We start from the raw sequence: 847672 nt of genomic DNA, 5'->3' as shown, positions 1-847672 counted from the left end.
GTGTTGGGGGGCATGGTGTGGCGCTCTTCCCACGGGACATTGTCTGGGTTGCGGAAGCCCACGCGCGCGGTGGCATTCTGGACCTCGCCCCAACCATAGTTCAGGAAGTTGAACGAGGGGCGAAAACCCACGCAACCACTATGTTGTTGCACGGCCAGCACAGGGCGCAGATGCGGCACGCTGTATTCCACCGCAAGGTCCAGTGATTTCAGGCGCACCCGGCTGCCGTCATTAGTCTTTATCCGGAACTGCGTGTGGGCGCGGTTCTTTTGCCATTCGGAATCGCCCATCATGGCATAGGCAAAGAAGCTCTCGATCTGGTCCGAACCATTCCAGGCGTCGCGCCACAGATCGTTATTGGGGACGATCAGCACCTCTCCGTTCTGAACGATATGGGTATAGGCAACCTCTTGGCCGCCAGACAGGCGCGGATCGACGATCACCGACATATCCACCTTACCCGCAGCGCCGCCCGATTGCGCGGGCAGAACGCCAGCCAGACGGTTGTCGGCAAAGACCACGGGCCGGGTCGAGGACAGCTGGGTCCCCATCTGCATCACCACATCATAGGTCAGGCCGCCAGGTTCGACAATTTTGCCCGCGCCATCACGCTGCCCCAGCTTGAACGGGCCGGTATAGGTCCAGCCCTCGGCGGCGCGATAGACGCCATCGCCATGCGGTTGGCCATCCACGAATTCCCCTTCATAGCGGTTGCCCAAAGCATCCAGATGCGTGCCCTGCCCCTGCAACGCACCCACGTTCCACGTACCCGCGTAAAACGAGCCGTCACGATAGCTGAGCCGCCCCTGACCATGGAAACGACCGTCTTTCAGGTTGCCCTCATATGAATGGTGCGTGGTCCGCGGGTCATAGCTGGCCGCACCGGGCACACGCCACGAAACGCGGCCCGAACCATGGGCGAACCCCTCGGGCGTGACGCCGGGCCAATTGCCGGCGGCGGGCTCCCACGTGAACTCCAGCCCCATTTCGGGGTGCGGATCCAAAACGCTGACCATGCGGCGGGTGACCTCGCGGCTGATCGGGTCATAGATCACGTGCAATTTCTGCTGGATCGCGGGATCAGAGCTTTGCTGAGCCAACCCGACCGAACCGGACACAGCCACCATTCCTGCCAGGATTGCCCCGGTTACCCATCTCTTAACCCTGTAGGTCATGCCATCATCCCTTTCGCGACTTGTTACCCGAAAGCTACAAGGCGAAAAGCGCTCGCGACAAGAGCTAACTCACTTGGATTGGGTCAGTTCGAACAAATGCGGCAATGCCAAAGGCCGGACGGATACGGTGCCTTGTGGAAACACCCGCACCTCGGCCAGTCCGCCCGAGCTGTGGGGCGGCATCTGATCGAACAGGAAGTTCCCCAAAGAGTGCAGCACCACGGTATCGCCCCCACCCAGAACCTGCGCACCGTTGCTGACCGCATGAGGATGCGCGCCAATGATGGCCGCCACCCCGCGCTGGCGCAGCGCCTCGGCGATCCATTCTTCGCGCGGCCCCGGCGCGGTCACAAACTCGCGCCCCCAGTGCAGCATGGCCAGAACCGGCGTTTGCGCATCCGGCAGAACCGCACTGTCCAGCAATTCAGGCGTCAGCCGATCCACCGAGGGCAGCGCCCGTCCATCCAGATCGGTCAGCCCGACCATGGCCACCCCCATCATCCGCAACACCTCGCCCTGACCGAAATGGGCGATCCCCATTTGGTCCAGCGCACGGCGGGTCTCGGTCAGTCCGGTTTCGCCGATATCGCGGGCATGGTTGTTTGCCAGTGACACCGCGACCACGTTCAGCCTTTGCGCCCAGTCCTGCACGATCCCCGCCGGCATCGCCAACACCATGTGATCCAGCCCCGTCGGCATGTCCGGCAGCAGCACCCCTTCCAGGTTCAGCACAAGGGGCAGGCCCTTGGTCGCACCCAGCGCGGCCTTGGTCACGCGTTCGGCAATCAACTCGTCACTTAGCAACGAGGGCAGCACCCGCCCCAGGAACAGGTCCCCACCGATAACAAAGCGCTGCGCCCCGAACAGCGGTGGGGCATCTACCCCTTCGGGCACATAGGCTGCTGTGACATAGCTGGTCGTTTCAGCGATGAACCGATCGTAAAGCTCTTGCATATTGGCATTGGCCACCACCACCGGGGCCGCGCCTTGCTCGGCCATCAGGGTCATGGCGATATACATGGCACCAACCGAATCCACGTGATCGGGCTGCACGAAGCGCGCGGCGGCCTCGGTATCCCCGGCCGATAGCACATTCAGAACCTGCTGGTCGCGCAGACGGGCCTGATGCAGCGGCATGTAATGCGAGAAATCCGTGACCTGCAAAACCACCGTCCCCGGCTGCATCAGGGGACGCAGCCGCGCGATCATTTCGTCCCATTCATCGCGGCCCGAATTGATCGAGACCGCAACCGGCACAATCGGCACCCCAGGCATCAGGCGCGCCATGAAAGGCAGGGCCGCACGAATGCCATGGTCTTTTTGGAACAGGCAACTGTCCTGGACGATCCCCCCCAACAGGTTCTCAACAGCCTGCGCATCCGTCGGGACCTTGCCAAAGATCGTGTCGAACCCGCGTATCGTGACCGCGAACGGGGTCTTCGATTGATAGAAGTGGTCCGGAAAAAGCACGACGGCGCGCGTCACCTGATCCCCCGAAGTCATGCGGATCGCCCCAGCCAGAAGTTCGGGCATTTCCAGATGATGCGGCAGGATCGCCCCGCGAATGCCGGGCACTGGCGCTATGCCCTTGGCCCGTTCCAAACCGGCCTGAAACACGTCGGCCCTTGTGTAGAAGGGGGTAAAATCCTGCGCCGGACAATCGGCCCGCGCCATCCCCGCGCACAGCACCCATAGTATAATGTATAGAAGGCCCCTCACTTTGCCCCCTGCGCCAACAGGAAGTTCGAGGTCTGCGAGATGTGATAGAACGGTTCTTGCGCCTTGTTACTCAGCCGCACGACCTCGTGATAGACATAGTCGGCCAGACCCAACAGGCGCACGCCATCACCAGTTTTGTCCGCCCCGCCGCGCAGGCCCTGCAGCATCGCATAGGTAAAAATCCCGTGCCCCAGATCGGCCCGTTCGCCCGCCGTGTTGTTCGCCGCCGTCGCCGAGAACACAACGACCCGCGCATCTGCGGCCTCTTTTTCCAGCTTGGCGTTAAAGGCATTAGCCGCGTGACAGGTATCCAGCACCAGAATGCGGCGGCCTTGGGCAAAGGATATCTCTTCCTGAATGACGCTCCAATCCACGAGCGAGGACGTGCGCCAGCGATCACCACGTTTCTGGGCGTTCGTGGGCAACAGGAAATACTGTTCCTCAAGGTTCATGCCATGGCCAGCGACGAAAATCACGGTGGTATCCTCGGGGCCGGGTTGTGTCAGGAAATCGACCAGCTCGCCCGTAATGGCGCGTGCCTCGGGTTCCAGAACGTCCAAGGGATCCATATGCAGGGACAGCGCGGCCTGGCGCGGGGCGTCCTGCTCAAGCACCTCGTTGTTCACCATCACCAGCGTTTCCATGCCCGTATACAAAGGTGCCGTTCGTTCTCGCAGCACGTTCAGAAACTCCAGCGCATCGGCAACCGGATAGCGCAAATCACACGGCTTGCCACCACAGGCATCGGGCAGCTTGGGATAGTTGTTGATCCCCACCACGGCGACATACAGCTTACCCTTTTTCTCGATCTTCGTCTTGCGTTTAAACAGGGCCACGGCGCTGCGTTCGGTGACATAGCCAAATTCATTCTGGCCGCTGACGGTGATCTGGTTTTCGCCGTCTTCCAGCGGGACGTTATACAGCAGCTTGCCCGCGCTACCTCCTGCGCGCACCGGATGCACCCGGCGGTCGTTGACCAGCACCGAGTAACCCCAGCTTTCAACCTCTTCCAGCGATGTGCCGGACACCTCGATCACTGCGAAACCATCGGGCGCCTGCATCTCGCCTGCGACACGGATGTTGAATTCGGGAGGTTTGCGGGTCAGCAGCTCGTCCAGCTCGTTGTCCCGCCCCCGCAGATCCAGCGCCGCTTGGCTGGCCGAGCCGATCAGGATCGCCCGCCGAACAATCTCGGGGCTGTGCAAATGCTGGCGCAATTGCCGTGCGCGGACATATCGCCCTTCGCGGTCCTGCCCCTGATTGATGTGCCAACCAACCAGCCGATCACCATTGGGGGATGAATGAAAATAGCCCTGCGGCGTCCAGATAATCCAATCGGTCCCCGCAAAGAACATCGAGGCTATCAGCTCGCGCGTTTCAAGGTTCCACAGCTTTAGCGTCTGATCGCGGCCGCCGCTAAGAACCCGATTGGCGCGCGGGGCCACAGCCAGCGCCAGAATATCGCTGGTGTGGCCGATGAATTCGCCCGTGCTGGTTCCCGACAGATCATGCACCAGCAAAATCCCGTTGCCCCCGCCCAGAATGATCTGATCCTGCCCCGACACGAAACTGTAGGCGCTGTGGTAATAGCCGTCCTCGGGGCCTTTTACGATCGCAGTATCGCCCAGTTGCATGCGCGAGCCTTCGAAGCCGCTGCCCGGCTCGCTGCCCAGCGTCACCGTCAAATCCAGATGCTGTGTCAAGGCGCGGTTCAGACGCGCAGCCCCGCGCGGCCCCGGTTTTTCAAAGCTGCGCTCTTGTGTTGGCAGCTCCATTTCCTGCGACAGGGAGCCCAGAACATCCGGGCAGATTGTCAGCTCGGGGCACGGGTCGTCACTGCCCCACCCGATCCGGTCCGCCTGCGCGCTGATCCCGACCGAGGCCACCGGCGCGCCGACCCCGCCCATCTGCGCAACACCCGAGCCCGTTAGCGTGCGCCAGACATGTAATGTGTGCAAGCGTCCACCGGCGGTGAGAGTCATGTCTGTCCCTGGCATCAAGGCCGAGGCATGGATGCCGACCTCTTGCGCGTCATACTGGGCAATTTGCTGCCCCAAGGACAGTGACCAGACCTCGGTTCCATACTTGCCCGCGCAGCGATAGCCACAGCTAAGTGTCAGAACATCCCCCGCCAGCGTCATCGCGTCCACACGGAAAGGGCGCTGGGGCAGCTCTTGCAGAACCGATCCGGTCGCGGCATCGCGCAGCGTCACCTGACCCTGATCATTGGCCAGCGCAAATTGCGACCCATCGGGGCTGACGGCTACGGCGACCAGCGGGTAGTCCCACAAAGCCTCGTCATCCGGCGCGGTCACGGGCTGGCCACTCTCCAGGTCCCAAATTCTGAGCCCATAGTCATAGGTGGCCGCGATCAGGCGCGTTCCACCCGCGGCATAGTTTACCTCGGATACCCGCCAGGACTGCGTGTCCAGAACAGGCAAGGCCGTGGGAGCATCGGAAAAAGGCGCCGACCAGCGCCAGATTTGCCCACCCTGCCCCGAGGCCGCCAGCTCGTCGCGCACCGGGTCATAGGCCAACGCTTCGACCATATAGTGGTGCCCCTTCAGAACCCTCACCATCGTGCCGCTGCGTAGGTCGAAAATGCGGATGTCACCAAAGGGGCCTTCGGTGTCCAAATGACCCGAGAAATAGCCTCCGACGGCAACTTTTGTCCCGTCCGGAGACAACGCCACCGCATTCACCAACCCTTCGTTGCCCGGACCGATCTGACCACGCAGGATGGAGGTGGTTTCACCGCTTTGCCAATCCCAGACCCGCACCGTCTTGTCATCTGCCGCGCTGACGATCACCGCACCATCTGCGCTGACATCCACATCGCGGATGGTGGCACGGTGCCCGCCGGTATCCAGATCCAGAAAAAACGAAGGAACCTGCGCCAGACCCGCCACTGCCGATCCGGCCGCACATGCCGCTGCCAATGCTATCGTTCTGAAAAATTTCATGAACGCAGTCGAACCTCGTACACCCCGCACGCGCAGGGCAAATTATCTTGGTTCAAGTCGTACCTCACAATCGGTGACGAACGAAACACATTCTGGGGACATCCGGCTTTGCAGTGGGCGCAGGAGCGATATACTGAAGCCTGACTTTGTTCCTGAAAGGCCGCCCATGACTGACCGTCTGTCCCTTGTCCTGTCCGCCATTGACGCCGCAAACGCCGCTGACCCCACGGTCGAGGACGGCCGTCCCGCCGCTCAGCTCTACGGTGAACGCATGACATCCGAGTTGGAGCGCCTTTTCCCTGATGCCTCAGAGGTCCTGCAAATCGCTTCGCGTGGGCAGCATGTGGAACGCTGGCTGCTGCCCCGCAAGGACTATCCCGAGGGGCGCGCGGGCTATCTGGATTGGCGCAAGGAACAGGGCCGCCGCCACGGTGAACGCCTTGCCGGAATGATGGCAGAGGTGGGGTATCCAGCCCAGGATCAGGCCCGCGTCGGCGTGCTGCTGCGCAAAGAACATATCAAGCGCGACGCCGAGGTCCAGGCGCTTGAGGACGTGATCTGCTTCACGTTTCTCAAGTGGTATTTCCAGCCCTTCGCAGGTACGCAAACCCCTGAAGCGCTGGAAAAAATCGTGGCCCGAACGGCGCGAAAGATGTCCGCCGAGGGCCGCGCGCGGGTGCTGGAAGAGTTCGACCTGCCAGCCCCCTTTGATGCGGCCTTTGGTGCCTGATTATTCCAGGCAGCCCAGAATACTGGCCGAGAGTTTGCGCATGGTCTGACCGTAATGTTCGGGCCCCAGATCCAGCCCGACACCCAGCGGATCGATCTGGGCAACTTTCACACCGGATTCCGACACGGCGCGGATCAGGCCCGGATTGAACTGAGGTTCAGCGAACACGCATGTGACCCCGGTTTCGCTGACGGCATCGCGCACCTCGGCCACCCGCGCGGCGCTGGGGTCAACCGCATCCCCTACTGAAATGGCACCAGTGGCGGCCAGGCCAAAGCGGTTTTCGAAATAGTGATAGGCATCGTGAAACACCACGAAGCGCAGGTCATGGGCCGCATCCAGATCCTGGGCAAGCTGGGCGCTCAGCGCCTCGATTGCTTCAATGCCTGCGGCCGCGTTCTTGGCATAAGCACCCGCGTTTTCAGGATCGAGGCGCGACAGCTCGTCCGCAATGGCCTGCGTCCAAACGATGGCGTTCACCGGATCCAGCCAGGCATGGGGGTCGACCCCGTCATGGGCGTGATCATCGTGGCCATGTTTGTCGTGGTCATCGTGGTCATCATGGTCGTCGTGGCCATGTTTGTCGTGGTCGTCATGATCATCATGACCGTGCGCCTCGTCGTGATCATGTCCCTCGAACGTTGCTGTCTCGCGGAACTCCAGCTTCAGCGTGGCCTCCAGCTCTAGCAACTCGACCGAGACCGCCTGCGCGGCCAGCGATTCCATCGGCTGCTCCATCCAGGGGGTCAGGGCCTCGCCAATCCAGAACACAGCGTCAGCGTCGCTTAGCGCACGCGCCTGAGAGGGGCGCAGCGCATAGCCGTGCGGCGAAGCACCCGGATCGATCAGCATGGTGGGCGCGCCCACGCCCTGCATCACTTGTGCGACCAGCGAATGCACCGGAGCGATATCAGTCACGACCTTGGGGGCCTCGGCCCAGGCGGGGGCGGCCAGCGACGCGGTGGCGGCGACCCAAACGAACGAACGCATGTCTTACCTCGTGTAATTGTATAACATAACGAGGGTTGATACTTGTTACATTATCTCATATCAAGCACAAAATGCCCTTACCGAAAGGCACCCCATGGATCCTGTCGGATTTGCCAAACATGACCACCACAGTTGCATTCAGGATAGCCTGAGCGCGGTCGAGAAAATGTGCACCGAAAACGGTTTGCAGTTCACGCCTGTGCGGCGCCGGGTGTTGGAAATCCTGCTACACGAACACCGTGCCCTGGGCGCCTACGAAATTCTGGACAAGCTGCGCGCCGAGGGCCTGGGCTCGCAGCCGCCCGTGGCCTACCGGGCACTGGATTTCCTTGTATCCAACGGGTTTGCCCACAAGATCGAGCACCTGAACGCCTTTACCGCCTGCACTCATCCGGGCCAGGATCACACACCGATGTTCCTGATCTGCCGGGCATGCAACTCGGTTGCCGAGGCAGCAGCGCATGTCTCTGCTGACACTTTGGGGAAAACCGCCCGCGCCGAAGGTTTTGCCATCGAGAAAGCCGTGATCGAGGCCGAGGGCCTGTGCCCCAACTGCCAACAGAAAGCCCCGGCATGAGCCTGATCGACGTGCAAAACATTACCGTCCGCGCCAATGGGCAGCCGATTCTGTCTAACGTGGATTTCCGCGTGGAAGCAGGCGAAATCGTTACTGTGGTCGGGCCCAATGGCTCGGGCAAATCCACGTTGCTAAAGGCAATCGTCGGGGCCCTGAAACCTCAGACAGGTCAAATCACGCGCGCGCCGGGGCTGCGGATCGGCTATGTCCCTCAGAAGCTGCACATAGATCCTACCTTGCCGCTGACCGTGGGCCGGTTCCTGAACCTGCCGCACCGTGTGCCCCTGCGGACCGCCCGATCGGCCCTGGCCGAGGCCGGCGCCGAAAACCTGATGGACCGGCAGATGTCCAACCTGTCCGGAGGCCAGTTTCAGCGCGTCCTTCTGGCCCGCGCCCTGCTGAACGAGCCGCACCTGCTGATTTTGGACGAGGCCACCCAAGGTCTGGACCAGCCCGGCTCGGCCGCGTTTTACCAGCAGATCGAGCAGGTCCGACGGGATATGGGCTGCGGCGTTCTGATGGTCAGCCACGAACTGCATGTGGTGATGGCGGCCTCGGACCGGGTGTTGTGCCTGAACGGGCATGTTTGCTGCGAAGGCAAGCCGGAACATGTTGCCTCGGCCCCCGAATACCGGGCGCTTTTTGGCACCGGAACCCATGGCGCGCTGGCGTTGTACCGGCATGAGCATAACCACACCCATGATGACGGGTGCGATCACGACCATTCCCATGATCACTCGCACGAGGCCGCACAATGATCCACCTTCTGGACGATTTTCTGGTCCGGGCCGCCCTGGCTGGTTTGGGTGTCGCTCTGGCCGCCGCACCGCTTGGTTGCTTCGTCGTCTGGCGCCGGATGGCCTATTTCGGAGACGCCACGGCCCATGCGGCCATCCTGGGCGTTGCGCTTTCACTGGCGTTTTCCACTTCGATCTTCGCGGGCGCGCTGATCGCGGCGCTGCTTATGGCCACAACGGTTTCAGCCCTCAGCGGCCGGGGCTTTGCCATGGACACGCTGCTGGGCGTTCTGGCCCACAGTGCGCTGGCGGTGGGTCTTGTCGCAGTTTCGTTGCTTGATGGCATGCGGATCGACCTGATGTCCTATCTGTTCGGAGACATTCTGGCGGTCAGCCAAACGGATCTGGCCATTATTTGGGGCGGTACTGCCCTTGTTCTGGCGCTGTTGTGGTGGCGCTGGTCGGCGCTGCTGCTGGCCTCGCTGAACCAGGATCTGGCCTATGCGGCGGGCGTAAATCCCCGGCGCGAACAGATGATCCTGACACTGGCACTGGCCTTGGTCGTGGCCGTTGCGATCAAGGTCGTCGGCGTGTTGCTGATCGCCGCGCTGCTGATCATCCCGGCCGCCACCGCCCGCCCCTTTGCCGCCACGCCCGAACGTATGGCCGGTATTGCTGCGCTGCTGGCGGGACTGTCTGCCTTGGGTGGTTTGCAGTTATCCTTTGCCTTTGACACGCCGACCGGCCCCACGATCGTAAGCCTAGCCGCCGCATTGTTCACACTGTCAGCGCTGGGAAATGCCGCCGCTCGGCGCATGGGCTAGGCTTGCCCCCTGTGCGCAGCGCTCTATCTTGGGCGCTGAGCAGACGGAAAGATGATGATGACCCTCACCTCCCGCGCAGCCGTGATCGTGGCTCATGGCAGCCCTTCGGATCCGGCCCCACAAGAGCGTGACCTGCAGGCCTTGGCCGTCAAGGTGAACGCCGCCTTGCCCGGCTGGGAGATCATGGGCGCCACGCTGGCCGCCGAAGGGGCGTTCGATGCTGCCGTGAAATCGCTGAATGCCCCGCTGATCTACCCCTATTTCATGGCGCAAGGCTATTTCACCGGCCGCGTCCTGGCCCCGAAATCCAAGGATCTGGGTCTGCGCCAGTTGCGCCCCTTTGGGGTCGAGCCAGGCCTGGCCGATTGCGCGATAAAGGAACTGCAGACCGTGCTGAAAGACCGCGGCTGGCAGGCCAAAGACACGGGTCTTCTGGTGGCGGCTCACGGCAGCGCGGTGTCGCGCACCAGCGCCAACAGCACTTATGCTATGGCAGCAACGCTGCACTCACGAATGGGGTTTCAGCGCACCCGCGTGGGATTGATCGAAGAGCCGCCCCATGTCGAAACCATGGCCGCAGGGATGGGTCAGGCGATCTGCCTGCCCTTTTTTGCCCTGAACGCAGGACATATGCTTGAAGACATGCCCCAGGCTCTTGGCGCAGCCGAATTCACTGGCGCGCAGCTGCCGGCGATGATCGACTGGGCCAGCACCCCGAACCTGATCGCCGACAGCCTGATGCGAGCCTCAGAGCAGTGATTTGAGCTTGAATCCGATATCTGCGGCCTGTTCAGGCGTGGGGCTAATCCCCGCCGCCAGCAGCTTGCGTCCCATCATATGATCGGCGGCAGCGTTGACGCTGTCGATGGCCCGCAACTGCCCATCCCGGAAATGCAAAAGCGAGAACTTCTTGGCCTTTTCGTCTCCGCGCAGGACGGTTTGGTCACAGCCATCCTGCAAGCCAACCATCTGAAGTTTCAGATCATATTGGTCCGACCAGAACCACGGAACCGTGTTATAAGGCTTGGGATTTCCTGCAATCGCTGCGGCAACAATCCGGCCTTGGTCAGCGGCGTTTTGCACCGATTCCAACCGCATCAGCTTGCCAGAAAAGGGGTTTGCATAGGCCGCCACATCGCCCGCCGCAAAGACATGCGGGTCGGACGTGCGTCCGTTTTCATCCACGACAATACCGTTGTCACAGGTGATGCCCGCAGCTTCGGCCAGTTCGGAGTTCGGTATGACGCCGATACCGACCACAACCAGTTGCGCAGGATAGCTGCTGCCATCTTTGCAGGTCACGGCGTTGACCGCGTCCTCGCCTTCGAACCCGGACACGAAAGCATTGCAGACCACGTTCACCCCGTGGTCCTGATGCACGCCGGTAAAATAGTCTGACAGCTCTTCAGTCACGACACGGCTCATCACGCGCGGCGCGGCTTCAAGCACGGTGACCTCTTTGCCCAGTTTGCGGGCGACGGCGGCGAATTCCAACCCGATAAAGCCCGCACCAATCACGGCCACGCTGTCCACATCGGCCAGTCGCGCCTCGATCCCGTCCACGTCAGCCAGGGTCTTCAGGTAAAAGATCCCCTCTAGGTCCGCGCCGGGCACAGGAATTTCACGCACACGGGCACCTGTGGCGATGACCAGATCATCATATGCCAGCGATGTCCCATCCGACAAAGTCACCTGACGCGCCGCAACATCCAGACCCGTCACCGCGACATTCACACGCAGATCAATGTTTTGATCGGCATAGTATTCGTCGGTCCGAAATCTCAGGCGATCCTTGTCCGTTTCGCCCAGCAAATAGGCCTTGGACAGCGGCGGGCGTTGGTAAGGGGCATAGGGCTCTTCGCCGATGATGGTAATCGCGCCGTCAAAGCCTTCTTTGCGCAGGGATTCGGCGGTCTGATAGCCAGCCTGACCCGCACCGATGACAACCACACCGGACATCAGCTTTGCACCTCGGGCAGACGGATCACGATGCCGTCCATTTCGGGCGTTACCTGAATCTGGCAGCTCAGGCGGCTGTTCTCCTCGCGCGGGGATTCGGTGCAATCCAGCATGTCGTCTTCGGTTTCAGACATGGGCGACAGCTTGTCCATCCACGGCTCATCGACATAGCAGTGGCAGGTCGCACAGCCGCACGAGCCACCGCATTCGCCTTCGATTCCGTCCACACCGTTCAGCGTGGCGCCTTGCATCAGGGACCAACCGGCGGGCAGCTCGACTTCGCGCTGGGTACCGTCAAATTCAACATAAGTTACCTTGGGCATCTTGGTGTTCCTTCTTTCAGATATGCGAACGGCGGCGCCGAGGGGACAGCGCCGCCGCATCAAGGCAGTTTTGGTTACGCGACCGACAGCTGAAGCTGCATCGGGCTGCGGAAGTTCGAGGACGGCACCCAGGGCAGTTGCTCTTGCATCCGCTCGAAGTTGGGATAGCGCCCCAGGAATTCTTCAAAGGCAACCTTACAAGCCAGACGCGCAATCGCGGTGCCCAGGCAGGCATGCACACCGCCGCCAAAGCCCAGGTGGCCGCGCGGTTTGCGGGTGATGTCATAGACATCCGCGTTTTCACCCCAGCGGCGATCGTCGCGGTTGCCCGAGCCATAGCACAGCATCACGAAATCACCGGCTTTCATGGTCTGGCCGTGAATGTCCACGTCCTTTTGCAGGCAGCGGCGGAAGCGTTGCGCCGAGGTGTTGAAGCGAAGCGATTCTTCCATCGCGTCCGGTATCAGCGACAGATCCGACGCCACAGCCCGGCGTGCATCTGCGTGATCGGCCAGGTTCAGACCCATCATCGCCATAAAGCCCGACAGGCTTTCGATACCAGCCATGATCAGCGTGGTCACGGTCAGCTGAACCTCTTTGTCCTTTAGCTTTTCACCGTCGATTTCAGAGGTGATGAAATTGGACAGCAGGTCCTCGCCCGGGTTTTTCTTGCGCTCTTGCACCAGGTTTTCGGCATAGTTGGCCATCCACTCGTAGGCGGCCAGATGCTCGGGGCCCTTTTTGCGGGTCTTGGGGTCGGTCTGCACCATCAAAACGGCGTTGTCGCGCACCTCGTCCTGACCTTCGGCCGGCATGGCGAACAGGTGGAACAGCAGATCGACCGTCACCTTCGACGAATAGTCGTTGACGAAATCAAAGGTTTTCTCACCGGCCAGCGCGTCCAGATGCTTACGGCACACAGCTTGCGTCGGTTCGACCAGATACTCCAAAGCGCGTTTCATCACGGCCTTCTGGATCAGGGCGCGCAGACGGTCGTGGCGCGGCGGATCGGTGGTCCCCAGCGTGTTCCCGGCGCGGTTGGGCAGTTCGTCGACCAGGTTGCCCTTGGCCGAGGAATAGGTCTGCCAGTCGTTCAGCGCGGTCACGATATCCTCGTGGCGGGAATAGACCCACATGCCGGCCTCTTCGGACCAGAAACAGGGATGTTCATCCCTTAGGATTTTGTAAAATGGATGCGGATCGGCGTCCATCGCGGGGGAATAGGGATCGAAGCGAAACACCTTCTTGGGTCCTCCCATGACGTGGTTGGTGTTAAATCTGATGCCTCGTTGTCCCATGACCCCGCCGGTTCCAGCAATGGACGCCATCCCGAATCTTTGGTACTTTTCGTTCATTTCAGCAGTTGCAGGGCCAAAATGGGAAAACCGGACGAAGTCTCGATCTATGGGCTATATGGCGAGGAAACCCCCGAGGATGACCTTAGGTTCGTCCATATCGAGGCGATTTCCACGCGTTCCACCCTGTATGACTGGCAAATCAAACCGCACGCCCACCATGGCATGTTCCAGATTCTGTTCCTTGCGGGCGGTGGGGCAAAGGTGATGATCGATCAGGGATTGTACAATATCGTCGCCCCGGCGGTCATATGCATCCCCGGCGGCACCGTGCATGGTTTTGAGTTTTTCCCGCAGACCGAAGGCTGGGTGCTGACCATGGGCGACAGCTTGCTTAGCGCGGGACAGGATTCCAGGGTGCGCGAACTGATCCATCCCCTGCTGATTGCACCCGTCGTGCTGCCGCTTTCGGACAGCCCCAAAACAGTGACGCTTATCAGCTCGATGCTGGACAAGATCGAGGGCGAGTTCAACCTGCCCCAGCCCGGACGCGGAGCAATGTTCGACTGGATGATCCAGATTATCCTGTTGGAAATCGGGCGTCGCCAACAGCCCGAAACCTCGGGCACGGGACAGAAAAAGCGGCACCGCAAGTTCCAACAATTCCGCACCCTGCTGGAGCAGAACTATAAATCCCACTGGACGATCGAGGATTATGCAACCCAGTTGGGGATGACGACGTCACGGCTGAACCGGCTGTGCCGCACCATGACCGGTAAAACGATCGGCACGGTGATCCAGGACCGCCTGATCCTAGAGGCGCAACGGCTGCTGACCTACACAAACGCCACGGCCACCATGGTTGCCTTTGAAACTGGGTTCCGGGATCCGGCCTATTTCTCGCGGTTTTTCAAGCGGCGCACCGGGCTGTCCCCGGTCGAATTCCGCAAAACACAAGAACAGCGCAGTTGGGCAAGTCCGTCAGGCGCGCAGAGCTAGCAACAACAAGGACAGCAAACCGAACAGGAATGTCACCGACACCAAAAGCGACAGCACCAGTTGTTCATAGGTCAGGGCGTCGCGCTCTTTCTGCTCGGTCTTCCAAATAGGCGAGAAACGCTGCATCAAATCCACCGGCAGCAGTGACATGTACAGCACCGCCACCGCCGTCACTACGGCGAAGAAATCGTACATGTCGTCACCGCCCGTCCGGAACAGGAACAGCAACGCCAGCGCGCCAAACGCCAGTGTCCACTGGACAAAGATGTTCTGGCCATAACTTTCAAACGCCTGAGATTGCTTGACCGTCATCGCTTTTTCACGGTCTTGTGCCGGACCGAACAGACGGTCTCCGTCTCGTGACATTCGGTCGATCAAAAAGGCTGCCAGAATGCCGAACAAGCCCAGCAGAACGGCTACCAGCTCGACCTGCAAAGGCGTGCCCAACCCGGGTGAATACAACACAACCGCAGAGGCAACGCAGATGCCTCCGATCGCAAACCGAAACGCCGTCGAGTGTTCGTAGGTCGCGGTCAGCACATAGTTCGCGGCCAGCACCAGAATACACCCAAAAAAGGCGAGCGACCCGATACTGGGAATAAAATCAAAGGCATACAGCGCCAGAAGCGTCAGGAAAGGGACGAAATAGTAAAGCAGGTTCAGATTGGCCTTGCTGGCCAGCGTGTTCCCAATAGTCGAAAAACTGCCACCAATTGCCACCAATGCGCCCGCCGCCAGCAGGACAGGCCAAAGCGGTTGAAGCAGGGCCGCGTCCGGCAGCATCACCGTACCCGTCGACACCAGCCCGATCAGTAACACCGACTGAATCGCGATGGTGAAAATGCGCAACAGCATTGAAGACATTGCTCCGCCCGCGATACGTGCAGCTTGTTCATTGATATTTGCGTCTGTCTGCAACCGTCGAGCAATCCTTTGGCCATTTTCCGTCCCCAACACAAAGGACAACCCCATGGCGATGGGTGACAGGACCGCCATAACCAGACCCGGCCAGTTTACGGTGTCCCCCATTTCGGTGTGCGCGCCCTCAGAGACCGCACCGGAATAGGCCAGAATCAAAAGACCGATTGCCCCGATAACGAAAAAAACAACGGTCGTCGGCCGGCCCTGCCGCGCTACAAAGGCGCCTTGCCTGTCTTTGCGCAACTTCCACGACGCGACAAGGAACACCGTGCTCCATAGCTCGTACAGAACTGCCCCGGTCAGCACGAGCCCCGACTGAATGGCCAGAAACAGAAACCCATACCCCAGGTTGTTCAACACCGCGTTGGCAAAGCCCAGCTTCAAAGCCTGTGATGTCGTAGCCAGGCGAAGCAAACGCGTCCATTTCATGGTCGCTCCACCACGCCCCAATCGCCCAAACAGAAATAGGCTGGACGCCACCAGCACCAAGGCACTGACCACGCTGATCGTTAGCAAGAATACCGGGGTTGGCACCTGCGCGGGGGGCAGCATCGCGATGACCAGAGGGAACAGAGCGTAGGAAAAAACCGAAATCAGAATAAGGATGTAAGGCAACATGCAAGGACAGTCTCTTGGTGGGGCCGGTATGCGGCACACATACTGCAGAACCCTATCCGAGAATTCCCCCGGCAGGGAGTGGTATTGTGCTAACCGATCAATGAGCGACGCAGTCTGGTTAGGCGGGGTCAGGACGGATGGCCCTGCCCTTTGGGATGATCGCGCACGAAACCCTGATTCCGCAGCCCGAAAATGGCCCGAAACGGAAAACGCCAGCGCATCTGTTGGCGCGCTGGCGTTGTGGGATGACAGGCGCCATCCGTTTTGCGGGCAGCCCTAGGGATGGGCCGCGTTGATTTGATCACTGATGTAGTTCGACAGCGCATATACCGTTTCGGACGGGTTATACCCAATCGAGGTCGGCAGCAGGCTGGCATCGGCCACATACAGGTTCTTCACATCATGGGTTTCCCCCGACGGGCTGACCACGGTCGAGGCCGGATCAGCGCCCATCCGGCAGGTTCCCTGCGGATGGAACGAGACATATGGGTATTGCGATTTCTCGTTCTTCAGGCTGTCGATCACCGCGTCCACATCCTCGATCCGGGTGATTTCCTTGGACAGTGCCGTGGGGATCAGAACCTTGTCGGCCCCGGCAGCGAACAAGGTCCGCGCGTTGGTTTTCAACCCGCCCTTCATTGCCTCGAAGTCGTGATCATCCACCGTGTAGTTAATGGATTTTACCCCGTCTTTCCACGTCACCTCGCCGACATTCTTGTCGTGGATCAGGGTGATCAAGCGGATCGAGTTCGGGTATTTCTCCATGAAGGTCACATATGGTTTGCCTGTGCCCGGGTTCTGGCTGGAGGCTGCAAATACCGGCTGCTCCAAAGCGTTCAGAAGGATGTAGCCCCCTTTGTCCGGCAAGGTGTGCTCGTCCATATACAGCGAATGCGTTGCGCCGTGGAAATCGTCGACCTCTTGGCTGAACAGTGCCGTCAACGAGATTGACGGGTGACAGGCAAAGTTCTGCCCCACCTGACCCGAGGAATTGGCCAGCCCGCTTTTCATCAGCAGGATCGGCGTTTGGATCGGGCCTGCGGCCAGCACGACAATGGGTGCGTCCACCCTCAAATCAGCCTTCTTCTGGCCAGTATTTGGGTCCACAACCTGCGCCGTCACACCTGTGGCGACCCCGTCCTTGGCCAGCACCTGTTCCACCCGCGTGTCCGCCCAGATCGAGGCGCCATGCGCCACCGCCCAAGGCAGATAGGTAACCAGCATGGATTGCTTCCGCTCGGCCTTGCAGCCCGCAAAGCAGAACCCGGTCAGGGCGCAGTCTTTCACATTTCGTTTGGCCACGCCGCGCGCCAGGCCCAGCTTGTCCAGACCTTCGCCGATCAACTCGGCGCCTGCGCTGGTCTCGTGCTCGGCATTGGGGCGGATCCAGATGTTGTCTTCGATCTTTTCGAAATAGGGCGTCAGCACCTCGGTCGTCAGGTTCGTCAGCCCGTATTCCTTGGCCCAGAGCTTTAGATAATAGTCCGGCGTGCGGAAACACAGCGCGGCGTTTACCACGGTCGATCCACCGACGCAGGCGCCTTGCAGGATGGTGATATCCCCTTGCGAGTTCGCCTGCCCACCGTGATCGGCATACATGGTGCCCAGGGACACGGCGCTCATCTCGGTCATCTGTTCAGCCGAGACATAGCGCCCCGCCTCCAGCACAATGACTTTCTTGCCGGTTTTGGCCAGTTCATAGGCGGCAATCGCGCCGCCAGCGCCCGATCCGACGACAACGGCGTCGGCGGTCAGATTGATGTTTTCTTGGGTGACGTCTGCCGCCTGGGTTACTTCCAACCCGTGGGCCGCGACATGTGCAGTATCAGCCATGATCTGTTCTCCTTAGGTTTGCGGCAGGGGCGCGTTGCCCGCGTATTCCAGGCCCCAGGCGTCAAAGACGGGACCGTCATATCTGACGCCTGACCAAGCGGGCGGGATCGCCCAATAAGCAGTGACAACCAGGAATTTCAGCGCGTTGAACAGCGCGCGCGGCGGCACTTGGTCGGAACTGGCCAGCGCGTCGCAAAATGCGGTCGCATCGGCATCGGACAGGTCAACAAAGGCCGCGCCAAAGGCCTCTTTCGGGGCCTCGTTGAAATAGGCCACGCCGCCCTTCAGCCCTTGCAATACATGCGGCGGCAGGGTGGCCAGAAACGCGCCATCGACGGTTTGCAACACGGGTAATGTCTGCGGCGCGACAAGCTTGGTCCCCTCGGTTGGCAGCAGAACCTCCATCAGGCGATGGAAGACGGCGTATTCGCTTTCGCTCATATGCGCGATGCCCTCGGGCACCGAAGCCCGCGCGACATTGGGCGCGATTCCGGTGACACCGGCGGCCAAAAGCCCCGCCGCCACCGATCCCGCGCGCAGAAAATCACGCCGCGACAGTTTGGAGACATGCGTCACCGCCTCCAGAATTTCAGTATCCATGTTTGACATGGTGTCCTCCCTTATTTGGCTGTGAGCCCCAGCTATTTGTCCGGGGTCTCATCGGCTGCGCCACGGCCGGGCTCCTCCTGCCCGGCGATGACAAATTTTGTTGCGGGCCGGCAATGACACAAACCGGCCCGCCTGCCCGATTAGAACGGCAGCGCATGCGCCTCGCGTTGAGTCGAAATCCAACGCTGAGTCGTAAAGGCTTCGATCGCTCCTTTCGGACCCCACTTGCTGCCTCCGCCCGAGGCCCCGATACCCGAGAAGGGGCAATGCGGTTCGTCATGCACGGTGGAATCGTTCACATGCACCATCCCGGCATTCACGCGTTCGGCCAGAACCTCGCCGCGCAGCACGTCCCCCGTGATGATCGAAGCCGACAGCCCATAAGCCGTATCGTTCGCCATCGCCAACGCCTCTTCTACTGTGCTGAAGGGGGTGACGGTGGTGACAGGACCAAAGATCTCTTCGTGCCAAACACGCATGCCCGGGGTCACGCCCGTCAGGATCGTCGCCTGGTAATACGGCCCTTCGACAGCCCCGCCACAATGCGCAACAGCCCCGGCGGCCCGAGCTTCGTTGATCAGAGTTTCAATACGCTTCAGCTGTCGCGAATTGATGATCGGACCGACCACACAGGTCTGCTCTTCTGGTTTTGTGGGCACAAAATTGCGGGTCTTGGCGACCAGTTTTTCAAGGAACGTATCGTACAGGCTTTCTGCGACCAGAATACGATCCGCCGACATGCAGATCTGGCCCTGATGCAGGAATGACCCGAAAAAGGCCAGATCAACCGCCCGATCCACATCTGCATCCTCCAGAATGATGATCGGGTTCTTGCCACCCAACTCCAACACAACCGGCTTGAATACCTCGGCGCAGGCGGTGTTCAGCAGCTTACCCACCGCAGTAGATCCGGTAAAGCTGACCACCTTGATACGCGGATCGTTGACAAAACTGTCGCCCACCATGGCGGCCCCATCGCGCGAAGTGGTGATGACGTTGAACACGCCATCCGGCAGGCCTGCGTCTTTCAACAGCTCGGCCAACATCAGTCCTCCAACGACCGGCGAATCCTCGGATGGTTTCAGAACCGCGGTGTTGCCCAGGGCCAGGGCATAAACGAACCCTCGCAGCGACAGGTACAGCGGGAAATTCCAGGGCGAGATCACCCCGACGACGCCTACGGGGCTGCGCACAGTGCGATTGATCTTGCCCGGCACCTGGCTGGGATAGACCTCGCCCACTTCTCGTGTCGCCAGACCTGCAGCTTCGCGCAGCGCCAACGGGATCAACGAGCATTCAAACATGGATTTTCCAAAGCCCGAGCCGGTTTCTGCCATCAGCGCCTGGGCAAAATCCTGCTGCCGCTCGGCAAACAAGTCGGCCGCTTTGTATAGAACCCCGGCCCGCGCGGCGGGGGGCAGCGCCGCCCATCCCGGTTGGGCCGCGTCGGCTGCAGCGATTGCAGCATCAACATCGGCCTGCGCCGCGTCAGATACGCGTGCAAAACGTTCTCCGGTCGCGGGCTCTTTGTCGTCAAAGACCGCACGGGACGCACCTTTGGTCCATTCGCCCCCAATGAACAGCTTATGGCTTTCCGCTCCAGCTGCCGCGTGTTTTCTTAGCCAGTCCAGCATTGTGTTTCCTCCCAAAAACAGAATACCGAAGCCTGTCATGCAAGCAGGGCCGGTTCCCATGTACGGGACTGTCAATTACTGGAATGAAACTCCCATTCGCGCAAAGACAGCTGGGTTTGCCGGCGCCGCCGGTATTCTGCGGGGGTTTCCCCGACCGAGCTGCGAAAGACCCGGCTGAAATGGCTGGCATCCGAAAACCCCAGTTGCGAGGCCATGGCCTCGATCCCGTTTTGATGTTGCCGCAGTTCGCGTTTGGCGCGGGCGATCCGCAACTGGTTGGCAAATCGCAGCGGCGACGTTCCGAAGTGTTTCTTGAACTTGCGATGCAGCGTGGATTCGCTCATGCACGCGATTTTGGCCAGGTCTTCATTGGTCAGGTGACGGTCCAGGTTTTCACGGATTATCCGCGCCGCTGCCATCAGGCCAGTATCCGCGGCACCGGCGCGCTCAAAGCTCACCAGATCCCGAGTCCGCGCCTGCAACAAAGACAGGATCGTGTCATCGATCCGTGTTTCAATGCGCATATCTGAAAAAATCGCCCGGTCCCCGCGAAACAGTTGCATCAAAGCATCCAAACGCAAATCGTCCGCATCCGCACCAGACAGCACCGCGAATTTGCCCCAGTCAATCGTCGCCGAGATGTCCTCGTCACGCGATGACAGGTTTTCGTTCAGACGGGCGATGATGCTGTCCATCCTGCCAGCCTCGATCTCGAAGCAGTCGCATTCGATCGGCTGATCCGGCGTCGCGGCGCCCAGGTCGATATCGATCTCCATTCCGGGGGGGACATACATCACATGGCCCGGGTCGAAACCGAAGGCTTTGCTACCGCCGACGCTCATGACCTTGTGGCCTTGTGTCAATCGGCAAACAATGGGGTTCGAGAACCGAAACTGAACCCGCGCAGGGGTATTGGTCAGATAACTCGCCGCCTCGGAATGAGCACTATAATGCGCAGTCCGATACTCTACCAGCTTTTCAACGTTCGCCCTGCCAGGGCTGTGCTCAAAGCTCCTCTCATGCGCTGTCATGATACCCTCCCCGATATCTACATCGCTGACCAACAGGCCCGAAGTGTGCATTTTATTGCAAACTCACAAAAAAGTCCATCTGCACGACAGCAAAGGCGCGGCCGGGGATATCTGGCAGCATTCACCGCACTCGATGAGCGATGAATTACCAAAATCAAATAGTGTTTTCCGCTTTCAAATTTCCCACAAGCCATGCAGGCTGATAGAGAATTCAGAACCATAAAGGTACTTTTGGGATGCACCAATGTCGACTGGCGTACACAGCTGGTGTTTCGTGCATCCACTAGGCCCCAAATACCTGACGCAAGCCATTGCAGCGCGCTCGGGGTAAACGAAAGGAAGTCGAATGACCGAAAAGGACTACGAAGATATCCCCGGAACCTTCGTGTTCGACGCCGACAGATCGCGCGAAGGGTATCACCTGAACCAGTTCTGCATCTCGTTGCGGCTGCAAAAGAACCGCGACGCATTCAACGCTGATGAAGAATCCTATCTGGATGGATTTCCCATGTCGGCCGAGCAACGCGACGCTGTGCTGAAACGCGACTGGAACCGCCTGCTCGAGCTGGGCGGAAACATTTACTACACCTCAAAGCTGGCTGCCAATGACGGCATCAATTTCCAGAATCTGGCCGGCCTGATGACCGGAATGGGCGTGGACGCTTATCGCGACATGATGTTGAACGGTGGCCGATCCATCGAAGGCAACCGCTCGAAATCCGAATGGGAGAACAAAGACTGATGGCACGTATTACTGCAGGTGTGGGCTGTTCCCACGTTCCGGCCATCGGGGTCGCCATGGACACCGGGATCACCGATCAACCTTATTGGCAGCCCGTGTTCGAAGGTTTCAAGAAGTCCCGCGAGTGGATGAAGGAACAGAACCCCGACGTGATTTTCCTGGTCTACAACGACCACTGCACCGCGTTTGATGCCTCGTGCATTCCGACCTTTGCCCTGGGTTGTGCGGCTGAATTTCAGCCCGCCGACGAAGGCTGGGGCCCGCGCCCCGTGCCCGTGGTGAAAAACCACCAGAAACTGGCCAGCCACATCGCGCAATCGCTGGTTCTGGACGAGTTTGACATCACCATCATGAACGAGATGGAGGTCGACCACGGCCTGACCGTCCCCCTGTCGGTGATGTATGGTGAAAAATCCCCGGACGAGGAATGGCCCGCGCTGGTGATCCCGCTGTGCGTGAACGTGGTGCAATACCCCGCGCCCACCGGCAACCGTTGTTATAACCTGGGTAAGGCCGTGCGCCGCGCCGTCGAAAGCTTTGACGAAGACCTGAACGTGATGATCTTTGGCACCGGCGGCATGAGCCACCAGCTGCAATACAAACGCGCCGGTCTGATCAACGCCGATTGGGACCAGCGGTTCCTGGACATGGTGCGCGATGATCCGGTCGGCGCCAGCCAGATCCCTCATCTGGAATATCTGCGCGAATCCGGCAGCGAAGGTGTGGAAATGGTGATGTGGCACGTCATGCGCGGCGCGCTGGACGAAGAGGTCACCGAGGTGCACCGGCACTATCACGTGCCGGCCTCGAACACGGCTGTGGGTCACATCATCCTTGAAAACAAGGCGTGACGGCGGGGGGCTTTGCGCCCCCTACCCCACGATGTGATATCCCCCATCGATATAGTGGACGCCGCCAGTGACATTCTGCGCGGCGTCGCTGCTTAGAAACGCCGCATAGGCGCCCACATCCTCGATCGAGGCCAGATGATGGGTGGGTGCGCGTTCGGCGGCTTGCTCCAACAACGCATCGAAATGCGCGATTCCACTGGCCGCACGTGTCTTCAGCGGCCCCGGCGACAGCGCATGGACCGAGATGTTCTTGGGGCCCAGTTCTGCTGCCATGTATTTCGTGACCGATTCCAACGCAGCCTTGACCGGTCCCATGATGTTGTAATTCTCGACCACCTTTTCGGCCCCGAAATAGCTGACCGTCATACAGGTCCCGCCCGCGGGCATCAGCGGCTCGGCCTTGCGGGTCAGGTGAATGAAACTGCCCACCGAGATATCCATCGCCACCTGAAACCCCGCGCGTGAACAATCGGTGACGCGGCCGTGCAGGTCCTCCATCGGGCAATAGGCGATCGAGTGGAGCAGGATATCCAACGCGCCCCAGTCTGCGGTGATCTGGTCGAACAGGGCGTCGATCTGCCCGTGGTCACTGACATCCAGCGGTGCAATGATCTGCGCGCCCAGCTCCTCGGCCAGTGGACGGACAAAAGGTTCGGCCTTGGCATTCAGATAGGTGATCGCCAGCTCAGCGCCTTGCTCTTTCAATGCTTGCGCACAGCCATAGGCAATAGAGTGGCGGTTGGCGATGCCCACGATCAGGGCCTTCTTGCCCTTCAGTGAAAACATGAGGGATCTCCTATTCAACAGGTTCGCGCGCCATGGTCCTAGCAAAGGGATATGACGATTCTGACAACCTTGCTGCACTGCAACAAGTTAAATCATCCCCTGAACGCCCCATGACCGGGATTGGCGAGGCGTTGCCCATGTGCTAGGCCCCGCAGAATGGCCGATTACCTGATCCGATACCGCAACTTGTCTGGGTCCGACCCGATGTCCCCGTTGTCCGAACGGATCAGCGCCACCTCGGAACAGCAGGCAATTGCCCAGCTCAAGGCCCGCCTTCCTCAGCAGGAAATCCGCGTTGAAACCGTCCGATCGGACACGCCAGCCCCCAAGAAACGCAAGACATGGGCCCAATGGGTGTTGCTGGCGCTGTTCCTTGTGATCGGCGGTGTGAACGTGGCATCGCGGTGGCTGAATTAGCGCCAATTCCCCCTTGGCGTGCCATGCAGAGCCGGGTAATCAGGTCGTCCCAAACACTCAATAGAGGCCCCGATGACCGACCAAGAGCGCCGCATTCCAAACCTGATCGCCCAGGAAATTCAGGCTCGGCCCGAACAAGCCGCCGCCGCGATCAAACTGCTGGACGAAGGTGCCACCGTGCCCTTTGTGGCGCGGTACCGGAAAGAGGTCACCGGCGGGCTTGACGACAGCCAGCTGCGCACGCTGGCCGACCGTCTGGGATACCTGCGCGAGCTGAACGAGCGGCGCGGCGTGATCCTGGCCTCGATCACAGAGCAGGGCAAACTGACGGACGATCTGGCCAAGGCCGTCGCTGGCGCCGAAACGAAATCGGCACTGGAAGACATCTATCTGCCCTACAAACCCAAGCGCCGTACCCGCGCCATGATCGCCCGTGAAAACGGGCTGGAACCGCTGGCGCAAGCCATTCTGGCGGATCGTTCAGCGGACCCTCAGGTGCTGGCACAGGGTTACGTGACCGAGGCCGTGCCCGACACAACAGCGGCCTTGAACGGTGCCCGCGACATCATTGGCGAAGACCTGTCGGAAAATGCTGACCTGCTGGGCCGTCTGCGTGATTTCCTGATGCGCGAGGCAATCCTGACCTCGAAAGTCATTGAGGGCCAAGAGGCCGCAGGCGCCAAGTATTCGGACTATTTTGACCAGTCCGAGAAATGGGCCGACATCCCCTCGCACAGGGCGCTGGCGATTTTCCGGGGCCGCAATGAGGGCATCCTGCAAGCCGATATCGCGGTCGATCCGGACGCCGCTCCGGGCCAGAACCGCGCCGAAATGATGGTCGCCGCTGCGCTGCAAACAGCCTCGGATGCGCCCGGAGATCTGTGGCTGCGCAAGGTGGCTGGCTTCGTGTGGCGGGTTAAGCTGCATATCTCGTTGTCCATCGACCTGCTGACGGAACTTCGCCGCCGCGCAGAAGAGGACGCCATCAACGTTTTTGCCCGGAATCTGAAGGACTTGCTGTTGGCCGCCCCTGCCGGGGCCAAGTCCACGCTAGGCCTGGATCCGGGCATCCGAACGGGTGTGAAATGCGCCGTCGTGGATGCGACCGGCAAGGTGCTGGACACCGCCACGATCTATCCGTTCCAGCCCAAAAACGACGTGCGTGGCGCGCAGGCCACGCTGGCCGAGCTGATCGCCCGCCACAAGATCGAGCTGATCGCCATCGGCAACGGCACCGCCAGCCGTGAGACTGAAAAACTGGTGGCTGACCTGCTGTCGCTGATCCGCGCCCCCCAAAAACCCACCAAGGTTGTTGTGAACGAGGCCGGGGCCTCGGTCTATTCCGCGTCAGAACTGGCCGCACAGGAATTCCCCGATTTGGACGTCAGCCTGCGCGGCGCGGTGTCCATCGCCCGCCGATTGCAGGACCCGCTGGCCGAATTGGTGAAGATCGAACCCAAATCCATCGGCGTCGGCCAATACCAGCACGATGTGGATCAGCGCCGCCTTGGCAAATCACTGGATGGCGTGGTCGAGGACGCCGTGAACGCCGTGGGCGTCGATCTGAACACCGCCTCGGCCCCGCTTCTGGCGCGCGTCGCCGGGATCGGGCCGGGCCTGTCGGACGCTATCGTCGCGCATCGCGATATCAACGGCGCCTTCGCTTCGCGCAAGGACCTGCTGAAGGTCGCACGCCTGGGGCCGAAAGCCTTTGAACAATGCGCGGGTTTCCTGCGGATCACGGACGGGGACGAGCCACTGGATGCATCCTCGGTCCACCCCGAGGCCTATGACGTGGCCCGCAAGATTGTCCAGTCCTGCGGCCGTGATCTGCGCACTCTGATGGCGGACCCGGCGCCGCTGAAACGGCTGGAGCCCCGCGACTTCGTCAATGATAAATTCGGCCTGCCCACCGTGCGCGATATCCTGTCAGAGCTGGAAAAACCCGGTCGCGACCCTCGCCCCGAATTCAAAACCGCCACCTTCACCGACGGCGTGAACGAGATCACCGACCTGAAACCGGGCATGATGCTGGAAGGCACCGTGACCAATGTCGCCGCCTTTGGCGCCTTCGTGGATATCGGCGTGCACCAGGACGGACTGGTTCATATCAGCCAGATCGCCGATCGCTTCGTCAAAGACCCGCATGACATCGTCAAAGCCGGCGATGTGGTCAAAGTCCGTGTAATGGAGGTCGACGTCCCCCGCAAACGGATCGGTCTGTCGATGAAAAAGAACCCCGAACGAGGCGGCGAACGCGCCCGCCCCACAACACAAAAACCGGGATCAAAGCCCCGCAAACCTGCCCCCAAACAACGCCAGTCAGATGTCGGAGGCCTTGGCGCAGCCCTTTTGGATGCCATGAAGAAAACCTAAAAAGGGCGGGGCCAAACCCCACCCTTCTTTGCTCATGAAATACTCCGGGGGAGCGCCGCAGGCGCGGGGGCAGCGCCCCTCTCGCCCGGATCAGGCCTCGGCCAAACCGGGGCGCGCTTTCAGCAAACCTTGGGTGATCAAACCGGCCAGAACGGCTTTGATCGTGTCACCGGGAACGTAGGGCAACGCCAGAGCGGTGGCTTCGATCAGGGTCTTGTCCAGCTTGATAGACAGACCGATGATGCCCAGAATATTCAGCACGAACATACCCCCGATCAGGGCCGCAGCGGCGGGGAAAACAAATCCGCCACGATCACGCCAGGCCTGCGCCAAGGCCCCGGTTACGAAGGCCGCGACCGGAAAACCGATCAGATAGCCAACGCTGGGCCCCGCGAACACGCCGATGCCACCACGGCCACCGGCCAGCAGGGGCAGGCCCAGTGCGACCAGCGCCAGGAACAGCAGCACAGCCAGGCCGCCACGCTTGGCGCCCAGAACGGTGCCGCAAAGCATGATGCCCAGCGATTGCGCGGTGATCGGCACGCCGCTGACAAGGTTCAGTTTCGGTAGCAGCCCCAGCGCCGCGATCAGCGCGGCGAATAGGGCGATAAGGGTAAGGTTGCGTTCCATTTCAGGGGTCCTTTTCAATGTCCGGTCTTGGCGGGCCAGCGGTCTCGCCTATCAACTCAATCCGCCGCGCGCTTTCAGCGCTTCGGCGGTTTGTTCTGCGTCATCTATTGCCAGCAGAGCCATGGGCAGCACCAGCCTCCATCCGGGTCGTTTTACGGTTCTGGCGCGCCATGCCTCCAGAAGGTGGCCGCCCTTTTGCACCAGCACGGGCGTGAAGCGGATCACCAACGCGATGGCCAGCGCGAAGCGGCGGCGCGCCTGATAGGGCACGCGCAGCCAAGCCAGCGAGGTTTGCACCACGTCCAGCATATCCTCGAGCCGGGTGGTCAGCGTGACCAGGTTAGCCGCCGCGATCGCCGCCAGCAGGCGCAGCACGATCACCACGCCCTGAGGGATGGCATCCGTTATCCAGTGCCAAACCATGATGATCGCGATGAAATAAAGCATGGGCCGCAGCATCCGCAGACCCTGCCGGGCAAAGTCTGTGCCCCCGACCAGATAGGCAGCTGCAACCAGCGCAGTGACGGCCAGACTGGCGGCGATGCCGTCCAGAAAGAAAATCCCGAAGGTAAACAAGCACAAGCCCAGCAGTTTCGCCCCTGCGCGCCAACCGTGGTAGGGTGTGCGAATATCAGAGATCAACGCGATCATCGGTCCCTCCCCAGGCGCGCATCTGCGCCTCGTAGGCGGGCAGAACCTGATCGGGTGCGCCGTCCATGTGTACCGCCCCGCGCTCTAACCAGATCACCCGGTCATAGTTGGCCAGTGCGCTCAGGTCATGGCTGATGTGGATCAGGCTTTGCGGCAGCCCGTCCAGGTAACGGCCCAGACGCACGGTGGTGGCCAGATCAAGGCCGGCAAAGGGTTCGTCCAGGATGATCAGCCGCGGCTCCATCGCCAGTACGGCCATCAGGCAGACCAGATGTCGCTGCCCCCCAGAAAGCGCGTGCACCGGCCGGTCAAACCAGGCCTCGCGGTCAAAGCGCGCCAACATTTGCTTGGCAGCCTCGCGCGCGGAGGTCTTGTCCATGCCCTGAGCGGTCAGACCAAAGGTCAGCTCTTCTCCGACCGTTGGGAAAATGATCTGGTGATCGGGGTTTTGAAACAGGATGCCGACCTGTGCGATCGCCCCCTTGCGGTCCTTGGCCACGTCCACGCCTGCCACGCTGACCGATCCCTGGTCCGGCGCCGCAAGCCCCGCAACCAGCCGCGCCAGCTGTGATTTCCCCGAGCCATTGCGCCCGACCACGGCCACACGCTTTTCGCTGATCTCCAGCGAAAGCCCGTCAAAAACCTGCGTAGTTTCACGCGCATAGACGACCCCGGACAAGCGCACGGACACCTGCCCCATCGGGGCATCTGTTTTCACGTCAAAGTGCTGCAACGGTCTGGTGGCTCCCTCGTTGACCGGTCGGATACTGCGAATCCTCGGCAGGATACAAGAGTGACGCATAGATATTCGCATCCTAAACACCGTAGTTTCACGGCATGAAACGGTCTTGCGTTGAAGGGCTTTTACCGGATTACTCGTCAAACGGCACGATTAGCTCTGGCCCGCTGGCCCGGTTCGAGTTCACGGCCCGCCCCACCCGATGGACGTTCAGCGTGCCTTCGTCGGCCGGGCGCATCAACAGCGCGGCACCGTGCCCCTCTTCGCCCAGCCACTTGGCCCAACTGTCATGTTCCAACACCACCGGCATCCGGTGGTGGATATGTGCGATATCCGCGCTGGCGCTGGTGGTGACCACGGCGCAGGTTGCCATTTGGTCGCCCCCCCAGTCCTGCCAGATCCCCGCAAGGGCCAATGGCGCCCCGTCACTACGCGAGAAATACCACGGCAGGCGGTTCCCCTCGTCATCCTTGCTCCATTCGTAGAACCCGGTGGCAGGCAGGATACAGCGGCGCTGACGGCAGGCCTCGCGGAATGCGGGCTTCTCGGCGATGGTTTCAGACCGAGCGTTGATCAACAGTGGCCCATCAGTGGGCGTCTTGTACCATGTTGGCAAAAATCCCCAGCGCATCGCGCCCAGACGCCGCAGCTCTGCATCCGAGGTAACCACATGCACCTGCGTCGTCGGGCAGATGTTATAGTTGGGCACTTCGGGCAGAGCATTGCCAGGCATGGCGCTGAACAGCTGCGCCATGGCATCGTTAGGCAAGGTATTTGCAAGGCGTCCGCACATGGCTGGCACGTTTTCAGCTTAGGCCTTGGGGGTCAAGCCGCGGTTTGCACGGTCAGGACGACCGCGCCTTTGCGATGGCGTCCTTCGACGTGGGCATGCGCCTGCACCGCTTGTTCCAGCGGATAGCAGCGGTCGATCACGGGGCGCAGTTTACCCGCATCGATCATTGCCACAAGCGTGTCCAGATCAGCGCGGGTGTCCCCGCTGATACCGATTTTCAGCTGTTTGCTGAGCATGGCCAAAGCGATTTCCTTCAGGCCAAAGTTCAGCGGGATGAACACGCCCTTTTCCGCCAGTCCCGGCCGCCCCTGGGCAAAACTCACGGCACCGACCGTGTCAAGGATCACGTCAAAACCATCGGTTGCCTGAACCGGGGATTCGACGCGATAGTCCCGCACCTGCGCAGCGCCCAACTGCTGCATAAGCTCCAGATTGCCCGCGCTGGCCACGGCCGTGACCTCGGCCCCCATGGCGCGCGCGATCTGCACCGCATAGGCCCCCACGCCGCCCGACCCGCCAATCACCAGCACCTTCTGCCCCGGCTGCACCTGACCGTAGTCGCGAAGGAACACCAGCGCGGCCAAAGCGCCAAAAGGCAAGGCGGCGGCCTCGGCAAAGCCCAGGGTTTGGGGCAGATGAGTCACGGCACCCATTTGCTCGATCATCAGATACTCAGCATGGGCGCCGCGCGGAGCAAACCCGAACACCCGGTCGCCCGGTTTGAACAGACTGACGTCCGAGCCGACCTCTTCAACCACCCCGGCGAAGTCACTGCCCAGAACCGGGTTACGCGGTCCGCACAGGCCGAACATCAACCGCCCGGGGATTTGCATCACCCCGGGAAAGGCAGCGGCGCGCAGGCGCCAATCGGCCGTCGTGACCGAACTGGCATGGACACGCACCAGCATCTGGCCACCCCCCGGAACGGGTTTGGGCACGGACGAGAGTGACAGAACATTTGGGGGGCCATAACGGCGATAGGTGACAGCTTTCATGATGGAACCTCGTTTGAGAAGTGAGCTTGTCCCCGTTTTGAAGCATACCTTTTCGCAAGTGAATTGACTGAATTCGTAGTTTTGATATGCATTTTCGCATGGAATGGAAAAGCCTCACCTTTGATTGGAACCGTGCACGCGCCTTTTTGGTGGTGGTGGAAGAGGGCTCGCTTTCAGCCGCCGCCCGCGCTTTGGGCCAGGCGCAGCCCACGCTGGGCCGGCAGGTCACCGCGCTGGAGCAAGAGCTGGGCGTGACCCTGTTCCAACGCGTTGGCCGGGGGTTGGTACCCACCCAGGCAGGTCTGGATCTGGCTGAACATGTCCGCGCCATGGGTGAAGCTGCAATGAAGTTCTCTTTGGCGGCATCGGGTCAGGTCGAAAGCGTCGAAGGCACCGTGACCATCACCGCCAGCGAAATGCTCTCGGCCAGTTTGCTGCCCCCCATGATCGGCCAGATACGCACCCAGCATCCGGGTATCCGGCTTGAAGTCGTTGCCGCAAACACCCAAGCCGACCTACTGCGCCGCGAGGCCGATATCGCCATTCGCAACACGGACCCCGGCCATCCCGACCTGATCGCGCGCAAAATCTGCGACGACGCGGGGCATCTGTACGGAACGCGCGCCTATCTGGACGGGCTGAGCGATCTGTCCCAGGCCGAGATTATCGGGTTCGACTGGACGGATCTGCTGCGCCAGCGCCTGAGCCAGATGGGTCATATCTTCGCGCCTGAACAATTCACCGTCACCTCGGCCAACCACCTGGTGCAGCTGGCAATGGTGCAGGCGGGCGTCGGGCTGGGCGTGTTTCCCACCCATGTTGGCCAAACGCACGGGCTGATCAAGGCAGTGCCGGACGCGCCGCCGATGCTTTATCCGGTCTGGCTGGTGGCCCACAAAGAACTGCGGACCTCGCGCCGTGTCCGACTGGTGTTCGATCTGTTGGCGTCGGGCATAAGCGCACGACTGAAACCCTAGCGATAGGCCTTGCGAGCCAGCTCGATCCGGGCCTCCATCATCGACATCTCTTTCATGATGTCATGCCGGCGCGTGCGGTCCCCGGTTTCGCGAAGCTCTTCCCGCAGTTTGGCCAGCTCGCGCGAAAGGGACACGAACTCGGGCACACCGCCTGCCTCTTTCACCAACCGGTTCAGCAAGGCATTCTGGGGGTCATCGCAATCTGGCAGCGGTTTGCCCGCGCCTTCGAGGTTGTCAAAGGACCCGTCGGCCTGCGCCTCGGCGATTTTCTGGTTGATCAGGTCGATCAGGGGGTGATCCACATGTGCCTCCGTCGTTGCGGGCACAATAACGGATCACAAGGGGCGGGCAAATCCCCTTCTGGCTTGACCCCGGCGGACCTGCGCGGCATGTCAGGCTCATGCTGATCTACAAGATATTCCGCGCCGACGAATGGGCCGAATTGCAGACCAAGGGCCAGTCCTTGGGTGCGCCGGTCGATCTGGCCGATGGCTTCGTACATTTTTCAACCGCCCAGCAGGCCGCCGAAACCGCCGCCAAGCATTTCGCAGACGAGGACGGATTGGAGCTGCTGGCCGTCGAGACTGACACCCTGGGCGAGGCCCTGAAATGGGAACCCTCGCGCGGCGGTGCGCTGTTTCCCCATCTTTACCGCGCGCTGAAACTGTCGGATATCGCATGGCATCTGCCCCTGCCGCTGGTGGATGGGGCGCATCAATTCCCGGAAGGTATGGAATGACTCCGCTGGAAAAACTGGGCCTGTTCGCCCTGCACAAGGTTGACCCCGAAACCGCGCATGGCCTGTCGATCAAAGCGCTGCAACTGGGGGCCGCGCCCCTTGCTGGGCTGGTGACCTCGGAACGGCTGCGCACCACGGTTGCGGGGCTGAACATGGCCAACCCAGTGGGCCTGGCCGCAGGGTTTGATAAGAACGCGCAGGTCTTGTCGCCGTTGTCGCGCGCGGGTTTCGGGTTCATCGAGGTTGGCGCCGCCACCCCCCGCCCACAGCCCGGAAACCCCAAGCCGCGCTTGTTCCGCCTGTCCGAAGATCAGGCCGCGATCAACCGGTTCGGCTTCAACAACGAGGGGATGGAAGCGATCGGCGCACGTCTGTCCCAACGCCCCCGCGATATGGTGCTGGGCCTTAATCTGGGCGCCAACAAAGACAGCGAGGACCGCGCCGCCGATTTCGCCCGCGTGCTGACCCATTGCGGGCCATACCTGGATTTCGCGACGGTGAACGTGTCCTCTCCCAACACCGAAAAGCTGCGTGATTTGCAGGGTAAAGAAGCGCTGTCGGCGCTGCTGGCCGGCGTGATCGACGCCCGCGCCGAACTGGACCGAAAAATCCCCGTCTTCCTGAAAATCGCCCCCGATCTGAGCCCCGAAGAGTTGGAGGACGTGGCCGAGGTCGCGCTGACATCCGGCATCGATGCGGTGATCGCCACCAACACCACCCTGTCGCGCGAAGGCCTGCAAAGCCAGCATCGCGATCAGGCGGGCGGTCTGTCCGGCGCGCCTCTGTTTGAAAAATCCACCCGCGTTCTGGCCCGTTTGTCCGTGCTGACCGAGGGCAAGCTGCCCCTGATCGGCGTCGGCGGCATCTCGAACGCGCAACAAGCCTATGCGAAAATCCGGGCCGGGGCCTCGGCCGTGCAGCTCTATACCGCGCTGGTCTATCACGGGCTGTCGCTGGGCGCCGAGATCGCCAAAGGGCTGGACAAACTGCTGGAGCAAGACGGATTTGACAACGTGGACCAGGCCGTGGGCACCGCGAGAGAGGACTGGCTATGATCACCATTTGGCACAACCCCCGCTGTTCGAAATCGCGTCAGACCCTGGCTTTGTTGGAAGGGCGCGAGGTTGAGGTGCGCAAATATCTTGAGGACGCGCCTTCGGTCACGGAACTGCGCGCGGCTCAAGCCGCATTGGGCCTAAGCGCCATCGAAATGATGCGCACCAAAGAGGCGCTATTCAAGGAACTGGGCCTGACCAAGGACCTGCCCGAAGACGCCCTGCTGGAGGCCATGGCCGCCAACCCCAAGCTGATCGAGCGCCCTGTCGTGTTCGCCAACGGCAAGGCGCGCCTTGGACGTCCGCCCGAACAAGTGCTGGACATCCTTTAAGTCGCGGCCTCGGCCTCTAGCGCGGGGTAGCGCCACGCAAGCGTCACCCCCCTTGCCGCAAAGCTGATCAGCAGCGCAGCCCACAGACCGTGGTTTCCAAAGATCGGCAGCAGCACCGCCAGCGCGGCCAGATAAATCACGAAACTGACTGCCATCATGTTGCGCATATCCCGTCCGCGCGTGGCGCCGATAAAGATGCCATCCAGCATCCAGCTGGCCGCTCCGATAAAGGGCGCTGCGATCATGTAGATCAGGAAAACGCGCGCCTCGGCCCGAACGGGCTGAGATGTGCTCATCAGGTCGATGATCCAGCCGCCCGCGATCGCGAAGCCCAGCGTCAGCCCGATTGCAACGACATAGCCCCACAAGCCGGACAGAAACGCAGCGCGCCGCAGTGCCGCGCGTTTGCGTGCGCCCAGCGCCTGACCCACAAGGGTCTCGGCGCCAAAGGCAAACCCGTCCAGCGCATAGGCGGTGATATAAAGGAACTGCAGCAGCACCTGATTGGCGGCAAGGGTGACGTCCCCAAAATCGGCGCCCAACAGCAGGAACGAGATAAAGATCGCCTGCAGCATCAGCGATCGCAGCATGATATCTACGTTCACCGTCATCATATGAGTAAGCTTGGCCCGATCAAAGACACGCGCCCAGTCGCGCCACATGGGGGTGGCAAAAGCTGGTCGGCACAGCCACAGGCCCAGCGCAAGACCGCTCCATTCTGCGCAGAAGGTGGCAAATGAAACGCCCTGCACGCCCCAATCAAGCCCCAGCACGAACCACAGGTCCAGAAGGATGTTCAGCCCGTTCATCCACAGCTGGATGACCAGCACGGCGCGGGTCCTCTCTTGCGCGATCAGCCAGCCGGTGACGCCATAAAGGGCAATAGCGGCCGGGGCGCTGTAGATGCGAATGCTCAGATAATCGCGGGCAAGGGATTCAACCTCGGGGCTGGCAGGCGAAACCAGAAAGGCCCCGTGAAAGATTAACGTTTGAAGCAGGATGATGGCCAGACCTGCCGTGGCCGCGATCATCAACGCGCGAGTTAATAGCGCCGAGACCTCGCCCCGGTCCCCGGCCCCGTGCGCCTGGGCCGCCAGCCCCGTGGTACCCATGCGCAAAAAGCCGAAGATCCAGTATGTGCCGGTCAGGATCACCGCACCAACGCCTACCGCCCCGATCGGAGCGGCCAGCCCCATTTGCCCGACAACGCCCGTGTCCACGGCCCCCAGAATGGGCACCGTGGCGTTGGACAGAACAATGGGCAAGGCGATCTTTAACACACGTCGGTGCGTGATCGCGTTCGGATCAGCCATCCGATTGCGGCATCAGGAAATGCCCGGTAGCCTGGGCAAAGTTGCGATGGCGGTTGTCTTGCCAGGCCTCGACATGCACGCTTGCGTATCGCCGCCCCGAGCGGTTGATCTGCGCGCGCGCATAGGCATCACGCGGCAGGCCCGAACGCAGATAATCCACCGTGAAATCAATTGTCTTGGGTAGACGCGGCAGCTGGCCGGCGACCAGTTGTTCCACGTCCAGCGCCCCGCTTTCGATATCATCCCACAGATAGGCCCAGCTAAGCCCGATGATCGCCGTCACCTCTAGAAACGCAGCGGTCACCCCGCCGTGGATAGCGGGCAGCATGGGATTGCCGATCAGCTTGTCCTCGAACGGAAGCACGGCGGTCAGTTCATCCCCGCGGCGGTCAAACTCGATGCCAAGGAACTGGATATAAGGCACACCATGCACCAGAGCGTTCAAAGCTGCGTCGCGGCGCTGCTTGACGACCTGCATGGGTTCGGGTCTGGGGCGCTTGTTCATCAGCGGCCTCCTTCGACGGTAAAGGCACCGCTGGCCGTGGCGACAGGCAGGTCTTCGTCGTCGTCAAGTGCTTCGGCGCGGACAAAGGCCACGGTTTTGGTGATGCGATAGCAATGCGCGCGGGTGCGGATCGCCTGCCCCGGCGTGGCCGCGCGCATATAGTCGATACGCAAGTCGATCGTGGCCGTGCCGCCAGGCGCCTTGGGATGGCTCATCACCGCCGCCCCGCAAGTGGTATCCAGCAGGGCAAAAACCGCGCCTCCGTGGATCACCCCGGTTTTGGGATCACCGATAAAGCGTTCATCATAGGGCATGCGCATCTCGGCCCGACCCTCGCCGATGATGGTGAACTCCATCCCCAGCGCCTTGGCATGAGGAATCGCCGAGATGAACTGCTGGGCGATAATGTCATTATCAGGTGCCAAAAGGGGCCTCCGTGCGCGGTTCGTTTGCAGTTGCAGTATTTTTCAGGCCAGAATCAGCCGAGCGCAAGAATTAGTTCTTGCAATTGAGAATAATTCTCATATGCATTCTGGTATGACACAGCTCGACACCAACGCTTCGGCCCCGCATACTTCGTTCAAACCCGGTTTTCTGGGCCCATTCCGGGCACGCCGGTTACCTTACGTCATACTTTTGCTGGTGCTGGCATTGGTCCCCGGAGAACTGGGCGGCCTGACCCGCGAGCTGATGCTGGACGCCTATTTCCAGGTTTCGGTTTTCGTCGGAATGACGCTGCTGGTGTTCTATGGCTCTGAGCGGTTGTTCAAATACAACATCGGCAGCGCGCTGCAGAATGCCAAGATGGCGCAGGTTCCGCTGGCGGCTCTGCTGGGCACCACCCCCGGCTGCGGGGGCGCGGTCGTTGTGGTCGCTGCCTACAGCTCGGGACATGTCGGATTCGGAGCGGTCGTGGCCACGCTGACCGCCACCATGGGCGACGCGGCCTTTTTGCTGATCGCCACGCGGCCCGATGCAGCGCTTGTTGTGCTGCCGCTTTCCTTTGTTGTGGGTGTATTGTCGGGCTGGATCGTGGACAAACTGAACATTGTGCCGCCTGCTACCGACCCGACCAAGGTAATTTCGCCCGTCCGGATCGGCGCCTTGCGGAAACGGGACCTGCTGTTCCTTGTTATCGCGTTGCCGGGCTTTGTTCTGGGCGTGCTGCAGCTGCTGCAATCTCCCCTTTATGACCAGGTTCCTTTTACGCTGCTTGGCGCCATAGGTCTGGCCGGTACCTTCCTGGGCTTGTTGATCTGGTCTCTGTCACCGCTGCAAGCGATGACCAATGCAGCGGACACCCCGACGACGCGGATGGCCGAGGAGACCAGCTTTATCTCGGTTTGGGTGATCGGAGCCTACCTGGCCTATGATTATCTGGTTCTGTTCACCGGGCTTGACCTGAAAGACGCCTTTCAGACAGTGGCCCCGTTGCTGCCACTGATCGGCATCCTGGTCGGATTTATCCCCGGCTGCGGGCCTCAGGTTCTGGTGACGACGCTGTATATCAACGGCGCCCTGCCCTTTGCAGCGCTGATCGGCAATGCGATCTCGAACGATGGGGACGCCCTGTTCCCCGCGATTGCCGTAAACCCGCGCAGCGCCGTTCTTGCCACGCTGGTCTCGGCCGTCCCAGCGCTGATCGTGGCCTATGGATTCTACATTCTTGCCCCCGGCTTCATGACCCCGTGACGCCACGTTCTGACCTTACGTTATGGGGGTGGTCAACGGCGTGCTGCTGATGCAGTATGTTCGCAACCTAACCAATATGACGGCCTGGAATGTCTGACACACGCCTGACTTTCAAAGAAATGTGCGCAAAGTTCGATGTGACCCCGCGCACATTACGCTACTACGAATATATCGAGCTGCTTGAACCCGAACGGGACGGGCGCTCTCGCTATTATGGCCCACGTGAAGTGGCTCGGATGACCCTGATTTTGAACGGCAGGCGCTGGGGTTTCGCGCTCGAAGGCATTCGTAAGTGGCTTTTGATCTACGACAACGAAGGCACGCAGGCGCAGATGGAAGCTTGGGTCAGAGATGCAACGGCCCAGTTGGAAGTCCTGCAAGAACAGCGCCGCCAGCTGGACATTGCGATCGAGGAATTGACCGAATCACGCGACCAGACAGCCGCTTCCCTGAAAGCCTAGACCCGCGTTTCCAACAGCAAAATCAGATTCGAACCCCGCCCCTGTGGCGGGGTTTTTCGGTTCTGACAGGTCGAAATTTCCGTTGACGTTACGAAAGGAAATTACCGCCAGGGTAGGGTTACGTTGCTTGATCTTACGTCAAGCGCGAAGTGACGTAGCGTACCGATTACGTCAACGTCAATTTGTATTGTAACGATGTGGTCGAGACTTCATTTCTTGACCATCCGTTAAATCTTCGGAGGGCAAGGATAATGTCTACGACGAATGAAACCATGACGATCCGGGAAATGTGCGACGCGTTCGGGGTCACTGCACGCACGCTGCGTTTCTACGAAGCAAAGGAACTGTTGTTCCCGATCCGGGAGGGCCAAAAACGCCTGTTCACCCATCGGGACCGCGGTCGGTTGAAACTGATCCTGCGCGGCAAGCGCTTCGGCTTCAGCCTGGAGGAAATCCGCCAGCTTCTGGATCTTTACAACATGGGGGATGCCCAGCTGACGCAGTTGGAGCGCACCCTCGAAGTGGCGCAGGACCGTCTGCGTGACATGGAAAAGCAACGTGATGAGCTTAACGTGGCCATCGAAGAGCTGAAAGAACAGATGGGCTGGGGCGAGCAGATGGTCACCTCGCTCAAGCAAGAGAAGAAGGCAGCCGAGTAGCCCCAACGGGCCCCGGCGACAAATGGGAGAGAGACCATGCCGAGCTATACCGCACCTGTGAAAGACATGCAGTTCGTGCTGCATGATCTGCTGAAAGTCAGCCAATCAGACGTTCCGGGCTATGGCGATCTGGAATCGGATTTCACCAGCGCTGTTCTGGAAGAAGCCGGCAAGATCACCTCGGAAGTTCTGGCGCCGCTGAACACTGTCGGGGACAAGGAAGGCTGTGTTCTGGAAAACGGCGTGGTCCGCGTGCCAACAGGCTTCCAAGAGGCATTCGATCAGGTGCGCGAAGGCGGCTGGACCGGCCTGGACCTGCCCGAGCAATATGGCGGTCAGGGCATGCCCTATGTCATGGGCATCGCCGTGGGCGAGATGTTCAGCTCGGCGAACCAGGCGTTCTCGATGTACCAAGGCCTGACCCACGGCGCGGCCTCGGCCATTCTGGCGCACGGAACCGACGCGCAGAAAGACACCTATCTGCCCAAGATGGTGTCCTGCGAATGGACCGGCACCATGAACCTGACCGAACCGCATTGCGGTACCGATCTGGGCCTGATGCGCACCAAGGCCGTTCCCCAGGACGACGGCAGCTACAAAATCTCGGGTCAGAAGATCTTTATCTCGGCTGGCGAGCACGAGATGTCGGACAACATCATTCACCTGGTGCTTGCCAAGATCCCCGGCGGCCCCGAAGGCATCAAGGGCGTGTCGCTGTTCATCGTGCCCAAGTTCATCGTCAACGAGGACGGCACCCCCGGCGCACGTAACGGCGTCAGCTGTGGCGCGATCGAAGAGAAAATGGGCATCCACGGCAACTCGACCTGTGTGATGAACTATGACGAGGCGACCGGATACCTGCTGGGCGACGAACACAAAGGCATGCGCGCCATGTTCACAATGATGAACGAAGCGCGCATCGGCGTTGGCATGCAGGGCCTGACCCAGGCCGAGGCCGCCTATCAGAATGCTGTCATCTATGCCAAGGACCGCCTGCAAGGCCGCGACGTCACCGGCGTGAAAAACCCGGACGGCCCGGCCGATCCGCTGATCGTGCACCCTGATATTCGCCGCAACCTGATGGACCAAAAGAGCTTTATCGAGGGCGCGCGCGCCTTCATCCTGTGGAGCTCGGTCATGATCGACAAGGCCCACCGCAACGGCGACAAGGATGCCGACGGGCTGGTCAGCCTGCTGACCCCCGTCATCAAGGGTTTCCTGACCGACGAAGGCTATGACATGACCGTTCAGGCCCAGCAGGTGTATGGCGGCCATGGCTATATCGAAGAATGGGGCATGTCCCAGTTCACCCGCGACGCCCGGATTGCCATGATCTATGAAGGCGCCAACGGTGTGCAGGCGCTGGACCTGGTAGGCCGCAAACTGGCTCAGGATGGTGGCAAGCACGTCATGGCCTTCTTCGAGTTGGTGAAAACCTTCCTCAAGGAAAACGAGGGCAACGAGGCGCTGAAAGCCGATTTCCTGGACCCGCTCAAGGCCGCGTCGAAGGACCTGCAGGCGGCGGGCACGTACTTCATGCAGAACGGCATGAAAAACCCCAACAATGCGCTGTCCGGCTCGTATGATTTTATGCACCTGTTCGGCCACGTTTGCCTGGGCCTGATGTGGGCGCAAATGGCCAAGGCTTCGCTGGAAGCGTTGGAGAACGGCACCGAGGATCCGGATTTCTATGAAACCAAGCTGACCACCGGCCGGTTCTACATGGCGCGTCGCCTGCCCATCACGGCGACTCACCTGGCCCGCATCAACAGCGGTGCCGACACGGTGATGTCGCTGGACGCTGAACAGTTCTAAGCGAAACGGGGTGGGCCTGTGGCCCACCCTGCCCCTGCGCACAGCACGGGGAAGAATGGACGTAACGTGCCAAGGTCTGACGCCGGGTCACGGGGCAAACACCGCCTTTTCTTTGTGGTGGAAACTCCCCACACTCGATCTCAGGCGTAAGCGCGACGGCGGGAGGAACGTACATGTCGATCAAACTCTATTGTTTTGGTGAAAGCGGGAATTCATACAAGGCTGCCCTGGCGCTTGAGCTGTCCGGCCTGGAATGGGAACCCGTCTGGGTGGACTTTTTCAGTGGCGCGGCCCGCAGCCCCGAATACCGCGCGTTAAACGTGATGGGCGAGGCGCCAGTGCTGGTGGATGGCGACGTGACGCTGACCCAATCGGGCGTCATACAGATGTATATCACCGAGAAAACCGGAAAATTCGGCGGCAACACCCCCGAAGAGGCCCGCGAGGTGATGCGCTGGATGTTCTGGGACAACCACAAAATGTCCAGCCAGGCCGGGATGACCCGGTTTCTGATGAACTTCCTGCCCGAAAAGCACCGAAATGACGATGTGATCGGGTTCAACGTTGGCCGTCTGCAGGCCGCGCTGAAGGTGCTGGACCAAGCGCTGGACGGCAAGGACTGGCTGGTCGGAGACAGCGTGACGAATGCAGACCTCAGCTGCTGCGGATATTTGTACTACCCCGAGCCCTTTGGCTTTGATCGCGCGGCCTATGCAAACATTGACCGCTGGCTGGGCAACATCAGCGCCCTGCCGGGATGGCAACATCCCTATGATCTGATGCCGCGCTCGGGCGGATAAATCTAAACAATTTCGGCCGGTCGCAAGGCGGCTGGCTGGTGAACTGAACTCTAGTCATAAAGTGGAAGGCGAAAAATGACCGAAGCCTATATCTATGACGCCGTGCGCACGCCGCGTGGCAAGGGCCGCCCGGACGGGTCGCTGCACGAGGTAACCGCAGTGCGGTTGTCCTCGAACGTGTTGAACGCGCTGAAAGACCGCAACGGGTTGGAAGGCCATGCAGTCGAGGACGTGATCTGGGGCAACGTCACCCAGGTAATGGAGCAAGGCGCCTGCCTGGCGCGTACCGCCGTTTTGGGCTCGGATCTGGACGAATCCATCCCCGGCCTGTCGATCAACCGCTTCTGCGCAAGCGGCATGGAGGCTGTGAACCTGGCCGCCAACCAGGTGAAGGGCGGCGCGGGTGATGCCTATATCGCCGGTGGTGTCGAAATGATGAGCCGCGTGCCCATGGGCAGCGACGGAGCCGCCGTGGCCGCCGATCCTTCGGTCGCGATGGAGAAATACTTTGTCCCGCAGGGCATTTCCGCGGACATCATCGCCACCGAATATGGCTTTACCCGTGATCAGGCAGACGCTCTGGCCGTGGAATCGCAAAAGCGGGCCAAGGCCGCATGGGACGACAACCGTTTCGCCAAATCCGTGATCCCGGTGACCGACCAGAACGGCCTGACCATCCTGGACTATGACGAATTCATCCGTCCCGGCACCGATATGCAGGGTCTGGGCGCGCTGAAACCTTCGTTCAAGGACATGGGCGAGGTGATGCCCGGCTTTGATAAGGTCGCGATGCTGAAATACCCCCATCTGGAGCGGATCAACCACATTCACCACGCGGGCAACAGCTCGGGTATCGTGGATGGCTCGGCTGGTGTTCTGATCGGCAATGCCGATTTCGGCAAGAAATACGGCCTGAAGCCGCGCGCGCGCATCCGTCAGACCTGCAAAATCGGCACCGAGCCGACGATCATGCTGACCGGCCCCGTGCCCGCCACGCAGAAGATCCTGAAAGATGCCGGGATGCAGTTCAGTGACATTGATCTGTGCGAGGTCAACGAGGCCTTTGCCTCGGTCGTGCTGCGCTTCCAACAGGCGTTTGACGCGGACATGGACAAGGTGAATGTCAACGGCGGCTCGATCGCGATGGGTCACCCGCTGGGCGCCACCGGAGCCATCATCATCGGCACCCTGCTGGACGAGCTGGAGCGTCAGGACAAAGAGGTCGGCCTGGCCACCTTGTGCATCGCATCCGGCATGGGCGCGGCCACCATCATCGAACGCGTGTAATTCGGGGCAGGAGTGACAGACATGACTGATTTCATCATGACCAAAGACGCCGAGGGCGTCGCCACCATCACCTGGGATTGCCCCGGTAAGTCCATGAACGTCATGAGCGCCGAGGCTCTGCTTCTGCTCAGCGATCTGATCGACGACGCGCTGGCCGACGAGGCCGTCAAAGGCGTGGTCATCACCAGCGGCAAGAAGGATTTCGCCGGCGGGATGGACCTTAACGTGCTGGCCAAGATGAAGGCCGATGCGGGCGACGATCCCGCGCGCGGCCTGTTCGAAGGCACCATGAAAATGCACGGCCTGCTGCGCAAGATCGAACTGGCCGGGATGGACTTCAAAACCAAGAAAGGCGGCAAACCGATTGCGGCCGCCCTGCCCGGCACCGCCGTTGGCATCGGGCTGGAGCTGCCCCTGTCCACGCACCGTATCTTTGCCGCTGACAACCCCAAGGCCAAGATCGGCCTGCCGGAAATCATGGTCGGCATTTTCCCGGGCGCAGGCGGCACCACCCGCCTGGTCCGCAAGATGGGCGCGATGGGCGCCAGCCCGTTCCTGCTGCAAGGCAAGCTGGTTGACCCGAAAAAAGCAAAGGGCGCGGGCATCATTGACGAGGTCGTCGAGGATCCGATTGCGGCTGCCCGCGAATGGGTGCTGAACGCCAAGGACGCCGATCTGGTCAAACCCTGGGACGCGAAGGGCTATAAAATGCCCGGCGGTGCGCCGTATCACCCCGCTGGCTTCCCGACTTTCGTGGGCGCCTCGGCCATGGTGAACGCCAACACCAATGGTGCTTTCCCTGCTGCCAAAGCCCTGCTCAGTGCGGTCTACGAAGGTGCCCTGGTGCCCTTCGACACCGCCCTGAAAATCGAAGCCCGCTGGTTCACCAACATCCTGATGAACCCGTCCTCGGCGGCCATGATCCGGTCGCTGTTCCTGAACAAGGAAGCACTGGAAAAAGGCGCCGTGCGTCCCAAGGACGTGCCCGATCAATCGGTCAAGAAAATCGGCGTTCTGGGCGCGGGCATGATGGGTGCCGGTATTGCTCTGGTCAGCGCGCAAGCTGGCATGGAAGTGGTCCTAATCGACCGCGACCAAGAGGCGGCGGATCGCGGCAAGGCCTACTCGGAAACCTATATGGACAAGGGCATCAAACGCGGCAAAGCCACCCCTGAGAAGAAAGAGGCCCTGCTGGCCCGCATCACCGCCACTCCCGATCTGGACGCGCTGAAAGGCTGTGACCTGATCATCGAGGCGGTGTTCGAAGACCCCGGCGTGAAGGCTGATATGACCAAGAAGGTCGAGGCGATCATTCCCGAGGATTGCATCTTTGCCTCGAACACCTCGACCCTGCCGATCACCGGCTTGGCCAAGGCGTCCGTGCGCCCCGAGCAGTTCATCGGCATCCACTTCTTCAGCCCGGTCGAACGCATGCTGTTGGTCGAGATTATTAAAGGCAAGGAAACCGGCGACCGCGCGGTGGCCAAGGCGCTGGATTACGTCCGCCAGATCCGCAAAACCCCGATCGTGGTCAATGACGCGCGGTTCTTCTACTGCAACCGCTGCATCATCCCCTACATGAACGAAGCAATGCGCATCGTGACCGAGGGCACCCCGGCGGCAATGGTCGATCACGCGGCGCAGCAGTTGGGCTTCCCCGTGGGGCCGATCCAGCTGACGGACGAAACCTCGGTCGATCTGGGCGCCAAGATTGCCCGCGCGACCAAGGCCGCGATGGGCGACGCCTATCCTGAAAGTCCCTCGGACGATCTGATCTTCTGGATGGAAGAGCTGGGCCGTCTGGGCCGCAAATCCAAGGCGGGCTTCTTTGACTATGACGAGAAGGGCAAGCGCCAGGGCTATTGGCAGGGCATCACCGAGAAATATCCGGCCGCCGAAGAGCTTCCGGACATTCAGGACGTCAAGGACCGCCTGATGTTCGCGCAGGTGCTGGAAGCGGTGCGCGCACTGGAAGAAGGTGTTGTTGAAGACATCCGCGAAGGTGACGTGGGCGCGATCCTGGCCTGGGGCTTTGCGCCCTGGACCGGTGGGCCCTACAGCTGGCTGGACATGCTGGGCGCCGAATACGCCGCCCAACGCTGTGACGAGCTGGAAGCGGCCTATGGTGAGCGGTTCAAATGCCCCGATCTGCTGCGGGACATGGCGGCAAAGGGCCAAAGCTTCTATGGCCGGTTCGACCCCGAGGCAAAATCCGCAGCCTAAGCCGGACAGACAAGGAAAGGCGCGCCCCCGGAAACGGGGGCGCGTTTGCTATTAAGCGGACTGCGCTGACGCGCAGGCCGGATCAGCCCTGCGGGCCGCTGGCGCTGCGTTCAGAGCGCGGAGTTTAGTCGTAGCTGTAGCCGAAACGCGCGATGTCATCCGCGCAGATATCATGAACCAACGCGGCGTCCGCGTCCGTGTAATACCTGTGATAGCCCACACGGTTTGACCGGTTCACGTGGCCCAGCTCGAGCTTGAACCCAAGGTGATCCCACAAGGGCTGGGCGTCCTTTTCAAAATGCTCCAGCCGGATGTAGCAATTGCACTGCTCGCGCCCCCTGAGATCGGTCATATAAAAAGCATAGGGTGCCGACTTGAGCGATATCTGCGTATGCGGATGATTGATGAACCCACTGAAATCATGAGATTTTGCCAAGCGAACGGCGGGATGGTCGAAGTTCTGGTCGCGCAGCCAGTGGTAATAGCTAACCACCCGATCCCAGGGGTTTCGCACCAGGGTGAAGGTGAAATACTCGGTAATTTGCGCGGGCGTTGCCAATCCGTCGATATCGGCAAGGGTTGAGTGTTTCCACAGCCGCCCCGCCGCCTGGCTGTCTGACACCCGCGAGCGGCGACGCTTTGCCTTGGGGGTGTCCCCCAGCATAAGATCATCCTTCATGGCGCGCGCCTCCAGCGCCAATGCCATGGAGGTGCCCCCCGTCTTGGGAATGTGGATGAAGATATATTGGCGGCCATGCGACAGGATCATGCGCGGACGCTAACCGATTGACCGCCCGCCGAAAAGTCCACGGCGTGCGGAAATATCGCCGATCTACGCATTCTTACGAATTGTGCCCTACGCCAATCGCCCGCATAATTCGCCACGATTTGAAGACCCCAGAGGAGGACACCATGGGCTGGATGCAGGACGAAACCGGGCTTGAGAAGAACGCGGCGAACTATGTTCCCTTGACGCCCCTGTCATGGCTGAACCGGGCCAAGGACGTGTTTCCCGACCTGCTGGCCGTGGTCTATGGCACCCATCGCAAGACCTACACACAGTATCACGAGCGGGTGACGCGGCTGGCCTCGGGGCTGGTCAAGCTGGGGGTGCAGCCCGGCGATGTGGTGGCCACCGTCATTCCCAACCTGCCCGCCCAGGCCGAAGCCCATTTCGGCGTGCCAGCCTGCGGGGCCGTTCTGAACACGATCAACACCCGTCTGGAAACCGACACGATTGCATATATCCTGGATCACGGTGGCGCCAAGGTGGTGCTGGTGGACCCGCAGTTCCTGCCCGTCGTCGCTCAGGCCATCGAGACCATGGAGGGGCCCGCGCCCATCGTGATCGAGGTCGCCGACGATCAGGCCGGCGTGCACGCGCATGGCCACTATATGGAGTATGAAGAGCTACTGGCCTCGGGCGATCCTGAATTCCAGTGGATCATGCCCCAAGACGAATGGGAAAGCATCGCGCTGAACTATACCTCGGGCACCACCGGACGGCCCAAGGGCGTGGTTTACCACCACCGAGGCGCCTATCTGAACGCGATGGGGCAGGCGATCAGCTGGCGGCTGCAACTTCATCCGAAATACCTGACCATCGTGCCGCTTTTCCACTGCAACGGCTGGTGCCACACGTGGTTGATGCCTGCCTATGGCGGCACCGTGATCTGCTGCCGCGACATCACGGCCAAGGCGGTTTTCGATGCCATCGCAGACGAGGGCGCGACTCATTTCGGCGGCGCGCCCATCGTGTTGAATACGTTGGTGAACGCACCCGAAAGCGACCGGCGCGACTTTGATCACGTGGTCGAGGTTTTCACCGCAGGCGCCCCCCCTGCCCCCGCGACGCTGGCCAAGATTGAGCCTATGGGCTTTAACGTGACGCAGGTTTACGGGCTGACCGAAGTCTACGGCCCCGCCACCGAATGCACCTGGAAAGAGATGTGGGAACCGCTGGAGGGCGCAGATCGCGCCGCGATCAAGGCCCGGCAGGGTGTGGCCATGCCGATCTACGAACACATCACCGTCGTCGACGAAAAAATGCAACAAATCCCTATGGATAGCACCACTCAGGGCGAGATTGTGATGCGCGGAAACGGGGTGATGAAGGGCTATTTGAAGAACCCCGAAGCCACGGCCGAGGCCTTCAAGGGTGGCTATTTCCACACCGGGGACATCGCGATCCAGCACCCCGATACCTATGTGCAGATCGCTGATCGGGCCAAGGACATCATCATCTCGGGCGGGGAAAACATCAGCTCGGTCGAGGTCGAGGGCGTGCTGATGGGCCATCCCGATGTGCTGCTGTGCGCGGTCGTTGCCAAGCCGGACGAAAAATGGGGCGAGGTGCCCTGCGCCTTTGTTGAACTCAAGGACGGCCACAGCGCAGACGAGGCCGGGATGATCGCCTTTGCGCGCGAGCATCTGGCCGGGTTCAAAACCCCGAAGAAGGTGGTTTTCCAGGAACTGCCCAAAACCTCGACCGGGAAAATCCAGAAGTTCGAGCTGCGCACCATCGCAAAATCCCTTTAGGCGCCAAATCGCTGAAACGGATGTGAACGGGGGCGGATGGACGCCCCCGCCCTGCCCGTGTTATTCAACAGGTAACGAAAGAGGCAGGGCAGCCCGGAATGACGGCACTTGAGAAATACCAGCGGATCGAAGCCACTGGTCTATGGCGCCCCGACGCGGACACACAGCGACGCGAGGTGATCGTCTCGATCGGCGATGCCACGCTGGTCATCACCGATTCACAGGAACGCCCGCTGACCCACTGGTCTCTGGCCGCGATCGAACGCGCCAACCCCGGCGAGACCCCCGCGATCTATCACCCCGATGGCGATCCTGATGAAGTTTTGGAACTGCCTGACACGGAATCCGAGATGATCAGCGCCATCGAAAAACTGCGTCAGGCCGTCGGGCGCGGACGGGCCAAACCCGGGCGTTTGCGCCTGATGATCCTGGGGTTTGTGGTGCTGACCATGGGGCTGTTGGGCACTTTGTGGCTGCCCGGCGCGATGCTGCGCCACACCGTTCGCGTCGTCCCCGAGGTCAAGCGCCAGGATCTGGGCGCCCGGCTGCTGACCCACGCCGAACGCCTGACCGGCCAGACCTGCGCAGCGCCGGGCACGGCAGCGGTTCTGGACCATCTGGCCACGCGGGTGCAGCTTGCTGGCCATGGCGCCCGCCAGATCGTGGTGATGCGCGCGGGCCTGTCTGAAACAGTGATGCTGCCCGGTCAGATCCTGCTGATAAGCCGTCGCCTGATCGAGGAATACGAGGATCCCGCCGTCGTCGCGGGCTTTGTGCTGGCCGAGCTGACGCGCAGCGCCCAGGTTGACCCGCTGGCGCAGCTGCTGGACCAAAGCGGCTTTACCGACACGCTGCGCCTGCTGACCACCGGAACGCTACCGCAGGACACATTGGCCGGATATGCCGAAACCGTTCTGGCAAATCCTCGCAGCCCTGTGCCCGATCAGGCCTTGCTGCAGGCCTTTGGGCAGGCGCAAATCCCCGCCGCGCCCTATGCCTATGCCCTGGACGTGTCCGGCGAGGCGACCTTGCCCCTGATCGAGGCCGACCCTCTGCGTGGTCAGACGGCCCCGGTGATCCTGCAGGATGCCGAGTGGGTCCGTCTTCAGGAAATCTGTGACGCCGAATGAGTTAACGCAGGAACGCGTCGCGGAACCCGGCACCTCGGGCTGTTGCAAGGGCCGCATTCAGTTGCTGGGCCGAACCGAAAGGCCCTGCCATCACGATCTGATACTGCTTGCCGCCCTTGGAATAGCGGCCGATCCGCACCGGCAGGCCCGAGCCCTGCAACCGCGCCGCAGTCCGCTGCGCGTTGGCAGGCACACCGAATGTGCCAACCTGCACGTATTTCTTGCCACTGGTCACAACCGGTTTGGTCGCCGGCGCCGATTTGCTGGACACCACCGCCCGAGGCTTGACCGTTTTCGTTGTCGTGCCCTTGGTCGCAACAACCGGCTTTTTCATATAAGCGAAGGCCTTGGTGCGCTGTTGCGTGGCAAGATCGGTATAGGGATAGGTCACGTTCGGGTTAAAGCGGGTTACATCCCGGCCGGTGCGTTTTTCAACCAGCTTACGCGGAACGGTGTTGGTCCAGACCAGCTCCATCTGTGCTTGCCCGGTCGCGCCGCGAGGACCGCGCTGTGGGTTCAGCCGATCATCCTCCCACACGGGCCTGTAGCCAGCGGGCACTTTCACGTCACGCGAGGTTGCGGGCACAGCCTCGAAAACCTGACGCGGCAGAATCCGGGGCCTCGGAGTAATGGAAACCATGTCAGCCCCATTGCTGTAACCCACGGGTGATACATCTTGCGGGCCGCAACGCAGACCAGGGCCGGTCATATATTTTCCGCTGGCCCCGAAATTGGGGCACGAGGCCATCTTGGGCGCTTCGATCTGTGCCGGGGCAACGCGCTTGGGCGCAGGGGCCTTCACGATCACCGGCTTGGGTGCGGCGGGTGCGGGTTTGGTGGCGCGAACCACGCGGCTGGGCACCGGTTTTGGGGTCTGCGCAGGTTTGGGCGCGGCCTTGGGGGCGGGCTTGGGCGCTTGAACCACTTTGGTTTTTGGCTTGGGCGCGGCCACTGGTTTGGGCTCGGGCGCCGGGGCCGCCTTGGCAAAGGTCGGCTGGGCCCCGCAAATCGGCTGACGCGAGCGGGTCACGCGCGGCACCCAGGTCACGTTTCCATCAACGCCGGCGCGGATGTAGACACACCCACGGCTGTCCACATATTGCTTACCCTTATACGAGGCCGGTGGGAATTCGGCTGGCATTCCCGTGCCCCCAAGACCCTGCGCGGCAACGCCGCCAGCCCCAAGGATCAGTGCAAAAACAGCGGAAGACAGAACTTTTGAAAACGGCATGAGGACCCCATGGAAAGGCTTTTGCCAAAACTTGCACGATTTGGGTGTTTGAGTAAAGCTCTGCAGCTTATTTTGTGCCAAACATCCGGTCACCCGCATCACCTAGTCCCGGCATGATATATCCTTTGTCATTCAGACAACGATCCAAAGCGGCCGTAACGATAGGCACATCGGGGTGCGCTTCCTTCATCCGGGCAACGCCTTCGGGGGCGGCCAACAGGCACATGAAACGGATGTTCTTGGCGCCTGCCTGCTTCAGCAAGTCAATCGCGGCTGCGGACGAATTGCCCGTTGCCAGCATCGGATCCACGGCGATGACAAGACGATCCTCAAGGCTCTCGGGCACCTTGAAGTAATACTGCACCGGCTCCAGCGTTTTCTCGTCACGATATAGACCCACAAAGCCAACACGCGCGGCCGGGATAAGCTCCAGCACACCGTCCAACAGGCCGTTCCCCGCCCGCAAGATCGAGATCAGCGCCATCTTTTTCCCCGCCAGAACCGGGGCCTCCATCGTCTCCATCGGGGTTTCGACGGTTTTGGTGGTCATTTCCATCTCGCGGGTGATTTCATAGGCCAAAAGCTGGCTGATCTCGTGCAGAAGGCGACGGAAACTGGCGCTCGAGGTCGCTTTGTCGCGCATGATCGAAAGCTTATGCTGCACCAGCGGGTGGTCAACAACGGTAAGGTGGTCAGTCATGCTGTCTCCAATCGTTTTTTCAGTTTCTCGCGGGTGAGTTCGTCGCAGAACGCCGCCGCCAGAGATGTTTGCGTAAGCGCGGCAAAGTCTTCTTCGCCCCAGCCAAAAGCGCGCTCCAGCTCTTCGAATTCCCGCGTCATCGTTGTGTGGAAAAACGGCGGATCATCGGTGGATACTGTCACCTTTACTCCTGCATCGCGCAGGCGTGCAATGGGGTGATGGGCAAAATCACGATAGAGCCCCAGCGCCACGTTTGAACCGGGACAAACCTCAAGCACGGTGCCCGTTTCGGCCAGGTGATCGACCAAAGCCGGATCCTCAATCGCACGGACACCGTGGCCGATGCGGTCGACCCCCAGCTCCAGCGCCTGCCGGATCGCGCTCGGCCCGCCCCATTCGCCCGCATGTGTGGTCAGCCGCAATTCGGCCTCGCGGGCGCAGTCAAAGGCCCATGCGAAGTCACCCTGCGTGCCCATGGTTTCATCTCCGCCCATGCCGAAACCCACAATCCAGTCGCCCGCCGTTTCGGCCGCGCAGATTGCAGTCTCTTTGGCCTTGTCCGGCCCGAAATGACGCACGCAGGTCACGATGCCGCGCAGAATAATTCCCATGTCAGTTTCGGCCTCGTCCGCGGCCTCTTGGATAGCATGAAGATACTCGCGCCAAGCGCCCAAGTCGCGGCCACCGCAGAAATCAGGGCTGATAAAGGTCTCGGCGTAGATCACCCCATGATCTGCGCATTGTTCCAGCACGGCGCGGGTCAGACGTTGGTAATCCTGAGGTGTTTTCAGCACCTCGGTGGCGGCCTCGTAGACCTGTAGAAAACGCGCGAAATCGCCAAAGGCATAGTGGCCGCGTCCGTCAAAAACACCGTCCAGATTGACCGATTTTTCCTGCGCCAACCCGCGAATGAACCCCGGGGGAGCGGCGCCCTCGATATGCTGGTGAAGCTCAATTTTTGGGGTGGATTTCCAGCTCATATGAACGATTTTCCCGGGCCAAGAGAAGCAACACCCAAATGCGTCGCCACCGAGGCTGCTATATCAGAAAACATCACGTTGCCAACAGGTTGGGCGCCCAGTCCATAGCCCAAAACAGGCACCCGTTCACGGGTGTGATCGGTTCCGCTCCAGGTGGGGTCATTGCCGTGATCTGCGGTGATCAACAGCAAATCACCCGGGCGCAAACCAGGTAGGATCTTGCCTACTTCGGTGTCAAACCATTCAAGCGCACGCGCATAGCCTGACACGTCGCGGCGGTGGCCATACAGGCTGTCGAATTCGACAAAATTGGCGAAGGTCAGGCTGCCGTCTGCGGCCTCGTCCACCAGATCTGACAGATGCATCATCAACTGCGCGTCCGTGCCCTTTCGCACCTCGTCGATCCCCTGCATCGAGAAGATGTCCCCGATTTTCCCAACCGCGTAAACAGGCCGCCCGGCAGACTGCACCCAATCGCACAACGTCGGGCTGGGCGGGGCGATTGCGAAATCCTTGCGATTTGTCGTGCGGGTGAATCCCTCTGCCTCAGAGCCCACAAACGGCCGCGCGATGACCCGGCCGACTTTGCGCTCGTGCACCATGGGCGCCAGCTGTTTGCACAGGTTCAACAAGCGTTCCAGGCCGAAATGCTGTTCGTGGGCGGCGATCTGCAACACACTGTCAGCCGAGGTATACAGGATTGGCCAACCGGTCCGCAGATGCTCGGCGCCATGGGTGGCGATGATCTGCGTGCCCGAGGCATGGCAGTTTCCCAACACGCCCCCAGCGCCGCAGATTTGCTGAACTTTGTCGGTGATATCTGCCGGAATGGCCGGAGAGGAATCGGGGAAATAATGCCAGTCCCAAGGCACCGGCACGCCCGCCAGTTCCCAATGGCCCGAGGGGGTATCCTTGCCCCGGCTCAGCTCGGTCGCGGCGCCCCACAAGCCAGCGGGATCATGCGTCAGACCCGGCGTGTCATCACCCGAGGCCAACCGCACCGCCGCCCCCAATCCCATCGCGTCTAATTGAGGCAGGCAAAGGGGGCCGCTGCGCCCCTTCTCGGCCCGTCCGGCTGCGCATTCTTGTGCAATATGCGCCACGGTGTTCGCCCCGGTATCCGGCAAGGATCCGTTGAAAAACTGATCTGCATCCGGGGCGCCGCCGATGCCAACGCTATCCATCACAACCAGAAACGCACGCGGCATCAGGTGATCCTCTCGTGGATGAGCAGAGGCTGAACCGGCGCTACCTCGTTGATCGTAATGGCTTTTTGAACGCGACTCACTGCAACTTCCGCCTGAGATCGATCCGCTGCATGGATAACCGCCACGGGGTCACCGGCCTGAACGCGCGTGCCCAAAGGCGCCACGTTCTCTAATCCGACGGTTGGGTCTATCTGGTCGGTCTCGACTTGGCGCCCTCCGCCCAGATGCACCACAGCCATGCCCAGCGTGACACCATCCCATCCGGCCACATAACCCGAAACCGGGGCGGGAACGGCCATGGTGACGGGCGCGGCGGGCAGATATCGCTGCCATGACTCGACGAAATCCACAGGCCCGCCCTGGGCTGCGATCATCCGGCCAAAAACCTCGGCTGCAGTGCCGTCTGCAATGGTACGCTTCAGCGCGTCAGACGCTGATTGTGCATCTTCATAAATCTCGGCTTGCGCCAAAAGCTCTGCCCCCAGCGCAAGCGTCACCTGCAACAGCCGATCTTGCGCGTCTGCAGACAGAACCCGCATGACGCTGGCCAGTTCCAGTGCGTTACCCAAGTTGGAGGCCAGGGGCTGAGACATATCAGTGATCAGCGCGCTGGTCCGGCACCCGGCCCCATTGGCCGTAGTCACAAGGCTCTGCGCCAACTCTCTTGCATCGTCAGCTGTTTTCATGAACGCACCCGAGCCAACTTTGACGTCCAGCACCAACCCCTCCAGTCCGGCGGCCAGCTTTTTGGACAGGATCGAGGCGGTGATCAGGTCGATGCTTTCGACCGTTCCGGTGACGTCGCGCACCGCATAAAGCCGCTTGTCTGCAGGTGCGATATCCGCGCTGGCACTGACGATGGCACAGCCTATTTGGTGAACGATCTGACGCAGCTCATCAGTTTGAACTTGCGTTCTGAAGCCCGGGATTGCTTCCAGCTTGTCCAGTGTGCCGCCGCTATGACCCAGCCCCCGCCCCGAGATCATCGGCACGGCCGCCCCGCATGCTGCCAGCGCCGGGGCAAGGATCAGCGAAACACAATCGCCCACGCCTCCGGTTGAATGCTTGTCCAGCACGGGGCGATCCAGATCCCATTTCAGAACGTCGCCCGAATCTCGCATGGCTTGGGTCAGCGTTACCCGCCCGGACCCCGGCAACCCGCGCGTGCAGACGGCCATGGCAAACGCCCCGGCCTGCGCATCACTAACCGAGCCATCGGCAAGCCCCATCGCAAAGGCGCGCAGTTCGGCATCGTCGGGGGTCAGCCCGTCACGCAACCGCATCAAGGTCTCACGGGCGTCCATGAGCGTTCAGGTCCGGTCCATGTGCGATCGATCGAAGGCGCCGGGCAGCAGATCAGCGATGGTGACCGTGGTTTCAGGCCCATCAACAGTGGCCATGCGCACGGTGACATCGCCGCGACCGAATTCAGCCAGCTTTTGTCGGCACCCACCGCAAGGCGTCACCGGCTGAGGGCTGTCGGCGATCACACAAACCTCGACCAATTCAGTCTCGCCTGCGGCGATCATGGCCGCGATGGCGCCCGCTTCGGCGCAAGTGCCTTCGGGGTAAGCGACGTTTTCCACGTTACACCCCGAATAGACAGCGCCACTGACCGAGCGGACGGCCGCACCGACCTTGAATTTCGAATAAGGGGCATAGGCGTTTTCCCGCACAGCGCGGGCAGCATCCAACAAGGACATGGCAGGACTCCTTTGTAATGCGCAAAACTTTGCGTCTGGTTCCAAAGATTTGCAAGACCGGCTGCGGCATAGGGTCTAAGATGACCTAACGTCTCTTTTCTTTCTTCGGCCTTTTGTTTAAGGCTAAACTAGTTTCAATCGGGAGGAACCGATGTCCGACAATTCGAAAGAGGCGCTGCGCGACGCGGCGCTGTTTTATCATGAGTATCCCAAACCAGGGAAGCTTGAGATCCGCGCCACCAAGCCTTTGGCGAATGGACGCGATCTAAGCCGCGCCTACTCGCCCGGCGTCGCCGAGGCCTGCCTTGAGATCAAGGAAGACCCCGCAAACGCCAGCAAATACACGGCGCGCGGCAATCTGGTGGCTGTCGTGTCAAACGGATCGGCCGTTCTGGGCCTTGGCAATATCGGGGCGCTGGCCAGCAAACCGGTGATGGAGGGCAAAGCTGTCCTATTCAAGAAGTTCGCCAATATCGATTGTTTTGACATTGAACTAAATGAAACCGACCCCGAGCGGCTGGCCGATCTGGTCTGCGCGATGGAGCCAACGTTTGGTGCAATCAACCTTGAGGACATCAAGGCTCCTGATTGTTTTATTGTCGAAAAACTCTGCCGCGAGCGGATGAACATCCCCGTTTTCCACGACGACCAGCACGGCACCGCCATTGTCGTCGGCGCGGCTGCGAAAAATGCCCTGCACGTTGCGGGCAAGAAATTCGAGGACATCAAGATCGTCAGCACCGGCGGCGGCGCTGCGGGAATCGCCTGCCTGAACATGCTGCTGAAGCTGGGCGTTAAACGTGAAAACGTCTGGCTGTGCGACATCCACGGGCTGGTCTATGAAGGCCGGACCGAGGATATGAACCCTCAGAAAGCGGCCTTTGCCCAAGCCTCGGACAAGCGGACACTGGACGATGTCATCGAAGGCGCGGACATGTTCCTGGGCCTGTCGGGGCCCGGAGTTCTGACGCAGGACATGGTCGCCAAGATGACCAAACAGCCGGTGATCTTTGCGCTGGCCAATCCGACCCCGGAAATCCTGCCCGAACTGGCACGTGAAGTTGCCCCCGATGCGATCATTGCGACCGGCCGCAGCGACTATCCCAACCAGGTTAACAACGTCTTGTGCTTTCCGTTCATTTTCCGCGGGGCATTGGATGTGGGCGCGACCGAGATCAACGACCAGATGCAGCTGGCCTGCATCGACGGCATCGCCGAACTGGCCCGCGCCACCACCAGCGCCGAAGCGGCCGCGGCCTATCAGGGTGAACGCCTTAACTTTGGCGTGGATTACCTGATCCCCAAGCCCTTCGATCCGCGTTTGTCCAGCGTCGTGTCGTCCTCGGTTGCGAAGGCCGCGATGGAAACTGGCGTCGCCGCACGCCCACTTGCGGATCTGGAAGCCTACAAGGCCAAGCTGAACCAGTCGGTATTCAAATCTGCCCTGCTCATGCGCCCTGTGTTTGAGGCCGCCCGCACCGCCAGCCGCCGCATCGTTTTCGCCGAGGGCGAGGATGAACGCGTGCTGCGAACAGCTCAGGCCATGCTGGAGGAAACCACCGAACAGCCCATCCTGATCGGTCGCCCCGAGGTGATCGAGGCCCGCTGTGAACGCGCTGGCCTGACGGTTCGCCCCGATCGCGATTTCCACGTTGTGAACCCCGAACATGACAAGCGGTACTATGACTACTGGTCGACCTATCACGAGGTCATGGCGCGCCGCGGCGTCACGCCCGATCTGGCCAAGGCGATCATGCGCACCAATACCACGGCCATCGCCGCCATCATGGTGCACCGGAACGAGGCTGACAGCCTGATTTGCGGCACCTTCGGTCAGTATCGCTGGCACCTGAACTATGTCACGCAGCTGCTGTCGGACGAAACACGCCAGCCGCATGGCGCCTTGTCTTTGATGATCATGGAGGATCGTCCTCTGTTCATCGCTGACACCCATGTGAACGAGAAGCCCACCGCCGAAGAGATCGCCCGCAGCGTGATCGGTGCGGCTCGTCACGTGCGCCGCTTCGGCCTAGAGCCCAAGATCGCACTGTGCTCGCAATCGCAATTCGGCAACTTGAACACCGGCACCGGCCTGCGTCAGCGCGCGGCCCTGGAAATTCTGGATAGCCGTCCGCGCGATTTCGCCTACGAAGGCGAGATGAATGTGGACACCGCTCTGGACCCGGAAATCCGCGAGCGCGCCCTGCCCAACAGCCGCATCGAGGGCGCTGCAAATGTGCTGATCTTTGCCAATGCTGACACGGCCAGCGCCGTGCGCAACACGCTGAAGGTTCAGGGCAACGGACTGGAGGTCGGCCCCATCCTGATGGGCATGGGCAACCGGGCGCATATCGTCTCGCCCTCGATCACCGCGCGCGGGCTGCTGAACATGGCTGCCATTGCGGGCACTCCGGTGACGCAATACAGCTGATCCAACCACCGGATTAGCAGCCAAGGCGGGTCCTGCGGGGCCCGCCTTTTTGTATTCGGGGGGCATACGGCCCTAAACGGCCCAATGCGGTAAAGTTTGCAAATTACACATCAACTTCGCCGAAAACGTTATATATTCAACGTTTTTGCAAAGTGTTTTTGTGAAAATTGGCTAAAATCTGCAAACTTGTGCGAAATTCTGTCGCTGTCTTGCCAAAATTGTTGCGGGAATCTCTGGCTCTTCGTACCAAAGTTGCAACCCGTAGGAGGAGGCATACAATGGCATACCAAGACGTGTACAACGCCTGGAAATCGGATCCGGAAAGTTTCTGGATGGAGGCCGCCCAGGCCATCGACTGGGACAGCGCCCCAACCAAGGCTTTGTTCGATGACAACGCACCCCTGTACGAATGGTTCAAGGACGCCAAAGTTAACACCTGCTGGAACGCCGTCGACCGTCACGTCGAAAATGGCCGGGGCGAGCAAACCGCGATCATCTACGATTCGCCCATCACCCACACCAAGCGCGAAATCAGCTATGTCGAGCTGCGCAACCGTGTTGCCAACCTGGCCGGCGCGCTGCGGGCCAAGGGCATCGAGAAGGGCGACCGCGTCATCATCTACATGCCGATGGTCCCCGAAGCGCTTGAGGCCATGCTGGCCTGCGCGCGCCTTGGCGCCGTGCACTCGGTCGTGTTCGGTGGCTTTGCCGCGAACGAACTGGCCGTGCGGATTGACGACGCCAAACCCAAGGCCATCATCGCTGCATCCTGCGGGTTGGAGCCGGGCCGCGTGGTCCACTACAAGCCTCTGCTGGACGGCGCCATCGATCTGGCCGAGCACAAGCCCGACTTTACCGTCATCTTCCAGCGCGAACAGGAAGTGGCCGAGCTAATCCCCGGTCGTGACTTCAACTGGCACGGCTTCCAATACGGTGTCGAGCCGGCCGAATGTGTCCCGGTCGAAGGCGACCACCCCGCCTATATCCTGTACACCTCGGGCACTACGGGTCAGCCCAAGGGCGTCATCCGCCACACCGCAGGCCAGCTGGTCGCGCTGAACTGGACGATGAAGAACCTCTATAACGTCGATCCGGGCGATGTGTTCTGGGCGGCCTCGGACGTGGGTTGGGTCGTTGGCCATAGCTACATCTGCTATGGCCCGCTGATCCACGGCAACACAACTATCGTCTTCGAGGGCAAACCCATTGGTACCCCCGACGCGGGGACCTTCTGGCGGGTGATTTCCGAACACAAGGTCAAATCGTTCTTCACCGCCCCCACGGCCTTCCGCGCGGTGAAACGCGAGGACCCGACCGGCGAATACGTCAAAAAATATGATCTGTCCTGCCTGAAACAAGTGTACCTGGCCGGCGAGCGTGCTGACCCCGACACCATCGTCTGGGCACAGGAACAGCTGAACGTGCCCGTTGTGGATCACTGGTGGCAGACCGAAACCGGTTGGGCCATCGCCGCGAACCCCCTTGGGATCGAGGAACTGCCGACCAAGCTGGGCTCTCCTACCGTGCCAATGCCGGGTTATGAAGTTGAAATCCTGGATGATGCGGGACACCCCGTACCCGCGGGCACCCTGGGCGCGATCGCGATCAAGCTACCGCTGCCTCCGGGTACGCTGCCGACGCTGTGGAACGCTGAAGAGCGCTTTAAAAAGTCCTATCTGAACACCTTCCCCGGCTATTACGAAACCGGCGATGCGGGCATGATCGATGAAGACGGCTATGTCTACATCATGGCGCGCACCGATGACGTGATCAACGTGGCGGGCCACCGTCTGTCTACCGGCGGCATGGAGGAAGTGCTGGCCTCTCATCCCGATGTGGCCGAATGCGCTGTGATTGGTGTGACCGACCAGCTGAAAGGCCAGATGCCGGTTGGCTTCTTGTGCCTGAACGCTGGCGCGGATCGCGACAACGCCGAGGTGGTCAAGGAAGTCGTCAAACTGGTCCGCGAGAAAATCGGACCCGTGGCGGCCTTTAAACTGGCGGTCGTGGTGGATCGTTTGCCCAAGACCCGCTCGGGCAAGATTTTGCGCGGCACCATGGTTTCGATCGCGGATGGTAAAGAGTTCAAGATGCCCGCCACCATCGATGATCCGGTCATCCTGGACGAGATCAAAGAGGCGCTGCAAACCATCGGCTACGCCAAGTAAGCACAAGACAATTCAAACCCCCGACTGGCCCCGCCTTAGTGCGGGGCTTTTCTTTTGCGGCAGATCGGTGGGGGATTGCATGCGGGCAGAGGTGGGGGATTGCATGCGGGCAGAAAAGAGAACAAAAATAGAACATCTGTAATTCTCGATTCGCGAACGGATCTTTCAGGGGATCGCCCGACAATGCTGCTGTTTGACGATTTCGCGCTGGAGCCCGCGCCCGTTTGCGCCGGCACACCTGCGCTGCCGCCCGAACCCGCCGAGCCGCCACGCGCTGCGGGTGGGCTGGTCCGCATTGTTCGGCCACTCGCGACTAATACACGCGGCGTGTTGGTCGCTCTCAGCGGCGAGGCTGAGGCCTGCGCAATGATCCTGCGCACTGCGTCGATGCGACCGGGGCAAGGGTATCGGGCTGAACTGCCCGTGACGCGCGATTGGCAGACTGTGAACCTGCTACTTTCCGATTTCACACCAATTGGCGGCGTGTTGCGCCGATCACCGCGGCCCGAGACTCTGCACAGCTATGCGATCCTACCGGAAGACGGGCCGGTCAACCTGACGCGCGTGCGCTTCTATTAAACGAATTGCTCTCGAATCAGGCGTTCTTCCAGCCCGTGACCGGGGTCGAACAGGATGCGGTGCGCGATATCAGGTTCCGAGCGGATCTCGACACTGATCACGTTCTCGACCGAATTGCTGTCAGCATCCGCCATTACCGGGCGCTTGTCCGGGTCGACCACGTCAAAGCGCACATTCGCGGTTTTCGGCAGCAACGCCCCGCGCCAGCGCCGCGGCCGGAACGGTGCGATCGCGGTCAGCGCCAGCACGTCTGAACCTATCGGCAGGATCGGCCCATGCGCCGAATAGTTATAGGCCGTCGATCCAGCAGGTGTCGCCAGCAGCGCACCATCGCAGACCAGCTCTTCCATCCGCAACCGGCCATCTACGGTGATCTTTAGGCGTGCCGCTTGGGGGCCAGCCCGCAGCACCGAGACCTCGTTGATCGCCAGCGCCTGATGCACCGAGCCATCCTCGCAAGTTGCTTTCATCGACAAGGGGTTGATGACCGCCTCTTCTGCGTCCGACAGACGATCCAGCAAATCGCTTTCGGCGTATTCATTCATCAAGAAGCCCACGGTGCCGCGGTTCATCCCATAGACCGGCACGTCCAGATGCTGGGTCCGGTGCAGGGTCTGCAGCATAAAGCCATCCCCGCCAAGGGCGACGATCACGTTGGCCTCTTCCTCGGGGACCGAGCCATAGCGGCTGACCAGCGCCGCACGAGCGGTTTGCGCGGTATGCGCGTCACTGGCTGTAAATGCGATGCGTAGCGTCATGCCTGCCCTGCCCTGTTTCCTAAGCGGCTCATTCCGTTCCTAATCGAACCACAAGATTGCCTTAGGTGCCAGCCCTGCCGTCATCAACTGCCGCATGGTCGCATTCGGGTCTTTCTTCTGTGTCATGTTTCCTTTAGGTACGCGCCATCCAACTGCCATGACGGAGCATATGAATGTCCGATTCCGGTTTCTTCACCGAAGCGCTTGCCTCGCGCGATCCCGAACTTTTCAAGTCGATCACCGATGAGCTGGGTCGCCAGCGCCACGAGATCGAGCTGATTGCGTCCGAAAACATCGTTTCGGCCGCCGTGATGGAGGCCCAGGGCTCTGTCATGACCAACAAATACGCCGAAGGTTATCCCGGCCGTCGTTACTATGGCGGTTGCCAGTACGTGGACGTGGCCGAGCAACTGGCCATCGATCGCGCCAAAGAGCTGTTCGGTTGTGAGTTCGCCAACGTACAGCCCAACTCGGGCTCTCAGGCCAACCAAGGTGCTTTCACCGCGCTGATCAAGCCCGGCGACACCATTTTGGGAATGAACCTGGCCTCGGGCGGTCACCTGACCCACGGCGCCGCCCCCAACCAGTCGGGCAAATGGTTCAACGCCATCCAGTACGGCGTGCGCAAGCAGGACAACCTGATCGACTATGACCAGGTTCAGGAACTGGCGACCGAGCATCAGCCCAAGCTGATCATCGCCGGCGGCTCGGCCATTCCGCGTCAGATCGATTTTGCCAAGTTCCGCGAGATCGCCGACAGCGTTGGCGCCTATCTGATGGTCGACATGGCCCACTTTGCCGGTCTGGTCGCGGCGGGCGAGCATCCCTCGCCCTTCCCCTATGCCGACGTGGCCACCACAACCACGCACAAAACCCTGCGCGGCCCGCGTGGCGGCATGATCCTGACCAACAACCCGGACATCGCGAAAAAGGTCAACTCGGCCATTTTCCCCGGTATTCAGGGCGGCCCGCTGATGCACGTGATCGCGGCCAAGGCCGTGGCCTTCGGCGAGGCGCTGCGACCCGAGTTCAAGACCTACCAGAAACAGGTACGTGCAAACGCCGTTGCCCTGGCAGATCAGCTGATGAAGGGCGGCCTGGACATCGTGACCGGTGGCACCGACACCCACGTGATGCTGGTTGACCTGCGCCCCAAAGGCGTCAAAGGCAACGCGACCGAAAAGGCGCTGGAGCGCGCGCACATCACCTGCAACAAGAACGGCATCCCGTTCGATCCGGAAAAACCGATGGTCACCAGCGGCATCCGTCTGGGTACCCCCGCCGGCACCACCCGCGGATTCGGCGAGGCCGAGTTCCGCCAGATCGCCGACTGGATCGTCGAGGTCGTCGACGGCCTGGCCGCCAATGGTGAAGAAGCCAACGCCGAAGTCGAAGCCAAGGTGCAGGCCGAAGTTGAGGCCCTGTGCCAGAAGTTCCCGCTCTACCCGAACCTGTAATCGGGACAGATGCGTGATTAGGCGCCGCCGCTGGACAGCCCAGCGGCGGCGCTTTTATATGGGGCATTCCAAAATTCATTTTGATTGTCGATTATGCCCGAACACGCCCCACAAACCCTTGGAATTGAACGCAGCTTAGGCGACTGGATGCGCGCGCGCCTGCCCCATTGGGCGGCCGAGTTCGTCATGTTCGTGCTGAAACAGGGCTGGGCCTGCCTGTTCGGCATTTGCCTTTTGGGCGCGATCCTGCTGACCCGCGCGATCTGGCAACCGGACTGGGCGTTTCACCGCTATGACTTTCTGGTCGTCGTGGCGATCAGCCTGCAAGCACTGTTCCTTGCGCTCAAGCTTGAAAGCTGGGCCGAGGCCCGCGTCATCCTGCTGTTCCATCTGACCGGCACCGCGATGGAGCTGTTCAAGGTTCAGGCCGGCAGTTGGGCCTATCCCGAACCGGGGGTGTTGAAACTGATGGGGGTGCCGCTGTTTTCGGGCTTCATGTATGCATCTGTCGGCAGCTACATGGCCCGCGTGATCCGCCTGTTCGACATGCAATTCGCGCCCTACCCGCCATTCTGGACGACCTTGGTATTGGCGACGGCGATCTATGTGAACTTCTTTGCCCATCACTTCCTGCCCGACATCCGACTGGCACTGTTTGCAGCCACGCTGATCCTCTACCTGCGCACCCGTATCTGGTTCCGGATCGGAGAGAACTGGTATTGGATGCCCCTGCCACTGGCCGCATTTCTGTCCGGCTTTTTCCTGTGGCTAGCCGAGAATATCGGGACGATGACTGGCACGTGGCTATATGCAGGACAGAACCCGTTTGATCAGGTGAGCTTTGCCAAGATGGGATCGTGGTATCTTCTGCTGTACGTCAGCTTTGTCACGGTGACAGTGGTGTTTCGCGGGGCTCTGCACCGGGCGCCATGGGCTACAGATAGCCGCGCCATATCAGCCAGGCCATAAAGGCCGCGAAGACCACCAAAAGACCGAAACTGACACTGCCCAGAGTGGACAAGATCAACCCCCTACGCCGGTCGGCCACGTCGATCCGGGTAAGATAGTCGACCAGCGTCGCGAACTGCACTTGCAGCTTGGGCCCGTCCACCTGGTGGCGCAGCTTGGGATGCTGGGTCAACTGGCGCGCCTGGGTAAAGCCCTGCGCGGCCTTTTTCACACTTGCGGGCGCCCGCCGCAGCGACTTGGCAAGGCGCTTGTCGAAGGGCCCGCTTTTGTGGCCCATCTTCTGCGCCATCAGCTTGGACAGCTGGGCCTCCATCCGGATAAGAGACTTCTGCTCGATCACTCTGCACCTACCTTGCGGGCACCCTAGCCCAGCCCATCCGCGGCGACAATCATGCTGGTCAACAAGGGGGCAAGCGGCTATCACTCGGCCATGCTGAACCAGATCGTCCACGGTGAAAAAACCGACCAGCCCGACCTGTTGATCGTCCATGGCCTGTATGGCTCGGGGCGCAATTGGGGTGTCATTTCCAAGCGGCTGTCAGACGGACGCCGGGTGATTGCAGTGGACCAGAGAAACCACGGCTTCAGCCCACAGAGCGATCAGCACGGATACCCGGACATGGCCGAAGATCTGGCCCAGGTGATCCGGGAAAACGGCGCGCCGATGGACGTGATCGGCCATTCGATGGGTGGCAAGGCGGCCATGGTTCTGGCCATCAAATACCCAGAACTGGTGAACTCTTTGGTGGTGGCAGATATCGCGCCGGTGTCCTATGGACACTCGCAGGGGCACTATATCACCGCGATGAAATCAGTGGATCTGGACAAGGTGCAGAAACGCTCGGACGCCGAGGCGCAGCTGCGCGATATGGTGGACGATCCCACCCTGCCCGTGTTCTTCTCCCAGTCGCTGGACGTGGCGGGCAAAAAGTGGCGCCTGAACCTGGATGCGCTGGCCGCCGAGATGCCGAAAATCCTGTCCTTCCCACAAGTGGACGGGCAATTTGACGGTCCGGTGCTGTTCTTATCGGGGGCCAATTCGGACTATGTCCTGCCCGAGCATCGTCCGCAGATCAAAGCCCTGTTCCCGAACGCAAATTTCGCCAAAATCCCCGGCGCCGGGCATTGGCTGCACGCCGAAAAGCCCCGCGAATTCGAAGCCGCCGTGCGGGTTTGGCTGGACCGGAAATAAAAGGCGACGACAGCCCTGATGGGGACCCCTCCCTCGTGCTGTCGTCGCCGGTTTCGCCGAAGCGAAACAACCGGGGCTAATTGTTCTCGATGATCCCCTTTGCCACCAACCACGTGACGGGCACGGCAGACACGAAACCAGCAGCTGCCGCGATCAGGATCGGTTGCAGCGTGACAAAGCCCAAGGTTAACGAAACGATCACCAAGGTGCCCGCAAGGGTGGTGCCAATTAGCGAATACAGAATGGATGCAAGTCTCAGCATGACGTCCTCGTAAATTACGACGCGTGTCCTGAATGATGCATAAAAGATTCGGAATATATTCTCTTTGATCTAGGTCATCCCGGCGGCGATCGGGCACGAAAAAAGGCGCGGCAGGAGGTCTGCCGCGCCTTTCGTTCGAATGCGCAGATCAGCTCAGATCGAAACGATCCGCGTTCATCACCTTGGTCCATGCGGCGACAAAATCACCGACGAACTTGGCCTGATTGTCGGCCTGCGCGTACAGCTCGGACAGGGCGCGCAATTGCGAGTTCGAGCCAAAGACAAGGTCCACGCGGGTGCCGGTCCACTTGGCTGCACCGGTGGCACGGTCGCGGCCTTCGAACTCTTCGCCGTGGTCATCCGTGGCGCTCCACTCGGTGGACATGTCCAGGATATTGGTGAAAAAATCCTGGGTCAGTTGTCCGGGCCGATCCGTCAGAACACCATGGGTCGAGCCATTGGCATTGCCCCCAACCACCCGCAGTCCGCCGACAAGAACGGTCATCTCGGGCGCGGTCAGCCCCAGAAGTTGAGCCTTGTCGACCAGCAGTTCCTCGGACGGAACACTGTACGAGGTCTTCAGGTAGTTGCGGAAGCCATCCGCGACGGGTTCCAGCACATCAAAGCTGTCGGCGTCGGTCTGCTCGGCCGAGGCATCAGCGCGCCCACCCGCAAAGGGGACTTCGATGTCGTGACCGGCCGCTTTGGCGGCATCCTCGATCCCGACATTGCCACCCAGAACGATCAGATCAGCGATGGATACGCCGGTGCCGTTGGCGGACTGGATGCCCTCGTAAACGGCCAGGACGCGGGCCAGCTGTTCGGGGTTGTTACCCTCCCAATCCTTCTGCGGGGCCAAACGGATACGCGCGCCATTGGCACCACCGCGGCGGTCCGACCCGCGGAAGGTCGAGGCCGAAGCCCAGGCGGTTTGCACCATCTCGCCAGTCGTCAGGCCGCTGTCCCGAATGGCCGCTTTCAGCGATGCCACTTCCGCGTCCGAGGGCACATAGTCCGCCGCCGGAATCGGGTCCTGCCAGATCAGATCCTCGTCCGGAACCTCGGCGCCCAGATAGCAGGCTTTGGGGCCCATATCGCGGTGGGTCAGCTTGAACCACGCACGGGCAAAGGCGTCGGCAAATTCCTCGGGGTTCTCGTGGAACCGCTTGGAAATCGGGCCATAGATCGGATCGAATTTCATCGCCATGTCGGCGGTGGTCATCAACAAGCGGTGGGTCCGTTCGCCGGTTTCGGGGTCGGGGGCCATGTCCTCGGGTTTGGGGTTGATCGGCGTCCACTGGTTGGCACCTGCCGGGCTTTTGGTCAGCTCCCAGTCATAGCCGAACAGCACGTCGAAATAGCCATTGTCCCAGGTGGTCGGGTTCGGCGTCCACGCGCCTTCGATCCCGCTGGTGATGGCGTCGCGCCCCTTGCCGCTGCCGTAGGTGCTGAGCCAGCCAAAGCCCATCGCCTCAAGTGGGGCGGCTTCGGGGTCGGGACCAACCAGATCGGCGTCACCGGCGCCATGCGCCTTGCCAAAGGTGTGACCACCCGCCGTCAGGGCCACGGTTTCCTCGTCGTTCATCGCCATGCGGGCAAAGGTTTCGCGGATGTCCTTGCCGCTGGCGATCGGATCAGGATTTCCGTCCGGGCCTTCGGGGTTCACATAGATCAGGCCCATCTGCACAGCGGCCAGCGGGTTTTCCAGGTCACGTTCACCAGTATAGCGGCTGTTGGTACCACCGCTGGGCGCCAGCCATTCATCCTCGGCGCCCCAATAGATGTCTTCTTCGGGGGCCCAGATGTCTGCGCGTCCCCCGCCAAAGCCAAAGGTGGTGCCGCCCATGTGCTCGATCGCACAGTTGCCAGCCAGCACGAACAGATCCGCCCAGGAAATCTGATTGCCGTATTTCTGCTTGATCGGCCACAGCAGACGGCGTGCCTTGTCCAGGTTGCCATTGTCCGGCCAGCTGTTCAGCGGAGCGAAACGCTGGTTCCCGGTCGAGGCCCCGCCCCGGCCATCCCCGGTGCGATAGGTACCGGCCGCGTGCCAGGCCATACGGATAAACAGACCGCCGTAGTGGCCATAGTCCGCCGGCCACCAGTCCTGGCTGTCGGTCATCAGCGCGTATAGGTCCTCCTTGAGCGCCTTCAAATCCAGCTCGGAGAACGCCTTGGCATAGTCGAACGCGCCGCCCATGGGATCGGACTTGGCCGAATGTTGGTGAAGGATGCTTAGATTCAGCTGATTGGGCCACCAGTCCTTGTTCGAGCGGGTCGAGAACCGCGTGTTCCCGCCATGCATAACCGGGCATTTGCCGCCGTCGATTGGGTTATTTCCGTCCATGATACGATTCCTTGAGTCTGTCTGGGTCAGTCAGGTTCAGTGCAAAGGGGCGGAAAAGACGACTATGCGTTCAGGCAAACGCAAACGCTTGCCCGGTCCGAAATTCAGCCGTGGGGCCGGATTTCCTCCTCCTTGCCTGAATACCCTAGCAAGGGATTTCCATCGGAAGAAATTATATTTAGTGATTCATTCGATAATTCAGGATTATCAAATTCACGCAAACAGCCATCCACGCAGCAGTTTCGTGACACGCGGCATCACCAGATAGGTCATCAACAATACCTGGATCACCGCGATCAGCAGTGTTCGGCCCGCATGAGGCCAGCCTTGCGTCAGGGGAATCACTATCAGTTGCAGCGGAAAGACGATGATGAACACCACGACGATCAGCGTGATGGCCATTTTCCACTGCGGCGCATGTTTGGCGGCTGGCACCTCGGGCAGGTCGAACCACGCTTCAAGCCCGGTGACGCGGCGGGTTTCTGCGTCGCCTTCGACGATCCCGGCCAGTTGGTCCACCCAATGCGCGCGGGTATCGGATTTCTCCCAGGCCTCGCAATGGGCCCAGCTGTCAAAACGATAGATCAGCACATAGCGCCCGTCCGTCTTGCCCGAGGGCCGCAGGATGTTGACGCCCATGTGACCGGGGAAATCGCTGGCGGCCTCGATAATGCCATGCAGCCAGGTTTCGTATTCTGCCTCGTGTCCCGCGCTTACCCGACGCGAGATGGAAACGGTAACCGGGCCTTCCTGGCCCGGTTCCACGGCAAGCTCGGTCATTGCGTGTCATCCTTCAGGGGAAACTTGGGCTTGCCCGCAACCCCCCAGTGGTGCCCCGGAACCTCGCGCAGGACCACGCGGATGGTTTCGATGGGGGCGCCAGTGACCTCGACCGCGGCTTCGGTCAGCTTGGCGATCAACTCTTCCTTGACCTTGTTGGGGCGACCTTCGATCAGGGTGACATCAATGAACGGCATGGGCTTACTCCACCACGTTAAAGGCCATCGACCCCATGTTCTGCACCTCAAGCGTTACCGACTGGCCAGCTGCCATCGGAATGGCCGCCGTGGCGCCGCCCGCCAGCACGATATCACCGGCATTCAGGACCTCGCCAGCCGAGGCAACCATCCGCGCCGCCGACACCAACGAGCGCACCGGATCACCCAAAATCGCGGCGGTCGAACCGATCTCGCCCGGGGTGCCGTTGATCGAAAGCACCATACCGAGGTTCGAAATATCCATGTCCGGCGCATGCCAGTTGCCAATCAGAAACCCCGAGGACGAGGAGTTGTCGGCGATCACGTCGCCCACGTCGAATTTGAACGCTTTATAGCGGCTGTCGATGATCTCCAGCGCGGGGGCGATAGCCTCGACCGCGGCCATGGCTTCCAGCGCCGAGACATCGCCCGACAGGGGCTTTTTCATCAGGAAAGCGATTTCAGGTTCAACGCGCGGATGCACGTATTTGGCCATGCTGACCTCGCCGCCCTCTTCTTCGCGCATCCCGTCAGTCAGACGACCCCACAAGACATCGTCCACGCCGACCTGCACCTGTTTGGCGCGGCTGGTCAGGCCCATCTTGATGCCAACACGCTTTTCACCGCGTGCATAGCGGCGCTGCATCGAAAGCGCCTGCACGGCATAGGCTTCGTCCACGCTCAGCGGTTTGTCATCCGAGAATTGCGGTATTTCGGTCGCGGTACGCGCGGCCTCGTCAACGATCTCGGCGATCTTGGTAATATCCGTCATTCTGCGGCCTCCTTGGTTTTGATCATGTCCAGTGCAACGTCAACGATCATGTCTTCCTGACCGCCGACCATGCCGCGTTTGCCCAGCTCAACCAGGATTTCGCGGGTGTCCAGACCGTACAGCTCGGCCGCCTTTTCTGCGTGACGCAGGAAGGACGAATAGACCCCGGCATAGCCCAGCGTCATGGTTTCGCGGTCCACACGGACCGGACGGTCCTGCAGCGGACGTACCAGTTCTTCGGCGGCGTCCTGCAATTTGAACAGGTCGCAGTTGTGCTCCCAGCCATAAAGGTCGGCAACGGCCACAAAGGCCTCGATCGGGCAGTTGCCCGCGCCTGCGCCCATCCCGGCCAGCGAAGCATCGACGCGGAACGCGCCATGTTCGACAGCCACGACCGAATTGGCGACCGATAGCGAGAGGTTCTCGTGCATATGCGCGCCGCGCTGGGTTTCGGGTTTCAGAGCCTTGTTATAGGCATCAAAACGCGCCTCGACGTCCTTCATGGTCAGCCGTCCACCACTGTCAGTGCAATACACGCAATCGGCGCCATAGCTTTCCATCATCGCGGCCTGCTCGGCCAGCTTTTCAGGCGTGTTCATGTGGGACATCATCAGAAAGCCCGAGACATCCATCCCCAGATCCTTGGCCGCCGCGATATGCTGAGCGGACACGTCAGCTTCGGTGCAGTGGGTGGCCACGCGGACGGACTGAACGCCCAGATCGTGGACGCGTTTCAGGTCCTCGATCGTGCCGATGCCAGGCAGAAGCAACGTGGTCAGCTTGGCGTTTTTACACACCTTGGCGGCCTCGGCGATCCAGGCCTCGTCGGTGCATTTGCCGAAACCATAGTTGAACGTGGACCCGGTGATGCCGTCGCCGTGGGCGACCTCGATCGCGTCCACACCGGCCTCGTCCAGAGCTTGCGCGATGGCACGCACATGGCCCAGATCGTATTGGTGGCGCACCGCGTGCATCCCGTCGCGCAAGGTGACGTCTTGGATATAAAGCTTGGTCATTTTATGCGGCCTCCTTCACCCAGTCGCGCTTGATGGCCAGACGTTCGGCGGTTTTCATCGCGGCCGAGGTCATGATGTCCAGGTTGCCAGCATAGGCGGGCAGATAATGCGCAGCGCCTTCCACCTCGAGGAAGATCGAGACCTTCAGCCCGGTAAAATCACCGCCCATTTCGGGGATGTGCAGCGGATCGTTCGAGCCGATATGTTCGAACTGCACCTCTTGTTTCAGGCGGTACCCCGGCACGTAGGATTGCACGTCTTCCACCATCTGCTGCACCGATTTGCGGATCTCATCCGTGTCGGCCTCGTCGCACAGGCAATAGACCGTGTCGCGCATGATCATCGGCGGCTCGGCCGGGTTCAGAATGATGATCGCCTTGCCGCGACCCGCGCCACCCACGGCCTGAATGGCATGGGCCGTGGTCTCGGTGAACTCGTCAATATTGGCGCGGGTGCCGGGACCCGCGGAACGCGAGCTGATCGAGGCGACGATCTCGCCATAGCGGACGGGCGAGACACGGTTGACGGCAGCAACCATCGGGATCGTCGCCTGACCGCCGCATGTGACCATGTTCACGTTGTTTTCGGACAGGTTGGCATCGATGTTGACCGCCGGCACGGTAAAGGGGCCAATGGCGGCGGGCGTCAGGTCGATCACTTGCTTGCCGTCTTTCTGCAGGATCTCGTTGTGGTGCTTATGCGCCCCGGCCGAGGTCGCATCGAACACAACGCGGATGTCGGCATATTCAGGCAGCCTGGTCAGCCCCTCGATGCCTTCGTGGGTGGTGGCGACGCCCAGACGCCTAGCGCGGGCCAACCCGTCCGAGTCTGGGTCGATCCCGACCATCGCGCCCATTTCCAGGACGTCGGACATCCGCATGATCTTGATCATCAGATCGGTGCCGATATTGCCCGAGCCGATGATGGCGCATTTAATCTTGCTCATCAGGTTATTCCTTCGCAAAGGCGGCGCGGACAGAGCCCAGGCCGTTGATACGTGCTTCGAAAACGTCACCGGGTTCGGCGGCGACCATCGGCCCCAACGCGCCCGACAGAACCACATCGCCCGGACCAAGCGGGCGGCCAGCAGCGGCCATCGTGCGGGCCAGCCACAGGGTCGCGTTTAGTGGGCTGCCCATGCAGGCCGCCCCCGCGCCAACGCTGACAGGCTGGTTATTGCGGAACATCACCATGCCGCACATACGCTGGTCAAAATCGCCCACGCGTTTGGGCGACTGGCCCAGAACGTACAGGCCAGACGATGCATTATCGGCGATGGTATCGGTGATGCGGATATCCCAATCGGCCACACGGCTGCCGACAACCTCCAGCGCGGGCACGACGTAGCCGATCGAGGCCAGCAGATCGACCATGGTGATAAACTGACCCGTCAGCGGCGCGGCGATCACATAGGCGATCTCGGCCTCGACTTTGGGCTGGTGCAAGCGGTTTTGCGCGATTTCCTCGCCGTCCATCACCTCCATGTCCGCGAACAGCAGGCCATAATCCGGCTGGTCTACGCCCAGTTGTTTTTGCACCGCTTTCGAGGTCAGCCCGATCTTGCGACCTGACAGGATGCGTTCCTCGCCACCCAGCCAGCGCTTGGTGTTAATCTCTTGCACGGCATAGGCGGCATCCACGTCGCCGTCGTCCAGCAGGTCACGAATGGGGGCACCGGGGACACCGGTTTCCCAGGCCTGCCACAGACGGTCGGCGGCCTCTTGGATTTTGGATTGGTCAGTCATTAGAGATCCTTAGAGCTTCACACAGACGTTGCTGAGTTCGGAATAAAATTCAAGGCCATGCACCCCGCCCTCGCGGCCGATGCCCGACTGTTTCGAGCCCCCAAACGCCGTGCGCAAATCGCGCAGGAACCACGAATTCACCCAAGCCAGACCAACGTCGATCTTGGGCGCCACACGGTGGGCGCGGGTCAGGTTTTCGGTCCAGATGGCGGTGGCCAGGCCATAATCGGTGTCATTGGCCAGCGCGATCACCTCGTCTTCGGTGTCGAAAGGTTGGATATGACAGACGGGGCCAAAGATTTCCTCGCGCACGACGCGGGCGGTTTCGGGCAGGCCTGTGAAGATCGTGGGCTCGACCCAGGCGCCATCCTGCATGTCCGCGGGCATGTCCGGCACGCCGCCGCCGGTGACGACAGTCGCGCCTTCCTCGACCGCCAGCTTATAGTAGGACAGCACCTTTTGCTGGTGTTCCTTGCTGATCAGCGGGCCAAGGTTGGTGTCCTTATCCTCGGACGCGCCCAGTTTCAGACCCTCGGCGCCTTCTTTCAAGCGGGCGACGAATTCGTCAAAGATCGGGCGTTCAACGTAAACCCGCTCGGTGCCCAGACAAACCTGCCCGCAGTTGGCAAAAACCGAGCGCATGGTGCCTTCGATCGCCTTGTCCATGTCGCAATCGGCAAAGACGATCCCGGCGTTCTTGCCTCCGCATTCCATGGACACCTGACGCAGCCCCTTGGCGGCAGATTGCATGATGATCTCGCCCGTGCGGGTTTCGCCGGTAAAGGTGATCGCGTCCACGCCGGGATGCGCGGTCAGATAGGCACCCGCACTGTCGGGACCGAACCCATGCACCACGTTGAACACACCCTTGGGCATGCCAACGGTGTTCATCACCTCACCCAGCAGGGTGGTTGTCAGCGGCGTTTCCTCGGACGGTTTCACGATAACGGTATTACCCGAGGCCAGCGCCGGCCCCACCTTCCACGTCATCAGCAGCAGCGGCAGGTTCCACGGGGAAATCACCCCGATCACCCCTTTGGGGCGGCGCACACCATAGTTCAGCGCACCATTGCCATCGGGCGTATCCAGCATGAAGCTTTCGGTGGGGACATTCTTCACAAGGTCAGCGAAGACCTTGAAATTCGCGGCCCCGCGCGGAATGTCGATATGGCTGGCCAGCGATTTGGGCTTGCCGGTGTCCAGGATTTCGGCCTCAAGGAATTCATCGAAACGGCGGTTGATCTCGTCCGCGACAGCATGCAGCAGATCGCTGCGTTCGGTCTGGCCCATATAGCCCCAGGGGCCGGTTAGCGCGGCGCGGGCGGCACTGACAGCGGCGTCGATTTCGGCAGCTTTGCCCTCGTGCACGATGCCGATTTTCTGACCAGTCACGGGCGAGATATTGTCAAAGGTCCGGCCCGACGTCCCCGTGGTGAACTCACCATTAATGAAGTGCAGCGCATCGCGCGCCGCAATTTGCAGCCCGTCTTTCATGTGTCTTTTCCTCAGTCCTGTGCCAATCCGATGGCTTGCAGCCCGGCAAGGGCACAGATTTCATCCTGTTCGGCCGAGGCACCGGACACGCCGATGCCCCCGACGATTTCGCCGTTGCTTTGGATGGGCAGCCCACCCTGAAACAACGCAACGCCCGGCTGGGCCGCGATCCCGGTCAGAACCGGGGCGTCACCCGCCAATGCGTCATACAAGGCCCCAGTAGGGGCCCCGAAACCCGCGGCCGTATAGGCCTTGTCGCGGGCGATTTTTCCCGAAGGCAGGAACGCTCCGTCGCCGCGCAGAAAGGCGATCTGATTGCCGCCCGCATCCACCACGCAGGCGTTGATGGCAACGCCCAGCTCGGCGGCCCTGGCCACGGCGGCACCCACGGCAGCATGAGCCGCCGCGGATGTCAGAGCCTGTGCGGAACGAAGCGCCTGCATCTTAGGTCACCACCGACAGGAACGCGTCGTTCAGCTGGCGCTCGTAATAGAAGATGCCACGGCCGACGTTGTTATGGTCCCAAACACGGGTGGGGTGATCCTTGTAAGCGGTATAGCCGCCCGCGAAGACCTCGTTCCGGTTGCCCGAGGGGTCGAAGAAGTAAATCGTCTGACCTCGGGTGATCCCATGACGGGTCGGACCGACATCGCGGCTGATGTCATAGCGGGTCAAAATGTCTGCTGCGTGACCGATATCGGCCCAATCGTTCAGGAAGAACGCAAGGTGGTGCAGCTTGCCCGGCTCTTCGTGCTTCACAAAAGCGATGTCATGCGCCTTGTTCGACACCGTCATCCAGATGGCCAGGGTACCGTCGGGCATATCCACACGTTCAGGAACGTGGAAATCGAGGCATTCCTTGAACAGCTTTTCGACTTCATCAATGTTCGGACCATAAAGCAGGCAGTGGTCCATACGCTGGGCACGCATCCCGGTGGGCGAGGTGTTCCAGATATAGGGGTTTGTCGGCTGCGGCGCATCCGGCGAATCCGACAGATCCATATCGGCGTAGATCTGGATCTCGTGACCCGAGGGGATGGTGAAGGCGATACGCGGGCCAACGCCGGGCTGTTCACCTTGGGCAACGTCGCGCACTTCCAGACCGTAGTCTTCTAGGCGCTTGCGGAATTCTTCAACCTTGGCCCAGCCGTCGGCCTTGAAGGCGAAAAAGTCGATGCCGGCCTTGTCCGCTTCGCGCAGAACAACCGAATGGCGATGGAATTCGTCATAGCCACGCAGGTACACACGACCATCATCACCGGTACCCACCAGTTCCAGACCGATATATTCGACGTAGTGCTTGACTGACTCTTCCATGTCCAGGACACGCAGCTGAGCGATACCTGGGCGCAACAGACCTTCTTGAGACATTGGTATTCCTCCTACCCTTGAATTCTCATGTGTCTTGCCCTGAGCGGTCCTTTACGGGGCCGCGAAAGGCAGGTTCGATTTCCAGATCTGTTTGCGGATACACACGACATGCCAACGCAAATCCCTGGGTTTCCTCTTCTTCGGTGACGTGGTCGCGGCTCATCTTTTCGGTCGCGTATTGCCCTTCTGTCACCTTGATACGGCACGCGCCGCACCCTCCTTGACGACATCCCACGCGCACTGGGCGCTGCCTGGGATTCAAAAATTCCCGCTCGATGGCGGTCAGCAGTTTTTCAGAGGTGCCACAGCTGACACTGCGCGCATCCCCCTTGATGCGAATGCTGACCGTGGCCAGCCCGGAACCATCAGCCATATGCGTCTCCTCCTTCGCAATCCGGCGTTGTTCAAGACCTTGCAGCAACGCAATATCGTTTGTCAAATATAAAAACGATATTTTAGTCCCTACGAACTAAATAACGATATTTTTTGATTTTGACGTTGTTTTTCATTTGATGATAGGTTTATGTGAACGACAGGAGACGCAGGGGGGAAACTTGGCTTTTCTTAAAGATATCAACGAATTCGGGGACGAATCGCAAAGCCGCACCACCATTGAACTGGTGTATGGCGCGCTGCGGCAGGCCATTCTGTCCGGCGAGATCGAGCCCGAATCGCGACTGCGTGTCGAGGTATTGCGCAAGACCTTTGGGGTTGGCGCGTCGACCGTACGCGAGGCCCTGTCCCGCCTGCTGGTCGAAAACCTGGTGACCACCGAAGGGCAGCGTGGTTTCCGTGCGGCCATCGTTTCGGTTCAGGATTTCAAGAACATCGTCGAGATGCGCGCCCTGCTGGAAGCCCAGGCCGTGCGCGAATCGATTGCCAATGGTGACGACGAATGGGAAAGCGGCTTTGTCGCGGCCCACCACCGCCTGGCCAAGATCGAAGTCGAAATGGCCGGCCGAGAGGAACAGGCCGTAGCAGAATGGGAGGCCCGCAACCGCGACTTCCACAATGCGATGATCGGAGCATGTACCAACTCGTGGCTGCTGAACTTCCGCGAGATTCTGTACAGCCACTCGATCCGCTATCTGCATATCGCATTGACTGACCGGACCATTCCACGCGACGTGCGCTCTGAACATCAGGCGATTTTCGACGCGGTGATCGCGCGCGATGCCGATCTGGCCGAGAAACTGACACTCGAGCATATTCGCCGCTCGGTGCCGGTGATCGAAAAGCGCCTTTCGGCACGTCTGGACGTTGCAGAGTAAGGGGGGACCATGGCTCAACGTTTGATCCCTGGCGACGCCGCCCCGGCCCTGACATTCGAAACAGTGGGGCATGGCAGTTATGATCTGTTCAAAGACGCGCCGGGCCTTGGGACCTATCTGTTCTTTCACCGCGGCCGTCACTGCAAATGGACCCGGTTTGCCCTGAAGGAACTGGACGACCGCATCGGAGATTTCGCCATCCGCGACATCCGCGTCGTCGCCATCAGCGCCGACAGCGCCGAGGATACAGCTCTGCTGCAAGAAGAGATGCAGCTGATCCGACTGCCCCTTGGGCACTCGGTTGATGCACAGAAAATTGCTGCGGATTGGGGCTTGTACCTGACCCGCAACAGCACCGAACCCGGCGCTCCTGCCCTGCATTTCGAACCTGCACAGGCGTGGGTGGTATCGGACGATACCTTGGGCGCGATCTCGGTTCAGAGCATTCCGAATATGTGGCCCGACATCACGCAGACTCTGCGCGGTATAGAAAACACAGCACGAAAGTTCCCCGAGCGGGGAAAGGGATAGCGCCCGAAAGAGCGACGAAAGGGAGGACCTTTGCAACTGACCGACACCGCGACCTGATCTAACGGGCGGCTAAATTATCAGAAGGATTGTGCAACGCAGCCACGTCGCGACCAGCGGCGGGGAACAGAGGAGATTTGCGCTGCGCCCAGCCTGACCGCCGCCAACGACATTTGACGGGCTGATCTGACCCATCAGGTCAGCGCCGGACTTTCAGACCAGCCACCGTGCTGTGACCCTGCGGGATGCCCCGCCAGGGACCGGGAAAGACGTGCCAACAGCACAGGGCTGAATCACTGCAGGGTATGACAACGAGGAGGAACACCATGTCGAAACCCATTCTGTCCCGCCGGGGATTTATCAAGGCCACCGGGGCCACCAGCCTGCTGGCTGCCAGCGGACTGGCCAGCCCGGCCATTGCCAAAACCAAGAAACTGAAGATCGGCTTTGTAACGCCGCAAACCGGCCCGCTGGCGATTTTTGCCGAGCCGGACCAGTTCACGCTGAACCAGTTCGCCAGGAAAATCGGCGACGGGCTGATGATCAACGGCAGCAAGCATGAAGTCGAGTTCGTTGTGAAGGACAGCCAGTCCAACTCGAACCGGGCCTCCTCGGTCGCGCAGGAACTTATCCTGGGCGAAGAAGTCGACATCATCTGCGCCACCTCGACTCCCGACACCACCAACCCGGTGGCCGACCAAGCCGAGCTGAACGGCGTGCCTTGTGTCACCAATGACACCCCGTGGCAGCCGCACTTCTTTGGCCGTCAGGGCAACCCCGCTGAAGGGTTCGAATACACCTATCACTTCTTCTGGGGCCTCGAGGACATCATCGGCAGCTTCGTCAATATGTGGGACAAGGTCGATACCAACAAGGTGGTCGGCGCCCTGTGGCCAAACGATCCTGATGGCAATGGCTGGGCGCATCCCGAACTGGGCTTTCCGCCGGTAATGGCCAAACGCGGCTACGAGCTGGTTGATCCGGGTCGCTACCAGAACATGAGCGACGATTTCAGCGCGCAGATTTCGGCCTTCAAAGAGGCTGGTGTGGAAATCGTGACCGGCGTGGTCATCCCCCCGGATTTCACCACCTTCTGGACCCAGGCTGCTCAGCAAGGGTTCCACCCCAAGGTCGTGAACGCCGCCAAGGCGACCGAGTTCCCGCAGGCCGTGGGCTCGCTGGGCGATCGCGCCGATGGGCTGAGCGTCGAGGTCTGGTGGTCGCCGCATCACCCGTTCAACTCGGGCTTTACCGGTCAAACCTCGGCTGAACTGGCAGCCGCATACGAAGCGGAAACCGGCAACCCGTGGACCATGCCGCTGGGCTTCAAGCATTCGCTGTTCGAGGTGATCATCGACAGCCTGCAACGCAGCGAGGATCCCACCGATCCTGACAGCATTGCCAAGGCGATCGGCCAGACCAACTACAACTCGGTCGTGGGCAACATCAACTTCGCGAACGGCCCCGTCCCCAACATCGCCAAAACGCCTCTGGTTGGCGGCCAATGGCGCATGGATGGCGGCAAGCCGGTACTGGACATCGTGGAAAACGGGGCCCACTCCGATATCCCGCTGACCGGTGAAATGAAGGCAATCGGCTAAGGCCGACGGGTCGGGGGTGGCCTCTCAGCGCCCCCGACCCACCTAATTTGGAGGCGCCCATGGCACCCATCCTGTCTCTTTCCAATGTGAACAAAAGCTTCGGCGCCCTGAAAGTGTCCGACGACGTGAGTTTCGAGATGCCCGAAGGCCAGGCCCTTGGCATCATCGGCCCCAACGGCGCGGGCAAGTCGACCCTGTTCAACCTGATCGGTGGCACGCTGGGCGTCAGCTCGGGCACCGTGATGTTTGACGGTCAGGACGTCACCCGCATCTCGGCTTCTGAACGCTGCCGTATGGGCATTGCACGGTCGTTTCAGATCCCGCATCCGTTCGTCGGGATGAGCGTCTATGAAAACCTGCTGGTCGCCTCGTCCTTTGGCAATTCAGGCCACCACGATGCCGCCAAAGAATGCCGCGAGATCCTGCGCCGCACCGGGTTGCTGCCCAAGGCCAACAGCCCCGCTGGCAGCCTGACTCTGCTGGAGCGAAAAAGGCTGGAGCTGGCCCGCGCGCTGGCCTCGGGGCCGCGCCTGCTGTTGCTGGATGAAATCGCCGGTGGCCTGACAGAGGCCGAATGTCACGAGTTGGTCGCCACCATCAAGGACATCCGCGACAGCGGCGTGTCCATCATCTGGATCGAACACATCGTCCACGCGCTGACCGCTGTGGTGGAGCGTCTGATCGTCATCGATTTTGGCAAAATCGTCGCCGAAGGCGAACCGAACGCCGTGATGGCCGATCCGCTGGTTCAGGAAATTTACATGGGGATATCTGTCGATGAAACCGCTGCTTGAAACCAAGGGCCTGACGGCCTTTTACGGCGATTTCCAGGCTTTGTTCGGGATCGACGTCACCGTGGGTCAGGGCGAATGCGTGGCCCTGATCGGCTCGAACGGAGCGGGGAAATCTACCTTTTTGCGGGCGATTACGGGGATGATCAGCTCCAAGGGGCAGGACGTGCAATTCGACGGCACCCAGATCGCCGGGATGCCCGCCAACCACATTCACAAGATGGGCATGGCCATGGTCCCCGAAGGGCGGCGCCTGTTCCCATCCCTGTCGGTCGAGGAAAACCTGCTGATCGGCGCCGCTGGCAAACGCCCCGGCCCGTGGACGCTGGACGCGATCTATGAGCTGTTCCCCGATCTGGTGGCCAAGAGGCATAATCCCGGCACGGCCCTTTCCGGCGGGCAACAACAGATGGTCGCCATTGGCCGCGCGCTGATGTCGAACCCGCAACTGCTGCTGTGCGACGAGATTAGCCTGGGCCTGGCGCCCAAGGTCATCAAGGACATCTACAAAGCTGTTCCCAAAATCCGCCAGGGCGGCACCGCCATTCTGGTCGTCGAACAGGACGTGGGCCAGGCCATGGCCGTGGCCGACCGGGTCTATTGCTTCATGGAGGGCCGCGTGTCCCTGACCGGCACCCCCGACAGCCTGACCCGTGCACAAATCGCTGCCGCCTATTTTGGAACCAACGAAGACGAGGAGGCCGCCTGATGGTCTGGATCAATGCAATCTTGCAGGGCGTCCTGCTGGGCGGGCTTTATGCGCTGTTCGCAGCGGGGCTGAGCCTGATGTTCGGCGTTATGCGCTTTATCAACATCGCGCATGGCGATTTCATCGTGACAGCAGCTTATATGATGGTCGCGCTGGTGGCAGGGTTGGCTTTGCATCCGGTGGTGGCCATCGTTCTGGTGCTGCTTGCTTTGATGACGGCGGGCTATCTGAACCAGCGCATCTTGCTGAACCGCGTGCTGGGCAAGGACATCCTGCCGCCCATTCTGGTGACATTCGGCATGTCCATCATCATCCAGAACGCCTTGCTCGAGATTTTCTCGGCCGACAGCCAACGTCTGGGTGCCGGCTGGCTGGAAACCGGCAGCATCAAGCTGTCTGATACCATTGCCATCGGCTGGCTTCCCCTGCTGATGTTCGGCGCCGCTGTTGCGGTGATCGGAGGGCTGCAGCTGGTGTTCTATAAATCTCCGTTGGGCCGGATGCTGCGCGCTACCTCGGATGATCCGGAAATCGTGCCGCTGATGGGGGGCAACAATGCCCATATTTTCGCGATTGCCACGGCTCTGGCCAGCCTTGTGGTTGGCGTCGCAGGGATTTTTCTGGCGGTGAAGACGAACTTTGATCCGTCAGCGGGGCCGGCGCGTTTGCTGTTCGCGTTCGAGGCCGTGATCATCGGCGGGCTGGGCAGCCTGTGGGGCACCCTGATCGGTGGCATTGTGCTGGGTGTCGCCCAAACCGTCGGCGCTCAGATCGACGCAGGGTACCAGATTCTTGCCGGACACCTGGTGTTCCTTGCCCTTCTGGTCGTGCGCCCGCGTGGCCTGTTCCCCAAAGCGTGAGGTTGGACAATGACGACGATTGATATGCAAAAGACCCGAACGTTGAACTTATCCGTCGCCCTGCGCCTGATGCTTCTGGGAGGTGTGGTGGTGCTGGCCTTTGCCCCGTGGTGGGCCGGACGCGCTGACCTGCGTCTGCTGATGGAGGTGTTCAGCTTCCTTGCGCTGGCTCAGATGTGGAACCTGCTGGCGGGCTATACCGGGCTGATTTCGGTTGGCCAGCAAGCCTTTGTTGGGCTGGGCGGATACCTGTTCTTCGCCTTGGCGATGTTCGCGGGCCTGCCGGTGCTGCTGGCCATTCCGCTGGCTGCCGTGGCCACGGCTGTGGTGGCGGTGCCGACGGGCTGGATCGCCTTCCGCCTGCAGGGGCCGTATTTCGCAATCGGAACCTGGGTCATCGCCGAGGTGTTCCGGCTGATCTCGGCCCAGGTCGGGGCGCTTGGTGGCGGCTCGGGCATATCCCTGCCCGTGGCCATCGCCAAATCCCTGGCCGACAGCCGAGCGGGGCGCGAGATGGTGATGTATTACATCGCTTTTACCATCGGCGTCGTCGCCGTGCTGTTGGTCTGGGGCCTGCTGCGATCCAAATGGGGACTGGCGCTGACGGCAATCCGCGACAGCGAACCCGCAGCCGAGGCCATGGGCGTCGCCACGCGGCGCGTCAAGTTCGGCATCTACGTGCTGGCGGCCTTCTATACCTCGATCACCGGCGCTTTCATCTTCCTGCAAAAACTGCGGATCACACCCGACGCGGCCTTCAGCCTGAACGAATGGACGGCTTTCGTGATCTTTATCGTGGTGATCGGCGGGATCGGCTCTATCGAGGGGCCGGTGATCGGTGTGGTGATCTTCTTCCTGCTGCGCGAAATCGCGGCGGATTGGGGCACCTGGTACCTGATCATGATGGGCGGCATCGCCATCGCTGTGATGCTGGTCGACAAACGCGGCGTCTGGGGCGCGATTCAGGCGCGGATGAACCTGTCGATCTTTCCGGTAAGCAAAAAGCTGGATATCTGACGTCTATTTTGCCGGAAATGCGGCCCTGACCATAAAACATGGTCAGGGCCTTTTTGTATTCGCCAATTTGTTTACGCCATCCCCGGCAACCACAGGACGATAGCTGGGAATGCGACGAGGAGTGCTATTGTGATGGCGTCTGCGATGAAGAAGGGGGTGACGCCTTTGAAGACGTCCTGCACGCTCAGGTCGTCGCGCACGCCGGCGACGACAAAGCAGTTCAGCCCGATGGGCGGCGTGATCAGGCAGAACTCGGCCATTTTCACCACCAGGATGCCGAACCAGATTGCGCACATCGGCCCGGACATGCCAAAGCTGCTGTCGGCGGCGCTGACGAACTCGCCCCCGTTCAGGGCCATGACCGCCGGGTAGACCACCGGCAGGGTCAGCAGCAGCATCCCGATCGCATCCATGAACATGCCCAGCACCGCATAGGCCAGCAGGATGCACACAAGGATCAGCATCGGCGACATGGTGAGCGAGGTGATCCAGTCCGCGAAGGCCCCCGGCAGGTCGGCAAAGCCAAGGAAGCGCACGTAAATCAGCACGCCCCAGATGATGGTAAAGATCATCACGCTCAGCTTGGCGGTCTCCAAAAGGGCGTCCTTCAGCTGCGGCCAGCGCATGCCCTGATACAGCGCCATCACGAAGACGACAAAGGCGCCGATCGCCCCGCCCTCGGTCGGGGTGCCCCAGGCGTCGCCGCCGAAGGGGTTGTAAACAAAGAAGATAATCGTCACCACGACAAAGACGATAGGCAGCGCGGGCGGCAAGGACACGAAGCGCTCTTTCCAGGTAAAGCCGCGCACGGGCGGGCCGAACCCCTTGATCGTGACGGCCATGCCGATGATCAGCAGCCCATAGATCAGCGCCGAGAACGCCCCGGGAATAAAGCCCGCCAGCAGCAGCTTGCCCACGTCCTGCTCCACGATGATCGCATAGATCACCAGGATGGCCGAGGGCGGAATAAGGCTGGCCAGCGTGCCCCCCGCGGCCACGACGCCTGCGGCAAAGCGCTTGTCATAGCCGATTTTCAGCATTTCGGGGATGGCGATACGGGCAAAGACAGCCGAGGTCGCGACCGAGGCACCCGAAACGGCGGCAAACCCCGCCGTGGCGAACACGGTCGACACCGCCAGCCCCCCCGGCACCCAGGCCAGCCAGCGCTTGGCGGCCTCGAACAGGGCCTTGGTCAGCCCCGCGTAATAGGCCAGGTATCCGATCAGGATAAAGGTGGGAATAAGGCTCAGCGCCTGGCTCGAGATCTTCGAATGCGGCACCTGCCCCGCGGTCTTGACAGCAATGCCCAAAGCCTTGCCGAACCGGCTGGGATCATAGCCAAACTTGGCCCAGAATATCCAAACCAGCCCAACCATCCCCGCAATGCCAGCCGCAAACGCAACACGCATCCCAAGAACAACCAGCAAAAGCAAACCACCAGAGACAACAAGACCTATTTCAATCGGTTCCATCAGCGGCGCTCCTTGAGGTCATCGACAGGATCAGCGTCGCTTAGCAGGCTTGCCTCTTCGGCGGCCTGTGCGGCAGCGGACAGGACCAGCGGCACGGCAACGGGCTCGACCAGGCCCAGCACAAAAGCGCGCCCATACCCCCAAAGCTGCAGAACCAGGCGAAGGCACAGAACGCTGAAAGCAACGGGCGCCAATAATTTCGCGGGCCACAAGGGCAGCGAGATGTCCATGGAACTGTCACGGCTCCACATCGGCGAGGCGAAATCGAAGCTACGGTCGAAATGCGCCCAACTGCCCCAGACCAACAACACCATCAACACAAGGATCAGGCTGGTGGTCAGCATCTCGGCGGCATAAAGCGGGCGCCCTTTCAACGCACCCACCAGCATGTCCATGCGAATGTGTCCCCCGTCCCGCTGGGTGTAGGCGATGCCCATGAAGGCAATCAGCGGCATGGCTTGCTCGATCCAGTCAACGTATCCGGGCAGCGGCTGGTTGATCAGGTTACGGCCGCCCACGGAAAACACCGCAAGCAACATCAGGGAAAAGACAGCAAGGCCGCTTAGCAACGCCAGAACGCCTTCGAGCCGGTATAGCCCCCTGTCGATCTGGCTGAGGCGGCTGTCGTCTGTCAGCACGAGGGATGATCCCGCCATGACGACTCTCCGTTAAATTATGGGGAAAAGAAGGACCCGCGCCAATAAGCTGGCGCGGGTCGAAGGGCTTACTTGGCCGCAGCAATCATGCCGGTGACAAGGTCATACAGATCTTGCGCGGGCAGACCGCGGGCGCTGTTCTGCTCGATCCAGGCCTGGGCGGCGGGGGCGGCTGCAGCAGCTTCGAATGCGGCCAGTTCAGCATCCGAGAAGGTCACGCGCTTGATCCCTCGTTCGTCCAGGGCGGGGCCCCAGGCGCTCATGGTCTTGTTGTTGTAGTTGTCCACGTAATGGCTCAGCGCCTCGGGGATCGAGCTTAGCAGAGCCTCGCGGTGATCGGCGGGCAGATCCTCCAACGCTTCGGTGTTCACGACAACCGGACAGTTCACGGTGCCGGGGTTCAGGTTGGTGGTCCACCATGTGCCATTTTCGATAGTGCCGAAGGACATATGCGCGTGGGGTGCAAAGCTGACGGCCTTGATCACACCGCTATCCATCGCTTGACGCACCTCGGATGCGGACATCGAGGTGGGCACGGCGCCGATGGTTTTCATCGCGGCGCCAATGCCGCCGGTGGCACGGACGGTCAGACCTACAAAATCTTCCAGCGTCGCCGGCGCGTCTCCCATGCCCACGATATTGTACTGCGGCAGCGGCGAGGGCATCAGCAGCGTGGCGTTCCAGCGTTCCAGGTCCTTAACGGTGGCAGGGTGCTGATAGACGGCCATCGACAGCTCGATCTCTTGCTCCAGACTGGCGACACCCAGGAAGGGCAGTTCCAGAACGGTGATCGAGGGGTTCTTGTCGCGGTGATAACCCGCGCAGAACTGAGCCATTTCGAACGCGCCGATGGAAATACCGTCCAAGTTTTCCTTGTTCTTGGACAGGCCGCCATAGCTGATGTTCATGGTGAACTCGCCATTGGTCTTTGCGCTGACCAGCTCGGCCAGTTTTTCCACATGTTCGGTAAAGGCGCGGCGTTTGCCCCACAGGGACACGCTCCATTCGGTTGCCATGGCCTCGGTGGCGAAAGCGACGGAAACGGCAGCGATGGCCGCGCGGGAAATATATTTGCGCATTATGGTTCCTCCCAGAAGCACGCGTGTTGTGACTGGGCCAAGTATCCGTCAGCGCAAAGCAGGGGACTATGAAGGAAAATGCGGGGATGTGCGGGGCCGTCCTGCGGATTTCCGCAGGCCTACAGCAAGGCGTCCTTGTCCAGCCCCAGTTTGACGATCTTTTCGTTCAGGGTGCGCCGCCCGATGCCCAACGCCTCGGCGGCCGCATCCATCTTTCCCTCGTGGACTTTGATGGCCTTGCCGATCAGCTCGCGTTCAAAGGCCGCGACGGCCTCGCGCAGGGTATCGGGGACATCGTCCAGCGTCTGATCCGTGCGGATCGCCTGTGCCATTGATCCGGCCCCTCGCCGCGCGGCCAGCACCCGCCGCTCGCAGACACTGCGCAGCTCACGCACGTTTCCGGGCCAGTCATGGGCCATCAGCGCGGCCAGGTCATCCTGTGTGATCTGAGGCACACTTGTTTCGTAGATGCGCGCGTAAATTTCCAGGAAATGCGCGGATAGCAGAGTCAGGTCATCGCGCCGCTGCCGCAACGAAGGCAGGCCCAGAACCATCGTGTTGATCCGAAACAACAGGTCCTGACGCAAGCGCTTGTCCTGCACCGCCTTGTCCACATCCTCGTTCGTGGCCGAGATGATGCGCAGGCTGACCGGCACCGAGGTCTGCCCACCAACGGGCAGGATTTGCTGATCCTCGATCACCCGCAGCAGCTTGGCCTGTACCGCCAGCGGACACGAGCAGACCTCGTCCAGAAACAGCGTCCCCCCTGAGGCTGCGCGCAGCCGCCCGTCGGTTTGCCCCGCGATACCGAACATCTCGGGCTCGAACGTGTCAGGGGACAGGGCCGCGCAGTTAAGCGCAAGGAAAGGCGCGTCAGGGTTGGGGCCCAAATCGTGCAGGGCCCGGGCGACCAGCTCTTTGCCAGTGCCGGTCTCTCCCTCGATCAACACGGGCGCACCGGCGTCGGCCAGATCCATGACTTCGGCCCGCAACTGCACCACCTGAGGCGTGCGCCCTAGCAGCACACGATCCAGGCCAGACAGGCGGAAAAGCCGCTCTTTCAGGCGCGAGTTGCTTTGCCGCATCCGGTGCTGCTGTGCTGCATGGGTCAGAATGGTCAGCAGGCGGCGCGGCTCGTATGGTTTTTCAAGAAAGCTGTAGGCGCCGTCCTGTATTGCCTTAACGGCCATCGGAATGTCCCCGTGCGCCGAGATAAGTACCAGCGGCGGGGCGGTGTTTTTGTCCAGTGCTTCAAGCAGCTCCAGCCCGTTCATTCCCGGCATCCGCACGTCCGACAAGATCACGTCAGGCTGGGTCTGGGCCAGACGCTCCAGCCCCGTTGCCGCGCGCGACACCGCGTTCACCTGCCAGCCTGCGGCGATCAGCAACTCCTCCAGCGACTGCCGCATGGATTTGTCGTCATCGATCACAAGGATACTGTGAGTCTGGATATTCATGCCGTGTTTTCATCCGTTGTCAGGGTTGGCAAGACGACGCGAAACACCGCCCCGCCCGTGTCCGAATTCCGCGCTGTCATTGTTCCGTGGTGATCCTTCACGATACTGGCCGAGATCGCCAGCCCCAGCCCCATACCCTGGCCGCTGGCGCGGGTGGTCACGAAGGGTTCCTGCAGATCGGCCAGCGCGGCCTTACCCAGACCGTGTCCGTTATCCTCGATCTCGAACCATGCCTCGGTGGGTGAGCCGCCAAGCCGGATCTGGACGCGCGGGGGGCTGCTGTCATCGCTGGCGTCGATGGCGTTGCGCAAAAGGTTGGTCATCACCTGCTCGATCCGCAATCGGCTGCCCCGCACCAATACGGGCGTGTCCGGGGCCTTGGTCTGCACCTGCGTCCCCGAGGCGGCAAGGTTCGGCTCCAGCAGCGCCAGAGAGGTCTGCAAAGCGTCGTGCAAATTCACCTCGGAAAAGGGTTCGGCGTCCGAGGTGGCGAAGAATTTCAACTGCCGGGTGATGCCCTCCATCCGTTCAACCAGATCGCCGATCTTGCGGACCAGAGGCGCGGGTCCGGTTCCACCGATCTCGGTGGCGACAAGGTGGTTTCGCATCGCCGCAATGGGCTGGCCCAATTCATGCGTCACCGAGGCCGCAAGCTGTCCCAGCGCAGCCAGACGGCTGGCGCGTTCCAGCTCGTCCTGGGTGCGTTTGAGTCGGCGTTCCGCTGTCCGCCGGTCCTCGATCTCGATGGCCAGCTGCGCGTTGGCTTTGCGCAGGGCGGCCTCTTCGCGTTCGGACCGGGCCAGGGCTGCCCCCACCCGACGGGCGCGGCGAACCTGGTAAAGGATCAGCGCCGTTGCGGCTGCGAAAACCACCACCGCTGTAACCAACCAAGCCCGCGCCAGCGCCTGCGCATCCGAGGCGAAATAGTGCAACCCCCACCCGTGCGGTGGCACCTCGGCCGTCAGGTGGATACGGGTTTCGCCGCCGATCCGGGCGCGCTGATCAGGCAGGGTTTCCCATTCTAACGGCGCCAATGGCTGGGCGGGAAATTGGCGGGCCTGCTCGATACGAGAGCGCTGCTGCTGCGTCAGAGGCGCCAGCACACGATAGCGCCACGCCGGATCCGAGGTCAGCAGCACCACACCGTCCTCGTTGGCAAGCAGCACATGCTCGCCCGAGTTCTGCCAGCTTTGCTCGAGCAGTGGGAACCCGATCTTGATGGCGATGACACCCACCACGATACCCTGCCCATCGCGCACCCCGTCCGCTATGAAATAGCCCGACAGGCCCGTCGTGGCCCCGATCGCATAGAACCTGCCTTGCTGACCTGCCAGGGCCTGCTGAAAATAGGGGCGGAACGCATAGTTCTGACCAACAAAGCTGTTTTCCAGGCGATAGTTCGAAGCCGCAATCGTCTTGCCATCGGCCCCGATCAGATAGATCGACTCGATCCCGGCCTTCAGCGCGAAATCCTCCAGCTTGGCACTTACCGGAATTACCGCGCCCCCCTGCACGGCTTCGATCACCGCCGCGTCGCGAGCCAGAACGTGGGTCAGATGAGCAAACCGTTCCAGCTCGGTCACGACAGAACCTTGGTAAACCGCAAGGCGCCCCTGGGCTTTCAACGTTTCCTCGGACTGGAAATACCCGTGCGAGACCCGGAAAACTCCGACCGCGACGACGAGCGTCGCAAGAACCGACAAGAGAACCGAAAGTTGGCGCATACCCGTCGATAGGCCGGAACCCGGCGCCAAGGCAAGCCATTCATCCCTTGCGCAACGCCGCGTAGGCGGGCAGTCCGCCCTGCCGCTGCGTTATGTCCTGCCGCAACGCTTGTCGCTGCGGACATCTGCCTGCTACGCTGCCCCTGAGGGATAAAAGGGAGGGACCAGCCATGATAAGCCAAAGCCTGAATGATAGTCTAACGCGGGTCGGCCCCGGCTCGGATGCAGGCGAGGTGCTGCGCCGCTATTGGCAACCTGCCGCATTGGCCGAAGAACTGAACGTAAAACGCCCCGTGGTGCCGGTTCACCTGATGGGTGAAAAACTGGTGCTGTTCCGCGACGAACAAGGCCAGTTGGGCCTGATCCAGCGTCATTGCCCGCACCGCGGCGCGGACATGTGCTTTGGCCGTCTTGAAGACAACGGGCTGCGCTGCCCTTTCCATGGCTGGCACTTTGATCGCACCGGACAATGCGTGGAACAGCCGGCCGAGCCCGAAGGCTCTCGCATGCATGAAAACATCAAGGCGCGGTCCTACCCGGTGGTGGAACGCGCAGGCATCATCTGGGCCTATATGGGTCCGGGCGAGGCGCCTGACTTCCCCGATTTCGACTGTTTTCGCGCCCCCGACACCCATGTCTTTGCCTTCAAGGGCCTGTGGGAATGCAATTGGCTGCAGGCGATGGAGGTAGGGATCGACCCTGCCCATGCCTCGTTTCTGCACCGGTTTTTGCAGGATGAAGACCCCGCCGACAGCTATGGCAAGCAGTTCCGCGATAAGGCCGCCAACACCGAGATTCCTATGACGAAGTTGCTGCGCGACTATCCCCGCCCGGACATCAGCGCGGACGTCACCGACTATGGCCTGAAGATCACCGCCCTGCGCCATCTTGAGGACGGGCGTGTGCATGTACGCATCACCAACCAGATCTTCCCCGAGGCGATCTGCATCCCCATGTCCCGCCAGATGACGATCACGCAATGGCACGTGCCGGTGGATGACGAAAATTGCTATTGGTACTCGATCTTCACCAGCTTTGACGCGCCGGTGGACAAGGACCTGATGCGCGCCCAGCGCCTGAAGGAACACCGCCTGCCGGATTATGCCCCGCTTAAGGGGCGCCACAACAACTATGGCTACGACCCCGAGGAGCAGGCAAGCGAGACCTATACCGGCATGGGGCTGGACATCAACGTCCACGACCAATGGGCCGTCGAAAGCATGGGCCGCATTCAGGACCGCACACAAGAGCATCTGGGCAAATCCGACATCGCCATTGTCCAGTACCGCAGAATGCTGCGTGCCGCGATTTCGGCCCTGCAAGAGGGGCGCGAGGATGCGCTGCCGATGCAGGCTGTCGATCCGTCACAGGTGCACGGCCCCATCTCGGTTGATGCGATCGCGGGCGACGGGGACGTGGATGCGGCCTATCGCACAGAGGACGGCGCGCGCCGATCTAACTGTCCGTGGGATGCTTCTGTGGATGCCTCGGTTTGATCAGCGCACGAAAAAGGACGCCGTCATGAGCCAAGCGATTGCCCAAAGCCTAAGCGCAGGACGTCTGGCTCGACTTCAGCTGCTAAGCGCCGATCAGCTGAACCGCGCGGCTGAATTGATCGCTCGGGTCGAGGCCGACGGGCTGGAAACCGTTCGCGTGGTCTTTGCCGATCCGCACGGAATATTGCGGGGCAAAACCGTAGTTTCCTCGGCGCTGGGGGCGGTGTTTCGTGACGGGCTGAACGTGCCGGGTACGCTGCTGCTGAAAGACAGCTCGAACAGCACGGTATTCCCTGTATGGGAAGGCCAAGAGGCCGCTGGCGTCGCATCGCTGGGCGGGGCAGCAGACATGCTGTTGGTTCCCGACCCTGATACTTTCCGGGTGCTGCCCTGGGCGCCGCACTCGGCCTGGCTGTTCTGCGATCCATATGCCCGAGACGGCGCGCCCCTGCCCTTTGCGCCCCGTCCGGTGCTGCGCCGCGCGCTGTCTGATCTGTCCGCCATGGGTATGGGGCTTACCGTCGGGTTGGAGGTCGAATTTCATGTCTTCGAGATGACCGATCCTGCGCTGGAACACAAAGATGCCGGCATGCCCGGCCGCCCCCCGAAAACCCGACTGCTGGATCAGGGATACCAGTTCCTGTCCGAGACCAGCTATGACCGGATGGAGCCGGTGATGGACATGCTGCGCCGCAATGCGCAGGCGCTGGGTCTGTCCGTCCGCACGACCGAGGTCGAGATGGGGCCCAGCCAGTTCGAATTCACCTTTGATCCCGCTGACGCCCTGACCCACGCCGACAACATGATGCGCTTTCGCGCGATGGTGAAAGAGACCTGCGCCCGCGAGGGGCTGCACGCCACGTTCATGTCGCGCCCCAAGGTGGATAACACCGCCGCCAGCGGCTGGCATCTGCACCAGTCTCTGACGGACGCCCAAGGCACCAACCTGTTTACCCCCATGACCGAGGGGCAACTGACCCCGCAAGCCTCGGGGTGGATCGCGGGGCTATTGGAACATGCGCCAGCTTGCTGCCTGCTAACGACGCCTACGGTGAATGGGTACAAGCGTTATCAACCCTTCCAGCTGGCGCCTGACCGGATTGAATGGGGCACCGATAACAGGGGCGCGATGATCCGTGCCCTACTGTCCCCCGGCGATCCGGCCAGCCGCATCGAAAACCGCGTGGCCGAACCCGCCGCAAACCCCTATTTCTGTCTGGCCGCGCAGGTTGTGGCGGGTCTGGACGGGCTGAACGCCGGGCGTCATCCCCCCGCCCCGGTCGAAACGCCTTATGACAGCGATGGCCGCGCCCTGCCTTCAAGCCTGATTGACGCGATCGAGGCCTTTGAAAGCTCGACATTGTTCAGCAACGCGCTGGGGGAAGACTTCACCAGTTACCTGTCCCAGCTCAAGCGCGCCGAATGGCAACGTTACCTGAGCACCGTCAGCGAATGGGAACAGCGCGAGTATTTCGGAATTTTGTGAACAGGCGAAAGCCGCGTGAAGTCGTCACAAAAGGAAACCGCCCGGACATCACATGATGCCGGGCGGTATTCTATGCGTGGGCGCCCCGCTTATTGCCCAGCGGGGCGCCCGCGCTTTTACAGAAACTAGCGGGTCACCTGCGGTGCCTCAGGCAATAGTGCACCTACTTCACCGAAAGCTGGCCCGATGCTCGCCAATCCAATGGCGCCAATGACACCCAGGGTTGCAACGACAAGCACTCCATTCAAAAGGAAGCGTTGAACCGACTTCACCATGCGGTTTCGCTCCAGTTCTTCTGCATAGACCGAATACATCGACTTTCCTCTCTTGTTTCTAGCCTTTGCCTAGAAGCGGAATAAGGTAATAATTGGGCAGAACCGTGAGCAGAAAAGGTGCGTACTTACGCGTTGCAATTTTGCCATCAGGTTGCATTCTCCCGTCGGCAAGTCGTTTGGGACTGCTGTGTTCCCGGCTTCCAGACGGGCATCGGCGACGCGCTGGCCTAGTATATCGGTGGTGCCACGACCCAGATGACGACCGCAGGCGTGTCGCCCTCGTTTTTCCAAGCGTATTCTGCCTGGCTGAACTGAAAGCTGTCGCCGGCAGCCAATTTGACCTCGGTTTCCCCGATGATCAGGGTCAATTCACCGCTTAGCAGCACGCCACCATCTTCGGACGCGCGCGCCTTTTGCATGCCATCACTGGCAGAGCCCGCTGCAAAGACCGAACGGATCATTTCGAATGACCCGCTGAGGGTCGGAGACAGCAGCTCTTCGGTCAAACCGCTTTCCTCGGACCCGATTGCGGGACGGTCTGCTGCACGCAGGACCAGCCCCTGTTCTTCTTGGGCGCGGCTTGATGACCGGAAGAAAAAGCTAAGGGTCACTTCAAGCTGTTCTGCAATCAGGCCAAGGTCCCGCACGGATGGTGTTGTCTGGCCACGCTCAATCTGGCTAAGCCACCCGACCGAGCGCCCCACATCTGCTGCCAGCTGCGCCAAGGTCATGCCCCGCGCCTTGCGTAGCGATCGGATGTCCACACCAACATGATGGCTCATTGCGCGTCCCTTTTTGCCGTTGGCAATTTGGCGAAGCTGACTGAAAGGTGCAAGGTATGAAGACGCAAAATTGAACTTGTTAGATGTTTTTATCTTCATTATGAAATTTTTTATTGTTTTTTCATTTTTTGCGTGACTATCTGGAAATGGTTAAAGTCTACCCTACCCACCTTCAACACCGGATACCTCAATGACTGCACTTCCCGCAAAAGCCCGCGTAGTTATCATTGGCGGCGGCATTTCTGGCTGCTCGGTTGCGTATCACCTGGCCAAGCTTGGCTGGACCGACATTGTCCTGCTTGAACGCAAGCAGCTGACCTCGGGCACGACGTGGCACGCGGCCGGGCTGGTCGGTCAACTTCGCGCAAGCCAGAACATGACCCGCCTGGCCAAATACTCGGCTGATCTCTATGCCCAGCTCGAGGCCGAAACGGGCCTTGCGACGGGTTTTCGGCAATGCGGATCGATCACTGTGGCCCTGACCGAAGAGCGCCGCGAGGAATTGTTCAGGCAAGCCGCCATGGCCCGCGCCTTTGACGTGGATGTTAACGAGCTTTCCCCTGCCGAAGTGCTGGATCACTACCCCCACCTGAATATCGAAGATGTCGTGGCCGGGGTGCATCTGCCCAAGGATGGGCAAGCCGATCCGGGCAATATCGCCTTGGCGCTGGCAAAAGGAGCCCGGCAACTGGGCGCCAGGATCATCGAGCAGGTCAAGGTAACCGAGGTGACCACGGCAGATGGGCGTGTGACCGGCGTCACTTGGGACGCGAACGGTGAAAAGGGCCACATCAGCGCGGAACACGTTGTGAACTGCGGCGGCATGTGGGCCCGCGATTTCGCCGCGCAAAACGATGTGACGTTGCCGCTTCATGCCTGCGAGCATTTCTACATCGTCACTGAAAACATTCCTCAACTGGCGCAGCTTCCTGTTCTGCGCGTGCCCGACGAATGCGCTTATTACAAAGAGGACGCGGGCAAGATCCTGCTGGGTGCGTTTGAGCCCAAAGCCAAACCCTGGGGCATGAACGGCATCAGCGAAGATTTCTGCTTCGACCAACTTCCCGAAGACTTCGACCATTTCGAACCGATTTTGGAAAAGGCCGTGTCCCGGATGCCAATGTTGGCAGAATCCGGCATTCAAACCTTCTTTAACGGGCCCGAAAGCTTTACGCCTGATGACCGTTACTATCTTGGTGAAGCGCCAGGTTTGCGTGGGTATTGGGTGGCTGCCGGCTATAACTCGATTGGCATCGTGTCGTCAGGCGGCGCGGGGATGGCGCTGGCGCAATGGATGAATGATGGCGAACCTCCTTTCGATTTGTGGGACGTGGATATTCGCCGCGCTCAGCCATTCCAGAAAAACCGCCAATACCTGAAAGAGCGCGTAAGCGAGACGCTGGGCCTTTTGTACGCGGACCACTTCCCTTTCCGGCAAATGGCAACCGCGCGCGGTGTGCGCCGCTCGCCCCTTCATGAGCACTTAAAATCCCAAGGCGCCGTATTCGGAGAAACAGCCGGCTGGGAACGCGCCAACTGGTTCGCCAACGAGGGGCAAGAGCGGGAATATCGCTACAGCTGGAAGCGCCAGAACTGGTTTGAAAACCAGCGTGCCGAACATATGGCCATGCGCGAAGGCGTCGGCCTTCTTGATATGACCAGTTTCGGGAAAATCCGTGTGGAAGGGCGCGACGCGACTGCCTTTTTACAGCGGGTCTGCGCGAATGATGTGGATGTTTCCGTGGGGCGCATCGTCTATACGCAAATGCTTAACGCGCGCGGGGGGATCGAGAGCGACCTGACCGTCACGCGCCTGTCCGAAACCGTCTTTTTCCTTGTGGTACCCGGCGCTACGCTACAGCGCGATCTGGTGTGGCTGCGCAATCATCTTGGCGATCAATGGGTGACGATCACGGATGTCACCTCGGCCGAGGCCGTTCTGCCCATCATGGGCCCGCACGCGCGCGATCTGCTGAGCCTGGTTTCGCCCAACGATTTTTCCAACGAAACCCACCCATTCGGAACCGCGCGCGAGATCGAGATCGGCATGGGGCTTGCCCGGGCGCACCGGGTAACCTACGTCGGTGAACTTGGCTGGGAGCTATACGTCCCCACGGACCAAGCCGCCCATGTCTTTGAGACGATTTTACACGCAGGCAAGGACGTTGGCCTTAAACTTTGCGGTTTGCACGCCATGGACAGTTGCCGGGTCGAGAAAGCCTATCGCCACTTTGGTCATGACATCACAGACGAAGACCATGTCGTCGAAGCGGGCCTTGGGTTCGCGGTAAAGACAGGCAAAGGCGATTTCATTGGTCGGGACGCGGTGCTGCGAAAACGCGAAGTCGGCCTGTCGCGGCGCATGATACAATTCCGTCTCAATGACCCTGATCCGCTGCTTTTCCACAACGAGCCAATTCTGCGCGATGGTAAGATCGTGGGCTATCTGACCTCGGGCAACTATGGCCATGCGCTGGGCGGTGCGATCGGTCTTGGATATGTTCCCTGCCGCCCCGATGAGAGCGCCGCCGAATTGCTGTCCTCGCAGTACCGCATTGATGTTGCAGGGCAGATCGTCGAGGCCGAGGCCAGCCTATCGCCGCTGTATGATCCGAAATCCTCTCGGGTGCGGGAATAACGCCGAAGTCGGCACCACCCGCCCGGAATGGCGACAGAAATCTAAGCCAGCAATGCAGGAAAACTAAGACAAGTGCCTGTGGCGGAAGCGGTGGGATTCGAACCCACGAACGAGTTTCCCCGTTGCTGGTTTTCAAGACCAGTGCCTTCAACCACTCGGCCACGCTTCCGTTGGTGGCGCGAATGTTTGCGCGCCGACTCTTTGCACAGGTAATTGGAAGCCTGCGCAAGCTCAAGCCCAATTCCAAGCAAATCGCCAAGCGCACCCTGGTCAGGGCATCAGGCGTGAAAATCCGCCGAGCCGCGCTGCCGGACTTTCATTGGCGCGCCCATGCCGCTACACTGCGCTAAAGGCAAGGTGCCGACCATGCAGCATCAGCTCACGGACGGCTTTGAGCGCTGGGACAACGGTGGGCGAACCACGAGAGCAGGCAATAGGCAGGTGGATATGATATCAGGGGTGAAACGCTCGGGAATGCGGGTGACGCTGATGGTGGGGGCAATGGCTGCATTGACCGCTTGCCAGGACGGTAACTTTCAGTTTTTGAACAAGAAACCTGACGCCGATGGTGACGCTGGGGCCACTCGCTCGGTCAAGTTGATCGAGCGTGACGTCGAAGCACCGGACGTGTTCCAGGTGACCGAGGCCGGCCTTTGGGACGGACGCCCCTCGCTTGGTGGGGTCTGGGTCGCGCACCCAGACGTGATCGAGCCTGAACGCGTGATCATCCGCAACACCACTAATGACAAATTCGTCATCGGCGCGCTGTTCCGTCGTGAACGGGAAAATCCCGGGCCGCGTTTGCAGGTTTCATCGGATGCGGCGGCAGCCCTTGGGGTTCTGGCCGGCAAACCCGTTCAGTTGAACGTCACGGCCCTGCGACGCGAGCAGGTCGAGCAAACGCCGCCCCCTGCGCCTGAACCCGAGGCCACGGCCGAGACCAAGCCCGATCCCGAAGCCAAGCCCGATGGCATGATCGAAGAAAAACCGCTGGATCCGATCAAGTCGGCCGAAAAAGCCATTGAAAAGGCCGAGGCGAAAGCAACACCCGCCACGCCCCCCAAGCGCAGCAATGCCGGCCTTGAAAAACCCTATGTCCAGATTGGCATTTTCAGCGTCGAGTCCAACGCGAAATCGGCGGCCAAGACGATGAAAGCGGCGGGTCTGAAGGCTGAAATCAAGAAGCAGACCTCGAAGGGCAAGACCTTCTGGCGGGTCATCGTGGGCCCGGCCAAAACCGCGGCCGAGCGGACCTCGAACCTGAAAAAGATCAAGGCCAAGGGCTTTGGCGACGCCTACGCCGTCAAAGGCTGATCAGGCGCTGACAACAAGGAGCACGGAATGAAACGCGTTCTGCACAAACTGTTGGGCCTGACCTTGGCAATGGCCGTTCTGGCCAGCCCTGCCAGCGCCTTTGACACCCGCGCAAGCTCGGCTTTTGTGATAGACCAGACGACGGGTACGGTGCTGCTGAACAAGAACGCCGATGTGCCGCTGCCGCCGGCATCGATGTCCAAGCTGATGACGCTTTACATGGCGTTCGAGGCGATCCGCGATGGCCGTCTGACCCTGAACGAGCGTCTGCCCGTGTCCACTCATGCCATGAGCTACAAGGGCTCGACCATGTTCCTGGACACCACTGACCGTGTCCGGGTCGAAGATTTGCTGCGCGGTATCATCGTGCTGTCCGGCAATGACGCCTGCGCCGTGATCGCCGAGGCGCTGAGCCCCGACGGGACCGAAGCCGGCTTTGCCCGGATGATGACCCAGCGCGCGATCCAGATGGGGATGAACAATTCGACCTTCACAAACTCGAACGGCTGGCCGCAGGCCGGGCACCGCATGTCGATGCGCGATCTGGCCATTCTGGCCAATCACCTGATCACGGATTTCCCCGAATTCTATCCACTGTTTGCCGAGCGCGAGTTCGCCTTTGACGGCCGCGCCCCGCAGAACAAAACCAACCGCAACCCGCTGCTGGGGCTGGGTATCGGTGCGGACGGGCTGAAAACCGGCCACACCAGCGAGGCCGGGTATGGGCTGGTCGGCTCGGCCAAGCAAGGGAACCGGCGGGTGATCTTTGTGCTTTCGGGGCTGCAAAGCGCGGCCGCGCGCGCCGAAGAATCCGAGGCGATCGTCAACTGGTCCTTTCGCCAGTTCGTCCAGCGCCCTGTCGCCAAGGCCGGAACGGTGATTGCGCAAGCCGATATCTGGATGGGCGCCGAGCCGCGCGTTGGACTTGTACCTGCGCAGGACGTCACCGCATTGCTGCCCGCGCTGAACGCCAAACAGGTCGAGGCCGAAGTGGTCTATCAGGGTCCGATCTCGGCCCCGGTAAAGCAGGGGCAGGAAATCGCGACGCTGGTGCTGAAACCGGCTGGCATGGCCTCGGTCCAGGTGCCGTTGGTCGCTGAACGGGACGTGCCCAAGGGCGGCTTCATCTCGCGCGTGGCCACGGTGGCACAAATCCTGCTTGGCCGCCTGAATGACGGCCCCGAGGGCGCCACTTGACCGGACTATTCATCAGTTTCGAAGGCATCGACGGGTCCGGCAAATCCACGCAGGCCCGTCTTTTGGCACAGGCTCTGCAGGAGATGGGCAGTGACGTGGTGCTGACCCGTGAACCCGGCGGCAGCCCCGGCGCCGAGGAAATCCGCGCGCTGGTCCTGCAAGGCGACCCCGACCGCTGGTCCGCCGAAACCGAGCTTCTGTTGTTCACCGCCGCTCGCCGCGATCATCTGGAGCGTACCATCCGCCCGGCGCTGGAAGCTGGCAAGGTGGTGATCTGCGACCGTTTTGCTGACAGCACACGTATGTACCAGGGTCTCAGCAGGGGCGATCTGCGCCAGGCCGTGGACACGTTGCATGATCTGATGATCGGACAAGAGCCAGACATCACCGTTCTGATCGACATGGACCCCGCCGTGGGTTTGTCGCGCGCCTTGTCCCGCCAAGGCACCGAGGAACGCTTTGAATCCTTCGGTGAGGCGCTGCAGCAGAAAATGCGCGCTGGCTTTCTATCGCTGGCCGATGAATTCAGTGACCGTTTCGTGGTGATCGACGGGGATGATGCGCCCGAAAACGTCGCTGCGCGCGTTCTGTCCACCATCACGCCGCACCTGCCATGAGTGACACCCCCCAAGCCGACCGGATCGAGGGCGCGCCTCATCCCCGCGAGACGCTTCGCGTCATCGGGCAGGCCACCGCCGAGGCCGATTTTCTGCAGGCCTTCAACTCGGGGCGGCTGCACCATGGTTGGCTGATCACCGGCCCGCGTGGGGTCGGCAAGGCCTCGCTGGCGTGGCGGATCGCGCGCTTTTTGCTGGCGACCCCAATGGACGATGGCAACGACATGTTCGGCGGTCCCCCCGAGGCGCACAGCCTTGAGATCTCGCCCGAGCATCCCGTTGCCCGCCGCGTTCTGGCCATGTCTGAACCGGGGCTCTTCCTGCTGCGCCGGGGCGGGGCTGGCTCGACCGAGGCGGACCGTGAAAAGAACCTGAACGACGGAAAATTCGCCGCCGAAATCCGCGTGGACGAAGTGCGCAAGCTGGCCAACTTTTTCCACATGTCTGCCAGTGACGGCGGCCGCCGCGTGGTGATCGTGGACGCCGCTGATGAAATGAACGTGCAGGCAGCCAACGCCTTGCTGAAAATGCTGGAAGAGCCGCCCGCGAACACCACCTTGCTGTTGGTCTGCCACCAGCCGACGCGCATCCTGCCGACAATCCGCTCGCGCTGTCGCGAGCTGCGCCTGTCGCCATTGTCGCCGGAAAACATGGCCTTGGCGCTTGAGCAGGCGCAGATCAACTTGCACGACAATCCCGCCGGGCTGGCGGAACTGGCCGCAGGCTCGGTCGGAGAGGCAATCCGCCTTGTCAATCTGGGCGGGATGCAGATGTATCAGGAACTGGTCGGGCTGTATTCTACACTGCCGCAAATGGACCGCGCCCGCGCCTTGAAACTGGCCGAGGCCGCCGCCGCACGCGGGGCCGACGCGAAACTGAACCTGTTGTTATCCCTGAACGATCTTCTGTTGACCCGACTGGCTCGTGCAGGCACCCTGGGCCACCCCCCACAAACCGAGGCCGTCCCCGGCGAGGCTGCCCTGCTGACCCGCCTGGCCCCCGATCCGCACAAGGCGCGGGCATGGGCGCAGACCGCTCAGCAGATCAGTGCCCGGATGCAGCATGGCCGGGCGGTCAACCTTGACCCCACCGCGTTGATCCTAGATACGGTTTTCAAGATACAGCAAACCGCCGCGGGCTGATCCCCGCACCAGGGGCCTTATGACCGACACGATCCAAATCACCGACAGCCACTGCCATCTGGATTTTCCCGATTTCGATGACGAACGCGCCGATGTGATCGCCCGCGCTCTCGAGGCTGGCGTAACCCGTATGGTCACCATCTGCACCCGTCTGAAGAACGAACCTCAGGTCCGCGCAATCGCCGAGGCGCATGCCCCCGTGTTCTATGCCGCAGGCACCCACCCGATGAGCGCCGCTGACGAACCCTTGGCGACGGTCGAAGAACTGGTGGCACTGGCCCAGCACCCCAAATTCGTCGGCATCGGCGAAACCGGGCTGGATTACCACTATACCGCCGACAGCGCCGAGGTGCAGAAGCAATCCCTGCCCATCCATATCGAGGCCGCCCGGAAGACCGGTTTACCGCTGATCATCCACTCGCGCGATGCCGATCAGGACATGGCGGACATCTTGTCCGCCGAACACGCCAATGGCGCGTTTTCCTGCGTGATGCACTGCTATACGTCTGGCCCCGAGCTGGCGAAAACCGCGCTGGAGCTGGGTTTCTATCTGTCCATGTCCGGCATCGCCACCTTCCCCAAAAGCCAAGAGGTCCGCGATATTTTCGCCGCCGCGCCTGTGGATCGCATCCTGGTGGAAACCGACAGCCCCTATCTGGCGCCCAAACCCTTCCGTGGCAAGCGCAACGAGCCGGGCTATACCATTTACACGGCCAAGGTCGGCGCCGAGGTGTTTGGCATGGATTACGCTGATTTCGCAGCCCAGACACAGGCCAATTTCGACCGCCTGTTCTGGAAAGCCGCCCAATACGAGGCCGCCGCCTGATGACCGAGCTGCGCTTTACCATATTGGGCTGCGGCTCGTCCGGCGGGGTGCCGCGCCTGGGCGGACATTGGGGCGATTGCGACCCGAACAACCCGCGCAACATGCGCAAGCGCTGTTCGCTGCTGATCGAAAGGATCGCGGACGAAGGCACCACCACCGTTCTGATCGACACCTCACCGGACATGCGCCAGCAACTTCTGGACGCTGGTGTTGGCCATCTGGACAGCGTGGTCTGGACCCACTCGCATGCGGACCACGTGCATGGGCTGGATGATCTGCGGATGATCGTCTTCAACATGCGCAAGCGCCTGCCCGTCTGGGCCGACGGAGACACGCAAAACAACCTGTACTCGCGGTTCGGATATGCTTTTATCCAGCCCGAAGACAGCCCCTATCCGCCGATCCTGGACATGCACACGATCAACGGAGACGTCACGATCAGCGGCGCCGGCGGCGACATCACCCTGACCCCGTTCAAGGTGAACCACGGCTCGATCGACTCGCTGGGGTTTCGCATCCACGATCTGGCCTATTTGCCCGATGTCGCCCAGATCTATGACGAGGCATGGGACGTTCTGCAGGGGCTGGATTGCTGGATATTGGACACGCTGCGGCGTGCACCGCACCCCACCCATGCGCATCTGGAACAGTCGCTGGAATGGATCACGCGCGCGGCCCCGCGCCGCGCCGTGCTGACCAACCTGCATATCGATCTGGACTACCAGACGCTCAAGGACGAAACACCGGACCACATCACCCCGGCCTATGACGGGATGACGATCTCGTACCAGGTCTGACCCCGCTTGCGGAAAGACCATTTGCGCAAGGTTACCTGCTATGCACGAGCTGTTGAACGTCGTCCTGCCGGTCTTTCTGGTCATTGGCTTTGGCTATGCGGCCGTCTGGCGTCGGCTGATCACGCAAGATCAAATCGACGGGCTGATGATCTTTGCGCAGAACTTTGCGATCCCCTGCCTGCTGTTCCTGGCCATCTCGCGGCTGGATCTGGGTCAGAGCTTTGACCTAAGGCTGTTGGCCTCGTTCTATTCCGGGGCTGCTATCTGTTTCGTGCTGGCCATGTGCGGCGCGCGCTTCTTATTTGGCCGCCCGTGGGAGGACAGCGTCGCCATCGGCTTTGTCGGGCTGTTTTCGAACTCGCTTCTGCTGGGCCTGCCGATCACCGAGCGTGCCTATGGCCCCGAGGGGCTGGGCGGAAACTATGCGATCATCGCGGTGCACGCGCCATTTTGCTACATGCTGGGCATCACCGTAATGGAGCTGGTGCGTGCGCGCAGCCGCTCGCCTTTGCGGCTGGTGCGTCAGGTGGCCCGGGCAATGTTCCGCAATGCGCTGGTGTTGGGGCTGGTACTGGGCTTCGCGGTGAACCTGACCGAAACCGCCCTGCCCGCTCCGCTGACCGCCGCGTTAGAACTGATGGGCCGCGCGGCCCTGCCCACAGCCTTGTTCGGCCTTGGCGGCGTGCTGTTCCGTTATCGCCCCGAGGGCGATCTTAAGGTCATCGCCTTTGTTCTGACCATCGGGCTTGTGGTGCATCCGCTTCTGGTCCTTGGGATGGCCAAAGGACTGGCGCTGCCAATTGCCAGCGAACGCTCGGCCGTGCTGACGGCAGCCATGGCACCGGGCGTTAACACCTATCTTTTCGCCAACATGTACGGCGTGGGCAAAAGGGTCGCAGCCTCTTCGATTTTGCTTGGAACGATCTTATGTATTTTCACAGCATGGGTTTGGCTGCAGATCCTGCCGTAACGGCCTGCAACTTTTGCAGTGGTACTGCGGACAGGATCGGTTAGGCTGAGTTCGATACAGATGGGGGCCAGTATGACCAACAAATCCCCGACTTCAGACGCGTTCACCACCAAGGGCCTGACCAAGGTCTATGGCGAGGGGCCCGCAGCCGTGCATGCCTTGCGCGGTGTGGATTTGACCATTCCCTCGGGCGAGTTTGTGGTGCTTCTTGGCCCCTCGGGCAGTGGCAAATCCACGCTATTGAATATCCTGGGCGGGCTGGACCGTCCTACCGATGGCAGCGCCCATTTTCAGGACACCGAACTGACCGCCCTCACCGATTCCGAGTTGACACGGTACCGGCGAGACCACGTTGGCTTTGTCTTTCAGTTCTACAACCTGATGCCCAGCCTGAACGCACGTGAAAATGTTGAACTGGTCACGGAAATCTCGACCGATCCGATGGATGCGGGGCAGGCGTTGGCGCTGGTCGGGTTGGACGAACGTGCGCATCACTTCCCTTCGGAAATGTCAGGCGGAGAGCAGCAGCGCGTTGCGATTGCCCGTGCCGTGGCCAAACAGCCCACCGTGTTGTTCTGTGACGAACCCACTGGCGCACTGGACAGCGCCACGGGCCGGGCAGTGCTGAAGGTTCTGACAGATGTGAACGAAAAGCTGGGCACCACGGTTATCATCGTCACCCATGCCGCAAGCACCGCCGCTCTGGCCGACCGGGTGATCCATTTCGCCGATGGCGGCATCCGCGAGGTCATCACCAACGACACCAAGCTGACTGCGGAAGAGATCGAATGGTAAGCCCGCTGGACAGAAAGCTGCTGCGCGATCTGTCCCGGATCAAGGGGCAAGCGGCCGCTATCGGTCTGGTGATCGCCGTCGGCGTGCTGATGCTGGTGATGATGAAGGGGCTGGTGAACACGCTGGATGAAACCCGGCTGGCCTATTACGACCGGTACCGGCTGGCCGAAGTGTTCGCCCCCGTCACCCGCGCGCCCGAACGGATGCTGGACCGGTTGGCGGCCATTCCCGGCGTTGCTGCGGTCGAAGGGCGGGTCAGCGGCAGTGCGCTTATAGATATTGGCGCGCGCGAGCTGCCGGTGCGCGCCCAGGCCCTGACTTTGCCGGACATCGGGCGGCCCCGTCTGAACGACATCTACCTGACCGCCGGCCGGTTGCCTGCGCTTGGCCGCTCGGACGAGATCGTGCTGCTGGAAGGCTTTGCCAAGGCCCGCGATCTGGCGTTGAACGACCAGTTGACGGCCACGATGAATGGTACGCGGCGCACGTTCCGCATTACCGGCTTCGCACAATCACCCGAGTTTTTGTACTCGACCGCACCGGGCGAGATGGTCCCCGACGACGCCCGGTTTGCCGTGTTCTGGATGCGGTTTTCGGCGCTGGCGGCGGCCTATGACATGCAAGGTGCGTTCAATCAGGCGATCATGTCCCTGTCACGCGGCACCAATTCCAAATCGGTGATACTGGCCGCGGACGAGATCCTTGCGCCTTACGGGGCAGTCGGGGCTTTTGGGCTTGAGGATCTGATCTCGAACCGGTTTGTCAGCGAAGAGATACGGGGGCTTGGCAGCACCTCGAACGTGGTGCCGCCGATTTTCCTTGGGGTTGCGGCCTTCCTTTTGTACATCGTGATCAACCGTATGGTGCAGGCCGAACGCGAGCAAATCGGCCTGCTGAAGGCCTTCGGCTATTCCTCGTTCGAGGTCAGTCTGCATTACCTGAAACTGGTGCTGGTGATTGCCGTTCTGGGCGCCATCGTAGGCAGCATTGGCGGGATCATCTCGGGCAGTGCTTTGGCCAAGTTTTACCAAGTCTATTACAAGTTCCCGTTTCTGGTGTTCACCGTTGACCCGCGCAGTTTCGTGACCGGGTTTGCCGTGTCGATCCTGACCGCCTCGGCCGGGAGCCTGTTTGTCCTGCGCGGCGTGTTCCGCCTGACCCCTGCGGTAGCCATGCGTCCGCCCGCACCGCCTGACTATTCCCGCAGTATCGATCTGGCCGCTCGGTTCAAACGCTGGCTGGACCAGCCCAGCCGCATGGTTCTGCGCCGCCTGACCCGGTATCCGGGCCGGATGCTGGGCGCGGTGATCGGTATCGCGACGGGGCTGGCGCTGTCGGTTTCCTCTTTGACCTTGATGGAGGGGTTCAACATCACGCTGGACCTAAGCTTCAACGTCATGAATCGCGGCGACATGGCCGTGACATTCACCATGAAACAGACGGACAAAGCCATGCTGGAGCTGGGGCGCCTGCAAGGTGTCGAACATGTGGAACCCTCGCGCGCGGTGCCCGCGGTGTTTCGCAATGGTACTTACAGCTATCGCGGTGCGATCGAGGGACGGCCGGAATTTCCCGTGCTGAACCGGGTGATCGACGCGGATGAACAGCCCATCGCCATGCGTGCCGAAGGCGTCATCCTGTCCAAAGCCCTTGCCGAGGTTCTGCACCTTCAGGGCGGCGATATCCTGACCGCCGAGATCCGCGAGGGCCACCGCCCGGTGTTGCATCTGCCCGTGGTCGGCGTGGCAGAAACTCTGATGGGTGCGCCGGCCTTCATGCAGCTGGACGCCCTGACCCGCGTGCTGAATGAACCGGGCCAGGTCACCGGCGCCACGCTGACGATTGACGAAGCCCAGCTGGAGACGCTGACAGATACGCTTAAAGAGATGCCGATGATCGCAGGCATCTCGCTCAAGTCCGACATCCGCGATGCGCTGACCCAGATCATGAACCAAGGCCCGGGCGCGGTGCGTTTCATCATGCTGGCCATCGCGGCGATTATCACCTTCGGGATCGTCTATAACTCGGCCCGCATTGCCTTTGCCGAACGGGCGCGCGATCTGGCCAGCCTGCGGGTGATGGGATTTTCCAAGGCCGAGGCCTCGTTCGTGTTGCTGGGCGAGTTGGCCGTGGTCACCCTGGCCGCGCTGCCGCTTGGGATCGCGCTGGGTTATGGTTTGACCTATCTCACGGTAAAGGGCTTCTCGACTGATATATACCAGATCCCAGTCAGCTTCAGCGCGAACAGCTATGGCATGGCGATCAGCGCGGTGCTGGTCTCGGCCGCGGTATCGGGGTGGCTGGTGAAACGGGAACTGGACAAGATCGACATGGTCGCAGTGTTGAAAACAAGGGACTGAGACGAAGATGGCACAGAAAAAACGCTCTCGGATGGTGATAACGTTGGTGACGGCGGCCGTGATTGTGGGTGCGCTGGTCTATGCGTTCTGGCCGCGCCCGACGCTGGTGGATATGGCCGAGGTGACAACCGCCCCCCTGCAGGTCACTATCAACGAAGAGGGCCGCACGCAGGTGCACGAGGCCTATATCGTTTCAACCCCTATCGCCGGGCGACTGGTGCGCCTGACCGTCCACGCCGGGGATATGGTAGCGGCGGACAGCGTGGTGGCACGGATGCTGCCGGCCCCTCCGGCCGCTTTGGATGCACGCACCCGCGAGCAGGCCAGCGCCGGTGTCAAAGCCGCCGAGGCCGCCCTGCGCGTGGCCGAAGCTGACGTAAACAAGGCCCAGGCCGATCGCGATCTGGCCGAGGCGAACCTTGAACGCACCAAGCGCCTTTTTGACAGCGGTATTGTCAGCAAGGCCGCCCTGGACACGGTGGAACGCACCGCCCGCGCGGCCAATGCCAACCTGGACACGGCCCGCGCGGCGATTTCGATGCGAATTGCCGAACTGAACAACGCGCGCGCGGCGCTGATCTCGTTCGATGCGGATGCGGATTCAGGCGATAACGTGGTGTCGGTCGTGGCGCCGGTCTCGGGCTCGGTCCTGCGGATCATGCAACGGTCTGAAATCACGGTTCCCGCCGGCACCCCCATTCTGGAGATCGGCAATATCGAAACCGATCTTGAGGTCGTGGCCGAGCTTCTGTCCACCGACGCCGTGCAGATCGCGCCGGGCGATCCGGTGATCATCGACAACTGGGGCGGGCCCGAGGTGCTGCATGGCACCGTTTCGCGGATCGAGCCATGGGGCTATACCAAGGTTTCGGCCCTGGGCGTCGAAGAGCAACGGGTCAAGGTCACCATCGCCTTCACCAGCCCTTATTCGGACCGCACCGCCCTGGGCCACGGGTTCCGCGTGGAAACGCGGATCGTGACCTGGACGGATGATGCAGCGCTGACGGTGCCCTCGGGTGCGCTGTTCCGCAATGGCACCGAAGGCTGGGCGTTGTTCGTGGTTCATGATGGCGCGGCCGTGCTGACCCCGGTGACCGTCGCGGCCAACAACGGTCTGACCGCAGCGATTTCCGAAGGCGTGGCACAGGGCGATCCGATCGTTCTTTACCCCCCTGCAGGACTGGAAGACGGCCAAACCGTCGCCAAGCGCAGCGCCTATCAGTGAACCCGCGCGGCAGAAACCTGCCGTGGGTCTGAAAATTTCGGGAAATCTAAGTGTACTCTGGCCCGTGTCCGCTTATCCTGTGCTTGAACACTCTTTGCCCGCCGAGGCCCCGTTTTGCTAACCCGCCCGCTTATTCTTATTGGCACAGCTGCCTGGCTGTTCGCCTTTCCGGCCGCCGCGCTGGAGACGCTGACGATCAGCCTAAGCGGTGCGCAAGACAAAACGCTTGAGCGTACGTTGCGCGCGGCTTCGTTGCTGCGGTTAGCGCAGGACGAAGGGGTCGAAGATCCGCAAGACCTGTTTTCGACAGCGCAGGCCGATTATCAGCGCCTGCTCGAAACGCTCTATGCCGAGGGGTATTATTCCGGGGTGATCTCGATCCGGTTGGACGGGCAAGAGGCCGCGGCGATCCCGCCCTTGCAGGTGCCGCGAAAGATCAATGTTATTACCGTCAGCGTCGATCCCGGCCAGCGCTTCAAATTTGGTACCGCCGAGGTGACCCCTCTGCCCGCCGATGCGACCTTGCCAGAAGGGTTCCGTCCCGGCGAAGCTGCCCGCTCGACCCTGGTTCTGGAGGCGGTCGAAACCGCCGTGGATGCCTGGCGGCTGGTCGGGTATGCCAAGGCGCAGCCAAAGCACCAGCACTTGCTGGCTGATCACAGGGCCCGGCGTCTGGACGCCAGGGTCACGATCGCTCCGGGGCCGAAGGTCACCTTCGGGCAGTTACAGATCAAGGGCGAAAGCAAGGTCAGCACCCGGCGGATCGCCCGCATTGCAGGGCTACCCGAGGGGGAAACTTTCAGCCCCAGGGATCTGGAAAAAGCGGCCAACCGGCTGCGGCGCACGGGCGCCTTCCGATCGGTCAGCCTGACCGAAGCTGACCGTCTGGGCCCCGGCGACACCATGGACATTACGGCTCAGGTGGTGGACGAAAAGCCGCGCCGCTATGGGTTGGGGGCAGAAGTATCCAACTACGAGGGCATCACACTGTCCGGCTATTGGCTGCATCGCAACATTCTGGGCGGGGCCGAAAGGCTAACCGTGGACGGCGAAATCTCGGGGATCTTTGGCACCACCGGCGGGTTGGATTACGCGCTGGGAACGCGGTTCGAACGGCCCGCCAGTTTTGGCGCGGACACCAAGCTTTATGCCTATCTGGAGCTGGAAAGCCTGGAGGAAAAGACCTATCGCGCCGATCAGGGCACCCTTGCCATAGGGGCCGCGCGCGGCTTTACCGATCACTTGGAAGGTGAGCTTGAGCTGGCTTTTAGCTATGCGGACACGCGCGATGCTTTTGGCGACCGGACGTTCACCCTGTTCAGCACGCCGTTCACACTGCGCTGGGATCATCGCGACGACCTGCTGGACCCGACAAGCGGGCATTACCTCAGCACCAAACTGACTCCGTTCATGGGTCTGGACGGCGAGGCATCGGGCCTGCAATCAACGCTGGACGCGCGGCTTTATCGTGGGCTGGGCGATCGGCTGGTGGCGGCCGGACGTTTGCAGCTTGGCTCGGTCATGGGGTCGGCCCTGTCCGAAACCGCCCCGGATTTCCTGTTCTATTCGGGCGGGGGCGGCACCGTCCGCGGCCATCCTTATCAGTCACTGAACGTTGATCTGGGCGGTGGAGACGCCATCGGCGGACGCAGTTTCCTTGGTCTGTCGGCCGAGCTGCGCACCAAGGTGACCCCCCTGATCAGCGTCGTGGGCTTTGCCGATGCGGGTTATGTCGGCACCGAAAGCCTGTATGACGGCAGCGGCGCGTGGCATTCGGGGGCGGGGCTGGGGCTGCGCTATGACACCACGGTCGGACCCATCCGGCTGGATATCGCCGCGCCGATCTCGGGCAGCACAGGCGATGGCGTGCAATTCTATATCGGGATCGGGCAGGCTTTTTGATGAAACGTCTGTTCCTTGCCATATGTTTGCTTCTGCCGCTGAGCCTGCACGCACAGACAACCTCGGAAGATCGCGGTTTTCTTGAAGGTATGCTTGAGGACGCCCTGTCCGGCGCTGGCCGTGATGTGCAGATTGAAGGGTTCCAAGGCGCGCTCAGTTCCTCGGCGACAATCGAAAAACTGACGATCGCGGATGACGATGGGATCTGGCTGACCCTGACAGGGGTAACACTGAACTGGAACCGCGCGGCGCTGCTGTCGGGGGCCCTGGATGTGACCGAGCTTTCGGCCAAGCAGTTGCGGATGCCGCGCAAACCCGCCCCCGCGCCCAGCCTGCCCAGCGCGCAGGCCACCCCATTACAGCTGCCGGACCTGCCGGTATCAGTGCGGGTGGCAAAATTTTCTGTGCCCCAAGTGGTTCTGGGGCCGGAAATTCTGGGACAAGCGGCTGACCTGAATATCGCGGGATCTGCCCGCTTGGCGGATGGGTCAGGTTCGGTCCAGCTGTCCGTCCTGCGCCAGGGGGACAGCACGGGCCAGATCACATTCGTCGCCAGCTATGCCCGCGACACGCAGAACCTTGCCCTGGACCTGTCCCTGATCGAGCCGCAGGACGGCCTTATTGCCTCGGCCCTGGGCATTCCTGACGCGCCGCCACTGATGGCGCAGATCAAGGGGGTCGGCCCGCTTCAGGACTTCCGGGCCGACATCACGCTCAGCTCAGAGCAACAGACCCGCGTGAGCGGCAAGGTGACCCTAAGCACTGACCCCGAACAGCCCGAACAGACCCGGTTCGCGGCCCAGCTTACAGGCGATATATCGGCGCTATTGCCCGCGGATTACGGCGCATTCTTTGGCCCCCGGCCGCAATTGGCGTTTGCAGGCACGCGTAACCAAACGGGTACGATCTTGATCAACCAGTTTGATCTGCGTGCACGGGCGATGACCGCCTCAGGAACCGCCCAGATCAGCGCCGACGGCCAGCCCATGCAGATCAATCTAAGCGCCCGGATCGAGGCCGAGGACGGAACACCCGTCCTGCTGCCACTGACCGGCCCGCGCAGCCTGATCCGCTCGGCGCGCCTACGCGCAAACTATGACGCTGAAGCGGGCGACGACTGGTCTCTCAGCGCCAATCTGAGCGAGTTGCAACGCGATGGGCTGAATCTGGATCAGGCCGAAATGGTGGCAACGGGCACCTTTGCCCAGCAGACCCTGCAGGGCGCGTTTCGAACCACTCTGACGGGGCTGAGCCTGTCTGATCCGGCGCAGGCACGCGCAGTGGGCCAGACGGTGACCGCGCGAACCAATATCCAGTGGTCTAAGGGGACCCCTTTCCGCTTGTCCGATCTGGCGCTTCAGACCCAGCATTTCGATGCGTCCGGCGATGTCAGCATCATGCCGGTCGCCCAACAAACCGAACTGGACATTCAGCTGGATCTGCAAACCCAGGTGAACGATCTGGCGCCGTTCTCGGGCCTTGCCCAGCGCGCCCTTGCCGGCGCGGGCCGGCTGGGGGTCAAAGGAGCACTGCGGCCTGTCTCGGGTGCGGTGGATCTTGAGGTTTCGGGTGAGACCACCGAGCTGGATCTGGCATTTCCACGTTTGGACCCGTTCTTGCGGGGCCGCACGCTTCTGACATCCCGGATCATCCGCAACGAAAGCGGGTCCGAGCTTTGGGTCAAGCTGTCCAATCCCGCGCTTCAGCTGGACGGTCAGGGCATTATTGGCGACGGGAAGGGCCGCGCAGACCTGACGCTGAACATCGCTGATCTGTCCCTTGGCCTGCCCGAGCTGCCGGGTCCGGCCCAGCTGCAGCTGAAGGCCACGCAGACCGGCTCTGACTGGGCTGTTGATGCGGCGGTTGATGGACCTGGCGGCGCGAACCTTAGGGCGGCCGGCCAGATCGCCGAAGACGTCAGCACTGCGGACGTGACAGCAACCGGAACGGCCCCCCTGGCGCTGGTTAACGGCTTTATCCGGCCGATGACCCTGTCGGGGATGGTGCGCTATGATCTGACACTTTCGGGTCGGCCAAGCCTTGAGGCCGTAAGCGGACAAGTAACGGCGCAAAAGGCGCGACTGGCCTTGCCGGATCAACGCCTGGCGCTGGAAGATATTGACGCTTCGGTCAACCTGAGCGGTGGCGCCGCGCAGCTGGCGATCGACGCACAGGCGGTTTCCGGCGGCAGGCTTGGCATCAGTGGCCCCGTGCAACTGACACCGCCATATAACGCCGCGCTGGGGATGCAGCTGACACAGATCATTCTGACCGATCCCACGCTCTATCAGACCTCGGTCAGCGGGCCGCTGCAGATCACCGGAGGGCTGACGGGCGGTGCGCGTATCTCGGGGCAACTGCAGCTTGGCCCGACCGAGTTGCGGGTGCCCAACCCTTCGGGGGCGGAACAGGCGGACCTTCCGGGTCTTCGCCACGTGAACATCCCAGCGGCGGTGCAGCGCACGCGCGGCTATGCTGGCCTGCTGCAATCGGACAGCGCACAAAGCAGCGCCACCGGGGCCTTTGCCCTGGACCTTAGCGTGCTTGCCCCCGACCGGATTTTCGTGCGCGGGCGCGGGCTGGATGCCGAGCTGGGCGGCGCATTGGCGCTGAAGGGCAATACCGCGAATGTAATCCCCGAAGGGCGCTTTGACCTGCTGCGCGGCCGTCTGGACATCCTTGGCAAACGGTTCTTGCTGACCGAAGGGCTGGTCCAGCTGCAGGGCGCTTTTGACCCATTCATCCGTTTCGCCGCCGAAACCGACGCCGATGGCACAACAGCCACGATCGTGATCGAAGGTCAGGCCAGCGCCCCCAATCTAAGCTTTGAATCCTCGCCCAGCCTGCCGCAGGACGAGGTGCTGGCCCTGCTGCTGTTCGGTAAAGACCTCAGCACGATCTCTCCGCTGCAGGCGGTGCGTCTGGCAGCGGCCGTTCGGACGTTGGCCGGCAAGGGCGGCGATGGCATCAGCGGCAAACTGCGGCGTGGGCTGGCTCTGGATGATCTGGACGTCACCACCACGGAAACCGGCGCGACCCAGGCACGCGCGGGTAAGTATATCAGCGAGAACATCTACTCTGAGGTCACCGCTGACACCGAGGGCAACTCTCAGATCAACCTGAACCTGAACATCAACCGCTCGGTCACCGCGCGCGGGCGGCTGACCTCGGACGGCGAGACCGGGATCGGGGTGTTCATCGAAAAAGACTATTAAGGGAAAGGGTGGCGAGCCGTGGAGGACTCGAACCCCCGACCTGAGAATTAGAAGTTCCCTGCTCTAATCCAGCTGAGCTAACGGCCCGCAATCCCACGGGCGCACCTTGATGCGCCAGCGGGGAAACAGCAATCAGTGGGTCCAGGGACCGCGCCGATTTGTGGCAAAGTTCTCGCCATAACCACCGGCCCTGATGTTGGGCTTGCGGGTCTTGGGCTCGGTCACGGTGGCCTCGATGCCATGTTCCTTGGCATAGTCCAACGCGGCTTCTTTGCTGGAGAATTTCATCTTCACCTGCGATTGCGTATCCGAGCTGGAGGTCCAGCCCATCAGCGGGTCCACTTCACGCGCCGAGGAAGGGGCAAATTCCAGCACCCAGTCCTTGGTTTTCGCCGTCCCCGAGGACATCGCGGTTTTAGCCGGTTGGTAGATACGCGCACGCATGTCATGACTCCTCTTTGCAAGGCAGTATATCGGCGAAAATGAAGAAGACGGCAAGAGCAGACCGTCCGAATCCCTCGCAATTTGCCCGGGAAAGAAGGACGTTGGCCGCCATTTGGCCCGCAGGGAGCGAGGGGTGGGTGAACGCGGACCCGATGGCGGCCAAGTCTGCTGCTTGCTCCTTTGATTGATAACTTTCATTTGTATGTATTCGCAAGCATACACCCTCATGAAATTTCAAAATTGTCACAGTTTTTGTTCATATATTTCAAACTGGATAGCATTTTTGACCAATTTTTTCTTTTTATGGCTATTCCGCATAGCAAACAGAACCGATTGCCTTGTTCCGCGATGCAGTTTGGTGGCCTGTGCAGCCCGAACAGGCCTTGAAGTAGAACAAAAACAGATCAAATCTGGGACACCTGCCGGAGATTCTCATGCCCTACGCACATTCCGATTCTGCCCCACCGATGATGCACGCCCCTGCCCCCGAGGTGAAATCGCGCCCCAAGCTGGAAGGCGGCAAAAAGTTCGTGATGAACTCGGAATTTGAACCAGCCGGAGATCAGCCCACCGCGATCAAGGAACTGGCCACCGGCGTTCTGGACGGAGAACAGGATCAGGTTCTGCTGGGCGCGACGGGCACCGGCAAGACCTTTACCATGGCCAAGGTGATCGAACAGACCCAGCGCCCGGCCATCATTCTGGCCCCGAACAAGACCCTGGCCGCGCAGCTGTATGGCGAGTTCAAGGGCTTCTTCCCCGACAATGCGGTCGAATATTTCGTCAGCTACTATGACTACTACCAGCCCGAAGCCTATGTGGCCCGCTCGGACACCTATATCGAGAAGGAAAGCCAGATCAACGAGCAGATCGACCGTATGCGCCACTCGGCCACGCGGGCGCTGCTGGAGCGGGACGATGTGATCATCGTTGCGTCGGTCAGCTGCATCTATGGTATCGGCTCGGTCGAAACCTACGGGGCGATGACGCAGGATCTGAAGGCGGGCGAGGAATACGACCAGCGCGCCGTCATCGCCGATCTGGTCGCGCAACAATACCGCCGTAATGACCAGGGCTTTCAGCGCGGCAGCTTCCGCGTGCGGGGCGATGTCCTAGAGATCTGGCCCGCCCACCTTGAAGACCGCGCCTGGCGCCTGTCGTTTTTTGGTGAAGAGCTGGAGGCGATCACCGAATTCGATCCTCTGACCGGGCAGAAAACCGACGATTTCGAACATATCCGGGTCTACGCAAACTCGCATTACGTGACGCCGAAGCCGACGATGCAGCAGGCCATACTGGGCATCAAGAAAGAGCTGCGCCAGCGTCTGGACCAACTGGTGAACGAAGGCAAACTGCTTGAGGCGCAGAGGCTGGAACAGCGCTGCAACTTTGACCTTGAAATGCTGGAGGCCACCGGCGTCTGCAACGGGATCGAGAACTATTCACGCTATCTGACAGGTCGCGCGCCCGGTGAACCGCCGCCCACCCTGTTCGAATTTATCCCCGACCATGCCATTGTTTTCGCAGATGAATCTCATGTCAGCGTTCCGCAGATCGGCGCCATGTACAAAGGTGACTATCGGCGCAAATTCACGCTGGCCGAACATGGGTTCCGTCTGCCGTCTTGCATGGACAACCGCCCGCTGAAGTTCGAGGAATGGGACGCGATGCGCCCGCAATCGGTGTTCGTCAGCGCCACCCCTGCCGCGTGGGAGCTGGAGCAAACGGGGGGCGTATTCACAGAACAGGTGATCCGCCCGACGGGCCTGTTGGACCCGATGGTGGAAATCCGCCCGGTCGAGACACAGGTCGATGACGTGATGGATGAAATCCGCCGCGTCACGGCTGATGGTTTCCGCACACTGGTGACCACTCTGACCAAGCGCATGGCCGAGGATCTGACCGAATACCTGCACGAACAGGGGATCAAGGTCCGCTATATGCACTCGGACATCGACACGATCGAGCGCATTGAAATCCTGCGTGACCTGCGGCTGGGGGCCTTCGATGTGCTGATCGGCATCAACCTGCTGCGCGAGGGTCTGGACATCCCCGAATGCGGGTTGGTTGCCATTCTGGACGCGGACAAAGAGGGGTTCTTGCGCTCGGAAACCTCGCTTATTCAGACCATTGGCCGCGCCGCCCGAAACGCCGAAGGCCGCGTGATCATGTATGCCGACCGCATTACCGGCTCGATGGAGCGGGCGATGGGCGAAACCGACCGACGCCGCGCCAAACAGATCGCCTATAACGAAGAACACGGGATCACACCCGAGACAGTGAAAAAGAACGTCGAGGATATTCTGGCCGGGCTTTATCAGGGCGATACGGATCAGTCCCGCGTCACCGCCAAGATCGACAAACCGATGCACGGTGCCAATCTGGAGGCCCATCTGGACGGGCTGCGTGGCGAAATGCGCAAGGCCGCCGAGAACCTGGAATTCGAAGAGGCTGCCCGCCTGCGCGACGAGATCAAGCGGCTTGAGGCCGTGGATCTGGCCATCGCGGACGACCCGCTGGCCCGCCAAACCGCGGTCGAGGCCGCCGTCGAGGCATCGGGTGCCAATTCCGGACGATCCACCGCGGGTCGGCCCGGCCAACGGGGCGGGGTGAAACGGCGACGGGGACGAGGATAGACGCGTTGAAAATCCCAACTGGCTTCGGCATACTGCGCCTCAGGCAAACATCCCCCGCGTACAACGGAAAATCCGGGCCGGGGCTCATCGGGGCGGTATCCATGACACGTATTTTAGCCGGGCTTGCCATAGCCTGCAGCTTTCTGAGCACCCCCGCGTATGCAGGTCCGATCGAGCGCGCTTGTATCGAGGCCGGACGCCAGGCGGCTTCGGGGAGGCTGTGCAACTGCATCCAACAGGTCGCTAACCAGACCCTGACACGCTCGGACCAACGCTTGGCGGCCAAGTTTTTTAACGAACCGCACAAAGCGCAAGAGATCCGTCAGTCAGATAACTCGAACCACGAGGCTTTCTGGCTGCGTTACAAGGACTTCGGCATCTCGGCTGCCGCCATGTGCGACTAGCGCAAGGTCACTGGATGTATTGCCTCGCTGCGCGGCTTGGGTCATGATCCCGGCAAGGAGAATGGTCGATGCGCAAATTTCTTGTGATCCTGGATGACAGCCGCGAATGCCTGAACGCGATGCGGTTTGCCGCCATGCGTGCGGCGAAATCGGGCGGCGGCGTACAGATTCTGTCGGTGATCCCCCCAGAAGAGTTCAACCACTGGATCGGTGTTTCGGACATCATGCGCGAGGAGGCCCGCGAGCGCATCACTGTGCATTACGAGGTCTTCGCCAAGTGGATGCGCGACCGCCAGAATATCGACCCCGAACTGGTGATCCGTGAAGGCGAAGCCGTCACCGAAATCCTGGCTCAGATCAAGGCAGACCCCGAGATTGGCGTTTTGGTTCTGGGCGCAGGCACGGATCGCAAGGGCCCCGGCCCCTTGGTCAGTCAATTGTCACGCAGCGCTGGCGCCCTGCCCGTTCCCATCACCGTCGTCCCCGGTGACCTGTCCAAGGACCGGCTGGAAGCCATCACCTAAGCCAAGGAGACCCCATGCTGTCATCCCTTATTGCCTTTGTGTCCGCCCTGGTTCTTTTCGTCACTTCGGTTTCCGCACAAACCCTGGATGACCCGTTCAATCCGGACTGGCTGAGCGATGACGAAGCGCGTTTCCTGCAAACCGGACTGACGCTTGAGGGGCTGTATGTCGGCCTGATCGACGGTGACTTTGGCCGCGGCAGCCAGGCGGCGCTGGACAAGTTCATGTCCGGCCGGACCTCGGGGCAGCTGCGTTATCGTGACCTGGCGCCGTTGGTGCGGCGCACACAGCAACTTATCCAAACCGATTTCTGGCAAGGCGTGAACGATTTCCCCAAGCGCGCCACCTTTTTGGCGCCCATGGCGATCCTTGAACGGGACACCAGTTCGGAGCTGTTCACGCTGCAATCGCCTGACAACAGCCTGAAGATCCGCCTGATCGACAATGACAAAGACAAGACGGTCGAGATGCATGAATGGCTGATCGAGAACCACAAGGGCACAAAGCAAGAGCTGTACCAGAAATACAATGACCAGCGGCTGGTGACCTCGGGCGTTCTGAAAAGCGGCAAAACAGTTTATTTACGCTCGGAATATTCCAAATCACAGGCGATCGTCACCGTTCTGGTGCAATATGAACCCTGGCAGAAAGAGCGTGGCGCGCTTGTTGCGGCCTCGATCAATTTTGCGGGCTGGGGCATTGGCCTGGGCCTGTCGGATTACAGCCCGTTGGCGCGCCTGCTGGAGCAGCCCGATGCCGCCCGCCCCACCGAGCCTGTCAAACCCGCAACAGGCGGCGGCAGCGGCATCGCGCGTTCCGAACCGGGCACCGGAGGAGGCATCTCGCGCAGTCAGCCGGGCACAGGCGGCAGCGCCCCACGCGTCGGATCCGATACCGGCGGCGGCATCGGCCGCTCGGCCGCACCGATCGCGGCCAACAGCCTCAGCTTTTCAATTCCTCCGTTGCCGCAGACAGACCAGTAAGCCTCTTTAGAACCATTCCAAACCTTGACTCTGCCCCTCCCCGGGCGCATATCCAAAGGGAGCCACATAAGGTACGTAGCAGATGTTCATTCAAACCGAGTCGACCCCGAACCCCGCAACGCTGAAATTCCTGCCCGGCCAGTCCGTGCTAGAGGCCGGAACGGCTGATTTCCCTTCGGCCGATGCCGCAGACAAATCCCCCCTGGCACAGCGCATTTTCGCGGTCGAGGGCGTTTCGGGCGTGTTCTTCGGGACTGACTTCGTGACCGTGACCAAATCGGAAACGGTTGAATGGGACCACATCAAACCCGCGATCTTGGGCGCCATCATGGAGCATTTCCAGTCCGGTCAGCCGGTCATGGCAGGCGAAGGAACCGCTGCTGGCGGCCACGCTGAGCACGACGGCCCAGACGGTGAAATCGTTGGCCAAATCAAAGAGTTGCTGGACACGCGCGTGCGTCCGGCCGTGGCTCAGGATGGTGGCGACATCACCTTTCACGGCTTTGAGCGCGGCGTTGTCTACCTGCATATGCAAGGCGCCTGCGCGGGCTGCCCGTCCTCGACCCTGACGCTGAAAATGGGCATCGAGAACCTGCTGCGCCACTACATCCCCGAAGTGACCGAGGTACGCCCCGTTGCCGTCTGACCCGGTTCTTCTGGCGTTTGACACATCGGCCGCGCATTGCGCGGCCGCTTTGCTGTGCGGCCCCGCCGTTCTGGCCGCAACAGCCGAGGAAATGGGCCGCGGTCAAGCCGAACGCCTGATCCCACTGCTTGAAGAATTACTGGCCGAAACCGGCCATTCCTGGGCTGATCTGGATGCGATTGGCGTCGGCATCGGGCCTGGCAACTTCACTGGCATCCGCATCTCGGTTTCAGCCGCTCGAGGTCTGGCGCTGGGGCTGGATATCCCGGCCATCGGCGTCAGTACGTTTGACGCCATCCACGCCGAACACCCCGACCTGATCCCGGCTGTCCCCGGCCCGCGCGGCAAAGCATATGTCGCTCGCCCCGACCCCGCCTTGATCGATCTGGACGCGCTGGAGCAGTTGCCCCATGCGATGCCCCCTGCCCCGGCGGACTTGGCGCGGGCAATCGGGCAGGTGGCACTGGGCCGCTTTGGCACCGAACAACCTGCCCCCGCGCCGCTTTATGTCAAACCTGCGGATGCCGCTCCGGCCCGCGATGCGCCCCCGGTGATCCTGGATGACGCCTGAGGATCTGGCTGCGCTGCACGGCCGTGCGTTCAGCCGTCAGCGGCCCTGGAACGCGCCTGAGTTTGCCTCGCTTTTGGACGCGCCAAGTGTGTTTCTGGTCCATGACGACCACGCCTTTGCCTTGGGTCGCGTGATCGTGGACGAGGCCGAGCTGCTGACCCTGGTCACCGATCCGAACCATCAGCGGCAAGGTCTGGGCCGCAAACTTCTGACTGCATTTCACCATTGCGCGCAAACCCGCGGCGCCCGGCGCGCCTTTCTGGAGGTTGCCGCTGACAATGCCCCTGCGATCGCTTTGTACCAAGGGGCGGGCTATGCGCAGGACGGCCGCCGCCCCGGCTATTATCACATGACCGACGGAGCGCATGTCGACGCGCTGATCATGTCCCGCGCATTGCCGTTGGGTTAACCCGCGCCAGCCCCTGCCCAAGCCCGTCACGGCCAAGATTCCGGTTGACCGTTTGGTCAAGACGGGGCCACATTTCCCTCAGTACAAATGTCTGCACAAGAAAGGGTCCGGCATCCGCGACCCTGGCAAAACACTGTGGGAGAGTATTGATGACCATGATGACCAAATTTCTGGGCGCCACTGCAGCCTTGGGTCTAAGCGCTGGTGCGGCGCTCGCCGACCCGGCTTTGATCTTCGATCTGGGCGGCAAATTCGACAAGTCCTTCAACGAGGCTGCTTTTAACGGCGCCACCCGCTGGGCCGAGGAAACCGGCGGTACCTTCCGCGATATCGAACTGCAAACCGAAGCACAGCGCGAACAAGCTCTGCGCCGCTTTGCCGAGGCAGGCGCCAACCCCATCATCACCATGGGTTTTGCAATGGCCGATCCGCTGTCCGCCGTGGCGCCGGACTATCCTGACACCAAGTTCGTCGCCGTTGACGTGACCTGGCTGGATGTGCCGAACATCCGCCAGATCGGCTTTGCTGAACACGAAGGTTCGTACCTTGTGGGGATGCTGGCGGCGATGGCCTCGAAATCCGATACCGTGGGCTTTATCGGGGGAATGGATATCCCGCTGATCCGTCACTTTGCCTGCGGCTATGCCCAAGGTGCGCTGGCCGTAAAGCCTGATGCCAAGATTGTCGCCAACATGACCGGCACCACCCCTGCCGCGTGGAATGACCCGGTAAAGGGCTCTGAACTGACCAAGGCGCAGATCAGCCAAGGCGCTGACGTGATCTATGCTGCGGCGGGTGGCACCGGCGTGGGTGTCCTGCAAACCGCTGCCGACGAGGGTGTCCTGTCCATCGGTGTGGACAGCAACCAGAACCACTTGCATCCGGGCAAGGTGCTGACCTCGATGCTGAAACGCGTGGACGTGGCCGTCTATGACGCGATGAAGGCTGGCGTGGACCTGGAAACCGGCGTCTTCAACATGGGCCTTGCCGAAGAGGGCGTGGGCTATGCACTGGATGACAACAACGCGGCACTGATCAGCGACGACATGAAGGCCGCAGTAGATGGCGCCCGCCAGAAAATCATTGATGGCGAGATCGTCGTGACCAGCTACTATGCCAATGACAGCTGCCCGGTTCTGGACTTCTAAGTCACCAGACCGTTGAACCACTGGGCCGCGCCGAATGACCTGCGCGGCCCTCTTTATGATGGACGACCCGATGACTGATTTTGTTGAAAACTTTTTCGCAGCATGGGGCGAGCCCGATGCAGATACCCGCGCCGATGCCCTGCGCAACGCCCTGGCGGCGTCGTTTTCCTATCAGGATCCGCGCATGCCTGAACCAACCTCGGACCCCGAAGAGCTGATCGGATATGTGGCGATGTACACCCAAGCCATGCCCGGTGCGACGGCCCAAGCGGTGCATCAATCCCGCACGGGCGCCTGTACCCGAGCCAGCGTTGAGTTCGCCATGCCCGACGGAAATAAGCAGCTTGGTCAATACTTTATCGAGCATGACGCCGCAGGAAAACTGACGCGACTGATCGGCTTTGCCGGCATGGGAACGTCCGCATGACGGTACCGGCGATCGAGCTGCGCGGCATTTCCAAGGCTTTCGGGCCTGTGCAGGCGAACAAGGACATCTCGATCCGGGTGATGCCGGGCACGATCCACGGCATCATCGGCGAGAACGGCGCCGGCAAATCCACGCTGATGTCGATCCTCTATGGTTTCTACAAGGCCGATAAGGGCGAGATTTTCATTCAGGGCCAAAAGGCCCAGATCCCCGACAGCCAGGCCGCGATTGCCGCGGGCATCGGCATGGTGTTCCAACATTTCAAACTGGTCGAGAATTTCTCGGTACTGGAAAACGTCATTCTGGGCGCTGAAGAGGGCCGCCTGCTGCGTCCCTCGCTGGCCAAGGCGCGCAAAGAGCTGCAGAGGCTGGCCAAGGAATACGAGCTGGAAGTCGATCCCGACGCACTGATCCAGGATATTGGCGTGGGGATGCAGCAGCGCGTCGAGATTCTGAAGGCGCTGTACCGGCAGGCCGATATCCTGATCCTGGACGAACCTACCGGCGTGCTGACCCCGGCCGAGGCGGACCAGTTGTACCGCATCCTTGACCGCTTGCGCGCCGAGGGAAAAACCATCCTGCTGATCACACATAAACTGCGCGAGATTATGGGCATCACCGACACGGTCAGCGTGATGCGGCAGGGCGAGATGACGGCGACGGTAAAGACCTCGGACACCAGCCCCGAAGAACTGGCCGAGCTGATGGTCGGCCGCAAGGTACTGCTGCGCGTGGACAAACTGCCGGCAAAGCCCGGTCAGGTGGTGCTGGACGTGCAGGGGCTGAACGTGACCGACAGCAAGGGCGTGCAGCGGCTCAAGGATGTCTCGCTCGACATCCGCGCGGGCGAAATCCTTGGTATCGCGGGCGTCGCGGGCAACGGCCAGTCCGAATTGCTGGAGGTTCTGGGCGGCATGCGCCCCGGCACTGGCCACATCACTTTGAACGGAAAAGAAATTCCCCTGAAGGGCCCCGGATCGGATGGGCAGGCACGGCGCGCAGCGGGTATCGCTCATGTCCCTGAAGACCGTCAGCACGAAGGCTTGATCATGGATTTTCATGCCTGGGAAAACGTGGCCTTAGGCTATCACAATGATCCGGCCTACAATCGCGGTCTGCTGATGGATAACGCGGCGCTGCGCGCTGATACCGCCGCCAAGATGGACAAGTTCGACGTGCGCCCGCAAGATCCCTGGCTGGCGGCCAAGAACTTCAGCGGTGGCAACCAGCAAAAGATCGTGGTCGCCCGCGAGATCGAGCGCGCCCCGTCCCTGTTGCTGGTCGGCCAGCCCACCCGCGGCGTGGATATCGGCGCGATCGAGTTCATTCACAAGCAGATCATTGCCCTGCGCGATCAGGGGGCAGCGATCCTGTTGGTCTCGGTCGAGCTGGACGAGATCCTCAGCCTGTCTGACCGCATCGTGGTGATGTTTGACGGCCGGATCATGGGCGAACGCATGCCCGATCAAACCGACGCGGGCGAGCTGGGCCTGCTGATGGCTGGCATGAACGGAAAGGCCGCCTGATGGAGAAGATGCCAAAATGGGCCGATGTGGCCCTGATCCCGCTGATCTCGTTGCTGCTGGCGGCGGCGCTTTCGGCGCTGATAATCCTGGCCATTGGCGAAGACCCCGTGGCCGCCGTGAAGATCATGGTGCAGGGGGCCGTGGGGTCGACCTATGGGTGGGGCTACACGCTGTATTACGCGACGAACTTCATCTTCACCGGGCTGGCGGTGATGGTCGCCTTTCACGCCGGGCTGTTCAACATCGGCGGCGAGGGGCAGGCCATGCTGGGTGGGCTGGGCGTGGCGATTGTCTGCCTCTATGTGCCGTGGCCGCATTGGACGGTGGCTATTCTGGCCGCTTCGCTTGGAGCGGCGGTTTTCGGGGCATTCTGGGCATCAATCCCGGCCTATCTGCAGGCAAAACGCGGCAGCCATATCGTGATCACTACGATCATGTTCAACTTTATCGCCGCAGCCGTGCTGAACTATGCGTTGGTTAACGTGATGCGCCCCCAGGGCGCGATGGACCCGGCCAGCGCCCGCTTTCCCGAGGCAGTGCATCTGCCCACCCTGCACGAGCTGCTGCTGCCGCTGGGCATTAAATTTTCCAAGGCGGGTCCGGCGAATGTCAGCCTGTTGATCGCGCTGGCCGCTTGTGCGCTGGTCTGGGTTCTGATCTGGCGCACACCGCTGGGCAACCAGATCCGCACCTTCGGCAAGTCCGAGCGTGGGGCCCGCTATGCCGGGATCTCGGCCACGAAAATCACCGTTGTGGCGATGCTGATCTCGGGGGCGCTGGCGGGGCTGATGTCCGTCAACGCCACGATGGGCGAAAGCGAGCGGTTGATCCTGAACGCAACCGAGGGCGCGGGCTTTATCGGTATTGCTGTGGCGCTGATGGGGCGGAACCATCCGTTCGGGGTGCTGTTGGCGGCGATCCTGTTTGGGTTCCTGTATCAGGGCGGAGCCGAGCTGGCGCTGTGGACCTCGATCCCGCGCGAGATGATCGTGGTGATTCAGGCGCTGGTCATCCTGTTCACCGGCGCGCTGGACAACATGGTGCGGATGCCGCTGGAGCGGCTGTTCCTGACCCTGCAGCGCAAAGAGGGGTAAGCGCATGGATTATCTGACGATACTACAGGTGCTGGACTCGGGCATCCGCCTTGCCACACCCCTGCTGCTGGCCTGTCTGGCCGGCCTGTTCAGCGAACGCGCTGGCATTTTCGACATCGGCCTTGAAGGCAAGATGCTAGCGGCGGCCTTCTTCTCGGCCGCGGTGGCCTATGTCACCGGCAATGTCTGGCTGGGACTGCTGGCAGGGATCGGAGCTTCGATGGTGCTGGCAATGCTGCACGCGCTGGCCTCGATTACCTTTCGGGGGGACCAACTGATTTCTGGCGTTGCGATCAATTTCCTTGCTGCGGGCATGACCGTGGTGATCGCCCAGGACTGGTTCAAGCAGGGGGGGCGCACGCCATCCCTGATGGGGGATGGCCGGTTCGAGCCGATCACCCTGCCCCTTGCCGACACTTTGCAAAGCGTGCCCATCCTTGGCCCGCTTTATTCCGAGCTGATCTCGGGGCACACGTTCCTTGTTTACCTTGCGCTGGCCTGCGTGCCGCTGAGTTGGTGGGTGCTGTATCGCACGCGCTTTGGTCTGCGGCTGAGGGCCGTGGGGGAAAACCCCGCCGCCGTGGACACCGCTGGCGTTTCCGTCATCGGGATGCGTTTTGCCGCCGTTGCGATATGCGGGCTGCTTTGTGGTATCGCGGGGGCCTATCTGGCCACTGCGCTGCAGGCGGGCTTTGTGCAGAACATGACGGCAGGCCGGGGGTATATCGCTCTGGCGGCGTTGATCTTTGCCAAGTGGAGACCGTGGTACGCCCTGATGGCCACCACGCTGTTCGGTCTGCTGCAAGCCGTCGCCCTGCGCTATCAGAACATCGAGCTGGGGCCGATCACCATCCCCGTGCAGGTCATGGACGTGATGCCCTATGTACTGACCGTGGTGATTCTGGCTGGTTTTGTTGGCAAGGCAATTCCACCACGCGCGGGCGGACAGCCCTATATCAAGGAACGTTAGAGCGCCCTTGTTATGGGCTAAAGCGATACGGATATGGGCGGCGCGATTTTTCGCTTTACGATGAGGAATTTGCCCGGCCTGAACGCTTGCCAAGTCACTGGCCCGCGCTATAGGTAAAGCCATGCAAATCTATCTGCCCATTGCCGAGATATCGGTGAATGCTTTTCTGCTGCTTGGACTGGGCGGAATTGTTGGTGTGCTGTCCGGCATCTTTGGCGTGGGCGGCGGTTTCCTGATCACACCCCTGCTGTTCTTTGTCGGAATTCCCCCTGCAGTGGCGGTCGCGACCTCGGCTAATCAGATCGTTGCATCGTCCGTATCTGGCCTGCTTGCGCATCTGAAACGCAAGAATGTGGACATGCGCATGGGTTGGGTGCTGCTGGGCGGAGGCCTGGCCGGATCCGCCGTCGGCGTGGCGGTGTTCAACTATCTCAAGGCCCAAGGTCAGGTCGATCTATTGGTGCGCCTTTGCTATGTGGTCTTTTTGGGCATCATCGGCAGCCTGATGCTGGTTGAAAGCCTTCGCGCCATCCAGCGCGCCCGCAAGGCCGGTGGCGTAGTCATCAAGAAACGCAACCGGAACTGGGTGCATACGGCGCCTCTGAAGATGCGGTTCCGCACCTCGGGTCTTTATATCTCGGTCATACCGCCTGTTCTGGTGGGGTTCAGTGTCGGGATGCTGGCCGCCGTAATGGGCGTTGGCGGCGGGTTCATCATGGTGCCCGCCATGATCTATATCCTTGGAATGCCAACCAAAGTGGTCGTTGGAACCTCGTTGTTCCAGATCATTTTCGTGGCGGCCTTTACCACGTTGCTGCACGCGATCACGAACCACACAGTTGACCTGCCTCTGGCCCTGTTCCTGCTGGTTGGTGGCGTCATCGGCGCCCAGATCGGCACCCGTATCGGCGTGCGCCTGAAAGCCGAGCAGCTGCGCGTCCTGCTGGCCCTGCTCGTTATCTCGGTTTGTGCCAAGATCGCGCTGGAGCTGCTGCTGGAACCCTCTGAGCTCTACTCGATCGCGGCGAGGACGGGCTCATGATGTTGCGCATTCTGGCCGTTTTGTTGCTGCTGCCGACCCTGCTGTGGGCCTCGGAAGAAGAGGTTGTTCTGGGCCTCAGCCAGGACCGCGTTGCCATTACCGCGCGCTTTGACGGCTCGGACATCCTGATCTTTGGCGCGGTCAAACGTGAAACCGCGATCCCCGAAACACCGCTCGATGTAGTCATAGCCATCGCCGGCCCCGCCAGCACCGTCACCGTCCGCAAAAAAGAGCGGAAATTTGGTATCTGGGTGAATGCCGCGTCGGTCAACGTCGGTTGGGTTCCCAGCTTCTATGCGGTTGCCACCAGCGCGCCCTTCGAAAACGTCTTGAACGCCGAGGAAGACCAACGCCACAACATCTCGGTCGAGCGGTCCATCCACGCAATCGTGACCCCAGGCATGAGCGAAAATGCGGGTGAATTCACCAAGGCCCTGTTGCGGGTTCAGCGCGACAAAGGGGTGTACCAAAACCTTGAGGGCGCGGTTCAGGTGGATCAGCAGACGCTGTTCCGTGCGTCCATTGCCCTGCCTTCAAACCTGACCGAGGGCGACTATTCCACCCGGATTTTCCTGGCGCGCGAGGGCCAGGTAATCTCGTCCTTCGAGACCACGATCGAGGTGCAAAAGGTCGGACTGGAACGGTTCCTGTTCAACCTCGCCCAGGAACAGGCCCTGCTTTATGGGTTGCTGTCCCTTGCGCTGGCTGTGATCGCGGGCTGGGGCGCCTCGGCGGTGTTCCAACTGATCCGGCAGGGTTAACCTCGCCCGATATAAGGCATTTTCGTTGCCATGAGGGTCATGAACTGCACGTTCGCTTCGGGGCCCAGCTGAGCCATCTGAAGCACCGCGTGCGCCACGTCCTGCACATCCATCGAGGGCGGAGGATTGTCGGGGTTTTGCGCGATAATCCCCTCCAGCAACTCGGTGCGGGCGTTGCCGATATCGATCTGCCCGCAGGCGATGTCAAATGGGCGACCATCCAGGCTCAACGTCTTTGTCAGCCCCGTGATCGCGTGTTTCGTGGTCGTATAGGTGACCGACCCCTCGCGCGGGGTATGGGCACTGATCGACCCGTTGTTGATGATCCGGCCGCCCATCGGTTTCTGGCGCCGCATCACGCGGAACGCCGCACGCGCGCACAAAAACATCCCATCCAGATTGACCGAACGTACGCGTTGCCAGTCCTCCAGGGTGATCTCATCAATCGGGGCAGCCTGCCCGAACATACCTGCGTTGTTGAACAGAACATCCATCCGTCCGGCCCGGGTCGCAAAGCTGTCGAAAGCGTCATCGACCTGAGCGGGATCAGTCACGTCAGCCGGCAAGATTACCGCGTTCGGGTTGCCCGCAGCCACGGCGCTCAGTGAATCAGCGCGGCGCGCCAACAGGCCCACTCGCCATCCCTCGGATAAGAAAGTCCGGGCGCATGCAGCGCCTATCCCGGCACTGGCGCCTGTGATCAGAATGGATTTCTGGCTCATTCGTTTTGCTCCTGTGCATGCAAGACCAACGGTGCCACGGGGGCTGCGCGCAGATCGTCCACCACCAACGGCCCCGAGGGTTTGGCCAGCCGGTTGCGCACCACCCAGTAAAGCCGCTCTTGCGCGCGGGTGATTGCGACATAGGCCAGACGTTTCCACAGTGGCTGCCCAGCCTCGATCCGACCCATCCGCGCGGCCACGAACAGATCCGGGGCAAAGACCTGGACGTTCTCCCACTGGCTGCCCTGGGCCTTGTGAATCGTCACCGCTGCGCCGTGCAAAAAGGCCGCGCCCATGCGAGCAGCGAAGGGAATAAAGGGTTCTTCCTCGTCGGGTTTTTCGATCTTGATGATCGAAGCCACGTTGACCTGAGGATCTTCGGCGCCCATCACGTGCATCCGCGAAAACCCCGGCTTACGACCGGGGCCCAGATAGATGACCTGAGCCCCCTTGATCAGCCCGCGAGCTTCAAGATCCACGCGCTTCTTGCGGTGCTTCAGGGGCAGCTCGATCCCGTCACAAATCAGCGGCTCTCCGGCAAGCAGTTCGTCCTCGGGGGCGCCATAGACGGTGCGAAAAGCGTTGATCAGGCGGATGCGCGTGGCGTTGCGCCAGACCAGAACCGGGCTGCGCGCCATCAGGTCAACCTCGACCCGTTGGGCCAAAACCACCCGGTCATCCTTGCGCGAGGCCTCTTCTACCATGCGTTCGAAATCCTCGAACCCGACGTCAGGATCAGACAGAGCATGGGCCAGATCAAGGATAGGATTGTCGGCTTCCTGTCGGTGAATACGGTGCAATTCCTGTTTCGCAACCGAGGGCAGCGTGTCGAAAACCATTTGCCCCGATTGGCCGACAGGCGCCAACTGGGCGGGATCTCCGAACAGAACCAAAGTCGGAAAAATCTCTTTAAGGTCTTGGAATTGCTTGTCATCCAGCATCGATGCTTCGTCGATAAACCCGATGTCTAACGGATCATCCCGCCGTTTCCACCCCGTGATGAAATCGCTTCCGCGCAGACCAGCGGCGGCCAACGCTCCGGGGATGGATTTGTTTTGCTGAAAGAACGCAAGGGCGCGATCCAGCGCCTCGTCGGTCAGGCCCTCGATCTCGGGACGTTCACCATTGCCGGACAGCCATTCGGCGATCTTTTCGTACTCGGGATCGTAGACGGGAGTGTAAAGAATGCGGTGAATCGTGGTCGCAGGCACGCCGCGATTGCGCAGCACGCTGGCGGCCTTGTTCGTGGGGGCCAGAATGGCAAGGGTCCGGCGATCCTTGCGCCGCTTACCCTCGTAGTCACCCGAGACGATGTCCACGCCTGCCGTTTCCAGCGCCTTGGTCAGCTCGGACAGCAGCAGCGTCTTGCCCGATCCGGCCTTGCCCAGCACTGCAATGACCCGGGATTTTCCCTCGGTTGGAGGGGTCAGAATTCCCTCGTCCAGATCCACACCAAAGCCGCGCAGGGCTTCGGCGATATGGTCAAAGGCCTCGGCCTGATCAAGCGAAAATTGAAGAGCTGGCACCGTCATGGCGCGACCCTACAGCCTGTCAGCGACAGGTGCCAGCACCCAATCGTTCGCTTAGCCGGTCATCGCGAATTGCGGGGTAAAGCCTGGACCGAATGCCTGTTTGAACCAGCTTTCAGACTGCGCCGGAGACACCCCTGACTGTTGCGCCACGCGATCCTTGGCGTCTTTTGTGAATTCCCACAACCCAACGCTGATCGCATCGCGCCCGGCACCGGACGTGCCCAGAACCGTCGGCGATGCTCCGATCCGGCGATAAATCCGCACCATGCGGGCGTCAAACACCCCCACGAAGTGACGCAAACCGAACTTTTCAAGGATCTCTCCTCCGCCCAGCATCAGCGCTGCGGCCACCGTGGGCGCCGCCCCGCGCGACAGGCAAAACCGCGTACATTCCCAAATCAGGGGGCTTTCGATCCGCACGCCTTCGGTCAGGTCCAGGAAATGTTCGTTCACCATGCATCGCCCCGTCGTGGGCAAGAACCGCATCGAGCCACCATGCGTGCCATCAGGATTTTGCCAAATGACATACAGCGGGTTCAGGTCGTCATAGGCATCCCTTTCTTCGCCCTGTTCGTTTACGCTGACCTCCCAGCCCAGACGGGTCTTGAATTGGTCCGCGCGGTCGCGAAACATGGTGTCGCGCAGTAAGGGATGTGTGTTCAGGTCTTCCGCATAAAGGTAACGCAGCATTGTCCAGCCTCCGAGCATCGTGAATACAGGGAACGCTAGGGAATGTTGGTTAACGCGCGCCCGTTCGACGGGACGGTGGAGTTAATGAAACCTTACTCAGACCACGATCAGACCTCGGCTTATGGCCCGCGCAACCGCGTGAGTGGTGTTGAGCGCGCCCAGTTTGAACCGCGCGCTTTCGATATAGACCCGCAGCGTATGCTCGGAAATCGACAGGGCATCCGCCACCTGCGCACGGCTTTGACCCAAGGCCAGCAGCGTCAGCGCGTCAACCTCGCGCGGGGACAGGGATTGCGCGGGGGCTGGCGTCCGTCCGGGTTCGAACTCCAATGCCTTCTGATTGCAATGATAAGCGATCAGGATCAGCCCACTGCGGTGCAACTCGGTAAAACGAGCCCACAGCACATCGTCACAGGTGTGGTTAACGGTGAACAGCGCAAACTGTCCGTTTGGCCCGCGGATCGGAACCGAGAAACCCTGGTTCCCCACCCCATGCGCAATCGCATCCGCGCGTAGAGCCTTGGCGGCGCGGCTGCTCCAATCCAGTTCGTTCCAGTCGACGGGATGAAAGCGCTGGAAACACCCCTGAATCACGGGGTCGATCCGGAGATAGTCTTTTTCCTGGTACCGCGCGGCCCAGTCCAAATCATAGGTGCCACAGCCGTATTGCTCGCCGGCGGAGTTCACCCAGTGATAGACGATATGGTCCACCCTGAAATGATCCCGTAACTTTTCCAGGACGGATTGCAGATCCTCAAGATTGGAGGCGCGCTCCAACGCTTCCAGTATCTGCTCTACTCGTGGCTTCATCGCCGTGTATTGCAAGAGTGCCCCCCATGTCGGCGGATGCCATCTCGACCGCAGCCACCAGCCGGGCCTGCGCGAGATGCTCGGCAAGCAAGGCATGACCGTTCGACTGAGCGAAATTTTTCAGGTCCGAGAGAACATCCAGGATCCAGTCGTTCTTCATGCTTCACACTCTTGGGGTTTAGTTAATGAAAGGTTAACACAATCATAGCACGAGCATATTCCAAGCCGAAATTCACGTATTTCAACTCCCCAAAAATAGCGAGGTCAGGAAAAAGGCAAAACCGCCGAAGGTTTCCCTCCGGCGGCTTGCAAATTCAGGATTTGAAAGGCTTAGGCTTTGCCTGCCTCCAGAACGTCCTCGACGGTGCGCAGGCCGGTTTTCGGGGCCTGAACCAGCACGGCCATGTTGCCCGGCTTGTGCTCGTTGTTCATCATCTTCATGTGCGCGGCAGGGATCTCATCCCATGCAAACACTTCGGACATACAGGGGTCCAGGCGACGCTCGCACATCAGGCGGTTGGCCGATGCGGCCTGCTTCAGGTTCGCAAAGTGCGAGCCCTGCAGACGTTTCTGGTGCATCCACATGTAGCGCACGTCAAAGGTGGTGTTAAAGCCCGAGGTGCCGGCACAGATCACCACGATACCGCCCTTTTTCACGACCAGTGTCGACACAGGGAAGGTCGCCTCGCCGGGGTGTTCGAACACCATGTCGACGCTGACACCTTTACCGGTGATGTCCCAGATGGCCTTGCCGAATTTGCGGGCTTCTTTCAGCCATGCGTTGTATTCGGGGCTGTTCACCGTGGGCAGTTGGCCCCAGCAGTTAAAGTCCTTCCGGTTGATCACACCCTTGGCGCCCTGATCCATCACGAACTGGCGTTTGCTCTCGTCCGAAATCACACCGATCGCGTTGGCACCGGCGGTGTTCGCCAGCTGGATCGCGTAGGAACCCAGACCGCCCGACGCGCCCCAAACCAGAACGTTCTGGCCCGGCTTCAGCTCGTGCGGATGGTGACCGAACAACATGCGGTATGCGGTGGCCAGGGTCAGGGTATAGCAGGCAGCCTCTTCCCAAGTCAGGTGCTTGGGACGCGGCATCAGCTGCTGCGCCTGAACGCGGGTGAACTGAGCGAACGAACCGTCGCCAGTCTCATAGCCCCAGATACGCTGGCTCGGCGAGAACATCGGATCGCCACCGTTACATTCTTCGTCGTCACCGTCGTCCTGGTTACAGTGGATCACGACCTCGTCGCCCACTTTCCAGTTCTTGACCTTTTCACCCACGGCCCAAACGATGCCCGAGGCATCGGAACCGGCGATGTGATAGTCCTGACCGTGCACGTCGAACGGCGAAATCGGAACGCCTTTGCCGGCCCAGACACCGTTATAGTTCACGCCTGCGGCCATCACCAGAACCAGCACTTCGTGGCTGTCGATCTGCCAGGTGTCCACGACCTCTTTCTGGAACGAGGTATCCGGGTCGCCGTGACGTTCGCGGCGGATTGCCCACGCGTACATTTTCTTGGGCACGTAACCCAGCGGCGGCATCTCGCCAACTTCATACAGATCTTTTTCCGGTGCGTCGTAGGGTGCAATTCCGGTTTCGGTGTCCAGAGCCATGTCAGCCTCCATCTAGAATCTCTTGCCGCGATGCAGAATCGCCGCTTCCTGAGGATGGAATATCGGTCACGACGAAACAATGCAACGTCATTTCTTCCATTTTTGTAATTTTATGACCCTGCAGATGCAGAAAGTTCCGCGCCATTTTGCTGCACATGCAAAAAACATGTAGATGGGACATAGGATTAGCCCACCCTCAACACGCGTCCCGCATCCTATATAGAATCAAGTGTCTGCGACTTATGTCTACCCATGCGTTCAGCCTGACGGGTGCTCGAATTCCGGTCAAATCACGCGCGCGCCTGCCAATTTCACTGAATTTTGCCGCCCTGCAGCGATATTCCGGCGCAACATTCCCTGAATGCCGCGACGCGGCGAATTGACAGAGGCATAAAATTCCAAGTATCAACACGCCAACGCAAGAATATTGCCCAAACTGATTCACGAGGCCGCCATGACCGAGACCCAGAAAGACCGCCCCTGGCTGTTCCGCACCTATGCGGGCCATTCGACCGCCAAAGCCTCGAACGCGCTGTACCGGACCAACCTGTCCAAAGGTCAAACCGGCCTGTCCGTCGCTTTCGATCTGCCCACGCAAACCGGCTATGACAGCGATCACGTGCTGGCCCGCGGCGAGGTTGGCAAGGTTGGTGTGCCCGTCAGCCATCTGGGTGACATGCGCGCGCTGTTCGACCAGATCCCGCTGGAGCAGATGAACACCTCGATGACGATCAACGCGACGGCGCCTTGGCTTTTGTCGCTGTACATCGCCGTCGCCGAGGAACAGGGCGCGGACGTCTCTAAACTGCAGGGCACCGTCCAAAACGATCTGATCAAGGAATACCTGTCGCGCGGCACCTATATCTGTCCGCCCAAACCGTCGCTGAAGATGATCGCGGACGTTGCCGAGTATTGCTATGAAAACGTGCCGAAATGGAACCCGATGAACGTGTGTTCCTATCACCTGCAAGAGGCTGGCGCCACGCCCGAGCAAGAACTGGCCTTTGCGCTGGCAACCGGCATCGCCGTTCTGGACGCATTGAAGCCGCGCGTTCCGGCCGAAGATTTCCCTGCCCTGTGCGGCCGGATTTCCTTCTTTGTGAACGCAGGCATCCGTTTCGTCACCGAGATGTGCAAGATGCGCGCCTTCGTGGACCTGTGGGACGAGATTCTGGAAACCCGCTATGGTGTCGAAAACCCGAAATACCGCCGCTTCCGCTATGGTGTGCAGGTCAACTCGTTGGGTCTGACCGAGCAGCAGCCGGAAAACAACGTCTACCGGATCCTGATTGAAATGCTGGCCGTGACCCTGTCGAAAAAGGCCCGCGCCCGCGCCGTGCAACTGCCCGCGTGGAACGAAGCCCTGGGCCTGCCGCGCCCTTGGGATCAGCAGTGGTCGCTGCGGATGCAGCAGATCATGGCCTATGAAACCGACCTTCTGGAATACGAAGACCTGTTCGATGGCAACCCCGCCGTGGATCGCAAGGTCGAAGCCCTGAAGGAAGGCGCACGTCACGAACTGGCCAACCTGGATTCGATGGGTGGGGCCGTTGCCTCGATCGAATACATGAAGTCGCGTCTGGTGGAATCGAATGCGGATCGCCTGAACCGGATCGAAAAGAACGAGACCATCGTGGTTGGCGTGAACAAGTGGACCGAGGCCGAAGCTTCCCCCCTGACCGCCGGGGACGGTGGCATCATGGTCGTGGACCCCGCCGTTGAGGCCGAACAGATCAACCGTCTGAATGAATGGCGTTCCGAGCGTGATCAGGCCGCGGTGGATTCTGCGCTGGCCGCGCTGCGCGAAGCCTCGACAAAGGGCGAAAACGTCATGCCCGCCTCGATCGCGTGCGCCAAGGCCGGTGTCACCACCGGTGAATGGGCCGCCCAGATGCGTGCGGTTCATGGCGAATACCGTGGCCCGACCGGAGTGTCGAAATCGGTGTCCAACAAGACCGAAGGTTTGGACGACATCCGTAACGCTGTCGATGCAGTTTCCGACCGTTTGGGCCGCCGCATGAAGTTCCTGGTGGGTAAACCGGGGCTGGACGGCCACTCGAACGGGGCCGAGCAGATCGCCTTCCGCGCGCGGGATTGCGGCATGGATATCACCTATGACGGCATCCGCCTGACCCCCGAGGAACTGGTGAAAACCGCCCGCGAACAAGATGCGCATGTCGTTGGCCTGTCGATCCTGTCGGGCAGCCACATCCCGCTGGTCGAGGACATGATGAACCAAATGCGCGAGGCCGGCCTGGGCCATATCCCCGTGATCGTTGGCGGCATCATCCCCGACGATGACGCGCAACGTTTGCTGGGAATGGGCGTGGCCAAGGTCTATACGCCCAAGGATTTCGAGCTGAACACCATCATGATGGACATCGTGACCCTGGTGGATCCGCAGAAGGTTGCCGCCGAGTAATCTTGAAATTCAACTGATCGTAAGCCGCCCGTGGTTGCCATGCCGCGGGCGGTTTTGCATTCTGAGCAGGAATATCAAAGGACATGCCCATGACATTGGAAATCCGCCCCCTTCTGGCTTCGGACCAGGCAGACTGGCGCCGCCTTTGGACCGCTTATCTGGAATTCTACGAAAGCTCGGTCAGTGAAGAGGTCTATGCCTCAACTTTTGCCCGGCAAATCTCGGAGGATCATCCCGACCAAGGCGCCTTTCTGGCCGTGCTGGACGGGCGCGCTGTGGGGTTGGTTCACTATATCCTGCATGCCCACAACTGGCGGATCGAGGATGTGGTCTATCTGCAGGACCTCTATGCCGATCCCGAGGTACGCGGCCAAGGCATCGGGCGCGCATTGATTCAGCGGGTCTATGACTTCGCCGATGAAAACGGCACGCCCTCGGTCTATTGGATGACGCAGGAATTCAATTCCACGGCCCGGCAACTGTATGATCGCATTGCCCATGTGACCCCGTTCATCAAGTATCAACGCTAAAGGACACCCTATGACCATCCATATCGGCGCCAAACCCGGCGAGATCGCCGAAACCGTCCTGATGCCCGGCGACCCCTATCGCGCAAAATGGGCGGCCCAGACCTTTTTGGACGCCCCCAAGCTGGTAAACGAGGTGCGTGGGATGCTGGGCTATACCGGCACCTGGCGCGGCAATCCGGTGACGATCCATGGTTCGGGGATGGGGATGCCTTCGCTGTCGATCTATGCGAACGAGCTGATCCGCGATTACGGCGCAAAGACGCTGATCCGCATCGGTTCCTGCGGAGGGATGCAGAACTCGGTGAATGTGCGGGACGTGATCCTGGCGATGACGGCCTCGTCTATCTCGACCCCGTCGATCGGGATTTTCAAAGAGCTGAACTTTGCCCCCTGCGCCGACTATGGCCTGCTGCGCGCCGCAGCGGATGCGGCTGCGGCCAAAGGGACACCGACCCATGTGGGCGGGATTTATTCTGCGGACGTTTTCTATGACGAGCGCCCGGATCTGAACGAACAAATGACCCGTCACGGTATTCTGGGCGTCGAGATGGAGGCCGCCGAACTGTATAATCTGGCCGCCCGCCATGGGGTACGCGCGCTGGCAGTTCTGACCGTTTCCGATCACCTTCTAACAGGCGCGGCATTGCCCAGCGAGGAACGCGAAAGCTCGTTCGGGGACATGGTGGAAATCGCTCTTGAGGCGGCCTTTGTCTAACGCCCGTGGCTGCGGTCATAGCCGTTGGGCGGCGGGCTTTGCCATCCGTCCAAGGCTCCGTCTGCAGGGGCGAAAACCTCGATCAGCAACGGATAACAGGCGGCCGTATCCGAGCTGTGCTCGGACGAGCAATCCCCACCCGGACAAGCCGACAGCGCGCCCAGCAGATTGATTTCGGCAAAGAATTCAAGGTAATCCCCCGGGCGCACCGGGCTGGCCTTCATGAAATACTGTCCCGTGTCACGGGTAAAGCCTGTGCACATGAACACGTTCAGCACGTCATGCACATGGGGTTCGGCCTGCGTTAGGGACATGCCGGTGGCATCGGCCAGCGCGCGGGTCAGGTTTGAGTGGCAGCAATGATGATATTGCCCGCCAGCCAGCAAATTATGCGTGTAAGGATCGCAGCGCGTACCGATCACGTCATGCACCGAGCCGCCAAATTCGTCGATCCCGTACCAGCCAAGCGTATCCTCGATAACCGTCGCCATTGGGCGCAGCGTGGGAAACGAGGACCACATCCGCTCTCCGACCGTCAGATGGGTGCCATGGAGGGCGCGGCTTTTGCCCGAGTAGAACCGCTCGGTCAGGTCATCTGCATTCCAAAGGTTCAAATCGCCAACCTGTGGCCCCTCGATACTGGATATCCGAAAGAAATGTCCTGCGGGGACGCGGAAATGTGCGGCCTCACGCGGCGCGGCGATCACCTCATCGATCTTCTGTGCTGTAGCGCGAGCGGCTTGATACAGCCCCAGCGGGACCTTCGGCAGGGTGTCATTCGGATAGCAGATCACCGGGGCAATCGCACGCCGCCGGGCGGCATCAATGGGTTCGCTCATTCTGCGCCTCTTGGGTTCATCCCATAGGGTTGGCCGCCCGCGCGGGCGAAGTCAAACCCTTGCCGCACATCCAGACACAAAAACGCCCCCTCGCGTGTCACGAGGGGGCTGCATCGCAGGCCCAATAGGGCATCAGCCATCAGGCCGCAGCGGCGTATTCGTAGTATTCCACCGGTTCGTCCTCGGCCTTAACCGGGATGTATTCAGCGGGGGTATAGTATTCGTAGGCCTGTTCCAAAGCGGCCAGAGCGGCCTCTTGTGCGGGGGTGGTTTGCGCGTTGGACATTGTCATACCTTTCGGTTTGTAAACGTCCTCCCATAGCGGGGAACATAGGTGTTTTTGGCCAGGTTACACCCCATGTTTCGGAAATGCTGCTATGCAGCATTTGCAGATTTCCCCAGCGGAAACGCAAAAGGGCCGGCGAAAAGCCGACCCTTGAGAGCAATTTTTTGCGCAGATCACACGGTGCGGTTGACCATCATGTGCTTGATCGAGGCAATCGCCTTGGCCGGGTTCAGACCTTTGGGGCAGGTCTTGGCGCAGTTCATGATGGTGTGGCAGCGATACAGTTTGAAGGGATCCTCCAGGTCGTCCAAACGCTCGCCGGTGGCTTCGTCACGGCTGTCAATGATCCAGCGATAGGCGTGCAGCAGAGCGGCCGGGCCCAGATATCGATCGGAGTTCCACCAGTAGCTGGGGCACGAGGTCGAGCAGGATGCGCACATCACGCATTCATACAGGCCGTCCAGTTTCTTGCGGTCCTCAATGGACTGCTTCCACTCTTTCGCGGGGCGGTTGGTCTTGGTTTCCAGCCACGGCATGATCGAGGCATGCTGCGCGTAGAAGTGGGTCAGATCGGGGATCAGGTCCTTGACCACCGGCATGTGCGGCAGCGGATAGATTTTCACATCGCCCTTGATCTCGTCCATGCCATAGATACAGGCCAGTGTGTTGATCCCGTCGATGTTCATCGCGCAGGACCCGCAGATCCCTTCACGGCACGAGCGGCGGAAGGTCAGGGTGGGGTCGATCTCGTTCTTGATCTTGATCAGCGCGTCCAGGATCATCGGGCCGCACTTGTCCATGTCGACGAAATAGGTGTCGACGCGGGGGTTTTCGTTTTCGTCCGGGCTCCAGCGGTAGATCTGGAACTTGCGCAGGTTGGTTGCGCCTTCGGGCTTCGGCCAGGTCTTGCCGGTTTTGATCTTCGAATTCTTAGGAAGCGTGAATTGAGCCATGTCTTAACCTCTCGCTCGGCATTGGGGGCTGCTAATGCAGCGTGCCCAGCCAGTTAGTGTCCTTCTCGTATCCAAGTTTAATCAGGGCGTCCCCGAACCGGTCGCAATAGGCACGCGCCACGCGATCCGACATTTTCCCCGGCCATTGCCGCGCCGCACCCGAGCTGACATGCCCCGCCACAGCCGCATTGCGCTGTGCGGCCATGCCGCCAAAAAGGCTGTTGTCCCAGAAAGCCTTTGCACCCGCCTCAATCTGATCCGGGGCCAGACCGAAACGGGTCAGGGCGTCGCGGAACAAGGTGCAGTTGGTGTCGGCGATCAGGTCCTCGTAACGCCACTCGATACTGTTGGGATTGTCATAGTCCCAGGCCAGCATCTGTTGCAGCGTTTCGGCGTGTTTATGCTCCATCTCGAACAGGATGCGTTCGTCGGGGTCGGCGATGCTCAGCAGTTTTTGCTGATAGGTCTGTCCGCCGAATTCCGCGCGCGGTTCGTGCAGCCAGTCCTCTTTCCGGGCAGGGGCTGTTTCATGGTAGCGCGCGCCGGACAGCAGTACGTCGCGCGGGTCCCGAATGATATGCAGGAACAGGACGTCGTCCCGCTCCATCAGCGTTGCCGGAAAGGCCGAATCCCAATTGGTGCCCAGAACGCGCCCCTCGGTCGGAAGGCGCTTGACCGCGCGTTTCCACATCGAGAATTTGGGCAGGTCCAGCGCCGCAGCCAAAGCCTTAAAGACCTGCTGCATCCAGATGGTGCCGGTTTTGTGGTGGGTTCCGACGCACAGGATACGCGGAGCCACGGGAACAATTCCCTGCCCTGCCTGATCCATGCTGTGCGTCATCTGGTTCATACCTTGGATACCCTGGGTGAATGGGACGGCCATAATGGCCATCCCGTTTTGGCTTAGAACGTCCGCGCTTTGGGCGCGATTTTCTTCAGGTTGATACCGCCTTGGTCTTCGGTGGTCAGCGGATCTTTAATGACCGGACGATAGCTCAGATCAACCTTGGTGCCTGCCTCGTCGATGCGGCTGACGGTGTGGACGCGCCAGTTATCATCGTCACGCTCGGCAAAGTCTTCGTGCGCGTGGGCGCCGCGGCTTTCCTTGCGAGCTTCGGCGCTGACGATCGTCGACAGGGCCGAGGGCATCAGGTTGGTCAGTTCCAGCGTTTCCATCAGGTCCGAGTTCCAGACCAGCGACTGATCGGTGACTTTCAGATCACCCATCTTGCCGGCGATTTCGGTCATCGATTCAACGCCTTCCGCCATTGTTTTGGCGGTCCGGAATACGGCGGCGTCGCGCTGCATGGTTTTCTGCATTTCCAAACGCAGCTCGGCGGTCGGGACGGCGCCGTTGGCGTAGCGCAGGCCATCGAAACGGGCAAAGACCTTCTCGATCTTGTCCTTCGACGCGGTCGGGATCGCGGCATCGCGGTCCACAACCTGACCCGCACGGATGGCCGAGGCACGACCGAACACAACCAGGTCAATCAGCGAGTTCGAGCCCAGGCGGTTCGCACCGTGCACCGAGGCACAGCCAGCCTCGCCCACGGCCATCAGGCCAGGCACGACACCGGTCGGGTTTTCCTCGGTCGGGTTCAGCACTTCGCCCCAATAGTTGGTGGGGATACCGCCCATGTTATAGTGCACGGTCGGCAGAACCGGGATCGGTTCCTTGGTCACGTCAACACCGGCAAAGATCTTAGCACTTTCCGAAATACCGGGCAGGCGTTCGGCCAAGGCATCGGCGGGCAGGTGCGACAGGTTCAGGTGGATGTGATCCCCTTCTTCGCCCACACCACGGCCTTCGCGGATTTCCATGGTCATCGAACGCGAAACATAGTCACGCGGTGCCAGATCCTTGTACTGGGGCGCATAGCGCTCCATGAAACGTTCGCCTTCCGAGTTGGTCAGATAACCACCCTCGCCGCGCGCACCTTCGGTGATCAGACAGCCCGAGCCGTAAATGCCGGTGGGGTGGAATTGCACGAACTCCAGATCCTGCATAGGCAGGCCCGCGCGCATCACCATGCCGCCACCGTCGCCGGTGCAAGTATGGGCCGAGGTGGCCGAGAAATAGGCACGGCCATAGCCACCGGTGGCCAGAACGACCATCTTGGCGTTGAAGACATGCATGGTGCCGTCGTCCAGCTTCCAGCAGACAACACCCTGACATTCGCCGTCATCGCTCATCAGCAGATCGATGGCGAAATATTCGATGTAGAATTCAGCGTTGTTCTTCAACGACTGACCATACAGCGTGTGCAGGATCGCGTGGCCGGTCCGGTCGGCGGCGGCACAGGTCCGCTGCACGGCGGGGCCTTCGCCAAATTCAGTGGTGTGACCACCGAACGGACGCTGGTAGATCTTGCCTTCTTCGGTCCGGCTGAAAGGCACACCATAGTGCTCCAGCTCGTAAACCGCTTTGGGGGCTTCGCGCGCCAGGTATTCCATCGCGTCGGTGTCACCCAGCCAGTCCGAGCCCTTGACGGTGTCATACATGTGCCACTGCCAGTTATCGGGGCCCATGTTGGACAGCGAGGCCGCGATGCCACCCTGCGCCGCAACAGTGTGCGAGCGGGTCGGGAACACTTTGGTCACACAAGCGGTGCGCAGGCCTTGTTCGGCCATACCCAGGGTCGCGCGCAGGCCAGCACCGCCAGCACCGATCACGACCACGTCATATTCATGGGTTTCGTATTCGTAAGTTGCCATTTCTTCTGCTTCCTTACAGCGCGATCTTGGCCAGGGCGAACAGGCCCACGGCGATCAGGACATAGGACAGGCCGGTCACGAACATGACGGCCATTTTACGGGTGGATCCTTGCGTGTAGTCCTCGATCATCATCTGAGCACCCTTGGCAAAGTGGCGCATGCCTACGAACAGGGTCAGGCCGGTCAGAACAACAGGGATCGGACGCGAGAAGGTCGCCAGGACCTCTTCGTGGCTGCCACCCAGGGCGCGGCCAAAGACGAACACGAACAGGGGCACCAGGAACGCCAGGCCAACGGCGCTGACGGTCATGTACCAGTGATGCTCGGTTCCGGTGTGCGAGGCGCCTTTGCCCTCGGCGCGTTTGCGTGCGGTCAGGTAACGCATTCTGGCCTCCTTACACGATCACAATGGTCAGGACGGTCAGAACGACCGAACCGATGATGCAGGCCCAGCCCAGCTTTTCAGCGGTGGGGATGTCCAGGCCCTTGCCGGCGTCAAAATACAGGTGACGCAGCCCGGCCAGGTAGTGGTACCACACACCCAAAGCCGAAAGGGCAAAGACGATATCGCCAAACCACGAGGTCAGCACAGCGTTGGCAGTTGCGTAATATTCCGCGCTGGTCGCGGCCGCCAGCAACCACCACACAACCAGAAGCGCGGAAACGATCAGGGCGTTCCCGGTAATGCGCGTCAGGATAGAGGTGATCGAAGTCAGCTGCGGGCGATAGACTTGAAGATGCGGCGAAAGCGGGCGCTCGACCTGTTTCACATCGGCCATATCAGATCCTTTCAGGGTTCCCTTGCTTGTTGGGTTTATGAGACTTTTTTTGCCTTTTGTCACCTGCTAGGACGCGGTGCGGCGCGGCAAAATTCACAGAAATGTCAGAAAAATTCGTGTATGTGATCACACAAATCCAGTGCGTGATCACAAATCGCAAATAGAGTATTTTTGTCGGGAATTTTGGCGATTCCACAGCTATACCGCTAACATTTTCGCCTGTGGATGGATCAGGGCCACGCACTATCGCAGCCCCGATCGATGTACATTAGGTCGGCATCAGCGCCCAGTAATCCAGGTCCAGCAGAACCTCGGGCTTGTACTTGCCGTCCTCGCCCTTCAGGTCGAACGGTTCTCCGCCGGTGGTGGCGACAAGACGCAAGCGGATCGCGCCAACGCCCGGCGCATCTGTGTCGGCCTTGTCCAGAACCTCGGACCAGGCTTTGACGGTCAGGCCACTGAAACAGGGGTTCGCATGAGCCCCACCGTTCAGACCCACAATCATCTGGGCATTGGCCAGACCGTTGAACGACAACGCCCGCGCCATCGAAATCACATGCCCACCATAGATCAGCCGCTGCCCATCGGGGCGGAAGGTCGCGTCGAAATGCACCTTGGCCGTGTTCTGCCACAGCCGGGTGGCAATCATATGCTCGGCTTCTTCGATGGTCACGCCATCCACGTGGTCGATCTTCTCGCCCACTTCGTAATCGCCCCAGCGATGCGGCTCGCCGGCCTGCACGAAATCGTAGTTCGAAAAATCCAGACCCTCGGGGATCACCAGATCCTCGGCCGGGATGACCTTGTTCAGCTCGGGGATGACGGTTTCGGGTGCGGGCGCGTCCAGATCGCGTTTGCGCACCATCACCCAACGAACATATTCCAGCACGACCTCGCCCAGCTGGTTGATGCCGCGGGTGCGGACATAGACCACGCCGGATTTGCCGTTCGAGTTCTGTTTGAGCCCGATCACCTCGGACACCGAGCGCAGCGTGTCCCCGGCGAACACCGGCTTCAGCCAGCGCCCTTCGGCATAGCCCAGGTTGGCGACCGCGTTCAGCGAGACATCAGGAACGGTCTTACCGAACACCACATGAAAGGCAGCCAGATCATCCAGCGGGCTTTCGGGCAGGCCGCTGTCACGGGCAAATTCGTCCGAGGAATACAGCGCATGACGGGCCGGATACAGCGCGTGGTACAGAGCGCGCTCGCCCTCGCCCACGGTGCGCGGCACGGCGTGGCTGATCACATCACCGATTTTGTAGTCTTCGAAAAAGCGGCCCGGGTTGGTTTTCGCCATTAGTGTTCTCCAAGCTTCGTATCTGGGGTGTAGGTGCCATCCACCTCTTTCACGACGGCCTGACCGCAGCGCATGACACCATTGGCGGCGTCGAAGGCATAGGTCGGCTCTCCGTGCAATTCCCAGCCCTTGTTCAGGGCGGCGGTGACTTTGTGGCAGAAGGCCGAGGTGTCATCCTCGGTCAGAAAGCGGTATAGTTTCATGATCTTATCCGTATGGTGTGTAGCCGAGACCCTTGTGCACAAGGATCAGACCGGCAAAAATCGCGATGGTGCCGATCACGGCGCGAACCTCGTTTTTCATCGGGGCGGGGTCGGGTTTGACCCATGCGGTCTGGCGGTTGATCAGGATGACCTCGACCACGGCCCAGGCCAGGATGCCGCCGAACAGGATGAAACTGGGCACATCCCCGTTCACCAACAGGTGCGCAACGGCCCACAGCTTGACCCCGGTCAGTTGCGGGTGCCGTATGTATTGCGCAAGCTTGGTCTTCATACCGGACACCGCGAACATATAAACCGCCAGCAGCATCAACAGGTTGTTGATCCCCACCAGCGCGGGCGAGCGGCCATAGAAAACCGCCCCTTCCGCCCCGCGATAGCCGATCAGCATCAGCACGACCGAGCCAAGCAATATCAGCGCCACCGGCCCCTTGCCCTTGTCCCCAAGGGAGGCGCGCATGTCGGGCGCAACACGTTTGAAAAGATGCGCGCCCGACCAAAGCAGCACGCCCAGAATGAGCCAGATCATAAGAATCTCCGTGATTATCCTGGGCGACTATACTGGGTTAACCAGCCAGTTCAGCAATAGCTGCCGCCTTGGCCAAGGTTTTTTTCGCGGTTTCGACATGCAGGTTCTCCACGATCTTGCCATCCACCACGGCAACACCCTGCCCGCTGGCCTCGGTTTCTTCGAAGGCGGCGATTTGGCGTTTGGCCAGATCAATCTCGGCCTCAGAGGGGGCGAACGCCTCATTCGTGACGTCCACCTGAGCGGGGTGGATCAGGGTCTTGCCGTCAAAGCCCATGTCACGGCCCTGATCACACTCGACCTTCAGCCCGTCGTTATCCTTGAACTGGTTGTACACGCCGTCCACAGCGATCACGCCATGGGCGCGAGCGGCCAGCAGCATCATCTGCAAAGAGGCCAGCATAGGCAGGCGATCAGCGCGGAAACGGCTGTTCAGCTCTTTTGCCAGATCGTTGGTGCCCGCAACAAAACCGGTCAGCTGCGGGTGGGCGGCGATCTCTAGCGCGTTCAGCACACCCAGCGGGGTCTCGATCATCGCCCAGATCGGCTTGCCGTTGCCCAGCAGATCAGCCAGAGCCTGCACATCCGCTGCCGAGTTCACCTTGGGCAGCAGGAAGGCGTCGGCATCAGCATCGCGCAGCGCCTCGACATCGCCTGCGCCCCATTCGGTGTCCAGCGCGTTGATGCGGATGATCTTGGCGCGGTTGCCATACCCGCCTTCGGTCAGGGCGGCCTTCAGCGTGTCACGCGCGCCGACCTTTGCATCGGGGGACACGGCGTCCTCCAGATCAAAAATGATCGCGTCAACCGGCAGGGTCCGAGCCTTGTCCAAGGCGCGATCCTTGGAGCCAGGAATGTAAAGAACCGAGCGATAGGGGCGGGCCGTCATGTCCATGAGTCTTGTCCTCGTAATAATCTTGCGCGGAAAAGGCCAAATTTCTGCGAAAGTTTCAAGAAGAATCACGCCGCAATGCAGAATTTCTGCCATCGCAGGCCCCGAAACGGGCCATTCTCAGGTCAATGCATCCCAAATCAGCTTGATCCCGGTCACGCCCAACAGCACGTAGGTCAGTCCGAAAAACAATCTCTCGGGCACGATGTGGTGCGCTTTGACCCCCAACCACGCACCGAGGATGGCAAAAGGTGCCAGCACCAAATCCGCCCACAAGGTCTGTGCGGTGAAGATGCCCAGAAAGCTGTAGGGGATGAACTTGGCGATGTTGATCGCCCAGAAGATCAGCACGGTCGAGGCCTGGAACTGCGTTTTACCCAACCCCCGAGACAACAGGTAAACGGCTGCGGGCGGTCCTCCGGCGTGCGAGACAAAGCTGGTGAACCCCGCCGTCGCGCCGGCCAATGCACCGGCCCACGCGGGCATGGCGCGCCGGGGCATCCGGATCAACCCCAGCTTCATCCCCAGTTGCCAGGCCACGAATGCCAAAGAAATGCCCCCGATCAGCAGGCGGAACACGTCCGCATCCGCGATCTGGTACAGCCAGGCCCCCAATGCGACCCCCGGCAAAGCGCCCATGATCAACAATTTAGAGTCCGGCCAGCTCCATTTCTTCCAATAGGGTCGCAAGGTGGTCACGTCGATCAGCATCAGCAAAGGCAACATGATCCCCAAAGCCTGAGCAGGCTCGAGCACCAGGGCCAGAATCGATGCGGATGCAAAGGCCGCCCCCGAGCCGAAACCGCCCTTGGAAATGCCTGCAAATGTCACTGCAAGCGCAGCAATGAAAAAAATTCCCCAGTCCGCAAACATGGCCCCGACTCGCTTAAATCCCCGTTTGGGCACAGCTTTAGCGTTAACAATCGTCACATCCCAGTCACAAATACAAATCTGCCGCAGCGCAGCAGACTTGAATCGAACGCCCGAACAGACTACGCCAAGCGCGATTTTCATTCGGACCGGAGATAAATTCCATGGCCAGACCCAAGATTGCCCTTATCGGCGCAGGCAACATCGGTGGCACCCTTGCACACCTTGCAGCTCTGAAAGAACTCGGTGACGTCGTGCTGTTCGACATCGCAGAAGGCCTGCCCGAAGGCAAAGCCCTCGACATCGCGGAGTCGGGCCCCTCGGAAGGCTTCGACGCAGCAATGTCGGGCACTCAGTCCTACGCGGACATCGCCGGCGCAGACGTCTGCATCGTGACCGCTGGTGTGGCACGTAAGCCAGGCATGTCGCGCGACGATCTGCTGGGCATCAACCTGAAGGTCATGAAGTCGGTTGGCGAAGGCATCGCAGCCCACGCCCCTGACGCGTTCGTCATCTGCATCACCAACCCGCTGGACGCGATGGTTTGGGCCCTGCAGAAATTCTCGGGTCTGCCCGCAAACAAGGTTTGCGGCATGGCTGGCGTTCTGGACTCGGCTCGTTTCCGTCACTTCCTGGCAGAAGAGTTCAACGTGTCCATGCGCGACGTCACCGCTTTCGTTCTGGGCGGCCACGGCGACACCATGGTGCCTTCGGTTCGTTACTCGACCGTTGCCGGCATCCCCCTGCCCGATCTGATCGAAATGGGCTGGACCACTCAGGAAAAACTGGACGCCATGGTTCAGCGCACCCGTGACGGTGGCGCCGAGATCGTTGGCCTGCTGAAAACCGGCTCGGCTTACTACGCGCCCGCCACCTCGGCGATCGAAATGGCCGAAGCTTACCTGAAAGACCAGAAACGCGTTCTGCCCTGCGCTGCTTATTGCGACGGCGAGATCGGCGTGAAGGACATGTACGTTGGTGTTCCCACCGTGATCGGCGCCGGCGGCATCGAGAAAGTCGTGGACATCAAGCTGAACAAAGAAGAACAAGTGATGTTCGACAAGTCGGTTGACGCGGTCAAAGGCCTGGTCACCGCTTGTAAAGAGATCGATCCCTCGCTGGCATAAGCCTTCCGGGATCAAGATTTCGAAAGGGCGCCTTCGGGCGCCCTTTTTTGTCCGCCTGTTTCCTGGATCGATTGATTTCACCCCATTGTTACAAGGCCGACGAATTTCCGTCGTTTGCCCGCCTTAGCCACGCGGACAAAGAACGACGGAAAGACGCTCATGTCCCCTATACGCACCGGGCTTTGCTCGACCCCATTGGCCTGTATGTTTTTTCTGGCGGGGTTCGTCCTGCTGGTGTCTGGCCGCAATGTCGAGCGGCTGGGAGATCACTTCCAGATCGCGCTGCCGCTGGCCGGGTTGGCCTGCGCCTCGATGGAGGGGCGCTCGATGCAGTACCTGGGCCGGTACGTGCTGCTTGAGACCATCGTGAAAGGATCGAAGTTCGGCCTAGGCGATGCCAAGATCAACCAGCGCCCCAATGGCGGCAACAAGGGGTTTCCTTCCGGGCATACTGCTGCTGCCTCGTTCGGTGCAACGGCATTGATCACAACCTGCCTTAAGTCCAGCCACGCGGCCCAGATGATCGCCGTCGTGGCAGCCGGGTTTGTCGGCACCTCGCGGGTAGACGCAGGCAAGCACACACCCTGGCAGGTTCTGGCCGGAGCGTTGGTCGGATGGGCCACTCAGATTCTGGCTTTGACCGCGTTTGATCGGATGTTTCGCCGCGCGATGCGTTGGTGCGGTCGCCAGATCCGAACAGGTCGTCGCCACCTGCACCTGCAACTTGGCAAGCTGTCGGTCATCCGCGCCATGATTTCAATTCTAAGCGTGTTAATCGTGCTTAGCGCTCTGCCCGCCAGCGCGGATGGCTGGAGCGTTTCGGTCTACACCGGGCCTCAATCAGCGCCGCACAGCAAGGTCTCGGGCAATGATCCGGCAGGTGTGGGCACGTTTGACTTCACCGCTGGCTGGCGCGGCAAGCCCCTTGCCATGCCTCCGCACTATGGCGTCAGGGCTACCTTTTGGCGAAGCCCGACCCTTGGCATTACTGCAGACTTCAACCACACCAAGGTCTACGCGGACAGTGACACGCTGGGGCCGGGAGGGACCTCGGGTGGGTTCCAGGTGCTGGAGTTTTCGGACGGCTTGAACAATCTGACCTTTGGCGTGGTGCGTCGTTGGCCGGGTCACTGGAACCAACTGACCCCCTATGCCGGGGCCAGCCTTGGCGTTGCCATCCCTCATGTCGAGGTTCAGACCACACCCACTGCGCCGCGCACTTATGAATACCAGCTTGCGGGGCCCTCGGTGGCGTGGATGTTCGGTGTCAGTTCCAGTTTGAACGCGCGTTGGGACATGTTTGCCGAATACAAAGGCACCTTCAGTCAGATCCATGCGGATCTGATCGGAGGCGGCACCTTGCGCACGGACATCATCACCAATGCGTTGAATTTTGGTCTGACCCGAAATTTCTGATCTCTTCGGCGCTTGCATCCAAGCTTTGGACTTGTCTTGATGCTGCAAAGCAGCAAAGGCATCCTTTATGCGGCCCAACGAATCGCTTTTGCCAGCGCTGCAGTAGCTTTGTGATCACAGTTTTTCAGAGTGTGATCACAAACCGCAGAAAATCAGCAAAATTCGGCTTTTCCTGAAGAAATAGCTTAGGCCTGCTGGCGAATTGGGGCTATAGATTCCTTCAATCGTAGCAAGACGGGACAGTTTTCATGAACATCCATGAATATCAGGCGAAAGCACTTCTTCGCGAATACGGCGCCCCGGTTTCTGAAGGACGTGCCGTCCTGAAGGCCGAAGATGCCAAAACCGCCGCAGGCGAGCTGGACGGCCCCCTGTGGGTTGTAAAGGCTCAGATCCACGCAGGTGGTCGCGGCAAGGGTTCCTTCAAGGAAGCCGAAGCTGGCGAAAAAGGCGGTGTGCGCCTGGCCAAGTCGGTGGAAGAAGCCGCTGAAGAAGCCAAAAAGATGCTGGGCAAGACCCTGGTCACTCACCAGACCGGCCCCGCCGGCAAAGCAGTGAACCGCATCTACATCGAAGCCGGTTCGGACATCGAGCGTGAACTTTATCTGGCCTTCCTGGTCGATCGTCAATCCTCGCGCGTGTCGATCGTTTCCTCGACCGAGGGCGGCATGGACATCGAAGAGGTCGCAGCGTCGACCCCCGAGAAAATCCTGTCCTTCGACATCGATCCGGCCACCGGCTACATGCCCTATCACGGCCGCCGCGTTGCCTTCTCGCTGGGTCTGACCGGCGGTCAGGTCAAACAGTGCGTAGCGCTGCTGGGGAACCTCTATCGTGCCTTCATCGAGAAGGACATGGAGATGCTGGAGATCAACCCGCTGATCGTGATGCCCGATGGCAACCTGAAGCTGCTGGACGCCAAGCTGGGCTTTGACGGCAACGCTGTCTACCGCCACCCCGACGTCGCCAACCTGCGCGACGAAACCGAAGAAGACCCCAAAGAGCTGGCAGCGTCGAAATACGACCTGAACTACATCGCTCTGGACGGTGAAATCGGCTGCATGGTGAACGGTGCCGGTCTGGCGATGGCCACCATGGACATCATCAAGCTGTACGGCGCCGAGCCCGCAAACTTCCTGGACGTTGGTGGCGGCGCCACCAAGGAAAAGGTGACCGAAGCGTTCAAGATCATCACCTCGGACCCGAACGTCAAAGGCATCCTGGTGAACATCTTTGGTGGCATCATGCGCTGTGACGTCATCGCCGAGGGCGTTGTCGCCGCGGTGAAAGAGGTCGGTCTGCAGGTTCCGCTGGTTGTGCGCCTTGAAGGCACCAACGTGGAAGCAGGCAAAGAGATCATCAACACCTCGGGCCTGAACGTCATCGCCGCCGACAACCTGTCGGATGGTGCAGAAAAGATCGTGAAAGCGGTGAAAGGTTAAGAAAATGGCAGTCCTTATCGACGAAAACACCAAGGTAATCTGTCAGGGTTTCACCGGCTCGCAGGGTACTTTCCACTCGGAACAGGCAATCGCCTACGGCACTAAAATGGTTGGCGGCGTGACCCCCGGCAAGGGCGGCAGCGACCACCTGGGCCTGCCCGTGTTCAACTCGGTCCACGAAGCCAAGCACGTGACCGAAGCCAACGCGACCGTGATCTACGTGCCCCCGCCCTTCGCGGCTGACTCGATCCTCGAAGCCATCGACGCCGAGATGGAGCTGATCGTCTGCATCACCGAAGGTATCCCGGTTCTGGACATGATGAAGGTCAAGCGCGCGCTGATGGACAGCTCGTCGCGACTGATCGGCCCGAACTGCCCCGGTGTCATCACCCCTGACGCCTGCAAAATCGGCATCATGCCCGGCCACATCCACCAGCGTGGTTCGGTTGGCGTTGTGTCGCGTTCGGGCACCCTGACCTACGAAGCTGTGAAGCAGACTTCGGACATCGGTCTGGGCCAGTCGACCGCCGTCGGCATCGGTGGTGACCCCATCAAGGGCACCGAGCACATCGACGTGCTGGATATGTTCCTGGACGACGATGAAACCACCTCGATCATCATGATCGGTGAAATCGGTGGCTCGGCCGAAGAAGAAGCTGCCGAATTCCTGGCTGAGCAGCGCAAAAAAGGCCGCTGGAAGCCCACCGCTGGTTTCATCGCTGGCCGCACGGCGCCTCCGGGCCGCCGCATGGGCCACGCTGGCGCCATCGTTGCCGGTGGTAAAGGCGACGCGGAATCCAAGATCGAGGCCATGAAATCGGCCGGTATCGTGGTTGCCGACAGCCCTGCCACCCTGGGCGAAGCCGTTCAGGAAGCGATCGCCAAAGGCTAATCGCTTGTTAAATATGGCTGCTTAGGTTGCCTCTGGGCATGGCGTACAAAGGTGCGCCATGCCTCTTAACAAATAACTGTACCAGCCCTCAGAAGGTGCAAATATGACCGATCAATCACCCAACGATATCTTCCATGCCTCCAGCTTTATGCAGGGGCATAACGCGGAATATCTGGAGCAACTGCATGCCCGCTGGGCGAATGACCCAAGTGCGGTAGACGCCGCCTGGGCCGAGTTCTTCAGCCAGATGGGTGATACTGAGATGGAGGCCAAGGCCGAGGCCGCCGGTCCCTCCTGGGCCCGCACTGACTGGCCGCCGGTCCCCAATGACGATCTGACCGCCGCGCTGGACGGTCAATGGCCCGCCGCCCCTGCCGAAGCCAAGAGCGCCGGCAAGAAAATCGCCGCCAAGGCCGCCGAAAAAGGCGTCGAGGTCAGCGACGAGGCCGTCAAACGCGCCGTTCTGGATTCGGTCCGCGCGCTGATGATCATCCGCGCCTACCGTATTCGTGGCCACCTGGTTGCCGACATCGACCCGCTGGGCATGCGCGACCAGACCCCGCACCCCGAGCTGGACCCCAAATCCTACGGCTTCACCGAGGCCGACATGGATCGCCCGATCTTCATTGACAATGTGCTGGGGCTGCAGATCGCCTCGATGCGCCAGATCCTGGACATCGTCAAACGCACCTACGCAGGCACCTTTGCCCTGCAGTACATGCACATTTCCGACCCCGAACAGGCCGGTTGGCTGAAAGAGCGGATCGAGGGTTTCGACAAGGAAATCAAGTTCACCCGCGAAGGCCGTAAGGCCATCCTGAACAAACTGGTCGAAGCTGAGGGCTTCGAAAAGTTCCTGCACGTCAAGTACATGGGCACCAAGCGTTTCGGTCTGGATGGCGGCGAAAGCCTGATCCCCGCAATGGAGCAGATCATCAAGCGTGGCGGTAACCTGGGCGCTCAGGAAATCGTCATTGGTATGCCTCACCGCGGCCGCCTGTCGGTTCTGGCCAACGTGATGAGCAAACCCTATCGCGCGATCTTCAACGAATTCCAGGGCGGCTCGTTCAAGCCCGAGGACGTTGATGGTTCGGGCGACGTGAAATATCATCTGGGTGCCTCGTCGGACCGCGAGTTCGACGGCAACAAGGTCCACCTGTCGCTGACCGCCAACCCCTCGCACCTCGAGGCGGTGAACCCGGTCGTGCTGGGCAAATGTCGTGCCAAGACCGATCAGGTCAACGACCCCGAGCACCATTCGGTGATCCCCGTTCTGCTGCACGGTGATGCGGCTTTTGCCGGTCAGGGTGTTGTTGCTGAATGTTTCGCCCTGTCGGGTCTGCGCGGTCACAAGACCGGCGGCACCATTCATATCGTGGTGAACAACCAGATCGGTTTCACCACCGCGCCGCACTTCTCGCGTTCGTCGCCCTATCCCACCGACAACGCCTTGGTGGTTGAAGCGCCGATCTTCCACGTGAACGGAGATGACCCCGAAGCCGTGGTCCACGCCGCCAAGGTCGCCACCGAATTCCGCATGAAGTTCCACAAGGACGTGGTTATCGACATGTTCTGCTATCGCCGCTTCGGTCACAACGAAGGCGACGAGCCCATGTTCACCAACCCGATCATGTACAAGAACATCAAGAAGCACAAAACCACGCTTCAGCTGTACACCGAGCTTCTGGTCAAGGACGGTCTGATCCCCGAGGGCGAGATCGAGGACATGAAGGCTGCCTTCCAGTCCCACCTGAACGAAGAGTTCGAGGCCGGCAAAGACTATAAACCGAACAAGGCCGACTGGCTGGACGGACGCTGGTCGCATCTGGACCGTGACGCCGAGGATAACTATCAACGTGGCCAGACCGCGATTTCCGAGGACACGCTGAAAGAGGTCGGCAGCGCGCTGGCCCGTGTACCGGATGGTTTCCCGCTGCACCGGACGGTCGCCCGCCTGCTGGACGCCAAGGCCAAGATGGTCGAAACCGGCAAAGGTTATGACTGGGCAACCGCCGAGGCGCTGGCCTTTGGCTCGTTGTTGACCGAGGGATACCCCGTTCGTCTGTCCGGTCAGGACTGTACGCGCGGTACGTTCTCGCAACGCCATTCGGGCCTGATTAACCAGGAAACCGAAGAGCGTTACTATCCGCTGAACAACATCCGCGAAGGCCAGTCGCGTTACGAAGTGATCGACTCGGCCCTGTCGGAATACGCGGTGCTGGGCTTTGAATACGGCTATTCGCTGGCCGAACCCAATGCGCTGGTCATGTGGGAAGCCCAGTTTGGCGATTTCGCCAACGGCGCCCAGATCATGTTCGACCAGTTCATCAGCTCGGGCGAAAGCAAGTGGCTGCGTATGTCGGGCCTGACGGTCCTGCTGCCTCATGGTTTCGAGGGCCAGGGCCCCGAGCACAGCTCGGCCCGTCTGGAACGTTTCCTGACCATGTGTGGCGGTGACAACTGGATCGTTGCGAACTGCACCACTCCGGCCAACTACTTCCACATCCTGCGCCGTCAGCTGCACCGGACTTTCCGTAAGCCGCTGATCCTGATGACGCCGAAATCGCTGCTGCGTCACAAGCTGTGCGTCTCGAACGCCGAGGAATTCCTGCCCGGCTCGTCCTTCCACCGCGTGCTGTGGGATGACGCCGAAAAGGGCCATTCCGACACCAAGCTGGTTGCCGATGACAAGATCAAACGCGTCGTGATGTGTTCGGGCAAGGTCTACTATGACCTGCTGGAAGAGCGTGACGCCCGTGGCATCGACGACATCTACCTGATGCGGATCGAACAGTACTATCCGTTCCCGGCCATGACGCTGACCAAGGAACTGGCGCGCTTCAAGAACGCCGAGATGTACTGGTGCCAGGAAGAACCTAAGAACCAGGGTGCCTGGCCCTTTATCGAGCCGAACATCGAGTGGGTCCTGACCCGCATCGACGCCAAACACAGCCGCCCGGTTTACACCGGTCGCGCGGCTGCGGCCTCGCCTGCAACCGGCCTTGCAAGCCAGCACAAAGCACAACAACAGGCGCTTGTTGACGAAGCGCTGACCATCGAAGGAAAGTAATCCATGACGACCGAAGTTCGCGTCCCCACCCTTGGCGAATCCGTAACCGAAGCCACGGTCGCCACCTGGTTCAAAAAACCCGGCGAAGCCGTCGCAGCCGATGAAATGCTGTGCGAGCTGGAAACCGACAAAGTCACCGTCGAAGTGCCCGCCCCCTCGGCTGGTGTTCTGGCCGATATCATCGCGGCCGAAGGCGACACTGTTGGCGTCGATGCTTTGTTGGCCACGATCAACGAAAGCGGCGAGGCCGCAGCGCCTGCAGCCCCCGCAGCTGCCGCCGAAGCACCTGCCGCGGCCCCCGCAGGCGATGACAGCGTTGACGTGATGGTCCCTGCCCTTGGCGAATCCGTAACCGAGGCGACCGTTTCCACCTGGTTCAAGGCCGTCGGCGACACCGTCGCCCAAGACGAAATGCTGTGCGAGCTGGAAACCGACAAGGTTTCGGTCGAAGTGCCCGCCCCTGCCGCTGGTGTTCTGGCTGAAATCGTCGCCGCCGAAGGCGCGACCGTCGATGCCACCGCCAAACTGGCCGTGATCTCGTCCTCGGGTGCTGCCGTTGCTGCGGCTCCGGCGGCTGCTCCTGCTGCGGCACCCGCTGCCTCGGGCGCCAAGGACATCAAGGACGGCCCCGCCGCCGAAAAAGCCATGGCCGAGGCCGGCATCAGCCGCGATCAGGTCACCGGCACCGGCAAAGATGGCCGCGCCACCAAAGCTGACGTTGCCGCTGCCGTGGCCTCGGCCGCAGCGCCCGCACCTGCCGCAGCCCCCGCTGCAGCGCCGCGCGGTCCGGTTTCGGCCGACGACGCCGCCCGCGAAGAACGCGTGAAAATGACCCGTCTGCGCCAGACCATCGCGCGCCGCCTGAAGGATGCTCAGAACACCGCCGCGATCCTGACCACCTATAACGAGGTGGACATGACCGAGACCATGGCCCTGCGCAAAGAATACAAGGACCTGTTCGAGAAGAAACACGGCGTCCGTCTGGGCTTCATGTCCTTCTTCACCAAGGCCTGCAGCCACGCGCTGAAAGAGGTCCCCGAGGTCAACGCCGAGATTGACGGCACCGACATCGTGTACAAGAACTTTGTCCACATGGGCATCGCTGCGGGCACCCCGCAGGGTCTGGTGGTTCCGGTCATCCGCGACGCTGACAAGATGTCCTTTGCCGAGATCGAAGCTGCCATCGCTGAAAAAGGCAAGCGCGCCCGTGACGGCAAACTGTCCATGGCAGAAATGCAGGGCGGCACCTTCACCATCTCGAACGGTGGTGTCTATGGCTCGCTGATGTCCTCGCCGATCCTGAACCCCCCGCAGTCGGGTATTCTGGGCATGCACAAGATCCAGGACCGTCCCATGGTCATCAACGGCGAGATTAAGATCCGCCCGATGATGTACCTGGCCCTGTCCTATGATCACCGCATCGTCGACGGCAAAGGCGCCGTGACCTTCCTGGTGCGCGTCAAAGAAGCGCTGGAAGATCCCCGCCGCCTGCTGATGGACCTGTAACAATTCAGGGGGTGGGCCTCATTGGCCCACCCTTTTTCGCTTGGTCTTCCTCGTTACACAATCCCTGCGATTTTTGAGTGGGATCAAAGCAGCAGCAAAGCATCGGGGTCATTGTGATCCCATCACAATAAAGGAGGCGCACAATGGCTACCCATATTCTCTGGCAAGCTGACGTCGCAGATTTCGATGCTTGGTTGACCGTATTTCATCAAGACAAAAAGACCCGGCAGGCTTCGGGGATCGTCGACATGAATGTCTGGCGCGACCCGGATCGCGAAAACCACGCGGTTGCACTGTTCGCGGTCTCGGACTTGGACAAAGCGCGCGCGTTTCTTGAATCAGAAGAGCTGGCCATGCACCGCGAACGCGACGGTGTGGCCAATATCGTGCTGAAAATGCTGACACCGGCCTGATGGCTATCCCAACGGGCGCCGCACTGGCGCCCTGAACCTCAACCCGCGCAGATGTGCTGACAATACGAACCGGAGCAGATGACTGAACCCGCCCCCAGCCAGACCAAGACGGCGCTTGTGTCCTGCATGCGCAACGAGGGTCTGTTTCTGTTGGAGTGGGTCGCCTATCATCAGGGGCTGGGCTTTGACGCCATCATCATTGTGACCAACGACTGCACCGATGGCTCGGACATTCTGGCCACTCGTCTGGCCGAGTTGGGGCACATCGTGCATATCGACCATTCGGTTCTGCCACCCAACGCGCCTCAGGACGCGGGGATGGATCTGGCCCTGGAATGGCTGCGCGGCCATGAATTCACCTGGGTCCTGCATATCGACAGCGACGAGTTTCTGCTGATCGAACACAAGGACGGCCAAATCCAGGACTTGCTGGCTGAACTGCCCAAGGCCGATGTTGTCCCCATCGCGTGGCGTACATTTGGCGACAGCGGCGTCAGCGACTGGATGCCCGGCCAAAGCGTGCTGAAGGCTTTTACCCATGCCGAGCCCATGGCCACACCCGGCGTGACCAAGTTCAAATGCCTGTTCCGTGTGGCCAGCTTTGCCCATGCGACCGATCACAACCCGCTGCAGCCGCTGGTCGACGATCCGAAAGTCTGTTCGGCTGACGGAGAGCTACTGTCGAACAAGGGGCTTTATCGCAGCAAATCCTCGCGCTGGCGTCCACACGACGTGTCTTGCCGTGCCAGCCGCGCCCGCCTGAACCACTATGCCACCCGCTCGCAAGACCTGTTCCTGATGAAAAATGATCGCGGCGACGGGCAGGGAAAACTGGGCGATACCAAGTATCACCTGGGCTCGAAATGGCACCGCACGGCCAATCGCAACGATGTTCAGGACACTGCGATCCTGCGTCACTGGCCCGACACACAGCGCCGCCTGACCAGCTTGCGTGCCGCGCCCAGCATCGCTGCCGCTGAAACCGCCTGCCACAGCTGGTTCCTGGCCCGCCGCGCCGCAGTACTGACGCCTAAACGCCGGGCCGAATGGACCTTTTCCCGCAAGGAGGCCTCGTGATGCGCGCCCTTGCCCCACCGAACCAAGGCCAACGGGCAAACCGCCCGGCAGGCCGCCCCCCTCATTTAAACACCAAGATCTGACGGAGAACCCCCATGGCACAATATGACGTCATCATCATCGGCGCTGGCCCCGGCGGCTATGTCGCAGCAATTCGCTGCGCGCAACTGGGCCTGAAAACCGCTTGCGTCGAAGGCCGCGAAACCCTCGGCGGCACCTGCCTGAACGTGGGCTGCATCCCCTCGAAGGCCCTGCTGCACGCGTCCCACCAGCTGCACGAGGCCGAGCACAACTTTGCCACCATGGGCCTGAAGGGCAAATCCCCGTCGGTCGATTGGAAACAGATGCTGTCCTACAAAGACGACGTCATCAAGGGCAACACCCAAGGCATCGAGTTCCTGTTCAAGAAGAACAAAGTCGACTGGCTGAAGGGCTGGGGCTCGATCCCCGAGGCCGGCAAGGTCAAGGTCGGTGACGAGGTCCACGAGGCCAAGAACATCATCATCGCCTCGGGCTCCGAAGCGTCGCCCGTTCCCGGCGCGGACGTGACTGTTGACGAAAAGGTCGTCGTGACCTCGACCGGCGCGCTGGAGCTGAACAAGATCCCCAAGAAAATGGTCGTGATCGGCGCAGGCGTCATCGGGCTGGAACTGGGCTCGGTCTACAAACGTCTGGGCTCCGAGGTGACCGTGGTTGAATTCCTCGACAACATCACCCCCGGCATGGACGGCGAGATCCAGAAGAACTTCTTGAAGATGCTGAAAAAGCAGGGTCTGGACTTTGTGCTGGGCGCCGCCGTGCAGAAGGTGGACGCCACCAAGACCAAGGCCAAGGTCACTTACAAACTGCGCAAGGATGACAGCGAACACGTGCTGGACGCCGACGTGGTTCTGTGCGCCACCGGCCGTCGCCCCTTCACCGACGGTCTGGGGCTCGAGGCTCTGGGCGTGGAAATGTCGCCCCGCGGCCAGATCAAGACCAACGCCCAGTGGCAGACCAACGTGCCCGGCATCTATGCCATCGGTGACGCCATCGACGGCCCGATGCTGGCCCACAAGGCCGAAGACGAAGGCATGGCCGCCGCCGAATGCATTGCCGGCAAACATGGCCACGTGAACTATGACGTGATCCCCGGCGTGATCTACACCGCCCCCGAGGTCGCCACCGTCGGCAAGACCGAAGAGCAGCTGAAAGAAGAAGGCGTTGCCTACAAGGTCGGCAAATTCCCCTTCATGGGCAACGCCCGCGCCAAGGCTGTTTTCCAGGGCGAAGGTTTCGTGAAAATGCTGGTCGACAAGGCCACGGATCGCATCCTGGGCTGCCACATCATCGGCCCGGGTGCCGGTGATTTGATCCACGAGATCTGCGTCGGCATGGAATTTGGCGCCTCGGCCGAGGACATCGCCCTGACCTGCCACGCGCACCCGACATTCAGCGAGGCCGTGCGCGAAGCCGCCCTGGCCTGCGGCGACGGCGCGATCCACGCCTAATCACATCCCAGGGCCATCCGACATCCGGGTGGCCCTTTTTTTGTTCAGGTGCGGCATGCCCCGCCCGTTTTCTGTGTTGTTCGTCGTTTTGGCTGGGCTTTTTCTGGGCCTCGGCGGCCACGCCCTGCTGGATCACGCCATTGCTAAAAGCAAGCCCAGCAAGTCGCAGACCTCTTTGAACAGATCTGCATCAAGGGCGAACCTGCCCGCGATTTCCAAAGCCGCATTCCAGCCCGCCTGGTCCGGTCTGACAGTTTCGGCCCTGATGCGCGGATCTGGATCGCCCCCGTCACCAAGGTTTTCCTGAATATCAAAGACAACCGCTGCCGCATGAACCTCTACGGCGATGCCGCATTCACAACAGACGATATGGGGCACGCACTCTTGTCACGCGTGACCGAGCTGGTCAGCCGGCACTTTCCCCAACGCGGAGCCGTCATCCCTTGGGTCTTCGACTGAGGTGAATATTTAACACTTCAATCCCTTGTACCACCCAGCGACGGCACCAACCTGACCCCATCCACACCGCTCTAGAAAACACACCGAAGCCCGAAAGGGCGACAGGCGCGCGCGAGGGCTCGGGCGGGTCCGGGTGGGACGCCCGAGCGCGCGCCTTCCCTGCCTAGAACCCAATAAACCGCGCGGTTTCCTCGACCGACCGCCGGCGTGACCGCACCCCATTGGCCGCAAACTCCTCATCTGGCCACCCAAGCGCCACACAGGTCAAAATAACTTCATCCTCGGGAATACCAGCCACCTCGCGCACCACCGGCGACTGCATGATCCCCTGCCCGTTGATCACCGCACCCAAACCCCGATTCCACGCGGCCAGAACCAACCCATAGGTCACGGCCCCCAGATCAAAGTGCGCAATCGTCCCCTGATCCTCGATCATCTTGTCAAAGGTCACGACAATGGACACCGGCGCATCAAACTGCCGGAACCCGCGCATCACCCAATCCTGCCGCATCACCTTATCATCGCGCGCGATCCCCATCGCGGCAAACAACTGCTTGGCAATCTCCACCTGCCGTTCACGATGCACACCCACATAGGCGCCATGATCGGGAATCTCGCGCTGCACCGGCACCCCGGCCAGCATCCGCTCCGAGTTGCCTTGCCGCACACGTTCCAATGGCTCTCCGGTCAACACATGAAAATGCCAAGGCTGCGTGTTCATAGACGAGGGCGCCCTGTTCGCCAGCGCGATAATCTCCTCCAGCAACGCACGCGGCACCGGATCGGGCTTATACCCCCGTATGCTACGCCGCCCCTCGATAGCTGCGTCCAGTTCCATGACAATCTCCCTCTCCCATGTCTGCAGGAAAGGGTCAGGCAAAGCCCGGCATCGGTCAATCTAACCAAGCGAACTGCAACGCAACGTCACGGATTACGTCTGGTCGGCCGTGGCCCCGCTCATTTCCCGGAAACGCTCGTACATCATGACATACTCCGGTGGGATATCCCGGAACGAAAGCACCCCCACGACCAGCGCCCCATCCACCACTGGTAAATGCCGAAACGCATCCCCCAGCCGCGCCGCCAAAGTGTCCGAGACCGCATCATCAATCCCAACCGTCACCGGATCCCGCGTCATCACGTCCGATACCAACGTCTCGTCCGAATGCAGCCCCTGCGCCACGGCGCGAAACACAATGTCACGCTCCGACAAAATCCCCACCAAGGCACCGTCTTCCAGAACCACCAAGGCCCCGGCCCCGTGCTCGGCCATCTGGCGTGCAGCCTCCCTCAGCACCGCACCAGGGGCAATCGAGTGCAGCTTGCGTCCATCCAGAATTTTTCGAATTGTCGTGCTCATGGGGTCCTCGCGATACTTGGTGCAGGCACCATTTCAAAGAACAAGCGCCCTGTCCCTGACATGGATCAGAAACGCCCGAGCCCGCAAGGGCGAGAGAGGCGCGCGAGGGCTAGGGCGGGTCCGGGTGGGACGCCCGAGCGCGCCTCTTCTACTCACCTCACGCGGCCTTGGGATCAAACCCTGCCTCACGCATCAACGCATCCGAGGCCGCCTCGACCTCACTTTCCAGCCGCGCCATGTATTCGTTTCGGCCCAGCCCCTGCTCGATCACGGGCAGAAACTCGACAACGGCCAGGCCCGGCTTGCGATAAATCCCCGAACGCGGCCAGAACACGCCGACATTCGTCGCAACAGGCACGCAGTCCTGCTTAAGCTGCCCATACAGAACCGCCGTGCCCACCTTATAAGGCGCATCCACCCCAGGGGCGACGCGGGTTCCTTGCGGATAAATCACCAGTTGCCCCGCCTGAGCCGAGCCACGCTCGACGTCCTCAACCATTTTCTGAATCGCTTGGCCGCGCTTGCCGCGGTTCACTGGCACACACCCGATGCGATAGGCATATTGCCCAATGATCGGCGTGAACAACAGCTCGCGTTTCATGATGAACTTGGCCGTGGGCAAAGCATTGAAAATCATCAGGATATCAAAAAATGACTGGTGCTTGGCCGCAACCATCACCTCGCCCGCAGGAGGCGTCCCGCGCACTTCGTTGCGAAGCCCCACCATGACCCGCGCCAGCAGCATCACGACCCGGCAATAGGCGCGGCACACCCTCCGCGTGCCATCGCGGCTGACCAGGGCAACGGGGAAAAACAGCACCCCCATGATCCCCATAACCGCATAGACCAGGAACATGAACACGAACGAGCGCAGCCAGCGCCATGCATAAGCCATCAGGGCAACTCCTTTAGTGTCTTCTGCGCAGCAGCCCGCGTGGCCAGAAAGGCGACGCCCGCCGCAACCAGCGGGATCAAAAACGGCATCAACCAATGCGCCCCTTCAAAGCCCAACCCGGTCAAAAAGCCGACCTCTTCGGTGGCCGAGGGCAGCAGGAACATTGCCAGGACACCCAAAACCGTACCAACAGCCGCGCCGGTAAACCCGCGCAGGGTAAAACGCCGCACAAAGGCCCGCGCAATATAGCTGTCCGTGGCTCCAACCTGACGCAGCACCGCAATCACCCGCGCGTTGGCCGACAGCGCCGCATTGGCCGCCAGCGTAATCATTGCCGCCAAAGCCGCACCAATCAGCAGGATCGACGCCCAACCCAGAACACGCAGCCTGCTGGCGGCTTGTATCAACGGTTTACGCCAGCGCGTGTGGTCGTCCAGCACGGCGCCCGGCACCTCGGCGGACAGGCGCAGGCGCAGGCCGGCGGCGTCATAGCCGTCGCTATTTTCTGTAATTTCAATCAGTTGTGGAATTGGCAGGTCGTCCAGCGGCAAATCCGGCCCGAACCAAGGTTCCAGCAAGGTGCCCTGTTCCTCGGCGGTCAGTGCGCGGGCCGTCGCAACGCCGGGCGTGGTTTCCAGCACACGTAGGGCCGCCTGTGTTTGCGTATCGATCTGGTCGACCGGCGCCGATATCCGCAAAGTCGAGCTGCGCACCAGTTCTCCTCCCCAGCGGTCCGCAAGACGTCCGGTGGCCAGCGACAGGGCCAGTGCAAAGACGCACAGGAATGACATTGCGGCGGCGCTGAAAAGCGTGAGGTTCGCCGTGAACCCGGAGGGCGGCACGCTGCGATCTGCCTGGGCATCGCCCACGACAAAGGACATTATCCGGCCAAGCGGGCTCATAGATCCGCCCCCGCCAGTTGCAGCCGCCGGTTCGAGATTCGCAGCACCCGCGCTTGCACATGATGTTTGGCCGCGCGGATCAGGTTCATATCGTGGGTCGCCACCATGATGGTCTTGCCCATGCGGTTCAGCTCGACCAGAAGCTGCAGCAGACGCTGGGACATTTCCCAGTCAATATTGCCGGTGGGCTCGTCCGCCAGGATCACGTCCGGGGACATGATCACCGCCCGCGCCAACGCCGCGCGCTGCCGTTCACCACCCGAAAGCTCGGGCGGCAGGGCCTGGGAGCGCGATTGCAGACCAACCCATTTCATCAGCTCTCGCAGATTGTTAAGCTCTTGCAGTGTGTCGTGCCCGGCGACGGTCAGCGGCAGGGCGATGTTTTCTTCGACGCTGAGGTGATCAAGGAACTGGCAATCCTGATGGACCACACCCACCCGCCGGCGCACCAGCGCAGTGTCATCACGGCTCATGCTGCGGACATCCGTTTCAAACAAGCGCACATGGCCGGCGGTCGGCACCAGCGCGCCATAGCACAGCTTTAGAAAGGTGGTTTTGCCCGCGCCCGATGGTCCGGTCAGGAAGTGAAAAGATCCCGGCGTCAGCTTGAGCGAGATCTCACTCAGCAGTTCGCCACCACCATAACTATAGGCCACATTGTCCAGCTCGATCACGGATCGCATCCCTTGTTCATGCCTTCTTCTGCAACAGGAAGGACACAGTTGCAATGCGGCAGGCACATGATTGCTTTGCACTTTTCCGCCAAAGGCGTACACCCTATAGTGACTTTGAAGGGTCACGGCGCAAAGTGGCCAGTAATGTGAACAGGTTCCGAGGAAGCAGTATGCGGCTAGTCTGCCCAAATTGCGGTGCACAATATGAAGTTCCGGACGGGGTAATCCCCGAACAGGGCCGTGACGTGCAATGTTCGAATTGCGGGAACACCTGGTTCCAGGCGCATCCCGACCAAGACGCAGACCTGGCCGAAGAGCTGGGCCAAGAGATGCCGGTCGACACACCCGAGACCGAACCGGAACCTGCGCCCGAGCTTGAACCCGAGCCAGAGCCGGAACCCGAGCCCGAATTTGAAGACGAGCCTGAAACAGAGGACTCTTCGGACAAGGCGCCCCAGCCCGTCCGCCGCGAGCTGGACCCAGCCATCGCGGACCTGCTGCGAGAAGAGGCCGAGTTCGAGGCCCGCCAGCGCGCTGCCGAGGCCGAAGCGGACATGCAAACGCAGCCCGAGCTGGGGCTGGATGCCCAAGAACCCGCCCCTGCCCGGGACGAGCCAACCCGTCGCGCCGAAGAGGCCCGCGAACGGATGGAAAGCCGCAAGGGGCCACAGGCCGATGAAGACCCCGATCCGGAGGACGCGCTCGAAGAAGCCGACGATGATCTGGACGCGCATGTCAGCTCGCGGCGTGAATTGCTGCCCGATATCGAAGAAATCAACTCGTCCCTCGACGCAGAAGTGCGCAAACCCGCGCGATCGGATGACCACGCGCCCTCGGGCACCGAAGGCATCCCCACCCGCCGCAAATCCAGCGGTTTCAGCGGTGGTTTCCTGCTGGGGGTTCTGGTGATCGCTCTATTGTGGTCGGTGCACGCGTTCTCGGCTCAGATCGCGGCGCAAGTTCCGCCGTTGGCTGGCCCGCTGGAAAGCTATACCCGCACCGTCGACAAGGGACGCGACTGGCTGGACGGCCAGGTCAAATCCTTGCTGGTCAAGCTGGACGCACTGGCCGCAGCCAGCGAAGAATAGGCCTAAATCGCCTTGAACACCTTGGTCAGGCGGGCGGCCTCGTCCTCCAGCCCATAAGGCGCGTTCACGATGAACATCCCCGAGCCGATCATCCGGTGCCCGTCGCGTGCGGGGGGGAATTTCACCTCGTGGCGCAGGGTTTTGGGCAGGTTCTGCGCCTCAAGCTCGGCCAACATCTGGCCATGCAGCCCCGAGGTCAGCAGCGGATACCACAGCGCAATCACGCCCACGTTCCATTTGCGGTGCAGCTTGGCAATGACCTTGGGGATGGCGTCGTAGTCGTCCTTCACCTCATAGCTGGGATCGATCAGCAAAACGCCACGGCGCGGCTGCGGAGGCGTTTGCGCCTGCGCCATTGCGAATCCATCCTGCTTGAACACCCGCGCCTGCGTGGCCGACATCGCATATTCCAGCGCGGCGTTTTCCTGGGGGTGCAGTTCGGCCAGGGTGATCCTGTCCTGCGGGCGCAGGCATTCTGCCGCCAGCAGAGGCGAGCCGGGATAGGCGCGTTCTCCATGCACCGCCCGCACCCGCGCCAACGCAGCCAGATAGGGGTGATCATCCGGCAGCAAGCCACGGGCCCGGATCAGGTCAATGCCCGCTGCGGCCTCGCCGGTCTTCACGGCCTCGGGCGCGTCCAGCTGATATAGACCCCGGCCCGCGTGGGTTTCCAGATAGCTTAGCGGTTTGTCCTTGCGCGTCAGATACTCAAGCATGGCGCACAGCAAGGCGTGTTTCTGAACGTCCGCCAAATTTCCCGCGTGATAGATGTGCTGATAGGATAACATGGCCGGCCTTTGCTGTTTCAAGTCGCTGATAAAGCAGGCACGACGGGGGATGCAATCTCTGGCCTGGCGATTGCACGTGCGCGGGCGGCGAAATCGCGCTGATTTGCCCCCTTCGGGCTTGGATCGGGCCTTTTCCATTCGCCCCCCCGCGCCTATAAGGGCATTTGGCCCCACTGGCAGAGTCGGGGCCTTTTGGGGAATTTGAGAGCGCGGGATATCACGCACTATGGGTTTGTTTGAAAAAATGCCTGGCCTGTTTTCGTCGGACATGGCGATCGACCTGGGAACAGCAAACACGCTGGTTTACGTCAAGGGTAAGGGCATTATCCTCAGTGAACCGTCCGTGGTTGCCTATCACGTCAAGGATGGCGTGAAAAAGGTTCTGGCCGTGGGTGAGGACGCCAAGCTTATGCTGGGCCGGACACCCGGCTCGATCGAGGCGATCCGTCCGATGCGTGATGGTGTTATCGCCGACTTCGACACCGCCGAAGAGATGATCAAGCATTTCATCCGCAAGGTTCACAAACGCTCGACCTTTTCGAAGCCTAAGATCATTGTCTGCGTCCCTCATGGCGCAACCCCGGTGGAAAAACGTGCAATCCGTCAGTCGGTTCTGTCGGCGGGTGCCCGCCGTGCTGGCCTGATTGCTGAACCCATTGCGGCCGCCATTGGCGCGGGCATGCCAATCACCGATCCAACCGGCAACATGGTCGTGGACATCGGCGGCGGCACCACCGAGGTGGCCGTTCTGTCGCTGGGCGATATCGTCTATGCGCGCTCGGTCCGCGTGGGTGGTGACCGGATGGACGAAGCCATCATTAACTACCTGCGACGCCAGCAAAACCTGCTGGTCGGCGAATCCACGGCTGAACGGATCAAGACCAGCATCGGCACCGCCCGAATGCCCGACGATGGCCGCGGGGCCTCGATGCAGATCCGCGGGCGCGACCTGCTGAACGGTGTGCCCAAGGAAACCGAGATCAGTCAGGCTCAGGTAGCCGAGGCATTGGCCGAACCCGTGCAACAGATTTGCGAGGCCGTGATGACCGCGCTGGAGGCAACCCCGCCCGATTTGGCCGCAGACATCGTGGATCGCGGTGTCATGCTGACCGGCGGCGGCGCGCTGCTGGGCGAGCTGGACCTGGCCCTGCGCGAGCAAACCGGCCTGGCCGTTTCCATCGCCGATGAAAGCCTGAACTGCGTGGCCCTGGGCACCGGCAAGGCGCTGGAATATGAAAAACAGCTGCGCCACGCGATTGACTACGACAGCTAACATGCCCAACTTTCCCTGAAAGGGGGACGCTTGGCCAAGGACAAGACACAAGACGAGGATTTCATTGCCCCTCTGAAGCGATTGCTGACGGGGGTGGTGATCCTGTGCCTGATCGGCGTTTTTCTGGTGTGGCGGATCGACAGCCCCCGGGTCGAGCGGTTCCGCGCGCAGGTGATTGATGCCGTGGTGCCCAGTTTCGATTGGGCGATGGCCCCGGTCACAGGCGCGGTGAACCTGCTTCGGGATCTTCAGTCATATCAGCGCATCGTCGAGCAAAACCGAGAACTGCGCCGCGAATTGCAGAAGATGAAAGCCTGGAAAGAGGCCGCCAGCCAGCTTGAACAGGAAAACGCCCGACTTTTGGATCTGAACAAGGTCCGTCTGGACCCGCGCCTGACCGTGGTGACAGGCGTGGTGCTGGCTGACAGCGGCTCTCCGTTCCGGCAATCGGTGCTGCTGAACGTGGGCCAGCGCGACGGGATTATTGACGGTTGGGCCACGATGGACGGCATTGGCCTGGTTGGGCGCATTTCGGGCGTGGGACAGAACACCAGCCGGGTGATCCTGCTGACCGACGCGTCATCACGCATCCCGGCACAGATTCAACGCTCGGGCCAGACGGCCATTGTCAGCGGTGACAACACCTTGGCGCCCCTGTTGTCCTTTGTCGAAAACCCTGATGCAGTGCGGCCGGGTGATCGGGTTGTGTCCTCGGGGGATGGGGGCGTGTTTCCCGCAGGCCTGCTGATCGGCCATGTCGCCCAGGACCCCGGAGGCCGCCTTCGCGTGCGCCTAGTGGCAGATTACGAGCGTCTGGAATTTCTCCGCGTGCTGCGCAATCCGGGCACCGAGGTGATCACCGATCCCGGCGCCCTTCTGGCCCCAGCCCCCGACGAGGCTGCCTATGACTGAGGCCACAAGCACACGTCTGTGGGTCATGCGCGCCGGGTATCTGGCGCTGTGCATGGCGGTGATGTTCTTCCAACTTTTGCCTCTGGGAACCGTGCCGCGCAGCTTTGCCGGACCGGACCTGTTGCTGGCCTTTACGCTGGCCTGGGCCGCGCGCCGCCCCGAATATGTTCCCCTGCTCAGCATTGCCGCGATTGCGTTGCTTGCTGATTTCCTGTTCCAGCGCCCGCCCGGTCTGTGGGCCACACTTCTGGTGCTGGCCTCGGGCGCGGTCAAGCGCCGTGCTGCCGGTCTGAGGGGGCAGACCTTTGCGGTGGAATGGCTGAATATCTCGGTCGTTATGATCTGCGTGTTACTGCTGTACCGGCTGGTGCTGTCCACGCTGATGATCCCTCAGGCGCCATTGTTGCTGGCTACGATCCAGATCCTCATGAGCATTGCGACCTATCCTTTGATCGTGCTGATCACGACCCTTGCCTTTGGCGTACAGCCCGCTCAACCCGGGGATGGCGACACATTGGGAGGCCGCGCATGAGACGCCCCAGCCGCGAGAACACCGAAAGCGCGCGCCGCGTATCGCGCCGGGCCTTGGTGGTCGGCGGCCTGCAGCTGGGCTTTGTCGGGCTTTTGGGGGCGCGAATGCGGTACCTGCAGGTCGATCAGGCCGACCAGTTCCGCCTGCTGGCCGAGGAAAACCGCATCAATGACCGCCTGATCCCACCTGCCCGCGGCGAGGTATTCGACCGACACGGCCTGGTCATCGCCCGCAATGAACCAAGTTACCGCCTGACAATCGTGCGCGAGGACGCCGGCGACATCGACGCCGTCATCCGCCGCCTGGCCACCCTGGTCGAGCTGAATGCAGATGATCTGAACCGCGCCATGGCCGAGATGGAGCGCTCGCCGCCCTTCCTGCCCGTCACCATCGCTGACCGCGTCAGCTGGGAGGACATCGCCCGTGTCTCGGTCAACGCACCTGCCCTGCCCGGCATCACTCCCGAGGTCGGCCTGTCGCGTCATTATCCTCTGGGCCCCGATTTCGCCAATGTGCTGGGCTATGTGGGCCCCGTGTCCGATTACGACCTGTCCAAGATCGAGGACCCCGATCAACTGCTGCGCATTCCGCGTTTCCAGATCGGCAAGGTCGGTCTTGAGGCCAAGATGGAGGAAAACCTGCGCGGCAAGGCAGGCACCAAACGGGTCGAGGTGAACGCTGTTGGACGTGTCATGCGCGAGCTGGATCGCGTCGAAGGTCAACCCGGCGCCAACCTGCAATTGACCGTGGATCACCGGCTGCAAAACTATGTGCAGGCGCGACTGGGCAATGAAAGCGCCGCGGCCGTAGTCATCGACACCCAGACGGGCGACCTGCTGGCCATCGCCTCGGCGCCCAGCTTTGATCCCAACCTGTTCGTGCGCGGAATTTCTGTAAGCGATTACAAGGCACTGACCGAAAACAAATTCCGCCCTCTGGCCTCGAAATCCGTGCAGGGCCTTTATCCGCCCGGATCAACCTTCAAGATGGTGACAGCTCTGGCCGCACTGGAAGAGGGCGTGATCTCGCCCGAAGAAACGGTCTGGTGCCCCGGCCATGTTGAGGTCGCCAACCGCCGTTTCCACTGTTGGAAACGGGCCGGCCACGGCCATATGGATCTGAAGTCCTCGTTGCGCGAAAGCTGCGATGTCTATTACTACGACGTGGCGCTGAAGGTCGGGATCGAGAAAATCAGCGCCATGGCCGAACGCCTGGGGTTAAGCCAGCGATACGACATTCCTATGTCCGCCGTCGCCCGTGGTCGCGCGCCCACCAAAGACTGGAAGCTGTCCAACTATGGGCAGGACTGGGTGGTTGGGGACACGGTGAACGCCTCGATCGGGCAAGGGTATGTGCTGGCCTCGCCGCTGCAACTGGCGGTGATGAGCGCCCGGATTGCCACGGGCCGCATGGTCACGCCGCGCCTTCTGAAATCAGTCGACGGAGTCGAACAACCCTCGGGCAGCGGCGAGTCCCTGGGTCTGAACGAAAATCATCTGCGCCAGATCCGTCGCGCGATGTTCGAGGTGTCGAACGTGCGCCGGGGCACCGCATATGGCAGCCGTATCCTGCCCGATGATATGCGCATGGCCGGCAAGACCGGCACCAGCCAGGTCCGCAACATCACCGCCGCTGAACGCGCCCGGGGCGTCACCAAAAACGAGGACCTGCCGTGGGAGCGTCGCGACCATGCGCTGTTCGTCAACTTCGCCCCCTACGACAACCCGCGTTATGCCGTGGCCGTCGTGGTGGAACATGGGGGCGGCGGATCAAAAGCCGCTGCACCGATCGCACGCGACATCACCTTGCAGGCGCTGTATGGCGAGGACCCGCCGCTGGATGCCTATCCTGCCAAGGACCGCGACCGCATCAAAGCTCTGCAGGACCGGCTGAAACGCGAGCGGCCTGACTTCGGTTCGACCGGGCGGGTGCGCACATGAGCTATCTTGAGTATACCGTCAAATCCATTCCATCCGGCCCGCGCAAGCTGCTGTTCCTGAACTGGCCGCTGACGCTGCTGCTGATCACGGTCGCCAGTGTCGGGTTCCTGATGCTGTATTCGGTGGCCGGCGGGTCTTTCTCGCCCTGGGTCGAACCCCAGCTGAAGCGCTTTGCCCTGGGCCTTGGGGTCATGCTGTTCGTAGCCATGATCCCGATCTGGTTCTGGCGCAACATGGCCGGGGTGGGATACCTGCTTTCGCTGGCCCTGCTACTGTTCGTCGAGTTTTTCGGCACGGTCGGCATGGGCGCCCAGCGTTGGATCGATCTGGGTTTCATGCGCCTGCAGCCATCCGAGCTGACAAAGATCACACTGGTGATGCTGCTGGCGGCCTATTACGACTGGCTGCCCACCAAGAAAACCTCGCATCCATTGTGGGTATTCATCCCTGTGCTGTTCATCCTGATCCCCACTGCGCTGGTACTGAAGCAGCCCGACCTTGGAACCTCGATCCTGCTGGTGACCGCTGGCGGAGCGATGATGTTTTTTGCAGGCGTACACTGGGGTTATTTCGCTGCGGTTTTCGCGGCAGGGATCGGGCTGGTGACCGCTGTGTTCCAGTCGCGCGGCACCGGCTGGCAGCTGCTGAAGGACTACCAGTATCGCCGGATCGACACATTTCTGGACCCCGCCAGCGATCCTTTGGGGGCGGGCTATCACATCACCCAGTCCAAGATCGCATTGGGATCAGGCAGCTGGACGGGCCGAGGCTTCATGCAAGGCACCCAGTCGCGCCTGAACTTCCTGCCCGAGAAGCACACGGATTTCATTTTCACCACCCTGGCCGAGGAATTTGGCTTTGTCGGCGGCATTTCCCTGTTGATGCTTTATACGCTGATTATCGTCTTCTGCGTGGCCGCGGCGATGGCAAACAAGGATCGGTTTGCCTCGTTGATGACGCTGGGGATCGCGATGACGTTCTTTTTGTTCTTCGCGGTGAACATGTCCATGGTGATGGGGTTGGCCCCCGTGGTGGGCGTGCCACTGCCGATGGTCAGCTATGGCGGCTCGGCCATGCTGGTGCTGCTGGCCGCCTTTGGCCTGGTGCAAAGCGCCCATGTCCATCGACCGAGGTAGCCGATGATCAACGTTCTTTTCGCAGGCCACCCGTCGCGCTGGCCGATCTATCAGAAACCGCTGCAAGATGCCTTTGCCAAGGCTGGTCTGGACGCCGGTCTGAGGACGGAATTTGACCCCGCGCTGGTGGATTACATCGTCTATGCGCCGAACTCGCCCCTTCAGGATTTCACGCCCTATACCCGCTGCAAGGCGGTGCTGAACCTGTGGGCCGGGGTCGAGGCGATCGTGGGCAACCAGACCCTGACCCAGCCCCTGGCGCGGATGGTGGATTTCGGGCTGAAACAAGGGATGACCGAATGGGTGGTTGGCCATGTGCTGCGCTATCACTTGGATATCGACTATTTCCTGGCGCGTCAGTCCGGCGAATGGGAGCCAAAGGTGCCCCCCCTGTCGCGCGATCGCAAGGTTACCGTTCTGGGACTGGGGGAATTGGGCGCCGCAACGGCCGTGGCCTTGGCTGCGCTTGGCTTTGACGTCATTGGTTGGAGCCGGTCTGCCAAGGACGTTCCAGGGGTCCGATGCCTGCACGGCGATGATCTGGACACCGCGCTGACAGGCGCCGAGATCGTGGTTCTGCTGCTGCCCAAGACCCCCGCAACCGAGGATATTCTGAATGCGGACAGGCTGGCCCTTCTGGCACCCGGCGCAGCAGTCCTTAATCCCGGACGAGGGGCCCTGATTGACGATGACGCTCTGCTGTCCGCGTTGAACAGCGGGCGGGTTGGCCATGCCACACTGGATGTGTTCCGGGTAGAACCTCTGCCTGATGATCATCCCTATTGGGCGCATCCCAACGTGACCGTAACCCCGCATATTGCCTCGGAAACGCGGCCCGAAACCGCGTCCGAGGTGATCGCCGAAAACATCCGCCGCAGCGAGGCAGGCGAGGGTCTGCTGTATCTGGTGGATCGTAATCTGGGCTATTGATCAGCCCAATGTTCAGCGCAGGATTGGGGGCTTTTCCGGATCCGAGCCCGGGGCTGCGCGACCGACCTCTTGGGCTTCTTCGGGTTGCGGCAGGTCGAACTTCAGCCCCCATTTGGCCAGTGTCGCCGCCATCGCATCCGCGGAACGGGCGAAACTGACATCCAGCGCGCCCGCCTCAATCCCGGAAAACACCAGTGCCTCGGACACGGCCTTGGCCAGCGCGCTTTCGGCGCCGGGAACCACGTCGATGAACGTCAGAAGGTGCGAGCGTACGCCATTGTCATACGTCACACCGACCAGATAGGCGCTGTGCGCCAGCCCTGCGGCAGTGGCCAGTTTGGTGTCCAGACCTGTCAGCAACGCTTCGGGCAGACCAGCAGGGGTCGAGATTTCCTCGATCTTGGCCTCGGCCTCGGACGGGGCATTACCCAACGTCTGATCAAGCCACGCAATTGCCTCGGGCGGGATCAGGATCGAGGATGGCGCGACCTCGAGGTTCAGGCCCAGCCCCATGCCCTGCTGCGCCAAAAGGCTGGCCACGATCCGCCCCGACAGCGCTGCAAAGGGGGCCACGTCACCCACGAACTCGGCCAGACGTTCCTCGCGATCGAACACCAGCACGAACGAATTTCCCTCGACCTCGAATACCTGAGGCGAAACGTTTTCATCCACCGGCTCTTCGATCAGCAGCAAAAACAGCTCGCAATCGGCCAGACGTTCGTAAAACCGCAGGCGGGCGGCATCGTCGCCTTCATCCGCCATCATCTGGGCGTGGGCGATATCCAGCGGGGTGTCATGCGGGGTTTGGGTCATCAAGGATCTCTCGGACTTGGGCGCGCAGTACGGGCAACAGATCGGCCTCGAACCACGGATTTTTTCGCAGCCAAGCGGTATTGCGCCAGGACGGGTGAGGCAAGGGGAAAACTCCGGGCGCATGGTCGCGCCATCCCTGAACGCGGGCGGTCACAGACATACGGCCGGGCAAGTGATAGGCTTGCGCATAGCCGCCCACCAGCACGGTCAGGCGTATGTTTTTCAGCGCCTCCAGAACCTCGGAGCGCCAAGTCTGCGCGCATATCGGTGGCGGCGGCAAATCCGAACCGCGCGCGTCATAGCCGGGAAAGCAAAACGCCATGGGCACAAAGGCAAACAGGTCGCGGTCATAAAACGTGTCGCGATCCACCCCCAACCAGTCACGCAGCCGATCCCCCGAAGCATCGTTGAACGGCTTTCCTGTTTCATGCACACGCATCCCCGGCGCCTGCCCGGCCACCAAAATTCGCGCGCGGGGATGAAACCAGGCCACGGGACGGGGTGAATGGCGGCTGGCCGTGGCGCTGAACCGCCCGGCACAACGTCTGCACCCAAGGATATCCTGCTCAATCGTGACCATACACACGTGGTAAGAGCGCTTGCACCAGCACGCAAGGCGCGCATGGGTATTTCTTTGCATACCCTTGTTTGCTGGGTTTTTTATCGGTTTTCATTGCCCCAGGGCGTTCGATGACCTACTTGTCGGGAAACAAAAATAACACGATGGGGAGACGCATGTATCGCGTTTGGAATTTTGTCACCAACTACTCTTTGTTGCTGATCTTTGGTGCGCTGATCGCACTTGTTTGGGCCAATACGAACCCCGAAAGCTATCACCATTTCGTCGAGTTCAAGATTTGGGACCATGCCCCGATCGGTCATTATCATGACGGGCACCGGACGTTGACGCTGCATTATCTGGTCAATGACGTGCTGATGGCGTTCTTCTTTGCCATTGCCGCGAAAGAAGTCTGGGAGGCCGTGATCCTCGAGAACGGCTCGTTGCGCGGAAAAAAGGCGGCGACCCCGCTGATCGCGACTGCAGGCGGCATGTTTGGCCCCATCGCCGTGTACCTGGGCCTGGCGCTTATCATGGGCTCGGACACCTATGAGGCCGTCAAGAACGGCTGGGCGATCCCGACCGCGACGGATATCGCGTTCTCGTATCTTGTGGGTCGCATGGTGTTCGGCGCGGGCCACCCTGCAGTGCGTTTTCTGCTGCTGTTGGCCATTGCCGATGACGCTGCGGGCCTGATCATCCTTGCGATCTTTTACCCCTCCGGCGACCTGGCGCCCGAATGGCTGCTGGCCTCGCTTGGGGCAGCTGTTGCCGTGTTCGTTCTGGCCAACTGGCTGCCGCGCTATCTGGATTGGGGCAATCAGGCACGGCCAAATTCCACCTGGGTGCGCGCAAACCTCAGCTTCTGGCCCTACCTGATCGCGGGCTGCATCAGCTGGTACGGCTTCATGCGCGCAGGTATTCACCCCGCACTGGGGCTTCTGCCGATCGTACCGACCATCCCCCACGCTGACCGCGCCTTCGGGATGTTCAGCGAGGCCGAGCAATACCTGCACGACTTGCTTAACGATATCGAGCACGCTCTTAAACACCCGGTCGAGGTGGTGCTGTTCTTCTTTGGCTTGCTCAACGCTGGGGTCGAGTTTTCGGCCATCGGCGATCCGACCTGGCTGGTGCTGGCCGGCCTTCTGATCGGCAAACCCGTAGGCGTGCTTCTTATGGGGGTGCTTGGGGCGCATGTGCTCAGGCTGGGGCTTCCGCAGGGAATGAAGACCTCGGACCTGTTCGTAATCGGCTGCGTCTCGGCTATCGGGTTCACCGTATCGCTGTTCGTGGCCACCGTTGCCTTCCCTGCGGGCGAAGTGCAGGACGCGGCCAAGATGGGTGCATTGCTCAGTTTCGGCGCGGCCGTGGTGTCGGTAATCGCGGGCAAGGTTTTCCGCGTCGAGAAACGATCACTTTAACCCCTCGATCCGTTCAAAAATCGGCGAAACCGGTTCCATATGGGGCCGGTTTCGGCTTTTATGAGCCTTATTTTGGCCCAGAAAACATGCGATAAACCGCATTGAAATCCGTTGCAGCGCCAGAGCTTGGTTAAACAGGTCGTAAGAAAACGCCGCTATCTCGGATGGCAGGAGCAGCAAGAGACACCACCATGTTGGAGTTCGACAACGTCAGTAAGTCCTTTTGGACCGGCACACAGCGCAAGGTGATCCTTGACCGCGTGTCCTTTCGTGTTGAACTGGGCAAATCCATCGGCATCCTGGCCCCCAACGGCACCGGCAAGACCACGCTTATCAACATGATGGCTGGCCTGGAAAAACCCGACGAGGGCGTTATCCGGCGTGAATGCAACATCAGCTTTCCCTTGGGGTTCATGGGCGGCGTGGTCGGTAAGCATTCGGCGGTGGAAAACAGCCGCTATATCGCGCGCCTGTACGGGCTGGACCCCGATTATGTCGAGGCATTCTGCCGCTGGCTTTGCGGTCTGGGCGAATATTTCGATCAACCTCTGGGCACCTATAGCTCGGGGATGAAATCCCGGTTCTCGTTCGCGCTGATGCTGGCGCTGGATTTTGACATATATCTGATCGACGAGGGCATGCCCTCGTCCACGGATGTTGAATTCAACAGGAAAGCAGGCGATTTGTTGCGTGAACGTCTGCGCACCACGACGGTGATCATCGTTTCCCACCAGCCCCGTACGCTGGAAAAATTTGCGAGTTCAGCGGCCGTTCTGATGAATGGCAAGCTGCATATGTTTGACACCTTGGAAGAGGCGAAAAGGCTGTATGACTACGAAACCCAAGGCTAAGAAGTTCCGAATCCGGCGGGGGCAACCTCTTGCGATGGGGCAACCTGTCGATGGCGAAGCTGTGCCAACGCCCCCCGAACCGCCCGAACCCGAGCGTCATCTGTCCTCGGTGCAGCAGCCCGCGCAACCCGCGCCCGCCGCGGAACAGCCCAAGGCATCTGCTGACATCGCCTCGCCCCGCCAGACAGCGGCCGAAAGCAGCATCGACACTATCCGCCGCGAGGGTCTGACCGGCCGCCAATTGCGCATGGCCCGGCGCGTGGCACAGAAACACGGGTTGTCGCCGACATCGGATTTCGACGCGGTGCGCCTGCTGCGCGCCAAGGGCATTGACCCGTTCCAGCGCGCCAACATGCTGGAGCTGGTGGTCCCGCAGGACCAGACACCGGCCCCGACCGAGCAGCCTGTCCAACTACCGCAAACGGTGCCAGTCGAAAAACCGCAGCTGCCCTCGACCGAGCTTAGCCCGGCCGAGCGTCGCGTGCAGGAAATCTCCTCTATTCAGCGCGATATCGCCAAGCGCCGCCGCCGCAAATCCTTTGCACTGCTATCCCGGTTGGCCTTCTTCGTTTTCCTGCCAACCTTACTGGCCGGCTGGTACTTTTTTACCGTCGCAACGCCGATGTATGCCACCAAGTCCGAGTTTCTGATCCTCGAAGCTGATGCCGTTGGCGGCTCGGCCCTGGGCGGGCTTCTCAGCGGGACGCAATTTGCCACCAACCAGGACGCGATTGCGGTGCAGTCCTATCTGGAATCCCGCGACGCCATGTTACGGCTGGAGCAGGACATCGGCTTTAAGGCGCATTTCAGCCAGGACTGGATCGACCCGATTCAACGGCTTGAAGATGGCGCCTCGGACGAAGCTGCCTACAGCATCTACAAGAACAACGTGAAAATTGGCTATGACCCGACCGAAGGCGTCATTCGGATGGAGGTTGCAGCCGCCGATCCGCAGGTCAGCGCACAATTTTCGCAGCAACTGATTTCCTATGCTGAAGAACGCGTTGACGATCTGTCCCGCCGAAAACGCGAGGACCAGATGAAAGAGGCCCGCACCAGCCTGGAAGAAGCCAAGCGCGAACGCCGCGAGGCCCAGGTGCGCCTTGTGCAATTGCAAGAAGGCACGCTGCTGGACCCCGAGGGCGAGATCGCCAGTATCCGCGCTCTGATGAACAACGTCGAGCTGCAACTGCAGGAAAAAGAGCTACAACTGCAGACCATGCTGAACAACTCACGCCCGTCTAAGCCACGGGTGGACGCCTTGCGCACCGAAATCCGCCTGTTGCAAGCCGAGCTGGAAAAGCAAAGCAACCGCCTGACTCATGCCACCAACGGCGACACCTCGCTGGCGGCCAAGGCTGCACAGATCCAGATCGCTCAGGCGGATCTGGCCACTGCAGACTTGTTTCTGCAATCGGCCCTGCAGAACGAAAAGCAAACCGCACAAGAGGCCAACAGGCAGGTCCGCTATCTGACCACCAGCGTTCGCCCGGTGCCACCCGATGATCCTACCTATCCGCGCGCGTTCGAGAACACGCTGCTGGCCTTTCTGATCTTTTCGGGGGTTTACCTTTTGATCTCGCTTACCGCTTCGATCCTGCGCGAACAGGTCTCGACCTAACGCGCCCGGAACCAATTGCCTGCGAAATCAGCACGTCCTTGCTGCGTGCTGATTTTTGCATCGCATGAATGTTGTATTCCCCTTCTATGCTGGGCATACCAGTCATGGCCTCAACCAATTTTCAGATTTCAAAAAGTGAGATCACAGTGACCAAACCAATTTACGACGTCACCCCGAACACCTGGGAATTCCTCAAATCTCCGATGATCAAACCCACGGGGTTTCGCGAGTATGACGCTCGTTGGAAATTCCCGGACGAGATCAACCTGCCAGGCATGACCGCCCTGGGCCTGGGCATCGGCACGCAGATGCGCAAGCACGGGCTGGAGCCTGTGATCGCCGTCGGCAACGATTATCGCGACTACTCGCTGGCCATCAAAAACGCGCTGGTGATCGGCCTGATGCAGGCTGGCGTTCAGGTCAAGGACATTGGCCCCTGCATCACCCCTATGGCTTATTTCAGCCAGTTCCACCTGGACGCGCCCGCCGTGGCCATGGTCACCGCCAGTCACAACCCCAACGGCTGGACCGGCGTGAAGATGGGCTTCCAGCGCCCCCTGACCCACGGCCCCGACGAAATGGCCGAGCTGAAGGACATCGTGCTGAACGGCAAAGGCGAACCGGCCCCCGGCGGCAGCTACGAATTCGTCGATGGCGTTCAAGAAGCCTACATGGATGACCTGGTGGGTGACTTCAAAATGTCGCGTAAACTCAAGGTCGTCTGCGCCAGCGGCAACGGTACCGCCGCCGCCTTTGGCCCCGCCCTGTTCGAACGTCTGGGCGTCGAGATGGTGGATAGCCACAACCGGCTGGATTACACCTTCCCCAACTACAACCCGAACCCCGAAGCCATGGAAATGCTGCACGACATGGCCGACAGTGTCAAAGCCTCGGGCGCCGATTTTGCGCTGGGTTTCGACGGTGACGGCGACCGCTGCGGCGTTGTCGACGACGAGGGCGAAGAGATTTTCGCCGACAAGGTGGGCGTCATCATGGCTCGCGATCTGGCCAAGCTCTATCCCGGCTCGACCTTCGTGGCGGATGTGAAATCCACAGGCCTGTTTGCCTCGGACCCCGAGCTGCAGAAATACGACATTAAGGCCGACTACTGGAAAACAGGTCACAGCCACATGAAGCGCCGCGTTCATGCTCTGAACGCCCTGGCTGGCTTCGAAAAATCCGGCCACTACTTCCTGGCCGAACCGATTGGCCGCGGCTATGACGATGGCATGCGCGTCGCTGTTGAGATCTGCAAACTAATGGATCGCAACCCCGACATGTCTATGTCCGACCTGCGCAAGGCCCTGCCGAAAACCTGGTCGACCCCGACCATGTCGCCCTATGCCGCGGACGAGGAAAAATACGACATCCTCGACCGTATCGTGGAGAAACTGGTCGCCAAGGCCGAGGCAGGCGACACCTTCGCCGGCCAAAATGTCAAAGAAGTCGTCACCGTCAACGGTGCCCGTGTGATCCTGGAAAACGGCTCCTGGGGTCTGGTGCGCGCCTCGTCGAACACGCCGAACCTGGTGGTTGTCTGTGAAAGCAGCGACAGCGAGGACGAGATGCGCGCCATCTTCGCCGAACTGGACGCCGTGATCCAAACCGAACCCGGCGTCGGCGAATACGACCAAAAAATCTAAACCGCACAAAAATCGCTAAGGCCCGGCATGCCCCGCCGGGCCTTTTTCATGCCTGCTTCTTTGCTCATCCAATACTCTGGGGTGAAAGGCCGCAGGCCAGAGGGGCAAGGCCCCTCCGCTCACGAAACCAGCCCGCGCCCCTTCAGCAGCGCTTCGATCCCCGGCATCCGCCCCCGGAACGCGGTGTACAGCGCCTCGGCATCCACGGACCCACCCGTTGACAGGATATTCTCCTCCAACGCCTTGGCAGTGTCGGCATCAAACGCGCTTCCGGCCTCTTCAAAGGCGGCGAAGGCGTCGGCATCCATCACCTCGGACCACATGTAGCTGTAATAACCCGAGCTATAGCCATCCCCGGCAAAGACATGTGCAAAATGCGGGGTCGCGTGGCGCATGGCGATCTGTTTTGGCATGTCCAGCCCATCCAGAACCTGCGCTTGCATGGCCATCACATCCGTCGGGGCCCCGCCACGATGGAACGCCAGATCCACCAAGGCCGAGGCGACATATTCCACCGTTGCAAACCCCTGATCGAAGTTGGCAGCGCCCAGAACCTTTTCCAACATCTCGGCGGGCATGGGCGCGCCGGTGTCGGCATGGGTGGCAAATTCGGCCAGAACCTCGGGCACTTCAAGCCAGTGTTCGTACAGCTGGCTGGGCAGTTCGACAAAATCGCGTGCCACGGATGTCCCCGAGATGCTCTCATAGGTCACGTCCGACAGCATCTGGTGCAGCGCATGGCCAAATTCGTGGAACAGCGTGCGCGCGTCGTCATAGGACAGCAGCGCAGGGTCGCCCTTTGCAAAATTGCACACGTTGATCACGACGGGCGCCTGCACCTTGGGGAACTTCGCCTGCGCCCGCATGGCCGAGCACCAAGCCCCCGAACGTTTGGAACCGCGCGCAAAGTAATCCCCGATGAAAACCGCCACGTGTTTACCGTTCCGAGTGACCTCCCACGCGCGACAATCAGGGTGGTACAAAGGCACGTCCAGCGGCGAAAATTCCAGCCCAAACAGCCGGTTAGCGCAAGCGAACGACGCCTCGATCATCCGGTCCAGCTGCAGGTAGGGTTTCAGCGCGGCCTCGTCCAGATCATGCTCGGCCTTGCGGCGGCGCGCGGCGTAATAGTGCCAGTCCCACGCTTCAAGATCGCCATTGATACCGTCGGCGTGCATCATCTGCTCCAACACCTTGGCGTCCGCCTCGGCCCGCGCTTTGGCCGGCTCCCACACTGCCAGCAACAATTCCTCGACGCGCTGGGGAGTCTTGGCCATTTCCGTTTCCAGCTTGTAATCGGCAAAGCTGTCATACCCCAGCAACTTGGCCCGTTCTTCGCGCAGTGACAGGATTTCAGCGGCGATCTCGCGGTTGTCCGTGTCCCCCCCATTGGCCCCGCGCGCTACGAAAGCCGCATAGGCCCGTTCGCGCAGATCGCGCCGCGGCGAGAACTGAAGGAAAGGCGTGATGATCGAGCGTGACAGGGTCACGACCGGGCCTTCGGTGCCCTTTTCCTGACCGGCCGCGCGCATTGCATCAACGACGAAATCAGGCAGGCCGTCCAGATCATCCTCGGTCAGTTCCATGAACCATTCGCGTTCATCCGCCAGCAGGTTCTGGGTGAAGGCCGTGCCCAGGCTGGCCAGCTTGCCCTTGATCTCGGCCATGCGCGCATCCTGGGCCCCTTCCAAAGCCGCGCCCGAACGCACGAACCCGCGGTGGGTCAGCATCAGTACCCGTTGCTGCTCGGCGGTCAGGTCCAGCGTGTCCTTCTGCGCCCACAGGTCGGCGATCCGCGCGAACAGAGCCTTGTTCGATGAAATCGCGGCAAAATGCGCCGCCAGTTTGGGGGAAAATTCGACCTGCAGCTTCTCGCGTTCGGGGTTGCTGTCAGCACCCGCCACGGTGAAAAACACGGACAGCACCTTGTCCAGATCACCGCCTGCGGCCTCCATCGCCTCGACCGTGTTGGCGAATGTCGGCGCTTCGGGATTGTTGGCGATGGCGGTAATTTCGGCCTTATGCACGTCCAGCGCCCGGGCGAAAGCGGGGGCAAAATCAGCGTCGTTGATGGTATCAAACGGAGCGATCTCGAACGGGGTTTTCCAGGCGGACAGCAGCGGATTGGTCATGCAAATTCTCCTTTGAGAGCACAGGTAATCACGCCCGTGCCAGACGTCCAGATCGCCTAGGCTGTTTCACCGCAAACCGGGCAATCGGAGCGTTTTTTCAATGCGATTTTCCGGGTTTCACCCCAAAGCGCATCATAGATCAGCATCTCGCCGCGCAAAGGAGCCCCCGCGCCGGTGATGAGCTTGATAGCCTCGACAGCCATCATGGTGCCTATGACGCCTGGCAGGGGGCCGATCACGCCGGCCTCGGCGCAGGACGGGGCCAGGCCTGCCGCCGGGGCCTGAGGGAACACGCATTGGTAACAGGGGCCGGACTGCGCGGGTTCGAACACGCTGATCTGCCCCTCCCATTGCGATAAAGCGCCGGAAATCAGCGGCTTACCTGAAGAAACCGCAGCTTCATTCACCAAATACCGTGTGGTGAAGTTATCAGTACCATCAAGGATCAGGTCGTATTCTGCGAACATTTCACTCGCTAATTCGGGCGTCAGGCGGCGATGATAGGGCCGCACCTGGACAAAGGGGTTCTGCGCCTCCATCGCCTTCTGCGCTGAGAATACCTTAGGCATGCCGATCGCTGCATCGGGGTGAATTACCTGCCGCTGCAGGTTGGAATTGTCGACCTCATCATCGTCAATCACGCCGATCGTGCCCACGCCCGCGGCGGCCAGATAGAGCAGCGCAGGCGAGCCCAGACCCCCGGCGCCGATCACCAAAACCTTTGCGTTTTTCAGGCGTTTTTGACCCTTACCGCCAACCTCGCGCAGCACGATATGGCGGGCATAGCGGTTCAGCTCGACCTCGGAAAACGTGCCTTGGGGTTTGGCCGGGGCTGCCGTCGGGACGGCCCGGCGTCGCAGCCATCTAAGCCCTTCACGATACAGCAAAACCAGCCCGGCCAGCGCCCCGAAGATCAGCCAGGGCGCGGCCTGCCCGCCAGTCGCCGTGCGCAAGGCGTTCCCATCGGGCAACACCAGATGCAGCAGCACAACGGCCGCCCAAAGCACTGCCAGCATGACTATACGCACCCGGATCGGCGCCCCCATGGCCATTCCGATCCCCCACAGGACCGCCGCCAGTATCAGGACCAGCGCCATCAGCCCCGCCCGGTCGAGCCAAATCCGCCCGCGCCACGCGCGGTGTCCGACAGAACCTCGGCCATTTCGAAGGTCGCCTGCACAACCGGAGCCACGATCATCTGGGCGATGCGGTCCCCGTGTTGTACGTGGAAATCAGCGTCACCTGCGTTCATCACAATCACCCCCAACGGCCCGCGATAGTCGCTGTCGATCGTGCCTGGGCTGTTGGGCAGCGTGATCCCGTGCTTCAGCGCCAACCCGGATCGAGGGCGCAACTGCACCTCGAAACCCAACGGGATTTCAAGCCGCAGGCCCGTCGGAATCAACGCCCGCGCACCCGGAGCCAGCACCACGCCCGTGCCCCGCAAATCTGGACCGAAATTGGCCCGCAGGTCAGCGCCTGCAGCGCCCTCGGATTCATAGCTTGGCAGGGCCAGCGTCTGGTCGGCCTCGTCTGTCCAAGTCAATGCAACGGTCACCATCTTGGCCCGGTCCTTTCAGAAAAATTTACGCGTCCAGAGCGGCAGCGATGCGCTCGGCCAGCTTTTGCGCCACTGCGTCCTTGGCCATTTTCGGCCAATCCTCGACGCCCACATCATTGATGATATGCACCGTGTTCTGCGCGCCGCCAAAGGTGCCGGTCTCGGGCGAGACATCGTTGGCCACGATCCAATCGCACCCTTTCCGCAGACGCTTGGCCGTCGCGTTTTCGATCACGTCGTCGGTTTCAGCGGCAAAACCCACGACCAGACCGGGGCGCCCGTCCGTCATTTGGCTGACCGTTGCCAGGATATCCGGGTTCTCAGAGAAGCTGAGCGTGGGGATCTCGCCGTTTTGCTTTTTCATCTTCGAACTGGCCGCCTCTGTCACGCGCCAATCGGCCACGGCGGCGGCGAAAATGGCAGCGTCGGCGGGCAAGGCCGCCTGCACGGCCTCCAGCATCTGAACTGCGGTTTCGATCCGCACCACCTGTACGCCCTCGGGCGGGGGCACATCGGCGGGGCCGGTCACGAACACGACCTCGGCGCCCAGCGCGACCAATGCACGGGCAATCGCCGTGCCCTGTGCCCCGGATGAGCGGTTCGAGATATAGCGCACCGGGTCAATCGGTTCCTGCGTCGGCCCCGAGGTTATGACAATGCGTTTACCCTTCAACGGGCCGCCTGACAGGGTGGCCTGGGCTGCGGCGACAATCTCCAGAGGTTCGGACATGCGGCCGGGGCCGTATTCGCCGCAGGCCATGTCGCCCTCGTTCGGGCCAATCAAACTGATGCCATCCGCCTGCAAAGTGGCCAGGTTGCGCTGTGTCGCCGGGTGATCCCACATGCGCACGTTCATCGCGGGCGCAATCATCACCGGCGTGTCCGTCGCCATCAGCAGGGTCGAGGCCATGTCATCCGCGTGCCCCCCCGCCATCTTGGCCATCAGATCAGCAGTGGCCGGGGCCACGACGATCAGGTCGGCACTGCGCGACAGTTCGATATGGCCCATCTCGGATTCATCGGTCAGGTCAAACAGATCGTCATAGACCTTCTCTCCGGCCACCGCGGACAGGCTGAGCGGGGTTACGAATTCCTTGGCCGCGCGCGTCATGACAGGCGTCACCGCCGCCCCGCGTTCGCGTAGTCTCCGGATCAGCTCGGGCGTTTTATAGGCCGCGATGCCGCCTCCGATGATCAACAGGATCCGCTTGTTTGCCAGCATTTCTGCCCCCTTAGATGTATCGAGCCGACACTAGGGCGCGGCGGCGGCACTGACAAGAGCGCTCACCTGAACGCCGCGCAGGGATCGGGGCGGTCTATGACAGGGCCGCCAAGCACCAGATCGAAGGCCGGATCGGGTTCGGCGTCGCCCTCGGTCTGGGCCACCGCAAAGAAACGCAGGTCAGGGCGGACACGCGCGACATAGCTGGGCGCCCCCCAATCCGCACGCGCATGGCCGTTACCCGTGATCACAACGACCGGCCCGCCGGTATCCTCTAAGGCCGTCAGAGCCGCCCGGGCCAGCATCGCGTCCCGCAGGCGTTGCAACGCCACCATCCCCGGCAAAAGCGTTTCCGGCAGCGCGTCGCAATGTGCCGTCATCTGCATCGCCTCTCGCTGAGTCTGTTGGTCCGTGGGCAAAGGGGCCATCAGCCCATATTCAGCCGCTCCGGACCCAAAATAAGAAGCAATGCCATCCTTCATCGCCGCCCGCGCCTGCGGACGCGGCAAGGCGGCACCGTAGATTTTGGCAGGTGCGGCCATGACCACGGGCCAATACATGGCCAGATCGGGCCAGCCGCTTTGTGACCATCCCGTCGCCGCATCAAACGCCTGAGACGACGCCAGATCCGCTGGCGTCAGCGCGGCGGCCACGTCAGATGTCAGCATTTCATACACAACGGCCGAGGGCTGCAAGGCCGCGATAAACTCTGCTTGTTTTTCATGATGCGCGGGATTGTCGTGCACTTCGCCCAAGAACACCACGTGGGCTTGCGCCATTTTTTCCGGCGGCGCCTTGGCATGGGCGAAAGGTACTGCGCTCAAAAGGGCCAGAACTAAATACAGGGCTCTCATGCCAACAGGTCATGCACCTCTTCGGACCGGCCTTCAAGATATTTGCGCATCTTGGCAAAGGCCGCAGCCTCCAGCTGGCGGACCCGTTCTTTGGACAGGTTCAGCTCTTGGCCCAGCGATTCCAGCGTGCGGATCGGCTCGCGCAACTTGCGCTCGCGGATGATGAATTGCTCGCGTTCGTTCAGGGCGCCCATGGCTTCTGCCAACCAAGCGCGCAGGGTTTCGCGGTCGTGCTGCTCTTCGACGATCTCGGCCGATTGGGCGCTATCATCTTCCAGCGTGTCGATCCACTCACGGCCCTCATCTTCGGTGCTCTGAGTGGCGTTAAGCGAGAAATCCGAGCCGGACAGCCGCCCCTCCATCATCTCGACATCGCGCAGCGGTACGCCGATCTCGGTCGAGATCATGTGGCGCAGTTGATGACGGTCCAGGGTTTCGCCCCGAGCCATCGCCTCGCGCTCCAGACGTGCCTGCACGCGCCGCTGGTTGAAAAACAGCGACTTCTGCGACGAGGTCGACCCCGTCCGCACCATCGACCAGTTCCGCATTACGTAGTCCTGGATCGAGGCTTTGATCCACCAAACCGCATAGGTGGAAAACCGCACGCCGCGGTCCGGGTCAAACTTGTCGGCGGCCTTCATCAGACCCAGCCCAGCCTCTTGGATCAGGTCATTCATCGGAGCGCCGTAACGCTTGTATTTCGACGCCATCGAGATCGCCAGGCGCATGTAGGCCGTGATCAGCCGATGCAGCGCTGCCTCGTCACGCTTGTCTCGCCAAGCATAGGCCAGATCGCGTTCGGTTTCAGCGTCCAGCAGCTCGGCCTTCATCGCGACGCGCGAAAGCGACATGTCGTTTGGATAATCAAGTGCCATTTCTAACCGCCAATCTGCGCGCGGGGCGCGCTCTTTATAATTAGGGACAGGAGTGTTACGCACGGCAAGGCTGAATGGTTCACAATAAGGTGTATAGAATATGCTTGATAAGCTGACCCTTGTGCTGGGCGGGGCCGGATCGGGCAAATCCCTGTGGGCCGAAGATTTGGTCAAGCGCGGTGCCAGCAGCCGAATTTATCTTGCCACTGCAAGGGCTTGGGATGACGAAATGCGCTCGAAGGTGGACCAGCACCGCGCCCAGCGGGGCCCTGACTGGACCACGATCGAGGCTCCGCTAAATGTTTCACAGGCGCTCGCGTCCGCTGGGCCAGATCAAGCTGTGCTGCTGGATTGCGCAACCATGTGGTTGTCAAACCACCTTCTGGATGGCAGCGATCTTGACGCGGCCGAAAGCGAATTTTTCGCCGCCCTGAAGGACTGTCAGGCCCCCGTCGTTGTCGTCTCGAACGAGGTCGGTATGTCCGTGGTGCCCGAAAATGCGCTGGCCCGCCGCTTTCAGAATGCGCAAGGCGCGCTGAACCAAAAGCTGGCTGCGCAGGCCGATCTGGTGGTCGCCGTGATGGCCGGATTGCCGCTTGCCCTCAAAGGAACCCTGCGATGAGCCGCTTTTTCTGGGTCCGTCATGGCCCCACTCACGCCAAGGCCATGGTCGGCTGGACAGACCTGCCTGCCGATCTGTCAGATCGGGCGCAGCTGGACCGTCTGCACGCGCATCTGCCCCACGAGGCGCTGGTGATCTCGTCCGATCTTAGCAGGGCCGCAAGCACCGCTGACGCTATCACCCGGCACCGCACACGCCTGCCGCATGACCCCGACCTGCGCGAGATCAACTTTGGCGCGTGGGAAATGAAGGGGGTCAAAGACGTAGAGGATCAGGATCATCTGCGCGCCTATTGGGAAACCCCCGGAGACATCCGTGCCCCCGGGGGCGAAAGCTGGAACGACGTGACCGCCCGCGTGAACGCCGCCGTCGCGCGTCTGCTAAGCGCTTATCCGGGGCGCGATATCGTGGCTGTCGCGCATTTCGGAGTGATCCTGACGCAGGTCCAAACAGCACTGGGGCTGTCTGCATATCAGGCGTTCTCGCACAAGATCGAAAACCTTTCGGTGACCGAGGTTTGCCTGACCGATGGGCAGTGGCGCGCCGGAGCGATCAATCATCTTCCGTGATGGCCCTTCGCATAACAATTCATTTTTGAAATCCCCTGCCGGCACCTAACCTGTTGTCATTGCAAACAGGAAAGGAATTCGAATGGGATATGAACTGTTTATTGGCGATCAGAGTTTTTCCAGCTGGTCCTTACGTGGTTGGCTTTTGTTCGAACAGTTCGGCATCCCTGTGACAACCAAGATGGTCGGTCTATACGATGGCACCATGACCGAAGATCTGGCCGCGCTGGCCCCGGCCCGACTGGTGCCGACCATGCGCATCGATAACGAGATCGTCGTGGGCGAGACTCTGGCGATGGCCGAGACCCTGGCCGAGCGTCACCCCACAGCGGGCATGTGGCCCAGCGATCCGGCGGCGCGGGCTCTGGCGCGCTGGGTTACCTCGGAAATGCACGCAGGTTTCGGCCCTTTGCGCAACGATTGCCCGATGCAACTGCTGCACCAGTACGAAGGCTTCACCCCCAGCGAATCCGTGCTCAAGGACCTTGCCCGCATCACCGAGCTGTTCACTCTGGCGCGCACACGCCACGGGGACGCCGGGCCGTGGCTGTTTGGCGACTATTCCATCGCGGATGCGTTCTATGCCCCCGTCGCCGCCCGGATCGCGGGTCACGCGCTGCCCGTCAACGACCTGGTGCAGACGTATGTGGACACCACGCTTGCCGACCCCGCTTTCCGCCGTTGGCGGGCCATGGGGCTGACGAAATCCTATGACCCGGTGCCCTATGCGATGGACCTGCCCACGCGCGCGTGGCCGGGGCCCGCTCCGATGCCCGCCCATGCCATCGAAACCGGCACGCCCGAAAATGACGTCTGCCCCTATTCGGGCAAAGAGATCACTCACCTAGGCAGCTTTGACGGCCGCATCTTCGGGTTCTGCAACGCGTTTTGCCGCGACAAGACGGTGAACGACCCGCTGGCCTGGCCGAAATTCGCCGCCCTGCTTTAGGTTCGTTAACCATTCCTCAATCCCCCGGAGCTTAACCTTTGTTAACCAAGGTGGATTGGGGAGTGTCATGGTCGCCAGGGCCTATACCGTCGCGTTCGAGGGCGTCAGCGCCCGCCCGGTCGAGGTGCAATGCGCCGTCACGCCCGGTATGCCTGCTTTTTCGATCGTGGGCCTGCCGGACAAAGCGGTGTCCGAAGCACGCGACCGGGTGCGCACTGCGCTCAGCTCGCTGGCAATCGCGCTGCCCTCCAAACGTATCACCATCAACCTCTCACCCGCCGATATGCCTAAAGAGGGCAGTCATTTCGACTTGCCGATTGCCCTCTCGCTGCTGGCCGCGCTGGAAATCATCCCTCAGGACGCGGTGCAGGACACGACCGCGCTAGGCGAGCTGTCATTGGACGGATCGCTTGTTCCAGTGATCGGCGCCCTGCCCGCTGCCATGTCCGCCGCCGAGGATGAGCGCACCCTGCTTTGCCCCAAAGCCTCGGGCGCCGAAGCCGCCTGGGTCGGGGCATGTCAGGTTATCGCCGCCCAAAGTCTGGCCGATATCGTGCGCCATTTCACCGGCCAGTCGCCCCTGCCCCCTGCCAAGCCGGGCGAAGTGCTGGATGACCCGCTTGGGCGCTGCATGCGTGACGTCAAAGGCCAGGAACGCGCCAAACGCGCGATGGAAATCGCCGCCGCGGGGCGTCACCACCTTATGATGGTCGGTGCTCCGGGATCGGGCAAATCCATGCTGGCAGCACGGTTACCGGGCATCCTGCCCCCGCTTAGCGCTGCCGAGGCGTTGGAAACCTCGATGATCCACTCGATTGCGGGGTTGCTGGACGCTGGCGGCATCTCGCGGACGCGGCCCTTCCGCGAGCCGCACCATACCGCGTCGATGGCAGCGATTGTTGGCGGCGGGCGCGGCGCCAAACCCGGAGAGATCAGCCTTGCCCACAACGGCGTGCTGTTCATGGACGAATTCCCCGAGTTTCCACGCACCGTTCTGGAAACCCTGCGGCAGCCCATGGAAACCGGGCAGGTCATGGTCGCGCGTGCCAATGCCCATGTGCATTACCCCTGCCGCTTCATGCTGGTTGCGGCGGCAAACCCTTGCAAATGCGGAAACTTATCTGACCCCGCGCGCGCCTGTGCCCGCGCGCCTGTCTGCGGGCAGGACTATCTTGGCCGCATCAGTGGGCCGCTAATGGACCGGTTTGATCTGCGGGTAGAGGTGCCGCCCGTCGCCTATACCGATCTGGACTTGCCTGCAAACGGAGAGGCCTCGGCCCAAATTTCCGAACGCGTCACGCGGGCTCGCGATCTGCAAACCGCGCGCTATGGCGATTTCCCGGACGTGCGGGTCAACGCCGAGATCGAAGGCGCGATCCTTGACCAGTTCGCCACGCCCGACCCCGAGGGTAAGGCGCTGCTGGCCCGCGTGGCAGACCGATTTGGCCTGACCGCACGCGGCTATCACCGCATTTTGCGGGTCGCCCGGACCATTGCCGATCTTGACGGAAGCGATGCAGTACGCCAGCCGCACGTGGCGGAAGCAGTCAGTTTTCGCATCACTGGCTGTCGTGACACCTAATGAACCGCGCGGTTTCGCCAATTGCTGCGCGCGCCTCGGGGAACCAGCCATCAAAAATCTGCCAGACATGCGGGGCATTCGGCCAAACCTGCAGTTCTGCGGCTCCCCCAGCGCGCTTCAGCCTCTCGGCCATCCGAACGGCATCGTCGCGCAGGATTTCACTGTCCGAGACTTGCAGCAGAACCGGCGGCGGTTGCGGAAAATCAGCATAGAGCGGCGACGCGCGCGGATCGTCAGGCGATAGGTCGCCCAGCACCATATCCGCCAGATCAGTCACCCGGTCACCAGGAAAGAAATGGTCGCGACGACTGTTTTCCGTGACCGACCGGCCGGAAAACCGCTGATCGCAAAAGGGCGACCAGGCAAAGCACGCGGCTGGCCGCTGATCCAACAGGCACAAACGCGAGAGCAGCGACAACGCCAGTCCTCCTCCGGCGCTGTCACCCCCAATCACGATGTCACTGGGCCGATAACCTCGCTCGGTCAGATGAAGAAAGGCGGCCTCTGCATCCTGCAGCGCGGCAGGCAGGGGGTTCTCTGGAGCCAGCCGATACTCGGGCAGAAAGGCCCGCATGCCAGTCATCCGGCACAGCCGCGCGACCAAACGCTTGTGCGTTTCAGTTGACCCCGCCAGATAGCCGCCTCCATGCAGATATAGCAGCACCTTGTCCGACGTGACCGCCCCCGAGGAAACCCACAGCGCAGGCATTGCTTCGTCAGAACGATATGCCGTGGCCAGGTAAAGCGCATGCGGTACCTCGCGAAACCACAGCCGCGCTGCCAATTCGAGCTGCCGCCGCATCCTTTGCGGATCCTGCGCCCGGCCCATGACCCTGCGCACCAGTGGGCGCATCGCTGCCCCCATCAGTGACAGCGCCAGGCTCACCCTCGCTTGGCCTCGATCGCTTGCCAGATCTTTTCTGCGGTATTGGTGCCGTCAAACCGCTCCAGCTCTTGAATACCGGTGGGCGAGGTCACGTTGATCTCGGTCAGGTAGTCGCCAATCACGTCGATACCGACGAAAACCTGGCCCTTTTCCTTTAGCCGCGGGCCGATCGTCGCGCAAATTTCCAGATCGCGTTCGGTCAGGCCAATCTTCTCGGGGCGGCCACCTACATGCATGTTCGAGCGCGTCTCGCCCGCCTGCGGCACCCGGTTGATCGCGCCCACGGGTTCGCCATCCACAAGGATCACCCGCTTGTCGCCCGCCGCAACTGCCGGAAGGTATTTCTGCACGATCAAAGGCTCGCGCGAGAACCCGGTGAACAACTCGTGCAACGAGGTAAGGTTCCGATCGCTTTGGGTCAGGCGGAACACGCCAGCACCTCCGTTGCCGTACAAGGGCTTAAGGATGACGTCGCCGTGCCGCTCTTTGAAGGCCCGAATAGTCGTCAAGTCCCGAGCGATGGTGGTGGGCGGCATCAGTTCGGGAAAATCCAAAATCATCAGCTTTTCAGGATAGTTACGCACCCAAAACGGATCGTTCACGACCAAGGTTTCGGGGTGGATCCGCTCAAGCAGATGGGTTGTGGTGATATAGAACATGTCGAAGGGCGGGTCTTGGCGCAGCCAAACCACGTCATAGTCCGCAAGATCAACGACCTGCTCGTCACCCAAGGTATAGTGGTCCCCTTCCACCATCTGAACCGTCAGCGGCCAGCCCCGCGCGGTCACGCGACCCTCTTCATAGGCCAGCTTGTCGGGGGTGTAGTAAAACAGCTCGTGCCCCCGCGCCTGCGCCTCCAGCGCGATGCGGAAAGTACTGTCAGCGGTGATGTCGATCGGCCCGATCGGGTCCATCTGAAAAGCGATTTTCATCTGCGGTTTCCTTGCTTGCTTGCCTTTACATGGCGCAAGGGCGCAGACGAGGCAATTCAGAAATGCCCGAAAGCGTTCTCAAATATTTGTGGGCGTCCCTGACCGTCGCAGCACGCAAGGTCGAACCGCACGTTGGTCAAAGACCCCGTGGGAAGATGCTGCAGATAAGCTTCGGCACTGCGCAGGATACGGGACATCTGAGCCGGACGCAGGCTGTTCATCGCGGTCTCCAGTGATTTCGAGGCCTTCACCTCGACGAAAATCAGTTCGTCACCATGTTGCAGAACAAGGTCAATTTCGCCCGCCTGACTGCGCCAGCGGCGCGCCTGCACCGTGGCGCCGCGACGTTCGTAGTCACGCGCTACCTGCTCCTCGGCGCTTTGCCCGAAGCAATGCGCCATCTGGCCTTGGCGGCGGCGATGGGCGTCAGGTTTCGCCTTCATTCTTCCCGGTCCAGTTTCAGCGCCAATTGATAGACTTGCCGGCGCGGCAAGCCCGTTTCCTTTGCGATGCTGTCGGCGACGTCGCGCACCGAGCCGTCCTGCAACGCATCTTTCACCATTGATGTTAGCTCGGCTTCGCTAACAGTTGATGAATGTGCGCGGTCGATCAGCACCACGATTTCGCCCTTCAGTGTCCGTTCGTCACATTCCTGGGCCAGCTGAGCCAGGGGCGCGCGGATCACCTCTTCGAATTTTTTGGTCAGCTCGCGGCAAACGGCGGCCTCTCGTTCCGGGCCCAGAACCTCGGCTGCGTCGCGCAACATCTTGGTGATGCGCTTGGGCGATTCGTAGAAAACCAGCGTGCCGGGCACATCCTTCAGCGCGGACAGGGCGGATTTCCGCTGGCCCGAGCTGTTGGGCAGAAAGCCGTTGAAAAAGAACCGATCGGTCGGCAATCCGCCCACCGTCAGCGCCGTGATCACCGCTGACGGGCCGGGGGCCGAGACAACCGCGTGCCCCTCTGCGCGGGCGGCGCGGGCCAGATCAAAACCGGGGTCGGCCACCATTGGCGTACCTGCCTCGGAGCCATAGGCCAGCGATTTACCCTCGGCCAGCAGGCTCAACAGGCGCGGGCGCATCTTGTCGCCGTTGTGCTCGTGATAGCTAAGCAAGGGCCGGTCGTTCAGCGCGATGCCGTGGATCTCCATCAGGCGACGCAGGCTGCGGGTGTCCTCGGCTACAAGCACGTCCGCCGAGGCCAGGATATCCAGTGCGCGCAGCGTGATGTCCCGCGCGGTCCCGATAGGTGTGGCAATCAGGTACAAGCCCGGCTGCAGCGTCGCGATTTGCGGATTCAACACTGGACCCCCTTATATTGGTGTCTATTATTGCGCCCAAAGTTCACAGGCGCCCAGCGCTTGCCCTCAGGGAGTGAAAACCAGTCCATGTTCGCCGTTTTATCGACCCCCCGCAACCTGATCGCCCGCCTTTTCGCCGTGCTAAGCCTGATTGTTCTGGCCGCCTGCGAACCAGTTTCCATGGGCAGCGGCCAGATGATCAACACCTCGGCCCCCGTTCCGGTTGCGCTTTTGGTGCCGCGCGGCAGCGGCAATGCAGGCGATGACATTCTGGCGCAAAGCCTTGAAAATGCGGCCAGACTTGCGATTTCTGATCTTGAAGGCGTCAAGGTGGACCTGCGCGTTTATTCGACCGCTGGCGACCCTGCGACGGCCCAGAAGCAGGCGATCTCGGCGGTAAATGAGGGGGCCAAGATCATTCTGGGTCCTGTCTACAGCGCCGAGGCCAACGCCGTTGCCGTGAGTGTAGCGCCCCGGAACGTGAATGTGCTGAGCTTCTCGAACAACTCGACCATTGCGGGGGGCAACCTGTTCATTCTGGGGCCGACCTTTGAAAACACGGCCAAACGGATGGTCCGGTTTGCGGCCACACAGGGCAAGGGCAACATCGTGGTCGCGCATGATACCAACCTGGCCGGGCAACTGGGCAAGAACGCGATCCAGACCGCAATCGGCAGCACCGGCGGGTCCTCGTTGGCCGCTGCGGTAAGCTATGAGTTTTCTCAGCAGGGCGTGGTCGCGGCCATCCCCGAGGTGGAAAGAGCGGTCAAAAGCGGGGCCGCCAACGCGGTGTTCCTGACCGCCAATACCGACGGAGCCCTGCCCTTGGTAACGCAGCTTCTGCTTGAGGCCGGAGTGAACCCCCAGAACGTGCAGTACATGGGCCTGACCCGCTGGGACGTGCCCCCGCAAACCCTGGAACTGCCGGGCGTACAGGGTGCGTGGTTCGCCTTGCCTGACCCGACCATGACGCAGCGGTTCTCGTCGCGCTATGCCGCGGCCTATGGCTCGCAGCCGCACTCGATCGGTGGGCTGGCCTATGATGGGATCGCCGCGATCGGCGCGCTGGTACAGGCCGGACACAAAGATGCGCTGACTGTTGACGCCCTGACCCAGGGCGCCGGTTTCCAAGGTGTGAACGGTATCCTGCGCCTGCGCGGGGATGGTACCAACGAACGCGGTCTGGCAATCGCCCAGATACAGGACAAGAAGGTCGTGCTCATCGACCCCGCCCCCCGAGCCTTTGGCGGTGGCGGTCTCTGATAAAGAAGACGTATGCAAAAACTACCTGAAGCGCCGGACAGCCTGATCTGTCCGGCAGAGACCATTTTCGACGCCGTCACTATCAGCGCCCGGATCAACGACGCCACGCAAGGGATGTCCGAGGCCGCAGACATCCGCGCGGCCGTGGTGCCAATCCTGACCGAGGCCCGCAAGACGGGCATGTCCGCCATTGCCGAAGCCTTTTCCGCCGATCCGCTGCGCGCGCGACCGACCACGCGCGCCTATACCTATCTGACCGATTGTCTGGTGATCGCGGCCCGGGATGTCTCGATCCGGTTGATGAACCCCGGCGGCAAGGACGAAAGCATGACCCTGATCGCCGTGGGCGGTTACGGCCGCGGCGAGATGGCGACCTTCTCGGATGTGGACCTGCTGTTCCTGACCTCGCGCCAGATCACCCCCTGGGCCGAGCGCGTGATCGAAGGGATGTTGTACATCCTGTGGGATCTGCGCCTGAAGGTAGGCCATGCCTCGCGCACCATCCGCGATTGCGTCAAGCTGGGCAAAGAAGATTACACCATCCGCACCGCCTTGCTGGAACACCGTGTTCTGGCCGGTGATGCGGCCCTTGCCCAAGAATTGGACGAGCGTCTGCGCACCGACCTGTTCAAAGGCACCGCCGCCGAATTCATCGAGGCCAAGCTGGCCGAGCGTGACGCCCGCCACAAGCGCCAGGGCGGCCAGCGCTATGTGGTCGAACCCAACGTGAAAGAGGGCAAAGGCGGCCTGCGCGACCTGCAATCCATGTTCTGGATCGCCAAATATGTGCACGGCGTGCAGGACGCCGCCGAGCTGGTAAAGCTGGGCGTTTTCACCGAAGGCGAATTCGTCAGCTTCAAAACCGCCGAGGATTTTCTATGGTCGGTGCGCTGTCAGCTGCACCTGATCACCAACCGCGCCACCGACCAGCTGAACTTTGATCTGCAGGTCGAAGTGGCCGAACGCATGGGGTACAAGGACACGGCTGGCCGGCGCGGTGTGGAACACTTCATGCAGGACTATTTCCGCTATGCCACGGAAACCGGTGACCTGACCCGCATCTTCCTGACCAAGCTGGAGGCGATGCATGTGAAAAGCGCACCGCTGCTGGAACGGATTTTCCGCCGGACCCCGCGGGTCAAGCCGGGCTACAAGGTCGTACATAACCGCCTGAACGTGGACAAACAGGATGAGTTCCTGACGGACAAGCTGAACCTGCTGCGCGTCTTCGAAGAAGGGCTGCGGACCGGGATGCTGATCCACCCCGACGCCATGCGCCTGGTCAAGGCCAACCTGCATCTGATCGACGACGATCTGCGCAACGACAAGGACGCGCGCCGCATCTTTCTGGACTTGCTGCTGAAACACGGCAACCCTGAACGCGCCCTGCGCCGGATGAACGAGCTGGGCGTTCTGGGGGCCTTTATCCCTGAATTCCAGCCCATCGTGGCGATGATGCAATTCAACATGTACCACCACTACACGGTGGACGAACACACGATCCAATGCATCAAGGTGCTAAGCCAGATCGAGCATGAAGAACTGATCGAGGAACTGCCCGTTGCCAGTGGCATCCTGAAACGCGGCGTGAACCGGCGTATCCTGTATATCGCGTTGCTGTTGCATGACATCGGCAAGGGTCGGGACGAGGATCACTCGGTCCTTGGGGCGCAGATCGCCCGCAAGGTCGCCCCCCGTTTGGGCCTGAACAAATCCGAATGCGAAACCGTGGAATGGCTGGTGCGGTATCACCTGCTGATGTCCGACATGGCCCAGAAACGCGACCTGTCCGATCCTCGCACCCTGCGCGATTTCGCCAAGGCTGTTAAGACACGCAAGCGGCTGGACCTGCTGACCGTTCTGACAGTCTGCGACATCCGCGGTGTTGGGCCGGGCACCTGGAACAACTGGAAGGCCATGCTGCTGCGCCAGTTGCACAAGGAAACCTCGCAAGCACTGGAACACGGGCTGGAGGATCTGAACCGCGAGAACCGCGGCGCCGAAGCCCGCCGCCAGCTGCGTGATGCGCTGGATGGCTGGGATCCAGCCGCCCTGCGCCACGAGACAACACGCCATTATCCGCCCTATTGGCAGGGCTTGGACACGGCGACGCATGTGATCTTTGCCAACCTGCTGCGCGACATCCCCGATGATGAGGTCCGCATCGACCTGCACCTTGATGCTGACCGTGACGCCACCCGCGCCTGTTTCGCGCTCATCGACCACCCGGGCATCTTCTCGCGGCTGTCCGGTGCTTTGGCCCTGGTTGGCGCCAACGTGGTGGATGCGCGCACCTACACGTCAAACGATGGCTATGCGACTGCGGTGTTCTGGATTCAGGACGCCGACGGACACCCCTATGAAAAGGCTCGGCTGGAACGCCTGCGCCAGATGATCCAGAAAACACTGAGGGGCGAGGTCATCGCGACCGAAGCCATCAAATCGCGCGACAAGATCAAGAAACGCGAGCGCGCCTTCAAGGTGCCCACCTCGATCACCTTCGACAACGAAGGGTCGGAAATCTACACGATCATCGAGGTCGACACCCGCGATCGCCCCGGCATCCTGTTCGATCTGACGCGCACTCTGGCCAACAACAACGTCTATATCGCCAGCGCCGTGATCGCGACCTACGGCGAGCAGGTCGTCGATACGTTCTATGTGAAGGACATGTTCGGGCTGAAATTCCATTCAGCCGCCAAGCAAAAATCGCTGGAGCGTAAACTGCGCGAGGCGATCACCAAGGGTGCGGAAAGGGCCGTTTCGTGAAGCCAGTCCGACTGATCTCGGGGTTTTTGACGGTTGGGGTGTGGACCCTTGCCAGTCGCATCCTGGGGTTCGTGCGCGACGCGATCATCCTGGCCTATCTAGGCACCGGACCCGCCTACGAGGCCTATGTGGTCGCCTTTCGCCTGCCCAACATGTTCCGCCGCTTCTTTGCCGAAGGGGCGTTCAACATGGCGTTCATCCCCATTTTCTCCAAGAAACTGGAAGGGGACGAGGACGCCGAGGGGTTCGCCGCGCAGGCCTTTGCCGGGCTGGCCTCGATCCTGATCTTGCTGACGCTGGCTGCGCAAGCCGCAATGCCGTGGTTGATCTACGGGCTGGCCTCGGGGTTTGCGGGACAAGAGCAGTTCGATCTGTCGGTCGATTTCGGACGGATCGCCTTTCCTTACATCCTGTTCATTTCCCTGGCCGCCTTACTGTCCGGTATCCTGAATTCTTTGGGCCGGTTCGCAGCAGCGGCCGCCGCCCCGGTGCTGTTGAACGTGATGGTCGTCAGCGTGATGGTGATCGCGGCCCTGACAGGCGGAGACATCGCCCGCGCGCTGATCTGGACCATTCCCGTGGCGGGTGTCGCGCAGCTGGTGTTGGTCTGGGTCGCCGCGCGCCGCGCCGGGTTCGTCCTACGGATCGAACGGCCGCGCCTGACCCCTGACATGCGCCGCCTGATCAAGGTCGCCATCCCTGCTGCTCTTGCCGGAGGCGTGGTGCAGGTGAACCTTCTGGTCGGCCAACAGGTCGCCAGCTACTTCGACCGGGCTGTGGGCTGGCTCTATGCGGCGGACCGGCTGTACCAACTGCCGCTTGGCGTGGTCGGGATCGCAATCGGAGTGGTTCTGCTGCCCGACCTTTCGCGCCGCCTGAAAGCCGATGATCATGACGGCGCCCGCAACGCGCTGTCCCGCGCCGCCGAGGTGTCTTTGGCGCTGACCATCCCCGCTGCGGTGGCCCTGATCGTGATCCCGCTGCCGCTGGTTTCCGTCCTGTTTGAACGCGGCGCGACCACTGCAGATGACAGCGCAGCAATCGCTTTGGCCGTTGCCGTTTATGGGCTGGGCCTGCCCGCGTTCGTTATCCAGAAGATCCTGCAACCGCTGTTCTTCGCCCGCGAGGATACCCGGCGCCCATTCCACTATGCGGTGGTGGCCATGGTGATCAACGCAGCCGTCGCCATCGGTTTGTCCCCGGTGCTGGGCTGGATCGCGGCTGCCATTGCGACCACAGTTGCGGGCTGGGCGATGGTGGCCCTGCTGGCCATCGGTTCGCGTCCCTTTGGGCAGGTTGCCCGGTTCGATGACCGTTTCCGCGCTCGTATCTGGCGCATCGTGCTGGCCTCTTTGGCGATGGGGGGCTGTCTTTGGGGGGGACTGCAGGTGCTAACGCCGTATCTGGGCATGGCCGGAATCCGCTATGCCGCGCTGGCCGCTTTGGTCGCGGTGGGGATCGTCAGCTATTTCGGGATCGGCCAGATCATCGGAGCCTTCCGGCTGTCCGAGTTCAAGGCCGCCATGAAACGCGGCTGACCCTAGCGGTGGCGCAGCTTTTCACGCAGGCGCTGCCACCCTCCGGGGCTCAGAACAAAGGACGCCGCGAAGCCGACAACGAACCCGGTGCCATCAGCAATCCAGTCGGGCGGGCCGTCGAACACGGCTCCGAAAAACAGCTGCAGCCCCATCAGAATACCGATCAGGCGAAAGGCTTGCAGTTGACTGGCCCCGGTCAAGCCCGCGTGGACCCACAGGATAAAGCTGTAGGCTCCGATCAGCGCGTACACTCCGGGAAATGCGCCCATCAACGCCACCTGGCTGTCCACGATAAGACCATAGGCCAGCGCCCCGCAAATCGTGCCCAGCAAGAACACCAGCAGCATTGAGAATTGCGAAAATACCCGTCCCACCATGTTGCCCATTGCCAGCAGGATCACCACGGCGAACAGCGCGCCGGTAAAACTGCCGTGAACGAACGCATAGCTGACGAACCGCAGCATATGCTCGGCCGGGAATTGGCCGTTTTCCAGCATCCACTGAAAGATCGGCGCCGAGAACGCGTAGGTCTGCAGCGATTCCAACCGCCAGCCGATTGCCTCGGGGCCGCCGATGATGCCGCTGGCGCCCAGAGCAAAGACGATCTCGATCCCGATCAGTACCAGACTAAGGGCCACGACTACGGGCGGGACGGTATGAAAGGGCGAGTTATTGGGGCTGCTCATGGGCGCTCTCCTTGACGGGGCTTTGGGGCATGGGTAAGCCACCCAAGCAAATAAATCCAGACGGAGATACACCATGTCGGATGCGGTCCAAACGCAATCCACCCCGAACGCCGGTTTCACCCCGCGCGTCTTTTCGGGAATTCAGCCCTCGGGTGGGCTGACCCTTGGCAACTATTTGGGCGCACTGAAGCGCTTTGTCGACAAGCAGGCAGACGGGATCGAAACCGTGTACTGCGTCGTTGACCTGCATGCCATCACCGTCTGGCAAGACCCCCAAGCGCTGCGCAACCAGACCCGCGAACTGGCGGCCGGGTTCATTGCTTCGGGGATCGACCCGGAACAATCCATCCTGTTCAACCAGTCTCAGGTGGTCGAGCACGCGCAGCTGGCGTGGATCTTCAACACCGTGGCGCGCATGGGCTGGATGCAGCGCATGACCCAGTGGAAGGACAAGGCGGGCAAGAACGCGCAGAACGCCTCGCTTGGGCTGTTCGCCTATCCTGCGCTGATGGCAGCGGACATCCTGCTGTATCACGCAACCGAAGTGCCGGTGGGCGAGGATCAGAAACAGCACGTGGAACTAACCCGCGACATCGCGACCAAGTTCAACCACGACTACAAGACTGATTTCTTCCCCATCCCCGAACCGGTGATCGAAGGCGCGGCCACGCGTGTGATGTCTCTGCGCGACGGCACCAAGAAGATGTCGAAATCTGACCCTTCGGATGCCAGCCGGATCAACATGACCGATGACGCCGACGCCATCGCCAAGAAAATCCGCAAGGCCAAGACCGACCCCGAGGCGCTGCCGTCCGAGGCCAAAGGCCTGGAGGATCGCCCCGACGCGCGCAACCTGGTGAACATCTACGCCGCCCTGTCCGATCAAAGTGTCGATCAGGTGCTGGCCGATGTGGGCGGCAAGCAGTTTTCGGAGTTCAAACCGATGCTATCGGAACTGGCCGTGGAAAAACTGGCCCCGATCTCGGGCGAGATGCAGCGCCTGATGCAGGACCCGGCCGAGATTGACCGTATCCTGGGCCGTGGTGCCGAACGCGCGCGCGAGATCGCCGCCCCGATCCTGGCGCAGACCTATGACATCGTCGGCATGATCCGCAGCTAAGCATTGCGCCCTGCACCCATCCGGTGCGGGGCGCCCCACGGACCCTAGTCAACATAGGTTCCGTGCCATTCCCGGTTTCCGAAAATATCGAACAGTTCCTTGCGCGGTACGAAATGAATGCGCGTGCCCTTGTCCGAGGTGCGCACTGTATAACAGCGCATATCCTTGGGCGGCTCGCCCTCGCCGAACCATGAACAATACCGATCACCCTTGATCCACCAGCGCCCCTTTTTGGGATAGGTCTTGTAGTCCACCAACAACGGCCTGCGGTGATGCACCGTTGTCCCGTCCGCCGCCCAGGTCTGGCTTTCGGCGACCATGTTGTCGGGCCGCGTCCAATCCTCGGTACTTTCGGGCAGATCATACACCACCTTGCGCCCCTCCAGCATCACCTGAATCGGGTGGCGGCCATCGGTGGACATGCAGGTGGACAATAGCCACGGCAGCGCAAGCAAAAGAAAACGGCGCATTGAAAATCCCTTCGTTCTGAATATCCTCAGGTTTCCCGACAGGCCGCGACAGGTCAAGAACCCCGTCAAACTACGGTATCGACCCTGCCTTGCCCCGCCCGTAGCCTGCGCCCAAAGGAGCACGACAATGGCACTCAGCAACAATATCCGGACCTATTTCAAAGGCACATGGCACCAAGGCGATCTGCCCGTGATGAACGCCGCCGATCACGGATCCTGGCTGGGTAGCAACGTGTTCGATGGTGCGCGGTTCTTCGACGGGCTGACCCCCGACCTGGATGCCCACTGCGCTCGGGTGAATCGCTCGGCCAAGGCGCTGATGATCGAACCGACGGTCGATACAGGGGAAATGGTGGATCTGGTCAAAGATGGGCTGAGGGGCTTCACCCAGGGCGAGGCTGTGTATATCCGTCCGATGTACTGGGCGATCAACGGAGATGCCTCGGGGATCGTCCCCACACCCGAGGAAACCGGCTTTGCGATCTCGCTCGAAGCAATCCCGCTGGCTGCCCCCGATGCCTCGACCACACTGACCCGCACCCGGTTCCGTCGCCCGGTGATGGAGGATGCAGTGTGCAACGCCAAGGCAGGTTGCCTGTACCCCAACAACGCCCGGATGCTGGCCGAGGCGAAATCGCGTGGTTTTGGCAACGCACTGGTGGCCGATGCCATGGGCAATGTCGCAGAAAGCGCCACCGCGAACGTCTTCATGGTCAGGGACGGCGAGGTTTTCACCCCCATCGCCAACGGCACCTTCCTGTCCGGGATCACCCGCGCGCGTCACATCAAAAATCTGCGTGCCGATGGCTATACGGTCCACGAAACCGTCCTGACATTCGAGGATTTCCACGGCGCGGACGAGGTTTTCCTGTCTGGCAACATGAACAAGGTCACCCCTGTGACTGCCTTTGACGACACCAAGTACCAGATTGGCCCGATCACCCGCCGCACGCGCGAGCTGTATTGGGATTGGGCACATTCGGACGCCTAAGCGGCGCGTTATAACCGGGCCAGAAGGCCGCGGGCGGCGTCCTCGATCAGGTCAAGAACACCGTCGAAATCACGGGTGTAATAAGGGTCCGGAACCTCCGAAGCGTGCCACCCCTCGGCATATTCCGCGAACAGCGTGACCGGAGTTGTGTTGCCCGCCGGGCGCAAGGCCTCGATCCGGTCCTGATTCGAATGGTCCATCGCCACGATCAGGTCGAAATCCCTGAAATCGTTCGTCTGGAATTGGCGCGCCCGCAGGGGCGACAGGTCAAATCCACGTGCCTTTGCGGCCGCCCGCATTGGGCCATAGGGCGCCTCTCCGACATGCCAGTCGGACGTGCCTGCGCTGTCCAGTTCCAGCTTGGGGGCGAACTGGCGCATGACCCCTTCGGCTGCGGGCGATCGGCAGATATTTCCAAGGCATACGAATAGGATACGGGTGGTCATCAGCCTCTCCTTCGGTGCAGGATAATAAGCGAAGGAGAAGCCATGGAAAAGATCGTTATCCTGACCGGCGCAGGGATTTCCGCCGAAAGCGGGCTGGGCACCTTCCGTGACGAGGGCGGCCTGTGGGCGCAGCACCGGATCGAAGACGTCGCCACCCCCGAAGGCTTTGCGCGCAATCCCGCACTGGTGCACGAATTCTACAATGCCCGGCGCCAGCAAGCCGCCACAGCCCAGCCAAACCCAGCCCACACAGCGCTGGCCCGGCTAGAACGTGACTTCACCGGAGAGGTCCTGATCGTCACCCAGAACGTGGACGGCCTGCACGAGGCCGCAGGCTCGGCGAATGTGTTGCATATGCATGGCACCCTGGCCGGGGCTCTGTGCGCGGCCTGCGGCCACCGCTGGAGCGCACCAATGCAAATGGCACCCGGCCACGAATGCCCGGCCTGCCAGGCACCGGCTGCCCGCCCCGACGTGGTCTGGTTCGGCGAGATGCCCTATTTCATGGACAAAATCTGGGATCATCTGCGCGAGGCTGACATCTTCGCAGCCATCGGTACGTCGGGCAATGTCTACCCGGCCGCCGCCTTCGGCCAGGACGCTTACCGCGCCGGCGCCCACACGGTCGAGCTGAACCTCGAACCTTCGGCCACGGTTTCGGACTTCGCCGAAACCCACTTTGGCCAGGCGACCCAAATCGTCCCCGCCTGGGTCGATACGCTGCTCGCCCCCTGAGAAATGCCCAAAGCCGACCCAACGGGACCGGCTTTGACGCTTCGACGACGGCGGGGCATCGCCCCGCACAAGAAGGAGCGTTCGCCCCCCCGCTCAGTTCGACATTTTCTTCATGTCACCATGGTTCATCATGCCCTGCATCGGCTTGCGGTTCAGATCGACGGGAATGTCCACCGCAACCTCGCCGGCCTTTTCGAACTGCAGGATCACATGGACGGTGTCGCCATCTTTCAAGGGCTCATTCAGCCCCAGGAACATCACGTGGTGGCCCCCGCGCTTCATCTCGATGGTACCATCCTTGGGCAGTTCGAATCCTTCTTCGACATGGATCATTCGCATCACGCCGTTGCTGTCTTCCTTGTGGGTGTGCAGCTCGACTTTCTTCGAGATATCCGAGCTTGCGCTGACCAGGTGATCGGCCTGACCGGTGTGATTCTCGATCACCATGAAGGCTGCGCCTGAGGTAGACATCATTGCCGAAACGCGCGCGTAGGGATCATTAACCATGATGCCCTCTGCGAAAGCAGGCAGGGCAACGGAAACAGCGGCGGCCGCTGCGAACAGGGTGGATTTGAACGACATCATTCGTCCTTTCGTCTTTGTCTGAAATCTGGGGAAATTGAGTGTCAGACGCGGACGGGCGGCCCCCTTGCCACCGCAGAAATGCTCTGTCCCGGCTCTGCGAAACGTCCTTGATCCAGACGCAGCGTGGCAACCCGGCCCTCGGGACGCAAAATATGGGGCGCGGTGTCGCCAAGCACATCGAAAAAGGACAATGCGCAATCAGGACAGATGTGGGGTTTTCCAACCGGCTGGCCATTTTCGTCCACCAGTACCGAAATTGGACCGGTTCCGGTACACAGGACGATCTGACCAGAGGCAGAAGGCGTGCCGCGCGCAACGGCCATGGACTGGCCGGTAAAGGCCAGCATCAGGGCAAGCAATATGCCGATATATGCGCGCACGGGATTTTTCATCTCGTACCAGATATATGTGCGCCCAGACGCAGATGAAAAGCGACAAAATCGCCCATGCTTCTGCATCCATCCGCAGAAAAGCCAAACAGCCCTGCCGCGGGTGCGACAGGGCTGCTGGAAACTTTCAACGAGAAAGGCTTAGGCTGCTGCCTGAGCTTTCGCGATCTCTTTTTTGACTTTCAGCGCGTTGGCCGACAGTTCTTCGTCTTTGGCTTTTGCCAGGAACGCGTCCAGACCACCGCGGTGATCAACCGAGCGCAGGGCAGCGGCCGAGATACGCAGCTTTACGCTACGACCCAGAGCTTCCGATTGCAGGGTAACGTCGTTCAGGTTCGGCAGAAACCGGCGACGGGTTCTGTTTTTGGCGTGGCTGACATTGTTGCCAGACATCGGGCCTTTACCGGTCAGTTCGCAGCGGCGCGACATGGCTGTATCCTCGTCTCATCAACGGGGCATTCGGCGCCCCTACAACATAAATGGACGCCGCAAAGGCAGCGCCCTGAATCTCGTTCGGGGTGATTAGGCGGAATCACCGGGCGCGTCAAGGGCCTTAACGCGTCAAAGCGCTATCCTTGCTGCAGCAATCCCAACAATTCTGCAGCAGCTGCCGTTGGCGTGGTCTGCCCTTCGGCCACCTGAGCGCCCAGACGCGCCATCATGCCCTTCAGGGGTTCCCGTTCGAGCCGGGCCAGCAGGCCTTGGCGGACCTCTTCGCCGAACCAGTATTCGGCCTGGGCCGCACGCCGGTCCGCAAAATGCCCCGAGGCACGGCGCCAGTCGGTCAGCGTGGTCATTTCTTCCCAGGCTTTGGCCAACCCGTCCTCTTCCAGCGCGGAAACCGTCATCGCCTTGGGGAAATCCTGAGGATCCTGAGGCCGCTTGCGCAGCAGCCGCAACGCCCCGGCATAGTCCGCCTGCGTTCGCATGGCTGCGGGCTTCAGATCGCCATCGGCCTTGTTGACCAGGATAATGTCGGCCATCTCCATGATGCCACGTTTGACGCCCTGCAACTCATCACCGCCCGCAGGGGCCAACAGCAGGATGAACAGGTCAGACATTTCCGCCACAACGGTTTCTGACTGGCCCACACCCACGGTTTCGATCAGCACCACGTCAAAGCCCGCAGCTTCGCACAGCGCCACGGCCTCGCGGGTGCGGCGGGCGACGCCACCAAGGTGCGACTGACTGGGCGAGGGTCGGATGAATGCGTTCGGATCGCGGCTCAGGCGCTCCATCCGGGTCTTGTCGCCCAGGATGGACCCGCCCGATCGGGTCGAGGATGGGTCAACCGCCAGAACAGCCACCTTCAGCCCCTGCCCCGTCAGCATCATGCCAAAGCTTTCGATAAAGGTGGATTTGCCCACGCCGGGGGTGCCGGACAGGCCAATACGGACGGCTTGTTTGTCGGATTTACGGCCAAGAACCTCGATCAGTTGCGCGGCCTGATCCCTGTGATCGGGGCGGCTGCTTTCGACCAGGGTGATGGCCCGCGCCAGCGAACGGCGGTCCCCTCCGATGATCTTGTCACTCAGCTGTTCAATATCCATGGCACCGTCCCGATTATTCGGGGGTCTACATGCCTTGGGCCACCCGGCTTTGTCCACCCCTCTTGCCGTCGCAGTCCCCATCCCGGATAAGCGGGGGATGGAGACCCAACTGCCCATCCACGAGGCCCTGCCCGAACTGATCGACGCCCTGCGCAGCGCGGGCCGGGCGGTGCTGCAAGCCCCCCCTGGCGCCGGTAAGACAACCGTGGTGCCACTGGCGATGCTTCAGGCCGGGTTGACCAAGGGCAGAATCCTGATGCTGGAGCCGCGCCGCTTGGCCGCCCGCGCCGCAGCCGAGCGGATGGCCACGACCTTGGGCGAAAAACCCGGCCAGACCGTTGGCTATCGCGTCCGCGGCGAGGCCAAAACCAGTAAAGCCACCCAGATCGAGGTCGTGACCGAGGGTATCCTGACCCGCATGATCCAGTCCGATCCTGAACTTTCGGGCATTGGCGCGGTGCTGTTCGACGAATTTCACGAACGCTCGCTGAATGCCGATCTGGGCCTGGCGCTGTGCCTGGAAATCGCGGGGGCCTTGCGGGAGGATCTGATCCTTCTGGCCATGTCCGCAACGCTGGACGCTGGCCCCGTTGCCGCGTTGATGGGCGACGTGCCGGTAATCACCTCCGAGGGACGCAGTTACCCGGTCACGCTGAAACATCTGGACCGCCCGCTGGACAAACGCACCCGGCTGGAAAACGCCACCGCAGATCTGGTCAGCAAGGCCATCGGCGAAACTCAGGGCGGTGTGCTGGTTTTCCTGCCCGGCGAGGGCGAGATCCGCCGCACCGAGGCCCTGCTGAAATCCCGCCTGCCCGATGACTGCCACTTGCGTCCCTTGTTTGGCGCCATGGACTTTGCCGCCCAGCGCGCCGCGATCCAACCCGCGCAGACTGGGCGCAAGGTTGTGCTGGCGACCTCGATCGCGGAAACCTCGCTGACTATTCAGGACATCCGCGTGGTGGTGGACGCCGGGCGTGCCCGCCGTGCCCGTTTTGACCCCGGCAGCGGAATGAGCCGCCTTGTCACCGAACGCGTCACCCGCGCCGAGGCGACCCAGCGGACCGGTCGCGCGGGCCGTGTCGCCGAAGGCACCTGTTATCGCCTGTGGACCAAGGGCGAAGAAGGCGCCCTGATGGCCTATCCTCCTGCCGAAATCGAGGCTGCGGATCTGGCTGGTCTTGCGCTGGAGCTGGCCGTATGGGGCGCCGATCCCGCCGAATTGCCCTTTCTGACCCCGCCCAACCCCGGCGTCTATGCCGAGGCGCAGGCCTTGCTGACCATGCTGGGCGCGCTGGACGACAAGGCCCGTATCACCGATCACGGCAAGGCCTTGGCCAAGCTGCCCCTGCATCCGCGTCTGGCGCATATGCTGACCGTTGCCGGCCCTCAGGCGGCGATGCTGGCCGCGTTGCTGGGGGATCGGGACCCGCTGCCATCTTCCGCTCCCGTGGACCTGTCGCTGCGGCTTGAGGCGCTTAGTGACCCTCGCCGGTATGCCGAAACGCGCCCTCACCCGGCCAATCGCGGCGCCGTGGAGCGCATCCGCACCGAGGCCAAGCGGCTAAGCCGGCAAACCCGAGGCGAACAGGACATGCTGGGCCCTGCAGAAATGGCTGCGCTGGCCTATCCGGATCGCGTCGGGCTGCGGCGTAAGGGGGACACGCCTCGGTTTGTGCTGTCAGGCGGCAAGGGCGCCATTCTGGACGACAACGATCCGCTGGCCGGCACTCGCTTGATCGTGGTCACTGACACCGATGGCAACCCGCGCGAGGCCAAGATCCGCCAGGCCATCCAGATCACGGAATCCGAGCTGCGCGGGCTGTTCGCGGACCAGATCCACTGGCAGGAAATTTGCGAATGGTCCAAGCGCGAACGCCGGGTCATCGCCCGCAAACGCGAGATGCTGGGCGCCGTGACGCTGGATGACCGCATCTGGAAAGACGCCCCGCCCGACGCCGTCGCCACAGCCATGCTGGACGGGGTGCGCGATCTGGGGATCGTGCTGTCTGACGCGGCCAAACGCTTTGTCGCGCGGGTGATGCTGGTACGCGAGGCAGGTCACGCTCTGCCGGACATGTCTGCGGACGCTCTGATGGACTCGATCCAAGACTGGCTGCTGCCGCATCTAAGCGGCGTGAAAACTGCGAATGGATGGAAAAAGTTTGACCTGCTGCCCGCCCTGCGCGGGATGCTGGACTGGAACCAGATGCAGGTGCTGGACCGGGCGGCCCCGGCGCATTTCACCACCCCCCTGGGCCGCAAGATCCCCATTGATTACGGCGGCGAAACGCCCGAAATCAGTCTGCGCCTGCAAGAGATGTTCGGCCAGACCACCCATCCGACCGTGGGGCGGCAACCGCTGCGCGTCACGCTTTTGTCCCCCGCAGGACGGCCCGTGCAGACAACGATGGATATTCCGGGTTTCTGGGCCAGTTCCTATGCCGACGTGCGCAAGGACATGCGCGGCCGTTATCCCAGACACCCCTGGCCCGAGGACCCCACGCAAGCGGACCCAACACTAAGAGCCAAACGAAGATCACGTTGAATTTCCGCCGCTCAGCACTATTTTTTCGCGAAATAAGCAAAATTTTGCAATTGTGTTACGATGTGTATATACACAGCGGCCAACCAACAAACTAACGAGCAGATATACATGCCGAACAAATCCGCCAAAGCCTGGGTCTCGGCCCAGCCCAATGTGACGCAAGCGCGCCAGCCTCAGGTGGCCGCGCTGTGTCTTCGCGGGACGGGTGATGATCTGCGCGTTTTGATGATTACCTCGCGCGGGACAGGCCGCTGGATCATTCCCAAGGGCTGGCCGATTCCCGGAAAAACCGGCGCGCAGGCCGCAATGACCGAAGCCTGGGAAGAGGCCGGCGTCAAAAAGGCCAAGGTCAACCCAAAGCCGATCGGCAGCTACGATTACGACAAGATCACCGATGATGGCGGCGCCATCCCGGTCGAGGCGCAAGTCTATGTCGTGACCGTCGAAAAGCTAAGCGACGACTACCCCGAGGTCGACGAGCGCAAACGCAAATGGATGCGCCCGCGCCGCGCGGCCAAACTCGTGGATGAACCCAAGCTGAAAAATATCCTGCGCAATCTGTGAAACGAAAAAACCCCGCGGCGATCGCGGGGTTTTTTTTGTATCTTGTCTGACCGGCCTTAGCGGCGACGGTCACGACGGTTGGACATGGGTTGGAAAGCCACGCCGACATGCGCCTCGCAATAGGGTTTGCCTTGCTGCACGGGCAGACCGCAGAACCAGAAATCATCTGTCGCCGGATCACCAACGGGCCATTTGCAGGTCCGCTCGGTCAGTTCCAACAGGCCCAGCTTCTTGGCTTTCTTTTCGACCTCGTTGACCTTGGCCAGAGCCTCGGGGCTAATCTCGTTGGCCGAAGGCTGCGGCGGCAGGGGTTGGCCTGCGGGAATGATCTGCTTACGGATCGGGGTCACGCTGGCCGGACGCTCGGCGGCGGCAGGTGCGGGTTCGGGCGCAGGCGCGGGTTTGGCGGCTGGCTTGGGCGCGGGCTTGGCCTCGGCTGCGGGCTTGGCCGCGGGTTTCGCCGCGGGCTTGGCCTTGGCTTCGGATTTGGCACCACCCCCGCCCGAGCGGTTGGACAGGCCCAAACGGTGCACTTTGCCGATGACCGCGTTGCGGGTCACGCCGCCCAGCTCTTTGGCGATCTGGCTGGCCGATTGGCCCTCGCCCCACATTTTTTTCAGAAGTTCGACGCGTTCATCGGTCCAGGACATTCGGTTTCCTTACCATAAAAAGCGGCCACGCTTGCGCGCGCCGCCCCTGTACTTTTTTGATCTGGTCCTATTTTAGTGATCCGCGCCTGAGTTACAAGGCGTGGAATCACCGGGAGCTCCGCTCCGGACCGGAATAATAAGGGCACAGTGTCACTATGGCCGACAGTATGCAGATGGGAACGCGTCGTTTTGGCCGCGTAAACTGGCTGGGGTTTTACACCCTGATCAAACGCGAGGTCATGCGGTTCACCGTCGTCTGGACGCAAACCTTGCTGGCACCGCTGGCTACGGCGGCGTTGTTCCTGATGATCTTTTCGATCGCGATCGGAAAGCAGCGAGGCGACGTCATGGGCGTGCCTTTCACACATTTCATCGCTCCGGGTATCCTGATGATGACTGTGATCCAGAACGCCTTTGCCAATACCTCGTCCTCGATCCTGATTTCCAAGGTGCAGGGCAATATCGTGGACACGTTGATGCCGCCTCTGTCACCGCTGGAGCTGGTGCTGGGTTACCTGATCGGGGGCATCGCCCGAGGCGTCTGCGTGGCGCTGGCCATCGGGCTGGGGCTGACGCTGGTGCTGGGTCTGCCGATCGCGCATCCCCTGTGGGCGCTGGTCTTTGTGATCATGGGCGCAGGAATGCTGGGGGCGATCGGCATTCTGGCTGGCGTGTTCGCCAACAAGTTCGACCAGATGGCCGCGATCACCAACTTCATCGTCACCCCGCTGGCCTTTCTGTCGGGGACGTTTTACTCGGTTCAGGCGCTGCCTGCGGGCGTTCAGAAACTGACCCATTTCAACCCGATTTTCTACCTGATCGACGGGGTGCGGTTCGGCGTTCTGGGCGTGTCGGACAGCTCTCCTTGGTTGGGGCTGGCCGTCACCGGAGGCTTCACCACTGCGGTCGCTTTCGCAACCTGGAACATGTTCCGCACGGGATACCGTTTGAAAGCATGACGGGACGCTGTGGCCAATAGGCCGCACCACCATCCGTTGGGCAGAAACATCTTTGCAACCTGACCGGGCTGGGCTATGCCCCCCGTCATGATCAAACGCGCACATATCACCTCGATTCGACGCCGACGTACCCACGTCTGACGTCCCGCAGCCTTTGATCCGCCGCCATTTGCGGCATAAACCCCTAAAATCGTTGACACCCGGTCCTGTGAATGCAACCTCAGGATTTCTCTTTGGAACAAGGATGATCCACCTATGATCCCGTCTGTCCTGCCGACCTATAACCGTGCGCCTCTTCAGTTCGTGAAGGGCGAAGGCTCGTGGCTGATCGAGGCAGATGGCCGACGTTTTCTGGATCTTGGCGCGGGCATCGCTGTGAACGCACTGGGCCACGCGCACCCCGCGCTGGTCGAGGCGCTGACCAATCAGGCGCAGAACCTGTGGCACGTATCCAACCTGTATGAGATCCCGCAGCAACAAAAGCTGGCCGATCAACTGGTGGATAACAGTTTTGCCGACACGGTGTTTTTCACCAATTCCGGCACCGAAAGCTGCGAGCTGGCCGTGAAAATGGCGCGGAAATACTGGTTCGAAAAGGGCCAGCCCGAGAAGGTCGAGATCATCACGTTTGACGGCTCGTTCCATGGGCGGTCCTCGGCTGGGATCGCGGCTGCGGGCAGCGAGAAGATGACCAAGGGCTTTGGTCCGCTGCTGCCCGGCTTTGTCCATCTGACCTTTGGCGATCTGGACGGGCTGACCAACGCGATCACCGAAAAAACCGCCGCCATCCTGATTGAACCCGTGCAGGGCGAAGGCGGCATTCGCCCTGTACCCGATGCAGAAGTGAAGGCCCTGCGCCAAATCTGCGATGACAACGATATCCTGCTGATCCTGGACGAGGTTCAATGCGGTGTTGGCCGGACCGGCAAGCTGTTTGCGCATGAATGGGCGGGCATCACCCCCGACATCATGATGGTTGCAAAGGGTATCGGCGGCGGTTTCCCCTTGGGCGCCGTTCTGGCCACCGAAGAGGCCGCCAGCGGAATGACTGCCGGCACCCACGGGTCCACATATGGCGGCAACCCGCTGGCCTGTGCGGTTGGCAGCGCCGTCATGACCGCCGTCACTGCGCCCGAGTTCCTGGACACCGTCAGCGCCCGCGCGGGCCAGCTGCGCCAATCCCTGGAGGGGCTGGTCGCGGCCCATCCGGATATCTTCGAAAGCGTGCGCGGCACCGGTCTGATGCTGGGCATCAAGTGCAAGGCCCCCAATATCGACGTGGTAAACGCCGGCTATGACAACCAGGTCATCACCGTCCCCGCTGCGGATAACGTGATCCGTCTGCTGCCGCCTCTGAACATCACCGAAGACGAGGTCTCTGAGGCCATTTCCCGGCTGGATGCAGCAGCCACGCAACTGGAAACCTGAGCTAATCAACCGGCCGACTGCGCAACCCTGCCTCGGCTAGATACCGAAAAGACGTATGTTATGAAACACTTCCTTGATATTCACACAACCGACCCCGCAGAATTGCGGGGCATGATCGACGCCGCCAAATCCATGAAGGACGCGCGCCAGGGCCGCCCCAAAGGCGCGCTGGATGATGCGCAACCGCTCAAGGATCACATGGTCGCGCTGATCTTCGAAAAACCCTCGACCCGGACACGCGTGTCCTTTGACGTGGGCGTGCGCCAGATGGGGGGGCAGACCATGGTTCTGTCCGGCACCGACATGCAGCTGGGCCATGGCGAGACCATCGCCGACACCGCCCGCGTGCTGTCGCGCTATGTCGATCTGATCATGATCCGGACCTTCGAAGAGCAAACCCTGCACGAGATGGCCGAGTACGCCAGCGTCCCCGTCATTAACGGGCTGACCAACCGCACGCACCCCTGCCAGATCATGGCGGACATCCTGACCTACGAGGAACATCGCGGGCCCATCGCGGGCAAAAAGGTCGTCTGGTGCGGTGACGGGAACAACGTTTTTGCCAGCTTCGCCCATGCGGCCGGTCAGTTCGGCTTTGACCTGACCTTTACCGGCCCGCAGACTCTGGACCCCGAAATGGTCTTTGTCGAAGAGGCCCGTGCCAAGGGCTCGAACGTGGAGATCGAGCGTGACCCCGTTGCGGCCGTATCCGGTGCGGACCTTGTGGTCACTGACACCTGGGTCAGCATGCATGACCCTCAATCTGCCCGCGAGCGGCGCCACAACCAGCTGCGTCCCTATCAGGTGAACGAGGCGTTGATGGCCCACGCCAAGGACGACGCTCTGTTCATGCACTGCCTGCCTGCCCATCGCGACGACGAGGCAACCAGCGCCGTGATGGACGGGCCGCACTCGGTTATCTTCGACGAGGCAGAAAACCGCCTGCACGCGCAAAAGGCCGTTATGCGCTGGTGTCTGGGCGTGTAAGCGATGCGAAGGATGGCAATCTGTCTGGCGCTGGCCGCCTCTCCCTGTCAGGCAGATCCGTTTGACAAGTTGCTGGGTGTCGATTGGAGCCATGAGCTGCCGCTCGGCGGCACCTGCAAATCACCTCATCGCTGGCTGCTCAGCAACGACCACAAGCAACTGGTGGTGACACTGGAGGAACCAGTGAAAAGCCGGGACCAGTTCGGTGATCGGTTCACGTATACAGTCCTTGGGGAAAGCGGTGACAGCATCACCATGTTTCTGGATCATGAGACCTGGCGGGACGATGAGGGCAGTCTGGTGCACTGGATCCTAGTCCTTGAGGGCAGTGACAAATATTTTTGGGTCCGCTCAGACTGGGCAAAGGGCAAACGCACCGCCCCGGTTTATCGCTGTCCACTTGTGAGCTGAATCACTGCGCGGCTCTTTGCCGGTTGTGGTTGGTCACGCTGTCCTTGACGACAAAGCCCGACTAGGCTTGGTGTACACCTTGAGGATTGCATATGCCCAACTACAGCCGCCGCGCCGCCTTTCTGCTGATCACCGCCACTGTTCTGACTGGTTGCAGCCATCGGCGGCGCAAAGCAGCGCCTAAACGCGCAGACCCTTCGCTTCACCCCAACGAAACGCCCGAGCTGCGGCGCCTGATCAACCAGTATGCCGATCTTTATGAGGTGCCGCGCAGCCTGGTTCACCGGGTCGTGCAGCGTGAAAGCATGTACCGGCCCGGCGCCCGTAACGGGCCGTATTACGGGCTGATGCAGATCCTGCCGCAAACTGCCCGCAGCATGGGATTTCGCGGCAGCCCCGGCGATTTGCTGGATGCCGAAACCAATCTGAAATATGCGGTGAAGTACCTGCGCGGGGCGTGGCTGTTGTCCTATGGGGACGAGGCAACCGCCGTGCAATGGTATGCCCGCGGGTATTACTACGAGGCCAAGCGGCGCGGCATGCTGCGCGAGACGGGCCTTCGCAGCTGATCACTCGAACATTTTCCGGACCTTGTCTCTGACTTCGTCCTCCAGCTTGCGCTTGATTGCATCCTCGGTGCTTTCGCCTACTTCTTTCTCAACCCCCAGGCGCTTGTTGACCTCGTCCTCAAGCTTTTTCCGGGCCTTTTCTTTTTCTTCCTCGAAATTCAGATCGATGGCCTTTTCCATGTCTGGCGTGATGCGCGGGCTGGACCACGGCCCCTTGATGCGCACCGGGATGGCCAGCCCTTTGCCGCCATTGATGGAATCGATCTGCGGGGTGAATAGATAATCCAGATCGCGCGGCCCAAGGCCAATACGGCCCTCGCCATTGGCGCTCAGAGCGGGCAGTTTCATCAACAGGTCGGGATTGAACAGGTTACCATCCTTCATGGTGAAGCTGGCGGTCAGACTGTCAAAAACAGTGGTGCCCCCCGTGCCCAGCCCCGAGCGCATAAGCTTGTCCAGATCGATGCCCTGGATGGTGCCCCGCCCCATGGTCAGGCTGCCCTTGCCCGAAAGCGAGTTCATGATCGCGTGGGTCGAATTTCCGACCCCCAGGTATTCCAGGTTGGCGTCGGCGCTGCCAGTAAACCGAGTGATGCCGGCCACATCGGACAGCAGATTCTGCATGTCCAGCCCCGAGGCATTCAGCGCGCCCCCCACCGACAAGCCCGAACGGTTGTTGGCCACCATGCGCCCGGTGATCGTACCGCCATAGCCCGAAAGCTGGCTAAGTTGGGCAACAGCGCGGGCGCGGTCGATCGTGATGCGGGCGCGGGTCGTGCCGAAGGTCAGTCCCGAAACGCCCAAACCACCAGCGTCAAAGGCGATCTCACCATTCATAAGGCCCAGCGCGCTGGCGTCGATCCGCGCTTTGGACCAGCCCACATTGGCCGAGGGACCGCTGCCTCCAGTGTCCAAGCCGCTCAGGTCCAGGTGCTTGGTCGCAATGCGCGCCGTCAGCAGGGGGGTCTGCTTGGCCAGGTCCAGATCCATCTCGCCCGTGAACGCGTTCTGATCCAGCGTCGCGCTCAGGTCCCGTATCGATAGCATTTGCGCCTGCGTCAGCGTCACATCAGCGCCCAGTTTCACAGTACGGCCCAGCCCCCTGGGAAGGTTGGCGCCCTTGACGTCCAGCGCGGCCAGAAAGGCGCCGCTATCGGATATATCCGCCTTCACCCGTCCTTGCAGCTGAGGTTGCGAGGCCCCGCGCCCCTGAAACTCGATACGGCCGCCCTTGGCCGCCAGTTCCGCGGTGATCTCGGTCACCTTGCCGGCCAGCACATCCGCCAGACTGCCCACATGGCCCTTCAGCGCCAGGGGCGTGTCGCCATAGGTCGCGGACAGATCGAAATCGCCCCGCCCGTCATAGTCCGGCCAGCGAAGATCGGCGGACACGTCGCGCACCGACACATCTACGCCCGTTCCGTGATCCACATAGCGCAGCTTGCCCCGTTGGATCAGCGCCCGATCCAACGACAACGCCAGCGGGTTAGAGCTGCCCGCCGGCTGCCCCGAGGCCGCAACTCCGGATACGCCCGTATCCCAGTTCACCCGGCCATCCTTGGCGCGTTCCAGCAGGATGTCGGGGGCAACCGCCTCGAGCCCGGTAATCCGCACCTCGCCCGACAAAAGCGAGACCAGATCGACCCCCACCTTCAACCCTTCGGCGCGCATCAGCGGGGCGCCTTTCGACCAATCGGCGTTTGCAATGGTAATCGGGCCGGTGGATACCCCCAGAACCGGGTAATAGCTGACTTTGGTTTCGCCGGACAGAACGACCTCGCGCCCGGTTTGGGCCTTCAGCTGATCCGCCGCCACCTTGGCAATGCGCTCGCCTGGCAACATCAGCAGCCCGACCACCGCAACCAGCACCAAGACAAGGACAAAGCCGATCAACCTGATAAGAAACCGCATCCTACTGCCTCCGAAGGGTGTTTTCCCCAGCTTACGCAAGCGGCACCGGGCTGCCAATCACGTGTTGCAGCACCCACATGATCGGGCGGCACTTCGCCGGATGACGCAATACCCTTCCCCAAACCGCACGCATTCTGTATGAGGCCCCATGACCCAGAATCCGCCCAACCTCCGCCCAGACCTTGCGCCGCGTGCGCGCCTTCAGGATAAGCCTCGTGACGGCCAGCCGACCATCGGTATGGTTTCGCTGGGCTGCCCCAAGGCATTGGTCGATAGCGAGCGCATCCTGACCCGTCTGCGCGCCGAGGGCTATGGCATCAGCCCCGACTATTCCGGCGCCGACGCGGTGATCGTGAACACCTGCGGGTTTCTGGACTCGGCCAAGGCCGAATCGCTTGAGGCCATCGGCGAGGCGCTGAACGAAAACGGCAAGGTCATCGTCACCGGCTGCCTGGGCGCCGACCCCGAATATATCACCGGCGTCCACCCCAAGGTTCTGGCTGTCACCGGCCCGCATCAATACGAACAGGTGCTGGATGCGGTCCACGGCGCCGTGCCCCCCGACCCTGACCCGTTCATCGACCTGCTGCCCGCCAGTGGCGTCAAACTGACCCCGCGCCACTACAGCTATCTCAAGATTTCAGAGGGCTGCAATCACAGCTGCAAATTCTGCATCATCCCCGACATGCGCGGCAAACTGGCCAGCCGCCCGATGAAGGCGGTACTGCGCGAGGCCGAGAAACTGGTGGAAAGCGGCGTCAAGGAACTTCTGGTCATCAGCCAGGACACCAGCGCCTATGGCACCGACTGGAAGGACCGCGAGGCCAAGTTCCCCTTCCTTGATCTGGCGCGCGAGCTGGGCCAGCTGGATGCCTGGATCCGCCTGCACTATGTCTATCCCTACCCGCATGTGCGCGACGTGATCCCCCTGATGGCCGAGGGTAAGATCCTGCCCTATCTGGACATCCCCTTTCAGCACGCCCACCCCGACACGCTGAAACGCATGGCGCGCCCGGCGGCCGCGGAAAAGACGCTGGACCGGATCCGTGAATGGCGCGACATCTGCCCCGATATCACCCTGCGCTCTACCTTCATTGTCGGCTATCCGGGGGAAACCGAACAGGAATTCCAAACCCTTCTGGACTGGATGGACGAAGCACAGCTGGATCGCGTCGGCTGCTTCCAATACGAAAACGTCGAGGGCGCGCGCTCGAACGCCCTGCCCGATCATGTGCCCGACGACGAAAAACAAGACCGCTGGGATCGCTTCATGCAAAAGGCTCAGACGATTTCCGAGGCGAAACTGGCCGCCAAGGTCGGACAGGTCATGGACGTCATTGTGGACGATATCGACGACGACGGCATCGCCACCTGCCGCACCAAATCAGACGCCCCCGAGATTGACGGCAACCTCTTCATCGATGAAGGCACGGGCACGCTGACCGTCGGCGACATCGTGACGGTCGAGGTCGACGAAGCCAGCGACTATGACCTCTGGGGCCAGATCAGAAGCTGACCCGCTTCTTTGCTCCTGAAATACTCTGGGGGTGAATGGCCAACGGCCAGAGGGGGCAACGCCCCCTACCTCACATCCCCGACGCTCTCGCGCCAGTGGCGGCGACACAGCGAGACATAGGTCTCGTTCCCGCCGATCTGCACCTGGGCGCCATCGCGCAGCACCTGCCCGTCCGGCCCCATTCGCACCACCATCGTAGCCTTTTTCCCGCAATGGCAGATCGTGCGGACCTCACGCATTTCATCCGCCAGGGCCAGCAAAGCGGCCGAGCCCGGAAACAGCTCGCCGCGGAAATCCACCCGCAGCCCATAGCACATCACCGGCACGCCCAGATCGTCCACCGCGCGCGCCAGCTGCCAGACCTGTTCTTTTTCCAGGAACTGCGCTTCGTCCACGAACACGCAGGCCACAGGGCCCTGCGCAAGACGGGCCTTCAGACGCTCGTACAGGTTCTCACCGGCAGCAAACGTGTCCGCCTGAGACCCGATCCCAATCCTCGAGGCCACGCGCCCTTGGCCTGCGCGATTATCGAACTGCGCGGTCAGCAGGTAGGGTTCCATGCCCCGTTCGCGATAGTTATGCGCAGCCTGCAGCAGAACCGTCGACTTGCCGGCATTCATGGTGGAGTAATGGAAATATAACTTGGCCATGCCCGCGTTGTGTCGGCATTTTTCCAGCGGATCAAGCGGGATTTTGCGTGGCGAGGCAACAGTCAGGAACGCGCTGACGGGCATAGCCCTTGGGGATGATCGGCACGGGTACCTGGGTCCGTGGCCTCGCCATTTTGACCGGTTTCCCGGTCTGCCTCAGGTCTGCACACATTGACCTGAAACGTGCAGTCGCCAATCACGAAAATCGGCAACTTGTTACATTCAAACAACTTAATGCACCCTGAAACCGACCAGGGTCAGCTTTATCAATGACATAGCCCCCGAAAATGATTAATGGGAAACAGTAGAAGGTTTTCCCCCTCACTCGGGGGCAGCAAGAGGTTACGAATGTCAGTCGCCACTGGATACTTGAAGAAACACACCGAAGCCCTGGTCAAAGATGTGGGCATCGAGGCCGCATGTTCGTTGACCGGCAAATCCAAGGCCACGTTGGGGCGGTACTATTCCGACAACCCCGAACACAAAGACCGCTTCATGCCGATCGATGCCGTTGCCGCACTAGAGGCCGCTGCCTCGCACCCGCATGTCACCAGCGCGCTTGCGGATCTGCGCGGCATTTCGTTGTCCTATAACGAAAACCGCAAGAATGCAGAAACCGGCGGGATCAATTCGGACGTCATCGCGCTGAGCCAGCGCTTCGCAATGCTGATGGCCGAGTACAACCAATCCATTGAGGACGGCATCATCACCATCAACGAGGCCAAGCGACTGCTGAAGGAAACGCTGGCCTTGCAGCATGTCTTGATCGAAATGAAGCTGCACCTGGAAGAGGAAGCCACTTAAGGGCTCGCCCACCGGAAGGTAATTGGGGCCTCTCGAGAAATCGAGAGGCCCCAGTCGTTCTGAAAAGGGACAATGAAATCATTCACCCGACAGAGCTTGGGACCCGCAGAGTGCTTACGCCATATCCAAGCGATGCGCGGCGAATTCAGCCGGACTGGATCGACTGATTGGGGATCATCGCGGCCATCGCTTATATCCTTTAGCATAGCGAATTTGGGCGCGAAGTGTCGTGAAGTTTGTGTAACACGCGCAGTTTTTTATCGCTTTTCGGCGGCGGTGCAGGTCCAACAGCAGTGAGCACAAAAAAAATCCACCCGGGAATGATTACCCGAGTGGATTGCGATCAATTCAATTCCTGCCCCTTAGGAAGGAACGCCTGAGGGATCAGCCCTGCAGCGCTTTCACTCCGAAATCACCTTCGGCGCGGGCTTGCATGGCCTGGGCCGCAGCCTGGGCGCCGGCGGCAGTGGTGAAATAGGGGATCTTGTCATACAACGCGACCGAGCGGATTTCGCGGCTGTCAGACACCGATTGCGCACCCTCGGTGGTGTTCAGAACCAGGGTGATCTCGCCGTCTTTAAGCATGTCCACGATGTTCGGGCGACCTTCATAGACCTTGTTCACGACTGTGCATTCGACGCCGTTTTCCTGCAGCCAACCTGCAGTACCTCGCGTGGCAACCAGGCCAAAGCCCAGGTCAATCAAAGTCTTGGCGGCATCGACCATCAGTTCGGTCTTGTCGGCGTCCTTGATCGAGATGAAGACCTTGCCCGAGGTCGGCAGATCGGTGCCAGCGCCTAGCTGCGCCTTGAGGAAGGCCAGCGGGAACGACGTGTCCCAACCCATAACCTCGCCGGTGGAGCGCATTTCCGGGCCCAGGATCGTGTCCACGCCGGGGAAGCGAGCAAAGGGCAGCACGGCCTCTTTGACGCTGAACCAGGGCATGTTGGGGTCGGCCAGGGTCATCGGGTCGGCCATCGGCATGCTGCCGGGGGTCGCGCCCTCGGGGTATTCGCCGCGGAAGGGGAAGTTCTCCATCGGCTCGCCCGCCATCAGGCGCGCGGCAATGGACGCAATCGCGCTGTCGGTCGCCTTGGCAACGAACGGCACGGTCCGCGAGGCACGGGGGTTCACTTCGATCAGGTAAATCTCGCCATCCTTGACCGCGAACTGCACGTTCATCAGGCCAACCACATTCAGGGCCAGCGCCAGTTCAACAGTCTGGCGCTTGATCTCGGCGATGATGTCAGCGGGCAGGCTGTAGGGGGGCAGCGAACAAGCGCTGTCGCCCGAGTGCACGCCGGCCTCTTCGATGTGCTGCATGATACCGGTGACGTGGACGGATTTGCCGTCCGACAGGGCATCCACGTCGCATTCAATCGCGCCCGACAGGTAGCTGTCCAACAGAACGGGGCTGTCGCCGGAAACCACCACGGCCTCGGCGATGTAGCGTTCCAGCTGAGCCATGTCGCGGACGATCTCCATCGCGCGGCCACCCAGAACATAGGAGGGACGGATCACCAGCGGGAAGCCGATTTCCTCGGCGATGGCCAGCGCCTGCGCGTCGGTCGAGGCGATGCCGTTGCGGGGCTGCTTCAGCTCCAGTTTATTGACAAGCTGTTGGAAACGCTCGCGGTCCTCGGCCAGGTCAATCGCATCAGGGCTGGTGCCCAGGATCGGAATGCCCTCTTCGAACAGGGCGTTGGCCAGTTTCAGCGGGGTCTGACCGCCGAACTGAACGATGACGCCGTGCAGCGTGCCGTTTTCCTGTTCAACGCGCAGGATTTCCATCACGTTTTCAAAGGTCAGCGGCTCGAAGTACAGACGGTCCGAGGTGTCATAGTCGGTGGACACGGTTTCGGGGTTACAGTTGACCATGATGGTTTCGTAACCGGCGTCCGTCAGCGCGAAACAGGCGTGACAGCAGCAGTAATCGAACTCGATCCCCTGGCCGATCCGGTTCGGACCACCGCCCAGAATGACGACCTTTTTGCGATCCGAGGGACGCGCTTCGCATTCCACTTCGCCCATCATCGGGGCTTCGTAGGTCGAGTACATATAGGGCGTTTGCGCCTCAAACTCGGCGGCGCAGGTGTCGATGCGTTTGAACACCGCGTTCACACCCAGATTCTGACGGGCGCGGCGGACGTTTGCTTCGGTCCGGCCGGTCAGGGTGGCCAGGCGGGCATCGGTAAAGCCCATCATCTTCAGCTTGCGCAGGCCTTCTTCGGTGACGGGTAGGCCGTCTTTGCGGACCTCTTCTTCGGCCTCGATGATCTCGCGGATGCGCGCCAGGAACCACGGGTCAAACATGGTGGTCGCGTGGATTTCTTCATTGGTCAGGCCATGGCGCATTGCCTGAGCAATGGTGCGCATCCGGTCCGGCGTGGTTTTCGAGATCGCCTTGATCACGGCGGCCTTGTCAGGCGCGCCTTCGATTTCCACCTCGTCAAAGCCGGTCAGGCCCGATTCCATCGAGGCCAGCGCCTTTTGCAGCGATTCGTGGATGGTGCGGCCGATGGCCATCGCCTCGCCCACGGATTTCATCGCGGTGGTCAGGTAGGGTTCGGAACCGGGGAATTTCTCGAACGCGAATTTCGGGATCTTGGTGACGACATAATCGATGGTCGGTTCGAACGAGGCCGGGGTCACCTTGGTGATGTCATTATCCAGCTCGTCCAGGGTATAACCGACAGCCAGTTTCGCGGCGATTTTCGCGATGGGGAAACCGGTGGCCTTCGATGCCAGCGCGGACGAGCGCGACACGCGCGGGTTCATCTCGATCACGACCATACGGCCGTCTTTGGGGTTCACGGCCCATTGCACGTTGGACCCGCCGGTTTCCACGCCAATTTCACGCAGAACGGCGATCGAGGCCGTCCGCATCATCTGATATTCCTTGTCGGTCAGCGTCAGCGCGGGCGCCACGGTGATCGAGTCGCCGGTATGCACGCCCATCGGATCGACGTTTTCGATGGAACAGACGATGATCGCGTTATCGGCCCGGTCGCGCACGACCTCCATCTCGTACTCTTTCCAGCCCAGCAGCGATTCATCGACCAGGATCTGGTTCACGGGGCTGGCATCCATGCCGGAGCGGCAGAAATGAATGTAATCCTCGCGGTTATAGGCCACGCCACCGCCGGTGCCGCCCAGGGTAAATGCAGGGCGGATGATGGCGGGCAGACCGATTTCTTCCAGCTCTTTCAGGGCCAGCTGCACACCAGCCTCAAGATCGGCCGAGCCGTCCTCTTTCTTGGGGGCGGTGATGATCTCGGCCTTGGGGTTTTCCAGGCCGATGCGATCCATCGCTTCGCGGAACAGTTTGCGGTCTTCGGCCATTTCGATGGCGTCGCGTTTCGCGCCGATCATTTCCACGCCGAATTTTTCCAGCACGCCCATTTCTTCCAGCGCGAGCGAGGTGTTCAGACCGGTCTGCCCGCCCATGGTCGGCAGCAGCGCGTCGGGGCGCTCTTTCTCGATGATCTTGGCGACAACCTCGGGGGTGATCGGCTCGATATAGGTCGCATCTGCCAGACCAGGGTCCGTCATGATCGTTGCGGGGTTCGAGTTCACCAGGATCACCCGATAGCCCTCTTCGCGCAGCGCCTTACAGGCCTGGGCACCCGAGTAGTCGAACTCACAGGCTTGCCCGATAACAATCGGCCCCGCACCAATGATCATAATCGAGGAGATGTCGGTTCTTTTGGGCATGGCGGACCTCTTGAGCTCTGGCGGTTGGGCAGCAGGGCACGGGGGTGAGACTCACCCCGCGCAAATTGTCGTGGGTTATAGCTAACACTTTGCAGGGCGCAAGGGGGATCGCAAAACATCTTCGATTTAACCCGTGCGGACTGTACCCCCGGTCCAATTGCGCTATAGCTGAAGGTAAGGGAGGGCACATCAACAAGGGCAAACAGCCTTGCGATTGCGATTTGATTCTGGCCCTGACGGGCCTGCCGTCCAGTTTAACGCCCCATGCGCGGTGATCCAGGCCTCTGAGCCTGCACAAGTGCCCGCTGCGCTGACCCGTTTGCAGGACGCACAGCAGCAGGGGTACTGGCTGGCCGGATATGCCAGTTACGAGCTTGGATACGCGCTTGAGCCGCGGCTGGCGCCGCTTCTGCCCCAAAATCGCCAGCTGCCCCTGATGCGTTTCGGTCTTTATAAGCCGCCTGTGCCCGCCGAAGGCTTTACCTCGGCCGGAGCGTTGCACGATCTGACCCCGCGCTGGAACGCCACCCACTATGCCCGCGCATTTCGGGCAGTGCATGACTATATCGGCGCGGGCGATATTTATCAGGCCAACCTGACATTTCCGATTGATGCCCGCGCGGATGGCAGCGCGAAGGGGCTTTATGCCGCCTTGGCCGCGCGCCAATCCGTGGGCCATGGTGTGCTTGTGGAACAAGAGGACGGCCCCGCGCTGCTGTCGCGCTCGCCCGAGCTGTTCTTTCGCACCGATTCCGACGGCCGCATTGAAACCCGGCCCATGAAAGGCACTTTGCCCAGGCTGAACGATCCGGCGCAGGATGCCGCCCAGCGCACGACCCTGTCGCGGGATGAAAAAAACCAGGCAGAGAACCTGATGATCGTGGACCTGTTGCGCAATGATATCAGCCGGATTTGCCAAGTCGGCTCGGTGCGGGCGCCCGACCTGTTCACGGTGGAAACCTACGCAACGGTGCATCAGATGGTTTCGACAGTCGAAGGACAATTGCAGCCGGGCATCGGGCTGGGTGATATCTTTGCCGCGCTATTCCCCTGCGGCTCGATCACCGGGGCGCCGAAATTGCGCGCGATGCAAATCATCCGCGAATTGGAACCCTGGCCGCGCGAGGCGTATTGCGGCACCATCGGCTGGGCCGCGCCGGACGGGCGGTCCTGTTTCAACGTGGCGATCCGAACGGTGATGCTGGACGGGGATCGCGCCACCCTGAATGTCGGCGGCGGGCTGGTCTGGGACAGCACCGCCCCATCGGAATACGAGGAGGCCCTATGGAAAGCCCGCTATGCGATGTTCCAGCCGGAACCCGCCTGATCGAAACCTTCGGCTATGTCCCCGGACAGGGGATCGCGCGGGAAGCCTTGCATCTGGCGCGACTGATGGCCTCGGCGCAAGCGTTGGGGTTTGCGTACGACCCCGAACAGGCGCGCGCCGTGATGCAGGGGATCTCGGGGCCGGACGCGCTGCGCTGCCGGGTGACGCTGGCGAAGGACGGCGCGCTGCGGCTGGAGACTCTCCCGATGCCCGCGCGGACGCGCCAAATGCGGTTTGTCATTGCAGATCAGCGGCTAGATTCTGCAAACCCGCTGCTGCGCCACAAGACCACCCAGCGCGCCATCTATGATCAGGCCCGTACCGCGTTGCATGAAGGCGTGGACGAGGCCGTTCTGCTGAACGAACGGGGCGAGGTTTGCGAGGGCACGATCACCAATATCTGCGTCACCACCCCGGACGGAGAGCGCCTGACACCTCCGCTGACCTCGGGCTGTCTGGCCGGGGTTTATCGTCAAAGTCTGCTGAACACGGGCCAAGTAAAAGCGGCCGTTCTGACCCTGAATGACCTGCGTGCGGCCCGCTCGATCAACCTGATCAATTCGCTGCGCGGTTCAACGCAGGCGGTTTGGGCACCCGAATGCGCTCAATTCACCCACATTGCTTGACAATAGCGCCGCAACCTTGTGTATCGGCCCGGACGAATTCCGCGCAGACCTCTGCGCCGCCGATGCCTGATGAAAGGTCACTAGAATGCACGCATATCGCAGCCATACCTGCGCCGAGCTGAACAAATCCAACGTGGGCGACACCGTCCGCCTGTCGGGCTGGGTCCATCGGGTCCGCGATCACGGCGGCATCCTGTTCATCGACCTGCGCGACCACTATGGCGTCACCCAAGTCCTTTGCGACCCCGACAGCCCGGTTTTCGCCGAGGTGGAAAAGGTCCGCAGCGAATGGTGTATCCGCATCGATGGCAACGTCAAAGCGCGTGACGCCGATCTGGTGAACCCCAAGCTGCCCACCGGCGAAGTCGAAGTGTTCGTGCGCGATATCGAGGTACTGGGCGCCTCGGAAGAGCTGCCGCTGATGGTGTTCGGCGATCAGGAATACCCTGAAGAAACCCGCCTGAAATACCGCTATCTGGATCTGCGCCGCGAGGTGATGCAGAAGAACATGACCATGCGCTCGGACGTTGTGGCCTCGATGCGGCGCCGGATGTGGGATCAGAACTTCCGCGAATACCAGACCCCGATCATCACCGCGTCCAGCCCCGAAGGCGCGCGCGATTTCCTGGTGCCGTCCCGTCTGCACCCGGGCAAGTTCTACGCCCTGCCGCAGGCCCCGCAGCAGTTCAAACAGCTGATCATGATGTCGGGCTATGACAAGTATTTCCAGATCGCGCCCTGTTTCCGCGACGAAGACCCGCGCGCCGACCGCTCGCCCACTGATTTCTACCAGCTGGACCTGGAGATGTCGTTTGTCGAACAGCAGGACGTCTTCGACACGATCCAGCCCGTTCTGACCGGCATTTTCGAGGAGTTCGGCGGTGGCCGGAAGGTCGATCAGGACTGGCCGCAGATCTCCTATAAGGACGCGGCGAAATGGTACGGCACGGATAAGCCCGACCTGCGCAACCCGATCAAGATGCAGGATGTCAGCGAACATTTCCGCGGTTCCGGCTTTGCGATCTTTGCCAGCCTGCTGGAAAACGAAGGCACCGAGGTGCGCGCCATCCCCGCCCCCACCGGCGGCGGCCGCAAATTCTGTGACCGGATGAACAAATTCGCCCAAGGCGAAGGTCTGCCCGGCATGGGCTATATCTTCTGGCGCGAGAAAACCGCCGATGCGGTCGCTCAGGAACTGGGCATCACCGTGAAGGAAGCCCAAGCCAAGCTGAAATCCGGCGAGGTCGAGGGCGGCATGGAAGCAGCCGGTCCGCTGGCCAAGAACATCGGCCCCGAACGGACCGAGGCAATCCGCCAGCAACTGGGGCTTGGCATCGGTGATGCGGCCTTCTTCTTGGGTGGCAAGCCCAAGGCGTTCGAAAAGGTCGCCGGCAAAGCGCGCGACGTCATCGGTAACGAGCTGGGCCTGACCGATAAGGACCGCTTTGCCTTTGCGTGGATCGTGGACTTCCCGATCTACGAACAGGACGAGGAAACCGGCGAGATCGATTTCGAACACAACCCGTTCTCGATGCCGCAGGGCGGTATGGACGCGCTGAACGGCAACCCGCTGGACGTTCTGGGCTATCAGTATGACCTGGCATGCAACGGGTACGAGCTGGTGTCCGGCGCGATCCGGAACCACAAACCGGACCTGATGCTGAAAGCCTTTGAAATCGCCGGTTATGACGAAGCCGAGGTCAAAAGCCGTTTCGGCGCGCTGTACCAGGCCTTCCAATACGGCGCTGCACCGCACGGTGGGTGCGCTGCAGGCATCGACCGGATCGTGATGCTGTTGGCCGACACCGCCAACATCCGCGAGGTCATCATGTTCCCGATGAACCAACGCGCCGAAGACCTGATGATGCAGGCTCCGTCCGATCCCAGCTCGGACCAGCTGATGGAGCTGTCGCTGCGGGTGATCCCTCAGGACTAAGCTTCTTTTTGTCAACAGATGCGAACGCCCAGGCCCAAGGCTTGGGCGTTTTTGCTTGCGCGCCTCGCCCAAGCGCGCAATTCCGCCGGTCCTGTGCAATGTCGCATTTATGTGATGCAGACCGCTGCCCCCAGCGCGTTATAGTCAGGCCAAAGCGCAAGACGGAGTTTCCATGCCCTTTGACCCTATCCTTGCAGAGATCCGGTTCGGCACCGGCCTGGCGTCGGGCATTGCCCCTCCTGCATCCGTTGGGCAGATGCTGGGGCGCTTGAACAGCCCCGATCAGATGGCTGCCGCCTTTCCGATCGAGACCTACGACCAGCTGCGCAAACGCATGATCACCGCGCGCTCCCTGCGCAAAGCGTCCCGCAAGGCAAAGCCGCCCGAAGAAGCAAAACGCCTGCACAAGCAATTCCGGCGCGAGGTCAAACAGGCCCGCGTCGCGCAGACCAACTGGCTGATTCACAGCTTGGCAAGGCGCAGCCATACGCAGGACGGGCTGCGCGAACGGCTGGCGGCGTTCTGGGCCGACCATTTCACCGTGCGCGGCAAGGGCGCCGTATTGCAGCGCGGCGCCCTGCCCCACACCGAAAGCTTTATCCGCCCGCACCTGACCGGCCAGTTCGCCGATCTGTTGATCGCAGCGGCAACCAGCCCGCTGATGCTGAGTTACCTTGATCAGCTCTACTCGCTGGGCCCCTCGGCGCCGATACAGGCCAAATTCAAGGCCAAGGGCGTGCGCCGCGGCCTGAACGAAAACCTCGCCCGCGAGATACTGGAGCTGCACACGCTGGGCGTGGACGGGCCCTATACCCAAACCGACGTGCGCCAACTGGCCGAACTTTTGACCGGCCTGACCCTTGCAGAGGATTTTCAGCCGACATACCGGCGCAACTGGGCCGAGCCAGGCGCGGAAACAGTGCTTGGCCAGACCTACGGGGGGTCAACAGGGACGTTGGAGGACATCCACGCTGTGCTAACGGACCTTTCGGTTCACCCGGCCACGGCGCGGCATATCAGCTGGAAACTGGCAGTTCATTTCGTCTCGGACACTCCGCCGGACAGTTTGGTGGGCGCAATGACAGCCCGCTGGCAAGAGACCGGTGGCAACTTGCATCAGGTCTATCACGCAATGCTGGAGCACCCCGCGTCCTGGGCGCCAGAGCGCATGAATGTCAAACCACCGCTTGATTTCATCTCCAGTACGATGCGGGCTTTGGGCGTGGCCCCTGTGCCCTTCAAGGGAAAACCCAATGACGTCGAGCAGCGGATCAAGCAGCATTTCCTGCAACCGCTCAGACGGATGGGGCAGCCTTTTGATGACCCCCAAGGCCCGGATGGCTGGCCCGAGGAAGACCCCCATTGGATAACGCCGCAAGGGGTCGCGTCGCGGTTGGAATGGGCGCTGCGCGCGCCCAATGCGCTGATGCGCCGTCGCCTGCCCGACCCACGCGACTTTGTAACCGCAGCTTTGGGCCCGGATGCCCCCGGTACGGTGCAGTTCGCCGCCGAAGCGGCAGAAAATCGCCCCGAAGGGATCGCCCTGGTGCTGATCTCTCCGGCTTTTCAGCGTCGATGACAGGAGGCAAACCCATGGCCCAGACCCTTTCCCGCCGCGCGATGATTGGCCGAGCCCTGGCCCTTGGCTGTTCTGCCGCGGCCAGCCCGCTGGTCACCCCGGTCAGCCTGGCCTCGGCCCCGTTCGACAATCGGCTGATTGTCATCATTCTGCGCGGCGCGATGGATGGGCTGGACATCCTGCAGCCCTATGGCGATCCGGCCCTGAGCGCGGCCCGCCCCTCGCTGAAAACCGGCCCGGATGACGGGGCGATTGACCTGGACGGGTTCTTTGCCATGCACAAGGCGCTGGCCCCGATGCTGCCAATGTGGCGTGCGCAAGAACTGGCCTTCGTGCACGCGGTTTCGACGCCGTATCGTGACAAGCGCAGCCATTTCGACGGGCAGGACCTGCTTGAGGCCGGCACTCCAACCATGGGCGCCGCCAGTGAGCGCGATGGATGGCTGAACCGGATGCTTCAGACGGTTCCCGGCATCTCGCCCCGGCTGGCCTATTCGGTCGGGCATGAGAATATGCTGCTGATGTCTGGTGATGCTCCGGTTTCGAACTGGGCACCGAATGTGCGATTGAAGCTAAGCCCCCATGGGCACCGTCTGGCCGAGCTTGTGGCGCATGACGACCCCGCCTTTGCCGACGCCTATGCCGAGGCCGCCATGCTGATGGGCCGCGCCGACGGGGGTCTTTCGGCGATGCCGGTAACGGGCATGATGGATGCCGAGGACATGCAGGGGATCGTGGGCAAGGGCACCTATGGCATTCGCCAGATCGCTCAGTTCACCGCCGAGAAACTGCGCGAGGACGCGCGTATCGCCTCGTTCTCGATTGGTGGCTGGGATACGCATCGCGGTCAGCCCGCCGCCCTGCCGCGCGCCGCAGCTCAGCTGACGGATGCCTTGCTGGTGCTGCGTGAAACCCTTGGCGAGGTCTGGGGCAAGACCGGCGTCGTCGCGATGACCGAATTCGGCCGCACCGTGCGCGAAAATGGCACCAAGGGCACCGATCACGGCACCGGCGGTGCGATGATCCTTGCCGGCGGTGCCATCCGCGGCGGCCGTGTCTATGGCGACTGGCCAGGACTGGCCCATGGCGATCTGTACAAGGGGCGCGACCTGATGCCCACGCGCGATGTGCGCGCCCATGCGGGGTGGATGATGCGGGGGCTGTTCGGGCTGGACCGTGCCACGCTGGAAGACGCGGTTTTTCCGGGGATGGAGCTGGGCTCGAACCCAGGACTGATCCTGTGACCTTGGGGGCTTTTGCCCGGCGAGACTCTGTACTACCGTGCCGCGGCCTATGATGCACTGGAGCGATTGATGCAGACATCTCGACCCGTCGGCCCGCCTATCAAGGGATGGACCCCCCCGCCTCTTCCAACGCGCGAGGTGCTTGAGGGCAAATACGCACGACTGGAACCGCTAAGTGCGGACGCGCACGCCGCGCTGCTGTTTCGTGCCTTTGACGGGCACGATTATATCTGGGACTACATGCCTTACGGCCCCTTCGGATCGGCCGCACAATACCATCGCTGGGCACGTGATGCGGGCGCCGGGGTCGACCCGTTTTTCTTTGTAATCTATGACAAACAGCGCGGCGCCTTTGGCGGCGTGGCCTCGTTTTTGCGGATCACCCCTCAGGCTGGCTCGATTGAGCTGGGCGCCATCACCCTGTCCCCGCAACTGCAGCAAACCCCGGCCGCTACCGAGGCGTTCTTTCTGATGATGCAATGGGCCTTCGACGCCGGATACCGCCGGTTTGAATGGAAATGCGATGCGCTGAACATGCCCTCGCGCCGCGCCGCCCAACGTTTGGGGCTAAGCTACGAGGGGCTTTTCCGCCAGCATACAGTGGTGAAAGGGCGCAATCGCGATACCACCTGGTTCGCCGCGATCGACAAGGACTGGCCCGCCCTGAAAGAAGCCTTTTCCGTCTGGCTGTCGCCATCAAATTTCGACGCACAGGGTCGGCAAAAAGAAAGCCTGTCCGACCTGACCCGTCTGACGCGCGTCGCCTCGGATCCCGGGCTATAGTTTCAAACCGGCTCGGGCTGTTTTAGTCGTTCCTGCACCAATCCGGCCAGACGCGCGATATCGGAGTGACAGGGTTTCCCCCGCATCCGAGAGATTGTCAGCGCCTCTCCCGCGGTGATCAGGGCCCCGTCATCGGCCGTGCGGGCGATCCCGGTGACGAATTGCGCGACATAGTCCAGCAGCTTGTCATTGGTGCCGTCGCACAGCAGCTCGGCCGCGTGGGCCAGATCGTCGCGATAGGCGATCGCGTCGGGGGAAATCTCTTCGTCATTGATGATGCGTGGGCCCATGGGGCGTTGTTCTTCTGGCAGGCAGGACAGGATCAGCTCCTGAAATTCGGCCAGACTGTGCGAGGGTTTGGTCAAGAACCCGTCCGCTCCGGCGACCATACAAGCATCACGCGCCAGATCGTCCCCGCTGGTGCCCAGAATCACCGGAATGCGCGGCCGTGCTGCGTTCAGGGCCGCGATCAGCTCAGCCCCGTCGCCATCGGGCAGCCCCAGGTCCACAATCAGAACCGAGGGACGGTAAACCTGCAAATGCCTTTCGGCCGAAGCGATGCAATCCGCGCGCCGGATGCGAGCGCCGGACCTGACACACATCATGCGGATCGCCTCGCAGGCAAAGCGGCTGTCCTCGACCACAAGAATGGTCAGACCCAACAGCGGCCGCGCAGGGGTGGGAAACCGGGCTGACTGGAAAAGATCTTGATCGTCCATTCGGGTGTCCTCTTGCTGATGATGGTGCGACTCAAGATGGGTCAATTTTGGTGAATCTGGCGTTAACGTTACGAAGTCCCTTATTCTTTGGGCGCATGCGTCCCCCTGACCGCTTGAACCGTGCGGACCAAGGCTCCATAAACGCGCGAGCTGTTTTAACAAGGAGACCCCCATGATTGGCCGCCTGAACCACGTCGCAATTGCCGTTCCCGATCTGGAAGCCGCATCCGAGCAATACCGCACCGCTCTGGGTGCGAAAGTGAACCCGCCCCAGGACGAGCCCGATCATGGCGTCACCGTGGTTTTCATCGAACTGCCCAACACCAAGATTGAGCTGCTGTATCCGCTGGGGGACAACTCGCCCATTACCGGTTTCCTGGAAAAGAACCCGTCGGGCGGCATCCACCATGTCTGCTATGAGGTCGATGACATTCTGGCCGCCCGCGACCAGCTGAAGGCCGCCGGCCTGCGCGTTCTGGGCAATGGCGAGCCCAAGATCGGCGCCCATGGCAAGCCCGTGCTGTTCCTGCACCCCAAAGACATGAACGGCACCCTGACCGAGCTGGAGCAAGTCTGATGTCGATCACCTCGGCCATCGTTCTTTACGCGGTGATCTGGTTCATGACCTTTCTGATCGCGATCCCGATCCGCCTGCAAACGCAAGGGGACGTTGGCAAGGTTGTACCAGGCACCCAAGCAGGTGCGCCCGAGCATCATCAGCTGAAGAAAAAAGCGATCATCACCACCATCGTCGCCGCGGTGCTGTGGGTGATCATTGCCGGGATCATCATCTCGGGCTGGATCTCGGTGCGGGACCTTGATTGGTTCAACCGGATGGGCTCCGCGCAGTAAGCCCGCGCAAGACCTAAATCAAGACGCCCCTGTCCATGCGATGGGGGCGTTTTTTTTGCCTCTATCAAAGACACGAAGATTCGATAGGATCGAACGGCCCTTGGAAGAAAGAGGAGGGTTGTATGACAGACAAAGTGACCGGTGGCTGCGCCTGTGGAAAGATCCGCTATCGCGCAGATGGCCCCGTGCGTTACATGGGAAATTGTCACTGCCGCGATTGCCAACAGGCAACCGGGACTGCCTATTTTCCGGCAGTGGTTGTCAGTGCCCGCGATTTCACTATCGAGAAAGGCTCTCCGCGTTGGTTTGAAAGACAGGCGGACGCTGGCCATCCGATGAAACGAGGGTTCTGCGCGGATTGCGGCTCGCCGTTGCTGCTTGTCAATACGGCCCACGAAAGCGCCATGGTGCTTTATGCCGGAAGCCTGGATGACCCCAGCTGGTACAAGCCCAGCCGGGATATTTTTGTTAAAAGCGCACAGCCTTGGGATCACATGGACCCGGACCTGCCCAAATTTGACGGGATGACCTGACCCTACTGCCGCGCGCTTGTGACCCCATGATAGACATGGGTAAAGGTCGCAGCCCCCAGGATGGGGATAAGCAGGTTCAGCAGCGGCACCGACAGCGGCACCGCCATCAGGCTGCCGGCAATCCAGATCGTGATCCGGTGCTTTTTGCGCAAGTCCTTGGCGCCCTGGCGGCCAACGCGGCGAATGGCGACCAGTGTGAAATACTCCATCCCCAGCAGGAACCCGTTCAGGCCCCAGAAGATAAACAGCGAAAACGGTGTGAAAATCGGGATGATATACAGCACCAGCGCCAGAGTGTTGGCCCCGATTAGAATGCCCATGAAATTCACGCTGTCCTTCACGGCCTCCCAGAAAGGCACCTTTGTGGCGGCAGGCAGATGCGGGTAGTGACGATCCTCGACCGCCTGAGCGACTTCATCCAGGAACATCGAGGTAATGGCCGAGGCGACCGGCACCATCAGGAACACCGACAGGATGATCATCACGAAAAAGCTGGACCAGGACAGCAGGTCATCCAGCCAGGTCACTTGCCCGACAAAGGGGATCACGGCCTCGTCGCCGATCATCACCTGCAAAGTCCACAGGAACGCAGCAAAAACGCCGACCAGCAGCGCCAGCGTCAAAACGATGCCCAGCATCAGTACCCGGCGGAAACGGCGATCGCCGATCTGTCCCAGTGCCCGGAAAAACGAGCGGAAAATCAGTCCAATTGCCATGTGACGATGGTCTCCAGATCGGGGCGCGGGCGCTCGGGCGGGGTGGATTTCTCGGTGCCGATGTGGATCAGGCCGGCGATGCGTTCATTTTCGGCAAGGCCAAGACCCTGAGACATAAATTCGCGATCGTGGCTGGGCCAGCCGCTTAGCCAGTTCGCCCCCCAACCCGAGGCCAAAGCGGCGTTCAGCAGCGCCAGACAGGCGGCACCAGCGGAATATGTCAGCTCCAGCGGCGGGACCTTTTCGCTTTCTTTCTGAACTTCGATAACCGCAACGGCCAGGTCGCTGGTGTCGAACTGCATCGGGCCCTTAAGCGCTTTGTCCTCGGGCAACGCAAGAGCGGCGGCGCGAGTGCGCGCCAGGTCGCCCAATCGGCGCAATGCTGCACGCTCGAGCACGATGAACCGCCACGGTTCCAACTTGCCATGATCGGGCGTGCGGGCAGCGGCGGTCAGGATCGGCATCAGCTCGTCGCGGGTTGGCACGGGGGTGGTCAGCGTCTTTTGCGGGCGCGAGCGCCGGCTCAGCAGAAATTCCAGCGCAGCAGAGTTCTTTTCGGGCATGTGGGGCCTTTCCGAATTGGTCAGCCCTTATGTCGTGCCTGAAGGTCGCCCGGTCAACCCGCGACGCCCAAATCCTTGACCAATTTACCGGATATCCCCGCTGCATGCTGGTGCGGTGCAGCCGCGCGCACTATGATCCTGCATTCTACAGGAGCGCACATGACCGACCTTACCCATCTTGCCACCCCCGGCGCCGAGATCGAAGTGCGCGTCACCCCCAAGGCCTCGCGCAATCGGGTCACCCTGCAAGACGGAACGATCCGGGTCTACGTCACCACTGCGCCGGAAAACGGCAAGGCAAACGCGGCCGTGCAAAAACTGTTGGCCAAATCCCTGGGCCTTGCCAAATCACGGCTGACACTGATCCGTGGCCAGACCAGCCGAGACAAGACTTTCCGCCTCGATTAACCCTTGGAACCTTCACGCACCCTTTGATACACGCCCTCGGGCAAATCCAGCGCCGCCGAAAGATCCTTAAGCTGCGCGATGGACAGCGTGATCCGCTCGACCATATCGGTGCGTGGGTCCAACTGCTCGATCACGATGCAATCTTCAAAGGCGTTGATGGTGACGTCCTCTTGCAGGTTCGGCGATCCTTCGTCAACAAGCGTGATGACGGTTGCGTCGAAATCATGTTCGATAGAAAACATTGTGTCTTTCGCCTTTTCTTCACGGGGGCATGTCCCCTCACTGACATGGTGGCAGGTTCCCCGCTACAGCGGAAGGCAAAAGGATGAAATCGGAGGCCAGCGTGCTGCAACTTGAAAATGTCGTCAGTGACCGCGGCTCGCGATATGCGGTTTCGGGAGCGCCCACAGCCACACCACATGACGTGACCGCGTTTCTCAAGCAGCTCAAACGCAACAAACGCTACGCCAAGGCGACGCACAATACCTGGGCTGTGCTTTACTCGGATGGCACCCCGGTCAAGAACGATGACGGCGAATCCGGTGCGGGCATGGTGATTCTGCGGATGCTGGAACGCGCCGGACTAACCGACCACGTGATCGTCGTCACCCGCTGGTACGGTGGTAAACATTTGGGCGGAGACCGCTTTCGTCATGTGCAAACCTGCGTGAATGCCTACCTCGAGGCGCTGGATTGACCTAGGTCAAGGCTCGTTCCTTGCGCACCCCTAGCGTTGGTCGCAGTCAGCCAACTGCACACGGGGGATATTTCCATGCAGAGCCAAGACAAGATCAACCACCACGCCACACTGGTGGACCGCATGGCCAGCAAACGAGGGCTGGACCTGGACGAGAAGACCATGCAAGGGCAACTGCCACCCGAACAGCTGTCCGAGGCCGTCCTGCGCTGCACCGGATGTGCCTGTCCCAACGAATGCGAGACCTGGCTGGCTGAAAAAACGGCACCGCAGCAGGCCACGCCCAGCTATTGTCGCAATCAAGACCTGTTCGATCAACTGGGGGCACCCAAGGCCGGTTGATCCGTATCAAGGCGCCATTTTGGCCCCTGGATTAGTCTATATCCCATCAAACTGATGCCCGCCGACCCGGAGGATCCGACCGTGAAACCACTCGGAGACAGAAAACGCCATTTCTGGATGGCCCAGCGTATGGCCAAAACCACCGGTGCGAATCTGGTGGCTGCCTACGATCAGGGAGAGCTGGATCAGCAAGAATGGGCTCAGATGGTTCAAAACTGCCGCGGCTGCGATTGGACCGAAAAATGCGAGCGTTGGCTGCAAAACAACGCTCAATCGGAAATCGTGCCGGAAAGCTGCCCCAACTGTGGGCGCTTTGCGCAACTTCAATCGGCCGAGCCTTCTAAGGGACCTGAAAGGACTTAAAGATGGGTGCGCTTTATCCACTTGGTGACCCAGCCAGACATTTCTGGCTGACCCGTTCCGTTGCCCGCAGTATGGGGCTGAACTTTTCTGATGCGCTCCGCGAGGGCCGCATTTCACCTCAAGGTTATTCCGAACTGGTTACCCAGTGCCGCAAATGTGCCTGTGTGGCTCAATGCGAAAAATGGCTTGCTCAGGCCGGCATCAGCGCGACCCAAGCCCCCTCGCATTGCCCCATTGCACCCGTGTTGAACGAGCTGAAGCACTAAGCGCATTACATAAGCTGGGCGAACAAGGCAGGCGCCGCGCCGCGCTCGGGTCCGGCCAGATCAGTCAGGGACTGCTGGGCGGTTGCCTCGATCCCCATCTCGGTCAGCCGGGCAATCAAGCCACCCGCATCCGTACCCAGCATCGGCGCCAGATCCTGAATGGGGGTGTTCATGGCCACATCCACCACCGCGAATTCCGGCCGTCCCTGCGTTCCTGACGTGGGCACAAAGCTAAGCGCCAGCGCGACGACAAACACCCCCATCAGCCCAAGGGCCAGCGGTTTCTTGAAATAGGTCGTAAAGGCCCGCCAGTTCAGCACCACGTGCAGCACCACCGCAGCCACCATCACCAGCCCCAGATATTCATGCGCGACCTTGTTGAAGGTCGTGTTCAGGTGAAAGAACAGCAAAATGCCGGTGACGGTCATCAACAGGAAGCTGCCGATGGTAAGGGGTGTGGCGTATTTACGAAGACTGGACATGGTCGCTCTCATGCGTTTGAAGGGATTTCCGAACAAGGCGCCCTGGCGCCCGTCCCCCCATTTTCTGGTGGGGCATCGGTAATACGAGGATCCCTTCCTTTGCCGTCGCAGAAAATACTGCATCCGCAAAGTTTTTGAGAGAGCAAGCGGGAAAGACCCTGCAGGGGTTGCCCTTGCGCGGCCAAACGAGGCAAACATTCGCCTCCGTTTTGCCCATTATTCAGTGTCTTTATGTATTTCGTCCACAACTTATTGCGGTTTTCCACAAAATTTAGCTTTACATATGAAGCACCCCCCATGCACCATATCTGGTAAGGGAGGCGGGAATAGCCCCCTTCCTTAGAGCAGGCACCTAGCGCTTGGGGCGCTGCCAAGCCCCATCGCTACACAGCATAAAGAGGTGGCGCCATGGCATTGTCCGAGCAGTTTTTGCAAGAAGACCTTCACCCAATTGACCTGGTCGAGCACATCGCGGCTCATCACGACTGGGAGTTTGACCGCATCGCAGATGACCAGATAGCAATGGCGGTCGAGGGGCAGTGGCGAACCTACTCGATCACGCTTGCCTGGTCTGATTACGACGAAACCCTGCGCATGGTCTGCAGCTTCGAAATGGAGCCGCCCAAGGACACCTTGCCCGCTATGTACAAGGCGCTGAACGCCGTGAACGATCAGTGCTGGGCGGGTGCTTTCACATTCTGGGAAGACCAGCAGCTGATGGTCTATCGCTATGGCTTGGTGCTGGCTGGTGGCCAGATTGCATGCCCCGATCAGGTGGACACGATGATCCGCGCCGCCGTTCTGAGCGCCGAGCGTTACTATCCCGCGTTCCAGTTGGTCGTCTGGGGTGGTCGCGAGCCCGAAGAGGCCCTTCAGGTCGCCATTGCAGAGGCCTACGGTCGCGCGTAACACTTGCCCCCGACACTGACAACGGATGACGGGGGTTTCTTATGAACATGGATCATGTGGCCAAGGCCGGACTGGTATTGCTGGGCTGTGGCAAGATGGGCTCGGCCATGCTGGAAGGCTGGTTGAAGAACGGGCTTCCGGCAAGCTCGGTCTGGGTAAATGATCCTTTCCCCTCGGATTGGCTGAAGGCCAGCGGCGTGCATCTGAACGCCGATCTGCCCAGCGCCCCGGCGATCGTTCTGATCGCTGTAAAACCCCAGATGATGGCCGATGCACTGCCGACGCTGGCAGCGATGGGAAATGGCGGCACGTTGTTCGTTTCGGTCGCGGCGGGCGTCAGCATCCCCACCTATGAAGACATCCTGGGCACCCAAACCCCGATCATCAGGGCGATGCCGAACACCCCGGCCGCTGTGGGTCAGGGAATCACCGCGATCATCGGCAACAGCCAAACCGACCCCGCTCATCTGGATCTGGCTCAATCCCTGCTCGAGGCGGTGGGCGATGTCGTCCGGCTGGAAGCCGAAGACCAGATGGACGCAGTGACCGGCGTATCGGGATCGGGGCCCGCCTATGTGTTCCACATGATCGAAGCGCTAGCCGCAGCAGGCGAGGCACAGGGGTTGGCCCCGGGTTTGGCCATGCAGCTGGCCAAAGCAACGGTCGCTGGTGCCGGCGCGCTGGCCATGCAGGCCGATGACACGCCCAGCCAGTTGCGCGTCAATGTGACCTCGCCCAACGGCACCACGCAGGCTGGGCTGGCAGTGCTGATGGACGCCGAAAACGGCCTTCCCGCGCTGATGGCGGCGACCGTGAAAGCGGCAACCGACCGATCCAAGGAGCTGGCAAATGGCTGAGATCAGCTTTGACGATTTCCTTAAGGTCGACATCCGCGTCGGCAAGGTGATGCGAGCCGAGCCATTCCCCGAGGCCCGCAAACCCGCGATCAAGATGTGGATCGATTTCGGCCCCGAAATCGGCGAGCGTAAGACAAGCGCCCAGGTAACGCAGCATTACACACCCGAGGAACTGATCGGCAAAACCGTTTTGGGTGTGATCAACTTCCCCCCGCGGCAGATCGGGAAATTCATGTCCGAGGTTCTGGTTTTGGGCGTTCCCGATGATACGGGCGAAGTTGTCCTGCTGACCCCCGATAAGGACGTGCCCGTCGGCGGACGGATGTTCTGATGGCGCCGCGTGTCCTGATCAGCCGCCCGTTGCCGGATGCGGTACTCACCCGCGCGCAACAGCTGTTCGATTTGGAGCTAAGGGCCGAGACCCTGCCCATGAGCGCCGCAGAAATGACGCGCGCGCTGACCGAGTTTGACGGGGTGATGCCCACGCTGGGGGACCTGTTCAGCACCCGGATATTTGCCGCTGCCCCCACGCCTCGTGCGCAAATTTTGGCGAATTTCGGGGTGGGCTATAATCATATTGATGTGGCAGCGGCTAAGGCGGCGGGGCTTACCGTGACGAACACGCCCGGCGCTGTAACGGATGCCACCGCCGATATCGCCATGACCCTGATCCTCATGAGCGCCCGCCGTGCCGCCGAAGGTGAACGGCTTGCCCGTTCGGGCAACTGGCAAGGCTGGCACCCGACGCAGATGCTGGGCCTGCATGTGACCGGACGCAAGGTTGGCATTGTTGGCATGGGCCGTATCGGGCAGGCAATCGCGCATCGATGCCATTTCGGGTTCGGAATGGAGGTGTTGTTCCACAACCGCTCGCCCAAGTCCGTTGGTGGGATTGCCACGCAAGTCAGCTCGTTAAGCGAACTGGCTGCCCAGGTCGATATCCTGGTGGTGGCCGTCCCCGGAGGCGCCGCGACTTACCATCTGATCGATTCGGAAGTTTTCGCAGCGATGCAGCCCCACGCGCATTTCATCAATATTTCGCGCGGTGACGTGGTGGACGAAACCGCCTTGATCCACGCGCTGGACGCGGGACAGATTGGTGGGGCCGGACTTGATGTCTATGAATTCGAACCGGCCATTCCCGCAGCCCTTCGCGAAAGCAACAAGGTCACGCTGCTGCCGCACCTGGGCACGGCGGCACTGAATGTGCGGACGGATATGGGGATGATGGTGCTGGACAACCTGCAAGCATTCTTTGACGGGCAAACGCCGCCCAACACCGTGTGAAAAAGGGGCCGCAGGGCCCCTTACAACTCACTTGGCGTTTTGCTCCAGCGCGTCCAGCCGCGCCTTGAGCGCTTCGTTTTCTTCACGCGCTTTTTGGGCCATCAGGCGCACGGCCTCGAACTCTTCGCGCGTGACAAAATCGCGATCGGCCAGCCAGCGGTCAATCATGCCCTTCATCGCCGTCTCGGCCTCGTCCTTTGCGCCCTGGGCCACGCCCATTGCGTTGGTCATCAATTGGGACATGTCGTCCAGAAATTTGTTCCGGGTCTGCATCCTGCGTCTCCACCGTTACACTTTGATCCCTATATGGGGCGCAACGAGGCCAGCCACAAGGTTGACTTCACCATCCAGCCAGAGGCACACAGACGCACATGAGCACAGGCATCCCCTTTCCCGACATCTCGTCCGAGCTGTTTTCGATTTCCCTGTTCGGGATCGAGTTCGCCCTGCGTTGGTACGCGCTGGCCTATATCGCAGGAATCCTGATCGGCTGGCGCATCGTGTTGATAGCCATTCGCCGCCCCGGTCTGTGGCGCGATAGCGCCCCGATGACAGATGGTCAGGTCGAGGATCTGCTGACCTGGATGATCCTTGGCATCATTCTGGGCGGGCGCCTGGGATTCGTACTGTTCTATCAGCCGGGGTACTACCTGGATCACCCGTCCGAGATCTTAATGATCTGGCAGGGCGGCATGTCCTTTCACGGGGGCTTTTTGGGCGTTGTCATCGCCGCGCTGGTTTTTTGCGGCCTCAACCGTATCCCGCGCTTGTCCACCGGGGACCTTCTTGCGCTGGCCGTTCCGATCGGGCTGATGTTGGGCCGTATCGCCAATTTCATCAATGCCGAGCTGTGGGGCCGTCCAACCGACCTGCCTTGGGGTGTCATCTTTCCCGGCGATTCCGCCCAAGCCTGCGAGGGCATCGTGGGACTTTGCGCTCGCCATCCTTCGCAATTGTATGAAGCATTCCTGGAAGGCGTCGTTCTGGCGACGCTGCTGCTGTGGTTGGCCTTCCGCCGCGGCGCGCTGAAAAAACCCGGTCTGATCATGGGTACCTTCTTGATGGGCTATGGTATCGCGCGCATCATCGTCGAGCATTTCCGCCAGGCCGATGACCAGTTCATCACCGTGGACAACCCCTTGGGCCATGTCCTTCGGTTAGGAGAGTTCGGCCTTAGCATGGGTCAGCTGCTGTCGCTGCCCATGGTAATTGTGGGGCTGGGCTTTGTGCTTTATGCCCGGCGGCGCCAAATCTGACCCGCCATGACTGACCTTAAGACTCATCTGATCGACCGCATCCGCCGCACCGGCCCGCTGAGCGTGGCCGACTATATGGCCGAATGTCTGCTGCATCCGCGCTTTGGCTATTACACCACACGCGATCCGCTAGGCGCAAAGGGCGATTTCACCACCGCGCCCGAAATCAGCCAGATGTTTGGCGAACTGATCGGCCTTTCGCTGGCTCAGTGCTGGATTGATCAAGGAGCGCCTTCGGCATTCATTCTGGCCGAGGCAGGCCCCGGTCGGGGCACCCTGATGGCTGACATCCTGCGCGCCACTCGTGCCGTGCCCGGCTTTCACGCAGCCATGCAGCTGCACCTGATCGAGGCCTCGCCCACTTTGCGCGCGGCGCAGGCCAAGGCCCTAAGGGATTTCACGCCGCAGTGGCACGATCAACTCAGCTCGGTTCCCGCAAACCAGCCTCTGTTCTTCGTCGCAAACGAATTCTTTGACGCCCTGCCCATCCGCCAGTTCGTCCGCGATGCAGATGGGTGGCGCGAAAAGCGGGTGATTGAACAGGACAAGGATCTGGCCTTTGCCCTTGCCGGCCCGGCCCCACAAGAGGCGCTGACCCACCGGCTGGAAGACACCAAGGGTGGTGATCTGGTCGAGCTGTGCCCCGCAGCCCCCGCCATCGCCGCAGATATTGGTCAGCGCATAGCCGAACATGGGGGCGCTGCGTTGCTGATTGACTATGGCGACTGGCGCAGTTTAGGCGACACGCTGCAGGCCCTGCGCAATCACGAACGCACCGACCCGCTGGCCGATCCCGGGCAGGCCGACCTAACCGCACATGTGGATTTCGAGGCGATTGCCCAAGCCGTGCCATGCAAATTCACACGGCTAACAGGTCAAGGCGTATTTCTGGAACGGCTGGGCATTACACCGCGTGCCCAAAGCTTGGCCAAGGGGCTGCAAGGGGCGGCGCTCGACTCGTTGGTGCAGGCACATCGGCGCTTGACGCATCCGTCGGAAATGGGGACGCTCTTTAAGGTCCTCGGACTGTACCCCGACGGAAAAACCGCGCCCCCCGGACTGGAGCCCTGATCGCGTCATGACACTTGAAATCCTGACCTCGGACGATCTGCGCGACGTGCAGCACGGGTTCTTCACCCGCAAGGGAGGGGCCTCGTCCGGTGTGTTTCAGGGGCTGAATTGCGGCTATGGCTCGTCCGATCAAAAGGAAATCGTCACGATTAATCGTGCCCGCGTCGCCCAGGCGATGGATGTCGCCTCTGCGGCACTGGTGACCATCCACCAGACCCACTCGGCCGATGTCGAGGTGATCCGAAGCGCTGACCAGAACACCGGTCCCGCAGATGCAATGGTCACCGATGTGCCCGGCCTGGCCTTGGGTATCCTGACCGCAGATTGTCAGCCGGTTCTGTTCGCGGATGCCGATGCGGGTGTGATAGGCGCAGCTCATGCCGGCTGGCGCGGCGCGCTGGACGGTATTTTGGAGAACACTGTTCAGTCCATGGTCGATCTGGGCGCCACGCGAGAGAAGATCAGCGCGGTCGTCGGACCCTCGATCAGTCAACGCGCCTACGAAGTCGGCCCCGAGTTTCTGGACAGCTTCCTAAGTGATGATCCCGAAAACAGCCGCTTTTTCATCCAAGGCAATGGCGACCGGCAAATGTTTGACCTGCCCGCATACGGCTTGCACCGGCTGCAAGCGGCGGGCGTAGGCTCGGCGGGGTGGATCCAGCATTGCACCTACTCGGACCCGCAGCGATTCTTTTCCTACCGTCGTACGACCCACGAAAAAGAGGCCGACTATGGCCGCCTGATCTCGGTCATTCGGCTGTAAGCAGGCCGGCCGGCACTGCTCTGACACAATTCTTCCGCAAAGTCTTGGGACTGACGCCCAAACAATGCCTCATTGGCAGGGCAGATTGTTTCCAGAACAACAAAGAACCCCGAGTCGCAGGAGCAGTCAGAATGGCACGCACTCAGAAACGCTGGATGAAATCCGTTATCGAAACCTCGAAATCCGAGATGCCGGCCCTGCCGTGGGCGCGCCAAAGCAAAGCCGCCAAAGCCGCGGCCTCCAAGCCTGCGCAGGATGACCGTCGCGCTGGTTGATCCCCAAATACGTTTCATGCCCCAACTGATCTGGCCGCCTCAATTCTGGCGGCCATTTTTTTCGGGCGATTCGAGTCCCGGTCGCGAAATACGGCCCATCTGTTCAGGCTGGCGAAACAATCCTTGAGCTGACGCGTGATCTACCCTGACGCGAGGACACAATAGCCAAGAATTTTTGACAATTCACCGCCTTTGCGCTCACTATTTCCATATCAACAGTTGGAAACCTGTCCTTCTGTCGTTGTCGGTGGGGGCCGACGCGGATGTGACGAACCTGAATAGGTGCGTACATGAATAAAATTGCCCCCGTCTTCGATACGGAAGCAACTCTCTCTCACAACCTTCGGCCCACGCCCGCGGGGATGCAGCGCCGTCCCTTGCCCACCCGTCGGTATGACATCGCCCATCTTTCCGATGCTCAAACGCCCGAGTATCGTCAGGTCATCGCGCCTAGTCTGCCCTCGTTCGAGGCTGCGTTTTCCGCCTTTGGCCGAGGTCTGTTGATCTCGACCGCCGATGGTCCCTGCGCGATCGAGGATCTGGCCCCCGGAATGTTAGTCGAAACCCTGGAGTACGGCGCGTTGCCGGTGATGTGGGTCGGCTCGATGCAGGTGATCCCGAACATGCCCAGCGATCGGCCCGAACGCACCAGCCTGGTGCGAATCATGGCCGACAGGTTTGGGATCGGGCGACCTGTCGTCGATATGATCCTGGGGCCGGGCGCGCGGATGTTGCGCGGAGAGGATGCGGGCGCCACCTATGTGCCCGCCCATGACCTGGTGGATGGAGACGGCGTATTCCAACTGACCCCGCCCGCGCCGACGCGCGTCTATCACATCTGCCTGCCGCGCCATGCGACCATCCTTGCTGGTGGGCTGCAGTTGGAGTCCTATCATCCTGGCCGCTACAAGGCCGAAATGCTGGGCCCGGAATTGCTGCGGTTGTTCCTCAGCCTGTTCCCGCATCTGCGCAGCATGGCCGAATTTGGCCCGATGCTGCATCCGCATCAGGACGAGGCCGCGCACCTGCGCGCCGCAATTTACTAAGTTCGGAAAACGTCAGGCAGAGCGGCTGAGCCGCTCTTCCAACACATCAAAGGGCACGCCCGGATCGTCCTTGGCGTTGCGGATCACCAGCGAGGTTTTCACACTGGCCACGTTGTCCGCGGCCGTCAATTGTTCGGTCAGGAAAGACTGGAACGTGCTCAGGTCCGGCGCCACGCATTTCAGGATAAAGTCCACCTCGCCGTTCAGCATGTGGCATTCGCGGACCAGCGGCCATTCACGGCAACGCTGCTCGAACGCGCTCAGGTCCGACTCGGCCTGACTTTGCAGACCGACCATGGCGAAAACTTGCACCTCGAAACCCAATTCGCGTGAATCCACACGGGCGTGGTAGCCTTGGATAAAGCCCGACTCTTCCAAAGTGCGCACCCGGCGCAAACACGGAGGCGCGGAAATCCCGACACGCTTGGCCAATTCAACATTGGTCATTCGGCCATCAGCCTGCAATTCAGCCAGAATTTTCCGATCAATGGGGTCAAGACGCGAGGTCGGCATAACAATCCTCCTATGGATTGGTTTCTTATAGCAACCAACACGGAGACGCAATAAAGTTTCGCACCTCAGCAAGATAGTTACATTAAATTTTCAATCTCGCTGATTTTCTAATCTGAGGCCGAAATCCAAGCTTTGCCCGGCACGCAATGCCGCCCCACGCATAACAAGGGCTTTTCGCCAGAGCAGCAGACCATTATATCCCTGTGGAACGCCAGACAAGCGAAAGAGGATTCCATGGCCGAAACGCGTCACACCAAGGTTCTGATCATTGGCTCGGGGCCTGCGGGCTATACCGCGGGCGTATACGCCAGCCGCGCAATGCTGAGCCCCATTCTGGTGCAGGGGATCGAACCCGGCGGCCAGTTGACCACCACCACCGAGGTTGAGAACTATCCCGGCTTCACCGAGGTTCAGGGCCCCGACCTGATGATCAAGATGCAGGAGCACGCCGCAGCAATGGGCTGCGAGATCGTCGGCGACATCATCACTGATCTGGATACCAGCTCGCGTCCGTTCAAAGCGACCGGCGACAGCGGCACCGTCTATACTGCTGACGCGGTGATCCTGTGCACCGGCGCCCGCGCCAAGTGGCTGGGTTTGGAAAGCGAAGAGGCCTATAAGGGCTTTGGCGTCTCGGCCTGCGCTACCTGCGACGGCTTCTTTTATCGGGGCCAGGAAATCGTGGTGATCGGTGGCGGCAATACCGCCGTGGAAGAGGCGCTTTTCCTGACCAACTTCGCCAGCAAGGTCACGCTGATCCACCGCCGCGACGAGCTGCGCGCCGAAAAGATCTTAATCGACCGGCTGATGAAGAACGAAAAGATCGAACCTCTTTGGCACCACGTGCTGGATGAGGTCGTCGGCGAGGACAATCCCAAAGGCGTCACCGCGGTGCGCGTCAAACATGTGGAAACCGGCGAAGTATCCGAGATCCCGTGCAAAGGCGTATTCGTCGCCATCGGCCACGCGCCAGCTAACGAGCTGGTTAAGGACGTGCTGGAGCTGCACAACGGCGGCTATGTCTCGGTCAAGCCCGGCACGACCGAAACGTCGATCCCCGGTGTTTTTGCGGCAGGCGATCTGACCGACCACAAATACCGTCAGGCCGTGACCAGCGCCGGAATGGGGTGCATGGCGGCCCTGGACGCCGAACGCTGGCTGGCCGAACAGGAATAATCAAGTACGCGCTTTGGGGGAACACCCCCGAAGCGCGTCACACCTTGTTCCGCAAATGCGCGTGACCGTGGCGCAGGCCATCACACTTGTGGCTGCGCATGGAACCAGGTTCCGCTTCTGCTTAAAAATGCAGAAAGCCTACCTTAAATTGTGAATTTACGTCGCAGCGGCAAGTCTGTTCTTTGCTGAACACACTTTGACTGATATGCGTTCACTCGTGAACACATATTGATCCGCCCGCCAGAGACTCGCAATGAACCCCCCCAAACCTAACGCCGCCGAAGAGGATATGCTCTTTCGCCTGCTGCGCCAGCTGGATATCGCGCCAGAGGCCACACAGCGGGCGACGGCAAGTGCGCTTGGGGTCTCATTGGGTCGCCTGAATACGCTCTTGCGCACCACCGCCGATGCCGGGCTGATCAAGGTCACAGAACGCAATGGACCCGACAAGCGTCAGCGCTTCGCCTATGCGATCACGACCCGCGGCGCGGCCGAGAAGAACCGGCTTACCGATCAATTCCTGAACCGAAAATTTGCAGAGTACGAAGCTCTGCATGCTGAACTTACCGGCACGACCAGTGGCCTTATTCCTTTCAAGAGTAGGATACAAATCATGCAAAATAATCTTGCACCCATCCCCGAGCTGTACGTGTCGTATGACTCGGCCCAGAAACTGAAGGTCGAAGCAGCCGATCTGGTTAGCTGGGATCTGACCCCCCGCCAGATCTGCGATCTGGAACTGCTGATGAACGGCGGCTTCAACCCGCTGAAGGGCTTCCTGACCGAGGAAGACTACAATGGCGTTGTCGAGAACATGCGCCTGGCCGATGGTTCGCTGTGGCCGATGCCCATCAACCTGGATGTCAGCGAAGAGTTCGCCGAGAAACTTGAAATCGGCCAGGACATCGCCCTGCGCGATCAGGAAGGCGTGATCCTGGGCACTATGACCGTCACCGACCGCTGGGAGCCGAACAAAGCCATCGAAGCCGAGAAAGTCTTTGGCGCCGATGATGATGCACACCCCGCCGTGAACTATCTGCACAACACCGCTGGCAAAATTTATCTGGGTGGCCCGGTCACCGGCATCCAGCAGCCCGTGCACTATGACTTCCGCGGTCGCCGCGACACCCCGAACGAACTGCGCGCCTATTTCCGCAAGCTGGGCTGGCGCAAAGTGGTTGCATTCCAGACCCGCAACCCGCTGCACCGCGCCCACCAAGAGCTGACCTTCCGCGCCGCGCGCGAGGCCGAGGCCAACCTGCTGATCCACCCCGTTGTTGGCATGACCAAACCGGGCGACGTTGACCACTTCACCCGCGTACGCTGCTACGAGGCAGTCCTGGACAAGTACCCCCAGTCCACCACCACCATGTCGCTGCTGAACCTGGCCATGCGGATGGCTGGCCCGCGCGAGGCTGTCTGGCACGGCCTGATCCGCGCCAACCACGGCTGCACCCACTTCATCGTTGGCCGCGACCACGCTGGCCCCGGCAAAAACAGCCAGGGCGAAGATTTCTATGGCCCCTATGATGCACAAGAGCTGTTCCGCCAGCACGAGGATGAAATCGGCCTCGAAATGGTCGACTTCAAGCACATGGTTTGGGTCTCGGAGCGTGCGCAATACGAAGCCATCGACGAAATCAAAGACAAAGATGACGTCACCATCCTGAACATCTCGGGCACTGAATTGCGCCGTCGTCTGCGCGAAGGTCTGGAAATTCCTGAATGGTTCTCGTTCCCCGAAGTGGTCAAGGAACTGCGCCGCACTTCGCCGCCGCGTTCGAAACAGGGCTTTACCGTCTTCTTCACCGGCTTCTCGGGCTCGGGTAAATCCACCATCGCCAACGCGCTGATGGTCAAGCTGATGGAAATGGGCGGCCGCCCGGTGACCCTGCTGGATGGTGATATCGTTCGTAAGAACCTGTCCTCCGAGCTGGGCTTCAGCAAAGAGCACCGCGACCTGAACATCCGTCGTATCGGCTATGTGGCCAGCGAAATCACCAAGAACGGTGGTATCGCGATCTGTGCGCCCATCGCGCCTTACGCAACCACCCGCCGTGCCGTTCGCGAAGACGTGGAACAGTTCGGCGCCTTCGTCGAAATCCACGTTGCGACCTCGATCGAAGAGTGTGAACGCCGCGACCGCAAAGGCCTGTACAAGCTGGCGCGCGAAGGCAAGATCAAAGAGTTCACCGGCATCTCGGACCCTTATGATGTGCCCGTAGACCCCGAACTGTCCGTCGAGACCGAAAACGTCGATGTGGACAACTGCGCCCACCAGGTCCTGCTTAAGCTGGAATCGATGGGCCTGATCTCGGCCACCTGATCCGTTCAGGATTGAAACAGAAACGCCCCGCTGAAATCAGCGGGGCGTTTTCGTTCGTGTGTGTCTGTGACGATCAGTGTACCGCGACAGGCTCGTATTCATGCTGACGCGCCAGAAGAAAGGCCAGTTTGCGATCCTTGACGACCGCCAGACGTTCGCCTTCGGCCGAATGGACCGCATAAAGCGTTTCCTCGCCTTCCACCGCCTCTTGCAGCTCTTCGGGCAGGTCCGCAACATTCACGCGGCGGACATAGACGATGCGATCCTCGGCGTCCTGATCGAAATCATACTTGGTATCCATGACTTACCCTTTCTTTATGTTGATCCTCTGAACCACCGTTTCCGGTAAGGCGCGCGTCAGGTCGACATGCAGCAGGCCGTTTTCCATGACGGCCTCGCCTACTTCGACCCCATCGGCCAGAACGAAGCTGCGCTGAAACTGACGAGCAGCAATCCCGCGATGCAGGAAAATGCGGCCGTCGTTATCCTCGCGCTGACGTCCCCGGATCACCAGTTGTCGATCCTCGACGGTTATGGCCAGCTCGTCCTCGGCGAAACCGGCGACGGCCAGGGTGATTCTGTAGGAATTCTCTGAGGTCTGCTCGATATTGAAGGGCGGATACCCTTCGTTCCCCGATTTCGCATTGCGCTCCAGCAAGCGCTCCAGCTGGTCAAAGCCCAGCATGTACGGGTGAGACCCCAAGGTAAGTTTAGTCATCGGCACGTCCTTACGTTTAAGCGACAGTCCAGTTTGGTGGGCCCCAATCAGGCGACCCGTTGAAAGAAATATGGGCATCGCGACGCGTGGGCGCAAGGGCTTTGCGAAAAGGTTGGTTTTCAGTATGTTACGCAGGTAGCCAACAATAAGAATCATAGCCATGAACGCCCAAAGCGACATTTCGATGAAAACCGAAGAAGTCCTGCGGGTGGAGCTTGAGGTTTTTCGGCAAGAACACCGCGATCTGGATCAGGCCATCACGGCCATGGTCGAACGCGGAACCGCCGATCAGTTGACCATTCGGCGCCTGAAAAAGAAAAAACTACGTCTCAAGGACATGATCGCGATCATCGAGGATCGTTTGACGCCGGATATCATTGCGTAAACGACGGCCTTGGCTATAGTGCGCGCTCGCAGAATAAGGGGCGCAGAATGACTGACGTAAAAGTGGGCATCATCATGGGCAGCCAATCGGACTGGCCCACCATGAAAGAAGCAGCCGATGTGCTGGACGAACTGGGCATCGCATACGAGGCCAAGATCGTGTCCGCTCACCGAACCCCTGACCGTCTGTGGACCTATGGCAAAACCGCTGTGGACCGCGGTTTGCACGTGATTATCGCCGGTGCCGGAGGCGCTGCGCATCTGCCGGGCATGATGGCCTCGAAAACCCGTGTGCCGGTAATCGGCGTTCCGGTGCAGACCAAGGCCCTGTCCGGTGTCGACAGCCTGTACTCGATCCTGCAAATGCCCCGCGGCTTCCCTGTTGCGACCATGGCCATCGGCGGCGCTGGTGCCAAGAACGCGGGCCTGATGGCCGCCGGCATTCTGGCCAACAATGACCCCGAGATCGCCCAGCGTCTGGACGCCTGGCGCGATGCCCTTTCTGCCTCTATTCCTGACGAGCCTTCCGATGACTGACGTACTGCAAACCGGCGCAACCATTGGCATTCTGGGCGGCGGCCAATTAGGCCGAATGCTATCCGTCGCGGCCTCGCGGCTGGGCTTCAAGACCCATATCTTCGAGCCGGGCACCAACCCGCCCGCTGCGGACGTGGCCCACACCGTGACCACGGCCGCCTACGAGGACGAGGCCGCCCTGCGCGCCTTTGCCGAAACCGTGGACGTGATCACCTATGAGTTCGAGAACATTCCCACCTCGGCGCTGGATATTCTGGAATCGCTGAAACCGATCCGTCCCAACCGCCGGGCGCTGGCCGTCAGTCAGGATCGCCTGACCGAAAAGGCTTTTCTGTCCGAGCTGGGCCTGCAAACCGCCCCCTTTGCCGCCGTCGATGACGAGGTGGATCTGGCGGAGGCGATCGAAGAAATCGGCGCACCCGCTATCCTGAAAACCCGCCGTTTTGGCTATGACGGCAAAGGGCAATCGCGCCTGAAATCGCCGGATGACGCCGAAAAGGCACTGGCCGACATGGCTGGCGCCCCCGCCATCCTAGAAGGCTTCGTGAACTTCACCCACGAGGTCTCGGTCATTGGCACCCGTGCCGCGGACGGTCAGGTGGCCTGTTTTGACCCCGGCGAAAACGTCCACCGCGATGGTATCCTGCACACCACCACCGTGCCTGCCAACCTGACCGGCAGCCAGAAAATGGACGCCGTTCTGCTGACCGGAAAAATCCTGAACGCGCTGGCGTATGTTGGCACCATGGGGGTCGAGCTGTTCGTCACGTCCAAGGGTCTGATCGTGAACGAGATCGCACCGCGCGTGCACAACTCGGGCCACTGGACGCAGAATGGCTGCGCCATCGATCAGTTCGAACAACACATCCGCGCCGTTGCTGGTTGGCCTTTGGGGGATGGCTCGCGCCACTCGGACGTGGTGATGGAAAACCTGATTGGTGACGACATGGACCGCGTTCCCGCGATCGCGGCCGAACCGAACGCCGCGCTGCATCTTTATGGCAAAGCCGAAACCAAGCCTGGCCGCAAGATGGGTCACGTCAACCGCATCCGCGGCTAGCCTGTTACTCCGCCAAGAATTATTCACCGTGCTGCGCCGAATGCGCTGCGCGGGCCCTAGCCGATAAAACGGGCTGCTGCCTCTCCGCTCAGGTGGGTCACTTGTCCTCCGGCTATTGTAGCGCCAACCCGCCCTTGGCTGTCCAGCACTACCAGATCGGCCCTTTTTCCCGGCTCAATGCGGCCCCGATCTTCGAGCCCCAGCAGGTGCGCAGGGCCCTCCGAAACCAGGTCCCAACGCCCCAACGCCCACGCTGCCTGAAGCGGCGCGGGATAGTGGTAATCCGATGCCAAGGCGTCGCCCAACCCATCCGCAATCAACTCGACCGCGCTGACATTCCCTGAATGCGACCCCCCCCGAACGACGTTAGGCGCGCCCAGTACAATTGGGTCGCCGCTGGCAGAGGCAGCCTCGGCAGCCACGCGGGTTTCGGGAAACTCGGACACGCGCAATCCCATGTTCCGCGCCTGCAGCCGCGCCTCGGGCGTCCGATCATCATGGCTGCCCATGATCACCCCCATGCCCGCCAAGCGTTCCGCAAGCCCGGCCATCGCCTGTGGTACCTGCGGTCCGTTGGCATGCAGCGCCTTGAGCATTTCAAGGTGCGCCTCGGGTGAGCGCCCGCCCTTCAGCGCCTGCCCGGTCAATCTTGGGGGGCGCTTGCCCCTGTCCAGCGCGTCATGGGGTAGATGGTCGTTGAACACGACAAAGCCGATGCCATGGCGTTCGACGATCTGAATGATCTGCGCGTAATCCTCCAGCATGTGAGTTTCGAACCGCAGCTGAACGCGCATGTCGGTGCCTTGACTGTCATAGCGTTCCAGCGCCTGCAGCATCCGCAGGGCAAAATCGGGTCCGCGCATGCCGCCCTCCCAGCTCCAGAACTGGGCCAGTACGGCTGTGGTGATCCCGTTCGCGGCCAGCTCGGCCTCGGTTGCGGCCAGCCCGACCGAGAGATCCTTCATCGCACCGCGTCGTGGTGCCAGATGACGCTCAAACCCGTCCCCGTGCACATCGATAATCCCCGGCCTTATGTGAAACCCGCTTAGGTCAATCTGGCGGCCGGGGCATGTGTCGACGATCTGCCCTGCATGCAGGCTCAAATCCCCGACAGAAACTCCATCGGGTCGCAGCACCTGCGCGTTTTGCAAGGTCAAAGACAATGTCTGCATACCGCGATTCCCTGAACATGGCCCTATCGAGCAAGTGAAATTCGGCCCTCCCCAGACCTGGTCCTGTCTTGATCGGGCGCCCCGTTTTCGATGAATTCCAGCGTCTGCGCAATGACCATCCGGGTTTCCCAATATGAAAGATCGCGCAACACCAAGTGGCATGGTAAATGCACTCACTACGGATACGGCTGGACAATCGAACCTTAGGACCGAGAATATGGCGCCGGGTAGACAAGCTCGGCCATGATCCCGGCGTTCTCGATGCGGATTGGATACATCAGGGTTTCATCCCTGGAAAACGGCGTTTCCAGCGCCTCGGCGGCCGAGCGTGTAAAGCCAAACCTTTGATAATAGCGCACATTGCCCAGCACAGTGACGGCGCCAGCGTCTGCCTGACGTGCGGCTTCTAGGCAGGCGCGCACCAGATCGCTGCCGATGCCCTGCCCACGCACCGAAGCGTCCACCGCAACGGTACTGATCGTTTGCCAGCCAATGGGATGCAGGTGACGCGCCATCGTTGCGTGACCAAGGATCACGCCATCCTGATCCCAGACAAGCTCTGTTTGCAGCTCCCCCCTTTCGCGCAGCGACTGGACCAGGTTCAGTTCGTCATCTCGCTCATAGGCTCGGGCCAACAAAGAGGCCGCTTGGTCTGCATCAGTGGGTTCGAAGCCCCGTATCATTTGAAACTCTTTCCGCCGGCCAATTTTGCGACCGCCTGAACAGGCTATGCCCTGCCCCCCGAATTTCAAACGAAACGGTTTGTGTTGCGGCAGCTCTTGTCCCAAATCGCCCAAGGTTTTGGCACCCCTAAGCCAATCCTGCACGGATCAAAGCCTTATTCAGCGCCTCGGCGATTGCAGCGTGCATCTTGGGATTTGGCAGGTCGGCGGCGGCAAAGCCCTCCATCTGACCGAAGACCATTCCCGCGGTCCCCTCGGTTGTCGCTGCCCGATCAGGCGCAACATGCACCATTGCTGCACATCGTTTTTCCAACGGGGCCAGCAAGCGCTCATTGACGAAATCGTCAGAAACCCCGCGTGGTTGCGCGTGCCTTGGCAACCAAAGAACAACAACCGGACGGCCAATCCTGTGCAGCAGACTGGCGTAAGAGGTCAGCCATTCACGCCGGCATTCCCCGATCACCTTCGAGAATTTCCTGACCGAGACGCGGCGTAACCGGTGCAGCAAATGGCCGACGAAATGAAACTCGGTAAAGTCCACTTCGGGATAAAGGTCCCGCAGAACGCGATTGGCGCGTACGAAGCGGTCATTGCGGCGCGGATGTACCGAGTAATATCGATTACTGACATACTCCGGCCCCATAAGCTGCAGCACGACGAATTCGGCCCCGCGCGCAATGTCCAACACGGTCTGATCGGACCGAAACGTCTCGATCCCCGCGTTGATCACCCCCAAATTAACGGCGGTAACGCCGGACATATCCTCGATCAACGACGGATAGGGTCGCGGAACAAATTTGCCATAGGTTTCGGTCCCGCCAATGAAGGCTGCATAGGGCTGATCCAACGACTTTTCAGGCCCCCGAAATTGCAGCCTCGTCTGGCCATAGCCACAGGATAGATAGTCAAGGGCCCCCGCCCCAGCGTGTTCATAGGTCATCTCACCCACCATATTTTCACCCAGGAACGAGAATCAGGGGAACTCATTGAAAAACTGCTAAATTTCCAATTCACCTCGAATTTTCGACACTCGATGCCCTTGCGGCATCCTTGGCCGCATGCGTATGCTCCACTCAAACTGAGAGAGAGGATCGAGGCGCATGGAAATCAAATCGGTTGGGGTGATCGGCGCGGGCCAGATGGGCAACGGGATCGCTCATGTGATGGCTGTCGCCGGCTATGATGTCATGTTGAATGATATCAATCAGGACGCGCTGAACGCAGCCTTGGCCCTGATCGACAAGAACATGGAACGTCAAGTCAGCCGCAATCTGCTTGACGCTGACGCCAAGGCCGAGGCTTTCGCGCGCATCAAAACCACCATGGATCTGCCGGATCTTGGCCCTCAGGACCTGATCATCGAGGCCGCAACCGAGCGTGAGGACGTTAAGAACAAGATTTTCGAAACCCTGCTGCCCCATCTGGCGCCGCAGACGATCCTGACCACGAACACCTCTTCGATTTCGATCACTCGTCTGGCCAGCCGCACCGATCGCCCCGAGCGCTTCATGGGCTTTCACTTCATGAACCCGGTTCCGGTGATGAAACTGGTCGAACTGATCCGCGGCATCGCCACGGATGAAGAGACCTATCAGGCCTGCCTGAAAATCGTGAACAATCTGGATAAGACCGCGGCCAGCGCCTCGGATTTTCCGGCCTTCATCGTGAACCGCATCCTGGTGCCGATGATCAACGAGGCCTGCTATACCCTGTACGAGGGCGTGGGCAACGTGGCCTCGATTGATAGCGCGATGAAGCTGGGGGCCAACCATCCGATGGGCCCGCTGGAACTGGCCGATTTCATCGGTCTGGATACCTGCCTGGCGATCATGCACGTGCTGCACGACGGGTTGGCGGACACGAAATATCGCCCCTGCCCGCTGTTGACCAAGTATGTCGAGGCCGGCTGGCTGGGCCGCAAGACCCAACGCGGGTTCTATGACTATCGCGGGGAAACGCCCGTACCGACGCGCTAGCGTCAGTCTTTCAACGACAATGTGTGCTCGCGCAGCCAGGCCATAAAGCCGCGCGGGTCACTGCTTAGACGCTCCATCTGGGCGTCCGTCAGCGGGTGGCCAACGATGGGCTTTTGCGGCTTGTTACAGCTGTGGACGATCTCGTGCAGCAGCAGGCTTTGGCGCAGGGTGGCCGAAATTCGGTTGGCCATCTGGTACCAACGTGAATTCGATCCGGGGAAATAGATCGGCACAACGCGCGCGCCCGAACGGCGGATCATCTGCGCGGTGAAAACATTCCACTCTGCCTCGATCGCCGGCCCGAACATGGTTTCCGAGGATGACACAACACCCGAAGGGAAGACGGTGATCAGCCCACCCTTTTTCAGCATCGCCATCGCTTGGGCCCGCATTTCCACGAACTTGCGCTGCGCGTCTTCCTCGTGTGGGAAGGGCACCGGGATCAGGTAGGACGATGCGACCTCGTCGATACCTGTCAGCAGGGCGCGGGTCAGGATGCGGTAATCATCGCGGCGGCGCCCGATCAGCTCGGCCAGAACCATGCCGTCGACCAGGCCATGCGGGTGGTTGGCAACCACGACAACGGGACCTTCTAGCGGAATGCGATCAATCTGTTCCTGAGGGGTCAGCAGCGGAATGCCCATGACATCCAATGCCGCACGCCAAAAAGCCTGACCTTGCGGCGCGCCCTGACGTTCGAACTTGCGGATCATCCGAAGAATCGAAAACTTACCGGTCAGCCATTCAATGGTCTTGATCGTCAGCGCGGTCATGGGGCTGTCAAAAGTGCTCGCATAGGTCAGCGAGCGCCGGTCATAGGTCGTGTGCTCGACCTCATGCGCTACATGCATTTGTTGTTCGCTAGCTTTGTCTTCCAACGCGAGGGCACCACTTTCATTGCGCCAGACGGCGCTTACATGTCTTCCCCGAACCGGTCCGCCACAAGGGTTTCGATGGCGTCGGCCAAGGCGGCCGCATCCGCGCCCGAGGTCCGCACCTCAATAGTGGTTCCCTTCGAGGCTGCCAACATCAAAAGCCCCATAATACTGTCGCCCGAGGCCGACATGCCGTCGCGGCTGACCTCGGCACGCGCATCGAAGCCTTCGACCACTTCGACCAGTTTGGCCGAAGCACGGGCGTGCAGGCCCTTTTCATTCACAATTTTCAGGTTGCGTAGCGTCGTTTCAGTCATGCGGCATCAATCTTGGGAAATGTTTTGGCTGTCAATATACTTGCGTCCCGCCTCTGTGGCGCTGCGGACAGCATCGGCTACGGTCATGTGGCGGCTTTTTGCCAGCTTGATCAGCATTGGCAAATTTGCCCCGTAAAGAATTCGGCGACCCTCGGGCTGACAGGCCAGCAACGAAAGGTTTGACGGCGATCCACCGAACATGTCGGTGACGACAACCACGCCCTCGCCCTGATCGACCGAGTCCGCGGCCTCGCAAATTTCGCGCTGTTTCTGGCTGCGGTCATGCTCTTGCTCGATCGAGATCGCACGGATTCCGTTTTGGGCTCCGACCACATGTTCGACTGCGGCCAGGTATTCCCGGGCCAGCCCACCATGCGCGACGATGACGATACCGATCACGCTTGCCTTCCTTTACTTAGCCGTCACGTTCAAAGCGCCGATTGGCTGCGATGCAGCATTTTCCTTGCGCTCAATTTCTCTGTGCCTAGTTGACACTTGCCACCCATGATCCGCAAGGGCCTTGGACAGCTTTTCTGCAATTGCAACCGAACGATGTTGTCCACCGGTGCAACCAAAACCAATGGCAAAATGGGCTTTGCCCTCGTCCCGGTAGGCGGGCAGCAGCATTTCCGTAAGGTCAAACACGCGCTGGAAAAACCCATCGAACCGCGCATCCTGCGAGACATAGTCGACCACGCCGTCGCTGCGCCCATCCAAACCGCGCAGGCTTTCGTCCCAATAAGGGTTACGCAGAAAACGGCAGTCGAAAACCATATCCATCCCGCGCGGCAGCCCACGTTTATAGGAGAACGAGTTTACGGAAACGGCCAGATGCCTCCCGGTTTCGCCCGTGAACAGACGCTCGACCTCGGCCTTCAGGTCGTGCGGTGTCATTTCCGAGCTGTCGATCAGAATGTCGGCGCGAGCCTTGATAGGCACCAACAGGTCCAGCTCGCGGGCGATGCCCTGATCAGGGTTTTCAGCAGGCGCCAAAGGGTGCCTGCGGCGTGTCTCGGAAAAGCGGCGCAACAAGACATCTCGGCGACAGTCCAGATAAAGCACCTCAGGGCTGATACCCGGCAGATTGGACATTTGATCAATGCTTTCGATCAGCGCATTAACCGAGAAATCTCGGTTTCGCACGTCCAGTCCCAGCGCCAGATCACTGCCCAGCGGTGGCCCCTCAAGCAAACGGGGCAGCAGGCTGAGCGGCAGGTTGTCGATCGCCTCGAATCCCAAATCCTCTAACGTGCGGATCGACGTGCTGCGCCCGGCGCCTGACGGGCCGGTAATCAGGACCAACCGTTTGTGTTGGCCTTGGTTTTCGATCTGATCTTGCATGTGCCTAAGCGTGCCTGCCCGCCCTGAGATATTGAAGAATCGCGGCTGCGAAATGCTGCGCCCGCACATTGTGGACGATCGGCAGGGAAACGCCCAGACAAACCTTTTCACGATTTGGCGGCAGTCTGTGAACTTCTTCCTGCGTCAGGTCCACCCACAGGGCCAAAAGCGCGGGCTCGGACTGGACGGCATTCAATATGCCAACGCCGCGGGCCTCTATCTGGCCGCGAATGGTGTCCGGGGCGTCTATGCGCAGCTGCTCCTCCTGGCGCCAGATACGGCAGCGATCGTCCGAGACCAGCTTGGCCCCATAGGCCATCAACTGCAATGACAGGGCCGATTTCCCCGACCCGCTTGGCCCCAGAATGCAAACGGCGGCCCCATTCAGGGCCACCGCACTTGCGTGTATGACTGTTTCTTTTTCCGGCACGTCAGACGGGAAGACCGACCACAAAGCGCGCGCCCAGCGGCTCTGAGGTTGGGTCGGCTTCGGTCGGGCGAATGTTTTCTGCCCAGATCACGCCGCCATGCGCCTCGATGATCTGCTTTGAAATGGCCAGCCCCAAGCCCGAATTATTTCCGAACTGGTTTTCTGGCCGTTCGGAATAAAACCGCTTGAACACCTTGGTCAGCGCCTGCTCGGGAATGCCGGGACCCGTATCCTCGACCACGACCAGCACACGATTGTCACGCTGGCGCACCCAGACACGGATCGCATCGCCATCCTCGCAAAAGCTGATCGCGTTGGTAATCAGGTTCACAAAAACCTGAGCCAGGCGCGCCTCTAGCCCATGGATCGTAATCGGCCCATCGGGGATGTCCATGATGAACTCGATGCCTTTTTCCTCGGCTTGCTGCCCAAGATACTCGCCAAGATTTCCAACCATTTTCAAAAGGTTGAAGCTTTCTTGCTCTTCTTTGACAAGTTCGCTGTCCAGTCGCGAGGCGTTGGAAATATCGCTGACCAACCGGTCCAGTCGACGCACATCGTGGTCGATCACATCCAGCAGTTTCTCGCGTTGGTCTTCCCGTTGCGCCACGCGTAGCGTCCCCACGGCCGAGCGCAAACTGGCCAGCGGATTCTTGATCTCGTGGGCCACGTCCGCTGCGAACTGTTCGTTGCTGTCGATCCGGTCATACAGCGCCGAAACCATACCCCGAAGCGCCGATGACAGCCGGCCAATCTCGTCCGGGCGCGCGGTCAAATCAGGGATGCGAATGCGTCCGGCAGCGGTATTGCGACGATCCCGTGCGCCCCCAAGCTCGGCCGCAGTGGCCAGAGCGTCCGAAATCAGTGTCGAACCCCCGTCATCCGAGTTCCGCGACATCGCAACGCCCTTGCCCTGCCCCGCGGCGATCAGCTCGCCCGAGACGCTAAAGACATAAACCTCGACCCCACGGCGTAAATCCAGCCCATTGAGCGTATCCAGAACATCAATTCCGTCCCCCGAGGCCAAGCTGGCCGGCGCACCTTTGGGTAGCTGCGCCTCGACCACATCGGCAACAAGCTCGGCTTGTGACGTCAAGGCGTTGACGCGATCCACAACAAGTGAATCACGAGACGAATTGAGCAACAGCACACCCGCGACAAGCACGTTCAACGCAATCAGGTTGAACGTGATGATCTTGCGAGTCAGCGGCGACCGGTTCAGCGTCAGAAATCCGCGACGGGCCCGACGGGCCCGAATTTCTTTTTCGACGGTGCTGTCCGGGGCGACGAATTCGTCACCCAGCACAACATCTCCGTCACGCTTGGGCGCCGTTTCCCGCAAATGCATCCCTTCCGCGAGAGCCATTATTCTTCGTTATATCTGTAGCCGATACCATAGAGCGTCTCGATCGCCGAAAACTCATTGTCGACCGAACGCATCTTCTTGCGCAACCGCTTGATATGGCTGTCGATCGTGCGGTCATCGACATAGACCTGATCGTCGTAAGCCACGTCCATCAGCTGATCGCGCGATTTTACGAAACCCGGTCGCTGGGCCAGGGCCTGAAGCAACAGGAATTCGGTCACGGTCAGCGACACATCCTGACCCTTCCAAGCCACCGCGTGACGCAAGGGATCCATGCGCAGCTCGCCGCGCTCCATCACCTTGGTTTCTTCGGTGTCGCCAACCACGTCGCCAGCAACGGCGTCTTGGCGGCGCAGAAGTGCACGAATGCGTTCGACCAGCAGGCGCTGCGAGAACGGCTTTTTCACATAGTCATCCGCCCCCATGCGAAGCCCGAGAACTTCATCGATCTCATCGTCTTTGGAGGTCAGGAAGATCACGGGCATCGAGGTTTTCTGGCGCAGACGCTGCAACAGGTCCATACCATCCATGCGCGGCATCTTTATATCCAGAACTGCCATGTCCGGGAGTTTCTTGTTGAACGCATCCAGCGCGGATTGACCGTCATTGTATGTTTCGACCTCAAACCCTTCTGCCTCAAGGGTCATGGCCACGGACGTCAGGATATTCCTGTCATCGTCCACTAGGGCGATCTTGGACATTTCCAAATTCCTTGTACTGCTCATTTATCAGATTTTTCTTTTTATTATGCCGTTGTTTGGCGTCGGCAATCAATCCAAATCTGCGAATCAGCTGTGATTTCACCCCAATTGTGGGCCTGATTCCTCAATGCATTGATAATTTTCACCCTCATCAAGGCCTGCCCGCCGCCCGTACCGGCCTTTTTCGGCACTGATTGCGCTAAACTGCGCTTGGTTGCGCTAACTGCGTTAAACCGTCCTGTTCCTTCATGGAAATGACATGCTAAGAGGCCCGTTATCGGGGCGACCCGGTCAGTGCGGGAGGGAGCCCGCACCGCGTGTAAAGACAACGCCGCGGACTGCGCGGCTACAGGAGCTTGGCATTATGACATTTGGACGGGTAAACCCGGAATTCCGCCTGGACGATCAAGGGATCGAAGGGCTGGGCAATGTCTTTTACAATCTTATGGAGCCCGCGCTGATCGAAGCCGCGCTCAAGAAGGGTGAAGGGAAACTGGGTAACGGCGGCGCCTTCCTGGTGTCCACCGGCAAATTCACTGGCCGTTCGCCCAAGGACAAACATGTCGTCAAAACCGAAAGTGTTGTGGACACCATCTGGTGGGAAAACAACCGCGCCATGTCGCCCGAAGGCTTTGACAATCTCTATGCCGATATGCTCGAGCATATGAAGGGCAAGGACTACTATGTTCAGGATCTGGTGGGCGGTTCGGACCCGGCCTATTCGATCAACGTGCGCATGGTAACCGAGCTTGCATGGCACAACCTGTTCATCCGCCACATGCTGCGCCGCCCCGAACGCGCCGCGCTGGACAGCTTCCTGGCGGACTTCACCGTCATCAACTGCCCCAGCTTCCAGGCTGACCCCGAGCGTCACAACTGCCGCACTGAAACCGTCATCGCGATGAACTTCGACAAGAAGCTGATCCTGATCGGCGGCACCGAGTACGCAGGTGAAAACAAGAAATCGGTCTTCACCCTGCTGAACTACTTGCTGCCCGAAAAAGGCGTGATGCCGATGCACTGCTCGGCCAACCACGCAATTGGCAACCCGGTTGACGCGGCCATCTTCTTTGGCCTGTCGGGCACTGGTAAAACCACCCTGTCTGCAGACCCCTCGCGCACCCTGATCGGTGATGACGAACACGGCTGGTCGGATCGCGGCACCTTCAACTTCGAAGGCGGCTGCTATGCCAAGACGATCAACCTGTCGGCCGAGGCCGAGCCTGAAATCTACGCGACCACCTCGAAGTTCGGCACCGTGATCGAAAACATGGTTTACGACGAAGAGACCCTGGAGCTGGATTTCGAAGACAGCTCGCTGACCGAGAACATGCGCTGCGCCTATCCGCTGGAGTATATCTCGAACGCCTCGCCCGAGGCTCAGGGTGGTCACCCGAAAAACATCATCCTGCTGACCTGTGATGCGTATGGCGTTTTGCCTCCGATCTCGCGTCTGACCCCGGCGCAGGCGATGTACCACTTCCTGTCCGGCTTCACCTCGAAGACCCCGGGCACCGAGCGCGGCGTGGTTGAACCCACTCCGACCTTCTCGACCTGCTTTGGCGCGCCCTTCATGCCGCGCCGCCCCGAGGCCTACGGCAACCTGCTGCGCGAAAAGATCGCGTCCTACGGTGCAACCTGCTGGCTGGTGAACACCGGCTGGACCGGCGGCGCTTTTGGCACCGGCTCGCGTATGCCGATCAAGGCAACCCGTGCCCTGCTGACCGCCGCGCTGGACGGGTCGCTGAACGACGCTCAGTTCCGCAAGGACAAAAACTTCGGCTTCGAAGTGCCGGTTTCCGTGGCTGGTGTTGATGACACCCTGCTGGACCCGCGCCAGACCTGGGCCGACAGCGCAGCCTATGACGCACAAGCCGCGAAACTGGTTCAAATGTTCTCGGATAACTTCGAGCAATACCTGCCCTACATCGACGAAGACGTGAAAGCCGCCGCAATCGGCTAAGCCTGTCATTCATCGCTAATCTGTAACGCCCCGGCCCACGCGCCGGGGCGTTACTTTTTCTACCCCCTGGTTTGACCCCACCCGGTCCATACCTTAGGCCGCCACGGGTTCTTTATGTTCCAGCGGAACATGCATCACGTGGCGAATATCGTCGATCTCCATCCAGACCATGTTGCAGTCCAAGGGCTCGTTGCGACCGTCGATTTTCCAGCTCAGGCAATAGGGGTCCGAATGCATGTAGCCCTCGCGTTCCGCCAGCCCCCGGCGCGCGACAGTTCGCACGATGAAACCGAAAATAAAATCCGGCTGCCAATGCAGCAATGCGGTCAAGAATGCGAAACGTGCCAAATGATCAATCAATCCGCGTCCACGATAGGCTGCATCATCTTTAAGCCACATTTCCCCATGGTAGCACGCGCGCCCCGTGATTCGCTTTGCGCCGGGTCCCGCACGAAACCACGAACCGTCCATGTCGATGCCAACACCACCGGGCGGGAACTCTCCGTAACGAGAGGACATGTAGCGCGCCAAAGTTTGATCACATAGGTCCAACAAGCGCATTGCCTGGGTGTGAACCAGCTGTCCTTGAGGGTTGTGACCAACCACCCAAATACCTCTGGAAGTTGGCAAAAATTGCATCTCAGGGTCGAAGGGCGGTCCCAGCGGTTGCTCGGGTCGGCCCTCTTTTACAATACGAGCATATTCTTCGAAATCGTCCCCGACCGTCACGAAAATCTGGTTCGCCTGTAGGGTCGAAACCGTTTCGGTCAGCATCCGAGCTCCGTCAAAAACATCGCTAATTGTCATCGAATCTCTCCTTTTGGTTGTGTGCCCCATCAGGATGACCAAACAAGAGAGAAATGTCTTTTCCTTGTTAATCCGGCGGCAAAGCCGGGTCTGAAACGTGCATAACTTCGGACGCAGGCATCGTTCGGATCTGCTCATCCGAGACGCCTTCGATCTGCAAATCGTATGTCCGTTCAACCAAAGACAGCAAAGCGTAACTGCCGTCAGGATAGGTTCCGCCCATCAACAGCCGCTTAAAGCTGATGGGCTCCATCTGACCTGCCTCGCCACGGGCCATCTGGGTATGCACATGATCGAAACGCAGACCATGAGTTGCCCGGACCTCTTCAAAGGGCTGAGACAGCAGGTTCGCCAGTGCTTTGCCCCCCGGCAGGCTTGGGGCGCTGCGGCCAACGGCGCTGCGCTCCCATGCCCAGCCATACCACGTGGCATAAGACGATTGGCTGCCGACCTCGGTGCATACCCAATCCTCTTCAAAGCGGCGAAAGACCATCAGGTAGGGACGAATGGGCTGCATGGCATCGGCCTCAAGTGCACCTTCAGCCTCGGCCCAGCATTTCACCCCACGGCGCAGCAGCGCCGAGCTTCCGGTCCAGATGGACGAGATCGGATGCTGCTGCAGGAAAAACTGCCAGCCGGTCGCCTCGTCCTGCCGTGCGACATGGAACAAACCGTCAATATGGCCAGCCTCATCCTTTAGCCACGTCTCGCCACGGGCCAGGATATCCTCGGCCTCGCGCAAGGACCGGCGCCCGGCCTCGCTGAGTCGGTATTGGCGGTCCTCGACATGAAAAAGCGGGGCGCCCTTGATCTCTTCTAAGATATTAATATGCCGCCGAACGGTCTGCCGGGTGGAATCCAATTCACGCACAGCGCGAGACAAGTTCAAGGTATGCGCAAGCGTTACGAACGACCGAAGCAGTTCGAACAAAAGTCCAGAGCTTGGATTGCGGCTCATGCTACCTTTACCCCCACACTTGTAACCCGCTCAAGTTATGACAGTATTTTACCGTCTGAAAAGACTATGCGCAGGCATATATTCAATGTACCTATCATCTTCGCCCCAGATGGTAAATAAATCACCCATCATGGGTAAATGAACGCACCTTAAGTTGTAATTTCTAACAGATTGATCGCAAAGGGCGTTTATATAGAAAGGAATGTGACAATAGATAGTGGAATACAAAAATGTCACACCCTGTAGACGAACATGTCGGAAAAAAACTTAAAAACCTGCGCGTGTTGCGCGGCCTGACGCAAACTGATGTGGCGAATGGCTTGGACATCTCCTTTCAGCAGGTTCAGAAATACGAGCTGGGCCGCAACCGGATTTCGGCCAGCAAACTGTTCGAAATCTCGCGCATCCTGGATGTGCCGCCGTCCTATTTCTTTGACGGGCTGGACGAAAACCAAAGCGATGACAGCCCTGTGATCGACGAAGAGACCGCACGTATCGCGAGTGTTATCTCGAAAATCACGGATGAGCGTCTGAAAAGCCAGATCCGTTCGTTCATCGACGCGGTGGCAAACTACAAACCCGCCGCCTGATCGCGCTGCGCGCAACGCAAAGGCCTGATCGCAGGGACCAACTCACCCGATCAGCCCTTTGCGGATCAAGTTTGCACCTGCAAGCAGAAGTACCAGCAAAGTCGCCTTGCGAAAGGCGGCTTGGTCCGTTTTGTCCTGAATGCGAAAGCCCAGCCAAGCGCCAAACAGCGCCGCAGGCAGCATGGCCAAGGAAAACGGCAAAGTTTCGGCCCGCACCACACCCGAACCGACATGCGCCCCAAGCAACGCCACTGCACCCAGTCCATAGATCACTCCTTGGATGCGGATCTGGTCCTGCTTGGGCGTATTAATGGCAGTCAGGTACATCACTGTAGGCGGCCCCCAGATGCCGGACATCCCGCCAACGAAACCTGCGAAGGCGCCCACACCAGCCTCGGCCCTGCGCGATCCTTTGCTGGGCAGTCGAATGGACACCCCAAGCACTTGTATCAGCGCGAACAGAACCACAACGAGCCCGATTATCAACAGCAGAGTGTCCGCTGGCAGCACCGTCACCAACTGAGCGCTACCAAGCAGCGCAACGCCCCCGACCAGCAAAAATACACGGAACCGTTTGATCGAGCCCCAAGCGTGCCGCCATCCCTGCCGCAAAGCTTGCCATAGATTCGTTGCGACAGTCGGCAAGATCAGCCCCGCCAGCGCCCATTCCGCCCCAACAATTCCGCTGAGCCCCGAGATCATGATCATTGGCATAGCAAATCCGACCATGCCTTTGATAATTCCGGCGACAAGCGCGACGAACAGGCACAGGGCCATGGTTACGCCGGTCATTTCCCCTAAAATGTTTTCCATGACAAAGCTCTAGCAGGTTTCCCCCGTGCTGCACTGCAATATTTCACTCGCGCAACTTTAGAACATTAGTCGATAAACAAACGTATTTTTGTTGCGCTGCACCTGCAAAGTAGCTAGGAGAGTGCGAACCAAAGACAGGATGTGAATCATGCCTCATGACGGACAGGACCTTGATATGACGAAAACGATCATTCTTCCCGATCTGATGACGCTGACCGCAGCGTCGGTCGCTCCCGCTGAATCAGTGCTTGAGGCTGCGACGGCCTCGTTGCGCGAACTGCTGACCGAAGGCGACCGTATCTCGGGTAAGCTGCTCGAGGAAAATCAGGCCGCAGCGCATGGCCTGTCGTGGCTGGCCACCTATGTGGAATCGCTGCGCCAGATGCAGGCCTGGGCCGAACGGCTTAGCAGCGCCGGCACCTTTGGCGAGGTCGAGCAGCTTATCCTGCAGATTGGTTTTGGCGAATATCTGGCCCAGCTGCGTGGCGGCATTCCCATGAGCCAGACCGAGATCACCCGCCTTCCCTCGTTGGGGATCGACGTTTCCGCGCTGGACACCGACGCGATCGACACGCTGGTCAGCGGCGGCAACACCCCGGCCGCGCGCAAGCGTCTGGTCGAACTGATGCAAGAGCAATCGGCCAACATCACCGTGGGCGCCACCGGTCTGGAAGACGAGCTGGAGATGATCCGCGAGCAGTTCCGCCGTTATGCCGTGGAAAAGGTCGAACCCTTTGCCCATGAATGGCACCTGAATGACGAGCTGATCCCGATGGAAGTCATCGAGGAACTTGCCGAAATGGGTGTCTTTGGCCTGACCATCCCCGAGGAATACGGCGGGTTCGGCCTGTCCAAAGCCTCGATGGTTGTGGTGTCCGAAGAACTGTCGCGCGGCTATATCGGCGTCGGCTCGCTGGGCACGCGCTCGGAAATCGCGGCCGAACTGATTGAGGGCGGCGGCACCGACGAGCAGAAAGAATACTGGCTGCCCAAGCTGGCCGCAGCAGAAATCCTGCCCACGGCTGTTTTCACCGAACCGAACACCGGCTCGGACCTGGGCAGCTTGCGCACCCGTGCCGTCAAAGAAGGCGACGATTACCGCGTCACCGGTAACAAGACCTGGATCACTCACGCCGCACGGACCCACGTGATGACCCTGCTGGCCCGGACCGACCCGAACACGACCGACCACAAAGGCCTGTCGATGTTCCTGGCTGAAAAGATCCCCGGCACCGACGAAAATCCCTTCCCGACCGAAGGCATGACCGGCGGCGAAATCGAGGTTCTGGGCTATCGCGGCATGAAGGAATACGAGCTGGGCTTTGACAACTTCCATGTCAAAGGCGCCAACCTGCTGGGCGGTGTCGAAGGTCAGGGCTTCAAGCAGCTGATGAAAACCTTCGAAGCAGCCCGCATTCAGACCGCCGCCCGCGCGATCGGTGTCGCTCAGTCGGCGCTGGACGTTGCGATGCAATATGCAGAAGAACGCAAGCAGTTCGGTAAGTCCCTGATCAACTTCCCGCGCGTGTCGGACAAACTGGCCATGATGGCGGTCGAAATCATGATCGCGCGTCAGCTGACCTACTACTCGGCCTGGCAGAAAGACCACGACAAGCGTTGCGACCTCGAGGCTGGCATGGCCAAGCTTCTGGGCGCCCGTGTGGCCTGGGCTGCAGCCGACAACGGCCTGCAGATCCACGGTGGCAACGGCTTTGCCCTGGAATACAAGATCAGCCGCATCCTGTGTGACGCCCGCATCCTGAACATCTTTGAGGGCGCGGCCGAGATCCAAGCCCAGGTGATCGCACGCCGCCTGCTGGGTTAATCGCGTTTAGACAAAGACAAGAACCGGCCCCGTTTCTGGGCCGGTTTTTCGTGGGTTTATTCCGGTATGCAGATCTGCCCGGCGGCCATGGCGCGCAGGGTTTTGAGCACCAGCGCTGTGATGATCACCACCAGAACGATTAAAAAGCCAGAACCGATATACTGATGTGCGGCGCTGCCGGTTTTCATTGCATATTGGAAGCTGGCGATAGTGGCCGCAGCCACCGGAAAGCTGAGGGCCCAAAAGCTCATGGCGAAGGGCAGCTTGACGATCCGTGGCAGTTGCACGGCGACGATCAGGGTGAACAGATACGCTCCGTTCAGAAGGATACGCGCAAAGCTGTCCACATCACCAACCAACCGCAACCAAGCTACCATCCCCACGGCAGGAGGGGCGATCAGGATAACCAGCGTGGGCTGCAACTTGCCCGGCAGCGGGTCGTGGAAAATCAGACGGTTCATCACCAATGTCATCAGCACGACCCAGAAAATCAGGCCGACGGACATGAAGTACCAGCTGATCTCGGGGTATCCCAAGGGGACGCCCGCGATCGGCACGATCACGTTCCCCACCGCTGGAATGAACCAAGCAGGGTTCAGGTGCCCGGTCTGAAAGGCGCGCGCCCCGATCCAAGCCGAGACGACGGCAACGGTTAGCACACCCTGCAACAGCATTCCAACCAGCCACAACGGCTCGCTAATGACAGTGATACGCCCCAAACTGGCGGTGGAAAGCAGAAGCAGCGAGATCGAGATCGCCGGGAAAAACGCGATCCGCACAGGATGGTGCCATTCGCCCGAAACTGCCTTGGGGTATTTCAGCGCCTTGAGCGCATAGCCAAACGAAACCAACACGAACATCGCCAGGGCAACAAAGTAGATCACAGTCGATGCGGTATCTCCCAAGCCCCAACTGCTTTCGGCAGCGTGCAGGGCTAGCGCCAAGCCGGTCATCCCCATGATCGTGGCAAAAAAGGTGACCGGGTAATGCTCCAGCCTGTTGCCTTGATCTGTGTGCGTCGTATCTGCCATCTGCTGCCTCTCTGCTGCTGCGCAAATCCCGTGATGAATGCCGAAAATTGCATGCGGGTTGCCCATCGACATTGACCTAGGTCAAAAGGTTAAAGCAACGCACATCTTTGTAGGCACCCACGAAAAGGGCCGCCCCAACGGGACGGCCCTTGCTGTTCTGTATGGTGCCTTACGCCTCGCAGATGCGGGCGGACAGGACAGCGCCCATATGCTCGGTCCGTTTCAGGTAGGTCGCGATTTGCGGCGCGGCCTCGTGGCTGTCAAAGCGCGGAGCCAGAGCGCGCAGCAGCAGCCATTCCGAAATCGCCATGAAATCCGCAGCCTTGGCCGACGGGTCGGCGGACGCGGCCATGGCCTCGCGAGCCTTAGTCCATTCAGCAACGGCGCCGGCCGGAGCGTTCGCACCGGTGAAGGCGGCAAAGCGGTCGGCAGCCTCGGCGGTGCGGCCCTGCAGCAGGCGGGTCGACAGGGTCAGCGCATGGATGCCGCTGGCGCCTTCATAGATCCGGCAGATACGGGCGTCGCGCCAGACCTGCTCGATCCGGTATTCTTGCAGGTAGCCATAACCGCCCAGACATTGAATACCCAGATCCGCCGCACGCGAGGCGCTTTCGGTGCAGAAGTGCTTGGCGATCGGGGTCAGGAATTCGACCAGCATCGGGTCCTCTTCCTTTTCCAGCTCGACGATGGCCACGTGGGCGATGGCGCGGCCCAGCAGCGACAGGGCGCGCATCTCGCCCAGCATATTCTTGATGTCAGCGTGGTAATCCAGCGTCACCGGCTGACCATCTGCGCCACGGCCCTGAATACGCTCGGCGCAATATGCGGCGGCAATGTCATGGGCGCGGGTGGCGTGGGCAACACCTTGCAGCGCGACGTCGATCCTGGCGTGGTTCATCATGGTGAACATCGCCTTCAGACCCTCGCCCTCTTTGCCGATCAGCTCGGCCGGGGCATCGTCAAACGCCATCTGGCAGGTGGGCGAGGCATGCAGGCCCATCTTTTCTTCGATCCGGGTGATGGTGATCGGGTTGCGCGTGCCATCGGGCTGATTGGACAGGCAGATGAACAGCGACAGGCCTTTGACGCCGCTGTCCGCATCGCCCGTGCGAGCCAGCACCAGATGGAAAATCTCGTCGGTCATGTCCTGATCACCGCCCGAGATGAAGATCTTCTCGCCGGTGATTTTCCAAGCGTCACCGTCCTGAACAGCACGGGCGCGGATGCGGCCCAGATCCGAGCCAGCGCCCGGTTCGGTCAGGCACATAGTCGAAAGCCATTCACCCGAGGCCATCCGCGGGATATAGGCCGATTTCTGTTCGTCGGTGCCATAGTCCAGCAGCGTGCGCACGGCGCCTGGCACCAGGCCGGTCACCATCTGCAACGAGTGGTTGGCACCCGAGAAAATCTCGGACACGGTGGCCAGCGCGACACCGCCCAGACCTTGGCCGTCATACTCTTCGGGCACGGTCAGAGAGGGCCAGCCCTGCTCGGCATAGTCGGCGTAGAGTTTTTTGTACCCCTCGGGCATCTGCACACGGCCGTCGATCAGCTTGCAGCCTTGGGTGTCACCGACCTCGTCCAATGGGGCGATTTCGCCCTCGGCAAAAGCGGCGAAGGCCTGGGTGATTTCACGCATCAGATCGGCGTCCCATTCCTCCAAAGAGGCGGCGCCAGCGACTTGGTCCAGCGTAAAGAGAATGTCATCGACGGGGGCGGCAAAGGGTTTCATGAGGCAACCTTTCCGTGGCTGTAAAGGGCATGAGGGGAGCATCCCTGCCCCGAAATTCGGAGCAAGGTGTATGTTTTCAGACGATCAGCAGGCTCAGTCCATCAGGCCCAGCAGTCGGGCACCGTTGTTCTTGATGATGTCTTCGCGCAGGTGGTCCTTGATCGCGATTTTCTCGAAATCGGACAGCCAGCGGTCAGGCGAGATCATCGGCCAGTCCGAACCGAACAGGACCTTTTTCTTCAGCAGGCCGTTGCAGTAACGCACCAGGATTTCGGGGAAATACTTTGGCGACCAACCGCTGAGATCGATATAGACGTTGGGCTTGTGGGTCGCGACCGACAGCGCCTCTTCCTGCCAGGGGAACGAGGGGTGCGCGAGGATGATTTTCATGTCGGGGAAATCCACCGCCACGTCATCCATATACATCGGGTTCGAGTATTTCAGGCGCATGCCGTTGCCGCCGCGCATGCCCGAGCCAACGCCGGTCTGACCGGTGTGGAACAGGGCAATGCCACCGTTTTCGGCGATGACTTCGTACAGCTCATAGGCCATGCGGTCGTTGGGATAGAACCCCTGCATGGTCGGGTGAAACTTGAAGCCCTTGATGCCGAAATCGTTGATCAGGCGGCGCGCTTCGCGGGCGGCCATTTTACCCTTCCAGGGGTCAATCGAGGCAAAGGGGATCAGAACGTCGTCGTTTTCGGCGGCCAGTTCGGCCACTTCTTCGTTCTTATAGCGGCGATAGCCGGTCTCGCGCTCGGCATCGACGGGAAAGATCACGGCGGCGATGTTCTGCTCGCGGTAATGCTCGGCTGTCTGCTGAATGGTCGGAGGGTGGGTCCACGGGGCGCCAAAGTATTTGGCCATCGTGGTCTGCAGATCATCATAGCCGTCATCAGCGTGACAGCCACAGGGTTCCTCTGCGTGGGTGTGGAAGTCCAGGGCGCGGACTTTCGTGATATCAACCATGGTCTGGTCCTTTCAATGTCGAAGCCGGCGGCAGAAAGCACCAAGCCGCCGGCGGAATTTTCGCTTAGACACGGATCACGTCGGCGTCGGCGTCGTCATAGATGCGGGCCTCCAGATCGGCGCGGCGAGCCAGCACCTTGCGGACGTTCAGGTTGCCTTTGGCGGTCATTTCGTGATCTGCCAACGAGGGCGGCTCGGCCAGGATCAACGCGGCGCCGACGCGGGTCGAGCTGCCGGTTGCGTCTTTGGCAAGGTTTTCCAGACGTTCGCGAACGGCGGCAACCAATTCGGGATCGGTGACGATCTCGCCGGGGGCACCATTCCGAGGCTCGGCGGGGAACAACAGCACACCAATCGAACCGCGGTCCTGCCCGGTGATCACCAGATCACTGATCAGCCCGTCCAGGGCGGTCATCAGCTGGCCCCGCAACGAGGCCGCGCGCACCCATGTGCCCGAGGTCAGCTTGAAGTCTTCCGACAGGCGGCCGTCGAAGCTCAGGCCACGGCTGTGATCCTCGGGGTCCACGAATTTCACCGCGTCACCGGTGATCAAGAAGCCTTCATCATCAAAGCTCTCGGCGGTTTTCTCGGGATCCTCGAAATAGCCGGTCATGATGTTGGGGCCCTTGCAGCGCAGCTCGAAACGGCCATCCTCTTCGGGGATCAGCTTGATTTCCGAACCGGGGACCGGAACGCCGATAATGCCCGAACGCGCGACTTTTTCGTGCACGATCAGCGTGGCGGGGGCGGTTTCGGTCATGCCCCAGCTGGACACCATCAACGGCACTTTGCCGGTGACTTCCTCGGCCATTTCCTCCAGCGCCAGCCAGGTTTCCTGCGGCAGCGAGGCTCCGGCATAGAACGTGAAATCCAGCCCGGTGAAAAAGTCCTTGCGCAGATCGGCATCGGCTTTCAGCGCTTCGACCTGACGGGCAAACCCGACGGGCACGTTAAAGCCCAGCGTACCGGTGTGCATCTTCAGGTTTTCCAGCGTGCGCGGAAACAGCTTGTCGGTCGGCTTGCCATCATCCAGATAGATCGAGCCACCGTTCGCCAGCATCATGTTGAAGTTATGCGAACCGCCGAACACGTGGTTCCAGGGCAGCCAGTCCAGAATCTTGGGCGGCTTGGCGCGCAGACCCGGGAACACCGTCGCGATCTGAGCCTGGTTCACACACATCATTTTATGCGTGGTCAGAACGCCCTTGGGGTTCGAGGTCGACCCCGAGGTGAACAGGATCTTGGCAACGGTTTCTGGGGTGACGGCGGCGTGGGCCACGTCAACATCTGCGTCCCCGCCTTTAAGCGCGTCAGCCATGGCGATCACGTCGCGGGGCGCGCCTTCGGTCTTGGTTGCCAAAACGTCGAAATCTGCCAGGGCCTCCATCGCGATTGCATCGCCATAGCGCTTGGCATCGTCCACATACAGCAGACCGGGACGGACTTTCTCGATCACATACAGCAGGCGGTCATGGGCACCGGGGATCAGCGAGTATTGCTCGGCCACGGGAACGCTGGCCATGCCCACATACTGCGTGGCCAGGGCGATCATCGCGTGATCGACCGAGTTACCGGACATCACCACGATCGGGCCCTTCTTGTCATAGCCGTTGGCCAACAGCCAAGACCCAAGATTACGCACGATTTCCAGCGTTTCCTTGTAGGTCACTTCGCGCCAGCCGTCGCCCTCGCGTTCGGCAATAAACACGGCATCGGGGGTCTTTTCAGCCCATTCATGCAACCAGTCGCCGGTGGTCTTGGCGACGGCGCCCAGCTCATGGGCCGAGCGCAGCACCAGAGTGCCATCCGCGCGCGTTTCGGTAGCAACGTCCTGAAGGACGGTAAATTGATCGGTCATCTGTTGGATCTCCTCAATCCAGCGGGTCGATACGGCCCAGTAATTCAATCAACTGCGCGCGCTCTTGTTGGCTTAGGTTCGCCAACCGGTCTTCCTCGGCTTCGGCCAAAGCACGAGAAGCGGCGTCGCGTCGCTTAATTCCTGCCAAAGTCGCCCGCAGCGCATACGAGCGCCGATCCGTGGGCACGCGGAAACGGCCGATCAGGTTTGCCTCTTCCAGTGCGTCGATGATCAGCACGGTGTTCGACCGCTCCATGTTCAGGGCGGCGGCCAATTGCGATTGGGTAACGTCGGGGTTGTCCACGATCACGCACAAGGCAGAGAACGTGGTGATACGCAGCCCAAGCGGTTCAAGCGCCCGCGCTGCGTTGGATTGCATGATGTTCGAAGCCCGCTTGACATTATACCCGGTGTAGGACCGCAAATGACGATCCAACGGCCCATTGGGTAGCTCGGGTTTCTTGGCGGGTTTGGCGGCGGGCTTACGAACCATGGGCAATCACCGGAACGTAGGTGCGCGTTTTTCGAGGAAGGCACGCAGGCCCTCTTCGGCGTCCGAACTGGTCTGGGTCAGCGCAGCACACAGGCTTTCGGCGAACAGACCGTCTTGCTTGGACATGTCCTCGATCCGGGCCAGGGCGTGGATCATGACATAGTTGGACAGGCCAGCGTTCTTGGCGATCTTGCGCGCCAGATCCATGGCCAGCGCAAACGCTTCGCCTTCACCAACCGAGTAATGCGCCAGACCCAGAGCCAGGCCTTCGTCCGCGCTGTACTTGCGGCCGGTCAGCATCATCTCGGTCATGCGGTCAGCACCCAGAATGCGGCCAACACGCACCGAGGCACCACCACCGACATAAATGCCGCGGCGGCCTTCGGGCAGCTGGAAGATGGTCGAGGGTTCAGCGATCCGTACGTGGGTCGAGGTCGCCAGTTCCAGACCGCCACCAATGACGGCACCGAACATGGCCGAAACGACCGGCAGGCCCGAATACTGGATCTTGTCCATCACGCCATGCCAGTTGCGCGAATGGCGCATGGTGCCTTCGGCGTCACGGGCGACGTGTTCGCTCAGGTCCAGACCCGAGCAATAATGGCCTTCGATCCCGGTCAGGACGACAACCTTGGCTTCGGCCGGCGGGTTGGAAAAGAAATCATCCAAAGCTGCCAGCAGCTCATCGTTCATCGCGTTCCGTTTGCCGGGACGGTTCATGGTCACGACTGCAATGTTGTCCTGCAGTTCAACCTTGATAATATCAGTGCTTGTCATTGTTATCTCCGCTATTAGCTATGCGTCATAACTATATTCGAACTTAGAGTCCAGAAAATCCTTTGCTGCAGATGCACGGTCAGGCTGGAGCTGAAACAAGAACACCCCGACGCGATACGCGCCGGGGTGCAAATTGTTAGATCGTCAGGTCATTGCCCCGGTCAGTGCAGCAAGCGCACAAGGAACAGGGTGATGCCGGGGAACATAACCAGCAGGATCACGCGCGCGATGTCCGAACCGACAAAGTACATAACGGCCTTGTAGGTTTCGATCATCGGGGTCTTGCGATCCATCGAGTTGATCACGAACAGGTTCATCCCCACCGGTGGCGTGATCAGACCGACCTCCACCACGATCAGAACGATGATACCGAACCAGATGGCGACCTCTTCGCTGGTCATGCCAAACTCGAGGTTCGAAATGATCGGGAAGAAGATCGGGATCGTCAGCAGGATCATCGACAGCGAGTCCATGACACAGCCAAACACCAGGTACAGCGCCAGGATCATCGTCAGAACCACCCAGGGGCTAAGGCCCAGACCAACCACCCATTCGGACAGAGCTTGCGGCACTTGGCTTTGCGCCAGGAAACCGTTGTAGAAGCCCGCACCCAGAACGATGAAGAAGATCATAGCGGTGCCGCGCGCGGTCGCGATAAAGCTTTCCACCATGGTCGATTTGGTCAGACCACCGTTGATCAGTGCGATCAGGCCCGTACCCAATGCGCCAACGGCGGCGCCCTCGGTCGGGGTAAAGATACCCAGATAGATACCGCCCACCACAGCAACGAACACGATCAGCACGGGCCAGACATCGGCCAGGGCGCGGAAGCGCTCGCTCATCGGCTGGGGCTGGCGCACGCCTGCGGCATCGGGGTGGATGCGCACATAGATCGAGATGGTGATCATGTAACCGATCGCAGCCAGAATGCCGGGAATGAACGCAGCCAGGAACAGTTTGGCGATGTTCTGCTCGGTCAGGATTGCGTAGATCACAAGGATCACCGACGGCGGGATCAGAATGCCCAGCGTACCGCCAGCAGCCAGCGTCGCGGTCGAGAAACCACCCGAATAGCCATAGCGTTTCAGTTCAGGCAGGGCGACCTGGCTCATGGTGGCGGCAGTGGCCAACGACGAACCGCAGATCGAGCCGAAGCCAGCGCAGGCCCCAACAGCAGCCATGGCCACACCACCGCGGCGGTGCCCAAGGAAGGATTCAGCCGCCTTGAACAAAGCCTGGCTCATCCCACCCAGGGTCGCGAAGTGACCCATCAGGATAAACATCGGCACGATCGACAGCGAATAGCTGGAGAACGTCGAATAGGTCTCGGTTTTCAGCTTAGCAAAGCCGACTACCCAGCTGCCGTTGATGAAGTAAAGGCCAACAAGGCCCGCCAGGAACATCGCAAGGCCAATCGGCACTCGCAGGAAAATCATCAACAACAGCAGCGGGAAGGACGTCAGTCCGATTTCAAGATTGGTCAATGGTCTGCTCCTCCACCGACGTGGATGATTGTCCTGTCCTGAAAGAATTCAGCGATACGGACGATGGCGACATAAACGCTGACAATCGCCGAAACACATGCGGCGACCAGGCTGGCTGCATAGGCCCACCAGATCGGGAATTGCAGCAGGAAGGTGGTCTCCTGATAGCGCATTTTCGAGTTCATACCTTCGTACAGGCGCCACGCGATCAGGATCAGCACGCCCGCGAACAGGATCTCGACGATCATCTGAATAAAGCGGTTCACGCGCACAGGCAGGGCCGAGGTGAAGATGTCCACCGATGCATGGCCGCCCGTAATCTGACACAGGGGAATAAAGGAAAAAATGGCAAAGGCGATACCGGCCTCGACGATTTCGAAATCGCCCAGAACTGGGCCCACGCCCGTATCCAGAATGGTCTTCGCAAAGTCACCCAGAATGGCTTGGGCAAAGCCCGAGTGGAACAGAGTGTTCAACGTCCGACCCAACACCGACACACAGGTCAAAAGCACCAAAAGGGTCAGAATGACCCCGCCGGAAATCGCCATGTATCGGGCAAGTTTGTTCATGAACTGTTGCATGAAGGTCCTCGTCCTTGACTAGAGAGGGGAGAGAACCACGGCGAGATGACCTCGCCGTGGCGCCACTTACTAAGGGAAATCCCTTACTTGGTGTATTTGGCAGTCAGCGCTTTAGCTTGATCAAGCAGAGCCTGACCATCATAGCCTTTGCCGTTCATTTCGGCGACCCAGTCAGCCTCTTGGCTGGCTGCGGCGTCGCGCCAGACCTGAACCTGTTCAGGGGTCAGGGTGTGGATCGTGTTGCCGTTTTCAACCGCTTTGGCACGTGCCGGGGCGTCCGAAGCCTGCATCAGTTTACCGGCCCAGGCCGAAACGTCAGCACCCGAGTTGGCGTCGATGATGGCTTTCAGATCGTCGGGCATAGCTTCGTACTTGTCACGGTTCATCGCGAAGATGAAGGTGGTGGTGTACAGCGATGCATCGCCGAATTCGGTGTGGTTGCCGACCAGCTCAGGCACTTTCAGTGCGCCAGTGACTTCCCACGGAATAACGGTGGCGTCGATCACGCCTTTCGACAGGGCTTCGGGCACGGCGGGAACCGGCATACCAACGGGGGTTGCACCCAGTTCAGTGAAGAACTTGTTGGTGACGCGGGTCGGGGCGCGCAGTTTCACACCGTTCAGATCGGCAGGAGCCGTGATCGGTTTTTTCGAGTGGATCAGGCCAGGACCGTGCACCCACAGACCGATGACTTTGAAAGGAGCGTATTCCTTGTTCATCATGTTGGCCTCGGCATACTCATAGTATGCGCGGCTGGCCGCTTCGGCGTTGGTCATCATGAAGGGCAGCTCGAACGCTTCGCCCTGAGGGAAACGACCGGGGGTGTAACCCGCAACGGTCCAGACGATGTCCGCGATGCCGTCTTCCAGCTGACCAATCAGATGAGGGGGCTTGCCGCCCAGCTGCATCGAGGGGTAGCGCTCGATTTTGATGCGGCCTTCAGACTCGGCCTCAACCTTGTCAGCCCAGACGTCCAGGATCAGGCGCGGTACGTTGGCCTGCGCGGGCAGAAACTGGTGCAGTTTCAGCGTCACGTCCTGAGCGAAGGCTGCCGAGGTGCTACCGGCCAGAACGGCGGCAGCAGCTGCGGTGCGCAGTGCTTTGGTGAAAAGTTTCATATGGTCTTACCTCCCGTGGTTAAGATCAGTTTTGGCCGGCTTCCCGGCCCCAACGCACCCAGATTGGATACGTTATTCCATGGCTGCATAGTTCGGATCAGGATGGGGCGCGGCGTGCGAAACTTTCCCAGTCACCGATGGCCGTTTGCCACCATGCCGAACCAATATCACACGACCCATCACTGCTTTGATTTCCTCCGTGCAGCGTGACGTCATACTTCAAAATCAGGCTGGTTCTTCGGATGCGCGTCCGAGAAAGCCGAGATTGATTGACAGTGTTCATAAACTTCATTGATACGGCGCATGCCCGCAATATCAACATTGAATCGCTGAGCCGAGAAAATCTGCGGCACCAGACAAATATCAGCCAAGCTGGGCTGATCTCCAAAACAGAAGGCAGTATTGCCGCCCTGTTTAACCAAAATATCCTCGCAGGCCTGCAGCCCGTCGCCCAGCCAACGCGCCAGCCAAGCGTTTACGGCATCTTCGTCCAACGACAGCTCGTTGCGCAGGTATTGCAGCACGCGCAGGTTTTGCAGCGGATGGATCTCGCAGGCGATAACCTGGGCAAAGGCGCGAACCTTGGCGCGCAGCACGGCGTCCTGCGGCAACAGCGCGGGTTGGGGATAGGTCTCGTCCAGCCATTCGATGATCGCCAGGGACTGAGCCAGCTCGTCCCCATCATCAGTGATCAGCGCCGGCACCAGCTGCTGAGGGTTCACAGCCGCATACGCCGCTGCCTTCTGCTGGCCATGCTTAAGGTGCACGCTTTCGAAATCATACTCCAACCCTTTCAGGTTAAAGGCGATCCGGCAGCGGTACGCGGACGAGCTGCGAAAATATCCTAGAAAGCGCATAAAGCTGGGATCTCCTTCAGGATTGAAGCAGGACAAACATGATGGACACGCGGCTCAAATGTGACAAGCCGGAAAAAGCGTCATGTCGTACGCTTGCGCTTTTAGGTCAGCAATGGCCAATTGGGTCAACACGGGTCCTCCTCCCCAGGATTTGTGCTGTTGCTCATTAGATATGTATTCATATCGTTATGGATCATGTCAATCGAGTAGCATGGAATTGAAAACAACGCTAGCCACTGATAAAACTGACCATACGGTCGGTAATAATTAAAAACCAGAGAGAAAATGTCCAAATATCACGAAATGCCGGGGCACCTGATCAGGCGCGCACACCAAGCCTCTACCGCTTTGTTTCACGAGCATATGTCCCGCGAAGGCATTGATATTACTCCATTTCAGTTCGCGGCCATGTCAGCGATCAAACTGAACCCCGGAGTGGACCAGGCGACAGTGGCTGCCTGGGTCGCCTGTGACCGGGCGACTATGGGTGGCGTGGTGGACAGATTGGTGGAAAAAAAATTTGTTGAGCGCACCGTTTCCCCCAAAGACCGCCGCGCACGGGTGCTGACCCTGACTGATTCGGGTGCCGAGGTGCTGTCCCACATCGAAAAAGTGGCCGCCAGGGTTCAGGACGAGATCACCCACGGGCTGAACGCGGAAGAGCGCGAAACGCTGGTCCACCTGCTTCACAAAGTTAGCCAGAACAGCCCCAAGTAACGCAAAAAGGCCGACCTAACTGGCCGGCCTTTCCTTTGGACCAAAGCGTGGGGATTAGTTCAGCGCCTTGTCCGTGATCATGTGGGTCCAGGCGCCTTCGGGCGCCTTCGAGATCACCGGATCCGAACCACCTGCCAGCAACGAGGCCACGGTGCGTTCGTAATCTGCCGGATCCAGCGCACCGTTCGAGCCCGCGGTCAGCTTGGCCACTTCACCCATCATGCGTTTCTGATGCTCTTCAGTCTGAGCGCCCGAGGCATCGTTATCCAGCACGATCATGGCGGCGTCATCGGGGTTCTCTTCGGCCCATTTCCAGCCCTTCATCGAAGCACGGACGAACTTGACCATCTTCTCGACGAACGCGGGATCGTTCAGGTTTTCTTCCAGCACGTACATGCCGTCCTCAAGCGTGGCGACGCCCTGATCTTCGTACTTGAAAACCACCAGATCGTCAGGGCTAAGGCCCGCGTCGATGATCTGCCAGTATTCGTTATAGGTCATGGTCGACACACAGGCCGCCTGCCCTTGCAGGATCGGATCGACGTTGAAGCCCTGTTTCAGAACGGTCACGCCGCCGTCTGAACCATCCGTGGCCAGACCCAGTTTGCTCATCCAGCTGAGGAAGGGATACTCGTTCCCGAAGAACCAGACGCCCAGGGTTTTACCCGCGAAATCAGCGGGGCTAGACACGCCCGCGTCCTTGCGGCAGGTCAGCATCATGCCCGAGGACTTGAACGGCTGTGCGATGTTCACCAGCGGCAGACCTTTTTCACGCGAGGCCAGGGCCGATGGCATCCAGTCCAGAACCACGTCGGCACCACCGCCCGCGATCACCTGAGCAGGCGCGATATCCGGTCCACCCGGCTTGATCGTGACGTCCAGGCCCTCTTCTTCATAGAAGCCCTTGTCCAGCGCCACATAGTAGCCCGCGAACTGAGATTGCGTGACCCATTTCAACTGCAACGTCACCTCGTCCGCCGCCTGGGCCATCCCGCCCCACAACGCCAGGGCGGCAACGCCCAGCGATTTCACCATGGTTTTCATTTCATACACTCCTAGTTTGTTTATTCGTTGATTTGTTTTGCTCAGCCTCGCTGTGACGGGTGCCAGAAGGTCACTGCTTTTTCCAACAGCGCGACCCCGCCGTAAAATGCGGATCCCACGATGGCGGCGACAACGATCTCGGCCCAGACCAGATCCAGTGCCAGCTGCCCCACACTTGTGGAAATCCGAAACCCCATCCCCTTGATCGGGGATCCGAAGAACTCGGCCACGATAGCCCCGATCAGCGCCAGGGTCGTGGCAATTTTCAGCCCGTTGAAGATAAACGGCATTGCGGCAGGCAGCCGCAGCTTCAGCAGCGTCGTCCAATAGTTGGATGCGTATGTCCGCATCAGATCGCGCTGCATATTGTCCGTCGCCTGCAACCCCTCGACCGTGTTCACCAGCATCGGGAAAAACACCATCACGACGACCACCGCAGCCTTGGACTGCCAGTCAAAGCCGAACCACATCACCAGAATGGGCGCCATCCCGATGATCGGCAGCGCGGCCACAAAGTTGCCCACCGGCAGCAACCCGCGCTTCAGGAACGGGAACCGATCCACGACCACCGCCATGACAAATGCGGCTCCGCATCCGATGATATACCCGCTCAGCGCGCCCTTCAGCACGGTTTGAACGAAATCCTCCCACAAGATACCGGTCGAGGCCACGAACCGCACCGCAATCGCACTGGGGGCGGGCAACAGCACAGGCGATATTCCGACCCCCCGCACCATCGATTCCCAGATCAGGATGATGGTCACGCCAAAGATGATCGGCACTGCCAGCGACGTGGCCCGGCTGCGCGGCAAGCGTGACAGCCAAATGTTCAGCCCCCAACCCGAGCCCCAGGCGATCAATCCAAAGACAATCCACCCCATCACGCCATCCCCATCCGCTTCAGCGTCACCCGCTGGATCACGCCAATGATCGCCACCAGACAGGCCGCAAGGGCTGCCGCCATGATCAGCGCACTCCAGATCTGAATGGTCTGACCGTAATAAGACCCGGCCAGAAGACGCGCACCCAGACCAGCCACAGCACCCGTCGGAAGCTCACCCACGATGGCGCCCACAAGCGACGCGGCCATCGCGATTTTCAACGAGGCAAACAGGTAAGGCATGGAACTGGGCAAGCGCAGTTTCCAAAATTGCTGCCCGCTGCTGGCACTCCAGGTTTTCATCTGGTCCAGCTGCATTGCGCCGGGGCTGCGCAGCCCCTTCACCATGCCGACCACGACAGGGAAAAACGACAGGTACATCGAGATAATGGCCTTGGGCAGCAGACCTGAGATGCCAATCGCATTCAGCACCACAATGATCATTGGAGCAATCGCCAGAATGGGAATAGTCTGGCTGGCGATGACCCAAGGCATCACGCTCATGTCCATCACCCGGTTATAGACGATCCCCACGGCCAGCCCGATGCCCAGCACGGTGCCCAGTACGAACCCCAACATGGTTGAACTCAGCGTGATCCCCGAGTGATAGATCAGCGACCGTTTCGAGGTGATCTTCTTTTCAACCGTAGTTTTCCAGATCTCGGTGGCCACTTGATGAGGCGCTGGCAATTTGGGTTTTTTCTGGCTCCAGGTATCGGCCACCAGCTCCGAAAAACTCAACTCGACTTTCGCACGCTTCGCTTGATCATAAGCCCAAGGTGTGTTCAACGCGACCGCCGCGCCATACCAAAGCGCAAAGATAACCGCCACGACGGTCAGTACCGGTATGAAAGCCCGCCTCATACGCCCAAACCCCCCGCTTCTTTGCTCCGCAAATACTCAAATGCCTGACCCAGCCTCGCGCGTAGTTCTTTGAGTATTTTAAGAGCAAAGAAAGGAATTAGTGATTTTCTAGCCCCACGGTACAGGCTGGAGAGCCGATGACCGTGAGCGAAGAAGGGGCCCGCGTCCTTAACCCAAGTGCGGGGAGATTGCGGGGGGAGGCTGTAATGGGCCGCCCCCCGGGTCTCTGTCAGGTTGGGACCTCGATCAATCGTCATAGGCATGCCCCGCGCGCAGGCCATCACGGACGCGATGGGCGATTTCCAGGAATTCGGGCGTGTCGCGGATATCCAGTGGACGTTCCCGCGGCAGGGTGCTTTCGATCACGTCGGTAATTCGGCCCGGACGCGGCGACATCACCACGATCTTGGTGGACAGATAGACGGCCTCGGGGATCGAGTGGGTGACGAAACAGATGGTTTTGTTCGTGCGCGCCCATAGCTGCAGCAGTTGTTCGTTCAGGTGATCGCGCACGATTTCGTCCAGCGCGCCAAAGGGTTCGTCCATCAGCAGGATGTCCGCATCAAAGGCCAGGGCCCGCGCGATCGAGGCGCGCTGCTGCATACCGCCCGACAGTTGCCAAGGGAATTTCTTTTCGAACCCGGCCAGTTCGACCAGATCCAGCACGCGTTTCACGCGGGTGTCCTGATCGGCCTTGCCATAGCCCATGATTTCCAGTGGCAAGCGAATGTTGCCGCCAATCGTGCGCCACGGATACAGGCCCGCATGCTGAAACACATAGCCATAGGCGCGGGATTTACGCGCCTCCTCGGGCGTCACACCGTTCACCAGGATCGAGCCGGCAGTGGGCGTTTCCAGATCCGCCATCACTCGCAAAAACGTGGTTTTGCCACAGCCCGACGGACCGATGAAACTGACGAAATCGCCCTTTTCGATCTCCAGATTCACGTCTTGCAGCGCGTGTACGGGCCCATCATTCGTCTGAAAGGTCAGGTTTAGACCCTTCGCGCTGATTACAGTTTCGGTCATACGTCCCTAGTGCTCCGTTGCCGTGATATTTTCACGGTCTGTGGTGTCGTCTTGGTGGGCGCCCCGGCCATGGGCCGAGGCGCGGGTTTCTTAGATCCCGGCCGGGATGTTCATCGGATCGCGTTGGATCATTTTCGGGCTGGTCAGCTCTTTCCACTTGGACAGAGCGACACTGGCCGAGTTGAACGCAGGGCGCGGGATGAACCGGCCGCGCCCTGGCTGCGGCTGGCTATTTTGGCCCCAGGCCCAGATGACCTCGCCGCGGTTCAGGGTATAGCGAGCCTGGGCTGTGACATCGAAGCCCTCGAACACGTTGTAGTCCAGCACCGAGTGGTGATTGGCCTGGCTGATCGTCTTGCTGATCTTGGGGTCCCAAACCACGATATCGGCGTCCGCACCTTCGACGATCGCGCCCTTCTGCGGATAGATGTTCAGGATCTTCGCCACATTGGTCGAGGTCGCGGCGACAAACTCGTTCGGCGTCAGACGGCCTGTTTCCACGCCTTGGGTCCACAGCACGGCCAGACGTTCCTCCAGCCCGTTCGAGCCGTTGGGGATCAGGCAGAAATTGTCTTTGCCCATCAGTTTCTGTTCGCTGGTAAAGGCTGCATGGTCAGTGGCAACCACCTGCAAGCTGCCGGCCTGAAGTCCGGCCCACAGGCTGTCCTGGTGGGATTTGTCGCGGAAGGGCGGCGACATCACGCGGCGGGCCGAGTGCATCCAGTCGCCCTTGAAATACTCGCTTTCGTCCAGCGTCAGGAACTGGATCAGCGGCTCGCCATAGACGCGCATCCCCTTTTGTCGGGCACGGCGAATGGCCTCGTGCGCCTGTTCGCAGCTGACATGCACGATATACAGCGGCGTGCCTGCCGCATCAGCAATGGTGATGGCGCGGTTGGCGGCCTCGCCTTCGAATTCCGGGGGGCGGGAATATGCGTGGCCTTCGGGGCCTGTGATGCCCTTGGCCAGCATTTCCTCTTGCATGTCGGCCACCAGATCGCCGTTTTCAGCATGCACCATCGGCAGTGCGCCCAGCTCGCGACAGCGCTTGAAGCTGGCGAACATCTCGTCATCCTCGACCATCAGCGCGCCCTTGTAGGCCATGAAGTGCTTGAACGAGTTCACGCCCATGTCCACAGCGTCTTTCATCTCGTTGAAGACCTGCTCGTTCCAGCCGGTGATCGCCATGTGATAGCCGACGTCCGAACAGATCTGAGGCGCGGATTTACGGTGCCATTCGTGGATCGCGTTCTTGATGCTGCCATCCTCGCCGGGCAGGCAGAAATCCACCACCATCGTGGTCCCGCCCACGGCCGCCGCCCAGGTGCCGGATTCGAAAGTTTCCGCCGCCGTGGTCCCCATAAATGGCATTTCCAGGTGGGTATGAGGGTCGATCCCGCCGGGGATCACATAGGCGCCCTCGGCATCAATATATTCATCGCCCTTCAGATCCTCGCCGATCTGTTTGATCTTTTCACCCTCGATCAGAACGTCGGCTTTCCATGTCCGGTCAGCGGTGCAAACGGTTCCGCCCTTGATCACCTTGGTCATGTCGTAACTCCCTGTCTTATCTGTTGGCGCGGCGGGTCAGACGGACCCGAAACACCCTATCGCATCGCCGTGGACCCCAATGTCCAGCGGCCCAAAATCGGATTCCACACACAGCGAAAAATACCCCGCTGTAGGCAGGAAAATGACACGGTACATTCCGTTCGATCGCGTCACGTTCCAACATTTCTGGGTGATCCCGCCACTGAAATTCACAGTGACAAGGCGCGGCTCGACCACCGCCCTTTTGAAGTCCGCCAGCGTCGCCACATCCGAGCGATTGGCGGGCGCGAACCCATCAATCGCCTTTGCGACCTCTGCTTTGACTTCGTCCTTCGTCACCATGTCTGGCCCTTTCGGGATTACTCGACGATCTGGGCGGTTTCGACGACTGCATGCAGCAGCACATCCGCGCCCGCCGTCGCCCATTCCTTCGATATCTCTTCGGCCTCGTTGTGGCTCAGCCCGTCCACACAGGGACACATCACCATCGCCGTGGGCGCCACCTGGTTGATCCAGCAGGCATCGTGCCCCGCCCCCGAGATGATGTCCCGATGGCTATAGCCCAGACGCTCTGCCGCCGATCGCACCGCCGTTACGCAGTCTTCGTCGAAGGTGACGGGGTCGAATCCACCCACCTTTTCAAACTCTACGCCCAGCCCCATCTCATCGCAAATTTTCGTCGCGCCTTCTTTCAGGCGCGCCTCCATATCCTGGATCACAGCCAAGTCGGGACAGCGGAAATCGACGGTGAACACCACCTTACCTGGGATCACATTGCGCGAGTTTGGGAAGACGTCGATATGACCTGCAGCGCCCACCGCATGAGGGGCATGCGACCAGGCGATTTCGTCCACCAGCTCCAGCACCTTGGCCATACCCAGCCCGGCGTTTTTGCGCATCGGCATCGGGGTCGATCCGGTATGCGCATCCTTGCCGGTGATTGTCACCTGCGTCCAGCTAAGGCCCTGCCCATGGGTGACAACGCCGATATCCTTGCCCTCGGCCTCCAGAATGGGGCCCTGTTCGATATGCAGCTCAAAGAAGGCGTGCATCTTGCGCGCGCCGACCTCTTCCTCACCTTTCCAGCCGATCCGGGCCAGTTCGTCCCCGAATTTCAGCCCCTCGGCATCCTCTCGGTCATAGGCCCAATCCTGCGTGTGAATGCCTGCAAACACCCCCGAGGCCAGCATGGCTGGCGCAAAACGCGTGCCCTCTTCGTTGGTCCAGTTGGTGGCGACGATGGGATGCTTGGTCTTGATTCCCAGATCATTCATCGTACGAATCAGCTCCAGCGCGGACAGAACGCCCAAAACGCCATCATATTTTCCACCGGTCGGCTGCGTATCCAGATGGCTGCCGACATAGACCGGCAAAGCATCCGGATCGGTTCCCGGACGCATGGCAAACATGTTACCCATCTGATCGAGCCCCATCTCGCAGCCCGCCTCCTGACACCATTTCTGGAACAGAGCGCGCCCCTCGCCATCCTCATCCGTCACGGTCTGGCGATTATTACCTCCGGCGATGCCCGGTCCAATCTTGGCCATCTCCATCAGGCTGTCCCACAAACGATCACCGTTGATCTTCAGGTTTTCTCCGGGCGCTGGCATTGGTCTTCCCTCGTCTTGTTTCTTCCTGACAAGAGGGCCAACCTGGCTGGAGAGCGATGCCCTCTTGCTGCTTTTTTACCATTTGGTAAATTCACGATTGCGAACAGGCTGCCACATGTCAAGAAATCTCTTGGCGACTTTTCCCATGTGGTTAGTCTAAACTGATCGCCGATGAATTTTGCATCACTTCACCAGAAGGGGTTTGAATGCCTATCCAGAATACCGCTCCAGCCAAGAAACCCAGCCGGATTCAATTGCGCAATCGCAAGAAAATCCTGGACGCTGCGCTCGAGGTTTTTTCGACTCATGGCTATCGCGGCGCGACCCTGGATCAGATCGCCGAACACGCGGGCCTTAGCAAACCGAACATCCTCTATTACTTCGATGGCAAAGAAGCGATCCACGTCACATTGCTAAACAAGCTGATGGAAACGTGGCTGGACCCCCTGCACGAAATGGACCCGAACGGGGAACCGCTCAAAGAGATCTGCGCCTATGTTCGTCGCAAGGCCCAGATGAGCCGTGAATTCCCCCGCGAAAGCCGCCTGTTCGCCAACGAGATCCTGCAAGGCGCACCCCGCATGGGCCCGCACCTTTTGTCCGATCTCAAACCGCTGTTCGACGAGAAAACCAAGGTGATTCAAGGCTGGATGGATGCCGGCAAGATCAACAAGGTTGATCCTCGCCACCTGATCTTTTCGATCTGGGCGACCACCCAGCATTATGCCGATTTCGAAGCCCAGGTTTCGGTTCTTACCCCCGACGAAGACGACATCCTCACCAGCGCCGAGACCTATCTGGACACCCTCTTCCGCAATCTGCTCGGCGTGAACCCCTGACGCCACCTCTGCCCCAAGCGCCAGACCGGCAGGCCGTTTCAGAATGAAACGACCTGCCTGAACCTGTGCGCCGCAGGCGCTCCGTTTGGCAACGCCCGCAAGGGTTCACCACTTATTCAGCCGCGCAGCTGTTGCCCGGATTGTTTGGGTGATCCAGCCAGTTGCCATATTCCTCGGGCACCTCTTTACCTGTGCGTTCGTCCACCTGGCCCGGCGTTACCCTTTCCATGGTGATGCAACCCTCGACGGGGCAAACGTTGACGCACAGATTGCATGCCACGCATTCGTCATCTTTCACGCTGAACACACGGTCGTCGGACATATCGATGGCCTGGTGGCTGGTGTCCTCGCAGGCCGCATAGCAACGACCGCACTTGATACAGGCATCCTCGTCGATCTTGGCCTTGGTGACAAAATTGAGGTTCAGGTACTGCCAATCGGTCACGTTCGGAACAGCGCGCCCAACCAACTCGCTGGTCGAGGTCATTCCCTTGCGGTCCATGTAATCCGACAGCCCCGAGATCATCTCTTGCACGACCTTGAAGCCATAGGTCATCGCCGCCGTACACACCTGCACGTTTCCCGCGCCCAAGGTCATGAACTCGGCCGCGTCGCGCCAGGTGGTGACACCGCCGATACCGCTGATCGGCAGGCCATGGGTTTCGGGGTTGCGCGCAATCTCGGCCACCATGTTCAGCGCGATCGGCTTCACTGCCGGCCCACAGTATCCCCCATGCGTACCTTTGCCATCAATCGAGGGTTCGGGCGCGAAATCGTCCAGATCGACCGAGGTGATCGAGTTGATCGTGTTGATCAGGCTGACTGCATCTGCGCCGCCACGTTTGGCCGCCTCGGCGGGTTTGCGGATGTCCGCGATATTTGGCGTCAGCTTGACGATACAGGGCATGCGCGAGTGTTTCTTCACCCAGCGCGTCACCATCTCGATGTATTCAGGCACCTGCCCCACGGCGCTGCCCATGCCACGTTCTGCCATCCCGTGCGGACAGCCAAAGTTCAGTTCTACCCCGTCGGCCCCGGTATCCTCGATCCGTTTCAGGATATCGGCCCAGCTGTCCTCGTCACACGGCACCATCAGGCTGATGATCAGCGCGCGGTCGGGGTAGTCACGCTTGACCGATTTGATTTCCCTGAGGTTGGTTTCCAGCGGGCGATCCGTGATCAGCTCGATGTTGTTCAACCCCAACAGGCGCCGATCCGCCCCCCAGATCGCCCCGTACCGAGGCCCGTTGACGTTGACCACCGGAAGCCCTTCGGACCCCAGGGTTTTCCAGACGACACCGCCCCAGCCGGCCTCAAAGGCGCGGCGGACGTTGTATTCCTTGTCCGTTGGCGGGGCCGAGGCCAGCCAGAACGGGTTTGGGGATTTGATCCCGATGAATTCGCTTGCGAGATTGGCCATTCGCTTATCTCCCTCTGCTTACGCCGACAATGCGGCGTGGATGTCTTCGGCGGCGTCGCGCCCTTCGGCCACGGCGGTTACGGTCAGGTCGTCCCCGCCCGAGGCACAGTCGCCCCCGGCCCAAACGCCCGTCATGCTTGTGCGGCCCGTTTCGGTGACGGCAATCTTGCGCCCGTCCAGATCCGGCAAATCAGAACGACCCAAGGTCTGCCCGATCGCCTTGAACACCTGATCGGCAGCCAGACGGAAGGTTTCCCCCGTCGGAGCAAGTTCATCATCGGTGTATTCGAACTCGATCTCGCGCACCGCGCCGTTGCCGATCACGGCCTTAGGCGAGGCATTGGTGATAATCCGCACGCCTTTGCTGGTGGCCAAGTCCTGTTCGAACTCGCTGGCATTCATCCGGTCCTTGCCGCGACGATAAACCAGCGTAACGTTCAGCGCGCCCAGCAGTTTGGCCTGCACGGCTGCGTCAATCGCGGTCATCCCGCCACCGATCACCACCACGTCGCGCCCAATCGGCACCGCGCCCATATCCGAGGCTTGCCGCAGATCCGCGATGAACTCGACCGCGTCCACGACACCGTCTTTGTCCTCGCCATCCACGTTCAAAGCATTGACGCCCGCCAACCCAATGGCCAGGAACACCGCGTCATAGTCATTGGTCAGCGCCTCCAGCGACAGGGCTACGCCCAGCGCCTTACCCGTGTTCACGGTGATCCCGCCGATCTGCATCAGCCAGTCGACCTCTTTGCCAGCAAAGCCATCTACGGATTTATAGGTCGCGATTCCGAATTCATTCAGACCGCCCGCCTTGGGACGCGGATCAAAGATTTCCACGTCATGGCCATGCATCGCCAGGCGGTGCGCGCAGGACAATCCCGCAGGGCCCGCGCCGACAACGGCCACGCGTTTGCCGGTGGGGGCTGCGCGGTCAAACGGGTGCTGACCCGCCTCCATCAGAGTATCCGTCGCATAGCGCTGCAATCGACCGATCTGCACCGGCTCGCCTTCGGCGGTTTCGCGGACGCAGACCTCTTCGCACAAGGTTTCGGTCGGGCAGACCCGCGCGCACATCCCGCCCAGGATATTCTGCGACAGGATCGTCTTGGCGGCCTCGTTTGGCGTGCCGGTCGCGATCTGGCGAATGAACAAGGGGATGTCGATGCTGGTCGGACAGGCCGTCATGCAAGGCGCATCATGACAAAAGTAACACCGATCTGCGGCCACCAGGGCCTCATGTTCGGTCAGGGCCGGATGCAAATCGGCAAAATTCTGAGCATAGTCGTCATGCGCCAATCGCCCCGCGGCAATGCCTGGCGTCAGGGTGTTTGAACTCATTCCAACCTCCACTGTGCTTGGTTTGTTATTGAGTTCAGTATTCCACGGATTTATTTTTTATCAACTGGTAAAATTTATTCGCGGTATTTTCTGGGTCTCAACCGGGTGGAATGCACGGTTTTTCATCAACTTGCTTGTCTGCGTTCGGTTCGAATGTAGGCTGAGCAATACAAGCGAAGAGGGGGGCATCATGGCACTGAAGTTATTTTCGGACAGGAATCGCGCGGTTCATCTGGGGCCCTATCCCTTGGAAAAACTGGTGCGCGCCTCTGCGCACACGGGGAACATTCCTGAGGACACGCCGCTGGATTTCACCCGCCCAGACGCACCTGAAAGCATCGTCAACGCGATGGGCGAATATCAGGCGATGCTGGACGCTATTCGCGATGGGTTCGTGAACACGGCGCGGGCCGAAATCCCCCAAGACCCGACCGAGCGCGCACAGCACCTGAAGGCTTTTGGCTATTTTTCCGATGCCAGCATGGTCGGCATCTGCAAGCTACCCGATGAGGCGGTTCTGGACGCACCCCGCCGCAACCCTGATATCGACCGCCTTGCTGAAGAGCTGCGCACGCGCCAAACCAAGACTTTGGCCTCGGGGATCGACGTTATCATGGCCGAATTGCGCGAAGCGATGGAGGCCCAGGCCAAGGGCATTTCCGGACATACGCACGCTTTGGTCTTTTTGTACGAATACCCGCGCGATCCCGGCCCCTCAGAGGCCGGCACCGATTGGATCGCCGACGCTCAGGCACACCGCGCTTGTCTGCGGGCCTCGGAAACAGCGGTGGTTCTGGCGAATTACCTGCGGTTGCTTGGGTGGAACGCGATGGCCCATAGCAGTGCCAGCACCGACGTTCACCTGGGCGCGCTTGCGGTTCACGCCGGGCTGGCGACAGCAGAGGACGGACTGAAGGCCCCATGGATTGGCGCCCGCTTCGGGCTGGCCGCAGTGACGACGGATATGAACCTGACGACCGATCAGCCGCTGGCCGCCATGGCGCAGCAACCGCAATCCTTGCTGAAGGGCGCGCGTTGGTGGCTGGGCGGGCATCATGGCAAATCTGGCCGCACGCAAGACCCTTATGCCACCCGGCGCTTCATGGATGGACCCCACCCGTTCGAGACGCTCAAACGAACCGACACCCCCACCACCTATATCGACGAGGCCAATGTCGCCCGCGTGCCCAAGCGCACCGACATGTTCGCCCGCGCCCAGTTCGGCGACATGGGGCCCCACGTTCAGACCGGCGCCAAGAATGGACATTACGCCCGCAAATCCGCCCCCAGCATGGCGCAGCGCCGGGTGCTGGGCGCCTTTACCACGATCCAGAATGGTGAAACGAACCCAGCGGGCGCCCGCCCCTCGGACGCGCGAATCAACGCCTCCAATATCAAGGCCACCGCCTATTTCCTGGGGGCCGACGCCGTGGGCCTGTCCCGCTGTCCCGAGTGGGCCTGGTATTCCCATGACGCCACCGGCAGCAAGATTGACCCGCCCCACGATCAGGCCATCAGCATGATCATCGATCAGGGCTATGAAACGATGGAGGGCGCTTCGGGTGATGACTGGATCAGCGTCGCCCAGTCCATGCGCGCTTATCTACGGTTTTCGCTGCTGGGCGGGGTGCTGGCCAAGCATATCCGCGATCTTGGGTATTCCGCCAAAGCGCATACGGTAATGGACGGCGAAGTGCTGCAACCGCCGCTGCTGCTGCTGTCCGGCCTGGGCGAGGTCAGCCGCATCGGCGAGGTGATCCTGAACCCCTTTCTTGGCCCGCGCCTGAAATCGGGCGTCGTGACCACGGACATGCCGATGGACCACGACCGCCCCATCGACTTTGGCCTGCAACGGTTCTGCGAGGCCTGCAACAAATGCGCGCGCGAGTGCCCCTCAGGGGCGATTACGGCCGGGCCCAAGCTGATGTTCAATGGCTACGAGATCTGGAAATCCGACAGCCAGAAATGCGCCACCTATCGGATCACCACCCAAGGCGGCGCCATGTGCGGGCGCTGCATGAAAACCTGCCCGTGGAACCTTGAGGGGCTGTTTGCCGAGGCCCCGTTCCGATGGGCGGCCTCTCATATCCCCAGCGCGGCACCACTGCTGGCGCGGCTGGACGATGCCGTGGGCAATGGCGGGCTGAACGAGACCAAGAAATGGTGGTGGGATATCGAGCTGTCCAAGGACGGCGCCTATCGCCCCACGCCCACCCCGGTAAACCGGCGCGATCTGCAGACCGATCTTGATCTGCGCTACGCCGATCAGACACTGGCCGTTTACCCCGCCGATCTGGCCCCGCCGCCCTGGCCGTATCCCTTTCCCATGGACCGCGAGGCCGGGATCGCCGCCTATCAGGCCATGATCCCTGCAGACGAATACCGCGCGCGCCTGGCCAAGGGCAACCTGTCCATGGTCCACCGCTATGTGGTCCCCGGCGATGCGCCTGTCATCCGGGTCGAGATCACCAAGGCCGAGAAGATGACAACCGACGTGACCAAGTACGAGTTTTCGACTTTGGACGGCACCCCCCTTCCCGATTGGACCGCCGGCGCGCATCTGGACGTGTTGGTCGCGCCCGAGTTCTTGCGGCAATACTCCATGTCCGGCGATCCCGCTCGTACCGACCATTACCAGATCGGCGTTCTGCGCGAGGATGAAGGACGCGGCGGCTCGGCCCTGATGCACCGGATTTTCCACCCGGGTCGAAAGGTGTTCATCTCGAAGCCCATCAACCATTTCGACCTGGACGAGGAAGCCACGAAAACTTTCCTAATGGGCGGTGGTATCGGCATCACCCCGATGATCGCATTTGCCCATCGCTTGCACGCCCTGGGCCGAGATTTTGCACTGCACTATTCTTGCTCGTCCCGCGCGGGGGCCGGGTATCTGGATGATCTGGCCGCAGTGCCCTGGGCCGACCGCGTGCATCTGCACTTTAGCGACGAAGGCTCGCGCGCGGATCTAAGCGCCGTTCTGGCCGGTTACCAACCCGGCTGGCATGTCTACACCTGTGGGCCTGACCGTTATATGGAGGGGGTCTTGCAAGCCGCCACACAAGCCGGTTTCCCCGACGAGGCGCGCCATTTGGAGTATTTCAGCCCTCCTGAGCAGCCCGAGTACGAAAATCACGCTTTCAAGCTGCAACTAAAGGACGGCCGCACCCTGGATGTGCCCGCTGACAAAACCGCCGCCGACGTGCTGAACGAAAACGGCATGCGGATTGACGTCAAATGCGCGGATGGCATCTGCGGCGTGTGCAAATGCGGTGTTATCGAAGGCCAGATCGAGCACCGGGACTTTGTTCTTTCGGCTGCGCAGCGCGAGAACTCGATCATCCTGTGCCAGTCCCGCGCAGCACAGCCCGGGGGCGTACTGAAACTGGACTTGTGACGCTGAAACCGCGCGATTCGCCGGGGATTTGGGCAGGATTCCCACACCCCCAGCGACAAATCCGCCACAAGCTTTTTCTGCGTTTGCGAAATAAACAGACTCGGCTTATCCGAGGACTCATGTCGCAGAAAAAACCGCGCCTTTCCAAGACCGACTGGCTGCTTGCCGGTTTCACCGCTCTGGCCGAGGATGGCCCGGACGCGTTGAAAGCCGAACCTTTGGCGCGCCGTCTGGGCACCACCAAGGGCTCGTTCTATTGGCATTTCGCGGATGTTCCGACCTATCACGGGGCGATGCTGGACCTTTGGGCCCAGCAGGCCGTCAGCCACATTCCCGATGAAATGGAGGCGGAACCGACCCCGACCGCCAAGCTGCGCAAGCTTAGCCAGATCGTGACCTCACATCGCCCCGAGTCTTTGGGCGGGCTAAAGCTGGATGCCGCGATCCGCGCCTGGGCCCGCGCCAACCCGCTGGTCGCCGAGCGTCTAGCCGAGGTGGACCACGATCGTCTGAACGTTCTGGAAACTCTGCTGTCCGAAACCGGGATAACCAACCCCGAATGGGCACGCATCATATATGCCGCAGATATCGGGATGGAATATCTGGCCGCTCGCGATCAGGGCGACAATGCCAGCGCGATGGGCTCGCTTGTCGATCTGGTGCTGGCGCTACGCTAATCGGCGCATAAACAGATCCATGAACCGCTGACGGGCTTCAGGCAGGGGTTTGTTTCCCAGTGTCACAGCCAGCTTCTGCGACAGGAAATAGCCCGTCGTCTTCAGCCCCTCTGCGATCTCGCCATCTGACGCCCCGCCCTGCCCCAGCATGCACAGCGGCAGCGGCAACAGCCTGTCGGCCCATTCGCCTGCCGCGTCACGTGACACGGCCCGCCCGGTTTTAGGCGAGACATAGGCCAGATCCTCGCGGCTGCCGGTAACGGCGCACTTGCGCAGATCCAGCCCAAAGCCCAGCTCTTCGAGCACCGCCATTTCCCATTTCAGATAGGCCAGCGGCCAGACGTCTACTTCGTCCAGGATATCCAGCAATGCTTCGGTGCGCTGGTACAGCGGGGTATGGGCCTCGCGTTCGGGCAGCAAAAACATCAACATCGCGGCCACTGCATTCAACCCTGCCAGCGACAGCCGGTCCCCCAGCGCCATGGCTGAACGCGACCGGACAGGCTCGACCGTGAAACTGCCCATGTGGTCTTCCAGCCGCGCCCGCCAGCGCAAATCCAGCTGAGCGCCCGGCTGCAATATTGGCGCGATCTTACGGCTGGTCGCCCCGCGCATCACACCCAGATGGCGGCCACGCTCGGGCGTGAACACGTCCAAGATGGCCGCGTTTTCCCCATGCCGGCGCACGCCCAGCAATATGCCCTGATCTCGCCATTCCATGACGTCAGTATCCCTTGGGCTTGGGCGTTATGCCAGCCCTGGTTCATCCAGCAGATGCCGACCTTGTCCATCCTCGACTTCGATCACCCAAAGATCAGGATCAAAGTCGCGCTGACGGGTGATGGCGGCGTCGACGTCGCGTTCCTCGCCTTCGCTAAGCGGGACCCAGCTGCGCGCGCCACTCATCAGGTCAAACGAGCGCTGGAACACGCGCGCTTGCCCGTCAAGAGTGTTCAGTTTGACCAGAACCGCCCCCGCGTGATCGTCCCCATGGGCCACCACGAAGGCGGGAATATCGTAAAGGCGCAAGCGCGTCAGATAAGCATCAACCCAGAACCGGGCGGTCAGGCGATCGCTCATTCCAGGTCCGCTGCGGCCAGCAGCGCCTTGGTGTATTCCATGCCCGGATTGGCAAATATTTCCTGCGCATCCCCGGCTTCAATCACGTCGCCCTGACGCATTACGATCATTTTATGGCTCATGGCGCGCACGACGTTCAGGTCGTGGCTGATGAACAGATAGGCCAGCCCGTATTTCGCCTGAAGATCGCGAAGCAGCTCGACGATCTGCACTTGCACGGTCATATCCAGCGCGCTTGTCGGCTCGTCCAGAACCACGAGGCGAGGCCGCAGTACCATGGCCCGCGCGATCGCAATCCTTTGGCGTTGCCCGCCCGAGAATTCATGCGGATAACGGTGCATCGTTGCGGGGTCCAGGCCGACCTCGACCATCACCTCGGCCACCAAATCGCGGGGACTGCGCCCCGGTTCGACGCCATGCACGCCCAGACCCTCGGCGATGATCTGTTCGCAGGTCATGCGCGGAGACAGGCTGCCGAACGGGTCCTGAAACACGATCTGCATGTCCTTGCGCAGCGCCCGCAATTCGCGTGTAGACCATTCGCGAATGTCCTGACCGTCGAAACGAATGTCCCCCTCGGACCCGATCAGTCGCATGATCGCCAGCGCCAAAGTCGTCTTGCCAGACCCGCTTTCCCCAACGATTCCAAGCGTTTCGCCCGCACGCACACTAATCGTTGCCTCGTTCACGGCTTTCACATGGCCAACCGTCTTCTTGAAGAACCCGCGCTGAATGGGGAACCACACACGCAGTTGATCTGCGCTGACAAGTTCCGCCGCGTCGGCAGGAACGGTGCCGGGCTGGCCCGCTGCACGGGCAGAAAGCAGTTTTTGCGTATAGGGATGCTGTGGGTTGGCGAAAATCTCGGCCGTGGGACCCGCCTCGACGATCTCGCCATCCTTCATCACGCAAACCTTGTCGGCGATGCGTTTGACGATGCCCAAATCATGGGTGATGAACAAAAGGCCCATATCCTCGCTGGCTTTTAGCTCGGCCAGCAGTTCCAGAATCTGTGCCTGAATGGTCACGTCCAGCGCGGTGGTCGGTTCGTCCGCGATCAGCACATCGGGTTTGTTCGCCAGAGCCATCGCGATCATCACGCGCTGCCGCTGCCCACCAGACAGCTGATGCGGATAGGCCCCCAGGCGGCTTTCGGCGTCACGGATGCCGACCTTGTCCAACAGCTCCAAAATGCGGGCACGGGCCGCGCCGCCTGCTAACCCCTGATGCAAGGCAATGCTTTCGGCCAGCTGACGTTCAATGGTGTGCAGCGGGTTCAGGCTGGTCATCGGTTCCTGGAAAATGAAACTGATGTCATTGCCCCGCACCTTGCGCAGCAACTTGTCCGAAGCACCGATCATTTCCTGCCCGTCATAGGTAACCGAGCCTTCGACCTGTGCGGCATCGCCCAGCAGCGACACGGTGGACAGCGCGGTGACGGATTTCCCCGAGCCGCTTTCCCCCACCAAGGCAACGGTTTCCCCGCGATCGACGGTGAAACTAACACCTTTGACGGCCATGTTGGTCCGCCCGTCCTGACGAAAGCTGACCTTCAGGTCCTTGACCTTGAGAATGCTCATTGAAACGTCTTCCTGGGATCAAAAGCGTCGCGGACGCCTTCGAAGATGAACACCAGCAGGGACAGCATCACCGCAAAGACAGTGAATGCAGTAAAGGCCAGCCAGGGCGCTTGAAGGTTTTGTTTGGCTTGCAAGGTCAGCTCGCCCAATGACGGCGCCGAGGACGGCAGGCCAAAGCCCAGAAAATCAAGGCTGGCCAGCGTGGCAATCGTGCCGGTCACGATAAAGGGCAGCATGGTCACCGTGGCCACCATCGCGTTGGGCAGCATGTGGCGGAACATGATCGTGGCATTGCTGACGCCAAGCGCCTTGGCCGCGCGAACATATTCTAGGTTCCGGGCGCGCAGGAATTCGGCCCTGACCACCCCCACAAGGGCCGTCCAGCCGAACAGCACCGTGATAAATACAAGCAGCCAGAAACTGCGCCCCAGAATGGCGAACAGAATGATGATGACGTACAGCGACGGCGTCGCCCCCCAAATCTCGATCACACGCTGGAAAATAAGGTCCAGCCAGCCGCCGAAATAGCCCTGCAATGCCCCCGCAATCACGCCCACAACCGAAGCCAGAGTGGTCACGATCAGGGTGAACAGGATGGACAGACGGAAACCATAAAGCACCCGCGCGACCACATCGCGTTTCGTGTCATCCGTACCCAGCCAGTTCTGGCCGTTGGGCGGCAGAGGCGCTGCGCCGGGGCGGTCGACGGTGGTGTCATAAGCATATGGAATGATCGGCCAGATGGCCCAACCTTCCTGGAAATGTTCCAGACTTTCTTGCAGGCTGCCACGGTCGATCGCCTCGATGATTTCCTCGGGGTCGTCAAAGCAATCCTCCAAACCGCCGGACTTGATCAAGCATTGCACCTCGGGATCGCGATAGGCGGCCTCGGTCTGGAAATCCCCGCCAAACGCCGTTTCGGGATAAAACTTGAAGATCGGCGTAAAGTATTCGCCCTGATATTTCACAAGGATCGGTTTGTCGTTGGCGATGAATTCAGACACCAACGAAATGCCGAACAGCACCGAGAAGATGATCAACGACCAAAACGCCCGGCGGTTACGCTTGAAGTTGTTCCAGCGGCGTTGATTGAGAGGGGACAGAGCCATCAGCCTTCCCTCCGTTCGAAATCTATGCGCGGATCGACGATCACGTACATCAGGTCCGACAGGATGCCGACGACCAGCCCGATCAGGCCAAAGATGAACAGCGTGCCGAAAATCACCGGGTAATCGCGGGCGACGGCGGCCTCGAACCCCAGTCGGCCCAGACCATCCAGGCTAAAGATCGTCTCGATAATCAGCGAGCCGCCAAAGAAAACGCCGATGAACACGGCCGGAAAGCCCGCAATCACGATCAGCATCGCGTTGCGGAAGACATGTCCATACAACACACGGTTTTCTGTCAGCCCCTTTGCGCGGGCGGTCATCACGTAGTGCTTCTTGATCTCGTCCAAAAATGAGTTCTTCGTCAGCAAAGTCAGCGTCGCAAAGGCCGAGATGGTCGAGGCAATTACAGGCAGCGCGATATGCCAGAAATAATCCCCGATCTTCCCCAGCCAGCTAAGCTGATCGAAGTTGTCCGAGGTCAGCCCCCTGAGCGGGAATATCTGCCAGTATGACCCACCCGCCAGCAGCACCAGCAGCAGGATCGCGAATAGAAAGCCGGGGATGGCATAGGCGACGATGATCAACCCGCTGGTCCATGTATCAAAAGGGCTGCCGTCCTTCATCGCTTTGCGGATGCCCAGCGGGATTGAAACCAGATAGGCGATCAGCGTGGACCACAGGCCCAGAGTGATCGACACCGGCAGTTTTTCGACCACCAGATCGGTGACGCTGATGGACCTGAAATAGCTCTCACCGAAATCAAGCCGCAGATAGTTCCCCATCATATTCAGAAAACGCGTCAGGGGCGGCTTGTCGAAGCCGAACTCTTTTTCCAGCTGTTCGATAAATTCGGGCGGCAGGCCACGCGCGCCGATATATTGCTCATCCCCTGTGGGGGTGGTCGCACCTGCGTCCTCGCCCGAGCCACTGAAGCCCTCGAACACGTCGCCCTGCCCCTGCATCTGAGCGATCACCTGCTCGATCGGGCCGCCAGGGACGAATTGCACAAGGGCAAAGTTGATGATCATGATGCCGACCAGCGTAGGGATGATCAGCAACAGTCGTCTTAGAATATAGGCGCCCATGCGGCGGTTACCTCAGCGCGCCTGCTGCTTTCAAAGCAGCGGCCTTGTCAGCGTTGTACCACCAGAAATCCAAGACGCCCAAAGCATAGGTCGGCAGCTCGGCCGGGTGTTCGTATTGGTCCCAATAAGCGACCCAGCTGCTGTCGTTGTACCAGACGGGGATCATGATCCGCTCGTAACGCAGGACGCGGTCCAGGGCCATCAGCGCGGTGTCGCGATCCTCGGCGGTGGTGGTTTCCAGCGAATAATCAATGATCGCATCCACCAGCGGACTGGCCAGACCGGCGGGGTTGAACAGGCTGAAGGCCGCTTCGGACGAGCCATACATCTGGTGCAGCCCGGTGCCGGTGTCCAGGAAAGTGCGATAGCTGTCGAACACCAGATCATAGTCCCGTTCGCGGGTCCGCAGGGTGAACTGCGCCGGGTCGATCTTTTCAAACTTGGCGTCGATGCCCATGGCCTGCAGGTTCTGAGTGAAGGTTTCCACCACGGCCTCAAGCGTCGCGGACCCGCTGGAGGCAATGGGGAAGTTGATGGTCAGCAGCTCTCCGTCCGCGTTGCGGCGTTTACCGTCGCTGCCCACAGGCCAGCCCGCTGCATCCAGCAATTTCATCGCCTTGCGCAGGTTGCGGCGGTCGTTCAGACGGTCAGGTTTCGAGCTATGCGCCATCACCGCCGGTTCGGTCAGCAGATCGGCCGGCGCCAGATCTCCGAAGGATTTCAGCAGCTCAAGTTCGGCCCCTTCAGGGGCGCCTTTGGCCTCTAGATGCGAGCCTTGCACGAACGAGTGGCGCTGTTTGAACAACCCGAATTGCAGCGACTGGTTGGTCCATTCGAAGTTATAGCCCAGCGAAATTGCCTCGCGGACGCGCTTGTCCTTCAGCACCTCGCGGCCCAGATTGAACACGATGCCAGTGGGCGTGGGCGGGGTGCCGTCCGGCAGTGTCTCTAGCTTGACCCATTTTTTGTCGACGGCCGGGAACTGGTATCCGGTCGCCCATTGTTTGGAGTTTCCTTCAGCGCGGAAGGTGTATTCGCCCGCCTTGAAGGCCTCGAACGCGGCGGAATCGTCGCCGAAGTATTCGATACGAATCGAATCAAAGTTGTGGCGCCCCTTGTTGATCGGCAGGTGCCAGCCCCAGTAATCCGGGTTCCGCTTGTAGACGATTCGGCGGTTCACCTCGTAACTGTCCAACACGTAGGGCCCCGAACCCAGCGCGGCGTCCAGGCGCGGTTCATCCAGGCGGGCGCCGGTTTCTTCGTACCAATGACGCGGCCAGACAGGCACGCTGCCGACCTGATCAATCAGGCTGCGACGGGAAATGCCAGGGGCGAAAGTGAATTTGACCGTGTGGTCGTCCAATGCTTCGGAGGACAGGACCCGTTTCTTCACCGCCTGCGCATAGGACGGCAGACCTTGTTCCAGCAGCAGGTTATGGCTGAACACAACATCATGCGCCGTCACGGGCACCCCGTCCGAGAATCGGGCCTCGGGGCGCATATAGAAAATCACCCAGTTCTTGCCTTCATCATATTCCAGACGTTCTGCCAGCAGACCGTACATCTCGCCATAGACATCGGCAGGGGCACCACCACCCGAGGCAGGCATCTCGCCCAGCAGGCTTTCATAAACCATCCAGCTGTACCGACCCGCGCGGCCCTTGCGGCTGTAGGGGTTCATCGAATCGAAGGTGCCGGGCGCCCACAGGGCGATCTCGCCGCCTTTGGGGGCGTCAGGGTTCACATAGCTGAAATGCGGGAAATCCGCCGGATAGGTCAGATCCCCGAAATAGGAATAGCCATGAGAGCGGATAATCTTCTCGTCCTCGGCCAGCGCGGGCAAGGCCAGCATCAGCGCCCCAAAGGTCACAGCCAGCGTTGAAATCCAAGCCACAAAGGGAAATGGGCGCGCCTGCGCACGGGTCCGATGGGGTTTCAAATGCCTTTTCCTCCTGGTCGAGCCGCCCTGCCGGGTTCTTGCTTGGATATAAGCTAATGGGGGGCGATGACCATGTTCAAGCGGCGAATTCCCCAATCACCGGGATTTGTGCATTTGCGACCGGTCGCGCAGCAAAAAGGCCGCCACCCGACGGGTAGCGGCCCTGATCTTTCGGATAAACCGGGGATCAATCGTCCAGGCTGTCCAGATACGCGATTACGTTGGCGCGATCTTGTTCTTTCTTCAGGCCCGCGAAGGACATCGCGGTGCCGGGGGCGAACGCCTTGGGTTTTTCCAGGAATGCGTTCAGGTTGTCTGCGGTCCAGGTCTCGGCCACAGCAGCCATTTTGCCCGAGTAGCCAAAGCCAGCCTCGGTACCCACGGCGCGATCAACAACGCCGTACAGCGAGGGGCCGGTCGCGTTCACGCCGGGCTCCAGCTTGTGGCATGCTTTACACTTGCCGAACACCTTGGCGCCTTTTTCCAGGTCAGCTGCTGCCAGCAGGTCAGCGAAGGCGGGACCTTCTTCTTCTGCACCGCTCTGCGATTCTTCTTCGCCGGTGTCGATCACATAAGCTTGCTGTGCATGATCGCCGTGGCCGTCGCCGCCGACGTGGTACAGCGATTCCGCCGCCCAGTTGCCCAGAAGAAAAACAAGCAGAGAGCCGCAGAGCGCGCCGCCGACTTTGGTAAGGGTCATCGTGTCAAACATGGTTCGCCCGTCTATTACGTGTCTGTCGGCGCGTATCTATCCGCTTCCACTTGTCTTACGCAAGGTGTAGTTTCCGCGACCAAACGCCCTTGGGGCAGAAAAACGACAGGAATACACGAAAAATGACCAATCGCATCGCATTTCAGGGCGAACCGGGCGCTTATTCGCACCAAGCTTGCCGTCAGGCCCGTCCCGATATGGAGGCCCTGCCCTGCCGCACATTCGAGGATGCGATTGATGCCGTGAAGAATGGCGAGGCAGATCTGGCCATGCTGCCGGTGGAGAACTCGACCTATGGGCGGGTAGCGGACATCCACTCTTTGCTGCCCGAATCCGGTTTGAACATCATCGAAGAACACTTTGTCCGCGTGCACATCAACTTGCTGGCCCTGCCCGGGGTCAAGCTGGACCAGATCGACACCGCCATGAGCCATACCGTGCTGCTGGGCCAGTGCCACGAATTCCTGCGTGAACATGGCATCCACCGCCGCGTGGGCGCGGATACGGCGGGTTCGGCCCGGCAGGTGTCTGAAATCGGCGATCCGACACTGGCGGCCCTGGCCAGCGAACTGGCAGGTGAAATCTACGGTCTGGACGTTCTGGCCCGCCACATCGAGGATCACGGCAACAACACCACCCGTTTCCTGCTGATGAGCCCCGAGGCCGATCACTCGCGACGCGGCGATGATGGAATGATCACCACCTTCGTCTTCGAGGTCCGCAATATCCCCGCCGCGCTGTACAAGGCGATGGGCGGTTTTGCGACCAACGGCGTCAACATGACCAAGCTGGAAAGCTATATGGTTGGCGGGTCCTTCACGGCCACCCAGTTCTACGCGGATATCGAGGGGCACCCCGATGATCCCAATGTCAAACTGGCACTGGAAGAGCTGGATTACTTCACTGCCAACCACAAAATCCTGGGCGTCTATCCGGCGGATGCACGGCGGCACTAAGGCAGGCAGGACCAAGACAAACGAAAGGCCGCGTTCGCAAACGCGGCCTTTTTGATTCCCAATGGACTGTGTTGGATCAGGCCAGCTGCGAATGGCGCTGCGCCAGTTGGCGGCCGAAGTCCTCCATCATCCCGTCCAGACGCTTTTCCACCTGCCCCCTGGCCAGCTTGACCGACTGCAGCAGCAACCGCGCAGGCAGGGTTTTTGCCTCCATGTTCACCGTGTTGGTCATGCGCGTGCGGTTCTTTGACATGGGCACCAACTCGATCCGCATCGTCGCCGAGATCCCCTGCCCCGAAGCGGTATAGCAGGCCAGTTCGGGGGCCGCGAATTCGGTCAGTTCAACGTTCACGTCGCGGGTTTTGCCGCGGAAGGTAAAACTTACTTCCCAGCAGGCACCGACGTCCAAAGCATCAAGCTCATCAACACGTTGCACATCCGCCCCCCGGCGAAGGGCCGCTTTTTCAAAGGTCTGAAAGTCAGAGAGGCAGTCGAAAATATATTTTGCCGGCGCGTCGACATCCACTTTGCTAGAAATGTCCATCCTGTACCCTGTTTTGTTCGTACGTTTCCCCAACCACGCGCAGTGTGATGTTATTCCAGCCGGTCGGCAAGCCAGTTCCGCAGAAGAAACTGTGCAATCGCGCCTTTGCGCGCTGGCATCAGTTGCTGGTGCTGGCCGGCAAAGGCCAGCATGATCTCTTCGCGGCTAAACCAGCGGGCATCCTCGATCTCGTTGGGGTCGATCTTGATGTCGCGACTGGTGGCGGTACCCATGCATCCGAACATCAACGAAGACGGAAAGGCCCAGGGTTGGCTGGCCAGATAACCAACGGGCCCAACGGTGACGCCGGATTCCTCGAAAACTTCGCGCCGCACCGCAGCCTCAAGCGTTTCGCCCGGTTCTACAAACCCCGCCAGCAGGGAATACATCCCCTCGGGCCACCCTGGCGATCGGCCCATCAACACATCGTTTCCATGGGTGATCAGCATGATCACCACGGGATCAGTTCGCGGGAAGTGATGGCCTCCGCAGCTGGAACAGTCGCGCTGCCATCCGGCCATGGCCATTTCACTTTCGGCCCCGCACATGGCGCAGAACCGATGCGAGCGGTGCCAGCTGAACAGCGACCGCGCGGTCGCGGCCAATTCAGCGTCGCGCGCGGTCAGACGTGTCATGATCCCCCGCAACTCGGAAAAGAGGACGTTTTCAGGCACGCTGGGATGGTGCTGCTCGCTGCGGTCCAGAAAGCTGTTCAGCTGTGCCTGATCCACATCACCGGGATCCCACCCCGAGATGTCATGCGCGAAAACCGCGTCATCGCCCTCGAGCCCCAGGAAAATCGGTGGCTGCTTGGCCTCGGCCAGAATAGGGTGGTCCATCGGCAACCGCGCCAGATCGGCATTGCGGTCAAAGTCCCACACGGCCAGGGGCTTGCCGCGCCACAAAACGATGCTGCTGGCCCCAGCCGCTGCACGGACTGCCGCAAGTTTATCCGTGGCACCGCGCAGTTCGGCCGCGCGATTCAGCCCCGATCCGCCAAAGGTCACTGTTTCCGCAATTTTCATATTCCGCCCCCACGATCGCTCTAACAGAGGTTAAACCCGAAGTTTTGCAAGAATTCACCAGCAATCACGGTCTTCTTGGACAAGTCGCTGAAAAAGTGAAAGAATAAGGTCCGAGCGTTGAAAACACATAATTAAGATACAATATTTACTTGAACTGCACCATAAGCCGATTCATCCTTAAGGCGATTATTAACTTTTGAAGCCTACGCCATTGAACCAACCGCAAGCCTGTGACGTTGTAGAAACCCAAATGCAATTACGCATTCTGCAAACAACAGATGTCCACCTGAACCTGTCATCGCATGACTATTTCACCGACCAGCCCGGTTCTGCACCGGGGTTGGTATCCCTCGCCAGCCTGATTAACGCAGCCCGGAACGAGGCACCGAATACGCTTCTGCTGGACACCGGGGATTTCCTGCAAGGTACGCCGCTGGGCGATCTTTATGCCAACAATCACCCGGACGGGGACGCGCCGCATCCCGCGATTTCGTTGATGAATGCGATGGCCTATGACGGCGGCACAGTCGGCAATCACGAGTTCAACTTCGGCCTGGATTTCCTGTCCCAAGTGCTTTCAGGTGCGCGGTTTCCTATCGTTTTGGCCAATGTGGTGCTGCAGCAGGGCGAAACCCCGCTGGAGGATTGCCCGCTGTATCAGCCATACGCCATTCTTGATCGACAGGTGCGGGACCAATCCGGCCAGATGCGCCCCTTACGGGTCGGGATCATCGGGTTCGTGCCCCCTCAGGTCAGCATTTGGGAAAAGCGGCACCTGCAAGACCGGGTAAGCGTCCGCGAAATCGTCGAAACCGCGCAGGCGTATATCCCCAAGATGCGCGAAGAAGGGGCCGACATTATCATCGCGCTCAGCCATTCGGGCATTGCCTCTGCTGATCGCTTGTCTGCCCGTGAAAACGCCAGCCTGCAACTGGCCGAACTGGAGGGCATAGACGCCGTCCTTTGCGGACATCAGCACAAGCGGTTTCCCAGTTCCGATTTTGACGAGCTGCCCGGCGCGGACACCATCCGCGGGACCCTGCACGGAAAACCAGCGATCATGCCGGGCCATTGGGGCAGCGAGCTGGGCGTTCTGGATCTGAACCTAAGCCATGACCCGCAGACCGGATGGCGCGTTTCGGATCACCGCAGCTCGTTGCGCGCGGTGCAGGCCGACACGCCGCAGGACGGGGAGCTGACCAGACTGCTGGAGGAAAACCACAAGGCCACGCTGAACTATATCCGCACCCCTGTCGCCGAGACCCGGCAGCCGCTGCACACCTATTTCGCCTATCTGGGCTATGATATGGCTACGCGGATCGTGACAATCGCCAAGCGCGCGCGCGCCGCTCAGTTGCTGGGACAGACCGATGTCCCGTTGCTGGCCGCATCCTCGCCGTTTCGGGCTGGTGGCGCATCCGGCCCCCAGTATTACACCGAGGTCGAATCCGGCCCGGTCACCGTCCGAAACCTCTCGGATCTGTATCTGTTTCCCAACACGCTCTCGGTTCTCAGGGTCACCGGTGCCGAGCTGCGCGACTGGTTGGAACGGTCTGCTGGTAAGTTCGCGCAGATCACCCAGGGACGGCAGAACCAGCCAGCCCTGATCCAAGGTTATCCCTGCTATCATTTCGATACAATCTTTGGGGTCGAGTATGAAATCGACCTGACCCAACCCTCGCGTTACTCGATCCGGGGCGAGATGATGAACCCAGATTCCCGGCGTATCAGCAAGCTTCTGCACGAGGGCAAACCGGTGCGCGACGAACAGGAATTCCACGTGGCCACCAACAGCTATCGTGCTGGCGGGGCCGGACTGGTGCCCGGCCAATGCATCGGCACCGAAATCTTCAGCACGCCCGAGGAAATCCGAACGATTGTGGCCGACTTTTTCAGAGACGCCGGCGTGCTGGATATTCCGGCCCAGATGAACTGGCGTTTCTCTCATGTGCCCGGAACGTCTGTGACGTTCCCCCTGTCGCCCCGTGCCCGGCGCTATCTGCCCGAGTTTCCGCTGAACGTTACCCGCACCGACCAGATAATCGACGGATACGAGATTTACCGCCTGCACCTGTGACGGATCGATGACAGGCCGACTTGCGAATCCGGATTTACCGCCCTATATCAACGCCTGAGAGGTTGGCGCGGGCAGGCGCCTCGCCAACCCGGTCAGATCCGGAAGGAAGCAGCCGTAACGAGCCCCGCTTGGGTCGTTGTCCAGCCTCTCACCTAACGCAGCGTGCCACCTTTGGCACAAACAGCCACCCAAGGAGGGTTCTTGATGATTGTCGCCATGACCACCCTTCGGGCTGTCGCACGCTAAGGCTTTCGCCATTTCAGGACTGCCCGAAACCGCACCCCTTCGCCGCACAGCAGGCGCAAGGGCATTTTTCGCGTTAGACAAGGCAGACCAATGACAACGCATCTGACATCACTGGGATGGACCCAGTTTTTTAACAGCCAACTCAGCTTGGATGAACTCGAGACCCTGACACCCGTTCGCATCGCCGAAGTGCGCCGCCGCAGCTTGATCGCCCTGTTGGCCGATGAAACCCGGATCGAGCTGGCCTTGACCGGCGAGCACGTCGCCAGCGATTTTGCCGTGGGCGATTTCGCCCTGACGGACGGCGAACGCATCATCCGCCTGCTGGAACGGCGCAGCCTGATCTCGCGCAAGGCCGCCGGGCTGACCTCGGACACGCAACTGATCGCGGCGAATATCGACACGCTGTTCATTACCACCTCGTGCAATGCCGACATGAACGAAGCCCGGCTGGAGCGCTATCTGGCCATCGCTATCGAGGCCGGGATCACCCCGGTTGTCGTCATCACCAAGGCCGACAAACCCGAAGACATGGGCGTCGATATCTACGTCTCGCGCGCCAAGGCGCTTTATGAGGGTGCCGAAGTTCTGGCCATCAACGCCAAGGATCCCACCGATATCGCCCGGCTGGAGCCCTATTGCGGCGCCGGGCAAAGCGTGGCTCTTGTGGGCTCGTCCGGGGTTGGAAAATCCACGATCGCGCGGGGTCTGACGGGGCAGGATCTGGCCGTCGCCGACATCCGTGACGATGACGCCAAGGGTCGCCACACCACGACCGCCCGGTCCATGTACCGAATGCATGCCGGTGGCTGGCTGGTGGACACCCCTGGCATGCGAGAGCTGGCCCTGCACGATGCCTCGGACGGGATCGACATGCTGTTCGCCGACATCACCGAAATGGCCACGGGATGTAAATTCTCGGACTGTCAGCACGAGACTGAACCCGGTTGCCTGATCCGCGCCGCAATCGACGCCGGTGATCTGGACCCTGACCGCCTTGAACGCTGGCGCAAACTGAAGGACGAGGATCTGCGAAACTCGGAATCCGTGGCCGAGGCTCGTGCGCGCGGACGCAAGTTCAGCAAGATGGTGAAATCCACGATGAAGGTCAAACGCGCCCGCCGCGGCCAATAACAACAGTGAAACCTTGCCGCAGCGGCACGACGTCTCATTGTCCGCTGACTGATGCTCGGGGATCATCGGCGCTTCATCCATGCGAGGGGAGGCGCCGATGACACGAGTTTTGACACTGTTCCTGCTGCTTTTTGGCAGTGCTGCGACCGCCGAGATGACGGTGACACAGGTCACCGACAACAGCTACGCTTTGGTTGGCCCAATCGGGAACCGCGACGCTGAGAACCTGGGAAACAACTCGACCCACGGTCTGGTGGTCACACCGCAAGGCGCCATCTTGATAGACGCCGGAGGCAGCTTTCTGGGAGCCCAGGCGCTGCACCAGGTGATCCGCGACGTCACCGATCAGCCGGTGAAATATGTGATCAACACCGGCGGGCAGGATCATCGCTGGATGGGGAACGGATACTGGAAAGCGCAAGGAGCAATTGTGATCGCCTCGGCTGACGCGGTTGCGGACCAACGCGACCGGTCCTCGATGCAGCTGTCCGTTCTGGACGCACTGATCGGCAACGAGAACCTGACCGGGACCGAGCCCGCCTATGCCGACATCACCTTTGATGAATATTACGATCTGTCCCTGGGGGGAGTGACTCTGCAGATCCAACATCAGGGCGGCGCTCATACGCCGGGCGATTCCTATGTCTGGCACCCTGCCGCGCAAACGGTATTTACGGGCGACATCGTCTATATCTCGCGCATGTTGGGCGTGATCGAGGTATCAGACAGCGCCAATTGGCTTGAGGTTTTTGACGAAGTCGCCGCCCTGGGCCCCGCCCATGTTGTGCCCGGCCATGGCCCCGCGACTGACCTGGCACGGGCCAAGGCTGACACGCGTGACTACCTGGAAAACCTGCGCAATCGGATGCGCGATCTGATCGACAACGGAGGCGACGTGATTTCCTCGGTCACCGTGGATCAAAGCGGCTTTGCCTACCTGGCCAATTTTGACCAGCTGGCCAAGCGCAACGCGCAAGCCGTGTTCATCCAGATGGAGTGGGAGTGACCGCCCAGTCCAACTGAGCACGTGTCTCGATCGCGCAGGGACGAACGCGGCGCAGGTGGGCCAGTGCTTCGGCTGGGGGCTGGCCCGCGTCCACCATCAGCCGCAGCGCCGCCATACCCGAGCGTCCGCATCCCCCCATGCAATGGACCAGCACCCGCCCGCCGCCAGTCAGAGCTTTGCGTGCGGCTTGACTGACCTCGGGCCACCGGGCGGCAACATCGGCGCCCGGCACTCCGAAATCCTCGACCGGCAGATGTACCCAGCGCGTCCCGGAATCGCGCAACCTTTGCCCCAGGTCGCGAATGCCATGGGCGACCATCTCGGCCTCGGTTGTCATCGAGATCACGATGGCCGGCTGCCATTCGCGCATATGCTCCAGATCTGCGTCATAGTCCCCGCCGCGACCCGGTAGGGGCGACAAGGCCAGGATACCATCTCCCAGCTGCAAGGCATGAATGACGAAATCGGGCATGTCCCTCCTAATGGATCACAGCGACTTGGCGCTCTAGGTATCACAAGTTGCGATCTGACCGCATTTATATCCCATCCCAAGCCACCGCGCACGATGTTCCGCGCGTAAGGCTATGCGGTTGGGGCACTCGGCCCGCGCACCGGCCAGCACCGCGGCGCGCATGAGGCCTCTGATCAGGCATTCCGGTAGACGCGCCGCCCCCGCGGGCTTAGGTTACCTCAAACCCGCGATTCAGAAGGCCCCGGCATGAGCGATACTCCCGAAAAAGGTTACCAGGTTCTGGCCCGTAAATACCGGCCCGAAACCTTTGCCGATCTCGTCGGGCAAGGCGCCATGGTCCGCACCCTGAAAAACGCGTTCGAGGCCGACCGCATTGCCCAGGCCTTTGTCATGACTGGCATTCGCGGAACCGGGAAAACCACGACCGCGCGGATCATCGCCAAGGGCATGAACTGCATCGGCCCGGATGGCAATGGCGGCCCGACGATTGAACCTTGCGGGCAATGCGAACATTGCGTCGCCATCATGGAAGGCCGCCACGTCGATGTGATGGAAATGGACGCCGCCAGCCGCACCGGTGTGAATGACATCCGCGAGATCATCGAGAGCGTCCACTACCGCGCGGCCTCGGCCCGCTACAAGATCTACATCATCGACGAGGTTCACATGCTGTCGACCAGCGCGTTCAACGCGCTGCTCAAGACGCTGGAAGAGCCCCCGGCACATGTGAAATTCATCTTCGCCACCACCGAGATTCGCAAGGTTCCCGTGACCGTTCTGTCGCGTTGCCAGCGCTTTGATCTGCGCCGGATCGAACCCGAAGACATGATCGGCATGCTCAAGCGGATCGCTGGCGCCGAGGGCGCCCAGATCGCCGAGGATGCACTGGCCCTGATCACCCGCGCGGCCGAAGGCTCGGCCCGGGATGCGACCTCGCTCTTGGATCAGGCGATCAGCCATGGCGCGGGCGAGACCTCGGCCGATCAGGTGCGCGCGATGTTGGGCCTGGCTGACCGCGGCCGCGTGCTGGACCTGTTTGACATGATCATGAAGGGCGACGCGGCCGCCGCGCTGACCGAACTGGGCGGGCAATATGCGGATGGGGCCGATCCCATGGCCGTGCTGCGCGATCTGGCCGAGATTACGCACTGGATCAGCGTCGTTCAAATCACCCCCGAAGCCGCCGAGGACCCAACCGTTTCCCCGGACGAACGCGCGCGCGGACAAGACATGGCCAACCGCCTGCCCATGCGAGTACTGACTCGGATGTGGCAAATGCTGCTGAAAGCGCTGGAAGAGGTCGGTCACGCCCCCAACACCATGATGGCCGCCGAGATGGCGATCATCCGCCTGACCCACGTGGCTGATCTGCCCGCGCCCGAGGATCTGGTGCGCCGGCTGAAAGACGCCACGCCTCCGCCGCCCCCGCCTCCGGGTGGTGGACGGGCCGCGCCGTCTGCGCCCATGGGCCAGACCGATGCCTATTCAGGCGGCCAAGCGCCCTCGGGGTCGTCTGGTGGCCCGGTGATGGCGCTGGCGCAAGACTTGGATCAGGCCCTGGCCCGCTTCCCCACGTTCGAGCATGTTTACGAGCTGATCAAGGAACGCCGCGATGGCCTGCTGCAGGCCCATGTGGCAAAATACATGCGGCTGGTCAGCTACAGCCCCGGTCGGATTACATTTCAGCCGACGGATGATGCCCCTTCGGACCTGTCGCAACGCCTTGGTTCAAAGCTGCAAAGCTGGACCGGTAATCGCTGGGCTGTCATCGTGGCCAATGAAGGCGGCGCCGAAACGATCTATGAAAAAGAACACGCGGCCGAGATCGCACTGAGAAAAGAGGCCGCAGCGCACCCGATGGTACAAGCCGCTCTGGCCGCTTTTCCAAATGCCAAAATCACCGAGGTCCGCACCTACGAAGACCTTGCCGCTGAAGCTCAGGCCGACGCCCTGCAAGAGGTCGAGGACGAATGGGATCCTTTCGAAGAGGATTAACCGCCCTGCCCCTTGTCCGCACCCCTCGGCACTGCGATATGAAGGCAAACACATCCCGCGCACCCCGCGCCCGACACACAGGAGACAGCATATGCTGAAAGGTCTAGGCAACCTTGGCGATATGGCCAAGATGATGAAAACCGCCAAGGAAATGCAGGAAAAAATGACCACCCTGCAAGAGGAAATGGCCACTATGACCGTGACCGGTGAATCCGGTGCGGGGCTGGTCAAGGCAACCTGCACCCTGAAATCCGAACTGACGGCGCTGGACATTGACCCCTCGATCTTCCAACCCGACGAAAAAGAAGTGGTCGAGGATCTGATCCTGGCCGCAATCAAGGACGCGCAGGCCAAGGCGGCCGATAAAGCTCAGGCCGAGATGGCCAAATTGACCGAAGGTCTGGGCCTGCCCGCGGACATGAAACTGCCCTTCTGATCCGGCATGAGCAGCAACCGCGATATTGACGCTCTGATCGAGACGATGGCCAAGCTGCCCGGGCTTGGCCCCCGCTCGGCCCGGCGCGCGGTGCTGCACCTGATCCGCAAACGCGCCCTGCTGCTAAGCCCCTTGGCAGCCCAAATGCAGGCCGTCGCCGACACCGCGCGCGAATGCCTGAACTGCGGCAATATCGGCTCCGGGGACGTCTGCGATATCTGCACCTCCGAGGCGCGGGCCACCGGCGTTCTGTGCGTTGTCGAAGACGTGGCCGACCTGTGGGCGATGGAACGATCGGGCGTATTCAAGGGCCGCTATCACGTGTTGGGCGGCACCTTGTCGGCACTGGATTCCATCGGCCCGGACGAGCTGCGCATCCCCCGGCTGGTTGACCGCGTGAAATCCGAAGGCGTAACCGAGGTGATCCTTGCGCTGAATGCCACCATCGACGGCCAGACCACCGCCCATTACATCGCCGATCAGCTTGAAGGTCAGGTTACGCTTAGCTCGCTGGCGCAAGGCGTGCCCATCGGCGGCGAGCTGGATTATCTGGACGACGGCACCATCACCGCCGCCCTGAATGCGCGTAAACCGCTTTAAATCACCACCACGTCCAGCGGCGGGAACCCGTTGAACCCGACTGACGCATAGGTCGAGGTATAGGCACCGCAATTGCGGATGATGATGCGATCGCCAGCTTTCAGCCCAACGGGCAATTGAACGGGCCGCTTTTCATACAGAACGTCGGCGCTGTCACAGCTGGGACCGGCCAGCACGCACGGACCGGTGTCCTCATGGTCACGATCGGTGATGAACTGGTAGCGGATCGCCTCGTCCATGGTTTCGGCCAGACCCGAGAATTTACCGATATCCAGATAGACCCAGCGCAGCAGGTCGTCGTCGGACTTGCGCGAGACCAGCAGAACCTCGGCGGCGATCATGCCTGCCTCGGCCACCATACCGCGGCCCGGTTCGGCCATGATACGTTCGGCACCGGGGAACCGTGCCTCGACCATTTCCATCACGCGGGCGGCGTAGATGGTGGGGGGCTCGATCGCCTCGCCATAAAAGGCGGGAAATCCGCCACCAATGTTAATCAGCGACAGGTCAAACCCCTGTGCGCGAGCCGTGGTCCATACGGCGGCAACCTGATCCAGCGTGTCCACCCACATCTCGGCGCGTTTGGTTTGACTGCCGACGTGGAAAGACAGGCCGACCGGCTGCAGCCCCAGCTCGACCGCGCGGCCCATCAAGCGCAGCGCCATCGCCGGGTCGCAACCGAACTTGCGCGACAGCGGCCAGTCCGCCTCGGTCGAACCGACCAGCAGACGGACATAGACCTGCGCGCCGGGTGCGTGTTCTGCGATCTTTTCCAGCTCTTCCTCGGCATCCGCGGCGAATAGGGTGATCCCAACCTGATGAGCGAACGCAATATCCGAAGGCCGCTTGATCGTGTTGCCGAACGAAATCCCCGAGGGGTGCGCCCCCAGTGACAGGCACAGCTCGATCTCGGCGCGAGATGCAGCGTCAAAGTGGCTGCCTTCGGCAACCAGCACCTCCAGCACTTCGCGCGCCGGGTTCGCCTTGACGGCATAATGGATGTCTGCGCGGCCCAAGCCAGCCTTCAGCGCCTGGAATTGCCGCGCCACAGCGGCGCGTTCCAGCACCAGCGTGGGGCGATCAAAATTCATGGAACGGATAAAGGCCTCGATACCATCGCAGGTGCGAATGGCGTCACTGCCCGTGAAGGGTGCTACGTATGCGTTCATGGTCATCTCCAATAGACCCGGCCATATATGACCGCTCACTTCCAAGGGAGACGTTACCGTCGCTACGTAAACACAAGCCCGTATCCGGACCCGGCCAGAGGCGCGTGCGTTGGCGTCTGTGACGGCGGGATTTAGGGCCAAGCCCCTTACCGATCAAGAAAAATTTGCACCGGTGCGTAAGAATTTCCGCCAGGTGCGGACGCACCTAATTTCTGATCAAAAGTTGGAACGCCACGACGGCGCCCCGTTAGGTGCAAAAATTCGCACAAATTCGATGATCTTCTGGGGCGCCGCCGGTCAGCACCTGAAATACGATCAAATTCACGCCGAGCAGCTGCGCCACGCCCGCAACATGGACCCGGCCGGTGCGGACAGAATCACTGGGCCCAAACGCAAAAGACCCGAGCGTTTCGCCCGGGTCTTTGTATGCTTCACGAGGCCCAAAATCACGGCTGTTCGTCGTCGTCCGATCCACCGGGAAGGTTGAAGAAGCTGTCGGCGTCCGAGAAATCCTCGTCCTTCTTCTCTTCTTCGTCGTCCTTCAGGCTGAAGGTTTCCAGACCCTCGATCGCAGTTGGGATCTTCGGCTCGGTCTCCATGGTCAGGCTTTGTTCGGTCGACAGCAGCTTGCGGCGCTCGTCATCCGACATCGCCTCGCCATCGGCGGCTTTCTTGGCGGCGGCTTTCTGAACGGCGGCATCCAGCTCGGACTGTTTACACAGGCCCAGCGCAACCGGGTCGATCGGCTGCATGTTGGCGATGTTCCAGTGCTCGCGGTTGCGGATCGACTGGATCGTCGGCTTGGTGGTGCCCACCAGCTTGGCGATCTGGCCGTCGGTCAGCTCGGGGTGAAATTTCACCAGCCACAGGATCGAGTTAGGACGGTCCTGACGTTTCGACAGGGGCGTATAGCGCGGGCCACGGCGTTTTTCTTCACCCTGAGCGGCGGCGTTATACTTCAGCTTCAGCTTGTGCAGCGGATTTTTCTCGGCGGTGGCGATCTCTTCGTCGGTCAGCTGGTTGTTGGCGACCGGGTCAAAGCCCTTTACGCCGGGGGCCACGTCGCCATCGGCGATGCCTTGAATTTCCAGCTCGTGCATCCCGACAAAATCGGCAATCTGCTTGAAGCTGATCGTGGTGTTGTCGATCAGCCAAACAGCGGTTGCTTTCGCCATAATTGGTTTGGCCATGTCATCTCTCCTTGACGCAAATCTTCCCCGTTGCCTGAAATCAGGCGGCCCTCGTTCGGGCGGGTTTCCATTGTAGGGGAACTTGGGGCCTATATAGTGGCCTTTGCCAAAGAAGGAAAGAGTGAATGAGATTTGTCAGTTTGGCCCTGCTTTTTGTGCTGAGTTTCGCCACCCCCGCCCGTGCTGAAGGGGAAAAATCCGGCCAGTTCGACTACTACGTTCTGGCGCTTAGCTGGTCGCCCAACTGGTGCGCGGTTGAAGGCGACAAGCGCGGATCCCCCCAATGTGACGACCGGCACGATTACGGCTGGGTTCTGCATGGGCTGTGGCCGCAATATCATCGCGGCTGGCCGTCATTTTGCCGGACGCTGGAGCCTCAACCAACCCGCAGCATGACCGAAGATATGACGGATATCATGGGCAGTTCGGGGCTGGCCTGGTACCAGTGGAAAAAGCACGGCACATGTTCGGGCCTGACCGCCAGTCAGTACTACGAGCTGTCCCGCCGTGCCTATAAGCAGGTCAACCGCCCTCAGATTTTCCGCAAGCTCAGCAAACCCGTGAAGATCCGCCCTTCGGTGGTGGAGGCGGCCTTTTTGAAGGAAAACCCAGGCTGGACACCGGATATGCTGACCATCACTTGCCGCGAAGGGCACATCCAAGAGGCACGCCTGTGCCTGTCCAAGTCCCTGCAACCGGTGCCGTGCGGACAAGACGTGGTGCGGGATTGCAAACGGACGGATGCGTTGTTCACACCCGTCCGTTAAAAGCTTTTACAAGACGTATTAAAGGGCCAAGTCATCGGGCGATTTGCCCGTTTCCAGTGCAGAAGTGAACCAGTGGGGGCGGCGGCCTTTTCCGGTCCAGGTTTTGCTTGGATCGCTGGGATGGGCAAATCGCGGCGCCCCTTTGGATTTAACACCTTTCAGCGGCTGCCCCGTCAATTCGGACAGGCTGAAACCCATTTCCTTGGCTTTCGCCTCAAGCTCGGCCAACGCGGCCTGTTTTTGTCGGTCTTCATACGAGTCAATTGCTTTGCCGATTTTCTTCTGCAACGCTTTCAACTCAGGCAAGGACAACTCGGCCAGAGTGGCCGCCGATATTGTCTTTGGGTCTGCCATCATTAGTGCTCCCTTCCAAAATAGCATGCAGCGCGTTTGGACTATTGGGATGAAAAATGCAACTTATCTCGTTGAAAACAAAACACATTCAAAGCTTTGTGATGGCTTTTTCGACACTCCCACCCCAATTGCGTGAACAATGAATGGAAGTGTGCGTTTTTTTCCACCAGAACTTGGGTCAGGGAAGTAAAATCGTGCAGCCAGTCGTTTTCCGAGCTTCAAGGGCTTTATGTGCCTCGACCACGTTGTCCAATTCGAAACGCTGATCGATTCGGATTTTCACATCCCCGGCCAGAACTTTACTGAACAGGTGCCGCGCCATTTCCTGACACGTGTCGTGTTCTGCGATGTGGGTGAACAATGTCGGACGTGTGACTTTAAGCGAGCCTTTTTGACCCAGAATGCTCAAACTGAACGGCGGCACAGGCCCCGAGGCATTCCCGAACGAAATCATCATTCCCAAGGGCTTGAGGCTATCCAACGATCCCTCGAATGTGTCCGCACCGACCGCATCCATCACAACATCAACACCGGCGCCGTCCGTCAGCTCTCGCACACGCGCGGCGAAATCCTGGGTCCGGTAGTTGATGCAATGCGTGGCGCCGTGGTCCAGCGCCAGTTGGCATTTTTCATCGGTGCCGGCGGTGCCGATCAGGGTGATCCCCTCGGATCGGGCCCATTGGCAGGCGATCAGCCCCACACCGCCAGCGGCAGCATGAAACAGAACCGTGTCTCCAGCCTTTAGCGGAGTTGTGCGGTGGAACAGATATTGGGCCGTCATGCCCTTGAGCATCATCGCCGCACCGTCCTCGAATGACACGCCGTCCGGCAGCGGACACACTTGCGCGGCGGGCATTACCCGAGCCTCGCTGTACGCACCCGGAGGCATGGCCGCATAGGCTGCGCGATCGCCGACCTTAAGATGGGTGACTCCCTCGCCCACGGCTTCGATAACGCCCGCAGCCTCCATTCCCAGCGTCAGGGGCAAGTCCAGCGGATACAGCCCGCTGCGCTGATAGCAGTCGATGAAGTTCAGCCCGCAAGCCTTGTGCGCAATGCGAATCTCGCCCGGGCCGGGATCGCCAACGGGGCGATCCTCGATCTGCATAACATCGGCCCCACCGTATTCGTGGATCACTACTGTTTTCGCCATGTCGTCCCCTCCCGTTTGCGACCTTAGACCTTCAGAACAATCTTACCGATATGACCACCGCTTTCCATCCGCGCGTGCGCCTTGCTGGCGTCAGCCAGATCAAATTCGCTGTCCATCACGGGCGCGATCTTGCCCGCGTCCAGCAACGGCCAGACGTTTTCGCGCAGGCTGTCTGCGATCTTGGCCTTGGCCAGATCGCTTTGTGGGCGCAGGGTCGAACCTGTTATCGTCAGGCGGCGCGTCATCACCTGGACAAAGTTCATCTCAACCTTGGGGCCCTGCAGGAAAGCGATCTGCACCAGGCGGCCGTCATCAGCCAGCGCGCGGATATTGCGCGGGATGTACAGCCCGCCAACCATATCAAGGATCAGATCAGCGCCGCCTTCGGCTTTCATCACGTCCACGAAGTCTTCGTCTTTGTAAATTATCGTCCGCTCGGCCCCCAGCGCTGCACAAGCGGCGGCCTTTTCCTGATTGCCGACGGTGACAAACACACGCGCACCGAATTCACGGGCCAACTGGATCGCGGTCGTGCCAATCCCGGACGAACCGCCATGGATCAAGAACCTTTCACCCGCCTTCAGGCCACCCCGCTGAAAGACGTTGGACCAGACGGTGAAATAGGTCTCGGGCAGGCAGGCGGCCTCTTTCAAACCCATGCCCTGAGGCACCGGCAGGCAATGCGCAGCAGGTGTCGCCACGTACTCGGCATAACCGCCTCCGGGCAGCAAGGCGCAAACCTGATCGCCAACGGACCAGCCGCTGACACCTGCGCCAATCGCCACGATCTCGCCCGCGGCTTCCAGTCCCGGCAGATCGCTGGCGGTGGGCGGCGGCGCATAAGACCCCGCACGCTGCAGGGCATCGGGGCGGTTCACGCCCGCATAAGCCACCTTGATCACCACCTGCCCCGCGGCAGGCTGGGGCACCGGCCGCTCACACAGCTTCAGGACATCGGGTCCACCCGGTTCGGTGATTTCCACCGCCCGCATCATATCGCTCATCGCGTTCTCCTCAGGTCTCGTTATTGAAATGGCCGGGCAGGTCGTCACGCGCGCTGGCAGGGGGTTTCACCTGCGACAGCACCGCCATGGGGCCGGCCAGAAGCGCGCTGAGCGCCTTGTTGTTGCGGACACCGGCCTTGAATTTCTCGAACCGCATGACGTCGTCTATGCGGCGATCCAAAAACTCCCATGTGTCCTGATTGTCCAGCGAATCGTCGCCCAGCCAGAACAGAACGGTCGAGCCATAGACCCCGCTGAGCGTCGCCCGCTTTGTGTACCAGTTCACATCGTCCGAGCTGTCGCCCAGCGTATTCCAGATCAGATCGCAGGTGTTCCAGATCAGCCGTGCCCCCTCGGGTGCGTGCTGCGGCAGGGCGAACAGGGTTGTACCGCGCCGGACGGCCTCTTTGTCATCGGCGGCCTCGATCCGGCAGCGCACCAGGGCAGCCACCTTTTCGCTGTATCGCATCTGCGTGCTGTCCAGCGCCTTGAAACGTTCGACCATCTGCCGGTCTCCGCGCTGATGATAAGCCACGGCCAGATCGGCCGCACCGCGCGGACAAATGGCCCGCGCCAAGGCCATCGAGGTTCCCGTATCCGTCACCGCGGCCTGAAACGTTTCCGCTGACCAGCCATCAAACGCGACATGGTTCAGCGCCGCATCCAGCAGGGTTTCCTTAAGGTCCGGGGTGGTCATGGCGGGCTCCTTTTCGGGCTTTGGGACACCCTAGACAAATAGGGCGGCCTTTGCTATATGGCCACCTCCTGCAATTCATTGCAACTCAACTTAGAAAGGTGGTGAAAACCACATGCAGGTTAGCGTTCGCGACAACAATGTCGATCAGGCCCTTCGGGCTCTGAAGAAAAAGCTGCAGCGTGAAGGCGTGTTCCGTGAAATGAAGCTTAAGCAACATTTCGAGAAACCGTCCGTCAAAAAAGCGCGCGAGAAAGCTGAAGCCGTCCGCCGTGCCCGTAAACTGGCACGCAAGAAAGCTCAGCGCGAGGGTCTTCTCTAAGATCTCCTCACAGCTTGAATGCAAAGAAGACCCCCGTGCCTGGCCCGGGGGTTTGTCTTTTTCAGGGGCCCGCTGCACCATCCGGACGGGCCGGAAATAGATGCCAAATGCCAAAGCGCGCGCTGGATGAAACCGGCGCGCGCTTTGCTTTATTTAGATGAAAAACCCCGACCTGATAAGGCTGCCGCGGGAAAGAGGAGGAGCGGACAGCGCCGGACAGGCCGGGGAAGAGCGGGGCGGATTGGAGTTCGCCCCTTACCCAAAAGCTGTAACTTAGAAGAAGCCCAGCTTGTTGGGGTTGTAGCTGACCAGCATGTTCTTGGTCTGCTGATAGTGGTCCAGCATCATCTTATGGGTCTCGCGACCGATGCCCGACTGTTTGTAACCACCAAAGGCCGCATGGGCCGGGTAGGCGTGGTAGTTGTTGATCCAGACACGACCAGCTTCGATATCACGGCCAAAGCGATAGGCACGGGTGCCATCGCGGGTCCAGACACCGGCGCCCAGGCCGTACATGGTGTCGTTGGCGATCGCCAGGGCTTCTTCTTCGGTTTTGAAGGTGGTCACCGAGACAACCGGGCCAAAGATTTCTTCCTGGAAGACGCGCATCTTGTTGTGGCCCTTCAGGATGGTCGGCTGAACATAGAAACCGTCAGCGATGTCGCCATCGAACTTGGCAGCGTCGCCACCGGCCAGAACTTCGGCACCTTCTTCGACACCGATCTGCAGGTAAGACATGATCTTGTCATGCTGCTGCTGGCTGGCTTGAGCGCCGACCATGGTTTCCAGCTCGCGCGGGTCGCCTTGTTTGATAGCTTTCACACGGGCGATGCAGCGCTCGATGAACTCTTCGTAGATGTCTTCCTGGATCAGGGCGCGCGACGGGCAGGTGCAAACCTCGCCCTGGTTGAAGGCGAACAGAACGAAGCCTTCGACCGCTTTGTCCAGGAACGCATCGTCCTGAGCCATCACGTCCGAGAAGAAGATGTTCGGCGATTTGCCGCCCAGTTCCAGCGTCACCGGGATCAGGTTCTCGGTCGCGTATTGCATGATCATGCGGCCGGTTTCGGTCGAACCGGTGAAGGCGATTTTCGCGATACGCGGCGATTTCGCCAGCGGAGCACCAACCTCGGCGCCATAACCGTTGACGATGTTCAGAACACCGGCGGGCAGCAGGTCGGCGATGCACTCCATCAGGACCATGATCGCGGCGGGGGTCTGCTCGGCGGGTTTCAGCACGATGCAGTTACCGGCGGCCAGTGCAGGTGCCAGTTTCCAGGCAGCCATCAGAACCGAGAAGTTCCACGGGATGATCTGGCCGACAACGCCCAGCGGCTCGTGGAAGTGATAGGCCACGGTGTCGTGGTCGATCTCGGACATGTTACCTTCCTGGCCACGCAGAACGCCAGCGAAGTAACGGAAGTGGTCAACCGACAGAGGGATGTCAGCGGCAGTGGTTTCACGGATCGGCTTACCGTTGTCCCAGGTCTCGGCGGTGGCGATCAGGTCCAGGTTTTCTTCGATGCGGTCAGCGATCTTCAGCAGGATGTTCGAACGCTCAGCGGCCGAGGTTTTTCCCCAGGCATCTTTTGCTGCGTGTGCGGCGTCCAGCGCCAGCTCTACATCCGCTGCGCCCGAGCGCGCCACTTCACAAACCTTGTGGCCGGTGATCGGGGTGATGTTGTCCAGGTACTTGCCTTCGACGGGGGCAACGAACTTGCCGCCGATGAAGTTGTCATAACGCTCTTTGAAGGGCGAGGCATACTTGGATGCTGCGGGATTGCTCATTTCATTCATTTGGAATTCTCCTCCTCAGGTGCCGGGTATCCGGCGGATGAAGAAGAGCTTTCCGTGATTCGAAGTGTGAAACAGCCCCGTCAAAGCGGTCGGTGAGGGCGAACTGTCTCAGGAGTGAGACACCATGATACAGTTCTTGCGCGGGGCTTAGTCCAGCCGCAGGCGCTTCATCCGGCGGTACAGCGTGGCGCGCCCGATCCCCAGCTCGCGGGCGGCGGCGCTGGCGTTTCCGCCCGCACGCGCCAGCGCACGGCGCAGGGCGGCGCGTTCGGCGCGCTCCAATCCGGTTTCATTCGGCTCGGCGCTTTGGGACAGCCCCAGCACATCCGAGGCCGGGCGCTGCGCCGTGAAGCTGTCCGCATCCAGCCCCAGTTGACGGCGCGCAGCGCGCGTGGCGCCGATCACCAGGTCATCGGGGTCCACGGCCAGCAGCAACGCCTCGTTCGTTCGGCCAGCACCCACATCGATGAAACGTGCCCCGGCATAGGCGGCGCGGAAATGCTCGGTCTCGATCTGGCGGGCGGTCTGCGCAACCGCGTTCGAGATCAGCCGCGTGTATCCCTCGGTTTGGTCGGCGCGGCACGAGGAAACATCGACAGCGGCAATCACCTCGCCATTGGCACCATAGATCGGCGCGTCCATGCAGCTCATACCGATATTTCGGCTGTGAAAATGTTCATCACGGTGGATCACCAACTGACGTTTCTCGGCCAGACAGGTACCGATACCGTTGGTCCCCTCGACCTGTTCGCTCCAGATGGAGCCATTGCACAGGCCCCAGCCATCAAAAATCCCCGCATCCGCGGCGTCGCGGCGCTCTTCCAGAACGACGCCCTCGGCATCGGTCAACAGAACGCAGCACCCCGCCATGCCGACCAGGTGAAACAACTGGTCCAAACGAGGGTTCGCCAGCTCGAGGAAATCGCCCAAGGCATCACGGCGCCGGTTCAGGTCGGATTGAGTGGTGCGTTCGGGCGCGCGCTTGGTCCGCGGGTCCAGGCCATATGTCACGGCCGAGCGCCGCCACGACGCCGCCACGCGCGAAGTCGCCGCCGCACGCGAGGAATGCGCGCCTTCCAGAACTCGATCTGCGTGGTACAACGACATGTGGCCCTCTGTTCTCCTCATACTCGGGGTCGCGTCTGCCGCGAGACTAGGCAGCCTTTCCGCTTACCGTCTAGACCGACCAACGTCGCACCGCCCGGGCAATGCGTTTGCCAAAACGGTGAGCTGTGTCCAGATCTTCGCTCGCAACCAGCTGCGTTTTGTCCCGCACCGTGGTCGCGCTGAGACCCAGCCAAGCGCCCGTCTGGTTGATCCCCGGCTTGGTCTGATCCACGGGCGCACCGATCTGATCCTGCCCGATCCAGATCATCCCGTGCTGCATGGCGAAAATGTTCATCTGCATCAGAGTGCTTAGTTTATCACCCGCCGGAAAGGTCGCCACGGTGAAACCTGCGGCCAGCTTGTCGGCCCACAGCTGCTGCTCCCAAATGTCGCTGGTCGCATCCATGAAGGCTTTGAACTCGGCCGCGGGGCCACCCATATAAGTGGGCGCGCCGAACAAGATCGCGTCGGACGCCTCCAGCGCTTGCCAGTCCAGCGGCTCCATGCTGGTCACGTCGATCAACCGGGCGGCGCAATCCTCGCGCCCCAACGCAAGCGCTAGCGTATCGGCCAGCTTGCGGGTGTGCCCCGCGCCCGAGAAATAGGTGATCGCGATATTAACCATGATTGGGGGATGCCATGACGCAATCTTTGGATGCAAGCGCCCAGTGTGAATTCAAACAGGAAGCGCCGTGGTTTTGAACACAGTGCGCAGCGCGAACGAGGATTGCATTTGTGCCACCCCCGGCAACCGCGTCAGGTGCTGGCGGTGGATGCGGGCGAAATCCTCGGTGTTTTCGGCAACGACCTTGAGGATATAGTCCGCCGTTCCGGCCATCAGGTGGCATTCCAACACGTCCGGGATGCGGGCGACGGCCTTTTCGAAGGCATCAAGCGTTTCATCGGCCTGACCTTGCAGGGTTATCTCGACAAACACCGTGGTCGGAACACCCATCTTGCGGGCGTTCAGCAGGGCCACATAGCCCTTGATATAGCCGTCTTGCTCCAGCCGCTGCACACGCCGGTGGCACGCCGAAGGCGACAGGTTCACACTGTCGCTTAGCTCGGCATTGGAAATCCGGCCCGATTTTTGCAGCGCCCGAAGAATTCGTCGATCCGTGTCATCCAAAGACATCCAGTGCACATTCCTTCGAATTGTGATCCTCTTTGTCGCAGATTATCCCGAACTTTCCGGAAAAGGCGACCCAGAATTCAAGTTTCTCCGCACGAAGCTGCGACATTCTGTCAATAGGCCCAAAATTTCGGCGCGGGAGGAATTCGCATGAAAATCGGTTGCCCATCAGAAATCAAAGCTCAGGAATTTCGTGTCGGCATGACGCCGAACGCAGTTAAAGAGGCCACCGCCCACGGTCATCAGGTGTATATCCAAACCGGAGCAGGCCTTGGCTCGGGGTTCGACGATTCCTCGTACAAAGTGGCTGGCGCGACCATCATGGACAGCGCAGCCGAGGTTTTCGCAACCGCAGACATGATCGTGAAGGTCAAGGAGCCCCAGGCAGACGAGCGCAAGATGCTGCGCGAGGGGCAATTGCTGTTCACCTATCTGCACCTGGCGCCGGACCCTGAACAGACGCATGACCTGCTGGCCTCGGGATGTACGGCGATCGCCTACGAGACCGTGACAGCCGCAGATGGGACCCTGCCCCTGCTTGCCCCCATGTCCGAGGTCGCGGGCAAGCTGGCGCCTCAGGTCGGGGCTTGGACCTTGCAAAAGGCCAATGGCGGACGCGGCGTATTGATGGGGGGCGTGCCCGGTGTCGGCCCGGCCAAGGTGGTAGTGATCGGCGGCGGCGTAGTCGGCACCCACGCGGCGCGCGTGGCGGCTGGCATGGGCGCGGACGTGACTGTGTTGGACATGTCACTGGCCCGAATGCGCTATCTGGACGATGCATTTCGGCGTGATTTCGGAACTGCCTATGCCTCGAAGGGAAATACGGCCGAGCTGATTACCCAAGCGGACCTTGTCATCGGCGCCGTGCTGATCCCCGGCGCGGCCGCCCCCAAACTGGTCAGTCGCGCTCAGCTGTCCACGATGAAGCCCGGAGCGGCAATCGTGGACGTGGCCATTGATCAGGGTGGCTGTTTCGAGACCTCACGCCCGACCACCCACCAGGACCCGATATTCGAAGTAGACGGCATCATGCACTATTGCGTGGCCAACATGCCCGGAGCCGCCGCCCGCACCGCAACGATCGCGCTGGGGAACGCCACGATGCCCTTCTTGCTGGCGCTGGCCAACAAAGGTTGGAAGCGCGCCTGCGCCGAGGATCCGCATCTGTTGAACGGTCTGAACGTACACGCCGGTCAGTTGACCTATTACGCGGTCGGCAAAGCGCTGGGGCTGGACGTGGTCTCGCCCCAGCTGATGGTGAAATAGACGCTTAGCCCTTGTTCAGGGCGTCGCGGATCTCCAGCAGAACGTCCAGTTCGCTGGGGCCCTTCGGGGCCTCGGGGGCTGCCTCTTCTTCTTTTTCGGCGGCTTCCTTGGCTTTGTTCACACCTCTGACCAGCATGAACACGACGAAGGCGATGATCACGAAATTGATCACGGCCATGATGAAGCTGCCATAGGCAAAGATCGAGGCCCCAGCCTCGCGCGCGGCCTCAAGGCTGGCGCCTTCGGGGACATCCCCGCCCAGAACAGCGTAGTTGTTGGTGAAATCGACGCCACCGGTGAACAGGCCGATGATCGGGTTGATCAGGTCAGCGACCATGGATTTGACGATCGCGGTAAAGGCCGCGCCGACGATGATCCCTACGGCCATGTCCATGACATTGCCTTTGGCGATGAACTTTTTGAACTCTTGAAGCATTGGTTTCCCTTCCCTCTTTTGACGCTGCCGTCCTGTTTGCGCACATCTGAGCAGCGATTGGTGCGATATTCCACACCTTACCCCCCTGTTGCATCGGGAAAAAATCCATAAATTCCCCTCCAAAGCCGCAAACCCGGAGCATGGCATGACTTTCCCTGACAATTTCCCCATTAACAAGCGCTGGCCCTCGGAGACGCCCGAGGTCTTGCAACTGTATTCGTTCCCCACTCCGAACGGGGTGAAAATCTCGATCATGCTGGAGGAGATCGGCCTGCCATACGAGGCACACCGGGTCACGCTGGCCGATGCAGACGTGAAATCCCCCGAGTTTCTTTCGCTGAATCCCAACAACAAGATCCCCGCCATCATCGATCCCGACGGTCCCGGCGGCGAACCGATGGGCCTGTGGGAATCCGGTGCGATCCTGATTTACCTAGCTGAAAAGACTGGGAAACTTCTGCCTTCTGACTCGGCCAAACGCTATGAGGTTCTGCAGTGGGTCATGTTCCAGATGGGCGGCGTCGGACCTATGTTTGGGCAACTTGGATTTTTCTACGCTTTCGGCGGCAAGGACATCGAAGATCCCCGCCCGCGCGAGCGTTATATCAACGAGGCCAAGCGCCTATTGTCCGTGATCGAACAAAAACTGGACGGTCAGGACTGGTTGTGCGGGGACTACTCGATCGCTGATATCGCCCTGGGCGGCTGGCTGCGGATGATCGAATATTACGGCGCAGCAGAGACCGTGGGCTGGAATGACTTGCCCCGCACGCGGGCCTATCTGGCCCGTTTCCTGGCACGCCCAGCTGTGCAGAGTGGGATGAACATCCCCCCGCGCGAGGGCTGATCACCCAGCGCGGATATCATCCACGATCTTTTCGGCCATCATGATGGTCGGCGCGTTTGTGTTGCCCCCGATCAGGCGCGGCATCAACGAGGCGTCGACCACCCGCAGCCCCTGCATCCCGCGCACCCGGCCTTGGGTGTCGGTTACGGCCATCTCGTCCGTGCCCATGCGGCAGGTGCCAACCGGATGATAAATCGTGTCGGCGCGGGCGCGGATGTCCGCCTCCAGCGCCGCGTCACTGCCATCTTGCGGATACAGCCGCTTGCCCCGCCAAGGGGCCAGCGGGGCAGCGGTCAGAAGCGTTTCCATCTGCCGGGCGCCGGTCATCAACAGCTCAAGGTCACGCGGATCTGACAGGAACGCCGGGTCGATCCGCGGCGCGTCGCGCGGGTTGGCCGATCTCAGCCCCACTTGCCCACGCGAGAACGGCCGCAGCACGCAGACATGACACGAGAATCCATGATTCAGATGGATTTTCCGCATGTGGTCATCCACGATTCCCACGACGAAATGCAACTGCAGATCCGGGCGCTCAATCCGTGGATCTGAACGGAAAAAGGCCCCTCCCTCGGCAAAGGGCGTGGCGAACAGGCCCGTCCCGGTTTTGCGCCAGCGCAGACCCGCACGGACCAAACGCGTCAGCCCACCAGGCGTCAGCCCGATAACGTCCTTGCGCGGCGAGGTATACGAGATCACATAGTCCAGGTGATCCTGCAGGTTCTGCCCCACGCCCGGCAGCACATGCGCAGGCTGGATGCCGTGTTGGCGCAACTCGTCCTCGGGGCCGATCCCGGACAGCATCAACAGCTGCGGCGACATCAGGGCCCCGGCGGACAGGATGACCTCTTGCCGTGCCTTCAGGTATCGCGTGTGCCGATTGTGCTGAACCTCGACCCCTGTTGCGCGTGTTCCGTCCAACAGCACTCGATTGACCCGAGCGCGGGTCAGGACGGTCAGGTTATGTCGCTTCATCGCCCCAAACAGATAGGCCGCCGCAGCCGAGGATCGTTCGCCCTTTTGCGGCCCGTCGTGGAACTGGGTGACCTGAAACAGGCCCGCTCCTTCTTGTCGGGGGCCGTTGAAATCATCGTTGCGGCGGATCTGCACCTGCTCGGCCGCATCAATGAAGGCGCGGGCAATGGGGCGCGGTTCGCTTTGGTCGGTGACACTTAGCGGGCCCTGATCGCTGTGCAGTTCGTCGGCCCCACGCGCGTTCCGCTCGGATCGCTTGAAATAGGGCAGCACGCTGTCCCAATCCCAGCCCTCGCACCCCAGCTCGGCCCACTCGTCGTAATCCTTGGGGTGGCCGCGCACATAAAGCATGGCGTTGATCGCGCTGGAGCCTCCCAGCGCTTTGCCGCGCGGCTGATACCCCCGGCGCCCGTTCAGGCCCGGCTGCGGTTCCGTCTGCAAGGCCCAATTGTTGATCTTTGGCCGCCCGGAAACCATCGTGGCCACCATCGCCGGAGCGCGGATAACGAAATCGCGCCCTGCGCCACCGGCCTCGAGCAAGCAGACCGAGACCTTGGGGTTTTCACTTAGTCGCGCGGCCAGCACCGACCCAGCCGAGCCTCCGCCAACGATCACATAGTCATATTCCATGCGCGCCTCCCGCCGCTAAGCTAATGGGCCGCGCGGCAGGACGCCTAGCATGACGCCACGCAAACTTAGCCCGGCAAGGCGCCCGTCAGCACATATCGCAGGATTTCAACCACCTGGCGCGGCTCTTCGGTGACGGCCAAAGCTGCGGCGTCCACCTCTTTCAGCGCATGCTGATGATCGGGTCCGTGAAGCACGATCAGGGACTTACCCAAGGCGGCGGCATAGCCCGCATCAAATGCCGCGTTCCACTGTTTGTACTTGTCACCAAAGCGCACCACGACCACATCCGCCTGTTCGATCAGGCGGCGGGTGCGGATTGCGTTCAGCTTGGCGCCTTTGTGGTCGTGCCAAAATTTGTTCGGCTCTGCTCCCATGATGGCCACGCCGCAATCATCGCTGGCGGCGTGATCGGTGACAGGCGACGCGAAAACCACGTTCAACCCGTCCGAGCCTTCGATGATCTGCTCGCGCCAATCGGTGTGAATTTCCCCGGAAAGATAGACGTTCAGCGTCATGCCCCTACTCCTTTGTTGCGTCGCCCAAGCGGCGCGCCATGAAAACCTTGTTGCCCTCGCGCCCAGTTTCAATCCAGCCCAGCCGCGTATAGATGGTCACGTTGTCGGGCATCGCGATATGTGTGGTCAAGGCCAGGTTGGTGACGCCAAAGGCGTGCGCGGCGTCCTCCATCCGCGCCAAAAGAGCCTTGGCCAGACCGCGGCCCGCGTAAGCAGGATCAACCGCCAGATTGGCCAGGTGCCAGTTTTCGGCCCCGGCCACGGCGATCAACACACCCGCAATATCGCCCGCCTGTTCCCAGACCCAGACCTGATTGTCGCGCACGTCCTCGGCCACGCCATCCGCGACCGGCGGCAGGGCGATCCCGGCCTGGCGATACCCTTCATAAGCGGCCTGGATGCAAGCGATGATCTCGTCCACATCCCCGGCTTTGGCTTTGCGCACACTCATCCCGGCCCCCATTGCGATTGAAAAAGGGGCCACGCAGGCCCCTTTTTCGGTTCGAATAGTTTTGCCGAGGGCGCAGGCCGCGTCAACCGCGCAGCTCGCCGCCCGTCGCTTTGCTGACTTTTTCGACGATCTTGGCAGCAACGGCCTCGATGTCTTTTTCCTTCAGCGTCTTGTCTGTCGGCTGCAAGCGCACTGTGATGGCGATGGATTTCTTACCCTCACCTAGCGAGCCGCCGATGAACTGGTCAAACACCCGTACGTCGTCGATCAGTACCTTGTCGGCGCCGGCAGCGGCGTTTACCAGTTTCAGCGCCTCGACATCTTCGTCCACGACAAAGGCAAAGTCACGCTCGACCGCTTGCAGATCGCTGATCTCCATCGCAGGGCGGGTCGAGGTTTTCTTCTTCGGTTCGGGCACTTCATCGGGCCAGATCGCAAAGGCGACGGCAGGGCCTTTGACGTCCATTTCGGCCAGAACCTTGGGGTGCAACTCGCCAAAGACGGCCAGCACCTTTTTCGGCCCCAGACAGATTTTGCCCGAGCGACCCGGATGCCACCAGCCCGGCACGCCGCGCAGGATTTGCACCTTGGTGGGGGCACCGATGGCGGACAGAACGGCCTCGGCATCGGCCTTGGCATCAAAGACATCCACCGCACGGCTGGCGCCGTGCACGTCTTTGGGGCCAGTGCGCCCGACCAGCAGGCCAGTCACAAGATTATGTTGCTCGCGCGGTTCGCCGCCGTGGAAGGCAGGGCCGACCTCGAACAGGGCCATGTCCATGAAACCGCGCGCCTGATTGCGCGCCGCGGCCTGCAACAGACCGGGCAGCAGCGCGGGGCGCAGGTGGCTCATCTCGCTTGAGATCGGGTTCTCCAGCATGGTTTCATCCGTCCCGCCGCCGAACAGGGCCGCAGCCTTTTGATCGATGAACGAGTAGGTGACGCATTCATTGTACCCCAGCGCCGCCGAGGTCCGGCGGGCGATCTGTTCGCGTTTTTGCGCGGTGGACAAGATCATTTTCGGCACACCTGCATCAACGCGCGGCAACGGCTGGCTTTGCAGCTTGGTCAGGGAAACGACGCGCGCGACCTCTTCGACCAGGTCTGCCTCGCCCATCACGTCCGGACGCCAGCTGGGCACGTGGGCCTGATTGCCCTCAAGGCGGAAGCCCAGCTTGGTCAGGATCTGACGCTGCTCGGATTCCGGGATCTCCATGCCAACCAGCGACTGAATGCGCGCGGCGTCCAATTTATAGGCGCGGCTCACATCCGGCACGGCGCCAGCTATCACCACGTTCGAAACCTCGCCCCCGCACAGATCCAGAATCATCTGGGTCGCGTCATCCAGCGCCTGCATGTTGTATTCCGGGTCGATCCCCCGTTCATTGCGATAGCGCGCGTCGGTGTTGATCTTCAGCGCACGGCCGGTCATTGCGATCTGGATACGGTCCCAGTACGCAGCTTCGACAAAGACATTCACGGTGCCCTCGGTACAGCCCGAGTGCAGTCCGCCCATGATGCCGCCGATCGATTCCACGCCGTTGTCGTCCGAGATAACAACCTGGCCTTCACCGAAGGTATATTCCTTCTCGTCCAGACCCATCATCGTCTCGCCGCCCTTGGTGCGGTGGACGCGCAGATTGCCCTGCACCTTGTCCGCATCGAACACGTGCAGCGGGCGGTTGCGGTCATAGGTGAAGAAGTTGGTCACATCCACCAAAGCCGAGATCGGACGCAAGCCAATAGCCTTCAGACGATCCTGCAGCCATTGCGGGCTGGGGCCGTTCTTTACGCCTTTGATCAGGCGGCCAGCAAACACCTCGCAGCCGTTTTCGGCGGTGTCTTCGTCGATCGAGACTGTGAGCGGGCTGACAAAGGTGCCTTCGATATTGGCGGTCTTGGCAGGCTTCATCTCGCCCAGGCCGCGCGCGGCCAGATCCAGCGCAATCCCGCGCACGCCCAGTGCATCCGGGCGGTTCGGGGTGATGGCGATGTCGATCACCGGGTCCACTTTGGCGGGGTCGTTTTCGGCCAGCCAATCGGTGAATTTCTGACCGACCTCGCCCGAGGGCAGCTCGATAATGCCGTTATGTTCGTCCGACAGCTCCAGCTCGCGCTCGGAGGCCATCATGCCGTGGCTTTCGACGCCGCGGATATTGCCAACGCTCAGCGTCACATCGATACCGGGGACGTAATCGCCGGGTTTGCACAGCACCACGGTGATGCCTTCGCGGGCGTTGGGCGCGCCGCAGACGATCTGTTTCTCGCCGTCATCTGTGTCCACCTTGCAGACGCGCAGACGGTCAGCATCGGGGTGCGGTTCGGCATGTTTAACTTTGGCCAGCGTGAAATTGGCCAGTTTCGAGGCCGGGTCGATGACCTCTTCGACCTCAAGACCCAGATCGGTCAGGGCATAGAGGATTTCATCAAGAGTGGCCTCGGTCTCGAGGTGCTCTTTCAGCCAGGAGAGGGTGAATTTCATTGGTCGGTCTCCTTGTGGAGAGAATTCAGAATAGCGTTCAAGGCAATGTCACAAGCAAAGCGCCCGGCCCGGGGTGGGTGCGGAACGCGCCCGCCCATGGGGGCGGGTCGGGCGCGGCGCGCGGCTGACGCCACGCGCGGGCTTGCCGAAATCATCACCGCGACAGGCCCCCGTGCAGGGTGGGCACGTCCAGCGAGGCAAAGCCGTAGTGGCGCAGCCAGCGCAGGTCGCTGTCAAAGAAGGCGCGCAGGTCGGGGATGCCGTATTTCAGCATAGCCAGACGGTCGATCCCGATGCCAAAGGCAAAGCCCTGGTACACCTCGGGGTCGATGCCACCGGCGGCCAGCACCTTGGGGTGCACCATGCCCGAGCCCAGAACCTCGAGCCAGTCGTCACCTTCGCCAACCTTGACCGAGCCATTGTCCCAGCGGCACTGGATATCGACCTCGGCCGAGGGTTCGGTGAAGGGGAAGTGCGAGGCGCGGAAGCGGGTTTTTACATCCGTCCCGAAGAAGGCCGAGAAGAATTCCTCGAGCACCCATTTCAGGTTCGCCATCGAGATGTTCTTGTCCAGCGCCAGACCTTCGACCTGATGGAACATGGGCGTGTGGGTCTGATCATAGTCGCAGCGATACACACCGCCCGGACAGATGATGCGGATGGGCGCGCCGGTCTTCTCCATCGAGCGGATCTGAACCGGGCTGGTGTGGGTGCGCAGCACATGCGGCGGACGATTGTCACCCTCGGCGCGGTGCATATAGAACGTGTCCATTTCGGCCCGCGCGGGGTGGTGGCCGGGGATGTTCAGCGCGTCGAAGTTATACCAGTCAGTCTCAACGCGCGGACCTTCGGCCACGGAAAAACCCATGTCGGCGAAGATCGCGGTGACTTCCTCGGTGACCTGGCTGACCGGGTGGATGGTGCCCTGACGCTGCGGACGGACCGGCAGCGTGACGTCCAGCCATTCGGTTTTCAGGCGTTCTTCCAGCGCGGCATCGGCCAGCGCGGCCTTTTTCGCGGCCAGCGCGCTGTTGATCTCGTCCTTCAGTGCGTTCAGCCTGGGGCCCATGACCTGCCGCTCTTCTGGGGTCATCTTGCCCAGCTCGCGCATTTTCAGGGCAACCTCGCCCTTTTTGCCAACGGCCTGAAGACGAATGTCCTCTAGCGCGTTTTCATCACCGGCGCCCGAGATCGCGCCCAGATACTTGTCTCTCAGATCGTCCATCCGACCCTCCAATTCCGTTGGCACCCTGTTACCAGCACAGGCCCAAAACGCAAGAAGCCGCGAGACCCCAAAAGGTCCGCGGCTTCTTTAATGTGTCACCCAGGTTGGGTTTACGCGAGCGCGGCCTTCGCCTTTTCGACGATGGCTTCGAATGCTGCGGGCTCGTGCACGGCCAGATCGGCCAGGACCTTACGGTCAACTTCAACACCGGCCAGGTTCAGGCCGTTGATGAAGCGCGAGTAGGTCAGCGATTCGTCATGCGAGCGCACAGCTGCGTTGATCCGCTGGATCCACAGGGCGCGGAAATTCCGCTTGCGGTTCTTGCGGTCGCGAGTTGCGTACTGGTTTGCCTTGTCGACGGCCTGACGGGCCACCTTGAAGGTGTTTTTGCGACGGCCATAATAGCCTTTTGCGGCCTTGATGACTTTCTTGTGACGGGCGTGGGTCGTGGTTCCACCTTTAACGCGGGACATTGTCTAAATCTCCTCTTAGCGGTCGTAGGGCATGTAGCCCTTGACGATCTTGGCGTCGGGGGCGGACAGCGTGGTGTTGCCGCGTGCGTCGCGAATGAATTTCTTGGTGCGTTTGATCATGCCGTGGCGTTTGCCGGCCTGACCTGCCAGAACCTTACCGGTTGCGGTCACCTTGAAGCGCTTCTTGGCGCTCGACTTGGTCTTCATCTTGGGCATTTCCGTCTCCTTGTCTTTCAAACGGTTTGAACGCGACTCGGCATGCCTCTTCGGCCGGTCGCGCAGACAGGGGGGTGCTATACTGGGCGTTGATCAATCTGGCAAGTCGATTCTCAGATGAATTTTCCGACCACGCGGATAATAAGGTCGGGAATATCGTTGAACCTGTAGCCGCCCACGTGATGCGAGTGCGCCCACACCATCATCGCTCCGCCCAAAATCAACATTACCGAGGCGACGCGAGGCACGGCCCCGTCGCTCCAGGCAGAGACAATCGACGGGATTGCCATGATTGCAATAAACAAGCCCAGGACGAAAATAACATCCGGATCCATACTTGGTACCTCCAACACATGTTGAAGGTTACTCCGGCTCGGTCACGTAAATCAAATTTTCCGCACATGGGGCAACGCGCAGGATGTTGGTACTGCCTGGCTGATTGAAAGGCACACCCGCGACAATGACGATTTGCTGCTCTTCGGTGGCCAGGCCCAGGCTGGTTGCGACTCGGGCCGCGCTGACCACCGCCTGCTTGAAGCGCGACACCTCGCCGGTCATCACGCAAGTGGTGCCCCAGGTCAGGGTCAGACGGCCGGCCGTCGCTTGCTCGGAGGTCAGCGCGATGATCGGCACTTGCGGACGTTCACGCGCGGTCAAAGACGCGGTGGTGCCCGATTGCGTGTAGCAGCAGATCGCCTGGATATCGGTGGCTTCCGAAATCTCGCGGGCTGCGGCAACGATGCCGTCAGCGATCGAGCTGCGCTCGACCCGGCGCGACGCCTCGATAACCGCGACATAGGTTGGGTCGCTCTCGACCGATTTCGCGACGTTGTCCATGGTGCCCACAGCCTCGAGCGGGTATTGCCCAGCCGCCGATTCCGCGCTGAGCATGATCGCATCGGCGCCTTCATAGATTGCATTGGCCACGTCCGAGACCTCGGCCCGGGTGGGCATGGGCGATTCGATCATGCTTTCCAGCATCTGCGTGGCCACGATCACCGGCTTGGCCGCCGCACGGCAGCCCCGGATCAGACGTTTCTGGATGGGGGGCACAGCGGCCACGGGCAATTCCACGCCCAGATCACCACGCGCCACCATCACGCCATCGCTGACGGCCAGGATTTCGTCGAAACTATCCACGGCGGCGGGTTTTTCGATCTTGGACATAACCGCAGCGCGGCCGCGGGCCAGCTCGCGGGCCTCTTGCACGTCCTCGGGGCGCTGAACGAATGACAACGCCAGCCAGTCCACGCCCAGATCGCAGACGAACTCCAGATCCGCGCGGTCCTTTTCGGACAGGGCCGCCAGGGGCAGAACCACATCGGGCACGTTCACCCCCTTGCGGTTCGAGATCGTGCCACCGGTGACGACCTCGCAATTGGCGAAATCGGCGCCACAATCGCTTACTTTCAGCCGGATCTTACCGTCATTCACCAACAAGTTCGCGCCCGGTTTCAACGCGGCGAAAATCTCGGGGTGCGGCAAGCAAACACGGGTCACGTCCCCCTCGGCGGGGTCCAGGTCCAGACGGAAGCGCGCGCCTTCGAGCAGCTCTTCGGCTCCATCGGCAAAAACCCCGACGCGCAGCTTCGGCCCCTGCAAATCGGCCAGAATGCCAATTGGGCTGTCCAGGTCTTGGGCGACCTGGCGGATAATGGCGTGACGTTTGCGAATCTCGTCGTGACTGCCGTGGCTCATGTTCAGGCGGAACACGTCCGCGCCGGCCTCGTGCAGCTTTCGGATCATTTCATAGTCATCCGAAGCGGGGCCCAGCGTGGCCACGATTTTCACATTGCGATGCCGTCTCATTCTGTCATCCATATTGCTTTGGCGTCAAAGCGCTCAAAATTTCATGTTACCGCTAACTATAGCTGCGCCAGGCACTAGCGGCAATTCCATTCTCTGGCAATTTGTCCTACAGCGTGAGCAAAGGACGTGAAAGTTTAATGACCTACGAACCATATGAAATTTTAGGCGCGGATCGGCCAGGACGCTGGCTGATTACCTGCGATCACGCGGCCAATACGGTGCCGCCCTTCGTCAACGATGGCCAGTTGGGGCTGGCGGCGGGAGATATGAACCGCCACATCGCCTATGACGTGGGCGCTGCAGGTGTGACCCGCGCGCTAGCGGCAGAGCTGAACGCGCCCGCCATTCTGTCCAATTTCTCGCGTTTGGTGATTGATCCGAACCGCGGCGAGGACGACCCGACCTTGCTGATGCGCCTGTATGACGGGACGATCATCCCTGCCAACCGCCACGCAGATCAGGCCGAGCTGGAACGGCGCCTGAACCGCTGCTATCGCCCCTATCACACTGCGCTGGCCCAACTGGCGGCGCGGCAGGAAAATACCGTCATCATTTCGATCCACAGCTTCACCCGGCAATTGCAGGGCCGCGAACCGCGCCCGTGGCAGATCGGGGTTCTGTACGCTGCGGACACACGGCTCTCGGTTCCGTTGATCCGACGACTGGAGCAAGAGCCCGACCTGTGCGTCGGCGAGAACGAGCCCTATGGCGGCCACTTGCCCGGTGACGCCATCGCGCGCCACGCCATTGCCTATGAGCGTCAGAATACCCTGATCGAGCTGCGCAACGACCTGATCGAAACCGAAGAACAGCAGACCGCCTGGGCCAAACGTCTGGCGCCCATCCTGACCGCCGCGCTGGACGATTGCGGCGGCTAAACGCCCCAACACCAAAGCGACGCTTGAAATCACTGTGCGCGCGCTCACATCATGGGCAACCACTGAAGGAGCAGACATGACCCAGATTGACGACCAAACCCGCCTGGAAATCGAGGCCGCGGCCTTTCGCACCCTGCGCGAGCATCTGATGGAAAAGCGTACGGACGTACAGAACATCGACATGATGAATCTGGCCGGATTCTGCCGCAACTGCCTGTCGCGCTGGTATCAAGAGGCCGCCAACGAACGCGGCATCGAGATGTCCAAGGACGAAGCCCGCGAGATTTACTATGGCATGCCCTATGACGACTGGAAAAAGGGCTTTCAGACCGAGGCCAGCGCCGAAAAACAAGACGCCTTCAAAAAGGCCTTTGCCGAAAACGTCGGTGATAAAGGCTAAGCCCCCCCTCATCTGACGCACAGGTGCTGTTTGCATATCGGGATGGCGCACGGACGCCGTCCCCGTTACCTTGTCGCGGTCTAGTTACGATCGGAGCCCGCCATGACCACCATGCCCACCTATTTCATCTCGCATGGCGGCGGGCCCTGGCCCTGGATGGAAGATCGCAATCAGCATTTGGCCCCGCTGGCCGACAGCCTGGCCGCGATGCCCTCGGAATACCCGGAAGCCAAGGCAATCCTGATGATCTCGGGGCATTGGGAAGGGCCGGAATACGCGGTAATGCATTCGGCGCGCCCGCCCATGGTCTATGACTACTACAATTTCCCGCCTGAAACCTACGAGATCGTTTACCCCGCCCCGGGCGCTCCGCAGATTGCCGAGCAGGCCGCGGACCTGATCCGCGATGCGGGCCTGCCAACCCGGCTGGACGACAAGATCGGGTATGATCACGGCACCTTTGTGCCCGCCTATGTGATGTATCCGCAGGCGAACGTGCCGCTGTTCCAGGTGTCGATGCGCTCGCACTATGATCCGGCTGAACATTTCGAGCTGGGCCGCGCCCTGGCGCCCTTGCGCGATCAGGGTGTGGTGATCATCGGATCTGGGCTGAGCTATCATAACCTGCGCATGCTGGGCCCAGACTCGCGTGTGCCATCCGAAGCGTTCGACGCCTGGCTGACTGAAACGCTGGCCCTGCCGGCCGCCCAGCGCACACCGCGCATTCTGGATTGGGAATCGGCCCCCTATGCCCGCATCTGCCATGCGAAAGAGGACCATCTTGTGCCTTTGTTTACCGCGTTGGGAGCAGCGGAAAACGATACCGCCGTGCGCACCTATCACCAAAAAGAGGTCTTTGGCGGGCTTACGGCCTCCAGCTTCCGGTTTGACGCTTAGGGTTTGACCCTGCCGCTTTCGACCATCTGGCGCATCATCGCGTTCAGGGCCTCGGGGACCGAATGGTATTGCAGGCCCAACGCCTGGCGGGACTTGGTGTTGTCGTCTTTCCACGGGTGACCAAAGCTGCGTGCGATAAGCTTGCGGGTCAGGGTGCGGTCAATGAATGGGCCGACCAGCCACAGCAACCATTTTGGCAGCTCTTTCGTTGGCAGCGGCAATGTCTCGCCAAATTCCGCCTGCAACATCTGTGCTGCCTGCAGCATCGAGTAGCTGCCCTCGGACACGATGTGCCGCCCCTCGGCCTGTGGGATGAAGCCCGCGCGCATATGCGCCTCGGCCACGTCGCGCACGTCCACCATGCCGATCTGATAGGGTGGCAGGCCCGATTTGAAACTCCCGTCGCCCATCTGACGCATCAAGTTGAAGGATTCCGACGTATGATGCGCGGCCACCCCCGGCCCCACGACCAACGATGGGTTGATCACTACCAGATCCCACCGATCCTGCGCGCCGGCAACGTCCCATGCCACGCCCTCGGCCTGAGTTTTCGAGAAGGAATAAGGCTGGTGGGTCAGGGACGAGGTTGTGTTCCAATGCGCCTCGGTCATCATGCCGCCCGGATAGTCCACCAAATCGGCCGCATCCCCGACAATCGCCGCACAAGAGCTGGTCAGAACCACGCGTTTGACGCTGTCCGTGGCATTAGCCTGCTCCAGCACATTCCGGGTGCCATTCACCGCCGGGTCCACCAAATCGCGCTGCGCATCCTTGATCCGCAGGGTAAAGGGCGAGGCCGTGTGGAACACCACCTGACAGCCTGCCATCGCATCGGCATAGCTGCCGGGGTCCAGCAGATCGGCCTTGAACAGCTTCACGGTGCCGGGCAGCGCGGTCAGATGGGCGACCTTTTCAGCGTTGTCCGGGTCCCGCACCGCCGCATGGACAGTAAAGCCCTCGGCCAGCAGTCGCTTTATCAGCCAACCGGCCACATAGCCGGTGGCCCCGGTCACAAGAACGGGATGAGAGGTATCGTAAACAGGGCTGGGCATCGCGCGCTCCAAGTTGGGGTCACAAGAAGCCTAACACGAAAACACCGCGCTGCGCGGATTACGCGGCGCGGTGCCAGAAAATTTTCGCGCGATTGCCTTAGATACCGGCCTTCAGGCTCTCATCCAGATAGATTTCACGCAGACGCGGAGCGACTTTGCCTACTTTCCCGTCTCCAATGGCCACGCCGTCGATCTCCACAACCGGCATCACGAAGGCCGAGGCCGAAGTGAAAAACGCCTCGTCCGCCTGCTGGGCCTCTTCGATGGTAAAGGGCCGCTCTTCGACCTCCATCTGAGCCTCTTTGGCGAACTTCAGAACGGCCGCTCGGGTGATCCCATGCAGAATGTCCGTCGACAGGTTGCGGGTGATGATCTTACCGTCCTTGACGATATAGGTGTTGTTCGAGGTGCCTTCGGTGACAAAGCCATCCTCAACCAGCCACGCATCATCGCAACCGGCCTTTTTGGCCATCATCTTACCCATCGACGGATACAGCAGTTGGACGGTCTTGATGTCGCGACGACCCCAACGGATATCCTCGATCGAGATCACTTTAACGCCTTGCTTGGCGACCGGGTTGTCGGCAAGACCGGGTTTGTTCTGGGTGAACAACACCACGCCGGGGCGGGTGGTTTCGGGATCAGGGAAGGCGAAATCACGATCGCCAGCCGAGCCGCGCGTGACCTGCAAATAGACCATGCCCTCTTCGATGCCGTTTTCGGCCACCAGCTTACGGTGAATCTCCAGCAGGTCATCGAATTCGGGCGGCTTGGGCATGTCCAGCTCGTTCAGCGACCGCTCCAGACGCTTGGCATGACCGTCAAAATCGATCAGCTTGCCGCCCAGAACGCTGGTCACCTCGTAAACGCCGTCCGCCATCAGAAACGCCCGGTCAAAGATCGAGATCTTGGCCTCAGTTTCCGGCAGGTATTCTCCGTTCACGTAAACAGTGCGGGTCATGGGCGTCTCCTTATCCCCAAAGCGCGGCTGTGGGCGGATGCACCCCTGCCGCATCAAATTTCAATGCGTTTTCCCGGTCTTCGGCCAACAAGAGCGGCCCGTCAAGGTCTGTTACCATCGCACCCTGCGCCACCAACATCGCCGGAGCCATCGCCAAGGACGAGCCAACCATGCAGCCAACCATCACCTGATACCCCTCGCGCAGGGCCTGATCGCGCAACGCCAGCGCCTCGGTCAACCCGCCGGTTTTGTCCAGCTTGATGTTCACCACGTCATATTTGCCCTTCAGATTGGGCAGACTGGCGCGGTCATGACAGCTTTCATCCGCGCAGACGGGAACGGGGCGATCCATCCCGATCAGCGCGTCATCTTCGGACGCGGGCAAAGGCTGTTCCACCAACGCCACGCCCAAACGCACCAGATGGGGGGCCAGATCGGCATAAACTTCGGCGCTCCATCCCTCATTGGCATCCACGATAATCCTGGCCTCAGGCGCCCCGGCGCGCACGGCTTCCAACCGGGGCATGTCGTCCGGAGTGCCCAGCTTAATCTTCAACAGGGGGCGAAAAGCATTTTTCTCAGCCTGCGCACGCATTTCGTCGGGTTCGGCCAGGGACAACGTATAAGCCGTGATTTCAGGCCCCGGAGCAGGCAGCCCAGCCAGTTCCCACGCTCGTTTACCAGCTTGTTTCGCCTCAAGATCCCACAGCGCACAATCCACCGCATTCCGCGCCGCGCCGGCAGGCAACATGTCCTGCAAACCGGCCCGAGACACCTCGCTCGGCAAGCCCAGGATTTCCTGCGTCACCGATTCCAGCGTCTCGCCATAGCGGGCATAGGGCACGCATTCGCCCCAGCCGGTGACTCCATCGCGGGCCACCCGCACCGTCAGGACATTCGCTTCGGTCCGGCTGCCGCGACTGATGGTGAACACCTGCGCCAACCGAAACACATCTTTCTCAACGGTGATCGTCACGCGCCAACACCCCTTCTTTGCTCTTCAAATACTCAAATCGCCCGACCACCACTCAGCGTCCAGGCCGAGCAGACCCAATCAGATCACGGCCAGCGCGTCCACCAGCTTGCCCGCACCAAAGCGGAACGGATCGGTGGCGGGCAGCCCCAGATCGTTTTCGACCTTGGCCAGATACTCCAGCGCATCCGCTTCGCCCATGTGTTGGGTATTGATTGCATAGCCCGCTACCACGCAACCCGGGTTGGCGACCCGCGCCAGGCTCAGCGCCATGTCCCGCACCGCCTCGAGGCTGGGCAGGGCATAGCCGGGCAAACCGCGCATATGGTCACGTGTCGGCTCGTGGCAAACGATCAGAGCATCCGGCTGGCCGCCGTGGATCAACGCCATGGTTACACCCGAATAGGAGACGTGGAACAGACTGCCCTGCCCCTCGATGATGTCCCAATGGTCTGGGTCGTTATTGGGCGTGATGTATTCGACCGAGCCTGCCATGAAATCAGCGACAACCGCATCCAACGGCACCCCGTCCCCAGTGATCAGAATACCCGTCTGGCCGGTGGCACGGAAATCGGCGTCCATGCCGCGGGCGCGCATTTCCTTTTCCAGGCACAGCGCGGTGTACATCTTGCCGACCGAGCAATCGGTGCCCACAGCCAGAACGCGCTTGCCAGTGCGCTTGACGCCATTGGCGATGGGATAGTCCACCTCGGGCACGCGCACGTCGTGCAGCGCACGGCCGCACGCCTTTGCCACAGCGACCAGATCGGGTTCGTTGTTCAGCAGATTGTGCAGGCCGCTGGCCAGATCAAAGCCTTCCTCCAGCGCGTTCACCAGCACCTTTTTCCACGCGGGGCTGATCACACCACCCCGGTTGGCCACGCCGATCACCAGCGTCTTGGCGCCGGCGGCCTTGGCCTCTTCCAGGGTCATGTCGGTCAGGCCCATGTCGGCCTTGCATCCGTCCATGCGGAACTGACCCACGGCGAATTCGGGACGCCAGTCCTTGATGCCTTGCGCCACTTTGGCGGCCAGTTGGTCAGGCGCGTCGCCCAGGAACAGAAGATACGGAGTCTGGATCATGTCTTGGCCCTTTTTGTCTGAGGTGTTGCCGACACTGTTTCGGATTCCAAAAGGGATAGGCTTGCAAATTTGCGATCGGCGAGGGGTTGAGCGCACTAATCTTCGAAGATTAGCACCAATATTCGAAGAGCTTCCCGACTAGGTCAGCGAATCTGCCTTAGTTGCCGCCGCAGCGCGGCAATTTCTGCCGCAGGCGCAAAATATGCTTGCAGCAGGGCGCGCAATTTAATAACCCTCACACCAAAGAATTCGTAATTTCCTTACCCGAAAGGTCTGCACATGAGCTTCCGCCTTCAGCCCACGCCGATTGCCCGCCCGAACCGCTGCCAGCTGTTTGGCCCGGGCTCGAACACCAAACTGTTTGCGAAAATGGCCGCCTCGGCCGCTGACGTGATCAACCTGGATCTCGAAGATTCGGTCGCCCCCAGCGACAAGGACATCGCTCGCGCCAACATCATTCAGGCCATCAGCGAACATGACTGGGGCAACAAGACCCTGTCGGTCCGCATCAACTCGCTGGACACGCCCTATTGGTACAAGGACGTCGTGGACCTGCTGGAACAAGCAGGCGAGCGTCTGGACCAGATCATGATCCCCAAGGTCGGTTGTGCCGAGGACATCTACGCCGTTGACGCGCTGGTCACAGCGATCGAGACCGCCAAAGGCCGCACCAAGAAGATCAACTTCGAGGTGATCATCGAATCTGCCGCCGGCATCGCCCATGTCGAGGAAATCGCCGCAGCCTCGCCCCGCCTGGTGGCCATGTCGCTGGGCGCGGCGGATTTTGCTGCCTCGATGGGGATGCAGACCACTGGCATCGGCGGCACGCAGGAAAACTACTACATGCTGCGCGAAGGCGTGAAGCACTGGTCGGACCCGTGGCACTGGGCCCAGGCCGCCATCGTCGCCGCCTGCCGCACCCATGGCGTCCTGCCCGTGGACGGGCCGTTCGGCGATTTCTCGGATGACGAGGGGTATATCGCGCAGGCCAAACGCTCGGCCACGCTGGGCATGGTCGGCAAATGGGCGATCCACCCCAAGCAGATCGCACTGGCCAACGAAGTCTTCACCCCGTCCGAAGAAGACGTCACCGAAGCGCGCGAGATTCTGGCCGCGATGGAACAGGCCAAAGCCAATGGCGAAGGCGCGACCGTATACAAGGGCCGCCTGGTCGACATTGCCTCGATCAAACAAGCCGAGGTCATCGTGGCCCAGGCCGAGCTGATCGCGAACAGCTAAGGCTGGCCAAATATACGATTGAAGGGGAGCCTTGAGCTCCCCTTTTCTTTTTAAGCGTTCGCGGGGCGAGACCGCGTGCATCTGAGTATTTTCAGAGCAAAAAAGCGGGCCACCGGGCTTGCTTAGTCCTTGTACATGATGCGGACGGTGAGGACATGCAGCACACACCCCACCGACCAAGCCGCGAAAAGAGTGGGAAATCAGGCTCTTTCATCCTTGGGTGAGCCCATCACGACAAAAGAGGTGATCGCCGCGACCTGGGGCAGCGTGCCCAGAACGTCGGTGTGAAAGCGTTTGTAGTCGGCCAGATCAGCCGCTTCGACGCGCAGCAGATATTCCCGTTCGCCGGTGATGTTGTGGCACTCGCGCACCTCGGGGGCCAGGGCGATCGAGCGTTCAAAGCTTTCCTGTGCCTCTTTGGTGTGGATGCTTAAGCCCACGGTGACATAGGCGGTAAAGCCCACGCCCATGGCTTGCGGATTCAGCACCGCGCGATAGCCCGAGATCACGCCTGCACGCTCTAGTTCCTGCACCCGGCGCAAACAGGCCGAGGGGGACAGGCCGACTCGTTCAGCAAGCTCCAGATTGCTGATCCGCCCGTCACGAGACAAGTGTCGCAATATTTTTTGCGTAATTTGGTCATTCTTGATCATTTATTGTGATTTCTTTCATTTTTCACAACAATACTCAATTTTATGCGGCAACCCTAACAATAAATTCGCCCCATGACCTATAGCCTTCTGACCGCGCTCGCCGCCTTTGCCTTCGTCTCGTCTATAACGCCGGGACCGAATAACCTGATGTTGATGACCTCGGGCGCGAATTACGGGTTTCTGCGCTCCGTTCCGCACATGCTGGGGGTGGCCGTTGGATTCACCGTCATGATCGTGATCGTCGGGCTGGGGTTGATGCAGCTGTTCGAAAGGTTTCCACTGGCGCATCAAGTGCTGACCTGGGTTAGCGTGGCCTATCTTTTGTGGCTGTCGTGGAAAATCGCCACCGCGAAAATGCCGGACACGCGGGCGCACTCGGGACGACCCATGAGCTTTCTTCAGGCGGCTCTGTTTCAATGGGTGAACCCCAAGGCCTGGCAGATGGCGCTGACCGCGATCACGCTTTATGCCCCGGACCGATCAGGACTGGCGGTCGGAATCGTTGCGCTGGTCTTTGGGCTGATCAACCTGCCCTGCGTAAGCTCTTGGGTTGTACTGGGACAAAAGATGCAACGTGTGCTATCTAGCAACGCCCGTTTAATGGCTTTCAACTGGACAATGGCGCTTCTTCTTGTAGCGACTCTGTTTTCTGTACTGTAACTTTGGGGGATGCCCCTTGTATGCCTTCATACTGCCGAAGTGCACCGCGCCACCTTTGACGGCCTGCGTGACCGTATCTCGCCAGATACGCCGATTCAGCACCTGGTGAGAGAGGATTGGTTGCAACGGGCCCAGGGCGGTCTGGACGAGGCGCTGAGCTCCGAGGTTGCCTCTGTCGTCAAAGCCGCGCCGGGGCCAGTGATCTGCACCTGTACCACCTTGGGCGAAGTGGCCGAAGCCGCCGGGGCCATCAGGATCGACCGACCGATGATGCACCGCGCGGCCGAGAATTTTGGCGACATTTTGCTGGTCTATTGCCTGCGCTCGACCGAGCAGCCAAGCTATGACTTGCTGGAACACGAGATGAAGGCCGCCGGCAACCCACACAAGATCGCTCCGCTGTTTCTGGGCCAGCACTGGCCCCTGTTCGAAGAAGGCCACCCACACGCCTTTGCCCGCTCTGTGGCGATGGATATTCGCAACGTTGTCTCTCAGCGCTCGGGGATCCGGGCCGTGGTTCTGGCGCAGGCGTCGATGGCTGGCGCAGCGATGCTGCTTTCCGATCTGAACACGCCTGTTCTGGCCTCGCCGGTGCTGGCCCTGAAAGAGGGGCTGGCGCGGCTGTGACCGGCAAAAAAGCCATGCCGTGTTGCATCTGCAAGCCCATGCGGCCATATATCCCCTCAACCACGGTGGAGAAAGATGCATGACCAATTACCTCGACTTTGAACGCCCCCTGGCAGAAATTGAAGGCAAAGCTGAAGAACTGCGCGCCATGGCCCGCCAGAACGAGGAAATGGACATCGAGGACGAGGCCGCCGCGCTGGACAAGAAAGCGTCCGAGCTGCTGGACGACCTGTACAAGTCCCTGACGCCCTGGCGCAAATGTCAGGTGGCGCGTCATCCGGACCGCCCGCATTGCCAGGACTATATCGAGGCCCTGTTTACCGAATACACCCCTTTGGCCGGGGACCGAAACTTTGCCGACGATCTGGCCGTGATGGGGGGGCTTGCGCGCTTCAACGACCAACCGGTTATGGTGATCGGCCATGAAAAGGGCAACGACACCAAATCCCGGATCGAACGTAATTTTGGCATGGCCCGCCCCGAGGGCTATCGCAAAGCGATCCGCCTGATGGAAATGGCTGACAAGTTTGGCCTGCCCGTGGTGACACTGATCGACACAGCCGGCGCCTATCCCGGCAAGGGCGCAGAAGAGCGCGGCCAGTCCGAAGCGATCGCCCGCAGCACTGAAAAATGCCTGCAGATCGGCGTGCCGCTGGTCAGCGTGATCATCGGCGAGGGCGGCTCGGGCGGGGCGGTGGCCTTTGCCACGGCGAACCGCGTCGCAATGCTGGAACACTCGGTGTACTCGGTGATCTCGCCCGAAGGCTGCGCCTCGATTCTGTGGAAAGACGCGGACAAGATGCGCGAAGCCGCCGAGGCCCTGCGTCTGACTGCTCAGGACCTGAAATCGCTGGGCATTTGCGACCGCATCATCGCCGAACCGAAAGGTGGCGCGCACCGCGACGCCGCTGCGGCGATCGCGTCGGTCGGGGCAGCCATCGGCTCGATGCTGGCCGAGTTGCAGGATAAATCCGGCAGCAAGCTGATTTCGGATCGCCGCAAAAAATTCCTGGCGATGGGTGACAAGGGGCTGGCGGCCTAAACGGCGCTAGCCATGCACCACCCCCTCGATCCCAAGCGAGGCGATCAGGCGGTAGTATCCAAACAGAACGGCGATGAAGAACACGAACAGTATTAGCTCGTGTTTGAAGTGATGGGCGTGAAAGAACGCGCGGTCACGGTGATGCAGCACGTCCATCAGTTCATCCCCGAACCGGATTGACAGGAAGGTGCCGAAGGCTGACAGCACAACGATGCCCCAATAGGGCCAGGGAGTGACCGCGATTTGGTGCAGCACCCGCGTAAGAAGTGTCGTCTCATAGTATTGCGGGGCGAATGTCAGAACAGCTCCGTTCACAGCCAAGGCGATGACCCAGACGGCCAACTCGGACAGAACCATACGGATGCCGAACAGCAGCCGCAGTGGAAAATCCAGCAAGAAACCGGCATCTGCGATCGGGGTGCACAGGACGAAAAAGCTCCAGGTCAGCGCGGCGGCAACCCCGCCTGTGGCGAAGTCATATTTCAGTCCGAGGTACAGGAAATACCCGACAAGCAGCGCCAGCAGAGCAGCGAATTTCAACAGAACTTGGTGTTTGGGATGCAGGTTCAGACGCATAGTAGAATCCGGGTGCTATTGTCCCCACACATCACCTTAGACAACCAGCATCTTCAACCCTTGCGTCACGTCCGAGCGGACGGCCAGGCGCAATCCCGGTTCATCCCCGGCTTTGAGTGCGGCGATGATCAGGCGGTGAAACTGCGGCGGCTCTTTTCGGCGCAGACGCCCATACAGCGCCCGCATGGTGGGGCCAAGCTGCAGCCACACGGTTTCGGTCATCGCAAGCATCGCAGGAGCCTGAGCGCGCAGGTACAGCGTGCGGTGAAACTCAAGATTAGTGCGGATATAGCCGACGGCGTCCTGCTGCTCGATCTTCTCGGTGACCGAGTTATTGATCGCCTGCAAACGGTCGATCAGCGCCATATGGGCCCGCGGAAGGGCGCGACTGGCCAGTTCTACCTCCAGCAGGGACCGCAGGACCGCCAGTTCTTCGATCCGCTCGTTGCTCAGGTCCGGCGTCGAGACCCGCCCCGAGGGCGACATCATCAGCGCCCCTTCGGCCACCAGCCGGTTCACGGCCTCGCGTGCTGGCGTCATCGAAACATCGTAGTCTCGGCCGATCCCGCGCAGGGTCAGCGCCTGTCCGGGGGCGGTTTCGCCATGCATGATCCGGCCACGAAGGCCGCGATAGACACGGTCATGGGCCGAGGTGGCTGGATCTGATCGTTGTGAAAGCTGCATAAGCGATTTGTGATCACAAAATCCGCCTACGTCAATCTTCAAAGCGATAGCGGTGCAGTTCGGCTCCGTTTTGTCGCAACCAGTTTCGCTGCGCCGTATAGGGGCCATGAATCTGCGAGACGGTTTCCCAGAAATCACGCGAATGGTTCATATGCTCCAGATGCGAGACCTCGTGGGCGGCGACATAGTCCAACACCTGCGGCGGCGCCAGAATCAGGCGCCACGAATACATCAGCCCCCCGGCCGAGGAACACGAGCCCCAGCGCGAGCGGGTATCGCGCAGCGTGATACCGCGATAGGGTCGCCCCAACACCTGAGCATAGCGATCCGAGGCCTCGGCCAGCCGGTCCCGCGCCAGCTGCTTGAGAAACCCATGCAGCCGCGCTGCGACCCGTGCTTCGGGCCCGGGAACCAGCAGCTGTTCACCCTGCAGAACCACGCGGCGCCCCGGCCCGGGCGCAATCACCCTTTCTTGCCCGTCTACGGGCAGGCAAGCGCCCAACTCCACCCGCACCATCTGGGGCTGCTCGGCGATATGAGCGCGAATCCAATCGGCCTTCTCGTTGGCGAACTCCAGCGCCTGATCTTCGGGCACGCCCTTCGGCAGGGTCAGCACCACACGCCCGTCCAACCCCGACACCCGCAAAGAGATACGGCGCGCCCGTGCGGACCGCCTCAGATGTAGCGGAATCGGGGGTTTTCCGGGTAGGACATGCTGCCCCATATCGCCTCCTGTTCGCGAAATTCTTCAAAGGCCGCGAAAGCCTTTGACACACGGGTCCTGTTATGGCAGTTGGCGCGGATCGTCGACAAGACTAATGGAATAAAAGGGGATTACCCATGCCTAAGGAAGAATGGGGCACAAAGCGTGTTTGCCCAACCACCGGCAAGCGGTTCTATGACCTGAACAAAAACCCGATCGTCAGCCCCTATAGCGGTGAGATCGTGGAAGTAGAAACCGGCAAAAGCCGTATGATCGCAGCCGATGCCGAGGATGCGGCCACCAAGAAAATGCGCGAAGCAGAGACCGATTCGGACAGCGAAGTTCTGGACGATGATGTCGACGTGGATCTGGAAGATGATCTGCTGGATGACGACGATGACGACAACGTCTCGTTGGATGAACTGGCGGATGTCGCCGCAGATGACGACGAGTCCTGAGCCGTCACAAAAAAGTTCCTGGGGCGGAATTTTCCGCTTGATCCCGCCCCCGGCTTCCCATAGATAGCGGCGCACAGACTGGAACAGTCTGGAAGTTTGGGGCCTTAGCTCAGCTGGGAGAGCGCCTGCATGGCATGCAGGAGGTCAGCGGTTCGATCCCGCTAGGCTCCACCAAATCTTCCCTTTGAAGCCAACACAGTGTTTTTCTCTCGCGGCATCAGCCCGTGCACAGGCATGCTGTGCAAACCGGTTTGACACGTGTGCCCCAAGGCGATTTGCTGTCTCAACAGCAGGAGCCAGCCATGCCGCCATTCGAGACGATCCTTTACGATTCAAACGACGGGATCACCATTATCACCCTGAACCGCCCCGAGGCACTGAACGCGCTGTCCCGCCAGATGCGTTCCGAGCTGGCCAAGGCCATTCGCCTTGCGCAATCCGAAAGCCGCGTCATCATTCTGACGGCTGCAGGGGACCGTGCATTTTGCGTTGGCATGGACATGAAAGAGGGGCCCGCCGAGGCTGGCGCACCCGCTCCTGCCAGCCCAATGCAGGCCCTTGCCGAGTGCCCCTGCCCGGTCATCGCCGCGATCAACGGCTATGCCATTACCGGCGGGTTAGAGCTGGCGTTAGGGTGCGATCTGATTCTGGCCTCGGAAACTGCCAGCTTTGCCGATACCCATGCCAAGATTGGCGCACTGCCAGGGTGGGGATTAACCCAGCGCCTGTCGCGAATCATCGGCCTGGCACGGGCCAAACAGATGCATTTCAGCTGCAAAAGGATCGACGCCAAGACCGCGTTGGATTGGGGGCTGGTCGCCTCGGTCGTTCCCCCTGCCGGTCTGCTTAACGCCGCACTGCAGATGGCCCGTGATTTTGCAGAACATGACCCCGCGATCATGCGCGAGATGAAGCGCGTGGTCGATCAGGGCTATGCTGTGTCGCTGCCCGAGGGTCTGGAGATCGAAAGCACCGCCGCGCACGCCTGGAACCGACGCGACCGCTCGGCGGATAGCTGAGATCGCACCCTAGCCCCCGGCAAGCCTGAACATCGGGGCAGGCTGCCACACGACGGCGTCCTCTTGCGCAAGCGACTGCAGCGCCTGCGCGATCACCCCGGCCCCCAGAATTTGCGCAAAATAAATCGGCCCACCCAGATCCCGGGGAAACCCAAGGGCTTGCACGGCTATCAGATCAATATCGCGCGGCTGGCAACCTTCTGTGTGGGCCCATGCGGCCTCGTTCAGCAGGGCCAGAAGCACGCGTTCGCGCAGGTCATCCTCCGTGAAATGCCGGGGGGTGACGCCCGCAAAATGCGCCTCTTCACGGCAAAGGTCCTCGACCAGAGGGTCAATCACCTTGCCCTCGCCGCCCGGGTAGCGATACCAACCAACGCTGGCTTTTTTGCCCAAACGCCCCTCTTCCACGGCGCGGTCGGCGATGGGGATGTAACGGCGCCCTGGCTGCCGATCTGTACGCTTACGTATGGCATAGGCTACGTCGGTCCCGATCAGATCCTGCGCCTCGTACAGCCCCATGGCATAGCCAAACGCTTCAAGCGCTTCGTCGATTTCCCACAGGGTGGCGCCGTCCATCAGCAATGTATCCGCGGCCTCAAGCATGCGCATCTGCAAGCGTTCGCTTAGGAAATCAGCGGTTCCGCAAAGCACCGGTTGCCTTCCCAGTTGGCGCAGCAGGTCTGTCGCGCGCTGCAGGGCCGCCCCAGAGGTGCCAGGATGTCGGGCCAGTTCGGCCACATCACCCTGGGCCATGGGGAAATACATCTGCGCGCCCAGCAAGCGGCCTGGCACCCGCATCTGCGCAGCAAGCGCCGACAAATGCGCGCCCGACAGATTGGTTATCACCAATGTCGACGCCCCGATCAGAGCCTCTAGCCGGGCAAGCCTGGCCTGCTTTTCGCGCTGGGTGTCAGTCTCCATATCCAGCAGCACGTCGCATTGCGCGACGTCGCCAATGTCATAGGAAAAGCTTAGCCCCGGGGGCACCGTGCGTCCGGGCAGCATCTTGGACAAGTAGAACTGCGCGCGCTCAAGGCTGCTGGCGTCATCCTCAAGATAGATCACCGCACTGCCAGAACGCGCTAAGGCCAGCGCGACACCCAAACCCGCAGCTGCGCCGCCAAGCACGCCGACGACCGGGACAGCGGCACCCGATGATACCTGCGCCACCAAACTCTGCGCATAGTCACGCGCCTGCGCGCGCTGGTCGGCCGGTAATTCAGATAACTGGGGAATGCGCATTGCCAAAGGCCCCGCGCCTTAGCCCAGGAACTTCTGATCCTGAATCAGGTCCAGCAATTCCTGCAACGACTGTTCGAAGCTTTTGTCGGTGGTGTCCAGACTGACCTGAGCCTTTTCATACAGCGCTTCACGGCTGGTCAGGATGGCCTTCAGCTCTTGCATGGCTTCGGGATTGCCTGCCATGGGGCGGGTGTCGCCCTGGGCCTGCACGCGCTCCATATGCTCAGAAGGCGAGGCTTTGACCCAAACCGTGTGAAACCGGTTCAGCAGCGTCGTGTACGTGTCCGGCGCGGCCACGATCCCGCCCGCGACGGCCAAAATCATCGTGTCGTGGGTTTGCACCACGCGGCTGACGGCCTGCGCCTCCAGCTTGCGGTATCCTTCCTGGCCGTACAGCGCCATGACCTCGTTCACGGGCATGCCAGACTGTTCCTCGATCTCGCGATTCAGCTCGACGAAGGGAATACCCAGAGTGTCGCCCGCGCGTTGACCCAAGGTGGATTTCCCGGCGCCGCGCAGGCCGATCAGGCAGATACGATGCGCCCGCATTTCCTGCGCGCTTTCAGGGCGCAGCAGCTGCATTACCCTTTGGCGGGTATCGGTATTGGCCGAGCGAAACAGGTCCGCCACATGCAGCGCCTCAGAGTTCCACGGGTCGTCCTCGGTCATCAGCCATTCGATGCGATGATCCAGTGCGATAGCAACCCGCTGCAGCAGCCCGATCGAGATATTGCCCTCGCCGGCCTCAAGCTGCGCCAGATAGCGCGGCGAAACCCCCGAGTTTTCGGAAAGAACCCGACGCGGAATTCCTTTGCGCTCGCGCGCCTTACGCACACGTTCGCCCACGCGGACGATCAGGCTTTGAACCTCATCCTCGCCCAAAGAGCGGGATTCGCTGGGGGTGGATTCCCCCCGGAAGTTCGTAATTTCGCCCATTCGTCCTTGCCTTATGCGGAATAGCGCAAAATGCACAAAAGCTATGCACTATAGTTCACACGTTAGCGTGTAATCAGGCCGTTGTGCAAATTATTTTGACAAGCCGCAAGGGGTTAAGCCGATTCCGCGTCGACCAGCAGGGGCGTGACGATTTCGACGATCTCGACCGGGGCTTTTCGCTTGCGGAATTCCGAGGCTACGGTGAAGACGCAGACGAATTTACCCACGAAACACTCGATTCCGTTCTGGCGGGCAATGACCCGGAACGCAATCGAGGTTTCACCCAGCTTCACAGGGTCCACCTGGCACTTCAATCGGTGCCGCGGCGTGACCGGAGACATGAAATCCAGGCTCATGTGCACGAAAGGCGTACCGACGTCGCGGTCCAGCTCCATCTGGAACCAGCCGTCGCCGCCAAGGTGCTCTTCCCACCAGGCATTGATCGCATCCAGAGCGAACCAAGGCAGGCGCGCGGTATAGGCGATCTTGGCCGGGTCACAATCGCCCCAGGTTACGCGGATCTCGTGGACGAAGTGCGGATTTTGGTCAGGCATATTCAGTAGGTCTCGACGTGATATCTGCCTTCTTCGCGCATCGTGTCGCGCAGGGCAACCCACTGAGTACCAATGCTTTCCGCGATGTTGGTAAAGGCTTTTTCAACGCCCTCTTCCATGCCGCGCAGACCGCAGATGTAGATATGCGTGTTGGGGTCTGCCAGCATCTCGGCCACGGCGTCCTCTTCGGCTGCCAGTCGGTCCTGCACGTATTCCTTGGGCTGATCGGGCAGTCGGCTAAAGACCATGTGCGTTTTCAGCAGCGCCTCGGGCACTTTATTCAGCGGGCCGAAATACGGCAGACTATCAGGCGACCGGGCGCCGAAGAACATGGTCATGCCCCCGGATTTAGCCCCCACTGTACGCTGTCGGCGCATGGTGAACGCCCGCATCGGCGCCGAGCCGGTGCCCGTGCAGATCATCAGCAGACGCGCCTGCGGATCATCAGGCATCAGGAAGGTCGCGCCAAACGGGCCGGTCACATTGACTTTGTCGCCCGCCTTCAGGTCACAGACATAGTTCGAGCACAGGCCCTTTTCCTCGCGCTTCACGGTTAACGAGACATTGCCATAATTCGGACGCTCGCCATCGCGGGGGCTGGACACCGAATAAAGCCGCGGCAGATGCGCGTTTCCATCCGCGTCCTGACCCGGAGGAAGAATGCCGATGCTTTGACCTTCAAGAACGGGGAATGTGTCTTCGAAGCTGAGAATGATGTGGCGGATATCGCTGTCCGATCCGTCCTCGGTCAAGCGATAGTTACCCTGAACCGTGGCGACGATCGGCTTGGCCAGATTGTACATGTTCACAGTGGGCTTGGCGGCGGACTTGGGGGCGGTCGCCTTGCCACCAGCACCCGCATGCGCCTCGGCCAAAAGGGCGGCCATGCTTTCGTCCAGCGCTTCCATGCCGCCGGCAGCTTCGCTTTGGGTGATTTCTTGTTGCTCGGGCAGCTCTATCCATTCGCATTGTTCCTCAACCGAGTAAGGCTGGGCCACAACGCGCCATTCGTCGATAGAGCCGGTGGGACAAACCGGAATACAGTCCATGCAGTAATTACATTTCTCTGCATCTACGACGACGTTATTGTCGTCATGAACGATGGCTTCGACCGGGCAAGTCATCTCGCAGGTGTAGCAGCGGATGCAAATCTCGGGGTCGATCAGGTGCTGTTTGATCGGCTTGTTCATTTTTCTGTATCCAAGTTCGCGCAGTTGGAGTTCGTGATGGAAAGGGCCTTACGAGCGGTTCAGGACCACCTCGGGAAAGGTCATCATTTCGATCAGGGCCTGACACAGGCCGCGGCAGTTGGTGCAACCGACGCATTTTCCTTCCAGCGCGGACACGGCGGTGCCCACTGCGGTCGTCTTGGGTGCGTTTGCGATCTGACGTTCGACTTCCATTGTTTTTCCTCCCTTGATTGACCGGCCAATGGGGCTGGTCGCAGGCCGGGGCGGGTGCATCGCCCCGGCCGCTTGTTTCGATTACGCCATGTGGAGTTTGACGTACTCGAAATCACCAGGTTTATTGTCGATCCCCACCTTCGGCGGGCTGATCCAGCTGGCATATTTACCGGGTTCGGTCACAGGCTTCATCAAGGACTGGATAAAGTCACCATCCGCATGAGTTGGCAACCATTCGGTCAGGCCCTTGTCGTATTCGGCTCCGGTCAGCAGGTTGCCTTCGGGGTCGAAGTTATGACCCGAGAACACACCAATTTTGCGGTTGAAGCTTTCGTGAGGCAGCTTCATTTCGAATTCGACACCAGCTTTTTCGATGATCTTGTTCCAACGGCCCACACCACCAGCAGCGTCACGGGTATAGTCGTCACGCAGGCGCATGTTGATTGCCGTCAGGGCGGGCACCTCGTGACGCACCAGCTTGCCGTCGACCATGTCCCAGACAGGATAAGTGTCGTTGGTCAGCTTGTGATCATCGTCGATCCGGTTCTCCATATAGCGGCCCTTGATGCCCGCATTGAAAGCATTCGCTGCATTGGTCGAGACCTCTTGGCCGAACAGGTCCAGCGAAAGCGTGTAGTGAAGGTTCAGCTTTTTCTGGATGGTCGGCAGATCAATGACGCCCAGATCACGAATCTTGTCGATGTCATAGGGGTCGGTGATGCCGTTTTCGTTCATCACTTCACAGGTGCGCTGGATGGTCCGGCCCACGCCGGTTTCCCCAACAAACATGTGGTGCGCTTCTTCGGTCAGCATGAAGCGGCAGGTGCGCGACAGCGGGTCAAAGCCCGACTGAGCCAGCGATTCCAGCTGCATCTTGCCGTCACGGTCAGTGAAGTAGGTGAACATGAAGAATGACAGCCAATCCGGGGTTTCCTCGTTGAAGGCACCCAGCATACGGGGGGCTTCTTCGGACCCGGACGAGCGGATCAGCAGGTCATCGGCCTCTTCGCGACCGTCTTTGCCGAAGTATTTCTGCAGCAGATAGACCATCGCCCACAGGTGGCGGCCTTCTTCGACGTTAACCTGGAACAGGTTGCGCATGTCGTACAGCGACGGCGCGGTCAGCCCCAGGAAACGCTGCTGCTCGACCGAGCCCGGCTCGGTATCGCCTTGGATGACGATCAGGCGCTTCATCAGGTTGCGGTATTCACCGGGAACCTCTTGCCAGGCGGGCTCGCCGGCATGTTCACCACAAGGAATGCGGCGGTCTTCGACCTGCGGGGCCAACAGAACACCCCAGCGGTATTCAGGCATTTTCACATAGTCGAATTTGGCCCAGCCCTTGGGGTCCACCGACACAGCAGTCCGCAGGTACACCATCGACTTTTGGAACTGCTGCGGGATCAGGTCATTCCACCAGTTGATATAGCCGGGGTGCCATTTTTCCAGAGCCTTCAGGACCCGTTTGTCCGAGCTTAGCCCCACGTTGTTGGGGATCTGCGTGTCATAGCTGACATTGATAAGATCAAGCATTTCTCTCTCCCTTTCGGGGACGACAATGTCGTCCTCTTACACTCGTTGCATATTGTATTCGCCGCGCACGCCGGTGCCGTAACGCTGCAAGGCACCATCCGCGCCCACCGCATTCGGACGTTGGAAAATCCAGTTTTGCCAGGCGGTTAACCGCCCAAAGATGCGGGTTTCCATGGTTTCGGGACCAGCAAAGCGCAGGTTGGCCTCCATGCCCGTCATCGCGTCAGGGCTAAAGCTGGCGCGCTCTTCCATGAAGATGCGGATTTCGTCATCCCAATCGATGTCGTCCAGGATATAAGTCACCAGACCCAGTTCGTCGGCCTCTTCGGCTTCGATGTCCTCGCCGATCTTGGCTTTCAGACCTTCGACGGCTTCGGGCGTGCCCAGGAATCGGGTGTCCAAGCGGCTAAGGTCATTGCCCATCGGATAGGTGCCGAAGTTGCTGCCGGACAGAACGATTTTGGCCATGGGCCGGTTGTCGCCCTCGAACTCGTCTTCCATCATATAGGTGCGGTCCACGGCGAACAGCAGCTCGGCCAGAACGCCCACGAAACACGAGCCATGCTCGACCAGAGCGACCAGAGAGCGCGAGGTTACGTCGACCCGCTTCAGCACGCGTTTCCAGTACTGGGTGATCTCGTGGGCCAACCAATTGTCATCATTGTCCAGCAGCAGGTTTTCATTGGCCAGAACAGCCTCGGGATCGCCCTGGGTGCGGATGACCCACAGGCCCAGCTCTTTCTCGTTGTTACGCAAATGCAGGATGGCATCGTCAAACTCACGCGCCAGTCGCAGCAGGTAGTTTTGATCACCTTGAGCCAGAACCTCTTCCATCGAAGCCGGAACGTCGCCGTCCGGACCGTTCAGAGTGATGGTGACCTTGCGGCCGACGCGGTCCAGCTCGACTTCGACCAGCGAATAGCTGATCGCATCCTCGGTGATGGTGCGCTGGATCGGCCCCAGGGTGATCCCTTTAGTGGCCTTGGTGGGTGTGGCGTCTGCGAATTCCTTGGCGCGTTCTTCGACCAATGCATCGAACTTCGAGTTCGGAACGACCTCGTCGACCAGGCGCCAGTCCTTGGCACGCTTGCCGCGCACGCCTTCTTCCATCGCGCAGAAGACATCAGCCAGATCGCGGCGGACCTTGCGCTTGTCAGTGACGCGGGTCAGGCCTCCGGTGCCGGGCAGAACCGCCAGCAGCGGCACCTCGGGCAAGGCGACGGCGCTGGCGCTGTCGTCAGTCAGGATGATGTGGTTGCAAGCCAGGGCCAGCTCGTATCCACCGCCGGCACACGAACCCTTAACAGCGGCCACGTATTTCTGACCCGAATCCGCCTCGGCGGCTTCGAAAGTGTTGCGGGTCTCGTTGGTGAACTTACAGAAGTTAACCTTGTGCGCGTGCTCGGCACCGCCCAGCATGCGAATGTTCGCACCGGCGCAGAACACCTTGTCCTTGGCCGACTTCATCACCACGACCTTGACCTCGGGGTGTTCGAAGCGCATGCGCTGCACCACGTCGGCCAGTTCGATATCTACGCCCAGATCGTACGAGTTCAGCTTCAGCTGATAGCCGTCGAACAGGCCTCCGTTTTCATCCACATCCATGTAGAGGTTTGCGACCTCACCGTCATACTCCACCTTCCAGTGGCGGTACTTCGACGGGTCCGTCTGAAAGTCGATCACTTTGGTCATCGTCGCGTCTCCTAAGTCTTCCTGTTAGAGTGCACTATAGTTCCATTCTGAACCCATGGAAAGGCATTTATGCGCTATAGTGACAAATATTAGGGTCCATTTTCATCTTTTTCGGCCATTTTAGCTCGCTTGACTGGCAATTTAGTGCATTATTTTGCACATTCCTGTTCACCCGCCAAATCACGCCGCGCATGATTCTCCAGCGCCACGACCGCTTCGAGCAGGTCCGGGCAACGCTGCCCCATCACCTGCCCCCCACCGATCCGGTCCAGATGCGCGCGCACCAGACCACAAATCCGCAGCACCGCGCGGGGGCGGCCCATCTCGCGTTTCAGGCAGGCATTGGCCAACTGGATCAGGGCCTGCGCCATCTCGCGTTCGTCCGAGGCCAGAGGCAACGCCATCCAGACGGGCTCCAGCACTTCGTGGGCCTCCCAGAAAAAGCCCTCTTCCAAATAGGAAAGGCCCGCGATCCACGCGGGCGTTTGCTGAAGTTGATCGGGGCGGGAATCCATGTTCACGCTGCCCCGCAATTTGTCGAACAACCCGTCCGGGTGGCGCGGTGTGCGCCCCGGCACATAGGCGTAATCGGGATAGGTCAGCGCAACGTTCATTCAGACGCCCTCGGGCTCGGCCGCCTCGATCCGCCACAGATGCGCGGTGAAATCGGTGACAGCGGTCAACACCTGCTGGGGCTGATCCAAATGAGGGGAATGCCCGCACTCTTCCAGCACGGCAACTTCGACCGGAGCGTAAGAGCGCGTTGCGATCTCGTCTATCTGCGCCAGGGTGCCGTACTCATCCTGCCGCCCCTGAATCGCCAGCGCGGGGATGCGCAGATAATCGGTCACGTCGCCGATATTCCACGCCTCGAAATCGGGATTCAGCCAAGAGTTATTCCAACCGCGAAAGGCGTTGTCCACATCCTTGTGATACTTGGCGAGACGCGGCTTCAGATCACCCTGATCATAGGCAACCTTGGCCTGCGCGATCGCAGCCAGCCCCATGGGTTCGGTGAAATAATGCGGTGCCATGACGATCAGCCCGCGCACCCTCATATCCTCGACCGATCCGCAATAGATGCTGGCGATGCTGGCTCCGTCTGAATGCCCCATCAGGATGCCTGAACGGAAACCGATCGCGTCCAAGACCAATGGCAGCACCTCCACGGCCTCGTCTGTCATATAGTTGATCGACCAGGGCAGCGGTTTACCATCCGACTGACCATAGCCCGCGCGCGAGTAAGCCAGAACGCCCATGCCCGTCGCCTTGGCCAGTTTGGCGGGAAAATCACGCCACAGCGCAACGCATCCCAAACCTTCATGCAGCAGAACTATTGTCGGAGCCTGATCCGGCGCGGGGCCCCAGCAGGCATATTCCAGACGGGTGCCGCCCGCGCTTAGAAACCCTTTTCCAGCAGACCAGTCCATCACGCGCCCTCGCGCAGCTTAAATCGCTGGATCTTACCGGTTGCAGTCTTGGGCAAATCCTCGACGACTTCGACCCAGCGGGGATATTTCCACTTGCCGATCTTCTCCTTGATGAAGTCCTTCATCCCGTCCAATTCGGATTCCGAGTGCCCCTCTTTCAGAACGATGAAAGCCTTGGGTTTTTCCAGACCTTCCTCGTCATGCTTGGCTACAACGGCAGCCTCGAGGATTGCAGGATAGGCAACCAGAGCCTGCTCGATTTCAAAAGGCGAGACCCAGATGCCCGACACCTTGAACATGTCATCGGTACGCCCGCAGTAGATATAGCGCCCTTCGGCGGTGCGTTCATACTTGTCGCCGGTGCGGGTCCAGAAGCCTTCGAACGTGCCCCGGCTTTTCTGACGCTGGTTCCAGTATCCTTCGGCAGCCGAGGGGCCGCTGACCAGCAGTTCGCCGACTTCACCATCGGCGATTTCCTCGTCATCCTCGTTGACCAGACGCACCTCATAGCCCGGCACAGGCAGCCCGGATGAGCCATAGACCACGTCCCCGGGCCGGTTCGACAGGAAAATGTGCAACATTTCGGTCGAGCCAACCCCGTCCAGGATATCCACACCCCACAGCTGCTGCCATTTCTTGCCGATTTCTTCAGGCAAGGCTTCGCCCGCGGAAATACAGGTGCGCAATTTGGTGTCAGGCAGCGCTTTGCCGTCCTCCCAGTAATGCACCATCGCGGCGTAAAGCGTTGGCACCCCGCAGAAAACTGTGGGCTTGTAAGCCTCCATGATGCCTGCCGCGGCGTCGGGCGTGGGCCGCCCCGAGAACAGCACCGTTGTTGCACCAACAGACATGGGGAAGGTCATCGCGTTGCCCAGACCATACGCAAAGAACAGTTTGGCCACGGAATAGACCACATCATCGGGCTGAATGCCCAACACCTGCGCACCATAGGTTTCGGCGGTCGCACACAGGCTGCCGTGGACATGCTTCACGCCCTTCGGCTGGCCAGTCGACCCCGAGGAATAGAGCCAAAACGCGGTCTCGTCCTCGGACGTTTCAACTGTCCGGGCGGGCTGGGCACCGGCCATGAACTGCGCATAGGTCATGGCCCCGTCGTCAGGGGCATCGCCAATCACGATCACCACGCGCAGGAACGGGTTATCCAGCAGCGCCGGAGCCAGGGTTTCATACAGCGCTTCGGAGACCACAACTGCGCTGGCGCGGCTGTCGCGCAAGATCACATCATAGACCTCGGCGGTCAGCAGAGTGTTCAGGGGGATCGGCACCACGCCCGCCTTCAGCGCGCCCCAGAACAGAACTGGCATTTCAAGCTGATCCAGAACCAACAGTGCCACGCGCTCTTCCCGGTTGATCCCGGCCTGCGCAAAGGCCGCAGCCGCACGCGCCGATTGATCGGCCAATTGGCCATAGGTCAAGTCACGCTTCGCACCGTCGGCCTCGCGAAAGGCGACCTTGTCGGCGCGCCCTTCCGCAACGTGGCGGTCAACGAAATAGTTCGCTGCGTTTTTGCAGTCCGTCATAAGGTTCCTCCCTGGAGCGCGACCGACAGACGCCGCGCTCACCTCCTGTTCATCCGCAAAACGGCCGGCAGACCCTCCTCTGGCCAGACAGGCGCGAATCTACGGTGCTTCGCATTTCATATGCTCTATAGTGCAATATTTTTCCGCTCGATCAAGGTTTTTATGCAATTTTGTGCAACATTCTGCCACAACAGCCCAAACGAAAGGGGCCGCAGCGCAATGCGCCACGGCCCCTCCACGGGAAGCATACCAGATTATTCGGTATACTTATCGATCAGCATGCGCGCCTCGTCGATCAAAGCCTGACCGTCGATACCACGCTTGCTCATGTCTGCGACCCACTCGTCATAGATGGGCTGAGCCAGATCACGCCATTCCTGCGTGGCGGCAGCATCCAGAGTGATAATGTTGTTGCCAAGATCCACGGCCTTCTGACGGGCCGGGCCATCTGCATCCGCCTGAGTACCACCAGCAAAGACCGAGAACTCAAGGCCCGAGTTTGCATCGATAACCGCCTTCAGGTCATCCGGCAGGCTTTCGTACTTGGGTTTGTTCATCGCCAGCACAAAGGTCAGCGTATACAGCGCAGCACCCGAGAATTCGGTGTGGTTCTTCACCAGCTCAGGAACTTTCAGCGCCGCGGTCACTTCCCACGGGATGGTGGTGCCGTCGATCACGCCTTTGGACAGACCTTCGGACACGGCAGGCACGGGCATACCAACCGGGGTTGCACCCAGCTTGGTCAGCAGCGAGTTTACCGAGCGCGAGCCGCCACGGATTTTCAGGCCTTCCATATCAGCAGGCGTGTTCACCGCACGGTTGGTGTGGATCATGCCGGGGCCGTGGACCCAGGTGCCCAGAATTTTGAGATCCTGGAACTCGGTGTCCTTCATGTGCTTTTCGAACATTTCCCAATAGGCGCGCGATACGGCACGAGCGTTGGTCATCATGAAGGGCAGTTCGAACACCTCGGTCGAGGGGAAGCGGCCCGGCGTGTAGCCAACCACGGTCCAGACGATATCAGCGACGCCATCCTGGGCCTGATCCATCAGCTCTGGCGGTTTGCCGCCCAGCTGCATCGAAGGGTAACGGTCAACCTTGATACGGCCATTCGAGGCCGCCTCGACGTTATCAGCCCAGACGTCCAGCACCAGCTTAGGCACGTTGGCCTGCTGGGGCAGGAAGTGGTGCAGTTTCAGCGTAACCTCTTGCGCCAATGCCGGAGCGGCGGAAAAGGCTGTCGACAGGGCAACCATTGCGGCTCCACCCAATGCGCCCAAGATCGTTCTGCGGTGTGTCATTTAATTCCTCCCATTTGCCATTTTAGGCACTATAGTGCGCAATCCTATGCATGTGGTGCATCATATTGCCAGAGTTTTTTGCAGTTTCCCCAGATTTTTACTCATTTCCGGACATTTCCCCGCCCGCGCTCAAGAGAATCCGCGCTGTTCCCAAACCGTAACAGCGTAAATGGGACGAATCGCGATTAATCCATCGGGCAGGATTGTGGCGCCATGCGCCAATACCATCTCTCCGCTATCGCGCGAACGCGAACAATGCGGCGCTCGCCGGGCGGTTGTTTCCATTTAGCGCCAAAAGTTGCGCAGGCACTCCACTGTAATGCCCCTGCCCCAGCCCAAATTCGCCACAATTTGAGTCAAATATATTGAGGACGAAAAAGCTTCGATCTGCGCCCCAATATCGCAAGACGGGGTGCAAAACGCTGGATGATGAACCATGAAGATACTTGCAGTTGACGACGATCCGATGGTCCTGGACCTGCTGAAGGGCTCTTTGCCCAAGGCGGGGTATGACGACATTACCACGGCCGGTTCCGCTGCCGAGGCTATGGAAATCGTACAAACCGCCGAGTCTCCTTTCGAGTGCTTCCTTCTGGACATCCAGATGCCCCAGATGTCGGGGATCGAGCTGTGTGACTGGCTGCGCTACATTCCTGATTATTCCGAAACGCCGATCCTGATGGTTACGGCCATGTCGGACAAGGTCTTCATCAACCAGGCCTTTGCAGCGGGGGCTTCGGACTATGTGACCAAGCCTTTCGACCCGCTGGAGCTGAGCACGCGCATGCGTGTCGCAGAGCGTCTGAATGAAAAACAACGCGACGCCCGCCAAAGCGGCCAGATGGTACAATCGCTGCTGAACGGCAATTTCCAAGGCGAGAAGTTCAACTTTGACACTGCCTTTGCAGTGCGTGACGTCGCAGGCGTGATTGACCGGATGGCGCTGGAAAACTTCCTGCTTCAGCTTGGCCGCGGCGGCATGTTCGCCACAAATATCCTGGCTTTTCAGATCATGAACGCGCGATCGCTGTATGACAGCTGCTCGGCAGAAGAGTTCTACTACACCATCACCGACGTGGCCGAAGCGATTTCGGACAGCCTGTCCTATGGTGAATCCTTCGTGTCCTATGCCGGACGCGGTGCCTTTATCTGCGTTTGCCACGGCCGCGATCAGATCGACCCTGAACAGCTGATCCAGGACGTACAGCAATCCATCGACAAGATGGAGCTGGTTTATGACGACTGGCGTGAAATGGAAGTTAAGGTGGCCATCAGCCCGTGCCAACGCATGGGATTGCGCTCGGGTCGGGCCGCAATCGAGGCGATCGACACCGCCGTGGACAAAGCCCGCCGTGCGGCCTCGGATGCCGCGCATTCCGACGCCTATTCCGGCTGGAAGCGCGATCTGATCAAAGCCTTTGCCTGGGCTGGGTGATCGCATGTCTGCCGAAGCCGCCCTACAAGCCGCACGCCAAACCGCGCATGCTGAACTGTTCGCCGCTAAGCTGGACGAAATGCGCCCGCGCTTTGCCGCGACGCTGTCCGGACGCCTGAACGAGATGGAAGAGATGCGGGATTCGCACGTTCTCTACTCCAATCCGGTCGACGCGATCGAGCTATTCCGCCACAACGCGCACAAAACCGCTGGCATGGCTGCGACCATGGGCTATCCCGATCTTGGCATGCTGTGCACAGCCGTCGAAGTTGCGATTGATACGCTGCTCTCCTCGCCTGCGCAGATGGACGAGCTGTTCGACCACATGCTGAATGCAGTCGATGACATGCTTGGGGAAATGGCGTTGATCGTTCAAGGTTAATGCGTACGCCCCGCGCGCTGCGATCCGTCTTTGCGCGCCCTTGCCGGACTTTTACACTGCCCGGCCTTCCCAAATTTCCAAAACGTCCTGCGCCAGTGTCATGGCGTCGAATGGCTTGGGAATAACCCCGATTGCGCCGGCCTGGATCAGGATCTCGTGTTCCTCATATTGGGCGCGGGCGGTCATAAAGATCGTCGGTACGTCCTCAAGCCCGGGCAGCTCGCGCAATGCGTTCATCGTTTGCACCCCGTCCATATCCGGCAAGGTCATATCCATCAGCAGAAGATCGGGCGCCACGGCTGGGGCCTCGGCCAGGGCCTGACCCCCGCTGGCGACCTGCGCCACGCTCAGACCCCCCAAGGCCTCTAGGGCAAGCTTGGTGATCTCGCGGATGTCAGCGTCGTCTTCGACCTGCAGGATGTGGGGGGTATCAGCCATATTTTTAACCTTTCACACGGCGCCATGCGCTTAACTTGTATCAATGCACCCGGCGCCCGGCCGGGGCCTTGGGAATAAGCCGACTTACGCGGCGACCTCGTCTTTTGTGGCCAGTTTGGGAATCGAGAAATAGAAGCGCGCGCCCTCGCCGGCCTCGGACACCACGCCGATTGCCCCGTTATGGGCCTCGACGATCCGCTTTGCGATAGTGAGTCCAAGACCCGTGCCGGCAACCTTGCTTTGCACCTGCGGGCCCTGATGGTAGGGCTCGAACAGATCATCGCGCATGTGGTCCGGAACACCGGGGCCCTGATCCTGAACGCTGACACAAATGTCGTCACCGTTTTCTTCGACCCGCACCACGACCTCGGACTGCGGAGTTGAATACTTGATGGCATTGGACAGAAGGTTTGCCATCACCTGCATCAGACGTGTCTTGTCGGCCATGATATGCCCGTCAGCGACTTGAATATCGATCGCAACCGAGACGTCGAACTCGCGCGCATAGCCCTGAATTTCCTGCGTGGCCTCACGGACCAGATCGACTGCGGCCAGCGTTTCCAACTCGACCCGCAACTTGCCGGCGTCCATTTTCTCAAGATCCAGGATATCATTGGTCAGGCGCAGCAGGCGATCCAGGTTGCGCTGCGCTACGTTCAGCGTTGTCACAGCACCCGCGGGCAATTCACCCAGACGCCCCGAGGCCACCAGGTCCACCGCCCCTTTGATCGAGGTCAGCGGAGTGCGCATTTCATGGCTTAGCGTCGCGATATAGCCCGCTTGCGCTTTGGAATCGTTTTCGCGGCCCGAAATGTCGCGCAAAATCGCCATGAAGAAATCGTCATTGTCTGTCTCGCGGATCAGCTTCAGAGTCAGCTCGGTCAGAACGCCATCCAAAGACAGTTCGAACACGATGGAATCCAGCCCACTGCGCTGCAGATTCCGCGCAGCCTCGATCACGATTTGACGGTTCTCGTCGGGCAAAAGATCGGGAAAGGTCATGTCACAGGGGGACAAGCCCAGACCTTCCACGCGGGCCTCGGCCTTGGCGTTCATGAACGAGATTTCCAGCGTCTCGGGCGAAAAGACCATCACCTCGTCCAGAAGGGCGGTAAAGGCCACTTGCAGCAGTTTGTGTGACTTGGGTTGCGGCGCCACGGCCGAATTGGCCTCGGCTGGCGGCTTGGGGGTCACCGGATCACTGAGAACCCGCACGGTATTTCGCAGGCTACGGTCCGACCCCAGACCGCGCGGCATCCGCAAGCCTGCGTCCTGCTTCCTGTCGCCTTCCGCCACAAAGGGACGAGGCTGCACAAAGGCGCGAACGGCCAGAACCGCTACGAAAAGAAGAAGCACTCCGTTGAAGGGGGTAAGCTCGACCGGCAAAATTGACGCGAACTCAAGAGCTCCGCTCCCTGCATCCAGAATCGCACCATTGTTATCAGCCATCTTCACGCCCTTCCCCAGACAGACGATGCCCGCCTGGACTTACTACTCGAACTTTACTCCCTTACGGACATTGCCCGCAGAGGGTGTTGTGAATGCGGTTCGACTTCGACGATTTTGTGGCAAAGGTGAAAAAAATTGTATGAACCTTCCCGGCACAGACGCGCAACACGCGGTTAGAACGTCGGCGGTGTGCAGGCGCTGACCACGACGCATTTTTCGGGCCCCACCTGTCGGAACCTGTGCGGCATACGACTGTCGAAGTAATAGGCGTCCCCCGGCCCCAAAATCTTGCGCTGCGCCCCGACAGTAATCTCGACCCGCCCCGCGATAACGATCCCGCCCTCCTCGGCCTCGTGACCATAAAGAGCCCGGCCAGTATCCGCGCCCGGTTCATAGGTTTCATACAGCAGCATCATGGACTTGCCAGCCAACGAGCGCCCCACCTGCCGCAACGAGACCTTGCCCTTGCCGATTTCCGTCAGCTCGTCAGCTTTGAAGAACACCTTCACCTCGGCCTCGGGCTGGAAGGCAAAGAATTCGGACATTCCCACCGGAATTCCGTCCAAAATTCTCCGCAGCGCGCTGACCGAAGGGTTGGTCTTGCCCGACTCGATCAGCGAAATGGTCGAGTTCGGCACCCCCACCTTCTTGGCCAGCGCACGCTGCGAAAGCCCAGCCCGCTTGCGCAGGGCCCTGAGACGGGCACCGACATCCAGATCATCCTCGGGCGTGTTTGTCATGTTCATTATTCCGCAACACTGTTTCTTTCAGTTATTTAAAATCAATACCTTACGATTCTCAAGTAATAGACTGTTTCGAAAATCGTGAACGGCATACATTATTCCAAACTTCAGCCCCCCAAAAAGGACATGACATGTTGAATTCGCAAATCGCCACCCGCCGCGACACCGCCATTTCCAAAGGGGTCGGCATGCAAACTCAGATCTACGCGGCCCGCGCCAGCAACTCCGAGGTCTGGGACGTCGAAGGCACGCGCTATATCGATTTCGCTGCGGGCATCGCCGTTGTGAACACTGGCCACTGCCACCCCAAGGTGGTCGAAGCCGTGCAAACCCAGCTGCAGGCCTTCACGCACACCTGCCACCAGGTGCTGCCCTATGAAAACTACATTCACCTGGCCGAGCGCCTGAACGACAAGGTTCCAGGGGATTTCGACAAGAAAACCGTCTTTGTCACCACTGGCGCCGAGGCAGTGGAAAATGCAATCAAGATCGCCCGCGCAGCCACCGGACGCCAGGCCGTGATCGCCTTTGGTGGTGCCTTCCACGGCCGGACTTTCATGGGCATGAGTCTGACCGGCAAGGTTGCCCCCTACAAAAAGGGCTTCGGCGGGATGATGCCCGACGTGTTCCACGCGCCCTTCCCGATTGACCTGCATGGTACGTCGGTCGCGGATGCAATGGCCGGGATCGAAAAGCTGTTCAAGGCCGATGTGGACCCCGCTCGCGTCGCCGCAATCATCATCGAGCCCGTACAGGGCGAGGGCGGTTTCTACCCTGCCCCGGCCGAGCTGATGCGTGCCCTGCGTGCCCTATGCGACGAGCACGGCATTCTGCTGATCGCTGACGAGATTCAGACCGGCTTTGCCCGGACCGGCACCCTGTTCGCGATGGAAGGCTATGATGTCGTCCCCGACCTGACCACCATGGCTAAAGGTCTGGCTGGCGGGCTGCCGCTGGCCGCCGTTACCGGCCGGGCCGAGATCATGGACGCCGCGCAGCCCGGTGGCCTGGGTGGCACCTATGGCGGCAACCCTCTGGGGATCGCAGCGGCCCATGCGGTACTGGACGTGATCGAAGAAGAAGAGCTTTGCGAGCGTGCTGCCGCATTGGGCGAGCAGTTAAAGCAACGCCTGACCCAAATCCGCGCCGACGTCCCGCAGATGGTGGATGTGCGCGGCCCCGGCTTTATGGTCGCTGCCGAATTCAACACCGCCGACGGTTCGGCCCCCGACGCTGATTTCGCCAATGCTGTCCGTGCCGAAGCCCTGAGCCGTGGCCTGATCCTGCTGACCTGTGGCGTCTACGGCAACGTGATCCGCTTCCTTGCCCCGCTGACCATCCCCGAGGACGTGTTTGCCGAGGCTCTGGACATCCTCGAGGCCTCGATCCGCGCCGTGAAAGGAGCCTGATATGAACGCTGTCACTCCCCTGCCGATCCCGCTGAGCGATCCCTCGCTGCTGGAGACCCGCGCCTATGTGAACGGCGCCTGGATCGAAGGCGACGCAACCTTTGCCGTACATGACCCGGCCACTGGCAACGTCATCGCCGAGGTCTCGGATCTGAGCGCCGCAGACACCGCAGCGGCCATTGATGCGGCCTATGACGCAATGGCCGACTGGAAAGCCCATACCGGCAAGGAACGCGCGGCCATCCTGCGCCGCTGGCACGATCTGATGGTGGAAAACGCCGACGATCTGGCCACGATCCTGACCGCCGAGATGGGCAAACCATGGCCCGAAGCACGCGGCGAAATCCTGTATGGTGCCAGCTTCATCGAATGGTTCGCCGAAGAGGCCAAGCGTATCTATGGCGACACCATCCCCGGCCACCAGCGCGACAAACGCCTGATGGTTTTAAAACAACCCGTTGGTGTCGTCGGCTCGATCACGCCTTGGAACTTCCCCAACGCGATGATTGCCCGCAAGGTCGCGCCCGCGCTGGCCGCAGGCTGCACCTTTGTCGCCCGCCCGGCCGAACTGACGCCGCTGTCGGCGCTGGCCATGGCGGTTTTGGCCGAACGTGCGGGCATTCCTGCCGGTGTGTTCAACGTGATCCCCTCGACCGACGCAGCAGGCGTAGGCGCCGAGCTGTGCGCCAATCCCAAGGTCAGCAAGATCACCTTCACCGGCTCGACCCGCGTGGGCAAAATTCTGATGGAGCAATGCGCTGGCACCATCAAGAAAATGTCGTTGGAGCTGGGCGGCAACGCGCCCTTCATCGTGTTTGACGACGCTGATCTGGATGCCGCTGTGGACGGGGCGATGATCGCCAAGTTCCGCAACAACGGTCAAACCTGCGTATGCGCAAACCGGATCTATGTGCAGGCGGGCGTCTATGATGCCTTCGCCGAGAAACTGGCCGCCAAGGTACGCGAGCTGTCTGTCGGCAACGGGTTCCACGAGGGCGTCACCACCGGCCCGATGATCAACCAGGCTGCCGTGGACAAGGTCGAGGCTCATATCACCAACGCAGTCGACAACGGCGCCACCGTAACCTTGGGCGGCACGCGTTCGAACCTGGGCGGTACGTTCTTTGCCCCCACGGTCGTGCGCGACGTGACCCGCGACATGCAGGTCTGCCGCGAAGAAACCTTCGGTCCACTGGCCGCTCTGGTCCGGTTCGAGACCGAGGCCGAGGTGATCGACATGGCCAATGACAGCGAGTTTGGCCTTGCCTCGTATTTCTACAGCAACGATCTGAGCCGTGTCTGGCGCATGTCCGAGGCGCTGGAAAGCGGCATGGTCGGGGTCAACACCGGCCTGATCTCGACCGAGGTCGCGCCGTTTGGGGGCATCAAGCAATCCGGGCTTGGGCGCGAAGGCTCGAAATACGGGATCGAGGATTTCCTTGAGATCAAGAACATCTGCATTGGCGGGATCAGCTAGGCCCGCCGATAGCATCACCAAAATCCCTGGAGGTGGCCTCCTCATCCTCCAGCCACCTCCCACTTAAGGGGTCGCTTCAGGCGGCCCCTTCTTTTTTGGGCGCAGTGAAACAGCCGCCAGACTGGCGCCGAGTTCATTTTGAAAAAGGGGGGGAAGTGGTGGCGGTACAGGGACTTGAACCCCGGACACGCGGATTATGATTCCGCTGCTCTAACCAACTGAGCTATACCGCCGAAAGTGGACGCGAAATACGAAAGGCACGCGCCCGCGTCAAGACCGAAAACACAGATTCGCAAGGTTTTTTGAGTCTCCTCAAACCGATACGGCTTGTACCAACTCGTCTCGCGTCAATTCGGATTTGGCGCCCTGTTTCAGGACCTCTCCGCGGCGCATCACCACGAACTGATCGGCCAGCCCATAGGCAAAGTCGAAATACTGCTCGACCAGGATAATCGCCATGTTGCCCTGATCGCGCAGGTATTCAATCACGCGGCCGATTTGCTGGATGATGTTAGGCTGAATACCCTCGGTCGGCTCGTCCAGCAGCAGCAACTTGGGCTTGGTGATCATCGCGCGGGCAATGGCCAGCTGTTGTTGTTGCCCGCCGGACAGATCCCCGCCGCGCCGATGCAGGAAATCATTGAGGATCGGGAACAGCTCGAACACTTCGTCAGGAATGAAATGTTCCGAGCGCGGCAGGCAGACGAACCCGGTCTCCAGGTTCTCGCGCACGGTCAGCAAAGGGAAGATATCGCGGCCCTGCGGGACGTAACCCACGCCCTTGCGCGCCAAAGCATGGGCGGGCAGTTTGCCGATCTGTTCGCCATCCAGCTCCAGCCCGCCACCCGAGCGCGGATGCGTGCCGGAAATGGCCTTCAGCAGGCTGGTTTTGCCCACGCCATTGGTGCCCATCACGCAGGTCACCTTGCCGACCTCGGCCTCAAGCGAGATGCCGTTCAGGATTTGCGAGCTGCCATAATGCAGGGTCAGGTTATCGGTCTTCAGCATCTTTTAGCGCCCCAAATACACGTCAATGACGTCCTGGTTTTGTGTCACGTGGTCCAACGAGCCTTCGGCCAAAACGCTACCTTCGTGCAGCACGGTGACCTTGCATTCCAGACGGCGGACGAATTCCATGTCATGTTCCACCACGACCACCGCGCGGGTTTTCGCGGCCTCGACCAGAATATCGGTGGTGTGTTCGCGTTCCGACAGTGTCATGCCTGCGGCGGGTTCATCGACCAGCAACAGCCGCGGTTCCTGCGCCAGCAGCATCCCGATCTCCAGCCACTGTTTCTGACCGTGGGACAGCTCTCCGGCTTTGCGGTCCAGCTCTTCTGACAGGCCAATTTCGCTGGCCAGCTCCTCGACCTTGCCCAGGTCCTTGAACTGCGGCTTGAACATCAGCACCTGCCAGGGCGAGCGTTCGTTCTTCAGCGCCATCAGCAGGTTGTCAAAGACCGACTGGTCCTCGAACACGGTGGGGCGCTGAAATTTACGACCCACTCCTGCACGGGCGATCTTGGCCTCGGACATTTTCAGCAAGGACTGAGATTTTTCGCCCCAGATGACGCGCCCCTCGTCGGGTTTTGTCTTGCCGGTGATGATGTCCATGAAGGTCGTCTTGCCTGCGCCGTTCGGGCCGATAATGGCGCGCAGTTCGGCATTGCCGATCTGGAAGGACAGGTTGTTGATCGCCTTGAACCCGTCAAAGCTGACCGAGACACCGGAAACCTCTAGAAGCGTGCTCATTCCTGCGCCTCCTTTTCTTGCAATGCGCCGGCATCAGGGCCCAGCGGTTTGCCGTGGCGACGCGGGGCCGCAATGCCTTGGGCCAGATCGAACAGCCCGCCGATACCCTTGGGCGCGAACAGCGTCACCAGAACAAAGCTAAGCCCCAGCACCACCTGCCACCAATCGACCCAATCAATCGTGTAGAACCCCAGCGGGATCGAGGGCGCCTGCCCTCCGGTGAACCACGTGGACACCAACGAGACAAAGGCCGCACCGATGACGGCGCCATACAGGCGGCCTCGGCCCCCGATGGCCACCCAGACCGCCAGATAGATCGAGGCGATGGGCGCAATCTCGGCCGGGTTGATGATACCGGCCTGCGGATAATACAGAGCCCCTGCAATGCCCGCGATCATGGCGGTCAGCACAAAGATAAACAGCTTGTACCCCTCGACCGAATAGCCAAGAAAACGCACGCGTTGTTCGTCATCGCGGATGCCGCGGATCACGCTGCCGAACTTGCCCGAGACAACCCAGGCGGCCAGCACATAGCCCAGCCCCAGCGCCAACGCCGAGACCCAGAAGAACCACAGTGACACGGTCGCCTGCGGGACGTTATCCAGACCGGGCAGGTTTTGCAGGCCGGACAGGCCGTTATTGCCGCGCAGACCACTGTCGTTCTGGAACAGGTACAGCGACAGGGCCAGCGTCATCGCTTGGGTCAGGATCGACAGGTAAACGCCGGTGACGCGGCTGCGGAAAGCCAGCCAGCCAAAGACCAGCGCCAGAATGCCCGGCACGATTACAACCAGCGCCAGCTGGATCACCAGACTGTCGGCAAAGGCCCAGACCAACGGGAATTCACTGCTGCCGACCACGCCGAAAATCTGTGTGCCGATGGCGTCCACGACCTCTTGAGCGGTTGGCGGGATTTCTGCATTTGCCATCGAGCTTTCGACGATCCCGCGGGTGCGTTCATACATCAGCCACATGCCGATCATGTAACCGCCAAGCCCGAAGAAGGCGAAATGGCCCAGGCTAAGGATGCCGCAATAGCCCCAGACCAGATCCATCGCGATGGCGATCAGGCACAGGCACAGCGTCTTGCCCAAGGTTTTCACGAACGAGGTCGAGATCAGCGCCGCGCCCGTGGCCTCGGACATCAGGGTGACGCCCACCGTGAACAGCGCAAGGATGCCAAGGAAAACCAGGACCGAAGGGTTGCGCATGATAAATGTGTTTTTCATTGGATTGCCTCGTTCTTGGTGAGGTCGAGGGTCATGAAGACGCTATGCGGATCAAGGGCATAGTCGCCGAAGGGCGGACATTCAGCGAACCCGTGGGACTGGTACAGCGCACGGGCCGCATTGAAACCGGGATGCACGCCTGTTTCCAGCCACAGCCCGGTATATCCGCGCGATTTGGCTTCGGTCAGGATAGTCCGCAAAATCTTTCGCGCCACGCCCTTGCCGCGCGCGGCGGAGCGGGTGTGCATAGACTTAATCTCTCCGTCCGTGTCCGAAAGTTCCTTCAGCGCCCCCATGCCGATCAGATCGTCCTGTTCCATCACCGTCCAAACCGTCAAATCCGGGGTAAACAGACGCGAGACAGGCAGCCGGTGACAGCTTTCGGGCGGCGCGGTGGTGTCGCAAAAATCCGTATGCGCATTCACCAGCGCCTCGAACGCAGGAGTGGGGGCGGATAGAATGGCGAGCTCCATGATCAGTCTCCTGCCGCGCGGCCCTTGAGGGCGATGATGCCCCTTGGGCGGAACTGGATGAAGATAATAATAAAGACGATCATGTAGGTCTGCGCCGCCAGGGTATTGGACGGGTTCAACCACTCGATCCCCTTCTGCAGGAAGCCGATCATCGCGGCGCCCGCCAAGGTGCCCCAGATGTTGCCGACACCGCCGACAACCACTGTCATGAAGCTTTGGACGATATAGTCGCTGCCCAGCTCCGAGGTGACCTTGGCGAACAGGCCGATGGCCACTCCAGCGATCCCAGCGATGCCCGACCCCAGGCCAAAGGTCAGCATATTCACTTTGTCCTTGTTGATGCCCATGCTGGATGCCATGCGCGGGTTTTGCGTAACCGCACGCGTCTCCAGACCCAGCCGGGTGCGCTTCATGATGAACAGGAACACGCCCAGGAAAATCAGTGCCAGAACGAAGATCGCGATGCGGATATAGCTGATCGAGACCACGTCATTCATCACCCACGCCCCATCCAGCCACGCGGGCGAGGTCAGCGGACGGGCCTGCGTGCCAAAGATGTTCTTGGCAAGCTGTTGCAACGCGATGGAAATCCCGAAGGTCGCCAGCAGAGTTTCCAGCGGGCGATTATACAGCCAGCGGATCACCAGACGCTCCATTGCCACACCGGCGGCAAAGGTCACTGCAAAGGCCAGCGGGATCGCAACGATGATCGACACGGTGTAGTCGGGGACAATCTGCTGCACCACGTAGCCGGTATAGGCGCCCATCATGATGAACTCGCCATGGGCCATGTTGATCACGCCCATTACGCCAAAGGTGATGGCCAGACCAATGGCCGCCAGAAAGTAAATCGAGGCCAGCGACAGCGCGTCCAGCCCCAGGTCCAGCGCCTGGTTCATACCGACGCGCAGCTCGATGGATGTCAGCGCCTCTGCGGCTGCATCCGTCACGGCCTTGGCGGGCTCGTCATAGACATCGGCAAAACTGTGTGCGGCCAGTGATGCCTGCACGTCAGCAGTTGATGGCGCTGGGGGGACAGTGCCCGCCGCAGCCAAAGCCGCATAAGCACGGGCGCGCGCCTCATGCGTGTTCAACTCGGCCAACGGGACGCCGCCCACGGTGCCGCCTACGATATTGGCAGCCAGGGTGTTGCGGATTTCATCGGCCTCAATCAGCGCGGGCGCCAGCTTGGCCTTGACCAGCAGGTCATAGGCCTCGGTTTCGGACAGAGCATCGCTGCCCGGCTTCAGCAGGGTCGCAACATTCAGCTTGGCATCGGGCGCTCCGGCAAACACCATCCGTTTGGTCGTCATCAGCGGATTCAGTGTGGCGCGGACGTCCACGCCCAGATCGGTTTCAAAAGCTTTGATTGCCTCGATCCGGTTCGATATTTCGCCGTCGTATGCAATGGTCAGCAGCCGTTCCAGCCGCAGCTTCTTGGCCTTCAGATCAGGATCGGGTTCGTTGTCGATGGCCTTGCGCAGCGGAGCCAGATGCTCGGGCGCGGGGTCGCGCTCGATCGAGATCACGGCGTCCCAACGGCGCGCGGTATCGGGGTCAGACAGCTGGAACTGCACCAGCGCAGTGCCGATCAGGGCGCGAATGCCACTGTTTGGCTTCAGCTGTTTCAGCTCTTTCTTGGGGTATTCACCAACGACCTCTCCGGTTTCGAAGTCGGTCAGCTGATAGGATTTCGAGGGCAGCTTTTCCCCGATGAAAAACAGCCCGTCCGCCTCGCGTTGCCACATATTCTTGGCTTGCCAGGCTTGAAGGACGGTCTGCGCCTCGGGTAGGCCACTGCTGGCCAGGGCATCAATCGCGGGCTGAATGGTCTTGCGCGAGCTTTTCTCGATCACGCTGCGATATTGTTGCAGTAGGTCTTGCACAGGACCGGCGGTGGCCTGCATCGGCAGGGCAAGCATCACCAGTGCGAGCAAGAGAGAGAAAAAGTGCCGCATACTAGGGGATCCGCGAATGTAAAGTCGTGATTGGAGGAGGAGAAGAGGGCGCGCACGCCCCCTTCGATCGTCAGAGGGTCAGATCAGTAGTTGGATTTGATCTGAACGCAGGTTTCGGTTTCGGTGTTGTACATACCGCAGCCCAGCTCTTTCCAGTCGGACTTCAGGACAGCCGATTCCGGCAGGAAATCGGTCCATGCATCACCGGGAACTTCGGTGGTCTGGCTGATGATGTCGAACTGACCATCGGCCTGGATTTCACCGATCAGAACCGGTTTGGCCAGGTGGTGGTTCGGCAGCATCACGGCGGTGCCGCCGGTCAGGTTCGGAACTTCCATGCCGTACATCGCGGTGCGAACGGCATCAACATCGGTGGTGCCGGCAGCTTCGACAGCTTTGATGTACATGTTGAAGCCAATCACGTGTGCTTCCATCGGGTCATTGGTCACGCGCTCTTCACCCATGCGGGCTTTCCATGCGGCGATGAACTCTTCGTTCAGTTCGCTTTCGGCGGACTGGAAGTAGTTCCATGCAGCCAGGTGGCCAACAAGGTTGGTGGTATCCAGGCCCGAAAGCTCTTCTTCACCGACCGAGAATGCAACAACCGGGATATCGTCAGCCGACACGCCAGCCGCGGCCAGTTCTTTGTAGAAACCGATGTTGGCGTCGCCGTTGATGGTCGAGATTACGCCGACCTTTTTACCGTCAGCGCCCAGGGCGACAACGTCAGCAACGATTTTCGACCAATCCGAATGGCCAAACGGAGTGTAGTTGACGAAGATGTCGTCGGCCGCGATGCCTTTGCTCTGAAGATAGCTTTCCAGGATGTTGTTGGTGGTACGCGGGTAGACATAGTCGGTGCCCAGCAGTGCGAATTTCTCGACGCCCAGTTCATCCAGGAAGTAATCGGTCGCCGGGATCGCCTGTTGGTTCGGGGCGGCACCGGTGTAGAAAACGTTCTTGGAGCTTTCTTCACCTTCGTACTGAACGGGGTAGAACATCAGGCCGTTCAGCTCTTCCAGAACTGGCAGGGCCGATTTACGGCTAACCGAGGTCCAGCTGCCGAAGATCACGTCGACGTCTTGCACGGTCAGCAGCTCGCGGGCTTTCTCAGCGAACAGCGGCCAGTCGGACGCAGGGTCAACGACGACGGCCTCCAGCTTTTTGCCCAGCACACCGCCCTTGGCGTTTTGCTCGTCAATCAGCATCAGCATGGTGTCTTTCAGAGTGGTTTCCGAAATCGCCATGGTGCCGGACAGGGAGTGCAGAACACCGACTTTGATGGTGTCATCGGCAGCGAAGGCCGGTGCGGTCAGGCTCAGGGTCAGAGCGCCGGCCAGAGTGGCTTTGATAAAGTTCATAGTGATCCTCCGAGGCGGGGACGCAGGCTTTGGCCTTGCAACAGGCCGGCCAAAACCTTACCTGAGCCCCGCAACATTGTTTTTGTTGCACTAGTGTGGCGGCCGCTTCTGATTTCCACGTCTTGATCGGTCGTCCACACGCCCTGGCAGTTTTTTGCGCCTTGGGCAGGCACAGCAAAGTCATGAAGCCTTTCGTTCTGCAAACGCCTGACCCAGAGTCAGGTTTGCATTCCTCCGGTATGCTCAATAATTAGGCCACATTAACCACTATTGCCTATCCATTGTGCATTTGGGGCGCAGTTTTCCCTCTCTAGCCCGGTTTTTGAGCATCCATCTTTCATGTGCTGCCTCTCTGTGCGACTCGTTTTGCACGAAATCGGAGGCACCCATCCAAGTACTGGCGGACATATCACCCAAAGCAGACATCCCACAGCAGCCGCGCGCAGTGGGGCAGGCTCTGGTCTGTTCCAAGGCAAGGGATGGCGGCTCGGTCCTGTCGGATTTCCGCACATCTGGCTGTCTGAAGACGCTATTTCCACATGGCAGCAATGATCGCCTGACCGGAGTTTTCCTGAATACGGCCGGGGGTATAACCGGCGGTGACCGCCTGAATTTCCACGCCGCAGCTGGCGAGAATTCACGCCTTTGCCTGACCACTCAAGCGGCGGAACGCATCTATCGCGCGCAGCCGGGCGAGGTTGGCCACGTGGAAAACCATCTGACCGTGGCCCCCGGCGCTCGGCTGGACTGGCTGCCCCAGGAAACCATCCTGTTTGATCACGGCGCCCTGGACCGAAGCCTGACCATAGATATGGCCACCGATTCCCGTCTGCTGGCAGTCGAATCGCTGATCCTGGGCCGCAGCGCCATGGGTGAGACCCTGAGCGCCACGCACCTGCGTGACCGCATCCGCATTCGCCGTGACGATGACCTGATTTTTGCTGACACGCTGCGGCTGGACACGGGCACCCTGCCTGACCTGCCCCGCACGGCCATGCTGAACGGTGCTGGCGCCATGACCTCGGTCATCTTTGCCGCCCCCGAGGCCGAGGCGCACCTGGCCCCTGTGCGCGACCTGATGCCGGACACCGGCGGTGTGTCCCTGATCCGCCCCGGCCTGTTGTTCGCCCGCATTCTGGCGCGGGATAGCTTTGTCCTGCGTCAATCCCTGATCCCCGTTCTGACCCATCTGAACGGCGCTAACCTTCCCCGAACCTGGATGATCTGACATGAACCTGACTCCGCGTGAAAAAGACAAACTCCTGATCGCCATGGCCGCCGAGGTCGCCCGCAAGCGCCTGTCCCGTGGCGTGAAGCTGAACCATCCCGAGGCAATCGCCCTGATCACCGACGCCGTGGTCGAAGGCGCGCGCGACGGGCGCAGCGTCGCCGACCTGATGATGGCGGGCGCACAGGTCATCACCCGCGACCAATGCATGGAGGGCATCGCCGAGATGATCCACGAAGTGCAGGTCGAAGCCACCTTTCCCGACGGCACCAAGCTGGTCACCGTCCACAACCCCATTCGCTAAAAGGACCACCCCATGAAATTCCTGACAACCACCGCCCTGATCACCGCAGCCCTGACCGCCCTGATCGCCGTGCCCGCGCTGGCCCATGACGGGATGCACCTGCACCCCCACGCAAATGACTCCAGCTGGCTGCCGCTGCTGGCCGGCTCTGTTGCGGTTGGTCTGGCCGCCCTGATCGCATGGGGCCGCAAATGATCCCCGGCGAGCTGTTCCCCGCAGAAGGCGAGCTGACCCTGAACGAGGGCAGCACGCCTGTAACCCTGATGGTGGCAAATACCGGTGACCGGCCCGTGCAGGTTGGCTCGCACTACCATTTCTATGAAACCAACCCCGCGCTGGACTTTGACCGCGAGGCCGCGCGCGGCATGCGCCTGGACATCGCCGCAGGCACCGCTGTGCGTTTCGAACCCGGCCAACGCCGCGAGGTGACGCTGGTCCCGATCTCGGGCGGTCGCACCGTCTATGGTTTCAATCAAAAGGTCATGGGCGCGCTCTAAGCGCCTTTCCGAAAACGTCCGAAGGATCCCGCTATGCCTGCCAAAATCTCTCGTTCTGACTATGCCGCCATGTATGGCCCCACCGTGGGCGACAAGCTGCGCCTGGCCGATACCGATCTGATCATCGAGGTCGAACGCGACCTTCTGGCCGAACGCGCCAACGGGATGGGCGGCAACGCGCCTCTATACGGTGAAGAGGTCAAATTCGGCGGCGGCAAGGTGATCCGCGACGGCATGGGGCAGGCTCAGACCACACGGGCCGCTGGCGCCGTGGATACGGTCATCACCAACGCGCTGATCGTCGATCATACCGGCATCTACAAGGCCGATGTCGGTCTGAAAAACGGCCGCATTCACAAGATCGGCAAGGCGGGCAACCCTGATACGCAACCCGGCGTGGACATCATCGTCGGCCCCGGCACCGAGGCCATCGCGGGCGAGGGTAAGATCCTGACCGCGGGCGGATTTGACAGCCACATCCACTATATCTGCCCCCAACAGATCGAGGATGCGCTGCATTCCGGCCTGACCACCATGCTGGGCGGCGGCACCGGGCCTGCGCATGGCACGCTGGCGACCACCTGCACCCCCGGCCCCTGGCATATCGGGCGGATGCTGCAATCGGCGGACGCCTTCCCTATGAACCTGGCCTTTGCGGGCAAGGGCAATGCCTCGCTTCCGGCCGCGCTGGAGGAACAGGTCAAAGGCGGCGCCTGCGCGCTGAAACTGCACGAGGATTGGGGCACCACCCCAGCAGCGATTGATTGCTGTCTGGGTGTGGCCGACGCTATGGACGTGCAGGTGATGATCCACACCGACACGCTGAACGAATCCGGGTTCGTTGAACACACCGTCGCCGCCATGAAGGGCCGCACGATCCATGCCTTCCATACCGAAGGTGCGGGCGGCGGCCATGCGCCCGACATCATCAAGATCTGCGGCGAGGAACACGTGCTGCCCTCGTCTACCAACCCCACGCGGCCCTTCACCGTGAACACCGTGGACGAACACCTGGACATGCTGATGGTCTGTCACCACCTGGACAAATCCATCCCCGAGGACGTGGCCTTTGCCGAATCCCGTATTCGCCGCGAAACCATCGCGGCCGAGGATATCCTGCATGACATGGGCGCGTTCTCGATCATCGCTTCGGACAGTCAGGCCATGGGCCGCGTCGGCGAAGTGCTGATCCGCACCTGGCAAACCGCTGACAAGATGAAGAAACAGCGCGGCCGTCTGGCCGAGGAAACCGGTGAGAACGACAACTTCCGCGTACGCCGCTACATCGCGAAATATACCATCAACCCCGCCATCGCGCATGGGATCGCGCATGAAATTGGCTCGATCGAAGAAGGCAAACGCGCCGATCTGGTGCTGTGGAACCCCGCGTTTTTCGGCGTGAAGCCCGAGATGGTCCTGATGGCCGGAACGATTGTCTGCGCGCAGATGGGTGACCCCAATGCCTCGATCCCGACGCCGCAGCCAGTGTATTCGCGTCCGATGTTCGGGGCCTATGGCCGGTCGGTCGAAAATTCAGCCGTTGTGTTCGTGTCCCAGGCCGCGCAGGCCGACAGCATCGGGGACAAGCTGGGCCTGGCCAAGCAGACCGTTGCCGTTCAGAACACCCGCAATATCGGCAAATCCGACCTGAAACTAAACGCTGCCACCCCGCAGATCGAGGTGCATCCCGAAACCTACGAGGTCCGCGCGGACGGTGAATTGCTGACCTGTCAGCCCGCCGAGGTGCTGCCGATGGCGCAGCGCTACTTCATGTTCTAAGGCTGCCATGATTGCTTGTTTCCTGCACCCTTTGGATCGGCCATCCTGGCCGATTCCAGCCAAGGCGTCCAAGGCGCAGCGTGGCGTGCAAATGCGCTTCGCGTTCTTGCAGGCGCGCGATCTGGGCGCGAATTTCCGACAGTTCCCGAAGAAGTATCTCAGATTGCATGGCAGCCTCGGCTCTTGTGTGTCCGCTTCAGGCTCGGGCATTCTGATTAATAAAACTTGAATCGTTTTGGGAAAAACCATGGCCCTGACAACAGCTCATACCATCACCCGCGATCTGGACGCCGGAACAGCTGCGAAAACCGTCACCCTGTCCTATGACGACCGCTTTTTGCGCCGTAAACGGCTTGTCGCAGACGATGGTACGGCATTTCTGGTGGATCTGGAGCATACCGAGAACCTGAATCAGGGCGATGCGTTCACGCTGACGGATGGTTCGCATATCCGCGTTCTGGCCGCGCCGGAAAACCTGCTGCAAGTGACGGGAGACCACCTGCCCCGACTGGCCTGGCATATCGGCAACCGCCACACCCCTTGCCAGATCGAGGATACGCGCCTGCTGATCCTGCGCGATCATGTGATCATGGCAATGCTGTCCCATCTGGGGGCGACAGTGACCGAGGTTGAGGAACCCTTCCTGCCCGAGGGCGGGGCCTATGGGCATGGCCGCACGCATTCGCATGACCACGGCAAGACGTTGCACACGCATTCCCATGATCACTGACTCGCATCTCCTGACCCTGACGCAATGGCTGTCGCCTGCCTATCCGGTGGGGGCGTTCAGCTATAGCCACGGGTTGGAATGGGCAATCGAGGCGGGGCAGGTCACCGATGCGGCCAGTTTTCAGGATTGGCTGACGGACATCCTGCGGCACGGGACCGGGCGCAATGATGCGATCCTGCTGCACGCCGCCTATCGCGGTGCGGATCTGGCCGAGGTGGACGCGCTGGCCCGCGCTTTTGCGCCCTCGGCGGAACGCCTGCTGGAGACCGAACAACAGGGCGCAGCCTTTTGCCGGACAACGGCCGCCATCTGGGGCGAGGCGCTGCCCAACCTGACCTATCCGGTGGCCCTTGGCCATGCCGCCGCGCGTCAGGGCATCCCCCTGCCCCAAACCTGCGCGATGTATCTGCACGGTTTCGCGTCCAACCTGACCTCGGCCGCGATCCGGCTGGTGCCGCTGGGCCAGACCGAGGGGCAGGCGATCATCGCTGCCCTGTCACCACTGTGCGAGGATATCACTCGCCAAGCCGCCGACCTGACACTTGACGACCTGGGCGGCACAACCATCCTGGCCGACATCGCGTCGATGAAACACGAAACTCAATACACAAGGCTTTTCCGCTCATGAGCTCTCCTCACGGTCCTTTACGCATCGGTATCGGTGGCCCCGTTGGCGCGGGCAAAACCACGTTGACGGCCAACCTTTGCAAGGCGCTGTCCGACAAGTATTCGATCGGTGCGATCACCAATGACATCTACACCCAAGAGGACGCCGAGGCGCTGATGCGGCTGCAAGTCCTGCCGCAAGACAGGATCATCGGCGTTGAAACCGGCGGCTGCCCGCATACCGCGATCCGAGAGGATGCCTCGATCAACCTGGCGGCCGTGGACGAGATGCGACAGCGCCACCCCGAGGTGGAAATCGTGCTGATCGAAAGCGGCGGCGACAATCTGTCGGCCACCTTCAGCCCCGAACTGGCCGATCTGACCCTGTATGTTATCGACGTGGCCGCAGGCGAGGAAATCCCCCGTAAGGGCGGCCCCGCTATCACCAAATCCGACGTTCTGATCATCAACAAGACCGATCTGGCCCCGTATGTCGGGGCGTCCCTGGACGTGATGGAGCGTGACGCCACCCGGATGCGGGCGGGCAAACCCTTTGTCTTTGCGTCCCTGCGTCATGGCAAGGGCGTGGATCAGATTGTCTCGCTTATCGAAGAGATCGGCGGGCTGGTCGAGGCCGCCTGATTTTTCAGCACTCGCCTAAGAAAGCCCAGTGGATGCGCAGAAAAAAGGCGTTTCCGCCGGACCCCGCCTGCGTGCTGTTTCATAGTTAAGCGAGCACTAACTGACGGGCGCCCAATGGCCATTATCGCAAGCATTCACCACCTCACCCATTACAAATACGACCGGCCTGTCACTCTGGCCCCTCAGATCATCCGGCTGCGCCCCGCCCCGCATGGGCGCACGCGTGTGATTTCGCACTCTTTGAAGGTCGGACCCGAGCCGCATTTCGTGAACCATCAGCAGGATCCGTATGGCAACTGGCTGGCGCGGTTTGTGTTCCCCGAACCTGTCACCGAGTTCAAGATCGAGGTCGATCTGACCGCCGACATGTCCGTCTATAACCCCTTCGATTTCTTCGTCGAGGACAGCGCGGAACATTGGCCGTTCGACTACCCGCTGGATTTCGATGAGGATCTGTCGATCTATCTGAAACCGATCCACACGGGCCATCATTTCGACGCCTTCATGGAGACGATCCCCCGCGACAAGCAGCAAATCGTGGACAAGCTGGTGCTGCTGAACCAGATGGTCTCGAACAAGGTGGATTATACCATCCGTTTGGAGCCCGGCGTACAAACCCCCGACGAAACGCTGGAAATCGGTTCAGGCTCGTGCCGCGATTCCAGTTGGCTTTTGGTGCAGGTGCTGCGCCACATGGGGATCGCTGCACGGTTTGTCTCGGGCTATCTGATCCAGCTGAAACCGGATCTTGAGGCGCTGGACGGCCCCTCGGGCACCGATCATGATTTCACCGACCTGCATGCCTGGGTCGAGGCTTATGTCCCCGGCGCCGGTTGGATCGGTCTGGACCCGACCAGTGGCCTGCTGGCGGGCGAAAGCCACATCCCGCTGGCCGCGACCCCGCATTATCGCAACGCCGCGCCGATCTCGGGGATGGCCAGCTTTGCCGAGGTAGACTTCAACTTTGACATGACCGTCAAACGTGTGGCCGAACATCCGCGCATCACCAAGCCGTTTTCGGATGACGCATGGGATGGTCTGCTGAAGCTGGGCAAAAAGGTGGATCAAAGCCTGCAGGACGGTGACGCACGCCTGACCATGGGCGGCGAGCCCACCTTCGTGTCGATCGACGATTTCGAAAGCGACGAATGGAACACCGCCGCCGTGGGCCCGCAGAAACGCGGGCTGGCCGATGATCTGATCCGCCGCTTGCAGAAACGTTTCGCGCCCGGTGGGTTCCTGCACTACGGGCAGGGCAAGTGGTATCCGGGTGAAAGCCTGCCACGCTGGACGTTCTCGCTCTATTGGCGCAAGGACGGCAAACCGGTCTGGAAAAACCCGGACCTGATCGCGCGCGAGGATGACGACAATACCCCCACCGCCAAGGACGCGGGCGACTTCATGAAAACCTTCGCCGCCAAGCTGGGCGTTGACCCCGAATGCGCGCAACCTGCCTTCGAAGACCCCGGCGAATGGATTTTGAAAGAGGCGCAGCTGCCCTCGAATGTCTCTCCCGAGAACTCGAAACTCAAAGACCCCGAGGAACGCGCGCGCCTGGCCCGTGTGTTCAGCCGCGGCCTGAATGATCCGGCGGGCTATGTCCTGCCGGTGCAGCGCTGGCAAAGCGCCAACAAGCCCGCGCGCTGGATGTCCGAGGTATGGAAGGCCCGGCGCGGTCACCTGTTCCTGATCCCCGGAGACAGCCCCGTTGGGTTCCGCCTGCCACTGGGGACGCTGCCGTTCATCCCGGCCTCGCAATACCCCTATACCTATCCGCCGGACCCCACCGTGCCGGTATCCGACCTGCCCGATTTCCACGCCACGACTGAGGCGCGCAAAGCGGCCGTTCAGTCCGAGATTGACCGACTGGCCGACGAAGATGCGGAAAAAGCGCGGATGACGCCCGAGACCACGCCTGGCCATACCCAAAGGGCCAAGAAATCCGCGCAGGACGATTCTCATCAGCAAATCAATGCGCAGGGTGTCGGCCCCGAAGATGGTAAGGTCCGCACTGCAATCGCTGTTGAACCTCGTGACGGGCGGCTTTGCGTGTTCATGCCGCCCACTGAATCGCTTGAGGATTATCTGGAGCTTCTGGCTACTGCCGAGGACGCCGCGGCCGAGCTGAACCTGCCCGTCCATATCGAAGGCTACGCCCCCCCGCATGACAGCCGTCTGAACGTGATCCGCGTCGCCCCTGACCCCGGTGTGATCGAGGTGAACATCCACCCCGCCGCCGACTGGGACGAATGCGTCGCGACCACGCAAGCGATCTACGAAGAGGCGCGCCAGTCGCGCTTGGGCGCGGACAAGTTCATGATTGATGGCCGCCACACTGGCACCGGCGGCGGCAATCACGTGGTTGTTGGCGGCGACACGCCCGCAGACAGCCCGTTCTTGCGGCGGCCTGATTTGCTGCGATCGCTGATCCTGTATTGGCAGCGACATCCGTGCCTGTCCTACCTGTTTTCTGGCCTGTTCATCGGCCCGACCAGCCAGGCTCCGCGCATCGATGAAGCGCGCCACGATACGCTGTACGAGCTGGAAATCGCCTTGTCACAGATCCCTAACCCGGACGAGGGCGCAGCCCCGCCGCCCTGGCTGGTGGACCGATTGCTGCGCAACATGTTGATCGACGTAACCGGCAACACCCACCGCGCCGAGATCTGCATCGACAAGCTTTACTCGCCCGATGGGCCCACGGGCCGCCTGGGCCTGGTCGAATTCCGCGGGTTCGAAATGCCGCCGGATGCCAAAATGTCCCTGGCGCAGCAACTGCTGATCCGCGCCATCATCGCCCGCATGTGGAGATCCCCGGTTAAGGGCAAACCCGTCCGCTGGGGCACCGTGCTGCATGATCGCTATATGCTGCCGCATTTCCTATGGCAGGATTTGCTGGATGTGCTGCGAGATCTGGGCGAGCACGGCTTTGACATGAACCCCGACTGGTTCAAGGCGCAGGCCGAGTTCCGCTTCCCCTTCTGCGGCGAGGTCACCTATGAAGGCAACACACTGGAACTGAAACAGGCGCTGGAACCTTGGCATGTGCTGGGGGAAACCGGCGCGATTGGCGGCACCGTGCGCTATACCGACAGCTCGGTCGAACGGCTGCAGGTGAAGCTGCAAACGCCCAATCCCGACCGCTATGAGGTTACCTGCAACGGTCGCCGCGTCCCCCTGGCGGCGACCGAGGAATCCGGTACGTTTGTGGGCGGCGTGCGCTTCAAGGCCTGGCAACCGGCCGAGGCGCTGCACCCGGTGCTGCCCGTGAATGCGCCGCTGACGTTTGATATTTATGACACGTGGTCCAACCGCTCGATCGGGGGGTGCGTGTATCACGTGGCGCATCCCGGCGGGCGCAGTTACGACACGTTCCCCGTCAACGGAAACGAGGCCGAGGCCCGCAGGCTTGCACGGTTCCAGGCAAACGGGCATACATCAGGTTCTTACGTCCCACCCATCGAAACGCCGCACCCCGAGTTTCCAATGACCCTGGATTTGCGGCGCCCAACAGGTGTCTGATCCATGGACGATGCTCCTGCGACCCGAAGGCTAGCCCCCAAGGTTGATATTCTGGCCGATTACACCGTGCAAGACAGCACGGCGGACGAGCTGTTCGATGCCTCGGGTCAGATGCGTCCGGTTTGGACGCCGCTGATCAACCGGCTGCAGGAACTGACGCCCGAACAGATTGACGAACGCATCGCCCGCGGCAACCAATACCTGCGCGATGCGGGGGTGTATTTCCGCCGTTACTCGGACCAGACCCCGGACGAGCGGGACTGGCCCCTTAGTCATATCCCGGTGATGCTGCCGCAATCGGAATGGGACCAGATCGCCACAGGCCTGACCCAACGAGCGGACATCCTGGAACGGATCGTCGCTGACATCTATGGCCAACAAACCCTGGTTCAGAACGGTCACCTGCCAGCGGGCCTTTTGGCGCGCAACCCGGAATGGCTGCGCCCGATGGTGGGGGTGACGCCTCAGTCCGGGTACTTCCTGCATCACCTGGCGTTTGAGATCGGCCGCAACCCCGATGGCAGCTGGTTCGTGCTGGGCGATCGCACTCAGGCACCCTCGGGGGCGGGGTTCGCGTTGGAAAACCGCCGGGCCACTTCGCGGGTTTTCCCGGGCCTTTTCAATACCATCAACGTTCACCGCCTTGCCGGGTTCTTTCGCGAGTTTCAGTCTGCCTTGGGCGGGCGCGGCGATCGCTGGAGCAATGCCTCGGCCATCCTGACGCCGGGCCCCGGCACCGACACCTATTTCGAACATGTCTATATCGCCCGCTATCTTGGCCTGATGCTGCTTGAGGGCGAGGACCTGACAGTCAGCGACGGGCAGGCCATGGTCCGCACGGTCGATGGACTGAAGCCGGTCAGCCTGCTGTGGCGCCGCCTGGATGCACGCTTTGCCGACCCGCTGGATCTGGACGAAACCAGTCAAATCGGCACCCCCGGTCTGATGAATGCCCTGCGCACCGGACGGTTGCATATGGTCAATGCACTGGGCTCTGGCGTGCTGGAAACCCGCGCGATGATGGCCTTTATCCCACGCATCGCCGAGATCGCCTTTGGCACGCCGCTGTTGATGCCCAATATCGCCACGTGGTGGTGCGGTGGCGCGACTGAACGAGACTATGTCACCCAAAACGCCGACCGCATGACCATCGGCCCCGCGTTGACCACCAGCCTGCCCTTTGACCCCGGCAGCATCCATGCGCTGGCCGGTCAACTGCAGAACCCGGCCCAAGGCCCGCTGGCCGACTGGATTCAAAGCCAGGGCCCCAAGCTGGTCGCACAAGAGGCCGTGTCCTTGTCCACCACACCTGTCTATTCACAGGGCCAGCTGCAACCGCGCCCCATGACCGTCCGAGTGTTCATGTCCCGCACCGCAAACGGTTGGTCGATCATGCCGGGCGGCTATGCGCGTGTGGGCCTTAGCGGCGAATCCACCGCCCTGACCACGCAGCGCGGCGGGGCAGTTTCCGACGTCTGGGTGGTGTCGGACAGTCCGGTGGACACGCAATCTCTGGCCCCGGCGAACACCATGCAGCGCCGGCCCGAAACACCCCTGCCCAGCCGCTCGGCGGACAACCTGTATTGGCTGGGCCGATATGTGGAACGTGCGGAAACCACAATCCGCTTGCTGCGCGCTTATCACCTGAGGCTCGAGGAAACGGGCTCGGAATTGGATGCGCGCGTGGCGCTGATCCACGACTTCCTGTCCGGACATGGCGTCGATCCAGCAGACTGCATTCCCGACGCGCTGCGCGCCCAGATCGACGGAGCAACCGACTGTGCCTCGAAAGTGCGGGACAGGTTCTCGGTCGATGGCTGGATTGCGTTGCGCGATTTGCGGCACACCCTGGCAAGGCTAAGCGGACAGACGCTTGGGGGGCACGAATGCGTGCACGCCATGGATACGCTGCTGCGGATGCTCTCGGGGTTTTCGGGTCTGGTGCAGGACAATATGTACCGTTCGACCGGGTGGCGGTTTTTGGAATTCGGCCGGGCGCTGGAACGCGCGCAGGGAATGGCCACGGTACTGGCGACCTTTGCCGCCCCCGACGCCCCCGAAGGCAGCGTCGATATCGCGATCGAGATCGGCGACAGCACGATCACCCATCAGCAGCGCTATCTTGGGGATGCCTGTGTCGAAAGCGTTTTCGACCTTCTGGCGCTGGACCGCCGCAATCCCCGCTCGATCCGGTTCCAGCTGGAAACCCTGCGCACGCTGTTGAAAGACCTGCCCAACGCCGAAGAACCGGGGCGGATGTCGCCCCTGGCGCGCGAGGCCTTGCGACTGCATACAGCCCTGGCCATCAGTGCCCCCTCCGAGATGGGCCCCGGCCATATGCTTTCCCTGTCGGCCGACTTAGCCCGCCTTTCCAATAGCTTAAGTACAACCTATTTTCAGTGAGGACCGCGATGCTTTATGATCTTTCGATGGTGCTGGAAAATGAGTACCAAAACAGCACCGACAATGCGCGCAACGTGATCCGGGTTTTGCCTTTGACCCTGCCCAACGTGCAGCGATTGGTGGTTGGGTCCGTGCATATCTCGCCCGCGCCGGACGAGCGTATGGACCGCAATGATTTCTTTGGAAATGCCGTCACCGAGATCACATTTCGCCAGCCCATCTCGTCGCTGCAAATCACGCTGACGGCGCGGGTCGAGCGCTTGCGCCCGGCGCGGTCTCTGGATCTGTCGCCCAAGCTGGCAGGACTGCGAACCGAGCTGCAAAGCTCTACCGATCTGACACCGCATTCGCCGCTGCACTATCTTGTCGCCTCTCCACGGATTGCGATGTCTGAGCCGTTTTTGTTGTTCGCCAAGGACACGGTTAGCCCGGAAATGACCGTAATGCAGATGGTCCTCGCCATTGGGCAGCGCTTGCACGCCGAAATGCGCTTTGACGCTGAAGCAACCGATGTGGGCACCCCTGCGCTGACAGCATTCGAGAACCGGCACGGCGTATGCCAGGACTTCAGCCATATCATGATCTCGTGCCTGCGTGCTCTGGGCATTCCGGCCGGTTATGTAAGTGGCTTCCTGCGGACCCTTCCGCCCAAGGGACAAGAACGGCTTGAGGGCGCGGACGCCATGCATGCCTGGGTGCGGATCTGGTGTGGCAAGGAAGTTGGCTGGGTCGAATATGACCCAACCAACGATCTGATGGTCGGCGCAGATCACCTGGTCGTGGGCTATGGGCGCGACTATGCGGATGTTGCGCCCCTGAAAGGCGTTTTGCGCACCTCGGGTGGACAGGCGGGCACCCACCGCGTGGATGTCGTGCCCCTGGACGCCGCAGCCGAACCCGCGCTTTAACCGGCCAACCCGCGGGCGATGATCATTTTCTGGATGTCCGAGGTGCCCTCGTAAATCTGGCATACGCGCGCGTCGCGATAGATCCGCTCGACCGGGAAATCCTGCATGTAGCCATAGCCGCCGAGGGTTTGGATCGACGCCGAGATGATCTGCTCGGCCGCTTCCGAGGCGAAAAGCTTGGCCATCGCAGCCTCGGCCAGGCAGGGCACACCGGCATCCTTCATCCGGGCGGCGTTCAGCACCAGTTGCCGCGCGGCCTCAAGCTGTGTACGCGCATCGGCAAGGCGGAACCCGACCGCCTGATGCTGCATCAAAGGCTGCCCAAAGGACTGGCGCTCGTTTGCATACGCCACCGCATGATCCAGCGCCGCTTGCGCCATCCCCACCGATTGCGACGCGATGCCAATCCGCCCGGTTTCCAGGCTGGACAGCGCAATGCGATATCCCTCGCCTTCGTCCCCGATCCGCATTTCGGCGGGTACGCGGAGATCCTCGAACCGCAGCGCGCAGGTGTCCGAACACCGCTGCCCCAGCTTTTCCTCGACCGAGGTGACGTGATACCCGTCGGCGTCCGTGGGCACCAAAAAGGCGGTGATGCCGGACTTGCCCTCGTGACCCTCCATCCGGGCGAAAACAATCACCCAGCCACCGATCTGACCCGAGGTGATAAAAGCCTTTTCACCGTTGATCACATAGTCATCCCCGTCGCGTCGCGCCCGCGTGCGGATGGCCGACGCGTCTGATCCCGCATGCGGTTCGGTCAAGGCAAAGGCCCCGATAAAGGCGCCTGCGGTCGCTGGGCGCAGCACTTTTTCGCGCTGCAACTCAGACCCATAGCGCTGCAGGATTGCGTTGAACGGTGCGTTGTGAACGCTCATCACCGTGGACACGGCACCGTCCCCGGCGGCCACCTCGATCAGCGCCAAAGCATAAGAAACATAGTCTGCACCCACGCCGCCCATGTCCTCGGGGACGGTCATGCCCAGAAAGCCCAGCTCGCCCAGTTGCGCCAGAATTTCGGGCTCGATCTGCTTGGATTTGTCCCGCGCAGCGGCACCCGGGGCCAGCACATCCTGCGCGAAACTGCGCGCCATGTCCTGAATCATCTGCTGGTCTTCGGTTAAAATTGTCATGCCCTCTCCTCCCGTGCTCGCTTGGGTCTGAGTATCTGGGAATTAATTCTGAAATATTTCAACCGCCCAAAGAAAAGCGCACCCAAAAAGGGTGCGCAGTCGAGGGGAGGAATTTCGGGGGCTTACCAGTCGTTCGGGCCTTTTTCGGCGAACTTGTGGACAAGGAAATCGATGAAGGCGCGAACCTTGGGTTGGGTAAACCGACCCGGAGGATATACCGCATAGATGCCTTGGGTTTCGGTCGGCAGATCGGGGATTGCGTCCTCGACCAGACCCTCGGCCATGGCGTCGGCATAGAGGAACGAGTGCAGATAAGCGATACCCAAACCCGAGCTGGCCGCGTTCAGCAGTGATTGGCCGTCGTTGACACTCAGCCAGCCCGCGGTGCGCACTTGGCGTTTTTCACCCGATGGGGCGGTGATTTTCCACACGTTGCCCGCCGACTGGCTGGAATAATGCAGCAGTTTATGCTCGTTCAGATCGTCGATTTTCTGCGGACGGCCATATTTTTCGAAATAGGCCGGGCTGGCGATCATGCGCTTGGAGGTTTCTGTCAGCTTACGGGCACGCAGGGTGCTGTCCTCCAGCTCGCCGATGCGGATGGCCATGTCAAAGCCTTCGCTGATCAGCTCAACGTAGCGGTTGTTCAGCACCATGTTGACGGTGATGTCGGGGAATTCGGCCAGGAACTCGCCCAGAACGGGGCTTAGATGATTGACGCCGAAGTCGGTGGCAACGCTGATCCGCAGCAGGCCCGAAGGCGCAGATTGCATCGAGGTCACCAGCGCGTCGGCCTCGCCCGCGTCATTCAGAACGCGGCGGGCGCGGTCATAGTAGGCCAGACCAATCTCGGTGGGGGACACGCGGCGCGTGGTCCGGTTCAGCAGACGTGCGCCAAGACGCGCCTCCAGGCTTGAGACATGTTTCGAAACCGCTGATTTCGAGATTCCCATCTTTTTGGCGGCGTCGGTAAACCCACCTTGATCGACAACTGTCGCGAATGCTTCCATTTCGGTCAGGCGGTCCATGCTCGATCCCCTTCCTAGGTCCTAATTTCTTAGCATCCTGTATCTCGCCCAAATGGGGCGCGACTGGGGCAAGGGGCGGACAATATCGGGGTTTTGTCACGGATCGTTTGCGGCACAGAAACAGGGAAACAATCGTTTCAGGCTGTAAACAGTAGCTCGGCCAATGTAATCCACAGTGGCAAAGTCGCGGCCGCCAACAGCGTAGTCTGAGCGACCAAAGTGGCGGACAATTCCCGGTCTGCACCAAAACCCGCCGCCAGCACATGCGCGGCCGAGGCCGTGGGCAAAGCCGCAAACAGAGTCAACGTGGCGGCTAGCGCCGGAGCGACGTCCAGCGCGATACAAACGGTGACGACAAGGGCGGGGGTCAGCACCAGCTTGGTCGACACTAAAATGCCGCTGAACAGATCAAGGCGCGCCAGCGCCCCCCAGTTCATCGTCGCGCCAACAGAAATCAGTGCTACCGGAATCGCCGCCTGTGCCAGCATTTCCAGCGGAGCCATGATCGGCGCAGGGATCGTCAGGCCAGACAATCCCACGATCACACCCAAGATGGACGCGACCAGAAACGGGTTCGTCACGATCCTCAGCAAGGTCTGGCGCAGGTTACCGCTGCCCCGGGACAGGGCGGTTACAGCAAATAAGTTCGCCATCGGGATCGCCATGCCCACTGCCACGGCCAGAATGCCGACCGGATGAAGGCTCAGCGTTTCGACGGCGACAAAACCGAGTGCCGTGTTAAACCGCCAAGCCGTTTGCCAGGCCCCGGCGAAGTCGGTAAACCGCTTTGGCCCGAACCGTCTGGCCAGATAGCCCATGCACAAAGATGCAGTTAGGATTGCCCAAACCGCTGGGCCGATACGGACGATATCCACCACCGCAATCGGACGGCTGGAGGCTGCAACAAAAATCAGTGTCGGGAACAGAATTTCAAAGTTCAGCCGATCCAGGCCCTGCCAAGCGTTCACGGACAAGCGTTTTCGGATCAACCCACCCAGGCAGACCATCAAGAAACTGGGCATCAAGCCCAACAGGATCGTGACAAAAACCATGCTTATCCCTCGCGCCGTCACATCTAGGACCGCACGAGGGGCACAGACAAGCGAAACCGCGCGCTACAGTGTGGCGGCCAGACGCGTGCCTTGGTTGATGGCGCGCTTGGCGTCCAACTCGGCCGCGACATCTGCGCCACCGATGACATGACAGGGGATGCCCTCGGCCTCCAGCGCGTCGGCCAGACTGCGCTCGGACAGCTGGCCGGCACACAGGACGATGGTATCAGCCTCGATCAGCTGCGGGTTTTCGCGCGCTTCTCCGAACGAGATATGCAGGCCCTGATCGTCAATCCGTTCATAGTTCACACCGCCCAGCATCTTGACGCCCTTCATCTTAAGCGCCGAGCGGTGAATCCAACCGGTGGTCTTGCCCAGTCCTTTGCCCAGCGCCTTGGCCTTGCGCTGCATCAGCGTGACCTGACGGATCGGAGCCTCGGGCTGAGGGCCTTCGGGGGCCAGACCGCTGCGGACATCCTCGGGGTCGGTAACGCCCCATTCCTTCATCCACTCGGGCAGGTCCAGTGTGGGGCTATCGCCCGTCACCAAGTATTCGGCGATATCAAATCCGATGCCGCCCGCGCCGATCACGGCCACCCGATCCCCCACGGGGGCCTTATCGCGCAGCACGTCAATATAGCTGAGCACATTGGCGCCGTCCTGCCCTGGAATACCCGGATCGCGCGGCACCACCCCGGTGGCTATGATAACGTGATCAAAACCTTTCAGACTGTCCACGGTCGCGTCGGTTTCCAGCTGCACGGTGATGCCGGACTTGGCGACCATGCGTTCGTACCAATCGACCAGCCCGTGGAATTCCTCTTTGCCCGGCACCTGACGCGCCATGTTCAGTTGTCCACCGATCCGTTCGGCGCGGTCGATCAGGGTGACGTCAAAGCCACGCTCGGCTGCGGTCAGGGCGGCGGACAAACCCGCAGGCCCAGCGCCGACCACCGCCAGAGTGCCCTTCGCCTCATCACCCATTTCCAGCTCGGTCTCGTGGCAGGCAAACGGGTTCACCAGACACGAGGTCAGCTTGCCCCCGAACGTGTGATCCAGACAGGCCTGATTGCAGCCAATGCAGGGCGCGATCAGGTCGCCCTCGCCGCGCTGCGCTTTGGCCACGAAATCAGCATCCGCCAAGAACGGCCGCGCCATGGACACCATATCGGCGCAGCCCTCGGCCAGCACCTCTTCGGCCACGTCGGGCGTGTTGATCCGGTTCGAGGTGATGATCGGAATATCCACCTGCCCCATCAGCTTCTGCGTTACCCAGGCAAAGGCCCGGCGCGGAACCGAAGTGGCGATAGTGGGAATACGCGCCTCGTGCCAGCCGATACCGGTGTTGATGATGCTGGCGCCCGCCTTTTCGATTTCCTGCGCCAATTGCACGACCTCGTCAAAGGTGGACCCGTTCGGCACCAGATCGATCATCGACAGCCGGTAGATAATGATGAAGTCCGTCCCCACGGCCTCGCGCACGCGGCGGACAATTTCGATCGGCAGGCGGATACGGTTTTCATAGGACCCGCCCCAGCGATCCGTCCGTTTGTTGGTGTGGGTCACGATGAACTGGTTGATGAAATACCCCTCAGAGCCCATGATCTCGACCCCATCATAGCCCGCCTGCTGCGCCAGCGTGGCGGCGGTGACGAAATCGGCGATCTGTTTTTCGATCCCGTCCTCATCCAGCTCGGTCGGCAGAAAGGGCGAGATCGGCGATTTCACCGGCGAGGGCGCAACACACTTGGGGTTATAGGCATAACGACCCGCATGCAGGATCTGCATGGCGATCTTGCCGCCCGCGTCATGCACGGCCTTGGTGATCACGGAATGGTTGGCGACGTCCTTTTCGTTGGTCATCATCGAGGCGCCAAAGGCCACGGACCCTTCGGGATTCGGACCGATCCCACCCGTTACCATCAGCCCGACTCCGCCACGCGCGCGAGCCGCATAGAACTCGGCCACGCGCGGCCAGTCGCCCGTTTCCTCAAGCCCTGTGTGCATCGAGCCCATCAGGACGCGGTTCTTCAGCGTGGTGTGCCCCAGATCCAGCGGAGCCAAAAGGTGGGTATATGTCATAGCGTGCCTCCCTGCTTTGACCCATCTGGGCAAAGCGCGGCTGGTTTGTCACGCTCAACGCAGCGTAAGGGGCGCGAGGTCACACGCCGTTCTCGATGATGAACAGCGTGTCGTAATAGGTAAAGCAGGGTGCGCTGCCATACATGTCCTGCGCCATCTTGCACCAGTCAGCATCATGGGCCAGCAGCGCGGCCTCTTTGGTCTTCCATAAATAAATGCCCCCGCCCTGGCGTTTTTCAGCGCAATATAGATAGGTCTTGCGGATCAGATCGGGATTGGCACGCCAGCGGGGAACCGTGGCGTTGTATTTCTCCATCAATTCAGCCTGAGTGATGCCTTCGGGCAGATCGAAGGTGACGATTTCGGTGATCATGGGTGCCTCCGTAGTCTGGGGTCAGTCTAGCAGAGGCGAGGGAAATCACGAAATTACATGGTTTCCACGCAATGGCGGCGGAAGGCGCGTTTGAGCATGTCCAGTTCTTCGCGCAGCAGGGTAATCTCGGCGCGGATGTCGTCACCCAGCGCTTCGCCCGCCAGAATCGAGAAGCTTTCCAACACCTCGCCCGATGCCTTGTCGCGGATCAGAAACGTCTGAACCCCGTCCGACAGCGCAGAAACCGGGACCGGCACACGCACGATCCAGTGGCCGTTTTCGGTGTCCTCGGTCAGCTCCAGCCCCAGCACGGGCTCGTTCAGATGCGTGACCTCAAGCTCGGGCTGCACCCGCCCCGAGGTCGTCAGGAAACCTTCCCAAACGCCTTCGAAAAGTCTGGTCTTGGTCAGTTTGAGGTCGCTCATGGTGGTCCTCTTACAATTCGGCGCGGGGGCGGCGGCTGAAGGTGACATCGCGGATCGTCACCTGGTTCATCTCGGGGCCTTCAAAGATAAGGTCGATCCAGGCGCGCTCGATCCGTTTTTCGTTGAGGCGTGAATAGGCCAGGTCAAACTCGACCATGATCTCTTCTTCATGCAAGGGCAGTTCGCGCACCAGCTGATCCGTGTTCGGCCCGTGCTTGATGTTCAGACGGGCAAAAATCTCCAGCGGTTTTTCCATCTCGACGATGGTGTCCATGCGGATCAGGTAATTCTTGGTCAGGCCCTGCACGGCCTCGGGGGGCAGATCGATCACCAAGGAGAGGAACGATCCGTCAAACTTGAACACGTCCAGCCGCACACCATAGGGGGCCAGATCGGATTCGCGGTGGCTGCGCAGTTGGCGCAAGGTCAGTTCCGAAAAACGGCAGTCGTGAAAAAGCGTCACCTCTGAGCCCAGCATCGAACGATCCTGGACCGAGCTCATTCCCGGCACCGGCAAAGGGCCACGCCACAGTTCCGGCCGCCAGGACCAGTCTGATCCGTGCGGCTTGCGAAACGTTGTGTTGCCGATCAGGGGCAGCGCCAGACGGTTATCAGCAACGTGAATCACGCGGTCCAGGTGCTGGCGCAGCTCGCGCGCCCTTGTACGCTGCTGGCGCAACCGGCGCAGACCCGCCTGATCTGACTGGCGCGCCAACTCGGCCCAGCGAGACAGGACACGGCGGTGCATCAGGCCGCTGAACAGACGAGACTTAAACAAGGGCATGAGACCTCATTGGGGTTAACCACTCCACTCTAATATCCTAGAGCGACTTAATTAAATATGCGCTGAAACAGATTTTTCTGTTTTTTCTTCGTGTCGGGGTCGGGTTGGGGGGTGCCCTTGCCGCTGGCCTGCGTGATCTGGCGCGCCAGAACCTGCAACAGCTCGGCGCCCGCGCTGTTGGTAATCGCCCCATTTCCATAGACGGCCAAGGTCAGGACGGCCTCGTTCACGACCATGGCACCACGCCAGTGTTCCGGCGCGCTATCGTCAGGAACCATGTCCGAACTTAGAACGCGCACCATATTCAGACCGCCGACTTGTCGCCTTTCCAGCACTGTTGCGCCGTCAAGCGCCGCGGCGACGTCCAACGACTGCTGTACCGGCTGATCGGGAACATAGGCGGCAACAGTCAGGATCGCGGGTTCGATTAACGTACCACTGGGAAGTCCCATCAACCCGTCACACCCGGCCATCAGCACGAACCCGGCCCTGCGGTGATCCTGAAGGCTGTTCAGGTCCACACAATAGCCACTGGGCGCAGGAACCTGAACGGCGCCTTCCAGTAACGAGACATGGCGCGGCGGGACATTGCTGGTCGAAATACTGGGCTGGCCCAGCTGGCAACTGGCCAACACCGGCACGCAGGCCAAGATCACCAGCGCGGTCCGAAATGCCCGGTTCATATGTGCCTCCGTTGCCAGTCGTCCAACAGGGATACCCAAGCCCCCGCGTCACGACAAGCCACGGGTTCTGATGCCTGCGTGAATTCTTGTGAGCGTACAAGGCCCCGCCAAGGTCAGAAAATCACCCAAAGCCACGCATCTACAGGGCGGCGCTGATTGCAATTCGGGCCGGTCCGGCTTATCTGACGATGCAACTACCGGCAAACTGGGGCCCTCTGGCATGAACTGGATCACCAACTACGTCCGTCCGCGCATCAACTCGATCTTCTCGCGCCGTGAAGTGCCCGAGAACCTTTGGACCAAATGCGACGGATGCGGCACCATGCTGTTTCACCGCGAGCTGTCGGAAAACCTGAATGTCTGCACAAACTGCGGGCATCACATGGCCATCACCCCGCGCGAGCGTTTTGCCGATCTTTTCGACGGTGGCGTTTTCTCTGAGGTTGAGGTTCCCGAACCGACTACCGATCCGCTGCATTTCCGCGATCAGAAAAAATACCCTGACCGGATGAAAGCCGCGCAGAAAAAAACCGGCGAGAAAGAGGCCATGCTGGTCGGCGCCGGCGAAATGGGCCGCACCCCGATCGTGGCCGCGTGCCAGGATTTCAGCTTCATGGGTGGCTCTATGGGCATGTATGTCGGCAACGCCATCATCGCCGCCGCGGAAAAAGCGGTGGAATTGAAGCGCCCGCTGATCCTGTTCTCGGCAGCAGGTGGCGCGCGGATGCAAGAGGGTATCCTAAGCTTGATGCAGATGCCTCGGACCACCGTAGCGATCCAGATGCTGAAAGAGGCTGGCCTGCCCTATATCGTCGTTCTGACACACCCCACCACCGGCGGCGTCACCGCGTCCTATGCGATGCTGGGTGATGTTCAGATTGCAGAACCCAACGCCCTGATCTGCTTTGCCGGGCCGCGCGTGATTGAACAGACCATTCGTGAAAAACTGCCCGAAGGCTTCCAGCGCGCCGAATACTTGCTGGACCACGGCATGCTGGACCGCGTGACCCCGCGCACCCAGATGAAGGACGAGCTGATCACCATCACCCGGATGTTGCTGGACATGCCCCCGGCGATCAAAGGTGACCTGCCCGCGCCCGAAGCCACCGACGCCCCGGCCCAAGCCGAGCCCGCCGCAGACGAATGAGCGCGCAAAACTCGGACGCCATCCTTGATCGGATGATGGCGCTGCACCCCAAGGTCATCGACCTGACGCTGGACCGCATGTGGCGCCTGCTGCATGCGCTGGACGATCCTCAGGATCGCCTGCCCCCCGTGATCCACATCGCGGGCACCAACGGCAAGGGCTCGACCCAGGCGATGATCCGCGCGGGACTAGAGGCTGCGGGCAACACCGTTCACGCCTATACCTCGCCGCATCTGGCGCGCTTTCACGAACGCATCCGCCTGGCCGGTCAGCTGATTTCCGAAGACCACCTGACCGCGGTTCTGGACGAATGCTATGCCGCCAACAACGGCGAAAACATCACCTATTTCGAGATCACGACCTGCGCAGCCCTGCTGGCCTTTGCCCGCACGCCTGCCGATTTCACATTACTCGAGGTCGGCTTGGGCGGACGCTTGGACGCCACCAATGTCGTGGACACCCCGGCGCTGACCATCATCACCTCGGTCTCGATCGACCATGAACAATTCCTGGGCAACACCCTGGACAAAATTGCCGGGGAAAAGGCGGGGATCATCAAACGCGGTATTCCCTGCGTCGTCGGCCCTCAGCAGGACGAGGCGATGGACGTTATTGAGGCCCAGGCCGCCCGTCTGGGCGCGCCCCTGATCGCCTACGGCCAGCACTGGCATGTCTACGAGGAACGCGGACGCCTGATCTATCAGGATGAAACAGGCCTGCTGGATTTGCCCCTGCCCAACCTGCCCGGCGCCCACCAGATCCAGAATGCAGGCGCCGCTATTGCCGCCCTGCGCCACCTTGGGAAAAACGAAACCGCCGCCGAGGCTGCCGTGACCCAGGCCCACTGGCCCGCCCGGATGCAGCGCCTGAAAACCGGCCCGCTGGTCCAAGCCGCCCCCGATGCCGAGCTTTGGCTGGACGGCGGTCACAACGCCGCCGCAGGCCAAGCGCTTGCCACGCACCTTTCCAGCCTGCCCAAACGCGATACCTACCTGGTTTGCGGGATGCTCAACACCAAGGACATCGGCGGTTACCTCAGCCCGATGGCCCCATATGTCACCGCGCTGACCGCGGTCTCGATCCCCGGAGAGGCAAACACCCTGCCCGCCGAAACCACCGCAAAGGCGGCAATCAAGGCTGGCATATCCGCAATCTCCGGTCCTGACGTGGAAACGGCTATCCGCCAGATCACCCAAACCGTGCCGAACGCACGCATCCTGATCTGTGGGTCCCTCTACCTCGCCGGAGCTATCCTGCGCGAAAACGGCTGAAGCAAAGGCGATTCGAACAATTCGAATCACTTCCTGTTGACTGATTCGCACCGATTCGCTTAAGGTCACCCCAAGGCATTCGCTGGTGGCACGCCACCATCCGTTGACGCCAGATACGCGGCGTCCGGCACGACAGGTAAAACAGGCAGGATAAAAAGAGGGGTCGATCCAACGACCCCCTTTTTCTTTTAGGCATGCCCCACGCCTCAAGAGAAACAAGACAGTAGCGTCCAGACGCCAACCCCGAGGAACGAACCGTAGGTTCGAGCCGAGATATAAAGCGCGCGCGCAGCGCGCTCCTTTGGATCAATTGGGTCAGGCGTCGGCAGCCCAGTCCTCGGCCTGCATTTCACGCAGGCGGCTGGCCGTACGCTCGAACTCGAACACACCTTCGCCCTCGATATACAGACTCTCGGGTTCATCCGCAGCCGAGCAAATCAGGCGGACTTTCGCTTCATAGAGCGCGTCAATCAGGGTCACAAATCGTTTGGCCTCGTTGAAGTTACTGCGCCCCAAGCGCGGAATGCCTTCCAGCACCAGTACTTTCACCGCATCTGCCACGGCTAGATAATCCCCCGGCCCCAGCATCTTGCCGCACAAATCGTAAAAACTCGCGCGGGCCACGCCGTTTCTAAAAGCGGGCAGCGTCACGTCTCGGCCTTTGACTTTCAGCACCAGCGGATCAGCCTCTCCGCCCGACAGATGCTCCCATACTTCGCGCAGCTTTTGGCGGCTGTCGTCGTTAATCGGGGCAAAATAGACCGGCGCACCTTTCAATCGGTCCTGGCGATAATCGCGAGGCGAGATCATCTCCCATACGACCATCTGCTCTTTGATGATCTCGATGAACGGCAGGAACAATTGGCGGTTCAGGCCATTCTTGTACAGATCATCCGGCACCCGGTTCGAGGTGGTGACGACAACAACGCCCTTGGCGAACAAGATCTCGAACAGACGGCCGACGATCATCGCATCGGTGATATCTGTGATCTGCATCTCGTCAAAAGCCAGCACCTTAACTGTCGAGGCAACATCGTTTGCGACCGGTGCCAGTGCGTCTTCGACCCCGTTTTGACGGGCCTCGTGCATCGAGGCATGAATTTCCTGCATGAAGGCGTGGAAATGGACCCGGCGCGCGGGCACCGTAAGCTGTTCGACGAACAGATCCATCAGCATGGACTTACCCCGGCCGACACCACCCCACAGATAAAGCCCCTTGGGCGGCGGGGGAGCCTTACGGAAAAGACCCTTCTTCACGGGCTTCGACAGCTCGTCCCGGATGCGTTCAAACTCGGGCAGGACGGCCTCTTGGGCGTCGTCTGCATGCAGGTCGCCCTGGTCGACCCGGTTGCGATATATATCCTGAATACGCGTCATGCGCACCGCATAGCGCGCTTGCAGCCTGATGTCACGAAAAGTGATGCGCTGGTGAACAAATCTTGGATTGACCGGGAAATGAATGTCCGATCAATTAGCACTCTGCGACAGGAGACCCCAATGCAAACGCGCGCACCCTTGTTCAATTCCGTGCTGATTGCCGGCAGCCTGATCATCTTGGTCAGCTTTGCAATTCGTGCCAGTTTCGGCGTCTTCCAGATCCCGATTGCCACTGAGTTCAATTGGCCACGGGCCGAATTTTCGCTGGCCATTGCCATTCAGAACCTTGCCTGGGGGTTTGGCCAGCCGATCTTTGGGGCCGTGGCTGAAAAGATGGGTGATCGCAAGGCCATTGTCCTGGGGGCGTTGGTCTATGCGGCGGGGCTGGTACTGTCGTCCTTTGCCGTTTCACCGCTGGCCCACCAGATGTACGAAGTGCTGGTTGGCTTTGGTATTGCGGGCACGGGTTTCGGTGTGATCCTGGCGGTTGTGGGGCGCGCAGCCTCGGATGAAAACCGCTCGATGGCGCTGGCGATCACCGCTGCGATGGGCTCGGCCGGACAGGTTGTCGGCGCGCCACTGGCTGAATGGTTGCTGGGCTTCATGAGCTGGCAGGATGTTTTCCTGGTATTCGCGGCCATGATCACCCTGGTTCTGGCCTGCTTGCCGATGATGCGCACGGCAGCGCCCCCCGCCAGCAAGGCCGAGCTGGAGGAAAGTCTGGGCGCAATCCTGACGAAGGCGTTCAAGGACCCCAGCTATACAATGATCTTCCTTGGGTTTTTCTCGTGCGGCTACCAGCTGAGCTTTGTCACCGCGCATTTCCCTGCCTTCGTAACCGAGATGTGCGGCCCTATCGCCGACGGCAGCATTTTGGCGGCACTGGGCGTGGGCACGACCTCGGCCCTGGGGGCGGTTTCGCTGTCGATCATCGGGGCGGCGAATATTGTGGGCACGCTGTTTGCCGGCTGGTTGGGCAACCGGATGCCCAAGAAATACATTCTGACGGGGATCTATACCCTGCGCACATTGATCGCGGCGGTGTTCATCATGATGCCCATGACGCCAGCCTCGGTGGTGATTTTCTCGGTGACCATGGGAACGCTGTGGCTGGCTACGGTGCCGCTAACCAGCGGGCTGGTCGCGCATATCTATGGCCTGCGTTACATGGGCACGCTGTACGGGATCGTGTTCTTCAGCCACCAGCTGGGCAGCTTCCTGGGTGTGTGGCTGGGCGGCCGGATGTATGACATCTATGGCGACTACACTGCGGTGTGGTGGGTCGGCGTTGGCGTCGGAGCCTTCTCGGCCCTGATCCACCTGCCCATCCGCGAAAGCCGGCGCGCCCCAGCGGCAGCCTAACGGGCCGCGTTCCAGCGATCCAGGATGTAGCGGCTGGTCATCAGGTCCAGATGCGCGCCACCACCGTTCTTGAACAAGGTGATCTCGTCGTCGCTTTGGCGAACGAACTTGTCCAGATCATAATAGTCGGCCACCATGTCCTCGCGCGTGATCAATCCATTTTCCAGAGGGATGTTGATCTCGCCTATGTGGCCAATCGTGGTATCAAAGCTGTCCACGAAAACCCGCGCGCGTGTAATCGCGGTATCATCTGCCTCGCGCATGTCAGGCCGGTAGGCACCAATCAAGTCAAGATGCTGACCCGGACGCAACCAATCACCCTGAATGAAAGGCTCGGTGCTCATGGTGGCGCTGGTGATGATATCTGCGTCGGAAACCGCGCTGGCCAGATTCTCGGCCACGGTCATGCCCGGGAATTCAGCGGCAAAGTCAGCGGCTTTGGCGATCGTCCGGTTCCAAATCGAAAACTCAGCCTGCGGAAAGGCCGCCGAATAGGCCTGCACCAACGAGCGCCCAACCGTGCCCGCCCCCAGAACCAGAATCTTGCGGCTGTCCGGTCGGGCCAGACGGGTGGCTGCCAGCAGGCTGTCTCCGGCGGTTTTCCACTTGGTGACCAGGTGGAAATCGACCAGCGCCTCGAGCATGCCGTCGCTGTCCGCGTACAGATTCACACCGCCGTTCACCATGCCTTTGCCAGCGGCCGGATTGCCCGGAAACACGGTGGCCGATTTCACCGCAAGACCCATCCCGTCGATCCATGCGGCCCGATTCAGCAGCGTGTCCTTGCCGCGATACAGGAAGCTGTCCGCGATCTCGGCCTTGGGCAATTTGTGTCCCGCTGCCAAAGCTTGCGTCAGGCCGATCCAATCCAGCAGCTTTTCGCCCTCGTCAAAAGGAATGATGGGAAAGCTCATGCGGGTGTCTCCTCTGGTAATACGCCGTGGTGCGCCAAGCAATCGGCCCAACCTTGCGGGCCTTCGAACAGGTGGGTTTTCCAACCACGTGCGGCCGCAGCGGCGATATTTTCGGGCCGGTCATCAGTGAACAACAGGCTTTCGGGGGGCAACCCGCAGCCTTGTTCCAGCGCATCATAGATGCCGGCGTCGGGTTTTATCTGTTTCAAGCGGCCCGAGACATAAAGCTCGTCGAACAGCCCCAGAAACGGATAGTGCGCGCTGGCGATTTCAAATGTATCCACGCCGAAATTGGTCAGGGCCAGCAGACGGGTACCCTGCGCCTTAAGCTGCTCGAGCAGAGCAACAGAGCCCGGGATCGAGGGGCTGGCCATTTCGATCCATCGGGTGGCCCAGAACATGATCTCGGTGGTAAATTCCGGGGCTGCACGGGCTGCCTCTTGAAAAGTTTCCAGCAGTGGTTCGCCTTCGTCCACGCGCAGGTTATAGGCGTGCAGATCGACAGCCTGAAACAACTGCTTGCGGCGGGTTTCGCCGATTTCGCGGTCATAGAACGCCTCGGGGTCGAACTCGATCAGGACCCTGCCCAGATCCCAGACAACGGCTTGGATCATGCCTTGGCCTTTCTCAGCGTCCGCTCCAACGCGTCAAGAAAACGCGACCGATCAGCTTTTGAAAACCCCTTGCCACCACCCTGACGAAACGGGTCCGCCGCTCGGAGATCATACATCAAATCGCGCATCGCCAACGCGTTGCCGATGTTGGCCTGGGTCAGCGATTCCCCATCGTGTTTCAGAACCTGCGCGCCAGCCTCGACGCATTTTGCGGCCAGTGGGATGTCGCCAGTGATCACCACGTCCCCCGGCCCGGCGCGATCTGCGATCCACATGTCAGCAACATCCGGCCCCTCGGGTACGATCACCGTTTCCACAAGCGGATTGGCCGAGGGCCGAATGCCCCCGTTGCACACCAGTTTCACGGGCACCTTGTGCCGGGTCGCGACCTTTTCGGCCTCGGCCTTGACGGGACAGGCATCGGCGTCGACGTAAAGCGTTGTCACTTCTTTTGCTTTCGCTTGACCTTGTATTCCTCGGGGATAGGCATGCGGTTGAAGGCATCCAGGCCCGCGATCTTATAGGCCTCGGCCAGCGTGGGATAGTTGAAGGTGTTCTGCACGAAGTAATCCACCGTCCCTTTCAGGTTCAGCACGGCCTGGGCAATGTGGATCAGCTCGGTCGCACCTTCGCCCACGATCTGAACGCCCAGCACCCGGCGGGTTTTCAGGCTGAACAGCATCTTCAGCATCCCGTGTTCCAACCCCATGATATGCCCGCGCGAGGTTTCGCGGAAACGGGCCACGCCGACCTCGTAAGGGATACCGCGTTCTTGCAGCTCTTCCTCGGACATGCCGCAGGTGGACACTTCTGGGACAGAGTAGATGCCATAGGGGAACCACGGGCTTTCGGGCAGCGTGGGCGTGTCCAGCGCATGGCACGCAGCCACGCGACCCTGTTGCACCGAGGTCGAGGCCAACGAGGGGTGCCCGATCACGTCGCCCGCGGCATAGATATGCGGCACGGCGGTCTGATAGGTCTTGCGGTCCACCTCGATCCGGCCGCGGTGGTCGGTTTCAAGGCCCAGCACCTCGAGGTTCAACCTGTCCGTCGCACCCACACGGCCAGCCGCGAACAACAGCATTTCAGCGCGAACATGGCGGCCGTTTTCCAGCGTCACCTCGACGTGTTCGCCCGCGTCCTCGACCTTGTCGATGGCTGATCCAAGCCGCAGATCCACGCCATTGTCGCGAATTTGATGGGTGAATTCATGGATGATCGTCTTGTCGATGAAATCCAGGAACGTTTCGCGCGGTTCGATCAGCGTTACCCGAACGTCCAGGGCCGAGAACATGGTGGCGTATTCCACTCCGATCACGCCCGCGCCCACCACGATAAGGCTGCGCGGGATTTGCGCCAGCTCCAGGAATTCGTCGCTGTCCACAACGGTGGCACCGTTGAAAGGCACGTTGGACGGGCGGTGGGTTTTCGTTCCGGTCGAAATCAGAAACTTGTCCGCAGTCAGGCGCATGGTTTCGCCAGCTTCGGTGGCTACCTCGATCTCGTTGGGACCAATGAAACGGGCAAATCCGTTCAGGGTTTCCACGTGGTTGCGGTTGAACTGGTGCTCAAGGTTGTCGACCTCGTAATCCAGCGTCTTGTGCAAACGGGATTTCAGGTCCTGCGCCTCGATATCTTCCTTCACCCGGTAGGCCCGGCCGTAAAAGCTGCGCTCGCGCCAGCCGGACAGGTTCAGCACCGTTTCGCGCAGAGTCTTTGAAGGGATGGTGCCGGTGTGCACTGACACCCCACCCAGCTGGTCGCGCCGGTCGATCACCAGCACGCGACGTTTCAATTTACCCGCCTGAATGGCAGCCGAGCGCCCAGCAGGTCCCGATCCTATGATGATAAGGTCGTATTGGGTCATGGCTTAGTCCGCATAAAGAGCTTCGGCATGGAAGCTCACGTGGTCCTCCATGAAGCTGGAAACAAAGAAATAGCTGTGGTCATAGTCCTTCTGCAGGCGCAGATCGGCGGGCAAGCGGCGCTTCATCACGGCCTCGGCCAGTGTTTCGGGCATCAACAGGTCAATGAACTGATCCGCACTGCCAGTATCGACCAGCAGGGGAATATCCAGCCCGACCTCTTGCATCATAACGCTTGCGTCATGCCGGGCCCAGGCCGCTTCGTCGTCGCCCAGATAGGCGCTTAGCTGTTTGCGTCCCCAATCGCCCGCGGTCGGATGACAAATCGGCGAGAAAGCCGAGACAGACCGGAACCGCCCCGGCAGCCCCATCGCCAGTGTCAGCGCCCCGTGGCCGCCCATTGAATGGCCGGTGATGGACTGGCGCTCTTCGTCGATGTTGAAATTGGCCGTCACGATCTGGGGCAGCTCGTCCGCGATGTAATCCCACATCTGAAAGTGCGGTGCCCAAGGGGCTTGCGTGGCGTTCACATAGAACCCGGCGCCCTGGCCCAAATCATAGCTGGGATCATCGGCCACGCCTTCACCGCGCGGAGAGGTGTCGGGAAAGACCAGCGCGATCCCCTGCTCGGCCGCCCATGCCTGCGCACCGGCCTTGACCATCGCGTTTTCATGGGTGCAGGTCAGCCCAGACAGGTACCACAATACGGGTACCGGCGCGTGCTCGGCCTCTTCGGGCAAAAACAGGCCAAAGGTCATGTCACAATTCGTGGAATGGCCTGCGTGCTTGTACACGCCCTGCACGCCCCCAAAACAACGGTTTTCGGATATTACGTCCATGGCACTCTCCAGTTTAGTCGTCCACTGGCTAACGCAGGGACAGGCTGCGGACAAGGGGTTCAGCCGACTAATGCGATCACAAGCGAAACGGTGAAAACGCTTAACGCCGTCGAGATTAATATCGAGGCAGATACCCGGTGCGGCGCGACGCCATAATGCTGGGCAAGGATATAGACGTTCCCCGCGACCGGCAAAGCGGCGGCGGCAATCATCACACTGGCCGCGTACCTGTCCACCGGAAACAGCATCAGCGCGGCCACCGCCACCGCAACCGGATGTAACACCAGCTTGGCCCCGGTCAGCCAACCTGCGACAGCCATCCTTTCGGCCGACTTTGACGCCAGCGAAGCCCCGATCGCAAACAACGCGCCGGGCGTCGCCGCTGCGCCAAGGATCGAGACGAACTCGTTCAATGGCACGGGGATGGGCAGTTTGGCCGCCGACCAGGCCAGCCCCAAACTGATCGAGACAATCATCGGATTGCGCAAAAGACCCAGCCCGACCGTTCGCAAAATTCCAAGGGACATCCGCCCATCGCGTGCCCCTGTGATCAGGATCACGATCAGGCTGCCGAACACCACCAGATCAACCGCCAGCACCAGCATCACCGGACCGATCGCCTGCTCGCCCATCAGCAGCACAAGCATGGGCACACCCAGGAACCCGACATTGCCGATCACCGCGCATTGCGCCTCGACCGCAGCTTCTTCGATGCCGCGTTTACGGATCAGCGCAACGGCTGTTGCAAGCAGATACACCGCGCCCGTGCCGCACAGGTAGGCCAGCACGAAGGGCAGATCGAACACCTCGCGCAGGGAAAGGTTTGCCGAAAAACGGAACAGCATCGCGGAAAGCGCAAAGTAGAACACGAACCGCGTCAGCCATGCTGTTGCCTCTTCGGGGAAAAACCGTGTCCGTCCAGCGCCATAACCCAAGGCGATGATTGCAAAGAACGGCAGTGTCTTGAGAAAGATATCGACCATGCACCTTGCCTAGCAGGACATACCGCGCGGTCATAGACCGTATCTTTGCCCCCTAGCCCGAACCGATCAACACACCCGCAGCAAAGACCAGCGCGCCCCCCAGCACAACCTGAAAGGCCGCGCGGAAAAACGGTGTGTCCATGTACTTGTTCTGAATCCAGGCGATGGCCCACAGCTCGAAGAACACAACGATGATGGCAGTGATCGTTGCGGTCCAGAAATCGGGGATCAGGTAGGGCAGCGCGTGACCCAACCCGCCCAGCGTGGTCATCACCCCCGAAGCGACGCCGCGCTTTACAGGCGATCCGCGCCCCGACAGCTCTCCGTCGTCCGAGGCCGCTTCGGTAAAGCCCATCGAAATACCCGCGCCAACCGATGCCGCAAGCCCCACAAGAAAGGTGTTCCAGGTGTCCTGCGTGGCAAAGGCGGCAGCAAAGATCGGGGCCAGTGTGGAAACCGAGCCATCCATCAACCCCGCCAGTCCCGGCTGCACCCAGGTCAGGATAAACTTGCGGTGGGCGCTGCGATCCTCGGCCTCACGCGCGTCATGTGTAAGATGAGTTTCCGCCAGTGTGTCAGCGGCATGTTGGTGGCCAGCCTCGGCGGCGGCCAGATCACCCAGCAACTTGCGCGTCGCCGCGTCAGAGGTCCGGTCAGCTGCGGCCAAATAAAACGCCTCGGCCTGAGCCTCCATCTGCGCAGCTTCGGCGCGGATCTGTTCCAATCCCAGGTTTTCGACCAGCCAGATGGGCCGGCGCGAGATATACCCGGCCACATGCTCGCGGCGGATCAGGGGAATCACCGCGCCAAACCGGTCGGTGTGCAGATCGATCAGACGCTTGCGGTGTTCATCTTCTTCGGCGGCCATGCCGTCAAACACCTTGGCGGTTTCGGGAAACTCTTCGCGCAGCCGCTGGGCATAACCGCGATAGATCCGGGCGTCATCCTCTTCCGACGAGATCGCCAAGGCCAGAACTTCCTGTTCAGTCAAATCCTTGAAACGCTTGCGTTGCGGTAAAAAGCGCATGTCATCCCCATTTTTAGAATGGTTCTAATATATCAAAGTCCGGAACACATTCAAGGCTGCAGTGTGCCTTGATGAAACTAAACCGATTAGTTTATAGTTACTTGATCTAACCGCAGGATGCACACGTGGATCAAGCCTCGAAGCCCATCAAACGCACCGGACGGAAGTTCGATCAGGTCCTGTCCGGGGCCCGTGACGTGTTCATGCGCGACGGATTCGAAGGCGCCAGCGTGGATGACATCGCCAAAGCGGCCAGCGTGTCCAAGGCGACCCTTTACAGCTATTTCCCTGACAAACAGCTGCTGTTCATGGAGGTCGCCAGCGCCGAGTGCAATCGTCAGGCCGTGGACACCTTGGCGATGATCGACCGCACGGCCCCGGTGCGCGATGTTCTGACCATGGCCGCGCGCCAGATGATCACCATTTTCACGACTCGGTTTTCGCAACGGATTTTCCGGGTCTGCGTCGCCGAGGCTGATCGTTTTCCTGAACTGGGACGCAAATTCTATGAATCAGGCCCGGCAGCGGCGCGCGGACACCTGATCGACTTTCTGACCGAGGCGCAGACGAGGGGCGAGCTGAGGATCTCGGACATGACACTGGCCGCCGATCAATTCCTTGAGCTGTGCAAGGCGGATATCTTTGCGCGGGCGGTATTTGGCATTTCCAGCAGCTTCACCACGGAAGAAACCGACCGCGTGGCTCTGGGTGCCGTTGAAACCTTTCTGGCGCGTTACGGCACTGAATAGGACGGGCCATAAAGGCCCGCCCAGAGGGTCTGTTAATACTCTACAACAGCTCGGATCGATTTGCCTTCGTGCATCAGATCGAAGCCTTCGTTGATCTGTTCCAAAGTCAGCTTATGAGTGATCATGGGGTCGATCTCGATCTTGCCGTCCATGTACCAATCCACGAACTTGGGCACATCCGTCCGGCCTTTGGCGCCGCCAAAAGCGGTGCCCTTCCAGACGCGGCCGGTGACCAGTTGGAACGGGCGGGTGCTGATCTCGGCCCCGGCAGGTGCCACGCCGATGATCACGGACACGCCCCAACCACGGTGCGAACATTCCAGCGCATCGCGCATCACCTGCACGTTGCCGGTGGCGTCGAACGAGTAATCCACGCCGCCAAACTGATCCTTCTCGGTCTTGGTCAGCTCGATGATCGCTTCGACGGTCGATTGGCCCTCGGGCAGCTTGGACGGGTTCACGAAATGGGTCATGCCAAACTTCTTGGCCATCTCGGCTTTGTCGTCGTTCAAGTCGACCCCGATGATCTTGTCCGCGCCGGCCATGCGCAGGCCCTGGATCACGTTCAGACCTATACCGCCCAGACCGAACACCGCTGCGGTTTCGCCGATCTTCACGCCTGCCGTGTTGATGACAGCCCCGATACCAGTGGTCACGCCGCAGCCGATATAGCAGATCTTGTCGAAGGGCGCGTCATCACGCACCTTAGCCAGCGCGATCTCGGGCATCACGGTGTGATTGGCGAAGGTCGAACAGCCCATGTAGTGATAGATCGGCGTGCCATCCAGCATCGAAAAACGGGTGGTCCCGTCAGGCATCAGGCCCTGACCTTGCGTGCCGCGAATAGCGGTGCACAGGTTGGTCTTGCCGGACAGGCACGCGTGGCATTCGCGACATTCGGGCGTGTAGAGCGGGATAACGTGATCGCCCGGCTTCAGCGTGGTGACGCCCTCGCCGACCTCAAGCACAACGCCCGCGCCCTCGTGACCTAGGATCGAGGGGAACAGACCCTCGGGGTCGGCACCCGAACGGGTGAACTCGTCCGTGTGGCACAGACCCGTTGCCTTGATTTCCACCAGAACCTCGCCCGCTTTGGGGCCTTCCAGGTTCACTTCCATAATTTCCAGCGGTTTGCCGGCCTCAAGGGCAACGGCTGCCTTTGTACGCATCCAAATCTCTCCCAAAAATGGCCGCATAATTCCTGCGGCTTCTGGGGCGCACTATAGGAAGAGGATATTGCTATGCGCCACAACAAAATGGCGCATAGGCTCGCATTCTTATTTGTCGATGCGATAGGACTTGTGGCAGCCGCCGCAGCTGCCGCCGACCGAGCGCAGGCCGCCCTGGATCGCCTCGGCCGAGCTGACATCAAGCGCGCCTACCGCTGCTTCCATGGCGCTGGCCTTGGTGACGAAGTCTTCCCAGTTTTCCCAGATTGCGGGCAAGGCTTCGGATTTGGGATCCATCGCGTTAATCTCGAACGCCGCAGGTATGGCCTGCGCGTTGGCGATTAGACCGGCCTTGGCCATGGCAGCTTTGTCCGCGTCAAACGCCATCTTGCCCTTGGCCATACCGCCCAGCACACCCATGTTGTCTTTGACTTCGCCCATCAGGTTCATGCGGGCCATTACGTTCGGATCCTTGACGCCGCTATGGGCCAAAGCTGCGCTGGCGGTCAGGATGATGCCGACCGTGGCGATTGTCTTGATACTCATAATGTCACTCCTGCTGCAAACCGAGTTTGCACGCATCCCAGCCCAGCCGACCGCGCGAAGCAAGTGAGATTTTCGTGAACTTACAAAGCGCGCAAACCACCGACAACAAAGTCCGTAGCCAGGACCACATACTCGGCGCGGCTGATCCCCTTGCCGGGGCGGTGCCACATGTAGAACCAGTTCAGAATAGCAAACACGGTCATCGTGGCTGCGCGAAGGCGCTCGGCGTCGCTGGCCAGAGTGGGTTGCACCTGCAGCACCGAGGTGCCCATGATCTCGACCAGTTCGCGCTGCGTTGCGATCAAAGGTGCCTTCTTGTCCTCGGGCAGGATTTCCAGGGCGTCGATCTGCAGCTTATGCTCGGCATCTGCGTCCTCATAGGCGGTCAGAATAGCCTCAATCAGCTTGCCTAGCCCTTCGCCCTCAGAGGCCTGCACCTGATCCAACAGCTGCCCCAGGTGATCATCCAGAATGTCGAACAGCAGATCCTCTTTGGACGACCAATAGTGATAGATCAGCGCTTTGGACACACCACAGGATTTCGCCGCACCGGTCATGCTGGCGCGGTCGAATCCATGCGCGGCGAAATAGGCGGCGGCCCCTTTGCGCAGGGCCGCACGTTTTTCGTCGTGATCGCGTGCCAGTCCGCGGGCCATCAGCTCTCCTTGGGGCGGTTGTCGATGATGCGCACCGCTTTACCCTCGGACCGGGCCACTTGGCCAGCCCTTGCCACATCGACTTTGGCACTGATGCCGACATTCGACTTGATCTTGCCTGACAGGGCGCGCGCCGCAGCCTCGGGATCGCCGCCATCCTCGGCCATTTCCACGTGCACAGTCATCACGTCCATCCGGTCTGGGCGGCTGAGTTCAATCTGGAAATGCGGCGCAAGCGCAGGCACGTCCATCAGCTGTTCTTCGATCTGGGTCGGGAAGACGTTCACGCCGCGCAGGATGATCATGTCGTCGCTGCGGCCGGTGATCTTTTCCATCCGCCGCATGGACCGAGCGGTGCCCGGCAACAGGCGGGTCAGATCGCGGGTACGGTACCGGATGATCGGGAACCCCTCTTTGGTGAGCGAGGTAAAGACCAGCTCTCCCAATTCGCCATCTGGCAGCACCTCGCCCGTATTCGGGTCGATAATCTCGGGATAGAAGTGATCCTCCCAGATGTGCAGCCCGTCCTTGGTTTCCACGCATTCATTGGCAACACCGGGGCCGATCACCTCGGACAGGCCATAGATGTCAACCGCGTGCATGTCGAAAGCGTCCTCGATCTCGCGGCGCATCGCGTTGGTCCAAGGTTCGGCGCCAAAAATGCCCACTTTCAGCGGGCTGTCACGTGGGTCCAGCCCCTGCGCGGCGTATTCATCCAGAATGGACAGCGCATAGGACGGAGTCACTGTGATGCCATCGGCGCGGAAATCCTCGATCAAGCGTACCTGGCGCTGGGTCATCCCGCCGGACACCGGAACCACGGTCAGGCCCGCGCGCTCGGCCCCGCCATGCACGCCCAGACCGCCGGTGAACAGCCCATAGCCATAGGCGTTGTGCAGAACATCCCCCGCCCGTAGCCCCGAGGCCCGCATGCACCGTGCCACAACATCGGCCCACATGGACAGGTCGTTCTTGGTATAGCCCACTACCGTCGGCTGCCCTGTTGTGCCTGAGGACGCATGCACCCGCGCGATCTGCTCACGCGGGACGGCGAACAGACCAAAGGGATAGTTGTCCCGCAAGTCCTGCTTAACCGTGAACGGAAACTTGGCCAGATCCGCCAACGAGTTCAGATCGTCGGGATGCACCCCCGCCTGATCAAAACTGTTCCGGTAGAAGGGCACGTTGTCATAGGCGTGCTTCAACGACCATTTCATGCGCTGCAATTGCAGGGCTGCGATCTCATCCCGCGAGGCGGTTTCGATCGGCTCCAGATCGCCGGGTTTAGGCGAGAGATCTTTCATGACACGTTCCTCCACTAAACGGTGTCGTATGGTTTATTGGCTCAGACGGATTCCAGCATCAGTGCGATGCCCTGCCCCACGCCAATACACATGGTGCAGATCGCGCGTTTCGCACCCGCATCCACCATGTTGATCGAGGCCGTCAGCGCCAAGCGTGCGCCGGACATGCCCAGAGGGTGACCCAAGGCAATTGCACCGCCGTTCGGGTTCACGTGATCCGCATCATCCGGCAAACCCAGCTGCCGCATCGAGGCCAGACCCTGCGCGGCAAATGCCTCGTTCAGTTCCAGAAAATCGACGTCGCTGATTTTCAGCCCGTGACGATCCAGCAAGGCCTGCGTCGCTGGGGCCGGGCCGATGCCCATGATCCGGGGCGGCACGCCCACGGTGGCCATCGACACGATCCGTGCCTTGGGCGTCAGACCATATTTCTCGACCGCTTCCTTGCTGGCCACGATCAACGCCGCAGCGCCGTCATTCACGCCACTGGCATTGCCCGCTGTCACGCTGCCACCTTCGCGGAAGGGCGTGGGCAGTTTCGCCAGCTTCTCCAGCGAGGACATGCGCGGATGTTCATCCGTGTCGAACACGATGTCGTCGCCGCGCCGCTGTGGGATCGTCACCGGGGTGATCTCGCGCGCCAAACGGCCCGAGGCAATCGCCGCCGCCGCCCGCTCTTGCGAGCGCAGGGCAAACGCGTCCTGATCCTCGCGGCTGATGTTGAAATCGGCGGCCACGTTTTCGGCCGTTTCGGGCATGGAATCGGTGCCAAATTGTTTGTGCATTGCCTTGTTCACGAACCGCCAACCGATTGTTGTGTCGTAAATCTCGGCCTTGCGGGAAAAGGCACTGGTGGCCTTGCCTTGCACGAAGGGTGCGCGCGACATGGATTCCACACCGCCCGCAATCACCACCTCGGCCTCGCCACATTTCACAGCACGCGCGGCGGTGCCGATCGCATCCAGACCCGAGCCGCACAGGCGGTTCATCGTGGTGCCCGGCACGCCCTCGCCCAGCCCGGCCAGCAGCGCGGACATGCGGGCGACGTTGCGGTTATCTTCGCCCGCGCCATTAGCGTTGCCCATGATCACTTCGTCCACCTGCAGCCCGTCGAAGGGCGAGGTCACCTCGCGAATCACATGTGCCAGCATGTCATCGGGACGAACCGAGCTGAGCGTCCCCCCATAGCGGCCGATCGCGGTCCGCAGACCCTCGCACAAATATGCGTCTCTCATTCTTCGCTCTCCTCGAAATGCTGACCCTTTATCTGCCGGGACAGACCCCGGAAAAGGGCGACCTTGCGTCCGTCGCCGCCAGTGACGGTGACGTCATAAACCCCTGACCTGCCCGTCATCGCGACCTCTTGGGCGTGGGCGGTCAAAACCTCGTCCGGCTCGCCGGGGGACAGAAACGTGATCGAGTTTTCCTGCGCCACCACCAACCGATTGTAACTGTTGCATGCGAAGGCAAAGGCCGAATCTGCCAGGGTAAAGATGTACCCGCCGTGGCAGATGCGATGCCCGTTCAGGAAATCCTCGCGCACCGGCATGGTCAGCACGGCGCGGCCAGGCCCGATTTCTTGCAGAATCATGCCCGCAGCCTGGCTGGCCACGTCCTTGGCCCACATCGCTGCGGCACTGCGCTCGGCGCGCTGTTGCGGTGTCATTTCGGCAAATCCTCCCATTCGCGATTCAAGGCTTGCACAAAACCGACCAGTCGGTCAATAGTATTGAAAGAGGAATTATATTGCTACATACTGTGGGCAACCCACCGGAGGAGACCCCAATGCTGAAACCCGAAAGTTTTATCGCTGGCGATTGGATTGCGCCCGGCGCCACTGCAAGCCCCATCATCGGTCCCGTCACGGCCACCGAAATCGCCCTGGCGGGCGGCAGCACCCTGGATACCGACGCGATGCTGCACTATGCACGCAACGTGGGTGGCCCCGCGCTGCGCGCCCTAACCTTCCATGATCGCGCAAGAATTCTAAAGAAGTTGGCCCTGTATATCGGTGGCCGCAAGGAAGAGCTGTACGCCATCAACGGTTTGACCGGCGCGACCCGGCGTGATGGCGGCGTGGACATCGAAGGCGGCATCGGCACCCTGTACGTCTATGCCTCGAAGGGGCGCCGCGAGCTGCCTGATTCGCGGGTCTACGTCGATGGCGAGGTTGAACAGCTAGGCCGCACTGGCGCTTTCATTGGGCAACATATTGCAACCCCCCTGCAAGGCGTGGCTGTCCATATCAACGCCTTCAACTTTCCCGTTTGGGGCATGCTGGAGAAACTAGCTCCCACGCTGCTGGCCGGCGTGCCCGCGATCGTCAAACCGGCGACTCAGACGTGCTATCTGACCGAGGCGTGTTTCCGCATGATTATCGAATCGGGCTTGCTGCCCGAGGGCGCTGTGCAGCTGATCATCGGCCGCACCGGTGACCTGCTGGACAAGATGGGCCCGCAGGATGTGGTCAGTTTTACCGGCTCGGCCGACACCGCGCAGATGCTGCGGACGACCCCCGCGTTGATCCAGAACTCGACCCGTTTTCTTGCGGAACAAGACAGCCTGAACGCCTCGATCCTGGGCGCGGATGCCGACGCCGACAGCCCCGAATTCGCGCTGTTCATCAAAGAGGCCGTCACCGAGATCACCACCAAGGCCGGACAAAAGTGCACCGCGATGCGCCGTCTGCTGGTTCCCGATCATATGGCGGATACCGTGACCGACGCCCTGACGGCGAAACTGGCCACCGTCACCGTCGGCCACCCCGATTCCGAGGGCGTGCGCATGGGCGCATTGGCATCGATGGCGCAAAAATCCGATGTGCTAGCCAAGGCCGCTCAAATCGGCACCGAAGCGCGGCAAATCTGCGGTGAGCTGGACGGGTTCCAGCCCGTCGACGCGGATGCGGACGCCGCCTTCATCCCGCCGACCCTGTTCCGATGTGACGATCCCGACGCCGCCGAAATCATCCATTCGGTCGAGGCGTTTGGCCCTGTGTCAACCATCCTGCCCTATCGCGACACCGCCCATGCGGCGCAATTGGCGAACCGCGGCGAAGGATCGCTGGTCGCCTCGATCTTTACCCATGACCCCGCGATTGCGCGCGACATCACCCTGACCAGCGCGGCCTGGCACGGGCGCCTCTACATCAACAACCGCGACACCGGACGCGAGGCGACGGGCCACGGCGCGCCGATGCCGCATATGGTCCATGGCGGCCCCGGTCGCGCGGGCGGCGGCGAGGAGCTGGGCGGCATTCGCGGTGTGAAACACTATCTGCAACGTACTGCGATCCAAGGCACGCCCGAGATTATCAGCGCCATCACCGGCACCTGGATCAAGGGGGCTCCGCAGTCGGAAAACCCGACCCATCCGTTCCAACGCACCTTCAACGAGATCCAGATTGGCGAGACGATCCACACGGAATCGCGCACGATTTCAATGGAGGATATCGAGCATTTCGCCCATTTCACCGGCGACACGTTCTATGCCCACATGGACGAGGACGCCGCGCAGCGGAACCCATTCTTCCCCGGTCGCGTTGCGCATGGCTATCTGTTGTTGTCTTTCGCTGCGGGCCTTTTCGTGGAACCGAACGAGGGGCCCGTTCTGGCCAACACCGGCCTGAATGGCTTGTCCTTTCAAAAACCGGTCAGCGCGGGTGACAGCATCAAGGTTGCCCTGACCTGCAAGCGCAAAACCAAGCGCAATGATGAGTATGGCGAGGTGGCATGGAACGCGACCCTGACCAATCAGGATGACGAGCAAGTCGCAGAATACGAGCTGCTGACCATGGTCGCCTACGACCGTTGAACATGGCGGGGGCGGCGCAACGCTGCCCCCACTTCCCCCCGGACATGACCCGGTGTATCAACGGGTTATGGATCCGCTTTCCCCCTTGATCACCGCACTGCATGACGAAGGCCGCCTGCGCGTGTGGTCTTTGGTCATCACCGTTTTCGGTGATAGCGTGCAGCTGCGAGGGGGCCGTATCGCCAATCTGCGTCTGCAAAAACTTTTGGGCCGCATCGGGATCGAGTCAGGTACGATCCGAACCGCGCTATCTCGACTGGGCCGCGATGGTTGGGTTACGTCAGAGCGTGAAGGTCGCAACAGCTATTACCGGCTGACCAAAGAAGGGCTGGCGCAGTTTGCCGATGCTACCAGCCGGATCTACGCGCCCGCGCGAACGCAGCCGGTCACGTCCTGGACCTTGGCCGTTGGCGCAGACCAGCCCGGCATTCCGGTCGCGCCCGGCGTGGTTCTAAGACCCGCCGATCAGCCCGGCCCTCTGCCCGAATGCGCGGTAACCGGTGATCTGACCAGCCTTTCGGCCGCGCTGCGCGCAAAGCTGCTTAGCAAGGCCCATCACGCTGCGCTGATCGCCCTGTTTCGGGATTTGGATGCTTTGAACAGGGCCAGCCTGACCCCTTTGGACGCCGCCGCCGCGCGCACCCTGTTGATCCATCGCTGGCGCCGGATCGTGCTTCGCCACCCCGAGCCGCCAACCGAATTGCTGCCTGACACCTTCAAGGGACGCGATCCCCGATCCGAGGTCGCAGCGGCCTATGCCGCCCTGACACCGATCGCAGAAGAGTGGTTCGACACGGCGCTGCAGGAAGTATCACCCATGCCCAGCCCGCACCCCAATTTCTTCAAAAGGTTCCGCTAGGCTTGATTTAACCCGGGTTTGGCGCAACTCTGGACGTATGAATATGCAAGGTTCAACCCCTTTTCCCCGTCCCGGCATCCCGTCTCAGGTTGCCTTTGACCGCAAAGAGATGGGTGTCATCATGGGGCTTTACGGGCGGATGGTTGCCGCCGGGGAATGGCGGGATTACGGCATTTCCTGCCTGCGCGAAACAGCAGTGTTTTCGGTGTTTCGACGCACGGCCGAAACCCCCCTGTACCGGATCGAGAAGCACCCCAAGCTGCGCAACAAGCAAGGCATGTACGTCGTGTTCGGTATGGACGGACAGATCCTCAAACGCGGCCACGACCTGAAAACCGTGTTGCGCGTGCTGGAACGTAAGCTGATCCGTTCGGTCGACTAGGGCGCGGATTTGCGCGCGGGCAGACGACGGCGTGAGGTGACGGGGCCATCTCCCTGCGCCTTGATCCGTGCGATGGCCTCGTCGATGGGCTCGAACGCGACGGCCATGTGATAGGCGTTCGCGTGCAGCAACATCCCTCGTCCCGCGACCAACCCCACGTGACCTTTCCAGAACAGCAGATCCCCACGGCGCAGTTTCTTGTCTTCGGGCAAAAGACGTCCAAGCGATGCCTCTTGCAAGTCGCTGTCGCCCGGACAGGGGATCGCGCAGGCCACGCAAGCGGCTTGCACCAGCCCCGAGCAATCAATCCCCCAGATCGAGTTTCCGCCCCACAGGTAGGGCACGCCCAGATAACGCTCGGCCACTTCAACCGGGTCGCGTGCCAGTCGATCCAGCGGGGCAAGATGCGGCTTGGGGACATAGCCTAACGGGGTCTCGTAGAACCGCCCCGACTCGCCGATGACGCGGAATTGCGACCCCATGCTTAGGCTCATCAGTTCGTGGCTTTTGAAATCCGGATCGTTGTACAGATGCGAGGCGCGGTTGATCACCCAATGTGTTGCGGGGCGGCGTTCCTCGAGCTGGCCGAAGGGCAGATACCCGACATAGCCGTCCCGGTCGGCCTGCACGAAAGCCCAGCCGGCGCGCTCTTCGTACATTGTCACGCGCTCGCCCAGCAGCAGTTGCCGTTCGCGCCGGCCATGTGGGGCGGAAAGCAGATCGGCGCAGGGCACGGCGATCATCTTTTCGTGGCCCTGGACATAGTTTTGGGCCGTAACCACACCGCGCAAATGAGCCGCCGCAACGCGCGGATTTGCCGGGGTCAAACGAGGATCGAACGGGGTAGGCACTGTCTACAGCTCCAGCATTTCCGGCAGCGCCTGCAGAAGCGCCCGCGCGCCCATGCCAACGCCACCCTTAGGCCGCGCGGGCTGATTCTTGGGGGACCAGCCGTAGATGTCAAAATGAGTATAGCGGACCTTTTCGCCAGCAAAACGGCGCAGGAACAGGGCCGCAGTAATGGCGCCCCCGAAACCGCCCTTGGGTGCGTTGTCCAGATCAGCGATGCCCGGTTCCAGATCGGGCTCGTACGGGTCCCAGAAGGGCAGGCGCCACACCGGATCTGCCACTTTGGCGCCTGCCATCTGCAGGGCCCCGGCAACGGCTTCGTCATCGGTGAAAAACGGCGACAGGTCGGGCCCAACCGCAACCCTCGCAGCCCCCGTCAGCGTTGCCATCGACAGCATCAGATCCGGCGCACCCTCGGCGCCCAAGGCCAGCGCGTCGGCCAGAACCAGGCGGCCCTCGGCGTCGGTGTTGTTAATCTCGACCGTCAGGCCCTTGCGGCTGTTAAGGATGTCTCCGGGGCGGAAACTGTTGCCCGACACGCTGTTTTCCACCGCCGGCACCAGCACGCGCAAGCGCAATTTCAAACCCAATCCCATGATCATATGGGCCAGTCCCAGCACCGTAGCCGCGCCGCCCATATCCTTCTTCATCAATCCCATCGACGCACCGGGTTTGAGGTTCAGCCCGCCGGTATCGAAACACACGCCCTTCCCGACCAGAACCAGTGATGGCCCCTCGGAACCCCAGCTGAGGTCGATCAAGCGCGGCGCCTGTTCGGCCGCGCGGCCAACGGCGTGAATCATGGGGAAATTCTGTTCCAGCAGAGCATCCCCGGTAATCACTGAAATCTGGGCCTTGTGGTCCGCCGCAAGGTTACGCGCGGCTTGCTCTAACGCGTCGGGCCCCATGTCGCTGGCCGGGGTATTTATCAGATCGCGGGTCAGACATTCGCCGGCTGCGATTACCTCTAACTTGGCGGCGTCCACACCATCGGGAGCAACCAGTCGAGCCTTGGCGCCCTTGCGCGCGTGATACCTGTCAAAGGCATAGCCCGACAGAAGCCAACCCAACGCCTCTTGCTCCGCTTCCTCGGCAGGAAGGCCGGACAGGGTGTATTCCCCTTCTGGCAAAGCGGCGGCCACTGCAGCCAGATGAAACCGACCTCGCCGCCGCTGTGCGGCCGAGCCATAACCGGCCAGCACGGCGATGGGCGCGCCATCTTCGCCCGGAATGATAAGCGATTTCCCCAACGCACCGGAAAAGCCGTTCGCCTTGACCCAGGCACGAATGCGCGCGGGCTGTTCGGTCAGCCATGCCTCGACCCCGTCCGAGGGCAGCACGTGAACAGGTATGGCGGCATCTTGCGCCGGGGCGAAGGTCAAAGTCATCTGGGGCCTCATTCGTGAGTTTGCCCCAGCCTAGCCCCTTCGTCGGCACCTGCAAGGGGGTCAGATCGACTGGCCCTGCAAATCACACACAGCATTCAAAGACCGCTCGCCCGTGCGCATCAGGCGAGCCAGAACGGCTGCCAAGGCCACCGGATCACCAGCATCAATGCACTCGACCACGTCGCGCGCGCGATTGGCCAAAGACCCCATCCCGATTTGTTCCGCCACCGCAACGGTCGCGCGTATGGTCTTGCGCAGCGCCAAAAAATCGGAGTTGCGATACATCTGGTCAGCATCTGTCAGGCGCTGCGTCAGATCCTCCATTGCGCGGGTCACCACATTTTGGGCGCCAGCCTCTCCAAGCTGCAGATACAATTCTCCCAGGATGCTGGCATCCAGCCGGACGCTTTCGTCCGGGTTCAGATAGGTTAAAAAAGTCAAAGTCTCACCCCATAGTCCGGCCCCCACGGCCATGACCGACCTTGCGGACAAAAGGGTTCTCAAAAGATTGAGCCGCGGCCATGATTTAGGTCGAAAACAGATCAAATAGTCGCTATTGAACGTGGTCAGATTCTAAGAAACGCAAGGATGACGACATGGACAACGCCAAGCCCCTGCCCGCCTATCTGGTTCAACGGTACCAAGGATGGAAAGCCACGGCCTATTCCGAAAACAAAAACTGGTATCGACGCCTGGCGGACGAGGGCCAGCGCCCACGGGCCATGGTCATTTCCTGCTGCGACTCGCGCCTGCATGTCACCGCCATTTTCGGCGCGGATCAGGGCGAATTCTTCATACACCGCAACATTGCCAGCCTGGTCCCCCCGTTCGAGGCCGATGGCGGCCAGCACGGGACCTCGGCCGCGATTGAATACGCGGTGACGGTGCTGAAGGTATCGCACGTGGTTGTGATGACCCACTCGCAATGTGGCGGCGTCGCTGGCTGTCACGACATGTGCATGGGCAACGCCCCCGCACTGGAGGAGAAAACTTCGTTCGTGGGCCGCTGGATCGACATTCTGCGCCCCGGATTTGAAAAGGTGAAGGACGTCGAGGGTGACGATGCCCGCAAAACCGCACTGGAAAAACAGGCTGCGCTGACCTCGGTCGAGAACCTGATGACCTTCCCCTTTGTGCAGGATGCCGTGGCCAGCGGCCAGCTGGCGCTGCATGCGGTTTGGCACAACATCGGCGAAGGCACGGTTGAACAGTACATGGCCGAAGAGGGCCGCTTCGCACAGGTCTAAGAACCGCGCGAGACAAACAAAAAGGGCGCCCAGCGGGCGCCCTTCGTTATTTTCGGGGGGCTTAGGTCAGCCCTTTTTCAGAACCTCACGGCCCAGCAGCTCGGCGATCTGAACGGCGTTCAGCGCGGCGCCCTTGCGCAGGTTGTCGCTGACGCACCACAAGTTCAGACCGTTATCAATGGTGCTATCCTGACGGATGCGGCTGATGAAGGTCGCATAATCACCCACGCATTCAACGGGGGTGACGTACCCGCCGTCTTCACGCTTGTCGATCACCATGATGCCGGGGGCCTCGCGCAGGATATCGCGGGCTTCATCCTCGTCCAGGAAATCCTCGGTTTCGATGTTCACCGATTCCGAGTGGCCGACGAACACAGGCACACGCACACAGGTCGCAGTAACCTTGATCGAGGGATCCACGATTTTCTTGGTCTCGGCGACCATTTTCCACTCTTCCTTGGTCGAGCCATCGTCCAGGAACACGTCGATATGCGGGATCACGTTGAAGGCGATCTGCTTGGGGTAGACCTTGGGTTCGACCTCTTGACCGGGGACATACATGCCCTTGGTCTGGTTCCACAGCTCATCAATCGCGTCCTTGCCCGAGCCCGAAACCGACTGGTAGGTCGACACGACGACGCGCTTGATTTTCGCGCGGTCATGCAGGGGCTTCAGCGCCACAACCATCTGCGCGGTCGAGCAGTTGGGGTTCGCGATGATGTTCTTTTTCGCATAGCCGTGCACGGCCTGGGGGTTCACCTCGGGCACGATCAGCGGGATGTCCGGATCATAGCGGTACAGCGACGAGTTATCGATCACCACGCAACCAGCCGCGGCCGCTTTGGGCGCGTATTCCTTGGTCGCGGTCGAGCCCACGGCGAACAGCGCCATGTCCCAGCCGGTGAAGTCGAAAGTGTCCAAATCTTGGGTAGTCAGGGTCTTGTCGCCAAAGCTCACCTCGGTACCCAGCGATTTACGGCTGGCCAGAACGGCAATCTTCTCCACGGGGAACTGACGCTCCGCCAGGATGTTCAGCATTTCACGGCCCACGTTCCCCGTGGCGCCGACGACGACAATATTATAGCCCATTTCGAGCGACTCCTTTGTTTAGGACGAGGCTCCATACCGCAGGACTTGCTTAGTTTAAAGAGGTTTCGTCTAGTCCGTCCGATCCTGGCAGAAAAGATACAACACCAGCCCGGCAACAAGGCTTAGACAGAACACAGCGAACAAGGCGTCATAAGGCGCAACCGCTGGTCCACCTGCCTCGGCCACGCTGCGGTGCACCCGGCCGGTGATCACCTGGAAGACGCCAACGCCGCCGATTGCAAACAAATTCATCAGCGTCACCCCGCGCCCCATCAGATGCGGCGGGAAGAAACTGCGCCCGTGGGCCATCATCAAAGGAAAGCTGGCGCCGAGAAACCCGACAGCTGCAAACATCGCGATCGGCAACCACGGGGTTTGCGCGGGCACCAGCCACAGCACCGCCAGCGCAACAGCGGCCATGGCGTTGCCGCCCAAAACCACCCATTTGCGCGTCCCAAGCAGGCGATCCAACGGGCCATAGGCAAACGTTCCAAGGATCATCGCGACGCCCATCAGCAAGGTCACATTACCCACCGCCGTCGCATCATAGCCGAACACATCCGTCAGATATGGCCCAATCCACAGCCCTCGCAGCCCGCCCGCTGGGGCGTATTGCACGAACATCAGTGGGAAAATCAGCCACAGCGCAGGCATCTTCAACAGGTCCAGCAGGCTGCCTTTTTCTTCATGCGCCACTTTCTCGGGGTCGCGTACGGCCCAGATCAGACCCAGCGCCACGATCCCACTGACCACAGCAAGGCCCAGCAAGGTCTGCCGCCAGCCAAACGCCTCGGCGGCGATTGCCATCGGCAGGGCCCCCAACAGGTTGCCCAGACTGCCCACGCCCAGAAGAACCGCCGCCAGCGTGGCAAAGACCCGCGCAGGATAGACGCGCGCAAAGATGTAGTAGCTGGCCATCAGAACGGGCGAACAGCCCACGCCGATCAAAGCCATCGCCAGGGAAATATGCGTGGGGTTGCCGGCCAGGCCGAACAGCGCAGCGCCGCCCGCGCCGCCGATCAGCAGCAACACCCCAGAGGTCAGGCGCGGCCCGACCTTGTCCAGTGCCCATCCAACCGGGATTTGCATCAGCGCGAAAGCCAGGAACCACAACCCCGAGGCATTGGCCAAGTCTTCGGGCGTTGTGCCGACATCCGTTTCCAGCGCCACGGTCAGCACCGCAAGGAACGACCTGTAAAATTGACTCAGCACATAGGCCGCGCACAGCAGCAATATCCCTGCGTTCATGTCCTGCTCCTCCCACAAGAAATTCAGCTTTCCCCGAAACACCAAAGGGGCGCAACCCTTTATCGGATCGCGCCCCTGGGCTTGCTGTTTCGCTTAGGTCCTTACTTTCCGCTCATCCGCAGTCGGCCAACGACACCCGCCGGGAAGAAATAGACGCTTAGGATGAACAGAATACCCAGCCACAGCAACCAGCGATCAGGGTTCAGCAAATCGGGCAATAGGGGCATCCCCTCGGAGGCAGCGGCGACCGAGCCCATCAGGTCCTGCAGATAGTTCTGCGCCACCACGAAGAGCACCGCGCCAATCACTGCGCCATACATGGTTGCCATGCCGCCGATCACCACCATCAGCAGGATGTCCACCATGATCTCGAAGCTTAGAACGGTGTCCGGCCCCACATAGCGCAGCCAGATCGCGTACAACGCCCCAGCCAGAGCGGCAACGGCCGCCGAGATGCAGGTCACTGCGGTGCGATAGTAGACCACACGATAACCGATCGCCTCGGCGCGGAAGTCGTTCTCGCGGATCGACAGCAGCACCCGGCCAAATGGCGAATTCACGATACGCAGCAGCAGCAGGAACAACAGGAACGAGCAGATGAAGACCACATAGTAGTTCAACAGCTTGCCGTTCGTTTTAACGCCCAGGATCTCTCCGCCGAAGGCTTCCTTGCCAAAGCGGAAGGCCGGGGTCAGCTCGCGAGGGATCTTATAGGTCAGACCGTCCTCGCCGCCCGTCAGGTTGGATAGCTGGCTAACCAGAACCGCCACTGCCGCTGCGACAGCCAGCGTGATCATCGCGAAAAAGATCGCGCGGACTCGCAGGCTGAAAAGGCCGATCAGGAAGGCCACGAATGCAGCCAGAATCGCGCCCGAACCCGCGCCGACAACCAACGCACCAAAGCCCCGGTCCATGTGGGTACAGGCCAGTGCAACGCCATAGGCCCCCATACCGAAGAACATGGTATGGGCAAAACTGACAATGCCCCCGTAGCCCAGCATCAGGTCATACGAGGCCACCAGCAGGATGAACACACAGATCCGCGCCGCCGTATCGACCGAGCGCACACCCGGAAAGATGAAGGGCGCGAAGGCCAGGACAAACAGGATCAGGCCCAGGATCACGGCCAGAACGGTACTGCGGGGCATGTCGCCCGAAAGAAGCTTAGCAATCATCTTATTTCGCCTTCACAACCGGGATCATGCCTTGGGGACGCCACATCAGGATGGCCACCATCAGGGCAATATTGGAAATCAGCGCAGCCTTGGGTTCGAGGAACGCGATGTAGTTCTGCAAAAGACCGACCAGCAGGGCGCCGATAAAGCAGCCCTCGACGCTGCCAAGCCCACCGATGATCACCACGATGAAGATCAGGATCATCATCTGCTGGCCCATATGTGCTGTGATGACCTCTTGGTAGAGCCCCCACATAACACCGCCCAGACCAGCCAGGGCCGACCCTGCGATGAACACGCCGACAAAGACCAGGCGCAGGCGATAGCCCAGGGCCTCGACCATTTCGCCATTCTCAACGCCCGCGCGGACGATCAGGCCGATCTTGGTCGAGCGCAGTACATAGCGCATTCCAAGGAACAGCACGATGCCGACACCCACGGCCACCAGCCGATATTTTTCCAGCGCAGCGCCAAAAAAGGTCACCGCCCCCTGCAGCGCCTGCGGGCGCAGGATAAAAATCTCTTCCGGGCCCCAAAGCACGATGATCAGCTGTTCGACAACGATCAGCCCGCCCATGGTCACCAGAATCTGTTTAAGGTGAAAGCCATAGACCGGTTTCACGATCACCCTCTCGAACGCCCAGCCCAATGCGCCGGTGGCAATGGCTGCGGCCACAATCGCCAGCAGGATTGCCAGAAGGTTCATCATCAGGCTTGGCGCCTCGGTCATGCCGCCCAGTGCCAACAGGATCGAGATTCCCACGAACGCCCCGACCGAGATGAACACCCCGTGGCCAAAGTTGATCACGTCCATCAGGCCAAACACCAGCGTCATGCCGCTGGCCATGATAAAGATCATCATCCCCATCGCCAGACCGCTAACCGTCAGGGTCAACCAACTGGAAGTCGCGCCGCCAGTCAGAGAGATGGCCAGGAAGCCTCCGATCATCACAAGCGGCACCAGCATCATCGGCATATGAGGGCCGATCCTGTCAGACAGGCTGGCTGCGGCCATTGTGGGTTTATGTTCAGGTGCGACGCTCATTGGTCGGCTCCTTTATTCGCACAGGTCATTGGTGCACCTCCATGCTCAGACCCATCAGCCTTTCTTGCAGGGCACTATCATTGGCCAGTTCAGCCATGGCGCCGTTCCAGATCACCCGGCCGTCATCCATCACCACGCAATTGTCGCCCAGCGCCTTGGCGACGCTGAAGTTCTGTTCCACCAGCAGGATCGAGGCGCCTTGCTCTTTCAACTCGCGCAGCGCCCGCGCCATGGTCGAGATAATCGCGGGCGCAAGGCCCTTGGTCGGCTCGTCGATCAGATAGAGTTTGCGTTCTTCGACCATCGCACGGGCGATGGACAGCATCTGTTTCTGCCCGCCAGACAGGTTGCCAGCATGTCCCTTCCAGAAGGTTTTCAGCGGCGGAAAGGCGGTAAAGACCCATTCCAGCCGGTCCGGGTCAATCGGCCCAGACGATGCCGCCAGGACCATGTTTTCCTCGACCGACAGATCGCTGAAAATCCCCATGTTTTCAGGCACAAATCCCACACCTTTTCTGGAAATCGAAGGGGTCGGTATCGCGGCTATGTCCTGCCCGTCCAGCAGCACCCGGCCCGATTTGGCCCGCCAGTGCCCCATGATGGTGCGCAAGGTGGTGGTTTTTCCCACCCCGTTGCGGCCCAGCAGCATGGTCACCTGTCCGCGCGGGACCTCAAGGTCGACGCCCTGCAGGATGTGATATTGCGCGATGTCGGTATAGACGTTTTCAAGTTTGAGGATGGGGTCAGACATCTTCCAGCTCCTTGCCCATGTACGCCTCTTGTACGACGTCGCTTGCCATCACCTCGGCCGGGTCGCCATCCGCGGCAAGCGCGCCGTTGTGCAGCACGATAATCCGGTCCGCCAGCGTGCGGATCACGTCCATCTTGTGTTCGACCAGCAGGATTGTGCGGTCTTTTTCGGCCTTCAGCTCGGCGATCAGATCCAGCACGACGGGCGCCTCGTCGACGCTCATGCCGGCGGTGGGCTCGTCGAACATGTAAACTGCGGGATCCAGTGCTATCAGCATCGCGACCTCCAGCTTGCGCTGGTTGCCGTGGCTCAGCTCCGAGACCAGTTGAAAGCGCAGATCAAAAAGCTTCACCTTCTCCAGCACAGCCAATGCGCGATCCGTCACCTCGGTGTGGCTAGAGGCCGTCGAGAACATGTTGAACCCAAGCTTGGCCTTGGACTGAATCACCAGGCGCACGTTTTCCAGTACGTTCAGGTTGGGAAACAGGTTGGTCAGCTGAAACGCCCGCCCGATCCCCAGATCGCACCGCTGCGAAACGGAATTACGGGTGATGTCGCGATCATTCAGGATGACCGTGCCTTCCGAGGCAGGGATCTGGCCCGAAATCAGGTTGAAATAGGTGGTCTTGCCTGCGCCATTGGGGCCGACAATCGCTGTCAGCTCTCCGGTTTTGAAGGCGCAGCTTACGTGGTCCACGGCCACATGTCCGCCGAAACGAACCGTCAGGTCGTGGGTTTGCAGAATTACCCTGCTCATCGTCTTATCCTGTCAGAGAAAGGTCCCACATCGGGGAAATGGTACCGGGGGCAATCCGATGTTGCCCCCGATCAGTCTTGGAGTTCAGATCACTTGCCGTTGCGAACGGGGATCGGCAGATCGTCGATGGTCAGCTCACGGACCAGCTCTGGGATCGCCCAGGCCACGCCCTCTTCGACCTTGATCTTGAAGTGATACATGGACTGCATCGCCTGGTGGTCTTCGGCGCGGAATTTCATCTTACCCTTGGGGGTATCCCATTCCATGCCTTCCATGGCAGAGATCAGCTCTTCTGTGTCGGTGCTGCCGGCCTTTTTGATGGCTTCAACAACGGCCATACCAGCGGCCATACCACCTGCGGTGAAGAAATCCGGCGGCGAGTTGTAGCGCTCCTGGTGGGTCTTCACCAACCAGTCGTTCACTTCGTTGTTCGGGTTTTCATAGAAGTAGTACGAAGCACCCTCAAGGCCCGGGAACTGCTTGTAAGCTGCCAGCGCGGCCAGAATGTTGCCGCCCGTCGCGATCTCGATGCCAAAGCGGCTGGGATCCATCGCCTGGATCTTGCTCATGGGGTTGCCGCCACCGGCCCAGTACAGGAACAGTTTCTTATCGCCTTCGACGTCCTTCATCGCGTTGAAAATACGCTCGGCCGCAGCGGTGAAATCGGTGGTGTCGGTGGGGGCGTATTCCTCGTGGACCAGCTCGGCGCCGGTGCCTTCCAAGGCTTCGCGGAACGCCGAGATGCCGTCACGACCAAAGGCATAGTCCTGCGCCAGGGTGGCGATTTTGACATTCGGGCCGGCCAGCGCGATCGCGTTCGCCACGGCATCCTGCGAGCTGTTGCGCCCGGTGCGGAAAATGTAGCGGTTCCAGTTCGATCCGGTAATCGAATCGGCCACGGCCGGCTCGACGATCAGGATCTTTTCGTATTCCTCGGCCACGGGCAGCATGGCCAGCGCCACACCCGAGCTGACGGGACCCACGGCCAGATCGACCTCGTCATCGCCATATGCTTCTTCCAGCAGCGCCTTGCCGTTGTCGGGCTTCAGCTGGGTGTCTTTTTCGATCACAACGATCTTTTCGCCGTTGATCTCCATCGTGCCGCCGGTGGCGTATTCCAGCCCCAGCATCAGCCCGTCGTGGGACTGTTTTGCATAGGCCTCGAACGGGCCGGTTTTGCCATAGACATGGGCGATTTTAATTTCCGCCATAGCGCCGGTCGCGGCCAGTGCCACAGCCGATACCAAGCCTGTCAAAAGAGTACGTTTCACGGTGATCCTCCCTGATCGTGAAAGATGCGTCAGCCATCTGCATCAATGCTAGAGATCGGGGCCGAGAACTGTCAATCAGTACAAACCCGTACCTAAAAACCCGTAGTTTTCCAGGGGCACGCCGCCTAGCTTCCGGTGATCGCCCGCCAGATCAGGCGTAGCGCCAGAAGGGTCAGCACACACAGGATTATCCTGTCGAAGACCTTGGGGGAAATCCGTCGCCCCAGCCATGCACCGATGGGCATGCCGGCCACCAGTGGCAGCAGCGCCCCCGCGGACAAAAGCGCCTTGGGGCCGTCCAGAAATCCCATCCCCACCAGCATCGGGATCTGCACCACGCCCAGCCCCGCAAAAAAGCACGAGATCGTGGGCATGAAAGTCAGCCTGTCCAGTTTCATGGCGTTCAGGAAAGTGATCGAGATCGGAGCAGACAGCCCCGCCGCCGTTTGCGAAATGCCCGCCAGAAGCCCTGGCAACCAAGCCCAGCGGCAGGCCGGATCGTAGGCCAGCTGCCAGTGCGGCCGCGAAAGACGCAAGCCGATGTACAAGAGCACGACCACCGCAACGCCCAGCATCAGGATATCCGTCCGCGCCACGCTGAGGACAATAGTCCCGACCACGCTGCCGACCATCCCCGCCCCGACAAAACGCAGCAGGAACGGCCGCGGCAATGCCGTCTTGCGAAAGGCCCAGGTCTGCCAAAGGTTCGGCACCAGATTGGGTAGCGAAAACACCACCACGGCAAAGCGCACGTCCACCGCCGCCGCCAGCAAGGGAACCGCAATCATTGGCGCTCCGAATCCGGTGGCACCTTTCAGGATTCCCCCCAGCAAAAACCCGACCGAGACGATCAGAATGATCTGGGGGCTTAGGATTTCGGGGCTCATGACCGGGCCATTGGATCAGATACAGCGGCCACCGTCGACTTCCATCGCGACGCCGGTAATCATGCTGGCCTCGTCCGAACACAGGAAACACGCTGCATTGCCCAGATCCTCGGGGGTCGAGAACCGGCCGATGGGAATCGTCGACAGGAACTTAGCGCGCATCTCGGGCGTGTCCTCGCCCAAGAAGCTGGCCAGAAGAGGTGTCTCGCCCGCGACGGGACACAGGGCGTTCACCCGGATCCCCTTGGGTGCCAGCTCGACCGCCATGGTTTTCGTCGCGGTGATCATCCATCCTTTTGACGCATTGTACCAGTTCAGATTGGGCCGCGGGCTCAGCCCCGCTGTCGAGGCCACATTCAGGACCGCACCCGCCCCAGCCTGGATCATCATACCGTTGAAAGCCCGCGCCATCAGGTAGACGCTTTTGCAGTTCACGTTGAAAACTCGGTCGAATTCCTCGTCCGAGACGGTCTCCATCGGTTTGGGTAAATGGGTGATGCCAGCGTTGTTGACGATGACGTCCACACCGCCCCAATCAGCCTGCACCTTGTCGGCCAAGGCGGCCACGCTGTCTGCGCTGGCAACGTCCACCTGAACGGCGATGCCGGCAACCTCGGACGCGACTGTTTGCGCCAGATCGATGTTCAGATCAGCGACCATTACCTGCGCCCCTTCGGCCGCGAACTTGCGCACGATGCCGGCGCCAAAGCCGCTGGCACCCCCGGTGACGATCGCGCGTTTTCCCTCAAGTCTCATGCATATCTCCCATTTGTTCGACCCATTTGCTCATTAGTTCCTGCGCCATCTGCTGACGCTGAGCCTTGATCTCTGGCATGGCCGTGTCCTGGCCTGCCTTGTATTTTTCATCCCCCACCGGGGTGATCACCACGTCCGGCTTTCCGAACTGATCTGCGGTGACGTCGACAATCCAATCCCCGCTTTGAACCCAGGCATGTCCGCGCCAAACGCCCTCGAACCGATACCCCTGCGGCCCCTCACTTGGGCTGCCGATCACGAAATCTGCCTGCTCCCCCTCGGATCGCAATACGTCGCGCAGGAACAGGCTGGAACGCCCGCACATCCCCTGGCTCAGCGTCAGCTTGTTGGGACTGCCACCCCGGCGATGCCAGGCCGCCCAGTAGGGCTCCAGGAATGTCCGGACAGCACGCGAGATCTTTTCCAGTCGCTGCGGCGGACGTGTTTCAGCCATGCAGCGCCGCCACTGTTTTTAACGTGGTAAAGCCGTACATCGCCTCGAAACCTTTCTCGCGCCCGTGGCCTGATTTCCCCATACCGCCAAAGGGCAGTTCAACGCCGCCACCAGCGCCGTAGTTGTTGATGAACACCTGACCCGTGCGAATGCGTTTGGCCATGCGCATCTGCCGCGCACCGTTTTGCGACCAGATCGAAGCGACAAGCCCATATTCGGTGCCATTGGCGATCGCGACGGCCTGATCTTCGTCGTCAAAGGGTATGACTACCTGTACGGGGCCGAACACTTCATCCTGTGCCAGAACGTGCTGAGGAGTGACACCGGCAAACAGCGTGGGACGAACGAAATGCCCCCCCTCTGGCGCGTCTTGCAGAACGCCTTGGGCGGCGGTTTCCAGATCCTGGCCCAACGACAAGAAATCACTGACGATCCCCCGTTGCTTTGCCGAGATCAGCGGCCCGACATCCAGATCGGCCATCGCGGGGCCCACACGCAGTTGACCGTATCGCGCGGCCATCCGCTCCAGCACCTCGTCATGCAGCGCGCGGTGCACCAGGATGCGGCTCGAGGCCGAACACGTCTGCCCCGCATTCTGAATGCCTGCGTTCACCAAAAAGGGCAGCGCGGCATCCAGATCGGCATCCTCGAACACGATCTGAGGCGACTTGCCCCCCAGTTCCAACGTCACTGGCACCACGTTCGGCGCAGCAGACATCTGAACCTGCACCCCGGTCGCCACCGAACCGGTAAAGCTGATGTGGTCGATCTTGTCCGAGGCGCTCAGCGCGGCTCCGGCCTCGGATCCCAAACCAGGCACCACGTTCAACACGCCATCGGGCAGGCCCGCCTCTTTGGCCATGTCCGCAAAGGCCAGCGCGGTCAGACAGGCATCTTCGGCCGGTTTCAGTACGCAGGCATTGCCCGTTGCCAAGGCCGCCCCAACTGACCGACCGATGATCTGCATCGGATAGTTCCACGGCACAATGTGGCCGGTCACCCCATGCGGCTCGCGCAGGGTATAGACGGTGTAGCCATCCAGGTAAGGGATCGTCTCACCATGTAGTTTGTCGGCTGCTCCGCCATAGAATTCGCAGTATCGCGCCAAGGCAATCGCATCGGCCCGCGCCTGCTTCAGCGGCTTGCCAACGTCGATGGCCTCGATCCGCGCCAGATCGTCTGCGCGCTCCAGAACCATGTCCCGAAGCCGCAAAAGTATACGCCCCCGTACGGCGGCCGGAGTCCGCCCCCATTCGCCTTCAAATGCCGTCCGCGCAGCGTCAATCGCGGCGTCGATATCCTCGGCTCCGCCACGCGCGATCGTACCGATTTCGGCCCCGGTCGATGGGTCCATCAACGGCAATACCTGCCCCGAGGCCGGAGCCACCCATTCCCCGTTGATCAGGCATTTCGCGGGGTCAAACCACAGGTTCAGCTCGCTCATCATTTCCTCCTTTCGCGACATCCTCGGGTAAGGTCGGCGCCGCGGCAATCAGTTGTCTGGTGTACTCGTGTTGAGGTGATGCAAAGACGGTGTCTGTCGGCCCTTGCTCGACGATCTCGCCTGCACGCATCACCATCACCCGGTCGGTGATGGACCGCACCACGCTAAGGTCATGACTGATGAACAGATAGGACAGATGATAGTCCGTCTGCAGCTTCGCCAGCAGGTCCAGAATCTGCGCACGGATGCTGACATCCAGGGCACTGACCGCCTCATCCAAAATCACGATATCGGGGCGCAAAATTAGGGCCCGCGCGATGGCGATCCGCTGCCGCTGCCCGCCACTGAATTCGTGGATGTAGCGATCCATCGCCTCGGCTCCGATGCCCACATCCTCCAGGACTTTGGCCACCCGGTCGCGCCAGTCCGAGGGCCGGTTTTTCATCAAATGAAACGGTTCGGCCACCAGTCGAGCAACTTTCCAGCGCGGATTAAAACTGCTGTAGGGGTCCTGGAACACAACCTGGATACCCGCCCGCAGTGCATTCGGGAATGATCGCCCAACCGGTTGATCAAAAGCGATTATTTCGCCTCCCTGGATATCCTCAAGCCCCAAAATCGCCCGCGTCAGCGTGGACTTGCCACAGCCGGATTCCCCGACCAATCCCAGGCTTTCACCCTTCTTCAGCTGAAAGCTAACCCCCTTTACCGCACGAAATGTCTGAGTGCCGCCCCACCAGCCTTTGCGGTGAATCGTGTAATCGCGGACAACTTTTCGAACATCCAAAAGAACGTCTGTCTGATCGGCCTCAGCACGGTCGGGTTGATGCGTCGAAGCTTCTAGCAGCGCTTTGGAATAAGGGTGCTGCATGTTGCGCAAAAGCCAGTCCGCAGGGCCGGATTCCACCACTTCTCCGGCTCGCATGATCACGATTTCATCGGCTAAATCTGCAACCACGGCAAGGTCGTGGCTGATCAGCAAAAGGCCCATTCCTTCTTGTTGCACCAGCCGGCGCAACAGGGTCAGAATTTGCGCCTGGGTCGTTACATCCAACGCCGTTGTCGGCTCGTCCGCGATCAGTAATTTTGGGCGCAGAGCGATGGCCATGGCGATCACCACGCGCTGGCGTTGGCCACCCGACAACTCGTGCGGATACCGGCCAAGCGGGAACTTATCCTGGGGCAGCTCGGCCCTGGCCAGGGCGTCAGCCGCACGCGACATGGCCTCGGACCGAGAGACTTTCTCGTGTACCAGGATCGTTTCCGCAACTTGGTCTCCAATCGTTTTGATCGGGTTCAAGGCGGTCATCGGTTCCTGAAAAACCATGCCGACATCGCGGCCACGCAAGCGACACATCTCGGGTTCGGAAAGGTCCAGAACATCTTGTCCGTTCAGCTTTACCTGCCCCGAACATACGGAACCGTTTGGAAGCAGATTAAGGGCCGAAAATGCCGTCATCGACTTGCCGGATCCGCTTTCACCGATCACGCCGACGATCTGACCGGGCGCAACGGATAACCCGACGTTTTTCAGGATCGGCGTGCCGTGGATGGCCAGGTTAAGCCCTTCGATCTGCAGCAGGCTCATGTCCGCGCCCTCCGCAGTTTGGGATCCAGCAGATCGCGCAGCCCATCGCCCATCAGGTTCAGACCCAGAACCGTGAGCAGGATCGCAAGGCCGGGGAACAGCGCCATATGCGGAGCAAAGGAAATCATCGTCTGGCTGTCCGCCAGCATCCGCCCCCACGAGGGCGTCGGAGGTTGCGCACCCAGCCCAACATAGCTAAGGCCTGCCTCGGCCAGGATACCCAAAGAAAACTGAATAGTTCCCTGCACAATCAACAAGTTAAGCACGTTGGGCAGAATATGTTCGACCGAGATATGCGCCGCTGATTTGCCCGAAACCCGCGCGGCCATCACATAATCGCGCGTCCACAGGCTGAGAGCGCCCGAGCGGGTCAGACGCGCGAAAACCGGAATGTTGAAAATGCCAATGGCGATGATCGCGTTCAGAGCCGAGGCCCCGAAAACGGCAGTGATCATGATTGCGATCAACAGGCTGGGAAAGGCGAAAACCAGATCGTTTCCGCGCATGATCAGTTCGTCCATCAGGCCACCTTTGCGGGCAGCGGCGGCCAGCCCCAGCGGCACGCCAATCCCCATCCCGATCCCGACAGCGACAAGCGCTACAGCGATCGAGGTCCGTGCCCCCACCATGATCATGCTAAGGATATCACGGCCGAAATGGTCGGTCCCAAGGGGATGCGCGGCCGTGGGCGATTTGATCTTATTCGCGATGTCCATGCCGGTGACCTCATAGGGCACCCAGAGAAAGCTGAGCAGGGCGGCGCCCGCGAAAATGCCGGTCAGGATGGCTCCGATCCAGAGGTTGCGATTGCCCATCAGCGCCGCCCCCTTAACCGCGGATCAACCAAAGCATAGGCCATGTCCACCGCGAAATTCACCATGATCACCGCAAAGACCAGCAGCATCACCACGGATTCAACGACGATCAGATCGCGCGCTGAAATGGACTGGAACACCAGTCGGCCCAGACCGGGCAGGAAGAAAACATTCTCGATGATGATCGCGCCGGCCAACAGGAACGAAAACTGCAGACCGATGATCGTCAGAACCGGGATCAATGCGTTGCGCAGCGCGTGGCGCCAAAGGGCCTGCCGTTTGCTAAGCCCCTTAGCGCGGGCGGTGCGGACGAAATCCTCGCTTAGTGTATCCAGCAATGAAGACCGCATCACCCGTGCCAGAATACTGGCTTGCGGAAGCGCCAGCGCCACCGCAGGCAAGGTCAGCGATTTCAGGGCGGCGAAGAAACCGGCGTCCCAGCCGACGAAACCGCCCGCGCTGAACCAGCGTAGATTGATCGCGAAGACCAGCACCATCAGCATCGCGAACCAGAAATTCGGAATGGCCACGCCCAACTGCGTCACCCCCATCACCGTCACATCCACGACCGAGCCACGCTTGGACGCAGCCCAGATCCCGGCGGGAAAAGCGATCAACGTGCTGAGCGACAGCGCATACAGCGCCAGAGGCAGGGAAATCCACAACCTCTCGCCGATCATCTCGGCCACCGGCGTGCGATAGGTATAGGACGTGCCGAAATCACCGGACAGCATTCCGCCAACCCAGGACAGATAGCGCTCCAGAACCGATCCATTCAGGCCCAGTTCGTCGCGCAACGCGGCCAGCGTGTCCTCTTGGGCGTTGATCCCCAGCATATAGGCCGCCGGATCACCTGGCACGACCTCGAGCGCAAAGAAGATCACCAGCGAGGCAACGCCAAGGCTAAGCACCAAAGACACCAATCGTTTCAGGAAATAGCGCAGCATGTCGCCCGGCACCCAGCTTCTATGACGTCCGCGCGAAGGGTCCGCGCGAACGTCGGTGTTTGGATCACTCGGCCCAATAGACGCCGGTCATATCGGTTGCCTGTGTCGGAGCGTCTTTCCACAGCCCCATTACCTTGGCGTTGGCCACGGTCGGGAAGGCCAGCTGGAACAGATATCCATTCACATAATCGCCCGAGATCTTCTCTTGCATCGCAGTCAGCAGTTCGCTGCGGCGCGCCGGATCGCTTTCCTTACCCAGGGCCGCGAACATCGCCTGGAACACGGCGCTGTCATACTGGAAATAGTAATCGGGACGCGCGTAAATGCCGATGTCGAACGGTTCGGTATGACTGACGATGGTCAGGCCATAATCCTTACCGCGGAACACCTGCTCCAGCCATTGCGCCCATTCCAGGTTGCTAATCTCGGCCTCGATCCCCACGGCTCGCAACTGGGCCGCGATGATCTCGCCCCCGCGGCGCGCATAGGACGGCGGCGGCAGCTTCAGCGTGGTCTTGAACCCGTCCGGATAGCCCGCCTCGGCCAGCAGTTTCTTGGCCATATCGGGATCATAGGCGCTGTTCCCGGTCAGATCGACATAGTCGGGATTGTGCGGCGCAAAATGGGTGCCGATGGGCGTGCCATAGCCGAACATCGCACCATCAATGATGGCCTGACGGTCGATCGCATGAGCCACGGCGGCGCGGACCTTCACGTTGTCCAACGGCGGCATCTTGTTGTTGGTGGACAGGATCGTCTCACCCTCGGTCGAGCCAACCAGCACCTGGAAACGCGGATCGGCCTCGAACTGAGGCAGGTTTTCCGGCGCGGGGAAGCCAACAAAGGCGTTCACATCCTCGGCCATCACGGCGGCAAAAGCGGCTGTCGGATCGCTGATGAACTTAAAGCTGACCTTGTCCAGTTTCGCGGGCGTGCCCCAGTAGTCGGCGTTCTTAGTCAAGTCGATCTTGTCGCCCTGCACCCAGTTGGAGAACTTAAACGCGCCGGTGCCAATCGGTGTGGTTTTGATGTTCTCGATGCTTTCGGGCGCGACGATCACCGCGTCACCCCAGGCCATGTTGAACAGGAAAGACCCGTTCGGCCCGTCCAGCGTCACCTTGACCGTCATCGGGTCCACCACGGTCACGTCGGTGATACCCGCGAACAGCGCTTTCTGAGCGTTCGCGCTATCCTCGGCACGGGCGCGGTCCAGGCTGAATTTCACATCCTCGGCATCCATGGTGGTGCCGTCGTGGAACATCACGCCTTCGTTCAGATGGAAGGTATACTCGGTCCCGTCCTCGGAAATGTCCCAGCTTTTGGCCAGACCAGGGTTTACCGAGCCATCCGCGCCGAAGCGAGTCAGGCCCTCGAACACGTTGGAATACAACACCGAGTCGATCGCCCCAGCGGCGGCCGAGGTCGGGTCCAGATGCGGCGGCTCCAGCTGCATCGCCACGACGATATCGGTTTTCGCCTGGGCCATGCCCACGCTGGCCGCCAGCGCAAGAGCGCTGATAAAGCCGGTCTTAAGTCCGTTAAAAGTCATCATCTTTCTCCCAATTGTTCAGGCAGCCTCTTCCGGGCTTGCCAAAAGCTCGATCAAGCTCCGGCCCATCACCTTCGCAGAATCGAGCATATCATCCACGCCGACATATTCATCCGGTTTGTGGGCCAGATCCAAAATCCCCGGACCATAGGCAATGCAGTTATGCAGCTTGCCGATGCGGTCGATATGCTTCTGATCGTAAGTTCCGGGGCTGACGACATATTGCGCATCCTTCCCCATCGTATCCAAGATCGCCCGCGCCACCGTTTGCACGATGGGGGCGTCTTTTTCGGTCATGGTCGGCAAAACGCGGTGCAGCTCGCGCACGTCGTACTTAAAGGTCTCGCGGCTCGCTTCGACCTTGCGCAGCACCTCCATCACCTCGGCCTGCACGTCGTCGATATCCTCTTCGATCAGGAACCGGCGATCGATCACCATCCGGCAACTGTCGGGCACGCACGGGCTGGGCAGACCGGTGAAATCTGCGTCCCCTTCGGCCTGTCCACCATGGATCGAGTTGATGTTCAGCGTTGATTGCTTGGCCCCTTCGGGTACCACAGGCATATCCGTGCGTTTCTGCGCCAGGGCAGGGAAAAGGCTGTCCTCCATTTCCTCGACAACGGCACCCATATGGCGCACCGCGCAATCACCAAGAAACGGCATCGAGCCATGGGCGATCTCGCCAAAGGTTTCAATCTCGGCCCACCAGACGCCACGATGGCCCAGGCAAATCCGGTCTTTGTTCAACGGCTCGGGAATGATCACATGCTGCACGCGTTCGGGCGCAAAGAACCCCTTCTCGGCCAGATAGGCGACACCGCCGAAGCCGCCGGATTCTTCATCCGCCGTGCCGCTGATTTCGATCGCCCCGGCGAAGTCCGGGCACACATCAATGAACGCTTCGGCGGCGATGATACTGGCCGCCAGCCCGCCCTTCATGTCACAGGCACCGCGGCCATAGATTTTGCCATCGATAAGCTGGCCACCGAACGGATCGGTCGTCCAGCCCAGCCCAACATCGACCACGTCGATATGACTGTTGAAGTGCACACATTCACCCGAGCGTTTCCCCTCGCGCCGGGCAATCACGTTCCAACGCGGATATTTCTCGCTGTCTCCGGGGGTGCCATGGGCGCGGACCAGTTCGATCTGGAACCCTTTTGAGCGCAAACGACCCGCCAGAAATTCGCAAATCTCGCGGTAATTTTCGCCCGGAGGGTTCAGCGTCGGAATACGGATCAAGTCCCCCGTCAGTTGGATCAAATCCTCGCGGCGGGCATCAATCTCGTCACTTAGGCGCTGGTCAAGGGACATTCAGGCAGGTTTCCTCTGAGTCTTGCTTTTGACCTTGAAACCATGCATCCCTTGGCCATACGGTGCCAATACCGTATCATCACGGTGAGAAAACCTGTGTCCCTGAACGAACTTGAAACCCTGGCTTTTGAGGCCGCGCCAATGGGCATCGCCCTGACCGAGCAGCGCGTGATCCGTGCCTGCAACGACACCTTTGCGCAGATGTTCGGCTTTCCCAAAGAGCAGCTGATCGGGCAAAGTTTCCGCCAACTTTACGGCACCGATCAGGAGTTTCACCAAATCCGCGATATCGGGCTGGAGCCGCTGCGCCGCTCGTTGCCCTATTCGGACGAAAGGCTGATGCGGCACCGCGACGGTCACCAATTCTGGTGTCGTTTCCGCGCCCGGACGCTGACGCCGGACAACCCGCTGGACCGTATCGTTCTTAGCTTTGCGCTGATCGACACCGACCCCGACGGGCCCACACTGACACCGCGCGAACGCGAGGTGCTTATGTGGTTGGCGCGCGGGTACACCAGCAAGGAAATCGCCAAGGTTCTGGACCTGTCCCCCCGCACAATCGAGGATGTCCGCGCGCGCCTGCTGCGCAAATTCAAGGTCAAGAACGTGGCGGTTCTGTTAAGCCGCCTGGCGGGCGTAACCCATTAAAGGGCCAGCGCCTGATTTACCAAATCGGGCAGCTTCGCGAACGCGTCAAAGCTGTGTTGATGCGGGATTTGATCGACAGGGCCTTTCCTGTAACCCTTTGTAAACAGGGCAAAAGGAACTTTGGCGCGCACAGCGGTTTCGGCATCCACCTCGCTGTCACCGACATACAACGCGGTGCCACCACCCAACTGTTCCAGCACATGAAGCAGCGGCGCTGGGTCAGGCTTTTTAACAGGTAAAGTATCGCCGCCAACGACGCATTCAAAGAAATGCGCAAGCTTCAGGTTTTTCAGGATCGCACGGGCAGGTTCCTGAGGTTTGTTGGTGCACAAAGCCAAGGAATGACCAGCCTTTTGAAGGGCTGTCAGCGCCTCGGGCACCCCGTCATAGGGCAGGGTCAACGCGGATGGGCTAGCGTTATAGTGAGCCGAGGTCAGGGCAGTCAGCTCGGCATGGCGGGCAGGGTCCAGACCGGTTCGGGTCATCACACGCTCGACCAGTTTTGGCAGCCCGTTACCGACGAACGAGATGATCGTGGGCAGGTCCAGCGGATCCAGCCCTTCGTCGGCCAGCATCCGGTTCGCAGCCTTCTGGATGTCCGGTGCGCTGTCGACCAGCGTACCGTCCAGATCAAACACCACCAAAGCCATCTGGTTCACTGGGCCGCTTGGGCCGCAGCACGGATGGCACGGATATTCTCGCCATAGACCTCGGGCGTATCGACAGACCCGCCCTTGAACACGGCCGAGCCCGCGACAAAGCAGTCAGCACCAGCCGCGACCAACGGGCCGATGGTGTTGGGATCAACGCCGCCATCAACCTGGATGTGGATCTCGCGATCGCCGATCATCTTGCGAACCTGAGCCACCTTGTCGACTGACGAGGGGATGAATTTCTGACCGCCGAAACCGGGGTTCACGCTCATGACCAGAACCATGTCGCATAGCGGCAGCAGGTGTTCGATCACCGAGGCCGGCGTACCCGGATTCAGGCTGATGCCCGCCTTGGCGCCAGTGGCCTTGATCGCCTGCAACGTACGGTGCGGATGCGGTCCGGCCTCGTAATGAGCGACGATCATGTCGGCACCCGCCTCGGCATAGGCCTCGATATAGGGATCGACGGGCGCGATCATCAAATGCACGTCCATGAAGGTTTTCACATGCGGACGGAAGGCTTTGACGGCGGGCGGGCCAAAAGTCAGGTTCGGCACGAAATGTCCGTCCATCACGTCCACATGCACCCAGTCGGCGCCTTGGGCTTCGATGGCTTGAATCTCTTGTCCGAAGTTGGCGAAATCGGCGGACAGGATCGACGGCGCGATCTTGATGTTACGATCAAATGACATGGGGCTTCCCTTTATCATATGGCGCGCGGGACGGGCCCGCACGGCCTGTTAAACGCTGTTGTCAGGCGCCTGCCTTATCGTGATAGGCGGCCACGCGGTCAACCAGTTCCGAGCTGCCAAAGACCAAAGGCGCGCGGCCATGCAGCGTGTCGGCAGCCTGGTCCATGATCGGGGTCTTGCCATCGGTAGCGCCGCCCTGAGCCTGCTCGACCAAAAAGGCCATCGGCGCGCATTCATACACCATACGCAGGCGCCCGTTTTCATAGCCACTGCGACCATCGCGCGGGTACAGGAAGATGCCGCCGCGGGTCAGGATGCGGTGCGTTTCAGCCACCAAAGAGCCGACCCAGCGCATGTTGTAGTTCTTCTCCAGCGGGCCATCGACCCCGGCCAGGCAGTCGTCGATGAAGGCGCTGACGGGCTTGGTCCAGTGACGGAAGTTCGACGCGTTGATCGCGAACTCTTTCGAAGTGGCGGGGATCTGCATCGCCTCTTCGGCCAGCTCGAACAGGCCCGAGTCGGGGTTCAGCACGAATTGCACGGTGCCTTTGCCGAAGGTCACGACCAGCGCAGTGGCAGGACCATAGACGATATAGCCGCCAGCCAGTTGTTCGTTGGCCGGGCGCAAGAAACTAGCCTCGGCCTCGTCCTTGGCCGCGTAGATCGAAAAGATCGTGCCGATCGACACGTTCACATCAATGTTCGATGACCCATCCAGCGGATCGATCGCCAGCGCATAGGCGCCTGCCTCGTTCAGCAGCACGGCATCTTCTTGTTCTTCCGAAGCATACCAGCGGACCGAGGTCGATTTCAGCGCCTCGGCGAACATCTCGTCCGACAGCACGTCCAGCGCTTTTTGACCGTCGCCATCGCTGTTTTCGCCCACCTGATGCGCCAGGGACTGCCCAAGCGAGCCCTTTGCGATGATCTTGGCCACGTCCTTGGACACGGCGCACAGGGCCTCGATAATTGGGGCCAATTCCGAGGGAATAAGGTCACTCGAGATAACTGGGGTCTGACTGGTCATTTGAATCTTCCGGGTTCTATCGGTTGCAACACGATGGTCGTGATATGCCACGCTTGGCCACAGAGTTGAATTTAATAAAGCGCACAAAGCCCAAAGAAAAACGCGATGCCCGCGAAAGAATCCGCAAATGTGCGGGGATGCGGCCCAAGTCCCGCTTTGCGGAATTTATTTTCACTATATTGAACCATGCGTTCGTTTGTGCCAACCTGCCCCGCAAGAGGGAGGAACCATTCTTGAAGCCACTCAATCCCCACCTGCCAAGGCAGGTGTGATCTATGTTTGACCGTCATCTGAGCGTCTGGCCGAAATCGGTACCCCGGCAGATCGCGTTCCCGCGCCATACCCTGTGCCAGAACCTGGCCCGCAGCGCAGCCAAGTTCGCGGACCGGCCCGCGATCATCTATCACGGGCACACGCTGACCTATGCCCAGCTGCATCAGATGGTCGAGGCCCTGGCTGGATACCTGCAAAACCGGCTGAATGTGAAGCGCGGCGACCGGGTGCTTCTGTATATGCAAAACAGCCCCCAGGCGGTGATCAGTTATTACGCGATTCTGCGTGCGGATGCGGCAGTGGTCCCCGTGAACCCCATGAGCCAGCGCGCCGAGTTGCAGCACTATGCAACAGATGCCGGGGCACGGGTGATGTTGGCCGGACAGGAACTGCTGCCCCATGCCCAGCCCCTGATCGACGCTGGTGCGCTCGGCCACGTTTTGGTTGCCAACTACAAACAGCTTGCCGACCCCGAGTATGACATTCCCCTGCCCGATCCGCTGGCTGGACTGGACCCCGAACAGATCAACGGCCCCGGGATCACGCGCTGGTCGGATGCCATTGACGCAAACGAACGCCCTGCCCCCGCCCAAGCCACGCCCGAGGATTTGGCCGTGATCCCCTATTCTTCGGGCACGACGGGTGCGCCCAAGGGCTGCGTACACACGCATTTCAGCGTGCAGGCGGTTTGCGAAGGCGGCCTGAACTGGAACCCAATGTACCCTGACGACGTTAGCCTGTCGGTCCTTCCTTTTTTCCACGTCACCGGAATGCAGACCGCGATGAACATGCCCATCGCCTCGGGTGGGGTGATGGTGATCATGACCCGCTGGAACCGCGAGGTCGCCGCCGAGCTGATCAAGCGCTATCGTGTGACCCGATGGCGCTCGATCGCGACCATGGCGATTGATCTGGTCAATGACGACAAGTTCGACAGCTATGATCTGAGCAGCCTGAAAGCCATCGGAGGCGGCGGGGCCGCCATGCCCGAGGCTATCGCGAAAAAACTGAAAGACATGACGGGTCTGGACTATGTCGAAGGATATGGCATGTCGGAAACCATCGGTGCCACCCACACCAACCCGGTCGACGCACCAAAACGCCAATGCCTGGGCATTCCGATGTTCGACGTGGACAGCCGAGTGATCAACCCCGCGACCCTGGACGAACTGGGCCCCAACGAAACCGGCGAGATCATCATGGCCGGCCCGCAGATTTTCCAGGGGTATTGGAATAACCCCGCCGCCACGGACGAGGTATTCATGCACCGCGATGGCAAGACCTTTCTGCGCACCGGGGATCTGGGATATTATGACGAGGACGGCTATTTCTTCATGGTCGACCGGGTGAAACGCATGATCAACGCCGCCGGATTCAAGGTTTGGCCGGCCGAGGTTGAAGCGATGATGCTGAAGCACCCCAATATCGCCGAGGCTTGCGTGATCTCAACCACGGACCCGCGCCGGGGCGAAAGCGTGAAGGCCGTCATCATTCCTCGAGGGCAGGTCTGTGCGCAGGACATCATCACCTGGTGCCGCAGTGAAATGGCCGCCTACAAATGCCCCCGAGTGATCGAATTCGTTGACGAGTTGCCCAAATCGGGGTCGGGCAAGGTGCTTTGGCGAGAACTTCAGGACAAGGAGACCGCACAAGACCCCTAGACCAATGCGCAGCTTGACCGGAAACACCCTGATAAAGTAGTTGCGAGCAACCCTCTCTCATCTCACCACGGATGAGACGCAAGCCACGGAGAACGGTGTGCGAAAAAGAACGACTGAAACCGCGGCCGATCTGGTCGAGGCTGAATACGAAAACGATCGCCAGTTTGTGACATCGCTGCATCGCGGCCTGGAAATCTTGCGCGCGTTCAAACCCGACGATACCGGTGGCCTGGGCAACCGCGAATTGGCCGAACGGACGGGTTTGCCGAACTCGACCGTGTCCCGCCTGACATACACCCTGCTAAAGCTGGGCTATCTGGTCTACGAAGAAAACACCGGACGCTACAAAATGGGCGTGCCGGTTCTGGGCTTGGGCTATGCCTGCCTGGGCGGCCTGCGCATCCGCGAAACCGTGCAGCCCCATATGCAGCGCCTTGCAGACGAATGCGGCGACGGCGTGTTGGTGGCCCTTGGCGGGCGCGACGACATGACCATGACCTATATCGCGGCAGCACGGGCGTCCGCAGGGATGATTTCGCTGCAGTTGAACGTAGGCTCGCGTATTTCTCTGGCCCGCTCGGCCATGGGGCGCGCCTATATCGCTGGCACGGACGAACACGAGCGCGCCCAGATCATGCAGCGCATCCATGACCGCACCGCGCCCGAGGACTGGCCCCGCACCCAAGCCGAGATTGCCGAAGCGGCCGAGCAGATCCGCACCCAGGGTTTTTATGCCAATATCGGGCAGTGGCAGCCGGATGTGAACTCGGTCTCGGTACCGTATCGGTCGATGCACGGCGACACGCCCATGCTGTCCTTCAACCTGGGCGGTCCGGCCTATATCCTGCCCAAGGAACGCCTGATCGAAGAGCTGGGCCCCAAGCTGGTTCAGATGCGCAACACCATCGCGCGAGTGAGCGGCTAGGCCTCAATACGCCTGGAGTTCAGAACCAAATAGCGACAGCTTTACGGACACGGCAGCCTTAAAGATCGCTATTGATGCCCCAAAAAAAGGGCCGCCCCTAGAGCGACCCCGTTTTAGTCTATGTAATCTTGATCACTTTGGCAGGATAACTGCGTCGATGACGTGGATTACACCGTTTGAAGCGTCAATGTCTGCTTGTACGACTTTAGCGTTGTCTACCGAGACGCCGCTGAATGCGCTGATCTGCACTGACTGACCGTTAACGGTTTCCACAGAGAGTTTTTTGCCGGACAAATCAGATGCCATGACTTTTCCTGGGACCACATGATATGTCAGCACGGCAACAAGCTGGTCACGATTTTCAGGCTTCAACAGTGTCTCGACTGTTCCGGCAGGAAGTGCTGCAAATGCATCATCGGTGGGTGCGAAAACAGTGAAAGGGCCGTCTCCTTTCAAAGTTTCAACCAGTCCTGCCGCCTGAACAGCGGCAACGAGCGTTGTGAAAGAACCAGCACTTACCGCTGTATCCACAATATCCATTTTGCTGCCGTGCCCATCAGCCATTGCTGTGGTGCCTGTCAGAGCAAGGGCAAGGCCCGCTGCTGCGCTAAAGAAAGTCCGTCGTAGCATATCTATTTCCTCCAGTTTGATATGAGAGGATACGCCTGCACGCCTTGACTAGATCAAAAGCATCCCAACTTTTGTCAGAACAAAGCCTATAACATTCAGATTTTAATGGATTAATTATTCCATGAAATTTACTTCATTCGCATGAAAGCTTAACTATGCTGCCAACTGAACTAATCGCCGATAGGTGTTGGCTCTGGTCCCATTGAGCCATTCGCAAACGTATTTTTCCAGCGGCTCCCTGCGTGGCCCTTTAGGCTTCGGGCCGTCCTTGGATAAACACGCAATCAGCAATCTCGGACCGAAACAGGCGCCTAATCAAATGCGCCATGCCTCGGAATTCTTCTGATTTGGTGATACGCGGCCCGCTTAGGGCACCAACACCAGCTTCCCTGTCGCGCCACGCCCCAACACGCGTTTCAGCACCTCGGCGGCATCGGACAGGGGATAGCGTCCCTCGATCAGCGGTTTGACCTTGCCTGCGCTGTACCAGCCGACCAGCTCTTTCATGTTGTCGGCATAGACCTGTGGTTCGGCTTGGGTGAAGTTGCCCCAGAACACACCGACCACAGCATATTCCTTGACCAAAGACAGGTTCACTGGGAACTTGGGAATCTCGCCACTGGCAAAGCCGATCACCAGCAGCCGACCGTTCCGTGCCATCGAACGCGAGCACGCGTCAAACGCCGCCCCACCGACCGAGTCATAGACCACGTCCACGCCCTTACCATCGGTTAGCGCCTTCAGATCGTTTTTCAGATCGTCATATCCGATCGCCTCGTCCGCGCCGGCCTGTTTGGCAAGCTCGCGCTTTTCGTCGGTTGAACAGACGGCAATCACCCGTGCACCCATGATTTTGCCAATCTGCACGGCCGCGATCCCGGTGGCCCCGGCGGCACCCAGAACACACAGGGTTTCGCCCTCTTTCAGTTGCGCCCGCTGTTTCAGCGCGTGATGCGAGGTGCCATAGGCTACCAACAGCGCGCAGGCATCCCCGCCATCCATCTGGTCAATCGCAAAGGCGCGGCGTTCGTCGACCAGCACCTTTTCAGCGTATCCACCCAAGCTGCAGATAGTGGCCACGCGTTGACCAACCTTCAGGGTGGTCACGTCGGGACCGACGGCCTCGATCACACCGGCGGCCTCCATTCCGGGGGTGAAAGGATGCGGAGGTTTCATCTGGTACAGGCCCTGCACCACCAGCCCATCAGGATAGTTCACGCCCGCGGCCTCGACCTTGATTACCACCTCGCGCCCCGAGGGCTGGGGGTGGGCGACCTCTTCGTATTTCAATGCATCAAGCGGTGCGAATTCATGGCTGACAATGGCCTTCATCGGTCTCTTTCTCCCTCTCATCCGGTGCCGCGGGGGGCCCAGGTTCACGACCGTCAGATTAGGCTCTAGCCGCCCCCCAAGCAACTGCGCCGCTGCTCCGGGCAAAAGTGACGGTACGGCATTTTCACAATTAACCCGTTGAATTTCTGCCAAAATCACTTGCCGCCGCGTTTGCCCTGAAAATCGGCAAAAATCGCCATGCGGAATGTAATTTCATTTTGGCGCAGCGTGGCTTCGCGCTAGTGTATACAGCAGGGAGATTTTTCTAAGGGAGGAAATCATGCAGGGCATGATGATGCAGCGGCCGCTGTTGGTCAGCGATCTATTGACGTTCGGAGCAGATGCGAATGCGGGCTGTGAAATCGTTTCGGTCAGAACAGAAGGCGACATTCATCGCCAGACCTATGCCGAAACCGTGCCACGCGTGGCGCAATTGGCGCATGCATTGCAGGCGCACGGGGTCGAGCTGGGCGACCGGATCGCGACACTGGCCTGGAACGGCTATCGCCATTTCGAGCTGTACTATGCCATTTCGGGGCTGGGTGCGATCTGCCACACGATCAACCCACGCCTGTCCGCCGAGCAGCTGATCTATATCGTCAACCACGCTGCCGATAAGATGATTTTCGTGGACACGACCTTTGTTCCGATCCTTGAGGCCGTGAAAGATCAACTGCCCGACAGCATCACCTACGTGGTGATGACCGACCGGGCCCATATGCCTGAAAACACCCTGAACGCCCTGTGCTATGAAGAGCTGCTGGACGGCCAGCCCGACCATTACGACTGGCCCGAATTCGACGAGAACACCGCCTGCGGACTGTGCTATACCTCGGGGACCACGGGCAATCCCAAAGGAGCGCTTTATACGCACCGCTCGACCGTGCTGCACGCACTGATCCTGGCCAGCACCGTAGGTGGCGCCATCCCGAAAGAGGGCAAGGTGCTGCCCGTCGTGCCGCTGTTCCACGTCAACGCGTGGGGCCTGCCCTATGCGGCGCCGATGCTTGGGCTGAATCTGATCATGCCCGGTCAGCATCTGGATGGTGAAAGCCTGTTCAAACTGATGGACACTGAAAAGGTCGACAGCGCCTGGGGCGTCCCCACTGTCTGGATGGGTCTGATGGCCGAGATCGAAAAACAGGGCCGCAAGCCCGAGGGGTTCTCGGACGTGGTGGTCGGTGGCTCGGCCGCGCCGCGCAGCATGATCGAAGCCTTCGAGAAATTGGGCGTCGCCGTGGGCCATGCATGGGGCATGACCGAAATGAGCCCCATCGGCACCCATGGTGTCATGCCCAACTGGGTCGAAGAGCTGCCCTTTGATCAGATGATCGACAAGAAATCTCTTCAGGGTCGTCGTGTTTTTGGTGTCGAGCTGAAAATCGTTAACGACGACGGAGAAAAACTGCCCCACGACGGCAAAGCAGTGGGCGAGTTGTACGTGCGCGGAAACACCGTTGTCTCGGGATATTTCAACAACCCCGAGGCAACCAAGGCCGCGTTGGACGCGGAGGGTTGGTTCGGCACCGGCGACATCGCCAGCATCGACAGCGACGGAATTCTGTCCATCCAGGACCGCGCCAAGGACCTTATCAAGTCGGGCGGCGAGTGGATTTCCTCGATCGATCTGGAAAACGCGGCCATGTCCCATCCGCAAATCGCGGCATGCGCGGCGATCGCCATGCCTCATCCCAAGTGGGACGAACGACCGATCCTGGTTGCCGTTGCCGCCGGTGAGGACAAACCCGATCTGGACACGATCCACACCCATATGTCCGAGCATTTCGCCAAGTGGCAGCTGCCCGATGATGTGCTTTGGGTCGACGCTTTGCCGCTGACCGCGACGGGCAAAACTTCGAAGCTGACATTACGCAAGCAGTTGGCAGATTACGTGCTGCCCGATCTGCGGTAATGAAAACGGGGCGCCCAACCGGGCGCCCCGCTTGTTCCTGGCCGGGGCCGTTCAGACCTCCAGCCATTCCTTACGCACATCCTCGCGGTCGCGGAATTCATCCGGAGTGCCGGACCAGACGATCTCGCCATGGCCCATCACGTAAACCCGGTTGGCGATCCGCAGCGCGATGGAAAGCTTCTGCTCGACCAGCAAAATCGCAACGCCGGTTTTGGCGATCTCGGCGATCATGTCACCGATCTGATGCACGATTTTCGGGGCCAGGCCTTCGGTCGGTTCATCGATGATGATCAGGTCCGGATCGCCCATCAGGGTCCGGCACATCGTCAACATCTGCTTTTCACCGCCCGACAGAACCCCCGCCAGGTTGTCCGCCCGCTCGCGCAGGTTGGGGAACATATCCAGCATGTCATCGACCGAGTATTTCCCCGGCGTTTTCATGTTCTTGATCCCCAGGATCAGGTTGTCGCGCACGGTCATGGTGGGAAAAATGTCCCGGCTTTCAGGAACATAGCCCAATCCCAACCGCGCGATCTTGTGGCTTTCCAACCCCGAGATCACCTGCCCCTTGAACGTGATATCCCCCTTGGGCGGCACCTCGCCCATGATGGCCTTGGCGGTGGTGGATCGCCCCACCCCGTTGCGCCCCAGCAGGGCAATCACCTCGCCGGGCATGATCTCCATTTCGACCCCGCGCAACACGTGGGACTTGCCGTAAAAGGCGTTCAGGTCTTTGACCGTAAGCATTGGTTGGGTCACGCCGCGCCCTCCTGTTCTAACGCGTCTGCCTCGTCGCCCAGATAGGCTTCGCGCACCTTGGGATCGCCACGGATTTCCTCGGGCTTGCCGGTCGCGATGATCTGGCCGTAAACCAGCACGCTGATCCGATCGGCCAGGTTGAACACCACTCCCATGTCATGCTCGACAATAAGCAGGGTCTTACCCTCGGTGGCCTGTTTGATCAGGGCCACAGCGCGTTCGGTTTCCGAGTGCGACATGCCGGCCGTGGGTTCGTCCAGCATGATCACATCCGCCCCGCCCGCGATGGTGATCGCGATTTCCAGCGTGCGTTGATCGGCATAGGGCAGCAGGGCCGCAGGCAGGTTTGCCTTGTCCAGCAAGTCCACCGACTCCAGAATCTCAGCGGTCTTGCGCTGCACCTCTTTGAGGTTCCCCACATTGCGCCAAAAACTGTAGCCGTAGCCCATCGAGTAAAGCACCCCGCAGCGGACATTTTCGCGGACGGTCATGTTCGCGAAAATGTTCGAGACCTGAAAACTGCGCGACAGGCCCATTCGGTTGATGCGGTACGGTTTCTGCCCGCCAATCTCGGTTCCGCGCAGCTTTACGCTTCCCGACGTGGGGTGATACCCCCCCGAGATCAGGTTGAACAAGGTGGATTTCCCCGCCCCGTTCGGCCCGATGATGGCATGGCGTTCGCCCGGTTCGATATCCAGAGACACGCCCTGGATAATCTTGGCCGGTCCGAAATCCTTGGTCAGATCGGTAATAGAAAGTGCCGGTTGCGTCATGCGTGACCCTCCTTGTTGCGGATGTGAGCGTGGCGCAGGATACCCGCGCCGGCCACGATTGGCAGGATGATCAGCGCCCAGGTCAGGACCGATCCTGTCGACAGATGCAGCCCGAAGGGTTCGAAGCTGTGACCATAGCCATTGGACCAATTCACACCGACTTCGACCAGAACGATCACGCCAATCAGCAGCAGAACACAGCCCAGCCCATAGACCAGCCATTTGCCGATATGCTCGCCGCGATCGGCGGACCGCAGACCGTTGAACAGACCTGCCACAATCCCAGCCAGACCACCGGGGGCGAACATCACAACGGCCATGAACAGGATGCCCAGATACAGCAGCCACGCTTCGGAATAATCCGACATCATCGACTGCATATAGGTCAGCACAATGGCGCCCAGAATCGGCCCCGCGAAGTACCGTATACCGCCGATATAGGCCATCAAGAGCACCATGCCCGAAGGGGCCAGAGACAGCGCCTCGGGGGTGAAGATTTCATAGTTCACAGCAGCCATACCGCCCGCCAGACCTGCGAAACCGCCCGCGAAGATAAACACCAGATAGCGCACGCGCTGCGGGTCATAGCCCACGAACTCCACCCGTTCGGGGTTGTCACGCGTTGCCTCAGACATCTTGCCCAGCGGGGTGCGGGTGAAGGCATAGGTGCCCACCGCGCCAACGAGGGTCCAGAATGCGATGAACCAGTAAACCTCGTTGATCGGCCCCAGCGACAGGCCAAACATTTCCGGCCCGTTCATACGGTCACCCGAGATGCCTTCTTCGCCGCCAAAAATTGACCCGAACATGAACCCTGCCGCCGCGATCAGCTCGGCCACACCAAGCGAGATCATGGCAAAGGGTGTGCCCGCCCGACGGCAGGATGGCCAACCGATGATCGCACCGGCCAGCGCCCCGCCAGCGAACCCAATAATCGGCAGGAAGAACACCGGATACCCGGCCCAGAACCCGCCATCTCCATAGGCGGCATCCTCGATCCATCCCATCGCGTGAACGGCGGCATAGCCCCCCAGCCCGAAGTACACCGCATGCCCAAAGGACAGCAGCCCACCCCGACCAAGCAGCATATTATAGCTAAGCGCGAAGACGATATTGATGCCCATCGCATTCATCAGCGAATACATCGTGCGCGACGGCCCCATCATAGGGATCAGCACCAGCACCAGCGCCAGCCCGGCAAAGGGCAGCACGCGCTGCGCGAATTTCTGACCGCCCGAGGGCGCCAGGTTTTCGAAATTCTGAATAGTCTGATCGCTCATAGCTCACGGTCCCCCAACAGGCCACGCGGGCGCACCATCAGGATCAGCACCAGCATCAGGAACGGGATCATCGGCGCAAGTGACGAAATAGAGATGCTGCCGACCTCGGAGGTCGCGGACAGTCCAAGCCAGCCGAACAGGTCGGCAAAGTTGGCATCGATCGCCACGGCGAAGGTTTGCAACAGACCCAGCAGCATCGCGGCCAGAAAGGCGCCCATCAGGCTGCCCAAACCGCCAACGACGACCACCACGAAAACAATCGGTCCCATCTGAACGGCCATCGCCGGATCAGTGACCAGATAGTTGCCTCCGATTACACCAGCCAGACCGGCCAAAGCACAGCCCACACCGAACACGGTCATGAAAATGCGCGGCACGTTATGTCCCAAATGCCCCACCATATGCGGATGGCTCAGCGCCGCCTGAATGATCAGACCTGCACGGGTACGGTTCAGGATGAACCACAGCGCGACCAGCATCGCCAGCGCGACAAACAGCGTGAAAATCCTGTAGGCCGGATATTGCGCGCCGAACAGTTCGAACAGGGGGAAATCCAGCAACTCGGGGATACGATAATCCACGGCGTTGCGGCCCCAGATGATCTTGACCACCTCGTCGATCAGATAGGCCAGACCAAAGGTGAACAGCAGCTCGGCCACGTGGCCATTCACGTGCACCGTGCGCAGGCCCCAGCGTTCGACAGCTGCGCCCACAAGACCCACCAGGATCGGGGCAAAAACCAGCGCCAGCCAAAAACTACTGGCCTCAGAGATAGTATAAGCGAAATAGGCCCCCAGCATGTAAAAGCTGGCATGTGCAAAGTTTAGCACGCCCATCATGCTGAAAATCAGGGTCAGACCACTGGACAGCATGAACAACAGGAGGCCGTAGATCACCCCGTTCAGGAGTGAAAATACGATCGTTTCCATGGAAACCTCTTAATCGGCGGGTGCCATCTGCGGACAGACGGCACCCTTAGAGTTCAGCAAAAGGCGCTTAAGACGGGCGCTTCATTTTGCAGGTGGTGTCGGTCGCGGTGGATTCGGCCTCGATCCGGTCAGCCTCGCCCGAGGCCCAGCCCAGGGGCAAACCTTCGACCCCACGGCCCACATTGTCCGAGAATGTCGACATGAACATCGGCTGCAGGATCTGGTGGTTGTCAGCTCGCATGGTCACGGTGCCGGTCGAGCTTTCATAGGTCATGCCCTCCAGCGCAAACGCGACGTCCTTAGGCTCGGTGCTGCCTGCCTTGTCTGCGGCCATGGCCAGCATGTTCATGGCATTGTGAATCCGGTGATAGTAGTAGTTGTCATCCGGATAGGCCGCCTCGTACCCGTCCACATAGGTGGCCTGCGCGTCAGGCATCGGCAGGTTGGTGTTGTGTTCAACAATGGCTTTGACCTGACCAACCGCAGCAGCGCCCATCGCGGTCGCCGCCCCTTTGGAACCACCATAATAGGTCAGGATCGGGCCATCATAACCGGAATCGATTGCCGCCTTGATCAGCAGCACCATATCCGCGCCCCAGTTCCCTGTGATCACGGCATCCGCGCCCGAGCTGATGATCTTCTGCACATAGGGGGTGAAGTCCTTCACCTTGCCAAGCGGGTGCAGTTCGTTGCCGACAATCTCGATATCGGGGCGCTTTTCACCCAGGTTCTTCACCGCGGCAGCCGACACGGCCTTACCGAAGGAATAGTCCTGCCCAATGATGTAGACCTTTTTGATCGCGTCCTGAGCCTTCACCCAATCTGTCACGGCCTCCATCTTCATGTCGGCGTCGGCATCAAAGCGGAAGTGCCAGAAGTTGCAGCGGTCATTGGTGAATGCGGGATCCACGGCTGCGTAGTTCAGGAACAGAACCTCTTCGCCCGGGTTACGTTTGTTGTGTTTGGCAATCGCGTCGATCAACGCCGAAGCCACGGACGATCCATTGCCCTGAGCAATGAATCGCACGCCCTGATCAAGCGCTTTTTGCAGCTGAACCAGCGATTCCTTGGGGTTGATCTTGTTGTCCAGACCGATGATTTCGACGTCCTTTCAGCCGATCCCACCCTTGGCATTGACTTGTGCCGCAGCGTAATTCCATTCGTTCAGACCAGCCTGACCCGACGGCCCAAACGGCCCGGAAAGCGGGTCAATAAAAGCAATTTTCAGCGTCTCGGCCGACGCTCCTGCCGTTGAAACAAAGGCAATCGCTGCTGCCAGCGCGGCAGATTTAACAAGATTCATGGTTTTCCTCCCTCTAGAAAGAAAGGACCATTCCAGATGGAGGCCCCCTCGCGGGGCCGATCAAACGAGAAGCTTGTGCAGTTGTCAATCATTTTGTGAAATACTATTCTGCATAGTGAAAAACGCCAGAGGGAGGGGTGTTGATGATCAAGGGGTTGGAAAGCGGGGCCAATGACAATCAGGCCTTTGCAAACTGGATCGACCAGAACTGTCCTGAAACGTTGCGAAACCAGCAATTGGGCGAGGACGCTATCGTCTGGGGCGGCCGCAATTGGGTATTCCAGCGCGAGGATCAGAAAACATGGCTGGAGCGCGCCCGCGCTGAAGGCCTGACCGCCCCACGTTGGCCGACAGCCTATGGCGGCGCCGGGCTGACCCGCGCGCAGGAAAAAGCATTTCGTGAAGAGATGACGCGCCTTGGGGCTCCTTCTCCTCTGGAAAGCTTTGGGTTGTGGATGCTGGGCCCCGCGCTTCTGGAATTCGGCACCGAAGAGCAGAAGAAACATTTCCTGCCCCCCATCACCCGCGGCGAGATCCGCTGGTGCCAGGGATATTCCGAACCAGGAGCCGGCAGTGATCTGGCCAGCGTGCAAACCCGTGCCGAGGACATGGGGGACCACTGGCTGGTGAACGGCCAGAAAATCTGGACTTCTTACGCAGACAAGGCCGACTGGATTTTCGCACTGGTCCGCACTGACCGCGAAGCGCCTAAACACTTGGGGATTAGCTTCATGTTGATCGACATGACCTCGCCCGGTGTGACCACCAAGCCGATCCAGCTAATCTCGGGCAAGTCCCCATTCTGCGAGACGTTTTTCGACAATGTGAAGGTTCCGAAGTCTTATGATGAAGGAGTTTCTTCGATCGTAGGCACGCAAAACCGCGGCTGGGATGTCGCGAAACATCTGCTGACTCACGAGCGTGAAATGATCGGTGCCGGCGGAGGCGGGCTGTTGGGCGGCCGCTCGGTCGGCGCAGTTTTGGGTGACAATGCCGACCCGGTTCTGCGTGCAGAGGCTATGGAGCTTGAGGTCGACAACCTGGCTTTTGACCTGACAATGGACCGCTACAAGGATCAGGCAAAATCAGGTCGCGGGGTCGGCAATGCCAGCGCCATGCTCAAGTATTTCGGCACCGAGCTGAACAAGCGCCGCTATGAAATTCTGATGTCCGCGACGGGCAGCGAAGGGGTGGAGTGGGACGGCCCGCACGGGTCATTGGCGCCGGAATGGCTGCGCACCAAGGCCAACTCGATCGAGGGCGGCACCAGTGAGGTCATGCTGGACATTATCGCCAAACGTGTCCTCGAGCTGCCGTCTAAATAGGGAAATCTGATATGCAAAGTCTTCTTGAAACCGAAGACGAAACCCTGCTGCGCGATTCCGCGCGCGGGTTTCTGAAAGACGCTTCGCCTGTTGGTGGTCTGCGTGAAAACCGCGAGAAGTCGCGCGCCTACGATCCCGGTCTGTGGCGCGAAATGGCGCAAATGGGATGGAGTGGCGTCCTGGTTCCCGAAACCGAAGGGGGCGCCGATATGGGCCACCGCGCCGCCGGAATCCTGTGCGAAGAAATGGGCACCGTGCTGGCTGCAAGTCCGTTCATCTCGACTTCTGTGGTAGCCGCTTCCGCTTTGCGGAATGCTGCAACAGACCGCGCGCGCCATTCGTTAACCCAAATTGCCGAGGGTGCCATAACCTATGCGCTGGCTATTGATGAAAGCGCAAAGTTCGCTCCGACCGCCACGGCGCTGACCGCGGCGAAGGCCGGAAACGGGTTCACTCTGACCGGTCGCAAGGGGTTTGTCGCCGATGGCGGCTCGGCCGATCGGCTGCTGGTGCTGGCCCGCACGGGCGGCGCCCCCGGAGAGGCGCGGGGCCTGACCCTGTTTGACATCGAGGCAGATCGCGCCGGGATTTCTCGGACCGCGACCCCAACCGTTGACAGCCGCGACCATGCAAGGATCGATTTGATGGGTGTTTCCGTCACCGGGGATGACATCATTGGCGAGTTGGACAACGGACTGGCCGCCATCCGCCACGGGTTAGAGGCCGGACAGGCCGCCGTTGCAGCCGAACTGGCCGGTGTAGCGGGCGGTGCTTACGCGATGACCGTCGGCTATCTGAAAGAGCGCAAACAGTTCGGTCGGACCATCGGGGCGTTTCAGGCCCTGCAACATCGGGCGGCACATCTTTGGAGCGAGATCGAAGTGACCGCAAGTGCGATCGCCAACGCTGGCCGCGTACTGGACGAAGCACCGGATCAGGCGACCATGGCTGTTTCTCTGGCCAAGGCGCGCGCGACCTCGACCGCCAAGCTGGCCGTCAGCGAAGGCGTTCAGATGCATGGCGGGATCGGCATGACAGACGAATACGACATCGGGTTTTTCATGAAACGCGCGCGCGTCGGGGCCGAATGGCTGGGCGATTACGGCTATCACGCCGCTCAGGTTGCTGCGGTACGTGAGTTTTGAGCAAAAAGTTAAAGGGGAGAGAGAATGAAACCGAATGATCTGTTCGACCTCAGCGGCAAGACCGCTTTGGTCACGGGTGGGGCCACCGGCATCGGCCGCATGGCCGCCGAAGGGCTGGTCGCCGCCGGGGCGCGTGTGCTGATCGCCAGCCGCAAGGCCGAAGCGTGTCAGGCCGTCGCCGACGAGCTGAACAAGATGGGCTATGCCGGCAGTGCCGAAGGTTTTGGCGGGGATGTGGCGACCGAAGAAGGCATCGCCGATCTGGTGGCCGAGGTCAGCAAGCGCACCGACTCGCTGCACATCCTGATGAACAACGCCGGCCGCACTTGGGGCGCGCCGTTGGGGCAGCATCCCTATGAGGCGTGGGACAAGCTGCTGCGGCTGAACGTCACCGGAATGTTCCATCTGACGCAAAGCCTGCTGCCGTTGATGTTAAAGGCCAGCACCCCCGGTGATCCCGCGCGCGTGGTCAACGTGGGCTCGGTCATGGGGGAAATTCCCAAGGGCACGGCGACCTATTCCTATGCAGTGTCAAAAGGCGCGGTGCATCACATGACCCGTGTGCTGTCCAACGACCTGGCACCGCAGGGGATCACGGTGAACGCGATCGCTCCGGGGCCGTTTGTTTCGAACATGACCGCCTTTGCCATCGGCACCGAGGAAGGTCAGGAACGGTCGGCCAAGGGCATCCCATTGGGCCGCGTCGGCTGCCCCGAGGATATCGCGGGAACGCTGCAATACCTTTGCGGCAAGGGCGGGGCCTATGTTTCGGGCGCGGTTCTGCCGCTGTCGGGTGGGCTGCAGTCACACGCCCCCGCCAACCTGTTCAACGAGGAGCTATAGATGTCCATCCCAAGCTCTGAACTACTGACCCTTGACGCCTTCCGCGCCATGCTTGGCAAGGAAATGGGTGTATCCGAATGGACCACGATCACTCAGGACCAGATCGACACGTTCGCGGAATGCACCGACGACCACCAGTTCATCCATGTCGATCCCGAGGCCGCCGCAAAAACGCCCTTTGGCGGCACCATCGCGCATGGGTTCCTGACCCTGTCGATGCTGTCCTCGATGGCCTACCAGATGCCCTCGATCGAGGGCACGGCCATGGCGGTGAATTATGGGTTCAACAAGTTGCGCTTTGTTTCGCCCGTGCGGTCCGGCGCACGTATTCGCGGCCGTTTCGTGCTGAAAGCCTTCGAGGAAATCCGCCCCGGTGAGATACAAACAACCACGACCGTCTCGGTCGAGATTGAAGGCGAAGACAAACCCGCGCTGGTCGCCGACTGGCTGGGTCGCAGATACTTGGAGAAAACAGAATGAGTGAAGTGCGTTTTGACGGCCGCGTGGCGATTGTGACCGGGGCAGGTGCAGGTCTGGGCCGCAGCCATGCGCTGGGTCTGGCCGCACGTGGGGCCAAGGTCATCGTGAACGATCTGGGTGCGGCCACGGACGGCACCGGGACAGGATCTGAAGCCGCCCAGACCGTGGTCGAGGAAATCCGTGCCGCTGGGGGCAAAGCCATCGCCAACGGCGCCAACGTCGCTGACCCCGAGCAGGTGCAGGCCATGGTGGATCACGCCATCGCCGAATATGGCCACGTGGACATTTTGGTGAACAACGCGGGCATCCTGCGCGACAAGACTTTTGCCAAGATGACCCTGGATGATTTCCAAAAGGTCGTGGACGTGCACCTGATGGGCTCTGTCAACTGCACGCACGCCCTGTGGCGGCACATGCTGGAACGCGAGTATGGCCGGATCGTTCTGACCACCTCGTCCTCGGGGCTGTATGGCAATTTCGGGCAGTCGAACTATGGCGCGGCCAAGGCTTCGATGCTGGGGTTGATGAACGTGCTGCACCACGAAGGAAGCCGCAAGAACGTGCGCACCAACATGCTGGCCCCCACCGCAACGACGCGCATGACCGAAGAGCTGTTCCCAGCCGAGGTCAAGGATCTGCTGAAGCCCGAAACCATCACCCCCGGCCTGTTGGCCTTGGTCAGTGAAGACGGACCCAGCCGGATGATCTTGGGCGCCGGTGGCGGCTGCTTTGCCGAAACCAAGATCTACGAAAGCCGCGGCGTGGCGCTGCAGGGCGATGATCTGTCCCCCGAGGGCGTTCTGGCCAACATGGACACCATCCGCAGCGCAGAAGGCCAGACCCCGATGGAGGGCGCCTTCTCGCAAACTGAAAAATACATCGCAATGGCCGCCGAGTTGCGCGGCATAGACTTGCAGAAAAAGGACTGAACCATGCGTGACGCAGTCATCGTTTCCACCGCCCGCACCCCGATTGGCAAGGCCTATCGCGGCGCTTTCAACAACACCTCGGCGCAAGAGCTGATCGGCCATGCCGTCAGCAACGCTGTCAGCCGCGCCGGTCTGGACGGCTCGGAGATCAGCGATTGCGTCATTGGCGCGGCGATCCAGCAAGGCTCGACCGGGGGCAACATTGGCCGTCAGGCCGTGATCCGCGCGGGCCTGCCCGTCACCATCGGCGGCATGTCGATGGATCGCCAATGTGCCAGCGGCATGATGGCCATCGCGACGGCCGCAAAGCAGGTTGTGCATGACGGCATGGACATCTGTATCGGTGGCGGCGTGGAGTCGATCTCTCTGGTGCAGAACCAGCAGATGCGCACCGATTGGATGGCCGACCCGTGGACGAAAAAGAACAAGCCGTCTTTGTATATGTCCATGCTGGAAACCGCCGAGATCGTGGCCGACCGGTACAACGTCAGCCGCGAGGATCAGGACGCCTATGCCCTGCAATCGCAGCAGCGCACCGCCGCCGCGCAAGAGGCAGGCAAGTTCGATGACGAGATCGTGCCGCTGACCACCTCGATGGGCGTGATGGACAAGGAAACCAAAGAGGTGTCCTTCAAAGAGGTCACGCTGACCAAGGACGAGGGCAACCGCCCCGGCACAACCATCGAAAACCTTGAAAGCCTGGCGCCAGTATTCAAGGACGGCCAGACCGTCAAAGAGGGCAAGTTCATCACTGCCGGCAACGCCAGCCAGCTGTCTGATGGGGCCTCGGCCTCGGTCATCATGGAGGCCAAGGTCGCCGAGCAACGCGGGCTGCAACCTCTGGGCCGCTATGTGGGCGTGATGGCGGCAGGTCTGGAGCCAGACGAGATGGGGATCGGCCCGATCTATGCGGTGCCCAAACTGCTGGAAGCGCACGGCCTGAAGATGGACGATATCGGCCTGTGGGAGCTGAACGAGGCCTTCGCCTGTCAGGTTCTGCACTCGGCCCGCGTGCTGGGCATCCCCGAAGAGATTCTGAACGTCAACGGCGGCGCGATCTCGGTTGGTCACCCCTATGGCATGTCCGGCGCCCGCATGGTCGGCCACGCGCTGATCGAGGGCAAACGCCGCGGTGCTAAATACGTTGTTTGCACCATGTGCGTGGGCGGCGGCATGGGCGCGGCTGGCCTGTTCGAAGTGCTTTGAACCCCGTTTGAACCTCGACGGTTGGGGCCCTACAGTGACCGTGGCCCCAACCTCAATCTCAAAGGATTTCAAATGCCCGAATTGCACCTCATTCGCCATGCCCAAGCCTCGTTCGGGGCGGCCGACTACGATGTCCTGTCAGACCTTGGCCACGAACAGTCCTTTGAACTGGGCAAGGCTTTGGCGCGGCAGGGTGTCAGCCCGGATGCGCTGTTTATGGGTGCGCAGCGACGGCACCGCGAAACGCTGGAGGGGATCATCAAGGGCATGGGTCGCGACCCCGCCGAGGCCACGGTGCTGCCCGGCCTGAACGAATTTGATTTCAGCGGCTTGCTGGATGCGCATTATGCCAACAAACCCGCGCCCGAAAACATGCATTCGGAACGCAAATCCCATTTCCGCACCTTGCGTGACACCGTTCTGGCCTGGCAGCGCGACGAAATCGAGAACCCGCCAGAAACCTGGGCCGAATTCAGCGGACGCGTCGAAGCCGCGCGTCAAGCCATTGCCGCCAGCGGCGCAGAGAAGGTGATTGCCGTCAGCTCGGGCGGGGCGATCGGACAGATGATCGCGGCCACGCTGAACGCGCCCTCGGATCAGCAAATCCAACTGCAACTCCAGATGAAGAACTGCGCCGTGAACCGCTTTATCTTCACTCCGCGAAACTTCTTCCTGCATGGGTTCAACGAGACGCCGCACATCACTGCGGACAATGCTGATCCCCTTTTGACCTATAGCTGAGGATGCCATGACGATTGATGACCCGACCAAGCTGGACACCGATGCCGTTGCCGCCTATCTGGCGGATCACCTGCCGGGCTTTGCCGGGCCCCTGACGGCCGAGAAATTCAACGTCGGGCAGTCCAATCCGACCTTTCGCCTGATCACCCCTACGCAAACGTATGTTCTGCGCCGCAAACCCCCCGGAGTGCTGCTGAAATCCGCTCACGCAGTGGATCGCGAATTCCGGGTGCAAAGTGCGCTGCAAGGTTCGGATGTACCGGTCGCGCGGATGCATCTGCTGTGCGAGGATGACAGTGTCATTGGCTCGGCCTTTTATGTCATGGACGAAGTGATCGGCCGCCATTTCAACGATCCCCGGCTGGACGAATTGGCGCAGGGCGACCGGCGTCCGATTCAGGACGCGATGAACACCGTTCTGGCCGCGATCCACAACGTGGATTTGCAGGCGACAGGGCTGCATGACTATGGCCCCGAGGGGAATTATTATCGCCGTCAGATCGACCGCTGGACCAAACAATACCGCGCCTCGGAAACCGATCACATTCCGGCTATGGAAGAGCTTATCGCCTGGCTGGACACCAACATCCCCGCCGAGGACGGACAGCGTACACTGGTCCATGGGGACTATCGGATCGACAATATGCTGTTCCATAAAGATCGCCCCGAAGTCGCCGCCGTGCTGGATTGGGAGCTGTCCACCATCGGCCATCCTTATGCCGATCTGGCCGCGGTTATCATGCAATGGATGATGCCTCCGGGCACCGAGGGGCGCGGGCTGGCCGGCGTTAACCGCGAAGCTCAGGGCCTGATGAGCGATGCCGAGTTTATCGACGCCTATTGCACCCGTCGCGGCCTGCCCGGCGTGGACAAGTTCGGGTTCTACCTGGCCTTTACCTTTTTCCGCATGGCAGGGATCATCCAAGGCGTTTACAAGCGCGCGCTGGATGGAAATGCTTCGAACCCGCAACGTGGCATCGCTTTGGGTCCCTATGTCGAGGTATTTGCGAAACACGGGCTGGATGCAGCCCGCACTGTCTGAAGGACCGGCATGACCGACACACCCTTTGATCCCTCGATCCTGGAAGACCCGTATGCGTTGCAACGTCACCTGGGCTTCGAGATCGTGGACTGGCAAACCGATTATGCACGGGTCGAACTGCCGATGTATCCTCATTTGATGAACCGCTATGGCATCCCGCACGGGGGCGTCTATGCCACCATTCTGGACACGGCGATGGGGTTCTCGGGGTGCTATACCGGCGATCGCGACGCCAAGAAGCTGGCCATGACCCTGTCGTTGAACGTGAACTACGAAGGACAGGCCAAGGGCAACCGACTGATCTGCGAAGGACGCAAGACCGGCGGCGGGGCCAAAACCTATTTCACTAGCGGATTGGTGACCGACGATCTGGGCACACGGATCGCCTCGGGCACCGGCGTGTTCCGCGTTCGAAGCACGACCCGCATAGATTAGAAACGCAGCGGCCACCGCCGCATCAGGGAGGAAAACATGGGAAATTCAATGCATCGCGTCGTGCTGGCGCGCAGACCACAAGGCGAACCCGTCGATCAGGACTTTCGCTATGAAGAGGCCCCAATGCCAGTGCCAGCCGACGGCGAGGTTCTGGTCCGCGTAACCCATATGTCGCTGGATCCTTACATGCGGGGGCGTATGGATGATGCAAAATCCTATGCCAAGCCAGTTGAGATTGACCAAACCATGGAAGGTGGTGCCGTGGGCGAGGTGATTGCCTCGAACCATCCGAAATTCGCAGTCGGGGACACGGTGTTCGGCATGTTCGGCTGGGCTTCGCATGGCTGCCTGCCGGGAAATCAGTTGAACAAAATCGACCCGTCGGTCCCCTCGACCGCGGCGCTGGGGGTGCTTGGGATGCCGGGCTTTACCGGCTGGTTCGGGCTTATGGAATACGGCCGCCCGCAGGCTGGTGAAACCTTGGTCGTGGCCGCCGCAACGGGGCCGGTTGGATCGATGGTCGGGCAGATGGCCAAGCACCTTGGCCTGCGTGTCGTGGGCATCGCCGGGGGCGCGAAAAAATGCGCGCTGGCCAAAGAGAAATTCGGTTTCGACGAATGCCTGGATCACCGCGACTATGCTGATGCCAAAGAGCTGCGCACGGCCCTGGCCGAGGCCTGCCCGGATGGCGTGGACATCTATTTTGAAAACGTCGCCGGTAAAGTGCTGGAGGCCGTGCTGCCCCTGATGAACGTCGGCGGACGTATCCCGCTGTGTGGCATGATCGCATGGTACAACGCGGGCGCGTTGGGCGGTGACATGACCGGCACCAAGGACAATCTGCCCAAGATGTGGCGGACCATTCTGGTGAACCGCCTGCATGTTCATGGCTTCATCATCTCGGACCATTTCAACCGCCTGCCCGAATTTCTGGCAAGCGCGGGCCCGCTGGTTGCTCAAGGCAAAATCAAGTACATCGAGGACGTGGCTGAGGGGCTGGAAAACGCGCCCGCAGCCTTCATGAACATGCTCAAAGGTGGGAATTTCGGCAAGCAGATCGTGAAGATCTAAAGCAAGCCTATCGCAAACAGAAAACCCCCGGAGGTTTCGGACCTCCGGGGGTTCCTTTTTTCAGGACGTTATGCGGCCTGATTGCCCGCCATCACCCGGCTCAGGTGATAATCCGTATCACCCAGCTGCGCGTCCAGCATGATCAGGCGCTTGGCGTAATGCGAGACCGGATATTCCCAGGTCATCGCGATACCGCCATGCATTTGAATTGCCTCTTCGGCAACCAACCGCGCCGCGCGTCCAATCAGGTTTTTTGCCATCGAAGCATAGCGCGAGGCATCCTCGCCGCCCAGTTCCGCAGCTGCCTTGATGGTGATCGAGCGCGCCTGCTCGATCTCGGTCAGCATGTCCACGGCACGGTGTTGCAGCACCTGGAATTTGCCGATCGGAATCCCGAATTGCTTGCGCTGTTTCAGGTAGTCAACCGTGATCGCGTGAGTGACGTCCATTGCGCCCACGGCCTCGGCACACAGAGCGACGATCCCGGCGTTGATCGCATCCTCAAGCGCTTCTGCCGCGTCTTCGATCAGCAGGGTCGCAGGGGTGTCATCCAGCAACAATTCAGCCGCACCGGCCCCGTCCATCATTCCGTACCCGGTGACATTGGCATCAGCGGCCTGCACCTGAAACAGGGCCAGCGTACCGTTCAGCTGCGCGGCGACCAGAAAGACATCCGCCGCCTGCCCGCCATAGACCGTGCTTTTGCGGCCCGACAGTGTGTACGCGTCCCCATTGGTGGTCGCGGCACAGGCGATTTGGTCCAGCTCATAGGCCGCGTCCAGTTCGCTGATCCCGACGGCGTATTTCGTGGCGCCGGACAGCAACGCTTCCAGATCTGTGCCTGCTGCGCCCAACAAACGCGCGGCCATACAAGCGCCCAGGATGGGTTCGGACGTGATCTGACGGCCCAGGGCCTCGAACACCACCGAGATGTCAAACCCGGTGCCACCCATGCCGCCTGCGTCCTCGGGGGCCAGGGCGAACAGGGTGCCCAGTTCGGCCAGAGCCTCCCATTTGGAGGGATCGTGGAACGGCTCGACATACGCCACCGTATTGCGATGCTCGACAGGGTATTGATCAGCCAGGAAACGGTTCAGCGTGTCCGCCAGCATCTGGCGGTCTTCGGTCAGGTTAAAGTCCATCTCACAGCTCCAGCATTGTCTTGGTCAGGATGTTGCGCTGAATCTCGTTCGATCCACCGAAAATCGAGGTTTTACGGTTGTTGAAATACCGCGCCGCGTTGTGGGCCGTATCGGCCGGGCCGAACATCAGGTTGCCGTCGGTCACATGTCCGGGGAACGGCGCTGCCGCCGGTCCCAATGCGCGCCGCGCAAGGTCCTTCAGCTCTTGATGGATAACGGTGCCTTTGATCTTCAGGATCGACGTTTCCGGCCCCGGAGCACCCTGCTGTTGCGCTTTGAACAACATCCGCAGGTTGGTGATTTTCATCGCCTCCAGATCAATCTCGACCTGCGCGATACGGGCGGCGAAGAGCGGGTCCTCGATCAATGGGCGACCGTTGCGCAGGGTCTTGCGCGCCAGTGCCTTCACCTCTTCCAGTGCCTGCATCGAAAAGCCCACACCAGCGATGCCGGTGCGTTCATGGGTCAGCAGATATTTGGCGATGGTCCAACCCTTGTTTTCCTCGCCGACAAGGTTGCCATAGGGCACGCGAACGTCGGTAAAGAACACCTCGTTCACCTCGTGGCCGCCCTCGATCAGTTTGATCGGGCGCACTTCGATGCCGGGAGTTTTCATGTCCACCAGGATGAACGAAATGCCTTCTTGCTGTTTCGCGTCCGGATCGGTGCGGCACAGGCAGAAGATCCAGTCAGCGTGTTGGCCCAGCGTGGTCCAGGTTTTCTGACCGTTGATGACCCATTCGTCGCCATCCCGGACAGCACGAGTTTTTAGGCTGGCCAGATCCGAGCCCGCGCCCGGTTCCGAATAGCCCTGACACCACCAATCGGTCCCGTCCAGAATTCGCGGCAGATAGTGATCCTGCTGTTCCTTGGAGCCGAATTTCTGCAGCACCGGGCCCAGCATGGACAGGCCGAATGGCACGATCCGCGGGGCATAAGCGCGGCAGCATTCCTCTTCGAAGATGTGCTTTTGGACCGGGCTCCAGCCGGGGCCGCCGAATTCCTTGGGCCAGATGGTCGCCAGCCAGCCGCGTTTGTTCAGAATGGCGTGCCATTCCTCCAACAGCTCTTTGGTCAGCTCCCCGCCCTCGCGCACGGCGTCCGAGATGTGTTTTGGCAGATTTTCCGCCAGATAGGCCCGGACTTCATCGCGAAATGCGATGTCCTCGGCTGAATAGCTCAGGTCCATTCGTTTTCCCCTCCCTCTATTTATTCAGATCCGCAAAGGTCGATCCGTCATCTGCCATCTTTTGCAGCAGGGCAGGTACCTGCCAGTAACGGGCGTCTTCCTTGGCGTATTCGGTGATGCGGCGCACCAGCTCGGCCGCGCCGATGGTGTCAGCATAGTGCAGCGGTCCACCGCGATGGCGCGGGAAACCGTAGCCAAACAAGAACACCATATCGACGTCCAGGGGACGTTTCGCGATACCTTCTTCGACCACGCGCGTCGCCTCGACGATCATCGCGGTCATATAGCGGTCAACGATGTCCTGATCGGTGAACTCCTGCGGTGTAATTCCCTTTTCAGCGCGCACCTCGTCGATGATTTTCGCAACCTCTGGATTCGGGATCGGCGCGCCGTTACCGTAGATATAGAAGCCCTGCCCGGTCTTGCGCCCGAACCAGCCGTTTTCGCAAATACGGTCGGCGACATCACCGCCATAGCGGTCCTCGGGATTGCGGGTGGCCGCGGTGCGTTTGCGGTTGGCCCAGCCTATATCCAGACCGGCCAGATCCCCAACCTTGTTAGGGCCCATGGCAAAACCAAAGCCCTCCAAAGCGTCATCCACCTGCTGCGGGCTGGCGCCGTCCAACACCAGGTACGAGGCGGTTTTCAGGTAGTGCGCCAGAATGCGGTTACCGATAAAGCCATCGCAGACCTGCGCCAGAACACCCACTTTTTTCAACCGCTTAGCCAGAGCGAACCCAGTGGCCAAAACGTCCGGCGCGGTCTTGGCGCCCTGCACGATTTCCAGCAGGCGCATCACGTGGGCCGGGCTGAAGAAGTGCAGGCCCAGTACGTCCTGCGGCCGATCGGTGCACTCGGCGATGTCGTTCACGTTCAGATAGGACGTGTTCGAGGCCAAGATCGCGCCGTCCTTACAGATGGTGTTCAGCTTGCCGAAAATGTCCTTTTTAACGTCCATGCTTTCAAACACTGCCTCGATCACCAGATCAACGTCGGCCAGATCTTCCATCGACAGCGATGGCTGCAGGCTGGCCAACGCCGCGTCTTTTCTGGCCTCGCTCAGCTTGCCGCGTTTCACCCCGCCCTCAAGGTTCTTGGTGATGGTGGCGACACCGCGATCCAGACCGTCCTGCGCAACCTCGATCAGGCGCACGGGGATGCCGGCCATCAGGCACGACGTCGCGATGCCCGAACCCATGGTACCGCCGCCGATCACGCCGATTTTGTTGATCTCGCGGGTATCGCCCTTGGCCTCGGGAATGTTGGACACGGCACGCTCGCCAAAGAACGCATGGATCATACCGGCACGCTGCGGGGTCTGCATCGAGTCCCAAAAGGCCTGACGTTCGATCTTCAACCCTTCGGTGCGGGGCAGGTACGAAGCGCGGACGGCCTCGACAATCTTATGCGGCGAGAACATATGCGCCTGCTTGGCCTTCAGCATCGCGGCGGTATCGTCCAGGGTTTTGTCGTCCTTGGGCGTATCCAGCGAGCATGTGGGCCGCGCCAGCAATTTACCGTCGATGATGTCCTGCGCGGCGGCCAGCGCCAGATCGCGCGGATCGCCGGTTTCCAGCCGGTCGATCAGCCCCTTTTCCAGGGCTTCCTGCGCGCCGACCATGCGGCCCGACAGGGACATGTCCAGCGCCATCGGGATGCCCGCCAGACGGGGCACACGCTGGGTGCCGCCAGCGCCGGGCAGCAGACCCAGGTTGATCTCGGGCAGGCCAACACGCAGGCCTTCGATGCCAACGCGGGCATGCGCGGCCAGCCCCAGCTCCAGCCCTCCACCCAGGGCGGTGCCGTGCATGATCGCAACGACCGGAATGTCGCTGTCTTCGATCACATTGTAGACGTCAGGCAGGTTGGGCGCCTGGGGCGGTTTACCGAATTCACGAATATCCGCGCCGGCCACAAAGGTCCGACCCGCAGCGTAGATCGCGATCGCCTTGGCGGCACCGTCTTCGTTCAACTGTTCGATTGCCTCTTGCAGGCCTTGGCGCACGGCCTGACCGGTCGCGTTCACCGGCGGGTTGTCGATGCAAATCAGGGCAATATCGCCCTCGCGTTCGATGGAGATCAGGTCGTTTACAGGGATTTTCGAAGCCATTTTTGCTCTTTCCGTTCTAGCGTTTGGGCAAGAGGATATGGCCGCCTCCACTGCGGGCGTCTCCTCCTTCGCATGCAAACTAATTCGTCGCCTTAGGGGCGTCAACTTGTGGAATTAGATTTTGCTGTGCAGAAAACGTAAATGTCGTAAGGTTACGAGATGATCTCGAACTTATTCACGTCCACCAGCCCGCGATCCGTGATTTTCAGCGCGGGAATCACCGGAAGCGCCAGAAAGGCCAGTTGCAGGAACGGCTCTTCCAGAGTCACGCCCAAGGATTGCGCGGCGGCCCGCAAGTCAATCAGCTGATCACGGACCGATTCGTAAGGATCCAGACTCATTAGCCCCGCCACGGGCAGCGGCAATTCCGCCAGAACCTGACCATCGCGCACGACGACGAATCCGCCCTCGATCTGCCCCAACCGGTTCGAGGCCAGCGCCATATCCTCATAGTCCGCGCCCACAACAGCGATGTTGTGGTGATCGTGGCAGACCGTTCCGGCGATGGCGCCATGCTGCAGACCAAAGCCACGCACGAACCCGGTGGCGATATTGCCGTTCTTGCCGTGTCGTTCGATTACGGCAATCTTGATCAGGTCGCGCCCTGGATCGGGACGTTTGTCGCCGTCCTGAATGGGGATCACCTCGTGCAAATGTTCGGTGATGATCTTGCCTTCGAGAATGCCGATCACGTCCGTGTCTTCGCGATTGCCTGCGGTGCGGAAATTATCCGCCGTCACGGTCGGCGCCTTGACCGAGTGCCGCCCGACCGGGTCAATCAGATAGCGCGCAGCGAAGGCGGCATCGGTCACCTCGACCCCGCCACACAGCACCATTTGCACATCGCATTTGGCAAGATCGGTAATGGTGACAATATCGGCGCGTTTACCCGGCGCGATCTGACCGCGATCTTTCAGTCCGAACGCCTCGGCTGCGGACAGGCTGGCGGCGCGATAGACGGCCAAGGGTGGCGCGCCCAGTTCAATCGCGGTGCGGATCATGTAATCCAGATGGCCGTATTCCGCGATGTCCAGCGGGTTCCGGTCATCCGTGCACAGGCAGATATAGGCCGAGTTTCGCTCTGTGATTATCGGGGCCAGCGCGTGCAGATCCTTGGAAACCGAGCCTTCGCGGATCAGCACCCGCATCCCTTTGCGCAGCTTTTCCAGCGCTTCTTCGGCGGTGGTTGCCTCGTGCTCTGTGCGGATGCCGGCGGCGATATAGGCGTTCAGATCGTTGCCCGACAGTTGCGGGCAGTGCCCATCGATATGCTGGCCACGAAAAAGCTCTAACTTCTCCATCACACCGGGATCCTGGAACAAGACGCCGGGGAAGTTCATGAATTCGGCCAGGCCAATACCCGCAGGATGCCCCATCAGGGGCTTCAAATCTGCCGCTTCGATCCGGGCACCGGCGGTTTCCATCTCGGTCGAAGGCACGCACGAACTGAGCTGCACTTTGATATCCATCAGGCAGCGCGTTGCAGCGTCCTGAAAATAGCGGATGCCGTCCGGACCGATCACATTGGCGATCTCGTGTGGATCGCAAATCGCGGTGGTCACCCCGTGCGGCAGCACGCAGCGGTCGAATTCAAACGGTGTGACCAGCGAACTTTCGATGTGCAGATGTGTGTCGATGAACCCCGGCACCAGGATTTGCCCCGTTACGTCAATCTCGCGCGCGACGTCATAGCTGCCGCAGATGCCCACAATCGTGCCCTCACAGATCGCAACATCGCCCTCCAACAGCTCTCCGGTGACAACGTCCAACACCTTGCCACCCTTTAGAACCAGATCCGCGGGGGCCAGACCTCGGGCCTGTTGGATGATGCGGGACAGATCGGTCATTCGGCGCCTCTTCGGTGTTTTGCGCATGGTGCCACAGCCCGCATAAAATGGCGAGGCAGCTTCCCCTCCTAAATCGGCCTTCAAAGCCGGGGCATTAGGCGCTATCTGAGAGGCAAGGCCCCAGACAAAGGCCCCTGATAACAGGATCCGCTGCATGCGCTTTTTCAAATGGTATTTCGGCAAAGATCCCGAACTGCGAGCTGCGTTCGAGAATATCCCCGACACGCCCGAAGGCGCCGAGCTGACCCGGTTCTACATGCGCTGGGTCGATCACGAGGTCTTGCGCCACGTCTGGAGCAACCTATCCCAGATCGCGCCGGGGGTTTGGCGGGGCAACCATCCCACGCGTAAACGCTGGCTGTGGCTGAAGTCCCAGGGCATTCGCACAGTGATCAACTTTCGCGGCATCAGCAACAAACCTCATTTCCGGCTGGAGCAGGACATCTGCGCCGAGCTGGGGTTCGAGTTAATTAACGTCAGCGGCATGGGCGCCCGGAGCGCTCCGCCCAAAGAGTCACTGCTGCGCATGCTCGAAGTGTTCCGCACCACCCAGCGCCCGTTCTTCATGCACTGCAAATCGGGGGCGGATCGGACCAGCCTTGCCTCGGCCATTTACCTGATGGTGATCGAAGGACAGCCCGTATCCGAGGCCCGCAAAATGATGTCGCGCCGCTTTATCCACTTCAAATCCACACGCTCGGGCGTTCTGGACGCGGTTCTGGATGCCTACGAGGCACATGGTGGCGATTTCGAAACCTGGGTTCGCGATCACTATGACCCGGCCGCCCTGCAAGCGGCATTTGACAAGGGCTATGCCGCGCGCAAGTCTCGCAAGGCGTAAAGAAAGGGCTGACATGACTCAGCAACGGATTTTGGTGATCGGCACCGGCTCGATCGGGATGCGCCACGCTGGCAATATCGAGCAGTTGGGCGGTATCGCTGAACGCCTGTCCCTGCGCGAACTGGGGCTGGAGGGCGTGCTGAAAAGCATCGCCAGCGCAAAGGCCCAGGGCGCCGTGATCGCCACCGCCACGCAATTGCGCCAACCGCTGATCGAAGCGTGTGCAGCCAACGCTTTGCCGGTCTACGTGGAAAAACCCGTGGCCTACACGCGGCAGGGACTGGCCGATTTCTATAACGCGGCCGCGCCCGTCGCCGACCGCAGCATCGCCGGTTTCATGATGCGCTATCACCCGTTGCTGCGCCCCTTGCAGGACATTGTTGCAAAGGACGCCGTGTTCCGCTTTGATTTTGAGATCGGCCATGACGTGACCCAGTGGCGCGCGAACTGGTCTTTCGCCGACAGTTATGCCGCTTTGCCTCAGGGCGGCGGCGTCCTGTTGGACCTGTGTCACGAGCTGGACCTGGCGCATACCCTGTTTCCGAACACCGCTCTGAAAACGGTCGAAAGCCTTGGGCATGACGATTTCCCCGGCGTGGACATGGCCACGCAAATCGCGCTGGCGGGACCGGGTCAGACAGGCTCGGTCGCGATGGACTATTTGGCGCCGGTGTTTTCCCGCGTGATCCGCCTGCGCGGTCAGGGCGCAATCGCCGAATGTGACCTGCTGACCGGCACCATCACCCGCCGCCTGCCCGATGCCGCACCTGAAATCACCCAGGTCGAGTTTGACCGCAACGCCATGTTCCTGGGCGCCATGGCTGACTTCATGGCGCTGATCGACGGCAAAGAGGCCCCCTCGGCCAACCCCAACATTCCCCGCCTGGACCGGGCGCGTCCCAGCTGCGAGATGATCGCGAACGCCTGGGCCGACCGTCAGTTCTGCGGCACCATCAAAAAGGACATGACATGATCCTGGGTCATATCGGCGCCCGAAAGGGCTCTAAGGGCGTTCCGCGCAAGAACTTCCGCGAAATTTGCGGCAAACCTCTGATCGATTGGTCGCTGGACCAGCTGCTGGAACATCCCCGCGTGGATGCCGTGGTTGTGTCCACCGATGACGAGGAAATCTATGAGCACGCCATCGCCAAGGGTGCGCTGAAAATGGGGCTGCGGCCCGCGCATCTGGCCAGTGACACGGCTGGGAAATGGCAGGTTTGGCAGCACGCTTTGGAGGTGTCTGAGGAAATTCTGGGCGAGCCTGTCACCGCGTTTCTGGATCTCGATTGCACCTCGCCCCTGCGGCTGATGGAGGATATCGACAACGCACTGAACCTGTTCTTCGACGAAAAACCGGACATGGTGATGTCGTGCTGTGATGCGCATAAGAACCCGTACTTCAACCTGGTTGAACCGGATGAAACCGGGGCTTTGCAGGTGTCCAAACCCCTGCCCGGCGGCGTTGTCGCCCGTCAACAGGCGCCGAAAGTGTATGAACACGCAGCCTCGACCTATGTGGTTGCGCCGGACTATCTGCGCCGCGCGAACGCCCTGTATGAAGGCCGCGTGATCCCCTATGTGATGCCACAAGAGCGCTGCGCCGACATCGACACACCGCTTGATTTCCGCATCGTCGAATTCCTCATGAAAGACAGAGAGACCCACCATGACTGACCAGTTGAAAGACCGCACCATTTTCATCACCGGCTCGGGCGGGGTGCTGGGGTCAACCTACGTGCGGCGGATGCTGGATCAAGGCGCGCGCGTGATCTCTACCGACTTGCCCGGCCACCGTGCGGATGCGCTGCAAGAGGCACACGCGGGCAATGAAAACTTCCGCTTCTACGATCTGGACGTGGGCAGCGAAGAGCAGATCGAAGAGATTTTCAAACGCGTTCTGGCCGACGGGTGGGAGCCCAACGTGGTGCTGAACAACGCTGCCATCACAGGCGAGATGCTGATGGGCGCGGGCAAACCCTTTCCTGATTTCGCCGATACCAGCGTCGCCGATTTCGAGCGCACAATGCGCACCAACCTGACCGGCGCCTTCATGATCGCGCGCCAGATGGACCGCGATATTGTTGGCAACTGGCCGTGCACGCTGATCAACGTCGCGTCCATGTACGCGCTGAACGGGGCACATCACCCGATCTATGACGGGATGCCGTTCAAGAATTTCTCGGCCTATGGCGTGTCCAAGGCAGGCATCCACGGGCTGACGGTTTGGCTGGCGGGCTACTGGGCGGATCGCAAGGCCACGGTAAACACCATCGCGCCCGGCGCCGTGTTCAACGGCCATTCGGATGAATTCCAAAAGCGTGTAGGCGAGCTGATCATGGCGGGTCGCATGGCCCAACCCGACGAGATTGCAGACGTGATGCTGTTCCTGGCCAGCGCGCAGTCGGGCTATATGACCGGGCAGCTTGTTAACGTGGATGGGGGCTTTAGCGCCTGGTAATCCCTTGTGACCGCGCATGATCCAGCAGGCCCGGAAGGGCCTGCAAGGTGCGGGCCACGCCACCCGAATGGGTTTCGAAAAACGCGGTCATCTGGCTTTCAGAAGGCACAGGCGCTGACGGGGCAAGCGCTTGCGCCAGGGCATCCGCATCAGCGCATTGGGTTAAAACCCCGGCTTTGATCGCATCCAGCGCGGGATATTCGATCGTCCAAATCTCAGGCCCGACGAACACGGGTCTTTGCAACGCCAGGGGCTCGATCACGTTATGCGCGCCCTTTGGGGTAAAGCCGCCGCCCACCACCGCACGATCCGTCAGCGCAAGATAGAAATACATCTCGCCCAGGCTGTCGCCCAACAGGATATCGGCGTCATGCGGCACTTCTCCGGACAGATCAGCGTTCAGCACCTCCGAGCGCCGCGCAACCGTCCAGCCGCGCGCCTTGATCATCTGCGCGACCTCGTCAAATCGCTCGGGTGCGCGCGGCACATAAACGACCCGAGGCCTGGGCTGGCCCGCCGCGTCAGCGTCTGCCAGCATCCGCGCGATGGCATCAAGATACAGGTCGTCCTCGCCCTCGACCGCGCTGGCAATGGTGAATGCAGGGCGCGCGCCAGGCCACTGGTTACGCAGGGCGTCCGCTGCCGTCAGCAGGCCTGAAGCAATCGGCTGATCAAAGCGCATCTCACCGGTCATGCGGATCGCGGCGTCGGGAACGCCAAGCGCGCGGAACCGATCGGCCTGTACGTCATTCTTGATCATCACGCCGGCAAACCCTCGCACCAGTTGACCACGCAACCGATCCTTGTCGCGCGCGTAGCTTTTCGAGGGATACTGGCCATTGCACAAGAACAGGGGTACGCCATGTTTGCGGGCGCTCGCAATCATGCGCGGCCAGAACTCGACCTCCATGACCAACCCGAAACGCGGGCGGAAGGCTTTGAAAAACAGCCGAAACGAAAGATCATATTCAAAGGGAACCCAGACGGGCACAACGCGTCCCTCAGCGATCTGAGCGCCAAAGATCTTGAGGATATCGCGCCGCCCGGCAGGGGTGAAATGGGTGATCACCAGTGTCTCGCCCTGATCCAGAAAGGCGCGGATCAATGGTACTGCCGAGCGGAATTCACCGATCGAAACAGTGTGAATCCAGATCGTATCGCGCAGCCGCTGGGAATGCAGGCCAAAGCGCTGGCGCAGGTCCTGGCCATAGGCCGCATCCTTGCGCGCACGCCGCCGGATATAAAGCAGGATCAGCGGCAGCGCGACGACCCACAAAAGCCCCCAGAACGCCAGGAACAGTCTCATGCGAAAGCTGGGGAAATTGGTCATCACGCGGATCCGAGGGCGGTGTCCAGATCGGACAGCAATTGCTTTGCCAGCAGCTCTACCAACTCGCGACCCTCTTGGACAAGAGCCTTGGCGCGGGCGGGCTGACGGGCAGTTGCCGGGGCGGTCAGCGCGCGGGCCAGCTCCGCTGCGCTGGTGACTTGGGTGGCTGCATTGGCCACGTCCAGCGCTTCGTAATCAGTGCGGAAATTGGCCGTCTGCGGACCATGCAGGATGGCGCATCCCAGCGCGGCGGCCTCCCACGGGTTATGGCCTTGAATGTCGCTGAAGGTTCCGCCGATCAGGGCAGTTTCGGCAAGACGATACAACAGACCCATCTCGCCGGTTGTGTCGGCGACATAGACTTCGGTGTCGGCGTCGGGTAGCTCGTCGTTCGAGCGGCGCCGGGTCTGCAAGCCCATAGCACGCACAGTAGTTTCGATCTCCGCCCCGCGATGAGCATAGCGCGGCGCGACGATCAGTAATCCGGGCGCATCGGCATTGCGATACGCGTCCAGCGCGATTGCTTCGTCCTGAGGGTGCGTTGACGCGGCCAGCCAGATCCGGCGTCCCATCAAAGACGCAACAAGCAACGCCCGTTCATCGGGCTGATCGGCCAAGGGGGCCGCAGCCGGTTTCAGCGACCCTTCGATCGTTGCGACACCGCCCAGATCAGTGATGAACCCAGCCGTCTGCTCGTCCTGCGCCCAGATCCGCGCAAAGCAGCCATAGGTCGCACGATAAAGACGGGGCATTCTTGCACGGCGCGTAAAAGCATCCGCGTTCATCCGTGCGTTGATCCACATCTGCGGGATACCGCGCTTGGCCGTGGCATGTACCAGTCCGGGCCAGATGTCCTGCTCGGACCAGACGGCCAGATCAGGGCTCCAATGGTCAAGAAATCGGCGGCGCGCGCGCGGGCAATCAATCGGCAAGAACTGGTGAAGCGCACCGGAAAGACCATTCGCCGCCAACGCCTCGGCCGAGCCACGGGTGCCGCTGGTAACAAGGATGTTCAAATCGGGCCGCGCAGATTTCAGCGCCACGATCAAGGCGCGCAGGGCCAGAGCCTCGCCCAAACCGACGGCATGCATCCAGATCAGTGGCCCGTCCGGCCGTTGCACCGATGCTTTGCCCAGCTTTTCCTGCCAGCGTTCGGGCAGTTCTTTGCCCTTTTTCAGCCGATGCCGCAAAAGCGTGGGCGCCAAGGGGCACAGCAGCCTGGTCACCAGCAGGTAAAGGCCAAAGCCCCGCCCGCTATGGCCCCGCGCCCTAGCCAATGTCCTGAAATTCTTTTTGCAAAGACCGACTCCAGAACGCGGGATCGTTCAGCAGGTCGACAAAGCGACCGGCGGTGTTTCCCGCGCCGAAACCGGTGTGGGCCTCGTAACGTTTACCCCATTCATCAGCCAGAAAGCGCAGGATCGTTTCGCGGTCTGCAGCCTGCGCCGAGGTGACCGAGCCTGCATCGCTGCGCCGTGCCTGACGGGTGCCGATATCCAGCGAAGGAATACCCAGGAAAGGCGCCTCGCGCACCCCGGCAGACGAGTTTCCGACGATCCCCGAGGCATGTTTCATCAGTTCGGAAAAATGTGCGAACCGCATCGACGGGATAAGGCGGAACCGCACTTTAGGAAGGGCTTCGATCACCGACAGGATGTCTGCGGCGCCGGGATCATTGTTGGGCAGAATGACCACGAAGTTGCGGCCCGATTGTTCCATCGCGCTGAACAGATCGGCAGCTTGCTGGCCCATCGTCGCGGCCTCGGAGGTCACAGGATGAAAAGTGCAGACCCCGTAGTCGTCAAAGGGGATGTCATAATGGCTGCGCACCTCGTCGATGGTCACGCCCGAGGACCGGCCATGAAAATCCAGCTCGGGTGAGCCGATGGCATGGATCGCCTCGGCAGGCTCGCCCAGCGCCATCACGCGCCGCGCTGCCTGGTCCGAACTGACAAGGTGGCAATAGGCCAGCTTGGTGTTGCAGTGCCGGAAAATCTCGTCGATCGTGCCGCTGACTTCGCCGCCTTCAACATGAGCGCAACGCACATAGTTGGTGGCGCAGACCAGTGCGGCTGCCAGCGCCTCAACCCGGTCACCGTGGACGACAACCAGATCGGGCTGCGCTTCGGTCAGATAGTCGGAAAAACCCATTACCGTCTTGGCCAGCACCATGTCCTGAGGATCACCCGCGCGCTGGTTCTGGAATTCATGAACGGTGGCGCCTTCGACCCTGTGCACCTCGACCTTGGTCAGGCCATAGCGCTGCATCATGTGCATGCCGGTCACGAAAAACGCGATATCAAAGCCCGCATCACGTGCGGCGATCGCCAAGGGTTCGATTTTCCCAAAATCGGCGCGGGTGCCAGTCACGAAAAGAAGTTTACGGGTCATTCGGGCCTCGAAATGCGATGACGGGTCGTCGTTTGTCATACCAATCCGGGAGGTATGGTCCCTGCCCGTCTGAAACCGTTGCTTTATCTCACAACCGCCAAAGCTGCACAATCTTATCCGTCGGCATGTTGATCGCACATGGCCTGCAGTTCACGCATCACCGGTTTGGGGGGCGCGGGGATTTCGCCAGCCAGGACCGCTGTCAGGTAGGCCCGGCGCCACAGCATTGCCAAACGGTCGTTCGACTTTTTCAAAATGGGATAGGCGTTCAGATGCACCATGGCATAGGGAAAAGCGCTGTAAATATTCTCGCGCGAGATCGCGTTTTTGATATGCTCGCGCGCACGCTCTGGCCATGCCGGATCGTCAAACGAAGCCAGAAGCTCTTGCTGCTCCACCTCGTACTCGGGATAGATATGGGCCGCGTGTTGAACCGTTTTTTCAAGAAACGCCCGGTCCATGTCTGCAATCCGCGCCAGAAAATCAGGCTTCGAGAATAGTCCGTGAACCGATTTTCCCGCCGATTGCATGGCAAGGCTAAAGCCGCGTTCCCCCCGACGGATGACCTTGTACTTGTTCGAGGTAATCCGCAGACCGCGCCAGAAATCTTGAAACGCGCGGGATTGAAAAAGCCGCTGTGGAACATGGTACAAATAGCTTTCCAGAAAGCGGATTTTCTTACGCTCCCGCAGGATTGTGCCGCTCAGATCGGCTTGGGATTGCTCCAGCGCCGGGATCAGGGGGGGCTGGCTTAGCGTCGGAAACCAAATGCTGTCGTTCAAGATCAGCAAATGTTGCGGCGTGATATCCCAAGCAAGCAGTTGCAGGATGCCGTCCCGGTATCCGCCCATGTCATAGCCGAAATTCGGGCGCTCCATGATCCGCCAGGCCTGCGGGTGCAATCGTGTCTTGTCCGCGTCGCTGATCGGTGTGTTCGACACCACAAAGGGGGCATAGCCGTGCTCTTGCAAATGGCCCAGGGTGCTCAACGTGCTGTCAAGGATCCCGTCCGGTTGATAGAGCAGCACAATCGCGATCTTGCCGGATTGCGGAACGCCTCCGTCTGCGCACGGAAACCCTGCCGCAAAGGCGCGGTCATGCCGGCGGCGGGCGATGGGCTCGAGGAAAAACTCGGGAATCGCGGACAGCTGCTGCTTGAAGCGCGCCCATTCCTGGCGAAGTTTCCACGCCGGGATCATTCTGCGAAATCGCTCCATTTCAGCTGCTGGTTCCGGGTGACAGCGACCTTCAGCGTCTGGCCCACAACCTTGTCAAACTCGTAGCCCGGAATATCGCCCGAGCCGGGGCGGCGGGCCCAGATGTCGGCCTCGGTAATGACGTGGCCAGCGGGCAGATCAGCATCCGCCACAACGGAGGCGCGGGCGAAGCGATAGACGTCTTCCTCGGGGCCGGTGCGTTTCTTGTCGTTGTTGGCGGCAATCCAGATTTCGCGCGAGCGGTCGATCAGGTGGCGCAATTCGCTGGGGTCCATCGAGCACGAAATGTCCGGTCCCTTGCGATAGCGCGTGTCGGTATAGTGACGCTCCAGAATGCAGGCGCCCAGCGCGACCGATGCCAGCGCCATTTCCGGCCCGATCGAGTGGTCCGAGAAACCGACAACAGCGTTCGGAAAGGCGTTCTTCAGCTCGGTCACACCTTTCAGCGAGACGATCTCGGCCGGCGAGGGATACAGGTTGGTGCATTCCAACAAGGCGTATTCCACACCCGCGTCTTCCAGTATCTGCACACTGGCGCGCATGGTTTCGATCGTCTGCATGCCCGTGGACAGGATCACCGGCTTGCCCTTGCGCGCGATGTGGCGGATCAGCGGCAGGTTATCCGCCTCACCCGAACCGATCTTATAGGCGGGCACGTCCAGCCCTTCCAGGAAATCGGCGGCGGCTCGACTAAAGGGTGTGGAAATCCAGATCAGACCCAGTTCCTCGGAATAGCGTTTCAGCTCGGCCTCGTCCTCAAGCGAGAGGGCACATTGTTTCATCACCTCCCATATCGAGACATCGGCATTGGGTGGGAAAATCTGCTTGGCCTCGTCGGTCATTTCGTCTTCGACGATATGGGTCTGGTGCTTGATCATCTCGCAGCCAGATGCCGCCGCCAGACGCACCATTTCCTTGGCCGTCTCAAGCGAGCCACCATGATTGATGCCGATCTCGGCGATGACCAGAGGCGGGTGGTCGGGGCCAATCTCACGATGAGCGATTTTCATGCCGAAACTCCTGCTTATTTGCCCCCCGATAGCACAGCCACGGGGGGCGCTCCAGCATGAAGCGCGCGCTTACCCGTCCGAGGGGACGCGCAGAAGGCTTGCGGCTTGAACCACCAATGGGTCCAGGCCTTCGCCGCCCGTTTCAAGATGCGCCGCCAGCTGAGCACGCATCCGGGGTTCCCAGAAATCATTCAGGTGATCGGCGACACGCTGCGCCTGATCTTCGCCCGGTTGGGTCGCAAAAAACGTGGCGATCTGGTTGGCCATCGTGATCATTTTTTCAGGCGACATCTGTGGCTCCGGTTTCGATACGTTCGGGATGTGAATAAAGGTCAAACCCGCCACCACGGGCAAAAGCCGCCAGCGTGACGCCAGCCGCTTGGGCCGTGCGCACGGCCAGTGCGGTGGGGGCCGAAACGGCGATCAGCACAGGGCACCCGGCCAGCGCGGCCTTTTGCACCAGCTCGACCGAAAGGCGGCTGGTCATGACGATCGCACCTGTGGCCGGGTTGATATCGCTGTGCACCAGCTGGCCGATCAACTTGTCCAAGGCGTTGTGTCGCCCGACATCTTCGCGCGCCGCGATAATCCCCAGCCCGGGCTGCACAAACCCGGCGGCGTGCACAGCATGGGTTTGGTCATGCAGCGGCTGGTGGGCTCGTAATGCAGTGCTGGCGAGGGCCAGATCATCAGAGTTCAGCCGCAGATCGGAATTAACGTGGGGCAATTCACGTTCAGCCTGATCCAAGCTGTCAATTCCGCACAGCCCGCATCCAACCGGACCGGTCATGGCACGCCGCCGCGCCTGCAGATCCTTCGAGGCGCCGTCCTCCAGCAGCATCCGCGCCTCGACACCTTGCGGATGCTCCACAATTTCAAGGGCTTCAATCTGAGAGATGCGTGAAATAATTCCCTCGCCCAATGCAAATCCAACGGCAAAGTCACGCAGATCTGCGGGCGTGGCCATCATCACCGCCTGCGTTTCCCCATTGAAAACCAGCGCTACCGGCACCTCTTCTGGCAACGAGCGCGTGACGCGGCGCTGCCCGTCGCGCTGGACGGACAGACCGGACAAGGAGGCGGCCGGGGGCCTCATTCCGCCGCCTCGATCCGGCGGGCGCGAGCGGCTTGGGCGGCATAGTCCTCTTGCCAGTCGGTCGGCCCGTTCGAGGGGCTGACCTGCACCGCCGTCACCTTGTATTCCGGGCAGTTCGTGGCCCAGTCACTGAAGTCCGTGGTGACCACGTTGGCCTGTGTGTCGGGGTGGTGGAAGGTGGTATAGACAACGCCGGGGTTGACGCGATCGGTGATCTGCGCGCGCAAGGTAATCTCGCCCGAGCGCGATGCCAGTTTGACGAAATCCCCGTCCTTGACCCCACGGTTTTCGGCGTCATGAGGATGGATTTCCAGAACGTCCTGATCATGCCAAACCACGTTCTCCGTGCGCCGCGTCTGCGCGCCCACGTTATATTGCGAAAGCACCCGCCCGGTGGTCAGCAACAGCGGGAAGCGCGGGCCGGTGCGTTCGTCCGTGGCCACATACTCGGTGTGGATGAACCGCCCCTTGCCGCGCACGAACCCGTCCACATGCATCAGCGGGGTGCCATCTGGATTAGCGTCGTTGCAGGGCCATTGGATGCTGCCCATCTCGTCGATTTTGTCATATGTGACACCGGCAAAACTGGGTGTAGTGGCTGCGATTTCCTCCATGATTTCAGAGGGGTGAGTGTAATTCCACCCAGCTCCCATGGCGTTGGCCAGCATCTGCGTGACCTCCCAGTCTTCATACCCGTTCAAGGGCGCCATCACCTTGCGCACCATGTTGATGCGCCGTTCCGCGTTGGTGAAGGTGCCGTTCTTTTCCAGGAAAGACGAGCCCGGCAGGAACACATGCGCATAATTCGCGGTCTCGTTCAGGAACAGGTCATGCACGATCACGCAGTCCATCGCGGCCAGCCCGGCGGCGACGTGCTTGGTGTCGGGGTCCGATTGCAGGATATCCTCGCCCTGACAGTACAGCCCCCTGAACGTGCCATCCACGGCCGCGTCCAGCATGTTGGGGATGCGCAGGCCGGGTTCGGGATCGATCTCAACGCCCCAGGCTTCTTCGAAAATCGCGCGGACCTCGGGCAGTTTTACGTGGCGATATCCGGGCAATTCATGCGGGAACGAGCCCATATCGCACGACCCCTGCACGTTGTTTTGCCCACGCAGCGGGTTCACGCCCACCCCGTCGCGGCCCACGTTTCCGGTCAGCATGGCCAGGTTGGCAATCCCGATCACGGTGGTCGAGCCCTGGCTGTGTTCGGTCACGCCCAGACCATAATAAATCGCCCCGTTGCCACCCGTTGCGAACAAACGGGCCGCGCCGCGTAGTTCCTTGGCAGGGACCCCGGTCAGCTCTTCAACCGCCTCGGGGGAATGGCGCAGGTCGCTGGCGAATTCGGCGTATTCCTGGAACTCGTCCCAGTCACAACGCTCGCGGATAAAGGCCTCGTCATACAGCGCTTCGGTCACGATCACATGGGCCAAAGCGGTCACAACGGCCACGTTGGTGCCGGGACGCAGGGCCAAATGATGCTGCGCCTCGATATGGTTCGAGCGCACAATGTCCGTCCGCCGCGGGTCGACCACGATCAGCTTGGCCCCTGCGCGCAAACGTTTTTTCAGACGGCTGGCAAACACCGGGTGCCCATCCGTGGGGTTGGCGCCAATGATGATGACCACGTCGGTTTTCTCGACACTGTCGAAATCCTGCGTGCCCGCGCTGGTGCCAAAGGTCTGACCCAGCCCATAGCCCGTAGGCGAATGGCACACCCGCGCGCAAGTGTCGGTGTTGTTATTGCCAAACACGGCGCGCGTCAGTTTCTGCACCAAAAAAGTTTCTTCATTCGTGCAACGCGACGAGGTGATCACCCCGACCGAGCGCCGCCCGTGTTTTTCCTGAATGCCGCGCATCCGGGTGGCCGCGAATTCCAGCGCCTCGTCCCAGCTGACCTCTTGCCAAGGCTGGTCGATGCTGTCGCGGATCATAGGGTTCAGAATGCGTTCCTTGTGGGTGGCATAGCCGAAGGCAAAGCGCCCCTTCACGCAGGAATGGCCACGGTTCGCCTTGCCTTGTTTGTGCGGCACCATGCGGACCAGTTGATCGCCCTGCATTTCGGCCTTGAAGGAACAACCAACCCCGCAATAGGCGCAGGTGGTAACAATGGATCGGTCCGGTACGCCCATCTCGATCACCGAGTTTTCCTGCAAGGTCGCCGTCGGGCAGGCCTGCACACAGGCACCGCAACTGACGCAATCCGAGGACAGGAAATCATCAAACGAGGCGCCCGCACTGACCCGGCTGTCAAATCCGCGCCCCTCGATCGTCAGGGCAAAGGTGCCTTGCACCTCTTCGCAGGCACGAACACAGCGCGAACAGACGATGCATTTCTGCGGATCATAGGTGAAGTAGGGGTTGCTTTCGTCCTTGGGGATGTAGCGCGCGTTCGGGGCGTCCCCGGCACGGGTTTCAAAATGATTTTCCCCCGGCGCATAGCGCACGTCGCGCAGCCCCACGGCTCCGGCCATATCCTGCAGCTCGCAATCGCCATTGGCGGCACAGGTCAGGCAATCCAGCGGGTGATCGCTGATATACAGCTCCATCACGCCCTTGCGGATTTTGCGCACTTTGGACGATTGCGTGTGTACGACCATGCCCGGCGAAACCGGCGTGGTGCAGGACGCAGGCGTGCCGCGCCGCCCCTCGATTTCCACCACGCACAGGCGGCAAGACCCAAACGCCTCGACGCTATCCGTGGCGCAGAGTTTGGGCACGGAAATGCCGGCCTCGGCAGCCGCACGCATCACCGATGTGCCCTCGGGCACCGTGACCTCGAACCCGTCGATATTCAGTGTGACCGGCGCGCCCTCTTTGGCGGGGGTGCCCATATCGCGGTCGTCCCAGGGGATGATAAAGTCCTTCATTCTGCCGCCTCCTTGGCCACCGGGAAATCGTCTGGGAAGTGCGTCAGCGCCGACATCACCGGATAGGGGGTGAAGCCGCCCAATGCGCACAGCGAGCCCTCTTTCATGGTCTCGCACAGGTCTGTCAGCAACTCGACCGCGCTGGCGTCGCCCTGGCCGATTCTGTCGATCGTCTCCATTCCGCGGACTGCGCCGATCCGGCAGGGCGTACATTTTCCGCAGCTTTCGACGGCGCAGAACTCCATCGCGAAGCGGGCCATTTTCAGCATGTCCGCCCCTTCGTCGAACACCACCACGCCAGCATGGCCGATCAGCGCCCCCTGACCGTCGAATTCCTCATAGCCGAAGGGCGTATCGAACTGATCGGTCGGCAGATAGGCCCCCAGCGGGCCGCCCACCTGCACCGCTTTGACCGGCAGACCCGATGCCGTGCCGCCGCCAATGTCGTTCACCAATTCACCCAAGGGCAGGCCGAAGGCGGTCTCATACAGGCCGCCATGCTTGATGTTTCCAGCCAACTGAATGGGCATCGTTCCGCGCGACCGGCCCAGTCCGAAGCTGGCGTAATGCTCGGCGCCTTTTTCAAAGATCACAGGCACAGTGGCCAGCGACAGCACGTTGTTCACGACCGTTGGCTTGCCCATGAATCCTTCCAAGGCGGGCAGCGGTGGTTTGGCCCTCACGATACCGCGTTTGCCTTCCAATGAATTCAGCAAGCTGGTTTCCTCACCGCAGACATAGGCGCCTGCGCCGACACGGATTTCCATGTCAAAGGCCGGTCCCTGGCCCAACACGCTGCCGCCCAAAACGCCGCGAGCTTGGGCGATTCGCACCGCCTCGTTCATCACCTTGATCGCGTCGGGATACTCGCTGCGCAAATAGACAAAGCCCTTGGTCGCCCCGGTGGCTAGCCCGGCGATCACCATGCCTTCGATCAGGCAAAACGGGTCGCCCTCCATGATCATCCGGTCGGCAAAAGTGCCGCTGTCGCCCTCATCCGCGTTGCAGACGATGTATTTCTGATCAGCTTCGGCCTGGCTGACCGTGTCCCATTTGATACCGGTGGGGAACCCCGCACCGCCGCGTCCGCGCAGGCCTGAGGCTTTCATCTCCTCGACCATTTCAGGGCGCTCCATCCCCAGTGCACGGCGCAGCCCAGCCAGACCGCCATGGGCCTCATACTCGTCCAGCGACAAGGGGTTCGTGCGCCCGCAGCGGGCAAAGGTCAGACGGGTTTGACGAGCGAAAAACGGGATATCTTCGACCAAACCCAGATCAGGAAGCGCACCGTCCAACAGCGCCCCGGCATCGCCAGGCGTCACGTTGCCGAAACCTACACGACCGGCCTCGGTTTCAACCTCGACCAGCGGTTCCAGCCAGATCATCCCGCGCGAGCCGTTGCGGACGATCTGTACGTCTATTCCTTTGGTCCGAGCCGCAGTTTCAATCGCCGCTGCCACCTCGTCCGCGCCAACTGCCTTGGCGGCACTGTCCATGGAGACATAAATTTTCACGCGCCCACCTCCTGCAAAATCGAGTCGATTTTGTCCGTGTTCACCCGGCCAACAACCCTATCGTCTACCATCGCCGCCGGCGCACACGCGCACAGGCCCAGACAATAAACCGGCTCGATCGTGACGGCACCGTTTTGGGTGGTGCCGTGCCATTCCACACCCAGCTTTTCTAATGCATGGCGGCCGATGGCCTCGCCTCCGACGGCCTGACATGCCTCGGCGCGGCATATTTTCACAATGTGACGACCCGCGGGCAAATCCTTGAAATCATGGTAAAAGCTTACGACACCATGCACCTCGGCCTTGCCGATATTCAACGCGTCTGCGATCAACGTGACAGCGTTTTTTGGCACGTGGCCAAAGCTTTCTTGCAGGCTGTGCAAAATGGGCAGCAGGGGCCCTTCAAGGTGGAGCTGGCCGTCGATCAGCGCACGAATTGCATCGTCGCCGGGGGTTGGCATGGTCTGGGTCATTCTAGCCTCGGGTGTTGTCGCCACCTTCGGTGCTAGAAGCAGATTGATAATAAATCAATATTGCAAAATGGTTAAGCCATTCAAAATCTCTATCAAGCCGACAACCGCTCGGCCGCTTGCAGCAGCGCCCCGATAACCGGGGTTTGCGGCTCTTGATGCGCGGCCAACAAGCCCACTGAATGGTCCGTCACCCCTCCGGCCAGCGGCACGGAAGTCAGCGGATGCCCCGCAGACAGAAACGTGGCCATGTCGGTTGGCAGGATCGTGACCCAATCGCCGCTGACCACATTCGAGACCAGCACAACAGTCGAATTACTTTCGATCATCGCTTGAGGGCTTAGGCCCGCCTCCATGAAATTGCGGTTGATGATACGGCGGTTTTGCATGTCCGGGGACAATAGGCAAAGCTTCAGCCCATGCAGGTCTCGCCAACGCAGCCCCGTGCGCCCGGCCAACGGATGGTCCTTATGACACAATAAAGTATAGCTTTCACGGTACAGCGGGCAGGTTGTCATGCGCCCCAGAGGCTCGTTATCCAGATAAGATATCCCCGCGTCGACCTCGAGGTTTTCAATCATGTGCAACACCTCGACCGAGCTGCGCGACAGGATCGAAAAACTAACATTGGGATGCTGGGCGTTGAATTTCGTCGCCAAGGTCGAAGCCCAGGTTAAGGCGGTCGGGATCACGGCCAGCCGAATTTGACCCGAAAGACCCTGGCGCGAGAACCGCATTTCGTCCTTCAGGCGCCGCGTTTCACGCAGAATATTGCGGGCCAGTTCCAGGGCGCGCTTACCTTCTGGCGTGAACCCTCCAAATCGCGATCCGCGCTGCACAAGCTTGACGCCCAGATGTTCCTCGAGCTGTTTGATCCCGTTAGAAAGCGTCGGTTGCGTGATCCCAAGGCTTTCAGCGGCGCGGCCGAAATGACGCTCCTTGGAAAGCGCGATCAGCATTTCCAGCTTATGGATCATGTTATCCTCTTAAAAAGCGTACTTTTGATAGAGAATACCAATTATGTCTTCCAGAAAACAGGTCGATCAGACAACAACCTCTTGCCGCGTTTGCTGGCCGATGTTGAACACGCGTTTATAGCGCTCGATTTCGTCAGCGGGGCCCATCGCCTTGTTCGGGTTGTCTGACAATTTCACGGTCGGTTGGCCATTGGCGCTGACCGCCTTGCAAACAAGCGAAAACGGAGCCAGCCGATCACCATGGGTCAGACCGCGAAAATCGTTGGTCAGCAAGGTTCCCCAGCCGAACGAGGGGCGGCACCTGCCAGCAAACTGGGCCTGAAGCTCGGCGATTTTTGCAACATCCAAGCCATCCGAGAAAATGACCATCTTATTTCTCGGATCTTCACCGCGCCCTTGCCACCAACGGATGGCGGTTTCGGCACCTTCCGCCGGATCGCCGCTGTCGATGCGAATGCCGGTCCATCCCGCCAGCCAATCGGGCGCGCGGTTCAAAAACCCTTCGGTGCCGTATGTATCAGGAAGAATAATGCGAAGGTTGCCCTCGTGTTCGACCTGCCAGTCTTCCAGCACCTGGTAGGGCGTTTGAGCCAGTTCGGCATCTGTCTCGGCCAGCGCAGCATAGACCATGGGTAGCTCGTGCGCATTGGTGCCGATTGCCTCCAAGTCCCGGTTCTTGGCAATCAAACAGTTCGAGGTCCCGACGAATGCGCCTTCAAGACCCTCGCACATGGCCTGTACGCACCAATCTTGCCACAGGAAAGAATGCCGCCGCCGGGTCCCAAAATCGGCGATTTTCAAATCCGGGATCTTGCGAAGCGCCTCGACCTTTTCCCAAAGCTGCGTCATCGCGCGGGCATAGAGTACCTGCAGTTCGAACTTGGCCATGTCATGCAAAACTGACCGCCCGCGAAGCTCCATTAAGACCGAAAGCGCCGGAATTTCCCACAGCATCACCTCGGGCCAACTGCCCTCGAACGTCAGTTCGTACTGACCGTCGCGTTTTTCCAAGTGGTAATCGGGAAGGCGCAGGTTTTCGAACCACTCCATAAAATCGGGGCGGAACATTTGGCGTTTGCCATAAAATGTGTTGCCGCGCAGCCAAGTGCTTTCGCCGCGACTGAGTGATAACGAGCGGATGTGATCCAGCTGCTCTCGCAACTCGCCTTCATCAATCAGCTCGGCCAAGCGGACAGACTTGGATCGGTTGATCAGGCTGAAGGAGACCTGCGTGGTCGGTTTGTTTCGAAAAACAGACTGACACATCAAAAGCTTATAGAAATCCGTATCGATCAGTGACCGGACAATCGGATCGATCTTCCACTTATGATTCCAAACTCGAGTGGCGATATCCACGGGCACATTCCTTGTTCATGCCCCTTGTTGATACGCCAGAGGGAATCGCCGTCCAAGCCCCCAATCCGTCAGGGCGGTTGCGCGACCCGCGAAAGCGAGCGGATCAGGTCTGCCTTGCGGATTGGCTTGGTCAGAAAATCGTTCATCCCCGCGCGCATGCACGCATCCCGATCGCTGGCAAACCCATTCGCGGTCAGCGCGATGATATACGGCTGGGGACCGGGTGCTGCGCGAATGTTCCTGGTTGCCGCCAGCCCATCCATGCGCGGCATCGACATATCCATGAAAACGACATCCGGGTTGATTTGGGCTGCCAACGAAACCGCCTGCCGGCCGTCATGGGCAAAATGCAGGTCAATTTCCAAGTCTCGAAAGAATTTTTGAATGAGTAACCTGTTGGTTTTATTGTCTTCGGCCACAAGGATGCGAAGGTCGCGCGGAATTTCGGCGTCAGGCTGCAGCGCATGCTGCGTGGCGTTCCCCTGCGGGGGCGCAAATGGAAGCGAAATCGTGAAGCAAGAGCCTTTTCCAACCTCTGATCGGGCTGTAATCGACCCTCCCATGGTTTCGGACAGCATACGAGAGATCGTTAGCCCCAACCCCGTCCCGCCAAAGCGCCGCGTGGTGTCGTTTTCCGCCTGCGCGAACGAGTCAAAGATCGTTCCAAGCCGATCTGGGGGAATACCAATGCCGGTGTCTGCCACCTCGATCACCAGCACTCCGCCATCCCCCTGATACGAAACGGTTGCGCGCAGGCTGACCGCGCCTTTTTCGTTAAATTTCAACGCGTTCCCGATAACGTTCAACAGGATTTGCCTTAGCCGCGAGTCGTCCAGGTTCATGACAGAAGGCAACCCTTCGGCGTCCAGCTCAAACGACAGAGCCTTTGCGTCGGCCTGCGGCTGCAGCAGTTGCATCACGCCCAGCAGGCAACCCCGAGGGTCAAAATCGACGGGGCTTAGCTCGACGCGCCCGGCTTCGAGTTTACTAAGATCCAGGATATCATTCAGGATACTAAGCAGCGCCTCGGCCGAGCCTCGGATGGTTTGCGCGTAGCCATGATATTCCTTTGGCAGCTCTGCTTCGCACAACAGATCGGCCATGCCAATCACACCATTCATCGGTGTGCGCAGCTCGTGGCTCATGATTGCAAGGAAACTGGACTTCGCCCGCGCGCCGGCCTCGGCTTCAGATTTGGCGCGGGCCAATTCCTGCGCATGTCGTTTGGCCTGGGTGATATCCCGATCGATCGCGACGACCGTTTCAACCTGCCCATCTTCGCCCAGCACAGGCACAATATTTGTCTCGATCCAGATTCTCCGACCGTCCTTTGTGTAGTTCAGAATTTCCGCCCGATGCGGCCGCCCCTGAACAATAGCCCGACCGATCCCGCGCGAGACTTCAAGGTCAGTTTCAGGCCCGTTCAGCAGCTTGACCGGCGTGTTTCCAGTTGCCTCGGACAGAGAATAACCTGTTGTTTTAATGAAGGTTTCATTCACCCACTGAATGCGCCCTCTGGCGTCGGTCATAACCACGCTGTCCATTGCATGGCGCGCAACCAGTGACAGCTTTTTTGCCTCTTTCTGGTTCTCGCGCAGATCGGCATAGGCTTGGCTCAGAGCTTCAGAATGCTTCAGAAGCTGGCGCCGGTTTTTCACCTGGCGCCCAAAGCCAGCGGTCGTGTATCCGATGAAAACCCAGGCCATGTAGGCCATCATCACCCCACCCGCGAGGTCATAGAAGATCAGCTTGAGCGGCTGAGGTTGATGCCAGAATGCGTCGTAGGAAAACAGCCCGATTGCGCAAAGAGCGTAGACCCCCAGCCGCGCAACGGTGACTTGGCGGTGATAGGGCAGGACGATGCCCGCGTTGATGACCGCCCCCGTCAGATAAGCCAGTGAAAAGAACGAGCTGCCATTCGTGGGGGCCGTGACCCAGGCCAACCCCACGCAAATCGAGATGGTTAGGGCCTGGCACGCACCGCTGATAGTGCTTAGAAACTTCGCACGGCGCAGCGACAGACCGTGATCCAGTTTCCGGCTGACCCACCGAAGGGTCAGACAGTCGATACCTTCGCCGACCAGGGCCAGTAATCCCGCAACAAGCGCAACTTGCGCCGAGACCAGCTGCCACAAAAAGATTGACCCCGTCAGCGTCACCGCTTGGCGCGCCAAAAACGAGGCCATACGCCCCTGCGCATATCGTATCAACAGCCCACGAGGCGTATGACGCGCGTCGAATTCTTCGACGGTAATCGCAGGTTTTTCGGGCATATTGGGATCCGCACCAGCTGTTCCCGGAAATATGCCTGCTCAATGGTTAACAACCTGCAAACTATTCCGAGAGCAGATCGACCCCAGCTTGTTTCATCGCGCTCAGCGCAGCGCCAAGCGAGCCGTCCAGATCGATGGCTCGGCAAAGATCCAGCCGCACGGTGACCTTGAAGCCCAAACGCGCGGCATCCAGCGCCGAGAAATTCACGCAAAAGTCGGTAGCCAGGCCAACCATGGTCAGATCCGTGATGCCGCGCGTCCGCAGATAGCCCTCCAACCCCGTCGGCGTTGTCTGGTCATTCTCGAAGAAGGCCGAGTAGCTATCGATCTGCGGACGGAAGCCCTTGCGAATGATCAACTGGGCTTGATCGGTGTTCAGCCCCGCATGGAACGCGGCCCCGAGCGAGCCTTGGACGCAGTGATCCGGCCACAAAACCTGAGGACCATAAGGCATCTGCGTCAGGCCGTACGGCTCGGCCCCCGGATGTTGCGACGCAAAGGAAAGGTGCTTAGCCGGGTGCCAATCCTGCGTCAGAACCACCGCGTCGGCCCTCTCCATCAACGCATTGATCCCCGGCACGATCTGATCGCCTTCAGGCACGGCCAGCGCACCCCCGGGGCAGAAATCATTCTGGACGTCAATCACGATCAGGGCTTGGGTCATTGCAGCTCTCCTTTGGTTGAAAGGGGTAAGGCGCGTCCTGCCCTGCGTCAATCATGTGGCGCTTTGCCTATCTTGCGGATGCGGGGGAACAGGCGTAAATCGCCTTGTATGTATACAGTCTGCGCTCTCTATCACTTCACCCCATTCGCTGATCACACTGCCCTGCGTGAGCCTTTGCTGACGCTGGCCAAATCCAAAGGCGTCACCGGCACACTGCTGCTGGCACATGAGGGGATCAATGGCACCATCGCCGGATCGCGCGAGGGCATCGACGCCATGCTGGCCCATATCCGTGCGCTGCCCGGATGTGCCGATCTGGACTGGAAAGAAAGCACCGCGTCCGAACAACCGTTCCCCCGGATGAAGGTCAAGCTGAAGAAAGAGATCGTAACACTGGGTCAACCCGACGTGGACCCGCGCGCCAAGGTTGGCCATTACGTTGAACCCGCGGATTGGAACGATCTGATCCGCAGCCCCGATGTGGCGCTGATCGACACGCGCAACGACTATGAGGTCGCTATCGGCACGTTCGAGGGCGCCGTGGACCCCGAGACCGCCAGTTTCCGCGAATTCCCCGCTTGGTGGGAGGCCAACAAAGATCGGTTCCACAACAAGCGGATCGCCATGTTCTGCACCGGCGGCATCCGCTGTGAAAAATCCACCAACTACCTGCTGGGGCTGGGGATCGAGGATGTCTATCACCTTAAGGGCGGCATTCTGAAATACCTGGAGGAGGTTCCGGCCGAGGACAGCACCTGGGAAGGCGAATGTTTCGTGTTCGACGGCCGTGTCTCGGTGGGTCACGGTTTGGCCGAAGGGCCGCACCTGCTGTGCCATGCGTGCCGCCGCCCGATCCTGCCCGAAGACACCAAGCGACCGGAATACGAAGAAGGCGTCAGCTGCCATCACTGTGTGGATGAAACCTCCGACGCCGATAAGGCACGGTTCCGCGAGCGGCAAAAACAGATCGCGTTGGCCAAGAAACGCGGCGAGACGCATCTGGGCGGCGAGATCGGCGTGTAGGCTTGGGGGCTCTGCCCCCGGCCTTCGGCCTCCCCCGGAGTATTGCAAGAGCAAAGAGAGGCGTTAGTCCTGATCCGAGGTTTTCCGGCGCAGGGCCTTTACCTGACCGCGCTGTTTTTTCGCGTCCACTCGGCGGCGCTGGCTGGCTTTGGTCGGCTTGGTGGGGATGCGGCGTTTAGGACGATGCGAGGCCTTTTCGATCAGCTCGGCCAGGCGTTGGCGGACGATCTCGCGGTTGCGGGCCTGGCTGCGGGTCTCGTCGCATTGCAGGATCAGCGCGCCCTCTTTGGTCCAGCGGCGTCCGGCCAAGCGTTTCAGCCGTGCCTTTACCGGATCAGGCAGGGATGGTGAGCGCGCCGCTTCGAACCGCAATTCCACGGCCGTGCTGACCTTGTTCACATTCTGCCCACCGGGACCGCTGGCCCGAACGAAGTGTTCGGTCAGTTCCCAATCTTGAATTGTGATTTGATCGGTGACGCGTAGCATGGCCATTTTTAGCCCGAGCTTTGGCAAACTAAAAGGGCCGCCCGATGTGGTGCGGCCCTCAGAGATTTAAGGAGGTGGCTCTGGTTAGATGCTCACCAATTCAGAAGATTTCTGCCCGAGGGCTGCCTCAGGTAATCCCCCTCCGAACTGTCCCGACACCGTTCTCCATGATCCCATTAGACACAAGAGCACCTCCTTTCTGATGTTTCGATAGCAACAGATTCGCACAGAAATGCCATATGTCAAAACAAAATCATGTGGTGCGGGCAGTAAGTGACCCCACGATGATGCGGAAAGGCAAAAGTGCCACCAAAGCAAGCGACAGTTTCACCAGCCAGTCAGCAACGCCCAGCGAGACCCAAAGCGGCACAACAGGACCGGCGCCCAGCAGGGGCAGGGCTTCGTTCGCCCAGGACACGTCATTGCCGGGCTCCAGCCCGGTCAGGCCGGCCGAGAAGGCGATAGTGAAAAAGATCGCAGTATCCAGCGAGCTGCCGACTAGGGTCGATGCCAGGGGCGCGCGCCACCAGCGGCCCTCGCGCAGGCGGTTGAAGACCGAGATATCCACCAGCTGCGCGGTCAGGAAAGCCAGACCCGAGCCGATGGCGATCCGCAGCGTCACGGCGGGATAGGTGTAGCCATCGCCTTGCAGCATGATCTGGGTGCCGATCAGCGAGCAGATGACGCCAACGACGAACCCGGCCACAACGACTTTGCGCGCGGGGCCCACGCCATAGACGCGGTTCATAACATCGGTCACCAGAAAGGCGATCGGATAGGTAAAGGCGCCCCAGGTCAGCCATTGGCCGAAAAGGAACTGAACAAGGATGTTCGAGGCCACAACAACGATGGCCATGGCAATGATGCCAGGAATATGGGTGCGGTTCATTATTTTGATCCGTTTTTACATGGTAGCGGCGACATGGTTCCCGACCATCGGGAACGGGCGGCGTTTAGTCCTGATTCCCCTGTTTGGCAAGGGTTTTCGGCAAAACATACTCGACAATCGTGTTGGGCAGCAGGCTTAGAAAATTGTTGTCGGCGACCATGGTCAGACGAATTTGGCCCAGATCATCGCGCCAGACGGCCAGGCCCTCAAGGTTGCCATGCTGCCGTTCGCGCGTGCGCAGCACCAGTCGTTCATCGGCCAAACCCTGGGCGGTCACAATGAACGAGCGCACCTGACTGGCGAACCCCAGCCCTTTGAAATGACGCTCTAAAACATACAGTCGCCCGTCCGGGCCCAGATCTGCGCCGACGGGCAGAAACCCCTTGGCCCGTGGAAAGGTTGCCCAATCGCTCCAGCCGTTTTGATCCAAGCGAAAAACGGGGATGCGGCGGCTGCGGGTCCAGACCCGTTCGGGGATAGCGTAAAGCACGCCGCGCGCGCCCACTGCCAAAGCCTCGAGCCCGCCATTCGACGGCATGTTCTGAAACGCGGTGTGACGCGGCATTGGAATGGGGCGGGTCTGTCCAGCGGGATAACGCAACACGCGATGGGTCGCTTCGAAACTGATGAACATGTCGCCTTGGGGGCCGATGGCCAGCCCTTCGGCGTCATTGGCCGTCCCGCTCAGCCGCCGGCCATTTCGGTCCAGAAAAGAAATCGCTGGGCCGGTGGTAACGCTGAGCGCGCCGTTCTGGCGGCTCAAATGCCCGCGCACAAGGCGCCCCCGGTCCGAAATCAGCACCATCTGGCGCCCGTCCGGCCCCAACTCTAACCCTGAATAGCCTCCCAACCGCCCCGGATCCGAAGGCAAGTCGACCGAGCCAACATACAGCGCCTGCCCGGATGGCAAATGCCCAAAGGACATTGCCGCGATGACGGCCAGAACGGCCGCTATCGCGACTGCACGACCGAAACGCATTGGCTGGGCAGGTCGCTCATTGTCAGTTCACGGCGGGGCTTGGGTTTGGGCGCATTCGGATTGGGCGGCGGAGGGTTCAGGATATCATGCACCCATTTTTCGGCGTCCTTGCAACCGTCCCCAGCCGGCGGAGCCTTCTGGTTCACGCAGTTCGACGCACCCTTGGGGCAGTTCAGACGGACGTGGAAATGATAGTGGTGCCCCCACCACGGCCGGATTTTCCGCAACCAGGACCGATCGCCCTTTTCGTCATTGCACATTTTCACCTTGGCGCCGGGGAAGACGAAAATCCGGGCAACGCGCGGATCTTGCGCCGCTGCCTTAAGGATCTCGTGATGCTGGCGGGTCCATTGGTCATTCACGTAGGCGCCATTTGCACGGCGCAGAGAAATCGAAGAGATGTTCTCGCGCTCTGCCGGTGTCAGGTCCAATCGTTTGGGTGGCAACATCCAGATGTCGATATCCATTCCAATTTGGTGGCTACGGTGCCCGGTCAGCATCGGGCCTCCACGTGGCTGACTGATGTCACCGATATATAGCCCCTTCCATCCCGGTTGCTGGGCCGCTTTGGCAGACAGATCACGGATGAAATCGATGGTTTCGGGATAGCCCCAGTTGCGGTTGCGGCTTAGCCGCATCGCTTGCCAGGTCGGACCGGTTTCCGGCAGGGCGACACCCCCGGCCAGACAGCCCTTGGCGTAACCGCCATGCGGTTCGGCATTCTGATCCGAACCATGCTCGTGCGCGCCGAACAACTGCTTGGCAGCAACACCCTGCATCGAATGCGGGATGGATTGCTTTGTCGAAAGCTGGCGTTCCTGCGTCGGCGTCGCCGTACAGGATGCCAGCAACAAGGCGGCGGCAATCAGGCGGATGTTTCGGACCATGTGGCGCGATCTCCTTCGGGTTTGACCCAGCGTAGCAAGATCAACCCCAGAAGGAAAAGCACGATCAGCGGGGAAACGCCAATTCGTGCGCTTTGCGTCATCACCGTCACCGTCCCGATCAGCATTGGCGCGATAAAGGCGGTCGCCCGTCCGGACAGACCATAGAGCCCAAAGCTTTCGGTCGGGTTATCCGGATCAGTGTGGCGCACCATCAGCGAACGGCTGGCCGCTTGCAGCACGCCGCCCATCCCACCAATCAGGGCCCCGCAGACAAAGAAAATCTTGTCCGGCAGGCTTGAACCATCGGGCAACGGAATGCCGAAAATCTGTGACCGGTCCATGCTGACGATGGTGATACAGACCAGGATCAACACCCAGATTGCGCATTTGATCACCGGTTTGGGGCCAAAGGCACGGTCGGCCTTGCCTCCGATCCAGCTGAACACAGCAGCAGACAGACCGCCTACGATGCCGAACACCCCGATCGAGACCAGCTCCCAGTTCAGCACCAGCTTGGCATAGGTGCCGCCAAAGCCATAAAGACCGTTCAGCGCGTCACGATACAGCATGGACGAGCCCAGATAGCTGGACAGGCTGACACGTTTCTTCAGCCCACGCACCGATTGGCCCAGTTTGCCAAGCGCAGTGCTTAAGCTGGCGCGGGATCCGGTCGTTTTGGGGTCTTTGACCCACATGAAATAGGGGATCATGAACACCAGATACCAAAGCGCGGTGAAGGGGCCCGCGATACGCGTCCCCTCTTTTTGGTCGGCATTCAGCCCAAAGGCCGGGTCCAGCCCGATCAGCGTTTTCCCATTAGGCTGCTCGACAAACAAAGCCAAAAGGATGGCCAATGCGACCAGCCCCCCAACGTATCCAAAGGCAAAGCCCGACCCCGAAATGTTTCCGACGTCATCCTTGTTGCCTAATCCCGGCAACTGAGAATTCACAAAGATCAATGCGTATTCCGCACCGATAAAACCGAACGCAAACAGCACCAGCATCATCAGCATATTCGAGCCATCCGGGTTAGCCAGCCAAAGCCCCGCCGCCCCAAGGATGTACATAGCCGAAAACCCAAAAATCCAGGGAATGCGCCTGCCTGCCGTGTCGGCCAAGGCCCCGATCAATGGTGCCCCCAGCCCGATGATCAGCCCCGAAAACGTCAGCCCCATCGACCAAAGGCTTTGCGCCTGCGCATCTGCAGCAGTTTCGCTAAGACCTTGGGATATATAGTACTCGGCCGCGATGCCGGCAAAAAAAGGTCCGAAGATAAAGGTGACAAGCACCGTGTGGTACGGCTGACTGGCCCAATCAAAAAAGAACCATCCCCATATGCGCTTGCTCATGACGTCTCCGTCCCCCTAAGTCCTTTTTTCTTATGACAGGCGCTATGTAACGCTGGCAAGTCAATCCTGCTGGAATGCCTATTTGTCATCTTGCATGGGAGGCCAGGGGCGCAATGCTTCGGCTTCGATCCACTTGGCAATCCAGTCTGGGATTTTGACGTCGGGCTCTTTGCCCATGATGTCTTTGGCCACTTGAGCGGGCGGCACGATCCCGTTCTTGCTGGTCACCGCAGAGCGATAGACGATGTGGTTGGCGCATTCACCGTCCTTTCGCCACATGGACTGCTCGATATAGATGAACTTTTCATCCCAGCACACCGCACGCGACCGCATTTCCACGACATCAAACACCCGAATGCGGCGGCGATAGCGCACGCAAGCTCCGGCCATGGTCATACCCCAGCGGTTGCGCTTCATCGCGCCCAATAATCCCGCCCGTTGGGCTAGGACCATCCGCCCCAGATCATACAGGGTCAGTGTGCGGCCGTTGTTCAGTTCCATCCACAAATCGATGTCCCAGGGCATGCACATGTGGTGCGACACGTGCGTGCCATCGAATGGCAGGGCCGGAGCCTTGCGGAACTTGATGAACTCTTTGACGAAACGCAGGACAGGGTACATGGCGGGCTCCTTTGTATCCCGGATGCGCCCGTGTTCGGGCAAGGTCAACCGAAACGGCGCGTCAACGCTTGCCCTTGGCGGTCCAAGTGCTTACCTGTGGGGCGATCAACCAAGAGGGCCCCCGCCAATGATGTCTTTGTTTCAAATCCTGATGCTTATTCTGGACGTTGTCTGGTTCTTCATTCTTGCCCATGTGATCATGAGCTGGTTGATCAGTTTTCAGGTACTGAACCTTGGACAGCAGTTCGTTGCGCAAATCTGGTACGGGCTGAATCGCATCCTTGAGCCGCTCTATGGCCCCATTCGCCGCATACTGCCCCCGATGGGCGGTCTGGACCTGGCGCCGCTGGTCGTTCTGCTGGGCGTTTATGCGTTGCGGATCATTCTGGTCAACAACATCTCGGCCTTCTACTGATCCGGGACTTGTCCCACTACCTATAGTGTGGGAAAACCTCTGTCAGAGCAGATATAGCCGCGCAGAGAAAAATGACGCACGCCCACCAGATCCTTCGGGACGTATTTGGATTCGATGATTTCCGCCAAGGTCAGGCCGAGGTGGTCGAGGCCGTCGCCGCAGGTCAGCACGTACTGGCGATCATGCCCACGGGCGGCGGCAAATCGCTGTGTTTCCAACTGCCTGCGCTGATGCGAGAGGGCATAACGGTCGTTATCTCGCCGTTGATCGCACTGATGCGCGACCAGGTTCGCGCCCTGCGCGAGGCAGGGGTCGAGGCCGGGGCCCTGACCAGCGGCAACACCCCCGAGGAAACCGATGCCGTTTGGGACGCGATCGAGGCGGGCACTCTGAAACTGCTCTATATCGCGCCCGAACGTCTGTCCGCGGGCTCCGCGTTGGGCATGCTGCAACGGATCAACGTATCGCTGATCGCCGTGGACGAGGCCCACTGCGTCAGCCAGTGGGGCCATGATTTCCGGCCCGATTACCTGCGGATCGGAGAGTTGCGCCGCACGTTGAACGTCCCGCTCGCCGCCTTTACCGCCACCGCCGACGCTGAAACCAGGGCCGAGATCGTCACACGCCTGTTTGACGACCAGTCACCTCAGACCTTTTTGCGCGGGTTCGACCGGCCCAACATCCACATGGCTTTCAGTGCCAAGAACAGCCCGCGTCAGCAGATTCTGAATTTCGCCGCCGCCCGCAAAGGGCAATCCGGCATCGTCTATTGTGGCACCCGCGCGAAAACGGAATCCTTAGCCAAGGCCCTGCGCGAGTCCGGTCACGCTGCCTGCCACTATCACGGCGGGATGGACCCGGACGACCGGCGCCATGCCGAAACCCGCTTTCAGCAAGAGGACGGATTGATCGTCGTGGCCACCGTGGCCTTCGGGATGGGCGTCGATAAACCCGATATCCGCTGGGTCGCCCACGCGGATTTGCCCAAATCCATCGAGGCGTATTATCAGGAAATCGGCCGTGCTGGCCGGGACGGGGCGCCTGCTGAAACGCTTACCCTGTTCGGCCCCGAGGATGTCCGGCTGCGCCGCGCTCAGATTGACGAAGGCCTGGCCCCGCCCGAACGCCGCGCTGCGGATCATTGCCGCCTGAACGCCCTGCTGGGTCTGGCCGAAGCCCTGAAATGCCGCCGCGCGACCCTGCTGTCCTATTTTGGCGAGACCCAGGTCAGCTGCGGAAATTGCGACCTGTGCGACACCCCCCCCGAAGTATTCGACGCCACTCAACCCGTCCGCATGGCTTTGTCAGCGATCTTACGCACCGAGGAATGGTACGGTTCAGGCCACCTGATCGACATCCTACTGGGCAATCTGACAGATCGCGTTCGCGAAAAAGGTCACGACACCCTGCCAACATTCGGCGTCGGTCGCGAATATGACAAACGCCAATGGCAAGCAATTTTCCGTCAAATGCTGGGCCACGACCTTGTCCGTCCCAACCCCGAACGACACGGGGCCTTACATATGACCGAAACCGCTCGTCCCATCCTGCGTGGCGAAGCCGAGATTGAACTGCGTAAGGACTCGTTGAAAAACGCGGGGCGCCGGCCCGCTGTCAAAGCTCTGGTCAGCGACGAAGACGCCCCCTTGCTGTCCGCGTTCAAGGCCAAACGCCGCGCCCTGGCCGAGGCCGCGAATGTGCCGGCATATGTGATCTTCAACGACCGAACCCTGATCGAAATGGCCGAAAAACGCCCCGGAAACATGGACGAAATGGCCCATATCAGCGGCGTCGGCGCGAAGAAACTCGAACGGTACGGCCAGATGTTTCTGCAAGTCATCACCGGCGCGAACGAAGAACTGCACCCCCAACGCATGCGTCTGGCCGGGCGTGACGCCGGGCCGCTGTATGATCGCTTGCTCGAGGTGCAGGCCGATTTGGCGCGTGGTGAAGACGGGCTGGAAAAACCTCTCAGCTGCTCGGCGTCTTTGTTGGCGAAAGTTGCGCAGCTGCGCCCCACGGATGTGGGCGCGATGACGCGGCTATTGGGTGACCGCCGCGCGGACCGATTTGGCGCGGCCTTTCTGGACGTTCTACGGGAAGCCGGTTAGAAAAATTCTAAACCGAAGGAGCCAGCATGCTGATAGTCGTATCCCCCGCTAAAAAAATGGATATGAAGGCCGTGGAGGCCGCCCCCACTCAGCCTGCCTTCGCTGACCGCGCTGAAGAACTGGCCACAATCGCGCGCGACCTGAGTGTCGGCGATTTGCAGAAGCTTATGCATATCAGCGAGAACCTGGCGAAGCTGAACGCCGACCGGTTCCGCAATTTCGGCGAGATGGAGCGCAAACCAGCCGCGCTGGCCTTTGCAGGGGACACATATATTGGGCTTGATGCTGCCTCGCTTGACCCTGACGAAATGACCTGGGCGCAGGACCATTTTCGGATTTTATCCGGTCTTTACGGAGTGTTGCGCCCAATGGACGAAATCCAGCCCTATCGGCTGGAAATGGGCAGTCGGCTGAAAAACCCCCACGGTCGAAACCTGTACGACTTCTGGGGCACGCAGATCGCCGATGCCTTGGCCAAACAAGCGCAACAACTGGGCACAGACGTGTTGATCAACTGCGCCAGCCAGGAATATTTCGGCGCTGTCGACCTGAACGCCCTGGGCTTGCGCGTCATCACACCCGTGTTCATGGAGGAAAAGCCGGATGGCCCCAAGATCGTAAGCTTTTTCGCCAAACGCGCACGCGGCGCAATGGCCCGCTTCATCATTCAACGCCGTTTAACTGACCCCGCATCTCTGAAAGATTTCGACATCGGCGGTTACCAGTTCCGGCAGGACATGTCCGAAGCGGACAAGCTTGTGTTTGTTCGTCCGGTTCAACTTGCCGAAGCGGGCTGATCTTTTGGAGAAATCGGCGGGCGGGTGCCTTCGGGCTGATGCTGCGCCAGAATGTGCAAAATTTCGGTCTTCCGCAGTGGTTTGGTCAAGTAGTGATCCAGGCCCGCCCCCAAAATATCCACGCCATCGCCATCCATTGCATGCGCTGTCATTGCGATGATCGGCGCGTGGCCGCCCTTGGACTTTTCGATCGAGCGGATGGCGCGGGTCGCCTCTTTTCCGTCCATGCCAGGCATTGAAATATCCATAAAAACGACATCCGGCTTCAGATCTTCGAAAAGCTCAACCGCTTCATGTCCATTCTCGGCGAAGTGCAGGTCAATATCCGCATTTTTCAGCATCTTGGTCAGAACCAAGCGGTTGGTCCGGTTGTCCTCGGCTGCAAGGACGCACATACGACGCTGACCAGAGTCCGCTTGCGCGACAACCGCCGGCTCGGAAGGTTCTGCCGGAGGGTCGGGCGCGGCTGGTGTCGTTGTGTCAAGCTGCGCCCCTAATTCCCGAAGCCGCGCGAAGAGTTCACGCCGCGGTGTCGGCTTGGTCATGATGGCCTGAATGTATTTCTTGCCCTTTTCCATCTCGGCATAGGTCGAGTTTGCGCTGAACAGCAAAATCGGCACATCATTGCCGCGTTGGCGGATCTTCTTGGCCAGCGCGATGCCATCCATGCTGGGCATATTGTGGTCGGTCATGACCACGTCAAACCCCTCATCCAGTCGCTCCAGGGCCTCGGCCCCCGAAGAACAGCATACTGTTTCTATCCCCAAAATCTCCATCTGGCGCGCCAGAACCTCTTGATTGATCGTCAGATCGTCAACAACCAGGACCCTCTTCAATTGTTCGGGTAAAACCGGAGCGATTTCCGTCATGTTTTCGCTGGCTGGCAGGGTGATGCGGAACCCAAAACTGGATCCGACACCCTCATCAGAATCGACCCAAATCTGGCCTTTCATCAGGTGTATCAGGCGCTGCGTGATCGCCAGACCCAACCCGGTTCCTTCAAATTTTCGGTTCTTTTCGTCTTCAACCTGATTAAACTCGCCGAAAATGTGATCAACCTTGTGGCTGGGAATGCCAATACCCGTGTCCTCGACCGTGATGTGAATATGCGTGCTGGGCGTGTCGCTGGGCTGGAAGCCCACGATGCGTACCATGACATGCCCGGTTTCGGTGAACTTGACCGCATTGCCCACCAGGTTGGTCAACACCTGACGTATCCGGCCGGGATCGCCTTCGAACATCGTCGGCAGGAACAGGTCATAGTCGATAAGCAGATCGATCCCCTTGTCGCGCGCCAACGGTTGCAGCAGCATCATCACCTCATGGATGCACCGCTCCAAATCGAAGGCTTCGTTGTGCAGCACCAACTTATTTGCCTCGATTTTCGAGTAATCGAGGACATCGTTGATGATGACCAACAGCGCCTCGGCCGAGTTTTTGATCGTGTTGACAAAAAGTTGCTGTTCGTCCGTCAAAGAGGTGTCCGACAAAAGCTCGGACATACCGACGACACCGTTCATCGGGGTGCGGATTTCGTGGCTCATGTTGGCCAGGAACGCGGATTTCGCGCGCGAAGCCGCTTCGGCCTTTTCCCGGGCAACGGTCAGCTCTTCTTCGTAGCGGACCGTATCCGTGATATCGAGCGCAAGGCTGACCACATCGCCCGCCGGGCCACGTTGATCCAGAAGCTTGATATATGTGTCATTCCAAAGCCTTAGAATAACAGGAGGGGGCGAGGGGGCGTTCCACCTCTGTTGCATCATCGCACGCCAGTTTGCCGGATCGTAGTCACCTATATTTACGATCCCCTCTTCGGTCAGCAACTGCAGGATGCGGGCGTATTGAACGCCTGGGATGACCTCTTCCAAACCGTCGAAATGAGACAGATAGGCATGGTTGGCGCCGATCATCTGGCTGTCCGCATCAAAAAAGGCGAAGCCGTCCTGGATCGTTTCGATGGAGTGCCACAGGCGACGTTCGGCAATTTCGACCTTTTCATGCGCGATGGTCAGGTCGGATTTCACCTGTTGGTTTTCATTCCTGAAATTTTCAACCTGCGCCCGCGTTTCGACGATTTCCTCGGACAAGACCTTGGCCTGGCGTCCCAGTTTCTGGTTCGCTGCAAAAAGTTCGGCTTGCTTCAGCTCCAGCAGGCGTTCAGCTGCCAGCCTGGCTCGCCTTTCCTCTGCCAGTTTTTGCGCAAGACTCATCCTTTAACCCAATCCGCTCAGAATCGCTTGGCTCTGACCTTGGGCGATGGGTCGTGAAAATCCGCTTAACAATCGTGATAAGCTTGTGATGTTCCCGTGCTTGATTTCGCGCGCACAGCCATGCCACGATCTGCTCATAGTTTAAGGAGAGTATTGATGCGCCAATTTCTGATCGCCGCTGTGACGGCCGTTTTCAGCATGGCCTCTGGTCTGGCTGCGGATGTGATCCCAGACAAGCGGTTGATCGTCAGTCGAGACATGGATTTCTATGGCGCTGACGTCGCGCAGCTGTTCGATACGACTTACAAGGCCTGTGTGAACCTGTGCCTTTCCAATGACGACTGCAAGGCGTTCACCTTTAACGGAAAATCCAACGCCTGCTTTGCCAAAAGCGAAATCAGCGAGCGCCAACCATACGAGGGCGCATGGTCTGCGCAGGTGGTGCTGAACGACGCCAAGATCATCGCACTGGGGCAAAAGCGGGCCCCGGACCTTGGTTTTGTCGGGGCCTCGGACATGAGCAAGGCGACCGATTTGGCACAGCGGATCGGGGGGATGCACCCCTCGGGAGATTACGAACCTCAGGCCATGCTGGACGCCGCACGCGCGCGTCGTGCTGACCAGGATTGGCTGAATGCCATGCTGTGGACGGGCGCCGCGATCACACAGCTGGATCGCAGCGATTTGTGGGCTGAATACGGGCGCAGTGCCTTGTTGATCGACACCAACAAAAGCTCGGACAAGCGCAAATACGCTGACCGGGCGCGCTATGCCTCGATCAATGCCTATCTGAGGGCCGAAACCGTCGCCCAACAGGTCAGCGCCCTGCAGGTCATGGCCGACGCGATGGAGCGCAGCCGCCGGGGCCGTGACATGATCCATGCCCTGCGTCTGGCGCAAGATCTGCAGCCCAACCGTGCCGATATCGACGACGCGCTGGAAAAGGCGATCGGCAAGTACGGCTTTCGTATCACCGAACATACGGTCGAAAGCGACCTGGCCAACCCGCGCGTCTGCGCCGAATTCTCAGAGCCGCTGGTCACAAAGGGCATCGATTACGCCACCTACCTGCGTCTTCCCACCACCGATATGGCGGTCGAGGCCAGCGGCAATCAGATCTGCCTGACCGGCGTGGATCACGGCAACCGCTATCGCATCTCGTTCCGCAAAGGCCTGCCCGCCAAAAGCGGCGAGACGCTGATCAAGGATGTCGAGTTGAACTTCTACGTCCGCGATCGTTCGCCCAGTGTCAGCTTTCCGGGGCGTGGATATGTTCTGCCGCGCAGCACGGACGCGGGTCTGCCCATCGAAACCGTCAACCTGACCGAGGTCGACCTAACCCTACGCCGTGTCAGCGACCGCAACCTCTTGCGCGCCATTCAGGACAGCTATTTCGGGCGCCCCCTGTCAACATGGGAAGAGCAGGAATTTTCCTCGGAAATTGCCGAAGACATTTGGACCGGCAAAGGCGAAGTGCAGATGGAGCTGAACCGCGACATGACCACCCGCCTGCCGATGGGCGAAGTCATCGCGGATCTGCCCGCCGGTATCTATGCCCTGACCGCCAACCAACCGAATGCGGACCCCTATGACAACGCTGGCGCGACGCAATGGTTCGTCCTGTCCGATCTTGGCATCAGCAGCTTGTCCGGCGTGGACGGGATGCACGTGTTTGTTCGCTCGCTTGGCTCGGCCAGTGCCGAACAGGGCGTCACCGTCTCGCTTCTGTCCAATGCCAACAGGGTGCTGGGCACCGCTGAAACGGATGCGAATGGCTATGCCCATTTCACCTCTGGCCTGACCCGCGGCACCGGTGGTGCCTCGCCTGCCCTGCTGGTGGTCGAAAAGGGGGACGAGGATATCGCCTTTCTTTCGCTGCGCGAGCCCGGTTTTGATCTGTCTGACCGCGGCGTCGAAGGCCGCGAGCCCAGCCCTCCGATTGACGTTTTCCTGACCACGGACCGCGGCGCCTACCGCGCCGGAGAAACGGTCTTTGCCACCGTGCTGACCCGTGACGGCGTTGCCAAGGCACTAAACGATTTGCCTGTCACCGCCATCCTGACCCGCCCCGACGGGGTGGAGTATGCCCGGCACCTGTCGGTGCAGGACGCAGCGGGGGGACATGTGTTCCAGATGCCGCTGGGCCCCACCGTGCCGCGTGGCACCTGGCGCCTTGCCATCAAAGCCGACGTAGACGCAGCGCCGCTGACCACCGCCAAGTTCCTGGTCGAAGATTTCTTGCCCGAACGCATCGACTTTGACGTCGATTTGCCCGACGGCCCGATCAAGCTGGCTACCGCCCCGGACATGCTAATCAACGCGCGGTACCTGTTCGGTGCCCCCGGTGCAGGCCTGCGGACCGAGGCTTTGATCAAACTGTCCGGCACTGACACATTGGAGGGTTTTCCCGGCTATCGCTTTGGTCGCTATGACACTCGTTTCAGTCCGCGCACCGACTATGTCGACGGCGGCGAGACGGACGCCGCGGGCAAAGCCTCGATCCCATTCGAGGTCGGCAGTCTGGAAGAAGCCGACGGCCCGCTGACCGCGCGGATTACCGTGAGCATGTACGAAGGCTCGGGCCGTCCGGTTCAGCGCGAGCTGACCCGCGTACTGACCCCGATGAAACCGCTGATCGGGATCAAGCCACTGTTCGATGACGTGGTCCCCGAAGGTACTGAGGCCGCGCTGAATATCCTTGCGCTGGACCAGAACCTGGCTGCCACTGGCATGAACGTCCGCTGGACAATCAACCGGGTTGAACGTCGCTATCAGTGGTACCAACAATACGGCGAATGGAACTGGGAGCCGATCACCACCCGCAAGCGCGTCGCCACAGGGGACGTCACGCTCAGTGAGAGCCCAACGCAAGTATCGGCGCCGGTCGACTGGGGACGCTACGAATTGGTAGTGGAAAACCTGGATGATCCCTCGGTTTCTGCATCAACAAGTTTCTATGCAGGCTGGTACGCACCTGCAGATGTCAGCGCGACCCCCGACACCCTGGCCCTGTCGCTGGACCGCCGGGACTATAAGTCGGGCGACACAGCCACGCTGAAGATCGTGCCACGCTATGCGGGCACCGCCTTGATCACTGTCATGTCCAACCGCGTCATCGCGATGAAGACGGTCGCGGTTTCCAAGGGCGAGAACGCGATTCCGCTGGAGGTCACCGATGAATGGGGCGCTGGCGCTTATGTCACTGCCTCGGTCATCCGGCCGATGGACGTGGCAGCCGGCCAGAACCCCGCGCGCGCCATGGGTCTGTCCTATGCCAAGATCGATCCTGCGGAAAAACAGCTGTCGGTCAGCTTTGATGCCCCGGCCGAGGCCGACCCGCGTGGCACTTTGCGTGCCGCTGTTCAGGTGGATGGCGTCAGCCAAGGCGACACGGCCTATGTCACCGTGGCGGCTGTGGACCTTGGGATCCTGAACCTGACAGGCTTCAAATCACCCGACCCGTCTGCGCATTATTTCGGCCAACGCCGATTGGGCGTAGAAATCCGTGATGTCTATGGCCGCCTGATCAACGGGATGAATGGCGCGATGGGACAGGTTCGCTCGGGCGGGGACGCGGGCGCGGGTGGACGGTTCCAATCGCCCCCCCCGACAGAAGAGCTGGTCGCCTTTTTCAGTGGTCCGGTGCAGGTCGGCCCCGATGGGCGCGCTGAACTGGAGTTCAACATGCCCGCCTTCAACGGCACCGTGCGCCTGATGGCCGTCGCCTGGTCGGACACCGCCGTGGGTCAGGCCGATGCCGATGTACTGGTCCGAGATCCCGTCGTTGTCACCGCCAGCTTGCCGCGCTTCCTTGCGCCCGGTGACGAAAGTCGCTTGCTGCTTGAGATCGTCCACGCCACCGGCCCCGCAGGCCGAATGGGGCTGGACGTGACCGCCGACGGTGTCGCCCTGACGCAAGGCCCGTCGGGCGTGACACTAGCCGACAAGGGCAAGGCGGAACTGACCATGCCCATTCGCGCCGACAAGGTTGGGGATCATGCGATACGTATTGCGTTGACCACGCCGGACGGACGCCAGTTGCTGAAAGAGCTGACCATCCCTGTGCGCCGCAACGATCCCGCCGTGTCGAGCACTCAGCGCTTCCAGCTGGCCGCAGGTCAGACCTTTACCCTGGATGACAACGTGTTCGCGGGGATGCTGCCGGGCACTGGGCTGGCAACTTTTACCGCCGGCCCGCTGGCACAACTGAACGCACCCGCGCTGCTGGCCTCGCTGGACCGCTACCCCTATGGCTGCACCGAGCAAGTAACCAGTGGCGCCATGCCGTTGCTGTATCTGTCCTCGGTCGCTCAGGCGATGGGACTGGGCGGCAAATACGACGTGGACAAGCGCATTGATCAGGCGATCGAGCGTATCCTAACCCGCCAGGCCAGCAACGGAGCCTTCGGCCTGTGGCGCGCGGAATCGGGGGATTTCTGGCTGGATAGCTATGTCACTGATTTCCTTTCCCGTGCACGCATGGCCGGGCACGAGGTTCCCGATCTGGCCTTCCGTCTGGCAATGGACAACCTGCGAAACCGTCTGAACTATGCCGCTGATTTTGACATGGGAGGCCGCGATGTTGCCTATGCGCTGATGGTGCTGGCCCGCGAGGGTGCGGCCTCGATGTCCGATCTGCGCTATTATGCCGATGTCAAAGGCGGCAGTTTCGATACCCCTCTGGCCGCGGCACAGGTGGGTGCCGCGCTGGCCTCGTACGGGGATCAGACCCGCGCAGACACCATGTTCAACCGCGCCGCCAGCCTGATCAAACCGATGCAGGAACGCGGCGCGAATGTCTGGCGAGATGACTACGGCACCAACCTGCGGGATGCCGCAGCAGTGCTGACCCTGGCCGTGGAATCAGGCAGCAATGCCGTAGATGCCGTCGCACTTGCAGGGCGCATCGGCAGCGTACAACGCAGCCTGTCCACGCAGGAAAGCGTTTGGGCGCTGATGGCGGCCCATGCGATGGTCACCGATCCGGGCGTTTCGGGGCTGGAAATTGACGGTGCCCCGGCGACCGGTCCGCTGGTGCGTATGCTTGAGGATCGGGTAATGGCTACGCCCGCCAAAATCCGCAACACGCGCGGCCAGCCGGTGCAGATCACCCTGACCATGACCGGCGTTCCCGAGGTGCCCGAAGCCGCGGGCGGGTATGGCTATGGTATCGAACGCAGCTTCTACACCCCCGAAGGCCAGCCGCTGGCGTTGGATCAGGTGCAAACCGGGCAGCGGGTCGTGGTGGTGCTGACGGTGTCGCCCTTCGAAAAGGGTGGTGCGCGCCTGATGGTGAACGATCCCCTGCCCGCCGGGTTCGAGATCGACAACCCGCGCTTGCTGCGCTCGGGTGATATCCGCGAGATGGACTGGTTGGAAACAGTCTGGGCCGAGAACACCGAGTTCCGCACTGACCGCTTCCTAGCGGCTGTGGACTGGCGCTCGGACAAACCGTTCCGACTGGCCTATGTGGTGCGTGCGATCTCGCCCGGGGTCTTCCACCACCCGGCAGCCACAGTCGAGGATATGTACCGCCCGCAATACCATGCCCGCACGGACACCGGCCGCGTGAGCGTGCAATGAAACGACTCGCGCCATTTGCGATGATCGCGGCCCTGCTGGGCGGGGCCGCGGCACGCGATGCGGTGGATGACTGGGTCGCGCGAACCGAATTACCTGTCACCGCCGTGCAGCATTCAACCGAGGTCCGCGATCGCAATGGCGACCTTTTGCGCGTCTATACGGTTGCGGATGGTTTGTGGCGCCTGCCGGTGTCGCTGGATCAAGTGGACCCTAAGTTCATCGATATGCTGATCGCCTATGAGGATCACCGTTTCGCCCGTCACAAGGGCGTTGATCCCGTGGCGGCTGCCCGCGCGGCGCTGCAAGCGTTGGGCAATGGACGTGTAATCTCGGGCGGATCCACGCTGACGATGCAGGTCGCGCGCTTGCTCGAGGACGGAACCACCGGCCGATGGGCGGGCAAGCTGCGCCAAGTGCGTGTCGCCCTAGCGCTGGAGCGGCGCCTGTCCAAACCCGAAATCCTGTCGCTCTATCTGTCGCTGGCCCCCTATGGTGGCAATATCGAGGGTATTCGCGCTGCCTCGCTTACTTATTTCGGCAAAGAACCCAAGCGTCTGACCACAGCCGAGGCCAGTCTTTTGGTTGCCCTGCCCCAAGCCCCCGAAGCCCGCCGGCCCGATCGCCACCACCCGCGGGCCGTGCAGGCGCAGCAGCGCGTACTGAACCGTATGGTTGAGGCTGGCGTCATCTCGGACGAGGCTTGGGCCGCGGCGCTTTCGGACCCCCTGCCCTCCGCACGCCGACCCTTTCCCGCGCTGGCGCCTCACCTTACCGATGCTAAACGCAGCGAAACCCCCGAGAGCCAGCGCCTGCATCTGACCCTGGATGCCACGATCCAGGCCAGCCTTGAGTCTCTGGCCACCGATACCTTGCGCCATCAGCAGGACGAGCTGTCCATTGCCATTCTGGCCGCTGAGGTAAAAACCGGGCGGATCATCGCCTCGGTCGGATCCAAGGGCTATGCGCCTGGCCGCGGTCAGGGCTTTGTGGACATGACCCGCGCCCTGCGCTCGCCCGGCTCGACACTGAAACCGCTGGTTTATGCTATGGCCTTTGATCAGGGGCTGGCCCATCCCGAGACACTGATCGACGACCGCCCCGTAAGCTTTGGCCGCTATAGCCCGCAAAACTTCGACGGCCGATTTCGGGGTGAGTTGAAGATCGCGGACGCCCTGCGCCAGTCACTGAATATTCCCGTGGTGCTGCTGACGGACGAGATCGGCCCACAGCGTCTGGTCGGAGCCTTGCGCCGCGCGGGCACCACACCCGTTATTCCCGGAGGCAAACCGGGGCTGGCGGTGTCGCTGGGTGGCGTGGGCATTACCCTGCGTGACCTGGTGCAACTCTATGCCGGGCTGGCCAACGGGGGGCAGGCGGTGGCTCTGCATTCCAGCGCCGAACCCACCCACGGACCTCAGATCGTCAGCCGCGCCGCCGCATGGCAGGTGGGGCATATCCTGTCTGGAATGACGCCACCTCCGGGTGCACCGTCGGGGCGGTTGGCTTATAAAACCGGCACCTCGTATGGGCACCGCGATGCCTGGGCGATCGGGTTTGACGGGGCGCATGTGATCGGCGTGTGGATCGGTCGGCCCGATGGCACCCCCGTCCCCGGCGCTTTCGGAGGTGACACGGCCGCCCCCGTGCTGTTCGACGCCTTTCAGCGCCTAAAGCCCGAGCTTGAGATTCTGCCGCCCCCACCCCCCGAGACCTTGTTGGTTAACGCAGCCTTGCTGCCGCAACCGTTAAAGCGGTTCAGCGGGCGTAACGCGGTGTTTCAGCCGGACAGCGACGCGCCCAAGCTGGCCTTTCCGCCCAATGGCGCGCGCCTGACGCTGACCGACACTGGCGTGGTGGTGAAACTGCGGGACGGGGCGCCGCCCTTTACGGTGCTGGCCAATGGCGCACCCGTTTTGACCGGAAACCGCGCCCGCGAGGTCGCTTTGCCCGGCGTTGGCAAGGGCTTTGTGACCCTGTCGGTGATCGACGCCAAGGGCCGTTCGGACCGGGTAAATATCCGTGTAGACTAGAAAAAAGGGGCAAGATTTCCCTCGCCCCTTTCGCAATTCTGACCGCTGGCCTTACAGGCGCTCGATCGCGATGGCGATGCCCTGACCGCCACCGATGCACATGGTGATCAGCGCTTTGGAACCGCCGATCCGCTCCAGCTCATACAGAGCTTTGACGGTGATCAGCGCGCCAGTGGCACCGATGGGATGACCCAGTGCGATGGCGCCGCCGTTGGGGTTCACCTTCGCGGTGTCCAGACCCAGGCCGTTGTTAACGGCAATGGCTTGGGCGGCGAAGGCCTCGTTGGATTCGATCACATCGAAATCGCTGATGGACAGGCCCGTTTTGGTCAGCAGGTTTTCCACCGCGGGGATCGGGCCGATGCCCATGACCTCGGGGCGGACACCGGCATGTGCGTAGCCCAGAATGCGCGCCTTGGGTTTCAATCCGGCCTTTTCGGCAGCGTCGGCACGGGCAAGCACCAGCGCAGCAGCACCATCGTTCAGCCCCGAGGCATTCCCGGCGGTCACAGTGCCGTCTTTCTTGAAGGCAGGGCGCAGTTTGGCCAGACCTTCGGGCGTGGTGCCCTTGGGGTGCTCGTCAGTGGTGAACTCGACCATCTGGCGCTTGACCTTGACCTCGACCGGAACGATCTGGCTGGTGAAATGACCGGCCTCGATCGCGGCGGCGGCACGGTTCTGGCTTTCCAGCGCAAAGGCATCCATCTGCTCGCGGGTCACATCGTTTTCCGAGGCGACATTTTCCGCGGTCACACCCATATGGCCGGTGCCGAACGGACAGTTCAGTGCGCCCAGCATCATGTCGACGGTGCGGATATCACCCATCTTCTGACCCCAGCGCTGGTCTTGAATGATATAGGGCGAACGGCTCATGTTTTCGGCACCGCCGGCGACGGCGAAATCTGCATCACCCAGCATCAGCGATTGGGTGGCCGAAACGATGGCCTGAGCGCCGGACCCGCACAGACGGTTCACATTCATCGCGGGGGCGGTGTCGGGAATGCCAGCCTCGATCGCGGCGACTCGCGACAGGTACATGTCACGCGGCTCGGTGTTGATCACGTGGCCAAAGACAACATGACCGATCTGCCCGCCTTCGACACCGGCACGCGCCAGGGCCTCTTTGGTGACGATTGCGCCAAGTTGCGTCGGGGCGACACCGGCCAGCGAGCCGCCGAAAGTGCCAATCGCGGTCCGTACGCCATCCAAAATCACGATATCCGTCATGGGTTCTCCCTTTCGTGCTGGAAATCGCGATGAGCCTACTGGATGCTGCGCTGCAACGAAAGAGGTTTCCAGCGGTTCGGTCCGAACGTCATTTGCGCTCAGGGCACAAGCTTAGGGCTCTAGCGGCACGCGGCCCATGGCATCCAGCGTCCAAACCCGACCTTGGTGGAAAACCGCCGCGGTGATTGGGCGGCCATACCCCGCGCCACTGTCCAAATTAACCCGGTTCCCGCGATGCTCGGCCACCTCGACCGCCGAGTGCCCATGCACCACCAGCCAGGGATGGGGTCGCGGATCCTCGAGGAATTCGGCACGTATCCATTTAAGGTCATCTGGGCTTTGATCCGCCAATGCGACACCCGGACGGATACCCGCGTGCACGAACAGTAAACCGTCATGTTCAAGGTAATCAGGCAGGGCCTCAAGATAATCCAGATGCGCGGCAGGAACCGCGTTTTTGGCTTCCTCCCAAAGGGCCAGAGGTGGCCGATCCAGATCCTGCATCCCGTAAGATTCCAGCGTCGCCTGCCCCCCCAGACGCGGCCCTGTCCAAGGCACGCCGGACTTAATCAGATCGTCCGTCACCGCGCCCGTTCGCAAAAAACCCGCGAACAGATCGTCATGATTGCCACACAGGACAGTCCAGTTGCGTCCATCGGCCTGCCCCTGCATCAAACGCTCGATCACCTGACGGCTGCCTGAACCACGATCCACCAGGTCACCCAGGAAAACGATCCGGGCATCGGGCCCGCCGTCAGCCTCAATCGCGGACAAGGCGGTTTCCAGCATCTCGTACTGGCCATGGATGTCCCCGACCGCGTAAATAGGGTCTGCGTGCATTGCTCGCTCCTGCGTGGTTTGCCGCAACCTAGGCCGGTTCGTCGCTATCGTCCAGCGGTCGCAGAATGCTTCGCAATTGGTCCAGAATCCAGCAATGCGCCGCCGAATGCGAGCGGCGCTGGTGCCAAATCATAGACAGCCTAGCCATGGGCAATGGTATCGGTGACAGGTAAATATCCAATCCGATACGAGGCGCCATCCGGTGCGGCAGGGACTGCGGGATCACCGCCACCAGATCACTGGCCGCCACCGCGTTATAGACACCGGAAAAAACTGGCAGGCTCATGACCACGCGCCGAGTACGACCAGCCTTGTCCAGCTCTTGATCCACCATCGCCCGCAGGTTTCCATCGGGCGAGAACAACACATGGCCAAGATCACAAAACAGATCCAAAGGTACTATATCCCCGGGCGACAAGTTGGCGTGTTGCAAACGGGCGTGCCCCTTGCGGGCAACGACGCAAAATTGCGAGGTAAACAGCACCTCTTGCTGCGCCCAGTTCGGCACTTCAGTCTCCGGTATCAGCGCAACGTCGACATCCAGGCTGTTCAGGGATTCGGCATAGCTGTTGGGCATCAGGTTTAACAACTGCACCCGGATATTGGGCGCAACACGCGACAGGTGATCGGCCAGAGGCGGCATCAAAAACTCGGCAAAGAAATCCGAACCTGAAATTTTGAAGGACATGTCAGCAGTTGCTGGATCAAACCCTTCGGGGCCGTTCAGAAGAGACTCGGTACGGATCAGGATCTCGGACAGAGGGTGATGCAGCGACAGGGCGAACAGCGTTGGCGTCAATTGGCGACCCTGCCGGACGAACAACGGATCATCCAAGGCATGGCGCAAACGCCCTAACGCAGCGGATACCGCTGGCTGAGACATGTTTAATCGTTGCGCCGCGCGAACGGTGCTGCCGGTTTCCAGCAAGGCGTTCAACACGCGCAGAAGGTTCAGGTCGAAGGTTTTGAAATTCACCATGTTAATATGTTGTATATCATCTATTAGCTTTTTGTATGCAAACTCTTACTTAATGGTTGGGGCAACATCCTAATGAACTCGAGTATCCCATGCCCGCGACTCCGCCTCAGCCTCTGCAAATCTTTAGCTGGGAAAAGACCAAGTACCGCTTGCTTTTGTCCCAAGAGGCCACGACCGGCCGTCAGTCTGTAATCGAAAGCGTCACCCTGCCGGGGGGTGGTCCGCCGATCCACATCCATAGTGATGCTGACGAAACATTTGTCATTTTGTCCGGCGATGTGGTCTTTTGGGTAAACGGAACCGAGATCGCCAAAGGTCCGGGCGAGGCCGTCTTTGTACCGCGCGGTGCCGAACACACCTTTCAGGTGATCGGCACTCTTCCCGCGCGGATGCTGGCTGTACTCAGCCCCGGCGGCTGCGAAGGGTTCTATCAGGAAATGGCCTCGGGACAGTTCCGCATCCCGCAGGACATGCAAAACATAACGAAAATTGCGGAACGCTATCAACTGACGTTCACCGGACCCCCTATTGCGGTGAACAACTAACAGGAGAAGGAGAGGGAAAATGAAAGGTATTGCGTTTTATTTCATGATATTGGCCGTGATCTCGGTCGTGTTGGGTATGGCGTGGGGCATCCAGATGTCTGCCTCGCAGAACCATGACTTATCGCCCGCCCATGCGCATTTGAACCTGATCGGGTGGGTCACGATGGCGATTTTTGCGGTCTATTATCATCTTGTGCCAGCCGCAGCGCAGGGACTTCTGGCCAAGCTGCATCTGGCAGTCGCGGCCGCGGGTCTGATCATCATCGTTCCGGGAATCGTTATGGCCCTGACCCAGCAGGGCGAGGCTCTGGCCAAGATCGGATCGATGTTGACGCTTCTGTCGATGGTAATGTTCCTAGCCGTCGTCGTGACCAGCCGCGGACGGGGCTGACACCCAAAGAAAAGCCCCCGTCCGGACGAACCGGGCGGGGGCAAATGCTTTCCGATTGAAGAACGCTTAGGCGTTGAATTCCAGCGGTTTAATCTGCTTGAACAGGCCAGTCGCGGTCAGCGCGTCCAGAGCCGCCTGCGACAGCGATTCGTCTACGTACAGCAGGGCAATCGCCTCGCCACCAGCGGCGGCGCGACCCAGGGTGAAGTTGGCGATGTTCACGCCATTTTCGCCCAGAACGCTACCCAGGGTGCCGATGATACCGGGGACATCTTCGTTGGTGGTGTACAGCATGTGCTCACCGACCTCGGCGTCGATGTTGATGCCCTTGATCTGGATGAAGCGCGGTTTGCCATCCGAGAACACGGTGCCAGCGATCGAACGCTCGCGCTTGTCGGTGACGACGGTCACTTTGACGTATCCTTCGAAGGCGCCCGACTTGTCCTGGTTGGTGGTGCTGATCTGGATGCCGCGCTCTTTGGCGACGACGGGGGCCGACACCATGTTCACGTCTGGGTTCGATTTCTTCATGATGCCAGCCACGACCGAGCAGTTCAGCGCGGGCAGGTTCATTTCGGAAACGACACCGTCGTACAGGATGTTGATCGCCTTGATCGGCTCGTCGGTCAGCTGACCGATGAAGCTGCCCAGATGGCCGGACAGGTCGACCCAGGGGCCCATGACCTTGGCTTCTTCGGCCGTCATCGAGGGCAGGTTCAGCGCGTTTTCAACGGCGCCGTCCAGCAGGTAGTTCGACATCTGCTCGGCCACTTGCAGCGCCACGTTTTCCTGCGCTTCGGTGGTCGAGGCGCCCAGGTGCGGGGTGCAGACGACGTTCGGCAGGCCGAACAGGACGTTTTCTTTGGCGGGCTCTTCGGCGAACACGTCAAAGGCAGCGCCGGCAACGTGGCCGGATTTCAGCAGCTCGGCCAGGGCGTTTTCGTCAACCAGACCACCACGGGCACAGTTGATGATGCGCACGCCTTTTTTGGTTTTGGCCAGATTTTCAGCGGACAGGATGTTGCGGGTGCCATCGGTCAGCGGCACGTGCAGGGTGATGAAGTCGGCGCGGGCCAGCAGGTCGTCCAGCTCGACCTTTTCGACGCCCATCTTGTCGGCCTTTTCTTCGCTCAGGAAGGGGTCGAACGCGATGACCTTCATTTTCAGGCCCTTGGCACGGTCGCAGACGATGCCACCGATGTTGCCGGCGCCAATCACGCCCAGGGTTTTGTTGGTCAGCTCAACGCCCATGAACTTGGACTTTTCCCATTTGCCGGCGTGGGTCGAGGCCGACGCTTCGGGGATCTGACGGGCCACGGCGAACATCATGGCGATGGCGTGCTCGGCGGTGGTGATCATGTTGCCAAAGGGGGTGTTCATGACGATCACACCCTTTTTCGACGACGCTTCTTTGTCGACGTTGTCGGTGCCGATGCCTGCGCGACCAACGACTTTCAGGTTGGTGGCGTGCTCCAGCAGCGAGGGGGTCACTTTGGTGGCCGAGCGGATCGCCAGGCCGTCATACTGACCGATGATTTCGGCCAGTTTTTCCTTGTCCTTGCCAACGTCGGGCAGGAAATCAACGTCGATGCCGCGATCACGGAAGATCTGAACGGCGGTTTCGGACAGTTTGTCGGATACGAGAACTTTGGGGGCCATTGGGGCTCTCCTTCAAAGATGAAATGTCAGGGAAAGGGGCGGGCATGGGGCCCGCCGCCGTCACTTATTGGGCTGCGATTTCGGCCTCGAAGGCCCATTCCAGCCAGGGCAGCATCGCCTCGATATCCGAGGTTTCAACCGTCCCGCCGCACCAGATGCGCAGGCCCGCCGGGGCGTCGCGATAGGCGCCGATGTCCAGCGCGATGTTTTCCGCTTCCAGACGCTTGGCAACGGCCTTGGCAAAGGCGGCGCCGTCCTGAATGCGGTCATCCGTGAACTTCAGACAGACCGAGGTGTTGGAACGCGTTGCGTCATCTTCGGCCAGGTTGGCGATCCACGGCTTGGCGTCGCAGAAATCCCAGACCACCTGCGCGTTGGCGTTGGCACGGCCCATCAGACCCTGCAGACCACCGACCGAACGGGCCCAGTCCAGCGCGACCAGGTAATCCTCGACCGCCAGCATCGACGGGGTGTTGATGGTGGCGCCGGTAAAGATGCCCTCGATCAGCTTGCCGCCTTTGGTCAGGCGGAAGATTTTCGGCAGCGGCCATGCGGGGGTGTAGCTTTCCAGACGCTCGACCGCGCGGGGGCTGAGGATCAGGATGCCGTGGGCCGCTTCGCCGCCCAGCACTTTTTGCCAAGAGAAGGTGGTCACATCCAGCTTGTCCCAGGGCAGATCCATCGCGAATGCAGCCGAGGTAGCGTCGCAGATGGTCAGACCTTCGCGGTCGGCGGGGATGAAATCGCCATTGGGGACGCGCACGCCCGAGGTGGTGCCGTTCCAGGTGAACACGACATCGTTGTTGAAGTCGATGGTGCTCAGGTCAACGATCTGGCCGTACTCGGCGGTTTTGACCTCGGCGTCGATCTTCAGCTGTTTCACAACATCGGTGACCCAGCCCGAGCCAAAGGATTCCCAGGCGACCATTTCCGCCTTACGTGCGCCCAGCAGCGACCACAGGGCCATTTCCACGGCGCCGGTGTCAGATGCGGGCACGATGCCGATCTTGTAATCAGCCGGGATGCCCAGAACTTCGCGGGTGCCTTCGATGGCATCCTTCAGCTTGGCCTTGCCAACAGCTGCACGGTGCGAACGGCCCAAAGCGGCGTCCGACAGCAGCTCCAGCGAGAATGTGGGGATTTTGGCGCAGGGGCCAGAGGAGAAACGCGGGTTTGCCGGCCGCGTTGCCGGTTGTTCAATAGCCATGAATGCTACCCTTCCAGATAAGCGCCTCTCGTTGGGGAGAGGTGTCCCACGGACGGACATAAGGGCGGACGAGAGCTTTCACAACGGTAAAAATGCCGCTATAGCGCCGCTTGAATCGAATTTAGCGACCCTGAACAACTACGATCGGAAACTTCCCCATGTATGTTGCCACTCTTTTGACTGCTCCGTCAGCCCGTAATCTGGATGCGGCATTGCTTGATTCGCTGCGCAACGCGTGGGGTGGTGGCGATGTACAATGGCTGGCCGCAAACGAGGCTGCCGAGTTTTCGCTGCCCGCGTTGCCCGACAATCAATGGGATGTCTGGGCCGATCTGCAGGGGATGGGCGTGGATTTGGTGATCCAACCCGCTGAAGGCCGGAAAAAGAAAATGCTGCTGGCCGACATGGACAGCACCATGATTCAGCAAGAATGCATCGACGAGCTGGCCGACGAGGCCGGCGTGGGCGAACGCGTCAAAGACATCACCGCCCGCGCGATGAACGGCGAACTGGACTTCGAAGGCGCGCTAACCGAACGTGTTGGCCTGCTGAAGGGTCTGCCCGAGGCGATCATCGACAAGGTTCTGGCCGAGCGGATCACTTTTATGCCCGGCGGCAAGGCTCTGGTCGCCACGATGCGCGCGAATGGGGGCTATGCGGCGCTTGTGTCAGGCGGGTTCACGGCGTTCACTGCCAAGGTGGCGCGCGAGCTGGGGTTTGATGAAAACCACGCCAACACGCTGCTGATCGCTGATGGTCAATTGTCCGGCGACGTTCAGCGCCCAATTCTGGGCCGTCAAGCTAAGGTCGATCAGTTGGAAAAAATCACCGCCAAGCTGGGCATTGCCGAGGCCGACGTGATCGCCGTGGGCGATGGGGCCAATGATCTGGGCATGCTGGGCCGCGCGGGCACAGGCGTTGCCCTGCATGCCAAGCCCTCGGTCGCGGCCGAGTGTGACGTGCGGATCAACCACGGTGATCTGACGGCTTTGCTGTACGTTCAGGGCTATGCCAAGGACGAATTCGCCGCCTGAGTACCGCTTTTGGTGTAGGATAGTCCCAATGACACAGGTCACTGGGGGGATCGAATGCCTACACCCGAGGAAAAAATCGCCGCGCTGGGGCTGTCCTTGCCCGCGCCATCGCAACTGCCGCCGACGCTGCAACTGCCCTTTGCTTTCGTGAATGTTCGCGGGGACAGGGCGGTGTTCTCGGGCCATCCTAAAAGCGCGCCGGACGGCAGTATCGCAGGGCCCTACGGTGTCGTCGGCAGTGATTTGACGACCAATCAGGGGTATGAGGCCGCGCGCGATGTGGCACTGTCAGTGCTGGCCAATATCAAGGCCGAAATCGGAGAGCTGTCCCGGATTACCGGCTGGGTTCGGGTGTTTGGCATGGTGACCTCGGCTCCCGGATATTCCGAGCAGCACCTTGTTCTCAATGGGTTTAGTGACTTGATTGTCGAGGTATTCGGCCTCGAAGTGGGTCGGCATGCACGCTCGGCCATCGGGGTGTCAGGCCTGCCTCTGGGATTCGCCATGGAGATCGAAGGAGAAGTGTTGATCGACTCGCGCTCATCTTAATTAACAATTGCGTTAATTATCGAATCGGTTAATTATTGAGTCATGAACACACTGACTCAAACCTTTTCCGCATTGTCCGATGACACCCGGCTGGCCGTAGTGGAACAGCTTATGCGCAACGGCGAACAACCCGCCGGGGCGCTAGGGGGCATCGCCGATATATCCGGCCCGGCCATGTCACGGCACCTGAAAGTGCTGCGCGAGGCCGGTCTTATCAGGCAACGCGTCGATGGCACGCGGCGGCTTTATTCCGTTCGCCCCGAAGCCCTGCGCGCGATTTCAGATTGGACGATCCAGCACCAGAAATTCTGGGAAACCAGCCTGGATCGCCTGCACGATTTTCTATCCCATGAGGACAAGACCAAAGATGGCTGACCTGCAATTAACCCGAGATTTCCCGGTCTCCCCGGACCGTTTATTTGCCGCTGTGACCCAGCAGGCCGATCTGCTGCAGTGGTGGGGGCCCGAGGGGATGCACTGCCCCGAACACGCGCTGGACCTGTCGCAACTGGGGCCCTGGCACTCGGTCATGGTGAACGCCGACGGTGAGCGCTTCAAAGTGTCCGGTCAGGTGACCAGCTATGACCCGCCACGCTCGGTCGGGTTCACTTGGGCCTGGCACGACCCCGAGGATAATCGCGGCGCCGAAAGCCACGTGACCTTTACCGTGACCGGCACCGAGTCGGGATCCAGACTGGTGCTGGATCACCGCGAACTGGGCGACGACGAGATCGCCGCAAACCATAACGAAGGGTGGAGCAGCAGCTTGCGCAAGCTGGATGCCCTGCTTGGCTGAAATTTAGCGAAGGAGTAAGGGAATGCCCAAATTCATGTTTATTTTCCATGGTGGCGGCCGCCCCGAAACCCCAGAAGAAGGCAAGAAGGTCATGGCCGCCTGGCAGGCTTGGATGGACGGGATCGGTGACGATCTTGTCGATGGCGGCAACCCGGCTGGGATGTCCAAAACCGTGACCGCTTCGGGTGTTGAAGACAACGGCGGCGCAAACCCCGTGTCCGGATACACTCTGGTGAATGCGGCGGACATGGACGCGGCGGTGAAGATCGCCCAAAGCTGCCCGATCCTAGAAGGCGGCGGCGGCACCGTCGAAGTCGCCGAAGCGATGGAGATGTAAGCAATCTGCCCCCGCCCATCTGGCCGGGGGCATTCTTCATGGACTCAGGCAGCCAAGGCTGCCCGGGTCCGCCCGATGGTCAGCGCGGCCTGCGCGGCCTCGCGGCCCTTTTCCACGAAATGGTCTCGGTAGATCGCAGTGTGGTGCGGCGTGTCCTGAAACTGGTGCGGGGTCAGGCTGACCGACAGCACCGGCACGCCCGTATCCAGCCCGGCGCGCATCAGCCCGTCCACCACGGCTTGGGCCACGAAATCATGCCGATAGATGCCGCCATCCACGACCAGCGCAGCGGCCGCGACGGCCCCGTACCGGCCTGAGGCCGCCAGATCGCGCGCCAGCAGGGGCATCTCGAACGCACCGGGCACGTCGTAAACGTCCACCTGTTCAGCGGGGATCACTTCGCAGAATCCCTCGAGCGCCTTATCCACAATATCTGAATGCCAATTCGCCTTGATAAAGGCATAGCGGGTGTGTGTCATCTGGGTCTCCTTTCCTTGTCCGACACGTCACCCAGAGCGTCAAAACGACAAGAAAAGGCGCGGCTGACCGCTCCTTCCCGTCGTTCTCTTCCATCCGGACTGTGACCGTCGGCTCTGGAGTTGCACCAGATCTGCTGACCCCCGGCAGGACCGGGGCGCTCGCGGGCTTGGGGCGCGTGCCCCTTACCGCCGGTGGGGAATTCCGCCCCGCCCTGAGAACACGGGAAAATTAGGGCTGCCCTGCCCCGTTGGCAAGCGTTTAACGGCGCAATTTTTGCAACAGATGCAACGACGGATAGCCATCGGGGGTCATCCCCTGCGCGCGCTGGAAACCGCGCACGGCCTCAATCGTCAGCGGCCCGATTTTCCCGTCCACGCCTTGGGTCGAGAAACCCGCACGGGTCAGACGTTGCTGCAATTCTTTACGCTCGCGGAAGGTCAGAGCGCGGTCTCCGCGCGGCCATTTGGCCTGAATCTTCGGCCCACCCTTCAGGCGATCCGACAGATGCCCCACCCCGATCACATAGGCATCGGCGGTGTTATAGCGCTCGATCACCGAGAAGTTCTTGAAGATCAGGAACGCCGCCCCTTGCGAGCCAGCAGGCAACAACAGCGAAGCCTGACCATGATTGGGTACGGCGCGGCCTTTCATGTCGGTCACACCCAGACGGGCCCATTCGCTGGGCAGCTTCTTGATCTTGCGATTAGCCAGGGCATAGTTGAAGCGGCTGGGCAGCTTAACCTCGACCCCCCAGGGCTGGCCGTTCACCCAGCCATGCCGTTTCAGATAAGCCGCGGTCGAGGCCAGCGCATCCGCCGGGTTATCTGACCAGATGTCCCGTTTGCCGTCGCCGGTGAAATCCACCGCAAAGGACAGGTAAGACGTGGGAATGAACTGGGTATGGCCCATCGCACCGGCCCAGGAACCGGTCATGTTCCGTGGGGCCACGTCGCCCGATTGCAGGATTTTCAGGGCGGCGATCAGCTGCGCCTCGAAAAATTTGCCGCGGCGGCCATCATAGGCCAGCGTGGCCAGCGCCTCGATAATGTCGGTTTTGCCGCGATAGGTTCCGTAGGCGCTTTCCAGCCCCCAGACGGCGGCCACGACCTCTTTGTCGACGCCATATTTAGCTTCGATCTGGCGCAGCACGCGGCCGTGTTCTCTTAGCGCTTTCTTGCCGTTCGACACCCGCGTATCCGAGGCCGCGCTGTCCAGATATTCCCACAGGGTTTTGGTGAATTCGGACTGGTTTCGGTCGCGCTGAATTACGTCGGTGTTATAGCGCACGCCCTCGAACGCGCGGTTCAGCGTCCGATCCGTGATCCCGGCCCGGTTGGCGCGGCTGCGAAACCCCTTGATCCAGCGCTGAAAACCCAGGTTCGCCGTCGAAATCCGGGGCTCCTGCCCCACGCTGGCGGGACGCGTCTGCGGCCTGAGCGAACTTGTCTGCACATCTGCATCTGCCACGACGATCGACCCCGCTGACGCGAAAGGCCGCATCACCGGCCGCAGGGATTCGCTGACGGGACTCGCATGGGCGGCCTGAGCCCCCAGTGACAGCAGCGCACTTGCCAGAATCGCTTTGATTTTCATTGCCCGGCCTCTTTGTTTTTATGACCTTTGACCAAAGCCTAGCGCGAATCTGCACGTCGGGAAAGCTCGCAAGTGCAGCGCGCCATCACAGCGCACCAGTTTGCCGAAGGGCCGAAAAAAGTCGGCGAGATTCAGCCGCGCCGTTTACGCTCGACCTTACGTTTGACCTTGGCCGATTTGCGCTTGGCCTTCACCAATTTGCGCCGCCCCGGTTTGCCCTTACCGCGGAACCCCGTGGGCCCGCGTGGCATGTCTTTGCCGTCCAGGCTGATCAGCTCCAGTGAAATGCCGCCGGTGACGGGCAGCGCCTCAAGCAGTTTCACCGTGACGCGCTGGCCGATGCCGATGGTCAGCCCGGTATCCGAGCCCATCAGCGTGTTGCTTTCGCGGTCATAGTGGAAATATTCGCGCCCCAGTGATCGAACCGGGATCAGGCCATCCGCCCCTGTGTCATCCATCCGTACAAAGACGCCGAACTTGGCCACGCCGCTGATCCGGCCGGTGAATTCATTGCCGACACGCTCGGACAGGAAGGCCGCCAGATAGCGATCAGTCGTGTCGCGTTCCGCCATCATGGACCGGCGCTCGGTGTCGCTGATATGGGTCGCGGTGTTTTCCAGCCGCTCGATATCCTCGGGTGTCAGCCCGTCTTTGCCCCACCCGTGCGAGGAGATCAGCCCCCGGTGCACGATAAGGTCCGAATAGCGACGGATCGGCGACGTGAAATGCGCATAGTTCCGCAGCGCCAGACCAAAATGGCCGAAATTCACCGGGCTGTAATAAGCCTGCGTCATCGCCCGCAGTGTAGAGATATTGATCAGCTCGTCATGGTCCGTGCCTTCTGCGGCATTCAGCAGCGCATTCAGATGGCGGGTTTGCAAGACCTGCCCCTTGGCCAGCGGCAACCCCGCCGATTGCGCCGTCTCGCGCAGCGCCTCCAGCTTTTCGGGGGAGGGTTCTTCGTGGACGCGGAACAGCAGCGGCGATTTCTTGGCGATCAGAGTTTCAGCAGCGGCCACGTTGGCCAAGATCATGAACTCTTCGATCAGTTTATGCGCGTCCAGACGGTCGCGGAAATTGACCGACAGAACCTTGCCTTCATCCGACAAGATCACCTTGCGTTCCGGCAGGTCCAAATCCAGCGGCTGGCGATTTTTGCGTGCCCGCGCCAACAAGTCATAAGCCTCGTAGAGGGGATCAATCACATCCTCCATCAAGGGCCCGCACTTGTCATTCGGGGTGCCGTCGCGCGCCTCTTGGACCTCTTGGTAATTCAGCGACGCGACCGAGCGCATCAGCCCGCGCACAAACCGGTGCCCGATCTTTTCGCCCATCGCGTTGATCTGCATTCGGACGGCCACGCAGGCGCGCGGCACGCCCTCGTGCAACGAGCACAGATCGCCCGACAGTCGGTCCGGCAACATTGGCACCACCCGGTCGGGAAAATAGCTGGAGTTGCCGCGTTTCTTCGCCTCGCGGTCCAGCGCACTGCCGGGTGTCACGTAATGCGCTACATCCGCAATGGCCACCCAGATGACATAGCCGCCCTCGTTCTTGGGATCGTCATCCGCGTGCGCCCAGCAGGCATCGTCATGATCGCGTGCATCGGCCGGGTCGATGGTGACCAGGGGCATGTCGCGCATATCCTCGCGCCCGGACAGAACGGCGGGTTTCTGAGCATCCGCCTCAGCAATGACAGCGTCAGGGAAATCATCGGGGATGCCATGCTGATGAATGGCGATCAGGGACACGGCTTTGGGGGCCGTTGGATCGCCCAAACGGTTCACGATCCGGGCACGTGGCAGGCCCATCCGGCCCTTGGGGCCGCTTTGTTCAGCCTCGACCAGCTCGCCATCCTTGGCGCCGCCTGCTGCGCCTTCGGGGACCAGCCATTCCTTGCCGTCGCCTTTGTCGATGGGCAAAATCCGCCCACCTTCCGAGCCCTTGCGGAACACACCCAGCACCTTGCGCGGGTTATGGCCAATCCGGCGGATCAGACGCGCGGTATAGTGATACTCTTCACCCCGCACTTCCTGCACCCGCGCCAACAGCCGATCCCCTTCGCCAAGCGCCGGATCGCTGGCACGCGGGACGACCAGCACCAGCGGCTCTACCCCTTCGCCCTGCCATTCCATCGGTTTGGCAAACAGATCGCCATCGGGGCTGATCTCTTGGATTTTCAGCACGCTGACGGGCGGCAAGCGGTCCGGGTCGCGATAGGTTTTCTTGCGCTTCTCCAGATGGCCCTCGGCCTCCAGCTCTTTCAGGATCCGTTTCAGATCGATCCGCGCAGCGCCCTTGATGCCAAAGGCCTTGGCGATGTCACGTTTCGAGGTGAGGGTCGGGTTCTCCGCGATCCAATCCAGGATCTCGGATTTCGAGGGCAAGTGGCTCATAACTCCGGCCTATCACAGCCGCAAAACGGCGTCATGACGAAATCGCCCGGGTCGCTGCTTTTCGCTTGTTCCCCAAAGGGGCTAATGATGCGGATTCAGACCGCGCGCGGTGGACAGGTGGTGGGCCTGGTGGTGCATTCCGGTGGCCATGATCCCGAAAAAACCAAGACCCTTGATCCGATCTTCGTTCCCTTCGACCCCCAACATCGCTCCATAGGGCCGGACCGAGGCTTTCATCCGCAGCCCGTTCACCCCATTCATCACCGCAGCATGGGCGACCACCATCCGCTGGATCGAAGCCACGACGTCCGGGTCGTCCGAGGTGACCTGAAAAGCCATGCCGCCCGCGATGGGAAGCGGTCTGACCTTGGCGCGCATGGTGACGTTTTCCATGTCCACCAGGTGTGCACGCAGGGCACCGATGTTGACCTTGCTCCAGTCTGTATGCGGATCAGCCTCAAGGATCGCGACGATCTCTTGGATGGCGGCAAAGGCGGCTTGCCCGGTCTCGGTCGCTTCGGCACCGGTTTGCGCGCCATGTCCAACGTGCGCCGCATGATCCATGTGTTGCGCCTGTAGCGGGCTTGCCGCCAGTAAAGCCGCAAAAATCCAACCGATCCGCATAAAAAACCTCCTGATCCTGTCGCGCTAGGCTGGCCTGATCCGCCGCTCGTTGCCAGTCAACTTTCCGTCATTGCAAATCTTGGACCCGGTCAACGTCACGCAAAACGTCCACCTGCACAACGCTTAGCCCGGAAACCGAGCCGATGCTGTCCACAAGCGCATGCTGCGTGGACCAGCGTACCCCGTTAAACAGCCCCGCAGGCATCGCCCTGCTGCGCTTTAGCCCGACCAGCCAGTACCCACCGTCCGGGGCGGGGCCGAATACAGCATCGTGATTTCCCAGCGCGGCAAAAGCCCGTGCGATATGAGCGCGGGTGATGCCGGGAATGTCGCCGCCGATCACGCAAACAGGACCGGGCGGCATGTCCCGCAATTGCCGCGCCATACGGGCGCCCAGATCGCCGCGCCCTTGCGCAGTACGCTGAAACCGCGCTGGCCAGGCACGGCTGCCCAGCGCACAATCCGGAGCCACCGCCAGAACGACAGACCAACGCGGGTCTTCAATCCGGCGCAGCAAACGCGCCACCTGATGACGAAACCACCACGCGGCCCCGATCATCCCGATATCCCGCCCCAAACGTGTTTTCACCCGTCCGGCTCGTGGTTCCTTCAGCATGATCACCAATGTGCGCCTCATAGGGTCAGCCCCATTTCGTGATGAGGGATACCAGCGTCATCATACTCGGGTCCGCAAACGCGAAAGCCCAGTTTTTCGTAAAACCCTGTGGCATGGACCTGGGCGCCCAGACGAATGACGCGGATGTTGCGATCAGCCTTAAGCCGAGCGATGGCATCTTGCACCATCGCCGCACCTAACCCCGTACCGCGCGCCCTTTGCAACACGCAGATACGCCCGATCCGTCCGGTCTGGCCATCAATCACCAGCCGCGCCGTCCCAACGGGCTGATCTCCAAGCCAGGCCAGAAGATGCAAGGCACGACCATCCAAATCGTCCCATTCCTCGTGTTCGGGAATGCCCTGTTCCTCGATGAACACGGTGCGGCGCAGCGCGTGGACATGGGTCAGACCACTGGCCCGTTCGATCCGCCAGCTCATGCGAAATAGTCGGCCAGGATCCGGGCGTAGATTTGCTTGAGCTGGTGAATCTGGCTGATCTCCACGCGCTCGTCGACCTGGTGCATGGTCTTGCCAACCAGACCGAATTCCACCACCGGACAGTGGTGTTGCACGAACCGCGCGTCCGAGGTTCCGCCCGACGTGGACAACTCGGGCTGCATCCCGGTTTCTGCGGCCACAGCGGCAGCGACCAGATCAGACAGCGCTCCTGGCGGCGTCACGAAGCTTTCGCCCGAGACCTTGATTGGCATGTCAATCTGCACGCCAAATTCGGCGGCGATGGCGTCGGCCTCGGATTGCAGCCATTCGGACAGGCTGGCACTGCTGTGCGCGTCATTAAAGCGGATATTGACCGTGGCCTTGCACTGCGCCGGGATCACATTGGTGGCTGGGTTGCCGGTGTCAAAGGTCACCACGGCCAGGGTCGAGGCATCGAAATGATCCGTGCCGGTGTCCAGCGTGTGACTGGCCAGGCGGTCCACCAGACGCGCCAGTGCCGGGATCGGGTTGTTGGCGCGATGCGGATAGGCCGCATGGCCCTGCACGCCGGTAACGGTGATGAACGCCGTCATCGAACCACGCCGCCCGATCTTCATCATCTCGCCTATTTCGTTCGGGCAGGTCGGCTCGCCCACCAGGCAGACGGACATCTGTTCGTTCTCGGCATCCATCCAGTCAAGAATCGCCGTCGTGCCGTCCAGCGCGTCGCCTTCCTCGTCTCCGGTGATGGTGATGATGATCGCGCCGTCAGGGGGCGTCTGTGCGACCATGTCCACGGCTGCCGCCACAAAGGCCGCAACGCCCGATTTCATGTCCGTTGCCCCGCGCCCCCAGATCTGGCCGTCTTTCACCTCGGCACCAAAGGGATCAACCGTCCATGCATCGGCGTCACCCACTGGCACCACATCCGTATGACCATTGAAGCCGAACGTCCGCGTCGCGCCCTTGTCGCCCCACCGCGCGAACAGGTTGGACACGCCGCCCCGGTCAATCCGCGTGCAGGTGAAGCCTGCTGCCTCCAGCCCCGCTTGCAGCAGCACCAGCGCACCGCCTTCTTCGGGCGTAACCGAGGGACAGCGGATCAGGGCCGAGGTCAGCTCGGCCGCGTCGACAGGGGCGGTGAAAGTGTTGGACATGCGGGCGCTCCGTTCTGTGTTGCCCAAGGGCTACCTCGGATTTGGCGGATGCGCAAACATTGCTGGTTTTGGGCATCCACGCGGGATTCACGGGCCCGGGAAACTGTGGTACCAAGGGGCCAAGCGGGATAACCCGCACCAAGGCAGCAGCAGGACACATCCATTATGAGCTGGATCGCTCTGGCAGATCACACGACGCGCCTGTTCAATCGGGCCGGTATCGGGCAAGGCGCGGGCACACAGGCGCGTTTCGGCCCTGCTGATCTGTTGCCGCGTGGCGCGCTGATGCTTGAAACCGGCATCCCTGCCCATGATCGTCCGCAAACTTTGCTGCAATACCACCACCTGCACCCATGGGAGCGCGGCCTGAGCCTGCAGGCATTGCCGGACGGTTCGGTCTCGGTGGTCGTCACGCAAGGTCAGTCTGTCTCGCATACGGCGCTGCATCACGGACTAACCGGCGAGAATTACCGCCTGCGCATCACCTATCTATGGGACGCGCCCGCGCGGCAAGGCTGGCTGTCGGTGCGTGCGCTTGGCACATATCAGTACTTCCTGCAGCCGGTGAGTGATCCCCTGCCCCTTGGGCTGGGCGACCTGCAAACCCTGTTTACGCAGCCGCGCCCTTTGCGGGCCCAAGATGACGTCACCTATCTGGCCTTGTCTGACACCCCGGTTCCGGTCGGGCCCATGCCCAGCATTGCGCCGGAAACGCCGATCCTGACCGCCCAGGGTTATCGCCCCATTGCCCAGCTGAAACGCGGAGACCTGATCCAGACCCCAGAGGGCGAGCACGTCCCGATCCTTGCCAATATCGAAAGTACCCTTCCCGCTCGCGGGGGATTTCGCCCAGTCCATCTGCGCGCGCCATATTTCGGGCTACAGCGCGACATCACTGTGACTCCGGATCAGCGGCTGTGCGTTTCAGGCCCGGATGTCGAGTTCCTGTTCGGCGCCCCCTTTGCGCTTGTGCCGGCGCAACACCTGGTCAACGGCGTTTCGGCCTACTACGCGCCCGACCGAGCGCAGGCGACGTGGCACCAGCTTCTGTTGCCCCGGAACGAGCCGATTCTGGCCGCCGGCGCACCGTTGCATTCGTTGTATCTGGGACGGATGCGACGGAAGACCCAGCAAATTTCGGTCAGCTTACTCGCCGGTTACGAAAGGTCGCGCTTGCCCGAACACGCAAGGCCTGTATTCCCTGTACTCAAACCATTCGAAGCGGTCACATTCGTCCAAAATCGCGCCGTCTAGTCTTTGGTATTGTTGCGAAATCTTGGCTAATGGCCTATCCGTCGGACAACTTGGGGAAAAGTTTCATGACGCGCATCATCCTGGCACTGGTGGCTTTGCTTGCCTTGTGGCCCGTAAAATCCATGTCTCAAGAGCTGGTCGTCGGCACCGTCACGCGCCCGCCATTCTCGATGTCATTGGCTGGAACCGACCTTGGTTTCTCAATCGACTTGTGGGACGCATTGGCCCAGTCCACCGGTCACGAGTACCGGATAGAACGCTTTGACAGCTTCGGCGAGATGTTGGACGCGGTGCAAAATTCGCAGGTCGACCTGGCAATCGCCAATATCTCGATCACGGCCGCCAGAGAGGAAGTCATGGACTTCAGCCAGCCGATATTCTCGGCCGGCTTGCAGATCATGACCCCGGTCGATCGTGATGGTTCAGGCCTGTGGAAGGCCTTGGTTAACAAGGAACTTGTCCTGTCCGTCATCCTGGCCTTTGCCGCGCTTTTGGGTGTGGGCATGCTGATGTGGTGGCTAGAGCGGCGCCATCAGGAATACTTTGACCAGCCAGCCAAGCAGGCCATGTTTCCCGCGTTCTGGTGGGCGCTGAACCTTGTTGTAAACGGCGGCTTTGAAGAACGCGTTCCGCGCACCGCCCTGGGTCGCCTGATGGGTGTCGGTCTGGTCATTACCTCTTTGTTTTTCGTGTCGGTCTTCGTGGCTTATGTGACTTCGGTGATGACGGTGGACGCGATCACCTCGAATGTGAATTCGGTCAATGACCTTTACAGCCGACGGGTGGGCACCGTGGCCGGATCGACCGCCGCAAACTATCTGGACAACCGCGACATCGACTATCGCGAATATGCGGGACTTGATCAGATGCTGGCCGGGTTCGAGCAAAAAGAGCTGGACGCGATCGTCTTTGACGCACCGATCCTGGCCTATTACGTGAAGACCCGTGCGCAGGGGCAGGCGCAGCTGAATGGCCCAATTTTCCTGCGCGAGAATTACGGCATCGCAGCCCCCACGAACAGCCCCGTGATCGAAGGGATCAACCGCACACTGCTGACCCTGCGCGAGAACGGCAAATATAACGAGATCTACGAAAGCTGGTTCGGACTGGAACCCCAGTAAGCGTCAGTGAACTGCGTCCGAGGCGCCCTTGTCTCCGAAAAACGGGGTCATCTGCGCGACGATCACCGAGTTTTCTTCAAGCGCGCGGGCCATCAGGCCGCGTTCGTCGTCACTGATGTCGTGGCCTTGCTCCAGCCGTTCGTCCAGTGTGCCGTATCCGGTGACATCCAGCGGAGCCAGATCGGCCTGCTTCAGGATTGCGACGGTTTCGCGCACGGCCTCAGCCTCGTCAATGCCGCTGGCATAGCACATCAGCGCGGCCCCCGAGGATCCCTCGGGCAGGCCATCGTCCTCTTTTCTGCCCACCTGTACCAGCAGGGTATACACCTTCTGGCGCGACGGTTTCTTAGGCTTCTTGGCTTTGCTGTCGGTCATATCTGGCCCCTGCGGAATTTCCTCTGACATGCCGAAAATCGGCCCAAAGGTCCAGCGATATCCCACGAAAAAGGGCGCCCGCAGATGCAGGCGCCCTGATCCAACCGCGAGGGGAACGGTCGGAGCAGCAGATTATTCGGCCAGGCCGATCTGACGCATGAAGGTCAGGTTGTCCCAGAACAGGTATTCTTCGTCCATGACGCCTTCCTCGTTCCAGTGACCGATGGTGGCCATCGTCAGCTTGTAGGCTTTGCCGGTCGGCGGGATGAACTTGCCATCACCGATGGGCATCGGCTCACTGAAAGTGCCTTCGATCACGCCAACGACGCCCGTCCATTCCCCTTGGCCGATGCGGATCGGGTGGGTTTCGATGCGGGTGTCAGGCGCATAAACAAAGAAGGCCTTCAGGTCCGCAATATGCACATCCAAGCCTTCAGTCGTACGGCCATCGGGCCAATGCACGACGATGTCTTCGGCGTGGCTTTCATGCAGACGGTCCCAGTGCTGACCCGAGAATACCTCGAAGTCCAGAATGTCGAAAGTTTCCAGGTTCTTCTCGATGCGGGCTTGCTCGGCCTGAACTTTGGCCAGTTCGGCCAGGGCCGCGACCGTGGCCGCGTTGTTGTCTGCAACTGCGGGGACTGCGATGGCCGAGCCAAGCAGCGCGGCGGTCAGGGTCTTCAGGATCTTGGTCATTGGTTCTCTCCGTGAGTGTGAGTGGCGTTTGCCGTTGTTTGATGAAGAGAATATGGGGCCGTTTCATTATGTAAAAAATGGCGAAAGACAGGAATGATAATCTTCATATCGTTCTTAATGAATGCAGACAAAAAAAGACCCCGCCAAATGGGCGAGGCCTTGGAATTAAGGGCGAAACGTGATCAGTCGCGCAGCAGGTCGTTGATCGACGTTTTCGAGCGGGTCTTGGCGTCCACGCGTTTCACGATCACGGCGCAGTACAGGCTGACACCGTTTTTCGAGGGCATCGAGCCCGACACGACGACCGAACCAGCCGGCACTTCGCCGTACATCACTTCGCCGGTTTCGCGATCAACGATCTTGGTCGATTGGCCGATGTAAACACCCATGCCCAGAACCGCGCCTTCGCGGACGATGCAGCCTTCGACCACTTCGGAACGCGCACCGATAAAGCAGTTATCCTCGATGATGGTCGGGCCGGCCTGCATGGGCTCCAGCACGCCGCCGATGCCAACGCCACCCGACAGGTGCACGTTTTTGCCGATCTGAGCGCAGCTGCCAACGGTGGCCCAGGTGTCAACCATGGTGCCTTCGTCAACATAGGCACCCAAGTTGGTGAAGGACGGCATCAGAACCACGCCGGGGGCGATATAGGCAGACTTGCGAACCACGGCGTTGGGCACGGCGCGGAAACCAGCCGCGCTGAATTCGTCAGCGCCCCAGCCTTTGAACTTGCTGTCGACCTTGTCCCACCAGGTACCGTCCTGCGGGCCGCCGTTCTGAATTTCCATGTCCTTGATGCGGAAGCCCAGCAGCACAGCCTTTTTGGCCCACTGGTTCACGTGCCAGTCGCCGTTCTCCATCTTCTCGGCCACGCGCAGCTTGCCCGAATCCAGCGCGTTCAGCGTGTCTTCGATGGCGTCGCGGGTCTCGCCGGTGGTGGCGGGGGTGATGGTGTCGCGCGCGTCCCACGCGGCTTCGATCGCTGCTTCCAGCTGAGCATTGGACATGGAGGTCTCCTCAAGGGCCATTTCACGTTGGGATATGCCTATAAGCCCCCGGCCCCGAACGCGCAATGCAGCATTGGGTATGCACGTGCACACCAAGGGTGGATCAGCCCGCTTGGAACGGATCAGGGGCGATGTTGCCTCCGCAGACCAGCACGGCAACTTTTTCACCGGGCTGGGGCGTATAGGCCCCCGATTGCAGCGCCGCCAAAGCTGTTGCCCCGGCAGGTTCCACCAACTGGCGCGCGGCCGTCCAAAGGGTGCGCTGCGCCGTGGCGATCGCCTGATCGCTAACCAGAACCGATTGAACGCCATGCTGCACCGCCAGACCATGACAGATTCGCCCGATCTTGCGCGCTCCCAGGGAATTGGCCGCGATGCCGGACACCTCGACCTCGGTATCTGGTCCCGTTTCAAGGGCTGCATTCAGCGTCCGCGCCGAGGCAGGCTCGACCGCGACGACCTTTCGCCGACCCTGTAGCCAAGCCAAAGCACCACCGATCAGCCCGCCACCGCCCACGGCGATCAGCACCGTATCGGCCTGCAACCCCTGTTCTTCCCACTCCAGCAGCACGGTGCCCTGCCCCTGCACGGTTTCGGGCGCGTCATAGGCATGTATCTGCATGGCGCCTGTTTCGACCTCGTATTCCTTGGCCATCTCAAGCGCGTTGGCATAGGCGCCGGGCACCACAACCAGATCAGCGCCTTGATCCCGGATCAGCGAGATCTTGGCAGGGCCAGCAATTTCAGGCACGTAGATCCGCGCGCGATGACCCAATTGCGCAGCCGCATAAGCCACCGCCGCCCCATGGTTCCCCCCGGACGCCGCCACAAGCCCCGACGCTGGCACAGGTTTCGACAGCAGAGTGTTGAACGCGCCCCGCGCCTTGAAGCTGCCCGAATGCTGCACCTGCTCTAGCTTCAACTCGACCGGATAGGGCAGGCCCAGCCCGGCATGGGTCAGCACCGGCGTGCGCAGTACATGCGGAGCGATCAGCGCCATCGCGCCTTCGATGTCGGATTTCCAGGTCATGGTTGCCTCTGAAGCTGGCCAGTGTAGGTTGGGGTCTATACGATTGATTGTAAGGTAAAAAACAGGGAAGGCCAGTCATGACCACGGAACGTCACAGCGCATTTCGCGATGCCCATACCGACCGCACCAGCGCCCGCGAGGTTCCGGACACGCCTCAGACCCGCTCGCCTGCATATAAACTGGCCTTTGATGATCAGAGCTTTATGTGCCGCGACGAGCTGCGCCCCGTGCGATTGCAGCTTGAACTGCTCAAACCCGAGCTGATGTTGGAAGAATACGGCGTCGACAGCACCGTGGTTCTGTTTGGCGGTGCAAGGGTGCCCTCGCCCGAAACCAAGGATAAGGCGCGCACGCAGACGCTGGCGGACCTGTCGAAATATTATGAAGAGGCGCGTAAATTCGCCTATCTCGTCACCGAGGAAGGGCTGAAAGAGGGGCGGCACGAGAATATCGTCTGCACGGGTGGTGGCCCTGGTGTGATGGAGGCCGGAAACCTTGGCGCCGAGCAGGCAGGCGGTATCTCGATCGGGCTTAACATCGTGCTGCCACATGAACAGGCGCCGAATGCGCATGTGACGCCGGACCTGTGTTTCAACTTCCATTATTTCGCGATCCGCAAGATGCATTTCCTGATGCGGGCCAATGCGATCTGCGTGTTCCCGGGTGGGTTTGGGACCATGGACGAGATGTTTGAATCACTGACCCTGATCCAGACGGGCCGCATGAAACGCGTCCCGTTCCTGCTGTTCGGACAAGCGTTCTGGGAAAAGATCATAAACTGGGATGCGCTGGCGGATGCCGGCACGATCAGCCCCGAAGATCTGGAGCTGTTCCGCTATGTTGAAACCGCCGAAGAGGCGTTCGAGGCCCTGCACAACTGGGATGGCGCGGGCCAGAAACGAGATGCGATTCCGGGCCGTTAGTGCAGCAGCTCGGTCGGGACGGCGCAAATTTCTTGCTGACGCAGGTTTGCGATGACCTCGCCGTGGTCGGTGTCCATGATCTTGTAGCCATAGCCCTTCAGACGGAATTTCCATTCGCGCACGGACACGGATTTTTGACGCTCGGCGCGGATCAGCTCCAGGACCGAGTTGGTCAGGTCGGGGGTGATGATCTCGATTTTCTGCATTGGACTGCCTCCAGTTTTAACTTGTTACTGGAAACAGTCTGTTGCCGGATTGAGGCCGGAAATGCCCCGGATTGGGGCATTAATGTGAAAATGTGAAACAGTTTTGTAAATGGCGCACTATTGTTGCGCCATACCCGCCTCAGCCTCGATCTGTTTGCGCGATTTGCGCGCCCGTTCGGTGGCTGATTTCAGCTGACCACACGCGGCCATGATATCTTCGCCGCGGGGGGTACGGATCGGACTGGCATAGCCGGCCTTATAGATGATGTCAGCGAACTTCTCGATCCGGGACCAGTCTGAACGCTGATAGGGCGAGCCGGGCCATTCGTTGAACGGGATCAGGTTGATCTTGGCCGGGATGCCCTGGATCAGCTTGACCAGGCGGCGAGCATCTTCATCGGTGTCGTTCACGTCCTTCAGCATCACGTATTCAAAGGTGATGCGTTCGGAATTCGACAGCTTGGGATAGGCGCGCAGGGCGTCCAGCAGTTCCTTGATGTTCCAGCGTTTGTTGATCGGCACCAGCTTGTCGCGCACCTCGTCCGTGGTGGCGTGAAAGCTGACGGCCATCATGCATCCGATCTCTTCGGCGCATTTTGCGATCTCGGGAACGACCCCGCTGGTGGACAGGGTGATGCGGCGGCGAGACAACGAGATCCCCTCGCCATCCATCGCGATCTTCATCGCGTCGCGCACGTTGTCAAAGTTATACAGCGGCTCGCCCATGCCCATCAGCACGATGTTAGACAGCAGCCGCGGGCCGGACTCACCAGTGCCCACGCCGGGTTGGGGCCATTCGTCCAGATCGTCACGTGCCATCATGATCTGGCCGACAATCTCGCCCGAGGTCAGGTTCCGCACCAGTTTTTGCGTGCCGGTGTGACAGAAGGAACAGGTCAAGGTGCAGCCAACCTGCGAGCTGACACACAGCGTGCCGCGGTCGGATTCGGGGATATAGACCACCTCGACTTCGTGGCCGCCGGCGATACGCACAAGGTACTTGCGGGTGCCGTCCATGCTGACCTGCTTGGAGACCATCTCGGGGACTTCCACCACGAAATTCTCGGCCAGCTGCGCGCGGTAGGCTTTGGCCAGATTGGTCATCGCATCAAAATCGCGCACACCCCACTGATAGATCCACTGCCAAACCTGATTCACCCGCATCTTGACCTGCTTTTCGGGCGTACCGATGGACAGCAGCGCCTCGCGCAGCTGATCACGGGTGAGACCGACAAGGTTCACCGGGCCCTCGGGGGCCTTGCGGGGAATGGTCATTACGTCCTGGGTAATCGGAGCCTGAGCCGACATCGCGCTGTTCCTTTTTCGGGATGAGCCGGGGTCATACAGGATTCTTCGCCGATTGCCAAAACATATGTTTCAAACGGCGAAAGCCCCCGGCAAGCGGGGGCCTCTGTTACGCGTGGGTGTGTATTACTTGCAGCGCTTTGCCGCCTCGTCCAGCGCGGCAGTAAAGCCCAGAAGCGAGAACCGGTCCTTGGTCTGCGTGCCCCGCGCCGAGCGTGCGGTCAGAACTGCATCCTTGCCGCGTTTCATGGCCGCGATGATCTTGGCGTCCGCATCCGAGGATTCCGACCAAGCCCATTCGCCCTCGCTGGTCAGCGAGTATTTTTCGTCGTCCACCTCCAGCGTTACCGGAATGCCGGGGGCAAAGGGGTAGCCGCCGGTAAAGGTGATCTGACCGGACACGCCCGCACCGGGGCGGTAAAAGGCCATCAACAGGATATCACTGCGGCGTACGGCCACCACGCGACCATCCTTTGTGTTGACGGTTTCCTTGGGTGCCGACACGGCCCAGCATTCCTTGGGGTCGTTGTCTTCAAACACGCTCCAGGCGGTTTTGACGGCGACCTGGTTTTCGCTTGAATCCTGCGCCCACACACCGGTTGCGGCCAGGGCCATGATGGCGCCAGCGATGCCTCGCACAAAAGGTGATCCCATTCTTCCAGCCTCCAAGCTGTAGATGCCTCAATTTCTGATCGGCGCCGTTTGTTATAGTTCTGGCTGGCGACCGATGCTCTCGACCCGAGTACAATAACGCGAAAGCGCGGGGGCGCGAAAGCCCCTTGGCGGAAAATCGCACAGAGTTGATCCGGCCCGTTACAGGTGATCTGCAAAGGCATCCAGCACGCGGGTGTAAACATCGCGTTTGAACGGCACGATATTGTCCACAAGGTCCGAAGGCGCCATCCAGCGCCACCGTGAAAACTCGGGGTGATCAGTGTCAATATTCACGTCTGCGTCGGTACCCGTGAAGCGCAGAAGGAACCATTTCTGTTCCTGTCCACGATAACGGCCCTTCCAGATGCGTGGCACCAGGTCATGCGGCAGATCATAGGGCAGCCAGTCCTCGGTCTCGGCGGCGATGTCTACCAAACGCGCGGGCACGCCTGTTTCTTCCTCCAGCTCGCGCAGGGCCGCATCACGAGGCGATTCGCCCTTGTCGATCCCGCCCTGCGGCATCTGCCAGGCGGGGCCGGGATTATCCAGGCGCTGACCGACGAAAACATGTCCATCGGCATTCATCAGCATGACCCCAACATTCTGACGATAGGGCAGTTTCGCGATCTCTTCGGGCGTCATGATCAGTCTTTCGTGGCGATGGCCGACAAGCCTTTGAGCAGGTCCAGCGCATAGGCCAGCTGGAAGTCATCCTCGCGCAGTTTGGCGGCTGCTTCGGCCTTGGAGCGGTCTTCCTCGATCTGCTTGATCTCATCCTCGGTCAGGCTGTCGTTGGACAGGGTGCCGCGCAGATCCGCCTCGGAGCGAGAGTTGCGGTTGGTTTCGGCCTCGTCTTCTTCGGTGACACGGCGGCGCGGCTGTTCGACCACGATATCAGGCGACACGCCCAGATTCTGAATCGAACGCCCCGACGGCGTGTAGTAACGCGCGGTTGTCAGGCGCATACCGCCGTCGCCGCGCAGGGGCATCACCGTCTGGACCGACCCCTTACCGAAGCTTTTCGTGCCCACGACGATGGCACGGCGGTGATCCTGCAGCGCCCCCGAGACAATCTCGGACGCCGAGGCCGAGCCGCCGTTGATAAGCACCACGATGGGTTTGCCCTCGATCAGATCGCCGGGGGTCGCGTTGAAGCGCTCTCCTTGTGCCGGGTCGCGGCCACGGGTCGAGACGATCTCGCCGCCTTCCAGGAAGGCATCGGACAACTGGATCGCTTGCGTCAGCAGCCCACCGGGGTTGTTGCGCAGGTCCAGCACGATGCCGTTGACCTTCTCCAGCCCGCCCAGTTCTTCGACCGCTTTGGTCAGGCCGTCCTGAACATTCGGGAAGGTTTGCTGGTTAAAAGTGGTCACGCGCACCACGACCGAGTCGCCCTCGATCCGGGCGCGGGCGGCGGTCAGTTTGATCGTGTCGCGGATGATCGAGATATCAAAGGGCTCGGGCTCGCCTTCGCGCACCACGGTGATGATGATCTCGCTGCCCACGGGGCCGCGCATCAGTTCAACCGCTTGGTCCAGAGTCAGACCCAGCAGGCTTTCGCCATCGACATGGGTGATGAAATCACCAGTTTCCACGCCCGCGGCTTGTGCCGGGGTGCCATCCATCGGGGTGACGACGCGGACAAAGCCCTCTTCTTGCGTGACCTCGATGCCCAGCCCGCCGAATTCACCGCGGGTCTGCATGCGCATATCGGCGGCATCCTGAGGCGGCAGATAACTGGAATGCGGATCCAAAGAGGTCAACATCCCGTTGATCGCGGCCTCGATCAGCTTTTTCTCGTCCACTTCCTCGACGTACTGCGCGCGAATGCGTTCGAAGATATCGCCGAACAGGTCAAGCTGTTCGTAGACCGTGGACTTTTGCGCGCTTTCCTGCGCCAGCAGCGGGCCGGCCACCTGCGTGGTCACCAGAACACCTGCCAGCGTCCCGCTGACCGCAGCCATGACGAACTTCTTCATGGGTTTCTTTTCCTCTTCATTTCGAACCACTCGGCGGGATCCACCGGGACGTTGTCCTGTCTGACCTCTATATAGAGCGTTTCTGACGCCTCAGTTCCAGCCCCATCACCCGCCTGTGACAGAATCGCGCCGGCTTCGGTGTCTTGTCCGCCCATCAGACCGACAGGACTGCCGCTGGGCAAGACCTGACCAGCAGCACCGTAGACGGTTTCCATCCCGGCGAAAACGAACAACAGACCCGATTGAGGTTCAAGGATCATCACGTTGCCGTAATCCAGCAGCGGGCCAAGATAACGGATCGTTGCTGCGGTGGGCGTGGTCACCAGGGCGCGCGGACGGGTCGCCATGACCACACCGGGACGCGAGATGCCGGCGGCGTCCTCTTCGAAGGCGTCCAGCAGCATGCGGCCGGGCACGGGCAAGGGCAGCTTGCCCTTGCGGTGGCTGATATCGGGCAGGCTGCCCTCGGCCTCTTCATCCACGATGTCATAAAGGCCGCTTGCAAAGCCTTCCAACGTTTCGGTCGACGATATCAAGATCGCGGTTTTCACCGGGTCCTCGGTGAAGCGGCGAGGCAGGTTCTTGCGGTCGGCCAGCGCCTGGGACAGCTCAGCTCGCGCGCGTTGCACCCCGTCCAGCCCGCGCCGCAACGTGTCAGCCGCGCTTTCCTGAAGCAGCCGCAGCGTGCGGACCTCGTCCAACTTAGAGCGCAGTTCGGCGGCCTGGGCGTTCAGGGCAGGTGTCACATCAGCCAGCAGCATCCCGGCACGCGCGGTGCCGGTTGGCCCGTCGGGGTGAATCATCGCCACCGGGGCCGGAGCAGCACTCATGCCCTGAAGCACTCCTAAAAGCTGGGCAATCTCGGCCTCGCGCAGTTGCAATTCCTGTGTCAGACGCGCCTGACGTAACGAGGCCTGGCGCAACCCGTCGCGCATCGCCTCAAGCCCGTCTTCGTAGGCCTTCAGTGTCACCGTCAAAGCCTTGACCCGATCCCGTGCAGACTTGGCCTGGGCCAGGGCAGACGCGGCCTCTTCAAGGGCTTTGGCCGCCGCCCGCGCCGCCGTGGCCGGGTCGGTGGTCGCCCCAAGTGTCAGAGGCCACAGGCAAAGCGCCAGGATTGCCGCGAACCGGATCATTCCAGCAGGCTTTTCCCGGTCATTTCAGCAGGTTGCTCCAGCCCCATCAGCTGCAGCAAGCTGGGAGCCAGATCCGCCAAACGGCCACCGCTGCGCAGTTTCGCCCCCTTGGGGCCACCGACCAGAATCACCGGAACCGGGTTCGTTGTATGTGCAGTATGCGGCCCGCCGGTCACCGGATCGACCATGGTTTCGCAGTTGCCGTGGTCCGCCGTGACGATCATTGCGCCGCCGACCTTTTCCAAGGCTTCGACCACGCGGGTCAGACCCTGATCCACGGCCTCGCAGGCGGCCATCGCGGCTTTCAGATCGCCAGTGTGGCCCACCATGTCGGGGTTGGCATAGTTGGTGACGATCAGGTCGTACCCTGCTTCGATCGCCTTGACGAATTCGTCCGTGACTTCACCCGCGCTCATTTCAGGCTGCAGGTCATATGTCGCCACCTTGGGCGAGGCCGCCATGTAACGATCTTCGCCCTCTTCAGGGTCCTCTTTGCCACCGTTCAGAAAGAACGTCACATGCGGGTATTTCTCGGTTTCGGCGAGGTGGAACTGGGTCTTACCCTGCTTGGCCACCCATTCGCCCAGCGTATTGACGATGTCACGCGGCGGGAACACGGTTTCCATATAGGCGTTGTGCCTTTCGGAATACTCGACCATCCCTAACAGAGCGGCCCAAACAGGGCGCGCGCCGGTGTCGAAGGCATCAAAGCCTGGCTCGCCAATCGCGCGCAGGATTTCACGCGCCCGGTCAGCACGGAAGTTCAGACAGAAGAACCCATCGCCATCCTTGGCCCCGGCATAATCGCCAATCACGGTCGCAGTGATGAATTCATCGCTTTCTTCACGCTGATAGGCCGCGTCCACGGCCGCATGGGCGCTGGCCGATTTACCGCCCTTAGCGTTGATCATCGCGTCATAGGCCTCGCCGACGCGTTCCCAGCGGTTGTCGCGATCCATCGCATAATAGCGCCCGGTAACGGTACCGATGCTTGCGTTTTCAGGCAGGGCAGCGGTCAGCTCTTCGAAATATGTGAATGCGGATTTGGGTGCCACGTCCCGGCCGTCGGTCACCGCGTGCAGAACCACTGGCACGCCAGCGTCGGCAATTGCCCGAATGGCGGCGATGATATGCTCCAGATGCCCATGCACACCACCATCAGAGACCAGACCCATCAGATGCGCGGTTCCTCCGGTTTCCTTCATTGTGTCAATGAAAGCGACCAGCGCGTCGTTGACCTGGAACGAACCTTCCTCGATCGCCAGGTCAATCTGGCCCAGGTCCATAGCAACCACACGGCCTGCGCCGATATTGGTGTGCCCCACCTCAGAGTTCCCCATCTGCCCGGTCGGCAACCCCACATCGCGACCGTGTGTGATCAGCGTGTTATTGGGGCATTCCGCCATCAGCCGGTCAAATGTCGGGGTATGCGCCTGATACGGCGCGTTATGTTCGGTTTCCGGGGACAGGCCCCAGCCGTCCAGAATGCACAAAACAACGGGTTTGGGTGTGGTCATGATCTTTGGGCTCCGTCTGGGTGCCAGGAATTTGCCCCGCTTCTACCCGCTTCGCGCGCTGGGGTGAACCTCTCAAACTACATCTGGCTTCTTATTGGCAAAAATACCCCTGCCTGCGCGTTTGGCATGCGGGGGATTTGAGTACTTTCAGAGCAAAGAAAGGCCCAGGTCAGACACGATGATAAGGGCTGCCCGCCAGGATTGAGGCGGCGCGGTATAATTGTTCACACAGCATGGCGCGTGCGAGCATGTGCGGCCAGACCATCTTGCCCAGCGAGACCGAGAAATCTGCTTTGGCACGCAAAGTTGGGTCGATACCATCAGCACCGCCGATGACGAAAGCCAGGTCACTGCGGCCAGCGTCCCGCCATTTAGCCAGTTTTTGCGAAAACTCAGGCGAGCTGAGCGGCGACCCGCGCTCGTCCATGGTGCAGATCACGGCACCCTTGGGCAAGGCGCGTTCTAACAGGACGGCCTCGGCCGCCATGCCCCCGCCTTTCTTATCCTCGACTTCGTGGATCTTCGCGGGCCCCAGGCCCAGCCCCCGACCCGTGCGATCAAACCGGGTCAGGTAATCATCAATCAGCGCACGTTCAGGCCCGGCGCGCAGCCGGCCCACAGCACAGATATGAACACGCATCAGCTCTCAGAGGTTGTGGTGCCAGCCGGCATCCACATTTTCTCGATCTGATAGAACTCGCGTACTTCGGGGCGAAAGACGTGAACGATAACGTCACCGGTATCAATCAGAACCCAGTCGCCGGCTTCCTTGCCTTCGACCTTAGAGACCCGGCCGAAGTCATGCTTCACCCGTTCCACCAGCTTTTCGGAAATCGCCGCTACCTGCCGCGAGGACCGCCCCGAACAGATGACCATGTAATCGCCAATAGACGTCTTGCCGCGCAGATCAATCTGCACGATGTCTTCGGCTTTGTCGTCTTCAAGCGATGTGAGAATGCGTGCAAGCAGCGCTTCGCTGGTTGCGTCAGCAGCAGGTGCCGTCATGACAGCCCCCGCATCGGCGGCATCGGCCGCGCTGAAATTAAGAGACAGGACATTGTCCTCCTTGCATCATGCGCCGCCAAAGTCCCGGCGCTGGACATATTCAGGCTAGCACCGCATATGGAAAATCTCAACGAACTGTTCAAGCCCCCGCCCGCCTCTGTGGCGCATTCGTCCCTATTTCAGGCGTAACATCCGCCCCGGGCGCCCACCCGAGGGAACGGCACAGCCGATCCCAAGACATCCAGCGCGCGCGTAGCGCGCTCAATCTTTTAACAGTTTGACCTCGCGCTGCGGGAAGGGAATCGAGATATCATGCGCCTGGAACGCATCCCAAAGCGCCAGGTAAACATTCCCACGAATATTGGTCAGACCGGCCGTTGGGTCCTCGATCCAGAAGCGCAAGATGTAGTCCACGCTGGAATCGCCAAAATTCACGATATGGCAAACCGGCGGCTTGAAGCTCAGCACCCGATCCACGGACGCCGCCGCCTCGATCGCAATCTTGCGTACCTTGTGCGGGTCGTCGTGATAGGCGGTACCAAAGAAGATATCCAACCGCACATATTCGTTCGAGTGGGACCAGTTCACCACCTGCCCGGTGATCAGGTCCTCGTTCGGGATCAGGTATTCCTTGCCGTCCCGCGTCACCACGCTGACGTATCGCGCGCCCAGTGAATTGATCCAGCCAAAGGTCTCGCCCAAGGATATCACGTCGCCCGGCTTGATGGATTTGTCCAACAGGATAATGATGCCCGACACCAGGTTGGACACGACTTTTTGCAGGCCAAAGCCAAGGCCCACACCGATGGCGCCAGACAGCACCGCCAACCCGGTCAGGTCCACACCCACCGCACGCAGCCCCGCAAAGAAGGCAACGCCGTACAGCAGAACCTGAATGAACTTGATAGTCAGCACCTGCATCGAGGGGCTTATGTCAGCGTTCTTGCGGATCGTTGTCGCAGCCGAGGTCGAGACAAAGCGCGCGACGGCCATAAGTACGGCCAGAGCTGCAACGGCCTGGATCATCAACCAGACCGAGATGCGTGTCTCACCCAGGTGCAGCGCCAGCCCATCCAGCAAGATTTGGGCGTCATCGGTCAGGTTCAGGATCGACAGGGTGACCCAAATCCACCCGGCATACCGGATCACCGCGCGCAGAAAACTGTTCGCGATCAACCTTGTAGCAATAGCGATCACCAGCCATGCAAAGGCCAATTGCCCAATGATCCCCAATAGGTACGAGCGCGAGGGCCACGTGACCTCTTGCATCACCCAGACGGTCGGCCAAATCATTGCGACGAAAAAGATCAGCCGCATCCGGCGATGGATCAGCACCAGGAAACGCATGCGCCAGATGGGCCAGCCTTCGCGGTGACGTATCCAATCCTGAAACCGCGAGGCCAGCAGGCCCGCCAGGACATGCGCGACCAGCAGCAGCCCAAGCGCAATAAGAACCTGATAAGCATTCCACGGGCGCAAAAGCCCGGTCAGGAACTTTTCAGCCTCTTGGACCAAGTCCAGAACCAGTTCCTCGGATGTTTGTGGCGGGGGTGGGGTGGTATCCGTTTCCTCCATGGTTTTATCGTGGCACGAGGGCAACCCATCGGGCAAGCGCTCATGCGCTCTTGATAGAATCTGTGCAAAAGAGTATCTGCCCCTGCATGACACGGATTTTTGACATGGATGACCGCGCGCGCCTGCCCTGGCGGTTCTTTGGCGCAACGCTCACTGTACTGGCCTGCCTATAAGGCGCGCCCATTCCTGTCACACCCTGAATATACCTGAAGACAATCCACGGGAGAGGACCATGACCGCCCCGAAGACACTCTATGATAAAATCTGGGATGCCCACGTCGCCCACGAAGCTGACGATGGCACCTGCCTGCTGTATATCGACCGTCACCTGGTGCACGAAGTGACCAGCCCCCAGGCCTTTGAAGGCCTGCGTATGGCTGGCCGCAAGGTGCATTCGCCCGAAAAGACGATCGCCGTACCGGACCACAACGTGCCCACCACTGCAGGCCGTGAAGATCCCAACCAGATGACCGAGGAATCGCGCATCCAGGTTGAGGCTCTGGATAAGAACGCCAAGGAATTTGGCGTGCATTACTATCCGGTGTCCGACGTCCGTCAGGGCATCGTACACATCGTCGGCCCAGAACAGGGCTGGACCCTGCCCGGCATGACCGTTGTGTGCGGCGACAGCCACACCGCGACGCATGGCGCGTTTGGCGCTCTGGCGCATGGCATCGGCACTTCTGAGGTCGAGCATGTTCTGGCCACCCAGACGCTGATCCAGAAAAAGTCCAAGAACATGAAGGTGGAAATCACCGGCAAGCTGAAGCCGGGCGTGACCGCCAAGGACATCACCCTGGCCGTGATCGGTGAAACCGGCACCGGCGGCGGCACTGGCTATGTCATCGAATATTGCGGCGAAGCGATCCGCGATCTGTCGATGGAAGGCCGCATGACCGTCTGTAACATGGCGATCGAAGGCGGCGCGCGCGCCGGTCTGATCGCGCCGGACGAGACCACCTTTGAATACGTCAAGGGCCGTCCCCACGCACCCAAGGCCGGGATGTTCGAGCAGGCTCTGGAATACTGGAAAACGCTCTACACTGACGAAGGTGCGCATTTCGACAAGGTCGTTACCCTGCGCGGTGAAGACATCGAACCCGTCGTCACCTGGGGTACCTCGCCCGAGGACGTGCTGCCGATCTCGGCCGTCGTTCCCTCGCCCGAGGATTTCCAGGGCGGTAAAGTCGAGGCTGCGGCCCGCTCGTTGGAATACATGGGTCTGACCCCCGGTCAGAAACTGTCGGACATCGAAATTGACACCGTATTCATCGGTTCCTGCACCAACGGCCGGATCGAAGACATGCGCGCCGTAGCCGAAGTGGTCAAAGGCAAGAAGATCAAGGAAGGCATGCGTGCCATGATCGTGCCCGGTTCGGGTCTGGTCCGCGCGCAGGCAGAAGAAGAAGGCCTGGCCGACATCTTCAAAGAGGCCGGTTTCGAATGGCGTCTTGCGGGCTGTTCCATGTGTCTGGCGATGAACCCCGATCAGCTGTCCGAGAACGAGCGCTGCGCTTCGACCTCGAACCGTAACTTCGAGGGTCGTCAGGGTTACAAGGGCCGCACCCATCTGGTGTCCCCTGCCATGGCTGCCGCTGCCGCGTTGACCGGCAAGCTGACCGACGTTCGCGAGCTGATGTAAGGAGCCAGCACTATGGAAAAGTATCAAAAACTGAGCGGCATCGCCGCCCCCATGCCGCTGGTGAACATCGACACCGACATGATCATCCCCAAGGTGTTCCTGAAGTCCATTCAGCGCACCGGTTTCGGTGTGAACCTGTTCGACGAGATGCGTTATAACCGCGACGGCACCGAGATCCCCGATTTCGTGCTGAACAAACCTCAGTATCGCAATGCCGAGATCCTGATCGCCGGCGACAACTTCGGTTGTGGTTCCTCGCGCGAACACGCCCCCTGGGCCATCGCTGATTTCGGAATCAAATGCATCGTGTCGACCTCGTTCGCCGACATCTTCTTCAACAACTGCTTCAAGAACGGCATCCTGCCGATCGTCCTGCCGCAAGAGCAGGTCGACATCCTGATGGCCGACGCGGAAAAGGGCGCCAACGCCCGCATGACCGTGGATCTGGAAGCACAGGAAATCACCACCTCGGATGGTGAAGTGATCCTGTTCGAAGTGGATGCGTTCAAGAAGCATTGCCTGCTGAACGGCCTGGATGACATCGGTCTGACCATGGAGAAAGCCGACGCGATCAAGTCGTTCGAGACCAAAATGGCCGCCGAACGCCCCTGGGTCTGAACTGGGTCTGCACCCGTTCTGAGAACACGCGAAAAGCCACCCGGGTTGGGTGGCTTTTCCATTTTCGCTACGACCCGGCCCAAGAAGTTATCCGTGCGGACAGGCCGGTTGGCGCAAGCACCCTTAGAAAGGGTGCAAGAAATTCAGCGCGTCCCTAGCGCCTTTTTCGGGTGAAACCACAATATCTTGTTGATGATCCGCGTGACGCAACCAGCCTGATGTATTCTGGTGCCATATTCGCCACGTTTTCGCCGCAATGCTTCGATTTTACTGCACTATCTCTTGTCTCGGCAAATGAAAGAAGGCAACATTTGGGCAATAATGAGGCACACCGCCCAAATTGGCGGGATCAAGTTGGACACAGGGCGCGGCATCGTATCGCGCTCGGCCAGTTTGAAGGGATCGAGCAGTGATCGAACGTTTTGCAGGCGCGGTAGTTCGCGCATTCCTTGTGGCGTTGCTATTGGCAACGCCGTCCGTGTTCCTTCCGGGGACATTGGACGATTCCACGGCGCTTGTGCTGATCCTGGCGACGGTCATCGCGATCCTGACCTTCCTTGAATACAACAGCGAATTCCCCAGCGTGGTCGAGTTCCGCTATGCCCCTCCGTTCAACCGGCTGCGATTCGGAGCAGTCCTGTTGTTGGTGCTGATCCTCAGTGTGATCGCCCGCGGCAAGGCTGACCCGACCGAACTGAGCCAGGGCCTGACCGCGCTTGGGCGCTTGTTGGGGAACACGATCGACTTTCCTTACTCGCCGGTGCGTCTGGTCGTGCTGATGATGCCCATAAATGCACCCAAAGAGCTGATCGCCGACGTGCGGATCGCGGCAGGGCTGTCCTATTTCATCTCGCTTGTGATGATGTTCGTGTTCCTGATCCACGTCCGTTTTCTGGGCTGGCCGGCCCGCAACGGCGCCTTCAATGTCTGGGTGAACCTGCCGATGTTCGACCCGACGGTGGGCGATGCGCTGTCGCGGCTGTATCGGGACGCACGCATTAACATTGCGTTAGGGTTTGTACTGCCATTCTTGATCCCAGCTTTGGTTAAGCTGGCCTCGACCCTGATCGACCCGATCACTCTGGCCCATCCGCAGACACTGATTTGGACGATGACCGCATGGGCCCTGTTGCCAGCTTCGATGATCATGAGAGGGATCGCCATTGGCCGTGTCGCCGACATGATCGAAGAAAAGCGCCGCCGCGCCTATGCCGAGGCCGAGCAGGACTTGCAAGCCATCTGATCGCGCTGGTCCTGGCGCTTCTGGCCTGGCCTGCGCTTGCCGATCCCATCCGAATTGCCACATTCAACACCGAGCTGTCCCGCAACGGCCCTGGCCTGTTGCTGCGCGATATCCTGCGCGCAGACCCGCAGGTTCTGGCCGTGGCCAAGGTCATCTCTCAGGCGGCTCCTGACGTCATTCTGCTGCAGGGCATGGACTATGACCGGGGTTTGCAATCTGCGCAGGCATTGCGCCAGCGGATTTCCGAACAAGGGCTGGACCTGCCGCATCTGTTTGCCTTTGCGCCCAATACCGGCGTTCGAACCGGGTTTGACCTGAATGGTGACGGGCGCCGGCATGGCCCCGAGGACGCACATGGCTATGGCCGTTTCGCCGGCCAAGGGGGGATGGTCCTGCTGTCGCGCTATCCGTTTCGCAACGGTCAAGATTTCTCGGGCCAGCTTTGGTCTGACCTTGCCGACCCCCAGCTGATTCAAGCCAAATGGGACGACGGCGGAACCAGCTTACGGCTTGCCTCGGTCGGGCATTGGCAGGTTCAGGTGATGACGCCACACGCGCCGATTACCCTGGTGGCCTTCCATGCGACCCCTCCGGTTTTTGACGGCCCCGAGGACCGCAACGGGCTGCGCAATGCCCATCAACTGGCTGCGGTCACACGAAATATAGGTGGTTTGGACGGCCGCTTTGTTCTGCTGGGTGATGCCAACAACGACCCCGACAAGGGCGAGGGGCGCAAACCCGCGATCAAGGCTTTGCTAGGGCACCCAAAGCTGCAGGATCCGTTGCAAGAGGAGCCTACGGTGGATTGGCGCAAACTGGGTCTGGGCTGGATGCGCGTGGACTATGCCCTGCCATCGACGGATCTGAACGTGGTGGCGGCCGGAAGGCACATGGCGCCCCCGGCCGCAGCGGCCAGCCGTCACCGGCTGGTCTGGGTCGATGTTTTACCCTAGCCCTACAGCATCGGAGAGGCTGCAGTGGCCATGGCCTTGTCGAGCGGCGTGGGCTGAAAATCCGGCAGCAGCCGCTTGAACTTTTCGCCGTCAAGGGAATGCGGCTTGGACCACAGATAGCGCATCTCGAACAGGTGCTTGGCCATGGGCATAACCGGGCGTAACAGGTGGAACGGCCACCAGGACATCTTGTTAACCTTGATCGGCTTGTGGATCGCCTTGCTGACAGCCTGCGCCAGCTGGTTGCCACTTAGTGTGTAGCCGGGAAAAGGGATATCCTCGAACCGCTGCAATGCCTCGCGTTTTTCGGCCAGCATCACAGCGGCGCGGGCGACGTCGGGCAAAAAAGCCCAGGCATGCGACGCGTCAGGATCACCGGGATACGAGAATTTGCCCTTGGACAGCGCCTTTGCGATCACCATGTCGAACCAATTCCCCGAAGCCTCGGAATCCAAGAAATCGCCAGCTCGCAGAAGGATGGTTTTAACCCCTTCGGCGCGATAGGCCTCTTCCATGTCGCGGCGGATCTGGCCAAGCGGGTTTGTAGCTTGGTGCGGCGTATGCTCGGACCAGGGGGCCGTGGTCTGCTGACCATAAACATAGACGTTGCCGGGTAGAATCACCGTAGCGTCATTGTCCAGCGCGACCTTACGAATGCGCGCGTGTAGTTGGGGCACCTGCGCAGCCCAGTGATGGTATTTCGGGTTCCAGGCGGCAACGATCACGTCCACGCCTTTGGCGGCGACGGCCAGATCATCGGTTTTGCGATCAAATCCACGGACGGTCCAGCCCGCTTGGGTAAAGGCAGCGGCGGCGTTACGGCCAAAACGACCCGAGGCACCAAGGATCAGTACGGTATTGGTCATGAGTTCAACTCCTGTTGTGTCTGAGTTGAACTTCGCACGTGGCATTTTGAATGGACATTGCGAAAATTTGATAGTTTGGTATTCATAAATGCATGACTAAGACACCCGATCCCGACTGGTCCCTGATGCAATCCTTTCTGGCTGTGGCCGAGGGCGGATCATTGTCTGCAGCGGCGCGAAAGACAGGCCAAAGCCAGCCGACGCTGGGTCGGCAGATCCGCCAACTTGAACAGGATCTGGACAGTAATCTGTTCACCCGTCACGCCCGCGGGCTGGAGCTGACGGACGAAGGCCACGCCATTCTAAGCGCCGCCCAGCAGATGCGCGAGGCCATGAAACAGATCGAGCTGACCGTTGCAGGGCGTGAAAGCGATCTGTCGGGAACTGTGCGGGTGACGGCCAGCGAGATCGTCTCGCAACACCTTTTACCACCAATCCTGGCACAGCTGCGGCGGGATTATCCGATGATCGGCATCGACCTGATTGCTACTGATGACACAGAAAACCTGCTGTTCCGCGAGGCCGATGTGGCCGTCCGCATGTTCCGGCCCGAGCAATTGGACATCGTCACGCGGCAACTGGGTAACATCCAGATCGGGGTCTGCGCGGCACGCTCGTATCTTGATCTGCACGGGCGTCCGAAAACGCTCGAGGATCTGAGCGAACACAGTTTGCTGGGCTATGACAAAAGCGAGCTGATCCTGCGCGGGATGCATGAACTGGGAATCCCCGCTTCACGCGACTGGTTCACGATCCGATGCGACGACCAGAATGCCTATTGGCAGTTGCTGCGCGCGGGCTGTGGAATCGGTTTCAGCCAGAAGGTTTTGATCGACCGCGCCCCCGAGGTCGAGCTGCTGGATCTGGGCATTCCGATCCCCTCGCTGCCGGTTTGGCTGGCCGCACCGCAGGCCACGCGGCGCACACCGCGGGTTTCGGCCGTTTGGAAGGTACTGGAAACTGGCCTTTTGCCCTTCGTTTCTTGACCCTTCGGCCCGCAAGCGATAGGCGAAGTCCAACGGATTTCTACGAAGGACAGCAACAATGACCAACCCCTCGCTTCTTATTCTGCCGGGTGACGGCATCGGCCCCGAAGTCATGGCCGAGGTTCGCAAGGTAATCGACTGGTTCGGCGCCAAGCGCGACCTGACCATCGACGTCCAAGAGGGTCTGGTCGGGGGCGCCAGCTATGACGCGCATGGCACCCCGCTGACCGACGAAACCATGGAACTGGCGCAGTCGGTAGACGCCGTCCTGCTGGGCGCCGTGGGTGGCCCGAAATACGACAACCTAAACTTCAGCGTAAAGCCCGAGCGCGGCCTGCTGCGCCTGCGCAAGGAAATGGACCTGTTCTCGAACCTGCGCCCGGCGCAGTGCTTTGACGCGCTGGCCGATTTCTCGTCGCTGAAGAAGGACGTTGTCGCCGGTCTGGACATCATGATCGTGCGCGAGCTGACCTCGGGCATCTATTTCGGCGAGCCGCGCGGCATCTTCGAAGAAGGCAACGAGCGTGTGGGCATCAACACCCAGCGCTACACCGAAAGCGAAATCGCTCGCGTCGCACGCAGCGCGTTCGAACTGGCCCGCAAGCGTGGAAACAAGGTCTGCTCGATGGAGAAGGCCAACGTGATGGAAAGCGGCATCCTGTGGCGCGACGTTGTCACCGAGATCCACCAGGCCGAGTACAGCGACGTAGAACTGTCGCACATGTACGCAGACGCCGGTGCCATGCAGCTGTGCCGCTGGCCCAAACAGTTTGACGTGATCGTAACCGACAACCTGTTCGGCGACCTGCTTTCGGACGCGGCGGCGATGCTGACCGGTTCGTTGGGCATGCTGCCCTCGGCGTCCTTGGGTGCACCCATGGCCAACGGTCGCCCCAAGGCGATGTACGAACCCGTCCACGGCTCGGCCCCCGATATTGCGGGTCAGGGCAAGGCGAACCCGATCGCTTGCATCCTGTCCTTCGCGATGGCGCTGCGCTATTCGTATGACCAAGGCGCTGAGGCCGACCGCCTGGAAGCCGCAATCGAAACCGTTCTGGCCCAAGGCGCACGTACCGGCGATCTGCTGGGCCCCGAAGGCGGCACCCCGATCAGCACCAGCGAAATGGGCGACGCCATCATCGGCGCGCTGGACGCCAGCCTGTAAGACACATGCAAAGCTGCATGAAAGCCCGGCCTCGGCCGGGCTTTTTTGTTTGGAAACCTTGGCGATCTGCTAAACCGTTCACGTAAACTTCCGAGCCGGAGGCCAACATGTTCGGGCCCAACACCCAAGGCGCCTTGCTGGCCCTGCTGTCCTTTGCCATCTTTTCGACCCACGATGTGGTGGTGCGTGTGCTGGGCGGAACCTATTCGCCAATTCAGCTGTTGTTCTTCACCTCTTTGATGTCCTTTCCGCTGGTGACGATCATGTTGATCAGCGACAAGACCCCTGGCCACCTGCGCCCTGTCTATCCTTGGTGGATGGCATTGCGGTCAGTCTCGATGGCGTTGGTAAGCCTGTGTGCCTTCTATGCCTTTTCTGAGCTATCCTTGGCGCAGACCTACACGATCCTGTTCGCCAGCCCCTTGCTGATCACCCTGATGGCCATACCGATCCTGGGTGAGAAAGTGGGATTTCACCGCGGGATTGCAGTTCTTGTCGGTCTGGTTGGGGTCATCGTCGTTCTGCGCCCTGGGGCCGAACCGATGGGCCTTGGCCACCTGGCCGCGCTGCTGGCTGCTCTGTTCAACGCCATCCAGTCAATCATTGCCCGCCGCATTGGCGCACAAGAGCGCAGCGTGGCCATGATGCTCTATCCGTTGGCAGCCACGTTCGTGATGATGGGCGCCATGCTGGCCTTCACCTACAAACCCATGCCCCTGCCGGATCTGGCAGGTATGGCTGTGATCGCCGTTTTGGGCTTTATTGCGGCCTTCTGCCTGGTTGCCGCCTACGTCCGCGCCGAGGCTGCAATGGTCGCCCCCATGCAATATTCCCAGATCATATGGGCCGCGATCTTTGGCTATGTCCTGTTCGACGAGGTGATCGACGGCGCAACGATTCTGGGCGCATCAATCGTCATCCTCAGCGGCATTTATATCGTCCTGCGCGAAGCCCTGGGCGGTCAGTCCAACACCACGCCTGTCCTGCGAACCCGCACCCGGGGCTTCTCGCCCGGTGCATTCCGCATTTCCGTGATCCTGCGGCGAAAATCTTGATGCAAGTACTTGCCAATGCGCCCGGAACAGCGTACCACGCGCGCCAGTCGGAGTGTAGCTCAGCCTGGTAGAGCACTGTCTTCGGGAGGCAGGGGCCGGAGGTTCGAATCCTCTCACTCCGACCAATAAACAAGGCGCCCACGGGCGCCTTTGTTGTTTTCTGACATGCCGGAAGAGGGCTGCCCAGTGGACCGTTCGAACGGCCAAGGGACAGCCCTTTTGCTTAGAAATCCAGGTTCTCGACGCTCAGCGCGTTCTGCTGGATGAATTCCCTGCGCGGTTCGACCACGTCGCCCATCAGCTTGGTAAAGATGTCATCCGCCTCGACCAGATCGTCGATGCGCACCTGCAGCAGCGTGCGCGCTTCGGGGTCCAGCGTGGTTTCCCACAGCTGATCGGGGTTCATCTCGCCCAGACCTTTGTAACGCTGCAACGTCAGGCCCTTTTCGCCCTCTTTCAGGATCGCGTCCAACAGGTCCAGCGGGCCTTGGATCAGCTGAGAGCGGTCTTTGCGCATCAGCGTTGCCGTGGTGTCGTACACTTCTTGCAAGCTTTGCGTGAAGCTGCCGGTTTTACGCGCTTCTCCCGACCGGAGCATCGGCCCGTCCAGCGTGCGCACTTCCTCGACCCCGCGCAGGATACGCGCCAGACGGATGCCATGATCCTGAGTGATCCGGCCGGTCCAGCCACGCTCGTATTCCAGCGCAATCAGATCCAGACGAGCAGCGACCTTGTCAGCAACGCCCTGCAGATCGGCATCCACAGCGCCGGGCACAAAGGCGCCAGCGATGGCGGCTTGTTCAAGGATGTGGCGCGGATAATGCGTGGGGAACGCGTCCAGCACGCGTTTCAGCTGCCGTGCCTCATCAACGACACGCTTCAGGTCAGCGCCGGCCATCTCGGCCCCCGAGCCAAGGCGCAGAACCGCGTCTGCGGTGCCCTGGTCAATCAGGTAATCGTCCAGCGCGGCCTGATCCTTCAGGTACACTTCGGACTTGCCGCGCGCGACCTTATACAGAGGCGGCTGCGCGATATAGAGGTACCCGCCCTCGATCAGTTCGGGCATCTGACGGAAGAAGAAGGTCAGCAGCAAGGTACGGATGTGCGCGCCGTCCACGTCCGCATCAGTCATGATGACGATCTTGTGGTAACGCAGCTTGTCGATATTGAACTCGTCCCGGCCAATGCCGGTGCCAAGCGCCATCACAAGGTTGCCGATTTCCTGGCTGGACAGCATCCGGTCAAACCGGGCGCGTTCCACGTTCAGGATTTTCCCGCGCAGGGGCAGAATGGCTTGGGTCTGACGGTCGCGACCGGTCTGGGCCGAGCCCCCGGCCGAGTCACCCTCGACCAGGAAGACTTCGGTCTTGGACGGGTCTTTTTCCGAACAGTCCTTAAGCTTGCCGGCAAGGAAGTTCACATCCATCGCGGTTTTGCGGCGGGTCAGTTCGCGGGCTTTGCGGGCAGCCTCGCGGGCCAGCGCGGCCTCGACGATCTTGCCGACGATCATCTTGGCCTCGTTGGGGTTCTCCTCGAACCACTCGGACAGCTTTTCGCCGACCAGGCTTTCGACCGCCGGACGGACCTCGGAACTGACCAGCTTGTCCTTTGTCTGCGAGCTGAATTTCGGGTCAGGCACCTTCACGGACAGCACGCAGGTCAGGCCCTCGCGCGCGTCGTCGCCGGTGAAGTTCACCTTTTCCTTCTTGGCGATCCCGGATTCAGTGGCATAGCGGGTCAGTGTACGCGTCAGCGCCCCACGGAAGCCCGCAAGGTGCGTGCCGCCGTCGCGCTGCGGAATGTTGTTGGTAAAGGGCAGCACTGTTTCGTGGTAGCTGTCGTTCCACCACATCGCGATCTCGACCCCGATGTCATCCTTTTCGCCGCGCACAAAGATCGGCGTCTCCATCAGCGGATGCTTGGACCGATCCAGGTATTTGACGAATTCCCTCACGCCGCCTTCATAGAACAGCTCGGATTTCAGAGGCTCTGCAGGGCGCAGATCTTCGAGGATGATACGTACGCCCGAATTCAAGAAGGCCAGCTCTCGCAGGCGCTTTTCCAGAGTCTCGAACGAGTATTCCAGATTCGAGAACGTGTCGGTCGAAGCCAGGAACCGAACCTCGGTGCCCTTTTCGCCGTTGGCATCCCCAACCACGCGCAGGTGTTCGCTGGTCTCGCCATGTTCGAACTTGGCGTAGTGCTCTTTGCCGTCGCGCCAGACGCGCAGCTCCAACCAGACCGACAGCGCGTTCACAACGGACACGCCCACGCCGTGCAGACCGCCTGACACTTTGTACGAGTTGCTGTCGAACTTACCGCCCGCGTGCAGCTGGGTCATGATGACCTCGGCCGCGGAAACGCCCTCTTCTTCGTGCATTCCGACGGGAATGCCACGGCCGTTGTCGCGCACGGAAATGCTGGAATCGGGGTGGATTACAACGCGGACAAAGTCAGCATGACCGGCCAACGCCTCGTCAATGCCGTTATCCACGACCTCGTAGACCATGTGATGCAGACCCGAGCCGTCATCGGTATCCCCGATATACATGCCGGGCCGTTTACGCACGGCCTCCAAACCCTTGAGAACTTTAATGGAATCCGCGCCATAGTCTTCCGCGGTTTGCTCGGTCCCGGACATAGAGCCCCACCTTTTGTTTCTTTGAGAAATATATACGAAACCTTGGGGTGCTTGTCACGCGCATCCCCCAGATTTCGTAACAAGAGCGTCACATTCAATCAGGTGTTGCGTCAGCCGATCTGTAGCGGTTCGCGCGAAGGATCGCGGGTTTTCTCCACCCAACGGGAAATCACAGCACGAGCGGCCACTTCGTCCAGGGTTTCGATCGCCTCGCGCAGATCCTTCAGCGCGTTGGCCATCTCAAGCTCGGAAAGATAAGTTTCCTGCGCGCGCAGGATCTTCGGGTGCGGTGTGGTCAGCATATCAGGCGAGATCAGCAGCTCTTCGATCAGCTTTTCACCGGGACGCAGGCCGGTGACGACGATTTCGATATCGCCCTCGGGGTTTGCTTTGTCCATCACGGTCAGGCCAGCGCCCTCGATCATCTGACGGGCCAGTTTGCGGATCGGGACCAGCTCTCCCATGTCCAGCACAAACAGGTCGCCCCCGCGTGCGAAGGAGCCAGCCAGCAGCACCAGACGCGCAGCCTCGGAGATCGTCATGAAATAACGTGCAACATCCGAGTGGGTCAGCGTTACGGGGCCCCCACGGGCGATCTGCTCTTCGAACAGGGGAATGACCGAACCGGACGAGCCCAGTACGTTGCCGAACCGCACCATCGAGAACCGCGTACTGTCTGAACGCGTGGCCAAATCCTGCACGATCAGTTCGGCCAGCCGCTTCGAGGCCCCCATCACGTTGGTTGGTCGCACTGCCTTGTCCGAGGACACCAGAATGAACCGGCCGACACCCGCCTTATACGCCGCGTCAGCCAGGGTTTTCGTCCCCAGCACGTTGTTCCGCAGGCCGGCGATCTCGTTCTTCTCGACCATGGGGACGTGCTTGTAAGCAGCCGCATGAAGCACCGCGTCGATGTCGTACTTTTCCAACACCGAGCTACACAGCACCGGATCGCAGACCGAACCCAGCACCGATACCACCTCGACCTCGTTGCCAAGGTCCAGGTCCTGAAGCTCTTTTTCGATGGTGTAGAGCGCCAGTTCGCTGTGGTCCATCAGCACCAACCGCTGCGGTTTACAGGCGACAAGCTGCCGGCACAGTTCGGACCCGATCGAGCCCCCCGCACCGGTGACCAAAACCTGCCGCTGGAAATAGCTGTGGGCGACATCCGGCATCTCGGCATCCAGCCCGTTTCGGCCTGTCAGATCCTCGACCGAGACCGGGGTGCTGCGCTTGCCCAGATCACCAGGTTTGACCAATTCGGCGAACGAGGGCAGCGAGTGTACCTCGCACCCCATCTGGCGCAGACGCAGGGCGATCCGCGCCTGAACCCCCGGCGTCGCGGACGGCATCGCCAGAACCACACGATCCACGGATTTCTCGGCGATCAACTCTTTCAAGCGACTGGGCGCATAGACCGGCGCCCCCGACACAGTCAGGCTTTGCAATCTGGGGTTGTCGTCAATGAAGGCGACCAGAACGACGGCATCGTCGGTGCGCAGCGCCGCGGCCAGCTGCTGACCGGTTTGACCAGCTCCATAGACGATCACGCGTGTGCGGTTCTTTGCTCGGCGATAAATCGCCATCAATATGCTGCGCATCACCATACGCGTCGCTACTACGGCGATGACATACACCATGCTGAACACAGGGAACATCGCCGTCGGGAAGGGCGAATCAAGAACCATGTTCAGAATCACGCCCGCCAGGCCCAGAATGCATGTCAGGATGGTTGCGGGTTTGATGCCTCCGGCCTCGAAGGCGTTCAAGCGGATATTGGCAATCCCCAGCAGCAACGTCAGGGCCATTCCCAGGGCGGTCAAAAACCCGAAGATGTAGATTCCATTCCTAACCGTATGGAAATCCTGAAACTTTACGTCGAACAGCAGGCAGGCGATGCCCAGGCTAAGAACGATCAACGCCGCATCGATGATGACGAACAGGTCACGTTTCTGGCCGGACGTCAGAGAGGTCGCGATCTCATACAGATCGACTTTGCGGTTTCGGATCGTAATTGGCACCGAATTCACCCCGTCTTCAAAACGAACCAATATTGCTTGGAAACCAACGCACCATCGGGAAAATACTTGGCCATTCTATAGATAAAAAAGGGATTTAGCCACAAGCGAGGCTTTCCTTACCCGCGACAAGTTCGCCTGTCCTATCCAGAGCCCGGCGGATTTGCGCCGCTTAGTGAATCTTGATCCGGCGAAACACGGTTTTCAGCATCAGCAGCGCATCCAGACATAAGGTCCGACGGTTTTGATAAATCAGATCCAGACGCGCCTTCTGAGGCACGCAGCGGCGGCGATAGACGTCCTCGGTTTGCTTCGCATCGCTGCATTCGGCCAGCAATTTTTCTTCGTGGCGATGGTAAACCAGCGTCGCCATACCGGTGATACCGGGACGCGAGCGCAGCACCCGGCCGTATAGCTCGGGGAACTGGTCAACATAGCGGCGCAGCGGCGGGCGCGGTCCGACAAAGCTTATGTCTCCGCGCAGAACGTTCCAAATCTGTGGGATCTCATCCAAACGGTATTTGCGCAAAAACGCCCCAGTTGGGGTGATCCGACTGGCCTTGTGCCCACCCGAGACGCCCTCGTCGCGATCAGCCACGGTCATGGTGCGGAACTTCCACAACTGAAAACCTTGATCTGGCGTTTTCATCCGCTCGGACAGATAGAGCACGGGCCGACCCTCGCGCAGCAAAATCCACAGAGACAGACCCATTGCCAGCGGCCACAAGATCGACAGCAACACCAGCGCAGCGAGTATATCGAACATCCGCTTTGACAGGGTCATGCACGGCCCTCCAGGCTGAGCCAATCGTTCACGATGTGCGTGGGATCCGAGGCCTGAGGCGGTAGCGGAACAAGCGTGGCCAGCAGCCCACAATCCATCGCCGCAAATTGCCGGGCCCCGGTCGGAGCCTGACGCCATTGCATCGAGTGGCTGGCCGCTTGCAGGATCGTTTCCATACGTATCGGCCGGGGTGCGCCGACATTCACCACGGGGGGCACTTCTTCGGCCAAGGCCAACGTCACCATGACATGCGCCAGATCGGTCGGGGCAATATAGCTGCGGGCGGGCCCCTTGCCATCGGCAAACCGATCCAAGGTCAGCGTTTCCGCCGCCTCGTCCCAACTGCGCCGCATACTGGCGGCCAGGCTTTCGGCCCCCGCGACCGAGCCGATGCGCAAGCAGGTGTGTTGCGGGCCTGTCGCCATTTGCAAAGCTTGCTCCATCTCCAGTTTCGCCAGGCCATAGAGGTTGGTCGGGGCGGTCGGGTCGGCCTCAGCCAAAAGGCTATCCTTGGGGGCGTACACAGCGACCGAGGAACAATGCAGCACCCGCGCGGCCCCGCATTGGGCGCCAACCCGCTGCGCCTCGATTGCCAGCTTTGCGTTCATTGCCAATGCCTGCGCATCGCCATGGGTCACGCCCCACAGCGCGATCACTGCGTCCACGGGACCGAAAGGAACGGGCTGGCCGGGCTGCCAGGTCACCCCTGAGGCATCGCGCGATTGCAGGATCATCTCGATCCCCTTAGGCGGCTGCTGCGCCCATGCCAGCCGCAACAGGCGCCCCACTCGGCCCGTAGACCCAAGAACCAAAATTCGCTTTGTCCGCACGCCGGTACCCGTCATGATCACTCTGCGATCAGACCTAGCACCCGGCGCCCGGCCCGAACAGAGGTCACTTTGCCCAATAGGGCGCGCGCAGGTCTCGTTTCAGGATTTTCCCGATCGAGCTGCGCGGCAGCCGGTCACGCGTTTCCACACCGCTCAGACGGTGGCTTTTGCCCAGACGAGCATTGGCGGCGGTCAGGATGTCCTGCTCGGACCGATTGGCCTGATCCCGCAGCACCACCAGCCCCAAAGGCGTTTCCCCCCAATCCTCGGATGGGATACCTATCACCGCCGCATCCGTGACGTCTGGGTCGTCCAGCAGGATCAACTCCAGATCATTGGCATAAATGTTCAACCCGCCCGAGATGATCATGTCCTTTTTCCGGTCCGACAGCACCAGAAAGCCATCTTCGTCAAAATGCCCCATATCACCCGAGCGGAAAAACACCGTTCCGTCTTCATCGCGCCAAATATAGTCGCGGGTCAAATCATCCCGGCCGAAATAGCCCGACATCATAGCTGGCGAACGGCCGGCGATCTCGCCAATCTCGCCTTGGGGCACTTCTTGTCCATCCGGGCCGATCAAGCGGATCTCTGTTCCCGGCGAGGGCTGGCCAACCGTATGCAGCTTATCCGGCGTCTCGTCCGCCACCAGAACGGTGACACCGCCGCCCTCGGTCAGGCCGTAGTATTCGATCAGTTTGCCCGGAAACCGTGCCAAAACGTCTTGCTTTACATCCGCCCGCAGCGGCGCCGAGGTCGAAAACTTCACCCGCATCGCGCTTAGGTCAAACCTATCGAAATCCGGCACATCCATGATCCGCTTGTACTGTACAGGCACCAGCATCGTATGTGTGATCCGCTCTTTCTGCGCGAGCGCCAGATAGGCGCGAGCATCGAATTTGGACATCAACACAGCGGTCGAGCCCCCCACCATCGTTGGCAGGAAACTGACCAAAGTTGTGTTTGAATACAAAGGCGTAGACAGCAGCGTGCGGGCATTGTCACAGTAACCGCTGGGCTCGGCGCGCTCCATATGCACCGCGCGCATCCAGTGGTCGTGCACGATCCCCTTTGGCGTCCCCGTGGTCCCGGACGAATAGATCAGGTTGAACGGATCGCTCCAGTCAATTTGAACCATGGGATCGGCGCTTTGGGCATCGTCAAGCAGCGTTTCATAGTCCAGAAACGCCGGGTCCTGGAAATCTGTCGCAACCCGTTGCACATTCAACTGGTCCAGAAATCCATCAACCAGCGGCCTGTACTGCTGCGCCAGGAACAGAACCTTGGCTCCGCTGTCCTCTAACATCTTCTGCAGCGCCTCGGACGACGCCATCGTCGACAGAGGTGTCAGACATGCCCCGGCGCGCAGGCCGCCAAGGAAAATCTCGGCATATCGGGCCGAGTTCGGCGCCAGCACCGCCACGCGATCGGTCCGAGCGACACCCAACCCGATCAAGGCATTGGCCACCCGGTTTATTCGCTTGTCCAGTTGCGCCCAGGTCAGGCGCGTGTCCTCGTGCACGATCGCCTCTGCCTGCGGATTTTTCCGGGCCGCATCGCGGATCATATCGACAACGGTTTGCGTCGGCGGATCCTCGGGGGTTGGGGGTTTGATCGGTTCCAATTGCGTCCTCCCTCGCTTGAGAGGACTATTGCCGGTCCGCTATGCGGGATCAAGTTTTGCTATGCGATTTCATTGCGTCACAATAGCAGAAATCCCGGCTGTCTCGGTGACCTCAAGATACTGGGCCCGTGCACTTAGATCCTGAAACAGCTCTGGTCCGGTGCCGGTCATCCACGCCTGGGCGTTCAAGGCGCAGATTTCGTCATACAAAGCCGACCGGCGCCCCGCATCCAGATGAGCCGAGACCTCGTCCAAAAGCAGCATCGGCGCGGCCCCAAAATCCTGCGTCAGCGCCCGTGCATTCGCCAGAATTAGGGACACCAAAAGGGCCTTCTGCTCACCGGTCGAACAGTCCTTGGCAGGCACCCCTTTGGCCGCAAAAGTCCCCTGCAAATCAGCGCGATGCGGGCCAACAAGGCTGCGTCCGGCGGCCATGTCCCGGAACCGGCTTTCGGCCAAAGCCTCGTTCAGGTCCGCTTCGGTTTCTGGCATCTCGCCCTCGGTCTGGGTCAGCTCCAGTTCCGCAACAGGAAAGGCCGTTTCGGCTTGGGCCTGGGCCTCTTGCAGGCGGGTTAGCGTGGCCACGCGGTTGGAGTGAATGCCCGCACCGGTCCGGGCCATCTGTTGTTCAAGCGCCGCGTACCAATGCGCGTCGCGCACCTGATCCTTTAGCAACCTGTTTCGTTCCCGCATGGCCTTTTCATAATCCAACGACAGCTCGGCATGCTGTGGAAAGAAAGACAGGGTCATGCGGTCCAGAAACCGCCGGCGCCCCTCGGCACCTTCGATCCACAACCGGTCCATCGAGGGCACCAGCCACAAAACGCGGGAAATGGTCCCCAATGCGTTTTGCGTGGCGGCCTTTCCGTCAATCCGCAGCTGCCGCGCGGCGCCCTTGTCGGACCAGATCTCGATTTCGTGGACCTGCTGCAAACTTTGCAGGATACCGGTGACTTTCCAGCCCAAAGCCTCGGGACGGCGGGTCATGTCCTCGGCCGAGGACCGTCGCAGCCCGCGGCCGGGGGAAAACAGGCTAACAGCCTCGAGTATATTGGTTTTTCCGGCGCCGTTTGGACCGTAAATTGCCACCGGGCGGCCATCACATTCAATCCGCCCCCCTTTATGAGAACGAAAATGCGACAGAGTCAGTTCGGACAGAAAGAGGCCAGACACGTTCCGGCCCACCGCGAATTATACGCGCATCGGCATCACGACATAGACGGCGCTGGTGTCATTGCCTTCGCGCATCAGGGTCGGATCACCGGCCGAATTGAACATGAAAACGGCGTTTTCGCGATCGACCTGGCTGGCGATCTCCAGCAGGTATTTCGCGTTAAAGCCGATCTCCAGTCGTTCGTCGTTATACGCTACGGCCAGCTCTTCTTCGGCGGCACCGCTGTCGGGGGCATTGACGGACAGGACCAGCTTGTCCTCTTGCAGCGACATTTTCACCGCGCGCGACCGTTCTGAGCTGACGGTGGCCACACGATCCACGGCCGAGGCAAATTCAGCGGCATCGACCTCCATCTTGCGGGTGTTCCCAACGGGGATGACGCGGGTGTAATCGGGGAAGGTACCATCAATGACCTTCGAGGTCAGCGTGATGTCGGGCGTGGCAAAGCGAATCTTGGTTTCGCTGACAGAGACCGCAATCTCCATATCGTCATCGTCCAGCAGCTTACGCAGTTCACCCACGGTTTTGCGTGGCACGATCACGCCTGGCATACCGTCCGCACCAGCGGGCAGGTCCGCATCAATCCGGGCCAGACGGTGACCATCTGTGGCCACAGCGCGCAAAACCTTACCGCCGTCGGAATCAGCGACATGCAGGTAGACGCCGTTCAGGTAATACCGGGTCTCTTCGGTAGAAATGGCGAATTTCGACTTATCGAACAAGCGACGCAGCACCGGCGCGGGCGCGCTGAAATTCGACGCGTACTCCGAGCTCGCCATGACCGGGAAATCTTCTTTGGGCAGGGTCGCCAGATTGAAATGCGAACGGCCTGCTTCGACGTTCAGTCGGCCAGCGACGCCGTCATCTGACAGGGTGACCAAGGCGCCGTCGGGCAGCTTGCGGACAATCTCGTGCAGAGTCACGGCGGACACGGTGGTGGCACCGGCTTTTTCAACCATGGCCGCAGCTTTGTCGACAACCTCGATATCCAGGTCGGTGGCCCGGAACTGAACCGCATCGCCTTCGGCCTCGATAAGGACGTTGGCAAGGATCGGAATGGTGTTGCGACGCTCGACAACCGATTGCGCCTGGCTGACAGCCTTCAGAAGAACCGCGCGTTCAATGCTGAATTTCATACCCTTGCTCCTATCGTCTGGCGGCCAGATGCCGGGAGGGGCAAGGTACCAATTTCCCCAAGCGGCTCAAGCTCTTTCTTGCTTTGTCCGCTGGTTTCGCGGGCCCGTCAAGGGGCCGATGGGCCGCCCACGCTGTGAACGGCCCGGAATATGGGCTTATGCCTCTAACGCGCGGCGCAGAAGTTCCAAATCTTCGGCGATCTGGCCGTCCTTGGCGCGCAGTTCCTCGATCCGCTTGACCCCGTGCATGACGGTGGTGTGATCCCGCCCGCCAAAACGACGCCCAATTTCCGGCAAGGATCGCGAAGTCAGCTGTTTGCACAGATACATCGCCACCTGACGTGGGCGCGCATAGGTTCGCACGCGTTTCGGGCCGATCATGTCGGATAGACGAATGTTGTAGTGCTCGGACACTTTGCGCTGGATTTCCTCGACGGTGATCTTACGTTCCGAGGCCCGCAGCACGTCGGCCAAGCAATCCTGCGTCAGCGCCATGGTGATCGGGCGACCAACCAACGAGGCAAAGGCGAACAGACGGGTCAGGGCACCTTCCAAAACGCGGACGTTGGTGCTGATCCGGTGGGCCAGAAATTCCAGAACGCCGGCCTCGATTTCCAGATCGGGATATTGCAGGCGGTACTGTTCGACCTTGGACTGCAAGATCCCCAGACGCAGTTCGTAATCCGTGGGATGCAGGTCAACGACCAGGCCACACTGAAGGCGGCTTTTGATCCGCTCTTCCATGTCCTTGATCTCACCCGGGGCGCGGTCGGCCGAGATGATGATCTGCTTGTTCTGATCCACCAAGGCGTTGAAAGTATGAAAGAATTCTTCTTGGGTCGAGTCCTTGCCAGCGATGAACTGCACATCGTCAACCATCAGCACGTCGACCGAGCGGAACAGCTGTTTGAAGTCCATCATCTTGCGGTCCCGCAGGGCCTGCACGAACCGGTACATGAATTGTTCGGCGGACAGATAGACGACGTTCAGATCAGGGCGCTGGGATTGCAGCTCCCAGGCGATGGCATGCATCAGGTGGGTCTTACCCAAACCGACGCCACCATAAAGGAACAGCGGGTTGAAGGTGACCGGCCCGCCTTCGGCGACGCGACGGGCTGCGGCATGGGCCAGCTCGTTGGGTTTGCCGACAACGAATGTGTCAAAGGTGAAGCGTGCATCCAGAGGCGCGTTGGGCAGTTGCTCGTCAGCGGGACGGGCAGGCACGGCTGCGACCGGGGCCTGGGCCTGAACAGCGGTCGGTTCTGTAACCGCGCTGGCCGAGCGGGTCGGAACGCTGGTCACGCGGAAATCCAAACGGCGCACGGACTCTCCGGCCATGGTCATATGATGCAGGATCAGCTCACCAAAGTTCTGCGAGACGTAATTCCCCAGAAAGCTGGTCGGTGCCGAGAACGTCGCCACACCCTCGGCGACTTTGTCCAGTTCCAGCGGTTCGATCCAGTTCTTGAAATTGTTCTGCCCCACGGTCTCGAGCAGAGTTTGTTTCAACTGACCCCATTGCACTTGCGTCATTTTTATCCAGTCCAGCCTGTGTTCGTCCCAAACATTGCGACCTCAGTTACCCGTCGCAGAACCACTCATCTCATCAACGCCGGACAAAAGAACTCTTTTCCCGCAGAATGCTTCTGCGGGCTGTTCGGTCCCTTTCGGTCCAGCTGCACACTGCGCCAACCATGAAGCGTTCGGTCGTCCCAAGGACCGATCACCCATTAGTTGCACGCTTTGCGCACAAAATTTTGGACAAGACGCAATATCTTTGCGCGAACTCTACCTGGGCCCTGTTTTACAAAAACGGACCACAAGCAGCGTTCTTATGACCTGCGCCGCGTAGCGTCGGCACGATGTCAAACCTGTCCCCCCAAGGCGATGTGAATCGCAAGGCCAAGCTAGCAAGACGTTGGCCGAGGGGGCAACTGAACTTCGGGGCTTGACTCAGAGAATCCGAAAAAGAATCTCGGAGGGCGCGGCCGACTGCAACGATTATGTCACAATTACGAACGTAATAAGGGCGCCCACAGAGGGGCGCCCTTTAAGAATTTCTGATCCTCGGAACAGATCCGATTCTCAGATCATTTCCTTAGGCCATCGCCTTCACACGAGCCGACAGGCGCGACACTTTGCGTGCTGCGGTGTTCTTGTGGAAGATGCCTTTGGTGACGCCACGCATCAGCTCGGGCTGAGCGGCTTGCAGGGCGGCTTTGGCGGCTGCCTGGTCACCCGAGGCGATTGCCTCTTCGACTTTACGCAGCTGGGTGCGGATACGCGAACGACGTGCTTTGTTGACTGCAGCGCGGCGTTCGTTCTGACGGGCGCGTTTTTTTGCCTGAGGCGAATTTGCCATTTCAAATCATCCCTTGGATTGGGGTTACATTTCGATTGCGCGCAACCCCCATCTGACAGTCAGTCCTGTCGGGAATGATTCTAGCCAGAGCGGGCTTCACGCGCATGTATCGCGCCCTTTTACTGATGATTCCGGAAATTACAACCTGAATCTAAAAGGACCCGTATCAATTGGAAAAAGGCGCGCGGAACGAAGCCGCACGCCATCGCATTACTTGTCGCGGAATTGCGGGGTGCGTTTTTCAACGAAGGCGGCCATGCCTTCCTTTTGGTCCTCTGTTGCGAACATCGAATGGAACAGGCGGCGTTCAATCAGCAGCCCTTCTTGCAGGGGCACCTCGAACGAGCGGTCTACGGCCTCTTTGATCGCAGTGACCGAGATCATCGACTTTTCGGCAATCTTGGCAGCCGCAGCCAGCGATTCCTCGATCAGTTTTTTCGCGGGCACAACGCGGCTGACCAGACCAGAACGCTCAGCCTCTTCGGCGTCCATGAAACGACCCGTCAGGTTCATGTCCATGGCCTTGGCCTTGCCGATGGCGCGGGTCAGGCGCTGGGTGCCACCGATACCGGCCATCACCCCCAGGTTCACCTCGGGCTGACCGAATTTCGCGGTGTCCGATGCGATAATGAAATCGCACAGCATCGCCAGCTCGCACCCGCCGCCCAGCGCATAGCCGGAGACGGCAGCAATGATCGGTTTGCGGACGCGGCCAATCTCGGCCATCTCGGGACCGAACAGATCCTCGGTGAATACTTCGGTGTAGCTTTTCGAGCTCATCATCTTGATGTCGGCCCCGGCAGCGAATGCCTTTTCCGAGCCAGTCAGAACGATGCAGCGCACCTTGTCGTTCTGTTGCGCCGCGGTCATGGCATCGGCCAGTTCCGTCAGCAGCTGCATGTTCAGCGCGTTCATGGCGTCAGGCCGGTTCAGCTTAACCAGGGCGACGTGGTCTTCAACTTCGACGATGATCGTCTCGTAGGCCATGTGTTCAGATTCCTATTGTTCCGGTCAGTCCCGATTGATGGCCAATCCCTGCGCCCGGATCAAGCTATCTTTGGCAGGTCGGACAGTAAAAAGTGGACCGCCCCGATTGGGTGATCCTATGCACAATCGACGGGCAACCAGCTGTGCTACAGGGGTTTCCCTCTTGTCCGTAAACGCGAAAACGGTGCTGGAAATAGCCCAGCTCGCCGCTGGCCTGGCGGAAATCTTTCAGGCTGGATCCGCCCGCTTCGATCGCTTCGGCCAGAACGTCACGGATGATTGGGACCAATCCGACCACCCGATTCGCGCTGATCTGTCCGGCTTTGCGCTTGGGGTTGATACCCGCACGGAACAGCGCCTCGCAGACATAGATATTGCCCAGCCCGGCCACGATCTTCTGATCCAGAAGGGCGGTTTTCACCGGGCTCATGCGGCCACGGAAGGCATTCACAAGGTATTCCTCGTGGAAATCGTTGCCCAAGGGCTCGGGCCCGATCGAGGCAAGCAGTTTGTGCTGATCCGCCGTCGCCGTTTCCAGTAGGTCCATCGCCCCGAACCGACGCGGATCGTTGAAGGTGATGCGCGCGCCGTTGTCCATGTCCAGTACTACGTGGTCATGCTTTTCCGCCGCGGGATGATCATGCACGAACTGGCCCAGCGGGTCCCCCGAAACGGTCATCCTCCCGCTCATGCCCAGGTGCACAAGCAGCGTCTCGCCTGAACCCAGATCGGCCAGAATGTATTTCGACCGCCGCCGCAGCCCTAACACCTTTTGCCCAGTCACCCGTTCCGCCATCCGTTCCGGAAACGGCCAGCGCAGATCGGGCCGGTTCACCCGCGCGCGTGCGATCACCGCCCCCTCCATCGAGGGCGCAAGGCCACGGCGCACGGTTTCAACCTCGGGCAATTCGGGCATGTTTGCTCCTATTAGACAGTTCAGCGCATTGCAGCGCCGTCTCAGCGCCCTATAAGAAGGGTCAGAACAACGGACTGGCAAGAGCCCATGACCCAGACAGATCAGAAAACCACTCATTTCGGTTTCACCGAGGTCCCCGAGCATGAAAAGGCCGGGCGCGTGCAGGGGGTGTTCGGCTCGGTCGCGTCGAAATACGACGTGATGAACGACGCCATGAGCATGGGCATCCACCGCATCTGGAAAGACGCGATGATGGATTGGCTGGCCCCGCGCCCGAATACCCGTTTGCTGGACGTGGCTGGGGGGACCGGAGATATCTCGTTCCGGTATTTGAAACGCGCAGGTCAGGCCCACGCCACCGTGTGCGATCTGACCGAACCCATGCTGATCGCAGGCCGCCAACGCGCCGAGGCGGACAGTATGGCAGACAGTCTGGATTGGGTCGTGGGCGATGCGATGGCCCTGCCCTTTGATGACAACACCTTTGACGTTTACACGATCAGCTTTGGCATTCGGAACGTCACCCGCCCGCAAGAGGCCCTGAACGAGGCTTACCGCGTCCTGAAACCTGGTGGTCGTCTGATGGTGCTGGAATTCAGCCAGATCCCCAACGACATGATGCAGAAGGTCTATGACCTGTATTCGTTCAACATCATCCCCAAGTTGGGTCAGGTGATCGCGAATGACCGGGACTCGTATCAATATTTGGTCGAATCCATCCGCAAGTTCCCCGATCAGGACACGTTCCTGAATATGGTGAAACAGGCGGGCTTCGAGAACGCGAAATACCGCAACCTGACCATGGGCATTGCCTGCCTTCACTCTGGCTGGAAGGTCTAAGATGCGCGGACCTCATAACATCTGGCGCCTGATCCGCACTGGCGCCACCATGGAACGCACTGGCGCCATGGGCGTTGTGTTGGATGCGATGGATGCCCCGCGCCCTGTCCGCATTCTGGCCCGCACACTGGCCTGGCCCTTTGCCTGGCTTGGCTACAAGGGCGATCCGGACATGCCACCCGCCACCCGTGCGCTGACCGCGCTGGGACCGGCATATATCAAGTTTGGTCAGGTGCTTTCGACCCGCCCGGATGTCGTGGGCGATGACATGGCGCAGCAATTGCGCGTGCTGCAGGACAAGCTGCCACCGTTTTCCATCGAGACCGCCAAAAAAGAGGTCGCTGCCGAACTGGGCTCACCTGTCGACGAGATGTTCAGCGAGTTTTCGGAACCCGTCGCTGCCGCCTCGATCGCTCAGGTGCACAAGGCGCGGCTTAAGGACACCGGCGAAGACGTGGCTGTCAAAGTGCTGCGCCCCGGTATCGAGCGCGCCTTTCAGCGCGACATCGACGCGTTCTATTTCGCGGCGGATGTCATCGAGTTTCTGTCGCCTGCCTCCCGGCGTCTGCGCCCCCGCGACGTGATCTCGCATTTCGAGGGCGTGGTGCAGGGCGAACTGGATCTGCGCCTTGAAAGCGCCTCGGCGTCAGAGTTTCAGGCCAACACCTCTGGGGACGAAGGCTTTCAGCTGCCGCAAATCAAGTGGGATCTGTCCGGGCGCCGCGTGATGACCATGACCTGGGCCGAAGGCGTACCGCTGGGCGACAATGACGCCATCGACGCCGCCGGGCACGATCGCCGTGCTTTGGGGGAACGGGTTTTGGGCTTGTTCCTGAACCACGCCCTGCGCGATGGGTTTTTCCACGCGGACATGCACCAGGGGAACCTGAAGGTCGCTGCGAACGGGGACATCATCGCCTATGATTTCGGGATCATGGGTCATATCGACGAATACACCCGCCGGGTTTATGCTGAGATCCTGTTCGGCTTCATCCAGCGCGACTATATGCGCGTCGCCGAGGTCCACTTCGAGGCCGGATATGTTCCCGCCGATCAGGACGTTGATGAATTCGCCCGTGCCCTGCGTGCCGTCGGGGAGCCGATTTTCGGCATGGACGCGACCCACATTTCGATGGGGCGGTTGCTGAACTATCTGTTCGAGGTGACCGAACGCTTCGGTATGGAAACGCGGACCGAGCTCATCCTACTGCAACGCACCATGGTGGTGGTCGAAGGTGTGGCGCGTTCGTTGCACCCGCAGGTCAACATCTGGGAAGTCGCCAAACCCGTCGTGCAATCCTATATCACGCAGTCCATCGGCCCGCGCGCCGTGGCCCGCGATCTGGCCAAGACCGCCCGAGTTCTGGCGCGCTTTGGTCCGCGCTTGCCCGGCCTGGTCGAATCCGTTCTGATCCGTCAGGCAGCAGGCCCGAAACCCATCAAGAAAAGCTCGGGGAAAGCCCCGGTTTTGTGGACGGCACTGGGGATCGTGGTTGGCGCTGGCGGGGCCGCTGCCCTACATATTTTGCTCTAGGGCGGTCAGTTCCAGCTCCGTCGCGCGTTCATAGATTTTCGAGCCCCGAGAGGCCTTCCAAGCACAATAAGCCGCCATCGCCCAATGATGCCACGGCTGCATGGCACGCATTCGCTCGATCGTATGGGCATCGCCATAGGCCGCTGCAAAGGCGTCAATCTCGACCTGCTCAAGCGGTGAACCGCGATACACCAACTGCATCGCAGGAGAGAGGAACAGGGCCAGATCTTCGGTCCGATCACCCACCGCTGGGCATTGCCAATCAATCAGGCGCAGCCCACTGGGCGTTTCCAGGATGTTACCGGGGACCGGGTCCCCGTGCAGCAAGGCGCATTCCTGTGTGGGCGGAACGGCGCCTGACTGCGGGCGCGCCGCATAAAGGCGCGACGCCATGTTTGTGGGTAACTGGGGTAGAATTTCCTGCACCTGACGCCTGATCGCGGCCGATCCGCCCAGCTGTCTGCGCATCCCCGCCAAGGGCGAAACCGCGTGCACACGGCGCAGTAACCGCGCGACTTGCGCGGTATCCGAATGCCAACAGTTCCCTTCGAGGTGCGAGAACACCAGAAAGGTCTGGCCCGCGTGGTGCACCTGCCCGCGCAACGTCTGCGCTACACCAGATCCTTGCAGGTGCTGCAGAACGGCGGCCTCTTGCGCCGGATCATTCGGAAACCGGGGATTGTCGTTACCTGCGGCGAAACACTTCACCACGGCGTCCCCAACGCGCCACAAACGATTGGTTTGCCCACCGGTCAACGGAACCCATTCCTGTCCTTCAGCGATCAAACAATCTGCGATAAGGCGCGCAGCAAGGCGGGGATCAGGCGGCATAAGATGTCCGGTACAGTTTTGGCCGGACAAAACTATGTCAGTTCGCCGGGCGCGGCAATCAGCTCGCTGGATCGCGCACGCCCGTCACCTGGTCAGCATAAACCTCGCCGCCGCCGTCCAGCACCAATACCACCGCGCCGCTTTCACTGCGCGCTTCGCTGATGCGAGCCCAGGTTTCAGCGGCAGAAATCTCGGTCAGGTTGCCATTCACGAAGCTTTCGACCTGGAAATAATACAAGCCTTCGGCCTGATCCGCCCCGTCCCAGGTGGTGGTGCTGTCGGCGGGGTCGATATCGAACCGATCAACCTCGTTGCCATCCTCGTCATAGACCACGACTTGCGCGCTGTCGGCATAATCGACCGGAGCAACCAGAACCTCGACCCCGGTTTGCCCATCGTAATGCGCCGGCCCGTTCGAGCGCCCCTCGAGCCCGATCCAGGCCGCCAGATCCGCGACCCCGGACTGACTGCCCAGATAGATCAAGCTGCTCAGCAGATCGTTCGTTTGCACCTGCTGCTCTAGCCCCGAAAATGTCGCCAGCTGCATCGCATATTCCGACGAATCCATCGGATTCAACGGATCCTGATTCTGCATTTGAACGGTCAGCATGTTCAGGAATGTCTCGAAATCCGAACTCAGAACTGTCGAGGGCTGCGTTGTTATCGCGTTCGAGGCCAGCGCGTTTTGGGTGGCGTTAACTGTGGTCATATCGCGTTCCTTATAGCCGCAGGTCCAGTCCGCCCTGAGGCAGTGTTTGCTGGGGAGTGAAATCTTCCCGGGGTTCAGAAGAATCGGGCGCAGATGATGGAGAATCTTGGGCAGGCTGATCCTGCTGGTGCCCGGCAGAATAGTTGATATCGGCGAATCCCATGTCCTGAAGATCACCAAGCAAGTCGGACATGTGCCGACGCATCAGTTCCAGTGTTTCTGTGCGCTCGGCCTGAACCAGCAGAACCACGCCATTGTCGGTCTGTGTCGCCGCCAGTCGCACACGGCCCAACTCGTCGGGGGACAGGGTAATCTCGATCTGGTCCGCGCGTGGGATTGCCAGTTCAGCCAGATGAGGCATCACCTGCGGTATCACAACAGGTTTGGCCGGAAGCATCGTGGTTGGGTTGGCCGGGGTCCGCACCGATGTGCCGTCGATCAGCGGCACCGGGTCGGCGGGGCTTGTGTCCGCCATGGTTTCGGCAGCAGGTTGAACGGATGGAGTCGCAAGAGCCGGCAACGTGTCCCCCCGCAAAACCGGCGCGTTCATTGCGGCATTCTCCGAGGGCGGAAAACCCTGGTTTTGGGGGACTGGCGATGGTTTTTGTCTTTCACCCAAGTCTGACTGAGAGGGCTGGACCGGCGCCGTTGCCGGAGGAACCTCAACCTGTCGCGGCTCGGCCGCGTTTAAAGATGTCAGGCGCGAGGACTGCGGTGCGCCATCCATTAGCGTAGGAATTGCTTCAGCGCCCGAACCTTGCACCATCAAGGGCAAAGCAGTGCTGCGATCTGCCACCCCGGCGAGGCCTGTTTTCCCTGAAAGGAACAGAGCGGCGCCGAAGTCCAATTCACCCTTGGTCACCAACGGCGCAAACTCTGGCGCAGTGGCTGACATCTGAGCGGAGGCGGAAAGCGGTGAAACGCTGCCGGCAAATGTAACCGGCGCCGGGGCCTCCATGTTGACCATTGGCATGATGCGCGCGTCAGTGTTTGTTGCCGACATCGCGATGTTTTCCTTAGGCACAATCGGATGTTCGGCGCGCGATGGCAAAGGCGCACCCGTCTCGCCTTCTGCACGGATCGGCGTGGCCGATGCATCCGCATTTTTCTTCAGACCGCCAATCTCGATCAAACCTGGAGAGAATGGACCTGCCGCCGGCCTGTCAGGCGTCTGAAGATCGGCGACGGGCTGCACCGCCACCTGCCGCGCTGATGTTGTGTTCTTGTCGTCTCTGCCAGCTTGCTCTGCGGCACCACCATCTATGGTCGTCGTCGTTTTGTCCGCTGCAGCAGTTTCATGTTGATCCAGTGCAGGCACGTCAACTGAGGGTGTTTCCACGCGCCCACCAGAGTTCTCCGGACCGGCGGCGTCGAAAACCGCAGCGAACACCAGCACACCCGATTCTTCCATCAAGGTCGTTTCATCCAGCGCCGGCTGTAGCCCCTCACCGCTGGTAGGGACGGCAAATGTGGGCATAGGCAGGGCAAACTTCATTCTGCGGCTCCGAACTTCTTTCGTCGCCCTGAAAATGCGCAAAGGTGGTTACCACATCTTTACCAGTTACGGACCAAGCTTGAAAAAACTGGCTCAAATTGGAGATACCCGTGACCGACATTCCCCTCGTGTCCCAAACCTCGCCGCAAAGAACTCAGGCGCTGCGCGAGGCCGCCCAGAAAATCGAGGCCTCGTTCCTGTCAGAAATGCTGAAGGCCGCAGGGGTTGGCAAAGCTTCTGAAACTTTCGGTGGGGGCATCGGTGAAGAGCAATTCGCCTCGTTCCTGCGCGACGCACAAGCACAAGAAATGGTCCGCGCCGGGGGAATCGGATTGGCGGAATCGTTATTTCAATCACTGAAGGAGAAGGACAATGCAGGACAATAAGGCCATCTTGCGCGATTTGCGCAGCCTTTTGGATGAGGAACGACAGTGTCTTCTAAGCGGCGAACTGTCAAAGCTGCCGGCGCTACTGGAGCGCAAACAGGCTCTGGTGGACTGTTTGGAAGATGCGGATGATCCTGTTGATCTGCGCGCATTGCATGATCGCCTGGCGCGGAATCACACCCTGCTGACCAGCGCGATGGAAGGGATTCAGCGCGTCTCGAACCGGCTGGACACGCTGAAACGTCTGCGTAAATCGCTTGAGACCTATGACAGTTCGGGGCGCAGGAATGCAATTCCCACAGCCCATGCCGGCAAGGTCGAAAAACGCGCCTAGTCGCCAGTTTATGAAAATTCAGAATATTCAAATTTGGGGCTTAGCACTCTCTTAGTCATTGAACGTCCAAGGTGATCCCGCATCCACGTCGGATGGCACAGCAACAACATACGGGGCTGTATGGTCTGAATGACCCTCGATCCGTCCAAAGGGGGCGGGATGATCAACCGGACGCGAAACGCGACCAAGACAAGAGGAAATGCTATGGCAACTTTCCACGCCCCACCGTGGTGTCCGTCGCCGCTGACAACTTTTTTCCGTTTGATGATGACTGGCGCCGCATTGGAATGCGTGCTCATCTCACCACCTCTTTCTCACCCAGGAACAGGCTTAGCAGGCGGCGGGTTTCCAGCTTCTTAACAGCTAAAATGCTGCACGAATTAGGCGACGCGTTTACCCTGGACCCAAGTGCCGCGCACCACCGGGGCCCCACCGATCCGGGTCACGCGGATCATGTCAGCACGCTCGCCCAGCGCGATGCGCCCGCGATCTTTCAGACCTGCCGCATCCGCTGGGGCCTTGGTTACGGTTGCGATCCCGCGCGCCATATTACCCCACATATCCCCCAGCAGCAGCGCCGAGGACAGAAGCGCCGCGGGCACATAGTCCGAAGAAACAATGTCCAGCAGATCCAGTTCGGCCAAATCACCCGCCGCGACATTGCCTGAATGCGACCCGCCGCGGATCAGGTTCGGCGCCCCCATCATCACGGCAATACCATGAGCGTGACAGGCTCGCGCGGCCTCGACCGTAGTGGGGAATTCGGCCAGATGAATGCCGTACTCGGCCGAGGTTTTCACATGCTCTTCGGTCGTGTCATCGTGGCTGGCCAGCACAGCGCCATAGCGGCGCGCCTCGGACACGGCCAGCGCCTCGTGACGGGCCCCGTTTCGCGCGCGCATGTCCCGCAGGTTGGCAACGTGATCGACAAAGTCATCTTCGGTCATGTTGTTTTTGCCCATGACATAGGCCTTCAGCTTGGACAGGTCGCGGAATTGCCGCTGTCCCGGTGTGTGATCCATCAGGCTGACAATACCCACGCGATCCTCGGGGCCGAACTCGGCCATTTCCTCTTCCAGCGTTTCCGAGCAGACCTCGGCGCGCAGATGCAGATAGTGGCTGATTTTCAACGCCCCGGCCTCGCGCAGCTCCAGCAGTTCACGCGACAGGGACCGTGCGTATTTCAGATACCGCCCTTTCCCCGAAGGGATCGAGCCAACGCGCATCGCATCAAACACCGTGGTGATACCGACACTGGCCAGCTCAGCATCATGGGCAACAATCGCCGCGGCATGAGGCCAGTCGACCTTGGGGCGCGGCTGGATGTGACGCTCAAGGTTATCCGTATGCAGCTCGATCAGGCCGGGACACAGCAGGTCGCCTTCCATGTCCTCGGCACCGGCGGGAACATGCGTGCCCTGGTCAAGACCGGTGATAACCCCATCGGTTACAGTGACGGTCCCGCGGACCACTTCGTTGCTCAGCACCAGATTGGCATTGGCGAGGATCAGTTGATTTGTCATGCTCGTGTTACCTTACGGCCTCATGCCGCCCTGCAGATAAGATCAGAGGCCACCACGTGACCAATTACAAACGTTTCGCTGTCTACTACGCCCCCGAGCCCGGCCCTTTGGCGGATTTTGGCGCAAATTGGCTGGGTTGGGATATGGTTGCGGGCGCGCGCACGCCCCATCCCAAGATCGAAGGGCTGGATATTGCCGCGCTGACCGACACCCCGCGCAAATATGGTCTGCACGGGACGGTGAAGCCTCCGTTTCGGCTGGCGCCCGGCCGTTCGGTCGATGATCTGGCCACCGGCCTTGGCGCATTGTGCAACCGGCTGGTCCCAATCACGCTGGACGGGTTGGAGCTGACCCGGCTGGGCGGTTTTCTGGCACTGACCGTAGCGGGCGACACGACCCCGCTGAACACGCTGGCCGGCACTGTGGTGCGTGACCTTGATGATTTCCGCGCGCCGTTGAATGCGGCCGAACTGGAGCGCCGCCGCAAGGCCCACCTGTCCACACGGCAAGAGGAGCTTTTGGCCCAGTGGGGATATCCCTATGTGATGGACGAGTTCCGGTTCCACATCACCCTGACGGGCAAAATGCCCCGCGCCGAGGCGGAACAAACCCATGCCAAGATTGAATCGCTGATCGCGCCCCTTCTGCCGCAGCCCTTTCAGGTCAGATCGTTGTGCCTGGTTGGCGAGGATGACGCAGGTATGTTCCATCTGATTCACCGCTATGCGCTTTCCGGTATCAGCGCCGCCTCGAAGGCAGCAACCGCCTGATCCAGGGTGCCCTCGTTGCGGATGACGATAGGGTTCAGGCCATCGGCCAAGGCGAAATCAGCACGTTTCAAGCGCTTGGCCTGATCCTCGGCCGTTTCGCGCCCACGCGCGGCGATACGCCCCGCCAGTACGTCAGGCGAGGCGGTGATCAACACGATCCGGGACCGCTGGAAAATCTGCGAAAGCTGCGGCAGCACCGAGCGCGAAAGGTTCGCCAGCACGTCATTCCCAGCCTCAAGCTGATCCAAAACCCCGACCGGAATGCCATAGCGCAGTCCATGGGCGCGCCAATCCAGAACAAAGGCGCCAAGTTCGGCCATCTCTTCGAAAGCTTCAGGCGTCACGCCCTCGGCATCCTCGCCAACCGCTTCGGCGCTGCGGGTGATCACCCGGCGCACGCGGCGCAAGTCGGGGTGACGGGAACATGCAGCCTCCATCACCGTGTCCTTGCCCGCACCCGAGGGACCGACAACCGCGATGAACCGCCCCTGCTTCATGCCGCAACCTGCGGAGAAAACCCGGTCACGTCTATCTGACGGTCGCATACACGCTCGCGCGCGGCCTCGTCGTGGAAGATCCCCACGATCGCTGCGCCGCGGGCCTTGGCCTCTTCGATCAGGGTCAAAACCACGTCACGGTTGCGGGCGTCCAGGCTGGCGGTCGGCTCATCCAGCAGCAGCGCCGGAAACCCATGCGCAAACCCACGCGCGATGTTCACCCGTTGCTGTTCACCGCCCGAGAACGTCGTGGGCGACAGGGACCACAACCGCTGAGGGATATTCAGACGCTCCAGCATCTCGCGTGCACGGGCCCGCGCAACATCTTCGGTCACCCCGACACTTAGCAGCGGTTCCGCCACCACATCCACCGTTGGCACCCGTGGCACCACCCGCAGGAACTGGCTGACATAGCCCAACACTTCACGGCGCAGGGTCAGAATCTGGCGAGGCTCAGCCTTGGCCACATCTACCCCACCGATCCGTATCGTGCCCGAGTTCACCAGGTAGTTGCCATAGATCATCCGCATCAGCGTGGATTTCCCCGCGCCCGAGGCCCCGATCAACGCAACACATTCGCCCGGCGCAACAGATAACGAAGCGTCCTTCATCACCGGGATAACCGCAGCGCCCTGATTGTGCAGTACGAATTCTTTGCAGACATTTTCGATCTCAATCATGTCGCCGCCTCCTCAGACCTGCAGAACCGAGCTGACCAGCAGCTGGGTATACCCATGTTGCGGATCGTCCAGCACCTGATCAGTCAGCCCACTTTCCACAACATGACCGGACTTCATCACCATCAATCGGTCCGCCAACAAACGCACTACGGCCAGATCGTGGGTGACCACGATGGCACTAAGACCCATCTGGCGCACAAGGCTTCGCAGCAGGTCCAGAAGACGGGCCTGCACCGACACATCCAGACCACCGGTCGGCTCGTCCATGAAAACCAACCTCGGCCCCGTGACCAGGTTCCGCGCGATTTGCAGGCGCTGCTGCATCCCGCCGGAAAAGGCACTGGGGCGGTCATCCACCCGATCCTCAGAGATTTCGACGCGGTCCAACCAGTCGATCGCTTTGCTGCGGATATCACCGTAGTTCCGTTCGCCCACGGCCATCAAGCGCTCGCCGACATTGCCGCCGGCACTGACACCCATCCGCAGCCCGTCGCGGGCGTGCTGATGCACAAAGGCCCAATCGGTGCGGCCAAGCATTCGGCGCTCGGGCTCGCTCATCGTTACTGTGTCGCGCATTCCATCCGCTCGCGTATGGAAAAGCACCTCGCCGGCATCCGGTTCCAGATGACCGGCAAGACAGTTCAGCAGCGTCGATTTTCCCGATCCGCTTTCGCCCACGATCCCCATCACTTCGCCGGGATACAGATCAAAGGACACGTCAGCACAGCCAATCCGTTGGCCATAGAATTTCGACAGGTTGTTCACCTGCAACAGGGGCGTCATTGGGCGGCCTCCTCGAACGGGGCGCCCTGGGCGCCGATATGGCCCGCCGCACGGCGCGACCGACAGAAATCAGTGTCCGAGCAGACAAACATCCGCCCGCCTGCGTCATCCACGATCACCTCGTCCAGATACGAGGTCTCGCACGCGCACAAATCACATGCGTGATCGGCTTTGCTGGCCTCGAACGGGTGGTCCTCGAAATCCAGGCTGACAACCTCGCAGTAAGGCGGCAGGGCGTATATCCGTTGCTCGCGTCCGGCCCCAAACAACTGCACGGCGGCCATTTCCAGCTTGGGGTTGTCAAACTTCGGAATGGGGGAAGGGTCCATCACATACCGCCCCTCGACCCGAACCGGATAGGCATACGAGGTCGAGATCGCCCCGTTATGCGAGATATCCTCGTACAGTTTCACATGCATCAGCCCGTATTCTTCAAGCGCATGCATCTTGCGGGTTTCAGTCTCGCGCGGTTCAAGGAAACGCAGAGGCTCGGGGATCGGCACCTGATAGACAAGGATCTGGTCGTCGCGCAGCGGTTCCTCGGGGATGCGGTGGCGGGTCTGAATCACGTCCGCCTTGGTGGTTTCCTCGGTCGTGACCACACCCGCGGTTTTCTCAAAGAATTTGCGGATGGACACTGCATTGGTCGTGTCGTCTGCACCCTGGTCGATCACCTTCATCGTGTCCTGCGGGGTCAGCACCGCCGCGCTGACCTGTACACCGCCCGTACCCCAACCATAGGGCATGGGCATTTCGCGGCTGGCAAAGGGCACCTGATAGCCGGGGATCGCCAGACCCTTCAGGATGGCCCGGCGGATCATCCGCTTGGTCTGCTCATCCAGGTATGCAAAATTATAGTCGGTCATTCGGCGGCCTCCTGCACTTGGCCCATCGCCTCGGCGCGCATTTTGCGGACCAATTCCAGCTCGGATTGGAAATCGACGTAGTGGGGCAGCTTGATATGCTCCAGAAATCCCGTCGCCTGGATGTTGTCGGCATGGTACAGCACGAATTCCTCGTCTTGCGCGGGGGCACCCTGGTTGTCCTCGCCCAGTTCTTTCCAGCGCAGCGCCCGGTCCACCAATGCCATCGAGATCGCTTTGCGCTCGGTCTGACCAAACACCAGCCCATAACCACGAGTGAACTGTGGTGGTTCTACTTTCGAGCCTTTGAACTGGTTCACAGTTTCGCATTCGGTCAGCTCGATCTCGCCGATGTCCACGGCAAAGCCCAGCTCGGGGATATCCATTTCCACGTCGACGGTTCCGATGCGCAGCTCGCCCACGAAGGCATGGTTGCGGGCATATCCGCGCTGGGTGGAATAGGCCATGCCCAGCACAAAGCCCTCGTCACCGCGGGTCAGCGATTGCAGGCGCAGGGCGCGGGCAGCGGGCAATTCCAGCGGTTCACGGGTCAGATCAGGGGGCGTATCATCGCTGGGGGCCTCGGTCTGGATCAGCCCCTCTTGGTTCAGAAATTCGGTAATATGCGGCACTTCGGTGGGTTCGACATCACGCGTGGGCGCCTGCGGCACCTCGCCATCTGCGGCCAGTTTGAAATCCAGCAAACGGTGCGTGTAATCAAAGGTCGGCCCCAGCACCTGTCCACCCGGAGCATCCTTGAACGTCGCGCTGACCCGGCGCATGCACAGCATCTTTTCCGTATCGACCGGATTCGAGGCCCCGAAACGCGGCAGAGTAGTGCGATAGGCGCGGATCAGGAACACGGCCTCGATCAGGTCACCGCGCGCCTGCTTGATCGCCAAAGCCGCCAGATCAGGGTCATAAAGCGAGCCCTCGGCCATCACGCGATTCACCGCCAGCGTCATCTGCTCTCGGATTTGATCCACTGACAGCTCGGGAACCGCGGGATCGCCGCGACGTTCCTCGGCCAGCCATGCGTGGGCGGCGTCGATCGCCTTTTCGCCCCCTTTTACTGCAACATACATCAGGCAGTCTCCAACTTGGTGCTACGCGGCACGGCGGCCAGCAAATCATCGCAGGTAAAGAAGAAATCCAGCCCCAGCGGGAACTGGCGGGCGTTAGCCTGCAGCGCGGGTACCTCTGGCACTGACAGATGCGCAACGTCCTTGATGCCGGGGCCACGCAGGGTGGCACCCTGGGTGGTCAGATCTGGCACCTCGACGATCAAAGTGGCGCTGCGGTCGGGGTATTCAGATGTGCCGATGGGATACCCCGCAAGAGGCATCAGATCGGACCAGGCGCCGAAGGCAAAAGTACAGAACTCGCGCCCGGCAAAAGGGGCGCCCGTATGAAAGGTGATCCAGTCGCGAACGTCTGGACAATCCAGTGCTCCGGCCAGATAGACGGGCGTTTCACCGTCCAGCAGCGTCAGCGCCAGAACGCCTGCAGCAACGGACATCGGCGCAGGAGGCATGGCGCCCTGAACCTGCTCGATCGCACCGGGCCGCGCCATTGCATTCATCGCGGCGCGAAAGGCGCTGGCGGATTGTTGCGGGGCCTCGGCAAAGCCTCCGGACAGTGCGGTTTCCTGCATCAGTCCTCTCCTCTTACCATGGTAAAGAAATCGACCTTAGTGGCTGCGGCCTTAGCGGCTTGGGTGGCGCGGGCCAGATCTCGGGCCTTTTGCAGGGGGGCCAGAATAGTGGCCTGTACGGCATCCGACTGATCGCTTTGCATCAACGCATCAACGATCGCAGCCTGTGTGGCCTTGGTCTTGTCGCGGCCTTGCACATAAGCGTGCCCAACCTGCCCCGAGGCAAGCCGTAACGAGCATCGCGTAACCGTCATTTCGCCCAGATTGAACGGGGCACCAGTGCCGCCCATTCGCCCGCGAACCATAGTGCCGCCGACTTCGGGCGCGCGCAGCCATGTGAATTCCGGCACGGCGCCAAAGGCCGTAAAGCGACTGGCCAACAGCTTGGGGTCGGCCTTGGCCAGCAGGCCCATCCAGTTTTTGCGCTTTTCATTCGGGTCCATCTAGACACCTTGCTAATTTGTCTACTAATCTATACAACTAGACAAATATTACCCTGGGACGCGCCAACCCGGCAAGCCCGGTATTGTGAAATATTGGTGAAGATATGCCCAAGACCCCCGTTTGGCGCGCCATCGCCACGACCCTGACGGACGAGATCGCCGCCGGTCACTATCGCCCTGGAGACAAGCTCCCGACCGAAGCCGAGCTGGCCGCGCGTTTCGGCGTCAACCGCCACACGGTGCGCCGCGCCTTGTCGGATCTCTCGGATCAGGGGCTGACCCATGCGCGACGAGGCTCGGGCGTGTTCGTATTGGCCGAACCAACGGATTACCGCATCGGCAAACGCGTCCGTTTTCACCAGAACCTGACCGAGGCGGGCCGCATGCCCACAAAGCGCGTGCTGACCCTGCAAACCCGTCCCAGCGATCAGGACGAGGCCGCAGCCTTGCAAATGCCCCAAGGCGCGATGGTGCATGTTTACGAAGGGCTTTCGCTGTCGGATGACACACCGGTGGCGCTGTTCCGTTCGGTTTTTCCGGCCGAAAGATTGCCCGATCTGGACAGGCATCTGACCCATTTCAAATCGGTAACCAAGGCGCTGAGGGCCGCAGGCGTGTCCGACTACACCCGTGCCTCGACCCGATTGACGGCAAAAACGGCGACAGCCACACAGGCGTTGCAGCTGGGTATCTCTGAGGGCGCCCCGATCCTGCGAACGGTAGGAATCAACGTGGATATGGATGGCCAACCGGTCGAGTTCGGCCACACTTGGTTTGTTGGTGACCGGATCACACTGGTTTTGGATGACCAGGTCGCAGGAAATCCCTGAAAACAAGGGCATTTGTCACATCCGCGACACGCAACCCGCCTAAAACGCAACAAAACCGTTTTAGGCAGAGCATACCGCCATGACACGTATCCTTCCCCCCGTACGCCTGACCGGCGCTACGATCCTGCGCGAGCAGGAAATGCAGGACCGCTCGATCGTGATCGAGGACGGCCGCATTTCGAAAGGTCCCTTCCCGGCGGTCGATCTGTCCGGTTACTACGTGCTGCCCGGTATCATCGACCTGCACGGCGATGCATTCGAACGACACATCGCCCCTCGTCCCCTGGCGCAATTTCCCCTGGTCACCGGGCTGCAGAACACTGACCGCGAGGCCGCCGCCAACGGCGTGACCACCGCTTGGCTGGCGCAAAGCTGGTCGTGGGAGGGCGGTATTCGCAGCCCCGATTACGCTGAAAAGCTGCTGGATGCCGTGGCTGCCTATCGCCCTCAGTCGCTGACCGACCTGCGCGTGCAGCTTCGTTACGAAACCCACATGGTCGACACGGGCGAGCGTCTTCTGGCTGCCGTGCGCAAACACAAACTGGACTACGTGGTCTTTAACAACCATCTGGATCAGGCCGAGGAAATCACCCTTGCCCGGCCCGCCGAGCTGACGGAATGGGCGCACCGTGCGGGGAAATCTCCCCAAGAGTACCTGCAACTGGTCAAGGACACCTTGGCCCAGGCTCCGCAGGTCCCGCGCCATCTGTGCCGGCTGGCCGAATCTTTCGACGCGATGGGCGTGCAATATGGCTCGCATGACGACCCTGATGCTGAAACCCGCGAAAGCTATGCGATGATCGGCGCTCGTATCTGTGAATTCCCAACGGCCCGCGGCCCGGCAGCAGCAGCCCGCGCAATGAGCGATCCGGTGCTGATGGGCGCCCCCAACGTGGTGCGTGGCGGCTCGCAATCCGGCAACGTCCCCGCGACCCAGTTGATCCGCGATCGGTTGGTGACCGCCCTGGTGTCTGACTATTTCTATCCCTCACTGGCCCGCGCGGCCTTTGCCCTGGTCGAAGAAGGTGTGCTGACCCTGCCGCGTGCGTGGGCGCTGATCTCGGCCAACCCTGCGCAGATCATGCGCCTGACGGATCGCGGTGTTATCGATTATGGCAAACGCGCGGATCTGGTGGTTGTGAACAAGGCCACCCACGCGGTCGAGGCCACTATCGCCGGGGGCCGCCTGTCCTTCCTGTCTGGCGAGGCCGCGCGCCGTTTCATCCACGCCGAGCAACCGCTGCGGATGGCCGCCGAGTAGCGCAAAGGGCGCGCTACCCGTACTTTTCCAAGAATGCCTCGGCGCTGAGGGTGCGAAAGTCGTCCAGCGACGCGTGCAGGCGGTCGTGATCCCAATCCCACCAAGCAAGGTCCATCATCCGCCGGGCCACTTTGTCAGGGAACCGCGCGCGCAGGGGCTTGGCCGGAATGCCAGCGACGATCATATAGGGGGGAACATCCTTGGTCACGACCGAGCCCGAGGCCACAACGGCACCATGCCCAACAGTCACCTCGGGTTTGATCTGGGCATTGTGCCCGATCCAGGTGTCATGCCCAATAGTCGCTGTGCGCGCATGGCGTTGCGCAAAGAACGCGTCATCCAGCTCGGCACCTTCGAAATAGTCGGGGCTGCGGTACAGGAAATGGTGAAGGCTGGCGCGCTCCATCGGGTGGTCCGTCGCGCCGATGCGGGTAAAGCTGGCGATGTTTGCGAACTTGCCGATCTGGGCGTTGGCGATGTCGGCGTAGCGATCGCAATAGGAATAGTCATCCATATGTGTGTGGCCGATCCGGCTGCCTTTGCCCACCTCGCAATAGCGGCCAAAGGTGACGTTGTTCAGGTCCACATCCGGGTGCAGAAACGGCTTGTCCGCGCTTAGTCTGGTCATTGCTTACCCCTTGATCAGGCGACGGCGCAGCATACCCGACACCCAGTCCATCAGCATCACCATAAGGACGATCAGCACGATGTAATAGCTGACTTCCTCCCAGTCTTTCTGGGTAATCATGGCTTGGGTCAGCAACAGGCCGATGCCGCCCCCGGTGATGGCACCGATGATGGTGGCGCTGCGGGTGTTGGATTCCAGATAGTACAGGACCTGGCTTAGCAGCACCGGTGTGATCTGCGGGATCACTCCAAAGCGATAGCGCTGCAAGGGCTTGGCCCCGGTGGACTGGATGCCCTCGATCTGCTTGTCATCGACGTTCTCCAACGCCTCGGAAAACAGTTTGCCGAAGGTGCCCGTGTCGGTGATCAGGATCGCCAGCGCCCCTGTCAGCGGGCCGGGACCGAAGGCCCGTGCCAGAACGATGGTCCAGATCAGCGCGTCCACGCCGCGGAAGAAATCGAACAGACGGCGCGCGGCACCGCGCAAAATCAGCAGTGGTGTAAAGTTTTTGGCAGCCAAAAAGGCCAGCGGCAGCGCGACAATGGCCGCACCCATAGTGCCTAGGAAAGCCATCAGGATTGTTTCGAACAGGGCCCAAACGACGTCCCCGTGGCGCCACATCTTATTGTTCCAGAAATCGCTGACGATCTTGCCTGCCTCGCCTGACATGGCGCGGTTGGCCAGTTCGCCCAGCCCCATACCGTGATAGTCACTGTCAAGCGTGAAGAAGAACAGCTCCCACCCGAAGGCATAACGATACAGCTCGGTCCGGTTGCGCGTGATGGTGATGCGGTTGCCGGGGTTGGTTACCACCAGCCGGTTTTTCGTACCGCTGATCGTGTCAGGCGCGCCCTCGGGCAAAACGGCATTTACCCCGCTGCGGCCAGGCTGGGCGGTAAACGCATAACCCGAGGCAAGCGTCACCTCGACCCCTGCATCAGATAGCACCACCGTGTCGCCTCCGCCCAGATCGACCAGGATCCGATCGGCGCCGGGCTGCACCCACGCGGGATGCTCGCCATCGGGATAAGTCCCCTTGCGCTCGCCCTCAATGGCATAGCTCATCTGCCCCGAGCGGTTGTCCCGCGTGACGTGGGTTTTATAGCTATAGCTGTCTCGGATCAGGGTTTTGCCATTGTCCAGGTTGGCGCGTTCGGCCAGTCCGGGAATATCGAAGGAAAAGAAGATATAGGTCAGATAGGCCAGCACCAGGACAGGCAGACCAAAGGCCATCAGGCGTTTTTTCAAAAACAGGGTGTTGGCCCCGGCCTTCAGACCCATAGTTTCAATTGAGGTCATGGTCATAGAACCACCTCCAGCTTGGCGCCGTGTGTCAGGCGATGACGCAGAACCGAGGACAGCTGATCCACCACGACAATCGCGCCGAACAGCAGGATGAAAATCGCCGCGGCCTCGTCATACTGGCCCTTGCCCCAGCTCATTGCGTTTTTCAGGTCGTACCCGATGCCGCCGGCGCCCACGAAGCCAAGGATGGCCGAAGCGCGGATGTTGATCTCGAACCGCAGCAGGGCATAGGACAGATAGTTCGGGGACACTTGCGGGATCACGCCCAGTGTCATCCGCTGCACCCAACCAGCGCCCACGGATTGCAACCCTTCGACCGGCTTCAGGCTGGCGTTTTCATTGACCTCGGAAAACAGCTTGCCCAGCGCACCAGAGGTATGGAAGGCAATCGCGATCATCGCCGGCACAGGCCCGCCGCCCAGAATGAAGATCAGCACAAGGGCGATCACGATTTCTGGCATGGCACGGGTGATGTCCATGGTCCGGCGAAACACCGGGATCAGACGCGGCCAGCGCGCCAGCCCACGGGTCGAAAGCAGAGACAGCACGATCGCGAACAACGCCCCGATCAGCGTCGAAGCCCCCGCGATGTTGATCGTCTCGATCAAAGAGGGGAAGAATTTCACGAAATGGCCGGGCAGCTCGGTCAATTTTTCGCTGGCTTCGCCCAGAACCTCGGCCGGAAAATCGAATAACCGGTGCAGGCCCGACCAGAACCCACCCGCGTTGCGGTCGTCGGCCAACATAAAGCCCGACACCATCAGAGCCACGAAAATGGTCAGCATGATGGCAGTGTACAGGCGCTTGCGACGCGTCAATTCCATGTAGGAATCGCGCACCTCCGAAATGGGGGTGTGGTCAGTGATGTCAGCCATATGAGAACCTTTGGGCAAAGCAACAGGCCCCGCGATGGTGCGGGGCCTGCGCAAAAGCGGTCAGCTTAGTTGGACTTCAGCTTACGTGCTTCGATGATGACTTCGTAGGCGTCGTGAGTGATCGGCATGAAGCCTTTCGCGTCACCCTGCAGAACGCCGTATGCGCAGTCTTCGTCCATCGACTTCAGCGAGGCCAGCAGGCCGGTGAATTTGACTTTCACGTTTTCGGGCAGGTCTTTGCGGACAACAAAGGGGCCTTCGGGGATCGGCTTGGACTGCCAGATCTGTACCAGGTCGTTCATGTCGACCAGGCCGGCGTCCACAGCTTTGCGCAGCGCGCCCGAGCTGAAGCCGTCTTCCCATTCGCCCAGACCGTCGGCCCAGGTCACACCGGCGTCAACGTCGCCGTTGTTCACGGCAACGATGGTCTGCTCGTGACCGCCAGTGAATTTCACTTCGCCGAAGTAATCACCCGAGGTCATGGTTGCGCCGGTCGCCTGGGGGATCTCGATCGAGGGGATCAGGAAGCCCGAGGTCGAGTTCGGGTCACCAAAGCCAAAGACTTTGCCCTTCATGTCGTCCAGCGATTTGATGCCGCTGTCCTTGCGGGCGAAGCCAACCGAGTAGTAGCCATAGCCACCGTCCAGGTTCACTTTGACCAGGATCGGCTCGACCGCTTCGGGGTCGGACAGGAAGGTTTTGGCATAACCCGATGCGCCCAGCCAGGCCGCGTCGATGGTGCCGCCCAGCAGGCCCTGGATCACGCCGTTGTAATCAGCAGGGGCGAACAGCTTGGTTTCGACACCCAGCAGGGATTCGGTTTTTTCGCGCAGGCATTCGTTGCTGTTCAGACGGTCTTGGGCGTTTTCACCACCCAGGATACCGATGCGGAATTCTTTGATTTCGTCTGCCATGACCGGGCTGGTCAGGGCGGTGGTTGCCAGAACGGCAGCAATCAGTTTTTTCATCGTCTCTCTCCGATTAGGATGAAGTCTGGTTGGATAAGGTCAGGCCGTTTCGGCCAGGTCCGCCCGAGTGTGGCGGTCCAGCGTTTCGATGCTGGTGCTGGTCGCGGCCTCGGAAAACGAGGCATCCGCGCCATAGATGTCCCGCGCGACGCCAGTGGTCAGCTGCGCAGGAGTTCCGTCAAACACGATCCGGCCGGCGCGCATCCCGATGACGCGGTCGCAATAGCGGCGGGCAGTGTCCAAAGTGTGCAGGTTGGCGATCACCATGCGGCCGTCCTCGTCATGAATGCGGCGCAGGTCGTCCATGACGATCTGGGCATTCATAGGGTCCAGGCTGGCAATGGGCTCGTCCGCCAGAACGATCTTGGGGTCTTGCATGATTGCGCGGGCAATCGCGACGCGCTGTTGCTGCCCCCCCGAAAGGGCCTCGGCACGTTTCGCTGCGTGGGCGGCGATACCCAGGCGATCCAGAATGTCGATGGCGCGGTGGATGTCGTCCTGCGGATACAGGTTGAACATGGTCGCTACAGCCGAGCGCCGGTTCAGCGTCCCGTGCAGCACGTTGGACACCACATCCATGCGCGGCACCAGATTGAACTGCTGGAAAATCATCGCGCAATCGCGCTGCCAGCGCCGTTTATCCGCGCCCCTCAAGGCCGAGATTTCGCGACCGTCAAAAGTGATGGTCCCGCTGGTCTGAGTCTCAAGCCGGTTCAGCATCCGCAATAGGGTGGATTTGCCCGCACCCGACGCGCCAATGATGCCGATCATCATCGGACGGTCGATCTGGATATTGACGGAATCCACGGCCCGAACGGCACCCCAGGACTTGGTCAGATTTTCAATGGTCAGCATTCTTCACCCCGCTTCTGAAAGAGCGAGTTAGGGCCGGGCCGAGACGGATTTTTGACAGATTTTTTAAAGTTTCATGACGCCGCACTGCGGAAGTGCGCGTGATTCTGTCATTAACCTTTTGTTAGCAATCACTGTTTTCACCTGCAGCGAGAGCATGAAGAAAACGCCATCCTAACGTCAGCCGCGCCACCGCATTGCCAAAGATTTCAGCAAATGACCTGGTAGAATCGCGAAACAGCGCATGTAGCGCAAAAACAGGCGGCCGGGATTTTCCAGCATTCGCCACAACCATTCCATCTGAATGGTGCGCACCCAACGCGGCGCACGGACTTGGCTGCCTGACAGAAAATCCAGACCCGCCCCGATCGAGGCAAAGCCCACGCTGGGCGCCGTTACGCGGCCCCGTGCAGCGAATAGTTCTTGTTTGGGGGCGCCAAGTGCGATGAAGCACAGGCCAACGCCATCGCTTTCAAGGGTGCGCAAAATCTCGTCCGCTTGACCGCCCTGCGGGTCGAACCCGAACGGGGGCGCAATCCGCGTTGTCACCCGCAGACTCGGCACTTTGGCCATCAACGCCTCGGCCGAGGCTTTCAGGCTCGCGTCGGTCGTTCCCACCAGCCCAACAGCCACATCCATTTGCGCGGCCAGACGGCACAGCGGCAAGATCATGTCCGACCCCGGCATCAACGTTACAGGTTGCGCCGCCAAACGCGACATCCAAACGATCGGATTGCCATCGGCCACCACAAAATCCTGCGCCTTATAGGCCGCCCGGAAATCCATGTCCGAGCGCAACTTCACAAGATGATCCAGGTTCAGAGTCGCAAGGGCAAAACCCTGCTTGTCGGCAAAACGCGCCGCAACCAGTCGCTCCAGCGTGTCCCAATCGGGGACGTCGACGGACAGGCTGTACTGATCAATCGAAAATTCCACGCAGTCCTCCTGTTTGGGCCACCTGCTTCTTGAATACGCGCTTGGAATGGATAGGCAACAGCGCGATTCCGCGAAACCGCTTTAACAGCGACAAACTGTTGACATTTTCCTATGCTGTTTTGCAGCAAATGACAGGAAATAGTCGATTTTGGAAACAATGACCTTGGCAGGACGAACGTGGCACGGACAGGCAAGGGGCGCAGCATGAGCGGCGTGACCCTGATCGGGTGTGGCTTCGTGGCCGACCTGTACATGCGTTCGCTACAGGCGTCGGGCATTTCGGTGCTGGGCGCCTTTGATCAGAACGCTAAGCGTCTGGCGACCTTTTGCGACTATTGGGATGTGCCCAAGGCGAACGACCTAGAAGAGCTTTTCACGGTCACGCCCTCGGACGGCGTGATCCTGAACCTGACCAACCCTTCTGCGCATTACGATGTGAACCGCGCCTGTTTGCAGGCGGGCCACCATGTCTATTCGGAAAAACCCCTGGCGCTGGATATGACCCATGCGCGCGCGCTGCACCAGATGGCGCAGGACAAGGGGTTGCTGCTGGCCTCGGCGCCCTGTTCCGTTCTGGGAGAGGCAGCGCAAACGCTGGCCAAAGCTGTGCGCGATCAGGTGGCCGGGGAACCTCGGGTCATCTATGCCGAGCTGGACGATGGCTATATTCCCCAAGCTCCAGTCAAGGACTGGCGCAGCGAAAGCGGCGCGCCCTGGCCCTATGAGGACGAGTTTCAGGTCGGCTGCACGCTGGAGCACGCGGGCTATTACCTGACCTGGCTGATCGCGATGTTCGGGACGGTTCAAACCGTGACAGCGGCCTCGGCCTCGGTGATCCCGGACAAGCTGGACGTGGCGGATGCTGCCCCTGACATTTCCGTGGCGACACTGTTTTTCGAAAGCGGCATGGTCGCGCGGCTGACCTGTTCCATCGTTGCGCCGCATGACCACCAGATCCGTGTTATCGGCGACAAGGGCGTTCTGGCCTTGCACAAGGCTTGGGACAATGGGGCCGCCGTGAAGTTCCATCCTCGTCTGCGTATCCGTCGCCGCCTGCTGGACAGCCCGCTGGGCCGCCGCATCAAACTCAAAGGCGCCACGCATCCCAAGGTCGGGCGTTGGGGGGCGGCCTCGATGAATTTTGCGCTGGGTCCGGCCGAGATGTTAGAGGCCTTGCGCGACAAACGCCCGTGCCGCCTGTCTTCGGATTTCGCGCTGCACCTGAACGAGGTCACGCTGGCCATCCAAAATGCGGGCCGCACTTCTGGCGCGCAGGAAATGACAACGCAATGTCCGCCGATGGAGCCGATGCCATGGGCGAAATGACCCCTGAGATGACGCTGATGATCACCGGTGCTGCGGGCTATGTCGGGCGCGCGACCGTAGCGGCCGCCCGCGCCGCGGGGCATGACGTGGTTGCGGTTGTCCGGTTGGCGGGCGTGGTTCCTGATACCTGGGCCGACGACGAAGGCATCGAGGTGGTCGAGGCAGACTTGTCGGACCCCGCATGCATACCCGCTCTGGATATGGAGGGCATCGATGCTGTCATCCACGCCGCCGCGTCGTTATCCGGCGATGACGCTGAACAGGCGCGCTCGACCATGAACGGCACCCTGCACCTCGTGCAGGCTATCGCCGACTCCGAGTTGTCCCCTCGATTGGTGCTTGTCAGTTCGATCAGCGTTTATTCGGGGATGGGTCTACTGGCCAATCCGATGATCGACGAGACCTCGATGCTGGAGCGCAACCCAAGCGCACGCGACGCCTATTGCCGTGCCAAACTGGAGCAAGAGGACATCTGTGTCGACGCCGCGCAAGAGCTGACCCTGGACCTGCGGCTGATGCGCCTGGGCGCCGTTTTTGGGCCCGAACGTTTGTGGAACGCCCATGTCGGCCCCGGGATCGGTCCCTTTGTCTTGCGTCTGAATGACGGCGGCGAGATCCCCCTGTGCCATGTTAACCACGCCGCAAATGCCCTGGTTCGTGCAGCTGAATTGCCCGTGCCCCAAGGGCCTGATGGCCCGATCGAAGTGCTGAATCTGATCGATGACGACCTGCCTGATCGTATCCGGTTCCTGAACGCAATGGCACGCACCGGGTGGCCCAAAATCATCGTACCCGTGCACTGGCGGTTGTTCGATCTGCTGGCTTCGGCATTGACCTGGTTGCCAGGCCTTCCCGGTTTGCTGCGCCGCGAAACCCTACGGTATCGTATGGCCAGTGCCTTCTATCCCAACGCGCGACTGAAGGAACGACTGGGCCTGCCGGCAACACCAGCTTTCGAACAGGCCTTTGCCCAGTCCCTCGTGCCCACCACCCCTACCGAGGATGACGCATGACCACCATCGCCTATCTGACCGGGGAATACCCTCGCGCGACCGACACATTCATCCAGCGCGAAGTGGCACAGCTGCGGGCACAGGGCTTTACCGTCCAGACGTGCTCGATCCGGCGCACCGGAATGGAACACCTGGTGGGCGAGGAACAACGCGCCGAGGCCGCCCAGACGTTCTATGTCCTACAAGCCGCTGCGCGCCCTTTGCGATCCTTGCGCAGTCACGCGCGCGCGCTGAAACGCTCGCCCTCAGCTTATTTCAAGACGCTGCGTCTGGCGATCCAGACCTCTCCGGGTGGGGTCAAGGCGATGTTGTACCAGCTGTTTTACTTTGCCGAGGCCGTGGTGCTGGCGGACCATCTTCGCGAAACCGGTGTGCAGCACCTGCACAACCACATTGCCAAAGCCAGCTGCACCGTCGCGATGCTTTGTCACGAGCTTTGTGGAATTCCCTACAGCTTTACCATGCACGGACCGGATATCTTCTTTGAACCCATACGGTGGCGTATAGATGAAAAGATAGCGCGAGCATCGTTCGTTGCCTGCATCAGTGATTTCTGCCGCTCGCAGGGGATGGTGTTTTCCGATCCCGCGCATTGGGACCGGATGCATATAGTACATTGCGGAGTCGAGCCTGACCGTTACCAAACCCCGGCTCAGCGCTCGGGCACCCGCGCACTGTTCATTGGGCGCCTGGCCGCTGTCAAAGGTCTGCCGGTGTTGTTCGACGCGATGAAGGGGCTTGTGCAGGACATCCCAGATTTCCACCTGACGGTCATCGGTGATGGACCTGACCGCGTTGAACTTGAAACGAAAGCTGCCGCTATGGGCCTTGCGGGGCATGTCTCGTTCCTTGGCTACAAGTCCCAGTCCGAGGTCGCGCAGACGCTGCAAACGCAAGACATGCTGGTTCTGCCCAGCTTTGCTGAAGGCGTTCCAGTTGTGCTGATGGAAGCGATGGCCAGTGGCCTGCCCGTCGTCACCACGCAAATCGCGGGCGTGCCGGAACTGGTGCAGGATGGCACCTCGGGGCGGCTGGTACCGCCGGGGGACGCAGACGCGTTGCGCCTGGCGATGCAGGACGTGCTAACAGACCCCGAACGCGCCATCCAGATGGGTCAGGCCGGTCGCGCCAAAGTCGCATCGGAATTTGATATCCGCAACGAGGCCGCATGGCTGGGCACATTGATCCAAGGCTATATCGACGGTGCGCCCCCAACCTCGAAGCGACCGGAGACCAACTCATGAGTACAGTCGCCGCCGTCGCCATTGGCCGGAACGAAGGCGACCGTCTGGTCCGCTGCCTGACCTCGTTGAAGGATCAGGCGGATCGGATCGTCTATGTGGATTCAGGGTCAACGGATGACAGCGTGCAGATGGCGCGCCAGATGGGCATTACCGTGGTCGAGCTGGACACCACTGTCCCCTTTACCGCCGCCCGTGCCCGGAACGCTGGCTTCCAGGCGCTGAAGCCCGACTTGCCGGACTATGTTCAGTTCGTCGATGGCGACTGCGCGGTCGAATCAGGCTGGTTGCAAAAGGCCGCCAACGAGCTGGACACTCGCCCCGAGCTGGGGATCGTCACCGGCTGGCGCTATGAAATCCACCCCGATCGCAGCATTTATAACGCCATCGCCGATTTCGAATGGCACCGCCCCGCCGGTCAGATCGCCGCCTGCGGGGGCGACATGATGGTGCGCAGCGCTGATTTCGACGCGATCGGAGGCTTTAACCCCAACGTCATCGCGGCCGAGGACGACGAGCTTTGCTGCCGGATGCGCAAACACGGCAAAACCCTGTGGCGTCTGCCTGAAACGATGACACATCACGATGCCAACATGACGCGCTTTGGCGAATGGTGGCAGCGGGCGGTCCGCTCGGGGCATGGGTTTGCGCAGGTCGGCGCCCTGCATCCCGACCATTTCCGCCCCGAGCGCAAACGTGTCTGGATTTTCGGCGCTTTGCTTCCTTTGATCGCTGTGATCGGGGTATTCAGCTGCTGGCTACTGGTGCTTCTGGTGCTGGCGGCCTATCTGCTGTCCTATATCCGCACGGTTTCGGGCCTTCAGCGCGAAGGCGTGGCGGGCGCACAGGCAAAACGGCTGTCAGTACTGCTGAGCCTGTCGAAGATCCCCAATTTCCTGGGGCTGTTGACCTATTACAAACGCCGGGCAACCGGCGCTGACATGAAAATCATCGAATACAAGTGACGGAGCCGAATTGATGAGTGCAGTTCAAAGGGTTGGCCTGATCGGGGCCGGATACATCGCCACGTGGCACGCAGATGCGATCCGGGCCTGCAAAGACGCCCAGCTGGTTGCGATTTGCGACGTGTCTGCCTCGGCGGCCGAAGGAATGGCGCAGGGTTATGGCGTTGCAGCATATACATCGATCGCTGACATGGCAGGCGCTGTGGATGCAGTTCACATCCTGACGCCCCCGAACCTGCACCACGCCTTGGCGCTTGAGTGTATCGAGGCCGGCCTTCACGTGATCGTCGAAAAACCCGTGGCTTTGTCCGTGGCCGAAACGCAAGAAATTGTGGACGCCGCCGCCCAGAAAGGTGTGCAGTTCGCAGCCGGACATAACTTCCTTGGGGTGCCGGGCTATCAGCGATTGAAATCCGCCGTAAAGGCCGGAGATCTGGGCCGCATCAACGCCATCGAAGTGAACTGGTGCCTGCCACTTGGCCCCTTACGTGCGGGACCGTATGGGTTGTGGTTGCTGCAAGAACCTCGGAACCTGCTTCTGGAACTGGGCGCCCACCCCTATGCCTTCGCCGTCGATCTTTTGGGCGAGCTTAAGATCCTTAGCGCTGAGTTGAACCAACCTGTTACCCTGCCAGGTGGCGCGATACGGCACCAATCCTGGCGGGTACTTGCACGGGCCGGAACGGTGGACGTGAACTTCAACTTCTCGATGGTCGAAACCTACGACGACAGGTCGCTGACGGTGCGCGGCTCCAGCGGGATGGCGCGTTTGGACTATGCGGCCGACACGCTGGTTACCGCACGGGACAACACCTCGGATCTGGTGATGAACCCGCTGATCAAACAGCTGAGCCTGTCTTGGCAGCACTTGCGCGAGGGCACGGTGAACGCGGCCCGTCAGCTAAGCTCGTTGAACCAGAAATCGCCCTATGGCCTCAGCTTTCGAGGCACCACCAATGCCATCTATGATGCGATCCGTTGGGGGCGCCCTGTGGATGCGCGCTATGACGGTGCGGCTGCGCTGAAGGTGATGCAAGCGCTTGAGGCGACATTGGGCAAGGTTGACCTGCCCTTAGATCCCGAACCCGTCAAAGGCACGCCCAAACCGACCGTCATGGTCATTGGAGGCACTGGCTTCATCGGCCGAAACCTGACCCGCAGGCTGGTCGCGCAGGGCTATGACGTGCGCGTTCTCAGCCGGGGTAAGACCGGCCCCTTCGATGATATTGCTGATCACGTGGAAACCGTGTCCGTATCGCTGTCCGACAAGGACGCGCTGATCGACGCGATGGAAGGGATCGACGCCGTGTTTAACCTGGCCAAGTCGATGGACAAGACCTGGCAGGACGCGCTGAAAAACGACGTGGGCACCGCAGTTCGTATTGGCGAGGCCTGTCTTGAGGCCGGCGTAAAGCGCCTGATCTATACTGGTACGATTGCGTCCTATGACATGTCCGATGGCGATCTGGTCATCACCGAGGATACCGATTTCGGTGACATGGAGGAACGCAACATGTACGCGCGCTCGAAGGCGGAATGCGAACGTCGCCTGTTGGAGATGTACGAGGCCCGCGGCCTGCCCGTCACCATCGCACGTCCCGGAATTGTCGTGGGCGAAGGTGGCCCCCTGCAACACTGGGGCATCGGGCGCTGGCATGGCGCTGGTGCGGTCCGTCTGTGGGGCGACGGCAAGCACAACCTGCCCTTCGTCCTGGCCGACGATATCTCGGATGGGCTGATCCGCATGATGCAGACCGAAGCCGCAATCGGCGAAAGCTTCAACCTGATCGGCGAGCCGATGATGTCTGGCCGTGATTACTTTGATGCGATCAATGACGCCTTGGGCGCGCGGATCAACGTCAGTTCAGGTGATCTGACGACGTTTTACGCGGCCGACGGGCTGAAATTCGCGCTCAAGAAATACGTTTTGCGCAAGAAAGGCCTGTCGCGTCCATCCTTGCAGGATTGGAAATCGCGGGCCCATTATGCACAGTTCGACAACACGCGCCCCAAAGAAGTTCTGGGTTGGCAGCCCGAAACCGACAAGGCGGCGTTCATTGAAAAAGCGATCACGCGCGCCAATCTGTTTGGTTTGTAGACGCAGGTTTTACGCCGTTCTGGCTTAATTTCGCCAATGTCTTTTGTTCACATGGCGGCAACAAATTTGCCAGGGCAGCCCGGTCGTTGATGATATACTGGCCAAGCATGCCCAAGGTAGAGGCAAGAGCACATGGTTGACTACGTTTTGCGCCGCAACCGGCGCCAGAAAATGGATACGGAAGAACGCTCTAAGCTGCTGGAGCGTATCGCGCGCCAGACGCCCGAGCCTGAGGTCGAACCCGAGCCACAGCCGCAACCCGAAGCCGCGGAACCAGATCCCCTGCCCGCCGCGGCCCCTCAGATCGATCCATGGAGCACTCTGCCGACCATCCCGGTGAACGAGCGCCTTCTGGACGAGCACCTGATCATCACCGCCACGCGCCATGATCCGGCGCATGCGACATTTGACGTGCTGCGGACCCGCTTGGTGCAAACACTGAGTGAAAAAGGCTGGAGCCGCGTCGGCATCACCTCTCCCACGCAGGATTGCGGCAAAAGCTTTGTCTCAATGAACCTGGCCATTGCGCTGTCCCGCTATGAAAATTGCCGGACCGTGCTGTTGGACATGGACTTACGCAAGCCCTCGCTGGCCGATCTTGTGGGCGTTCACGAGGCCGGCAGCATGGGTGATTTCCTGCGCGGCGACCGCGAGGTCAACGAGCAATTCCATCGCTTTGCAGAAAACAACCTGAAAATCGGAAACCAGCTGGCCATCGGCCTGAATGACCGGATCGAGCCCTACGCAGCCGAGCTGCTGGCGCGCGAAACCACCCATCTGCGCATCGAAGAGATGGAGGACGAACTGACCCCTGACGTGGTTCTGTACGATCTGCCTCCGGCCTTGGCGCAGGACGACGTGATCGCCTTTCGCCAGATGTATGACGGTGTGCTGATCGTGGCTGGTGGCGGGCAAACGACCTCGGCCGAAATCCGCGAGGTCATGCGGCGCCTGGGCGACGACGTCCCGTTGCTGGGCGTGGTCCTGAACAAGGCGGATAACGCCCCGACTCAGCAATACAGCTATTGAACGCGCGACGAGCGGTTGAAGATCGGCAAGGCTTCGACAAGCTCCTTGGCGCGTCCCTGCAACAGCATGGCCGCCATGGCAAACAACGCCATCAACCCGCTAATCCAGGCCAAACGGCGACGGCGGCGGTATTTCTGCCGGTCCAGGTTGGGGATCACAACGACGGGGCGGATATCCAGCTCTTTTTCCAGCTGGGCCGAGGTGCGGATGCTGGCGTTCATGAACTCCAGCCCTAATGCCAGACCCACAGCCAGCATGAGCGAGGCAATCGCACCTGCCGCAACCAGCTTGCGGCGCCCCGAAGACACCGGATGTTCCGGTACAAGCGCGGTCTCAAGCACCTCGAAACGCTCGACCTGGTTCTGACTTTCCAGCTGCTGATTCATCGCTGCATCCGCGCGGCGCGTGGTGATGACGCTTAGCTCGTCTTGCAGCTGGCCCAGACGCCGCTCCATCGCGTTGATCTGACGCTCGATCTCGGGGGCGACATTCAGCGCGGTTTGGACGATCTGGATACGTTCTTGCAGCAACAGCTTTTGTTTGCGCAGCAAATTTGTCTGACGTTCCAGATCCTCGGCGCGAATCCGTTCGCGTTGGGTTTGCAGCTGGATCAGTTGCTGCTCGACAGCCAACAGGCTGTCATTCAGCCGCGCGAGTTGATCGCGCTGGCTGAGCAGGTTTCCGGGCAACGAGGCCTGGTTTGCAGTCTTATATGCGGCCAGTTCTTGCTCTAACACCGAGATTTCGGCCGAGACACGCTCTTCTTCGGCAACGAAAAACGCCAGCGTTTTCTCTGCCCGGACCGCGCGGCGCGATTTGCCTTCGATCAACACGCGCGACAGCAGTTCATTCGCGACATCTGCCGCGGTCTGTGCATCATCCAGCTGAACCGTGATGATCAACCCAGAGGGCTGCACCGTCGGACGCCAAGCCTGATCTGGGTCGATCAGGGTGCTGATCCGCGCGGCCGTCCGCAGTGCAAACACCTTCTGCGCGTCCGTCATCTCGGCGTCCCCGGTGAAAAGATCGAACTTCTCGATCACCTCCAGCAGACTGTCCCGCGACATCAGCTTTTGTTCGATCAGCTTCAGTCGGGTCTCGACCGAGGTACTGCGCGACGCGGCACCCGGCGAGGTCAGGTTCTCTTCGACCTGAGCCATTTCGAATTGGATGACGGCCGAAGTTTCATAAACCGCCGGACGATTCAGCGCGAAAACTACCGCGGCGATCGAGCCCAACGCGGTGATCCAGAACACCAACCAGAACCTGCGCAGCAGCGCGGAAATAATGCTGGAAAACGAAAATTGCTGGCTCATGAGTTGTCCTCACACGGTTTGACGGTCGCCTTTCGGGGCCGACCCGACGCAGGCCACGGCAGGCTGCTTGGTCCGTATCGCATTAGCAAATCTAACGCCCGAGTCCATCTCAACAAAGGGTGAGGACGGAAACAGTGCATTTCCAACGCGGCGGCCCGGATTTGCGCAAGAGGCCGGTATTTTTCAATGAAAGCAGCGTGATAGGTCATGTCAAAACCACCGCTGTCAGAATATGATCTTGGGTTTTCAGATACCGCCCGCGCATCGTGTCGCCCGGCTGAAAAGGGCCTGCGGTGGTACGGAAACAGGCCTGAAAATGACCGCTCCCGGTGATCGATACACCCAGGTCATGGAACCCGAACAAGGTCTCGCTAAGCGGATATTGCGCCTTATAGGCTGCCTCTTTGCTCGAGAAAATCAACGTGGCCAGCGCCCCAGGATGAGCCGAGGATCGGACCGCCTCATGCTCGTCCGGCAGCAGGATGGTTTCCCACAAATCGGCGGGCAGCTCGGTTGCGGTTTCGACGTCCAGACCAATCGCGCGCGCACCGGTCGAGGCACAGGCCACACATAAATCCCGACAATGGGTGATCGACCCGGCGATCCCTTCAGGCCAGTCAGGCAAGCGGTCCTTGCGGGCCGGCAACGCCGAGGGCGCGGCGCCAACTGCCCGCATCGCCTGACGCGCAGCGCTTCGACCAGCGCGAAACTCGTCCCGTCGCTTGGGCACAGCACGAGAGATCGCCAGTTCCTCGGACGGATAAAGCACACCTTCAGGGCGGCGCGGATCGGTGATGCCGACCCCCACGTCCACCCCTTTGGGGAACAGGGATATGACCTGCGCCCGCGTCATCATCCGGTCCGGGACATCCGGCGGGCGCGCATCTGGCGGCGTTTGGCCATCGCATCTGCTCGGCTTGCTTTCTGCTCTGCGGGCTCGGTCTCAGGGGTCGGGGTTTCACCTGCGCCTGTCATCTCGATCACCTTGGCCGAAAGTGCGGACAACACCGGGAAGCGGAAAATGTCGGTGATCGACAGCTTGTCAGCCCCCAGTTTCTGCCGGATTTCCCGGTGCGCCTGAACGGCCAGCAGCGAATGGCCCCCCAGTGCAAAGAAGTTATCCTTGGACCCGATATTCTGCACACCCAGAATACCGGTCCAGATCGCGGCGATATCCTGTTCGACCGTGTTTTCCGGCGCGACATATTCGGCAGTTTCGGTCTGGGCGGTTTCGGTGGGTTCGGGCAGCGCCTTGCGGTCCACCTTTTTGTTGGGCGTCAGCGGGAACGCATCCATCTGCACAAAGGCCGAGGGCACCATGTAGTCCGGCAAAGCTGCGGCCAGACGGTCGCGCAGTTTCACCGGGCAGACCTCGCCCGAGGCGGTGTAATAGCCCACCAGACGCACCGCGCCCGGCGTATCCTCGCGCGGGATGACCACGGCCTGACGAATGGCGGGATCGGCATCCATCAGCGCCTCGATCTCGCCCAGCTCAATCCGGTAGCCGCGGATTTTCACCTGATGATCCGCGCGACCGATGAAGTCCAGCCGCCCGTCATCGCGCCAGCGTACCAGATCAACTGTGCGATACATGCGGTTGCCCGCGACAAAGGGATCGGCCACGAAACGCTCGGCCGTCAGATCCTCGCGCTGCCAATAGCCGCGCGTCACCCCTGCACCGCCGATATACAGTTCGCCCGCCGCACCGATGGGCACGGGCTGCATCGCATCGTTCAGAACATAGACCTGCGTATTTGCGATCGGAGTGCCGACATTCACGATCTTTTCGCCCATGCCGGCGGTTTGTGTCGTGGACCAGATCGTGGTTTCCGTCGGGCCGTACATGTTTTCGATGGTCGCGTTGGTTGTCTCGCGCAAATCGTTGACCAGCGCGCCGGGCAGAGCCTCGCCGCCGATCATCATGTGTTTCACATGCCCAAGGGCAAAGCGCGCCTCGTCATTCATCGAGATCATACGCGCCATCGAGGGCGTGCACTGCAAATGCGTCACGTCATGGCGAATGATCTGCGCCGCGATCGAGAAATCATCAGCCTCCAGTTCCGCCTGAATGTTCGCGGCTTCGCGCACCTTGGCCAGATGTTGCAGCCCGTTCAGAACGGTCTGTTTTTCAATACCATAGTCGATCAAGCATGCGATTTCATCGACGCCAATGCGCTTCAGCTGCTCGACCCGGTTCAGACAATCATCGACGGTGCCAAACAGACCCGAATCTTCGAAATAGCGCAGGAAGGCGAATTCCAGGATGGCGTCCAGCTCGTCTTCGGACAGGTTGCCAAGGTCCAGCTCGAACGGGTTGCTGACGCCTTCGGGGCGTTTGAACGCGGGGAAGACCCAGGCGAATTGCTTGATCAGCGCGGCGGCCGAGGCCAGGTAATCCTTCATCGGACCTCGCGCGATTTCACGCGCTTTTTCACGGTCCTCAGCCACGAAAGTGTGCAGCATCAGCGTGACCTTGAAATCGGCCGGATCGTGCCCGGCCTCGCGCAGCGCCTCGTGGTACAGGCGGATCTTGCCCGCGACCTCGTCCACCGATTGGCCCAGCAGGTGAGTCAGCACGTTGGCGCCGATCTTACCGGCCTCTTTCCATGTTTCGGGGTTGCCGGCGGTCGTCACCCAGACCTGCAGTTTTTTGGACACGGGCCGCGGCTGCGTCACCACGGCATGAGTTTCGCCGTTGCCGAGCGGGAATTCCACCTCGTCCCCGGCCCAAAGCTTGCGCAGAGTTTCGATGCTTTCCAGCATGGCCTTTTTGTTGTTCGGCGGACGGTTTTCGGGGCGCAGCACAAAGTCATGCGGCTGCCAGCCCGAAGCGATGCCCAGACCCGTTCGGCCATTGGTCAGATTGTCGATCACGGCCCATTCCTCGGCCACGCGAGCGGGATGGTGCAGCGGTGCAACGCAGCTGCCCGCGCGCACGGCCAGATTTTTCGTCAGCGCGGCAACCGCAGCGCCGGTCACAGACGGATTGGGGTAAGGGCCGCCAAAAGCATGGAAGTGCCGCTCGGGCGTCCAGACGGCAACAAACCCGTTCTCATCGGCGAACTTGGCGCCCTCGAACAGCATCTCGTATTTATCGCGGCCGACACCATCGTCGTTGCCCCAGTAATACAGACTGAACTCCATCCCCTTGCCGGTGACATTCATCGCCCCCGAGGACACAAGCGCCCGGTTTTCATCGCTGCTGACCACCAGCTTAAAGCCGCGCGCCAGGGTGTAGAACAGCTCGAGCACCGAAATATCGAAGGACAGAGAGGTCACGGCCAACCAAGTGCCACCGTCATGCGGGATGCGGTCATCCATGCCGGTGAAAAAGTTCGACACGTTGCGGTGCTCGACCATCACGCCCTTGGGCCGCCCGGTCGAGCCGGAGGTGTAGATCATATAGGCCAGATCCTCGCCGCGCGCGCCCGCATTGGGGTTATCCGTCGGCGCCGTCAGGATCGACGCATCCGTATCCAGCGCGATGATTTCTGCATTGCCCTTGGGCAGGTCCGCAATCAACGCCTGTTGCGCCACGATCAACGGGCAACCGGAATCCTCGATGTACAAAGCGATCCGGTCCGCGGGAAAGGCCGGGTCCAGCGGAACATAGGCCCCACCCGCCTTGAGAATCCCCAAAGCCCCCACCAGCAAATGAACCGAGCGCTGCGTGTGCAGCCCAACCAGCGTGCCGGGTTTGACGCCCTTACCCACCAACACATGGGCCAACTGGTTAGCGCGGGTGTTCAGCTCGGCATAGGACAGCTCTTCGCCTTCGAACACCAGCGCGGGGGCGTCCGGGGTTTTGGAGACCTGACGTTCGAACATCTGGTGGATGCACAACTGTTCGTCATAGTCGGCCTGTGTGGCGTTCCAATCGGTCAAAACCAGCTGACGCTCCGCATCTGGCATGATGTCCAGCGCCGAAACCGGACCGCCGACGCCTGCCGCCAGCTTGTCCAGCCGGGCAGCCATGCGCATCAAAGCATCCTGCGACACGCGGGCCGCATCAGCGAACAAAATGGCCTGGGCACCATCGTGGAACAACGTAATCGCCGCGCCGGGGGCAGGTGTCGGGACATGAGAGAGAGCCACATCCGGCACGGCGATATCTGCAAGGTCGGGTCGGCGCGCAAAGGCATCGGCAGGAAAACCGCCTCTGGCTTGCGCGCTTTCAATTTGGGTTTGAATGGACTGAACCTGCTGTGCGGCTTCGGCATGCAAATCCACGCGGATCGGGGCCCAGCCTGTCACATGAGGCGTCTGCCTGCCCAAGATCAGAGACAGATCAGCGGTGTCCGTTCCAGCCAAACGCGCGGCGATCAGAGCCATCGCGGGCAGCAGGTGATCCCCTGCGGTCAGAGTAATCTGGCGGGTGCCGCTGTCCTGCGTCGGGGTAAAGGCCAAACGCACGGGCGCGAAACTGTCCAAAATATCACGGTACACCAGCTCGGCTGCTACGGCGGGTTTCATCGCCTCGGTCAGGGTGGCATCGGGGCGGTCCAGAACGTCGCCAGCCTTCGGCAGCCTGGCCCCGTTCAGCAGGGTCAGCCCGGTCAAAGAGATTGCGCCATCGGCGGTGGCAACGTTCAGCATGTCCGGAGTCGTCGCCAAAACGGTGCCGGGGGCGCCCTGACCCTCTGCAGTTTCGGCGCTGCGCAATACGATCACGTCTTCGCCCCGCTGCACCTTGGGCATGAACAGTGGGTTGCGGAAGCTGTCGTGATCCAAAGCTTTGACGAAACGTACAAGTTCGGCGGTGGGTCGGTTGAAATCCAGAACGGCAGCGGCCTCGGGGCGGTCCTTCAACCCGTAATAGCTGCGCTGCGTCAGATCCTGCGCCTGCCGCGCCGGGGCACCGGTGGCCAGCTGGTCAATCACTGCCGGAAAGGTTTGAATCGCGGCCTCGTAACAGCGGGTGTTCAGGGTCAATGCGGTGTCATCAGGGGCCACGTCGAACATGGCTTGCTGCAGAATGTCGCCCTCGTCGATTCCGCCTTCGATCAGGTGCCAGGTGATCCCGTGTTGCGACTCGCCGTTGATCTGGGCCCAAACGGGGGCATTCAGACCGGCATAGCGCGGCAACGGCCCGTCGTGAAAGTTCACCGCACCCTTGCCGGCCCGGTCCAGCAGCGGCTGAGGGATGATGTCCAGGTTCGCGATCGACAGCAGCCAGTCATATTCGCAGGTTATCCGATCGGCCAATCCGGCGCCGGGTTCGATCACCTCCAGCCCGTTGCGCTTGGCCCATCCCGCCACGCTGGCGTTCCGCGTCACCACGGCGCCGATGGCGTACCCGCGCGACAACAGCATATCCCCGCACTGGATTGCCAGGGATTCGTTCCCGATCAGCAGTGTGGAAAAACTGGACATGGTGAATACTCCGATACTGGCTCAGGCTTCATTGCGGTCAGCAGGCACCGCAGACGAGGGTTTGGTATTGCGCGCGCCAACCAAGGCACGCAGGGCGAACTTTAAATCATGGGTCAACAGGACACGCAGGAAATGCTTAGGAACATCCATCGGCTTACGCTCAAGGCTGCGGCGCAGCCAGTACAGGCTGCCACCCAGCAAGTGCGCTGTCGTGGCCAGCGCGGTATAAGCGACCCCGTGGTTCTTTACGAAATAGTGCAGGCGCGAGTCGTACCAGTAGTCGGGCACGCGGGCCCATTCCTTCATGCCCGTGGACACGCTGCCGATATGCATCACGTGGCTGTCGCGCACATAGATCGAGCCATAGCCCGCCCGGCGCGCCCGCAGGAACAGGTCGGTTTCTTCGAAATACAGAAAGAAGGTCTCGTCAAACAAGCCGATCTGGTCCAGCACGTCCTGGCGCATCATCACGCTTGCCCCGGCCATCCAATCGGCACGGGCATCCGTCTCGGGCACAGGCAGCGGCACGATGCGGTCCTTGAAAAAACGCGAGACGGGGCCAAAACGAATGGCGCCCTCGAATTCGGACGCGACCGAGGGGAAACGGAACAGGGTCTGGTGCGGATCGTCCTCTTCTCCGTGAATAAAACTGCCGGCGGCCCAGAGGGTCTGGTCAGCTTTCAGGGCCTGCAGCAGCAACTGGATCGCATCTGGCGCGGGAAATGCATCCGAGTTCAGGATATAGACATAGTCGGGCTTTGTTCCATCGCTCAGCCCCGCGCGGATGCCCACGTTGTTGCCCGCGCCAAAGCCCCCGTTCCGATCCGAAGCGATGACACGCACATGCGAAAGGTTCAGCTTCTCGACATGCGCTGCGATCTGTTCAAACGAACCGTCTTCCGACGCATTGTCGACGACAGTGATTTCGCCCTCAAGATCCTGCATGGCAAGCAGCGCATGATCCAAAGCACGCAAGGTCATGTCGGGAGTCTTGTAATTCAGGATGACGGTCAGAATCTTTGTCATTCCGCGGCCTCCTTGAATGCTTTGGCGGGCGCATCCGCGCGCTCGACCCGCATGATGCAATCACGGATACGGGCGGCCAGAACACGCACATTAGGCTCCAGCACCATCGAGTCGTGGTCCCCCGGCACCTCGTACACAGCGATATTAGGCGCGTGTTGCGTCCAATCGTTGTCATCCAGAACATAGGCGCGCTCCGAGCTAACCCAGCGGTCGGGCGCGACTTGCCATTTGCCCACCAAGGGCGGGCGGAACAAGCACAGCGGGCCCTCCCATGGGCGCACCTGGTACTTGGCAACCGAGCGCAAAAAGGCGTCCTCGATCTGCGCGTTGTGGAAGCTGTGACCCAACTGGGGCTGATCAGGCTGAATACCACGACGCTTGGCAATCTCCCATTTCACCCGGTTGATGGCCCATTTGGCGATATAGCCCAACCCGCCGGCCTTCAGTTCCTGCTTCTGGATTTCCATACGGTCCTGACGGCTGAGCGGACGGCGCACCGGCAGCGGCGTGTCCAGCATCACCAGCAATTGAACCTCTTCGCCGGCATCCTTCAGCTGTTGCGCAATCTCATAGGCGGTAATCCCGCCGCCAGAAAATCCGCCGACCATATAGGGCCCGTGCGGCTGCACCTGACGGATTTCGGCGATGTAGTCGCGAGCGGCCTGAACCAGATCGTCATGGGGTGCGTCGTCGCCATACAGGCCGCGTGCCTGCAGGCCATAGAATGGGCGCGTGCCCCACCAGATGCGCCAGGTGACGCAGGTTCAGCACGTTGCCGAACATTCCTGCGACCAGGAAAAACGGCGTCTCCGGCCCACCTTCGCCCGAATGCATGGGCACGATATGGGTAAACCGTCGCTTGGGCGCAGTGGGTTTCGCATCGTCTTGCTGCGCGCCCGGAGCAGAGCCACCGGCTTCACTGATCATTGCCGCGCATTTGCGGACCGTCGGCGCTTCGAACAGAACCGAGATCGGGAAGTCTACGCCAAATGTCTTCTTAACCTTGGCGAACAGCCGCACAGCGACCAGAGAATGCCCGCCCAGATCAAAGAAGCTGTCCTCGGCCCCGATCTGATCGACGCCCAGAAGGTCTTGCCAGATAGAGGCCAGCTGTTCCTCGGTTTCGCCCTCGGGCGCGACGTATTCGCTGTCCAAGTCGGGGCGCTCGAACTTCTGCTCGGTGCCATCTGTCGCTTCGGTCACGGCGGCTTGGGCGATCAATCCATCCAAATCCATTGACGACACAATGACTTGCGGCAGCCCCATCGCCACCGCCCGGAAAAACGCCTGCGCGCCCTCGGATGGGCGGATGCCCTGTGAAAGGTTGTGCTGCAGGCGCAGCTCGGCCGGGGAAAGGGGGCGCACCACGGGCTGGGTTTGCGGTTCGTTGGCACGACGCGCAAACTCGAACCCTTTCTCAAGCTGACGGATGGTGAAGGCCTTGATCTCGACGCATACGGTGCCGTCTGGTTTGCAGATCGTTACGTCGAAGCTGGCAGTCATCGCGTCCGACTGATTGGCGCTGGCGTTACGCACATGGCTGACGATCTGGTCGCCGATCGGCTGGAACACACGGACCGAGCCATAGGACATCGGCACCCACAGATGCGTGGGTTGATAGCCCGCGATCAGCTCCATCGCCCAGCCGGTTGCCAAGTCCATCAGGCCCGGATGCAGGCCGCAATTGTCGTTGGCATAGTCCGGGTCCAGCGACAGGTGGGCCACGCCTTCACCCTCGCCCAATGCGGTCTGACGCAGCACATGCCAGCGCGGGCCAAAGTTCAGATGCGCCTCTTGCGGAGAACGGATATGCGTCTGCGAGGCCTGGCCCCGCAGGCAACGCGCCTCGATTTCGGCCAGGGGCAGCGGCGCGGGTTGGCTGATTGGCAGCAGCGAGATTTCGGCCTGCGCGTTCTGTTCAAATACCCCGTCTGGACCGGCGCTTTCGACCAGGAAGTTATAACCCAGATCCGAGCGCGGCATCGTCACCCGGACCGCCCGGCCCTGATCATCCACTTGCAACGGCGCCAGAAAGGTCAGGTTGCGCAGCTCGAACGCCCCGGTTTCACCCTGCGCTTGCAGGGCTTCATAGGCCAGCTCCAGGTATCCGGTGCCGGGAACCAACGCCTCGCCCGTGCGAGTGCGGTGCTCATTCAGAATCCAGCGATCTTGCGGGGTATACTCGGCGCCAAAGGTCCGGTTGCCGTCCGCATCAAAGCTGGACCAATCCAGCAGGGTGGACGAAATCGGCTGTACGGGTGCGGGTTCGATATCGCCGGTGCGCGCGGCCATCGCTTCGGCGGCCATGCCTACATCGGCCCAGATGCCCCAGTCGATCGCCAACACACGGGTTTTGCCGCCTTGCCGGGCCTTGGCAAAGGCGTTCAGATATTCGTTCGCGGCCACATAATCGACCTGCCCGGCCGGTGCCGTCACCGTCGAGGACGACGAGAAAAGGACCATCCAGTCCAGGCTTCCATCGGGGAAAAGCCCATCCAGCACCTGGGTGCCGTGGATTTTCGGGGTAAAGACATCCTCGATCTCGGTCAGGGATTTGCCCAGGATCGGAGCGTCACTGATCACACCAGCAGCGTGGATGACGCCGGTGATCGGGCCAAACTCGGCCTCGGCCTGCGCTTTGGCGGCCTTCATCTCTTCGACGTTCGACACATCGGCGCCGATAACCAGAACCTTACCGCCCAGATCCTCAAGGTCCTTCACCGCCTGAATGCGGCGCACGACAGCCGCATTTGGTGCGGTTTGCGCCATAACCTCGGGCCAATCAGCGCGGTCCGGCAGGCCACCGCGCGACAGCAGCACGATGTTCGCGCCATGCTTTTCGATCAATTCGGCCGCGATGGTCAGACCAATGCCGCCGAAACCGCCGGTGATCATCACCGCACCAGCCTTGATGTCCAGCGGGGCCTCGGTCAGCTCTACGGGGCGATAGATCTGGGCAAAACGCTTGTCGCCGCGCAGCGCTGCCACGCCATTGGCGGGATTGGCCAACAGCTCTTCAAGCACGGGCTGCGTATCCGTACGCTTGCGTATGGCATCCACATCCAGTACCGAGCACGTCATCCCCGGGAATTCACGCGGGATCACGCGGGCCGGGCCCATGACGGTAGATTTTTCAGGATAGGGCAGCGGTTCGGACTTCACCTGCGCCGCCCCCGAGGTCACAACGGTCAGATGGGCATTCTCGACACCCTCGTCGCTGAGCGCCTGCGCCAGGAACATCAACGCATAGAACCCCTGCTCGACGTTGCGATGGAAGAAGCTACTGCCAGGGCGGAAGCTTTCCTTATCCGTCACCAGCCAGAAATGGCCGATCCTGTCCGGCAAGCTGTCCTGCGCCGCCAGTGCCTGCACCAGCAAGTCATAATCCTCGCGGCCACGCTCGGGCGAGAGAACGAAACTGTTGTCCGTCAGCTGCGCAAACCCATCGCCGGGAACAACGGTAACCACGCGATGTCCGCCTTCACGCAGACGATCCGCCGCCTGTTCGGCCAAACCGGTTTCGTCCAGAAACATTAGCCAGGTTTGCGGAGCACCAAGCTCTTCCGTGACATCCAGATCAACATCCGCGAACCGAGGCTTCCAGAACGGACGGTATCCCCAGCTTTCCAGGTTGTCCGAGCGCATGAGGTATTCCTGCGCCTCGTCCACCTGCGCGGTGCCTGGTTCGATGAAGTATTCGCTGCGTTGAAAGGCATAGGTCGGCAGTGGCACGCGATTGCGCCGTGCCTCGCCCCAGATTTGCTGCCAGTCGAAATCGACCCCAACGGCCCACACGCGGCCCAGCATCGCCATGAAATACTTGTCGTCGAAAATCTGATCATCCGGATGGCGCAGCGTGCTGATTACCTGATTGGCCTGCACGTTCGGGTGTTGCCCCGTCAGCGAAGCCAGCGCCTTGCCGGGGCCAACCTCGATATAGACCCGCTCGGGCTGCTCGCTGAGCGTGCTGATCCCGTCAGCGAAGTTCACGGTGCCGCGCAGATGCTGCACCCAATAATTGGGATCGGTGGCCTGGGCGTCAGAAATATACGCTCCCGTACGGTTTGACACGAAGGGGATTTGAGGTGCGTTCAGTTTGATCGAACGCAGGTAGTCGCCAAACGGCTTCAGAATGGGCTCCAACATGGCCGAGTGGGCAGCTATGTCGATCGGGATACGCTGGGTTTGGATGTCCATCCCTGCCAGTTTTTCGGCCAAGGCATCCAGCGCGTCCTGAGGCCCGCTGGCAACGCTCAGCCCCGGTGCATTCACGGCAGCCAGATCCAGATCAGCGCCCAACATTGGGCGCAGCTCGGCGGCGTCCATCGGCACGCTCAACATACCACCAGACGGAACCGTATCGAACAGCGAGCCGCGCAAGTGCACCAGCCCGATACAATCCTCAAAACTCATCACGCCGGCCAGGCAGGCAGCGGTATTCTCGCCCATCGAATGCCCGATCAACGCGGCGGGCTTCACTCCCCAGGACATCCACAATTGCGCCAGCGCATATTCGGTGATTATGATCAACGGCAACTGGACCGAGGGTTTTTTCAACGCCTCGTTCGCGGCCTCCTCGGCGCCATCTTCAGGCAGCCAAAGCGCGCGGATGTCATAATCCAACTTGGGCTGAAGGATCTCCAAACCCTTGTCCATCCAATCGGCAAAGACCGGCTCTGTTTCGTACAGGTCACGCGCCATGCCCGCATATTGCGCGCCGCCGCCGGGGAACATGAAAACCACATCCGGGTCCGTGCCCACCACCTGATGAGTAAACACCCGGCGCGGATCGTTCTGCTCAAGCAGCTCGGCGGCCTCGTCATGGGTATCGGCGACAATCACACGGCGGCGATCAAAGGCGCGACGGCCTTCTTTCAGCGTCCAGGCAATATCGGCCAGGGGCTGGTCTTGATGGGCCCGCAGATGGCTGGCCAGTTTCGCGCCCCCATCGTCCAGCGCCTTTTTCGAGCGCGCCGACAGCGTCAGCAGCTGAAACGGAAAATCCGCCTCGGACGATGCGGCGCGTTCCGGGGCTTCTTCGATCACCACGTGGGCGTTCGTGCCCCCAACACCCAACGAGTTCACCCCGGCCCGTCGCGGCCCTTTATGGCTGGTCCAGTCGGTCAACCGATCATTGACCCGGAACGGAGATCCCTCGAAGTCAATCGCCGGGTTTGGTTTTTCGTACCCCAACGAGGGCGGCATCTGCTTGTTGGTCAGCGCCAAGCTGGCCTTGATCAAGCTGGCAACACCGGCGGCGGTATCCAGATGACCAATGTTGGTTTTAACCGAGCCGATGCGGCAGAAACCGCTTTCATCCGTGGTTTCACGGAAGGCGCTGGTCAGCGCGGCAACCTCAATCGGGTCGCCCAGATAGGTGCCGGTGCCGTGGCATTCGACATAGTCAATCGTGTCGGCGGGGATATCGGCCAGCGCGTGCGCATCGGCAATCGCGGCGGCCTGCCCTTCGACACTGGGTGCCAGATATCCGGCTTTGTCTGCACCATCGTTGTTCACAGCCGAGGATTTGATAACGCCCCAGATATGGTCGCCATCGTCAATCGCATCCTGCAAGCGGCGCAGCACCACAACACCCGCGCCTGAACCGAAAACGGTGCCTTGGGCGCGATGATCAAACGCGTGGCAATGCCCGTCGGGCGACAGGATCTCGCCCTCTTTGAACAGATAGCCACGGGCGTGGGGCAGCTCGATCGTAACACCGCCAGCCAGCGCCATGTCGCATTCGCCGTTCAGCAGCGATTGGCAGGCATAATGCGTCGCAACCAGCGAGGTCGAGCAGGCCGTCTGCACATTCATCGAGGGGCCCTTGAGGTCCAGAATGTGGCTCAGCCGCGTGGCCATGAAATCCTTGTCGTTCCCAGTGTGGCGCAGCAGGAACATGCCCACGTTCTGCACCAGATCGGGGTTCGAGCAGATGTTGAAATAGAAATAGCTGCCCATCCCGCAGCCAGCAAAAACACCGATAGGGCCGTCAAACCGTTCGGGCATGTGACCGGCGTTTTCCAATGCCTCCCACGACACCTCGAGGAATTGGCGGTGCTGCGGATCCATGATCGCAGCGTCCTGCGGACCAAGGCCAAAGAAGTCCGCGTCAAAGTCCTTGAACCCCTCCAGCACAGCGGCGGCGGGAACATAGTCGGGACGGTCAATCAGATGAGGTGCCTCTCCGGCCTCGATCAGGTCCTCGCGGGTCAGGTGGCGGATCGACTCCACACCGTCGCGCAGGTTTTTCCAATACTGATCAACGGTTTGCGCCCCCGGAAGGTGCGCAGCCATACCGACGATGGCAATGTCAGTCCCAGAATGATTTTCGTCCGTCATCCAACCCGCTCGCTCGAATTTATGGCACCGTTAGTGCCTGAAAAATAAGGTCTGATTAGGGCGGGACCGTGAATTTCTGGTCAATTTTGCCGTATTTGCCCGATTGTTTCCGAATCGATGCAGGCTATTGAATAAGTGTGGATATTTCCGCCCAATGCAGCCAGTAAACCGACGCTCCGGCCACAGCACTTGCCACAAAGAATACCAGATCGTGCAGACGGTCCCATGCGCCTTGTTTACGCGCCAGCCATACGGCGCCCGGGTAAACCGAAAGCGAGGCAACCCCCTGCGCCATCAGCGCTCCGAACAGGCCGGCGATCTCGAATCCCAGAAGCAGGGCCACGGTCATCACGACCGCCCGCGTCGCCACAAGGAAAAAGAAGTTCTGCGAGTCCCCTTCGGCCAGCGCGGACTGGTCATACGTCATCACGATCACCTGCGGGATCTGCATCACCGCCAACGCTGAAACGATCGCCCCGGCCTGAAGGTACCGTTCGTCATACATCAGCGTCACCAGAGACGGCCCCAGCAATCCCACGACCACCAGCATCCCCACCAGCATGGCCGTCACGAAGAACCGCATCTTGCGCAGACGGGCAAAGTTTTCAGGTGATTCCTTGGGGGGACTTTCGCGATGCACCGGGATCACCACGCGGCGGATCACCACCCAGCCCAGCATCAGAGGAAAACTGGCCAGAAAATAGCCGATATTGTAAACGCCGAACTGATCCAGGCTCAGGTATTTGCCCAGAATTACCTTGTCGCCTTGCGAAATCATGAAACCGCACAGCGTAGACAGGAACAGCCATTTGCCAAACTGAAACAGCTCTTTCACGGCCTCGGGCTCAAGCCGGAAACGATTGCGCGGGCCGTCAATCAGGCGATGGATCAGCCAAAGCTGCGCCAGCGCGCCGGTCACGCCCGAAATCACCAACGCCCAGACCGATTGTGTCTGCCACGCCAAGATAATCGCGACGATCAGGCCGAACAGCTGCGTCAGAATCTCGACCAAGGCAACGCGTCCGGTGCGCAGATGCCTGTTGGCTGTCTCGAATTTCGTGGGATTGAACCCGTTTAGCACCAGCATCAGGCTGGCGACAGGCAGATACAGGGCCAAAGCGGGCTCTTCATACAGCAGCGACACAGGATAGGCCAAAAGGCAGGCGAATACCCACAGCACCCCGCCACGGATCACATGCAGCGTCCAGGCCGTGTTCAGGAAATCGGGATCGTCACCGCGCTTGCTTTGAAGGATGGCCGGGCTTGTGCCCATGTCCGAGAACATCGCCAGCCCCACCATGAACACGGTGACCAGCGCCATCATCCCGAACGCCTCGGGGAACAGGATGCGAGTCAGGATCAGGTTCGACAGCAACCGCAGCCCCTGGTACGCGCCAAAACTGCCCACGTTCAAAAGAGAACTGCGCATTGCCCGCTGTTCAAGACTGTCGCCCTTGATGGCCCCTGACAGCTTTGCGATCATACCTTTTCCCTGTCTGTCCGCACCAACATGAACATCACTCATCTGCCACGGCTCCAGTGGTTGTCTGCCCGTGCCTGCGTGAGTTTTACTGTCAGGGCAACCGCACCATACACACAGAATCCTAAAGGATACGAGAATGCCAGGCCAAGTTTTTGGCCAAGTGTCAGCTGCGGTTTGTTGTCGTTTGCCTGCAAATGAGGATAAAGCTGTGCCACTTGGTCTACGCCGATGTTCTGGCGCCGACGCACCGTCACCAGATTAGAGAACCCCTCGACAATCGGCCAGTCATAGCCCGCGTCGGTTTTCTTGCGCTCGGACGGGGGAAAGCTGAGCCGCACAAAGGTGTCATCCGAGATGATGTCGGGAAAATCCCCCCACCGTTCACGTCCAGCGGCATTCACCGCGAACAACCCACACCCGGGCACGTCTTGCGTAAAGAATGGCACGCGCTTGTAAATTTGGCGATAGGCGCGGCTGACCCAGCTTTGGGGCTGGGCGATGCGCACGTCTCCGCTGGCGTAGGTCGAGCGCGGGTCGTTCAGCACCTGCGACAGCTCGGCCATCAAGGCTGGGTCCACGGTGACGTCAGCATCAAGATAGACCCGTTTGTCGCCCATGGCCGCTGCGTCACCCCGGTTCAGCGCGTTCATCTTGCCGCCCTCGGCCAGATCCAGCACCAACAGGGGCCATCCGCGGTTTTCAAACGTCTGGGCCATCCCATTGGCCACAGCAACCGTGCCATCCGTGCAGGCGTTCGCCGCGACGATGATCTGAACGCCCTCGTCCACCGGGTCCGAGGCCGCAAGCGCCGTTAAACAACGCGGCAGCAGCGCCTCTTCGTTATTGGCGGGGATGATAATGCTGATCACGTGGGACCTCTGCTCGGCCTTGTTGTGTTTGTTCAGGCGATACTGCGGGTTTGTGTTTATATTTGGACCGGAACTGGGTTTAAGTACAACGACAATACCCCAAATCAGGATGCTCTGCGCCGTGACTGCCCCTCGTAAACTTGCGTATCTCGTGCCCCAGTTTCCGGGTCAGACCCATATCTTTTTCTGGCGCGAGATCCAGCATCTGGAGCGGATGGGCATCGAGGTGCACCTGTTTTCCACCATGCCGCCGCCGCCGGGACTGATCTCGCACAGCTGGTCGCAACAGGCGATGGAGCGAACAACCTATCTGGGTACGCGCTCGGTACCGGCATTACTGGCCGCCCTGCCCCGCGCCCCTTGGCCCGAGTTGCTGCCCGAAATGCGCCGTGACGGGTCGTCTGTTGCCAAGGACGCGCTGATCTGCCTGCCCGCGGCCCGGCGCCTGCTGGCCGAGTGCAAAAAGCGCGGGATCACCCATGTCCACGCGCATTCCTGCGGCCGCGCCGCCATGATTGCCGCCCTTGCGCAGCGGATGGGCGGGCTGGACTATTCGGTCACGCTGCACGGCCCGCTGCAGGATTACGGCCCCGCGCAGCCCTTCAAATGGCGCGGTGCCCGTTTCGCCACCATCATCACCCAGAAAATCCACGCCGAAATGCAGCGCGACATGGCCGCTGACTTGCCCCCTCGGATCCGTATTCAGGCGATGGGCGTGGATGCCGAAACGCTGACCCGCGAAACGCCTTACCAGCCCCCGGCGCAGGGACAGCCCGTGCGGATATTCACCTGCGCCCGCCTGCATTTTGTAAAGGGGCACCAGGACCTGATGGATGCGGTCAAACTGCTGCGCGATCGCGGTGTCGACGTTCAACTGCAAATCGCGGGCGAAGATGATGATGGCGGCTCTGGCTATCGTCATGTTTTGGAACAGAAAATCAAGGATCTGGACCTTGACGGCACGGTCACACTGCTGGGCGCCATTGATGCTGACGAGGTCAAACGCCGCCTGTGCCAGGCCCATCTTTTCGTGCTGGCAAGCTGGGCCGAACCCTTGGGCGTCGCCTATATGGAGGCCATGAGTTGCGCCGTGCCCACCATCGGCACCGACGCCGGCGGCGTACCCGAGCTGATCGAGAATGGCAAAGACGGCATTTTGGTCCCCCCGCAAAACCCCGGCGCGATGGCCGATGCGATCACGCGGCTGGCCGCCGATCCTTCGCTGCTGTCCAAGCTAAGCGCAGCTGGGCGGCAAACGATCATCCAACGCTTCGACTCGCGCCTTGGTGCCGAAACGCTGGCGCAGGAAATCTGGCCGGAATAGAGCCTAATTGGGCAAAGAAAGCTCGGTCAGCTGGCCCGGCTCGTCCGCGAATTCCAGAAACTCAACCTCTTGCAGCGCGATCTCGGCGTCCTTTCCGATAACCAGCAAGGTTTGCCCCCAAAACGCCAATCGGTATTCATCCGAGCGTCCTGGCAACACCGCCGTATCCCTGCCCGGACCACCCAGGATGAAATCACCGCCGCCTGCGGTGATCAGCCGGTCATCACCGCCGCGGCCAATCAGGATATCCGACCATTCGGTGCCCTGAACCACATCATCCTGATCCCGCCCCGAGCGGAATACACCGCCGTCAAAAGCGCCGCCCGGGCGGTCCTCCCAGTTGGCAGGACGTGCGTTATGGGCCAACAACGCGTCCCAGCGTGGATTCTTATCCGCAAGATGCCGTTTCGCGCCCCAACTCCCCCATTTCGAGGGCTTGTCCACATCCACAAACGCGTTGAACAAAGTCCCTCCAACGTCTTCCCAGGCGGCCAGAAGTTCCTGATACAAGGTGCCGATCTGGGGCGAGTAATTATAGGCCGTGAAGATTCGGGTCAGAGCCTCGTCGTTGACCCAGTCATCACGGGCGACGACATGAGTGCCGCCCTCGTACATCACTAATTGCAAACCATGCTGTCGCGCGATTTTGGCGTGATAGGGCAGCAGCTCGGTCGTGAGCTTCTTTAGCGGGCCGTTGCGCAAGAACTGGGTCAGTTTGCTGGTGGCGATACCCTGACCATGCCAGCGCAGAATGCGTTCGGGCATATCCTCCATCCCCGCCTCGAGACCGAAGTACCCCGCAACCGCATATGCATCAAAACTGTCCACCGGAGACCTGTGACCGTCCGCCACTGCCAGCGGCGCCTGCATGAACGCCTCTTCCAAGCCGGGCCAGGCGGTGTGCACTCCCATCACGCGGGTCAGTCGCGCGGGATCGTCAAACACATCAGACCAGATCCCCATGACTTGCGCAGCGCGCATCCCCGCCCATTGCATCCAGGCGCCATTTTCTTCGGTAGCCCATGCAGCGCTCGCCTGTTCAGCTGCGTATTTTGCTTGTGGAAACAAGAAGTTCCACACCTCGTTCGAGTATTCCACATAGACCCGTCGGCGCGGATCCAACTGGTCGCGCACCAAGGTCGCAAACGCCTCGACATAGCTGTCATCCGCCATGTGCGGGACATTGAACCAAGGATCGATCGCCAATTGATTGGACAGCTTGACCATAAGCTCAACCGGAACACCGCGGCGCACATAAGTATAGTCATCCAGCTGCGGCCGATCCTGCCAGGCAACCTGGGGCGAGCCGTTGATCCGCCCCCAATCCATAAAGCGCAGCACCCGCAGATCGCGAATCTGCTCGGTCCACAACGGATTGAACACCACGCCCATATCGTGCAGCGCCACGTGGTCCTGATGCACCACGCTTATGTTGCGGATGTGGTCATTCGGGTTGGTTTTCAGCAACGAGATCACCACCGGCCCTTCGCCGGGTTCAAAGCTGAACTCGATCTCGCCGGGGCGGTAACGCAGATTGCGTGCGCGCCCGCCGACACGCAGGGTGCCCTGACCGTCATAGGTCAGCCGATAGCGCCCGGTGAAATACTGCGCATCCGTGGGCAAGTCGGTCAGCAGGTAGGATTCGAGCTTTTCTACACCCTCGGGGATCTCCATGGGCCAGCCGTTTTCGTCCAGGTACAGTTCTTGCTCCAGCCGTTCAGCTTCGAAACCGCCCCATTGGCCCGGCACATGCCCCAGCCAGGGACGCGCGGTCTTCATTACGTCCAGAAAAGGGTATTGCGTGCCCCAGTCATGCACCCCGCTTAGCCCCATCGCCAACGAGGGGTTAGGCACCCCCGGCGCGTCCTGACTGTTCAATGCAACACGTTCGGTCTCGGTCAGCTCGGCCACCTTGGCGGCGATCTGGCCATAGTTCGCGCGGATCAGCGGGTGGATCGAGGCTGGCAACACCATCACAGCGGGCGGAGCGACGTCGTACAACGCGGCATAAGTTACCATCGCGGCCAGAAAATACATCGTCGGCGTGCCGTGGGGCGCGTCATCGGTATAAAGATCGGTCGCCTTCAGACCCTCTAATTCGTCCATGGCGAACACCTGAGACAAAACGCTGGCAACCGGGATCAGCTTGGGCGGCGCATCTGGATAGGCCGCCTGCAGCATCTGCAGGTAGTCCAGATACCAATCATGATAGTCGTCACCATTGAACCGGTGATACTTGCGCAATTGCCGGGCTGAGGGCGGGAATTTCCGCACCACGCCATCCATATCCGCCCAACCTTCGTAGATGAAAAGCCGCGAGTCTGGGCTGTTGGTGCGGACCCAGTCCAAGACCTGCCTGCTGGCGTCCAAGGGGCTAATGTTGCCGGGGTTTTGCCAGTCATACTGCTCATCCGCCGGTTTGTACTGAATGAAATTCGTCGGCGTCAGCACCACAGCATCATAGCCCGAGCGCGTCATGTCCCCGCGCCACGCAGGCTCGACGCCCGGAACGGACCATTGCGCCTTGGCTGGCAGCTTGCGCCCATATTCGCGCAGAAACCCGAACATCCCGTCCGCGGCAAAATCTTTGCGGGCTTCGTTGGTGATGTACCCCAACCAATACATGGTCGAGGTTTCATGCGTGTCGCTGACATGCTCGACAAGGCTGTTGCCGAAAAAGAAAACCTTCACCGAGTCCCGCTGCGCCTGGGCCAAACCCGGCAGCATCAGACAGAACGTCAAGGTCAGGATTAGAAATCTCATCCGAAGCAATCCCCTTGCTACATCACACTCTTTAAATTCTGCCGCTTTTTGCGGGTGTAGATGTCATCGCGTTCTGCATACCCCACCAGCGCCCCGGCAATTAGCCAGGTCATCGGCGTCAGCGTGGCGTTGGGCAACAGGTCGAACACGTTGATCCCCAACAGCAATCCCATACCCATCACATAGGGCGAGCTTTGTTCCAGCACAGGGCCGCGCAGTCGCTGCCACATCAGGAAAATTGGCGACAAAAGCAGCCCGAACACGCCCAGCCATCCGACCCAGCCAAAGATGCCCAGCACGATCACCCAATATCCATCAGACACAGTTTCACTGACCCCGGTAACCGGATCAAGGATCTGGTTCCGTCCCCAGCTGCCCCAGCCAAAGACGGGCTTCTCCATCGCCCGATCCAGCAGCACATTTTCATTGTCAAAGCGATACTGGAGCGATCCGGCACGGTCCTCGCTGATCTTTGCGGCTTGCTCTAACAGCGCGGTCTCGGGAATCGCTCCGACACCTTTGAGCGTCGGATAGGCCAAGGCCAGAGCAGCAAAACCCAAAGCCGCCCAAAGCTGAAGCCGGCGCGGCACCAGCAGCACCATCGGCACAAGAAAAACGCAATACATCAACGAGGCCAGCGATTTGCATAGCACCAGCACCATGAACAGATAGACACCCGCAACCATGGCATAGGTCTTGGTACGCCCTTCTTCGGCGCGCAGCAGGATCACCGCGGCCACGACACTGGACATGACGAAAAACGCGGCCCACAGACCATGGTACAGGAACACGATCGGGCGAAAACCGCCCTGGCGGATCATCTGTTCAAAGCTGTGCTGGAAGAACCCGTAGATCCAGATGTTCAGCTGCGGCGACAGGCGCACCTCGAGCAGCATGGGAAACGAATAGATCAGTCCTCCGATCACCAGGGCCAGCAACAGATCGCGGTGCCCTGCGCGCGTGTTCAGAAAGTTTCTGGCCAGCAAGAATGGCGTGATTTCAAGAATTTGCCGAAACGCGACGGACAGCATGTCCTTTGGGCTCATCCCTGGCAGGCCGATCCGCCCGAAAAACACGGGCTCCAGATTGGTGATTGTCGTTCCAACCGGTCCTAACAGAACCAAGGCCAACATCACCCGCACCAGCTTGGACTGCGGGATCAGCGTCATCTCGTCCTTGTAAAGCGCGACACATAAAATCAGCACCGTCAGCGCGGGCAAAGACTCTTTGTTCAATGCGGGGATCAACGGAAAATCGAACGCCGTCGGCTGCGGCGGCAAAAAAAGGTAAGCGCCCATAAGGCTGACGATCAACGCACGGCCGGGCGGCAGCGATCGAAAGATCACCACGCAAATCAGCGGCGAAATCGCCAGCATCAGAAATGCAAATCCGTTGGGCATCGGCCTGTCTGTGTTGTGGGCCCTTTGGGGCGCTGCTCGTGTCCTTATACCAATACCAGCCCGCTAGGCGGACTGGTAAGGCGAAAACGTGGCTCTTTTTGGGATGCCGCTTAGTGACCTGTAGCCTTCAGAACAACAGCGAAGGTACGGCGGACGATATCTAGATCGGTACCCAGCGAAATATCCTGGAAGTAATCGGCGTCATAGCTGGCCCGCTGGCGGAAGCTGCTTTCGTTGCGTACCGAGGTCTGCCAGTAGCCGGTAATGCCCGGGCGCATCGCGTAATATTCGGTGCCAGGGTACAGAACCCGTTGCGAGCACATGATCGGGCGCGGCCCCACCAGCGACATGTCACCGATCAATACGTTGAACAGCTGAGGCAGCTCGTCCAGCGACGTGGCGCGGATCACGCGGCCAAACTTGGTGATACGCGGATCATTTTTGAGCTTCTGATCCCGATCCCACTCGGCCTTGGCTTCGGGGTTTTTGGCCAGATAGCCCGCCAGCACCTCATCGGCATTGGCAACCATGCTGCGCAGTTTCCACATACGGAAGACGCGGCCGTTCAGGCCCACGCGGTTCTGACTATAGAACGGGGATTTGCCATCCATCATGATGCCCACGCACAGAATCGCCATGACGATCAGAACGGGCACGGCCGAAACCAAGACCAAGGCGATGTCCAACGCGCGCTTGCCGTGGGATCGGTACAGCCCAAACCCGGTGGACCGCGTGCGGTGCGGAGCAGCGATCGAAGACGACACGGCTGGCCGGGCGGGTTCGACCAGTTCGAATGCTGTTTCTGTGTGGATATTCACGATGGTACCTTCCCCAGGATTGCTCACACTCGTAAACGCCGATCGCTCGGCAATATTCACCCAGTCCATTGAGGAAACCCCAATGGTTACAGCCACTTGGTAATTGGTATGTTCCGAAAGCGCGGCAGCAGCGCATTCAGATTTCGCGACGGGCACCGAAGCTTCGGTACCGATCGTTCGTTTCGTTGGGCCCCATCCAATTCCACAGAACGATTGAATGAAGTTTTCGCCTCATTCGTATCTATTTTTACGGTTTCCGGGGTTTCGCCGTCAATCGCAGCAGGGCAATTGCAACCAAGGAACGATCCGAAATGGGGCGGGAATAAGGCAAATTGGGACGTCATCCAAACGCTTCGATTTTACCGAACCTGGGCGAAGGTGGGCCAAGCTCAGAACCCCTCGGGTCAGCACAACCGGCGTTCACTAAAACAGGCCGATTATCCAATATTCGGGAAACAATATCTGAAGTCCGTCCAAATGAAGCGTAAGGATGAAACAATGTTGCTGAAATCTGCCCTGATTTTGCCCAGAGTCAGAACAGCGGATTGAACCAAAATGTGGCAACCTCGCCTCAAAATCGTGGATTTTTGCCAGTTTGTGGCGCAAATAAGGCAGCTTCTGGACCCGAAAATGGCGTACGCATGGACGAAATTGGACAAATTTTGGTCATCGTTAAAATTCGCTCAGGGGTTGTCAAATATTGGAAACAATTTTGCCGCTCTGACCTGAATTGTTGATCAACCTCCCCAGATCCGGGGCGAAAATTGATTCGCTTCCCGCCCAAATGCGCCCAAATTGGGGCGCCCGCTGCCACATTCTCGGCAAGGTGTGTCCTGCCGGCGCAGGGCTGACACCCTTCCTATTGATCCAAGCCCGTTTTTTGTCGATAAGCGCCTAACCGTCATCACTATCGGGCCGTTATGAGCAATCAGGACAAAATCGAGAAACGCATCGGACTGATTTTTCAGCACGTGGCCCGCCTGCGCAGTCGCCTCTATGATAAATCGGTCGCGCCGCACGGCCTGACCTCGGCGCAGGTTTATGCGCTGAACTATCTGATGCGCGAAGACGGGCTGACCCAAGTCGAACTGGCGCGTTACCTGGGCATTGGCACCGTCGCCGTCAGCGGATTGATCGACCGTCTGGAAGCCGCGAATTGGGTGGTACGCAAACCGGACCAGCGCGATCGGCGCTCGAACCGGATCTGGCTGCTTCCTGCAGCCGAGCAAAAGAAACAGCTGTTACGCGACGCCGCTGACGCGGTGAACGAGGCCTCGATGGAGGGGCTGACCCCAGAAGAGATCGACCAGCTGCTGGTCATGATGCACAAGATCCGCCAGAACCTGCTGGACAAGATGAAGGACGATCCCGACATCTTTCTGACACCCTCGATCAAGGACTGATTGGGCAGGGTTTCCCCAAGCTTGCACTTAAATAGCCATCATTCCGACACGCTTGCTGCCTACACGCGGCACCCAAAGCGCGCTAGGCTGCGCTGAGGCCACAAAGGAAAGAGCAGTGAGCAACATGACGCGGCGACCTCGGATTCTGATCCTTGCGGACGAGTTCAACCCCGAATGGCCGTCCCTGCCCATCGTTGGCTTTAAATACGCGCTGGAGATCGCCAAGCATTGCGACATCGTTGTCGCCACCCATGTGCGCAATCGCCCGAACGTGGAAAAGGCCAATCCCGATCTGGACATCGTCTATATAGACAACGAAGCCATCGCCGCCCCGATGTTCAAATTGGGCAAGCTGTTGCGCGGCGGAGAAGAGGTCGGCTGGTCCACCTCGATGATCATGAACTATCTGCCTTATCTGGCGTTCGAGCGGGCAGTGTGGAAACAGTTCCGCGATCAGCTGCGGACAGGTGCGTTCGACATCGTGCACCGCATTACGCCGATGTCGCCTACGATGCCCAGCTATATCGCGCATAAATCTCCGGTGCCCTTCGTGATCGGCCCCTTGAACGGGGCATTGCCGTGGCCCGCCGCCTTTGCCCAGGAACAAAGCCGCGAGAAAGAAGGGCTGCGCAAGCTTCGTGATTTCTACAAGCTGCTGCCTTTTGCGCGTTCGACCTATGACGATGCGACCTGTGTGCTGACGGCGTTTTCGCATACTCGGGCGGATTTGGCCCGTGTCCCAGACGAGCGGGCTGTAATGTTCCCCGAGATCGGTTTTGACCCCACGATTTTTCACGATCAGGGCGCTTTGCCCGCCGGTCAGCGCGGCGGCGACAAGGTGCGCTTTATGTTTGCTGGCAGATTGGTGCCTTACAAGCTGCCCGAACTTCCCCTGCATGCCTTTGCCCGGTCCAAACTGCTGCGCCAGCATCACCTGCACATACTGGGTGACGGCCCCGAGTTGCCGCGGATGCAGGCGTTTATCGCCGACAACGGCCTTGAGGATTGCGTGACCCTTGAAGGCCGCAAATCCCAGTCCGAGGTAGCCCAGTGGATGCGGGATTGCGATGTGTTCGTCTTCCCCTCGATCCGGGAGCTGGGCGCTGGCGTGGTGATCGAGGCCATGGCCAGTGGACAGCACCTGGTCTGCGTGGATTACGGCGCCCCGGGCGATCTGACAGGGCATGGCACCCGCGGAGACGCGATACCCATGGCACCGTTTGACCAATTGGCCGACGGGTTCCGCGATGCAATGGAACGGGTCGTGACCGACCGGCCGCGTAGCGCGCGCTTGGCGCAGGCTGCTCGGAATTATGCGTTCGATCTGTTCCCTTGGTCAGTCAAAGGTCAGCGCACCGCCGGGGTTTATGCCGCAATTCTGTCAGGTGGGGACCTTCAGGATTTCGCCTACGACTAGGGTGATCTCACGTAAACATTCTGTTTTCATAAGCTTGGACGGCACCACGGCCGCCTAAACTCGGCGAAAGTTTTACCGATTGTTGCATTTTCAGGACATATACCTGATTTCGCGCGTGACTTGTGCAATCGTAGGCGCGGATATGGGCGACGAATACTTTATTGTTTTATTTTCAATATCTTATACTGAAATCCCTACACCTATGGGTGTGATTTGATGGGATTTGTCAACTAACTTTCATCGCTAACCTTGCGAACCTCACCCCTTCTTTTGCAAGAAAGATCGATTTTTCTGCACTCGTGAAAATTTTCCCCCTTCCCAAATGGCTCAAAATTAAGGACAATTTTCCTCAATCACGGCGAAAAATCGCCTCAAAGGCAGAATAAGCCTGAACGAGCAAAAAAATCACCGAGGCAGGTGTCATGTACGATATTGGGTCAGATGGCGTTTTTGCGCCTTCTTTAAAGCCGAGCATTGCGCTCCCATCCTCTTTGCGCTGGACCGTTTTTGGCATTGCCAAACGCGTCTTTGACATTGGCATGAGCCTTGCTCTGTTGCCTGTCCTACTGATCCTGATGCTAGCACTGATCGTGCTGAACCCCTTTTTCAACCGTGGCGGGCTGTTTTTCGTGCAGCAACGCATGGGTCGCGATTGCAAGCCGTTCAAAGCCTTCAAATTCCGCACCATGACCGCAGCCAAGCGGCCCCAATGATCCACTGGAACGTGACCGCATCACCCGCTTGGGCAGTTTCCTGCGTCGAACTCGTCTGGACGAAGTTCCGCAGATCCTGAACGTTCTGAAAGGCGACATGAGCCTGATCGGGCCGCGCCCTGACTATTATGACCACGCCGTTGCCTTTCTGGACGTGATCCAAGGCTATCGCGAGCGCCACTTGGTCCGCCCCGGTATCAGCGGGCTGGCTCAGACCGAAGTTGGCTATGTCGAAGGCCTTGAGGCCACCCGCAACAAGGTGAAGGCCGACCTTTATTACATCACTCATGCGGGTTTTGCGTTGGAAGCTTGGGTTTTCTGGCGTACGCTACTGACCGTATTCGGACGTGCCGGCGCCTGATTGGCCGGCTCTCTTTCAAACACCAATGACCGCCAAAAAGGCGGCGCGGGCAGTAGAACATGGCGCAAGCTGAGAAACAGGAGCAAATCGCTCTGCCCCGGCGCAAGGCCGGGAACCAGGACGACGAGGGCCTGGACCTTCTTCATCTGTTAGGCACGCTGTGGCTGGGCAAATGGTTCATCGCCTTCTGCATTGCCGTGGCCGTTTTCCTGGGCGGCTTTTATGCCTTTCGCATCGCTGAACCCCGCTATGCCGCGACCGCCAATCTTGCTCTGAATATCCAGCGTTCGCTTGTTTCGGACATCGACAGTTCGGTAACGGCCATTCCGACCGAGTTTTCAGCGATGTATACCGAACTGGAGGTCATCACATCGCGCCGTGTCATCGAGCAGGTCGTGCGCAATCTGGAACTGACCAAAGACCCCGAGTTCAACCTCACCCTGCGTGAGGTTCGGCCGCTGTCGATGCAGGGGATCAAGGAAACCATCCGGGGCTGGATCGGGGCTGATCTGCCATCCTCGTCCGAGAATATTCACACGACCTCGGAGGCCGTGTTCAACAGCACCGTTGCCGCCGTTCGCGGTGCTGTCTCTGCCGAGGCCAAGCGTTATACCTATATCTTCAATATCACCGCCGTCAGCGATCACCCACGCAAGGCTGCTTTGATCGCAAATGCCGTGGCTGACGCATATATCCAGAACCAGATCGCCGTGAAATTCGAAGCCGTCGAACAAGCCGTCAACTGGCTGTCTGAACGTGTCGCCGCGCTGGAATCCGAGCTGAAGGAAAAAGAAAACGCGCTGAAGGATTTGCGCTCGTCGACCGATCTGATCAGCGCCGACTCGTTGACCGCATTGAACCGTCAGGCCAAGGACAACCGGGACCGTCTGGATGAAACCCGCATTTCGGCCGCCGCAGCCGAGCGAGCCTTTGCCGAGCTTGAGAAAGTCGCCGCGACGGGTGATCGTGCCGCCTTGGCCGATGCCCTGAAAGATCCGACATTGGATCGCATCCTCAAGGATCTTAATGCTGGCGCCGCCAATGCCGAACGCCTTTTCAAATCGCGCTCGGACTTGCTGATGACGCGCGCCCGCACCAATGTTGAACGCCTTGCCGCGCAGGTCGCTGCCCTTGAACAGGCCGTGGCGCGGCTGCAAACCCAAATCGAAGAGCAAACCGCCGACCTTGCCACCCTGCTGCAGATGGAGCGGGACATCGAGTCCACCACCATCCTGTATGAAACTTTCCTGACCCGGCTCAAGGAAGTCTCGGTTCAGCGCGGTCTACAAAAGGCGGATGTGCGCGTCATCTCCGAGGCTAATCGTGGCCGCTATATCGAACCACGCAAATCGATGATCCTGGGCATCTCGTTCGTTCTGGGCGCACTTTTCGGGGTGATGTTCATCTTGCTGCGCCAGTTCCTGCACCGCGGTTTCCGCACGGCCGAAGAGCTGTCGAAACATGCCGATCTGCCTGTTCTGGGCCAGATTCCGACCATCCCGATCAAGTCGCGTGCCGACCTGATCCCCTATCTTGCCGAAAAACCCACTTCGCCCGCAGCCGAGGCGGTTAGAAACCTGCGGACCTCGATCCTGTTGTCGGATCTGGACAATCCTCCTCAGGTGATCATGTCCACCTCGTCCATCCCGGCCGAAGGCAAGACCACGCAGGCCATCGCACTGGCTCATAACCTGTCGGGGCTGGGCAAGAAGGTGCTGCTGGTCGAAGGCGACATTCGCCGCCGCACTTTCAACAGCTATTTCACCAAGGTTCGCGACGCGGGGATCCTGTCGGTCCTGTCGGGCGCTGTTCCGCTGTCCGAGGCCGTGATCCACGACGACCTGCTGAATGCCGACGTTCTGATGGGTGAGAAAACCAACGTGAACGCGGCAGACGTGTTCAGCTCGGAAACGTTCCATCAATTCATCGAAAACGCCCGCAAGACCTATGATTTCATTATCATCGACACCCCACCGGTGCTGGTGGTTCCGGACGCGCGCGTGATCGCTCAGTCGGTGGATGCCGTGGTGTTCTCGGTCGCGTGGGACAGTACCACCAAGGCGCAGGTCGCCGAAGGATTGGAGCAGTTCGATATCGTCAACCAGAGCATCACCGGCCTGGTTCTGTCGCAGATCGACCCTGTGGGGATGCGGCGCTATGGCTATTCCGGGAAGTACGGAAAATACGGCGCCTATACCCATTACGGCCACGCCTATTACGACGTCTAACCCAACTTCAAACGCAAAAGGCGGCCTCATGGGCCGCCTTTTTCATTGGTACGTCAGGCTTAGTTCGCAGCCGTGTTAACCGTCCCCAGCAAGGTCGGGAAAATCTGCTGCACCGCGCGCCCCCATTTGGTGACGGGCTGCTCTTCGATAAAGACGATGTCGTTGGGGCGCATCTCCATCCGCGTGGCCAGAGTGATATTCACCGCGTTGCGCGCATCCAGATGCCATGCGGTGACCGCACCGAATTCCTCGGGCACGTCCGAGGCGCGCAGCACATAGATTTGCGCAGGATTGCCGGTTGCGGTGTTAAAGCCACCTTGCTGGTACAAGACATCTGCCAATGTCACCTGCTGATCAAACGGCATGGGGAACCGGCTTTGCGCACGCACTTCGCCGGTCAGATAGACATAGTCGCGCTTGAGCCCGCCCAGCTCTTCCCGGGCGCGATAGTTCTCGCGCTGGCCGCGCAAGGTTTCCTGGCGCATCTGCATTTCGATCTGCAGCTCTTGAAGGGCCGAGTACCGGGCGTTTCGGCGCAGTTCGGCGGCGCGCAGGGCCTGAGTATAGAATTCCATCGCGCGGTCCAGATCATAGCTGGTGTCCACGAACACCGCGTCCCCATCCAGAAGCAGAATTTTGCCCAGTTCGGGACGGGTCACAAATGTCTGCACCGGGATCTGATACAGGGTGCCATCGCGATACAGCCGGATCGAGGAATATTCGCGATCTTTTACCGTGATCCCACCGGCTGCAGTCAGCGCCTCGGCCAGGTTCAGCGGGTTGAGTGTGACCGGAACGATCGTGGCATCCCGCACGGCGCCGCCAACAGACACGCGGCGCGAGTTGAACTCGGACACCTCAAGCGAGAAGGCCGGATCGATCTGGTTTTCCACCAGCACCTGGAACAGCTTGGCCTCGGCCTCGTCCAGGGTCATGCCTGCCAGGCTGACGGTTCCGATGTCGGGAATGGCAATGGCCCCGTCATCGCGCACGGTATAACCCTGACGCTGATTTTGCGCGGCCAGAAGTCCGGTCAGCTGTTCAACCGTGCTGGCGGCAGACTTTGTTGCCAGCAGCAAAACATCACCCACGCCGATGCGGTAAGGTTCGGGCGTGATCGCCGGCGGCAGGCGCGTTTCCAGCGCTGTACGATTGTTGCTTAGCTGCTCGGGCGGTTCAGGCAATGTCCCCAATCCACGCGACTGTCCCGGCCCGGCAACGCGCATGAAAATATCTGGCAGGCTGCGCGGCGTATAGCTGGACCGGTTGGCCACCAGCACGCTTTGAGCGGTCAACGGAACCACGCGAACCTCGGCCCCCTGGGCCTGCTGTTTCACCGAAGGCGAGTGATACGTCACCCCACACGCGCCCATTGCCAGGACCGTGCCCAGCAAAATCGCCCGTGTAATTCCTTTCGCCATCATGCTCTTTTCCTCATTTGGGCCGCGTCCATCGGGCCCGTTTGTTCTCAAACTACTTCACCAGCAAGTCAGTTTCCATATACCCAAGGCCCGGACCGATCCATTGCCGAGATTTCCAGATCGTTCCGCCCGCATCCACCCAAAAAGTGTTCGCAATGCGTGTCCCCGGCGAGAAACAGGATTCCTCGATCCGGCGTGTCTGGTGAGTTTGCTCGACAATTTCGATCTGTTCGGGGGCCGATCCTTCGGTTCGGCAAGTGAACGCCCTGAATTGGGTCTGATATTCACCGTCCAAATAGGTCTGAATACGCGTATAGGGTTCGCTGGCCCCGGCGATCATCCGCAGGGTGCCCTCGACATCCGCGGCCATCAGGTCCTGCCCTAACCCGCGGGTTGCCACGATGACCCCCTGTTTCAGCGACAGGGTAATCTGGTCGGCCGAGCGCCAAGTGACCACGTCGCCATTCACGCCGACGGGCGCCAGGGTCGCAAAAGTCCCCGGACCGGTCAGCGAGGCCGCGATCAACGGCGAAGTCACCTGATCCAACTGAGCCCGCGTCACGATCTGGTTTACATCCACGCGCACGGGCTTGGGCGCAGCGCAGGCCGCCAGCAACAGCAAAGGCCACAGCATTTTCATCGCCAGAACCTCCCCCAACCGTCGCGCATATCGTCCTGCTGCAGGCCCTGCACAGTTTCATACAGCCGCCCCGAGACATTCACCCGCGCCCCGCCATCGCGCGTCACCGGGCGGATGACCGTGGTGTATTGATCGGTCGACGGCTGCCCCGACACCCAGTTCAGCGGGATCGTCAGTTTCAGGCCCTTGTCGAATGAACCTTCGCCAAAATCGTCAAAGGACACATCCGTCAGAGTGGCAAAGAATCCGACCTTCCAGCCGTTCTTGAACACACGATCCAGCGCCAACGTGGCACCCCAATCGCCGGCCAGGTAACGCCCCGCGTCGATCTGGCCGTGATAGCCGCGCCCAAGATCCCAATAGGCCGAAACATGGCCCGTTGTGACCTCATAGGATTGAAGCCCGAACCGCTGATCAAAGTCGCGTTGTTTGACGTGGTTCAGTTCAGCCCCGATGGCAAAGTTGCGTTTGGCCGGCTTCCACAAAAGCTCGGTCGAGATACCGGCATACATTGGCTCTAAGTAACCAGCGGTGACACGGCCATACAGTTCATTACCGGGCTTGAAATAGTAGGCTCCGGTCAGCTCGGTCAGGGCCGGGTCGCCTTCGCGTTCATAGATATTGAAGTCCGAACGCACATGCGGCAGCACCGAGGTCGACGGCCGGTTCGATTCATTCAGGTTCCCCACCAGTTTCTTGCGCAGAACTCCGCTGAAGATCAGGCCCGGTGCGGGTTCATATTTCGCCGACAGCTCCACCCCGAAATCGGCTCTAAGTGGGTCGTCAGGGTCGAAAAAGCTAGGCGAGAGATAGGGTTTGAAGTCCCACTGAAACAGCGGGTACCGGCCCGCGATGGGCGTCAGCTGCGCCACCGAGGGCGAGAACTGCGCGCGCGCATAGCTGGCCCAGGCGCCATCGCTGTGGAACTCCAGCTTTTCCAGATCACGGCGCCGGATCGTCACAGCATCACCGCGCAACCCGCGGGACATGGGTACGATCACGAATACACCCACGTCGGGGGGCATGATCCCGGTCAGATGGCGGGCTGTGCGACCAACGGCCTGTGCGGTGGTGGCGTAGCGTTCGTTCTCGATCTCGATGGTCACCACGCGGCTACGGATGTCTATGCCGTGCAGACGAATGCCGTCATTTTCCAACGCAGCAAAAATACGGCTGGCCTGAACATTGGGGTTCAGCATGTCCTGGGTCCAGCCCAGCTTGGCCAATTCAGCGCGCGGCACCACCGGGGCGGGCGCCTTGTCCCGTCCTGCGCCTGCGGGCGGGGTCAGCGGGTTCAGGCCCAGCGTCACGCTGGCGCCAATTTCCGAGCCATAAAGATAGTTCAGCCCGAACACGACATGCGGCCGATGGGCATAGCTTAGCCCCAGGTTCATCGGAGACTTGCGGTCAAAGGCCGTGCCATCCTCGGAGGGGTAGGCGTCCGAGCTATACTCGGCAATCACCTTCAGCTTGTCCGTCGCCTGCCACTCGACTCCACCGAACAGGGCCGCGTCGCCTCGGAACCAGTTGTTGGTGCGTACGGTGCCGCCACGGTCACTGCCCCGGCCCGGCCGCGTATCAAACCGATCAGACAGGATGGACAGCGGGTTCGAAAACGATCCGACCCCCGCCAGACGCCCCCAGCCGATCCCGCCTGTGACCCGCACCGACGGCCCCACTTGTTTCGAGGCCACGACATATTCAGACGAATACAGACCTGTCCCCAGAAAATCGTTCAGCCCCAGGGCGACGGCCGGACGGCGCTGATCTTCGTCGACCAGTCGGTAATGGACGGAAAAGCTGCGGTCAAAGCGGAAATCAGAAACCGGCCCGGTGGGATTTGGGCGGATGTCATACAGCAGCGCATAGCGGAAACTGCCCGAAAGACGCGGCGATATCTGAAAGGTCAGCGTGTTGCGGGTCTGGTTGTGAAAGTGGCTTGAGGTGACGGAAAGTTCCGCATCAGGACGGCTATACGCCGAGGGCATATCGATCAGTCCGGGATAGCCGTAGGTGTTGTATCCAGAATAGCCCTCAAAGCCGCCCGCCTGCTGCGACAGTACGGGCGAGGCCGCAATGACCCCGACGCAAGACAGAATCGTCCCGCAGATATTGTGAGTAATCCGGCGTAGCATCCCAGGTATTGCCAGTATTGTGTATAAAGCAGCAGACACACCCTGTATGGCACAAGATGTGGTAGGTCTTTAACTGTTTTTTCGCGTTTTGAGAGCTTAAGTGGCCAGAAAACGAACGGAACCTTGGGAAATCACCGCGGCTGTCAGTCGCCCGGTCGCATAAGCCCCTGTATCCACTGCGATCCGCCCACGGGCGGCGTTGGCGCGATCGGCAATCACGTGGCCATAAACAACCCACTGACCATCGGTCCGGGGTTTCTCGGCAAAGTCCTTGTGGCCCCAGATCAGCGAACTCTCGGCCTGAGCATCCAGCGGGCGGGCGGGGTCGGCTCCGGCATGGGTGACGCAGACATTGCCGCTGCGCCACATGGTTGGCAAAGCCCTAATCCACTCGATCACCGCATCCCCCATTGCCACGGCCAGATCATCGCGCGCTCGCATCAACGAGTCGGGCTCGGAACCTGCCACCTGCACGCCATAACTTGCCAGAGTTTGCAGGCCGCCAAACCGAAGCCACCGCGCACCATAGCGTTCGGGGTCATCCAGAAATTTCAGGCACATCTCTTCGTGGTTGCCCTTCAGGCAAAATACAGGCTGGCTGCCTGTTTGGGACCCCGACATCAGAATCTCGATCACATGGGCGCTGTGTTCACCGCGATCAATGTAGTCACCCACGAAAACGGCAGGCAATCCGGGGGCTTCGCTCAGGATGATCTGCTCGAGCCGCTGCAACAGGTCGGCGCGACCGTGAATGTCCCCGATCGCCAAAAACGGCTGGTCGGGCGCGACGGGATGCGAAAATCCCTTCACCTCGGATTGCTTGGGCGCTGCGCCAAATTTTCTGAGAAACCCTACCATCGAGTTCTTAGTATCCCAGTCACCCCCAAAGGCAAGAGCCACCACGCCTATCGGTCCGACAAATTATATGCAATCAAACCAATGGTTTCCTTGGTCGCTGTATTGAACATCTTCAAATTGCGAGCCAGGTCCCAATTGATGCCGGCGCGCCGATCCCGCGAACGGAAATCTACCGGCCAGGGTACAACCTTGGTCCATCCTGCGGCGTGAAAACTGCGCACCGCGCGGGGCATGTGAAACGCCGAGGTGACCAGCACCCAGGTTTCGGTGTCCTTGGGTTGCAGCATGTCGAAAGAATTGCGCGCGTTTTCAGCGGTGTTGCGGCTGGTGCCCTCCAGCTCAATCCGGCTGAGTGGTATTCCCAACGAGGTCAACAGATCCGCCGCCATGCCTGATTGCAGGGGCACCTTTCGACCCAAATCCCGTAACGCGCCGCTGCCGCCCGAAAAGACGACCCGCGCATGCGGGTATTGGTGCGCCAGCGCGGCGCCTGCAATGAAACGCTCGCCTGCTTCGTTGACCATGGGCAAGCCCCAATGCTGCGCAAGACCGGCTTGTTCGGCCCCACCAAGAATGATGATCCCGTCAACGCGCATAAGCTTGGGCTTGGGCGGATGAACCGTTTCGAAAGGCCGCAGCATCATGTCCCCCAAGGGCAGGGCCGCAATAGCCACCAGCAGCGCAAAACCTGCGCCCAGAAACGCGCGCCCCGACCGACGGTTCCCCCGGTATTGCGCCCAGAAACCCAGTAACAGCAACAGGGCAATCCATGTCTCGCCGCGCAGGCCAAAACCAACGATTTTCGAAGCGATAAAGAACAGTGTATCCATCACTTTCTCACCTCTTGCAGGGCGGACTCGTAGGCTTGGACCACGATGGATTGATCGAACTCCCGCTCCATCTTTTGACGGCCCGCCAGACCCATGGATCGTCTCTGTTCCGGCTGAAGTTCGATGAAATTGGTGCAGGCCCGAGCCAGGCTTTCCGCGTCCCGCAGCCCGCACAGAAAACCGGTGATGCCATCCTGCACAACCGAACGACATCCGGGCACATCAGTGGCGATCAGGGCACGGCCCATCGCGGCGGCCTCGATCAAGGTCCGAGGAGCGCCTTCGCGGTACGAGGGCAGGACGACGCAATCCGCATCCTTGAGAAACGGGCGCACATCCGAGGTTTCACCAAGGTAATCAAGGTCCGTTTCGGGCGACCAGCTGGCTACGGTTTCAGGCGGGATGGCACTGCGGTTCTCGGCGCCCAAGGGGCCGAGTATGCGAAACTGAGCGCCGGGATGATGGCGCTTTACGATTGCCGCGGCGCGGGCGTATTCCATCACGCCCTTGTCCCGCAACAGCCGTGCAACCATCAGGAAAACCGGGTCTGACTGTCCCGGCAAGGGCGCCACCGCAAAGCGGGTCAGATCTATGCCCGAGCCCGGAAGCAGCCGCGCCTGAGTTGACCGGATCAGCCCGCGTTGCACGAACAGGTCACGGTCATCCTCGTTCTGAAAAAACACCACGGGCAGCGCCTGAAAACAGTGACGATACAGCGTCTCGGCCACCATCTGCAGGGCGCGTCCGGACAAAAAGGCCGTGCCCAGTCCGGTAACATTGGGAATGAACGGAACGCCCCGCGACCTTGCGGCCAATGCGCCAAAGAGATTGTTCTTGATTGTAAAGCTTAGCACCACCTCGGGGTCCAGAGCGCGGAAATGGCGCTTGAAGTCGCGCACCATGCGCAGGCCATCCAATGGGGACAGCCCCTTGGCGTTCATCCTAAGCGGCACAAAGGCACAACCCATCTGGCGCAGCGCGTCCTCGGACCCGTCGGGCGGGGCCAGAACCGTGACGTGATGCCCCGAATCCAGCAGATGCTGAACCAGCGCGCGGCGAAAGTTCACGATATTCCAAGCCGCGTTTACCGTCAGCAAAACGCGCATCCTAGGCCCCCGTCAGCATGAGAAAACTGAAGCTGCGATACGGGATATAGCACGCCTCGGCGTGGGACGAGGTCATGAACCATGTCAACTGGTACGTCCCATAGATCATCGCAGGAATTGCCCGGCCCAGAAGCACCTGCCGTTTCGGAAAAATGCACCACGAAAGGTAGACAAAGCTGAGGATACTGAACGGCATCACATAGAAATTGATCCGGTGCAGCGCGATGGACGAAAAAACTGCCAGCGGCATCAGGCTGAAGCTGATGATCACGAACACCTTGAGCAGACTGTAAACCTCGGGAAACTGCTCTTGGATGCGACGATGGTAGAACAGGAAAAACACCTGCGGAATCATGATGATCGCATAGCGAATGACTGCCCCGCTCGAGGTGATTGCGCCAAAGTTTTGCTCGATATAGCGGTCGGCATACACGTCCAGACGGTCGCTTAGCATGTACATCGCGACCGGCGTCAGAAGCAGCACGCCGAACACAATCCGCCCGATGCTGACCTTGCGGCCGGCCATGAAGGCCAATGGCAGGAACATGATCAACGAGCTGTGGAACTGCGCGCCCAGCACGATCATCAGCGCCGTCATCCAGCCGCGCCCCTTCATGAAAAACACCGAGGCCACCATCAGCGCAGACACGGCCACGCCCTGACGGATACCTGACATGCCCAGCTGAACGATGTTCACCGGAAACAGCAGCGCGATTATCATGATCGGGCTGCGATGCGCGCGGGCGAAAATAAAGTACCCTGCAACCATCAGCGCTGACGCACAGATGTTCACCCACATGTAATGCGCCCCCAATGTCTTTAGGATCGCGGACATCAGGGCAAATCCGGGCTCTTGCTCGCCGAAAATCTCGGTCAGGTAAAGCCCCGGCAGGATGTCGTGATAGCGCAGGAAGTAGGCCTTGAAATCGCACCCAACGATATAGCGCGCGCCCATGAACCACAGCATGAACAGGCAGATGGTCAGCAACGTCGCCAAAGAGCGCCGATCCGGGATCGACAACCCCAGCAGCGCAATGACGGTGAACACGGTCAGGTAAGTCAGCATGCGCTGCCTCCGAATGCGCCCATGCTGACGCTTTGAAAATCAAACCGCGCCCGCAACTTTGAAAAGTGGCTTAGGATGGCATCAAGTTGGTCCATATTGCGCTGTGTGTCGCGGCCCATGTTATGGGGGTGCCACCACAGGTGATAGCCCTTACCCGCCTTGGCCGCCTGGGTCATTTCACGCTTAATTCGTCTCTGATGCAGGCTCGAATACAGCGGAAAACGCGGGTTCCAGGGGCGCAGAAACCGCGAGGCCGGCACGTCCACCACTGCGCCTTTTCCCGGCAGCTCAAAGCTTGTGGACCCTAGCAGGGGCAGCGCACCATCCAGATAGCGCAGCGCCCGCACCGACAGGGTCAGCTCGTCCCCCGAACGGGGTCGATAAACCGCGCCCGGCGCGTTGCCTCGGATCACGGTCAGACCCAGTTCTTGGCAGATCGAGACATGCTGCGCCCCCATCTGGTTGCGCGGAAAAACGATGGATCGCATCTGGTGCCCCGCCTGCCGCGCAATGGCGATGGCTGCCTGCAGGTCGGCGCGCCAGGCGTCGGGGGTCATGCCGGGCTCCAGCGCATATACATGGCCAAAGGTGTGGGTCGCGATCTCTTGACCGGGGGTGGCAGCGATCTGATCCAACAGGCTGCGGCCGAAATGCAGGGGGTCCGCGGCCTCGGTCGCGCCGATCTGATCCAGCGCCGGATAAGGCGACAATGTCGCATTGTCATAGCTAGGCCGGATACTTGGGGCAAAGGCGTGCATCTCGTCACGGGTGCGGGCGAACAGCAAGCCAACGGTGGCCCATGTGGCGTTGATGCCGTGCTGACTGAACAGGCTCAGTATCTGGGGAATCGCCTTGCGCGCGCCCAGAACCGCGTCACCGTAGCCCGCAACCGAGCGATGATCGCGCACACCCCACATCAGCTCGAAATCAAGGGATATGACCAACCGCCCGCTCATCTGCGGCCTCTTTTCAGGCGGTTTAGAGCCTTTTCAGCGAAGTTGCGTAACTCGGCCAAGGCGGGCACCGGGTCGTCCCAGGCGAAAACCGCCCATGTGCGTCTTTGCGCGGGGCCAGCGGCCCGTATGTCCGGGGCAGGCAGGACAAAGCCGGATTTGAAGATATAGAAAAGCCGCGAATACAGATCCTTCAGAGCATAGCGCCAACGAACGCCGTCAACCTGCGCCTGCTGAGGCAACGGCGACAGCCCCGCCAGATCGCGATAGGCGGACAGTACCGTAGGCCGCCCCGCCGGATCCGTGACCGAGAACCACAGCGACGGGCGGACGTTGATCTCGATGATCTTCAGTTCGCCATCTGGTCCGCGCTTGAACTCGGCAGCGGCAGTGCCTTGGTATCCTAGGGAGCTAAGCAAGGTTTCGGCAATCCCGGCGCTGTCGGGTTCGGCATGGCTTTGCACCAACGAAGCCGAGCCAAACCCCGGCGGATATTGCCGCAGCTTGCGCGCGGTACAACCGTTCTGCACGCCCTGCCCCGACAGGTGCCCGCACCAAAGGGTGATGTTGCTTTCAGGGCCTTCCACGATCTCTTGCACCAGCAGCGTCCCCGCGTCCGAGGGGATGCGGGCGACTTTCCGGTCAAACTCAAGAGCATCACGCGCGATCCATCCTTTTTGGCCGCCCATGCGCCCCTTGAGAAGTTGGATCAACGCAGGCTTGATCAGGCAGGGAAAGCCGATCTGGTCGGCGAAGCCCAGGATCTGGGCCTTGGTGCCGGACCATAAGCGGGGATAAGCCACGCCGTGCGCCTGACACAGCTGATAAAACCGCTCTTTGTCCATGATCTGTCGCGCCAGCCCGTCTGCGTAACTGGGCTGAAACCGAACATGGCGTGCCAGCATCTGCGCGTTCTCCATGATCAGGTCGACATCCTGATCCGAAGTCGCGATCAGCACGGGTTTTTCGCCGCCCTCGGGAAAGGCGGCGCAGATCTTGTCGATCTTTTCAGCGGCCGAGCCATAGATCACCCGCCGACAATACCGCGAGGTCCCGCCCGCCTGCGATCCGTCCGCCACGCCGGTAACATGCACCCCCGCACGGCCCAGCGTACGGACCACGTGCAGCCCGGTGGGCGAAAGGCCCATCACAATGGCCGGAGGCAGCGCTTCCGTCATGAGCGAGCCTCCAGTACCCGGTCGAACAGTTGACGCATCTTGCCAGCGGTCGCTTCCAGATCAAAGCGGGTTTCTACTTCGGCCCGCGCTGCAGATGCGATGCGCTGCCGAAGCTGCGCATCGTCCAAGGCCGCCTCAAGCGCGCGGGTCCAATCCTCGGGCGAGGCGCACAGGAACCCGGTTTGCCCGTCCGTCAGCAGTTCATTGTTGTACCCGATCGCAGCGCACACAGGCACAACGCCGGCGGCCATATAGGTGCGCGCTTTGCCCCCCGATTTGCCCTTGGCCCAATCTTCGGACGGCAAAGGCATCAGGCCAATGTCGAAATCCGCCAGGGCCTCCAGCTCAGCCTCGATCGACCAGTCGGACAGCTGCCACGGCACGCCCTCCATGCAAAAATTTCCGCCGCCCATGATGCGGAAACGAACGTCAGGGAAGCGAGCCGCGATATCCCGCAACACCGGCGCGATCAGGTGCAGATATTTCACAGTCGAGGGCGAGCCAAGCCAACCGATCGTCACTGGCCGATCATTCGTATGCGGCGCATGCATCGGGATTCGCGCGGTATCCTCGGCCACCTCCAGCGTTTCAGCCACGCCGCCGTCGGCCCGTGCAGCGTCGCGCAGCCAGTTGTTTCCGGCCACTGTGCAATCAACGATCGTGAACAGCTGCCGCACCTTATCAGGCGAACGGACCAGGCTAGCCAGCGGCGTGTAGCGGCTGGATTTGTGAATGAACAAGGCGTCGTCATAGTCAAACATCACCACCGCGCCGCGCCGTTTCAGCCAACGCTCAATGATGGGTGGGCCAAAGGGCAAAAGCTCGCGCTGTAGATAGATCAGGTCGTACTGACGCCATTTGCGCAGCGCCCAAAGACGCCGGGCAACGGCGCACACTGTAGCCCAAATCTTGCGCATTGTCTGACCGGGCTGCGTGGACAGGGCGTACATGTCCGCATCCATCAGGCTTTGCACATCCGCCTGCACCCCCAACTTTTCCAGAAAGGGCAGATACTGAAACACCCGATACCGGGACGAGGCACCCTGCACCGGATAGCGCGTCAGAAACAGAACCTTGAGCGGGCGCTGGGTCATTCGGCAAGCCTTTGGTAGATGCTGTCATACTCCTCGATCGCGCCACCAAGCGAGAACCGTTCTTCGGCCGCGCTCCGGCAGCGGGTCTGCATCTTCGGGTCCGTGGACAAGGCGATCAGCTGCTCAAGCGCGGCATCCAGCCCGGACAAGTCCACACCCTGATCATCGGTCGAGGGCAGCGTCACACCGGTTTGGGTCTGGGCGAAATCCTCTTCGACATCCCCGCAACCGGCATTGGCCAGGCAGGGCTTGCCGCAGGCCAGAAACTCGCCCATCCGCGTGGGGCACGATGCGCGCTTGGACCAGACCGGTTTGATAAAGAAAATGCCCGCGTCCATGCGGCCGATCTGCTCGGCCACTTGATCGAACGGCACTTGCCGGATTTCCACTCGAGAAAGGTCAACCCCGGCTTTTTCCAGCTCGGATCGGATCAGATCGTGGCCTCCTTTGTTGATCACCAGGAACCGCGCATCGGGGCGCATTTCAAACAGTCGGGCTACGGCCTGTGCGACCTCGGTGAACATGTACCAACTGCCGACCGAACCGACATAGCCCAGCGTAAACCCCCGACGCGCGGTCGGCACTGGATGGAACATATCCAGGTTGGTGCAGGTCGGGATCACCGACACAGGCGGCATCCGGCCCGTCAAATACGGCATGGCAGCGATCTCTCGCACGCCCGCACGGGTCAAGGACACCACGTGATCGGCCTGTTGGAACAGCTTGCGTTCGATCCGTTTGAAATACCGATAAGGCAGCGAGCCCGCGCGCCAGATACCACCCTCGACCCGCTCGTCTGGCCAGAAGCCCCGCATGTCGAAAATCAGCTTGGCCCCCGTGCGCTTTTTCACCGCCAACCCGATCATCGAGCCGATATAGCTGCGGCAATGCACCAGTTGTATGTCTTCCTCGCGCACGATCCGCGTCGCCTGGGCGATCCCCCGGTTGATGTCATAGATCGTCGCCGGAATGCCCGGCTTGCGGTGCCAAATTCGCCGGTGCCACGTCACACCAGCAGCCTTCAGGCGGTCCTCAAGCTCGGCCAGCCGTGCGGTGTCGGTCAGGTTTTCGGGCTTTTCATAGCTAAGCACGACCATATGGTGGCGTTGGGAAAGCCCCAGCACATACTGCAGCACTTGGCTTTGACCCAGCGGATCAAGAAGGCCGGTATAGGTAATATAAAGAGCCCGAGTCATGGGTGCTCCTTTGACAGTGCCTGGCGATAATATTCCAGCAATTTTCCGGCAATCGCCGACGCCGAGAAATGCGTTTGGGCGCGTTGGCGGGCGGCTTGTCCAAGAGTCTGGCGTCGGTCTGGGTCGCTTAGCAGATCGTTGATCGCTGCGGCCAGCGCCTGCGGATCACGCGGCGGGACCAGAACGCCAGCGCCCCCCAGAACCTCGGGCAGCCCCCCGGCAGTCGAGGCGATCACGGGCCGTGACAGCGCCATCGCTTCAAGAGCAGTCAGCCCGAACCCCTCGAACCGAGAGGGCACGATAACCAGATCGGCCTGCGCGATCTCTTGCATCATCTGGGCGTGATTCAACGGGCCGGTGATGCGGATATCTGGCGCCTGCGCGGCCAAAACTTCTTGCAGTGGTCCTCCGCCGCAGAAGGTCGTCTGGGTCGGAACATCCAGCAACCCCAGCGCCTTGATCAAGTCGGCATGTCCCTTTTCAGGCACCAAGCGACCCGGCAGGACCAACCGAAAAGGCGGGGTTGCGCGTACCACCGTTGACGGATCAGCAGGCAGATCAATCGGGTTCGGCAGCACCTGAACACCCGCCAGACCCAGCGCCTGCTCATAGTGCTGCGCAACGGCCTGCGAGACACCAAACATTCCGTCAAATCCGCGCGGATACAGCCATGAGGCCAGTCGTTTTTTTAACCACAGCCCCGCCCCCCCGCGGTTGGCCCCGGCGTAGGCAAGGTTGTGGAAAGTCACAAAACAGCGCGCTGGGCTAAGGCGCAGCACTCGCATCAAGGCTGTCGTCACCGCTGGGAAGTACAGATGAGCGTGAACGATCTGGGCGCCTGTCCGGCCGGCCAACGCAGCCAGGGCCCGTGCCTGTCGCCGAAGCGCCCATTTCCCCAGCAAAGGCAGCCGATGCACGCGAATGCCCAGCGCTGTCAGCTCAGGCTCCAGATCATACGGAGGGCGCCGCACCGCGACCTCGACCGCGCAACCTTGGGCCCGCAAAGAGGGCAGCAGCGTCAGCAACACCGTTTCAGCACCGCCGCGTCCCAGACTGTCGATGACGTGCAGAACCTTCATGGGGCACCGTCCGTCAGCAGCCGCGCGGTTATGATGGTGCCGACGCCGACGAAGACGCCTTCACCCATCTGCAGCTGGCCGAACTTAACGGTGATCTGCGTGCCCTGGCCCGTACGCATCCGCGCGCCTGCCGTCACGTTGGGGGCCAGCAATACCCGCGTCCGGCCGCGCAATCGTGAGACCCGGCTTGCAATACGGCGCAGAACACTGCGAAACTCAGCCATGCGAGCGCTCCTTGAAAATCTGCTGTAACAGAGCCTGATCTTCGGCCAGTGCGGCGCGGATTTCGTCCTGCAGCTCTGCGTTCTCCTCGTCCCTTTTCGCATAGCCTGTACCGGTATTCATTCGGCGCAGCAGCTTGGACAGCCCCAGTCGTTTCAACCCAAGCACCCGACGGACTGCTGCCGCCACACGCAGCGCCCAACCGGGGGGGCGCTGGATCAGCTTGGCCACCGCCCCTGAGGAATGATGCTTGGCCTTATGGATCACCGGAAAATCAACTCGGCCGTCATCGGGCAGGCCCAGAAATTCAAGCACGTCCAAGTACGCAGCACGTGGATTCGGCTTCCATTCTTCCATCCGCAGGATCTTGATCTGAGCGTCTGGGAAATGCGCGCGGTACCGCTGAATTTGCTGCGCAAAACGCGCGGCTGCGGGATAGTCCAGGAATTTGGCATCCCGACAAGTCGAGGGCAGCGCTTTCGCGCGCTCCCCCGAAAGCGCCCATGCCTGGCCAAAGTCGCGGATATCCTCGTCCAGGTTCAACAGTAGCTGGTTGTGGTAGGATGGCAGGAAACGCACCGGGTCGCGCAGAAAGATCAGGATCTTCGCGCCCGGGTCAAACCGAGCGATATTCGCAGCGGCCTCGGACGAATAGAGATACATGACCGACGCCTCTCCGATCGCCGTCTTGCCCTCGCATCCTTCGAAAAAGGACAGATAGTCGGCCTGACTTCGGGCCCAGCGAAAATCCGGGAAATCGGTGTTGAAATAGTGTGGCTCTTTTTGCCGGGCAAAACCGATTTGGGGATGCGTCCTCAGATACTCGGCCCAGGCGGTTGTTCCGCATTTTGGGGCTCCGACGATAAAGAAGTTGGGTCTGGCGGTCATGCGCGTCTCCAAGACCAAAGCCCCAGGACCGAGCTGTCCAGCCCAAGGTGACGGCGCACCGACCACCAAAGCAGCAGGTTCCAGACCGCGGTGGAAATCAAGGTCGCCACTGCCGCGCCCTCGATCCCGAACGGGGGGATCAGGGCCACGTTCAGCGCCACGTTCAAAAGGGCCGAGATCAGCACCCCTCGCATGGCCTGGCGCTCGTGCCCGGTCATGTTCAACAGGCCGATGCAGGCCCCAAAAAAAGCACTTAGGGTTTGACCTGCGGTCAAGATCAGCATTGCCGCGGCTCCGCCCGCAAATGCCGGACCAAAGACTGCGGACAGGATCGGCGCGCCCCAGATGGCAAAGATCACCAGCACCGGCAGCGCGGCAGCAAAGCCCAGGACCGCAGCATAGGCAGCAAGACGGGCCAGCTGGCGGGAATCTCCGGTTTGATGCAGCGCTGCGAAACGCGGGTTGGTGATCATCGCCAACACGCCCAAACCTGCCACTGTCAGCGAAGCCCCCGAGGTCGCGACCTTGTAGACGCCGACTTGCTGTTCAGATTGCCACCAACCAAGCATAAGGAAATCGGCGTTCGCGGTGATGCTTTGCGCCCCGGCGATCAGCGCCAAGGACAACACGGCACGGGCCCATGTGGGATCAATCTGACGCTCGCCCCCCTGAAGCAACTCGGCCGGACGCGCGCGCATCAACAGCGCCATCCCGACGGTAAAGGCAATCGCCGCGGCGACCAGGTGCAGCCCCATAACCAGCCGTGGCGTCAGAGTCACCACCGCAGTGCAGGCCAGAACCAGCAGCACCAGCAAAGCCGGGCGTATCAGGATTTCAGGCAACTGCCCCCAGATCACACGGCCCAGGCCCCGCAGAGCGGCCGCTCGGATCTGCGACAGGGCAATGACCGGGATAAGCGGTATACCCAACAGGAAAACTGAACGGGCGCCATCGGGTAAAACCGGCAAGGTAAATACCGCAACCACCACGCTCAGCGCGATAAGCGCCGACACCAGCAAGATCCGCCGCGTGGCCCAGAACCAGATACCGCGCAGTCGGGGCCAATCGGCCACTGCTTGCGCCCGGGCAGTCTCGCGCAGCACCAGCGCCGGTATCCCCATCTGTACCGGAATGCCCAGCAGGCTGATGGCGGCAAATGCCAGCGTATAGGTTCCAAGGCCCTCGGGGCCCATGACCCGCGCCAACAGAACCGAAGTTCCCAGCGTCAGCGCCAAGCCGATCACCCTAAGCGCGGCCGTGCCCAGTCCCGCCCGCACCAAGCGCGTACGCAAGACGGAACCAAAGCCCTGTCCTGAGATACGAGTGTCTGCGGGTTTCATCGGTCGGGGCCTTTCTGGGTCAGAGCCTCAGATCACTGTCGGCAAGATCAAAAACGTTCTTAAGGTCAAAGAACACGCTGTCCTTGGCCCCCAGCGCGCGGATTTTCTGGGCGCCCATATCGCGGAACTGGCTGTGCGCGACGGCCAGGACAACACCGTCGTAATCTTGTCCCGGCTCCTCGGTCAGAGAGATTCCATATTCCGCCTCGGCCTCGGTGTTGCTGACCCAGGGATCGTGCACATCCACTTGCACGCCAAAAGTTTCAAGCTCGGCGATCAGATCAACCACGCGGGTGTTGCGCAGATCAGGGCAGTTTTCCTTGAAGGCCAACCCCATCACCAGCGCCCGTGCACCGTTCACCTGGATTTTCTGGCGCAGCATGGCTTTCACCATCTGCCCGGCAGCATAGGCGCCCATCCCGTCGTTGATCCGGCGCCCGGCAAGGATTACTTGGGGGTGATACCCTTCGGCCTCGGCCTTGTGGGTCAGATAATACGGATCCACGCCGATACAGTGCCCGCCCACCAAGCCGGGGCGGAAAGGCAGGAAATTCCACTTGGTTCCGGCGGCTTTCAGCACCGCCTCGGTATCAATGCCCATCTTGCCAAAGATGATCGCCAGTTCATTCACCAGCGCAATGTTCAGATCCCGCTGAGTGTTCTCGATCACCTTCGCGGCTTCGGCCACACGGATGGATTCGGCCATATAGGTGCCAGCGGTGACCACCTGCGCATATAGCGCGTCAATCTCGGCGGCGATCTCAGGGGTCGAGCCGGACGTGACCTTCAGGATATCCGGCAGCCGGTGCTGTTTGTCTCCGGGGTTGATCCGCTCGGGACTGTAGCCAGCAAAGAAGTCCTTGTTGAACGTCAGCCCCGAGGCTCGCTCGAGCACCGGCACGCAATCTTCTTCGGTGGCGCCGGGGTAGACCGTGCTTTCGTAGATGACAATGTCGCCCTTCTTCAGCACCGACCCAACTGTTTCCGAGGCCTTGATCAACGGCGTCAGGTTGGGGCGTTTATGGGCATCAATCGGCGTGGGTACGGTGACGATATAGATCTGGCAATCGGCCAGATCGGCCGGGTCGGTGGTAACGCTCAGCTGGCTTGCCTCGGCCAGTTCTTCAGCGCTGACCTCAAGCGTGGTGTCATTGCCCGCGCGCAGTTCTGCGATCCGGTCAGTCTTGATATCAAAGCCAACGACGGGCCGCTGTTTGCCGAATTCGACGGCCAGGGGCAGGCCAACATAGCCCAGCCCGATTACCGCGATTTTCTTTGTCCCTGTTGTCATCGCCCTCTGCCCCGTTGTTCTGTTATTGGCGGTCGCTTGGGTTATTTCTGATAGTAATCCCGGAACCATTCGACGAACCGCGCAATCCCATCGCGATAATCGGTTTTCGGTTGATACCCTGTCAGCCGCCGCAGCAGGCTGGTGTCAGCCCAGGCAGCAGGCACATCACCGGTTTGCATGCCCATGTAGTTGCGGATCGCCTTTTGCCCCAGACATTTTTCGATCTCTTCAATGAAATCCAGCAGGCGGATTTGTTCCGAGTTTCCGATGTTGACGATCCGATAGGGCGCGACCGGACTAAGACTGTCGCCCTCGGGCACAACTCTGTCCTCGGGACGCACGGGCACGGCATCCATCAACAGCTGGATCGCGCGCACCAGGTCGTCAACATAGGTGAAATCGCGTGCCATTTCCCCGTTATTGAAGATGTTGATCGGGCGTCCATCCAGAATCGCGTCCACGAACAGGAACAACGCCAAATCCGGGCGGCCCCACGTGCCATAGACACTGAAAAACCGGAACATGGTGACCGGCAGATCGTAAAGATGGGCATAGGAATGTCCCATGCTCTCGGTCGCTTTTTTCGAGGCCGAGTAGATCGTCAACTGCGTGTCCGCCTTTTCCGTTTCGATGAACGGCATATCCTCGTTCGCGCCATAGACCGAGCTGGTCGACGCCATCAACAGGTGGTCGATCTTCTGCCGCCGGGCGTTCTCCATCACGTTGAAGGTGCCCACGATGTTGCTGTCTACGTAGGTGCGCGGGAATTCCAGGCTGTGACGCACCCCGGCTTGCGCCGCCAGGTGCACGACGATCTGCGGTTGGAAATCGTCAAAGGTTTTGGTCAACAGCTCCATGTCTTCCAGCCGCCCAATGGTGACCGAGAAGTTGGGGTTTTCTTCAAGCATCGCGTGGCGACGATTCTTGAGGTTGACGTCATAGTAATCAGTGACCGCGTCGTAGCCGTGGACCTGAAACCCCTCGCTTAACAGCCGTTTGGCCAAGTGGAATCCGATAAACCCGGCCGTACCGGTAATTAGCACGCGGCGCATATTAAACAATCATCCCAACGATTTGCCTGTATTCACGCCCCGTGAACCCGGGGCTGTCTTATTTCTGAGGACAGAATCGCACAAGCGAGGGAGCAATTGCAATCATCGATATGGGCCAAATGGTCGGGAAAACACACCATGGTCATGAAATGGCCCAGAGTTCGGGTGATACATTCAACCAAGTGGATAATCGTGTTATGCTTGGGCAACGATAACGGAGATCGAGCATGTTTTTCAGAACTCTGACGACCCTTGCGGTGGTCGTGCTGGCAATGCCTGCCATCGCGCAACCCCGCACACCGCAAGAAGCGATGCGTATCGCCGAAGAAAGCCGCATGTGCGGAGACCTCAAGGTTTTGCGCGCTGAATGGCGCCGACACGGCAATATCGGCGTGCTGTGCGAAGGTGGCGCGGCCGCTCCGGCTGATGTGGGCGAGGCAACAAACTTCGTGCCCTTGCTTGGCGGGCTTGGTGGCCTTGTCGGTATCGGTGGCGGCGCTGTTGTCGTTGGCGTTCTGGTCGGTGGCTCCAGTTCTTCGGACACGCAGTAACGCGGCGGCGTCAGCACTGAGCGATGCCAAGCCTGATCAGCTGTGCGCCGTACATGGTGTAATAGCCATCGGATTTATAGCGCCCTTCAGACATGTACCATTCGCGCAAACGCGCCGGATAGTACGAGGCAATGACAGCAGACCAATATTCAAACTGATGCGGCTCTAGCGACTTGCCATAGAAGCTGGGGCCGTGAAATCCGAACTTGGTGCTGGGGTCCACGCAAACATCGCCAGCCCCCAGATACATCGTGCACGAAGACAGGCAGACCTTGCCGCGGATCTCGACCCGTTGATGGCGCGCCTGGATTTTCGCGATCTCTTTCGCCCGGTTACCGACCACACCACCCCGATCATTTTGAACAACACGCACCAGCATCGAGTTCTGTTGCGCCCGGGCGTCAGACGGCATCAGGGAACCAGAGATCATCAGCCCAAGACTCAGGGCCAAAGCCAGAGACCTGCGCAGGCAGCTGCGCGCAGTCAGAAGTTTCATGTCAGCCTTTCCACGGATCAGCTTGGCAGCCCCCACTGCCGCGCACCCGTTTCGTGGTCATATTTGGTGTACAGACAAGCCGACCTTACGTCAGCCACAGCGATGCTGGCCACTTTTTTGTCACAATGCAAAATCCAAGTTTTTATCTATCTAGTTGATTTTTAAAGAACTTAATTTTTCTTAAAGTTAATGTGGTTGCCTTTTTTCTGCCCCAATTGCGCCCCAATCCACTCAAATGGGCTGGATTGGCCATAAACACAGGATATTGGCGCCGACAGATTTCCTGTCACGCTGATTCAAATTCCGTGTGAGAGAGGGCTGGAGCCTAGTCCAAGCGCCGGGTCATCGATTTTTCCAGGCAAAATTCTCGTAAAACCTGCACGGCTTCCGAGCCAGGCTCGGCCATGGCCGGGTCGATACCGACCAAAGTGATCACCGCCTGAGCCTCGTGCTGCCAATCCAAAATCGGGGCCGCGACAGCCACAAGGCCGGGAATATACTCGCCGCGGACATGGGCGAAACCGTCTGCCTTGATCTGGGCAACCAGTGCGTTCAGCCCGGTTTTATTTGCCGCGACATCGACCAGAATGCCGGGGTTTCGCACGGCGCGGCGCAGTTCTTTTTCGCGTTGAGTCGCAATCGCGCCTTCCGGCGCCCAGGCCAGGAACGCGCGCCCCGTGGCCGAGTTGAGCAACGGCAGCGTGGTCCCTAACCCCATCGAGGTCACGGCCGGGATCTCGCCACGTTGCCAGCGCACGACCGTCGCGCCCTCGGTGCCCCAGACCGCCAGCAGCACCGTCACACCGGTTTGGGCGGCCAAGGCCGGCAACCCATCCGCCGCTGAATTAACGAAATCGTGGCGCGACATGGCGGACAGACCCAGCTGCAGCGCCCCCGGCCCCAGATCATACTGCCCCGAACGTCCCTCTTGCCGGACCAGCCCCGCCTGAATGAACGAAGCCAGATAGCGGTGCACCTTGCTGGGCGGCATACTGCAAACCCGAGCGATCTCGGTCAGGCTGGAAGGACCGCTGAGCGAACCAAGATGAAGAAGGACGCTTAGCGCCGAATCCAGTGATTTGATCCCCTGTCCGGCACCCTGTTCGTCAGCCATTCAATCGCTCCTCTAACAGGGCTCGCAGCGCGTCCGTGGTATCCGCGCTTATGCCCTTGTCCGTTTTCTTGAAAATGCACCGCACCTCGGTGCCTGTAAAGCACAGCCGCTCGCCCACGCAGGTTTCATAGCGCGCGGTCAGTGCGCGGGCGCCCCATTCGATGCCCAAAAGGCGAATCGACAGGGCGTCGCGATCCATCATCGGAGACCTGAACTGCGCCGAGGCGTCCGCAAGACCTATACCAACTGATCCGATTTCCTTGCAAAGCCCTGCATGTCCCCCGGCTCGGGCCAGCATGTCGTGAAAACAGGCATCCATCCATCGGAAGCTGTTGGGATAAAACACTATTCCCGCGGGATCACAGTCCCCGAAAGTGACCGTATGGGTTAGATTATGCATCATCTCTTTTTTCCATATTATAAAATTTATTGCGTTATTTGTAATTCTACCCTAGCCCTATATGAAAGTCGACAGATTATGGGAGAGATCATGTCACAGCTTTCCAGCATTGAAATTCTTGGCGGGGGACCGGCCGGTCTTTACACCGCAATTCTGATCCGACGGCTGTTGCCGGACGTGCAGGTCCGCGTAACCGAGCAGAACCCCGAGGGCGCGACCTTTGGCTTTGGTGTGGTGTTTTCCGACCGCGCGCTGGAGTTTCTTAAGGCCGACGACCCCGAAACCCATGACCTGATCGTTCCCCAGATGGAGCGGTGGCAGAACATGACGCTGAACCTGCCTGATGGTCAGGTGACCCTGGATGGCGTCGGCTTTACCGCCATCGGTCGTCTGGAGCTGATCGAGATCCTTAAGGACCGCGCCCGCGCCCTGGGCGTGCCCATTCGGTTTAACACGCACATCCAATCCTTGGACGAACTTGAGGCTGACCTGGTGATTGGCGCGGATGGTCTGAACTCGCTTGCGCGGCAATCGCTGGAGCAGCACTTCAAGCCCAAAATCGAGAACTTCGACAACCATTTCGCTTGGTTCGGTGCGACGGTGCCGTTTGACACGCTGACCCAAACCTTCATCGAAACCGATAAGGGCCCGCTGAACGCGCACCATTATCGCTATGCCCCGGGTCGCAGCACATTCATCGTGGAATGCAGCGACGACGTGTATCAAGCCTATGGCTTTGATCAGATGAGCGAAGAGGAAAGCGCCAAACTGTGTGGCGAGCTGTTCAAGGACGTGCTGAAAGGCACCGATCTGGTCATCAACAAATCCATGTGGCGGCAGTTCCCGCGACTTTGGTGCGAAAGCTGGATTGCCCCCAAAACGGCCATTCTGGGGGATGCCGTGCATACGGCCCATTTCTCGATCGGGTCCGGGACACGGCTGGCGATGGAAGATGCCATCGCGCTGGTTCACGCGCTGAAAACGCACGGCGATGTCAACAAAGCATTGGAGGCCTATCAGGCTGAACGCCCGCCCGTCGCCAAGAAAATCGTGGATGCGGCCAATACCTCGGCCACCTGGTATGAAACCTTTGGCCAGAAAATGGCCCTGCCCCCGCTGGATTTCGCGTTCAACTATCTCACTCGGTCCGGCCGCGTGGACATGGAACGGATGCGCCAGATCACGCCTCAGTTTATGGCAGAATATGATGCCTATAAGGAGTCCCAACCGGACCCTATCGCTGACCCGGTACCTGCAGGTGTACCGGGGGCCGCGGAGATCGGCTTTGATGCCGCCGATCATCCCAATTGTTCCGAAATCCTGTGGCAGAACGGAACACGCAATCCTGAAAAACTGGCCGTCATTGGCCCCAAGGGCTGTCTGACCTATGCCCAGCTGATCGCCGAAGCGGCCAAATGGGGCAACGCTTTCACCCAAGCCGGGCTGCAACGCGGCGAACGGATCGCGTTTTTCCTGGACGACACGCCTTCGTATCCCGCCGCGTTCTTTGGCGCGGTTCGGGCCGGGTTTGTCCCTGTTTTGCTGAATATCCAGACCAAGCCTGACGTGTTGAACTACTTCCTCAAGGACAGCGGCGCGCGGTTCACGGTGACCGAGGCCGAGCTGGCCCCGGTTTTCGCCGGCTCCACTATTGCTGGCACAGATCTGCAAACCATCATCACGGTGAATGGAACCGCAGGCGATTGCTTTTCGGATCAGGATTTCCTGGCCGGGCAGTCCGCCGTGCTGAGTTGCGCCGATACCGGCCCCGATGACATGGCGTTCTGGATGTATTCCTCGGGATCTACGGGGCGTCCCAAAGGGATCGTCCATTTGCATCACGACATGGCCTATACGCAGAAGTCCTTTGGCGAACACGTGCTGAAGCTGCAGCCGGATGACATCGCCTTTTCGGTGCCGAAAACTTATTTCGCCTATGGCTTTGGCAACTCGGTCACCTTCCCCTATGCGGTGGGGGCAACGGTCCTGCTGATGCCGGGTCAGCCCCGCCCCGATGCCGTTCTGGACGCGATCGAAATCTATCGGCCCAGCGTGCTGTTCGGTCTGCCAACGCTGTATACCGCGCTGGCCCGAACGGAAGGGGTTGCCAATCGTGATCTGTCCTCGTTACGGCAATCCATGTCGGCGGCTGAAATTTTGTCCGAGGACGTCTACAACGCGTGGAAATCCCTTGCCGGGCACGGCCCGACCGAAGGGCTGGGTTCGACCGAGATGCTGCATGTTTATCTGTCGAATACCCTGGACGACCACCGCCTTGGCGCGGCAGGCGCGCGGGTTCCGGGATACGAAGTACGGCTGGAAGCCCCAGATGGACAACCCGCCAAACCCGGAGAAGAGGGCGTGATGTTCGTGCGCGGACATTCCTCGGCCCCGTGTTACTGGAACCGCCCGGACAAAACCGCCGACGCGATGCGGGGCGAGTGGATCTATACCGGGGATCGTTTCATCGAGAAGGATGGGTATTTCTACTTCCAGGGTCGAGCGGACGAGCTGATCAAGGTATCCGGCCAATGGGTCTGGCCGCTTGAGGTCGAACGCTGCCTGAACGAACACCCGGACGTGCACGAATGCGCCGTTCTGGCGCAAGAGCTGGGGGACAAGCGGATGGCCTTGCGCGCGGTGGTCGCCCTGAAACCGGGATGCGAGGCCGGGTACGGGGAAACCAACCACCTGCGCGACTATGTCAAATCCGTACTGACACCGTTCAAGGCCCCGCGTCTGTTCGACTATGTCGATGAGCTGCCCAAAACGGGAACGGGCAAGATTGACAGGCAGGCTTTGATCCAAATGACAGCCAACAAGGCTGCGTGACCAACGGACCCGGCGTTCTGCGCCGGGCCAAACATGTTCATTCAGGGAGGAAACGATGAACACATTTCGACGCACGGTCCTTGCGGGCCTGACCGCCGCAACAGCCTTGATCGCCAGCCAGGCGATGGCTGCGGACATCACACTGAAGCTCCACCAATTCCTGCCGCAGCAGGCCAATGTCCCGCGCCTGGTGCTGGACGAATGGATCAAACGGATCGAGGCCGGCACTAACGGGCGGGTGAAGATCGAACATTACCCCTCGATGCAACTGGGCGGCAAACCGCCCCAACTTATGGACCAGGTGCAAGACGGCATCGTGGATCTGGCCTGGACGGTGAACGGTTTTACCCCCGGACGTTTCCCGCGATCGGAAGTGTTTGAACTGCCCTTCCTGATGACCAATGCCGAGGCAACCAGCCGCGCGTATTGGGAGCTGTTCGAGAAAGAGATGAAGGACACCGACTATCGCAATGTCCACCTGATCGGTGCCTGGGTCCATGGGCCGGGTATGCTGCATACCAACAAGCCCGTCCGCACGATGGAGGACATGACCGGGATGAAGTTCCGCATCCCCAGCCGCATGGCCGGGTTCTTGCTGGAAAACCTGGGTGCTGTTCCGATCGGTATGCCCGTCACCGCCATCCCCGAGGCCCTGTCCAAGGGTGTGATCGACGGCGCTGTGATCCCGTGGGAGGTTACGACCGCCCTTAAAGTGCCTGAACTGGTGGGCAATCACACCGAGTTCGCGGAAGGCTATGCATTTTATACGCTGACCTTCACTCTGGCGATGAACAAGGATCGCTATGAAAGCCTGCCCGAGGACATCAAGGCGGTGTTCGACGCCAACTCGGGCATCGAGTTCTCGGCCTTTGCAGGGTCCCAGCAAGCCAGCGCCGACGGCCCCGCCCGCCAAAAGGCTGTGGACGCAGGCAATACGGTGATCACCATTTCGGCAGACGACAGCGAGAAATGGAAGGCCTTCGCTCAGCCTGTCTATGATCGCTGGGTCAAAGACGTCACCGCCAAGGGCATTGACGGGGCCGCGTTGCTGGCCGAGGCCAAGGCGCTGATCCAGAAACACACCGACGGGAAGTAATTCCTCCCGTCATCCCGTGGGGGTAAGGCCGGCCTTCGGGTCGGCCTTGCTTTTTAAGATGGCACAACTTGTGTGACTGCGCCCTTACGATGCAGCATTGCATCCCGGTTCCACCAGATCACAACCACGGTCACCGCTACCAAAATCCAGGTGTCATAGGGCTGCGCATCCGGCCAGAACGGATTGATCAGCTGCGAATGGAACAGCATCGGCCAAAGCAAACTGCCGCGTGAGGCGTTAAAGATTGGCGTCACCAGAATAGCCAGTGTGATGTTACCGATCAGGGCTTTGGTTGGAATTTTGACGTCAGACGAAGCTGTCGTCATCTTTCTTCACCGGTGAGCTCCAAGTGAAACCAAGTTCATGCAACGCCTTTCGCGCCGGGTTCGCAATACCAATCCGAAACCACGGGCGTATCCCCTGATCAAAGGCGGCTTGCGGCATAGCGCGCGTTTGACAGAAAAGCCTTGATTGGTTGCAGATTCGGCTCCTATAGACAACCATTCCTTCACCCTCGTGGCTCTAGGAACGGGGAAGCGGATGCAAATCGGTGCGCTTGTCACCAACCTGTATCTTGCTTCTTTGGCCCTTTTGGTATACCACGGCATGCAACCAGCTTTACCGGGCTCGCCAGTCAAATCTGAAGCCCGGCATTCAAGCTTTAATCTTAATCTCAGACGCCGGAATCAACATGAGCTTGTACACAGATTACCTTACCGAGATCGAGACCCGTAAAGATCAGGGATTGCATCCCAAGCCTATCGACGATGGTGCCCTGGTTGGGGCGTTGATCGCGCAGATCAAGGATACCGGGAACGAGTATCGCGCGGACTCTTTGCAGCATTTCATTTACAACACGCTGCCCGGCACCACGAGCGCGGCCGTTGTGAAGGCGGCGTTTTTGAAGGACATCATTCTTGGCACCGAGACTGTTGCCGAGATCACGCCTGATTTCGCGTTCGAGCTTTTGTCGCACATGAAGGGCGGCCCCTCGATTGCGGTTCTGCTGGATGTGGCGCTTGGGGATGATGCGGCGCTGGCCGGTCAGGCAGCCGAGGTTCTGAAGACCCAGGTATTCCTGTACGAAGCGGACATGGATCGCCTGTCCGAGGCCCACGCCGCAGGCAATGCCGTGGCGACCGATATCCTGGACAGCTATGCCAAGGCCGAGTTCTTCACCAAGCTGCCGGACATCGATGAAGAGATCAAGGTTGTCACCTATATCGCCGCCGAGGGTGATATCTCGACCGACCTTCTGTCGCCCGGCGCCGAGGCCCACAGCCGTGCTGACCGCGAGTTGCATGGCAAGTGCATGATCACCCCCGAAGCTCAGGGTGAAATCGTTGCCCTGCAAGAGGCCAACCCCGGCGCCCGCGTCATGCTGATCGCGGAAAAAGGCACGATGGGTGTTGGCTCGTCGCGGATGTCTGGTGTGAACAACGTGGCGCTGTGGACCGGCAAACAGGCCAGCCCCTATGTTCCCTTCGTGAACATCGCCCCCGTTGTGGCCGGCACCAACGGCATCTCGCCGATCTTCCTGACCACCGTTGGCGTGACCGGCGGCATCGGCATTGACCTGAAGAACTGGGTCAAGAAGGTCGACGCGGACGGCAACACCGTTCTGGATGACAATGGCGATCCGGTGCTGGAGCAGGCCTATTCGGTTGAGACCGGCAAGGTTCTGACCATCAACACCAAGGACAAGAAACTGTACGACGCCGACGGCACCGAGCTGGTCGACATCTCGTCCTCGCTGACCCCTCAGAAGGTCGAGTTCATCAAGGCTGGCGGTTCCTACGCCGTGGTCTTTGGCAAGAAGCTGCAGACATTCGCAGCCGAGGCCCTGGGCCAGGACCTGAAATCGGCCTACGCGCCGTCGAAAGAAGTATCGATCGAAGGCCAGGGCCTGACCGCGGTCGAGAAGATCTTCAACCGCAACGCCCGCGGCGCGACCCCGGGCAAGACGCTGCATGCTGGCTCGGACGTGCGTGTTCAGGTGAATGTTGTTGGCAGCCAGGACACCACCGGCCCGATGACCGCGCAGGAACTGGAGGCCATGGCGGCCACCGTGATCTCGCCCTCGCTGGACGTTGGGTACCAGTCGGGCTGTCACACCGCGTCGGTTTGGGACCTGAAGGCACAGGCCAACATCCCCAAGCTGATGGCCTTCATGAACTCCTTTGGCCTGATCACGGCGCGCGATCCCAAAGGTAAATACCACGCGATGACCGACGTGATTCACAAGGTGCTGAACGACATCACCGTGGATGACTGGGACATCATCATCGGCGGCGACAGCCACACCCGTATGTCCAAGGGCGTAGCCTTTGGTGCGGACAGTGGCACCGTGGCGCTGGCGCTGGCCACCGGCGAGGCGTCGATGCCGATCCCGGAATCGGTCAAGGTGACCTTCAAGGGCCAGATGGCTGACCACATGGACTTCCGCGACGTGGTGCACGCCACCCAGGCGCAGATGCTGGCGCAGCATGGCGACAACGTCTTCCAGGGTCGGGTGATCGAAGTGCATATCGGCACCCTGCTGGCCGACCAGGCCTTTACCTTCACCGACTGGACCGCCGAGATGAAAGCCAAGGCTTCGGTCTGTATCTCGAATGACGAGACGCTGATCGGGTCTCTGGAACTGGCCAAGAGCCGCATCCAGATCATGATCGACAAGGGCATGGACAACGAGGCACAGCTGCTGGCTGGTCTGATCGCCAAGGCGGACAAGCGGATCGCCGAGATCAGGTCGGGTGAAAAGCCGGCCCTGACGCCGGATGCCAACGCCAAGTATTTTGCCGAGGTCGTGGTCGATCTGGACCAGATCGTCGAACCGATGATCGCGGACCCGGACGTCAACAACATCGACGTGTCCAAGCGTTATACCCATGACACGATCCGCCCGATCTCGTACTACAAGGCTGAAAAGCATGTGGACCTGGGCTTTGTCGGCTCGTGCATGGTGCACAAGGGCGACATGAAGATCGTGGCGCAGATGCTCAAGAACCTGGAAAAAGCCACCGGCAAGGTCGAGTTCAAGGCCCCGCTGGTCGTGGCCGCCCCGACCTACAACATCATCGATGAGCTGAAGGAAGAGGGCGACTGGGAAGTTCTGGAGAAATACTCGGGCTTCGAGTTCGACGACGCGGCGCCGAAAACCAACGCCCGCACCGAGTACGAGAACATCCTGTACCTGGAGCGTCCGGGCTGTAACCTGTGCATGGGCAACCAGGAAAAGGCTGCCAAGGGCGACACCGTCCTGGCCACCTCGACCCGCCTGTTCCAGGGCCGCGTGGTGGGCGATGCCCCCGACAAGAAAGGCGAATCCCTGCTGGCCTCGACCCCGGTCGTGGTCCTGTCAGCCATCCTGGGCCGCACCCCGACCCTGGAAGAGTACAAAACCGCCGTCGAAGGCATCGACCTGACCAAGTTCGCACCCCCAAAGGAAATCCCAGGCACCGCACGTTCCGTCCACTTCTAAGGCTCAGGCCAGATCTGGAAAAACGAAAGAAGCGCCCCCAAAAAGGGCGCTTCTTTTTTGTTAGGCAGCCCTTTGATTTCCCAGCAGATGCGCGGTAAAATGAGAGGGTATTGACCCTCAGATCTGAACCGCGTTGCCTTACGGACCGATCAACAAACCGCTTCTTTCAGGATATTTACGCACATCCGCAGGAGGATTCCACACCTCCCCCGAGTCAAAGAAAAACCGACCTGAAATCTCAGGCCGGTTTTCGATGTCTTATCCGCCGAAATCATCCAGCATGATGTCTTCGCGATCAACGCCCAGATCCAAGAGCATGTTGATCACCGACTGGTTCATGATGGGCGGGCCACACATGTAGTATTCGCAATCCTCGGGCGCCGGGTGGTTCTTGAGGTATTCCTCGTACAGAACGTTGTGGATAAAGCCTGTGTAGCCACCCCAGTCATCCTCGGGCAGGGCATCGGACAGAGCCACGTGCCAGGTGAAGTTGGGGAACTCGGCGGCCAGTTCGTCGAAATCCTCAACAAAGAACATCTCTTTCTTCGAGCGCGCGCCGTACCAGAAGGTGATCTTGCGATCTTTGTTTTTCAGGCGCTTAAGCTGATCAAAGATATGCGACCGCATGGGGGCCATGCCGGCACCACCACCGATGAAAACCATTTCCTTTTCAGTCTCGCGGGCGAAGAATTCGCCGAACGGGCCGGAGATGGTGACTTTATCACCGGGTTTCAGGTTGAAGATGTACGAGGACATCTGACCAGCGGGAATACCCGTCGAGCCTGGAGGCGGTGAAGCGACACGGACGTTCAGCATGATGATGCCTTTTTCGTCCGGATAGTTGGCCATCGAATAGGCGCGTTCAATCGGCTCAGCCACCGTGGAGTCATACTGCCACAGGTTAAACTTGTCCCAGTCTTCGCGGTATTCTTCCTGCACGTCGAACTCGGTGTACTTCAACTGATGCGCAGGCGCTTCGATCTGGATGTAGCCACCCGCACGGAAGTTCACGTCCTCGCCTTCGGGCAGTTCCAGCACCAGCGCCTTGATGAAGGTCGCGACGTTGTCGTTAGAACGTACGGTGCATTCCCACTTTTTGACGCCGAACACTTCCTCGGGGACTTCGATTTCCATGTCCTGCTTGACCGCAACCTGACAGGACAGGCGGTCGCCACATGCCGCTTCTCGCTTGGTGATATGGCTTTCCTCGGTGGGCAGGATCGAACCGCCACCCGAGTGGATCCTTACCCGACACTGCGCACAGGTTCCGCCGCCGCCACAAGCCGACGGGACGAACAGTTTCTGTTCCGCCAGCGTTTGCAGCAGTTTGCCACCGGCGGGCACCGCGATGGTTTTCTCGCCATTAATGGTGATATTCACGTCGCCGCTGGACACCAATTTTGACCGCGCGGCCAGAATGATCGTCACAAGGGCAAGGACGATCAGAGTGAACAGAACGATTCCAAGGCCGAATGTTTCCATAACTTTGGATCCTCAGAGTTTCACGCCAGAGAAGGACATGAAGGCCAAAGCCATCAGACCTGCGGTGATGAAGGTGATGCCCAGGCCCTGAAGCCCGTCAGGGATATCAGAGTATTTCAGCTTTTCCCGCACACCCGCCATCGCGGTGATGGCCAGGGCCCAACCAAAGCCCGAGGAAACGCCATAGGTGGCAGCCTCGGTGAAGTTATAGCCACGCTCGACCATGAACAGCGACCCACCCAGGATGGCGCAGTTCACGGTGATCAGGGGCAGGAAAACACCCAAGGCGTTGTAGAGGGGCGGGAAATACTTATCCAGAACCATCTCCAGGATCTGAACCAGCGCCGCGATCACCCCGATATACGAGATCAGGCCCAGAAAGGTCAGATCGACATCCGGAAAGCCCGCCCAAGCCAACGCACCGGGCGCCAGTAGGTACGACAGGATCAGATTGTTGGCTGGCACGGTAATCGCCTGCACGACCATAACCGAGATACCCAGACCGATCGCCGTCGAGATCTTTTTCGACACCGCGATGAACGTACACATGCCCAGAAAGAAGGACAGGGCCAGGTTTTCAACAAAGATCGCCTTGACCGCAAGTGAGATGAGACCTTCCATCAGTGTCCCTCCACCGTTTGAATTTTGTACTCGCGCTCTTCGACCTGACCGGGCTTCCAGGTGCGGAAGGCCCAGATGATCAGACCGATGATGAAGAAGGCCGAGGGTGGCAGCAGCAGCAGGCCGTTGGGCACGTACCAGCCACCGTTGTTGACTGTCTCCAGAATGGTGACACCAAACAGGCTGCCGGAACCGAACAGCTCGCGGATGACACCGACCAGCATCAGGATCAATCCATAGCCCAGACCGTTGCCGATACCGTCGATGAAACTGTCGATCGGCGGGTTTTTCATCGCAAACGCCTCGGCGCGGCCCATCACGATACAGTTGGTGATGATCAGGCCCACGAACACCGACAGCGTTTTTGAAATCTCAAAGGCATAGGCCTTGAGCATCTGGTCCACCAGGATCACCAGCGACGCGATGATCACCATCTGCACGATGATCCGGATCGAACCGGGGATCTGGCTGCGGATCATCGAGATGAACATGGACGAAAACGCCGTCACCAGTGTCACCGCGATGGCCATCACAAAGGCCACCTGCAAGGACGAGGTCACAGCCAGGGCCGAACAAATGCCCAGCACCTGCAGCGTGATCGGGTTGTTGTCGACCAGCGGATCGACCAGCATTTCTCTGCGCTTGTGTGCCATTAGATATTCCCCGCTTTCAGGTTCTCAAGGAATCGGGCATAGCCCGCCTCCCCCATCCAGAAGTTCACCAGGTTGTGGACGCCGGCCGTGGTCAGCGTTGCACCGGCCAGCGCATCGATGTGATGCTCGGGGCCAGCAGCCGGGACCGTTTTGGTCACGCTGATCTGCAGCTTGCCGTTTTCATCGGCCAGCTTCTTGCCGTTCCACAAGGCTTTCCAGCGCGGGTTGTCCACCTCGGCGCCCAGACCGGGCGTTTCGGCGTGTTCATAGAACTGCAGCCCGAAGATATCGTTGCCGTTCTCCTCCAGCGCGATGAAGCCATAGAGGGTGGACCACAGGCCATAGCCATGGATCGGCAGGATCACCTTGTCGATGGCGCCGACCTCGTCGCGCAGCAGGTAAACAGTGACAAACTTGCCCTGACGGCCAATGCCAGCCGGATCGTCGGCCAGTGCGACCGAGGTCGCCGGATCGTCAGCTGCGTCGCGGTCATCAAAAGAGGCCGGGTCGAACTGATCGGTGAAGACGCCGGTCTCCAGCTCCAGGATTTGCGGTTCGAAGGCAGCGAAAGCCTCGACCACGTCCTGTGCGGGATCATAGATGCCCGCGACCTGCAGAATGTTGATCTGCTTGTCCTTAAGCGCGTTGACAGCCTGCATCGGGCGCAGCGCCACTGCGGCGGCCGACACGACGATCGACGCAACCAGACAAACCGCTACGGCAACGAAAATCGTCTTACCTACGGTGTCAGGCGGAGCATCCAGAAAACGGCGGATGAAACCCTTGGCTTCGGCGGGGGTCTGGTTGTTGTCAGCCATGTCGCTTTGCCCTGCGTTTAATGTTGGCCTGAACGACGAAATAGTCGATCAGGGGTGCGAAAACGTTGCCGAACAGGATGGCCAGCATCATGCCTTCGGGGAAGGCGGGGTTCACAACGCGGATCATCACCACCATGAACCCGATCAGCGCACCATAGAAGTAGCGGCCCATATTGGTGTGTGCGCCCGAAACAGGCTCGGTCACCATGAAAACCAGGCCAAAGGCATAGCCGCCCAGCACCAGGTGCCAATACCATGGCATCGCGAACATCGGGTTGGTGTCCGACCCGATCCAGTTCAGCAGCAACGAAAACCCGATCATCCCGGCCAGACAGCCGACAACCATCCGGTAGTTGGCAATCTTGGTGAACAGCAGGAAGGCCAAGCCGATCAGCGCGGCCAAGGTCGAGGTTTCGCCCATTGAACCGGGGATAAAGCCATAGAAGCTGTCCCACCAGCTCATGCCGTGGGCGGCCAGGTTCTGATAACCTTCCGATGCGGACACAGCCAGCGCGGTCGCGCCGGTGAACCCGTCAACCGGCACCCAGACGCTGTCGCCCGACAGCTGAGCGGGATAGGCAAAGTACAGGAACGCCCGACCCGTCAGAGCGGGGTTCAGGAAGTTCTTGCCAGTGCCGCCAAAAACCTCTTTGCCGATCACGACGCCAAAGATGATGCCCAGCGCGACCTGCCACAGCGGTGTGGTGGCCGGAACGATCAGCGCGTACAGCATCGAGGACACAAGGAAACCCTCGTTCACCTCGTGTTTGCGGATGGTGGCAAAGATCACCTCGAAGATACCGCCCGCAACCAGCGTCACGATATAAACTGGCAGGAAATACATCAGCCCGTGCAGCATATTCGCCAACGGGTTCGCAGCGTTGAAGCCGATACCCAGCGCGTCGATGATCGCAGCACGCCAGCCCGAGGCACCAAACTCGGCAATCGCCATGTTGGTTTGATAGCCGGTGTTATACAGCGCCATCAGGATACAGGGGATCGTGGCAATCACGACATAGGTCATGATCCGCTTCATATCCACATAGGAACGCGCGTGGGGCGCAACGGTGGTTACGGTCTTCGGGGTGTACAGAAAACTTTCGACCATCTCGTAGATGGGGAAGTATTTCTCGTACTTGCCGCCTTTTTCGAATTGCGGCTCGATCCGATCAAAGAAGTTACGCAGTCCCATGGATTACCCCTCTTTCTCGATCTTCGTCAGGCAATCGCGCAGGGCAATTCCGTATTCATACTTGGCCGGGCAGGCAAAGCCGACCAGGCCCAGGTCTTCTTCGTCCAGCTCCAGCGCACCCAGCAGCTGAGCCTGATCGGTGTCCATCACCAGAAGCGCGCGCAGCAGCTGCGTGGGCAGGTAATCCTGCGGCATCAGCGTTTCGAACGTGCCGGTCGGCACCATGGCGCGGCGACCGCCGTTCAGGTTCGAGGTCAGCGGGAACTTGGCGCGCGACAGGGCCGAGCCCAGCACCGGCTGCACCGCGAATTTCGAGAACATCGGACGGATCCAACCCATCGGGATCTGCTTGTGATCTTCTTCAATCAGGGTGATCTGGCGCGCATAGCGGCCCAGATAACCGTTCTCACCTTCGCCCATGCGGCCGCTAAGAACCGACCCCGAGATCATGCGCACGGGCAGATCCTGCGGCAAATCAGCAGCAACCAGATCAGCCATCGAGGCACCAGCAACGGTTTTCACCAGACGCGGCTCCTTGCAGACCGGCCCAGCCAGAGAAATCACGCGCGAGGTGTCCAGCGTGCCGGTCAGCAGCAAGCGCCCGATGACTATCACGTCATGGTAACCGATGGTCCAAACGGCCTGATCAGCCTTGGGCGGGTGCAAGAAATGGATGTGCGTGCCGGGCAGGCCAGCGGGGTGCGGGCCGGCAAACGCTGCGGCCTCGACGCCCGGCAGGTCAGCACCGGGGATGTCAGCGCCGTCAGCCTGGCACAAATAAGTCGCGCCATCGGTCAGCAAGGTGATCGCAGCCAAACCCTTGGCGAATGCGTCGGCGTCAGCGGCGATAATGCCGGCGGGGTCGGCGGCCAACGGCTCGGTCTCCATGGCGTTCACGAAGATCGCGGTGGGCCGGCTGGCTGGGGCGGGTACCTTGGAATAGGGACGCGTCCGAAACGAAGTCCACAGACCCGCGGCGCACAGGCGTTCGACCAGACCCTCGGCGGTATCGGCATTGCCAACACCCGAGAAGTCGACGGGGGCTGTGCCCTCATTCACTTCGATCTCGATGCTGATCAGTTTGCGGCGGGCGCCCCGGTTGATCGCTTTGATCTGCCCGGAAACGGGCGACACGATCTGGGCTTCGGGCGTGTCCTTGTCGAACATCACTGGGGTGCCGGCGCCGACCAGATCACCTTCGGCGACCAGGATGCGCGGTTTGAGAGAGATGTAGTCGTCCCCCAAGATACCCACGGTTTTCACATTCGAGTTGGCTTGAATCTCGGCCTTGGGTTCCCCCTGAATGGGTACATCCAATCCTTTTCTTAACGAAAAACGCTTCAACGTCTCTGACCTCTAGCGAAAGTTTGTTGGCTTATGCGATACATGGCCCATTTGTGAAAGTCCAAATGTAGACTTTTTGGCTATTTACTTGTTGAAAAGGCCTTGAAACTGGCCGAAAAGCCGGCCCCAAGTCGCACTGACCTCGATGGGAATGCTCTCGTGTCCGAACCTGCCACTTTTTCTCGCCGATCGTTCCTCTTAATGACTCTGGCCCTTGCAGCGTGTAAGCCCGACGCCAACGTCCTTAAGATCTCGGGCTACACCATGGGGACCACTTACAATGTGGTTGCCATCGACAAGAATCGCCGGGTCGACGACCGCGAGGCACGGGCGAAAATTGACGTGGCCCTGCAGCGCGTCAACCAGCAAATGTCCAACTGGGACAACACGTCCGAAATCTCGCGGTTCAATGCCCAAACAAGTGTCGATTCCGTTGCCCTGTCGCCCGAACTGATGGCCTTGATGCACGCGGCTGAACAGGTGCACCAGGCAAGCGAAGGCCGTTTCGATACAACGATGGGCCCATTGATCGAACTGTGGGGGTTTGGCAAGGATGGTGGAAAGCGTGTCCCAACGGACGCGCAGATCGCCGAAGCTTTGGCCCACTCCGGCCACGGCGATACGTTGATCGTCGGCGAAAACACGATGCAGAAGAAACAGCCACACACACAGGTGTATCTGGCCGCGATCGCCAAGGGCTATGGCGCTGATCAGGTGGGCGAAGCGCTCGAAACGCTGGGAATCACCGATTATATGGTCGAGATCGGCGGAGATCTTTATGCCTCTGGCGCCAATGCCGAAGGCCTGCCTTGGCAAATCGGCATCGAGAAACCCGCCGCCCTGTCCGGAGGCCTGATTGACGTAGTTGGCGTCTCCGACATGGGGATGGCCTCTTCCGGGGATTATCGCAATTACTTCGAACAGAATGGCAGGCGGTTCTCGCATATCATCGACCCGGTGACGGGGCGGCCAATCACGCACCGGACGGCCTCGGCTACGGTGTTGGCGGAAAATGGGATGCTGGCCGACGCTTGGGCCACGGCGATGCTGACATTGGGCCGCGAAAAGGGACTTATGATCGCAGAGGCACAGAATCTTGCAGTTCTGTTCATTGAACGTGATACAAGTTCCGCCGAACTTGTGTTTAAACCAACCGCAAGTACCCGCTTCACCGAGTTGACGTCATAACTCGCAACCAAAGGACTTTGCCGCCATGGCCACGTTTTTTTTCGCTTTCGGTCTGCTGCTGCTGATCATCCTTGGCATGTCCCTGGGTGTGATCCTGATGAACAAGTCCATCAAGGGCAGCTGCGGCGGGTTGAATGCGATCAGCGACGCGGATCAGTGCGTGGTCTGCAAGAAAGACATCGACCCCGACAGCCCCCTGCGCGACCGCCTGGCCTGTCCACGCGCGAAAAAGATGCTGGAGCGCGCCCAGATGGAAGCTGAAAACGCCTAAGGCGCCGGTCTAGCTCGCCAGGGGCACGAATCCCAAAATCAGCAGGCCCGATGCGGCCAGCAGGCCGAACAACCAAAGCTGCCAGCGTGGCCCTTCGGCCTTCCACACGCGGCGGTATTGGTAGCCGCAGAGGCAGGCAATAACGAAGATCACGGTCGCAATCAGGGGTGTCAGCGTAAGTTCTGGCAATCTTCTCTCCGCATATTCAGAAATTGCGTTATGGTAGAGGTCATAACCAATAGCAATGTATTCTGGGAGGAAATGCAGACATGCCCACTTCGTATCAGGCCCCTATGCGCAAGGATCAGACTGGCCAAAAATCGCAAAGCCAAAGCCCATCGACCAATATCCAAACGGCTCAGGCCTCGGTCGCTGATCTGCTGAAGGGGAAGGGATCGGATGTGTACACCATTTCGCCCGGCGCTACGCTGCACAAAACGGTCGAACTGTTGCGCGATAAACGGATCGGTGCGCTGGTGGTAGCGGACGACGCGGGCGCGCTGGTCGGCATCCTGTCCGAGCGTGACATCGTCCGTAAATTGGCCGACACCCCCGGCCAGACCCTGCCGCAACTGGTACAAGATGTGATGACCAGAAAGGTGGAAACCTGCAGCCCTGCAGATCCGTTGCTGTCTGTCCTCAAACGCATGACCGAAGGCCGCTTTCGCCACATGCCCGTCATGGACGGCGATACGTTGGCTGGCATGGTTACCATTGGCGACGTGATCAACCACCGCCTGAACGAGCTTGAGCACGAAGCCTTGCAGCTGAAACAGCTGATCGTGGGCTGATTGCCCATTCGGCCCGATCCCAAATGGGTCGGGTCGCCCCCAACGGCTCCTGATTCCAGCATTTTCGGAAAGAAGAGTGGTGCCGGTGATAGGACTCGAACCTACGACCCCATCATTACGAATGACGTGCTCTACCAGCTGAGCTACACCGGCACTCTTCATTTGGAATGGCCGTCGGAAGACCCGATTTTTCCGGCAATTCCAGCATGGTTGACGCGTTAAGCACCCCATGTGGACCGGGGCTATAGCACCCCGGCCGATCTTGGGGAAGACCTATTTTTTGTCCACCGGAGGGACATCCGGCAAGGGCGGAACGTCGATCACCTCGGCGTCGGGAACGATCTCGGGCTCGGGTGCCAACTCGGTGGTCTCTTCGGCCGGTTCGACATCATCGTCATCGCTGTGATCCTCCAGCGCACCCACGATCAGCGGCAGCATGGCAACACCGGTGGCGCTGTACACCTCGGTCGCCGGCGGCGTGGTCCATTCCAGCGTATCGAAAGCCTGACAGTTTTCGCATACCGGCACCCATTCGTTGTGGATGTTGTGGCAACTGCCGCACACCCACTGAGGCCCCCGCGGCGCGTTCAGCGCCCGTGCCAGCCAGCCTTTGACCACCTGGTCCGAGGCCCCTTCACCGCGCTCGACCGCTGCCATGATGGTCAGAGCGCGCGAATCAGGATTATCCTCGATCAGGTCACCCAATGCGCGGCGGGCGCCGGGGAAATCCTCGGCGGCAATCATCAGCTCGGCTTTGACCAGTGCGGTTTCGCGGTGATCGGGATGCAACTTGAACAGCTGCTGGAACCGTTTCAGACGCGCGGCGGCATCTTCGTCCGGGGCGATGGCCGCAAAGGCGCTGGCCAGATCGGGATGGGCTGCGCGTCCCAGGCCTTGGCCAGCAGGCGCGCGGCCAGCTTGGGCTTCCCCTTTTCGATATAGCTTCGCGCGGCATAGCAGGCGGCCGGGATCAGGTCGGGCGACAGCTTGTTCGCCTCGATCGCTGCCTCGCGGGCGTCGATGTCGTTGCCCTCGTCCAGAATGTCCTTGGCCTGAGACAGCGCCAGCACCGCATCACGGCGTTTGTGCACGTCCCGAGGCAACGATCCGTGCTTCAGCTTCAGGTTCAGGGTCTGACGGGCACCCGACCAATCGCGGGCTTGCGACTGCAGCTTTAGCAGAACGTCCTGAGTTTCTTCGTGTTTGGGTCGCAAAGCGATGGCCTTTTCGGCCAGTTTGCGCGCGGTATCGGCATCGCCATCGGCGATCTTCTGCTTCATGATTCCGCGCACACCAACAAAGCGTGTCTTGTCGTTGGACAGAAGCTTTTTATAGGTCTCTTCGGCCTTTTTCCGGTCGCCGGCCATTTCAGCGGCCTGGGCGGTCAGCAAGTTGGTCAGCTCTGGCTGTTCCAGGAACTTCTCGGCCTTGGCGGCCTTGCTCATTGCCAGCCGCGCCTCGCCCGAGGCCAGGGCCATCATCCCTTCGGTCAGAGCCTTATAGCCCTTACGTTCGCGATTCCGGTCGAAATACCGGGTCAGCGCGGTTTCATCTCCGTTGATGAACTTCAGAACCGCCACAGTCAGCGAGGCCAGTTTCAGCAGCACCCACATCGCAACGATCAAAACCAGCAAGGCGATCACGGCCATCAAAGGGGTCAGGTTCAGCTCGATGCCCGCAACGGCGATGCGCACGCCGCCGTCCAGCTCCAACAGGTAACCAGCGCCCCAGGTGGCGGCGGCGACCAAGGCAACGAAAACAACGATTTTAATAAGCGACCACAACATATTATCGCCCCCTTAGTTGGACGCCACAGCGGCGCTGAGAGTTTCGGCGGCGGCAATGGCTTGCGCGCGGTGGGTGGCTTGGGTCATCCAGTCAGTCAGCTCGACCCGCGCCAGCTCAGGCAGGGTCTGCAGCTCGGCCATGGCATCGGACAGGCGGCCATCGTTCAGCGCGGCTTCGGCGCGGGACAGAACTGCGTCAGCATCCGCGCCCTCTTTGGGTTCAAGCGACCGGACACCCAGCTGGTTGCGCAGGAAATTCCACGCCTTGCCGCCAGTTCCCTCTTCTTTGCGGGCAGCAGAAAGAGCATTGCGTGCGGCTTCGGGGAAACTGGCAGACAGATCCGCCAAGGTCGGCACGCCAGTTTCAGCCGTTTCCAGCAGGATCGCGGGAACCGTCACGCCAGAGACCTGCAAATCAGCCACCGGGTCGGTGAAACCATTGCCTGTGTCCAACGCGACCTGAATACGCGAGATCGCAGTTCGGATCAGAGCCTGCCTGGCCGTCAATTCGGCGCTGGCCTTCTCGGCTTCGGCGTCCTGGATCAAGGCCTCGATCTCGGTTTTTTGCTTCTCCATCGCTTCGCGCAGGGCTTCAACCTCGCGCTCGTATGCGGCAACTGCTGCGGCCGAGGCGCCGCCCTCAGCGGGACGCTTCTCCAGATCGCTCAGGCGGGTCTCGAACCCTGCCAGCTTGTCCGACAGCTGCGCCACCGAGGCATTGGCGTCATCCACCAATCCGGCCAGATCGCCCGTCGCCGAGGTGTCAGCGGGGGCCGCCTTCACGGCCTCTAGATCCTTGCTCAGACGCGAGACCTGTACGGCCTGCTGTTGCACTGTTGCCGTAAGATCCGCAACGGCCTGCGCCTGGTCCGAACCGTTAAGCCCGTTGGGAAAAAGAACCTGAGACGCACCGAAACCCAAAACGGCCGCCACAGCACCACCCAGTACCATCGGGACGAAACCACCTTGACGGATCACGGTTGGTTCATCGGTTTCGGGGGTTGGCGCGGGCTCGTCTTGAAATTCTTCTGGCGTGTCTTGAGGCGCATCACCAGTTGCCTCTTCAGAGGCCTCGATCACGTCTTGCTCTGCGTCTTCGGCGGTCTCAACTGGTTCATCAAGGATAACCGCGCCCTCGTCGGTTTCTTCGGGCTGATCGTCCTCTTCGATGATTACCGCGTCTTGAATGACCTCGGTCTGGTCCTCTGGTTTCTTCTTATCATTGTCAGGGTCAGACACCTGGGCCTTCCTTTCGAATCCAAAAACGAAATTTACATACCAACGTAAGGTTAAATGCCCCGCGTTTAACCCTCAAGTCAGCTCGCTGCGTCCATGAGTCCTTCTATGGTCGCAATCATCGCCTCTGCATCTGGTCTGACACATGTTTCAATCCGTTCAGAGGGGAAATTTTTAAGCATTTCCCCAACCGCGGCGCTAAGCGCAACAGCTTGGACGTTTGGGCCGGGATGGCCGGCCTTGGACAAAGCCCAAGCTGTACGCGGTGAAAAAACAGGCACTATTACGGGGGTTTCCCCACTGAACAGCGCTTGTGCCTTTTCGCAAAGCGGCTGGGCTTCTTGATCATAGGCAATGATCTCGCGGGTCGGGACTCCGGCATCGGTTAACCTTTGGGCGACATCCCCACGGCTGTGCGTCCCGCGGATATGCAACAACGGGCCCAAAGGCGCGTCGGCCAAAATCCGCCGCACCAGGTCCTGCGCGTCCCCTTTGGCGCTGATCGGATGCATCCCCGCAACCCGGGCCGCCTGTGCAGTGGCATCGCCCACACAATAGCACCGCATCCCCGGCACCCCGAATCTTGCAGCCTGCGCCGAGGTCAGGATCAGTGCGGAGGCCCCCTGAGGGTCAACATCCTGCACCAGCGGCCGAATTTTCAAAAGCGGCGCGATCACGACGTCGACCGGACCCAACCGGTCCCGCAATCGCGCGGCAAAGCGCCGGGACGCATCTTCGGGCCGTGTCAGCAGAATCGAGGGGCACATGGGCGGGACCGGGATTGTTTGGCGTGTCCTATGGTGTTACCTGCCGTCCATCCATGTTGCAACGGACAGAGCCATGACCCGCACCCTGACGATCCTCGGTCTCGAGAGCAGCTGCGACGACACCGCAGCGGCGTTGGTGCGTGTGACAGATGGGATGCCAGAGATCCTGGCCTCGGTTGTGCATGGCCAAACCGAACTGCACGCGCCGTTTGGAGGTGTCGTTCCCGAAATCGCTGCCCGCGCCCATGCCGAAAAGCTGGATATTTGCGTGACTCAGGCTCTGACACAGGCCGATGTGGCTTTGTCTCAGGTGGACGCCATCGCGGTCACTGCCGGACCGGGTCTGATCGGAGGCGTCATCTCGGGCGTGATGTGCGCCAAGGGGCTGGCTGCAAGCACCGGCAAACCGCTGATCGGAGTGAACCATCTGGCGGGCCATGCATTAACTCCGCGCCTGACCGATCAGATCGCCTTTCCTTACCTGATGTTGTTGGTGTCGGGCGGCCATTGCCAGTTCCTGATCGCAAAGGGCCCCGAAGAATTCACCCGCCTGGGCGGCACTATCGACGATGCCCCGGGCGAGGCCTTTGATAAGACCGCCCGATTGCTGGGCCTGCCACAACCAGGCGGGCCGTCAGTCGAACAGGACGCTCTGAAAGGTGATCCGAAACGGTTCCGTTTCCCGCGTCCTCTGCTGGATCGACCGGGGTGCGATATGTCCTTTTCCGGGCTCAAGACGGCGTTGCTGCGAACGCGTGACCAGGTGGTCGCTGAAAAAGGCGGACTGACGCGTCAGGACCGATCCGATCTCAGCGCCGGGTTCCAGGCCGCTGTTTGTGATGTTCTGGCCGAAAAAACCCGCCGTGCCTTGGTCGATTATTTGGCTCTGAACCCGGCACAGCCCACCTTGGCTGTCGCGGGCGGGGTCGCGGCAAATCAGGCCATCCGGGGCGCGTTAGAGACTGTTTGCGAGACAAATGGCGTTCGGTTCACCGCCCCTCCGCTGGCTTTGTGCACCGATAACGCGGCTATGGTCGCCTATGCCGGGGCCGAGCGTTTTCTGGCCGGGCACGCCGACGATATGACCTTGGTCGCACGCCCGCGCTGGCCGCTGGATCGCAAAAGCCCTGCCCTGCTGGGCGGGGGGAAAAAAGGCGCAAAGGCTTGACGCCAAGCGGTGGCGCCGCAACTGTGCAGTTAACCAAATTCGGAGACTAAAATGCTTGTTTCGCTTTTCGCGCATGACAAACCCGGCGCGCTGGAAATTCGTAAATCCAACCGCGATGCTCATCTGGCCTATATCAAGGAAACTGGCGTCGTCGCGCAGGCCGGGCCGCTGCTGGACGCGGATGAACAGATGTGTGGCTCGCTGGTGGTTCTGGATGTCGAGGACATGGCTGCCGCCGAGGCTTGGGCCGCAGGTGATCCCTATGCCAAGGCCGGTCTGTTCGCCTCGGTGGAACTGGTGCGCTGGAAAAAGGTCATCGGCTGATGCGCTATTGGCTGTTCAAATCCGAACCCTCGACCTGGAGCTGGGACAACCAGATCGCCAAGGGCGATACGGGCGAGGAGTGGGACGGCGTGCGCAACTACCAAGCGCGTAATTTCATGCGAGAGATGGCCGTGGGCGACCGCGGCTTTTTCTATCACTCGCAAAAGGAAAAATCCGTGGTGGGCATTGTCGAGGTGATCGCCGAAGCCCATCCCGACAGCACCACCGATGACGAGCGCTGGGAATGCGTGGACATCAAGGCTGTCACTGGGGTGAAAACGCCTGTTACGCTTGACCAGATCAAGGCCCATCCTGAACTGGAACAGATGGTACTGGTGCGCAACTCTCGTCTGTCCGTTCAGCCTGTAACTGAAAGCGAATGGAAAACCATCTGTTCAATGGCCGGTGTAGCACCATAAGCTGCGGGCAACCTGACAGGAGCGGAACATGGACTACTTGGGAATTCTGGTCGCCGCGATCGCCGCCTACGGGTTCGGCGCGCTGTGGTATATGACTTGGGCAAAACAGTGGGTGCAGGCCTCGGGCGTGCCTGCGGATGAAAGCGGCCAACCCCTGAACAAGGGTGTGCCGCTGCCCTATATCGTGGCCTTCGCCAGTTGCGTTCTGATGGCCGCTATGATGCGCTTTGTCTTCGACCAGATTGGCGTAAGCAGCACTTGGCATGGCGTACTGGGTGGGTGCGCGATTGGCTTGTTCTTTTCGGTGCCGTGGCTGGCGACCTGTTACAGCTTTGCAGGTCGCCCTGTAAAACTGATCCTGATCGACGGAGGTTATGCGGTCGGCGGCAGCACCCTGGCCGGGCTGATCCTGACCCTGCTTTAGGCCACCGATTCAACCGCTTTACAGATCGAACCGATGATGCGGTCCAGCTGGGCCTCGTCCTCGGCTTCGCCCATGACGCGGATCAGCGGCTCGGTTCCAGATTTGCGGATAAGCAGGCGGCCGGATTTACCCAGCTCTTTCTCGCCCTCGGCAATGGCGTTTTGCACGCAATCGGCCTCCAGCGGCTGGCGGCCCTTGGCGTAACGGACGTTGCGCAAGATTTGCGGAACAGGCTCGAACACCTTGGTCAGTTCGCTGGCTTTTTTACCGGTTTCCACCATCGCCTTGAGGAATTGCAAAGCCGCAATCAGACCGTCGCCAGTGGTGGCATAGTCGGTCATGACGATGTGGCCGGACTGTTCACCGCCCAGGTTAAAGCCGCCTTCGCGCATACGTTCAACAACATAGCGATCCCCGACCGAGGTGCGCTCCAACGCGATGCCCTGATCGTTCAAAAAGCGTTCCAGCCCAAGGTTTGACATAACCGTTGAAACCAGCGCATTGCCCTGTAACAGACCCTCTTTCGCCCACATCGAGGCGATCAGACCCATGATCTGGTCCCCGTCAGCCACGGTGCCGGTTTCGTCCAGGATAATCACCCGGTCAGCATCCCCATCCAGACATATGCCCAGATTGGCGCGGGTCTCGCGTACTTTGCGGGCGGCGGCCTCGGGCGCGGTCGAGCCGCAATCCTCGTTGATGTTTCGCCCGTTGGGCGTGACGCCTACGGTGACAACCTCGGCGCCCAGTTCCCAAAGGACATTCGGCGCAGCCTTGTATGCGGCCCCATTGGCGCAATCCAGCACCACTCGCAGCCCATCCAGACGCAGCCCGCGTGGGAAGGTCGTCTTGGCGTATTCCACGTAACGGCCCAGCGCATCGTCCACACGTTTGGCGCGGCCGATATTTTCGGGGGCAGCCAGGGTGACGCCCTTGTTCAGCAGGCGCTCGATCTCGATCTCGGCGTCATCGGACAGTTTGAAACCATCAGGACCGAAGAACTTGATCCCGTTGTCATAGGCCGGGTTGTGGCTGGCCGAGATCATCACGCCGACATCCGCCCGCATCGAACGCGTCAGATATCCAATCGCCGGTGTTGGCATTGGACCCAACAGGAACACGTTCATGCCGGTCGAGGTAAACCCTGCCGTCAAAGCGTTTTCCAGCATATAGCCCGACAGGCGAGTGTCCTTACCGATGACCACGCGGTGCTCTTGCTGATCACGGCGGAAATAGCGGCCCGCTGCGGCACCCAATTTCATCGCCAGTTCGGCAGTCATCGGGTGAGTATTGGTCAGTCCGCGCACACCATCGGTGCCAAACAGGGAACGGGTCATCAGGGAAACACCTGCATTTATTACGTTTCCGCCTGTCTAAGCTGCCTGCGGGGCCGTGTCCAGAAGCGGCTGATTCTGGTGAATCCTTAGGCGGAGTCCCCCTTACTTTCTGCTTTGCAGCATTTTTCACACACCAAGGCTTGAATGAATCAGGAACTGTAACGAGGCTTTTACATACAGCCTTCAGTTACGTACTACGGCGCATTGCCAGTCGGTCAGGTGCAATTTTGCAAAAGCCTATTCAAATACAAGCCCTCTTTTCAGCCAACCAGGCCTATGAAAAGGCCCTGCGTAAACTGTATCGGTTTCTGCGCAAAGCTCCTCGGGCTCATAAAGCTTTGTTGCTGCAAATGGTCGAGCTACTGGCCGTCACCGCAGGATTTTTCGCAAGCCTTCTGATCATGGCCCCAAGCATCGTGGCTGACATGCCGGCTTGGGCGCTGATGTTGTCTTGGCTGTCTGCTGCTGGCCTGTCCGGCGTTCTGACCATGTCCTTGGGTTTGAATCACACGCGGCTGGTCGCATATCGCGGCGCCGAGTTGCTGCAATCTTCGTTGGTGGCCGTGTCGACCTCGGTGATGACGCTGGCGCTGCCCCTTAGCTTTGGCCATCCCCTGCCCCCAGAATTCGCGCTGGTTTTCGGTGTGCTTTACCTTGCCAGCGCCGTAAGCGCGCGGATCGTTCTGCGAGAGTTCGTTATTCGCGTCTATGAAAAGGGCCAAAACCGCCAGCGCGTGCTGATCTACGGCGCCGGTCAAACCGGTCAACAGCTGGTCGATGCGCTGCGGACAGACCCGGCGCTGATGCCCATCTGTTTCGTGGACGACAACCCCACCCTGCAAAGCCGCAACCTGCGCGGCCTGCCAGTTTTTGCGCCCGAAAGGGTCTCGGATCTGGTGCAAACCAAAGAGATCGACCTTGTGCTGATGGCGATGCCTTCGGCCAGCCGGCCCGTTCAAGCGCGGATCGAAGAAAAGCTGCGCCGCCTTGGCTGCGGTGTACAGAGCGTACCCAGATTCTCGGAGTATGTGTTGGGCAACCGCCCTGCCCCGCTGCGCCATGCGAAACTGCCCGAGCTGATGAACCGTGAGATGCTGGAAAACCAGCTGCCAGACGTCCACAGCGCCTATCGGGGTAAACGCGTTCTGGTCACCGGAGCCGGAGGCTCGATCGGATCGGAAATCAGCCGTCAGTTGCTGGCCTGCAAACCCCAGGTTCTGATCCTGCTGGATCATTCCGAACTTGCCCTGTTCCAGATTGAGCGCGAGCTGTCCGAACTTTTGACAGATGTCACGATCGTTCCCGTGCTTGGCTCTATCTGCGAGGCAGACCTGGTTCGTGATATTCTGACTCAGTATCACGTGGACACCGTTCTACATGCCGCCGCCTACAAACACGTCCCCATGGTCGAGTGCAACCTGATCGAAGGGCTGCGCAACAATGTGCTGGGCACCAAGATCCTGGCCGATGCCGCGCTTGAGGCCGGGGTCGTGCAGTTCACGCTGATTTCCTCGGACAAAGCGGTGCGCCCGACCAGTGTCATGGGGGCCTCGAAACGTCTGGCCGAAATGGTGATCCAGGATCTGGCGACGCGCAGTTCGGGAACCAAGTTCGGGATGGTTCGGTTCGGCAACGTGCTTGGCTCTAGCGGATCGGTTGTCCCGCTGTTCCGCGAACAGATTTCCCAAGGCGGCCCGGTAACTGTCACCCACCCCGAGGTCTCGCGGTTCTTCATGACCATTTCCGAAGCCGTGCGGCTGGTTTTGCTGGCCGGCTCGTTCGATTGCCATGGCGAGGTTTTGGTGCTGAAGATGGGTAATCCCGTCCTGATCCGCGACGTCGCTCGCCAGATGATCGAGGGCGCGGGCCTGACCCTCAAGGACGAACAAAACCCCGACGGTGACATTGAAATCGTCTATACCGGTCTGCGTCCCGGCGAAAAGTTGTATGAAGAACTGCTGCTGCGTCAGGACATGATTACCACCCCGCACGAGAAAATCATGCGCTCGCCCGAACGGGGCCTGTCGCAGATCGAGATGGCCTCGGCGCTGCGCGATCTGCGCGGGGCCATTCAGGCACGCAATTCCGAGACCGCCCTGAATGTTCTGGATCGCTGGATTGAAGGGCGCGGTCTGATCGGACCGCAAAGGGCTGTTCCGGCCGAGTGACCCTTGGGAATCTCGGGCAGGTAGAATTGGGGGATGTGATCTGCCTCTAAACCTGTTAGTTTTGTAGAAAACACCGAAGCAGTTATGTCGGATCGCTACACAAAAAAACCCTATTCCAGGCGCCAAGCTCTTGCTGCCGTGGGAAAATACTCCGCCGCTTTGGGCGGGGCGTCGGTGGTTGCGCTTTCGGCCGAGGACGCAGCAGCTCAGGCTGCATGCAGCCGTCAGAATCCACCGTGGTGGTGTTCGACGGGCGGTGGACCGGGCGGCGGTGGCGGCAACGGTGGCGGAAATGGCAATGGCGGCGGGAACGCCGGTGGCAATGGGAACGGGAACGGCGTCGGTATCGGCGGTGGGAATGCCGGCGGAAACGGTCGCGGCCGTGGCAATGCCCAGACCGACTACGAGATCGAGTTTGGGGACAAATAATTCAGGGATGACCGTAGCGGGCCGCGCCCCAAACCGCCCGCGCAAGTCTTTCTAAACAATTGCTAAAAATTGTGATAATACAGGGCAAAAAGCTCGGAGGCAGTAATGAGCAGCAATCAAGACTCGGACCAGAAGGTCTATACAAGACGCGACGCTTTGCGGGCCGTCGGAAAATACTCGGCTGTGATCGGAAGCACCACCGTGGTCGCCCTGACCGCTGACGAAGCCGCAGCTCAAGCCGCTTGCAGCACCCCCAACCCACCGCCTTGGTGCGGGACGGGCGGCAAAGGCAACAAATAGGCTTCTCCCGTAGAGATCCGAAACCCAAGGCCGTGGACGCTGGCGGAAAACGACAATTCAAGGCAGGCCGTTATGACCGCCCAACCCCTGATTCAATCACATCAGATTGGTGACTCTATCGCGTTACTGTCTGTTGCTTCGGGGGCAATCGTTTTGACCAACGATTTCGGAAGTTCCATTCATCAGGGTTTGGCCAATGGCCTAAGCCCCGAACAAATCGCGCGAAATCTCGCCGAAACCCCTAAGGATCAAACCGCTGCTCTGACGGCCGTCCAAACCGTTCTGAGCACTTGGGAAAAAGCCGGGCTGCTTTTGTCCTCTGCCCCCGAATTTCCCGATCCTGTCGACTATTCGCCGTCAGTCGGCACGACATTGCGGTTCGGTGGGGCCGGCGGAAACGGGCAAGTGCTGATTAGCGACGAAACGCTGGCCGAGCAGGTCAGCACCATCCTTGGCCACATGCCTCCCCTGCCCGGCCCTGAAGGTCGGGCGTTAAGTGCGCAGCGCACCCAAACTGGTTTTGCGATTTTTGATGGCGAACGCCCGCTCAGTGGCTCGATCCCATTGGATGCCGCGCGGTTTGTCATTATTCGCGAATTGGCCGAGGACCTGTGCGGCCAGCAAGATGTTGCCGCCGTCTTTCATGCCGGCTGTGTCGCGGACGGCAATCAGGCACTGATGATCTGCGGTGACAGCGGACAAGGCAAATCCACCCTGACCCTTGGCCTTGTGGCTGCGGGGTGCAGCTATCTTGGCGACGACCATATCCCCCTTCACCGAGACGGACGCACTGCGCTTTGCTTTCCGACGGCTGCGGGCGTCAAGGCCACCGCCTGGGACCTGCCCGAAATCATCGATCTGCAAACGCGGTTCGGTCTGACGCCGCAAAGCCCACGGCAAGGCGTGCGCTATCTTCCTTTGCATCGCGCGCAAGCGCCTCGGGTGGGGGAAAAACGGCCAATCGCAGCGCTGATTTTTCCGCACTTTCATCCGGATGCTTCTTTCGAAATGGTCCGACTTACGCCGGAACAGGCTCTGATTCAGGGTCTGCAGGCGGGTAGTCGCCTGTCCCGTTCACACAAAAGCAACCTTGCACCCCTGTGCAATTTTCTGAACGATGTGCCCGCGTACGCGCTGCACTATTCTTCGTCCTCACAATCTGTGCCTGCATGTCTGAAGCTGATGTCATCTCACGAAACCTAGGTCTGTGCGGGTCGGCATCTCACCGCGCAGTTCTTGGGCTGTTGTTGGTGGCGCTGGACAGGCCCGCATATGACGATCTGGAGCAAGATCTGGCCAACGCTCAGCCCGAGCATCTGGCCGCAATCGCCAATCAGTCTTATGGCCAGGTGATCCTGCACAGCGCGTTTCAGCGAAATCCCAAGCTAAGCACCCATATCCCCGAAGACTTGGGCATCTATTTCGCCGAGATGCAGCGCGCCAACCGGGATCGCAATCAACATGCCATCACGCAGCTTCGTCAGATCGCTGCGATACTGGCGCCACATGGCATCTCGGTTGTGGCACTGAAGGGGGGCGCCGATGTTCTGGACCCCCTGCACGCCACGCCCGAACATCGATATATCAGCGATCTGGATTTGCTGGTTCCGGCCGCACAAGCCCCTCAGGCTGCCCAACTGCTGCGACAGGCCAAGGGGCTCAGCACCGCGGACCAACTGGTGCAACCCCGCGCCCATCACCACCTTGCGCAGATCTCCCATCCCGATTGGGTGTTCACCATCGAACTGCATGTCGAAGCAGGCTCGGATTCAGTGGCGCAAGTCTTGCCCGCATCCGATGTTATTGCCCGAGCCACGCCAAGCGGGATCGAAGGCGTCATGATCCCCAACCTTGAAGACCGGTTTTTACACCACATTCTGCATGGGCAAGAGCTGCGGCACGAAACTGCCAGCCTGAATCTCAGGCTGTTGGCGGACCACATTCAGTATCTGCAAAAATTGCCTGAAAGGGCACAAAATCAGGCTCTAAACCGGCTGAATACGCATAAACTCGGGGCGTGGTTGAAGGATCTGACCCAGCTGGCTGACGGCCTGTGCGGGGCCGCCAATCTGGCCCCAACAGGCTGGGCCGCCCGCGCCTTGCGGTCTTTTGGAGACCCGGATGAGGCCCGCGCCCAGGACAATGCATTTTGGTTGCGCCACTATCTGCGTCGCTTTGTTCTCAACAAGGCCTACAGGCGACAAGCCCTGCGCAAAAGCCTTAGCCCCGCAGCATGGGTAGAATTCTTTGCATTTCACAAAGACCGACGCAGCAAGTTCAAATAAAATGCGGAGAGGCCGGCAATGGCTGACCCCTCCGCTTCCCCACGTGCTCCCTACTCACCACACGCGAAACTTTTCCGGGGCCGGCCATCCTGACTCGGCTTTCAATCAACATAGCGCAATCAACGCACTGGCCCTAATGCCGAGTGTTTAGAATACTGTTCAAATGCAAAACGCCCGCCGGAATGGGCGGGCGTTCGCAGTGCAAGACACCAATATCAGCCGTAGATCGATTCTTTGCCGAAGTGCTTGGTCAGCATGTAGTAGACCACAGCGCGGTATTTGTTGCGCTCGGAGCGGCCATAGGTCTCGATTACCGAGTTGATCGCATCCATCAGCTCGGGCCCGTCGGCCAGGCCCAGCTTTTTGATCAGGAAGTTGTTCTTGACGGTTTCCAGCTCGCTTTCCTGCGTGGCAGCGACGGTCGACGCATCGTCATTATAGATCGCGGGACCGCATCCGATTGTGACCTTGGTCAGCAGGTCCATGTCGGGGTTCATTCCGCATTTATTTTTCAGGTCGTCCGCGTATTTGGCGATCAGATCGTCCCGTTTTCCCATTTCAAACTCCCAATCCTTGGGCCTACTGCCCGTTATCGTAAAACCCAAATCCTGGGTTGTGCCGAAGCGTACCCCGAAAACGCGACGGAACAAGAATTTTCTCCGCTGCGGCGCCATATCTGAGGCTGAGCGGCGGAATTTCCCCTCTTCCCTAGGGGAAGCCCGAAACGAAATTCGCCCGCCACACAGGGTGACGGGCGATTTACGCGAATTTTGGCGATGATCAGTAGCGGTAGTGATCGGGCTTGAACGGGCCCTCGGGGGTGACGCCGATATATTCCGCCTGGTCATTGGACAGGGTCGAAAGCTTCACGCCGATACGTTCCAGATGCAGGCGCGCGACCTTTTCATCCAGATGTTTGGGCAGGATGTAGACCTTGTTTTCGTATTCGTCGCCCTTGGTGAACAGCTCGATCTGGGCCAGCACCTGGTTGGTAAAGCTGGCGGACATCACGAACGAGGGGTGGCCAGTGGCGTTGCCCAAGTTCAGCAGGCGGCCTTCGGACAGCAGGATGATACGGTTGCCGCTGGGCATCTCGATCATATCCACCTGGTCCTTGATGTTGGTCCACTTGTGGTTCTTCAGGTTGGCGACCTGAATTTCGTTGTCGAAGTGACCGATGTTGCCGACGATGGCCATGTCCTTCATCGCGCGCATATGCTCGATGCGGATCACGTCCTTGTTGCCGGTGGTGGTGACGAAGATATCGGCGTCTGACACGGCATCTTCCAGCGTGGTCACCTCGAACCCGTCCATGGCGGCTTGCAGCGCGCAGATCGGGTCAATCTCGGTGACTTTCACACGCGCGCCGGCGCCACGCAGCGAGGCGGCCGAGCCTTTGCCCACATCACCATAGCCGCAGACCACGGCGACCTTGCCAGCCATCATGGTATCTGTGGCGCGGCGGATGCCATCAACCAGCGATTCCTTACAGCCATATTTGTTGTCGAACTTCGATTTGGTGACCGAGTCGTTCACGTTGATCGCGGGGAAGGGCAGCAGACCGTCGCGTACCAGTTGATACAGGCGGTTTACGCCGGTGGTGGTTTCCTCGGACACGCCTTGGATCGCATCGCGGGTCTTGGTGAACCAACCGGGGCTTTCCTGCATGCGCTTCTGGATCTGCGCCTTGATCACGACCTCTTCTTCCGAGGACGGGGCGGGCAGAATATCCTCGCCTGCTTCGGCGCGGGCACCCAGCAGAACATAGAGGGTCGCATCACCACCATCATCCAGGATCATGTTGGGGCCTTCGGGGAACAAGAAAGATTTGTCCAGATAATCCCAATGTTCCTCAAGGGTTTGGCCCTTGATCGCGAAAACCGGAACGCCTGCCTTTGCAATCGCCGCCGCCGCGTGATCCTGCGTGGAAAAGATATTACACGAGGCCCAGCGCACATCCGCGCCCAGCGCCACCAGCGTTTCGATCAGAACGGCCGTCTGAATGGTCATGTGAAGCGAGCCGACGATGCGCGCACCGGCCAAGGGCTTTGCTTCGCCGTATTCCTCGCGCAGCGCCATCAGGCCCGGCATTTCAGTTTCGGCAATATCCAGCTCTTTACGGCCGAAATCAGCCAGAGAGATGTCTTTAACGATGTAGTCGGTCACGGGCATGGCTCCTGCGTTGTTGGCGCGCGTGTATCACTCTTGGTGTGATGTAACAATGACAAGCCTCGGGTCAAATTCTTGCCAAAGTCTGCGGCTAGTGATTGTTTATCAATATTCCACAATCTGGCGGCCTGCATGAGTGTTGTTGATAGTTTAGAAGCCCAGAATGAGTATGGCCGATATTCCGTGCCCCCTGGCCTGGATCATCGCCCCGCTGTCCGGCTGATTAAGTCCGGCAAGGTTTACGAACCCCGCACCATCCAGTTCATGCGCCAGAATGCAGGGCAGGGTGATATTATCCATGCAGGCACGTTTTTCGGGGATTTTCTGCCGGGCCTCAGCGCCGGGATGGCCGACGGAGCCCGGATTTGGGCGTTCGAGCCGAACCCGAACTCGCATCACCACGCCAGACAGACAATTGCCTTGAATGATCTGGGCAATATCACCCTGACTCATGCCGCTGTGTCCAACGCGGACCGAGAGATCCTGTTCAAGACCTGCGATGATCAGGGCAACCCTCTGGGAGGGCACAGCCGATATGTCGAACAGGACGGACCGGGGGTGGAGAGCGTGCCCTCGATCCGGTTGGACAGCGTGATCCCCAGCGATCGGAATGTCTCGATCCTGCAGTTGGATGTCGAAGGGCACGAACGCGCAGCGCTTGAGGGCGCGATGGACATCATCGCCCGCTCTAGGCCCATCCTGATCCTTGAGGAGTTTCGCTATAAACGCTGGATCAAGGCCAAGCTGGGCCACCTGGGGTACGAGCTGAAACGCAAGGTCCACGCCAACAGGGTCTTTGCCCCCGCGGACCGGGTGTTATAACCAACGAAAAGCCCCGAGGTAGAGATGGCACAGCCCCCCCGCGCATGGCAGCGCATGCTTTCGGGTCGCAGGTTAGACTTGCTGGACCCGACGCCAATGGATATCGAGATCGAGGACATCGCCCACGGTCTGGCCTTTGTGGCCCGCTGGAACGGTCAGACCATAGGGGATTTCCCCTATTCCGTGGCCGAGCACTCGATTCTGGTCGAGCAGCTGTTCACCCGGATGTACCCCAAAGCTCCGCCAAAATGGCAGCTGGCCGCGCTGCTGCACGATGCCCCGGAATACGTAATCGGTGACATGATCAGCCCGGTGAAGAACGCGGTCGGACCTGGCTATGGCCAGCTGGATCAACGCCTGACGGCCGCGATTCACATCCGCTTTGGCCTGCCCGCGCAGATCCCTGCAAGTGTAAAGAAACAGATCAAACGCGCCGATCGTGTCAGCGCCTGGATGGAGGCCGTGCAAATCGCGGGGTTTTCTGTCGCCGAAGCAAACAAATTCTTCGGCAGGCCCGATACCACTCTGACCGAAGGGCTGGATATCCACCTGCGCCCCCCCGTCGAGGTGCGGGCAGACTATACGCACCGTCATGAAACATTGCTGAGCCAGATATGACGGTCCTTATCCGGAAAGCCGGTCCGCTTGACACACGGCCCATGGCTGAACTGCTGAACCAAATCATAGAAATAGGCGGAACCACCGCGTACACCGAACCGGTGACTGGCGAAGGCCTGGCGCAGAAAATGGCGCGCTATCCCCAGGGTGCCGCTTGGCATATCGCCGAGGACGAGCAGGGTAATCTGCTGGGGTTTCAATGGATTGCACCAAATCCGTGGCTTCCCCCCGAGGCCGTAGACATTGCCACATTCGTCCGCGTCGGTCAGACTGGTCTGGGCGTAGGCTCGGCCTTGTTTGATCGTAGCAAAGCATCCGCGCAGGGCTTTGGTTACAGATGGATCAATGCCTCGATCAGGGCGGATAACACAGGCGGCCTGGCCTATTACCAAAGCCGTGGGTTCGAGGATTGGTCAAGCACGTCAGGGCAGGGACAGGGCTTTGCCAAAGTGCACAAACGCTTTGATCTGGACTAGGCTTCAAGGTCTTCCAGTTGGGCATCAACCGCTGCGGACTCGGTTTCGGTCAGTGCGGGCCAATACTGATCTGCGTCGATAAACCCTTGCGCGCAAAGCTCTTGCCCGATTTTCAAAAGGTCGAGCTCTTTGATGCTGTGTTTTTTGCCGACGGCCATTTGGATGGCGTCAGGCAAAGCGTGAACCAGATGTGCCGGACGCCCGGTAAAGGCCGCCATCTGTCGGCGCAAAGCGCTACTTTTGCCCGCAGGACGGCGCAGGATGATCGCGATCTCTTGGTCGGGCCGTGCCACCATGGCCAAAAGGTGCAGCGCACTGCCGTCAAAACCCACAATCCGCCGAGCGGCGCGATAACGGGCGATCTGAGTTGCGATGCTGTGACGCTCGGGGTGGAAAATCGTGTATCCGGCGGCGGACATGCGGCTATCAAGGATGCTTTCCCCCACAAAGCCGCCGTGTTTCACGCTCATCCCCGAACGCGAGATGAACAGGTTTCGGGGGCCTTCGGGTCGAATGTCGCACGCAAAGTTGCGGGAAATGAAATCGCGATAGACCGCCGTGCCCCCTGCAATCCGTCCCAGTCCGACACCCTGGCCGGGCACATCCAGGTTTTGGACTTGCATGGGGGTTCGGATCAGACGAATGGGGCGATTCCCAACCAGCAGGCCAAGCAATTCTGTTTGGTACCAATTCAGATCAGGCGAGGTTCCTTTTCGCGGGACAAAAATGATCCCGTCATGCTCGGGGTTCAGGGCCCAAAGCCGCGCGGTGCTTTCGGTCAGAAAATGCCCAAAATGATTGAATAAAGTGCCCCCCCACAGCCAACGGCCAGACAGCTGTTCGCAAGGAGTTTCGAAAGGCGAGGGGGGCAGGGTGATTGCGACCTCGCGCCGCCAAGTGGCACCGCGCGGGACATAGGCGCCCTGTGCGCTCAGAACGCCTGACCGGGGCTGGGGCTCGTCCTTATCCGGAGGAACCACAAAAGCATTCTGAAATTGCCGAACCGCTGATGACCACCCGCCGTCAGGATCAGGAGGCAAGGCCGGGTCGCGCTGCATCAGCCTAGCGCGGCGAGCGTTTGGCCAGGATACGCTGCAAAGTACGGCGGTGCATGTTCAGCCGGCGCGCGGTTTCGCTGACGTTACGGTCACACAGCTCATAGACACGCTGGATATGCTCCCAACGTACGCGGTCTGCGCTCATCGGGTTTTCCGGGGGCGGAGGCAGCTCGTCCGGTTGAGCCAGCAGCGCGTTCATGATGTCAGCTGCATCGGCCGGTTTCGACAGGTAATCTGTTGCCCCGATTTTGACCGCAGCCACCGCCGTAGCGATGGCCCCATATCCGGTCAGAACCACAACGCGGCAATCAGGGCGTTTCTCGCGCAGCACCTCGACCACGTCTAGGCCGTTGCCGTCTTCAAGCCGAAGATCACAGACCGCATAGGCCGGAGGGCGCGCCGTGGCGATGGCCTTGCCGGCCGCAACAGACCCGGCTGTTTCAACCGAGAAACCACGCTTTTCCATGGCTTTGGCCAGACGCTTCAGAAAGGGTTCGTCGTCATCCAGCAACAGCAGGCTGTTGTCTTCGCCGATCTCCTGAAGATTCTCTGCCATGCCTGTCTCCTCCGAGCCTCAAAGATGTGTTAAAAATCCTTGTATAGCGGCACGTTGCCTGCGTCAAACATTCGCAGGCCGTTATCTGGCATCCATAAAGCATTGCAGCGACTTGGCCATGACCTCGGGGGTCATGTCGCGGCGGAAGAACTCGATGAAGCCTTCTTCGGGGAAGACAAGGTAGGTGAAGGTCGAGTGGTCGATCAGGTAATACTCCTCGTCGCCGTCCTCGGGTTCCTGCTTCTGATAGAAGGTGCGATAGGCCATGCTGGCGGCTTTGACCTGCTCAGGGGTGCCGGTCAGACCGATCATGCGCGGATGTAGGTAATCGGTGAAATCTGCCAGAACCTCGGGCGTATCGCGATCCGGGTCGACCGAGATGAACACGGGCTTGATGATGGTGCCCTGATCCTCGAGCAACTGAATCGCCTCGGCGTTACGAGAGTTGTCCAGCGGGCAGACATCCGGGCAGAACGTATAACCAAAATACAGAAGCGAAGGCTTGTCGATCACCTGTTTGTCCGTGACCGTTTTGCCGGTTTCATCCACCAAGGTGAATGGCCCCCCGATCTGAGAGCTGCCGCCCGCAACAGCGCCCACGCGGCAATCAGCGTATTTGTCCCCATCCTTGGGACCAGTGGTTACGTACCAGGTCGCGCCCAGCAGGGCGACGAGAGCAACGGCCGAGGTGGCGGCAATCAGGTTGCGGGACATGGGCACTCCTTAGCGAAGGTTATTGATCTGCTGTCCATGCATATTTAACACTGAATGCCAGAGTTCAACGGGACGAAGCCGCGCACATGACACAAACCGACTTAGGGGTTCTTAAAGGACGGCAGCGCGGCAACTGGATCAAGCTGCGCACCATCATCCTGCTGCGTTGGGTTGCGATTGCCGGACAGATCAGTGCTTTGGTCGTCGCCGGGCAAGTGCTGAATCTGAATATCGAATACGGGCTGTGTATCCTGGTGGTCAGCGTCTCGGTTGTTGGCAACCTGGTGGCGATGTTCGTCTTTCCTGAAAGCAAGCGCCTGACCGAGGCCGAGAACCTGCTGATGGTCCTGTTTGATTTGTTGCAACTGACCTTCCTTCTTGGCCTTACAGGGGGGCTGCATAATCCGTTCTCGATCCTGATCCTGGGGCCGGTAACGGTGTCTGCCTCGGCACTGTCCTTGCGATCGACCATTTTTCTGGGGATCACCGCGATCCTGGCGGCGACCCTGTTGGCCGAATTTCATTTTCCGCTGCGCACCGAACAGGGCTTTATCTATCGCGTCCCTGAAATCTTTGTCTTCGGTAACTGGGTTGCCATCGTGATCGCTGTCGTGTTCCTGGGCATCTACTCGCGCCGAGTGACGGTAGAAATGCACTCGATGTCGGACGCGCTGCAGGCAACCTATATGGCACTTTCGCGCGAGCAGAAACTGACAGATATCGGCGGGATCGTCGCCGCCGCGGCGCATGAACTGGGCACACCATTGGCGACGATAAAGCTGACCAGCGCCGAACTGGCGGACGAGTTGGACGATCGACCCGAATTGCAAGAGGACGCTCTGCTGATCAAGGAACAGGCTGATAGATGCCGGGACATAATGCGATCCATGGGCCGGGCCGGTAAGGACGATCTGCACATGCGCCAGGCGCCCTTGACCGAAGTGATCCGCGAGGCCGCCGAACCGCACCTGGATCGCGGTAAGGAAATCCACCAAGACGGCTTTGACGACGCGCAAACTCAGCCAAGCATCCTGCGCCGCCCCGAGATTATCCACGGGCTGCGTAACCTGATCCAGAATGGCGTTGATTTTGCCGCTCGGAACGTCTGGATCGAAAGCGAATGGTCCGAGGACACGATCACCATCCGCATCATGGACGATGGCCGGGGGTATCCCGCGCATCTGATCGGGCGGATCGGTGATCCTTTCATGCGAAAACGGCGCAGCGGTTCGGATGCGACGCAACGACCCGGGTACGAAGGCATGGGCCTTGGGCTTTTCATCGCGAAAACCCTGCTGGAACGGTCGGGTGCCGAACTGAGCTTTGCCAACGGCAGCGATGCCAGCGCCCACAGCAAGCCCGAATCCCTGAAAATCGGTGCTATCGTTGAAGTTGTCTGGCCCCGTAGCAAAATTGACGCGATCTATGGTGAAAACGCCGTTCCGATTGGGGAAAACCAACCTCTAACCATTTGAAACCACGGCACGTTAATCCTTTATTAACGAAAAATCTCTCAACCTGAGGAAGTATTTTCAAGGGATAGAGATGCTAAGCCTTTCCGCGACTGTTTTCACATCCATCATTTCCGCCTCTGCCGCCACTGCAGCGATGTATTATCTGTTTCGCAATCGCCGGACGGACGGAAACGACCGCACACAGCCCGACCACGATATCCGCTATCTTTTTCAAGGCCCTGATCTGCTGAATGTCTCGGGCGGAGGTGAGTGGTTGTTTGAATCCGGGCATGGGTTCGGCAACTCAGATTGGGAGCAATTGCGCCACGTGCTGTTACCTCGGTTCCCTGGCTTTCCCACCACACCCGAGGATTTGGACACCGATATCGTTAGCTTCCCCGCCAGTGTTCCAGGCGACGATGCCGAGCTTTTGTTCGAACGGATCAACACGATGACCCGCATCACCGTTCTGCATCCAAACGGGGGTGTGATGCAGGCCGCTGACCTTCATCAGCGCCTTGTATCCGAGAATCGCGTGGGATTGTTCGAACAAGCGGTGGACAACAGCCCCTTTCCTATTTGGAGCACGGACAAAAACGGCCAAATGATCTGGGCCAACCCTGCCTATCTGCAGCTGGCGGGGAACGTGGAAACCGATCTGGACGATGATCTGCCGCCGCTGTTTTCGGTGCCCCCTCCGAACGAAGACAGCAACCCCCGACAGCGGGCGTCGGTCGCGCTGAAAGATTCGGACAGCAATATCTGGTTTGACGTGACCTCGGTCGCGACCCCCACGGGGGGAATGCATTACGCCATCGACGTAAATCCCGTCGTCCAGGCCGAGATCGCCCAGCGAAACTTTGTCCAGACCCTGACCAAGACCTTTGCCCAGCTTTCAATCGGGTTGGCGATTTTTGATCGCAAACGGCAACTGGCCCTGTTCAATCCAGCGCTGACCGACCTCAATCACCTAAGCCCCGAATTCCTAAGCGCTCGGCCCACGTTGTTCAGTTTTTTCGACAAACTGCGGGACTCGCGGATTATGCCCGAGCCAAAAGATTACTCGTCCTGGCGTGAAAAGATGTCTGATCTGGTACTGGCGGCGACGGACGGGCGTTATCATGAAACATGGAACCTGCCCAACGGACTGACCTATCGGGTAACAGGAAGGCCTCATCCGGACGGTGCTGTGGCCTTTTTGTTCGAGGATATCAGCTCTGAGGTTGCCGCAACCCGCCGATATCGCTCGCAACTGGATGATCTTCACGCGTTGTTGGATGGAATGCCCCAAGCCATTGCCTTCTTTGCGGCCAATCAGACACTGACATTCGCCAACGAAGCCTACCGTGACCTTTGGGGCTGCGACCCCGACGTTGTCCTTGAGGTTGAAACATTAGAGCAATCAATTCGTGCGTGGTCGCAATCCTGCATTCCCGGCACGGATTTTTCGGCTCTCAAAAGCGGGGACCCGCAAACAATTCAGGTCACCCTGACAGACGGGCGACGCCTTGTTTGCAAGGTCAAGCCGATGCCCGCGGGAAAATTCGCCATTTCGTTCGAACCGATGCGGGCCACCCTGCAACCCAGTCTGGCCCTGCCTGCGTGAAGCCGCTTGCGGGTGGCGCGTGGTCAGGTAATCTCGCGCCATGTCGGTCGAAATACAGCTTCATTCCCCCGAAGAAACAAGCGCCTTTGCCGCCGCGCTTGGTGCCAGGCTGCAGCCCGGAGACGTGATCCTGCTTGAAGGCGGGATCGGCGCCGGAAAAACTCATTTTGCCCGCAGCTTGATCCAATCCTTGCTGGAAGAGCCCGAAGACGTGCCTTCGCCGACCTTCACACTGGTTCAGGTCTATGAAACCCCGCGGTCCGAGGTTTGGCACGCGGACTTGTATCGTCTGTCTGACCCGAACGAAGCAACGGAACTGGGCTTGGAAGATGCCTTTGACTCTGCGATTTGCCTAGTTGAATGGCCCGACCGCCTGTCAGACTTGGCCCCTGCCGGTGCGCTTTCCATGTCGCTTGAGGCCACTGGTGACGACAGCCGGCATGTGCAACTGAACTGGCAAGACGACAAATGGGCCGCGCGCCTGAAAGGACTGCTATGACCGACCGCGCCGCGCTGGCCAAAGTCTTTCTGAATGGGACCGATTGGGCCGGAATAGAGCCTGTTTCTTTGGCAGGAGATGCCTCGAACAGACGGTATGATCGGCTGACCCGTGGCGGAGAATCCGTCGTACTGATGGACGCCCCCCCAGAAAAGGGCGAGGACGTCCGCCCCTTTGTTCGGATCGCCAAGTTTCTGGCGGATTGCGATCTGAGTGCGCCCAGAATCCTTGCCCAGGACCTTCAACACGGATTCTTGCTGCTTGAGGATCTGGGTGATGATCTGTTCGCCCGCGTGGCGCGCGCGCAACCTTCACTGGAGCACGAACTTTACACTGCCGCAACAGACGTTCTGGTCCAACTTCATCGCCATAAACCACCCGAACTAGAGCCATATTCGCCCGAATTCATGACCGAAATGGCTGCATTGGCTTGGGAATGGTATCAGCGCGGGATCATGGGTCAGGCAAATCCCGATGCGTTTTCACAAGCTTTTCTGCCGCTCTTGCAGGCGCACGCATCCGATCAGTCCGTCCTGATCCAGCGCGACTATCACGCCGAAAATCTGCTTTGGCTGCCCGAACGCCTGGGCGCCGCGCGTGTTGGCCTGTTGGATTTTCAGGACGCGCGCACCGGGCATCCTGCCTATGATCTGGTTTCATTGCTAAAGGACGCGCGGCGAGATGTTTCACCGCATCTGGAACAGCAGATAATTGCTTATTACGTAGAGAAAACAGGCTCTAATCAGGCGGAATTCGAGGCTTCTTACCAAGTTCTGGGAGTTCAACGAAACTTGCGTATCCTTGGCGTGTTTGCTCGGCTTTCGATGATGTACAACAAGCCATCCTATGTCGATCTTATTCCGCGCGTGTGGGGTCATCTGCAGGATGGGCTGCGGCACCCGGCGTTGGCCTCGGTCGCGCCGCTGGTACAAAAGCTGCCTGCACCGACCCCTGAAAACCTCCAGAAATTGAAGGATCAAGCCGGATGCGCCCCTCGTCTGTAATGGTCTTTGCCGCTGGTTTCGGCACGCGAATGGGGGCGTTGACTCGGTCCATGCCCAAGCCAATGATCCCCGTCGGGGGAAAGCCATTGATCGATCACGCGCTGCACCTTGTCGAGGGTTTGGAGTTCGATCCTATCGTGGTGAACCTGCACTATTTACCGGAACAGATCCGCGATCATCTGAATGGGCGCAACATCCTGTTTGCCGACGAAACGCAGGAAATTCTGGAAACTGGAGGCGGTCTGAAGGCCGCCCTGCCGCTGCTTGGTGCTGGGCCGGTACTGACGATGAACACCGACGCCGCCTGGGCTGGCCCCAACCCGGTGCCTTTGCTGACCCAGGCTTGGGACCCTTCAAAGATGGACGCGCTGCTGATGTGCGTGCCGCCCGAGAACGCGATCGGCCATGCAGGGCAGGGGGATTTTCTGCTGAAGGACGACCGCCTAAGCCGCGGTCCGGGGTTGGTTTATTCGGGCGTGCAGATCATCAAGACCGACCTGCTGCACCAAATCCCGGAAAGGGCGTTCTCTCTTAACCTTTTGTGGAACCAGATGCTGGCCGAGGGCCGCATTTTCGGGCTGAGCTATCCTGGAAAATGGTGCGATGTCGGGCGGCCCGAGGGAATCTCTTTGGCCGAAGACATGCTGGGGGCCGCAGATGTTTGAGGCTTCGGATAAACCTCGCGTCTACGGCGTTGGCCTTGGGGTGGATTTTCCTGCAGCGCTGGTGCGTGGGTTAGAGGCACGAAATCAAGGGCTGCCGCCCCAGCAGGTGGCAAAAACCCAGCTGATCCTTAGCACGCAGCGCATGAAGCGTCGTGTCCGCGACCTGTTCGATGCCGGACCGGCGCTGCTGTTGCCGCGGTTACAGCTGGTCACCGATCTGGCTTTGGGGGCCGGGGTGTCGGATATCCCGACGGCGGTACCTCCTCTCAGGCGGCGATTGGAAATCTCGCAGCTGGTCTCGATCTTGCTGGACCGCGAGCCCGATTTGGCCCCACGTTCGTCGCTATATGATCTGTCCGACAGCTTGGCCTCGCTTCTGGACGAGATGCATGGCGAAGGCGTTGACCCGCAGGTTATCCGCGCGCTGGATGTCTCGGATGAAAGCGGACATTGGGGCCGGTCGCTGCAATTTCTAGAGATCGTTCAGCACTATTTCGATCAGGCTCATGAAGCGCCGGACAGGGAAACACGGCAGCGGATGGTGGTGCGCGGATTGTCCAGGTTATGGGAGGCCACGCCGCCCCAAAACCCCGTTGTGATCGCTGGCTCGACCGGGTCACGCGGAACAACGATGTTGCTGATGAAGGCCATCGCAAAGCTGCCACAAGGCGCGATCATTCTACCTGGTTTTGACTTCGACATGCCCGCCAGCGCGTGGGAAGATCTGGCCGATCCGCTGACCTCGGAGGATCATCCGCAATATCGGTTCCACAAGCTGCTGAGCGAACTGGGCCTGACCCCTGCCGATGTGATCCCGTGGGATGATACGCCGCCAAATTGCCCGGCGCGATCCGCCTTGGTTTCGCTAGCTTTGCGCCCGGCACCTGTTACGGATCAATGGCTTAGCGAGGGCCCCGAACTGGCCGATCTTCCCGGCGCTATGGCCAACGTCACCGTTGTCGAGGCCCCTTCGCTGCGGGACGAGGCATTGGCGATCGCGATGCGTCTGCGCAAAGCGGTGGACGAAGGGATTACCGCCGCCCTGATTACGCCCGACCGAATGCTGACCCGCCAGGTCTCGGCTGCGTTGGGGCGCTGGGGGGTTCTGCCTGATGACAGCGCCGGCACCCCTTTACAGCTGACGCCTCCGGGGCGGTTTTTGCGCCATGTTTCGGCTCTGTTTCACCAGAAATTGACCTCTGAGGCGTTGCTTACCCTGCTGTCTCATCCCCTGACCCATTCGGGCGGTCAAAGGGGCATGCACCTGCTGTTGACCCGCGAACTGGAGCTTCACGTCCGCAGGAAAGGCGCACCGTTCCCGGATGCCGAACTGCTTGAAGGCTTCGCCGCCAAGACCAAGCTTGAGGGCGCCAAGGCATGGGCCGAATGGGTCTGCGCGGCGTTCATGGATCAAACCGCTGATGCTATGTCGCTTGAAACATGGGTGGATCGTCATCTGGCGTTGGCCGAAAAGATCGCGGATGGCGCGACGCCGGTGCAAACTTCTGAGCTGTGGAAAGAGGACGCCGGTCGCACCGCCCGCTCTGCCGTGGACGAGCTGCAGCGCGAGGCCCCTTATGGCGGAGAGATGTCGGCCCATGACTATGCAGATCTATTCGGCGCGATCCTGTCGCGGGCCGAGGTGCGCAACCCTGACACGCCACACCCAAACATCCTGATCTGGGGCACGCTTGAGGCACGGGTTCAGGGCGCCGACCTTTTGATACTGGCAGGCCTGAACGAAGGAAGCTGGCCCGAGGCGCCGTCACCAGACCCTTGGCTGAACCGCCGAATGCGCCTGAATGCGGGTCTATTGCTGCCCGAAAGGCGCATTGGCCTGTCCGCGCATGACTTTCAGCAAGCGATTGCCGCACCCGAGGTTTGGCTGGCTCGCTCGATCCGTTCAGATGACGCCGAGACGGTGAAATCTCGTTGGATGAACCGGATCGCAAACCTTTTGAACGGCCTGCCGGAACAGAACGGACCCGAGGCTTTGCGCGACGCATCAGAGCGCGGCCAGACGTGGTTGGCCCTGGCGCGTAAACTGGAAGAGCCGGGGAAAGCGCCCCCTGCGGCGCGCCCGTCCCCTGCGCCGCCGGTCGAGGCCCGCCCGCGCCAGATGTCAGTCACCGAAATTGCACGGCTGATCCGTGACCCATATGCGGTTTACGCCCGTCGCGTGCTGGGCCTGCGGCCCCTGGATCCGTTGATGAAAGCACCTGACGCCCTGCTTCGCGGCACCGTGGTGCATGAGGTGTTCGAGCAGTTCATACGCCAACGTGATGGCGCCCTGACCGCCCAGCGCCTGAACCAGATCGCCGCCGAGACACTGGCCAAGAACGTTCCATGGCCCGAGGTTCGCAGCCTTTGGGCTGCGCGGGTGCAGCGTGTCGCCGATTGGTTTGTCGCGCGCGAGCTTACCCGCCGCCAGACAATGCAGCCCGCGCGGCTTGAGGTTCCGGGCAAGGCCTCGATCCCCCACCTGGGGTTCACCCTAACGGCCAAGGCGGACCGGATCGATCTGGATGAACACGGGCAGGCGTATTTGTTCGACTATAAAACGTCGGCTCCTCCGACCGTGGCGCGACAGAAGGCTTTTGACAAACAGCTTTTGCTTGAAGCCGCGATGCTGGAAAAAGGGGGCTTTGAAGACATGGCGCCGCTGAGAGTCGCCGGGGCAACCTATATTGGGCTTGCCGCCCCCCCGAAGGAACAAGATGCCCCGCTGAACGAAGAACCTGTTCCCGTAGTATGGGCGCGCTTCGAACAGTTGATTTCGGCGTATTTAGAACCTGATACGGGCTTTACCGCCCGCCGTGCGATGTTCCAGGACAAAGACCGCTCGGACTATGATCCCTTATCGCGGTTCGGCGAATGGGATCTGACAGTCGAGCCGGAAAAGGAGCACGTGAGCCATGAGGGATGAGGCGACACAAGCGCAGGTAACCGCTGCCCGACCTGGCTGGTCGACGTGGCTGTCGGCCAACGCGGGCTCGGGCAAGACGCGGGTTCTGACGGATCGGGTTGCGCGGCTGCTGCTGCGCGACGTGCAGCCTCAGCATATCCTGTGTCTGACCTATACCAAGGCCGCCGCAAGCGAGATGCAGAACCGTCTGTTCAGCCGGCTTGGCGAATGGGCCATGCTGCCGGATACGGAATTACGCAATCAACTTACCGAACTGGGTGCCGATAGCGATGTGGACGACGCGGCGCTGCGCAACGCGCGGACTTTGTTCGCGCGGGCCATCGAAACGCCGGGCGGATTGAAAATTCAGACGATTCACTCGTTTTGCTCGGCCCTACTGCGACGGTTTCCGCTAGAGGCAAAGGTCAGCCCTCAGTTCAAGGAAATGGAGGACCGCGCCGCTGCCCTGCTGCGCGAAGAGGTTCTGCGAGAGCTGGCCGAACGTGACCCTGAAAGGCTGGCGGGCGTGGCCCGATACGTCACGGCAATGGACTTTGATGGCCTGACCCGCGATCTGATCATGCACCGGACCGAGTTCGGCGAATTTCTTGACCCCGCAGGGTGTTTGTCCCTGTTCGACCTGCCCGAAGATTTCGATGAAACAGCGTTGCATAACTTGGTGTTTCAGGGTGGCGAAACCCAGCTGGTTGCCGACCTGATCGCAGCCCTGCGGACCGGAAGTTCCAACGATATCAAGGCTGCTGGCACGCTGTCCGCCTTGGAGGAGATTTCTCTCAAGACGCTCCCTGCCTTTGAAAAGCTATTCCTGTTCGGATCGAACGCGAAGACACCCTTTGGAACCAAGTTCGGTGCGACTCATGGCGGGTTTCCGACCAAGAAGATCCGCGAAAACTTCGTGGATTTGATGCCGCGCCTAGAGTCTTGGATGCTTCGTGTAGAGGACGCGCGCGAGCGGCGTTTGGCCCTTGCCGCCGCCCGCAAGACGGCTGCTCTTCATAGTTTCGCAAGCGCCTTCCTGCCCGCCTACGAGCAGAAAAAGCAGGATCGCAGCTGGCTGGATTTCGACGACCTGATCCTGCGCGCCCGGGATTTGCTGACGGACCCGGCGGTGGCGGCTTGGGTGCTGTACCGGCTGGATGGCGGAATCGACCATATCCTGGTGGACGAGGCGCAGGACACCTCGCCCGCGCAGTGGAAAGTGATCGAGCTGTTGGCCCAGGAATTCACCAGCGGACAGGGTGCGCGAACGGAAAAAGAGCGCACGATTTTCGTCGTTGGGGACAAAAAACAGTCGATCTATTCATTCCAAGGCGCGGATCCGCGCGAGTTTGACCGGATGCAGCGCGAATTCGGACATCGGCTGGACCAAACGGACCATCCCTTGGCCGTACAGGAATTGCAGTACTCGTTCCGATCGTCCAAGGCCATTTTGGACTTGGTTGATGAAACCTTTCGCGATCACGAAGACTCGGGCTTTCCGGGCGATGGGCGTCACCGAGCTTTCAAGGATCAAATGCCGGGGCGCGTCGATCTGTGGCCCATCATCGAGCCCAGCAAAGACGACGCAGACGAAGACTGGTACGCGCCCGTCGACCGGCTGAGCAAAAAGCATCACAGCATTCAGTTGGGCGAGCAAATCGCTGACGGCATCAAGGCACTGATCGATGCTGAACACCCCATTCCCGAAGAGATCGGACGCTCGGGTCAGTTCCGGATGCGGCCTGTCCGGCCAGGGGATTTCCTGATCCTGGTGCGTAAACGGTCGGGGCTGTTCCCCGAGGTGATCCGTGCGCTGAAGGATCGCAAACTTGCTGTTGCGGGGGCGGACCGGCTGAAGGTTGGCGCTGAACTGGCGGTCAAAGATCTGGCTGCCTTGCTAACATTCCTGTCGACCCCCGAAGACAGTTTCAGCCTTGCGGTCGCTCTGAAATCCCCCTTGTTCGGGTGGACCGAAACACGGCTGTTCGATCTGGCTCATGATCGTAAGGAGCCGTATTTATGGGAAACTCTGCGCAAGAGCGCCGACAAGTACCCCGCCGAGATGGCCGTGCTGAACGATCTGCGCGGACAAACTGATTTTCTGCGGCCCTTCGATCTGATCGAGCGTATCCTTACCCGCCACGACGGCCGCCGTAAACTGCTGGCGCGTCTGGGGATCGAGGCCGAAGACGGGATCAATGCCTTTCTTGCGCAGGCTTTGTCTTATGAACGCAGCGCGATCCCCAGCCTTAAAGGGTTCCTGGAATGGATGGTGACCGACGATCTGGAGATCAAACGCCAGATGGACAGTGCCGAAGATCAGATCCGCGTGATGACAGTGCACGGCGCCAAGGGGCTTGAGGCGCCGATCGTGATCATGCCCGAAACCCTGAAACAAAAGGCTCCGCCAAGCGGAGATGTGCAGATCGCCGATGGTCAGCCCGTGTGGAAAACCAGCGCAGACGAAACGCCCGAGCTGCTAACGCAGGCTAGGGCTCAGATCGCCGAAGCAGAAGAGCATGAACGCGACAGGCTGTTATACGTCGCCATGACCCGGGCCGAGAAATGGCTGATCTTGGCTGGTGCAGGGGACTATAAGCAAGGCGATGGCTGCTGGTATGACAAGGTTCACGCGGCGGCTTTGCGACTGGGTGCTGAGCCAGCGGCGATGCCCACAGGCGAAGGGCTGCGGTTGGAGCATATGGACTGGTCCGGCCCGGTCGAGCGCAGTGAAGATGCGGCCCGGACGATCGATATCGCTTTGCCCGCAGTGTTTACCCAGCCTGCCGCTGATCCAGAGAAGCCATTGGGCACGCTCAGCCCCTCGGATCTGGGGGGCGCCAAGGCCCTGCCGGGCGAGGCTGGCCGGGATGAAGACGAAGCAAAGCGTCGCGGCACCTGGCTGCATATGATGCTTGAACATCTGCCCGCCGCCGATCCCGCTGCCTGGCCTCAAATGGCGGCGAATATCTGCGACGGCGCTGCCGATGCCCCAGACCTTCTGGCCGAGGCCACCAATGTCATTCGTAATCCGGACCTGGCCCATCTGTTTGACGATTCCGCTCTGGCCGAGGTCCCCGTGACCGCCAATCTGCCCGCATTGAACGGCCGCCGCCTGCATGGCGTGATCGACCGGCTGATTATTTGTGAAGACCGTGTTCTGGCCGTCGATTTTAAATCCAACGCAGTTGTGCCATCCTTTGCGCAACAAGTTCCCGATGGGCTTTTGCGGCAGATGGGGGCTTATGCCCATGTTTTAGCTCAGATTTACCCGAACATGCAGATCGAGACCGCAATTCTGTGGACAAAGACGGCAACCTTAATGCCGTTGCCACAAGATTTGGTGACCGGGGCTTTGAAAACCACAAGCCTTCTTGACGCTGGGGGTCAGGCTTCCTAGGTTCTGATCCGAACCAAATTTCAGGAGAATTCACATGGCCACTGTTGCCGTTACTGACGCGACTTTCGACGCAGAAGTCAAAAATTCCGACGTCCCCGTTGTGGTGGACTTCTGGGCAGAATGGTGCGGCCCCTGTAAGCAGATCGGCCCCGCCCTGGAAGAACTGTCCGAAGAGCTGGGCGATACCGTGAAAATCGCCAAGGTTGACGTTGACCAGAACCCCAACGCCGCTGCAGCCATGGGTGTTCGCGGTATTCCCGCACTGTTCATCTTTAAGGACGGCCAGGTTGTTTCGAACCGTGCTGGCGCTGCCCCCAAGGCCGCCCTGCAATCGTGGATCCAGGAATCGATCTGATCCCGACCGGAATAAGTTCAGTCAAAGCCCCGGCCAGTGCCGGGGCTTTTTATTTGGGCTAAAGGGGCCAGCCCTCGCGCCGCAGCGCTTGGGCGATTTGCTCTTCTGCAACCGGGCGACCCGCATTGATGCTGTTCTTGTGCCAAAACCAGTAGATAAAGCGCGCATAGTCGGGCCTGTGCTCGTGCACCTGCTCGAACGCGTTAGAGACGCCAAGTCCTTCGACATTTAGCGCAATGTGGTGAAAGTCGGTTTTGCCGAACAAAATGCTAGGCTTGCCGAAAAAATACCCATTGAACGCCACGGCCGAGTTCTGCGTCACCACATAGTCACAGCTTTGCAGCAGCGGGATCATTCCCCCTTTTTGTATCTGCAGATTCGAGAACCGGTCCTGCATTTGCTGCAGGCGGTTTTGTTCCTTCATCGAGTAGTTTTCCCGGGGGTGAAGGGTGACGATGACCCGCCGGTTGGGCTCGTGGTGCAGGACGGACATGATCATTTCGATCGGGCTGGCCATTTGGAACCCGCGCCGTTCGATAAGCTGATCCTGAAGCGGCACATAGACAAACCCCTCGTGGCTTGTCTTCGCCGGAGCATTCCTGAACACACGCCTCTGCCACCGCTCGTAGAAGGTTTTGGCCTTGTTAGGGTCTATTTTGTCCGAATTGAAGGACCGAAGAGCAACCCGCGAGGCCCAGCGTTCGCTGCTCTTTTCGATTGTCCAAAATGACCCGTGATAAACCCTTCGGAAGGTCAAACCACCCGGTTGGCCAGGGTCTTCATCGTGAAAAATCGAATAGCCATCAGCGGCCGTTTCGCGGCCCTGTTCTCGGGGGCACAGTTCGGTCTGAAACCCGGCGTCCTCAGTCACTGAAATGAGCTGCGCAAGGAAATTATGCGTCCCGTCCTGCGCCGCCCGCAGCAGCTTGTCTTCAAGGTAGAAGCGCAGGTTTTTCGGTTCCGTCATGGGCGAACGCTACTCAGCGAAACAGGTGCTGGCAAGCACTACTCTTGTGTGGCCAGTCCTAAGGTTCCATATAGGCGGACAGGAAAACGGAGGACGCAGATGTCGGACGAAAAATTCCCCGGATGGCACGGCACCACAATCATCGGTGTGAAAAAGAACGGTCTGGTTGTGATTGCTGGTGATGGCCAGGTCTCGCTTGGTCAGACGGTGATCAAGGGCACCGCGCGCAAAGTGCGCAGGCTTAGCCCCGGTGGGTTTGATGTCGTTGCAGGTTTCGCGGGTTCGACGGCGGACGCGTTCACCTTGCTCGAACGGCTCGAGGCCAAGCTGGAGGCAACCCCCGGCCAGCTGGCGCGTGCCAGCGTCGAGTTGGCCAAAGATTGGCGTACCGACAAGTACCTGCAAAAACTGGAGGCAATGCTGATTGTCACCGACGGCGCGGACATGTTCGTGATCACCGGCGCGGGCGACGTGCTGGAGCCTGAGCATGATGTGGCCGCCATCGGCTCGGGCGGGAACTATGCGCTGGCCGCGGCGCGAGGGATGATGGAGTCGGAGATGAACGCCGAAGAGGTGGCGCGCAAAGCCATGGCAATCGCCGCCGACATCTGCGTTTACACCAACGGCAACCTGACTGTGGAAAGCATTACCAAATGACCGATCTGACCCCCCGTGAAATCGTCAGCGAACTGGATCGCTTTATCATTGGCCAGTCCGAGGCGAAACGCTCGGTTGCTGTGGCTTTGCGCTCGCGTTGGCGGCGCAAACAGCTGGATGACGACCTGCGCGACGAGGTTTTTCCCAAGAATATCCTGATGATCGGCCCGACCGGTGTGGGTAAAACCGAGATCAGCCGCCGTTTGGCGAAACTGGCCCGCGCGCCGTTCATCAAGGTCGAGGCGACAAAGTTCACCGAGGTTGGTTATGTCGGCCGCGATGTGGAACAGATCATCCGAGACCTGGTGGACAGCTCGATCGCAATGACCCGCGAACATATGCGCGAGGACGTTAAGGCCAAGGCCTATGAGGCCGCTGAAAACCGCGTGATCGAGGTGATCGCCGGTACTGATGCCCGCGAAGCCACCCGCGAGATGTTCCGCAAGAAGCTGCAAAGCGGCGAGCTGGACAACACGGTGATCGAACTGGACGTGGCCGATGCCTCGAGCCCATTGCCGATGATGGATATTCCCGGTCAGCCGGGCAGCCAGATGGGTATGATGAACCTGGGCGATATTTTCGGTAAAGCCTTTGGTGGCCGCACCGTTCGCAAGAAAATGACCGTCGCCGAAAGCTATGATTTGCTGATCGCCGAAGAGGCTGACAAACTACTGGACGACGAAACCGTCACCCGCGCCGCCGTAAAGGCGGTCGAGGAAAACGGCATCGTGTTCCTGGACGAAATTGACAAGGTCTGTGCCCGCACCGAAGCGCGCGGCGCCGACGTCAGCCGCGAAGGTGTGCAGCGCGACCTGCTGCCGCTGATCGAAGGCACGACCGTCAGCACCAAACATGGCCCGGTAAAAACAGATCATGTGCTTTTCATCGCCTCGGGCGCGTTCCACATCGCAAAACCCTCGGATTTGTTGCCGGAACTACAGGGTCGCTTGCCGATCCGGGTCGAGTTGAAGGCCCTGACCGAAGAGGATTTCGTGCGTATTCTAACCGAAACGGACAACGCGCTGACCCGGCAGTACACCGCTCTGATGGCCACAGAAGAGGTTGACGTTACCTTCACCCAAGAAGGCATCGCCGCTCTGGCCAAAATCGCGGCCGATGTGAACAAGACGGTCGAAAATATCGGGGCCCGCCGGCTTTATACCGTGATGGAGCGCGTGTTCGAAGAGCTTTCCTTTGTTGCGCCGGATCGCGGGGGCCAGTCGGTGACCGTGGACGCGGCCTTTGTTCAGGAAAATCTGGGTGAGTTTGCAAAATCCGCAGATGTCAGCCGCTACGTGCTCTGATCAGCGGTGGCGCCGGAGATAGACGTAGTATGCTCCGGTTCCGCCATGGCGGTTATTAGCCTGCGCCACTTGCAGGACCACCGCATTCAGCGGCGGCATAGACAGCCATTGGGGCACGTTATGCTTCAGTACGCCGCGACGCGCAGGTATGGGGCCGTCGTCCTCTTTGGATTTGCCCTTACCGGTGATCACCAGTACCAGACGCAGCCCGCGTGAATGCGCACCCAAAATGAATTGGGTCAGCGCGGGGTGCGCGCGATCCATCGTCATTCCGTGCAGATCGATCCGATCCTCGGGCAGCAACTTACCGCGCTTCATTTTGGTGAAAGACTTCTTGTCCATCCTCAGGGGCGCGTTGTGCAGCTCTTCGCTGAGCCCTGGCCGCAGGTTATGCGGCGGGTTCGATACAGGCGCTGTCTGACCCACGGTAAAATCGGGCAGCCGAGAGATCGGGCGTTTTGTCGGTTTGGGCTTGGGCTTCGGCAGATCACCCGCTGCGCGTTCAGGGTGCAGGCGCTGAGCGGTATCGGCAACCGTGCGCCACAGTTCGATCTCGTTGTCGGTCAGCTTGCGGCGGGTCATTGTTCGGACTCGGGCAGCAGGGCATAGGCGCGTTGAATGGGCAGCAGAACCATCATGCGACCGGGGTCTTTCAGCTTGCCGGCCTCTCGTCCAGCAGAATCCCCGGTACCGAAGAAAATATCGGCCCGCTGCGCACCCTTGATGGCAGAGCCTGTGTCTTGCGCGATCATCAGCCGACGCAAGGGCGATTTCCCGTCCTTTTCCACCCAGACCGGCGCGCCAAGCGGGGTAAAGGCCGGATCAACGGCGATCGAGCGCATCGTTGTGATCGACCGATTCATGGCCCCAAGGGGTCCCTTTTCAGGCGAGACGCGGTTCACGGTGCGAAAGAATACGTAGGACGGGTTGTGGCGCAGCAGCTCGGCCCCGTCCATTGGGTTTCGGCGGACCCAGTTCTTGATCACCTGCGCCGAAACCTGATGGGATTTGTAAATCCCGCGCCGGATCAGTTCGACACCGATGGACCGATAAGGATGCCCGTTCGCCCCACCGTAGCCAACGCGGATATGGCTGCCATCGGGCAAGCGGATTCGTCCAGAACCTTGAATTTGCAGGAAAAACAACTCGACCGGGTCATCGACCCAAGCGATTTCCAATCCTCGGCCCGCCATCACGTCAGTCGTTTCGATCTCGCGACGGGACAGCCAGGTGCTGGCGCTTTTTGCTTCGGGGGGCTGGCGGTAGACGGGATAACGATACCGAGCATCAGGCCGCCGGGCGCCATCCAGTTCGGGTTCAAAATACCCGGTGAACAGCGCGTCTTGCCCGTCCTCGATCAGGACGGGGCGGAAAAACATCTCGAAAAAGGCGCGGGGGCTGTCGATGTTCTGGGCCACCGCACACAGCGAGGCCCAGTCAGGTTCGTCCAGATCGGGACAGGTTTCCAGAAAAGTGCGCAAAGCGGCGGCGTGGTTGTCCTGTTCCCACCCCTCCAAATCCTGAAACTCCAGAATTCGGAAGGTGGTTTCCTCGGACTGCGCTGTTCCTGCCATGATGAGCCCCAGCGCTACTGCCGCCAGCGCCCGGATCATCCGCCCGTGGCAACAAGCTGCCAGTTAGGATCGTCCGAGGCCATTTCGCGGGCGAAAGTCCAAACGTCGCGTTGCTTTTTCGGCGTCTTGGGATCGCCCTCGATGATCTCACCCGCGTTGTCACGCACGGCCGAGGTCAGCTCGCCCACGAAACGTACGGTGATCTCGGCGATGCGGCCGTCAACAAAATCAGCGTCTGCCAAGGACGTTTCGCGCACGCCAAGGAACTCGGCCTCGATGGTCAGGCCTTGTTGTTCGCGCGCTTCGACCACTTGGGCGAAGGTTTCATAGACGTCGTCCGACAAGAAGGGCTTGATCTCGGCCATCTCGCCGCGCTCGAAGCCCATCAGGATCATTTCATATGCGCCGCGCGCGCCCTGAAGGAATTCGCTGACGCTGAAATTCGGCTCCAGGCTTTTCATTTGCGACAGGGCCAGCGCTGCATCCGACCCCTCGGGAACGTGATCGATGATGTCGCGGTCGGGACCGCCTTCGATCACCGACAAGTCGGGTTTGCGCGAGGGGCGCTCGATCGGCTGGGGCGATTGCGGATTCTCAAACCCGTCGCGCGTGCCCAGCACGTTTTTCAGCCGCAGAATAAGGAAAACCGCGATGCCGGCCAGCACCAGAAGCTGCAAAATGGGCGAGTTCATAAGATCCTCTTGGTCAGGGGGTCATTTAAACCGTTGATACTCGACCTTATGTAGGGGCTACCGGCGACCAAGTCCACCGCGCCGGGCACGAAAGGAGATCACCACGATGTGGTTGTTAATCGCATTTGTCGCAGTTCCGATCATCGAGATCGCGCTGTTCATTCAGATCGGGGGCGCCATTGGCACCTGGAATACCATTGGGATCGTCGTTCTGACCGCCATTTTGGGCACCTGGCTGGTCCGCGCGCAGGGACGGCTGGCCATCGGCAACCTTCAGCGCAGTTTTTCCGAACTGGACGATCCGACAGAGCCTTTGGCCCATGGTGCGATGGTGCTGATCTCGGGTGTATTGCTGCTGACACCGGGGTTTTTCACCGATGCCTTGGGATTTGCGCTGCTTATTCCTTCGGTCCGTTCGGCGGTTTTTCACTATTTGCGCAAGCGGGTAAAGGTACAAAGCTTCACCATGGGGTCGATGCAATCGGGCCCGATGCAGCGCGATCCGATGGATGAAAATACCATCGACGGCGAATTCCACGAGATTGACCCCGAAAACCGCACGACTCATCGTCCGTCAGGCTGGACCAAGCATTGAGGGTGGTTTTCCATCCTGCTACACAAGCCCAGACATTGATTTTTGGAGATCACTATGGCCGAGAATGGCGCTGAAGGTGCAGCCGCACCGCAAATCAAATTCAACGTGCTGAACCAGTACATCCGCGATCTGTCGTTCGAAAACATCCTGGCCCAGAAAGGTGCAGGCGGCGAGGTCGTGCCCGCAATCAACGTTCAGGTTAATCTGGATGCGAAAAAGCGCTCGGTTGAGAACCAGTTCGAGGTCGCGATCAAGCTGAACGTGGAATCGGCCGCGAAAGAGGGCGGCGACAAGCTGTTCCTGCTGGAGATCGACTATGTTGGCCTGTTCAACATCGAAGGTGTCCCCGAGGAGCAGATGCACCCCTTCCTGCTGATCGAATGCCCGCGGATGCTGTTCCCGTTCCTGCGCCGCGTCGTCAGCGACGTGACCCGCGACGGTGGCTTCCCGCCGCTGAACCTGGAGACCATCGACTTTGTTGCGCTTTACCGCAATGAAATCGCCCGTCGTCAGGCCGAGCAGCAAGCTCAGAACGCACCCGTTTCCTAAACCGTCACTCTGACAGTTTAGTCCACAAAGCGCCGTCGCCCATCTTGTCTACAAAGGCTTGATGGGCGGCGGCTTCTTCATCTGTGATCCGCGAGGGCAGGGGCGCCGGGCGCGGGAAGGGCCGCCAGTCTCCGTCGTCTGCGCCTCCAGTGGTCTTGGTCGCCGCAACCGCGCTGAGTGCGAAATCGGGCTGACGTCCGCCGATAAGCTCAAGATAAACTTCGGCCAGAATTTCCGAGTCCAACAGCGCCCCGTGCAAAGTACGGTTCGAGTTATCGATGCCAAAGCGACGGCAAAGCGCGTCCAATGTGGCTGGAGAGCCGGGAAATTTCTGCCGCGCCATTGCCAACGTATCAACTGCACGCTCCATCGGCAGCTTAGGCAAGCCCATCCAGTCCAGCTCGGCGTTCAGGAATTTCATGTCGAAGCTGGCATTGTGGATCACCAGCTTCGAATCTGTCCCTACGAAATCAAAGAAGTCGCGCCCAACCTTGGAAAAAACAGGCTTGTCCAGCAGCGTCACCTCGCCCGAACCAGGCACAGGATCGCGCGGAGGATCCAGCAAGTCGGGGCCAATTCCGTGTACACCAAAAGCTTCGTCCGGCATGCCGCGTTCGGGGTTGATGTAGACGTGATAGGTCTCGCCCGTGGGCATGTGGTTATACAGCTCAACGCAACCGATCTCGACAATGCGGTCACCACGAAACGGGTCAAAACCGGTGGTTTCGGTATCCAGAACGATCTCACGCAATGGTCTGGCCCTTTCTGATTTGCTCCAGAATATCCTGCACCTGCGCGCGCGCGTTTTCCAGAGTGTCGGTGATCACTACGAAATCGGCGCGTTTTCGTTTTTCAGCGTCCGGCATCTGTTTGGCCTTGATCGCAAGAAACTGAGCCTCGGTCATCGTGCCGCGCGCCAGGACGCGTTCGCGCTGAACATCCTCGGGGGCTGAAACGACCAGCACCGCGTCCATGCTCTGATTGCCGCCGGTTTCGAACAGCAAAGGTACGTCGAAAACAAGGATGTCCGCATCTGCCGTCGCGATAAACTCGGCCCGGTCCTCGGCGACCAGCGGATGGACGATAGCCTCGATCTGTTTAAGCGCAGCCGGGTCCGACTGGATGATCTGTTTAAGTTGATCGCGCGATACTGCACCGTCCACGATGGCCTGCGGGAACAGGGCTTGCATCGGGGCCACGGCCTTTCCTCCGCTGGAATAGAGCCTATGAACGGCTGCGTCTGCGTCCCAGATTGCGCATCCTTCATCGGCCAATAGCTGCGCCGTGGTCGATTTGCCCATGCCAATGGATCCGGTTAGGCCCAGCTTGAAACTCATGCCAACATGATCCTGCGAATTTCCTCGTCAACCTCGGGGCGCTGTCCGAACCAGCGTTCGAATCCGGGGATGCCTTGATAGATTAACATGCCAATCCCATCGACCACGTGACATCCGGCCTCTTCTGCGACTTGCAGCAAGCGGGTTTTCAGCGGGGTATAAACAATGTCGGTGACCACGGTTTTCGCAGACAGTCCATCCAGCGGCAGGCGCAGTTCGGGGCTGCCTACCATCCCAAGCGAGGTCGTGTTGACGACAAGCGCGGCGTCTTCCAGCACATTGCCGGCCTGCACCCAATCAATCACGGTGATCCGGGCGCCGAACTCCTGCTTCAAAGCATCGGCTCGGATGCGGGTGCGGTTGGTCAGCAGGATCTCGGGGACGCCTGCAGACAGAAGCGACGTAATGATCGCACGCGAGGCACCCCCAGCACCCAAAACAACCGCCGGCCCCGAGGCCGGGTCCCAATCCGGCGCGCCTCGGCGCAGGTTCTCGAAAAACCCGTAACCATCTGTGTTGTCTGCGTGAATTTTTCCGTCCTCGCGGAAAATCAACGTATTCGCTGCCCCGATCAGGGTGGCGCGATCCGTCGTCACATCGGCGATCTCCAGCGCGGCTTCTTTATGGGGGACGGTAACGTTGGCACCGACGAACCCTGCCTTGGGAAGGGTGCGCAAGACTGTTTCCAGGTTTTCGGGCTTAACCTCGAGCGGAACGTAATGCCCTTCGAGCCCGTATTTCTTGAGCCAGTGCCCGTGCATCCGAGGAGATTTGGAGTGGGCCACCGGGTAACCGATCACACCAGCCAAAGGTATCTTGTGCGCGCTCATCCCGGTATGTCTCCTCGGACGGTTAAATAGCCCAGCAGCTCAAGCAGCGGCAGGCCCAGAACGTTAAAATAGTCGCCATCGACGCGGGAAAACAAGCGGATGCCTTCCTCTTCCAGCTTATAGCCGCCAACGCTGTCGCCGATGCCGGGCCAGTTACGGGTCAGATAATCCTCGAGGTATTCATCCGAGAAGCTGCGCATGCGCAAACGCACCTGACCAATGTGACGCCAAATGGGCCTACCATCCTCGCAGATTACCGCTGCGGACAATAGCATGTGTCGCTGACCGCGTAGGGATTGCAGCTGCGTGCGCGCTTCGTCGATGCCACGGGGTTTCGAAAGAACACGGCCATCAAGCTCTAGAACCTGATCGCAGCCCAGAACCATCGCACCAGGGTTTTTTTCGCTGACCTTCAGCGCCTTCATCTCGGCCAGGGTATCGGCGATGTCCCGTGGTTTGGCCTGTTCGGCCTCAAGCGAATCGCGGATCATAATCTCGTCGACTCGGGCCTTTTGCACGGTGAAGGGAACGCCGGCGTTCGTCAGTAGCTGCCGGCGGATTTCGGACCCGGATGCCAGGATCAGGTTCATGGCCATGTGGATAACCTCGTGGAAGACTCAACGAACTTCTTAAGGAAGGATTTCGGACAAGTCACCGAGCTTTCTGGACTGTGAAAAACTCAGAGGTTTTCGACGCCCTGGGTCACAGCTTTTCCACATCAGGACAAGGAAAACGCCCATGTCGTGGATAAGTTTTTCGTAAACAGTTTTCCCACGGGATATCCACATGGTTCTTCATCAATCAGAAAATTTCTAAATATTTGATTTATAAATATTAAGTTCCACTTCTTCACAGAATCGGCTGGTGAATATGGGGGCGTGGTGCAAAGATGATAACAGCCGGGATAAGCAAGTAATCCACTGAAAATCGGATCCCTAAATCATCATCAATCTTATTATCTTTCTTTATTTTATTATTGGGACAAACCCCGAAATGCCCGACCTTCCCTAAGCCTAGCCCTGTATGGTTAATCAGTGCTTAAGCTTGGAAAGAGTGAAAGATTTGACTCGCCCCCCGGGACACCCTATTTACGTGTCCAACCCCTCGTCCGAGGGAGCGATTTTCCATCCATATAAAGTGAAGCGTGCCCGTCCGGGCCGTTCAGGGTGCTATTTACATGTCCGAACAACGACTGAATCTTGCCGAACTCAAAGCAAAAAGCCCCAAGGACCTGCTGTCCATGGCGGAAGAGCTGGAGATCGAAAACGCCTCGACCATGCGCAAGGGCGAGATGATGTTCCAGATCCTGCGCGAGATGGCCGATGATGGTTCGGTCATTGGCGGTGACGGGGTGCTGGAAGTGCTGCAAGACGGCTTTGGCTTCCTGCGCTCTCCCGAGGCTAACTATCTGCCCGGTCCGGATGACATCTATGTCTCGCCCGAAATGATCCGTAGGTATTCTCTGCGGACCGGTGACACGATCGAAGGCGTAATGAAGGCCCCCCAGGAGAGCGAACGCTATTTTGCGCTGACCGAGGTTGAGGTGATCAACTTTGAAAGCCCAGAAAAAGCCAAGCACAAGATCGCCTTTGACAACCTGACGCCGCTGTATCCGGATGAGCGCCTGAAGATGGAGATCGAGGATCCCACAATCAAGGACCGCTCGGCCCGGATCATCGACCTAGTTGCGCCGATTGGTAAGGGCCAGCGTTCGCTGATCGTGGCGCCCCCGCGGACAGGTAAGACGGTTCTGCTGCAAAACATCGCACACAGCATCGAAGCGAACCATCCTGAATGCTATCTGATCGTCCTTCTGATCGACGAACGCCCCGAAGAGGTGACGGACATGCAGCGTTCGGTGAAGGGTGAGGTTGTCTCCTCGACCTTTGACGAGCCTGCGACCCGCCACGTGGCCGTGTCTGAAATGGTCATCGAGAAAGCCAAGCGACTGGTCGAGCATAAACGAGATGTTGTGATCCTTCTCGACTCGATCACAAGACTTGGTAGAGCGTTTAACACTGTGGTGCCGTCCTCGGGTAAGGTTCTGACCGGTGGTGTGGACGCAAATGCGTTGCAACGCCCCAAGCGTTTCTTTGGTGCAGCGCGTAACGTGGAAGAGGGCGGTTCGTTGACCATCATCGCTACCGCGCTGATCGACACTGGCTCGCGCATGGATGAGGTGATCTTTGAAGAATTCAAAGGCACCGGTAACTCCGAGATTGTTCTGGATCGTAAGGTTGCGGATAAACGCGTCTTCCCGGCGATGGACATCCTGAAATCCGGCACCCGGAAAGAGGACCTGCTGGTGGACAAGATCGACCTGCAGAAAACCTTTGTCCTGCGCCGTATCCTGAACCCGATGGGCACCACGGATGCGATCGAGTTCCTGATTTCCAAGTTGAAGCAAACCAAGACAAACTCGGAATTCTTCGACTCGATGAACACCTGATCCCGATTTCAGGGGGCCTGACACATGGACACGATTTTCGCCCTTGCCACGGCACATGGTAAGGCCGGGGTTGCGGTGATCCGCGTCTCGGGTCCGTTGGCGCATGCGGCAGGGCGGATTCTGGCTGGCGATTTGCCCGCGCCACGTCGTGCCGGTTTGCGCCTGCTTCGAGATCCAGAAGGCGTTCGCCTGGACGAAGCCCTGATCCTGACCTTCGAGGATGAACGCAGCTTTACCGGCGAACCCGTGGTCGAACTTCAGCTGCATGGCAGCACAGCCGTTGTCTCGGCCGTTCTGCGTGTTCTGTCCGAGATGAAGGGGCTGCGCCAGGCGGACCCCGGTGAATTTACCCGCAGGGCCCTGGAAAACGGACGTCTGGATTTGGCTCAGGTCGAAGGTCTGTCCGATCTGATCGAGGCAGAAACCGAAGCACAGCGCCGTCAGGCTTTACGCGTGTTGTCTGGTGATCTTGGGGGCCGGGCCGAGGAATGGCGCCGTGACCTGATCCGTGCGGCCGCTTTGCTGGAAGCTACGATCGATTTTGCGGATGAGGAGGTGCCCACCGACGTATCCCCAGAGGTATCTGAACTGATGCAGAGGGTGATGGGATCTTTGCGAAAAGAAATCACCGGAGTTCATTCGGCCGAAAGAGTGCGCACCGGGTTCGAGGTTGCGATTGTCGGTGCGCCCAATGTTGGAAAATCCACCCTTTTGAATGCCTTAGCTGGACGGGATGCAGCGATCACCTCGGAATTTGCGGGGACCACACGGGACGTAATCGAAGTGCGGATGGATCTTGGGGGCTTGCCTGTGACGCTTCTGGATACGGCTGGCTTACGAGAAACCAAAGACAAGGTCGAAGAAATCGGCATCGCGCGCGCGCGGGAACGGGCCAGCCTGGCAGATCTTCGTGTGTTCCTTGTAGAAGGCGATCAGGCCCCGGATTTTGACCCCGAGCCGGATGACATTATTTTGCGTGCCAAGGCCGATTTGCTAGAGGATAAAACCCAAGCGATTTCCGGCGCAAGCGGTGAAGGTGTCCAGGATTTGATAGAGGACATCACTAAACGGCTTTCAGAACGCGCGGCCTCGATCGGGGTTGCAACCAGAGAACGCCACCGGATTGCGATGATGCGGGCCGTGGATGCGCTGAGCGACGCCGAGAGATTGGTGCGTTTAGGTGAGGACGCGGCCGATCTTGCAGCCGAAGAATTGCGGACCGCGGTTAGGGCTCTTGATTCTTTGGTGGGTCGAGTTGATGTAGAAAATGTGCTGGACGAGATTTTCGCCAGCTTCTGTCTTGGGAAGTAAGGAGTGTTTCACGTGAAACAATTCGACTTCGATGTTGTTGTGATCGGCGGTGGTCACGCCGGAAGCGATGCGGCGCATGCCTCAGCGCGGATGGGTGCGCGTACGGCGCTGGTGACGCTGACCCGTGACGGGATCGGCGTTATGTCCTGTAACCCTGCAATCGGCGGACTTGGCAAGGGCCATCTAGTTCGCGAAGTTGACGCTATGGATGGTGTCATGGGGCGTGTTGCGGATGTCTCGGGCATTCAGTTTAGGCTCCTGAATCGCCGCAAGGGGCCCGCCGTTCAGGGCCCTCGGACACAATCGGATCGAAAACTTTACCGGCAGGCAATGCTTCGAGAGATTGAAGATCAACCGAATCTGGAAATAGTAGAGGGCGAAGCGACCGACCTTCTTATGCAAAAAGGACGCGTCAGCGGCGTTGTGCTTGAGGATGGTAGTGAGCTGAAGGCCCGAAATGTCGTTCTGACAACTGGGACATTTCTGCGCGGAGTGATCCATATCGGGGATGTTTCACGCCCCGGCGGCCGGATGGGAGATCGCCCCTCGGTGCGCCTGGCCGAGAAAATGGATTCGTTTGGTTTGCCTTTGGGACGCTTGAAAACTGGTACGCCGCCGCGACTGGATGGCCGTACGATCAAGTGGGATTTGTTAGAGAAACAGCCGGGCGATGACGATCCGGTGATGTTCTCGTTCCTCTCCAAGGGCCCGAGCGTTCGGCAAATTTCGTGCGGAATCACGCATACCAACGAAAGAACGCACGACCTGATCCGGAAAAATTTGGACCGATCAGCCATGTATGGTGGCCATATCGAGGGGGTAGGGCCGCGATACTGCCCCTCGATCGAGGATAAAATTGTTCGTTTCGCGGACAAAACCTCCCATCAGATATTCCTTGAGCCCGAAGGTTTGGATGATCACACCGTTTATCCCAACGGGATTTCGACGTCATTGCCGGAAGACGTGCAACACGACTATGTGCGCTCGATTTATGGTTTGGAAGAGGCCGTTATTCTTCAGCCAGGCTATGCGATCGAGTATGACTACGTAGATCCGCGTGCGCTGGATGACCGTCTTTCAGTTAAGTCTGTGCCCGGTCTTTATTTGGCTGGCCAGATCAACGGCACCACTGGATACGAAGAGGCGGCTGCGCAAGGTATGGTCGCTGGTTTGAATGCCGCCGCCGATGCTTTGGATCAAGATCCTGTGTTGTTCAGCCGTCGTGACAGCTATATCGGCGTTATGATCGACGATTTGACTACGCGCGGCGTTTCCGAGCCCTATCGCATGTTCACCTCGCGCGCCGAATTCCGACTGTCATTGCGTGCGGATAATGCAGATCAAAGGCTGACCCCTAAAGGGATCGAGATCGGATGTGTCGGCGAGGAGCGGAAGCGCCAGTTCCTGGAAAAAATGGACAAAATGGAGGACGCGTTAACCCGCCTGACCTCGCAAACCTTTACGCCGCGCGAGCTGAAGCAGATTGGAATGTCGGTGAACCAAGACGGCGCCCGCCGATCTTTGTTTCAACTGCTATCTTTCCCCGACGTTGATTTTGAAACGATCGCGCGCCTGGATTCATCGTTGGTGGATATTGACCCCGAAATTGCAAGCCAGCTGTCAAAGGATGCTCTATACGCGAACTATATCGAACGACAGCAGCGTGACGTCGAAGCGATGAAGCGTGACGAGGAGCAGCTGATCCCCGAAGATTTCGCTTATGACAGCCTGGATGGTCTATCGAATGAGCTGAAGAAGAAGCTGATAGCCGCGCGACCCGGGAACTTAGCTCAGGCGGGTCGCGTAGAAGGTATGACCCCGGCGGCATTAACCCTGCTTTTGGCGAAAATTAAACAAGAAAAACGGAACCGTTCGGCGTGACCAAGCTTTCTTTTGATGTTTCACGTGAAACAATGGATCGGTTGGAGGTCTACGCGGGGCTTCTGAAAAAATGGAATCCAAAGATAAATTTGGTTTCTAAGGCAACGCTGACTGACGTCTGGACGCGGCATTTCGTAGATTCGGCACAGGTTTACGCGCAGGCGCCCAAGAATTTCAGGCATTGGGTTGATCTGGGCAGTGGCGGAGGCTTTCCCGGCATGGTTTGCGCGATAATCGCAGCGGAAAAATCTCCGGATGCTGAATTTACCTTGATCGAATCTGACGCTCGAAAATCGGTATTTTTGCGAACCGTGGCCCGAGAGACCGGCATCAACGCAACAGTGATCACCGATAGGATCGAGAGCGCCAAACCGGCAGGCGCAGACGTTCTTTCGGCGCGGGCTTTGGCAGATTTGACCACACTACTGGGATTTTCCAAGCGGCACCTTCAAGAATCGGGCACTGCGTTGCTGCCGAAAGGTGTCAACTGGGAAAAAGAAGTTCAAGAGGCGCGCAAGTCGTGGTTTTTCGACTGCGACCCGATTAAAAGTGAAACGGAATCAGGAGCCGTCATTCTGAGAATCGGAGGTATTTCCCGTGTCTGACCCAACCCGTTTGGCTGATCCCAAGATCATTGCTGTCGCTAACCAAAAGGGCGGGGTAGGCAAAACCACGACGACGATAAACCTAGGCGCCGCGCTTGTCGAAGAAGGATGCCATGTTCTGATCGTGGACCTGGACCCTCAGGGAAATGCGTCGACGGGGCTGGGGGTTGAGCCCGAAGATCGCGAATTCACGACCTACGAGCTGCTTTTAGACGATGCTCCGCTTGAGGATGTCATTAAGCCCACCGAGCTTGACGGTCTGAATATTATCCCGGCGACGGTGGATTTGTCCTCGGCAGATATCGAGCTGATTTCAAATGAAAAACGCAGCTTCTTGCTTCATGACGCACTTCGGCAGCATGCGATGGATGCGTTCGCCTATGATTACATCCTGATTGATTGCCCGCCGTCGCTGAATTTGCTGACTGTTAACGCTATGGTCGCCGCGCATTCCGTGCTGGTGCCGCTGCAGTCTGAATTCTTCGCACTCGAGGGGCTTTCGCAGCTGATGCTGACCATTCGAGAGGTTCGCCAAACGGCAAATCCGAACCTGCGGATCGAAGGTGTTGTGTTGACCATGTATGACTCACGCAACAACTTGTCCCAGCAAGTCGAAGACGACGCTCGTGAAAACCTGGGTGATTTGGTGTTCGAAACGATGATCCCCCGAAACGTCCGCGTTAGCGAGGCACCGTCCTATGCGATGCCTGTCACCGAATATGACCCGAATTCCAAGGGCGCCCAGGCCTATGGCCAGCTAGCAAGAGAGCTGATGTCCAAGAAAGTTCGCGTCGCCGCATAAGAATAACAGGAGGCAAAAATGAGCGATAAACGTACGAAAACCCGTGGGTTGGGCCGGGGTTTGTCCGCATTGATGGCGGATGTCACTCCGACTGAGCCTCAGAACCAACAAGGTGATGGCTCGCGACGGCCGGACATGATGGTGCCGATCGAGAAGATCCACCCCAACCCAGACCAGCCGCGCCGGACCTTCACGCCCGATCAGCTGGAGGAACTGTCTGCCTCGATCAAGGAAAAGGGCATCATTCAGCCCCTGATCGTCCGTAACCGACCGGATCATGACGGCGAGTACGAAATCGTCGCCGGCGAACGCCGTTGGCGTGCGGCACAGATGGCGCAGCTGCACTCCATACCGGTTTTGGTGCGCGAATTCGATGACACAGAGGTTCTTGAAATCGCAATTATCGAGAACATCCAGCGCGCTGACCTGAATGCCGTTGAAGAGGCCGCGGGATATCGCCAGTTGATGGATAAATTCGGGCACACGCAAGAAAAGCTGTCCGAGGTGCTTGGCAAAAGCCGCAGCTACATTGCAAACCTTGTGCGCTTGCTGTCCTTGCCGGACGAAGTACAAGAATTTGTCCGCGAAGGCAAGCTTTCGGCTGGGCATGCGCGGGCCATGATTACGGCTACGGACCCGGTGGCGCTTGCACGTCGAGTTATCCAGGGAAACCTGTCTGTCCGCGAGACCGAGCGTCTTGCAAAAGGGGCGCCAGAAAGCGAACAAAAAGGCTCTAAAGCGCCTAAACCCTCGCGACAAGAGAAGGACGCTGATACGCGCGCGCTTGAGGGTGACCTGTCCGCCAACCTTGGCATGAAGGTCGCGATCGATCATGAATCGGGTCAGGAATCAGGTAAGGTAACGATCAGCTATAACAATCTCGATCAGTTGGACGAGGTTTGCCGCCTGTTGTCGTCATGAATTTGGGCGAGTCCAGATAAATATCAGAACCGCCGTCAGGGTTACGCCCTGAATGATAAGGATCATGGGGCGCAGCCCCAGCAGAACCGAAATCAGAAACACGATCACAATCGAGAGTGTCGCGATCCGCTTTCCCTTGGGGTGGATTGCGCCATGCTCGTTCCAGTCCTGGATTGAAGGCCCGAACTGAGGGTGGGTAATTAACCAGTTGTGCAACCGCTCGCTGGATTTTGCGAAAAAGAATGCGGCTAAGATCATTAGTGGTACGGTGGGGACAAGCGGAAGAACAATGCCGACCACACCGATCGCCATGCTAAGTAGACCCAAAATCGCCCAGATGATCCGCATCTTACTCCACCAAAAGTTCCCGAATAATGGCATTCAACACCATTCTTCCATCGGGCGAGACTGACAGATTATCCCCGTCCAGGGAAATCATGCCAATATCTTGGAGGTAGCTTAGTCTTTCGGCGATCAACCCACGACCAGAGATCTTTTTCAGCCGATCAAGAGAGATCCCCGAGGACAACCGAAGACCCATCATCAGGTATTCGTTTCCTTGATCTTGACGCGAAAGACGCTCGAAGCTTTTCTCGGTCTTGCCTTCCGGGGCCAAACCCAACCATTTCGTCGGGTTTGAATAGGCTTCGGCGGCATGCTTTTGACCATCCAAAGTCAGTCGCCCATGGGCGCCTGGACCGATGCCAACATAGTCCCCATATTGCCAATAGACACTGTTATGCAGGGACTCTGCGCCTGGTTTGGCGTGATTAGAGACCTCATAGGCCAACATCCCGGCGGCGCCACAAATGTCTTGCGTGGCTTCGTACATGTCGGCGGACAGATCATCCTCTGGCAGGCCCTTCAGTCCGCCGCGATTGTACCGATCGCCAAAGGCCGTGCCTTGCTCGATGGTTAGCTGATAAAGAGACAGGTGGTCGATTGCCATCGAGAGCGCCTCGGTCAACTCAGCGCGCCAATCCGTCAGCGTTTGGTCCTGGCGGGCATAGATCAGGTCAAAGCTAACGCGTTCGAACTGTTTCCGGGCAATATCAAAGGCGGCGCGGGCCTCTTCTACGGTGTGAATGCGCCCCAATCTTTGCAGATCTCGGTTATTCAGAGCCTGAATTCCCATAGAAACACGATTCACACCCGCCTGGGCGTAAGCGGCAAAACGGCCCGCCTCGACAGAGCCGGGGTTTGCCTCAAGCGTGATTTCAACAGAGTTGGATAGCGACCAATTAGAGCGGATACGTTCCAATATGCCATGTACCACCTCGGGGTCCATCAGGCTGGGCGTGCCACCACCAAAGAAAACCGAGGTCAGGGGTCGCCCGCCGCACAGATCGGCATAGCGGTCAATCTCGGACAAATAGGCTCTAAGCCAGCGAGATTGGTCGATTTCGCGCGCGACATGGCTATTGAAATCGCAATAGGGGCACTTTGCCTGACAGAACGGCCAATGGACATAAATTCCAAAGCCGCCGTTCTGCCAGTCCTCAATCAAAGCAACCCGCCACCAATTTGGCGAATGCGTCCGCACGGTGGCTCATTTCGTGCTTTTTGGCGGGGTCCATTTCGCCGAATGTGATGTCGAACCCGTTCGGGACAAAGATCGGATCATAGCCAAAGCCGTTTTCGCCACGCATGGGCCAGGTGACCTTTCCGTCTACTTTGCCGACAAAAAGTTCGTCATGGCCATCGGGCCAGGCCAGACAAAGCGTGCAGTTGAACGCGGCAGTGCGCGGGAAGGGGGCGTTCTTTTCCTCAAGCAGCGTCCAGGTCTTCTCCATCGCCACAGCGAAGTCGCGGCCATTTGGGGTTTCAGCCCAATCAGCGGTGTAAACCCCCGGCGCTCCGTCCAGTGCATCAACCGAAATTCCGCTGTCATCTGACAGTGCGGGCAAGCCGGTTTTCTGCGCTGCGTAATGCGCCTTGATCCGAGCGTTACCTGCAAAAGTATCTTCGGTTTCCTCGGGTTCGTCCAAGCCATGATCAGCGGCCGAGGACACAGATATCCCGAACGGCACCAGCAAAGCTGCGATTTCTCGCAGCTTGCCTTTGTTGTGGCTGGCCAGGACCAGCTGATCGCCGTCGAACTTACGCATTAACCGCGGCTTTCTGTGCGGCGACCAATTCGGCGACACCTTTGTCGGCCAGATCCATCAACTGGTTCATTTGGTCGCGCGAATAAGTGGCACCCTCGGCGGACATTTGCACCTCGATCAGGCGACCGCTTTCCAGCATGATGAAGTTTCCGTCAACACCGGCCTCGCTGTCCTCGGGGTAATCCAGATCCAGAACGGGCTGACCGGCGTAAATCCCGCAGGAGACGGCAGCGACAGGTTCGATCAGCGGGTTCGATTTAACGATCCCCGCCTTCATAAGCTTGTTTACGGCAAGACGCAGCGCAACCCAGCCCCCAGTGATCGAAGCACAGCGGGTGCCGCCGTCGGCCTGGATCACATCGCAATCCACGGTGATCTGACGCTCGCCCAAGGCAACACGATCTACTCCGGCCCGCAGGGAACGACCAATAAGCCTTTGAATTTCAACGGTTCTTCCGCCTTGCTTGCCTGCTGTCGCCTCGCGGCGCATCCGCGATGTGGTGGAGCGGGGCAGCATACCGTATTCCGCAGTCACCCAGCCCAGACCCGAGCCTTTGATGAACGGTGGCACGCGGTCCTCAATCGTGGCGGTGCACAGAACGTGGGTGTCGCCCATGCGGATCATACACGAACCCTCTGCATGTTTGGTGACGCCGGTTTCAATCGAAACCGCGCGCATTTCGTTAAGCTGTCTGCCGGATGGGCGCATGATGAATTCCTTCTCTGTTGCCTTGTGGGATACCTGTCCGGGCACCCAAAGCGCAAGCCCGATTGACCTTTGTGGGCAGGGGTCTTTAATGACATGTGGAAAGGTTTCTGACATGACAGACGGCGAAAACATCCTGGAAGAGTTGAACGACCGCTCGCGCGAGGTGTTTCGCCGAGTGGTCGAGGGCTATCTTTCCAGCGGTGAGCCTGTCGGCTCGCGGACGCTGACGCGCAGCTTGACCGAAAAGGTCAGCGCCGCCACCATTCGCAACGTGATGCAGGACCTGGAGTTTCTGGGATTGTTGAACAGTCCGCATATCTCGGCCGGGCGAATTCCGACGCAGGCCGGGTTGCGGATGTTTGTCGACGGGTTCCTTGAGGTCGGCGATCTGGCCACCGATGACCGGCACAAACTGGATCAGACATTGCAGAGCAACTCTCCGGACGTTGGAGGGTTGCTTGATCGGGTGTCCACTGCGCTGTCTGGTGTGACGCAGGGCGCCTCGATCGTGCTGACGCCGAAACATGAGGCACCGATTCGCCATCTGGAGTTTGTTTCCCTGGGCCACGACCGCGCGCTTGTGGTGATGGTTTTTGCGGACGGTCATGTCGAAAACCGGCTGTTCACGCCGCCGCCGGGGCAAACGCCGTCCTCGATGCGCGAGGCTGCGAATTTCCTGAATGCGCTTGTCGAGGGCAAAACCCTTTCCGACCTGCAAACCGAAATTCGCAAAGAGATCGATAGCCGCCGGCAAGAGATTGACGGCCTGGCGCACCAACTGGTCGAAAGCGGGCTGGCCGTTTGGGATAACGAGGGTGAAAATAACGAGCGCTTGATTGTCCGCGGCCGCTCGAATCTGCTGAATGCGGATGGCAACGAAGAGGATCTTGAGCGTATCCGTGTCCTGTTCGATGACCTGGAGCGCAAGCGCGACATCGAAGAGTTCCTTCAGCTGACCGAAGAGGGCGAGGGTGTGCGCATTTTTATCGGCTCTGAGAACAAACTTTTCTCACTTTCGGGTTCCTCTTTGGTGGTTTCTCCTTATATGAACGCGGATCGAAAAATTATCGGTGCGGTCGGGGTGATTGGCCCCACGCGCCTGAACTATGGACGAATCGTGCCGATCGTTGACTACACGGCACAACTGGTCGGACGGATGCTGTCTGACCGGAGTTAGAGGTGGAATATGGCAGACCCCAAAAACGAAGATTTTCTGGATGATATCGAAACCGCCGAAGCCGAAGCATACGCTGAGGATATCGAAGAGCTGGACGATGAGGCGATCGAGCTGGACGAGCTGCGCGCCGAGCGGGATGACTATAAAGACAAGTTCATGCGAGCGCTGGCAGATGCCGAAAACGCGCGCAAGCGGTCGGACAAACAGCGCCGCGAAGCCGAGAATTATGGCGGCTCCAAGCTGGCGCGCGACGTGCTGCCGGTTTACGACAACATGAAGCGTGCTCTGGACGCCGTTACCGACGAACACCGCGAACAAATCGGTGCTGTTCTGGAGGGTGTCGAGCTGACCATGCGCGAATTGTTGAGCGTGTTCAAAAAGCACGGGATCGAGCTGATCTCGCCCGAAGTTGGCGATAAGTTCGACCCGCAGATGCACGAGGCCATGTTCGAAGCCCCCGTGCCCGGCACCAAAGCTGGCGACATCATTCAGGTTTCAGCCGAAGGCTTCATGCTGCATGACCGCTTGCTGCGTCCGGCGCAGGTGGGTGTTTCGTCGACTCCGGCCTAAACAGAACCTGATATCAATGCTAGAAAGCTCCTGTTTCTGACAGGAGCTTTTCTTTTGCGCATTCTTACCGTGATCTTGGGGTTGCTGATCGCCACCCCGGTTTTTGCCCAAAACTTCCCTGAATACAGCGAGGTCTACGTTAATGATTTCGCCGACATTTTGCCTCAGGAGGAAGAGGAGGCGATCCGGAATGACCTTAAAGAGCTGAAGCGAGAGCGCGATATTGAGTTTACCGTGGTCACCATCAATTCAATGAGGGACTACAGCCACGAAGGCCCAATCGAACCGTTCGCTACGGCCTTGTTCAACTATTGGGGCGTCGGAAATGCCAAGCGAAACGATGGTGTGATGATGCTGATCGCCGTGCAGGATCGGCACATGCGGATCGAGGTTGGCTCGGGCTATGGCACCCGGATGAACGGCCCCATGAAAGAAATTATTGATGACGTGATTCTGCCTCGGTTCAAGCGGGATGACTATGTCACGGGGATTGATTACGGCGTTGATCATGTGATCCACGAGGTCAGTGGCAGCTGGCCCGGAGAGTTCAACTCAACCGGCGCAGAACGCGCGTTGGGCATCGCGAAACGCGGGATCGACGCGATGGGGGCGTGGGCACTGGCTTTGTTGGCGCCGTTTTTCGCCGCAGGGGCGGCCTTAGTGCGTCGTTTCCAAAGGTATCGCCCTCGTTATTGCCCAAATGACAAATCGCGGTTGATCTTGCTGGACGAGCTGGCAGATGACGCGCATCTAAGCGCAGGCCAAATCACCGAGGAAACTCTGGGAAGTGTGGATTACGACATTTGGCATTGCCAGGAATGTGATCATGTCAGAGTCGAAAATTACAAAGCGTTTTTCACGCGTTACCAGGTCTGTCGAGCATGCGGACATCGGGCTGTGGAAAGCACGACAACAATTCTGCAAAGCGCAACGACAAGCTCGACCGGACGCAAACGGATCGATCTGGATTGCCAGCATTGTGGCGATCACAGCTCGGCCGTTTTCACCATCCCGATGAAAAGCAAAAGCAGCAGCTCGGGCGGATCGTTCGGTGGGGGCTCATCCAGCGGAGGCGGGGCCTCGGGTAGCTGGTGATCAGCCTTCCTTCAGCGTTTTAAGTTCGTAAATCAGATCCAATGCCTCGCGCGGGGTCAGCGTATCGGGATGGATGTCATCCAGGCGCGCCTCGATCTCGGATTCCTTTTGGGCAGGCGGCGGAGGTGGCGGCGCGGCAGAGAACAAGGGCAGGTCGTCGATCGTGGCTTTGGATTTGCCCCCTTCGCGTTCGCCCTTTTCCAGCGCGTCCAAAACAACGCGCGCACGGGCGACAACCTTATCAGGCAGTCCGGCCAGTTTGGCCACTTGCACACCATAAGATCGGTCTGCGGCCCCTTTGCGCACTTCGTGCAGGAAAATCACATCGCCATCGAATTCCTTCACCGCGACGGTCGCGTTTTCGACGCCAGGCATCTTACCTGCCAGCGAGGTCAGCTCGTGATAATGGGTGGCAAACAGCGCGCGGGATTTGTTGACATCATGCAGATGTTCCAGCGTTGCCCAGGCAATGGAAAGGCCGTCATAGGTGGCGGTGCCGCGGCCAATTTCGTCCAGGATGACCAGCGCGCGGTCGTCGGCCTGGTTCAGAATCGCTGCGGTTTCGACCATCTCAACCATAAAGGTAGACCGGCCGCGCGCCAAATCGTCCGATGCCCCGACGCGGCTAAACAGCTGGCTGACCACCCCGATATGAGCCCGAGAGGCCGGTACAAAACTGCCCATCTGTGCCAGCAAAGCGATCAGGGCATTCTGCCGAAGGAAAGTCGATTTACCAGCCATGTTCGGGCCGGTCAGCAGCCATATCGCGGCGCCGTCATCTGCGGCCAGCGTGCAATCGTTCGCAACAAAGGGCGACTGTCCCTGCTTGCGTAGCGCTTGTTCGACAACGGGGTGACGGCCGCCCGTGATCTCAAGTGTTTTCGAGCCGTCAACTGTGGGCCGAACCCAGTTTTCGCCGGTTGCAAGGTCGGCCAGGCTGGTCGCCAGATCAATTTCGGCCAAGGCGCGAGCGGCAGCATTGATCTGACCGGCTTGGTTCAAAATCGCGGCTCTTAGGCTGTAATAGAGCCTTTTTTCAATATCAAGCGCCCGCCCGCCTGCATTAAGAATCTTGGTCTCGGTTTCGGACAGTGGCACGGTGGTGAACCGCACCTGGTTGGCCGTAGTCTGGCGATGTTTGAAGGTGTCCGACAGGGGCTGGGACAGCATCTTGTCGGCGTGGGTGGCGGTGACCTCGACGAAATAACCCAACACATTGTTGTGCTTGATCTTCAGCGACTGGATTCCGGTGAGCTGGGAATATTCCTGCTGCATTGAGGCAATGACGCTGCGCCCCTCATCGCGAAGGGTCCGGGTTTCGTCCAGATCGCTGTCATATCCCGGGGCGATGAACCCACCGTCGCGGGCCAGCAGCGGGGGCTCGGCGACCAGCGCCTGATCCAGAAGGTCCAGCAGATCGTCATGCCCAGCCAAGTCCTTTGCAGCGGACTGCAGTAATTCGGGCAGGTTCAGAGCCTGAATTTCGTCCGAAATCTGCAGTGCCTGCGTCAAGCCATTGCGGATTGCGGCCAGATCACGTGGGCCCCCACGATCAAGACCCAGCCGGGACAGCGCGCGATCCAGATCAGGAACTCTGCGCAAAGCGTCGCGCAAGGCATCGGCGACCTGTCGGTTTTCCACGGCGAAGTCGATCGAATCCAGCCGGGCATGGATCACGTCCAAAACTCGCGACGGACTGGAAAGCCGACGCTCGAGCAGTCGGGCCCCGCCTGCGGTCACAGTTCGGTCAATCGCGGCCAGCAGGGAACCGGCCCGCCCGCCGTTCAGGGCATGGGTCAGTTCCAGGTTGCGACGCGTTGCGGCGTCGATCTGAACCACCCGCGACTCGGCTTCACGGACAGGGCGGCGCAGCAGTGGAAGCTTACCCTTTTGCGTGATCTCAAGGTATTCGACGATGGCGCCCATGGCGGAAACCTCGGCGCGATCAAATTGACCGAAAGCGTCCAGAGAGCTGACGTCGAACAAGGCGCACAGTCTTTTTTCAGCCGAGGTGCTGTCAAAGCTTGCACGCCCCAGACCAGTGATTGCGGCCCCTGATTCAGAGACTGTTTCGGCCAAATCTGCCTCGTCCGCCTCGGATACGATCACTTCGGCAGGCATCAAACGGGCCAGTTCCGGACCCAAACGCACAGGCGCCAGCGGCTGCACGTGAAATTCACCGGTCGAGATATCGACCCAAGCCAGCGCAGACTGATCACGCACCGATGCGTAGGAGCACAGGAAATTATGCCGACGCGCCTCAAGCAGCGACTCTTCCGTCAACGTGCCGGGTGTAACCAGTCGCACTACGTCACGTTTCACAACGGATTTGGACCCGCGTTTCTTCGCCTCGGCGGGGCTTTCAAGTTGCTCGCCCACGGCCACGCGGAACCCTTTGCGGATCAGCGTCAGCAAATAGCTTTCGGCGGCATGAACGGGGACGCCGCACATGGGGATGTCTTCGCCCAGATGCTTGCCGCGTTTTGTCAGCGCGATGTCCAGCGCCTCGGCCGCAGCAACGGCATCGTCAAAGAACATTTCGTAGAAATCGCCCATCCGGTAGAACAGAAGGGCGTCGGGATAGCCTTCTTTGATCTCCAGATATTGCGCCATCATCGGCGTGACTGCACTCACGTCTGTCCCCCTGTCATTTCGCGGAACATTACAAATCCATGGACCGGGACGAAAGGCGAAAACGTCTTTGTGTTGAGCCACGGCGCATAGCAATGTAAGACGCTTGGGCTTACTCATTCACGGGCCCCTTGATCATGACCAAAAACCGCATCACCCCCGAAGAGGCGCTGGCCTTCCACCTGGAGCCGCGCCCCGGTAAATTCGACATCTCGCCAAGTGTTCCGATGACCACGCAGCGCGACCTGTCGCTGGCCTATTCACCGGGCGTTGCTGTTCCATGTGAAGCAATCGCCGAGGTGCCCGAAACTGCCTATGACTATACCAACAAGGGTAACCTTGTGGCCGTTGTGTCGAACGGCACAGCAGTTCTGGGCCTGGGTAATCTGGGCGCACTGGCAAGTAAGCCGGTGATGGAAGGGAAATCCGTCCTGTTCAAACGCTTCGCCGATGTGAACTCGATCGATATCGAACTGGACACCGAGGACCCGGATGAAATCATCAAGGCTGTAAAGCTGATGGGCCCCACCTTTGGCGGCATCAACCTTGAAGACATCAAAGCGCCCGAGTGTTTCATCATCGAGCAAAAGCTCAAAGAAGAGATGGATATCCCGGTCTTCCACGATGACCAGCACGGGACGGCGGTGATCTGTGCGGCCGGTCTGATCAACGCTCTGCATATCTCGGGGAAGAAGATCGAGGATTGCCGGATCGTTTTGAACGGTGCCGGTGCCGCCGGTATTGCCTGTCTGGAGCTGATCAAGGCCATGGGCGCCAAGCATGACAACTGTATCATGTGCGACACCAAGGGAGTGATCTACCAGGGTCGGACCGAAGGCATGAACCAGTGGAAATCGGCCCACGCAGCCAACACGGACCTGCGCACGCTCGAAGAAGCCATGAAGGGTGCAGATGTGTTCCTTGGTGTGTCGGTCAAAGGCGCTGTGACGCCCGATATGGTCGAATCCATGGCTGATAACCCGGTAATTTTCGCCATGGCGAACCCCGATCCAGAAATTACCCCCGAAGAGGCCCACGCCGTGCGCCCTGATGCCATCGTCGCGACCGGTCGTTCGGACTATCCCAACCAGGTGAACAACGTTCTGGGCTTCCCGTACCTGTTCCGCGGTGCGCTGGATATTCACGCGCGCGCCATCAACGACGAGATGAAGATCGCCTGCGCCGAAGCTCTGGCCGAACTGGCCCGCGAGGACGTTCCCGACGAGGTCGCGATGGCCTATGGCAAGACGCTCAGCTTTGGCCGTGATTATATCATCCCGACTCCGTTTGACCCGCGCCTGATCTATACCATCCCGCCCGCCGTGGCGAAGGCCGGCATGGATACAGGGGCCGCGCGTCGCCCGATCATCGATATGGACGCCTACGAAGTCTCGTTGAAGACCCGTATGGATCCGACGGCCAGCATCCTGCGTGGTATTAACGCGCGTGCACGGAACGCTCAGGCGCGCATGATCTTTGCCGAGGGTGATGATCCGCGGGTGTTGCGCGCCGCTGTGCAGTATCAGCGATCGGGTCTGGGCAAAGCGCTGGTCGTCGGTCGTGAAAACGATGTGAAGCAGAAACTGGAAGCTGCCGGAATGGGCGACGCCGTCCGCGAGTTGGAGGTGATTAACGCCGCCAACACCCGTCATTTGGATACCTACAAGGAATTCCTGTACCAGCGTCTGCAGCGCAAAGGCTATGACCGCCACGACATCCACCGCCTGGCCGCGCGCGATCGTCATGTGTTCAGCTCGTTGATGTTGGCGCATGGCCATGGCGACGGATTGGTCACTGGGGCAACCCGGAAATCCGCCCACGTGCTTGAGCTGATCAACCACGTGTTTGACGCCGACGCAGAGCATGGCGTGGTGGGTATCACGGCGCTGATCCACAAGGGTCGGATTGTGCTGATTTCGGATACGCTGGTTCATGAATGGCCCGACGAAGAGCAACTGGCAAACATCGCCGAGCGCTCGGCCGGGGTGGCACGCCATCTGGGGCTGGAGCCGCGCGTGGCTTTTGTCAGCTTCTCGACCTTCGGCTATCCGGTGTCGGAACGTGCCTCGAAGATGCATGTCGCGCCCAAAGTGCTTGAAGATCGCGGCGTCGATTTCGAGTACGAGGGCGAAATGACCGTGGACGTTGCCTTGAATCCCAAGGTGGCCGAGGCTTATCCGTTCCAGCGTTTGACCGGACCGGCGAACATCCTTGTGGTGCCGGCGCGTCACTCGGCCTCGATCAGTGTGAAGCTGATGCAGGAAATGGCAGGCGCCACCGTGATCGGCCCGATCCTGTCGGGTGTTGATAAATCTATCCAGATTTGCTCGACCACTTCGACGACAAATGACATTCTGAACATGGCCATCATGGCCGCGTGCAAGGTGGGTTGATCGAAAAGGAGCCGGAATGACCGTTTGGAACCTAGGCTCCATCAATGCTGATTACTTCTATCGGGTGCCGCATTTGCCCGGCCCCGGCGAAACGGTTGCCGCCTCGTCCTTGAATCGGGGGCTGGGCGGCAAGGGCGCGAATATGTCGGTTGCCATCGCGCGCGCCGGCACCCGCGCGGCGCATATCGGCGCGGTCGGATCTGACGGGCGCTGGGCCGTCGAGCGCCTGATGGAATATGGCGTGGACACGCGCTGGATTCGCGAGGTTCCGCACCCCACCGGCCATGCGATTATCAATGTTGATGACGACGGTGAAAACGCGATCGTCATCTATCCCGGCGCCAATCGCGACATCCCCGAATCTTCGGTAGGCCTGGCCCTGGCCGAAGCTGAACCGGGGGATATCCTGCTGATGCAGAACGAGACCAACAAACAGCGGTTTGCGACGGAAATAGGCGCGAAGCTAGGGTTGCGGATTGCCTATGCGGCGGCGCCCTTTTCGGTTGCGGCCATTACCGCAATATTGCCCATGCTGGATATTCTGGTTCTGAATGCCGTCGAGATGGAGCAGCTGCATGCGGCCACCGGGCTTGTTCCGGGGCCTGAAATGGGCGTGCCGCTGGTCTTGGTGACCCGCGGCGCGGAAGGCTGCGTTCTGTTTGAAAAGGGTGATGAATATACCCCCCGGACCTTTCCCGCGCATCCCGTCGACGTGGTTGATACGACCGGGGCGGGGGATACTTTCACCGGGTATTTCCTGGCTGGACTGGATCGAGGAATGCCGACCGCTCAGGCAATTGACCTGGCGATGCGTGCGGCGGCGCTGATGGTGATGCGTAAGGGCACAGCGGACGTTATCCCCGACCTGCACGAGGTCCAAAGCTTCGGTTAGCCCCCTGCAAAGGGTGCCTTGTTGCCCCACAGCTCCCGAACCCGTTGGTCACGGCCGCAGGCGTTGCGGTATCGTTTGTACGCTTTCGACTGCTTGATCGGCCCGAACCGGGTCAGCACGACCTTTGATCCCTTATAGTAATCCTGGTGGTACTTTTCTGCCGGATAAAAGGTTCCTTCGGACAAAATCGGCGTCACGATTTTCTGCTTCAGCGCGCGAGCGGCCTCGGTCTTGGCGGTTTCGGCGATGGCTTTTTCGGCCGGGTTAGACACGAAAATCGCGGTGCGATAGCTGTCACCGCGATCACAGAACTGACCGCCGGCATCTGTCGGGTCTACCGAGCGAAAGAACATCTGCAAAAGCTGAGCGCGGGTTACGGTTGAGGGGTCGAACTGGATCTGGACAGCTTCGTAATGGCCGGTGCCACCGCGCACGACCTGCTTATAGGTCGGCCGCTCAATCGTGCCACCCGTATAGCCCGAGATCACCTCGTGCACGCCGGGCACGGATTCAAAATCGCTTTCGACGCACCAGAAACAGCCACCAGCCACAGTCAGTGTTTCGGTCTGTCCGGCCTGTGCGCGGGTGCATTCCAGCATAGAGCCAAAGACGATGGCCAAGGTGAGCAGGATAGGTTTGATGTTGTCGAATGTCGCGGTCATGGTTTTTCCCTTCCGGGTCATCATGACTTGCCATTCGGGGGTCCGCCAATCCCCTGCAATCGAATGTCACGCAAGGTTGAGGGCGCGTGAGCAGCTAAAGCAGCTCTTTCAGTTTCATCGCGACAGCAGGGTTTCCGGACAGCTTGATCTTGCCCGTCATCACGGCCGTCACGGGGTTCAGTTTGCCCTTGATCAGCCTCTCGACATTCTCAGTGGTCATTTTCAGGGTGACGTCAGTATCGCGGTCTAGCAATGAAACGGTCTGGTCGGCGATGACCAACACACCCGCGTCGCCGCAATCGAATTTCAGGCTGTCGGCAAAGCTGCTGGAGCCAACGCCGCTGCGGATCATTTCGGCAATCTCGGTCAGTGTCATCGGGTCCTCCAAATGCAAAACGCCCCCCTGCAATAGGGGGGCGTTTCACGTTCAACAATTGTGACTTGGCGTCAGCCTTTCAGGCGACGATCCCGCGCGGCCAGCAGCTTCAGACGCAACGCGTTCAGCTGGATGAAGCCTGCGGCATCGGTCTGATCATAGGCGCCGGCGTCTTCTTCGAAGGTCACGTGGGCCTCGGAATACAGGCTGTGATCCGACCAGCGCGCCACAGTGAATGCGGCCCCTTTGAACAGGCGCAGACGGACGGTGCCGGTGACGTGCTCCTGGGATTTGTCGATCAGGGCTTGCAGCATTTCGCGTTCGGGGCTGAACCAGAAACCGTTATAGATCAGCTCGGCATAGCGGGGCATGATCGAGTCCTTCAGGTGACCCGCGCCGCTGTCCAGGGTGATCTGCTCGATGCCGCGGTGGGCCTCTAGCAGGATGGTGCCGCCGGGAGTTTCATAGATGCCGCGCGACTTCATGCCGACGAAACGGTTTTCAACGAAATCCAAACGGCCGATGCCGTGGGTTTTGCCGTATTCGTTCAGCTTGGTCAGGATGGTGGCGGGGCTCATCGCTTCGCCATTGATGGCAACCGCGTCACCCTTTTCAAAGGTGATCTCGATGAACTCGGGCTCGTCCGGGGCGGATACCGGATCATTGGTGCGCTGGTAGACATACTCGGGAGCCATATCGGCGGGGTCTTCCAGAACTTTCCCCTCGGACGAGGTATGCAGCAGGTTCGCGTCCACGCTGAACGGCGCCTCACCACGTTTGTCCTTGGCGATCGGAATCTGGTTCTTTTCAGCGAAATCGATCAGCTTGGTACGGCTGGTCAGGTCCCATTCACGCCATGGCGCGATCACCTTGATGTCGGGGTTCAGCGCATAGCAGGCCAGTTCAAACCGAACCTGGTCGTTGCCCTTGCCGGTTGCGCCGTGGGCAACAGCGTCCGCGCCGGTTTCAGCGGCGATTTCCACCAAACGCTGAGAGATCAGCGGGCGCGCGATCGAGGTGCCCAGCAGGTACAGGCCTTCGTAAACGGCATTGGCGCGGAACATCGGGAAAACGAAGTCTTTGACGAACTCTTCGCGGATATCCTCGATAAAGATATTCTCGGGTTTGATCCCCAGCAGCTCGGCCTTTTTACGAGCAGGCTCCAGCTCTTCACCCTGGCCCAGATCGGCGGTGAAGGTTACCACTTCGCAGCCGTATTCGGTTTGCAGCCACTTCAGGATGATCGAGGTGTCAAGGCCACCGGAATAGGCCAGGACGACTTTCTTGGGCGCGGACATCATTTTCCCCTTATTTCGCTAACCCTCCGGCGCTTATCGGGTTTTGCGGGCAAGGGCAAGATGGCGAAGGCGATGACCCAAGGCGGTGGTGCCAAGCATGGGGGGAAATCGATGGATGGAGGCAAAGGTTCGCATTTATTGGCCGCCTCAAATCCAGCAAGTTCCGGTTGGTGGCGCTGCTCCATTGGCGCGAAACGCAGAGATGATATTTCCGAAATACAACGGTTTGTTTCCGTGAATTATCTTGCCGCATTAAATAAATGTCGGCTAACGTCAGGACAATTATGGAATATTTTTAAATATTGTACCGGCGTTAACTCAGGCAAATAGACTATGTTTCATATTTTTCTTCTTTGTTCTGGATCTGCCGCCGCGGTGAATTTGGGCGTCGGCTTTCTGCTGTACAATATCGTAGGCCTTAACGGGTTTGTCGGCTATCCGATCAGTGTTGCGCTGGCGTTTGTGTCGGGCATGGGCGTTAGCTTTGTTCTGAACCGAAAGTTCACCTTTCCCCCATCGGGGCGCGCGCGGCGCTTGGAAATGGCTGATTTTACAGCGGTTTCTGTTGTTGGTCTGGTACTGACCACTGTGATCGCGCAGGTGCTGCGCTGGGGCATGTCCGGGACGTTGGCCGTATTTGGCGCTGGTATTATTCAGCCTGATACGTCAGCGCATGTCATTGCCGTGGGTCTGACGGCGATTTACTCGTTTTTTGCGCATAAATACATCAGCTTCCGCAGGGCCGATGCGTTCGAGCAGAGCTTTGAAGTCGCGCCCGCAGGAATCAGGACGAAAACTTGACCCAAAAGATCGCACTGATCGTCGGCGCGGGACCGGCCGGTTTGACTGCCGCATACGAGCTGGCCACCCGGACTGATATCAAACCCATTATCTTCGAGGCAGACAGTCAGGTTGGCGGCATTTCCAAAACCGTCAATTACAAGGGCAACCGGATCGATATCGGCGGGCACCGTTTTTTCTCGAAATCTGACAGGGTGATGGATTGGTGGGCCCGGATCCTGCCGCTGGAGTCTGGCGCGATCGAGGCCGGCGAAGGCATCACGATCAGCTATCAGAACAAAACCCGCCAGATCGAAAGCCCCGCAACCGGAGCCGACCCCGAAACCACGGACGAGGTGATGCTGGTGCGTTCTCGGGTTTCGCGCATCCTGTTCGGGCGCAAGTTTTACGACTATCCAATCAAGTTCGCGCCGCAGACCTTTATCAATCTGGGGCTCGTGCGCACTTTGACCATCGTGTTCAGCTATGTGCGCGCCCGGCTGTTGCCCATTCGCCCCGAATTGTCTTTGCGCGATTTCATCATCAACCGTTTTGGCCGGGCGCTGTACGAAACATTCTTTGAGAACTACACCGAGAAGGTCTGGGGCGTTCCTTGTGAGGACATCCCCGCCGACTGGGGCGCGCAACGGATCAAGGGGGTTTCGATCTCGGGGTTGATCCGGCACGGGCTTCGTAAGCTGGTGCCAAAACGCGACTCGATCGCGCAAAAGGATGTGGAAACCAGTCTGATCGAACGGTTCCTATACCCAAAACACGGTCCCGGGCAGTTGTGGGAAACCTTGACCCGCAAAATCGTGGATGCCGGGGGCGAGCTACACCTGAACACACGGGTGGTTGGCGTCCTTCATGACGGGGGGCGGATCTCTGCGCTGGAAATCTTGCACGAGGACGGCAGCAAAGAGACTGTTCAGGGCGATATGGTCTTTTCCTCGATGCCGGTGCAAGAGCTGATCGGGGGGTGGCAACCCGCTGCGCCCACCGAGGTTTCCCAGGTGTCCGATGGTCTCAGCTATCGTGACTTCATGACGGTCGGAGTTTTGCTGAAACGGCTAACGCTGGGGCAGGGGGCCGACGCTGGAAACCTGTCAGAACGCCTGCCGGACAACTGGATTTACGTGCAAGAGTCCGACGTCAAGGTCGGCCGGCTGCAACTGTTCAACAACTGGTCGCCCTATCTGGTCGCCGATCCCGATACGATTTGGATGGGGCTGGAATACTTCGTCAATGAAAGCGATGAATTCTGGCAGACCCCAGATCAGGACGTGATCGATTTTGCCGTGAAAGAGCTGGAACAGCTGGGCGTCTCCGACCCTGGCGATTTGCTGGACGCCGTCGTAGTGCGAACGAAAAAGGCCTATCCTGCCTATTTCGGAACCTATGACCGTTTCGACGTGATCCGCGACTATGTGATGAAGTTCGACAACCTGTATTGTGTCGGTCGCAATGGGATGCACCGATACAACAATCAGGACCACTCGATCCTGACGGCCATGGTTGCGGTGGACGGTATCGTCGAGGGGCGGGATAATCGTTCCCAGATGTGGGACGTGAACACCGATCAAGATTACCATGAGGGCAAATAGCACCGAAGAGATCCTGACCGCCCGGTGGCGGATCATTCTTCAATGGCTTGCCTTGATCGCGCTGGTGCTTTTGTTGCGCCCGTTTCAAGGCATATACCACGACGCCAATCTTTATGCGGTTCAGGCGCTGCGGTCCCTTGGCAATGATGCGCTTGGCCGAGACCTATATTTTTCCTACGGAAATCAGGATGACTTCTCGGTTTTCACGCTGATTTATGCCCCCCTGATACAGGCGTTGGGCCTGGCATGGGCAAATATGGTTGCCTACGGCATCGGGCTGTTTTTCTGGTTCTGCGCGCTGGTCGTCTTTGTCCATGTTTTTTTCGAGGACAGAAAAGCGCGCATTCTGGCCTTGCTGGGGGCAGTAGCCCTTTCCCCAGCCTATGCCAGCGCGTTCTTCAGTTATGGCGAGGGGTTTGTAACGCCGCGCGTTTTTGCCGAGGGCATGGGCCTTCTCAGCTGTCTGACGTCAGCGCTTATGGGGCCAAATAGGGCAATTTGATAAGAGAGTGTTTCTGGCGCATCGTCACCACTGAGGAGTTGAAGATGAGAAAGACAACCAAGAGCCCGGGCGAGAAGATCGTCAAAGACATCAAACGCGCCACGCGTAAACAGTATTCCTCCGAGGAGAAGATCAGGATCGTCTTGGACGGTCTGCGTGGCGAGGACAGCATTGCAGAGCTGTGCCGCCGTGAGGGGATTTCCCAAGGGGTTTACTACAAATGGTCTAAGGACTTCATGGAGGCAGGAAAGAAGCGGCTGGCGGGCGATACAGCGCGAGCAGCGACGAGTGACGAAGTCAAAGATCTGCGCCGTGAGGCCCGTGACCTGAAGGAGGTCGTGGCTGAGCAAACGCTGGAATTGCGCCTTCTCAAAAAAAGCATGACAGGCGATGGGGGCGACCACGAATGAGGTATCCCGCATCTGAGAAACTGGAGATCATCAGGCTGGTCGAAGAAAGCCACCTGTCAGCACGTCAGACACTGGCCAAGCTCGGCATTCCGCGCACAACGTTCTACCGCTGGTACGACCGATACCTGCAACGCGGCGAAGCCGGTCTTGCGGACCAATCTCCCAAGCCAAAGCATGTCTGGAACCGCATCCCGGACGAAGTGCGGCACAAGGTCGTCAAGCTGGCGCTGAAGGAAACAGAGCTCTCGCCGCGAGAGCTGGCGGTGACGTTCACGGATACAGAAAGCTACTTTGTATCAGAGGCTTCGGTTTATCGCGTACTGAAGGCGCATGATCTGATCACCAGCCCGGCCTTCATCGTGCTCAAGGCTACAAGCGAGTTCAAAGACAAAACCACCGCCATCAACCAACTTTGGCAGACGGACTTCACTTACCTGAAAGTTCTGGGCTGGGGCTGGTTCTATCTCAGCACGATCCTGGACGACTACAGCCGTTACATCATCTCGTGGAAGCTTTGCACCAATATGAGGACGGAAGATGTGACGGACACGCTGGACCTGGCGTTACAGGCTTCGGGTTGCGATCAGGTCCACGTCGTTCACAAGCCACGACTGCTGAGTGACAACGGCTCCAGCTACGTCTCTGGCGATTTGGCCGAATGGCTGCAGGACAAGGGAATGAAGCATTCTCGCGGTGCGCCGTATCACCCCCAAACCCAAGGCAAGATTGAGCGCTGGCATCAAACCCTGAAGAACCGCATCCTGCTGGAAAATTACTTCTTGCCCGGCGATCTCGAAACCCAGATCGGTGCCTTCGTCGATCACTACAACCATCAGCGCTACCATGAGAGCCTGAACAACGTCACGCCGTCCGACGTCTACTTCGGGCGCTCACAAGCCATTCTAAACCAAAGAGAAAGGATCAAACGAAACACGCTCGAAGCGCGACGCTTGCATCACAGAAAACACGCCGCATAATCAAACCAACCAGATGAGCCAAACTCTCACTCAGTTTAGGCCCGCTTTGGCTCCAAAAACCCTGACGACGTACAGTTCATGTTCCCGGTGAACCTGATCATCGTTTTGGTTCCGATCATGCTGGTCATCATGGAAATGATGTCAGGCTTGGCGCCCAGATAAACCTGCCCATCAGGCGATCGTCGCCACCCAGGAATAACTAGCGAGTTGACCGCTTGGTCGCGGTAATGTTCCGGCTGGCCAGTTCCAAAAGCTCGCCGGTCAATTCGGCGGGGCTGTCCAGATACCGGCAGGCCGCCACCACGTGCTGAAGCAAGAACCCAGGGTGCGCGCCCGAAGTGACGTTGTTTCGGGCCTCATACTCGGATTCATAAAACTCTTCGACAACGTCTTTGCGCCATTCAAGATCATAGGTTTTGCAGGCGTCTTTGAAGATCTGCAAATAATCCTCGCGGGTGGGGCTGGGCACCAGAATCTTGAAATAGATTCGGCGCAACGACGCCCCGTCGCCCAGATCTTCGGGCATGATATTCGAGGAAAATACAACCAACTGGTCGAAGGGCACGGTAAACTTTTTACCCGTGTGCAGTGACATGATGTCGAACCCTTTTTCCAAGGGGACAATCCAGCGGTTCAGGAATTGCTGAGGCGAGGCAGTCTGACGACCAAAGTCGTCCAGAACGAATACCCCGCCAAGGGCTTTCAGGTGCATGGGGGCTTCGTAAAAGCGAGCGGTTTGATCGAAAGACAAGTCCAGCATGTCCAGTGTCAGCTCGCCCCCGGCAATCACCACGGGGCGTTTGCAGGCCACCCAACGGGGATCAAGCTTTGTATCGCCTTCGGGTTCGTCTGCAACCTCGTGCAGAGTTTCGTCGAAAAAGCGGATGATCTGGTTACCGACCAACAGGGCGTAAGGGAAATAAACGACGTCGTGGAAGGACTTGCCCATCGCCTCGGCCAGCGAGGTTTTGCCGTTGCCCGGCTCGCCATACAGCAGGACCGAACGCCCCGAGTTGGCCGCCGGGCCCAATTGAGCCATCAGCCCGCGGGGCAGAACCAGGTGCGAGGTCGCTGCCTCCAGATCGTGGCGGTGGATCTGTTCGTTGTTGATGGATTGCCGCCGGATTTGCGTTTCAAACATTTCCAGCGTCACCGGGGCGGGGCCAACATACTGGGACACCAGCATAGCCTCGAGCGCCCATTTGCGCCCCAGATCGGTCAGGTTATAGCGGATGTCGGACTTGATATCATCGCTTTCCAGGCCCTGCGCCTCGACCAGCATGAGCGCCGTCATTTCCTTGATCAACTGGCGGCAAACCAGTTTGGGCAATTTGATATGCTCGGATATGCCCGCTGGGGTGACCGTCCCGGTTTCGTACATGATCTTGCTGACCAGACCGATCAGGTAGCTGGGGCTCAGCCCGGTATCTTCGATGGTCTTCGGCGGAGTAAAAAATTCAAACGCGTTCAAAGTGTTTTCCTTTGGGCATGACCAAATTACCCTGATTCTGCGTTAAAACCCGAAATGTTCCAACCTTTTGTTTCACAATTTACGCGCGCTGCTGAATATTGGAGGCGTGAAATCGGTATTGAGAATGGAAAAATGACGGCACGTCGCAGAGAGCTGTTCGATAGACCGGTTTTACTGCCCGTAATTTTTGTTTTTGTTGGCGCGATCTATTTCATGCGGCAAGTCGCAGGCGCCCCTGATTTCATGGATGAGCTAACTCTGCTCGGGAACGACGACGGGATGTGGCTGCTGTCCGTTCGGGATTTTCTGGCCGGACAAGACTGGTTTGACATGCGCCAATACAGGGTGCTGCCGCCGGACGGGCTATCGCTGCACTGGTCTCGACTGGTTAGCGCAGCCCAGGCTGGCATGGTGACGGGTTTTGAGTGGGCCGTCGGGAGGGAGCAAGCCGAGCGGTTGCTAAGTCTGGTGTGGCCGATGGTGCTGTACCTAATCTTTGCATGGGTCACGCTGCGCGTCACCCTTAGGGGGTTCGGGGTGCCGGCGGCGGTAATTGCGCTGATCTCGCTGTGGTTTTTCCAATCCTATCATGGGCGTTATTTCCCTCTTGGCCGCCTTGATCACCATGGCCTGCAGCTGATCCTGATGTTGGCTGTGTTTGGTCAGCTGTTGACCCATGGCGCCCGCGCCGGCGCGTTGGCGGGGGTTTTGTCCGCAGCGTCCCTTGCGATCGGGCTGGAAGGCCTGCCGTTCCTGATGTTGGCGGGCGTGGTGTTCCTGCTGCGCTATGTTGATCGGAAGGACATGGCTTTTGTCGGTTTCAGCTTGGGCCTTGGCATTTCCGCGCCCATTTTCTTTGTTCTGCAAACGCCGCTGGACCAGTGGGGGCAGGTGTATTGCGATCAGCTGTCGAAACCGTATCTGGAGCTGAGCACGGGGGCGGCCGTTCTGGGGATCGCCGTGCTGTTGGCGCGGCGGCGGCTGCAAAGCGTCACAAGCCGGGCGCTGCTGGTCGGGGCCGTACTGATGGTCCTGGCTTTTGTGCTGATGCCAAGGCTATCCCCTTGTTTTGGAGGCCCATTTTCTGACGTGCCGCAAGAGGTTCGCACGCTGATTTCTTCGATGATTGCCGAGTCGCAGTCGGCTTGGATCATCATGCAGCAATCGCCTGAAATAGCCTTTGTGTTCCTTGCGCCGCTAGGGTTGGTCACCGGGCTTGCGGCGCTTGTCTGGGTGCTGAAGGGCAGGGCTGATCAGCCGCGCCGCCAATGGGGCATGCTGGTCCTGTTTCTGGCAATGGGGTGCTTGGGTGCGTTTCTGCAATTGCGAGCGATTATCTGGGGCCATGCGGTAATGGCGGTCGGCTTCGGAGCGGTCTTTGGCGCTCTGATCAATCGCCCCTGGCCCGTGTACCGCGCCGTGAAGGCCATGGTGATCACCGTGTTGTTTGCGCTGATCTTCGTGCCGCAGTTGGGGCCGTTGGGCCTGCGGTTGATCAATGCCCCCGCGCACCCAAAGGAACAGCCGCAGCCCGAAACCCGAGGCGCTGTGCCTGATCGTGCTTGTACGCCTCCTGCGCTGCTGGCGCATCTGAATGCCTTGCCAGCCGCCACAGTCGTCACGCCGATGAACCTGGGGACGGCCGTGCTTTTGCACTCGCATCATTCGGTTACGGCAGCCCCTTATCATCGCAGCACGCAGGCGATGCTGAATGGGGTGGTCCCATTTGCCAGCGATATTGATGCTCTTGATCGGGTCATAGATCAGACCAACGCCGATCTGGTTCTGGTCTGCGGCGGTGAAACCTATGGCACCCCCGGCTCCGTCGGATCCTTGCTGGCTATGGGGCAGGCGCCGGCCTGGTTGATCCCGGTCGCGCAGGTGCCAAGACCTTTGATGCTATTCCGCGTAAATAAATAAAAGAGGACCGGCAATTTTTACGAAAATGCGGAAGCTTTTGCTTTTTCAGTAGGTTCTGGCCAATAATCATGGGCACATATTCAAGACCGAGTTTATTTTTGAGGTTGCAATGGTAGTTACGGATACGGATCAGAGTATCCCCGGGAAAAAGCCGCGGAATTACCTTTTTAACCAGGCAATAGATTTCCTCTGTCTGGGCGGGGGATCATTACCGTTTCTATTATTGCTGGTGCTATTGCCGCCCGAGGAATACCGGGTTTACGTCCTTGCCTTTGTTCTGATTATGACGAACTTCATCAATAATCCGCATTTCATTGGCTCTTATCAGATTTTCTATGAAGAGTTCGCAAGAAAGACAGCTCCGCATGCGGCCTTGCGGTGGCGTTACCTGATTGCCGGGGTCGGGGTGCCGCTGGCAATGATCGGATTTTTCTTGTGGTGCATTGTGACGGTCAACGGCGCTTTGATGGGGCAGGCCGCGAATGCGATGCTGTTTCTGGTAGGCTGGCACTACGTCAAACAGGGCTACGGCATCCTTATGGTCGAGTCCGTGCTGAAACGTGCGTTTTTCGACGACCGGGAAAAGCTGATCCTGCGCTATAATGCGCTGACCGTCTGGCTGGCGACCTGGATGTACTTCAACCGCATTTTGTACGAGCGCGAGATCTATGGGCTTAACTATTTCACGGTCGCGGTACCCGAGTGGTTGTTTCTTACCATGCTTTCACTTTGCGTGATCGCTGGCACGCTGACCGTGGGAATGTTGATCCGGAAGGGGTTAAACAGCCGTCTTCCGATCAATGGGCTGCTGGCGTATGGAACCTCCAGCTATGTCTGGCTACTGGTCGCGTATTTGAACCCGTTGGCGGCTATGGTCATTCCCGCCTTTCACAGCTTGCAATACCTTGCGATTGTGTCCCGGTATCAGATGAACAAGAACGAAGCGCATCCCCGCGGTGATGGTCGATTGCTGGCTGGGTTGATCCGTACCACCCCGGCGCGGGCAGCGACGATCAGGTTCTTCCTGTTTGCCACGGTTTTTGGGGCGGCGTTTTTCTATGCCATTCCATTCGTGCTGGATATGACAATCACCTATCGCGAAGAGGTATTCGGAACGACCATGTTCCTGTTCACGATCTGGGTGTTTATTAACGTACACCACTATTTCATGGACAACGTGATCTGGCGCCGGGACAACCCCGAGATCAAAGAGCACCTGTTCTCGTGAATGGTCGGGCGCCTTTGCTGATTTGTATGCAACGGTCTATTTTTCTTGCGCCTCTTGCCTTTGGCGGCGGGCTGTTTCACTGAAAGTGTATGAGTGATTTTCTGACCCAAGTCCAAGCCGCCGAACGCGCGATACGCGAGGTCTTTCCGCCCACGCCGTTGCAGCGAAATGCCCACCTTTCCGCGCGGTTCGATGCGGATATCTGGCTCAAGCGCGAGGATCTGTCGCCCGTCCGGTCCTACAAAATTCGCGGCGCCCTGAACGCGATGCGCAAGGTGCGGGCCAAAAACCCCGAACAGCAGATCTTTGTATGTGCCAGCGCTGGCAACCATGCGCAGGGCGTGGCCTATATGTGCAAGGAATACGGGGTCCACGGAGTGATTTTCATGCCGGTTACGACGCCGCAGCAGAAGATTGCAAAGACCGAGATTTTCGGTGGAGACAACATCGAAATTCGCCTGGTCGGGGACTATTTTGATGACACCCTGGCGGCGGCCCAGGCCTATTGCGCCGACGAGGGTGCGCATTTCCTGGCGCCCTTTGACGACGATGACGTCATCGAAGGCCAGGCCACGGTCGCCAACGAGCTGCTGACCCAGCTGGGGCGCGTTCCAGATCACGTTCTGCTGCCGGTCGGTGGCGGAGGTCTGTCCGCAGGCGTGCGGCAATTTCTTGGAACCCAACCGCGCTATAGTTTTATCGAGCCGCTGGGCGGTGGCAGCCTGCAGGCCGCTTTGCGTGCCGGGCATCCGGTGACGCTCGAAAAAGTGGACACATTCGTTGATGGTGCGGCCGTGGCCTGCATCGGGCAGCGCACCTTTGCCTTGCTGAAGGATGTAGCAATCAGTGACGTGTTTTTGGCCCCCGAAGACCGGATTTGCACGACGATTTTGGACATGCTGAATGTCGAGGGCATTGTGCTGGAGCCCGCAGGTGCCCTTGCCGTGGATGCCTTGGTGGACGTGGCCGATCAAATTCGCGGGAAAACCGTGGTCTGCGTTACCTCGGGGGGGAATTTCGATTTCGAAAGGCTACCCGAAGTGAAAGAGCGCGCTCAGCGCTATTCGGGGGTGAAGAAGTATTTCATTCTACGCCTGCCGCAGCGCCCCGGTGCCTTGAAGGAATTCCTGACGATCCTTGGCCCCGAAGATGATATCGCCCGGTTCGAATACCTGAAGAAATCAGCGCGAAATTTCGGCTCGGTTCTGATCGGGATTGAAACAGGGGATGCCCGCAATTTCGAGACGTTGTTCGCCAAATTGGACAAGGCGGGCTTTGTTTATCGCGATATTACCAACGATCAGACCCTGGCCGAATTCCTTATCTAAGCGGCGAAGCGCTTTGTCAGCTCGTTGCAGAACAGGTTGCGAGACGCATCATAGCTGCCGATGATCCCGCCGATATCAATCTGGTCGGCCTGACCCTGCGCCGCCTGGCGTTCCCCCGTTGAACATTTGTCGGAAAAGTCGGCGAACCCAAGGTTCAGCGCGCTGCCTTTCAGGAAATGAAGGTCAGCCTCCAGGCGGCTTGCCTGCGGGTCCAGGCGTAAGGTGTCGATCACTTCGGCCACTTCTTCCAGAAACAGGTCGACGACCTCTTCAAAATCTTCGGCGCCGACCTGTTCGTACAGTTCGGAAACACGGTCCCAATCGATCATTGCAAGACTCCTGATGTTCAGTGCGCACTCTGCGCCCAAAATCTTAATAAGTTCTTAGGTCTCGCGGATTGGTAAATCGGAGCGCTTCACCAGTCGTTAAGACCGGGTGCGGTATCAGCGAAATATTGGATGAATACTGGACCGGAGATCAGGGTGAGGGACCTGAAGGAAAATATTAGCGCCCAGAGCATAGGAACGGTCATTCGTGACGTGCTGGTGGTGGACGACAGCCGTTTGCAGCGGCGGATCCTTGTCGCCTCGTTGGCGCGGTGGGGGTACAATGTGTTCGAGGCTGAAAGCGCGGAACAGGCGCTTGAAATCTGCCAGACCACTCCGCCTGACTTGGTGCTCAGTGACTGGATGATGCCCGGAATGGATGGGTTGGAATTCTGTCAGACGTTCCGGCGGTTGCCGCGTGACAGCTATGGTTATTTTATTCTGCTGACCTCGAAAACCGAGAAAGAGGCGGTGGCACGCGGGCTGGACTGCGGGGCCGATGATTTCCTGACAAAGCCGGTGAATGCGTCCGAGCTGCGCGCGCGCATCAATGCCGGCGAACGTATCCTGCGCATGGAGCGGGAGCTGACCGAGAAAAACAGCCTTATCGGAAAAACGCTGGCAAAGCTTCAATCGCTTTATGATGCCCTGGACAGCGATCTGATCGAAGCGAAGAAACTGCAACAATCCCTTGTTCGAGACCGTTTCAAGGGTTTCGGAGCGGCGCAGGTCAGCCTGTTGTTGCGCCCCAGTGGCCATGTCGGCGGCGACCTTGTCGGGATGTACCCAATTTCGGATCACCGGATCGGGCTGTTCGCAATTGACGTTTCCGGGCATGGAATCAGCTCGGCTTTGATGACGGCACGTTTGGCTGGATACTTGTCCTCGGCTGCGCCAGAGCAGAATATTGCCTTGGAAAAACAAGAGGATGGAAGCTATGCACCGCTACCTCCCTCCGAGGTGGTGGAACGGCTGAACACCATGGTTCTCGAAGAAATGGAGACAGAGCACTATTTCACCATGCTGCTGGTCGATTTCGACATGCAAAGCGGTGATACCAAGATGGTACAGGCCGGGCATCCGCATCCCGTGGTTCAGCATGCCGATGGAAGCTGTACCATCGTTGGTTCTGGCGGGATGCCGGTGGGACTTCTGGATGGCGCAGGGTTTGAAGAGGTCAGTTTTACCCTTCGGCCGGGGGATCGGCTTTTCATTCAGTCGGACGGAGTGACGGAATGCCCGGCGCAAGATGATTCACTTCTGGACGAAAGCGGGCTGATCGAAATTCTGCAGAACCTTGATCAGGTGCGTGGCCCCGCCTTGATGGAAGCGTTGATCTGGCGTTTGGCCGATTTCGCCGGAACGGATGATTTCCCGGATGATATCTCGGCGGTTCTGTTGGAATTTGGCGGCTCAGATCAGCCTCTGCAGTAGCTGCCCGGCAAAGTGTCGGTCACCCGAGTTGCCCAGCAAATCCGTAGCATCCGAAAGCGGCATCCAATGCGCCGTGTGTCCATCCTCGGTCGGATCGGCGATCTGGCGTACGGGTTGGGCGACGTAGATGGTGCAGATCTTCTCGGCCCAGATTTCGTATTCGGGCATGTAGGTAAACCGGCGAAACGCCCCGACGCGGCGCGGGGCAGCGATTGTCCACCCGGTCTCTTCCAACACTTCGCGATAAAGCGCTCTGATGGGCGACTCGCCGGGATCGATGCCGCCCCCGGGCAATTGGAATTCCGGCCAGGGCTCTGACTGGTGAGTCAGCAGCAGATCGCCCCCGTCAGGCAGCAAAACATAGGCGCCGGGCCGCCGAGTGTATTTCTGCCCCTGTTTGGGGGAAAGACCGAAACGTCTGATCATGCTCTGAACCTCTTGCTCTTGGCCTTTGTCTTGCGGCCCCTATATTGACGCGGTATGCCAAGGCCAAGCCTGTAAGGAAACCCCATGACTATCGGAAATAAGCTTGCCTGGGACGACACCGTATTGCCGTTCCAACTGGATAATTCGGACATTCGCGGTCGCGTTGCCCGTTTGGACGGCGTTTTGAATGGTGTGCTTAAACAGCACGACTATCCGCCCGCGGTCGAAGCCCTGGTGGCCGAAATGACTCTGCTGACCGCGCTGATCGGCCAGACGATCAAGCTGCGCTGGAAACTGTCGTTGCAAGTGCAGTCGGACGGGCCGGTGCGGATGATCGCGACCGATTATTTCGGCCCAACCGACGAAGGCGAGCCTGCTCGCATCCGCGCCTATGCCAGCTATGATCCCGAACGCCTGACCGACGGGGCGCCCTTTGACCAGGTGGGTAAGGGCTATTTCGCGGTCATGATCGATCAGGGGCAGGGGATGGCGCCCTATCAGGGGCTGACCCCTTTGGCGGGCGGGTCGCTGTCGGCCTGCGCCGAGGCGTATTTCGCCCAGTCCGAGCAGCTTCCCACCCGGTTCGAGCTGACTTTCGGTAAATCGATCGAGCCCGGCACCGGCGAATACTGGCGCGCAGGCGGCGTGATGTTGCAGCACATGCCCAAGGCCTCGCCCTTTGCGAAAGGGCAAGGGGCCAGTGGCGACGCGGGTCTGCTGCATGCCCGCGATCTGGTGGACGGGGACGAGGCGGACAATTGGAACCGCGTGAATATCCTGCTCAGTTCGGTCGAGGCGCTGGAGCTGATCGGCCCTAGCATCACGCCCACTGACCTGTTGGTCCGGCTGTTCCACGAGGAACAACCCCGCGTGTTTGATGCTCAGCCTGTGCGGTTCGGCTGCACCTGTTCCGAGGATCGCGTGCGTCAAACGATGTCCATCTATTCACAGAAGGACATCGAAAAGATGACCACCCCCGAAGGCCGCCTGACTGCCGACTGTCAGTTCTGCGGAGCGCATTACGATATGGATCCCAAAACACTGGGTATCGACGGAACGGCAGCGCAGGATGGCTGATCCACTGGCTCATATCCTGGCAGCGCTTCAGGCGTCGGGCGGCGCGTCCTCGGATTTCGATCTGAATCCCGAGGTCAAGTTGCCCGAGGGTCGTAAATTGCGTGCGGCCGGGGTGTTGGTGGCCATGATCATGCACAAGGATGAACCGCATGTGATCCTGACCAAGCGGGCCTCTCACCTGAAACATCACCCCGGCCAGATCGCCTTTCCTGGCGGCAAACAGGACGAGGGCGACGCCGACGTGATCGCTGCTGCCCTGCGCGAGGCCGACGAAGAGGTCGGCCTGAACCCCCATCAGGTCGAGGTTCTGGGAACCTTGCCCGCACACGAAACAGTGACAGGTTTCGCCGTGACCCCCGTGCTGGCGCGCGTCACAGGTACCTTTGAGGCCATCCCCGAACCCGGAGAGGTGGACGAGGTGTTCCTTGTGCCGCTGTCCCACGTCACCACGGTGGCGCGGTTTTCGGTTCAGGGACGGCGCTGGCGCGGAGCCAGACGACACTACTTTACTGTACCTTGGGGCCCCTATTACATCTGGGGGGCCACCGCGCGTATCCTGCGCGGCCTGGCCGAGCGGATAGAGTAGATGCAGATTACCGGTGACTGGATATCCCACCCCGCGACGCAAAAGGTCTTTGCGATGCTGGAAGATGGGGGTCACCAAGCCTATTTCGTCGGTGGCTGTGTGCGCAACGCACTGATCGGGTCCAAGGTTGCCGATATCGACATTTGCACTGATGCGCAGCCAAAACGGGTGATCGAGTTGGCGGAAAAAGCTGGCCTGCACGCCATTCCCACAGGGATCGATCACGGCACCATCACCGTTGTTGCGAACCACATCCCGCACGAGATAACGACCTTTCGCCGCGACGTTGAAACCGATGGCCGCCGGGCAGTTGTGGCCTTTGCCGATGACATTCATCAGGATGCCTTGCGTCGTGATTTCACCATGAACGCGCTCTATGCCCGCGCGGATGGCACCGTTGTTGACCCATTGGGCGGGATCGAGGATCTGAACCGTCGCCACGTGCGCTTCATCGAAGACCCAGAGCAACGCATCCGCGAGGATTACCTGCGCATCCTGCGGTTCTTTCGCTTTCATGCCTGGTACGGCGACCCGGCTGAGGGGTTGGACCGCGAAAGCCTGGCCGCTGTGGCCGAAAATACCGAAGGTTTGGCGGGGTTGTCAGCCGAGCGTGTTGGCTCGGAATTGATGAAGCTTCTAGGCGCGCCAGACCCCGCACCTTCGGTTGCGGCGATGCAGGCCACCGGGGTGCTGACGCGGCTTTTGCCCGGCGCCGAGACCGAAAGCCTTGCGGTTCTGGTGCATCTTGAAAAGCAAGAGGGCGCGGCGCCGTCTGCCGTCCGCAGATTGGCGTTATTGGGCGGAACAGAGCCTGAAGTTGCGCTGCGATTGTCCAACGCCAAGGCCAGAACCCTGTCTATTTTGCGAGACGGGATCGCGGACATGCGAGCCTTGCCCGAGGTCGCCTATCGCCATGGTGCAAACATAGCGCAAGATCTGGCCCTGCTACGCAGCGCGATGTTCGAAACGCCGGTGCCCATGCAGCCCGAGCTGTGGCAACATGCCGAGGCCGCGCAATTCCCCCTGACCGGGCGGGATTTGATGCCCGATCTATCAGGGCCCGCGCTGGGCAAACGCCTGAAAGAGCTTGAGGCCGCCTGGATCGCTTCGGGCTTTCGCCTAACCCGAGAAGAATTGCTGGCGCAGCGCTAAGCGAAATGGGGTTTCAGCGCGGCCATCTGCGCGCTATCAGGACCTATGACCCAATACACAATCAACCGCTTGGGCCATCAGGGTGATGGCATTGCTGACGGCCCCGTTTTCGCGCCTCTGACCCTGCCCGGAGAGGTGGTCAGCGGCCAGCTGAATGGCCAGAAACTGACGGATATTCGTATCATCGAACCCTCGGATCAGCGGGTCTCGGCGCCGTGTCGGCATTTCAAGTCCTGCGGTGGGTGCCAGTTGCAGCACGCCCATGATGATTTCGTGGCTGACTGGAAGACCGGTGTTGTGAAACAGGCACTGTCCGCGCAGGGGATCGAAACCGCGTTTCGCCCGATCAAGACCTCGGCACCGCAGACGCGCCGCCGCGCCAGCATCTCGGCCCGGCGAACGAAAAAGGGTGCAACCGCAGGGTTTCATGCGCGTGCCTCGGGGACGATCATTCCGATACCGGGCTGTCAGCTTCTGGATCCGACCCTTATGGCCGCCTTTGCCGTGGCCGAGGATCTGGCCATCGTCGGCAGCAGCCGCAAAGGCGAGCTGTCGGTGCTGGCGACGGTGTCGGAATCGGGTCTGGATCTGGCCGTGACCGGCGGCAAGCCGCTGGACGGCACATTGCGGATCGAATTGGCTGGCATGACCGAAAAACACAATCTGGCTCGCCTGGCCTGGGAGGACGAGGTGGTCGCGACACGGCAACCTCCGATCCAGGATTTCGGCGGGGTGAAGGTGGTGCCACCCGCCGGAGCCTTTCTGCAGGCCACCAAGGATGGTGAACAATCCCTGCGCGATGCTGTGACCGAAATCATTCAGGGCAGCGATTCGGTGGTCGATCTGTTCGCGGGTTCTGGAACCTTCGCATTGCCTGCCGCGCGCCACGCCGAGGTGCACGCCGTCGAAGGCTCGACCGATATGATCGAGGCGCTGGACCGTGCGTGGCGCAATGCTGATCGGTTGAAACGTGTCACCTCGGTTGCGCGTGATTTGTACCGGCGCCCGCTGTTGCCGGACGAGCTGTCCAAGTTCGGGGCCGCCATCATCGACCCGCCTCGGGCCGGGGCCGAGGCCCAGACGGTCGAGCTGTCCCGTTCTGGCCTCCCGGTCATCGCCTTTGTTTCGTGCAATCCGGTGACCTTTGCACGGGACGCCAAACTGCTGATCGAGGCGGGGTATTCGCTGGACTGGGTGCAGGTCGTGGATCAGTTCCGCTGGTCCAGTCACGTGGAATTGGTGGGGAAATTCAGCCGCACTTCTGGATGAGTTTTACGCAGGGTCTGTTCAGAGCGGTTTAGATCGGTTAATTTATCGCAAAAAAAATGGGCAGTAATGCGATGCAGGCGATCAAGTTTATGATGGTGGCGGTATGTCTGACCGTTCTGGCAGGCTGTTCCGCGAAATATCCCCGGTCTTACAACGGCCCCGAGGTGACACGGGTCGTGGTTTATAAAGAGCAGCGCCAGATGCATTTGTTGCATCACGACAAGGTGTTGAAAACCTATGACGTTGGCCTTGGATTCGATCCGGTTGGGCACAAACAGGTCGAAGGTGACGGCAGAACCCCCGAAGGCGAATACACCATCGACCGCCGCAATCCGAACAGTGAGTTCTACCTTTCAATCGGCATCTCATATCCGAACGCACGTGATCGTGCCCGTGCCGCGGCGCGCGGCAAAAGCCCCGGCGGCGAGATTTTCATCCACGGTGAACCCAGAAAACATCAGATCGCCAAGCAGGACTGGACCGCCGGTTGCATCGCTGTGAACAACAGGCAGATGGAACAGGTCTATGCCATGGTAAAGAACGGCACGCCGATCTCGATCTATCGGTAAGCGGGCTTAGTTGCCCGTCACCAGGGTCCACCAGATCTTGCCATTTTGTTCCTGGAACCAGCTAAATCCCATCTTTGTGGCGGCTGGATTCAGGATGACGCGGCGGGTGTCCTCTTGCTCCATCCAGGCGCTCAGGGTTTCCAGCTCGGTCTCGTAAGTCTCCGAGATATTCTCGCCAAGGAATTGCCCGGGATAGCCCACACGCACCACACGTTCCATCGGCGAGGACCCGTCCGAGCCAAAGTGCCATGGCCGGTTCTGAATGGACATGTCGCGTGAATGAGTGGCGGCGGCGGCGTTCAGCTGGGCATCCATCTCAAGTACGCCTGAACCGGCGGCACCGCGCAACGCGTTGATGGAATCAAGCATACGGAACTGAATTTGGGGGGCTTGCCGGTCGCTGATCCGGTAAAGTCGCGGCAGGGGCTTGCCGTCCGGGCCCAGCGTAGGTTCGGCGGGCGTACAAGCCGCTAATCCGACAATTGAGACGAAAAGCATTATCGAAATACGCAGCATGTTAACCTTCCAAATTCTTGTTCGTCCGGTCTAGCGTGAAGGGCGTTGCCTTTCAAACCCACTTAGCCGTGAGCAAGCGTGATGACGCCTGTTTGATTTGCGACTGAGGCTTTGGTGCCATAATGTGCCGGAAATCTGAAGAGTCTGGGTTGTGTCCGCCCGTCTGGATGCCCCGCAGGAGAGAGAATTATGAAACGCAGACAGTTCCTGGCCGGTAGCGCGGCCCTGATTGGGACGCCCGCTTTGGCGCAAAGCACTGATGAATCAGCCGCCGAGGCCTTTCAGCGCACCGAAACCGTTGAGGTCGAGCGTGACATCAGCCAAGCCGTGCGCCGCAACATCTCGAGCTTCCGTTCGTTGGAGTGGCAGCCATATTTCGACAACCTTCGCAATGGCGCGATCCTGGTGGATATCGACTCGCGCGCGCTGCATTACTGGTCAGCCGATGGTGAGACCTACAAGTTGTATCCGTCCAGCGTACCGCTGACTGATGACCTGACTCGCCGCGGCCGTACCAAAGTCACGCGCAAGGTCGAAGGACCCAGCTGGCGACCGACGCCTTCGATGAAGAAGCGTAACCCGGAATGGCCTGATTATGTGGGTCCGGGGCCGGATAACCCGCTGGGCACGCACGCGCTTTATCTTAGCTGGACCTACTATCGAATTCACGGCACCCACGACACCCGGAAGATCGGGCGCCGCTCATCCAATGGGTGTATTGGCCTGTATAACGAACACATTTCCGAGCTGTTCTCACTTGCCAAAGTGGGCACTCAGGTGTTGCTGATCTGATCTTACCAAAATTGCCGCTACGGCACTAAGCCTAAGTTTTAATTGCATTTGCTTGGTTTTATTGGTTATTCAGGACTACGAGAAAGTCTTGGGTGCTCGCTGTGACTTATGCGCGGTGGGCTTATGTCTGGAGGAAAACATGAAAAAACTCGTACTCGCTGCTGCTCTGACCGCCGCTGCCTCGACCGCTTTTGCTGGTAACATGGCAGAGCCCGTCATCGAAGCTCCGGTCATCGTTGAAGAAGCTTCCAGCTCGTCCACAGGCGGCGTTCTGGTTCCGCTGATCATCCTGGCCGTTATCGCAGCGGCTATCGCTGACTAAGTCATTTAGTCAGGTCGAAAATAGAAAAGGCGGTGGAGCTTCCACCGCTTTTTTCGTGGTTGCCGCATCAGTTAGCTCAGCCAGCCGTTGAGGTTCTGTTTCACCAGGTCAACCAAGGCCGCGATATGGGCCGGGTCGTCGTTCAGGCAAGGAATATAGGTAAACACCTCGCCGCCTGCGTGCTCAAAGCTTTCGCGGATTTCTTCATTAATCTCTTCCAGCGTCTCGATGCAGTCAGCCGAGAACGCGGGCGCGATCACCGCGATGTTCTTTTTCCCCTCGCGCGCCAGGTCCGCAACGTGGTCCACGGTGTAGGGCTTCAGCCATTCCTCGGGCCCGAATACGGATTGGAACGTGGTGGTGATATCGGTGTTGGGCCAGCCCAAACGCTCGGTCAGCAGGCGCGTGGTTTTCTGGCACTGGCAGTGGTAGGGGTCGCCTTCCAGCAGGTATCGCTTGGGCATGCCGTGATAGGACACGACCAGGATGTCCGGGCGTTTGTCCAGCTGGCCATAAGCGCGCTCAACCGACTGGGCCAGCGCGTCGATATAGGCGGGGCTGTCAAAGTAGGGCTGGATCGTGCGGGCGGCGGGCTGCCATTTTTCCTTCATCAGCGCGCGGAAAAACTGGTCATTCGCCGTGCCCGAGGTCGCGCCCGCGTATTGCGGATAAAGCGGCACGAACAGGATCTTGGTGCAACCGGCAGCGACCATCTTGCGCACTTTGGATTCGGTTGACGGATTGCCGTAGCGCATACAGAAATCCACCATGACATTGTCGCCGTAAAGATCACTTAGCGCGGTATCCAGCGCGGCGGTCTGATCCTTGGTGATGGTCATCAGGGGGGATTCGTCCTTTTCGGTGTTCCAGATGGACCGATAGGCTGCCCCGCTGGAAAAAGGTCGCTTCGTCAGGATAATCAGCTGCAGCAGGGGCTGCCATTTCCACGACGGGTAATCGATCACCCGCTTGTCCGACAGGAACTCGTTCAGATAGCGCCGCATCGACCAATAGTCCGTGTCATCCGGCGTGCCGAGGTTTGCGAACAGGACGCCCACCTTGTCAGCGGGGATCTTCGGGTGGTCAGCCGGAGCATGAGCGGGGCAGCGGGCGGTATCGGTCATAGGCAGGTAAATTCCATGGCTTGCAAGCTTTCACAGGAGATAAGCGCAAGGGGGCTCAGGTCAATCGGACAATTTGGTTTCTTGCGTGCCCAAGACGTCAGCCAGACGCGCGGTAGCTGATCCAGGGCGCAGGGGCTGCGGCTGACTGTCGTCAGGTGCCCAGCCCAGCAAGAAGATCAGTTCGAACGTGGCGGTCACGCGACCCTGATCGTCGCCATAGGTCCGAGCATAGATGTCAGAAGCCTGGGTCAGCACTTCGCGCCGGGTCGGGTAGCGCAACCGGGTGTCCAGAGCATTACCTTCGCCCATCGCCCGCAGATCTCGCATCAGGTGGACCATGCTTTGGTAGCTGACGGTCAGCGGAATACTGTCCGCCACCGGCAACGCCAGCCCAGCGCGCTGCAGCAGACCGCCCAGATCGCGGATCTCGGCCATGGGGGCGACGCGCGGGGACAGGCCGCCAGCGACACGCGATTCCGCTTCGGCCAGGCTGATGCGCAGCTCTTGCAGGGTCTGGCCACCAAACAGTCCGGCCAGAAACAGCCCGTCCGGCTTCAGCGCGCGGCGGCACTGGATCATCTGGCCCACAGGATCATTCGCCCAGTGCAAGGACATCGCGTGGATCACCAGATCATGAGCGGATGGGTCCAGATCCAGCACATCTTCGTCCGCGACGATCTTGGCCCCTGGAAAAGCGGCGGCCCAGAAATCGGGAAAACCGGTCACGATGGCGGGCGATTGAAAGGATTTGTTAACCAAGCTGAGTCGATCCTGAAACTCCTCGACGGCAGTTTCTTGCAGGAACATCGCCGGGTCACGCAGCGCGCGGGCGCGGTTGCGGGTCAGGGCAGCTCGGTCGGTGAGTTTGGGCGCGTCGGTCATGAAAGGTCTGATAATGGGGTAAAGGAGAAGTTTCAAACAACCTTGCGCTTGGTCTATCCGCCACGCTGCCTGTGTTGCGGGGATTTGGTTGAAAGCGAGTTCGGTCTGTGCGGGCCGTGCTGGCGCGACACGCCGTTCATTACAGGCCTGACCTGCGAGGGGTGCGGCACGCCCTTGATGGGCGATTCTGATGACCCGGAGTTTTGTGACGACTGCCTGAGTTTGTCGCCGCCATGGGCGCGCGGGCGCGCGGCCTTTCTGTACGAGGGAAATGCCCGCAAGATGATCCTGGCCCTGAAACATGGTGACCGTCACGAGATTGCCCGGGGTGCAGGGCAATGGATGGTCAATGCTGGCCGTGATTTGCTGCGGCAGGACGCGATCCTGGCCCCGATCCCCTTGCATTGGACCCGGATGGTCAAGCGTCGGTTCAACCAGGCGGCGCTGCTGGCGCGCTCGGTGTCGCGGATCAGCGGGCTGACGTACTGCCCCGACCTGTTGCACCGCACGCGTAAGACCAGTTCGACCGAGGGGATGTCGCGCGAAGAACGGTTCACGCAGATCGAGGGCTCGATGATTATCCCGCCTTCGCGCAGGGCGCTGATCGCGGGGAAATCCGTTGTGCTGGTTGATGATGTGATGACAACGGGTGCCACTTTTTCAGCCGCAACACAGGCCTGTTTGGTCGCGGGCGCCTGCGATGTTTCAGCGCTGGTACTGGCACGCGTTGCCATGAAGCCCTAAATTTCGGACAAAGCTCTTGTCTGTGAAGGAACTGTCCGAATGAAATCTGTCGAGATTTATACCTCGCCCATGTGTGGGTACTGCCACGCGGCCAAGCGGCTGCTTACCAAAAAAGGCGTGGAATTCACCGAGATCGACGTTTGGGCCACCCCCGAGCGAAAACCCGAGATGATCCAGCGCGCGAATGGCGGACGGACGGTGCCTCAGATATTTGTTGGCGAGACTCACGTGGGCGGGTGTGACGAGCTGTATGAACTGGAAGGCGCCGGGAAACTGGACGCTTTGCTTGCCTGATGCGCCTTGCACTGCTGCAACTGAACGTCAGCGATGATCCGGTCGCCAACCTGGCCGTTACGCGCGATTACCTGGCGCAGGCCGCGCAGGGCGGTGCGGAATTTGCGTTGACGCCAGAGGTGACCAATTGCCTGTCGGCAAGCCGGTCTTGGCAGCAGCAGGTGTTGCAGATGCAAGAGGATGATCTGACCCTGGCCGCGCTGCAAGAGGACGCCAAGGCGCTGGGCTTGTGGGTTCTGATCGGCTCGCTTGCGCTGCAGACGGGGGATGCTGCTGGGCGATTCGCGAACCGATCCTTCATGATTGACCCCGACGGTCAGATCGCCGGGCAGTATGACAAGATCCACATGTTTGATGTCGAGGTTTCGCCCGAGGAAACCTATCGCGAGTCAGACGGCTTTCGTCCCGGAACCAAAGCCAGCGTTGTCAGAACGCCCTTTGGCACCGTGGGGCAGAGCATTTGTTATGACGTGCGTTTTGCCTATCTGTATCGTGCGTTGGCGCAAGCTGGGGCGGATATCCTGACGGTTCCTGCCGCGTTTTCCCCCGTCACCGGAGCCGCTCATTGGGAGGTCCTGCTGCGGGCACGCGCCATCGAAACGGGCTGTTTCGTTGTTGCCCCTGCTCAGACAGGCGTGCACGAAAACCACCGTGGCAAGACCCGCAAAACATATGGGCACAGCATGGTGATCGCACCCTGGGGCGAGGTTTTGGCGGACGCTGGGACGGAACCTGGCGTAACTTTCGTTGATATTGACGTGTCAGACGTGTCACAAGCACGCTCACGTGTTCCTGCGCTGACACATGACCGAGAGTTTGACAGACCAAAATGAACGACACCAGCAACGCCCTAGCGATCACACTGTTCAGCGAGCTTTTGACGGCCGACCAATTGGTGCGGAACCGGCTGAGCAAGGTGTTGCCCAAGGGCATGGAAATCTCGCATTTCTCGGTACTGAACCATTTGGCGGGCATGTCGGACGAACGCAGCCCGGCGCAGCTGGCCAAAAGCTTTCACGTCACGCGCGGCGCGATGACCAATACGCTGTCGAAGCTGGAGTGGGCTGGCTACATCCACATCCGTCCCGATTGGGATGACGCGCGCCGTAAGATGGTGGCAATCAGCCCAGCCGGGCGCCAGGCTCGCGATGCTGCATTGGCGGCGATATCGCCCATGATAAACGAGCTGGTCAGCGATCTGGGTGATGCCAAGGTCCGCGCGGCCCTGCCGATTCTACGCGAGCTGCGCTTGCGGCTTGAAGAGCAATAGACTCTATTTCAGCGCTTTGTGCAGATTGCTGGGCAGAAACTCGGTATAGCTATAGGTAGCCACATTGGCGCTGACGAAGGGGTCGGCGGCAAGATAGTCCTGCGCATCCTGCAGGGTTTTCGCATGCATCACGATCACGCCTCCGGTGCGGGGCACCTTGGCGCCCGAAGCCAAAAAGATGCCCGAGCTATAGGCGGCGCGCACAAAGTCCAGATGCGGCTCTAACACGGGCTGAATCTGCTCCATCGGCACGGTGTATTCAAGATCGACAATGAACAGGTTGTGACCTTCGGGAATAGCGCTCATGAGGGGGCCTTTGTGCTGGCGGTGACATAGTTCACGGACAGGTCGCGATCAGAGATCGACCACTGCCACGAGACCGGATTGAACACGAACCCCTTGCGATCCACGGGTTCCAGACCCGCGTTGCTGATCAGGCCATACAGCTCGTCCGGGGTGATGAACTTGTTCCATTCATGGGTGCCCTTGGGCAGCCAGCGCATCACGTATTCCGCACCGACGATGGCCACGGCAAAGGACTTGGCGTTCCGGTTGATGGTCGAGCACAGCATCAACCCGCCGGGCTTCAGCAGGTCGTGGCAGGCAGTCAGATAGGCCAGCGGGTCGGCGACATGTTCGACCACTTCCATGTTCAGGACCACGTCGAACTGTTCGCCATTGGCGGCAAGCTCTTCGGCGGTGATGTTGCGATAATCAATGTCCAGTCCCGACTGTTCGGCATGGACCTGCGCCACAGGGATATTGCCAGCCGCGGCATCTGCACCAACAACGGTGGCACCCAGACGGGCCATCGGCTCGCTTAGCAATCCGCCACCACAGCCGATATCCAGCAGGCGCAGACCTTTGAAGGGCAGGGCTTGCGTCAGGTCCCGCCCGAATTCACCCGCGATCTGGCGAGTGATGTAATCCAAACGGCACGGATTCATCAGGTGCAGCGGCTTGAACTTGCCTTTGGGGTCCCACCATTCGGCGGCCATTGCCTCGAATTTCGCCACTTCCGACGGGTCAACGGTGGTCTGAGCGGTTTGCATTCTGCTCTCCATATGCTCTTTTGGTCTTAGATCCCTATATAGGATGATTATGGACAAATTCTCGGGCCAAAAAAGCGCAGTTCAATATCTATACCCGCCGATTGATCCTTTTGATCAGCGGATGCTGGATGTTGGCGACGGGCACAAGGTTTATCTTGAGCAATCGGGCAAGCCCGATGGCATCCCCGTTGTCGTGTTCCACGGTGGTCCGGGCGGCGGGTGCAGCCCGGCGATGCGGCGCTATTTTGACCCGAAAGTGTACCGGATCATCCTTTTTGATCAGCGTGGGTGCGGGCGTTCGCAGCCGCATGCCTCGGTGTCCGAGAATACCACATGGCATCTGGTGCGGGATATAGAGCTGATCCGCGAGACGCTGGAAATCTCGCAATGGATCGTGTTTGGCGGCAGCTGGGGCGCGACCCTGGCGCTGATCTATGCGCAGGCGCATCCCGAGCCGGTGCTGGCGCTGGTGCTGCGCGGGGTGTTCCTGGCCACGCAGTCCGAGCTGGACTGGTTCTATGGCGGTGGCGCCGGCAAGTTCTGGCCGGAAACATGGGCGCGCTTTGCCGACCTGATCCCCGAGGACGAGCAGGATGACATGATCGCCGCCTACAACAAGCGGCTTTTCGGTGGCCACCTGCCGACCGAAATCAAGTTTGCCCGCGCCTGGGCGCAGTGGGAAAACGCCTTGGCCTCGATCCATTCGTCTGGGCATGGCGGCGAGGCGCCGGGGGAATACGCGCGGGCCTTTGCACGGCTAGAGAATCACTATTTCACGCACGGCGCGTTTCTGGATTATGACGGCCAGATCCTGGACCGGATCAGCCGCATCGCTCATATTCCCGGGGTGATCGTACAGGGCCGCTATGACATGATCTGCCCGCCGGAAAACGCCTGGAAACTGGCGCGCGCCTGGCCCAATGCCGAGCTGAAGATGGTCAAACTTGCGGGCCATGCGCTAAGCGAGGCGGGCATAAGCGCCGAGCTGGTTCGCACCATGGATCGCATTGCCGAGGACAGTGGGCTGACTTAAAACCTGCTGATCCAGCTTTTGCTTGCAGACTCGTTACAATGCGCCTATATGCATCTCAACAGCGGTGCGCTGGGGTCTGGCCCTGACGCTCCATCGGAAATTTCGACGGGCCGCTGGCCCGTTTTTTTGTGCTTGGATGAACCATGAGCAACGACCTGATAGCCAAAGCCGCGATTGACCGCCGTCTGGCCGAAATTGTCGGCCCCGTGATCGAAGACATGGGGTTCGAACTTGTGCGCGTGCGCCTGATGGGCGGCAAGACCAACACGCTGCAGGTCATGGCCGAACGCCCCGAAGGCGGTATCGAAGTGGACCAGTGTGCCGATATCAGCACCGCCATTTCCGCCGTTCTGGATGTCGAGGATCCCCTGGTGGATCAATACGTGCTGGAAGTGTCCAGCCCCGGCATCGATCGTCCGCTGACCCGGATGAAAGACTTTGAAACCTACGAGGGCTACGAGGCCAAGCTGGAAACCGCCGACATGGTCGCGGGCCGTAAACGCTTTAAGGGCGAGCTGGCCGGAACCGAGGATGACGAGGTTCTGATCAACATCGAGGAACACGGCGAAACCGTCACCGTGGGCCTGAAATTCGACTGGCTGTCCGAGGCTAAGCTGGTCCTGACAGACGACCTGATCAAGGAAATGCTGCGTCAGCGCAAGGCGGCGGGCACTCTGAACGAAGACAATTTTGACGATATCGAAACCGATTCCGGTTCCCAGGAGGACTGAAACCCATGGCAATCACTTCTGCAAACCAGTTGGAACTGCTGCAAACCGCCGAGGCAGTCGCCCGCGAAAAGATGATCGACCCCGGTCTGGTCGTCGAAGCGATGGAAGAGTCGCTGGCCCGTGCCGCTAAGTCGCGCTACGGCAGCGAAATGGACATCCGCGTGTCCATCGACCGCAAGACCGGTAAAGCCACCTTTACCCGCGTCCGCACCGTGGTCGAGGACGAAGAGCTGGAAAACTACCAGGCCGAGCTGACCGTCGAGCAGGCCAAGCAGTACATGTCCGAGCCCGCCATTGGCGACACCTATGTCGAGGAAATCCCCCCGGTTGAACTGGGCCGGATTGCTGCTCAGTCCGCGAAACAGGTGATTTTGCAGAAAGTCCGCGAAGCCGAGCGTGATCGCCAGTTCGCCGAATTCGAAGATCGCGTTGGCACCATCATCAACGGCACCGTGAAACGCGAAGAATACGGCAACGTCATCGTGGACGTGGGCCGTGGCGAAGCGATCCTGCGCCGCAACGAAAAGATCGGCCGCGAGGCATACCGCCCGAACGACCGCATCCGCTGCTATATCAAGGACGTGCGTCGCGAAACCCGTGGCCCGCAGATCTTCCTTAGCCGGACCGCGCCGGAATTCATGGCCGAGCTGTTCAAAATGGAAGTACCTGAAATCTATGACGGTATCATCGAGATCAAGGCCGTGGCCCGTGACCCCGGTTCGCGCGCGAAGATTGCTGTGATCAGCTATGACGGCTCGATCGACCCGGTGGGTGCCTGTGTTGGTATGCGCGGCAGCCGCGTTCAGGCCGTCGTGAACGAGCTGCAGGGCGAGAAAATCGACATCATCCCGTGGAACGAGGATACCCCGACCTTCTTGGTGAACGCGCTGCAACCGGCCGAGGTTTCCAAGGTTGTTCTGGACGAAGACGCCGAGCGGATCGAAGTTGTGGTTCCTGACGAGCAGCTGTCGCTGGCCATCGGTCGTCGCGGTCAGAACGTGCGTCTGGCCAGCCAGCTGACCGCGCTGGACATCGACATCATGACCGAATCCGAGGACAGCATCAAACGTCAGAAAGAGTTCGAAGAGCGCACCAAGCTGTTCATGAACGCGCTGGACGTGGATGAATTCTTTGCTCAGCTGCTGGTTTCCGAAGGGTTCACCAACCTTGAAGAAGTCGCATATGTCGAGATTGACGAGCTGCTGACCATCGACGGCGTGGACGAAGGCACCGCAGGCGAGCTGCAGGCCCGTGCCCGCGACGTGCTGGAAGCCGAAGCCAAGGCTGCGCTGGAACGCGCCCGTGAACTGGGTGTCGAGGACAGCCTGGTTGACTTTGACGGCCTGACGCCCCAGATGATTGCAGCCTTGGCCGAAGATGGCGTGAAAACGCTGGAAGACTTCGCCACCTGCGCCGACTGGGAGCTGGCGGGCGGCTGGACAACTGTCGAGGGCGAGCGCGTCAAGGATGACGGCCTGCTGGAACCCTATGACGTTTCGCTGGAAGAAGCGCAAAGCCTGATCATGACCGCCCGCATCGCGCTGGGCTGGGTTGATCCGACCGAGCTGGAAGCTGACGAAGAAGATCTGGAAGAAGACGCTGTCGACGCCGAAGGCGACGAAGCCTGAACCTGTAGTTAGGGACCCAAACGCATGACGCGTGGTGGAAAAACCAAGAATCGGGACGATGATTCCGAACGCAAATGCATCGCCACCGGCGAGGTTCAGCCCAAACATGGGCTGATCCGCTTTGTCGTGGGTCCCGAAGGTCAGGTCGTACCCGATCTGGCCGAGAAACTGCCCGGTCGCGGGATCTGGGTTTCGGCTGACCGCAAGGCGCTGGAAACGGCCGTCGCGAAGAAGTTGTTCTCGCGTTCGGCCAAACAGCCGGTGCAAGCATCGGATGATCTGATTCAGCAGACCGAAGATCTGCTGACCCGTCGGGTCATCGACCTGATCAGCCTCGCCCGAAAGGGTGGGCGCGCCGTAGCCGGGTTCGAAAAGGTCAAAGATTGGCTGATCAAAGAAGAGGCCCAGGTCCTGATTCAGGCCAGCGATGGCTCGGGTCGCGGCAAATCCAAGTTGAGCACCCCGCACTATGGGTCGTTCATTGGATGGCTGACCGCAGACGAGTTGGGACAGGCCTTTGGCCGACAAACTGTAATTCACGTTGCGCTAGGCGCTGGAGGTTTGACGCGACGTGTTGTAGATGAAGCCGCAAGACTTAAAGGTTTGCGAGCTTCGGACGGCGGATCCGACCGCCGGAAAGGAAAAAGAGCCACATGAGCGAGAACGACGGTAAAAAGACTTTGGGTGTCCGTGGTGGAGGCCCCCGTGCGGGCAACGTGAAGCAAAGCTTCAGCCATGGCCGCACCAAAAACGTCGTGGTGGAGACCAAGCGCAAACGCGTTGTGGTCCCCAAACCCGGCGCTGCCAAATCGTCTGGCGGTGGTAGTGGGCGTTCGCTGGGTGATCCCTCGAAGCGCCCGGCTGGCATTTCCGATGCGGAAATGGAACGCCGCCTGAAGGCATTGCAGGCCGCTAAGGCCCGCGAGGTCGAAGAGACCGCCAAACGTGCAGCCGAGGAAAAGGCCCGCGAAGAAGCTCGCGAACGCCGCCGCGCCGAGGCCGAGGCCAAGGAACGCGAAGAGCGCGAACGTGAAGAGGCTCTGAAGGCCAAGGCCGAAGAAGAAGCCCGCAAGAAACGCGAAGCCGAAGAAGCGGCCAAGCGCGCTGCGGCCCAGGCAGCAGCAGCGGCCAGCGCTCCGGCAGCAGCTGGCGACGACATGAAGCCCGCAGCCCGCAAGCCCAAGGAAAGCGCACCCACGCAGCCCGACCGTGCCCGTAAAGAGCGTGAAGATCAGCGTGGCCGTAAGGCGCGTGACGATGGTCGCCGCTCGGGCAAGTTGACGCTGAACCAGGCGCTGACTGGTGGCGAAGGTGGCCGTCAGAAATCCATGGCCGCGATGAAGCGGAAGCAGGAGCGTCTGCGCCAGAAAGCCATGGGTCAGCAAGAGCGTGAGAAGATCGTGCGCGACGTGCAGGTCCCTGAAACCATCGTGGTTTCGGAACTGGCAAACCGCATGGCCGAACGTGTGGCTGACGTGGTCAAAGAGCTCATGAAAATGGGCATGATGGTCACTCAGAACCAATCGATCGACGTGGATACCGCGGAATTGATCGTAGAAGAGTTTGGCCACAAGATCGTGCGTGTTTCGGATGCGGATGTTGAAGACGTGATCGACTCGATCGATGACGACGAAGGAAGCCTGAAGCCACGCCCGCCCGTGATCACCATCATGGGTCACGTTGATCACGGCAAAACCTCGCTGCTGGATGCGATTCGCAAGGCGAATGTGACCGCCGGCGAGGCTGGCGGCATCACCCAGCATATCGGCGCCTATCAGGTTACAACCGATTCTGGCGCTGTGCTGAGCTTCCTGGATACGCCCGGCCACGCGGCCTTTACCTCGATGCGTTCGCGCGGGGCTCAGGTGACGGATATCGTGGTTCTGGTTGTTGCGGCGGATGATTCGGTCATGCCGCAGACCATCGAAGCGATTAACCACTCGAAGGCCGCTGGCGTTCCGATGATCGTTGCGATCAACAAATGTGACCGCCCCGAAGCTGACCCGATGAAGGTCCGCACCGAACTGCTGCAACACGAAGTGGTGGTCGAGGCCATGTCGGGTGAGGTTCAGGACGTCGAAGTGTCCGCCAAGACCGGTCAGGGCCTGGACGAACTGCTGGAAGCCATCGCGCTGCAGGCCGAGATTCTGGAACTGAAAGCCAACCCCGACCGCGCCGCCGAAGGTGCCGTGATCGAGGCTCAGCTGGACGTGGGCCGCGGCCCCGTTGCCACTGTTCTGGTTCAGAAAGGCACGCTGCGTCAGGGCGATATCTTCGTTGTGGGCGAGCAGTGGGGTAAAGTCCGCGCGCTGGTCGACGACAAGGGCGATCGCGTGAAAGAGGCCGGTCCGTCCGTGCCCGTCGAGGTTCTGGGCCTGAACGGCACCCCCGAAGCGGGCGACGTGCTGAACGTGGTCGAAACCGAAGCGCAAGCGCGTGAGATTGCTGAATACCGTGAAGGTGTTGCCAAGGAAAAACGCGCTGCCGCCGGTGCCGCGACGACCCTGGAACAGCTGATGCAGAAGGCCAAGGACGATCAGAACGTCGCCGAGCTGCCGATCCTGGTCAAAGCTGACGTGCAGGGCTCGGCCGAGGCCATCGTTCAGGCGATGGAAAAAATCGGCAACGACGAGGTTCGCGTACGCGTGCTGCACTATGGTGTGGGTGCAATCACCGACACCGATGTCGGCCTGGCCGAAGCGTCTGGCGCACCGATCATGGGCTTTAACGTCCGTGCGAACGCCTCGGCGCGGAGCTCGGCTAACCAGAAGGGTGTGGAGATCCGCTATTACTCGGTGATCTATGACCTGGTGGACGACGTGAAAGCCGCCGCAAGTGGCCTGCTGAGCGCCGAAATCCGCGAAAACTTCATCGGTTACGCCGAGATCAAAGAAGTCTTCAAGGTGTCGGGTGTTGGCAAGGTTGCCGGTTGTATCGTCACCGAAGGTGTGGCGCGTCGTTCTGCGGGTGTTCGCCTTCTGCGCGACAACGTGGTGATCCACGAGGGCACGCTGAAGACGCTGAAGCGCTTCAAGGACGAGGTCAAAGAGGTCCAGTCGGGTCAGGAATGCGGTATGGCATTCGAGAACTACGACGATATCCGCCCGGCCGACGTGATCGAGATATTTGAACGCGAAGAGGTCGAGCGTAACCTCGACTGATCCGCGGATCTACAAGACAAAGAAAAAGGGGATGGTGGAAACCATCCCCTTTTTTCGTTTTGTATGCTTGATAGGTTACGCTGCCCGGCTTGGAACTGGCTTGCCGGCGAATTCTCTGTCACCGACGCGCACAAGGATCTTCCCGTCAGGAAGACCACGGACGAACGTACCTTGAACGGAAACGCAGCTTCCAATCACGATAGTTCTCAGCAAGTCAAATCCTCCCCAAAACGATATTGACGTACGCTTAATATAGTCACGGATTGTTAACAAAACATACAAAAAAATGCCATTTTAGACGAATTATATACTAATGGATTAGTCTAATTTGGATTTGTCCGAACGATTTTTTGCGATTTAAAACCAGTCGGCCATTTCTTGTGCAACTGCCTCTAAAGTAGATCCCGTAAAATCGGAATCAGCGGAATATCGGCGGGCGGCATTGGATAGCTGGCCATGTCGCGCGCATGCACCCATTTCAGCGTTTGACCTTCCTTGGGTGCGGGGATTCCCTCCCACTTGCGGCAGGCGAATAGCGGCATCAGCAGGTGGAAATCCTCGTAGTTGTGCGAAGCAAAGCTAAGCGGCGAAAGGCAGCTGGACCAGGTGTTGATACCCAGCTCTTCCTCCAGCTCGCGGACAAGCGCGTGTTCGGGGGTTTCGCCAGGTTCGACTTTGCCGCCGGGGAATTCCCACAGGCCTGCCATGGATTTGCCCTCGGGGCGCTGCGCCAGCAGCACCCGCCCGTCCACGTCGATCAAGGCGACGGCTGAGACCAGAACAACTTTCATCGCGGCGCCTTCACGACCGATAGTCGGCGTTGATCGAGATATACCCGTGCGTCAGATCGCAGGTCCAGACAGTGGCCACACCTTTGCCCAGACCCAGATCGACACTGATCTTCAGCTCGTCCTGCTTCATATAGGCGGCACCGGCGTCTTCGTTGTAACTGTCTGCAACCCAACCGTTTTCGGCCACCAGAATGTCACCGAACCGGATGCTCAGCAGGTCACGGTCCGCGGCAGCACCGGACTTGCCGATGGCCATTACCACGCGGCCCCAGTTGGGGTCCTCCCCCGCGACGGCGGTCTTGATCAGAGGAGAGTTCGCGATCGACAAGGCATGGGTGCGCGCGTCGGCGTCATTGGCCGCGCCTGTCACCTCGACCTCAAGGAATTTCGAGGCGCCTTCACCATCGCGAACCACTTGATGCGCCAGGTCCAGCATGACCCCGTGCAACGCCTCGCGGAATGCTGCGTTGCCGTCAACGTTCACCCCCGAGGCCCCGGTGGCCCCCAACAGCAGCGTGTCCGAGGTGGACGTATCGCTGTCCACGGTGATGCAGTTGAAGGTCACGTCGGTCAGCTCGCTTAGCAGCGATTGCAGTTTGGCCTGATCGGCCGCCGCGTCGGTGAAGATATAGACAAGCATTGTCGCCATATCGGGCGCGACCATACCGGATCCTTTGGCGATCCCGGCAATTTTCACGGGTCGGCCGTCAATCTCGATCTCGGCACCGGCACCCTTGGGGAAGGTGTCGGTGGTCATGATCGCGGCTGCAGCGTCCTTAATGGCATCGGCCGAAAGAGTGTTGCGCATCTCGGCCAGCTTGGCGGTGATGCGGTCGTGGGGCAGGGCTTCGCCGATCACGCCCGTGGACGAGGAAAACACCCTGTTCTCCTCGATTTCCAGCGCATGGGCCACGGCCGAGGTTACGGCATGGGTCGCCTCGACACCGTTCTTGCCGGTAAAGGCGTTGGCGTTCCCCGAGTTCACGATGATCGCAGCGGCGCCCTGGGCGGGTTGCCCAATCTTTTCCTGACAATCCAGAACAGCGGCCGAACGTGTCGCAGACCGCGTGAATGTCCCCGCGATGGCCGAACCCGGCGCAAGGCGGGCCAGCATGACATCGGCGCGATCTTTGTATTTCACCCCAGCCATGGCAGAGCTGAACTCCACCCCTTCGATCCGAGGAAGATCAGGAAAACTGGCGGGGGCCAGCGGCGAAACGGGCAGGTCTTTTCCCATGGTTTACTCCGTCAGAAGATCCGCGCGCTTGACCAGCGCGGGGTCGATATCGGTGCCGTCTTTCACGATCTTGGCGGCGTCTGTCAGTTCTTTGATGCGGGCGTCGATGGCGGCGTTTTCCAGCTCGCCCTCGATCTCGGCGCGAACCTCATCCAGCGTCGGGGCGGCCTTGGTGCGGGCATCATTCAGCTTGATCACGTGCCAGCCGAACTGCGTTTTCACCGGAACCGAGATCGCGCCCACAGCCATTTCCAGCACGGCCTTCTCAAACGGAGGTACCATCATTCCTTCGCCGAACCAGCCCAGTTGCCCGCCATTGGGGCCCGACGGGCCGGTCGAATGCTCTTTGGCCAGTTCGGCAAAATCGGCGCCACCTTCCAGCAATGCGATCAGCTCAAGCGCCTTTTCTTCGGTTTCCACCAGAATATGCGAGGCGTTGAATTCGCGGCCACCGGTGCCGTCGGCGTATTTGGCGTCGAACAGTTCTTGCACGGCCACGTCATTGATCGCACTTTCGACGGCGACCTGCAGCACTTCGCCAGCCTTCAGCGCGCGGCGCTCGTTGTCTATGGACAGGCGCACCAGTCGCGAGTCACCTTCGGGTGCGGATTGCGCCAGAACGGTCTGCTGAATGATCTGGTCCAGAATGCCGTTAAACAGCACGTCGCTGGGCAGGGTCTGGTACTGCTGCGGCAGGTTCTGCTGCACAAGGATCATGTGGCCCAGGGTGATCTCGGTGCCATTGACCGAGGCGATCACCGTATCTGCACCAGGTTTGTCTTCCGCTACGGCAGGCAGGGCCATGAACAGCGAAAGCACTGCACCCGACAGAAAAGTGACCCGATTTGACATGAGTTTCGTCCTTTGTTTGCTGCGCTTGGGGCGCTGACGTTGACACTGCACCAGCCGCCCCTTACATCGCCTTGAGGCATTTGGAACGTTTGATTTCCATCACGTTGTAGGCGGTGTGGTTTCGGCGGGCAAGCAGATGCCGCGCACGATATTGTCACTGACCGGATCGGAAAAAATATGCTGGGCTTCGGAACTATTGCCAAAAAGGTTTTCGGCACTCCTAATGACCGTAAAATCAAGGCTGTCCGCCCGTTGGTTGAGAAGATCAACGCACTGGAGCCCGAGTTTGAACAGCTTTCCGATCAGGGGCTGATCGAAAAGACCGAAGAATTCAAGAAACGTCTGGCCGATGGCGAAAGCCTGGACGCGCTGCTGCCCGAAGCCTTTGCCAACTGCCGCGAAGGCGCCAAGCGGGCCCTGGGTCTGCGCGCCTTTGACACGCAGCTGATGGGCGGCATCTTCCTGCACCAGGGCAATATCTCGGAAATGAAGACGGGTGAAGGTAAGACCCTTGTGGCGACCTTCCCGGCATATCTGAACGCGCTGTCCGGCAAGGGCGTGCATATCGTCACCGTGAACGATTACCTGGCCAAGCGTGACGCCGAGTGGATGAGCAAAGTCTACGCCGCTTTGGGTATGACTACCGGTGTCGTTTATCCGCAGCAACCCGAGGACGAAAAGAAACAAGCCTACGCCAGCGATGTCACCTACTCGACCAACAACGAGCTGGGTTTTGACTATCTGCGCGACAACATGAAATCCGAGCTGTCGGACATCAATCAGAAGTACCACAACTTTGCCATCGTGGACGAAGTTGACAGTATCCTGATCGATGAGGCCCGGACGCCGCTGATCATCTCGGGGCCGGCGCAGGACCGCTCGGACCTGTATGTCGCCCTGGACAAGCTGATCCCCGAACTGACCGAGGCTCACTATGAGCTGGACGAGAAGACCCGCAACGTGACCTACACGGACGAGGGTAACGAGTTCCTGGAACAGCGCCTGCATGAAATGGACCTGCTGCCCGAAGGTCAGACCCTGTACGATCCGGAATCCACCACCATCGTGCACCACGTCAACCAGGGCCTGCGCGCGCATAAACTGTTCACCAAGGACAAGGATTATATCGTTCGGGATGGCCAAGTCGTTCTGATCGACGAATTCACAGGCCGTATGATGACCGGCCGCCGTCTTTCGGACGGTCTGCACCAGGCCATCGAGGCCAAGGAAGGCTGCCCGATCCAGCCCGAAAACGTGACTTTGGCGCAGGTGACCTTCCAGAACTATTTCCGGCTTTACGACAAACTGGCTGGCATGACCGGCACCGCCGCCACCGAAGCCGATGAATTCATGGAAATCTATGGTCTGGGCGTGGTCGAAGTGCCCACCAACCGTCCCATCGCCCGTGTGGACGATGATGATGCCGTCTATCGCACCGCCAAAGAGAAGTTCGAAGCTATTGTCGAGACCATCAAGGAAGCTCATGAAAAGGGTCAGCCGACCTTGGTCGGCACCACCTCGATCGAGAAGTCGGAATTCCTCAGCCAGCTGCTGACCCAAGCGGGTGTGCCCCACAATGTTCTGAACGCCCGTCAGCACGAAAAAGAGGCCGAGATTGTGGCCGACGCCGGTAAGCTGGGCGCCGTCACCATCGCCACCAACATGGCCGGCCGCGGGACGGACATCAAGTTGGGCGGCAACGTTGAATTCAAGGTGATGGAGGCGATCGCAGCCAATCCCGACGCCCACCCTGATGAAATCCGCGCTCAGATCGAAGAGCAACACAAGGCCGACGAAGAGGCGGTGAAAGCCGCCGGCGGCCTGTTCGTTCTGGCGACCGAGCGTCACGAATCCCGCCGCATCGACAACCAGCTGCGCGGCCGTTCGGGCCGTCAGGGGGATCCGGGCCGCTCGTCCTTCTTCCTGTCGCTGGAAGACGACCTGATGCGCATCTTCGGTTCGGAAAAGCTGGATCGTGTGCTGTCCACCTTGGGCATGAAAGAAGGCGAGGCCATCGTGCACCCCTGGGTCAACAAATCGCTGGAGCGCGCGCAGGGAAAGGTCGAGGGACGCAACTTCGACATCCGTAAGCAGTTGCTGAAGTTTGACGACGTGATGAACGAACAGCGCAAGGTGATCTTCAAACAGCGTATGGAGATTATGCAAAGCGCCGATTTGTCCGAAATCATTGGCGACATGCGTCACGAGGTGATCGGCGAACTGGTTGACCAGTATATGCCTCCGAAAACCTATGCGGATCAGTGGGATACCGAAGGTCTGTACGCCGCTGTACTGGAAAAGCTGAATCTGGACAGCAAGGTGATCGACTGGGCCGCCGAGGAGGGTGTTGACCCCGAAGAGATTATCGAACGCCTGGCGGAAACAGCCGACGAACAGATGGCTGAAAAGTCCGAAAAATTCGGCGCCGAGAACATGCGCATGATCGAAAAGCAGCTGCTGCTGCAGACGATCGACACCAAGTGGCGCGAACACCTGCTGACGCTGGAACATTTGCGCTCGGTCGTGGGTTTCCGCGGTTATGCACAACGTGATCCGCTGAACGAATACAAGAATGAGGCGTTCCAGTTGTTCGAGTCCATGTTGGACAGCCTGCGCGAAGACGTCAGCCAGAAACTGGGTCAGATCCGTCCGCTGACCGACGAAGAGCAGCAGGCGATGATGGCGCAAATGGCGGCTCAGCAGCAGGCCCTGCAAGCCCCCGCACAGCCCGAAGAGCCCACCGGTGAAGCCAAGGAAGGGTTTGACGAAAACGATCCCTCGACCTGGGGCAATCCCGGCCGGAACGAGGCCTGCCCCTGCGGTTCGGGCAAGAAGTTCAAGCATTGCCACGGCCGCATGGCCTGATCACATCCGGGCTGAAAATGGCCCGAATGGTTCCCTGACGGCGCCTTATACGCGCCACTTTTGCGGGCGACATTTGCTTCCAACCTGAAGTGGGTTGGAGGCAAACATGGTCAAACGAGCATCCAGTATTGCGCTAAGCTTTGGCGCCGTCGCTGTTGCGATCGGATCGGGCTATTTCATGGAAAATAGCGCGCCGACCGTTTCGTCCAATATCATGCCCTCGCCGATCCTGGTGGCCGCAATGCCGCCAGCTGATCCGCAGCCCGCCCCTCAAAGCGATCTGAGAAATGTCGAGTTGACGGCCTCGCCCCTGCCGGAAATCCCTGCGGATATCTTTCAAGAGCTGAACATGCCCTCGCAGGGCATCCAACGTGTGGCCGTGACCGAAAAGGAAATCGTCGTGCCCCAGCCCGTCGAGGTTCAGGGCGGCTTTAGCTGCTCGATCGAGATGACGGCTGAACCGACCATCGCTGCCATGGTGAATATTGAAATCCGCTCGGCCTGTCTGCCGGGCACCCGCGTGACGCTGCACCACAACGGGCTGATGATCACCGAGATGACCGACGACCAAGGCGAGCTGTTCCTGACAATGCCGGCCCTGTCCGAAACCTCTGTATTCATTGCAGATTTTGGCCAGGATAACAGTGCAATTACGACGGTTCAGGTGCCCTCGCTGCGGTTCTATGATCGGGCGGTGGTGCAATGGCAGGGCGTCGCCAGCCTGCATCTGCACGCGCTGGAATTTGGCGCCCAGTTTGGCGAAGACGGGCATATCTGGGATCAGCACACCGGTGATCTGGAAAAAACCATCCACGGCGAAAGCGGTTTTCTTAGCCTGATTGGCGATCCCGCATTGCCCGAGGGCATGCAGGCGCAGGTCTACACCTTCCCCTCGGGGACGACCTCGCGGGTTGGAGATATCCAGCTTGAAATCGAGGCCGAGGTTACCGATGCCACTTGCGGCCGCGAAATCTCGGCGCAGTCCCTGCAGATTTCCGAGGCAAGTGTGCCCCGTGTGCAGGAATTGCAGCTGACGATGCCCGATTGTGACGCGATTGGTGACTTTCTGGTGTTGAAAAACGTGCTGGAAGACCTGAAAGTCGCAGCCAAATGATTGGTTGATTCAGGACACGCAACAATGAACGGGGTCCGTGCGGTGATTTTCACCGCACTTTTTGTTTTTCTCGGGCTACCTGCCGCATGGGCGCAGGATGTGACCCTGATCTCGCCTGATGGAAAGGTCGAGATCAGCGGCGCTCTGCGTGGATTTGACGGCGAATATTACCGTCTTGATACGATCTATGGCGAGCTGACGGTGGATGGTTCCAGCGTGCGATGCGAGGGGCCGGGCTGCCCGAACCTTGAGGACTACATCGCCGAGCTGACGCTGTCCGGCGAGGCCTCGGTTGGGCGGGTGCTGCTGCCGGCGCTGATCGAAACCTTTGCCCAAAGCTCGGGCCTGAAGCTGACCCACGAGGACACGGCGCCGACCGAACGGGTCTATATCTTTGCCGACCCCGAGTCTGACAAGGTAATGGGCGTGTTTGCTGTTCGTTCGACCAACACCGACGACGGGTTTGCGGACCTTCTGGCGGACCAGGCAGACATCGTGATGTCTCAGCGCGAGGTGCGTGTGAACGAGGCCAAGCTGGCGCAAGAGGCCGGTCTGGGCGATCTGAACGCCGCCGGGCGCAGCCGTGTGCTGGCGCTGGATGCATTTGTGCCCGTCGTGGCCACAGACAATCCGTTGGGCAGCATCACCACGACCATGCTGTCGCGAGTCATTTCTGGAAAAATCACGAATTGGCAAGAGCTTGGCGGACCAGATGCGCCGATCAACGTGCATATGCTGGATGACAAATCCGGGTTGGGGCAGGCGGCGACTGACCGGCTTTTGACCCCGGTCGGTGCGGGGATTGCGGCCGTAGCTTTGCGGCATCCGAACAACCTGACGCTGGTTCAGGCAATTGCGAGGGATCCGTTTGGATTGGGGCTGGCCAGCAACTCGGGAACGCTTGGGGTGAAGGCGGTTCCGCTAAGTGGGAAATGTGGTTTTCTTGTTCCGGCCGAGCGAAACTCGGTCAAGACCGAGGATTATCCCCTGACGGCGCCGGTGTTTCTATATGTCCCCGCGCGGCGATTGCCGAAACTGGCGCGAGATTTCCTGACCTTCACGCGCAGTCTGTCCGCGCAGCTGGTGATCCGGCGCGCGGGCTATATTGACCAGGCACCCGAGCTTGTCCCGATCGATATTCAGGGCAACCGTTTTGCCAATGCCATCGCACAGGCCGGAAAAGAGGTCTCGTTGGACGATCTGCAGCGAATGGTGCAGGTGTTGCGACCGATGAAACGGTTGACGACGACTTTCCGGTTCGAGGCAGGCTCGATCCGTCTGGATGCGCAGTCCCGTTCAAATGTGGCGCAACTGGCGCAGGAAATTGAGGCGGGGCAATATGATGGGCGCCGCTTGATGTTTGTTGGCTTCAGTGATGGCGAGGGGCTGGCCTCGGCCAATCTGGGGATCGCGCTGCGCCGGGCCGAGGCCGTGCGCACAGCCGTGCAAACCACTGCCGAGACAGCCAGCTTTGATCGGTTGAAACTGGATGTCGATGCCTTTGGCGAGGCGATGCCCATGGCGTGCGACGACAGCGCCTGGGGGCGTCAGGTCAATCGCCGGGTCGAGGTTTGGGTGCAGTAATCACAAAAGCCCCTGGGCGCGAAAGCTCAGCTCGCGCGAGCGACCGATGATCAGATGATCGTGCAGGGTGATGCCCATGGTCTGGCAGGCAGCATTTATCTGTTCGGTCATAGAGATGTCAGCGTCGGACGGGGTCGGATCACCCGAGGGATGATTGTGCACCAGAATGAGCGCTGACGCATTCAGTTCGAGGGTTCGCTTCACGACCTCGCGCGGGTAAACAGGCACGTGGTCGACGGTGCCGCGGGCTTGATCTTCGTCGGCGATCAGCACGTTTTTGCGGTCCAGGAACAGGATGCGGAATTGCTCGGTCTCGCGGTGGGCCATGGTGGTGTGGCAGTAATCCAGCAGCGCATCCCAGCTGGATATCACCTGTTTGCGCAGAATTCGCGCGCGGGACAGACGTTGGGCGGCAGCTTCGACGATCTTAAGCTCGCAAATTACGGCCTCGCCCACGCCAGGAACTTGCGCCAACCGCGCCGGTGGGGCTGACAGCACCCCGTTGAAGTCGCCGAACTGTTCCAGCAAGGCGCGGGCCAAGGGTTTTACATCGCAGCGTGGAATGGCGCGGAACAGGACCAGTTCCAGCAGTTCGTAGTCGGGCAGGGCGGTAGCGCCGCCATCCATGAACCGGCCACGCAGACGTTTTCGGTGATCCCGGATATAGCTGGGCTGCTTGCCTTTTTCCGGCACGGGTGCCTCGTCCTGATCAAAGGAGAAAAGGCCAGGCATTTCCTGAAAAGAAGAGCGGAGCTGAGACATATGCCCAAGCTCCGCCGATTCGCTTACAGATTGGTTAACGACTTTCTGAGGTCAGCTTTTCATGCTGTCCCAGAAACCCTTTACCTTGTTGAAAAAGCTGTTGCTTTCAGGGTTGTTATCCTTGCCCAGCTGCTCGAACTCTCGCAGCAGTTCTTTCTGCTTAGAGCTAAGGTTCACGGGAGTTTCCACCGCCAGTTCGATGAACATGTCCCCCGAACCAGCGCCGCGCAGGGCGGGCATGCCCTTGCCACGCAGACGCATCTGCCGGCCAGCCTGACTGCCAGATGGGATCTTCACGCGGCTGCGGCCACCGTCGATCGTCGGCACTTCGATATCGCCACCCAGGGCGGCAGTCGCCATGCTGACGGGGACGCGGCAGAACAGGTTCACATCCTCGCGTTCGAACAGCTCGTGCCGGGCGACGTCGATAAAGATGTACAGATCGCCCGTCGGTCCGCCACGCAGCCCGGCCTCGCCTTCGCCGGACAGGCGGATACGGGTGCCGGTTTCAACGCCAGCAGGGATATTGACGCTTAGCGTACGCTCTTTTTGAACACGGCCATGACCGCCACAGGATTTACACGGGTTCTGGATGATCTGCCCCATGCCCGAACAGGTCGGGCAGGTACGTTCGACCGTAAAGAACCCCTGCTGAGCGCGCACTTTACCCATGCCCGAACAGGTCGGGCAGGTGGTGGGTTCCGCGCCACCTTCGGCGCCCGAGCCATCGCAGGACTCACAGGCAACGGTACTGGGCACCTTGATGGTTTTCTGCGCGCCGGTGAACGCCTCTTCCAACGAGACCCGCAGGTTATAGCGCAGGTCGGCCCCGCGCGCGGCACGGTTGCGACCGCCGCCGCCACCACGGCCACCCATGAAGTCGCCGAACAGGTCGTCGAACACGTCCGAGAACGCGCTGCCGAAATCACCCTGGCCTGGATGTCCGCCGCGCGGGCCGCCGCCCATGCCGTTTTCAAAGGCCGCGTGACCATAGCGGTCATAGGCTGCCTTCTTTTCGGGGTCCTTGAGGCATTCATAAGCCTCGTTGACCTCTTTGAACTGAGCCTCGGCGTCGGGGTTGTCCGCGTTCCGGTCGGGGTGCAGCTCTTTGGCCTTCTTGCGATAGGCTTTTTTCAGTTCGTCGGCAGAGGCACCCTTGGATGCGCCAAGCACATCGTAATAATCACGTTTTGACATTGGGTATTCCCCTTTCAGGAACGAAAAGGGCCGGCCCGGTCAGGACCGGCCCCATATGGTTCCGACGGATTCTTACGAACGCTTGTCGTCGCCCAGGTCTTCGAAGTCAGCATCGACGATGTCGTCATCGGGGCCGCCTGCTTCGTCAGCAGCAGCGGGCTCGTCAACGGGTTCGTCCTGGGTGGCCTTATAGATCGCCTCGCCCAGTTTCATGGCCGCTTCGGTCACGTTCTGGACGCCGGACTTGATCTTCTCGGCGGAGGCGTCGTCTTTTTCCAGGTCGTCCTTCAGCGCGGCGATGGCCAACTCGATCGCTTCGATCGTGGTCGGGTCCACCTTGTCGCTGTGCTCTTCCATCGACTTTTCGGTCGAGTGGATCAGGCTTTCGGCCTGGTTGCGTGCTTCGACCAGTTCCTTGCGCTCTTTGTCGGCTTCGGCGTTGGCTTCGGCGTCCTTAACCATGGCTTCGATGTCCGCGTCGGACAGGCCGCCCGAGGCCTGGATGGTGATCGACTGTTCTTTGCCGGTGCCTTTGTCCTTGGCGGCCACCGACACGATGCCGTTGGCGTCGATGTCAAAGGTCACTTCGATCTGGGGCATGCCACGCGGCGCTGGCGGGATGTCTTCCAGGTTGAACTGGCCCAGCAGCTTGTTGTCTGCAGCCATCTCACGCTCGCCCTGGAATACACGCAAGGTCACGGCCGACTGGTTGTCTTCGGCGGTCGAGAAGACCTGAGACTTCTTGGTCGGGATCGTGGTGTTGCGGTCGATCAGGCGGGTGAACACACCGCCCAGGGTTTCGATACCCAGCGACAGCGGGGTCACGTCCAGCAGAACCACGTCTTTCACGTCACCCTGCAGAACACCGGCCTGAATGGCGGCGCCCATGGCGACCACTTCGTCGGGGTTCACACCCTTGTGGGGCTCTTTACCGAAGAACTTGGTCACCTCTTCGATGACTTTGGGCATACGGGTCATACCGCCGACCAGAACAACCTCGTCGATGTCGCCGGTGGTCAGGCCCGCGTCTTTCAGTGCGGCCTGGCAGGGCTTGATCGAAGCTTTGATCAGGTCACTGACCAGCGATTCCAGTTTGGAACGGGTCAGCTTCATCACCAGGTGCAGCGGTGTGCCCGAGTTCGGGTCCATCGCGATAAACGGCTGGTTGATCTCGGTTTGCTGGCTCGAGGACAGCTCGATCTTGGCTTTCTCAGCGGCTTCTTTCAGACGCTGCAGGGCCATCTTGTCCTTGGTCAGGTCGGCGCCGTGTTCTTTTTTGAACTCGTCCGCCAGGTAGTTGACGATGCGCATGTCAAAGTCTTCACCACCCAGGAAGGTGTCGCCGTTGGTCGATTTAACTTCGAACAGGCCGTCGTCAATCTCCAGAATGGTCACGTCGAAGGTACCACCACCCAGGTCATAGACCGCAATGGTGTGGGTGTCTTCTTTGTCCAGACCATAGGCCAGCGCGGCTGCGGTCGGTTCGTTGATGATCCGCAGGACTTCCAGGCCGGCGATCTTACCGGCGTCCTTGGTGGCCTGACGCTGAGCATCGTTGAAGTAGGCAGGAACGGTGATCACCGCCTGAGTGACGTCTTCACCCAGGTAGGATTCTGCCGTTTCCTTCATCTTGCCCAGGATGAACGCAGAAATCTGGCTGGGGGAGTATTTCTCACCCTGAGCTTCGACCCATGCGTCGCCGTTGCCGCCGTCGATGACGTTGAACGGCATGTTTTTCTTGTCCTTGGCCAGATACGGGTCGTCCGCGCGACGACCAATCAGGCGCTTCACACCGAACACGGTGTTGGTGGCGTTGGTGACGGCCTGGCGTTTTGCAGGCTGGCCGACCAGACGCTCGTTGTCTGTAAAAGCAACGATCGACGGAGTGGTGCGAGCACCCTCGGAGTTTTCGATTACTTTGGGTTGGGCGCCGTCCATGATTGCGACGCAGCTGTTGGTGGTACCAAGGTCAATACCAATGACTTTAGCCATGTTTTCGATCCCTTCACATTCAAGGCGATGACACGAGACGTGGACCCGTTATGGCATCCTGCCCCGATCCTGTTTTGCGGTGATCCGGATTGGGTTCACCGCGCTTCTCGGCGTATATAAGGAGGGGCTTTGACCCCTGCAAGCGTCTGAGTACGGTGGAGCCCGTGATTCCGCGTGAATTTCTCCTAAAGCGGTTAGAAATGAGTTGATGGGGACAAGAATGTCGGAAATTTCCATCCGAGGGGTGCAGATCATCCAGGGCGCATTGAGCCCCGAGGCCCAGAAGACCCTGGTCGCCGCATTGCGCGAGGTAACTCGCCAAGCCCCGCTGTTTTCGCCCATGACGCCCTATGGCAAGCCAATGAGCGTTCAGATGACCTCGGCCGGGCGGTTTGGGTGGTATTCGGACAGGTCAGGCTATCGCTATCGGGATCGCCACCCGAATGGGCAGGCTTGGCCGTCGATACCCGTTGGTGTCCTGAACCTGTGGCGACAACTGGTCAGCGCGGAACGTGACCCAGACTGTTGCCTGATCAATTTCTACAAAGAAAAAGCGCGGATGGGGATGCATCAGGACCGGGACGAGGCGGATTTCTCATGGCCGGTTCTGTCAGTCTCGTTGGGGGATGACGCGCTGTTTCGCATTGGCAACCGGACCCGCGGCGGCAAGACCGAAAGCATCTGGTTGAGGTCCGGAGACGTGGCCGTAATCGGCGGCGAGGCGCGGCTGGTTTACCACGGGGTGGATCGGATCAGACCGGGCTCCAGCAGCTTGCTGGCCAAGGGAGGGCGGATCAACCTGACCTGCCGCGTCGTCACCTGATCAGCGACGCGCACCCCAGCTGGCACTGCTGTGGCGGCGTGTATAGAACTCGCCCATCAGGCCAATCATCAGGAAAACCAGCCCGAAATAGAACGGGTACATCGCCGAGGTGTTGCGTGGAAAATAGTTGATGAACACAAAGCCGCGCGACTGGTCGATACAGTGAAACAGCGGGTTCCAGTCGAACAGTTTCAGCATGAAAGGCGGCAGCGTGTTGGCCACGAACATCTTGCCCGAGGCGATCATGTTCGCACGCTGATACACCATGGTGATGATGCGCACGGGGGTCGGGAACCAAGGCTTGGCGGCCAGCAAAACCATGCCGATCCCCAGCCCGGAAAACCATGCCAACAGGATCATCCCGAAGGCGTTTATCGGTTGTTCAATGGTGAAATGCTTGAACCCGACGTAATAGACAGACAGGATCACCACCAACGACAGCACCTGGATATAAAGCGCGCTCAGCGCAGACGAGGCGATGGCGATCACCGTGTTCATCGGCGCGTGCTTCATCATCGGCGAGGTCGGCCCCTCGGATCCGACAACGGCCCCGATGGTCTTAATCTGGGTCATGTACAGGAAGACGCCTGACATCAGGTACAGCAGAAAATCACCGCGCAACGCCGTGCTGCGCAGCCCAAGAACCGAAAACATGACATAGAAGGTCATCACGAAAATGACGACTTGCAACATGTTCATCGCGATCGACATGAAAGCGTTGCGATGGGTTTTTCGGATGCTGCGAGCGATAGAATGATACGTCAGCCCGGCAATCGTGATTGCCGACCCGAAGTTCGAGTTTCGCCTGCTTTGTTGGAACATTTCTGTGCCGTCCTGCCGATTCAGTGGATTCTTTGCATGGAAATCTTGCCGTCCCGTTACCCGACCATCATAAGGGGAAGCGCAGAACCAATCAACTCGCCGGCATTGTTGCCGGTTTTTTGTGTAGGAAAAGACCTTGGATTACGAAAAACTTACCGTCGTTATGCGCCGTTTGGCCCTGGAGGCCGGTGACAAGATCATGGAAATCTACAATTCCGATGAATTCGAGGTGAAAACCAAATCCGATGAAAGCCCCGTAACCGAGGCGGACGAAGCCGCTGACGCGCTGATCTCGGCCGGATTGCGCGCTGAGTTTCCCGGCGTGACGTTGATCACCGAAGAACAGGCCGACAGCCACAGCGAAAAGGCCGACACTTTCCTGATCGTCGACCCGCTGGACGGCACCAAAGAGTTTGTCCATCGTCGCGGTGATTTCACTGTGAACATTGCCTATGTCGAAAACGGTGTGCCGACCCGGGGTGTGGTCTATGCGCCCGCCAAAAACCGTATGTTCCTGACGCTGGCAGACGGCTCTTCGGTCGAAGAGGCCGGAGATTTTGCCAAGGATGCCATGGGCGCGACCACCGCGATCAAGGTGTCGGATGCGGATAACTCGGCCCTGCTGGTTGTCGCGTCGAAATCGCACCGCGATCAGGCGACGGATGACTACATCAACAAATACGCTGTGGCCGATTCCAAAAGCGCGGGCTCGTCTCTGAAGTTCTGCCTGGTCGCCACGGGCGAGGCTGACATCTATCCGCGCGTGGGCCGTACGATGGAATGGGACACCGCCGCAGGTCACGCCGTTCTGCATGGCGCAGGCGGCAAGGTTGTGCGCTTTGATGATCACAGCCCGCTGGTCTATGGCAAAGAGGGATACGCAAACCCGTTCTTTATTGCCTATTCCCCCAGCGTCGCGCTGAAAGAAGCCTGATCCATACGCTTGAAATCGCGAGGGTTCCCTCGCAATGTGGCCCCCAAGGCGCAGGCTTTGGGGGCTTTTTCGTGGGACAATGACAGATCGGGATTTGCAGATGCCGGACAGATCCCTTTGGGGCGCCTACCTGATGCGGCTTTGGCGGCGCAGGCTGCTGTGGCGCGCGTTTCAGGCCCGGCATCAGCTTAGCATCGTTGTGAACCGCACTCAGGCGATCCGGCCAGACGATTTGCTGCTGGTCTCGGTTCAACGCAACGAGGCTTCGCGCCTGCCTTATTTTCTGGAGTATTACCGCGCTCGCGGGGTCTCGCATTTTCTGTTCGTCGACAACGGCAGCGATGATGGTAGCGCCGAGTATCTGGCGCAGCAGCAGGACACCTCAGTCTGGCAGACGCAGCGCAGCTATCGTGCATCGCGCTTTGGGCTGGATTGGCTGACCTGGCTGCAGATCCGGTACTGCCACCGGCATTGGTGCCTGATGGCCGACGCGGACGAGCTGCTGGTCTATGACGGGCACGAACGTCACGATCTGCGCGACCTGACGGTATTGCTGGATCGGCAGGGCCGCGTTGGCTTTGGTGCGCTGATGCTGGAGCCCTATCCCAAAGGAGCGTTAGAGCGTCCGGCGTATGTTCCCGGCCAAGACCCGATGGAGATTTTGGAGTGGTTTGACCCCGGCCCCTATCGCGCCGAACGGCAGACCCCCATGGGTAATCTGTGGCTACAAGGCGGCGTGCGCGAACGGGTGTTTTTCGCCACCGAGCCGCGCAAATCTCCGACGTTGAACAAACTGCCACTGATGAAGTGGCACCGGCGCTATACCTATGTGAACTCGACCCATTCGGCTCTGCCGCCCCGGCTGAACGCGCTTTATTCCGGGCCGGGGGAAACGGCGCCTGCAGGGGTGTTGCTACATACCAAGTTTCTGCCCGAGATTGTTTCCAAATCGGCAATTGAAAAGTCACGTGGCCAACATTTTGCCCGACCCGAGGAAATGGAGGGATACTATGATGCCCTGACCCAAGCCCCGGATCTGTGGAGCGAGCAATCGCTGCAATATCAAGGCGCTGGGCAGCTGGTGGAATTGGGGCTGATGCCCTCGATCGATTGGCAGGATTAAATCACTCGTACGTAGAATTTGGAAACCAAGCGGCAACCGATTCCATATATGTTGGCACCGCTTTGGGTTCATGACATATTGATCAAAACAAAGCGCTTAGCGGCATCGGACCTTGGGACCGTGCCTGTGACCGGGGATTTGAGGTAGAGTAATTTGGGCTGGCGGGATTCATATCGGCTGCGGTTACGGCGCAAGCGTGCGATCATACGCTCGATCAGAAAATCGCGAGAACTGCGGGCGGTTCAGGACAACACTCAACGTATTCGAAACGGGGATATCCTGCTGGTTTGCACCATGCGGAATGAAAAAATCCGGCTGCCCTATTTCCTGGACTACTATCGCAAGATGGGGATCAATCATTTCCTGTTCGTTGACAATGGATCGACGGACGGAACGGCGAAATATCTGCATGACATGCCGGATGTGTCGGTTTGGTACACCGAGGCAAGTTATAAACGCGCGACGTTCGGCGTGGATTGGATGAACTATCTGAAGCGCAAATATGCGCATGGCCACTGGGTGCTGGTGGTCGACCCGGACGAGTTCTTTATCTATCCGTTCTGCGACACCCGCCCGATCCGCGCACTGACCGATTGGCTGGACAATTCCTCGATCCGGCAGTTTTCGGCGATGTTGCTGGACATGTACCCAAAGGGCCGCATCGACCAGCAACCATATGCCGAGGGGCAGAACCCGCTTGAGATCGCTTCTTGGTTCGACTCGGGCAATTACAGCTACAAAAAGAACGCGTATTACAACAATCTGTGGATTCAGGGCGGGCCGCGACAGCGTATGTTTTTTGCTGATGATCCCTTTCAGGCGCCAGCACTGAACAAGATTCCCCTGGTTAAATGGAACCGCAAATACGCCTATGTCAGCTCGACTCATATGCTGCTGCCGCGCGGTCTGAACAGGGTTTATGATGAATCGGGCGGCGAGATGGCCAGCGGGATGCTGCTCCATACCAAGTTCCTGGATACATTCCCCAACAAGGCCGCAGAAGAACTGGATCGCGGCCAGCACTACGCGGCCAGCGTCGAATACAAGGCCTATGCCGAGCGTCTGCGCGCCAACCCCGATTTGTGGTGTCGTTGGTCTGAAAAATACATCAACTGGCGCCAGCTGGAGATTTTGGGCCTCATGTCCAAGGGGAACTGGGCATGAGCACGCTGGGCATCGTCATGTTGGTCCACGACGCCCTTGGCCGGGCCGAGCAGGTCGCCCGTCATTGGGCCGCCGCCGGATGCCCGGTGATGATCCATGTGGACGCCAAAGTGGGGCGACGCACCTATAATGCCTTCGTTAAATCCATGAAGGATTTGCCCGATGTCAGCTTCAGCCCGCGTCATGACTGCGAATGGGGCACCTGGGGGCTAGTTGCGGCCTCGCAATCAGCGGCGGGGTTGATTCTGGGGCGTTATCCGGATGTGCGACATGTCTATCTGACGTCGGGGTCGTGCCTGCCGTTGCGCCCGGTAGCAGATTTGATCGAGTACCTCGATGCGCGCCCGCGCACTGATTTTATCGAAAGCGCCACCACCGCCGACGTGCCTTGGACAGTAGGCGGGCTGGACCACGAACGCTTTACCCTGCGCTTTCCGTTTTCCTGGAAAAAACAGCGCCGGCTTTTTGACGGATATGTCCGTCTGCAACGCCGCCTGGGTATGAAGCGCCGGATTCCCAAGGGGATCACGCCACACATGGGCAGCCAATGGTGGTGCCTGACCCGCCAGACCCTTTCGGCCATCCTCGACGACCCTGACCGGCCCGATTATGACAGGTACTTCGAGAAAGTCTGGATTCCCGATGAAAGCTATTTCCAGACGCTGGCTCGGCTTTATTCCTCGAATATCGAGAGCCGCTCGTTGACCCTGTCCAAGTTCGATTTCCAGGGTAAGCCGCATATTTTCTATGACGATCACCTGCAGTTACTGCGCCGCTCGGATTGTTTTGTCGCGCGTAAGATCTGGCCCCATGCGGATCGGCTTTATCGCGCGTTCCTAAGCGATGCGCCGGGGAATGGCCCAATGGCTGAACCGCAACCCAGCAAGATCGACCGTATCTTTTCCAAGGCCGTGGATCGCCGGACGCGCGGCCGCCCGGGCCTTGTGATGCAAAGCCGGGTGCCACGCGAAGGTTGGGAGAACGGCGTTACCTCTGGAAAATACTCGGTTTTCCAGGGGTTTTCCGACCTGTTCGTGGATTTCGAACCCTGACTTGCCAAGGCGACCGAGGCTCGGGTGCATGGCCATCTGTTCGCCCCGGACCGCGCGGACTTCGCGGATGGCCAGACCACGATGAACGGAGCGCTGTCCGACAGCGCCGCCATTCGGGATAACGATCCCGCAGGTTTTGTGCGCAACATGATCTGGAATACCCGCGGCGAACGGCAGTGTTTTCAGTACGGGCCGACTGACGTCCAGGACGTCAGCTGGTTTCTGGCCAAGGACCCGAACGCCCATATTTCGGTGATTTCGGGGGCTTGGGCGGTGCCGTTGTTTGGCTCGAACCGCAACTTTTCCGAACTGCGGGCCGAAGCCGCAAAGCTACAAAAGGTCGAGGCCGAGTTTCTGAATGTGCTCCGTTCGCCCTATACAAAGGCGCGCATCCGCATCTGGACCATGGCCGAGTTCATCGATGCCCCGATGGAGGCGCTGCAAAGCATCATCGACGAAATAGGCCTGAAACGCATGACCCGCCTGACCGAAGCGCCGCATATGGCCGATCTGGACGGGTTTGGGCAGTTCCTGCAAAACCTGAAGAACCAGGGGATGCACCCCTATCTGATGGGCGATTTCCCGGTCGAGCAGGACCCGATCCGCCCTAATCCCCAAAACCCCAAGCCCTATCTTGTTCGCTGAGGCCCCATGAGTGGAAACTTTGATTACTTTGTTGTTCTGGCTGAAATGCGGACGGGCTCGAACTTCCTCGAGGCGAACCTGAACGCTTTTGACGGCATCAGTTGCCATGGCGAGGCGTTCAACCCGGCCTTTATTGGCTATCCCAACGCCGAGGACATTTTGGGGGTCACGCAGGCCGAGCGTGAAGATAATCCCGATCATCTGATCAACACGATCCGCGATCAGGCGGGTGCTTTGGGCGGGTTTCGGTTCTTTCACGACCATGATCCGCGGGTGATTGACCGACTGCTAAGCGATCCGCGCTGCGCCAAGATCATCCTGACGCGCAACCCGGCCGAAAGCTATGTCAGCTGGAAAATCGCCCAATCGACCGGCCAGTGGAAGCTGACGAATATGAAGCGCCGCAAAGAAGGCTCGGCCGTGTTCGCAGCGCCCGAGTTCGAGCAGCACCTGTCAGCGTTGCAGCAGTTTCAGATCAAGGTACTGAACGCGCTGCAAGTGACTGGTCAGACTGGGTTCTATGTCGATTACGAGGATCTTCAGAGCCTTGAGGTGCTTAACGGATTGGCTCAGTGGTTAGGTGTGGATCAACGGCTTGACGCGTTGGATTCCAAGCTGAAAAAGCAAAACCCCCAACCTCTGTCTGCCAAGGTCGAAAATTTCGACGAAATGGAGACTGCTCTTGAGGGGCTGGACCGTTTCAACCTGACGCGAACCCCGAATTTCGAACCTCGCCGTGGCGCCGCAGTGCCCGGTTATGTGGCAGCGGCACAGGCGCCTCTTTTGTTCCTTCCTATCCCCGCCGGCCCCGAAGCGCAGGTGGTACAATGGCTGGCCGATGTAGACAGTGCCGATCTGGACGCGTTGCAATCGGGGTTCTCTCAACGGACTTTGCGGCATTGGCGGCAAACGACCCCGGGTCATCGCAGCTTTACCGTGCTGCGTCATCCCGTGGCGCGGGCGCATCACGCCTTTTGTCAGCGTATCCTGAACGACGGTCCGGGCCATTTTGCGCGCATTCGAAAAATTCTGCGGCAGGTCTATAAGCTGCCCCTGCCCAAGTCCGGCGTCCCCGAAGGGTATGACGCCAGGGCGCACCGCGCGGCGTTCATGGTATTTCTGGATTTTGTGGGCGACAATCTGGCCGGACAGACCAGTGTCCGTCTGGATCCCCATTGGGCCAGTCAGGTCGAGGTGATCCGCGGCTTTACCGCGGTTGCGGCGCCGGATTTTGTGCTGCGCGAGGCCGAGCTGACCAAAATGCTGCCCATTCTGGCCGGCAAAGAGATCGCGTATCAGCCCGCTCCGCAGGACATGCCGATTGCACTGTCAGAGATTTACGATGACGAGATCGAGCAGAAAGTCCGCGCTGTCTACAAGCGGGACTATGTAAGCTTCGGATTTGAAAACTGGAAGGATCAGGCTGCCTGAACCGAATGGTTTTCGGTCAGGATGGTGTACAGCGTCGCAGCATCCGCATTGGCACGCAGCTTGGCACAAAGCGAGGCTTCGCGCAGCGTCCTGGACACCAGTGCCAAGGCCTTCAGATGCTCGACACCCGCTTCTTCAGGGGCAAACAGGGCAAAGACGATATCCACGGGCTGCCGATCGACCGAGTCGAAATCAACAGGCTTTTCCAACAACACGAAAGCGCCCTGAACAGCGTTAAGATCAGGCATCCGCGCGTGGGGCAGGGCGACACCCTGGCCCACACCGGTGGGGCCAAGGCTTTCGCGTTCCAGCAGCGCCTCGACTGTGGCGGGCGCGCTAAGACCATATGCAGAGAACGCAAGATCGCCCAGCTCTTGCAGCAGGCGCTTCTTACTGGAAGCCGAAGAAATAACTCTCACGGCCTCAGGCTTGAGGATGCTCGACAGTTCCATACTCGGTACGTTTCTCCGGCTTCGGGTTTGCCCCGATCACATCATTGCTGTGGGTCGATCCAGCCGATGTTGCCGTCTTCGCGGCGATACACGACGTTCAACCCATCTTTGGTCTCGTTACGGAATACAAGAACCGGGGCACCTGCCAATTCCATTTGCATCACGGCCTCTCCGACAGAGAGAGATGGGATCTTGGTTTCCATCTCGGCCACGATAATGGGCTGCAGGCTTTCCGGCTCCGAATCCCCTTCGGTGCCTTCCGAGGCGAGGATATAGGACGAAGCTCCGGCAAGTTCAACCGGCTCTGCCCGATCGCGATGGTGGTCCTTCAGGCGCCGCTTATAACGGCGCAGCTGTTTTTCCATTTTTTCGCAGCAGCTTTCGAACGCCGCATAGATTTCATGCGCATGAGCTTTGGCCTGTGCGGTCAGCCCGGTGGAAAGGTGGACAGTCGCCTCGCAGACGTATTCATTGGCTGATTTCGAGAAGATTACGTTCGCGTCCGTGGGGCGCTCTGCATACTTCTGGACAGCGGCTCCAAGCCCGTCTTTGACATGGGTTTGCAGTGCTTCACCGATATCGATCTGCTTTCCACTGATTTGATAGCGCATCCTGTCTCCTTTTTATTATTCGACACATCAGGACTCTCCAGTGCGCGTTGTGCGACCGGATGTTGTTAAGTCTGAATGCTGGCAGAGAACATTTCCTTGGCTTGCTCGCGTTCAGGTCTTGGCAAGAAGACCAGAAGCATCAGCGGTGCAAAATCCAGAAATGTCATGATCCTATTTGAGGTCAGGATCAGGGTCCGTGTCAATTGGACAGAGGAAAATATTTGTGCGGCTTTCGGCGGAATATCGCACGATCCTTACGATATACGGAAGTTATCCCCAAGATAGACGCGGCGGACGTTTTCGTTTTCCACAACGTCCGAAGGCGTGCCCGACATCAGAACCTTGCCGTCATGCAGAATGTAGGCACGGTCCACGATCTCCAATGTTTCCCGCACGTTGTGATCGGTGATCAGCACGCCTATGCCGCGTTTTTTCAGATCGGCCACCAGATGGCGGATGTCGCCCACGCTGATCGGGTCAACGCCCGCAAAGGGTTCGTCCAGCAGCAGATACTTGGGATTCGCGGCAAGGCAGCGCGCGATTTCCACCCGGCGCCGTTCACCGCCCGACAGGGCCAAAGCGGGCGCGCGGCGCAGGTGTTCGATGGAAAATTCGCTCAGCAACTCTTCCAGGCGTTCGCGGCGCTTATGGCGATTCTTTTCCGAGATATCCAGAATCGCGGTGATGTTGTCCTCGACGTTCAGGCCGCGGAAAATGGACATTTCCTGGGGCAAGTAGCCGATCCCCAACTTCGCCCGGCGATACATCGGCAGGCCCGTGACATCACGGCCGTCGATCGTGACCTGGCCACCTTCGGGATAGACCAGCCCAGCGATCGAATAGAACGTCGTCGATTTCCCGCAGCCGTTGGGGCCCAGCAGGGCGACAACCTCGCCGCGGTTCAGCTCCATGCTGAAATCACGGATCACGACGCGCTTTTTATAGCTTTTTCGCAGATGCGTCACGCGCAAGCCCGAGCTGCCCTCGGTCACGTTCAGGTCGGGCTGCGTCATGGCTATTCCTTGATCTCCAGGGTGGTGCGAACACGCCCCCCGATCTGAGCAGTGCCAGAGTCCAGGTTGATCGTCACCTTTTCACCCGAGATTACGTTCTGCCCCTGGGTAAGCAACACGTTGCCGGTAAGCACCACGATGGCCTTGTCGATATTATAGTCAGCCTGCTGCGCCTCGGCGGCGACGGGCCCGTTAACCAAAGTCACGCCGCCACTGGCCAGCAAGCTTTCGATGCCCTCGCCGTCCTCATTGTAGGTCACCAGGACCGTCTGAGCGGACAGCAGCATTTCCCCCTGCGAGATCGCAACATTGCCCTGAAAAGTGGCTTGGCCGTCTTCTTGGTTCACGGACAGGCTGTCGGCGCTGACCTGAACGGGTTGGTCGGCCGTATCGCGCGCCGAACCAAAGGCAACATCGTTGGCCAGTGCCGGCGAAGCAAGCAGGGGCAAACAAAAAACAATATGGCGCAGCTTAAACATTCTGACGTTCCTAATTCTGCGGTTGGTATACCAGCTTTACCCCGTTTGTGAAAAGCAAATGGGCCGCACCTGTGTCGTTATCCGTGGTCAGGATCATTTTGCCGGCGTCAAACTGTCCGCCGGGTCCTGTGCCTGTAACAGGGCCATCGCTTTCGGCCGAGATCTCTTGCATCGAGGACCGTAGCCCCTCGGTTTGAACAGAGTACCCTGTCGAGCTGCTGATGCTGACGCCGCCAGTCAGATGGGCGTTACCAAGGTTCGTGTCCAGCAACGCGGTGTCCGCGTCAAAGGTGATGCGCGTACCGCTGGTCAGGTCAATGCGGGCGGCAAGTTTGGTTGCCTCGGCACGGGCGTTGTCATCTGGATCAGGCTTGGCAGTTTCCGCAACAAAAGTGATCAGGTCCCCGTCCCTGGTCGCACCCGAAAAATGCGGCCGGTTGATCACGCCGTCGTTGATGCGTTCTTGCAGGTCTACGCGGGCATAGGGAATCGAATCCGTCGTGTCCCGCCCCCGCGACAGCAGGAACACGGTCGAAAGCAGCACCAGCGCAGCCAACGGCAGGATTATCTTCAACCCGCGTACCAGCCGCGAGTAGAGGGACTCGTGAAATGCCATTGTCGGACGCCTCCTGCGCGCGATGCCGCCGGAACTTAGTGAGAGAAGATGTCGACCTCGGGCCAGCCTGCCAGGTCAAGTTTGGCGCGGGTCGGCAAGAAGTCAAAACACGCTTGCGCGAACTCGGTGCGACCTTCGCGCGCCAACATCCGGTCCAGCTCGGCTTTCAGCTCGTGCAGATACAGAACATCCGAGGCCGCGTAATCCAGCTGCGCCTTGGTCAGCTTGGGCGAACCCCAGTCGCTGCTTTGTTGCTGCTTCGAGATGTCGGTGCTCAGCAATTCCTGCAGCAGATTCTTCAACCCGTGCCGGTCAGTATAGGTGCGCACCAGCTTGCTGGCGATCTTGGTGCAGTAAACCGGCGCGGTCAGGGCGCCAAAGGCATTATACATCGCCGCGATGTCGAAACGCCCGAAGTGGAACAGCTTCAGCACCTCGGGATTCTCAAGCATTGCACACAGATTCGGGGCCTCGGTCTGGCCTTTTTCGACCTGCACCAGGTGGGCATTGCCGTCACCGCCGGACATCTGAATCACGCACAAACGGTCCCGATGGGGGTTCAAACCCATGGTTTCGCAATCAATCGCCACAACCGGACCAAGGTCCAGATCGGCAGGAATATCGTTTTGATATAGGTGGTTAGTCATCTCATTCCCTCTGTGGAGGGAATGGTGCCCAGGAGAGGACTCGAACCTCCACGTCCATACGGACACTAGCACCTGAAGCTAGCGCGTCTACCAATTCCGCCACCTGGGCAGGTGTCGTGAAGGGCGATTTATAGGTGGGGTCGGGTGGTGTCAACGAGGTTTTTCAACTTTTTTCTGCGACGCCATATCTTCTTGTGGAAAACCCCCTGCAGCGCTAGGAACAGAGAAGAATTTTCAAGCCGGAGCTACTTATGTCGAAACTCGTGACCATTTATGGCGGCGCAGGATTCGTCGGCCGCTATATCGCTCGGCGTCTGGCCAAGGATGGCTGGCGTGTCCGTGTGGCCGTGCGTCATCCCAACGAGGCCATGCACGTGAAACCCTACGGTGTTCCCGGTCAGGTCGAACCCGTGTTTTGCAACATCCGTGACGATGCCAGCGTCGCCTCGGTAATGAACGGGGCGGACGCGGTGGTGAACTGCGTCGGCATCCTGAACCAGCAGGGCAAGAACACCTTTGCTGCCGTGCAGGCCGAAGGCGCGGGCCGTATCGCCCGGATCGCTGCGGAAAACGGTGTTGGCAATCTGGTGCACATTTCGGCCATCGGTGCGGATGCCGAGGCCGAAAGCGAATACGCACAAACCAAGGCCGCAGGCGAGGCCGCCGTGCTGGAGCATTTCCCCGGCGCCGTGATCCTGCGTCCCTCGGTCATTTTCGGCACCGAGGACCAGTTCTTTAACCGCTTTGCCGGCATGCTCGGCCCGGTTCTTCCGGTGGTTGGCGCGGACACCAAGTTCCAGCCGGTCTATGTGGATGATGTTGCTCGGGCTGCGGTCAAGGGCGTGACAGGCGAAGCACCTGCAGGCATCTACGAGCTGGGCGGCCCGGATGTGAAATCCTTCCGCGAGCTGATGGCTGACATGCTGGTCGTGATCCACCGCCGCAAGTTGATTGTGAACCTGCCGTTCTTTGTCGGCAACTTCATGGCTTTCTTCTTTGACCTTGGTCAGAAGCTGACCGGCGGTCTGATCAAAAGCGCGCTGACGCGGGATCAGGTCAAATCGCTGGCCGTGGACAATGTGGTTACCGAAGGCGCCAAGGGGCTGGCCGATCTGGGGATAAAGCCCACCTCGATCGAGGCGGTACTGCCCGAGTATCTGTGGCGCTTCCGTCCCTCGGGGCAGTACGCGGCGATCAAGGAATCGGCCAAGAACCTGCGCCACGGCTAAGCGGCGACACATGAATTCAAAGGGGCGTGCCAGTGGCGCGCCCTTTTTACGTATAGGCGATCGTCAGCAGGATAATCCCCAGGATCACGCGGTAGATCACGTAAGGCGTAAAACTGACCGAGTGCAGCAGCCGCATCATCAGGCTCAGCGCCAGCAAGGCGGCGACAAAGGCGAACGCGGCTGCAATCGCACCATCCACGGCTAGGGCGGTGTTCGCTTGGGCGATCACCTCGACCGAAAGCAGCGCGCCGCTGGCGAAAATCGTGGGGATCGACATCAGCATGGCCAGTTTGGCCGCATCATGCCTGTTGTACCCCAGCTTTCGCGCCGCAGTGATGGTAATGCCCGACCGCGAGGTTCCGGGGATCAACGCCACGGCCTGCCAAAGCCCCATGATCAGCGCGTCCTTCGTGCTCCAGTCGGCCTCGGCCTTGTTTGTGGGGCCCCTTTGATCGACCCAGTAAAGCAGTAGCCCGAACAACAGCATGGTCCAGCCGATCACCTCGATCCCGCGCATCAGGTCGTCCAGCCCGGTCAGCTTCAAGACCAGCCCGAACAGGATCACCGGGATCGTCGCGATCATCAGCAAAAAGGCCAGTCTGGAGCCGGGCGTGTCAATTTTCCCTGACAGCATCCGCGGAATTCCAGCCAGCCCTACGCGGACATCTGCCCAGAAATACAAAATCACAGCGGCCAGCGTGCCCACATGCACGGCCACGTCGATCACCTGACCCTGGTCCTGCATCCCGGTGAGATTCGGCAATAGAATCAGGTGTCCGGATGAAGAAATGGGCAAAAACTCGGTAATGCCCTGAATTACAGCAATGATGAACAGATGGGTCAGAGTCATTGGGGCGTCGCTCTCCTTTTCGGATGCCTTTTTATAACGTATTGAAAAAATTAAAGGAGTTTCTTTTTAGGTCCGTAACGGTCATAAATTTGATACAAGAACTTGCTGCGGGCGCAAACAGGTGTGTAAAAATATGAATAAAGGTCAGCATGTTTGACTTTTATTCCCTTTCAACCTGAACTAAACAATGCCGACCGAAAAATATCTAGCAGAAAGGCAGCGCCGTGGCTAAGCAACCGATGCTGAAATTCGTAAACATTTCGCGTGATATGCCCTCGAAACGCGAGGCAGATCAGCGGAACAAGGATTTCAATGAAATCTACGCCGAATATGCGGATGAAAAGGCCAAGGAGCAATCCAGCCGCTGCAGTCAGTGTGGAGTGCCTTATTGCCAGGCGCATTGCCCGCTGCACAACAATATCCCCGACTGGCTGCGCATGACCGCGATGGGCCGTCTGGAAGAGGCATATGACATCAGCCAGGCCACGAACACCTTCCCGGAAATCTGTGGCCGCATCTGCCCGCAGGACCGTCTGTGTGAAGGCAACTGCGTGATTGAACAGTCGGGCCACGGCACCGTGACCATCGGCTCGGTCGAGAAATACATCACTGACACCGCTTGGGAAAAAGGCTGGGTGCAGCCGATCACTCCGGCGGTCGAGCGTGACCAGTCGGTTGGTATCATCGGCGCTGGCCCCGGTGGTCTGGCCGCAGCGGACATGCTGCGCCGCGCTGGTGTGCAGGTCACCGTGTATGACCGGTATGACCGCGCAGGCGGGCTGCTGACCTATGGCATCCCCGGTTTCAAGCTGGAAAAAGACGTCGTTATGCGCCGCATTGATCAGCTGGAGCAGTCGGGCGTCGAGTTCGTCATGAACTGCAATGTTGGCGAAGACCTGTCCTTTGACGCGATCCGCGGCAAGCATGACTCGGTCATCATCGCGACTGGCGTTTACAAGACCCGTGATCTGGAAGGCCCCGGTTCGGGTGCCGATGGTATCGTACGCGCGATTGATTACCTGACCGTGTCCAACAAGTTGTCCTTTGGCGACACCGTGGAAGAGTACGAAGACGGTACTCTGAACGCGGCTGGCAAAAAGGTTGTCGTGATCGGTGGTGGTGACACCGCGATGGACTGTGTGCGCACCGCGATCCGTCAGGGCGCAGAAAGCGTCAAATGTCTGTACCGCCGTGACCGTGCGAACATGCCCGGCTCGCAGCGCGAAGTGCAGAACGCCGAAGAGGAAGGCGTGGAATTCGTCTGGCTGGCCGCGCCCAAGGGCTTTGCTGGTGATCCGGTCAGCGGCGTGATGGTGCAGAAAATGCGCCTGGGTGCCCCCGATGCCTCGGGGCGTCAGTCACCCGAAGTGATCGAGGGCGCGGATTACGTCGAAGACGCGGACATCGTGATCAAGGCGCTGGGTTTCGAACCCGAGGATCTGCCCAAGCTCTGGGGTGTTGACGGTCTGGAAGTGACCCGTTGGGGCACTGTGAAGGCCGAGTTCACGACCGGTAAGACGGCGTTGGAGGGTGTTTACGCGGTGGGTGACATCGTACGTGGCGCCAGCCTGGTGGTCTGGGCGATCAAGGATGGCCGTGACTGCGCCGAAGCGGTTCTGGACTATCTGAACGACGCCAAGGCCGTAGCCGCTGAATAAGATTTGGGGCCGCTCAGGCCCTGCGAATTGACCCAGCCCAAGCAGCTAATGGGCAAGGATACGATCTGACAACCGACCCGCGACGCGAGGGGTGTCAGATCCGCGAGAAGGAGACGACAATGACTGTCTACGATGAAAACTGGGTAGCCGCCGAAGAAGCCAAGCGCCAGTACATGGCCGAGAACGGCCTCTATTCCTTCGAGGAAGAGCATTCCTCGTGTGGGGTTGGCCTGGTGGTCAGCCTGGACGGCAAGCCCAGCCGCAAGGTTGTCGAAAGCGGCATCACCGCGCTGAAGGCGATCTGGCACCGTGGTGCTGTGGACGCTGATGGCAAAACCGGTGACGGCGCCGGTATCCACGTTCAGATCCCCGTTCCTTTCTTCTATGACCAAATCAAGCGCACGGGCCACTTGCCCGATCCTGACAGCCTGATGGCCGTGGGTCAGGTGTTCCTGCCGCGTACCGATTTTGGCGCTCAGGAAAAATGCCGGACCATCGTCGAAACCGAGGTTCTGCGCATGGGCCACACCATCTATGGCTGGCGCCACGTCCCCGTTGATGTGTCCTGCCTGGGTGAAAAAGCCAACGCAACCCGCCCCGAGATCGAGCAGATCCTGATCTCGAATGGCAAAGACATCGACGAAGAGGCGTTCGAGCGCGAGCTGTACGTGATCCGCCGTCGTATCGAAAAATCGGCCGCCGCTTCGGGTGTTGGCCAGCTGTATATTTGTTCGCTGTCCTGCCGCTCGATCATCTACAAAGGCATGATGCTGGCCGAGCAGGTCGCCGAGTTCTATCCTGATCTGCAGGATGAAGGTTTTGAATCGGCTTTCGCGATCTATCACCAGCGTTATTCGACCAACACCTTCCCGCAGTGGTGGCTGGCTCAGCCGTTCCGCATGTTGGCCCATAACGGTGAGATCAACACCCTGAAGGGCAACGTCAACTGGATGAAATCGCACGAGATCCGCATGGCCTCGGGCGCATTCGGTGATCTGGCCGAAGACATCAAGCCGATCATTCCGTCGGGCTCGTCCGACTCGGCTGCTCTTGACGCCGTGTTCGAGGTTCTGGTCCGCGCTGGCCGCAACGCGCCCATGGCGAAAACCATGCTGGTGCCGGAATCGTGGTCCAAGCAGGCGGTCGAACTGCCGCAGGCGTGGCGCGACATGTATTCCTACTGCAACTCGGTGATGGAGCCGTGGGACGGCCCCGCCGCGCTGGCAATGACTGATGGTCGCTGGGTTTGCGGCGGTCTGGACCGTAACGGCCTGCGCCCGATGCGCTACGTCGTGACCGGCGACGGCCTGCTGATCGCGGGTTCCGAGGTGGGCATGGTCCCGACCGACGAATCCATCGTGGTGGAAAAAGGCGCCTTGGGTCCGGGTCAGTTGCTGGCCGTTGATATGGCCGAAGGCAAGCTGTACCACGACGAAGAGATCAAGAACAAACTTGCCGCCAGCCAGCCGTTTGGCGAATGGGTCGGCAAGATCAACGATCTGGACAAAGCTCTGTCCGGCCTGAACGAAAAGCCGGTCTTCACCGGGGCCGAGCTGCGCCGCCGTCAGATCGCTGCGGGCTATACCATCGAAGAGCTGGAACAGGTTCTGTCTCCCATGGCTGAAGACGGCAAAGAGGCGATTGCCTCGATGGGGGATGACACCCCGTCGGCCGTGCTGTCGAACAAGTACCGCCCGCTGAGCCACTTCTTCCGTCAGAACTTCAGCCAGGTGACCAACCCGCCGATCGACTCGTTGCGTGAATACCGCGTGATGAGCCTGAAAACGCGTTTCGGAAACCTGAAGAACGTGCTGGACGAAAGCAGTGCCCAGACCGAGATTCTGGTTCTGGAAAGCCCCTTTGTCGGCAACGCTCAGTTCGACGAGCTGACCCGTCAGTTCAACGCCGATCTGGTGACCATCGACTGTACGTTCCCCGCCGGCTCGGACGAAGAAGCGCTGCATGTCGGCCTGGAGCGCATCCGCGCCGAGGCCGAGGACGCTGTGCGTTCGGGCGCCGGTCACATCGTGTTGACCGACCAACATCAGGGCGAGGAAAAAGTCGGTATGCCGATGATCCTGGCCACCAGCGCCGTGCACTCGCACCTGACCAACAAAGGCCTGCGGACTTTCTGCTCGCTGAACGTGCGGTCGGCCGAATGTATCGACCCGCATTACTTTGCCGTGCTGATCGGTTGCGGCGCCACCGTGGTGAACGCCTATCTGGCCGAAGACAGCCTGGCCGAACGTATCGAACGTGGCCTGCTGGACGGCACGCTGACGGAAAACGTGCGCCGCTATCGCGATTCGATTGACCAGGGTCTGCTGAAGATCATGGCTAAGATGGGGATCTCGGTGATCTCGTCCTATCGCGGTGGTCTGAACTTCGAAGCTGTGGGCCTGAGCCGCGCCATGTGCGCCGAATACTTCCCCGGTATGATCTCGCGCATTTCCGGCATCGGTGTTCACGGCATTCAGAAAAAGGTCGAAGAGGTCCACGCCAAAGGTTGGTTGGGTGGCCGCGACGTACTGCCCATCGGCGGCTTCTACAAAGCGCGGAAATCGGGTGAAACCCACGCGTGGGAAGCCCAGTCCATGCACCTGATGCAGCAGGCGTGTAACCGTGCCTCGTTCGAGCTGTGGAAGCAGTATTCGGCCAAGATGCGGTCCATGCCGCCGATCCATCTGCGTGACCTGCTGGCGATCAAACCGCTGGGCAACCCGGTGCCGATCGAAGAGGTCGAAAGCATCACCGCGATCCGCAAGCGTTTCGTGACCCCCGGGATGTCGCTGGGCGCGCTGAGCCCTGAATCGCACCGGACTCTGTCCATCGCGATGAACCGTATCGGCGCCAAGTCGGATTCGGGTGAAGGCGGCGAAAGCCCCGATGATTTCACCCCCGAACCCAACGGTGATAACGCCAGCGCGAAGATCAAGCAGGTGGCCTCGGGCCGTTTCGGTGTGACCGCCGAATACCTGCTGCATTGTGAAGAGCTGGAGATCAAGGTCGCCCAGGGTGCGAAACCTGGTGAGGGCGGTCAGCTGCCCGGCATGAAGGTCACCGACCTGATCGCCAAGCTGCGCCACTCGACCAAGGGTGTGACGCTGATCTCGCCGCCGCCGCACCACGATATCTACTCGATCGAGGATCTGGCCCAGCTGATCTATGATCTGAAGCAGATCAACCCGCGCTGTAAGGTGACGGTGAAACTGGTGGCGTCCTCGGGCGTTGGCACGATCGCTGCCGGTGTGGCCAAGGCCGAGGCAGACATCATCCTGATCTCGGGCCACAATGGTGGTACCGGTGCGTCGCCCGCGACCTCGATCAAGTTCGCCGGTCTGCCCTGGGAAATGGGCCTGACCGAGGCGCATCAGGTTCTGGCGATGAACAACCTGCGCGAACGCGTGACCCTGCGGACCGACGGTGGTCTGCGCACCGGTCGTGACATCGTCATGGCCGCCATGATGGGCGCCGAGGAATACGGCATCGGCACCGCCGCGCTGATCGCGATGGGCTGTATCATGGTGCGTCAGTGCCAGTCGAACACCTGCCCGGTCGGAGTCTGTACCCAAGACGAAGAGCTGCGTGGCAAGTTCACCGGCAACGCGGATAAGGTGGTGAACCTGATCACCTTCTACGCTCAGGAAGTCCGCGAGATTCTGGCCTCGATCGGGGCCCGTTCGCTGGATGAGGTTATCGGCCGTGCCGACCTGCTGAGCCAGGTCAGCCGTGGCAACGCCCACCTGGACGATCTGGACCTGAACCCGCTGCTGCTGACCGTGGATGGTGCTAAGGACATTGTTTACGACCGCTACAAGGATCGTAACGCTGTGCCCGACACGCTGGACGCCGAAATCGTGCGCGACGCGCATCGGTTCCTGGAAGACGGCGAGAAAATGCAGCTGTCCTATGCCGTGCAGAACACGCACCGCACCGTGGGCACCCGCACCTCGAGCCATATCGTGCAGAACTTCGGGATGCGTAACGCGCTGCAGCCTGATCACCTGACCGTTAAGCTGACCGGTTCGGCGGGTCAGTCGTTGGGTGCCTTTGCGGCCCCGGGCCTGAAGATCGAGGTTTCGGGCGATGCCAATGACTATGTTGGCAAGGGTCTGTCGGGCGGCACCGTTGTGGTGCGTCCGCCGATGCACTCGCCGCTGGAGGCTTCGGAGAACACAATCATCGGCAACACGGTTCTGTATGGTGCCACCGACGGTTACCTGTTTGCCGCTGGCCGCGCGGGAGAGCGTTTCGCCGTCCGTAACTCGGGCGCCAAGGTGGTGATCGAGGGCTGTGGCTCGAACGGTTGTGAATACATGACCGGCGGTATCGCGGTGATCTTGGGCTCGATCGGGGCTAACTTCGGTGCGGGCATGACGGGCGGTATGGCCTATCTGTACGATCCGAACGGCGAAGCTTCTGACATGATGAACATGGAAACGCTGGTGACCTGCCCCGTGACCGTGGACCACTGGGAAGCCGAGCTGAAGGGCCTGATCGAACGCCATGTTGCGGAAACCGGCAGCCGTAAGGCCGCAGCGATCCTGCAACATTGGGATATGGAGAAGGGTAACTTCATGCAGATCTGCCCCAAAGAGATGCTGGTGCATATCCCGCATCCGCTGAGCCTGGAAGAAAGCGCCGTTCCGGCCGAATAATCCGCGATAAAACGCTTTTGAAAAGGCGCCCCGACGGGCGCCTTTTTGCTTTTGTGGCTGCTAACCCGAGAATCCCTTTTCAGCGCGGGCCTGTCCGCCTATAGCTGGGCCGTGGCCAAGACGAAGAAATCCCCAGCCAAGAAGGCTCCGGCGCGCAAAACCAAAGCCGCCGCTACCTCGGACCGCGAGGTTTTGCCAGTGCGCCCGATCAAGCGGTTCCTGCGCTGGTGTGCCCGGGGCTGCGTGACGGCCTTGGTGCTTCTGTTCGCCTGGGTTGTGGTCTACTCGGTCGTGAACCCGCCGCAAACGATCTATATCTGGCAGGAATCTCAACGCCTTGGCGAGGTTGACCGCCAGTGGGTGGACATGGATGACATTGCGCCGGTGCTGAAACGCTCGGTTGTGGCGGCCGAGGACGCGAATTTTTGCCAGCACAGCGGGTTTGATATCGGTGCCATCCGGGCAGCCATTCAGGACGGTGGTGCGCGCGGGGCATCGACCCTTACTCAGCAGGTGGTGAAAAACGCCTTTCTGTGGCACGGGCGCAGCTGGCCGCGCAAAGTGATCGAGGCATTGATGACCCCCATGGTCGAGCTGGTCTGGTCCAAGGAGCGCATTCTTGAAGTTTACCTCAACATTGCCGAATTCGACGAGGGCGTCTTTGGCGTAGAACCGGCGGCGCGACACTATTTCGGCATTGGCCCCGAAGAACTAAGCCCTGTACAGGCTGCCCGTCTGGCTATGGTGCTGCCAGCGCCCAAACAACGCTCGGCCAGCAAACCGGGGGATTTGGGCCTGTCGCGCGCTGCCCGGATTTTGGACGGGGCCGCGACGATCAGGTCAGATGGCCGGGCAGACTGTTTCGAGGATTGAAAATCCCCCGCCAAGCAGGCATTGAAGTAGAAACCCCTAGTGTCCGGACCACCATTCTATGGCGAAACTGTACCATTTCCCCCTGTCCCCGTTTTGTCGCAAGGTCCGCCTGAGCCTGGCCGAAAAGCGGATCGAGGTCGAACTGCACGACGAACGCTATTGGGAACAGGACCCTGATTTCCTGCGGCGCAACCCTGCCGGTAAGGTTCCGGTGCTGCGTCTCGATGGGATGATGATGTCCGAAAGCAGTGCGATCTGCGAATACCTGGAAGAGAAATACCCCGATCCTGTGCTGATGCCCCGTGATATCGAGGGCCGCTATGAAGTGCGCCGTCTGGTCAGTTGGTTTGACGACAAGTTTCATAACGAGGTGACTTCGAAACTGCTGTATGAGCGGGTCAATAAAAAGGTCATGGGCCGCGGGTTTCCGGACAGCGGAAACGTCAAGGCGGGCGCTAAGGCGATCAAGTACCACCTGGACTATATGGCGTGGCTGCTGGATCAGCGCCGCTGGCTGGCCGGGGACGTAATGACCCTGGCCGATTTCGCCGCTGCCGCGCATCTGTCGTCCCTCGATTATATCAGCGACGTGGACTGGAACCGGCACGAGGTCGTGAAGGACTGGTACGCCAAGATCAAGTCCAGACCCGCGTTTCGGTCGATCCTGGCCGACCAGATTGCCGGTTTCCCGCAGCCCGCGCATTATGCCGATCTGGATTTCTGATCGGGCATCTGCCTGTGTCGGTTGCGGCCGGTTGTTGGGCAAAAAGAAGAAGGTGCTGCGGTGAAAGAGGCCTTGATTCAGCAAGCCTTGGAAGAAGGGTTCGACCTGTGCCGCGTGTGCCGGCCAGATGCAATTCCCTTGGTGCCGGACCGTCTGGGAACCTTTCTTGAGGCCGGGCGGCATGGTCAGATGGACTGGATGGAGCGCCGGGTCGAATGGCGCGGCAATCCGGCATCGCTGTGGCCTCAGGCGCGATCCGTGATCATGCTGGCCGAAAGCTATACGCCGCAGCATGATCCGCTGCACGTGTTGCAGCAGCCTGACCGGGCGGCGATCTCGGTCTATGCGCAAAACCGCGACTACCATGACCTTGTGAAGAAACGCCTGAAACGGTTGGCCCGCTGGCTGATCGCCGAAGCGGGCGGCGAGGTGAAAGTGTTCGTGGACACCGCGCCTGTTGCTGAAAAACCCCTGGGCGCCGCCGCAGGGCTGGGTTGGCAGGGTAAACACACCAATCTAGTCAGTCGTGATCTGGGCAGTTGGTTCTTTATCGGCTCGGTCTTTACGACGCTTGAACTGCCGGTCGATGCGCCCGAGGTGGACCACTGCGGGTCCTGCACCGCCTGTCAGGACGTCTGCCCAACCGCAGCCTTTCCCGCGCCCTATCAGCTGGATGCGCGACGCTGCATTTCTTATCTGACGATCGAACACCACGGCCCCGTAGACGAAGAGCTACGCGGCAAGATGGGCAACCGCATTTATGGCTGCGATGATTGCCTTGCCGTTTGCCCGTGGAACAAGTTCGCGGTCGAAGCACGCGAGATCCGTTACAATGCCCGCCCCGAGCTTCTGGCTCCGGATCTGGAGCAGCTTGTCGCGCTGAACGACGCCGGGTTCCGCGCGTTTTTCAGCGGCTCTCCGATCAAACGGATCGGGCGGGATCGTTTCGTGCGAAATGTGCTGTACGCGATCGGGAACTCGGGCATGGCGCGCCTGCGCCCTGCTTCGCAGGCTTTGTGCGACGACCCTGACCCAACCGTCGCCGACGCTGCGCGTTGGGCGGTGACACAATTGAACACGCAAAACTGACCGCCGCGCCCCTTTGCAAACTTCGCGACCATCCCATCTAATGGGCATGATCAGGATCGGAGGAAACCATGCCAAAATACGAGCGTAACCCGGATGTTGTCGCCGCCCTCACGCCCGAACAGCATTGGGTGACCCAGGAAAACGGGACCGAAAGGCCCGGGACCGGCGCGTTGCTGGATAACAAGGCGCCAGGAATTTACGTCGATGTCGTAAGCGGTGAGCCGCTTTTCGCCTCGGGTGACAAGTACGAATCCGGCTGCGGATGGCCCAGCTTTACCAAACCGATCGAGCCTGCGCATATCGCGGAAAAGCGCGACCTCAGCCACGGTATGGTCCGGGTCGAGGTGCGCTCGGCCCACGGGGACAGCCACTTGGGGCACGTGTTCCCGGACGGCCCACCCGATCGCGGTGGGCTGCGCTATTGCATCAACTCGGCCAGCCTGCGGTTCATCCATCGCGATGATATGGAGGCCGAGGGCTATGGCGATTATCTAAACCAGGTGGAGGACGTATGATGGCTGAAGAACGTGCAGTTCTGGCGGGCGGGTGTTTCTGGGGGATGCAGGAATTGATCCGTCATTTACCCGGCGTGTTGCGCACCCGCGTGGGATACACCGGCGGGGACGTGCCCAACGCGACCTATCGCAATCACGGGACCCATGCCGAAGGGATCGAGATTTTCTTTGACCCTGCGAAAACTTCGTACCGGGCGCTGCTGGAGTTCTTTTTTCAGATCCACGATCCGACCACGATGAACCGGCAGGGCAATGATCTGGGGATGTCCTATCGGTCTGCAATCTACTACGTAGACGAGGCGCAAAAATCCTGTGCCATCGACACGATCAAGGATGTCGAGGCCAGCGGGTTGTGGCCCGGCAAAGTGGTGACCGAGGTCGAGCCCGTGGGCGACTTCTGGGACGCCGAGCCCGAGCATCAGGACTATCTGCAGCGTCTGCCCAATGGCTATACCTGCCATTTTGCGCGGCCCGATTGGGTGTTGCCGAAACGCTGATTGGGCTGAATTAGAGCCTGTTTTCTTAGGTGAACAGCCCTGCGTAACTTTCGCGCAGGGCTTTTTTCTGGACCTTCCCCATGGTGTTGCGGGGCAACTCGGGCAGGAAGATGATCTTTTTGGGCTGCTTGAACTTGGCCAGCTGGGTGCTGGTTACGGCCTCGATCTGATCAACCGTCAGCGCGGGATCCGAGGGCACGACAACGGCCACCACGGCCTCGCCGAAATCGCGATGGGGCACGCCGATCACCGCGCTTTCCAGCACGCCGGGGATGTCGTCGATCAGGCTTTCAAGTTCCTTGGGATAAACATTGAAGCCGCCGGTGATGATCAAATCTTTGGCACGGCCCACGATGGTGACATAGCCATCAGAATCCTGCGTGGCCAGATCGCCGGTGATGAACCAGCCGTCGGGGCGCAGTTCCTCGGCTGTCTTTTCCGGCATCTGCCAGTAGCCCTGGAACACGTTGTCGCCGCGCACTTCGATCACGCCGATGTCGCCTTGGGCAACCTCGGCGCCGTCCTCCATGATCCGCAACTCGACGCCGGGCAGGGGGAAACCCACGGTGCCTGCGCGCCGCTCGGCATCATAGGGGTTCGAGGTGGACATGTTCGTTTCCGTCATCCCGTAGCGTTCCAAGATTCGGTGGCCGGTGCGCTGTTCCCATTGTTCGTGCGTGTCCACCAGCAACGGCGCCGAACCCGAGATGAACAGCCGCATGTTTCGTGCCTGTTCAGGCGTCAGGCGGGGGTTATCCAGAAGGCGCGTGTAAAAGGTGGGCACACCCATCAGGCTGGTGGCGTCTTGCATAGCATCCAGGATCGCCTCGGCGTCGAATTTCGGCAGGAACACGACCGAGGCCCCGGACAAAAGCGCCACGTTAGTCGCCACGAACAGGCCATGCGTGTGGAAGATCGGCAAAGCGTGGATCAGCACGTCATCGGGGGTAAACCGCCACAACTCGCGCAAGGAATCCGAGTTCGAGGCAAGGTTCTTGTGGCTCAGCATCGCGCCCTTGGACCGGCCTGTGGTGCCCGAGGTATAAAGGATCGCGGCCAGATCATCGGCGCCACGCGCGACGGGCTGAAATGTGGGGTCCGCGTCGGGCAGATTAGCGGACAGCGTGCCGGTGCCGTCCTTGTCCAGCGTCATCACGGTGGCGTCGCCTGCCAGCGCGGACAGCTCGTCCAGCCGCGCCGGATCGCAAACCAGCACACGCGGGGTGGCGTCGTTGATAAAATAGGCGACCTCGGGGCCGGTATAGGCGGTGTTCAGCGGCAAAAAGATCCCGCCCGCCAGCACGGTGCCCAGATACAGCTGCACAGCCTCAAGCGTCTTTTCCACCTGCACGGCCACACGATCGCCGGGCTCCAGCCCCAGCGCCTGAAGTTTCTGCGCCAGTTGCTGGGCGCCCTGAAACAGCTGGGCATAGGTCACATCCGGCAGACCGGGCCGCGTGGCGAATATCTTGTCCGGGGTGCTGTCTGCGGCATGGGACAAACGGCTGACAAGATAGTTCGAGGGATACATGGGCTGACCTTCCTATGATCGTCGTGCAAAGCGCTACCGTTTTGGCACGGATTTCCCCAAGATCAAGAGCTTTGCCCCGATTGACCTTTGCAGCGGATAGGCGCAGCATTCGATTAACATGCGAAGGGAAATCCAATGCAGCCGCTTACCGGTATCGCGCTGAAACTGTGTTCGGTCCTGATGTTCATCACCATGGCCTCGATGATCAAGGCCACATCCGAGCACGTTCCCCCCGGTCAGGCGGTGTTTTTCCGCTCGGTTTTCGCGGTTCCGATCATTCTGGCCTGGCTGGCTGTGCGTGGGGATTTGAAGACCGGGCTAAAGGTGAAATCCAAGCTGGCCCATTTCTGGCGCGGGTTTATCGGAACAGCTGCGATGGGGCTGTTCTTTGCAAGCCTGGGCCTGTTGCCCCTGCCCGAGGTTACGGCCATCGGTTTTGCCGCCCCTTTGTTGATCGTGATCTTCGCAGCCATGTTCCTGGGCGAACCCGTGGGTGTTTTCCGCCTTGCCTCGGTCGCGCTGGGTTTGGTTGGGGTGCTGATCATCATGGCTCCGCGCCTGACCCTTCTGTCCGAGGACGTGGTGGAAATGACCCAAGCGATTGGCACTGTCGTGGCCCTGATGGGGGCGGTCTGCATGGCTTTGGCGCAGATCTATATTCGCAAGCTGGTCCAGTCCGAGCAGACCTCGGCCATCGTGTTCTATTTCTCGCTGACCTCTTCTGCGTTGGCGCTTCTGACATTGCCATTCGGTTGGGTGATCCCGACCGGCACCGAGGCTGCGCTGTTGATCGCGGCCGGGTTGATCGGAGGTGTCGGCCAGATATTTCTGACCTCGGCCTATCGTTTTGCCGGGGCATCGGTGGTGGCGCCGTTCGATTATGCCTCGATGCTGTTCGCGCTGGTGATCGGGTACTTCATCTTTGACGAGGCCCCGACCGTGCAGATGCTGACTGGGGCGGGCATCGTCATTGCCGCTGGTGTTGTCATCATCTGGCGCGAACATGCGCTGGGTCTGAAACGGTCCAAGGCCCGTTCGGGAATGACCCCGCAGGGCTAACGCCCGCTAAGCGCCGCGGCCACATAGGCCGGGGCCATCAGCAGTCGTCGATAGCGCCCCAAGGGAAACCGCTTGGGCAGGTTCTGCATCAGCTGCGGATAGTGATCGCCCGCGTCCTGCCCCAGCGCCAATCGCGCCAGAATGGCCCCCGTATGCGTCGCCATGGCCACGCCATTTCCGTGATAGGCAAAGGCGGTAAAGGCGTCCGGCATCTCGGGGATGGGACCGGCATAGGGGGACAGGTCGCTGGCAAAAGCCAAAGCTCCGTTCCAGCTGTAAGGTGTTTCCACGTGGCGCCAGAAAGGGAAGGCGCGCTGGAACTGTTGGCGCGTTCGGCGTTGCAGGGCGGCAAAGGATTGAGGGCCCGTAAACAGCCCCCCGCGCATCCCGAACAGGAACTGACCATTCGGCATCAGTCGGAAATAGTGCAACAGCGTTTGGTGGGTATAGGCCATCTGAGCGCTGCTCCACCCGGTTGCGATCTCCTCGGGTGTCAGTACGCGGGTTACCAGAACGTTTGACTGCAAGGGCAAAAACCTCGCGCGCATCCAAGGGGGCACATCTTCCGAGCTGTAGCCATTGGTGGCAAAGATCACCTTGTCTGCCCGGATGCGCGCGGTGGGCGTGGTCAGGGTAAAGCTGCCGTTTTGGCGAGTGACATGCCGCACAGGGCTGTTGGCGAAAATGCGGGCGCCAGCGGTCATCGCGGCACGCGCCAACCCGTCCGCATATTTGCGCGGGTTCAGGCCAAACCCATGCTGCAGGGTCAGCGCCCCGTGATAGGCGCCGCGCATCCCGAGTTGGGGCAATTCTTCGGCCTCGTGCAGGGTGGTGGAAACGCCGTACTCAGTCTCTAATTCGCCCCTTTCAGCCCTTAATGCGCGCATGGCCCGAGCCGAGTGGGCCAGGATCGTTTCCCCGTCCGAATGGGTGTCTGCCTGGATCTTGTGCCGGCTCAAAAGCGTACGCACGGTATTGATGGCCGCGACCTCGGTCTGGCGCCAGTGACGCAGGCCGTCCTTGCCAACTCGTTTGCGGATCTGACCGCCTGTCAGCGCTGTGCCACCCAGGCAACAAAACCCACCGTTGCGCCCCGAGGCTCCCCAACCGGGGCTTTGGGCCTCAAGCACGGTGATATCCGCGCCTTGCTGCGCCAGATGCAGCGCCGCCGAAAGCCCCGTATAGCCCGCACCGATGACGGCCACCTGAACGTGCTGATCACCTTGCGGCTTGGGTGCGCTGACCGTCGAAGGGCCCCAGAAACAGGTTCGGGTTGGCCCGTCGCCATAGGCAAAGTCAGACAGGATACGGATCATGTGTGGGCTGCGGCTTGCTCGTCCCGGCGGGCGCGGACGGCAGCGCGTTTTGTCACAACCGAGGCCGTGATGACCCCCACCGCAACAATACCGATCATGATGGTGGACAGGGCGTTAATCTCGGGGCTGACGCCCAGACGCACAGCCGAGAAGATCTTGATCGGCAGCGTCGTGGCCGACGGACCAGCGGTGAACGAGGCGATCACCAGATCATCCAACGACAGCGTGAACGCCAGCAACCATCCAGAAATGACTGCAGGTGCGATGATCGGCAGCGTCACCAGCCGGAAGGATTCCAGCGGCGTGCAGCCCAGATCCAGAGCGGCCTCTTCCAGCGATTGATCAAAGCTGACAAGCCGCGAGGACACCACAACGGACACGTAGCACATCGAAAAAGTCGTATGCGCCAGAATGATAGTGAAAATCCCGCGATCCAGCCCGATGCCGATGAACAGCAGCAGTAGCGAAAGGCCGGTGATCACCTCGGGCATGACCAGCGGGGCATAAATCATCCCCGAAAACAGCGTTCTGCCGTAAAAGCGCCCGGCGCGCACCAACACCAGCGCGGCCATCGTTCCCAGCACCGTCGCGATGGAAGAGCTGACAACAGCCACCTGAACCGTCACCCAGGCGGCATCCAGAAATGCCTCGTTTCCAAGCAGCTCTCCATACCATTTGGTGCTGAACCCAGCCCAGACCGTCACCAGCTTACCGGCGTTGAAGCTGTAGATCACAAGGATGACCATGGGCAGGTACAAAAACGCAAATCCCAGCGTCAAAGACGTGGCGTTGAACCAGGTGAAACGTCTCATCAGCCCTTCTCCCGTTCTTTTTGTTCGTTCCGCTGGAACAGGATGATGGGGATGATCAGGATCAACAGCAGCACCACCGCCACGGCGCTGGCAACAGGCCAGTCACGGTTGCTGAAGAACTCCTCCCACAACACTTTGCCGATCATCAGCGTGCCCGATCCACCCAGAAGCGAGGGGATGACGAACTCGCCAATGGTGGGGATGAAGACCAGAAAGCAGCCAGCGATGATGCCACTTTTTGACAGCGGGATCGTTACCAGCCAGAAGGCGGAAAGGCGCGAGCATCCCAGATCCTCGGCGGCCTCCAGCAGCGACGCATCCAGCTTTTCCAACGCAGCATAGATCGGCAGAATCATGAAGGGCACATAGGTGTAGACGATGCCAATATAGACGGCCGTATTGGTGTTCAGGATTGTCAGCGGTTCCGAGATCAGGCCGGTCCACATCAGGAACTGGTTTAGGAAACCCTCGTTCGACAGGATGCCCATCCACGAATAGACGCGGATCAGGAAGCTGGTCCAGAACGGCAGGATCACCAGCATCATCAGCGTGGGGCGCCATTCATCCGGGGCCATGGCCATGCCATAAGCGATGGGGTAGCCCACCAGCAATGTCAGCAGAGTGGACAAAAGCGCGATTTTCAGGCTGGACAGGTAGGCCTTCCAATACAGGTCATCCTCGGTCAGCCAGACAAAGTTTTCCAGATCCAGCTGGCTGAAGAAATCCTTGATCGCGGCCCAGCCACCGGACAGATCCAGCGTGGGCATATAGGGTGGAATGGCCAGCGCCGCGTCACTGAGCGAAATTTTCAGGACGATCACAAATGGGATCAGGAACAGCGCCAGAAGCCACAGGTACGGAACACAGATCAGGAACAGGCGCCGCATCTTATTGCTCCAGCACCGATCCGGCGGTCAGCGTCCAGCTGAGCCAAACCTCGTCTTCCCAGGTAAAGCCCCGGCGCGACAGGCGGCGGGTGTTGGTGGCCTGTGCCTTGACCATCAACCCGCCGGGAATTTCCACGTGATAGGTCGAGATATTGCCCAAGTACCCGATGTCGATGATCTTGCCTTTAACGGCGTTCATGGCGCCTTCGGGTTTGTCGGCTGAGATGCTGATTTTTTCCGGACGGATGGCAACGAAAGCGGTCTGTCCGTCGGTCAGAGCACGGTTGGTCTGGGCATGGATCGGGGCATGATCCGCGTGCCATTTGATGTCAAACCCATCTGGGCCGGACTGACTGGCCGTTCCCTGAATGATGTTCACGTCCCCAATGAAATCAGCAACATAGACCGAGTTCGGTTCTTCATAGATATTCGCGGGGGTGGCGACTTGCATGATGCGGCCTTCGTCCATCACGGCGACGCGGCTGGCAACGGTCATAGCCTCTTCCTGGTCATGGGTAACGATGACAAAGGTGGTGCCGGTCTTTTCCTGGATATCCATCAGTTCGAACTGGGTTTCCTCGCGCAGCTTGCGATCCAGCGCGCCCAGGGGTTCATCCAGCAACAGCAGTTTCGGCGCCCGCGCCAGAGATCGGGCCAAGGCCACCCGCTGACGCTGCCCGCCCGAGATTTGGTGCGGTTTGCGCTTGGCGAACTTGGACAAGCGGGTCAGGCGCAGCATCTCCTCTACCCGTTCACCAATCTGATCCTTGGGCAATTTCTGCCGCTTCAGACCGAAAGCGATGTTTTCCCAAATCGAAAGATGCGGGAACAGGGCGTAGGACTGGAACATCATGTTCACCGCACGTTCGTTCGGTGGCACCTGGGCCATGTCCTGCCCGGCGATGATGATCTGGCCCGAGGTCGGAGTTTCAAACCCGGCCAGCATCCGCATCATCGTGGTTTTCCCGCAACCCGAGGGTCCCAGCAAGGCAAAGAACTCGCGTTCGTAGATGTCTTGGGTCAGGTCGTCGATCGCGGTGAAATCTCCGAACCGTTTGGTGACGTTCTTGAACTGAATCAGGGGCGTCGCGGTCGGGTCGTTCCATGGTTCGAATTCGGATGCGGTCATGTCAGTCCCCACATAAAAAGGCCCGCGCAGATTGATGCGCGGGCCGAAACAGGCTGGTTTAGGTGCCCGATTTGATCTTGGTCCACAGGCGGGTCACTGTACGCTGAACCTTCTGCGGGTAGGGGCCTTTGATATAGGTGTTCGCCATCGCCTCGGCGCTGGGATAGATCGCCGGATCACCGATCACGTCTTCTTCTAGGAATTCTTGCGAGGCCTTGTTGCCGTTGGCGTAGTAAACGTAGTTCGAGGCGGCAGCCATGTTATTGGCGTCCAGAATGAAGTTCAGGAACTTGTGCGCGGCTTCGGGGTTGGGGGCGTCGGCGGGAATGGCCATCTGGTCAAACCACATCAGCGCGCCTTCGGACGGGGCGTTATAGGCAATCTCGACACCGTTATCGGCCTCGTCCGCGCGGTCCCGCGCTTGCAGAATGTCACCCGCCAGCCGACGGCCACGCAGATATCACCGTTTGCCAGTGCGTTGATGTATTCCGAGCTGTGGAACTTCTGCACATAGGGACGGATGCCGGCGAACATCGCTTCGACCTTGCCGATCACGTCCTTGTCGTGGCTGTTGGGGTCTTCACCCAGATAGGTCAGCGCGGCGGGGATCATCTCGTCCGGGGCGTCCAGGAAATGCACGCCGCATTCGCTGAGTTTTTCCATGTTGGCCGGGTCGAACACCAGCGACAGCGAGTCGATCGGGGCATCCTCACCCAGAACCTCTTTGACCTTGCCGACATTCACACCGATCCCGGTGGTGCCCCACATATAGTTGATCGAGTAAGCGTTATCGGGGTCGAACCGCGCGGTGCGTTCCTGGATCGTGTCCCACAGGTTTCCGATGTTGGACAGTTTGCTGGTGTCGAGTTTCTGGAACACGCCCGCCTGGATCTGGCGCTGCAGGAAGGAACCCGTCGGCACCACAACATCATAGCCCGAGCCACCTGCCAGCAGCTTGGTTTCCAGCACTTCGTTGCTGTCGAACACATCGTAGATCAGCTTGATGCCGGTCTCTTCCTCGAACTTGGTCAGCAGCTCTTCGTCGATGTAGTCGGACCAGTTGTAGACCCGGACCTCTTCTGCAGCGGCGGCACCGGCGCAGATCGCAGTGACGGCCGTCATGGTCATAAAACGTTTCAACATTCCATATCTCCCCATGGATTTCGGGATTAACTTCCCGTTGATCTTAATTTGATCAAAAAATGCCGTTCAAGGCAATATGGAAATGTTTTCACGGGTCCAGTAAACTCGCAACAATTGGATTTACATGACTGCGGGGAAAAGAGGCAGAATGGACGGAAGCGCCCAGAAAGTGACCGGGAACGAGACGAGCAAAGCCCGTCTGCCGGCCCACGAGGTGATCTATCGCAAGCTGCGCGAACAGATTCTGTTTGGCGAGATTGCGCCTGGTCAGCCCGTGACGATCCAGGGTTTGACCGACCGACTGAACGCCGGCATGACCCCGGTCCGCGAGGCGATTCGCCGCCTGACCGCAGAGGGAGCGCTGGAGTTTCAGGGCAACCGCCGCGTCATCGTTCCCTTGCTGACTGCAGAGAATATCGCAGAAATTACTTATGCACGTCAGTGGCTTGAGTCTCACCTTGGTTTGCGCGCCACCGAACGCGCCAAGCCCGAAGATCTGGCCGAACTGACCAAGCTGGACGACGAGTTGGACGCTGCCATCGCCAAGGGGGACCTGCAGGGCTATCTGGAGAACAACTATAGATTCCACGCGAAAATCTATGAAATGGCCGATGCTCCGATTCTGGCAGCAATGGCAGAAGGGCTGTGGCTGCGATTCGGGCCATCTCTGCGGGTCGTCTGCGGACGGGTTGGAACACAGAACCTGCCCGACAGGCACAAGGACCTTTTGGCTTGCATGCGCACGCGCGATGCAGAGGGCGCCGCACGTGCCTGCCGCGAGGATATGCTGCAAGGAATGGAGCAAGTACGCGATCTGTTGACCGTGTCTTGATTCGATTGACATCCATTAATTTGATCATATTCTGATCGAAACGCTTGTCGAGCCGACTCGATTTGCGCCCTTTCTTCTGTTTGTTGAGGCCGGAAATGACCCTGATCACCAACCACATGCCCACCCAGGAACTGCAGGCTCTGGATGCGGCGCACCATATGCATCCCTTCTCGACCCAGTCCGAGCTGGCCGAAAAAGGCGCTCGGGTGATTACGCGGGCGGACGGCTCGTGGGTGCATGACAGCGAGGGCAACAAGATTCTTGATGCCATGGCCGGGCTGTGGTGCGTTAACATCGGCTATGGTCGCCAGCGTCTGGCCGAAGTCGCCGCCCGCCAGATGGCCGAGCTGCCCTATTACAACACGTTCTTCATGACGACCCACGTGCCCGCCATCGCGCTGAGCCAGAAGCTGGCCGAGATCGCTCCGGGGCATTTGAACCACGTTTTCTATGCAGGTTCCGGATCCGAAGCGAACGATACCAATATTCGAATGGTGCGCACCTATTGGGCGCAGAAGGGTAAGTCGACGAAAAAGACCATCATCAGCCGCAAGAACGCCTATCACGGCTCGACCGTGGGGAGCGCGTCGCTGGGCGGGATGACGGGGATGCACGCGCAGGGCGGTTTGCCGATCCCGGATATCTATCACATCGATCAGCCGAACTGGTGGGCCGAGGGGGGCGATACCTCGCCCGAGGAATTCGGCCTGGAGCGCGCGCAACAGCTTGAAAAGGCCATTTTGGATCTGGGCGAGGATAACGTCGCTGCCTTTATCGCCGAACCCGTGCAAGGCGCCGGCGGGGTGATCGTGCCGCCGGAAACATACTGGCCGGAAATCCAGCGCATCTGCGACAAGTATGAGATCCTGTTGATCGCGGACGAGGTGATCTGTGGCTTTGGTCGGACCGGAAATTGGTTCGGCAGTGAAACCGTGGGCTGCACCCCGGATATCATGACGATCGCCAAGGGGCTTAGCTCGGGCTATCAGCCGATCGGCGGCTCTATTGTCAGTGATGAGGTGGCCGAGGTGATCGGGAACTGCGAGTTCAACCACGGTTATACTTATAATGCGCATCCGGTGGCCGCCGCTGTGGCGCTGGAAAACATCAACATCATGCAAGAAGAAAAGATCGTGGACTATGTCCGCGACGATATTGCTCCCTATCTGAAACAGAAATGGGAGGCCCTGACCGATCACCCCATGGTAGGCGAGGCCAAGATCGTGGGGATGATGGGCTCGATCGCCCTGACACCGCACAAGGAAAGCCGCGCAGCCTTTGCCTCGGATGCGGGAACAGTGGGATATATCTGCCGCGAGCGGTGCTTCGCCAACAACCTGATCATGCGCCACGTTGGGGACCGTATGATCATCAGCCCCCCCTTGGTTATCACCCGCGAGGAAGTGGATATCCTGATTGATCGCGCGGTTAAGTCGCTTGACGAGGGAATGTCTCGCGTTAAAGATGAAGGTTTATGGCGGGCCGCGATTACGGCGAGTTAAGGGGCTGCACACCCCCGCGCCAAGTAGGGGGTAAAATGCGTTCATTTTTTGGGCTTTTTGGACTGATCTTCGGGATCTGTGTTCTGTATCTTGTGGTTTGGCCGGTCCCGGTTCAGCCCAAGGCGTGGCAGGCTCCTCCGAACCCCGGGTATTCAGGTGATTTTGCCCCTAACGCCCGGTTGACTGACCTTGAGTTTCTGGATCTGGACGGGCGCACCGGCCCCGAGGATGTGGCCGTTGGTCCTGACGGGCTGATCTATGTGGCGACACACGGCGGCGAGATCATCCGCCGCGGAACTAACCCCAAAGACGTGGCCGAAGTGTTTGCCATTACCGGTGGTCGCCCGCTTGGGCTGGAGTTTGCGCCTGATGGCACCCTGTACGTGGCTGACGCGTTTAAGGGCCTTCTGTCGATCGATCAGAACGGAGAAGTGAACGTTTTGGCGACCGAAGCCGACGGGAGTCCCATCCTTTATGCAAACGACCTGGATATCGCACAGGACGGGACGATCTATTTCACGGATGCCTCAACACGGTTTGGGGCCGAGGCAAACGGCGGAACTCTGTCAGCCTCGATCCTGGACCTGATCGAACATTCCAATAATGGGCGGGTACTGAAATATGACCCGGTCACCGGCAAGGCGAGCCTTTTTGCGAATGGCATGACCTTTCCCAATGGTGTGGCCATCGGCCCGGACGGAGCGATCTTCGTGGTTGAAACCGGTGCCTATCGGGTGTGGCGCCTTTCCCCGGATGGGGCAGAGCGCAAGGTGGTGCTGGAGAACCTTCCGGGTTTTCCGGACAACATCAACGACGCCCCGGACGGGACGATGTGGTTGGGACTGGTCAGTCCGCGCAATGACCTGATGGACAAACTGGACCAGAGCCCAGCGATTCGCCGTGCGGTGCTGCGTCTGCCCCAAAAAATGAAACCTGCGCCGACACGGTACGGGTTCATTTTGCGGATGCGTGGCGACGGAAAGGTGGTCGAAACACTTCAAGACCCCAAAGGTGCCTATGCTTTGACCACTGGTGCAGTCACCGGGCCAGACGGCAAAATCTATGTGGCCTCGTTGACCGAGCGCCGCCTGGGCGTACTCGACCACTCTGGGTGTTCAGGGGTCTTGAAGGCCGAAATTGTCGCAAATGGACTAAAAGTGTCGCCTGCGGCCAGCGAAATGCCAAATGCGGTGCCATGCTGATGGCGAAACTAGCCTCTTCGTTCAAACTTGCTCTGTTGACCTTTGGTCAATAGATATGGCTGTTGCATCCTGTGCGATTTGGTACGCCTGCGGAGCGACGTTTTTTAAGGCAAACTTCCCGCCATTTTGAACATTTCAGTCGGTTTGGATGTTGTAAATCGTCTTCGTATGTAGTTGGCTAAGTTTCAGAAAAAAATAGAACCCACGGGGGGGTCACTTGCTCGACGCTTCAACGAACGACAGTTTCGTAAAATTCGACCGTGTCCAGAAAAGCTATGATGGTGAGACACTGGTCGTCAAAGATCTGAACCTGGACATGCCCAAGGGCGAGTTCCTGACAATGCTAGGGCCGTCCGGTTCGGGAAAAACCACTTGCCTGATGATGCTGGCCGGCTTCGAAACCGCCACACACGGCGAAATCCTTTTGGATGGTAAACCGATTAACAACATCCCGCCGCATAAGCGCGGTATCGGGATGGTGTTCCAGAACTACGCTCTGTTCCCGCATATGACCGTGGCCGAGAACCTTTCGTTCCCGCTTGAGGTCCGCGGCCTGGACAAGTCCGTACGCGAAGAGAAAATCATGCGTGCGCTGGACATGGTGCAGATGGGTGCGTTCGGCAATCGCCGTCCTGCCCAGTTGTCTGGTGGTCAGCAGCAGCGGATCGCACTGGCCCGTGCGCTGGTGTTCGAACCCGAGTTGGTCCTGATGGACGAGCCGCTGGGCGCGCTGGACAAACAGCTGCGTGAGCACATGCAGTTCGAAATCACGCGTCTGGCGCACGAGCTGGGGATCACCACCGTTTACGTGACCCACGACCAGACCGAGGCGTTGACAATGTCGGACCGCGTTGCCGTGTTTGACGATGGCCGCATTCAGCAGCTGGCCCCGCCGGATCAACTGTACGAAGCGCCGGAAAACAGCTTTGTCGCGCAGTTCATCGGCGAGAATAACACGCTGGAAGGCACCGTTGTCGAAATGAAGAGCGACGGCCTGTGTCTGGTAAAGCTGGACGATGGAGAGCTGATCGACGCGAAAGCGGTGAACGTTTCCAAAGCTGGCGAGCGGACAAAGGTTTCGATCCGTCCCGAGCGTGTGGAATTCAACAAGGCACGTCTGCAAGAGGGCGCTCATACCCTGAAAGCAGAGGTACTGGAATTCATCTACATGGGTGACATTTTCCGGACACGCCTGCGGGTCGCCGGAAACGAAGACTTTGTCGTCAAGACGCGGAACGCACCTGACCAGGATCGCCTGATCCCCGGTGCTCAGTTGGAAATCGGCTGGTTGCCGACCGACTGCCACGCGCTGGACGCATAAAGCATTCACGGGCCCGGCCTGTTCGGGCCCGTGTTCGTTAAGAGAGGCGGAAGTTTGACCCGTTTCGTGCTCTCGACAAATCTAAATGACGGGTATCAATGGGAGTTATGACAATGAAACTCAAGACAGCTCTTCTGGCGTCGGCGCTGACCACTGCAGCATTTGCCGCACAGGCTAGCGAAGTGACGGTTATGTCCTGGGGTGGGGCCTACACCAAGTCGCAGGTCGAAGCTTACCACAAGCCGTTCACCGCCAAGACCGGCGTCAAAGTGAACTCGATCGACGCGGACAACCCCGCGACCCCGATCAAGGCTCAGGTTGAGGCTGGCAATGTGTCGATTGACGTCGCTGACGTTGAATTCTCGGACGCCGTGCGTCTGTGCGACGAAGGCCTGCTGGAAGAAATCGACCCCTCGATGCTGCCCGCGGCGCCCGATGGCACCCCGGCAACCGATGACTTCATCCAAGGCGCCATCCAGGATTGCGCCGTTGCAAACATCGTTTGGTCGACCGTTTTCGCCTATAACAAAGACAACGTCTCGATGGCGCCTGTCTCGATTGGCGACTTCTTCGACACCGCCAAGATCCCCGGCAAGCGCGGCCTGCGTAAATCGGCCAAAGCGACCCTGGAAATGGCTCTGATGGCTGACGGCGTGCCCGCGGCCGAGGTCTATGACATCCTGGACACCGACGAAGGTGTGGATCGTGCATTCGCCAAGCTGGACAGCATCAAAGGCGACATCGTCTGGTGGGAAGCCGGCGCTCAGCCTCCGCAGCTGCTGGCCGATGGTGAAGTTGTGATGTCGACCGCCTATAACGGTCGTATCTTCAACGCTGCCGTTGCTGAAAACCAGCCTCTGGAAGTTGTCTGGGACGGTCAGATCATGGACTTTGACCTGTTCGTGGTTCCCAAAGGTGCGCCGAACAAAGAAGCCGCGATGGACTTCATCGCCTTCGCGACCGACACTCAGCGTCTGGCAGATCAGGCTTCGTGGATTTCCTACGGTCCTGCCCGTAAATCGTCGGGTGCTCTGGTTGGCAAATACTCGGATGGCGTGACCGAAATGGGCCCGCACATGCCGACGGCTGCTGCGAACCTGGGCAACGCTCTGGTCAACAACTTCGAGTTCTGGGTCGATAAAGACGCCGAGCTGAACGAGCGTTTCAACGCTTGGCTGGCCAACTAATCCAGTCCTAAGGAATGCCCCCGGACCTGTTCCGGGGGCGATCCTGCTATTTCAGGGTACGGGCTGCCAAAGGCCCGGCCCACGACGGGGAAAGGTGACATCCACATGACCGACGCAAGTGCGAACGGAGAAATGCTGACAACGGCGGACGGCAAACCGCTGAAACAGGCCTTGGCCAGGGCACAGTCCCACGCCAAACGCCGTGCATTTTTTCTGGTGCTGCCGCTCTTGGCCTTCATTCTGATCACGTTTGTGATGCCGATCGGCCAAATGCTGAAGAAATCCGTTCATAACGAAGGATTTACGGTGCATGAAGAGATCGGGTCAGGGGTTCGCACCCCGATCATGACGAATTTGAAGGCGTGGTTTGGTGACAACCCGCTGGGAACCGAACCGGACGAAGCCGCCTATGCTGCGCTGGCCTCGGACCTGTTGGTTCTGAAGGAACTGCGCGCCGCCGGTCAGGCTGGTACCCGGATCAACTATGAACTGTCGGGCTCGCGTTCGATGTTCACCAAGGCCGCCCGAAAAGCCAATAAACTAGAGCCTCCGTATAAGGCCGCGATCCTGGAACTGGACGAGGATTGGGGCGATCCCGCCCTGTGGCGCGTGATGCGCGATGCGTCTTCGTCCTATACCTTTAACTTCTATCTGGCCGCTGCCGACCGCACCAAAAACGCCGATGGCGAAGTCGTTATGGTGAACGAAAACCGGCAGGTTTATGTAAAGCTGTTCCAGCGGACGCTGTTCCTGTCGCTGCTGATCACCTTTATGACCTTTGTGCTGGCCTACCCGATTGCGCATTTGCTGGCCACATTGCCGCTGCGCCACTCGAATTTGCTGATGATCCTTGTGCTGCTGCCCTTCTGGACGTCGCTTCTGGTGCGTACGACCAGTTGGATGGTGTTGTTGCAATCACAGGGGGTGGTGAATGACTCTCTGGTTGGTCTGGGCCTGCTCGGAGACGAGAACCGGTTGCAGATGATGTATAACCAGCTGGGTACGGTGATTGCGATGACGCATATCCTGCTGCCATTCATGGTTCTGCCGCTGTATTCGGTGATGCGTCCCATCAATCCGTCCTATGTGCGCGCCGCGCGCAGCCTGGGCGCAACCAGCTGGACCGCATTCCGCCGGATCTACTTCCCGCAAACCGTGCCTGGCATCGGTGCCGGAGCGCTGTTGGTATTCATCCTGGCGGTCGGTTACTACATCACGCCGGCCCTTGTGGGTGGCGCGGATGGTCAGCTGATCTCGAACCTGATCGCATTCCACATGCAGAAATCGCTGAACTGGTCCTTGGCCGCAGCGCTGGCTGCGATGCTGCTGGGCGGGGTTATGATCCTGTACTGGCTGTACGATCGCCTGATCGGCATCGACAATCTGAAACTGGGCTAAGGGGAAATACGAAACATGGCACTTCCGTCCTACGCCGACCCGCTCGAGAAAGCCTGGTATTACACCTATCTGGTGATCTGCGCGCTGATCTTCTTGTTCCTGATCGCACCGATCCTGGTGGTGATTCCGCTTAGCTTCAACGCCGAGCCGTACTTTACCTTCACCGAGAAGATGCTGAAGTTCGAAGCAGACGGGTATTCCACCCGCTGGTACGATCTGCTGCTGACCTTCGGCATGCTGGCCCCCGAGGCCCCGCGTGATTTCAGCTGGTGGGCTGATGCATGGTCGAATGCGGCCTGGATCAACGCCGCGAAGAACTCGGTCATCATCGGTTTCTTCTCGACCATCCTGGCCACCGGTCTGGGCACTGTCGCGGCGCTGGGTCTGTCCCGCCCCGAGATGCCCTATCGCCGGGTGATCATGGCGATCCTGATCTCGCCCATGATTGTTCCGATCATTATCGTGGCCACCGGGTTGTTCTTCTTCTACTCGGCCATTTCGATCCAGGATTGGGGCATTCCCTATCTGGGCGTGATCCTTGCCCACGCGACTTTGGGTATCCCGTTCGTGATCATCACCGTGACCGCAACGCTGGTGGGCTTTGACCACTCGCTAACCCGCGCCGCGGCCAACATGGGCGCCGATCCGGTGACCACGTTCCGCCGCGTGCAGATGCCGCTGATCCTGCCCGGCGTGATCTCGGGTGCACTTTTCGCCTTTGTCACCTCGTTTGACGAAGTTGTGGTGGTGCTGTTCGTGGGTGGCCTGGATGAACAGACCATTCCGCGCCAGATGTGGAACGGTATCCGCGAGCAAATCAGTCCGGCGATCCTGTCGGTGGCAACGATCCTGGTTCTGATCTCGATCGCGCTGCTGACCACGGTGGAACTGCTGCGCCGCCGCTCGGAACGCCTGCGCGGGATGAGCCCCGGCTGATCCGCCAGACATGGAAATCCAAAGGGCCGGGGGTGCAAATCCCCGGCCTTTTCTTTATGCCGACAGGGCGAGAACAGGAGGCGGACATGAGCGACACCCACAAGCAGAAAATGCAGAAAATGCAGAAGGCCCATCAGGACAAGGTGGCCGAAGCACAGGACCCTGATCGGGGGTTGGTGCTGATCCATACCGGCAACGGCAAGGGTAAATCCTCGTCCGCTTTTGGCGTGATCGTCCGCGCGCTGGGGTGGAAGAAAACCGTGGGCGTCGTGCAGTTCATCAAGGGCAAATGGATCACCGGAGAGCGTCAGTTTTTCGACCGTCTGGGTGGGGTAGATTGGCACACAATGGGCGAGGGCTTCACCTGGGACACGCAGGACCGTGACCGTGACGTGGCCGCCGCGACGGCCGCATTCAACCGCGGCTGCGAGATGATGGAAAGCGGCGATTATGACCTTATCGTTCTGGACGAGATCAATATCGCCCTGCGCTATGACTATCTGTCAGCCGAGCAGGTTCTGGAGGGACTGAAACGCCGCTCTGACCGCACCAGCGTGATCCTGACGGGCCGCGACGCACCAGAATTGCTGTGCGACTACGCCGATCTGGTCACCGAGATGACCGAGGTCAAACACCCCTACGCCGCCGGCATCAAAGCGCAACGCGGGGTGGATTACTAAACGACTTTTCTATCAAAGACAGCCTCGTAGCGCTGTTGCTCACAGCTTGTCCCCAGAAACATACAATTTGCCTGTCTGGGTAAGCCATCTGTATGTTGTGCCTATCGTGAGTCGAGTCACAAGGTTTAGCAGTGATGCTAAGATTGTTTGGTCAACTTGCGAAGAACACCGATGAAAAATCCAGTTAGCACGAAACAACGTTTTCGTGAACAGAGAGGTACGCCTATTGAGCAAGTACGTTGTAACGTTACGCAGTGGGACAAACTGTTCCACTGTCCGTGAGAGGATCACCAGCTTTCGAGGTTATCGCGAACTGAGCGATACATCTTGGCTCATATGTTCGACATATAAGGCTGAGTGGCTTCGCGATTTCTTGCTTAGGTCTCTGCCGAAAGGTGGCGAAGTGTTCGTCGTAGAGGCGGTAGGCCAGCCAATACACGGGTCGGATAGCTAAACAAAAGCGCCGACCATCGAGGCCGGCGTTTTCGTTAGGTCGGTCTGCGATCAGGCGCGCACCAGCGCCTCGTAGGCTTCGGAAATCTCGCGGCACAGGTCGCCCACTTCGAACGTCCAGTCGCCGATCTGGCCCACGGGGGTTACTTCGGCAGCTGATCCGGTCAGCCAGCATTGTTCCATCTCGTCCAGCTCTTCTGGCAGGATGTGGCGTTCGTGGACGGTGATGCCGCGCTCTTTCAGCATGCCGATAACGGTCTGGCGGGTCAGGCCGTTCAGGATCGCGTCGGGCAGGGGTGTGTGCACCTCGCCGTCCTTGACGAAAAAGATGTTGGCGCCGGTCGCTTCGGCCACATAGCCGCGGTAATCCATGAACAGCGCGTCCGAGCAGCCCTTGGCCTCGGCAGCGTGTTTGGACATGGTGCAGATCATATAAAGACCCGCTGCCTTGGCCGAGGTGGGGATGGTTTCCGGCGAGGGGCGTTTCCACTTGGCAACGTCCAGTTTCGCACCCTTGTATTTCGCGTCACCATAGTAGCTGCCCCATTCCCAAGCGGTCACGGCAACACGTACCGCATTGCGCGCAGCGGAAACGCCCATGTCTTCGCCCGCACCACGCCAGGCAACGACGCGCACATACGCGTCGGTCAGGTTGTTGGCGTCCAGAACGGCCTGTTTGGCGGCTTCCAGCTCGTCGACGGAATAGGGGATGGGCATGTCCATCATCTCGCCGGATTTGTGCAGGCGTTCGGAGTGCTTGCGGGACAGGAAAATTTTGCCGTTGTAGCAACGCTCGCCTTCGAATACGGACGAGGCATAATGCAAGGCGTGCGTCAGGATATGGACGTTGGCGTCGCGCCAGTCCACCATTTCGCCATCCATCCAGATCTTACCGTCGCGATCATCATAGCCAGCCATTTTCATCCTCCTGCGCGTTGCCGTTTTGCGAAAATTGCGCCAAATTGGTCCGGGTCGGACATTTTCTTGCGCGAAAGCTGCGATTCGGTATCAGTTCACCCTTGGAATGTCAATAAGACTGACTTAAGCTGCTGGAAAAGCAGGCATATTGATAACGATTTTCAGGGGGATGACATGTCTGAAGTTACGACCGGAGAGAACCTCCTTTTTCTGACAGATGAACAGCTGCGCCAGGGTATCGAGGCGATGTTCTTTGCATATCGGGGGTTTACCGCGGATCCGGACCGGATTTTGGCCGGCATGGCCTATGGTCGGGCGCATCACCGGGCGATTCACTTCATCAATCGGGCGCCCGGGACCACCGTCAACAACCTGCTGATCCTGCTGGGTGTGACCAAGCAATCCCTGAACCGCGTGCTGCGCACCCTGATCGAGGATGGGTTGGTCGAAAGCCGTGTTGGCGTGGCTGACAAACGCGAGCGTCATCTTTATCTGACCGAGGACGGAGAAGCTTTGGAACGTAAGCTTTCGGATGCCCAACGCGCCCGTATGCGGGCGGCCTATCGCGCGGCCGGGCCTCAGGCCGTGGCCGGTTTTCGACAAGTGCTCGAGGCTATGATGGACCCAGAAATGCGTCGCCGCTATCATGCTCTTAGGGAGAGTGGCGCATGAGCGACGTCGATCCCCACCTGCTAATCGTCGATGATGATGAACGCATTCGTGGGCTGTTGCAGAAATACTTGATGAAGAACGGATTCCTGGTGTCGGCCGCACGCGATGCTGCCCACGCGCGGCGTTTGCTGTCCGGGCTGGAGTTCGACCTGATCGTGATGGACGTGATGATGCCTGGCGAGGACGGCATCAGCCTGACCAAGGCGTTGCGGCAAGAGATTTCCACCCCCATCCTGTTGCTGACCGCTCGGGGTGAGACCGAGAACCGGATTGCCGGGCTTGAGGCCGGTGCCGACGACTATTTGTCCAAACCCTTCGAACCGAAAGAACTGCTGCTGCGGATCAACGCCATTCTGCGCCGCATGCCCGAGGTTGGCGCCGTAGATACCGCCCCGAAGGTACTGTCGCTGGGCGAGATTCGCTATGACACTGAGCGCGGCGAGATGTGGCACGGTGATGATCTGGTGCGACTGACGGCGACGGAAAGCCAGCTGATGAAAATCTTCTCGGGCTTGCCGCACGAGCCGATCTCTCGGAGTAAGCTGGTCGAAGAATTGGGCCGCGATCGCGGACAAGCCCAAGAGCGTGCTGTGGATGTTCAGATCACCCGTCTCCGTCGCAAGATCGAGGCAGACCCCAAGCAGCCGCGCTACCTTCAGACGGTGCGTGGGGCCGGGTATATGCTGGCACCGGACTAGGTCGGCTTCTGACGCGCAGAAAACAGGTGCTCTTTCCAAAGGCTGTGTTACGTTTTGGTGGGCACCACTCGCCCGTTCAGGAGGAAGTATTTGAAGACAGGGATTTACGCGGCCTGTTGTGCTGTCATTTTCGCATCTGCCGCGATGGCGCAGGAACTGGTTTATTGGGACGAAGTCGGGGGCTGGGAAATCCTGGTGGACCCGACACTGGGCAATGGCTGCCTGATCCAGGCCGAGTTCACAAACGATGTCTTGGTGCGGGTCGGTTTTGATCGGGACGAGGGCGGCGGCTATGTCACTGCGTTCCACGAAAACTGGGGCGATATTGTCGAGGGCGAGGCCTATGATATCCTGTTCGACCTGGACGGCCAAACCTATGAAGGCGTCGCGCACGGCCTCTATCTGGCGGATGTGCCGGGGGCGGATATCTATTTCGACAGCCCCGATTTCCTGTGGGACATTGCAGCGCGCCAGACCATGACGCTGTTTAATGACAGCGGCGAGGTCATGGCCATTGATCTGACGGGCACGATGGTGGCCTTGGATGCCGCGCTGACCTGTCAGGAACAGCAGGGTTGACCTGACTGACGAACAACCGGAAAGGGGGACGCATGACCACGGCTTTGTACATGCATGATGACTGCCTTGGGCACATCACCCCGCCCGGTCACCCCGAACAGGTGGCCCGGCTGCAGGTGATCGCGCGGGCGCTTGAACCGCTAACGCTGGACCGGCGCTTGGCCCCTTTGTGCGAGGATCGCGATATCCTGCTGTGTCACCCGCAGCGCTATCTGGACAAGATCGCCGCGGCTGTCCCATCCGAAGGCACCGTTCCGCTGGACGCCGACACGCATATGTCGGCTGGATCAATGCAGGCGGCGCGGCGGGCAGTGGGGGCCAATATCGCGGCCGTGAATGCGGTGCTGGACGGTGAGGTTACGAACGCCTTCGTGGCCACGCGCCCACCGGGGCACCACGCCGAGACCGAGACTCAGATGGGGTTTTGCCTGTTTGGCAACGTAGCCATCGCCGCCAAACATGCGCTGTCCAAGGGGCTGGAGCGCGTTGCCGTCGTGGATTTCGACGTGCATCACGGTAATGGCACCCAAGACTTGCTGTGGGATGAACCCGGCGTGTTGTTCTTTTCCTCGCACCAGTCGCCTTTGTGGCCCGGCACTGGCACCGAGGGCGAGCGTGGGGCCCATGACCAGATCGTCAACTTGCCGCTCGAGCCTCACACGGGGTCGCAGGCCATGCGCCAGACCTATCAGGGGCGGGTTTTCCCCATGATCGACGATTATAAACCGCAGCTGATCCTGATTTCAGCCGGGTTCGATGCGCATATGGCTGACCCGCTGGCGCAATTGAATTGGAGCACGGATGACTTCACCTGGATCACGCGCGAGTTGATGGCCCTGGCTGATCGGCATTGTCAGGGGCGTATCGTTTCCACCCTTGAGGGCGGCTATGATCTTGAGGCGCTGGCGGCTAGTGCGGCCGCGCATGCCTCAGCGCTGTCGCAGGGCTGAGGCGTCAGGTGATCTGCCGCAGGTCGCGCAGCAGCGCACGGGTCATCCGATAGGCATGATCCACGCGGTCTGCGGGCATCTGCGGATGCTCGACCCGGAACAGGGTCTCAAAGCACAGCATGAAGGGAAGGTGCAGCGTCCACACCTGCGCGGGCAGATCCATCGTGTCTTGCAGGGCCCTGAGGGCTGCGGCATCCACGCCAAAGCGCCGTTCTTTTCCGAACATCACCCCGCGCCGCGTCATATGCGTCAACGAGCGCGCAAGGTCCTTGGCCACCGGCGCCATGCCGGACCCGCCACAGTCGATGCCCGTCAGGGTGCCCGCGTCCAGGATCAGGTTGTTAGGGTGAAAATCGCTGTGAGTGATCGCGACGGACCAGTCCGCATCCCCGATCTGTTTCGACAACAGTCGCATCTGACGGAAAACCCGCCGCTCGACCTCGTGCAGTTGTTCATGAGGCTGCCGCGCGATCGCATCTTTCGCCCTTTTCAGCCAGCGCTTGGTGTTGGCCGGGCGGGTCGTCAGTGTGGGCGCCAGATAGGTCTGCAGCCAATCCCCGGCGCGGGAATAGGTGGGCGCGCGCAGCTTTTCGGGAAGCTTGGACAGGTGGGTCATCAACGGAGTGCCTTGCACGAAACTGATCACCATCAAGCCGGTATCTTCGTCGAAATACAAAGGCGCGGCCACCTGGTTTGGGCCCTCGGACATGTAGGTGTGGACCCGCGTCAGTTCGGTCCATTCCTTGGCCATGACGGCGACAGCATCCGCAGACAGAGGCGCGCGCAGCACTACCTCGCGCCCCTCCCATTCGGCGCGCAGAACGATCTGGCGATCCGGGGAAAAGCGCAGGGTTTCGCCAGCCGTTATCCCCAAGCCGCCAGCCATCTGCAACGCCTGCTGGTGGGCGGCAGCGGCCTGGGCCGGATAAAGCTTTAGGTTGCTGGTGGTCACGACACTCATATCCTTCACCATCAGCCAGCACCTGCGTAGCGTCAACCGAATTGAACCTTCGCGCGGGCGCGGATAAGGTGGCGCCGCAACGCGCTTGAAGGAGCCCCCGATGACCGACCGTCCTGTATCCGAAATGACTTTCGAAGAGGCCATGGCCGAGCTGGAGCAAGTCGTAGGCCAGCTGGAACGCGGTGATGTGGCGCTGGACGATTCCATCAAGCTGTATGAACGCGGGGCCGAGCTGAAAAAGCGCTGCGAGACCAAGCTGAAAGAGGCCGAGGAAAAGGTCGCCGCCATCACGTTGGATGGGGACGGAAATGCCGCTGGTCTAAAGCCTGTTGAAGGTCTGTAAGAGGCACCCATGAGCCATGTCGATTTGCAGAGCGCGCTGGGTCAAGCCCGCGACGCCGCCGAAGGTTGGGTGCGTCAGGCCTTGGACGGGCAGGACAGCCCCGTTGCCCAGGCGATGGAATATGCCTGCATGGGCGGCAAGGGTCTGCGCGGTTTTCTGGTACTGGAAAGCGCGCGCCTGCACGGGATTTCGAAACCCTCGGCGATACCGGCTGCGGCTGCGATCGAATGCATGCACGCCTATTCTTTGGTGCATGACGACATGCCGTGCATGGACGATGACGCCCTTCGCCGGGGCCAGCCCACGGTGCATGTCAAATGGAACGAGGTAACGGCGGTTCTGGCCGGAGATGCGCTGCAATCGCTGGCCTTTCAGGCGCTGTGTCAGGTCGAGTGCGATCCCGCGCGGAAAATTACCTTGATCGACGGCTTCGCACGCGCCGCTGGTATTGCGGGCATGGTTGGCGGCCAGGAAATGGATATCGCGGCTGAATCTGTGGCTGACCCGTTGAACCTGGAGCAGATCACACGTCTGCAGGCCGGGAAAACCGGGGCGCTGATCGGATGGTCCGCCACCGCCGGCGCGATCATGGCAGGGGACGATCCGGCTGCTTTGAAGACTTACTCGCGCTGTTTGGGCTTGGCGTTCCAGATCTGGGATGACGTGCTGGATATCGAGGGTGACGCCGAAACCGTGGGCAAGGCCGTAGGCAAGGACGCGGACGCGGGCAAGGCCACGTTCGTGTCCCTTTTGGGTCTGGATGCGGCGAAAGCTCGCGCATCGGGGCTGGTGACACAGGCCTGCGATGCCCTAGCTGTGTATGGAAGTCAGGCGGACACCTTGCGAGAGGCCGCTCGCTTCGTTATTTCGCGTGCAAGCTAACTGCCGCCCGGAGGGCCCATGTCGGACCGACCGCACACGCCATTGCTGGACAAAGTGAATGTCCCCGCTGACCTGAAAGGGCTCAGCGACGCTCAGCTGCATCAAATTGCAAACGAGTTGAGGGCCGAAACTGTCAGTGCTGTTTCGGAAACGGGTGGCCATCTGGGCGCGGGTCTGGGCGTGGTCGAACTGACCGTCGCTTTGCATGCCGTGTTTGACACGCCCAAGGACAAGGTGATCTGGGACGTCAGCCACCAATGTTATCCGCACAAGATCCTGACCGGTCGGCGTGACCGTATCCGCACTCTGCGGCAAAAGGATGGGCTGTCTGGGTTCACCAAACGATCCGAGAGCCCCTTTGACCCGTTCGGCGCGGCACACAGCTCGACTTCGATTTCGGCCGCGTTGGGCTTTGCCGTCGCGCGTGATCTGGGTGGCAACGCCGAGGGAGGCTTGGGTGACGCGATTGCCGTGATTGGCGACGGGTCCATGAGCGCGGGCATGGCCTTTGAGGCAATGAACAACGCTGGCCATCTGAAAAAGCGCCTGATCGTGGTCCTGAACGACAACGACATGTCGATCGCTCCGCCGGTGGGTGCGCTGTCCAACTATCTTAGCCGGTTGTATGCGGGCGAGCCGTTTCAGGAATTCAAGGCCGCCGCCAAGGGCGCCGTCAGCCTGCTGCCCGAACCGTTCCGCGAGGGTGCCAAGCGCGCCAAGGAAATGTTGAAAGGCATGACTGTCGGTGGCACGCTGTTCGAAGAACTTGGCTTTTCCTACATCGGGCCGATTGATGGCCACGATCTGGACCAGCTGCTGCCGGTTCTGCGCACTGTCAAAGCACGGGCAACCGGGCCAATTCTGCTTCATGTGATCACCAAAAAAGGCAAGGGCTATGCCCCAGCCGAGCAAGCACGCGACCGGGGTCATGCCACCGCGAAATTCGACGTGATCACTGGAAAGCAGAAAAAAGCGCCGTCGAACGCGCCAAGCTATACATCGGTGTTTGGACAGACGCTGGTGAACATGGCCGCTGCGGATGACAAGATCTGCGCGGTGACGGCAGCGATGCCTGACGGGACCGGGTTGAACCTGTTCGCTGAACGCTATCCCAGCCGCTGTTTTGACGTGGGCATTGCAGAACAGCACGCGGTGACTTTTGCCGCCGGGCTGGCCGCAGGTGGGTTGAAGCCGTTCTGCGCGATGTATTCCACCTTCCTTCAGCGGGGCTATGATCAGGTGGTGCATGACGTTGCGATTCAGCGCCTGCCCGTGCGCTTTGCGATTGACCGGGCCGGGTTGGTTGGGGCCGATGGCGCCACCCATGCAGGCAGCTTTGACACCGCGTTTCTGGCCAATCTGCCGGGCATTGTGGTGATGGCCGCCGCGGACGAGGCCGAGTTGGTGCACATGGTCGCCACCGCTGCTGCCTATGACGATGGCCCGATTGCGTTCCGGTATCCGCGCGGTGAAGGCGTGGGCGTGGACATGCCCGAACGCGGCGAGCCGATTGAGATCGGTAAGGGCCGGATGATCCAACAGGGTAACCGCGTCGCGATCCTGTCCTTTGGTACGCGCCTGTCCGAAGTAATGGCCGCTTGTGAACTGCTGCAAGCTCAGGGCATCACCCCGACCGTGGCTGACGCGCGTTTCGCCAAACCCCTGGACCGCGAGCTGATCCTGCAGCTTGCCGCCGATCACGAGGCGCTGATCACCATCGAAGAGGGTGCCATCGGTGGCTTTGGCAGCCACGTCGCCCATCTGTTGGCTGAAGAGGGTGTTTTTGACACTGGGCTCAAATTTCGCTCGATGGTTTTGCCAGATATTTTCATCGATCAAGCAAACCCTGCTGATATGTACGCCGTTGCGGGCTTGAATGCGCCCAAAATTCAGGCAAAGGTGCTATCAGCCTTGGAAATCGCTCAGATCGGAGAACAAAGAGCATGAAAAAATTTGCAGCACTGCCCCTGATTCTAATGCTTTCGGCCGCCCCTGCGGTTGCTGGTAGCGCTGATAAAGGCAAGATGGACCCACAGGTGATCGCCGCCGACGCAAGCAGCTCGGCCTCGACCGATCACGCGATTTTCTACCTGATGAATGCACTGATCCTTCTGGCCATCAAATAAGTGCGGCCAATCCGGACTGGTAGTCCGGATAGGTCAGGCTGACGCCCAGCTCGTCCTTGATCCGATCATTTCGAACACGCTTGGATTCCGCATAGAAACTGCGGGCCATGGGTGTCATGTCCGCGTGTTCAAATGGCACGGCCGGTGGCACTGGTAAGCCCAGCAAATTGGCTGCATGTGCGATGACGTCCTGGGGCGGAGCGGCCAGATCATCACAGACATTGTAGATTGCGCCCGGATTGGGCCGCGTGATCGAGGCATGCAGCACTTGAGCGATATCTTCGACATGAATGCGGCTGAAAACCTGGTTTTCCTTGATGATCCGTCGCGCCGTGCCGCTGCGTACCTTGGCGAAAGGTCCGCGCCCAGGGCCATATATTCCGGCCAGCCTGAAGATATGCAGGGGCAGGCCCAGCGACTGCCATTCCCGCTCGGCCGCGACACGCCATTTTCCGCGCTGGGTCGAAGGGGTCAGCGGAGTGTTCTCATCCACCCAGCCACCCTGATGATCGCCATAAACTCCGGTGGTGGACAGGTAGCCGACCCATTCCAAATGTGGGGCGGCCGCGATCTGGGCGCCAAAACGTCGAAGGGTTGGGTCTCCGTCTGCACCCGGGCCGGCAGAGATCAGTAGGTGTGTCGCGTGGGATAACGCGCTTTCAACCTGTGCGTCCTTGTCGTCCAGAACGATCGGTGTGACCCCTGTTTCTCGAATCGGTTTGGCTTTTTCAGGGCTTCGGGTTGTGCCGAAAACCCGCCAATCCCGAGAAATCAGCCGCTGCGCCAAAGCGGCAGCGGAGTAACCATGCCCGAATGAGATCAATGTCTTAGTCATAAGATTAACCTGCGTTGAAACTTTTCTGATCACAAGTGTTACAAAAATTCTTTCATTTATATATTTCGTAACATATAACGAGCTGAGCGACAGGAGGAGACCAAGCCATGTATTCACAAGGTTTGATTGGGGCTGATGGCAGCACCCAGGAAACTCAGGAATTTCTGGACCGGTTCCAGGCTCGGATTGATGCCGAGCAAAAGATTGAACCGAATGATGAAATGCCCGAAGGCTATCGCCGCACCTTGGTGCGCCAGATCGGCCAGCACGCGCATTCGGAAATCGTGGGTATGCTGCCCGAGGGCAATTGGATCACCCGCGCCCCGACGCTGCGCCGTAAGGCCGCCTTGCTGGCCAAGGTGCAGGATGAAGGCGGTCACGGGCTGTACCTGTATTCGGCCGCTGAAACGCTGGGTGTCAGTCGCGAAGAAATGACCGAGGAGCTGCACTCGGGCAAGGCCAAGTATTCTTCGATTTTCAACTATCCCACGCTGAGCTGGGCCGATATCGGCACCATTGGCTGGCTGGTCGATGGCGCCGCGATCATGAACCAGATCCCGCTGTGTCGTTGTTCATTCGGGCCCTACGCCCGCGCGATGATCCGGGTGTGTAAGGAAGAGAGTTTCCACCAACGTCAGGGCTATGAGATCGTCATGACGCTGGCGCAGGGCACACCCGAGCAAAAGGAAATGGCGCAGGACAGCCTGAACCGGTGGTGGTGGCCCTCGATCATGATGTTCGGGCCGCATGACGCGGACAGCCAGCACTCGGATCAGTCCATGGCGTGGAAGATCAAGCGGTTCAGCAATGACGAGCTGCGGCAGAAGTTTATTGATGCGACCGTGCCGCAAGCCGAATACCTGGGTCTGAAAATCCCTGATCCCGATCTGAAATGGAACGAGGAGAAGGGCGGCTATGACCACGGCGAGATCGACTGGAGCGAATTTTGGCGCGTGGTGAAGGGGCATGGCCCGATGGCGCGGGACCGGATTCGCGACCGCAAGAAGGCCTGGGACGATGGCGCTTGGGTGCGCGAGGCTGCGCTGGCCCATGCCGAGAAGCGCCGGTCGCGCAAGATGGCCGCTGAGTAACAGGACTGGCGGGACGACGCTCGTTGCCGTTGGCAACGTCGCCCCGCCCACCGTCCCTTTGGGAATTCACGAGAATTGAGAGGAGAGCGAGATGGTCAGTACAACTCCGCTTTGGGAAGTATTCATTCGGCCGCGCAATGGGCTGTCGCACAAACATGTGGGCTCGATCCATGCCGCAGATGAGGTGATGGCCGTGCAGGCTGCCCGTGATGTGTATACGCGCCGGGGCGAGGGAACCTCGATCTGGGTGGTTCGGTCTGCGGACATCGTGGCCAGCGACCCTGATCAGGCTGACGAAAATTTCGAGCCGACGGCGGACAAGATTTACCGTCATCCCACCTTCTATGACATCCCAGAAGAAGTGGGGCATATGTGATGGCCATCTATCAGGCAATTCTGGAACTGGCGGATGACAATCTGGTGCTGGGGCATCGGGTGTCGGAATGGTGCGGACATGCGCCCTTGCTGGAGGAAGACCTGGCCATGCCGAACATGGCGTTGGACATGATCGGCACAGCGCGCACGTTGTATGAGCATGCCGCGAACCTGGAAGGTAAGGGTCAGTCCGAGGATGACATGGCCTATTTGCGGGGTGAGCGGGAGTATCGCAACTGTCTGCTGGTCGAGCGTCGCAACGAAGATTTCGCCCATACCATGCTGCGTCAGCTGTATTTCGCGGCCTTCATGAAGCCCTATTGGGAAGCTGCGGCCGAAAGTTCGGACGAGGTGATCCGCGGGGTTGCTGGCAAGGCGGTGAAAGAGATGGCCTATCACATCCGTCATGCGGGTGAGTGGGTGATCCGTCTGGGCGATGGCACCGAGGAAAGCGCGCGTCGGATGAAGGATGCTGTTGAGGCGCTGTCGATCTATGTCGACGAGTTGTTCGTCAGTTCCGAAGCCGCGCAAGAGGCCGAGGCGGCGGGCATTCTGCCCAAGCGGGCCGACATGCGCCCTGCCTTTGATGCGGTGATCGCTCAGATTTTCGAACAGGCGTTGCTGGATGTGCCCAGCATCGACTATCCCCACACCGGCGGCCGAGAGGGCGTGCATGGCGAGGACCTTGGCCATCTGTTGGCCGAGATGCAATCGCTGTACCGGGCCCATCCTGGGGCCAGCTGGTAATGTCCCGGGCCGCGCAAGAGGAGGCGCGCGCCTGGGACGCCGCAGCGCAAGTTCCAGATCCCGAGGTGCCCTGTGTCACCGTTGCGGACTTGGGAATCTTGCGCTGGGTTAGGCTCGAAGATGGTGCCGTGAAAGCCGGTGTTACGCCCACTTATTCGGGCTGCCCGGCGACCCTAGCCATCGAGCTGGCGATCGAAACCGCGATCCGCGATGCCGGGTTTGAAAAGGTTCATATCGAACGCATCCTGTCGCCTGCCTGGACCACCGATTGGATCAGCGCCGATGGCCGGCAGAAGCTGCGGGAATACGGGATCGCTCCACCCGAAGAGGCGACAGGAAAAGGCCTGATGCTGTTCGGCGAAACCACCGTGACCTGCCCGCGCTGCGGCTCGACGCAAACAGAACGACTATCCGAGTTCGGCTCGACCGCGTGCAAGGCGCAATACCGCTGCACGGCCTGCGCCGAACCCTTCGACTATTTCAAATGTATCTGAGAGGACTGGCGAGATGTTTCACAACCTGACCATCCAGACCGTGACCCACGAAACGCCCGATGCAGTGGCGATCACCTTTGATGTGCCGACCGATCTGAACGGCACCTTTGACTGGAAACCCGGCCAATACCTGACCCTGCGCACTGAAATCGAGGGCGAGGATCTGCGCCGGTCTTATTCCATTGCCAGCCTGCCCGGCAGGCCGCTGACCGTGGGTGTGAAGCGGGTCGATGAGGGCAAATTCTCGACCTTCGCGCAGGGGCTGCAAGCCGGGGATACGATCCAGGTCATGCCGCCCGAGGGACGCTTTACGCCCAAGGGTGAAAAGCAGCTGATCCTGATCGCGGCAGGGTCGGGCATCACCCCGATGGTGTCCATCGCTGCAGACCAACTCGCGCAGGGCCATGAGGTCACGCTGGTCTATGGCAACCGCAAAACCGATAGCATCATGTTCCGCGAGGCGTTGGACGCGCTGAAGGATCGCTATACTGATCGCTTTACCCTGATCCACATCCTCAGCCGCGAGCCGCAAGACGTGGACCTGTTGAACGGTCGCATTACCGGCGAGAAAATCGCCGCATTGGGCCGCGCCGGCGCGATCGATCTTCAGGCGGATGGCATCTATCTGTGTGGCCCCGGTGACATGATCGACGACGTTGCTGCCACGCTTGAAACCGAAGGCGTCGAGAAAACCGCGATCCATTTTGAACGCTTCTATGAAGGTGAGGCCCCCAAGGCACCCGCATCCGCCGCCGCCCAGGCTGCCGCGGAACAAGGGGTCACGGTCGAGGTCATCCTGGATGGCACTCGCCGCGTCTTTGAATTCGACGCACAGGATGAAACGGTTCTGGACGCCGCCGCGCGACAGGGCCTGGAACTGCCCTATTCGTGCAAGGGCGGCATGTGCTGCACCTGCCGCTGCAAGGTCGAGGAAGGCAGCGCCGAAATGGCCGTGAACTATTCGCTGGAAGAATGGGAACTGGAGGCCGGTTTCATACTGGGCTGCCAGACGCGCCCAACCAGCGAAAAGCTGGTTCTGGACTTCGACGCCGCCTGAGTTTCGCTGCAGGCATGCTTGGGGGTGGCCCGTGTGGCTGCCTCCAAGGTGTCACGCGGGTTGAACGTGGGCGGCCCTCGTGTCAACGTCCTCTAAAAGACCCGAGGACCGTATGACCCCACAGCAGCCCGCCGTTCTGACCCCAGATCTGCCGCAGAAACAGACGTTCACCGATCCTGCAGCCGCAGTGGCGCGTCTGATCGAGTTGTATCGCGGCGCGGTGGACTTTCTGCAGCTTTCGTTTGCAGAAGCCATGAAGGACGGCGAGACGCGGGTGCGCTATCGCGCGTATTACCCCGAGGTCCGCATCACCACCACCAGTTTCGCCCAGATCGACAGCCGCCTGAGCTTTGGGCATGTGGCCGAGCCGGGCACCTATGCCACCACTATCACCCGCCCAGATCTGTTCGAGCATTACCTAAAGCAGCAGATCGACCTGCTGGTTTGCAACCACGGTGTTCCTGTTCAAATCGGTGTGTCGGACACCCCGATGCCGGTGCATTTCGCGATGTCCGTGGGCGGGGCGACCGTCCCTCATGAAGGCGCGGCGGCCTTTACTCTGCGCGACGTGTTCGATGTGCCGGACCTGAGCACCACCAATGATGATATCGTGAACGGAACCTATGCCGTGCCCGCAGACGGCACGCGCCCCCTGGCGCCCTTTAGCGCGCAGCGTGTGGATTATTCCCTGGCGCGCCTGTCGCACTATACCGCCACGGACCCCGAGCATTTCCAGAACCACGTGCTGTTCACCAACTACCAGTTCTACGTGTCCGAATTCGAGGCCTATGCCCGCAAGATGCTGGCGGATCCGGACAGCGGCTATACGGCGTTTGTCAGCACCGGGAATGCACAGATTACGGGCCCCGATGATCCGCTGCTGCCCACCGACAAGTTGCCTCAGATGCCAGCTTATCACCTTAAGCGGAAACATGGGGCTGGGATTACCTTGGTGAACATCGGGGTGGGGCCGTCGAATGCGAAAACGGCGACCGATCATATTGCGGTGCTGCGGCCTCATGCGTGGGTCATGGTGGGCCATTGTGCGGGGCTGCGCGCCAGTCAGTCCTTGGGTGATTTCGTACTGGCCCACGCCTATGTGCGCGAGGACAAGGTGCTGGACGATGACCTGCCTGTCTGGGTGCCCGTGCCCGCGCTGGCCGAGATTCAGATCGCCCTGGAACAGGCCGTGGCAGATGAAACCGCGCTTGAGGGGTATGACCTGAAACGCGTGATGCGCACCGGCACCGTCGCCAGCCTGGACAACCGAAACTGGGAGCTGCGCGATCAAGCCGGGCCGGTGCAGCGCCTGTCTCAATCCCGCGCCGTGGCTTTGGATATGGAAAGCGCCACCATCGCCGCAAACGGGTTCCGATTCCGCGTTCCCTACGGCACGCTTTTGTGCGTCAGCGATAAACCCCTGCACGGAGAGCTGAAGCTGCCCGGCATGGCCAGCGATTTCTATAAAACGCAGGTTTCGCGTCATTTGCTGATTGGCATTCGGGCGATGGAGCGGTTAAGAGAAATGCCGCTGGAACGCATTCACAGCCGCAAGCTGCGCAGTTTTGACGAGACAGCGTTTCTTTGACCTAGCGTCAGGTGTCACAAAACGTATGTTTTTATGGGGTTCAGGGACACAATTCGTTGTGTTCCCCCACGACATACAGTTAAATGCCGGGCAATGAGGCCCAAGAAATCGGGCAAATGAAGGAGAACAAAAAAATGACCAAACCGTTGACCAAGACCCAACTGGTTGCCGCACTGGCCGAGGAAATGGGCGTAGACAAGAAAGCTGCTGGCGCTGCTCTGGAAGCCGTGACCACCATCATCACTCGTGAAGTGTCCGGCGGCGGTGCCGTGACTCTGCCCGGCGTCGGCAAAATCTACTGCCGCGAGCGCCCCGAGCGTATGGTGCGTAACCCCGCCACCAACGAGCAAATCAAGAAAGAGGCCGACAAGGTTGTGAAGATGACCATTGCCAAAGCGCTGAAGGACAGCGTGAACGCCTGATCTTGCTTTTGATCAAAGTTTCGGAAAGGGTCGTCCCAGACGGGGCGGCCCTTTTCTATTAAGGAGACATCGGGTGGACATCAGAGCAATCGGAATGGGCATGGCGTTCGCGTTCATGTGGTCCTCGGCCTTCACCTCGGCGCGGGTGATCGTGCAATACGCGCCGCCCATGGGCTCGTTGTCACTGCGCTTTCTTCTGTCGGGTCTGATCGGTGTGGGCATCGCCCTGGCGCTGGGTCAAAGCTTTCGTCTGAACCGCGCCCAATGGAAGGCAACGATCCTGTTCGGCCTTTGCCAGAACGCCCTGTATCTGGGGTTGAACTTTGTGGCCATGCAGACGATCGAGGCCAGCCTTGCCTCGATCATCGCGTCGACCATGCCGCTGATGGTGGCGCTGGCCGGGTGGGTGGTTTTCAAGGACCGGCTGCCCAAGGTTGGTGTTCTTGGCTTGATGCTGGGCGTTTTGGGTGTGGTGATCATCATGGGCGCCCGTCTTGAAGGTCAGGTCGACAGGGTGGGTCTTGCCTTATGCTTTATCGCTGCGATCGCCCTGACCGTCGCAACCCTGTCCGTGCGCGGTGCGTCCTCGGGGGGGAACGTGATGATGATCGTCGGGCTGCAAATGCTGGTGGGCTCGGTCATTCTTGCGGTTCCGGCGGCACTGTTCGAAGATCAAAGCTTTGATCTGACGTGGCAGCTGGTGGTGGCGTTCCTGTACACCACGCTGGTGCCCGGACTGACGGCCACTTGGGTGTGGTTCTGGTTGGTGAACCGGATCGGGGCCGTCAAAGCCTCGACCTACCATTTCCTGAACCCGTTCTTCGGTGTAGCCGTCGCCGCTGTTCTGCTGGGGGAAAGCTTGGGCCTGCTGGACGTGGTCGGCGTGGTGGCGATCGCTTTGGGAATCCTGGCGGTACAGCTGTCCAAACAGCGCGTTTAAAGCAGCAAAAGCAGCGCCGAAAGCGTAAAGAAGGACGCGAAGGTCGCGCCGACTTGCGACAGCGAGGCCAACCCCTCGTGACCGTATTCCTGCGCGAGCACCGTGTAGATGCCGAACATGGGCATGGCTGCGGACAGGATCAGCGCAACATACATTTCAGGCGCAAGGGCGGGCAAGCCTACCACGGGGATCAGCATCGCCGCGCCAAGCACAAGCGCCGGGTGGGCGACCAGCTTGGCCACAATGGTTTGCGCCGCCAGTGTAGAGTTCCCCGCAAGCGGCAAGCCAACCAGCGAGCCCCCGATCACGAACAGCGCCAGGGCCGAGGCGGACGCGGCCAGCATATCCAGCAGCCGGTTCGCCGCCGAGGGCAGCTCGATCCCTGCAAGCATCAGCACGAACCCACCCAGCAAGCCTATCACCATGGGGCGTTTCAGCACCGACAGGAACAGGTTGCCCAAAAGGCGGCCCCAGGACAGGTCCTTGGTGTCACGGGACAGCTCCAGCAGGATCAGGCATATGGGAATGATAAAGAAGTTCTCGACCACGAAATTCAGCGCCAAAACCACCGCGGCATGGTCTGGGAACAGCAGTAACAGCACGGGAAAGCCCACGAACCCCGAGTTCGGGCAGGATGCCCCCATCGCCGCGACGCCTTTGCGGGCGGGGCCGACACCCTGGGCGGACAGCACGCCATAGGTCACGGCAATCACGGCGATACCGCCCAGTAGGCTGGCAAAGACATAGCTGACGTTCAGGACCTCGGACAGTTCGCGACGGCTGAGCGCGCTAAGCAGCAAGGCGGGCAGCGCGATGTTCAGCACGTATTTGCCCAGGGTGCGCATCTCGGCCTGATTGAACACACGATAGCGCACGCTGCCATATCCAAGGGCGATGGTGGCAAAAATCGGGAAGGTGATCGTCAGGATATCAAGCATGTTTGCTCCAGTCCGAGGGAACTTGGGCGCCGATCTCGGACGCGAAATGGGTGATGAAAACCAACATGGTCGCCACGCGGGTCCGAGCGATCTGACGCCCGCGTTCGGTCAGCATGTCCCTGGGCAATTGCAGCAGCTTCTTGGGCCAATGATCCAGGGCAAACTGCAAATCGTCCAGATTGCGACCGATGGCAAAGGGGTCTTGAGCGTCATAGAAGCGGCGCCCAAGCTGCCCGGAAACAGCAAAGGTTCTTGCGATGCCAATGGCCCCTAATGCATCCAAGCGATCGGCGTCGCGCAGAATACGCGCGATGTCAGACTCAGGCTCTATTCCTGCCGAAAAGCTGTGGGCCGCGATGGCGTGACAGGCCAGCGCAATCTGCGTATCCGCCAGCCCCAGCGCCTGCATATGCGGAACGGCGGCCTGCGCCGACAGGGTCGAGGCGCGGGCACGGTTCGGGTCATCCTTGGGCAGGTTCACAAGGTCATGCAAATAGGCGGCAGCCATAAGGGGCTCCATATCTGCATCCATCGTGACAGCGATGTCGTGGCAGGTCAGCCAAACCCGGTCAAGGTGCGCCAGGTCATGCGCGGCATCCTGCGCCATTTCTGCTGCCGCGATCTGGCGGAGCTTTTGGCGCAGGGGCTCGCTCACCCGATTTTGCCCCGGTTTTCCCCGATCTGACCGCGATGCAGCAGCAGGTGGTCCAGGATCACGCAGGCCATCATCGCCTCGCCTACGGGGACGGCGCGAATGCCGACGCAGGGATCGTGACGGCCCTTGGTGATGATCTCGGCGGCCTCGCCGGATTTGGTGATGGTCTGGCGGGTTTTCAGGATCGAGCTGGTCGGTTTCACAGCGAACCGCACCACCAGATCCTGCCCGGTGGAAATCCCGCCCAGAATGCCGCCCGCGTGGTTCGAGGAATACACCGGCTGGCCGTCATTCCCCATGAATATCTCGTCGGCGTTATCTTCGCCGGTCAGGCAGGCGGCGTTCATGCCCTCGCCAATTTCCACGCCTTTCACGGCGTTAATCGACATCATCGCGGCGGCCAGATCGGTGTCGATCTTGCCGTAAACCGGCGCGCCCAGCCCAGCGGGGACACCCTTGGCCACGACCTCGACCACAGCGCCAACAGAATTGCCGGATTTGCGCAGCGCGTCCATGTAGTCGGCCCATTCGCCTGCGGCAGTGGCATCAGGGCACCAGAACGGGTTTTGGTCGATCTGGTCCCAGTCAAACCGATCACGGTCAATGCCATGCGGGCCGATCTGGGTCATGTAGCCTTTGATTTCGACGCCCGGCACCATGGCCTTGATCGCCTCACGCGCGACGCCACCAGCGGCCACGCGGGCCGCGGTTTCACGGGCAGACGAGCGCCCGCCACCGCGATAATCGCGAATCCCGTATTTCTGCCAATAGGTGATGTCGGCGTGACCGGGGCGGAATTTCTCGGCGATATCACCATAATCCTTAGAGCGCTGATCGGTGTTTTCGATCATCAGCTGGATCGGCGTGCCGGTGGTCTGACCTTCGAACATACCAGACAGGATTTTCACCTGATCAGGCTCGCGCCGCTGGGTGGTGTATTTGCTGGTGCCCGGTTTGCGCTGGTCCAGCCAGTGCTGCAGCATTTCAGGCGTCAGTTCCACCCCCGGAGGACACCCGTCCACAGTTGCCCCCAAGGCAGGCCCGTGGCTTTCGCCCCAGGTGGTGACACGGAAAAGATGACCGAAAGAATTCATGCTCATGGGGCGCTCCTTTGATGGTTCCTTACCCAATGTCGGCGGAATGGAAAAGAGCCGCGCACAGAAATCGGCCCGGACAGGGGGCTGCCGGGCGATTTTCCGTGGAATCCTGGGGATGTCAGTCCAGCGCGCGGGCTTCGTCGACCAGCATCACAGGGATGCCGTTGCGGATGGGAAAGGCCAGATTGGCGGATTTGCTGATCAGCTCTTGCGCGTCGGCGTCATAGGTCAGCCGGGTTTGGGTCACCGGGCAGATCAGCGCCTCGAGCATGCGGCGATCAAAGGGGGTGTCGGTCATTGCATGATCTCCTCTCCGTCGCCGCCACGCAGCGCGTATTCAATCAGGGTTATCAGGGTTTCGCGGCGGGTGGACAGGCAGGGGGCTTCTAGAAGGGCTTGCTTATCCTCGGGGGCAAGGTCCAGCAGCATTGAGAGCGAATTGATCAGCAGCTCGTCATCCGCGTTTTCCAGCGTGTCCCAGTCGGTTTCCAGCCCCTGCTTTGTGAAGAAGCGGCACAGCGCATCCAAAAACTTGGGCCGGTCAAAGGCTGTATCCTTTTCGTCGGGTCCCAGATCGCGGGCGAAATCATCCCAGGACACGCGGCAGCGGCGATAGGGGGTAAAGCCGTCCAGCTCGTCGACGACGCGAAACCGCGAGATGCCGGACAAGGTGATCATGTAACGCCCGTCCTCGGTTTCCGAGAACTGCGTGACCCGTCCCGCGCACCCGATCTGATGCAGGCGTTCACCCGGCCCGCAATCCACGCAGGGCTGGATCATGCCGATCAAACGCTCGGGCGTCTTCAGCGCGTCATCCAGCATCGCCAGGTATCGCGGTTCAAAGATATGCAGCGGCAAACGGGACCGGGGCAGCAGCAGTGCCCCGGTCAGGGGAAAGACCGGCAGGATCGCGGGAAGGTCAAAGTTCAGGGCCATGACGCCATAGTTAGCCCGCAAAGCGGATCAGGCAAATATCAAAGAGCTTAGCTTGCGGCGCCCGTTCAGCACGACGGGGTCGTTGGCGGGCAGCGCATCGAAGATGGTGAACAGTTGGGCCTTGGCCGCGCCGTCGTTCCATTCACGATCACGGCGGAACAGCTCAAGCAGTTCGGACACAGCGTCTTCGACCTGGTCGTTCGCATGCAGCGCCTGAGCCAGCTCGAACCGGGCCTGATGATTTGCGGGGTCGGCGTCCAGTTGGGCGCGCAGCTCGTCCAGGGGGCCCGAGTTGGCGGCCTGGCGTGCCAGCTCCAGCTGGGCGCGGACGGCTTCGATCGGGGCGGCATCGGTCAGAGAGGCCGGAACACCGTTCAGAGCGACCTCGGCCTGGTCCAGATCACCGGCGGCCAGATGGCAGCGGATCAGACCAGCAAAGGCGGCGGCGTTTTCGGCATCTTCTTGCAGCACGGCGGCAAAGACCTGGGCCGCATCGTCCAGCGCGCCCTCGGTCAGCATTTCCGCGGCTGCGGCAAGCGCGTCATCCAGTCCGCCGCTGGCGTCCCCGCCGCCTTCTTCGATGGCGCGCTTAATGAAGGCATCAATCTCGGATGCAGGGACAGCGCCCTGGAACATGTCGATGGGGCGGCCTTTGACAAAGGCAACGACGGTCGGGATCGACTGCAGCGGCAGACCTTGCTGCGCCAGGGCCTGAGCCAGACGTTGGTTCTGATCCACATCGATCTTGGCCATTTTTACGGCACCGTTGGCGCGAGTAACCGCGTCCTCCAGCATCGGGCCCAGCGTTTTGCACGGACCGCACCAGGTGGCCCAGAAATCCACGATCACCGGCACCTCGTTCGAGGCTTCGACAACGTCGGCCATAAAGGTCGCTTCGGTGACGTCCTTGATCAGATCGCCCGCAGGGGCAGTGTTTTGTCCAAATTCAAGCATATCAGGTCGTCCTTACGGATTGAGTTGAGACCTATATGAGGCCTGCACGGGTCGGGAACAACCCGTCAGTTAAAGATCGAACGTGGCAAAGACAGGCGCGTGGTCGCTGGGTTTTTCCCAGCCGCGCACGTCGCGCAGGATGCGGCTGCCATGGGCGGCGTTGGAAATATCCGGCGTTGCCCAGACGTGATCCAGACGGCGGCCCTTGTCGGCGGCGCTCCAGTCTTTGGCGCGATAGGACCACCAGCTGTACAACAGCCCCGAGGGGATATCCTGCCGGGTGATATCCACCCATTTGCCGGCCTCCATCACATCGGTCAGATGGTTAACCTCGGTTGGTGTGTGGCTGACGATCTTCAACAGTTGTTTGTGGTTCCAGACGTCATCCTCGCGCGGGGCGATGTTCAGATCGCCGACAAGAATGGATTTCTCGGGGGCGTCGCCGTGGAACCAGTCGCGCATCTCGGTCAGGTAATCCAGTTTCTGGCCGAATTTCTCGTTGATCTCGCGGTCGGGTTTGTCTCCGCCAGCGGGGACATAGAAATTGTGGATCGTCACCCCGTTTTCCAGACGCCCGGCCACGTGGCGCGCATGGCCCAGGCTGGCGAAATCCTGATCACCTGCGTCCTCGATCGGCAGTTTCGACAGGATCGCGACCCCGTTATAGCCCTTCTGCCCGCGAGCCACCATGTGGGTGTAGCCAAGTGCGCGGAACTGCTCCAACGGGATTTTTTCCACCGGACTTTTGCATTCCTGCAGACACAGGATGTCGGGCATTTCCTCCTCCATCAGCTTGCAGACGATCGGTTCGCGCAGACGGACCGAGTTGATGTTCCAAGTGGCAAGCGTGAAGGGCATTGGGGTCTCCTTGAGTTGCGGTTCGGGACCTAGCACAGCTATCCCGGCGGCACCAGTTAGAGCCCTACACCAGAACACCTACAACTTGCGCAGTTTTTCTATGTGCGTTTTAACTTTTTCCGCCGAAAGTGGTCCTCCATGACCGATATGGAATTTTCGCGCCCCAAGGCTTAGCAGGTGCTCCAGTGACGCAGCGACCTGTTTGGGGTCCTCTTCGAACGGTGGGCGGATCGGATGATTGCGGCGTATGATGCCGCCAATCAGAATACCCGAGGCCAGCAGGTCCCCAGCCAGAACACGTTTGTCGTTCAGTAAGACGCTGATCGAGCCCGGAGTATGGCCTGGGGTGAACACTGTTTGTGCAGAAAACCCAAATTCAGACAGATCCAACAGATCGCCATCTTGTAGGATGTCGGGTGTGAATTGGCGGATCCGCGTGTCGGGCGTGCCGGTCTTACGGAACAGATGTGCGGTCAGGCTCGTGGGGAAAAGTTCGTGTTTTCGACCTTCGCAGTATGGCTGCTCCAGCTTATGAGCGAGGATCGGACCATGGCTGAGGCGTTGGATTTTCGCCCCCGACCCCGCGTGATCAATATGCGCATGCGTCACCACCGTCAGCGCGACATCGGTCCAGCCCAACCCATGCGAGCCAAGTGCCTTTTCGATCTTCGGTGCCGAGCCGGGGACACCCGTGTCCACCAGCAAAGCGCGGCCATTTTCTATGACCAAAAAGGCGTTTAGAATCCCGAGGGGGACGATCGGGATCGTGATTATGGTTGCTTTTTTCATGCGGTTTCCCATTTTTCTTGGTGAATGATCGATGTGATTGCACCCCAACGATTGACCTGCAATTGGGCACGTTTTTGTAACCAGAGCGCCGTGATGACAGAGCACCCCCCTCGTTTTGAACCATGGACGGACCCGGTGACCGGGGAATGTCCTGTTGCTGACACGCTGAAGCTTCTAGGGGGTAAACACGGGCCGCGCATCCTGCATTGCCTGGCAATGGGCGAAATGCATTTTCTGGAGCTGACACGCGCCGTAGATGGTATCAGCCGCAAAGTTCTACGGGACCAACTGCAAGAGTTTCAGGATTTTGGATTGGTTGAGAGGTGCCCCAAAAATGACGCCCGCGGGCGGGTCGGGTATTCGCTGACGGAAAAGGGCCGCGATCTGGGGGCAATCCTGCTGCAAATTTATGGGTGGAGTCAGCGCCACCCATAAGCCCACTGGACAAAAAAAGACCCGGGCGAAAACCCGGGTCAGTCCAACAGGGAGGTGCATATGATACCCGCATATGCGACGGGTTGCATGATTGATAACCGAAGCACCTAAGGCGCTTCTTTGATCTGCCTCAAATCGTCAGGCGACCAGCTTGTAGCCCCCGGATTCGGTCACCAGAAGCCGCGCGTTCGAGGGATCAGGTTCGATCTTCTGGCGCAGGCGATAGATGTGGGTTTCCAGCGTATGGGTAGTGACACCGGCGTTATAGCCCCAGACCTCGTGCAGCAGCACATCGCGGGGGACGACGCCCTCGGTCGATCGGTACAGGAACTTGAGGATATTGGTTTCCTTCTCGGTCAGACGAATTTTCTTGTCGTCCTCGGTGACCAGCAGTTTCATCGCCGGGCGGAAACTGTACGGCCCAAGTTGGAACACGGCGTCCTCGGATTGTTCGTGCTGGCGCAGCTGGGCACGGATACGGGCCAGTAGCACCGGGAATTTGAACGGTTTAGTGACGTAATCATTCGCCCCGGCATCCAGACCCAGAATGGTGTCGGCATCGCTGTCGTGGCCGGTCAGCATCAGGACGGGTGACTTCACACCCTGTTTTCGCATCAGGCGGCACAGCTCGCGGCCATCGGTGTCGGGCAGGCCGACATCCAGAATGATCAGGTCGTACAGACCTTCCTTGGTCTTCTGCATGGCCCCTGTGCCGTCTCCGGCTTCGAAGACGTCAAAGTCCTCGGTCATGACCAGTTGTTCGCTCAGCGCCTCGCGCAGGTCCTCGTCATCATCGACGAGAAGAATTTTCTTGAGTTGTCCCATGTTCGGACCCTCCTTGGTTCATGACAAAAAGATGAGGTCACGGGATTGTTCAGACAAGTTATGCTGCAATCCTCTCACGCCCTCGTGTTAATCGCCTGTCAAATGTTTCAAATCACATGAAAAAGACGTACATGTTCGGGGAAATTAACGGAAACACGCCATGAGCTTTGCGCCCGATGTAACAGAAATCCTGGCCCGCGCCCGCGCTGATCTGCGAATGGGGGTGCCTGTTGTGCTGTCTGGCGCACCGGGAATGCTGGTGATTGCGGCCGAAACCCTGACCGCGCAGCGCCTGAGCGATCTGCATGCGCTGGGCGGCGAGCCTGTGCTGGTCATCACCGCCCGCCGGGCCGAGACGCTGAAGGCGCGCTGCTATGACAAGGATCTGGCGCGGGTGATCCTACCCCCTGATGCCGAGCTTGGCTGGATCGCAGGCGTGTCAGATCCTGTTGACGATCTGAATACGCCCATGAAGGGCCCGCTGTTCACGCAGCGCGGCGGCGACGTCAGCGCTCATCGTCTGGCCATCAACCTGGCTAAGTCGGCGCTGCTGTTGCCGGCGGTGGTGATGCTGCCGCTGGCCGATCCGGTGGGGTTTGCATCGCAGAACGCCCTGACCCTGATCCCCACAGCGCAGGCCGAACCTTTGCTGGCGGCCTCGCCCATCCCGCACCCCGTTGTCAGCGCCCGCCTGCCGGTCGAGGCGCACGAGAAAGGCCGTCTGCACATCTTCCGCCCCGAGGATGGTGGCGAAGAGCATTATGCCTTTGAAATCGGCTCCCCTGCGCGGGACAAGCCGGTGCTGGCCCGTCTGCACTCGGCCTGTTTTACCGGGGATGTGATGGGCAGCCTGAAATGCGATTGCGGCCCGCAGCTGCATGCCGCGCTGGACCAGATGGGCGCCGAGGGCGCGGGCGTGCTGCTGTATCTGAACCAAGAGGGTCGGGGCATCGGCCTGGCCAACAAGATGCGGGCCTATTCGTTGCAGGATCAGGGTTTCGACACGGTCGAGGCCAACCATCGTCTGGGTTTTGAAGATGACGAGCGCGATTTCAAGCTGGGAGCGCAGATCCTCAAGTCCATGGGGTTCAGCTCGGTTCGGTTGTTGACGAATAACCCGCGCAAGATCGCTATGATGGAAAAGAACGGCATCTCGGTCACCGATCGCGTGCCCCTGAAAGTGGGCGAGACGCATTTCAATCGCGGATATCTGGCCACCAAGGCTGCGAAATCCGGCCATCTGTTGTGACGCGCATGAATGCCTGTGACCTTGTTCTGACGCCCACGCATCTGCGGTTCATGAACCGCCGCTTTGCCTGCACCATCGGGCGCGGGGGGCTGACAGGTAACAAGCAAGAAGGTGACGGCGCCACGCCGCGCGGGGTGCACCGGATCCTCGAGGCATATTTTCGCGCTGACCGGATGGCGCAACCCGTTCCATGGGCCCGCCCCATTGGTCCGCAAGATTTGTGGTCGGACGCGTCAGGCGAGGCAGATTATAACTCTCGTGTTCGCGCGCCCTATGCATCCAGTCACGAACAGATGCGCCGCGCCGATCCGATGTATGACCTGATCCTGGTGACGGACTGGAATTATCCAAAGGCCGAGTCCGGCAAAGGGTCCGCCATTTTCATTCATCAATGGCGTCGCCCGGGTTGGCCCACTGCGGGATGCGTGGCGTTCAGTCGGACAGACCTGCGTTTCATCGCGCAACACCTAAGCCCGCGCAGCCGACTGATCATCCGCTAAAACAGCTTGGCAAGCGCCGCCTGCAGCACGTCGTCCTGCTCGATCTGCAGACGAACCGGCAGGGTGATGACTTTCTGCTGGAACTCGGGCGGCAATCGGACAGCGTCTTTTTCGGTGGTCACCAGCTGGGCACTGCGCAGTTTGGCCTCGTTCTCCAGCCGGGTCATCAGGGCTGGGGTCAGGGACTGGTGATCGTCCAGCGCCTCGGCCCGGATGACGTTGGCGCCAAGCCCGCGCAGGGTGCGAAAGAACTTTTCCGGATGGCCAATGCCAGCGAAGGCCAGAAACGGTGTATCGGTCCAGTCCATCCCCGTTTCCAGAGGGGACAGTTGGCCGGTCACATGTGGCAGGGTCAGCATGGTGGCCCACTGCCGGGCAAAGCTTGTCTGTGCGTCGGCATCGCCGATCGAAAGCACCATATCGGCGCGGTCGAATCCCACCTTCACGGGCTCGCGCAGGGGCCCTGCGGGCAGGCAGCGCCCGTTGCCAAAGCCCTTGTGCGCATCCACCACGATGATCGACAGATCCTTGGCCAGCGATGGGTTCTGGAACCCATCGTCCATCACGATTACAGTTGCACCTTTTTGCTGGGCCATCTGCGCCCCGGCGGCACGATCCTTGGCCACGATCACCGGGCCAAAGGCAGCCATGAGCAGCGGCTCGTCCCCGACATCCTCGGCGTCGTGCTGACGCGTATCAACTTCGACCGGGCCCTCCAGCGATCCGCCATACCCGCGCGAGACAACACAAGGCACCGCGCCCATTGCTTGCAGCCGCTGGACCAGTTCGATCGTGGTGGGGGTCTTGCCGGTGCCGCCTGCGTTCAGGTTGCCCACGCAAATCACCGGAATGCCTGCACGATATGGCGTGCCCTTTGCCAGTCGTCGCTTGGTCAGCGCGGCATAAAGCGCGCCCAACGGGGCCAGCAGGCGCGCCTGCCATCTTGGCCTTTCCGGAGGGCTGTACCAGAACATCGGAGGCTGCATCACGTCGTTCCTTGCTGGTCCAGGTGATTCTGGATCTGTGCCATCAGCGTGTCGGTTGCCTCGGCCCCGTCCGAGCAAACCTGCCAGGCTGCATGCGCCATGATGGCGGCCTGGTCGGGTGCGGACAAGCGGGTAATGGCCGCGGTCAGCGTTTCCTCGTCACGTACGATACGGGCAGCGCCGGCTTCGGCCAGGCGCGAATAGGCATGCAGGTGGCGGCTGACATTGGGCCCGTACAGCACGGCCGAGCCCAGGGCGGCGGGCTCGAACGGATCGCGCCCGCCATGTCCGGCGATCAACGACGAGCCCATAAGCGTGATCGGCGCCAACCGATACCACAGCCCCATTTCGCCACGGGTGTCGGCCAGCAGAATCTGGGTGTTCTCGTCCGGCTCGTCCCCGTGTGACCAGATCGCGGTGCGCCAGCCGTCGGCCTCCAGCCGGGCCTGAAAGTTGGGCCCCCGCGTTTCGTCATCGGGGACAAGAATCAGCATCTGACGGTGCGAATAGCGCAAGCTGGCGCGATGGGCCTGCAGCACGGTGCCCAGTTCCTCGGGTTGGATCATCGCGGCCAGCCAGATGGGGCGCCCGGCCAGCATTTCGGCCAGGTCATCGCGGGTCTGGGTGTCGCAATCCAGCGCCGTCGCGGCCTCTTGCAGGCGGCCGGTGATCTGGATCTTGGTATTGGGAACGCCAAAGCGTGACAGCCGTCTGCGCGCGGCCTCGTCCACGGCCAGGATTTGCCCGAACATCCCCAGCAAAGCGTGGGTCACATCGGGCAGCCATTGGAAGCGCCCGCTTTCAAACGCATCTGCGCGTGCGTCGATCAGAAACATGGGGATATCCTTGCGATGGGCAGCATTGATCAGAGCGGGGCGCAGGCCTCCGCCAGCCCAGATCAGCATGTCTGGGGCCCAATGCAGCAAAAAGCGTCGGATTTCGCTGCTGACTTCCTCGGGAGCGGGCTGCCAGTGGACATAAGATTTCAGTCGGTCAGGGCGGGCAACGTCCTCGGGGGTTGTCAGCAGCAGCTGAACCGGGGTGCCATGGGCGCGCAGCCGCCGAACCAGCTGCACCAGTGATGCCACCTTGGAGGACGAAGTCGCGTGCCCCCAAATAAGCGTGCCTTCGGGGCGTTCAATCTGAAAACTGGCGGGTTGGCGGGCGGCACGGCGACTAAGCGCCAGATAGGCCGCAAGACTAAGTGAGCGCGCCATGGCTAGCCCCCCATGTGCTTCAATCGGGCCATTGCGCCAACCGACCGGCCAGGTCCGCGTGCAAGCCGGGCGCGGCAGCGACCACGCCTTTGACCTGGGGATAGGGGTTGTTGAAACGCAGCGCGTTACCGCGTTTGTCACTGGTGATGGCGCCCGCCTCGCGCAGGATCAGGTCACCGGCGGCAATATCCCATTCCCAGCTGTCGCGCAGGGTAAGCATCGCGTCAAAGCGGCCCTCGGCCACAAGCGACAAACGATAAGCCAGCGAGGGACGATAGGCGCGCTTGACCTCGGGCACTTTCTGGCCGCGCCAGTTGGTGGGGTGGAAATTCGGTTTGGCCGCGATCATGGTGGCGCCGGTCAGGTCACTGCGCCCCGAGGCGCGGATGGGCGCACCGTTCAAGAAGGCCCCGCGCCCGGCGGAGGCACTGTAAAGCTTACCCTTCAGCGGCAGATACACCGCGGCTGCTGTCACCACGCCTTTTTCAGCGATCGCCAGGGAATGCGCCCAGGTGTCCGCGCCCTCGATAAAGCTGCGCGTGCCGTCGATGGGATCGATGATGAACACCTTGTCCTGGGTCAGGCGGGCTGCGTTATCCTCGCTTTCCTCGGACAACCAGCCATAGTCTGGCCGGGCGGCACCCAGTTCACGGTGCAACATTTCGTTCACCGCCAGGTCTGCCTCGGTCACGGGGCCCAGATCGTCGGGCTTGTGCCAGGTCTTGGCTGACTTGCCGGAATAGCGCGTGGCGATTTGACCGGCCTCTTTCGAGGCAGCGATCAGCAGATCCAGATCAGTCCCCGGCAAGTGTCATCCCCTCGATCAGCAGCGATGGCACGACCCGAGACAGATGCAGGCGCGCGTCATTGGCCGGCACGATCCGCATCAGCATGTCGCGCAGGTTGCCGGCGATGGTGCATTCGTTGACCGCGTGCTGGATCTGGCCGTTTTCCACCCAGACCCCGGCGGCGCCGCGGGAATAGTCGCCCGTGTTGGGGTTGATCGTCGCCCCGATCATCGAGGTCACGATCAGCCCGGTTCCCATGTCGCGGATCAGGTCGTCGCGGGTTTGTTCGCCTTGCGTCAGTGCGATATTCCAGACCGAGGGCGAAGGCGGCGCAGACACGCCGCGCGCAGCGTTTCCGGTGGACGGCATCCCCAGCTTCCGCCCGGTCGCCAGGTCCAGCGTCCAGCCAGTCAGGAGGCCATTTTCAACGATCTGGCGCTTTTGCGTTGGCAGCCCCTCGGCGTCAAACGGGCGCGAGGCAGGCACCCGGGCGCGGTGGGGGTCCTCGGTCACGGACAGGTGCGCGGGCAGAACTTGCTGACCCAACGCTTCCATCAACCAGGACGAGCCGCGCGCGATTGCACCACCGTTGATCGCTGACAGCAGATGCCCGATCAGAGACGAGGAAATGCGTTCATCGAACAGCACAGGATAGGTGCCGGTTTTGGGTTTGCGGGCGCCCAGACGTTCCACAGCGCGTTGCCCGGCAGACTTGCCGATATCAGCGGCATCGCGCAGGTCGGCCTGAAAAATGCGGGAATCGCCGTCATAGTCACGCTCCATCCCCGTTCCGGTACCCGCAATCGCAACGCAGCTGGTGGCACGGTCGGTGCGCGCATAGCCACCCGAAAACCCGTTCGAGGTCGCCAGGTGGATCATCCGTTGGCCATAGGCTGCCGTGGCGCCGCTGACTTGGGTGACGCCGTCCACGGCCAAGGCGGCAGCCTCGGCCTCTTGGGCATCTTGTTGCAGGACCATGGGATCGGGCTCGGGGGTTGGGTCGCTCAGTTCCAGCGCGTCCAGGTTCCAGGATTTGGCCAATTGGTCGGCGTCTGCCAGGCCGATATGCGGGTCCTCGGGGGCCTCGCGGGCCATGGCGACGGCGCGTTCGGCCATCGCAGTCATCGTTTCCGGCCGGGTGTCCGAGGCAGACACGTTGGCTTGGCGTTGCCCGATGAAAACACGCAGGCCGATGTCTGTCCCCTCGGATCGTTCCGCTTGTTCCAGCGCCCCGCCGCGCACGTCAATGGACACCGATGTCCCCGAGACCGCCATCGCATCAGCGGCGTCTGCGCCGGCCTTCTTGGCGGCATCCAGCAGGGATTGGGTCAGCGTGTCCAGGTTTTGGGTCATTCGGGCTCTTTCCTTATGCGCCAATCAGGTAATCCGCACGGGTCCACAGTGCAAGCATGGGGGCAAAAAACAACCGCGGGCCACCCTGACCCGCGGTCGCATTTTCATGTGGCGAAGTTTACTGCAGTCGCTGGCCGTTGGCCAGTACGTGGCCCTGCTCGTTCACCTCGATGACCGAGGTCAGGACGTCGTCGCCTGCGGGCACGGCAAACAGGCCCATCATCATGCGTGCGCCCATGGCCTGATCCTCGGGGACAAAGCCCATGGCGACCAGTTTGTCCAACAGCCCGTTGCCGCCCACCAGCTTAAGGTTCAGCTGGCCCTGGGGACGGGGCATGCCGTCAAAACTGGACAGATCGGTGTTGTCAAAGGTGAAGGCGCCATCGCCAGTCAGCTCGGCCCCGGCGGCGCGCACGGTCAAAGCGTTGACGTTGGCTGCGTGCAGCTCGCCCGGAGCCTTACCCGCCAGTTGGGTCATCGTGTCTTCGTCCATCAGGTCATGAGTCAGCTTGACGTCACCGCTTAGGTCGATCGCGATCGTGGCAGGATCACGCGGCAGCTGGCCAGTGGGATCAAACAGGCCCCACAGCATGTCCGCCATGGTGAAATCACCCAGTTTCAGCGCCAGCTCAAAGCCCTGCAAAGCGTCGGACTTCGATAGCGGCATCACCAGCTTGAAGGCGCTTTCGGCCATTTCAAACGAGATCGGTAGCGGCATTTCCGAGGTGAAAGCATCCACTTTCAGGCCTTGGCCCATAAGGTCATAAACCAGCTTACCTGCGTCCATGGCGAAACGGCCAGTGCCCCCGGTCGAAGACGTGTCGGCGCGGAACTGATCGTCGCCAGTGACCTCGAAATGGGTGTTGCCACCACCATGCGAGAACGTGCCGTCAGCGCCGAAACCTGATGCCAGTGCGGCCCCGAAATTCTGCATATCCGCGCCTTCGGGGGTCTGCGCGTTGGCCTTGAATGCCAGGTTGTTCACCCCGCCGCGCAGGTTCAGACGATTTTCCGGGTTCTCAGGGTCGGCTAAGTCCACCACATAGGTCAGAGATCCGGCCGAGCCGACCTGAGACTGAAGAAAGGTCGCCCCCATGGTCATGTCGGATTTATAAGCGACGTCGTTCATTGTCATTTCGGCCTGACCCAGGTCGATCTTTTCTCCGTCAAATGTCAGCTCGGTCAGGGCCAAGGTAATCGAAGTCGCGGACTGCACATGAGACATCTGGGTGGGGGTGCCGGACACGGTCCAGCTCATCCCGATTGGGCGGTACTCGGCCATAAAGGTGGCGCTGCCTTCGCCCTCGACGTCAAAGACCATTTTGGTGGGCCAAACGCTGGGCAGCTGAACGCTGACGGTGCCGTCGCCGTTTTCGACAAAATCGACTGCTCCCAGTGTGATCGTGGCGGCGCGTTCACGCTCGGGCATATCCATGCTGATGGTGATGTTCGATACGTTCAGAGTGTTGCCCGACATGGTTTCAGTTGCCGACATCGGCATGCCTGCCTTGGCCATCTGATCTTTCCAGGCGCCCCATACATCCTGGGCGGTTACATCGGCAAAAGCCGCCGAACCCGTCATGCAAATCGCCAGCGCCGTGCCGGATTTCAAAATAGTCCAGTGTTTCATAATGAACCTTCCTCGTTTTCAAATTGCGCTTAGCTTCGGACCAATGAGCAGGAGGGTCAAGGGCCAAGCGGCTGGACCCTGACAGGTCTGCAGTTTACCACATGGCTAACAGATGGAGGGCACATGGCCGATTTTAAAGGAAAGACGGCTCTGATCACTGGCGCCAGCCGTGGAATCGGAGAAATGGCTGCGCGGGAATTCGCCAATGCGGGCGCGAACGTTGTGTTGATGGCGCGCTCGGGTCACAGGATCGAGGCAATCGCGGCCGAGATCGGGGGCGCAGCGGTTGTCGGTGACGTGGCCGTTTATGCGGATGTCGAACGTGCCGTGCAAACGTCGGTCGAGACCTATGGCGGTCTGGATATCCTGATCAACAACGCTGGTGTGATCGAACCCGTGGCTGATCTGGCCGACTCGGACCCGCAGGCCTGGGGGGCGGTGATCGATGTGAACCTCAAAGGACCATATTACGGGATGCGGGCCGCGGCCCCAGTGATGATGGAGAACGGCGGCGGAACGGTGATCACCATTTCCTCGGGCGCGGCGCATAACGCCCTGATCGGCTGGAGCCACTATTGCAGCTCCAAAGCTGGGGCGGCGATGCTGACCCGGTGCGGTGATCGTGAGATGCAGGACAAGGGAATGCGGATCATGGGCCTGTCCCCCGGAACGGTGGCCACCCAGATGCAACGCGAGATCAAGGCCAGCGGCGTGGGTCCGGTGGCGCAGCTGGAGTGGGAGGATCACATCCCACCCGAATGGGTCGCAAAGTGCCTGCTTTGGATGAGCGGCCCTGCAGGCGACGGTCTGTGCGGGCAAGAGGTTTCGCTGAGGGATGAAAACATCAGACGCGAGGTAGGGCTGGTATGATTGATGTCACCAAAGAGGACGGGCTGTGGATCGTTACGATCAACCGGCCCGACAAGGCGAACTCGCTGACCGGCGAGATGCTGGAGCGCCTGTGCGAAACCTTCGAAAGCGCGGCCGAGGCGCGCGTGGTGATCCTGACGGGTGTGGGCAAAGTATTCAGCGCCGGCGCTGACCTTGATGAGGCGCGGGCGGGCCTGGCGACTTCTCCGCTGTGGGAACGCCTGTCCGGTGCCGTGGCCGCGTTGCCAGGGCTGACCATCGCTGCGCTGAACGGCACGCTGGCCGGGGGCGCGAACGGGATGGCGCTGGCCTGCGATATCCGGCTGGCTGTGCCGGGGGCCAAGTTTTTCTATCCGGTGATGAAGCTGGGTTATCTGCCCCAGCCCTCGGACCCGAAACGCATGGCTGCGCTGATCGGGCCGTCACGGACCAAGCTGATCCTGATGGGCGGCCAGAAGATCATGGCGGAAGAGGCGCTGAGCTTTGGTCTGATCGACCGGGTGATCGACGGGGATGTGGTTGCCGCCGCGCGCGAGATCGCGTCGGACACGCTGGCCGCCAAGCCAGAGATCGCCGTCGGGATCAAGGAGTTGTGCCGCTGATCCAAAGGAGCGCGCTGACGCGCGCGCTTGATACCTCGGCCTGGCGGCCTCGGGTTGGGTGGGGACCGATAGCTTTGCGCGCCTTTGCCGCCTTTCAGCCTGGGGATGAGGTGATTCAGGCTTTGTTTCGTGCGACGCAGGATTGGGCGATTGCGCAGCGGGCAGATCGGGGCTTGTTGCGTGGGAACACTTGTGTTGCGCGGGTTGTCACGGCATGACGGTGTGAACTGAGTGTAACGGTTTTCAAGGAGTTAGGCGGTATGGAATTTGATCTGTCGGACCAGCCCGAGATCGTGCAAGAGATTGCCAGCTATGCTTTGCAGCTGTGGGAGCTTGCGCAAAGCTGGCTGCTGAGCCCCGAAGCGTGGTCGCAATTCGGGCTGTTGCTGGTCGCGTGGTTTGCCGCTCGGTTTGCCAACAAGCGGTTGCAGCCGATCCTTTCGCGGTTCCTGAACCCCTCGGCCGAGGCGGGATATACCGCCAAAGCACGGTTATTCCTGCACCAGTTCCTGCCGCTTCTGCTGCCCTTGCTGGCGTGGGTTTTCACCGGGGTCGGGGAGAGCGTTGTCCGTTCGATCTTTGGTTCCGGGGCGGTGATTGCGTTCGGTAAGCGGGTGTTCCTGTTCATCGCCGTGCGCCTGCTGGTGCGCGAGATTATCCAGGATCCCTTCTTCAAGCTGCTGGGGCGTTACGTGATGCTGCCCATCGCGGCTGTGTACACGCTGGGCCTGCTTGAGATCGCGACGAGCAAGCTGGACGAAGCAGTGGTGCCGCTTGGGAACCTGTCGTTCTCGCTTTTGGATCTGATCCGGTTCATCGTTCTGGGCGGGGTGATTTTCTGGCTGGGGCGGTGGTCGAATGACCAGTCTGTCAGCCTGATTCAAAAGCAAAAAGCCATGCGCCCGGCGACCAGGCAACTGGCTGTGAAGGCCGCCGAGATCGCGATTTTCGGCGTTGCCTTCCTGATTTTCCTGAACATCATGGGCATTCCGCTGACCTCGCTTGCGGTACTGACCGGTGCCGTGGGTGTTGGTCTGGGCTTTGGCCTGCAGAAGATCGCTTCGAACTTTATCTCTGGCGTGATCCTGCTGCTTGAAGGTCAGGCAACCGTGGGGGACTACGTCGAGCTGGATGGGGGCGAGGCTGGGACCATCATAAAGATGACCGCACGCGCTGCCATTCTGGAAACCTTTGATGGTCGCTGGATCGTTGTTCCGAACGAGGATTTCATTACCACGCGCGTCGTAAACTATTCGGATCAGGGCAGCGCGAACAGGTACGAGGCGGAATTTTCGGTCAGCTATGATACGGACATCAACGCGATCCCCGAAATCATCGAAACCGCCGTGGCCAAGCTGCCTTTTGTACTGACTGACCCTGAAAAACCCGATTGCGAATTGCGTGGGTTTGGTGAGAGCGGCGTTGATTTCTGCCTTGAGTTCTGGGTGAACGGGATCGATGACGGGCGGAACAAATACACCTCGCAGGTGCTGTTCGCGATCTGGAACGCGCTCAAGGACAACGGGATCGAGATCCCCTATCCGCATCGCGTGGTCGAGTTCAAGAACGGCCTTCCTACATGAGCCACGCCCTGGTCATAGGGGCAGGCCCGGCGGGTCTGATGGCAGCGGATCGGCTGTCTGCGGTCGGGCATCAGGTCACCGTGGCCGAGGCCAAGCCCAGCCCCGCGCGCAAATTGCTGATGGCTGGAAAATCCGGGTTGAACCTGACCAAGGACGAGCCGTTTGATACCTTCTTGGCCGCCTATTCCGAGGCCGCGCCGTTCCTGCGCCCGATGCTGCAGGACTTCCCGCCCCAAGCGGTAATGCACTGGGCCGAGGGGTTGGACCAAGAGATCTTTATAGGGTCGTCCAAAAGGGTGTTTCCCAAGGTGATGAAAGCCTCGCCGCTGCTGCGGGCGTGGTTGGCGCGGTTGGCCAGACAAGGCGTCACGCTGCGTACCCGCTGGCGCTGGACCGAGGGGCTGGAGCAGCCAAGTTTCGATACGCCCGAGGGGGTTCAGACCTTGAACCCCGATGTGGTGATCCTGGCGTGTGGTGGTGCCAGTTGGGCGCGGCTGGGCTCGGACGGGGCGTGGGCTGAACAGATGTCAAAGGATCAACTGACCCCGTTCCAGCCCGCTAATATGGGCTTTCAGGTTTCGTGGTCCGCGCATATGGCTGCGCATTTCGGCCAACCCGTCAAGAATGTGATTCTGAGGGCCGGTAACACCCAAGTGCGGGCCGAGTTTGTCGTGTCCGAACGCGGTATAGAAGGCGGAGGCGTTTATGCGGTGTCGCGCGCGTTGCGCGAGGGGGCGCCGCTGACGCTGGACCTGATGCCGGACCAGACCGCCGATCAGATTGCCCGCAAATACGCTGGCACCAACCCCAAGCACAGCACCTCGAACCGGTTGCGCAAACTGCTGCGGGATCCGGTGAAGCGGGCGCTGGTGATGGAGTTCGCCCGGCCTTTGCCCAAGGATCCGTCGGCGGTGCTGAAGGCCCTGCCAGTGCCGATTGCCGGGCCGTATCCCATAGACGAGGCGATCTCGACCGCAGGCGGGCTGCGCCTTGGCGCGCTTAATCCCGATCTGTCGCTGAAATCCCATCCGCGTGTCTTCGCAGCCGGAGAGATGCTGGATTGGGAGGCCCCGACGGGGGGCTATCTGTTGACTGCCTGTCTGGCCACCGGAAAATGGGCGGGCGATCATGCCGCCCGCGCCCTGTCGTAGCTGCGTTAGTTCGACATCGCGCGCTTAAAGGCCTCGCGTGCGCGCATTTCCTTGGAGTAAGCCAGTAGCTTTTCGTTCTCTAGCGGGAATTTGGCCGAGAAAGCCCAGTTCAGGCAGTGCACCGCGATAATGTCGGGGATGGTCATCTTGTCGCCCATCAGGAACGGGCCTTCCAGACGATCGGCCAGCCTGTCGCAATTGCGGGCGAATTCCCATTTCAGGCTTTCCTTGACCTCGGGCATGCGCTTGTCCTTGGGCAGGATAAAGCTGTGGCGCGCACCGGTCCACAATACTGCGTCCAGCTCGTCCAGGATCATGTTGGTCAGACCGTCCTGGCGGGCGCGCTCGATCGTGCCGGCGGGATAGGTCATGCCGCCGTGCTTGTCGGCCAGATAGGTCAGGATCGCGGTCGAGTCGGTCAGCACCACGTCGCCCTCTTTCAGTGCAGGGATCTTGCCCGAGGGGTTGTGTTCATATGCTTCGCTCGAGTGCGGCGACACTTTGATCTGTTCGTAGGGTTGGCCCAGCTCCTCGAGCATCCAGGTCACGCGCGAGGCGCGGCTATAGGTTTCGCCGATCACTTGATACATGGTGTTCTCCCTGCTGGCGCGCATGGCGCTGTTTCCGGGGCCAACCAAAGGACAACTGGCCGGGAATTGCCAGAGAAACCTAACGTCTGCTCAGCATCGCCAGACGGATCAGCATCCGTTCCACAAGGGCCATCGCCGGTGCCGTCTGTCCGGCCGAACGAAGCTTTAGATCCGTGTCGGTCAGGATTGTCAGGGCGTTTTCCAGCTTGGCCGCGCCCCAGCCCTTGGCCTGCCGCTGCACCCGTTCCTTTTGCTTGAAACTGCCGGGGATGAATACGCGCCCACCAGGGTTGGCGGCCACGGCATAAAGCGTCCGGAAATGCCGCATCGCACCGATGCACAGGGACACCGGGTTGGCGCCTTGGGCCTGCATCTTTTTCAGCACCGGGTCCAGCTCGGCCGTTCGGCCCTCGGCCACGATATTCAGAACGTCATCCAGCGCTGCCTCGGTCGAGGCAGGGGCGCAGGCGGTGACGTCGTCGGGGGTGACGGGCGTTTCATCACCGCGTTTATAAAGCGACAGCTTTTCAAGGGTTTGTCGGAAATCACCCGGAGGCAGATCGCGCGCCAGTGTGGTCAGATCCTGCATGACCCCATCGCCCAGGTTTGCCAGACCTGCACGGGCCAGATCGGCCTCGATCTCTTCGCGGGTGGGCGGATCGTCATACAGGGCGGCAGCGAAAGCGTTGGGATGCCCCTCGAAGGCCTTGCGGATTTTCGAGGTCGGTTTAAGCGCACCTGCGCTGACAATGATCTGTGCATCGCCCTCGGCCCAGTCTTCCAGCGCCTGCAGGATCGCTTTGGCGGCGTTGACGTCCGTTGCGTCCTCGACAAAGGCAACGCGGGGGCCGGGGAAAAAGCTGATCGCCTTGACCGCGTCCATCAGCATGGCCGGGTCTTTGCGCAGATCGGCGGCGGGGATGCGGGTCAGGCGCATTTCCTCTTCGCCGGTGGGGCCGATCAGGGCGGTGATGACCTCTTGGCGTTTCAGGGCCACGCGCATGGCGTCTCCGCCATAGATCAGCAGCCCGGCTTTGCCCGCATCAGGGGACGAGAAATACCTCCCGGCCTCGCGACCCGACAGTTTCATTCCGCCAGCTCCGGCGCGGCCGAGATCAACCGGGTGACGATCCGATCCGCCAGTATCACGGCCAGCCGCTTACGTGCATCTTGCTCGGACGCCAGCGTGGCCACGGTGCTGGACGTGGTGGAATAGCCGGTGAACCCGCTGACATTGCCTTGGGTCAGAACCTGTTGGCTATAGCCGTCGCGCAACGTGTACTCGACCGTGCCAACGATGTTGAACCGAGTGGTGGTGTTATCGGCGCTCACGGCCATGCGGGCCTGTTCATAGGTCAGCTGATAGCCAAGCTGGTACCGCCCCGACGCAGTGCGGCCCAGACGGTTTTCCAGCTCTTGCACCAGCAATTGCTGATCGAGGTCGACAGGCGCATCAACGGTGATTTGCGATTGCAGTTTGCTGGCCGCCCCCGTGGGCCCATAGGCCGGAGCAAAGCCGCAGCCCGTAAGGGCAGCAGCGCAGATCAACAAGGCAAGGCGTTTAGACAACCACATTCACAATGCGTCCGGGCACAACAATCAGCTTTTTCGGTGTGGCCCCATCCAGAGCCTTGACCACAGCATCCTGCGCCAGCGCCAGCTTTTCAACCTCTTCCTTCGGCATATCCTTGGGCACGCTGATTTCCGCGCGGCGTTTGCCGTTGATCTGGATCGGCATGGTGACCGCATCATCCACCAGCATTTTTTCATCCGCGGCGGGCCAAGCGGCCGTGGCGATCAGACCAGTCCCGCCCAGCAGCTGCCAGATTTCCTCGGACAGGTGGGGGGTCATGGGTGACATCAGCTGCGCCAGAACCTTTGCGGCCTGGGTTTTCGCGCCCTTGCCTGCCTTGGATTTCGCCAGCGTATTGGTGAACCCATAGAGTTTCGCGATCGAGGCATTGAAGCCAAAGCTTTCGATCCCGCCGGTCACGTCATGGATGCATTTGTGCATCGCGCGCAGCAGCGCCTCGTCTTCTTTGGCGTTATCGGCGGCGTCCATGCCTGCGACGTCACTGGCGATCCGGAAAACACGGGCCAAGTGCTTGGCTGCAGCCTCGGCGCCGGCGGCGGTCCATTCCACGTCACGTTCGGGCGGGCTGTCGGACAGCACGAACCAGCGGGCGGTGTCGGCGCCGTATTGCTGGATGATCTGAACAGGGTCCACGACGTTGTTCTTGGACTTGGACATCTTGGCCGAGGGCACGATGGTCACCTCGGTTCCGTCTTCCAGATAACCCTTGCCGTCGCGCAGTTCCACTTCCTCGGGGTAGTGGTAAACCGGGCGGCCATCTTCGCCGGTGGTTTTGTAAATCGCATGAGTCACCATGCCTTGGGTGAACAGCGCGTTGAACGGCTCTTTGGATTTTTCGGGCAGGTGGCCGCAGATGTTCATCGCGCGGGCAAAAAAGCGCGAGTACAGCAGGTGCAGAATCGCATGCTCGATCCCGCCGATATACTGGTCGACGTTCATCCAGTATTCGGCCTCGGCCAGATCGGTGGGCGTGTCGGCACGCGGGGCGGTGAAGCGGGCGAAGTACCAGCTGGAGTCCACAAACGTGTCCATCGTGTCGGTTTCCCGCTGTGCAGGCTTGCCGCATTTGGGGCACGCGCAATCGCGCCACGTCGGGTGGCGATCCAGCGGGTTGCCGGGGATGTCAAAGGTCACATCGTCGGGCAGTTTGACCGGCAGGTTCTCTTTCTTCTCGGGCACTACGCCGCAGTCGTCGCAATGTACCACGGGGATCGGGCAACCCCAATAGCGCTGACGGGACAGGCCCCAGTCGCGCAGGCGGAATTTCGTCACGCCCTGACCGATGCCATTGGATTCGCAATGTTCGACGGCGGCGGCAACGGCCTCTTCGCCGGTTTGCAGCTCGGCCCCAGCGAAACCCTTCACATAGCGGACTTTTTCCGTTTTCACGGGCACATATGCGGCATCTGCCGGGTAATCGCCCTCGACCGGTTCAAAGGTCGGGATGATGGGCAGGTCATACTTGGTGGCGAACTCAAAGTCGCGTTCGTCATGCGCGGGGCAGGCGAACACGGCGCCGGTGCCGTAATCCATCAGGATGAAGTTTGCGATCCAGACGGGCAGCTCCCAGTTCGGGTCCAGCGGGTGTTTGACCTTAAGCCCGGTGTCGAAACCCAGCTTTTCAGCGGTTTCAATCGCCTCGGCGGTGGTGCCGCCCTTGCGGGCCTCGGCGCAGAACTCGGCAACGTCCGCGCGCTGAGCCTCCAGTTCCTTGGCCAGCGGGTGATCAGGCGAGATCCCCACGAAGGACGCCCCCATCAGCGTGTCGGGACGGGTGGTATAGACCTCGATCTCGCCGCCATCGGTACGTTCAAAGCTGAATTGCAGCCCGCGCGATTTGCCGATCCAGTTGGCCTGCATCAGTTTGACCTTGGCGGGCCAGTCATCCAGGCCGTCCAGCGCGTCCAGCAGCTCGCCCGAGAAATCAGAGATATTGAAGAACCACTGCGTCAGTTCGCGCCGCTCCACGTCGGCGCCCGAGCGCCAGCCCTTGCCGTCGATCACCTGTTCGTTGGCCAGTACGGTCATATCGACCGGGTCCCAGTTCACCACGGCGTTTTTGCGGTAGACCAGACCCTTTTCGATGAAGTCGATGAACATCGACTGCTGCTGGCCGTAATATTCCGGGTCGCAGGTGGCAAACATCCGGGTCCAGTCCAGCGCGAACCCCAAGGGCTTCATCTGACCGACCATCGTGTCGATGTTGGAATAGGTCCATTCCTTGGGGTGCCCGCCAATCGCCATGGCCGCATTTTCCGCCGGCATCCCGAAGGCATCAAAGCCCATCGGGTGAAGCACGTTGTGGCCGGTAGACATCTTATAGCGCGCGATCACGTCGCCCATGGTGTAGTTGCGCACGTGTCCGATATGGATGCGCCCCGACGGATAGGGGAACATTTCCAGCACGTAGTATTTCGGCTTGTCGTCGCTGCGGACGGCCTTGAAGGTTTCAGCCTTGTCCCAGGCTTCTTGCCACTTGGCTTCGATTTCGCCGGCAGAATAGCGCGTCATGTCGGGCGGACCTTTCCTAAAGCGTGAATTCGCTGTGTCGGAAGGGGTGATAGGCCCACGCGGCCCCGTGGTCTAGGGGGTAGTCGGGAAAACCGGGTCTGTATCCTGTGAAATCGTGTGTTTATACTCGTGAAAAGTCAGGCGGCGGTATTCATGAAAATCCTTTTTATCCATCAGAACTTTCCTGGACAGTACAAGCACCTGGCCCCGGCACTGGCCTCTCAGGGGCATCAATGCGTGGCACTGACGCTGCGCGTTAAAGAGCCGACAACCTGGCAGGGCGTGCGCGTTCTGCCCTATGGTATCCAGCGTCGGCAAGGGCAGGGGATCCACCCTTGGGTGCACGATTTCGATACCAAGGTCATCCGCGCCGAGGCTTGCTTTGCCGCAGCCTGCAAGCTGCGTGATCAAGGGTTTACGCCCGATATCATCGTCGCGCACCCCGGCTGGGGAGAGTCGATGTTCCTGCGTGACGTGTGGCCCACGGCCCGGATCGGGCTGTATTGCGAGCTGTATCACCTGTCCGGCCCCGACCACACTGGCTTTGATCCCGAATTCCAGCCGAAAAAAGGCGAGGCCGAGGCGTTGCGCATCCGGCTGAAGAACCTCAACAACATGGTGCATTTCCCTGTGGCCGATATGGGCCTGTCGCCTACGCAATTCCAGGCGGGCACCTTTCCGGCCGAATGGCGCGACAAGATCACCGTGATCCACGATGGTATCAACACCGACATGCTGGTGCGCAATGACGCGGCCCGATTCGAACTGCCCGATGGATCAGTCGTGACGCGGGACGATGAAGTGATCACCTTTGTGAACCGCAATCTGGAGCCGTACCGGGGCTATCACATCTTCATGCGCGCCTTGCCTCGACTGTTAAAGGAGCGCCCCAACGCCAAGGTGCTGATCGTTGGCGGGGACGAGGTCAGCTATGGTGCCCGCGCGCCCAAGGGCAAGACATGGAAGCAGATCTTCATCGACGAGGTCCGTGGACGCATCCCCACGCCCCTTTGGGAGAACGTGCATTTTCTGGGGCGTATCCCATATGATCACTTTGTCAGCCTGCTGCAGGTCAGCCGGGTCCATGTTTACCTGACCTATCCCTTTGTCCTGTCCTGGTCCCTGTTCGAGGCCATGTCAGCGCAGGCCGCCATCGTTGCCAGCGCCACCGCGCCGGTGGTCGAGGCGATCGAGCATGACGTGAACGGCCGTTTGGTGGATTTCTTTGATCAGGACGCTTTGATCCAGCAAGTGTGCGATCTGCTGGACGACCCTGAGGCGCGCGAACGTCTGGGTTTGGCAGCGCGCGCGCAAATGGTTGAACAATATGATTTGCAAAAGGTCTGTCTGCCACGCCAGATGAAATGGATTCAGGAGCTTCACGATATGGAACCGGGCAAAGTACATGACTGATCAAGAAACATACCTTCTGACGGCTGCTCAGATCGCGGCGATGGCGGGGGTGAACAAAACTCACTTTCTGAACCCCAATGCGAAACGGGTAAACAAATCCCTGGGTGATGCCACTGGTCTGACCGGTCTGGGTGTTCACCTGATCGAGGTTCAGCCGGGACACGAGACAACCGAACTGCATGCCCATCACCACGAAGACGAATGCGTTTTCGTCCTGTCCGGAACGGCCACGGCCGTTATCGGTGACCAGCAGCATCCCATCGGCCCCGGAGACTTCATCGGATACCGCGCAGGCGGGCTGGCGCATACGATCCACAATACGGGTGATCAGGTGCTGCAAATGCTGGTGATCGGTCAGCGCCTGCCTCATGACGTGGGCGATTATCCGAACAAGGCCAAGCGCATCTTCCGCAATCAGGGTCTGCCGTGGACCGTGGTGGATCACCAGGACCTTCAGGAACTGGGCGGCGCCGTCGGCAAAAAATAACCCCGCCATGCAGGGGTGCAGGCGGGGCAATCAATCGGGTTAAGGCGGGATCAGAATCCCTTGTCGGCGATACGCAGCTGACGGGCGCGGGTCAGGATCGCATCCTCGATCGCGCGCTGGGTGCTGGCGCTGACAGGCTTGCCGCCGCTTGTCTGCAGGGCCACCAAAAGCGAACGCGCCTCAAGCGCAGGGTCCTTGACGTAAACGGTCGCCCGATACGAGCGGCCACCACCCGGAGGCGTGCCATACCCGGTGACGATCACGCCGGTATAAGGATCAACCGACTGGACGGGCAGGAAATTCAGAATCTCCAGCGCGGCGTTCCAGATATAACGGTTAACCGCAACTTCCAGATCATTGTTGCGCGGCTTGAAAAGATCCGTGATCGAGGACTGGTTCTGGTTCAGCCCCGCCTGACGGGCCAGTTCGGATTGCAAAACCGGGTCCAGATCATCTGCGCGCCGGTTGTCGGGCTGCGCTGCATTATCGCTGCCACGGCTGCACCCGGCCACGGCCAGCGCCGCGATCAACGCAATGGAAATCGGTTTGATGCTCATACGTGCCATGAATTCGCCGGGTCCTAAGATATTCGCATCATTCCTATCCAACCGCTAAAGCTGTCGCAAGGACTTAGTCAGCGGGTGAAATCGAAGCCCAGCAAAGATTCGCTGGAAAAGGGTGTGGCAAAGCTGCACCATTCCGAGCACTTTCAGCCACAGGGGGTGCGGCACACTTGCAAACTGCCCATGAAAAGAGCGACACAACCGCCATACCCAATTCGGATTCCCCGTTTTGGGCGCATGATTGGAAAACCGAGGGAAAAAATTATGAAAAAGATTCTCCTTGCTTCGACCGCTCTGATCGCTGGCGCCAGCGCAGCAGCAGCCGACATCACCCTGAGCGGCTACGGCCGTTTCGGTCTCATCTACAATGACACCGCAGCTCAAGAAACCATCGTTGACCAGCGTCTGCGCCTGATCGTCACCGGCACCGCAGAATCGCAAAACGGCATCGCGTTCAAAGCTCAGACTCGTCTGCAGTGGGACGACGGCGCTGTTGCTGTTGGCGACGCAGTTGGTAACAACACCGGTGCCATCCGCGCCGCAGCATTCCACGCCTCCGCTGGCGGCCTGACCCTGTCGATCGGTAACGTTTCGGCTGCTGAAGCCACCCCCGGCTTCTACGCTGGTGGCCTGGGCTACACCGGCTTCATGTTCGTTGACCCCTGGTCGGTTGGCTACTTCGGCCACGACATCGGTCTGACCTCGGACGCTGATAACCGCGGCGTGGTCATGGCGACCTACAAAACCGGCGCCTTCACTGTTCGCGCATCGGTTTCGGAAGGCGCTTCCGAGCGTAAGAACCTGGGCGTCGTGTACGCAGACAACGGCTACGTTGTTTCGCTGTCGCACCAGGAATCGGACAACAACGCCGAAGACGTCACCAAGCTGTACGTGCAAGGTGCTCTGGGCGGCGCGACCGTTGGTCTGTTCCTGGACGACACCGCAGCCGGCAACGGCTGGGGCCTGACCGGCACCATGTCGGTTGGCGCAGCCACCAAAGTGACCGTGACCGTGACCGAAAGCGCCGGTGGTGCTGAGAACGCAGGTATCGGCATCAACCACGATCTGGGCGGCGGTGTGTCGTTCGGTGCAGGTGTTGCTGACATGAACGGCGCGACCTACGCAGAAGCCGGTGTTGTCTTCAACTTCTAAGTTGAACAACCAGTCTTAAGGGAAGAGCAGGCCTTGTGCCTGCTCTTTTCTTTTGGGGGTTGGGGCTTTGACGGCCCCCGCGATCTGTGCTTCATGTCAGGCGCAGCAATACCGAGGCCCCCATGTCCCTTTCCGATATCCTCTCTCGCATCACCAAGGCCGAGCAAGCCGCAGGTCGCACCCCCGGCAGCACCAAGTTGATCGCCGTATCCAAGGTGCAACCAAACGAGCGTGTCGCCGAGGTTCTGACCGAAGGCCACCGGTTGTTCGGCGAAAACAAGGTGCAAGAGGCCGCTGGGAAATGGCCAGCCTTCCGCGACCAGTTCGGAGATATCGAGGTTCACCTGATTGGCCCGTTGCAAACCAACAAGGCCCGCCAAGCGATGGAGCTGTTCCAGGCCATCCATTCGGTTGACCGACCCAAGCTGGCGAAAACTCTGGCCCGCCTGGCGCAAGAGATGGGCCATTGCCCTGATCTGTTCATTCAGGTCAACACCGGCGAAGAGCCGCAAAAAGCCGGTGTCCTGCCCGCAGACGCGGACGCCTTCATTGCCGAATGTCGTGCGCTGGATCTGCCGATCAAGGGGCTGATGTGCATCCCGCCGGTTGACGAAGAACCCAGTCTGCATTTTGCGCTTCTGAAGAAAATTGCCCATCGCAACGGGCTGGATCAGCTGTCCATGGGCATGTCTGGCGATTTCGAAAAGGCCATCGCTCAGGGTGCTACGCATGTGCGCGTTGGCTCGGCTATTTTTGGGGCGCGAGACTATGGCTAAACGGGGTTAGCCGTCCTCGTTCAGTTTGGGTGACGGCCGGTCCAGTTTCAGTTCAGCATCAGAGAAAATGATCGGCATCCGCACACCCGGGACGCCGTCCAACTCGATCTGCATTCCGCGTGCTTGCACCTGAGGATCGGCAAAGACCTCGGACATGTCGTTGATTGGTCCGGCGGGAATGCCGTTCGCTTCACATCCGTCCAGCAGCGCGGCCGTGGACAGCTTGCGGGTCTCGGCCATTAACAGATCGATCATCTGTTCGCGGTTCTTCACACGATCAGAGTTTGTCAGAAACTCGGGCGCCTCGGCCATCCAGTCCAGCCCTAAGAGCCCGCAAAGCCGTTGATATTGCGCGTCATTTCCGGTTGCGATGATGATAAACCCGTCCGCGCAGTCGAACACTTGGTAAGGTGTCAGATTGGGGTGATAGTTCCCCGTCCGTCCCGGCGGCGTGCCCGTCGAAAGGTAGTTCATCGCCTGGTTGGCTGTCGCGGCAACAGCGCAATCCAGCAGGGCCATGTCGATGTGTTGGCCCTTTCCCGTCCGCTCGCGCTGATACAGCGCAGCCAGAATCCCAGTCACCGAATACATGCCAGTGAACAGGTCCGTCACCGCCACGCCCGCGCGCTGGGGCTGCCCGTCAGGCTCGCCCGTGATCGACATCAGTCCGGACATGCCCTGAATGATATAGTCGTATCCCGCGCGGTGCGCATAGGGCCCGGTCTGACCGAAGCCGGTGATCGAGCAATAGATCAGCCCGGGGTTGATCTTGCGCAGTGAGTCATAATCCAGCCCGTATTTAGCCAGTCCACCGACCTTGAAATTCTCGATCAGGATGTCGGCATCGCGCACCATCTGACGCACGGTTTCCTGCCCCTCGGGGGTGCGAAAATCCACGGTGATCGAGAGTTTTCCGCGGTTACACGAATGGAAATATGCGGCGGTTTTGTCGGTGCCGCGCTCGATAAAAGGAGGCCCCCACTGACGGGTGTCATCGCCAGCGGGGCTTTCGATTTTGATGACTTCAGCCCCCAGATCGGACAGAGCTTGACCGGCCCAGGGGCCAGCCAGAATTCGGGCCATGTCGATGACCTTCAGTCCGTCCAGAGGTGCGCTCATCAGGCGTCCAGAGCCTTGTCCAACAGGGCTTTCAAATCGTCATAGGCCATGTTCGAATGCTTCTTGCCGTCGATGAACAGGGTGGGGGTACTGTCCACGTCGTCGGCCTTCATGTTGTCCTGGAACCAGGTGTACAGGGACTGAGCCTTGGCGCCGTCGCCCAGACAGCTGTCCAGCTGTTCCTCGGTCAGGCCAGCGATGCGGCCCACCTTGCGCAGGTTTTCCACGATAACGGCGGGATCACCCGAACCGATCCAGGATTTCTGATCGGCGTACAGCAGGTCCGAGATGCCGAAAAACTTGGTCGGCTCGCAGCGCGCAACCAATGCTGCCCACAGTCCGGGGCGGTCGAAATACACGTCACGATAGACGAATTTCACCAGGCCGGTTTCGATATACTCGGCTTTCACCTTCTTCAGCGGACCATTGTGAAAGTTTGCGCAGTGCGGGCAGGTGAACGAGGCATACTCCATCAGGGTCACCTTGGCGTCGGGATTGCCCAGGGTCATCTCGGTGATGGGGGCAGCGTCGCCTGCGGACCCTTCGGCCAGCGCAGCCAATGGCGGCAGCCCGTCTGGTTTGCGGGTCAGCGCCCAGGCGCCGCCCAATACGGCAGCCGATCCAATCACGCCCAGTGCGAGTCTGCGGTCCATGTGTAAGCCTTTCTAGTTTTTCGACTTGGTTAGTACGTTTGTCGCCAGCGATTCAAGCGCGCGGCGCAGGTCTGAATCTCCGACCTCTTGGGTCAGCGACTGTGCCTCTTGCACCGCTGCCGGGTCGGGTTTTTTCGGTGCAGATGTCTTGCGATAGGTGAAATCGGCCTGACCCTCGGCAAAGCCGGTCGCAGCGGTCTGTGTAATCCGCACGCGCGAGATGGCGTTATAGCCATAGACTCCGTTCACCTTGGCGCGGATCTGTTCTTTCTGCATCTCAAGCATTGGGGCCTGTGCCCCTGTGGTAAGCAGCGTCAGCGTGGCCCCGAAGCTGCCCGGACGGCCAAATTTGACGTCAACGGGCCGGGCGATGGCGGCGATGTCCTCTCCGACGACCTCGGGCCAGTGCGTCAGCAGCCGTGCCTGCGCAAACCCCCGGGTTTCGCCCGCCTTGCGAATGCGCGCCTGCAGCAGGCTCGACGTTCGGGCAAATCCCTTTGTTGTACTGGGGCGCGTGGCCATGACTTGCTTCCTTTGCTTCGGTGCTATTCTAGTAATGCAGCGCCAAGACACCAGCTTATTGCGACCTGACGGGGGATAAAGATTGCGTGAAAAGATGACAGTTCCGGCTGAGGATTTGCTGGAGTGGTACGACCGCAACGCACGGATCATGCCTTGGCGTGTGGGGCCGGCCGACCGAAAAACCGGCGTGGTTCCCGATCCCTATCGTGTCTGGCTGTCTGAAGTGATGTTGCAGCAAACCACCGTGGCTGCGGTAAAGGAGTACTTCGAGCGGTTCACTACGCGCTGGCCGGACGTTCATGCGCTTGCTGCTGCCCGCGACGAGGATGTGATGGGCGAATGGGCCGGGCTTGGCTATTACGCCCGTGCCCGCAACTTGCTGAAATGCGCGCGGGTGGTTTCGGGTGATTTAGGGGGAGAGTTTCCAGATACATATCAGGAGCTTCTGCAGCTGCCTGGCGTTGGACCCTATACCGCTTCGGCCATAGCCTCGATCGCGTTTGACCGGGCTGAAACCGTAGTGGATGGCAATGTCGAACGTGTGATGGCGCGGCTCTATGATGTCCACACGCCCTTGCCGCGGGCCAAGCCTGAACTGACCAGGTTGGCGGCTGCGCTGACCCCGGCAACCCGACCCGGAGATTATGCGCAGGCGGTGATGGATCTGGGGGCCACGATCTGCACGCCGCGCAGCCCGGCCTGTGGGATATGCCCGTGGCGCGATCCTTGCGTGGCGCGTCAGGCCGGCACTGCTGCCGAACTGCCCAGAAAAGAACCGAAAAAGCCGAAGCCCACTCGGCTTGGCATTGCCTATGTCGCCCGCCGCCATGACGGCGCCTTTTTACTGGAGCGGCGCCCGGACAAGGGTCTGCTGGGCGGCATGCTGGGCTGGCCGGGCTCGGACTGGAATGACGCGCCGACCGAGTCCCCGCCTGTGAATGCTGACTGGCGCGAGCTGCCAGCCGAGGCGCGGCATACGTTCACCCATTTTCACCTGCGTTTGCGGGTGATGGTGGCTGAAGTCGTCGATCAAGCGCCGGATCGAGGAGAGTTCCACCCCCACGCGACATTTCGCCCTTCGGATCTGCCGACTGTGATGCGAAAGGCGTTTGACCTGGCCCGGCCCGAGTTCAACAATGGGGGCACTGCTCTTGACCCGGAGCCATGATATGAGCACTCCGATCTCTGCCTTTCGCCGCGCTGCGCCCTTTTGGTTGTCACTGGGGCTGGTCCCTCTGGCCTGGATTGGCGCGATCCATGGGGGCTGGACTGTGTTCCTGTTGCCTCTTTGTGGGTGGTGGGTTTTTACCGGGCTGGACGCCGTTTTAGGCAAAGAGCTGGACAACCCTGACCCGCAAACCAGCGACGCGCAGCTTCTATGGTATCGCCTGATCACGATGATCTGGTTTCCTGTGCAGGCGTTGACCCTGTTCGGTTTGATCTGGTTTGTGACCCACACCGCCCATCTGGCTGCGTTGGAAAAGATCGTGCTGTTTTTCGGCGTGGGTGTGCTGACCGGGACGATCGGGATCGTCTACAGTCACGAGCTGCTGCACCAAAAGAACAAGTTGGAGCGCTGGCTGGGTGACTTGCTGCTGGCGACGGTCTTGTACTCTCATTTTCGATCCGAGCATCTGCTGGTTCACCATGTCTATGTAGGCACCCCGCGCGATGCTGTAACTGCCCGATATAACGAGAATTTCCACCAGTATTTCTTCCGTGTTCTGCGCGAATGCCCAAGGTCGGCCTGGGCCGCTGAAAAGGCGCTTTTGGCGCGCCGTGGGTTGACCATGGCCAGCTTTCGGAACCCTTTCTGGCGCTATGCGGTGCTGCAACTGGGGGCCTTGGCGCTGGCGATCGGTCTTGGTGGGCTTGAGGGTTTGGCGCTGTTCATGCTGCAGGCCCTCAGCGCGATCTGGCAGCTTGAGCTGACCAATTATGTCGAACACTACGGTTTGACCCGCAAGCATCTGGGGGATGGGAAGTACGAGCACGTGAAGCCTCATCACAGCTGGAACGCGTCGCATAAGGCGACGAATTGGCTGTTGATCAACCTGCAGCGCCACTCGGACCACCACTACAAGCCCGATCGGCGGTTCCCGCTGCTGCAGACCTATGACGCAAGCCAGGCGCCTCAGCTGCCCTATGGGTATCCGCTGATGGCGGCGATGGCGACGATCCCGCCGCTGTGGCTGCGGCGGATGAACCCGCGGGTGCGTGCATGGCGTCAGACCTACTATCCTGAAATCGAAGATTGGACCCCTTACAAAGAGGGCACCACCCCGATGCCACGTTAGCTTGGCATTTTAATGCAAGAATCCCGACCTGATTCGCTATTGATCGTAACTATTATGCAGTATATAGCATTATAGTGCACAGTGATGTCAGGGAGGACACCATGCCAAGCTACATTCCTTACGGGGCCTATTGGTCCACGCCCTTCGCCCGTTGGCAGGGAAGCCTGTCACACCTGAACTCGATCGAGTTGTCGGCCCACGTGGCCAAATCCGCCATGTCTGCGCGGGGCATCACCACCGAGCAGATTGATTACTGCGCCTATGGCATGACCGTGATCCAACCGGGCTGTTTCTATGCGACCCCGTGGTTCACCGCGATGATCGGTGCCGAACAGCTGGGCGGCCCTACGATGAACCAGGCCTGCGCCACCGGCCCCCGCTTGCTGTCCGCCGCGATGGGCGAGATTGCGCAGGGGCTGGCCGGAACAGTGCTGATTGCCTCGGGGGACCGGACCTCGAACGGGGCGCATGTGTATTATCCTGCTCCCGGTGGCCCGGGTGGAACCGGGCAGTCCGAAGATTGGGTGCTGGGCAGCTTTAACTATGATCCCTGGGCCAAGGGCGCGATGGTCCAAACGGCCGAAAATGTCGCAAAGCGCTTTGGCATCGATACGGCAGAACAGCACGAGGTCGTCTTGCTCCGTCAGGCGCAGTATCAGGACGCCTTGGCCGATGATCGCGCGTTCCAGAAACGCTATATGGAGGCCGCGTTTGACGTGCCCGACGCCCGGTTCCGCAAGACTGTTACGACGCTGGCAGGGGACGAGGGTGTCTACCCTTCGAAGGCTGAAAAACTGGCGACGTTGAAACCCGTTGTGCCCGGTGGCACCGTGACCTTCGCCGGTCAGACTCATCCCGCTGACGGGGCGGCCGGAATGATCGTTGTCGACAGCGCTGAACGGGCCGCCGACATGGTGGGTGGTGCTAACCCGCTGATCGAGGTGCTGGGCATCGCCCAAGCGCGCGAGGAGAAGGGATTTATGCCAGCCGCGCCGATCAAAGCTGCGGAAAACGTGCTGCGCCAGACGGGTCTCAGCATCAGTGACATTGACGTGTTCAAATCTCACAACCCGTTCGCGGTGAACGACATCGCCTTTGCGCGGGCGTTCGATCTGGATTGGCGTGGGATGAACAACTTCGGCTCGTCGCTGATCTGGGGGCATCCGCAGGGGCCGACCGGCTTGCGCGCAATGATCGAGATGATCGAAGAGCTGGAGATTCGCGGCGGCGGTATCGGCCTGTTCCAGGGCTGCGCGGCGGGAGATTCCGCGATGGCCGTAGTGGTCAAGGTCATCTGACCCTAGAATCAAAAAGCCCCGCTGGGCGAACCAGCGGGGAGGTTGGTGCCATGTTAGGCCACAGGCACCGGCGGTGTTCTAAAGTTCTTAGTTCGCCATCTCAGCGCGGATTTGCTGGCGGAAAACGTCGATCGGGACGGTTTTGCCATCGCTTTGGGTGTTCCAATAGGTCCAGCCGTTGCAGCTGGGTGCGCCTTCCAGCGCGGCGCCGACCTGGTGGATCGAGCCCTTAACCCCATCCGCCACCAGAGAGCCATCGGCGCGCACCTTGGCGATCTGACCACGGGCGTTCGTCAGAACTTGGCCAGGGCGCAGCATGCCACGCTCGACCAACTGGCCAAAGGGCACGCGAGGCGCTGCACGTTTGGACGCGCTGACCGTCAGAGCCTCGCGATCAAACTTTTGCACGCTGTCCAGACGTTTTTGCGCGACCTTGCGGTAGGCTTCTTCGCGTTCGATACCGATGAAATCACGGCCCAGCATCTTGGCCACGGCGCCAGTGGTGCCGGTGCCAAAGAACGGGTCCAGAACAACGTCACCGGGGTTGGTCGATCCGACCAGAACGCGGTGCAGCAGGCTTTCGGGTTTTTGCGTGGGATGGGCTTTTTCGCCGTTGTCATCCTTCAGACGCTCGCCGCCATTGCAGATCGGCAGAACCCAGTCGGAGCGCATCTGGATGCCTTCGTTCAGGGCCTTCAGCGCTTCGTAGTTGAAAGTGTATTTCGCGCCTTCGGACTTGGACGCCCAGATCATGGTTTCGTGGGCATTGGTGAACCGTTTGCCGCGGAAATTCGGCATCGGGTTCGACTTGCGCCAAACAACATCGTTCAGGATCCAGTAGCCAGCGTTCTGCAGCGCCGAACCAACCCGAAAGATGTTGTGATAAGAGCCGATCACCCAAATAGCCCCATTGGGTTTGAGCAACCGGCGGGCTGCGGCCAGCCAGTCTTGGGTAAATCTGTCGTAGGCCGCAAAAGAGGAAAACTGATCCCAGGCATCATCCACGGCGTCCACCTTGGAATTGTCCGGACGGTGCAGATCCCCCTTCAGCTGAAGGTTATAGGGCGGGTCTGCAAAAATCAGGTCGATCGAATTCTCAGGCAGACTGTTCATCATCTCGATGCAGTCGCCAGCAAGAATCGTGTTTAGAGGGAGCGCAGGAGCGCCCTTGTCATTGGTTTTAGTCTTCATTCTCTGCCTCAAATCCACGGCGCTTTTGCGCTCTTTGGTTTGAGACAAAGATGAGTCAAATGGGATTCAGCGTCAAATTCTTTTTTGAATCAGTCACTTACATTTTTCTGTTGATACAAGATATTGTGGACGGGTTTGAACGAACGTCTATGGTGTGGGGTTACCCCAAGATTTTCCAGCGCCTCGCGGTGTTGCTTGGACGGGTAACCCTTGTTTTTTTCCCACCCATATCCCGGAAACTGTTGCCCTAACTCCACCATCAGTTGATCGCGCCGTATTTTCGCCACAATTGAGGCCGCCGCAATCGACACCGACAGAGCGTCGCCCTTGATCACCGCCTGGGACGGAATGGTCAGGTTCTGGGGGATCATATTGCCGTCGATCAGAGCGTAATCTGGCTGCTGCGGCAGGCCCTGAATGGCACGCACCATGGCGATGTGGCTGGCACGCAGGATGTTGTGGGTGTCGATCTCTTCGACCGTGGCATGGGCAACCGAGACCTGCGCGACCTCCAGCAGTTCCTTTAGCAGGGACTCGCGCTTCTTTTCGGACAGCTTCTTGGAATCGTTCAGCCCGGCCGGAATGCGATTCGGATCAAGGATCACGGCCGCTGCGGTTACGGGCCCGGCAAGGGGGCCGCGGCCCACTTCGTCTACGCCGGCGATTCGCAGAAAACCCTGCGCGTGGGCGGCGTGCTCGAGGGAATAATCAGGAGTGCTCATGACAGGGTTGAACCGGAACGGTGCCGCAGGCGCAAGGGGAATGGGCACCCCCACTTTGAGCAGCGCCGTCGCGGGCCCGCCCCTACGCCCCCGTGGCCTGTTGATACCAAGCGATGATCAGGCCGCGATCCTGAGGGTCCATTTCAATTGCGTTGGGCGGCGGCATAGCGTGGCTGCGGCCAGCCTGCAGATAAATCTGCTTGGCGTGGCGGGCGACATCAGCCTCGGTTTCCAGAACGACGCCTTTTGGGGGCCAGAGCATCCCGTCCCAGGACGGCTCGCGCGCGTGGCACATCGAACAATTGCCAGTCACCGCATAATAGGCGTCCTCGAACCCGTCCACGCTGGCGAATTTCTGCTCCATCGGGGTTAGATCGCGGGCCTCGGCCTCTTCATAGCTGTCAATCCCCGGCACCGTGGACAGCCAGGCAATCACGATCATGATCACCACGGTCACGGCCCAAGTCCAATGCGGGCCTTTGCCGGTCTTGTGCATGGTGTTGAAGTAGTGCCGGATCGTGACCCCGGTCAGAAAGATCAAGCTGGCGATGATCCAGCTGTATTCGGTCGCAAAGGCCAGCGGATAGTGGTTCGACAGCATCAAGAACACCACCGGCAGCGTCAGATAGTTGTTGTGGGTCGAGCGCAGCTTGGCGATCTTGCCGTATTTAGCGTCGGGCTTGCGCCCGGCCTTCAGATCAGCGACCACGATCCGCTGGTTGGGCATGATCTGAAAGAACACGTTGGCGGTCATGATCGTGGCGGTGAACGCGCCCAGATGCAGCAACGCCGCGCGGCCGGTGAAAATCTGGTTATAGCCCCAGGCCATCGCAACCAAGATCACGAACAACAGCAGCATCAGCACGGTCGGTGTTTCGCCCAGTTTGGACTTGCACATTAAATCATACAGAATCCAACCAATCGTCAGTGATCCGCCCGAGATCAGCACACCCTGCCACAAGGCCAGATCGACCTTGGTTGGGTCCAGCAAGAACAGCTCTCCTCCGACCCAATAGACCATCATCAGCAGCGCGACGCCGGACAGCCATGTCGTATAGCTTTGCCATTTGTGCCAGGTCAGATGCTCGGGCATTTCAGCGGGAGCGACCAGGTATTTGACGGTGTGATAGAAGCCGCCGCCGTGGACCTCCCATTCTTCGCCATGGGCGCCATCGGGCAGGTTGGGGGCCGGTTTCAGCATCAGGTCCAGCGCAATGAAATAGAACGAAGCCCCGATCCACGCCATCGCGGTGATGACGTGCAGCCAGCGGACGGCGAATGCTGCCCAGTCCCATAAGATTGCCAGATCGTACATATGCGTCCCCTTTGAACCCGCTATTCCGCTCACCCTAGGCGAGCGGTCTTTTTTAAGGTATTGCCACAAAAACCCAAGCAGCATCAAAAATAACCGAACAATGTCCTATCTCGATAACATCCGTACCTTCGTTCGTGTCTACGAGTTGGGCAGTATGTCCGCTGCGGGGCGGGATTTGCGTATTTCTCCGGCGGTGACGTCCTCGCGGATTTCGGCGTTAGAGGAACATCTGGGCGTTCGGTTGTTTCAGCGCACGACTCGCAGTCTGACCCCGACCGAGCAGGGCAAGTCCTTCTATCGTGGTGCGTCCGAAATCCTTGAGGCCGTGCAAAGTGCCGAGGCGCAGATCGCCAGCGACACCCAGAACCTGCGCGGGTCACTGTTCGTGGCCGCTCCGCTGGGGGTTGGCCGCCGTCTGATCGCCCCGCGCGTGCCCGAGTTTCTGGAAGAATACCCCGAGGTCAGCATCCGCCTGCGCATGTCTGACCGCAAGATCGACCTGACCACCGAGGGGTTGGATCTGGCGTTTTTCCTGGGTCAGCCCGAGGACAGCAACCTGCGTATTCGCAAGATCGCGGATGTGGAGCGGGTGCTCTGCGCGGCGCCGGAATACATAGCGCGGCGGGGGATGCCCAAGTCGGGACAGGACCTGATTGATGACGGCCACGAATGCCTGTCGTTACGCTTTCCCGGTGCGACGGAGTTTCAATGGCTTCTGACCGGCCAAGACGGGCCCAAGCGGTACCGGGTTTCAGGCCGGTACGAGGCGGACGACGGTGATGTCCTGACAGATTGGGCGCTGGCAGGTCAGGGGATTGCGCTGAAACCCGTGTTCGAGATCGCAGACCATCTGAAATCGGGTGCGTTGGTCCCAGTAGCGACCAAAACTCCACCAGAACCGGTGCAGATGGCGTGCCTGTTCACGCACCGGCGCCGTCAGGACCCCAAAACGCGTCTGTTCATGGAATTCATGATCGACCGGATTGCCGAAACCGTCCGCGCCGAGGCCTGATCAACTGCCGCGATAGGTGGAATAACCAAATGGCGACAGAAGCAAGGGCACGTGATAGTGCGACGGTTCGGACATGCCAAAACGCAGCGGGATCACATCCAGGAAGCGGGGTTGCTCGGGCGGGGTGCCGGTTGCGTCCAGATAGGCACCGGCGTGGAACACCAGTTCGTACACACCGACCTGAAACTTGTCTTCGGGCAGGATCTGTTCATCCGTGCGCCCATCATCATTTGTGACCAGAGTTTTCAGATGAATGCGGGCCTCGCCCTCGATCCGGAACAGGTCAATTGTCATGCCGTCAGCGGGGCAGCCGCGCGCGGTATCAAGAACATGGGTGGTCAGGTAACCGGTCACGGCGCTCTCCTTGTTATTTTCTGCTAGGTTAATAGTCCGTTGCCGCCGATCAACACAAAGGCTCACAAGTTTAAGGCTGCATTCTGCTTTTTTTGAAAAACATAGGGGATTTTCTGCTTTATTCATCACAAAGATCAAGGGAATCCGACGTGACACGCTATCCAAGAGACATGACCGGCTATGGCGCCACCCCGCCTGCAGCCAATTGGCCCGGTGGGGCCAGAATCGCTGTGCAGATTGTGCTGAACTATGAAGAGGGCGGAGAAAACAACGTCCTGCATGGTGATGCCGCATCCGAGGCGTTCTTGTCCGAGATCACCGGCGCACAGCCTTGGCCTGGTCAACGCCACTGGAACATGGAATCGATCTATGAATATGGCGCGCGGGCGGGGTTCTGGCGGGTACATGGGTTGCTTAAGGACATCCCGAT

816 protein-coding genes, 7 tRNA genes, 1 other RNA gene, 6 pseudogenes and 1 riboswitch (2 of these 831 running past the window's edge) are annotated in these 847672 nt (G+C 60.2%); of the genes and pseudogenes, 373 read left to right on the top strand and 457 right to left on the bottom strand.

The genetic code is table 11. The features are described 5' to 3' along the window. The 3 genes from ACOQOQ_RS08030 to ACOQOQ_RS08020 all read right to left on the bottom strand — a co-directional run. Positions 1-1175 carry the 5' portion of an MORN repeat-containing protein gene (locus ACOQOQ_RS08030; RefSeq protein WP_420569615.1) on the bottom strand. 661 nt of this gene lie to the left of the window's left edge, so only the first 1175 of its 1836 coding nucleotides appear in the window; the start codon lies at positions 1173-1175; its stop codon lies off the left edge, out of view. A gap of 69 nt (positions 1176-1244) precedes the next feature. Next, on the bottom strand, positions 1245-2894 hold the full coding sequence (gene amrB / locus ACOQOQ_RS08025) for an AmmeMemoRadiSam system protein B (protein WP_420569614.1): 1650 nt from the start codon (positions 2892-2894) through the stop codon (positions 1245-1247). Next, positions 2891-5857, bottom strand: coding sequence for a caspase family protein (locus ACOQOQ_RS08020; protein ID WP_420569613.1), 2967 nt, complete (start codon positions 5855-5857; stop codon positions 2891-2893). The genes amrB and ACOQOQ_RS08020 overlap by 4 nt, the downstream gene beginning before the upstream one ends. 166 nt (positions 5858-6023) lie before the next feature. Between ACOQOQ_RS08020 and ACOQOQ_RS08015 the strand changes: the two genes are divergently transcribed. Beyond that, on the top strand, positions 6024-6587 hold the full coding sequence (locus ACOQOQ_RS08015) for a DUF4202 domain-containing protein (RefSeq protein ID WP_420569612.1): 564 nt from the start codon (positions 6024-6026) through the stop codon (positions 6585-6587). On the opposite strand, the gene ACOQOQ_RS08010 is transcribed toward ACOQOQ_RS08015, so the two are convergent. Beyond that, a complete protein-coding gene (locus tag ACOQOQ_RS08010) occupies positions 6588-7577 on the bottom strand; it encodes a zinc ABC transporter substrate-binding protein (RefSeq protein WP_420569611.1) in 990 nt (329 codons plus the stop codon). A 94-nt stretch (positions 7578-7671) separates the two neighbouring features. On the opposite strand from ACOQOQ_RS08010, the gene ACOQOQ_RS08005 reads away from it, so the two are divergent. The 4 genes from ACOQOQ_RS08005 to ACOQOQ_RS07990 are packed head-to-tail and all read left to right on the top strand — an operon-like array spanning position 7672 to position 10474. Beyond that, entirely contained in the window at positions 7672-8154 is a 483-nt protein-coding gene (locus tag ACOQOQ_RS08005) for a Fur family transcriptional regulator (RefSeq protein ID WP_420569610.1), read from the top strand. Then, complete coding sequence (locus ACOQOQ_RS08000; RefSeq protein ID WP_420569609.1) at positions 8151-8912, top strand: ATP-binding cassette domain-containing protein; 762 nt, start codon at positions 8151-8153, stop codon at positions 8910-8912. Before ACOQOQ_RS08005 ends, ACOQOQ_RS08000 begins: the two co-directional genes overlap by 4 nt. Further along, a complete protein-coding gene (locus tag ACOQOQ_RS07995; protein ID WP_420569747.1) occupies positions 8912-9715 on the top strand; it encodes an iron chelate uptake ABC transporter family permease subunit in 804 nt (267 codons plus the stop codon). Before ACOQOQ_RS08000 ends, ACOQOQ_RS07995 begins: the two co-directional genes overlap by 1 nt. A gap of 57 nt (positions 9716-9772) precedes the next feature. Then, a complete protein-coding gene (locus ACOQOQ_RS07990) occupies positions 9773-10474 on the top strand; it encodes a CbiX/SirB N-terminal domain-containing protein (protein WP_420569608.1) in 702 nt (233 codons plus the stop codon). On the opposite strand, the gene ACOQOQ_RS07985 is transcribed toward ACOQOQ_RS07990, so the two are convergent. The 3 genes from ACOQOQ_RS07985 to ACOQOQ_RS07975 all read right to left on the bottom strand — a co-directional run bounded on the left by ACOQOQ_RS07985 (position 10463) and on the right by ACOQOQ_RS07975 (position 13238). Further along, a complete protein-coding gene (locus ACOQOQ_RS07985; RefSeq protein WP_420569607.1) occupies positions 10463-11674 on the bottom strand; it encodes an NAD(P)/FAD-dependent oxidoreductase in 1212 nt (403 codons plus the stop codon). The genes ACOQOQ_RS07990 and ACOQOQ_RS07985 overlap by 12 nt on opposite strands. Next, positions 11674-11997: a 2Fe-2S iron-sulfur cluster-binding protein gene (locus ACOQOQ_RS07980; RefSeq protein ID WP_420569606.1), complete on the bottom strand. Its 324-nt coding sequence runs from the start codon at positions 11995-11997 to the stop codon at positions 11674-11676. The genes ACOQOQ_RS07985 and ACOQOQ_RS07980 overlap by 1 nt, the downstream gene beginning before the upstream one ends. 74 nt (positions 11998-12071) lie before the next feature. Beyond that, positions 12072-13238, bottom strand: coding sequence for a cytochrome P450 (locus ACOQOQ_RS07975; protein ID WP_420569605.1), 1167 nt, complete (start codon positions 13236-13238; stop codon positions 12072-12074). Between the two features lie 135 nt (positions 13239-13373). Between ACOQOQ_RS07975 and ACOQOQ_RS07970 the strand changes: the two genes are divergently transcribed. Further along, the gene (locus tag ACOQOQ_RS07970) at positions 13374-14291 is read left to right on the top strand and encodes a helix-turn-helix domain-containing protein (RefSeq protein ID WP_420569604.1); all 918 of its coding nucleotides are present in this window, start codon (positions 13374-13376) and stop codon (positions 14289-14291) included. Here ACOQOQ_RS07970 and ACOQOQ_RS07965 read toward each other — a convergent pair. The 5 genes from ACOQOQ_RS07965 to ACOQOQ_RS07945 all read right to left on the bottom strand — a co-directional run bounded on the left by ACOQOQ_RS07965 (position 14274) and on the right by ACOQOQ_RS07945 (position 20937). Continuing rightward, positions 14274-15830 carry a hypothetical protein gene (locus ACOQOQ_RS07965; protein WP_420569603.1) on the bottom strand — a complete coding sequence of 519 codons (1557 nt, stop codon included), beginning with the start codon at positions 15828-15830 and terminating at the stop codon, positions 14274-14276. The two genes, ACOQOQ_RS07970 and ACOQOQ_RS07965, sit on opposite strands and share 18 nt — an antisense overlap. Before the next feature lie 276 nt (positions 15831-16106). Next, positions 16107-17663, bottom strand: coding sequence for an FAD-dependent oxidoreductase (locus ACOQOQ_RS07960; protein ID WP_420569602.1), 1557 nt, complete (start codon positions 17661-17663; stop codon positions 16107-16109). A 12-nt stretch (positions 17664-17675) separates the two neighbouring features. Then, positions 17676-18272: a gluconate 2-dehydrogenase subunit 3 family protein gene (locus ACOQOQ_RS07955; RefSeq protein WP_420569601.1), complete on the bottom strand. Its 597-nt coding sequence runs from the start codon at positions 18270-18272 to the stop codon at positions 17676-17678. 140 nt (positions 18273-18412) lie between these two features. After that, positions 18413-19906, bottom strand: a complete 1494-nt coding sequence (locus ACOQOQ_RS07950) for an aldehyde dehydrogenase family protein (protein WP_420569600.1) — start codon at positions 19904-19906, stop codon at positions 18413-18415. A gap of 71 nt (positions 19907-19977) precedes the next feature. Beyond that, positions 19978-20937 (bottom strand): helix-turn-helix domain-containing protein, encoded by a 960-nt coding sequence (locus ACOQOQ_RS07945; RefSeq protein WP_420569599.1) that lies wholly within the window; start codon positions 20935-20937, stop codon positions 19978-19980. 346 nt (positions 20938-21283) lie between these two features. Between ACOQOQ_RS07945 and ligA the strand changes: the two genes are divergently transcribed. Both ligA and ACOQOQ_RS07935 read left to right on the top strand, forming a co-directional pair. Then, positions 21284-21679, top strand: coding sequence for a protocatechuate 4,5-dioxygenase subunit alpha (ligA, locus tag ACOQOQ_RS07940; RefSeq protein WP_420569598.1), 396 nt, complete (start codon positions 21284-21286; stop codon positions 21677-21679). Continuing rightward, a complete protein-coding gene (locus tag ACOQOQ_RS07935) occupies positions 21679-22530 on the top strand; it encodes a class III extradiol dioxygenase subunit beta (RefSeq protein ID WP_420569597.1) in 852 nt (283 codons plus the stop codon). Before ligA ends, ACOQOQ_RS07935 begins: the two co-directional genes overlap by 1 nt. A 21-nt stretch (positions 22531-22551) precedes the next feature. Here ACOQOQ_RS07935 and fabI read toward each other — a convergent pair whose 3' ends face one another. After that, positions 22552-23316: an enoyl-ACP reductase FabI gene (gene fabI, locus ACOQOQ_RS07930; protein WP_420569596.1), complete on the bottom strand. Its 765-nt coding sequence runs from the start codon at positions 23314-23316 to the stop codon at positions 22552-22554. Between the two features lie 156 nt (positions 23317-23472). Here fabI and ACOQOQ_RS07925 point away from each other — a divergent pair, with 156 nt between their 5' ends. Together ACOQOQ_RS07925 and ACOQOQ_RS07920 are read left to right on the top strand one after the other, a co-directional pair. Continuing rightward, positions 23473-23733, top strand: coding sequence for a hypothetical protein (locus ACOQOQ_RS07925; protein ID WP_420569595.1), 261 nt, complete (start codon positions 23473-23475; stop codon positions 23731-23733). Positions 23734-23805: 72 nt separating this feature from the next. After that, complete coding sequence (locus ACOQOQ_RS07920; RefSeq protein ID WP_420569594.1) at positions 23806-26109, top strand: Tex family protein; 2304 nt, start codon at positions 23806-23808, stop codon at positions 26107-26109. A gap of 90 nt (positions 26110-26199) precedes the next feature. On the opposite strand, the gene ACOQOQ_RS07915 is transcribed toward ACOQOQ_RS07920, so the two are convergent. The 5 genes from ACOQOQ_RS07915 to ACOQOQ_RS07895 all read right to left on the bottom strand — a co-directional run bounded on the left by ACOQOQ_RS07915 (position 26200) and on the right by ACOQOQ_RS07895 (position 29917). Continuing rightward, positions 26200-26739 (bottom strand): biotin transporter BioY, encoded by a 540-nt coding sequence (locus tag ACOQOQ_RS07915; protein ID WP_420569593.1) that lies wholly within the window; start codon positions 26737-26739, stop codon positions 26200-26202. Between the two features lie 51 nt (positions 26740-26790). Further along, positions 26791-27390 (bottom strand): CbiQ family ECF transporter T component, encoded by a 600-nt coding sequence (locus ACOQOQ_RS07910; RefSeq protein WP_420569592.1) that lies wholly within the window; start codon positions 27388-27390, stop codon positions 26791-26793. Next, positions 27371-28108 (bottom strand): energy-coupling factor ABC transporter ATP-binding protein, encoded by a 738-nt coding sequence (locus tag ACOQOQ_RS07905; protein WP_420569591.1) that lies wholly within the window; start codon positions 28106-28108, stop codon positions 27371-27373. Before ACOQOQ_RS07905 ends, ACOQOQ_RS07910 begins: the two co-directional genes overlap by 20 nt. A 154-nt stretch (positions 28109-28262) precedes the next feature. After that, positions 28263-28922: an SOS response-associated peptidase gene (locus ACOQOQ_RS07900; RefSeq protein WP_420569590.1), complete on the bottom strand. Its 660-nt coding sequence runs from the start codon at positions 28920-28922 to the stop codon at positions 28263-28265. Between the two features lie 32 nt (positions 28923-28954). After that, a complete protein-coding gene (locus ACOQOQ_RS07895; protein WP_420569589.1) occupies positions 28955-29917 on the bottom strand; it encodes an NAD(P)-dependent alcohol dehydrogenase in 963 nt (320 codons plus the stop codon). A gap of 98 nt (positions 29918-30015) precedes the next feature. Here ACOQOQ_RS07895 and ACOQOQ_RS07890 point away from each other — a divergent pair, with 98 nt between their 5' ends. Then, positions 30016-30894, top strand: a complete 879-nt coding sequence (locus ACOQOQ_RS07890; protein ID WP_420569588.1) for a LysR family transcriptional regulator — start codon at positions 30016-30018, stop codon at positions 30892-30894. Here the strand turns inward: ACOQOQ_RS07890 and ACOQOQ_RS07885 are convergent. Next, positions 30891-31196, bottom strand: coding sequence for a DUF1992 domain-containing protein (locus ACOQOQ_RS07885; protein ID WP_420569587.1), 306 nt, complete (start codon positions 31194-31196; stop codon positions 30891-30893). The two genes, ACOQOQ_RS07890 and ACOQOQ_RS07885, sit on opposite strands and share 4 nt — an antisense overlap. Before the next feature lie 98 nt (positions 31197-31294). On the opposite strand from ACOQOQ_RS07885, the gene ACOQOQ_RS07880 reads away from it, so the two are divergent. The 3 genes from ACOQOQ_RS07880 to arsC are packed head-to-tail and all read left to right on the top strand — an operon-like array spanning position 31295 to position 33020. After that, positions 31295-31633 carry a DUF952 domain-containing protein gene (locus tag ACOQOQ_RS07880; protein WP_420569586.1) on the top strand — a complete coding sequence of 113 codons (339 nt, stop codon included), beginning with the start codon at positions 31295-31297 and terminating at the stop codon, positions 31631-31633. Beyond that, positions 31630-32688 (top strand): quinone-dependent dihydroorotate dehydrogenase, encoded by a 1059-nt coding sequence (locus tag ACOQOQ_RS07875; protein ID WP_420569585.1) that lies wholly within the window; start codon positions 31630-31632, stop codon positions 32686-32688. Before ACOQOQ_RS07880 ends, ACOQOQ_RS07875 begins: the two co-directional genes overlap by 4 nt. Continuing rightward, positions 32685-33020: an arsenate reductase (glutaredoxin) gene (gene arsC / locus ACOQOQ_RS07870; RefSeq protein ID WP_420569584.1), complete on the top strand. Its 336-nt coding sequence runs from the start codon at positions 32685-32687 to the stop codon at positions 33018-33020. Before ACOQOQ_RS07875 ends, arsC begins: the two co-directional genes overlap by 4 nt. Here arsC and ACOQOQ_RS07865 read toward each other — a convergent pair. Genes ACOQOQ_RS07865 through ACOQOQ_RS07855 form a run of 3 tightly spaced genes read right to left on the bottom strand, consistent with a single transcriptional unit; the run spans position 33017 to position 35263 of the window. Beyond that, complete coding sequence (locus ACOQOQ_RS07865) at positions 33017-34333, bottom strand: MATE family efflux transporter (protein ID WP_420569583.1); 1317 nt, start codon at positions 34331-34333, stop codon at positions 33017-33019. The two genes, arsC and ACOQOQ_RS07865, sit on opposite strands and share 4 nt — an antisense overlap. Continuing rightward, positions 34326-34838, bottom strand: a complete 513-nt coding sequence (locus ACOQOQ_RS07860) for a PaaI family thioesterase (RefSeq protein WP_420569582.1) — start codon at positions 34836-34838, stop codon at positions 34326-34328. Before ACOQOQ_RS07860 ends, ACOQOQ_RS07865 begins: the two co-directional genes overlap by 8 nt. Continuing rightward, entirely contained in the window at positions 34838-35263 is a 426-nt protein-coding gene (locus tag ACOQOQ_RS07855) for a PaaI family thioesterase (protein ID WP_420569581.1), read from the bottom strand. Before ACOQOQ_RS07855 ends, ACOQOQ_RS07860 begins: the two co-directional genes overlap by 1 nt. Before the next feature lie 112 nt (positions 35264-35375). Between ACOQOQ_RS07855 and ACOQOQ_RS07850 the strand changes: the two genes are divergently transcribed. The 7 genes from ACOQOQ_RS07850 (at position 35376) to ACOQOQ_RS07820 (ending at position 43775) form a co-directional block, all read left to right on the top strand. Next, on the top strand, positions 35376-36530 hold the full coding sequence (locus tag ACOQOQ_RS07850; protein ID WP_420569580.1) for a putative manganese transporter: 1155 nt from the start codon (positions 35376-35378) through the stop codon (positions 36528-36530). A gap of 89 nt (positions 36531-36619) precedes the next feature. After that, positions 36620-36991: a MerR family transcriptional regulator gene (locus ACOQOQ_RS07845; protein ID WP_420569579.1), complete on the top strand. Its 372-nt coding sequence runs from the start codon at positions 36620-36622 to the stop codon at positions 36989-36991. A gap of 251 nt (positions 36992-37242) precedes the next feature. Then, complete coding sequence (locus ACOQOQ_RS07840) at positions 37243-37650, top strand: MerR family transcriptional regulator (protein ID WP_420569578.1); 408 nt, start codon at positions 37243-37245, stop codon at positions 37648-37650. A 36-nt stretch (positions 37651-37686) separates the two neighbouring features. After that, positions 37687-39465 carry an acyl-CoA dehydrogenase C-terminal domain-containing protein gene (locus tag ACOQOQ_RS07835; RefSeq protein ID WP_420569577.1) on the top strand — a complete coding sequence of 593 codons (1779 nt, stop codon included), beginning with the start codon at positions 37687-37689 and terminating at the stop codon, positions 39463-39465. A gap of 173 nt (positions 39466-39638) precedes the next feature. After that, entirely contained in the window at positions 39639-40265 is a 627-nt protein-coding gene (locus tag ACOQOQ_RS07830; protein ID WP_420569576.1) for a glutathione S-transferase family protein, read from the top strand. 75 nt (positions 40266-40340) lie between these two features. Beyond that, positions 40341-41552 (top strand): acetyl-CoA C-acetyltransferase, encoded by a 1212-nt coding sequence (locus ACOQOQ_RS07825; protein WP_420569575.1) that lies wholly within the window; start codon positions 40341-40343, stop codon positions 41550-41552. A gap of 21 nt (positions 41553-41573) precedes the next feature. Beyond that, positions 41574-43775: a 3-hydroxyacyl-CoA dehydrogenase NAD-binding domain-containing protein gene (locus ACOQOQ_RS07820; RefSeq protein WP_420569574.1), complete on the top strand. Its 2202-nt coding sequence runs from the start codon at positions 41574-41576 to the stop codon at positions 43773-43775. 124 nt (positions 43776-43899) lie between these two features. Here the strand turns inward: ACOQOQ_RS07820 and ACOQOQ_RS07815 are convergent, their stop codons facing one another. Next, positions 43900-44544, bottom strand: coding sequence for a sulfotransferase family 2 domain-containing protein (locus ACOQOQ_RS07815; RefSeq protein ID WP_420569573.1), 645 nt, complete (start codon positions 44542-44544; stop codon positions 43900-43902). Positions 44545-44687: 143 nt separating this feature from the next. Between ACOQOQ_RS07815 and ACOQOQ_RS07810 the strand changes: the two genes are divergently transcribed. Then, complete coding sequence (locus ACOQOQ_RS07810; protein ID WP_420569572.1) at positions 44688-46313, top strand: AMP-binding protein; 1626 nt, start codon at positions 44688-44690, stop codon at positions 46311-46313. 98 nt (positions 46314-46411) lie between these two features. After that, positions 46412-47443 (top strand): hypothetical protein, encoded by a 1032-nt coding sequence (locus tag ACOQOQ_RS07805; protein WP_420569571.1) that lies wholly within the window; start codon positions 46412-46414, stop codon positions 47441-47443. Between the two features lies 1 nt (position 47444). Here ACOQOQ_RS07805 and ACOQOQ_RS07800 read toward each other — a convergent pair whose 3' ends face one another. The 6 genes from ACOQOQ_RS07800 to ACOQOQ_RS07775 form a co-directional block, all read right to left on the bottom strand. Then, positions 47445-48674: an SPOR domain-containing protein gene (locus tag ACOQOQ_RS07800; protein ID WP_420569570.1), complete on the bottom strand. Its 1230-nt coding sequence runs from the start codon at positions 48672-48674 to the stop codon at positions 47445-47447. Between the two features lie 67 nt (positions 48675-48741). Continuing rightward, entirely contained in the window at positions 48742-49374 is a 633-nt protein-coding gene (gene upp / locus ACOQOQ_RS07795) for a uracil phosphoribosyltransferase (protein WP_420569569.1), read from the bottom strand. Further along, positions 49371-50354 carry an adenosine deaminase gene (locus ACOQOQ_RS07790; protein WP_281708169.1) on the bottom strand — a complete coding sequence of 328 codons (984 nt, stop codon included), beginning with the start codon at positions 50352-50354 and terminating at the stop codon, positions 49371-49373. The genes upp and ACOQOQ_RS07790 overlap by 4 nt, the downstream gene beginning before the upstream one ends. Beyond that, entirely contained in the window at positions 50351-51562 is a 1212-nt protein-coding gene (locus tag ACOQOQ_RS07785; protein ID WP_281708170.1) for a phosphopentomutase, read from the bottom strand. The genes ACOQOQ_RS07790 and ACOQOQ_RS07785 overlap by 4 nt, the downstream gene beginning before the upstream one ends. Further along, a complete protein-coding gene (locus tag ACOQOQ_RS07780; protein ID WP_420569568.1) occupies positions 51562-52866 on the bottom strand; it encodes a thymidine phosphorylase in 1305 nt (434 codons plus the stop codon). Before ACOQOQ_RS07780 ends, ACOQOQ_RS07785 begins: the two co-directional genes overlap by 1 nt. A 6-nt stretch (positions 52867-52872) precedes the next feature. Continuing rightward, positions 52873-53265, bottom strand: a complete 393-nt coding sequence (locus ACOQOQ_RS07775) for a cytidine deaminase (RefSeq protein WP_420569567.1) — start codon at positions 53263-53265, stop codon at positions 52873-52875. 151 nt (positions 53266-53416) lie between these two features. Here ACOQOQ_RS07775 and ACOQOQ_RS07770 point away from each other — a divergent pair, with 151 nt between their 5' ends. From ACOQOQ_RS07770 to ACOQOQ_RS07760, 3 genes are all read left to right on the top strand, one after another. Further along, positions 53417-55696 (top strand): NADP-dependent malic enzyme, encoded by a 2280-nt coding sequence (locus tag ACOQOQ_RS07770; RefSeq protein ID WP_420569566.1) that lies wholly within the window; start codon positions 53417-53419, stop codon positions 55694-55696. Between the two features lie 278 nt (positions 55697-55974). Beyond that, positions 55975-57864: a propionate-CoA ligase PrpE gene (prpE, locus tag ACOQOQ_RS07765; protein WP_420569565.1), complete on the top strand. Its 1890-nt coding sequence runs from the start codon at positions 55975-55977 to the stop codon at positions 57862-57864. 183 nt (positions 57865-58047) lie between these two features. After that, entirely contained in the window at positions 58048-58443 is a 396-nt protein-coding gene (locus tag ACOQOQ_RS07760; protein WP_420569564.1) for a hypothetical protein, read from the top strand. Here ACOQOQ_RS07760 and ACOQOQ_RS07755 read toward each other — a convergent pair. Next, entirely contained in the window at positions 58440-59201 is a 762-nt protein-coding gene (locus ACOQOQ_RS07755; protein WP_420569563.1) for an NAD kinase, read from the bottom strand. The two genes, ACOQOQ_RS07760 and ACOQOQ_RS07755, sit on opposite strands and share 4 nt — an antisense overlap. A 173-nt stretch (positions 59202-59374) precedes the next feature. Here ACOQOQ_RS07755 and glyA point away from each other — a divergent pair, with 173 nt between their 5' ends. Both glyA and ACOQOQ_RS07745 read left to right on the top strand, forming a co-directional pair. Next, positions 59375-60658: a serine hydroxymethyltransferase gene (glyA, locus tag ACOQOQ_RS07750; protein ID WP_420569562.1), complete on the top strand. Its 1284-nt coding sequence runs from the start codon at positions 59375-59377 to the stop codon at positions 60656-60658. Between the two features lie 147 nt (positions 60659-60805). Further along, positions 60806-61627 (top strand): DUF817 domain-containing protein, encoded by an 822-nt coding sequence (locus ACOQOQ_RS07745; protein ID WP_420569561.1) that lies wholly within the window; start codon positions 60806-60808, stop codon positions 61625-61627. On the opposite strand, the gene ACOQOQ_RS07740 is transcribed toward ACOQOQ_RS07745, so the two are convergent. Continuing rightward, complete coding sequence (locus ACOQOQ_RS07740) at positions 61593-61967, bottom strand: hypothetical protein (RefSeq protein WP_420569560.1); 375 nt, start codon at positions 61965-61967, stop codon at positions 61593-61595. The genes ACOQOQ_RS07745 and ACOQOQ_RS07740 overlap by 35 nt on opposite strands. 90 nt (positions 61968-62057) lie before the next feature. Between ACOQOQ_RS07740 and ACOQOQ_RS07735 the strand changes: the two genes are divergently transcribed. Continuing rightward, the gene (locus tag ACOQOQ_RS07735) at positions 62058-62819 is read left to right on the top strand and encodes an alpha/beta fold hydrolase (RefSeq protein WP_420569746.1); all 762 of its coding nucleotides are present in this window, start codon (positions 62058-62060) and stop codon (positions 62817-62819) included. 76 nt (positions 62820-62895) lie between these two features. Here the strand turns inward: ACOQOQ_RS07735 and ACOQOQ_RS07730 are convergent, their stop codons facing one another. The 12 genes from ACOQOQ_RS07730 to ACOQOQ_RS07675 all read right to left on the bottom strand — a co-directional run bounded on the left by ACOQOQ_RS07730 (position 62896) and on the right by ACOQOQ_RS07675 (position 73224). Further along, complete coding sequence (locus tag ACOQOQ_RS07730) at positions 62896-63081, bottom strand: CTP synthetase (protein ID WP_420569559.1); 186 nt, start codon at positions 63079-63081, stop codon at positions 62896-62898. Positions 63082-63229: 148 nt separating this feature from the next. Next, a complete protein-coding gene (gene katG, locus ACOQOQ_RS07725; protein ID WP_420569558.1) occupies positions 63230-65428 on the bottom strand; it encodes a catalase/peroxidase HPI in 2199 nt (732 codons plus the stop codon). A gap of 213 nt (positions 65429-65641) precedes the next feature. Beyond that, complete coding sequence (locus ACOQOQ_RS07720) at positions 65642-66208, bottom strand: antibiotic biosynthesis monooxygenase (RefSeq protein WP_420569557.1); 567 nt, start codon at positions 66206-66208, stop codon at positions 65642-65644. After that, a complete protein-coding gene (locus tag ACOQOQ_RS07715; RefSeq protein WP_420569556.1) occupies positions 66205-66405 on the bottom strand; it encodes a 2-hydroxymuconate tautomerase in 201 nt (66 codons plus the stop codon). Before ACOQOQ_RS07715 ends, ACOQOQ_RS07720 begins: the two co-directional genes overlap by 4 nt. Before the next feature lie 4 nt (positions 66406-66409). After that, a complete protein-coding gene (locus ACOQOQ_RS07710; RefSeq protein WP_420569555.1) occupies positions 66410-67177 on the bottom strand; it encodes a 2-keto-4-pentenoate hydratase in 768 nt (255 codons plus the stop codon). Continuing rightward, complete coding sequence (dmpG, locus tag ACOQOQ_RS07705; RefSeq protein ID WP_420569554.1) at positions 67174-68193, bottom strand: 4-hydroxy-2-oxovalerate aldolase; 1020 nt, start codon at positions 68191-68193, stop codon at positions 67174-67176. The genes ACOQOQ_RS07710 and dmpG overlap by 4 nt, the downstream gene beginning before the upstream one ends. 1 nt (position 68194) lies before the next feature. Next, the gene (locus ACOQOQ_RS07700; RefSeq protein WP_420569745.1) at positions 68195-69142 is read right to left on the bottom strand and encodes an acetaldehyde dehydrogenase (acetylating); all 948 of its coding nucleotides are present in this window, start codon (positions 69140-69142) and stop codon (positions 68195-68197) included. Position 69143: 1 nt separating this feature from the next. Beyond that, positions 69144-69938, bottom strand: coding sequence for a 2-keto-4-pentenoate hydratase (locus ACOQOQ_RS07695; RefSeq protein ID WP_420569553.1), 795 nt, complete (start codon positions 69936-69938; stop codon positions 69144-69146). A gap of 9 nt (positions 69939-69947) precedes the next feature. Further along, positions 69948-71432, bottom strand: a complete 1485-nt coding sequence (locus ACOQOQ_RS07690) for a 2-hydroxymuconic semialdehyde dehydrogenase (RefSeq protein WP_420569552.1) — start codon at positions 71430-71432, stop codon at positions 69948-69950. A gap of 11 nt (positions 71433-71443) precedes the next feature. Then, complete coding sequence (locus ACOQOQ_RS07685; RefSeq protein ID WP_420569551.1) at positions 71444-71875, bottom strand: GlcG/HbpS family heme-binding protein; 432 nt, start codon at positions 71873-71875, stop codon at positions 71444-71446. Position 71876: 1 nt separating this feature from the next. Continuing rightward, on the bottom strand, positions 71877-72803 hold the full coding sequence (locus ACOQOQ_RS07680) for a catechol 2,3-dioxygenase (RefSeq protein WP_420569550.1): 927 nt from the start codon (positions 72801-72803) through the stop codon (positions 71877-71879). A 25-nt stretch (positions 72804-72828) separates the two neighbouring features. Continuing rightward, the gene (locus tag ACOQOQ_RS07675; protein ID WP_420569549.1) at positions 72829-73224 is read right to left on the bottom strand and encodes a 2Fe-2S iron-sulfur cluster binding domain-containing protein; all 396 of its coding nucleotides are present in this window, start codon (positions 73222-73224) and stop codon (positions 72829-72831) included. Positions 73225-73357: 133 nt separating this feature from the next. Between ACOQOQ_RS07675 and ACOQOQ_RS07670 the strand changes: the two genes are divergently transcribed. From ACOQOQ_RS07670 to ACOQOQ_RS07640, 7 genes are all read left to right on the top strand, one after another. Beyond that, a complete protein-coding gene (locus ACOQOQ_RS07670) occupies positions 73358-74074 on the top strand; it encodes a GntR family transcriptional regulator (RefSeq protein WP_420569548.1) in 717 nt (238 codons plus the stop codon). A 9-nt stretch (positions 74075-74083) separates the two neighbouring features. Next, positions 74084-74605 (top strand): redoxin domain-containing protein, encoded by a 522-nt coding sequence (locus ACOQOQ_RS07665; protein ID WP_420569547.1) that lies wholly within the window; start codon positions 74084-74086, stop codon positions 74603-74605. Positions 74606-74928: 323 nt separating this feature from the next. Next, positions 74929-76203 carry an ABC transporter substrate-binding protein gene (locus ACOQOQ_RS07660; protein WP_420569546.1) on the top strand — a complete coding sequence of 425 codons (1275 nt, stop codon included), beginning with the start codon at positions 74929-74931 and terminating at the stop codon, positions 76201-76203. 59 nt (positions 76204-76262) lie between these two features. Beyond that, entirely contained in the window at positions 76263-76997 is a 735-nt protein-coding gene (locus ACOQOQ_RS07655; protein WP_420569545.1) for an ABC transporter ATP-binding protein, read from the top strand. After that, on the top strand, positions 76981-77703 hold the full coding sequence (locus tag ACOQOQ_RS07650; protein WP_420569544.1) for an ABC transporter ATP-binding protein: 723 nt from the start codon (positions 76981-76983) through the stop codon (positions 77701-77703). The genes ACOQOQ_RS07655 and ACOQOQ_RS07650 overlap by 17 nt, the downstream gene beginning before the upstream one ends. Further along, complete coding sequence (locus tag ACOQOQ_RS07645; protein ID WP_420569543.1) at positions 77703-78563, top strand: branched-chain amino acid ABC transporter permease; 861 nt, start codon at positions 77703-77705, stop codon at positions 78561-78563. The genes ACOQOQ_RS07650 and ACOQOQ_RS07645 overlap by 1 nt, the downstream gene beginning before the upstream one ends. Before the next feature lie 9 nt (positions 78564-78572). Next, positions 78573-79580: a branched-chain amino acid ABC transporter permease gene (locus ACOQOQ_RS07640; RefSeq protein WP_420569542.1), complete on the top strand. Its 1008-nt coding sequence runs from the start codon at positions 78573-78575 to the stop codon at positions 79578-79580. 71 nt (positions 79581-79651) lie between these two features. Here the strand turns inward: ACOQOQ_RS07640 and ACOQOQ_RS07635 are convergent, their stop codons facing one another. The 5 genes from ACOQOQ_RS07635 to ACOQOQ_RS07615 form a co-directional block, all read right to left on the bottom strand. Then, positions 79652-81052 (bottom strand): TRAP transporter large permease, encoded by a 1401-nt coding sequence (locus tag ACOQOQ_RS07635; RefSeq protein ID WP_420569541.1) that lies wholly within the window; start codon positions 81050-81052, stop codon positions 79652-79654. After that, positions 81052-81708 carry a TRAP transporter small permease subunit gene (locus tag ACOQOQ_RS07630; RefSeq protein ID WP_420569540.1) on the bottom strand — a complete coding sequence of 219 codons (657 nt, stop codon included), beginning with the start codon at positions 81706-81708 and terminating at the stop codon, positions 81052-81054. Before ACOQOQ_RS07630 ends, ACOQOQ_RS07635 begins: the two co-directional genes overlap by 1 nt. 68 nt (positions 81709-81776) lie before the next feature. Further along, positions 81777-82787, bottom strand: coding sequence for a TRAP transporter substrate-binding protein DctP (dctP, locus tag ACOQOQ_RS07625; protein WP_420569539.1), 1011 nt, complete (start codon positions 82785-82787; stop codon positions 81777-81779). A 119-nt stretch (positions 82788-82906) separates the two neighbouring features. Beyond that, entirely contained in the window at positions 82907-84244 is a 1338-nt protein-coding gene (locus tag ACOQOQ_RS07620) for a sigma-54-dependent transcriptional regulator (RefSeq protein WP_420569538.1), read from the bottom strand. Beyond that, entirely contained in the window at positions 84241-85968 is a 1728-nt protein-coding gene (locus ACOQOQ_RS07615; RefSeq protein WP_420569537.1) for a sensor histidine kinase, read from the bottom strand. The genes ACOQOQ_RS07620 and ACOQOQ_RS07615 overlap by 4 nt, the downstream gene beginning before the upstream one ends. A 170-nt stretch (positions 85969-86138) precedes the next feature. On the opposite strand from ACOQOQ_RS07615, the gene ACOQOQ_RS07610 reads away from it, so the two are divergent. Next, positions 86139-87464, top strand: a complete 1326-nt coding sequence (locus ACOQOQ_RS07610; RefSeq protein ID WP_420569536.1) for a Rieske 2Fe-2S domain-containing protein — start codon at positions 86139-86141, stop codon at positions 87462-87464. Positions 87465-87489: 25 nt separating this feature from the next. Further along, complete coding sequence (locus tag ACOQOQ_RS07605) at positions 87490-88950, top strand: glutamine synthetase family protein (protein ID WP_420569535.1); 1461 nt, start codon at positions 87490-87492, stop codon at positions 88948-88950. Positions 88951-89075: 125 nt separating this feature from the next. On the opposite strand, the gene ACOQOQ_RS07600 is transcribed toward ACOQOQ_RS07605, so the two are convergent. Both ACOQOQ_RS07600 and ACOQOQ_RS07595 read right to left on the bottom strand, forming a co-directional pair. Next, entirely contained in the window at positions 89076-89264 is a 189-nt protein-coding gene (locus tag ACOQOQ_RS07600) for a hypothetical protein (RefSeq protein ID WP_420569534.1), read from the bottom strand. A 188-nt stretch (positions 89265-89452) separates the two neighbouring features. Continuing rightward, positions 89453-90007: a helix-turn-helix domain-containing protein gene (locus tag ACOQOQ_RS07595; protein ID WP_420569533.1), complete on the bottom strand. Its 555-nt coding sequence runs from the start codon at positions 90005-90007 to the stop codon at positions 89453-89455. Between the two features lie 190 nt (positions 90008-90197). On the opposite strand from ACOQOQ_RS07595, the gene ACOQOQ_RS07590 reads away from it, so the two are divergent. Further along, entirely contained in the window at positions 90198-92645 is a 2448-nt protein-coding gene (locus ACOQOQ_RS07590) for a GcvT family protein (protein WP_420569532.1), read from the top strand. A gap of 79 nt (positions 92646-92724) precedes the next feature. Here the strand turns inward: ACOQOQ_RS07590 and ACOQOQ_RS07585 are convergent. Beyond that, a tRNA-Ser gene (locus ACOQOQ_RS07585) sits at positions 92725-92814 on the bottom strand. Positions 92815-93092: 278 nt separating this feature from the next. On the opposite strand from ACOQOQ_RS07585, the gene ACOQOQ_RS07580 reads away from it, so the two are divergent. The 12 genes from ACOQOQ_RS07580 to ACOQOQ_RS07525 all read left to right on the top strand — a co-directional run bounded on the left by ACOQOQ_RS07580 (position 93093) and on the right by ACOQOQ_RS07525 (position 109005). Continuing rightward, positions 93093-93959 (top strand): SPOR domain-containing protein, encoded by an 867-nt coding sequence (locus ACOQOQ_RS07580; RefSeq protein WP_420569744.1) that lies wholly within the window; start codon positions 93093-93095, stop codon positions 93957-93959. 27 nt (positions 93960-93986) lie between these two features. After that, on the top strand, positions 93987-95156 hold the full coding sequence (locus tag ACOQOQ_RS07575; protein ID WP_420569531.1) for a D-alanyl-D-alanine carboxypeptidase family protein: 1170 nt from the start codon (positions 93987-93989) through the stop codon (positions 95154-95156). Continuing rightward, positions 95153-95773, top strand: a complete 621-nt coding sequence (gene tmk, locus ACOQOQ_RS07570) for a dTMP kinase (RefSeq protein ID WP_420569530.1) — start codon at positions 95153-95155, stop codon at positions 95771-95773. The genes ACOQOQ_RS07575 and tmk overlap by 4 nt, the downstream gene beginning before the upstream one ends. Then, complete coding sequence (locus ACOQOQ_RS07565) at positions 95770-96915, top strand: DNA polymerase III subunit delta' (RefSeq protein ID WP_420569529.1); 1146 nt, start codon at positions 95770-95772, stop codon at positions 96913-96915. Before tmk ends, ACOQOQ_RS07565 begins: the two co-directional genes overlap by 4 nt. A gap of 19 nt (positions 96916-96934) precedes the next feature. Continuing rightward, positions 96935-97741 (top strand): TatD family hydrolase, encoded by an 807-nt coding sequence (locus tag ACOQOQ_RS07560; protein ID WP_420569528.1) that lies wholly within the window; start codon positions 96935-96937, stop codon positions 97739-97741. Continuing rightward, positions 97741-98538 carry an MBL fold metallo-hydrolase gene (locus ACOQOQ_RS07555; protein ID WP_420569527.1) on the top strand — a complete coding sequence of 266 codons (798 nt, stop codon included), beginning with the start codon at positions 97741-97743 and terminating at the stop codon, positions 98536-98538. Before ACOQOQ_RS07560 ends, ACOQOQ_RS07555 begins: the two co-directional genes overlap by 1 nt. 40 nt (positions 98539-98578) lie before the next feature. Further along, positions 98579-99508: an AEC family transporter gene (locus tag ACOQOQ_RS07550; protein WP_420569526.1), complete on the top strand. Its 930-nt coding sequence runs from the start codon at positions 98579-98581 to the stop codon at positions 99506-99508. Positions 99509-99580: 72 nt separating this feature from the next. Further along, positions 99581-100303 (top strand): ABC transporter ATP-binding protein, encoded by a 723-nt coding sequence (locus ACOQOQ_RS07545; protein WP_420569525.1) that lies wholly within the window; start codon positions 99581-99583, stop codon positions 100301-100303. After that, positions 100297-102663, top strand: a complete 2367-nt coding sequence (locus ACOQOQ_RS07540) for an ABC transporter permease (RefSeq protein WP_420569524.1) — start codon at positions 100297-100299, stop codon at positions 102661-102663. Before ACOQOQ_RS07545 ends, ACOQOQ_RS07540 begins: the two co-directional genes overlap by 7 nt. 7 nt (positions 102664-102670) lie before the next feature. Continuing rightward, complete coding sequence (locus ACOQOQ_RS07535) at positions 102671-103888, top strand: efflux RND transporter periplasmic adaptor subunit (protein ID WP_420569523.1); 1218 nt, start codon at positions 102671-102673, stop codon at positions 103886-103888. A 114-nt stretch (positions 103889-104002) separates the two neighbouring features. Then, positions 104003-105790 carry an autotransporter assembly complex protein TamA gene (locus tag ACOQOQ_RS07530; RefSeq protein WP_420569522.1) on the top strand — a complete coding sequence of 596 codons (1788 nt, stop codon included), beginning with the start codon at positions 104003-104005 and terminating at the stop codon, positions 105788-105790. Further along, positions 105790-109005, top strand: a complete 3216-nt coding sequence (locus ACOQOQ_RS07525; protein WP_420569521.1) for a translocation/assembly module TamB domain-containing protein — start codon at positions 105790-105792, stop codon at positions 109003-109005. The genes ACOQOQ_RS07530 and ACOQOQ_RS07525 overlap by 1 nt, the downstream gene beginning before the upstream one ends. Positions 109006-109014: 9 nt before the next feature. Here the strand turns inward: ACOQOQ_RS07525 and ACOQOQ_RS07520 are convergent. Together ACOQOQ_RS07520 and ACOQOQ_RS07515 are read right to left on the bottom strand one after the other, a co-directional pair. Further along, positions 109015-109092, bottom strand: a tRNA-Arg gene (locus ACOQOQ_RS07520). A 45-nt stretch (positions 109093-109137) separates the two neighbouring features. Beyond that, a complete protein-coding gene (locus ACOQOQ_RS07515) occupies positions 109138-109449 on the bottom strand; it encodes an ETC complex I subunit (protein ID WP_420569520.1) in 312 nt (103 codons plus the stop codon). A gap of 434 nt (positions 109450-109883) precedes the next feature. Between ACOQOQ_RS07515 and uvrB the strand changes: the two genes are divergently transcribed. The 14 genes from uvrB (at position 109884) to ACOQOQ_RS07445 (ending at position 122590) form a co-directional block, all read left to right on the top strand. After that, on the top strand, positions 109884-112085 hold the full coding sequence (uvrB, locus tag ACOQOQ_RS07510) for an excinuclease ABC subunit UvrB (RefSeq protein ID WP_420569519.1): 2202 nt from the start codon (positions 109884-109886) through the stop codon (positions 112083-112085). 101 nt (positions 112086-112186) lie between these two features. Beyond that, on the top strand, positions 112187-112489 hold the full coding sequence (locus ACOQOQ_RS07505) for a hypothetical protein (protein WP_420569518.1): 303 nt from the start codon (positions 112187-112189) through the stop codon (positions 112487-112489). A gap of 68 nt (positions 112490-112557) precedes the next feature. Next, the gene (locus ACOQOQ_RS07500; protein ID WP_420569517.1) at positions 112558-113013 is read left to right on the top strand and encodes a universal stress protein; all 456 of its coding nucleotides are present in this window, start codon (positions 112558-112560) and stop codon (positions 113011-113013) included. 14 nt (positions 113014-113027) lie between these two features. After that, positions 113028-113996: a hypothetical protein gene (locus tag ACOQOQ_RS07495; RefSeq protein ID WP_420569516.1), complete on the top strand. Its 969-nt coding sequence runs from the start codon at positions 113028-113030 to the stop codon at positions 113994-113996. 82 nt (positions 113997-114078) lie between these two features. Further along, on the top strand, positions 114079-114642 hold the full coding sequence (locus tag ACOQOQ_RS07490) for a NifU family protein (protein WP_420569515.1): 564 nt from the start codon (positions 114079-114081) through the stop codon (positions 114640-114642). Continuing rightward, a complete protein-coding gene (tsaB, locus tag ACOQOQ_RS07485) occupies positions 114632-115213 on the top strand; it encodes a tRNA (adenosine(37)-N6)-threonylcarbamoyltransferase complex dimerization subunit type 1 TsaB (RefSeq protein WP_420569514.1) in 582 nt (193 codons plus the stop codon). The genes ACOQOQ_RS07490 and tsaB overlap by 11 nt, the downstream gene beginning before the upstream one ends. Then, positions 115203-115622 carry a GNAT family N-acetyltransferase gene (locus ACOQOQ_RS07480; protein ID WP_420569513.1) on the top strand — a complete coding sequence of 140 codons (420 nt, stop codon included), beginning with the start codon at positions 115203-115205 and terminating at the stop codon, positions 115620-115622. The genes tsaB and ACOQOQ_RS07480 overlap by 11 nt, the downstream gene beginning before the upstream one ends. A gap of 149 nt (positions 115623-115771) precedes the next feature. After that, positions 115772-116770 carry a BMP family lipoprotein gene (locus tag ACOQOQ_RS07475; RefSeq protein WP_420569512.1) on the top strand — a complete coding sequence of 333 codons (999 nt, stop codon included), beginning with the start codon at positions 115772-115774 and terminating at the stop codon, positions 116768-116770. A gap of 70 nt (positions 116771-116840) precedes the next feature. Next, entirely contained in the window at positions 116841-117197 is a 357-nt protein-coding gene (locus ACOQOQ_RS07470; RefSeq protein ID WP_420569511.1) for a molecular chaperone GroEL, read from the top strand. After that, entirely contained in the window at positions 117194-118723 is a 1530-nt protein-coding gene (locus ACOQOQ_RS07465; protein ID WP_420569510.1) for an ABC transporter ATP-binding protein, read from the top strand. The genes ACOQOQ_RS07470 and ACOQOQ_RS07465 overlap by 4 nt, the downstream gene beginning before the upstream one ends. Next, positions 118723-119817, top strand: coding sequence for an ABC transporter permease (locus ACOQOQ_RS07460; protein ID WP_420569509.1), 1095 nt, complete (start codon positions 118723-118725; stop codon positions 119815-119817). The genes ACOQOQ_RS07465 and ACOQOQ_RS07460 overlap by 1 nt, the downstream gene beginning before the upstream one ends. A 4-nt stretch (positions 119818-119821) precedes the next feature. Beyond that, a complete protein-coding gene (locus ACOQOQ_RS07455) occupies positions 119822-120787 on the top strand; it encodes an ABC transporter permease (protein WP_420569508.1) in 966 nt (321 codons plus the stop codon). 121 nt (positions 120788-120908) lie between these two features. Further along, a complete protein-coding gene (locus ACOQOQ_RS07450; protein ID WP_420569507.1) occupies positions 120909-121829 on the top strand; it encodes a sulfite exporter TauE/SafE family protein in 921 nt (306 codons plus the stop codon). Then, positions 121826-122590: a TIGR02186 family protein gene (locus ACOQOQ_RS07445; protein WP_420569506.1), complete on the top strand. Its 765-nt coding sequence runs from the start codon at positions 121826-121828 to the stop codon at positions 122588-122590. Before ACOQOQ_RS07450 ends, ACOQOQ_RS07445 begins: the two co-directional genes overlap by 4 nt. Here the strand turns inward: ACOQOQ_RS07445 and ACOQOQ_RS07440 are convergent. The 5 genes from ACOQOQ_RS07440 to ccrA form a co-directional block, all read right to left on the bottom strand. Further along, the gene (locus ACOQOQ_RS07440) at positions 122587-123312 is read right to left on the bottom strand and encodes an SDR family oxidoreductase (RefSeq protein ID WP_420569505.1); all 726 of its coding nucleotides are present in this window, start codon (positions 123310-123312) and stop codon (positions 122587-122589) included. The two genes, ACOQOQ_RS07445 and ACOQOQ_RS07440, sit on opposite strands and share 4 nt — an antisense overlap. Next, the gene (locus tag ACOQOQ_RS07435) at positions 123309-124844 is read right to left on the bottom strand and encodes an ATP-dependent DNA helicase (protein WP_420569504.1); all 1536 of its coding nucleotides are present in this window, start codon (positions 124842-124844) and stop codon (positions 123309-123311) included. Before ACOQOQ_RS07435 ends, ACOQOQ_RS07440 begins: the two co-directional genes overlap by 4 nt. A gap of 51 nt (positions 124845-124895) precedes the next feature. After that, positions 124896-125534 carry an acyl-homoserine-lactone synthase gene (locus ACOQOQ_RS07430; protein ID WP_420569503.1) on the bottom strand — a complete coding sequence of 213 codons (639 nt, stop codon included), beginning with the start codon at positions 125532-125534 and terminating at the stop codon, positions 124896-124898. A gap of 96 nt (positions 125535-125630) precedes the next feature. Then, complete coding sequence (locus ACOQOQ_RS07425; RefSeq protein WP_420569502.1) at positions 125631-126344, bottom strand: helix-turn-helix transcriptional regulator; 714 nt, start codon at positions 126342-126344, stop codon at positions 125631-125633. 330 nt (positions 126345-126674) lie between these two features. Further along, positions 126675-127964: a crotonyl-CoA carboxylase/reductase gene (ccrA, locus tag ACOQOQ_RS07420; RefSeq protein WP_420569501.1), complete on the bottom strand. Its 1290-nt coding sequence runs from the start codon at positions 127962-127964 to the stop codon at positions 126675-126677. 454 nt (positions 127965-128418) lie between these two features. Between ccrA and ACOQOQ_RS07415 the strand changes: the two genes are divergently transcribed. The 3 genes from ACOQOQ_RS07415 (at position 128419) to deoD (ending at position 131631) form a co-directional block, all read left to right on the top strand. After that, on the top strand, positions 128419-130386 hold the full coding sequence (locus tag ACOQOQ_RS07415; RefSeq protein ID WP_420569500.1) for a methylmalonyl-CoA mutase family protein: 1968 nt from the start codon (positions 128419-128421) through the stop codon (positions 130384-130386). Positions 130387-130469: 83 nt separating this feature from the next. Continuing rightward, entirely contained in the window at positions 130470-130916 is a 447-nt protein-coding gene (locus tag ACOQOQ_RS07410; protein ID WP_420569499.1) for a GNAT family N-acetyltransferase, read from the top strand. A 10-nt stretch (positions 130917-130926) separates the two neighbouring features. Beyond that, positions 130927-131631 (top strand): purine-nucleoside phosphorylase, encoded by a 705-nt coding sequence (gene deoD / locus ACOQOQ_RS07405; protein WP_420569498.1) that lies wholly within the window; start codon positions 130927-130929, stop codon positions 131629-131631. On the opposite strand, the gene ACOQOQ_RS07400 is transcribed toward deoD, so the two are convergent. From ACOQOQ_RS07400 to ACOQOQ_RS07345, 12 genes are all read right to left on the bottom strand, one after another. After that, the gene (locus ACOQOQ_RS07400) at positions 131628-132470 is read right to left on the bottom strand and encodes an urea carboxylase-associated family protein (RefSeq protein ID WP_420569497.1); all 843 of its coding nucleotides are present in this window, start codon (positions 132468-132470) and stop codon (positions 131628-131630) included. The genes deoD and ACOQOQ_RS07400 overlap by 4 nt on opposite strands. 139 nt (positions 132471-132609) lie before the next feature. Beyond that, positions 132610-132756: a hypothetical protein gene (locus ACOQOQ_RS07395; protein ID WP_420569496.1), complete on the bottom strand. Its 147-nt coding sequence runs from the start codon at positions 132754-132756 to the stop codon at positions 132610-132612. Positions 132757-132929: 173 nt separating this feature from the next. Further along, complete coding sequence (locus tag ACOQOQ_RS07390) at positions 132930-133709, bottom strand: succinate dehydrogenase iron-sulfur subunit (protein ID WP_420569495.1); 780 nt, start codon at positions 133707-133709, stop codon at positions 132930-132932. A 31-nt stretch (positions 133710-133740) separates the two neighbouring features. Further along, positions 133741-134592 carry a hypothetical protein gene (locus tag ACOQOQ_RS07385; RefSeq protein WP_420569494.1) on the bottom strand — a complete coding sequence of 284 codons (852 nt, stop codon included), beginning with the start codon at positions 134590-134592 and terminating at the stop codon, positions 133741-133743. Between the two features lie 20 nt (positions 134593-134612). Continuing rightward, on the bottom strand, positions 134613-136424 hold the full coding sequence (gene sdhA / locus ACOQOQ_RS07380; RefSeq protein WP_420569493.1) for a succinate dehydrogenase flavoprotein subunit: 1812 nt from the start codon (positions 136422-136424) through the stop codon (positions 134613-134615). Between the two features lie 13 nt (positions 136425-136437). Beyond that, on the bottom strand, positions 136438-136809 hold the full coding sequence (sdhD, locus tag ACOQOQ_RS07375; RefSeq protein ID WP_420569492.1) for a succinate dehydrogenase, hydrophobic membrane anchor protein: 372 nt from the start codon (positions 136807-136809) through the stop codon (positions 136438-136440). 10 nt (positions 136810-136819) lie between these two features. Then, positions 136820-137203: a succinate dehydrogenase, cytochrome b556 subunit gene (gene sdhC / locus ACOQOQ_RS07370; protein ID WP_420569491.1), complete on the bottom strand. Its 384-nt coding sequence runs from the start codon at positions 137201-137203 to the stop codon at positions 136820-136822. Positions 137204-137471: 268 nt separating this feature from the next. Next, complete coding sequence (locus tag ACOQOQ_RS07365; protein ID WP_420569490.1) at positions 137472-138503, bottom strand: MaoC family dehydratase; 1032 nt, start codon at positions 138501-138503, stop codon at positions 137472-137474. Beyond that, complete coding sequence (locus tag ACOQOQ_RS07360) at positions 138503-138706, bottom strand: DUF1737 domain-containing protein (protein WP_420569489.1); 204 nt, start codon at positions 138704-138706, stop codon at positions 138503-138505. The genes ACOQOQ_RS07365 and ACOQOQ_RS07360 overlap by 1 nt, the downstream gene beginning before the upstream one ends. Before the next feature lie 4 nt (positions 138707-138710). Further along, the gene (locus ACOQOQ_RS07355; protein ID WP_420569488.1) at positions 138711-139253 is read right to left on the bottom strand and encodes an NnrU family protein; all 543 of its coding nucleotides are present in this window, start codon (positions 139251-139253) and stop codon (positions 138711-138713) included. 37 nt (positions 139254-139290) lie between these two features. After that, positions 139291-140148, bottom strand: coding sequence for an HpcH/HpaI aldolase/citrate lyase family protein (locus ACOQOQ_RS07350; RefSeq protein ID WP_420569487.1), 858 nt, complete (start codon positions 140146-140148; stop codon positions 139291-139293). Between the two features lie 117 nt (positions 140149-140265). Further along, positions 140266-141018 (bottom strand): sulfite exporter TauE/SafE family protein, encoded by a 753-nt coding sequence (locus ACOQOQ_RS07345; protein WP_420569486.1) that lies wholly within the window; start codon positions 141016-141018, stop codon positions 140266-140268. A gap of 161 nt (positions 141019-141179) precedes the next feature. Here ACOQOQ_RS07345 and mdh point away from each other — a divergent pair, with 161 nt between their 5' ends. From mdh to lpdA, 9 genes are all read left to right on the top strand, one after another. Beyond that, a complete protein-coding gene (mdh, locus tag ACOQOQ_RS07340) occupies positions 141180-142142 on the top strand; it encodes a malate dehydrogenase (RefSeq protein WP_420569485.1) in 963 nt (320 codons plus the stop codon). Between the two features lie 159 nt (positions 142143-142301). Continuing rightward, positions 142302-143558 (top strand): phosphatase PAP2 family protein, encoded by a 1257-nt coding sequence (locus ACOQOQ_RS07335; protein ID WP_420569484.1) that lies wholly within the window; start codon positions 142302-142304, stop codon positions 143556-143558. Positions 143559-143806: 248 nt separating this feature from the next. Then, positions 143807-145000 (top strand): ADP-forming succinate--CoA ligase subunit beta, encoded by a 1194-nt coding sequence (gene sucC / locus ACOQOQ_RS07330; protein WP_420569483.1) that lies wholly within the window; start codon positions 143807-143809, stop codon positions 144998-145000. Between the two features lie 4 nt (positions 145001-145004). Next, complete coding sequence (sucD, locus tag ACOQOQ_RS07325) at positions 145005-145892, top strand: succinate--CoA ligase subunit alpha (RefSeq protein ID WP_420569482.1); 888 nt, start codon at positions 145005-145007, stop codon at positions 145890-145892. Positions 145893-145995: 103 nt separating this feature from the next. Further along, entirely contained in the window at positions 145996-148962 is a 2967-nt protein-coding gene (locus ACOQOQ_RS07320; protein ID WP_420569481.1) for a 2-oxoglutarate dehydrogenase E1 component, read from the top strand. A gap of 3 nt (positions 148963-148965) precedes the next feature. Next, a complete protein-coding gene (gene odhB / locus ACOQOQ_RS07315) occupies positions 148966-150468 on the top strand; it encodes a 2-oxoglutarate dehydrogenase complex dihydrolipoyllysine-residue succinyltransferase (RefSeq protein ID WP_420569480.1) in 1503 nt (500 codons plus the stop codon). Positions 150469-150611: 143 nt separating this feature from the next. Further along, positions 150612-150881 carry a hypothetical protein gene (locus tag ACOQOQ_RS07310; protein WP_420569479.1) on the top strand — a complete coding sequence of 90 codons (270 nt, stop codon included), beginning with the start codon at positions 150612-150614 and terminating at the stop codon, positions 150879-150881. Positions 150882-150959: 78 nt separating this feature from the next. Further along, complete coding sequence (locus ACOQOQ_RS07305) at positions 150960-151958, top strand: glycosyltransferase family 2 protein (RefSeq protein ID WP_420569478.1); 999 nt, start codon at positions 150960-150962, stop codon at positions 151956-151958. A 95-nt stretch (positions 151959-152053) separates the two neighbouring features. Continuing rightward, positions 152054-153448 (top strand): dihydrolipoyl dehydrogenase, encoded by a 1395-nt coding sequence (gene lpdA / locus ACOQOQ_RS07300; RefSeq protein WP_420569477.1) that lies wholly within the window; start codon positions 152054-152056, stop codon positions 153446-153448. 132 nt (positions 153449-153580) lie between these two features. Here lpdA and ACOQOQ_RS07295 read toward each other — a convergent pair whose 3' ends face one another. From ACOQOQ_RS07295 to ACOQOQ_RS07270, 6 genes are all read right to left on the bottom strand, one after another. Then, complete coding sequence (locus ACOQOQ_RS07295; protein WP_420569476.1) at positions 153581-153826, bottom strand: hypothetical protein; 246 nt, start codon at positions 153824-153826, stop codon at positions 153581-153583. 244 nt (positions 153827-154070) lie between these two features. Then, positions 154071-154745 (bottom strand): nitroreductase, encoded by a 675-nt coding sequence (locus tag ACOQOQ_RS07290; protein ID WP_420569475.1) that lies wholly within the window; start codon positions 154743-154745, stop codon positions 154071-154073. A gap of 93 nt (positions 154746-154838) precedes the next feature. Then, positions 154839-155267, bottom strand: a complete 429-nt coding sequence (locus ACOQOQ_RS07285; RefSeq protein WP_420569474.1) for a CBS domain-containing protein — start codon at positions 155265-155267, stop codon at positions 154839-154841. A 157-nt stretch (positions 155268-155424) separates the two neighbouring features. Next, positions 155425-156162: a lysophospholipid acyltransferase family protein gene (locus ACOQOQ_RS07280; protein ID WP_420569473.1), complete on the bottom strand. Its 738-nt coding sequence runs from the start codon at positions 156160-156162 to the stop codon at positions 155425-155427. After that, on the bottom strand, positions 156162-157064 hold the full coding sequence (locus tag ACOQOQ_RS07275; RefSeq protein ID WP_420569472.1) for a cell division protein FtsX: 903 nt from the start codon (positions 157062-157064) through the stop codon (positions 156162-156164). The genes ACOQOQ_RS07280 and ACOQOQ_RS07275 overlap by 1 nt, the downstream gene beginning before the upstream one ends. Further along, positions 157061-157738 carry a cell division ATP-binding protein FtsE gene (locus ACOQOQ_RS07270; protein ID WP_420569743.1) on the bottom strand — a complete coding sequence of 226 codons (678 nt, stop codon included), beginning with the start codon at positions 157736-157738 and terminating at the stop codon, positions 157061-157063. The genes ACOQOQ_RS07275 and ACOQOQ_RS07270 overlap by 4 nt, the downstream gene beginning before the upstream one ends. A 170-nt stretch (positions 157739-157908) precedes the next feature. On the opposite strand from ACOQOQ_RS07270, the gene ACOQOQ_RS07265 reads away from it, so the two are divergent. Continuing rightward, the gene (locus tag ACOQOQ_RS07265; protein WP_420569471.1) at positions 157909-158826 is read left to right on the top strand and encodes a zinc-ribbon domain-containing protein; all 918 of its coding nucleotides are present in this window, start codon (positions 157909-157911) and stop codon (positions 158824-158826) included. Positions 158827-158828: 2 nt separating this feature from the next. On the opposite strand, the gene ACOQOQ_RS07260 is transcribed toward ACOQOQ_RS07265, so the two are convergent. Then, positions 158829-159614 (bottom strand): 23S rRNA (adenine(2030)-N(6))-methyltransferase RlmJ, encoded by a 786-nt coding sequence (locus tag ACOQOQ_RS07260; RefSeq protein ID WP_420569470.1) that lies wholly within the window; start codon positions 159612-159614, stop codon positions 158829-158831. A gap of 226 nt (positions 159615-159840) precedes the next feature. Between ACOQOQ_RS07260 and ACOQOQ_RS07255 the strand changes: the two genes are divergently transcribed. Genes ACOQOQ_RS07255 through ACOQOQ_RS07230 form a run of 6 tightly spaced genes read left to right on the top strand, consistent with a single transcriptional unit; the run spans position 159841 to position 166337 of the window. Continuing rightward, positions 159841-160887, top strand: coding sequence for a rod shape-determining protein (locus ACOQOQ_RS07255; protein WP_420569469.1), 1047 nt, complete (start codon positions 159841-159843; stop codon positions 160885-160887). A gap of 30 nt (positions 160888-160917) precedes the next feature. Continuing rightward, entirely contained in the window at positions 160918-161799 is an 882-nt protein-coding gene (gene mreC, locus ACOQOQ_RS07250; RefSeq protein WP_420569468.1) for a rod shape-determining protein MreC, read from the top strand. Beyond that, a complete protein-coding gene (locus ACOQOQ_RS07245; protein ID WP_420569467.1) occupies positions 161792-162331 on the top strand; it encodes a rod shape-determining protein MreD in 540 nt (179 codons plus the stop codon). Before mreC ends, ACOQOQ_RS07245 begins: the two co-directional genes overlap by 8 nt. Then, complete coding sequence (gene mrdA / locus ACOQOQ_RS07240) at positions 162328-164271, top strand: penicillin-binding protein 2 (protein WP_420569466.1); 1944 nt, start codon at positions 162328-162330, stop codon at positions 164269-164271. Before ACOQOQ_RS07245 ends, mrdA begins: the two co-directional genes overlap by 4 nt. Then, a complete protein-coding gene (gene rodA / locus ACOQOQ_RS07235) occupies positions 164268-165407 on the top strand; it encodes a rod shape-determining protein RodA (RefSeq protein WP_420569465.1) in 1140 nt (379 codons plus the stop codon). The genes mrdA and rodA overlap by 4 nt, the downstream gene beginning before the upstream one ends. A gap of 3 nt (positions 165408-165410) precedes the next feature. Continuing rightward, complete coding sequence (locus tag ACOQOQ_RS07230) at positions 165411-166337, top strand: 2-hydroxyacid dehydrogenase (protein ID WP_420569464.1); 927 nt, start codon at positions 165411-165413, stop codon at positions 166335-166337. A 12-nt stretch (positions 166338-166349) separates the two neighbouring features. Here ACOQOQ_RS07230 and ACOQOQ_RS07225 read toward each other — a convergent pair whose 3' ends face one another. Further along, positions 166350-167150: an SseB family protein gene (locus tag ACOQOQ_RS07225; RefSeq protein ID WP_420569463.1), complete on the bottom strand. Its 801-nt coding sequence runs from the start codon at positions 167148-167150 to the stop codon at positions 166350-166352. Further along, the gene (locus ACOQOQ_RS07220) at positions 167131-167730 is read right to left on the bottom strand and encodes a uracil-DNA glycosylase family protein (RefSeq protein ID WP_420569462.1); all 600 of its coding nucleotides are present in this window, start codon (positions 167728-167730) and stop codon (positions 167131-167133) included. Before ACOQOQ_RS07220 ends, ACOQOQ_RS07225 begins: the two co-directional genes overlap by 20 nt. Before the next feature lie 155 nt (positions 167731-167885). Between ACOQOQ_RS07220 and ACOQOQ_RS07215 the strand changes: the two genes are divergently transcribed. The 4 genes from ACOQOQ_RS07215 (at position 167886) to ACOQOQ_RS07200 (ending at position 173248) form a co-directional block, all read left to right on the top strand. After that, positions 167886-169133: a Na+/H+ antiporter NhaA gene (locus ACOQOQ_RS07215; RefSeq protein WP_420569461.1), complete on the top strand. Its 1248-nt coding sequence runs from the start codon at positions 167886-167888 to the stop codon at positions 169131-169133. Positions 169134-169324: 191 nt separating this feature from the next. Next, positions 169325-169984, top strand: a complete 660-nt coding sequence (locus tag ACOQOQ_RS07210) for an ABC transporter ATP-binding protein (protein WP_420569460.1) — start codon at positions 169325-169327, stop codon at positions 169982-169984. After that, positions 169962-171605 (top strand): capsule biosynthesis protein, encoded by a 1644-nt coding sequence (locus ACOQOQ_RS07205; protein ID WP_420569459.1) that lies wholly within the window; start codon positions 169962-169964, stop codon positions 171603-171605. Before ACOQOQ_RS07210 ends, ACOQOQ_RS07205 begins: the two co-directional genes overlap by 23 nt. 146 nt (positions 171606-171751) lie before the next feature. After that, on the top strand, positions 171752-173248 hold the full coding sequence (locus ACOQOQ_RS07200; RefSeq protein ID WP_420569458.1) for a phosphomannomutase/phosphoglucomutase: 1497 nt from the start codon (positions 171752-171754) through the stop codon (positions 173246-173248). Positions 173249-173367: 119 nt separating this feature from the next. Here the strand turns inward: ACOQOQ_RS07200 and ACOQOQ_RS07195 are convergent, their stop codons facing one another. The 6 genes from ACOQOQ_RS07195 to ACOQOQ_RS07170 form a co-directional block, all read right to left on the bottom strand. Then, the gene (locus ACOQOQ_RS07195; RefSeq protein ID WP_420569457.1) at positions 173368-175380 is read right to left on the bottom strand and encodes a M3 family metallopeptidase; all 2013 of its coding nucleotides are present in this window, start codon (positions 175378-175380) and stop codon (positions 173368-173370) included. 56 nt (positions 175381-175436) lie between these two features. Further along, on the bottom strand, positions 175437-176477 hold the full coding sequence (locus ACOQOQ_RS07190) for a HesA/MoeB/ThiF family protein (protein WP_420569456.1): 1041 nt from the start codon (positions 176475-176477) through the stop codon (positions 175437-175439). Next, positions 176477-176941 carry a dUTP diphosphatase gene (gene dut / locus ACOQOQ_RS07185; RefSeq protein ID WP_420569455.1) on the bottom strand — a complete coding sequence of 155 codons (465 nt, stop codon included), beginning with the start codon at positions 176939-176941 and terminating at the stop codon, positions 176477-176479. Before dut ends, ACOQOQ_RS07190 begins: the two co-directional genes overlap by 1 nt. Positions 176942-176966: 25 nt before the next feature. After that, positions 176967-178163 carry a bifunctional phosphopantothenoylcysteine decarboxylase/phosphopantothenate--cysteine ligase CoaBC gene (gene coaBC, locus ACOQOQ_RS07180; RefSeq protein WP_420569454.1) on the bottom strand — a complete coding sequence of 399 codons (1197 nt, stop codon included), beginning with the start codon at positions 178161-178163 and terminating at the stop codon, positions 176967-176969. Between the two features lie 62 nt (positions 178164-178225). Beyond that, positions 178226-179017 carry a ChaN family lipoprotein gene (locus ACOQOQ_RS07175; protein WP_420569453.1) on the bottom strand — a complete coding sequence of 264 codons (792 nt, stop codon included), beginning with the start codon at positions 179015-179017 and terminating at the stop codon, positions 178226-178228. After that, positions 179014-179892: an RNA polymerase factor sigma-32 gene (locus tag ACOQOQ_RS07170; protein ID WP_420569452.1), complete on the bottom strand. Its 879-nt coding sequence runs from the start codon at positions 179890-179892 to the stop codon at positions 179014-179016. The genes ACOQOQ_RS07175 and ACOQOQ_RS07170 overlap by 4 nt, the downstream gene beginning before the upstream one ends. A 100-nt stretch (positions 179893-179992) precedes the next feature. On the opposite strand from ACOQOQ_RS07170, the gene cobU reads away from it, so the two are divergent. The 4 genes from cobU to ACOQOQ_RS07150 all read left to right on the top strand — a co-directional run bounded on the left by cobU (position 179993) and on the right by ACOQOQ_RS07150 (position 183614). Further along, positions 179993-180514 carry a bifunctional adenosylcobinamide kinase/adenosylcobinamide-phosphate guanylyltransferase gene (cobU, locus tag ACOQOQ_RS07165; protein WP_420569451.1) on the top strand — a complete coding sequence of 174 codons (522 nt, stop codon included), beginning with the start codon at positions 179993-179995 and terminating at the stop codon, positions 180512-180514. After that, positions 180511-181083, top strand: a complete 573-nt coding sequence (locus ACOQOQ_RS07160; protein ID WP_420569450.1) for a histidine phosphatase family protein — start codon at positions 180511-180513, stop codon at positions 181081-181083. The genes cobU and ACOQOQ_RS07160 overlap by 4 nt, the downstream gene beginning before the upstream one ends. An 82-nt stretch (positions 181084-181165) precedes the next feature. Beyond that, positions 181166-182032 carry a glutathione S-transferase gene (locus tag ACOQOQ_RS07155; protein WP_420569449.1) on the top strand — a complete coding sequence of 289 codons (867 nt, stop codon included), beginning with the start codon at positions 181166-181168 and terminating at the stop codon, positions 182030-182032. A gap of 67 nt (positions 182033-182099) precedes the next feature. After that, positions 182100-183614 carry a YifB family Mg chelatase-like AAA ATPase gene (locus ACOQOQ_RS07150; RefSeq protein ID WP_420569448.1) on the top strand — a complete coding sequence of 505 codons (1515 nt, stop codon included), beginning with the start codon at positions 182100-182102 and terminating at the stop codon, positions 183612-183614. Here ACOQOQ_RS07150 and ACOQOQ_RS07145 read toward each other — a convergent pair. Genes ACOQOQ_RS07145 through rsmI form a run of 4 tightly spaced genes read right to left on the bottom strand, consistent with a single transcriptional unit; the run spans position 183592 to position 186732 of the window. After that, positions 183592-184500 carry an alpha/beta hydrolase gene (locus ACOQOQ_RS07145; RefSeq protein WP_420569447.1) on the bottom strand — a complete coding sequence of 303 codons (909 nt, stop codon included), beginning with the start codon at positions 184498-184500 and terminating at the stop codon, positions 183592-183594. The genes ACOQOQ_RS07150 and ACOQOQ_RS07145 overlap by 23 nt on opposite strands. Beyond that, positions 184497-185432, bottom strand: coding sequence for a glutathione synthase (gene gshB, locus ACOQOQ_RS07140; RefSeq protein WP_420569446.1), 936 nt, complete (start codon positions 185430-185432; stop codon positions 184497-184499). Before gshB ends, ACOQOQ_RS07145 begins: the two co-directional genes overlap by 4 nt. A gap of 56 nt (positions 185433-185488) precedes the next feature. Continuing rightward, positions 185489-185875, bottom strand: a complete 387-nt coding sequence (locus ACOQOQ_RS07135; protein ID WP_420569445.1) for a YraN family protein — start codon at positions 185873-185875, stop codon at positions 185489-185491. Then, positions 185872-186732, bottom strand: coding sequence for a 16S rRNA (cytidine(1402)-2'-O)-methyltransferase (gene rsmI / locus ACOQOQ_RS07130; protein WP_420569742.1), 861 nt, complete (start codon positions 186730-186732; stop codon positions 185872-185874). Before rsmI ends, ACOQOQ_RS07135 begins: the two co-directional genes overlap by 4 nt. Before the next feature lie 87 nt (positions 186733-186819). Between rsmI and ACOQOQ_RS07125 the strand changes: the two genes are divergently transcribed. From ACOQOQ_RS07125 to murJ, 3 genes are read left to right on the top strand one after another with little or no spacing between them, the layout of a single operon-like run. After that, entirely contained in the window at positions 186820-187995 is a 1176-nt protein-coding gene (locus tag ACOQOQ_RS07125) for a penicillin-binding protein activator (protein ID WP_420569444.1), read from the top strand. A gap of 12 nt (positions 187996-188007) precedes the next feature. Next, positions 188008-190764, top strand: coding sequence for a [protein-PII] uridylyltransferase (locus ACOQOQ_RS07120; protein WP_420569443.1), 2757 nt, complete (start codon positions 188008-188010; stop codon positions 190762-190764). Next, positions 190761-192302 (top strand): murein biosynthesis integral membrane protein MurJ, encoded by a 1542-nt coding sequence (gene murJ, locus ACOQOQ_RS07115; RefSeq protein WP_420569442.1) that lies wholly within the window; start codon positions 190761-190763, stop codon positions 192300-192302. The genes ACOQOQ_RS07120 and murJ overlap by 4 nt, the downstream gene beginning before the upstream one ends. Positions 192303-192304: 2 nt before the next feature. Here the strand turns inward: murJ and ACOQOQ_RS07110 are convergent, their stop codons facing one another. Beyond that, complete coding sequence (locus ACOQOQ_RS07110) at positions 192305-192988, bottom strand: rhomboid family intramembrane serine protease (RefSeq protein ID WP_420569441.1); 684 nt, start codon at positions 192986-192988, stop codon at positions 192305-192307. Positions 192989-193061: 73 nt separating this feature from the next. On the opposite strand from ACOQOQ_RS07110, the gene trpS reads away from it, so the two are divergent. Continuing rightward, positions 193062-194108, top strand: a complete 1047-nt coding sequence (trpS, locus tag ACOQOQ_RS07105) for a tryptophan--tRNA ligase (protein WP_420569440.1) — start codon at positions 193062-193064, stop codon at positions 194106-194108. Positions 194109-194152: 44 nt separating this feature from the next. On the opposite strand, the gene ACOQOQ_RS07100 is transcribed toward trpS, so the two are convergent. Then, positions 194153-194578, bottom strand: coding sequence for a hypothetical protein (locus ACOQOQ_RS07100; protein WP_420569439.1), 426 nt, complete (start codon positions 194576-194578; stop codon positions 194153-194155). A 127-nt stretch (positions 194579-194705) separates the two neighbouring features. Here ACOQOQ_RS07100 and ACOQOQ_RS07095 point away from each other — a divergent pair, with 127 nt between their 5' ends. Further along, on the top strand, positions 194706-195569 hold the full coding sequence (locus ACOQOQ_RS07095) for a branched-chain amino acid aminotransferase (RefSeq protein ID WP_420569438.1): 864 nt from the start codon (positions 194706-194708) through the stop codon (positions 195567-195569). 8 nt (positions 195570-195577) lie between these two features. Here the strand turns inward: ACOQOQ_RS07095 and ACOQOQ_RS07090 are convergent, their stop codons facing one another. Further along, complete coding sequence (locus ACOQOQ_RS07090) at positions 195578-196015, bottom strand: low molecular weight protein-tyrosine-phosphatase (protein WP_420569437.1); 438 nt, start codon at positions 196013-196015, stop codon at positions 195578-195580. A gap of 42 nt (positions 196016-196057) precedes the next feature. Between ACOQOQ_RS07090 and ACOQOQ_RS07085 the strand changes: the two genes are divergently transcribed. Then, positions 196058-196750 carry an NAD-dependent deacylase gene (locus ACOQOQ_RS07085; protein WP_420569436.1) on the top strand — a complete coding sequence of 231 codons (693 nt, stop codon included), beginning with the start codon at positions 196058-196060 and terminating at the stop codon, positions 196748-196750. A gap of 93 nt (positions 196751-196843) precedes the next feature. Here ACOQOQ_RS07085 and ACOQOQ_RS07080 read toward each other — a convergent pair whose 3' ends face one another. From ACOQOQ_RS07080 to meaB, 4 genes are all read right to left on the bottom strand, one after another. Then, positions 196844-197332, bottom strand: a complete 489-nt coding sequence (locus ACOQOQ_RS07080; protein ID WP_420569435.1) for a copper chaperone PCu(A)C — start codon at positions 197330-197332, stop codon at positions 196844-196846. Between the two features lie 44 nt (positions 197333-197376). Continuing rightward, on the bottom strand, positions 197377-197715 hold the full coding sequence (locus ACOQOQ_RS07075; RefSeq protein WP_420569434.1) for a hypothetical protein: 339 nt from the start codon (positions 197713-197715) through the stop codon (positions 197377-197379). Between the two features lie 150 nt (positions 197716-197865). Beyond that, a complete protein-coding gene (rpmB, locus tag ACOQOQ_RS07070; RefSeq protein WP_420569433.1) occupies positions 197866-198153 on the bottom strand; it encodes a 50S ribosomal protein L28 in 288 nt (95 codons plus the stop codon). Between the two features lie 140 nt (positions 198154-198293). Continuing rightward, on the bottom strand, positions 198294-199274 hold the full coding sequence (meaB, locus tag ACOQOQ_RS07065) for a methylmalonyl Co-A mutase-associated GTPase MeaB (RefSeq protein ID WP_420569432.1): 981 nt from the start codon (positions 199272-199274) through the stop codon (positions 198294-198296). A gap of 97 nt (positions 199275-199371) precedes the next feature. On the opposite strand from meaB, the gene hrpB reads away from it, so the two are divergent. Together hrpB and ACOQOQ_RS07055 are read left to right on the top strand one after the other, a co-directional pair. Beyond that, positions 199372-201822: an ATP-dependent helicase HrpB gene (gene hrpB, locus ACOQOQ_RS07060; RefSeq protein WP_420569431.1), complete on the top strand. Its 2451-nt coding sequence runs from the start codon at positions 199372-199374 to the stop codon at positions 201820-201822. A 108-nt stretch (positions 201823-201930) separates the two neighbouring features. Then, entirely contained in the window at positions 201931-202386 is a 456-nt protein-coding gene (locus ACOQOQ_RS07055; protein ID WP_420569430.1) for an NUDIX hydrolase, read from the top strand. A gap of 56 nt (positions 202387-202442) precedes the next feature. On the opposite strand, the gene ACOQOQ_RS07050 is transcribed toward ACOQOQ_RS07055, so the two are convergent. Then, on the bottom strand, positions 202443-203036 hold the full coding sequence (locus tag ACOQOQ_RS07050) for a GcrA family cell cycle regulator (protein WP_420569429.1): 594 nt from the start codon (positions 203034-203036) through the stop codon (positions 202443-202445). A gap of 155 nt (positions 203037-203191) precedes the next feature. On the opposite strand from ACOQOQ_RS07050, the gene ACOQOQ_RS07045 reads away from it, so the two are divergent. The 5 genes from ACOQOQ_RS07045 to ACOQOQ_RS07025 all read left to right on the top strand — a co-directional run bounded on the left by ACOQOQ_RS07045 (position 203192) and on the right by ACOQOQ_RS07025 (position 207390). Continuing rightward, positions 203192-203995 (top strand): ABC transporter permease, encoded by an 804-nt coding sequence (locus tag ACOQOQ_RS07045; RefSeq protein ID WP_420569428.1) that lies wholly within the window; start codon positions 203192-203194, stop codon positions 203993-203995. Positions 203996-204250: 255 nt separating this feature from the next. Beyond that, positions 204251-205423 (top strand): aspartate aminotransferase family protein, encoded by a 1173-nt coding sequence (locus ACOQOQ_RS07040; protein ID WP_420569427.1) that lies wholly within the window; start codon positions 204251-204253, stop codon positions 205421-205423. Positions 205424-205483: 60 nt separating this feature from the next. Further along, on the top strand, positions 205484-206410 hold the full coding sequence (gene argF, locus ACOQOQ_RS07035; protein ID WP_420569426.1) for an ornithine carbamoyltransferase: 927 nt from the start codon (positions 205484-205486) through the stop codon (positions 206408-206410). Positions 206411-206422: 12 nt separating this feature from the next. Next, positions 206423-206821, top strand: coding sequence for a hypothetical protein (locus tag ACOQOQ_RS07030; RefSeq protein WP_420569425.1), 399 nt, complete (start codon positions 206423-206425; stop codon positions 206819-206821). A 92-nt stretch (positions 206822-206913) separates the two neighbouring features. Beyond that, positions 206914-207390: a transglycosylase SLT domain-containing protein gene (locus ACOQOQ_RS07025; protein WP_420569424.1), complete on the top strand. Its 477-nt coding sequence runs from the start codon at positions 206914-206916 to the stop codon at positions 207388-207390. On the opposite strand, the gene ACOQOQ_RS07020 is transcribed toward ACOQOQ_RS07025, so the two are convergent. Continuing rightward, on the bottom strand, positions 207391-209301 hold the full coding sequence (locus ACOQOQ_RS07020) for an AsmA family protein (protein WP_420569423.1): 1911 nt from the start codon (positions 209299-209301) through the stop codon (positions 207391-207393). Between the two features lie 148 nt (positions 209302-209449). Here ACOQOQ_RS07020 and rimO point away from each other — a divergent pair, with 148 nt between their 5' ends. Further along, positions 209450-210817: a 30S ribosomal protein S12 methylthiotransferase RimO gene (gene rimO, locus ACOQOQ_RS07015; protein WP_420569422.1), complete on the top strand. Its 1368-nt coding sequence runs from the start codon at positions 209450-209452 to the stop codon at positions 210815-210817. Between the two features lie 65 nt (positions 210818-210882). On the opposite strand, the gene ACOQOQ_RS07010 is transcribed toward rimO, so the two are convergent. Beyond that, entirely contained in the window at positions 210883-211467 is a 585-nt protein-coding gene (locus ACOQOQ_RS07010) for a thymidine kinase (protein ID WP_420569741.1), read from the bottom strand. 348 nt (positions 211468-211815) lie between these two features. Here ACOQOQ_RS07010 and ACOQOQ_RS07005 point away from each other — a divergent pair, with 348 nt between their 5' ends. Next, positions 211816-212271, top strand: a complete 456-nt coding sequence (locus ACOQOQ_RS07005; protein WP_420569421.1) for a hypothetical protein — start codon at positions 211816-211818, stop codon at positions 212269-212271. Positions 212272-212655: 384 nt separating this feature from the next. On the opposite strand, the gene carB is transcribed toward ACOQOQ_RS07005, so the two are convergent. After that, complete coding sequence (carB, locus tag ACOQOQ_RS07000) at positions 212656-215985, bottom strand: carbamoyl-phosphate synthase large subunit (RefSeq protein ID WP_420569420.1); 3330 nt, start codon at positions 215983-215985, stop codon at positions 212656-212658. Between the two features lie 208 nt (positions 215986-216193). Between carB and ACOQOQ_RS06995 the strand changes: the two genes are divergently transcribed. The 6 genes from ACOQOQ_RS06995 to ACOQOQ_RS06970 all read left to right on the top strand — a co-directional run bounded on the left by ACOQOQ_RS06995 (position 216194) and on the right by ACOQOQ_RS06970 (position 223480). Beyond that, a complete protein-coding gene (locus tag ACOQOQ_RS06995; RefSeq protein WP_420569419.1) occupies positions 216194-217312 on the top strand; it encodes an aminodeoxychorismate synthase component I in 1119 nt (372 codons plus the stop codon). Next, complete coding sequence (locus tag ACOQOQ_RS06990; RefSeq protein WP_420569418.1) at positions 217270-217938, top strand: aminotransferase class IV family protein; 669 nt, start codon at positions 217270-217272, stop codon at positions 217936-217938. The genes ACOQOQ_RS06995 and ACOQOQ_RS06990 overlap by 43 nt, the downstream gene beginning before the upstream one ends. Positions 217939-218023: 85 nt before the next feature. After that, positions 218024-219874, top strand: a complete 1851-nt coding sequence (aspS, locus tag ACOQOQ_RS06985) for an aspartate--tRNA ligase (protein WP_420569417.1) — start codon at positions 218024-218026, stop codon at positions 219872-219874. A gap of 172 nt (positions 219875-220046) precedes the next feature. Beyond that, complete coding sequence (locus ACOQOQ_RS06980; RefSeq protein ID WP_420569416.1) at positions 220047-221453, top strand: DUF1800 domain-containing protein; 1407 nt, start codon at positions 220047-220049, stop codon at positions 221451-221453. Positions 221454-221467: 14 nt separating this feature from the next. Further along, entirely contained in the window at positions 221468-222697 is a 1230-nt protein-coding gene (locus tag ACOQOQ_RS06975) for a DUF1501 domain-containing protein (protein ID WP_420569415.1), read from the top strand. Positions 222698-222766: 69 nt separating this feature from the next. Then, positions 222767-223480, top strand: a complete 714-nt coding sequence (locus ACOQOQ_RS06970; protein WP_420569414.1) for a GNAT family N-acetyltransferase — start codon at positions 222767-222769, stop codon at positions 223478-223480. Positions 223481-223482: 2 nt separating this feature from the next. Here ACOQOQ_RS06970 and ACOQOQ_RS06965 read toward each other — a convergent pair whose 3' ends face one another. After that, a complete protein-coding gene (locus ACOQOQ_RS06965; protein ID WP_420569413.1) occupies positions 223483-224199 on the bottom strand; it encodes a response regulator in 717 nt (238 codons plus the stop codon). 172 nt (positions 224200-224371) lie between these two features. Between ACOQOQ_RS06965 and mce the strand changes: the two genes are divergently transcribed. From mce to ACOQOQ_RS06950, 3 genes are all read left to right on the top strand, one after another. Continuing rightward, on the top strand, positions 224372-224776 hold the full coding sequence (gene mce, locus ACOQOQ_RS06960) for a methylmalonyl-CoA epimerase (protein WP_420569412.1): 405 nt from the start codon (positions 224372-224374) through the stop codon (positions 224774-224776). After that, positions 224776-225051 carry a DUF1467 family protein gene (locus ACOQOQ_RS06955; protein ID WP_420569411.1) on the top strand — a complete coding sequence of 92 codons (276 nt, stop codon included), beginning with the start codon at positions 224776-224778 and terminating at the stop codon, positions 225049-225051. Before mce ends, ACOQOQ_RS06955 begins: the two co-directional genes overlap by 1 nt. A gap of 122 nt (positions 225052-225173) precedes the next feature. After that, on the top strand, positions 225174-225584 hold the full coding sequence (locus ACOQOQ_RS06950; protein WP_420569410.1) for a GFA family protein: 411 nt from the start codon (positions 225174-225176) through the stop codon (positions 225582-225584). 2 nt (positions 225585-225586) lie between these two features. Here ACOQOQ_RS06950 and ACOQOQ_RS06945 read toward each other — a convergent pair whose 3' ends face one another. Next, the gene (locus tag ACOQOQ_RS06945; protein WP_420569409.1) at positions 225587-226300 is read right to left on the bottom strand and encodes an EI24 domain-containing protein; all 714 of its coding nucleotides are present in this window, start codon (positions 226298-226300) and stop codon (positions 225587-225589) included. Continuing rightward, a complete protein-coding gene (locus ACOQOQ_RS06940; RefSeq protein ID WP_420569408.1) occupies positions 226285-226863 on the bottom strand; it encodes a nitroreductase family protein in 579 nt (192 codons plus the stop codon). Before ACOQOQ_RS06940 ends, ACOQOQ_RS06945 begins: the two co-directional genes overlap by 16 nt. A gap of 159 nt (positions 226864-227022) precedes the next feature. On the opposite strand from ACOQOQ_RS06940, the gene ACOQOQ_RS06935 reads away from it, so the two are divergent. Beyond that, entirely contained in the window at positions 227023-227271 is a 249-nt protein-coding gene (locus ACOQOQ_RS06935; protein WP_420569407.1) for a DUF167 domain-containing protein, read from the top strand. Here ACOQOQ_RS06935 and ACOQOQ_RS06930 read toward each other — a convergent pair. Next, positions 227268-227513, bottom strand: coding sequence for a hypothetical protein (locus tag ACOQOQ_RS06930; RefSeq protein WP_420569406.1), 246 nt, complete (start codon positions 227511-227513; stop codon positions 227268-227270). The two genes, ACOQOQ_RS06935 and ACOQOQ_RS06930, sit on opposite strands and share 4 nt — an antisense overlap. A gap of 101 nt (positions 227514-227614) precedes the next feature. Between ACOQOQ_RS06930 and ACOQOQ_RS06925 the strand changes: the two genes are divergently transcribed. The 4 genes from ACOQOQ_RS06925 (at position 227615) to ACOQOQ_RS06910 (ending at position 228939) form a co-directional block, all read left to right on the top strand. Next, positions 227615-227968 carry a YigZ family protein gene (locus tag ACOQOQ_RS06925; protein ID WP_420569405.1) on the top strand — a complete coding sequence of 118 codons (354 nt, stop codon included), beginning with the start codon at positions 227615-227617 and terminating at the stop codon, positions 227966-227968. A gap of 75 nt (positions 227969-228043) precedes the next feature. Further along, positions 228044-228310, top strand: coding sequence for a DUF6455 family protein (locus tag ACOQOQ_RS06920; protein ID WP_420569404.1), 267 nt, complete (start codon positions 228044-228046; stop codon positions 228308-228310). An 81-nt stretch (positions 228311-228391) separates the two neighbouring features. Then, positions 228392-228673 (top strand): DUF6455 family protein, encoded by a 282-nt coding sequence (locus tag ACOQOQ_RS06915; protein ID WP_420569403.1) that lies wholly within the window; start codon positions 228392-228394, stop codon positions 228671-228673. A 2-nt stretch (positions 228674-228675) separates the two neighbouring features. After that, on the top strand, positions 228676-228939 hold the full coding sequence (locus tag ACOQOQ_RS06910) for a DUF6455 family protein (RefSeq protein ID WP_420569402.1): 264 nt from the start codon (positions 228676-228678) through the stop codon (positions 228937-228939). A 5-nt stretch (positions 228940-228944) separates the two neighbouring features. Here ACOQOQ_RS06910 and ACOQOQ_RS06905 read toward each other — a convergent pair whose 3' ends face one another. Further along, a complete protein-coding gene (locus tag ACOQOQ_RS06905) occupies positions 228945-229421 on the bottom strand; it encodes a DUF4405 domain-containing protein (RefSeq protein WP_420569401.1) in 477 nt (158 codons plus the stop codon). 408 nt (positions 229422-229829) lie between these two features. Here ACOQOQ_RS06905 and ACOQOQ_RS06900 point away from each other — a divergent pair, with 408 nt between their 5' ends. From ACOQOQ_RS06900 to ACOQOQ_RS06885, 4 genes are read left to right on the top strand one after another with little or no spacing between them, the layout of a single operon-like run. Then, positions 229830-230330: a YbjN domain-containing protein gene (locus ACOQOQ_RS06900; RefSeq protein ID WP_420569400.1), complete on the top strand. Its 501-nt coding sequence runs from the start codon at positions 229830-229832 to the stop codon at positions 230328-230330. Between the two features lie 41 nt (positions 230331-230371). Next, positions 230372-231187 carry a pyrroline-5-carboxylate reductase gene (gene proC / locus ACOQOQ_RS06895; RefSeq protein ID WP_420569399.1) on the top strand — a complete coding sequence of 272 codons (816 nt, stop codon included), beginning with the start codon at positions 230372-230374 and terminating at the stop codon, positions 231185-231187. Beyond that, positions 231180-231518, top strand: a complete 339-nt coding sequence (locus tag ACOQOQ_RS06890) for a tRNA-binding protein (protein ID WP_420569398.1) — start codon at positions 231180-231182, stop codon at positions 231516-231518. The genes proC and ACOQOQ_RS06890 overlap by 8 nt, the downstream gene beginning before the upstream one ends. Next, positions 231518-232474, top strand: a complete 957-nt coding sequence (locus ACOQOQ_RS06885) for a 2-hydroxyacid dehydrogenase (RefSeq protein WP_420569397.1) — start codon at positions 231518-231520, stop codon at positions 232472-232474. Before ACOQOQ_RS06890 ends, ACOQOQ_RS06885 begins: the two co-directional genes overlap by 1 nt. 27 nt (positions 232475-232501) lie before the next feature. Here ACOQOQ_RS06885 and ACOQOQ_RS06880 read toward each other — a convergent pair whose 3' ends face one another. Then, positions 232502-232747 carry an accessory factor UbiK family protein gene (locus ACOQOQ_RS06880; RefSeq protein WP_420569396.1) on the bottom strand — a complete coding sequence of 82 codons (246 nt, stop codon included), beginning with the start codon at positions 232745-232747 and terminating at the stop codon, positions 232502-232504. Positions 232748-232845: 98 nt separating this feature from the next. Between ACOQOQ_RS06880 and lgt the strand changes: the two genes are divergently transcribed. From lgt to ACOQOQ_RS06855, 5 genes are all read left to right on the top strand, one after another. Next, the gene (lgt, locus tag ACOQOQ_RS06875; protein ID WP_420569395.1) at positions 232846-233730 is read left to right on the top strand and encodes a prolipoprotein diacylglyceryl transferase; all 885 of its coding nucleotides are present in this window, start codon (positions 232846-232848) and stop codon (positions 233728-233730) included. A gap of 6 nt (positions 233731-233736) precedes the next feature. Next, on the top strand, positions 233737-234801 hold the full coding sequence (locus ACOQOQ_RS06870; RefSeq protein ID WP_420569394.1) for a class I SAM-dependent methyltransferase: 1065 nt from the start codon (positions 233737-233739) through the stop codon (positions 234799-234801). A gap of 7 nt (positions 234802-234808) precedes the next feature. Continuing rightward, positions 234809-235564: a peptidoglycan editing factor PgeF gene (pgeF, locus tag ACOQOQ_RS06865; RefSeq protein WP_420569393.1), complete on the top strand. Its 756-nt coding sequence runs from the start codon at positions 234809-234811 to the stop codon at positions 235562-235564. A 131-nt stretch (positions 235565-235695) separates the two neighbouring features. Beyond that, a complete protein-coding gene (locus ACOQOQ_RS06860) occupies positions 235696-235839 on the top strand; it encodes a hypothetical protein (RefSeq protein WP_420569392.1) in 144 nt (47 codons plus the stop codon). A gap of 290 nt (positions 235840-236129) precedes the next feature. Beyond that, positions 236130-236885, top strand: coding sequence for a Hint domain-containing protein (locus tag ACOQOQ_RS06855; RefSeq protein ID WP_420569391.1), 756 nt, complete (start codon positions 236130-236132; stop codon positions 236883-236885). Between the two features lie 12 nt (positions 236886-236897). Here the strand turns inward: ACOQOQ_RS06855 and ACOQOQ_RS06850 are convergent, their stop codons facing one another. Next, positions 236898-237398, bottom strand: a complete 501-nt coding sequence (locus ACOQOQ_RS06850; protein WP_420569390.1) for an Lrp/AsnC family transcriptional regulator — start codon at positions 237396-237398, stop codon at positions 236898-236900. 234 nt (positions 237399-237632) lie between these two features. On the opposite strand from ACOQOQ_RS06850, the gene trxB reads away from it, so the two are divergent. Together trxB and ACOQOQ_RS06840 are read left to right on the top strand one after the other, a co-directional pair. Next, positions 237633-238574, top strand: coding sequence for a thioredoxin-disulfide reductase (gene trxB, locus ACOQOQ_RS06845; protein WP_420569389.1), 942 nt, complete (start codon positions 237633-237635; stop codon positions 238572-238574). 253 nt (positions 238575-238827) lie between these two features. Beyond that, positions 238828-240900: a bifunctional sulfate adenylyltransferase/adenylylsulfate kinase gene (locus ACOQOQ_RS06840; RefSeq protein WP_420569388.1), complete on the top strand. Its 2073-nt coding sequence runs from the start codon at positions 238828-238830 to the stop codon at positions 240898-240900. Between the two features lie 73 nt (positions 240901-240973). Here ACOQOQ_RS06840 and ACOQOQ_RS06835 read toward each other — a convergent pair whose 3' ends face one another. Together ACOQOQ_RS06835 and ACOQOQ_RS06830 are read right to left on the bottom strand one after the other, a co-directional pair. Continuing rightward, complete coding sequence (locus ACOQOQ_RS06835) at positions 240974-241201, bottom strand: DUF1150 family protein (protein ID WP_420569387.1); 228 nt, start codon at positions 241199-241201, stop codon at positions 240974-240976. A gap of 3 nt (positions 241202-241204) precedes the next feature. Further along, positions 241205-241618 (bottom strand): Hsp20 family protein, encoded by a 414-nt coding sequence (locus ACOQOQ_RS06830; RefSeq protein WP_420569386.1) that lies wholly within the window; start codon positions 241616-241618, stop codon positions 241205-241207. 160 nt (positions 241619-241778) lie between these two features. On the opposite strand from ACOQOQ_RS06830, the gene ACOQOQ_RS06825 reads away from it, so the two are divergent. From ACOQOQ_RS06825 to ACOQOQ_RS06815, 3 genes are read left to right on the top strand one after another with little or no spacing between them, the layout of a single operon-like run. Beyond that, on the top strand, positions 241779-242003 hold the full coding sequence (locus ACOQOQ_RS06825) for a YdcH family protein (protein WP_420569385.1): 225 nt from the start codon (positions 241779-241781) through the stop codon (positions 242001-242003). Positions 242004-242050: 47 nt separating this feature from the next. Further along, positions 242051-242539, top strand: coding sequence for a 5-(carboxyamino)imidazole ribonucleotide mutase (gene purE / locus ACOQOQ_RS06820; protein WP_420569384.1), 489 nt, complete (start codon positions 242051-242053; stop codon positions 242537-242539). Beyond that, the gene (locus tag ACOQOQ_RS06815) at positions 242532-243599 is read left to right on the top strand and encodes a 5-(carboxyamino)imidazole ribonucleotide synthase (protein ID WP_420569383.1); all 1068 of its coding nucleotides are present in this window, start codon (positions 242532-242534) and stop codon (positions 243597-243599) included. The genes purE and ACOQOQ_RS06815 overlap by 8 nt, the downstream gene beginning before the upstream one ends. A gap of 56 nt (positions 243600-243655) precedes the next feature. On the opposite strand, the gene ACOQOQ_RS06810 is transcribed toward ACOQOQ_RS06815, so the two are convergent. The 3 genes from ACOQOQ_RS06810 to ACOQOQ_RS06800 form a co-directional block, all read right to left on the bottom strand. Beyond that, the gene (locus ACOQOQ_RS06810; protein ID WP_420569382.1) at positions 243656-244771 is read right to left on the bottom strand and encodes an alpha-D-ribose 1-methylphosphonate 5-triphosphate diphosphatase; all 1116 of its coding nucleotides are present in this window, start codon (positions 244769-244771) and stop codon (positions 243656-243658) included. A 203-nt stretch (positions 244772-244974) separates the two neighbouring features. After that, a complete protein-coding gene (locus ACOQOQ_RS06805) occupies positions 244975-245454 on the bottom strand; it encodes a GNAT family N-acetyltransferase (RefSeq protein WP_420569381.1) in 480 nt (159 codons plus the stop codon). 127 nt (positions 245455-245581) lie between these two features. Further along, complete coding sequence (locus ACOQOQ_RS06800; RefSeq protein WP_420569380.1) at positions 245582-246394, bottom strand: DUF6473 family protein; 813 nt, start codon at positions 246392-246394, stop codon at positions 245582-245584. Positions 246395-246554: 160 nt separating this feature from the next. Here ACOQOQ_RS06800 and ACOQOQ_RS06795 point away from each other — a divergent pair, with 160 nt between their 5' ends. Further along, entirely contained in the window at positions 246555-247430 is an 876-nt protein-coding gene (locus tag ACOQOQ_RS06795; RefSeq protein ID WP_420569379.1) for a 3-hydroxybutyryl-CoA dehydrogenase, read from the top strand. A gap of 2 nt (positions 247431-247432) precedes the next feature. Here ACOQOQ_RS06795 and ACOQOQ_RS06790 read toward each other — a convergent pair whose 3' ends face one another. The 7 genes from ACOQOQ_RS06790 to ACOQOQ_RS06760 form a co-directional block, all read right to left on the bottom strand. Next, entirely contained in the window at positions 247433-248281 is an 849-nt protein-coding gene (locus ACOQOQ_RS06790) for a lysophospholipid acyltransferase family protein (RefSeq protein ID WP_420569378.1), read from the bottom strand. Positions 248282-248343: 62 nt separating this feature from the next. Continuing rightward, positions 248344-248622 (bottom strand): HPr family phosphocarrier protein, encoded by a 279-nt coding sequence (locus ACOQOQ_RS06785; protein ID WP_420569377.1) that lies wholly within the window; start codon positions 248620-248622, stop codon positions 248344-248346. A gap of 6 nt (positions 248623-248628) precedes the next feature. Next, on the bottom strand, positions 248629-249021 hold the full coding sequence (locus ACOQOQ_RS06780; protein WP_420569376.1) for a PTS sugar transporter subunit IIA: 393 nt from the start codon (positions 249019-249021) through the stop codon (positions 248629-248631). Positions 249022-249033: 12 nt separating this feature from the next. Continuing rightward, positions 249034-249963, bottom strand: a complete 930-nt coding sequence (gene rapZ, locus ACOQOQ_RS06775) for an RNase adapter RapZ (protein ID WP_420569375.1) — start codon at positions 249961-249963, stop codon at positions 249034-249036. Positions 249964-249967: 4 nt separating this feature from the next. Beyond that, positions 249968-250357, bottom strand: coding sequence for an HPr kinase/phosphorylase (locus ACOQOQ_RS06770; protein WP_420569374.1), 390 nt, complete (start codon positions 250355-250357; stop codon positions 249968-249970). Positions 250358-250394: 37 nt separating this feature from the next. Continuing rightward, positions 250395-251741 (bottom strand): sensor histidine kinase, encoded by a 1347-nt coding sequence (locus tag ACOQOQ_RS06765; RefSeq protein WP_420569740.1) that lies wholly within the window; start codon positions 251739-251741, stop codon positions 250395-250397. A 17-nt stretch (positions 251742-251758) separates the two neighbouring features. Then, positions 251759-252460 carry a response regulator transcription factor gene (locus tag ACOQOQ_RS06760; protein WP_420569373.1) on the bottom strand — a complete coding sequence of 234 codons (702 nt, stop codon included), beginning with the start codon at positions 252458-252460 and terminating at the stop codon, positions 251759-251761. 364 nt (positions 252461-252824) lie between these two features. On the opposite strand from ACOQOQ_RS06760, the gene ACOQOQ_RS06755 reads away from it, so the two are divergent. Continuing rightward, positions 252825-254423, top strand: a complete 1599-nt coding sequence (locus ACOQOQ_RS06755; RefSeq protein WP_420569372.1) for a phosphoenolpyruvate carboxykinase — start codon at positions 252825-252827, stop codon at positions 254421-254423. 93 nt (positions 254424-254516) lie between these two features. On the opposite strand, the gene ACOQOQ_RS06750 is transcribed toward ACOQOQ_RS06755, so the two are convergent. Then, on the bottom strand, positions 254517-255197 hold the full coding sequence (locus ACOQOQ_RS06750; protein ID WP_420569371.1) for a hypothetical protein: 681 nt from the start codon (positions 255195-255197) through the stop codon (positions 254517-254519). Positions 255198-255297: 100 nt separating this feature from the next. Then, complete coding sequence (locus ACOQOQ_RS06745; protein WP_420569370.1) at positions 255298-256188, bottom strand: helix-turn-helix domain-containing protein; 891 nt, start codon at positions 256186-256188, stop codon at positions 255298-255300. Positions 256189-256418: 230 nt separating this feature from the next. Here ACOQOQ_RS06745 and ACOQOQ_RS06740 point away from each other — a divergent pair, with 230 nt between their 5' ends. Then, positions 256419-256778, top strand: coding sequence for a helix-turn-helix domain-containing protein (locus ACOQOQ_RS06740; protein WP_420569369.1), 360 nt, complete (start codon positions 256419-256421; stop codon positions 256776-256778). A gap of 42 nt (positions 256779-256820) precedes the next feature. Here the strand turns inward: ACOQOQ_RS06740 and ACOQOQ_RS06735 are convergent, their stop codons facing one another. Next, positions 256821-257591 (bottom strand): sulfite exporter TauE/SafE family protein, encoded by a 771-nt coding sequence (locus tag ACOQOQ_RS06735; protein WP_420569368.1) that lies wholly within the window; start codon positions 257589-257591, stop codon positions 256821-256823. Between the two features lie 148 nt (positions 257592-257739). Between ACOQOQ_RS06735 and ACOQOQ_RS06730 the strand changes: the two genes are divergently transcribed. Further along, on the top strand, positions 257740-259416 hold the full coding sequence (locus ACOQOQ_RS06730; protein WP_420569367.1) for an acyl-CoA dehydrogenase family protein: 1677 nt from the start codon (positions 257740-257742) through the stop codon (positions 259414-259416). Positions 259417-259472: 56 nt separating this feature from the next. On the opposite strand, the gene ACOQOQ_RS06725 is transcribed toward ACOQOQ_RS06730, so the two are convergent. From ACOQOQ_RS06725 to maiA, 10 genes are all read right to left on the bottom strand, one after another. After that, on the bottom strand, positions 259473-260447 hold the full coding sequence (locus ACOQOQ_RS06725; protein WP_420569366.1) for an SLAC1 anion channel family protein: 975 nt from the start codon (positions 260445-260447) through the stop codon (positions 259473-259475). A 169-nt stretch (positions 260448-260616) separates the two neighbouring features. Further along, positions 260617-262179, bottom strand: coding sequence for an acyl-CoA dehydrogenase family protein (locus ACOQOQ_RS06720; RefSeq protein ID WP_420569365.1), 1563 nt, complete (start codon positions 262177-262179; stop codon positions 260617-260619). 93 nt (positions 262180-262272) lie between these two features. Next, positions 262273-263148, bottom strand: a complete 876-nt coding sequence (locus ACOQOQ_RS06715; protein WP_420569364.1) for an amidohydrolase family protein — start codon at positions 263146-263148, stop codon at positions 262273-262275. A gap of 64 nt (positions 263149-263212) precedes the next feature. After that, positions 263213-265006: a feruloyl-CoA synthase gene (locus ACOQOQ_RS06710; protein WP_420569363.1), complete on the bottom strand. Its 1794-nt coding sequence runs from the start codon at positions 265004-265006 to the stop codon at positions 263213-263215. Positions 265007-265019: 13 nt separating this feature from the next. Further along, positions 265020-265499: a MarR family winged helix-turn-helix transcriptional regulator gene (locus tag ACOQOQ_RS06705; RefSeq protein WP_420569362.1), complete on the bottom strand. Its 480-nt coding sequence runs from the start codon at positions 265497-265499 to the stop codon at positions 265020-265022. A gap of 6 nt (positions 265500-265505) precedes the next feature. Next, the gene (locus tag ACOQOQ_RS06700) at positions 265506-266276 is read right to left on the bottom strand and encodes a crotonase/enoyl-CoA hydratase family protein (RefSeq protein ID WP_420569361.1); all 771 of its coding nucleotides are present in this window, start codon (positions 266274-266276) and stop codon (positions 265506-265508) included. A 161-nt stretch (positions 266277-266437) separates the two neighbouring features. Then, on the bottom strand, positions 266438-267760 hold the full coding sequence (locus ACOQOQ_RS06695; RefSeq protein WP_420569360.1) for a TRAP transporter large permease: 1323 nt from the start codon (positions 267758-267760) through the stop codon (positions 266438-266440). Beyond that, entirely contained in the window at positions 267757-268341 is a 585-nt protein-coding gene (locus ACOQOQ_RS06690) for a TRAP transporter small permease (protein WP_420569359.1), read from the bottom strand. The genes ACOQOQ_RS06695 and ACOQOQ_RS06690 overlap by 4 nt, the downstream gene beginning before the upstream one ends. 83 nt (positions 268342-268424) lie before the next feature. Continuing rightward, complete coding sequence (locus ACOQOQ_RS06685) at positions 268425-269459, bottom strand: TRAP transporter substrate-binding protein (protein WP_420569358.1); 1035 nt, start codon at positions 269457-269459, stop codon at positions 268425-268427. 212 nt (positions 269460-269671) lie between these two features. Next, a complete protein-coding gene (gene maiA / locus ACOQOQ_RS06680) occupies positions 269672-270316 on the bottom strand; it encodes a maleylacetoacetate isomerase (RefSeq protein WP_420569357.1) in 645 nt (214 codons plus the stop codon). Between the two features lie 285 nt (positions 270317-270601). Between maiA and ACOQOQ_RS06675 the strand changes: the two genes are divergently transcribed. Next, positions 270602-271033, top strand: a complete 432-nt coding sequence (locus tag ACOQOQ_RS06675; protein WP_420569356.1) for a MarR family winged helix-turn-helix transcriptional regulator — start codon at positions 270602-270604, stop codon at positions 271031-271033. 54 nt (positions 271034-271087) lie between these two features. Here the strand turns inward: ACOQOQ_RS06675 and ACOQOQ_RS06670 are convergent, their stop codons facing one another. The 7 genes from ACOQOQ_RS06670 to ACOQOQ_RS06640 form a co-directional block, all read right to left on the bottom strand. Then, positions 271088-272077 (bottom strand): ABC transporter substrate-binding protein, encoded by a 990-nt coding sequence (locus ACOQOQ_RS06670; RefSeq protein WP_420569355.1) that lies wholly within the window; start codon positions 272075-272077, stop codon positions 271088-271090. A gap of 41 nt (positions 272078-272118) precedes the next feature. Next, complete coding sequence (locus tag ACOQOQ_RS06665) at positions 272119-272958, bottom strand: ABC transporter permease (RefSeq protein ID WP_420569354.1); 840 nt, start codon at positions 272956-272958, stop codon at positions 272119-272121. Beyond that, positions 272958-273821 (bottom strand): ABC transporter permease, encoded by an 864-nt coding sequence (locus tag ACOQOQ_RS06660; protein ID WP_420569353.1) that lies wholly within the window; start codon positions 273819-273821, stop codon positions 272958-272960. The genes ACOQOQ_RS06665 and ACOQOQ_RS06660 overlap by 1 nt, the downstream gene beginning before the upstream one ends. 246 nt (positions 273822-274067) lie before the next feature. Continuing rightward, positions 274068-274850 carry an ABC transporter ATP-binding protein gene (locus ACOQOQ_RS06655; RefSeq protein ID WP_420569352.1) on the bottom strand — a complete coding sequence of 261 codons (783 nt, stop codon included), beginning with the start codon at positions 274848-274850 and terminating at the stop codon, positions 274068-274070. A 90-nt stretch (positions 274851-274940) separates the two neighbouring features. Next, positions 274941-276401 carry a dihydropyrimidinase gene (gene hydA / locus ACOQOQ_RS06650; protein WP_420569351.1) on the bottom strand — a complete coding sequence of 487 codons (1461 nt, stop codon included), beginning with the start codon at positions 276399-276401 and terminating at the stop codon, positions 274941-274943. Between the two features lie 36 nt (positions 276402-276437). Further along, positions 276438-276743: a hypothetical protein gene (locus ACOQOQ_RS06645; protein WP_420569350.1), complete on the bottom strand. Its 306-nt coding sequence runs from the start codon at positions 276741-276743 to the stop codon at positions 276438-276440. Positions 276744-276760: 17 nt separating this feature from the next. Beyond that, on the bottom strand, positions 276761-278011 hold the full coding sequence (locus tag ACOQOQ_RS06640; RefSeq protein WP_420569349.1) for a Zn-dependent hydrolase: 1251 nt from the start codon (positions 278009-278011) through the stop codon (positions 276761-276763). 206 nt (positions 278012-278217) lie between these two features. On the opposite strand from ACOQOQ_RS06640, the gene ACOQOQ_RS06635 reads away from it, so the two are divergent. Next, the gene (locus ACOQOQ_RS06635; RefSeq protein WP_420569348.1) at positions 278218-278850 is read left to right on the top strand and encodes a TetR family transcriptional regulator C-terminal domain-containing protein; all 633 of its coding nucleotides are present in this window, start codon (positions 278218-278220) and stop codon (positions 278848-278850) included. A 112-nt stretch (positions 278851-278962) separates the two neighbouring features. Here the strand turns inward: ACOQOQ_RS06635 and preA are convergent, their stop codons facing one another. Both preA and ACOQOQ_RS06625 read right to left on the bottom strand, forming a co-directional pair. Then, positions 278963-280270, bottom strand: a complete 1308-nt coding sequence (gene preA / locus ACOQOQ_RS06630) for an NAD-dependent dihydropyrimidine dehydrogenase subunit PreA (protein ID WP_420569347.1) — start codon at positions 280268-280270, stop codon at positions 278963-278965. Between the two features lie 18 nt (positions 280271-280288). After that, positions 280289-281611 (bottom strand): NAD(P)-dependent oxidoreductase, encoded by a 1323-nt coding sequence (locus ACOQOQ_RS06625; RefSeq protein ID WP_420569346.1) that lies wholly within the window; start codon positions 281609-281611, stop codon positions 280289-280291. 190 nt (positions 281612-281801) lie between these two features. Between ACOQOQ_RS06625 and ACOQOQ_RS06620 the strand changes: the two genes are divergently transcribed. Both ACOQOQ_RS06620 and ACOQOQ_RS06615 read left to right on the top strand, forming a co-directional pair. Next, positions 281802-285005, top strand: coding sequence for a 2Fe-2S iron-sulfur cluster-binding protein (locus tag ACOQOQ_RS06620; protein ID WP_420569345.1), 3204 nt, complete (start codon positions 281802-281804; stop codon positions 285003-285005). 119 nt (positions 285006-285124) lie between these two features. Beyond that, positions 285125-285682: a TetR/AcrR family transcriptional regulator gene (locus ACOQOQ_RS06615; RefSeq protein WP_420569344.1), complete on the top strand. Its 558-nt coding sequence runs from the start codon at positions 285125-285127 to the stop codon at positions 285680-285682. Here ACOQOQ_RS06615 and recO read toward each other — a convergent pair. The 7 genes from recO to ACOQOQ_RS06580 form a co-directional block, all read right to left on the bottom strand. Next, positions 285674-286402, bottom strand: coding sequence for a DNA repair protein RecO (gene recO / locus ACOQOQ_RS06610; protein WP_420569343.1), 729 nt, complete (start codon positions 286400-286402; stop codon positions 285674-285676). The genes ACOQOQ_RS06615 and recO overlap by 9 nt on opposite strands. A gap of 27 nt (positions 286403-286429) precedes the next feature. Continuing rightward, the gene (locus tag ACOQOQ_RS06605; protein ID WP_420569342.1) at positions 286430-286762 is read right to left on the bottom strand and encodes a DUF1491 family protein; all 333 of its coding nucleotides are present in this window, start codon (positions 286760-286762) and stop codon (positions 286430-286432) included. Continuing rightward, the gene (locus ACOQOQ_RS06600) at positions 286759-288342 is read right to left on the bottom strand and encodes an ABC transporter ATP-binding protein (protein WP_420569341.1); all 1584 of its coding nucleotides are present in this window, start codon (positions 288340-288342) and stop codon (positions 286759-286761) included. The genes ACOQOQ_RS06605 and ACOQOQ_RS06600 overlap by 4 nt, the downstream gene beginning before the upstream one ends. Continuing rightward, on the bottom strand, positions 288339-289451 hold the full coding sequence (locus ACOQOQ_RS06595; RefSeq protein WP_420569340.1) for an ABC transporter permease: 1113 nt from the start codon (positions 289449-289451) through the stop codon (positions 288339-288341). The genes ACOQOQ_RS06600 and ACOQOQ_RS06595 overlap by 4 nt, the downstream gene beginning before the upstream one ends. After that, the gene (locus ACOQOQ_RS06590; protein WP_420569339.1) at positions 289451-290536 is read right to left on the bottom strand and encodes a microcin C ABC transporter permease YejB; all 1086 of its coding nucleotides are present in this window, start codon (positions 290534-290536) and stop codon (positions 289451-289453) included. The genes ACOQOQ_RS06595 and ACOQOQ_RS06590 overlap by 1 nt, the downstream gene beginning before the upstream one ends. Positions 290537-290543: 7 nt before the next feature. Next, entirely contained in the window at positions 290544-292421 is a 1878-nt protein-coding gene (locus tag ACOQOQ_RS06585; RefSeq protein WP_420569739.1) for an extracellular solute-binding protein, read from the bottom strand. Between the two features lie 241 nt (positions 292422-292662). After that, a complete protein-coding gene (locus tag ACOQOQ_RS06580) occupies positions 292663-293187 on the bottom strand; it encodes a c-type cytochrome (RefSeq protein ID WP_420569338.1) in 525 nt (174 codons plus the stop codon). Between the two features lie 122 nt (positions 293188-293309). On the opposite strand from ACOQOQ_RS06580, the gene ACOQOQ_RS06575 reads away from it, so the two are divergent. Further along, positions 293310-294143, top strand: a complete 834-nt coding sequence (locus ACOQOQ_RS06575; RefSeq protein WP_420569337.1) for a prephenate dehydratase — start codon at positions 293310-293312, stop codon at positions 294141-294143. A gap of 76 nt (positions 294144-294219) precedes the next feature. Here ACOQOQ_RS06575 and ACOQOQ_RS06570 read toward each other — a convergent pair whose 3' ends face one another. Continuing rightward, positions 294220-294687, bottom strand: a complete 468-nt coding sequence (locus tag ACOQOQ_RS06570; RefSeq protein ID WP_420569336.1) for an SRPBCC family protein — start codon at positions 294685-294687, stop codon at positions 294220-294222. Between the two features lie 50 nt (positions 294688-294737). Continuing rightward, positions 294738-295712 (bottom strand): NAD(+) diphosphatase, encoded by a 975-nt coding sequence (gene nudC / locus ACOQOQ_RS06565; protein WP_420569335.1) that lies wholly within the window; start codon positions 295710-295712, stop codon positions 294738-294740. Between the two features lie 250 nt (positions 295713-295962). Between nudC and ACOQOQ_RS06560 the strand changes: the two genes are divergently transcribed. From ACOQOQ_RS06560 to ACOQOQ_RS06545, 4 genes are all read left to right on the top strand, one after another. After that, positions 295963-297789 (top strand): bifunctional 2',3'-cyclic-nucleotide 2'-phosphodiesterase/3'-nucleotidase, encoded by a 1827-nt coding sequence (locus tag ACOQOQ_RS06560; RefSeq protein WP_420569334.1) that lies wholly within the window; start codon positions 295963-295965, stop codon positions 297787-297789. Between the two features lie 55 nt (positions 297790-297844). Beyond that, positions 297845-297943, top strand: an RNA gene (gene ffs / locus ACOQOQ_RS06555) — signal recognition particle sRNA small type. A gap of 182 nt (positions 297944-298125) precedes the next feature. After that, positions 298126-299169 (top strand): ribosome small subunit-dependent GTPase A, encoded by a 1044-nt coding sequence (gene rsgA / locus ACOQOQ_RS06550; RefSeq protein ID WP_420569333.1) that lies wholly within the window; start codon positions 298126-298128, stop codon positions 299167-299169. Positions 299170-299266: 97 nt separating this feature from the next. Then, positions 299267-300175 carry an MBL fold metallo-hydrolase gene (locus tag ACOQOQ_RS06545; RefSeq protein ID WP_420569332.1) on the top strand — a complete coding sequence of 303 codons (909 nt, stop codon included), beginning with the start codon at positions 299267-299269 and terminating at the stop codon, positions 300173-300175. Here the strand turns inward: ACOQOQ_RS06545 and ACOQOQ_RS06540 are convergent. Further along, the gene (locus ACOQOQ_RS06540; RefSeq protein ID WP_420569331.1) at positions 300153-300647 is read right to left on the bottom strand and encodes a protein phosphatase; all 495 of its coding nucleotides are present in this window, start codon (positions 300645-300647) and stop codon (positions 300153-300155) included. The genes ACOQOQ_RS06545 and ACOQOQ_RS06540 overlap by 23 nt on opposite strands. A gap of 246 nt (positions 300648-300893) precedes the next feature. On the opposite strand from ACOQOQ_RS06540, the gene ACOQOQ_RS06535 reads away from it, so the two are divergent. The 3 genes from ACOQOQ_RS06535 to recR all read left to right on the top strand — a co-directional run bounded on the left by ACOQOQ_RS06535 (position 300894) and on the right by recR (position 303678). Beyond that, positions 300894-302642, top strand: a complete 1749-nt coding sequence (locus ACOQOQ_RS06535; protein ID WP_420569330.1) for a DNA polymerase III subunit gamma/tau — start codon at positions 300894-300896, stop codon at positions 302640-302642. A gap of 91 nt (positions 302643-302733) precedes the next feature. Continuing rightward, complete coding sequence (locus ACOQOQ_RS06530) at positions 302734-303078, top strand: YbaB/EbfC family nucleoid-associated protein (protein WP_420569329.1); 345 nt, start codon at positions 302734-302736, stop codon at positions 303076-303078. Positions 303079-303084: 6 nt separating this feature from the next. Beyond that, positions 303085-303678 carry a recombination mediator RecR gene (gene recR, locus ACOQOQ_RS06525; protein ID WP_420569328.1) on the top strand — a complete coding sequence of 198 codons (594 nt, stop codon included), beginning with the start codon at positions 303085-303087 and terminating at the stop codon, positions 303676-303678. Here recR and ACOQOQ_RS06520 read toward each other — a convergent pair. Both ACOQOQ_RS06520 and ACOQOQ_RS06515 read right to left on the bottom strand, forming a co-directional pair. After that, positions 303675-304847 (bottom strand): type III PLP-dependent enzyme, encoded by a 1173-nt coding sequence (locus ACOQOQ_RS06520; protein ID WP_420569327.1) that lies wholly within the window; start codon positions 304845-304847, stop codon positions 303675-303677. The two genes, recR and ACOQOQ_RS06520, sit on opposite strands and share 4 nt — an antisense overlap. A 446-nt stretch (positions 304848-305293) precedes the next feature. Continuing rightward, positions 305294-306037 (bottom strand): DUF1013 domain-containing protein, encoded by a 744-nt coding sequence (locus ACOQOQ_RS06515; RefSeq protein WP_420569326.1) that lies wholly within the window; start codon positions 306035-306037, stop codon positions 305294-305296. A 125-nt stretch (positions 306038-306162) separates the two neighbouring features. Here ACOQOQ_RS06515 and ACOQOQ_RS06510 point away from each other — a divergent pair, with 125 nt between their 5' ends. Beyond that, on the top strand, positions 306163-306804 hold the full coding sequence (locus ACOQOQ_RS06510; protein WP_420569325.1) for a ribonuclease T2 family protein: 642 nt from the start codon (positions 306163-306165) through the stop codon (positions 306802-306804). 18 nt (positions 306805-306822) lie between these two features. Here ACOQOQ_RS06510 and ACOQOQ_RS06505 read toward each other — a convergent pair whose 3' ends face one another. From ACOQOQ_RS06505 to ACOQOQ_RS06490, 4 genes are all read right to left on the bottom strand, one after another. Next, positions 306823-307158 carry an H-NS family nucleoid-associated regulatory protein gene (locus tag ACOQOQ_RS06505; RefSeq protein ID WP_420569324.1) on the bottom strand — a complete coding sequence of 112 codons (336 nt, stop codon included), beginning with the start codon at positions 307156-307158 and terminating at the stop codon, positions 306823-306825. A 178-nt stretch (positions 307159-307336) separates the two neighbouring features. Then, positions 307337-308311: a quinone oxidoreductase family protein gene (locus ACOQOQ_RS06500; RefSeq protein WP_420569323.1), complete on the bottom strand. Its 975-nt coding sequence runs from the start codon at positions 308309-308311 to the stop codon at positions 307337-307339. Positions 308312-308334: 23 nt separating this feature from the next. After that, the gene (locus ACOQOQ_RS06495; RefSeq protein WP_420569322.1) at positions 308335-309315 is read right to left on the bottom strand and encodes an NAD(P)H-quinone oxidoreductase; all 981 of its coding nucleotides are present in this window, start codon (positions 309313-309315) and stop codon (positions 308335-308337) included. A gap of 10 nt (positions 309316-309325) precedes the next feature. Continuing rightward, a complete protein-coding gene (locus tag ACOQOQ_RS06490) occupies positions 309326-310012 on the bottom strand; it encodes a COQ9 family protein (RefSeq protein ID WP_420569321.1) in 687 nt (228 codons plus the stop codon). A 112-nt stretch (positions 310013-310124) separates the two neighbouring features. Here ACOQOQ_RS06490 and rpsU point away from each other — a divergent pair, with 112 nt between their 5' ends. Continuing rightward, on the top strand, positions 310125-310331 hold the full coding sequence (gene rpsU, locus ACOQOQ_RS06485) for a 30S ribosomal protein S21 (RefSeq protein ID WP_043871123.1): 207 nt from the start codon (positions 310125-310127) through the stop codon (positions 310329-310331). Between the two features lie 273 nt (positions 310332-310604). On the opposite strand, the gene ACOQOQ_RS06480 is transcribed toward rpsU, so the two are convergent. The 4 genes from ACOQOQ_RS06480 to ACOQOQ_RS06465 all read right to left on the bottom strand — a co-directional run bounded on the left by ACOQOQ_RS06480 (position 310605) and on the right by ACOQOQ_RS06465 (position 314370). Then, a complete protein-coding gene (locus ACOQOQ_RS06480) occupies positions 310605-312128 on the bottom strand; it encodes an aldehyde dehydrogenase family protein (protein WP_420569320.1) in 1524 nt (507 codons plus the stop codon). Between the two features lie 147 nt (positions 312129-312275). Then, positions 312276-313235, bottom strand: coding sequence for a GAF domain-containing protein (locus ACOQOQ_RS06475; protein ID WP_420569319.1), 960 nt, complete (start codon positions 313233-313235; stop codon positions 312276-312278). 70 nt (positions 313236-313305) lie between these two features. Then, positions 313306-313860: a flavodoxin family protein gene (locus ACOQOQ_RS06470; protein ID WP_420569318.1), complete on the bottom strand. Its 555-nt coding sequence runs from the start codon at positions 313858-313860 to the stop codon at positions 313306-313308. A gap of 51 nt (positions 313861-313911) precedes the next feature. Next, positions 313912-314370, bottom strand: a complete 459-nt coding sequence (locus ACOQOQ_RS06465) for an Lrp/AsnC family transcriptional regulator (RefSeq protein ID WP_420569317.1) — start codon at positions 314368-314370, stop codon at positions 313912-313914. Positions 314371-314517: 147 nt separating this feature from the next. Here ACOQOQ_RS06465 and ald point away from each other — a divergent pair, with 147 nt between their 5' ends. Continuing rightward, positions 314518-315633 (top strand): alanine dehydrogenase, encoded by a 1116-nt coding sequence (gene ald / locus ACOQOQ_RS06460; RefSeq protein ID WP_420569316.1) that lies wholly within the window; start codon positions 314518-314520, stop codon positions 315631-315633. Between the two features lie 4 nt (positions 315634-315637). Here ald and mscL read toward each other — a convergent pair whose 3' ends face one another. Continuing rightward, the gene (mscL, locus tag ACOQOQ_RS06455; protein ID WP_420569315.1) at positions 315638-316069 is read right to left on the bottom strand and encodes a large conductance mechanosensitive channel protein MscL; all 432 of its coding nucleotides are present in this window, start codon (positions 316067-316069) and stop codon (positions 315638-315640) included. 145 nt (positions 316070-316214) lie between these two features. Between mscL and ACOQOQ_RS06450 the strand changes: the two genes are divergently transcribed. Further along, positions 316215-316916, top strand: coding sequence for a glutathione S-transferase family protein (locus tag ACOQOQ_RS06450; protein ID WP_420569314.1), 702 nt, complete (start codon positions 316215-316217; stop codon positions 316914-316916). Here the strand turns inward: ACOQOQ_RS06450 and ACOQOQ_RS06445 are convergent, their stop codons facing one another. From ACOQOQ_RS06445 to pyk, 9 genes are all read right to left on the bottom strand, one after another. Then, positions 316917-318518, bottom strand: coding sequence for a GMC family oxidoreductase (locus ACOQOQ_RS06445; protein WP_420569313.1), 1602 nt, complete (start codon positions 318516-318518; stop codon positions 316917-316919). It abuts the gene before it with no gap. Positions 318519-318583: 65 nt separating this feature from the next. After that, on the bottom strand, positions 318584-319033 hold the full coding sequence (locus tag ACOQOQ_RS06440) for a YtoQ family protein (RefSeq protein WP_420569312.1): 450 nt from the start codon (positions 319031-319033) through the stop codon (positions 318584-318586). Positions 319034-319037: 4 nt separating this feature from the next. Further along, positions 319038-319484, bottom strand: a complete 447-nt coding sequence (locus ACOQOQ_RS06435; RefSeq protein ID WP_420569311.1) for a GNAT family N-acetyltransferase — start codon at positions 319482-319484, stop codon at positions 319038-319040. A gap of 82 nt (positions 319485-319566) precedes the next feature. Further along, positions 319567-321966 (bottom strand): phenylalanine--tRNA ligase subunit beta, encoded by a 2400-nt coding sequence (pheT, locus tag ACOQOQ_RS06430; protein ID WP_420569310.1) that lies wholly within the window; start codon positions 321964-321966, stop codon positions 319567-319569. 154 nt (positions 321967-322120) lie between these two features. Continuing rightward, complete coding sequence (gene pheS, locus ACOQOQ_RS06425) at positions 322121-323191, bottom strand: phenylalanine--tRNA ligase subunit alpha (protein ID WP_420569309.1); 1071 nt, start codon at positions 323189-323191, stop codon at positions 322121-322123. Positions 323192-323301: 110 nt separating this feature from the next. Then, positions 323302-323664, bottom strand: coding sequence for a 50S ribosomal protein L20 (gene rplT / locus ACOQOQ_RS06420; protein WP_420569308.1), 363 nt, complete (start codon positions 323662-323664; stop codon positions 323302-323304). 15 nt (positions 323665-323679) lie between these two features. Next, positions 323680-323880, bottom strand: a complete 201-nt coding sequence (rpmI, locus tag ACOQOQ_RS06415; protein ID WP_010443552.1) for a 50S ribosomal protein L35 — start codon at positions 323878-323880, stop codon at positions 323680-323682. 113 nt (positions 323881-323993) lie between these two features. After that, positions 323994-324215, bottom strand: coding sequence for a hypothetical protein (locus tag ACOQOQ_RS06410; RefSeq protein ID WP_420569307.1), 222 nt, complete (start codon positions 324213-324215; stop codon positions 323994-323996). Positions 324216-324243: 28 nt separating this feature from the next. After that, positions 324244-325689, bottom strand: coding sequence for a pyruvate kinase (pyk, locus tag ACOQOQ_RS06405; RefSeq protein ID WP_420569306.1), 1446 nt, complete (start codon positions 325687-325689; stop codon positions 324244-324246). Positions 325690-325826: 137 nt separating this feature from the next. Here pyk and ACOQOQ_RS06400 point away from each other — a divergent pair, with 137 nt between their 5' ends. The 3 genes from ACOQOQ_RS06400 to ACOQOQ_RS06390 all read left to right on the top strand — a co-directional run bounded on the left by ACOQOQ_RS06400 (position 325827) and on the right by ACOQOQ_RS06390 (position 327864). Beyond that, positions 325827-326567 (top strand): N-formylglutamate amidohydrolase, encoded by a 741-nt coding sequence (locus ACOQOQ_RS06400; protein WP_420569305.1) that lies wholly within the window; start codon positions 325827-325829, stop codon positions 326565-326567. 76 nt (positions 326568-326643) lie between these two features. Then, a complete protein-coding gene (locus tag ACOQOQ_RS06395) occupies positions 326644-326967 on the top strand; it encodes a DUF1244 domain-containing protein (protein ID WP_420569304.1) in 324 nt (107 codons plus the stop codon). A gap of 102 nt (positions 326968-327069) precedes the next feature. Further along, entirely contained in the window at positions 327070-327864 is a 795-nt protein-coding gene (locus ACOQOQ_RS06390; protein ID WP_420569303.1) for a dioxygenase, read from the top strand. On the opposite strand, the gene ACOQOQ_RS06385 is transcribed toward ACOQOQ_RS06390, so the two are convergent. The 4 genes from ACOQOQ_RS06385 to dgcN form a co-directional block, all read right to left on the bottom strand. Then, the gene (locus tag ACOQOQ_RS06385; RefSeq protein ID WP_420569302.1) at positions 327861-328916 is read right to left on the bottom strand and encodes an NAD-dependent epimerase/dehydratase family protein; all 1056 of its coding nucleotides are present in this window, start codon (positions 328914-328916) and stop codon (positions 327861-327863) included. The genes ACOQOQ_RS06390 and ACOQOQ_RS06385 overlap by 4 nt on opposite strands. Positions 328917-329013: 97 nt before the next feature. Continuing rightward, complete coding sequence (locus ACOQOQ_RS06380; RefSeq protein ID WP_420569301.1) at positions 329014-329877, bottom strand: D-amino-acid transaminase; 864 nt, start codon at positions 329875-329877, stop codon at positions 329014-329016. Positions 329878-329887: 10 nt separating this feature from the next. After that, positions 329888-330853 (bottom strand): N-acetyl-D-Glu racemase DgcA, encoded by a 966-nt coding sequence (gene dgcA / locus ACOQOQ_RS06375; RefSeq protein ID WP_420569300.1) that lies wholly within the window; start codon positions 330851-330853, stop codon positions 329888-329890. 78 nt (positions 330854-330931) lie between these two features. Beyond that, positions 330932-331933 (bottom strand): N-acetyltransferase DgcN, encoded by a 1002-nt coding sequence (gene dgcN, locus ACOQOQ_RS06370; protein ID WP_420569299.1) that lies wholly within the window; start codon positions 331931-331933, stop codon positions 330932-330934. Positions 331934-332212: 279 nt separating this feature from the next. Here dgcN and ACOQOQ_RS06365 point away from each other — a divergent pair, with 279 nt between their 5' ends. Further along, complete coding sequence (locus tag ACOQOQ_RS06365) at positions 332213-333172, top strand: L-malyl-CoA/beta-methylmalyl-CoA lyase (RefSeq protein ID WP_420569298.1); 960 nt, start codon at positions 332213-332215, stop codon at positions 333170-333172. Between the two features lie 200 nt (positions 333173-333372). Here the strand turns inward: ACOQOQ_RS06365 and ACOQOQ_RS06360 are convergent, their stop codons facing one another. Then, positions 333373-333825 carry an Lrp/AsnC family transcriptional regulator gene (locus ACOQOQ_RS06360; RefSeq protein ID WP_420569297.1) on the bottom strand — a complete coding sequence of 151 codons (453 nt, stop codon included), beginning with the start codon at positions 333823-333825 and terminating at the stop codon, positions 333373-333375. Between the two features lie 72 nt (positions 333826-333897). Between ACOQOQ_RS06360 and ACOQOQ_RS06355 the strand changes: the two genes are divergently transcribed. From ACOQOQ_RS06355 to ACOQOQ_RS06345, 3 genes are all read left to right on the top strand, one after another. Beyond that, the gene (locus ACOQOQ_RS06355) at positions 333898-334485 is read left to right on the top strand and encodes a LysE family translocator (protein ID WP_420569296.1); all 588 of its coding nucleotides are present in this window, start codon (positions 333898-333900) and stop codon (positions 334483-334485) included. A 9-nt stretch (positions 334486-334494) separates the two neighbouring features. After that, entirely contained in the window at positions 334495-335112 is a 618-nt protein-coding gene (locus ACOQOQ_RS06350; protein ID WP_420569295.1) for a hypothetical protein, read from the top strand. Positions 335113-335191: 79 nt separating this feature from the next. Further along, the gene (locus ACOQOQ_RS06345; RefSeq protein ID WP_420569294.1) at positions 335192-336154 is read left to right on the top strand and encodes an acetyl-CoA carboxylase carboxyltransferase subunit alpha; all 963 of its coding nucleotides are present in this window, start codon (positions 335192-335194) and stop codon (positions 336152-336154) included. 6 nt (positions 336155-336160) lie between these two features. Here ACOQOQ_RS06345 and ACOQOQ_RS06340 read toward each other — a convergent pair whose 3' ends face one another. From ACOQOQ_RS06340 to ACOQOQ_RS06330, 3 genes are read right to left on the bottom strand one after another with little or no spacing between them, the layout of a single operon-like run. Further along, positions 336161-336730, bottom strand: a complete 570-nt coding sequence (locus ACOQOQ_RS06340; protein WP_420569293.1) for a hypothetical protein — start codon at positions 336728-336730, stop codon at positions 336161-336163. 36 nt (positions 336731-336766) lie between these two features. Beyond that, entirely contained in the window at positions 336767-337414 is a 648-nt protein-coding gene (locus tag ACOQOQ_RS06335) for a GntR family transcriptional regulator (RefSeq protein WP_420569292.1), read from the bottom strand. A gap of 31 nt (positions 337415-337445) precedes the next feature. Further along, positions 337446-338138, bottom strand: a complete 693-nt coding sequence (locus tag ACOQOQ_RS06330) for a M48 family metallopeptidase (protein WP_420569291.1) — start codon at positions 338136-338138, stop codon at positions 337446-337448. A 116-nt stretch (positions 338139-338254) separates the two neighbouring features. Between ACOQOQ_RS06330 and ACOQOQ_RS06325 the strand changes: the two genes are divergently transcribed. The 3 genes from ACOQOQ_RS06325 (at position 338255) to ACOQOQ_RS06315 (ending at position 339594) form a co-directional block, all read left to right on the top strand. Then, positions 338255-338575: a TIGR02300 family protein gene (locus tag ACOQOQ_RS06325; protein WP_420569290.1), complete on the top strand. Its 321-nt coding sequence runs from the start codon at positions 338255-338257 to the stop codon at positions 338573-338575. Positions 338576-338673: 98 nt separating this feature from the next. After that, positions 338674-338749: transfer RNA gene (locus tag ACOQOQ_RS06320), tRNA-Ala, on the top strand. A gap of 128 nt (positions 338750-338877) precedes the next feature. Beyond that, on the top strand, positions 338878-339594 hold the full coding sequence (locus tag ACOQOQ_RS06315) for an enoyl-CoA hydratase (protein ID WP_420569289.1): 717 nt from the start codon (positions 338878-338880) through the stop codon (positions 339592-339594). A 9-nt stretch (positions 339595-339603) separates the two neighbouring features. Here the strand turns inward: ACOQOQ_RS06315 and ACOQOQ_RS06310 are convergent, their stop codons facing one another. The 11 genes from ACOQOQ_RS06310 to ACOQOQ_RS06260 all read right to left on the bottom strand — a co-directional run bounded on the left by ACOQOQ_RS06310 (position 339604) and on the right by ACOQOQ_RS06260 (position 351226). Further along, positions 339604-340836, bottom strand: a complete 1233-nt coding sequence (locus ACOQOQ_RS06310) for a 3-hydroxyacyl-CoA dehydrogenase family protein (protein ID WP_420569288.1) — start codon at positions 340834-340836, stop codon at positions 339604-339606. Positions 340837-340854: 18 nt separating this feature from the next. Continuing rightward, a complete protein-coding gene (locus ACOQOQ_RS06305; protein ID WP_420569287.1) occupies positions 340855-341772 on the bottom strand; it encodes a helix-turn-helix transcriptional regulator in 918 nt (305 codons plus the stop codon). Between the two features lie 113 nt (positions 341773-341885). Beyond that, positions 341886-342326, bottom strand: a complete 441-nt coding sequence (locus ACOQOQ_RS06300) for an acyl-CoA thioesterase (RefSeq protein WP_420569286.1) — start codon at positions 342324-342326, stop codon at positions 341886-341888. 2 nt (positions 342327-342328) lie between these two features. Further along, the gene (boxA, locus tag ACOQOQ_RS06295; RefSeq protein ID WP_420569285.1) at positions 342329-343516 is read right to left on the bottom strand and encodes a benzoyl-CoA 2,3-epoxidase subunit BoxA; all 1188 of its coding nucleotides are present in this window, start codon (positions 343514-343516) and stop codon (positions 342329-342331) included. A gap of 48 nt (positions 343517-343564) precedes the next feature. Continuing rightward, positions 343565-343729 (bottom strand): hypothetical protein, encoded by a 165-nt coding sequence (locus ACOQOQ_RS06290; protein WP_420569284.1) that lies wholly within the window; start codon positions 343727-343729, stop codon positions 343565-343567. Positions 343730-343810: 81 nt separating this feature from the next. Continuing rightward, entirely contained in the window at positions 343811-345262 is a 1452-nt protein-coding gene (gene boxB / locus ACOQOQ_RS06285) for a benzoyl-CoA 2,3-epoxidase subunit BoxB (RefSeq protein ID WP_420569283.1), read from the bottom strand. 36 nt (positions 345263-345298) lie between these two features. Continuing rightward, a complete protein-coding gene (gene boxC, locus ACOQOQ_RS06280; protein ID WP_420569282.1) occupies positions 345299-346954 on the bottom strand; it encodes a 2,3-epoxybenzoyl-CoA dihydrolase in 1656 nt (551 codons plus the stop codon). Between the two features lie 149 nt (positions 346955-347103). Next, positions 347104-347568: a DUF309 domain-containing protein gene (locus tag ACOQOQ_RS06275; RefSeq protein WP_420569281.1), complete on the bottom strand. Its 465-nt coding sequence runs from the start codon at positions 347566-347568 to the stop codon at positions 347104-347106. Then, the gene (locus tag ACOQOQ_RS06270) at positions 347569-348384 is read right to left on the bottom strand and encodes an alpha/beta fold hydrolase (RefSeq protein WP_420569280.1); all 816 of its coding nucleotides are present in this window, start codon (positions 348382-348384) and stop codon (positions 347569-347571) included. Next, positions 348384-349925, bottom strand: a complete 1542-nt coding sequence (locus ACOQOQ_RS06265) for a benzoate-CoA ligase family protein (protein ID WP_420569279.1) — start codon at positions 349923-349925, stop codon at positions 348384-348386. The genes ACOQOQ_RS06270 and ACOQOQ_RS06265 overlap by 1 nt, the downstream gene beginning before the upstream one ends. 254 nt (positions 349926-350179) lie before the next feature. Beyond that, positions 350180-351226 (bottom strand): TRAP transporter substrate-binding protein, encoded by a 1047-nt coding sequence (locus ACOQOQ_RS06260; RefSeq protein ID WP_420569278.1) that lies wholly within the window; start codon positions 351224-351226, stop codon positions 350180-350182. A 436-nt stretch (positions 351227-351662) separates the two neighbouring features. Here ACOQOQ_RS06260 and ACOQOQ_RS06255 point away from each other — a divergent pair, with 436 nt between their 5' ends. Together ACOQOQ_RS06255 and ACOQOQ_RS06250 are read left to right on the top strand one after the other, a co-directional pair. Beyond that, positions 351663-352661 carry a response regulator gene (locus ACOQOQ_RS06255; protein ID WP_420569277.1) on the top strand — a complete coding sequence of 333 codons (999 nt, stop codon included), beginning with the start codon at positions 351663-351665 and terminating at the stop codon, positions 352659-352661. Positions 352662-352665: 4 nt separating this feature from the next. Next, entirely contained in the window at positions 352666-353043 is a 378-nt protein-coding gene (locus ACOQOQ_RS06250) for an Hpt domain-containing protein (RefSeq protein WP_420569276.1), read from the top strand. 51 nt (positions 353044-353094) lie between these two features. Here ACOQOQ_RS06250 and ACOQOQ_RS06245 read toward each other — a convergent pair whose 3' ends face one another. From ACOQOQ_RS06245 to ACOQOQ_RS06235, 3 genes are all read right to left on the bottom strand, one after another. Then, positions 353095-353481, bottom strand: a complete 387-nt coding sequence (locus tag ACOQOQ_RS06245) for a response regulator (RefSeq protein WP_420569275.1) — start codon at positions 353479-353481, stop codon at positions 353095-353097. An 84-nt stretch (positions 353482-353565) separates the two neighbouring features. After that, complete coding sequence (locus tag ACOQOQ_RS06240) at positions 353566-354930, bottom strand: ATP-binding protein (protein ID WP_420569274.1); 1365 nt, start codon at positions 354928-354930, stop codon at positions 353566-353568. 173 nt (positions 354931-355103) lie between these two features. Further along, a complete protein-coding gene (locus tag ACOQOQ_RS06235) occupies positions 355104-355676 on the bottom strand; it encodes a cupin domain-containing protein (RefSeq protein ID WP_420569273.1) in 573 nt (190 codons plus the stop codon). Positions 355677-355804: 128 nt separating this feature from the next. On the opposite strand from ACOQOQ_RS06235, the gene ACOQOQ_RS06230 reads away from it, so the two are divergent. Further along, positions 355805-357082: a 4-aminobutyrate--2-oxoglutarate transaminase gene (locus ACOQOQ_RS06230; protein WP_420569272.1), complete on the top strand. Its 1278-nt coding sequence runs from the start codon at positions 355805-355807 to the stop codon at positions 357080-357082. 1 nt (position 357083) lies between these two features. Further along, positions 357084-358559 carry an NAD-dependent succinate-semialdehyde dehydrogenase gene (locus ACOQOQ_RS06225; RefSeq protein WP_420569271.1) on the top strand — a complete coding sequence of 492 codons (1476 nt, stop codon included), beginning with the start codon at positions 357084-357086 and terminating at the stop codon, positions 358557-358559. 156 nt (positions 358560-358715) lie between these two features. Here the strand turns inward: ACOQOQ_RS06225 and ACOQOQ_RS06220 are convergent. The 7 genes from ACOQOQ_RS06220 to urtA all read right to left on the bottom strand — a co-directional run bounded on the left by ACOQOQ_RS06220 (position 358716) and on the right by urtA (position 365332). Then, positions 358716-358792 (bottom strand) — tRNA-Met (locus ACOQOQ_RS06220). Positions 358793-358871: 79 nt separating this feature from the next. After that, positions 358872-359567, bottom strand: coding sequence for an urea ABC transporter ATP-binding subunit UrtE (urtE, locus tag ACOQOQ_RS06215; RefSeq protein ID WP_420569270.1), 696 nt, complete (start codon positions 359565-359567; stop codon positions 358872-358874). 3 nt (positions 359568-359570) lie between these two features. Further along, on the bottom strand, positions 359571-360311 hold the full coding sequence (gene urtD, locus ACOQOQ_RS06210) for an urea ABC transporter ATP-binding protein UrtD (protein WP_420569269.1): 741 nt from the start codon (positions 360309-360311) through the stop codon (positions 359571-359573). Continuing rightward, positions 360308-361540, bottom strand: coding sequence for an urea ABC transporter permease subunit UrtC (gene urtC / locus ACOQOQ_RS06205; protein WP_420569268.1), 1233 nt, complete (start codon positions 361538-361540; stop codon positions 360308-360310). The genes urtD and urtC overlap by 4 nt, the downstream gene beginning before the upstream one ends. Next, positions 361537-362013, bottom strand: a complete 477-nt coding sequence (locus ACOQOQ_RS06200; RefSeq protein ID WP_420569267.1) for a GNAT family N-acetyltransferase — start codon at positions 362011-362013, stop codon at positions 361537-361539. The genes urtC and ACOQOQ_RS06200 overlap by 4 nt, the downstream gene beginning before the upstream one ends. Positions 362014-362015: 2 nt before the next feature. After that, positions 362016-363971 carry an urea ABC transporter permease subunit UrtB gene (gene urtB, locus ACOQOQ_RS06195; protein WP_420569266.1) on the bottom strand — a complete coding sequence of 652 codons (1956 nt, stop codon included), beginning with the start codon at positions 363969-363971 and terminating at the stop codon, positions 362016-362018. A gap of 83 nt (positions 363972-364054) precedes the next feature. Continuing rightward, the gene (urtA, locus tag ACOQOQ_RS06190; protein ID WP_420569265.1) at positions 364055-365332 is read right to left on the bottom strand and encodes an urea ABC transporter substrate-binding protein; all 1278 of its coding nucleotides are present in this window, start codon (positions 365330-365332) and stop codon (positions 364055-364057) included. A 445-nt stretch (positions 365333-365777) separates the two neighbouring features. On the opposite strand from urtA, the gene ACOQOQ_RS06185 reads away from it, so the two are divergent. The 11 genes from ACOQOQ_RS06185 to ACOQOQ_RS06135 all read left to right on the top strand — a co-directional run bounded on the left by ACOQOQ_RS06185 (position 365778) and on the right by ACOQOQ_RS06135 (position 377951). Then, on the top strand, positions 365778-366560 hold the full coding sequence (locus ACOQOQ_RS06185) for an urease accessory protein UreD (RefSeq protein ID WP_420569264.1): 783 nt from the start codon (positions 365778-365780) through the stop codon (positions 366558-366560). A 1-nt stretch (position 366561) separates the two neighbouring features. Further along, positions 366562-366864 (top strand): urease subunit gamma, encoded by a 303-nt coding sequence (locus ACOQOQ_RS06180; protein WP_420569263.1) that lies wholly within the window; start codon positions 366562-366564, stop codon positions 366862-366864. A gap of 12 nt (positions 366865-366876) precedes the next feature. After that, positions 366877-367059 carry a hypothetical protein gene (locus ACOQOQ_RS06175; protein WP_420569262.1) on the top strand — a complete coding sequence of 61 codons (183 nt, stop codon included), beginning with the start codon at positions 366877-366879 and terminating at the stop codon, positions 367057-367059. Next, positions 367056-367361 (top strand): urease subunit beta, encoded by a 306-nt coding sequence (locus ACOQOQ_RS06170; RefSeq protein WP_420569261.1) that lies wholly within the window; start codon positions 367056-367058, stop codon positions 367359-367361. The genes ACOQOQ_RS06175 and ACOQOQ_RS06170 overlap by 4 nt, the downstream gene beginning before the upstream one ends. A gap of 33 nt (positions 367362-367394) precedes the next feature. Then, a complete protein-coding gene (ureC, locus tag ACOQOQ_RS06165; RefSeq protein WP_420569260.1) occupies positions 367395-369140 on the top strand; it encodes an urease subunit alpha in 1746 nt (581 codons plus the stop codon). Between the two features lie 247 nt (positions 369141-369387). After that, positions 369388-369870 (top strand): urease accessory protein UreE, encoded by a 483-nt coding sequence (locus tag ACOQOQ_RS06160; protein ID WP_420569259.1) that lies wholly within the window; start codon positions 369388-369390, stop codon positions 369868-369870. Then, a complete protein-coding gene (locus ACOQOQ_RS06155; protein ID WP_420569738.1) occupies positions 369860-370498 on the top strand; it encodes an urease accessory protein UreF in 639 nt (212 codons plus the stop codon). The genes ACOQOQ_RS06160 and ACOQOQ_RS06155 overlap by 11 nt, the downstream gene beginning before the upstream one ends. Then, the gene (gene ureG / locus ACOQOQ_RS06150) at positions 370495-371118 is read left to right on the top strand and encodes an urease accessory protein UreG (protein ID WP_420569258.1); all 624 of its coding nucleotides are present in this window, start codon (positions 370495-370497) and stop codon (positions 371116-371118) included. The genes ACOQOQ_RS06155 and ureG overlap by 4 nt, the downstream gene beginning before the upstream one ends. Before the next feature lie 114 nt (positions 371119-371232). Then, positions 371233-374640 carry a DUF2126 domain-containing protein gene (locus tag ACOQOQ_RS06145; protein ID WP_420569257.1) on the top strand — a complete coding sequence of 1136 codons (3408 nt, stop codon included), beginning with the start codon at positions 371233-371235 and terminating at the stop codon, positions 374638-374640. A gap of 3 nt (positions 374641-374643) precedes the next feature. Further along, positions 374644-377043, top strand: coding sequence for a circularly permuted type 2 ATP-grasp protein (locus ACOQOQ_RS06140; protein ID WP_420569256.1), 2400 nt, complete (start codon positions 374644-374646; stop codon positions 377041-377043). An 8-nt stretch (positions 377044-377051) separates the two neighbouring features. Beyond that, positions 377052-377951, top strand: coding sequence for a transglutaminase family protein (locus ACOQOQ_RS06135; RefSeq protein ID WP_420569255.1), 900 nt, complete (start codon positions 377052-377054; stop codon positions 377949-377951). On the opposite strand, the gene ACOQOQ_RS06130 is transcribed toward ACOQOQ_RS06135, so the two are convergent. The 8 genes from ACOQOQ_RS06130 to ACOQOQ_RS06095 form a co-directional block, all read right to left on the bottom strand. Then, positions 377948-379084, bottom strand: coding sequence for an acyl-CoA dehydrogenase family protein (locus ACOQOQ_RS06130; RefSeq protein ID WP_420569254.1), 1137 nt, complete (start codon positions 379082-379084; stop codon positions 377948-377950). The two genes, ACOQOQ_RS06135 and ACOQOQ_RS06130, sit on opposite strands and share 4 nt — an antisense overlap. Before the next feature lie 122 nt (positions 379085-379206). Beyond that, positions 379207-380112: a LysR family transcriptional regulator gene (locus ACOQOQ_RS06125; RefSeq protein ID WP_420569253.1), complete on the bottom strand. Its 906-nt coding sequence runs from the start codon at positions 380110-380112 to the stop codon at positions 379207-379209. A 137-nt stretch (positions 380113-380249) separates the two neighbouring features. Then, positions 380250-381164 (bottom strand): AEC family transporter, encoded by a 915-nt coding sequence (locus tag ACOQOQ_RS06120; RefSeq protein ID WP_420569252.1) that lies wholly within the window; start codon positions 381162-381164, stop codon positions 380250-380252. A 63-nt stretch (positions 381165-381227) separates the two neighbouring features. Further along, positions 381228-383246, bottom strand: coding sequence for an FAD-dependent oxidoreductase (locus ACOQOQ_RS06115; protein ID WP_420569251.1), 2019 nt, complete (start codon positions 383244-383246; stop codon positions 381228-381230). A gap of 79 nt (positions 383247-383325) precedes the next feature. Further along, positions 383326-383619 carry a hypothetical protein gene (locus tag ACOQOQ_RS06110; RefSeq protein ID WP_420569250.1) on the bottom strand — a complete coding sequence of 98 codons (294 nt, stop codon included), beginning with the start codon at positions 383617-383619 and terminating at the stop codon, positions 383326-383328. 53 nt (positions 383620-383672) lie between these two features. Beyond that, the gene (locus ACOQOQ_RS06105; protein WP_420569249.1) at positions 383673-384044 is read right to left on the bottom strand and encodes a hypothetical protein; all 372 of its coding nucleotides are present in this window, start codon (positions 384042-384044) and stop codon (positions 383673-383675) included. A 10-nt stretch (positions 384045-384054) separates the two neighbouring features. Then, positions 384055-384828 carry a DUF6478 family protein gene (locus tag ACOQOQ_RS06100; protein ID WP_420569248.1) on the bottom strand — a complete coding sequence of 258 codons (774 nt, stop codon included), beginning with the start codon at positions 384826-384828 and terminating at the stop codon, positions 384055-384057. A 47-nt stretch (positions 384829-384875) separates the two neighbouring features. Beyond that, entirely contained in the window at positions 384876-385511 is a 636-nt protein-coding gene (locus ACOQOQ_RS06095) for a hypothetical protein (RefSeq protein WP_420569247.1), read from the bottom strand. Positions 385512-385731: 220 nt separating this feature from the next. Here ACOQOQ_RS06095 and accD point away from each other — a divergent pair, with 220 nt between their 5' ends. Continuing rightward, positions 385732-386658 (top strand): acetyl-CoA carboxylase, carboxyltransferase subunit beta, encoded by a 927-nt coding sequence (gene accD / locus ACOQOQ_RS06090; RefSeq protein WP_420569246.1) that lies wholly within the window; start codon positions 385732-385734, stop codon positions 386656-386658. Continuing rightward, positions 386655-387929: a bifunctional folylpolyglutamate synthase/dihydrofolate synthase gene (locus ACOQOQ_RS06085; RefSeq protein ID WP_420569245.1), complete on the top strand. Its 1275-nt coding sequence runs from the start codon at positions 386655-386657 to the stop codon at positions 387927-387929. The genes accD and ACOQOQ_RS06085 overlap by 4 nt, the downstream gene beginning before the upstream one ends. 315 nt (positions 387930-388244) lie before the next feature. Here the strand turns inward: ACOQOQ_RS06085 and zapE are convergent, their stop codons facing one another. Further along, positions 388245-389306 carry a cell division protein ZapE gene (gene zapE / locus ACOQOQ_RS06080; RefSeq protein ID WP_420569244.1) on the bottom strand — a complete coding sequence of 354 codons (1062 nt, stop codon included), beginning with the start codon at positions 389304-389306 and terminating at the stop codon, positions 388245-388247. Positions 389307-389426: 120 nt separating this feature from the next. Here zapE and ACOQOQ_RS06075 point away from each other — a divergent pair, with 120 nt between their 5' ends. After that, the gene (locus tag ACOQOQ_RS06075; protein ID WP_420569243.1) at positions 389427-390668 is read left to right on the top strand and encodes an MFS transporter; all 1242 of its coding nucleotides are present in this window, start codon (positions 389427-389429) and stop codon (positions 390666-390668) included. Here the strand turns inward: ACOQOQ_RS06075 and ACOQOQ_RS06070 are convergent. Genes ACOQOQ_RS06070 through mbfA form a run of 7 tightly spaced genes read right to left on the bottom strand, consistent with a single transcriptional unit; the run spans position 390665 to position 396910 of the window. Continuing rightward, positions 390665-391582: an ornithine cyclodeaminase family protein gene (locus ACOQOQ_RS06070; RefSeq protein WP_420569242.1), complete on the bottom strand. Its 918-nt coding sequence runs from the start codon at positions 391580-391582 to the stop codon at positions 390665-390667. The two genes, ACOQOQ_RS06075 and ACOQOQ_RS06070, sit on opposite strands and share 4 nt — an antisense overlap. Continuing rightward, a complete protein-coding gene (locus ACOQOQ_RS06065) occupies positions 391579-392196 on the bottom strand; it encodes an HAD family hydrolase (protein ID WP_420569241.1) in 618 nt (205 codons plus the stop codon). Before ACOQOQ_RS06065 ends, ACOQOQ_RS06070 begins: the two co-directional genes overlap by 4 nt. Further along, on the bottom strand, positions 392193-392642 hold the full coding sequence (locus tag ACOQOQ_RS06060) for a YaiI/YqxD family protein (RefSeq protein ID WP_420569240.1): 450 nt from the start codon (positions 392640-392642) through the stop codon (positions 392193-392195). Before ACOQOQ_RS06060 ends, ACOQOQ_RS06065 begins: the two co-directional genes overlap by 4 nt. Next, positions 392639-394063, bottom strand: a complete 1425-nt coding sequence (gene sthA / locus ACOQOQ_RS06055) for a Si-specific NAD(P)(+) transhydrogenase (RefSeq protein WP_420569239.1) — start codon at positions 394061-394063, stop codon at positions 392639-392641. The genes ACOQOQ_RS06060 and sthA overlap by 4 nt, the downstream gene beginning before the upstream one ends. A gap of 3 nt (positions 394064-394066) precedes the next feature. Then, on the bottom strand, positions 394067-394900 hold the full coding sequence (fghA, locus tag ACOQOQ_RS06050) for an S-formylglutathione hydrolase (RefSeq protein ID WP_420569238.1): 834 nt from the start codon (positions 394898-394900) through the stop codon (positions 394067-394069). 59 nt (positions 394901-394959) lie between these two features. Then, on the bottom strand, positions 394960-395883 hold the full coding sequence (locus ACOQOQ_RS06045) for an AEC family transporter (RefSeq protein ID WP_420569237.1): 924 nt from the start codon (positions 395881-395883) through the stop codon (positions 394960-394962). Between the two features lie 52 nt (positions 395884-395935). Next, entirely contained in the window at positions 395936-396910 is a 975-nt protein-coding gene (gene mbfA / locus ACOQOQ_RS06040; protein WP_420569236.1) for an iron exporter MbfA, read from the bottom strand. A 125-nt stretch (positions 396911-397035) separates the two neighbouring features. On the opposite strand from mbfA, the gene ACOQOQ_RS06035 reads away from it, so the two are divergent. Then, on the top strand, positions 397036-397659 hold the full coding sequence (locus tag ACOQOQ_RS06035) for a TetR/AcrR family transcriptional regulator (RefSeq protein ID WP_420569235.1): 624 nt from the start codon (positions 397036-397038) through the stop codon (positions 397657-397659). A gap of 32 nt (positions 397660-397691) precedes the next feature. On the opposite strand, the gene ACOQOQ_RS06030 is transcribed toward ACOQOQ_RS06035, so the two are convergent. The 6 genes from ACOQOQ_RS06030 to paaI form a co-directional block, all read right to left on the bottom strand. Then, positions 397692-398828: an S-(hydroxymethyl)glutathione dehydrogenase/class III alcohol dehydrogenase gene (locus tag ACOQOQ_RS06030; RefSeq protein WP_420569234.1), complete on the bottom strand. Its 1137-nt coding sequence runs from the start codon at positions 398826-398828 to the stop codon at positions 397692-397694. 108 nt (positions 398829-398936) lie between these two features. Continuing rightward, positions 398937-399374 (bottom strand): c-type cytochrome, encoded by a 438-nt coding sequence (locus ACOQOQ_RS06025; RefSeq protein ID WP_420569233.1) that lies wholly within the window; start codon positions 399372-399374, stop codon positions 398937-398939. 80 nt (positions 399375-399454) lie between these two features. After that, positions 399455-400030 (bottom strand): TetR/AcrR family transcriptional regulator, encoded by a 576-nt coding sequence (locus ACOQOQ_RS06020; protein ID WP_420569232.1) that lies wholly within the window; start codon positions 400028-400030, stop codon positions 399455-399457. Next, positions 400030-401334, bottom strand: coding sequence for a phenylacetate--CoA ligase PaaK (gene paaK / locus ACOQOQ_RS06015; protein ID WP_420569231.1), 1305 nt, complete (start codon positions 401332-401334; stop codon positions 400030-400032). Before paaK ends, ACOQOQ_RS06020 begins: the two co-directional genes overlap by 1 nt. A 41-nt stretch (positions 401335-401375) precedes the next feature. Continuing rightward, on the bottom strand, positions 401376-402569 hold the full coding sequence (gene pcaF / locus ACOQOQ_RS06010) for a 3-oxoadipyl-CoA thiolase (RefSeq protein WP_420569230.1): 1194 nt from the start codon (positions 402567-402569) through the stop codon (positions 401376-401378). Beyond that, positions 402566-403000 carry a hydroxyphenylacetyl-CoA thioesterase PaaI gene (gene paaI / locus ACOQOQ_RS06005; RefSeq protein WP_420569229.1) on the bottom strand — a complete coding sequence of 145 codons (435 nt, stop codon included), beginning with the start codon at positions 402998-403000 and terminating at the stop codon, positions 402566-402568. The genes pcaF and paaI overlap by 4 nt, the downstream gene beginning before the upstream one ends. A 119-nt stretch (positions 403001-403119) precedes the next feature. On the opposite strand from paaI, the gene paaZ reads away from it, so the two are divergent. The 3 genes from paaZ to ACOQOQ_RS05990 all read left to right on the top strand — a co-directional run bounded on the left by paaZ (position 403120) and on the right by ACOQOQ_RS05990 (position 406388). Continuing rightward, positions 403120-405147, top strand: a complete 2028-nt coding sequence (gene paaZ / locus ACOQOQ_RS06000) for a phenylacetic acid degradation bifunctional protein PaaZ (RefSeq protein WP_420569228.1) — start codon at positions 403120-403122, stop codon at positions 405145-405147. Between the two features lie 67 nt (positions 405148-405214). Beyond that, positions 405215-406006, top strand: a complete 792-nt coding sequence (locus ACOQOQ_RS05995; RefSeq protein WP_420569227.1) for a PaaX family transcriptional regulator C-terminal domain-containing protein — start codon at positions 405215-405217, stop codon at positions 406004-406006. 43 nt (positions 406007-406049) lie between these two features. Then, positions 406050-406388, top strand: coding sequence for a DUF2794 domain-containing protein (locus ACOQOQ_RS05990; RefSeq protein WP_420569226.1), 339 nt, complete (start codon positions 406050-406052; stop codon positions 406386-406388). Here the strand turns inward: ACOQOQ_RS05990 and ACOQOQ_RS05985 are convergent. Genes ACOQOQ_RS05985 through ACOQOQ_RS05975 form a run of 3 tightly spaced genes read right to left on the bottom strand, consistent with a single transcriptional unit; the run spans position 406385 to position 409066 of the window. Beyond that, positions 406385-407239 (bottom strand): C40 family peptidase, encoded by an 855-nt coding sequence (locus ACOQOQ_RS05985; RefSeq protein WP_420569225.1) that lies wholly within the window; start codon positions 407237-407239, stop codon positions 406385-406387. The genes ACOQOQ_RS05990 and ACOQOQ_RS05985 overlap by 4 nt on opposite strands. A 3-nt stretch (positions 407240-407242) precedes the next feature. Then, the gene (locus ACOQOQ_RS05980; protein ID WP_420569224.1) at positions 407243-408625 is read right to left on the bottom strand and encodes a leucyl aminopeptidase family protein; all 1383 of its coding nucleotides are present in this window, start codon (positions 408623-408625) and stop codon (positions 407243-407245) included. Positions 408626-408685: 60 nt separating this feature from the next. After that, on the bottom strand, positions 408686-409066 hold the full coding sequence (locus ACOQOQ_RS05975) for a hypothetical protein (RefSeq protein ID WP_420569223.1): 381 nt from the start codon (positions 409064-409066) through the stop codon (positions 408686-408688). Between the two features lie 155 nt (positions 409067-409221). Here ACOQOQ_RS05975 and ACOQOQ_RS05970 point away from each other — a divergent pair, with 155 nt between their 5' ends. After that, positions 409222-409872: a carbonic anhydrase gene (locus ACOQOQ_RS05970; RefSeq protein WP_420569222.1), complete on the top strand. Its 651-nt coding sequence runs from the start codon at positions 409222-409224 to the stop codon at positions 409870-409872. A gap of 66 nt (positions 409873-409938) precedes the next feature. Here ACOQOQ_RS05970 and ACOQOQ_RS05965 read toward each other — a convergent pair whose 3' ends face one another. The 16 genes from ACOQOQ_RS05965 to ACOQOQ_RS05890 form a co-directional block, all read right to left on the bottom strand. Further along, complete coding sequence (locus tag ACOQOQ_RS05965) at positions 409939-410961, bottom strand: aspartate-semialdehyde dehydrogenase (RefSeq protein ID WP_420569221.1); 1023 nt, start codon at positions 410959-410961, stop codon at positions 409939-409941. 69 nt (positions 410962-411030) lie between these two features. Continuing rightward, positions 411031-412209 (bottom strand): MFS transporter, encoded by a 1179-nt coding sequence (locus ACOQOQ_RS05960; RefSeq protein WP_420569220.1) that lies wholly within the window; start codon positions 412207-412209, stop codon positions 411031-411033. A gap of 101 nt (positions 412210-412310) precedes the next feature. After that, positions 412311-413384, bottom strand: coding sequence for a branched-chain amino acid ABC transporter permease (locus ACOQOQ_RS05955; protein WP_420569219.1), 1074 nt, complete (start codon positions 413382-413384; stop codon positions 412311-412313). Position 413385: 1 nt separating this feature from the next. Beyond that, complete coding sequence (locus ACOQOQ_RS05950; RefSeq protein ID WP_420569218.1) at positions 413386-414429, bottom strand: branched-chain amino acid ABC transporter permease; 1044 nt, start codon at positions 414427-414429, stop codon at positions 413386-413388. Between the two features lie 25 nt (positions 414430-414454). Then, positions 414455-415180, bottom strand: coding sequence for an ABC transporter ATP-binding protein (locus ACOQOQ_RS05945; protein ID WP_420569217.1), 726 nt, complete (start codon positions 415178-415180; stop codon positions 414455-414457). After that, a complete protein-coding gene (locus tag ACOQOQ_RS05940) occupies positions 415173-415937 on the bottom strand; it encodes an ABC transporter ATP-binding protein (RefSeq protein WP_420569216.1) in 765 nt (254 codons plus the stop codon). Before ACOQOQ_RS05940 ends, ACOQOQ_RS05945 begins: the two co-directional genes overlap by 8 nt. Positions 415938-416026: 89 nt before the next feature. Then, positions 416027-417208, bottom strand: coding sequence for a substrate-binding domain-containing protein (locus ACOQOQ_RS05935; protein WP_420569215.1), 1182 nt, complete (start codon positions 417206-417208; stop codon positions 416027-416029). A gap of 125 nt (positions 417209-417333) precedes the next feature. Then, positions 417334-418095 carry a sulfite exporter TauE/SafE family protein gene (locus ACOQOQ_RS05930; protein ID WP_420569214.1) on the bottom strand — a complete coding sequence of 254 codons (762 nt, stop codon included), beginning with the start codon at positions 418093-418095 and terminating at the stop codon, positions 417334-417336. 15 nt (positions 418096-418110) lie between these two features. Then, positions 418111-418851, bottom strand: a complete 741-nt coding sequence (locus ACOQOQ_RS05925) for an SDR family oxidoreductase (protein WP_420569213.1) — start codon at positions 418849-418851, stop codon at positions 418111-418113. Continuing rightward, a complete protein-coding gene (locus ACOQOQ_RS05920; RefSeq protein ID WP_420569212.1) occupies positions 418841-419305 on the bottom strand; it encodes a hypothetical protein in 465 nt (154 codons plus the stop codon). Before ACOQOQ_RS05920 ends, ACOQOQ_RS05925 begins: the two co-directional genes overlap by 11 nt. Beyond that, positions 419298-420749 carry an aldehyde dehydrogenase family protein gene (locus ACOQOQ_RS05915; protein WP_420569211.1) on the bottom strand — a complete coding sequence of 484 codons (1452 nt, stop codon included), beginning with the start codon at positions 420747-420749 and terminating at the stop codon, positions 419298-419300. The genes ACOQOQ_RS05920 and ACOQOQ_RS05915 overlap by 8 nt, the downstream gene beginning before the upstream one ends. After that, positions 420724-422337: an ABC transporter ATP-binding protein gene (locus ACOQOQ_RS05910; RefSeq protein ID WP_420569210.1), complete on the bottom strand. Its 1614-nt coding sequence runs from the start codon at positions 422335-422337 to the stop codon at positions 420724-420726. Before ACOQOQ_RS05910 ends, ACOQOQ_RS05915 begins: the two co-directional genes overlap by 26 nt. Continuing rightward, positions 422334-423152 (bottom strand): ABC transporter permease, encoded by an 819-nt coding sequence (locus ACOQOQ_RS05905; protein WP_420569209.1) that lies wholly within the window; start codon positions 423150-423152, stop codon positions 422334-422336. The genes ACOQOQ_RS05910 and ACOQOQ_RS05905 overlap by 4 nt, the downstream gene beginning before the upstream one ends. Continuing rightward, positions 423152-424099 carry an ABC transporter permease gene (locus ACOQOQ_RS05900; RefSeq protein WP_420569208.1) on the bottom strand — a complete coding sequence of 316 codons (948 nt, stop codon included), beginning with the start codon at positions 424097-424099 and terminating at the stop codon, positions 423152-423154. Before ACOQOQ_RS05900 ends, ACOQOQ_RS05905 begins: the two co-directional genes overlap by 1 nt. A gap of 64 nt (positions 424100-424163) precedes the next feature. Continuing rightward, entirely contained in the window at positions 424164-425648 is a 1485-nt protein-coding gene (locus tag ACOQOQ_RS05895; protein ID WP_420569207.1) for an ABC transporter substrate-binding protein, read from the bottom strand. Between the two features lie 18 nt (positions 425649-425666). Next, positions 425667-426962, bottom strand: a complete 1296-nt coding sequence (locus ACOQOQ_RS05890; RefSeq protein ID WP_420569206.1) for an acetylornithine deacetylase/succinyl-diaminopimelate desuccinylase family protein — start codon at positions 426960-426962, stop codon at positions 425667-425669. Between the two features lie 96 nt (positions 426963-427058). Between ACOQOQ_RS05890 and ACOQOQ_RS05885 the strand changes: the two genes are divergently transcribed. Further along, complete coding sequence (locus tag ACOQOQ_RS05885) at positions 427059-427610, top strand: LuxR C-terminal-related transcriptional regulator (RefSeq protein WP_420569205.1); 552 nt, start codon at positions 427059-427061, stop codon at positions 427608-427610. Here the strand turns inward: ACOQOQ_RS05885 and gph are convergent. From gph to ACOQOQ_RS05870, 3 genes are all read right to left on the bottom strand, one after another. Beyond that, positions 427607-428260, bottom strand: coding sequence for a phosphoglycolate phosphatase (gph, locus tag ACOQOQ_RS05880; protein ID WP_420569737.1), 654 nt, complete (start codon positions 428258-428260; stop codon positions 427607-427609). The genes ACOQOQ_RS05885 and gph overlap by 4 nt on opposite strands. Before the next feature lie 5 nt (positions 428261-428265). Further along, positions 428266-428955, bottom strand: a complete 690-nt coding sequence (gene rpe, locus ACOQOQ_RS05875; protein WP_420569204.1) for a ribulose-phosphate 3-epimerase — start codon at positions 428953-428955, stop codon at positions 428266-428268. A gap of 61 nt (positions 428956-429016) precedes the next feature. Continuing rightward, complete coding sequence (locus tag ACOQOQ_RS05870) at positions 429017-429982, bottom strand: class 1 fructose-bisphosphatase (RefSeq protein WP_420569203.1); 966 nt, start codon at positions 429980-429982, stop codon at positions 429017-429019. Between the two features lie 275 nt (positions 429983-430257). Here ACOQOQ_RS05870 and ACOQOQ_RS05865 point away from each other — a divergent pair, with 275 nt between their 5' ends. Together ACOQOQ_RS05865 and ACOQOQ_RS05860 are read left to right on the top strand one after the other, a co-directional pair. Next, complete coding sequence (locus tag ACOQOQ_RS05865) at positions 430258-431916, top strand: long-chain-fatty-acid--CoA ligase (RefSeq protein WP_420569202.1); 1659 nt, start codon at positions 430258-430260, stop codon at positions 431914-431916. 97 nt (positions 431917-432013) lie between these two features. Beyond that, complete coding sequence (locus tag ACOQOQ_RS05860) at positions 432014-432841, top strand: IclR family transcriptional regulator (protein WP_420569201.1); 828 nt, start codon at positions 432014-432016, stop codon at positions 432839-432841. 132 nt (positions 432842-432973) lie between these two features. On the opposite strand, the gene ACOQOQ_RS05855 is transcribed toward ACOQOQ_RS05860, so the two are convergent. Together ACOQOQ_RS05855 and ACOQOQ_RS05850 are read right to left on the bottom strand one after the other, a co-directional pair. Further along, positions 432974-433471: a fasciclin domain-containing protein gene (locus tag ACOQOQ_RS05855; RefSeq protein WP_420569200.1), complete on the bottom strand. Its 498-nt coding sequence runs from the start codon at positions 433469-433471 to the stop codon at positions 432974-432976. Between the two features lie 366 nt (positions 433472-433837). Then, positions 433838-434803 carry an NADPH:quinone oxidoreductase family protein gene (locus ACOQOQ_RS05850; protein WP_420569199.1) on the bottom strand — a complete coding sequence of 322 codons (966 nt, stop codon included), beginning with the start codon at positions 434801-434803 and terminating at the stop codon, positions 433838-433840. A 280-nt stretch (positions 434804-435083) separates the two neighbouring features. On the opposite strand from ACOQOQ_RS05850, the gene ACOQOQ_RS05845 reads away from it, so the two are divergent. After that, positions 435084-436715 carry a long-chain fatty acid--CoA ligase gene (locus ACOQOQ_RS05845; RefSeq protein ID WP_420569198.1) on the top strand — a complete coding sequence of 544 codons (1632 nt, stop codon included), beginning with the start codon at positions 435084-435086 and terminating at the stop codon, positions 436713-436715. 51 nt (positions 436716-436766) lie between these two features. Here ACOQOQ_RS05845 and ACOQOQ_RS05840 read toward each other — a convergent pair whose 3' ends face one another. The 6 genes from ACOQOQ_RS05840 to ACOQOQ_RS05815 form a co-directional block, all read right to left on the bottom strand. Beyond that, the gene (locus tag ACOQOQ_RS05840; protein WP_420569197.1) at positions 436767-437474 is read right to left on the bottom strand and encodes an ABC transporter ATP-binding protein; all 708 of its coding nucleotides are present in this window, start codon (positions 437472-437474) and stop codon (positions 436767-436769) included. Continuing rightward, positions 437471-438247 carry an ABC transporter ATP-binding protein gene (locus ACOQOQ_RS05835; RefSeq protein ID WP_420569196.1) on the bottom strand — a complete coding sequence of 259 codons (777 nt, stop codon included), beginning with the start codon at positions 438245-438247 and terminating at the stop codon, positions 437471-437473. The genes ACOQOQ_RS05840 and ACOQOQ_RS05835 overlap by 4 nt, the downstream gene beginning before the upstream one ends. Continuing rightward, positions 438244-439527, bottom strand: a complete 1284-nt coding sequence (locus ACOQOQ_RS05830; protein ID WP_420569195.1) for a branched-chain amino acid ABC transporter permease — start codon at positions 439525-439527, stop codon at positions 438244-438246. Before ACOQOQ_RS05830 ends, ACOQOQ_RS05835 begins: the two co-directional genes overlap by 4 nt. Continuing rightward, positions 439524-440456 carry a branched-chain amino acid ABC transporter permease gene (locus tag ACOQOQ_RS05825; protein WP_420569194.1) on the bottom strand — a complete coding sequence of 311 codons (933 nt, stop codon included), beginning with the start codon at positions 440454-440456 and terminating at the stop codon, positions 439524-439526. Before ACOQOQ_RS05825 ends, ACOQOQ_RS05830 begins: the two co-directional genes overlap by 4 nt. A gap of 67 nt (positions 440457-440523) precedes the next feature. After that, positions 440524-441546 (bottom strand): branched-chain amino acid ABC transporter substrate-binding protein, encoded by a 1023-nt coding sequence (locus ACOQOQ_RS05820; RefSeq protein ID WP_420569736.1) that lies wholly within the window; start codon positions 441544-441546, stop codon positions 440524-440526. Between the two features lie 21 nt (positions 441547-441567). Further along, entirely contained in the window at positions 441568-441759 is a 192-nt protein-coding gene (locus ACOQOQ_RS05815; protein ID WP_420569193.1) for a hypothetical protein, read from the bottom strand. Positions 441760-441902: 143 nt separating this feature from the next. On the opposite strand from ACOQOQ_RS05815, the gene ACOQOQ_RS05810 reads away from it, so the two are divergent. The 10 genes from ACOQOQ_RS05810 (at position 441903) to ACOQOQ_RS05765 (ending at position 450976) form a co-directional block, all read left to right on the top strand. Then, positions 441903-443084: an acyl-CoA dehydrogenase family protein gene (locus tag ACOQOQ_RS05810; protein WP_420569192.1), complete on the top strand. Its 1182-nt coding sequence runs from the start codon at positions 441903-441905 to the stop codon at positions 443082-443084. An 11-nt stretch (positions 443085-443095) separates the two neighbouring features. Then, positions 443096-444229 carry an acyl-CoA dehydrogenase family protein gene (locus tag ACOQOQ_RS05805; RefSeq protein WP_420569191.1) on the top strand — a complete coding sequence of 378 codons (1134 nt, stop codon included), beginning with the start codon at positions 443096-443098 and terminating at the stop codon, positions 444227-444229. Positions 444230-444253: 24 nt separating this feature from the next. Continuing rightward, the gene (locus ACOQOQ_RS05800; RefSeq protein WP_420569190.1) at positions 444254-445072 is read left to right on the top strand and encodes an SDR family NAD(P)-dependent oxidoreductase; all 819 of its coding nucleotides are present in this window, start codon (positions 444254-444256) and stop codon (positions 445070-445072) included. Further along, the gene (locus ACOQOQ_RS05795) at positions 445073-445552 is read left to right on the top strand and encodes a MaoC family dehydratase (RefSeq protein ID WP_420569189.1); all 480 of its coding nucleotides are present in this window, start codon (positions 445073-445075) and stop codon (positions 445550-445552) included. Then, on the top strand, positions 445549-446481 hold the full coding sequence (locus tag ACOQOQ_RS05790) for an SDR family NAD(P)-dependent oxidoreductase (RefSeq protein ID WP_420569188.1): 933 nt from the start codon (positions 445549-445551) through the stop codon (positions 446479-446481). The genes ACOQOQ_RS05795 and ACOQOQ_RS05790 overlap by 4 nt, the downstream gene beginning before the upstream one ends. A gap of 3 nt (positions 446482-446484) precedes the next feature. Continuing rightward, entirely contained in the window at positions 446485-447687 is a 1203-nt protein-coding gene (locus ACOQOQ_RS05785; RefSeq protein WP_420569187.1) for an acetyl-CoA C-acyltransferase, read from the top strand. Between the two features lie 72 nt (positions 447688-447759). Continuing rightward, complete coding sequence (locus ACOQOQ_RS05780; protein WP_420569186.1) at positions 447760-448428, top strand: histidine phosphatase family protein; 669 nt, start codon at positions 447760-447762, stop codon at positions 448426-448428. A gap of 7 nt (positions 448429-448435) precedes the next feature. Next, the gene (locus ACOQOQ_RS05775; protein WP_420569185.1) at positions 448436-449470 is read left to right on the top strand and encodes a phosphotransferase family protein; all 1035 of its coding nucleotides are present in this window, start codon (positions 448436-448438) and stop codon (positions 449468-449470) included. Positions 449471-449479: 9 nt separating this feature from the next. Further along, complete coding sequence (locus ACOQOQ_RS05770; protein ID WP_420569184.1) at positions 449480-449905, top strand: PaaI family thioesterase; 426 nt, start codon at positions 449480-449482, stop codon at positions 449903-449905. A gap of 36 nt (positions 449906-449941) precedes the next feature. Continuing rightward, complete coding sequence (locus ACOQOQ_RS05765) at positions 449942-450976, top strand: NADP-dependent oxidoreductase (RefSeq protein WP_420569183.1); 1035 nt, start codon at positions 449942-449944, stop codon at positions 450974-450976. Between the two features lie 68 nt (positions 450977-451044). Here ACOQOQ_RS05765 and ACOQOQ_RS05760 read toward each other — a convergent pair whose 3' ends face one another. From ACOQOQ_RS05760 to ade, 4 genes are all read right to left on the bottom strand, one after another. Further along, a complete protein-coding gene (locus ACOQOQ_RS05760; protein ID WP_420569182.1) occupies positions 451045-452118 on the bottom strand; it encodes an acyl-CoA dehydrogenase family protein in 1074 nt (357 codons plus the stop codon). Position 452119: 1 nt separating this feature from the next. Next, positions 452120-453307 (bottom strand): acyl-CoA dehydrogenase family protein, encoded by a 1188-nt coding sequence (locus ACOQOQ_RS05755; protein WP_420569181.1) that lies wholly within the window; start codon positions 453305-453307, stop codon positions 452120-452122. 16 nt (positions 453308-453323) lie between these two features. Beyond that, complete coding sequence (locus tag ACOQOQ_RS05750; RefSeq protein ID WP_420569180.1) at positions 453324-455417, bottom strand: 3-hydroxyacyl-CoA dehydrogenase NAD-binding domain-containing protein; 2094 nt, start codon at positions 455415-455417, stop codon at positions 453324-453326. 152 nt (positions 455418-455569) lie between these two features. Beyond that, entirely contained in the window at positions 455570-457264 is a 1695-nt protein-coding gene (ade, locus tag ACOQOQ_RS05745) for an adenine deaminase (RefSeq protein ID WP_420569179.1), read from the bottom strand. A gap of 154 nt (positions 457265-457418) precedes the next feature. Here ade and ACOQOQ_RS05740 point away from each other — a divergent pair, with 154 nt between their 5' ends. Genes ACOQOQ_RS05740 through ACOQOQ_RS05725 form a run of 4 tightly spaced genes read left to right on the top strand, consistent with a single transcriptional unit; the run spans position 457419 to position 460563 of the window. Further along, positions 457419-458105 carry a fused DSP-PTPase phosphatase/NAD kinase-like protein gene (locus ACOQOQ_RS05740; protein ID WP_420569178.1) on the top strand — a complete coding sequence of 229 codons (687 nt, stop codon included), beginning with the start codon at positions 457419-457421 and terminating at the stop codon, positions 458103-458105. Between the two features lie 13 nt (positions 458106-458118). After that, positions 458119-459078 (top strand): Gfo/Idh/MocA family protein, encoded by a 960-nt coding sequence (locus tag ACOQOQ_RS05735; RefSeq protein ID WP_420569177.1) that lies wholly within the window; start codon positions 458119-458121, stop codon positions 459076-459078. Then, a complete protein-coding gene (locus ACOQOQ_RS05730) occupies positions 459075-459779 on the top strand; it encodes a cytidylyltransferase domain-containing protein (RefSeq protein WP_420569176.1) in 705 nt (234 codons plus the stop codon). Before ACOQOQ_RS05735 ends, ACOQOQ_RS05730 begins: the two co-directional genes overlap by 4 nt. Beyond that, positions 459772-460563: an SDR family NAD(P)-dependent oxidoreductase gene (locus tag ACOQOQ_RS05725; RefSeq protein ID WP_420569175.1), complete on the top strand. Its 792-nt coding sequence runs from the start codon at positions 459772-459774 to the stop codon at positions 460561-460563. The genes ACOQOQ_RS05730 and ACOQOQ_RS05725 overlap by 8 nt, the downstream gene beginning before the upstream one ends. Here the strand turns inward: ACOQOQ_RS05725 and ACOQOQ_RS05720 are convergent. The 14 genes from ACOQOQ_RS05720 to pncA all read right to left on the bottom strand — a co-directional run bounded on the left by ACOQOQ_RS05720 (position 460550) and on the right by pncA (position 477734). Continuing rightward, positions 460550-461893, bottom strand: coding sequence for a 3-deoxy-D-manno-octulosonic acid transferase (locus tag ACOQOQ_RS05720; protein ID WP_420569174.1), 1344 nt, complete (start codon positions 461891-461893; stop codon positions 460550-460552). The two genes, ACOQOQ_RS05725 and ACOQOQ_RS05720, sit on opposite strands and share 14 nt — an antisense overlap. Further along, positions 461893-463119 (bottom strand): 3-deoxy-D-manno-octulosonic acid transferase, encoded by a 1227-nt coding sequence (locus ACOQOQ_RS05715; RefSeq protein ID WP_420569173.1) that lies wholly within the window; start codon positions 463117-463119, stop codon positions 461893-461895. The genes ACOQOQ_RS05720 and ACOQOQ_RS05715 overlap by 1 nt, the downstream gene beginning before the upstream one ends. A gap of 43 nt (positions 463120-463162) precedes the next feature. Continuing rightward, positions 463163-464284, bottom strand: coding sequence for a UDP-N-acetylglucosamine 2-epimerase (neuC, locus tag ACOQOQ_RS05710; RefSeq protein ID WP_420569172.1), 1122 nt, complete (start codon positions 464282-464284; stop codon positions 463163-463165). 113 nt (positions 464285-464397) lie between these two features. Next, positions 464398-465483, bottom strand: a complete 1086-nt coding sequence (locus ACOQOQ_RS05705) for a rhamnan synthesis F family protein (RefSeq protein ID WP_420569171.1) — start codon at positions 465481-465483, stop codon at positions 464398-464400. Then, positions 465480-466511: an N-acetylneuraminate synthase family protein gene (locus tag ACOQOQ_RS05700; RefSeq protein ID WP_420569170.1), complete on the bottom strand. Its 1032-nt coding sequence runs from the start codon at positions 466509-466511 to the stop codon at positions 465480-465482. The genes ACOQOQ_RS05705 and ACOQOQ_RS05700 overlap by 4 nt, the downstream gene beginning before the upstream one ends. A gap of 69 nt (positions 466512-466580) precedes the next feature. Beyond that, the gene (locus ACOQOQ_RS05695) at positions 466581-466802 is read right to left on the bottom strand and encodes a formate dehydrogenase subunit delta (RefSeq protein WP_420569169.1); all 222 of its coding nucleotides are present in this window, start codon (positions 466800-466802) and stop codon (positions 466581-466583) included. Next, positions 466792-467607, bottom strand: coding sequence for a formate dehydrogenase accessory sulfurtransferase FdhD (gene fdhD, locus ACOQOQ_RS05690; RefSeq protein ID WP_420569168.1), 816 nt, complete (start codon positions 467605-467607; stop codon positions 466792-466794). The genes ACOQOQ_RS05695 and fdhD overlap by 11 nt, the downstream gene beginning before the upstream one ends. Further along, complete coding sequence (fdhF, locus tag ACOQOQ_RS05685; protein WP_420569167.1) at positions 467604-470480, bottom strand: formate dehydrogenase subunit alpha; 2877 nt, start codon at positions 470478-470480, stop codon at positions 467604-467606. The genes fdhD and fdhF overlap by 4 nt, the downstream gene beginning before the upstream one ends. Further along, positions 470477-471994, bottom strand: coding sequence for a formate dehydrogenase beta subunit (locus tag ACOQOQ_RS05680; protein WP_420569166.1), 1518 nt, complete (start codon positions 471992-471994; stop codon positions 470477-470479). The genes fdhF and ACOQOQ_RS05680 overlap by 4 nt, the downstream gene beginning before the upstream one ends. Beyond that, positions 471991-472467: a formate dehydrogenase subunit gamma gene (locus ACOQOQ_RS05675; RefSeq protein WP_420569165.1), complete on the bottom strand. Its 477-nt coding sequence runs from the start codon at positions 472465-472467 to the stop codon at positions 471991-471993. Before ACOQOQ_RS05675 ends, ACOQOQ_RS05680 begins: the two co-directional genes overlap by 4 nt. Positions 472468-472559: 92 nt before the next feature. Next, entirely contained in the window at positions 472560-473441 is an 882-nt protein-coding gene (locus ACOQOQ_RS05670; protein WP_420569164.1) for a LysR family transcriptional regulator, read from the bottom strand. Positions 473442-473507: 66 nt separating this feature from the next. Beyond that, complete coding sequence (gene pncB / locus ACOQOQ_RS05665; protein ID WP_420569163.1) at positions 473508-474797, bottom strand: nicotinate phosphoribosyltransferase; 1290 nt, start codon at positions 474795-474797, stop codon at positions 473508-473510. A 68-nt stretch (positions 474798-474865) separates the two neighbouring features. Next, positions 474866-477070 carry an ATP-binding protein gene (locus ACOQOQ_RS05660; protein WP_420569162.1) on the bottom strand — a complete coding sequence of 735 codons (2205 nt, stop codon included), beginning with the start codon at positions 477068-477070 and terminating at the stop codon, positions 474866-474868. Between the two features lie 61 nt (positions 477071-477131). After that, positions 477132-477734 (bottom strand): bifunctional nicotinamidase/pyrazinamidase, encoded by a 603-nt coding sequence (gene pncA, locus ACOQOQ_RS05655; RefSeq protein ID WP_420569161.1) that lies wholly within the window; start codon positions 477732-477734, stop codon positions 477132-477134. A 108-nt stretch (positions 477735-477842) separates the two neighbouring features. Between pncA and ACOQOQ_RS05650 the strand changes: the two genes are divergently transcribed. Continuing rightward, positions 477843-478757, top strand: a complete 915-nt coding sequence (locus tag ACOQOQ_RS05650; RefSeq protein ID WP_420569160.1) for a rhodanese-related sulfurtransferase — start codon at positions 477843-477845, stop codon at positions 478755-478757. 63 nt (positions 478758-478820) lie between these two features. On the opposite strand, the gene arfB is transcribed toward ACOQOQ_RS05650, so the two are convergent. The 6 genes from arfB to ACOQOQ_RS05620 all read right to left on the bottom strand — a co-directional run bounded on the left by arfB (position 478821) and on the right by ACOQOQ_RS05620 (position 483968). After that, the gene (gene arfB / locus ACOQOQ_RS05645; protein WP_420569735.1) at positions 478821-479243 is read right to left on the bottom strand and encodes an alternative ribosome rescue aminoacyl-tRNA hydrolase ArfB; all 423 of its coding nucleotides are present in this window, start codon (positions 479241-479243) and stop codon (positions 478821-478823) included. A gap of 253 nt (positions 479244-479496) precedes the next feature. Next, positions 479497-480132, bottom strand: a complete 636-nt coding sequence (locus tag ACOQOQ_RS05640) for a queuosine precursor transporter (protein ID WP_420569159.1) — start codon at positions 480130-480132, stop codon at positions 479497-479499. A gap of 64 nt (positions 480133-480196) precedes the next feature. Further along, positions 480197-481111, bottom strand: coding sequence for an esterase-like activity of phytase family protein (locus tag ACOQOQ_RS05635; RefSeq protein WP_420569158.1), 915 nt, complete (start codon positions 481109-481111; stop codon positions 480197-480199). After that, positions 481084-481998 (bottom strand): penicillin-insensitive murein endopeptidase, encoded by a 915-nt coding sequence (gene mepA / locus ACOQOQ_RS05630; protein WP_420569157.1) that lies wholly within the window; start codon positions 481996-481998, stop codon positions 481084-481086. The genes ACOQOQ_RS05635 and mepA overlap by 28 nt, the downstream gene beginning before the upstream one ends. Continuing rightward, positions 481977-483347 carry an MFS transporter gene (locus tag ACOQOQ_RS05625; RefSeq protein WP_420569156.1) on the bottom strand — a complete coding sequence of 457 codons (1371 nt, stop codon included), beginning with the start codon at positions 483345-483347 and terminating at the stop codon, positions 481977-481979. Before ACOQOQ_RS05625 ends, mepA begins: the two co-directional genes overlap by 22 nt. A 78-nt stretch (positions 483348-483425) precedes the next feature. Further along, positions 483426-483968, bottom strand: coding sequence for an acyl-CoA thioesterase (locus ACOQOQ_RS05620; protein ID WP_420569155.1), 543 nt, complete (start codon positions 483966-483968; stop codon positions 483426-483428). A gap of 127 nt (positions 483969-484095) precedes the next feature. Here ACOQOQ_RS05620 and ACOQOQ_RS05615 point away from each other — a divergent pair, with 127 nt between their 5' ends. From ACOQOQ_RS05615 to yaaA, 3 genes are all read left to right on the top strand, one after another. Further along, positions 484096-484383 (top strand): YggT family protein, encoded by a 288-nt coding sequence (locus ACOQOQ_RS05615; protein ID WP_420569154.1) that lies wholly within the window; start codon positions 484096-484098, stop codon positions 484381-484383. A gap of 71 nt (positions 484384-484454) precedes the next feature. Further along, positions 484455-486494: a DNA helicase RecQ gene (gene recQ, locus ACOQOQ_RS05610; RefSeq protein ID WP_420569153.1), complete on the top strand. Its 2040-nt coding sequence runs from the start codon at positions 484455-484457 to the stop codon at positions 486492-486494. A 26-nt stretch (positions 486495-486520) separates the two neighbouring features. Next, the gene (gene yaaA / locus ACOQOQ_RS05605; protein ID WP_420569152.1) at positions 486521-487291 is read left to right on the top strand and encodes a peroxide stress protein YaaA; all 771 of its coding nucleotides are present in this window, start codon (positions 486521-486523) and stop codon (positions 487289-487291) included. Here the strand turns inward: yaaA and ACOQOQ_RS05600 are convergent. Next, positions 487270-489501 carry a response regulator gene (locus ACOQOQ_RS05600; protein WP_420569151.1) on the bottom strand — a complete coding sequence of 744 codons (2232 nt, stop codon included), beginning with the start codon at positions 489499-489501 and terminating at the stop codon, positions 487270-487272. The two genes, yaaA and ACOQOQ_RS05600, sit on opposite strands and share 22 nt — an antisense overlap. Positions 489502-489657: 156 nt before the next feature. On the opposite strand from ACOQOQ_RS05600, the gene ACOQOQ_RS05595 reads away from it, so the two are divergent. Both ACOQOQ_RS05595 and pbpC read left to right on the top strand, forming a co-directional pair. After that, on the top strand, positions 489658-495084 hold the full coding sequence (locus ACOQOQ_RS05595) for an alpha-2-macroglobulin family protein (protein WP_420569150.1): 5427 nt from the start codon (positions 489658-489660) through the stop codon (positions 495082-495084). Then, a complete protein-coding gene (gene pbpC / locus ACOQOQ_RS05590) occupies positions 495081-497114 on the top strand; it encodes a penicillin-binding protein 1C (protein ID WP_420569149.1) in 2034 nt (677 codons plus the stop codon). The genes ACOQOQ_RS05595 and pbpC overlap by 4 nt, the downstream gene beginning before the upstream one ends. A gap of 51 nt (positions 497115-497165) precedes the next feature. Here pbpC and ACOQOQ_RS05585 read toward each other — a convergent pair whose 3' ends face one another. From ACOQOQ_RS05585 to ACOQOQ_RS05575, 3 genes are all read right to left on the bottom strand, one after another. Beyond that, positions 497166-498341: an acetyl-CoA C-acyltransferase family protein gene (locus tag ACOQOQ_RS05585; protein ID WP_420569148.1), complete on the bottom strand. Its 1176-nt coding sequence runs from the start codon at positions 498339-498341 to the stop codon at positions 497166-497168. Between the two features lie 111 nt (positions 498342-498452). Continuing rightward, positions 498453-499181, bottom strand: coding sequence for a metallophosphoesterase family protein (locus ACOQOQ_RS05580; protein ID WP_420569147.1), 729 nt, complete (start codon positions 499179-499181; stop codon positions 498453-498455). Positions 499182-499209: 28 nt separating this feature from the next. Beyond that, positions 499210-500160, bottom strand: coding sequence for a LysR family transcriptional regulator (locus tag ACOQOQ_RS05575; protein ID WP_420569146.1), 951 nt, complete (start codon positions 500158-500160; stop codon positions 499210-499212). 89 nt (positions 500161-500249) lie between these two features. Here ACOQOQ_RS05575 and ACOQOQ_RS05570 point away from each other — a divergent pair, with 89 nt between their 5' ends. Continuing rightward, positions 500250-500705 (top strand): cupin domain-containing protein, encoded by a 456-nt coding sequence (locus ACOQOQ_RS05570; RefSeq protein ID WP_420569145.1) that lies wholly within the window; start codon positions 500250-500252, stop codon positions 500703-500705. A 19-nt stretch (positions 500706-500724) separates the two neighbouring features. Then, complete coding sequence (locus ACOQOQ_RS05565) at positions 500725-501096, top strand: hypothetical protein (RefSeq protein ID WP_420569144.1); 372 nt, start codon at positions 500725-500727, stop codon at positions 501094-501096. 66 nt (positions 501097-501162) lie between these two features. Here ACOQOQ_RS05565 and serA read toward each other — a convergent pair whose 3' ends face one another. Both serA and ACOQOQ_RS05555 read right to left on the bottom strand, forming a co-directional pair. Next, positions 501163-502755: a phosphoglycerate dehydrogenase gene (gene serA, locus ACOQOQ_RS05560; RefSeq protein WP_420569143.1), complete on the bottom strand. Its 1593-nt coding sequence runs from the start codon at positions 502753-502755 to the stop codon at positions 501163-501165. Between the two features lie 64 nt (positions 502756-502819). After that, positions 502820-503962 carry a phosphoserine transaminase gene (locus ACOQOQ_RS05555; RefSeq protein WP_420569142.1) on the bottom strand — a complete coding sequence of 381 codons (1143 nt, stop codon included), beginning with the start codon at positions 503960-503962 and terminating at the stop codon, positions 502820-502822. Positions 503963-504120: 158 nt separating this feature from the next. Between ACOQOQ_RS05555 and serB the strand changes: the two genes are divergently transcribed. The 5 genes from serB to ACOQOQ_RS05530 are packed head-to-tail and all read left to right on the top strand — an operon-like array spanning position 504121 to position 506678. Continuing rightward, complete coding sequence (serB, locus tag ACOQOQ_RS05550; RefSeq protein ID WP_420569141.1) at positions 504121-504996, top strand: phosphoserine phosphatase SerB; 876 nt, start codon at positions 504121-504123, stop codon at positions 504994-504996. Between the two features lie 54 nt (positions 504997-505050). Beyond that, positions 505051-505545, top strand: a complete 495-nt coding sequence (locus ACOQOQ_RS05545) for a RidA family protein (RefSeq protein ID WP_420569140.1) — start codon at positions 505051-505053, stop codon at positions 505543-505545. A 42-nt stretch (positions 505546-505587) separates the two neighbouring features. After that, positions 505588-505920: an ArsR/SmtB family transcription factor gene (locus tag ACOQOQ_RS05540; RefSeq protein WP_420569139.1), complete on the top strand. Its 333-nt coding sequence runs from the start codon at positions 505588-505590 to the stop codon at positions 505918-505920. Next, on the top strand, positions 505913-506341 hold the full coding sequence (locus tag ACOQOQ_RS05535; RefSeq protein WP_420569138.1) for an SRPBCC family protein: 429 nt from the start codon (positions 505913-505915) through the stop codon (positions 506339-506341). Before ACOQOQ_RS05540 ends, ACOQOQ_RS05535 begins: the two co-directional genes overlap by 8 nt. A gap of 22 nt (positions 506342-506363) precedes the next feature. Beyond that, positions 506364-506678, top strand: a complete 315-nt coding sequence (locus ACOQOQ_RS05530; protein WP_420569137.1) for a YciI family protein — start codon at positions 506364-506366, stop codon at positions 506676-506678. Between the two features lie 44 nt (positions 506679-506722). Here the strand turns inward: ACOQOQ_RS05530 and ACOQOQ_RS05525 are convergent, their stop codons facing one another. The 7 genes from ACOQOQ_RS05525 to dapE all read right to left on the bottom strand — a co-directional run bounded on the left by ACOQOQ_RS05525 (position 506723) and on the right by dapE (position 513984). After that, positions 506723-507157 carry a 6,7-dimethyl-8-ribityllumazine synthase gene (locus tag ACOQOQ_RS05525; protein ID WP_420569136.1) on the bottom strand — a complete coding sequence of 145 codons (435 nt, stop codon included), beginning with the start codon at positions 507155-507157 and terminating at the stop codon, positions 506723-506725. 78 nt (positions 507158-507235) lie between these two features. Next, positions 507236-507381: riboswitch (FMN riboswitch) on the bottom strand. A gap of 35 nt (positions 507382-507416) precedes the next feature. Then, on the bottom strand, positions 507417-508751 hold the full coding sequence (locus ACOQOQ_RS05520) for a lytic murein transglycosylase (RefSeq protein ID WP_420569135.1): 1335 nt from the start codon (positions 508749-508751) through the stop codon (positions 507417-507419). A 131-nt stretch (positions 508752-508882) separates the two neighbouring features. Continuing rightward, entirely contained in the window at positions 508883-511147 is a 2265-nt protein-coding gene (gene rnr / locus ACOQOQ_RS05515) for a ribonuclease R (RefSeq protein ID WP_420569134.1), read from the bottom strand. Positions 511148-511228: 81 nt separating this feature from the next. After that, positions 511229-511771, bottom strand: a complete 543-nt coding sequence (locus ACOQOQ_RS05510; protein ID WP_420569133.1) for a hypothetical protein — start codon at positions 511769-511771, stop codon at positions 511229-511231. A gap of 67 nt (positions 511772-511838) precedes the next feature. After that, complete coding sequence (locus ACOQOQ_RS05505) at positions 511839-512408, bottom strand: TIGR04282 family arsenosugar biosynthesis glycosyltransferase (RefSeq protein WP_420569132.1); 570 nt, start codon at positions 512406-512408, stop codon at positions 511839-511841. Further along, positions 512405-512827 carry a GNAT family N-acetyltransferase gene (locus tag ACOQOQ_RS05500; protein ID WP_420569131.1) on the bottom strand — a complete coding sequence of 141 codons (423 nt, stop codon included), beginning with the start codon at positions 512825-512827 and terminating at the stop codon, positions 512405-512407. Before ACOQOQ_RS05500 ends, ACOQOQ_RS05505 begins: the two co-directional genes overlap by 4 nt. Next, complete coding sequence (dapE, locus tag ACOQOQ_RS05495; RefSeq protein WP_420569130.1) at positions 512824-513984, bottom strand: succinyl-diaminopimelate desuccinylase; 1161 nt, start codon at positions 513982-513984, stop codon at positions 512824-512826. The genes ACOQOQ_RS05500 and dapE overlap by 4 nt, the downstream gene beginning before the upstream one ends. A 165-nt stretch (positions 513985-514149) precedes the next feature. Between dapE and ACOQOQ_RS05490 the strand changes: the two genes are divergently transcribed. After that, positions 514150-515238 carry a Hint domain-containing protein gene (locus ACOQOQ_RS05490; protein ID WP_420569129.1) on the top strand — a complete coding sequence of 363 codons (1089 nt, stop codon included), beginning with the start codon at positions 514150-514152 and terminating at the stop codon, positions 515236-515238. Between the two features lie 65 nt (positions 515239-515303). Beyond that, positions 515304-516359, top strand: a complete 1056-nt coding sequence (locus tag ACOQOQ_RS05485; protein ID WP_420569128.1) for a transporter substrate-binding domain-containing protein — start codon at positions 515304-515306, stop codon at positions 516357-516359. Positions 516360-516362: 3 nt separating this feature from the next. Here the strand turns inward: ACOQOQ_RS05485 and ACOQOQ_RS05480 are convergent, their stop codons facing one another. The 4 genes from ACOQOQ_RS05480 to ACOQOQ_RS05465 all read right to left on the bottom strand — a co-directional run bounded on the left by ACOQOQ_RS05480 (position 516363) and on the right by ACOQOQ_RS05465 (position 519470). Continuing rightward, the gene (locus tag ACOQOQ_RS05480) at positions 516363-516734 is read right to left on the bottom strand and encodes a hypothetical protein (RefSeq protein ID WP_420569127.1); all 372 of its coding nucleotides are present in this window, start codon (positions 516732-516734) and stop codon (positions 516363-516365) included. 132 nt (positions 516735-516866) lie between these two features. Further along, positions 516867-517430 carry an ester cyclase gene (locus ACOQOQ_RS05475; protein WP_420569126.1) on the bottom strand — a complete coding sequence of 188 codons (564 nt, stop codon included), beginning with the start codon at positions 517428-517430 and terminating at the stop codon, positions 516867-516869. Positions 517431-517612: 182 nt separating this feature from the next. Beyond that, complete coding sequence (gene dapD / locus ACOQOQ_RS05470; protein ID WP_420569125.1) at positions 517613-518440, bottom strand: 2,3,4,5-tetrahydropyridine-2,6-dicarboxylate N-succinyltransferase; 828 nt, start codon at positions 518438-518440, stop codon at positions 517613-517615. A 103-nt stretch (positions 518441-518543) separates the two neighbouring features. Further along, on the bottom strand, positions 518544-519470 hold the full coding sequence (locus ACOQOQ_RS05465; protein WP_420569124.1) for a threonine/serine dehydratase: 927 nt from the start codon (positions 519468-519470) through the stop codon (positions 518544-518546). A 77-nt stretch (positions 519471-519547) separates the two neighbouring features. On the opposite strand from ACOQOQ_RS05465, the gene ACOQOQ_RS05460 reads away from it, so the two are divergent. Continuing rightward, positions 519548-520393 (top strand): TIGR00730 family Rossman fold protein, encoded by an 846-nt coding sequence (locus ACOQOQ_RS05460; RefSeq protein ID WP_420569123.1) that lies wholly within the window; start codon positions 519548-519550, stop codon positions 520391-520393. Here ACOQOQ_RS05460 and ACOQOQ_RS05455 read toward each other — a convergent pair. From ACOQOQ_RS05455 to ACOQOQ_RS05410, 10 genes are all read right to left on the bottom strand, one after another. After that, positions 520390-520599, bottom strand: a complete 210-nt coding sequence (locus ACOQOQ_RS05455; protein WP_420569122.1) for a hypothetical protein — start codon at positions 520597-520599, stop codon at positions 520390-520392. The genes ACOQOQ_RS05460 and ACOQOQ_RS05455 overlap by 4 nt on opposite strands. 117 nt (positions 520600-520716) lie before the next feature. After that, entirely contained in the window at positions 520717-521907 is a 1191-nt protein-coding gene (gene rlmN / locus ACOQOQ_RS05450; RefSeq protein ID WP_420569121.1) for a 23S rRNA (adenine(2503)-C(2))-methyltransferase RlmN, read from the bottom strand. A gap of 123 nt (positions 521908-522030) precedes the next feature. Further along, positions 522031-522558, bottom strand: a complete 528-nt coding sequence (locus ACOQOQ_RS05445; protein WP_420569120.1) for an invasion associated locus B family protein — start codon at positions 522556-522558, stop codon at positions 522031-522033. 159 nt (positions 522559-522717) lie between these two features. Beyond that, a complete protein-coding gene (locus tag ACOQOQ_RS05440; RefSeq protein ID WP_420569119.1) occupies positions 522718-523200 on the bottom strand; it encodes an RNA pyrophosphohydrolase in 483 nt (160 codons plus the stop codon). Between the two features lie 2 nt (positions 523201-523202). Next, positions 523203-524537 carry a S41 family peptidase gene (locus tag ACOQOQ_RS05435; RefSeq protein ID WP_420569118.1) on the bottom strand — a complete coding sequence of 445 codons (1335 nt, stop codon included), beginning with the start codon at positions 524535-524537 and terminating at the stop codon, positions 523203-523205. Then, positions 524534-525673, bottom strand: a complete 1140-nt coding sequence (locus ACOQOQ_RS05430) for a murein hydrolase activator EnvC family protein (RefSeq protein ID WP_420569117.1) — start codon at positions 525671-525673, stop codon at positions 524534-524536. The genes ACOQOQ_RS05435 and ACOQOQ_RS05430 overlap by 4 nt, the downstream gene beginning before the upstream one ends. Further along, complete coding sequence (gpmI, locus tag ACOQOQ_RS05425; protein ID WP_420569116.1) at positions 525670-527190, bottom strand: 2,3-bisphosphoglycerate-independent phosphoglycerate mutase; 1521 nt, start codon at positions 527188-527190, stop codon at positions 525670-525672. The genes ACOQOQ_RS05430 and gpmI overlap by 4 nt, the downstream gene beginning before the upstream one ends. Before the next feature lie 169 nt (positions 527191-527359). Further along, positions 527360-527830 carry a 23S rRNA (pseudouridine(1915)-N(3))-methyltransferase RlmH gene (gene rlmH / locus ACOQOQ_RS05420; protein WP_420569115.1) on the bottom strand — a complete coding sequence of 157 codons (471 nt, stop codon included), beginning with the start codon at positions 527828-527830 and terminating at the stop codon, positions 527360-527362. After that, positions 527830-528195, bottom strand: a complete 366-nt coding sequence (gene rsfS, locus ACOQOQ_RS05415) for a ribosome silencing factor (protein WP_420569114.1) — start codon at positions 528193-528195, stop codon at positions 527830-527832. Before rsfS ends, rlmH begins: the two co-directional genes overlap by 1 nt. 261 nt (positions 528196-528456) lie before the next feature. Further along, complete coding sequence (locus ACOQOQ_RS05410) at positions 528457-529770, bottom strand: mechanosensitive ion channel family protein (RefSeq protein ID WP_420569113.1); 1314 nt, start codon at positions 529768-529770, stop codon at positions 528457-528459. Between the two features lie 232 nt (positions 529771-530002). On the opposite strand from ACOQOQ_RS05410, the gene leuC reads away from it, so the two are divergent. The 4 genes from leuC (at position 530003) to ACOQOQ_RS05390 (ending at position 534226) form a co-directional block, all read left to right on the top strand. After that, entirely contained in the window at positions 530003-531412 is a 1410-nt protein-coding gene (gene leuC / locus ACOQOQ_RS05405; protein ID WP_420569112.1) for a 3-isopropylmalate dehydratase large subunit, read from the top strand. A gap of 12 nt (positions 531413-531424) precedes the next feature. Further along, positions 531425-532030, top strand: a complete 606-nt coding sequence (gene leuD / locus ACOQOQ_RS05400; protein WP_420569111.1) for a 3-isopropylmalate dehydratase small subunit — start codon at positions 531425-531427, stop codon at positions 532028-532030. Between the two features lie 409 nt (positions 532031-532439). Continuing rightward, positions 532440-533273 carry a hypothetical protein gene (locus tag ACOQOQ_RS05395; RefSeq protein WP_420569110.1) on the top strand — a complete coding sequence of 278 codons (834 nt, stop codon included), beginning with the start codon at positions 532440-532442 and terminating at the stop codon, positions 533271-533273. 98 nt (positions 533274-533371) lie between these two features. Further along, complete coding sequence (locus ACOQOQ_RS05390) at positions 533372-534226, top strand: endonuclease/exonuclease/phosphatase family protein (protein ID WP_420569109.1); 855 nt, start codon at positions 533372-533374, stop codon at positions 534224-534226. 2 nt (positions 534227-534228) lie between these two features. On the opposite strand, the gene ACOQOQ_RS05385 is transcribed toward ACOQOQ_RS05390, so the two are convergent. Next, positions 534229-535092 (bottom strand): epimerase, encoded by an 864-nt coding sequence (locus tag ACOQOQ_RS05385; protein ID WP_420569108.1) that lies wholly within the window; start codon positions 535090-535092, stop codon positions 534229-534231. 92 nt (positions 535093-535184) lie between these two features. Here ACOQOQ_RS05385 and ACOQOQ_RS05380 point away from each other — a divergent pair, with 92 nt between their 5' ends. The 4 genes from ACOQOQ_RS05380 to ACOQOQ_RS05365 all read left to right on the top strand — a co-directional run bounded on the left by ACOQOQ_RS05380 (position 535185) and on the right by ACOQOQ_RS05365 (position 538423). Then, the gene (locus ACOQOQ_RS05380) at positions 535185-536078 is read left to right on the top strand and encodes a LysR family transcriptional regulator (RefSeq protein WP_420569107.1); all 894 of its coding nucleotides are present in this window, start codon (positions 535185-535187) and stop codon (positions 536076-536078) included. Positions 536079-536136: 58 nt separating this feature from the next. Beyond that, positions 536137-537243, top strand: coding sequence for a 3-isopropylmalate dehydrogenase (gene leuB / locus ACOQOQ_RS05375; RefSeq protein WP_420569106.1), 1107 nt, complete (start codon positions 536137-536139; stop codon positions 537241-537243). 107 nt (positions 537244-537350) lie between these two features. Continuing rightward, the gene (locus ACOQOQ_RS05370) at positions 537351-538298 is read left to right on the top strand and encodes a DMT family transporter (RefSeq protein WP_420569105.1); all 948 of its coding nucleotides are present in this window, start codon (positions 537351-537353) and stop codon (positions 538296-538298) included. Positions 538299-538346: 48 nt separating this feature from the next. After that, a tRNA-Pro gene (locus ACOQOQ_RS05365) sits at positions 538347-538423 on the top strand. Between the two features lie 98 nt (positions 538424-538521). On the opposite strand, the gene gyrB is transcribed toward ACOQOQ_RS05365, so the two are convergent. The 11 genes from gyrB to mutM form a co-directional block, all read right to left on the bottom strand. Continuing rightward, on the bottom strand, positions 538522-540939 hold the full coding sequence (gene gyrB / locus ACOQOQ_RS05360; protein WP_420569104.1) for a DNA topoisomerase (ATP-hydrolyzing) subunit B: 2418 nt from the start codon (positions 540937-540939) through the stop codon (positions 538522-538524). A 110-nt stretch (positions 540940-541049) separates the two neighbouring features. Continuing rightward, complete coding sequence (locus ACOQOQ_RS05355) at positions 541050-542960, bottom strand: polysaccharide biosynthesis protein (RefSeq protein ID WP_420569103.1); 1911 nt, start codon at positions 542958-542960, stop codon at positions 541050-541052. 169 nt (positions 542961-543129) lie between these two features. Then, on the bottom strand, positions 543130-543741 hold the full coding sequence (locus ACOQOQ_RS05350) for a sugar transferase (RefSeq protein ID WP_420569102.1): 612 nt from the start codon (positions 543739-543741) through the stop codon (positions 543130-543132). Next, complete coding sequence (locus tag ACOQOQ_RS05345; protein WP_420569101.1) at positions 543738-544586, bottom strand: NAD-dependent epimerase/dehydratase family protein; 849 nt, start codon at positions 544584-544586, stop codon at positions 543738-543740. The genes ACOQOQ_RS05350 and ACOQOQ_RS05345 overlap by 4 nt, the downstream gene beginning before the upstream one ends. A gap of 49 nt (positions 544587-544635) precedes the next feature. Further along, positions 544636-546195 carry a class I adenylate-forming enzyme family protein gene (locus ACOQOQ_RS05340; RefSeq protein WP_420569100.1) on the bottom strand — a complete coding sequence of 520 codons (1560 nt, stop codon included), beginning with the start codon at positions 546193-546195 and terminating at the stop codon, positions 544636-544638. Positions 546196-546264: 69 nt separating this feature from the next. Next, on the bottom strand, positions 546265-547368 hold the full coding sequence (gene recF, locus ACOQOQ_RS05335; protein ID WP_420569099.1) for a DNA replication/repair protein RecF: 1104 nt from the start codon (positions 547366-547368) through the stop codon (positions 546265-546267). Between the two features lie 18 nt (positions 547369-547386). Beyond that, positions 547387-548505: a DNA polymerase III subunit beta gene (gene dnaN / locus ACOQOQ_RS05330; protein ID WP_420569098.1), complete on the bottom strand. Its 1119-nt coding sequence runs from the start codon at positions 548503-548505 to the stop codon at positions 547387-547389. Positions 548506-548661: 156 nt separating this feature from the next. Then, positions 548662-550038 (bottom strand): chromosomal replication initiator protein DnaA, encoded by a 1377-nt coding sequence (dnaA, locus tag ACOQOQ_RS05325; RefSeq protein WP_420569097.1) that lies wholly within the window; start codon positions 550036-550038, stop codon positions 548662-548664. A 565-nt stretch (positions 550039-550603) separates the two neighbouring features. Further along, on the bottom strand, positions 550604-550867 hold the full coding sequence (gene rpsT / locus ACOQOQ_RS05320) for a 30S ribosomal protein S20 (protein ID WP_420569096.1): 264 nt from the start codon (positions 550865-550867) through the stop codon (positions 550604-550606). Between the two features lie 210 nt (positions 550868-551077). Further along, the gene (locus ACOQOQ_RS05315) at positions 551078-551854 is read right to left on the bottom strand and encodes an enoyl-CoA hydratase (RefSeq protein ID WP_420569095.1); all 777 of its coding nucleotides are present in this window, start codon (positions 551852-551854) and stop codon (positions 551078-551080) included. Between the two features lie 64 nt (positions 551855-551918). Further along, positions 551919-552770, bottom strand: coding sequence for a bifunctional DNA-formamidopyrimidine glycosylase/DNA-(apurinic or apyrimidinic site) lyase (mutM, locus tag ACOQOQ_RS05310; protein WP_420569094.1), 852 nt, complete (start codon positions 552768-552770; stop codon positions 551919-551921). 87 nt (positions 552771-552857) lie between these two features. Between mutM and ubiE the strand changes: the two genes are divergently transcribed. Further along, complete coding sequence (gene ubiE, locus ACOQOQ_RS05305; protein ID WP_420569093.1) at positions 552858-553610, top strand: bifunctional demethylmenaquinone methyltransferase/2-methoxy-6-polyprenyl-1,4-benzoquinol methylase UbiE; 753 nt, start codon at positions 552858-552860, stop codon at positions 553608-553610. Between the two features lies 1 nt (position 553611). Then, complete coding sequence (gene ubiB / locus ACOQOQ_RS05300; protein ID WP_420569092.1) at positions 553612-555144, top strand: 2-polyprenylphenol 6-hydroxylase; 1533 nt, start codon at positions 553612-553614, stop codon at positions 555142-555144. Here the strand turns inward: ubiB and ACOQOQ_RS05295 are convergent. From ACOQOQ_RS05295 to ACOQOQ_RS05285, 3 genes are read right to left on the bottom strand one after another with little or no spacing between them, the layout of a single operon-like run. Further along, positions 555127-555975 (bottom strand): phosphotransferase family protein, encoded by an 849-nt coding sequence (locus tag ACOQOQ_RS05295; protein WP_420569091.1) that lies wholly within the window; start codon positions 555973-555975, stop codon positions 555127-555129. The genes ubiB and ACOQOQ_RS05295 overlap by 18 nt on opposite strands. Before the next feature lie 58 nt (positions 555976-556033). Next, complete coding sequence (locus ACOQOQ_RS05290; RefSeq protein WP_420569090.1) at positions 556034-556684, bottom strand: flagellar hook capping FlgD N-terminal domain-containing protein; 651 nt, start codon at positions 556682-556684, stop codon at positions 556034-556036. A 10-nt stretch (positions 556685-556694) separates the two neighbouring features. Next, complete coding sequence (locus ACOQOQ_RS05285) at positions 556695-558179, bottom strand: flagellar hook-length control protein FliK (protein ID WP_420569089.1); 1485 nt, start codon at positions 558177-558179, stop codon at positions 556695-556697. A 110-nt stretch (positions 558180-558289) separates the two neighbouring features. Here ACOQOQ_RS05285 and ACOQOQ_RS05280 point away from each other — a divergent pair, with 110 nt between their 5' ends. Together ACOQOQ_RS05280 and ACOQOQ_RS05275 are read left to right on the top strand one after the other, a co-directional pair. After that, positions 558290-558565, top strand: coding sequence for a rod-binding protein (locus tag ACOQOQ_RS05280; RefSeq protein ID WP_420569088.1), 276 nt, complete (start codon positions 558290-558292; stop codon positions 558563-558565). Further along, entirely contained in the window at positions 558552-558899 is a 348-nt protein-coding gene (locus ACOQOQ_RS05275) for a flagellar protein FlgN (protein WP_420569087.1), read from the top strand. The genes ACOQOQ_RS05280 and ACOQOQ_RS05275 overlap by 14 nt, the downstream gene beginning before the upstream one ends. 176 nt (positions 558900-559075) lie before the next feature. Here ACOQOQ_RS05275 and ACOQOQ_RS05270 read toward each other — a convergent pair. Further along, a pseudogene (locus ACOQOQ_RS05270) lies at positions 559076-559198 on the bottom strand (chemotaxis protein MotB); the annotation flags it as partial. Between the two features lie 81 nt (positions 559199-559279). Beyond that, complete coding sequence (locus ACOQOQ_RS05265) at positions 559280-560422, bottom strand: alpha-D-ribose 1-methylphosphonate 5-triphosphate diphosphatase (protein ID WP_420569086.1); 1143 nt, start codon at positions 560420-560422, stop codon at positions 559280-559282. Positions 560423-560478: 56 nt separating this feature from the next. Here ACOQOQ_RS05265 and ACOQOQ_RS05260 point away from each other — a divergent pair, with 56 nt between their 5' ends. Beyond that, on the top strand, positions 560479-561192 hold the full coding sequence (locus tag ACOQOQ_RS05260; protein ID WP_420569085.1) for a DUF1045 domain-containing protein: 714 nt from the start codon (positions 560479-560481) through the stop codon (positions 561190-561192). Here ACOQOQ_RS05260 and phnN read toward each other — a convergent pair. From phnN to phnG, 7 genes are read right to left on the bottom strand one after another with little or no spacing between them, the layout of a single operon-like run. After that, positions 561144-561689 carry a phosphonate metabolism protein/1,5-bisphosphokinase (PRPP-forming) PhnN gene (gene phnN / locus ACOQOQ_RS05255; RefSeq protein ID WP_420569084.1) on the bottom strand — a complete coding sequence of 182 codons (546 nt, stop codon included), beginning with the start codon at positions 561687-561689 and terminating at the stop codon, positions 561144-561146. The genes ACOQOQ_RS05260 and phnN overlap by 49 nt on opposite strands. Continuing rightward, positions 561686-562369: a phosphonate C-P lyase system protein PhnL gene (gene phnL / locus ACOQOQ_RS05250; protein WP_420569083.1), complete on the bottom strand. Its 684-nt coding sequence runs from the start codon at positions 562367-562369 to the stop codon at positions 561686-561688. Before phnL ends, phnN begins: the two co-directional genes overlap by 4 nt. Before the next feature lie 12 nt (positions 562370-562381). Continuing rightward, positions 562382-563152 carry a phosphonate C-P lyase system protein PhnK gene (gene phnK / locus ACOQOQ_RS05245; protein ID WP_420569082.1) on the bottom strand — a complete coding sequence of 257 codons (771 nt, stop codon included), beginning with the start codon at positions 563150-563152 and terminating at the stop codon, positions 562382-562384. After that, a complete protein-coding gene (locus tag ACOQOQ_RS05240) occupies positions 563149-564018 on the bottom strand; it encodes an alpha-D-ribose 1-methylphosphonate 5-phosphate C-P-lyase PhnJ (protein WP_420569081.1) in 870 nt (289 codons plus the stop codon). Before ACOQOQ_RS05240 ends, phnK begins: the two co-directional genes overlap by 4 nt. Continuing rightward, entirely contained in the window at positions 564015-565100 is a 1086-nt protein-coding gene (locus tag ACOQOQ_RS05235; RefSeq protein ID WP_420569080.1) for a carbon-phosphorus lyase complex subunit PhnI, read from the bottom strand. Before ACOQOQ_RS05235 ends, ACOQOQ_RS05240 begins: the two co-directional genes overlap by 4 nt. Beyond that, positions 565100-565669: a phosphonate C-P lyase system protein PhnH gene (gene phnH, locus ACOQOQ_RS05230; RefSeq protein WP_420569079.1), complete on the bottom strand. Its 570-nt coding sequence runs from the start codon at positions 565667-565669 to the stop codon at positions 565100-565102. Before phnH ends, ACOQOQ_RS05235 begins: the two co-directional genes overlap by 1 nt. After that, positions 565669-566112: a phosphonate C-P lyase system protein PhnG gene (phnG, locus tag ACOQOQ_RS05225; protein ID WP_420569078.1), complete on the bottom strand. Its 444-nt coding sequence runs from the start codon at positions 566110-566112 to the stop codon at positions 565669-565671. The genes phnH and phnG overlap by 1 nt, the downstream gene beginning before the upstream one ends. A gap of 104 nt (positions 566113-566216) precedes the next feature. On the opposite strand from phnG, the gene phnF reads away from it, so the two are divergent. Continuing rightward, entirely contained in the window at positions 566217-566942 is a 726-nt protein-coding gene (phnF, locus tag ACOQOQ_RS05220; protein WP_420569077.1) for a phosphonate metabolism transcriptional regulator PhnF, read from the top strand. 79 nt (positions 566943-567021) lie between these two features. After that, positions 567022-568203 carry an alpha-D-ribose 1-methylphosphonate 5-triphosphate diphosphatase gene (locus ACOQOQ_RS05215; protein WP_420569076.1) on the top strand — a complete coding sequence of 394 codons (1182 nt, stop codon included), beginning with the start codon at positions 567022-567024 and terminating at the stop codon, positions 568201-568203. A 13-nt stretch (positions 568204-568216) separates the two neighbouring features. Here the strand turns inward: ACOQOQ_RS05215 and ACOQOQ_RS05210 are convergent, their stop codons facing one another. The 6 genes from ACOQOQ_RS05210 to ACOQOQ_RS05185 form a co-directional block, all read right to left on the bottom strand. Beyond that, a complete protein-coding gene (locus ACOQOQ_RS05210; protein ID WP_420569075.1) occupies positions 568217-568831 on the bottom strand; it encodes a chloramphenicol acetyltransferase in 615 nt (204 codons plus the stop codon). Positions 568832-568834: 3 nt separating this feature from the next. After that, a complete protein-coding gene (gene phnE / locus ACOQOQ_RS05205) occupies positions 568835-570136 on the bottom strand; it encodes a phosphonate ABC transporter, permease protein PhnE (protein WP_420569074.1) in 1302 nt (433 codons plus the stop codon). Then, positions 570133-571011, bottom strand: coding sequence for a phosphonate ABC transporter, permease protein PhnE (gene phnE / locus ACOQOQ_RS05200; RefSeq protein WP_420569073.1), 879 nt, complete (start codon positions 571009-571011; stop codon positions 570133-570135). Before phnE (ACOQOQ_RS05200) ends, phnE (ACOQOQ_RS05205) begins: the two co-directional genes overlap by 4 nt. 65 nt (positions 571012-571076) lie before the next feature. Continuing rightward, positions 571077-571979 (bottom strand): phosphonate ABC transporter substrate-binding protein, encoded by a 903-nt coding sequence (gene phnD, locus ACOQOQ_RS05195; RefSeq protein WP_420569072.1) that lies wholly within the window; start codon positions 571977-571979, stop codon positions 571077-571079. Between the two features lie 39 nt (positions 571980-572018). Next, a complete protein-coding gene (gene phnC, locus ACOQOQ_RS05190; RefSeq protein ID WP_420569071.1) occupies positions 572019-572834 on the bottom strand; it encodes a phosphonate ABC transporter ATP-binding protein in 816 nt (271 codons plus the stop codon). A 177-nt stretch (positions 572835-573011) separates the two neighbouring features. Beyond that, complete coding sequence (locus ACOQOQ_RS05185; protein ID WP_420569070.1) at positions 573012-573767, bottom strand: WecB/TagA/CpsF family glycosyltransferase; 756 nt, start codon at positions 573765-573767, stop codon at positions 573012-573014. Positions 573768-573971: 204 nt separating this feature from the next. Here ACOQOQ_RS05185 and ACOQOQ_RS05180 point away from each other — a divergent pair, with 204 nt between their 5' ends. The 6 genes from ACOQOQ_RS05180 (at position 573972) to ACOQOQ_RS05155 (ending at position 581439) form a co-directional block, all read left to right on the top strand. Beyond that, positions 573972-575093, top strand: a complete 1122-nt coding sequence (locus tag ACOQOQ_RS05180) for a Gfo/Idh/MocA family protein (RefSeq protein ID WP_420569069.1) — start codon at positions 573972-573974, stop codon at positions 575091-575093. Beyond that, positions 575057-576106: an NAD-dependent epimerase/dehydratase family protein gene (locus ACOQOQ_RS05175; protein ID WP_420569068.1), complete on the top strand. Its 1050-nt coding sequence runs from the start codon at positions 575057-575059 to the stop codon at positions 576104-576106. The genes ACOQOQ_RS05180 and ACOQOQ_RS05175 overlap by 37 nt, the downstream gene beginning before the upstream one ends. Beyond that, on the top strand, positions 576103-577350 hold the full coding sequence (locus ACOQOQ_RS05170; RefSeq protein WP_420569067.1) for a glycosyltransferase family 4 protein: 1248 nt from the start codon (positions 576103-576105) through the stop codon (positions 577348-577350). Before ACOQOQ_RS05175 ends, ACOQOQ_RS05170 begins: the two co-directional genes overlap by 4 nt. Then, positions 577347-578312 carry a glycosyltransferase gene (locus ACOQOQ_RS05165; protein ID WP_420569066.1) on the top strand — a complete coding sequence of 322 codons (966 nt, stop codon included), beginning with the start codon at positions 577347-577349 and terminating at the stop codon, positions 578310-578312. The genes ACOQOQ_RS05170 and ACOQOQ_RS05165 overlap by 4 nt, the downstream gene beginning before the upstream one ends. 13 nt (positions 578313-578325) lie before the next feature. Further along, positions 578326-580410, top strand: coding sequence for an NAD-dependent epimerase/dehydratase family protein (locus ACOQOQ_RS05160; RefSeq protein ID WP_420569065.1), 2085 nt, complete (start codon positions 578326-578328; stop codon positions 580408-580410). 132 nt (positions 580411-580542) lie between these two features. Continuing rightward, on the top strand, positions 580543-581439 hold the full coding sequence (locus ACOQOQ_RS05155) for a CpsD/CapB family tyrosine-protein kinase (RefSeq protein ID WP_420569064.1): 897 nt from the start codon (positions 580543-580545) through the stop codon (positions 581437-581439). On the opposite strand, the gene ACOQOQ_RS05150 is transcribed toward ACOQOQ_RS05155, so the two are convergent. The 7 genes and pseudogenes from ACOQOQ_RS05150 to ACOQOQ_RS05120 all read right to left on the bottom strand — a co-directional run bounded on the left by ACOQOQ_RS05150 (position 581433) and on the right by ACOQOQ_RS05120 (position 597848). Beyond that, positions 581433-582755 (bottom strand): Wzz/FepE/Etk N-terminal domain-containing protein, encoded by a 1323-nt coding sequence (locus ACOQOQ_RS05150; protein ID WP_420569063.1) that lies wholly within the window; start codon positions 582753-582755, stop codon positions 581433-581435. The two genes, ACOQOQ_RS05155 and ACOQOQ_RS05150, sit on opposite strands and share 7 nt — an antisense overlap. Positions 582756-582960: 205 nt before the next feature. Continuing rightward, positions 582961-583608, bottom strand: a complete 648-nt coding sequence (locus ACOQOQ_RS05145) for a 4'-phosphopantetheinyl transferase family protein (RefSeq protein ID WP_420569062.1) — start codon at positions 583606-583608, stop codon at positions 582961-582963. Beyond that, entirely contained in the window at positions 583608-588128 is a 4521-nt protein-coding gene (locus ACOQOQ_RS05140) for a MupA/Atu3671 family FMN-dependent luciferase-like monooxygenase (RefSeq protein WP_420569061.1), read from the bottom strand. Before ACOQOQ_RS05140 ends, ACOQOQ_RS05145 begins: the two co-directional genes overlap by 1 nt. A 21-nt stretch (positions 588129-588149) precedes the next feature. Then, positions 588150-589154, bottom strand: a complete 1005-nt coding sequence (locus ACOQOQ_RS05135; RefSeq protein WP_420569060.1) for a glycosyltransferase family 2 protein — start codon at positions 589152-589154, stop codon at positions 588150-588152. Further along, positions 589151-595496 (bottom strand): annotated as a pseudogene (locus tag ACOQOQ_RS05130) (type I polyketide synthase). Before ACOQOQ_RS05130 ends, ACOQOQ_RS05135 begins: the two are co-directional and overlap by 4 nt. 124 nt (positions 595497-595620) lie before the next feature. Then, the gene (locus ACOQOQ_RS05125; protein ID WP_420569059.1) at positions 595621-596979 is read right to left on the bottom strand and encodes an oligosaccharide flippase family protein; all 1359 of its coding nucleotides are present in this window, start codon (positions 596977-596979) and stop codon (positions 595621-595623) included. 38 nt (positions 596980-597017) lie between these two features. Continuing rightward, positions 597018-597848, bottom strand: a complete 831-nt coding sequence (locus ACOQOQ_RS05120; RefSeq protein ID WP_420569058.1) for a glycosyltransferase — start codon at positions 597846-597848, stop codon at positions 597018-597020. A gap of 121 nt (positions 597849-597969) precedes the next feature. On the opposite strand from ACOQOQ_RS05120, the gene epsE reads away from it, so the two are divergent. Further along, positions 597970-599172: an exopolysaccharide biosynthesis GT4 family glycosyltransferase EpsE gene (gene epsE, locus ACOQOQ_RS05115; protein WP_420569057.1), complete on the top strand. Its 1203-nt coding sequence runs from the start codon at positions 597970-597972 to the stop codon at positions 599170-599172. Positions 599173-599175: 3 nt separating this feature from the next. Here the strand turns inward: epsE and ACOQOQ_RS05110 are convergent, their stop codons facing one another. The 3 genes from ACOQOQ_RS05110 to ACOQOQ_RS05100 form a co-directional block, all read right to left on the bottom strand. Continuing rightward, positions 599176-601935, bottom strand: a complete 2760-nt coding sequence (locus ACOQOQ_RS05110) for a calcium-binding protein (protein ID WP_420569056.1) — start codon at positions 601933-601935, stop codon at positions 599176-599178. Positions 601936-601952: 17 nt separating this feature from the next. Next, a complete protein-coding gene (locus tag ACOQOQ_RS05105) occupies positions 601953-603335 on the bottom strand; it encodes a hypothetical protein (protein ID WP_420569055.1) in 1383 nt (460 codons plus the stop codon). Positions 603336-603445: 110 nt separating this feature from the next. Further along, positions 603446-604099: a sugar transferase gene (locus tag ACOQOQ_RS05100; protein ID WP_420569734.1), complete on the bottom strand. Its 654-nt coding sequence runs from the start codon at positions 604097-604099 to the stop codon at positions 603446-603448. Between the two features lie 974 nt (positions 604100-605073). On the opposite strand from ACOQOQ_RS05100, the gene ACOQOQ_RS05095 reads away from it, so the two are divergent. Further along, positions 605074-605556 (top strand): MarR family winged helix-turn-helix transcriptional regulator, encoded by a 483-nt coding sequence (locus tag ACOQOQ_RS05095; RefSeq protein ID WP_420569054.1) that lies wholly within the window; start codon positions 605074-605076, stop codon positions 605554-605556. A gap of 124 nt (positions 605557-605680) precedes the next feature. Beyond that, a complete protein-coding gene (locus tag ACOQOQ_RS05090; protein ID WP_420569733.1) occupies positions 605681-606973 on the top strand; it encodes a glycosyltransferase in 1293 nt (430 codons plus the stop codon). 349 nt (positions 606974-607322) lie between these two features. On the opposite strand, the gene ACOQOQ_RS05085 is transcribed toward ACOQOQ_RS05090, so the two are convergent. Next, positions 607323-607508, bottom strand: coding sequence for a hypothetical protein (locus ACOQOQ_RS05085; protein WP_420569053.1), 186 nt, complete (start codon positions 607506-607508; stop codon positions 607323-607325). 4 nt (positions 607509-607512) lie between these two features. Between ACOQOQ_RS05085 and ACOQOQ_RS05080 the strand changes: the two genes are divergently transcribed. From ACOQOQ_RS05080 to ACOQOQ_RS05070, 3 genes are read left to right on the top strand one after another with little or no spacing between them, the layout of a single operon-like run. Continuing rightward, entirely contained in the window at positions 607513-607686 is a 174-nt protein-coding gene (locus ACOQOQ_RS05080) for a sugar transferase (protein ID WP_420569052.1), read from the top strand. 28 nt (positions 607687-607714) lie between these two features. Then, positions 607715-608047, top strand: a complete 333-nt coding sequence (locus tag ACOQOQ_RS05075) for a sugar transferase (protein ID WP_420569051.1) — start codon at positions 607715-607717, stop codon at positions 608045-608047. Positions 608048-608106: 59 nt separating this feature from the next. Further along, positions 608107-610275: a GumC family protein gene (locus tag ACOQOQ_RS05070; RefSeq protein WP_420569050.1), complete on the top strand. Its 2169-nt coding sequence runs from the start codon at positions 608107-608109 to the stop codon at positions 610273-610275. Positions 610276-610334: 59 nt separating this feature from the next. Here the strand turns inward: ACOQOQ_RS05070 and ACOQOQ_RS05065 are convergent, their stop codons facing one another. From ACOQOQ_RS05065 to ACOQOQ_RS04985, 17 genes are all read right to left on the bottom strand, one after another. Further along, complete coding sequence (locus ACOQOQ_RS05065; protein WP_420569049.1) at positions 610335-611699, bottom strand: polysaccharide biosynthesis/export family protein; 1365 nt, start codon at positions 611697-611699, stop codon at positions 610335-610337. A 49-nt stretch (positions 611700-611748) separates the two neighbouring features. After that, positions 611749-612336 (bottom strand): YjbF family lipoprotein, encoded by a 588-nt coding sequence (locus ACOQOQ_RS05060; protein WP_420569048.1) that lies wholly within the window; start codon positions 612334-612336, stop codon positions 611749-611751. Then, a complete protein-coding gene (locus tag ACOQOQ_RS05055; protein WP_420569047.1) occupies positions 612333-614471 on the bottom strand; it encodes a YjbH domain-containing protein in 2139 nt (712 codons plus the stop codon). The genes ACOQOQ_RS05060 and ACOQOQ_RS05055 overlap by 4 nt, the downstream gene beginning before the upstream one ends. 96 nt (positions 614472-614567) lie before the next feature. Then, positions 614568-615374 carry a metallophosphoesterase family protein gene (locus ACOQOQ_RS05050; RefSeq protein ID WP_420569046.1) on the bottom strand — a complete coding sequence of 269 codons (807 nt, stop codon included), beginning with the start codon at positions 615372-615374 and terminating at the stop codon, positions 614568-614570. A 2-nt stretch (positions 615375-615376) separates the two neighbouring features. Continuing rightward, positions 615377-616159: a YdcF family protein gene (locus ACOQOQ_RS05045; RefSeq protein WP_420569045.1), complete on the bottom strand. Its 783-nt coding sequence runs from the start codon at positions 616157-616159 to the stop codon at positions 615377-615379. Next, positions 616159-617265 (bottom strand): glycosyltransferase family 4 protein, encoded by a 1107-nt coding sequence (locus ACOQOQ_RS05040; RefSeq protein WP_420569044.1) that lies wholly within the window; start codon positions 617263-617265, stop codon positions 616159-616161. The genes ACOQOQ_RS05045 and ACOQOQ_RS05040 overlap by 1 nt, the downstream gene beginning before the upstream one ends. 1 nt (position 617266) lies before the next feature. Continuing rightward, complete coding sequence (locus ACOQOQ_RS05035; protein WP_420569043.1) at positions 617267-618331, bottom strand: EpsG family protein; 1065 nt, start codon at positions 618329-618331, stop codon at positions 617267-617269. Next, complete coding sequence (locus tag ACOQOQ_RS05030) at positions 618325-619287, bottom strand: polysaccharide deacetylase family protein (RefSeq protein WP_420569042.1); 963 nt, start codon at positions 619285-619287, stop codon at positions 618325-618327. Before ACOQOQ_RS05030 ends, ACOQOQ_RS05035 begins: the two co-directional genes overlap by 7 nt. After that, positions 619284-620462 carry a hypothetical protein gene (locus ACOQOQ_RS05025; RefSeq protein WP_420569041.1) on the bottom strand — a complete coding sequence of 393 codons (1179 nt, stop codon included), beginning with the start codon at positions 620460-620462 and terminating at the stop codon, positions 619284-619286. Before ACOQOQ_RS05025 ends, ACOQOQ_RS05030 begins: the two co-directional genes overlap by 4 nt. Then, on the bottom strand, positions 620459-621556 hold the full coding sequence (locus ACOQOQ_RS05020) for a glycosyltransferase family 4 protein (RefSeq protein ID WP_420569040.1): 1098 nt from the start codon (positions 621554-621556) through the stop codon (positions 620459-620461). The genes ACOQOQ_RS05025 and ACOQOQ_RS05020 overlap by 4 nt, the downstream gene beginning before the upstream one ends. Further along, entirely contained in the window at positions 621553-622752 is a 1200-nt protein-coding gene (locus ACOQOQ_RS05015) for a glycosyltransferase (protein WP_420569039.1), read from the bottom strand. The genes ACOQOQ_RS05020 and ACOQOQ_RS05015 overlap by 4 nt, the downstream gene beginning before the upstream one ends. Next, a complete protein-coding gene (locus tag ACOQOQ_RS05010) occupies positions 622749-623831 on the bottom strand; it encodes a glycosyltransferase family 4 protein (protein WP_420569038.1) in 1083 nt (360 codons plus the stop codon). Before ACOQOQ_RS05010 ends, ACOQOQ_RS05015 begins: the two co-directional genes overlap by 4 nt. Then, positions 623828-624055, bottom strand: a complete 228-nt coding sequence (locus tag ACOQOQ_RS05005) for a hypothetical protein (protein ID WP_420569037.1) — start codon at positions 624053-624055, stop codon at positions 623828-623830. Before ACOQOQ_RS05005 ends, ACOQOQ_RS05010 begins: the two co-directional genes overlap by 4 nt. Then, positions 624048-624941 carry a sulfotransferase domain-containing protein gene (locus ACOQOQ_RS05000; protein WP_420569036.1) on the bottom strand — a complete coding sequence of 298 codons (894 nt, stop codon included), beginning with the start codon at positions 624939-624941 and terminating at the stop codon, positions 624048-624050. Before ACOQOQ_RS05000 ends, ACOQOQ_RS05005 begins: the two co-directional genes overlap by 8 nt. Next, positions 624938-626281 (bottom strand): polysaccharide biosynthesis C-terminal domain-containing protein, encoded by a 1344-nt coding sequence (locus ACOQOQ_RS04995; protein ID WP_420569035.1) that lies wholly within the window; start codon positions 626279-626281, stop codon positions 624938-624940. Before ACOQOQ_RS04995 ends, ACOQOQ_RS05000 begins: the two co-directional genes overlap by 4 nt. 19 nt (positions 626282-626300) lie before the next feature. Further along, positions 626301-627572 (bottom strand): Vi polysaccharide biosynthesis UDP-N-acetylglucosamine C-6 dehydrogenase TviB, encoded by a 1272-nt coding sequence (gene tviB / locus ACOQOQ_RS04990; protein ID WP_420569034.1) that lies wholly within the window; start codon positions 627570-627572, stop codon positions 626301-626303. A gap of 41 nt (positions 627573-627613) precedes the next feature. Then, a complete protein-coding gene (locus ACOQOQ_RS04985; RefSeq protein WP_420569033.1) occupies positions 627614-628624 on the bottom strand; it encodes an NAD-dependent epimerase/dehydratase family protein in 1011 nt (336 codons plus the stop codon). A 227-nt stretch (positions 628625-628851) separates the two neighbouring features. On the opposite strand from ACOQOQ_RS04985, the gene ACOQOQ_RS04980 reads away from it, so the two are divergent. Next, entirely contained in the window at positions 628852-629175 is a 324-nt protein-coding gene (locus ACOQOQ_RS04980) for a hypothetical protein (protein ID WP_420569032.1), read from the top strand. 10 nt (positions 629176-629185) lie between these two features. Here the strand turns inward: ACOQOQ_RS04980 and ACOQOQ_RS04975 are convergent, their stop codons facing one another. The 3 genes from ACOQOQ_RS04975 to ACOQOQ_RS04965 all read right to left on the bottom strand — a co-directional run bounded on the left by ACOQOQ_RS04975 (position 629186) and on the right by ACOQOQ_RS04965 (position 631188). Further along, a complete protein-coding gene (locus tag ACOQOQ_RS04975) occupies positions 629186-629671 on the bottom strand; it encodes a hypothetical protein (RefSeq protein WP_420569031.1) in 486 nt (161 codons plus the stop codon). A gap of 325 nt (positions 629672-629996) precedes the next feature. Beyond that, positions 629997-630785 (bottom strand): IclR family transcriptional regulator, encoded by a 789-nt coding sequence (locus ACOQOQ_RS04970; RefSeq protein WP_420569030.1) that lies wholly within the window; start codon positions 630783-630785, stop codon positions 629997-629999. Further along, complete coding sequence (locus tag ACOQOQ_RS04965) at positions 630778-631188, bottom strand: acyl-CoA thioesterase (RefSeq protein WP_420569029.1); 411 nt, start codon at positions 631186-631188, stop codon at positions 630778-630780. Before ACOQOQ_RS04965 ends, ACOQOQ_RS04970 begins: the two co-directional genes overlap by 8 nt. 87 nt (positions 631189-631275) lie before the next feature. On the opposite strand from ACOQOQ_RS04965, the gene ACOQOQ_RS04960 reads away from it, so the two are divergent. Next, positions 631276-634017, top strand: coding sequence for a benzoate-CoA ligase family protein (locus tag ACOQOQ_RS04960; protein ID WP_420569028.1), 2742 nt, complete (start codon positions 631276-631278; stop codon positions 634015-634017). 55 nt (positions 634018-634072) lie between these two features. Beyond that, positions 634073-635113 (top strand): TRAP transporter substrate-binding protein, encoded by a 1041-nt coding sequence (locus tag ACOQOQ_RS04955; RefSeq protein ID WP_420569027.1) that lies wholly within the window; start codon positions 634073-634075, stop codon positions 635111-635113. Between the two features lie 53 nt (positions 635114-635166). Here ACOQOQ_RS04955 and ACOQOQ_RS04950 read toward each other — a convergent pair whose 3' ends face one another. After that, positions 635167-635439 carry a hypothetical protein gene (locus tag ACOQOQ_RS04950; protein ID WP_420569026.1) on the bottom strand — a complete coding sequence of 91 codons (273 nt, stop codon included), beginning with the start codon at positions 635437-635439 and terminating at the stop codon, positions 635167-635169. 365 nt (positions 635440-635804) lie between these two features. On the opposite strand from ACOQOQ_RS04950, the gene ACOQOQ_RS04945 reads away from it, so the two are divergent. Continuing rightward, a complete protein-coding gene (locus tag ACOQOQ_RS04945) occupies positions 635805-638594 on the top strand; it encodes a bifunctional aconitate hydratase 2/2-methylisocitrate dehydratase (RefSeq protein WP_420569025.1) in 2790 nt (929 codons plus the stop codon). A 258-nt stretch (positions 638595-638852) separates the two neighbouring features. Here the strand turns inward: ACOQOQ_RS04945 and nqrF are convergent, their stop codons facing one another. The 6 genes from nqrF to ACOQOQ_RS04915 are packed head-to-tail and all read right to left on the bottom strand — an operon-like array spanning position 638853 to position 644704. Then, positions 638853-640076 carry an NADH:ubiquinone reductase (Na(+)-transporting) subunit F gene (nqrF, locus tag ACOQOQ_RS04940; protein ID WP_420569024.1) on the bottom strand — a complete coding sequence of 408 codons (1224 nt, stop codon included), beginning with the start codon at positions 640074-640076 and terminating at the stop codon, positions 638853-638855. A gap of 12 nt (positions 640077-640088) precedes the next feature. Further along, a complete protein-coding gene (gene nqrE / locus ACOQOQ_RS04935; protein ID WP_420569023.1) occupies positions 640089-640697 on the bottom strand; it encodes an NADH:ubiquinone reductase (Na(+)-transporting) subunit E in 609 nt (202 codons plus the stop codon). Continuing rightward, entirely contained in the window at positions 640697-641350 is a 654-nt protein-coding gene (locus ACOQOQ_RS04930; protein WP_420569022.1) for an NADH:ubiquinone reductase (Na(+)-transporting) subunit D, read from the bottom strand. Before ACOQOQ_RS04930 ends, nqrE begins: the two co-directional genes overlap by 1 nt. Continuing rightward, positions 641350-642168, bottom strand: coding sequence for a Na(+)-translocating NADH-quinone reductase subunit C (locus ACOQOQ_RS04925; protein WP_420569021.1), 819 nt, complete (start codon positions 642166-642168; stop codon positions 641350-641352). The genes ACOQOQ_RS04930 and ACOQOQ_RS04925 overlap by 1 nt, the downstream gene beginning before the upstream one ends. Continuing rightward, complete coding sequence (locus ACOQOQ_RS04920) at positions 642161-643360, bottom strand: NADH:ubiquinone reductase (Na(+)-transporting) subunit B (protein WP_420569020.1); 1200 nt, start codon at positions 643358-643360, stop codon at positions 642161-642163. The genes ACOQOQ_RS04925 and ACOQOQ_RS04920 overlap by 8 nt, the downstream gene beginning before the upstream one ends. Before the next feature lie 3 nt (positions 643361-643363). Continuing rightward, positions 643364-644704 carry a Na(+)-translocating NADH-quinone reductase subunit A gene (locus tag ACOQOQ_RS04915; protein ID WP_420569019.1) on the bottom strand — a complete coding sequence of 447 codons (1341 nt, stop codon included), beginning with the start codon at positions 644702-644704 and terminating at the stop codon, positions 643364-643366. Between the two features lie 201 nt (positions 644705-644905). Here ACOQOQ_RS04915 and ACOQOQ_RS04910 point away from each other — a divergent pair, with 201 nt between their 5' ends. Both ACOQOQ_RS04910 and nqrM read left to right on the top strand, forming a co-directional pair. Then, positions 644906-645892 (top strand): FAD:protein FMN transferase, encoded by a 987-nt coding sequence (locus ACOQOQ_RS04910; RefSeq protein ID WP_420569018.1) that lies wholly within the window; start codon positions 644906-644908, stop codon positions 645890-645892. A 25-nt stretch (positions 645893-645917) separates the two neighbouring features. Continuing rightward, entirely contained in the window at positions 645918-646163 is a 246-nt protein-coding gene (gene nqrM / locus ACOQOQ_RS04905) for a (Na+)-NQR maturation NqrM (protein ID WP_420569017.1), read from the top strand. Positions 646164-646172: 9 nt separating this feature from the next. On the opposite strand, the gene ACOQOQ_RS04900 is transcribed toward nqrM, so the two are convergent. Further along, positions 646173-646352 (bottom strand): hypothetical protein, encoded by a 180-nt coding sequence (locus tag ACOQOQ_RS04900; RefSeq protein ID WP_420569016.1) that lies wholly within the window; start codon positions 646350-646352, stop codon positions 646173-646175. An 80-nt stretch (positions 646353-646432) separates the two neighbouring features. Here ACOQOQ_RS04900 and ACOQOQ_RS04895 point away from each other — a divergent pair, with 80 nt between their 5' ends. Continuing rightward, the gene (locus ACOQOQ_RS04895) at positions 646433-646954 is read left to right on the top strand and encodes a CBS domain-containing protein (protein WP_420569015.1); all 522 of its coding nucleotides are present in this window, start codon (positions 646433-646435) and stop codon (positions 646952-646954) included. A gap of 77 nt (positions 646955-647031) precedes the next feature. Here ACOQOQ_RS04895 and ACOQOQ_RS04890 read toward each other — a convergent pair. The 4 genes and pseudogenes from ACOQOQ_RS04890 to ACOQOQ_RS04875 all read right to left on the bottom strand — a co-directional run bounded on the left by ACOQOQ_RS04890 (position 647032) and on the right by ACOQOQ_RS04875 (position 650744). Further along, positions 647032-647107: transfer RNA gene (locus ACOQOQ_RS04890), tRNA-Thr, on the bottom strand. A gap of 120 nt (positions 647108-647227) precedes the next feature. Further along, positions 647228-648741, bottom strand: a pseudogene (locus tag ACOQOQ_RS04885) (heme biosynthesis protein HemY). A 12-nt stretch (positions 648742-648753) separates the two neighbouring features. After that, positions 648754-649980: a COG4223 family protein gene (locus tag ACOQOQ_RS04880; protein ID WP_420569014.1), complete on the bottom strand. Its 1227-nt coding sequence runs from the start codon at positions 649978-649980 to the stop codon at positions 648754-648756. A gap of 77 nt (positions 649981-650057) precedes the next feature. Beyond that, positions 650058-650744 (bottom strand): uroporphyrinogen-III synthase, encoded by a 687-nt coding sequence (locus ACOQOQ_RS04875; RefSeq protein WP_420569013.1) that lies wholly within the window; start codon positions 650742-650744, stop codon positions 650058-650060. A 73-nt stretch (positions 650745-650817) separates the two neighbouring features. Between ACOQOQ_RS04875 and tsaD the strand changes: the two genes are divergently transcribed. From tsaD to ACOQOQ_RS04855, 4 genes are read left to right on the top strand one after another with little or no spacing between them, the layout of a single operon-like run. Further along, positions 650818-651912 carry a tRNA (adenosine(37)-N6)-threonylcarbamoyltransferase complex transferase subunit TsaD gene (gene tsaD, locus ACOQOQ_RS04870; RefSeq protein ID WP_420569012.1) on the top strand — a complete coding sequence of 365 codons (1095 nt, stop codon included), beginning with the start codon at positions 650818-650820 and terminating at the stop codon, positions 651910-651912. Between the two features lie 51 nt (positions 651913-651963). Beyond that, entirely contained in the window at positions 651964-652236 is a 273-nt protein-coding gene (locus tag ACOQOQ_RS04865) for a YciI family protein (protein ID WP_420569011.1), read from the top strand. Beyond that, entirely contained in the window at positions 652236-652655 is a 420-nt protein-coding gene (locus ACOQOQ_RS04860; protein WP_420569010.1) for an EVE domain-containing protein, read from the top strand. The genes ACOQOQ_RS04865 and ACOQOQ_RS04860 overlap by 1 nt, the downstream gene beginning before the upstream one ends. A 28-nt stretch (positions 652656-652683) precedes the next feature. Continuing rightward, entirely contained in the window at positions 652684-653079 is a 396-nt protein-coding gene (locus tag ACOQOQ_RS04855; RefSeq protein ID WP_420569009.1) for a DUF1761 domain-containing protein, read from the top strand. Here the strand turns inward: ACOQOQ_RS04855 and glmM are convergent. Then, entirely contained in the window at positions 653076-654416 is a 1341-nt protein-coding gene (gene glmM, locus ACOQOQ_RS04850; RefSeq protein WP_420569008.1) for a phosphoglucosamine mutase, read from the bottom strand. The genes ACOQOQ_RS04855 and glmM overlap by 4 nt on opposite strands. A gap of 227 nt (positions 654417-654643) precedes the next feature. Between glmM and ACOQOQ_RS04845 the strand changes: the two genes are divergently transcribed. The 5 genes from ACOQOQ_RS04845 (at position 654644) to ACOQOQ_RS04825 (ending at position 659598) form a co-directional block, all read left to right on the top strand. Further along, on the top strand, positions 654644-656584 hold the full coding sequence (locus ACOQOQ_RS04845; RefSeq protein WP_420569007.1) for a polysaccharide biosynthesis protein: 1941 nt from the start codon (positions 654644-654646) through the stop codon (positions 656582-656584). Positions 656585-656722: 138 nt separating this feature from the next. Beyond that, positions 656723-657013: a hypothetical protein gene (locus ACOQOQ_RS04840; RefSeq protein ID WP_420569006.1), complete on the top strand. Its 291-nt coding sequence runs from the start codon at positions 656723-656725 to the stop codon at positions 657011-657013. 105 nt (positions 657014-657118) lie between these two features. Continuing rightward, positions 657119-657313: a hypothetical protein gene (locus ACOQOQ_RS04835; protein WP_420569005.1), complete on the top strand. Its 195-nt coding sequence runs from the start codon at positions 657119-657121 to the stop codon at positions 657311-657313. A gap of 153 nt (positions 657314-657466) precedes the next feature. Next, entirely contained in the window at positions 657467-658516 is a 1050-nt protein-coding gene (locus tag ACOQOQ_RS04830; protein ID WP_420569004.1) for a hypothetical protein, read from the top strand. Further along, positions 658483-659598 carry a nucleotidyltransferase family protein gene (locus ACOQOQ_RS04825; RefSeq protein ID WP_420569003.1) on the top strand — a complete coding sequence of 372 codons (1116 nt, stop codon included), beginning with the start codon at positions 658483-658485 and terminating at the stop codon, positions 659596-659598. Before ACOQOQ_RS04830 ends, ACOQOQ_RS04825 begins: the two co-directional genes overlap by 34 nt. A 215-nt stretch (positions 659599-659813) precedes the next feature. Here ACOQOQ_RS04825 and ACOQOQ_RS04820 read toward each other — a convergent pair whose 3' ends face one another. Together ACOQOQ_RS04820 and ahcY are read right to left on the bottom strand one after the other, a co-directional pair. After that, on the bottom strand, positions 659814-660155 hold the full coding sequence (locus ACOQOQ_RS04820) for a DUF2853 family protein (RefSeq protein ID WP_420569002.1): 342 nt from the start codon (positions 660153-660155) through the stop codon (positions 659814-659816). Positions 660156-660378: 223 nt separating this feature from the next. After that, positions 660379-661770, bottom strand: a complete 1392-nt coding sequence (gene ahcY / locus ACOQOQ_RS04815; RefSeq protein ID WP_420569001.1) for an adenosylhomocysteinase — start codon at positions 661768-661770, stop codon at positions 660379-660381. A gap of 129 nt (positions 661771-661899) precedes the next feature. On the opposite strand from ahcY, the gene ACOQOQ_RS04810 reads away from it, so the two are divergent. Genes ACOQOQ_RS04810 through ACOQOQ_RS04800 form a run of 3 tightly spaced genes read left to right on the top strand, consistent with a single transcriptional unit; the run spans position 661900 to position 663683 of the window. Then, positions 661900-662589 (top strand): FkbM family methyltransferase, encoded by a 690-nt coding sequence (locus tag ACOQOQ_RS04810; RefSeq protein WP_420569000.1) that lies wholly within the window; start codon positions 661900-661902, stop codon positions 662587-662589. Positions 662590-662613: 24 nt separating this feature from the next. Next, positions 662614-663207, top strand: a complete 594-nt coding sequence (locus tag ACOQOQ_RS04805; RefSeq protein WP_420568999.1) for a hypothetical protein — start codon at positions 662614-662616, stop codon at positions 663205-663207. Continuing rightward, positions 663204-663683 (top strand): GNAT family N-acetyltransferase, encoded by a 480-nt coding sequence (locus ACOQOQ_RS04800; protein ID WP_420568998.1) that lies wholly within the window; start codon positions 663204-663206, stop codon positions 663681-663683. Before ACOQOQ_RS04805 ends, ACOQOQ_RS04800 begins: the two co-directional genes overlap by 4 nt. On the opposite strand, the gene ACOQOQ_RS04795 is transcribed toward ACOQOQ_RS04800, so the two are convergent. The 3 genes from ACOQOQ_RS04795 to ACOQOQ_RS04785 form a co-directional block, all read right to left on the bottom strand. Then, a complete protein-coding gene (locus ACOQOQ_RS04795) occupies positions 663680-664663 on the bottom strand; it encodes a glycosyltransferase 61 family protein (protein WP_420568997.1) in 984 nt (327 codons plus the stop codon). The genes ACOQOQ_RS04800 and ACOQOQ_RS04795 overlap by 4 nt on opposite strands. Positions 664664-664745: 82 nt before the next feature. Next, positions 664746-665297: an ActR/PrrA/RegA family redox response regulator transcription factor gene (locus ACOQOQ_RS04790; protein WP_420568996.1), complete on the bottom strand. Its 552-nt coding sequence runs from the start codon at positions 665295-665297 to the stop codon at positions 664746-664748. Positions 665298-665378: 81 nt separating this feature from the next. Then, positions 665379-666011: an SCO family protein gene (locus ACOQOQ_RS04785; RefSeq protein ID WP_420568995.1), complete on the bottom strand. Its 633-nt coding sequence runs from the start codon at positions 666009-666011 to the stop codon at positions 665379-665381. A gap of 86 nt (positions 666012-666097) precedes the next feature. On the opposite strand from ACOQOQ_RS04785, the gene regB reads away from it, so the two are divergent. From regB to trxA, 8 genes are all read left to right on the top strand, one after another. Then, on the top strand, positions 666098-667486 hold the full coding sequence (regB, locus tag ACOQOQ_RS04780; RefSeq protein ID WP_420568994.1) for a sensor histidine kinase RegB: 1389 nt from the start codon (positions 666098-666100) through the stop codon (positions 667484-667486). 70 nt (positions 667487-667556) lie between these two features. Beyond that, positions 667557-669071 carry a PAS-domain containing protein gene (locus ACOQOQ_RS04775; protein ID WP_420568993.1) on the top strand — a complete coding sequence of 505 codons (1515 nt, stop codon included), beginning with the start codon at positions 667557-667559 and terminating at the stop codon, positions 669069-669071. A 40-nt stretch (positions 669072-669111) separates the two neighbouring features. Next, positions 669112-669570 carry a tRNA (adenosine(37)-N6)-threonylcarbamoyltransferase complex ATPase subunit type 1 TsaE gene (gene tsaE, locus ACOQOQ_RS04770; protein ID WP_420568992.1) on the top strand — a complete coding sequence of 153 codons (459 nt, stop codon included), beginning with the start codon at positions 669112-669114 and terminating at the stop codon, positions 669568-669570. Continuing rightward, positions 669567-670574: an aminoglycoside phosphotransferase family protein gene (locus ACOQOQ_RS04765; protein ID WP_420568991.1), complete on the top strand. Its 1008-nt coding sequence runs from the start codon at positions 669567-669569 to the stop codon at positions 670572-670574. The genes tsaE and ACOQOQ_RS04765 overlap by 4 nt, the downstream gene beginning before the upstream one ends. Then, positions 670556-671239, top strand: a complete 684-nt coding sequence (locus tag ACOQOQ_RS04760) for a nucleotidyltransferase family protein (RefSeq protein ID WP_420568990.1) — start codon at positions 670556-670558, stop codon at positions 671237-671239. The genes ACOQOQ_RS04765 and ACOQOQ_RS04760 overlap by 19 nt, the downstream gene beginning before the upstream one ends. Continuing rightward, positions 671232-674165 carry a double-strand break repair protein AddB gene (gene addB / locus ACOQOQ_RS04755; protein WP_420568989.1) on the top strand — a complete coding sequence of 978 codons (2934 nt, stop codon included), beginning with the start codon at positions 671232-671234 and terminating at the stop codon, positions 674163-674165. The genes ACOQOQ_RS04760 and addB overlap by 8 nt, the downstream gene beginning before the upstream one ends. After that, the gene (gene addA, locus ACOQOQ_RS04750; protein ID WP_420568988.1) at positions 674155-677544 is read left to right on the top strand and encodes a double-strand break repair helicase AddA; all 3390 of its coding nucleotides are present in this window, start codon (positions 674155-674157) and stop codon (positions 677542-677544) included. Before addB ends, addA begins: the two co-directional genes overlap by 11 nt. 34 nt (positions 677545-677578) lie before the next feature. Next, positions 677579-677899: a thioredoxin gene (trxA, locus tag ACOQOQ_RS04745; RefSeq protein WP_420568987.1), complete on the top strand. Its 321-nt coding sequence runs from the start codon at positions 677579-677581 to the stop codon at positions 677897-677899. Between the two features lie 58 nt (positions 677900-677957). Here trxA and ACOQOQ_RS04740 read toward each other — a convergent pair whose 3' ends face one another. Further along, positions 677958-678866 (bottom strand): hypothetical protein, encoded by a 909-nt coding sequence (locus ACOQOQ_RS04740; protein WP_420568986.1) that lies wholly within the window; start codon positions 678864-678866, stop codon positions 677958-677960. Between the two features lie 99 nt (positions 678867-678965). On the opposite strand from ACOQOQ_RS04740, the gene hslV reads away from it, so the two are divergent. After that, positions 678966-679523: an ATP-dependent protease subunit HslV gene (hslV, locus tag ACOQOQ_RS04735; RefSeq protein ID WP_420568985.1), complete on the top strand. Its 558-nt coding sequence runs from the start codon at positions 678966-678968 to the stop codon at positions 679521-679523. Then, a complete protein-coding gene (gene hslU, locus ACOQOQ_RS04730) occupies positions 679520-680827 on the top strand; it encodes an ATP-dependent protease ATPase subunit HslU (protein WP_420568984.1) in 1308 nt (435 codons plus the stop codon). The genes hslV and hslU overlap by 4 nt, the downstream gene beginning before the upstream one ends. Here hslU and ACOQOQ_RS04725 read toward each other — a convergent pair whose 3' ends face one another. Genes ACOQOQ_RS04725 through ACOQOQ_RS04715 form a run of 3 tightly spaced genes read right to left on the bottom strand, consistent with a single transcriptional unit; the run spans position 680828 to position 683093 of the window. Continuing rightward, positions 680828-681409 carry a Smr/MutS family protein gene (locus ACOQOQ_RS04725; protein ID WP_420568983.1) on the bottom strand — a complete coding sequence of 194 codons (582 nt, stop codon included), beginning with the start codon at positions 681407-681409 and terminating at the stop codon, positions 680828-680830. It abuts the gene before it with no gap. Next, positions 681406-682401 carry a murein transglycosylase A gene (locus ACOQOQ_RS04720; RefSeq protein WP_420568982.1) on the bottom strand — a complete coding sequence of 332 codons (996 nt, stop codon included), beginning with the start codon at positions 682399-682401 and terminating at the stop codon, positions 681406-681408. The genes ACOQOQ_RS04725 and ACOQOQ_RS04720 overlap by 4 nt, the downstream gene beginning before the upstream one ends. Positions 682402-682436: 35 nt before the next feature. Further along, positions 682437-683093 (bottom strand): Tim44/TimA family putative adaptor protein, encoded by a 657-nt coding sequence (locus tag ACOQOQ_RS04715; protein WP_420568981.1) that lies wholly within the window; start codon positions 683091-683093, stop codon positions 682437-682439. A gap of 106 nt (positions 683094-683199) precedes the next feature. Here ACOQOQ_RS04715 and ACOQOQ_RS04710 point away from each other — a divergent pair, with 106 nt between their 5' ends. Beyond that, a complete protein-coding gene (locus ACOQOQ_RS04710; protein WP_420568980.1) occupies positions 683200-683688 on the top strand; it encodes an FxsA family protein in 489 nt (162 codons plus the stop codon). 54 nt (positions 683689-683742) lie between these two features. Next, positions 683743-684237 (top strand): protein-export chaperone SecB, encoded by a 495-nt coding sequence (secB, locus tag ACOQOQ_RS04705; RefSeq protein WP_420568979.1) that lies wholly within the window; start codon positions 683743-683745, stop codon positions 684235-684237. A gap of 4 nt (positions 684238-684241) precedes the next feature. Here secB and dnaQ read toward each other — a convergent pair whose 3' ends face one another. The 4 genes from dnaQ to ACOQOQ_RS04685 are packed head-to-tail and all read right to left on the bottom strand — an operon-like array spanning position 684242 to position 687000. Further along, positions 684242-684988: a DNA polymerase III subunit epsilon gene (dnaQ, locus tag ACOQOQ_RS04700; RefSeq protein ID WP_420568978.1), complete on the bottom strand. Its 747-nt coding sequence runs from the start codon at positions 684986-684988 to the stop codon at positions 684242-684244. Further along, a complete protein-coding gene (coaE, locus tag ACOQOQ_RS04695; RefSeq protein WP_420568977.1) occupies positions 684981-685574 on the bottom strand; it encodes a dephospho-CoA kinase in 594 nt (197 codons plus the stop codon). Before coaE ends, dnaQ begins: the two co-directional genes overlap by 8 nt. Continuing rightward, entirely contained in the window at positions 685571-686404 is an 834-nt protein-coding gene (locus tag ACOQOQ_RS04690; protein WP_420568976.1) for a shikimate dehydrogenase, read from the bottom strand. The genes coaE and ACOQOQ_RS04690 overlap by 4 nt, the downstream gene beginning before the upstream one ends. Next, positions 686401-687000: a Maf family protein gene (locus ACOQOQ_RS04685; RefSeq protein ID WP_420568975.1), complete on the bottom strand. Its 600-nt coding sequence runs from the start codon at positions 686998-687000 to the stop codon at positions 686401-686403. The genes ACOQOQ_RS04690 and ACOQOQ_RS04685 overlap by 4 nt, the downstream gene beginning before the upstream one ends. Positions 687001-687581: 581 nt before the next feature. On the opposite strand from ACOQOQ_RS04685, the gene rho reads away from it, so the two are divergent. Genes rho through ACOQOQ_RS04655 form a run of 6 tightly spaced genes read left to right on the top strand, consistent with a single transcriptional unit; the run spans position 687582 to position 694373 of the window. Beyond that, a complete protein-coding gene (gene rho / locus ACOQOQ_RS04680) occupies positions 687582-688853 on the top strand; it encodes a transcription termination factor Rho (protein WP_420568974.1) in 1272 nt (423 codons plus the stop codon). Between the two features lie 24 nt (positions 688854-688877). After that, complete coding sequence (mnmE, locus tag ACOQOQ_RS04675) at positions 688878-690164, top strand: tRNA uridine-5-carboxymethylaminomethyl(34) synthesis GTPase MnmE (protein WP_420568973.1); 1287 nt, start codon at positions 688878-688880, stop codon at positions 690162-690164. Positions 690165-690176: 12 nt separating this feature from the next. Then, on the top strand, positions 690177-692045 hold the full coding sequence (mnmG, locus tag ACOQOQ_RS04670; RefSeq protein WP_420568972.1) for a tRNA uridine-5-carboxymethylaminomethyl(34) synthesis enzyme MnmG: 1869 nt from the start codon (positions 690177-690179) through the stop codon (positions 692043-692045). A gap of 32 nt (positions 692046-692077) precedes the next feature. Next, positions 692078-692650 (top strand): 16S rRNA (guanine(527)-N(7))-methyltransferase RsmG, encoded by a 573-nt coding sequence (rsmG, locus tag ACOQOQ_RS04665; protein ID WP_420569732.1) that lies wholly within the window; start codon positions 692078-692080, stop codon positions 692648-692650. Then, positions 692643-693452, top strand: a complete 810-nt coding sequence (locus ACOQOQ_RS04660) for a ParA family protein (protein WP_420568971.1) — start codon at positions 692643-692645, stop codon at positions 693450-693452. The genes rsmG and ACOQOQ_RS04660 overlap by 8 nt, the downstream gene beginning before the upstream one ends. 18 nt (positions 693453-693470) lie before the next feature. Next, entirely contained in the window at positions 693471-694373 is a 903-nt protein-coding gene (locus ACOQOQ_RS04655; RefSeq protein ID WP_420568970.1) for a ParB/RepB/Spo0J family partition protein, read from the top strand. Here ACOQOQ_RS04655 and ACOQOQ_RS04650 read toward each other — a convergent pair. Genes ACOQOQ_RS04650 through rph form a run of 4 tightly spaced genes read right to left on the bottom strand, consistent with a single transcriptional unit; the run spans position 694368 to position 697190 of the window. Continuing rightward, positions 694368-694721 (bottom strand): YbaN family protein, encoded by a 354-nt coding sequence (locus ACOQOQ_RS04650; protein ID WP_420568969.1) that lies wholly within the window; start codon positions 694719-694721, stop codon positions 694368-694370. The genes ACOQOQ_RS04655 and ACOQOQ_RS04650 overlap by 6 nt on opposite strands. 1 nt (position 694722) lies before the next feature. Continuing rightward, the gene (gene hemW, locus ACOQOQ_RS04645) at positions 694723-695880 is read right to left on the bottom strand and encodes a radical SAM family heme chaperone HemW (RefSeq protein ID WP_420568968.1); all 1158 of its coding nucleotides are present in this window, start codon (positions 695878-695880) and stop codon (positions 694723-694725) included. Further along, positions 695873-696481, bottom strand: a complete 609-nt coding sequence (rdgB, locus tag ACOQOQ_RS04640) for an RdgB/HAM1 family non-canonical purine NTP pyrophosphatase (protein WP_420568967.1) — start codon at positions 696479-696481, stop codon at positions 695873-695875. The genes hemW and rdgB overlap by 8 nt, the downstream gene beginning before the upstream one ends. Further along, positions 696474-697190 carry a ribonuclease PH gene (rph, locus tag ACOQOQ_RS04635; protein WP_420568966.1) on the bottom strand — a complete coding sequence of 239 codons (717 nt, stop codon included), beginning with the start codon at positions 697188-697190 and terminating at the stop codon, positions 696474-696476. Before rph ends, rdgB begins: the two co-directional genes overlap by 8 nt. Positions 697191-697302: 112 nt before the next feature. Here rph and hrcA point away from each other — a divergent pair, with 112 nt between their 5' ends. The 3 genes from hrcA to ACOQOQ_RS04620 are packed head-to-tail and all read left to right on the top strand — an operon-like array spanning position 697303 to position 700032. After that, positions 697303-698367, top strand: coding sequence for a heat-inducible transcriptional repressor HrcA (gene hrcA, locus ACOQOQ_RS04630; RefSeq protein ID WP_420568965.1), 1065 nt, complete (start codon positions 697303-697305; stop codon positions 698365-698367). Positions 698368-698376: 9 nt separating this feature from the next. Continuing rightward, positions 698377-698937: a nucleotide exchange factor GrpE gene (locus ACOQOQ_RS04625; protein ID WP_420568964.1), complete on the top strand. Its 561-nt coding sequence runs from the start codon at positions 698377-698379 to the stop codon at positions 698935-698937. A 54-nt stretch (positions 698938-698991) separates the two neighbouring features. Continuing rightward, a complete protein-coding gene (locus tag ACOQOQ_RS04620) occupies positions 698992-700032 on the top strand; it encodes a TPM domain-containing protein (RefSeq protein ID WP_420568963.1) in 1041 nt (346 codons plus the stop codon). On the opposite strand, the gene mutS is transcribed toward ACOQOQ_RS04620, so the two are convergent. Further along, on the bottom strand, positions 700033-702648 hold the full coding sequence (mutS, locus tag ACOQOQ_RS04615; protein ID WP_420569731.1) for a DNA mismatch repair protein MutS: 2616 nt from the start codon (positions 702646-702648) through the stop codon (positions 700033-700035). Positions 702649-702800: 152 nt separating this feature from the next. On the opposite strand from mutS, the gene ACOQOQ_RS04610 reads away from it, so the two are divergent. Together ACOQOQ_RS04610 and ACOQOQ_RS04605 are read left to right on the top strand one after the other, a co-directional pair. After that, positions 702801-705056, top strand: coding sequence for an NADP-dependent malic enzyme (locus tag ACOQOQ_RS04610; RefSeq protein WP_420568962.1), 2256 nt, complete (start codon positions 702801-702803; stop codon positions 705054-705056). A 16-nt stretch (positions 705057-705072) separates the two neighbouring features. Then, positions 705073-705948: a ribokinase gene (locus ACOQOQ_RS04605; protein ID WP_420568961.1), complete on the top strand. Its 876-nt coding sequence runs from the start codon at positions 705073-705075 to the stop codon at positions 705946-705948. Here ACOQOQ_RS04605 and msrA (ACOQOQ_RS04600) read toward each other — a convergent pair. The 3 genes from msrA (ACOQOQ_RS04600) to ACOQOQ_RS04590 all read right to left on the bottom strand — a co-directional run bounded on the left by msrA (ACOQOQ_RS04600) (position 705945) and on the right by ACOQOQ_RS04590 (position 708284). Next, positions 705945-706610 carry a peptide-methionine (S)-S-oxide reductase MsrA gene (gene msrA, locus ACOQOQ_RS04600; protein ID WP_420568960.1) on the bottom strand — a complete coding sequence of 222 codons (666 nt, stop codon included), beginning with the start codon at positions 706608-706610 and terminating at the stop codon, positions 705945-705947. The genes ACOQOQ_RS04605 and msrA (ACOQOQ_RS04600) overlap by 4 nt on opposite strands. A gap of 94 nt (positions 706611-706704) precedes the next feature. Further along, the gene (locus ACOQOQ_RS04595; RefSeq protein WP_420568959.1) at positions 706705-706986 is read right to left on the bottom strand and encodes an SCP2 sterol-binding domain-containing protein; all 282 of its coding nucleotides are present in this window, start codon (positions 706984-706986) and stop codon (positions 706705-706707) included. Between the two features lie 71 nt (positions 706987-707057). Continuing rightward, the gene (locus ACOQOQ_RS04590) at positions 707058-708284 is read right to left on the bottom strand and encodes an argininosuccinate synthase (RefSeq protein ID WP_420568958.1); all 1227 of its coding nucleotides are present in this window, start codon (positions 708282-708284) and stop codon (positions 707058-707060) included. 375 nt (positions 708285-708659) lie between these two features. Between ACOQOQ_RS04590 and ACOQOQ_RS04585 the strand changes: the two genes are divergently transcribed. The 4 genes from ACOQOQ_RS04585 (at position 708660) to ACOQOQ_RS04570 (ending at position 712557) form a co-directional block, all read left to right on the top strand. Further along, positions 708660-709085, top strand: a complete 426-nt coding sequence (locus ACOQOQ_RS04585; RefSeq protein ID WP_420568957.1) for a GtrA family protein — start codon at positions 708660-708662, stop codon at positions 709083-709085. Next, positions 709082-710668: an NAD(P)/FAD-dependent oxidoreductase gene (locus ACOQOQ_RS04580; protein ID WP_420568956.1), complete on the top strand. Its 1587-nt coding sequence runs from the start codon at positions 709082-709084 to the stop codon at positions 710666-710668. The genes ACOQOQ_RS04585 and ACOQOQ_RS04580 overlap by 4 nt, the downstream gene beginning before the upstream one ends. Further along, the gene (locus ACOQOQ_RS04575) at positions 710655-711170 is read left to right on the top strand and encodes a hypothetical protein (protein ID WP_420568955.1); all 516 of its coding nucleotides are present in this window, start codon (positions 710655-710657) and stop codon (positions 711168-711170) included. Before ACOQOQ_RS04580 ends, ACOQOQ_RS04575 begins: the two co-directional genes overlap by 14 nt. 44 nt (positions 711171-711214) lie before the next feature. Next, a protein-coding gene (locus tag ACOQOQ_RS04570) for an IS3 family transposase (protein WP_420566748.1) occupies positions 711215-712557 on the top strand; the annotation gives its coding sequence in 2 pieces (ribosomal slippage) (positions 711215-711542 and positions 711542-712557; 1344 coding nt in all). Between the two features lie 199 nt (positions 712558-712756). Here the strand turns inward: ACOQOQ_RS04570 and ACOQOQ_RS04565 are convergent. Beyond that, a complete protein-coding gene (locus ACOQOQ_RS04565) occupies positions 712757-714028 on the bottom strand; it encodes an ATP-binding protein (protein ID WP_420568954.1) in 1272 nt (423 codons plus the stop codon). A gap of 243 nt (positions 714029-714271) precedes the next feature. Between ACOQOQ_RS04565 and ACOQOQ_RS04560 the strand changes: the two genes are divergently transcribed. The 3 genes from ACOQOQ_RS04560 to ilvA all read left to right on the top strand — a co-directional run bounded on the left by ACOQOQ_RS04560 (position 714272) and on the right by ilvA (position 718504). Continuing rightward, complete coding sequence (locus ACOQOQ_RS04560) at positions 714272-715948, top strand: hypothetical protein (RefSeq protein ID WP_420568953.1); 1677 nt, start codon at positions 714272-714274, stop codon at positions 715946-715948. A gap of 109 nt (positions 715949-716057) precedes the next feature. Continuing rightward, positions 716058-717176 (top strand): hypothetical protein, encoded by a 1119-nt coding sequence (locus ACOQOQ_RS04555; protein WP_420568952.1) that lies wholly within the window; start codon positions 716058-716060, stop codon positions 717174-717176. An 89-nt stretch (positions 717177-717265) separates the two neighbouring features. Further along, positions 717266-718504, top strand: a complete 1239-nt coding sequence (gene ilvA, locus ACOQOQ_RS04550; RefSeq protein WP_420568951.1) for a threonine ammonia-lyase IlvA — start codon at positions 717266-717268, stop codon at positions 718502-718504. Here the strand turns inward: ilvA and ACOQOQ_RS04545 are convergent. Continuing rightward, positions 718501-718833, bottom strand: a complete 333-nt coding sequence (locus ACOQOQ_RS04545; protein WP_420568950.1) for an Hpt domain-containing protein — start codon at positions 718831-718833, stop codon at positions 718501-718503. The genes ilvA and ACOQOQ_RS04545 overlap by 4 nt on opposite strands. Before the next feature lie 153 nt (positions 718834-718986). Here ACOQOQ_RS04545 and ACOQOQ_RS04540 point away from each other — a divergent pair, with 153 nt between their 5' ends. Continuing rightward, a complete protein-coding gene (locus ACOQOQ_RS04540; protein ID WP_420568949.1) occupies positions 718987-720264 on the top strand; it encodes a PP2C family protein-serine/threonine phosphatase in 1278 nt (425 codons plus the stop codon). Here the strand turns inward: ACOQOQ_RS04540 and ACOQOQ_RS04535 are convergent. Next, positions 720244-720690, bottom strand: coding sequence for an NUDIX hydrolase (locus ACOQOQ_RS04535; RefSeq protein WP_420568948.1), 447 nt, complete (start codon positions 720688-720690; stop codon positions 720244-720246). The genes ACOQOQ_RS04540 and ACOQOQ_RS04535 overlap by 21 nt on opposite strands. 84 nt (positions 720691-720774) lie before the next feature. Between ACOQOQ_RS04535 and ACOQOQ_RS04530 the strand changes: the two genes are divergently transcribed. The 5 genes from ACOQOQ_RS04530 to ACOQOQ_RS04510 are packed head-to-tail and all read left to right on the top strand — an operon-like array spanning position 720775 to position 725343. Next, on the top strand, positions 720775-721767 hold the full coding sequence (locus tag ACOQOQ_RS04530) for an Hsp33 family molecular chaperone HslO (RefSeq protein ID WP_420568947.1): 993 nt from the start codon (positions 720775-720777) through the stop codon (positions 721765-721767). Further along, positions 721760-722353 (top strand): CoA pyrophosphatase, encoded by a 594-nt coding sequence (locus ACOQOQ_RS04525; RefSeq protein ID WP_420568946.1) that lies wholly within the window; start codon positions 721760-721762, stop codon positions 722351-722353. Before ACOQOQ_RS04530 ends, ACOQOQ_RS04525 begins: the two co-directional genes overlap by 8 nt. Next, positions 722354-723505, top strand: a complete 1152-nt coding sequence (locus ACOQOQ_RS04520; protein WP_420568945.1) for a CCA tRNA nucleotidyltransferase — start codon at positions 722354-722356, stop codon at positions 723503-723505. A gap of 45 nt (positions 723506-723550) precedes the next feature. Then, positions 723551-724774, top strand: coding sequence for a class I SAM-dependent RNA methyltransferase (locus ACOQOQ_RS04515; RefSeq protein WP_420568944.1), 1224 nt, complete (start codon positions 723551-723553; stop codon positions 724772-724774). 56 nt (positions 724775-724830) lie between these two features. After that, positions 724831-725343 (top strand): L,D-transpeptidase family protein, encoded by a 513-nt coding sequence (locus ACOQOQ_RS04510; RefSeq protein WP_420568943.1) that lies wholly within the window; start codon positions 724831-724833, stop codon positions 725341-725343. 6 nt (positions 725344-725349) lie between these two features. Here ACOQOQ_RS04510 and ACOQOQ_RS04505 read toward each other — a convergent pair whose 3' ends face one another. Beyond that, positions 725350-725859, bottom strand: coding sequence for a CAP domain-containing protein (locus ACOQOQ_RS04505; RefSeq protein WP_420568942.1), 510 nt, complete (start codon positions 725857-725859; stop codon positions 725350-725352). Positions 725860-726048: 189 nt separating this feature from the next. Between ACOQOQ_RS04505 and ACOQOQ_RS04500 the strand changes: the two genes are divergently transcribed. Both ACOQOQ_RS04500 and ACOQOQ_RS04495 read left to right on the top strand, forming a co-directional pair. Then, entirely contained in the window at positions 726049-726651 is a 603-nt protein-coding gene (locus ACOQOQ_RS04500) for a L,D-transpeptidase (RefSeq protein WP_420568941.1), read from the top strand. A 139-nt stretch (positions 726652-726790) separates the two neighbouring features. Next, complete coding sequence (locus ACOQOQ_RS04495) at positions 726791-726973, top strand: hypothetical protein (protein WP_420568940.1); 183 nt, start codon at positions 726791-726793, stop codon at positions 726971-726973. A gap of 71 nt (positions 726974-727044) precedes the next feature. Here ACOQOQ_RS04495 and hemH read toward each other — a convergent pair whose 3' ends face one another. Continuing rightward, positions 727045-728097, bottom strand: coding sequence for a ferrochelatase (gene hemH, locus ACOQOQ_RS04490; RefSeq protein WP_420568939.1), 1053 nt, complete (start codon positions 728095-728097; stop codon positions 727045-727047). A 60-nt stretch (positions 728098-728157) separates the two neighbouring features. Beyond that, positions 728158-728979 carry a methyltransferase domain-containing protein gene (locus ACOQOQ_RS04485; RefSeq protein WP_420568938.1) on the bottom strand — a complete coding sequence of 274 codons (822 nt, stop codon included), beginning with the start codon at positions 728977-728979 and terminating at the stop codon, positions 728158-728160. A gap of 42 nt (positions 728980-729021) precedes the next feature. Here ACOQOQ_RS04485 and ACOQOQ_RS04480 point away from each other — a divergent pair, with 42 nt between their 5' ends. From ACOQOQ_RS04480 to ACOQOQ_RS04465, 4 genes are read left to right on the top strand one after another with little or no spacing between them, the layout of a single operon-like run. Beyond that, positions 729022-729723: a double zinc ribbon domain-containing protein gene (locus ACOQOQ_RS04480; protein WP_420568937.1), complete on the top strand. Its 702-nt coding sequence runs from the start codon at positions 729022-729024 to the stop codon at positions 729721-729723. A 39-nt stretch (positions 729724-729762) separates the two neighbouring features. Further along, a complete protein-coding gene (gene grxC / locus ACOQOQ_RS04475; protein WP_420568936.1) occupies positions 729763-730017 on the top strand; it encodes a glutaredoxin 3 in 255 nt (84 codons plus the stop codon). Then, the gene (locus tag ACOQOQ_RS04470) at positions 730017-730850 is read left to right on the top strand and encodes a carbon-nitrogen hydrolase family protein (protein ID WP_420568935.1); all 834 of its coding nucleotides are present in this window, start codon (positions 730017-730019) and stop codon (positions 730848-730850) included. The genes grxC and ACOQOQ_RS04470 overlap by 1 nt, the downstream gene beginning before the upstream one ends. After that, complete coding sequence (locus ACOQOQ_RS04465) at positions 730847-731287, top strand: MarR family winged helix-turn-helix transcriptional regulator (RefSeq protein WP_420568934.1); 441 nt, start codon at positions 730847-730849, stop codon at positions 731285-731287. The genes ACOQOQ_RS04470 and ACOQOQ_RS04465 overlap by 4 nt, the downstream gene beginning before the upstream one ends. Before the next feature lie 3 nt (positions 731288-731290). Here the strand turns inward: ACOQOQ_RS04465 and ACOQOQ_RS04460 are convergent, their stop codons facing one another. Next, complete coding sequence (locus ACOQOQ_RS04460; protein WP_420568933.1) at positions 731291-731593, bottom strand: YciI family protein; 303 nt, start codon at positions 731591-731593, stop codon at positions 731291-731293. After that, the gene (gene ubiG, locus ACOQOQ_RS04455; RefSeq protein ID WP_420568932.1) at positions 731590-732339 is read right to left on the bottom strand and encodes a bifunctional 2-polyprenyl-6-hydroxyphenol methylase/3-demethylubiquinol 3-O-methyltransferase UbiG; all 750 of its coding nucleotides are present in this window, start codon (positions 732337-732339) and stop codon (positions 731590-731592) included. Before ubiG ends, ACOQOQ_RS04460 begins: the two co-directional genes overlap by 4 nt. Before the next feature lie 49 nt (positions 732340-732388). Between ubiG and pip the strand changes: the two genes are divergently transcribed. The 5 genes from pip (at position 732389) to infB (ending at position 738892) form a co-directional block, all read left to right on the top strand. Continuing rightward, complete coding sequence (gene pip / locus ACOQOQ_RS04450; protein WP_420568931.1) at positions 732389-733372, top strand: prolyl aminopeptidase; 984 nt, start codon at positions 732389-732391, stop codon at positions 733370-733372. 143 nt (positions 733373-733515) lie between these two features. Next, positions 733516-734103: a ribosome maturation factor RimP gene (rimP, locus tag ACOQOQ_RS04445; RefSeq protein WP_420568930.1), complete on the top strand. Its 588-nt coding sequence runs from the start codon at positions 733516-733518 to the stop codon at positions 734101-734103. Between the two features lie 5 nt (positions 734104-734108). After that, complete coding sequence (gene nusA, locus ACOQOQ_RS04440) at positions 734109-735731, top strand: transcription termination factor NusA (protein WP_420568929.1); 1623 nt, start codon at positions 734109-734111, stop codon at positions 735729-735731. Between the two features lie 24 nt (positions 735732-735755). Continuing rightward, entirely contained in the window at positions 735756-736388 is a 633-nt protein-coding gene (locus tag ACOQOQ_RS04435; protein WP_420568928.1) for an RNA-binding protein, read from the top strand. Beyond that, entirely contained in the window at positions 736385-738892 is a 2508-nt protein-coding gene (infB, locus tag ACOQOQ_RS04430; RefSeq protein ID WP_420568927.1) for a translation initiation factor IF-2, read from the top strand. The genes ACOQOQ_RS04435 and infB overlap by 4 nt, the downstream gene beginning before the upstream one ends. Positions 738893-739284: 392 nt before the next feature. Here infB and mutT read toward each other — a convergent pair whose 3' ends face one another. The 3 genes from mutT to ACOQOQ_RS04415 are packed head-to-tail and all read right to left on the bottom strand — an operon-like array spanning position 739285 to position 741772. Next, positions 739285-739683, bottom strand: a complete 399-nt coding sequence (gene mutT, locus ACOQOQ_RS04425) for an 8-oxo-dGTP diphosphatase MutT (RefSeq protein ID WP_420568926.1) — start codon at positions 739681-739683, stop codon at positions 739285-739287. A 10-nt stretch (positions 739684-739693) separates the two neighbouring features. Beyond that, complete coding sequence (gene argJ / locus ACOQOQ_RS04420) at positions 739694-740920, bottom strand: bifunctional glutamate N-acetyltransferase/amino-acid acetyltransferase ArgJ (protein WP_420568925.1); 1227 nt, start codon at positions 740918-740920, stop codon at positions 739694-739696. 3 nt (positions 740921-740923) lie between these two features. Further along, positions 740924-741772, bottom strand: a complete 849-nt coding sequence (locus ACOQOQ_RS04415) for a peptidylprolyl isomerase (protein ID WP_420568924.1) — start codon at positions 741770-741772, stop codon at positions 740924-740926. 177 nt (positions 741773-741949) lie between these two features. Here ACOQOQ_RS04415 and secA point away from each other — a divergent pair, with 177 nt between their 5' ends. The 3 genes from secA to ACOQOQ_RS04400 all read left to right on the top strand — a co-directional run bounded on the left by secA (position 741950) and on the right by ACOQOQ_RS04400 (position 747335). After that, entirely contained in the window at positions 741950-744637 is a 2688-nt protein-coding gene (gene secA, locus ACOQOQ_RS04410; protein ID WP_420568923.1) for a preprotein translocase subunit SecA, read from the top strand. A gap of 106 nt (positions 744638-744743) precedes the next feature. Further along, entirely contained in the window at positions 744744-745751 is a 1008-nt protein-coding gene (locus tag ACOQOQ_RS04405; protein WP_420568922.1) for a hypothetical protein, read from the top strand. 24 nt (positions 745752-745775) lie between these two features. Next, the gene (locus ACOQOQ_RS04400; RefSeq protein WP_420568921.1) at positions 745776-747335 is read left to right on the top strand and encodes a substrate-binding domain-containing protein; all 1560 of its coding nucleotides are present in this window, start codon (positions 745776-745778) and stop codon (positions 747333-747335) included. Here ACOQOQ_RS04400 and radC read toward each other — a convergent pair whose 3' ends face one another. From radC to dnaK, 3 genes are all read right to left on the bottom strand, one after another. Next, the gene (gene radC / locus ACOQOQ_RS04395) at positions 747336-748097 is read right to left on the bottom strand and encodes a RadC family protein (RefSeq protein WP_420568920.1); all 762 of its coding nucleotides are present in this window, start codon (positions 748095-748097) and stop codon (positions 747336-747338) included. Between the two features lie 51 nt (positions 748098-748148). After that, positions 748149-749294, bottom strand: coding sequence for a molecular chaperone DnaJ (dnaJ, locus tag ACOQOQ_RS04390; RefSeq protein ID WP_420568919.1), 1146 nt, complete (start codon positions 749292-749294; stop codon positions 748149-748151). Between the two features lie 72 nt (positions 749295-749366). After that, positions 749367-751286: a molecular chaperone DnaK gene (dnaK, locus tag ACOQOQ_RS04385; protein ID WP_420568918.1), complete on the bottom strand. Its 1920-nt coding sequence runs from the start codon at positions 751284-751286 to the stop codon at positions 749367-749369. A gap of 220 nt (positions 751287-751506) precedes the next feature. Between dnaK and ACOQOQ_RS04380 the strand changes: the two genes are divergently transcribed. Next, a complete protein-coding gene (locus tag ACOQOQ_RS04380) occupies positions 751507-752109 on the top strand; it encodes an alpha-ketoglutarate-dependent dioxygenase AlkB family protein (protein WP_420568917.1) in 603 nt (200 codons plus the stop codon). On the opposite strand, the gene ACOQOQ_RS04375 is transcribed toward ACOQOQ_RS04380, so the two are convergent. Continuing rightward, complete coding sequence (locus ACOQOQ_RS04375; RefSeq protein ID WP_420568916.1) at positions 752110-752931, bottom strand: ABC transporter permease; 822 nt, start codon at positions 752929-752931, stop codon at positions 752110-752112. Between the two features lie 136 nt (positions 752932-753067). Between ACOQOQ_RS04375 and cysQ the strand changes: the two genes are divergently transcribed. The 5 genes and pseudogenes from cysQ (at position 753068) to ACOQOQ_RS04350 (ending at position 759280) form a co-directional block, all read left to right on the top strand. After that, positions 753068-753865 carry a 3'(2'),5'-bisphosphate nucleotidase CysQ gene (gene cysQ / locus ACOQOQ_RS04370; RefSeq protein ID WP_420568915.1) on the top strand — a complete coding sequence of 266 codons (798 nt, stop codon included), beginning with the start codon at positions 753068-753070 and terminating at the stop codon, positions 753863-753865. A 100-nt stretch (positions 753866-753965) separates the two neighbouring features. Beyond that, positions 753966-754988, top strand: a complete 1023-nt coding sequence (locus ACOQOQ_RS04365) for a glycosyltransferase family 2 protein (RefSeq protein WP_420568914.1) — start codon at positions 753966-753968, stop codon at positions 754986-754988. A gap of 177 nt (positions 754989-755165) precedes the next feature. Next, positions 755166-756152, top strand: a complete 987-nt coding sequence (locus tag ACOQOQ_RS04360) for a glycosyltransferase family 2 protein (protein WP_420569730.1) — start codon at positions 755166-755168, stop codon at positions 756150-756152. Then, positions 756149-757849: pseudogene (locus ACOQOQ_RS04355) on the top strand (beta-1,6-N-acetylglucosaminyltransferase). The gene ACOQOQ_RS04360 and the pseudogene ACOQOQ_RS04355 overlap by 4 nt, the downstream one beginning before the upstream one ends. A gap of 6 nt (positions 757850-757855) precedes the next feature. Continuing rightward, the gene (locus ACOQOQ_RS04350; protein WP_420568913.1) at positions 757856-759280 is read left to right on the top strand and encodes a nodulation protein NodH; all 1425 of its coding nucleotides are present in this window, start codon (positions 757856-757858) and stop codon (positions 759278-759280) included. On the opposite strand, the gene ACOQOQ_RS04345 is transcribed toward ACOQOQ_RS04350, so the two are convergent. The 7 genes from ACOQOQ_RS04345 to ACOQOQ_RS04315 form a co-directional block, all read right to left on the bottom strand. Then, positions 759268-759732, bottom strand: coding sequence for a PTS sugar transporter subunit IIA (locus ACOQOQ_RS04345; RefSeq protein ID WP_420568912.1), 465 nt, complete (start codon positions 759730-759732; stop codon positions 759268-759270). The two genes, ACOQOQ_RS04350 and ACOQOQ_RS04345, sit on opposite strands and share 13 nt — an antisense overlap. 41 nt (positions 759733-759773) lie before the next feature. Further along, on the bottom strand, positions 759774-760343 hold the full coding sequence (hpf, locus tag ACOQOQ_RS04340; protein WP_420568911.1) for a ribosome hibernation-promoting factor, HPF/YfiA family: 570 nt from the start codon (positions 760341-760343) through the stop codon (positions 759774-759776). Between the two features lie 254 nt (positions 760344-760597). Beyond that, positions 760598-761356, bottom strand: coding sequence for an LPS export ABC transporter ATP-binding protein (gene lptB / locus ACOQOQ_RS04335; RefSeq protein ID WP_420568910.1), 759 nt, complete (start codon positions 761354-761356; stop codon positions 760598-760600). A gap of 2 nt (positions 761357-761358) precedes the next feature. Continuing rightward, the gene (gene lptA, locus ACOQOQ_RS04330; RefSeq protein WP_420568909.1) at positions 761359-761835 is read right to left on the bottom strand and encodes a lipopolysaccharide transport periplasmic protein LptA; all 477 of its coding nucleotides are present in this window, start codon (positions 761833-761835) and stop codon (positions 761359-761361) included. 10 nt (positions 761836-761845) lie between these two features. After that, complete coding sequence (lptC, locus tag ACOQOQ_RS04325; RefSeq protein WP_420568908.1) at positions 761846-762451, bottom strand: LPS export ABC transporter periplasmic protein LptC; 606 nt, start codon at positions 762449-762451, stop codon at positions 761846-761848. A gap of 35 nt (positions 762452-762486) precedes the next feature. Then, a complete protein-coding gene (locus ACOQOQ_RS04320) occupies positions 762487-763098 on the bottom strand; it encodes a ribonuclease D (protein WP_420568907.1) in 612 nt (203 codons plus the stop codon). Between the two features lie 22 nt (positions 763099-763120). Continuing rightward, positions 763121-763207 (bottom strand) — tRNA-Leu (locus ACOQOQ_RS04315). A 142-nt stretch (positions 763208-763349) separates the two neighbouring features. Here ACOQOQ_RS04315 and ACOQOQ_RS04310 point away from each other — a divergent pair. Beyond that, positions 763350-764327 (top strand): complex I NDUFA9 subunit family protein, encoded by a 978-nt coding sequence (locus ACOQOQ_RS04310; RefSeq protein WP_420568906.1) that lies wholly within the window; start codon positions 763350-763352, stop codon positions 764325-764327. A gap of 46 nt (positions 764328-764373) precedes the next feature. Here ACOQOQ_RS04310 and ACOQOQ_RS04305 read toward each other — a convergent pair whose 3' ends face one another. Beyond that, a complete protein-coding gene (locus ACOQOQ_RS04305; RefSeq protein ID WP_420568905.1) occupies positions 764374-765177 on the bottom strand; it encodes an undecaprenyl-diphosphate phosphatase in 804 nt (267 codons plus the stop codon). A 224-nt stretch (positions 765178-765401) separates the two neighbouring features. Between ACOQOQ_RS04305 and ACOQOQ_RS04300 the strand changes: the two genes are divergently transcribed. The 7 genes from ACOQOQ_RS04300 to msrA (ACOQOQ_RS04270) all read left to right on the top strand — a co-directional run bounded on the left by ACOQOQ_RS04300 (position 765402) and on the right by msrA (ACOQOQ_RS04270) (position 775191). After that, positions 765402-766835 (top strand): NAD(P)-dependent oxidoreductase, encoded by a 1434-nt coding sequence (locus ACOQOQ_RS04300; RefSeq protein ID WP_420568904.1) that lies wholly within the window; start codon positions 765402-765404, stop codon positions 766833-766835. 119 nt (positions 766836-766954) lie between these two features. Beyond that, positions 766955-771493 carry a glutamate synthase large subunit gene (gltB, locus tag ACOQOQ_RS04295; protein WP_420568903.1) on the top strand — a complete coding sequence of 1513 codons (4539 nt, stop codon included), beginning with the start codon at positions 766955-766957 and terminating at the stop codon, positions 771491-771493. A 45-nt stretch (positions 771494-771538) separates the two neighbouring features. Further along, entirely contained in the window at positions 771539-772366 is an 828-nt protein-coding gene (mtgA, locus tag ACOQOQ_RS04290; protein ID WP_420568902.1) for a monofunctional biosynthetic peptidoglycan transglycosylase, read from the top strand. Between the two features lie 58 nt (positions 772367-772424). Then, a complete protein-coding gene (locus tag ACOQOQ_RS04285; RefSeq protein WP_420568901.1) occupies positions 772425-773090 on the top strand; it encodes a glutathione S-transferase family protein in 666 nt (221 codons plus the stop codon). Between the two features lie 60 nt (positions 773091-773150). Further along, a complete protein-coding gene (gene queG, locus ACOQOQ_RS04280; protein WP_420568900.1) occupies positions 773151-774179 on the top strand; it encodes a tRNA epoxyqueuosine(34) reductase QueG in 1029 nt (342 codons plus the stop codon). Positions 774180-774247: 68 nt separating this feature from the next. After that, complete coding sequence (msrB, locus tag ACOQOQ_RS04275) at positions 774248-774694, top strand: peptide-methionine (R)-S-oxide reductase MsrB (protein WP_420568899.1); 447 nt, start codon at positions 774248-774250, stop codon at positions 774692-774694. Next, positions 774691-775191, top strand: a complete 501-nt coding sequence (msrA, locus tag ACOQOQ_RS04270) for a peptide-methionine (S)-S-oxide reductase MsrA (protein ID WP_420568898.1) — start codon at positions 774691-774693, stop codon at positions 775189-775191. Before msrB ends, msrA (ACOQOQ_RS04270) begins: the two co-directional genes overlap by 4 nt. A gap of 25 nt (positions 775192-775216) precedes the next feature. Here msrA (ACOQOQ_RS04270) and ACOQOQ_RS04265 read toward each other — a convergent pair whose 3' ends face one another. Next, on the bottom strand, positions 775217-776722 hold the full coding sequence (locus ACOQOQ_RS04265; protein ID WP_420568897.1) for a malonate--CoA ligase: 1506 nt from the start codon (positions 776720-776722) through the stop codon (positions 775217-775219). A gap of 135 nt (positions 776723-776857) precedes the next feature. On the opposite strand from ACOQOQ_RS04265, the gene ACOQOQ_RS04260 reads away from it, so the two are divergent. Next, positions 776858-777781: a DMT family transporter gene (locus ACOQOQ_RS04260; RefSeq protein WP_420568896.1), complete on the top strand. Its 924-nt coding sequence runs from the start codon at positions 776858-776860 to the stop codon at positions 777779-777781. Here ACOQOQ_RS04260 and ACOQOQ_RS04255 read toward each other — a convergent pair. From ACOQOQ_RS04255 to ACOQOQ_RS04235, 5 genes and pseudogenes are all read right to left on the bottom strand, one after another. Further along, positions 777778-779097, bottom strand: a complete 1320-nt coding sequence (locus tag ACOQOQ_RS04255) for an NAD(P)/FAD-dependent oxidoreductase (RefSeq protein ID WP_420568895.1) — start codon at positions 779095-779097, stop codon at positions 777778-777780. The two genes, ACOQOQ_RS04260 and ACOQOQ_RS04255, sit on opposite strands and share 4 nt — an antisense overlap. Then, positions 779094-779909, bottom strand: a complete 816-nt coding sequence (locus tag ACOQOQ_RS04250) for an ABC transporter permease (RefSeq protein WP_420568894.1) — start codon at positions 779907-779909, stop codon at positions 779094-779096. The genes ACOQOQ_RS04255 and ACOQOQ_RS04250 overlap by 4 nt, the downstream gene beginning before the upstream one ends. Continuing rightward, a complete protein-coding gene (locus ACOQOQ_RS04245; RefSeq protein WP_420568893.1) occupies positions 779909-780796 on the bottom strand; it encodes an ABC transporter permease subunit in 888 nt (295 codons plus the stop codon). The genes ACOQOQ_RS04250 and ACOQOQ_RS04245 overlap by 1 nt, the downstream gene beginning before the upstream one ends. Position 780797: 1 nt before the next feature. Continuing rightward, entirely contained in the window at positions 780798-781925 is a 1128-nt protein-coding gene (locus ACOQOQ_RS04240; protein ID WP_420568892.1) for an ABC transporter ATP-binding protein, read from the bottom strand. Between the two features lie 58 nt (positions 781926-781983). Then, positions 781984-783068: pseudogene (locus ACOQOQ_RS04235) on the bottom strand (polyamine ABC transporter substrate-binding protein). A gap of 148 nt (positions 783069-783216) precedes the next feature. Here ACOQOQ_RS04235 and ACOQOQ_RS04230 point away from each other — a divergent pair. The 8 genes from ACOQOQ_RS04230 to cobO all read left to right on the top strand — a co-directional run bounded on the left by ACOQOQ_RS04230 (position 783217) and on the right by cobO (position 792126). Next, positions 783217-783900, top strand: a complete 684-nt coding sequence (locus ACOQOQ_RS04230; RefSeq protein ID WP_420568891.1) for a GntR family transcriptional regulator — start codon at positions 783217-783219, stop codon at positions 783898-783900. Between the two features lie 95 nt (positions 783901-783995). Next, the gene (locus ACOQOQ_RS04225) at positions 783996-785402 is read left to right on the top strand and encodes an aspartate aminotransferase family protein (RefSeq protein WP_420568890.1); all 1407 of its coding nucleotides are present in this window, start codon (positions 783996-783998) and stop codon (positions 785400-785402) included. A gap of 35 nt (positions 785403-785437) precedes the next feature. Continuing rightward, positions 785438-786604 (top strand): SMP-30/gluconolactonase/LRE family protein, encoded by a 1167-nt coding sequence (locus ACOQOQ_RS04220; protein ID WP_420568889.1) that lies wholly within the window; start codon positions 785438-785440, stop codon positions 786602-786604. A 217-nt stretch (positions 786605-786821) separates the two neighbouring features. Then, positions 786822-787925 (top strand): ABC transporter ATP-binding protein, encoded by a 1104-nt coding sequence (locus ACOQOQ_RS04215; RefSeq protein WP_420568888.1) that lies wholly within the window; start codon positions 786822-786824, stop codon positions 787923-787925. A gap of 98 nt (positions 787926-788023) precedes the next feature. Then, positions 788024-789112 (top strand): ABC transporter substrate-binding protein, encoded by a 1089-nt coding sequence (locus ACOQOQ_RS04210; protein ID WP_420568887.1) that lies wholly within the window; start codon positions 788024-788026, stop codon positions 789110-789112. Positions 789113-789217: 105 nt separating this feature from the next. Next, the gene (locus ACOQOQ_RS04205) at positions 789218-790510 is read left to right on the top strand and encodes an ABC transporter permease (RefSeq protein ID WP_420568886.1); all 1293 of its coding nucleotides are present in this window, start codon (positions 789218-789220) and stop codon (positions 790508-790510) included. 15 nt (positions 790511-790525) lie between these two features. Beyond that, on the top strand, positions 790526-791446 hold the full coding sequence (locus ACOQOQ_RS04200; protein WP_420568885.1) for an ABC transporter permease: 921 nt from the start codon (positions 790526-790528) through the stop codon (positions 791444-791446). Between the two features lie 86 nt (positions 791447-791532). After that, complete coding sequence (cobO, locus tag ACOQOQ_RS04195) at positions 791533-792126, top strand: cob(I)yrinic acid a,c-diamide adenosyltransferase (RefSeq protein ID WP_420568884.1); 594 nt, start codon at positions 791533-791535, stop codon at positions 792124-792126. A 504-nt stretch (positions 792127-792630) separates the two neighbouring features. Here the strand turns inward: cobO and ACOQOQ_RS04190 are convergent. Continuing rightward, positions 792631-793497 carry a branched-chain amino acid aminotransferase gene (locus ACOQOQ_RS04190; protein WP_420568883.1) on the bottom strand — a complete coding sequence of 289 codons (867 nt, stop codon included), beginning with the start codon at positions 793495-793497 and terminating at the stop codon, positions 792631-792633. 174 nt (positions 793498-793671) lie between these two features. Between ACOQOQ_RS04190 and ACOQOQ_RS04185 the strand changes: the two genes are divergently transcribed. From ACOQOQ_RS04185 to ACOQOQ_RS04170, 4 genes are all read left to right on the top strand, one after another. Then, positions 793672-794169 carry a MarR family winged helix-turn-helix transcriptional regulator gene (locus ACOQOQ_RS04185; RefSeq protein WP_420568882.1) on the top strand — a complete coding sequence of 166 codons (498 nt, stop codon included), beginning with the start codon at positions 793672-793674 and terminating at the stop codon, positions 794167-794169. Then, on the top strand, positions 794166-794867 hold the full coding sequence (locus ACOQOQ_RS04180) for a response regulator (RefSeq protein ID WP_420568881.1): 702 nt from the start codon (positions 794166-794168) through the stop codon (positions 794865-794867). Before ACOQOQ_RS04185 ends, ACOQOQ_RS04180 begins: the two co-directional genes overlap by 4 nt. Before the next feature lie 90 nt (positions 794868-794957). Then, complete coding sequence (locus ACOQOQ_RS04175; protein WP_420568880.1) at positions 794958-795446, top strand: hypothetical protein; 489 nt, start codon at positions 794958-794960, stop codon at positions 795444-795446. 32 nt (positions 795447-795478) lie between these two features. Continuing rightward, on the top strand, positions 795479-796396 hold the full coding sequence (locus tag ACOQOQ_RS04170) for a histone deacetylase family protein (RefSeq protein ID WP_420568879.1): 918 nt from the start codon (positions 795479-795481) through the stop codon (positions 796394-796396). 4 nt (positions 796397-796400) lie between these two features. On the opposite strand, the gene ACOQOQ_RS04165 is transcribed toward ACOQOQ_RS04170, so the two are convergent. After that, on the bottom strand, positions 796401-797348 hold the full coding sequence (locus tag ACOQOQ_RS04165) for a phosphotransferase family protein (protein WP_420568878.1): 948 nt from the start codon (positions 797346-797348) through the stop codon (positions 796401-796403). Positions 797349-797457: 109 nt separating this feature from the next. On the opposite strand from ACOQOQ_RS04165, the gene ACOQOQ_RS04160 reads away from it, so the two are divergent. From ACOQOQ_RS04160 to ACOQOQ_RS04145, 4 genes are read left to right on the top strand one after another with little or no spacing between them, the layout of a single operon-like run. Continuing rightward, complete coding sequence (locus tag ACOQOQ_RS04160) at positions 797458-797700, top strand: exodeoxyribonuclease VII small subunit (RefSeq protein ID WP_420568877.1); 243 nt, start codon at positions 797458-797460, stop codon at positions 797698-797700. 9 nt (positions 797701-797709) lie between these two features. Continuing rightward, the gene (locus ACOQOQ_RS04155; RefSeq protein ID WP_420568876.1) at positions 797710-798582 is read left to right on the top strand and encodes a polyprenyl synthetase family protein; all 873 of its coding nucleotides are present in this window, start codon (positions 797710-797712) and stop codon (positions 798580-798582) included. Between the two features lie 18 nt (positions 798583-798600). Continuing rightward, the gene (dxs, locus tag ACOQOQ_RS04150) at positions 798601-800529 is read left to right on the top strand and encodes a 1-deoxy-D-xylulose-5-phosphate synthase (protein WP_420568875.1); all 1929 of its coding nucleotides are present in this window, start codon (positions 798601-798603) and stop codon (positions 800527-800529) included. Then, entirely contained in the window at positions 800526-800708 is a 183-nt protein-coding gene (locus ACOQOQ_RS04145; protein ID WP_420568874.1) for a hypothetical protein, read from the top strand. Before dxs ends, ACOQOQ_RS04145 begins: the two co-directional genes overlap by 4 nt. On the opposite strand, the gene ACOQOQ_RS04140 is transcribed toward ACOQOQ_RS04145, so the two are convergent. Then, positions 800701-801543, bottom strand: coding sequence for an SDR family oxidoreductase (locus ACOQOQ_RS04140; protein ID WP_420568873.1), 843 nt, complete (start codon positions 801541-801543; stop codon positions 800701-800703). The two genes, ACOQOQ_RS04145 and ACOQOQ_RS04140, sit on opposite strands and share 8 nt — an antisense overlap. A gap of 107 nt (positions 801544-801650) precedes the next feature. Here ACOQOQ_RS04140 and paaA point away from each other — a divergent pair, with 107 nt between their 5' ends. The 8 genes from paaA to ACOQOQ_RS04100 all read left to right on the top strand — a co-directional run bounded on the left by paaA (position 801651) and on the right by ACOQOQ_RS04100 (position 808257). Further along, positions 801651-802634, top strand: coding sequence for a 1,2-phenylacetyl-CoA epoxidase subunit PaaA (gene paaA / locus ACOQOQ_RS04135; RefSeq protein ID WP_420568872.1), 984 nt, complete (start codon positions 801651-801653; stop codon positions 802632-802634). A 91-nt stretch (positions 802635-802725) separates the two neighbouring features. After that, positions 802726-803010 (top strand): 1,2-phenylacetyl-CoA epoxidase subunit PaaB, encoded by a 285-nt coding sequence (gene paaB, locus ACOQOQ_RS04130; protein WP_420568871.1) that lies wholly within the window; start codon positions 802726-802728, stop codon positions 803008-803010. Then, on the top strand, positions 803010-803756 hold the full coding sequence (gene paaC, locus ACOQOQ_RS04125) for a 1,2-phenylacetyl-CoA epoxidase subunit PaaC (protein WP_420568870.1): 747 nt from the start codon (positions 803010-803012) through the stop codon (positions 803754-803756). The genes paaB and paaC overlap by 1 nt, the downstream gene beginning before the upstream one ends. Continuing rightward, positions 803756-804250, top strand: a complete 495-nt coding sequence (gene paaD / locus ACOQOQ_RS04120) for a 1,2-phenylacetyl-CoA epoxidase subunit PaaD (RefSeq protein ID WP_420568869.1) — start codon at positions 803756-803758, stop codon at positions 804248-804250. The genes paaC and paaD overlap by 1 nt, the downstream gene beginning before the upstream one ends. A 13-nt stretch (positions 804251-804263) precedes the next feature. Then, positions 804264-805307 (top strand): 2Fe-2S iron-sulfur cluster-binding protein, encoded by a 1044-nt coding sequence (locus ACOQOQ_RS04115; protein WP_420568868.1) that lies wholly within the window; start codon positions 804264-804266, stop codon positions 805305-805307. Positions 805308-805419: 112 nt separating this feature from the next. Continuing rightward, positions 805420-806895 (top strand): AMP nucleosidase, encoded by a 1476-nt coding sequence (locus ACOQOQ_RS04110; protein WP_420568867.1) that lies wholly within the window; start codon positions 805420-805422, stop codon positions 806893-806895. Between the two features lie 134 nt (positions 806896-807029). Continuing rightward, entirely contained in the window at positions 807030-807317 is a 288-nt protein-coding gene (locus tag ACOQOQ_RS04105) for an HU family DNA-binding protein (protein ID WP_420568866.1), read from the top strand. Positions 807318-807390: 73 nt separating this feature from the next. Continuing rightward, positions 807391-808257 (top strand): DMT family transporter, encoded by an 867-nt coding sequence (locus ACOQOQ_RS04100; protein WP_420568865.1) that lies wholly within the window; start codon positions 807391-807393, stop codon positions 808255-808257. Here the strand turns inward: ACOQOQ_RS04100 and ACOQOQ_RS04095 are convergent. The 8 genes from ACOQOQ_RS04095 to ACOQOQ_RS04060 all read right to left on the bottom strand — a co-directional run bounded on the left by ACOQOQ_RS04095 (position 808254) and on the right by ACOQOQ_RS04060 (position 814484). Next, complete coding sequence (locus ACOQOQ_RS04095; RefSeq protein ID WP_420568864.1) at positions 808254-809195, bottom strand: AEC family transporter; 942 nt, start codon at positions 809193-809195, stop codon at positions 808254-808256. The genes ACOQOQ_RS04100 and ACOQOQ_RS04095 overlap by 4 nt on opposite strands. Further along, complete coding sequence (locus ACOQOQ_RS04090; protein ID WP_420568863.1) at positions 809188-809850, bottom strand: HD domain-containing protein; 663 nt, start codon at positions 809848-809850, stop codon at positions 809188-809190. The genes ACOQOQ_RS04095 and ACOQOQ_RS04090 overlap by 8 nt, the downstream gene beginning before the upstream one ends. Beyond that, positions 809847-810950, bottom strand: coding sequence for a chorismate synthase (gene aroC / locus ACOQOQ_RS04085; protein WP_420568862.1), 1104 nt, complete (start codon positions 810948-810950; stop codon positions 809847-809849). The genes ACOQOQ_RS04090 and aroC overlap by 4 nt, the downstream gene beginning before the upstream one ends. A gap of 115 nt (positions 810951-811065) precedes the next feature. Next, positions 811066-811245 carry a Trm112 family protein gene (locus ACOQOQ_RS04080; protein WP_420568861.1) on the bottom strand — a complete coding sequence of 60 codons (180 nt, stop codon included), beginning with the start codon at positions 811243-811245 and terminating at the stop codon, positions 811066-811068. Next, a complete protein-coding gene (locus tag ACOQOQ_RS04075) occupies positions 811242-811883 on the bottom strand; it encodes an LON peptidase substrate-binding domain-containing protein (protein ID WP_420568860.1) in 642 nt (213 codons plus the stop codon). Before ACOQOQ_RS04075 ends, ACOQOQ_RS04080 begins: the two co-directional genes overlap by 4 nt. 27 nt (positions 811884-811910) lie before the next feature. Further along, complete coding sequence (locus tag ACOQOQ_RS04070) at positions 811911-812837, bottom strand: tetratricopeptide repeat protein (protein ID WP_420568859.1); 927 nt, start codon at positions 812835-812837, stop codon at positions 811911-811913. A 69-nt stretch (positions 812838-812906) separates the two neighbouring features. Next, on the bottom strand, positions 812907-813695 hold the full coding sequence (locus ACOQOQ_RS04065; protein WP_420568858.1) for an exodeoxyribonuclease III: 789 nt from the start codon (positions 813693-813695) through the stop codon (positions 812907-812909). A gap of 78 nt (positions 813696-813773) precedes the next feature. Further along, a complete protein-coding gene (locus ACOQOQ_RS04060; RefSeq protein ID WP_420568857.1) occupies positions 813774-814484 on the bottom strand; it encodes an MBL fold metallo-hydrolase in 711 nt (236 codons plus the stop codon). A 24-nt stretch (positions 814485-814508) separates the two neighbouring features. On the opposite strand from ACOQOQ_RS04060, the gene ACOQOQ_RS04055 reads away from it, so the two are divergent. Beyond that, positions 814509-814919, top strand: a complete 411-nt coding sequence (locus ACOQOQ_RS04055; protein WP_420568856.1) for a winged helix-turn-helix transcriptional regulator — start codon at positions 814509-814511, stop codon at positions 814917-814919. 138 nt (positions 814920-815057) lie between these two features. On the opposite strand, the gene ACOQOQ_RS04050 is transcribed toward ACOQOQ_RS04055, so the two are convergent. Continuing rightward, positions 815058-815744: a response regulator transcription factor gene (locus tag ACOQOQ_RS04050; protein ID WP_420568855.1), complete on the bottom strand. Its 687-nt coding sequence runs from the start codon at positions 815742-815744 to the stop codon at positions 815058-815060. Positions 815745-815904: 160 nt separating this feature from the next. Between ACOQOQ_RS04050 and ribA the strand changes: the two genes are divergently transcribed. Together ribA and ACOQOQ_RS04040 are read left to right on the top strand one after the other, a co-directional pair. Further along, complete coding sequence (gene ribA / locus ACOQOQ_RS04045; protein WP_420568854.1) at positions 815905-816993, top strand: GTP cyclohydrolase II; 1089 nt, start codon at positions 815905-815907, stop codon at positions 816991-816993. A gap of 5 nt (positions 816994-816998) precedes the next feature. Beyond that, on the top strand, positions 816999-817493 hold the full coding sequence (locus ACOQOQ_RS04040; protein WP_420569729.1) for a L,D-transpeptidase family protein: 495 nt from the start codon (positions 816999-817001) through the stop codon (positions 817491-817493). Here ACOQOQ_RS04040 and lpxK read toward each other — a convergent pair. From lpxK to ACOQOQ_RS04015, 5 genes are all read right to left on the bottom strand, one after another. After that, complete coding sequence (lpxK, locus tag ACOQOQ_RS04035) at positions 817490-818479, bottom strand: tetraacyldisaccharide 4'-kinase (protein ID WP_420568853.1); 990 nt, start codon at positions 818477-818479, stop codon at positions 817490-817492. The genes ACOQOQ_RS04040 and lpxK overlap by 4 nt on opposite strands. After that, the gene (locus ACOQOQ_RS04030; RefSeq protein WP_420568852.1) at positions 818479-819696 is read right to left on the bottom strand and encodes a 3-deoxy-D-manno-octulosonic acid transferase; all 1218 of its coding nucleotides are present in this window, start codon (positions 819694-819696) and stop codon (positions 818479-818481) included. The genes lpxK and ACOQOQ_RS04030 overlap by 1 nt, the downstream gene beginning before the upstream one ends. Positions 819697-819715: 19 nt before the next feature. Next, a complete protein-coding gene (locus ACOQOQ_RS04025; protein ID WP_420568851.1) occupies positions 819716-820504 on the bottom strand; it encodes an inositol monophosphatase family protein in 789 nt (262 codons plus the stop codon). Further along, on the bottom strand, positions 820491-821837 hold the full coding sequence (locus tag ACOQOQ_RS04020; RefSeq protein ID WP_420568850.1) for a TldD/PmbA family protein: 1347 nt from the start codon (positions 821835-821837) through the stop codon (positions 820491-820493). The genes ACOQOQ_RS04025 and ACOQOQ_RS04020 overlap by 14 nt, the downstream gene beginning before the upstream one ends. 118 nt (positions 821838-821955) lie before the next feature. Beyond that, positions 821956-823467: a DUF2125 domain-containing protein gene (locus tag ACOQOQ_RS04015; RefSeq protein ID WP_420568849.1), complete on the bottom strand. Its 1512-nt coding sequence runs from the start codon at positions 823465-823467 to the stop codon at positions 821956-821958. A 123-nt stretch (positions 823468-823590) separates the two neighbouring features. Here ACOQOQ_RS04015 and ACOQOQ_RS04010 point away from each other — a divergent pair, with 123 nt between their 5' ends. Next, entirely contained in the window at positions 823591-824337 is a 747-nt protein-coding gene (locus ACOQOQ_RS04010) for an SDR family oxidoreductase (RefSeq protein WP_420568848.1), read from the top strand. Then, the gene (locus tag ACOQOQ_RS04005) at positions 824334-824939 is read left to right on the top strand and encodes an enoyl-CoA hydratase/isomerase family protein (protein WP_420568847.1); all 606 of its coding nucleotides are present in this window, start codon (positions 824334-824336) and stop codon (positions 824937-824939) included. The genes ACOQOQ_RS04010 and ACOQOQ_RS04005 overlap by 4 nt, the downstream gene beginning before the upstream one ends. Before the next feature lie 80 nt (positions 824940-825019). Here the strand turns inward: ACOQOQ_RS04005 and ACOQOQ_RS04000 are convergent. Beyond that, positions 825020-825106 (bottom strand): annotated as a pseudogene (locus ACOQOQ_RS04000) (HNH endonuclease); the annotation flags it as partial. Positions 825107-825199: 93 nt separating this feature from the next. Between ACOQOQ_RS04000 and ACOQOQ_RS03995 the strand changes: the two are divergent. Both ACOQOQ_RS03995 and ACOQOQ_RS03990 read left to right on the top strand, forming a co-directional pair. Then, positions 825200-826522 carry a mechanosensitive ion channel family protein gene (locus ACOQOQ_RS03995; protein WP_420568846.1) on the top strand — a complete coding sequence of 441 codons (1323 nt, stop codon included), beginning with the start codon at positions 825200-825202 and terminating at the stop codon, positions 826520-826522. Further along, positions 826519-827673 carry a TIGR03862 family flavoprotein gene (locus ACOQOQ_RS03990; protein WP_420568845.1) on the top strand — a complete coding sequence of 385 codons (1155 nt, stop codon included), beginning with the start codon at positions 826519-826521 and terminating at the stop codon, positions 827671-827673. The genes ACOQOQ_RS03995 and ACOQOQ_RS03990 overlap by 4 nt, the downstream gene beginning before the upstream one ends. 5 nt (positions 827674-827678) lie before the next feature. Here the strand turns inward: ACOQOQ_RS03990 and ACOQOQ_RS03985 are convergent, their stop codons facing one another. The 4 genes from ACOQOQ_RS03985 to leuS all read right to left on the bottom strand — a co-directional run bounded on the left by ACOQOQ_RS03985 (position 827679) and on the right by leuS (position 832368). Next, positions 827679-828263, bottom strand: a complete 585-nt coding sequence (locus ACOQOQ_RS03985) for a glutathione S-transferase family protein (RefSeq protein ID WP_420568844.1) — start codon at positions 828261-828263, stop codon at positions 827679-827681. Positions 828264-828342: 79 nt separating this feature from the next. After that, the gene (gene holA, locus ACOQOQ_RS03980) at positions 828343-829353 is read right to left on the bottom strand and encodes a DNA polymerase III subunit delta (RefSeq protein WP_420568843.1); all 1011 of its coding nucleotides are present in this window, start codon (positions 829351-829353) and stop codon (positions 828343-828345) included. Further along, positions 829350-829838, bottom strand: coding sequence for an LPS assembly lipoprotein LptE (lptE, locus tag ACOQOQ_RS03975; protein ID WP_420568842.1), 489 nt, complete (start codon positions 829836-829838; stop codon positions 829350-829352). Before lptE ends, holA begins: the two co-directional genes overlap by 4 nt. Then, positions 829825-832368: a leucine--tRNA ligase gene (gene leuS, locus ACOQOQ_RS03970; protein WP_420568841.1), complete on the bottom strand. Its 2544-nt coding sequence runs from the start codon at positions 832366-832368 to the stop codon at positions 829825-829827. Before leuS ends, lptE begins: the two co-directional genes overlap by 14 nt. Positions 832369-832521: 153 nt before the next feature. Here leuS and ACOQOQ_RS03965 point away from each other — a divergent pair, with 153 nt between their 5' ends. Both ACOQOQ_RS03965 and ACOQOQ_RS03960 read left to right on the top strand, forming a co-directional pair. After that, positions 832522-833781 carry a glycosyltransferase gene (locus ACOQOQ_RS03965; protein ID WP_420568840.1) on the top strand — a complete coding sequence of 420 codons (1260 nt, stop codon included), beginning with the start codon at positions 832522-832524 and terminating at the stop codon, positions 833779-833781. After that, entirely contained in the window at positions 833774-834268 is a 495-nt protein-coding gene (locus tag ACOQOQ_RS03960) for a cupin domain-containing protein (protein WP_420568839.1), read from the top strand. Before ACOQOQ_RS03965 ends, ACOQOQ_RS03960 begins: the two co-directional genes overlap by 8 nt. 50 nt (positions 834269-834318) lie before the next feature. Here ACOQOQ_RS03960 and ACOQOQ_RS03955 read toward each other — a convergent pair whose 3' ends face one another. Continuing rightward, entirely contained in the window at positions 834319-834834 is a 516-nt protein-coding gene (locus ACOQOQ_RS03955; RefSeq protein ID WP_420568838.1) for a DUF3576 domain-containing protein, read from the bottom strand. 261 nt (positions 834835-835095) lie between these two features. On the opposite strand from ACOQOQ_RS03955, the gene ACOQOQ_RS03950 reads away from it, so the two are divergent. Together ACOQOQ_RS03950 and ACOQOQ_RS03945 are read left to right on the top strand one after the other, a co-directional pair. Continuing rightward, the gene (locus ACOQOQ_RS03950) at positions 835096-835983 is read left to right on the top strand and encodes a porin (protein ID WP_420568837.1); all 888 of its coding nucleotides are present in this window, start codon (positions 835096-835098) and stop codon (positions 835981-835983) included. A 122-nt stretch (positions 835984-836105) separates the two neighbouring features. After that, on the top strand, positions 836106-836759 hold the full coding sequence (locus tag ACOQOQ_RS03945) for a YggS family pyridoxal phosphate-dependent enzyme (RefSeq protein ID WP_420568836.1): 654 nt from the start codon (positions 836106-836108) through the stop codon (positions 836757-836759). A gap of 6 nt (positions 836760-836765) precedes the next feature. On the opposite strand, the gene ACOQOQ_RS03940 is transcribed toward ACOQOQ_RS03945, so the two are convergent. Genes ACOQOQ_RS03940 through ACOQOQ_RS03930 form a run of 3 tightly spaced genes read right to left on the bottom strand, consistent with a single transcriptional unit; the run spans position 836766 to position 839053 of the window. Beyond that, positions 836766-837878 carry a CaiB/BaiF CoA transferase family protein gene (locus tag ACOQOQ_RS03940; protein ID WP_420568835.1) on the bottom strand — a complete coding sequence of 371 codons (1113 nt, stop codon included), beginning with the start codon at positions 837876-837878 and terminating at the stop codon, positions 836766-836768. Further along, positions 837878-838531, bottom strand: coding sequence for a DsbA family protein (locus ACOQOQ_RS03935; RefSeq protein ID WP_420568834.1), 654 nt, complete (start codon positions 838529-838531; stop codon positions 837878-837880). Before ACOQOQ_RS03935 ends, ACOQOQ_RS03940 begins: the two co-directional genes overlap by 1 nt. A 12-nt stretch (positions 838532-838543) precedes the next feature. Next, positions 838544-839053 carry a DUF721 domain-containing protein gene (locus ACOQOQ_RS03930; RefSeq protein WP_420568833.1) on the bottom strand — a complete coding sequence of 170 codons (510 nt, stop codon included), beginning with the start codon at positions 839051-839053 and terminating at the stop codon, positions 838544-838546. A gap of 94 nt (positions 839054-839147) precedes the next feature. Here ACOQOQ_RS03930 and mutY point away from each other — a divergent pair, with 94 nt between their 5' ends. The 3 genes from mutY to ACOQOQ_RS03915 all read left to right on the top strand — a co-directional run bounded on the left by mutY (position 839148) and on the right by ACOQOQ_RS03915 (position 842648). Continuing rightward, on the top strand, positions 839148-840221 hold the full coding sequence (mutY, locus tag ACOQOQ_RS03925; protein ID WP_420568832.1) for an A/G-specific adenine glycosylase: 1074 nt from the start codon (positions 839148-839150) through the stop codon (positions 840219-840221). Position 840222: 1 nt separating this feature from the next. After that, a complete protein-coding gene (locus ACOQOQ_RS03920; protein ID WP_420568831.1) occupies positions 840223-841350 on the top strand; it encodes an alkane 1-monooxygenase in 1128 nt (375 codons plus the stop codon). Positions 841351-841451: 101 nt separating this feature from the next. Next, the gene (locus ACOQOQ_RS03915; RefSeq protein WP_420568830.1) at positions 841452-842648 is read left to right on the top strand and encodes a thiolase family protein; all 1197 of its coding nucleotides are present in this window, start codon (positions 841452-841454) and stop codon (positions 842646-842648) included. 87 nt (positions 842649-842735) lie between these two features. On the opposite strand, the gene ACOQOQ_RS03910 is transcribed toward ACOQOQ_RS03915, so the two are convergent. The 3 genes from ACOQOQ_RS03910 to ACOQOQ_RS03900 all read right to left on the bottom strand — a co-directional run bounded on the left by ACOQOQ_RS03910 (position 842736) and on the right by ACOQOQ_RS03900 (position 845876). Continuing rightward, positions 842736-843839, bottom strand: a complete 1104-nt coding sequence (locus ACOQOQ_RS03910) for a site-specific DNA-methyltransferase (protein WP_420568829.1) — start codon at positions 843837-843839, stop codon at positions 842736-842738. Positions 843840-843928: 89 nt separating this feature from the next. Beyond that, positions 843929-844561, bottom strand: a complete 633-nt coding sequence (locus ACOQOQ_RS03905; protein WP_420568828.1) for a ribonuclease HII — start codon at positions 844559-844561, stop codon at positions 843929-843931. Positions 844562-844643: 82 nt separating this feature from the next. After that, positions 844644-845876, bottom strand: coding sequence for a urate hydroxylase PuuD (locus tag ACOQOQ_RS03900; RefSeq protein WP_420568827.1), 1233 nt, complete (start codon positions 845874-845876; stop codon positions 844644-844646). Positions 845877-845976: 100 nt separating this feature from the next. On the opposite strand from ACOQOQ_RS03900, the gene ACOQOQ_RS03895 reads away from it, so the two are divergent. After that, positions 845977-846888: a LysR family transcriptional regulator gene (locus tag ACOQOQ_RS03895; RefSeq protein ID WP_420568826.1), complete on the top strand. Its 912-nt coding sequence runs from the start codon at positions 845977-845979 to the stop codon at positions 846886-846888. On the opposite strand, the gene uraH is transcribed toward ACOQOQ_RS03895, so the two are convergent. Beyond that, positions 846889-847242 (bottom strand): hydroxyisourate hydrolase, encoded by a 354-nt coding sequence (gene uraH / locus ACOQOQ_RS03890; protein WP_420568825.1) that lies wholly within the window; start codon positions 847240-847242, stop codon positions 846889-846891. It abuts the gene before it with no gap. A 149-nt stretch (positions 847243-847391) separates the two neighbouring features. Between uraH and puuE the strand changes: the two genes are divergently transcribed. After that, positions 847392-847672 carry the 5' end (the start) of an allantoinase PuuE gene (puuE, locus tag ACOQOQ_RS03885; protein ID WP_420568824.1) on the top strand. Its footprint extends 1132 nt past the window's final position, so 281 of the gene's 1413 nt are visible here — the first part of the coding sequence; its start codon is at positions 847392-847394; its stop codon lies off the right edge, out of view.

It is taken from the genome of Thalassovita sp. (assembly GCF_965218685.1).
Taxonomy (GTDB): domain Bacteria; phylum Pseudomonadota; class Alphaproteobacteria; order Rhodobacterales; family Rhodobacteraceae; genus Thalassobius.
This window is presented reverse-complemented; position numbering and strand designations above follow the sequence as displayed.

Coding starts and splice junctions, on each gene's coding strand:
- ACOQOQ_RS08020 (WP_420569613.1), bottom strand. CDS start 5,857: ATGAAATTTTTCAGAACGATAGCATTGGCAGCGGCATGTGCGGCCGGA.
- ACOQOQ_RS08015 (WP_420569612.1), top strand. CDS start 6,024: ATGACTGACCGTCTGTCCCTTGTCCTGTCCGCCATTGACGCCGCAAAC.
- ACOQOQ_RS08010 (WP_420569611.1), bottom strand. CDS start 7,577: ATGCGTTCGTTCGTTTGGGTCGCCGCCACCGCGTCGCTGGCCGCCCCC.
- ACOQOQ_RS08005 (WP_420569610.1), top strand. CDS start 7,672: ATGGATCCTGTCGGATTTGCCAAACATGACCACCACAGTTGCATTCAG.
- ACOQOQ_RS08000 (WP_420569609.1), top strand. CDS start 8,151: ATGAGCCTGATCGACGTGCAAAACATTACCGTCCGCGCCAATGGGCAG.
- ACOQOQ_RS07990 (WP_420569608.1), top strand. CDS start 9,773: ATGACCCTCACCTCCCGCGCAGCCGTGATCGTGGCTCATGGCAGCCCT.
- ACOQOQ_RS07985 (WP_420569607.1), bottom strand. CDS start 11,674: ATGTCCGGTGTGGTTGTCATCGGTGCGGGTCAGGCTGGCTATCAGACC.
- ACOQOQ_RS07980 (WP_420569606.1), bottom strand. CDS start 11,997: ATGCCCAAGGTAACTTATGTTGAATTTGACGGTACCCAGCGCGAAGTC.
- ACOQOQ_RS07970 (WP_420569604.1), top strand. CDS start 13,374: ATGGGAAAACCGGACGAAGTCTCGATCTATGGGCTATATGGCGAGGAA.
- ACOQOQ_RS07965 (WP_420569603.1), bottom strand. CDS start 15,830: ATGTTGCCTTACATCCTTATTCTGATTTCGGTTTTTTCCTACGCTCTG.
- ACOQOQ_RS07960 (WP_420569602.1), bottom strand. CDS start 17,663: ATGGCTGATACTGCACATGTCGCGGCCCACGGGTTGGAAGTAACCCAG.
- ACOQOQ_RS07955 (WP_420569601.1), bottom strand. CDS start 18,272: ATGTCAAACATGGATACTGAAATTCTGGAGGCGGTGACGCATGTCTCC.
- ACOQOQ_RS07950 (WP_420569600.1), bottom strand. CDS start 19,906: ATGCTGGACTGGCTAAGAAAACACGCGGCAGCTGGAGCGGAAAGCCAT.
- ACOQOQ_RS07945 (WP_420569599.1), bottom strand. CDS start 20,937: ATGACAGCGCATGAGAGGAGCTTTGAGCACAGCCCTGGCAGGGCGAAC.
- ligA (WP_420569598.1), top strand. CDS start 21,284: ATGACCGAAAAGGACTACGAAGATATCCCCGGAACCTTCGTGTTCGAC.
- ACOQOQ_RS07935 (WP_420569597.1), top strand. CDS start 21,679: ATGGCACGTATTACTGCAGGTGTGGGCTGTTCCCACGTTCCGGCCATC.
- fabI (WP_420569596.1), bottom strand. CDS start 23,316: ATGTTTTCACTGAAGGGCAAGAAGGCCCTGATCGTGGGCATCGCCAAC.
- ACOQOQ_RS07925 (WP_420569595.1), top strand. CDS start 23,473: ATGGCCGATTACCTGATCCGATACCGCAACTTGTCTGGGTCCGACCCG.
- ACOQOQ_RS07920 (WP_420569594.1), top strand. CDS start 23,806: ATGACCGACCAAGAGCGCCGCATTCCAAACCTGATCGCCCAGGAAATT.
- ACOQOQ_RS07915 (WP_420569593.1), bottom strand. CDS start 26,739: ATGGAACGCAACCTTACCCTTATCGCCCTATTCGCCGCGCTGATCGCG.
- ACOQOQ_RS07910 (WP_420569592.1), bottom strand. CDS start 27,390: ATGATCGCGTTGATCTCTGATATTCGCACACCCTACCACGGTTGGCGC.
- ACOQOQ_RS07900 (WP_420569590.1), bottom strand. CDS start 28,922: ATGTGCGGACGCCTTGCAAATACCTTGCCTAACGATGCCATGGCGCAG.
- ACOQOQ_RS07895 (WP_420569589.1), bottom strand. CDS start 29,917: ATGAAAGCTGTCACCTATCGCCGTTATGGCCCCCCAAATGTTCTGTCA.
- ACOQOQ_RS07890 (WP_420569588.1), top strand. CDS start 30,016: ATGGAATGGAAAAGCCTCACCTTTGATTGGAACCGTGCACGCGCCTTT.
- ACOQOQ_RS07880 (WP_420569586.1), top strand. CDS start 31,295: ATGCTGATCTACAAGATATTCCGCGCCGACGAATGGGCCGAATTGCAG.
- ACOQOQ_RS07875 (WP_420569585.1), top strand. CDS start 31,630: ATGACTCCGCTGGAAAAACTGGGCCTGTTCGCCCTGCACAAGGTTGAC.
- arsC (WP_420569584.1), top strand. CDS start 32,685: ATGATCACCATTTGGCACAACCCCCGCTGTTCGAAATCGCGTCAGACC.
- ACOQOQ_RS07865 (WP_420569583.1), bottom strand. CDS start 34,333: ATGGCTGATCCGAACGCGATCACGCACCGACGTGTGTTAAAGATCGCC.
- ACOQOQ_RS07860 (WP_420569582.1), bottom strand. CDS start 34,838: ATGAACAAGCGCCCCAGACCCGAACCCATGCAGGTCGTCAAGCAGCGC.
- ACOQOQ_RS07850 (WP_420569580.1), top strand. CDS start 35,376: ATGACACAGCTCGACACCAACGCTTCGGCCCCGCATACTTCGTTCAAA.
- ACOQOQ_RS07845 (WP_420569579.1), top strand. CDS start 36,620: ATGTCTGACACACGCCTGACTTTCAAAGAAATGTGCGCAAAGTTCGAT.
- ACOQOQ_RS07840 (WP_420569578.1), top strand. CDS start 37,243: ATGTCTACGACGAATGAAACCATGACGATCCGGGAAATGTGCGACGCG.
- ACOQOQ_RS07835 (WP_420569577.1), top strand. CDS start 37,687: ATGCCGAGCTATACCGCACCTGTGAAAGACATGCAGTTCGTGCTGCAT.
- ACOQOQ_RS07830 (WP_420569576.1), top strand. CDS start 39,639: ATGTCGATCAAACTCTATTGTTTTGGTGAAAGCGGGAATTCATACAAG.
- ACOQOQ_RS07825 (WP_420569575.1), top strand. CDS start 40,341: ATGACCGAAGCCTATATCTATGACGCCGTGCGCACGCCGCGTGGCAAG.
- ACOQOQ_RS07820 (WP_420569574.1), top strand. CDS start 41,574: ATGACTGATTTCATCATGACCAAAGACGCCGAGGGCGTCGCCACCATC.
- ACOQOQ_RS07815 (WP_420569573.1), bottom strand. CDS start 44,544: ATGATCCTGTCGCATGGCCGCCAATATATCTTCATCCACATTCCCAAG.
- ACOQOQ_RS07810 (WP_420569572.1), top strand. CDS start 44,688: ATGGGCTGGATGCAGGACGAAACCGGGCTTGAGAAGAACGCGGCGAAC.
- ACOQOQ_RS07805 (WP_420569571.1), top strand. CDS start 46,412: ATGACGGCACTTGAGAAATACCAGCGGATCGAAGCCACTGGTCTATGG.
- ACOQOQ_RS07800 (WP_420569570.1), bottom strand. CDS start 48,674: ATGCCGTTTTCAAAAGTTCTGTCTTCCGCTGTTTTTGCACTGATCCTT.
- upp (WP_420569569.1), bottom strand. CDS start 49,374: ATGACTGACCACCTTACCGTTGTTGACCACCCGCTGGTGCAGCATAAG.
- ACOQOQ_RS07790 (WP_281708169.1), bottom strand. CDS start 50,354: ATGAGCTGGAAATCCACCCCAAAAATTGAGCTTCACCAGCATATCGAG.
- ACOQOQ_RS07785 (WP_281708170.1), bottom strand. CDS start 51,562: ATGCCGCGTGCGTTTCTGGTTGTGATGGATAGCGTTGGCATCGGCGGC.
- ACOQOQ_RS07780 (WP_420569568.1), bottom strand. CDS start 52,866: ATGGACGCCCGTGAGACCTTGATGCGGTTGCGTGACGGGCTGACCCCC.
- ACOQOQ_RS07775 (WP_420569567.1), bottom strand. CDS start 53,265: ATGTCCTTGTTGGATGCTGCCCGCGCTGTGCGGGAAAACGCCTATGCC.
- ACOQOQ_RS07770 (WP_420569566.1), top strand. CDS start 53,417: ATGTCCGACAATTCGAAAGAGGCGCTGCGCGACGCGGCGCTGTTTTAT.
- prpE (WP_420569565.1), top strand. CDS start 55,975: ATGGCATACCAAGACGTGTACAACGCCTGGAAATCGGATCCGGAAAGT.
- ACOQOQ_RS07760 (WP_420569564.1), top strand. CDS start 58,048: ATGCTGCTGTTTGACGATTTCGCGCTGGAGCCCGCGCCCGTTTGCGCC.
- ACOQOQ_RS07755 (WP_420569563.1), bottom strand. CDS start 59,201: ATGACGCTACGCATCGCATTTACAGCCAGTGACGCGCATACCGCGCAA.
- glyA (WP_420569562.1), top strand. CDS start 59,375: ATGTCCGATTCCGGTTTCTTCACCGAAGCGCTTGCCTCGCGCGATCCC.
- ACOQOQ_RS07745 (WP_420569561.1), top strand. CDS start 60,806: ATGCGCGCGCGCCTGCCCCATTGGGCGGCCGAGTTCGTCATGTTCGTG.
- ACOQOQ_RS07735 (WP_420569746.1), top strand. CDS start 62,058: ATGCTGAACCAGATCGTCCACGGTGAAAAAACCGACCAGCCCGACCTG.
- ACOQOQ_RS07730 (WP_420569559.1), bottom strand. CDS start 63,081: ATGCTGAGACTTGCATCCATTCTGTATTCGCTAATTGGCACCACCCTT.
- katG (WP_420569558.1), bottom strand. CDS start 65,428: ATGGACGGAAATAACCCAATCGACGGCGGCAAATGCCCGGTTATGCAT.
- ACOQOQ_RS07720 (WP_420569557.1), bottom strand. CDS start 66,208: ATGACCGAGCTTGCCGTGGAACCGGGCCAGGAAGGCCCGGTTACCGTT.
- ACOQOQ_RS07715 (WP_420569556.1), bottom strand. CDS start 66,405: ATGCCGTTCATTGATGTCACCCTGATCGAAGGTCGCCCCAACAAGGTC.
- ACOQOQ_RS07710 (WP_420569555.1), bottom strand. CDS start 67,177: ATGACGGATATTACCAAGATCGCCGAGATCGTTGACGAGGCCGCGCGT.
- dmpG (WP_420569554.1), bottom strand. CDS start 68,193: ATGACCAAGCTTTATATCCAAGACGTCACCTTGCGCGACGGGATGCAC.
- ACOQOQ_RS07695 (WP_420569553.1), bottom strand. CDS start 69,938: ATGACTGACCAATCCAAAATCCAAGAGGCCGCCGACCGTCTGTGGCAG.
- ACOQOQ_RS07690 (WP_420569552.1), bottom strand. CDS start 71,432: ATGAAAGACGGGCTGCAAATTGCGGCGCGCGATGCGCTGCACTTCATT.
- ACOQOQ_RS07685 (WP_420569551.1), bottom strand. CDS start 71,875: ATGCAGGCGCTTCGTTCCGCACAGGCTCTGACATCCGCGGCGGCTCAT.
- ACOQOQ_RS07680 (WP_420569550.1), bottom strand. CDS start 72,803: ATGTCTCAAGAAGGTCTGTTGCGCCCAGGTATCGCTCAGCTGCGTGTC.
- ACOQOQ_RS07665 (WP_420569547.1), top strand. CDS start 74,084: ATGGCTCAACGTTTGATCCCTGGCGACGCCGCCCCGGCCCTGACATTC.
- ACOQOQ_RS07660 (WP_420569546.1), top strand. CDS start 74,929: ATGTCGAAACCCATTCTGTCCCGCCGGGGATTTATCAAGGCCACCGGG.
- ACOQOQ_RS07655 (WP_420569545.1), top strand. CDS start 76,263: ATGGCACCCATCCTGTCTCTTTCCAATGTGAACAAAAGCTTCGGCGCC.
- ACOQOQ_RS07650 (WP_420569544.1), top strand. CDS start 76,981: ATGAAACCGCTGCTTGAAACCAAGGGCCTGACGGCCTTTTACGGCGAT.
- ACOQOQ_RS07645 (WP_420569543.1), top strand. CDS start 77,703: ATGGTCTGGATCAATGCAATCTTGCAGGGCGTCCTGCTGGGCGGGCTT.
- ACOQOQ_RS07640 (WP_420569542.1), top strand. CDS start 78,573: ATGACGACGATTGATATGCAAAAGACCCGAACGTTGAACTTATCCGTC.
- ACOQOQ_RS07635 (WP_420569541.1), bottom strand. CDS start 81,052: ATGGAACCGATTGAAATAGGTCTTGTTGTCTCTGGTGGTTTGCTTTTG.
- ACOQOQ_RS07630 (WP_420569540.1), bottom strand. CDS start 81,708: ATGGCGGGATCATCCCTCGTGCTGACAGACGACAGCCGCCTCAGCCAG.
- dctP (WP_420569539.1), bottom strand. CDS start 82,787: ATGCGCAAATATATTTCCCGCGCGGCCATCGCTGCCGTTTCCGTCGCT.
- ACOQOQ_RS07620 (WP_420569538.1), bottom strand. CDS start 84,244: ATGAATATCCAGACTCACAGTATCCTTGTGATCGATGACGACAAATCC.
- ACOQOQ_RS07615 (WP_420569537.1), bottom strand. CDS start 85,968: ATGCGCCAACTTTCGGTTCTCTTGTCGGTTCTTGCGACGCTCGTCGTC.
- ACOQOQ_RS07610 (WP_420569536.1), top strand. CDS start 86,139: ATGATAAGCCAAAGCCTGAATGATAGTCTAACGCGGGTCGGCCCCGGC.
- ACOQOQ_RS07605 (WP_420569535.1), top strand. CDS start 87,490: ATGAGCCAAGCGATTGCCCAAAGCCTAAGCGCAGGACGTCTGGCTCGA.
- ACOQOQ_RS07600 (WP_420569534.1), bottom strand. CDS start 89,264: ATGTATTCGGTCTATGCAGAAGAACTGGAGCGAAACCGCATGGTGAAG.
- ACOQOQ_RS07595 (WP_420569533.1), bottom strand. CDS start 90,007: ATGAGCCATCATGTTGGTGTGGACATCCGATCGCTACGCAAGGCGCGG.
- ACOQOQ_RS07590 (WP_420569532.1), top strand. CDS start 90,198: ATGACTGCACTTCCCGCAAAAGCCCGCGTAGTTATCATTGGCGGCGGC.
- ACOQOQ_RS07580 (WP_420569744.1), top strand. CDS start 93,093: ATGATATCAGGGGTGAAACGCTCGGGAATGCGGGTGACGCTGATGGTG.
- ACOQOQ_RS07575 (WP_420569531.1), top strand. CDS start 93,987: ATGAAACGCGTTCTGCACAAACTGTTGGGCCTGACCTTGGCAATGGCC.
- ACOQOQ_RS07565 (WP_420569529.1), top strand. CDS start 95,770: ATGAGTGACACCCCCCAAGCCGACCGGATCGAGGGCGCGCCTCATCCC.
- ACOQOQ_RS07560 (WP_420569528.1), top strand. CDS start 96,935: ATGACCGACACGATCCAAATCACCGACAGCCACTGCCATCTGGATTTT.
- ACOQOQ_RS07555 (WP_420569527.1), top strand. CDS start 97,741: ATGACCGAGCTGCGCTTTACCATATTGGGCTGCGGCTCGTCCGGCGGG.
- ACOQOQ_RS07550 (WP_420569526.1), top strand. CDS start 98,579: ATGCACGAGCTGTTGAACGTCGTCCTGCCGGTCTTTCTGGTCATTGGC.
- ACOQOQ_RS07545 (WP_420569525.1), top strand. CDS start 99,581: ATGACCAACAAATCCCCGACTTCAGACGCGTTCACCACCAAGGGCCTG.
- ACOQOQ_RS07540 (WP_420569524.1), top strand. CDS start 100,297: ATGGTAAGCCCGCTGGACAGAAAGCTGCTGCGCGATCTGTCCCGGATC.
- ACOQOQ_RS07535 (WP_420569523.1), top strand. CDS start 102,671: ATGGCACAGAAAAAACGCTCTCGGATGGTGATAACGTTGGTGACGGCG.
- ACOQOQ_RS07525 (WP_420569521.1), top strand. CDS start 105,790: ATGAAACGTCTGTTCCTTGCCATATGTTTGCTTCTGCCGCTGAGCCTG.
- ACOQOQ_RS07515 (WP_420569520.1), bottom strand. CDS start 109,449: ATGCGTGCGCGTATCTACCAACCGGCTAAAACCGCGATGTCCTCGGGG.
- uvrB (WP_420569519.1), top strand. CDS start 109,884: ATGCCCTACGCACATTCCGATTCTGCCCCACCGATGATGCACGCCCCT.
- ACOQOQ_RS07505 (WP_420569518.1), top strand. CDS start 112,187: ATGACACGTATTTTAGCCGGGCTTGCCATAGCCTGCAGCTTTCTGAGC.
- ACOQOQ_RS07500 (WP_420569517.1), top strand. CDS start 112,558: ATGCGCAAATTTCTTGTGATCCTGGATGACAGCCGCGAATGCCTGAAC.
- ACOQOQ_RS07495 (WP_420569516.1), top strand. CDS start 113,028: ATGCTGTCATCCCTTATTGCCTTTGTGTCCGCCCTGGTTCTTTTCGTC.
- ACOQOQ_RS07490 (WP_420569515.1), top strand. CDS start 114,079: ATGTTCATTCAAACCGAGTCGACCCCGAACCCCGCAACGCTGAAATTC.
- ACOQOQ_RS07480 (WP_420569513.1), top strand. CDS start 115,203: ATGACGCCTGAGGATCTGGCTGCGCTGCACGGCCGTGCGTTCAGCCGT.
- ACOQOQ_RS07475 (WP_420569512.1), top strand. CDS start 115,772: ATGACCATGATGACCAAATTTCTGGGCGCCACTGCAGCCTTGGGTCTA.
- ACOQOQ_RS07470 (WP_420569511.1), top strand. CDS start 116,841: ATGACTGATTTTGTTGAAAACTTTTTCGCAGCATGGGGCGAGCCCGAT.
- ACOQOQ_RS07465 (WP_420569510.1), top strand. CDS start 117,194: ATGACGGTACCGGCGATCGAGCTGCGCGGCATTTCCAAGGCTTTCGGG.
- ACOQOQ_RS07460 (WP_420569509.1), top strand. CDS start 118,723: ATGGAGAAGATGCCAAAATGGGCCGATGTGGCCCTGATCCCGCTGATC.
- ACOQOQ_RS07455 (WP_420569508.1), top strand. CDS start 119,822: ATGGATTATCTGACGATACTACAGGTGCTGGACTCGGGCATCCGCCTT.
- ACOQOQ_RS07450 (WP_420569507.1), top strand. CDS start 120,909: ATGCAAATCTATCTGCCCATTGCCGAGATATCGGTGAATGCTTTTCTG.
- ACOQOQ_RS07445 (WP_420569506.1), top strand. CDS start 121,826: ATGATGTTGCGCATTCTGGCCGTTTTGTTGCTGCTGCCGACCCTGCTG.
- ACOQOQ_RS07440 (WP_420569505.1), bottom strand. CDS start 123,312: ATGAGCCAGAAATCCATTCTGATCACAGGCGCCAGTGCCGGGATAGGC.
- ACOQOQ_RS07435 (WP_420569504.1), bottom strand. CDS start 124,844: ATGACGGTGCCAGCTCTTCAATTTTCGCTTGATCAGGCCGAGGCCTTT.
- ACOQOQ_RS07430 (WP_420569503.1), bottom strand. CDS start 125,534: ATGCTGCGTTACCTTTATGCGGAAGACCTGAACACACATCCCTTACTG.
- ACOQOQ_RS07425 (WP_420569502.1), bottom strand. CDS start 126,344: ATGAAGCCACGAGTAGAGCAGATACTGGAAGCGTTGGAGCGCGCCTCC.
- ccrA (WP_420569501.1), bottom strand. CDS start 127,964: ATGGCTCTGGACACCGAAACCGGAATTGCACCCTACGACGCACCGGAA.
- ACOQOQ_RS07415 (WP_420569500.1), top strand. CDS start 128,419: ATGACCGAGACCCAGAAAGACCGCCCCTGGCTGTTCCGCACCTATGCG.
- ACOQOQ_RS07410 (WP_420569499.1), top strand. CDS start 130,470: ATGCCCATGACATTGGAAATCCGCCCCCTTCTGGCTTCGGACCAGGCA.
- deoD (WP_420569498.1), top strand. CDS start 130,927: ATGACCATCCATATCGGCGCCAAACCCGGCGAGATCGCCGAAACCGTC.
- ACOQOQ_RS07400 (WP_420569497.1), bottom strand. CDS start 132,470: ATGAGCGAACCCATTGATGCCGCCCGGCGGCGTGCGATTGCCCCGGTG.
- ACOQOQ_RS07395 (WP_420569496.1), bottom strand. CDS start 132,756: ATGTCCAACGCGCAAACCACCCCCGCACAAGAGGCCGCTCTGGCCGCT.
- ACOQOQ_RS07390 (WP_420569495.1), bottom strand. CDS start 133,709: ATGGCTCAATTCACGCTTCCTAAGAATTCGAAGATCAAAACCGGCAAG.
- ACOQOQ_RS07385 (WP_420569494.1), bottom strand. CDS start 134,592: ATGGCCGTCCCATTCACCCAGGGTATCCAAGGTATGAACCAGATGACG.
- sdhA (WP_420569493.1), bottom strand. CDS start 136,424: ATGGCAACTTACGAATACGAAACCCATGAATATGACGTGGTCGTGATC.
- sdhD (WP_420569492.1), bottom strand. CDS start 136,809: ATGCGTTACCTGACCGCACGCAAACGCGCCGAGGGCAAAGGCGCCTCG.
- sdhC (WP_420569491.1), bottom strand. CDS start 137,203: ATGGCCGATGTGAAACAGGTCGAGCGCCCGCTTTCGCCGCATCTTCAA.
- ACOQOQ_RS07365 (WP_420569490.1), bottom strand. CDS start 138,503: ATGGCGAAAACCAACCCGGGCCGCTTTTTCGAAGACTACAAAATCGGT.
- ACOQOQ_RS07360 (WP_420569489.1), bottom strand. CDS start 138,706: ATGAAACTATACCGCTTTCTGACCGAGGATGACACCTCGGCCTTCTGC.
- ACOQOQ_RS07355 (WP_420569488.1), bottom strand. CDS start 139,253: ATGATCTGGCTCATTCTGGGCGTGCTGCTTTGGTCGGGCGCGCATCTT.
- ACOQOQ_RS07350 (WP_420569487.1), bottom strand. CDS start 140,148: ATGGACATGACGGCCCGCCCCTATCGCTCGGTTCTTTACATTCCTGGC.
- ACOQOQ_RS07345 (WP_420569486.1), bottom strand. CDS start 141,018: ATGTTTGCGGACTGGGGAATTTTTTTCATTGCTGCGCTTGCAGTGACA.
- mdh (WP_420569485.1), top strand. CDS start 141,180: ATGGCCAGACCCAAGATTGCCCTTATCGGCGCAGGCAACATCGGTGGC.
- ACOQOQ_RS07335 (WP_420569484.1), top strand. CDS start 142,302: ATGTCCCCTATACGCACCGGGCTTTGCTCGACCCCATTGGCCTGTATG.
- sucC (WP_420569483.1), top strand. CDS start 143,807: ATGAACATCCATGAATATCAGGCGAAAGCACTTCTTCGCGAATACGGC.
- sucD (WP_420569482.1), top strand. CDS start 145,005: ATGGCAGTCCTTATCGACGAAAACACCAAGGTAATCTGTCAGGGTTTC.
- ACOQOQ_RS07320 (WP_420569481.1), top strand. CDS start 145,996: ATGACCGATCAATCACCCAACGATATCTTCCATGCCTCCAGCTTTATG.
- odhB (WP_420569480.1), top strand. CDS start 148,966: ATGACGACCGAAGTTCGCGTCCCCACCCTTGGCGAATCCGTAACCGAA.
- ACOQOQ_RS07310 (WP_420569479.1), top strand. CDS start 150,612: ATGGCTACCCATATTCTCTGGCAAGCTGACGTCGCAGATTTCGATGCT.
- ACOQOQ_RS07305 (WP_420569478.1), top strand. CDS start 150,960: ATGACTGAACCCGCCCCCAGCCAGACCAAGACGGCGCTTGTGTCCTGC.
- lpdA (WP_420569477.1), top strand. CDS start 152,054: ATGGCACAATATGACGTCATCATCATCGGCGCTGGCCCCGGCGGCTAT.
- ACOQOQ_RS07290 (WP_420569475.1), bottom strand. CDS start 154,745: ATGGAACTGGACGCAGCTATCGAGGGGCGGCGTAGCATACGGGGGTAT.
- ACOQOQ_RS07285 (WP_420569474.1), bottom strand. CDS start 155,267: ATGAGCACGACAATTCGAAAAATTCTGGATGGACGCAAGCTGCACTCG.
- ACOQOQ_RS07280 (WP_420569473.1), bottom strand. CDS start 156,162: ATGGCTTATGCATGGCGCTGGCTGCGCTCGTTCGTGTTCATGTTCCTG.
- ACOQOQ_RS07275 (WP_420569472.1), bottom strand. CDS start 157,064: ATGAGCCCGCTTGGCCGGATAATGTCCTTTGTCGTGGGCGATGCCCAG.
- ACOQOQ_RS07265 (WP_420569471.1), top strand. CDS start 157,909: ATGCGGCTAGTCTGCCCAAATTGCGGTGCACAATATGAAGTTCCGGAC.
- ACOQOQ_RS07260 (WP_420569470.1), bottom strand. CDS start 159,614: ATGTTATCCTATCAGCACATCTATCACGCGGGAAATTTGGCGGACGTT.
- ACOQOQ_RS07255 (WP_420569469.1), top strand. CDS start 159,841: ATGGGTTTGTTTGAAAAAATGCCTGGCCTGTTTTCGTCGGACATGGCG.
- ACOQOQ_RS07245 (WP_420569467.1), top strand. CDS start 161,792: ATGACTGAGGCCACAAGCACACGTCTGTGGGTCATGCGCGCCGGGTAT.
- mrdA (WP_420569466.1), top strand. CDS start 162,328: ATGAGACGCCCCAGCCGCGAGAACACCGAAAGCGCGCGCCGCGTATCG.
- rodA (WP_420569465.1), top strand. CDS start 164,268: ATGAGCTATCTTGAGTATACCGTCAAATCCATTCCATCCGGCCCGCGC.
- ACOQOQ_RS07230 (WP_420569464.1), top strand. CDS start 165,411: ATGATCAACGTTCTTTTCGCAGGCCACCCGTCGCGCTGGCCGATCTAT.
- ACOQOQ_RS07225 (WP_420569463.1), bottom strand. CDS start 167,150: ATGACCCAAACCCCGCATGACACCCCGCTGGATATCGCCCACGCCCAG.
- ACOQOQ_RS07220 (WP_420569462.1), bottom strand. CDS start 167,730: ATGGTCACGATTGAGCAGGATATCCTTGGGTGCAGACGTTGTGCCGGG.
- ACOQOQ_RS07215 (WP_420569461.1), top strand. CDS start 167,886: ATGTATCGCGTTTGGAATTTTGTCACCAACTACTCTTTGTTGCTGATC.
- ACOQOQ_RS07210 (WP_420569460.1), top strand. CDS start 169,325: ATGTTGGAGTTCGACAACGTCAGTAAGTCCTTTTGGACCGGCACACAG.
- ACOQOQ_RS07205 (WP_420569459.1), top strand. CDS start 169,962: ATGACTACGAAACCCAAGGCTAAGAAGTTCCGAATCCGGCGGGGGCAA.
- ACOQOQ_RS07195 (WP_420569457.1), bottom strand. CDS start 175,380: ATGACCAATCCGCTGCTGTCCGCCTGGAAAACCCCGTTCGAGATCGCT.
- ACOQOQ_RS07190 (WP_420569456.1), bottom strand. CDS start 176,477: ATGGCGCTGGTCCTGATACTGGCGGCGGTCCTGTGGGGGATCGGAATG.
- dut (WP_420569455.1), bottom strand. CDS start 176,941: ATGGTGACCGTTGCATTGACTTGGACAGACGAGGCCGACCAGACGCTG.
- coaBC (WP_420569454.1), bottom strand. CDS start 178,163: ATGCTGGCAAACAAGCGGATCCTGTTGATCATCGGAGGCGGCATCGCG.
- ACOQOQ_RS07175 (WP_420569453.1), bottom strand. CDS start 179,017: ATGAGAGCCCTGTATTTAGTTCTGGCCCTTTTGAGCGCAGTACCTTTC.
- ACOQOQ_RS07170 (WP_420569452.1), bottom strand. CDS start 179,892: ATGGCACTTGATTATCCAAACGACATGTCGCTTTCGCGCGTCGCGATG.
- cobU (WP_420569451.1), top strand. CDS start 179,993: ATGCTTGATAAGCTGACCCTTGTGCTGGGCGGGGCCGGATCGGGCAAA.
- ACOQOQ_RS07160 (WP_420569450.1), top strand. CDS start 180,511: ATGAGCCGCTTTTTCTGGGTCCGTCATGGCCCCACTCACGCCAAGGCC.
- ACOQOQ_RS07155 (WP_420569449.1), top strand. CDS start 181,166: ATGGGATATGAACTGTTTATTGGCGATCAGAGTTTTTCCAGCTGGTCC.
- ACOQOQ_RS07150 (WP_420569448.1), top strand. CDS start 182,100: ATGGTCGCCAGGGCCTATACCGTCGCGTTCGAGGGCGTCAGCGCCCGC.
- gshB (WP_420569446.1), bottom strand. CDS start 185,432: ATGAAAATCGCTTTTCAGATGGACCCGATCGGGCCGATCGACATCACC.
- ACOQOQ_RS07135 (WP_420569445.1), bottom strand. CDS start 185,875: ATGAAGGCGAAACCTGACGCCCATCGCCGCCGCCAAGGCCAGATGGCG.
- ACOQOQ_RS07125 (WP_420569444.1), top strand. CDS start 186,820: ATGTTCGCCGTTTTATCGACCCCCCGCAACCTGATCGCCCGCCTTTTC.
- ACOQOQ_RS07120 (WP_420569443.1), top strand. CDS start 188,008: ATGCAAAAACTACCTGAAGCGCCGGACAGCCTGATCTGTCCGGCAGAG.
- ACOQOQ_RS07110 (WP_420569441.1), bottom strand. CDS start 192,988: ATGAGCAGCCCCAATAACTCGCCCTTTCATACCGTCCCGCCCGTAGTC.
- trpS (WP_420569440.1), top strand. CDS start 193,062: ATGTCGGATGCGGTCCAAACGCAATCCACCCCGAACGCCGGTTTCACC.
- ACOQOQ_RS07100 (WP_420569439.1), bottom strand. CDS start 194,578: ATGCGCCGTTTTCTTTTGCTTGCGCTGCCGTGGCTATTGTCCACCTGC.
- ACOQOQ_RS07095 (WP_420569438.1), top strand. CDS start 194,706: ATGGCACTCAGCAACAATATCCGGACCTATTTCAAAGGCACATGGCAC.
- ACOQOQ_RS07090 (WP_420569437.1), bottom strand. CDS start 196,015: ATGACCACCCGTATCCTATTCGTATGCCTTGGAAATATCTGCCGATCG.
- ACOQOQ_RS07085 (WP_420569436.1), top strand. CDS start 196,058: ATGGAAAAGATCGTTATCCTGACCGGCGCAGGGATTTCCGCCGAAAGC.
- ACOQOQ_RS07080 (WP_420569435.1), bottom strand. CDS start 197,332: ATGTCGTTCAAATCCACCCTGTTCGCAGCGGCCGCCGCTGTTTCCGTT.
- rpmB (WP_420569433.1), bottom strand. CDS start 198,153: ATGTCGCGCCGCTGCGAACTGACCGGTAAAGGCCCGATGTCTGGCAAC.
- meaB (WP_420569432.1), bottom strand. CDS start 199,274: ATGGATATTGAACAGCTGAGTGACAAGATCATCGGAGGGGACCGCCGT.
- hrpB (WP_420569431.1), top strand. CDS start 199,372: ATGGAGACCCAACTGCCCATCCACGAGGCCCTGCCCGAACTGATCGAC.
- ACOQOQ_RS07055 (WP_420569430.1), top strand. CDS start 201,931: ATGCCGAACAAATCCGCCAAAGCCTGGGTCTCGGCCCAGCCCAATGTG.
- ACOQOQ_RS07050 (WP_420569429.1), bottom strand. CDS start 203,036: ATGTCCTGGACCGATGAACGCGTCGAACTTCTGAAAAAAATGTGGGGC.
- ACOQOQ_RS07045 (WP_420569428.1), top strand. CDS start 203,192: ATGGCCGACAGTATGCAGATGGGAACGCGTCGTTTTGGCCGCGTAAAC.
- ACOQOQ_RS07040 (WP_420569427.1), top strand. CDS start 204,251: ATGATCCCGTCTGTCCTGCCGACCTATAACCGTGCGCCTCTTCAGTTC.
- argF (WP_420569426.1), top strand. CDS start 205,484: ATGAAACACTTCCTTGATATTCACACAACCGACCCCGCAGAATTGCGG.
- ACOQOQ_RS07030 (WP_420569425.1), top strand. CDS start 206,423: ATGGCAATCTGTCTGGCGCTGGCCGCCTCTCCCTGTCAGGCAGATCCG.
- ACOQOQ_RS07025 (WP_420569424.1), top strand. CDS start 206,914: ATGCCCAACTACAGCCGCCGCGCCGCCTTTCTGCTGATCACCGCCACT.
- ACOQOQ_RS07020 (WP_420569423.1), bottom strand. CDS start 209,301: ATGCGGTTTCTTATCAGGTTGATCGGCTTTGTCCTTGTCTTGGTGCTG.
- rimO (WP_420569422.1), top strand. CDS start 209,450: ATGACCCAGAATCCGCCCAACCTCCGCCCAGACCTTGCGCCGCGTGCG.
- ACOQOQ_RS07010 (WP_420569741.1), bottom strand. CDS start 211,467: ATGGCCAAGTTATATTTCCATTACTCCACCATGAATGCCGGCAAGTCG.
- ACOQOQ_RS07005 (WP_420569421.1), top strand. CDS start 211,816: ATGTCAGTCGCCACTGGATACTTGAAGAAACACACCGAAGCCCTGGTC.
- carB (WP_420569420.1), bottom strand. CDS start 215,985: ATGCCCAAAAGAACCGACATCTCCTCGATTATGATCATTGGTGCGGGG.
- ACOQOQ_RS06990 (WP_420569418.1), top strand. CDS start 217,270: ATGGAAAGCCCGCTATGCGATGTTCCAGCCGGAACCCGCCTGATCGAA.
- aspS (WP_420569417.1), top strand. CDS start 218,024: ATGCACGCATATCGCAGCCATACCTGCGCCGAGCTGAACAAATCCAAC.
- ACOQOQ_RS06980 (WP_420569416.1), top strand. CDS start 220,047: ATGCCCTTTGACCCTATCCTTGCAGAGATCCGGTTCGGCACCGGCCTG.
- ACOQOQ_RS06975 (WP_420569415.1), top strand. CDS start 221,468: ATGGCCCAGACCCTTTCCCGCCGCGCGATGATTGGCCGAGCCCTGGCC.
- ACOQOQ_RS06970 (WP_420569414.1), top strand. CDS start 222,767: ATGCAGACATCTCGACCCGTCGGCCCGCCTATCAAGGGATGGACCCCC.
- ACOQOQ_RS06965 (WP_420569413.1), bottom strand. CDS start 224,199: ATGGACGATCAAGATCTTTTCCAGTCAGCCCGGTTTCCCACCCCTGCG.
- mce (WP_420569412.1), top strand. CDS start 224,372: ATGATTGGCCGCCTGAACCACGTCGCAATTGCCGTTCCCGATCTGGAA.
- ACOQOQ_RS06955 (WP_420569411.1), top strand. CDS start 224,776: ATGTCGATCACCTCGGCCATCGTTCTTTACGCGGTGATCTGGTTCATG.
- ACOQOQ_RS06950 (WP_420569410.1), top strand. CDS start 225,174: ATGACAGACAAAGTGACCGGTGGCTGCGCCTGTGGAAAGATCCGCTAT.
- ACOQOQ_RS06945 (WP_420569409.1), bottom strand. CDS start 226,300: ATGGCAATTGGACTGATTTTCCGCTCGTTTTTCCGGGCACTGGGACAG.
- ACOQOQ_RS06940 (WP_420569408.1), bottom strand. CDS start 226,863: ATGCCCGAAAAGAACTCTGCTGCGCTGGAATTTCTGCTGAGCCGGCGC.
- ACOQOQ_RS06935 (WP_420569407.1), top strand. CDS start 227,023: ATGACCGACCTTACCCATCTTGCCACCCCCGGCGCCGAGATCGAAGTG.
- ACOQOQ_RS06930 (WP_420569406.1), bottom strand. CDS start 227,513: ATGTTTTCTATCGAACATGATTTCGACGCAACCGTCATCACGCTTGTT.
- ACOQOQ_RS06920 (WP_420569404.1), top strand. CDS start 228,044: ATGCAGAGCCAAGACAAGATCAACCACCACGCCACACTGGTGGACCGC.
- ACOQOQ_RS06910 (WP_420569402.1), top strand. CDS start 228,676: ATGGGTGCGCTTTATCCACTTGGTGACCCAGCCAGACATTTCTGGCTG.
- ACOQOQ_RS06905 (WP_420569401.1), bottom strand. CDS start 229,421: ATGTCCAGTCTTCGTAAATACGCCACACCCCTTACCATCGGCAGCTTC.
- ACOQOQ_RS06900 (WP_420569400.1), top strand. CDS start 229,830: ATGGCATTGTCCGAGCAGTTTTTGCAAGAAGACCTTCACCCAATTGAC.
- proC (WP_420569399.1), top strand. CDS start 230,372: ATGAACATGGATCATGTGGCCAAGGCCGGACTGGTATTGCTGGGCTGT.
- ACOQOQ_RS06890 (WP_420569398.1), top strand. CDS start 231,180: ATGGCTGAGATCAGCTTTGACGATTTCCTTAAGGTCGACATCCGCGTC.
- ACOQOQ_RS06885 (WP_420569397.1), top strand. CDS start 231,518: ATGGCGCCGCGTGTCCTGATCAGCCGCCCGTTGCCGGATGCGGTACTC.
- ACOQOQ_RS06880 (WP_420569396.1), bottom strand. CDS start 232,747: ATGCAGACCCGGAACAAATTTCTGGACGACATGTCCCAATTGATGACC.
- lgt (WP_420569395.1), top strand. CDS start 232,846: ATGAGCACAGGCATCCCCTTTCCCGACATCTCGTCCGAGCTGTTTTCG.
- ACOQOQ_RS06870 (WP_420569394.1), top strand. CDS start 233,737: ATGACTGACCTTAAGACTCATCTGATCGACCGCATCCGCCGCACCGGC.
- pgeF (WP_420569393.1), top strand. CDS start 234,809: ATGACACTTGAAATCCTGACCTCGGACGATCTGCGCGACGTGCAGCAC.
- ACOQOQ_RS06860 (WP_420569392.1), top strand. CDS start 235,696: ATGGCACGCACTCAGAAACGCTGGATGAAATCCGTTATCGAAACCTCG.
- ACOQOQ_RS06855 (WP_420569391.1), top strand. CDS start 236,130: ATGAATAAAATTGCCCCCGTCTTCGATACGGAAGCAACTCTCTCTCAC.
- ACOQOQ_RS06850 (WP_420569390.1), bottom strand. CDS start 237,398: ATGCCGACCTCGCGTCTTGACCCCATTGATCGGAAAATTCTGGCTGAA.
- trxB (WP_420569389.1), top strand. CDS start 237,633: ATGGCCGAAACGCGTCACACCAAGGTTCTGATCATTGGCTCGGGGCCT.
- ACOQOQ_RS06840 (WP_420569388.1), top strand. CDS start 238,828: ATGAACCCCCCCAAACCTAACGCCGCCGAAGAGGATATGCTCTTTCGC.
- ACOQOQ_RS06835 (WP_420569387.1), bottom strand. CDS start 241,201: ATGGATACCAAGTATGATTTCGATCAGGACGCCGAGGATCGCATCGTC.
- ACOQOQ_RS06830 (WP_420569386.1), bottom strand. CDS start 241,618: ATGACTAAACTTACCTTGGGGTCTCACCCGTACATGCTGGGCTTTGAC.
- ACOQOQ_RS06825 (WP_420569385.1), top strand. CDS start 241,779: ATGAACGCCCAAAGCGACATTTCGATGAAAACCGAAGAAGTCCTGCGG.
- purE (WP_420569384.1), top strand. CDS start 242,051: ATGACTGACGTAAAAGTGGGCATCATCATGGGCAGCCAATCGGACTGG.
- ACOQOQ_RS06815 (WP_420569383.1), top strand. CDS start 242,532: ATGACTGACGTACTGCAAACCGGCGCAACCATTGGCATTCTGGGCGGC.
- ACOQOQ_RS06810 (WP_420569382.1), bottom strand. CDS start 244,771: ATGCAGACATTGTCTTTGACCTTGCAAAACGCGCAGGTGCTGCGACCC.
- ACOQOQ_RS06805 (WP_420569381.1), bottom strand. CDS start 245,454: ATGATACGGGGCTTCGAACCCACTGATGCAGACCAAGCGGCCTCTTTG.
- ACOQOQ_RS06800 (WP_420569380.1), bottom strand. CDS start 246,394: ATGACCTATGAACACGCTGGGGCGGGGGCCCTTGACTATCTATCCTGT.
- ACOQOQ_RS06795 (WP_420569379.1), top strand. CDS start 246,555: ATGGAAATCAAATCGGTTGGGGTGATCGGCGCGGGCCAGATGGGCAAC.
- ACOQOQ_RS06790 (WP_420569378.1), bottom strand. CDS start 248,281: ATGCATGTAGCGCATGAGGTCGAGCACACGACCTATGACCGGCGCTCG.
- ACOQOQ_RS06785 (WP_420569377.1), bottom strand. CDS start 248,622: ATGACTGAAACGACGCTACGCAACCTGAAAATTGTGAATGAAAAGGGC.
- rapZ (WP_420569375.1), bottom strand. CDS start 249,963: ATGCAAGATCAGATCGAAAACCAAGGCCAACACAAACGGTTGGTCCTG.
- ACOQOQ_RS06765 (WP_420569740.1), bottom strand. CDS start 251,741: ATGCATTTGCGGGAAACGGCGCCCAAGCGTGACGGAGATGTTGTGCTG.
- ACOQOQ_RS06760 (WP_420569373.1), bottom strand. CDS start 252,460: ATGTCCAAGATCGCCCTAGTGGACGATGACAGGAATATCCTGACGTCC.
- ACOQOQ_RS06755 (WP_420569372.1), top strand. CDS start 252,825: ATGACATTTGGACGGGTAAACCCGGAATTCCGCCTGGACGATCAAGGG.
- ACOQOQ_RS06750 (WP_420569371.1), bottom strand. CDS start 255,197: ATGCTGACCGAAACGGTTTCGACCCTACAGGCGAACCAGATTTTCGTG.
- ACOQOQ_RS06745 (WP_420569370.1), bottom strand. CDS start 256,188: ATGAGCCGCAATCCAAGCTCTGGACTTTTGTTCGAACTGCTTCGGTCG.
- ACOQOQ_RS06740 (WP_420569369.1), top strand. CDS start 256,419: ATGTCACACCCTGTAGACGAACATGTCGGAAAAAAACTTAAAAACCTG.
- ACOQOQ_RS06735 (WP_420569368.1), bottom strand. CDS start 257,591: ATGGAAAACATTTTAGGGGAAATGACCGGCGTAACCATGGCCCTGTGC.
- ACOQOQ_RS06730 (WP_420569367.1), top strand. CDS start 257,740: ATGCCTCATGACGGACAGGACCTTGATATGACGAAAACGATCATTCTT.
- ACOQOQ_RS06725 (WP_420569366.1), bottom strand. CDS start 260,447: ATGGCAGATACGACGCACACAGATCAAGGCAACAGGCTGGAGCATTAC.
- ACOQOQ_RS06720 (WP_420569365.1), bottom strand. CDS start 262,179: ATGAAACCCTTTGCCGCCCCCGTCGATGACATTCTCTTTACGCTGGAC.
- ACOQOQ_RS06715 (WP_420569364.1), bottom strand. CDS start 263,148: ATGGTTGATATCACGAAAGTCCGCGCCCTGGACTTCCACACCCACGCA.
- ACOQOQ_RS06710 (WP_420569363.1), bottom strand. CDS start 265,006: ATGACCGATCAATTTACCGTCCTTCAGGACGTTGCTACCGAAACGCGC.
- ACOQOQ_RS06705 (WP_420569362.1), bottom strand. CDS start 265,499: ATGGTTCGTAAGCCCGCCGCCAAACCCGCCAAGAAACCCGAGCTACCC.
- ACOQOQ_RS06700 (WP_420569361.1), bottom strand. CDS start 266,276: ATGACAAGCACTGATATTATCAAGGTTGAACTGCAGGACAACATTGCA.
- ACOQOQ_RS06690 (WP_420569359.1), bottom strand. CDS start 268,341: ATGCAACAGTTCATGAACAAACTTGCCCGATACATGGCGATTTCCGGC.
- ACOQOQ_RS06685 (WP_420569358.1), bottom strand. CDS start 269,459: ATGAAACTTTTCACCAAAGCACTGCGCACCGCAGCTGCTGCCGCCGTT.
- maiA (WP_420569357.1), bottom strand. CDS start 270,316: ATGCGCTTTCTAGGATATTTTCGCAGCTCGTCCGCGTACCGCTGCCGG.
- ACOQOQ_RS06675 (WP_420569356.1), top strand. CDS start 270,602: ATGTCCAAATATCACGAAATGCCGGGGCACCTGATCAGGCGCGCACAC.
- ACOQOQ_RS06670 (WP_420569355.1), bottom strand. CDS start 272,077: ATGAAAACCATGGTGAAATCGCTGGGCGTTGCCGCCCTGGCGTTGTGG.
- ACOQOQ_RS06665 (WP_420569354.1), bottom strand. CDS start 272,958: ATGGGGTGGATTGTCTTTGGATTGATCGCCTGGGGCTCGGGTTGGGGG.
- ACOQOQ_RS06660 (WP_420569353.1), bottom strand. CDS start 273,821: ATGAGGCGGGCTTTCATACCGGTACTGACCGTCGTGGCGGTTATCTTT.
- ACOQOQ_RS06655 (WP_420569352.1), bottom strand. CDS start 274,850: ATGACCGAAACTGTAATCAGCGCGAAGGGTCTAAACCTGACCTTTCAG.
- hydA (WP_420569351.1), bottom strand. CDS start 276,401: ATGACCAAGGTGATCAAGGGCGGAACCGTTTGCACCGCTGACCGGACA.
- ACOQOQ_RS06645 (WP_420569350.1), bottom strand. CDS start 276,743: ATGGTGACGAAGGACGAAGTCAAAGCAGAGGTCGCAAAGGCGATTGAT.
- ACOQOQ_RS06640 (WP_420569349.1), bottom strand. CDS start 278,011: ATGCCAGCGCCCGGAGAAAACCTGAAGATCAACGGTGATCGTTTGTGG.
- ACOQOQ_RS06635 (WP_420569348.1), top strand. CDS start 278,218: ATGCCTATCCAGAATACCGCTCCAGCCAAGAAACCCAGCCGGATTCAA.
- preA (WP_420569347.1), bottom strand. CDS start 280,270: ATGGCCAATCTCGCAAGCGAATTCATCGGGATCAAATCCCCAAACCCG.
- ACOQOQ_RS06625 (WP_420569346.1), bottom strand. CDS start 281,611: ATGAGTTCAAACACCCTGACGCCAGGCATTGCCGCGGGGCGATTGGCG.
- ACOQOQ_RS06620 (WP_420569345.1), top strand. CDS start 281,802: ATGGCACTGAAGTTATTTTCGGACAGGAATCGCGCGGTTCATCTGGGG.
- ACOQOQ_RS06615 (WP_420569344.1), top strand. CDS start 285,125: ATGTCGCAGAAAAAACCGCGCCTTTCCAAGACCGACTGGCTGCTTGCC.
- recO (WP_420569343.1), bottom strand. CDS start 286,402: ATGGAATGGCGAGATCAGGGCATATTGCTGGGCGTGCGCCGGCATGGG.
- ACOQOQ_RS06605 (WP_420569342.1), bottom strand. CDS start 286,762: ATGAGCGATCGCCTGACCGCCCGGTTCTGGGTTGATGCTTATCTGACG.
- ACOQOQ_RS06600 (WP_420569341.1), bottom strand. CDS start 288,342: ATGAGCATTCTCAAGGTCAAGGACCTGAAGGTCAGCTTTCGTCAGGAC.
- ACOQOQ_RS06595 (WP_420569340.1), bottom strand. CDS start 289,451: ATGGCTCTGTCCCCTCTCAATCAACGCCGCTGGAACAACTTCAAGCGT.
- ACOQOQ_RS06590 (WP_420569339.1), bottom strand. CDS start 290,536: ATGGGCGCCTATATTCTAAGACGACTGTTGCTGATCATCCCTACGCTG.
- ACOQOQ_RS06580 (WP_420569338.1), bottom strand. CDS start 293,187: ATGTTTGACACGATGACCCTTACCAAAGTCGGCGGCGCGCTCTGCGGC.
- ACOQOQ_RS06575 (WP_420569337.1), top strand. CDS start 293,310: ATGACCAATCGCATCGCATTTCAGGGCGAACCGGGCGCTTATTCGCAC.
- ACOQOQ_RS06570 (WP_420569336.1), bottom strand. CDS start 294,687: ATGGACATTTCTAGCAAAGTGGATGTCGACGCGCCGGCAAAATATATT.
- nudC (WP_420569335.1), bottom strand. CDS start 295,712: ATGAAAATTGCGGAAACAGTGACCTTTGGCGGATCGGGGCTGAATCGC.
- ACOQOQ_RS06560 (WP_420569334.1), top strand. CDS start 295,963: ATGCAATTACGCATTCTGCAAACAACAGATGTCCACCTGAACCTGTCA.
- rsgA (WP_420569333.1), top strand. CDS start 298,126: ATGACAACGCATCTGACATCACTGGGATGGACCCAGTTTTTTAACAGC.
- ACOQOQ_RS06545 (WP_420569332.1), top strand. CDS start 299,267: ATGACACGAGTTTTGACACTGTTCCTGCTGCTTTTTGGCAGTGCTGCG.
- ACOQOQ_RS06540 (WP_420569331.1), bottom strand. CDS start 300,647: ATGCCCGATTTCGTCATTCATGCCTTGCAGCTGGGAGATGGTATCCTG.
- ACOQOQ_RS06535 (WP_420569330.1), top strand. CDS start 300,894: ATGAGCGATACTCCCGAAAAAGGTTACCAGGTTCTGGCCCGTAAATAC.
- ACOQOQ_RS06530 (WP_420569329.1), top strand. CDS start 302,734: ATGCTGAAAGGTCTAGGCAACCTTGGCGATATGGCCAAGATGATGAAA.
- recR (WP_420569328.1), top strand. CDS start 303,085: ATGAGCAGCAACCGCGATATTGACGCTCTGATCGAGACGATGGCCAAG.
- ACOQOQ_RS06520 (WP_420569327.1), bottom strand. CDS start 304,847: ATGAACGCATACGTAGCACCCTTCACGGGCAGTGACGCCATTCGCACC.
- ACOQOQ_RS06515 (WP_420569326.1), bottom strand. CDS start 306,037: ATGGCCAAACCAATTATGGCGAAAGCAACCGCTGTTTGGCTGATCGAC.
- ACOQOQ_RS06510 (WP_420569325.1), top strand. CDS start 306,163: ATGAGATTTGTCAGTTTGGCCCTGCTTTTTGTGCTGAGTTTCGCCACC.
- ACOQOQ_RS06505 (WP_420569324.1), bottom strand. CDS start 307,158: ATGGCAGACCCAAAGACAATATCGGCGGCCACTCTGGCCGAGTTGTCC.
- ACOQOQ_RS06500 (WP_420569323.1), bottom strand. CDS start 308,311: ATGGCGAAAACAGTAGTGATCCACGAATACGGTGGGGCCGATGTTATG.
- ACOQOQ_RS06495 (WP_420569322.1), bottom strand. CDS start 309,315: ATGAGCGATATGATGCGGGCGGTGGAAATCACCGAACCGGGTGGACCC.
- ACOQOQ_RS06490 (WP_420569321.1), bottom strand. CDS start 310,012: ATGACCACCCCGGACCTTAAGGAAACCCTGCTGGATGCGGCGCTGAAC.
- rpsU (WP_043871123.1), top strand. CDS start 310,125: ATGCAGGTTAGCGTTCGCGACAACAATGTCGATCAGGCCCTTCGGGCT.
- ACOQOQ_RS06480 (WP_420569320.1), bottom strand. CDS start 312,128: ATGAATGAAATGAGCAATCCCGCAGCATCCAAGTATGCCTCGCCCTTC.
- ACOQOQ_RS06475 (WP_420569319.1), bottom strand. CDS start 313,235: ATGTCGTTGTACCACGCAGATCGAGTTCTGGAAGGCGCGCATTCCTCG.
- ACOQOQ_RS06470 (WP_420569318.1), bottom strand. CDS start 313,860: ATGGTTAATATCGCGATCACCTATTTCTCGGGCGCGGGGCACACCCGC.
- ACOQOQ_RS06465 (WP_420569317.1), bottom strand. CDS start 314,370: ATGTCTTTGGATGACACGGATCGACGAATTCTTCGGGCGCTGCAAAAA.
- ald (WP_420569316.1), top strand. CDS start 314,518: ATGAAAATCGGTTGCCCATCAGAAATCAAAGCTCAGGAATTTCGTGTC.
- mscL (WP_420569315.1), bottom strand. CDS start 316,069: ATGCTTCAAGAGTTCAAAAAGTTCATCGCCAAAGGCAATGTCATGGAC.
- ACOQOQ_RS06450 (WP_420569314.1), top strand. CDS start 316,215: ATGACTTTCCCTGACAATTTCCCCATTAACAAGCGCTGGCCCTCGGAG.
- ACOQOQ_RS06445 (WP_420569313.1), bottom strand. CDS start 318,518: ATGGAATATGACTATGTGATCGTTGGCGGAGGCTCGGCTGGGTCGGTG.
- ACOQOQ_RS06440 (WP_420569312.1), bottom strand. CDS start 319,033: ATGACGCTGAACGTCTATCTTTCCGGGGAAATTCACACCGATTGGCGC.
- ACOQOQ_RS06435 (WP_420569311.1), bottom strand. CDS start 319,484: ATGAGTGTGCGCAAAGCCAAAGCCGGGGATGTGGACGAGATCATCGCT.
- pheT (WP_420569310.1), bottom strand. CDS start 321,966: ATGAAATTCACCCTCTCCTGGCTGAAAGAGCACCTCGAGACCGAGGCC.
- pheS (WP_420569309.1), bottom strand. CDS start 323,191: ATGGACGATCTGAGAGACAAGTATCTGGGCGCGATCTCGGGCGCCGGT.
- rplT (WP_420569308.1), bottom strand. CDS start 323,664: ATGTCCCGCGTTAAAGGTGGAACCACGACCCACGCCCGTCACAAGAAA.
- rpmI (WP_010443552.1), bottom strand. CDS start 323,880: ATGCCCAAGATGAAGACCAAGTCGAGCGCCAAGAAGCGCTTCAAGGTG.
- ACOQOQ_RS06410 (WP_420569307.1), bottom strand. CDS start 324,215: ATGGATCCGGATGTTATTTTCGTCCTGGGCTTGTTTATTGCAATCATG.
- pyk (WP_420569306.1), bottom strand. CDS start 325,689: ATGAGACGGCATCGCAATGTGAAAATCGTGGCCACGCTGGGCCCCGCT.
- ACOQOQ_RS06400 (WP_420569305.1), top strand. CDS start 325,827: ATGACCTACGAACCATATGAAATTTTAGGCGCGGATCGGCCAGGACGC.
- ACOQOQ_RS06395 (WP_420569304.1), top strand. CDS start 326,644: ATGACCCAGATTGACGACCAAACCCGCCTGGAAATCGAGGCCGCGGCC.
- ACOQOQ_RS06390 (WP_420569303.1), top strand. CDS start 327,070: ATGACCACCATGCCCACCTATTTCATCTCGCATGGCGGCGGGCCCTGG.
- ACOQOQ_RS06385 (WP_420569302.1), bottom strand. CDS start 328,916: ATGCCCAGCCCTGTTTACGATACCTCTCATCCCGTTCTTGTGACCGGG.
- ACOQOQ_RS06380 (WP_420569301.1), bottom strand. CDS start 329,877: ATGACCCGCACTGTTTACGTGAACGGAGAATACCTGCCGGAAACTGAG.
- dgcN (WP_420569299.1), bottom strand. CDS start 331,933: ATGATCCAGACTCCGTATCTTCTGTTCCTGGGCGACGCGCCTGACCAA.
- ACOQOQ_RS06365 (WP_420569298.1), top strand. CDS start 332,213: ATGAGCTTCCGCCTTCAGCCCACGCCGATTGCCCGCCCGAACCGCTGC.
- ACOQOQ_RS06360 (WP_420569297.1), bottom strand. CDS start 333,825: ATGATCAAGAATGACCAAATTACGCAAAAAATATTGCGACACTTGTCT.
- ACOQOQ_RS06355 (WP_420569296.1), top strand. CDS start 333,898: ATGACCTATAGCCTTCTGACCGCGCTCGCCGCCTTTGCCTTCGTCTCG.
- ACOQOQ_RS06350 (WP_420569295.1), top strand. CDS start 334,495: ATGCCCCTTGTATGCCTTCATACTGCCGAAGTGCACCGCGCCACCTTT.
- ACOQOQ_RS06345 (WP_420569294.1), top strand. CDS start 335,192: ATGACCAATTACCTCGACTTTGAACGCCCCCTGGCAGAAATTGAAGGC.
- ACOQOQ_RS06340 (WP_420569293.1), bottom strand. CDS start 336,730: ATGCGTCTGAACCTGCATCCCAAACACCAAGTTCTGTTGAAATTCGCT.
- ACOQOQ_RS06335 (WP_420569292.1), bottom strand. CDS start 337,414: ATGCAGCTTTCACAACGATCAGATCCAGCCACCTCGGCCCATGACCGT.
- ACOQOQ_RS06330 (WP_420569291.1), bottom strand. CDS start 338,138: ATGGGGCAGCATGTCCTACCCGGAAAACCCCCGATTCCGCTACATCTG.
- ACOQOQ_RS06325 (WP_420569290.1), top strand. CDS start 338,255: ATGCCTAAGGAAGAATGGGGCACAAAGCGTGTTTGCCCAACCACCGGC.
- ACOQOQ_RS06315 (WP_420569289.1), top strand. CDS start 338,878: ATGCCGCCATTCGAGACGATCCTTTACGATTCAAACGACGGGATCACC.
- ACOQOQ_RS06310 (WP_420569288.1), bottom strand. CDS start 340,836: ATGCGCATTCCCCAGTTATCTGAATTACCGGCCGACCAGCGCGCGCAG.
- ACOQOQ_RS06305 (WP_420569287.1), bottom strand. CDS start 341,772: ATGGGCGAAATTACGAACTTCCGGGGGGAATCCACCCCCAGCGAATCC.
- ACOQOQ_RS06300 (WP_420569286.1), bottom strand. CDS start 342,326: ATGCCTGACCAAAATCCGCACTTCGTCCACGAGATCCGCGTAACCTGG.
- boxA (WP_420569285.1), bottom strand. CDS start 343,516: ATGAACAAGCCGATCAAACAGCACCTGATCGACCCCGAGATTTGCATC.
- ACOQOQ_RS06290 (WP_420569284.1), bottom strand. CDS start 343,729: ATGGAAGTCGAACGTCAGATCGCAAACGCACCCAAGACGACCGCAGTG.
- boxB (WP_420569283.1), bottom strand. CDS start 345,262: ATGCTTGATCTTATCAATGTCAGCTATGACACGCAGATCCCCAACAAC.
- boxC (WP_420569282.1), bottom strand. CDS start 346,954: ATGACCAAAGTGATCGACTTTCAGACGGACCCGTCGAAGTACCGCCAC.
- ACOQOQ_RS06275 (WP_420569281.1), bottom strand. CDS start 347,568: ATGAACGTTGCGCTGACCTATCCCGATTACGCCTATGTGCCGGGGCGC.
- ACOQOQ_RS06270 (WP_420569280.1), bottom strand. CDS start 348,384: ATGGACTGGTCTGCTGGAAAAGGGTTTCTAAGCGCGGGCGGCACCCGT.
- ACOQOQ_RS06265 (WP_420569279.1), bottom strand. CDS start 349,925: ATGACGGACTGCAAAAACGCAGCGAACTATTTCGTTGACCGCCACGTT.
- ACOQOQ_RS06260 (WP_420569278.1), bottom strand. CDS start 351,226: ATGACACACCGCAGAACGATCTTGGGCGCATTGGGTGGAGCCGCAATG.
- ACOQOQ_RS06255 (WP_420569277.1), top strand. CDS start 351,663: ATGAAGATACTTGCAGTTGACGACGATCCGATGGTCCTGGACCTGCTG.
- ACOQOQ_RS06250 (WP_420569276.1), top strand. CDS start 352,666: ATGTCTGCCGAAGCCGCCCTACAAGCCGCACGCCAAACCGCGCATGCT.
- ACOQOQ_RS06245 (WP_420569275.1), bottom strand. CDS start 353,481: ATGGCTGATACCCCCCACATCCTGCAGGTCGAAGACGACGCTGACATC.
- ACOQOQ_RS06240 (WP_420569274.1), bottom strand. CDS start 354,930: ATGGCTGATAACAATGGTGCGATTCTGGATGCAGGGAGCGGAGCTCTT.
- ACOQOQ_RS06235 (WP_420569273.1), bottom strand. CDS start 355,676: ATGAACATGACAAACACGCCCGAGGATGATCTGGATGTCGGTGCCCGT.
- ACOQOQ_RS06230 (WP_420569272.1), top strand. CDS start 355,805: ATGTTGAATTCGCAAATCGCCACCCGCCGCGACACCGCCATTTCCAAA.
- ACOQOQ_RS06225 (WP_420569271.1), top strand. CDS start 357,084: ATGAACGCTGTCACTCCCCTGCCGATCCCGCTGAGCGATCCCTCGCTG.
- urtE (WP_420569270.1), bottom strand. CDS start 359,567: ATGCTGAAGACCGATAACCTGACCCTGCATTATGGCAGCTCGCAAATC.
- urtD (WP_420569269.1), bottom strand. CDS start 360,311: ATGAGCACGCTTCTAGAGGTTTCCGGTGTCTCGGTCAGCTTTGACGGG.
- urtC (WP_420569268.1), bottom strand. CDS start 361,540: ATGAAAAACACATTTATCATGCGCAACCCTTCGGTCCTGGTTTTCCTT.
- ACOQOQ_RS06200 (WP_420569267.1), bottom strand. CDS start 362,013: ATGGAGCTCGCCATTCTATCCGCCCCCACTCCTGCGTTCGAGGCGCTG.
- urtB (WP_420569266.1), bottom strand. CDS start 363,971: ATGCGGCACTTTTTCTCTCTCTTGCTCGCACTGGTGATGCTTGCCCTG.
- urtA (WP_420569265.1), bottom strand. CDS start 365,332: ATGAACTTTATCAAAGCCACTCTGGCCGGCGCTCTGACCCTGAGCCTG.
- ACOQOQ_RS06180 (WP_420569263.1), top strand. CDS start 366,562: ATGAACCTGACTCCGCGTGAAAAAGACAAACTCCTGATCGCCATGGCC.
- ACOQOQ_RS06175 (WP_420569262.1), top strand. CDS start 366,877: ATGAAATTCCTGACAACCACCGCCCTGATCACCGCAGCCCTGACCGCC.
- ACOQOQ_RS06170 (WP_420569261.1), top strand. CDS start 367,056: ATGATCCCCGGCGAGCTGTTCCCCGCAGAAGGCGAGCTGACCCTGAAC.
- ureC (WP_420569260.1), top strand. CDS start 367,395: ATGCCTGCCAAAATCTCTCGTTCTGACTATGCCGCCATGTATGGCCCC.
- ACOQOQ_RS06160 (WP_420569259.1), top strand. CDS start 369,388: ATGGCCCTGACAACAGCTCATACCATCACCCGCGATCTGGACGCCGGA.
- ACOQOQ_RS06155 (WP_420569738.1), top strand. CDS start 369,860: ATGATCACTGACTCGCATCTCCTGACCCTGACGCAATGGCTGTCGCCT.
- ureG (WP_420569258.1), top strand. CDS start 370,495: ATGAGCTCTCCTCACGGTCCTTTACGCATCGGTATCGGTGGCCCCGTT.
- ACOQOQ_RS06145 (WP_420569257.1), top strand. CDS start 371,233: ATGGCCATTATCGCAAGCATTCACCACCTCACCCATTACAAATACGAC.
- ACOQOQ_RS06140 (WP_420569256.1), top strand. CDS start 374,644: ATGGACGATGCTCCTGCGACCCGAAGGCTAGCCCCCAAGGTTGATATT.
- ACOQOQ_RS06135 (WP_420569255.1), top strand. CDS start 377,052: ATGCTTTATGATCTTTCGATGGTGCTGGAAAATGAGTACCAAAACAGC.
- ACOQOQ_RS06130 (WP_420569254.1), bottom strand. CDS start 379,084: ATGACAATTTTAACCGAAGACCAGCAGATGATTCAGGACATGGCGCGC.
- ACOQOQ_RS06125 (WP_420569253.1), bottom strand. CDS start 380,112: ATGGACCGCCTGACCGAAATGGAAGCATTCGCGACAGTTGTCGATCAA.
- ACOQOQ_RS06120 (WP_420569252.1), bottom strand. CDS start 381,164: ATGGTTTTTGTCACGATCCTGTTGGGCTTGATGCCCAGTTTCTTGATG.
- ACOQOQ_RS06115 (WP_420569251.1), bottom strand. CDS start 383,246: ATGACATATACCCACCTTTTGGCTCCGCTGGATCTGGGGCACACCACG.
- ACOQOQ_RS06110 (WP_420569250.1), bottom strand. CDS start 383,619: ATGATCACCGAAATCGTCACCTTCGATCTGCCCGAAGGCATCACTCAG.
- ACOQOQ_RS06105 (WP_420569249.1), bottom strand. CDS start 384,044: ATGAGCGACCTCAAACTGACCAAGACCAGACTTTTCGAAGGCGTTTGG.
- ACOQOQ_RS06100 (WP_420569248.1), bottom strand. CDS start 384,828: ATGCCCTTGTTTAAGTCTCGTCTGTTCAGCGGCCTGATGCACCGCCGT.
- ACOQOQ_RS06095 (WP_420569247.1), bottom strand. CDS start 385,511: ATGAACCGGGCATTTCGGACCGCGCTGGTGATCTTGGCCTGCGTGCCG.
- accD (WP_420569246.1), top strand. CDS start 385,732: ATGAACTGGATCACCAACTACGTCCGTCCGCGCATCAACTCGATCTTC.
- ACOQOQ_RS06085 (WP_420569245.1), top strand. CDS start 386,655: ATGAGCGCGCAAAACTCGGACGCCATCCTTGATCGGATGATGGCGCTG.
- zapE (WP_420569244.1), bottom strand. CDS start 389,306: ATGACGCGTATTCAGGATATATATCGCAACCGGGTCGACCAGGGCGAC.
- ACOQOQ_RS06075 (WP_420569243.1), top strand. CDS start 389,427: ATGCAAACGCGCGCACCCTTGTTCAATTCCGTGCTGATTGCCGGCAGC.
- ACOQOQ_RS06070 (WP_420569242.1), bottom strand. CDS start 391,582: ATGAGCTTTCCCATCATTCCTTTTGACGAGGGCGAAAAGCTGCTGGAT.
- ACOQOQ_RS06065 (WP_420569241.1), bottom strand. CDS start 392,196: ATGATCCAAGCCGTTGTCTGGGATCTGGGCAGGGTCCTGATCGAGTTC.
- sthA (WP_420569239.1), bottom strand. CDS start 394,063: ATGACCCAATACGACCTTATCATCATAGGATCGGGACCTGCTGGGCGC.
- fghA (WP_420569238.1), bottom strand. CDS start 394,900: ATGGACGTAATATCCGAAAACCGTTGTTTTGGGGGCGTGCAGGGCGTG.
- ACOQOQ_RS06045 (WP_420569237.1), bottom strand. CDS start 395,883: ATGGTCGATATCTTTCTCAAGACACTGCCGTTCTTTGCAATCATCGCC.
- mbfA (WP_420569236.1), bottom strand. CDS start 396,910: ATGCGCTTTTTACCGCAACGCAAGCGTTTCAAGGATTTGACTGAACAG.
- ACOQOQ_RS06030 (WP_420569234.1), bottom strand. CDS start 398,828: ATGCGTACAAAGGCAGCCGTTGCCCTTGAGGCCGGCAAACCGCTGGAA.
- ACOQOQ_RS06025 (WP_420569233.1), bottom strand. CDS start 399,374: ATGAGTATCAAGACAATCGCCACGGTCGGCATCATCCTGACCGCCAGC.
- ACOQOQ_RS06020 (WP_420569232.1), bottom strand. CDS start 400,030: ATGGCCCGCGGACTGGCACGCGATCACGACGAAAAACGTGCGGCCCTG.
- paaK (WP_420569231.1), bottom strand. CDS start 401,334: ATGAAAGATCTCTCGCCTAAACCCGGCGATCTGGAGCCGATCGAAACC.
- pcaF (WP_420569230.1), bottom strand. CDS start 402,569: ATGAGAGACGCATATTTGTGCGAGGGTCTGCGGACCGCGATCGGCCGC.
- paaI (WP_420569229.1), bottom strand. CDS start 403,000: ATGACACCGCAACAGCGCGCCGAGCGCAGTGCCGCAGCGATGTGGGCC.
- paaZ (WP_420569228.1), top strand. CDS start 403,120: ATGCTGAAACCCGAAAGTTTTATCGCTGGCGATTGGATTGCGCCCGGC.
- ACOQOQ_RS05995 (WP_420569227.1), top strand. CDS start 405,215: ATGGATCCGCTTTCCCCCTTGATCACCGCACTGCATGACGAAGGCCGC.
- ACOQOQ_RS05990 (WP_420569226.1), top strand. CDS start 406,050: ATGCAAGGTTCAACCCCTTTTCCCCGTCCCGGCATCCCGTCTCAGGTT.
- ACOQOQ_RS05980 (WP_420569224.1), bottom strand. CDS start 408,625: ATGACTTTGACCTTCGCCCCGGCGCAAGATGCCGCCATACCTGTTCAC.
- ACOQOQ_RS05970 (WP_420569222.1), top strand. CDS start 409,222: ATGGACAACGCCAAGCCCCTGCCCGCCTATCTGGTTCAACGGTACCAA.
- ACOQOQ_RS05965 (WP_420569221.1), bottom strand. CDS start 410,961: ATGGGCTATAATATTGTCGTCGTCGGCGCCACGGGGAACGTGGGCCGT.
- ACOQOQ_RS05960 (WP_420569220.1), bottom strand. CDS start 412,209: ATGAACGCAGGGATATTGCTGCTGTGCGCGGCCTATGTGCTGAGTCAA.
- ACOQOQ_RS05955 (WP_420569219.1), bottom strand. CDS start 413,384: ATGATTGCTAAGCTTCTTTCGGGCGACATGCCCCGCAGTACCGTTCTG.
- ACOQOQ_RS05950 (WP_420569218.1), bottom strand. CDS start 414,429: ATGAGCGTCGCACCTGAACATAAACCCACAATGGCCGCAGCCAGCCTG.
- ACOQOQ_RS05945 (WP_420569217.1), bottom strand. CDS start 415,180: ATGTCTGACCCCATCCTCAAACTTGAAAACGTCTATACCGACATCGCG.
- ACOQOQ_RS05940 (WP_420569216.1), bottom strand. CDS start 415,937: ATGAGCAGGGTAATTCTGCAAACCCACGACCTGACGGTTCGTTTCGGC.
- ACOQOQ_RS05930 (WP_420569214.1), bottom strand. CDS start 418,095: ATGAGCCCCGAAATCCTAAGCCCCCAGATCATTCTGATCGTCTCGGTC.
- ACOQOQ_RS05925 (WP_420569213.1), bottom strand. CDS start 418,851: ATGAGACTTGAGGGAAAACGCGCGATCGTCACCGGGGGTGCCAGCGGC.
- ACOQOQ_RS05920 (WP_420569212.1), bottom strand. CDS start 419,305: ATGGCTGAAACACGTCCGCCGCAGCGACTGGAAAAGATCTCGCGTGCT.
- ACOQOQ_RS05915 (WP_420569211.1), bottom strand. CDS start 420,749: ATGAGCGAGCTGAACCTGTGGTTTGACCCCGCGAAATGCCTGATCAAC.
- ACOQOQ_RS05910 (WP_420569210.1), bottom strand. CDS start 422,337: ATGAGCCTGCTGCAGATCGAAGGGCTTAACCTGGCCATCCACGGCACG.
- ACOQOQ_RS05905 (WP_420569209.1), bottom strand. CDS start 423,152: ATGGGCAATCGCAACCTCTGGATCGGAGCCATCCTGACCGGCATTTTC.
- ACOQOQ_RS05900 (WP_420569208.1), bottom strand. CDS start 424,099: ATGCTGCGCTATTTCCTGAAACGATTGGTGTCTTTGGTGCTTAGCCTT.
- ACOQOQ_RS05895 (WP_420569207.1), bottom strand. CDS start 425,648: ATGACTTTTAACGGACTTAAGACCGGCTTTATCAGCGCTCTTGCGCTG.
- ACOQOQ_RS05890 (WP_420569206.1), bottom strand. CDS start 426,962: ATGTCCCTTGACCAGCGCCTAAGTGACGAGATTGATGCCCGCCGCGAG.
- gph (WP_420569737.1), bottom strand. CDS start 428,260: ATGGCTTTGGTGGTGTTTGATCTGGACGGTACGCTGGTCGACAGCGCA.
- rpe (WP_420569204.1), bottom strand. CDS start 428,955: ATGTCATTTGATCGTAACATCAAGATCGCGCCGTCGATCCTGTCCGCC.
- ACOQOQ_RS05870 (WP_420569203.1), bottom strand. CDS start 429,982: ATGACCAGTCAGACCCCAGTTATCTCGAGTGACCTTATTCCCTCGGAA.
- ACOQOQ_RS05865 (WP_420569202.1), top strand. CDS start 430,258: ATGTTTGACCGTCATCTGAGCGTCTGGCCGAAATCGGTACCCCGGCAG.
- ACOQOQ_RS05855 (WP_420569200.1), bottom strand. CDS start 433,471: ATGCTACGACGGACTTTCTTTAGCGCAGCAGCGGGCCTTGCCCTTGCT.
- ACOQOQ_RS05850 (WP_420569199.1), bottom strand. CDS start 434,803: ATGAAGGCCATTGTCAGCCATGAATTCGCACCGCTTGATGCATTGAAA.
- ACOQOQ_RS05845 (WP_420569198.1), top strand. CDS start 435,084: ATGCAGGGCATGATGATGCAGCGGCCGCTGTTGGTCAGCGATCTATTG.
- ACOQOQ_RS05835 (WP_420569196.1), bottom strand. CDS start 438,247: ATGACGCAACCGGCACTTTCTATTACCGATCTGACCAAGGATTTCGGA.
- ACOQOQ_RS05830 (WP_420569195.1), bottom strand. CDS start 439,527: ATGAGCGATCAGACTATTCAGAATTTCGAAAACCTGGCGCCCTCGGGC.
- ACOQOQ_RS05825 (WP_420569194.1), bottom strand. CDS start 440,456: ATGGAAACGATCGTATTTTCACTCCTGAACGGGGTGATCTACGGCCTC.
- ACOQOQ_RS05815 (WP_420569193.1), bottom strand. CDS start 441,759: ATGAATCTTGTTAAATCTGCCGCGCTGGCAGCAGCGATTGCCTTTGTT.
- ACOQOQ_RS05810 (WP_420569192.1), top strand. CDS start 441,903: ATGATCAAGGGGTTGGAAAGCGGGGCCAATGACAATCAGGCCTTTGCA.
- ACOQOQ_RS05805 (WP_420569191.1), top strand. CDS start 443,096: ATGCAAAGTCTTCTTGAAACCGAAGACGAAACCCTGCTGCGCGATTCC.
- ACOQOQ_RS05800 (WP_420569190.1), top strand. CDS start 444,254: ATGAAACCGAATGATCTGTTCGACCTCAGCGGCAAGACCGCTTTGGTC.
- ACOQOQ_RS05795 (WP_420569189.1), top strand. CDS start 445,073: ATGTCCATCCCAAGCTCTGAACTACTGACCCTTGACGCCTTCCGCGCC.
- ACOQOQ_RS05790 (WP_420569188.1), top strand. CDS start 445,549: ATGAGTGAAGTGCGTTTTGACGGCCGCGTGGCGATTGTGACCGGGGCA.
- ACOQOQ_RS05785 (WP_420569187.1), top strand. CDS start 446,485: ATGCGTGACGCAGTCATCGTTTCCACCGCCCGCACCCCGATTGGCAAG.
- ACOQOQ_RS05780 (WP_420569186.1), top strand. CDS start 447,760: ATGCCCGAATTGCACCTCATTCGCCATGCCCAAGCCTCGTTCGGGGCG.
- ACOQOQ_RS05775 (WP_420569185.1), top strand. CDS start 448,436: ATGACGATTGATGACCCGACCAAGCTGGACACCGATGCCGTTGCCGCC.
- ACOQOQ_RS05770 (WP_420569184.1), top strand. CDS start 449,480: ATGACCGACACACCCTTTGATCCCTCGATCCTGGAAGACCCGTATGCG.
- ACOQOQ_RS05765 (WP_420569183.1), top strand. CDS start 449,942: ATGGGAAATTCAATGCATCGCGTCGTGCTGGCGCGCAGACCACAAGGC.
- ACOQOQ_RS05760 (WP_420569182.1), bottom strand. CDS start 452,118: ATGGACTTTAACCTGACCGAAGACCGCCAGATGCTGGCGGACACGCTG.
- ACOQOQ_RS05755 (WP_420569181.1), bottom strand. CDS start 453,307: ATGGACCTGAGCTATTCAGCCGAGGACATCGCATTTCGCGATGAAGTC.
- ACOQOQ_RS05750 (WP_420569180.1), bottom strand. CDS start 455,417: ATGGCTTCGAAAATCCCTGTAAACGACCTGATCTCCATCGAACGCGAG.
- ade (WP_420569179.1), bottom strand. CDS start 457,264: ATGACCGATCTGTCCCGCATCATCCAACAGGCCCGAGGTCTGGCCCCC.
- ACOQOQ_RS05740 (WP_420569178.1), top strand. CDS start 457,419: ATGCGCTTTTTCAAATGGTATTTCGGCAAAGATCCCGAACTGCGAGCT.
- ACOQOQ_RS05735 (WP_420569177.1), top strand. CDS start 458,119: ATGACTCAGCAACGGATTTTGGTGATCGGCACCGGCTCGATCGGGATG.
- ACOQOQ_RS05730 (WP_420569176.1), top strand. CDS start 459,075: ATGATCCTGGGTCATATCGGCGCCCGAAAGGGCTCTAAGGGCGTTCCG.
- ACOQOQ_RS05725 (WP_420569175.1), top strand. CDS start 459,772: ATGACTGACCAGTTGAAAGACCGCACCATTTTCATCACCGGCTCGGGC.
- ACOQOQ_RS05720 (WP_420569174.1), bottom strand. CDS start 461,893: ATGACCAATTTCCCCAGCTTTCGCATGAGACTGTTCCTGGCGTTCTGG.
- neuC (WP_420569172.1), bottom strand. CDS start 464,284: ATGACCCGTAAACTTCTTTTCGTGACTGGCACCCGCGCCGATTTTGGG.
- ACOQOQ_RS05705 (WP_420569171.1), bottom strand. CDS start 465,483: ATGATCCCGGCGTGGAAACTTCGCCAGGAATGGGCGCGCTTCAAGCAG.
- ACOQOQ_RS05700 (WP_420569170.1), bottom strand. CDS start 466,511: ATGAAAATCGCTCATCGTGAGATTGGCCCCGACCACCCGCCTCTGGTC.
- ACOQOQ_RS05695 (WP_420569169.1), bottom strand. CDS start 466,802: ATGTCGCCTGAAAAAATGATCACGATGGCCAACCAGATCGCCACGTTT.
- fdhD (WP_420569168.1), bottom strand. CDS start 467,607: ATGAGGCCCCCGGCCGCCTCCTTGTCCGGTCTGTCCGTCCAGCGCGAC.
- fdhF (WP_420569167.1), bottom strand. CDS start 470,480: ATGAAGGACTTTATCATCCCCTGGGACGACCGCGATATGGGCACCCCC.
- ACOQOQ_RS05675 (WP_420569165.1), bottom strand. CDS start 472,467: ATGACCCAGACCATGCCAACCCCCGGCGACGATGCAATTCGTGCGCTG.
- ACOQOQ_RS05670 (WP_420569164.1), bottom strand. CDS start 473,441: ATGATCCATAAGCTGGAAATGCTGATCGCGCTTTCCAAGGAGCGTCAT.
- ACOQOQ_RS05660 (WP_420569162.1), bottom strand. CDS start 477,070: ATGCCCGAAAAACCTGCGATTACCGTCGAAGAATTCGACGCGCGTCAT.
- pncA (WP_420569161.1), bottom strand. CDS start 477,734: ATGACCCAAGCCCTGATCGTGATTGACGTCCAGAATGATTTCTGCCCC.
- ACOQOQ_RS05650 (WP_420569160.1), top strand. CDS start 477,843: ATGTATACAGTCTGCGCTCTCTATCACTTCACCCCATTCGCTGATCAC.
- arfB (WP_420569735.1), bottom strand. CDS start 479,243: ATGCTACGCGTCACCGATCAAATCACAATTCAAGATTGGGAACTGACC.
- ACOQOQ_RS05640 (WP_420569159.1), bottom strand. CDS start 480,132: ATGAACCGCACCCATATTCCTGGCATCATTGCCATGGCCATCGTTGTT.
- ACOQOQ_RS05635 (WP_420569158.1), bottom strand. CDS start 481,111: ATGCGTTTCGGTCGTGCAGTCGCGATAGCGGCCGTTCTGGCCGTCATC.
- mepA (WP_420569157.1), bottom strand. CDS start 481,998: ATGGTCCGAAACATCCGCCTGATTGCCGCCGCCTTGTTGCTGGCATCC.
- ACOQOQ_RS05625 (WP_420569156.1), bottom strand. CDS start 483,347: ATGAGCAAGCGCATATGGGGATGGTTCTTTTTTGATTGGGCCAGTCAG.
- ACOQOQ_RS05620 (WP_420569155.1), bottom strand. CDS start 483,968: ATGTACCCTGTCCTGCGTTTCGTCAAAGAGTTCATCAAGTTCCGCAAG.
- ACOQOQ_RS05615 (WP_420569154.1), top strand. CDS start 484,096: ATGATGTCTTTGTTTCAAATCCTGATGCTTATTCTGGACGTTGTCTGG.
- recQ (WP_420569153.1), top strand. CDS start 484,455: ATGACGCACGCCCACCAGATCCTTCGGGACGTATTTGGATTCGATGAT.
- yaaA (WP_420569152.1), top strand. CDS start 486,521: ATGCTGATAGTCGTATCCCCCGCTAAAAAAATGGATATGAAGGCCGTG.
- ACOQOQ_RS05600 (WP_420569151.1), bottom strand. CDS start 489,501: ATGAGTCTTGCGCAAAAACTGGCAGAGGAAAGGCGAGCCAGGCTGGCA.
- ACOQOQ_RS05595 (WP_420569150.1), top strand. CDS start 489,658: ATGCGCCAATTTCTGATCGCCGCTGTGACGGCCGTTTTCAGCATGGCC.
- pbpC (WP_420569149.1), top strand. CDS start 495,081: ATGAAACGACTCGCGCCATTTGCGATGATCGCGGCCCTGCTGGGCGGG.
- ACOQOQ_RS05585 (WP_420569148.1), bottom strand. CDS start 498,341: ATGACGGATATCGTGATTTTGGATGGCGTACGGACCGCGATTGGCACT.
- ACOQOQ_RS05580 (WP_420569147.1), bottom strand. CDS start 499,181: ATGCACGCAGACCCTATTTACGCGGTCGGGGACATCCATGGCCAGTAC.
- ACOQOQ_RS05575 (WP_420569146.1), bottom strand. CDS start 500,160: ATGGTGAATTTCAAAACCTTCGACCTGAACCTTCTGCGCGTGTTGAAC.
- ACOQOQ_RS05570 (WP_420569145.1), top strand. CDS start 500,250: ATGCCCGCGACTCCGCCTCAGCCTCTGCAAATCTTTAGCTGGGAAAAG.
- ACOQOQ_RS05565 (WP_420569144.1), top strand. CDS start 500,725: ATGAAAGGTATTGCGTTTTATTTCATGATATTGGCCGTGATCTCGGTC.
- serA (WP_420569143.1), bottom strand. CDS start 502,755: ATGGCCCCCAAAGTTCTCGTATCCGACAAACTGTCCGAAACCGCCGTT.
- ACOQOQ_RS05555 (WP_420569142.1), bottom strand. CDS start 503,962: ATGGCTATTGAACAACCGGCAACGCGGCCGGCAAACCCGCGTTTCTCC.
- serB (WP_420569141.1), top strand. CDS start 504,121: ATGTATGTTGCCACTCTTTTGACTGCTCCGTCAGCCCGTAATCTGGAT.
- ACOQOQ_RS05545 (WP_420569140.1), top strand. CDS start 505,051: ATGCCTACACCCGAGGAAAAAATCGCCGCGCTGGGGCTGTCCTTGCCC.
- ACOQOQ_RS05540 (WP_420569139.1), top strand. CDS start 505,588: ATGAACACACTGACTCAAACCTTTTCCGCATTGTCCGATGACACCCGG.
- ACOQOQ_RS05535 (WP_420569138.1), top strand. CDS start 505,913: ATGGCTGACCTGCAATTAACCCGAGATTTCCCGGTCTCCCCGGACCGT.
- ACOQOQ_RS05530 (WP_420569137.1), top strand. CDS start 506,364: ATGCCCAAATTCATGTTTATTTTCCATGGTGGCGGCCGCCCCGAAACC.
- ACOQOQ_RS05525 (WP_420569136.1), bottom strand. CDS start 507,157: ATGACACACACCCGCTATGCCTTTATCAAGGCGAATTGGCATTCAGAT.
- ACOQOQ_RS05520 (WP_420569135.1), bottom strand. CDS start 508,751: ATGAAAATCAAAGCGATTCTGGCAAGTGCGCTGCTGTCACTGGGGGCT.
- rnr (WP_420569134.1), bottom strand. CDS start 511,147: ATGAGCCACTTGCCCTCGAAATCCGAGATCCTGGATTGGATCGCGGAG.
- ACOQOQ_RS05510 (WP_420569133.1), bottom strand. CDS start 511,771: ATGCGGATCGGTTGGATTTTTGCGGCTTTACTGGCGGCAAGCCCGCTA.
- ACOQOQ_RS05505 (WP_420569132.1), bottom strand. CDS start 512,408: ATGAGGCGCACATTGGTGATCATGCTGAAGGAACCACGAGCCGGACGG.
- ACOQOQ_RS05500 (WP_420569131.1), bottom strand. CDS start 512,827: ATGAGCTGGCGGATCGAACGGGCCAGTGGTCTGACCCATGTCCACGCG.
- dapE (WP_420569130.1), bottom strand. CDS start 513,984: ATGTCCAACACTTTCACCGCCCCTGTCGACGCGGCCGAGCTGACCTCG.
- ACOQOQ_RS05490 (WP_420569129.1), top strand. CDS start 514,150: ATGAGCTGGATCGCTCTGGCAGATCACACGACGCGCCTGTTCAATCGG.
- ACOQOQ_RS05485 (WP_420569128.1), top strand. CDS start 515,304: ATGACGCGCATCATCCTGGCACTGGTGGCTTTGCTTGCCTTGTGGCCC.
- ACOQOQ_RS05480 (WP_420569127.1), bottom strand. CDS start 516,734: ATGACCGACAGCAAAGCCAAGAAGCCTAAGAAACCGTCGCGCCAGAAG.
- ACOQOQ_RS05475 (WP_420569126.1), bottom strand. CDS start 517,430: ATGACCAAGATCCTGAAGACCCTGACCGCCGCGCTGCTTGGCTCGGCC.
- dapD (WP_420569125.1), bottom strand. CDS start 518,440: ATGTCCAATGCTCAGCTGGAAGCAGCGATCGAAGCCGCGTGGGACGCG.
- ACOQOQ_RS05465 (WP_420569124.1), bottom strand. CDS start 519,470: ATGACCTGGAAATCCGACATCGAAGGCGCGATGGCGCTGATCGCTCCG.
- ACOQOQ_RS05460 (WP_420569123.1), top strand. CDS start 519,548: ATGACCACGGAACGTCACAGCGCATTTCGCGATGCCCATACCGACCGC.
- ACOQOQ_RS05455 (WP_420569122.1), bottom strand. CDS start 520,599: ATGCAGAAAATCGAGATCATCACCCCCGACCTGACCAACTCGGTCCTG.
- rlmN (WP_420569121.1), bottom strand. CDS start 521,907: ATGTCGGCTCAGGCTCCGATTACCCAGGACGTAATGACCATTCCCCGC.
- ACOQOQ_RS05445 (WP_420569120.1), bottom strand. CDS start 522,558: ATGGGATCACCTTTTGTGCGAGGCATCGCTGGCGCCATCATGGCCCTG.
- ACOQOQ_RS05440 (WP_420569119.1), bottom strand. CDS start 523,200: ATGACGCCCGAAGAGATCGCGAAACTGCCCTATCGTCAGAATGTTGGG.
- ACOQOQ_RS05435 (WP_420569118.1), bottom strand. CDS start 524,537: ATGAAGAAGTTCGTCATGGCTGCGGTCAGCGGGACGCTGGCAGGTGTT.
- ACOQOQ_RS05430 (WP_420569117.1), bottom strand. CDS start 525,673: ATGATCCGGTTCGCGGCAATCCTGGCGCTTTGCCTGTGGCCTCTGACA.
- gpmI (WP_420569116.1), bottom strand. CDS start 527,190: ATGACCACACCCAAACCCGTTGTTTTGTGCATTCTGGACGGCTGGGGC.
- rlmH (WP_420569115.1), bottom strand. CDS start 527,830: ATGCGTGTTCATATCTGTGCTGTGGGCCGGCTGCGCGCCGGGCCTGAA.
- rsfS (WP_420569114.1), bottom strand. CDS start 528,195: ATGACGGCACCTGCTGCTGACGCAACCAGCGAAGCGCTGCTTGCACGC.
- ACOQOQ_RS05410 (WP_420569113.1), bottom strand. CDS start 529,770: ATGGAGGAAACGGATACCACCCCACCCCCGCCACAAACATCCGAGGAA.
- leuC (WP_420569112.1), top strand. CDS start 530,003: ATGACCGCCCCGAAGACACTCTATGATAAAATCTGGGATGCCCACGTC.
- leuD (WP_420569111.1), top strand. CDS start 531,425: ATGGAAAAGTATCAAAAACTGAGCGGCATCGCCGCCCCCATGCCGCTG.
- ACOQOQ_RS05385 (WP_420569108.1), bottom strand. CDS start 535,092: ATGACCAATACCGTACTGATCCTTGGTGCCTCGGGTCGTTTTGGCCGT.
- ACOQOQ_RS05380 (WP_420569107.1), top strand. CDS start 535,185: ATGACTAAGACACCCGATCCCGACTGGTCCCTGATGCAATCCTTTCTG.
- leuB (WP_420569106.1), top strand. CDS start 536,137: ATGACCAACCCCTCGCTTCTTATTCTGCCGGGTGACGGCATCGGCCCC.
- ACOQOQ_RS05370 (WP_420569105.1), top strand. CDS start 537,351: ATGTTCGGGCCCAACACCCAAGGCGCCTTGCTGGCCCTGCTGTCCTTT.
- gyrB (WP_420569104.1), bottom strand. CDS start 540,939: ATGTCCGGGACCGAGCAAACCGCGGAAGACTATGGCGCGGATTCCATT.
- ACOQOQ_RS05350 (WP_420569102.1), bottom strand. CDS start 543,741: ATGACCCTGTCAAAGCGGATGTTCGATATACTCGCTGCGCTGGTGTTG.
- ACOQOQ_RS05345 (WP_420569101.1), bottom strand. CDS start 544,586: ATGACGGGTACCGGCGTGCGGACAAAGCGAATTTTGGTTCTTGGGTCT.
- dnaN (WP_420569098.1), bottom strand. CDS start 548,505: ATGAAATTCAGCATTGAACGCGCGGTTCTTCTGAAGGCTGTCAGCCAG.
- dnaA (WP_420569097.1), bottom strand. CDS start 550,038: ATGACGCAAGTGCAATGGGGTCAGTTGAAACAAACTCTGCTCGAGACC.
- rpsT (WP_420569096.1), bottom strand. CDS start 550,867: ATGGCAAATTCGCCTCAGGCAAAAAAACGCGCCCGTCAGAACGAACGC.
- ACOQOQ_RS05315 (WP_420569095.1), bottom strand. CDS start 551,854: ATGGCCTACGAGACGATCATCGTCGAAGTTGAAGACCACGTCGCCCTG.
- mutM (WP_420569094.1), bottom strand. CDS start 552,770: ATGCCCGAATTGCCCGAGGTTGAAACCGTGCGCCGTGGCCTTGCGCCC.
- ubiE (WP_420569093.1), top strand. CDS start 552,858: ATGACCCAGACAGATCAGAAAACCACTCATTTCGGTTTCACCGAGGTC.
- ubiB (WP_420569092.1), top strand. CDS start 553,612: ATGCGCGGACCTCATAACATCTGGCGCCTGATCCGCACTGGCGCCACC.
- ACOQOQ_RS05295 (WP_420569091.1), bottom strand. CDS start 555,975: ATGCCGCCTGATCCCCGCCTTGCTGCGCGCCTTATCGCAGATTGTTTG.
- ACOQOQ_RS05290 (WP_420569090.1), bottom strand. CDS start 556,684: ATGACCACAGTTAACGCCACCCAAAACGCGCTGGCCTCGAACGCGATA.
- ACOQOQ_RS05285 (WP_420569089.1), bottom strand. CDS start 558,179: ATGAAGTTTGCCCTGCCTATGCCCACATTTGCCGTCCCTACCAGCGGT.
- ACOQOQ_RS05275 (WP_420569087.1), top strand. CDS start 558,552: ATGCAGGACAATAAGGCCATCTTGCGCGATTTGCGCAGCCTTTTGGAT.
- ACOQOQ_RS05265 (WP_420569086.1), bottom strand. CDS start 560,422: ATGACAAATCAACTGATCCTCGCCAATGCCAATCTGGTGCTGAGCAAC.
- phnN (WP_420569084.1), bottom strand. CDS start 561,689: ATGAAGCAGGGGCGGTTCATCGCGGTTGTCGGTCCCTCGGGTGCGGGC.
- phnL (WP_420569083.1), bottom strand. CDS start 562,369: ATGATTGAGATCGAAAATGTCTGCAAAGAATTCGTACTGCACAATCAG.
- phnK (WP_420569082.1), bottom strand. CDS start 563,152: ATGACGCCCCTGTTGCAGGTGAACAACCTGTCGAAATTCTATGGCCAA.
- ACOQOQ_RS05240 (WP_420569081.1), bottom strand. CDS start 564,018: ATGACCGACTATAATTTTGCATACCTGGATGAGCAGACCAAGCGGATG.
- ACOQOQ_RS05235 (WP_420569080.1), bottom strand. CDS start 565,100: ATGTATGTTGCAGTAAAAGGGGGCGAAAAGGCGATCGACGCCGCCCAC.
- phnH (WP_420569079.1), bottom strand. CDS start 565,669: ATGCAGGAAACCGCACTGTCCGGAGGCTTTGCCGAGGCCCCGCAACAA.
- phnG (WP_420569078.1), bottom strand. CDS start 566,112: ATGGACCCGAATGAAAAGCGCAAAAACTGGATGGGCCTGCTGGCCAAG.
- phnF (WP_420569077.1), top strand. CDS start 566,217: ATGCCCAAGACCCCCGTTTGGCGCGCCATCGCCACGACCCTGACGGAC.
- ACOQOQ_RS05215 (WP_420569076.1), top strand. CDS start 567,022: ATGACACGTATCCTTCCCCCCGTACGCCTGACCGGCGCTACGATCCTG.
- ACOQOQ_RS05210 (WP_420569075.1), bottom strand. CDS start 568,831: ATGACCAGACTAAGCGCGGACAAGCCGTTTCTGCACCCGGATGTGGAC.
- phnE (WP_420569074.1), bottom strand. CDS start 570,136: ATGACCATGACCTCAATTGAAACTATGGGTCTGAAGGCCGGGGCCAAC.
- phnE (WP_420569073.1), bottom strand. CDS start 571,011: ATGGCTGACATCACTGACCACACCCCCATTTCGGAGGTGCGCGATTCC.
- phnD (WP_420569072.1), bottom strand. CDS start 571,979: ATGAAAAAACTGATTGCTGCCGTTCTGGCAACCACCGCCCTGACCAGC.
- phnC (WP_420569071.1), bottom strand. CDS start 572,834: ATGCTGACCATTGAAAATCTGACCAAGTCCTGGGGTGCCGTTCGGGCC.
- ACOQOQ_RS05180 (WP_420569069.1), top strand. CDS start 573,972: ATGAGCGGCGTGACCCTGATCGGGTGTGGCTTCGTGGCCGACCTGTAC.
- ACOQOQ_RS05175 (WP_420569068.1), top strand. CDS start 575,057: ATGTCCGCCGATGGAGCCGATGCCATGGGCGAAATGACCCCTGAGATG.
- ACOQOQ_RS05170 (WP_420569067.1), top strand. CDS start 576,103: ATGACCACCATCGCCTATCTGACCGGGGAATACCCTCGCGCGACCGAC.
- ACOQOQ_RS05165 (WP_420569066.1), top strand. CDS start 577,347: ATGAGTACAGTCGCCGCCGTCGCCATTGGCCGGAACGAAGGCGACCGT.
- ACOQOQ_RS05160 (WP_420569065.1), top strand. CDS start 578,326: ATGAGTGCAGTTCAAAGGGTTGGCCTGATCGGGGCCGGATACATCGCC.
- ACOQOQ_RS05155 (WP_420569064.1), top strand. CDS start 580,543: ATGGTTGACTACGTTTTGCGCCGCAACCGGCGCCAGAAAATGGATACG.
- ACOQOQ_RS05150 (WP_420569063.1), bottom strand. CDS start 582,755: ATGAGCCAGCAATTTTCGTTTTCCAGCATTATTTCCGCGCTGCTGCGC.
- ACOQOQ_RS05145 (WP_420569062.1), bottom strand. CDS start 583,608: ATGACGCGGGCGCAGGTCATATCCCTGTTCCCCAAAGGGGTGGACGTG.
- ACOQOQ_RS05140 (WP_420569061.1), bottom strand. CDS start 588,128: ATGTCCAGTTTTTCCACACTGCTGATCGGGAACGAATCCCTGGCAATC.
- ACOQOQ_RS05135 (WP_420569060.1), bottom strand. CDS start 589,154: ATGACAAAGATTCTGACCGTCATCCTGAATTACAAGACTCCCGACATG.
- ACOQOQ_RS05125 (WP_420569059.1), bottom strand. CDS start 596,979: ATGATCGCAAAGCTGTCAGGGGCCATCAAGGGCGACAGTCTTGAACAG.
- ACOQOQ_RS05110 (WP_420569056.1), bottom strand. CDS start 601,935: ATGAGATTTCTAATCCTGACCTTGACGTTCTGTCTGATGCTGCCGGGT.
- ACOQOQ_RS05105 (WP_420569055.1), bottom strand. CDS start 603,335: ATGCCCAACGGATTTGCATTTCTGATGCTGGCGATTTCGCCGCTGATT.
- ACOQOQ_RS05095 (WP_420569054.1), top strand. CDS start 605,074: ATGAGCAATCAGGACAAAATCGAGAAACGCATCGGACTGATTTTTCAG.
- ACOQOQ_RS05090 (WP_420569733.1), top strand. CDS start 605,681: ATGACGCGGCGACCTCGGATTCTGATCCTTGCGGACGAGTTCAACCCC.
- ACOQOQ_RS05085 (WP_420569053.1), bottom strand. CDS start 607,508: ATGTCAAAGACGCGTTTGGCAATGCCAAAAACGGTCCAGCGCAAAGAG.
- ACOQOQ_RS05080 (WP_420569052.1), top strand. CDS start 607,513: ATGAGCCTTGCTCTGTTGCCTGTCCTACTGATCCTGATGCTAGCACTG.
- ACOQOQ_RS05070 (WP_420569050.1), top strand. CDS start 608,107: ATGGCGCAAGCTGAGAAACAGGAGCAAATCGCTCTGCCCCGGCGCAAG.
- ACOQOQ_RS05065 (WP_420569049.1), bottom strand. CDS start 611,699: ATGATGGCGAAAGGAATTACACGGGCGATTTTGCTGGGCACGGTCCTG.
- ACOQOQ_RS05060 (WP_420569048.1), bottom strand. CDS start 612,336: ATGAAAATGCTGTGGCCTTTGCTGTTGCTGGCGGCCTGCGCTGCGCCC.
- ACOQOQ_RS05055 (WP_420569047.1), bottom strand. CDS start 614,471: ATGCTACGCCGGATTACTCACAATATCTGCGGGACGATTCTGTCTTGC.
- ACOQOQ_RS05045 (WP_420569045.1), bottom strand. CDS start 616,159: ATGGATACACTGTTCTTTATCGCTTCGAAAATCGTTGGTTTTGGCCTG.
- ACOQOQ_RS05040 (WP_420569044.1), bottom strand. CDS start 617,265: ATGCGCGTTTTGCTGACGGTAAACGCGGCTTGGAATATCGTGAACTTT.
- ACOQOQ_RS05035 (WP_420569043.1), bottom strand. CDS start 618,331: ATGCTGACTTACCTGACCGTGTTCACCGTCATTGCGCTGCTGGGGTTG.
- ACOQOQ_RS05030 (WP_420569042.1), bottom strand. CDS start 619,287: ATGAGCGGGCGGTTGGTCATATCCCTTGATTTCGAGCTGATGTGGGGT.
- ACOQOQ_RS05025 (WP_420569041.1), bottom strand. CDS start 620,462: ATGACGGAAGCGCTGCCTCCGGCCATTGTGATGGGCCTTTCGCCCACC.
- ACOQOQ_RS05020 (WP_420569040.1), bottom strand. CDS start 621,556: ATGACCCAGCGCCCGCTCAAGGTTCTGTTTCTGACGCGCTATCCGGTG.
- ACOQOQ_RS05015 (WP_420569039.1), bottom strand. CDS start 622,752: ATGACTCGGGCTCTTTATATTACCTATACCGGCCTTCTTGATCCGCTG.
- ACOQOQ_RS05010 (WP_420569038.1), bottom strand. CDS start 623,831: ATGAAGGTTCTGCACGTCATCGACAGTCTGGGACGCGGCGGTGCTGAA.
- ACOQOQ_RS05005 (WP_420569037.1), bottom strand. CDS start 624,055: ATGGCTGAGTTTCGCAGTGTTCTGCGCCGTATTGCAAGCCGGGTCTCA.
- ACOQOQ_RS05000 (WP_420569036.1), bottom strand. CDS start 624,941: ATGACCGCCAGACCCAACTTCTTTATCGTCGGAGCCCCAAAATGCGGA.
- ACOQOQ_RS04995 (WP_420569035.1), bottom strand. CDS start 626,281: ATGAAACCCGCAGACACTCGTATCTCAGGACAGGGCTTTGGTTCCGTC.
- tviB (WP_420569034.1), bottom strand. CDS start 627,572: ATGACAACAGGGACAAAGAAAATCGCGGTAATCGGGCTGGGCTATGTT.
- ACOQOQ_RS04985 (WP_420569033.1), bottom strand. CDS start 628,624: ATGCGCCGCGTGCTAATTACCGGTACGGCCGGGTTTATCGGATTCCAC.
- ACOQOQ_RS04980 (WP_420569032.1), top strand. CDS start 628,852: ATGTTTTTCAGAACTCTGACGACCCTTGCGGTGGTCGTGCTGGCAATG.
- ACOQOQ_RS04975 (WP_420569031.1), bottom strand. CDS start 629,671: ATGAAACTTCTGACTGCGCGCAGCTGCCTGCGCAGGTCTCTGGCTTTG.
- ACOQOQ_RS04970 (WP_420569030.1), bottom strand. CDS start 630,785: ATGGCTGACGAACAGGGTGCCGGACAGGGGATCAAATCACTGGATTCG.
- ACOQOQ_RS04965 (WP_420569029.1), bottom strand. CDS start 631,188: ATGATGCATAATCTAACCCATACGGTCACTTTCGGGGACTGTGATCCC.
- ACOQOQ_RS04960 (WP_420569028.1), top strand. CDS start 631,276: ATGTCACAGCTTTCCAGCATTGAAATTCTTGGCGGGGGACCGGCCGGT.
- ACOQOQ_RS04955 (WP_420569027.1), top strand. CDS start 634,073: ATGAACACATTTCGACGCACGGTCCTTGCGGGCCTGACCGCCGCAACA.
- ACOQOQ_RS04950 (WP_420569026.1), bottom strand. CDS start 635,439: ATGACGACAGCTTCGTCTGACGTCAAAATTCCAACCAAAGCCCTGATC.
- ACOQOQ_RS04945 (WP_420569025.1), top strand. CDS start 635,805: ATGAGCTTGTACACAGATTACCTTACCGAGATCGAGACCCGTAAAGAT.
- nqrF (WP_420569024.1), bottom strand. CDS start 640,076: ATGGAAACATTCGGCCTTGGAATCGTTCTGTTCACTCTGATCGTCCTT.
- nqrE (WP_420569023.1), bottom strand. CDS start 640,697: ATGGAAGGTCTCATCTCACTTGCGGTCAAGGCGATCTTTGTTGAAAAC.
- ACOQOQ_RS04930 (WP_420569022.1), bottom strand. CDS start 641,350: ATGGCACACAAGCGCAGAGAAATGCTGGTCGATCCGCTGGTCGACAAC.
- ACOQOQ_RS04925 (WP_420569021.1), bottom strand. CDS start 642,168: ATGGCTGACAACAACCAGACCCCCGCCGAAGCCAAGGGTTTCATCCGC.
- ACOQOQ_RS04920 (WP_420569020.1), bottom strand. CDS start 643,360: ATGGGACTGCGTAACTTCTTTGATCGGATCGAGCCGCAATTCGAAAAA.
- ACOQOQ_RS04910 (WP_420569018.1), top strand. CDS start 644,906: ATGACTCTGGCCCTTGCAGCGTGTAAGCCCGACGCCAACGTCCTTAAG.
- nqrM (WP_420569017.1), top strand. CDS start 645,918: ATGGCCACGTTTTTTTTCGCTTTCGGTCTGCTGCTGCTGATCATCCTT.
- ACOQOQ_RS04895 (WP_420569015.1), top strand. CDS start 646,433: ATGCCCACTTCGTATCAGGCCCCTATGCGCAAGGATCAGACTGGCCAA.
- ACOQOQ_RS04875 (WP_420569013.1), bottom strand. CDS start 650,744: ATGTGCCCCTCGATTCTGCTGACACGGCCCGAAGATGCGTCCCGGCGC.
- tsaD (WP_420569012.1), top strand. CDS start 650,818: ATGACCCGCACCCTGACGATCCTCGGTCTCGAGAGCAGCTGCGACGAC.
- ACOQOQ_RS04865 (WP_420569011.1), top strand. CDS start 651,964: ATGCTTGTTTCGCTTTTCGCGCATGACAAACCCGGCGCGCTGGAAATT.
- ACOQOQ_RS04860 (WP_420569010.1), top strand. CDS start 652,236: ATGCGCTATTGGCTGTTCAAATCCGAACCCTCGACCTGGAGCTGGGAC.
- ACOQOQ_RS04855 (WP_420569009.1), top strand. CDS start 652,684: ATGGACTACTTGGGAATTCTGGTCGCCGCGATCGCCGCCTACGGGTTC.
- glmM (WP_420569008.1), bottom strand. CDS start 654,416: ATGACCCGTTCCCTGTTTGGCACCGATGGTGTGCGCGGACTGACCAAT.
- ACOQOQ_RS04835 (WP_420569005.1), top strand. CDS start 657,119: ATGAGCAGCAATCAAGACTCGGACCAGAAGGTCTATACAAGACGCGAC.
- ACOQOQ_RS04825 (WP_420569003.1), top strand. CDS start 658,483: ATGTCTGAAGCTGATGTCATCTCACGAAACCTAGGTCTGTGCGGGTCG.
- ACOQOQ_RS04820 (WP_420569002.1), bottom strand. CDS start 660,155: ATGGGAAAACGGGACGATCTGATCGCCAAATACGCGGACGACCTGAAA.
- ahcY (WP_420569001.1), bottom strand. CDS start 661,770: ATGCCCGTGACCGACTACATCGTTAAAGACATCTCTCTGGCTGATTTC.
- ACOQOQ_RS04810 (WP_420569000.1), top strand. CDS start 661,900: ATGAGTGTTGTTGATAGTTTAGAAGCCCAGAATGAGTATGGCCGATAT.
- ACOQOQ_RS04805 (WP_420568999.1), top strand. CDS start 662,614: ATGGCACAGCCCCCCCGCGCATGGCAGCGCATGCTTTCGGGTCGCAGG.
- ACOQOQ_RS04800 (WP_420568998.1), top strand. CDS start 663,204: ATGACGGTCCTTATCCGGAAAGCCGGTCCGCTTGACACACGGCCCATG.
- ACOQOQ_RS04790 (WP_420568996.1), bottom strand. CDS start 665,297: ATGGCAGAGAATCTTCAGGAGATCGGCGAAGACAACAGCCTGCTGTTG.
- ACOQOQ_RS04785 (WP_420568995.1), bottom strand. CDS start 666,011: ATGTCCCGCAACCTGATTGCCGCCACCTCGGCCGTTGCTCTCGTCGCC.
- regB (WP_420568994.1), top strand. CDS start 666,098: ATGACACAAACCGACTTAGGGGTTCTTAAAGGACGGCAGCGCGGCAAC.
- ACOQOQ_RS04775 (WP_420568993.1), top strand. CDS start 667,557: ATGCTAAGCCTTTCCGCGACTGTTTTCACATCCATCATTTCCGCCTCT.
- tsaE (WP_420568992.1), top strand. CDS start 669,112: ATGTCGGTCGAAATACAGCTTCATTCCCCCGAAGAAACAAGCGCCTTT.
- ACOQOQ_RS04765 (WP_420568991.1), top strand. CDS start 669,567: ATGACCGACCGCGCCGCGCTGGCCAAAGTCTTTCTGAATGGGACCGAT.
- ACOQOQ_RS04760 (WP_420568990.1), top strand. CDS start 670,556: ATGCGCCCCTCGTCTGTAATGGTCTTTGCCGCTGGTTTCGGCACGCGA.
- addB (WP_420568989.1), top strand. CDS start 671,232: ATGTTTGAGGCTTCGGATAAACCTCGCGTCTACGGCGTTGGCCTTGGG.
- addA (WP_420568988.1), top strand. CDS start 674,155: ATGAGGGATGAGGCGACACAAGCGCAGGTAACCGCTGCCCGACCTGGC.
- trxA (WP_420568987.1), top strand. CDS start 677,579: ATGGCCACTGTTGCCGTTACTGACGCGACTTTCGACGCAGAAGTCAAA.
- ACOQOQ_RS04740 (WP_420568986.1), bottom strand. CDS start 678,866: ATGACGGAACCGAAAAACCTGCGCTTCTACCTTGAAGACAAGCTGCTG.
- hslV (WP_420568985.1), top strand. CDS start 678,966: ATGTCGGACGAAAAATTCCCCGGATGGCACGGCACCACAATCATCGGT.
- hslU (WP_420568984.1), top strand. CDS start 679,520: ATGACCGATCTGACCCCCCGTGAAATCGTCAGCGAACTGGATCGCTTT.
- ACOQOQ_RS04725 (WP_420568983.1), bottom strand. CDS start 681,409: ATGACCCGCCGCAAGCTGACCGACAACGAGATCGAACTGTGGCGCACG.
- ACOQOQ_RS04720 (WP_420568982.1), bottom strand. CDS start 682,401: ATGGCAGGAACAGCGCAGTCCGAGGAAACCACCTTCCGAATTCTGGAG.
- ACOQOQ_RS04715 (WP_420568981.1), bottom strand. CDS start 683,093: ATGAACTCGCCCATTTTGCAGCTTCTGGTGCTGGCCGGCATCGCGGTT.
- ACOQOQ_RS04710 (WP_420568980.1), top strand. CDS start 683,200: ATGTGGTTGTTAATCGCATTTGTCGCAGTTCCGATCATCGAGATCGCG.
- secB (WP_420568979.1), top strand. CDS start 683,743: ATGGCCGAGAATGGCGCTGAAGGTGCAGCCGCACCGCAAATCAAATTC.
- coaE (WP_420568977.1), bottom strand. CDS start 685,574: ATGAGTTTCAAGCTGGGCCTAACCGGATCCATTGGCATGGGCAAATCG.
- ACOQOQ_RS04690 (WP_420568976.1), bottom strand. CDS start 686,404: ATGAGCGCGCACAAGATACCTTTGGCTGGTGTGATCGGTTACCCGGTG.
- ACOQOQ_RS04685 (WP_420568975.1), bottom strand. CDS start 687,000: ATGGCCATGAACCTGATCCTGGCATCCGGGTCCGAAATCCGCCGGCAG.
- rho (WP_420568974.1), top strand. CDS start 687,582: ATGTCCGAACAACGACTGAATCTTGCCGAACTCAAAGCAAAAAGCCCC.
- mnmE (WP_420568973.1), top strand. CDS start 688,878: ATGGACACGATTTTCGCCCTTGCCACGGCACATGGTAAGGCCGGGGTT.
- rsmG (WP_420569732.1), top strand. CDS start 692,078: ATGGATCGGTTGGAGGTCTACGCGGGGCTTCTGAAAAAATGGAATCCA.
- ACOQOQ_RS04655 (WP_420568970.1), top strand. CDS start 693,471: ATGAGCGATAAACGTACGAAAACCCGTGGGTTGGGCCGGGGTTTGTCC.
- ACOQOQ_RS04650 (WP_420568969.1), bottom strand. CDS start 694,721: ATGCGGATCATCTGGGCGATTTTGGGTCTACTTAGCATGGCGATCGGT.
- rdgB (WP_420568967.1), bottom strand. CDS start 696,481: ATGCGTAAGTTCGACGGCGATCAGCTGGTCCTGGCCAGCCACAACAAA.
- rph (WP_420568966.1), bottom strand. CDS start 697,190: ATGCGCCCATCCGGCAGACAGCTTAACGAAATGCGCGCGGTTTCGATT.
- hrcA (WP_420568965.1), top strand. CDS start 697,303: ATGACAGACGGCGAAAACATCCTGGAAGAGTTGAACGACCGCTCGCGC.
- ACOQOQ_RS04625 (WP_420568964.1), top strand. CDS start 698,377: ATGGCAGACCCCAAAAACGAAGATTTTCTGGATGATATCGAAACCGCC.
- mutS (WP_420569731.1), bottom strand. CDS start 702,648: ATGATGGCGCAATATCTGGAGATCAAAGAAGGCTATCCCGACGCCCTT.
- ACOQOQ_RS04610 (WP_420568962.1), top strand. CDS start 702,801: ATGACCAAAAACCGCATCACCCCCGAAGAGGCGCTGGCCTTCCACCTG.
- ACOQOQ_RS04605 (WP_420568961.1), top strand. CDS start 705,073: ATGACCGTTTGGAACCTAGGCTCCATCAATGCTGATTACTTCTATCGG.
- msrA (WP_420568960.1), bottom strand. CDS start 706,610: ATGACCGCGACATTCGACAACATCAAACCTATCCTGCTCACCTTGGCC.
- ACOQOQ_RS04595 (WP_420568959.1), bottom strand. CDS start 706,986: ATGACACTGACCGAGATTGCCGAAATGATCCGCAGCGGCGTTGGCTCC.
- ACOQOQ_RS04590 (WP_420568958.1), bottom strand. CDS start 708,284: ATGTCCGCGCCCAAGAAAGTCGTCCTGGCCTATTCCGGTGGCCTTGAC.
- ACOQOQ_RS04575 (WP_420568955.1), top strand. CDS start 710,655: ATGAGGGCAAATAGCACCGAAGAGATCCTGACCGCCCGGTGGCGGATC.
- ACOQOQ_RS04560 (WP_420568953.1), top strand. CDS start 714,272: ATGGATGAGCTAACTCTGCTCGGGAACGACGACGGGATGTGGCTGCTG.
- ACOQOQ_RS04555 (WP_420568952.1), top strand. CDS start 716,058: ATGGTAGTTACGGATACGGATCAGAGTATCCCCGGGAAAAAGCCGCGG.
- ilvA (WP_420568951.1), top strand. CDS start 717,266: ATGAGTGATTTTCTGACCCAAGTCCAAGCCGCCGAACGCGCGATACGC.
- ACOQOQ_RS04545 (WP_420568950.1), bottom strand. CDS start 718,833: ATGATCGATTGGGACCGTGTTTCCGAACTGTACGAACAGGTCGGCGCC.
- ACOQOQ_RS04535 (WP_420568948.1), bottom strand. CDS start 720,690: ATGATCAGACGTTTCGGTCTTTCCCCCAAACAGGGGCAGAAATACACT.
- ACOQOQ_RS04530 (WP_420568947.1), top strand. CDS start 720,775: ATGACTATCGGAAATAAGCTTGCCTGGGACGACACCGTATTGCCGTTC.
- ACOQOQ_RS04525 (WP_420568946.1), top strand. CDS start 721,760: ATGGCTGATCCACTGGCTCATATCCTGGCAGCGCTTCAGGCGTCGGGC.
- ACOQOQ_RS04520 (WP_420568945.1), top strand. CDS start 722,354: ATGCAGATTACCGGTGACTGGATATCCCACCCCGCGACGCAAAAGGTC.
- ACOQOQ_RS04515 (WP_420568944.1), top strand. CDS start 723,551: ATGACCCAATACACAATCAACCGCTTGGGCCATCAGGGTGATGGCATT.
- ACOQOQ_RS04510 (WP_420568943.1), top strand. CDS start 724,831: ATGGGCAGTAATGCGATGCAGGCGATCAAGTTTATGATGGTGGCGGTA.
- ACOQOQ_RS04505 (WP_420568942.1), bottom strand. CDS start 725,859: ATGCTGCGTATTTCGATAATGCTTTTCGTCTCAATTGTCGGATTAGCG.
- ACOQOQ_RS04500 (WP_420568941.1), top strand. CDS start 726,049: ATGAAACGCAGACAGTTCCTGGCCGGTAGCGCGGCCCTGATTGGGACG.
- ACOQOQ_RS04495 (WP_420568940.1), top strand. CDS start 726,791: ATGAAAAAACTCGTACTCGCTGCTGCTCTGACCGCCGCTGCCTCGACC.
- hemH (WP_420568939.1), bottom strand. CDS start 728,097: ATGACCGATACCGCCCGCTGCCCCGCTCATGCTCCGGCTGACCACCCG.
- ACOQOQ_RS04485 (WP_420568938.1), bottom strand. CDS start 728,979: ATGACCGACGCGCCCAAACTCACCGACCGAGCTGCCCTGACCCGCAAC.
- grxC (WP_420568936.1), top strand. CDS start 729,763: ATGAAATCTGTCGAGATTTATACCTCGCCCATGTGTGGGTACTGCCAC.
- ACOQOQ_RS04470 (WP_420568935.1), top strand. CDS start 730,017: ATGCGCCTTGCACTGCTGCAACTGAACGTCAGCGATGATCCGGTCGCC.
- ACOQOQ_RS04465 (WP_420568934.1), top strand. CDS start 730,847: ATGAACGACACCAGCAACGCCCTAGCGATCACACTGTTCAGCGAGCTT.
- ACOQOQ_RS04460 (WP_420568933.1), bottom strand. CDS start 731,593: ATGAGCGCTATTCCCGAAGGTCACAACCTGTTCATTGTCGATCTTGAA.
- ubiG (WP_420568932.1), bottom strand. CDS start 732,339: ATGCAAACCGCTCAGACCACCGTTGACCCGTCGGAAGTGGCGAAATTC.
- pip (WP_420568931.1), top strand. CDS start 732,389: ATGGACAAATTCTCGGGCCAAAAAAGCGCAGTTCAATATCTATACCCG.
- rimP (WP_420568930.1), top strand. CDS start 733,516: ATGAGCAACGACCTGATAGCCAAAGCCGCGATTGACCGCCGTCTGGCC.
- nusA (WP_420568929.1), top strand. CDS start 734,109: ATGGCAATCACTTCTGCAAACCAGTTGGAACTGCTGCAAACCGCCGAG.
- ACOQOQ_RS04435 (WP_420568928.1), top strand. CDS start 735,756: ATGACGCGTGGTGGAAAAACCAAGAATCGGGACGATGATTCCGAACGC.
- infB (WP_420568927.1), top strand. CDS start 736,385: ATGAGCGAGAACGACGGTAAAAAGACTTTGGGTGTCCGTGGTGGAGGC.
- mutT (WP_420568926.1), bottom strand. CDS start 739,683: ATGAAAGTTGTTCTGGTCTCAGCCGTCGCCTTGATCGACGTGGACGGG.
- argJ (WP_420568925.1), bottom strand. CDS start 740,920: ATGGGAAAAGACCTGCCCGTTTCGCCGCTGGCCCCCGCCAGTTTTCCT.
- ACOQOQ_RS04415 (WP_420568924.1), bottom strand. CDS start 741,772: ATGTCAAATCGGGTCACTTTTCTGTCGGGTGCAGTGCTTTCGCTGTTC.
- secA (WP_420568923.1), top strand. CDS start 741,950: ATGCTGGGCTTCGGAACTATTGCCAAAAAGGTTTTCGGCACTCCTAAT.
- ACOQOQ_RS04405 (WP_420568922.1), top strand. CDS start 744,744: ATGGTCAAACGAGCATCCAGTATTGCGCTAAGCTTTGGCGCCGTCGCT.
- ACOQOQ_RS04400 (WP_420568921.1), top strand. CDS start 745,776: ATGAACGGGGTCCGTGCGGTGATTTTCACCGCACTTTTTGTTTTTCTC.
- radC (WP_420568920.1), bottom strand. CDS start 748,097: ATGTCTCAGCTCCGCTCTTCTTTTCAGGAAATGCCTGGCCTTTTCTCC.
- dnaJ (WP_420568919.1), bottom strand. CDS start 749,294: ATGTCAAAACGTGATTATTACGATGTGCTTGGCGCATCCAAGGGTGCC.
- dnaK (WP_420568918.1), bottom strand. CDS start 751,286: ATGGCTAAAGTCATTGGTATTGACCTTGGTACCACCAACAGCTGCGTC.
- ACOQOQ_RS04380 (WP_420568917.1), top strand. CDS start 751,507: ATGTCGGAAATTTCCATCCGAGGGGTGCAGATCATCCAGGGCGCATTG.
- ACOQOQ_RS04375 (WP_420568916.1), bottom strand. CDS start 752,931: ATGTTCCAACAAAGCAGGCGAAACTCGAACTTCGGGTCGGCAATCACG.
- ACOQOQ_RS04365 (WP_420568914.1), top strand. CDS start 753,966: ATGCCGGACAGATCCCTTTGGGGCGCCTACCTGATGCGGCTTTGGCGG.
- ACOQOQ_RS04350 (WP_420568913.1), top strand. CDS start 757,856: ATGAGTGGAAACTTTGATTACTTTGTTGTTCTGGCTGAAATGCGGACG.
- ACOQOQ_RS04345 (WP_420568912.1), bottom strand. CDS start 759,732: ATGGAACTGTCGAGCATCCTCAAGCCTGAGGCCGTGAGAGTTATTTCT.
- hpf (WP_420568911.1), bottom strand. CDS start 760,343: ATGCGCTATCAAATCAGTGGAAAGCAGATCGATATCGGTGAAGCACTG.
- lptB (WP_420568910.1), bottom strand. CDS start 761,356: ATGACGCAGCCCGACCTGAACGTGACCGAGGGCAGCTCGGGCTTGCGC.
- lptA (WP_420568909.1), bottom strand. CDS start 761,835: ATGTTTAAGCTGCGCCATATTGTTTTTTGTTTGCCCCTGCTTGCTTCG.
- lptC (WP_420568908.1), bottom strand. CDS start 762,451: ATGGCATTTCACGAGTCCCTCTACTCGCGGCTGGTACGCGGGTTGAAG.
- ACOQOQ_RS04320 (WP_420568907.1), bottom strand. CDS start 763,098: ATGACTAACCACCTATATCAAAACGATATTCCTGCCGATCTGGACCTT.
- ACOQOQ_RS04310 (WP_420568906.1), top strand. CDS start 763,350: ATGTCGAAACTCGTGACCATTTATGGCGGCGCAGGATTCGTCGGCCGC.
- ACOQOQ_RS04305 (WP_420568905.1), bottom strand. CDS start 765,177: ATGACTCTGACCCATCTGTTCATCATTGCTGTAATTCAGGGCATTACC.
- gltB (WP_420568903.1), top strand. CDS start 766,955: ATGACTGTCTACGATGAAAACTGGGTAGCCGCCGAAGAAGCCAAGCGC.
- ACOQOQ_RS04285 (WP_420568901.1), top strand. CDS start 772,425: ATGGCGAAACTGTACCATTTCCCCCTGTCCCCGTTTTGTCGCAAGGTC.
- msrB (WP_420568899.1), top strand. CDS start 774,248: ATGCCAAAATACGAGCGTAACCCGGATGTTGTCGCCGCCCTCACGCCC.
- msrA (WP_420568898.1), top strand. CDS start 774,691: ATGATGGCTGAAGAACGTGCAGTTCTGGCGGGCGGGTGTTTCTGGGGG.
- ACOQOQ_RS04265 (WP_420568897.1), bottom strand. CDS start 776,722: ATGTATCCCTCGAACTATCTTGTCAGCCGTTTGTCCCATGCCGCAGAC.
- ACOQOQ_RS04260 (WP_420568896.1), top strand. CDS start 776,858: ATGCAGCCGCTTACCGGTATCGCGCTGAAACTGTGTTCGGTCCTGATG.
- ACOQOQ_RS04255 (WP_420568895.1), bottom strand. CDS start 779,097: ATGATCCGTATCCTGTCTGACTTTGCCTATGGCGACGGGCCAACCCGA.
- ACOQOQ_RS04250 (WP_420568894.1), bottom strand. CDS start 779,909: ATGAGACGTTTCACCTGGTTCAACGCCACGTCTTTGACGCTGGGATTT.
- ACOQOQ_RS04245 (WP_420568893.1), bottom strand. CDS start 780,796: ATGCGGCGCCTGTTCCTGATCTGTGTTCCGTACCTGTGGCTTCTGGCG.
- ACOQOQ_RS04240 (WP_420568892.1), bottom strand. CDS start 781,925: ATGACCGCATCCGAATTCGAACCATGGAACGACCCGACCGCGACGCCC.
- ACOQOQ_RS04230 (WP_420568891.1), top strand. CDS start 783,217: ATGGACGGAAGCGCCCAGAAAGTGACCGGGAACGAGACGAGCAAAGCC.
- ACOQOQ_RS04225 (WP_420568890.1), top strand. CDS start 783,996: ATGACCCTGATCACCAACCACATGCCCACCCAGGAACTGCAGGCTCTG.
- ACOQOQ_RS04220 (WP_420568889.1), top strand. CDS start 785,438: ATGCGTTCATTTTTTGGGCTTTTTGGACTGATCTTCGGGATCTGTGTT.
- ACOQOQ_RS04210 (WP_420568887.1), top strand. CDS start 788,024: ATGGGAGTTATGACAATGAAACTCAAGACAGCTCTTCTGGCGTCGGCG.
- ACOQOQ_RS04205 (WP_420568886.1), top strand. CDS start 789,218: ATGACCGACGCAAGTGCGAACGGAGAAATGCTGACAACGGCGGACGGC.
- ACOQOQ_RS04200 (WP_420568885.1), top strand. CDS start 790,526: ATGGCACTTCCGTCCTACGCCGACCCGCTCGAGAAAGCCTGGTATTAC.
- cobO (WP_420568884.1), top strand. CDS start 791,533: ATGAGCGACACCCACAAGCAGAAAATGCAGAAAATGCAGAAGGCCCAT.
- ACOQOQ_RS04190 (WP_420568883.1), bottom strand. CDS start 793,497: ATGGCTGGCTATGATGATCGCGACGGTAAGATCTGGATGGATGGCGAA.
- ACOQOQ_RS04185 (WP_420568882.1), top strand. CDS start 793,672: ATGTCTGAAGTTACGACCGGAGAGAACCTCCTTTTTCTGACAGATGAA.
- ACOQOQ_RS04180 (WP_420568881.1), top strand. CDS start 794,166: ATGAGCGACGTCGATCCCCACCTGCTAATCGTCGATGATGATGAACGC.
- ACOQOQ_RS04170 (WP_420568879.1), top strand. CDS start 795,479: ATGACCACGGCTTTGTACATGCATGATGACTGCCTTGGGCACATCACC.
- ACOQOQ_RS04160 (WP_420568877.1), top strand. CDS start 797,458: ATGACCGACCGTCCTGTATCCGAAATGACTTTCGAAGAGGCCATGGCC.
- ACOQOQ_RS04155 (WP_420568876.1), top strand. CDS start 797,710: ATGAGCCATGTCGATTTGCAGAGCGCGCTGGGTCAAGCCCGCGACGCC.
- dxs (WP_420568875.1), top strand. CDS start 798,601: ATGTCGGACCGACCGCACACGCCATTGCTGGACAAAGTGAATGTCCCC.
- ACOQOQ_RS04145 (WP_420568874.1), top strand. CDS start 800,526: ATGAAAAAATTTGCAGCACTGCCCCTGATTCTAATGCTTTCGGCCGCC.
- ACOQOQ_RS04140 (WP_420568873.1), bottom strand. CDS start 801,543: ATGACTAAGACATTGATCTCATTCGGGCATGGTTACTCCGCTGCCGCT.
- paaA (WP_420568872.1), top strand. CDS start 801,651: ATGTATTCACAAGGTTTGATTGGGGCTGATGGCAGCACCCAGGAAACT.
- paaB (WP_420568871.1), top strand. CDS start 802,726: ATGGTCAGTACAACTCCGCTTTGGGAAGTATTCATTCGGCCGCGCAAT.
- paaC (WP_420568870.1), top strand. CDS start 803,010: ATGGCCATCTATCAGGCAATTCTGGAACTGGCGGATGACAATCTGGTG.
- paaD (WP_420568869.1), top strand. CDS start 803,756: ATGTCCCGGGCCGCGCAAGAGGAGGCGCGCGCCTGGGACGCCGCAGCG.
- ACOQOQ_RS04115 (WP_420568868.1), top strand. CDS start 804,264: ATGTTTCACAACCTGACCATCCAGACCGTGACCCACGAAACGCCCGAT.
- ACOQOQ_RS04110 (WP_420568867.1), top strand. CDS start 805,420: ATGACCCCACAGCAGCCCGCCGTTCTGACCCCAGATCTGCCGCAGAAA.
- ACOQOQ_RS04105 (WP_420568866.1), top strand. CDS start 807,030: ATGACCAAACCGTTGACCAAGACCCAACTGGTTGCCGCACTGGCCGAG.
- ACOQOQ_RS04095 (WP_420568864.1), bottom strand. CDS start 809,195: ATGCTTGATATCCTGACGATCACCTTCCCGATTTTTGCCACCATCGCC.
- aroC (WP_420568862.1), bottom strand. CDS start 810,950: ATGAGCATGAATTCTTTCGGTCATCTTTTCCGTGTCACCACCTGGGGC.
- ACOQOQ_RS04080 (WP_420568861.1), bottom strand. CDS start 811,245: ATGACCGACACCCCCTTTGATCGCCGCATGCTCGAGGCGCTGATCTGC.
- ACOQOQ_RS04075 (WP_420568860.1), bottom strand. CDS start 811,883: ATGGCCCTGAACTTTGACCTTCCCGCGATCCTGCCGGTCTTTCCCCTG.
- ACOQOQ_RS04070 (WP_420568859.1), bottom strand. CDS start 812,837: ATGCTTGAATTTGGACAAAACACTGCCCCTGCGGGCGATCTGATCAAG.
- ACOQOQ_RS04065 (WP_420568858.1), bottom strand. CDS start 813,695: ATGCCCTTCACGCTTGCCACTTGGAACATCAACTCGGTCCGTCTGCGC.
- ACOQOQ_RS04060 (WP_420568857.1), bottom strand. CDS start 814,484: ATGAAAAAAGCAACCATAATCACGATCCCGATCGTCCCCCTCGGGATT.
- ACOQOQ_RS04055 (WP_420568856.1), top strand. CDS start 814,509: ATGATCGATGTGATTGCACCCCAACGATTGACCTGCAATTGGGCACGT.
- ACOQOQ_RS04050 (WP_420568855.1), bottom strand. CDS start 815,744: ATGGGACAACTCAAGAAAATTCTTCTCGTCGATGATGACGAGGACCTG.
- ribA (WP_420568854.1), top strand. CDS start 815,905: ATGAGCTTTGCGCCCGATGTAACAGAAATCCTGGCCCGCGCCCGCGCT.
- ACOQOQ_RS04040 (WP_420569729.1), top strand. CDS start 816,999: ATGAATGCCTGTGACCTTGTTCTGACGCCCACGCATCTGCGGTTCATG.
- lpxK (WP_420568853.1), bottom strand. CDS start 818,479: ATGCAGCCTCCGATGTTCTGGTACAGCCCTCCGGAAAGGCCAAGATGG.
- ACOQOQ_RS04030 (WP_420568852.1), bottom strand. CDS start 819,696: ATGGCGCGCTCACTTAGTCTTGCGGCCTATCTGGCGCTTAGTCGCCGT.
- ACOQOQ_RS04020 (WP_420568850.1), bottom strand. CDS start 821,837: ATGACCCAAAACCTGGACACGCTGACCCAATCCCTGCTGGATGCCGCC.
- ACOQOQ_RS04015 (WP_420568849.1), bottom strand. CDS start 823,467: ATGAAACACTGGACTATTTTGAAATCCGGCACGGCGCTGGCGATTTGC.
- ACOQOQ_RS04010 (WP_420568848.1), top strand. CDS start 823,591: ATGGCCGATTTTAAAGGAAAGACGGCTCTGATCACTGGCGCCAGCCGT.
- ACOQOQ_RS04005 (WP_420568847.1), top strand. CDS start 824,334: ATGATTGATGTCACCAAAGAGGACGGGCTGTGGATCGTTACGATCAAC.
- ACOQOQ_RS03995 (WP_420568846.1), top strand. CDS start 825,200: ATGGAATTTGATCTGTCGGACCAGCCCGAGATCGTGCAAGAGATTGCC.
- ACOQOQ_RS03990 (WP_420568845.1), top strand. CDS start 826,519: ATGAGCCACGCCCTGGTCATAGGGGCAGGCCCGGCGGGTCTGATGGCA.
- ACOQOQ_RS03985 (WP_420568844.1), bottom strand. CDS start 828,263: ATGTATCAAGTGATCGGCGAAACCTATAGCCGCGCCTCGCGCGTGACC.
- holA (WP_420568843.1), bottom strand. CDS start 829,353: ATGAAACTGTCGGGTCGCGAGGCCGGGAGGTATTTCTCGTCCCCTGAT.
- lptE (WP_420568842.1), bottom strand. CDS start 829,838: ATGTGGTTGTCTAAACGCCTTGCCTTGTTGATCTGCGCTGCTGCCCTT.
- leuS (WP_420568841.1), bottom strand. CDS start 832,368: ATGACGCGCTATTCTGCCGGCGAAATCGAAGCCAAGTGGCAAGAAGCC.
- ACOQOQ_RS03965 (WP_420568840.1), top strand. CDS start 832,522: ATGAAAATCCTTTTTATCCATCAGAACTTTCCTGGACAGTACAAGCAC.
- ACOQOQ_RS03960 (WP_420568839.1), top strand. CDS start 833,774: ATGACTGATCAAGAAACATACCTTCTGACGGCTGCTCAGATCGCGGCG.
- ACOQOQ_RS03955 (WP_420568838.1), bottom strand. CDS start 834,834: ATGGCACGTATGAGCATCAAACCGATTTCCATTGCGTTGATCGCGGCG.
- ACOQOQ_RS03950 (WP_420568837.1), top strand. CDS start 835,096: ATGAAAAAGATTCTCCTTGCTTCGACCGCTCTGATCGCTGGCGCCAGC.
- ACOQOQ_RS03945 (WP_420568836.1), top strand. CDS start 836,106: ATGTCCCTTTCCGATATCCTCTCTCGCATCACCAAGGCCGAGCAAGCC.
- ACOQOQ_RS03940 (WP_420568835.1), bottom strand. CDS start 837,878: ATGAGCGCACCTCTGGACGGACTGAAGGTCATCGACATGGCCCGAATT.
- ACOQOQ_RS03935 (WP_420568834.1), bottom strand. CDS start 838,531: ATGGACCGCAGACTCGCACTGGGCGTGATTGGATCGGCTGCCGTATTG.
- ACOQOQ_RS03930 (WP_420568833.1), bottom strand. CDS start 839,053: ATGGCCACGCGCCCCAGTACAACAAAGGGATTTGCCCGAACGTCGAGC.
- mutY (WP_420568832.1), top strand. CDS start 839,148: ATGACAGTTCCGGCTGAGGATTTGCTGGAGTGGTACGACCGCAACGCA.
- ACOQOQ_RS03920 (WP_420568831.1), top strand. CDS start 840,223: ATGAGCACTCCGATCTCTGCCTTTCGCCGCGCTGCGCCCTTTTGGTTG.
- ACOQOQ_RS03915 (WP_420568830.1), top strand. CDS start 841,452: ATGCCAAGCTACATTCCTTACGGGGCCTATTGGTCCACGCCCTTCGCC.
- ACOQOQ_RS03910 (WP_420568829.1), bottom strand. CDS start 843,839: ATGAAGACTAAAACCAATGACAAGGGCGCTCCTGCGCTCCCTCTAAAC.
- ACOQOQ_RS03905 (WP_420568828.1), bottom strand. CDS start 844,561: ATGAGCACTCCTGATTATTCCCTCGAGCACGCCGCCCACGCGCAGGGT.
- ACOQOQ_RS03900 (WP_420568827.1), bottom strand. CDS start 845,876: ATGTACGATCTGGCAATCTTATGGGACTGGGCAGCATTCGCCGTCCGC.
- ACOQOQ_RS03895 (WP_420568826.1), top strand. CDS start 845,977: ATGTCCTATCTCGATAACATCCGTACCTTCGTTCGTGTCTACGAGTTG.